The organism is Microbispora sp. CA-102843, from assembly GCF_050936215.1.
Taxonomy (GTDB): Bacteria; Actinomycetota; Actinomycetes; order Streptosporangiales; family Streptosporangiaceae; genus Microbispora.
Genome location: NZ_JBNJNF010000001.1, coordinates 3,777,639 through 4,691,071 on the forward strand (window position 1 = coordinate 3,777,639; position 913,433 = coordinate 4,691,071).

At 71.5% G+C, this 913,433-nt stretch carries 794 protein-coding genes, 16 pseudogenes and 4 riboswitches (2 of these 814 cut by a window edge); of the genes and pseudogenes, 442 read left to right on the forward strand and 368 right to left on the reverse strand.

Annotation, left to right across the window (positions count from 1 at the left end; translation table 11 throughout):
- Positions 1–224, forward strand: the end of a protein-coding gene (locus ACQEVJ_RS17655; protein WP_433102240.1) for an amidohydrolase. The gene continues 1,411 nt to the left of window position 1, outside the view; the window shows 224 of its 1,635 coding nt (coding positions 1,412–1,635); its start codon lies off the left edge, out of view; its stop codon occupies positions 222–224.
- Positions 225–228: 4 nt separating this feature from the next.
- On the opposite strand, the gene ACQEVJ_RS17660 is transcribed toward ACQEVJ_RS17655, so the two are convergent.
- The gene (locus tag ACQEVJ_RS17660) at positions 229–981 is read right to left on the reverse strand and encodes an SDR family NAD(P)-dependent oxidoreductase (protein WP_433102242.1); all 753 of its coding nucleotides are present in this window, start codon (positions 979–981) and stop codon (positions 229–231) included.
- Positions 982–1,075: 94 nt separating this feature from the next.
- Here ACQEVJ_RS17660 and ACQEVJ_RS17665 point away from each other — a divergent pair, with 94 nt between their 5' ends.
- Positions 1,076–1,702, forward strand: a complete 627-nt coding sequence (locus tag ACQEVJ_RS17665; RefSeq protein ID WP_433102244.1) for a TetR/AcrR family transcriptional regulator — start codon at positions 1,076–1,078, stop codon at positions 1,700–1,702.
- Here the strand turns inward: ACQEVJ_RS17665 and arfB are convergent.
- Positions 1,674–2,096 carry an alternative ribosome rescue aminoacyl-tRNA hydrolase ArfB gene (arfB, locus tag ACQEVJ_RS17670; RefSeq protein WP_433102246.1) on the reverse strand — a complete coding sequence of 141 codons (423 nt, stop codon included), beginning with the start codon at positions 2,094–2,096 and terminating at the stop codon, positions 1,674–1,676. The genes ACQEVJ_RS17665 and arfB overlap by 29 nt on opposite strands.
- 211 nt (positions 2,097–2,307) lie before the next feature.
- On the opposite strand from arfB, the gene ACQEVJ_RS17675 reads away from it, so the two are divergent.
- Together ACQEVJ_RS17675 and ACQEVJ_RS17680 are read left to right on the forward strand one after the other, a co-directional pair.
- Positions 2,308–3,141, forward strand: coding sequence for a hypothetical protein (locus tag ACQEVJ_RS17675; RefSeq protein ID WP_433102248.1), 834 nt, complete (start codon positions 2,308–2,310; stop codon positions 3,139–3,141).
- Positions 3,142–3,170: 29 nt separating this feature from the next.
- Positions 3,171–3,749: an HAD-IA family hydrolase gene (locus ACQEVJ_RS17680; RefSeq protein ID WP_433102250.1), complete on the forward strand. Its 579-nt coding sequence runs from the start codon at positions 3,171–3,173 to the stop codon at positions 3,747–3,749.
- Positions 3,750–3,874: 125 nt separating this feature from the next.
- Here ACQEVJ_RS17680 and ACQEVJ_RS17685 read toward each other — a convergent pair whose 3' ends face one another.
- The 4 genes from ACQEVJ_RS17685 to ACQEVJ_RS17700 all read right to left on the reverse strand — a co-directional run bounded on the left by ACQEVJ_RS17685 (position 3,875) and on the right by ACQEVJ_RS17700 (position 7,666).
- Entirely contained in the window at positions 3,875–4,327 is a 453-nt protein-coding gene (locus ACQEVJ_RS17685) for a GntR family transcriptional regulator (RefSeq protein ID WP_433102252.1), read from the reverse strand.
- A complete protein-coding gene (locus ACQEVJ_RS17690; RefSeq protein WP_433102254.1) occupies positions 4,324–5,208 on the reverse strand; it encodes a hypothetical protein in 885 nt (294 codons plus the stop codon). Before ACQEVJ_RS17690 ends, ACQEVJ_RS17685 begins: the two co-directional genes overlap by 4 nt.
- Before the next feature lie 198 nt (positions 5,209–5,406).
- A complete protein-coding gene (locus tag ACQEVJ_RS17695; RefSeq protein ID WP_433102257.1) occupies positions 5,407–6,072 on the reverse strand; it encodes an AIM24 family protein in 666 nt (221 codons plus the stop codon).
- A 139-nt stretch (positions 6,073–6,211) separates the two neighbouring features.
- The gene (locus ACQEVJ_RS17700; protein ID WP_433102259.1) at positions 6,212–7,666 is read right to left on the reverse strand and encodes an MFS transporter; all 1,455 of its coding nucleotides are present in this window, start codon (positions 7,664–7,666) and stop codon (positions 6,212–6,214) included.
- 153 nt (positions 7,667–7,819) lie between these two features.
- On the opposite strand from ACQEVJ_RS17700, the gene lon reads away from it, so the two are divergent.
- The 7 genes from lon (at position 7,820) to ACQEVJ_RS17735 (ending at position 17,205) form a co-directional block, all read left to right on the forward strand.
- Positions 7,820–10,183, forward strand: a complete 2,364-nt coding sequence (lon, locus tag ACQEVJ_RS17705) for an endopeptidase La (protein WP_433102261.1) — start codon at positions 7,820–7,822, stop codon at positions 10,181–10,183.
- Positions 10,184–10,515: 332 nt separating this feature from the next.
- Positions 10,516–11,460: a methionine ABC transporter ATP-binding protein gene (locus tag ACQEVJ_RS17710; protein WP_433102263.1), complete on the forward strand. Its 945-nt coding sequence runs from the start codon at positions 10,516–10,518 to the stop codon at positions 11,458–11,460.
- On the forward strand, positions 11,457–12,113 hold the full coding sequence (locus ACQEVJ_RS17715; RefSeq protein WP_433102265.1) for a methionine ABC transporter permease: 657 nt from the start codon (positions 11,457–11,459) through the stop codon (positions 12,111–12,113). The genes ACQEVJ_RS17710 and ACQEVJ_RS17715 overlap by 4 nt, the downstream gene beginning before the upstream one ends.
- Positions 12,114–12,134: 21 nt before the next feature.
- Positions 12,135–12,968 carry a MetQ/NlpA family ABC transporter substrate-binding protein gene (locus ACQEVJ_RS17720; RefSeq protein ID WP_433102267.1) on the forward strand — a complete coding sequence of 278 codons (834 nt, stop codon included), beginning with the start codon at positions 12,135–12,137 and terminating at the stop codon, positions 12,966–12,968.
- Positions 12,969–13,035: 67 nt separating this feature from the next.
- Positions 13,036–14,175: a Fic family protein gene (locus ACQEVJ_RS17725; RefSeq protein WP_433102269.1), complete on the forward strand. Its 1,140-nt coding sequence runs from the start codon at positions 13,036–13,038 to the stop codon at positions 14,173–14,175.
- A 59-nt stretch (positions 14,176–14,234) separates the two neighbouring features.
- Positions 14,235–15,770 (forward strand): acyl-CoA synthetase, encoded by a 1,536-nt coding sequence (locus ACQEVJ_RS17730; protein WP_433102271.1) that lies wholly within the window; start codon positions 14,235–14,237, stop codon positions 15,768–15,770.
- A gap of 133 nt (positions 15,771–15,903) precedes the next feature.
- Positions 15,904–17,205, forward strand: coding sequence for a S1C family serine protease (locus ACQEVJ_RS17735; protein WP_433102273.1), 1,302 nt, complete (start codon positions 15,904–15,906; stop codon positions 17,203–17,205).
- A 72-nt stretch (positions 17,206–17,277) separates the two neighbouring features.
- Here the strand turns inward: ACQEVJ_RS17735 and ACQEVJ_RS17740 are convergent, their stop codons facing one another.
- From ACQEVJ_RS17740 to ACQEVJ_RS17775, 8 genes are all read right to left on the reverse strand, one after another.
- Complete coding sequence (locus ACQEVJ_RS17740) at positions 17,278–18,183, reverse strand: MurR/RpiR family transcriptional regulator (RefSeq protein WP_433102275.1); 906 nt, start codon at positions 18,181–18,183, stop codon at positions 17,278–17,280.
- Between the two features lie 11 nt (positions 18,184–18,194).
- Complete coding sequence (locus tag ACQEVJ_RS17745) at positions 18,195–19,025, reverse strand: carbohydrate ABC transporter permease (RefSeq protein WP_433102277.1); 831 nt, start codon at positions 19,023–19,025, stop codon at positions 18,195–18,197.
- Complete coding sequence (locus ACQEVJ_RS17750) at positions 19,022–19,921, reverse strand: carbohydrate ABC transporter permease (protein WP_433102279.1); 900 nt, start codon at positions 19,919–19,921, stop codon at positions 19,022–19,024. The genes ACQEVJ_RS17745 and ACQEVJ_RS17750 overlap by 4 nt, the downstream gene beginning before the upstream one ends.
- Positions 19,922–20,004: 83 nt before the next feature.
- Positions 20,005–21,297 carry an extracellular solute-binding protein gene (locus ACQEVJ_RS17755; RefSeq protein WP_433102281.1) on the reverse strand — a complete coding sequence of 431 codons (1,293 nt, stop codon included), beginning with the start codon at positions 21,295–21,297 and terminating at the stop codon, positions 20,005–20,007.
- Between the two features lie 243 nt (positions 21,298–21,540).
- A complete protein-coding gene (cydC, locus tag ACQEVJ_RS17760; RefSeq protein WP_433102284.1) occupies positions 21,541–23,271 on the reverse strand; it encodes a thiol reductant ABC exporter subunit CydC in 1,731 nt (576 codons plus the stop codon).
- Complete coding sequence (gene cydD, locus ACQEVJ_RS17765; RefSeq protein WP_433102286.1) at positions 23,268–24,962, reverse strand: thiol reductant ABC exporter subunit CydD; 1,695 nt, start codon at positions 24,960–24,962, stop codon at positions 23,268–23,270. Before cydD ends, cydC begins: the two co-directional genes overlap by 4 nt.
- Before the next feature lie 10 nt (positions 24,963–24,972).
- Positions 24,973–25,719 (reverse strand): cytochrome d ubiquinol oxidase subunit II, encoded by a 747-nt coding sequence (locus ACQEVJ_RS17770; RefSeq protein WP_433102288.1) that lies wholly within the window; start codon positions 25,717–25,719, stop codon positions 24,973–24,975.
- A 13-nt stretch (positions 25,720–25,732) separates the two neighbouring features.
- Complete coding sequence (locus ACQEVJ_RS17775; RefSeq protein WP_433102290.1) at positions 25,733–26,920, reverse strand: cytochrome ubiquinol oxidase subunit I; 1,188 nt, start codon at positions 26,918–26,920, stop codon at positions 25,733–25,735.
- A 94-nt stretch (positions 26,921–27,014) separates the two neighbouring features.
- Here ACQEVJ_RS17775 and ACQEVJ_RS17780 point away from each other — a divergent pair, with 94 nt between their 5' ends.
- Positions 27,015–27,338, forward strand: a complete 324-nt coding sequence (locus ACQEVJ_RS17780; RefSeq protein WP_433102292.1) for a PadR family transcriptional regulator — start codon at positions 27,015–27,017, stop codon at positions 27,336–27,338.
- On the opposite strand, the gene ACQEVJ_RS17785 is transcribed toward ACQEVJ_RS17780, so the two are convergent.
- Positions 27,298–28,014, reverse strand: coding sequence for a permease prefix domain 1-containing protein (locus ACQEVJ_RS17785; RefSeq protein ID WP_433102294.1), 717 nt, complete (start codon positions 28,012–28,014; stop codon positions 27,298–27,300). The genes ACQEVJ_RS17780 and ACQEVJ_RS17785 overlap by 41 nt on opposite strands.
- A 438-nt stretch (positions 28,015–28,452) precedes the next feature.
- On the opposite strand from ACQEVJ_RS17785, the gene ACQEVJ_RS17790 reads away from it, so the two are divergent.
- From ACQEVJ_RS17790 to ACQEVJ_RS17800, 3 genes are all read left to right on the forward strand, one after another.
- Entirely contained in the window at positions 28,453–28,923 is a 471-nt protein-coding gene (locus ACQEVJ_RS17790) for a universal stress protein (protein ID WP_433102296.1), read from the forward strand.
- A gap of 81 nt (positions 28,924–29,004) precedes the next feature.
- Positions 29,005–29,874 (forward strand): universal stress protein, encoded by an 870-nt coding sequence (locus ACQEVJ_RS17795; RefSeq protein ID WP_433102298.1) that lies wholly within the window; start codon positions 29,005–29,007, stop codon positions 29,872–29,874.
- 178 nt (positions 29,875–30,052) lie between these two features.
- On the forward strand, positions 30,053–32,518 hold the full coding sequence (locus ACQEVJ_RS17800) for an ExeM/NucH family extracellular endonuclease (RefSeq protein WP_433102300.1): 2,466 nt from the start codon (positions 30,053–30,055) through the stop codon (positions 32,516–32,518).
- 55 nt (positions 32,519–32,573) lie between these two features.
- Here ACQEVJ_RS17800 and ctaD read toward each other — a convergent pair whose 3' ends face one another.
- Positions 32,574–34,262: an aa3-type cytochrome oxidase subunit I gene (ctaD, locus tag ACQEVJ_RS17805; RefSeq protein ID WP_433102302.1), complete on the reverse strand. Its 1,689-nt coding sequence runs from the start codon at positions 34,260–34,262 to the stop codon at positions 32,574–32,576.
- A 122-nt stretch (positions 34,263–34,384) separates the two neighbouring features.
- On the opposite strand from ctaD, the gene ACQEVJ_RS17810 reads away from it, so the two are divergent.
- Positions 34,385–34,750, forward strand: a complete 366-nt coding sequence (locus ACQEVJ_RS17810; RefSeq protein WP_433102304.1) for a thioredoxin family protein — start codon at positions 34,385–34,387, stop codon at positions 34,748–34,750.
- A 112-nt stretch (positions 34,751–34,862) separates the two neighbouring features.
- Here the strand turns inward: ACQEVJ_RS17810 and ACQEVJ_RS17815 are convergent, their stop codons facing one another.
- Entirely contained in the window at positions 34,863–36,215 is a 1,353-nt protein-coding gene (locus ACQEVJ_RS17815; protein WP_433102306.1) for a class II 3-deoxy-7-phosphoheptulonate synthase, read from the reverse strand.
- Positions 36,216–36,226: 11 nt separating this feature from the next.
- Complete coding sequence (locus ACQEVJ_RS17820) at positions 36,227–37,474, reverse strand: FAD-dependent oxidoreductase (RefSeq protein ID WP_433102307.1); 1,248 nt, start codon at positions 37,472–37,474, stop codon at positions 36,227–36,229.
- Positions 37,475–37,593: 119 nt separating this feature from the next.
- Here ACQEVJ_RS17820 and ACQEVJ_RS17825 point away from each other — a divergent pair, with 119 nt between their 5' ends.
- Positions 37,594–37,761, forward strand: a complete 168-nt coding sequence (locus tag ACQEVJ_RS17825) for a hypothetical protein (protein ID WP_161627906.1) — start codon at positions 37,594–37,596, stop codon at positions 37,759–37,761.
- 23 nt (positions 37,762–37,784) lie between these two features.
- On the opposite strand, the gene ACQEVJ_RS17830 is transcribed toward ACQEVJ_RS17825, so the two are convergent.
- The 6 genes from ACQEVJ_RS17830 to ACQEVJ_RS17855 all read right to left on the reverse strand — a co-directional run bounded on the left by ACQEVJ_RS17830 (position 37,785) and on the right by ACQEVJ_RS17855 (position 44,769).
- On the reverse strand, positions 37,785–38,813 hold the full coding sequence (locus tag ACQEVJ_RS17830; RefSeq protein WP_433102309.1) for a phosphotransferase family protein: 1,029 nt from the start codon (positions 38,811–38,813) through the stop codon (positions 37,785–37,787).
- Entirely contained in the window at positions 38,814–39,710 is an 897-nt protein-coding gene (locus ACQEVJ_RS17835; protein ID WP_433102311.1) for an aldose 1-epimerase family protein, read from the reverse strand. It abuts the gene before it with no gap.
- A 605-nt stretch (positions 39,711–40,315) separates the two neighbouring features.
- Positions 40,316–41,638 (reverse strand): GH1 family beta-glucosidase, encoded by a 1,323-nt coding sequence (locus ACQEVJ_RS17840; RefSeq protein ID WP_433102313.1) that lies wholly within the window; start codon positions 41,636–41,638, stop codon positions 40,316–40,318.
- Between the two features lie 4 nt (positions 41,639–41,642).
- Positions 41,643–42,875 carry a 2-oxo acid dehydrogenase subunit E2 gene (locus ACQEVJ_RS17845; protein ID WP_433102315.1) on the reverse strand — a complete coding sequence of 411 codons (1,233 nt, stop codon included), beginning with the start codon at positions 42,873–42,875 and terminating at the stop codon, positions 41,643–41,645.
- Positions 42,872–43,849, reverse strand: a complete 978-nt coding sequence (locus tag ACQEVJ_RS17850) for an alpha-ketoacid dehydrogenase subunit beta (protein ID WP_433102317.1) — start codon at positions 43,847–43,849, stop codon at positions 42,872–42,874. Before ACQEVJ_RS17850 ends, ACQEVJ_RS17845 begins: the two co-directional genes overlap by 4 nt.
- Positions 43,846–44,769, reverse strand: coding sequence for a thiamine pyrophosphate-dependent dehydrogenase E1 component subunit alpha (locus tag ACQEVJ_RS17855; RefSeq protein WP_433102319.1), 924 nt, complete (start codon positions 44,767–44,769; stop codon positions 43,846–43,848). Before ACQEVJ_RS17855 ends, ACQEVJ_RS17850 begins: the two co-directional genes overlap by 4 nt.
- A 501-nt stretch (positions 44,770–45,270) precedes the next feature.
- Here ACQEVJ_RS17855 and ACQEVJ_RS17860 point away from each other — a divergent pair.
- The 9 genes from ACQEVJ_RS17860 to ACQEVJ_RS17900 are packed head-to-tail and all read left to right on the forward strand — an operon-like array spanning position 45,271 to position 62,839.
- Positions 45,271–50,931 (forward strand): amino acid adenylation domain-containing protein, encoded by a 5,661-nt coding sequence (locus ACQEVJ_RS17860; RefSeq protein WP_433102321.1) that lies wholly within the window; start codon positions 45,271–45,273, stop codon positions 50,929–50,931.
- Positions 50,928–52,553: a class I adenylate-forming enzyme family protein gene (locus ACQEVJ_RS17865; RefSeq protein WP_433102323.1), complete on the forward strand. Its 1,626-nt coding sequence runs from the start codon at positions 50,928–50,930 to the stop codon at positions 52,551–52,553. Before ACQEVJ_RS17860 ends, ACQEVJ_RS17865 begins: the two co-directional genes overlap by 4 nt.
- A 1-nt stretch (position 52,554) precedes the next feature.
- Positions 52,555–54,126, forward strand: a complete 1,572-nt coding sequence (locus tag ACQEVJ_RS17870) for a condensation domain-containing protein (RefSeq protein ID WP_433102325.1) — start codon at positions 52,555–52,557, stop codon at positions 54,124–54,126.
- Positions 54,120–54,353 (forward strand): phosphopantetheine-binding protein, encoded by a 234-nt coding sequence (locus ACQEVJ_RS17875; protein ID WP_433102327.1) that lies wholly within the window; start codon positions 54,120–54,122, stop codon positions 54,351–54,353. Before ACQEVJ_RS17870 ends, ACQEVJ_RS17875 begins: the two co-directional genes overlap by 7 nt.
- Entirely contained in the window at positions 54,350–56,119 is a 1,770-nt protein-coding gene (locus tag ACQEVJ_RS17880) for a condensation domain-containing protein (protein ID WP_433102329.1), read from the forward strand. The genes ACQEVJ_RS17875 and ACQEVJ_RS17880 overlap by 4 nt, the downstream gene beginning before the upstream one ends.
- A gap of 16 nt (positions 56,120–56,135) precedes the next feature.
- Complete coding sequence (locus tag ACQEVJ_RS17885; protein WP_433112810.1) at positions 56,136–56,375, forward strand: MbtH family protein; 240 nt, start codon at positions 56,136–56,138, stop codon at positions 56,373–56,375.
- Positions 56,372–57,799 (forward strand): condensation domain-containing protein, encoded by a 1,428-nt coding sequence (locus ACQEVJ_RS17890; RefSeq protein WP_433102331.1) that lies wholly within the window; start codon positions 56,372–56,374, stop codon positions 57,797–57,799. Before ACQEVJ_RS17885 ends, ACQEVJ_RS17890 begins: the two co-directional genes overlap by 4 nt.
- A 13-nt stretch (positions 57,800–57,812) precedes the next feature.
- Positions 57,813–59,723 (forward strand): non-ribosomal peptide synthetase, encoded by a 1,911-nt coding sequence (locus ACQEVJ_RS17895; protein ID WP_433102332.1) that lies wholly within the window; start codon positions 57,813–57,815, stop codon positions 59,721–59,723.
- On the forward strand, positions 59,720–62,839 hold the full coding sequence (locus ACQEVJ_RS17900; protein ID WP_433102334.1) for an amino acid adenylation domain-containing protein: 3,120 nt from the start codon (positions 59,720–59,722) through the stop codon (positions 62,837–62,839). Before ACQEVJ_RS17895 ends, ACQEVJ_RS17900 begins: the two co-directional genes overlap by 4 nt.
- A gap of 81 nt (positions 62,840–62,920) precedes the next feature.
- Here the strand turns inward: ACQEVJ_RS17900 and ACQEVJ_RS17905 are convergent, their stop codons facing one another.
- Positions 62,921–63,832, reverse strand: a complete 912-nt coding sequence (locus ACQEVJ_RS17905) for an SDR family oxidoreductase (RefSeq protein WP_433102336.1) — start codon at positions 63,830–63,832, stop codon at positions 62,921–62,923.
- Positions 63,833–63,954: 122 nt separating this feature from the next.
- Here ACQEVJ_RS17905 and ACQEVJ_RS17910 point away from each other — a divergent pair, with 122 nt between their 5' ends.
- Complete coding sequence (locus ACQEVJ_RS17910; protein WP_433102338.1) at positions 63,955–64,545, forward strand: TetR family transcriptional regulator; 591 nt, start codon at positions 63,955–63,957, stop codon at positions 64,543–64,545.
- A gap of 92 nt (positions 64,546–64,637) precedes the next feature.
- Here ACQEVJ_RS17910 and ACQEVJ_RS17915 read toward each other — a convergent pair whose 3' ends face one another.
- The 7 genes from ACQEVJ_RS17915 to ACQEVJ_RS17945 all read right to left on the reverse strand — a co-directional run bounded on the left by ACQEVJ_RS17915 (position 64,638) and on the right by ACQEVJ_RS17945 (position 73,253).
- Positions 64,638–65,657, reverse strand: a complete 1,020-nt coding sequence (locus tag ACQEVJ_RS17915) for a LacI family DNA-binding transcriptional regulator (protein ID WP_433102340.1) — start codon at positions 65,655–65,657, stop codon at positions 64,638–64,640.
- A gap of 28 nt (positions 65,658–65,685) precedes the next feature.
- The gene (locus tag ACQEVJ_RS17920; protein ID WP_433112813.1) at positions 65,686–67,077 is read right to left on the reverse strand and encodes a GH1 family beta-glucosidase; all 1,392 of its coding nucleotides are present in this window, start codon (positions 67,075–67,077) and stop codon (positions 65,686–65,688) included.
- 41 nt (positions 67,078–67,118) lie between these two features.
- On the reverse strand, positions 67,119–68,012 hold the full coding sequence (locus ACQEVJ_RS17925) for a carbohydrate ABC transporter permease (protein ID WP_239108612.1): 894 nt from the start codon (positions 68,010–68,012) through the stop codon (positions 67,119–67,121).
- A complete protein-coding gene (locus tag ACQEVJ_RS17930) occupies positions 68,009–68,983 on the reverse strand; it encodes a carbohydrate ABC transporter permease (RefSeq protein ID WP_433102342.1) in 975 nt (324 codons plus the stop codon). The genes ACQEVJ_RS17925 and ACQEVJ_RS17930 overlap by 4 nt, the downstream gene beginning before the upstream one ends.
- 84 nt (positions 68,984–69,067) lie before the next feature.
- Entirely contained in the window at positions 69,068–70,414 is a 1,347-nt protein-coding gene (locus ACQEVJ_RS17935) for an ABC transporter substrate-binding protein (protein WP_433102344.1), read from the reverse strand.
- Between the two features lie 363 nt (positions 70,415–70,777).
- Positions 70,778–72,283, reverse strand: a complete 1,506-nt coding sequence (locus ACQEVJ_RS17940; RefSeq protein WP_433102346.1) for a sulfatase family protein — start codon at positions 72,281–72,283, stop codon at positions 70,778–70,780.
- A 151-nt stretch (positions 72,284–72,434) separates the two neighbouring features.
- Positions 72,435–73,253: an aldo/keto reductase gene (locus tag ACQEVJ_RS17945; protein ID WP_433102348.1), complete on the reverse strand. Its 819-nt coding sequence runs from the start codon at positions 73,251–73,253 to the stop codon at positions 72,435–72,437.
- A 184-nt stretch (positions 73,254–73,437) separates the two neighbouring features.
- Between ACQEVJ_RS17945 and ACQEVJ_RS17950 the strand changes: the two genes are divergently transcribed.
- Together ACQEVJ_RS17950 and ACQEVJ_RS17955 are read left to right on the forward strand one after the other, a co-directional pair.
- On the forward strand, positions 73,438–74,499 hold the full coding sequence (locus ACQEVJ_RS17950; protein ID WP_433102350.1) for a hypothetical protein: 1,062 nt from the start codon (positions 73,438–73,440) through the stop codon (positions 74,497–74,499).
- The gene (locus ACQEVJ_RS17955; RefSeq protein WP_433102352.1) at positions 74,496–75,722 is read left to right on the forward strand and encodes a DUF6716 putative glycosyltransferase; all 1,227 of its coding nucleotides are present in this window, start codon (positions 74,496–74,498) and stop codon (positions 75,720–75,722) included. The genes ACQEVJ_RS17950 and ACQEVJ_RS17955 overlap by 4 nt, the downstream gene beginning before the upstream one ends.
- A gap of 20 nt (positions 75,723–75,742) precedes the next feature.
- On the opposite strand, the gene ACQEVJ_RS17960 is transcribed toward ACQEVJ_RS17955, so the two are convergent.
- From ACQEVJ_RS17960 to pulA, 5 genes are all read right to left on the reverse strand, one after another.
- The gene (locus tag ACQEVJ_RS17960; protein WP_433102354.1) at positions 75,743–77,005 is read right to left on the reverse strand and encodes a polysialyltransferase family glycosyltransferase; all 1,263 of its coding nucleotides are present in this window, start codon (positions 77,003–77,005) and stop codon (positions 75,743–75,745) included.
- Positions 76,998–77,963, reverse strand: a complete 966-nt coding sequence (locus tag ACQEVJ_RS17965; RefSeq protein ID WP_433102356.1) for a glycosyltransferase family 2 protein — start codon at positions 77,961–77,963, stop codon at positions 76,998–77,000. The genes ACQEVJ_RS17960 and ACQEVJ_RS17965 overlap by 8 nt, the downstream gene beginning before the upstream one ends.
- Complete coding sequence (locus ACQEVJ_RS17970) at positions 77,960–80,059, reverse strand: N-acetylneuraminate synthase family protein (protein WP_433102358.1); 2,100 nt, start codon at positions 80,057–80,059, stop codon at positions 77,960–77,962. Before ACQEVJ_RS17970 ends, ACQEVJ_RS17965 begins: the two co-directional genes overlap by 4 nt.
- A 124-nt stretch (positions 80,060–80,183) precedes the next feature.
- Positions 80,184–81,590 (reverse strand): sensor histidine kinase, encoded by a 1,407-nt coding sequence (locus ACQEVJ_RS17975; RefSeq protein ID WP_433102360.1) that lies wholly within the window; start codon positions 81,588–81,590, stop codon positions 80,184–80,186.
- Between the two features lie 136 nt (positions 81,591–81,726).
- Entirely contained in the window at positions 81,727–87,501 is a 5,775-nt protein-coding gene (gene pulA / locus ACQEVJ_RS17980) for a pullulanase-type alpha-1,6-glucosidase (protein WP_433102362.1), read from the reverse strand.
- Between the two features lie 165 nt (positions 87,502–87,666).
- Here pulA and ACQEVJ_RS17985 point away from each other — a divergent pair, with 165 nt between their 5' ends.
- The gene (locus ACQEVJ_RS17985) at positions 87,667–88,284 is read left to right on the forward strand and encodes an amino acid-binding protein (RefSeq protein ID WP_433112816.1); all 618 of its coding nucleotides are present in this window, start codon (positions 87,667–87,669) and stop codon (positions 88,282–88,284) included.
- A gap of 6 nt (positions 88,285–88,290) precedes the next feature.
- Here ACQEVJ_RS17985 and ACQEVJ_RS17990 read toward each other — a convergent pair whose 3' ends face one another.
- Entirely contained in the window at positions 88,291–89,559 is a 1,269-nt protein-coding gene (locus tag ACQEVJ_RS17990) for an ABC transporter ATP-binding protein (RefSeq protein WP_433102364.1), read from the reverse strand.
- Positions 89,560–89,873: 314 nt separating this feature from the next.
- Here ACQEVJ_RS17990 and ACQEVJ_RS17995 point away from each other — a divergent pair, with 314 nt between their 5' ends.
- From ACQEVJ_RS17995 to ACQEVJ_RS18020, 6 genes are all read left to right on the forward strand, one after another.
- Complete coding sequence (locus tag ACQEVJ_RS17995; protein ID WP_433102366.1) at positions 89,874–91,169, forward strand: extracellular solute-binding protein; 1,296 nt, start codon at positions 89,874–89,876, stop codon at positions 91,167–91,169.
- 3 nt (positions 91,170–91,172) lie between these two features.
- Complete coding sequence (locus ACQEVJ_RS18000) at positions 91,173–92,135, forward strand: carbohydrate ABC transporter permease (protein WP_433102368.1); 963 nt, start codon at positions 91,173–91,175, stop codon at positions 92,133–92,135.
- The gene (locus ACQEVJ_RS18005; protein WP_433102370.1) at positions 92,129–93,001 is read left to right on the forward strand and encodes a sugar ABC transporter permease; all 873 of its coding nucleotides are present in this window, start codon (positions 92,129–92,131) and stop codon (positions 92,999–93,001) included. The genes ACQEVJ_RS18000 and ACQEVJ_RS18005 overlap by 7 nt, the downstream gene beginning before the upstream one ends.
- Positions 93,002–93,027: 26 nt before the next feature.
- Positions 93,028–94,656: a glycoside hydrolase family 13 protein gene (locus ACQEVJ_RS18010; RefSeq protein WP_433102372.1), complete on the forward strand. Its 1,629-nt coding sequence runs from the start codon at positions 93,028–93,030 to the stop codon at positions 94,654–94,656.
- A 10-nt stretch (positions 94,657–94,666) separates the two neighbouring features.
- The gene (locus ACQEVJ_RS18015) at positions 94,667–95,689 is read left to right on the forward strand and encodes a LacI family DNA-binding transcriptional regulator (RefSeq protein WP_433102374.1); all 1,023 of its coding nucleotides are present in this window, start codon (positions 94,667–94,669) and stop codon (positions 95,687–95,689) included.
- A gap of 219 nt (positions 95,690–95,908) precedes the next feature.
- Positions 95,909–96,817, forward strand: a complete 909-nt coding sequence (locus tag ACQEVJ_RS18020) for a carbohydrate kinase family protein (protein ID WP_433102376.1) — start codon at positions 95,909–95,911, stop codon at positions 96,815–96,817.
- Positions 96,818–97,014: 197 nt separating this feature from the next.
- Here ACQEVJ_RS18020 and eda read toward each other — a convergent pair whose 3' ends face one another.
- The 3 genes from eda to edd are packed head-to-tail and all read right to left on the reverse strand — an operon-like array spanning position 97,015 to position 100,414.
- Positions 97,015–97,632, reverse strand: coding sequence for a bifunctional 4-hydroxy-2-oxoglutarate aldolase/2-dehydro-3-deoxy-phosphogluconate aldolase (gene eda, locus ACQEVJ_RS18025; protein ID WP_433102378.1), 618 nt, complete (start codon positions 97,630–97,632; stop codon positions 97,015–97,017).
- Positions 97,629–98,588 (reverse strand): glucokinase, encoded by a 960-nt coding sequence (locus ACQEVJ_RS18030; protein WP_433102381.1) that lies wholly within the window; start codon positions 98,586–98,588, stop codon positions 97,629–97,631. The genes eda and ACQEVJ_RS18030 overlap by 4 nt, the downstream gene beginning before the upstream one ends.
- Positions 98,585–100,414, reverse strand: a complete 1,830-nt coding sequence (gene edd / locus ACQEVJ_RS18035; RefSeq protein WP_433102383.1) for a phosphogluconate dehydratase — start codon at positions 100,412–100,414, stop codon at positions 98,585–98,587. The genes ACQEVJ_RS18030 and edd overlap by 4 nt, the downstream gene beginning before the upstream one ends.
- Before the next feature lie 241 nt (positions 100,415–100,655).
- Here edd and ACQEVJ_RS18040 point away from each other — a divergent pair, with 241 nt between their 5' ends.
- Entirely contained in the window at positions 100,656–101,807 is a 1,152-nt protein-coding gene (locus ACQEVJ_RS18040) for an ROK family protein (protein ID WP_433102387.1), read from the forward strand.
- A gap of 38 nt (positions 101,808–101,845) precedes the next feature.
- On the opposite strand, the gene ACQEVJ_RS18045 is transcribed toward ACQEVJ_RS18040, so the two are convergent.
- Positions 101,846–103,687, reverse strand: coding sequence for a protein kinase domain-containing protein (locus tag ACQEVJ_RS18045; protein WP_433102389.1), 1,842 nt, complete (start codon positions 103,685–103,687; stop codon positions 101,846–101,848).
- 190 nt (positions 103,688–103,877) lie between these two features.
- Between ACQEVJ_RS18045 and ACQEVJ_RS18050 the strand changes: the two genes are divergently transcribed.
- The gene (locus ACQEVJ_RS18050; protein ID WP_433102391.1) at positions 103,878–104,642 is read left to right on the forward strand and encodes an ion transporter; all 765 of its coding nucleotides are present in this window, start codon (positions 103,878–103,880) and stop codon (positions 104,640–104,642) included.
- A gap of 53 nt (positions 104,643–104,695) precedes the next feature.
- Complete coding sequence (locus tag ACQEVJ_RS18055) at positions 104,696–105,292, forward strand: HD domain-containing protein (RefSeq protein ID WP_433102392.1); 597 nt, start codon at positions 104,696–104,698, stop codon at positions 105,290–105,292.
- A 26-nt stretch (positions 105,293–105,318) separates the two neighbouring features.
- Here the strand turns inward: ACQEVJ_RS18055 and ACQEVJ_RS18060 are convergent, their stop codons facing one another.
- Positions 105,319–106,458: a zinc-dependent alcohol dehydrogenase family protein gene (locus ACQEVJ_RS18060; RefSeq protein ID WP_433102394.1), complete on the reverse strand. Its 1,140-nt coding sequence runs from the start codon at positions 106,456–106,458 to the stop codon at positions 105,319–105,321.
- On the opposite strand from ACQEVJ_RS18060, the gene ACQEVJ_RS18065 reads away from it, so the two are divergent.
- Positions 106,436–107,029, forward strand: coding sequence for a TetR/AcrR family transcriptional regulator (locus ACQEVJ_RS18065; RefSeq protein WP_433102396.1), 594 nt, complete (start codon positions 106,436–106,438; stop codon positions 107,027–107,029). The genes ACQEVJ_RS18060 and ACQEVJ_RS18065 overlap by 23 nt on opposite strands.
- Before the next feature lie 111 nt (positions 107,030–107,140).
- Here the strand turns inward: ACQEVJ_RS18065 and ACQEVJ_RS18070 are convergent, their stop codons facing one another.
- The 5 genes from ACQEVJ_RS18070 to ACQEVJ_RS18090 all read right to left on the reverse strand — a co-directional run bounded on the left by ACQEVJ_RS18070 (position 107,141) and on the right by ACQEVJ_RS18090 (position 112,571).
- Positions 107,141–107,707 carry an AAA family ATPase gene (locus ACQEVJ_RS18070; RefSeq protein ID WP_433102398.1) on the reverse strand — a complete coding sequence of 189 codons (567 nt, stop codon included), beginning with the start codon at positions 107,705–107,707 and terminating at the stop codon, positions 107,141–107,143.
- The gene (locus tag ACQEVJ_RS18075) at positions 107,704–107,955 is read right to left on the reverse strand and encodes a hypothetical protein (protein ID WP_433102400.1); all 252 of its coding nucleotides are present in this window, start codon (positions 107,953–107,955) and stop codon (positions 107,704–107,706) included. Before ACQEVJ_RS18075 ends, ACQEVJ_RS18070 begins: the two co-directional genes overlap by 4 nt.
- A gap of 169 nt (positions 107,956–108,124) precedes the next feature.
- Positions 108,125–109,486, reverse strand: a complete 1,362-nt coding sequence (locus ACQEVJ_RS18080; protein ID WP_433102402.1) for a S8 family peptidase — start codon at positions 109,484–109,486, stop codon at positions 108,125–108,127.
- Between the two features lie 149 nt (positions 109,487–109,635).
- Positions 109,636–111,078, reverse strand: a complete 1,443-nt coding sequence (locus ACQEVJ_RS18085; protein ID WP_433102404.1) for an LCP family protein — start codon at positions 111,076–111,078, stop codon at positions 109,636–109,638.
- Positions 111,079–111,503: 425 nt separating this feature from the next.
- Positions 111,504–112,571 carry a neutral zinc metallopeptidase gene (locus tag ACQEVJ_RS18090; protein WP_433102406.1) on the reverse strand — a complete coding sequence of 356 codons (1,068 nt, stop codon included), beginning with the start codon at positions 112,569–112,571 and terminating at the stop codon, positions 111,504–111,506.
- A gap of 1,234 nt (positions 112,572–113,805) precedes the next feature.
- Here ACQEVJ_RS18090 and ACQEVJ_RS18095 point away from each other — a divergent pair.
- The 3 genes from ACQEVJ_RS18095 to ACQEVJ_RS18105 all read left to right on the forward strand — a co-directional run bounded on the left by ACQEVJ_RS18095 (position 113,806) and on the right by ACQEVJ_RS18105 (position 117,408).
- Positions 113,806–114,675 (forward strand): LysR family transcriptional regulator, encoded by an 870-nt coding sequence (locus ACQEVJ_RS18095; protein ID WP_433102408.1) that lies wholly within the window; start codon positions 113,806–113,808, stop codon positions 114,673–114,675.
- 86 nt (positions 114,676–114,761) lie between these two features.
- Positions 114,762–115,637, forward strand: coding sequence for a dihydropteroate synthase (folP, locus tag ACQEVJ_RS18100; RefSeq protein WP_433102410.1), 876 nt, complete (start codon positions 114,762–114,764; stop codon positions 115,635–115,637).
- 577 nt (positions 115,638–116,214) lie between these two features.
- Positions 116,215–117,408: a Cmx/CmrA family chloramphenicol efflux MFS transporter gene (locus tag ACQEVJ_RS18105; RefSeq protein ID WP_433102412.1), complete on the forward strand. Its 1,194-nt coding sequence runs from the start codon at positions 116,215–116,217 to the stop codon at positions 117,406–117,408.
- Between the two features lie 161 nt (positions 117,409–117,569).
- Here the strand turns inward: ACQEVJ_RS18105 and ACQEVJ_RS18110 are convergent, their stop codons facing one another.
- Genes ACQEVJ_RS18110 through ACQEVJ_RS18120 form a run of 3 tightly spaced genes read right to left on the reverse strand, consistent with a single transcriptional unit; the run spans position 117,570 to position 121,072 of the window.
- The gene (locus tag ACQEVJ_RS18110) at positions 117,570–118,988 is read right to left on the reverse strand and encodes a pyridoxal phosphate-dependent decarboxylase family protein (protein WP_433102414.1); all 1,419 of its coding nucleotides are present in this window, start codon (positions 118,986–118,988) and stop codon (positions 117,570–117,572) included.
- Positions 118,989–118,996: 8 nt separating this feature from the next.
- Positions 118,997–120,349 (reverse strand): HAMP domain-containing sensor histidine kinase, encoded by a 1,353-nt coding sequence (locus ACQEVJ_RS18115; RefSeq protein WP_433102416.1) that lies wholly within the window; start codon positions 120,347–120,349, stop codon positions 118,997–118,999.
- A gap of 48 nt (positions 120,350–120,397) precedes the next feature.
- Positions 120,398–121,072, reverse strand: a complete 675-nt coding sequence (locus tag ACQEVJ_RS18120) for a response regulator transcription factor (protein WP_433102419.1) — start codon at positions 121,070–121,072, stop codon at positions 120,398–120,400.
- 174 nt (positions 121,073–121,246) lie between these two features.
- On the opposite strand from ACQEVJ_RS18120, the gene ACQEVJ_RS18125 reads away from it, so the two are divergent.
- The 4 genes from ACQEVJ_RS18125 to ACQEVJ_RS18140 all read left to right on the forward strand — a co-directional run bounded on the left by ACQEVJ_RS18125 (position 121,247) and on the right by ACQEVJ_RS18140 (position 124,937).
- Entirely contained in the window at positions 121,247–122,365 is a 1,119-nt protein-coding gene (locus ACQEVJ_RS18125) for a LolA family protein (RefSeq protein WP_433102421.1), read from the forward strand.
- Positions 122,362–123,426: an ATP-binding cassette domain-containing protein gene (locus tag ACQEVJ_RS18130; protein WP_433102423.1), complete on the forward strand. Its 1,065-nt coding sequence runs from the start codon at positions 122,362–122,364 to the stop codon at positions 123,424–123,426. Before ACQEVJ_RS18125 ends, ACQEVJ_RS18130 begins: the two co-directional genes overlap by 4 nt.
- The gene (locus tag ACQEVJ_RS18135; protein WP_433102425.1) at positions 123,413–124,399 is read left to right on the forward strand and encodes an ABC transporter permease; all 987 of its coding nucleotides are present in this window, start codon (positions 123,413–123,415) and stop codon (positions 124,397–124,399) included. The genes ACQEVJ_RS18130 and ACQEVJ_RS18135 overlap by 14 nt, the downstream gene beginning before the upstream one ends.
- A 64-nt stretch (positions 124,400–124,463) precedes the next feature.
- Positions 124,464–124,937 carry a hypothetical protein gene (locus tag ACQEVJ_RS18140; protein ID WP_433102427.1) on the forward strand — a complete coding sequence of 158 codons (474 nt, stop codon included), beginning with the start codon at positions 124,464–124,466 and terminating at the stop codon, positions 124,935–124,937.
- Here ACQEVJ_RS18140 and ACQEVJ_RS18145 read toward each other — a convergent pair.
- The 3 genes from ACQEVJ_RS18145 to ACQEVJ_RS18155 form a co-directional block, all read right to left on the reverse strand.
- Positions 124,864–125,667 (reverse strand): ABC transporter ATP-binding protein, encoded by an 804-nt coding sequence (locus tag ACQEVJ_RS18145; RefSeq protein WP_433102429.1) that lies wholly within the window; start codon positions 125,665–125,667, stop codon positions 124,864–124,866. The genes ACQEVJ_RS18140 and ACQEVJ_RS18145 overlap by 74 nt on opposite strands.
- 2 nt (positions 125,668–125,669) lie before the next feature.
- Positions 125,670–126,383 carry an ABC transporter permease gene (locus ACQEVJ_RS18150; protein ID WP_433102431.1) on the reverse strand — a complete coding sequence of 238 codons (714 nt, stop codon included), beginning with the start codon at positions 126,381–126,383 and terminating at the stop codon, positions 125,670–125,672.
- An 81-nt stretch (positions 126,384–126,464) separates the two neighbouring features.
- Positions 126,465–126,974, reverse strand: a complete 510-nt coding sequence (locus tag ACQEVJ_RS18155; protein ID WP_433102432.1) for an ABC-2 family transporter protein — start codon at positions 126,972–126,974, stop codon at positions 126,465–126,467.
- Positions 126,975–127,073: 99 nt separating this feature from the next.
- Between ACQEVJ_RS18155 and ACQEVJ_RS18160 the strand changes: the two genes are divergently transcribed.
- Complete coding sequence (locus tag ACQEVJ_RS18160; protein ID WP_433102434.1) at positions 127,074–127,202, forward strand: hypothetical protein; 129 nt, start codon at positions 127,074–127,076, stop codon at positions 127,200–127,202.
- A gap of 70 nt (positions 127,203–127,272) precedes the next feature.
- Here ACQEVJ_RS18160 and ACQEVJ_RS18165 read toward each other — a convergent pair whose 3' ends face one another.
- Positions 127,273–127,659, reverse strand: coding sequence for a hypothetical protein (locus ACQEVJ_RS18165; protein WP_433102436.1), 387 nt, complete (start codon positions 127,657–127,659; stop codon positions 127,273–127,275).
- Positions 127,660–127,775: 116 nt separating this feature from the next.
- Between ACQEVJ_RS18165 and ACQEVJ_RS18170 the strand changes: the two genes are divergently transcribed.
- From ACQEVJ_RS18170 to ACQEVJ_RS18185, 4 genes are all read left to right on the forward strand, one after another.
- Positions 127,776–128,756, forward strand: a complete 981-nt coding sequence (locus ACQEVJ_RS18170; RefSeq protein WP_433102438.1) for an alpha/beta hydrolase — start codon at positions 127,776–127,778, stop codon at positions 128,754–128,756.
- Positions 128,757–128,800: 44 nt separating this feature from the next.
- Positions 128,801–129,349, forward strand: coding sequence for a hypothetical protein (locus ACQEVJ_RS18175; RefSeq protein WP_433102440.1), 549 nt, complete (start codon positions 128,801–128,803; stop codon positions 129,347–129,349).
- A 206-nt stretch (positions 129,350–129,555) separates the two neighbouring features.
- Positions 129,556–131,220, forward strand: coding sequence for a protein kinase domain-containing protein (locus ACQEVJ_RS18180; protein WP_433102442.1), 1,665 nt, complete (start codon positions 129,556–129,558; stop codon positions 131,218–131,220).
- A gap of 45 nt (positions 131,221–131,265) precedes the next feature.
- A complete protein-coding gene (locus tag ACQEVJ_RS18185; protein WP_433102444.1) occupies positions 131,266–132,069 on the forward strand; it encodes an ABC transporter ATP-binding protein in 804 nt (267 codons plus the stop codon).
- Positions 132,070–132,180: 111 nt separating this feature from the next.
- Here ACQEVJ_RS18185 and aceA read toward each other — a convergent pair whose 3' ends face one another.
- Entirely contained in the window at positions 132,181–133,473 is a 1,293-nt protein-coding gene (aceA, locus tag ACQEVJ_RS18190; RefSeq protein WP_433102446.1) for an isocitrate lyase, read from the reverse strand.
- A 244-nt stretch (positions 133,474–133,717) separates the two neighbouring features.
- Between aceA and ACQEVJ_RS18195 the strand changes: the two genes are divergently transcribed.
- Positions 133,718–135,190 carry a helix-turn-helix domain-containing protein gene (locus ACQEVJ_RS18195; RefSeq protein WP_433102448.1) on the forward strand — a complete coding sequence of 491 codons (1,473 nt, stop codon included), beginning with the start codon at positions 133,718–133,720 and terminating at the stop codon, positions 135,188–135,190.
- 7 nt (positions 135,191–135,197) lie between these two features.
- On the opposite strand, the gene ACQEVJ_RS18200 is transcribed toward ACQEVJ_RS18195, so the two are convergent.
- Entirely contained in the window at positions 135,198–137,075 is a 1,878-nt protein-coding gene (locus ACQEVJ_RS18200; RefSeq protein ID WP_433102450.1) for a propionyl-CoA synthetase, read from the reverse strand.
- Between the two features lie 467 nt (positions 137,076–137,542).
- Positions 137,543–138,517: a helix-turn-helix transcriptional regulator gene (locus ACQEVJ_RS18205; RefSeq protein WP_433102452.1), complete on the reverse strand. Its 975-nt coding sequence runs from the start codon at positions 138,515–138,517 to the stop codon at positions 137,543–137,545.
- A 135-nt stretch (positions 138,518–138,652) separates the two neighbouring features.
- On the opposite strand from ACQEVJ_RS18205, the gene ACQEVJ_RS18210 reads away from it, so the two are divergent.
- Positions 138,653–139,048, forward strand: coding sequence for a RidA family protein (locus ACQEVJ_RS18210; RefSeq protein WP_433112818.1), 396 nt, complete (start codon positions 138,653–138,655; stop codon positions 139,046–139,048).
- A gap of 72 nt (positions 139,049–139,120) precedes the next feature.
- On the opposite strand, the gene ACQEVJ_RS18215 is transcribed toward ACQEVJ_RS18210, so the two are convergent.
- Together ACQEVJ_RS18215 and ACQEVJ_RS18220 are read right to left on the reverse strand one after the other, a co-directional pair.
- Positions 139,121–139,633 (reverse strand): DUF4158 domain-containing protein, encoded by a 513-nt coding sequence (locus tag ACQEVJ_RS18215; RefSeq protein WP_433112821.1) that lies wholly within the window; start codon positions 139,631–139,633, stop codon positions 139,121–139,123.
- Positions 139,633–139,812, reverse strand: coding sequence for a hypothetical protein (locus tag ACQEVJ_RS18220; RefSeq protein ID WP_433102454.1), 180 nt, complete (start codon positions 139,810–139,812; stop codon positions 139,633–139,635). Before ACQEVJ_RS18220 ends, ACQEVJ_RS18215 begins: the two co-directional genes overlap by 1 nt.
- A 129-nt stretch (positions 139,813–139,941) precedes the next feature.
- Between ACQEVJ_RS18220 and ACQEVJ_RS18225 the strand changes: the two genes are divergently transcribed.
- Positions 139,942–141,759, forward strand: a complete 1,818-nt coding sequence (locus ACQEVJ_RS18225) for a CocE/NonD family hydrolase (protein WP_433102456.1) — start codon at positions 139,942–139,944, stop codon at positions 141,757–141,759.
- Between the two features lie 230 nt (positions 141,760–141,989).
- On the opposite strand, the gene ACQEVJ_RS18230 is transcribed toward ACQEVJ_RS18225, so the two are convergent.
- A complete protein-coding gene (locus tag ACQEVJ_RS18230; RefSeq protein WP_433102458.1) occupies positions 141,990–143,582 on the reverse strand; it encodes an FAD-dependent oxidoreductase in 1,593 nt (530 codons plus the stop codon).
- 146 nt (positions 143,583–143,728) lie between these two features.
- On the opposite strand from ACQEVJ_RS18230, the gene ACQEVJ_RS18235 reads away from it, so the two are divergent.
- The 10 genes from ACQEVJ_RS18235 to ACQEVJ_RS18280 all read left to right on the forward strand — a co-directional run bounded on the left by ACQEVJ_RS18235 (position 143,729) and on the right by ACQEVJ_RS18280 (position 154,738).
- Positions 143,729–145,723, forward strand: a complete 1,995-nt coding sequence (locus tag ACQEVJ_RS18235; protein WP_433102460.1) for a hypothetical protein — start codon at positions 143,729–143,731, stop codon at positions 145,721–145,723.
- 65 nt (positions 145,724–145,788) lie between these two features.
- Positions 145,789–147,096: an ABC transporter substrate-binding protein gene (locus tag ACQEVJ_RS18240; RefSeq protein ID WP_433102462.1), complete on the forward strand. Its 1,308-nt coding sequence runs from the start codon at positions 145,789–145,791 to the stop codon at positions 147,094–147,096.
- Between the two features lie 3 nt (positions 147,097–147,099).
- Positions 147,100–148,047, forward strand: a complete 948-nt coding sequence (locus ACQEVJ_RS18245; RefSeq protein WP_433102464.1) for a carbohydrate ABC transporter permease — start codon at positions 147,100–147,102, stop codon at positions 148,045–148,047.
- Complete coding sequence (locus tag ACQEVJ_RS18250; protein WP_433102466.1) at positions 148,044–148,856, forward strand: carbohydrate ABC transporter permease; 813 nt, start codon at positions 148,044–148,046, stop codon at positions 148,854–148,856. The genes ACQEVJ_RS18245 and ACQEVJ_RS18250 overlap by 4 nt, the downstream gene beginning before the upstream one ends.
- Positions 148,853–149,830 (forward strand): N-acetylglucosamine kinase, encoded by a 978-nt coding sequence (locus ACQEVJ_RS18255; RefSeq protein ID WP_433102468.1) that lies wholly within the window; start codon positions 148,853–148,855, stop codon positions 149,828–149,830. The genes ACQEVJ_RS18250 and ACQEVJ_RS18255 overlap by 4 nt, the downstream gene beginning before the upstream one ends.
- Positions 149,830–150,510, forward strand: coding sequence for an N-acetylmannosamine-6-phosphate 2-epimerase (locus ACQEVJ_RS18260; RefSeq protein ID WP_433102470.1), 681 nt, complete (start codon positions 149,830–149,832; stop codon positions 150,508–150,510). The genes ACQEVJ_RS18255 and ACQEVJ_RS18260 overlap by 1 nt, the downstream gene beginning before the upstream one ends.
- A complete protein-coding gene (locus tag ACQEVJ_RS18265) occupies positions 150,507–151,160 on the forward strand; it encodes a sugar isomerase domain-containing protein (RefSeq protein ID WP_433102472.1) in 654 nt (217 codons plus the stop codon). The genes ACQEVJ_RS18260 and ACQEVJ_RS18265 overlap by 4 nt, the downstream gene beginning before the upstream one ends.
- A complete protein-coding gene (locus ACQEVJ_RS18270) occupies positions 151,160–151,870 on the forward strand; it encodes a sugar isomerase domain-containing protein (protein ID WP_433102474.1) in 711 nt (236 codons plus the stop codon). The genes ACQEVJ_RS18265 and ACQEVJ_RS18270 overlap by 1 nt, the downstream gene beginning before the upstream one ends.
- A gap of 53 nt (positions 151,871–151,923) precedes the next feature.
- A complete protein-coding gene (locus tag ACQEVJ_RS18275) occupies positions 151,924–152,793 on the forward strand; it encodes a MurR/RpiR family transcriptional regulator (RefSeq protein ID WP_433102476.1) in 870 nt (289 codons plus the stop codon).
- A 223-nt stretch (positions 152,794–153,016) separates the two neighbouring features.
- Positions 153,017–154,738, forward strand: a complete 1,722-nt coding sequence (locus tag ACQEVJ_RS18280) for an Ig-like domain-containing protein (protein ID WP_433102478.1) — start codon at positions 153,017–153,019, stop codon at positions 154,736–154,738.
- Between the two features lie 160 nt (positions 154,739–154,898).
- Here ACQEVJ_RS18280 and ACQEVJ_RS18285 read toward each other — a convergent pair whose 3' ends face one another.
- Entirely contained in the window at positions 154,899–155,498 is a 600-nt protein-coding gene (locus tag ACQEVJ_RS18285; protein ID WP_433102480.1) for a TetR/AcrR family transcriptional regulator, read from the reverse strand.
- 117 nt (positions 155,499–155,615) lie between these two features.
- On the opposite strand from ACQEVJ_RS18285, the gene ACQEVJ_RS18290 reads away from it, so the two are divergent.
- The 3 genes from ACQEVJ_RS18290 to ACQEVJ_RS18300 are packed head-to-tail and all read left to right on the forward strand — an operon-like array spanning position 155,616 to position 159,100.
- On the forward strand, positions 155,616–156,830 hold the full coding sequence (locus ACQEVJ_RS18290; RefSeq protein WP_433102482.1) for an MFS transporter: 1,215 nt from the start codon (positions 155,616–155,618) through the stop codon (positions 156,828–156,830).
- Between the two features lie 35 nt (positions 156,831–156,865).
- Entirely contained in the window at positions 156,866–157,831 is a 966-nt protein-coding gene (locus tag ACQEVJ_RS18295; protein ID WP_433112824.1) for a glucosyl-3-phosphoglycerate synthase, read from the forward strand.
- Between the two features lie 57 nt (positions 157,832–157,888).
- A complete protein-coding gene (locus ACQEVJ_RS18300; RefSeq protein WP_433102484.1) occupies positions 157,889–159,100 on the forward strand; it encodes an acyl-CoA dehydrogenase family protein in 1,212 nt (403 codons plus the stop codon).
- A 53-nt stretch (positions 159,101–159,153) separates the two neighbouring features.
- Here the strand turns inward: ACQEVJ_RS18300 and ACQEVJ_RS18305 are convergent, their stop codons facing one another.
- The 5 genes from ACQEVJ_RS18305 to ACQEVJ_RS18325 form a co-directional block, all read right to left on the reverse strand.
- Positions 159,154–159,582, reverse strand: a complete 429-nt coding sequence (locus tag ACQEVJ_RS18305) for a hypothetical protein (RefSeq protein WP_433102486.1) — start codon at positions 159,580–159,582, stop codon at positions 159,154–159,156.
- Positions 159,583–159,899: 317 nt separating this feature from the next.
- Positions 159,900–161,903: a hypothetical protein gene (locus ACQEVJ_RS18310; protein ID WP_433102488.1), complete on the reverse strand. Its 2,004-nt coding sequence runs from the start codon at positions 161,901–161,903 to the stop codon at positions 159,900–159,902.
- Positions 161,900–163,060 (reverse strand): 5'-methylthioadenosine/S-adenosylhomocysteine nucleosidase, encoded by a 1,161-nt coding sequence (locus tag ACQEVJ_RS18315; RefSeq protein WP_433102490.1) that lies wholly within the window; start codon positions 163,058–163,060, stop codon positions 161,900–161,902. The genes ACQEVJ_RS18310 and ACQEVJ_RS18315 overlap by 4 nt, the downstream gene beginning before the upstream one ends.
- Positions 163,057–163,788 (reverse strand): NUDIX hydrolase, encoded by a 732-nt coding sequence (locus tag ACQEVJ_RS18320; RefSeq protein ID WP_433102492.1) that lies wholly within the window; start codon positions 163,786–163,788, stop codon positions 163,057–163,059. The genes ACQEVJ_RS18315 and ACQEVJ_RS18320 overlap by 4 nt, the downstream gene beginning before the upstream one ends.
- Before the next feature lie 257 nt (positions 163,789–164,045).
- Entirely contained in the window at positions 164,046–165,491 is a 1,446-nt protein-coding gene (locus ACQEVJ_RS18325; RefSeq protein WP_433102494.1) for a hypothetical protein, read from the reverse strand.
- 272 nt (positions 165,492–165,763) lie between these two features.
- On the opposite strand from ACQEVJ_RS18325, the gene ACQEVJ_RS18330 reads away from it, so the two are divergent.
- Positions 165,764–166,795 carry a patatin-like phospholipase family protein gene (locus ACQEVJ_RS18330; protein ID WP_433102496.1) on the forward strand — a complete coding sequence of 344 codons (1,032 nt, stop codon included), beginning with the start codon at positions 165,764–165,766 and terminating at the stop codon, positions 166,793–166,795.
- 80 nt (positions 166,796–166,875) lie between these two features.
- The gene (locus ACQEVJ_RS18335; protein WP_433102498.1) at positions 166,876–167,412 is read left to right on the forward strand and encodes an NUDIX hydrolase family protein; all 537 of its coding nucleotides are present in this window, start codon (positions 166,876–166,878) and stop codon (positions 167,410–167,412) included.
- A 5-nt stretch (positions 167,413–167,417) separates the two neighbouring features.
- Here the strand turns inward: ACQEVJ_RS18335 and ACQEVJ_RS18340 are convergent, their stop codons facing one another.
- From ACQEVJ_RS18340 to ACQEVJ_RS18350, 3 genes are all read right to left on the reverse strand, one after another.
- Complete coding sequence (locus ACQEVJ_RS18340; protein WP_433102500.1) at positions 167,418–168,398, reverse strand: nucleotidyl transferase AbiEii/AbiGii toxin family protein; 981 nt, start codon at positions 168,396–168,398, stop codon at positions 167,418–167,420.
- Positions 168,395–169,015, reverse strand: a complete 621-nt coding sequence (locus ACQEVJ_RS18345; RefSeq protein WP_433102502.1) for a hypothetical protein — start codon at positions 169,013–169,015, stop codon at positions 168,395–168,397. Before ACQEVJ_RS18345 ends, ACQEVJ_RS18340 begins: the two co-directional genes overlap by 4 nt.
- Before the next feature lie 129 nt (positions 169,016–169,144).
- On the reverse strand, positions 169,145–170,500 hold the full coding sequence (locus ACQEVJ_RS18350; protein WP_433102504.1) for an ADP-ribosylglycohydrolase family protein: 1,356 nt from the start codon (positions 170,498–170,500) through the stop codon (positions 169,145–169,147).
- Between the two features lie 93 nt (positions 170,501–170,593).
- On the opposite strand from ACQEVJ_RS18350, the gene ACQEVJ_RS18355 reads away from it, so the two are divergent.
- Positions 170,594–170,791 carry a hypothetical protein gene (locus ACQEVJ_RS18355; RefSeq protein WP_433102506.1) on the forward strand — a complete coding sequence of 66 codons (198 nt, stop codon included), beginning with the start codon at positions 170,594–170,596 and terminating at the stop codon, positions 170,789–170,791.
- 6 nt (positions 170,792–170,797) lie between these two features.
- On the opposite strand, the gene ACQEVJ_RS18360 is transcribed toward ACQEVJ_RS18355, so the two are convergent.
- From ACQEVJ_RS18360 to ACQEVJ_RS18400, 9 genes are all read right to left on the reverse strand, one after another.
- A complete protein-coding gene (locus tag ACQEVJ_RS18360) occupies positions 170,798–171,973 on the reverse strand; it encodes a glycosyltransferase family 4 protein (protein ID WP_433102508.1) in 1,176 nt (391 codons plus the stop codon).
- Positions 171,970–172,851 carry a sulfotransferase family protein gene (locus ACQEVJ_RS18365; protein WP_433102510.1) on the reverse strand — a complete coding sequence of 294 codons (882 nt, stop codon included), beginning with the start codon at positions 172,849–172,851 and terminating at the stop codon, positions 171,970–171,972. The genes ACQEVJ_RS18360 and ACQEVJ_RS18365 overlap by 4 nt, the downstream gene beginning before the upstream one ends.
- Before the next feature lie 76 nt (positions 172,852–172,927).
- Positions 172,928–173,437 carry an HAD domain-containing protein gene (locus tag ACQEVJ_RS18370; protein ID WP_433102512.1) on the reverse strand — a complete coding sequence of 170 codons (510 nt, stop codon included), beginning with the start codon at positions 173,435–173,437 and terminating at the stop codon, positions 172,928–172,930.
- Between the two features lie 125 nt (positions 173,438–173,562).
- Positions 173,563–174,996 carry an endo-1,4-beta-xylanase gene (locus ACQEVJ_RS18375; RefSeq protein WP_433102514.1) on the reverse strand — a complete coding sequence of 478 codons (1,434 nt, stop codon included), beginning with the start codon at positions 174,994–174,996 and terminating at the stop codon, positions 173,563–173,565.
- A 249-nt stretch (positions 174,997–175,245) separates the two neighbouring features.
- The gene (locus tag ACQEVJ_RS18380) at positions 175,246–175,536 is read right to left on the reverse strand and encodes a hypothetical protein (protein WP_433102516.1); all 291 of its coding nucleotides are present in this window, start codon (positions 175,534–175,536) and stop codon (positions 175,246–175,248) included.
- Between the two features lie 43 nt (positions 175,537–175,579).
- Complete coding sequence (locus tag ACQEVJ_RS18385; RefSeq protein ID WP_433102518.1) at positions 175,580–175,762, reverse strand: hypothetical protein; 183 nt, start codon at positions 175,760–175,762, stop codon at positions 175,580–175,582.
- Positions 175,763–175,837: 75 nt separating this feature from the next.
- On the reverse strand, positions 175,838–177,031 hold the full coding sequence (locus ACQEVJ_RS18390; RefSeq protein WP_433102520.1) for a PP2C family protein-serine/threonine phosphatase: 1,194 nt from the start codon (positions 177,029–177,031) through the stop codon (positions 175,838–175,840).
- Between the two features lie 138 nt (positions 177,032–177,169).
- Positions 177,170–177,841 carry a class I SAM-dependent methyltransferase gene (locus tag ACQEVJ_RS18395; RefSeq protein ID WP_433102522.1) on the reverse strand — a complete coding sequence of 224 codons (672 nt, stop codon included), beginning with the start codon at positions 177,839–177,841 and terminating at the stop codon, positions 177,170–177,172.
- A gap of 57 nt (positions 177,842–177,898) precedes the next feature.
- Positions 177,899–178,597: a methyltransferase domain-containing protein gene (locus ACQEVJ_RS18400; RefSeq protein WP_433102524.1), complete on the reverse strand. Its 699-nt coding sequence runs from the start codon at positions 178,595–178,597 to the stop codon at positions 177,899–177,901.
- A gap of 185 nt (positions 178,598–178,782) precedes the next feature.
- Here ACQEVJ_RS18400 and ACQEVJ_RS18405 point away from each other — a divergent pair, with 185 nt between their 5' ends.
- Positions 178,783–178,983: a hypothetical protein gene (locus ACQEVJ_RS18405; protein WP_433102525.1), complete on the forward strand. Its 201-nt coding sequence runs from the start codon at positions 178,783–178,785 to the stop codon at positions 178,981–178,983.
- Here the strand turns inward: ACQEVJ_RS18405 and glpK (ACQEVJ_RS18410) are convergent, their stop codons facing one another.
- Together glpK (ACQEVJ_RS18410) and ACQEVJ_RS18415 are read right to left on the reverse strand one after the other, a co-directional pair.
- Positions 178,984–180,495, reverse strand: a complete 1,512-nt coding sequence (gene glpK / locus ACQEVJ_RS18410; protein WP_433102526.1) for a glycerol kinase GlpK — start codon at positions 180,493–180,495, stop codon at positions 178,984–178,986.
- A gap of 47 nt (positions 180,496–180,542) precedes the next feature.
- Complete coding sequence (locus tag ACQEVJ_RS18415) at positions 180,543–181,322, reverse strand: IclR family transcriptional regulator (protein ID WP_433102527.1); 780 nt, start codon at positions 181,320–181,322, stop codon at positions 180,543–180,545.
- Between the two features lie 500 nt (positions 181,323–181,822).
- Between ACQEVJ_RS18415 and ACQEVJ_RS18420 the strand changes: the two genes are divergently transcribed.
- The 3 genes from ACQEVJ_RS18420 to ACQEVJ_RS18430 are packed head-to-tail and all read left to right on the forward strand — an operon-like array spanning position 181,823 to position 186,000.
- Complete coding sequence (locus tag ACQEVJ_RS18420; RefSeq protein ID WP_433102528.1) at positions 181,823–182,671, forward strand: MIP/aquaporin family protein; 849 nt, start codon at positions 181,823–181,825, stop codon at positions 182,669–182,671.
- A gap of 56 nt (positions 182,672–182,727) precedes the next feature.
- Positions 182,728–184,245 carry a glycerol kinase GlpK gene (gene glpK / locus ACQEVJ_RS18425; RefSeq protein ID WP_433102529.1) on the forward strand — a complete coding sequence of 506 codons (1,518 nt, stop codon included), beginning with the start codon at positions 182,728–182,730 and terminating at the stop codon, positions 184,243–184,245.
- Between the two features lie 45 nt (positions 184,246–184,290).
- Entirely contained in the window at positions 184,291–186,000 is a 1,710-nt protein-coding gene (locus ACQEVJ_RS18430) for a glycerol-3-phosphate dehydrogenase/oxidase (RefSeq protein WP_433102530.1), read from the forward strand.
- A 67-nt stretch (positions 186,001–186,067) separates the two neighbouring features.
- Here the strand turns inward: ACQEVJ_RS18430 and ACQEVJ_RS18435 are convergent, their stop codons facing one another.
- The 5 genes from ACQEVJ_RS18435 to ACQEVJ_RS18455 form a co-directional block, all read right to left on the reverse strand.
- Positions 186,068–188,815 (reverse strand): bifunctional YncE family protein/alkaline phosphatase family protein, encoded by a 2,748-nt coding sequence (locus ACQEVJ_RS18435; RefSeq protein ID WP_433102531.1) that lies wholly within the window; start codon positions 188,813–188,815, stop codon positions 186,068–186,070.
- A 3-nt stretch (positions 188,816–188,818) separates the two neighbouring features.
- Positions 188,819–190,174, reverse strand: a complete 1,356-nt coding sequence (locus tag ACQEVJ_RS18440) for an ABC transporter permease (protein WP_433102532.1) — start codon at positions 190,172–190,174, stop codon at positions 188,819–188,821.
- Positions 190,171–191,214 (reverse strand): ABC transporter ATP-binding protein, encoded by a 1,044-nt coding sequence (locus ACQEVJ_RS18445; protein ID WP_433102533.1) that lies wholly within the window; start codon positions 191,212–191,214, stop codon positions 190,171–190,173. Before ACQEVJ_RS18445 ends, ACQEVJ_RS18440 begins: the two co-directional genes overlap by 4 nt.
- A 393-nt stretch (positions 191,215–191,607) precedes the next feature.
- Positions 191,608–192,306, reverse strand: a complete 699-nt coding sequence (locus ACQEVJ_RS18450; RefSeq protein WP_433102534.1) for an HAD hydrolase-like protein — start codon at positions 192,304–192,306, stop codon at positions 191,608–191,610.
- 14 nt (positions 192,307–192,320) lie between these two features.
- Positions 192,321–193,463, reverse strand: coding sequence for an ROK family protein (locus ACQEVJ_RS18455; protein WP_433102535.1), 1,143 nt, complete (start codon positions 193,461–193,463; stop codon positions 192,321–192,323).
- A 104-nt stretch (positions 193,464–193,567) separates the two neighbouring features.
- On the opposite strand from ACQEVJ_RS18455, the gene ACQEVJ_RS18460 reads away from it, so the two are divergent.
- The 8 genes from ACQEVJ_RS18460 to ACQEVJ_RS18495 all read left to right on the forward strand — a co-directional run bounded on the left by ACQEVJ_RS18460 (position 193,568) and on the right by ACQEVJ_RS18495 (position 199,391).
- The gene (locus tag ACQEVJ_RS18460; protein WP_433102536.1) at positions 193,568–194,296 is read left to right on the forward strand and encodes an amino acid ABC transporter ATP-binding protein; all 729 of its coding nucleotides are present in this window, start codon (positions 193,568–193,570) and stop codon (positions 194,294–194,296) included.
- A gap of 22 nt (positions 194,297–194,318) precedes the next feature.
- On the forward strand, positions 194,319–195,248 hold the full coding sequence (locus ACQEVJ_RS18465) for a glutamate ABC transporter substrate-binding protein (protein ID WP_433102538.1): 930 nt from the start codon (positions 194,319–194,321) through the stop codon (positions 195,246–195,248).
- Positions 195,248–195,892: an amino acid ABC transporter permease gene (locus ACQEVJ_RS18470; protein ID WP_433102540.1), complete on the forward strand. Its 645-nt coding sequence runs from the start codon at positions 195,248–195,250 to the stop codon at positions 195,890–195,892. Before ACQEVJ_RS18465 ends, ACQEVJ_RS18470 begins: the two co-directional genes overlap by 1 nt.
- Positions 195,889–196,719, forward strand: coding sequence for an amino acid ABC transporter permease (locus ACQEVJ_RS18475; protein WP_433102542.1), 831 nt, complete (start codon positions 195,889–195,891; stop codon positions 196,717–196,719). Before ACQEVJ_RS18470 ends, ACQEVJ_RS18475 begins: the two co-directional genes overlap by 4 nt.
- A complete protein-coding gene (locus tag ACQEVJ_RS18480; RefSeq protein ID WP_433102544.1) occupies positions 196,706–197,656 on the forward strand; it encodes an asparaginase in 951 nt (316 codons plus the stop codon). The genes ACQEVJ_RS18475 and ACQEVJ_RS18480 overlap by 14 nt, the downstream gene beginning before the upstream one ends.
- A gap of 10 nt (positions 197,657–197,666) precedes the next feature.
- The gene (locus tag ACQEVJ_RS18485) at positions 197,667–198,413 is read left to right on the forward strand and encodes a copper homeostasis protein CutC (protein WP_433102546.1); all 747 of its coding nucleotides are present in this window, start codon (positions 197,667–197,669) and stop codon (positions 198,411–198,413) included.
- A 96-nt stretch (positions 198,414–198,509) separates the two neighbouring features.
- A complete protein-coding gene (locus ACQEVJ_RS18490) occupies positions 198,510–199,223 on the forward strand; it encodes an alpha/beta hydrolase (RefSeq protein ID WP_433102548.1) in 714 nt (237 codons plus the stop codon).
- 18 nt (positions 199,224–199,241) lie between these two features.
- On the forward strand, positions 199,242–199,391 hold the full coding sequence (locus ACQEVJ_RS18495; protein ID WP_433102550.1) for a hypothetical protein: 150 nt from the start codon (positions 199,242–199,244) through the stop codon (positions 199,389–199,391).
- 166 nt (positions 199,392–199,557) lie between these two features.
- Here the strand turns inward: ACQEVJ_RS18495 and ACQEVJ_RS18500 are convergent, their stop codons facing one another.
- Positions 199,558–201,699, reverse strand: a complete 2,142-nt coding sequence (locus ACQEVJ_RS18500; protein ID WP_433102552.1) for an MMPL family transporter — start codon at positions 201,697–201,699, stop codon at positions 199,558–199,560.
- Positions 201,700–201,769: 70 nt separating this feature from the next.
- Positions 201,770–202,174: a hypothetical protein gene (locus ACQEVJ_RS18505; RefSeq protein WP_433102554.1), complete on the reverse strand. Its 405-nt coding sequence runs from the start codon at positions 202,172–202,174 to the stop codon at positions 201,770–201,772.
- Between the two features lie 311 nt (positions 202,175–202,485).
- Between ACQEVJ_RS18505 and ACQEVJ_RS18510 the strand changes: the two genes are divergently transcribed.
- Together ACQEVJ_RS18510 and ACQEVJ_RS18515 are read left to right on the forward strand one after the other, a co-directional pair.
- Positions 202,486–206,436 carry a ThuA domain-containing protein gene (locus tag ACQEVJ_RS18510; protein WP_433102556.1) on the forward strand — a complete coding sequence of 1,317 codons (3,951 nt, stop codon included), beginning with the start codon at positions 202,486–202,488 and terminating at the stop codon, positions 206,434–206,436.
- 108 nt (positions 206,437–206,544) lie between these two features.
- Positions 206,545–207,186, forward strand: coding sequence for a hypothetical protein (locus ACQEVJ_RS18515; protein ID WP_433102558.1), 642 nt, complete (start codon positions 206,545–206,547; stop codon positions 207,184–207,186).
- Positions 207,187–207,384: 198 nt separating this feature from the next.
- On the opposite strand, the gene ACQEVJ_RS18520 is transcribed toward ACQEVJ_RS18515, so the two are convergent.
- Positions 207,385–208,548 carry an ROK family transcriptional regulator gene (locus ACQEVJ_RS18520; RefSeq protein ID WP_433112827.1) on the reverse strand — a complete coding sequence of 388 codons (1,164 nt, stop codon included), beginning with the start codon at positions 208,546–208,548 and terminating at the stop codon, positions 207,385–207,387.
- A gap of 320 nt (positions 208,549–208,868) precedes the next feature.
- Between ACQEVJ_RS18520 and ACQEVJ_RS18525 the strand changes: the two genes are divergently transcribed.
- The 7 genes from ACQEVJ_RS18525 to ACQEVJ_RS18555 all read left to right on the forward strand — a co-directional run bounded on the left by ACQEVJ_RS18525 (position 208,869) and on the right by ACQEVJ_RS18555 (position 215,076).
- Positions 208,869–210,314 carry a sugar ABC transporter ATP-binding protein gene (locus tag ACQEVJ_RS18525; protein ID WP_433102560.1) on the forward strand — a complete coding sequence of 482 codons (1,446 nt, stop codon included), beginning with the start codon at positions 208,869–208,871 and terminating at the stop codon, positions 210,312–210,314.
- Positions 210,311–211,309: an ABC transporter permease gene (locus ACQEVJ_RS18530; RefSeq protein WP_433102562.1), complete on the forward strand. Its 999-nt coding sequence runs from the start codon at positions 210,311–210,313 to the stop codon at positions 211,307–211,309. Before ACQEVJ_RS18525 ends, ACQEVJ_RS18530 begins: the two co-directional genes overlap by 4 nt.
- Positions 211,306–212,247 (forward strand): ABC transporter permease, encoded by a 942-nt coding sequence (locus tag ACQEVJ_RS18535; RefSeq protein ID WP_433102564.1) that lies wholly within the window; start codon positions 211,306–211,308, stop codon positions 212,245–212,247. Before ACQEVJ_RS18530 ends, ACQEVJ_RS18535 begins: the two co-directional genes overlap by 4 nt.
- The gene (locus ACQEVJ_RS18540; RefSeq protein ID WP_433102566.1) at positions 212,234–213,466 is read left to right on the forward strand and encodes an ABC transporter substrate-binding protein; all 1,233 of its coding nucleotides are present in this window, start codon (positions 212,234–212,236) and stop codon (positions 213,464–213,466) included. Before ACQEVJ_RS18535 ends, ACQEVJ_RS18540 begins: the two co-directional genes overlap by 14 nt.
- On the forward strand, positions 213,463–214,302 hold the full coding sequence (locus ACQEVJ_RS18545) for a sugar phosphate isomerase/epimerase family protein (RefSeq protein WP_433102568.1): 840 nt from the start codon (positions 213,463–213,465) through the stop codon (positions 214,300–214,302). The genes ACQEVJ_RS18540 and ACQEVJ_RS18545 overlap by 4 nt, the downstream gene beginning before the upstream one ends.
- Positions 214,303–214,437: 135 nt before the next feature.
- Positions 214,438–214,572: a hypothetical protein gene (locus tag ACQEVJ_RS18550; RefSeq protein WP_433102570.1), complete on the forward strand. Its 135-nt coding sequence runs from the start codon at positions 214,438–214,440 to the stop codon at positions 214,570–214,572.
- Positions 214,573–215,076, forward strand: a complete 504-nt coding sequence (locus ACQEVJ_RS18555) for an alpha-hydroxy-acid oxidizing protein (RefSeq protein WP_433102572.1) — start codon at positions 214,573–214,575, stop codon at positions 215,074–215,076. It begins immediately after the preceding gene.
- An 8-nt stretch (positions 215,077–215,084) separates the two neighbouring features.
- Here the strand turns inward: ACQEVJ_RS18555 and ACQEVJ_RS18560 are convergent.
- Positions 215,085–215,291: pseudogene (locus ACQEVJ_RS18560) on the reverse strand (acyltransferase domain-containing protein); the annotation flags it as partial.
- A gap of 199 nt (positions 215,292–215,490) precedes the next feature.
- Here ACQEVJ_RS18560 and ACQEVJ_RS18565 point away from each other — a divergent pair.
- The 9 genes from ACQEVJ_RS18565 (at position 215,491) to ACQEVJ_RS18605 (ending at position 223,968) form a co-directional block, all read left to right on the forward strand.
- Positions 215,491–215,931, forward strand: a complete 441-nt coding sequence (locus ACQEVJ_RS18565) for an alpha/beta hydrolase (protein WP_433102574.1) — start codon at positions 215,491–215,493, stop codon at positions 215,929–215,931.
- A gap of 40 nt (positions 215,932–215,971) precedes the next feature.
- The gene (locus ACQEVJ_RS18570; RefSeq protein WP_433102576.1) at positions 215,972–216,874 is read left to right on the forward strand and encodes a LysR family transcriptional regulator; all 903 of its coding nucleotides are present in this window, start codon (positions 215,972–215,974) and stop codon (positions 216,872–216,874) included.
- A 279-nt stretch (positions 216,875–217,153) separates the two neighbouring features.
- Positions 217,154–218,869: an ABC transporter substrate-binding protein gene (locus ACQEVJ_RS18575; RefSeq protein WP_433102578.1), complete on the forward strand. Its 1,716-nt coding sequence runs from the start codon at positions 217,154–217,156 to the stop codon at positions 218,867–218,869.
- Between the two features lie 5 nt (positions 218,870–218,874).
- Entirely contained in the window at positions 218,875–219,813 is a 939-nt protein-coding gene (locus tag ACQEVJ_RS18580) for an ABC transporter permease (protein ID WP_433102581.1), read from the forward strand.
- The gene (locus ACQEVJ_RS18585; RefSeq protein WP_433102583.1) at positions 219,810–220,664 is read left to right on the forward strand and encodes an ABC transporter permease; all 855 of its coding nucleotides are present in this window, start codon (positions 219,810–219,812) and stop codon (positions 220,662–220,664) included. The genes ACQEVJ_RS18580 and ACQEVJ_RS18585 overlap by 4 nt, the downstream gene beginning before the upstream one ends.
- Positions 220,661–222,484, forward strand: a complete 1,824-nt coding sequence (locus ACQEVJ_RS18590) for a dipeptide ABC transporter ATP-binding protein (RefSeq protein ID WP_433102585.1) — start codon at positions 220,661–220,663, stop codon at positions 222,482–222,484. The genes ACQEVJ_RS18585 and ACQEVJ_RS18590 overlap by 4 nt, the downstream gene beginning before the upstream one ends.
- Positions 222,481–223,260 carry an SDR family NAD(P)-dependent oxidoreductase gene (locus ACQEVJ_RS18595; RefSeq protein WP_433102587.1) on the forward strand — a complete coding sequence of 260 codons (780 nt, stop codon included), beginning with the start codon at positions 222,481–222,483 and terminating at the stop codon, positions 223,258–223,260. Before ACQEVJ_RS18590 ends, ACQEVJ_RS18595 begins: the two co-directional genes overlap by 4 nt.
- Positions 223,261–223,291: 31 nt before the next feature.
- The gene (locus ACQEVJ_RS18600) at positions 223,292–223,702 is read left to right on the forward strand and encodes an ester cyclase (protein ID WP_433102589.1); all 411 of its coding nucleotides are present in this window, start codon (positions 223,292–223,294) and stop codon (positions 223,700–223,702) included.
- Positions 223,703–223,842: 140 nt separating this feature from the next.
- Positions 223,843–223,968 carry a hypothetical protein gene (locus ACQEVJ_RS18605; protein ID WP_433102591.1) on the forward strand — a complete coding sequence of 42 codons (126 nt, stop codon included), beginning with the start codon at positions 223,843–223,845 and terminating at the stop codon, positions 223,966–223,968.
- Between the two features lie 265 nt (positions 223,969–224,233).
- Here the strand turns inward: ACQEVJ_RS18605 and ACQEVJ_RS18610 are convergent, their stop codons facing one another.
- The 3 genes from ACQEVJ_RS18610 to ACQEVJ_RS18620 all read right to left on the reverse strand — a co-directional run bounded on the left by ACQEVJ_RS18610 (position 224,234) and on the right by ACQEVJ_RS18620 (position 247,184).
- Complete coding sequence (locus ACQEVJ_RS18610) at positions 224,234–230,515, reverse strand: type I polyketide synthase (protein ID WP_433102593.1); 6,282 nt, start codon at positions 230,513–230,515, stop codon at positions 224,234–224,236.
- A gap of 6 nt (positions 230,516–230,521) precedes the next feature.
- Positions 230,522–239,098 (reverse strand): type I polyketide synthase, encoded by an 8,577-nt coding sequence (locus ACQEVJ_RS18615; protein WP_433102595.1) that lies wholly within the window; start codon positions 239,096–239,098, stop codon positions 230,522–230,524.
- Positions 239,099–239,177: 79 nt separating this feature from the next.
- Complete coding sequence (locus tag ACQEVJ_RS18620; RefSeq protein WP_433112830.1) at positions 239,178–247,184, reverse strand: type I polyketide synthase; 8,007 nt, start codon at positions 247,182–247,184, stop codon at positions 239,178–239,180.
- A gap of 472 nt (positions 247,185–247,656) precedes the next feature.
- On the opposite strand from ACQEVJ_RS18620, the gene ACQEVJ_RS18625 reads away from it, so the two are divergent.
- From ACQEVJ_RS18625 to ACQEVJ_RS18635, 3 genes are all read left to right on the forward strand, one after another.
- A complete protein-coding gene (locus tag ACQEVJ_RS18625; protein ID WP_433102597.1) occupies positions 247,657–249,087 on the forward strand; it encodes an acyl-CoA carboxylase subunit beta in 1,431 nt (476 codons plus the stop codon).
- Between the two features lie 126 nt (positions 249,088–249,213).
- Positions 249,214–251,880, forward strand: a complete 2,667-nt coding sequence (locus ACQEVJ_RS18630; protein WP_433102599.1) for a glycoside hydrolase family 3 N-terminal domain-containing protein — start codon at positions 249,214–249,216, stop codon at positions 251,878–251,880.
- Between the two features lie 85 nt (positions 251,881–251,965).
- Positions 251,966–253,378 (forward strand): acyltransferase family protein, encoded by a 1,413-nt coding sequence (locus ACQEVJ_RS18635; RefSeq protein ID WP_433102601.1) that lies wholly within the window; start codon positions 251,966–251,968, stop codon positions 253,376–253,378.
- On the opposite strand, the gene ACQEVJ_RS18640 is transcribed toward ACQEVJ_RS18635, so the two are convergent.
- Positions 253,281–254,603: an MFS transporter gene (locus ACQEVJ_RS18640; protein WP_433102603.1), complete on the reverse strand. Its 1,323-nt coding sequence runs from the start codon at positions 254,601–254,603 to the stop codon at positions 253,281–253,283. The two genes, ACQEVJ_RS18635 and ACQEVJ_RS18640, sit on opposite strands and share 98 nt — an antisense overlap.
- A gap of 134 nt (positions 254,604–254,737) precedes the next feature.
- Between ACQEVJ_RS18640 and ACQEVJ_RS18645 the strand changes: the two genes are divergently transcribed.
- Positions 254,738–255,544 (forward strand): SAM-dependent methyltransferase, encoded by an 807-nt coding sequence (locus ACQEVJ_RS18645; protein WP_433102605.1) that lies wholly within the window; start codon positions 254,738–254,740, stop codon positions 255,542–255,544.
- Here the strand turns inward: ACQEVJ_RS18645 and ACQEVJ_RS18650 are convergent.
- Both ACQEVJ_RS18650 and ACQEVJ_RS18655 read right to left on the reverse strand, forming a co-directional pair.
- Entirely contained in the window at positions 255,511–256,695 is a 1,185-nt protein-coding gene (locus ACQEVJ_RS18650) for an MFS transporter (protein ID WP_433102607.1), read from the reverse strand. The genes ACQEVJ_RS18645 and ACQEVJ_RS18650 overlap by 34 nt on opposite strands.
- 9 nt (positions 256,696–256,704) lie before the next feature.
- On the reverse strand, positions 256,705–257,904 hold the full coding sequence (locus ACQEVJ_RS18655; RefSeq protein WP_433102609.1) for a monooxygenase: 1,200 nt from the start codon (positions 257,902–257,904) through the stop codon (positions 256,705–256,707).
- Between the two features lie 189 nt (positions 257,905–258,093).
- On the opposite strand from ACQEVJ_RS18655, the gene ACQEVJ_RS18660 reads away from it, so the two are divergent.
- Entirely contained in the window at positions 258,094–259,866 is a 1,773-nt protein-coding gene (locus ACQEVJ_RS18660) for a DEAD/DEAH box helicase (protein WP_433102611.1), read from the forward strand.
- Positions 259,867–259,931: 65 nt separating this feature from the next.
- Here the strand turns inward: ACQEVJ_RS18660 and ACQEVJ_RS18665 are convergent, their stop codons facing one another.
- The gene (locus ACQEVJ_RS18665; RefSeq protein WP_433102613.1) at positions 259,932–261,791 is read right to left on the reverse strand and encodes a cytochrome c oxidase assembly protein; all 1,860 of its coding nucleotides are present in this window, start codon (positions 261,789–261,791) and stop codon (positions 259,932–259,934) included.
- Positions 261,792–262,023: 232 nt separating this feature from the next.
- Here ACQEVJ_RS18665 and ACQEVJ_RS18670 point away from each other — a divergent pair, with 232 nt between their 5' ends.
- Together ACQEVJ_RS18670 and ACQEVJ_RS18675 are read left to right on the forward strand one after the other, a co-directional pair.
- Positions 262,024–262,614: an MFS transporter gene (locus tag ACQEVJ_RS18670; protein ID WP_433102615.1), complete on the forward strand. Its 591-nt coding sequence runs from the start codon at positions 262,024–262,026 to the stop codon at positions 262,612–262,614.
- A 124-nt stretch (positions 262,615–262,738) separates the two neighbouring features.
- A complete protein-coding gene (locus tag ACQEVJ_RS18675; RefSeq protein ID WP_433102617.1) occupies positions 262,739–263,485 on the forward strand; it encodes a YcnI family copper-binding membrane protein in 747 nt (248 codons plus the stop codon).
- A gap of 83 nt (positions 263,486–263,568) precedes the next feature.
- Here the strand turns inward: ACQEVJ_RS18675 and ACQEVJ_RS18680 are convergent, their stop codons facing one another.
- The 7 genes from ACQEVJ_RS18680 to ACQEVJ_RS18710 all read right to left on the reverse strand — a co-directional run bounded on the left by ACQEVJ_RS18680 (position 263,569) and on the right by ACQEVJ_RS18710 (position 268,372).
- Complete coding sequence (locus ACQEVJ_RS18680; protein WP_433102619.1) at positions 263,569–264,777, reverse strand: Dyp-type peroxidase; 1,209 nt, start codon at positions 264,775–264,777, stop codon at positions 263,569–263,571.
- Positions 264,770–265,306: a copper chaperone PCu(A)C gene (locus ACQEVJ_RS18685; RefSeq protein ID WP_433102621.1), complete on the reverse strand. Its 537-nt coding sequence runs from the start codon at positions 265,304–265,306 to the stop codon at positions 264,770–264,772. The genes ACQEVJ_RS18680 and ACQEVJ_RS18685 overlap by 8 nt, the downstream gene beginning before the upstream one ends.
- Positions 265,307–265,562: 256 nt before the next feature.
- The gene (locus tag ACQEVJ_RS18690; protein WP_433102623.1) at positions 265,563–266,132 is read right to left on the reverse strand and encodes an MFS transporter; all 570 of its coding nucleotides are present in this window, start codon (positions 266,130–266,132) and stop codon (positions 265,563–265,565) included.
- A 115-nt stretch (positions 266,133–266,247) separates the two neighbouring features.
- Positions 266,248–266,781 carry a transposase gene (locus ACQEVJ_RS18695; RefSeq protein WP_433102625.1) on the reverse strand — a complete coding sequence of 178 codons (534 nt, stop codon included), beginning with the start codon at positions 266,779–266,781 and terminating at the stop codon, positions 266,248–266,250.
- Positions 266,778–267,664, reverse strand: a protein-coding gene (locus ACQEVJ_RS18700) for an IS5 family transposase (protein ID WP_433112833.1) whose coding sequence is annotated in 2 segments (ribosomal slippage) — positions 266,778–266,938 and positions 266,938–267,664 — 888 coding nt in all. Because the reading frame shifts where the segments join, the coding sequence is not laid out codon by codon here. Before ACQEVJ_RS18700 ends, ACQEVJ_RS18695 begins: the two co-directional genes overlap by 4 nt.
- 97 nt (positions 267,665–267,761) lie before the next feature.
- A complete protein-coding gene (locus tag ACQEVJ_RS18705; protein WP_433112836.1) occupies positions 267,762–267,875 on the reverse strand; it encodes a hypothetical protein in 114 nt (37 codons plus the stop codon).
- Positions 267,875–268,372: a transposase gene (locus tag ACQEVJ_RS18710; protein WP_433102627.1), complete on the reverse strand. Its 498-nt coding sequence runs from the start codon at positions 268,370–268,372 to the stop codon at positions 267,875–267,877. The genes ACQEVJ_RS18705 and ACQEVJ_RS18710 overlap by 1 nt, the downstream gene beginning before the upstream one ends.
- Between ACQEVJ_RS18710 and ACQEVJ_RS18715 the strand changes: the two genes are divergently transcribed.
- The 3 genes from ACQEVJ_RS18715 (at position 268,315) to ACQEVJ_RS18725 (ending at position 270,275) form a co-directional block, all read left to right on the forward strand.
- Positions 268,315–268,500, forward strand: a complete 186-nt coding sequence (locus tag ACQEVJ_RS18715; RefSeq protein ID WP_433102629.1) for a DUF1905 domain-containing protein — start codon at positions 268,315–268,317, stop codon at positions 268,498–268,500. The two genes, ACQEVJ_RS18710 and ACQEVJ_RS18715, sit on opposite strands and share 58 nt — an antisense overlap.
- A gap of 614 nt (positions 268,501–269,114) precedes the next feature.
- Positions 269,115–269,966 carry a fumarylacetoacetate hydrolase family protein gene (locus ACQEVJ_RS18720; protein ID WP_433102631.1) on the forward strand — a complete coding sequence of 284 codons (852 nt, stop codon included), beginning with the start codon at positions 269,115–269,117 and terminating at the stop codon, positions 269,964–269,966.
- 186 nt (positions 269,967–270,152) lie between these two features.
- Positions 270,153–270,275, forward strand: coding sequence for a hypothetical protein (locus ACQEVJ_RS18725; RefSeq protein ID WP_433102633.1), 123 nt, complete (start codon positions 270,153–270,155; stop codon positions 270,273–270,275).
- A gap of 472 nt (positions 270,276–270,747) precedes the next feature.
- Here ACQEVJ_RS18725 and ACQEVJ_RS18730 read toward each other — a convergent pair whose 3' ends face one another.
- The 3 genes from ACQEVJ_RS18730 to ACQEVJ_RS18740 form a co-directional block, all read right to left on the reverse strand.
- A complete protein-coding gene (locus ACQEVJ_RS18730) occupies positions 270,748–272,229 on the reverse strand; it encodes a class I adenylate-forming enzyme family protein (RefSeq protein WP_433102635.1) in 1,482 nt (493 codons plus the stop codon).
- On the reverse strand, positions 272,226–272,900 hold the full coding sequence (locus ACQEVJ_RS18735) for a class I SAM-dependent methyltransferase (protein ID WP_433102637.1): 675 nt from the start codon (positions 272,898–272,900) through the stop codon (positions 272,226–272,228). Before ACQEVJ_RS18735 ends, ACQEVJ_RS18730 begins: the two co-directional genes overlap by 4 nt.
- A gap of 506 nt (positions 272,901–273,406) precedes the next feature.
- On the reverse strand, positions 273,407–274,510 hold the full coding sequence (locus ACQEVJ_RS18740) for a radical SAM protein (protein WP_433102639.1): 1,104 nt from the start codon (positions 274,508–274,510) through the stop codon (positions 273,407–273,409).
- A gap of 489 nt (positions 274,511–274,999) precedes the next feature.
- Here ACQEVJ_RS18740 and ACQEVJ_RS18745 point away from each other — a divergent pair, with 489 nt between their 5' ends.
- Together ACQEVJ_RS18745 and ACQEVJ_RS18750 are read left to right on the forward strand one after the other, a co-directional pair.
- On the forward strand, positions 275,000–275,602 hold the full coding sequence (locus tag ACQEVJ_RS18745; RefSeq protein WP_433102641.1) for an ArsR/SmtB family transcription factor: 603 nt from the start codon (positions 275,000–275,002) through the stop codon (positions 275,600–275,602).
- A gap of 37 nt (positions 275,603–275,639) precedes the next feature.
- On the forward strand, positions 275,640–276,956 hold the full coding sequence (locus ACQEVJ_RS18750) for an MFS transporter (protein WP_433102643.1): 1,317 nt from the start codon (positions 275,640–275,642) through the stop codon (positions 276,954–276,956).
- Between the two features lie 1,116 nt (positions 276,957–278,072).
- Here the strand turns inward: ACQEVJ_RS18750 and ACQEVJ_RS18755 are convergent.
- Entirely contained in the window at positions 278,073–278,630 is a 558-nt protein-coding gene (locus ACQEVJ_RS18755) for a hypothetical protein (protein ID WP_433102645.1), read from the reverse strand.
- A gap of 180 nt (positions 278,631–278,810) precedes the next feature.
- Here ACQEVJ_RS18755 and ACQEVJ_RS18760 point away from each other — a divergent pair, with 180 nt between their 5' ends.
- Complete coding sequence (locus ACQEVJ_RS18760) at positions 278,811–278,951, forward strand: hypothetical protein (protein ID WP_433102647.1); 141 nt, start codon at positions 278,811–278,813, stop codon at positions 278,949–278,951.
- An 87-nt stretch (positions 278,952–279,038) separates the two neighbouring features.
- On the opposite strand, the gene ACQEVJ_RS18765 is transcribed toward ACQEVJ_RS18760, so the two are convergent.
- Entirely contained in the window at positions 279,039–279,143 is a 105-nt protein-coding gene (locus tag ACQEVJ_RS18765) for a hypothetical protein (RefSeq protein WP_433102649.1), read from the reverse strand.
- Between the two features lie 46 nt (positions 279,144–279,189).
- Between ACQEVJ_RS18765 and ACQEVJ_RS18770 the strand changes: the two genes are divergently transcribed.
- The 3 genes from ACQEVJ_RS18770 to ACQEVJ_RS18780 all read left to right on the forward strand — a co-directional run bounded on the left by ACQEVJ_RS18770 (position 279,190) and on the right by ACQEVJ_RS18780 (position 281,050).
- Positions 279,190–279,747 (forward strand): phosphotransferase family protein, encoded by a 558-nt coding sequence (locus ACQEVJ_RS18770; RefSeq protein WP_433102651.1) that lies wholly within the window; start codon positions 279,190–279,192, stop codon positions 279,745–279,747.
- Positions 279,748–280,205: 458 nt separating this feature from the next.
- Positions 280,206–280,364 (forward strand): hypothetical protein, encoded by a 159-nt coding sequence (locus ACQEVJ_RS18775; protein WP_433102653.1) that lies wholly within the window; start codon positions 280,206–280,208, stop codon positions 280,362–280,364.
- Between the two features lie 239 nt (positions 280,365–280,603).
- On the forward strand, positions 280,604–281,050 hold the full coding sequence (locus ACQEVJ_RS18780) for a hypothetical protein (protein ID WP_433102655.1): 447 nt from the start codon (positions 280,604–280,606) through the stop codon (positions 281,048–281,050).
- Between the two features lie 256 nt (positions 281,051–281,306).
- Here ACQEVJ_RS18780 and ACQEVJ_RS18785 read toward each other — a convergent pair whose 3' ends face one another.
- From ACQEVJ_RS18785 to ACQEVJ_RS18800, 4 genes are all read right to left on the reverse strand, one after another.
- Positions 281,307–281,723, reverse strand: coding sequence for an NUDIX domain-containing protein (locus ACQEVJ_RS18785; protein ID WP_433102657.1), 417 nt, complete (start codon positions 281,721–281,723; stop codon positions 281,307–281,309).
- 565 nt (positions 281,724–282,288) lie between these two features.
- A complete protein-coding gene (locus ACQEVJ_RS18790) occupies positions 282,289–282,864 on the reverse strand; it encodes a hypothetical protein (RefSeq protein WP_433102659.1) in 576 nt (191 codons plus the stop codon).
- Positions 282,861–283,181, reverse strand: coding sequence for a hypothetical protein (locus ACQEVJ_RS18795; protein WP_433102661.1), 321 nt, complete (start codon positions 283,179–283,181; stop codon positions 282,861–282,863). Before ACQEVJ_RS18795 ends, ACQEVJ_RS18790 begins: the two co-directional genes overlap by 4 nt.
- Before the next feature lie 96 nt (positions 283,182–283,277).
- Entirely contained in the window at positions 283,278–283,481 is a 204-nt protein-coding gene (locus ACQEVJ_RS18800) for a hypothetical protein (protein ID WP_433102663.1), read from the reverse strand.
- Between the two features lie 162 nt (positions 283,482–283,643).
- Between ACQEVJ_RS18800 and ACQEVJ_RS18805 the strand changes: the two genes are divergently transcribed.
- The 21 genes from ACQEVJ_RS18805 to ACQEVJ_RS18905 all read left to right on the forward strand — a co-directional run bounded on the left by ACQEVJ_RS18805 (position 283,644) and on the right by ACQEVJ_RS18905 (position 314,464).
- Complete coding sequence (locus ACQEVJ_RS18805; protein ID WP_433102665.1) at positions 283,644–283,925, forward strand: hypothetical protein; 282 nt, start codon at positions 283,644–283,646, stop codon at positions 283,923–283,925.
- 206 nt (positions 283,926–284,131) lie between these two features.
- The gene (locus ACQEVJ_RS18810) at positions 284,132–284,866 is read left to right on the forward strand and encodes a GntR family transcriptional regulator (protein ID WP_433102667.1); all 735 of its coding nucleotides are present in this window, start codon (positions 284,132–284,134) and stop codon (positions 284,864–284,866) included.
- 48 nt (positions 284,867–284,914) lie between these two features.
- Positions 284,915–285,922, forward strand: a complete 1,008-nt coding sequence (locus ACQEVJ_RS18815) for an ABC transporter substrate-binding protein (RefSeq protein ID WP_433102669.1) — start codon at positions 284,915–284,917, stop codon at positions 285,920–285,922.
- 35 nt (positions 285,923–285,957) lie between these two features.
- Entirely contained in the window at positions 285,958–286,755 is a 798-nt protein-coding gene (locus tag ACQEVJ_RS18820) for an ABC transporter ATP-binding protein (protein ID WP_433102671.1), read from the forward strand.
- A 5-nt stretch (positions 286,756–286,760) separates the two neighbouring features.
- Positions 286,761–287,486 (forward strand): ABC transporter permease, encoded by a 726-nt coding sequence (locus ACQEVJ_RS18825; protein ID WP_433102673.1) that lies wholly within the window; start codon positions 286,761–286,763, stop codon positions 287,484–287,486.
- A 63-nt stretch (positions 287,487–287,549) separates the two neighbouring features.
- Positions 287,550–288,944: a sulfatase-like hydrolase/transferase gene (locus ACQEVJ_RS18830; RefSeq protein ID WP_433102675.1), complete on the forward strand. Its 1,395-nt coding sequence runs from the start codon at positions 287,550–287,552 to the stop codon at positions 288,942–288,944.
- Between the two features lie 216 nt (positions 288,945–289,160).
- On the forward strand, positions 289,161–290,030 hold the full coding sequence (locus ACQEVJ_RS18835; RefSeq protein WP_433102677.1) for a formylglycine-generating enzyme family protein: 870 nt from the start codon (positions 289,161–289,163) through the stop codon (positions 290,028–290,030).
- Between the two features lie 1,036 nt (positions 290,031–291,066).
- Positions 291,067–292,686 carry a relaxase/mobilization nuclease domain-containing protein gene (locus tag ACQEVJ_RS18840; protein ID WP_433102679.1) on the forward strand — a complete coding sequence of 540 codons (1,620 nt, stop codon included), beginning with the start codon at positions 291,067–291,069 and terminating at the stop codon, positions 292,684–292,686.
- Complete coding sequence (locus ACQEVJ_RS18845) at positions 292,676–293,557, forward strand: hypothetical protein (protein ID WP_433102681.1); 882 nt, start codon at positions 292,676–292,678, stop codon at positions 293,555–293,557. Before ACQEVJ_RS18840 ends, ACQEVJ_RS18845 begins: the two co-directional genes overlap by 11 nt.
- Before the next feature lie 81 nt (positions 293,558–293,638).
- A complete protein-coding gene (locus ACQEVJ_RS18850) occupies positions 293,639–293,950 on the forward strand; it encodes a hypothetical protein (protein ID WP_433102683.1) in 312 nt (103 codons plus the stop codon).
- A gap of 21 nt (positions 293,951–293,971) precedes the next feature.
- Positions 293,972–294,616 (forward strand): SAF domain-containing protein, encoded by a 645-nt coding sequence (locus ACQEVJ_RS18855; RefSeq protein WP_433102685.1) that lies wholly within the window; start codon positions 293,972–293,974, stop codon positions 294,614–294,616.
- Positions 294,617–294,731: 115 nt separating this feature from the next.
- On the forward strand, positions 294,732–296,879 hold the full coding sequence (locus ACQEVJ_RS18860) for an ATPase, T2SS/T4P/T4SS family (protein WP_433102687.1): 2,148 nt from the start codon (positions 294,732–294,734) through the stop codon (positions 296,877–296,879).
- Positions 296,876–297,730 (forward strand): type II secretion system F family protein, encoded by an 855-nt coding sequence (locus ACQEVJ_RS18865; protein WP_433102689.1) that lies wholly within the window; start codon positions 296,876–296,878, stop codon positions 297,728–297,730. The genes ACQEVJ_RS18860 and ACQEVJ_RS18865 overlap by 4 nt, the downstream gene beginning before the upstream one ends.
- Positions 297,727–298,593: a type II secretion system F family protein gene (locus tag ACQEVJ_RS18870; protein WP_433102691.1), complete on the forward strand. Its 867-nt coding sequence runs from the start codon at positions 297,727–297,729 to the stop codon at positions 298,591–298,593. The genes ACQEVJ_RS18865 and ACQEVJ_RS18870 overlap by 4 nt, the downstream gene beginning before the upstream one ends.
- Before the next feature lie 17 nt (positions 298,594–298,610).
- A complete protein-coding gene (locus ACQEVJ_RS18875; protein WP_433102693.1) occupies positions 298,611–298,811 on the forward strand; it encodes a hypothetical protein in 201 nt (66 codons plus the stop codon).
- Between the two features lie 54 nt (positions 298,812–298,865).
- A complete protein-coding gene (locus ACQEVJ_RS18880) occupies positions 298,866–299,246 on the forward strand; it encodes a TadE/TadG family type IV pilus assembly protein (RefSeq protein WP_433102695.1) in 381 nt (126 codons plus the stop codon).
- A 56-nt stretch (positions 299,247–299,302) separates the two neighbouring features.
- Complete coding sequence (locus ACQEVJ_RS18885; protein ID WP_433102697.1) at positions 299,303–299,686, forward strand: TadE/TadG family type IV pilus assembly protein; 384 nt, start codon at positions 299,303–299,305, stop codon at positions 299,684–299,686.
- A gap of 2 nt (positions 299,687–299,688) precedes the next feature.
- Entirely contained in the window at positions 299,689–300,105 is a 417-nt protein-coding gene (locus tag ACQEVJ_RS18890) for a pilus assembly protein TadG-related protein (RefSeq protein WP_433102699.1), read from the forward strand.
- Positions 300,102–303,059 carry a BTAD domain-containing putative transcriptional regulator gene (locus ACQEVJ_RS18895; RefSeq protein ID WP_433102701.1) on the forward strand — a complete coding sequence of 986 codons (2,958 nt, stop codon included), beginning with the start codon at positions 300,102–300,104 and terminating at the stop codon, positions 303,057–303,059. The genes ACQEVJ_RS18890 and ACQEVJ_RS18895 overlap by 4 nt, the downstream gene beginning before the upstream one ends.
- 448 nt (positions 303,060–303,507) lie before the next feature.
- Positions 303,508–313,953: a DNRLRE domain-containing protein gene (locus ACQEVJ_RS18900; RefSeq protein WP_433102703.1), complete on the forward strand. Its 10,446-nt coding sequence runs from the start codon at positions 303,508–303,510 to the stop codon at positions 313,951–313,953.
- A gap of 43 nt (positions 313,954–313,996) precedes the next feature.
- Complete coding sequence (locus ACQEVJ_RS18905; protein WP_433102705.1) at positions 313,997–314,464, forward strand: barstar family protein; 468 nt, start codon at positions 313,997–313,999, stop codon at positions 314,462–314,464.
- 152 nt (positions 314,465–314,616) lie between these two features.
- On the opposite strand, the pseudogene ACQEVJ_RS18910 reads toward ACQEVJ_RS18905, so the two are convergent.
- Together ACQEVJ_RS18910 and ACQEVJ_RS18915 are read right to left on the reverse strand one after the other, a co-directional pair.
- A pseudogene (locus ACQEVJ_RS18910) lies at positions 314,617–314,706 on the reverse strand (transposase); the annotation flags it as partial.
- A 255-nt stretch (positions 314,707–314,961) separates the two neighbouring features.
- Positions 314,962–315,819 (reverse strand): tyrosine-type recombinase/integrase, encoded by an 858-nt coding sequence (locus ACQEVJ_RS18915; protein WP_433102707.1) that lies wholly within the window; start codon positions 315,817–315,819, stop codon positions 314,962–314,964.
- A gap of 429 nt (positions 315,820–316,248) precedes the next feature.
- On the opposite strand from ACQEVJ_RS18915, the gene ACQEVJ_RS18920 reads away from it, so the two are divergent.
- On the forward strand, positions 316,249–317,091 hold the full coding sequence (locus ACQEVJ_RS18920; protein ID WP_433102709.1) for an IS5 family transposase: 843 nt from the start codon (positions 316,249–316,251) through the stop codon (positions 317,089–317,091).
- A 24-nt stretch (positions 317,092–317,115) separates the two neighbouring features.
- Here the strand turns inward: ACQEVJ_RS18920 and ACQEVJ_RS18925 are convergent, their stop codons facing one another.
- Positions 317,116–317,631 (reverse strand): GNAT family N-acetyltransferase, encoded by a 516-nt coding sequence (locus ACQEVJ_RS18925; RefSeq protein WP_076438704.1) that lies wholly within the window; start codon positions 317,629–317,631, stop codon positions 317,116–317,118.
- Positions 317,632–318,080: 449 nt separating this feature from the next.
- On the opposite strand from ACQEVJ_RS18925, the gene ssb reads away from it, so the two are divergent.
- The 4 genes and pseudogenes from ssb to ACQEVJ_RS18945 all read left to right on the forward strand — a co-directional run.
- A complete protein-coding gene (ssb, locus tag ACQEVJ_RS18930) occupies positions 318,081–318,500 on the forward strand; it encodes a single-stranded DNA-binding protein (RefSeq protein ID WP_433102711.1) in 420 nt (139 codons plus the stop codon).
- Between the two features lie 218 nt (positions 318,501–318,718).
- Positions 318,719–319,387, forward strand: a complete 669-nt coding sequence (locus tag ACQEVJ_RS18935) for a hypothetical protein (RefSeq protein WP_433102713.1) — start codon at positions 318,719–318,721, stop codon at positions 319,385–319,387.
- Positions 319,384–319,653, forward strand: a complete 270-nt coding sequence (locus ACQEVJ_RS18940) for a hypothetical protein (RefSeq protein WP_433102715.1) — start codon at positions 319,384–319,386, stop codon at positions 319,651–319,653. The genes ACQEVJ_RS18935 and ACQEVJ_RS18940 overlap by 4 nt, the downstream gene beginning before the upstream one ends.
- A gap of 60 nt (positions 319,654–319,713) precedes the next feature.
- Positions 319,714–320,543: pseudogene (locus ACQEVJ_RS18945) on the forward strand (Tn3 family transposase); the annotation flags it as partial.
- On the opposite strand, the gene ACQEVJ_RS18950 reads toward ACQEVJ_RS18945, so the two are convergent.
- Together ACQEVJ_RS18950 and fabG are read right to left on the reverse strand one after the other, a co-directional pair.
- Positions 320,461–321,789, reverse strand: coding sequence for an MFS transporter (locus tag ACQEVJ_RS18950; RefSeq protein ID WP_433102717.1), 1,329 nt, complete (start codon positions 321,787–321,789; stop codon positions 320,461–320,463). The pseudogene ACQEVJ_RS18945 and the gene ACQEVJ_RS18950 sit on opposite strands and share 83 nt — an antisense overlap.
- Before the next feature lie 15 nt (positions 321,790–321,804).
- A complete protein-coding gene (gene fabG, locus ACQEVJ_RS18955) occupies positions 321,805–322,572 on the reverse strand; it encodes a 3-oxoacyl-ACP reductase FabG (protein WP_433112839.1) in 768 nt (255 codons plus the stop codon).
- A 56-nt stretch (positions 322,573–322,628) separates the two neighbouring features.
- Here fabG and ACQEVJ_RS18960 point away from each other — a divergent pair, with 56 nt between their 5' ends.
- Positions 322,629–323,636 (forward strand): ArsR/SmtB family transcription factor, encoded by a 1,008-nt coding sequence (locus ACQEVJ_RS18960; RefSeq protein WP_433102719.1) that lies wholly within the window; start codon positions 322,629–322,631, stop codon positions 323,634–323,636.
- A gap of 271 nt (positions 323,637–323,907) precedes the next feature.
- On the opposite strand, the gene ACQEVJ_RS18965 is transcribed toward ACQEVJ_RS18960, so the two are convergent.
- Both ACQEVJ_RS18965 and ACQEVJ_RS18970 read right to left on the reverse strand, forming a co-directional pair.
- Complete coding sequence (locus ACQEVJ_RS18965; protein ID WP_433102721.1) at positions 323,908–324,687, reverse strand: recombinase family protein; 780 nt, start codon at positions 324,685–324,687, stop codon at positions 323,908–323,910.
- A 6-nt stretch (positions 324,688–324,693) separates the two neighbouring features.
- Positions 324,694–325,890 carry an MFS transporter gene (locus tag ACQEVJ_RS18970; RefSeq protein ID WP_433112842.1) on the reverse strand — a complete coding sequence of 399 codons (1,197 nt, stop codon included), beginning with the start codon at positions 325,888–325,890 and terminating at the stop codon, positions 324,694–324,696.
- Positions 325,891–325,949: 59 nt separating this feature from the next.
- On the opposite strand from ACQEVJ_RS18970, the gene ACQEVJ_RS18975 reads away from it, so the two are divergent.
- On the forward strand, positions 325,950–326,267 hold the full coding sequence (locus ACQEVJ_RS18975; protein WP_433102723.1) for an ArsR/SmtB family transcription factor: 318 nt from the start codon (positions 325,950–325,952) through the stop codon (positions 326,265–326,267).
- Between the two features lie 60 nt (positions 326,268–326,327).
- Here the strand turns inward: ACQEVJ_RS18975 and ACQEVJ_RS18980 are convergent.
- Positions 326,328–328,966: pseudogene (locus ACQEVJ_RS18980) on the reverse strand (Tn3 family transposase).
- Here ACQEVJ_RS18980 and ACQEVJ_RS18985 point away from each other — a divergent pair.
- From ACQEVJ_RS18985 to ACQEVJ_RS19000, 4 genes are all read left to right on the forward strand, one after another.
- Positions 328,872–330,662, forward strand: a complete 1,791-nt coding sequence (locus ACQEVJ_RS18985; RefSeq protein ID WP_433102725.1) for an AMP-dependent synthetase/ligase — start codon at positions 328,872–328,874, stop codon at positions 330,660–330,662. The pseudogene ACQEVJ_RS18980 and the gene ACQEVJ_RS18985 overlap by 95 nt on opposite strands.
- Before the next feature lie 65 nt (positions 330,663–330,727).
- A complete protein-coding gene (locus ACQEVJ_RS18990) occupies positions 330,728–331,840 on the forward strand; it encodes an acyltransferase family protein (RefSeq protein WP_433102727.1) in 1,113 nt (370 codons plus the stop codon).
- A 542-nt stretch (positions 331,841–332,382) separates the two neighbouring features.
- Complete coding sequence (locus tag ACQEVJ_RS18995; RefSeq protein WP_433102729.1) at positions 332,383–332,667, forward strand: hypothetical protein; 285 nt, start codon at positions 332,383–332,385, stop codon at positions 332,665–332,667.
- Between the two features lie 391 nt (positions 332,668–333,058).
- Positions 333,059–333,571: a DUF6461 domain-containing protein gene (locus tag ACQEVJ_RS19000; RefSeq protein WP_433102731.1), complete on the forward strand. Its 513-nt coding sequence runs from the start codon at positions 333,059–333,061 to the stop codon at positions 333,569–333,571.
- A 1,128-nt stretch (positions 333,572–334,699) separates the two neighbouring features.
- Here ACQEVJ_RS19000 and ACQEVJ_RS19005 read toward each other — a convergent pair.
- On the reverse strand, positions 334,700–335,683 hold the full coding sequence (locus tag ACQEVJ_RS19005; protein ID WP_433102733.1) for a serine hydrolase domain-containing protein: 984 nt from the start codon (positions 335,681–335,683) through the stop codon (positions 334,700–334,702).
- 270 nt (positions 335,684–335,953) lie between these two features.
- Between ACQEVJ_RS19005 and ACQEVJ_RS19010 the strand changes: the two genes are divergently transcribed.
- Entirely contained in the window at positions 335,954–336,100 is a 147-nt protein-coding gene (locus ACQEVJ_RS19010; protein WP_433102735.1) for a hypothetical protein, read from the forward strand.
- A gap of 482 nt (positions 336,101–336,582) precedes the next feature.
- Here the strand turns inward: ACQEVJ_RS19010 and ACQEVJ_RS19015 are convergent, their stop codons facing one another.
- Positions 336,583–336,777 carry a hypothetical protein gene (locus tag ACQEVJ_RS19015; RefSeq protein WP_433102737.1) on the reverse strand — a complete coding sequence of 65 codons (195 nt, stop codon included), beginning with the start codon at positions 336,775–336,777 and terminating at the stop codon, positions 336,583–336,585.
- Positions 336,778–337,022: 245 nt separating this feature from the next.
- Positions 337,023–337,859: a PxKF domain-containing protein gene (locus tag ACQEVJ_RS19020; RefSeq protein WP_433102739.1), complete on the reverse strand. Its 837-nt coding sequence runs from the start codon at positions 337,857–337,859 to the stop codon at positions 337,023–337,025.
- A gap of 328 nt (positions 337,860–338,187) precedes the next feature.
- On the opposite strand from ACQEVJ_RS19020, the gene ACQEVJ_RS19025 reads away from it, so the two are divergent.
- The 12 genes from ACQEVJ_RS19025 (at position 338,188) to ACQEVJ_RS19080 (ending at position 350,572) form a co-directional block, all read left to right on the forward strand.
- The gene (locus ACQEVJ_RS19025) at positions 338,188–338,751 is read left to right on the forward strand and encodes a hypothetical protein (protein ID WP_433102741.1); all 564 of its coding nucleotides are present in this window, start codon (positions 338,188–338,190) and stop codon (positions 338,749–338,751) included.
- A gap of 243 nt (positions 338,752–338,994) precedes the next feature.
- The gene (locus ACQEVJ_RS19030) at positions 338,995–339,780 is read left to right on the forward strand and encodes an IclR family transcriptional regulator (RefSeq protein WP_433102743.1); all 786 of its coding nucleotides are present in this window, start codon (positions 338,995–338,997) and stop codon (positions 339,778–339,780) included.
- On the forward strand, positions 339,777–340,673 hold the full coding sequence (locus tag ACQEVJ_RS19035) for an SMP-30/gluconolactonase/LRE family protein (protein WP_433102745.1): 897 nt from the start codon (positions 339,777–339,779) through the stop codon (positions 340,671–340,673). The genes ACQEVJ_RS19030 and ACQEVJ_RS19035 overlap by 4 nt, the downstream gene beginning before the upstream one ends.
- Before the next feature lie 75 nt (positions 340,674–340,748).
- Positions 340,749–340,973: a hypothetical protein gene (locus ACQEVJ_RS19040; RefSeq protein ID WP_030509920.1), complete on the forward strand. Its 225-nt coding sequence runs from the start codon at positions 340,749–340,751 to the stop codon at positions 340,971–340,973.
- Between the two features lie 86 nt (positions 340,974–341,059).
- Positions 341,060–342,064 (forward strand): N-acetylglucosamine kinase, encoded by a 1,005-nt coding sequence (locus ACQEVJ_RS19045; protein WP_433102747.1) that lies wholly within the window; start codon positions 341,060–341,062, stop codon positions 342,062–342,064.
- A 183-nt stretch (positions 342,065–342,247) separates the two neighbouring features.
- On the forward strand, positions 342,248–343,717 hold the full coding sequence (locus tag ACQEVJ_RS19050) for a glycoside hydrolase family 3 protein (protein ID WP_433102749.1): 1,470 nt from the start codon (positions 342,248–342,250) through the stop codon (positions 343,715–343,717).
- Positions 343,718–343,866: 149 nt separating this feature from the next.
- Positions 343,867–345,684 (forward strand): ABC transporter substrate-binding protein, encoded by a 1,818-nt coding sequence (locus ACQEVJ_RS19055; protein ID WP_433102751.1) that lies wholly within the window; start codon positions 343,867–343,869, stop codon positions 345,682–345,684.
- On the forward strand, positions 345,681–346,715 hold the full coding sequence (locus ACQEVJ_RS19060) for an ABC transporter permease (RefSeq protein ID WP_433102753.1): 1,035 nt from the start codon (positions 345,681–345,683) through the stop codon (positions 346,713–346,715). The genes ACQEVJ_RS19055 and ACQEVJ_RS19060 overlap by 4 nt, the downstream gene beginning before the upstream one ends.
- On the forward strand, positions 346,712–347,644 hold the full coding sequence (locus ACQEVJ_RS19065; RefSeq protein WP_433102755.1) for an ABC transporter permease: 933 nt from the start codon (positions 346,712–346,714) through the stop codon (positions 347,642–347,644). Before ACQEVJ_RS19060 ends, ACQEVJ_RS19065 begins: the two co-directional genes overlap by 4 nt.
- Before the next feature lie 5 nt (positions 347,645–347,649).
- Positions 347,650–348,678: an ABC transporter ATP-binding protein gene (locus ACQEVJ_RS19070; RefSeq protein WP_433102757.1), complete on the forward strand. Its 1,029-nt coding sequence runs from the start codon at positions 347,650–347,652 to the stop codon at positions 348,676–348,678.
- A complete protein-coding gene (locus ACQEVJ_RS19075; RefSeq protein WP_433102759.1) occupies positions 348,675–349,694 on the forward strand; it encodes an ABC transporter ATP-binding protein in 1,020 nt (339 codons plus the stop codon). The genes ACQEVJ_RS19070 and ACQEVJ_RS19075 overlap by 4 nt, the downstream gene beginning before the upstream one ends.
- Entirely contained in the window at positions 349,691–350,572 is an 882-nt protein-coding gene (locus tag ACQEVJ_RS19080) for a GNAT family N-acetyltransferase (RefSeq protein WP_433102761.1), read from the forward strand. Before ACQEVJ_RS19075 ends, ACQEVJ_RS19080 begins: the two co-directional genes overlap by 4 nt.
- A 2-nt stretch (positions 350,573–350,574) precedes the next feature.
- Here the strand turns inward: ACQEVJ_RS19080 and ACQEVJ_RS19085 are convergent, their stop codons facing one another.
- The gene (locus tag ACQEVJ_RS19085) at positions 350,575–351,681 is read right to left on the reverse strand and encodes an exo-beta-N-acetylmuramidase NamZ family protein (RefSeq protein WP_433102763.1); all 1,107 of its coding nucleotides are present in this window, start codon (positions 351,679–351,681) and stop codon (positions 350,575–350,577) included.
- 24 nt (positions 351,682–351,705) lie between these two features.
- On the opposite strand from ACQEVJ_RS19085, the gene murQ reads away from it, so the two are divergent.
- From murQ to ACQEVJ_RS19100, 3 genes are all read left to right on the forward strand, one after another.
- Positions 351,706–352,608, forward strand: coding sequence for an N-acetylmuramic acid 6-phosphate etherase (murQ, locus tag ACQEVJ_RS19090; RefSeq protein WP_433102765.1), 903 nt, complete (start codon positions 351,706–351,708; stop codon positions 352,606–352,608).
- A 7-nt stretch (positions 352,609–352,615) separates the two neighbouring features.
- A complete protein-coding gene (locus ACQEVJ_RS19095; protein WP_433102767.1) occupies positions 352,616–353,647 on the forward strand; it encodes a serine hydrolase domain-containing protein in 1,032 nt (343 codons plus the stop codon).
- Positions 353,648–353,815: 168 nt separating this feature from the next.
- A complete protein-coding gene (locus ACQEVJ_RS19100; protein WP_433102769.1) occupies positions 353,816–355,327 on the forward strand; it encodes an aldehyde dehydrogenase family protein in 1,512 nt (503 codons plus the stop codon).
- An 88-nt stretch (positions 355,328–355,415) separates the two neighbouring features.
- On the opposite strand, the gene ACQEVJ_RS19105 is transcribed toward ACQEVJ_RS19100, so the two are convergent.
- Genes ACQEVJ_RS19105 through gabT form a run of 3 tightly spaced genes read right to left on the reverse strand, consistent with a single transcriptional unit; the run spans position 355,416 to position 359,145 of the window.
- Positions 355,416–356,612 carry an acyl-CoA dehydrogenase family protein gene (locus ACQEVJ_RS19105; RefSeq protein ID WP_433102771.1) on the reverse strand — a complete coding sequence of 399 codons (1,197 nt, stop codon included), beginning with the start codon at positions 356,610–356,612 and terminating at the stop codon, positions 355,416–355,418.
- The gene (locus ACQEVJ_RS19110; RefSeq protein WP_433102773.1) at positions 356,609–357,805 is read right to left on the reverse strand and encodes a CaiB/BaiF CoA transferase family protein; all 1,197 of its coding nucleotides are present in this window, start codon (positions 357,803–357,805) and stop codon (positions 356,609–356,611) included. The genes ACQEVJ_RS19105 and ACQEVJ_RS19110 overlap by 4 nt, the downstream gene beginning before the upstream one ends.
- On the reverse strand, positions 357,802–359,145 hold the full coding sequence (gene gabT, locus ACQEVJ_RS19115; RefSeq protein ID WP_433112845.1) for a 4-aminobutyrate--2-oxoglutarate transaminase: 1,344 nt from the start codon (positions 359,143–359,145) through the stop codon (positions 357,802–357,804). Before gabT ends, ACQEVJ_RS19110 begins: the two co-directional genes overlap by 4 nt.
- A gap of 303 nt (positions 359,146–359,448) precedes the next feature.
- On the opposite strand from gabT, the gene ACQEVJ_RS19120 reads away from it, so the two are divergent.
- From ACQEVJ_RS19120 to ACQEVJ_RS19160, 9 genes are all read left to right on the forward strand, one after another.
- Complete coding sequence (locus tag ACQEVJ_RS19120; RefSeq protein WP_433102775.1) at positions 359,449–360,024, forward strand: helix-turn-helix domain-containing protein; 576 nt, start codon at positions 359,449–359,451, stop codon at positions 360,022–360,024.
- Between the two features lie 7 nt (positions 360,025–360,031).
- On the forward strand, positions 360,032–361,117 hold the full coding sequence (locus ACQEVJ_RS19125; RefSeq protein WP_433102777.1) for an extracellular solute-binding protein: 1,086 nt from the start codon (positions 360,032–360,034) through the stop codon (positions 361,115–361,117).
- 26 nt (positions 361,118–361,143) lie between these two features.
- Complete coding sequence (locus tag ACQEVJ_RS19130) at positions 361,144–362,064, forward strand: ABC transporter permease (RefSeq protein ID WP_433102779.1); 921 nt, start codon at positions 361,144–361,146, stop codon at positions 362,062–362,064.
- The gene (locus tag ACQEVJ_RS19135) at positions 362,061–362,867 is read left to right on the forward strand and encodes an ABC transporter permease (RefSeq protein ID WP_433102781.1); all 807 of its coding nucleotides are present in this window, start codon (positions 362,061–362,063) and stop codon (positions 362,865–362,867) included. Before ACQEVJ_RS19130 ends, ACQEVJ_RS19135 begins: the two co-directional genes overlap by 4 nt.
- 32 nt (positions 362,868–362,899) lie before the next feature.
- Positions 362,900–363,976, forward strand: coding sequence for an ABC transporter ATP-binding protein (locus ACQEVJ_RS19140; protein ID WP_433102783.1), 1,077 nt, complete (start codon positions 362,900–362,902; stop codon positions 363,974–363,976).
- A gap of 49 nt (positions 363,977–364,025) precedes the next feature.
- The gene (locus ACQEVJ_RS19145) at positions 364,026–365,168 is read left to right on the forward strand and encodes an FAD-dependent monooxygenase (protein ID WP_433102785.1); all 1,143 of its coding nucleotides are present in this window, start codon (positions 364,026–364,028) and stop codon (positions 365,166–365,168) included.
- Positions 365,165–366,781, forward strand: a complete 1,617-nt coding sequence (locus tag ACQEVJ_RS19150) for an amidohydrolase (RefSeq protein WP_433102787.1) — start codon at positions 365,165–365,167, stop codon at positions 366,779–366,781. Before ACQEVJ_RS19145 ends, ACQEVJ_RS19150 begins: the two co-directional genes overlap by 4 nt.
- A 96-nt stretch (positions 366,782–366,877) precedes the next feature.
- A complete protein-coding gene (locus ACQEVJ_RS19155; protein ID WP_433102789.1) occupies positions 366,878–368,440 on the forward strand; it encodes an acetolactate synthase large subunit in 1,563 nt (520 codons plus the stop codon).
- An 83-nt stretch (positions 368,441–368,523) separates the two neighbouring features.
- Positions 368,524–369,915, forward strand: coding sequence for a PucR family transcriptional regulator (locus ACQEVJ_RS19160; protein WP_433102791.1), 1,392 nt, complete (start codon positions 368,524–368,526; stop codon positions 369,913–369,915).
- Positions 369,916–369,945: 30 nt separating this feature from the next.
- Here the strand turns inward: ACQEVJ_RS19160 and ACQEVJ_RS19165 are convergent, their stop codons facing one another.
- Positions 369,946–370,542: a TetR/AcrR family transcriptional regulator gene (locus tag ACQEVJ_RS19165; RefSeq protein WP_433102793.1), complete on the reverse strand. Its 597-nt coding sequence runs from the start codon at positions 370,540–370,542 to the stop codon at positions 369,946–369,948.
- A 140-nt stretch (positions 370,543–370,682) separates the two neighbouring features.
- On the opposite strand from ACQEVJ_RS19165, the gene ACQEVJ_RS19170 reads away from it, so the two are divergent.
- From ACQEVJ_RS19170 to ACQEVJ_RS19190, 5 genes are all read left to right on the forward strand, one after another.
- Entirely contained in the window at positions 370,683–371,627 is a 945-nt protein-coding gene (locus ACQEVJ_RS19170; protein WP_433102795.1) for an SDR family NAD(P)-dependent oxidoreductase, read from the forward strand.
- Positions 371,628–372,076: 449 nt separating this feature from the next.
- On the forward strand, positions 372,077–372,577 hold the full coding sequence (locus ACQEVJ_RS19175) for a hypothetical protein (protein ID WP_433102797.1): 501 nt from the start codon (positions 372,077–372,079) through the stop codon (positions 372,575–372,577).
- A gap of 97 nt (positions 372,578–372,674) precedes the next feature.
- Positions 372,675–373,223, forward strand: coding sequence for a TetR/AcrR family transcriptional regulator (locus ACQEVJ_RS19180; RefSeq protein WP_433102799.1), 549 nt, complete (start codon positions 372,675–372,677; stop codon positions 373,221–373,223).
- A gap of 24 nt (positions 373,224–373,247) precedes the next feature.
- A complete protein-coding gene (locus ACQEVJ_RS19185; RefSeq protein WP_433102801.1) occupies positions 373,248–375,407 on the forward strand; it encodes an MMPL family transporter in 2,160 nt (719 codons plus the stop codon).
- Between the two features lie 106 nt (positions 375,408–375,513).
- Positions 375,514–376,368 carry a universal stress protein gene (locus ACQEVJ_RS19190; protein ID WP_433102803.1) on the forward strand — a complete coding sequence of 285 codons (855 nt, stop codon included), beginning with the start codon at positions 375,514–375,516 and terminating at the stop codon, positions 376,366–376,368.
- Between the two features lie 62 nt (positions 376,369–376,430).
- Here the strand turns inward: ACQEVJ_RS19190 and ACQEVJ_RS19195 are convergent, their stop codons facing one another.
- From ACQEVJ_RS19195 to ACQEVJ_RS19220, 6 genes are all read right to left on the reverse strand, one after another.
- Positions 376,431–376,775, reverse strand: a complete 345-nt coding sequence (locus tag ACQEVJ_RS19195) for an RNA polymerase-binding protein RbpA (RefSeq protein ID WP_139579392.1) — start codon at positions 376,773–376,775, stop codon at positions 376,431–376,433.
- Positions 376,776–376,900: 125 nt separating this feature from the next.
- Positions 376,901–378,250 carry an MFS transporter gene (locus tag ACQEVJ_RS19200; RefSeq protein WP_433102806.1) on the reverse strand — a complete coding sequence of 450 codons (1,350 nt, stop codon included), beginning with the start codon at positions 378,248–378,250 and terminating at the stop codon, positions 376,901–376,903.
- Positions 378,251–378,408: 158 nt separating this feature from the next.
- On the reverse strand, positions 378,409–379,206 hold the full coding sequence (locus ACQEVJ_RS19205) for a glycerophosphodiester phosphodiesterase (RefSeq protein ID WP_433102808.1): 798 nt from the start codon (positions 379,204–379,206) through the stop codon (positions 378,409–378,411).
- 112 nt (positions 379,207–379,318) lie between these two features.
- Positions 379,319–379,615 carry an acyl carrier protein gene (locus ACQEVJ_RS19210; protein WP_433102810.1) on the reverse strand — a complete coding sequence of 99 codons (297 nt, stop codon included), beginning with the start codon at positions 379,613–379,615 and terminating at the stop codon, positions 379,319–379,321.
- On the reverse strand, positions 379,612–381,285 hold the full coding sequence (locus ACQEVJ_RS19215) for a fatty acyl-AMP ligase (RefSeq protein WP_433102812.1): 1,674 nt from the start codon (positions 381,283–381,285) through the stop codon (positions 379,612–379,614). The genes ACQEVJ_RS19210 and ACQEVJ_RS19215 overlap by 4 nt, the downstream gene beginning before the upstream one ends.
- On the reverse strand, positions 381,282–382,343 hold the full coding sequence (locus ACQEVJ_RS19220) for an SDR family oxidoreductase (protein WP_433102814.1): 1,062 nt from the start codon (positions 382,341–382,343) through the stop codon (positions 381,282–381,284). The genes ACQEVJ_RS19215 and ACQEVJ_RS19220 overlap by 4 nt, the downstream gene beginning before the upstream one ends.
- A 74-nt stretch (positions 382,344–382,417) precedes the next feature.
- On the opposite strand from ACQEVJ_RS19220, the gene ACQEVJ_RS19225 reads away from it, so the two are divergent.
- Complete coding sequence (locus ACQEVJ_RS19225; protein ID WP_433102816.1) at positions 382,418–382,981, forward strand: EF-hand domain-containing protein; 564 nt, start codon at positions 382,418–382,420, stop codon at positions 382,979–382,981.
- Between the two features lie 99 nt (positions 382,982–383,080).
- Here the strand turns inward: ACQEVJ_RS19225 and ACQEVJ_RS19230 are convergent, their stop codons facing one another.
- Both ACQEVJ_RS19230 and ACQEVJ_RS19235 read right to left on the reverse strand, forming a co-directional pair.
- Positions 383,081–383,632, reverse strand: a complete 552-nt coding sequence (locus tag ACQEVJ_RS19230; RefSeq protein WP_433102818.1) for a TrmH family RNA methyltransferase — start codon at positions 383,630–383,632, stop codon at positions 383,081–383,083.
- A complete protein-coding gene (locus ACQEVJ_RS19235; protein ID WP_433102820.1) occupies positions 383,629–384,273 on the reverse strand; it encodes a class I SAM-dependent methyltransferase in 645 nt (214 codons plus the stop codon). Before ACQEVJ_RS19235 ends, ACQEVJ_RS19230 begins: the two co-directional genes overlap by 4 nt.
- 127 nt (positions 384,274–384,400) lie before the next feature.
- Here ACQEVJ_RS19235 and ACQEVJ_RS19240 point away from each other — a divergent pair, with 127 nt between their 5' ends.
- From ACQEVJ_RS19240 to ACQEVJ_RS19250, 3 genes are all read left to right on the forward strand, one after another.
- Positions 384,401–384,961 (forward strand): RNA polymerase sigma factor, encoded by a 561-nt coding sequence (locus tag ACQEVJ_RS19240; protein WP_433102822.1) that lies wholly within the window; start codon positions 384,401–384,403, stop codon positions 384,959–384,961.
- Entirely contained in the window at positions 384,961–385,836 is an 876-nt protein-coding gene (locus ACQEVJ_RS19245; protein WP_433102824.1) for a hypothetical protein, read from the forward strand. Before ACQEVJ_RS19240 ends, ACQEVJ_RS19245 begins: the two co-directional genes overlap by 1 nt.
- Before the next feature lie 273 nt (positions 385,837–386,109).
- On the forward strand, positions 386,110–387,531 hold the full coding sequence (locus ACQEVJ_RS19250; protein ID WP_433102826.1) for a hypothetical protein: 1,422 nt from the start codon (positions 386,110–386,112) through the stop codon (positions 387,529–387,531).
- 5 nt (positions 387,532–387,536) lie between these two features.
- Here the strand turns inward: ACQEVJ_RS19250 and ACQEVJ_RS19255 are convergent, their stop codons facing one another.
- The 3 genes from ACQEVJ_RS19255 to ACQEVJ_RS19265 are packed head-to-tail and all read right to left on the reverse strand — an operon-like array spanning position 387,537 to position 390,441.
- Complete coding sequence (locus tag ACQEVJ_RS19255) at positions 387,537–388,484, reverse strand: VWA domain-containing protein (protein ID WP_433102828.1); 948 nt, start codon at positions 388,482–388,484, stop codon at positions 387,537–387,539.
- Complete coding sequence (locus ACQEVJ_RS19260) at positions 388,481–389,401, reverse strand: DUF58 domain-containing protein (protein WP_433102830.1); 921 nt, start codon at positions 389,399–389,401, stop codon at positions 388,481–388,483. Before ACQEVJ_RS19260 ends, ACQEVJ_RS19255 begins: the two co-directional genes overlap by 4 nt.
- Positions 389,398–390,441: an AAA family ATPase gene (locus ACQEVJ_RS19265; RefSeq protein WP_433102832.1), complete on the reverse strand. Its 1,044-nt coding sequence runs from the start codon at positions 390,439–390,441 to the stop codon at positions 389,398–389,400. The genes ACQEVJ_RS19260 and ACQEVJ_RS19265 overlap by 4 nt, the downstream gene beginning before the upstream one ends.
- Before the next feature lie 125 nt (positions 390,442–390,566).
- Here ACQEVJ_RS19265 and ACQEVJ_RS19270 point away from each other — a divergent pair, with 125 nt between their 5' ends.
- Positions 390,567–391,319 carry a hypothetical protein gene (locus ACQEVJ_RS19270; protein WP_433102834.1) on the forward strand — a complete coding sequence of 251 codons (753 nt, stop codon included), beginning with the start codon at positions 390,567–390,569 and terminating at the stop codon, positions 391,317–391,319.
- A gap of 22 nt (positions 391,320–391,341) precedes the next feature.
- Here ACQEVJ_RS19270 and ACQEVJ_RS19275 read toward each other — a convergent pair whose 3' ends face one another.
- Positions 391,342–392,565 carry a beta-ketoacyl-[acyl-carrier-protein] synthase family protein gene (locus ACQEVJ_RS19275; protein WP_433102836.1) on the reverse strand — a complete coding sequence of 408 codons (1,224 nt, stop codon included), beginning with the start codon at positions 392,563–392,565 and terminating at the stop codon, positions 391,342–391,344.
- Between the two features lie 413 nt (positions 392,566–392,978).
- Between ACQEVJ_RS19275 and ACQEVJ_RS19280 the strand changes: the two genes are divergently transcribed.
- Entirely contained in the window at positions 392,979–394,094 is a 1,116-nt protein-coding gene (locus ACQEVJ_RS19280; RefSeq protein WP_433102838.1) for a methyltransferase, read from the forward strand.
- 22 nt (positions 394,095–394,116) lie between these two features.
- Here ACQEVJ_RS19280 and ACQEVJ_RS19285 read toward each other — a convergent pair whose 3' ends face one another.
- From ACQEVJ_RS19285 to ACQEVJ_RS19300, 4 genes are read right to left on the reverse strand one after another with little or no spacing between them, the layout of a single operon-like run.
- Complete coding sequence (locus ACQEVJ_RS19285) at positions 394,117–394,764, reverse strand: response regulator (protein WP_433102840.1); 648 nt, start codon at positions 394,762–394,764, stop codon at positions 394,117–394,119.
- Positions 394,761–396,113 (reverse strand): sensor histidine kinase, encoded by a 1,353-nt coding sequence (locus tag ACQEVJ_RS19290; protein ID WP_433102842.1) that lies wholly within the window; start codon positions 396,111–396,113, stop codon positions 394,761–394,763. Before ACQEVJ_RS19290 ends, ACQEVJ_RS19285 begins: the two co-directional genes overlap by 4 nt.
- Positions 396,114–396,156: 43 nt before the next feature.
- On the reverse strand, positions 396,157–397,470 hold the full coding sequence (locus ACQEVJ_RS19295; protein ID WP_433102844.1) for an alpha-amylase family protein: 1,314 nt from the start codon (positions 397,468–397,470) through the stop codon (positions 396,157–396,159).
- A 42-nt stretch (positions 397,471–397,512) separates the two neighbouring features.
- On the reverse strand, positions 397,513–398,469 hold the full coding sequence (locus ACQEVJ_RS19300; protein ID WP_433102846.1) for a hypothetical protein: 957 nt from the start codon (positions 398,467–398,469) through the stop codon (positions 397,513–397,515).
- Between the two features lie 91 nt (positions 398,470–398,560).
- On the opposite strand from ACQEVJ_RS19300, the gene ACQEVJ_RS19305 reads away from it, so the two are divergent.
- Complete coding sequence (locus ACQEVJ_RS19305) at positions 398,561–398,725, forward strand: hypothetical protein (protein WP_433102848.1); 165 nt, start codon at positions 398,561–398,563, stop codon at positions 398,723–398,725.
- 51 nt (positions 398,726–398,776) lie between these two features.
- Positions 398,777–399,544 carry a sulfite exporter TauE/SafE family protein gene (locus ACQEVJ_RS19310; RefSeq protein ID WP_433102850.1) on the forward strand — a complete coding sequence of 256 codons (768 nt, stop codon included), beginning with the start codon at positions 398,777–398,779 and terminating at the stop codon, positions 399,542–399,544.
- Here the strand turns inward: ACQEVJ_RS19310 and ACQEVJ_RS19315 are convergent.
- The 4 genes from ACQEVJ_RS19315 to ACQEVJ_RS19330 all read right to left on the reverse strand — a co-directional run bounded on the left by ACQEVJ_RS19315 (position 399,534) and on the right by ACQEVJ_RS19330 (position 404,826).
- Positions 399,534–401,165 (reverse strand): hypothetical protein, encoded by a 1,632-nt coding sequence (locus tag ACQEVJ_RS19315; protein WP_433102852.1) that lies wholly within the window; start codon positions 401,163–401,165, stop codon positions 399,534–399,536. The genes ACQEVJ_RS19310 and ACQEVJ_RS19315 overlap by 11 nt on opposite strands.
- A 324-nt stretch (positions 401,166–401,489) precedes the next feature.
- Positions 401,490–402,653 carry a zinc-binding dehydrogenase gene (locus tag ACQEVJ_RS19320; protein WP_433102854.1) on the reverse strand — a complete coding sequence of 388 codons (1,164 nt, stop codon included), beginning with the start codon at positions 402,651–402,653 and terminating at the stop codon, positions 401,490–401,492.
- Between the two features lie 8 nt (positions 402,654–402,661).
- Positions 402,662–403,750: a phage holin family protein gene (locus tag ACQEVJ_RS19325; RefSeq protein ID WP_433102856.1), complete on the reverse strand. Its 1,089-nt coding sequence runs from the start codon at positions 403,748–403,750 to the stop codon at positions 402,662–402,664.
- Positions 403,747–404,826 carry a hypothetical protein gene (locus tag ACQEVJ_RS19330; protein WP_433102858.1) on the reverse strand — a complete coding sequence of 360 codons (1,080 nt, stop codon included), beginning with the start codon at positions 404,824–404,826 and terminating at the stop codon, positions 403,747–403,749. The genes ACQEVJ_RS19325 and ACQEVJ_RS19330 overlap by 4 nt, the downstream gene beginning before the upstream one ends.
- Positions 404,827–405,100: 274 nt before the next feature.
- Here ACQEVJ_RS19330 and ACQEVJ_RS19335 point away from each other — a divergent pair, with 274 nt between their 5' ends.
- The 4 genes from ACQEVJ_RS19335 (at position 405,101) to ACQEVJ_RS19350 (ending at position 409,924) form a co-directional block, all read left to right on the forward strand.
- Positions 405,101–406,420 (forward strand): extracellular solute-binding protein, encoded by a 1,320-nt coding sequence (locus tag ACQEVJ_RS19335; protein ID WP_433102860.1) that lies wholly within the window; start codon positions 405,101–405,103, stop codon positions 406,418–406,420.
- A gap of 231 nt (positions 406,421–406,651) precedes the next feature.
- Positions 406,652–407,659, forward strand: coding sequence for a carbohydrate ABC transporter permease (locus ACQEVJ_RS19340; RefSeq protein WP_433102862.1), 1,008 nt, complete (start codon positions 406,652–406,654; stop codon positions 407,657–407,659).
- Positions 407,652–408,491, forward strand: a complete 840-nt coding sequence (locus tag ACQEVJ_RS19345; protein WP_030509866.1) for a carbohydrate ABC transporter permease — start codon at positions 407,652–407,654, stop codon at positions 408,489–408,491. Before ACQEVJ_RS19340 ends, ACQEVJ_RS19345 begins: the two co-directional genes overlap by 8 nt.
- 62 nt (positions 408,492–408,553) lie before the next feature.
- Entirely contained in the window at positions 408,554–409,924 is a 1,371-nt protein-coding gene (locus ACQEVJ_RS19350; protein ID WP_433102864.1) for a GH1 family beta-glucosidase, read from the forward strand.
- 28 nt (positions 409,925–409,952) lie between these two features.
- On the opposite strand, the gene ACQEVJ_RS19355 is transcribed toward ACQEVJ_RS19350, so the two are convergent.
- The gene (locus ACQEVJ_RS19355; RefSeq protein ID WP_433102866.1) at positions 409,953–411,002 is read right to left on the reverse strand and encodes a LacI family DNA-binding transcriptional regulator; all 1,050 of its coding nucleotides are present in this window, start codon (positions 411,000–411,002) and stop codon (positions 409,953–409,955) included.
- A 226-nt stretch (positions 411,003–411,228) separates the two neighbouring features.
- Here ACQEVJ_RS19355 and ACQEVJ_RS19360 point away from each other — a divergent pair, with 226 nt between their 5' ends.
- On the forward strand, positions 411,229–411,762 hold the full coding sequence (locus ACQEVJ_RS19360; protein WP_433102868.1) for a GNAT family N-acetyltransferase: 534 nt from the start codon (positions 411,229–411,231) through the stop codon (positions 411,760–411,762).
- Between the two features lie 546 nt (positions 411,763–412,308).
- Here the strand turns inward: ACQEVJ_RS19360 and ACQEVJ_RS19365 are convergent.
- The gene (locus tag ACQEVJ_RS19365) at positions 412,309–412,881 is read right to left on the reverse strand and encodes a TetR/AcrR family transcriptional regulator (protein WP_433102870.1); all 573 of its coding nucleotides are present in this window, start codon (positions 412,879–412,881) and stop codon (positions 412,309–412,311) included.
- Positions 412,882–412,962: 81 nt separating this feature from the next.
- Here ACQEVJ_RS19365 and ACQEVJ_RS19370 point away from each other — a divergent pair, with 81 nt between their 5' ends.
- The 7 genes from ACQEVJ_RS19370 (at position 412,963) to ACQEVJ_RS19400 (ending at position 417,349) form a co-directional block, all read left to right on the forward strand.
- Positions 412,963–413,736 carry an SDR family oxidoreductase gene (locus tag ACQEVJ_RS19370; RefSeq protein WP_433102872.1) on the forward strand — a complete coding sequence of 258 codons (774 nt, stop codon included), beginning with the start codon at positions 412,963–412,965 and terminating at the stop codon, positions 413,734–413,736.
- 35 nt (positions 413,737–413,771) lie between these two features.
- Entirely contained in the window at positions 413,772–414,140 is a 369-nt protein-coding gene (locus tag ACQEVJ_RS19375) for a VOC family protein (RefSeq protein WP_433102874.1), read from the forward strand.
- 207 nt (positions 414,141–414,347) lie between these two features.
- On the forward strand, positions 414,348–414,500 hold the full coding sequence (locus tag ACQEVJ_RS19380; RefSeq protein ID WP_433102876.1) for a hypothetical protein: 153 nt from the start codon (positions 414,348–414,350) through the stop codon (positions 414,498–414,500).
- A gap of 122 nt (positions 414,501–414,622) precedes the next feature.
- Positions 414,623–415,189 (forward strand): hypothetical protein, encoded by a 567-nt coding sequence (locus ACQEVJ_RS19385; protein ID WP_433102878.1) that lies wholly within the window; start codon positions 414,623–414,625, stop codon positions 415,187–415,189.
- 477 nt (positions 415,190–415,666) lie between these two features.
- Positions 415,667–415,993 carry an NUDIX domain-containing protein gene (locus tag ACQEVJ_RS19390; protein WP_433112848.1) on the forward strand — a complete coding sequence of 109 codons (327 nt, stop codon included), beginning with the start codon at positions 415,667–415,669 and terminating at the stop codon, positions 415,991–415,993.
- A 48-nt stretch (positions 415,994–416,041) separates the two neighbouring features.
- Positions 416,042–416,485: a protein-tyrosine phosphatase family protein gene (locus ACQEVJ_RS19395; protein WP_433102880.1), complete on the forward strand. Its 444-nt coding sequence runs from the start codon at positions 416,042–416,044 to the stop codon at positions 416,483–416,485.
- A 117-nt stretch (positions 416,486–416,602) separates the two neighbouring features.
- On the forward strand, positions 416,603–417,349 hold the full coding sequence (locus tag ACQEVJ_RS19400; RefSeq protein ID WP_433102882.1) for a sulfite exporter TauE/SafE family protein: 747 nt from the start codon (positions 416,603–416,605) through the stop codon (positions 417,347–417,349).
- A gap of 40 nt (positions 417,350–417,389) precedes the next feature.
- On the opposite strand, the gene ACQEVJ_RS19405 is transcribed toward ACQEVJ_RS19400, so the two are convergent.
- Positions 417,390–417,575: a hypothetical protein gene (locus ACQEVJ_RS19405; protein ID WP_433102884.1), complete on the reverse strand. Its 186-nt coding sequence runs from the start codon at positions 417,573–417,575 to the stop codon at positions 417,390–417,392.
- Between the two features lie 32 nt (positions 417,576–417,607).
- On the opposite strand from ACQEVJ_RS19405, the gene ACQEVJ_RS19410 reads away from it, so the two are divergent.
- Together ACQEVJ_RS19410 and ACQEVJ_RS19415 are read left to right on the forward strand one after the other, a co-directional pair.
- The gene (locus ACQEVJ_RS19410; RefSeq protein WP_433112851.1) at positions 417,608–418,288 is read left to right on the forward strand and encodes a hypothetical protein; all 681 of its coding nucleotides are present in this window, start codon (positions 417,608–417,610) and stop codon (positions 418,286–418,288) included.
- A 152-nt stretch (positions 418,289–418,440) separates the two neighbouring features.
- Positions 418,441–418,650, forward strand: a complete 210-nt coding sequence (locus tag ACQEVJ_RS19415; RefSeq protein WP_433102886.1) for a hypothetical protein — start codon at positions 418,441–418,443, stop codon at positions 418,648–418,650.
- A 16-nt stretch (positions 418,651–418,666) separates the two neighbouring features.
- Here the strand turns inward: ACQEVJ_RS19415 and ACQEVJ_RS19420 are convergent, their stop codons facing one another.
- Genes ACQEVJ_RS19420 through ACQEVJ_RS19430 form a run of 3 tightly spaced genes read right to left on the reverse strand, consistent with a single transcriptional unit; the run spans position 418,667 to position 423,609 of the window.
- On the reverse strand, positions 418,667–420,688 hold the full coding sequence (locus ACQEVJ_RS19420) for a S9 family peptidase (protein ID WP_433102888.1): 2,022 nt from the start codon (positions 420,686–420,688) through the stop codon (positions 418,667–418,669).
- On the reverse strand, positions 420,688–422,469 hold the full coding sequence (locus tag ACQEVJ_RS19425) for an N-acetylglutaminylglutamine amidotransferase (RefSeq protein ID WP_433102890.1): 1,782 nt from the start codon (positions 422,467–422,469) through the stop codon (positions 420,688–420,690). The genes ACQEVJ_RS19420 and ACQEVJ_RS19425 overlap by 1 nt, the downstream gene beginning before the upstream one ends.
- Before the next feature lie 3 nt (positions 422,470–422,472).
- Positions 422,473–423,609 carry a carboxylate-amine ligase gene (locus tag ACQEVJ_RS19430; protein WP_433102892.1) on the reverse strand — a complete coding sequence of 379 codons (1,137 nt, stop codon included), beginning with the start codon at positions 423,607–423,609 and terminating at the stop codon, positions 422,473–422,475.
- A gap of 380 nt (positions 423,610–423,989) precedes the next feature.
- Here ACQEVJ_RS19430 and ACQEVJ_RS19435 point away from each other — a divergent pair, with 380 nt between their 5' ends.
- The 4 genes from ACQEVJ_RS19435 (at position 423,990) to ACQEVJ_RS19450 (ending at position 427,459) form a co-directional block, all read left to right on the forward strand.
- Positions 423,990–425,372 (forward strand): cellulose binding domain-containing protein, encoded by a 1,383-nt coding sequence (locus ACQEVJ_RS19435; RefSeq protein ID WP_433102894.1) that lies wholly within the window; start codon positions 423,990–423,992, stop codon positions 425,370–425,372.
- Between the two features lie 226 nt (positions 425,373–425,598).
- Positions 425,599–426,456, forward strand: coding sequence for a universal stress protein (locus ACQEVJ_RS19440; RefSeq protein ID WP_433102896.1), 858 nt, complete (start codon positions 425,599–425,601; stop codon positions 426,454–426,456).
- A 131-nt stretch (positions 426,457–426,587) separates the two neighbouring features.
- Entirely contained in the window at positions 426,588–427,073 is a 486-nt protein-coding gene (locus ACQEVJ_RS19445; protein ID WP_433102898.1) for a DUF6194 family protein, read from the forward strand.
- Between the two features lie 77 nt (positions 427,074–427,150).
- Positions 427,151–427,459 carry a thiamine-binding protein gene (locus ACQEVJ_RS19450; RefSeq protein ID WP_079319572.1) on the forward strand — a complete coding sequence of 103 codons (309 nt, stop codon included), beginning with the start codon at positions 427,151–427,153 and terminating at the stop codon, positions 427,457–427,459.
- An 85-nt stretch (positions 427,460–427,544) separates the two neighbouring features.
- On the opposite strand, the gene ACQEVJ_RS19455 is transcribed toward ACQEVJ_RS19450, so the two are convergent.
- The 5 genes from ACQEVJ_RS19455 to ACQEVJ_RS19475 form a co-directional block, all read right to left on the reverse strand.
- Positions 427,545–428,150, reverse strand: coding sequence for a mycothiol-dependent nitroreductase Rv2466c family protein (locus ACQEVJ_RS19455; protein WP_433102901.1), 606 nt, complete (start codon positions 428,148–428,150; stop codon positions 427,545–427,547).
- A 55-nt stretch (positions 428,151–428,205) separates the two neighbouring features.
- Positions 428,206–428,889, reverse strand: a complete 684-nt coding sequence (locus tag ACQEVJ_RS19460; protein ID WP_433102903.1) for an endonuclease V — start codon at positions 428,887–428,889, stop codon at positions 428,206–428,208.
- A gap of 284 nt (positions 428,890–429,173) precedes the next feature.
- Positions 429,174–430,079, reverse strand: coding sequence for a D-isomer specific 2-hydroxyacid dehydrogenase family protein (locus ACQEVJ_RS19465; RefSeq protein WP_433102905.1), 906 nt, complete (start codon positions 430,077–430,079; stop codon positions 429,174–429,176).
- Positions 430,080–430,207: 128 nt separating this feature from the next.
- Positions 430,208–431,359, reverse strand: coding sequence for a glutathione-independent formaldehyde dehydrogenase (locus ACQEVJ_RS19470; RefSeq protein ID WP_433102907.1), 1,152 nt, complete (start codon positions 431,357–431,359; stop codon positions 430,208–430,210).
- Between the two features lie 173 nt (positions 431,360–431,532).
- Positions 431,533–432,639, reverse strand: a complete 1,107-nt coding sequence (locus tag ACQEVJ_RS19475; RefSeq protein ID WP_433102909.1) for a sensor histidine kinase — start codon at positions 432,637–432,639, stop codon at positions 431,533–431,535.
- A gap of 140 nt (positions 432,640–432,779) precedes the next feature.
- Here ACQEVJ_RS19475 and ACQEVJ_RS19480 point away from each other — a divergent pair, with 140 nt between their 5' ends.
- Genes ACQEVJ_RS19480 through ACQEVJ_RS19490 form a run of 3 tightly spaced genes read left to right on the forward strand, consistent with a single transcriptional unit; the run spans position 432,780 to position 434,876 of the window.
- Positions 432,780–433,409 carry a TetR family transcriptional regulator gene (locus tag ACQEVJ_RS19480; RefSeq protein WP_433102912.1) on the forward strand — a complete coding sequence of 210 codons (630 nt, stop codon included), beginning with the start codon at positions 432,780–432,782 and terminating at the stop codon, positions 433,407–433,409.
- On the forward strand, positions 433,406–433,606 hold the full coding sequence (locus ACQEVJ_RS19485; RefSeq protein ID WP_433102914.1) for a ferredoxin: 201 nt from the start codon (positions 433,406–433,408) through the stop codon (positions 433,604–433,606). The genes ACQEVJ_RS19480 and ACQEVJ_RS19485 overlap by 4 nt, the downstream gene beginning before the upstream one ends.
- A 1-nt stretch (position 433,607) precedes the next feature.
- Positions 433,608–434,876 carry a cytochrome P450 gene (locus ACQEVJ_RS19490; RefSeq protein WP_433102916.1) on the forward strand — a complete coding sequence of 423 codons (1,269 nt, stop codon included), beginning with the start codon at positions 433,608–433,610 and terminating at the stop codon, positions 434,874–434,876.
- A 49-nt stretch (positions 434,877–434,925) separates the two neighbouring features.
- On the opposite strand, the gene ACQEVJ_RS19495 is transcribed toward ACQEVJ_RS19490, so the two are convergent.
- Positions 434,926–436,260, reverse strand: coding sequence for a glycosyltransferase family 4 protein (locus ACQEVJ_RS19495; protein WP_433102918.1), 1,335 nt, complete (start codon positions 436,258–436,260; stop codon positions 434,926–434,928).
- Between the two features lie 130 nt (positions 436,261–436,390).
- On the opposite strand from ACQEVJ_RS19495, the gene ACQEVJ_RS19500 reads away from it, so the two are divergent.
- Both ACQEVJ_RS19500 and ACQEVJ_RS19505 read left to right on the forward strand, forming a co-directional pair.
- A complete protein-coding gene (locus ACQEVJ_RS19500) occupies positions 436,391–436,837 on the forward strand; it encodes a hypothetical protein (protein WP_433102920.1) in 447 nt (148 codons plus the stop codon).
- Between the two features lie 267 nt (positions 436,838–437,104).
- Positions 437,105–437,989, forward strand: coding sequence for an AraC family transcriptional regulator (locus ACQEVJ_RS19505; RefSeq protein ID WP_433102922.1), 885 nt, complete (start codon positions 437,105–437,107; stop codon positions 437,987–437,989).
- A gap of 15 nt (positions 437,990–438,004) precedes the next feature.
- Here the strand turns inward: ACQEVJ_RS19505 and ACQEVJ_RS19510 are convergent, their stop codons facing one another.
- The 3 genes from ACQEVJ_RS19510 to ACQEVJ_RS19520 form a co-directional block, all read right to left on the reverse strand.
- Positions 438,005–438,880 carry an NAD(P)-dependent oxidoreductase gene (locus ACQEVJ_RS19510; RefSeq protein WP_433102924.1) on the reverse strand — a complete coding sequence of 292 codons (876 nt, stop codon included), beginning with the start codon at positions 438,878–438,880 and terminating at the stop codon, positions 438,005–438,007.
- A 127-nt stretch (positions 438,881–439,007) separates the two neighbouring features.
- Positions 439,008–440,774: a thiamine pyrophosphate-dependent enzyme gene (locus tag ACQEVJ_RS19515; RefSeq protein ID WP_433102926.1), complete on the reverse strand. Its 1,767-nt coding sequence runs from the start codon at positions 440,772–440,774 to the stop codon at positions 439,008–439,010.
- A gap of 51 nt (positions 440,775–440,825) precedes the next feature.
- On the reverse strand, positions 440,826–441,035 hold the full coding sequence (locus ACQEVJ_RS19520; protein ID WP_433102928.1) for a hypothetical protein: 210 nt from the start codon (positions 441,033–441,035) through the stop codon (positions 440,826–440,828).
- 296 nt (positions 441,036–441,331) lie between these two features.
- Between ACQEVJ_RS19520 and ACQEVJ_RS19525 the strand changes: the two genes are divergently transcribed.
- Positions 441,332–444,484 carry an FAD-binding and (Fe-S)-binding domain-containing protein gene (locus tag ACQEVJ_RS19525; RefSeq protein WP_433102930.1) on the forward strand — a complete coding sequence of 1,051 codons (3,153 nt, stop codon included), beginning with the start codon at positions 441,332–441,334 and terminating at the stop codon, positions 444,482–444,484.
- Positions 444,474–446,336 carry a thiamine pyrophosphate-dependent enzyme gene (locus ACQEVJ_RS19530; RefSeq protein WP_433102932.1) on the forward strand — a complete coding sequence of 621 codons (1,863 nt, stop codon included), beginning with the start codon at positions 444,474–444,476 and terminating at the stop codon, positions 446,334–446,336. The genes ACQEVJ_RS19525 and ACQEVJ_RS19530 overlap by 11 nt, the downstream gene beginning before the upstream one ends.
- Before the next feature lie 61 nt (positions 446,337–446,397).
- On the opposite strand, the gene ACQEVJ_RS19535 is transcribed toward ACQEVJ_RS19530, so the two are convergent.
- The 6 genes from ACQEVJ_RS19535 to ACQEVJ_RS19560 form a co-directional block, all read right to left on the reverse strand.
- Complete coding sequence (locus tag ACQEVJ_RS19535) at positions 446,398–447,438, reverse strand: PP2C family protein-serine/threonine phosphatase (protein WP_433102934.1); 1,041 nt, start codon at positions 447,436–447,438, stop codon at positions 446,398–446,400.
- A 230-nt stretch (positions 447,439–447,668) separates the two neighbouring features.
- Positions 447,669–448,322, reverse strand: coding sequence for a potassium channel family protein (locus ACQEVJ_RS19540; protein ID WP_433102936.1), 654 nt, complete (start codon positions 448,320–448,322; stop codon positions 447,669–447,671).
- Position 448,323: 1 nt separating this feature from the next.
- Positions 448,324–449,673: a TrkH family potassium uptake protein gene (locus ACQEVJ_RS19545; RefSeq protein WP_433102938.1), complete on the reverse strand. Its 1,350-nt coding sequence runs from the start codon at positions 449,671–449,673 to the stop codon at positions 448,324–448,326.
- A complete protein-coding gene (locus ACQEVJ_RS19550; protein ID WP_433102940.1) occupies positions 449,670–449,804 on the reverse strand; it encodes a hypothetical protein in 135 nt (44 codons plus the stop codon). Before ACQEVJ_RS19550 ends, ACQEVJ_RS19545 begins: the two co-directional genes overlap by 4 nt.
- Before the next feature lie 152 nt (positions 449,805–449,956).
- On the reverse strand, positions 449,957–451,132 hold the full coding sequence (locus ACQEVJ_RS19555; protein WP_433102942.1) for a GDSL-type esterase/lipase family protein: 1,176 nt from the start codon (positions 451,130–451,132) through the stop codon (positions 449,957–449,959).
- A gap of 62 nt (positions 451,133–451,194) precedes the next feature.
- The gene (locus ACQEVJ_RS19560) at positions 451,195–451,764 is read right to left on the reverse strand and encodes a TetR/AcrR family transcriptional regulator (protein WP_433102944.1); all 570 of its coding nucleotides are present in this window, start codon (positions 451,762–451,764) and stop codon (positions 451,195–451,197) included.
- 126 nt (positions 451,765–451,890) lie between these two features.
- Here ACQEVJ_RS19560 and ACQEVJ_RS19565 point away from each other — a divergent pair, with 126 nt between their 5' ends.
- Entirely contained in the window at positions 451,891–452,229 is a 339-nt protein-coding gene (locus tag ACQEVJ_RS19565) for a PadR family transcriptional regulator (protein ID WP_433102946.1), read from the forward strand.
- 67 nt (positions 452,230–452,296) lie between these two features.
- Entirely contained in the window at positions 452,297–453,403 is a 1,107-nt protein-coding gene (locus ACQEVJ_RS19570) for a hypothetical protein (RefSeq protein ID WP_433102949.1), read from the forward strand.
- Between the two features lie 215 nt (positions 453,404–453,618).
- On the opposite strand, the gene ACQEVJ_RS19575 is transcribed toward ACQEVJ_RS19570, so the two are convergent.
- From ACQEVJ_RS19575 to ACQEVJ_RS19600, 6 genes are all read right to left on the reverse strand, one after another.
- Positions 453,619–454,505 (reverse strand): IS5 family transposase gene (locus ACQEVJ_RS19575; protein ID WP_433112854.1). Its coding sequence is split into 2 segments (ribosomal slippage): positions 453,619–453,837 and positions 453,840–454,505, totalling 885 coding nucleotides; the frame shifts between segments, so codons are not numbered across the junction.
- A gap of 123 nt (positions 454,506–454,628) precedes the next feature.
- Complete coding sequence (locus ACQEVJ_RS19580) at positions 454,629–455,939, reverse strand: trypsin-like serine protease (RefSeq protein WP_433102951.1); 1,311 nt, start codon at positions 455,937–455,939, stop codon at positions 454,629–454,631.
- Between the two features lie 123 nt (positions 455,940–456,062).
- Positions 456,063–461,441 carry an amino acid adenylation domain-containing protein gene (locus tag ACQEVJ_RS19585; RefSeq protein WP_433102953.1) on the reverse strand — a complete coding sequence of 1,793 codons (5,379 nt, stop codon included), beginning with the start codon at positions 461,439–461,441 and terminating at the stop codon, positions 456,063–456,065.
- Positions 461,438–466,384, reverse strand: coding sequence for an amino acid adenylation domain-containing protein (locus ACQEVJ_RS19590; RefSeq protein ID WP_433102955.1), 4,947 nt, complete (start codon positions 466,382–466,384; stop codon positions 461,438–461,440). Before ACQEVJ_RS19590 ends, ACQEVJ_RS19585 begins: the two co-directional genes overlap by 4 nt.
- A 229-nt stretch (positions 466,385–466,613) precedes the next feature.
- A complete protein-coding gene (locus ACQEVJ_RS19595) occupies positions 466,614–468,173 on the reverse strand; it encodes an alpha-L-arabinofuranosidase B (RefSeq protein WP_433102957.1) in 1,560 nt (519 codons plus the stop codon).
- A gap of 597 nt (positions 468,174–468,770) precedes the next feature.
- Positions 468,771–469,307, reverse strand: a complete 537-nt coding sequence (locus tag ACQEVJ_RS19600) for a hypothetical protein (RefSeq protein WP_433102959.1) — start codon at positions 469,305–469,307, stop codon at positions 468,771–468,773.
- A gap of 217 nt (positions 469,308–469,524) precedes the next feature.
- Here ACQEVJ_RS19600 and ACQEVJ_RS19605 point away from each other — a divergent pair, with 217 nt between their 5' ends.
- The 3 genes from ACQEVJ_RS19605 (at position 469,525) to ACQEVJ_RS19615 (ending at position 472,515) form a co-directional block, all read left to right on the forward strand.
- Positions 469,525–469,923, forward strand: coding sequence for an ACT domain-containing protein (locus tag ACQEVJ_RS19605; protein WP_433102961.1), 399 nt, complete (start codon positions 469,525–469,527; stop codon positions 469,921–469,923).
- 333 nt (positions 469,924–470,256) lie between these two features.
- A complete protein-coding gene (locus tag ACQEVJ_RS19610) occupies positions 470,257–471,261 on the forward strand; it encodes a glycoside hydrolase family 11 protein (RefSeq protein ID WP_433102963.1) in 1,005 nt (334 codons plus the stop codon).
- Positions 471,262–471,402: 141 nt separating this feature from the next.
- Positions 471,403–472,515, forward strand: a complete 1,113-nt coding sequence (locus tag ACQEVJ_RS19615; RefSeq protein ID WP_433102965.1) for a hypothetical protein — start codon at positions 471,403–471,405, stop codon at positions 472,513–472,515.
- On the opposite strand, the gene ACQEVJ_RS19620 is transcribed toward ACQEVJ_RS19615, so the two are convergent.
- Positions 472,462–473,451 carry a pyruvate kinase gene (locus ACQEVJ_RS19620; RefSeq protein ID WP_433102967.1) on the reverse strand — a complete coding sequence of 330 codons (990 nt, stop codon included), beginning with the start codon at positions 473,449–473,451 and terminating at the stop codon, positions 472,462–472,464. The genes ACQEVJ_RS19615 and ACQEVJ_RS19620 overlap by 54 nt on opposite strands.
- Positions 473,452–473,603: 152 nt before the next feature.
- On the opposite strand from ACQEVJ_RS19620, the gene ACQEVJ_RS19625 reads away from it, so the two are divergent.
- Positions 473,604–474,419 carry a hypothetical protein gene (locus ACQEVJ_RS19625; RefSeq protein ID WP_433102969.1) on the forward strand — a complete coding sequence of 272 codons (816 nt, stop codon included), beginning with the start codon at positions 473,604–473,606 and terminating at the stop codon, positions 474,417–474,419.
- 22 nt (positions 474,420–474,441) lie between these two features.
- Complete coding sequence (locus ACQEVJ_RS19630) at positions 474,442–474,996, forward strand: NUDIX hydrolase (protein WP_433102971.1); 555 nt, start codon at positions 474,442–474,444, stop codon at positions 474,994–474,996.
- Between the two features lie 374 nt (positions 474,997–475,370).
- Here the strand turns inward: ACQEVJ_RS19630 and ACQEVJ_RS19635 are convergent, their stop codons facing one another.
- On the reverse strand, positions 475,371–475,877 hold the full coding sequence (locus tag ACQEVJ_RS19635; RefSeq protein WP_433102973.1) for a hypothetical protein: 507 nt from the start codon (positions 475,875–475,877) through the stop codon (positions 475,371–475,373).
- A gap of 548 nt (positions 475,878–476,425) precedes the next feature.
- On the opposite strand from ACQEVJ_RS19635, the gene ACQEVJ_RS19640 reads away from it, so the two are divergent.
- The gene (locus ACQEVJ_RS19640) at positions 476,426–477,184 is read left to right on the forward strand and encodes a neutral zinc metallopeptidase (protein ID WP_433102975.1); all 759 of its coding nucleotides are present in this window, start codon (positions 476,426–476,428) and stop codon (positions 477,182–477,184) included.
- Positions 477,185–478,177: 993 nt separating this feature from the next.
- A complete protein-coding gene (locus ACQEVJ_RS19645) occupies positions 478,178–478,510 on the forward strand; it encodes a hypothetical protein (protein WP_433102977.1) in 333 nt (110 codons plus the stop codon).
- Between the two features lie 347 nt (positions 478,511–478,857).
- On the opposite strand, the gene ACQEVJ_RS19650 is transcribed toward ACQEVJ_RS19645, so the two are convergent.
- The 3 genes from ACQEVJ_RS19650 to ACQEVJ_RS19660 all read right to left on the reverse strand — a co-directional run bounded on the left by ACQEVJ_RS19650 (position 478,858) and on the right by ACQEVJ_RS19660 (position 481,856).
- Positions 478,858–479,175: a helix-turn-helix domain-containing protein gene (locus ACQEVJ_RS19650; RefSeq protein ID WP_433102979.1), complete on the reverse strand. Its 318-nt coding sequence runs from the start codon at positions 479,173–479,175 to the stop codon at positions 478,858–478,860.
- Positions 479,172–479,534 (reverse strand): type II toxin-antitoxin system RelE/ParE family toxin, encoded by a 363-nt coding sequence (locus ACQEVJ_RS19655; protein ID WP_433102981.1) that lies wholly within the window; start codon positions 479,532–479,534, stop codon positions 479,172–479,174. The genes ACQEVJ_RS19650 and ACQEVJ_RS19655 overlap by 4 nt, the downstream gene beginning before the upstream one ends.
- A gap of 771 nt (positions 479,535–480,305) precedes the next feature.
- Positions 480,306–481,856: an ABC transporter substrate-binding protein gene (locus ACQEVJ_RS19660; protein ID WP_433102983.1), complete on the reverse strand. Its 1,551-nt coding sequence runs from the start codon at positions 481,854–481,856 to the stop codon at positions 480,306–480,308.
- Positions 481,857–482,208: 352 nt separating this feature from the next.
- Between ACQEVJ_RS19660 and ACQEVJ_RS19665 the strand changes: the two genes are divergently transcribed.
- From ACQEVJ_RS19665 to ACQEVJ_RS19685, 5 genes are read left to right on the forward strand one after another with little or no spacing between them, the layout of a single operon-like run.
- The gene (locus ACQEVJ_RS19665) at positions 482,209–483,165 is read left to right on the forward strand and encodes a DUF6282 family protein (protein WP_433102985.1); all 957 of its coding nucleotides are present in this window, start codon (positions 482,209–482,211) and stop codon (positions 483,163–483,165) included.
- A 4-nt stretch (positions 483,166–483,169) separates the two neighbouring features.
- Entirely contained in the window at positions 483,170–485,464 is a 2,295-nt protein-coding gene (locus tag ACQEVJ_RS19670) for a CaiB/BaiF CoA transferase family protein (RefSeq protein ID WP_433102987.1), read from the forward strand.
- A 10-nt stretch (positions 485,465–485,474) separates the two neighbouring features.
- Positions 485,475–486,695 carry an amidohydrolase family protein gene (locus tag ACQEVJ_RS19675; protein WP_433102989.1) on the forward strand — a complete coding sequence of 407 codons (1,221 nt, stop codon included), beginning with the start codon at positions 485,475–485,477 and terminating at the stop codon, positions 486,693–486,695.
- Positions 486,692–487,759: a peptidyl-alpha-hydroxyglycine alpha-amidating lyase family protein gene (locus ACQEVJ_RS19680; protein WP_433102991.1), complete on the forward strand. Its 1,068-nt coding sequence runs from the start codon at positions 486,692–486,694 to the stop codon at positions 487,757–487,759. The genes ACQEVJ_RS19675 and ACQEVJ_RS19680 overlap by 4 nt, the downstream gene beginning before the upstream one ends.
- Before the next feature lie 11 nt (positions 487,760–487,770).
- Positions 487,771–488,970 (forward strand): cobalamin-independent methionine synthase II family protein, encoded by a 1,200-nt coding sequence (locus ACQEVJ_RS19685; RefSeq protein ID WP_433102993.1) that lies wholly within the window; start codon positions 487,771–487,773, stop codon positions 488,968–488,970.
- Positions 488,971–489,036: 66 nt separating this feature from the next.
- Here ACQEVJ_RS19685 and ACQEVJ_RS19690 read toward each other — a convergent pair whose 3' ends face one another.
- The 5 genes from ACQEVJ_RS19690 to ACQEVJ_RS19710 are packed head-to-tail and all read right to left on the reverse strand — an operon-like array spanning position 489,037 to position 493,465.
- Entirely contained in the window at positions 489,037–490,125 is a 1,089-nt protein-coding gene (locus ACQEVJ_RS19690; protein WP_433102995.1) for a hypothetical protein, read from the reverse strand.
- Between the two features lie 25 nt (positions 490,126–490,150).
- Positions 490,151–491,230, reverse strand: a complete 1,080-nt coding sequence (locus tag ACQEVJ_RS19695; RefSeq protein WP_433102997.1) for a Rieske 2Fe-2S domain-containing protein — start codon at positions 491,228–491,230, stop codon at positions 490,151–490,153.
- Between the two features lie 33 nt (positions 491,231–491,263).
- Entirely contained in the window at positions 491,264–492,262 is a 999-nt protein-coding gene (locus tag ACQEVJ_RS19700; protein WP_433102999.1) for an amidohydrolase family protein, read from the reverse strand.
- Between the two features lie 5 nt (positions 492,263–492,267).
- The gene (locus ACQEVJ_RS19705; protein WP_433103001.1) at positions 492,268–492,669 is read right to left on the reverse strand and encodes a RidA family protein; all 402 of its coding nucleotides are present in this window, start codon (positions 492,667–492,669) and stop codon (positions 492,268–492,270) included.
- Positions 492,670–492,700: 31 nt separating this feature from the next.
- The gene (locus ACQEVJ_RS19710; RefSeq protein ID WP_433103003.1) at positions 492,701–493,465 is read right to left on the reverse strand and encodes an IclR family transcriptional regulator; all 765 of its coding nucleotides are present in this window, start codon (positions 493,463–493,465) and stop codon (positions 492,701–492,703) included.
- 219 nt (positions 493,466–493,684) lie between these two features.
- Here ACQEVJ_RS19710 and ACQEVJ_RS19715 point away from each other — a divergent pair, with 219 nt between their 5' ends.
- The 13 genes from ACQEVJ_RS19715 to ACQEVJ_RS19775 are packed head-to-tail and all read left to right on the forward strand — an operon-like array spanning position 493,685 to position 504,208.
- Positions 493,685–494,551, forward strand: a complete 867-nt coding sequence (locus tag ACQEVJ_RS19715; protein WP_433103005.1) for a hypothetical protein — start codon at positions 493,685–493,687, stop codon at positions 494,549–494,551.
- A 4-nt stretch (positions 494,552–494,555) separates the two neighbouring features.
- A complete protein-coding gene (locus ACQEVJ_RS19720) occupies positions 494,556–495,365 on the forward strand; it encodes an HpcH/HpaI aldolase family protein (protein WP_433103007.1) in 810 nt (269 codons plus the stop codon).
- Positions 495,362–496,102, forward strand: a complete 741-nt coding sequence (locus ACQEVJ_RS19725) for a CoA transferase subunit A (protein ID WP_433103009.1) — start codon at positions 495,362–495,364, stop codon at positions 496,100–496,102. Before ACQEVJ_RS19720 ends, ACQEVJ_RS19725 begins: the two co-directional genes overlap by 4 nt.
- Positions 496,099–496,776, forward strand: a complete 678-nt coding sequence (locus ACQEVJ_RS19730; RefSeq protein ID WP_433103011.1) for a 3-oxoacid CoA-transferase subunit B — start codon at positions 496,099–496,101, stop codon at positions 496,774–496,776. The genes ACQEVJ_RS19725 and ACQEVJ_RS19730 overlap by 4 nt, the downstream gene beginning before the upstream one ends.
- Positions 496,776–497,756, forward strand: a complete 981-nt coding sequence (locus tag ACQEVJ_RS19735; RefSeq protein WP_433103013.1) for a DUF6282 family protein — start codon at positions 496,776–496,778, stop codon at positions 497,754–497,756. The genes ACQEVJ_RS19730 and ACQEVJ_RS19735 overlap by 1 nt, the downstream gene beginning before the upstream one ends.
- Positions 497,753–498,910 carry a thiolase domain-containing protein gene (locus tag ACQEVJ_RS19740; RefSeq protein ID WP_433103015.1) on the forward strand — a complete coding sequence of 386 codons (1,158 nt, stop codon included), beginning with the start codon at positions 497,753–497,755 and terminating at the stop codon, positions 498,908–498,910. Before ACQEVJ_RS19735 ends, ACQEVJ_RS19740 begins: the two co-directional genes overlap by 4 nt.
- Positions 498,907–499,353: a Zn-ribbon domain-containing OB-fold protein gene (locus ACQEVJ_RS19745; RefSeq protein ID WP_433103017.1), complete on the forward strand. Its 447-nt coding sequence runs from the start codon at positions 498,907–498,909 to the stop codon at positions 499,351–499,353. Before ACQEVJ_RS19740 ends, ACQEVJ_RS19745 begins: the two co-directional genes overlap by 4 nt.
- Positions 499,350–500,027, forward strand: coding sequence for an RraA family protein (locus ACQEVJ_RS19750; protein WP_433103019.1), 678 nt, complete (start codon positions 499,350–499,352; stop codon positions 500,025–500,027). The genes ACQEVJ_RS19745 and ACQEVJ_RS19750 overlap by 4 nt, the downstream gene beginning before the upstream one ends.
- A complete protein-coding gene (locus tag ACQEVJ_RS19755; protein ID WP_433103021.1) occupies positions 500,024–500,704 on the forward strand; it encodes an RraA family protein in 681 nt (226 codons plus the stop codon). The genes ACQEVJ_RS19750 and ACQEVJ_RS19755 overlap by 4 nt, the downstream gene beginning before the upstream one ends.
- On the forward strand, positions 500,701–502,317 hold the full coding sequence (locus tag ACQEVJ_RS19760) for a UGSC family (seleno)protein (protein WP_433103023.1): 1,617 nt from the start codon (positions 500,701–500,703) through the stop codon (positions 502,315–502,317). Before ACQEVJ_RS19755 ends, ACQEVJ_RS19760 begins: the two co-directional genes overlap by 4 nt.
- Before the next feature lie 5 nt (positions 502,318–502,322).
- Positions 502,323–502,601, forward strand: coding sequence for a hypothetical protein (locus tag ACQEVJ_RS19765; RefSeq protein WP_433103025.1), 279 nt, complete (start codon positions 502,323–502,325; stop codon positions 502,599–502,601).
- Positions 502,602–502,632: 31 nt separating this feature from the next.
- Complete coding sequence (locus ACQEVJ_RS19770; RefSeq protein WP_433103027.1) at positions 502,633–503,574, forward strand: PDR/VanB family oxidoreductase; 942 nt, start codon at positions 502,633–502,635, stop codon at positions 503,572–503,574.
- Complete coding sequence (locus ACQEVJ_RS19775; RefSeq protein ID WP_433103029.1) at positions 503,567–504,208, forward strand: RraA family protein; 642 nt, start codon at positions 503,567–503,569, stop codon at positions 504,206–504,208. Before ACQEVJ_RS19770 ends, ACQEVJ_RS19775 begins: the two co-directional genes overlap by 8 nt.
- Positions 504,209–504,335: 127 nt before the next feature.
- On the opposite strand, the gene ACQEVJ_RS19780 is transcribed toward ACQEVJ_RS19775, so the two are convergent.
- Together ACQEVJ_RS19780 and ACQEVJ_RS19785 are read right to left on the reverse strand one after the other, a co-directional pair.
- Positions 504,336–506,153, reverse strand: coding sequence for a bifunctional homocysteine S-methyltransferase/methylenetetrahydrofolate reductase (locus ACQEVJ_RS19780; RefSeq protein ID WP_433103031.1), 1,818 nt, complete (start codon positions 506,151–506,153; stop codon positions 504,336–504,338).
- The gene (locus ACQEVJ_RS19785; protein ID WP_433103033.1) at positions 506,153–507,478 is read right to left on the reverse strand and encodes a PucR family transcriptional regulator; all 1,326 of its coding nucleotides are present in this window, start codon (positions 507,476–507,478) and stop codon (positions 506,153–506,155) included. Before ACQEVJ_RS19785 ends, ACQEVJ_RS19780 begins: the two co-directional genes overlap by 1 nt.
- A gap of 303 nt (positions 507,479–507,781) precedes the next feature.
- On the opposite strand from ACQEVJ_RS19785, the gene ACQEVJ_RS19790 reads away from it, so the two are divergent.
- From ACQEVJ_RS19790 to ACQEVJ_RS19820, 7 genes are all read left to right on the forward strand, one after another.
- On the forward strand, positions 507,782–508,318 hold the full coding sequence (locus ACQEVJ_RS19790; protein ID WP_433103035.1) for a methylenetetrahydrofolate reductase C-terminal domain-containing protein: 537 nt from the start codon (positions 507,782–507,784) through the stop codon (positions 508,316–508,318).
- Positions 508,315–509,280 (forward strand): methylenetetrahydrofolate reductase, encoded by a 966-nt coding sequence (locus tag ACQEVJ_RS19795; protein ID WP_433103037.1) that lies wholly within the window; start codon positions 508,315–508,317, stop codon positions 509,278–509,280. The genes ACQEVJ_RS19790 and ACQEVJ_RS19795 overlap by 4 nt, the downstream gene beginning before the upstream one ends.
- Positions 509,277–510,728, forward strand: coding sequence for a class I SAM-dependent methyltransferase (locus ACQEVJ_RS19800; RefSeq protein ID WP_433103039.1), 1,452 nt, complete (start codon positions 509,277–509,279; stop codon positions 510,726–510,728). Before ACQEVJ_RS19795 ends, ACQEVJ_RS19800 begins: the two co-directional genes overlap by 4 nt.
- A 1-nt stretch (position 510,729) precedes the next feature.
- Entirely contained in the window at positions 510,730–511,788 is a 1,059-nt protein-coding gene (locus tag ACQEVJ_RS19805; protein ID WP_433103040.1) for a hypothetical protein, read from the forward strand.
- Between the two features lie 12 nt (positions 511,789–511,800).
- Positions 511,801–513,039 (forward strand): methionine adenosyltransferase, encoded by a 1,239-nt coding sequence (metK, locus tag ACQEVJ_RS19810; RefSeq protein WP_433103041.1) that lies wholly within the window; start codon positions 511,801–511,803, stop codon positions 513,037–513,039.
- Between the two features lie 22 nt (positions 513,040–513,061).
- Complete coding sequence (gene purU, locus ACQEVJ_RS19815) at positions 513,062–513,937, forward strand: formyltetrahydrofolate deformylase (protein ID WP_433103043.1); 876 nt, start codon at positions 513,062–513,064, stop codon at positions 513,935–513,937.
- Positions 513,938–514,048: 111 nt separating this feature from the next.
- Positions 514,049–515,068 (forward strand): carbohydrate kinase family protein, encoded by a 1,020-nt coding sequence (locus tag ACQEVJ_RS19820; protein ID WP_433103045.1) that lies wholly within the window; start codon positions 514,049–514,051, stop codon positions 515,066–515,068.
- Between the two features lie 153 nt (positions 515,069–515,221).
- Here ACQEVJ_RS19820 and ACQEVJ_RS19825 read toward each other — a convergent pair whose 3' ends face one another.
- The 6 genes from ACQEVJ_RS19825 to ACQEVJ_RS19850 form a co-directional block, all read right to left on the reverse strand.
- Positions 515,222–516,253, reverse strand: coding sequence for an ABC transporter ATP-binding protein (locus tag ACQEVJ_RS19825; RefSeq protein WP_433103047.1), 1,032 nt, complete (start codon positions 516,251–516,253; stop codon positions 515,222–515,224).
- Entirely contained in the window at positions 516,250–517,257 is a 1,008-nt protein-coding gene (locus tag ACQEVJ_RS19830; RefSeq protein ID WP_433103049.1) for an ABC transporter ATP-binding protein, read from the reverse strand. Before ACQEVJ_RS19830 ends, ACQEVJ_RS19825 begins: the two co-directional genes overlap by 4 nt.
- Positions 517,254–518,189, reverse strand: coding sequence for an ABC transporter permease (locus tag ACQEVJ_RS19835; RefSeq protein ID WP_433103051.1), 936 nt, complete (start codon positions 518,187–518,189; stop codon positions 517,254–517,256). Before ACQEVJ_RS19835 ends, ACQEVJ_RS19830 begins: the two co-directional genes overlap by 4 nt.
- Positions 518,159–519,106, reverse strand: a complete 948-nt coding sequence (locus tag ACQEVJ_RS19840) for an ABC transporter permease (RefSeq protein WP_433103053.1) — start codon at positions 519,104–519,106, stop codon at positions 518,159–518,161. The genes ACQEVJ_RS19835 and ACQEVJ_RS19840 overlap by 31 nt, the downstream gene beginning before the upstream one ends.
- 337 nt (positions 519,107–519,443) lie before the next feature.
- Entirely contained in the window at positions 519,444–520,226 is a 783-nt protein-coding gene (locus tag ACQEVJ_RS19845) for an IclR family transcriptional regulator domain-containing protein (protein WP_433103055.1), read from the reverse strand.
- A 233-nt stretch (positions 520,227–520,459) separates the two neighbouring features.
- Entirely contained in the window at positions 520,460–521,377 is a 918-nt protein-coding gene (locus ACQEVJ_RS19850; protein WP_433103057.1) for an SDR family oxidoreductase, read from the reverse strand.
- Between the two features lie 224 nt (positions 521,378–521,601).
- On the opposite strand from ACQEVJ_RS19850, the gene ACQEVJ_RS19855 reads away from it, so the two are divergent.
- The 6 genes from ACQEVJ_RS19855 to ACQEVJ_RS19880 all read left to right on the forward strand — a co-directional run bounded on the left by ACQEVJ_RS19855 (position 521,602) and on the right by ACQEVJ_RS19880 (position 527,802).
- A complete protein-coding gene (locus ACQEVJ_RS19855; protein WP_433103059.1) occupies positions 521,602–522,492 on the forward strand; it encodes an amidohydrolase family protein in 891 nt (296 codons plus the stop codon).
- Positions 522,489–524,216: an AMP-binding protein gene (locus ACQEVJ_RS19860; RefSeq protein WP_433103061.1), complete on the forward strand. Its 1,728-nt coding sequence runs from the start codon at positions 522,489–522,491 to the stop codon at positions 524,214–524,216. The genes ACQEVJ_RS19855 and ACQEVJ_RS19860 overlap by 4 nt, the downstream gene beginning before the upstream one ends.
- Positions 524,217–524,299: 83 nt before the next feature.
- Positions 524,300–525,145 (forward strand): MaoC/PaaZ C-terminal domain-containing protein, encoded by an 846-nt coding sequence (locus tag ACQEVJ_RS19865; RefSeq protein ID WP_433103063.1) that lies wholly within the window; start codon positions 524,300–524,302, stop codon positions 525,143–525,145.
- Positions 525,142–526,314: an acyl-CoA dehydrogenase family protein gene (locus tag ACQEVJ_RS19870; RefSeq protein WP_433103065.1), complete on the forward strand. Its 1,173-nt coding sequence runs from the start codon at positions 525,142–525,144 to the stop codon at positions 526,312–526,314. The genes ACQEVJ_RS19865 and ACQEVJ_RS19870 overlap by 4 nt, the downstream gene beginning before the upstream one ends.
- A 218-nt stretch (positions 526,315–526,532) precedes the next feature.
- Positions 526,533–526,931 carry a 4-carboxymuconolactone decarboxylase gene (gene pcaC, locus ACQEVJ_RS19875; RefSeq protein ID WP_433103067.1) on the forward strand — a complete coding sequence of 133 codons (399 nt, stop codon included), beginning with the start codon at positions 526,533–526,535 and terminating at the stop codon, positions 526,929–526,931.
- Entirely contained in the window at positions 526,921–527,802 is an 882-nt protein-coding gene (locus ACQEVJ_RS19880; protein WP_433103069.1) for an NAD(P)-dependent oxidoreductase, read from the forward strand. Before pcaC (ACQEVJ_RS19875) ends, ACQEVJ_RS19880 begins: the two co-directional genes overlap by 11 nt.
- A gap of 106 nt (positions 527,803–527,908) precedes the next feature.
- Here ACQEVJ_RS19880 and ACQEVJ_RS19885 read toward each other — a convergent pair.
- Positions 527,909–528,049: pseudogene (locus ACQEVJ_RS19885) on the reverse strand (transposase); the annotation flags it as partial.
- A gap of 496 nt (positions 528,050–528,545) precedes the next feature.
- On the opposite strand from ACQEVJ_RS19885, the gene ACQEVJ_RS19890 reads away from it, so the two are divergent.
- Complete coding sequence (locus ACQEVJ_RS19890; RefSeq protein ID WP_433103071.1) at positions 528,546–528,968, forward strand: tyrosine-type recombinase/integrase; 423 nt, start codon at positions 528,546–528,548, stop codon at positions 528,966–528,968.
- Between the two features lie 848 nt (positions 528,969–529,816).
- Here the strand turns inward: ACQEVJ_RS19890 and ACQEVJ_RS19895 are convergent.
- From ACQEVJ_RS19895 to ACQEVJ_RS19905, 3 genes are all read right to left on the reverse strand, one after another.
- Positions 529,817–530,449: a YecA family protein gene (locus ACQEVJ_RS19895; protein WP_433103072.1), complete on the reverse strand. Its 633-nt coding sequence runs from the start codon at positions 530,447–530,449 to the stop codon at positions 529,817–529,819.
- Positions 530,415–531,209, reverse strand: a complete 795-nt coding sequence (locus ACQEVJ_RS19900; protein WP_433103074.1) for a hypothetical protein — start codon at positions 531,207–531,209, stop codon at positions 530,415–530,417. The genes ACQEVJ_RS19895 and ACQEVJ_RS19900 overlap by 35 nt, the downstream gene beginning before the upstream one ends.
- A gap of 119 nt (positions 531,210–531,328) precedes the next feature.
- Positions 531,329–532,048: a DUF2306 domain-containing protein gene (locus ACQEVJ_RS19905; RefSeq protein WP_433103076.1), complete on the reverse strand. Its 720-nt coding sequence runs from the start codon at positions 532,046–532,048 to the stop codon at positions 531,329–531,331.
- 103 nt (positions 532,049–532,151) lie between these two features.
- On the opposite strand from ACQEVJ_RS19905, the gene ACQEVJ_RS19910 reads away from it, so the two are divergent.
- Both ACQEVJ_RS19910 and ACQEVJ_RS19915 read left to right on the forward strand, forming a co-directional pair.
- Positions 532,152–532,892: a TetR/AcrR family transcriptional regulator gene (locus tag ACQEVJ_RS19910; RefSeq protein ID WP_433103078.1), complete on the forward strand. Its 741-nt coding sequence runs from the start codon at positions 532,152–532,154 to the stop codon at positions 532,890–532,892.
- Between the two features lie 389 nt (positions 532,893–533,281).
- The gene (locus ACQEVJ_RS19915; protein ID WP_433103080.1) at positions 533,282–534,550 is read left to right on the forward strand and encodes a hypothetical protein; all 1,269 of its coding nucleotides are present in this window, start codon (positions 533,282–533,284) and stop codon (positions 534,548–534,550) included.
- 121 nt (positions 534,551–534,671) lie between these two features.
- Here the strand turns inward: ACQEVJ_RS19915 and ACQEVJ_RS19920 are convergent.
- The 3 genes and pseudogenes from ACQEVJ_RS19920 to ACQEVJ_RS19930 all read right to left on the reverse strand — a co-directional run.
- Positions 534,672–534,773 (reverse strand): annotated as a pseudogene (locus tag ACQEVJ_RS19920) (endonuclease NucS); the annotation flags it as partial.
- 32 nt (positions 534,774–534,805) lie between these two features.
- On the reverse strand, positions 534,806–535,345 hold the full coding sequence (locus ACQEVJ_RS19925) for a DoxX family protein (RefSeq protein WP_433103082.1): 540 nt from the start codon (positions 535,343–535,345) through the stop codon (positions 534,806–534,808).
- A gap of 124 nt (positions 535,346–535,469) precedes the next feature.
- The gene (locus ACQEVJ_RS19930) at positions 535,470–536,072 is read right to left on the reverse strand and encodes a VOC family protein (protein WP_433103084.1); all 603 of its coding nucleotides are present in this window, start codon (positions 536,070–536,072) and stop codon (positions 535,470–535,472) included.
- A gap of 86 nt (positions 536,073–536,158) precedes the next feature.
- Here ACQEVJ_RS19930 and ACQEVJ_RS19935 point away from each other — a divergent pair, with 86 nt between their 5' ends.
- Positions 536,159–537,109 carry an AsnC family transcriptional regulator gene (locus ACQEVJ_RS19935; RefSeq protein WP_433103086.1) on the forward strand — a complete coding sequence of 317 codons (951 nt, stop codon included), beginning with the start codon at positions 536,159–536,161 and terminating at the stop codon, positions 537,107–537,109.
- Between the two features lie 296 nt (positions 537,110–537,405).
- Positions 537,406–537,636 (forward strand): annotated as a pseudogene (locus ACQEVJ_RS19940) (single-stranded DNA-binding protein); the annotation flags it as partial.
- Between the two features lie 282 nt (positions 537,637–537,918).
- Here ACQEVJ_RS19940 and ACQEVJ_RS19945 read toward each other — a convergent pair.
- A complete protein-coding gene (locus ACQEVJ_RS19945; RefSeq protein ID WP_433103088.1) occupies positions 537,919–538,584 on the reverse strand; it encodes a DUF6882 domain-containing protein in 666 nt (221 codons plus the stop codon).
- Between the two features lie 482 nt (positions 538,585–539,066).
- On the opposite strand from ACQEVJ_RS19945, the pseudogene ACQEVJ_RS19950 reads away from it, so the two are divergent.
- A pseudogene (locus tag ACQEVJ_RS19950) lies at positions 539,067–539,213 on the forward strand (IS256 family transposase); the annotation flags it as partial.
- Positions 539,210–539,443, forward strand: a pseudogene (locus tag ACQEVJ_RS19955) (hypothetical protein); the annotation flags it as partial. The pseudogenes ACQEVJ_RS19950 and ACQEVJ_RS19955, both read left to right, overlap by 4 nt.
- Position 539,444: 1 nt before the next feature.
- Here the strand turns inward: ACQEVJ_RS19955 and ACQEVJ_RS19960 are convergent.
- Entirely contained in the window at positions 539,445–539,912 is a 468-nt protein-coding gene (locus ACQEVJ_RS19960) for an SRPBCC family protein (protein ID WP_433103090.1), read from the reverse strand.
- 95 nt (positions 539,913–540,007) lie between these two features.
- Here ACQEVJ_RS19960 and ACQEVJ_RS19965 point away from each other — a divergent pair, with 95 nt between their 5' ends.
- Both ACQEVJ_RS19965 and ACQEVJ_RS19970 read left to right on the forward strand, forming a co-directional pair.
- Positions 540,008–540,259, forward strand: a complete 252-nt coding sequence (locus tag ACQEVJ_RS19965; RefSeq protein WP_433103092.1) for an RICIN domain-containing protein — start codon at positions 540,008–540,010, stop codon at positions 540,257–540,259.
- A 255-nt stretch (positions 540,260–540,514) separates the two neighbouring features.
- A complete protein-coding gene (locus ACQEVJ_RS19970; RefSeq protein ID WP_433103094.1) occupies positions 540,515–540,973 on the forward strand; it encodes a DUF5990 family protein in 459 nt (152 codons plus the stop codon).
- Here the strand turns inward: ACQEVJ_RS19970 and ACQEVJ_RS19975 are convergent.
- On the reverse strand, positions 540,913–541,395 hold the full coding sequence (locus tag ACQEVJ_RS19975) for a heavy metal-responsive transcriptional regulator (RefSeq protein WP_433103096.1): 483 nt from the start codon (positions 541,393–541,395) through the stop codon (positions 540,913–540,915). The two genes, ACQEVJ_RS19970 and ACQEVJ_RS19975, sit on opposite strands and share 61 nt — an antisense overlap.
- A gap of 86 nt (positions 541,396–541,481) precedes the next feature.
- Between ACQEVJ_RS19975 and ACQEVJ_RS19980 the strand changes: the two genes are divergently transcribed.
- From ACQEVJ_RS19980 to ACQEVJ_RS19990, 3 genes are read left to right on the forward strand one after another with little or no spacing between them, the layout of a single operon-like run.
- Entirely contained in the window at positions 541,482–542,516 is a 1,035-nt protein-coding gene (locus ACQEVJ_RS19980; protein WP_433103098.1) for an alkylmercury lyase family protein, read from the forward strand.
- Between the two features lie 57 nt (positions 542,517–542,573).
- A complete protein-coding gene (locus tag ACQEVJ_RS19985; RefSeq protein WP_433103100.1) occupies positions 542,574–543,212 on the forward strand; it encodes a Clp protease N-terminal domain-containing protein in 639 nt (212 codons plus the stop codon).
- 37 nt (positions 543,213–543,249) lie between these two features.
- On the forward strand, positions 543,250–543,450 hold the full coding sequence (locus tag ACQEVJ_RS19990; RefSeq protein ID WP_433103102.1) for a ClpX C4-type zinc finger protein: 201 nt from the start codon (positions 543,250–543,252) through the stop codon (positions 543,448–543,450).
- Positions 543,451–543,615: 165 nt separating this feature from the next.
- On the opposite strand, the gene ACQEVJ_RS19995 is transcribed toward ACQEVJ_RS19990, so the two are convergent.
- Positions 543,616–543,786 carry a hypothetical protein gene (locus ACQEVJ_RS19995; protein WP_433103104.1) on the reverse strand — a complete coding sequence of 57 codons (171 nt, stop codon included), beginning with the start codon at positions 543,784–543,786 and terminating at the stop codon, positions 543,616–543,618.
- An 82-nt stretch (positions 543,787–543,868) separates the two neighbouring features.
- On the opposite strand from ACQEVJ_RS19995, the gene ACQEVJ_RS20000 reads away from it, so the two are divergent.
- From ACQEVJ_RS20000 to ACQEVJ_RS20010, 3 genes are all read left to right on the forward strand, one after another.
- Complete coding sequence (locus tag ACQEVJ_RS20000; RefSeq protein ID WP_433103106.1) at positions 543,869–544,867, forward strand: RNA polymerase subunit sigma-70; 999 nt, start codon at positions 543,869–543,871, stop codon at positions 544,865–544,867.
- A gap of 5 nt (positions 544,868–544,872) precedes the next feature.
- Positions 544,873–545,619 carry a DUF6069 family protein gene (locus ACQEVJ_RS20005; protein ID WP_433103108.1) on the forward strand — a complete coding sequence of 249 codons (747 nt, stop codon included), beginning with the start codon at positions 544,873–544,875 and terminating at the stop codon, positions 545,617–545,619.
- Between the two features lie 259 nt (positions 545,620–545,878).
- Complete coding sequence (locus ACQEVJ_RS20010; RefSeq protein WP_433103110.1) at positions 545,879–546,565, forward strand: HAD family hydrolase; 687 nt, start codon at positions 545,879–545,881, stop codon at positions 546,563–546,565.
- Between the two features lie 120 nt (positions 546,566–546,685).
- Here the strand turns inward: ACQEVJ_RS20010 and ACQEVJ_RS20015 are convergent, their stop codons facing one another.
- The 5 genes and pseudogenes from ACQEVJ_RS20015 to ACQEVJ_RS20035 all read right to left on the reverse strand — a co-directional run bounded on the left by ACQEVJ_RS20015 (position 546,686) and on the right by ACQEVJ_RS20035 (position 551,678).
- The gene (locus ACQEVJ_RS20015; protein ID WP_433103112.1) at positions 546,686–547,999 is read right to left on the reverse strand and encodes a phosphatase PAP2 family protein; all 1,314 of its coding nucleotides are present in this window, start codon (positions 547,997–547,999) and stop codon (positions 546,686–546,688) included.
- Positions 548,000–548,234: 235 nt separating this feature from the next.
- On the reverse strand, positions 548,235–549,356 hold the full coding sequence (locus tag ACQEVJ_RS20020) for an IS701 family transposase (RefSeq protein ID WP_433103114.1): 1,122 nt from the start codon (positions 549,354–549,356) through the stop codon (positions 548,235–548,237).
- 100 nt (positions 549,357–549,456) lie between these two features.
- A pseudogene (locus ACQEVJ_RS20025) lies at positions 549,457–549,708 on the reverse strand (IS701 family transposase); the annotation flags it as partial.
- Positions 549,709–550,006: 298 nt separating this feature from the next.
- Positions 550,007–550,783: an alpha/beta fold hydrolase gene (locus ACQEVJ_RS20030; RefSeq protein WP_433103116.1), complete on the reverse strand. Its 777-nt coding sequence runs from the start codon at positions 550,781–550,783 to the stop codon at positions 550,007–550,009.
- Positions 550,784–551,018: 235 nt separating this feature from the next.
- Positions 551,019–551,678 (reverse strand): DNA alkylation repair protein, encoded by a 660-nt coding sequence (locus ACQEVJ_RS20035; protein WP_433112857.1) that lies wholly within the window; start codon positions 551,676–551,678, stop codon positions 551,019–551,021.
- A gap of 572 nt (positions 551,679–552,250) precedes the next feature.
- Here ACQEVJ_RS20035 and ACQEVJ_RS20040 point away from each other — a divergent pair.
- Together ACQEVJ_RS20040 and ACQEVJ_RS20045 are read left to right on the forward strand one after the other, a co-directional pair.
- Positions 552,251–553,033, forward strand: coding sequence for a transposase family protein (locus tag ACQEVJ_RS20040; RefSeq protein ID WP_433103118.1), 783 nt, complete (start codon positions 552,251–552,253; stop codon positions 553,031–553,033).
- A gap of 18 nt (positions 553,034–553,051) precedes the next feature.
- Positions 553,052–553,501: a hypothetical protein gene (locus tag ACQEVJ_RS20045; protein ID WP_433103120.1), complete on the forward strand. Its 450-nt coding sequence runs from the start codon at positions 553,052–553,054 to the stop codon at positions 553,499–553,501.
- A 183-nt stretch (positions 553,502–553,684) separates the two neighbouring features.
- Here ACQEVJ_RS20045 and ACQEVJ_RS20050 read toward each other — a convergent pair whose 3' ends face one another.
- Positions 553,685–554,302 (reverse strand): DUF6461 domain-containing protein, encoded by a 618-nt coding sequence (locus ACQEVJ_RS20050; RefSeq protein WP_433103122.1) that lies wholly within the window; start codon positions 554,300–554,302, stop codon positions 553,685–553,687.
- A 402-nt stretch (positions 554,303–554,704) separates the two neighbouring features.
- On the opposite strand from ACQEVJ_RS20050, the gene ACQEVJ_RS20055 reads away from it, so the two are divergent.
- Entirely contained in the window at positions 554,705–555,220 is a 516-nt protein-coding gene (locus tag ACQEVJ_RS20055) for a GNAT family N-acetyltransferase (RefSeq protein ID WP_076438704.1), read from the forward strand.
- Positions 555,221–555,244: 24 nt separating this feature from the next.
- Here the strand turns inward: ACQEVJ_RS20055 and ACQEVJ_RS20060 are convergent, their stop codons facing one another.
- Positions 555,245–556,087 carry an IS5 family transposase gene (locus ACQEVJ_RS20060; protein ID WP_433102709.1) on the reverse strand — a complete coding sequence of 281 codons (843 nt, stop codon included), beginning with the start codon at positions 556,085–556,087 and terminating at the stop codon, positions 555,245–555,247.
- Positions 556,088–556,381: 294 nt separating this feature from the next.
- On the opposite strand from ACQEVJ_RS20060, the pseudogene ACQEVJ_RS20065 reads away from it, so the two are divergent.
- From ACQEVJ_RS20065 to ACQEVJ_RS20075, 3 genes and pseudogenes are all read left to right on the forward strand, one after another.
- Positions 556,382–556,513: pseudogene (locus tag ACQEVJ_RS20065) on the forward strand (IS256 family transposase); the annotation flags it as partial.
- Positions 556,514–556,532: 19 nt separating this feature from the next.
- Entirely contained in the window at positions 556,533–557,075 is a 543-nt protein-coding gene (locus ACQEVJ_RS20070; RefSeq protein ID WP_433103124.1) for an HAD domain-containing protein, read from the forward strand.
- A 354-nt stretch (positions 557,076–557,429) separates the two neighbouring features.
- Positions 557,430–559,010, forward strand: a complete 1,581-nt coding sequence (locus tag ACQEVJ_RS20075) for a serine/threonine protein kinase (RefSeq protein WP_433103126.1) — start codon at positions 557,430–557,432, stop codon at positions 559,008–559,010.
- A gap of 367 nt (positions 559,011–559,377) precedes the next feature.
- On the opposite strand, the gene ACQEVJ_RS20080 is transcribed toward ACQEVJ_RS20075, so the two are convergent.
- Together ACQEVJ_RS20080 and ACQEVJ_RS20085 are read right to left on the reverse strand one after the other, a co-directional pair.
- Positions 559,378–561,831 (reverse strand): N-acetylmuramoyl-L-alanine amidase, encoded by a 2,454-nt coding sequence (locus tag ACQEVJ_RS20080; protein WP_433103128.1) that lies wholly within the window; start codon positions 561,829–561,831, stop codon positions 559,378–559,380.
- Positions 561,832–562,275: 444 nt separating this feature from the next.
- Positions 562,276–563,292, reverse strand: a complete 1,017-nt coding sequence (locus tag ACQEVJ_RS20085) for a LacI family DNA-binding transcriptional regulator (protein WP_433103130.1) — start codon at positions 563,290–563,292, stop codon at positions 562,276–562,278.
- Between the two features lie 209 nt (positions 563,293–563,501).
- Here ACQEVJ_RS20085 and ACQEVJ_RS20090 point away from each other — a divergent pair, with 209 nt between their 5' ends.
- From ACQEVJ_RS20090 to ACQEVJ_RS20120, 7 genes are all read left to right on the forward strand, one after another.
- Complete coding sequence (locus ACQEVJ_RS20090) at positions 563,502–565,487, forward strand: glycoside hydrolase family 127 protein (RefSeq protein ID WP_433103132.1); 1,986 nt, start codon at positions 563,502–563,504, stop codon at positions 565,485–565,487.
- A 156-nt stretch (positions 565,488–565,643) separates the two neighbouring features.
- Positions 565,644–567,353, forward strand: a complete 1,710-nt coding sequence (locus ACQEVJ_RS20095) for a CBM35 domain-containing protein (RefSeq protein ID WP_433103134.1) — start codon at positions 565,644–565,646, stop codon at positions 567,351–567,353.
- Positions 567,354–567,446: 93 nt separating this feature from the next.
- Positions 567,447–568,727: a sugar ABC transporter substrate-binding protein gene (locus tag ACQEVJ_RS20100; RefSeq protein ID WP_433103136.1), complete on the forward strand. Its 1,281-nt coding sequence runs from the start codon at positions 567,447–567,449 to the stop codon at positions 568,725–568,727.
- Positions 568,728–568,796: 69 nt separating this feature from the next.
- On the forward strand, positions 568,797–569,777 hold the full coding sequence (locus ACQEVJ_RS20105; protein WP_433103138.1) for a carbohydrate ABC transporter permease: 981 nt from the start codon (positions 568,797–568,799) through the stop codon (positions 569,775–569,777).
- Positions 569,774–570,595 (forward strand): carbohydrate ABC transporter permease, encoded by an 822-nt coding sequence (locus ACQEVJ_RS20110; RefSeq protein ID WP_433103140.1) that lies wholly within the window; start codon positions 569,774–569,776, stop codon positions 570,593–570,595. Before ACQEVJ_RS20105 ends, ACQEVJ_RS20110 begins: the two co-directional genes overlap by 4 nt.
- 446 nt (positions 570,596–571,041) lie before the next feature.
- Positions 571,042–574,083, forward strand: coding sequence for a LamG-like jellyroll fold domain-containing protein (locus ACQEVJ_RS20115; RefSeq protein ID WP_433103142.1), 3,042 nt, complete (start codon positions 571,042–571,044; stop codon positions 574,081–574,083).
- Between the two features lie 516 nt (positions 574,084–574,599).
- Positions 574,600–576,300 (forward strand): ricin-type beta-trefoil lectin domain protein, encoded by a 1,701-nt coding sequence (locus ACQEVJ_RS20120; RefSeq protein WP_433103144.1) that lies wholly within the window; start codon positions 574,600–574,602, stop codon positions 576,298–576,300.
- A 42-nt stretch (positions 576,301–576,342) separates the two neighbouring features.
- Here ACQEVJ_RS20120 and ACQEVJ_RS20125 read toward each other — a convergent pair whose 3' ends face one another.
- From ACQEVJ_RS20125 to ACQEVJ_RS20170, 10 genes are all read right to left on the reverse strand, one after another.
- Positions 576,343–578,421 carry an alpha-galactosidase gene (locus ACQEVJ_RS20125; RefSeq protein ID WP_433103146.1) on the reverse strand — a complete coding sequence of 693 codons (2,079 nt, stop codon included), beginning with the start codon at positions 578,419–578,421 and terminating at the stop codon, positions 576,343–576,345.
- 91 nt (positions 578,422–578,512) lie between these two features.
- Entirely contained in the window at positions 578,513–579,559 is a 1,047-nt protein-coding gene (locus tag ACQEVJ_RS20130) for a LacI family DNA-binding transcriptional regulator (protein WP_433103148.1), read from the reverse strand.
- Between the two features lie 10 nt (positions 579,560–579,569).
- On the reverse strand, positions 579,570–580,913 hold the full coding sequence (locus ACQEVJ_RS20135) for an ABC transporter substrate-binding protein (protein ID WP_433103150.1): 1,344 nt from the start codon (positions 580,911–580,913) through the stop codon (positions 579,570–579,572).
- A 31-nt stretch (positions 580,914–580,944) separates the two neighbouring features.
- Entirely contained in the window at positions 580,945–581,754 is an 810-nt protein-coding gene (locus ACQEVJ_RS20140) for a carbohydrate ABC transporter permease (RefSeq protein ID WP_433103152.1), read from the reverse strand.
- Between the two features lie 40 nt (positions 581,755–581,794).
- Positions 581,795–582,736 (reverse strand): carbohydrate ABC transporter permease, encoded by a 942-nt coding sequence (locus tag ACQEVJ_RS20145; protein ID WP_433103154.1) that lies wholly within the window; start codon positions 582,734–582,736, stop codon positions 581,795–581,797.
- 145 nt (positions 582,737–582,881) lie between these two features.
- Positions 582,882–584,312, reverse strand: coding sequence for a family 43 glycosylhydrolase (locus tag ACQEVJ_RS20150; protein ID WP_433103156.1), 1,431 nt, complete (start codon positions 584,310–584,312; stop codon positions 582,882–582,884).
- A gap of 458 nt (positions 584,313–584,770) precedes the next feature.
- A complete protein-coding gene (locus ACQEVJ_RS20155) occupies positions 584,771–585,430 on the reverse strand; it encodes a response regulator (protein WP_433103158.1) in 660 nt (219 codons plus the stop codon).
- Complete coding sequence (locus tag ACQEVJ_RS20160) at positions 585,423–586,730, reverse strand: sensor histidine kinase (RefSeq protein ID WP_433103160.1); 1,308 nt, start codon at positions 586,728–586,730, stop codon at positions 585,423–585,425. Before ACQEVJ_RS20160 ends, ACQEVJ_RS20155 begins: the two co-directional genes overlap by 8 nt.
- A gap of 31 nt (positions 586,731–586,761) precedes the next feature.
- Positions 586,762–587,502 (reverse strand): ABC transporter permease, encoded by a 741-nt coding sequence (locus ACQEVJ_RS20165; protein ID WP_433103162.1) that lies wholly within the window; start codon positions 587,500–587,502, stop codon positions 586,762–586,764.
- A gap of 1 nt (position 587,503) precedes the next feature.
- The gene (locus ACQEVJ_RS20170) at positions 587,504–588,409 is read right to left on the reverse strand and encodes an ABC transporter ATP-binding protein (protein WP_433103164.1); all 906 of its coding nucleotides are present in this window, start codon (positions 588,407–588,409) and stop codon (positions 587,504–587,506) included.
- 211 nt (positions 588,410–588,620) lie between these two features.
- Here ACQEVJ_RS20170 and ACQEVJ_RS20175 point away from each other — a divergent pair, with 211 nt between their 5' ends.
- The 8 genes from ACQEVJ_RS20175 to ACQEVJ_RS20210 all read left to right on the forward strand — a co-directional run bounded on the left by ACQEVJ_RS20175 (position 588,621) and on the right by ACQEVJ_RS20210 (position 601,447).
- Complete coding sequence (locus ACQEVJ_RS20175) at positions 588,621–589,436, forward strand: SDR family oxidoreductase (RefSeq protein WP_433103166.1); 816 nt, start codon at positions 588,621–588,623, stop codon at positions 589,434–589,436.
- Between the two features lie 174 nt (positions 589,437–589,610).
- Entirely contained in the window at positions 589,611–590,471 is an 861-nt protein-coding gene (locus ACQEVJ_RS20180; protein ID WP_433103168.1) for a haloalkane dehalogenase, read from the forward strand.
- A gap of 252 nt (positions 590,472–590,723) precedes the next feature.
- Entirely contained in the window at positions 590,724–590,867 is a 144-nt protein-coding gene (locus ACQEVJ_RS20185; RefSeq protein WP_433103170.1) for a GH12 family glycosyl hydrolase domain-containing protein, read from the forward strand.
- Between the two features lie 249 nt (positions 590,868–591,116).
- On the forward strand, positions 591,117–592,661 hold the full coding sequence (locus ACQEVJ_RS20190; RefSeq protein WP_433103172.1) for a TIGR02677 family protein: 1,545 nt from the start codon (positions 591,117–591,119) through the stop codon (positions 592,659–592,661).
- Entirely contained in the window at positions 592,658–594,082 is a 1,425-nt protein-coding gene (locus ACQEVJ_RS20195; protein WP_433103174.1) for a DUF2398 family protein, read from the forward strand. Before ACQEVJ_RS20190 ends, ACQEVJ_RS20195 begins: the two co-directional genes overlap by 4 nt.
- The gene (locus tag ACQEVJ_RS20200; RefSeq protein ID WP_433103176.1) at positions 594,079–598,425 is read left to right on the forward strand and encodes an SbcC/MukB-like Walker B domain-containing protein; all 4,347 of its coding nucleotides are present in this window, start codon (positions 594,079–594,081) and stop codon (positions 598,423–598,425) included. The genes ACQEVJ_RS20195 and ACQEVJ_RS20200 overlap by 4 nt, the downstream gene beginning before the upstream one ends.
- The gene (locus tag ACQEVJ_RS20205; protein WP_433103178.1) at positions 598,422–599,693 is read left to right on the forward strand and encodes a TIGR02679 family protein; all 1,272 of its coding nucleotides are present in this window, start codon (positions 598,422–598,424) and stop codon (positions 599,691–599,693) included. Before ACQEVJ_RS20200 ends, ACQEVJ_RS20205 begins: the two co-directional genes overlap by 4 nt.
- Before the next feature lie 59 nt (positions 599,694–599,752).
- The gene (locus tag ACQEVJ_RS20210; protein ID WP_433103180.1) at positions 599,753–601,447 is read left to right on the forward strand and encodes an AMP-binding protein; all 1,695 of its coding nucleotides are present in this window, start codon (positions 599,753–599,755) and stop codon (positions 601,445–601,447) included.
- Positions 601,448–601,470: 23 nt separating this feature from the next.
- Here ACQEVJ_RS20210 and ACQEVJ_RS20215 read toward each other — a convergent pair whose 3' ends face one another.
- Positions 601,471–602,358 carry an oxidoreductase gene (locus ACQEVJ_RS20215; protein ID WP_433103182.1) on the reverse strand — a complete coding sequence of 296 codons (888 nt, stop codon included), beginning with the start codon at positions 602,356–602,358 and terminating at the stop codon, positions 601,471–601,473.
- Positions 602,359–602,410: 52 nt separating this feature from the next.
- The gene (locus ACQEVJ_RS20220; protein ID WP_433103184.1) at positions 602,411–603,844 is read right to left on the reverse strand and encodes an MFS transporter; all 1,434 of its coding nucleotides are present in this window, start codon (positions 603,842–603,844) and stop codon (positions 602,411–602,413) included.
- A gap of 213 nt (positions 603,845–604,057) precedes the next feature.
- Between ACQEVJ_RS20220 and ACQEVJ_RS20225 the strand changes: the two genes are divergently transcribed.
- Both ACQEVJ_RS20225 and ACQEVJ_RS20230 read left to right on the forward strand, forming a co-directional pair.
- On the forward strand, positions 604,058–604,648 hold the full coding sequence (locus ACQEVJ_RS20225; RefSeq protein WP_433103186.1) for a TetR/AcrR family transcriptional regulator: 591 nt from the start codon (positions 604,058–604,060) through the stop codon (positions 604,646–604,648).
- A 95-nt stretch (positions 604,649–604,743) separates the two neighbouring features.
- Positions 604,744–606,252 carry a protein kinase domain-containing protein gene (locus ACQEVJ_RS20230; protein WP_433103188.1) on the forward strand — a complete coding sequence of 503 codons (1,509 nt, stop codon included), beginning with the start codon at positions 604,744–604,746 and terminating at the stop codon, positions 606,250–606,252.
- On the opposite strand, the gene ACQEVJ_RS20235 is transcribed toward ACQEVJ_RS20230, so the two are convergent.
- Positions 606,227–606,706 carry an Lrp/AsnC family transcriptional regulator gene (locus ACQEVJ_RS20235; protein WP_433103190.1) on the reverse strand — a complete coding sequence of 160 codons (480 nt, stop codon included), beginning with the start codon at positions 606,704–606,706 and terminating at the stop codon, positions 606,227–606,229. The genes ACQEVJ_RS20230 and ACQEVJ_RS20235 overlap by 26 nt on opposite strands.
- A 163-nt stretch (positions 606,707–606,869) precedes the next feature.
- On the opposite strand from ACQEVJ_RS20235, the gene ACQEVJ_RS20240 reads away from it, so the two are divergent.
- Both ACQEVJ_RS20240 and ACQEVJ_RS20245 read left to right on the forward strand, forming a co-directional pair.
- Positions 606,870–610,313 (forward strand): indolepyruvate ferredoxin oxidoreductase family protein, encoded by a 3,444-nt coding sequence (locus tag ACQEVJ_RS20240; protein WP_433103192.1) that lies wholly within the window; start codon positions 606,870–606,872, stop codon positions 610,311–610,313.
- Entirely contained in the window at positions 610,310–611,449 is a 1,140-nt protein-coding gene (locus ACQEVJ_RS20245; protein ID WP_433103194.1) for an acyl-CoA dehydrogenase family protein, read from the forward strand. The genes ACQEVJ_RS20240 and ACQEVJ_RS20245 overlap by 4 nt, the downstream gene beginning before the upstream one ends.
- Positions 611,450–611,453: 4 nt before the next feature.
- Here ACQEVJ_RS20245 and ACQEVJ_RS20250 read toward each other — a convergent pair whose 3' ends face one another.
- Together ACQEVJ_RS20250 and ACQEVJ_RS20255 are read right to left on the reverse strand one after the other, a co-directional pair.
- The gene (locus ACQEVJ_RS20250) at positions 611,454–612,938 is read right to left on the reverse strand and encodes a hypothetical protein (RefSeq protein ID WP_433103196.1); all 1,485 of its coding nucleotides are present in this window, start codon (positions 612,936–612,938) and stop codon (positions 611,454–611,456) included.
- Positions 612,935–613,852, reverse strand: coding sequence for a hypothetical protein (locus ACQEVJ_RS20255; protein WP_433103198.1), 918 nt, complete (start codon positions 613,850–613,852; stop codon positions 612,935–612,937). The genes ACQEVJ_RS20250 and ACQEVJ_RS20255 overlap by 4 nt, the downstream gene beginning before the upstream one ends.
- Positions 613,853–614,066: 214 nt before the next feature.
- On the opposite strand from ACQEVJ_RS20255, the gene ACQEVJ_RS20260 reads away from it, so the two are divergent.
- On the forward strand, positions 614,067–614,642 hold the full coding sequence (locus tag ACQEVJ_RS20260) for an NADPH-dependent FMN reductase (RefSeq protein ID WP_433103200.1): 576 nt from the start codon (positions 614,067–614,069) through the stop codon (positions 614,640–614,642).
- Positions 614,643–614,645: 3 nt separating this feature from the next.
- Here ACQEVJ_RS20260 and ACQEVJ_RS20265 read toward each other — a convergent pair whose 3' ends face one another.
- On the reverse strand, positions 614,646–615,371 hold the full coding sequence (locus ACQEVJ_RS20265; protein WP_433103202.1) for a VOC family protein: 726 nt from the start codon (positions 615,369–615,371) through the stop codon (positions 614,646–614,648).
- Positions 615,371–615,997, reverse strand: a complete 627-nt coding sequence (locus ACQEVJ_RS20270; protein WP_433103204.1) for an HAD-IA family hydrolase — start codon at positions 615,995–615,997, stop codon at positions 615,371–615,373. The genes ACQEVJ_RS20265 and ACQEVJ_RS20270 overlap by 1 nt, the downstream gene beginning before the upstream one ends.
- Before the next feature lie 181 nt (positions 615,998–616,178).
- Between ACQEVJ_RS20270 and ACQEVJ_RS20275 the strand changes: the two genes are divergently transcribed.
- Both ACQEVJ_RS20275 and ACQEVJ_RS20280 read left to right on the forward strand, forming a co-directional pair.
- Positions 616,179–617,060, forward strand: a complete 882-nt coding sequence (locus ACQEVJ_RS20275; RefSeq protein WP_433103206.1) for a DMT family transporter — start codon at positions 616,179–616,181, stop codon at positions 617,058–617,060.
- A gap of 181 nt (positions 617,061–617,241) precedes the next feature.
- Entirely contained in the window at positions 617,242–617,913 is a 672-nt protein-coding gene (locus ACQEVJ_RS20280) for a lytic polysaccharide monooxygenase auxiliary activity family 9 protein (protein WP_433103208.1), read from the forward strand.
- A gap of 67 nt (positions 617,914–617,980) precedes the next feature.
- On the opposite strand, the gene ACQEVJ_RS20285 is transcribed toward ACQEVJ_RS20280, so the two are convergent.
- Together ACQEVJ_RS20285 and ACQEVJ_RS20290 are read right to left on the reverse strand one after the other, a co-directional pair.
- Complete coding sequence (locus ACQEVJ_RS20285; protein WP_433103210.1) at positions 617,981–619,546, reverse strand: M28 family metallopeptidase; 1,566 nt, start codon at positions 619,544–619,546, stop codon at positions 617,981–617,983.
- A gap of 309 nt (positions 619,547–619,855) precedes the next feature.
- On the reverse strand, positions 619,856–620,698 hold the full coding sequence (locus ACQEVJ_RS20290; RefSeq protein WP_433103212.1) for a D-alanyl-D-alanine carboxypeptidase family protein: 843 nt from the start codon (positions 620,696–620,698) through the stop codon (positions 619,856–619,858).
- A 267-nt stretch (positions 620,699–620,965) separates the two neighbouring features.
- On the opposite strand from ACQEVJ_RS20290, the gene ACQEVJ_RS20295 reads away from it, so the two are divergent.
- Entirely contained in the window at positions 620,966–622,108 is a 1,143-nt protein-coding gene (locus tag ACQEVJ_RS20295) for a steroid 3-ketoacyl-CoA thiolase (protein ID WP_433103214.1), read from the forward strand.
- Positions 622,109–622,156: 48 nt separating this feature from the next.
- On the opposite strand, the gene ACQEVJ_RS20300 is transcribed toward ACQEVJ_RS20295, so the two are convergent.
- The gene (locus ACQEVJ_RS20300) at positions 622,157–623,245 is read right to left on the reverse strand and encodes an acyl-CoA dehydrogenase family protein (protein ID WP_433103216.1); all 1,089 of its coding nucleotides are present in this window, start codon (positions 623,243–623,245) and stop codon (positions 622,157–622,159) included.
- 38 nt (positions 623,246–623,283) lie between these two features.
- On the opposite strand from ACQEVJ_RS20300, the gene ACQEVJ_RS20305 reads away from it, so the two are divergent.
- The 3 genes from ACQEVJ_RS20305 to ACQEVJ_RS20315 all read left to right on the forward strand — a co-directional run bounded on the left by ACQEVJ_RS20305 (position 623,284) and on the right by ACQEVJ_RS20315 (position 626,437).
- Positions 623,284–624,447, forward strand: coding sequence for an acyl-CoA dehydrogenase family protein (locus ACQEVJ_RS20305; RefSeq protein ID WP_433103218.1), 1,164 nt, complete (start codon positions 623,284–623,286; stop codon positions 624,445–624,447).
- Positions 624,448–624,527: 80 nt separating this feature from the next.
- A complete protein-coding gene (locus ACQEVJ_RS20310) occupies positions 624,528–625,787 on the forward strand; it encodes a C39 family peptidase (protein WP_433103220.1) in 1,260 nt (419 codons plus the stop codon).
- Between the two features lie 59 nt (positions 625,788–625,846).
- Positions 625,847–626,437, forward strand: a complete 591-nt coding sequence (locus ACQEVJ_RS20315; RefSeq protein WP_433103222.1) for a TetR/AcrR family transcriptional regulator — start codon at positions 625,847–625,849, stop codon at positions 626,435–626,437.
- Here ACQEVJ_RS20315 and ACQEVJ_RS20320 read toward each other — a convergent pair.
- A complete protein-coding gene (locus tag ACQEVJ_RS20320) occupies positions 626,423–628,108 on the reverse strand; it encodes an alpha/beta hydrolase (protein WP_433103224.1) in 1,686 nt (561 codons plus the stop codon). The two genes, ACQEVJ_RS20315 and ACQEVJ_RS20320, sit on opposite strands and share 15 nt — an antisense overlap.
- Before the next feature lie 177 nt (positions 628,109–628,285).
- Between ACQEVJ_RS20320 and ACQEVJ_RS20325 the strand changes: the two genes are divergently transcribed.
- The 3 genes from ACQEVJ_RS20325 to ACQEVJ_RS20335 are packed head-to-tail and all read left to right on the forward strand — an operon-like array spanning position 628,286 to position 630,500.
- Complete coding sequence (locus ACQEVJ_RS20325) at positions 628,286–629,182, forward strand: LLM class F420-dependent oxidoreductase (protein WP_433103226.1); 897 nt, start codon at positions 628,286–628,288, stop codon at positions 629,180–629,182.
- Complete coding sequence (locus ACQEVJ_RS20330; RefSeq protein ID WP_433103228.1) at positions 629,179–629,697, forward strand: nuclear transport factor 2 family protein; 519 nt, start codon at positions 629,179–629,181, stop codon at positions 629,695–629,697. Before ACQEVJ_RS20325 ends, ACQEVJ_RS20330 begins: the two co-directional genes overlap by 4 nt.
- Entirely contained in the window at positions 629,694–630,500 is an 807-nt protein-coding gene (locus tag ACQEVJ_RS20335; RefSeq protein WP_433103230.1) for an SDR family NAD(P)-dependent oxidoreductase, read from the forward strand. Before ACQEVJ_RS20330 ends, ACQEVJ_RS20335 begins: the two co-directional genes overlap by 4 nt.
- 20 nt (positions 630,501–630,520) lie before the next feature.
- Here ACQEVJ_RS20335 and ACQEVJ_RS20340 read toward each other — a convergent pair whose 3' ends face one another.
- The 4 genes from ACQEVJ_RS20340 to ACQEVJ_RS20355 form a co-directional block, all read right to left on the reverse strand.
- Entirely contained in the window at positions 630,521–631,453 is a 933-nt protein-coding gene (locus tag ACQEVJ_RS20340; protein ID WP_433103232.1) for an aminoglycoside phosphotransferase family protein, read from the reverse strand.
- Positions 631,454–631,565: 112 nt separating this feature from the next.
- Complete coding sequence (locus ACQEVJ_RS20345) at positions 631,566–631,979, reverse strand: nuclear transport factor 2 family protein (protein WP_433103234.1); 414 nt, start codon at positions 631,977–631,979, stop codon at positions 631,566–631,568.
- Positions 631,976–632,503, reverse strand: coding sequence for a nuclear transport factor 2 family protein (locus ACQEVJ_RS20350; RefSeq protein ID WP_433103236.1), 528 nt, complete (start codon positions 632,501–632,503; stop codon positions 631,976–631,978). The genes ACQEVJ_RS20345 and ACQEVJ_RS20350 overlap by 4 nt, the downstream gene beginning before the upstream one ends.
- Positions 632,496–633,377, reverse strand: a complete 882-nt coding sequence (locus ACQEVJ_RS20355; protein WP_433103238.1) for an LLM class F420-dependent oxidoreductase — start codon at positions 633,375–633,377, stop codon at positions 632,496–632,498. Before ACQEVJ_RS20355 ends, ACQEVJ_RS20350 begins: the two co-directional genes overlap by 8 nt.
- A 208-nt stretch (positions 633,378–633,585) precedes the next feature.
- Here ACQEVJ_RS20355 and ACQEVJ_RS20360 point away from each other — a divergent pair, with 208 nt between their 5' ends.
- Positions 633,586–634,476, forward strand: coding sequence for an IclR family transcriptional regulator (locus ACQEVJ_RS20360; protein ID WP_433103240.1), 891 nt, complete (start codon positions 633,586–633,588; stop codon positions 634,474–634,476).
- Between the two features lie 54 nt (positions 634,477–634,530).
- Here ACQEVJ_RS20360 and ACQEVJ_RS20365 read toward each other — a convergent pair whose 3' ends face one another.
- From ACQEVJ_RS20365 to ACQEVJ_RS20375, 3 genes are all read right to left on the reverse strand, one after another.
- The gene (locus tag ACQEVJ_RS20365; protein ID WP_433103242.1) at positions 634,531–636,372 is read right to left on the reverse strand and encodes a DUF222 domain-containing protein; all 1,842 of its coding nucleotides are present in this window, start codon (positions 636,370–636,372) and stop codon (positions 634,531–634,533) included.
- A gap of 269 nt (positions 636,373–636,641) precedes the next feature.
- Positions 636,642–636,830 (reverse strand): hypothetical protein, encoded by a 189-nt coding sequence (locus ACQEVJ_RS20370; RefSeq protein ID WP_433103244.1) that lies wholly within the window; start codon positions 636,828–636,830, stop codon positions 636,642–636,644.
- A gap of 28 nt (positions 636,831–636,858) precedes the next feature.
- Complete coding sequence (locus ACQEVJ_RS20375) at positions 636,859–637,431, reverse strand: flavin reductase family protein (RefSeq protein ID WP_433103246.1); 573 nt, start codon at positions 637,429–637,431, stop codon at positions 636,859–636,861.
- Between the two features lie 232 nt (positions 637,432–637,663).
- Between ACQEVJ_RS20375 and ACQEVJ_RS20380 the strand changes: the two genes are divergently transcribed.
- From ACQEVJ_RS20380 to ACQEVJ_RS20410, 7 genes are all read left to right on the forward strand, one after another.
- Positions 637,664–638,530: an alpha/beta fold hydrolase gene (locus tag ACQEVJ_RS20380; protein WP_433103248.1), complete on the forward strand. Its 867-nt coding sequence runs from the start codon at positions 637,664–637,666 to the stop codon at positions 638,528–638,530.
- Entirely contained in the window at positions 638,527–640,200 is a 1,674-nt protein-coding gene (locus ACQEVJ_RS20385; RefSeq protein WP_433103250.1) for an FAD-binding protein, read from the forward strand. The genes ACQEVJ_RS20380 and ACQEVJ_RS20385 overlap by 4 nt, the downstream gene beginning before the upstream one ends.
- Before the next feature lie 29 nt (positions 640,201–640,229).
- Positions 640,230–641,264, forward strand: coding sequence for a 2Fe-2S iron-sulfur cluster-binding protein (locus tag ACQEVJ_RS20390; protein WP_433103252.1), 1,035 nt, complete (start codon positions 640,230–640,232; stop codon positions 641,262–641,264).
- 108 nt (positions 641,265–641,372) lie between these two features.
- Entirely contained in the window at positions 641,373–642,176 is an 804-nt protein-coding gene (locus ACQEVJ_RS20395) for a 2-keto-4-pentenoate hydratase (RefSeq protein ID WP_433103254.1), read from the forward strand.
- A 43-nt stretch (positions 642,177–642,219) separates the two neighbouring features.
- Positions 642,220–643,113 (forward strand): acetaldehyde dehydrogenase (acetylating), encoded by an 894-nt coding sequence (locus ACQEVJ_RS20400; RefSeq protein WP_433103256.1) that lies wholly within the window; start codon positions 642,220–642,222, stop codon positions 643,111–643,113.
- 12 nt (positions 643,114–643,125) lie between these two features.
- On the forward strand, positions 643,126–644,148 hold the full coding sequence (gene dmpG, locus ACQEVJ_RS20405; RefSeq protein ID WP_433103258.1) for a 4-hydroxy-2-oxovalerate aldolase: 1,023 nt from the start codon (positions 643,126–643,128) through the stop codon (positions 644,146–644,148).
- An 8-nt stretch (positions 644,149–644,156) separates the two neighbouring features.
- The gene (locus ACQEVJ_RS20410) at positions 644,157–645,341 is read left to right on the forward strand and encodes an acyl-CoA dehydrogenase family protein (protein ID WP_433103261.1); all 1,185 of its coding nucleotides are present in this window, start codon (positions 644,157–644,159) and stop codon (positions 645,339–645,341) included.
- 43 nt (positions 645,342–645,384) lie between these two features.
- On the opposite strand, the gene ACQEVJ_RS20415 is transcribed toward ACQEVJ_RS20410, so the two are convergent.
- Together ACQEVJ_RS20415 and uppS are read right to left on the reverse strand one after the other, a co-directional pair.
- Positions 645,385–646,881: an oxygenase MpaB family protein gene (locus tag ACQEVJ_RS20415; protein WP_433103263.1), complete on the reverse strand. Its 1,497-nt coding sequence runs from the start codon at positions 646,879–646,881 to the stop codon at positions 645,385–645,387.
- A complete protein-coding gene (uppS, locus tag ACQEVJ_RS20420; RefSeq protein ID WP_433103265.1) occupies positions 646,878–647,603 on the reverse strand; it encodes a polyprenyl diphosphate synthase in 726 nt (241 codons plus the stop codon). The genes ACQEVJ_RS20415 and uppS overlap by 4 nt, the downstream gene beginning before the upstream one ends.
- 406 nt (positions 647,604–648,009) lie before the next feature.
- Positions 648,010–648,156, forward strand: a riboswitch (cyclic di-AMP (ydaO/yuaA leader).
- A gap of 12 nt (positions 648,157–648,168) precedes the next feature.
- Between uppS and ACQEVJ_RS20425 the strand changes: the two genes are divergently transcribed.
- Positions 648,169–648,891 carry a glycoside hydrolase family 25 protein gene (locus tag ACQEVJ_RS20425; protein ID WP_433103267.1) on the forward strand — a complete coding sequence of 241 codons (723 nt, stop codon included), beginning with the start codon at positions 648,169–648,171 and terminating at the stop codon, positions 648,889–648,891.
- 63 nt (positions 648,892–648,954) lie between these two features.
- Here the strand turns inward: ACQEVJ_RS20425 and secD are convergent, their stop codons facing one another.
- Together secD and ACQEVJ_RS20435 are read right to left on the reverse strand one after the other, a co-directional pair.
- The gene (gene secD, locus ACQEVJ_RS20430; RefSeq protein ID WP_433103269.1) at positions 648,955–651,201 is read right to left on the reverse strand and encodes a protein translocase subunit SecD; all 2,247 of its coding nucleotides are present in this window, start codon (positions 651,199–651,201) and stop codon (positions 648,955–648,957) included.
- Between the two features lie 35 nt (positions 651,202–651,236).
- Positions 651,237–651,695 (reverse strand): hypothetical protein, encoded by a 459-nt coding sequence (locus tag ACQEVJ_RS20435; protein ID WP_433103271.1) that lies wholly within the window; start codon positions 651,693–651,695, stop codon positions 651,237–651,239.
- A gap of 258 nt (positions 651,696–651,953) precedes the next feature.
- Between ACQEVJ_RS20435 and ACQEVJ_RS20440 the strand changes: the two genes are divergently transcribed.
- From ACQEVJ_RS20440 to ACQEVJ_RS20455, 4 genes are all read left to right on the forward strand, one after another.
- Positions 651,954–652,325, forward strand: coding sequence for a hypothetical protein (locus tag ACQEVJ_RS20440; RefSeq protein WP_433103273.1), 372 nt, complete (start codon positions 651,954–651,956; stop codon positions 652,323–652,325).
- Between the two features lie 369 nt (positions 652,326–652,694).
- Positions 652,695–653,054 (forward strand): TraR/DksA family transcriptional regulator, encoded by a 360-nt coding sequence (locus ACQEVJ_RS20445; RefSeq protein WP_433103275.1) that lies wholly within the window; start codon positions 652,695–652,697, stop codon positions 653,052–653,054.
- Positions 653,051–653,884: a rod shape-determining protein gene (locus ACQEVJ_RS20450; RefSeq protein WP_433103278.1), complete on the forward strand. Its 834-nt coding sequence runs from the start codon at positions 653,051–653,053 to the stop codon at positions 653,882–653,884. Before ACQEVJ_RS20445 ends, ACQEVJ_RS20450 begins: the two co-directional genes overlap by 4 nt.
- The gene (locus ACQEVJ_RS20455) at positions 653,871–654,209 is read left to right on the forward strand and encodes a TraR/DksA family transcriptional regulator (protein WP_433103280.1); all 339 of its coding nucleotides are present in this window, start codon (positions 653,871–653,873) and stop codon (positions 654,207–654,209) included. Before ACQEVJ_RS20450 ends, ACQEVJ_RS20455 begins: the two co-directional genes overlap by 14 nt.
- 113 nt (positions 654,210–654,322) lie before the next feature.
- Here the strand turns inward: ACQEVJ_RS20455 and ACQEVJ_RS20460 are convergent, their stop codons facing one another.
- Together ACQEVJ_RS20460 and ACQEVJ_RS20465 are read right to left on the reverse strand one after the other, a co-directional pair.
- Positions 654,323–655,126, reverse strand: a complete 804-nt coding sequence (locus ACQEVJ_RS20460; RefSeq protein WP_433103282.1) for an SDR family NAD(P)-dependent oxidoreductase — start codon at positions 655,124–655,126, stop codon at positions 654,323–654,325.
- Between the two features lie 90 nt (positions 655,127–655,216).
- Positions 655,217–656,068, reverse strand: a complete 852-nt coding sequence (locus ACQEVJ_RS20465; RefSeq protein WP_433103284.1) for an SDR family oxidoreductase — start codon at positions 656,066–656,068, stop codon at positions 655,217–655,219.
- A 159-nt stretch (positions 656,069–656,227) separates the two neighbouring features.
- Between ACQEVJ_RS20465 and ACQEVJ_RS20470 the strand changes: the two genes are divergently transcribed.
- From ACQEVJ_RS20470 to ACQEVJ_RS20480, 3 genes are read left to right on the forward strand one after another with little or no spacing between them, the layout of a single operon-like run.
- The gene (locus ACQEVJ_RS20470) at positions 656,228–657,142 is read left to right on the forward strand and encodes a VOC family protein (RefSeq protein ID WP_433103287.1); all 915 of its coding nucleotides are present in this window, start codon (positions 656,228–656,230) and stop codon (positions 657,140–657,142) included.
- 24 nt (positions 657,143–657,166) lie between these two features.
- Positions 657,167–658,648 (forward strand): FAD-dependent oxidoreductase, encoded by a 1,482-nt coding sequence (locus tag ACQEVJ_RS20475; protein ID WP_433103289.1) that lies wholly within the window; start codon positions 657,167–657,169, stop codon positions 658,646–658,648.
- The gene (locus ACQEVJ_RS20480; protein ID WP_433103291.1) at positions 658,648–659,397 is read left to right on the forward strand and encodes an SDR family NAD(P)-dependent oxidoreductase; all 750 of its coding nucleotides are present in this window, start codon (positions 658,648–658,650) and stop codon (positions 659,395–659,397) included. Before ACQEVJ_RS20475 ends, ACQEVJ_RS20480 begins: the two co-directional genes overlap by 1 nt.
- Before the next feature lie 90 nt (positions 659,398–659,487).
- Here the strand turns inward: ACQEVJ_RS20480 and ACQEVJ_RS20485 are convergent, their stop codons facing one another.
- The 3 genes from ACQEVJ_RS20485 to ACQEVJ_RS20495 are packed head-to-tail and all read right to left on the reverse strand — an operon-like array spanning position 659,488 to position 663,645.
- Entirely contained in the window at positions 659,488–661,314 is a 1,827-nt protein-coding gene (locus tag ACQEVJ_RS20485) for an ABC transporter ATP-binding protein (RefSeq protein ID WP_433103293.1), read from the reverse strand.
- Entirely contained in the window at positions 661,311–663,053 is a 1,743-nt protein-coding gene (locus ACQEVJ_RS20490; protein WP_433103295.1) for an ABC transporter ATP-binding protein, read from the reverse strand. Before ACQEVJ_RS20490 ends, ACQEVJ_RS20485 begins: the two co-directional genes overlap by 4 nt.
- A gap of 1 nt (position 663,054) precedes the next feature.
- Positions 663,055–663,645 (reverse strand): NADPH-dependent FMN reductase, encoded by a 591-nt coding sequence (locus ACQEVJ_RS20495; RefSeq protein WP_433103297.1) that lies wholly within the window; start codon positions 663,643–663,645, stop codon positions 663,055–663,057.
- Positions 663,646–663,757: 112 nt separating this feature from the next.
- Here ACQEVJ_RS20495 and ACQEVJ_RS20500 point away from each other — a divergent pair, with 112 nt between their 5' ends.
- Positions 663,758–664,498, forward strand: a complete 741-nt coding sequence (locus ACQEVJ_RS20500; RefSeq protein WP_433103299.1) for a TetR/AcrR family transcriptional regulator — start codon at positions 663,758–663,760, stop codon at positions 664,496–664,498.
- A gap of 82 nt (positions 664,499–664,580) precedes the next feature.
- Here the strand turns inward: ACQEVJ_RS20500 and ACQEVJ_RS20505 are convergent, their stop codons facing one another.
- The 3 genes from ACQEVJ_RS20505 to ACQEVJ_RS20515 are packed head-to-tail and all read right to left on the reverse strand — an operon-like array spanning position 664,581 to position 666,780.
- Entirely contained in the window at positions 664,581–665,378 is a 798-nt protein-coding gene (locus ACQEVJ_RS20505) for an SDR family NAD(P)-dependent oxidoreductase (RefSeq protein WP_433103301.1), read from the reverse strand.
- The gene (locus ACQEVJ_RS20510) at positions 665,375–665,629 is read right to left on the reverse strand and encodes a ferredoxin (protein WP_433103303.1); all 255 of its coding nucleotides are present in this window, start codon (positions 665,627–665,629) and stop codon (positions 665,375–665,377) included. The genes ACQEVJ_RS20505 and ACQEVJ_RS20510 overlap by 4 nt, the downstream gene beginning before the upstream one ends.
- A complete protein-coding gene (locus ACQEVJ_RS20515) occupies positions 665,626–666,780 on the reverse strand; it encodes a Rieske 2Fe-2S domain-containing protein (RefSeq protein WP_433103305.1) in 1,155 nt (384 codons plus the stop codon). Before ACQEVJ_RS20515 ends, ACQEVJ_RS20510 begins: the two co-directional genes overlap by 4 nt.
- Before the next feature lie 172 nt (positions 666,781–666,952).
- Between ACQEVJ_RS20515 and hsaA the strand changes: the two genes are divergently transcribed.
- The 3 genes from hsaA to ACQEVJ_RS20530 all read left to right on the forward strand — a co-directional run bounded on the left by hsaA (position 666,953) and on the right by ACQEVJ_RS20530 (position 669,578).
- The gene (gene hsaA / locus ACQEVJ_RS20520; RefSeq protein WP_433103307.1) at positions 666,953–668,119 is read left to right on the forward strand and encodes a 3-hydroxy-9,10-secoandrosta-1,3,5(10)-triene-9,17-dione monooxygenase oxygenase subunit; all 1,167 of its coding nucleotides are present in this window, start codon (positions 666,953–666,955) and stop codon (positions 668,117–668,119) included.
- Positions 668,120–668,226: 107 nt separating this feature from the next.
- A complete protein-coding gene (locus ACQEVJ_RS20525; protein WP_433103309.1) occupies positions 668,227–668,829 on the forward strand; it encodes a TetR/AcrR family transcriptional regulator in 603 nt (200 codons plus the stop codon).
- Positions 668,829–669,578, forward strand: coding sequence for a maleylpyruvate isomerase family mycothiol-dependent enzyme (locus tag ACQEVJ_RS20530; protein ID WP_433103311.1), 750 nt, complete (start codon positions 668,829–668,831; stop codon positions 669,576–669,578). The genes ACQEVJ_RS20525 and ACQEVJ_RS20530 overlap by 1 nt, the downstream gene beginning before the upstream one ends.
- Positions 669,579–669,656: 78 nt before the next feature.
- Here ACQEVJ_RS20530 and ACQEVJ_RS20535 read toward each other — a convergent pair whose 3' ends face one another.
- Both ACQEVJ_RS20535 and ACQEVJ_RS20540 read right to left on the reverse strand, forming a co-directional pair.
- Positions 669,657–670,856 carry an alpha/beta hydrolase family protein gene (locus ACQEVJ_RS20535; RefSeq protein ID WP_433103313.1) on the reverse strand — a complete coding sequence of 400 codons (1,200 nt, stop codon included), beginning with the start codon at positions 670,854–670,856 and terminating at the stop codon, positions 669,657–669,659.
- Between the two features lie 24 nt (positions 670,857–670,880).
- Entirely contained in the window at positions 670,881–672,431 is a 1,551-nt protein-coding gene (locus ACQEVJ_RS20540) for an FAD-binding protein (protein ID WP_433103315.1), read from the reverse strand.
- A gap of 259 nt (positions 672,432–672,690) precedes the next feature.
- Between ACQEVJ_RS20540 and ACQEVJ_RS20545 the strand changes: the two genes are divergently transcribed.
- Genes ACQEVJ_RS20545 through ACQEVJ_RS20555 form a run of 3 tightly spaced genes read left to right on the forward strand, consistent with a single transcriptional unit; the run spans position 672,691 to position 674,903 of the window.
- Positions 672,691–673,308, forward strand: a complete 618-nt coding sequence (locus ACQEVJ_RS20545; protein ID WP_433103317.1) for a TetR family transcriptional regulator — start codon at positions 672,691–672,693, stop codon at positions 673,306–673,308.
- Between the two features lie 51 nt (positions 673,309–673,359).
- On the forward strand, positions 673,360–674,100 hold the full coding sequence (locus ACQEVJ_RS20550; protein ID WP_433103319.1) for an SDR family NAD(P)-dependent oxidoreductase: 741 nt from the start codon (positions 673,360–673,362) through the stop codon (positions 674,098–674,100).
- Between the two features lie 26 nt (positions 674,101–674,126).
- Positions 674,127–674,903 (forward strand): SDR family oxidoreductase, encoded by a 777-nt coding sequence (locus ACQEVJ_RS20555; RefSeq protein WP_433103321.1) that lies wholly within the window; start codon positions 674,127–674,129, stop codon positions 674,901–674,903.
- Between the two features lie 62 nt (positions 674,904–674,965).
- On the opposite strand, the gene ACQEVJ_RS20560 is transcribed toward ACQEVJ_RS20555, so the two are convergent.
- Complete coding sequence (locus ACQEVJ_RS20560) at positions 674,966–675,898, reverse strand: 3-oxoacyl-ACP reductase (protein WP_433103323.1); 933 nt, start codon at positions 675,896–675,898, stop codon at positions 674,966–674,968.
- Between the two features lie 197 nt (positions 675,899–676,095).
- Between ACQEVJ_RS20560 and ACQEVJ_RS20565 the strand changes: the two genes are divergently transcribed.
- The 7 genes from ACQEVJ_RS20565 (at position 676,096) to ACQEVJ_RS20595 (ending at position 684,961) form a co-directional block, all read left to right on the forward strand.
- The gene (locus tag ACQEVJ_RS20565; protein WP_433103325.1) at positions 676,096–677,742 is read left to right on the forward strand and encodes an acyl-CoA synthetase; all 1,647 of its coding nucleotides are present in this window, start codon (positions 676,096–676,098) and stop codon (positions 677,740–677,742) included.
- Positions 677,735–678,895, forward strand: a complete 1,161-nt coding sequence (locus ACQEVJ_RS20570; protein WP_433103327.1) for a steroid 3-ketoacyl-CoA thiolase — start codon at positions 677,735–677,737, stop codon at positions 678,893–678,895. The genes ACQEVJ_RS20565 and ACQEVJ_RS20570 overlap by 8 nt, the downstream gene beginning before the upstream one ends.
- Before the next feature lie 6 nt (positions 678,896–678,901).
- Positions 678,902–681,121: an acyl-CoA dehydrogenase gene (locus ACQEVJ_RS20575; RefSeq protein WP_433103329.1), complete on the forward strand. Its 2,220-nt coding sequence runs from the start codon at positions 678,902–678,904 to the stop codon at positions 681,119–681,121.
- Entirely contained in the window at positions 681,118–681,267 is a 150-nt protein-coding gene (locus ACQEVJ_RS20580) for a hypothetical protein (protein WP_433103331.1), read from the forward strand. Before ACQEVJ_RS20575 ends, ACQEVJ_RS20580 begins: the two co-directional genes overlap by 4 nt.
- A 3-nt stretch (positions 681,268–681,270) precedes the next feature.
- On the forward strand, positions 681,271–682,143 hold the full coding sequence (locus ACQEVJ_RS20585; protein ID WP_433103333.1) for a MaoC/PaaZ C-terminal domain-containing protein: 873 nt from the start codon (positions 681,271–681,273) through the stop codon (positions 682,141–682,143).
- The gene (locus tag ACQEVJ_RS20590; protein WP_433103335.1) at positions 682,140–682,769 is read left to right on the forward strand and encodes a PaaI family thioesterase; all 630 of its coding nucleotides are present in this window, start codon (positions 682,140–682,142) and stop codon (positions 682,767–682,769) included. The genes ACQEVJ_RS20585 and ACQEVJ_RS20590 overlap by 4 nt, the downstream gene beginning before the upstream one ends.
- A gap of 158 nt (positions 682,770–682,927) precedes the next feature.
- On the forward strand, positions 682,928–684,961 hold the full coding sequence (locus ACQEVJ_RS20595; protein ID WP_433103337.1) for a beta-1,3-glucanase family protein: 2,034 nt from the start codon (positions 682,928–682,930) through the stop codon (positions 684,959–684,961).
- A 50-nt stretch (positions 684,962–685,011) separates the two neighbouring features.
- On the opposite strand, the gene ACQEVJ_RS20600 is transcribed toward ACQEVJ_RS20595, so the two are convergent.
- The 3 genes from ACQEVJ_RS20600 to ACQEVJ_RS20610 all read right to left on the reverse strand — a co-directional run bounded on the left by ACQEVJ_RS20600 (position 685,012) and on the right by ACQEVJ_RS20610 (position 689,634).
- Positions 685,012–685,929 carry a DMT family transporter gene (locus tag ACQEVJ_RS20600; protein ID WP_433103339.1) on the reverse strand — a complete coding sequence of 306 codons (918 nt, stop codon included), beginning with the start codon at positions 685,927–685,929 and terminating at the stop codon, positions 685,012–685,014.
- 102 nt (positions 685,930–686,031) lie between these two features.
- A complete protein-coding gene (locus ACQEVJ_RS20605; protein ID WP_433103341.1) occupies positions 686,032–687,699 on the reverse strand; it encodes a class I adenylate-forming enzyme family protein in 1,668 nt (555 codons plus the stop codon).
- 465 nt (positions 687,700–688,164) lie between these two features.
- Complete coding sequence (locus ACQEVJ_RS20610; protein ID WP_433103343.1) at positions 688,165–689,634, reverse strand: FAD-binding oxidoreductase; 1,470 nt, start codon at positions 689,632–689,634, stop codon at positions 688,165–688,167.
- 106 nt (positions 689,635–689,740) lie between these two features.
- Between ACQEVJ_RS20610 and ACQEVJ_RS20615 the strand changes: the two genes are divergently transcribed.
- From ACQEVJ_RS20615 to ACQEVJ_RS20640, 6 genes are all read left to right on the forward strand, one after another.
- Positions 689,741–690,199 carry a MarR family winged helix-turn-helix transcriptional regulator gene (locus ACQEVJ_RS20615; RefSeq protein WP_433103345.1) on the forward strand — a complete coding sequence of 153 codons (459 nt, stop codon included), beginning with the start codon at positions 689,741–689,743 and terminating at the stop codon, positions 690,197–690,199.
- A 128-nt stretch (positions 690,200–690,327) separates the two neighbouring features.
- Complete coding sequence (locus ACQEVJ_RS20620) at positions 690,328–690,837, forward strand: extracellular solute-binding protein (protein ID WP_433103347.1); 510 nt, start codon at positions 690,328–690,330, stop codon at positions 690,835–690,837.
- Positions 690,834–691,784, forward strand: a complete 951-nt coding sequence (locus tag ACQEVJ_RS20625; RefSeq protein ID WP_433103349.1) for a carbohydrate ABC transporter permease — start codon at positions 690,834–690,836, stop codon at positions 691,782–691,784. Before ACQEVJ_RS20620 ends, ACQEVJ_RS20625 begins: the two co-directional genes overlap by 4 nt.
- Positions 691,781–692,605 (forward strand): carbohydrate ABC transporter permease, encoded by an 825-nt coding sequence (locus ACQEVJ_RS20630; protein ID WP_433103352.1) that lies wholly within the window; start codon positions 691,781–691,783, stop codon positions 692,603–692,605. Before ACQEVJ_RS20625 ends, ACQEVJ_RS20630 begins: the two co-directional genes overlap by 4 nt.
- Positions 692,602–693,432, forward strand: coding sequence for an ROK family protein (locus ACQEVJ_RS20635; RefSeq protein ID WP_433103355.1), 831 nt, complete (start codon positions 692,602–692,604; stop codon positions 693,430–693,432). The genes ACQEVJ_RS20630 and ACQEVJ_RS20635 overlap by 4 nt, the downstream gene beginning before the upstream one ends.
- The gene (locus tag ACQEVJ_RS20640) at positions 693,426–694,097 is read left to right on the forward strand and encodes a GntR family transcriptional regulator (RefSeq protein ID WP_433103357.1); all 672 of its coding nucleotides are present in this window, start codon (positions 693,426–693,428) and stop codon (positions 694,095–694,097) included. Before ACQEVJ_RS20635 ends, ACQEVJ_RS20640 begins: the two co-directional genes overlap by 7 nt.
- 148 nt (positions 694,098–694,245) lie before the next feature.
- On the opposite strand, the gene ACQEVJ_RS20645 is transcribed toward ACQEVJ_RS20640, so the two are convergent.
- On the reverse strand, positions 694,246–695,652 hold the full coding sequence (locus tag ACQEVJ_RS20645; RefSeq protein ID WP_433103359.1) for a PLP-dependent aminotransferase family protein: 1,407 nt from the start codon (positions 695,650–695,652) through the stop codon (positions 694,246–694,248).
- Positions 695,653–695,745: 93 nt separating this feature from the next.
- On the opposite strand from ACQEVJ_RS20645, the gene ACQEVJ_RS20650 reads away from it, so the two are divergent.
- The 18 genes from ACQEVJ_RS20650 (at position 695,746) to ACQEVJ_RS20735 (ending at position 714,066) form a co-directional block, all read left to right on the forward strand.
- Positions 695,746–696,993 (forward strand): Tm-1-like ATP-binding domain-containing protein, encoded by a 1,248-nt coding sequence (locus ACQEVJ_RS20650; protein WP_433103361.1) that lies wholly within the window; start codon positions 695,746–695,748, stop codon positions 696,991–696,993.
- A 1-nt stretch (position 696,994) separates the two neighbouring features.
- Complete coding sequence (locus ACQEVJ_RS20655; protein WP_433103363.1) at positions 696,995–697,819, forward strand: phosphoenolpyruvate hydrolase family protein; 825 nt, start codon at positions 696,995–696,997, stop codon at positions 697,817–697,819.
- Positions 697,820–697,897: 78 nt separating this feature from the next.
- Complete coding sequence (locus tag ACQEVJ_RS20660) at positions 697,898–698,083, forward strand: helix-turn-helix domain-containing protein (RefSeq protein ID WP_433103365.1); 186 nt, start codon at positions 697,898–697,900, stop codon at positions 698,081–698,083.
- 9 nt (positions 698,084–698,092) lie between these two features.
- Positions 698,093–698,386, forward strand: coding sequence for a hypothetical protein (locus ACQEVJ_RS20665; protein ID WP_433103367.1), 294 nt, complete (start codon positions 698,093–698,095; stop codon positions 698,384–698,386).
- A gap of 443 nt (positions 698,387–698,829) precedes the next feature.
- The gene (locus tag ACQEVJ_RS20670; protein WP_433103369.1) at positions 698,830–699,591 is read left to right on the forward strand and encodes an SDR family NAD(P)-dependent oxidoreductase; all 762 of its coding nucleotides are present in this window, start codon (positions 698,830–698,832) and stop codon (positions 699,589–699,591) included.
- 61 nt (positions 699,592–699,652) lie between these two features.
- Positions 699,653–701,071 (forward strand): ABC transporter substrate-binding protein, encoded by a 1,419-nt coding sequence (locus ACQEVJ_RS20675; protein ID WP_433103371.1) that lies wholly within the window; start codon positions 699,653–699,655, stop codon positions 701,069–701,071.
- Positions 701,072–701,308: 237 nt separating this feature from the next.
- Positions 701,309–703,546 (forward strand): ABC transporter permease subunit, encoded by a 2,238-nt coding sequence (locus ACQEVJ_RS20680; protein ID WP_433103373.1) that lies wholly within the window; start codon positions 701,309–701,311, stop codon positions 703,544–703,546.
- On the forward strand, positions 703,533–704,309 hold the full coding sequence (locus ACQEVJ_RS20685; protein WP_433103375.1) for an ABC transporter ATP-binding protein: 777 nt from the start codon (positions 703,533–703,535) through the stop codon (positions 704,307–704,309). Before ACQEVJ_RS20680 ends, ACQEVJ_RS20685 begins: the two co-directional genes overlap by 14 nt.
- Positions 704,306–705,013 (forward strand): ABC transporter ATP-binding protein, encoded by a 708-nt coding sequence (locus ACQEVJ_RS20690; protein WP_433103377.1) that lies wholly within the window; start codon positions 704,306–704,308, stop codon positions 705,011–705,013. The genes ACQEVJ_RS20685 and ACQEVJ_RS20690 overlap by 4 nt, the downstream gene beginning before the upstream one ends.
- Before the next feature lie 3 nt (positions 705,014–705,016).
- A complete protein-coding gene (locus ACQEVJ_RS20695) occupies positions 705,017–705,373 on the forward strand; it encodes a hypothetical protein (protein WP_433103379.1) in 357 nt (118 codons plus the stop codon).
- Positions 705,374–705,471: 98 nt separating this feature from the next.
- Positions 705,472–706,698 (forward strand): NADH:flavin oxidoreductase, encoded by a 1,227-nt coding sequence (locus tag ACQEVJ_RS20700; RefSeq protein WP_433103381.1) that lies wholly within the window; start codon positions 705,472–705,474, stop codon positions 706,696–706,698.
- 2 nt (positions 706,699–706,700) lie between these two features.
- Positions 706,701–708,377 carry an AMP-binding protein gene (locus ACQEVJ_RS20705; protein WP_433103383.1) on the forward strand — a complete coding sequence of 559 codons (1,677 nt, stop codon included), beginning with the start codon at positions 706,701–706,703 and terminating at the stop codon, positions 708,375–708,377.
- Between the two features lie 12 nt (positions 708,378–708,389).
- Complete coding sequence (locus ACQEVJ_RS20710; RefSeq protein WP_433103385.1) at positions 708,390–709,550, forward strand: acyl-CoA dehydrogenase family protein; 1,161 nt, start codon at positions 708,390–708,392, stop codon at positions 709,548–709,550.
- A complete protein-coding gene (locus ACQEVJ_RS20715; protein WP_433103387.1) occupies positions 709,550–710,503 on the forward strand; it encodes an FAS1-like dehydratase domain-containing protein in 954 nt (317 codons plus the stop codon). Before ACQEVJ_RS20710 ends, ACQEVJ_RS20715 begins: the two co-directional genes overlap by 1 nt.
- Positions 710,503–711,618, forward strand: coding sequence for an acyl-CoA dehydrogenase family protein (locus tag ACQEVJ_RS20720; RefSeq protein ID WP_433103389.1), 1,116 nt, complete (start codon positions 710,503–710,505; stop codon positions 711,616–711,618). Before ACQEVJ_RS20715 ends, ACQEVJ_RS20720 begins: the two co-directional genes overlap by 1 nt.
- Positions 711,615–712,040: a MaoC family dehydratase gene (locus ACQEVJ_RS20725; protein WP_433103391.1), complete on the forward strand. Its 426-nt coding sequence runs from the start codon at positions 711,615–711,617 to the stop codon at positions 712,038–712,040. The genes ACQEVJ_RS20720 and ACQEVJ_RS20725 overlap by 4 nt, the downstream gene beginning before the upstream one ends.
- Positions 712,037–713,236: a lipid-transfer protein gene (locus ACQEVJ_RS20730; protein ID WP_433103393.1), complete on the forward strand. Its 1,200-nt coding sequence runs from the start codon at positions 712,037–712,039 to the stop codon at positions 713,234–713,236. Before ACQEVJ_RS20725 ends, ACQEVJ_RS20730 begins: the two co-directional genes overlap by 4 nt.
- Complete coding sequence (locus ACQEVJ_RS20735) at positions 713,233–714,066, forward strand: MaoC/PaaZ C-terminal domain-containing protein (RefSeq protein ID WP_433103395.1); 834 nt, start codon at positions 713,233–713,235, stop codon at positions 714,064–714,066. Before ACQEVJ_RS20730 ends, ACQEVJ_RS20735 begins: the two co-directional genes overlap by 4 nt.
- Here the strand turns inward: ACQEVJ_RS20735 and ACQEVJ_RS20740 are convergent.
- The gene (locus ACQEVJ_RS20740) at positions 714,045–714,812 is read right to left on the reverse strand and encodes an SDR family oxidoreductase (protein ID WP_433103397.1); all 768 of its coding nucleotides are present in this window, start codon (positions 714,810–714,812) and stop codon (positions 714,045–714,047) included. The two genes, ACQEVJ_RS20735 and ACQEVJ_RS20740, sit on opposite strands and share 22 nt — an antisense overlap.
- Before the next feature lie 141 nt (positions 714,813–714,953).
- Between ACQEVJ_RS20740 and ACQEVJ_RS20745 the strand changes: the two genes are divergently transcribed.
- Together ACQEVJ_RS20745 and ACQEVJ_RS20750 are read left to right on the forward strand one after the other, a co-directional pair.
- A complete protein-coding gene (locus ACQEVJ_RS20745) occupies positions 714,954–716,534 on the forward strand; it encodes a FadD3 family acyl-CoA ligase (RefSeq protein ID WP_433103399.1) in 1,581 nt (526 codons plus the stop codon).
- 427 nt (positions 716,535–716,961) lie between these two features.
- Complete coding sequence (locus ACQEVJ_RS20750) at positions 716,962–718,263, forward strand: condensation domain-containing protein (protein ID WP_433103401.1); 1,302 nt, start codon at positions 716,962–716,964, stop codon at positions 718,261–718,263.
- On the opposite strand, the gene ACQEVJ_RS20755 is transcribed toward ACQEVJ_RS20750, so the two are convergent.
- Positions 718,248–719,402, reverse strand: a complete 1,155-nt coding sequence (locus ACQEVJ_RS20755) for a sensor histidine kinase (protein WP_433103403.1) — start codon at positions 719,400–719,402, stop codon at positions 718,248–718,250. The two genes, ACQEVJ_RS20750 and ACQEVJ_RS20755, sit on opposite strands and share 16 nt — an antisense overlap.
- Positions 719,399–720,055: a response regulator transcription factor gene (locus tag ACQEVJ_RS20760; RefSeq protein ID WP_433103405.1), complete on the reverse strand. Its 657-nt coding sequence runs from the start codon at positions 720,053–720,055 to the stop codon at positions 719,399–719,401. Before ACQEVJ_RS20760 ends, ACQEVJ_RS20755 begins: the two co-directional genes overlap by 4 nt.
- Positions 720,056–720,209: 154 nt before the next feature.
- Here ACQEVJ_RS20760 and ACQEVJ_RS20765 point away from each other — a divergent pair, with 154 nt between their 5' ends.
- A complete protein-coding gene (locus ACQEVJ_RS20765; RefSeq protein ID WP_433103407.1) occupies positions 720,210–721,634 on the forward strand; it encodes a phospholipid carrier-dependent glycosyltransferase in 1,425 nt (474 codons plus the stop codon).
- 66 nt (positions 721,635–721,700) lie between these two features.
- On the opposite strand, the gene ACQEVJ_RS20770 is transcribed toward ACQEVJ_RS20765, so the two are convergent.
- Together ACQEVJ_RS20770 and ACQEVJ_RS20775 are read right to left on the reverse strand one after the other, a co-directional pair.
- A complete protein-coding gene (locus tag ACQEVJ_RS20770; protein WP_433103409.1) occupies positions 721,701–723,530 on the reverse strand; it encodes a DUF222 domain-containing protein in 1,830 nt (609 codons plus the stop codon).
- A 471-nt stretch (positions 723,531–724,001) separates the two neighbouring features.
- Complete coding sequence (locus ACQEVJ_RS20775; protein WP_433103411.1) at positions 724,002–724,982, reverse strand: aldo/keto reductase; 981 nt, start codon at positions 724,980–724,982, stop codon at positions 724,002–724,004.
- Between the two features lie 63 nt (positions 724,983–725,045).
- On the opposite strand from ACQEVJ_RS20775, the gene ACQEVJ_RS20780 reads away from it, so the two are divergent.
- Entirely contained in the window at positions 725,046–726,023 is a 978-nt protein-coding gene (locus ACQEVJ_RS20780) for an ArsR/SmtB family transcription factor (RefSeq protein ID WP_433103413.1), read from the forward strand.
- Here ACQEVJ_RS20780 and ACQEVJ_RS20785 read toward each other — a convergent pair.
- Positions 726,011–726,913 (reverse strand): SDR family oxidoreductase, encoded by a 903-nt coding sequence (locus ACQEVJ_RS20785; protein ID WP_433103415.1) that lies wholly within the window; start codon positions 726,911–726,913, stop codon positions 726,011–726,013. The genes ACQEVJ_RS20780 and ACQEVJ_RS20785 overlap by 13 nt on opposite strands.
- A gap of 119 nt (positions 726,914–727,032) precedes the next feature.
- On the opposite strand from ACQEVJ_RS20785, the gene ACQEVJ_RS20790 reads away from it, so the two are divergent.
- The 6 genes from ACQEVJ_RS20790 (at position 727,033) to ACQEVJ_RS20815 (ending at position 731,900) form a co-directional block, all read left to right on the forward strand.
- Positions 727,033–727,782, forward strand: coding sequence for an enoyl-CoA hydratase family protein (locus ACQEVJ_RS20790; protein ID WP_433103417.1), 750 nt, complete (start codon positions 727,033–727,035; stop codon positions 727,780–727,782).
- Positions 727,782–728,630 (forward strand): CoA transferase subunit A, encoded by an 849-nt coding sequence (locus ACQEVJ_RS20795; protein ID WP_433103419.1) that lies wholly within the window; start codon positions 727,782–727,784, stop codon positions 728,628–728,630. Before ACQEVJ_RS20790 ends, ACQEVJ_RS20795 begins: the two co-directional genes overlap by 1 nt.
- Complete coding sequence (locus tag ACQEVJ_RS20800; protein ID WP_433103421.1) at positions 728,627–729,379, forward strand: CoA-transferase subunit beta; 753 nt, start codon at positions 728,627–728,629, stop codon at positions 729,377–729,379. Before ACQEVJ_RS20795 ends, ACQEVJ_RS20800 begins: the two co-directional genes overlap by 4 nt.
- Positions 729,380–729,447: 68 nt before the next feature.
- A complete protein-coding gene (locus ACQEVJ_RS20805) occupies positions 729,448–730,443 on the forward strand; it encodes an NAD(P)H-dependent flavin oxidoreductase (RefSeq protein WP_433112860.1) in 996 nt (331 codons plus the stop codon).
- Positions 730,444–730,494: 51 nt separating this feature from the next.
- The gene (locus ACQEVJ_RS20810) at positions 730,495–731,082 is read left to right on the forward strand and encodes a TetR/AcrR family transcriptional regulator (RefSeq protein ID WP_433103423.1); all 588 of its coding nucleotides are present in this window, start codon (positions 730,495–730,497) and stop codon (positions 731,080–731,082) included.
- On the forward strand, positions 731,079–731,900 hold the full coding sequence (locus ACQEVJ_RS20815; protein WP_433103425.1) for an MBL fold metallo-hydrolase: 822 nt from the start codon (positions 731,079–731,081) through the stop codon (positions 731,898–731,900). The genes ACQEVJ_RS20810 and ACQEVJ_RS20815 overlap by 4 nt, the downstream gene beginning before the upstream one ends.
- Here the strand turns inward: ACQEVJ_RS20815 and ACQEVJ_RS20820 are convergent.
- The 3 genes from ACQEVJ_RS20820 to ACQEVJ_RS20830 are packed head-to-tail and all read right to left on the reverse strand — an operon-like array spanning position 731,886 to position 734,828.
- A complete protein-coding gene (locus ACQEVJ_RS20820) occupies positions 731,886–732,872 on the reverse strand; it encodes an acyl-CoA dehydrogenase family protein (RefSeq protein WP_433103427.1) in 987 nt (328 codons plus the stop codon). The two genes, ACQEVJ_RS20815 and ACQEVJ_RS20820, sit on opposite strands and share 15 nt — an antisense overlap.
- Positions 732,869–733,999 carry an acyl-CoA dehydrogenase family protein gene (locus ACQEVJ_RS20825; RefSeq protein WP_433103429.1) on the reverse strand — a complete coding sequence of 377 codons (1,131 nt, stop codon included), beginning with the start codon at positions 733,997–733,999 and terminating at the stop codon, positions 732,869–732,871. The genes ACQEVJ_RS20820 and ACQEVJ_RS20825 overlap by 4 nt, the downstream gene beginning before the upstream one ends.
- Positions 733,989–734,828, reverse strand: coding sequence for an enoyl-CoA hydratase (locus ACQEVJ_RS20830; RefSeq protein WP_433103431.1), 840 nt, complete (start codon positions 734,826–734,828; stop codon positions 733,989–733,991). The genes ACQEVJ_RS20825 and ACQEVJ_RS20830 overlap by 11 nt, the downstream gene beginning before the upstream one ends.
- A gap of 73 nt (positions 734,829–734,901) precedes the next feature.
- Here ACQEVJ_RS20830 and ACQEVJ_RS20835 point away from each other — a divergent pair, with 73 nt between their 5' ends.
- From ACQEVJ_RS20835 to ACQEVJ_RS20850, 4 genes are all read left to right on the forward strand, one after another.
- On the forward strand, positions 734,902–735,675 hold the full coding sequence (locus ACQEVJ_RS20835) for an SDR family oxidoreductase (protein WP_433103433.1): 774 nt from the start codon (positions 734,902–734,904) through the stop codon (positions 735,673–735,675).
- Between the two features lie 15 nt (positions 735,676–735,690).
- Positions 735,691–736,311 (forward strand): TetR/AcrR family transcriptional regulator, encoded by a 621-nt coding sequence (locus ACQEVJ_RS20840; RefSeq protein WP_433103435.1) that lies wholly within the window; start codon positions 735,691–735,693, stop codon positions 736,309–736,311.
- Between the two features lie 11 nt (positions 736,312–736,322).
- Positions 736,323–737,480 (forward strand): acetyl-CoA C-acetyltransferase, encoded by a 1,158-nt coding sequence (locus tag ACQEVJ_RS20845; protein ID WP_433103437.1) that lies wholly within the window; start codon positions 736,323–736,325, stop codon positions 737,478–737,480.
- Between the two features lie 164 nt (positions 737,481–737,644).
- Complete coding sequence (locus tag ACQEVJ_RS20850; RefSeq protein ID WP_433103439.1) at positions 737,645–739,243, forward strand: peptide chain release factor 3; 1,599 nt, start codon at positions 737,645–737,647, stop codon at positions 739,241–739,243.
- A gap of 21 nt (positions 739,244–739,264) precedes the next feature.
- Here ACQEVJ_RS20850 and ACQEVJ_RS20855 read toward each other — a convergent pair whose 3' ends face one another.
- Positions 739,265–740,020, reverse strand: a complete 756-nt coding sequence (locus ACQEVJ_RS20855; RefSeq protein ID WP_433103441.1) for a nucleotidyltransferase family protein — start codon at positions 740,018–740,020, stop codon at positions 739,265–739,267.
- 168 nt (positions 740,021–740,188) lie between these two features.
- Here ACQEVJ_RS20855 and ACQEVJ_RS20860 point away from each other — a divergent pair, with 168 nt between their 5' ends.
- Positions 740,189–741,151 carry an ankyrin repeat domain-containing protein gene (locus ACQEVJ_RS20860; protein WP_433103443.1) on the forward strand — a complete coding sequence of 321 codons (963 nt, stop codon included), beginning with the start codon at positions 740,189–740,191 and terminating at the stop codon, positions 741,149–741,151.
- A 15-nt stretch (positions 741,152–741,166) separates the two neighbouring features.
- Here the strand turns inward: ACQEVJ_RS20860 and ACQEVJ_RS20865 are convergent, their stop codons facing one another.
- From ACQEVJ_RS20865 to ACQEVJ_RS20875, 3 genes and pseudogenes are all read right to left on the reverse strand, one after another.
- On the reverse strand, positions 741,167–742,429 hold the full coding sequence (locus tag ACQEVJ_RS20865; RefSeq protein ID WP_433103445.1) for a cytochrome P450 family protein: 1,263 nt from the start codon (positions 742,427–742,429) through the stop codon (positions 741,167–741,169).
- Positions 742,430–742,444: 15 nt separating this feature from the next.
- On the reverse strand, positions 742,445–743,230 hold the full coding sequence (locus ACQEVJ_RS20870) for a TetR/AcrR family transcriptional regulator (protein WP_433103447.1): 786 nt from the start codon (positions 743,228–743,230) through the stop codon (positions 742,445–742,447).
- Positions 743,231–743,274: 44 nt separating this feature from the next.
- Positions 743,275–743,640, reverse strand: a pseudogene (locus ACQEVJ_RS20875) (cupin domain-containing protein); the annotation flags it as partial.
- Here ACQEVJ_RS20875 and ACQEVJ_RS20880 point away from each other — a divergent pair.
- Entirely contained in the window at positions 743,588–743,812 is a 225-nt protein-coding gene (locus ACQEVJ_RS20880; protein WP_433113352.1) for a hypothetical protein, read from the forward strand. The pseudogene ACQEVJ_RS20875 and the gene ACQEVJ_RS20880 overlap by 53 nt on opposite strands.
- On the opposite strand, the gene ACQEVJ_RS20885 is transcribed toward ACQEVJ_RS20880, so the two are convergent.
- Entirely contained in the window at positions 743,786–744,238 is a 453-nt protein-coding gene (locus ACQEVJ_RS20885; protein ID WP_433103449.1) for a MarR family winged helix-turn-helix transcriptional regulator, read from the reverse strand. The two genes, ACQEVJ_RS20880 and ACQEVJ_RS20885, sit on opposite strands and share 27 nt — an antisense overlap.
- On the opposite strand from ACQEVJ_RS20885, the gene ACQEVJ_RS20890 reads away from it, so the two are divergent.
- The 3 genes from ACQEVJ_RS20890 to ACQEVJ_RS20900 all read left to right on the forward strand — a co-directional run bounded on the left by ACQEVJ_RS20890 (position 744,239) and on the right by ACQEVJ_RS20900 (position 747,843).
- Complete coding sequence (locus ACQEVJ_RS20890) at positions 744,239–745,333, forward strand: substrate-binding domain-containing protein (protein WP_433103451.1); 1,095 nt, start codon at positions 744,239–744,241, stop codon at positions 745,331–745,333.
- 105 nt (positions 745,334–745,438) lie between these two features.
- Positions 745,439–746,839 carry an APC family permease gene (locus ACQEVJ_RS20895; protein WP_433103453.1) on the forward strand — a complete coding sequence of 467 codons (1,401 nt, stop codon included), beginning with the start codon at positions 745,439–745,441 and terminating at the stop codon, positions 746,837–746,839.
- Positions 746,836–747,843 carry an acetamidase/formamidase family protein gene (locus tag ACQEVJ_RS20900; RefSeq protein WP_433103455.1) on the forward strand — a complete coding sequence of 336 codons (1,008 nt, stop codon included), beginning with the start codon at positions 746,836–746,838 and terminating at the stop codon, positions 747,841–747,843. The genes ACQEVJ_RS20895 and ACQEVJ_RS20900 overlap by 4 nt, the downstream gene beginning before the upstream one ends.
- Before the next feature lie 13 nt (positions 747,844–747,856).
- Here the strand turns inward: ACQEVJ_RS20900 and ACQEVJ_RS20905 are convergent, their stop codons facing one another.
- The 3 genes from ACQEVJ_RS20905 to ACQEVJ_RS20915 all read right to left on the reverse strand — a co-directional run bounded on the left by ACQEVJ_RS20905 (position 747,857) and on the right by ACQEVJ_RS20915 (position 750,371).
- The gene (locus tag ACQEVJ_RS20905; protein WP_433103457.1) at positions 747,857–748,483 is read right to left on the reverse strand and encodes a hypothetical protein; all 627 of its coding nucleotides are present in this window, start codon (positions 748,481–748,483) and stop codon (positions 747,857–747,859) included.
- A gap of 83 nt (positions 748,484–748,566) precedes the next feature.
- On the reverse strand, positions 748,567–749,172 hold the full coding sequence (locus ACQEVJ_RS20910; protein ID WP_433103459.1) for a response regulator: 606 nt from the start codon (positions 749,170–749,172) through the stop codon (positions 748,567–748,569).
- On the reverse strand, positions 749,169–750,371 hold the full coding sequence (locus ACQEVJ_RS20915; RefSeq protein WP_433103461.1) for a sensor histidine kinase: 1,203 nt from the start codon (positions 750,369–750,371) through the stop codon (positions 749,169–749,171). The genes ACQEVJ_RS20910 and ACQEVJ_RS20915 overlap by 4 nt, the downstream gene beginning before the upstream one ends.
- 161 nt (positions 750,372–750,532) lie before the next feature.
- On the opposite strand from ACQEVJ_RS20915, the gene polX reads away from it, so the two are divergent.
- Both polX and ACQEVJ_RS20925 read left to right on the forward strand, forming a co-directional pair.
- Positions 750,533–752,251 carry a DNA polymerase/3'-5' exonuclease PolX gene (gene polX, locus ACQEVJ_RS20920; protein WP_433103463.1) on the forward strand — a complete coding sequence of 573 codons (1,719 nt, stop codon included), beginning with the start codon at positions 750,533–750,535 and terminating at the stop codon, positions 752,249–752,251.
- A 9-nt stretch (positions 752,252–752,260) separates the two neighbouring features.
- Entirely contained in the window at positions 752,261–753,355 is a 1,095-nt protein-coding gene (locus tag ACQEVJ_RS20925; protein ID WP_433103465.1) for a cysteine--tRNA ligase, read from the forward strand.
- Positions 753,356–753,366: 11 nt separating this feature from the next.
- Here ACQEVJ_RS20925 and ACQEVJ_RS20930 read toward each other — a convergent pair whose 3' ends face one another.
- The 10 genes from ACQEVJ_RS20930 to pobA all read right to left on the reverse strand — a co-directional run bounded on the left by ACQEVJ_RS20930 (position 753,367) and on the right by pobA (position 763,451).
- Positions 753,367–754,725: a rhodanese-like domain-containing protein gene (locus ACQEVJ_RS20930; RefSeq protein ID WP_433103467.1), complete on the reverse strand. Its 1,359-nt coding sequence runs from the start codon at positions 754,723–754,725 to the stop codon at positions 753,367–753,369.
- 74 nt (positions 754,726–754,799) lie between these two features.
- A complete protein-coding gene (locus tag ACQEVJ_RS20935) occupies positions 754,800–756,572 on the reverse strand; it encodes a sulfatase (protein WP_433103469.1) in 1,773 nt (590 codons plus the stop codon).
- The gene (locus ACQEVJ_RS20940; RefSeq protein WP_433103471.1) at positions 756,569–757,798 is read right to left on the reverse strand and encodes an MFS transporter; all 1,230 of its coding nucleotides are present in this window, start codon (positions 757,796–757,798) and stop codon (positions 756,569–756,571) included. Before ACQEVJ_RS20940 ends, ACQEVJ_RS20935 begins: the two co-directional genes overlap by 4 nt.
- A 68-nt stretch (positions 757,799–757,866) precedes the next feature.
- Positions 757,867–758,769: a carbohydrate kinase family protein gene (locus ACQEVJ_RS20945; protein WP_433103473.1), complete on the reverse strand. Its 903-nt coding sequence runs from the start codon at positions 758,767–758,769 to the stop codon at positions 757,867–757,869.
- On the reverse strand, positions 758,766–759,158 hold the full coding sequence (gene pcaC, locus ACQEVJ_RS20950; protein WP_433103475.1) for a 4-carboxymuconolactone decarboxylase: 393 nt from the start codon (positions 759,156–759,158) through the stop codon (positions 758,766–758,768). Before pcaC (ACQEVJ_RS20950) ends, ACQEVJ_RS20945 begins: the two co-directional genes overlap by 4 nt.
- Positions 759,155–759,910 carry a 3-oxoadipate enol-lactonase gene (gene pcaD / locus ACQEVJ_RS20955; protein WP_433103477.1) on the reverse strand — a complete coding sequence of 252 codons (756 nt, stop codon included), beginning with the start codon at positions 759,908–759,910 and terminating at the stop codon, positions 759,155–759,157. Before pcaD ends, pcaC (ACQEVJ_RS20950) begins: the two co-directional genes overlap by 4 nt.
- On the reverse strand, positions 759,907–761,118 hold the full coding sequence (gene pcaB / locus ACQEVJ_RS20960) for a 3-carboxy-cis,cis-muconate cycloisomerase (RefSeq protein ID WP_433103479.1): 1,212 nt from the start codon (positions 761,116–761,118) through the stop codon (positions 759,907–759,909). Before pcaB ends, pcaD begins: the two co-directional genes overlap by 4 nt.
- Complete coding sequence (locus ACQEVJ_RS20965) at positions 761,108–761,599, reverse strand: protocatechuate 3,4-dioxygenase subunit alpha (protein WP_433103481.1); 492 nt, start codon at positions 761,597–761,599, stop codon at positions 761,108–761,110. The genes pcaB and ACQEVJ_RS20965 overlap by 11 nt, the downstream gene beginning before the upstream one ends.
- Positions 761,596–762,264, reverse strand: a complete 669-nt coding sequence (pcaH, locus tag ACQEVJ_RS20970; RefSeq protein ID WP_433103483.1) for a protocatechuate 3,4-dioxygenase subunit beta — start codon at positions 762,262–762,264, stop codon at positions 761,596–761,598. The genes ACQEVJ_RS20965 and pcaH overlap by 4 nt, the downstream gene beginning before the upstream one ends.
- The gene (gene pobA / locus ACQEVJ_RS20975) at positions 762,261–763,451 is read right to left on the reverse strand and encodes a 4-hydroxybenzoate 3-monooxygenase (RefSeq protein ID WP_433103485.1); all 1,191 of its coding nucleotides are present in this window, start codon (positions 763,449–763,451) and stop codon (positions 762,261–762,263) included. The genes pcaH and pobA overlap by 4 nt, the downstream gene beginning before the upstream one ends.
- 69 nt (positions 763,452–763,520) lie before the next feature.
- Here pobA and ACQEVJ_RS20980 point away from each other — a divergent pair, with 69 nt between their 5' ends.
- Both ACQEVJ_RS20980 and ACQEVJ_RS20985 read left to right on the forward strand, forming a co-directional pair.
- Complete coding sequence (locus ACQEVJ_RS20980) at positions 763,521–764,306, forward strand: IclR family transcriptional regulator (RefSeq protein ID WP_433103487.1); 786 nt, start codon at positions 763,521–763,523, stop codon at positions 764,304–764,306.
- Positions 764,307–764,340: 34 nt separating this feature from the next.
- Positions 764,341–765,156 (forward strand): SAM-dependent methyltransferase, encoded by an 816-nt coding sequence (locus tag ACQEVJ_RS20985; protein ID WP_433103489.1) that lies wholly within the window; start codon positions 764,341–764,343, stop codon positions 765,154–765,156.
- On the opposite strand, the gene ACQEVJ_RS20990 is transcribed toward ACQEVJ_RS20985, so the two are convergent.
- Positions 765,147–765,644, reverse strand: a complete 498-nt coding sequence (locus ACQEVJ_RS20990) for an OsmC family protein (RefSeq protein WP_433103491.1) — start codon at positions 765,642–765,644, stop codon at positions 765,147–765,149. The two genes, ACQEVJ_RS20985 and ACQEVJ_RS20990, sit on opposite strands and share 10 nt — an antisense overlap.
- A 178-nt stretch (positions 765,645–765,822) precedes the next feature.
- Here ACQEVJ_RS20990 and ACQEVJ_RS20995 point away from each other — a divergent pair, with 178 nt between their 5' ends.
- Positions 765,823–767,490 carry a GAF domain-containing protein gene (locus ACQEVJ_RS20995; protein WP_433103493.1) on the forward strand — a complete coding sequence of 556 codons (1,668 nt, stop codon included), beginning with the start codon at positions 765,823–765,825 and terminating at the stop codon, positions 767,488–767,490.
- Positions 767,491–767,514: 24 nt separating this feature from the next.
- Positions 767,515–768,408 carry a universal stress protein gene (locus ACQEVJ_RS21000; protein ID WP_433103495.1) on the forward strand — a complete coding sequence of 298 codons (894 nt, stop codon included), beginning with the start codon at positions 767,515–767,517 and terminating at the stop codon, positions 768,406–768,408.
- 55 nt (positions 768,409–768,463) lie between these two features.
- On the opposite strand, the gene ACQEVJ_RS21005 is transcribed toward ACQEVJ_RS21000, so the two are convergent.
- Positions 768,464–769,024 (reverse strand): CBS domain-containing protein, encoded by a 561-nt coding sequence (locus ACQEVJ_RS21005; protein WP_433103497.1) that lies wholly within the window; start codon positions 769,022–769,024, stop codon positions 768,464–768,466.
- A gap of 187 nt (positions 769,025–769,211) precedes the next feature.
- Here ACQEVJ_RS21005 and ACQEVJ_RS21010 point away from each other — a divergent pair, with 187 nt between their 5' ends.
- Together ACQEVJ_RS21010 and ACQEVJ_RS21015 are read left to right on the forward strand one after the other, a co-directional pair.
- A complete protein-coding gene (locus ACQEVJ_RS21010; protein WP_433103499.1) occupies positions 769,212–769,718 on the forward strand; it encodes a CBS domain-containing protein in 507 nt (168 codons plus the stop codon).
- A 69-nt stretch (positions 769,719–769,787) separates the two neighbouring features.
- Entirely contained in the window at positions 769,788–770,417 is a 630-nt protein-coding gene (locus tag ACQEVJ_RS21015) for an MBL fold metallo-hydrolase (protein ID WP_433103501.1), read from the forward strand.
- 39 nt (positions 770,418–770,456) lie between these two features.
- On the opposite strand, the gene ACQEVJ_RS21020 is transcribed toward ACQEVJ_RS21015, so the two are convergent.
- The 5 genes from ACQEVJ_RS21020 to ACQEVJ_RS21040 form a co-directional block, all read right to left on the reverse strand.
- Complete coding sequence (locus ACQEVJ_RS21020; protein WP_433103503.1) at positions 770,457–771,203, reverse strand: hypothetical protein; 747 nt, start codon at positions 771,201–771,203, stop codon at positions 770,457–770,459.
- A 150-nt stretch (positions 771,204–771,353) separates the two neighbouring features.
- On the reverse strand, positions 771,354–772,154 hold the full coding sequence (locus tag ACQEVJ_RS21025) for a glycerophosphodiester phosphodiesterase (protein ID WP_433103505.1): 801 nt from the start codon (positions 772,152–772,154) through the stop codon (positions 771,354–771,356).
- Between the two features lie 87 nt (positions 772,155–772,241).
- On the reverse strand, positions 772,242–773,078 hold the full coding sequence (locus ACQEVJ_RS21030) for a carbohydrate ABC transporter permease (RefSeq protein ID WP_433103507.1): 837 nt from the start codon (positions 773,076–773,078) through the stop codon (positions 772,242–772,244).
- Entirely contained in the window at positions 773,075–773,929 is an 855-nt protein-coding gene (locus ACQEVJ_RS21035) for a carbohydrate ABC transporter permease (protein WP_433103509.1), read from the reverse strand. The genes ACQEVJ_RS21030 and ACQEVJ_RS21035 overlap by 4 nt, the downstream gene beginning before the upstream one ends.
- Positions 773,926–775,284 (reverse strand): ABC transporter substrate-binding protein, encoded by a 1,359-nt coding sequence (locus tag ACQEVJ_RS21040; protein WP_433103511.1) that lies wholly within the window; start codon positions 775,282–775,284, stop codon positions 773,926–773,928. The genes ACQEVJ_RS21035 and ACQEVJ_RS21040 overlap by 4 nt, the downstream gene beginning before the upstream one ends.
- Positions 775,285–775,506: 222 nt before the next feature.
- Here ACQEVJ_RS21040 and ACQEVJ_RS21045 point away from each other — a divergent pair, with 222 nt between their 5' ends.
- Positions 775,507–777,015, forward strand: coding sequence for an alpha-N-arabinofuranosidase (locus ACQEVJ_RS21045; protein ID WP_433103513.1), 1,509 nt, complete (start codon positions 775,507–775,509; stop codon positions 777,013–777,015).
- A gap of 24 nt (positions 777,016–777,039) precedes the next feature.
- Here the strand turns inward: ACQEVJ_RS21045 and ACQEVJ_RS21050 are convergent, their stop codons facing one another.
- Positions 777,040–777,738, reverse strand: coding sequence for a CBS domain-containing protein (locus ACQEVJ_RS21050; RefSeq protein ID WP_433103515.1), 699 nt, complete (start codon positions 777,736–777,738; stop codon positions 777,040–777,042).
- Positions 777,739–778,013: 275 nt separating this feature from the next.
- Here ACQEVJ_RS21050 and ACQEVJ_RS21055 point away from each other — a divergent pair, with 275 nt between their 5' ends.
- Both ACQEVJ_RS21055 and ACQEVJ_RS21060 read left to right on the forward strand, forming a co-directional pair.
- Positions 778,014–778,883, forward strand: a complete 870-nt coding sequence (locus ACQEVJ_RS21055) for a universal stress protein (protein WP_433103517.1) — start codon at positions 778,014–778,016, stop codon at positions 778,881–778,883.
- Positions 778,884–779,118: 235 nt separating this feature from the next.
- Complete coding sequence (locus tag ACQEVJ_RS21060) at positions 779,119–781,482, forward strand: DUF222 domain-containing protein (protein ID WP_433103519.1); 2,364 nt, start codon at positions 779,119–779,121, stop codon at positions 781,480–781,482.
- A gap of 18 nt (positions 781,483–781,500) precedes the next feature.
- On the opposite strand, the gene tsaA is transcribed toward ACQEVJ_RS21060, so the two are convergent.
- Positions 781,501–781,920 (reverse strand): tRNA (N6-threonylcarbamoyladenosine(37)-N6)-methyltransferase TrmO, encoded by a 420-nt coding sequence (tsaA, locus tag ACQEVJ_RS21065; RefSeq protein WP_433103521.1) that lies wholly within the window; start codon positions 781,918–781,920, stop codon positions 781,501–781,503.
- A gap of 85 nt (positions 781,921–782,005) precedes the next feature.
- On the opposite strand from tsaA, the gene ACQEVJ_RS21070 reads away from it, so the two are divergent.
- Positions 782,006–782,563, forward strand: a complete 558-nt coding sequence (locus tag ACQEVJ_RS21070) for a YceI family protein (RefSeq protein WP_433103523.1) — start codon at positions 782,006–782,008, stop codon at positions 782,561–782,563.
- A 72-nt stretch (positions 782,564–782,635) separates the two neighbouring features.
- Positions 782,636–783,442, forward strand: a complete 807-nt coding sequence (locus ACQEVJ_RS21075) for an NAD-dependent protein deacetylase (RefSeq protein ID WP_433112863.1) — start codon at positions 782,636–782,638, stop codon at positions 783,440–783,442.
- A 34-nt stretch (positions 783,443–783,476) separates the two neighbouring features.
- Here ACQEVJ_RS21075 and ACQEVJ_RS21080 read toward each other — a convergent pair whose 3' ends face one another.
- Together ACQEVJ_RS21080 and ACQEVJ_RS21085 are read right to left on the reverse strand one after the other, a co-directional pair.
- Entirely contained in the window at positions 783,477–784,232 is a 756-nt protein-coding gene (locus ACQEVJ_RS21080; protein WP_433103525.1) for a CbtA family protein, read from the reverse strand.
- A gap of 10 nt (positions 784,233–784,242) precedes the next feature.
- Positions 784,243–784,455, reverse strand: a complete 213-nt coding sequence (locus ACQEVJ_RS21085) for a CbtB domain-containing protein (RefSeq protein ID WP_139572278.1) — start codon at positions 784,453–784,455, stop codon at positions 784,243–784,245.
- A gap of 31 nt (positions 784,456–784,486) precedes the next feature.
- Positions 784,487–784,667, reverse strand: a riboswitch (cobalamin riboswitch).
- 47 nt (positions 784,668–784,714) lie between these two features.
- Between ACQEVJ_RS21085 and cobF the strand changes: the two genes are divergently transcribed.
- The 4 genes from cobF to ACQEVJ_RS21105 are packed head-to-tail and all read left to right on the forward strand — an operon-like array spanning position 784,715 to position 788,167.
- Positions 784,715–785,473, forward strand: a complete 759-nt coding sequence (gene cobF / locus ACQEVJ_RS21090) for a precorrin-6A synthase (deacetylating) (protein WP_433103527.1) — start codon at positions 784,715–784,717, stop codon at positions 785,471–785,473.
- Positions 785,470–786,687 carry a precorrin-6y C5,15-methyltransferase (decarboxylating) subunit CbiE gene (gene cbiE / locus ACQEVJ_RS21095; RefSeq protein ID WP_433103529.1) on the forward strand — a complete coding sequence of 406 codons (1,218 nt, stop codon included), beginning with the start codon at positions 785,470–785,472 and terminating at the stop codon, positions 786,685–786,687. Before cobF ends, cbiE begins: the two co-directional genes overlap by 4 nt.
- Positions 786,687–787,439 (forward strand): precorrin-4 C(11)-methyltransferase, encoded by a 753-nt coding sequence (gene cobM / locus ACQEVJ_RS21100; RefSeq protein ID WP_433103531.1) that lies wholly within the window; start codon positions 786,687–786,689, stop codon positions 787,437–787,439. Before cbiE ends, cobM begins: the two co-directional genes overlap by 1 nt.
- Positions 787,427–788,167 carry a cobalt-precorrin-6A reductase gene (locus tag ACQEVJ_RS21105; RefSeq protein WP_433103533.1) on the forward strand — a complete coding sequence of 247 codons (741 nt, stop codon included), beginning with the start codon at positions 787,427–787,429 and terminating at the stop codon, positions 788,165–788,167. Before cobM ends, ACQEVJ_RS21105 begins: the two co-directional genes overlap by 13 nt.
- On the opposite strand, the gene ACQEVJ_RS21110 is transcribed toward ACQEVJ_RS21105, so the two are convergent.
- From ACQEVJ_RS21110 to cobG, 3 genes are read right to left on the reverse strand one after another with little or no spacing between them, the layout of a single operon-like run.
- A complete protein-coding gene (locus ACQEVJ_RS21110) occupies positions 788,155–789,651 on the reverse strand; it encodes a precorrin-2 C(20)-methyltransferase (protein ID WP_433103535.1) in 1,497 nt (498 codons plus the stop codon). The two genes, ACQEVJ_RS21105 and ACQEVJ_RS21110, sit on opposite strands and share 13 nt — an antisense overlap.
- Positions 789,652–789,657: 6 nt before the next feature.
- A complete protein-coding gene (locus ACQEVJ_RS21115; RefSeq protein ID WP_433103537.1) occupies positions 789,658–790,290 on the reverse strand; it encodes a precorrin-8X methylmutase in 633 nt (210 codons plus the stop codon).
- 10 nt (positions 790,291–790,300) lie between these two features.
- Entirely contained in the window at positions 790,301–791,503 is a 1,203-nt protein-coding gene (gene cobG / locus ACQEVJ_RS21120; RefSeq protein WP_433103539.1) for a precorrin-3B synthase, read from the reverse strand.
- A 72-nt stretch (positions 791,504–791,575) separates the two neighbouring features.
- Positions 791,576–791,698, forward strand: a riboswitch (cobalamin riboswitch).
- A 53-nt stretch (positions 791,699–791,751) separates the two neighbouring features.
- Between cobG and cobN the strand changes: the two genes are divergently transcribed.
- On the forward strand, positions 791,752–795,339 hold the full coding sequence (gene cobN, locus ACQEVJ_RS21125; RefSeq protein ID WP_433103541.1) for a cobaltochelatase subunit CobN: 3,588 nt from the start codon (positions 791,752–791,754) through the stop codon (positions 795,337–795,339).
- Here the strand turns inward: cobN and ACQEVJ_RS21130 are convergent.
- The 6 genes from ACQEVJ_RS21130 to ACQEVJ_RS21155 all read right to left on the reverse strand — a co-directional run bounded on the left by ACQEVJ_RS21130 (position 795,297) and on the right by ACQEVJ_RS21155 (position 803,063).
- Positions 795,297–796,643, reverse strand: coding sequence for a cobyrinate a,c-diamide synthase (locus ACQEVJ_RS21130; RefSeq protein WP_433103543.1), 1,347 nt, complete (start codon positions 796,641–796,643; stop codon positions 795,297–795,299). The two genes, cobN and ACQEVJ_RS21130, sit on opposite strands and share 43 nt — an antisense overlap.
- A complete protein-coding gene (gene cobO / locus ACQEVJ_RS21135; protein ID WP_139572288.1) occupies positions 796,640–797,242 on the reverse strand; it encodes a cob(I)yrinic acid a,c-diamide adenosyltransferase in 603 nt (200 codons plus the stop codon). Before cobO ends, ACQEVJ_RS21130 begins: the two co-directional genes overlap by 4 nt.
- Position 797,243: 1 nt before the next feature.
- A complete protein-coding gene (locus ACQEVJ_RS21140) occupies positions 797,244–799,268 on the reverse strand; it encodes a VWA domain-containing protein (RefSeq protein WP_433103545.1) in 2,025 nt (674 codons plus the stop codon).
- Entirely contained in the window at positions 799,265–799,825 is a 561-nt protein-coding gene (locus ACQEVJ_RS21145; protein ID WP_433103547.1) for a histidine phosphatase family protein, read from the reverse strand. Before ACQEVJ_RS21145 ends, ACQEVJ_RS21140 begins: the two co-directional genes overlap by 4 nt.
- Complete coding sequence (locus ACQEVJ_RS21150) at positions 799,825–801,312, reverse strand: cobyric acid synthase (RefSeq protein WP_433103549.1); 1,488 nt, start codon at positions 801,310–801,312, stop codon at positions 799,825–799,827. The genes ACQEVJ_RS21145 and ACQEVJ_RS21150 overlap by 1 nt, the downstream gene beginning before the upstream one ends.
- A 113-nt stretch (positions 801,313–801,425) precedes the next feature.
- A riboswitch (cobalamin riboswitch) is annotated at positions 801,426–801,549 on the reverse strand.
- Between the two features lie 62 nt (positions 801,550–801,611).
- Entirely contained in the window at positions 801,612–803,063 is a 1,452-nt protein-coding gene (locus ACQEVJ_RS21155) for a serine/threonine-protein kinase (RefSeq protein ID WP_433103551.1), read from the reverse strand.
- 82 nt (positions 803,064–803,145) lie between these two features.
- Here ACQEVJ_RS21155 and ACQEVJ_RS21160 point away from each other — a divergent pair, with 82 nt between their 5' ends.
- Genes ACQEVJ_RS21160 through ACQEVJ_RS21175 form a run of 4 tightly spaced genes read left to right on the forward strand, consistent with a single transcriptional unit; the run spans position 803,146 to position 809,911 of the window.
- Complete coding sequence (locus tag ACQEVJ_RS21160) at positions 803,146–805,839, forward strand: FtsX-like permease family protein (protein ID WP_433103553.1); 2,694 nt, start codon at positions 803,146–803,148, stop codon at positions 805,837–805,839.
- Positions 805,836–808,325: an FtsX-like permease family protein gene (locus ACQEVJ_RS21165; RefSeq protein ID WP_433103555.1), complete on the forward strand. Its 2,490-nt coding sequence runs from the start codon at positions 805,836–805,838 to the stop codon at positions 808,323–808,325. Before ACQEVJ_RS21160 ends, ACQEVJ_RS21165 begins: the two co-directional genes overlap by 4 nt.
- Positions 808,309–809,250, forward strand: coding sequence for an ABC transporter ATP-binding protein (locus ACQEVJ_RS21170; RefSeq protein WP_433103557.1), 942 nt, complete (start codon positions 808,309–808,311; stop codon positions 809,248–809,250). The genes ACQEVJ_RS21165 and ACQEVJ_RS21170 overlap by 17 nt, the downstream gene beginning before the upstream one ends.
- Positions 809,243–809,911 carry an ABC transporter ATP-binding protein gene (locus tag ACQEVJ_RS21175; RefSeq protein ID WP_433103559.1) on the forward strand — a complete coding sequence of 223 codons (669 nt, stop codon included), beginning with the start codon at positions 809,243–809,245 and terminating at the stop codon, positions 809,909–809,911. Before ACQEVJ_RS21170 ends, ACQEVJ_RS21175 begins: the two co-directional genes overlap by 8 nt.
- Positions 809,912–809,913: 2 nt before the next feature.
- Here ACQEVJ_RS21175 and ACQEVJ_RS21180 read toward each other — a convergent pair whose 3' ends face one another.
- Positions 809,914–810,849 carry an aldo/keto reductase gene (locus ACQEVJ_RS21180; RefSeq protein WP_433103561.1) on the reverse strand — a complete coding sequence of 312 codons (936 nt, stop codon included), beginning with the start codon at positions 810,847–810,849 and terminating at the stop codon, positions 809,914–809,916.
- Positions 810,850–810,895: 46 nt separating this feature from the next.
- Between ACQEVJ_RS21180 and ACQEVJ_RS21185 the strand changes: the two genes are divergently transcribed.
- Positions 810,896–811,972, forward strand: a complete 1,077-nt coding sequence (locus ACQEVJ_RS21185) for a family 2 encapsulin nanocompartment cargo protein polyprenyl transferase (protein WP_433103563.1) — start codon at positions 810,896–810,898, stop codon at positions 811,970–811,972.
- Positions 811,973–812,116: 144 nt separating this feature from the next.
- Positions 812,117–812,461, forward strand: a complete 345-nt coding sequence (locus ACQEVJ_RS21190; protein WP_433103565.1) for a hypothetical protein — start codon at positions 812,117–812,119, stop codon at positions 812,459–812,461.
- 31 nt (positions 812,462–812,492) lie between these two features.
- Here the strand turns inward: ACQEVJ_RS21190 and ACQEVJ_RS21195 are convergent, their stop codons facing one another.
- Positions 812,493–813,182: a siderophore-interacting protein gene (locus ACQEVJ_RS21195; protein ID WP_433103567.1), complete on the reverse strand. Its 690-nt coding sequence runs from the start codon at positions 813,180–813,182 to the stop codon at positions 812,493–812,495.
- A 56-nt stretch (positions 813,183–813,238) separates the two neighbouring features.
- Between ACQEVJ_RS21195 and ACQEVJ_RS21200 the strand changes: the two genes are divergently transcribed.
- On the forward strand, positions 813,239–813,697 hold the full coding sequence (locus tag ACQEVJ_RS21200) for a MerR family transcriptional regulator (RefSeq protein ID WP_433103569.1): 459 nt from the start codon (positions 813,239–813,241) through the stop codon (positions 813,695–813,697).
- A gap of 30 nt (positions 813,698–813,727) precedes the next feature.
- Here ACQEVJ_RS21200 and ACQEVJ_RS21205 read toward each other — a convergent pair whose 3' ends face one another.
- From ACQEVJ_RS21205 to ACQEVJ_RS21215, 3 genes are read right to left on the reverse strand one after another with little or no spacing between them, the layout of a single operon-like run.
- Complete coding sequence (locus ACQEVJ_RS21205; protein ID WP_433103571.1) at positions 813,728–814,231, reverse strand: MarR family winged helix-turn-helix transcriptional regulator; 504 nt, start codon at positions 814,229–814,231, stop codon at positions 813,728–813,730.
- Positions 814,228–817,230, reverse strand: a complete 3,003-nt coding sequence (locus tag ACQEVJ_RS21210) for an FAD-binding and (Fe-S)-binding domain-containing protein (RefSeq protein WP_433103573.1) — start codon at positions 817,228–817,230, stop codon at positions 814,228–814,230. The genes ACQEVJ_RS21205 and ACQEVJ_RS21210 overlap by 4 nt, the downstream gene beginning before the upstream one ends.
- Positions 817,231–817,234: 4 nt before the next feature.
- The gene (locus ACQEVJ_RS21215; RefSeq protein WP_433103575.1) at positions 817,235–819,001 is read right to left on the reverse strand and encodes a thiamine pyrophosphate-dependent enzyme; all 1,767 of its coding nucleotides are present in this window, start codon (positions 818,999–819,001) and stop codon (positions 817,235–817,237) included.
- Between the two features lie 101 nt (positions 819,002–819,102).
- On the opposite strand from ACQEVJ_RS21215, the gene ACQEVJ_RS21220 reads away from it, so the two are divergent.
- Positions 819,103–820,191: an enolase C-terminal domain-like protein gene (locus tag ACQEVJ_RS21220; RefSeq protein ID WP_433103577.1), complete on the forward strand. Its 1,089-nt coding sequence runs from the start codon at positions 819,103–819,105 to the stop codon at positions 820,189–820,191.
- Between the two features lie 60 nt (positions 820,192–820,251).
- Here ACQEVJ_RS21220 and ACQEVJ_RS21225 read toward each other — a convergent pair whose 3' ends face one another.
- The 3 genes from ACQEVJ_RS21225 to ACQEVJ_RS21235 form a co-directional block, all read right to left on the reverse strand.
- Positions 820,252–820,968 carry a TNT domain-containing protein gene (locus ACQEVJ_RS21225; protein ID WP_433103579.1) on the reverse strand — a complete coding sequence of 239 codons (717 nt, stop codon included), beginning with the start codon at positions 820,966–820,968 and terminating at the stop codon, positions 820,252–820,254.
- Positions 820,969–821,255: 287 nt separating this feature from the next.
- The gene (locus ACQEVJ_RS21230; RefSeq protein ID WP_433112866.1) at positions 821,256–821,942 is read right to left on the reverse strand and encodes a response regulator; all 687 of its coding nucleotides are present in this window, start codon (positions 821,940–821,942) and stop codon (positions 821,256–821,258) included.
- Between the two features lie 2 nt (positions 821,943–821,944).
- Positions 821,945–823,153 (reverse strand): histidine kinase, encoded by a 1,209-nt coding sequence (locus ACQEVJ_RS21235; RefSeq protein ID WP_433103581.1) that lies wholly within the window; start codon positions 823,151–823,153, stop codon positions 821,945–821,947.
- Positions 823,154–823,333: 180 nt separating this feature from the next.
- Here ACQEVJ_RS21235 and ACQEVJ_RS21240 point away from each other — a divergent pair, with 180 nt between their 5' ends.
- Positions 823,334–823,567 (forward strand): hypothetical protein, encoded by a 234-nt coding sequence (locus ACQEVJ_RS21240; protein WP_433103583.1) that lies wholly within the window; start codon positions 823,334–823,336, stop codon positions 823,565–823,567.
- A complete protein-coding gene (locus ACQEVJ_RS21245) occupies positions 823,554–824,576 on the forward strand; it encodes a hypothetical protein (protein WP_433103585.1) in 1,023 nt (340 codons plus the stop codon). Before ACQEVJ_RS21240 ends, ACQEVJ_RS21245 begins: the two co-directional genes overlap by 14 nt.
- A gap of 11 nt (positions 824,577–824,587) precedes the next feature.
- On the opposite strand, the gene ligD is transcribed toward ACQEVJ_RS21245, so the two are convergent.
- From ligD to ACQEVJ_RS21260, 3 genes are read right to left on the reverse strand one after another with little or no spacing between them, the layout of a single operon-like run.
- The gene (gene ligD / locus ACQEVJ_RS21250) at positions 824,588–825,556 is read right to left on the reverse strand and encodes a non-homologous end-joining DNA ligase (RefSeq protein ID WP_433103587.1); all 969 of its coding nucleotides are present in this window, start codon (positions 825,554–825,556) and stop codon (positions 824,588–824,590) included.
- A 54-nt stretch (positions 825,557–825,610) separates the two neighbouring features.
- On the reverse strand, positions 825,611–826,060 hold the full coding sequence (locus tag ACQEVJ_RS21255) for a hypothetical protein (RefSeq protein WP_433103589.1): 450 nt from the start codon (positions 826,058–826,060) through the stop codon (positions 825,611–825,613).
- A complete protein-coding gene (locus ACQEVJ_RS21260) occupies positions 826,057–826,290 on the reverse strand; it encodes a ribbon-helix-helix domain-containing protein (RefSeq protein WP_142648514.1) in 234 nt (77 codons plus the stop codon). The genes ACQEVJ_RS21255 and ACQEVJ_RS21260 overlap by 4 nt, the downstream gene beginning before the upstream one ends.
- A 101-nt stretch (positions 826,291–826,391) precedes the next feature.
- Here ACQEVJ_RS21260 and ACQEVJ_RS21265 point away from each other — a divergent pair, with 101 nt between their 5' ends.
- The gene (locus tag ACQEVJ_RS21265) at positions 826,392–827,126 is read left to right on the forward strand and encodes an SDR family NAD(P)-dependent oxidoreductase (RefSeq protein ID WP_433103591.1); all 735 of its coding nucleotides are present in this window, start codon (positions 826,392–826,394) and stop codon (positions 827,124–827,126) included.
- 19 nt (positions 827,127–827,145) lie between these two features.
- On the opposite strand, the gene hpnH is transcribed toward ACQEVJ_RS21265, so the two are convergent.
- The 7 genes from hpnH to ACQEVJ_RS21300 all read right to left on the reverse strand — a co-directional run bounded on the left by hpnH (position 827,146) and on the right by ACQEVJ_RS21300 (position 835,720).
- Positions 827,146–828,150, reverse strand: a complete 1,005-nt coding sequence (hpnH, locus tag ACQEVJ_RS21270; RefSeq protein ID WP_433103593.1) for an adenosyl-hopene transferase HpnH — start codon at positions 828,148–828,150, stop codon at positions 827,146–827,148.
- Positions 828,150–829,676 carry a 4-hydroxy-3-methylbut-2-enyl diphosphate reductase gene (gene ispH / locus ACQEVJ_RS21275; protein WP_433103595.1) on the reverse strand — a complete coding sequence of 509 codons (1,527 nt, stop codon included), beginning with the start codon at positions 829,674–829,676 and terminating at the stop codon, positions 828,150–828,152. The genes hpnH and ispH overlap by 1 nt, the downstream gene beginning before the upstream one ends.
- Positions 829,673–831,571 carry a squalene--hopene cyclase gene (gene shc, locus ACQEVJ_RS21280; RefSeq protein WP_433103597.1) on the reverse strand — a complete coding sequence of 633 codons (1,899 nt, stop codon included), beginning with the start codon at positions 831,569–831,571 and terminating at the stop codon, positions 829,673–829,675. The genes ispH and shc overlap by 4 nt, the downstream gene beginning before the upstream one ends.
- A complete protein-coding gene (hpnE, locus tag ACQEVJ_RS21285; RefSeq protein WP_433103599.1) occupies positions 831,568–832,968 on the reverse strand; it encodes a hydroxysqualene dehydroxylase HpnE in 1,401 nt (466 codons plus the stop codon). Before hpnE ends, shc begins: the two co-directional genes overlap by 4 nt.
- 8 nt (positions 832,969–832,976) lie before the next feature.
- Entirely contained in the window at positions 832,977–833,951 is a 975-nt protein-coding gene (locus ACQEVJ_RS21290; RefSeq protein ID WP_433103602.1) for a phytoene/squalene synthase family protein, read from the reverse strand.
- Positions 833,926–834,777: a squalene synthase HpnC gene (gene hpnC, locus ACQEVJ_RS21295; RefSeq protein WP_433103604.1), complete on the reverse strand. Its 852-nt coding sequence runs from the start codon at positions 834,775–834,777 to the stop codon at positions 833,926–833,928. The genes ACQEVJ_RS21290 and hpnC overlap by 26 nt, the downstream gene beginning before the upstream one ends.
- A 172-nt stretch (positions 834,778–834,949) precedes the next feature.
- The gene (locus ACQEVJ_RS21300) at positions 834,950–835,720 is read right to left on the reverse strand and encodes a polysaccharide deacetylase family protein (protein ID WP_433103606.1); all 771 of its coding nucleotides are present in this window, start codon (positions 835,718–835,720) and stop codon (positions 834,950–834,952) included.
- A gap of 62 nt (positions 835,721–835,782) precedes the next feature.
- On the opposite strand from ACQEVJ_RS21300, the gene ACQEVJ_RS21305 reads away from it, so the two are divergent.
- On the forward strand, positions 835,783–836,940 hold the full coding sequence (locus ACQEVJ_RS21305) for an MGDG synthase family glycosyltransferase (protein WP_433103608.1): 1,158 nt from the start codon (positions 835,783–835,785) through the stop codon (positions 836,938–836,940).
- Here ACQEVJ_RS21305 and ACQEVJ_RS21310 read toward each other — a convergent pair.
- Positions 836,849–837,769: a DMT family transporter gene (locus ACQEVJ_RS21310; RefSeq protein WP_433103610.1), complete on the reverse strand. Its 921-nt coding sequence runs from the start codon at positions 837,767–837,769 to the stop codon at positions 836,849–836,851. The genes ACQEVJ_RS21305 and ACQEVJ_RS21310 overlap by 92 nt on opposite strands.
- 227 nt (positions 837,770–837,996) lie before the next feature.
- On the opposite strand from ACQEVJ_RS21310, the gene ACQEVJ_RS21315 reads away from it, so the two are divergent.
- On the forward strand, positions 837,997–838,464 hold the full coding sequence (locus ACQEVJ_RS21315; RefSeq protein WP_193206233.1) for an SPW repeat protein: 468 nt from the start codon (positions 837,997–837,999) through the stop codon (positions 838,462–838,464).
- 45 nt (positions 838,465–838,509) lie between these two features.
- Here the strand turns inward: ACQEVJ_RS21315 and ACQEVJ_RS21320 are convergent, their stop codons facing one another.
- Entirely contained in the window at positions 838,510–839,712 is a 1,203-nt protein-coding gene (locus ACQEVJ_RS21320; RefSeq protein WP_433103612.1) for an NAD(P)/FAD-dependent oxidoreductase, read from the reverse strand.
- Positions 839,713–839,785: 73 nt separating this feature from the next.
- Positions 839,786–840,697 (reverse strand): LysR family transcriptional regulator, encoded by a 912-nt coding sequence (locus ACQEVJ_RS21325; RefSeq protein WP_433103614.1) that lies wholly within the window; start codon positions 840,695–840,697, stop codon positions 839,786–839,788.
- Positions 840,698–840,916: 219 nt separating this feature from the next.
- On the opposite strand from ACQEVJ_RS21325, the gene ACQEVJ_RS21330 reads away from it, so the two are divergent.
- Positions 840,917–842,464 carry an amino acid permease gene (locus ACQEVJ_RS21330; RefSeq protein ID WP_433103616.1) on the forward strand — a complete coding sequence of 516 codons (1,548 nt, stop codon included), beginning with the start codon at positions 840,917–840,919 and terminating at the stop codon, positions 842,462–842,464.
- Here the strand turns inward: ACQEVJ_RS21330 and ACQEVJ_RS21335 are convergent.
- Complete coding sequence (locus ACQEVJ_RS21335) at positions 842,396–843,073, reverse strand: TetR/AcrR family transcriptional regulator (RefSeq protein WP_433103618.1); 678 nt, start codon at positions 843,071–843,073, stop codon at positions 842,396–842,398. The genes ACQEVJ_RS21330 and ACQEVJ_RS21335 overlap by 69 nt on opposite strands.
- 193 nt (positions 843,074–843,266) lie before the next feature.
- Here ACQEVJ_RS21335 and ACQEVJ_RS21340 point away from each other — a divergent pair, with 193 nt between their 5' ends.
- From ACQEVJ_RS21340 to atzF, 4 genes are read left to right on the forward strand one after another with little or no spacing between them, the layout of a single operon-like run.
- Positions 843,267–844,082 carry an urea amidolyase associated protein UAAP1 gene (locus ACQEVJ_RS21340; RefSeq protein ID WP_433103620.1) on the forward strand — a complete coding sequence of 272 codons (816 nt, stop codon included), beginning with the start codon at positions 843,267–843,269 and terminating at the stop codon, positions 844,080–844,082.
- Positions 844,079–844,675 (forward strand): urea amidolyase associated protein UAAP2, encoded by a 597-nt coding sequence (locus tag ACQEVJ_RS21345; RefSeq protein WP_433103622.1) that lies wholly within the window; start codon positions 844,079–844,081, stop codon positions 844,673–844,675. The genes ACQEVJ_RS21340 and ACQEVJ_RS21345 overlap by 4 nt, the downstream gene beginning before the upstream one ends.
- Positions 844,672–848,190, forward strand: a complete 3,519-nt coding sequence (locus tag ACQEVJ_RS21350; protein ID WP_433103624.1) for a 5-oxoprolinase/urea amidolyase family protein — start codon at positions 844,672–844,674, stop codon at positions 848,188–848,190. Before ACQEVJ_RS21345 ends, ACQEVJ_RS21350 begins: the two co-directional genes overlap by 4 nt.
- Positions 848,183–849,850: an allophanate hydrolase gene (gene atzF / locus ACQEVJ_RS21355; RefSeq protein WP_433103626.1), complete on the forward strand. Its 1,668-nt coding sequence runs from the start codon at positions 848,183–848,185 to the stop codon at positions 849,848–849,850. Before ACQEVJ_RS21350 ends, atzF begins: the two co-directional genes overlap by 8 nt.
- A 24-nt stretch (positions 849,851–849,874) precedes the next feature.
- Here atzF and ACQEVJ_RS21360 read toward each other — a convergent pair whose 3' ends face one another.
- Genes ACQEVJ_RS21360 through ACQEVJ_RS21380 form a run of 5 tightly spaced genes read right to left on the reverse strand, consistent with a single transcriptional unit; the run spans position 849,875 to position 854,951 of the window.
- Positions 849,875–850,693 carry a serine hydrolase gene (locus tag ACQEVJ_RS21360; RefSeq protein WP_433103628.1) on the reverse strand — a complete coding sequence of 273 codons (819 nt, stop codon included), beginning with the start codon at positions 850,691–850,693 and terminating at the stop codon, positions 849,875–849,877.
- A gap of 37 nt (positions 850,694–850,730) precedes the next feature.
- Positions 850,731–852,338 (reverse strand): N-acyl-D-amino-acid deacylase family protein, encoded by a 1,608-nt coding sequence (locus ACQEVJ_RS21365; protein WP_433103630.1) that lies wholly within the window; start codon positions 852,336–852,338, stop codon positions 850,731–850,733.
- The gene (locus ACQEVJ_RS21370) at positions 852,335–853,087 is read right to left on the reverse strand and encodes an amino acid ABC transporter ATP-binding protein (protein WP_433112869.1); all 753 of its coding nucleotides are present in this window, start codon (positions 853,085–853,087) and stop codon (positions 852,335–852,337) included. Before ACQEVJ_RS21370 ends, ACQEVJ_RS21365 begins: the two co-directional genes overlap by 4 nt.
- Before the next feature lie 17 nt (positions 853,088–853,104).
- A complete protein-coding gene (locus ACQEVJ_RS21375; RefSeq protein ID WP_433103632.1) occupies positions 853,105–854,076 on the reverse strand; it encodes an amino acid ABC transporter permease in 972 nt (323 codons plus the stop codon).
- Entirely contained in the window at positions 854,067–854,951 is an 885-nt protein-coding gene (locus tag ACQEVJ_RS21380) for an ABC transporter substrate-binding protein (protein WP_433103634.1), read from the reverse strand. The genes ACQEVJ_RS21375 and ACQEVJ_RS21380 overlap by 10 nt, the downstream gene beginning before the upstream one ends.
- A gap of 170 nt (positions 854,952–855,121) precedes the next feature.
- Here ACQEVJ_RS21380 and ACQEVJ_RS21385 point away from each other — a divergent pair, with 170 nt between their 5' ends.
- Positions 855,122–855,709 (forward strand): hypothetical protein, encoded by a 588-nt coding sequence (locus ACQEVJ_RS21385; protein ID WP_433103636.1) that lies wholly within the window; start codon positions 855,122–855,124, stop codon positions 855,707–855,709.
- A 35-nt stretch (positions 855,710–855,744) separates the two neighbouring features.
- Here the strand turns inward: ACQEVJ_RS21385 and ACQEVJ_RS21390 are convergent, their stop codons facing one another.
- On the reverse strand, positions 855,745–857,277 hold the full coding sequence (locus ACQEVJ_RS21390; RefSeq protein ID WP_433103638.1) for a pentapeptide repeat-containing protein: 1,533 nt from the start codon (positions 857,275–857,277) through the stop codon (positions 855,745–855,747).
- Positions 857,278–857,413: 136 nt separating this feature from the next.
- Between ACQEVJ_RS21390 and ACQEVJ_RS21395 the strand changes: the two genes are divergently transcribed.
- On the forward strand, positions 857,414–858,277 hold the full coding sequence (locus tag ACQEVJ_RS21395) for an SDR family oxidoreductase (protein ID WP_433103640.1): 864 nt from the start codon (positions 857,414–857,416) through the stop codon (positions 858,275–858,277).
- 115 nt (positions 858,278–858,392) lie between these two features.
- Here the strand turns inward: ACQEVJ_RS21395 and ACQEVJ_RS21400 are convergent, their stop codons facing one another.
- Complete coding sequence (locus ACQEVJ_RS21400; RefSeq protein WP_433103642.1) at positions 858,393–858,593, reverse strand: DUF3072 domain-containing protein; 201 nt, start codon at positions 858,591–858,593, stop codon at positions 858,393–858,395.
- Between the two features lie 61 nt (positions 858,594–858,654).
- Positions 858,655–859,197: a hypothetical protein gene (locus tag ACQEVJ_RS21405; protein ID WP_433103644.1), complete on the reverse strand. Its 543-nt coding sequence runs from the start codon at positions 859,195–859,197 to the stop codon at positions 858,655–858,657.
- 410 nt (positions 859,198–859,607) lie between these two features.
- On the opposite strand from ACQEVJ_RS21405, the gene ACQEVJ_RS21410 reads away from it, so the two are divergent.
- From ACQEVJ_RS21410 to ACQEVJ_RS21420, 3 genes are read left to right on the forward strand one after another with little or no spacing between them, the layout of a single operon-like run.
- Positions 859,608–860,249, forward strand: a complete 642-nt coding sequence (locus ACQEVJ_RS21410) for a GOLPH3/VPS74 family protein (protein ID WP_433103646.1) — start codon at positions 859,608–859,610, stop codon at positions 860,247–860,249.
- A 29-nt stretch (positions 860,250–860,278) separates the two neighbouring features.
- Positions 860,279–861,751 (forward strand): APC family permease, encoded by a 1,473-nt coding sequence (locus ACQEVJ_RS21415; protein ID WP_433103648.1) that lies wholly within the window; start codon positions 860,279–860,281, stop codon positions 861,749–861,751.
- On the forward strand, positions 861,748–862,347 hold the full coding sequence (locus ACQEVJ_RS21420) for a GNAT family N-acetyltransferase (RefSeq protein WP_433103650.1): 600 nt from the start codon (positions 861,748–861,750) through the stop codon (positions 862,345–862,347). Before ACQEVJ_RS21415 ends, ACQEVJ_RS21420 begins: the two co-directional genes overlap by 4 nt.
- Before the next feature lie 39 nt (positions 862,348–862,386).
- Here ACQEVJ_RS21420 and ACQEVJ_RS21425 read toward each other — a convergent pair whose 3' ends face one another.
- From ACQEVJ_RS21425 to ACQEVJ_RS21435, 3 genes are all read right to left on the reverse strand, one after another.
- Positions 862,387–862,695 (reverse strand): winged helix-turn-helix domain-containing protein, encoded by a 309-nt coding sequence (locus ACQEVJ_RS21425; RefSeq protein WP_433103652.1) that lies wholly within the window; start codon positions 862,693–862,695, stop codon positions 862,387–862,389.
- Positions 862,696–862,712: 17 nt separating this feature from the next.
- Positions 862,713–863,933, reverse strand: coding sequence for an MFS transporter (locus tag ACQEVJ_RS21430; protein WP_433103654.1), 1,221 nt, complete (start codon positions 863,931–863,933; stop codon positions 862,713–862,715).
- 362 nt (positions 863,934–864,295) lie between these two features.
- Positions 864,296–865,087, reverse strand: coding sequence for a DeoR/GlpR family DNA-binding transcription regulator (locus tag ACQEVJ_RS21435; protein WP_433103656.1), 792 nt, complete (start codon positions 865,085–865,087; stop codon positions 864,296–864,298).
- A gap of 70 nt (positions 865,088–865,157) precedes the next feature.
- Here ACQEVJ_RS21435 and ACQEVJ_RS21440 point away from each other — a divergent pair, with 70 nt between their 5' ends.
- A complete protein-coding gene (locus ACQEVJ_RS21440; RefSeq protein ID WP_433103658.1) occupies positions 865,158–866,162 on the forward strand; it encodes a helix-turn-helix transcriptional regulator in 1,005 nt (334 codons plus the stop codon).
- 87 nt (positions 866,163–866,249) lie between these two features.
- On the opposite strand, the gene ACQEVJ_RS21445 is transcribed toward ACQEVJ_RS21440, so the two are convergent.
- The gene (locus ACQEVJ_RS21445) at positions 866,250–867,227 is read right to left on the reverse strand and encodes an aldo/keto reductase (protein ID WP_433103660.1); all 978 of its coding nucleotides are present in this window, start codon (positions 867,225–867,227) and stop codon (positions 866,250–866,252) included.
- A gap of 252 nt (positions 867,228–867,479) precedes the next feature.
- Between ACQEVJ_RS21445 and ACQEVJ_RS21450 the strand changes: the two are divergent.
- Positions 867,480–867,728 (forward strand): annotated as a pseudogene (locus ACQEVJ_RS21450) (ISL3 family transposase); the annotation flags it as partial.
- 188 nt (positions 867,729–867,916) lie between these two features.
- Here the strand turns inward: ACQEVJ_RS21450 and ACQEVJ_RS21455 are convergent.
- Positions 867,917–868,582 (reverse strand): TetR/AcrR family transcriptional regulator, encoded by a 666-nt coding sequence (locus ACQEVJ_RS21455; RefSeq protein WP_433112872.1) that lies wholly within the window; start codon positions 868,580–868,582, stop codon positions 867,917–867,919.
- A gap of 81 nt (positions 868,583–868,663) precedes the next feature.
- Here ACQEVJ_RS21455 and ACQEVJ_RS21460 point away from each other — a divergent pair, with 81 nt between their 5' ends.
- A complete protein-coding gene (locus tag ACQEVJ_RS21460; protein WP_433112875.1) occupies positions 868,664–869,812 on the forward strand; it encodes an FAD-dependent oxidoreductase in 1,149 nt (382 codons plus the stop codon).
- A 39-nt stretch (positions 869,813–869,851) separates the two neighbouring features.
- Here the strand turns inward: ACQEVJ_RS21460 and ACQEVJ_RS21465 are convergent.
- A pseudogene (locus ACQEVJ_RS21465) lies at positions 869,852–870,198 on the reverse strand (transposase); the annotation flags it as partial.
- A 61-nt stretch (positions 870,199–870,259) separates the two neighbouring features.
- Positions 870,260–870,718 (reverse strand): winged helix-turn-helix transcriptional regulator, encoded by a 459-nt coding sequence (locus ACQEVJ_RS21470; protein ID WP_433103662.1) that lies wholly within the window; start codon positions 870,716–870,718, stop codon positions 870,260–870,262.
- 84 nt (positions 870,719–870,802) lie between these two features.
- Here ACQEVJ_RS21470 and ACQEVJ_RS21475 point away from each other — a divergent pair, with 84 nt between their 5' ends.
- On the forward strand, positions 870,803–872,062 hold the full coding sequence (locus tag ACQEVJ_RS21475; RefSeq protein WP_433103664.1) for an MFS transporter: 1,260 nt from the start codon (positions 870,803–870,805) through the stop codon (positions 872,060–872,062).
- On the opposite strand, the gene ACQEVJ_RS21480 is transcribed toward ACQEVJ_RS21475, so the two are convergent.
- The gene (locus ACQEVJ_RS21480; RefSeq protein ID WP_433103666.1) at positions 872,048–873,535 is read right to left on the reverse strand and encodes a nitrilase-related carbon-nitrogen hydrolase; all 1,488 of its coding nucleotides are present in this window, start codon (positions 873,533–873,535) and stop codon (positions 872,048–872,050) included. The two genes, ACQEVJ_RS21475 and ACQEVJ_RS21480, sit on opposite strands and share 15 nt — an antisense overlap.
- 229 nt (positions 873,536–873,764) lie before the next feature.
- On the opposite strand from ACQEVJ_RS21480, the gene ACQEVJ_RS21485 reads away from it, so the two are divergent.
- From ACQEVJ_RS21485 to ACQEVJ_RS21495, 3 genes are all read left to right on the forward strand, one after another.
- A complete protein-coding gene (locus tag ACQEVJ_RS21485; protein ID WP_433103668.1) occupies positions 873,765–874,898 on the forward strand; it encodes a sensor histidine kinase in 1,134 nt (377 codons plus the stop codon).
- A gap of 5 nt (positions 874,899–874,903) precedes the next feature.
- Positions 874,904–875,584, forward strand: a complete 681-nt coding sequence (locus tag ACQEVJ_RS21490; protein ID WP_433103670.1) for a response regulator — start codon at positions 874,904–874,906, stop codon at positions 875,582–875,584.
- 113 nt (positions 875,585–875,697) lie between these two features.
- A complete protein-coding gene (locus ACQEVJ_RS21495) occupies positions 875,698–877,920 on the forward strand; it encodes an NACHT domain-containing protein (RefSeq protein ID WP_433103672.1) in 2,223 nt (740 codons plus the stop codon).
- Here ACQEVJ_RS21495 and ACQEVJ_RS21500 read toward each other — a convergent pair.
- Both ACQEVJ_RS21500 and ACQEVJ_RS21505 read right to left on the reverse strand, forming a co-directional pair.
- Positions 877,893–878,390 (reverse strand): NUDIX domain-containing protein, encoded by a 498-nt coding sequence (locus ACQEVJ_RS21500; RefSeq protein ID WP_433103674.1) that lies wholly within the window; start codon positions 878,388–878,390, stop codon positions 877,893–877,895. The genes ACQEVJ_RS21495 and ACQEVJ_RS21500 overlap by 28 nt on opposite strands.
- Positions 878,391–878,582: 192 nt before the next feature.
- Positions 878,583–879,032 (reverse strand): TetR/AcrR family transcriptional regulator C-terminal domain-containing protein, encoded by a 450-nt coding sequence (locus tag ACQEVJ_RS21505; protein ID WP_433112878.1) that lies wholly within the window; start codon positions 879,030–879,032, stop codon positions 878,583–878,585.
- Here ACQEVJ_RS21505 and ACQEVJ_RS21510 point away from each other — a divergent pair.
- Entirely contained in the window at positions 878,988–879,932 is a 945-nt protein-coding gene (locus ACQEVJ_RS21510; RefSeq protein WP_433113355.1) for a hypothetical protein, read from the forward strand. The genes ACQEVJ_RS21505 and ACQEVJ_RS21510 overlap by 45 nt on opposite strands.
- Positions 879,901–880,493 (forward strand): annotated as a pseudogene (locus ACQEVJ_RS21515) (cytochrome P450); the annotation flags it as partial. The gene ACQEVJ_RS21510 and the pseudogene ACQEVJ_RS21515, both read left to right, overlap by 32 nt.
- A 59-nt stretch (positions 880,494–880,552) precedes the next feature.
- Here the strand turns inward: ACQEVJ_RS21515 and ACQEVJ_RS21520 are convergent.
- Together ACQEVJ_RS21520 and ACQEVJ_RS21525 are read right to left on the reverse strand one after the other, a co-directional pair.
- Entirely contained in the window at positions 880,553–881,434 is an 882-nt protein-coding gene (locus tag ACQEVJ_RS21520) for a helix-turn-helix transcriptional regulator (protein ID WP_433112881.1), read from the reverse strand.
- A 503-nt stretch (positions 881,435–881,937) separates the two neighbouring features.
- A complete protein-coding gene (locus ACQEVJ_RS21525; RefSeq protein ID WP_433103676.1) occupies positions 881,938–882,867 on the reverse strand; it encodes an RNA polymerase sigma-70 factor in 930 nt (309 codons plus the stop codon).
- Between the two features lie 196 nt (positions 882,868–883,063).
- Here ACQEVJ_RS21525 and ACQEVJ_RS21530 point away from each other — a divergent pair, with 196 nt between their 5' ends.
- Positions 883,064–883,807 carry an SDR family NAD(P)-dependent oxidoreductase gene (locus ACQEVJ_RS21530; protein WP_433103678.1) on the forward strand — a complete coding sequence of 248 codons (744 nt, stop codon included), beginning with the start codon at positions 883,064–883,066 and terminating at the stop codon, positions 883,805–883,807.
- Between the two features lie 125 nt (positions 883,808–883,932).
- Here ACQEVJ_RS21530 and helR read toward each other — a convergent pair whose 3' ends face one another.
- From helR to ACQEVJ_RS21555, 5 genes are all read right to left on the reverse strand, one after another.
- A complete protein-coding gene (gene helR, locus ACQEVJ_RS21535; RefSeq protein ID WP_433103680.1) occupies positions 883,933–886,080 on the reverse strand; it encodes an RNA polymerase recycling motor ATPase HelR in 2,148 nt (715 codons plus the stop codon).
- 474 nt (positions 886,081–886,554) lie between these two features.
- Positions 886,555–887,358: an ABC transporter permease gene (locus tag ACQEVJ_RS21540; RefSeq protein ID WP_433103682.1), complete on the reverse strand. Its 804-nt coding sequence runs from the start codon at positions 887,356–887,358 to the stop codon at positions 886,555–886,557.
- Positions 887,355–888,329: an ATP-binding cassette domain-containing protein gene (locus tag ACQEVJ_RS21545; RefSeq protein WP_433103684.1), complete on the reverse strand. Its 975-nt coding sequence runs from the start codon at positions 888,327–888,329 to the stop codon at positions 887,355–887,357. Before ACQEVJ_RS21545 ends, ACQEVJ_RS21540 begins: the two co-directional genes overlap by 4 nt.
- A gap of 28 nt (positions 888,330–888,357) precedes the next feature.
- Complete coding sequence (locus ACQEVJ_RS21550; protein WP_433103686.1) at positions 888,358–889,203, reverse strand: DUF4097 family beta strand repeat-containing protein; 846 nt, start codon at positions 889,201–889,203, stop codon at positions 888,358–888,360.
- Between the two features lie 87 nt (positions 889,204–889,290).
- Entirely contained in the window at positions 889,291–889,824 is a 534-nt protein-coding gene (locus tag ACQEVJ_RS21555) for a toxin-antitoxin system HicB family antitoxin (RefSeq protein ID WP_433103688.1), read from the reverse strand.
- A 175-nt stretch (positions 889,825–889,999) separates the two neighbouring features.
- Here ACQEVJ_RS21555 and ACQEVJ_RS21560 point away from each other — a divergent pair, with 175 nt between their 5' ends.
- Both ACQEVJ_RS21560 and ACQEVJ_RS21565 read left to right on the forward strand, forming a co-directional pair.
- Entirely contained in the window at positions 890,000–890,596 is a 597-nt protein-coding gene (locus tag ACQEVJ_RS21560) for a LysE family translocator (RefSeq protein ID WP_433103690.1), read from the forward strand.
- Entirely contained in the window at positions 890,593–891,345 is a 753-nt protein-coding gene (locus ACQEVJ_RS21565; RefSeq protein ID WP_433103692.1) for an alpha/beta fold hydrolase, read from the forward strand. The genes ACQEVJ_RS21560 and ACQEVJ_RS21565 overlap by 4 nt, the downstream gene beginning before the upstream one ends.
- 128 nt (positions 891,346–891,473) lie before the next feature.
- Here the strand turns inward: ACQEVJ_RS21565 and ACQEVJ_RS21570 are convergent, their stop codons facing one another.
- From ACQEVJ_RS21570 to ACQEVJ_RS21580, 3 genes are all read right to left on the reverse strand, one after another.
- Positions 891,474–892,238: an NAD(P)-binding domain-containing protein gene (locus ACQEVJ_RS21570; protein ID WP_433103694.1), complete on the reverse strand. Its 765-nt coding sequence runs from the start codon at positions 892,236–892,238 to the stop codon at positions 891,474–891,476.
- A gap of 151 nt (positions 892,239–892,389) precedes the next feature.
- The gene (locus ACQEVJ_RS21575; RefSeq protein WP_433103696.1) at positions 892,390–893,055 is read right to left on the reverse strand and encodes an aldo/keto reductase; all 666 of its coding nucleotides are present in this window, start codon (positions 893,053–893,055) and stop codon (positions 892,390–892,392) included.
- 10 nt (positions 893,056–893,065) lie between these two features.
- Positions 893,066–894,028 carry an alpha/beta hydrolase gene (locus ACQEVJ_RS21580; RefSeq protein WP_433103698.1) on the reverse strand — a complete coding sequence of 321 codons (963 nt, stop codon included), beginning with the start codon at positions 894,026–894,028 and terminating at the stop codon, positions 893,066–893,068.
- A 179-nt stretch (positions 894,029–894,207) separates the two neighbouring features.
- Here ACQEVJ_RS21580 and ACQEVJ_RS21585 point away from each other — a divergent pair, with 179 nt between their 5' ends.
- The 5 genes and pseudogenes from ACQEVJ_RS21585 to ACQEVJ_RS21605 all read left to right on the forward strand — a co-directional run.
- Positions 894,208–894,861: a TetR/AcrR family transcriptional regulator gene (locus ACQEVJ_RS21585; protein WP_433103701.1), complete on the forward strand. Its 654-nt coding sequence runs from the start codon at positions 894,208–894,210 to the stop codon at positions 894,859–894,861.
- Between the two features lie 259 nt (positions 894,862–895,120).
- Complete coding sequence (locus ACQEVJ_RS21590; RefSeq protein ID WP_433103703.1) at positions 895,121–895,354, forward strand: hypothetical protein; 234 nt, start codon at positions 895,121–895,123, stop codon at positions 895,352–895,354.
- A gap of 54 nt (positions 895,355–895,408) precedes the next feature.
- Complete coding sequence (locus ACQEVJ_RS21595; RefSeq protein WP_433103705.1) at positions 895,409–896,599, forward strand: NAD(P)/FAD-dependent oxidoreductase; 1,191 nt, start codon at positions 895,409–895,411, stop codon at positions 896,597–896,599.
- On the forward strand, positions 896,596–897,486 hold the full coding sequence (gene sigJ, locus ACQEVJ_RS21600; RefSeq protein WP_433103707.1) for an RNA polymerase sigma factor SigJ: 891 nt from the start codon (positions 896,596–896,598) through the stop codon (positions 897,484–897,486). The genes ACQEVJ_RS21595 and sigJ overlap by 4 nt, the downstream gene beginning before the upstream one ends.
- Before the next feature lie 169 nt (positions 897,487–897,655).
- Positions 897,656–897,859: pseudogene (locus ACQEVJ_RS21605) on the forward strand (IS630 family transposase); the annotation flags it as partial.
- A 100-nt stretch (positions 897,860–897,959) separates the two neighbouring features.
- On the opposite strand, the gene ACQEVJ_RS21610 reads toward ACQEVJ_RS21605, so the two are convergent.
- On the reverse strand, positions 897,960–898,526 hold the full coding sequence (locus ACQEVJ_RS21610; RefSeq protein ID WP_433103709.1) for a TetR/AcrR family transcriptional regulator: 567 nt from the start codon (positions 898,524–898,526) through the stop codon (positions 897,960–897,962).
- A gap of 110 nt (positions 898,527–898,636) precedes the next feature.
- Between ACQEVJ_RS21610 and ACQEVJ_RS21615 the strand changes: the two genes are divergently transcribed.
- A complete protein-coding gene (locus ACQEVJ_RS21615; protein ID WP_433103711.1) occupies positions 898,637–899,593 on the forward strand; it encodes an NADP-dependent oxidoreductase in 957 nt (318 codons plus the stop codon).
- Here the strand turns inward: ACQEVJ_RS21615 and ACQEVJ_RS21620 are convergent.
- The gene (locus ACQEVJ_RS21620) at positions 899,590–899,952 is read right to left on the reverse strand and encodes a helix-turn-helix domain-containing protein (protein WP_433103713.1); all 363 of its coding nucleotides are present in this window, start codon (positions 899,950–899,952) and stop codon (positions 899,590–899,592) included. The genes ACQEVJ_RS21615 and ACQEVJ_RS21620 overlap by 4 nt on opposite strands.
- A 242-nt stretch (positions 899,953–900,194) precedes the next feature.
- Here ACQEVJ_RS21620 and ACQEVJ_RS21625 point away from each other — a divergent pair, with 242 nt between their 5' ends.
- The 4 genes from ACQEVJ_RS21625 (at position 900,195) to ACQEVJ_RS21640 (ending at position 904,131) form a co-directional block, all read left to right on the forward strand.
- On the forward strand, positions 900,195–901,094 hold the full coding sequence (locus ACQEVJ_RS21625; protein WP_433103715.1) for an SDR family NAD(P)-dependent oxidoreductase: 900 nt from the start codon (positions 900,195–900,197) through the stop codon (positions 901,092–901,094).
- Between the two features lie 10 nt (positions 901,095–901,104).
- Entirely contained in the window at positions 901,105–901,509 is a 405-nt protein-coding gene (locus ACQEVJ_RS21630; protein WP_433103717.1) for an alpha/beta fold hydrolase, read from the forward strand.
- Positions 901,510–901,932: 423 nt separating this feature from the next.
- Positions 901,933–903,150, forward strand: a complete 1,218-nt coding sequence (locus tag ACQEVJ_RS21635) for an NAD(P)/FAD-dependent oxidoreductase (protein ID WP_433103719.1) — start codon at positions 901,933–901,935, stop codon at positions 903,148–903,150.
- Positions 903,151–903,171: 21 nt separating this feature from the next.
- On the forward strand, positions 903,172–904,131 hold the full coding sequence (locus ACQEVJ_RS21640; RefSeq protein WP_433103721.1) for a sigma-70 family RNA polymerase sigma factor: 960 nt from the start codon (positions 903,172–903,174) through the stop codon (positions 904,129–904,131).
- On the opposite strand, the gene ACQEVJ_RS21645 is transcribed toward ACQEVJ_RS21640, so the two are convergent.
- Positions 904,118–904,435, reverse strand: coding sequence for a hypothetical protein (locus ACQEVJ_RS21645; RefSeq protein ID WP_433103723.1), 318 nt, complete (start codon positions 904,433–904,435; stop codon positions 904,118–904,120). The two genes, ACQEVJ_RS21640 and ACQEVJ_RS21645, sit on opposite strands and share 14 nt — an antisense overlap.
- Before the next feature lie 346 nt (positions 904,436–904,781).
- Between ACQEVJ_RS21645 and ACQEVJ_RS21650 the strand changes: the two genes are divergently transcribed.
- Positions 904,782–905,363 carry a TetR/AcrR family transcriptional regulator gene (locus tag ACQEVJ_RS21650; RefSeq protein ID WP_433103725.1) on the forward strand — a complete coding sequence of 194 codons (582 nt, stop codon included), beginning with the start codon at positions 904,782–904,784 and terminating at the stop codon, positions 905,361–905,363.
- A 665-nt stretch (positions 905,364–906,028) separates the two neighbouring features.
- Here ACQEVJ_RS21650 and ACQEVJ_RS21655 read toward each other — a convergent pair.
- Genes ACQEVJ_RS21655 through ACQEVJ_RS21670 form a run of 4 tightly spaced genes read right to left on the reverse strand, consistent with a single transcriptional unit; the run spans position 906,029 to position 909,377 of the window.
- Entirely contained in the window at positions 906,029–907,009 is a 981-nt protein-coding gene (locus ACQEVJ_RS21655; protein ID WP_433103727.1) for an aldo/keto reductase, read from the reverse strand.
- Complete coding sequence (locus ACQEVJ_RS21660) at positions 907,006–907,137, reverse strand: hypothetical protein (RefSeq protein WP_433113358.1); 132 nt, start codon at positions 907,135–907,137, stop codon at positions 907,006–907,008. The genes ACQEVJ_RS21655 and ACQEVJ_RS21660 overlap by 4 nt, the downstream gene beginning before the upstream one ends.
- Positions 907,095–907,256: a MerR family DNA-binding transcriptional regulator gene (locus ACQEVJ_RS21665; protein ID WP_433103729.1), complete on the reverse strand. Its 162-nt coding sequence runs from the start codon at positions 907,254–907,256 to the stop codon at positions 907,095–907,097. The genes ACQEVJ_RS21660 and ACQEVJ_RS21665 overlap by 43 nt, the downstream gene beginning before the upstream one ends.
- Before the next feature lie 60 nt (positions 907,257–907,316).
- Positions 907,317–909,377 (reverse strand): cellulose binding domain-containing protein, encoded by a 2,061-nt coding sequence (locus ACQEVJ_RS21670; RefSeq protein WP_433103731.1) that lies wholly within the window; start codon positions 909,375–909,377, stop codon positions 907,317–907,319.
- A gap of 213 nt (positions 909,378–909,590) precedes the next feature.
- Between ACQEVJ_RS21670 and ACQEVJ_RS21675 the strand changes: the two genes are divergently transcribed.
- Positions 909,591–910,070 (forward strand): pyridoxamine 5'-phosphate oxidase family protein, encoded by a 480-nt coding sequence (locus ACQEVJ_RS21675; RefSeq protein ID WP_433103733.1) that lies wholly within the window; start codon positions 909,591–909,593, stop codon positions 910,068–910,070.
- Positions 910,071–910,144: 74 nt separating this feature from the next.
- Here the strand turns inward: ACQEVJ_RS21675 and ACQEVJ_RS21680 are convergent, their stop codons facing one another.
- A complete protein-coding gene (locus ACQEVJ_RS21680; protein WP_433103735.1) occupies positions 910,145–910,645 on the reverse strand; it encodes a hypothetical protein in 501 nt (166 codons plus the stop codon).
- Positions 910,646–910,758: 113 nt separating this feature from the next.
- On the opposite strand from ACQEVJ_RS21680, the gene ACQEVJ_RS21685 reads away from it, so the two are divergent.
- Positions 910,759–911,754 carry a phosphotransferase family protein gene (locus ACQEVJ_RS21685; protein WP_433103737.1) on the forward strand — a complete coding sequence of 332 codons (996 nt, stop codon included), beginning with the start codon at positions 910,759–910,761 and terminating at the stop codon, positions 911,752–911,754.
- Positions 911,755–911,902: 148 nt separating this feature from the next.
- Here the strand turns inward: ACQEVJ_RS21685 and ACQEVJ_RS21690 are convergent, their stop codons facing one another.
- On the reverse strand, positions 911,903–912,676 hold the full coding sequence (locus ACQEVJ_RS21690) for an SDR family NAD(P)-dependent oxidoreductase (RefSeq protein ID WP_433103739.1): 774 nt from the start codon (positions 912,674–912,676) through the stop codon (positions 911,903–911,905).
- A gap of 45 nt (positions 912,677–912,721) precedes the next feature.
- A complete protein-coding gene (locus tag ACQEVJ_RS21695) occupies positions 912,722–913,270 on the reverse strand; it encodes a MarR family winged helix-turn-helix transcriptional regulator (protein WP_433103741.1) in 549 nt (182 codons plus the stop codon).
- Between the two features lie 110 nt (positions 913,271–913,380).
- Here ACQEVJ_RS21695 and ACQEVJ_RS21700 point away from each other — a divergent pair, with 110 nt between their 5' ends.
- On the forward strand, positions 913,381–913,433 hold the beginning of the coding sequence (locus tag ACQEVJ_RS21700) for an efflux RND transporter permease subunit (RefSeq protein ID WP_433103743.1). It continues 3,211 nt past the right edge of the window; 53 of the gene's 3,264 nt are visible here — the first part of the coding sequence; the start codon lies at positions 913,381–913,383; the stop codon falls past the right edge of the window.

Genomic DNA, 913,433 nt, shown 5'->3' on the forward strand with positions numbered 1-913,433 from the left:
CCCTCACCGTGGAGCAGGCGCTGCGCGCCTACACGGTCGGCTCGGCGTACGCGGCCGGGGAGGAGCGGGACAAGGGCACGCTGTCGCGTGGCAAGCTGGCCGACTTCGTCGTCCTGGGCGACGACCTGTTCGCGGTCGCCCCCGAACGCATCAAGGACGTCGCGGTGCTCGCCACGGTCGTCGGCGGCGCCTTCGTCTTCGACGGGGCCGGCCTCTCCGCTTAACCGCTCAGATCGCGGCGCGTCCGCCGTCGACGCTCAGGATCGCGCCGTGGATGTTCGAGGCGTCGTCGCCGGCGAGGAACACGACCGCCCGGGCGACCTCGTCCGGCGTGCTCGCCCGCCGGGACGGCAGCCGGGAGATCAGCGGTGCCAGGTGCTCCTCCATCGCGGCGACCTTCTCGGTGAATGTGGGGCCCGGCGCGACGGTGTTGACCCGCACGCCGCTGGGTCCGTACTCGTCGGCCCACGACTTGGTCAGCGAGTGGATCGCGGCCTTCGTCATGCTGTAGAGGGCCGACCCGCCCGTCCCGGACAGGCCGCTGATCGAGCCCATGTTGACGATCGCGCCGCGGCCGCGGGCGGCCATGGCCGGGGCGACGATGCCGGTGAGCAGGAATGCGGCCCTGACGTTGACCGCCAGCGCCCCATCGATGAGGTCCTCGGCCACCTCGGCGGTCGGGGCCGGCGTGATCAGCATGGCGGCGTTGTTGACCAGGATGTCGAGCGGCCCGCCGGCCAGGTCGTGGGCGGCGGCGGCCAGGTCGCGTACGCCCTGAGCGTGCGCGAGGTCGGCGCGGACGAAGGCGGCCCGGCCTCCGGCCTCGGCGATGGCGGCGACCACCTTCTCTCCCCGGGCCGAGTCGCGGCCGTTGACCACGACCAGGGCCCCCTCCGCGGCGAGCGCGCGGGCGACGGCGGCGCCGATGCCGTCGGTGGCGCCGGTGACGAGGGCGGTGCGGTTCCGCAGGCGTTCCGTCATGGTGATTCTCCTTGTGAGACGCGGTGCGGCGTTCATGCTGCCTGCGGCAAAATGGACCGGCAAGTCCAGAAAAGTCAGTCCCAAGGAGGACACGGTGCGGGCGCTGACCACGAAGGGGGCCGCCACGCGGCAGCGGATCGTCGAGGGCGCGGCCGAGACGATCCGCGAGCGCGGGGTGATGGACACCACCCTCGACGACGTGCGCGCCCGTACGCGCACCAGCAAGAGCCAGCTGTTCCACTACTTCCCGGGCGGCAAGGAGGAGTTGCTGCTGGCCGTGGCCCGCTTCGAGGCCGGCCGGGTGCTCGCGGACCAGCAGCCCTACCTCGGCGAGCTCACCTCGTGGGCGGCCTGGCGGGCCTGGCGCGACCGCGTGGTGGAGCGCTACCGCGAGCAGGGGCGGCAGTGCCCGCTCAACGTGGTGATGTCGCAGGTGGGCCACAGCACACCGGGCGCCCAGGCGGTGGTGACCGAGCTGATGCTCCGGTGGGAGGCGGAGATCGCCGCCGGTGTGCGGCACATGCAGGCCGCGGGCGAGATCGACCCGGGCCTCGATCCCGGGCAGGCGGCGGCCGCGCTGCTCGCGGGGATCCAGGGCGGCGTGCTGCTCCACCTGTCCACCGGCCGGCTCACCCACCTGGAGGCGGCGCTGGACATGGGCATCCGGCACCTGCGCGACAGCGTGCCGCGGCTCAGTCCTCCGTACGGCGCAGGCGCTTGAGGTCGGAGCGCTGTTTCTTGGTCGCCAGGCGGCGCTCGACCGCGCCCTTTGACGGCTTGGTGGGACGGCGCCGCTTGGGCGGCGGCGCGATCGCGTCGCGGAGGAGGGCGGCGAGCCGTTCCCGCGCCGCTTCCCGGTTGCGCAGCTGCGAACGGTACTCCGAGGCCGCCAACGTGATCACGCCGTCGACCAGGCGGGCGGCGAGCCGTTCGAGCGCGCGGGCCTTGAGCGCCGGGCCGAGGGCGGTCGTACGCGCGAGGTCGAAGCTCAGCTCGACCCGGCTGTCGGTGGTGTTGACGCCCTGGCCGCCCGGGCCGGACGAGCGGGAGAAGCGCCAGGCGAGCTCCGCCTCGGGCACGACGATCGAGCCGCGCACGTGCAACGGGCCTGACATCGGTTCTCTCCCTTGGTTTACGGACCGGACGACCAACTTATCCGGGTGAATATCACCGCCGCTCTCCATTTATCACCGTAAACGCGGCTTGCGGTTGTCGCGGTCCATGGCGTCGTGCACAGTGACCCCCGAAACCCGGAGACCCCCGAAACCCCGGAACCCCCGGAATCCGGAGACCCCCGGCATTGGAACGACAGGGATGGGCGGGAGCATGACCTCGATCGTGGGCGTCCACGGCATCGGCAAGTACCACTACTACGAGGAGGCCGGCGGGTCGGCGGGCGGCGCCGCCGAGGCCATGCGGGCCAAGTGGAACGCCTATCTGCGCCAGGGTCTCACCGGCCGGGCGAACGGCGCCGGCGAGTACTTCGCCGAGATCGCCTACTACGCCCACCACCTGCACAGCGGGCCGCCGAATCCGACGCGGCAGATGGAGGCGCCGGCCAAGCTGGTCCTCGCCGACTGGGCGGTCCAGCTCGGCGGTCCGTTCCGCGACCTGGCGGGGGAGTCGCTCACCGGTCTCGCGCACCGGCTGGCCGAGTGGCTGCTGACGAGGATGGGCCCGCAGGCGGTGCGTTTCGCCCAGGACTTCTGCCCGGAGGTGGCCGCCTACCTGGGCGGCGGCGACCCGCGCGTGCGCGCCCGCGACGCGGTGGCCGACGTCGTCCGCAGGCGCCGTCCCCGGGTGGTCGTCGCCCACTCCCTCGGCAGCGTCGTGACGTACGAGGCGCTGTGGGCGCATCCCGACCTGTCGGTCGAGTTGCTGGTGACGCTGGGCAGCCCACTCGGCATGCGCGACGTCGTCTTCGAGCGGCTCGCGCCGGTCCCGGTCCGGGGCCGCGGGGCGCGTCCGCCGGGGGTGCGCCGCTGGATCAACATCGCCGACAAGGACGACATCGCCGCGATCCCGGCCATGCTGGCGTCGTGCTTCGACGGCGTCGAGCGGGACGTCTCCTGCGACATCGACTGGCTCGACTTCCACACCGTGCGCAACTACCTGCGCTGCGGGAGCGCCAACGAGTACCTCAAGCCCTACGTGGCCTGAGTCCGAACAGCGGTTATGATCGTACGACCATGAAGACTGTGCTTTTCGACTACGGCAACGTCGTGTCGCTTCCCCAGGCCCCCGAGGACGTCGCGCGCATGGCGGGAGGTGATCCGGGGTTCGAGGACCGCTACTGGGAGGTGCGGCTCGACTTCGACCGGGGCTCGCTCGACCCGGCCGCGTACTGGTCCCACGTGTACGGCAGGCCGATGGGCGGCGCCGAGCTGGACGCGGTCGTCGCCCTCGACGTGGCGAGCTGGTCGCGGCCCAACGAGGAGACCGTGGCGATCATCGATGAGCTGGCCGGTGTCGGGGTGCCCATGGCGCTGCTGTCCAACATGCCGGTCTGCGTCGCCGAGGGCATCGACACGCTGCCGTTCATGCGGCCGATCGGCCCGCGGTTCTACAGCGGCCGGATGGGTCTGGTGAAGCCGGAGCCGGAGATCTTCCACGAGACCGTGGCCTGGCTCGGAGCGGCCCCCGGCGACCTCGTCTTCGTGGACGACCGGCTGGAGAACGTCGCGGCGGCCGAGCGGGCGGGGCTCGCCGCCGTCCACTTCCGCGACGGCGCCGCCCTGCGCGAGGACCTGAAGACGCTGCTGGGCTGAGCTGTTCGTCGGCGGTTCACGGCGGAGCCCACCGCGGACCGGATCGTGCTGTGGACCCGGCTGCGAGCGGCGGGGGAGGCCACCCCCGGGAGCACGCGGTGGCCGGTGGAGTGGTCACCGCATGGTCATCGATGGGGTGCTGTACCGGGCCCGGACCGGTCCGCCATGGCGGGATCCAGGTCGAGCCGCTCACGGTCCGCGTCCTCGCCCGGGTGGATGGCCGCGGCCACATCGGACAGGGCGGCGATCGCTTCCTCGGCGGATCCGCCAAGGCGGGTCACCTCGGCGAGGTAGGCGCGGGCGTGGCTCCTGATGAGCTCCGCTCGCGCCGTCCGAGGTTCGGATTGCGGCAGAACTCGGGTGCCGCCCCCGCGTTTTCCGGTCACATATCCGGCTTGCTCCAGCTCCTTGTACGCCCGCGCCACGGTGCCCGCCGCCAGGCCGAGGTCGGCGGCGAGCTGGCGAACCGGAGGGAGCCGGGTGCCGACGGCCAGCACCCCGCACCTGATCAGCTCTGCGAACTGTGCCCGGATCTGCTCGTACGGCGGAGAGGGGCTGGTGACATCGACCTCGATCATGATGCTCTGATTATTGGCCGGGAGAGCAACTCGGCCAGGTACCAGATGGCCGAGCCCGCGGCGAAGACCGCGATCCCCAGGAGGCCGAACGCCGCGGGCGTGGTCCAGCCGGCGAAATCGCTCTGTCTGAAGAGGACTCCCGCGGCGACGACCGCGACACCGGCAAGCGGCAGGGCCACGCAGAGGCCGTAGGCCGCGGTGACCACGCGGGCGCTATGGGCGCGCTGCACGTCGTCCACGGCTCTCGCCGCCGCGTCGAGACCCGGGCGTCCACGCTGCACGACGCGATGCACCACCAACGCGGAGAGCAGGAACGCGGTCGCGAGCACGGCCAGCATGGGCCACGCGTAGAACCAGCCGGGCCACGGACCGGTCACGCTCCGCACCGTGCCGTCGGGGCTGGTCATGGCCAGCTCCCGTCCCGCACGCCCCAGGTCGTCGGCGCTCGCCGTGACGGACGTGACGGACAGCAGCAGGACGGTCACCAGCGTGAGGGCGCCGGCCAGCCGCGCGGAGAATCCGGGCAGGTAGTCACGCGCCCTTCTGATCTCCAGTGACGCACCCCGGATCGGCCCGTGAGGGCGTGGCGCGGCGAGCTCTCCCGCCAACGTGCCGAGCAGTAGGCCGATGCCCAGGACGGGGGCGGCCAGCATCGGCCCCCGGCCGAGGCCGTTCCAGCTCGACACGAACCAGGAGGCCGCGAGGCCGGCCGCCAGCCCGGCAAGCCGCGCCCAGAGGAGTCGTGTCGTGGTTACGCGCAGCACAGACAGATCGCCGCCGGCCGGCACTGAGACCACGCGGCTCAGCGATATCAGCACGGCGAGGAGTGCGGCGACCAGCATCAGCAGCACCGCGAGGGTAAGGGGGATCACCGGGCCCACGCCAACTCCTTTGTATCAACCGGATGATACAAATCATCCCCGGCCCGGCCGCTTGTCGCAACTCCTTGATACAAATCCCGCATGGAGCCCTTACACCGAGGCGTCGCACCTCGCCGCGCTACGCATCCCGACAACGTGAATCACCCTGGCCTCACCCCAGAATGAACGAGGCCAGAACGCGAGATCTTCAGTGAGCTTCTACTGGGCCTGCGCCACCGGCGGGCCCTCGCTCGCCTGGACGAGGACGAACCCCTGGCCTCGGAAGGCGAGCTGCATGGCCTCGCCGCTGCCACGGCCGATCAGCGCACCGGCCTTCATCGTCCGGTTGACGCCCACCTGCAGGTGGGCGCTCCAGCAGACCGCCGACTGGCCGTCGGCGAACGTCGGCATCTGGGAGGTGTCCAGGAGCACCGGTGCGCCGTGCGCGGTCACCGCGACCCAGCCGGTGCCATTGACCGTCATGTTGAACAGGCCGCCCGCGGCGATCCCCGCGCCCTGCACACGCTGGATGTCCCAGGTGAGCTGGGGATCGAAGGCCAGCAGGTTGCGGCCGTTGACGGTGAGGGCCTCGTTCTCCAGGTAGAACAGGTGGATGTCGTGGGCGTCGTCGGCCAGGAACAGCAGGCCCTGCCCTCTGACGCGCATCAGTGGCGCGCCCTCACCGGTCACCATCTTCTTGAGCAGCCTGCCGACTCCGCCGGAACCCTCGTAGTCGAAGTCCATCTGGCCCTGGAAGGCGACCATCGAGCCCTGCCTGGCGATCACCTCGTGCGGTAGGTGGACGCGGAGCATCTTGGAGTTCTGCAGGACGAAGTTGCCGGGGACCTGCTGGCCGTTCAGGTTCCCGAAGAGCGCGCTGCGCATGGAGGGTCCTTCGATGAGTGTGATCGTGCATGGGTAGTGACGATCGGGGAGGGGGCTCCGGTTCCGCGCCCGGCGACCGGACCAGGCATGCGACCTCCCCCGGACCCCGGCCTTCCGCCGTGCCTCAACTCGCCGTGCCTCAACTCGTCGGGGGGCGGGGGTCGAGGGGTGGTGCGTCGACCGGGCAGCCGGGGGCGGGCGGTTCGGGCGCGGCCGCGAGGACGTTCGTCCTGATCGTGACGAACGTGATGACCGCCGCGACGGCCATCATGGCCGCGCCGACCAGCATCGACGTGTGGAACCCCCGGGTGAACGCGGCCGGCGAGTCGTAGGCGTCCCCCGCCAGCCCCACCAGTGGCGGGACGGCGGCGACGGCCAGGAGGCCGCCCGTCCTGGCCAGGGCGTTGTTGACCCCGCTGGCGACGCCCGCGTACCGCTCCTCCGCCGTGGCGAGCACGGTCGCGGTGAGCGGGGCGACGGCGGCGGACAGGCCGAGCCCGAACACGACCGCCGCGGGCAGCACGTCGGCGAGGTAGGACGAGCCCGGGGCGATGCGGCTCATGAGCAGCAACCCGGCCGCGCACAGGAGGATCCCTCCCGTCATGGGCAGGCGCGGGCCCACTTTCGCCGCCAGTTCGCCGGCCCGGGGCGACAGCAGCAGCATGAGGATCGTGACCGGGAGCATCGCCGACCCGGCGGCGACCGGAGAGAGTCCGGCCGACACCTGGAGCTGGACGACCAGCAGGAAGAACACCAGGCCCATCGCCGCGTACATGACCAGCGTGACGACGTTGACCGCGGTGAACTCCCGCGAGGCGAACACTCCCACGGGGACGAGGGACCGGGGCGAGCGCCGGATCTCCACCACCACGAAGCAGGCGGCCAGGACGAGCCCGGCGGCCAGCGGCACCAGCCCGTCGCCCGCCAGGATCAGGCCGTACGTCAGCCCGGCCAGCGCGGGTGCGGCGAGGACGGTTCCGAGCACGTCGAAGCGGCCGTGCGGCCCGGCGTCCCGGGTCTCGGGCACGTGCCGGGCGGCGACGCCGACCACGACGGCCGCGAGCGGCAGGTTGAGCAGGAACACCCACCGCCAGCCGGCCGCCTCCACGAGCCATCCGCCGAGCAGCGGCCCGAGGGCGGCGGCCACGCCGCCTAACCCCGACCAGGCGCCGACGGCGCGCGGCCGGTCGTCCGGTGCGTAGCTCGCCTGGATGATCGCCAGGGACCCGGGGATCAGCAGGGCCCCGCCGATGCCCTGGAGCGCACGGGCGAGCACGAGCACGGGCGTGTTCGGCGCGGCCCCGCAGAGGGCGGAGGCCAGGGCGAACCAGACGACCCCGGCGACGAAGACCTTCCGCCTGCCGAGCCGGTCGCCCAGCGACCCGCCCAGCAGGATCAGCGCGGCCATGGTGAGCGTGTAGGCGTTCACGGTCCACTGGAGGCCGGACATCCCGGCGTGGAGGTCGCGCCCGAGGGCGGGGAGGGCCACGTTGACCACGGTGCCGTCGAGGGTCGCCATGCCCGACCCCAGGACCGTGGTCAGCAGCACCCACCGGCCTGGCGCCGAACGAAGCCGGATATGTCCGGATGTCATGGACGCCATCATGCGTTACCCGGGGGAGTGGGCGCGCATCGCGGCAAGGACGATTACACGATTACGATCGCTCACAGCGAACTGACGCAGAACAGGGAACAGGATCGGACTCCTGTTAGTTGAGCCGACATAACTCAACCTATTGGAGTGCTGATGTCCCAGATCCTTCCCGTCCTCCCGCTGGACGACGAGGTCGTCCTGCCCGGCATGGTCGTGCCGCTCGATCTGTCGGCCTCCGAGGTCCGCGCCGCCATCGACGCCGCCCGCGCCAATGGCGAGAGCACGGTCCTGCTGGTGCCCCGGATAGACGGCCGCTACGGCCCGGTGGGGGTGAGCGCGGTCGTGGAACAGGTCGGCCGGCTGCCGGGCGGAGAGCCCGCGGCCGTGGTGCGTGGCGTCGACCGCATGCGCGTCGGCACCGGCACCACCGGCCCCGGCGCGGCGCTGTGGGTCGAGGCGACCGTGCTGGAGCCGGTCGCCGCTGGGCCGAGGGCCGAGGAGCTCGCCAAGGAGTACAAGGCGCTCACCACCACGATCCTGCAGAAGCGGGGGGCGTGGCAGGTGGTCGACGCGGTCAACCAGATCAAGGAACCCGCCGTCCTCGCCGACAGCGCGGGGTACGCCCCCTGGCTGCAGGCGCCGCAGAAGCTGCTGCTCCTGGAGACCCCGGACCCGGCCGAGCGGCTGGACAAGCTGGTCGGCTGGGCCCGCGACCACCTGGCCGAGCTGGACGTCGCGGAGACCATCCGCAAGGACGTCCAGGAGGGCATGGAGAAGCAGCAGCGCGAGTTCCTGCTCCGCCAGCAGCTCGCGGCCGTGCGCAAGGAGCTCGCCGACCTCAACGGCGACCCCTCCGACGAGGAGGAGGACTACCGCGCCCGCATCGAGGCCGCCGACCTGCCGGAGAAGGTCAGGGAGGCCGCGCTCAAGGAGGTCGGCAAGCTGGAGCGGGCCTCCGACCAGTCGCCCGAGAGCGGCTGGATCCGCACCTGGCTCGACACCGTGCTCGACATCCCGTGGAACGTCCACACGACCGACGAGTACGACATCGCCGGGGCCCGTGCGGTGCTCGACGCCGACCACACCGGCCTGGACGACGTGAAGGACCGCATCGTGGAATACCTCGCGGTGCGCAAGCGCAGGGCCGACAAGGGCCTCGGCGTGGTCGGCGGCCGCCGCAGCGGCGCCGTTCTCGCGCTGGCCGGGCCTCCCGGAGTCGGCAAGACCTCGCTCGGCGAGTCGGTCGCCCGCGCCATGGGCCGCAAGTTCGTCCGCGTCGCCCTCGGCGGCGTCCGCGACGAGGCGGAGATCCGCGGTCACCGGCGCACGTACGTGGGGGCGATGCCCGGCCGCATCGTCCGGGCGATCCGCGAGGCGGGCTCGATGAACCCGGTCGTGCTGCTCGACGAGATCGACAAGGTCGGCGCCGACTACCGGGGCGACCCGACGGCGGCGCTGCTCGAGGTGCTCGACCCGGCGCAGAACCACACGTTCCGCGACCACTACCTGGAGGTCGAGCTCGACCTGAGCGACGTGCTGTTCCTCGCCACGGCCAACGTGCTGGAGCAGGTGCCCGGGCCGCTGCTCGACCGCATGGAGATCGTCACGCTCGACGGCTACACCGAGGACGAGAAGGTCGCCATCGCCCGCGACCACCTGCTCCCGCGCAACCTGGAGAAGGCCGGCCTCACCGCCGACGACGTGACGGTGAAGGAGGCGGCGCTGCGCCGCCTGGCCGGCGAGTACACCCGCGAGGCCGGCGTCCGCTCTCTCGAGCGCTCGATCGCCCGGATCCTGCGCAAGGCGACGGCGAAGGTCGCTCTCGGCGAGGCCGAGCTCCCGGTGACGGTCGCGGCCGACGACCTGGTCTCCTACCTGGGCCGGCCGCGCCACGTGCCCGAGTCGTCCCTGCCGGAGGCCCGGCAGCGTACGGCGGTGCCGGGCGTGGCGACCGGCCTCGCGGTGACCGGCGCGGGCGGCGACGTCCTCTACGTCGAGGCGTCGCTGGCCGACCCGGAGACCGGGGCGACCGGTGTGACCCTGACCGGCCAGCTCGGCGACGTGATGAAGGAGTCGGCGCAGATCGCGCTGTCCTTCCTGCGGTCGCGGGGCGCCGAGCTGGAGCTGCCGGTGGGGTCGCTCAAGGACAGGTCGGTGCACATCCACGTGCCCGCGGGCGCGGTGCCGAAGGACGGCCCGTCGGCCGGAGTCACGATGACCACCGCCCTGGCCTCGCTGCTGTCGGGCCGGCCGGTCCGCGCCGACGTGGCGATGACCGGCGAGGTGTCCCTCACCGGGCGGGTGCTGCCCATCGGCGGCGTCAAGCAGAAGCTGCTGGCCGCCCACCGGGCCGGGATCGCCACCGTGCTCATCCCGGCGCGCAACGAGCCCGACCTGGACGACGTCCCGGCCGAGGTGCTGGCCGACCTCACCGTCCACGCGGTGGGCGACGTCCGCGAGGTCCTCGACCTGGCCCTCACCCCGGCGACGGTGGCCCAGCAGCAGGCGGCCGCCTGACCCTTCCGCGCGCACGGCCCGCGTCTCCGCACAGGAGGCGCGGGCCTCTGTGATTAAGGACACATTCCCGGTATGGAATAAGGAGTACCTCACTCCTGTTTCAGCCGGTCGTGAGCGTATCGAACCTGGTGAACCCGCCCGAGCGAGGGTGTCCCGCGGTCTGAGCCATCTGTCCGCACCCTCACGAAGGCACTTCCTGATGACGCTCTCCCCACTGCCCGATCTGATCCTGCGCCGGATCACGCATCTGCCCTTCCCGCCCGGCACGCGCTAGCCGTGTTTCCCGCGAGGCGAAACACGGAGTCGGCCCAGACGTCTTCGAAGGACAGCAAGTGATCACGGTTTCCGGCCTGCGCAAGGCCTACGGCGACGTCGTCGCGCTCGACGGCGTCGACCTCCACGTCGGCAAGGGCGAGGTCTTCGGCGTGCTCGGGCGCAGCGGCGCCGGCAAGAGCACCCTGCTGCGCTGTGTCAACCTGCTCGAACGTCCCGACGAGGGCGTGGTGACCGTCGACGGGCGCGAGCTGACCGCCCTCGGCGCGGCCGACCTGCGCCGTGCCCGCCAGCGCATCGGCATGATCCACCAGCACTTCGCGCTGCTGTCGTCGCGCACGGTGGCGGGCAACGTCGCCTTCCCGCTGGAGGTCATGGGCGTCGGCCGGGCCGCGCGGGCCCGGCGCGTCGCGGAGATGCTCGATCTCGTGGGCCTGGCCGACCGCGCCGGGGCCTACCCCGCGCAGCTGTCCGGCGGCCAGAAGCAGCGGGTCGGCATCGCGCGGGCGCTCGCCGCCGAGCCGTCGGTGCTGCTGTCGGACGAGGCCACCTCCGCGCTCGACCCCGCCACGACCCAGTCGATCCTGGCGCTGCTGCGGCGGCTCAACCGGGAGCTGGGGCTGACCATCCTGCTCATCACCCACGAGATGGACGTCATCAAGGCCGTCTGCGACTCGGCGGCGATCATGAGTGACGGGCGGATCGCCGAGGCGGGCCCGATCCCCGACCTGCTCGCCACGCCCGGGTCGCGCCTGGCGGCCGAGCTGTTCCCGCTGCCGCCCGCCGAGCCCGGCACCGTGACGGTCGCCCTGGCCGCGGACGAGACCCTGCTGTCGCGTCTCGCGCGTACGCACGACGTGGACGTCGCCATCGCCGGAGGCGCGGTGGAACAGGTCGCGGGGGTCCCGGCGGGCCGGCTGCGGCTGCGGATCACCGGGGCCGGTACGGCCGCCGCCCTCGCCGACCTGCGCGAGCGCGGCCTGCTGGTGGAGGAGGACGCATGACCTGGTCGGAGATGAGCCCCCTGTTGTGGGAGGCCACCGGGCAGACCGCCGTGATGGTGGGCTGGTCCACGTTGTTCACCGTGCTGTTCGGGCTGCCGCTCGGCGTCTGTCTGGCCGGGACGGACCGGGGCGGGCTGTTCCCCGCACCCGCGGTGCGGCGCGTGCTCGGCCTGGTCGTCAACGTGGGGCGGTCGCTGCCCTTCATCGTCCTCATGATCGCGGTCATCCCGGTGACCCGTGTGCTCACCGGCACCACGATCGGGACCGCCGCCGCGGTGGTCCCGCTGACGATCGGCGCGGTGCCCTTCTTCGCCCGGCTGGTCGAGACGGCGCTGCGCGAGGTCGGCCGCGACGTCGTGCAGGCGGCCGAGGCGATGGGGGCGGGCCGCGTGACGATCGTGACGCGCGTCCTGCTGCCCGAAGCGCTGCCCGGCCTGGTCGCCGGGCTGACCGTCACCGTGGTCACGCTCATCTCCTACTCGGCGATGGCCGGGGTGATCGGCGGCGGCGGGCTCGGCGACCTCGCCGTCCGCTACGGATACCAGCGGTTCGAGACCACGCTCATGGTCGTCACCGTGGTCGTCCTGGTCGTCGTGGTGCAGCTCGCGCAGACCCTGGGCGACGCCGTCGCGCGTCGTCTTTCTCACCGTTAACCCATAAAGGAGTTTTGTCCCATGCGTAGAACGCTCGGCCTCGTCATCGCCGCCGTGGTCGCGCTCGTGTTGTCCGCCTGCGGGTCCTCGTCTTCGGACACGTCGACCGCCTCCGGAACGGCGGCGGCGGACGCCCCGCTCAAGGTCGGCGTGAGCCCGGTGCCGCACGCGCAGATCATGAAGTACGTGGCCGACAACCTGGCCGCCGCGAAGGGCCTGAAGCTGGAGATCGTCGAGTTCAGTGACTATGTGCAGCCCAACCTGCAGCTCCAGGACGGCCAGCTCGACGCCAACTACTTCCAGCACAAGCCCTACCTGGACGACTTCAACGCCTCCAAGGGCACGAAGCTGAGCTTCGTCGCCCCGGTGCACCTGGAGCCGCTCGGCCTGTACTCCAAGAAGGTCAAGGACCTCGCCTCCCTGCCGCAGGGCGGCACGGTCGCGGTGCCCAACGACGCGACCAACCTCGGCCGGGCGCTCAAGCTGCTCGCCGACAACGGCGTGGTCACGCTCAAGGACGGGGTGGGCACCGCCGCGACCGAGCGCGACGTGACCGGCAACCCGAAGGACCTGACCTTCCGTCCGCTGGAGGCCGCGCAGCTCCCGCGCTCGCTCGACGACGTGGACGCCGCCGTGATCAACGGCAACTACGCCCTGGAGGCGAACCTCAACCCGTCCTCCGACTCGCTGGTGCTGGAGAAGGCCGAGGGCAACCCGTACGCCAACGGCCTGGTGGTCGCCCAGGGGCACGAGAGCGACCCGCGGGTGAAGACCCTGATCGGGCTGCTCACCGGCCCCGAGGTGAAGAAGTACATCGAGGACACGTTCAAGGGCTCGGTCATCCCCGCCTCCTGACGCGCACATAAGTGGACGAATCATCCGGTCGCTTGACCGGATGATTCGTCCATGCTGTCATGGCCCCATGTTGTACGGCACGCCGGCACTGGAGGCCGCGGACGAGAAGGTGCTCGCCGAGATCGAGGAGATGCGGCGGGACCTGAAATACCGGCTGGCGGAGGCCCACCGCTGGGACGGTCTGCTGCGGCGGCAGTTGCAGGCGCGGGCGATCCAGGGGTCGAACTCCATCGAGGGCTACCGCGCCAGCGTCGAGGACATCGAGTCGATCATGTCCGGTGAGGACCCCTTGGAGACGCCGGCGGCCGTGGCCCGGGAGATCGCCGGCTACCGGCAGGCGCTCACCTACATCGGCGCCCTGTCGCGGGCAGAGTCCTTCCGCTACGACGTGGGCCTGCTGCACGCGCTCAACTTCATGATGATCGGCCACCACGCGGACAAGACGCCGGGCGCGGTGCGGCCCGGTGGGATCTACGTCCGCAACTCCGCCACCGGTGAGGTGGTCTACGAGGGCCCGGATCACGAGCAGGTCCCCGGCCTGCTGGCGGAGCTGGCCGAGTGGCTCAACGAGGGCGACCTCGACGCGCCCAGCTACGTGCGCGCCGCCATGGCGCACTTCAACCTGGTGGCGATCCACCCATGGCGAGACGGGAACGGGCGCATGTCGCGGGCCCTGCAGACGCTCGTGCTCGGTCGCGACCAGATCACCACGCCGGAGTTCTCCTCCATCGAGGAGTGGCTCGGCATCGGGGAGACCACTCTCGAGTACTACCGAGCGCTCCGGATGGTGCAGAACGGCCAGTGGACCCCGCATGAGGACACCCTCTCGTGGGTGCGGTTCGTACTGCGCTGCCATCACATGCAGGCGCAGCGGGTGGGACGCCGGCTCGCGGAGGCGGGCGAGGTGTGGATGCTGCTGGAGGAGCGGACCGGGGCGCAGGGCCTGCACCCGCGCACGGTCTCGGCGCTCTACCAGGTGTTCGTCTCCCGGCGGCTGCGCCGGGGGATGTACCAGGCCGACGAGGGGCTGAGCCAGGGCCAGGCCGCCCGCGACCTGCGCGAGCTGGCGGCCACGGGGTGGCTCCAGCCGTACGGCGAGACGAAGGGCCGCTTCTACGCGCCGGGGCCGAAGATGACGGAGATCAAGGCGGCGTTCGCCGAGCGGGCCAGGCCGCTGCGCGATCCCTACCGCACGCTGGAGGGCTGAGCGGGGGCATCGGGAATTCGCGCCTACCGCGCGGAAAGCAAACCGAGTAACGTTCGGTTATGCACCCTGGGGCGATCGCGGCGGTGACGCCGGACAAACCGGCGGTGATCATGGCGGGCTCCGGCCGCGTGATCACCTTTCGTGAGCTCGACGAGGAATCCAACCGCCTGGCCCACCTGCTGCGGGCCGCGGGCCTGCGGCCGGGCGACCACATCGCCTTCATGATGGAGAACCATCCGCTCTTCCTCGTGATCGCGTGGGCCGCGCACCGCTCGGGCCTGTACTACACCCCGATCAGCTCCCGCCTCCAGGCCGGCGAGCTGTCGTACATCGTGGACAACTGCGGCGCGCGGGTCTTCATCTCCTCGGCGAAGCTCGCCGGCGTCGCGAGCGCCGTCGCCGAGGCCACGCCCGGAGTCGAGCTGCGGCTCATGGTCGACGGCGTCGCGCCGGGCTTCGCCTCGTACGAGGAGGCCGTGGCGGGGCAGCCGGCGACGCCGGTCGACGACGAGTGCCAGGGCGCCGACATGCTCTACTCGTCGGGCACCACGGGACGCCCCAAGGGGGTCAAGCCGCCGCTCAGCCGGGCGCCGCTGGAGGTTCCCGGGGTCCTGGTGCAGCTCATCCAGTTCCTGTTCGCGCCCTCGGCCGACAGCGTGTACCTGTCGCCGGCGCCGCTCTACCACGCCGCGCCGCTGCGGTACAGCATGTCCTTCCAGCGCCTCGGCGCGACCGTCGTGGTGATGGACAGGTTCGACCCCGAGGAGGCGCTGGCGCTCGTCGAGCGGCACCGGGTCACCCACGCGCAGTGGGTCCCGACGATGTTCGTCAAGATGCTCAAGCTGCCCGAGGAGGTGCGCGAGCGCTACGACCTGTCGTCGCTGCGCTGCGCCATCCACGCCGCCGCGCCCTGCCCCGTCGAGGTCAAGGAGCGGATGTTGGAGTGGTGGGGGCCGATCATCCACGAGTACTACGCGGGCACGGAGGGCAACTGCTTCCTGTACGCCGGGCCGGAGGACTGGCTGGCCCACAAGGGCACGGTGGGCCGGCCGCTGCTCGGGATCACCCACGTCTGCGACGAGGACGGCAACGAGCTGCCGCCCGGTGAGCACGGCACGGTCTACTTCTCCGACGGGCCGAAGTTCGAGTATCACGGCGACCCCGAGAAGACCGCGTCGGTCCAGGACCCCAAGGGCCGCGGCTGGACCACGCTGGGGGACATCGGCTATCTGGACGAGGACGGCTTCCTCTACCTCACCGACCGGCGCTCGTACATGATCATTTCGGGCGGGGTGAACATCTACCCGCAGGAGGCCGAGAACGTGCTGGCGATGCATCCCAAGGTGGCCGACGTGGCCGTCTTCGGGGTGCCGGACCCCGAGATGGGCGAGCAGGTCAAGGCCGTCGTGCAGCCGGCGGACCCGGCCGGCGCCGGTCCCGCCCTGGAGGCCGAGCTGATCGCCTACTGCCGGGAACGCCTGGCCCACTACAAGTGCCCGAAATCGGTCGACTTCCGGGACGAGCTGCCCCGCCACCCCACCGGCAAGCTGTACAAGCGCCTGCTCAGGGACGAGTACTGGCCCCGGACGAGCTGACATAAAGTACGCGTAGGGCGCTCGGGGATCCCCACCGCTGATCGCTTAGCGTGACCTTATCGCCGATGCGTCATCGTATTACGTGTACCGGCGGAGAGCCGGATCACCGGCGAATCCATTGAGGGGGATGGCGATGAGCTCACCTGAGCACGTTCCCGGCGACGAGAACACCCAGATACTCCCCGGTCACGGCTGGAGCCAGTTTGGAAGCACTCCGCCGCAGCACGGGCAGTACACCGGGGCGTACCAGTCGTACGGCGCCTACGGGAGCGGGTCTTATGACACGGCGCAGTTTCCGCCGCCTTCGGCGCGGAAGGGCACGCTGACCGCCCGCCAGAAGGCGGGCGCGGGCCTCGCCCTCGTGGCCGTGGCGCTGGGCGGCGGGGTCACCGGGGCCCTCGTCGCGAACAGCGTGAACGGCGGGCAGACGGTGATCGCGAGCCCGGTGGTCAAGGGGGTCTCCAACTCCTCGACCACCACGATCGCCGCGGTGGCCAAGGCGATCATGCCGTCGGTCGTGTCCATCGAGGTGAAGACCGCCACGGCCGGCGGCGAGGGGTCCGGTGTCATCCTGTCGGCCGACGGACTGATCCTGACGAACAACCACGTGGTGAGCATCGGCGGCGGGGGCGGCGGCACGGTCACCGTGAAGTTCAGCGACGGCAAGACCGCCAACGCCGTCGTCAAGGGCACCGACCCCACCACGGACCTCGCGGTCATCCAGGCGCAGGGCGTGTCCGGCCTGACCCCCGCCTCCCTCGGCGACAGCGACAAGCTTCAGGTCGGCGACGCGGTCCTCGCGATCGGCAGCCCGCTCGGCCTGGAGGGATCGGTCACCTCCGGCATCGTGAGCGCCCTCGACCGCACGCTGACCGAGGCCCCCGAAGAGCAGCAGCAGCAGTTCCCCTGGGGCATGGGACAGCAGCAGCAGCCGCAGAGCCAGGGCACCACGATCGGCGGCATGATCCAGACTGACGCCGCGATCAACCCCGGCAACTCCGGCGGCGCGCTGGTCAACTCCTCCGGGCAGGTCGTCGGTGTCAACACGGCGATCGCCACCTCGGGCTCCAGCTCCGGCAACATCGGCGTCGGCTTCGCGATCCCCATCAACACCGCGAAGCTCGTCTCCGAGCAGCTCATCAAGACGGGCAAGGCGACCCACGCCTTCTTCGGCGTGAGTGTGGCCGACGCGGTCGGCGGCGCGTCCGGCGCGGTGGTCAGCTCGATCACGGCCGGCAGTCCGGCGGAGAAGGTCGGCCTCAAGGAGGGCGACCTGATCACCAAGATCAACGACAAGCTGGTGGACAGCGCGGAGGCGCTGGTCGGCACCATCCGCAGCTCCCGCCCCGGCGACAAGGTGACCGTCACCTACACCCGTGACGGCAAGGAGAACACCATCACCGCCGCGCTCGCGGAGCAGTCGTCCACGAGCTGACGGGCCACGATCGTCGCCGGCGGGCCTCTGGGGGGACGGCCCGCCGGCGATCGTTTTTCTCCGGGCAGGCGCCTACTTGCGCCGGCGGCTGCTGATCGCGCGGTAGGTGTCCTCCAGGGCGGTGAGGGTCTCGTCGTACGTGCGCCGGGCGGCCACCCCGACGGAGAGGCAGTCGATGACGGTGAGCTGGGCGATCCTGCTGCCCATCGCGCCGAAGCGGAACGGGGTCTCGCGGGCCGCGGTCTTCAGCACGATGTCGCCCAGCTCCGTGATCGGAGAGGGGGCGAAGTTCGTGATCGCGATCGTGGTCGCCCCCCGGTCGGCGGCGAGCCGCAGCGCGTCCAGGACGTCGACGGTGGTGCCGGTGTGCGAGATGCCGATCGCGACGTCGCCCCTGCGAAGCAGCGCGGCCGACGTGAGGGCGCTGTGCAGGTCCTGCCAGGCGAACGCCATCAGGCCGATCCGGTGCAGCTTCTGGTGCAGATCGGCCGCGACGAAGCCGCTCGCCCCGGCGCCGTAGAGATCCACGCGGCGGGCCTCGACGATCGCGTCGACCGCGCGCTCCAGGGCGGCGACGTCGAGGTGCTCGGCGGTCTCCGCGACCGCGCGGGAGTCGCTGTAGCCGATCTTGGCGACGATCTCCTCCAGCGGGTCGTCGGCGCTGATGTCGCCGTCGAGCGGGCGGGCGTCCCCGGCACGCGAGGCCTCCAGCGTCGCCTCGCGGGCGAGCGCGATCCGCAGCTCGGGGTAGCCGCGCAGCCCGATGGCCCGGCAGAAGCGCAGCACCGTGGCCTCCGAGGTGCCGCACTCGCGGGCGAGCGCCCCGATCGGCCGGTCCGCGACCGCCTGGGGGTCGGCCAGCACCGCGCGCGCGACCCGTTGCTCCGCGGGCCGCAGAGACCGGATCGCCCCACGCAGCCGCACGAGAATCCCGTTCGAGGCCAGGGTGCCGCTCGAGTGGTCGTCGCCGGTGCTCACGCGCCCTGCCTCTACTTGCTCATGCCGGCGGTCAACCCGGCGATGATCTGCTTGGTCGCCAGGACGAACAGCACGAAGAGCGGTGCCGTGGCGAGGACGAGCCCGGCGAACAGCGCCGACCAGTCGGTCGTGTACTCGCCGAAGAACTGCGACAGCCCGCGCGGGATCGTGAACTTCTCGTCGGAGCGCAGCAGCACCAGCGGGTAGAGGAACTCATGCCACAGCGGCACGAACTGGAACAGCATCACCGACGCCAGCGCGGGCCGCACCAACGGCAGCATGATCTGCCCGAAGATCCGGAATTCGCCGGCCCCGTCGAGCCGGGCCGCCTCGTCCAGCTCGCCGGGCAGGGAACGGTAGAACGCCGACAGCACGAACATGCAGAACGGCACCCCGGACGCGGCGTACAGCAGCGTGAGCCCGAGCAGCGAGTCGATCAGGCCCATGGAGTCCATGAGGTAGAAGATCGGCACCAGGCCCAGCCGGATCGGCAGCATCAGCCCCGCCAGGAAGTACGCCCCGAGCAGCCGGCTGCCGAAGAAGTCGTAGCGGGCCAGCGGATAGGCCGCCAGCGCGGAGACCGCCGTGCCGAGCAGCACCGCGCCGCAGGTGACGATCAGTGAGTTCAGGAAGTACGTGCTGAACGACGCCTCCGTCCACACCCGGCCGTAACTGCGCAGCGTGGGGGACGTGGGCAGCCCCAGCGGCGCGGTGAAGATCTCGCTCGTCGGCCGTAGCGAGTTGAGCAGCATGACGACCAGCGGGAGCAGCGCGACGACCGCGTACCCCCACAGCAGCAGGTGGACGGCGACCCGCCCCGGAGTGCGGCGCCTGGCCGTCACACCAGCATCCTCTCGCGGCGGCGGAAGTACGAGGTGGCCAGCAGCGACACCCCGAAGATGAACACGAACATCAGCACGGCCAGCGCCGACGACCGCCCGATCGCCTCCACGCCGCCCTCCACGAACGCGACCCGGTAGAACAGCAGACCGAGCACGTCGGTCGAGTGCGCGGGGGACCCGGTCGACCCGGCCATCGCGTAGACCAGCCCGAAGGCGTTGAAGTTGCCGATGAACGTCAGCACGCTCACCACGCCGATCGCCGGGGTGAGCAGCGGCAGCGTCACCCTCCGGAACGCCTGCCAGGCCGAGGCCCCGTCGACCCGGGCCGCCTCGTGATACTCGGCCGGGATTCCGGCGAGCGCGGCGGAGAACAGCAGCATGGGGAAGCCCACCCACTGCCACGCGTTGACCAGAATGACGACCGGCAGCGCCGTACGCGTGTCGCCCAGCCAGGGCAACGCCCACGAGTCCAGCCCGGCCGCCTCGAGCAGCGAATTGACCGGGCCGAACGTCGGGTTGAGCAGCAGGCTCCACAGGTAGCCGACGACCAGCGGGTCCACCAGGTATGGAGTGGTGAACGCGGCCTGCAGGAACCGCTTGCCGCGGCGGTATCGGAACAGCAGGAGGGCGAACAGCAGCCCGACCGTGTTCTGGATCAGCATGGTCCCGGCGAAGAACAGCGCGTTGTGCGCGAACGCCTGCCACAGCTGCTGGTCGTACGGGTAGACGCTGAACAGGTCCCGGTAGTTGCCGAGCCCGGCGAACCCCGTCTGCCGGATCCCGCGCCACTCGAAGAAGCTGTACTCGAGCGCGGTGACCAGCGGATAGACGATGAAGACCGAATAGAGCAGGAGCGCGGGCAGCAGGAAGACGGCCAGCACCCGCCACCGCGGCACGTACCGGCGACCGGCGCCGGTGCGTGCCGCGCGACGTCCGGGAGAGCGCCCGGGAGGTCGCTCGGGAGAGCGTCGGGGCGCGCTCAGTTCCCCGGCTTGAACCACTGCCCGACGCCCTTCTGCACGCTCTCGGCGACCGCCTTGGGATCGGTCTGGCCCACCAGCATCTTCTGCACCTCGTCCCGGAAGACCGCGTCGCCGTTCGGCTGGCCGTACCGGAAGTCGACGAGCAGCGTGTAGGGGGCGCCGTTGGCGGCGTAGTTCTTCGCCATCTCGGCCAGCAGCGGGTCCGACGGCGTGACCCCGGGGACCGCGGACAGCTGCTTCAGCTCGCTCGCGTAGAGCTGCCCGAACTCCGGCGTCGCCATCCACTTGACCAGTTCGAGCGCCTCGGCCTGGTGGGCCGACTTGGCGTTGACGCCGAACGAGCCGTCGGCCCAGCCCGGCGTGACGGGCGTGGTCACCGGGGAGCCGGGCGGTGGCGGCACCTGGAAGGCGCCGACCTCCAGGCTCGGGTTGACCGCGAGCACGGGCGCCAGGTCGAAGCTGCCCGTCGGGTACATCGCGGCCTTCCCGGTGGCGAACAGCGCCTGGACGTCGGGGATCTTGACGGCCACCACGTCCTTGGGGAAGTACGGCTCCAGATCCTTGATCAGCTTGATCGAGGCCGTGAAGTCGGGGTCGGTGAACTTCTTCTCGCCGCTCAGCAGCGCGTCCCGGAACTTCGTGCTGCCGTAACGGGCGTTACCGAAGATCTCGTGGACGATCGGCAGTGTCCAGGTGGCGTCGGGCCCGGCCGCGACGGCGAAGGGCGTGATCCCGGCAGCCTTCAGCTTCCCGGCCGCCGCGATCATGTCGTCCCAGGTGGCGGGGGGCTGGATACCGTTGTCGCCGAACAGCTTCTTGTTGTAGAGCACCTGGAGCGTCTGGTACGCGAACGGCACGCCGTAGATCTTGCCGTCCCTGTGGCCCTTGGCGCCTTCGAGCAGCTTGGTGTCGAAGCCGGACAGCGCATCCACCTTGCCGTCGAGCGGCACCAGCTGGCCCGCCTCGACCAGCGGCTGGAGCCCGCCGTACGCCCGCAGCTGGGCGACGTCGGGCCCGGCGGTGCCGGACAGGCCCGTGGCCAGGATGTTGTTGTACTCGGTGGCCTGGAACGGCTTGAACTCGACATGGATCTTCGGGTGCGACTCCTCGAACTTGGCGAGGATCTTCTCGTAGGCCTTGACGTCCTCCACCCGCCACGACCACAGACTCAGCGTGACCTTGTCCGTGCCCGCCTTGTCGCCCTGCTCGGATGCGCCGCCCCCGGGCGCGCACGCCGCCAGCGCCACCGCGAGCACCCCGAGCGCCCCCGCGATCCACCTTCTCCTCATCAGACTTCCTTTCGGCTCGTAGCCAGTTCGGCAAGCGCCGCGCGGACCTCTCGCATGTAGGTAAATGCCATGCAAGGTCATCGGGTTGTCTGAAAATTACTTACATTTGACTAGATCCGCAATGCCTTGTTCACGGAAGATTTCACGCGCGACGGTATCGGGGGCGGAGATCGTTTCGAGACGCGCGCCGAACAGGTGGTGGGGCGACCAGGTGGTGGGGAGAACAGGTGGCAGGGTGACGGATCAGCCGCGGTGGCGCGTGAGCGCCTCCGACTCCCACAGATCGCGGTAGTAGCCCGGCACGGTGACGAGGTCGGCGTGCGCGCCGCGCTGGGTGACCCTGCCGCCCTCCAGCACGACGATCTCGTCGACCTGCTCCAGGCCGCGCAGCCGGTGGGTGACCAGCAGCGTCGTGCGGCCCCGGGTGGCGTCCAGCAGGTCGGCCATCAGCAGGTCGGCCGTCTCCTCGTCCAGGGCCTCGGCCGGCTCGTCCAGCAGCAGCACCGGCGGGTCGTACAGCAGGGCCCGGGCCAGCGCGAGCCGCTGGAGCTGGCCGCCGGAGACCGTGCGGCCGTCCTCGCCGAGCATCGTGTCCCAGCCGGTGCGCTCGGTCCAGGCGTCGAGGCGGGCCCGCCGCACGGCCGCCTCTATGTCCTCGGCGGACGCCTGCGGCCCGGCCAGGCGCAGGTTGTCCCTGACCGTGGTCTGGAAGACGTACGGGTCCTGGGTGAGGCCCGTGATGAGCGCCCGCACGTCGTCCGAGGACAGGCGCCGCACGTCCATCCCGTTGAGCCGGATCGCACCGGACTCGATCTCCACGATCCGCATCAGCGCCGACAGCAGGGTGCTCTTCCCCGCGCCGCTCGGGCCGACCACCGCGACCCGGCGGCCCGGCGTCAGCGTCAGGCTCACGCCGTTCAGCGCGGGCTCGCGCTCGCCGTGGCGCACCACGAGGTCGTCGACCTCGACCGTCAGCGGCGGCTCGGGCTCGGGCGCCGGGTCCGCGGGCTCGTGCACCGCCGGGGGAGTGGCGGCGATCTCCCTGAGCCTGCGCAGCGCCGCGACCACCCCCGCGAACCGCTCGCCCGCCGCCGCCAGCGGCAGCGCGGGCTCGAAGGCGACCAGCGAGGTCAGGGCGGCCACGGCGGTCGCGACCCGGCCGAGACCGGCGGCCTGGGCCGCCAGGACCACGGCGACGACGGTCAGCCCCTGCGTCAGCATGCCGACGCCGAGCGCGACGGCGTTGATCCGGGCCTGCCCCCGCTCCAGCCGGGACAGCCGCCCGTCGGCGTCCATCGCCGCCGACAGCGCCCGGTCACGCGCGCCGTACGCCGCGAGGTCGGCCGCGCCGTGGACCAGGTCGGCCACCCGGGCGGCCAGGTCGGCGCGGGCCGGGGCGATCCGCGCCGACCAGCGCCGCGCGGCGGCGGCCGTGCCCGCGGGCAGCAGCACCCCGGCGACGAGCAGGCCGGCGGCGAGCACGAACGCGGCGGCGGGCAGCAGGAAGCCCGCGATGACGACGGCGGCGCCGCCGGTGATCAGCGCGGCGGCGGCCGGCAGCAGGCAGCGGACGAGCAGGTCCTGCGCGGCGTCGGTGTCGTCCACCATGCGGCTGAGCAGGTCGGCCCCGCGCTGCGGCAGCGGCCCGGCCGGGATCAGCGCCCGGTAGAGACGCTCGCGGGTGCCCGCCTGGGCGCGCAGCGCGACGTCGTGCCCGGCCAGGCGCTCGCCGTACCGGAACACGCCGCGGGTGGTGGCGAACGCCCGCACGGCGACGATCGCGACCGACAGCGCCGCCAGGGGCGGCTGCTCGGCGGCCCGCGTGATCAGCCACGCGGCCGACGCGATGAGCGCGACCCCCGCGAGGTCGGCCGCCGCCCCGGCGAGCGCGGCGAGCACGAGCCGCCGGCCCATGCCGGTGCCGGTGACCACCGACAGCGGTGAGGCCACCGTGGTCGTCTCCGCGCGGTTCATCGGGCCTCCCCGCCCTGAACCGGCACCGGGGGGACGAGGGCGCCGCCGTCGAGGCGGACGACCCGGTCGGCCAGGTCGATCATCGCCGGGCGGTGCGCGACGATGATCGCGGTGCGCCCCTCGGCGAGCCTGCGCGTGGCCGCCACGATCGCCGCCTCGCTCCTGCCGTCGAGCCGCGCCGTGGGCTCGTCGAGCAGCAGCACCTGGGCGGCGGGGCGGCAGAAGGCCCTGGCCAGGGCGACCCGCTGACGCTGGCCCGCCGACAGGTTCGCGCCGCGCTCGCCGAGCTGGGTGTCGTACCCCTGCGGCAGGGCCCCGGCGAACTCGGCCACCTGCGCCGCCTCGGCGGCGGCCCTGATCTCGTCGGGTCCGGCGGCGCAGCCGAGCGCGATGTTGTCGGCCACCGACGTCGCGAACAGGTGCGGGCGCTGCGGCACAAAGGCGAGCCGCCGCCGCCACTCGTCGAGGTCGAGGTCGAGGTCGGCCAGATCCGTGCCGTCCGCCAGCACCCGCCCCTCGGACGGGGTCACGAACCCGAGCAGCAGGTGCAGCAGCGTGCTCTTCCCCGCGCCGCTCGGGCCCACGATCGCCACCCGCTCGCCCGGCTCGATGACCAGAGAGACGCGGTCGAGCGCGGTCTCCTCGCGGCCCGGGTAGCGCACGGTGACGTCCTCCAGCCGGATCTCCGGCGGCGCCGGCCCGCCGATCGGCGCGGCACGCCCCTCGCTCCTCGCCTTCCCCGTCTCCCGCGTGCTCTCCTGCCCGGCCTTCTGCGGCGGATTGACGACCGCGAACGCCTCGTCGGCGGCGGCGACGCCTTCCATCGCGGCGTGGAAGCGCGTGCCCATCGCGCGCAGCGGCAGGTACGCCTCCGGGGCCAGCAGCAGCACGAGCAGCGCCGTACGCAGGTCGAGCGAGCCCGACAGCAGCCGCAGCCCCACGGGCACCGCCACCAGCGCCAGCGACAGCGATGCCACGAGTTCGAGCACCAGCGACGACAGGAACGCCACCCGCAGCGTGCGCATCGTCGCGGCGCGGTGGGCCTCGGCCACCTCGCGGATCACCGACGCCTGGTAGCGGGCCCGGCCGAAGGCCCGCAGCGTGGGCAGGCCGCGCACGACGTCGAGGAAGTGGCCGCCGAGGCGGGCCAGCGCGCGCCACTGCCGTTCGGTCACGGTCTTGGTGGTCCACCCGACCAGTGCCCCGAAGATCGGGATCAGCGGCAGCGTGAGCACCACGATCACGGCGGTGGCCAGGTCGGCCACGAAGAGCCGGACCACGACCGCGAGCGGCACGATCCCGGCCACGGCGACCGCCGGCAGGTAACCCGTCAGGTAGGGGTCGAGCGCGTCCAGACCCCGGCCGGCGAGCGTCACCACCTCACCCGACCGGTACGCCGGCCCGAGATTCTCCACCCGGCCGAGGAGCAGCCGCCGCAGGGCCGACTTCAGCGCGGTGGCCGCGCGGCCCGCGAGCACGCCCTGCGCCCATCCGAGCAGCCCGCGCGAGGCGACGACGAGCGCCAGGGGGAACAACATGGCGACCGCGAACCGGCCGGAGAGCACCCCGGCCAGCAGCTCCGCCTGCACGAGCACGAGCAGCCCGGCCACCGTCGCCGCCGCGAGGCAGCAGGCGAGATGGATGCGGACGCCCCGCTCCGCACGGGCCAGCCGGAGGAGATCCTTGTGCAACGGTCCCCAATCAGAAGAACGTCGGCAGCGCGCCCCTCGAGAAGGTGCGCCACACCCATACTTGCGCGCCCACGAGGATCGGGGCGACCGGGACCACCATGACACTGAGCACAGTCAGTGTCTGATCCGGGGCGGCGTTGCCGAGCATGTGGGCGGCCGCGGCCGCCATGACGAGGACCGCGGGCGCGGCGGCGGCGCAGGCCGACAGCAGCAGCGCCCGCCCGCCGGCGCGCGGGCCGTCCTGCAGACGCCAGGCCGCGAAGGTGCGGCCGTGCCAGCCGAGCAGCGCGAGCAGTGCCACACCTCCCGCGATGCCCGGCGCGTCGAGGGGCGAGGCGGGCAGGCCGCGCACGACGGCCACCAGGATCGCGCCCCAGGCGAGCGCCAGCCCCGCAGAACCGGCCCACAGGGCGCCGTCCCACACCAGCCGCCAGGCGGCGCCGTCGGCCCTGCGGCGGAACCACAGCCCCGCGTCGCGCACGATCCACGCCAGCAGCAGGACGACGACGAGGGGATACAGGCGGCTCAGCGTCTCGCCCTCCAGCACGGGGAACGCGCCGAACAGCACGCCGGCGAGCGCGACCAGCCACACCTCGTTGGCGAGCACGAACGGCGCCATCGCGCCGACGAGGCGGTCCCGGGCGGCGGGGGAGCGGCCCAGCACGGGCAGCAGCACGCCGAGCCCGATGTCGAAGCCCTCCAGGGCGAAGTAGCCGGCCAGCAGGACGGTGAACGTCAGGAGCCAGAAGATGTCCATTGGGGCGCGTCCTCTACAGAGAGTGGGCGGGGACGGGCTCGGCGGTGGCGGGAAGGTCCGCGGCGCCGAGCGCGACCTGTCCCGGGCCGCGCCGTACGGCACGGGCGATGAGGACGTAGTCGACGAGGGCGAGCAGCCCGAGCACGCCCGCGAAACCCGCGAAGGAGGCGGTGATGTCCGCCCGGGTCAGCCCGGGGGTGAGGGCGTCGGCCACGGAGAGCTTGCCGTACACCAGCCATGGCTGGCGGCCCATCTCGCGGACGATCCAGCCGGCGATCGCCGCGACGAACGGCAACGGGGTCATGAGCATGAGGAGCGGGTGCAGCCAGCGCCAGCGGGCCAGCAGGTCGCGGATGAGCAGGGGCGCCAGCACGAACATCACCGCGAACTGGACGAGCTGCCCGATAAAGATCATCAGTCCGAGTGCGATGCCGGGGGCCGTCCCGTGGAACTTGTCCGGCTGGACGTCGCTGACCGGCCCGAACTGGGCGTAGCCGAACCCGACCGTGAGCAGCGACCCGATGAGGGCGGCCAACACGCCGATGCGCAGGGAGCGGGTGAAGAACTCCCGCTCCGGGGTGCGCCGGAACAGGTGGTAGGCGCTGGCGCCCATCACGACGAACCCGCCGGTCCACAGCCCGGCGCTCAGCACGTGGGGGAGCGCGAAGACGAGGGTCGGGTTGGTGAACAGCGCGCCGAAGTCGCGCAACACGAGCCGCCCGCCCTCCTCGGCGGAGCCCGCCGGGTTCTGCAGGAAGGAGTTGGCGACCATGATGAACAGCGCCGAGGCGTACGCCGTCAGCGTCACCAGCCAGATGCAGGCCACGTGGAGCCCGCGCGGCAGCCGGTGCCAGCCGAAGATCCACAGGCCCAGGAACGTGGACTCCAGGAAGAAGGCCAGCAGCGTCTCCATGGCCAGCGGCGCGCCGAACACGTCGCCCGCGTAGTGCGAAAGTCCGCTCCAGCTCAGCCCGAACTGGAACTCCATCACGAGCCCGGTGACGATGCCGAGCGCATAGTTGATCACGTAGATCTGTCCCCAGAAGCGGGTCATCCGCTCGTACAGGGGATTCCCGCCGATGGCGTACCGGGTGTGCATGATCGCCACCAGCGGGGCCAGTCCGAGCGTGAGCACGACGAACAGGAAGTGGAGGCTCCCGGTCACGGCGAACTGCAGCCGGGCGAGGCCGACGACGTCCATGAGGTCTCTCCTTGGCGTCTGATGCGTAGACTGCCTACATGTAGACAGCCTACATATAGACTGGACGCGTGAAGAACCGGGATAGGCTGCGGGCGTGAACGCCGACGCGCTCCGGGGCCATATGGACGCCCTGCTGCTCTCCGTGCTGGAGCGCGAGCCGCTGCACGGCTACGCGATCATCGAGGCGCTGCGCGAGCGCAGCGGCGGCGAGCTCGACGTGCCGACGGGCACGGTCTACCCCGCACTGCGCAGGCTGGAGCGGGCCGGGCTGCTCGCCGGCGAGTGGGCCTCCGACGGGGGGCGCAGACGGCGGACCTACCGCCTCACCGACACCGGGCGCAAGGCGCTGGCGGGGGAGCGATCGGCCTGGCGGTCGTTCACGACCGCGATAGGGAGCGTTCTCGATCCACTGCGCTGAGCGCGGGGGCCCCGAGGGTGTAGAGCAGGCAGTGGGCCGCGCTGTGGAGCCACCACGCGGCCAGGGCATAGGTGATCGACGAGACCACCAGCCCGGGGATGTAGCCGGAGAAGCCGGCCGGGCCCTGCGCGCCCACCGTGAGGCCCACGCACATCACCGCCATGATCGGCATCTGCAGCCACACCAGCAGGCCGAGCCACCGGGTGACCAGCGCGGGCCGGCGCATCCGCCGCAGCCCGCGGCCGAGCGCGAGCAGCGCGAGGCCGCCCGCCACCCCCGTCGCGAGCTGGATCCCGTCGACGGTCCTGGAGAGCAGGCCGTACCACTCCGGCTTGGCCACCGCCATGGACGGCGTCCCGGGGAAGACCCGCCAGATCACGCTCCACGAAAGGGCGGTGAGCGGCACGCTGAGGAACAGCAGCGCGGCCGTGCGGCGGCCCTGGCTCACCGCCAGTTCCTCCTGGAAGCCCGGCGCGACCTCGGGCACGGTCCCGAAGTCGGCGACCGCCAGCCGCTCGGCCTCGGCCCGGGGGAGACCCTCGCACTCGTACGCCTCGGCGGCGTCCAGCAGGCTGTCGCGCGCCTCGGCCAGCAGGTCGCGCCTGGCGCCGCCCGGGCCCCGCAGCGCATGGCGCATTGACACGACGTACTCGTCGATCGGACCCGCGTTCCCCATCGTCCCTCCCCGGTCTGCCGCAAGCGTAGGGCCGGGACGCCCGGGGCGCATCAGGGTGATCCCTGACCTGGGGCCGAGGGATCGGACTGAAGGGCCCGCGGGGATGCGGTGCCGAAGGTCCCGGTGGCCCGAGCCGTACGGCACTGTCGCCGCGGGCCGTCGTGCGGTGTTCTTGAGGCTGTGAAGCGGGCAACGAGACAGTCAGCGGGCGCCTCCGGATCGGCAAAGCGGGGGAGCGGGACCGCTCCGGTTCGCAGATACCCTGTCCTCAGGGAGGCCCGGCCCCCAAAACATGGCCCTGTCCCTTTTGCGACGGGAGGGACGGCCGGTCTTTCTGGGTACAGGGATGCTCATGGGCGGTGTCTTCTGACCGTTTCGCCGCGGCAACACCCTGTTAACCCTGGTCGGCGAGACTGAGAGCGGAGAGCGAGGCGGAACGTGAACCAGCCGAAGATCGTGGTGGGCATCAACGGGTCGATGGCGTCGCAGGCCGCACTGCGGTGGGCCGCCGCCGAGGGTTCGCTGCGCGGCGCGCGGGTCGAGGCGGTGTACGCCTGGGAGTGGACGGGCGGGCTGCACGCCCACTACGCGCCGATCGCGAGCCGCACCTCACGGGAGGACGAGCACAAGACCGCTCTCGACGTCGCCGCCCAGGCCGTCGCCGAACTCGGCGAGCGTCACGTCGAGCCGGTCGTCGTCGAGGGTCCGCCGGCCCAGGTCCTGCTGCGCGCGACCGAGGGCGCGGACCTGCTGGTGCTGGGCGCTCACGAGGCCGAGTCCGAGCCCTACCCCGTGCTCAACCCGGTGGTCTCCGCCTGTCTGCTGCGGGCCAGGTGCCCGGTCGTCGTCGTGCTGCCGGGCATGGAGCACGACCGCCGTCCCGGGGTGCTCGCCGGCAGCCGGTTCTGAATCCGCCAGGGGCCGGATGTCCTCCCGGTCTCGGGACTTTCCGCCCTGCCGAACCGTACGGCCCCGGCGGAGCATGAGGGCATGGACCCGAACAGCCCGGCCGGCGGCCCTGGCATCGTCGTCGGGTACGACGGCTCCGATTTCGCCATGCAGGCGCTCGACTGGGCGATGGACGAGGCCGAGTTCCGGGACTCGCCCATCACCGTCTGCCACGCCTGGCAGTCGCCCTACGGCGCCGGCGACGAGGAGTCGCGCAAGTCGCTGCACCACGCGGCCGAGCACGTGCTGTGGCACGGCGCCGAGTGCGCCCGGCAGTGCACGAGCGGTGTCCGCGTGCGGGAGGACCTGTTCGAGGGGCCGGCCTCCGACCGGCTCGTCGCGCTGTCGGAGGCGGCCGACCTCGTCGTCGTGGGATCGCGCGGCCTGAGCGGCGCGGCCCGCCGCGTGATGGGCTCGGTCGCGGGGCACGTCGCGACGCACGCCCTCTGCCCGGTGATCGTGGTCCGCGGCACGGGATCGCTGCCGCATCGCAGGCACCCCGGCCCCGTCGTCGTGGGCGTCGGCGGCGGCGACGACCACGTCCTCGCCTTCGCCTACCGCGAGGCCGCCCTGCGCGGGTTGCCGCTGATCGCGGTGCACGCCTGGCGCTACCCGGCCGCCGCCTGGAGCGCGGGCATGGCGCCCATGGTGATGTCGGACGTCCCCGGCAGGGAGGCCGTCGAGGCGCTGGAATCCACCGTGAAGCCCTGGCGCGCGCGGTACCCGGACGTGCACACCCTGCTCCAGCCCGTCGATGGGCCCGTGCTCGACGTGCTGGCCGACGCCTCACCCGGCGCGACCATGCTGGTCGTCGGCGCGACCCGCGCCCGGGGGGTGCTCGGCAGGCTCGGGTCGGTCACCCGGCCGCTGATCGACGCGGTCACCTGTCCGGTGGTCGTCGTCCACTGCTGACCGGGGGACCCATCCGGATAAGACCGATCCGGATAAGACCGATCCATCCCGAACCGCGACGCGCAAGGGCAGCAGGCGTACGTTTGCGGCGTCAGGCAATCGGCAAATTCATACAAGTTTGTGTTAAAGACACTTATTGGTCCTGGTGTCGCGGTGGTCTACCCCTAAAGTCCGGGACATGCGTGCTCTATCCCGGGCCTTTCCCGATGACCACCCCGGTGGCCGCGACATGAGACGGGGCGCGAGACGCGGCGCTCGCGCGGTCGCCGCGCTCGCGGCCGCCGGTCTCCTGACCGCCGGCGTCACGGTCGCGTCGCCGGCGCCCGCCTCGGCCGAGCCGGGCGCCGTGGTGATCAGCCAGGTGTACGGAGGCGGCGGCAACTCCGGCGCCCCCTACACCAACGACTACGTCGAACTGTTCAACCGCGGCACCGCCACGATCTCGCTGGACGGCTGGTCCCTCCAGTACACGAGTGCCACCGGGACCGGCCAGTTCGGCTCCCAGAAGCAGGACCTGTCGGGCTCGCTCACCCCCGGTCAGTATCACCTCGTCCAGCTTTCCGCCGGATCGACGCCGAGCGGTACGCTGCCGTCCGCCGACACCGTCGGCAATCTCAGCCTGAGCGCCACGGCCGGCAAGGTCGCCCTGGTCCGCTCGACCACGGGCCTGGCCTGCAACGGCGGCTCCTCGCCCTGCACTCCCGAGCAGACCGCGCAGATCGCCGACCTCGTCGGGTACGGCACGGCCAACTACTTCGAGGGCTCGGCGGCGGCCCCGGGCCTGAGCAACACCACCGCCGCGGTGCGCGCCGGCGGCGGCTGCGCGGACACCGACGACAACGCCGCCGACTTCGCCGCGGGCACGCCGTCGCCGCGCAACACGGCGACGCCCCCGGCTCCCTGCGGCGCCGCCTCCCCGTCGCCGTCCGCCTCGCCGAGCGCCTCGCCGTCCGCCTCCCCCTCGGTGTCGCCCTCCGCCTCGCCGACGCCGTCGCCCACGCCCAGCACGGACCCGTGCGACGTGCCGGCGAACCGGCAGATCGCCGAGGTCCAGGGCAGCGGCGCCGCCTCCCCGCTCGTGGGGCAGACCGTCCGGGTCGAGGGAATCGTGACCGGCGACTTCCAGGAGACCAGCCAGCAGAGCGGGTTCTACTTCCAGGACCCGACGCCGGACGCCGACCCGGCCACCTCCGACGGCCTGTTCGCGTTCGCCCGGGCGTCGTTCAAGGACGTCAAGGTGGGTGACCGGGTGCTCGTCACCGGCCGGGTCACCGAGTTCAACGGGCTCACCGAGCTGTCCCCGGTCACGGCGGTGGACGTGTGCGGCACCGGGACGATCACGCCGAAGGTCTACGACCTGCCGCGGGCCGACGGTGCGACCTTCGAGCCGTACGAGAACATGCTCGTGACCTTCCCCGAGCCGCTGACCGTGACCGACCACTACAACCTCGGCCGGTTCGGCGAGGTGACGGTCGCCGCCGGCGGCAGGCTCTTCCAGCCGACCGACCGGGACGGCGTGAACGCCGCGCTGGACGCCCGCAGGTCGCTGCTGATCGACGACGGCTCGAACACCGAGAACCCGGCCACCATCCCGTACACGACGCCGGAGGTCGTCCGGCTGGGCGACACCGCGGTCGGGATCACCGGAGTGCTGACCTACGGCTTCGGGGCCTACCGGCTGGAGCCGACCAAGCAGATCACCTTCCTGCGGACCAACCCCAGGCTGCCGGCGCCTCTGCCGGTCGGCGGGAACGTCCGGGTGGCGAGCCTCAACACGCTCAACTGGTTCACGACGCTCGACTCGCGCGGCGCCGACACCGCGGAGGAGCAGCAGCGGCAGCTCAAGAAGATCGTCGCTACGCTCAAGGGCCTCAACGCCGACGTCGTCGGGCTCATGGAGGTCGAGAACAACGGTCAGACCGCTCTGAACGCGCTGGTCGACGCCCTGAACGCCGAGGTGGGCGCGGGAACGTACGCCGCCCTGACCCACCCCTACCCGGGCACCGACCTCATCCACGTCGCCGCGATCTACAAGCCGGCGAAGCTGACGCCCGTCGGGGAGACGCGGTCGTCCACCGACCCCGTCTTCCGGCGGCCGCCGCTGATCCAGACCTTCCGCCGGGTGGGCGGCGGGCAGCCGTTCACGCTGCTCGTCAACCACTTCAAGTCCAAGGGCTGTGACGAGGAGGCCACCGGCGGCGACACCGACCAGGGCGACGGGCAGAGCTGCTACAACGCCGAGCGCGTGCGGCAGGCCAAGGCCGTGCTCGGCCTCATCGACTCGATGGACCTGCCGAACCCGCTGGTGATCGGCGACCTCAACGCGTACGGCGAGGAGGACCCGATCGACACCCTGGAGAAGGGCGGGCTGACCAGCCTGTCCAAGCGGTTCGTCCCCGCGGCCCAGCGCTACAGCTACCTGTTCAACGGGCTGTCGGGCGAGCTCGACCACGCGATGGCCGGCAAGCAGCTCGTCAAGCGGGTGACCGGGGCGACCATCTGGCACGTCAACGCCGACGAGTCGCGCATCCTCGACTACAACCTGGAGTACAACCCGCCGAGCCTGTACCGGCCCGACGCGTTCCGCTCCTCCGACCACGACCCGCTGCTGATCGGGCTGAACCTGCCCGGCGGCAAGGGCTGACGACCCGCACGCGAAGGGGCCCCCGGCGACGGGGGCCCCTTTCCGTCTCGCGTCCCTATTTCGCGTCGGGATCGAAGATGTCCCGCTTGGTCTCCGGCGGCTCGCCCGGCTTGCCGCCGAGCCGCGGATAGCGCAGGTCGAAGGCGGGCCGCTCGGAGCGGATCGGCGGGATCGACACGAAGTTGTGGCGCGGCGGCGGGCAGGACGTCGTCCACTCCAGCGAGTTGGAGTGCCCCCACGGGTCGTTCACCGTCACCTTCTCCCCGTGCCGCGCGGCCCACCAGACGTTGTAGAGGAACGGCAGGGTGGACAGCCCGAGCAGGAACGCGCCGATGCTCGACACCTGGTGCATCCACGTGAAGCCGTCACTGGCCGAGTAGTCGCCGTAGCGCCGTGGCATGCCCTGCGCGCCGAGCCAGTGCTGGATGAGGAACGTCATGTGGAACCCGATGAACAGCATCCAGAAGTGGATCTTCCCGAGCGGCTCGTTCAGCATCCGCCCGGTCAGCTTCGGCCACCAGAAGTAGAAGCCGGAGAACATCGCGAAGACCACCGTGCCGAACACCACGTAGTGGAAGTGGGCGACCACGAAGTAGGTGTCGGTCACGTGGAAGTCCAGCGGCGGCGACGCCAGGATCACCCCGGTCAGACCACCGAGCAGGAACGTCACGAGGAAGCCCACGGCCCACAGCATCGGCGTCTCGAAGGTGAGATGGCCCCGCCACATCGTGCCGGTCCAGTTGAAGAACTTCACCCCCGTGGGCACGGCGATCAGGAACGTCATCAGCGAGAAGAACGGCAGCAGCACGTTCCCGGTGGCGAACATGTGGTGCGCCCACACGGTGACCGACAGCGCGGTGATCGCGATCGTCGCGCCGACCATCCCGACGTACCCGAACAGCGGCTTGCGGCTGAAGACCGGGATCACCTCGGTGACGATGCCGAAGAACGGCAGCGCGATGATGTAGACCTCCGGATGGCCGAAGAACCAGAACAGGTGCTGCCACAGAAGCGGGCCGCCGGTCTGCGGGTCGTAGATGTGCGTGCCGACCTTCCGGTCGAGTTCCAGCGCCAGCAGCGCGGCGGCGAGCACCGGGAAGGCCAGCAGCACGAGGATCGAGGTGAAGAACACGTTCCACGTGAAGATCGGCATCCGGAACATCGTCATGCCCGGGGCGCGCATGCACATGATCGTCGTGATGAAGTTGACCGAGCCGAGGATCGTCCCGACGCCGGACAGCGCCAGGCCCATCACCCACAGGTCCCCGCCGAGCTGCGGGGTGAAATCCGCGCGCGCCAGCGGAGTGTAGGCCGTCCAGCCGAACGTCGGCGCCCCGCCCGCGAAGTACGACCCGAGGACCATCAGGCCGCCGAAGAGGAACAGCCAGTAGCTCGCCATGTTCATCCTCGGGAACGCCACGTCCGGAGCGCCGATCTGCAGCGGCATGATCGCGTTGGCGAACCCGGCGAACAACGGCGTCGCGAAGAACAGCAGCATGATGGTGCCGTGCATCGTGAACAGCTGGTTGTACTGCTGCAACGTGACGAACTGCATGCCGGGCTCGAAGAGCTCCGCCCGGATGACCATCGCCTGCAGGCCGCCGACCAGGAAGAAGAAGAACGTGGCGACGAAGTAGAGGTTGCCGATCACCTTGTGGTCCGTGCTCGACAGCCATGAGGCGATCAGGGCGCCCGGGCCCTTCGGGGCCTTCAGGTCGGTTGGCCGTACGGCATGAGTCGTCATCCCGCCGCTCCTTCTACGTCAAGACGGTCTCCTGCCCAATCACACGAGGCTCATCACGAAATGGAATGCTGGGATTGTCCGGCTGGTTATGCCCGCTGAAGACCGAGCGAAAGGAGTCGCCCATGGCGACCATCGAGGTAACCGAGAAGAACTTCAACGACATCGCCGACAACGGCATCGTACTGCTCGATTTCTGGGCCTCCTGGTGCGGCCCCTGCCGCTCCTTCGCCCCGATCTTCGAGAAGGCGTCCGAGGAGCACGCGGACATCACCTTCGGCAAGGTCGACACCGAGGCGCAGCCCGCCCTGTCGGAGGGCTTCGAGATCACCGCGATTCCGACGATCATGGCGATCCGCGACGGCATTGTGGTGTTCGCCCAGCCGGGCGCCCTTCCCGCGCCGGCGCTGGAGGACCTGATCAGGCAGTTGCGCGGGCTCGACATGGACGCCATCCGCGCCCAGATCGAGGCGGAGGCCAAGAACAGCTGAGGTCGCCGGGGCCGCGCCCGGAAACGGAAACCGCCGTCACCCCGTCCGAGTGATCGGAGGGCGACGGCGGATTCAGATGGCCCAATCAGGCGACACAGTCAGGCGGTGACGGTCAGCTCGACCGGTACAGCTCCGCGACGCGGAAGGCGAGGTCGAGCGACTGGCCGCGGTTGAGTCGCGGGTCGCAGGCGGTCTCGTACCGCAGCGCCAGGTCCTCCTCCACGATCGCGTGCCCGCCGCCCACGCACTCGGTCACGTCGTCGCCGGTGAACTCGATGTGGATGCCGCCAGGGTGGGTGCCGAGCGCGTGGTGCACCTCGAAGAAGCCGGCGACCTCGTCCAGCACGTCGTCGAGGCGGCGGGTCTTGTGCCCGCTCGGCGCCTCGAAGGTGTTGCCGTGCATCGGGTCGCACACCCAGGCCACGGTGGCGCCGCTCGCGTTGACCTTCTCCACCAGCGTCGGCAGCGCGTCGCGGACCTTGCCGGCGCCCATCCGGGCGATGAAGGTGAGCCGCCCGGGCTCGTTGTCCGGGTTGAGCTTGTCGATCAGCGCGATGGCCTCTTCCGGCGTGGTCGTCGGGCCGAGCTTCACGCCGATCGGGTTGCGGATGCGGCTGAAGAACTCGACGTGCGCCCCGTCGAGCTGCCGCGTGCGCTCGCCGATCCACACCATGTGCCCCGACACGTCGTACGGCTGGCCGGTGCGCGAGTCGATCCGGGTGAGCGCGCGGTCGTAGTCGAGGATCAGGGCCTCGTGGGAGGAGTAGAACTCCACGGTGTGGAACTCCTCGGGGTCGGCCCCGCAGGCCCGCATGAACGCCAGCGCCTGGTCGATCTCCCGCGCGAGCTGCTCGTAGCGCCGCCCCGCCGGGGACTCCGCGACGAAGTCCTGGTTCCACGCGTGGACCTGGCGCAGGTCGGCGTAGCCGCCCTTGGTGAAGGCCCGCGCGAGGTTCAGCGTGACGGCGGAGGAGTGGTAGGCGCGCAGCAGCCGGTTCGGGTCGGGGCGGCGGGCCTCGGCCGTGAAGTCGAAGCCGTTGACCATGTCGCCCCGGTAGGCCGGAAGCTCGACGCCCTCGCGGATCTCCGTGGGCTTGGACCGCGGCTTGGCGAACTGCCCGGCGAGCCTGCCGATCTTCACGACCGGCACGCGGCCGGCGTAGGTCAGCACGATCGCCATCTGCAGCAGCGTCTTGAGCTTGTTGCGCACGTTCTCGGCCGTCGCGCCCGCGAAGGTCTCGGCGCAGTCGCCGCCCTGCAGGACGAACGCCTCCCCGCGGGCCACGGCGGCCATGCGGTCCTTGAGCTGGTCGCACTCGCCGGCGAACACCAGCGGGGGCAGGGACGCCAGCTCCGCGACGACCTTGTCCAGCTCGCCGCGGTCGGGCCAGTCCGGCTGCTGGGCCGCAGACAGGTCGCGCCAGGTGTCCAGGGCACGCCAGGTGTCGGGGTTCGTTGCGCTCACGGGAACCAAGGTTATTGCACCACGTCCTGTGTGGGCCCCTTCCTGTCCATTTGCTGAGATCTTTTTTCTCGCAGCGGAAGACGTACGTGCTCGGGCAGCACGCCGAGCCCGATGAACCGGGGCAGCAGCGAGCGCACCACCGGCACGCGGGTGAGATCGGGGATCGACGCCACGGGACCGGCGAGTGCCGGCCGGATAAGGCGTTCCTGCACCAGCCGCTGCGCGGTCTGCACGACGACCGTGGGCAGCTTCCTGCGGCGCTCCACCCTGGCGAGCAGCGCGGCGGGGGCCCGGCCGCGCAGCAGGGCCGGCCCGACGATGTTGGCGGCCGCGACCGCGTCCTGCACCGCGAGGTTGATCCCGACGCCGAAGACCGGCGACATCGCGTGGGCCGCGTCGCCGATCAGCAGCAGCCCGGGCAGGTGCCAGCGCGTGAGCCGGTTCAACTCGACGCTGAGCACGCCGGTCTCGTCGAACCCGCGCAGCTCCGACGTCCTGTCGCCGACGAAGGGCAGCAGCCGCTCCACCTCGCGGCGCAACTCGTCGACGCCCTTCGCCTCCAGCGCGGCGAAGCCGCCCTTCGGGATGGCGTAGGCGAGCTGCCAGTACGTCTCCCTGTTGATGGCGACCATGAGCCGTCCGGCCGACGCCCGGAGGAACGGCTGCTCGGGGTCGCCCTCCGCCCGCGGCAGCCGGAACCAGACGACGTCCATCGGCGCGCCGAACCGTCTCGGCGCCAGGCCGGCGGCCCGCCGCACGTCCGAGTGCCGGCCGTCGGCGGCGACCGTGAGCACGGCCCGTATCTCGTGCTCCTCGCCCCGCTCGTCGCGGTAGCGCACCCCGCGGACCGCGCCGTCGCGCCGTACGAGATCGACGACCTTGGCGTTCATCAGGAGGTGGAAGTTGGGATACGCGCTCGCCTCGCGGGTGAGGAGGTCGAGGAAGTCCCACTGCGGGACGAAGGCGATGTAACGGTACTTCCCCGGCAGGCGCCGCAGGTCGGCGACGGGCACCTGGCCGTCGTCGGTCCGTATGGACATCTCGTACGCCTTGCGATGTGGCAGCCGGTGGAACGCCTCGGCCAGGCCGAGCTCGTCCAGGACCTGGAGGGTCGAGGGATGGATGGTGTCACCGCGGAAGTCGCGCAGGAAGTCCCCGTGCTTCTCCAGCAACGTGACGTCGACGCCCGCGCGGGCCAGGAGCAGCGCGAGCATGGCCCCCGCGGGCCCGCCGCCCGCGATCACACATGTCGTCTCCATAATTCATCACCCGCTGAAATCATCTCACGCGGGTGGCCGGGCCGCCAGATGTGGGTCTACCGGAGCGGGTGCGGGACCGCTATTTTGTGATCAATGGAGTCGGCCTTCGGGAGTGCGCTGTGAGTGCTCGTGTCAGTCACCTGCCCCGCGTCGCGGCCGGGGCGATGGTCCTGTCCCTCGTGGCGTCGCTGACCGTCGGAGCGCCGGCGGCCCTCGCCGCGACCGGCGACTCCGAGCCGCACACCGGAAACGGGTGCGGCTCGCAGTCCCTCACGCTGGAGGCTTAGGCCCCTTCGCCGGTCCAGGACGCTCAGACGGTGGCGTGGGGGCCGGGCTGACGCCGCCCGCCCTCCAGATACCCCGCGCGCAGCATGTCCAGGCAGGCGACCAGTGACCGCGTGGTGATGTCCCGGGTGGGGGCGTAGGACTCCTCCGGATACTGCCGCGGGCCGTCCTCCACCAGCATGATCAGGTAGAGGTAGGCCCGGTAGAGGGTGATCCGGACGCGGGCGGCGTGGTCCAGCGTCAGCGGGCCGCCCTCCTGCCGGTAGCCCGCGACCATCGGATCGTCCTCGCGCAGCTCACCGAAGATGGTGGGGGTGACGAAGTCGGCGAGCGGGTCGCCCCAGAACGCCCTCTCGTGGTCGATGAGCGCCTGGACGCGCTTGTCCCCGTTCAGGAACACGTTGCCCGGCCACATGTCGAAATGCACCAGCGACGGGGTGGTGACCTGGTCGAGGACGTGCGCGTTCATGTGGACGAGCCCGACGATCTCCAGGATCGTCGCGGGGAGCGGGGTGTTGTAGTAGACCGCGTCGTCGAGCAGCGCGCCGATCATGACGAGGAACGCCTCCCGCCACGTCCGGCCGGTCAGCCCGGCGTAGGGGTAGCCGAAGACGCCCGTGCCCGGGATGGCGTGCAGGCGGGCGAGGTGGCGGCCCAGCTCGAACCGCAGCGCGCCCTCCTCCGCGGGGCCGAGCGTCGTCCGGTTCCACGGCACCCCGTCGAGCGCGGACAGGATGAGGTAGTCGCCGCCCAGCGCCGGGTCGTCGAACGACGCCCGGAGCAGGGCGGGCATCGGCAGCCCCACGGGCTGGGCGAGGTGGTAGACCATCGCCTCGGTGCGCAGCAGGTGCCGCTCGTAGGTCAGCAACCGCAGGTCGGGCGGCGGCCCGAGCTTGAGCACCACCTGACGCCCGTCGTCGAGGCCGAGCCGCCACACGGCGTTCGCGAAGCCGTCGGTGAGCTCCTCGGACGAGGTCACCCCGCAGCCCAGCGCGTCGCGGATGATCTCGTCGAGCTGGGCGGGGGACAACCGCCTTTTCGTCCTGCTGTCCATTCAGCCTTCCAATGACGGAGTGGTGACCGCGATGGTCCACGTGGCCTCGTGCTTGTCCCCCGGCTGCAAAACGATCAGATCCGTGCCCGAGTTGAAGGCGTCGGGCGGGCAGGTCATCGGCTCCACGGCCAGCCCCCGGTGGCCGAGCCCCGTGCCGGTGCAGATCTGGACCCACGGCATCACCGCCGGGTCCCAGGTGAGCTCCACCCCGCCCTCGGGCCCGAGCACGCGCACGCGCCCCTCCGTCACGCCCGTGAAGGCGTGGTCGACGGCGGTGTCCCCGATCACGCGCGGCGTCCTGAAGTCGTACGGCGTTCCCGCGACCTCCGCCAGGTCGGTGGGGGCGAGCAGGTCGTCGGTGAGCAGCACCCGCCCGGCCGGCAGGCCGAGCTCGTAGGCGGTGACGTCCGGCCCGGCCAGCAGCCACGGGTGCGGCCCGCAGCCGTACGGCGCCGCCGTCTCGCCCACGTTCTGCGCGGTCAGCGTGGTCGACAGGCCCTCCTCGGACACCGAGTGCCGCACCTCCAGGGCGATCCTGTACGGGTAGCCCTCGGTGGGCTCCACGACGTGCGTCAGCCGTACGTGGCCGTGGTGGTCCTCGACCGACAGCAGCTCGGCGCACTTCCAGTCGAGGCCGGCGACGAGGCCGTGCAGGGCGTGGCCGCGGTCGGGCTCGTTCACCGGCAGGTGGTGGCGCTGCCCCTCGAAGACGTACGTGCCGCCGACCACGCGGTTGGGCCACGGCGCCAGGATGGTGCCGCTGTAGTAGGGGACCGGCCCGCCTTCCGGCCAGCTCGTCACCAGGTCGCGGCCCTCGTGGAGCAACGCCCGGAGCGCGCCGCCCCGCTCGCTGATCGTGGCCTGGTATCCGCCGCCGGCAATCGTGTAATCGGGCACGGGGGAGTCCTCTCGCTGACGCGACGTCAAGAAGCGGGTCATCTGACGGTATGCAGGGACTTTATCCCAGCTCATCGCCCTTGATCCAAGCGGGGTGGGAGGATTGTGGGAGCGCTCCCACCGCGAGTAAAGCTAAGTCTTTTTGGCGGACGCGTCAACTTATTCTCAGGATTATCGCGTAGATCGATATAAAGTCACCGATTTGCCGCGGAGTGGTCCTCGCATGCACGTGCATGGGCGACCGCCCACCAATTCGCGCTGAAAGTTTCAGCAGCTCCGGGCGGCCGTCATCGCGCCGCCGCGCAAAATGAGTCCGGACGCGCGAATGCGCCCAGCCCGACACAGAGCGTGCCGGGGGAGTGGCCGGCGGAGGGTGAGGGTGAGGGTGCGGGTGCGGGGCACGGCGGCAGACCGGCCGCCACACCGTGACGGCCGGCTTTCCCGCACGCCCGGTCGCCGGCCCGGCCGTGATGCGGGCTGCGGTGCGCGCCGCCGGGAGAAGCCCCCGGACGGCGGCACGAAGTGCACCGGGTCTGCTCAGCGGGTCTGCTCAGCGGACCTGTCTACCGGACCCGCTCACCCGGCGGTGCGGGCCCGGGCGGGTGTCAGCGCAGTTCGCCGCTCTTCACGACGTCGCGGTACCAGAGCGCGCTGTCCTTGGGGGTGCGCTCCTGCGTCGTGTAGTCCACGTACACGATGCCGAACCGCTGGCTGTACCCCTCGGCCCACTCGAAGTTGTCGAGCAGCGACCACACGTGGTAGCTCTCGACCTGCGCGCCGGCCTCCATGGCGCGGTGCATCGCGCTCAGGTGGTCGCGCAGGTACGCCGTCCGGCGCTCGTCGCGGACGCGGCCCTCGGCGTCGGGCTCGTCCACGGTGGCCAGGCCGTTCTCGGTGATGGCGATCGGCACGCCGGGGTAGTCCCGCTGCACCCGGACGAGGATGTCGTGGAGGCCCTCGGGGTAGATCTCCAGCCATTCGGCCTGGGCCCGCTCGTGCAGGAAGACCCGCTCGCCCTTGCCGTCCACGAAGATCGGGGTGTAGTACTGCACGCCGAGGACGTCGACGGGCTCGCTGATGACGTCGAGGTCCCCGTCGAGGATGTGGTCGGCCATCGGGCCGCGCTCGGAGATCCAGCGCAGCGTGTCCTCGGGGTAGCGGCCCTTGAAGACGGGGTCGAGGTAGAGCCGGTTCTCCAGCCCGTCCTGGTGGTGGGCCGCCTCGCGCGCCTCCGGCGTGTCGTCGGCCGGGTAGGTGGGGTGCAGGTTGAGCGCGGGCCCGATACGGCGCCCGGGGTGCCGCTCGTGCAGCACCCGGGAGGCGAGGCCGTGGGCGAGCAGCAGGTGGTGGCAGGCCACGAACGCGCGCCCGTCGTCCTTGAAGCCCGGCGCGTGGCTGCCGAAACGGTATCCGCAGTCGACCACGGTCTTGGGCTCGTTGATCGTCAGCCAGTCCCTGATCTCCAGGGCGTCGAAGCAGATCTCGGCGTACTCGGCGAAGCGCGCGGCCGTGTCCCGGTTCTCCCAGCCCCCTCGGTCCTGCAGTTCCTGCGGCAGGTCCCAGTGGAAGAGCGTGGCCATCGGCCGGACGCCGCGTTCCGCCAGGCCGTCCACGAGCCGGCGGTAGAAGTCGAGGCCCTTCTGATTGGGCTTGCCCGAGCCGGTCGGCTGGATCCGCGGCCAGGCGATGGAGAAGCGGTAGCTGCCCAGGCCGAGATCGGCGATGAGGTCGAGGTCCTCGTTGTAGCGGTGGTAGTGGTCGGCGGCCTGCTCCCCGCTGTCGCCGTCGCGTACGTTTCCGGGAACCGCGCAGAACGTGTCCCACACCGAGGGCCCGCGGCCGTCCTCCGTGGTCGCGCCCTCGATCTGGTACGCCGCGGTGGACGCGCCCCAGACGAAGTCGGCCGGAAACCGTGCGGGTGAGTTCATGGCTTCATCCATTCTCGGTGAGGAAACGCGCGGGTGATTCCAGCGCCGTGCGGAGTTCGCCGAGGAACTCCGCGGCATCGCGGCCGTTGATGAAACGGTGGTCGTATGCGAGGCCTATTGTGGCGGTCTTGCGTACGGCGAAGCCCGAGCCGTCTTGGACGACCTCCGAGCGCGGCGCGGTCAGCGACAGCGCGCAGGTCTGGCCGGGGAAGACGATCGGGACGGCGAACACGATGCCGTCGTGGGTGTGCAGGGTCAGCGTGATGGCGCCACCCCGGAGGTCGCGTTCCCGGAACGACCCGGTGAGCGCCGTCTTGCGGAAGACGGCCAGGTCGCCGGCGATCTCGGCGAGCGGCCGGTTGCCCGCGTCGCGGACGACCGGGATGAACAGCCCCCGGCCCACGTCGACGGTCACGCCCACGTCGGCGGTGGCGGCCCGTCTGGCCCGCGGGCCGGGGCCGGGCTCCGCGAAGAACATCGGGAAGCGGTCGAGCAGCCCGCCTGCCGCCTTCACCACCATCTCGGGCACGCCGACCAGGGCGCGCAGCCGGCGGGTGAGGTCGCGGGCGAGCGACAGGACCTCGGTCACGTCGACCGTCATCGCCGTGAAGGCCGCCGGGATCTCGCGCCGGGACCGCTCGACGACCTCGGCCGTCCGCTGCTGCGCCCGCGACAGAGTGATCCACTGCGCGTCGTCGTCCCCGCCCGCGCCGGCCGGGGCGTCGTCCACCCCCGGGCTCGGCGTGCCGACCCGGTCGTTCCCGTCCGCACCCGCGGTGTCCCCGCCGAGCAGTTCCTCGACGTCGGTGCGCCTGATCACCTTGCGGCCCAGGGCGTACACCCGCTCCATGGCGATGCCGTGCGCCTCGATCAGCTCGCGCGCGGGCCCCGTGACGACGACGCCGGAGCCGTCGCCGGTCGGCGCCGGGGCGTCCGGCCTCTGTGGGTTCTCGTCGGCGGCCTCCCCGGCTGGCTCGTCCACGGCCTCCTGGGCCGCCTCGTCCGCGGACCCGAGCAGGCGGGCGATCACCTGCCCCGGCTCGCATTCGGCCCCCTCGGCGAGCAGCCGCCGCAGGACGCCGGGCTCCGGAGCCTCGACCTCCTCGGTCGCCTTGGACGTCTCCAGCAGCACGATCGGATCGCCGTCCCGCACCGCCTGCCCGTCCTCGGCCAGCCACTCGACCAGGACGTACGCCGTGTCGTTGTTGTTGAGCTTGGGCACCCGGAAGTCGGTCACGACAGCGCCTCCCTAACCGCGGCCCGGATGCTGTCGGCCTGCACGAGCACCTCGCGTTCCAGATGGGGGGCGGCCGGGATCACCCCGTCCGCCGAGTTGACCAGTGTGATCGGGCGGCGCAGGCGGCCCCACAGGCGCGGGTAGAGCACCGTGGCCACCTCGGCCGCCCAGGTGCCGCCCGCTGTCCCGTCGTCGACGACGCAGACGTGGGGCGCGTCCTCCAGCCCCGGCAGATGGGGCACGGGGTAGAGCTGGGCGGGCACCAGCAGCTCGCAGACCAGGTCGTCCTCCAGCAGCAGCGTCTTCATGGCGTCGAGCGTCCGGTGGACGAGCCCGCCATGGGTGACCAGCGTGCAGTCGGGCCGGCCCGCGCCGTCGAGGTACACCCGCGCCACGTCGTCCACCAGCTCGAACCGGAACAGGTCGTCCGTGACGTGCATCTGCCGCGTGTACAGGACCTTGTCCTCGAAGAACAGGCAGGGCCGCGCCAGATCGAACATCCGGGCGAACAGCTCGCCCGCGTCGTGGAACGGCGTCATCTCGAACAGGGACAGCCCCGGCACACCGATGAAGTGCTTCTGCGGGTTCTGGCTGTGGGTCGGGCCGTAGCCGCGGTTGCCGCCCGTGGGGCAGCGCACCACGAGCGGCACCGGCACGGGCCTGCCGTACATGGAGGTGGACTTGGCGGCGAAGTTCGTGATCTGGTCGAACGCCAGCGCCACGAAGTCGGAGAACATGATCTCGACGATGGCCTTGTCGCCGGCCAGGGCCAGCCCGGCCCCGACCCCGGCGATCGCGCCCTCGCTGAGCGGCGTGGACCTCACCCGGGAGCCGAACCGGCCGGACAGTCCCCGGGTGACCTTGAACGCGCCGCCGTACGGGTCGCTGACGTCCTCGCCGAGCAGGTGGACCGAGGGGTCGGACTCCATGAGATCGTGCAGCGCCTGGTTGAGGTGTTCGGAGACCCTGGTCACGCCGGCACCCCCGGCCGGGTGTGGGGGCGGGCGGAGACCTCGGCGACCACCCGCTCGACGAGCTCCCGCTGCTCCCGGTCGATCCGGGCGAACCGCTCGGGATCGGCCTCGGCGTACCGGTCGTACCAGTCGGACTCCCGGACCCGGCGGATCTCCTCCGGCGGGCGGGTGTCGTCGCCCTTGCTGTGCGGTCCGAGGCGGTGCGTCGCGAACTCGACGACCAGCGGGGACGGCTCGGCCCGTACGGCGTCGACCAGCGGGGCGAGGGCCGCCCTGATCTCGCCGAGGTCGGCGGACGCGATGTGGTGGTGGCGGACGCCGAAGGCCGCCGCCCGGGCGGCGATCGTGCCGGCCATCTGCGCGGACGTGGGGGTCGACTGGGCGATGCCGTTGTGCTCGACCACGACCAGGAGCGGCACCCGCCAGAGGGACGCCATGTTCAGCGCTTCGTAGACGGCGCCCTCGCCCCAGGTGCCGTCGCCGATGTACGCACAGGCCAGCGCTCCCGTGCCGGCCAGTTTCAGGGCCACCCCGGTCGCCACGGGCAGGCTCTCGCCCTGCACCCCGGTGGACAGGAAACGGCGGTGGTAGATGTGCTGGCTGCCGCCGACGCCCCCGCACAGCGCGCCCTCCCGCCCCATGATCTCGGCGAGCAGTCCGTGCGGGTCGGGATGGCGGGCGAGGAAGTGGCCGTGCCCCCGGTGGTTGCTGAACACGAAGTCGTCGTCCCTGAGCAGGGCCGACAGCGCGACCGGGATGTACTCCTGCCCGAGGCAGGTGTGGGTGGTGCCGCTCAGCACGCCCTGCTCGAACAGGCGGAGCAGGGTGTGTTCGAAGTGCCGGATGAGGAGGAGTGAGCGGAGATCCCCGTCGTTGAGGGTATGCCGCGGGCTCCGGGACGGTGCAGCGGTGACGATCACAGGTGGTCCGCTCCTGGTGCGTCTCTGGTCGAGGGCGCGCTCGACGCCGGGCCCCGCTGCCAGGGACAGGAGCACCCATTCTGGGAGCGCTCCCACGGAGCGTAGGTGCGGTAAGGACCGCTGTCAACATCCTTGGCAATACGAGGAATTTGGGAGATTGTGACCGCATTGTCCGTGATCTGCGGCAATATCTTCACATTCCCCGCCTTGGGGCTAATAACGGACAGAAACTTCCATGACACTTGACGAACGAAAGGCGCGATCCCTAGCCTCCACTGCCGTGGGAGCGTTCCCACCAACGCGTCCGAAATGGGGGGTTACCGGCGCGAGCGGCAGTGGATCGCGCCGCGCCAGGCACCAGGCAGGAAGCTCACCGGCGGTGATTCCAGCGCCGCCGGATCGTTGGTCGCCCGCGTCTTCGCATCGCCGGCGTACCGGGGCGCAGAGCGCACAGAGGAATGCCATGTTCTTAATGCAAATTTCAACCGAGGTGCCGGCGTCGTGACCCGGACCGGCCTCTCACCGGCCAAGCAGGCGCTGCTGGCGCAGCGGCTCAAGGCCGGGAAAGCCGCGAGGGTAACCGTGCCGCCGCGGCCGGTCGGCACCCACCCGCCGCTTTCGCACGCGCAGGAGCGCCTGTGGTTCCTGGAGCAGTACGCCCCGGGCACCACCGCCTACACCGTCGCCTTCGCCGTCCGGATGGACGGCGGTGAGATCGACGACGCGGCCCTGGAGCGCGCCCTCACCGAGGTGGCCCGGCGCCACGAGAGCCTGCGCACCCGGTTCGTCACCACCGACGACGGGACGCCGGAGATCGTGCTGGACGACGAGCCCGTGGTCGAGCTGCGGCTGTCCGACGACCCCGCCACTGTGCAGGAGGACGTCCAGGAGGAGCTGGGCCGGCCGTTCGACCTGGCGACCGGCCCGCTGCTGCGGCTGCTCCTGGTCCGGCTCGGCGCCCGCGAGCACGTGCTGCTCCTGACCATGCACCACGCCGTCACCGACGGCTGGTCCTGCGACATCGTGATGGAGGAGCTGCTCGCCCTGCACGAGGCGTACCGGACCGGGACCGACGCCGGTCTCGCCGCCCCGCCCGTGCAGTACGGCGACTACGCCCTGTGGGAGCGCGGACGGACCCACGAGGACGACATCCGTTACTGGCGGGAGCGGCTGGCCGGGCTGGCGCCGCTGGAGCTGCCGACCGACCTGCCGCGCCCGCCGGAGCAGGGCTCGGCGGGCGCCGCCCACGGGCTCGCGCTGGACCGCGAGCTGGTGGACGCGCTCACGGAGCTGGGCGGGGCGAACGGCGCGACGCTGTACATGACGCTGCTCGCCGCCTTCCAGGTGCTCCTCGCGCGTTACTCCGGTCAGGACGACTTCGCGGTGGGATCGCCCGTGTCGGGACGCGACCTGCCGGAGCTGGAGCGGGTGGTCGGGCTCTTCATCAACTCGCTGCCGATGCGGGCCGACCTGTCCGGCGACCCGGCCTTCACCGAGCTGCTCGGCCGGGTGCGCGAGACGGCGCTGGACGCCTACACGCACCAGGAACTGCCCTTCGACCGGCTGGTCGGCGAGCTCGGCGTCGAGCGCGACGTGAGCAGGTCGCCGGTGTTCCAGGTGATGTTCGCGCTGCAGAACTACCGGTCGGCCCCGCTGCGCACCCAGGGCCTGACCATGTCGGCGTACCCGTTCGAGGTGACCGCCAGCCGGTTCGACCTCGCGCTCTACCTGATGGACCAGGGCGACGGCCTGCGCGGCAACTTCACCTACCGCACCGAGCTGTTCCGGCCGGCCACGATCGCGCGCCTGGCGGAGTGCTTCGAGAACCTGCTCAGGTCGATCGTCGCCGACCCCCACGCGCGGGTGTCGGACCTGGAGCTGATCCCGGCGGCGGAGCGCGATCGCGTGCTCGGATTCGCCGGAGCGGCTCCCGAGGCCGAGGCACCCCCGGCGGACGCGTTCGGCGGGGCGACGGCGCCGCATGAGGTGATCGCCGCGCAGGCGGCCCGCACCCCGTCCGCGACCGCCGTCGTCTGCGGCGACGACGCTCTCACGTACGCCGAGCTGGACGCCGCGGCCGACCGGCTCGCCCGGCGGCTGCGCGGGCTCGGCGTGCGGCGCGACGACCGGGTGGCGATCTGCCTGGAGCAGTCCACCGGGCTCGCGGTCGCGGTGCTCGGCGTGCTCAAGGCGGGCGCGGCCTACCTGCCGCTCGACCCGGAGCACCCGCGCGGCCGGCTCGAGTACGTCCTGGCCGACGCCGGGGCGACGATCGTCGTGACCAGCCCGGACCTGCGCGACCGGCTGCCGGACGAGATCACCGCCGTGCACCTCGACGGCGGAGAGCGCGGTGGGGAGCACGGCGGAGAGCACGGTGGGGAGCCCGACGGAGAACCCACGGCGCCGGGCGACCTCGCGTACGTGATCTACACCTCCGGCACCACCGGGCGGCCCAAGGGCGTCGCGGTGCAGCATCACGAGGTCATGGTCTACCTCGCCGGGGTGCGCGAGCGGCTGGGCGTGGAGCCCGGCTCGTCGTTCGCCCTGCTCCAGTCCCTCGCCTTCGACTTCGGCGTCACCGTCTTCTACCTGTGCCTGATGACCGGCGGCACCCTGCACCTGGTGCCCTCGCGCACCGCCGGTCCCGAGCTGGCGGAGATCTTCCGGCGGACCGGGATCGATTACCTCAAGATCACTCCGTCGCATCTGGCCGCGCTGCTCGCCGACGCAGGACCGGACGACCTGCTGCCCAGGAAGCTGCTGCTGCTGGGCGGCGAGGCGGCCCCGCGCGGCTGGGCGGCCGAGCTCGCCGCGATGGGCCGCTGCCGGGTCGTCAACCACTACGGGCCGACCGAGGCCACCGTGGGCGTGACCACCTACGACGTCGCCCGGCTGCCCGCTCCCGACGGCCCGGCCGAGGCGAGCGTGAGCCTGCCGATCGGCTCGCCGCTGCCCGGGGCACGGGCGTACGTGCTGGACGAGCGGCTGCGGCCGGTTCCCGCCGGAGTGCCGGGGGAGATCTACCTCGGCGGCGACCGGCTGGCCCGCGGCTACCTGAACCGTCCCGGCCTGACCGCCGACCGGTTCCTCCCCGACCCGTACGGCCCGCCCGGGTCGCGCATGTACCGCACGGGGGACCTCGGCCGGTGGTCCGGCTCGGGCGACCTGGAATTCCTCGGCCGCCGCGACCTGCAGGTGAAGATCCGCGGCTACCGGGTCGAGCTCGGCGAGGTCGAGTCGGTGCTGGCCGACCATCCGGAGGTCGCCCAGGCGGTGGTCGAGCCACGCGGCGAGCAGCTCGTCGCCTACCTCGTCCCCGCCCCCGCCGCCGGGAACGCCGAAAACGCCGTGGACGGCGCACGACCGGACACCGCGGCCGTGCGCGCGTGGCTGGCCGACCGGCTGCCCGCGTACATGATCCCCTCGCGGTACGCCTGGCTGGACGAGCTGCCGCTCAAGTCGCACGGCAAGGTCGACCGCTCGCGGCTGCCCGAGCCGGAGGCCGATGTGGCGGCGGCCGAATACGTCGCCCCGGCGCCCGGCGCCGAGGAAGACGTGGCACGCGTCTGGGCGGAGGTGCTGGAAGTCGAGCGCGTGGGGGCGCTCGACGACTTCTTCGCGCTGGGCGGCCACTCGCTGCTGGCGATGCGGGTCATCGCCCGGCTGCGCAAGGCGCATCCGGACCGGCAGATCACGGTGCTCGATGTGTTCAAGCACCGCACCGTCCGCGAGCTGGCCCGGCTGCTCACGGCCGAGGGGGACGTGCCGCGATCCCTGCTGCACCGGCTCACCCCCGCCCGGGCCGCCGCCACCACCATGGTCTGCGTGCCGTACGGCGGGGGCAGCGCGGTCGTCTACCAGCCGCTCGCGGACGCGCTGCCGGACGACTGGGCGCTCTACTCGGTCGCCGTGCCCGGTCACGAGCTGGGCGAGGAGGCGCGGCCGTTCGACGAGGTCGTGCTCGACTGCGTGGCCGAGATCTCCGAGATCATGGACAGCAACGGCGGCTCGCTCGTGCTGTACGGCCACTGCGGCCTCGGCGTCATGCTGTCCGCCGAGATGGCCCGGAGGCTGGAGGCGGACGGCCGCACCGTGGAGGCGCTGTACCTCGGCGGCGTGTTCCCCTTCGCCCGGCCGGGCCGCGGCATGAACTGGCTCGGCACCTTCTTCGAGAAGCTGACCAGCGACCAGCAGCGGGTCAACGCCCTGACCGCGGCCGGGCTCGACGTGGAGGACCTCGGCCGGGACCAGGTCAAACTGATCGTGCACAACCGCCGCGAAGGCACCCGCGCCGCCGAGCGGTACTTCACGCGGATCTTCGAGGAGGGCGGCGGCCCGGCGCTGCACGCTCCGGTGATCGCCGTGGTCGGCGAACGCGACCCGGCGGCCGAGTTCTACCAGGAACGTTACAAGGAGTGGCACTGCCTGTCGGACGAGACGGCGTGCGTCGTCCTCGACGAGGCCGGGCACTTCTTCCTGAGGTACCGCAGCGATGAGCTGGCCGAGATCGTCACCGGCACCCATGCCGCCCTCGCCTCCGGGCGCACCGAGGGGATGGAACGGGACGACGGCAGCACCTGGTGGCTGCAGGGCGTCTCGCGCCGGTCCGCCGAGGCCGAAACCGAGGCCGGAACCGAGGCCGAGACCGGAAAAGCCGAGGCCGGGGCGGGCGCGGAGCAGGACGAGCCGGACGGCGCGGCGGGCACGCGGGTGCGCGTCGGCCCGTCGCCCAGCATGCGGCGCTTCCTCGTCGTCGCGGCGGGCCAGCTCGTCTCGATCACCGGCTCCGCGCTGACCGAGTTCGCCATCCCGCTGTGGATCTACCTCACGACGGGGTCGCTCGCCCGGTTCGCGCTGTTCTCCGTGCTCGGCCTGCTGCCCGGCATGCTCGTCGCCCCGCTGGCCGGCACCATCGTCGACCGGTTCGACCGGCGCAAGGTCATGATCGCCGGGGACGCGGCCGCCGGCGGCACCCAGCTCGTGCTGGGGCTGCTGCTCTGGACCGGCAACCTGCAGGTCTGGCACATCTATCCGCTGCTGGTCTGCCTGTCCGTCTCGCTCACCTTCCAACGGCTCGCGTACGGCTCGGCCATCCCGCAGCTCGTGCCGAAACGGTTCCTCGGGCACGCCAACGGCGTGGTCCAGATGGCCACCGGCACCGCACAGCTCATCGTGCCGCTGATCGCGGTCGGGCTGATCGCGGCGATCGGGCTGGAGGGCATCCTCGTCATCGACGTGGTCAGCTACGTCGTCGCCACGCTCACCGTCGCGCTGATCCGCTTCCCGGCGACGATGGCCTGGAAGCGGCGGGAGGGCGTGCTCGCCGAGATGATGGGCGGCATCCGCCATTCCTGGGGCCACCGGGGCTTCCGCGCGATGCTGTTCTACTTCGCGGTGCTGAACGTCTTCCTGTCCCCGCTGTTCCTGATGATCTCGCCGCTGGTGCTGTCGTTCGCGTCGCTGGCCGAGGTCGGACGGGTGTCGTTCGCGGGCGGACTCGGCGCCTTCCTCGGCGGCCTGGCCATGGCCGCCTGGGGCGGCCCGCGCCGCAGGCGGTTGTACGGCGTGCTGCTGTCCACGCTCGCCCTGTCGGTGTTCTGCCTGCTGACCGGGCTGAGCCCGGACCTGTTCCTGATCGCCGTCGGCGCGTTCGGCATGTCGCTGTGCCTCACCCTGCTGAACGGCGTCTACGCCACGATCATCCAGGTCAAGGTGCCGCAGCGGTTCCACGGCCGGGTCATCGCGCTGAACACGCTGATCGCCTGGTCCACCCTGCCGATCGGGTTCGGCCTGGTCGCGCCGTACGGCGCGCAGGTCTTCGAGCCGCTGCTCGCCCCGGACGGGCCGCTCGCCGGGACGGTGGGCGCGGTGCTCGGCACCGGTCCCGGCCGCGGCATCGGCTTCATGTACGCCTGCTTCGGGGTGGCGATCGCCGTCATCGCGCTGGTCGCGCTGCGGATCCGGGTGCTGCGCAGGTTCGACGCCGACGTGCCCGACGCCCTGCCGGACGACGTCGTCGGCTATCAGGCCCTGACCGAACGCATCGCGGCCGCCCGTACGGCGGACGCCGCGGGCGACCGTACGGACGCACCCGCGGACACACCCGCGGACACACCCGCGGACACACGGACGGCACGCGAACCCGAGAAGGAGCACGCATGACGGGGACGAGGACGCGGGGGACGCCCGCGCTCACCGTGCCGGAGCTGCTGCGGCTGCGCGCAGGGCAGGAACCCGACGGCGTCGCGATGATGGTGGAGGGGCAGGGGACGCTCACCTTCGCCGAGTGGGACCGCAGGTCGGCGGCGCTCGCCGCCGGGCTGGCGGACCGGGGCGTCGCCCCGGGCGACCGGGTGGCCCTGCACTTCGGCAGCCGCGACTGGATCGACTTCGCCGTGGCGTTCTTCGGGGTGCTCAAGGCGGGCGCGGTGGCCGTGCCGATGTCGGACCGGCTGGCGCCGGCCGAGCTGCGCTACATGATCGAGCACTGCGCGGCGTCGGCGGTGCTGCTCGGCCGGGACCTCGCGGCGCCGGCGGGGCCGGGGTCGGTGTCGGGGCCCGGGGAGGGGGCCGTGGAGCCGTGGACCGCGACCCCGGCGGAGCTGGAAGCCGGCTTCGGGGCGGCGCCGGAAGGACCACGGGTGCGGCCCGGAGACCTGGCGCAGATCCTCTACACCTCCGGCACGACCGGGCGGCCCAAGGGGGTCGGCGCGAGCCACGCCAACCTGGCCTACGGGTGCGTCACGCAGCCCAAGCACCGCAGGTTCGCCCACTCGCGGCACCTGCTGCACGCCTTCCCGATCGGCACCAACGCCGGCCAGACCATGCTGATCAACGCGCTGGACGCCCGGCCGACCGTGCTGACCCCGGCGAGGTTCACGCCCGGCCGGTTCGCCCGGCTGATCGAGACCTACCGCCCCGGCACCGTGTTCCTGGTGCCCTCCATGGCGATCGAGCTGCTGAACGCCGGGCTGCACGAGCGGCACGACATGTCCAGCGTGGTGCTGCTGGGGTCGGCGGCGGCGGCGCTTCCGCCCGCCCTGTCGGAACGCCTGGCGACGGCCTTCCCGAACGCGACCGTGACGAACTACTACACGTCCACCGAGGCCGCCCCCGCTCAAACGATCATGATTTACGACCGGACGCGGCCGGCCGCGCTGGGGCGGCCCGCGTTCGGCGGCTCGCTGCGCATCACCGACGGGGAGGGTGACCCGCTTCCGCCCGGGGAGACCGGCGAGGTGTGGATGCGGTCGCCCACCGCCACCCGGTCCTACTACGGCGACGCCGAGGCCAGCGCCCGGTCGTTCCGCGACGGCTGGGTGCGCATGGGCGACGTCGGATACGTGGACGCCGACGGCTACCTCTACCTCGTCGACCGGGAGAGCGACGTGGTCAAGACCGGCGCGTTCAAGGTGTCCACGCTCCAGGTGGAGGCCGCGCTTCACGAGCACCCGGGGGTCGCGGAGGCGGCCGTGTTCGGGCTCCCGCACCCGGTGCTGGGTTCCGTGCTGGGCGCCGCGATCGTGCCCAGGTCGCCCGGGGCGTCGGAGGGCCCCGGGTTGTCGGAAAGCCCCGCGTCGTCGGAAAGCCCCGGGTTGTCGGAAAGCCCCGGGTTGTCGGAAAGCGAGGTGCGCGCCTTCCTGATGGACCGGCTGGCCTGGCACGAGCTGCCCGAACGGGTCCTCGTGGTCGACAGCCTGCCCAGGAACCAGTCAGGCAAGGTCATCAAGAAGGAGCTGCCCGCGCTGCTGGGCGACTCCGTGATCAGCACGGAAGGCAAGTGAGATGTCACCGACGCTCATCGACGAGGGGGAGCAGGCGTCCCTCGCACAGCACGGCATGTGGATAACGGAGCGGATGGGCTGCGGGGGCCGGGTGTACCACATGCCGCTGGCCATCCGGTTCGACGGCCCCCTCGACGTGGACCGGCTGCTGGCCGCCTGCCACGACGTGGTCCGCGCGCATCCCCAGCTGGCCGCGGCCCTGCAGGAGCGGGACGGCGTGCTGCGCCTGGTGCCGGCCGCCGTGCCGCCGCCGATCGGGTCCGAGGACGCCTCCGGGCGTGAGCCCGGCGAGCTGGTCGACCGCGAGACGTCGCTCGCCCTTGACCTGGGGACCGGGCCGGCCGCCCGGTTCACGGTGTTCCGGCTCGCGCCGGAGCGGCACCTGCTCGTCTTCGTCGCCCACCACGCCGTCTTCGACGGCATGTCGAAGGACATCCTGGTGCGCGGCCTGGCCGACGCCTACGCCGGGCTGCCGTCGCCGGTCCTTCCCCTGGCGTACGGCGAGGCCGTCGAGCGGGAGAACGCCCGGGTGGCCGAGCTGCTCGGCGACGCCGCCGAGTTCTGGCGCGACCGCTGGCGGGACCGGCAGGACCTGCGGCTGCCCGGACTGTCCGGGGTCTCGACCCGCGCCGCGGCCGGCGACGCCGTCGACTTCGCGCTTCCCGCCGATCTCGGCGTCGCCGCGGACAAGATGGGCGTCACCCGGTTCGAGCTGGTGCTCGCCGCCGTGCACACCCTGCTCGCGGCGTACGGCAACGAGGACGCGGCGGTGGCCGTCGACCTGTCGACCAGGACCGAGGAGACGCGGGGCCACATCGGCCTGTTCGTGAACGAGCTGCCGGTGGCGGTCCCCGCCCCGGGCGGGAGGTTCGCCGAGTTCGCCCACTCCGTACGCGAGGAGTTGCGGGCCGCCTACCGGTTCCGGCAGGTGCCGCTCGCCCGCGCGGTCGGCGGCGTGAGCCCGCGCACCGCGCTGACGCCCGTCTCGGTCAGCTACCGCAGGCGTGATGGGAGCGCGCCGGAGTTCGCCGGTGTGACCGCGTCGGTGGACTGGATGTCGTTCAACCAGGCGGTGCGCGGCACGCTGCACCTCCAGGTGGTGGACGCGCCGGACGGCGTCGCGGCCCGGCTGCAGTTCAACCCGCTCGCCCTGAGCCGCTCCGGCTGCGAGACCGTCGCCGAGCACCTGCTCGCCCTGCTGCGCGCGGTGGCCGCGGCCCCCGACGCCGACGTGGCCGATCTGCCGCTGCCGTCCCCGGTGGTCGACGGCGTGGTCGAGCCGTCCTTCGCACGGGCCGACGAGCCGGCCGCCGCTCAGCGGGGCGGCGAGGCGGACGCCGCGCCTTACCTCGTGGAGGTGGGCGAGATCTGGCGCGAGGTGCTCGGCATGCCGGAGATCGGTCCGGACGAGGACCTGTTCGACCTCGGCGGGCACTCGCTGTCGATCACCCAGATCATCGCGAAGGTGCGCGAGCGGATGGACGTGGAGCTGTCCTTCGACGTGTTCTTCGACGAGCCGACGATCACCGGGATCGCGGCGGAGGTCGCCCGCCTGCGGGAGGAGGCATGCTGAGGGAGCACGTGGCCGAGCTGGTGTCGAAGGCGAGCGGCGGCGAGCTGGCCGCCGCCGACGTCCTGGCGGCGGACTGCAGCCTGCCCGCGCTCGGCCTCACCTCGATCGCCTACCTCCGGCTGATCGACCTGCTGGAGACCGAGTTCGACTGTGACGTCGACCTGGACGGCGGCTACCTCGACACGCTCGACGGCCTGGTCGAGCACATCGCGGGGCAGCGGAAGTGACCGCGAGCCCGCCGGCGGCGCAGGTCGCCGCTCTCACGGCGCTGCCGCCGCGCATCGTGGAGTTCCGCGGCACGCGGGGCGGGCAGGCCGCGCTGACCTGGGGCCAGCAGGGGATCTGGCGCTCCACCCAGTGGCTGGACGACGGCGACCCCTACTTCAACCTGTCCTGGACCCTGCCGGTGACCGGCGCGTCCGGCCTGGACGCCGTGCTGCGGGCCGTGGGCCGTCTCGTCGAGCGGCACGAGACGCTGCGCACGGCGTACGTCAGGGACGGGGCGGTCACCGGCCAGCGGGTGAGCCGGGAGGGCCGGCTCACGGTCGGCGTGTACGAGGCGGCGGCCAAGCCGATGAGCGCGGCCAAGGCGCTGGCCGCCGAGCTGGCCGCGACCGGGTTCGACTACGCGGCCGAGCTGCCGATCCGGTGCGCGGTGGTCTGCCAGAGGGGCCGGCCGCGCGCGCTGGCGCTCGCGCTGTCGCATCTCGCGCTCGACGGCTGGTCGCTGAACATGGTGGCCGCGGAGTGGCCGCGGCTGGTCGCGGGGGAGGACCTGCCCGACCCGGACTGGCAGCCGCTCGACCAGGCGGCCTTCGAGCAATCGGACCCGCCGCCCGGCGGACAGGCGTTGCGGCACTGGCGGACGGGTCTGGCGTCCGCCCCGCGTTCGATGTTCGACTTCCCCGTCCGGGAGCCGGAGGAGCCGCGCTTCGTCCGTCACGGGATGGACTCCCCGGCTGCGGCCGTCGCCGCCGAGGCGCTCGCCGCCCGGCACGGCGTCACGACCTCCAGCGTGCTCACGGTCGCGAGCGCCGCGCTGCTGGCCGCCGTGACGGGGCACGGCACGGCCGCGCTCCAGCTCATCGTGTCGAACCGGCACCACCCCGGGACGGAGGCGATGGCCGGGCCCGCCGCGCAGGACGGGCTGTGCGTCATCGACCTGGGGGCCGGCACGTTCGCCGACGCGCTGCGGCACGGACACCGAAGGACCATGGCGACCTACCGGAACGGGCACTACGACCCCGCGCTCGTGCTGGCCGCGTGGGAAGCGGAGGCGTGGGACCGCGGCGCCGACATCGACCTGGACGCGTTCTTCAACGACGTCAGGCAGGCGGGCCGCTGGCAGGGCCTGCCGCCGGTCGATCCCGGGGACGCCGCGGCACTCGCCGCACTCCGGGGCCGGACCAGGACGTTCTTCGTCGGCGCCTACTCGAAGGTCAAGGCGAAGATCTTCTTCGCCACCGGCCCGGCCCCGTCCACCTGCGAGTTCTACGTGCTGGTGGACACGGCCTTCCTGCCCGGAGACGTCGCACGGCGGATGCTCACCGGCCTGGAGGAGTTGCTGGTCCGGGCGGTCTCGGAGGAGGTGCCGCTGGACCGGGTCGCGAAGGTCGCGGGGCTGGACCAGGTGCGGCGCCCCGCCGGGTGGACGGCGATCGGCCACGACTGGGTGGACCTGCCGGAGACCGAGGCGCTGCTGCGCCGGGTGTGCGGGACCGGCCTGGCCGCGGTCGTGGTGGAGGACGCCGGAGACGACGCGGCGGCCCGGCTCACCGGGTATCTCGTCCCGCGTCCTGGGCTGGACACGCCCGAGGCCGTCCACACCGCCGTGCTGCGCGCCGCGGCCGGCCGGACCGACGTGCTCGCCCCCCATCACTACGTCCTGTGCGCGGCGCCGCCGGACGGCCCCGCAGGCTGGCCCGCCTGTCCCCGCCTGATCGAGGGCTGCGGCCGGGCCCCGTCTTCCGCAATGACCCTCTTGGGAAGGTGACATGACCGACTCCCCGATGCTCGTGGTCGTCAACGACGAGGAGCAGTACTCCGTATGGTGGAGCGACCGCGAGCCGCCCGCCGGGTGGCGGCCCACCGGCTTCGCGGGCACGCGGCAGGAATGCCTGGACCACATCGAGACGGTGTGGACCGACATGCGCCCGCTGAGCTCCCGCGACCCGGAAACTCTGAGCTCCCGCGACCCGGAAACTCTGAGCTCCCGCGACCCGGCAGCGCTGAGCGCCCGCGACAGATGACCGCCGCCGAGCGCCGCGCCGCGCTGATCGAGAAGCTGGCCGGGCTGCCGCCCGAGCGCCGGGCGGCGCTGCTGCGCTCCCTCGGGGGCACGCCGCGGGACCCCGGCGGGCAGGAGTGGCCGCTGTCGCCGGGACAGGAGCGCCTGTGGTTCCTCAGCCGCTTCGACCCCGGAGACACCAGTTACAACACGCCCTGGTGCATGCGGCTGCGCGGGCCGCTCGACGTGGACGCGCTGACCGCGGCGTTCACCCGGATCGTGGAGCGGCACGAGGTGCTGCGGACCCGCTTCCGGCTGCGTGGGGACGCCCCGGTTCAGGTCGTGCTGCCGCCCGGACCGGTGCCGCTGGAGAAGATCGCGCTCTCCGAGGAGGCGGACCTCGACCGGACGCTGAAGGAGTTCGTCGACCGCCCGTTCGACCTGGAGAACGGGCCTCCCCTGCGGGCCGGCCTGGCCGAGCAGGGAAAGGACGAGGCGGTCGTGTGCATCGTCCTGCACCACATCGTGATGGACGGCTGGTCGCTCGACGTGCTCATGCGTGAACTCATGGAGTGCTACGCCGCCGGGCGCGAGGGACGTGAGCCCGAGCTGCCGGAGCTGCCCACGCAGTACCCCCGCTTCGCCGTACAGGAGAGGCAGCGGGACCACGCCGAGGGCCTGGAGTACTGGGCGCGCCGCCTGGCCGGCGCCCCCGCGCTGGACCTTCCGGCCGACCACCCCCGGCCGTCCCGGTGGTCCGGGCGCGGCGGACGCGAGCAGCTGCTGCTGCCGCCGGAGGAGATCACGCCGCTGGAGAAGGTGGCCAGGAAGCGGCGCTGCACGTCCTTCATGGCCCTGATCGCCGCCTACCAGGCGACCCTCGCCCTGGCGTCGGGCCAGGCCGACTTCTGCATAGGCGTGCCGGTGGCCGGCCGGAGCCGCAGCGAGCTGGCGCCGCTGATCGGTTACTTCGGCAACACGATGGTGCTGCGCGCCGACGTGTCCGGCGACCCGGCGTTCCACGAGCTGCTTGACCGTGTGCGGGAGGCGACCCTGGCCGGGATGCGGCACGCGGAGGTGCCGTTCGAGCACGTCCTGGCCGCGCTGCGCGTCCCCCGCCACCTCGGCAGGCCGCCGCTGTGCCAGGCCATGTTCAACCTGCACAACCTGCCCAAGGACGATCTGCTGGGGACCCGGATGGCCGACCTCGACCGGGAGATCTACACGGTCCCGCCCAGTCACACCAAGTCGGAGGTCTCGATGGACCTGTGGCGGGGCCCGGAGGGGCTGGGCGGTGTCCTCGACTACAGCAGCGATCTGTTCGCGCCCGCGACCGCGCGCCGCCTCGTCGGCGGCTTCGCCGAGGTCGTACGGCGGGCCGGGGCGGACCCGGACATCCCGCTGTCCGCGCTGAGCGGCGTGTTCTCGAGCGCGTTCTCGAAGTGAAAGGTGCGTGAAAGTGAGTGACGCGGTGAGCGGCGTGACCATACCCGATACGGCGCTCGCGCTGATCCGCCGGTGGCGTGACGCGAGCCCCGACGCGATCGCGGTGAGCGGCGCCGACGGCGTGCTGACATACCGGGAGCTGCACGACAGGGTCGACCGGCTGGCGGCGCTGCTGCGCGCCCGCGGAGTCGGCCCGGAGATCCCGGTGGGCCTGTGCCTGGAGCGCTGCCCCGGCATGGTCGTCGCGCTGCTCGCCGTGTGGCGGGCCGGCGGCGCCTACGTGCCGCTCGACCCGGGATTCCCCGAGGACCGGCTCCGGTTCATGCGGGAGGACGCGGGCATCCGGCTGGTGCTGGCCGGACAGGGCGTCGAGTCCCGGCTGCTCGACGGCGTCCCCGACGTCGTCGAGCTGGCGTGGGACGGCGGTCCCGTCGCGGACCCGGCGTCCGGCGACGGTGGCGCGCCGGCCGACGGCCCGGTGGGGGACCTGGCCTACCTCATGTACACCTCCGGTTCCACCGGCAGGCCCAAGGGGGTCGCCGTGCCGCACGGCGCGGTGGTCAACCTGCTGGAGTCCTTCGCCTCCCTGCTGGAGCTCACCCCGCGCGACGCCTGGCTGGCGGTCACCACGCTGTCGTTCGACATCTCGGTGCTCGAGCTCCTCCTGCCGCTGGCCTGCGGCGCGCGAGTGGTGATCGCGTCGGGGCACGAGACGGCGGACGGCCGGGCCCTGCGGTCGCGCGCCGTGGCCGAGGCCGTCACGATCATGCAGGCGACCCCGGCGAGCTGGCGCATCCTGCTCGAATCCGGCGGGGTCCCCGAGAACGTCGCGACCCGGCTGTGCGGGGGCGAGGCACTGCCCCGCGACCTCGCCGACGCCCTCCTCGACGGCGGCGCCTGCCTCTGGAACGTGTACGGCCCGACCGAGACGACGGTCTGGTCGACGGCCGGACGGGTCGCCCGGGTCGACGAGAACGGGGCGCCGGCCCCCGTCGACCTGGGCGAGCCCATCGGCAGAACGACGGTGCACATCCTCGGTGAAGACGGCCGTCCCGTGCCGCCCGGCGAGGCCGGTGAGCTGCACATCGGCGGCGCCGGCCTGGCCAGGGGATACCGCGGCATGCCGGGCCAGACGGCGGCCAGGTTCCTGCCCGACCCGTTCTCCGGAGCGCCGGGGGCCCGCCTGTACGCCACGGGCGACCTCGCCAGGATCGACAACGGCAGGCTCCACTACCTGGGCCGGGCCGACCAGCAGGTGAAGGTGCGCGGCTTCCGGATCGAGCTCGGCGAGATCGAGAGCGTGCTGCGGGCCGCGCCCGAGGTGGCCCACGCCGCCGTCGGCGTCTGCGACGGTCCCGACGGGCTGCCGCGTCTGGTCGCCTACGTCGTACGCGCGGCCGGGGAGCCCGAGGAGGCCGACCTGTGGCCGTCCCTGCGTGACCGGCTGCGCCGCGACGTGCCCGAGTACATGGTGCCCGCGCGCCTCGTGGTGCTGGACGCCCTGCCGCTCACCCCCAACGGCAAGCTCGACCGCAAGGCCCTGCCCGTGCCCGAGTGGACCCGGGCGCGCAGCCGGCCGTACCGGCCTCCGGCCACCTCGCTGGAGGAGGGCCTCGCGGCGATGTGGGGGGAGGTGCTCGGCATCGCGGAGCCGGTCGGCGTCGACGACGACTTCTTCGAGCTGGGCGGGCACTCGCTGACCGCCACCCAGATCATCGCCAGGATCCAGGCCCGCTTCGCGATCAACGTGCCGATCGTGGTGCTGTTCGAGAATCCCACGGTGGCCGACCTGGCGGCGGCGATGGACCGGCTCGACGACGACGACCTGGACCTCGCCGAGATCGCCGCGCTCCGCGACGAGCTCGACGGCCTCAGCGCCGAGGACCTGGCGGCCGTGCTCGACGAGATGGCGTCGGACGCATGAGGGCGCCCCTGTCGCCGGGCCAGGAACGGCTCTGGCTCCTGCAGAGGCTGGATCCCCTCGACGCCTCGTACACCATGTACACCGTCCGCCGGCTGCGCGGGCCCCTCGACCCGGACACCCTCGAAGAGGCCCTCGCCGACGTCGTGGCCCGGCACGAGAGCCTGCGGACCCGGTTCGACGAGGAGGACGGCGTCCCCTGGGCGGTCGCCGAGCCGCCGGGGGCGGCGGGGTCCCTCCCGCCGGTCGAGCGGATCCAGGCAGGCGACGAGGAGCACGCCCGGCGGCTCGTCGCCGCGCGGGTGAACGCGCCGTTCGACCTCGCCGAGGGCGTGCCGCTACGCGTCGCGGTCATCGCGATCGGCGCGCTGGACCACGTCCTGTGCGTCACGATGCACCACATCATCGGCGACGGCTGGTCGCTGGGGATCCTCTTCGACGACCTGGCGGAGTGCTACACCGCGCGCCTGCGCGGGCGCACGCCGAGCCTGGCGCCGCTGCCGGTCCAGCCGTCCGACTACGCCCGCTGGCAGCGCCGCCGCGCCGAGCGCGCGGTGCCGTACTGGCAGGAGCGGCTGGCCGATCCGCCGCCGCCCGACCTGCCCTGTGCTGTCGGGGGAGGGGCCATGGGGAGCGGGGGCGGCGAGGGGCCAGGGGACTTCCAGGTCGTCCGGATGGGCCGGGAGGTCGCCGACGAGCTGGACCGGCTCGCCCGCGAGCACAGGACCACGCTGTTCACCGTGCTCATGACGGCCTACCAGGTGCTCCTGCACCGCCACACCGGCCACACCGACGTCCTCGTCGGCACGGCCGTCGCCGGCCGCGACCGGGTCGAGCTGGAGCCGATGATCGGCTACCTCTCGCAGACCGTCGTGCTGCGCGGCGACCTCGACGGCGATCCGTCGTTCACCGAGTTGCTGGGGCGCATCCGGCATGAGGCGCTGACGGCGCTGAGCCGGCCTTCGGTCCCGTTCGAGCGAATCGGGCACCCCGCCGAGGCGCTGATGCCGACCATGTTCATCCTGCACACCCAGGACCTGGGACTCACCCGGCCGTTCGGCGACCTGTCCGTCGGCTTCTTCCCCGACGGCTACCGGCAGGTCAAGCTCGGCCTGTACGCCGAGGCGTGGTTCGAGGGCGGCGAGATCGTCGTGTCGTTCGGCCACGACGGGTCCAGCGGATCTCCGCACGAGGCGGAGGCCGTCCGGCGGCTCGCCGACCGCTTCCTGCTCCTGCTCGAGTCGGCCGTGGCCGAGCCGCATCGCCGGATCTCCGAGCTGCGCGTCTGGACCGGCAACGACGAGGCCGACATCCGCTCCATGGCCGGCGACGGCGCCGACACCCCCGGACCGGCGGTCCCCGAGATGATCGCGGAGACCGTCCGGCGCACGCCCGGCGCCGTCGCGGTGGTCTGCGGGGAGACCGAGGTCACCTACGGCGAGCTGGACCTGCGGGCGGCACGGCTCGCCGCGGCGCTGCGGGCCCGGGGCGTGCGCCCCGGCGACGTCGTCGGCGTCTGCCTGCCCCGTTCGGTCGAGGCGATCAGCGCGCTGCTCGCCGTCTGGCGGGCCGGCGCGGCCTACATGCCGTTCGAGCCGGAGGAGCCGGAGGAACGGCTGGCCTTCTCGCTCGCGGACGCCGGGGCGACGCACGTGATCACGAACCGGGCGCTGCCCGCCGGGCTCACCGCCGTCGACCCGCTGGCCGGCGAGGACGAGGCGGCCTCCTACGACCCGGGCGAACCGCGGGAGACGCGCCCGGGTGACGTGGCCTACGTGATCTCCACCTCCGGCTCCACCGGCCGGCCCAAGGGCGTCGCCGTCGAGCACCGCGCCATCGCGGCCCGCATCCGGTGGATGCGCGGCGAGTACGGCCTGGCGCCCGGCGACCGCGTCGTCCAGTTCGCGTCGCTGAGCTTCGACACCCACCTGGAAGAGATCTTCCCCACCCTCGCCGCGGGAGCGGCCCTGGTGCTGCTGCCCGGCGGGGCGGCCACGCTGCCCGATCTGCTGGCCGCACCGGGCGGGGAGCGGATCACGGTGCTCGACCTGCCCACCGCCTACTGGCACCACCTGGTCGAGGAGATCGACCAGATCGCCTGGCCGCCCGCGCTCCGTCTGGTCGTCATCGGCGGCGAGCAGGCGTCCGGCGGCGCGGTGACGCGCTGGCGCGGCCGGTTCGGCGACGGCGTCCGCCTGGTGAACACCTACGGCCCGACCGAGGCCGCGGTCATCGCGACCGCGACCGACCTCGGCGCGACGCCGTACGGCAGGCCGCCGATCGGCCGGCCCGTCGGGGCGACGACGATCCACCTGCTCGACGCCGCCGGGGCGCCGGTCCCGAAGGGCGGGATCGGCGAGCTGGTCATCGGTGGTGCCGGGGTGGCACGCGGCTACCTGCGCCGCCCGGCGCTCACGGCCGCCGCCTTCGTCCCCGACCCGCTGGGACCGCCGGGATCGCGGCGGTACCGCACCGGGGACCGGGCGCGCTGGAACCAGGACGGCACGCTGGAGTTCCTCGGACGGCTCGACGGGCAGCTCAAGGTCCGCGGCTTCCGGATCGAGCCGGGCGAGGTCGAGGCGCGGCTGCTCGACCATCCGGGCGTCGGCCAGGCGTTCGTGACGGTCCACGCCGAGGAACTGGTGGCGTACGTGACCGGGACCGCGACGGGGGAGGAGCTCGCCGCGCACCTCGCGCGTACCCTGCCCCGCCATCTCGTCCCGACCGCCTGGGTCGTGCTCGACGCGCTGCCGCTCACCAGCCGCGGCAAGGTGGACCGCGCGGCGCTGCCCGCGCCGGTGCGGGCGCCGTCGGCCGGGCACGTCCCGCTGAGCACGGACGCGGAGCTGCTGGTGGCCGAGATCTGGGCGGAACTGCTCGGCGTCGGCTCCATCGGCGCGAACGACGACTTCTTCACCCTCGGCGGGCACTCGCTGCTCGCGACGAGGATCGCGGCCAGGCTCCGCCGGGCGACCGGAATGGAGGTCCCGGTCCGGACGATCTTCGAGCGGCGCACGGTGGCCGAGCTGGCGGTCGCGTTGGAGGACCTGCTGGTGGCCGAACTGGAGAACATGTCGGAGGAGGAGGCCGAGCGCCTGCTTTCGTCCGCCGGCGGCTGACCGCGAGGCGGGCGCCTTGTGTCGTCCGGGCGTCCGCCTCGTGCTGTCCCGGGTGCCGTCGACCAAGGCGGCACCAGCCGGTCAGGAGGCCGGCGTGACCAGATAATCGCCGCGCTCCAGGTCTTCGAGCAGTGTCGGGCAGGTGGGCGACCAGCCGAGCAGCTCCTGGGTGTAGGAGCTGGAGACGGGCCCGTCGAAGCCGTAGGCGGTGGCCATGAACGGGCTGACGAAGTGCGTGGCGGCCTCGTCGGGGGTCAGCGAGACCGTGGGCAGATCCAAACCGCGGGCGATCGTCTCTGCGATGCTCTTCAGAGTGACGCCGCTTTCGGCCACTCCGTGCAGCACGCTGCCCGCGGGCGCCTTCTCCACTGCCAGACGGAACAGGACCGCCGCGTCGAGCCGGTGCACCGCAGGCCACCGGTTGGTGCCGTTTCCGACGTAGGCCGAGACGCCGGTCTTTCGCGCGGTGGCGATGAGCATGGGGATGAAACCGTGGTCTTCGGGACCGTGGACGGTAGGAGCGAGGCGGACCACGCTCGCGCGCACCCCCCGGGCGGCGAAGCCCAGACACGCTCGCTCACCCGCGATGCGGAAGGCGGCGATCCCGGCCGTGTCGGGCTCGTCCTTCTCGGTGGCCTCCCGGCCTGCGGGCATGACCAGGGTGCCCGAGGTGACGACGAGCGGCTTGCCCGAGTGTTCCAACGGCCGGCCGAGTGTCTCGATCGCGGTCCGGTCGCGTCTCATCATGTCGTCGAGGTCGGAGAAGTCGCCGCCGTAGGCCATGTGCAGGACTCCGTCGGCGGCTTCGGCGCCCCTGCGCAGACTGTCGAGGTCGTCCAGGGAGCCGCGGTGTGGTGTGGCCCCCAGTGACTCCAGCCGGGCGGCGGCGGCATCCGAGCGCGCAAGACCGGTGACGGTGTGACCGGCCGCGATGAGTTCGGCGACGACCGCGGGGCCGGTCTGGCCGGAACCACCAGTGACAAAGACAAGCATGTGACACTCTCCCGCATTACGCCAGTGACTGGCACTAAGTAGTGCCAGTCGCTGACTCTATGTAGCGCCAGTCACTGGCGTCAAGTAGCGCCAGTAACTGACATATGCGGTATTCTCAGAGGGTGCCACGAAGCGGAGCGGAAGCGCGCCGCCGCCTTCAGCAGGCGGCCCTGGAGCTGTATCAGGAACGCGGGTTCGACCAGACCACCACGGCCGAGATCGCCGCCCGGGCCGGCGTCAACGAACGCACGTTCTTCCGGCACTTCCCGGACAAGCGCGAGGTGCTCTTCGACGGCGAATCCGACCTGCGCGCCGCGCTGATGCAGGCGGTGGCCGAAGCGCCCGAGGGTCTCCAGCCGCTCGAAATACTGCTCTGCGCCTTCCGGAAGGTCGAACGGATCCTCGAGGACAACCGCCCGTTCGCCGAACCGCGACTACAAGTCATCGCGGCGACACCGGCACTCCGTGAACGCGACCTGGCCAAGGCCGCGTCGATCGCCGAAGCCGTGGCGGAGGCCCTGCGGCAGCGCGGTGTCACCGACCGGCTGGCCGGCCTGGCTGCTCGGACCGGGTGGGCCGCCTTTCACCAAGCGGTCCAAATGTGGATCGACGACCCCTCACAGAGCTTGGACGCACATCTCCTCCAAGCCTTCGACGACCTGCGCGCCCTCTCCGTGACTGCCCTACCAGCACAGGCGCGGCCCGAAGGCTGATACCGGTCCATCCAAGGCCATCGATCACCGCGAGCAAAGCGACCGCCGCGCACCCGCAGGTGCGCGGCGGTCTCGTTTTCGCTGTGGCCGTGTCAGGCGGAGGCGCGGATCACCAGGTGGGTGTCGAGGATGACGACCGGCTGCTCCAGCGGCTCGCCGTTGATCCGGGCGATCAGGAGCTGGACCATCTGCCGGCCCATCGCCTCGGTCGGCTGGTGCACGCTCGTCAGCTGCGGATCGGTGTGCAGCGCGACCTTGGAGTCCTCGAAACCGATCAGCGCGACGTCGTCGGGCACGACCAGGCCCTGCTCCTTCAGCACCCGCAGGGCGCCGACCGCCATCGGGTCGGAGGCCGTGAACACGGCGTCGAGGTCGGGGTGACGGGCGAGCAGGTCGCGCATGCCCGCCTCCCCGCTCTCCTCGGAGAAGTCGCCGTACGCGACGCGCTCGTTCATACCGGTGGCCAGCAGCGCGTCGCGGTATCCGGCGAGACGGTCGACGCCCACGCCCATGTCCTGCGGACCGGCGATGGTGGCGATCTTGGTCCGGCCCTTGGAGAGCAGGTACTTGACCGCCTGCCGGGCGCCGGCCCGGTTGTCCATGTCGACGAAGCTGTACGGGTTGAGCCCGACCGGGCGGCCACCGAGCACGGTGGGCACGCCCATCTCCTCCAGCCGTCCCGGCAGCGGGTCGGCGCCGTGCACCGAGGTGAGCAGCACGCCGTCGACGTGCTGTCCGGTCAGGTAGTGCTCAAGCCGGTCGTGCTCGGCACGGTTCTGCGCCATCGTGAGGATGAGCTGGAGGCCGGTCTCCCCCAGCGCGGAGCCGATGCCGCGGATCAGCCCGGCGAAGTACGGCTCGTCGAAGACACGCTGCTCCGACTCCGACACCACCAGCGCGATGGTGTCGGTCCGATTGGTCACGAGGGTGCGCGCCGCCCGGTTGGGTACGTAGCCGAGCTCCTGGATCGCCAGTAACACCGCGTCGCGGGCCCGGTCGCTCACCTTGGGCGAGCCGTTGATGACCCGCGACACGGTGCCGCGGCCGACCCCGGCGCGTGCGGCGACCGCTTCCAGAGTCGGCCGGCCTCCGGAACGGCGGTCCCCGTTCATCTATACTGCCCCCTTATCGTGTCTGCGCTTATTGTGCCCGACCCAGCAAGCCGCCGTGTCTGATGGTGTCGGCATACCACAAAGCGCTCGACTTCAAGGTCCTCGCCTGGGTCTCGTAGTCGACGTAGACGAGACCGAATCGCTTGCCGTATCCCCAGGCCCACTCGAAGTTGTCCATCAGGGACCAGGCGAAATAGCCCTGGAGCGGGATGCCCGACTCGATGGCCGCGTGGCAGATCCGCAGGTGGGCGTCGATGTAGGCCACTCGATCGGGGTCGTGCACGGTGCCGTCCTCGGCGATCACGTCGTCGTAGGCCGCGCCGTTCTCCGAGATGTAGAGCGGGATCCGCGGGTACTCGTCGGCGATCCGCCGCAGCATCTCGTACAGGCCGCTGTCGTCGACCTCCCAGCCCATCGAGGTGACCGGGCGGCCGCCGTTGACGAAGCCCACGTGCTCGCTGCCGATCCACGGAGACCCCGAGTCCGTCGGCGCGGCGGCCGCGGACGCGGCGCCGCCCGGCGCGCCGGAGACGGTGAAGCGGCTGTAGTAGTTGATCAGCAGCATGTCGATCGGGGCGCTGATCGTGGCCAGGTCGCCGTCCTGGATGAACGCCATGTCGGACAGGTGGCTCAGGTCGGCCAGCACGTCCTCGGGGTAGGAGCCCTTGAGCAGCGCGTCCAGGAAGAAACGGTTCTGCAGCCCGTCGATGCGGCGGGCGGCGTCCTGGTCGGCCTCGCTGCCCGTGGCGGGCGTGACCGGATACACGTTGACGCATCCGCCGATCAGCGAGTCGGCGTTCTGCGCCCGCATCGCCTGAACGGCAAGACCGTGCGCGAGGTTGAGGTGGTGCGCGGCGCGCAGCGCGGCGGCCGGCTCGCGCCGCCCGGGGGCGTGCTCGCCGGAGGCGTAGCCGAGGAACGCGGAGCACCAGGGCTCGTTGACCGTGCTCCAGTTCCTGACCCGGTCGCCGAGCTCGGCGTGCACGGTCGCGGCGAAGTCGGCGAAGCGCTTCGACGTGTCGCGTGACGGCCACCCGCCGGCGTCTTCGAGCGCCTGGGGGAGGTCCCAGTGGTAGAGCGTCAGCCACGGGTCGATGCCGTAGCTGAGCAGCTCGTCGACGAGCCTCTTGTAGAAGTCGAGGCCCTTGGCGCTGTACGCGCCGGAGCCGTCGGGCTGGATCCGCGGCCAGGAGACGGAGAACCGGTAGGCGGTGAGGCCGAGGTCCGCCATGAGCTTGACGTCCTCGCGATACCGGTTGTAGTGGTCGATCGCGATTTCGGCGGTGTCTCCGCCCACGATCCGCCCGTCCTGACTGCAGAAGGTGTCCCAGATGGAGCGGCCTCGCCCGTCGGTGGTGAGCGCGCCCTCGATCTGGTAGGCGGAGGTGGCGGCGCCCCAGACGAACCCGGTGGGGAACATCGTGCTGGGGGCCTCTGCCTCGGGACGTGTGCCTTGCGTTGTCACGCCTTGACCGCACCTTCCATGAGTCCGCCGATGATCTGTCGGCCGAACGCGATGAAAACGACGATGAGCGGGAGAATCGACATGAGCGTGCCGCTGAAGATCAGCACGTAGTCCGTCCCGTACTTCGCGTTGAGCGAGTTGATGGCGACCTGGACCGTCGGGTTGTCCGGCGTCAGCACGATCAACGGCCACATGAAGTCGTTCCAGATCAGCATGAACGTGTTGATGCCCAGCACCGCCATGCCCGGCCGTACGGCGGGCAGGACGACGTTCCACCAGATCCGCAGGGTGGAGGCGCCGTCGACGCGGGCGGCCTCGACCAGCTCGTTGGGCACGGCCTGCTGGGTGTACTGCGTCATGAGGAAGACGCCGAAGCCGTTGAGCAGGTACGGCAGGATCACCGCCTTGATCGAGCCGACCCACTCGAGGCTGACCATGAGGCGGTAGAGGGGGACGATGCCCATCTGCTGCAGCGGGACCATCATGGTCAGCAGCACCAGCAGCAGCAGGACCTTGCCGCCCCTGAAGTTCAGCCGGGCGAACGCGAAGCCGGCGAACGTCGAGATCAGCACCACCGATACCGTCACCGTGGCGGCGATGATCAGCGAGTTGGTGAGCCCGGTCAGGTAGTGCGCGTCGGGGTTGGACAGCACCCGCTGGATGTTCTCCCCGAGCTTGCCGCCCGGCAGGAACGGCGGCGGCATGTCGGTCGCCTCGGTGTTGGTGCGCGAGGCGATGACGATCATGTAGTACAGCGGGAACGCCGAGATGATGATCGTGACCGCGAGGACGAGCCTCGTCATCGGCGTGGCGGTCCAGAGACCGGCGGCACCTCCCGGCGCCTTGGCGCGGCGCCGCCGCGTGGTGGCGGGCGCGGAGAGCGTGGTCACTTGTTGCCCCCGATCCGGCGGATGAGCAGGAAGTTGATGGCCGATCCGATGAGGATGAGCAGGAACAGCAGCCAGGCGGCCGCGGAGGCGTAGCCGTAGTCGAACTCGCGGAAGCCCTGCTCGAAGATGAACATCGAGACGGTCTGGAACTGGCTGTTGGTGCCGCCGTGGACGTTGCCGTTGTAGAACGTGGTCGGCTCGGAGAACAGCGTGAGACCGCCGATGGTGGAGTTCAGCACCACGAAGATCATCGTGGGCCGGAGCATCGGGATCGTGATCTGCCAGAACTGGCGCCGCCGGGACGCGCCGTCGATCGAGGCCGCCTCGTAGAGATCCTTGGGGATCGTCTGCATGCCGGCCAGGAAGATGATCGCGTTGTAGCCGGTCCAACGCCAGTCGATCATCGTCGCGATGGCCAGCCAGGAGGGAAGACGCTCGGCCTTCCAGTCGATGGGGTCGGCCCCGAACCAGCCGAGAACCCAGTTGACGACGCCCCAGTCGCGGCCGTACAGCTGGGTAAAGACGACCGCCACCGCGACGACTGAGGTGACGAGGGGGAGCAGGACGCCCAGGCGGACGAACAGCTGGGCCTTCATCCGCTTGTTCAGCGCGTTGGCCAGCAGCAGGGCCAGCAGCATCTGCGGGACCGTCGCGATGACGAACATCGCGAGGGTGTTGACGACCGCCTTCCAGAAGGCGGCGTCGCCGAGCATGGCGGTGTAGTTGCCGAGGCCCGTCCACTCGACCGTGCCGGTGAGGTCGTAGTCGAAGAACGAGTAGTAGAGGGTGAAGCCGAGCGGGAAGAGCCCGAAGATCAGGAAGAGCAGGTAGTAGGGAGAGACCAGGAGGTACGGCGCGGCCTTGAGGTCCAGCCAGGTCAGGAAGGACCGGCCCGGTCTCGGCCGGACGTGCCTCCGGCTGGGCGGTATCGGTGCCCGGGTGGGGTGCCCGGCGTCGACGTGCAGGCTCATGAGTTACCTTTCGGGTGAAAGCAGGCGACCGGCCCGCCGGCGGGGTGCCGCTGCGGCGGGCCGGTGTTCACCTGGCGGGCGTGATCAGCCCGCGGCCTTCACGGCGTCGTCGACGAGCTTCTTCCAGCCGTTCGCGTACGGCACGGAGCCGTCGTCGATGGCGGAGACGACCGACTCGATGGCGTTCTTGACCTGGGCGTGCTTGACGCCGAGGAAGATCGGCTGGAGCGAGGCGGCCGACTTGGCGAAGATCTCACCGACGGGGGCGTCGTTGAAGTACTCGTTCTTCGCGCCCTGGACGGCCGGGTCCTGCTGCGCCTGGGTGTTGCTCGGCATGTTGCCGGCGAAGTTGAAGACGCTGACCTCGGCGTCCTTACCGGTCAGGTAGTCGAGGACCTGCGCCGCCTCCTTGGGGTGCTTCGACTGCTTCGGCACGGCGAGCCAGGAGCCGCCCCAGTTGCCGCCGCCGCCGGGCACCGCCGCGACGTCCCACTTGCCCTTGAAGTCCGGTCCGGCGCCGCCGTCGCCGCTGACCGCGCCGAGCATCCACGACGGGCAGCCGAGGGTGGCGAACTGCGACTTCTTCATGCCGGTGTTCCACTCGGGCGTGAAGTTGCGCAGCTTGGCCGTGAGCCCCTCCTGGCTGATCTTCTGGGCGAAGTCGTACGCCGACTTGACCGCCGGGTTCTTGTCGACGATCAGGTTGTTGTCCTTGTCGAAGTAGGTGACGTTGCCGTTCTTGGCACCCTCCTGCACCAGGACCACGTTGTAGAGCGTGTTGGTGCCGTCGACGAACTTCGTGTCCTTGATCTTGTCCTGGAACTTGTGGGCGACCTTGACGAAGTCGTCCCAGGTCGGCCAGAGCTTGCTGACCTCGTCGCGGTCGGCGGGCAGGCCGGCCTTCTCGAACAGGTCACGGCGGTAGCACAGGCTCATGCCGCCGACGTCGGTGCCGAGACCGAACAGCTTGCCGTCGGCGGTGACGCCGTTCTCCCACTTCCAGGCGGCGAAGTCGCTCTTGCGGTTCTGCAGGCCGAGCTCGCCGAGGTCGGCCCACCACTCGGGGTGCGCCTTGGCGAGGCCCATGCCGCCCTCGTCGATGCCGACGACGTCGCCGGCGCCCGCGCCGGACTGCAGCCACTGGATCATCTGCGGCCAGTAGACCTGCTCGAACTGGTCGGTCAGGTTGTCATACTTGATCTGGATGTCCTTGTGCTCGGCGTTCCACTTGTCGACGGCTTCCTTGTAGCCGAAGTTCTTGCCGCCGCCGAACGTCTGGAGCGTGACGGTCACGGGGCCGGCCGCCGCCGAGGACCCGCCGGACGCGGTGTCCGTCCCCTTGTCGTCGGACTGGCAGGCGGTGACGCCGAGGGCCATCGCCGCCACCGCGGCGACCGCGAGCAGCCTGCCGCGGCGCGAGTTTGCAATCATTCCGGACCCCTCTCAGGTGGTATCCCGAATCGTTCGTGGGAGGTGCATCCCAGGCCGGTCCCCGATCTCACGGCCCGCGATCGAAGGTTGTGCTCGGTGCTCCCGCATCGTGTACTCGACACTGTTTGGGAGCGCTCCCACGAAGGGTCCTCTATGAGCAACGTGGGCGTCAATATGCCGAAACCTAACTGTTACTCCCTGGCTGGTTAGAGCTGTTCAATGGGACATATTAGGACATACAACGCTTGGGAGCGCTCCCATTGCCATATGGGCAGAAATGAATAGCGGACGCCCCGAACCTGCGGGGGCGCCCGCCCCTATCCGCTCCGTCGCCTCACCCGTCGGCCGCCGCGGCCGCCGGGCTCACCGGCCCGTCCCGAGGGACACTCCGCCGCCCAGCGAGGCCCCCGTGCCCGAGATCACTGTGCCCGCGGCGTCCGCCAGCCGGCAGGCCGGTCCTGAGCAGGCGCGCAGCAGCGCCAGCCGGGCCGAGAGCGCCGCGGTCAGTCCCGGATCGGCCGTCGCCGCGATGTTGTGCAGCTCCGCCGGGTCGTCCTGCAGGTCGTAGAGCTGCCGCTCCCCGGTCTCGTACTCCACGTACGCGTACCGCCCGGTCCGCAGCATCGCGTACGTGGGCGGCGAGTGCGGCGAGTAGGAGGGGTGGTAGAACTCCGCGAGTACGGTGTCGCGCCAGGGGACGTCGTGCCCGCGCAGGAGCGGGACGAGCGAGCGGCCCTCGGCCGTGGACGGCACCTCGGCCCCGCCCAGCTCGGCGAACGTGGGCGCGAGGTCGACCGTCGACGTGAGCGCGTCGACCACGCCCCCGGCGGGCACGCCCGGCCCGCGCACCACCATCGGCACCCGGATGTCCTCGTCGAAGGGCGTCGTCTTGCCCGGCCGCAGCCGATGCTGGCCGAGGTGGAAGCCGTTGTCGGAGGTGAAGAAGATGTAGGTGTCGTCCAGCCGGCCCGCCCGGGTCAGCGCGGCGACCAGGGCGCCCACCATGTCGTCCACCCCGAGCATGGCGCGCAGCCGGTCGCGGTGGACGCGGTCGATCCGGCGCGTCTCGGCGGCCGACAGCGGCGTGCGCTCGCTGAGCCAGCGGGGCTCGGCGGACAGGTCGGCCTGATCGAACGACGCGGTCCGCGGCGCCTGCTCGCCGGCGAAGGCGGCCGCGTGGCGCGGCGCGTAATGCGCGGGCAGGTGCGGCGCGACCGGGGCGAGGTAGAGAAAGAACGGAGCGTTCCCCCCGGCGGCGGAATCGGTCGCGAACGCCGCGGCCTTGGCGCTCAGCACGTCCTCCAGGTAGTCCTCGGGGGCGTCGCCGTACCGCCGGATCACGCCGTTCTCGTTGAGCGCGTAGCCGTACTCCTGGTAGAGGCGGGTGACGGGGACCTGCCACTCGTCCCAGCCGGGCGGCACGTACGTGCGCGGCGCGCCCTCGGGATAGTTGTTGAGATACTTCCCCATGAGCGCGGTGCGGTAGCCCGCGTCGTGCATCCACGTCCCGAGGGTGGACGCCTCCAGCGGCCGGAACTTCGGGAACCCGCCGGTCGGCGACCGGTTGCTCTCCACCTGGTGGCTGTGCATGTACTGCGAGCGGAGGATCGACGAGCGGGAGGGGCAGCACCAGGGATTGGTGACGAAGAAGCGGGACAGCGTGGTGCCCTGACGCACCAGGAGGTTGGTGATGTTGGGGAACCGGCTCAGATCCGCCGCGTCCAGGTCGTCGGTGAGGATCAGCACGATGTTGGGCCGATGGGCCGCGGGGGCGGGCTCGGCACGGGAGGCGCCGGTGAGCCCGAGGCACAGCAGGAGCGCCGCGGCGAGCCCGGCCCACAGCATTCTCGATCGTCGTGGTTGGGGCACGGCAGCAATCATTGCCACGCGTTCGCCAGGGGAAACGTACGCAGTGTGACCGCGTGACCGCGCCCTGTCCGCTATGTGGGAGACTCTGCCGAATCCCGCGTCGCCGGCCGCCTCGACCGCGAAACGCGGCCGAGGCCCGGCGCCGGCCCGGTCAGCCGAAGGTGGCGGGGTCGGGGCCGAGACGGCGGCCCTCGTCGAGACCGTTGACCGTCGCCATCTCCTCCGGGCTCAGCTCGAAGTCGAAGACCTCGATGTTCTCCTTGATGCGCGACGGCGTCACCGACTTCGGGATCACCACGTTGCCGAGCTGGATGTGCCAGCGCAGCACCACCTGCGCGGCCGTCTTGCCGTGCTTCGCGCCGATCTCGGCCAGGACGGGCAGGTCGAGCAGGCCCCTGCCCTGCCCGAGCGGGCTCCACGCCTCGGTGACGATGCCGCGCTCCGCGTGGAAGCCGCGCAGCTCCCGCTGGGCGAACTGCGGGTGCAGCTCGATCTGGTTCAGCGCGGGGATCACACCGGTCTCCGCGAGCAGGCGCTCCAGCGCGCCCACCGTGAAGTTGGACACGCCGATCGCCCGCACCCGCCCGTCGGCGTACAGCCTCTCCAGGGCCTTCCACGTCTCGACGTACCTGTCCTGCTTGAGAGCCGGCCAGTGGATCAGGTACAGGTCGAGGGTCTCCAGGCCGAGCCGCCGCGTGCTGGCGTCGAAGGCGCGCAGCGCCTCGTCGTAGCCGTGCTGGTCGTTCCAGAGCTTGGTGGTGACGAACAGCTCCTCGCGGGGGATGCCCGAGGCGCGCAGGGCGCGGCCGACGCCCTCCTCGTTGTGGTAGAGCTTCGCGGTGTCGATGCTGCGGTAGCCGTACTCCAGGGCCGTCGCCACGGCCTTCTCGGCCTCGTCGTCGGCCACCTGCCACACGCCGAATCCGAGCTGGGGCATCCGGACGTTGTTGTTCAGGGTGATGACGTTCATGCCCCCTATGCTGCCGCAATGCCCCGTGAAGATCCCTTTGGGGTGTGGAGTCGCTTGCGGAGCCGGCGGCTGACGGCACGGGACTTCAATCACATTTCCGGCCAGGGTCCGTTCACCCTCAGTTCCCGCCGTCGTCGTGTCGGGCGGCTAGGGTGAGCGCGTCGTGAACGTTTCTTTACGGGGCGTGGATAACGAGGGACGGCGCCACGCCGCCGAGCAGGGGCAGGCCGTCGCGTGGGTGGAGTCCCCCCTGCAGCTGCTGTGCGTCGTCGAGGCGCACCACGCGGGGCTGCTCGGGTCCGTCACCACAGTGGTGCCTCGGGCCGGGCTGCCCGCGCTGCGGCTGACCCGCCGCGAGCTCGAGCGCCTCGGGCTCCCCGGGGGGCTGGAGTTCGCCGAGCCGGCCGAGCGGGCTCCCCGGCCGGGCCGCACGTGGGTGGTGGGCGACGCCTTCTCCGGGCGCGTCCAGCTCGCCCTCGTCACGGCCGTCCCCGGCCGCACGGTGCTCGTGGACGACGGGCTTGCCACGATCCGCCTGCTTGAACTGCTGGTCGCGCGGCGCCCGCTGCTGCGCGCCCGCGGGACCCCGGGCCTCGGCCGCAAGGTGCTCGCCGCGGCCGCCGGGTTCCGCCTGCGCACCCGCAGGCCCACGGTGTTCACCGCGCTCCCGGTGCCCGCCGGCCTCGCCGAGGCGGTGGAGGGCACGGGCGCGCGGCTCGTCCGGCACGACTTCGCCTGGCTGCGCGCCCAGCCCGCCGACCGGCCGCCGCCGGAGCGCACGGTCGTGCTCGGCACCTCGCTCGTACGCAACGGGCTCATCCACCGCGACCGCTACCTGCGCTGGCTGGAGCGGATCGACGAGCCCGTCGCGTACTTCCCCCACCGCCGAGAGGATCCCGGGGACCTCGACCGGGTCCGCCGGATCGCCGGGCTGACCGTGTACGACGCCGGGGCGCCCGCCGAGATGACGCTGCGCGACCTGCGGCCGGACCAGCGGGTGCTGAGCCTGCCGTCCACCGCGGTGACCTCGCTGCGCGTCCTGCTGTCGGCGCGGGGCGTGGCGGTGGAGACCGTGGACGTGCCAGAGGACTGGTGGACGGCATCGGCCGCCCCGTCGCTGCGCTCCCACCTCCAGCGCTTCGCGCACGAGCCCCATCAGCATCCGTCCCATCAGCTTTGTCAAGCACCAGAGGCCCCCGAGGTCTCGCGCAACTCCCAGCACGATCCCGGAAAGGTCGCTCCTTGACCCGTCTGCTCGCCGTGGCCGACTCCGACTCGTATCTCAAGTGGGCCGCGGGCCTGCTCGACGCGACTCCGGAGGACTGGGTCACGGATCTGGCCGTCGTCCGCACACCCATCGCCCCCTCGGAGGCGCAGATCGCCGCCGCGGTGAGCGGCACCCGCGCGCAGGGTGAGGGGCTTCCCCCGGTGCTGCCGGCGCGGCAGCTGCGGCGGGCCGCCGAACGGTTCCGGCCCGACGCCGTGCTGCTGGCCTGCACCGGGCCGGTGGTGGACGCGCTGGCGGCGGAGACGCTGGCCGGGCTGCGGCCCCGGCCGGTGCTGGTGTCGGGGCTGCCCGGCATCTCGGTGCCCGCGACGGAGAAGGCCTGGCTGTTCCGCAGCGGCTGCGACCTGTTCGTCGTGCACAGCGGCCGGGAGGTCGCCGAGTTCTCCGAGATCGGCGCGCGGCTCGGCGGGGGAGGGACGGTGGCGCTGGCCCGCCTGCCCTACCTTGACCTCCTGCCCCGCGAACCGGGCGCGCACGACGCCGGGGGCGTACGCGACCGCGTCGTGTTCGCCACCCAGGCCAAGGTGCCGCGCCGCAGGGAGGAGCGGGAGCGGATCCTGCTCGCCCTGGCCGAGCTCGGGCGGGTCCGGCCCGACCTGGACGTGGTGGTCAAGCTGCGGGCCCGCGACGACGAGCGGCAGACGCACAACGAACGTCACCACTATGAGCGGCTGTGGACAGAGATGGAGGCCGAGGGCCGGGTGCCCGCGGGCGCCGTGCGCTTCGCCGCCGGCCCGATGCACGAGCACCTGAGCCGCGCCGCCGGGTTCGTCACGGTCAGCTCGACGGCCGCGCTCGAGGCGATCGCCGGGAACGTGCCGCTGCTCGTGCTGTCCGACTTCGGGGTGAGCGCGGAGATGATCAACCTGGTGTTCGAGGGCAGCGGCTGCCTCGGCACGCTCGACGAGCTGGCCAAGGCGGACTTCCGGGTCCCGGCCGAGGAGTGGTGCCGGGCCAACTACTTCCACGACTCCTCGGCCAGCGACTGGACCGGCCGCGTCGCCGCGCTGGTCGCCGCGGCCCGCGCGGGGACGCTGGAGCCGGCCCGCTCGCTCCTCGACGGTCCCGAGCACGCGGCGGCCCGCCGCCGCGCCCGGATGCGCCTGGAGGTGCCGCCCAAGGTCCTGCGGTACGGCTACCGCGCCAAGCGCCGGATGCGCCGCTACCTCAAGGCGTTCTGAAGCGGCCCCCGCCGGCCCGATCAGCGGGACAGCAGGCGGCGCAGGCGCGACTCGGGGCGGGCCTGCGCGGCAGCCGGGCGCTCGATCAGGCCGAGCGACTCCAGCCTGCGCTTCTTGAAGTAGCGCGCCGGTCCGTGGTCGCTGACGTAGGCCGCCGCGGTCTCCCGCAGCCCCGGGTGGGCCGCGCTCTGCATGCAGTAGCCCACGGCCCCCACCAGGGCGGTGAGGTCGGCGGCGGGCGGCTCGGTGAGCGTGCCGTCGGCCGCCAGCCGGGGCAGCGTGGCGTCCACGATCGTCGCCGGGATGCGGTTGCTGTTCTCGTACGGCGTGAGCCGTTCGAGCACCAGATCGGTGCCGATGGCCGCGACCGGCAGGCCGAACAGCCGGCGCGCGGTCACCAGCGCGGTGGAGAAGCACCCGGCGACCAGTTCGGGACGGTGGGCGGCGAAACACGCCTCGGCGGGCGTCGTCTCGGGGGCCACGAGGAGATCGACGCCCAGCTCCGCGGCGACCGGCCGCAGCTCGCGGGCGTGCCGCCGCCCGGCGGCGGGGTGCGGCTTGAACAGCACGGTCCGGTGGCCGCGCGCCGCCAGGGCGCGCAGCATGCGCTCGTGCAGCGCGGCCTCCTCGGCCGCCGTGACCAGGCCGAGCGCGGACAGGTACTGGCCGAGGACGACCGCCTCGGCGCGGGGAACCTCCTCGGCCGCCTCCGCCACCCCGCCCACCACGCGTGCGAACGACGCGTCCGTCAGGGCCTCGGCCGGCACCCCGTGCTCGGCCAGGAGCAGGGGCGCCAGGCCCGGGGCGAGGTCGAGGTGGAGCAGCCGGGTGATCCGGCCGGCGACCTCCTGGGGGAGCGGATCGCGGGTCGGCCCGTAGCTCATGAGGCCGTCGGAGTAGACCGTGATCGGGCAGTCCTTGACCAGGCCCGCGAGCGTGCGCGACGGGGACACCGCGATCGACTCCAGGACCAGCTCGCCCGGCTCGCCGATCAGCTCGCGCAGCAGGCGGCCGAGCATGGGCGTCTCGATCGAGCGGGGCTTCCAGTCCGACGGGTGCAGCGGCGCGATGATCTCGTTCCAGGACAGGACGCGGTCGAACCTGTCGCGCAGCGCGGCGAACCCCGGCGCCTCGTCCAGCGCCGGGGTGACCTCCGGGATCGCCGCGTTGTTCGACACGAGGAGGACCCGGCCGCCGTCGCGGAACCGCCCCTCGTCGATCGCCGCCGCGAGCGTCATCGCGCCGAACAGCGTGGAGGCGTAGAACAGCGTGGAGTCAGGCACGCGGCTCTCCTGATCGGTAGGGGCCGGGGAGGTAGGGACCCAGCAGGGCGGCCCGCTCGGGCTCCAGCCCGCCGACGGCCTCGGTGAGCGTCTCACGCGGCAGCCGGGCGAGCGCCGTACGAGCCCGCTCGTCGAACCGGGCGCGTACGGCCGGGGTGAACCGGTCGGTCAGCTCCACGTGGTGGGCGAGCAGCGCGCACAGGTTGCGGGCCGCCTTGGGCATATAGCGCGGCTCGGCCTCGCCGAGCACGAGGTCGTAGGCGTCGAAGAAGTGGAGCTGCCGCTCGTCGCCGATTTGCGTGAGCGAGGCCGCGAGCCCCCGCCGGTAGAACACCCCGGCGAGGGAGACCACGGCGTACGACCGGGCCAGGCGGTGCAGCCGCCAGATCCACGGGCGGTCCTCGGCGGTGTGCAGCCCGGCGGGGAAGGTCAGCAGGTCGTCCAGCTCGCGCCGGTAGATCCCGGCCCAGGCGTAGGGGTAGTCGACCATCGTCTTGACGCCGGCCGGCAGGATGCCGTCGCGCGGGTCGAGCACGACGCCGCGGCGCGGCTGCGGCGCCCGGTGCGTCTCCCGTCTGCGGCCCTCGACCTGGACGTGGTCCACCCGGACGAAGTCACACCCGAGCCCGTCGATGGCGGCGACGAGACGGGGCAGGTAGCCGGGCGCGAGCCAGTCGTCGGCGTCGAGGAAGGTGACGTAGCGGCCGGCGGCCAGCTTCAGCCCGGCGTTGCGGGCGCCGGCCAGCCCCAGCGGCACCGGGTTGCGGACGACCGTGAGCCCCGGCAGATCGCGCCGGAAGTCCTCGACGACCTCCGGCGTCGCGTCCGCCGAGCCGTCGTCCACGACGACGACCTCGGTCTCGAACTCGCGCGTCCGGTTGCGCACCAGCGACGTGAGCGCGTCCCCGAGGTACGCCTCGCCGTCGCGGACGGGCACGACCACGGAGAGAGTGATCATGCGGTGGCGCGGCGCAGGCGGGCCCGGGGAGCCTCCTCGCCCGGGTAGACGCGCTTCACGCCGTCGCCGAGGGCGGTCTCGATGATGCGGATGTCGCGGACCAGGTGCTCCAGGCCGGTGGGCTCCAGCGAGGCGGCGTGGTCGGAGCCCCACATCGCGCGGTCGAGGGTGATGTGCCGCTCGACGGTCACCGCGCCCAGCGTCACGGCGGCGAGTGAGATCTGCAGCCCGCGCTCGTGTCCCGAGTAGCCGACCGGCACGCCGTACCGCTGCTGGAGCGTGGTGATCATGCGGAGGTTGGCCTCCTCCGGCGGGAGCGGGTAGGTGGAGGTGGCGTGCATCATCACCAGGCGCTCGGTGCCGAGGATCTCCACCGCCGCGTCGATCTCCTCGATCGTGGACATGCCGGTGGACAGGATGATCGGCTTGCGGGTGGCGGCCAGCGCGCGCAGCAGTTCGTGGTCGGTCACCGAGGCCGAGGCCACCTTGTGCGCGACGACGTCCATGTCCTCGAGGAACTCCACAGACGGCACGTCCCAGGGCGAGGCGAACCAGTCGACGCCGCGCTCCTCGCAGTACTTGGCGATGTGGGCGTACTCGTCCGCGCCGAACTCGGTCCGGATCTTGTACTCCATGTAGGTCATCTCGCCCCACGGCGTCTGCCGGATCTGGTCGCGCTGCTCGAGCGGCACGCAGATCTCCGGGGTCCGCTTCTGGAACTTGACGGCCTGGCAGCCGGCGTCGGCGGCCACGTCGATCAGCTTGCGGGCGATGTCGACGTCGCCGTTGTGGTTGATGCCGATCTCGCCGATCACGTACACGGGCCGGCCGGGGCCGACCAGCGACCTGCCGATCCGCACCGGCCGCGGCTGCCCGAGGTGGCGGGGCACGGTGACGGGCACGGTGACGGGCGCGGCGGGGACGGTCTCCAGCGCGGCGGCCGGGCGGGCCGCGAGCACCCGGTCGGACAGCTCGCGCACGGCTCCGGCGCCCCCGGGGGCCGACAGCACGACGCGGGCGGCGGCGCGCACCCGGGGGTGGGCGTCGGGCACCGCGACCGGCCAGCCGACGATCGCCATGCAGGACAGGTCGTTGACGTCGTTGCCCACGTACGCCACCCGCTCGGGAGCCAGGCCCTCGGCGGCCAGCCACTCGCGCAGCGCGACGTCCTTGGCGCCGAGGCCCTGCACCACCGGCACGCCGAGCTTGGCGGCGCGGGCGGCGACGACCGGGTTGCGCTCGGTGGACAGCACCAGCAGCTTCACACCGGCCCGGCGCAGCAGCGCGATCCCCATCCCGTCGGAACGGCTGACGGCGACCATCTCACGGCCGTCGGAGTCGACGAACGCGCGGTCGTCGGTGTGCACGCCGTCGAAGTCGGTGACGACCGCGTCCACGTCGATCGGCAGCGGCTCGTCCACGAACGGGGCGAGCGCCCGGGCGATCTCCAGGTCCTCGGGGGTGTCGATCTCGACCGCGTGCCGGGCGGGCACCGGCTGGACCGCGACCCTGCCGAAGAAACGGTGGCCGCGCTCGCGCAGGCCCTCGGTACGCATGACGTAGAAAGCGCCGGTCTCGCGGAAGTGGGGCTCGCGGTCCTGGCGGCGCGGGCGCACGGCCGGGTCGTGGTTCACCCCGTGGCCGGCGCCGGTCCAGACGAACTCGTAGGTCTCGGTGCCGGAGAAGACCGAGTCGGCCTCCCCGTCCAGCACCTTCGCGACGGCGGCGTCGAGGTCGCGGGGATCGAGGAACGCGCTGGTGCACTGGACGAGCACGACGATCTCCGGCTGCTCGCCGGAGATCTCAGGGTGGATCTCAGGGTGGATCTCGGACAGGGCGTGCAGCACGGCGGACTCGCTGGAGGCGGTCGAGCCGCTGAGCTCGGCGGGCCGGCGCACGACCCGGGCGCCCGCGGCCTCGGCCACCTCGGCGATCCGGTCGTGGTCGGTGCTGACGACCACCTCGTCCACCAGCTCGGCGCGCAGACAGACGTCCACCGCCCGGGCGACGAGCGGGACGCCGCCCACCTTCTCCAGGTTCTTCAGCGGGACGCCCACCGAGCCTCCACGGGCGGGGACGACGGCCAGCACTCGCACGAGTGACTCCTCTACCTGCGACATCGGGAACCCGTGTGCCCCCAAGGGGGTCGGGTGTCCCGAAAACTAGCCAGCAGGTTCTCCAGTTGGGGGTTACTGGGCTGAACGACCAGGGGCGCGGTCCTTAACTTTGGGTGTCGCCGCACGGGTCGGCGCCGTCGGCGGCGAAATCGTCCGCGGTGCCCGGGGCCAGCGGCAACGTGATCACGAACCGCACGCCGGGCTCGCCGTCCGTGACGTCCTCGACCCGGATGGAGCCGCCGTGGGCCTCCACGACCTCACGGGCGATGGCCAGGCCGAGGCCCGTGCCGCCCCGGTTGCGGCTGCGCGCCGCGTCGGTGCGGTAGAACCGCTCGAAGATCCGCTCGCGGTCCGCCTCGGGGATCGGCCGGCCGTCGTTGCGCACGCACAGGACGGCCTCGTCCTCGGTGCGCGCGACCCGCACGCAGACCACCGTCAGCGCGTGCCGCTCGGCGTTGTCGAGCAGGTTCGCCACCACCCGGGCGAGGTGGCGGCGCAGGCCCCTGACCGTCACCCCCGGGGTGTGATGGAGGTGGGTCGGCAGCCGTTCCGACCGCCGCTCGACCTCGGTGACGACCAGGTGGGACAGATCGACCTCCTCCCGGGCGGTGTCGGGAACCGTGGGAATCCGCGCGAGCAGGAGCAGGTCGGCGACGATCGCCTCCAGGCGCTCGGTGTCGCGCAGCGCGGCGCCGACCGCCTCGGCGGTGTCCTCGGGATGCAGCCCCGCGCTCTCCAGCTGAGCCCGGATCCCGGCGATGGGGGTGAGCAGTTCGTGCGAGGCGTCGGCGGCGAACTGCCGCTGGCGCTGGATCGACGTGTCCAGCCGCGACAGCGCGTCGTTGGCCGCCTGGGCCAGCCGGGAGAACTCGTCGTCGCCGGGCGGCTCGGGCACCCGGCCGCCGGGGTTCTTCTCGGTGATCTCGGCGAGCTCCGACCGGATCGCCTCCACCGGCCGCAGCGCGCGGCCCGTCACCTTGTAGGCCGTCCAGCCCGCCAGCGCGGTGAGCAGCAGGGCCGCCAGGAGCAGCGCCGGCAGCGTGAAGGAGGTGTTGAGGATCGCCGGGGCCGCCCGGCCCGCGTAGACGAGGTTCGAGCCGGGCCCAGGGGAGATTCGCAGCACGGTCACGTAGAGGCAGTCGTGTCCGGCGGGCGAGCAGGCCGTCGTCTGGGTGACCTCGCGGTCGGAGGCCGGGTGTAACGGGCTCAGGCGGGGCAGGTTCCTGGCCGCCGCGCTCTCGGCGAGGACCCGGCCGTCCGGTCCGACGACCTCGATCAGGTCGATGCCGTTCCCGCCGGTCGGTATGGGGTTGCGCAGGCGCCCGTCGCGGATCTGCGCGGCGACGTGGGTGGCGGTGTCCAGGCTCCGGTCCCAGATGCGGTCCGCGACCAGGTCGCGTACGAGCACGTGCACCACGATCGCGAGCGGGATCAGCAGGATCGCCGCCGTCCCGGTGGCGAGGAGTGCCAGCCGGGCTCGCAGCGATGGGGAGCGCCTGGGGAGGAGCATTACCCGAGGCTACTGATGGTCATCTTTAGGGAAACTCGCGACAGCGAAAAGCTCGCCCCAAAGTTGCCCAAAGTCTCTCAATGAGTGACGCCGGGCGCGGGTGCCCGCGCCCGGCGTCACTCCTAGGGCATCACTCCTACGGCGCCTCGGTGAACACCGCGACCGTGCGGGCGGGCACGGTCAGCGTGCCGTTCGCCGGATCCGCCGACGACTGCCGGACCACCGGGTCGTCCGATGCCGCCTGCACGGGGTGCAGCGCGACCCGGGCGCCCTTCAGCGCGGGCACGGCGGGTGCGGCGGTCTTCCCGGTGGCGTTGAACACCACGTAGATCGCCTTGTTCGCGGGATCGACGCCGGTGGCGTCGACGCGCATGACGATCACGCCGGGGGTGCCGGACGGCGGGAAGGAGACCCGCCTGCCGATCTCCGCGGCCGAGCCCAGCGAGAACGCGGGGGAGGAGGAGCGGATCCGCAGGAACTCGCCGAACCTCGCCCGGGCCGCCCCGATCGCCGCGCAGTCCGGCTTCAGCGCGGGGTCGGCCAGCAGGGGCCGCGCGTACGGCCAGCGTGCCTCGTTGTCCTTCGCGGGCGGCAGGCCGCCGCCGAAGCCGTTCCCCTGGCGGCAGTCCCACAGCAGGCGGTTGAACCAGTCGCCCGAGTCGTAGGAGTTGCCGTCGAGCGACTTCGACCGCAGCCGCTCGCTGCCGGCGTGGACGAACGCGGTGCCCTGGCCGAGCAGGACCGTCGCCAGCGACAGCGACTGCATCCTGACCCGGTCGGCCATCGGGATGTCCTTGGGCAGCTTGTAGGCGAGCGCGTCGAACAGCGTCTCGTTGTCGTGGGCGTCCACGTAGGTCACCGTGTCGCCGGGCTCGGCGGCGTAGCCGGCCGGTGTGCCGTTGTAGTCGACCTCCGAGCCCTTGACGGGCGTGCCGGCCGATCCGGTGAACGTGAAGTCGCGCAGGTTGCCCGCGAGCCCGAGCTTGACCAGGTCCTCGTAGTTGGCCAGCCTCTTCGCCTGGTCCGCCGCGCCGCCGTTGGCCGGGGAGCCGTTCGGGTCGCCCGCGAGCCCGGAGCCGAAGCCCTGGGTCGGGGGAAGGGCGTTGTAGGCGCCGCCGCGGACGGCGTCGCGCAGCCGGTCGTTGAAGGTGCCGATCCCGGTGCCGGCCATGTTGGCCTGCGTGGCCTGCTCGAACCGGGCGTCGTCGGTCACCTCGCCGAAGTTCCAGCCCTCGCCGTACAGGAGGATCGACTTGCCGTCCACGCCGTCCTTCCCCGGCGTGAGCGCGTCGAGGGCCTTGCGCACGGCCAGGATGTTCGCCTTCGGGTGGTGGCCCATCAGGTCGAACCTGAAGCCGTCGACCTTGTACTCCTTCGCCCAGGTGACGATCGAGTCGACGACGAGCCGGCCCATCATCGCGTGCTCAGGGGCGGTGTTCGCGCAGCAGGTGGAGGTGGCCACCGTGCCGTCGTCCATGAGCCGGTGGTAGTAGCCGGGGACGACGCGGTCGAGCACGCTGGTGGGGTCCTGCCCGGCGGCGTGGGTGTGGTTGTAGACGACGTCCATGACCACCCGCAGGCCCGCGCCGTTGAGCCCCGCTACCATCTCGCGGAACTCCTTGATCCTCCGGTCCGGGTCGGTCGCGTACGAGCCCTCCGGCACCGTGTAGTGCAGCGGGTCGTAGCCCCAGTTGAAGGAGTCCTTCGCGGCCGTCTCCGCGACGCACGCCTGCTGCCGGTCGGAGTCCGGCGGCAGTGCGGCGAGGTCGCAGCCGGGCTCGGTGCGGTCGGCCTTGCGGTCGGGCACGGTGGCGAAGTCGAAGGCCGGCAGCAGGTGGACGTGGGTCAGCCCGTCCTTCGCCAGGCTCCGCAGCTCGGTCATTCCGGCGCTGCCGGTCTCGGTGAACGCCTTGTAAGTGCCGCGTTCGGCGGCCGGCACGGTGGCGTCGGAGGCCGAGAAGTCGCGCACGTGCAGCTCGTAGATCGACGCCCGGTCCTGGCGCACCGCCGGGGGCTTCCTCAGCGCCGTCCACCCGTCGGGCCGCAGCGACCGGTCGTCCAGGTCGACGATCTGGCTGCGCCCCGAGCCCGCCGAGACCGACAGGCTGTAGGGGTCGGTCACCTCGTTGGTCACGACCTTCCCGGCGGCGGGGGCGTAGACGGTGACGAGGTAGGTGTAGTACCTGCCGCGCCACGACGCCGGGCCGTCGATCGACCACACGCCCGTCGCGTCGTCCCTGCGCATCCGGTGGACCGTCCTGCGATCGGCGGACGGGCCGTCGTAGAGAGCCAGCTCGACCTTCTGGGCGGTGGGCGCCCACACCGACAGCCTGCCGCCGCCGGCCGGCCCCAGAGAGGCCTTGGCGGCCCCGGCGTACAGGTCGTCGAGGACGCCGGGGATCTGCACGCCGGTGGCGGTCAGCAGCGCGCCGGAGGGCCCGCGCTCGATCGCCACGACCTGCCCGCGCAGCGCGTCGCGCACGAGGTCCGCGTCGCGCGGGTCCACCTTCAGCGCGCCGTACGCCGCCAGGTGCGGCCAGGCGGCCTTCTGGGCGTCGGTGAGTGCACCCGGCTCATCGGAAGCACCGGGCGTCAGGCGGATGAGGTGGACGTCCCCGGTCAGGTCGCCCTTCTCGTACGCCAGATCGCCCTTGGGGGAGTAGGCCAGCGCGTAGTGGTTCGCCGCGGCGACCTTGCCCTTCCAGGCGACCGTGTCGCGGTCGATCCACTGCGCCGTGGCCTTCGACAGGTCGGCGTCCGCCCCGGTGGCCGCGGGCTGCGGCAGCAGGTATCCGTCCACACCTGACAGTTTCCACGCCTCGTGGCCGGTCACGCCGAGGTCCAGCGCCTGGTCGGTCTGCTGGTCCTTGACGTCGCCCTTGTGCAGGATCCAGCCGAGCGTCTTCGCGTCCTCCTTGAGCGGCACCTCGAAGTACGCGCCGAAGGCGTCGGTCCCGGCCGGCTTGAGGGGGTCGCCCCACTCGACCGAGCCGGACGCGTCGCCCCAGAAGTGCAGGCCCCAGCCGTCGTAGTCGCCGTCCGCCCGGTGGTAGTGCAGCACCGCGATGTTCCGGGCCGCCGCCGCGCTGTCGTGGATCGCGTTCTCCCCCGCGTTCACGTACGCCTCGGGCAGCCTGGCCGGCACGAACGACTGGTCGGGCCCGGGGTCCTTCGTGTCGCCCTTGTGGATGATGTAGTTCAGCGGCGCGTCGGCGTTCTTCAGCGGCACCCGCCAGAAGGCCCCGAACGCGTCGGTCCCGTCCGGCGGCCGAGGCGAACCCCACTCGGTGCCCGCGCCGTCAGCGAGCGCGTCGCCCCACAGGTGCAGGCCCCAGCCGTCGTACGCGCCGTCGGGGCGGCGGTAGTGGATCGTGGTGTACCCGTCGGCGGCGGCCCGCGAGGCGTACACGTCCGGCCTGTCCTCCACGAGCCACACCTCCCCCGTACGCGCCGGGTTCACCATGCGGTCGCCCTGGTCCTTCGTGTCGCCCTTGTGGGTGATCAGGCCGACCTCGGTGGCGCCCGGCTTCAGCTTGAGCCAGGCGAAGCGGCCGAACGCGTCCTCGCCCTCGAAGGCGACGGGCGAGCCCCACTCGATCGTCTGGTCGATGTCGCCCCAGGCGTGCAGGCCCCAGCCGTCGTAGTCGCCGCTCTCGCGCTTGTAGTGGACCACCAGGTAGTCGCGCTTGACCGCGCCCGGCTGCTCCTCGGCGGGCTCAGGCCCGGCCGTGGCGGTCGCCGTGGCGCCCCTGTAGCGGCCCGCCGCGTCCTTGACGACGGCCTTGTACGTGAGCGGGGTGCCCTCGGGCACGCCGGTCAGGTCGTGGAACACCCGGTAGGTGTGCCCGTTGGGGGCGTCGTCGGTGCCGAGCACCCGCCACGGCGCGTCCCCGGCCTTGACGGCGAACGTGACCTGCGCGAACCCGTCCCCGGGCACCTCGGCGGAGATCGCCACCCGTCCGTCGGCGGCCGTGCCGCGCAGCGTCGCGCCGGGCAGTGTGAGGGAGATCTGCGGCGCTCCGGCCGGGGCGGCCAGGGCCTTGTCCGCCCGGTAGACGACGGCCGACAGCGGCGGCACGGTCACGGCCAGCTTTCCGTCGGCCGCGCTGGTGAGCCGCTCCGTCCCGCCGTACACCTGGGTGAAGGAGGCCCCGGGCGAGTACGTCGGGATCTGCACGGCCTTGGCCGCCGCGCCGTTGTTGAGCGCCACGACGAACTCGACCCGTTCCTTGGCCCCGATCCGGGAGAACGCGAACACGTTCCCGCTCGCCAGCCGCACCACCTGGGCGCCGTCCGCCAGCGCGGGGTAGCGGTCGCGCAGCCGGGCCAGGTCGGCGATCGACGTGTAGAGGGGGTGGGTGGTGACGAAGTTGGCGGTCGCGTGGGTGGCGGAGGTGCCGATGAGGTCGTCGTCGAGGTAGTCGGCCGTCTTCGAGGCGAACATCGGCTGCCGGGCGTCCTTGTCGCCTCCGCCGCCGGTGAAGCCCTGCTCGTCGCCGTAGTACACGACCGGCTGGCCGCGGGTCAGGTACATGAGCTGGTGGGCCAGGCGGTCGCGGGAGAGCAGCGTGGCGTCGTCCGCGGAGGGGTCGTCCTGCTTGAGGAAATACCCGATCCGGCCCATGTCGTGGTTGCCGAGGAACGTCGGCAGCGACGAGGCGTTGGAGTCGGCGTCGGTGAAGTAGTCGTCCGCGGCGTACAGCCTGCCGAGGCTCGCGGCGTCGCCGCCGCTCGCGTACGAGCGCGCCGCCTCCTGGAAACCGAAGTCCAGCGTGGCGTCGAGCGTGCCGGTGGTGGTGTAGCGGCTCTCGAACGCGGGGTCGGAGCTGTAGACCTCGCCGAACATGAAGAACGTCGAGTTGCCGAGCTTGGCGGCGTAGCCGTGCAGGGCGGGCGCGAAGCGCTGCCAGAACTCCATGTTGACGTGCTTGGCGGTGTCGATCCGGAAGCCGTCGACGCCGGTCTCCTTGACCCACGTCTTGTAGATGTCGGTCATGCCCCTGACGACCTCGGGCCGCTCGGTCCACAGATCGTCGAGACCGGAGAAGTCGCCGTACTCGGAGCTCTCGCCGGAGAAGGTCGAGTCTCCACGGTTGTGGTACATCGTCGGGTCGTTCAGCCAGGACGGCACCTTCGACTTGGCCGTCACCACCGGCGTGTACGGGAACGACTCGGCGGTGACCTTCGGGAAGTCGTCGCGCAGGGCGTAGTCGTGGTCGTCGAAGGCCCGGCCGGAGGCGTCCACGTAGGGGTAGGCCGCCTTGCCGCGATAGCCGTACGTCTTCTCGGCGTAGTCGACGAGGTCGGCGGTGTGGTTGGTGATGATGTCGAAGAACACCTTCATGCCGCGCTTGTGCGCCTCCTTGACGAGGCTCTTCATCTGCGCGTTGGTGCCGAGGTGCGGATCGATCCTGGTGAAGTCGGTGATCCAGTAGCCGTGGTAGCCGGCGCTGGCGTTCGCCCCTGTGCCCTGCACGGGCCGGTTCTTGAACGACGGAGTGAGCCAGATGGCCGTGCTGCCCAGGCCCTTGATGTAGTCGAGCTTCCCGATCAGGCCCGCGAGGTCGCCGCCCTGGTAGAAGCCCTTGTCTGTGGGGTCGAAGCCGGTCGTCAGCCGGTCGCCGGACAGCCCGCCCCGGTCGTTGGAGGGGTCGCCGTTGGCGAACCGGTCGGTCATCGCGAAGTACAGCCGCTCACGGGTCAGGTCCGTGCGGAGGGCGTCGCGGGCGAGTTCGGCGTCGGACGGCGCGGCCGCGGCGGTCGCGCCCGCCGCAGCCGTGTCCGCCGCGGCCGTGCCCGCCGTAATCAGGGCCGACGCCGCCGGCGGAGGCATCAGTGGGAAGGCGATGAGCGCGGCGGCGAGTGCCGCGACGACGGGCACGCGCGTACGCCGGTGCTGGGGGGTCACCATGGCCCGGAAGCTACTGTTGGCCCCTGGTTCATGCAAGGCATTGCTGCAAGTTCCAGAAAAATTGCAGCCATTCCGTGACCCACCGCCGTAACAGCCGCGAAACGTGTGTCCGACACTGTTGGTGTCGTTTAAAAGTGGGGGCCGCACGAGAAGGAGGTGGTGGGGATGTTGCTGCGGCTGCGGGTCTCGCTCCCCGACCGGCCAGGGGTGCTCGGCCAGGTGGCGCGCGCGTTCGGGGTGATGGGCGCGGACATCCTGCAGGTCACCGTGCTGGAGCGGCAGGCGGGCCGCGCGGTGGACGACTTCACCGTCTCCTGGTCGGGCGTCTTCGAGCCCGGCGAGCTGCGCGAGCGGATCGGCGTGGTCCCCGGCACGCGGGTGGAGGCCGTGTGGCCGACCCGGGAGGTGCCCGGATCGACCCCCGACTACGACCTGCTCGGCCACGTCGCCGCGGAGCCCGACCGGGCGTACGTCACCCTCGTCGACGCGGTGTCCGACCTGATGAGCGCCGAGTGGGCGGTGGCGGTCGACTCGGCCGACGGCACGATCGTCCACGGGAGCTGGCAGGCGCCGGAGAAGGTGCCCGCGGCCGACCTCACCCCGCTGCGCGCGTCGGCGTTCGAGGAGGGCGGGCTGCACCTGGCGAGCGTGCCGATGGACGGCGTCCACCTGGTGGTGGCGCGCTCCCAGGGGCCCGCGTTCCACCGGGCGGAGCTGGACAAGATCGTCCGCTTGGTGAGGATCGTCTCCGTGCTGGCCGGCGGTGTCAGCCGTCCGGTGTGAGGGGCGTCAGCGGCGTGGGGGGTCGATGCGGTTGCCGTCCATCGTGAACAGCATGAGCCGGGAGACGTCGACGGCGACCCGGCCGTGGTCGCCCGCGCGCCACACCGGGCGGTTGCCGAGCCTGACGATCAGGTCCGCGCGGCGGTGCGTGCCCGACTGCGAGATCGGCACCGGTTCCTCCTCCACCGGTGTGGAGCCGTTCAGCAGGCGGCGCATCATCGACCGCGCCTTGCCGGCGCCCGCCGCGCCGTTCAGCTGGCGGCGGTCCGGCGGCTCCGGCACGTTGACGGCCGGAATCCCGGCCTCCAGATAGGCGAGCCACTCGTGGCCGTGATACTCCAGCGTCCTGACCCGGCCGAAGAAGGTCGGCCCCTCCGTCTTCTCCGGCACCGGGACCAGCCCGTCCGGCCGGATCCCCACGATGATCTGCATGCCGGTGTGCTGCGACACCGCGTACGCACGTGGATCGGTCCAGGGCATCGTGATCTGGTGAGGGCCGAAGTCGAGCATGATGAACTGGTTCTGCGGGGTGCGCACGGTCGCCGCGAGCAGGTTGAGCTGCTGGGAGTTGAGGAACGCGGCGGTGAACGCGGTCGCGGGGTCGTTGTAGACCTGCGCCGGGGTGCCGATGTCCTGCAGCACGCCCCGGTTCATGATGGCGATGCGGTCGGCCAGGGTGAGGGCCTCGACCTGGTCGTGCGTCACGTAGATGGTGGTGACCCCGAGGGCGCGCACCAGCGACGAGATCTCCATGCGCAGCTCGGTGCGCATGCCTGCGTCCAGGTTGGACAGCGGCTCGTCCATGAGGAACAGCGAGGGCTGGCGCACGATCGCGCGGCCCATCGCCACGCGCTGGCGCTGGCCGCCGGACAGCGTGCCCGGCCGCCGGTCCAGCGTCTCGTCGATGTGCAGCGCGCGCGACAGCTCGACGACCCGCTGCTTGACCATCGTGGGGTCCGCCTTGGCGATCTCCAGAGGGAACGACAGGTTGCCGCGCACCGTCCGGTGGGGATACAGGGCGCCGTTCTGGAAGACCATCGCGACGTCCCGGTCCCGGGGCGCGAGGTGGTTGGCGAGCTGCCCGCCCAGCCACAGGTCGCCGGAGGTGATCTCCTCCAGGCCCGCGATCATGCGCAGCAGCGTGGACTTCCCGCAGCCCGACGGCCCGAGCAGGACGAGGAGTTCACCCTCGTCCGCGCGCAGGTTCATGCGGTCGACCGCGAGGTACCCCCCCGGGTAAATCTTCGTCACATTGTCGAGGACGACGGTGCTCATGCGCGCTCGTTCCTCCCGGGCAGGCACGCCCGGATCCCCAGCCTTCGGTGTGAATGATGAGGTAGTACATCGCGTCGCGGGCACTCGTGTCCATACGTGTCGTGAAAGATCCGGCATCTACGTGCAACTTCTCGTTACTCCCGACTTTCCCCTGTGCTAAAGACGACTGTCAGGGCCGCGCCGTGACCTCCCGGCCGCCCTCGGGGAGGCGTCAAATGTAACGAAATTACTGAAAGTTTCTGTAAGGCCTTTCATCCCGTTCGCACCCCTGTTACGTTCCGCTCAAATCCCCCTGAGCAAGGAGTGCGACGCAGATGAGGCGAGTCCTCACGTCCGCGGCGGTGGCCGCGGCGCTCGCTTTGGCGGTCACCGCCTGTGGCGACGGTTCCGGCGACGCCGGATCGGCCCCGGCCGAGAGCGCCGCCCCCGCCGAGGTGGCCGGCACGGTCACCTGGTGGGACACCTCGGACGCCACGACCGAGGGCCCGGTCTTCCAGGAGATCATCAAGGACTTCGAGGCCAAGTACCCGAAGATCAAGGTCAACTACGTCAACGTGCCGTTCGCGGACGCGCGGGACAAGTTCAAGACCGCCGCGCAGTCCGGGTCGGGCGCGCCCGACGTGCTGCGCACCGACGTGGGGTGGGTCGCGGAGTTCGGCTCTCTCGGCTACCTCGCACCGCTGGACGGCACCCCCGCGGTCGACAAGCCCGAGGAGTTCCTGCCCGTCCCGGCCGCCAGCGGCAAGTTCAACGGCAAGACGTACGGCGTGCCGCAGGTGACGGACACCCTCGGCCTCCTGTACAACAAGGAACTACTGAAGAAGGCGGGCTACGACGAGCCTCCGGCCACGATGGCCGACCTCAAGAAGGTGGCGCTCGACGTCAAGTCGAAGACCGGAGCCGGCGGCATCGCCCTGAACGTGGACGCCTACTTCCTGCTTCCGTTCATTTACGGCGAGGGCGGCGACTTCGTCGACGTCCAGAACAAGAAGATCACGATCTCGTCCCCGCAGAGCGCGGCTGGGGTGAAGATCGTCGAGGATCTGATCACGTCCGGCGCCGCCGTCAAGCCCGCGCTGCAGGACAGCTACACGAACGCGGAGACCGCGTTCAAGGACGGCAAGGTCGCGATGATCTTCAACGGGCCGTGGTCGAACGCCGACAACCTCGGTGGCAAGGTGTTCAAGGACAACCCGGACAACTTCGGCGTCGCCCCGGTCCCGGCCGGCTCGGCGAAGGCGGGCTCGCCCCTGGGCGGCCACGACTACACCGTGTACGCCGGTTCCAAGAACCTCGACGCGTCGTACCTGTTCGTCCAGTTCATGGACAGCGCGGAGAGCCAAGCGAAGATCGCCGGCAAGCTCGGCCTGCTGCCGACCCGCCAGCCCGCCTACAGCGCCTCCGAGGCCACGGCCAACCCGAAGATCGCCCAGTGGCAGAAGCCGATGGAGACGGCCGTCGAGCGTCCGTGGATCCCCGAGGCCGCCTCGCTGTTCCAGCCGCTGGTCGAGGGCTACCAGAAGCTCGCCGGCGGGCAGACGACGACCGAGCCCATGCTCAAGGACGTCGCCACCGCCTACCAGGGCATCCTCAAGGGCTGGAGCCTGTAGGCCATGACGGCTGACGTCGTCGCGACGAGAAGGGCCGCGCCCCGTTCAGGGGCGCGGCGCCTCCTGTCGCGTCACTGGTACGCCTGGGCGATGATCGCGCCGGTCGTCATCGTGATGCTGGTGCTGGTCGGCTACCCCCTCGTGCGAGGCGTCTACCTGTCGCTCACCGACGCGACCGAGGGCAACATGGGCCGCACGATCGGGATGAACGTCATCCCGTCCACCTACGAGTTCGTGGGCCTGAAGAACTACACCGACATCCTCACGTCCTCGGAGTTCCTCGGCCGGCTGACCTGGACGGTCGTGTGGACCGTCGTGTGCGTCGCCCTGCACGTGGGCATCGGCCTCGGCCTGGCGATGCTGCTGAACCGGCCCATGCGGCTGCGCTCGCTCTACCGCATCCTGCTCGTGCTGCCCTGGGCCGTGCCGGCCTTCGTGTCCGCCTTCATCTGGCGTTACCTGCTGAACGGCGAGTTCGGCGTGGTCAACGCCATGCTGCGGGCCGCCGGGTTCGCCGGGATCGCCTGGCTGGACGACCCGTTCTGGGCCAAGGTCTCGGTGATCGCCTGCAACGTGTGGCTGGGCGTGCCGTTCATGATGCTCGCGCTGCTCGGCGGCCTGCAGGCCATCCCGCGCGAGCTGCACGAGGCCGCCGAGGTGGACGGCGCCACGCCGTGGCAGCGCTTCCGCCACATCACGCTGCCGGGCCTGCGCCCGGTGTCGAGCACGGTCGTCCTGCTCGGCACGATCTGGACGTTCAACCAGTTCCCGGTCATCTTCCTGCTGACCAAGGGAGGACCGGGCGGAGCCACGGAGATCCTCGTGACGTACGCCTACCGCCAGGCGTTCGAGGGCATCAGGAACTACTCGGGCTCCGCCGCCTGGGGCATGGTGATCCTCGCGCTGCTCGTCGTGCTGGCCACGGTCTACCGGCGCGCGCTCAGGCGGCAAGGGGAGGCATGGTGAGCCAGGCCGCCCCCGCCCGCGCCGGCGCCTGGAGCCGCGCCAGGCGCAGCCCCGGCAAGTCGATCGCCCTGCACCTCACGCTGATCGCGGCGAGCATCGTGTCGGTGTTCCCGGTCGCGTGGCTGGTGCTGACCTCGCTCAAGCCGCGGACGGTCATCGAGACCGCCTCGGTCGCGCCCGTCGACCACCCCACGCTCGCCAACTACACGCAGGTCCTGGGGGAGACCCGGTTCCTGACGTGGGCCGCCAACTCCGTCATCGTCTCGCTCATCACGGCCGTGCTCGGCGTGCTGCTGTCGGCCACCACCGGCTACGCGGTCAGCCGCTTCCGCTTCCCCGGCTTCCGCTCGGTCATGTGGATGCTGCTGATCACGCAGATGTTCCCCGTGGCGATCCTGATCGTGCCGATCTACAACCTGATGGCCGGGCTCGGGCTGATCAACCAGTTCCCGTCCCTGGTCATCGCCTACCTCACCTCCACCGTGCCGTTCTGCGCGTGGATGATGAAGGGCTACTTCGACACCGTCCCCGTGACGATCGACGAGGCGGGCCGGGTGGACGGCCTGACCCCCTTCGGCACGTTCTGGCGGCTCATCCTGCCGCTGGCCAAGCCCGGCCTGGCCGTGGCCGCGTTCTACTCGTTCATCACCGCCTGGGCGGAGGTCGCGTACGCGACCGCGTTCATGACGGGCGACGACAAGTACACGCTCGCGGTCGGCCTGAGCCAGTTCGTCGGCCAGCACAAGGCGGAGTGGGGCCTGCTCACGGCCTCGTCGGTGCTGATCGCCATCCCGGCGACCGTCGTCTTCCTGCTCGTCCAGCGCCACCTCGTCACCGGCCTGACGGCCGGCGCGACGAAGGCGTGACCCTATATGAGAATCGGGGGATCCCAATGACCGAACTCGCCGTCCAGCCGTCCGCGGTCGCCACTCGGTGGTGGCGCGACGCGGTGATCTACCAGGTGTACGTCCGCAGCTTCGCGGACGGCAACGGCGACGGGATCGGCGACCTGCTCGGCGTGCGCAGCCGCCTGCGGTACCTGGCCGACCTGGGCGTGGACGCTATCTGGCTGACGCCGTTCTATCCCTCGCCGATGGCCGACTTCGGGTACGACGTGGCCGACTATCGCGACGTCGATCCGATCTTCGGGTCGCTGGCGGACGCCCAGGCGTTGATCGCGGACGCCCACCGGGTGGGCCTGCGGGTGATCGTGGACGTGGTGCCCAACCACACCTCCGACCGGCACCCCTGGTTCGAGGCGGCGCTGCGGGCCGGGCCGGGCAGCCCCGAGCGGGAGCGCTACATCTTCCGCGAGGGCAAGGGCGCGGCGGGTGAGCTGCCGCCCAACGACTGGGAGTCGATCTTCGGCGGGCCGGCCTGGACCCGGGTCGAGGACGGCCAGTGGTACCTGCACCTGTTCGCGCCCGAGCAGCCGGACCTCAACTGGGAGCACCCGGAGGTGCACGAGGAGTTCGCCGACGTGCTGCGGTTCTGGCTGGACCTCGGCGTGGACGGCTTCCGGATCGACGTGGCGCACGGCATGGTCAAGGCCCCCGGCCTGCCCGACGTTGGCGCCCGGGGCCAGGCCGAGATGATCGGCGCGCAGGTCGTGCCGTTCTTCGACCAGGACGGCGTCCACGAGATCCACCGGGCCTGGCGCCGCATCCTCGACTCCTACCAGGGCGAGCGGATCGGCGTGGCCGAGGCGTGGGCGCCCTCGCCCGAGCGGCTGGCCAACTACGTCCGCCCCGACGAACTGCACCAGGCGTTCAACTTCCACTTCCTCAAGACGCCCTGGGACGCGGCGTGCTTCCGGGAGGTCATCGACGAGTCGGTGCGCACGTCGGCGCTGGTGGGCGCGCCCCCGACCTGGGTGCTGTCCAACCACGACGTGAAACGGCACGTCACCCGCTACGGCGGCGGCGAGCGCGGCCTGCGCAGGGCGCGGGCGGCGGCGCTGCTCATGCTGGCGCTGCCCGGCTCGGCGTACGTCTACCAGGGCGAGGAGCTGGGGCTGCCGGAGGTGCTGGACCTGCCCGAGCAGTACCTGCAGGACCCGCAGCGGCTGCGCGACCCCGACAGCGGGCGGGACGGCTGCCGGGTGCCGCTCCCGTGGACCGCCGCGGGCGAGCCGCCGTACGGCTTCACCCCGCCGGGCATCTACGAGAGCTGGCTGCCGATGCCGGCCGGGTGGCGCGACCTGTCGGTGGAGGCGCAGCTCAGGGATGGCGCGTCGATGCTCAGCCTCTACCGGACCGCCCTCGCCCTCAGGCGGGAGCACCCGGAGCTGGGCGACGGCACGCTGACCTGGATCGACAGCCCGGCCGGCACGCTGGCGTTCCGGCGCGGCGAGTCGTTCGTCTGCGTGCTCAACATGACGCCGGAGTGGGTGGAGATCGGCCCTGAGTACGGCGGGGGGTACGGCGACCTGCTGCTGGCCAGCGGAGGACCGGAGACCGCCGGCGAAGTCGTCCGGCTCGCTCCCGACTCCGCCACCTGGTGGACCGCGAGAGATGTCTAAAGTAATGCTCATGAACAACACACGGCTCGCCGACATCGCCGCTCAGGCCGGGGTCAGCGAGGCGACGGTGAGCCGTGTGCTCAACGGCAAGGCGGGGGTCTCCCCGACCACCCGCCAGGCCGTGCTCACCGCCCTCGACCTGATGGGCTACGAGCGGCCCCAGCGGCTGCGCCAGCGCAGCAACGGCCTGATAGGCCTGGTGATCCCGGAGCTCGGCAACCCGATCTTCCCGGCCTTCGCGCAGGCGATGGAGAAGTCGCTGATCCAGCACGGCTACACGCCGATCCTGTGCACGCAGGAGCCCGGCGGCGCCCCCGAGGACGAGTTCACCGAGATGCTCCTCGACCGGGGCGTGTCCGGCATCGTCTTCGTCTCCGGCCTGCACGCCGACACCACCGCGCGGATGGACCGCTACACCCGGCTCACCGACCGGGGCCTGCCGATCGTGCTCGTGGACGGCTACAACGAGACCATTCCCGCGCCGTTCATCTCGCCCGACGACCGGCTCGCCGCGCGCCTGGCCGTACAGCACCTGGTGGACCTCGGGCACGAGCGCGTCGGCCTCGCGCTGGGGCAGCGGCGCTTCGTCCCGGTCATCCGCAAGATCGAGGGCTTCCGCCAGGCGATGGCGCAGCTGCTCGGCCCGGCCGACGTCGACGACCTCATCCAGCACTCGCTGTTCTCGGTGGAGGGTGGGCAGGCCGCCGCCGCGGCGCTGCTCGACCGCGGCTGCACCGGGATCTTCTGCGCGAGCGACCTCATGGCGCTCGGCGCGATCCGCGCCGCCCGCGAGCGCGGGCTGTCCGTGCCGGGAGACGTGTCGGTCGTCGGGTTCGACGACTCGCCGCTGATGGCGTTCACCGACCCGCCGCTCACGACCGTGCGCAAGCCGATCGGCGCGATGGCGGCCGCCGCCGTCGAGACCCTGCTCGAGGAGATCGGCGGCACCCCGGCCAAGCACGTCGAGCTGGTCTACCAGCCCGAGCTCGTGGTGCGCGGCTCCACCAGCTCGGGCCCGCTGGTCAACCGCTGAGGCCTGCCGCTGAGCCCTTGCCGTTGAGCCCTTTGGCTCCTGCCGAGGTCGCCGCCGGCCCTGGCCGCCCGTCGCCGCGTGGAGCGCGCGGCGCGGTTCCGCGTAGCCGGAGGCCGGCCCCGGCATGCCCGCACCGGCCTCATCGCCTTTCATCCCTGTTCCGGCGCATGTGCGAGGTCGCCGCGCCGGCATCCCATCATGTCCTCAGGAGCGTTGCGAATGACCGATCACACTTTTGACGTCCTGGTCGTCGGCGGCGCCGGCGTCGACACGACCGTCTACGTGCCCGAACTGCCCCTGCCCTACGCCGACACCTATGCCGTGCCGCCCGTCGTGGACCGGATCGGCAACACCGGCGCGGGAGTCGCGCTCGGCTGCCACGCGCTCGGCCTGCGCGTGAAGTTCGTCGACCTGATCGGCGACGACCCGCAGGGCGCGCTGATCAGCGACCACCTCGCCGCCCGCGGCGTGGACTTCGCCCACGCCCTGTCGGAGGCGGGCACCCGTCGCAGCGTCCTGCTCGTGGATCCGGACGGCAGGCGCCTCTCGCTGTTCGACCCCCGGGTCGTCCCCGGCCAGCGGATGCCCGGCGACCTCTACCTGCCGGCCCTCCGGTCGGCCCGGCACGTCCATGTCTCGATCGTGGATTTCGCCCGGCACGTGTACGCCGACATCCCGGACGGCACGACGGTCTCGACCGACCTGCACGACTGGGACGGCGAGAACCCGCACCACGAGGACTTCGCCCACTCCTCCGACGTGGTCTTCCTGTCCGCGACCAAGCTCGGCGGGCGGCGCGAGGAGGTCATGCGGGCGATCGCGGAGCGGGGCCGCGCGTCGGTGGTCGTGTGCACGGCCGGGGCCGAGGGCTGCCACGTGCTCGCCGTGCCGGAACAGGGGCGCGGCGAGATCCGGCACTTCCCGGCCGAGCCGCTGCCGGGCCCGGTGGCCGACAGCAACGGCGCCGGCGACGCGTTCGTGTCCGGCTTCCTGTACGGCCGCCTGGGCGGAAGGCCCTTGGAGGAGTGCGTACGGCTGGGCGCCGTGGCCGGGGCGCACGCGTGCACCTCGGAGGGCACCCACGAGGACCCGATCGGCCTGGACGCCCTGCTGGGCGCGGCGTCGTGAGACGACGCCGGGCCCGCCACCGCGGGTGAGCGGTCGCGGGCCCGGCACCCATGGACGTGCCCGGGTCGCGGACGCGAGCATGGCCACCGGCTCCGCCGAGGGAGGAAGGACGGACCGGCGAGCTGGGGAAACTCAGGAAGCGCTCAGGGGCACAGCGCGAGGGAAGCGCTCAGGGACCCAGCGCGACGGGGAAGCGCTCAGGGACGCAGCGCGGCGGCCTCGGACGCGAGCTTCTCGATCCTGGCGAAGTCGCCCGCCGTCACCAGGCTGCGCGGCGTGAGCCAGCTTCCGCCGACGCAGCCGACGTTCGGCAGGGCGAGGTAGGCCGGCGCGTTCGACGGGGTGATCCCGCCCGTGGGGCAGAACCGCACGTCGGGCAGCGGGCCGCTCAGCGACTTGAGGTACGCGACGCCGCCGGCCGGCTCGGCCGGGAAGAACTTCAGCTCGCGCACGCCGCGCTCGGCCAGCGTCATCGCCTCGGTGGCCGTGGCGACGCCCGGCAGGAACGGCACGCCCGCGGCGAGCATGGCCGCGAGCAGGCCGGGCGTGGTGCCGGGGGAGACGAGGAAGCGGGCGCCGGCCCCTGTCGCGGCCTCCACGTCCTCGGGCGAGCGCACGGTGCCCGCGCCGATCACGGCCTCCGGCACCTCGGCGGCGATCCGCCGGATCGCGTCGAGGGCGACCGGAGTGCGCAGCGTGACCTCGATGACCGGCAGCCCGCCCGCCACCAGGGCCCGGGCGAGGGGGACGGCGCTCTCGGCATCGTCGAGGACGACCACCGGGACGACCGGCGCGAGGTCGAGAAGGTTGCTCATACCAGCTCCACATCGGGGTTTCGTTGGGCGAGCCAGGCGGCCGCACCCGTCAGCGCGGGCTGCTCGGCGATGATCAGTGAGGTGGCGATCGCGGCGGTGTACTCCGACAGCGCCGGCGCGGTCGTCTCGAACCGGGCCCGGAACGCGCTGCCGGGGATCCGCGAGACCAGGCGGGGCAGCACGCCGCCGCCCAGGTAGACCCCGCCCCGCGCGCCGAGGGTGAGCGCCACGCCGCAGGCGAAGCCGCCGAGCAGGGCGAGGAAGACCTCCACGGTCTCGGCGCACAGCGGGTCGTCCGAGGAGGTGATCTGCGCGGCCGTACGGGGCTCGGGCGCGACGCCGCGCACGAGGGCGAGCCCGCGGTGCAGGCGCGGCAGCCCGGTGCCCGACAGCAGGTGCTCGGCGTCCACGTACGGCAGGCCGTCCGCGCGCAGCGCCCGGACGATCTCCATCTCCAGGTCCGTGACGGCGGGAACCGCGATGTGCCCGCCCTCGCCTGGCACCGGCTGCCAGCCCTCCCGCACGGGCACGAGCCCGGCCACCCCGAGCCCGGTGCCAGGTCCGAGCACGGCCTTCGTCAGGCCGGCGGTCGGCGGCGGGCCGCCGAGCGGCACGAGGTCGTCCCCGGCCAAATGCGGCAGCGAGATCGCCAGCGCCTCGAAGTCGTTGAGCAGCACCGTACGCGGGATGCCGAGTTCCTCCACGGACCCGGACCATCCCGCGTTCGTCAGCCGGTACCGGTCCTTGTCGACCGGACCGGCGATCGCCAGGCACGCGGCCCCCGGCCGAACTCCGCCCGCATGGTCTGCGAGATAGGCGGCTACGGCATCGGCAAGGCCGAGATGCTGGGAAACGTCGAGTACGGCTACCGCCTCCGGCTGCCCTCCGGGCCGGGTCACCAAACCGAACCTGGCGTTGGTTCCGCCGATGTCCGCGACCAGCCAGGGAAGGCTCACGCGGCACCTCCGAAGACGCTCGCCCCGCGCTCGGCCGGGCCGACCGTGCGGCGGAAGGAGGCGAACAGCTCGCGGCCGGTGCCGGCCCACTGCTCGTCGGTCAGCGGCGCGCCCTCCGGCGTACGCCCGGTGAGGTCGGCGAGCACGGTGAGGGTCCCGGCGGCCGAGTCGAGGCGGATCACGTCGCCGTCGCGCACCAGCGCGATCGGTCCGCCGTCGGCGGCCTCGGGAGACAGGTGGATCGCCGCGGGGACCTTCCCCGAGGCGCCGGACATGCGGCCGTCGGTGACGATGGCCACCTTCTGGCCGCGGTCGAGCAGGACGGCCAGCGGCGGCGTGAGCTTGTGCAGCTCCGGCATGCCGTTGGCCCGGGGGCCCTGGTAGCGGACTACGGCGACGAAGTCCTGCCCGTCGAGCTCGCCCCGCTCGAACGCGGCGAGCAGGTCGAGCTGGTCGTCGAACACCTTGGCGGGGGCCTCGACGACCAGGTGCTCGGGCTTGACGGCGGAGACCTTGCTCACCGCCCGGCCCAGGTCGCCCGACAGCATGTGGATGCCCCCGTCGGGGGAGAACGGCTCGGCGACCGGCCGCAGGACGTCGGCGTCGGCGCTGGGCTCGGTCCGCTCCTCCCACACCAGCCCGCCCTCCTTGAGGGCCGGCGCTGAGCGGTAGAGGCCGAGGCCGCGCCCGGCGACCGTGAGCACGTCCTCGTGGAGCAGCCCGGCGTCCAGCAGGTCGCCGATGAACACCGCCATGCCGCCCGCGGCCTGGAAGTGGTTCACGTCCGCCTGGCCGTTGGGGTACATGCGGGTGATCAGCGGCACGACCTTGGACAGGGCCGCCATGTCGTCCCAGGTCAGCTCGATGCCGGCGGCCGCCGCCATGGCGACCAGGTGCATCGTGTGGTTGGTGGAGCCACCGGAGGCGAGCAGCGCGACGACCGCGTTGACGATCGCCTTCTCGTTCACGACCTCGGCGACGGGCGTGTACTCCTCGCCGTGCGGGGTGATCTCGACCGCCCGCCGCGCCGCCGCCCCGGTCAGTGCGTGGCGCAGCTCGGTGTGCGGGTTGACGAACGTCGCCCCCGGCAGGTGGAGGCCCATGACCTCCATGAGGAGCTGGTTGGAGTTGGCGGTGCCGTAGAACGTGCAGGTGCCGGGGGAGTGGTAGGACGCCGCCTCGGCGTCGAGCATCTCCAGGCGGCCGATCTTGCCCTCCGCGAAGGCCTGCCGCGCCCTGGCCTTGACCTTGTTGGGCAGGCCCGAGGTCATCGGCCCGGCGGGCACGAATATCGCCGGTAGGTGGCCGAAGCGTAAGGCGCCGATGAGCAGCCCTGGGACGATCTTGTCGCAGACCCCGAGCAGCAGGGTCGCGTCGAACATGTCGTGCGACAGCGCGATCGCGGTCGCCATCGCGATCACGTCGCGGCTGTAGAGCGACAGCTCCATGCCGGCCCGGCCCTGGGTGATGCCGTCGCACATCGCGGGCACGCCGCCCGCCACCTGCGCCACGCCGCCCGCATCCCGGACCGCCCGCTTCAGCTCCGGCGGGTAGGTCTCGTACGGCTGGTGCGCCGACAGCATGTCGTTGTACGACGTCACGATGGCCACGCCGGGCTTCGCCGTACCGCGCAGGTCGAGCTTGTCCCCGGCGGGTGCGGCGGCGAAGCCGTGGGCCAGGTTTGCGCAGCCGAGCCGCCCCCGGGCCGGCCCCCGCTCACGCAGCTCGGCCCCGGCGCGGCGCACCCGCTCCAGGTAGGCCCCGCGGCTTTCGCGGCTCCGCGCGACCACGCGTTCGGTGACCTCGGTGATAACGGGGTTCGTCACGGAAGGTCCTCCTCCTGCCGGGGCCGCCGCGAGGCGGGGTCCAACTCGCCCCGGGGCCGTCGTCCCGGGACGTGCGCCCGGCGGCACGTCCGGCCCCCGATCCATTGATCGGGCACCAGGTGTCGATCAGGCACGGATGGGACAGTATCGGGAAGTTATGCGACTTTTCAAGCCCACTTTTGTAACTTGAAATGAATAAGTCGTTGAACTTAGGTGAGCTTCTGTGCTTCACTTACGCTCGATGTCACGTTTAGCCACCACCGGCGAGGTCCTCCAGCTCATCCGGAGCGGGGAGGCGGTGACGCGTGCCGACATCGGCCGCGTGACGGGCCTGTCCCGCCCGGCCGTCGCGCACCGCGTCGCCGACCTGCTCCAGCGCGGGCTGATCGTGGAGGACGCCGAGGGGCCGTCCACCGGAGGCCGCCCGCCCGTACGGCTGCGCTTCGCCGCCTCCGGGGGAGTCGTCCCGGTGGCCTCGCTCGGCGCCCGCCGCACCCAGATCGCGCTGTGCGACCTCGCGGGCGAGGTGCTGCACCGCACCGACCTGGACATCGACGTCGAGGAGGGGCCGGGCGTCGTGCTGCCCCTGCTCATGGACACCTGGGAGAAGCTGCTCGACGGGCGGGACGACGTCGTCGGCATCGGGCTGGGTGTGCCGGCGACGGTGGAGTTCGCCGCCGGACGGGTCGAGAGCGCCCGCGTGATGGCGAGCTGGACCGGCGTGGTGATCCCGCCGATCATCGCCGAGCGGTTCCGCGTGCCGGTGCTCGTGGACAACGACGTGAACGTCATCGCGATGGGCGAGCACCGGGTCGTCTACGCCTCAGAACTCGACGACCTGCTGTTCGTGAAGGTCTCCACCCGCATCGGCGCGGGAGTGATCTCCGGCGGCGGCATCCTGCGCGGCGCGCTCGGCGCGGCCGGGGAGATCGGGCACATCCCCGTGCGGGACGGCGGGGGCGTGCTGTGCCGCTGCGGCAACCTCGACTGCGTCGACTCGGTCGCCAGCGGCACCGCGATCCTGCGCGACCTGCGTGCCAAGGGCCGCGAAGTGGTGTCGCTCGCCGACGTGACCGCGCTGGTCCGGGCCGGCGACCCGGAGACCATGGCCGTGGTGCGGCAGGCCGGCCGCTGGCTCGGCGAGGTCATCTCCGGCGCGGTCAACCTGCTCAACCCCGCCGTCGTGGTCCTCGGCGGCGACGTCGCCGAGATGTTCCAGCCGCTGGTGTCGGGTGTGCGCGAGGTCGTCTACCGGCGCTCCACCCAGCTCGCCACCCGCAGCCTGCGCATCGAGCGCAGCCGCCTCGGGCCCGGCGCGGGCATCACCGGCTGCGCCCTCATGGTCCTCGACCACGTCCTGTCGGCCCAGGCCGTCGACGCCGCCGCCCGCTGACTCCCTTCCCCAGGGAGGGACCCGGCCGGAAGCCGAGCTCAGGAAGCCGGGGCGGCGATCGGCCGGGCCGGGCCCCACTCACGGTAGGTCGTCGTGAAGGACGACGAGAGCAGTCCCCGCTGCGGCGCGGACGCCTTCCAGCTGAACACGAACTTGACCGGCAGGTCCTCCTGGTTGAGCGTCACCGTGTACGAGATGCGGGACCTGTCCAGACCCCGCGCCGCGGGCAGCCAGCTTGCGAGGAAATCACGCAACACGTAACCGGCGTCCGCGACCTGGACACCGCCCGAGTACGTCCTGCCGTCCTTCCCGGAGCGGTAGACCCTCGGGGTGGCGCCGACAAGGGTCAGGATCGTGGGGATCGAGCCGACGAGGATGAAGAGCGCGGCGCCCGCCGCCGCGCCGTCGCGCTCATGGGCGGCCTGCCCCTGCGGGTCGAGATCCAGCGGCAGCTTCTGACCATTCGGAAGGTGGACGTCGCGAGCGATGACGACGACGCGTTTCCGCTCGCTCTCGGAATAGGTGACGCGCATGTCGTAGGAGTCGTCGTCGTACTGGCCTCCGGGATCATGGGCGAATCGGCCGTCGGCCAGCAGGAAGGTGTCGCTCTGGGTGAACGCACCCTCGCAGGCGAACCTCGCGGAGGGAGTGGCCGTGACGGCGGCGTCGATCGCCGCGCCCAGCTCCGCCGGAGTCCCGGGAGCCGCGACCGGGGACGGCACGGCCGCGCGGGCCGGGCTCGCCGACGGCGAAGCGGTCTCTCCGGCCGTGGAGTCCGGCGAGGCGGGGACGCTCGCGGCGGGCCCGCCCGAGGCCGCGGCGAGGGAGGAGGAGCCGGACGCGGCCGTCGGCGCCGGCGATGCCCCAGGCCCCGACGCCACCGACGTGGCTCCGCCGGTCCCGGCGGACAGGCGGGAGACCGCGATCCAGGTCCCCGCGAGGGCCGCGACCACCGCTCCCGTGCCGGCCAGCAGAGCCCGGCGGGGAAGCCGGTGCTCCCCGCCGCCCGTCGTCTCCGGCGCGATCTGCCCGAGCGCCGCCTGCCGGCCCATCCGGAGCGCCGCGACGTCCCCGCCGGAGGACGGCACGTCGTCCAGGAGGCTCAGGAGGACCTCGCGGGCGGTCGGCCGTCGCGCCGGGTCTTTGTCCAGACAGCGTGCCACCAGGTCGCGCAGCCCGCCCGCCAGGTCACCGAGGACGGGTTCGCCCTGCAGGATGCGGTAGGCGATGGCCGCGGGCGTGTCCCGGCCGAACGGCGGCGCCCCTGTGGCCGCGTACGTGATGGTGGAGCCCCAGGCGAACACGTCCGCCGGGGGCCCGATCCGGTCGCCGTGGAAGTGCTCGGGCGCCATGTACGGCGGCGTACCGGCGGTGGCGCCGGTGGTGGTCGAGGCGTCGACCAGCCGGGCGATGCCGAAGTCGATGACGCGTGGCCCGTCGGGGCCGGCCAGCACGTTGCTCGGCTTGAAGTCGCGGTGCACCACCCCTGCTCCATGGACGGCCGCCAAGGCGGTGATGGTGCCGATGGCCAGCCGGTGCAGCACCGCGCCCCTGAGTGGCCCGCCGCTCTCGATCACCTGCTGGAGCGACGGGCCGTCGACGAACTCGCTCACGATGTAGGGCGGGTCGGCGTCCAGCCTGGCGTCGAGGATGCGCACCGTGCAGAACTCGGCCACCTGGCGTGCCGCGGCCAGTTCCCTGGCGAAGGCCGCGGGAACGCCGATGGACGGCCGCGTCCGTACGACCTTGACCGCCACCTTCTCCCCGGCCGGGGTCTCGCCGAGATACACGACGCCCTGGCCGCCTTCCCCCAGGCGGCCCACGAGGCGGTAGTCACCCAGCCGTTCGGGGTCTCCGGCACGTAACGGACCTTCGGCCATGTAGCCCCTCATCCATCGCGATCACGGCTCTGAGGGCCAGCGTAGCGAAAGCACCTGCCCCGTCCAGGTGTCGCGCCGGACGCTCAAGATCGGGTCGACTACGGCCGGTGGATCCGGCCGACCGGAGCGGAATTGTCGGGTGGTGGCACTAGGCTCTTGCCGATCTTCCATGGCCCCCCAGGAGTCCTTCGTGCGTGAACGTGTCCGCCGCCTGATCGAGTCGCGGCGGTTCCAGCAGGCGATCACCGTGGTGATCCTCTTCAACGCGGCCACGCTGGGCGTCGAGACCTCCCCCGAGGCGGTCGCCCGGTTCGGCACGGAACTGCACGTCGCCGACCACGTCGCCCTGTACGTCTTCGTGGCGGAGATTCTGGCCAAGATCTACGTCTACCGGTGGCGGTTCCTCCGCGACGCCTGGAACGTCTTCGACCTGCTGATCATCGGCTTCTCGTTCCTGCCCACGGCCGGCGGCCTCTCGGTGCTGCGGGCTCTGCGCGTCCTGCGGGCGCTGCGGCTGATCTCGGTGGTGCCGTCGCTGCGGCGGGTGGTCTCCGCGCTGCTCACCGCCATCCCCGGAATGACCTCGATCGTCGTCCTGCTCGGCCTCGTCCTGTACGTCGCCGGCGTCATGGGCACCAAGCTCTACGGCGTCGCCGCGCCCGAGTATTTCGGCGACCTGCCCACGTCGCTGTACACGCTGTTCCAGGTCATGACGGGCGACGGCTGGTCGGACATCAACCGCGAGTTGATGGAGAGCCATCCCTCGTCGTGGATCTACTTCGTCGTGTTCGTGCTGATCTGCACCTTCGTCGTGCTGAACCTCTTCATCGCGGTCGTGGTGAGCGCGATGGAGGAGGAGGCCAGGGAGGAACGCTCGACGCTCGCCGAGCTGTCGGCTCTGCGCGAGGAGATCAGGGGCCTGCGCGAGAGCCTGGGCGAACGGGTGCCCTCCTGACGTCCGAGGCGGGGGTCTCGTGGCCCATGATCGTCGCTTGCTAGACTCCGCGCATGCGGCTTCCGACGGACGCTGAGATCCGCGCACTGCACGCGAGACACGCGCCCACGGAGGAAGCGTTCGACCTCGTGCACACCCACTGCGAGATCGTCTGCGCCATCGCCCTGCGACTGGCCGACCGCGCCGGACTCGACGTCGACGCCGAGTTGGTGCGGGCCGGAAGCCTCCTGCACGACATCGGGGTCTACCTGCTGTACGACGAGGACGGACGGCTCGACCACGCCGGTTACGTGCGCCACGGGATCCTCGGCCATGAACTGCTCCGCGGGGAGGGCTTACCCGAGATCCTGTGCCGGTTCTGCTCCCATCACACGGGTGTGGGGATCAGCCGGGAGGACGTGCAGCGGCAGGGCCTGCCGCTGCCTCCCTGCGACTATCTCGCGGAGTCGGCCGAGGAAGAGCTCGTGATGTTCGCGGACAAGTTCCACAGCAAGACCGACCCGCCGAGATTCGTCACCGCCGACGCCTACGCGGCCCACGTCCGCCGGTACGGCGACGACAAGGCCGAGGTGTTCGCGTCGATGTGCGCGGCCTTCGGCGTCCCCGACGTGCGGCCACTCGCCGCGGCGTACGGCCACGAGATCGTGTGACCGGCGACCGGCGTGAGCCGCGAGGGCTACGGCGTCAGCACGATTCTGCCGAACACCTCGCCGGCGTCCATCTTCCGGTGCGCCGACACGGCTTGCTCCAACGGCAGCACCTCGTGCACCACCGTGTGCAGCTCGCCGCGACTCGCGGCGGCGAACTGCTCGATCCTCACGGCACGCCGAGCGGGTCCGGCGACCGTGTCGGCGCTGAAGGTGGCGAACGACATCGACTTCCGGAACGCCGCCATCATCTTCGTACCGAAGTCCGCCGGCGGCTGGCCTCCGACCGCGCCGACGACCACCATGCGGCCGTTCGGGTTGAGCTTGTCGAAGAAAGAAGGCATGTCCGCGCCGGCGACGATGTCGATGACGACGTCGTAGCCCTGGGGAGCGTCCTCGCCTCCCTCGCCTGAGCGGTCCAGCACGTGGGTCGCGCCGAGTTTGCGTAGGCGCTCGCCGCGCTCGGCCGACGACGTCGTGACCGCCACGACGCCGGCACCACCATGCGCCGCGAGCTGGACCGTCATGATCCCGATGCTGCCGGCCGCGCCGCGCACCAGCACCGACTCGCCAGGAGCGAAGTGGGCATGGGAAAGGCCGAAGTGGGCCACCACTCCGGAGCTGCCGAGCGTCACCGCGTCGACCGCGGACAGGTTCGCGGGGAGGGGAAGGATCTCCTCGACCGGAGCGATCGCCTCTTCGACGTAACCGCCGCCCACACCGGTGAACGCCCACACCCGCTGACCGATCCATGACGTGCCGACGTCGTCGCCCACGGCGATCACGGTGCCGACTACCTCGCCGCCGGGGATATGGCCTTCCTTGAAGCCGTAGGCAGCCAGAGCACCGCTTCGGATCACGGCATCGACGCCGCCGACGCCGATCGCCTCAGTGGCGATCAGCACCTGTCCGGCGGCGGGAGCCGGGGCGGGGAGGTCGATGACCGCCAAACCTTCGGGACTTCCGAATGCCTGGATCGCGACTGCCTTCAATGTCGTCTCCATGTTCTGGGGATCGATCGGGACTGGTCCGGGCGCCCCCGCCGGGCGCGTCGGAGGCTGGTGAGGGTGCACGCTGAGAAGCGCGCAGCTTCCACGCCTTCGGACCGTAACGGACGCCACCGTCCGTTTAGCTAAAGTGAGAGCGGTGACCGACCGTTTGCCTCGCATCCTGCGTTCCGACGCCCAGGACAACCGTGAGCGCATCCTCGACGCGGCCCGCGCGCTGTTCGCCGCCGAAGGTCTGGACGTCCCGATGCGGGAGATCGCCCGGCGCGCTGGAGTCGGCCCCGCCACCCTGTATCGCCGTTTCCCGACCAAGCAGACGCTGATCACCGAAGCCTTCACGGACGAGATGCGCGCGTGCCACGCCATCGTCGACGAGGGGCGTGCCGATCCGGATCCGTGGCGCGGCTTCTGTCGGGTGATCGAGAAGATCTGTGAACTGCACGCACGCAACCGAGGCTTCACGGAAGCCTTCATGTCGGCCTTCCCCGAAGCGGTAGATCTCGCGGCAGGCCGTGAACACACGCTGAACGCGATCGCCGAACTCGTTCACCGCGCCAAGAAGACGGGCCACCTACGCACTGACGTCGCCCTGGACGACCTGATCCTCATGCTCATGGCCAACAGGGGGATCCACGCCACATCGATGGCCGCCCGGGTCACGGCTTCCCGGCGCTTCGCCGCGCTCGCGATCCGGGCGTTCCAAGCCTCAAGAACTTCTGGAGAGACCGCGTAGTGCGCTGTCCGCAAACGTTCACCGGGATCGAGGGAGCGGAGCGGGCTTCGCGAGGACCGGAGGTTCCTTCCGGCGCAGTGGCCGATCCAGGCAAGGCTGGTGGACATGGCGCTAGGTCCTCGCCGGCAGCCGGTCGATCTGGGCCTGCAGCGGGGGCGCGCCGAGGCGGTTGTCGATCTCGTCGTACGGCACGGCGGGCGGCTCGTCGACGCGGATGGCGCGCAGGTATTCGGCGAACCTCTCCAGCTTCTGTCCGTCTCTGGCGAGGCCCCGGCGGATCAGCCGCTCACGCAGCGTCGGACCGTCGGAGCGGATCCAGATCAGGCGCACCTCGGGCCCGCCCAGCGCCTCCACCCACGCGTGCCAGAGCGCCGCGTCGTGCACCTGGGAGGTGAAGGGCCCGCCGAGCATCACCGGGCAGCCGTGGGAGCGGATCTCCCTGGCCGTCGCCGTCATGCCGCTGTACTCGTGCCGCTTGACGTGCTCGTCGTACCACGGTCCCTCACGCTCGCCCGGCGGCCTGCCGTACGCGGCGAGCGTGGCCTCGACGAACCCGCCGTACATCGTGTCCTTGTCGAGCAGCGCGGGCACGGGGTCGAGGCGGGCCAGCAGCAGGTCGCAGACGGTCGACTTGCCCGCGCCCGGCGGACCGGACACCACCCAGACGGGAGCGGTCATCGCGGCGGGCCGTAGGGCTCGATGGGCGGATCGGAGTACGGCCCGCCCTCCGCCGTCCCGGCGCCCGAGTCGCCGACGCGCCGTCCGGCGTCCTCCGTCACCCGCAGGACGTACAGGTTCCTGCCGGGATCGACCGGCACCAGGCCGTAGGCGGTGTCGACCTCGTCCTCGGTGAGGCCGAGCCGCCGCATGGCGGCCTCCAGCGTCGCGGGCGCGGCGAGCCGCACGGTGATGAGCACCTCGGCCACCGGCCCCGCCTCCCCTGTCGTTCGGCTGGCGCTGCCAGACGTGTCGCGGGCCTGACGGGGTCAGGCCGCTTTCGTGGCGCTGTGCTTTCAGGCCGCTTTCGCGGCGCTGCGGTTTTCAGGCCGCCTTCGCGGCGCTGTGCTTTCAGGCCGCCTTCGCGGCGCTGTGCTTTCAGGCCGCCTTCGCGGCCCGGCGGCGCAGCGCGGCGATGATGCCGGCGGCGTCCACCACGCCGTACCCGTAATCGTGGTCATACCCTACGGCACTGCGATCATCGGCCGTCCGGCGGAGCAGGGTCCGGAGCTGGGCGGGCGGCAGCACCGTGGAGGGCCATTGAGAGCGGACGGCGGCGACCAGCCCGGCCGCGACGGGGCAGGCCGCCGAGGTGCCCGAGTCGGGCTCGTCGTCGCCGAGCGCACCCGAGCCGGCGAAGTGCGTGTAGGCGCAGACGTCCGGCTTGCGCGCGGCCAGCCGCCCGGGGCCCTGGGAGGAGTAGCCCACCCGCGTCCCCGTCGTGTCGATCCCGCCGATCGACAGCGCGCGGGGATGGGAGTTGGCCCCGACGATGGGCCGGTCGGGGTAGGCGCACCTGCTGTCGCGGCACTGCGTCCCGCAGTTGCCCGCGGCGAACAGGATGTCCGCACCCGCCTCGGCGAGGCTGCCGACGATCAGGTTGAACGGATGGGCCGGGTTGTCGGAGTAGTTGCCGGGGTGGCCGGGCGGGAAGTCCCAGCGCGGGGAGAACGACCCCCAGCTGTTGGTCACCACGAGCGCCCGCGACTCGGCGGGCTGGGCGTCGAGGACCTCGCGCAGGTGGGCGTACGCCGCGATCGCGTCGGACAGCAGGCCGTCGAGCGTCGAGCCGCCCTGTCGCCGCGACAGCAGCACGGGCACGTCCACGAGCGACGCCTTGGGCGCGGCGATGAGCGCGTCGAAGGCGCACATCGTGCCGTGGTCGACCGGGAAGTCCCCCGGGGTTCCGGAGACGCCCTGGGGGCTCCAGCTCCGCTCGTGATCCACTGTCACGTCGTGGCCGCGGGCGGCCTTGACGAACGCCGCGTTGATGCCGGTGTCGATGACCGCGAGGGGGACGCCGGAGCCGTCCAGCCCCTCGGCCGTCAGGTCGGGCACGCGCAGCAGCCGTTCGACGTCGTGCCAGTCGCCGACGGCGGGGTCGCCTCCGCAGGTGAGCGTGGTCTCGATCGCCGGGTCGGCGTACACCGCGACCACGTCGCGGCGGGCCGCGGGCAGGAGGGCGACCCTGCTGGTGACCTCGTCGTCGGCGATCTCCCCGCGGACCACGACCGAGGCGTCCTGCGGCGCCATGGAGAAGACCAGCGGCTGGTTGAGCGACAGCGGGTCCCCGCCGGGGGACGCGGGCATCGGGCGGGGCACGGCCACGGGGGCGTACGAGTGGTCGATGACGACCCCGGGCAGGGCGTCGGCCACGTCCGACGCCATCGACGGGACCGACGGGTCGGCGACGGCGGCGACCAGGTCGGGGGACGGACGCAACTGGATGAGTACGCGCACGACGAGTCCACTCCGTTACTAGGCGGATTGTGACTGGGTGGATACGTTACGTGACAACCTTGCTGCATCCGCAGGGCGGCGTCCACGCCTTCGCGGAAAAACGCTCCGGTGTCGCCCGGTCAGAAACCCCCGCTCAGAGGCCGCACAGCTCAGAAGCCGCACAGCTCCGAGAGGCTCTTGGCCGCCTTGTCGTTCGTCGTGGGCGTCTTCTGGGGGCTCGCCCCCGCGAGGACCGGGGTACGGGAGGGGGACGGACTCGGCGACGCGGACGGGGAGGGCGAGCCGGAGGGGGTGGCGGACGTTGCCGATCCGGCGGACGTCATCGGCGAGGCGGTGGCCGCGATGGCGCCTCGGTCGGACATCGACTCGCGGATCGCGTCCTTGGTCAGCTGCCTGATCTTGGCCCAGTCCGGGTTGCCGGTGTAGATGAGCGGCGGCACGAACTGGAGGCTGGTGATCTTGGCGCTGCGCACCTTCATGCCGAGCGGGACGAGGTGCTCCAGCAGGTCGCGAGGAATGTCGGTGCGGAACATGTGCCGGGCCGCCGTGGCGATCTTGGTGAAGTTCGCGAGCACCGTGGCCGGGGTGACCTGCTGGGCGAGCGCGCCGATGACGCAGCGCTGGCGGGCCATGCGGGAGAAGTCGTCGCTGTCCACCCGCGAGCGGCCGTACCAGAGCACCTCCTCGCCGTTGAGCGTCCGGTAACCGGCCTTGATGGTCCCGGCGGTGCCGAACTTGCCGCCCCACCTGATGTCCTGCTCGACCCGGATCTTGAGCCCGCCGACCGCGTCGATCAGGGCCGCGAAGCCGTACATGTCGACCATCGCGTAGTAGTCGATGTGCAGGCCCAGGGTGTAGCCGATGGCGTCCTTCAGCGCATCCGCGCCCTTGTTCTTGCCACCCATGACCTGCGGGTTGTTGTCGGCGTAGTACCAGACGGAGTTGAGCAGGCCCTGCCCCTCGTCGTTGAAGCCGTTGGGGAACACCTTGTGCAGGGGACTGGTCGTGGGGAAGCGGACGTACTGGAGGTTGCGCGGCAGGCTGAACAGGACGGTGTTGCCGGTGGCGATGTTCACGCTGGCCACGGTCATCGAGTCGGTGCGCACCCCGACCCGGTTGCCCGCCGCGTCGCCGCCGACCAGCAGGAAGTTCACCCGAGTGCGGCCGTTCCACGGGTCCTCGGCGCGTACGGGGACGGGGGTCGAGCCCACCACCGGAGCCGTGACGTCGTCGAGTAACTGGCTGGCCGTCCTGATCGTGTTCGCGGTGAAGGCGAACGGGGCCATCACGGCCACGCACAGCACGCCCGCGACGATGCCGGACACCACCTGCCCGATCTGCGGCAGGCGCTGCGGGCGCAGGGCGACGAACGACAGGAGCACGAGCGTGAACCAGGCGAGCGCGCACACGGCGGCGCCGGCCATGATGGCCGTCATCGTGCTGCCGCGCAGCGCGATCCCCGCGTTGTCCTTGAGGCGCAGGACCAGGACCACCAGGGCGACCAGCACGACGCCGAACGTCGCCAGCAGCGCGATCCCGGTGCGGCGGTTGCCCGCCCGCAGGTGGGCCGCTCCGGGCAGGACGGCCGACAACGCCGTCCAGCCGATCAGGGAGGCGGTGGTCAGCGGAGGGCCGAAACGCGGCCCCCCGCCGCGCGCGGCCGCCGCGGGCGGCGGGGGTGGCGGGTCCGCGGGTTCCTTGTCGTTCCCACTCCCACCACGCCGACCTGCGTTTCCACTGGGCTGACCTGGGTTTCCGCTGCGCTGACCTGGGTCGCCACCACGCTGACCTGCGCTTCCGCTGGGCTGACCTGGGTTTCCAATGCGCGGACCTGGGTCTCCGCTGGGCTGACCTGGGTCTCCACTGCGCTGACCTGGCGGCTGACCTTCCCGGGGACCCCCGGCGTCGTCAGCGGGACCCCCGCCTCGCATGGTTCACCGCTCTCTCTCCGAAGCTGTGGCTAGGGATTCTAACCCCCATATCCGGACAAGGTAGACGTAAACCCGAGGACCGATGATCACGACACGGACGCGGAGCCGACGACCCAGGTGTTGCACTGGTAGGCCAGCGGGCGGGTGTATCCCTGGCGGAACCACGCGGCGTTGCTGCGTGTGTTCCCGTGGTCGCGCGGCCCTCCCGGCTGGTCGCCCAGGTGGCCGTACGCCCACAGGAGCGTGTTGCGCCGGGTGGTGTCGATCGGATAGGAGGCGGCGACCGCGCGCATGAACATGCCGCCGAAACACGTCGCCTGCAGTTCGTGACGGCGGCTCAGGGACATCCTGCCGCTGCTCGAGCTGGAGTCGAGCGTCTGCCGCCACCAGGAGTCGGAGATGCCCGACAGGCTCTGGATGTGGTGGCCGTACTCGTGGGCCATCATGCTGATGATGATCCCGTTCCACGATCCGAGCGGGCCGTACTCCCTCGCCATGGCCGAGGTGGAGGCGTAGATCGTGCTGTTGCTCGGGCAGTAGTACGGCACGTTGCTGCCGGGGGAGGGATAGTCTCCGCACGCGCCCCTGCCCTTGCGGGACGCGATCATGTACTTGGGCGGGCTCCACTGGATCCCGACCTTCTCCAGCGCCGGCGCCCACGCCTTGCCCATGCAGGCGCCGGTCTTGAGGATCAGCGCTTTGAACTGGGCGTGGTTGTAGATGCTGGCGTTCCCGGCCTGGCAGTTCGTCTTCGCCAGCGACCCGGCCCGATAGACGCTGTTGTTCTTCGTCGTGCGGTTCAGCACCGGAGTCGGCCGCGTCGTGGGCTGCGACGTCGGCTTCGAGGTGGGCTTCCGGGTCGGTCCCGCGGTGGCATCGTCGGAGGGGAACGGGGAGAAGGTGAAGGTCGGGATCGCGACAGGCGAGACCGGTTCGTCGTGGTGCGACAGGCCGGCCAGCGCGCTCACGATCACGACGAGCACGAAGACCACCGCCAGCACGCCCATGAGCGCGCCGACGACCGCCCCCGCGCCGGACTTGCGGCGGGGCGGCCGCCAGGCGGGCGGCGGATAGGGGGCGGCGGGCCCGCGCGGGGGAGGTGGAGGCTGCGGCGCCCACCCCGGTCCCTGCGGCGGCGCTGCCTGCGGCGGCACCTGGAACGGTGTTCCCTGCGGCGGAGGCACCTGGAACGGCGTTCCCTGAGGTGGCGCCGCCTGTGGTGCTACTTGCTGCGGTGGTGTCTGTGGTGGTGCCGCTTGGAACGACATGCCCTGCGATGGGGCGGGGGCCGCCGTGTTCCCTCCCGATGCCGGGAAATCCTGCGGATACGCGAGCCCGCCCGGCGTGTACGCCGGGCCTCCCGGGTAGCCCGCCGTTCCGTTCGGCGGGGCGTACGGAGCGCCCGGTGGCGTGCCCGCCGGGGCGGCGGGGGACGGCGGTGGTGCGTAGGACTGCGCGTAGGGCTCCGCTCGAGACTGTGCGGGGGGCTGCGCGTGCGGTCCGGCGCCCGCCGGGTCCGGCCACGCGGGGGCCTGCGGATAGGGCTGAGCGCCGCCCTGGAACTGCGCCTCCGGCTGGTAGGGCGCCGCGCCCGGGTATGGGCCGTTCGGCGCATAGGCGCCACCGCCCTGCGCCTCGGCCCCCGGGTACGTGCCCGGGCTATAGGGCGGCGCGGCCTGCGGATAGTGGGCACCTCCCTGCGACCCGGGGTGCGGGACCCCGCCCTGCGGCTGAGATCCGGGGTACGCCCCGCCGCCCTGCGGCGGCCCGCTCGGCGGGTAGGGGGCGCCGCCCTGCGGCATGCCGGAGACGGCGCCGTGAGGCGGCGCGCCGTAAGGAGGGAGGCCGCCCTGCGGCGAGGCGTTCGCGGGGTACGCGGCTGGGCCGGGAGGTGCGCCGTAGGGGCTGCCCTGTGGCGAGGCGTTCGCGGGGTAGGCGGCCGGGCCCTGGGGATGCGCCCCGGGCGGATAAGGGCTGCCGTAAGGCTGACCTCCCGGCGCCTGGGAGCCGTTCTGCGGCTGTGCCGGCGGTGGGTAAGGCGCGGCACCGGGCCCCGGCTGCCACGCGCCACCGTCCTGGCCGCCCCACCCCGGCGGACCGTACGGCCCCGGCGCCGCGCCGGGGGAGCGCGGTCCGTCCGGCGAGCCGGGCACAGCCTCCGGTTGCGGCGAATACGGCGGGCCTGAATAGGGAGAACTCTCCCCGGGTGGCTCCTGGGGAGGGTACTGCTGCGCCACGACATTGCCCCCTTTGTGGATTTAGGGCAAAAGAATACTGTTTTCTCATCCATCACGGATGTAGCAGATGTCGGGCACGATGTGTAATCGAGCGGCGTGATCTCTGCGATGTTCCGGAATCGCCGGGCTCGTCTGCCCTAGCGTTTTTCGCATGAATCTGCAGCAGCTCCGTTACGTGGTCGCCACTGCGGAGCACCGCACCATGACCGATGCCGCCAGATCGCTCTATATCGCGCAGCCCGCTCTGTCCCGCGCGATACGCGACCTGGAACGTGAACTCGGAATGACGCTTTTCGCGCGCTCGGGGCGCGGGGTCGTTGTGACGGCCCAGGGACGCCGGGTCGTGAAGCTCGCCCGCGAGGCCCTCGACGCGGTGGCCGAGATCGAGGCCCTCGCGACGCAGGGCAACTCCTCCGGCGCCGAACTGCGGATCGCGTCCACTCCGAGCCTGGAGCCCGGTCTCGCCGGGCGCCTGCTGCCCGCCTACGCCGCGGAGCATCCGGGGATCCGGGTGCACATCGTGCGGTGCGAGGGCCGAGAGGGGGTGGTGAGCGCGGTCCGCGAGCAGCGTGCCGATCTCGGGCTGACCGACCTCCCGGTGCCCACCGACCTGGTGAGCCACCCGCTCGAACGCCAGGAGATCGTGCTGATCTCCCCGCCCGGCCTCGACCTGCCCGACCCCCTCCCCGTGGCCCGGCTCGACCGCATGCGACTGGTGCTGCCCGCTCCAGGCAGCCCTCGCCGCAGGGAGTTCGACCAGATCTTCGCCACGTACGGCATCCGCCCGATTCCGGCCGTCGAGTCCGACGAGCGCCGGGGCTGGCTGCGGACCGTACGGGAGGGCCGGGCCTCGCTGCTGTGGTATCGGGGCATGGCCGAGCAGGCGGCCAGGGCCGGTCTGGTGGTCCGCTCGCTCGATCCCTCGCTTCGGAAGATCATCGCGGTCGTGCACGCCCGGCGGCGGCTGCCCGCGATGGCGCAGGACTTCGTGGCCCTGGCCGAGGGCGGCTCCGCGGCGTGACCGAATGCCCTGTGTTTGGACCGTTCCACGATCCTGCTTCCGGCGGGCACGCGATAGGACGGCGCCCACCTAGTACGCTGGCGGCGATGTCCACTACGCCGATGCCCGCCGAGGCGCCCGGTCGGCCGGCCGTCCTGCGCCTGCGCGGCCGTGCCTTCGGTCCCGGCGACTTCGCGGTCATGGCCGTGGTCAACCGGACCCCCGACTCCTTCTACGACAGGGGATCGACCTACGCCTTCTCCGCCGCGGTCGACGCCGCCTCCCGCCTCATCGAGGAGGGGGCGGACATCGTGGACATCGGCGGCGTGAAGGCCGGTCCCGGCACGGATGTCGATCCGGCCGAGGAGATACGCCGCGTGGCGGAGGTCGTCGCCGCGGTGCGCGACCGGCACCCCGACGTGATCATCAGCGTCGACACCTGGCGGTCGGAGGTCGCCGAGGTCGTCGCCGAGGCCGGGGCCGACCTGCTCAACGACACCTGGGGCGGCGTGGACCCCAAGCTCGCCGAGGTCGCCGCGGCGTACGGCATCGGCCTGGTGTGCGCGCACGCCGGAAGGGTGGAGCCGCGCACCCGCCCGCACCGCATCGCGTACGCCGACGTGGTGGCCGACGTGGTCGCGTACACGACGGACCTCGCGGAGCGCGCCGTCGCCGCAGGCGTCCGCCGCGACGCGATCCTGATCGACCCGGCGCACGACTTCGGCAAGAACACGTGGCACTCGCTGGAGGTCAGCAGGCGCCTCGGCGAGCTGACCGCCACCGGGTGGCCGGTGCTGGTGGCCGTCTCCAACAAGGACTTCGTCGGGGAGACGCTGGGCGGCCTGCCCGTGGAGGAGCGCCACGCAGGCACGCTGGCCACGCTCGCGGTGTCGGCGTTGCAGGGCGCCCGGGTGTTCCGCGTCCACGACGCGGCGAGCGCCCGTACGGCTCTCGCAGTCGTCGCCCACCTCGGCGGCGCGTAGTCCCGACAGGACCTCGCTACAGTCCTGCTACGGCCCGGAGACGCCTCGGCCTTTCCCCAGGGACGCCAGGCAGACCGTGATCAAAGCGGTGGACAGGGCGCCTGCGCCGTGACTAACGTGGCGGCCATGTCGAGCCCCGAGGCGTCGAGACGCTAGCCACCGGTCATTCGGTGGCTGATTCGTCGCACGGCTGACCTGCCGCGCTGAGCCGCAGTCGCCGGCTTGTCGCGCTGCGCTGTCCCACTGACGTGCCGCGGGCGTCGCCGCGCTGTGTTCGCGGCGCTGTGTTCGCGGCGCTGTGTTGTCGCGGGGTCGCCGTCGCGCCCGTTGCAGCGCCGCTGCGCTGTGCCTGTCACCGAATCACCGTCGTACGGGCCGTTTCTCCCGGGCTCCGCGCATGGTCGCCGTCGTCGCGGCCTGCTCCCGTCGCCGGACCCCGGGTTCTGTCGCGCGGTGATCCCGTGTGCCCGGCTGGACGCTCCCCTCGTCGTCCGGCTGTGGTCCTCCGTGGCTCGCCGCGTCCCCATCGACCTTTCGCGACCCTTCGCGACCTCTTACGACGCGGTGTGGAGTTGTCATGCCAATCGCCATCTACATGCTCGGACTGGCGGTCTTCGCCCAGGGGACGTCCGAGTTCATGCTGTCGGGCCTGGTGCCCGACATCGCCCGTGACCTGCAGGTGTCCGTCCCGGCCGCCGGGGCGCTGACGTCGGCCTTCGCCGTCGGGATGATCGTGGGCGCGCCGCTGACGGCCGTCCTCAGCCTGCGGTGGCCCAGACGGCGGGCGCTGCTGGTCTTCCTGACCGTCTTCATGATCGCGCACGTGGCCGGCGCGGTCACCACCGGCTTCGGCCTCCTGCTGACCGCCCGCGTCGCCGGAGCGCTGGCCAACGCCGGATTCCTGGCCGTGGGTCTCGCGACGGCGACCGCCATGGCCGGGCCCGGCGCCAAGGGCCGGGCCGCCTCCGTGCTGCTCGGCGGGATCACGCTCGCGTGCGTCGCCGGGGTGCCGGCCGGTGCCGTGCTCGGCCAGGTGTGGGGCTGGCGCTCGGCGTTCTGGGCGGTGGCGGTCGTCTCTGTGCCTGCCGTCGTCGCGGTCGCGCGCTCCGTTCCGGCCACGCCACCGGACGCGGCCGTGCCCGACGCGCGGCGGGAGCTGCGGGCGCTGCGCCGGCCCAGGCTGCTCGTGACCCTGCTGCTGGGCGCGCTGGTGAACGGCGCCACTTTCTGTGCCTTCACCTACCTGGCTCCGGTGGTCACCGATGTCGGCGGGTACGGCCGGCAGTGGGTGCCGGTGCTGCTGGCGATCTTCGGCCTGGGGTCGTTCGCCGGGGTGTCGATCGGCGGCCGGATGGCGGACAGGCGGCCGATGTGGCTGCTGGTGCCCGGCGGTCTCGCCCTGCTGGCCGGCTGGATCGTGTTCGGCGCGGCCGCGGGCGACGCGGCGGCGGTGTTCGTGCTCGTCTTCGTGCAGGGCACGCTGTCCTTCGCCGTCGGCTCCACGCTGATCACGCGGGCGCTCTACGCGGCGGCCGACGCGCCGTCCCTGGGCGGCTCGTTCGCGACCGCCGCCTTCAATGTGGGCGCGACCGCCGGGCCCCTGCTGGGTGGGGCCGCCATCGGCGCGGGGCTGGGCTATCGATCTCCGCTGTGGGTCAGCGCGCTGCTGGTGGCGCTGGCGTTCGCCGTTGCGGGGCCGTCCTTGGCGGCGCAAAGGGCCAGGAGGACCGGCGCGAGGACGTCGTCGCCGGATGACAGCGCCGCCCTGTGAGAGCCCGCCGGTAGAGCGGACCGTGCGCCGCGACAGGCGGCGGCGATGTACGGCGCGCCCGGCGCCGGAAGCTGTTGTGGTGCACGGCGATACCTGCGAGACGACGCCCGGCGGGCGGGTGCCCGCCGGGCAGGTGAAGATCGGGAAGGCAGACGCCCGCGTCAGGAGTACAGGACCGACAGGAAGCGGACGAGGATCGCCTCGCGGGTCGCGGCGGGCAGCGCGTCGAGCACGGCGTTCACGACCGCCATTCCGGGCTGTCCCGACGCGGTGAGGTCGATCCCGACCGACGCGGCGAGCTCGGCGAACGTGGCGTCGTCCAGCGCGTCGAGGTCGAGGGACGCGATGAGCTCGGGCAGGCCGTCGGGAACCTCGGCGCGCCCCCGCCGCCTGGCGGCCGCGGTCGCCTCCGCGATCACCTCCAGCATCGCGTCCACCCCCGCCAGCGTCACACCGGTGACCGTGACGTGGATGTTGGCCGGGATCCCGGCGTACGACAGCTGCGGCTGGAGGAACCAGCCGAGCCGGCGCGCCTCGTCGGCGAGCACGAAGACGTCCACGTCGTCAGATCCGGCGATGGCGACCAGCGCGGCCTCCGGCTCCCCGAGCACCCGCAGCCCGGGGATCTTCCCCACGCCCTCCGCCAGCCGCCGGGTCGCCTCCAGCGTCCTGCGGCCGAGCTCCAGGTAGCCCTCCCGGCCGAGAGCCTGCAGGGTGGCCCAGGCGCCGCCGAGCGGCCCGGCCGACCGCGAGCTCTGCACGGTCGCGTTGATGATCGTGTAGCCGGGCCAGGCGGCCGAGGCGAAGTAGGCCCGGCGGCGCAGCTCCGCGTCGCGGAACAGCAGCACCGAGGCCCCCTTCGGCGCGTACCCGAACTTGTGCAGGTCGCACGAGATCGAGGTGACGCCGGGCACGCCCAGGTCGAAGGGCGGGATCGCCGCGCCCGCCTCGCGCAGCCACGGCAGCAGCCATCCGCCGACGCAGGCGTCCACGTGGCAGGGCACGCCGCGTGCGGCGGCGAGCGCGGCGACCTCCTCGACCGGGTCGACGACGCCCTGCGGGTAGGACGGCGCCGAGACCACCGCCAGCGCCGTCCCCTCGTCCACAGCGGCCTCGAACGCCGGGACAGAGGCCCGATAGGTGACCGGGTCGACCGGGACCGGCACGATCTCCATGCCGAGGTAGTGCGCGGCCTTGTGGAACGCCGGGTGCGCGGTGACCGGCAGCACGACCCGGGTGGCGCCGGGACGGGCGTCGCGGGCGGCCTTCACCGCCAGCATGATCGACTCGGTGCCGCCGCTGGTGAAGATGCCCGGCGCGCCGGGCCGTCCGAGCAGTTCGGCGACCGCCCCGACCACCTGCCGCTCCAGCGCGACCATGCTGGGGAAGGCCGTCGGGTCGAGCATGTTGACTTCGAGCATCTCGGCGTACGCCCGGTGCGCGGCCTCGTGCACCTCCGGCAGGCCGGTGTCGTACACGTAGGCCGTCACCTTGCCGCCGCGCACCGGCAGGTCGGCCTCCTTCAGGGCGGTCAGCTCGGCGAGCAGTTCGGTGACGGGCCTGCCGTACTCGGGAAGCATGAAACTCCTCAACGTGCAAGGGGGAGCCGGACGACGGCACGCAGTCCGGGGGAGGCGTCCTCCAGGTGGACCGTACCGCCATGGGCCTCGACCGTGGTGCGCACGATCGCGAGACCGAGACCCGCTCCGCCGTCGTCGCGGCTGCGCGCGTCGTCGAGGCGGGTGAACCGGTCGAAGACCCGCTCCCGGTCCTCGGGCGGGATGCCCGGCCCGTCGTCGGTGACGGTGAGCTCCGCGGCCGCCCCCTCGGCGCGTACGCCGATCCGGACCGCCGACGCCGCGTGCCGCAGGGCGTTGTCGACCAGGTTGGCGAGCACCCGCCGCAGGTCCAGCGTGTCGCCCAGCACGACGGGAGACGCGCCGGGCGCGAGGTCGAGGCCGAGGCCGTACCGCTCGGCCGTACGGCGGGCCATCTCGGCCAGGTCGACCGGCTCCCGCCGGCCCAGGCGGCCCTCGTCGAGCCGGGCGAGCGCGAGCAGGTCCTCGGCGAGGCGGGACAGCCGGAGGGTGTCCTCGAGCACCCCTTCGGCCGTCTCCTTCCAGTCCTGCCCCTCCGGGTGGCTGAGCGCGACCTCCAGCTGGAGCCGGATGCTCGCGAGCGGGCTGCGCAACTCGTGCGCCGCGTCGGAGACGAGCGCCCGCTGGCGCGCGTCGGCCTCCTCCAGTCGCCCGAGCATGTCGTTGAGGGTCGTGGCGAGCGCGTGGACCTCGTCGCGCGCCTCGGGCACCGGCAGCCGCCGCGACCGCGCCGTGGCGCCCACCTCGGCCGCGCCCCGCCGCAGCAGCGCGATCGGCCGCAGCGTGCGCCCGACGACCAGCCACGAGACCGCCGCCAGCAGCGCGAGCAGGAGCGGCATGCCGGCGACCAGCACGTGCCCGGTGGTCGCCAGGCTGCTCTCCACCTCGGCGAACGACCGCGCCACGATCACCGTCACGCCGTCGTCCGCGCTGAGCGCTCGCACCCGCAGCGGCCCCGGCAGCGCGTAGGGCCGGCCGTCCAGGAAGCGGGGCGCGCCGGTGCGCACGGCGGCCTCCCGCGCCCCCGCGGGCAGCAGGGGGACCAGGCGGTCGGTGTTCGGGGTGGCGTCGACGATCCGCCCGTCCCCGTCGAGCACCTGCACGATCGTGTTGTCCACCGAGACGACGGGGTCGGACAGCCGGTTCGCGTCGGACAGCGCGACGATCTCACGGCCCCGCTGGTAGACCTGGTCGTCGATGCTGCGGACGAGCGCCTCGCCGAGCACCGCGACGAACACGTACGCCGACACGGCGAGGGCGAGCGCCAGCACGGCCGTCGCCGCGGCGGTCACCCGGAACCGCAGGCTCTGCCGCCGCCACCACGTCACCGGGCGCGCGAGCACGGCCACACCGGATGCGGGTGATTTCGGCCCGGGTGATGCGGACACCGCTCAGCCGCCGTCGCTCGCGAGCCGGTATCCGGCCCCGCGCACGGTCTGCAGGGCGGCGCGGCCGAAGGGCGTGTCGATCTTCCTGCGGAGATACCCGACGTACACCTCGACCACGTTCGGATCGGTGTCGTAGGTGTCCCACACGTGCTCCAGGATCTCCGGCTTCGACACCACCTCGCCCGGACGGCGCATCAGGTATTCGAGCAGGGCGAACTCCCTGGGTGTCAGCTCGACCGGCGCCTCGCCCCGCGCGACCAGCCGCGCCGCGGGGTCGAGCGACAGGTCGCCCGCGCGCAGGACGGCGGGCCTGCGGCCGCCGCCCCGGCGCAGCAGCGCCCGGAGCCGGGCCACCAGCACGACGTACGAGAACGGCTTGGTGAGGTAGTCGTCGGCGCCGAGGTCGAGCCCGTCGGCCAAGTCGTACTCGCCGTCCTTGGCCGACAGCATGAGGATCGGCACCCAGTTCTCCTCCGCGCGCAACTGCTTGCACACGTTGTAGCCGGACATGCCGGGCAGCATGATGTCGAGCACGACCACGTCGTAGTCGCCGACGCGGGCCAGGTGGAGGCCCTCGTTCCCGTCGTGCGCCAGGTCGACGGCGAAGCCCTCCGCCTGCAGCCCGCGGCGCAGCGCCGCCGCCATCCGCCGCTCGTCCTCCACCACCAGAACCCGCATTGCCCCAGTGTGGACCCTTTCCCGAGTGCGGGGCGCGGCGAGCCTGAGAGCCCTCTCAGCCCGTCTCAGCGTCGGCACAGGAACGTCCCGGCAGTCTCGGGTCGTCAGGTTTCCGCCCATAGTGGGAGATGTGAAATGGCGAAGAGAGCCCGCGCCGTGAGGTGGGGAGTACCGGTGGCGGCGGTGGCCGTCGTGGCGGCGGCCGTGGGGACCGGCCCGGTGATCGCGGCGGTGCGCAGCGACCCGTCCCTGCCGGACCGTACGGCGGAGCAGCTGCTGGCCGACGTCGCGCGCACCTGGCAGAGCGGCCGGGTGCCGCAGATGTCCGGCACGATCGTCGAGACGGCGTCGCTCGGCCTGCCCGCGCTGCCCGGCCTGTCGGGGGCGTCGGGAGCGTCCGGGGCCACGGCGGCGTCGCTGCTGTCAGGGTCGCACCAGCTGAAGATCTGGTACGCGGGGGAGGACCGGTTCCGCCTCATGCTGCCGGGGGAGATGAGCGAGACCGACGTCGTCGCCGACGGCGGCACGGTGTGGCTGTGGGACAGCGCCGCGAACAAGGCGACCCGTCTCACCGCCCCGGCGGCCTCCGGCGGCCGGCCGGACGGCGCCTTCCCGCTGCCGTCCGGATCCGCGTCGCCGTACGCGACCCCGGACCAGGCCGCGCGGCAGGCGCTGCAGGCGGCCGGGACCGACACCGCGATCACCGTCGGCGACGACGTCACGGTCGCGGGCCGCGCGGCCTACCAGATCGTGCTGACGCCCAAGTCGGCCGACTCGCTGATCAAGGACGTCCGGGTGGCGCTCGACGGCGAGAAGCTGATGCCGCTGCGCGTCCAGGTGTACGCGAAGGGGGCGGCCGAGCCGGCCTTCGAGGTCGGCTTCGAGTCGCTGTCGTTCACCGCTCCCGCGCCGGAGAACTTCTCCTTCACGCCGCCGCCCGGCGCGAAGGTCGAGCAGGGGACGGCCGCGCCTCCGGCCCGCCACCGGCCGGAGGCGGCCGCCGAGGCGCGCGACCGGGGCCGCGTCGTCGGCTCCGGCTGGGACAGCGTGCTCGTCACCTCCCTGCCCGCCGTCCCCGCCCAGCAGCAGGACGGGAAGGGGCGTGGCGGCATGGACCTCGCCGCGCTGCTCGACGGCGTGAAGTCGTCGGCCACCCCCGTCAGCGGAGAGTGGGGGAGCGGCCGGCTGCTGCGCACGAAGGTCGTGTCGATCCTCATCACCGACGACGGCCGCCTGCTCGCCGGCGCCGTGACCCCGGAGGCCCTCTACCGGGTGGCGGGTGTCAAGGAATGACCGAGCCCACGCACCGCGGACGAGCGGGGGTCGCGGTGGACGCGGTGGACGCGGTGACGGTGGGCACGCGCGCGGGGGCGCCACGGGAAGACACCGGGGCGCCCCCGCCCTCCCCCGAGGGAGCGGGCGCGCACGCCATCGTCACGTCCGGTCTCACCAAGCGCTTCCGCGGCGGCCAGGTGGCGGTCGACGGCGTCGACCTGGCCGTGCCGCGCGGATCGGTCTTCGGCTTCCTCGGCCCCAACGGCTCGGGCAAGACCACGACGATCCGCATGCTGCTCGGCCTGGTCGCCCCGACCTCCGGCACGTGGTCGCTGCTCGGGACGTCCATGCCCGCCGGGCTGGCCCGGGCGCTGCCGCGCGTCGGCGCGGTGGTCGAGGGGCCGGCCTTCTATCCGTACCTGTCGGGCGAGGCCAACCTGCGCCGCTTCGACGCGGCCGACCCGGCGGCCGACGCGCGTACGGCGCGGGCCAGGATCGGCGCGGCGCTGGAGCGGGTGGGGCTGACGGCGGCGGCGGGCAAGCGCTACCGCACCTACTCGCTCGGCATGCGCCAGCGCCTGGCCATCGCGGCCGCGCTGCTGGTCCGGAGGGAGCTGCTCGTGCTGGACGAGCCGACCAACGGCCTCGACCCGCAAGGCACCCGGGAGGTCCGCACGCTGATCAGGAGGATCGCCGAGGACGGCACGACCGTCTTCGTCTCCTCCCACCTGCTGACCGAGGTCGAGCAGATGTGCACCCACGTGGGCGTCATGCGTACCGGCAGGCTCGTCGCCCAGGGCCCGATCGCCGCGCTGCGCGCCTCGGGCGAGGAGCCGCGACTGCGGGTGGAGACGCCGGACGTCGGCGCGGCGGGCGCCGTGCTGGCCCGGGCCGGGCTCGGCGACGTGCGCGCCGGGGACGGCGAGGTCACGGCGGTCGTCGGCGCCCGGGCGCCGGAAGAGATCTGCGCGCTGCTCGTCGGGGAGGGCGTGGCCGTGCGCGGGTTCGGCGTGGTCCGTCCCACGCTTGAGGATGTCTTCGTCGGCCTGACGGGGGAGGGGTTCGATGTCGGTGCATGAGAACGGGACAGCGGTGAACGGGACAGCGGTGTCGGAGGCCCGGTCGCCGGTGCGGGAGGAGGTCCCGCCGTCGCGGCACGCGGAAGCGCGGACCGCGCCGCAGGAGGAGCGGCCGTCCGACCACGCCACCGCCCACGCCACCGGGCCCGCGCCGAGCCACCTGCGGCACCTGACGCGGCTGCTGGCCTCCGAGATCGGGCTGACGTTCCGCCGCCCGCGCAATCTCGCGATGCTCGGGGTGCTCGCGGCCGTGCCGGTGCTGGTCGGCGTCGCGGTGCGGATCGCTTCGGACGGCGACGCGGGCGGCTCGATCATCGGCCAGATCGCCGGCAACGGCCTGATGCTGACCTTCGCCGCGTTCGTCGTCATGATGCCGATCGTGCTGCCGCTGACCGTGGCGGTCGTGGCGGGCGACGCGATCGCCGGCGAGGCGGCGCAGGGCACGCTGCGCTACCTGCTCGTCGCCCCGGCCGGCCGGACCAGGCTGCTCGCGCTCAAATACGCCAACGTCGTGGTCTTCTGCCTCGCCGCGTGCGCGCTGGTGGCGCTGTCGGCGCTGGCGGCCGGGCTGGTGCTGTTCCCCGTCGGGCCGGTGACGCTGCTGTCCGGCGCGACGATCCCGGCGGCCGACGCCCTGCTGCGCGTCGGGGTGGTCGTCCTGTACACCACCGCGGGGATGGCCGCGCTCGGCGCGGTCGCGCTCGCGGTCTCCACCCTGACCGAGGCGCCGATCGGGGCGGTGGCCGCGAGCGTCGTGCTGGTGGTGGTCAGCCAGGTCCTGTCCGCGATTCCGCAGGTGGCGGCCGTGCGGCCGTTCCTGCTGACCTCGTGGTGGGGCGCGTTCGACGGGGCGTTGCGGGCGCCGATGGCGTTCGACCAGATGGGACAGGGGCTGCTCGCCTTCGCCGCGTACGTCCTGGTTTTCGGCTCCGTCGCCTGGTCGCGCTTCACGAGCAAGGACATCACGGCGTAAGTGCTGCCCTTTACCGTTCTTTGTCGCTAGTGTTGCCGCGGACCTCTCACCCAAGGCGGTGTTCATGCGGCACTTCTTCGGGCTGCTCCTGGGCGTTGTCGTCGCGGCGGCTCTTCTCCTCGGTGGTGGATGGGCGTCCCAGGAGGCGGTCCGGGGAGCGGCACAGAGCGTCGACCCGGCCAAGGACACGCGGATGCTGATCGCCCTGGGCGTGATGGCCGTCGTGGGCCTGCTGCTCGGGCTGGTGTTGGTCGGCCGGGTGTCCCCGCTGGCGACGTTCGTCCCGTCGATGGCGCTGCTGGCCTGGACCGTGGTCTACGTCCTGGACGTGTCGCGCGCCGCGAGCCTCGTGCCCGCCGGGCCGTCGGTGCAGGCCGAGCTGCTGCAGGCCGGCCGGGGCATGCTCACACTCCTGTCCACCGGCGTGTACGGCCTGCTCGGCGTCGCGCTGTTCCTCCCGGTGCTCATGCCGTCCCGCTGGGCGCGTCCGGAGCAGGACGAGGAGCAGGAGGAGTACGAGGAGTCCTTCGGCTACTGAGATAGAGGTCGGCCACGACGTCCTCGATCGACGCGCGCCCCGGCGCGGTCGCCCGCAGGTCGTCCACCGTGCCGTCGAAGGCCAGCCGGCCGTGGTCGATCAGCAGCACCCGGCGGCACAGTCGCTCCACGTCGCCCAGGTCGTGGGTGGTCAGCAGCACCGTCGTCCCGCGTTCGGCGTTCAGCCGCCGCAGGAAGTCGCGCACCTCCGCCTTGCTGACGACGTCGAGCCCGATCGTCGGCTCGTCCAGCACCAGCACGGCGGGGTCGTGCAGCAGGGCGGCGGTGATGTCGCCCCGCATCCGCTGGCCCAGGCTGAGCTGGCGTACCGGCGTGCCGAGGAAGCCGCCCAGGTCGAGCAGGTCGCACATCTCGTCCAGCCGCTCGCGGAACACCTTCCGATCTACTTTGTAAAGGAGTCGGACCAGGTTCAGGCTGTCCCCGAGCGGCAGGTCCCACCACAGTGTCGTCCGCTGGCCGAAGACGACGCCGATCCTGCGGGCGAGAGCCGTACGGCGCCGGGAGGGATCGAGGCCGGCCACCCTGATCCGGCCCGACGTGGGCGTGAGGATCCCGGTCAGCATCTTGATCGTGGTGGACTTGCCCGCGCCGTTCGGGCCGAGGCAGGCGACGAACTCCCCGGCCGCGACGCGGAAGGACAGGTCCCGTACGGCGTGCACGACCCGGCGGCGGACCGTGAAGGTCCTGCCGACCCCGTCTGCCTGGATCATGGTCAGCTCCCCGTCGATCGGTAGCGGCGGATTCCCGTGCGCCAGGCGAGCGCGGCGACGGCGGCAAGCGCGAGCGCGGCGGCAGGGGACAGCAGGCCCGTCCAGGACGGCAGCCCGAGCGGGTCGGGCCGGCCGAGCACGTACAGGCCCGGCTGCCAGTTGACGAACGCCAGCGGCAGCACGAAGGTCAGCCCCCGGACGATGCGGACGTCGTAGACGCTCAGCGGGTACTGGCTGAGCATCGCCCCGCCGTAGGTGAACGCGCTCGCCACCTCGGTGGCGTCGGTGAGCAGGAACTGCAGCGCGCCGCCGAACGTGAAGAGCGCCGCGAAGATCACGATGCCCGAGACGACCATGACGGGCACCATCCAGGCCCGGGTGAGCGGAACGTCCAGCCGCGCCAGCCCGATGCCCAGCACGGTTCCGGCCTGGACCGCGCGGCCGATCCGGTGCGGCGTGAACCGGTCGGTCGCCATCTGCACCCAGGGGGAGGCCGCCCGGATCAGCATCACGTCGAGCGTCCCGGCCCTGATCTGCTGACTGATCCGGTCGACGTTGCCGAACAGCAGGTCGGCGAGCGCGAAGGCCAGTTCCGACGCGCCGTACAGGAACATGACCTCGGTCAGGCCGAAGCCGGCCAGCGAGTCGGTGTTGGCGAAGGTGATCCAGATCACGGCGATGTCGAGGCCGCCGATCACGAACGCGCCCGCCGTCATGAGCGCGAACGAGACCCGGTACTGGGCCGCCGCCCGCGTCCATGTTCACGCGAGCAGCGCGTACGTCCTGATCACGGCCGCTCAACCACCCTGGATCACGACCTTTCGGCGGGCGGCGCCGGTCATGAGCGCGCCCAGGGCCAGCAGGACGGCGGCCCACACGGCCTGGAAGGCGAGGGCGCGGCCGGGATCGGCCGTGCCGAGGTAGACGTCGGCGGGCACCTGCGCCATCGCCGACCACGGCAGCGCCCGGGCCAGCGAGCCGAACCATCCGGGGAAGATCGTCAGAGGCAGCATCAGCCCGCTGAAGAACGTGGTGACGACGAGGGAGAACACCGCGAGCCCGCGGTCGTCCATCACCCAGCAGGTGGCCAGGGCGACCAGGTAGCGCCAGCCGAAGCTCACGACCACCCCCAGGGCCACGCTCGCCAGGAAAGCGGCCGGCGCGCGCGGGACGACGATGCCGAACAGCGCCGCGCCCAGGAGGGTGGGCGGGAGGCCGCGGGCCAGGAAGAGGTAGGCCGCCCGGCCCAGGTCCTCCGACAGGCACCACAGTTGCAGCGGCGCCGGACGGACCAGGTCGAGCGCCACGTCTCCGCTGCGGATCCGCTGCGGATCCGCTGCGGCAGGTCCAGGCCGACGCCGAACAACTGCATCGGGCCGATGCACGCCTGGGTGAGGAAGGTGTAGGTGACCGCGTCCGCCACGTCGTACCCGCCGAGGCCGGGGCGGGCCTGCCACAGCGCGATCAGCACGTACGCGCGGAGCACCCCGAAGACGGTGTTGGTGAACGCCCCGGCCAGCGCGGCGGCCCAGTAGGTCGCGTGCCTGCGGAAGCCGTACCAGGTCAGCCGCGGATAGAGGGAGATGGCGGCGCCGTGGCCGAGGATCACCGATCGGCGAGGCGGTAGACGAAGCGCAGCCCCGACCACACCTCGTCCACGGCGCAGACCTTGTTGTCCACCAGGCCCTCGGCGAGCCCGAAGGCGCGGACGATGTCGCCGGACAGGTCGGTGGCGACGCCGCTCGACTTCTTGGGCCAGCCCAGCCACAGGCCGCCGTCCCGCGCCAGGCGCTCGCGCGCCCGGGGGAACCCGGCCCGCAGGGCGGCCTCGTCGGGGCAGAACATCACGATCACGTCGTACGGCTCGGGACTTCCGTCGTCCTCCTCGTGGCCGTCTATTGGCAGATTTTGCGGAGCGTTTACCAGCAACACGCGGTGGCCGGGCTTGACACCGAGCTTCCGGGGCAGCGGAGCCCCCGAATATCCATTCATGGGTGCCTCATGTCCTGCGGCCGTTACCTTCTCGTAACACCGCTGTAAGGGGAGTGAAACATACCTACCGGTAGAACGGATGACCTAATGGGGAATGTCCCTTTTGGGAGGCTTGCATGGGGCATGAGCTGAATGTAGACATCCGTCCGGAATATCCGGTCAGTTGGCAGGCCGCAGCGATCAACGGGGTCCTGCGGGGCACCATGAAACCGATCTCCACCGTCCTCGTGCGCAACACCGCGGGGATGGCCGTGGCCAGCCGCATCATCTGCCTCGGTGAGCGGGTCCCCGGCATCCTCCCCAAGCACGTGTCCATCGTTCCAGACGGATTCGGCTCGTGCACGGGGGAATGGGTGCACGGCGGGACCGCCCTGGACGAGGACAAGGTGGTGCTCTACTTCCACGGCGGGGCGTACTTCGTCTGCTCCCCGGCCACCCACCGGCCGATCACCTGGCGGCTGTCGGCCGTCACCGGCCGCCCGGTGTTCTCCCTGGACTACCGCCAGGGGCCGGTCCACTCCCTCGCCGAGTCGCTGTCGGACGCGCTCCAGGCGTACGAGTGCCTGCTCGACCTCGGGTACGCCGCCGAGGACATCGTGCTGGCCGGGGACTCCGCGGGAGGCCATCTCACCCTCGCCACGCTGCTGGCCCTCCGCGACCGGGGCATGCCGCTCCCCGCCGCCGGGATCTGCCTGTCCCCCTGGGCCGACCTCAGCTCCAGCCGCCGCCGCGCCAACGTCTGGTCCGACCCCATGCTCCCCGCCGGCCGCGTCGACTGGCTCGCCCGCCGCTGGACCGACGGCCTCGACTGCTTCGACCCCCTCGTGTCCCCCGTGTACGGCGACTACACCGGCATCCCCCCGCTGATGATCGTCACCGGTTCCACCGAGGTCCTGCGCGACGAGGCCCGCCGGGTCGCCGTCAGCGCCCGCGAGAACGGCGTGCAGGTGACCTACGAGGAGTGGAACCGCATGCCGCACATCTTCCCCCTCCTCGCCGACGTCCTCCCCGAAGGCCGCCTGTTCTTCGACCACGTCTCCCGCTTCCTCGACGCCGTCCAGGCCCACCACCCCACCTCCGGCATCGAGGCCGCCTGACCCGCTGCCCGCCGGACATGTCCGGGCCAGCTATGGTGAGGGCGATGACCAGCCCCGACACCCGCAGTCTTCGCGATCGGATCGTCCACTTCCGCGCCAACCGGACGCTGACGGGTGAGCGGGCCGCGGCCAGGATTTCCGCTTTCGTCTACGGCAACGTCATCGTCTTCGCCGCGATGGTGCCGCTGACGGAGGAGGACGCGACGCGCTGGCACGCCCTGCAGGTGGTGCTCGGTGTGGCGGTGTCGACGTTCCTGGCGCACGTGTTCGCCGAGCTCGTCGGCCACTCCTCTCGCGCCGACGAGCGGCTGACCCGCGCCGAGATATGGAACGAGCTGCGCGACTCGCGGCCGATCGCGACGACGGCCCTCGTCCCGTCCCTTCTGATGGCCGTGGCCTCGGCCGGCTGGCTGCCCGGTACGACGGCCCTCATCGCTTCCGAGATCTACCTGTTGGCGCGCATCGCCATCATCGGGCTCGTCATGGAGCGGCTGCGCTCCCGCCGTTCCTCGATGCGCGCGCTGCTCGCCGGGCTGGTGCTCGCCTCGACGGCCGCGGTGATCACCTTCCTGAAGGTGGCCTTGGGGCACTAGGAGTGCTTCGCCGGGTGATGTTCGGCCTCCTCCTGTTGGCGCCTTTTGTGTCTTATGGGACCTATGTGACCTGCGGTTTCACCGTTGGACCTAACCGAATGGTGCCATTGGGCTTACCTCTCATGCCGCTTGCCGCTACTTGAGCGCGTGGCGCGTTCCAAACGGCCACAGTGGCTGTGCGGCACTTCGAGAGAGGTAGCTTCCGTATGGCACGTGGCGGAACGGCTCCCCAGAACGGCATGCCTCCCGGTGTGCGCCCGCTGACCGTGGGCGACCCGGTCGTCATCGGGCGCCATCTGCTGCTCGGCCGGCTGGGCAGCGGCGGAATGGGCGTCGTCTACCTGGCCGAGCACCCCGGCGGAGGGTACGTCGCGCTGAAGACGCCGCATCCGGTGCACCTGGGGGATCCCACGCTGCGGGCCCGCTTCGCCGAGGAGGTCGCGCTCTCCCGGCGCGTGGTGCCGTTCTGCACGGCCGCCGTCATCGAGGACGGTCTCGACGGCGGGCGGCCCTACCTCGTCACCGAGTACGTCCCCGGCCCCGCGCTCTCCCAGGTCGTCACCGCCAGGGGCCCGCTCACCCCCGACCTCGCGTACGGCGTGGCCCTCGGCACGGCCGCCGCGCTCGTGGCCACGCACGAGGCCGGGCTGGTCCACCGGGACCTCAAGCCCGGCAACGTGCTGCTGTCGCCGCGCGGGCCGTTCGTCATCGACTTCGGGATCGCCCGCGACCTCGACGTCGCGATGGCGCACACGCAGGCGGGGCAGATCATGGGCAGCCCGGGCTGGGTCGCGCCCGAGCGGCTTCGGGGCCACCACGCCATCCCCGCCTCGGACGTCTTCTCCTGGGGCTGCCTGGTCGCGTTCGCGGCGACCGGGCTGCATCCGTTCGGCGCCGGCGACCTCGACGTGCTCACCCGGCGCATCCTGGTCGAGGAGCCACGGATCGACGCCGTGCCGAGGCTGCTGTGGGACGGCGTGGCGGCGGCGCTGCGGCGCGAGCCGGCCGACCGTCCGGACGCGGCCCGGCTGCTGGCCTTCCTGCTCGCTGCGGGCGGGGTCCACGCGTCCGCCGACCCCCGGCGGGCGGTGGCCGCCGTGCTCGACGAGATCTGGCAGCCCGTGCCCTACCCGGCGGGGACCGTCCCCGGCCGGGCCACACGCGGTCAGCGCACACGGGGCAGGGCCCCCCAGGAATCGGGACAGGGAGCGGCACAGGGGGCGACACAGGGCAGGGCGGCGCGGCGCCGGGCGGCGCGCTCGCGGGCGCAGGTGTCCCACGCGGGCTTCGCGGCGCTCGCCACCGTGACGATCGCCGCGATGACCGTGGTCGCGGCGGGCACCGGGTCGGCCCACATGGAGAGCACGGCGGACCCGCCGCCCGCGCTGCCCGTGGTCATCCCCGGCGAGGACAGCGCCCTGCCGCCGGAGGACGTGCTCGGCACCGCCCGGCCGCCGGTGGTGCCCATCGCGGACGGTGCCCGGCCCAAGGTGACGGTGACGGCCACGCGGACCATGCCGCCGCCCGGGTCGGTGCCCGGGCCGGCGACCGCGGACGGCACGTGGACCACCACCTCGATACCCTCGCCGCCGCCGGCCGGGGTGACCCTGCGTCCTTCGGACGGGCGCTGCGTCACCGGGCGGACGAGGGACTGCCATTCCACCCGGCCCTCTTCACCGGGACAGCCGGGACAGCCCGGACATTCAGGGCAGCCCGGACAGTCCGGGCAGACCCGCTCCCCGATCCCGCCCTCCGGGGTCGGTCAGGAGCCGCAGTGGGGCGACGGGGAGTCGCCCCCGCCGAGCCCGAGCCCGCCGCCGGAGAGCCAGCCGCCCAGCGTGGTGGCCACCCCCGCGCCGTCCATACCTTGAAACGCCGTCCCGATCGGGTGCCTCCATGCAGCATGCTGTGTGTTCATGGACGCAGCTCTCGAACTCGACGACGTGACCGTCCGCGTGGTCGGCCGGACCCTGGTGACCGGGGCCGACTGGCGGGTGGAGCACGGCCAGCACTGGGTGATCCTCGGCCCCAACGGCGCGGGGAAGACGACGATGCTCTCGGTCGCCGCGGCCGTACGCCACCCGAGTTCGGGGACGGCCACGGTGCTCGGGCGGCGGCTCGGCACGGTCGACCTGCGGGAACTGCGCCGGAGCATCGGCCTGGTCGCGGCCAGCCAGCGACTCGTGGACGAGTCGCTGCTGGAGGAGGAGGGCGCGACCGCGCTGACCGTCGTGCTCACCGGGCACACCGGGACGAGCGTGCCGTTGTGGGACCGGTACGGCGACGAGGAGCGGGAGCGGGCGCACCGGCTGCTGGCCGACCTCGGCTGCAAGGACCTGGCCGACCGCAGGTTCCAGGTGTGCTCGCAGGGGGAGCGGGCCCGGATCCGGGTGGCCAGGGCGCTGATGGCCGACCCGGCGATCCTGCTGCTCGACGAGCCGTTCGCGGGCCTCGACCTGCCGGCGCGCGAGGACCTGATCGAGGCGCTGGAGGACCTGGCCCGCACCCGGCAGGGGCTCACGACCGTGATGGTCACGCACCACCTGGAGGAGGTGCCGGCCACCACCACGCACGCCCTGCTGATGCGGGACACCCGCATCGTGACCGCCGGTCCCGTGGGGGAGGTGCTCACCGGGTCGAACCTGTCCGGCTGCTTCGGCCGGCGGCTGCGCATCGACTCGCTGGACGGCCGCTGGTACGCCCGCGCGCTGCGCGTCTGACCGCCGCGGCATACGGCGAGGCCCCGCCGCCGATCCGTCAGATCCCCGAGGGTGACCTGCGGACGGACGGCGGGGCCCGCCACCGACCTGTGTCCGATATGTCCGCTGTGGTTAGTGAGCCCCGGCGAACTGCGCCTCCTCCGTCGAGCCCTTCAGGGCCGTCGTGGAGGAGTCCGGCGCGACGGCCGTGCTGACCAGGTCGAAGTATCCGGTGCCGACCTCCCGCTGGTGGCGGGTGGCGGTGTAGCCGCGCTGCTCGGCGGCGAACTCGGCCTCCTGGAGCCCGACGTACGCCGTCATGCCCTCCTCGGCGTAGCCGCGGGCCAGGTCGAACATCGAGTAGTTCAGCGAGTGGAAGCCGGCCAGGGTGATGAACTGGAACTTGTATCCCATGTGGCCCAGCTCGCGCTGGAACTTGGCGATCGTCGCGTCGTCCAGGTGCTTCTTCCAGTTGAACGACGGCGAGCAGTTGTAGGCCAGCATCTGGTCGGGGTACTCCCGCTTGATCGCCTCCGCGAACTCGCGGGCCACGTCGAGGTCGGGCGTGGAGGTCTCCATCCACAGCAGGTCGGCGTACGGCGCGTAGGCGAGGCCCCTGGCGACACAGGCGTCGACGCCGTTGCGGACTCGGTAGAAGCCCTCGGCGGTGCGGTCGCCGGTGCAGAACGGACGGTCGTGGGGGTCCACGTCGCTGGTCAGCAGCGTCGCGGCCTGGGCGTCGGTCCGCGCGATGACCAGGGAGGGGACGCCCGCCACGTCGGCCGCCAGGCGGGCCGCGTTGAGGGTCTTGATGTGCTGGCCGGTGGGGATCAGCACCTTGCCGCCGAGGTGGCCGCACTTCTTCTCCGAGGCGAGCTGGTCCTCCCAGTGCACGCCCGCGGCACCGGCCGCGATCATGGCCTTCATCAGCTCGAACGCGTTGAGCACGCCGCCGAAGCCGGCCTCGGCGTCGGCCACGATGGGCGCCAGCCAGTGCGGGGCGTCCTCGTCTCCCTCCGCCCAGCTGATCTGGTCGGCCCGTAGCAGCGCGTTGTTGATCCGGCGGACCACGGCGGGGACCGAGTTGGCCGGGTAGAGGCTCTGGTCGGGGTAGGTGTGACCGCTGAGGTTGGCGTCGGCGGCCACCTGCCAGCCGGACAGGTAGATGGCCTTGAGGCCCGCCTTCACCTGCTGGACCGCCTGGTTGCCGGTCAGCGCGCCCAGGGCGTGGACGTAGTCCTCGTGGTGCAGCAGGCCCCACAGGCGCTCCGCGCCGAGCCGGGCCAGCGTGTGCTCCTCCTGCACAGAGCCGCGCAGGCGGATCACGTCCTCGGCCGTGTAGGTCCGCTCGACATTCGTCCACCGCGGATTGGTTTCCCAGTCCTGCTGCAGCCGCTGGGCGGCTGCGGTGAGGCGATCCGACATCTCCGGTCACTCCCTTGTTGCGTGCGTTGTCGTCACCTGGGGCTTGCTTCCGAGTTTGTGTCGATATCAAGACACTCACAAGGAGGAGTCAGCCGAAAGAACGTCAAAATTTCCGTCTCAAGCAAGACTGACGGGTATTTGACGGTGAAGAAACGCAGAGTTTTCGCTATGGACTAGACCAATCCGCGTGAGGTGGGCCGCGCACTGTTGGAAGAAACGCCGATTTTCCGCATAAGATCGGGTTATGACCTCCGTCCTGGGCGAAGAACCGCTGTCTTTGACGCACGAGCTCGATCTCCTGGCCTTCGGCCAGCGGCTCAAGCACCTGCGCAAGCAGCGCGGTCTCACGCTCTCCGAGCTCGGCGATCGGGTCGGGCGCGCGCCCAGCCAGCTGTCGCTCCTGGAGAACGGCAAGCGCGAGCCCAAGCTCTCGCTGCTGAAGTCGCTGGCCGCCGCGCTGAACGTGCCGGTGGAGGAGCTGCTGCGCAGGCAGGCGCCGAACCGGCGGGCCCAGCTCGAGATCGCCCTGGAGGAGGCCCAGCGCGACCCTCTCTACGCGGGGCTTGGACTGAGCCGGCTGAAGGTCTCCTCACGGGTGCCCAACGACGTGCTCGAACACATCCTCGGCCTGTTCGAGGAGCTCAAGGCCAGGGAGGCGAAGGGCACGGCCACGCCGGAGGAGGCGCGGGCGGCCAACGCCGAGCTGCGGCGCAAGCAGCGCGAGCTGGGCAACTACTTCGAGGAGATCGAGAAGGCCGCCGCCGAGGCCCTGACCGTCGTCGGCTACCGGACCGGCGCGCTGTCGGAGAGCACCGTCCAGGCGCTGGTGTCGCACTTCGGGTTCACCGTGCACACCGCGCCCGACCTGCCGCGGTCGGCGCGGTCGGTGACCGACCTGCGCAACCGGCGCATCTACGTCAAACGCCAGCAACTGGGCATGCACACGCCGCGTACCGTGCTGCTGCAGACGCTCGGGCACATCGCGCTCCAGCACCACAAGCCGCGCGACTTCGCCGACTTCCTGCGCCAGCGGGTGGAGGCCAACTACTTCGCCGCGGCCGTCCTCGTGCCCGAGGCGGCGGCCGTGCCGTACCTCCGGGAGGCCAAGCAGGACAAGGCGCTGTCGGTGGAGGACCTGCGCGACGTGTTCGCGGTGTCCTACGAGATGGCGGCGCACCGGTTCACCAACCTCGCCACGCGCCACCTCGACCTCGTCTGCCACTTCGTGCGCAACGACGCCGGAGGGATCATCTACAAGGCGTACGAGAACGACGGGATCGTCTTCCCCGCCGACGAGCAGGGGGCGATCGAGGGGCAGCGGCTGTGCCAGCAGTGGTCGGGCCGCCAGGTGTTCCACTCGCCCGACCGGTTCTCGCTGTTCTACCAGTACTCCGACTCGCCCACCGGCACGTACTTCTGCGTCGCCCACGTGGACCCGTCACAGGAGAAGGACTTCGCGATCACGCTGGGCGTGCCCTACCGGGAGTCGCGGTGGTTCCGCGGGCGGGAGACCACCCACCGCACCAAGTCGAACTGCCCGAACGGCGAGTGCTGCCGCCGCCCGCCGACCGAGCTCGCGCAGCGCTGGGAGGGCTACGCCTGGCCGTCGGCGCGCGCCAACTCCCACGTGCTCGCCGCGCTGCCGCCCGGGTCGTTCCCCGGTGTCGACGAGGCCGACGTGTACGCGTTCCTGGAGCGCCACGCCGCCCACGGCTGAAGCCGTGTCACTCCCGGCGCAGGTGCGGGCGTAGCGAGGCCAGCACTCCCGGGTCCTCGATCGTCGAGGGCACCGGCTCGTCGCGGCCGTCGGCGATCGCGCGCATCGACTTGCGCAGGATCTTCCCCGACCGGGTCTTCGGCAGGCCGTCCACGATCGTCACCTCCTTGAACGCGGCGACCGGGCCGATGTCGCGGCGCACCGCCGCCACGAGCTCCGCCTGGAGGGTCTCCGGCGCGATGTCCACGCCGGCCTTCAGCACCACGAAGCCGCGCGGCACCTGCCCCTTCACCGAGTCGCGCACACCGATCACCGCGCACTCGGCCACCGCCGGATGCGCGGCCAGCACGGCCTCCATGGAACCGGTGGACAGACGGTGCCCGGCCACGTTGATCACGTCGTCGGTGCGGCCCATGACGAACAGGTAGCCGTCGAAGTCGACGTAGCCGCCGTCGCCGGTCAGGTAGTGGCCGGGGTAGGCGGACAGGTACGACGCGACGTACCGTTCGTCGTCGCCCCACAGCGTCGGCAGGGTGCCGGGCGGCAGGGGCAGCCTGACGCAGATCGCGCCCTCGCCGCCCGGCGGCACCTCCTGCCCCGACGGGTCGAGGATCCGCACGTCGTATCCGGGCACCGGCACGGTCGGCGAGCCGGGCTTGATCGGCATCGGCTCCAGCCCGCGGAGGTTCGCGGCGATGGCCCATCCCGTCTCGGTCTGCCACCAGTGGTCCACGACCGGCACGCCCAGCTTCGCCGAAGCCCACCGGTAGGTCTCCGGGTCGAGCCGCTCACCGGCCAGGAAGAGCGTGCGGAACGCCGACAGGTCGTACTTCGCCGTCTCCGCGCCCTCCGGGTCGACCCTCTTGATCGCCCGCACCGCGGTCGGGGCGGTGAACAGCGCCTTGACGCCGTACTGGGAGATCACCCGCCAGAACGCGCCGGCGTCCGGCGTGCCCACCGGCTTGCCCTCGTAGAGCACCGTGGTCGCGCCGGCCAGCAGCGGCCCGTACACGATGTAGGAGTGGCCGACGACCCAGCCGACGTCCGAGGCGGTCCACCACACGTCGCCCGGCCCGACGTCGTACACGTTGGCCATCGACCACGCCAGCGCGACCGCGTGACCGCCGTTGTCGCGCACCACGCCCTTCGGCCTGCCCGTGGTGCCGGAGGTGTACAGGATGTACAGCGGGTCGGTCGCCGCCACGTCGACGCAGCCGACCGGCTCGGCGGCCGCCATCAGCTCGTCCCAGTCGACGTCCCGCTCGCCCATCTGTGCCCGCGCGGCGTCGCGCTGGAGCACGACCACCTTCTCCGGAGCGTTCGGCGTGGTCGCGATCGCCTCGTCCACGATCGGCTTGTACTCGACGACCCGGCTCGGCTCGATCCCGCAGGAGGCGCACACCAGCACCTTCGGCGCGGCGTCGTCGATCCTGGCGGCCAGTTCCTTCGGGGCGAACCCGCCGAACACGACCGAGTGCACCGCGCCCAGCCGCGCGCAGGCGAGCATCGCGATCACCGCCTGCGGCACCATCGGCATGTAGATCACCACGCGGTCGCCGCGGCCGACGCCGAGCCCGCGCAGCGCCCCGGCGAACCGCGCCACCTGGTCGCGCAGCTCGGCGTAGGTGTACCGCGCGGTCGAGCCGGTCACCGGCGAGTCGTAGAGCAGGGCGGGACGGTCGCCGTGCCCCGCGTCCACGTGCCGGTCGAGTGCGTTGTAGCAGGTGTTCAGCTCCCCGTCGGGGAACCAGCGGTAGAACGGCGCGCGGTCGGCGTCCAGCCCGCGCCGGGGGCGGCGCGACCAGGTCACGGCGTCGGCCGCGGCGAGCCAGAAGGCGTCCGGATCTTTCAGGCTCGCCGAGTAGGCGTCCCGGTAGTCACCCATCATCGATCCCGTCAGTCGTTCGCCGGAGCCGGACGGCATGGCAGGGGGCGCCGGCGTAGCCCTCGGTAAAGCTCGCGCCCGTCACCCGTGCGCCTTCGCAAAATGTGCACCATCCCTCGACGGGATGTCCTCCCCGCCGATGAAGTGGTCGTAACGTGGGCGAAAAGGAACGACGCTGCCCGGTTCGCCTGGCGCCGCATATGTCGCCATGTGTTTGCACTCCTGCCCCTGGGCCGACGAGACGCAGCACACGGTAGGAATCCAGACGTTGCAGCGGCGTTGCACAGGGACGGGCGGGGGATTTGCCGCCCTTGTCGGTCAAAGGAACGGCAAGGCATGCTGCTGCAGCAAGACCATGTGGTGGTCTGCTGGCTCGGCGGGGTCATCACGCCTGCGTTGTTGATCAGGATGTGGATGGGCCGGCGGCCTTCTCCAGCACGCGCGGCGGCCCGCAGAAGGCGACGATCTCAGGATGACGCTCCGTAGCGGGTGGCGATCGCGGCGGCGCGGTTGCGCAGGGAGTTGCGCAACCACTGTGGGGCCAGGGCTTCCGCGTTCGTGGTGAGCTGCCACAGCGCCCATTCGGCGTGTCTCGGATCTTGGAAGGTCACCTCCAGCCGCAGCCAGCCGTCTGAGTCGGATTCCTCGGCGCGGACGGCCAGCGCGGTGCTCACCAGGTCCTCCCGCCGCGCCGGGTCCACCCGTACCAGCACGGTGACTTGGTCGCCGCCGGTCCGAAACCGCTTGCTGCGTTCTTGCCAGGCCCGGTCCAGATCCACCCGGTCTGGTCGCTGTGCGGGTTCGGCGAGTTCCTTGGCGGCCAAGATCCGGGACAGCCGGTAGGTGCGGTCCGCGCCAGACCTCGTGGCCAACAAGTAGCCCCGGTCGCGTACGGTGACCAGGCCGATCGGGTCCACCGTGCGCCACTTCGGGGTCTGGTCCACAGCCGCGTAGCGGATCTGCAGCTTGTGTCCAGCGAACACCGCGCGCAGGACCTCGGCCACTATGGCGTCAGGCACCTCCTCAGCGACCAGCCGACGCGAGAGGAGGTCGGTCTCCGGGTCGACGAGCAATCGCTCGGCCGCGCCGGCCGCGGTGTCCCGATAGCTATCGGGTAGCGCGTCAACCACCTTGAGCATCGCCGAAGCGAGCGCCGAGCCGAGGCCGAATGCCTGCGCGCCGCGCCGCGATCCGGCGACCAGCAGGGCAAGGGCCTCGTCGTGGTTCAGTCCGGTGAGCTCGCTCCGGAAACCGGGCAACAACGCGAAACCCCCGTGCCGCCCCCGTTCGGCGTAGACCGGGACGCCGGCTGCGGACAGCGCCTCGATGTCGCGCAGCACGGTGCGGGTGGATACCTCCAACTCACGGGCTAACGCGGCCGCGGACAGCCGACCGTGCTGCCGCAGCAGCAGCACCAGCGAGACCAACCGGTCGGCGCGCATGCGAGAACTTTAACGAAATATACGACACAGGATGTCGTGATTTGTTGGGAGGCTCATCAACGCGACCGAAAAGAGACGGCTACCGAGCCGATCGACGTACGTGACGTCGACGAATCGAATGGAGCTGATGTGGCAATGGAGCGAACGGCGGTCAACCCGTGGGCGTGGTCGGTGGAGCTGGGGTACAGCCAGGGTGAGGTCGTCTCCGGAAACACCCGCACCCTGTACTGCGCCGGGCAGACCGCGATGGGCGGCGACGGCAAGCCCCGGCATGCCGGTGACATGGCGGCGCAGTTGGCGCTGAGCCTCGACAACGTGGAGGCCGTGCTCGGCGAGGCCGGCATGTCCCTCGCGAACCTCGTCCGGCTCAACGTCTACACCACCGACGTCGATCGGCTCTTCGAGCACTACGGCGTGCTGGCGTCGCGGTTGGGCGCCGCCGGGGTTGCACCGTCCACCACCATGCTCGGGGTGACACGGCTGGCGATCCCCGACCTGATGGTCGAGCTTGAGGGGACCGCCGTCGCGTGATGCGACCTCGCCGCCTCCGGCAGGGCTGCCGGAGGCGGCACAAGTAGTAGGCAGGTGGGTGATTTCCGGTGCTCAGGATGGCGATAATGAGCGTCCATGGCTTCGGCGGCGAGTCCTTACCGAGATCCTCGACAGCGTCGCCGGGTCAACCCGCAGCAGCCGCTCCAGCCGTGCCCGCTGCATCCGGTCTGGCCGGGCCGCCACCGCAGACGACATGCCGCCGTTGGCCTCGGTGCGGATGGAGGCGGTCATCGCGTCCAGCGTGGTGTAGCCGGGTAACCCGCGGCTCCGCCGCACCAGGTCGTCCAACGCCACGTTGATCAGGTCCGCCGGGTTGTCCTTGGACTGCACCGCCTCGCGGATCGCCGCCTCGGCCACCCCTCGAACCTTGGCCGGCGCGTACTTCACGCCCAGCCGCGTGCGTACGAAGTCCCGGTGCCGCCACAGCGTCCGGTTCGACTCGTGCACCGCCTCCACGGCTTCGGCCGGCTCCAACCTGCCGCGCACGTGCCTGACCACCACCGCCGGCACCTCGGCCGGCTTCGGGAAGTACCCCAAACGCTGGTAGCACTTCAGCAGCACCATCAGCGCCAAGAAGTGCTGCTCGTCGTGGTCCTCGGACGAGCCCACTCGGCCTCGTCCGAGGTGGGCGTGAACGCCTCTGCCAGCACCTCATCGTCCGTGCCCACGTACACGGTGAGCACCCCGTCGTCGTCTTGCTCGGCGAGCAGGACGACATCAACTCGTAGGCACTGGGTGGTCATCGGATACGGCATCCATCGAAGTGCGAAGAGCCAAATTTCCGACATCTGCAGGATGCGAGCCCGCGGGTCCACCCATAGCGTCGACGTGACGTCAGAGCCGATGTCGATGCCCCCACGATAGGAACTCGCGTGCGTCACAAACGTACTGTCCCCGTGCTCGCCTCGGCGGTGCTCCTGTGCAGTGGCCTGGCACCCCTTGCCATGTCCACCCCGGCACAGGCCGCCACGATCCCGTCGCCGGGTCACGCCGTCTCCCACGAGGAGAACGTGCGGGTCCCCGCCGGAGCGCTGTGGACCGAGCACTACTTCCCGTCCTCGGACGGCAGCGATGTCGAGCTGCACGCCGACGTCCTGAGACCCGCCCACCTGCCCCCGGATGCGAAGACGCCGGTCATCCTGTCCGTCGGCCCGTACTTCGGCCACATCGGGCAGACCGGCAACGACGGCTTCACGGGTACCGGCCCGTCCGAGCGCTTCAACGACCTCATCGAGGGCGCCGACCTCATGGCGCGCGGGTACACCGTCGTCATGGTCGACCTGCGCGGCTTCGGCGGCTCGACCGGCTGCCTCGACTGGGTCGGCCCCGGCGAGCAGGCCGACATCCAGGCCGCGGTCGACTGGGCGGCGAGCCAGCCGTGGTCGACCGGCAAGGTCGGGATGTACGGCAAGTCGTACGACGCGGTGACCGGCCTCGTCGGCGCGAACCAGGGCCGCCCCGGGCTCGCTGCCGTCGTCGCCTCGGAGCCGCTGTGGGACATGTACAACTACCTCTTCAGCAACGGTGTCCGGCGCCCGAACTACCTCGGCACCCCGCAGGCCTACAACGGCATCGCGAGCCTGCCCGGGATGAAGGACGACTCGGACCACTACAAGCAGAACGCCGACTACGAGAAGACCCACCGGGAGTGCCTCGCGAACAACCTCAAGGACACCCAGGACCCGGACCGCACCTCCGGCTACTGGAAGGCCCGTGATCTCGCCGCGATGGCGAAGGGATCGCAGGTGCCGCTCTTCGTCACGCAGGGCTTCATCGAGAACAACACCAAGCCCGAGGACATCCAGCGGTACCTGACGAACCACGCCGGCCCGACGCGAGGCTGGCTCGGGCAGTGGGAGCACGTCCGCGGCAACGAGACCAACAGCCAGGGCAGGCTCCTCATGGGCCGGGCCGGCTGGTTCGACGAGGTCATGCGCTTCTACGACCTGCACCTTAAGGGCATCAACCCGTCCGTTGCGGATCCGAACTTCCTCGTCGAGGGCAGCGACGGCGTGTGGCGCGCCCAGGACTCGTGGCCGGTGACGAAGCGTGAGACGACGGTCCGCCTCCAGCCCGGCAGCTACGTCGACAACGGCCGCGCGCGGACCGCCGCGCCCCAGACGGCCGACGATGCCGGCGTGTGGGACATGGAGCACGCACCTGACCTGCCCACGGGACCGCAGGACCAGGGTTACGGCCCGAAGCCGCGCACGACCGACGACGGCAAGGGCTTCTACTCGTGGTCCAAGCCGGTGAACAGCGATGTCCGGGTCGCCGGCACGCCGCGCGTGTCCTTCACCGCGCAGGGCGAGGGCAACGTCCTAGTCCGGATGTGGGACGTGGCCCCCGACGGGACGGCCGTGATGTTCGACGAGCAGATGTCGCTCGTCAGGACCGGCACGGTCGAGTTCGACCTCAAGTCGACGGAGTGGACCCTGGCGAAGGGCCACCAGCTCGTCGTCGGCATCGGCACGAACACGACCCGGTCGTGGTCGGACACCCCGTCGAACCAGACGATCACGGTCAGCTCGGCCTCGCTCTCGTTGGAGCTCGCCAACGTCCGGTTCGACACCCCGGCGCAGGGCGACGTCTCGCCGTTCCTCGCCAGCTACCTCCGGTCGTACACCTCATCGTGGACCGACACGGCCCCCGGCAGCTTCCCGCTGAACGTCCCGCAGGGGCAGGGCTGACCCGGACCTGACATGAGGCGCGCCCCGACTGGCGTCGTCAGTCGGGGCGGCCCCCTGCCATCTCGGCAGGACACTCGTGCAGCAGCTCCCAGATCTCCTCGGCCGCGTTACCAGCGCCGTTCGAGCGAGAGCAGCGGCTCAGCAAACACAGGCGCTGGCGCGCCGGGATCTGCGGCAACAACCTGCTCAGGCGGTGGCGAAGCTGCGCTACTCGGCGTCGCGGTTCGCCGTTATCCGGCCGTCCGCCCGGGCCATCGGATGGGCACTCCCAGCTTCGAGAGCAGCTGCTGGAAGTCCTCGAGGCGGGACGGGTCGTCGCGTACCCCATGCGGCGTGAGCCCGGCGTCCAGGCAGTGCGCGGCGAGGGTGCCCGCGGCCTCGCCGACGGCCCACTCGACGGGATGGACCCGGTAACAGCCGTTCGTCAGGTGGGTGGTGCCGATGTTCTTCGCTGCGGGCAGCAGGTTGCGCATCCGCACTGGCAGCAGCGTGCCGAGCGGGATCTCGAACGGATGGGGCACGCCGCCGAGCCCGCCGTCGCCGCCCGTGGAGGGGTGCAGGTCCATCCAGTAGTAGTGCCCGATGCCGACGGAGTCCGGGAAGCCCCGGGCGCCGTGGTCGCCTCGCAGCGAGACGAGCACGTCGTGGGCGACGACGGTGGTGACGGCGCGGATGCGGCGTGACTCGCGGATGTAGGGCGCCATCGCCAGGCCGTCCGGTGTGCCGGTGACGTCGCCCCGCGGGCGCAGCCCGGGGTATCCGGCCTCGGTCTGCAGCCAGTACAGCAGGCTGAGCGTGAGGTCGCGAGCGCCCGCGAGGTGCCGTTCCGCGTCCTCGGCCGGCACCTCGAACACGGGGCCGACCGGGTAGTCGTTCATCGGCCAGTTCAGGATAGTGACGTCGTTGTCGCAGGTCCCCGGCCGGAAGGTGCGCCGGGCCACCACCCGCCGGTACGTCCACAGATCGGGGCGGGGCGGGATGCGCCGGTGGTCGATGTAGGCCGCCTGCGGATCGTCGTCGGGATCGGGGTCCATCCGGTATCCGGCCGGCCGCTCTCCGGGACCGTACCAGCTCAGGAGCGGCCGGCCGGCCCACGCCGGATGCCGGTACGCGCGCCAGAAGTCGTACCCGGCCGGCCGGTCGATCGTGTGGTCCTCGCCCGGCCGGTGCTCGACAGCCATGCACCAGGTGATCGCCTGCATGTTCAGCGGCTGGGCGTCGGCGGGGGCGTCCGGCTCGCCGGTCTCCGCCGCCGACTCGAATCCCGTGACGTACTCCGTACCGGTCAGCGGCAGCAGGTCGCCGGTCTCGGTCGCGTCGAGGACGTAGGCCGCCTCGACGATCCTCTCCGAACCGTCCGCGCGGGAGCGGAAACGGACCGCGCGGACCGTGTCGCCGTCCACGTCGGCGGCGACGGGCTCGTGCTCGGCGTGCACGGTCAGCAGGCCGGCCGCACGGTACGGTGCGAGCATCGCGTCGAGCACGGCGACGGCGACGCGCGGCTCGTGGCACACCGGACTGACCCAGCCCCCGCCGGGGTTGAGGTGGCGCGCGGCGCGAGCGCCGTCGGACAGCGGGAACCGTTGCCGGTAGTACTCCCGCACCCCGTCGCGGAACGCGCGGTAGGCGGCGGTGCAGCCGGCGGTCTCGATGGAGATGTGCTCGTCCGGCGGCACGGCCTGGGAGGTGAGCTGCCCACCGAGCCACTTGGTCGGTTCCGTCAGCGTCACGCGAGCCCCGAGCCGGGCCGCGGCCAGCGCGGCGGCGACGCCGCCCGTGCCGCCCCCGGCGACGAGGACGTCCACCGCTTCGGTTGCTGTCACGCCGCCGACGCTAACCCGCGCCCGGATCTCGGTCAACCCTGCTGGAAATCACTTCCACCCTCTAGCAGCCACTATTTGCGACAGGTCTTGCCGATAGAGGATTTCTGGATATAGCTTCCAAGCGTTCCCCATCTTGAGGAGATGTCATGGCGCTCCCCTCCGCCCTGGCCGGCCTCACCGCCGCGGTCGCGTTCACCGCCGTCCTACCGGCCGTACCCGCGGCGGCTTCCGTCCCGATCGCCACTCACCGCGTACCAGCTCCGACCGCACCGGCCACCGCTCAGGTCGCCGCGCCGCCGGAGGGCGTCCGCACCGCCCCCGCCGACGGCGCGACCGGCGTACCCGCTGGCCGCGTGCTGATCGCCTACTTGCCTTCCTCCGTCGATCCCTCGACCGCGACGGCGACCCTCACGGAAGGGCTCGCACCGACCCCCGCGTCCGCGCCCGGATCCGGCGTGAACGCCCGGCCCCCGGGTGCCCGCGAGCCGGTAGGAGTCATGGTGCGCCCGCTGGCCGGGCAGCACGCCCTGGCCATCGTGCCGACCCACGGCCTCTCTCCCGGACGCACCTACACCTCCGAGGTGCGGGTCGCTGGGTCGGCTCCGATCACCTGGTCGTTCCGTACGGGATCAGCCCCGGGCGCGCCCGAGCGGGTGTTCACCGACGACTTCGCGTCCGGCGCCGGCGCCTGGACCGCCGAGCCGGACACGGGCGCCGCCCCGTCCGCCGAGGACGGCGCGCTCCTGCTCACCGCGGCACGGTCCGACGCCGCGTTCACCGTCGCCGGCGGGCGCCCCGCCGCCTGGATCGACGAGGCCGGTGCGATCGCGTTCCGGGCACGGGTGTCGGGCACCGCCGTGCCCGCCGCGCTCGTGGTGCGGGTCACCACCGCCGCCGGCCGGACCTACAGCGCCGACCTGCCGGTGACCCCGGACGCCTGGACGTCGGCGCGGGTCACAGTGGCCGGCATCAGTCCCGACTTGGTTGGCGAGACGCTGACCCGGGTCGCGGTCGGCGCGCGCACGTCCGGGCCGGGTGAGCTGCGGCTGGCCGTGGACGACGTGATCGCCGAGAACGATCTGTCCGCCTACGCCGCGCCCCCGCCCACGACTCCGTCGTCGGCCGCCCGCCCGCTGCCCCCCGAGACGCTCGCGCTGGTCCGCGCGTACGCCGACCAGATCGTGGCGAGCAGCCATCCGGACGGGGCGATCACGGTGGCTCCGGTCGGCGGGAACGCCGCCAGGATCGAGCCGTACTTCGCCAACTACGCGGCGCTCGGCCTGCTGCGCGCCTACCAGGTCACCGGGGAGCGGCGGTACCGCGACACCGCGAGCCGCTGGCTCGACTGGTACGCGGCGCACATGAACGCCGACGGCACCGTCGACAAGTACACCGGCTCCTACCCCGACTGGACGGCCGCCGGCGACTACGACTCGGCCGACTCCTACGCCGCCACGTACATCCTGGCCAACTGGAAGCTGGCCGAGCTCGCCCGCAACGACGGACAGCGGAAGAAGGCGGCCAGGCGGGTCGCCGACCGGGTGGCCCGGGCCTGGGGCGCGCTCGACTCGGTCTTCCTCGTCGACGGCGTCACGATCGCCAAGGACAGCTACCGGATCAGGTACACGATGGACAACGCCGAGACCTGGCTGGGCGAGGTGGCCTACGCGAAGCTGGCCGGCCTGGCCGGCGACGCGGCGGAGACCAGGCTGGCCCTCCACCATGCCCGCAGGGTGATGTACGCGCTGCGCAACCGGTTCCCCATCGCCGACCCGGCCGGCGACTACCTGGCCTGGTACGTCAGCCCCGGTGCGCGGCACGGCGGCCTGGACGGCTGGTACCCGCACGCGCTGGCCAACGTCATCCCGCTGGCCATCTACGGGGGAGCCGGCGACGCCGCCCACTACGCCCGGATGTTCGCGCACTTCGAGACCGGCGGGGTGGCGAACCGCCCGGCCGGGGTCGCGGCGGCGCCGCACTGGGGCTGGTGGGCGCAGGCGGCGGCGGCCACCGGCCGGTCAGACCTCGCCGACTACTGGGTCGCCCAGGCGGGCCCCGTCCAGGCCGACTCCCTGGCGCACGCCTGCGGCTACCTCACCCGGGTCGTCACCCGCGACTACGACGGCACCCTCTGGTTCTGACCGGGCCGGGGCACCGCCGGTCCGCCCACCTTCTCTATCCGTTCCGCCCCCCAAGGAGCTTCGGCATGTCACCGCATCCCCGCTGGCGGCGCCTGGTCGCGTCCGCCGCCCTCATCCCGATCCTGGCCGGCGCGGCCTCCTGTGGCACCGGAATCGAGCAGGCGCCGCAGGGCGCCCAGGCCAAGCGGCAGATCACGTTCTGGCACTACTTCACGGACCGCAAGGACCTCTTCGAGCAGTGGGCGAAGGAGTACGAGAAGCAGACCGGCGTCGCGGTCAAGGTGGTGATGAGCGACGGCGGCAGCTACGCGCAGAAGTTCCAGGCCGCCACACAGGCGGGCACGCTGCCCGACGTGATGATCGGCTGGAGCCAGCCGGGTGAGAAGCTCGCGCCCTACGCCAAGCAGGGCACGATACTCAACCTCTCCGACGAGATGAACCGGGACGGCTGGAAGGACCGCTTCTACCCCACCGCCCTCACCAACGCCTCGTTCGGCCCCGACAACGAGTGGGGCGTGCAGCCCGGCCCGTACGGCGTGCCGCTGGACGTCAACAACATCCAGTTCCTCTACAACAAGGACCTGTTCGCCAAAGCCGGGATCACCGCGCCGCCGCGCACCTTCGACGAGCTGCTCGACACGGGCACGCGGCTGAAGGACGCCGGCATCGTGCCGTTCACCTCGGGGTTCGGCGCGTGGGCGATCGGGTCGCTGGCGCAGATCTACTACTGGAACCTCATCGGCCAGGAGGACCTGGAGAAGTCGTTCAGCGGCGAGCTGCCGTACAGCGGCCCGCAGTGGCTCGGCGTGCTCAAGCTGCTGAAGCGGCTCGGCGGCTCCGGCATCCTCGCCGACGGCGTCGTCTCGTTCGACATGCCGGCCGCGGAGAGCATGTTCGTGTCCGGAAAGGCAGCGATGCTGCTCGACGGCTCGTGGGCGGTGAACGTCTTCGCCCAGCAGAACCCGGGCTTCACGAACTACGGGGTCTTCCCGCCGCCCACCGCGGGCACCCACCCGGTGAAGCTGCCCGGCGGCGTCACCACCCTGATGGTGATCGGCACCTCGCCGAACAAGGACGAGGCGCTGAAGTTCGCCCGCTGGGTCACCGACACCCCGCAGCAGGCCAAGTACTCGGAGACGAGCTTCAACCTGCCCGCCCACCGCGAGGTCGGCGACGGCCAGATACGCAACGCCCAGCTCGCCGAGTTCGCCAAGGGCAACGAGTCGCTCGCGCCGCAGCTTCGCGTCAGCATGCCGCCCGCGGTCGCCACCACGCTCACCAAGGGCCTGCAGCAGCTCCTCGTGGGCAAGGAGACGCCGGAGCATCTGGCCTCACTGATGGACAAGGCGCAGAAGTCGGGTCAGGCGCAGTAGCCGATGACCACGACCACGCACACCGCGCCGCCGGTCCGGCAGGGCTCCACGCCCACCAGGGCCGGCCGGCCCGGCCGCTGGGGGAGGCCGGAGGAATGGGGCGTCGGGCTGTGCCTGATCGCTCCGGCCGTGATCCTCTTCTGCCTGTTCAGCGCCTACCCGTTCGGCCGTACGGTGCTGCTGAGCTTCACTGACTGGAGCGGCCTCACCCCGACGTTCAACTGGATCGGCCTGCGCAACTACCTCACCGCCTTCTCCGATGGGGTCTGGTGGGAGTCGGTGGGGCACAGCCTGATCCTCGCCGTCCTCGCGCTGACCGTGATGAACGGCATCTCGCTGGGCCTCGCGCTGGCGCTCGACCGCAAGATCGGCGCGCAGCTCTTCTACCGCACGGTCTTCTACCTCCCGCCGGTGCTTTCCGGCATCGTCGTCGCCATCATCTGGAAGTGGATCTTCCAGCCGTACGGCGGGCCGCTCAATCAGCTCGTTGGCGCGTTCGGGCTCGGCGGACACGCGTGGCTGGGCGACGAGTCCACCGCCCTGCTGGCCGTGTCGGTCGCCTCTATGTGGCAGGGCGTGGGCATGCCGTTCCTGCTGTTCCTCGCCGCGCTGCAGGCCATCCCCACCGAGCTGTACGAGGCGGCCCGGGTGGACGGCGCGGGCGGATGGCGGATATTCCGCCGCATCACGCTCCCGCTGATGAAGCCGACGCTCGGTGTGGTCGGCATCATGACGCTCCTCGGCGCGATGGAGATGTTCAACCTGGTCATGGCCATGACGGGCGGTGGTCCCGGATACAGCACGGAGGTGCCGGTGCTGCACATCTACCGCGCCGCCTTCGAGCACTCCCAGTTCGGGTACGCCAGCGCGCTGTCGCTCGTGTTCTGCGTGCTCATGCTCGTCGTGGCGTCCCTCGGGTTGCGCTTCACCCGCAGGAAGGCGGGCGAATGAGACGCTTCGCGCTACACGTGATCCTGATCGGCTGGACCCTCGTCTCGGTCGTACCGGTGCTGTGGATGCTCTCCGCGTCCGTGCAGACCACCGAGCAGATCTACTCCGGCGTCAGTTTCGTGCCGGAGACCTGGCAGTTCGACAACTACCGGCGGGCGTGGGAGGACGCCGACTTCGACCGCTACATGGGAAACAGCGTCCTCTACACGGTGACCGTCAGCACGGCCGTCGTCCTGTTCGCCAGCATGGCCGCGTACGCGTTCGCCCGGCTGCGCTTCCCCGCCAAGAACGTCGTCTACTCGGTGCTGCTGGCCTTCATCTTCGTGCCGATGCCGGCCGCCTTCATCCCGCTGTACGTGATCCTGGTACGGCTCGGCCTGGTGGACACCAGGCTCGGATACATCCTGCCGCTGATCAACGCCCACCTGCCGGTGGCGATCTTCCTGCTCCGCCGGTTCTTCGAGGCGCTACCCCGCGAGATGGAGGAGGCCGCGATGATCGACGGAGCGGGGCGAATCCGGATCTACACCCGGATCGCGCTGCCGCTGGCGAAGCCGGCCCTGGCCACCATCACGATCCTGACCGTGCTCGGCGTCTGGAACGAGTTCACCCTCGCGCTGATCGTCTTCACCGACGACACGCTGATGCCGCTCCAGGTCGGTCTCCAGGTCTTCCAGGGGTCGTACTTCTCGCAGTACGGGCTGATGATGGCGGCCATCGCGATCACCACGGTCCCGGTCATCGTCGTCTACCTGTGCTTCCAGCGGTTCATCATCCGGGGCGTCATGGCGGGGGCGGTGAAGCAGTGACGATCCTCGCGCTCGACGGCGGCCAGACCGGCACCGTGGCCGTCGTCGGAGAGCCAGACGGCACGGTGCGCGGCGTCGGGCGGGGCGGTCCCATCCGGCATCCCGGCGAGCCCGGCGCCGCCGAGGGCAACGCGCGATCGCTGGCCGAGGCGGTGCGCGGCGCGGCCGCGGGGTCCGCCGGGCCGTTCACGGCCTACCTGTCGCTCACGTCCGCTCTCGAACCCGCGGCGGCGACGGTCCGCTCGCTCGTCCCCGTGACGGACGTGCGCGCCGAGTCCGACGCGGTCGCCGCGCTGGCCAGCGGCAGCCTGGGCGGCCCGGGGATCGGCCTGATCGCCGGAACGGGGACCGTCGCGCTCGCCGCCGGTCCCGCGGGCGAGCGCGTCAGCCGCGGCGGCTGGGGCTGGTACCTGGGCGACGAGGGATCCGGCCACTGGATCGGGCAGGCCGCGCTGCGGGCCGCGTGCGCCGCCGAGGACGGGCGCGCCGCCGAGTCGCCGCTGAGCCGGGCGGTGCGGCGGCGGCTCGCGGTCGCGAGCATGCGGGCGGTCTACGAGCGGGTACATCACGGGCGGTTGGACCGTGCGGAGGTGGCCGCGCTCGCCGTCGACGTCGCCGAATGCGCCGGCGCCGGGGACGCCGTCGCGATCGGGATCATCCGCGCGGCCGCCGACGAGCTCGCGGCACTCGTCGCGGCCACGGCGGCCGCCGCGCCGTTCCTCACCGGCGACCACCGGATCGTGGTCCCAGCTGGCGGCGTGCTCGCCGCCGGAGGACCGGTGTGCGAGGCGTTCGGCGCCGCGCTGGGCACCCGGCTGCCCGGCTACCGGCTCGCGCTCCCCGCCCTGCCGCCCGTGGGCGGCGCCTACCTGCTGGCCGTACGGCAGGCCGGCGGGACCGTCGACCAGGCGGTGCACGATCGGCTCGCGGCCGGCCTGGCCGCGAGCCCACACGAGATCCTGAAGGGAAAGTGATGAATCCGATCGCACGCATCGCGGGCGGGGTGGTGGTCTCGGTCCAGGCGGGTCTGGACAGTCCCCTGCACCCGTCCGAGGTGATCGCCGCCATGGCCGGTTCCGCCGCCGCCGGCGGCGCCGCCGGGTTCCGGCTGGACGGCCCGGCGAACATCGCGGCCGTCCGGGCCGGATTCGACCTCCCGATCATCGGTATCCGCAAGCGCCGGCATCCCGGGTACGACGTGTACATCACGGCGACGGTGGACGACGCTCGGGAGATCGTCGAGGCGGGTGCCGACTTGGTGGCGGTGGACGCGACGCTGCGGCCGCGGCCGGTGCCGCTGGCCGGCCTGATCGCGGCGATCCACGACGAGCTGGGGGCCGCGGTGCTCGCCGACGTCGCGACGGCCGACGAGGGGCTGGCCGCGATGGAGGCCGGGGCCGACCTGGTGGCCACGACCATGGCCGGCTACACGCCGTACTCCACGGACAAGAGCGGGCCGGCGTTCGCCGTGTGCGAGGCACTCGCCGGGCGGTCGGTGCCCGTCGTCGTAGAGGGCCGGATCTGGTCGGCCGACGACGTCCGCAGGTCCTTCGACGCGGGCGCGCACGCGGTCGTCGTCGGCACCGCGGTGACCTCGCCGCACCACATCACCGCCCGCCTGGTGGCGGCGAGTTCGGCGGGGGTGCCGGCGTGAGCGCGATCGACGCCTACTTCACCGGGCTGCTGGACCGGCTCGGCGGCGTCGCGCGTACGCAGGCGGAGGCGGTCGGCCGGGCCGCCGACCTGTCGGCCGCCGCGATCGCCGGGCGCGGCACCCTCTATCTGCACGACACCGGGCACATGGTGTCGCACGAGCTGTTCTACCGGACCGGCGGCTTGCCCGCGTTCAAGCCGCTCGACACGGCGAAGGCGCCCGAGGCGCCGACCCCGGCGGACGTGCTGTTCGCTGTCTCGGTGTCCGGCGTCTCGGCCGCCGTGGTGGACCTGGCGCTGAACGCCCGCGAGGCGGGGGTGCCGGTCGTCGCCCTCACCGCCGTCGCCTTCTCCCGGGCGCTGGACGCCCGGCATCCGTCCGGGCGGTGCCTGGCCGACGTCGCCGACGTGGTGCTGGACAACGGCGCGGGCTACGGCGACGCATTCCTCGACGTGCCCGGCGTCGAGCGCCCGGTCTGCCCGCTTTCCGGCGTGGCCAACGCGGCGCTGATGTGGGCTGTGACCGCGGGAACCGTCGAGCGGCTGGTTGCCGCCGGCCTGTCGCCGAGCGTCTATCCGAGCATCAACGTACCCGACGGCCCGGCCCTCGTGGCCGCCGTCGAGACGGGATACGCCGAGCGGGGGCACTGATGACCTTCCGCCGCTACCTCGACCAGGTCACCCGGCTGCTCGCGGAGGTCGACGAGTCCGCGATCGACGCCGCGGCCGGGCGGATCGCCGCCGCGATCGCCGACGGCCGGGTGCTCTACGTCTTCGGCGCGAGCCACGCCGGGTTGCTCGCCCAGGACCTGTTCTACCGGGCCGGCGGCCTGGCCGCCATCGAGCCCGTGCTGCCCGCCGGGCTGATGCTCAACGAGCGGCCGGTGACCCGGACGAGCCGGCTGGAGCGCCTGCCGGGGTACGGCACGGCGCTGGTGGAGGACACCCGGATCGGCTCCGGCGACGTGGTGCTCGTCATCTCGGTGTCCGGGCGCAATCCGGCGGCCGTCGAGTTCGCCGTCGCGGCCAAGGCCAGGGGCGCCGAGGTCCTCGCGCTGACCTCGCTCGCGTACACGCGGTCGGTCGCGCCGCGGGCGGCGGCCCGGCTGTCGGAGGTGGCCGACCTGGTGATCGACCTGCCCGGCGCGCCGGGCGACGCGGCGGTGACCATCGCGCCCGGCGTGCCGCCGGCCGGCCCGACCTCCACCGCGATCGGGTCCGCCCTCCTGCAGGGTCTGATGGTGGAGGTCGCCACCCGGCTGCCGGATCCACCGGTGTTCGCCAGCGCCAACATCGATGGCGGCGATCAGCACAACTCCCGCCTGCTGGCCGCCTACCGTAATCGGGTGAGCTACGCGTGATCGGGTGAGCGACGCGTGACACCCCCTGCCCACAGTGAGGAAACGGAGACGACATGCCCGCCGGAACGCCCGATGCCGCACCGCCGGCCGGATACCTCGCGGCGATCCGCTCACGGGAGGCCGACCTGACCGCGAGCGAAGCCAAGGTCGCCCAGACCGTGCTGGACCACCCCGGCGAGGTCATCCGCATGTCCATCACCGAGCTGGCCGAGCGCGCCGAGGTCGGCGTGGCCACGGTCAGCAGGTTCTGCCAGCGGCTCGGCCTGCGCGGCTTCCACGAGCTCAAGATCGAGATCGCGCACGAGCTGGTGCCCGGCACGGTCACCACGACGCCCCTGGTGGCGGCGGGAGGCGACTACCCGACCTGGGCGGGCAGCGCCGCGGGCCGGACGATCGCCATGATCGAGACCACCATGCGCCAGTTCGACGCGGACGCGTTCAGGCAGGCCGTGGACCTGCTGGTGAAGGCCCGGCGCATCGACTTCTACGGGCTGGCCTCCTCCGGCCTGACCGCGATGGACGCCCAGCTCCGGTTCCTCACGCTGGGCAAGACGTGCAACGCGTACGTCGACTCCCATGTCCAGGCCATGGCCGCGGCCGTACTGGGCCCCGAGGACGTCGCCGTGGCGATCAGCTACAGCGGCAGCACCAAGGACATGGTCGCCAACCTCTCGACGGCCCGGAAACGGCGGGCGCGGACGATCGCGATCACCGGCGCGCCGCGCTCTCCGCTGGCCGAGATCGCCGACGTCGTCCTCGTCGCCGGAAGCGACGAGACCATGCTCGTCAGCAACCTGTTCAACAAGATCGGCCAGCTTTTCGTGGTGGAACTGCTGGTCGAGGGATGCGCCAGGGAGATGGGCCAGCAGGCCCACCGCACCAGCAAGCTCATCTCCGAGGCGGTCGCCGACAAGATCTACTGACCCCGTCCTCTCTCCCGGGCCGGCCCCTCACCCCGGCCCACTCCGCCTTCCCCGGCTTCGGGCGGGCCTGCCCCGCCCTCTCCCACTCGTCTGAACCTTCCCTCGCGCCCCGCCCGTTCCCCTCCTCGAGCCGACGGCTCCGCCGCCCGGCGGAGTCGTGCTGCCCGCCGCCCTCCGGCAGGCGCCCCTCTCCCCTGTCAGGCCCCTCAGAAAGGGACACGTCATGGATGGACCCGCTATCAGCCGCCGCGCCGCGATCACCGGTCTCGTCGGCACAGCCGCGGTGCCGTTGCTGGTCACCGGCTCACCCGCCCTCGCCTCCGCGGACGCCTCCCCGATCGCCTTCGCCAGCCCGGCCGACGGCTCGACGGGAGTGCCCAGGGACCGGGTGCTCACCGCCTACCTGACCGCGCCCGCGACGTCCGGTCCGCCCCCCGCCCGCCTCGACGGGCCCGACGGCATGGTCGAGACCGACGTGGCCTACCAGGTGGGCGAGCGCGCGGTCAGCGTCATCCCGCGCGGAAGGCTGAAGCCGGGACGCCGGTACACCCTGTCCGTCGAGGGAACTCCGGCGACCACCTTCACGACCGCCGCCAACCCGCACGAGCCGGAGGTCCTCGCACGCACCGGTGACGCCACGCTCTCCGGCCACTGGCTCGACGAGGCGCTCCTGGTGCGGATCGACGCCACCGCCGACGGGCCCGTCACGCTGTCTGTACGCACCGCCGCCGGACGCACCGCCGCCCTGGCGCTGCCCGCGCGAGTCGCCCGCGCCGTGCCGCTGGCCGAGGTGGACGGCGAACTCGTCGGCGCGGTCGTCACCGAGATCTCTCTCAGCGGTCCCTCGCTCCGCGTGACCGCGCTGAGCCTCGAATCCGGGCTCGACGCCTACGCGGCGCTGCCGGACGACACCCCGCGCACCGGCCGGTCGCTCCCGCACGACCGGGTCGCCGACATCCGGCGGCTCGCTGACGTCGTGCTCGGTCGGCAGAAGGCCGACGGAGGGCTGAACCTCGGCGGAGCGGCTCCGAACGACCTGCGCCTGGAGACCTACTTCAACAACTACACCGCCTACTCGCTCTACCTGGCCGCCGACGTCACCGGCGATCCGCACTACGCGGAGGCGGCCGACCGGTGGCTGCGCTGGTACGCCGCCTGGATGCACCCCGACGGCACGATCGAGCACTTCACCGGCACGTACCCGGACTGGGTGCGCGGGGATCTGGACGCCCAGGACTCCTGCCCGGCGACGTACTTCCTCGCAGTGTGGAAGGGGGCGACCCGGCTGCGGCCCCCGGAGCGGAGGGTGTACCTCGCCGAGTTCATGCCGGCCGTCCACCAGACGTACCGGGCCATCGACGAGGTGTACCTCACCGAAGGCGTGACCCTGGCCAAGCGGACATACCCGATCCGCTACCTGATGGACAACGCCGAGACGTGGTTCGGCATGGTCGCCTACGCCAAGCTGTGCCGCCTCACCGGCAGCACGCACCTGGCCCGCGTGGCGGAGCGCCGGGCGGCCCGCACCCGGTACGCGCTGCGCGAGCGGTTCAGGTCGCGGGCCACTGGCTGGACCGCGTGGGTGGTGCCGCCGGTCGGCAACAACGCCCGCATGGACCTGTGGTATCCCGACGCGCACGCGGCCGTCATGATGCTCGCGATAGCGGGCGGCCCGGACCCGGCCGACCGGGACCTCTGGCGTCGCCTGGTCGACAAGTTCGACGTTGGCGAGGCCCCCGGCCGTCCGGAAGGGCTGTCGGCGGCGACGATCTACGCGTGGTGGGCGCTGGCGGGCATCCAGGTCGGCGACACCGCCGGCGCGGAGCACTTCCGCCGGCTCGCGTACGACGCCATGCCGCCGGGTGATCCCACGATGCTCAACCAGGCCTGCGGCTACCTGATCCGCGTCCTGGCCTATACGGCGACGCGAACTCTGTGGTTCTGACGGCCGTTCGCGCGGGCACTTCGCCTCGCGGCGACGCCGCCTGAAGTCGCACACCGCGTGAAGACGTCCTCCCGGTGCGGTTGACGGGCTCGGTGTCCCGGAGACGCGTCGAGGAGGACGTCCCCGCCTGAGGGTGCCGGTCAGTTCCCGGCGGCGCCGGTCATTTCTCGACGGCGGCGCGGACGAACGCCACGAGGTGCTCGCGCAGCGCCTCGCGTCCCTCGGGGGTCGCCGCCTCCTCGCCGACCGTGATCCGGGCGAGCTGCGGCATGACGCTCGGCCACATCGCCATGCCCACCAGCGAGAACACCATCCGGGCGACCGAGGCGTCCGGCTCCCGGCCGAGGCCCTCGGCGAGCGATTCGGTCTTCGTCCGGCACTTGTCCACCCGGAGCTCCTGGCCGGGCAGCAGGTCGTCCTCGCCCCGGTAGTGCAGCGCCTCCCACATCAGCAGGCGTACCAGGTCGGGGTGGGCGGAGTAGAAGTCGAAGAGGTTGCCGACGTACTCCGCCGGGTCCTTGCCCGGCATCGCCACCGCCGCGGCGACCTCGTCGAGCGCCGTCTTGATGACGGTGTCGAACAGCTTCTCCTTGCTGCCGAAGTGCCCGTAGATCCGCTCCTTGTTGACCCCGGCCCGCTCGGCGATGCGGTCCACCCGGGCGCCCGCCACGCCGTACGCCGCGAACTCCGTCCGCGCGGCCTCCAGCAGGGCGGCCTTCGTGGCGGCGGTCGGGTCCTTGGCGTCTTTGCGGGGCGACATCGGCTTCCTCCGTGTTCATGAGCGGACGGGTGCTCAGGAGTGGTCGCCTCAGCATACCCGCACGGCCACCAACTAGTTGGTTGACACCCAACTAGTTGGTTGGCTACCTTCCTCGCCATGAGCACATCGACTCCCGTCGTTCCCGCACCCGCCGCACCGGCCGCTCCGCGCGAGACGTACGCGCCGTCAGGGCGCACCGTGGCCGCGTTCGTACCGGCCGGGCTCCTCGCCACCGGGCATCTCTACGTCGTGATCCCCCTGCTGGCCCGGATGTCGGCCGACTGGGGCGCCCCCGCCGCCGTCCTGACCTGGCTCGTCAGCGCGTTCGGCCTCGGTTACGCGGGTGGCTTCCTGCTGTTCGGCCCGCTGTCCGACCTGTACGGCAGGCGCCGCGTGATGACCTGGGGCATGGCGGCCACGGCGGTGACGACCGCGCTGGTCGCGCTGAGCCCCGGGCCCGGGGCCGCACTCGCCCTGCGGGTGGTCGAGGGCGTCACCACCGCCGTCTTCGCCCCCACCGCGTTCGCGTACATCGCCGAGCGCGTCGAACCCCGCCGCCGTGCCGTCACGATGACCTCCGTGGTGAGCGCGCTGTTCGCCTCGGCCGTGGTCGCCCAGCTCGTCGCCAAGGCCCTCGCCGACCTGCTCGGGTGGCGGCCGGTCTTCCTGCTCGGCGGCGCCGCGTTCGCCGTCATGACCGTGGTGCTGCGCCGGGTGATGCTGCCCGACACCGCCCGCCGGGCCGGAGTGAACCCCTACGCCGCCGTCCCGGTGCTGCTGCGAAACCCGCGCCTGGTCCTGGTGTACGCCGCCACGCTGACGGTCCTCGGCGCGTTCGTCGCCCTCTACACCGCACTGCAGCTCGAAGGCCCCGCGGGTATCGCCGGAGACCCCTCCGCGCTGCTGACGCTGCGGGCCACCGCGCTGCCGGCGATCGTGGCCATCCCGTTCGCCACGCCGTACCTCGCCCGGATCTCCCCGGCCCGCAGGGCGGCGCTGGCCCTCGGACTCGCCGCGGTGCTCGCGCTGGTGGTCGGGCTGGCCGCCCCCGGTGTCGCCGCGCTGGCGGTGCTGCTGGCCGTCTTCGCCTTCGCGATCGGCGTCGCCGCCCCCGCCGTGATCGAGACCGTGGGCCTGCTGGCCGGTCCCGCGCGGGCCACGGCCGTCTCCCTGTTCACCTTCTTCCTGTTCACGGGGGCCAGCGTGGGTCCGATCGCGGCCTCGGCCGCCGCGCCGTACGGCTTCGCCGCCCTCATGTACGGCGTGGCGGGCGTGCTCGCGCTGGGAGGGGGGCTCGTGCTGATCGCCTCCTCCGGCCGCCGCATAAGGTGATGCCTGTGAACGTGGCGGACAGGGGGAGGACGGGCGTGCTGCCTGAGGTGGAGGCCTGGCTGAGTCGGCGTACCTCGTCGGCGGCCGACTGGCCGGCCCGCGCCCTGCTGTCCGCCAAGGGAGGCACCACGATCTCGGTGGTGCTGCCCGCCAGGAACGAGGAGGAGACGGTCGGGGAGATCGTCTCCGCCGTGCGCCGCGACCTCGTCGAGGCCGTGCCGCTCGTGGACGAGCTGGTCGTGATCGACTCCCGGTCGTCGGACGACACGGCGGCCCGGGCCTTACGCGCCGGGGCGAAGGTCTTCGCGCAGGACGAGATCCTGCCCGAGCTGCACGATCCGCGCTACGACGGCAAGGGCGAGGCGCTCTGGAAGTCTCTCGCGGTGACGACCGGCGACCTGGTCGTGTTCGTCGACGCCGACCTGCGTGAGTTCCGGACCTCGTTCGTGACCGGCCTGCTGGGGCCCCTGCTGGCCGACCCCGCGGTCGGATACGTGAAGGCGTGCTACGACCGGCCGCTGCTCGGCGCGACGGAACCGAACGCCGGGGGCAGGGTCACCGAGTTGGTCGCCCGGCCGCTGCTCAACCTGCACTGGCCGCTGCTCGCCGGGTTCGTGCAGCCGCTCGCGGGCGAGTACGCCGGCCGCCGCGCGGTCCTGGAACGGGTGCCGTTCGTCACCGGGTACGGCGTGGAGCTGGGGCTCCTCATCGACCTCCTGGACACGGTGGGGCTCGACGCGCTCGCCCAGGTCGACCTGGGCCGCCGGGTCCACTCCCACCAGTCGACGGAGGCGCTCGGCGGGATGGCCGGGCAGATCATGCACACCGCCTGGGCGCGGCTGGAGCGCCAGGACAAGATCGTTCCGCTGCACGAGCCGTCCGCGCGGCTCGTCCAGTTCGAACGCGGCCCCGCCGGGCACCGCCCGCTGACGCGGGACGTCGGGGTGGCCGAGCGCCCGCCGATGGCGACGGTCCCCCAGTACGCGTCCCGGTTGCGCTGACCGGCTCCTCCCGCCGAGGTGTTACCGTTGGTAACACTAAGGAGAGGAGACCCCCCGATGACCTTCTGCCCTGAGTTGAGCGACGACCTTCGCGAACTGCGCGACTGGGTCCACGAGTTCGCCCGGGACGTCATCCGCCCGGCAGGGGCGGAGTGGGACGAGCGCGAGGAGACGCCCTGGCCGGTCATCCAGGAGGCCGCCAAGATCGGGCTGTACTCGCTGGACTTCTTCGCCCAGCAGTGGTTCGAGGAGTCGGGGCTCGGCCTGCCCGTGGCGTTCGAGGAGTTGTTCTGGGGGGACGCCGGCATCGGCCTGTCGATCGTGGGCACCGGCCTCGCCGCCGCCTCCATCGCCGCGAACGGCACCCCCGAGCAGATGGGGGAGTGGCTGCCCCAGATGTTCGGCACTCCCGACGACGTCAAGCTCGGCGCGTTCTGCTCCTCGGAACCGGACGCCGGCAGCGACGTCGGCGCGATCAGGACGCGGGCCGTCTACGACGAGGCGAAGGACGAGTGGGTCCTCAACGGCGTGAAGACCTGGGCCACCAACGGCGGCATCGCCAACGTCCACGTCATCGTGGCCACGGTCGACCCCTCACTGGGCACCCGGGGCCAGGCGTCCTTCGTGGTCCCGCCCGGCACGCGCGGCCTGTCCCAGGGGCAGAAGTTCAAGAAGCACGGCATCCGCGCCTCCCACACCGCCGAGGTCGTCCTGGACGACGTACGGGTGCCCGGCCGGTGCCTGGTGGGCGGCAAGGAGAAGCTGGACGAGCGGCTCGCCCGGGTGCGCGCCGGCGCGCGGTCCGGCGAACAGGCCGCGATGCGGACCTTCGAGACCACCCGCCCCCTCGTCGCCGCGATGGCCGTCGGCGTCGCCCGTGCGGCCTACGAGTACGCCCGCGACTACGCCCGGGAGCGTGAGCAGTTCGGCCGCAAGATCGGGGAGAACCAGGCGGTCGCGTTCCTGCTGGCCGACATGGCCACCCGGGTGGACATAGCCCGACTGATGACCTGGCGGGCGGCGTGGATGGCCCGGCACGGCCGGCGGCTCGAGCAGGCCGAAGGGTCGATGAGCAAGCTGGTCGCGAGCGAGACGGCCGTCTGGGCGACCGAGCAGGCCATCCAGATCCTCGGCGGGGCCGGCTACACCCGCGAGCACCCGGTCGAGCGCTTCCACCGCGACGCCAAGATTTTCACGATCTTCGAGGGCACCAGCGAGATCCAGCGCCTCATCATCGGCCGCGCCGTCACCGGCCTCCCCGTGCGCTAGCCGCTTGACCTGCCCTGCCGTTTCGTGAGGGGCGCGACAGCGGCGTCCCGGGATCAGCCCTTCAGCAGCAGGCCCGTTCCGAAAACGACAATGACGACGGCTATTCGTATCACCCAGTGGAAGTTGCGCCGGTGTGTGTCCTCGATTATCCCTGCCCGCTGATAGCTTTGCGCGACGGCGAGGGCTTGCATCGCGATGGTCAAACCGATCCCGATGGAGACAACCGTTAGAGCCGCATCGGAACGGATGATGGATTCGGCCAGCTCGTGCGACCCCGGTTTGTTGCCGGCGACTATCAGGGCCGCCATCTCGAGCACGGTGAGAACTGAAAGGAATATGGTTTGCACCGCCAGGATGAACAGGAATTGGTTCGCTAATCTCCGTCCCTGATCCGGGGACATCTTGTTCCGCGACTCCGTGCCGACGATACGCCCTGCCTCGTAGGCGCCGCGGTATTCCACTATTACGGCGAGCAGAACCACCGGTATCACCTGCGCCAGCAGCCCTGCGTAACTGGATGTGTCCGTCTATGGATCCTTGTCCCGAAGCCCTACGCGTGAGGGAACGGGGGCCCATCTTGCCATGGGATGAGTAAGCTCGATCTTGGCCGGGAAGGCTAATTCGACGAAATCGACGAAGGCCCGGTCGAACGCATAACCATCGCCCTTTGCTACGGCGGTGCGGATACCGAACAGCCCGATGCCGGTAATAGGTCATCCATGCTCGAATCGTGTCGAGCGCCCGGAAGCCATCGGCTCCTCGGGCGCTCGGTCGGCCGGTCCGCCGGGCTCGTGCCGCTTCAAGAATTGGGCTCCTTGTCGGGCGGGCGCGGCCAGAGTTTCTCGGAGCGGGCCTCGCCACGACGGCGTTCCGAGGTTATCCACGCCTTGCCCTCTGCCGCGATCCCCTCAAGGACGTGCAGAGTGTGACGCAGGCCTGCCGCATCCAACGTCACCTCGGAGACGGCTGCGGGATTCTCTCCCTGCTGGAGGTCCTCCATTTCTGACTCGACCACCTTGACGTTGATTTCCTGGCCGTTGACGAGGGAGAGTTGGAATGTCCGCTCCTGGTTGTCCGCTTGCCGCACGCGGACGGCCGCGACCGCCTCGAACCGGTAGTTCATTCGATGACGATCGTGGAAGGTGCCGGGCTGAAGATCGAGCGTCGCGGTGAGCTGCCGCACTCCGTCGGCGGTGAGCAGGAAGACGATGAGCTGATACTTCCTGTATCGCCAGGGTCCGCCCGGCACTCGCGCCCGGGTCGCGGAACCGCTGCGTGCCTCAATGAAGGCGTACGCGATGATGCCGCTCATTTTGAGCTGGTAGTGCCGCAGTGCCTCGCTCAGTAGCACTTTCCGGTCACAGTCCAGCCAGGCGGCCATCTCTCTGTCGTCGGGCCTGTCAGCCAGCCGTTCCTTCCATCGGGAGAAGGCCGCCTCGCTGTCCTCCTGCAGTTTCGCGGCTTCGAGTTTGTCGGCGGCGAACCGGCGGCGTTCGAGGGTGATCAGCAGCCAGGCGCGCCCGGCGATCCAGCCTGCCACCACGAACAGGGCGACCGACCGGATCCCGATCAGCCCGCCAGCCTGCATCGCCCCGCTCGCCGCCCAGATCCCGCCGATAGCGCAGGCCAGGGCTCCGAGCACGGCAGTCGCCTTGCTGGAGATGGGGGTGGCCAGTTCCTGGCGGTGGTTCCACAGCGTGCCTTTCTCCCAGCGGGTTTTGACGCCGATGGCGCGATGGCGGATGAGCCAGTTGATCGTCTCCGCCTTGGTCGGCTCCTCGCGGTATGCCTCCACGAGTTCGTTCCGCATGCTCCTGCGGAGGCCGGCAGTCCACGTCAGCCACAGATCCGGCTCCATGCCACTCGGCCGGTACTTGGCGAGGTAATACTCGAGCCGCCGGCCCACCTGCCGGGCGAAAGCGTCGAGGGGCACGTCGGGCCCGCGGCGCAGGGTCGGCGAGTGCTCCTCGTCCTTCATCCGAAGTCGCCTCGATCGGAAGCACCATTCCATGCCGCCGCGGGCGGCGAAACATCCCCCGGCGATGCTCAGTAGATACGCGAACAGAGCGGAGACCCGGCCGCCCTGCACGAGCAGGTGGCCGAGGTGTGCGGTGGCCGCGACCGCCACGACCGCCCCCGCCCCCGCCTGCAGCCAGATGAAAGTGGAGATCGCGACCGGCGCAGGTTGCCGCACCAGAGGAGTAGCGGGCGTCGGCTCGAAGAACTTCCAAACCCGGCCCTCCCGATTGCGGTCCATCTGCTCGTCGCAGGCGCGCTGGAGAGCTCGGTGCCACACGTCGTCCTTGATTGGCCCCTCAAGGAACAGCTCCAGGTGACGAAGGATCAGGTCCCGCTGAAGCGACGGGAGTTCGTCGAATTCCTTCATCAGGACGCGAAGGTCTGCATAGGGTTTATCGACGGATTCCACTAGCCGGAGCATGGTGCGCGCACCCTCCGCCCAGGGATCATCACCGCTGAGCGGAAGGAAATGGTCCGAGTTCTGGAGGCGGGCCGCCTCCTCGTCCGACAGCTCACGCCGCGTCCTGCCGCTCAACAGGGCGAGCAGCCAGTAGAAACAGGCCCGGTTGGTTCTGTAGCCCGACAGGACGGCATCATCGATCCGCGGCCAGGCCCGCCCTGTCACCCCGCTTTCCAGATATCGCAGCCCTGCTTCGAACTTCTCCCGAGGCGACGGATCCGGGGGAGTCGTGTAGTAGTTGACGCCGCCGTGCACGATTCCCTGCACGTCGACATGAGCATTGCCGGCGGCGACGTTCACTGCGGTGTCGTCGGATGGCGTCATGACAGAGCCTGCGCTAGGGCGATGACGGCCGCCAGAGCCGCCGCCAGCTCGCCGACGTCGCTGATCAGCCCGCGCAGCTTCTTGAGCGCCAGGGTCAGCCTGCTCTTGCTCCGAGGCTTCTCCTGCAGGGCCTCCTCGGCCACAGCGAGCTCCGCCTGAGCCGCAGCGTACGTGTCCTCATCGAGGTGACCGTCGTCCCGTGCGCGCTTGAGCTGGGAGCGAAACCCGGCGAGCGCCTCCGCCAGGTCCGTCGGCCGATCAGGTTCGAAGCCGAGCCGGATGCCGCCGTGCACGGTCCCGGCCTGCACTCCCACCCGGGCATTGTCACGTGCGATGTTGTACGTCGTCCCCTGCTCCGGCATCCTGCTTCCTCTCGCCGCCGCCTTCGCCAACCAGCCGCCGTCCCGCTCCTCGGCGGCGATCTCTTCGGCCAGCGCCGCCGCGAACGCCGCGGCGTTGGCTACGGCACGCTGCTGCCACTGATCGCGGTCCGTCACCTCCTTGGTCCCGTCGGCCCGGTCGCTGATGCCCCTGATGACGACCACGGGCAGCGCGCCGTTCAGATGGCCGGCCTGGGCCACTCCAGCACCTTCCATCTCGATCGCGCAGGCGTCGTGGTAGTTCTGCCGGATCCACTGCGCGTGCCCGGACACCTTGGAGTTCAGGACCACCTCACCGGCCGCGATCGGGCCGAAGTGCACGTGCGGGACGTGGCCGGGATCGGGGAGACCACGCGTCCACGAACCGGTGCGGCCGATGTGCCGTGCGATCTGATCGGCGGCGTGCGATGTCTCCCAACTGCGAGGGCGGCTCCTGAGTCCGTCGTCCTCGCTCGTCCCTCCGTGGTAGGCGTAGACACGGGTCGCCACAACGACGTCCCCGAGGGAGATGTGGGAGTGCAGGGCGCCCGCCACGCCCACGAAGAGCAGAGCGGCCGGGGCGAACTCGGCGATGGCTCGTTCGGCCAGCACGGCCGCCGACTGGTTGCCCGTGCCGACATGGGCCAGGGCCAGTCGGCAGCGGCTGCCGGCGAAGCGGCCGATCTCGAAACGGGTGCCGTGCTGATGACGGTGTAACTCCGGGTCGAGCATCTTCTTTCGGATCGCTTGATATTCCAGGTCTAGCGCGGTGAGGATCACGATCGGGCGGTCGCTCACTCTTCTACTCCTTTGCGCTCGGCGACGGCGGGCCGGACCATCGGCGGATAGAGGACTGTGCACGGACCGGCGCGGAACAGTCGGGCCGGCCGACCAGGGGTGGCTTTGCGGGCTGTCCCTGCCGGGACGATGAACCCTTCGGTCTTCTGGACCTTGCGATAGAAGTTCCTGGGATCGAGTGGGATCCCCCAGACCGCCTCGTACACGTCTTGCAGATCGGTGATGGTGAATGTCGGTCCGCAGAAGGCCGTCGCGAGGGAGGAGTGCTCAAGCTTGGCGCGAGCGCGTTCTACACCATCCGTGATGATGCGCCGGTGGTCGAAGGCGAGCTTGAGGTCGCCGGAGAGCACCCGCTCGACAGGTTGCCATCCGGCGTCGGCCGCATCCGTTCCCGCGATCGGCTCCGGCAGGCGGGGTGCGATGGCCAGGTACGCCACCGATACCACTCGGCCACGCGGGTCGCGACCCGGGTCTCCGTACACGCCCAGTTGCTCGAGGCGGAGGGTCTCGACGTCGAGGTCGGCCTCCTCCGACAGCTCCCGGTGGGCTGCGGCGGTGATGTCCTCCTCGGCGTGCTGCAGAAATCCGCCGGGTAGCGCGAGGGCGCCCTTGTACGGGTCGACACCACGCTCGACGAGCAGCACGTGCAGGCGCGACTGGCGCAACGTCAGGATCACCAGATCAACCGCGAGGAGAACGACGGGCGGCACCCATTGGTCCTCGGTCATGCGGCAGACGCTAGCTTCTTGTCAATCTGACAGAAATAGCCGTGAGGTAAGACGTGTGAACCCCGGAACGGGGCCGAGGCGGGCTCAGGGAAGGCTCGAGATGCTTCGCTGACGACGAGGGGAAGGCACAGTCCAGGGCCGCCGAAGAGGCGAGGCGTCGCAGGCCGCCTCTTGTCGGCCGCGCTTCACTGCTCTCCCCTCAACTGGGGCTGTCCGAGTCGGGGGTCGGCCTTCGCCCGCCCTGCGCTGTGCAACGGTCAGTGCAGGGGTTCGCCTGTCAGGAACTCGTTCAGGGCCGCGATGATGATCTCCCGGTATTCCGGACGCGCGAGGGCGGCCGGCTGGAATGAGGGATACTTGGCGTAGCCCGCGGATTCGAGTTGGTCGCGGAGACGGGCCGCCCCCGGAAGGGCGCCGAGCCGTTCGGCAAGTCGTGTCATACGTTCTCGTGAAGCGCCGTGATTGCGTATGGACCCGAAGTTGACGGCCAGGACGGACTTCGCCGGTCCGGTGTAGACGCTCCACACGGAGGCCTTGTCGGAGCCGAGGTTGAACCAGGCGGTGACCGAGGGATACTCGCCTTCGCCGAAGTAGTACTCGTGGAAGGACGGGTGGCTCTCGGCGTGACGGTAGACGGCCAGCAGCGTGTCGCGCACGTCGTCGGGGCAGTACTGCTCGACGGCCTGGAGGAAGCTTGGCTCGTCCCACGTGCGCTTTCCCCGAGGACCGGTGGCCGGTTCTGCCTCAACCGTCAGAGGGGCGGCTCGCAGTTCACCCGCGGTGTCGGGGGTCATGGCCGGGAAGGGGTCGCCGAGGGCCAGTTGGATGGCGATGGCCATCGTTTCGAGCCACTCGATGGTCGCCTCCGCCTCGGCGGCAGTGATCGGAGTCTTCTGCCCGGGGCGCTCCGGATCGTGATCGGCGGTATGGGCGATGTTGTTCCTGCGCCAGGCGATCTCCCGCAGCCGGGTACGGACGCCGTCCGCGCTGATCGGGCTCCTGGCGTCCTGACCGGTCAGGACCTCGGCGACCTTCACCCAGAGGTTCACCGTGCTGACGTGTGCTAACCCTTCCTTGATCTTCTCCGGATTCTGGAAGGTCATGAAGGAGAAATGCCGCTCCAGATGCGCGCGAAAGGATTCCCCGAGGGGTTCGTCGTGATGGTGAACCCTCTCGAACAGCTCGACGGGAATGCTCAAATTGTTGAACTTGGGAGGGCGAGGAACTCCGGGGGTCAGAGCGAGGGCCACGGCCCGGTCGACGATCTCGCGCGTCACCCAGTGGTCGAGGGCCGCTACGGCCTGGGTCCAGGCCGCGCGGTAGAGGTCGGTGACGTCGAAGGAGCCGACCGCGAGCCGCTCCAGACTGCGGCCGCCGTCGACGAGCTGGCGGGCGTACTCGAGGTTCTGCTGGAACTGCTCGAACGCGGCCGGAGTCGGGTCGGGCGGAGGCGTGGGCCCGGGACGGCCTGGTTGCGGCTTTGGCGGCAGTCTCCTCGCCCGGTATTGACGCGCCAGTTCGCGATAGAGCTCCGTGCCTTGGAAGTCGTCGAGCGCGCGGACGCCCGCTTCTGTGATCGCCCAGCCGTTCCGTTTGGTCATCCAGCCGAGTGAGGCGGCCTCCCCCGTACGAAAGCCCAGCTGCGCCCACCAACGCGCCTGGCCGTGCGCGTTGGGCCCCCGGAGCTCCTCGGGGATCGTCACTCTGCTTTCGACTTCCTTGCGAACTTCTTCGGGTCGCAGCGGCCGTCCAGCCTCACGCAGGAGCTCGAACGTCGCGCGGAGGAGGGGAGAAATCTGATCGGCAGGCCATGGGGGGATTCCTGCCTTTCGACTGTCGCCCCCGGCAGAATAAACAAGGGCTCGGTGAAAGTGCGTCGTCTCACGTCACTTCGACCTCTGCTGACGGCGGATGACGTGGGGGTCGTACGGGTAGGAAGGGGGACCGGAACCGGGGGAGCGTGGGGAAGCGGCCGATGACGACGGCGTTCATCCTGTGGGGCGGCGGCAGCCTGGGAGCCGCGCAGGTCGGCATGCTCCGCGCGCTCACCGCTCACGGGATCCGCGCCGACATGGTGGTGGGCGCCTCGATCGGGGCGCTCAACGGCGCCTACTACGCCTCCCGCCCGGACGCCGCGGGCGTGGAGGAGCTGGCCCGGCTGTGGCTGTCGGTGAGCAGCCACGACGTGTACCCGGTGAGCGGGCCCGATGTGCTCCGCACGCTGGCGGGAAACCTGCCCTTCCATCCCCTGCGGGGAGCCCTGCAGGCGCTGGGCGTGCTCAACTACGCCTTCCCGCTCAATCCGGCCACGCTGGCGGCGGCCGCGCTCGGCCGCCGCAACTACCTCTTCGACAACTCCTCGATGCGGCGCTTCCTCGAACGCATCCTGCCGATCCGCGTCCTGGAGGAGACGCTGACGCCACTGTCGGTGCTCACCGCGGATGTGCGGACGGGGCGGCCGGTGGTCCTGTCGCGGGGGACCGCGCTGCCGGCCCTGCTGGCCAGCACCGCGATCCCGGCCCTGTATCCCACCGTGACGATCGGGGACCGCGTGCTCATGGACGGCGGCGTCGCGGACCTGACCACTCTGGACTACGCGGTGGAGGCGGGCGCCGACGAGGTGTACCTGTTGGCGCCCGGATTCTCCTGCCACCTGCCGGCCGCGCCGTCGACGGCGATCGCCATGGCCCTGCACGGTTACAACCTGCTCAGCGAGCAGCGCATCAGCGCCTCGATCAGGCAGAACAGGCGGCGGACCCACCTGCACGTGCTGCCGCCGCTCTGCCCGGTCGAGGTGCTGCCCGTCGACTTCCGCGGCACGGCCGACATGATCGAGCGAGCGACCCTGTCGACCATCCACTGGCTGGAGCGGCACGAACCCCACCCCGGTCTCGCCCGCCCGCTCGGCCCCCCGCACGACGAGGACCACCGGCGGCACCGGCCCGGACCGCCTGCCGGGAGGTCCTCACCGGCCTCCCCGCCGCCGCTGCACACCCCGCCGACCTGAGGCGCCTCGTCTGGCGGCACGCCGGCACGGGTTGTGCCGACCTGCGAACCGCCCTTCGCCTGGGCAAGTACGATCGACCCGTGACCGAAATGACCGAAACGACGCCAGGCTGGCTCGCTCCCGACGACATCGAGTCGGTGCGGGGCCGGATGCCGATCCTGTACGTGGACGCCGTGCCGGTGCGCGTGGACGACACGGGCACCGTGACCCGCGTCGGCCTGCTGCTGCGGATCGGCGCCGACGGCACCGTGAGCCGGGCGCTGGTGTCCGGGCGGGTGTACTACCACGAGCGCATCCGCGACGCGCTCCTGCGCCACCTGGAGAAGGATCTCGGGCCGGTGGCGCTGCCGAGCGTGCCGGTTTCGCCGACGCCGTTCACCGTGGCGGAGTACTTTCCGACCCCGGGGGTCACGCCGTTCCACGACCCCCGCCAGCACGCGGTCTCCCTGGCGTACATCGTCCCGGTACGCGGGGACTGCCGGCCCCGGCAGGACGCGCTGGACCTGGAGTGGTTCACGCCCGAGGAGGCGGCCTCCCCGATCGTGCAGCAGGAGATGAACGGCGGCCAGGGCGTGCTGCTCAAGCAGGCGCTCGCCTACGTCGGCCGCCTGACCTGATCGGGTCAGTCCTTCGCGAAGGTGGGGTCGAGCGCCCGCGCCAGCCGTTCCATCCAGTCGCAGGGGTTCCCGGTGACGTGCGGATACTCGGCGCGGAACTCGTCCCAGTCCACCTCGAGAGAACGGATCGTCTCCGGGCCGAACCGACCGGCGTCGTGCTCCCCGAGCGCGTCGCACAGAACCCCGTGAAGAAGGTCGCGAGGGAGGGGGACGCGCTCGGCGAGCAGGACGGCGTCGTAGAGGTCCTTGCCCTGCGGCCAGATGTCGGAGGCCAGCCAGAGCAGCTTCCACGCCAGCGACAGCTCCGGGGAGGCCGCGAGGATCGGCGTGGCCTCACCCCCGCCGGTGCGGGGGATCAGCGCGATCTCCGGCGGGACGGGCAGGCGCTCGTTGAAGGTGAAGTCGAGCTGGACGGTGCCAGGAGGAAGGTCGCCGGCCCGCCAGGTGAACACGAGACGCCGCCCGGGGACGCGGTCGTACGTCCAGATCTCGTCCGTGGCGATGTCGCCCGGATCGAAGGCCACCGCGCCGTCGGCCGGTCCGGCCACGGTGGCGGCGATGACGCCCTTGAACATCGCGACGGTGAGCGGGCTGTCCATGTTCACGGTGGGCGGGACGACGACCCAGTCGAGGTCGCCCGGTTCACGCGCCTCCTCGCCGACCCACGCCTCGAGCAGCAGGCTCCCACGCAGCACGAGGTTCTCGTTCCACGGGGACTCGGCGACGACCCGAACCAGGTGGTCGATCGCCCGGCGCCGGGCCCGCCGCCACCGGCGCCCCGTCTCCGGGTCGTCGAAGACCGGTTCGCCGGCCCGGAACGCACGGTCGAACTGCTTGAGCGCCGGGTCGAAGATCGGCGGCTGGCGGATGCCCGGCCTGTCCGTGACGGGCAGGTAGGTCGTGGGAAACCATGGCGTCCCGCGAGGCGGGATCGTGGTCCCCTTGGGGAGGGAGACTCCCTTGAACCGGTCCCAGCTTGACGTCATCGCTCCTCGATCCAGCCGTGGTCGACATCAGGGTTGTCGTCGTGCACGACGAACTCTCGTTCGGCTTCGAGTACGGCGTGGCCGTGCCGTTCGAGATCGGACAGCAGCGCCTCGAAGCGCCGGCCGGCCGTGGCCAGTGCGACACCCCGGCATCGCTGCGTGACGAAACGCTCGTGTGAGTCGTCGTCGCGCTGCCGGCGGGCGTTCCGCGACACGTGCGCGCCGTGGGCCACGGCGAGATCGGCGAGTGGCGTCAGGCCACCGCGGACGGCGACCTTGACATGGTGCTCGAAATAGTGATCCGGCATCGCCGCCGCGGCCTCGGCGGTCCGGGGGACGTCCTCGTTCCAGGGAGCCGCCTCGATCTTGACCCGGACGACGGGAAACCCCTCGTCCCGCAACCGCGCGGTGTGGGCGGCGGCGGCCGTCCTCTGCGCGGTCAGCGTGCCCTCGCCCCGGACCGTGAGCATCGGCTGGGAAGGGGCCGTCCCGCGTTCGAGCACGATGTGCGTGAACTTGACGCCGTTCTCCCGCGCCCAGCCGCCGAGCGACTCTACGTCGTCCGCGGCCACCGTCAGGTGGATGTCGAAGACGCCCCTGAACTCCGGGCCGCTCATCGGCGGGTGCCGTTTCCCGGCGCATCCCCGGCGTGGGACGTCAGGGCGGGGGACTCTCGCATGGCGCCGACCATAACCGAGCGCGCAGGCGTACGGCATCGCAATATGTCCGCCGTACGCCGCCCCGCCTCACCGCAGGGACGCCAGTTCGTCCCAGCGACGCGGATCGTGCCGCCCGAGCAGGATCGTGTCGACGAGCAGTTCCAGCAGCAGGCGGTCGTACGCGTCGCCGACCCGCCGGTGCCGCCCGCGGTCGGTCTCGACCCGGCCGGCGATCACGAACCGGCCGTCCGGCACCCGGCCGAAGCGGGCCTCGTAGATCTGGTGGCCCGTCCAGCTCCGGTGCAGGTGCAGCGTTTCGCCCTCCACGAAGGCGGACCACCGGTCGTCCATGCCCACGGGCCGGTGGCCGTGCCGGATGACCGCCCAGTCCTCGTCGCTCCACACCCGCTCCGGCGGCGGCATGACGACGGGAGCGGCGAACGGGATCACCTTGCGCAGGCTCGACCGGGTGACGACGTCGCCGGGCGCGGACGGCGTCGCCACTCCGGTGGTGGAGTGCAACCAGGCGTCGTCGGCGGCCTCCGGGCGCAGGCTCGCCGGCACCTCGGCCCAGCCGGGCAGCGGTTCCACCCGCCGCAGCCAGTCGCGCGGCAGCCCGCCGAGCCCGGCCCGGCCGCCCAGGATGCCGCCGACGATCGCGCAGGTGGTGTCGACGTCACCGCCCGCCGTCGCCGTCGTCCAGATCGCCTGCTCGATGTCGTCGAGGTGCCGGGCCGCGGCCCACAGCGTGAACGGCACGGTGTCGTGCGCCGCCACCTTCCGGCCGTTGCCCAGGGCGTCGGAGGCGAGCAGGGGATCGGCGATCGTGAGCAGCCGCCGGGCCGCGCCGATCCCGTCCCGCACGCGGCCGGGCGGCGTGTGCTCCAGGACGGCGTCGAGGAACCGGCCGGGGGACAGGTCGGTTTCGCGGGCCGCCGTGGCGGCGGCGACAGCCACGGCGACCGCACCCGCGGCGGCCTCGGGATGCGTGTGCGTGACCCGGGCGGACAGTTCGGCCTGCCGTACGGCGCGGACCGGGTCTCCGGCGAACCAGGCGCCAAGCGGGGCGACGCGCATCGCCGCGCCGTTTCCCCACGAGCCGTTCCCGTCGAAGAGCCCGGACGCGAGCGCCCGCCAGTCGCCTCCCTGCCGGACGAGCCGCAGCATGCGGCCGGTGGCCGGGCCGTAGCCGCGGTCGAAGTCGTGGTGGGCTGCGAATGAGGCCGCCAGCGCGTCCTGGTCGACCGTGCCCCGGTCGGCCAGGACCCGGTAGATCGAGCAGGCCATCTCCGTGTCGTCGGTCCACTGCCACGGCCCGGGCGGCAGGGTTCGGGTGGTGAGTGCCTCGCGGTTGGCGGGCACGAAGAACTGGGAACCGAGCGCGTCGCCCAACGCCAGGCCGTACAGGGAGGCGGTCGCGCGGATGAGGGGATCGGACGCCATTGCCGCCCAGTCTGGCACACCATGTCCGCTACGCGGACGACCGTTGGGCGCTCGTGATCGGGCGTCGGCCGTGCGCCGACAGGAGGTGCGGGCGTGGGGACGCAGGGCGTGGACCCGGGCCCGGTTGGCAACCGTCCGCACTGCATCGCGACGACGAGCAGCAGCGTGCCGATGGTCAGCGCGGCCAGGCCGACGCCGCGGGCCTGGTCACCCGGGCCGGCGACGGGCGGCTGGTGCTGTACCGGCGCAGTTTTCCTCGGCGACCGGCTGACCGGCGCCGGAGCCGCGTGAGCCGGGTCATCGCCGTGCGCGCGCGTCGCTGCCCGTCTTGGTCTCGAGGAGCTCGGCGAACAGGTTCTCCCACAGGGGCATGACGTTCTCCGGCGCGTACTCCCTGGCGGTGGCCGCCGCGGCGGCGCCCATGCGCAGCCGCAGATCGCGGTCGGCGATGAGCCGGTTGAGCGCCGCGGCGAGGGCGTCCACGTCCTCACAGGGCACCAGGACGCCGTCGGTCCCGTCGGTGAGCACGTCGCGGGGGCCGGTCGGGCAGTCGAAGGCCGCGATCGGCAGCGCGTGGGTCATCGCCTCGATCATGACCATCGGCAGGCCCTCGAAGCGGCTGCTCAGCGCGTAGATCGAGGCCCGCGCGAGCTCGTCGTCGAGGCGGTTGGTGCGGCCCATCAGCGTCACGTGCGCGGCCAGGCCGTACTCGCCGATCAGCCCGCGCAGGGCGGCCTTCCTCGGGCCGGTGCCGAAGACGCGCAGGCGCCACTCCGGATGCTCCTTCACCACCTGGGCGAACGCCGGGAGCAGCAGGTCGAAGCCCTTCTGCCTGACCAGGCGGCCCGCGGCGACCACGACGGGGTGCTCCTGCCGGGACGGCACCTGGTTCACCGAGTGCACGGCGTTCGGGATCCGCACGATCCTCGTGCCGGGCAGCGCGTGCTCGTACTCGCGCCGGTCGCTGGGCGTCAGCACGGCGATCGCGTCGAACGCTCCGTAGTGCCGGACGATCTCCTCCCGCAGCGGGCCGGGATAGGTGCCGAGGTTCATGTGCTCCTGCGCCACCCGCACGACGTTCTTGGAGGCGCGGCGCGCGGAGATGAGGTTCAGCGCCGGGCGGGTGGTGACGAGGATCCCGTCGTCCACCGAGGCGACGTAGTCGATGACCGCCTTCTCGACCCGCTCGGTGAAGTAGCCCGCGGCGAACTCGCCGTGCGGCACGATCTTGCCGCGCACCCGCCGCCACACGCGCCGGCCGAGGGAGTCGGCCCGTACGCCGGTCCGCTGGTCCACGAGCGTGTTGAGCGCGACGTCGGGATGCAGGCGGAACTGCGGCTCCTCACGGCGGCGCACCACGCTGGCGATCTCCACCTCGTGGCCGAGCGCCGCCATCGCGTTCGCCTGGTTGACCACGGTGCGGATCGTGCCGCCCATGCCGTAGGCGTGCAGGAGCATGTAGCGGATCCTCATCGGCCCTCCTCCTTCGGGAGGTAGCCCCAGCTGCGGCAGATGGGTTTGAGCAGGTCGGGTATCTCGTCCGGCCCGGGCAGGCCGCGTCCCGGCTGCACCGTGCCCGACCGGATCTTGTCGCTCCAGTCGCCCAGGCCCTTCTGCACCACCTTCTGCTCGCCGTACGCCAGCATTCCGGGCTCCCACTCCACCTCAAGAAAGTCGCAGATGGCGCGGGTCGTCTTCTCCGGCGCGGCGGTCAGATCCTCGTACCGCACGGTCAGGCCGGTGAGTGCCTTCCTGGCCCGCTGCACCGCCTTCATGTAGCGCAGCGCGTCGGCGGCGGCCTCCTCCCGGGTGCGCTTGACGGGGTCGGACTCATACCAGGAGGCCGCGATGGAGGCGGGGTGGCGCAGCAGGAAGACGTATCGGGCGTCGGGCCAGCAGGCGGAAATCCGGGTGTACGCGAAGGCGTTGGCGGGGGTCTTGTCCACGATGGTCCGCTTGCCGCTCCGCACCAGTTCCCGGTGGAGCACCCGGTCCCACAGCATGTGCTCCAGGTCGGCCTGGTTGTGACCGAGCGCCTCCATGGCCTTGCGGGCCAGCGGCGTGCCGAACCCGACGGTCAGCCGCCTGACGTGCAGCTCATGCGGGGCGTGCAGTTCGGGGTGGGCGTTCAGGATCGACCGCAGCAGGGTGGAGCCCGATCGCACCGGGGACATGACGAACACCGGCGCGACCAGAAGGCGGTCGGCGCGAGGGTCGGCGGGAGGACGCACCTGTTCCTCCGGAGCCGGGGCAGGGCCGGCGGGCGAGGACGGGGCGGCGGGCGGGACACGGGTGAGCTGGACGCCTGTGAATTTGACGAGTGCGCCGTTGATCCTCCGCTGCCATGTCATGGCCCGCGAGATTACCGGGGCTTCCGGGGAAATCCCTGAGAATCCACCCCCTGCTCACCTGTGATCCCACCACGTGTCACCAGGCGGCTTGCGGCCTCCGCGCGTTCAGCCACCGGCGGGCCGCCTCCAGGTGGGCGTCGCCCAGCCCGTCCCTGGGGTCGACGGCCACGATCAGGAACTCGCCGACCCCCGGATGGCCGCGCAGGAACTCCAGATCGGCCGGCCCGAGATCGTCGTCGAACCACACGAACGGCCGGCCCCGGACGTACTCGGCGACGTGCCAGGTCTTGAGGTTCACGCCGGGCGGGCGGGGAGGGTCGCGGTCGATCGGGACCACCGGCAGCGGGGGCAGCCCGATCCTGGGGCCGATCTCCTCGTTGGCGCGCTCGCCCCAGGTCGTCGCCCAGGTCAGCGTCGCGCCGGTCTCCCGGCGCAGCGCGGTCAGCTTGGCGCCGTGCCGGGGATCGAGCAGCAGGCGGAACCACTCGCCCTCCGCCACACACTCGAACCGGCGGAAGCGCGGCGAGGAGCGCCGCACGGGGTTGAGCACCCCGTCGACGTCCAGCAGCAGAAGGGTCCCGTCCATCAGACGACCATCATCCCGCCGCCGGCGTCCGCCCTCCACCCCGCGATGCCCTGACGCGAAACGGAACGGATCCGGTTCGGACGTCGTCCGAACCGGATCCGTTCGTCGTGATCAGGAATCAGCGATCAGGGGCTGGTGCAGGTGACGGCCGGGGTGGCCGCGGTGCCGTTGGCGGTGAAGCCGAAGGTGGTGGACGAGCCGGCCGCGATGGAGCCGTTGTAGTCGGCGTTGCGGACCGTCACGGAGGAGCCGGACACGCTCTGCGTGCCGTTCCACAGGCTGCTGATGGTCTGCCCGCTCGGCCAGGTCCACTTCACGGTCCAGCCGTTGACCGCCGAGCTGCCGGCGCGGACCGTGACCTCGGACTGGAAGCCGCCGGGCCAGGAGTTGATCGTCGTGAGGGTCGCCGAGCACGCGCCGTTCACCGGGGGAGTGGGGCTGGGGCTGACCGGCGGGGTCGGGCTCGGGCTGACCGGCGGGGTGGGGCTGGGGCTGGTCGGCGGGGTGGGGCTGGGTGAGGTGTTGGGAGCGCCGTTGAGGGCGTTGAGGACGGAGGTGTAGGCGGCCTTCTTGTTGCCGTTGCCGTCGAACAGCAGCGGGGTCTGGCTCGAGCGCCAGGAGTCGCTGTCGCGGACGCCCCACACGGTGATGCCGACGCAGCGCGAGACCGCCAGGCAGTCGTTGACGATGTTGGCGTAGGTGGTGGCCGAGGCACCCTCGACGTCCAGCTCGGTGATCGCCACGTCGACGCCCAGAGCCGCGAAGCTCTGCAGCGTGGTGCGGTAGTTGGCGTTGTAGGCGCTGCCGCTGTTGAAGTGGCCCTGGAACCCGACGCAGTCGATCGGCACGCCGCGGGACTTGAAGTCCTTGACCATGTTGTAGACGCCCTGCGTCTTGGCCCAGGTCCAGTTGTCGATGTTGTAGTCGTTGTAGCACAGCTTGGCGGCGGGGTCGGCGGCGCGCGCGGTCTTGAACGCGACCTCGATCCAGTCGTTGCCGGTGGCCTGCAGATTGGACTGGCGGCGGCCGCCGTTGCTGTCGTCGAAGGCCTCGTTGACCACGTCCCAGTAGGGGATCTTGCCCTTGTAGTGGGCCATCACCCCGTTGATGTGGTTGATCATCGCCTGGCGCAGCGCGGTGCCGCTGAGGGACTGCATCCAGCCGGGCTGCTGGGAGTGCCAGGCCAGCGTGTGCCCGCGCACCTTCTTACCGTGCGAGGTCGCCCAGTCGAAGACGCGGTCGGCGTTGGTGAAGTTGAACTGGTTCTGGTTCGGCTCGGTCGCGTCGATCTTCATCTCGTTCTCGGCCGTCACCATGTTGAACTCGCGGTCCGCGATCGTGGTGTACGCCGAGTCGTTGAGCTTGCCCGCGCTGATCGCGGTACCGAAGTAACGGCCGCTCTGCGCGGCCGCCGCACCGAGCGTGCTCGCAGCCGCGTCGGCGGGAACCGACACCGCCACGGCGGTGATCGCGCCGAGAACGCCGAGGGCGCCGGCGAGCAGCACCCGGCCGCGGCGTGGCAGCCGGAGCCGATCTGAGGGGGTGGCGTTCGTATCCATGCCTGAGCCTCCACAACTGAATCACGGAAAGCGGGACATCCGCGGGATCGGCACCGCGTCCCATCACGGGGACGCACGCCACGAGGGCGTCGCGGACGGCGCCCCCCTGCCGCTTCACCACCGACCTGGCAGGGGGAGACCGCCTCGGGGACTCAGTCTGGAAATCTCTCCGAAATGTGTCAATACTATTGTGAAACTTTCGGTCGCCGAACTGCTCGGTTGGGCCCCGCATACGCGCTAATGAGCGGTTCAGCCACCGAAAACATGGAAACAACCCCGTCCCGCGAGAACAGTCGTCGATGAAAGTTTCAGCACAGCGCCCCGCCGGATCGGGGGGCAGGCGGGCGTGGCCCCGACGCCGAGTGCGGTCAGCAGCACCAGGACGACGGTGGCGACGGCGAACAGGCCGTGCGCGACCACGACCGGCACGGGCAGCCGGCTCGTGCCGCTGCGCGGCCCACCTCGGGAGATCCAGACGCCCAGCAGGGCGAAGCCGCCCAGCGCCATGATGATCCAGGTGACCAGTGCGGCGATGTCCATGATGTGACTCCTCGGGTGAAGGAACGGAACGGGATCGACGGGCTCAGGAGAGCCCTCCGGAGCGGATACGGCCACGCACGGGGATGAATCCATCGCTCTGAGTCACCTCGTCCGCGACGCGAACTCCGTAGTGGTAGGCGAGCTTCCCGCCCAGGTATCCGGAGACGGCGAGGACCGCCAGGCTCGCGGCGTTCAGCGCGAGCATCCCGGCGCCCACCGCTCCCATGGAGATCGCCGGCGTCCGGGCCGTCCTCGCTCCCGAGCCCGGGCGGTGCTGCGTCCAGTTGGAGCCGCGGGGCGTTTAGGGACTGAGCTGCTCGTGGGCCGTGCCGTGCCACTCGACGAGCAGCACGGTGGCGTCGTCGTGCAGCCGGTTCTCGTGATACTTCATCACGGTCCGGATCAGGCGGCGCAGCGTCTCGGGCACCGGCAGCCCGGCGGCGTTCTGCCGGATCATGAACTCGACGAACCGGCCCAGCCCGAACTCGCCGCTGTCGGGGCTGCGCATCTCGGTGATGCCGTCGGTGTAGAGCAGGAGCCGGTCGCCGGGCTCCAGCTGCTCGCGGCACAGCGTGACGGGCAGGCCGAGGTCGAGTCCCATCGGGTGGGCGGGCGGACACTTCAGGGTGGAGATCCAGCGGCCCTGGCGGATCAGCACCGGCGTGTGGTGGCCGCGGTTGACCCAGCTGAACAGGCCGGTGCGGAGGTCGAGGTCGCCGATGACCGCCGTGACGAAGCGGTCGCTCCGGCCGAACTCGTCGATCAGGACCCGCTCGATCGCCTCGCTGTTGCGTACCAGGCCCATGCCCTGCCGCCGGTGGTTGCGGCAGGAGGCCACCGCGAGGTTCGCGGTCAGCCCGGCCGACACGTCGTGGCCCATCGCGTCGAAGATCCCGACGTGCGCCTGGGAGCCGGCGGTGGAGTAGTCGAAGGCGTCGCCGCCGATCTCGTACGCCGGCTCCAGCACGGCGCCGATCGTCACCGCCGGCGTGGCGAAGGTCAGCGGCGGCATCAGGTTCCACTGCATCTCCGCCGCCACGTTCATCGGCCTGCTGCGCACCAGCCGCGCGTGGCAGTCGCTGAACGAGCGCTTGCAGACGACCAGCATGGCGACCAGGGAGGCGAGATGCCGCATGCGGTCCCGGATGCCGTCGTCCTCGGCCAAGGGGGCGAGGCACAGCACGCCGAGGCGCTCGGTGCCGTCCAGCAGGGGGACCCACCATCGTCTCGGGTCCCCGCCGTCGGAGCCGCCCTGCAGCATCCGCACCTCCTGAAGGGCCCGCCCCGCCAGGGTGGTGTCGATCTTCAGCTCCGTCGGCTGGGCTTCCTCCTCGCCCGGCCCGCAGAGCCGGCGCAGCACGCTCTGCTGCAGGTCGGCCAGGTAGATGTCCACCTCGGAGAAGCCGCACGCCCGCACGTAACGGGTGACCAGCGCCGGGAGGTCTTCGAAGGCCGCCAGGTGGCTGTCCTCCAGCATGCCGGTCAACGCGTGCAACAGCCCACGATCATGAGATGAGGGGACGCCCTGCTCCATCTGCCCACCCCCGGTGGTGGTCCTTCACCACCTACCCACGATGCGCCACGACTCGAAGCGCGGGCCGGACCGCAGGGAGATTTTGGGCAACGGATTACCTCAGGTGCGGGCGAACTCGGCGACCCAGCGGCGTACCGGCGGGGTCTCGTCGTCGTACACGTCCCGCACGCGCACCGGGCGCAGCCCGCCGGTCGCGAACGCGTCGATCTCGGCCCGCGTGAGGGGCCAGGGCATCCGGCCCTCCGGGTCGCTCTCCTCCCGCGCGCGGGCGACCACCAGCAGCGTGCCGCCGGGGGCGACCACCGAGCCGGCCGCGCCGATGGCCCGCTCGCGCAGGTCGCCGCGCAGCACCTGAACCGTGTAGATCTCCACCACCAGGTCGAACGCCTGCCGCCACTCCTCCGGAGGCGCGAGCAGGTCGGCGGCGACGTACCGGACGGAGGAACCGGGGAAGCGGCCGCGGGCGGCCCTGACGGCGGAGGGCGAGACGTCGAAGGCGGTCACCGACCATCCCAGCCCGGCCAGGTACTGCGCGTCGTCGCCCATGCCGCACCCCACGACCAGCGCCGTGCGTCCCTCGCCTGCACGGCCTTCGGCCCACTCGACCAGACGCGGGTTGGGCGCGCGGTCAGCCCAGGGGACCAGGGCCTCGCCCCGCTCGGCCGCCGAGTACAGCGGCTCGAACCAGCCGAGCGGATCGCCCTTCTCGACGTGCGCCGCGGCCAGCCGCCGGACGTACTCGCGCTGCTCTTCCACCGTTTTGCCGGTCATCGCTCTCCTTGCCCGAATCGAGTTCCAGCGGCAGCCTCTCACGAACCGGCCGCCCGCTCAGTCGAAGAAGCGGGCCAGCCGCCGCTCGCAGGCGGGCTCCCGGCCGTCCTTCGCTGGAACCAGGTCCGCGAAGACCGTGGACTCGTCGCGCGTGACCAGCAGCGGATACCAGCACCGGCCCGCGTCGTCGGGCCGGCACAGGTGCTTGAACGTCTGCACGTCGATCAGCCGGACGTGCGTGGGGTCGGCCACCGCGTTGACGTGCCGCCACCAGGGCGCGATGACGTGCAGCACACCGCCCGGCCGCAGCACGCGGTGGCACTCGCGCAGCAGGGGCAGGTAGTCGGCCAGGTGTTCCAGCACGTGCACCACGAAGATCTGGTCCACCGACTCGTCCGCCAGCGGCACCCCGTACGCCAGGTCGGCCAGCACGTCGACCACCGTGCCGGGGCGCAGATCGATGCCGACGTTGTCGCGGTGCTGCTTGGTGCCGCCGCAGCCGAGGTCGACGACCCGGGGCGAGGCACCGGCCACCCGCACCCGGTCCCACACCGCCAGCACCCCCGCCAGCCGGCCGAGACGCTCGCGCAGCACGGCGAGGTCGGCGGCGGCCGGCACGTCGCCCTCGACGTGCGCGACCCCGCCGTCGAAGCGGACCCGCACGTCCAGGCCGCGCAGCCGGGGATCATGCGCCAGGAGGTCCGCCGCCGCCTCCTCGAGGTCCCGGTCGACCAGGTCACGCCGACGCCTGTCCATCCCGTCCACTCCTCGCCGCTCCGATCACCTGTCGTCTACCCCCGGGAGGCCGGGGCGTACGCATGAGGGGTCTTTGCGAGGATGAATGAAGGCCGTACGACGGGGGCAGGTGAGCGGTCATGGGTGATCCGCGGACCGGGGGGACCGGCGGACAACAGAGAGGACATGTGGGAGGAGACGCGGACGTGGTGGCGGAGAGATCCGGAGCGCGCGACGCGAGGGGCACCTCGCCCGAGCCGCTGACGCCGGAACCGGACGACGAGGGACTGGAAGCGATGATCGGCGGCGAGTCCGACATCGAGACGCCGGCCGCCGAGACGCCGCCGGCGACCGGCGAGGAGTCGGCGATGCCCGAGCCCGAGCCCGACATCGGTCCGACTTCGTGATCAGCCGGCGGCGGGCTTGATCCAGTCGAGGGCGCGCTCGACCGCCCGCCGCCAGTTGTCGTACTCGTCCTCGCGCCGTTTCGGGTCCATCGCCGGCGTCCACTGGGCGGCGCGGTGCCAGTTGCGCCGCAGGCCCTCCAGGTCGGGCCAGTAGCCGACGGCGAGCCCGGCGGCGTACGCCGCGCCGAGGGAGACGGTCTCCGCGACCATGGGCCGGACCACCGGCACGTCCAGCACGTCGGCGATGAACTGCATGAGCAGGTTGTCGGAGGTCATGCCGCCGTCGACCTTGAGAGTGGTGAGCGCGATGCCCGCGTCGGCGTTCATGGCGTCCACCACCTCGCGGGTCTGCCAGCCCGTGGCCTCCAGCACGGCGCGGGCGAGGTGGCCCTTGGTGATGTACGAGGTGAGCCCGACGATGACCCCGCGGGCCTCGCTGCGCCAGTGGGGCGCGAACAGCCCGGAGAACGCCGGGACGATGTAGCAGCCGCCGTTGTCGTCGACCGTGCGGGCCAGGGTCTCGATCTCCGGAGCGGTGCTGATGATCCCGAGCCGGTCCCTGAACCACTGCACGAGCGCGCCGGTGATCGCGATGGAGCCCTCCAGGGCGTACACCGCGGGCTGGTCGCCGATCTGGTAGCCGACCGTGGTGAGCAGGCCGTGGGTGGAGACGACCGGCTCGGTGCCGGTGTTGAGCAGCAGGAAGGCGCCCGTGCCGTAGGTGCACTTGGCCTCGCCGCGGTGGAAGCAGGTCTGCCCGAACAGCGCGGCCTGCTGGTCGCCGAGCGCGGCGGAGATCCGCACGCCGGGCAGCACCCGCCGGGCCATGCCGTACGTCTCGCTGGACGGGCGGATCTCCGGCAGCATCGCGCGGGGGATGCCGAAGAAGCCGAGCAGCACCGGGTCCCAGTCGAGGTCGCGCAGGTTCATCAGCAGCGTGCGGCTGGCGTTGGTCACGTCGGTGACGTGGACGCCGCCGTCCGGGCCTCCGGTGAGGTTCCAGATGAGCCAGCTCTCCATCGTGCCGAACAGGACCTCGCCGCGCTCGGCGCGCTCGCGCAGCCCCTCGGTGTCGTCCAGCAGCCAGCGGACGGTGGGGGCGGAGAAGTACGTGGCCAGGGGCAGGCCGCAGCGCTCGCGCACCACGTGCGCGTCGGGGCGGCGGGACATCTCGTCCACCAGGGTGTCGGTCCGGGTGTCCTGCCAGACGACGGCGGGGGTGACCGGGACACCCGTGCGCCGGTCCCACAGCACCGTCGTCTCCCGCTGGTTGGCGATGCCGACGGCGGTGACCTCGCCGGGCTCGATGCCCGCGTGGGCGAGCGTCTCCGGGCCGATCCGCTCCACGTTGCGCCAGATCTCGACGGCGTCGTGCTCCACCCAGCCGGGGCGCGGGAAGTGCTGCTTGTGCTCCCGCTGGGTCACCGAGACCAGCCGGCCGCGCTGGTCGAACAGGATGCATCGGGTCGAGGTGGTGCCTTGGTCGATGGACATCACATAACGCTGGGTCACGGCGGCCTACCTTCTGGAGGCGGATGCGGTGTGGGGGGTGGGGAGGGTCACCAGCGGGAGGCGCCGAGGTCGCGGGAGACGGCCCGCGCCGCGTCGCGCACATAACCCACCAGGTCGGGGCGGGGACGCCCGCCGGAGTCGCAGATCCGCTCGGTGGCGCCGGAGATGCCCATCGCGCCCACCACGAGTCCCCCGTACCCCCTGATGGGAGCGGCCACCCCCGCCTCGCCCATGCCGGCCTCGTCGACGTCCGACGCCCAGCCGTGCTCGCGCACGGTCGCGAGCATGCGCGACATCTCCCTGTGCGTCCGCACGGTGCGGCGGGTGAACTGCTCCAGCTCCCCGTCCTGTACGGCGTCCTGTACGGCGGCGGCCGCGTTGGCGTCGTAGGCGAGCAGCACCTTGCCGACCGCCGTGGCGTGCATGGGCAGGAGCATGCCGACGTCGAGCGTCTGCAGGCTGTCGTCGGGCCGGAAGACGTGGTGGACGACCAGGACCTTGCCCTGGAGGTGGGTGCCGATCCGCACCGCCTCGCCGCTGCGCGCGGCCAGGGCGTCGGCCCAGTTGATCGCCCGCGAGCGGAGCTCGTTCACGTCGAGGTAGCTGGTGCCCAGGTGCAGCAGCGCCGCGCCGAGCTGGTACTTGCCGGTCGCCTCGTCCTGCTCGACGAAGCCGACGAGCTGGAGGGTGCGCAGGATGCCGTGCGCCGTGCCGCGGGCCAGCCCCAGGGAGTTCGCGATCTCGGTGAGGCCGAGCCGCCCCGATCCCTGGGCGAGCAGCCGCAGGATCGCGGCGGCGCGCTCGATGGACTGGACCGGACCTGGCACGCCCCGGATCCTAGTGCCCCTCCCGCCAATCTTCGCCCCTTCGCGTCGCCCAGAGCGGCACCTCGCGGCGTTGTCGCCCCACCCACGAAAACTCCTCGCAAGCTCGGACTTTCCGCGGGGCCCGGGAAGATCGCTCGTAGCTCCGCTACGAGCTCCTCCTCCGCCTTGCGATGCACCACTCTGGCCACCGCTCCTTCCGGGCAGATCTTGTCGGTCGCGGCACTAGCCACGTCGGAAGGTGTTCGACAATGCCGACACCTGGCCGGCGCAGTGCGGTGCACTGCAGGAAGATCTTTGGTCGTCGGATGGGTTCGCGCGAAATGTGATTGTTCGCGTCATACCCGGGGAGCGTAGTACGACGTCCGGAGTGTGACCAGTGTTCGACAATGCCGACGATCATTCGTTGACGCTCCCTTGGGCGCCGTTTAGCGTCCGGAAAACCGGCAGTGTTCACAACGAGCACTTCGGAGACGTGACGGGCGTGGTCAAGGAGGAGACAGATGGCGGAAGGGCGAAGCGACCGGCGGCTACTCAGTGAGCTCGCGGCCGAGTTCGCGGGCACGGCGATCCTCATCCTGTTCGGCGTCGGCGTCGTGGCCCAGGTGGCGGCCGGCGGCATCGGCGACCACGACAGCATCGCGTGGGCGTGGGGCCTGGGGGTGACCCTCGGCGTCTACACGGCCGCCCGCATCAGCGGCGCCCACCTCAACCCGGCCGTCACGGTCGCCCTCGCCGCCTTCAAGGACTTCTCCTGGCGGAAGGTCCTGCCGTACGCGCTGGCGCAGACCGCGGGCGCCTTCGTGGCGGCGCTGCTCGTCCGCTGGAACTACAGCGAGGTCCTGGCCAAGGTGGACCCCGGGCACACGGTGAAGACGCAGGGGGTCTTCTCCACCCTCCCCGGCAACGGCACGCTGCCGGTCACCCAGTGGGGAGCGCTGCGCGACCAAATCATCGGCACCGCGATCCTGCTGTTCCTGATCTTCGCGATCTCCGACGAGCGCAACTCGGCGCCGCTCGCCAACCTCGCGCCGTTCATCATCGGCCTGCTCGTGGTCGCGATCGGCATGGCGTGGGGGACCGACGCCGGCTACGCCATCAACCCCGCCCGCGACTTCGGCCCGCGCCTCGCCTCGTTCTTCACGGGGTACGGCTCGGCGTTCCGCGACCAGTACGGTGGGCTCTACTTCTGGGTGCCGATCGTCGGCCCGCTGGTCGGCGGCGTCGTCGGCGCCGGGCTCTACCAGCTCCTGGTCGCCCGCTTCCTGCCGCGCACGGACGCGCCCGAGCCCGGCCGCACGGACGCGCCCGAGCCCGGCCGCACGCCGGAGCCCGCCGCGCAGGCCGGCTGATCACCCCCGGCCGAGACCAGCAACGCCCAGCCCACACAACGAGAGGCGCAACGAGAATGGCAGACTACGTCGGCGCGGTCGACCAGGGGACGACCAGTACCCGCTTCATGATCTTCGATCACGGGGGCAACGAGGTCGCCCGCCACCAGCTGGAACACCAGCAGATCCTGCCGCAGGCGGGCTGGGTCGAGCACAACCCGACCGAGATCTGGGAGCGCACCCGGGCGGTCGTCGAGACCGCGATGCGGACCGCGGGCCTGCAGGCCTCCGACCTCGCGGCGCTCGGCATCACCAACCAGCGCGAGACCGCCGTCGTCTGGGACCGGCGCACCGGCCGGCCCTACTACAACGCCATCGTCTGGCAGGACACCCGCACCGACCGCATCGCCTCCGCCCTCGAACGAGAGGGCAAGGGCGAGGTGATCCGGCGCAAGGCCGGCCTGCCGCCCGCCACCTACTTCTCCGGCGGCAAGATCCAGTGGATCCTGGAGAACGTCCCCGGCGTCCGCGAGGCCGCCGAGCGCGGCGACGCGCTCTTCGGCAACACCGACACCTGGCTGCTGTGGAACCTGACCGGCGGCGTCGACGGCGGCGTCCACGTGACCGATCCCACCAACGCCAGCCGCACGATGCTGATGAACCTGGAGACGCTCGACTGGGACGACGAGCTGCTGTCGTTCTTCGGCGTGCCCCGCCAGATGCTCCCCGAGATCCGGCCGTCCTCCAACCCCGACCTGTACGGCGTGACCCGCGCAGGGGGCCCGCTCGGCGGCGAGGTCCCCCTCGCGGGCGACCTCGGCGACCAGCAGGCCGCGACCGTCGGCCAGGTGTGCTTCGAGCCCGGCACGGCCAAGAACACCTACGGCACCGGCAACTTCCTGCTGCTCAACACCGGCACCGAGCTCGTGCGCTCCCAGCATGGCCTGCTCACCACGGTCTGCTACCAGTTCGGCTCGGCCAAGCCCGTGTACGCCCTGGAGGGGTCGATCGCGGTCACCGGCTCGGCCGTGCAGTGGCTGCGCGACCAGCTCGGCATCATCTCCGGGGCGTCGCAGAGCGAGGCGCTCGCCCGGCAGGTCGAGGACAACGGAGGCGTCTACTTCGTGCCCGCGTTCTCCGGCCTGTTCGCGCCCTATTGGCGCTCCGACGCCCGCGGCGCCATCGTCGGCCTGTCCCGCTACAACACCAACGCCCACCTGGCCCGCGCCACGCTCGAGTCGATCTGCTACCAGACCAAGGACGTGGTCGGCGCGATGGAGCAGGACTCCGGCGTCGTCCTCGACGTGCTGCGGGTGGACGGCGGCGTGACGGCCAACGAGCTGTGCATGCAGATGCAGGCCGACATCCTCGGCGTCCCGGTGTCGCGTCCGGTGGTCGCCGAGACCACCGCGCTCGGCGCCGCGTACGCCGCCGGGCTGGCCGTCGGCTTCTGGAAGTCCACCGACGACCTCAAGCGGAACTGGCACGAGGACCGCCGCTGGGAGCCCACCTGGAGCGACGAGCAGCGCGAGCGCGGCTACGCCGGATGGCGCAAGGCCGTCCAGCGGACGCTCGACTGGGTCGACGTCGACTGAGCCGGCTGACAAAACGAGGGAGTTAACACCGATATGTCTGTACCCATGGGTCCCCGCGCTCGGGAGGCGGCGCTGCGGAGGCTGGCCGAGGATGAGTTCGACGTCCTGGTCGTCGGCGGCGGGGTGGTCGGCGCCGGCGTCGCGCTCGACGCCGTCTCGCGCGGCCTGTCCGTCGCGCTGGTGGAGGCCCGTGACCTCGCGGCCGGCACCTCGAGCCGGTCGAGCAAGCTGATCCACGGCGGGCTGCGCTACCTGGAGCAGCTCGACTTCCGGCTGGTGCGGGAGGCGCTCAGGGAACGGGGCCTGCTGGTGACCCGGCTGGCCCCGCACCTGGTGCGTCCGGTGCCGTTCCTGCTCCCGCTGCGCCACCGCGTGTGGGAGCGCGGTTACGTCGGCGCGGGCGTGCTGCTGTACGACACGCTCGGCGGCGCCCGCGCGCTGCCGCGGCACCGCCAGCTCAGCCACAGCCGGGCCCTGCGCGAGGCCCCCGGCCTGCGCAGCGACGCGCTCGTCGGGGCGATCCAGTACTACGACGCCCAGGTCGACGACGCCCGATTCACGATGATGGTGGCCCGCACGGCCATGCAGTACGGCGCGTGCGTCACCACCCGCACGAAGGTCACCGGGTTCCTGCGCGACGGCGAACGGGTCACCGGCGCGGTGGTGGGCGACCTGGAGAGCGGTGCCGAGCTGCCGGCCAGAGCCCGCCAGGTGATCAACGCCACGGGCGTGTGGACCGACGAGATCCAGCGGCTCGCGGGGGCGTCGCCGGGTTCGCGGGCGGTCACGGTTCAGGCGTCCAAGGGCGTGCACCTCGTCGTGCCCAGGGAGAAGATCCGGCTCGACACCGGGCTGATCCTGCGCACCGAGAAGAGCGTGCTGTTCGTCATCCCCTGGGGTCCGCACTGGATCGTCGGCACCACCGACACCCCCTGGGACCTGGACAAGGTTGAGCCCGCCCCCACCCGGGCCGACATCGACTACATCCTGGAGCACGTCAACGCCGTCCTGCGGACACCGCTCACCCACGACGACATCGAGGGCGTCTACGCGGGCCTGCGCCCGCTCCTGGGCGGCACCGGCAAGCAGGGCGGAGGCTCGGAGACCGTCAAGCTCTCCCGGGAGCACGCGGTCATCCGGCCCGAGCCCGGCCTGGTGATCGTCGCGGGCGGCAAGTACACCACCTACCGGGTGATGGCCAAGGACGCCGTCGACGTCGCGGTGGCTGGTCTCGGCCAGGCCGTTCCGACGTCGGTCACCGAGCGCGTGCCCGTCATCGGGGCCGCCGGTTTCGAGGCGCTGCGCAACAACAGGCGCCGCCTCGCCGGGCGCGCGGGGCTGCCCGTCGCGCGCGTCGAGCACCTGCTCGGCCGGTACGGCTCCTGCGTCGAGGAGGTGCTCGCCCTCGTCGAGGCCGACGCCGGCCTGGGCGAGCCGATCCCCGGCGCGGAGGGCTACCTCAAGGCCGAGGCCGTGTACGCGGTCACGCACGAGGGGGCGCTGCACCTGGAGGACGTCCTGGTCCGCCGCACCCGGGTCTTCATCGAGGAGCGGGACCACGGGCTCGCCGCGGCCCCCGAGGTCGCCGCGCTGATCGCGCCCGTCCTCGGCTGGGACGACGACCGGGTGCGCGCGGAGATCGACGCCTACCGCGCCGGAGTCGAGGCCGACCTCGCCGCGCAGCGTGAGATCGACGACGCCGCGGCCAACGCCGTACGGCTCGCGGCGACCGCCCCGGCGCAGCACGTGGCCTAGGTGATCATGAGACGCCCCTGGCCGGCGGTGACGCCGGCCAGGGGCCCCTCTACGCGATCAGCCCGCGTCAGCCGTCGTTCTCCGACGACGGGATGTAGGCGCCCGGCACCTGGTCCGGCGTGTAGATCTTGGACTCACCCGGGTAGGGCTTGTTCCAGTCGTGCGCTTCGTACCACGAGAAGTGGTTCATCTGCGCGGGATTGGCGTTGTCGGCCTTGGCGTCGGGCCCGGTGAGCCGCTGCTGCGACTTCCAGGCCCCCCACCTCCCCGCGACCTCCTTCTTGTCCGCCGGCACCTTCCCCGACGGCGCGGACGCGACGGCCGGGTTCTGCGGCGCCGGGGTGTCCGCGCCGCAGGCCGGCAGGGTCGACAGACCCAAGGTCAGCGAGGTGCGGTTCGGCACGGCGTCGAACGGCGTGTAGTCGGGCTTGTTGGTGAAGGCCGCGGCCATCGGGGTGGCGGCGCTGTCCTTCTGGTTCATCGGCTGGATCCCGAGGATCTGCTCGATGGTGCGGATCATGGTGATCTGCGTGTAGTAGTGGCTGTCCACGGTGCCGTGCTTGGCCCAGGGGCTGATGATCTGGATCGGGGCACGGTGGCCGTCGACGTGGTCGAGGCCGGCCTGGGAGTCGTCCTCGACGACGAAGATCGCGGAGTCCTTCCAGTACGCGCTGTGGGAGATGCTGTCGACGATCTTGCCGACGGCCAGGTCGTTGTCGGCGACCTGAGCGGCCCCGTTCGGCGGACCACCGGTGTGGTCGCTGGAAAGCCAGAACATGTTCAGGTTCGCCGGGCCGTTGGCCTCGAAGTCACGCTTCCAGATCTCGTACCGGTAGATGTCCGGGACGCTGGTGTCGAACTTCGGGAAGCCGTGCACCGACACGTCGTTGAGCGACGGGATCGGCGAGGAGGAGTTCAGGGTGTAGGCGGTGTTCTGCCCGGTCGCCTCCATGTTCTTGGTGTCGCAGTACAGGTTCTGCCAGGTCGCGCCGGCCGGCTTGGTCAGGAACTGGTGGAACTCACCGAAGTTCCGCACGGTCTTGCCCGCCGCCTGCGCACCGGTCCAGATGAAGCCGGTCCGCTGGTGGCCCAGCGCGTCGTCCTCGGTGTCGTAGCTGCGCAGGTACTCACCGGCCGACGACTCGGTGTACTCCGGGTTGTCGGCCTGCATCAGCCAGTTGTGACCCTCGGCGGAGTTCGTGCCGATGTCGTAGGTGTTGTCGTACAGCCCGAACTGGCGCGCCAGCGCGTGCTGGTTCGGCGTCACGTTCTCGCCGTACTGGGCCAGCGAGGGGTCGCCGTTGCCCTGCGGGATGTCACCGAAGACCTGGTCGTAGGTCCGGTTCTCCTTGACGATCAGGAAGACGTGCTTGATCGTCGAGGGGTCGCCGAGACGCTTCGGGACCGGCTCGGCCTTCTGCTTGTTGCCCTCGGCCCGCTTGACGTCGTTCTTGCCCCAGCCGTTCTGCGCGAAGACTTTGGCCGTGTACTTGGCGATCTCCTTGTCGTTCGGCAGCCTGAACCGCTGCAGGCTCGACGTCGTGTCGTGGGTGCCGTGCCCGGCGCTGCCGGTGGGGCGGCGGGCGTCGATACCACGGGTGTTGGAGACCAGCACCTCGTCGCCGACGGTGGTGATCTCCGCGGGGAAGTAGTCCGTCGGGAGCAGGCCGACGTAGCTGACCGGCTCCTGCGGGGTCGTGTAGCGGTAGACGGCGATCGCGTTGGCGCGTCCGAGCGTCACCAGCAGGTGCCCGTCGTCGGTGAGCGTCACCGCGTCGGGCTCGTAGCCCACCGAGGCCTCCGGCCACGGCTGGGTGGCGATGGTCTGGACGACCTTGTCGCTGGACGTGTCGATGACCGACACGTCGTTGGTGGCGGTGTTGGTGACGAACAGCGCCCCGTTCTTGGCGTACAGGGCGGTCGGGTGCAGACCGACGTCGATGCTCGCGGCGGCGGCGGCCGGGTTCGCCAGGTCGATGACGCTGACCGTGCCGGTGGTGGTGGCGCCGGTGTTCGGGTCGGCCGGCACCTGGGTGCCGTAGGAGTTGATCGTGGTGTCGCCGGGCTTCGCCGGACGGCCGCCCTCGTTGCTGACGTAGAGCCTAGTCCCGACCACGACCATGTCACGAGGGGCGTTGCCCACGGCCCAGCTCTGCTGGATGGCCCCGGTCGCCGTGTCGATGGCGACCACACGGTTCTGGCCGTTGACGGCGGCGTACACGGTCTTGCCGTTAGCGGAGAACACCGGCTCACCCACCAGCGCGCGCTTCGAGCCCTGTGCGGCGATGGTGACGTTCGTCGGGTTGGCGAGGCTGCCGTCGGGGTTCACGGTGAACTTGGTGTAGCCGTCGGCCCGGCCCAGCCACAGCTGCGAACCGTCCGGCGAGTACGTGGGGCCTTCCTGGCCCACGTCGTTGCCGCTGATGCGCAGGTCCGCCGCCGCGTTGTTGCCGACGAGCTGCTGCACCTTCCAGTTCTTCAGGTCGACGATGGCGAGCGCCATCCCACCGTCGGTGATCGAGGCCGCGAGGTGGGTGCCGTCCGGGCTGACCGAGGACGACATGATCTTGCCGTTGTCGATGACGAGGCGCTCGCCGATGGGGTTGATGTACTGGTCGCCGGACACGACCAGGCCCTTGTCGGTGGTCTGGCCGACCTGGTCGGTGCCGAACATCTCGGTGGAGGCGTAGGCGACGCCTCCACCGGCGACGACGAGAGCAGCGGTGGCGGCCGCGAGGAGGCGGGTCCGCCGGCCGGTGCGTCCGTTGAGGAGCCTGAGAGGGACCTTCGCGACGCGCTGGCGCGTGACGTGCATGAATCATTCCTTAGAGGAGCTTGCGAGCAGGTCGACGTTCCCGTCGAACTGCCACAGGGGGTTGGGCGCGTCCCCGGCCGGGGTGCGCACCTGGAAGTAGCCGTTGACCTCCTTCGGTCCGTCTCCGTCGGCGACGTACCGCCCGTCCGCGGTGACGTCGAGCTGGTAGATGGCGGAGCCCACGGCGGTCGTGCCGGGAAGGTGCCAGGACACGACACACCGCCAGTCGTTGCCCGGTCCCTGGTCGAGGACCCGGGAGCCGCCCTTGTCGCAGGACGCCGCGGCCTGCAGCTGCGCCTCGGTGACGTCGGGGCGATGGAGCTCCCGGGTCTGCAGCCGGTAGAGATGGGCGTACGCCGTGGCGAGCGAGTCCTGCAGCTTCCCCTTCTCGATCCCCGAGCCCGTGGCCGGGGTCGCGCCGGCGATCACGCCGACGGTGAGGGCGACCAGGCCGGCCAGCGGTAGCACCCCGGCGATGAGGACGCGCCGGCCCGACCCGTCGTATGCCAGGTCGGTGAAGTCGCGGCGTAGGAACAGGCGATAGGCGAGCGCGGTGGCGGCGACGGCCCACACCACGCTGACCACGATGCCGATGAGGAGGGGGCCCGCCTGCGCCGGGCTGGTGAAGAGCCCGCGCCACGCGAGGAAGGCGCTGTTCGGCAGGGCCATCCGCACCGCCACCGGCAGCGGCAGCAACTGCGCGAGTTGCAGCACCAAGGCGAGGAACGCGGGCATCAGCAGACCCATCGGCGAGCGGCCCAGGGCCACCGAACCGAGGAGGCCGACCGCGGCGAACGCCAGCGTCGGCGCCAGCGCGCAGGCCCACGCGAGCAGGACCGTGCCGGCCGCGTCCGCCGGGGCGAGGAGATGGCCGTCCAGGCCGGCGAGCGGTCGGTTGCCGACCGCTGCCAGCCCGCCGATGATGCCCGACGCGGCCAGTCCGGCCACGAGCAGCAGCAGGACCGTGAGGCTGGCGAGGCTCTTCGCCACGAAGATCCGCCGCGGTGAGCGCACCGCCACCACGAGATGGCGCCAGGTGCCCAGCCGGTCCTCGGCGGCGAAGACGTCGCCGGCGACCAGCGCCGTCAGCAGCGGGAGCGCCCAGTTGCACGAGAAGTCCAGCACCACGAGCGACCCCGCCCAGCCGGTCGCGTTCATCCAGCGGCCGAAGACCGTGTCGGCGGGTAGCGAGCTCTGCAGGCTCACGGCGGCCACGAAGGCCGCCGGGGCGATCAGGCAGGCGAGCAGCAGCAGGCGGATGCGCCACTGGGAGAGCAGCTTGACCAGCTCGAACCGGTAGCCCGACAGCACGGGCGCCGGCCGGGTGGCGGCCCGGGTTCGGGTGACGGTCGCGGTCATCGCAGGTCCTCCAGGTCGGTTGGCGCGGGCTGGTCGATCGGCGCGGGCTGGCCGGTTGGCGTGGGCTGGCCGGTTGGCGTGGGAGTGGCGCCGGTCCCGGTCAGGGCCAGGAACGCGGCTTCGAGCGGCGTCACCACGGGCGCCAGCTCCCGGAGCGCCACACCGGCTCGCACGAGCCGCACGACCAGCTCGTCGAGGGCCTGCACAGGCCCGCGGACCACGAGTACGCCGGCGTCCGGGGACAGACCCGAGTCACGACCGGGCACGACACGGAGCCCGGGTGTCTCCGACGCCAGCCGGTGGGCGGCCACCGGGTCGGAGGTGAGCAGCCGGTAGTCGAGCTCGCCGCTCTCGGCGGCGAGCTTGCTCACCGGACCGGAGAAGACGACCCGTCCGGTGGCGAGAATGGTGACCTCGGAGCACAGCGCGGCGAGGTCGTCCATCCGATGGCTGGAGAGGACCACCGCGGTCCCGTCAGCGGCGAGTCCGGTGATGACGCGGTGCACGTGGTGCTTGCCTGCGGGGTCCAGGCCGTTGGCCGGCTCGTCGAGGACGAGCAGCCGCGGCTTGGTGAGCAGAGCGGCGGCCAGCCCGAGCCGCTGACGCATCCCCAGTGAGAAGCCCCGGACTCGGTCGTCGGCGACGTCGGTGAGCCCAACCTGCTCCAGCGCGTCGTCGACGCCGCCGGTGCGACCGGCGTCGTGCGGGCGCAGTGAGGCCAGGGCCGAGAGGTTCTGCCGAGCGGTGAGCGAGGGATAGAGCCCGGGCCCGTCCACGAAGCCCGCGACGCCGTCGGGGACGGCGAGCGTCCGCCCGACCGGCGTGCCCAGGATCTCGAGACCGCCGCTGTCGGCGACCGCCAGGCCCAGCAGCAGACCGAGGAGCGTCGTCTTGCCCGCGCCGTTCGGTCCGATCAGGCCGTGGACCTGCCCGCGCGCCACGTCGAGGTCGACACCGTCGAGCGCGGCCACATCACCGAAGGACTTCGTGATCCCGCGAGCCCGGATCGCCGGGCTCCTGTCCATGTCGCTCTCTCGCATCCGCGTCCTTCCTCGACGCCCGCGTCGGCCGCAGATTTGCGGCCGGTTCGGCAGCGAGAAAGTTAGCCGTGCTAAATGCGCGAGAAGGTGTGTATTGCGGCAATAAAGGATTTATGGTGCGTGAACAGACATGCCGGGTTCGACTGGAACGCCGACGGGAGCGGGCGCGGGGTCCCGTCGGGCGACGGCGACGCCGCCCCGCGGCTGGGTTCCTGAACGTCAGCGAATCGGCATAAAACTCGCAAAGACCGCGAACTGGGAAAAAGTATCACTAAAATGCCTGAAGCGGGAAAAAACACCCCAAAACGGTAAGTAACGATGAGGAGGCCGGAACTCGCGTCGGCGCTCGGTGCCGGCCTGCGCGGCGGCCGTGTCCTGCCCGCGGCCCGGCGTTCAGATCGCCGGAGGGTCGCCCGCCGCCGTCCGCGTCAGCACCTCGAGAAGGCGCTCGGGCGTGTCCGCCACGGCGATGAGGCCGGGATCGGCGAACTCGGCCTCATCGCCGAACCCCCACGTCACCGCGATGCTCCGCACACGGCAGGCGGCCGCGCCGGCGACGTCCTCCCTGCGGTCGCCGATCATGACGGCCGCCTCGGGCGGGGCGCCGAGGACGTCGAGCGCGTGCCGGATGACGTCCGCCTTGTGCCGCCGTGATCCGTCGAGGGTCGCCCCGGCCACGTACGCGAAGAAGCCGTCGAGCCCGAAGTGCACCAGGATCTTCTCCGCGTAAACCGCCGGTTTCGACGTCGCCACCGCCAGGGTCCAGCCGCCGGCGACGAGAGCCTCCAGCACGGCGGGGATTCCCGCGATGACCTCGTTCTCGTACATCCCACCGGCGGTGTAGCGCTCCCGGTAGGCGTGCACGGCGTCATCGAGACGCTCCGGCGGCACGCCGAGCAGGAGGAAGCCGTCCTGAAGGGGAGGGCCGATCATGGCGCGGAGCCGCTCGTGCTCCATCTCCGGAACCCCGACCGCGGAAAGGGCGTGCCGCATCGAGGCGACGATGCCGGTCTCGGGGTCGGTCAGCGTGCCGTCGAGGTCGAAGAGGCAGTATCGGGTCACGTACGGCTGTCCAATCGCGGTCGTGTCCATTCGGCGGTGGGTGTTCAGGCGAGCACGGCGTCCAGCAGCAGGGAACCGGCGCCGAGCAGGGCGGCGTCGGGCCCCGAGCGGGTGGTGGAGATCTCCAGGTCGCGGGTGGCCAGCGGCAGGCACCGCTCGTACACCGCCGCGCGGATCGACGCGATCAGCGGCTCGGCCGGCGACAGGCTGCCCCCGACCACGATCGCGTCGGGGTTGATGAAGTTGACCAGCACGGTCAGCACCTCGCCGATGAGCCGGCCGGCGTTGCGTACGAGGGCGGTGGCCTCGGGCACCCCGTCCTCGACCAGCGCGACGACGTCGGCCGGCCGCCGCGCCTCGATGCCCTGCTCGTTGAGCACGCTCATGAGGGCCGCGCCGCTGGCGTAGGCCTCCAGGCAGTCGTCGTGCCCGCAGGAGCAGGTGACCGACGAGTCGCTCCTGACCCGCACGTGGCTGATGTCCCCGGCCGCGCCCCGCCCCCGGTGGAGCGCGCCGTTCACCATCACACCGCAGCCGATGCCGCTGCCGGCCTTGAGCACCATCAGCGTCTCGCACTTCGGCCACGACCTGGCCTCGCCGGCCGCCATGAGGTTGGCGTCGTTCTCCACCAGGACCGGCAGGTCGAAGTGCGCGCCGAGGCGTTCCGCGACGGGGAAGTTGTTCCAGCCGGGCATGCGCGAGGGCGCGACGACCCGGCCTGTCGCCGGGTCCACCGGCCCGGGGATGCCCGTGCCGACCCCGCGCAGCGGGACCCCGGGCGGGCCGTGCGCGGCCAGCAGGTCCTCGAACGCGGCCGCCATCCAGTCGATGGTCGCCTCGGGGCCGTCCGCGATCTCGCAGGGGCGCTCCTCGACCACCAGCGGGGTTCCGCTGAGGTCGAGGAGGCCGAGGCGCGCGTGGTGGGCGCCCAGGTCGGCGACCGCGAGCAGTCCCGCGCTGGGGCTGAGCCGCAGCCGCCGGGGTCGCCGGCCGCCGCGGGAGGTGCCCGCGCCCTCCTCCACCAGCAGCCCGCTGCCGATCAGCTCTTCGACGCGCAGCGAGACGCTGGAGGCCGCCAGGCCGGACAGGCGGGCGAGTTCCGCCCGCGACTCGGCGTGGCCGGCGGCGACGAGGCGCAGAAGGTCGCCCTGCGCCCCCCGCACCGGCAACCTCTCTTTGCCTGGCATGGAGGAAGGAATACCACGACTTGACTTTGTGCGCCAACGCGTTGACTTCGCCCAGAATCATCCATTACGGTCCGCCATATCTTCGATTTCGAAGGAAGATGGCGATGATTCGGGTACGAGGCCTCAACAAGTGGTTCGGTGAGCACCACGTGCTGCACGACGTCGACCTCGACGTGGCGCGCGGCGAGGTCGTGGTGGTGATCGGCCCCTCCGGGTCCGGCAAGTCGACGCTGTGCCGGTGCCTCAACCGGCTGGAGGCGGCGGACGCGGGCGAGGTCCTCGTCGACGGGGTGCCCGTGCCTGCGGAGGGCCGCGCGCTGGCCCGGCTGCGGGCCGACGTGGGGATGGTCTTCCAGAACTTCAACCTCTTCCAGCACAAGACCGTGCTGGAGAACGTGATGCTCGCGCCGATGAAGGTGCGCGGCGTGAGCCGTGCCGAGGCCGAGCGGACCGCCCACGAACTGCTGGCCCGGGTCGGCATCGCCGAGCAGGCCGGCAAGCAGCCCGCGCGGCTGTCGGGCGGCCAGCAGCAGCGCGCCGCCATCGCCCGCGCGCTCGCCATGCGGCCCAAGGTCATGCTCTTCGACGAGCCCACCTCGGCGCTCGACCCGGAGATGGTCGGCGAGGTCCTCGACGTCATGACGGGCCTGGCCGCGGACGGCATGACCATGGTCGTCGTCACCCACGAGATGGGGTTCGCGCGCCGCGCGGCCGACCGCGTGGTGTTCATGGACGGCGGCCGGATCGTCGAGACGGGAGAGCCGAACGCCTTCTTCGACTCCCCCCGGACCGATCGGGCCAGGGACTTCCTGGCCAAGGTACTCACGCACTGATCGCAAAGGATGGTGGACCCCGATGGTGTCCATTAAGCGGGTGGCCGCTGTCGCCGCCGTGGCGATGGCCGGCTTGACGGCCTGTGCCGGGACGGACTCGGCCGGCTCGGCCGTGCCGGGCGCGGGTGCGAGCGAGGGCGGCGGCGGTGGCGTGCTCGCCAAGGCGCCGGTGGCCGCCGCTGCGGACATCCTGCCCGGCTCGACGATGGAGAAGATCAAGCAGCGCGGCGAGCTGATCGTCGGCGGCTCGCTCGACGCGCCGCTGCTGTCCCAGCAGAACCCGGTCACCGGCGAGGTGGAGGGCTTCGACGCCGACCTCGGCAAGGCGCTGGCCAAGTACATCATCGGGCAGCCGAAGGTGAAGATCGTCAACTCGGCGTCGGAGACCCGGGAGGCGTTGCTGAGCAACGGCACCGTGGACGTGGTCTTCCAGACCTACACGATCACCCCGGAGCGGGCCGAGCAGGTCGCCTTCGCCGGGCCGTACTACTCCTCGGGCCTGTCGATCGCCGTCAAGAAGGGCACGACGGGGATCTCCTCGCCGCAGGACCTGAACGGCAAGACCGTCATCGCCGGGGCCAACACCCCCGCGATCCCCGCGATCAAGAAGCTCGCGCCGCAGGCGAAGATCGTCACCTTCGGCGGCGACCCCGAGTGTGTCCAGGCGCTCAAGCAGGACCGCGGCGTCGCCTACGTGCAGGACGAGACGCTGCTGGTCGCCGACGCCAAGAAGGATCCCGAGCTGCAGGTCGTGGCCAAGCCGTTCACCGAGGACCCGTACGGCATCGGCCTCAAGCACGGCGACGACCAGTTCAAGTCGTTCGTCAACGACTGGCTGAAGAAGATCCAGGCGAACGGCGTCTGGCAGGACATCTGGAAGAACTCCCTCGGCACGGTCGTGCAGGGCGAGGCTCCCACGCCGCCCGAGATCGGTTCGGTGCCGGGTTCCTGATGTCGGCGCTGCTTGATCACCTGCCCGAGTTCTGGCAGGGGCTGGTCGTGACCCTCCAGATGACCGCGGCGTCGTTCGTCGGCGCCGCGGTCGTGGGGCTCGTGATCGTGGCGATGCGGGTCGGGCCGGTCCCGGTGCTGCGCACGGTCGCGACCGTCTATGTCGAGACCCTGCAGAACCTCCCGCTGCTCGTGCTGCTCGTGCTCGCGGTCTTCGGCCTGCCCGAGATCGGGCTCAAGGCCGGCCTGACCACCACGGCCATCGTGGTGATCGCGCTGTACGAGGGCGCCTACATCGCCGAGGCCCTCCGCTCGGGCGTCAACGCGATCTCCGCCGGTCAGGGCGAGGCGGCCCGCGCCCTGGGGCTGACGTTCGGCCAGTCGCTGCGCCACGTCGTGCTGCCCCAGGCGCTGCGGACCGTCGTCCAGCCGATCGGCAACATCTTCATCGCGCTCACGATGAACACCTCGCTCGCGGCGGCCGTGGGCGTGGTCGAACTGACCGCCGCGGCCAACCGGGTGAACCTGCTGGAGGCGCAGCCCATCCCGATCTTCGTGGGGGCGGGCCTGGCGTACGCGGCGGTCGCCGCCTGCGCCGGGTTCGTGACCGGGCGGCTCGAACGACGGCTGGCGGTGGCGCGGTGAGCAACCTGCTGTTCGACGAGCCGGGCCCGCGCGCCCGCCGCCGCATCCGCCTCGCCACTGTCGCGGGCGTGCTGGTGCTGCTCGCCCTGCTGGCCCTGGCCGTGCGCCAGTTCGCCGCCAACGGGCAGCTCGCCGCCGAGCGCTGGCAGCCGTACGCGACCTGGCCGATGTGGCGCTACCTGCTCGGCGGGCTGTGGTCCACCGCGCTGGCCGCCGTCGTGTCCGCCGCGCTCGCGATGGCGGCCGGGATCACCCTCGCGCTCGGACGGCTGTCGCGGCGCCGCGCGGTCCGCCTTCCGTCCGCCGCGTACGTCGAGGCCGTGCGGACGATCCCGGCGCTGCTGCTGGTCTACCTCGTGCTGTTCGCGCTGCCGAGGTATGGCCTGGACCTGCCGCTGTTCTGGAAGCTCGTGGTGCCGCTGGCCGTGTCCAACGCGGCGGCGTTCGCCGAGATCTTCCGGGCCGGGATCATGTCCGTCGAGAGGGGGCAGGGGGAGGCCGCCCTGGCCCTCGGGCTCACCCAGGGGCAGTCGATGCGGCTGGTCGTGCTGCCGCAGGCGGCCCGCCGGGTGCTGCCCTCGATCGTCAGCCAGTCGGTCGGCCTGCTGAAGGACACCTCACTCGGCTTCGTCGTCAGCTACGCCGAACTGCTCTACAGCGGCAAGGTCCTGGCCAACTACAACGGCCTGCTCATCCAGACGTACATCGTCGTCGCGCTGGTCTACCTCGTGGTCAACGCGTCGCTGTCCGCGCTCGCCCGTTCCCTCGACCGCTCCGTGGCGGGCAGGGGCGGCCCGCGCAGGAGGATCACCCGTGTCCATCGCTGAATACACCCCGCTCGCGGAGGTCGTGCGGTCCGGCTTCGTGGAGAGCGTCCACTTCGGCAGCGTGGTCGCGCTCTCGCCGGGCGGCGAGGTCGCCGTCGCGCGCGGCCCGGTGCACGCGCCGGTGCTGCCGCGCTCGTCGGCCAAGCCGTTCCAGGCCCTCGCCTGCCTGCTCGCCGGGGCCCACCTGCAGGGGCCCGCGCTCGCGATCGCCGCGGGCAGCCACACGGGGGAGGACTTCCACGTGCGGCTCGTGGCCGAGATGCTCGGCGAGGCCGGGCTCGGCTTCGGCGACCTGCGCTGCCCGCCCGACTGGCCGGAGGACGAGGGCGCCCGGCAGGCCCTGGTCAAGGCGGGGCTCGGGCCGTCGCGGGAGCGGATGAACTGCTCGGGCAAGCACGCCGCGATGCTCGCCGCCGCCGTGGCCTCGGGCGCGCCTGCCGCCACCTACCTCGACCCCGGCCACTTCGTGCAGGAGCGGGTCAGGTCGGTGGTGGAGGAGCTGTCGGGGGAGAAGGCCGCCCACGTCGCCGTCGACGGCTGCGGCGCCCCGCTGTTCGGGATCTCGCTGACGGGCCTGGCCCGTGCCGTACGCGCCATGGTCGTGTCCGCGCCGGGGACGCCGCCGCGCGCGGTCGCCGACGCCATGCGGGCGCACCCGGAGTACGTCGGCGGGACCGGCCACGTGAACACCCGCCTGATGGAGGCGCTGCCCGGCGCCGTGGTGAAGGGCGGAGCCGAGGGGGTGCTGGTCGTGGCGCTCGCCTCCGGGCACGCGGCGGCCGTCAAGGCGATCGACGGCGGCCCCCGTGCGACGACCGCCGTCGCGCTCGCCGCGCTGCGGGCCGCGGGCGCGGATATCTCGGCGGCGGCCGAGTTCACGACCGTTCCTGTGCTGGGCGGGGGAGTCCCGGTCGGTGAGATCCATGCAGCTTTCTGATGGGGGAGACATGAGCCTGACGTACGAGATCTGCATCGACAGCACGGCCGGGGCGCTGGCCGCCGAGCGGGCGGGCGCGCACCGCGTGGAGTTGTGCGCCGCGCTGTTCGAGGGCGGCCTGACGCCCACCCTGGGCACGGTCGAGGCCACGCTGGCGGCGGTCTCGTCGATCCGGGTCCACGTGATCATCCGGCCGCGCGGCGGCGACTTCGTCTACGACGAGCACGAGGTCGCGGCGATGGTCCGCGACGTGGCGGCGGTGCGCGACGCCGGGGCGCAGGGCGTCGTGATCGGCGCGCTCACCCCGGCAGGGGAGGTGGACACCGAGGTGGCCAGGCGTCTCATCGACGCGGCCGCCGGGCTCTCGGTCACCTTCCACCGGGCCTTCGACATGACGGCCGACCCGTTCGCCGCGCTGGAGACGCTGGCCGGCCTGGGGATCGACCGGGTGCTCACCTCCGGCCAGGACAGCTCGGCCCTGGAGGGCGCGCCGCTGATCGCCGAACTGGTGGAGCGGGCCGGCGACCGGCTGGTCGTCATGCCCGGGGGCGGGATCACCCCGCGCAACGTGAGCCGGGTGGTCGAGGCGACCGGGGCCAGGGAGATCCACTTCGCCGCCCTGGTGGACGAGCCCAGCCCGGCCGTCCACCGCAACCCGTACCCCTTCATGGGCGGTGAGCTGCGCCAGCCGGAGTACGTCCGCCGGGTCACCTCGCCCGCCATGGTCACGGAGGTGATCGCCGCGGCCCGCGGCTGAAGCCCGCCCGTCCCCGGGCCGCCCGGTCCCTCGGACCGCCGGGAATGAGGTGACCGGCGGTCAGGAGGGGTAGACCGTGGGCGGGAGGTGAGGCCGATGGCCATGCCGGAGCGGAGCCGGCCCCATCCGGGGCCCGAGGAGGGCGTGCGACACGGCCGCCTGTCCGCCCGTCCCGTCGGGGTGCCGCCCCAGCACGCCGAGCCTCTCGTGCCGGGGCTGCACCGCCTGGGCGGGCGTGCCCTGTTCTACGTGCCGCCCGCCCCGGGGCCCGGGCCGTCCCCGCTCGCCGTCGTGCTGCACGGCGCGGGCGGCGCGGCGGAGCAGGCGCTGGAGTGGCTGCTGCCCCAGGCCGAGGAGCTCGGCGTGCTGCTGCTCGCGCCGCAGGCCGTCTCGACCACCTGGGATGTGATCGTCGGTGGATACGGCGCGGACGTTTCCAGGATCGACGCCGCGCTGGAGGAGGCGTTCTCCCGCACTGCCGTGGAACTCGACGGGGTGGCCGTGGCCGGTTTCTCCGACGGCGCTTCCTACGCCCTGTCGCTGGGTCTGGCCAACGGCGACCTGTTCCACGCCGTGCTCGCGTTCTCCCCGGGGTTCATGGCGCCGATGATCCGGCACGGCCGTCCCCGGATCTTCGTCTCCCACGGCGCCTCCGACCGTGTGCTGCCGATCGACCGGTGCAGCAGGCGGCTCGTCCCCGAGTTGCGGGAGAGCGGTTACGAGGTGGCGTACGAGGAGTTCCGCGGTGGGCACCAGGTGCCGCCGCAGACGGCCGCCGCGGCCGTCCGCTGGTGGATCTCGCAGCCCTAGTTCCATGTGATCCTCGGTGTGGCGCGGCTCGGCCTCGCCCTGCTGCCCACCGCGTACGGCGTGCCCGACGGCCTGGAGGAGATCGCGCCGCTTGCCCGGCAGGAGTCCGTCGGATTCCGCCTGGTGAGCCGGCAGGGGGTTGATCCGCCCAGCGGGCGGCTTCGGTGATGTCTGGGCGTCCCATAAACCTCGCATGACAAGACGGCGCGACGCTACCTTGGGCCGGCAAGGCCCGTCTAAGGTTGCCCGCCAGCACGCGAAGGTTGCTGACGCGCGCGAGTTCCACCACGCTGGGGCACAGCATGCATGAGCAAGAGGTACAGCACCGGCGACGTCAGTCTGGGGTAGCGGTCTGCCTGAACGGCCACCAGTTTCGCTCGCCGAGCATCACCGCGAGAGCGGGGACGAGCAGGGCCCGGACGAGGAAGGTGTCGGCGAGCAGGCCCAGGGTGACCACAAAGCCGATCTGAAACAGCGCCTCCATCGGAAGCACCATCAAAGTCGCGAAGGTGGCGGCGAGCACGAGGCCGGCGGAGGTGATCACGCCGCCGGTTCGCTCAAGGGCCTCCGTCACCGCGCGGCGGGTCTCGTGCTGTCGACGCCGCTCGCTGATCCGGCTGAGGAGAAACACGTTGTAGTCGACGCCCAGGGCGACGAGGAAGATGAACGCGTATATCGGCAGATTTGGGTCTGAGGCCGGCTGGCCTAGGAGGTGGGTGAAGATGAGGGAACCGACGCCGAGGGCGAAGCCGAAGGAGAGGATCACGGTCGCGATCACGTAGAGCGGCATCACCACCGCGCGCAGGAGCACAGCGAGGACGACGAGGATCAGGGCAAGGCTGACCGGGACGATCAGCCTGGTGTCACGGCCGAGTGCCTGGCGGGCATCGTAGTTCTCGGCCACGGTCCCGCCGATCAGGATGGTTTGGCCGTCGGCCGCGCGCTCAGCGACCTCGCGCAGCACTGGGACGGTGTCGGTGGACTGCTCCGAGAACGGATCCATCCGCAGGTCTGCATCGAAGATGAGCAAGTCCTTCGCGGACCTTCGCTGGCCTTGCGCCTCCGCACCCAGGGAGTCGCCGTCCGCCCCGACCGACCTCGCCACCGCGTGCATGTCGGCGACGGGTGTGTGCGTGCCTTCGGTGAGAGCGCTCTGGACCTTCCCGCTTACCTCGTCGGCTACGACGATGCGAAGCGGCGCCGCCCGGCCGGGGATGAAGTGGTCGCGGATCACCTGCTGGCCGCGGACCGAGTCCGGCGCCTCGCGGAAGGACTCGGAGAAGTCGAGCACCGGACGCCCGCCGATGCCGGCCAGCGCTCCCGCAGCGAGGAGAGCGGTGACCGCCGCGGCGATCACTCTCGGACGTGCGTGTACGAGGCCCGCGACGCGCCCCCAAAACGTGACCGCAGGTGCGGACTCGGGCTCGAGGCGGGGAATCGCGGGCCAGAACGCCCGTCGCCCGAGGGCGGTGAGCACCGCGGGCAGGAGCGTCAGGCCGGCACAGACCATGATCGCGACACCGAGGGCGAGGATCGGGCCCATCTCGCGCGTGGCGTTGAAGTCGGCAAGGGCGAGGACCATCATCGCGCCGACGACGATTGCTCCGGCGGAGAAAATCGCTGGGGCGGTGCGCTGGGCGGCGGCGACCATCGCCTCCTCGACGTCCCGCGCCCGGCGCAGCTCGTCGCGAAACCGTGCCACGATCAGCAGACAGTAGTCGGTGCCCGCACCGAACATCAGCACGATCAGGATCGAGGTTGTCTGGCCGCTGACCTCGGTGAGGCCAACGGCGACGAGGCCGTAGGCGAGGCCGGCGGTGACGAGATAGGCGAGGGCGACGACGGCCAGCGGTACCAGAGCAACCAGCGGCGAGCGGTAGGTCACGAGCAGCAGGAACAGCAGCACGGCGATCGTGACTGCTAAGAGGGTCCCGTTGATCCCTTTAAGCGCAGCTTTTCGATCGGCCTCGAAGCCGGCACGGCCGGTCACGAAGGCCCTCAATCCGCTCTCGTCGCCGGCGGCCGACGGGACTACCTCACGGATTGCCGCGACCGCCTGCTCGATGTCGGGCGTCGAGTCGTCGGTCATCAGGACCGTGCTCAAGATGACGGTGTCGTCGGGCGAGGTGAGCAGCGAACCGCCCGGGCTCATGTCGAGCGGATCGGTCTCGCCGCACGCGCGTTGGTACGGGGTGGCGACCATCGTCAAGTTCGGGATCGCGCCGGACCGGCACAGCGCGAGGGCGTCGGCGTCCGCGCGCCGTCCGTCGTCCGCGGTGATCCCACTCTCGCGGAAGTAGGCGATCACCGCCGCTGTCTCGCTGCCGCGCCGGAACCGCTCGTCGATGATCCGCTTGACCGCCGCCGACTCCGATCCCCGGACGAGGAAGGTCTCGCTCTCGTCGGCGGCCCGCTCGCCGAGTTTGGCTTGTAGCGGCACCGCGAGCATCGCGAGCGCAAGCCACACCGCGATCACGACCCACCGTGACCGCCGACCGGCGGCGATTACGGAAGCCCTGGTGAGAGGTCGCATCGGGTCGCCGACCTTAGAGCCCACCACCGACCCCTTCTATGTAGCTGACGACGCCATGCGCGATGTAGACGTAGATCCTCGTCGGGTCGATCTCTATCGGCACGGGCCGGCTCTTGTCGTCCTCGCGCGAAACGATGATTTCGCAGTTGTGACGGGCCGCCTTCTCACGCGCCTCAGCGAGCTCCAACCCGAGCAGCTCCGCCGTATCGAAGGCGTTCTTCGCGGGCCTGTACTGGTTGACGCCCCCGTGCTGCCCCGTCTCCACCATCGGGCATTGAAGCGCGGTCAGGTCGCGCCCCCGCGTCTTCGCCTCCCCGGAACCGTCGCTACATCCCGTCAGAGCCAGTGCTCCGACGGCGATCGAAACTGTGGCCGCAGCGACGCTGAGAAGCCGCCGGTGAACCCTCTGCCCGCTCATAGCGGGGACGCTAACCGACGAAACCGTCTCGTTCAAGACAACTAACGTCTTTGACAAACGAAACAACGATGCGACCTGGGCTGGTTTTGTCATTCACATGACGAAAGTCCTTGACACCTGGACAAAAGGCGCAGACGCTACGTCTTAACCTCAGGCGGTCGAACCACACCGCTCCGGCCGCGGGGCTGGTCGCCGCCGCATAGGGAGAGGAAGTGAGTGGTATGCGGAACGCCGCGCTGCCCGCGCGGAGTGTGAGGCGTTCTTTAATCGCGCTGACTGCGGTCGCTCTTGGGGCTCAGATGCTCGCCCCAGTGACGGCTGCCCAAGCGAAGAGCACCCACCTGGCGACTGCTGCCCAGGCGACGAGCACCGGGCAGGCCAACAGTGCCCTCCTCGCGGCTCCTGCCAAGGCGGAGGACAGCAAGAGAGTCCTCATCTACACCGGCACGACCGGGTACCGGCACGCCGAGGCGATCGACAACGGTCGCCCGGCGGTGCAGGCCGCTCTCAAGGCCGCAGGCTACGAGGTCGACTGGGAGGACTGCGACAACAACGGTGGCGGCCCGAACAACTGCGACAACCCGAACAAGAACCCCCGCATCTTCACTGACGAGAACCTAGCCCGATACAACGCGATCCTGTTCCTGAACGCATCGTGGTCGTACGCCGGCGGCGGTCGGCCCGGACCGCTCTTCAACCAGGCACAGCGCGACGCGGTGATCCGCTTCACCCAGAACCGGGGCGGGATCGCGGCTGTGCACAACATGACCGACGCCGGCGCCGGCGTGTCCGTGTGGGACTGGTGGGACGGCGGGCCGGACAGCGTCATCGGCACGACGATGACCGCCCACTCGAGTGGGTCGGCGACCGGCAACGCCGCAACCGTCCAGGTTGCCGACCACAACCACCTCTCCACCAAAGACCTGCCCGACACCTACCAGCTCGCCGACGAGCACTACAACTTCGTCCGCAGCGTCCGGGGCACCCACCACGTGCTCGAGACCTTCGACGAGCGCACCTACAACACCGGCAGCCAGAAAATGGGCCAGGACCACCCCACGACGTGGTGCAAGCTCTACGACGGCGACAGGGTCAAGGACGGCACCGCCACCCCGCGGTCCTACAACGATGGGCGGACCTGGGTGACCTCGCAGGGTCACTTCGGCGTGCGTTACAGCGAGAACGGCGGCGACAACCCGCTGATCAAGCAGATCGTCGGAGGGGTGCGCTGGGTCGCCGGCGAGGGAAACAAGACCGACTGCTCGGGCACCGTGTGGTCGAACTTCACCCGCACGACCCTGGTCGACAATGCGAACGGCCCGATGGCTCTCGACGTGGCGCCGGACGGCAAGCTCTACTGGACCGAGATCGGCCCCACAACGGGCTACGAGTCCCAGGGCTACGTGAAGATGCACGATCCGAACGGCCCGGCGAACAACTCGACCACGGTCGCGACGATCCCGACCCGCGCCGACCACGGCAACTCCGAGGACGGCGTGCTGGGGATGAGCCTGGAGCCGGGCTTCGACCTGTCGAACCCGAGCAAGCGCGACATCTACGTCTACTATTCCCCGCGCAACCCCGACTGGCCGACCACGGGCAACCAGATAACGGTCGGCTACAACCTGATCAGCCGCTTCACGCTGAACGAGACCGGCACCGCGTTCGAGCCCGCACAAGCAGGCGGTGACCCGGCACATCCATACGATGAGCGGGAGATCCTGCGCGTGCCCAAGGCGAAGATCTCGGGCAACCCCTCAGGCTTCCCCGGTGGCCCCACCGACAACGGCCCCGGCCATGTCGGCGGCGCGAGCCTGGTGTTCGACTCCGAAGGCAACCTCTACATCGGCGTCGGCGACGACGTCTCCCCGAACGCGCCCGGCCACAACCGCTACGTGCCGATGGACCATCGCGCCTCCGAGCGCTGGGATTCACGCAAGACGGCGGCCAACACCGCCGACCTGCGCGGCAAGGTCCTGCGCATCAAACCGATCAAGGACATTCCGCCTTCGGGCCCGGGGAGCGCCACCGACCCCGGCCTGGACAAGACCTACACGGTTCCGAAGGGCAACATGTTCCCGCCGGGGACCCCGAAGACCCGGCCGGAGATCTATGCCATGGGCTTCCGGCAGCCGTTCACGGTGCACACCGACCCCGCCAACCCGGGTACGGTCGTCGTCGGCGAGTACTGCCACGACAACTCGGTGGACCAGGCCGACCGCAGCCCGGCCGGCACCTGCGAGTGGGATCTGGTCGACGGGCCCGGCTTCCAGGGCTGGCCGTTCTGCGTCGGCGACAACTCGAAGACCAACACCACGTGGCGCTGGAACTACGAGACCAACTCCTCGACCGGTCAGCAGTACGACTGCTCGCTCGACAAGATCCCGGCCGACCTCGCCTGGGCCCCGCCGGGCGGCAAGAATTCGCAGCCCACGTTCCAGGGCCTCGATGAAATCCCAGGCCCCGCGAAGAAGGCGACCATCTGGCGCAAGTACCCCGGCAACCCCGGCGGTGAGAATCCGATGGACTTCGGCGACCTGGGCGCCGGGGGCATGCAGCCGGTCACCGGCCCGGTCTACCGATACAAGGACAGCTACGGTCCCGGCGCCTTCCCGCCCTACTACGACGGCTCGTGGCTGATCACCAACCGTGGCGCCGACAACGGGTTCTGGAAGGAGGTCCGCCTGCGGCAGGACAACAACCAGATGCTCCGGGTCAACGACTGGCTGCCGGTGAACCACTTCGGCACGCCGAACAGCAGCTTCGTGATCCCGACCAGGTTCGGGCCCGACGGCGCCCTCTACATGGGGCGCTGGACCTTCGGCTGCTGCCGCGCTCAGCTCAACTCCACAGCGAAGATGGAGTTGGTCAAGATCGAGTTCAAGCCCTCCACCACGTGCGCGGAGGACACCCAGGCACCGACGGTCTCGCACCAGATCGAGGGCCGAGCCCACCCCAGCCAGCAGAACACCTACATCGACTCGGCCACGCTCAAACTCACCGCCAACGATGTCGGCTGTGCCGGCGTGGAAAAGGTCGAGTACCGCGTCAACGGCGGAGCGTGGACCGCCTACGACGCGCCGGTACCGTTCAAGAACCCGGGGAAGTACACGGTCGACTACCGAGCCACCGACTACTCCGGGAACGCCTCCAACCCGCAGAGCGCCATCTTCACGGTGCTCGACGGCGGCAGGACGCTCCCCACGAAGTGCGACATCTACGCCACGGGCACGGGGTGGAGTCCCGATAACTGCGAGATCGCCCGCGGTGGCACCGTCACCTGGCACTTCAACGCGCCGGACGCGGGGATGCCGCACGATGTCTGGCTCGTGCCGCCCGGCGGCAATCCGGATCCGAACGGCGGCGACATCTTCGAGGTCACCAAGGGCGCTGTCTCGCCGGGAGGTGCGCCGGTCTCATACACCTTCGATCGGGAAGGGACCTGGACGGTCATCTGCAGGCTCCACTCCGGCTACGACGGCAAGAAGTGGGCAGGCATGGTCGCGACAGTCACGGTCGGAGGAGGGGCCAAGGGTGTCTACACCATCTCCCCCAAGCACAGCGGCAAGTACGTCACGCCGCAGAACGCCTCGACCGCCGATGACGCCAAGATCGTTCAGATGAGTGCGACGGAGGGCAGCGAGCAGCAGTGGGAGGCCATTCCCTTCACCGCGGGGGCCTACCAACTCAAGAACGTCAAGAGCGGCAAGTGCCTTGACGTGCCGACCGGCTCGACCGCGACGGGCACCCAGCTCGTCCAGTACTCCTGCCATCCCGACGGACATAAGGACCAGGTCAACCAGCGGTTCTATCTCATCCCGTCCGGAGATGCCTACCAGGTCAATTCGGCGGTAAGTGGCCTGTGCCTCGACATCAACGGCAACTCCAAGGCCGACGGCGCCGCGGTGATCCAGTGGACCTGCAGCAACGCCGACAACCAGCGGTTCAGCTTCGCCCCGGTTTCCTCTCCCGGTGTTCCGCTGACCGTGACCGCCTCGTCCCGCTGCGTGGGCACGTCGGCGTACGTGGCGGTGACGGCCGTCAACGACGCCGATGTGCCGGCGACCGTGACGTTGACGACCCCGTACGGTTCCAAGACCGCGGCCGACGTGGCCTCGGGCAAGCAGGCGTACCAGTCCTTCAACGCGCGGGCCAAGCAGATCGGCGCGGGCAAGGTGACCGTGACCGGGACGTCGACGATCGGCGGCAAGCAGGTCACCACGTCCTACGAGGCCGCCTACAACGCGATCAGCTGCGCCTGACCGCGGTACTGAACAGTACTGAACAGTACTGAACTGGGGCCGGCCGGCCGACTGGACGATTGGTCGGCCGGCCCCGCCCCCCATGCCTCCCAAAAAAGGAGTCATCACGTGAAGACCAAGAGAACTGCCCAGCTACTGGCCGTGTCGGTGCTCGGCCTGGCGCTTTCGGGTGTGGTCGGTCCCGCGATGGCGGCTGACGGACCCGGCGACGGCTCTGGCGACGGCATCGACGTGTCGGTGAACATCGAGCCCACCACCACTCCCGGTCAGCTGTCGATGACCGTGGCCGACAACAACGGAGTGGCCCTCACGGAGAACGGCTCGGATGCCGCCGCCCGCCAGTTCACCGGCACCCTGCCGACGGTCACGGTGACCGACACCCGCCTGCCCGAGGAGATCCCGGCCGGTGAGTTCTGGGCGGTGGTCGGCCAGTCCAGCCAGTTCACCGCGACCGGAGACTCCGCCAAGACCATCGGCCCGGAGTACCTGGGATGGAAGCCGCGCCTGCTGAGCGACTCCTCCACCGGGGCGGTGTCGGCCGGTGAGCCGGTCTCCAGTGTCATCTCCGACGGCACCGGAGCCCCCACCGAAGGTCTGAAGGGCCAGGAGCTGCTCGTGTCGATCGCGAACTCCGCGGACGAGATCGGCACTTCGGAGGTCAACGCCGATCTGGCCCTGCGCACTCCGGTCGACGTCGCCGCCGGGGAGTACCACTCCACCCTGACGCTGTCGCTGTTCAACCAGTCCTGAACCGGCGGCGGGACCAGAAAGGAAACGGGCCCCCCTTCGCCGAAGGGGTGGCCCACCCACTGGGAGCTTTTGGAAGCCCGAGTGCAATTTTCGAGGCACGCGTCTGGCTTGTAAGGGGCCGGAATAGACGAACCTGCTGGAGACTAGGAGCAGGTTTTGCGACTATCAGCGGATAGATATGCCGTGATTCGACAGAAGTTACGCGGTAACTGACCGATCGACAGTCTCGGGAGCCAGGATGCGCTCGATGACCATGACAGCGGCGCCGGTAACGCCCGCCCGGTCACCGAGCTTGCTGGCACGGATGCTGAGACTCTGGGTGGCCAGTGGCAACGAGCGGCCGTAGATCATTTCGCGGACGCCTGCCAGAAGGTGGTCGCCTGCTTCGACGAGGTCGCCGCCGACCACGATCACCGTGGGGTTGAAGAAGTTGACGATCGAGGCGAGCGCGCTGCCGACCTCTCTGCCGCCCTGCCGGACTAGGCGGATGGCCTGGGGATTGCCTTCCTTGGTCAGGCGCACGACGTCCCGGCCATCGGCGACATCAAGCCCCATGTCGCGGAGGCGGGCGACCAGAGCCGCGCCGCCGGCCACGGCCTCCAGACAGCCGACATAGCCGCAGCGGCACTGCACCTGGTCGAGGGTGAATGTGCGGACGTGGCCGATATCCCCTGCCGCTCCCCGGGCGCCGCGATGCAGGCGGCCTCCGGCGATGATGCCGCAGCCGATGCCGGTGCCCACCTTCACGAAGAGCAGGTGCTCGACACTGGAGTAGGCGGCCCAATGCTCGCCCAGCGTCATGATGTTCACGTCGTTGTCAACGAGCACCGGAACGCCGAGCCGCTCGCCGAGCCAGTTAGGTACGGGGAAGCCGTCCCAGCCCGGCATGATCGGGGGGTTGACTGCCGTGCCGCTTTCGTGGTCCACGGGGCCAGGGAGGCCGACGCCGACTCCGCATACGTCTGACGCAGTGTGACCGCACTCGGCGAGCAACTCGCGGAAGGTGTCGAGAACCCAGCTCAGCGTCGGCTCGGGTCCCCGGTCGATGGGCAGGTCGGCGGCACGTTCTGCCAGGACCGCGCCACCGAGGTCGCTGACGGCGATCCTGGCGTGGGTGACGCCGAGGTCGGCGGCGAGCACCATGCGGGCCTCACGATTGAAGGAGAAGGCGGTGGCGGGCCTGCCGCCCGATGGAGTCGTCTCGTCGGCGGGCAGGATCAAGCGCTGGTGCAGCAGAGCGTCAATCCGTTGGGACACCGCGCTCCTTGACAAACCAGTGAGCTGGACCAGCTCAGCGCGGGTACGCGCCCGCCCGTCGCGCAGGATCGAGAGCAGTATTCCCGCTCCGGTCCCGCTGGGCATGCCCTGAGTCACTGGCACTCCTTCGTAATCGACGTTTCCTTATGTCTTACTCTACGCCGCCTTTTGCTTGACCGAAGTCATAAGTCGTGTATACGCTCACGGCGATACGTAGCGGCACACCTAAAGTTCTGACAAGCAGACTGGGTGCCGGTCGGGAGCGAGTTTATGACGTGCGTTAATGGCGTGCCCGAGCCGAGAATCCAGAGAGCCCAGCAGTACGGCATTGGGCGGGCCCTTACTTACTTCGCCCCTGCGGGTGACCGCGCCACGCGAATCCGCGCGGCCTTTCTCCCCTCCGTTCCTGTAGCGGAGTAGACCCGATGCTGACCATGACGGGCATCGGCAAGAGCTTCTTCGGCGTGCGGGTGTTATCCGGTGTCGACCTTGCGGTCGTGGCGGGCGAGGTCCACGCGATCGTGGGGGAGAACGGAGCGGGCAAGTCCACGCTCATGAAGATCCTCGCCGGAGTGCACGCACACGACGAGGGAACGATCGAGATCGACGGCCGGCGCGTATCGTTCGGCCATCCGCTGGACGCCCAGCGCGCCGGCGTGGCGATCATCTACCAGGAGTTCAATCTGCTGCCCGAGCGGACCGTGTCCGAGAATGTCTTCCTCGGAAGGGAACCGATACGGCGCGGCTTGGTCGACCGGACCGCGATGGACACCGCGACCGCCCGGCTGCTCGCCGAACTGGGTGAGGACTCCTTCGGCCCCCGATGGCCGGTCAAGCGCCTGTCGGTCGCTCAGCAGCAGGTCGTAGAGATCGTCAAGGCGCTGTCGCTCGATGCCCGGATCGTCGTGATGGACGAGCCCACTGCTGCGCTCGCCGAGCACGAGGTCGAACTGCTCTACCGGCTGGTGCGGCGATTGCAGGAGCGAGGCATCGCCGTGCTCTACATCTCTCACCGGCTGCGCGAGGTGTTCGACCTCAGCGATCACGTGACGGTCATCAAGGACGGCAGACTGGTCACCACGGTCGCCACCGAGGACGTCACCTCCGAGGATCTGGTCCGCCTCATGGTCGGGCGCGATCTGAACGGTTACTTCCCGCCACGCTCCACCGCGGTTGGGGAGACACGGCTCCAGGTCACCGGCGGCGGCAACGACCGGCTGCACGACATCGACCTGAAGCTGAACGCGGGGGAGATCGTCGGCATCGCCGGGCTTCAGGGATCCGGCCGATCGGAGCTGGCCAAGGCCCTGTTCGGTGCCGAGCCGTTCACCCGGGGCGAGATGACGCCGGTGCGCCCGCACTCGGTCCGCGAGGCAATCCGCGCCGGAGTCGGCCTGGTGACCGAGGACCGCAAGAGCGAGGGTCTGGCCCTGCGCCAGTCGGTGCGCGACAACGCCCTTCTCGTGACCCGCGCGATGGGCCGTGGTGGTCGCCGCAGCGGGGTGCGAGAACTGCTGGAACGTGTACGGCTCAGGCCGCCCCGCGAGGAGCAGGAGGTTCGCTACCTGTCCGGCGGCAACCAGCAGAAGGTCGTGCTCGCCAAGTGGATGACCGTCGCCCCGAAGGTGCTCCTGTTCGACGAGCCCACCCGTGGGGTCGACGTGGGCGCCAAGGCGGCCATCCACGACCTGATGCGCGAGCTGGCCGAAGACGGCGTCGCGATCATGATGATCTCCTCCGAGCTGCCCGAGCTGATCGGCATGAGCGACCGCATCGTCGTGCTCCGGGAGGGCCGCATTGTGGGCACCCTTCCCGCAGGCTCCTCAGAGGAGGCCATCATGAGCCTGGCCGCGGGCGAGGTGTCCGCATGACCCAAAACGTGCTTGCTGATCGCAGGGCCAGGTTCGCGGCGCTGGTAAACCCCACGAGTGTCGTCTTCCTGGCACTGGCCGGCGTGATCCTCGTGGGCTGGGCGCTGGTCGCCGTGGACGGTGGTCAGTTCCTCACCATGGAGACCGTCGTCGGGGTGCAGCAGCGCTCGGCGGCGCTCGGGATCGTCGCGGTAGGCCAGACGCTGGCCATCCTGGCGGGATCCCTCGACCTGTCGGTCGCCTATCTGATCAGCCTCACCTCGCTGGTCGCGGCGGTGACCATGGCGGGCCAGGACTCCAACATCGTGCTCGCGGTCGGCGCCGTCGTGGGAGTGAGCGCGCTGGTCGGGCTGGTCAACGGCCTGATGATCAGCAAGTTGCGCGTGCACGCGTTCATCGCCACGCTCGGCGTCGCACTGATCATCAAGGGAATCATGGGCGACCTCTACGACGGCCCGACCGGCCGGGTGCCGGAGTCCTTCCAGCACCTTGGCTACGACCGGTTGGGCCCCGTGCCCGTCTCGGCGTTGCTCTGGGCCGCGGTCGCACTCGTCGCCTGGTTCCTGCTCAGACGGACCAAATACGGCTACCGGGTGTACGCCGTCGGCGGTGACGTCGAGGTCGCCAGATTGTCCGGCATCCGCACCGATCGGGTGATCATCGTCACGCACGTGCTGTGCTCACTCTGTGCCGGGATCGCGGGACTGCTGCTGGCCAGCAGGCTCGGCGCCGGAGCCCCGACCGTGGGCACCGACGGTGGATACGACCTCGAGTCCATCGCCGCCGTCGTCCTCGGCGGCACCGCGCTGGCCGGGGGCAGAGGCGGAGTCGCGGGCACCGTGGGCGGCGTGCTGTTGCTCGCCGTCCTGGACAGCGTGTTCAACCAGCTGGAAGTGAACTCCTTCTTCAAGGACGTCGTGCGGGGGGTGGTGATCGTCGTCGCCGTTGCCGTCTACGCCCGGCGTACGGGCCTGGTCGGAAGGAGGCGGACGTGAAGCGTGCGCTGCCGATTCTCGCGGTGCTGGCGGTGCTGCTGGCCGCCATCGCGATCGTCAACCCGTTCTTCCTCGAGCCCGCTGGGTTCCTCTCCTTCGTCAGGCGCGCCGCGCCCCTGGTCATCCTCGCCGCCGGGCAGTACCTGGTGATCGTCTCCGGCGAGTTCGACCTGTCGGTCGGGTCGCTGGTCACCGTCGAGGTGGTCGTCGCCGCCCGCTTGATCGACGGGGACGAGGCGGCGACCTGGCCGGTGCTGGCCCTGCTGATCGTTCTCGGCCTGTTCGTCGGTCTGGTCAACGGTGCGGTGACGACCCTCCTCCGCGTGCCGTCGTTCATCACCACGCTCGGCATGATGCTCGTGCTGTCCGGCGCGGTCTTCCTGTGGACGGGCGGCGCACCGCGCGGCGCGCTCTCCCAAGCCTTCCGCATGTTCGGCAGGGAGACCGGATGGGCCGTGCTCATCCTCGTGGTCGTCGCCGTCGCGGCCGTGCTGCTGATGCGGGCGAACTTCGGTAGGACACTCATCGCCATCGGCGACAACGAGCGCGCGGCCGCCCTGTCCGGCGTACGGGTCACCAGGGTGAGGATCATCGCCTTCGCCCTCTCCGGCGTGTCCGCCGCAGTGGCCGGAATCCTGCTCGGTGGGTTCGCCGGAGTGTCCGCTCAGGTCGGCCAGGGACTGGAGTTCCAGGCAATCACCGCCGTCGTCCTGGGCGGCGTCGTCCTCGGCGGCGGTCGCGGCACGGTTATCGCCGCGATGGCCGGGGCGTTCACCCTGGAGGCCTTGTTCACTCTGCTCAACCTGTACGGCGTCTCTGGGGCGCTGAAGTTCACCGTGCAGGGCGTCGTCCTCATCGCCGCCGTAGCGGCCGGAGCCATCCGTCTTCCCTTCCTCACTGCCCCGAGAATAAAAGGAGACGCCCATGCCGCGTCATAGACCGCTCATCCTCGCCGCTGCGGCTCTGACGGTGCTCGCCGCCGGCGGCTGCACCAGCGACAAGCCCAGCACCACCACAGCCGCCGACACGGCCGCCGACACGGCGCCGACCGCGGCCGCTTCGACGGCGCCGGCCTCGGGGACCGGTGAGCAGTCCAAGTTCTTCGTCCAGGCCGACTACGACGCTCAGCTCGCGATGCGCTCGCAGACGGCGGAGGGACCGGCGGACAAGCCCTGGGAGCAGGCCATCGCGCCGCAGATGGTGTCCACCGCCGAGTACAAGAAGAAGGATGGGCCGTACCACCTGTGCTTCTCCAACGCGGCGGTCGACAACCCCTGGCGGCAGGTCGGCTGGAAGACCATGCAGGCCGAGGTGGCGTTGCACAAGGAGATCTCCAAGCTCACCGCCCTCGACGCCGAGGGCAAGGACGACAAGCAGATCTCTGACATCGCCGAGCTGCAGGCCAAGGGGTGCGACGCGTTGATCGTCTCGCCCAACACGACGGCGACGCTCACTCCGGCCGTCAAGGGCGCCTGCGGCAAGGTCCCGGTCATCGTCTTCGACCGGGGCGTGGAGACCGACTGCCCGGTGACGTTCATCAAGCCGATCGGCGGCTACGCGTTCGGTGCCGACGCGGCCGAGTTCCTCGTGGAGAAGGTGCCGGCCGGCGGGAAGATTCTGGCGCTGCGCATCAGCCCTGGGGTGGATGTACTGGAGACCCGCTGGTCGGCGGCGAAGGCCGCCTTCGACTCCAGCGGCCTCCAGGTCGTCGGTGTGGAGTTCACCGATGGCGACGCGGCCAAGGCCAAGGGCATCGTCAATGACTACATCCAGCGGTACGGCAAGCTTGACGGCGTCTGGATGGACTCGGGAGCCACCTCCGTGGCCGTCGCTGAGGCGTTCGAGGATGCCGGCATGCCCGTCCCGCCGATGACCGGTGAAGACCAGCAGGACTTCCTGCGTAAGTGGAAGGACGACGGTCTGACCGCCGTCGCTCCCACGTACCCCACCTACCAGTGGCGCACACCGATCATCGCCGCCTTGAAGATCCTCAAGGGTGAGGAGGTGCCGAAGGTGTGGAACCTTCCGCAGCCCAAGATCACATCGGAGAACCTCGACCGGTACCTGCAGCCGAACATGCCGCCGCTGCACTACGCGCTGTGCGGCTGCGAGGAGATGCCGGGATTCCCCGAGAAGTGGGGCGGTAAGAAGGGGTGAGCGCGTTCCCTCTCGGAGTGAACAGTTGGGTGTGGGTGTCGCCGCTGACGGACGGCGACCTCGCGTCCCTGGTGCCCCGGGTCGCGGCCTGGGGGTTCGACGTCATCGAGCTGCCGGTAGAGCGGCCCGGCGACTGGGATCCTCACAAGGCCGCGGCACTGCTTGCCGAACACGGGCTGAAGGCATCGGTGGTGCTGGTCATGCCGCCGGGGCGGGAGCTCGTGGCGGCCACGGCCGGGGTCGTCGAGGAGACACAGGACTACCTGCGGCACTGCGTGGATGTGGCGGTGGCCGTGGGCTCCCCGGTGATCGGCGGGCCCGCGTACGCCTCGGTCGGCAGGACCTGGCGGATGTCGTACGGCGAGCGCCGGACGATCTACACCGAGCTCCGGAACAACCTGGAACCCGTGGTCGACTACGCCGGCGAGCGCGGCGTGGCGATCGCGGTCGAGCCGCTCAACCGCTACGAGACCAGTCTGCTCAACACCGTTGAGCAGGCTCTTGAGGCATTGCCCGACGGATGCGGCCTGGCGCTCGACGTCTATCACATGAACATCGAGGAGAAGGATCCGGCGCAAGCCGTACGTGCCGCGGCGGGCCGGATCGCGCATGTGCAGGTCTGCGGAACGGATCGGGGCACACCAGGCGCCGACCGCTTCGACTGGCCCGCCTTCACCCAGGCCCTGCGTGAAGCGGGCTATGCGGGCCCCCTCGTTATCGAATCCTTCACCGCCCACAACCAGACGATCGCCACCGCGGCCTCCATCTGGCGGCCGCTCGCACCGAGCCAGGACTCCCTCGCCGTGGACGGTCTGGCCTTCCTCAGGTCGCTGTAGCCGGCGGCCCGCGGTTCCCCGCCATGGCGGGGAACCGCGGGAGCGCTTGGCGAGATCAAGATCTACAGGTGCGTCGTCAGCCGACGCGGGCAAGCAAAGACCGATCGCCACATGGGGTTCAGGGAATGAATCGCCATGGGTTCGCTGGGTGACTTTCAGAACGAGATCTACTTGAACGGGCTCGGTAACGTGCTGCCGGAGCTGCCCACCGACCTCACAAGGCTGGAGCGGCTCGCGGGGGAGCGGATCGCCCCCGCCGCGTACGGCTAGGTGGCTGGGGCCGCGGGCACCGAGTCGACGGCTCGCGCCAACCGAGAGGCGTTCAAACGCAGGCGGATCGTGCCGCGCATGCTGCGCGACGTCGCCCTACGGGACCTCGGCGTAGCCAACTACTTCACCGACCCCGCGTTCCAGCGGGCCGTGGACGCCGGCATGGACGGCGTGGTCGTGTCCAGTCACGGCGGCAGGCAGGTCGACGGCGCGGTCGGTTCGCTCGACGCGCTGCCCGGGGTGGCCGCCGCGGTCGGAGACCGGATCACCGTGCTGTTCGACAGCGGCATCCGCACGGGCGCCGACGTGATCAAGGCGCTGGCGCTGGGCGCGAAGGCCGTCATGCTGGGTCGCCCGTACGCCTATGGCCTCGGCCTGGCGGGAGAATCCGGGGTACGGCACGTGATCCGCTGCCTGCTGGCCGAGTTGGAGATCTCGATGGCGCTGGCCGGGGTCACCTGTCCGGCGTACCCACCCCGGCCCGATATCGCGGCGAGCGCCTGACTGCGCAGGACCACGATCGAGGCGGCGTCGTCCAGTGACAGGGCGCCCGCGACGTGCGCGGCGGCGATCTCGCCCTGGGAGTGGCCGATGACTGCGCCGGGGCGGACGCCGAAGTGCTCCCACAGCCGGGCCGGCGCCACCATGACGGCGACCAACGCGGGCTGCGCGACGTTCACCCGCTCGAACGACGCCGCGCCCGGCAGGTTCCGCAGCACTTCGTGGGGCGACGGTCCACGTGGGGGCGCAGGGCGTCGGCGGCCTTGGCCAGGTGCCGGGCGAAGACGGGGGAGGCGTCTACAGCTAGCCCGGGCTCGCCCGCCAGGCGGCTGGCTCTCCGGAGGAGGGCCGACCGCGTCGCGTCCGTCCCGTCGGGGTGAGGCCTCAGCATGCCGAGCTTCGCGTGCCCTGTTCTACGTGCCGCCCGCCCGGGGGCCCGGGCCGTCCCCGCTCGCCGTCGTGCTGCACGGCGCGGGCGGCGCGGCGGAGCAGGCGCTGGAGGAGGCGTTCTCCCGCACTGCCGTCGAACTCGACGGGGTGGCCGTGGCCGGTTTCTCCGACGGAGCCTCCTACGCCCTGTCGCTCGGCCTGGCCAACGGCGACCTGTTCCACGCCGTGCTCGCGTTCTTCCCGGGGTTCATGGCGCCGATGATCCGGCACGGCCGTCCCCGGATCTTCGTCTCCCACGGCGCCTCCGACCGTGTGCTGCCGGTCGACCGGTGCAGCAGGCGGCTCGTCCCCGAGCTGCGGGAGAGCGGTTACGAGGTGGCGTACGAGGAGTTCCGCGGTGGGCACCAGGTGCCGCCGCAGACGGCCGCCGCGGCCGTTCGCTGGTGGATCGGAAGCTCACAGCCCTAATTCTATGTAGGTAATGTGGGTTTTCGGCTATCATGGGGCCATGGGAGCATTGCTCGATCTCGTGCAACTGCGAACTTTCGTGGCCATCGCCGAGTGCGGCGGCTTCGGTCGGGCCGCGTCCGCCCTGCGGACCAGTCAGCCGACGGTGAGCCAGCACGTCCGATCGCTGGAACGGGTCATCGGGCAGCCTCTGGTCGAGCGGATCGGCCGGTCGACCCGCTTCACGGTCGCGGGCGAGGCGCTGCTTGTGGAGGCGCGGCGGCTGCTCGCCGTGCACGACGAGGCCATGGGCCGCCTCGGCGCGGAGCGTCCCGCCGCACTGACCGTGGGCGCCGTCGAGCACGCCGGATACGCGGCGCTGCCCGACCTACTGGGCGCCCTGATGTCGGCGCTGCCCGCGCAGGACGTCGTGTTCCGGCTGGACCGCAGCACCACCCTGGCCGAGGCCACCCTGCGCGGCACGCTCGACATGGCGCTGATCCTCGGTGTGGTGCCCAACGTCGGAGGCAGGCAGGTCGCCACGCTGCCGCTGCGCTGGCTCGGCGCCCCGGACTGGTTCCTCCCGCCGCCGGACCGGCCGGTGCCGCTGGTCGCCTTCCAGGAGCCGTGCTCCCTGCGGGGGCAGGCCGTACGCGTGCTGGAACGTCTCGGCTGGTCCGTGCGCATCACGACGGAGGCCACCAACCTCGAAGGCGTGCTGGCGGCGGCCCGCGCGCGCCTCGGCCTCGCCCTGCTGCCCACCGCGTACGGCGTCCCGGACGGCCTGGAGGAGATCGCGCCGCTTCCCCGGCAGGAGGCCGTCGGGCTGCGCCTGGTGAGCCGGCGGGGGCTGGACCCGGCGATCGAGGCGCGGGCGGGCGAGGCGCTCAACGCGTTCTTCTCATCCGCCGCGCGTTTCTCCGGATCGCGTTCCGAACAGGTTTCCATTGTAAATTCGAATTGATTTCGATCGGCGAGGCCGATCGGCCGCGATAATTGCGCCTTCATATTGACCGGCCCGCTCGGATATGGTGTGATCTAGCCGCCGCTCGGAAATTCGAATTTCGCTGAACGGCATTTTCCGAATATTCGGAGGCTGGGCTTGGCCAGTGCGGCGAGCCCGTGCGGCGGGATGGTGCGGTCCCGCCGCACGGGCCTGTCCCCGGCGCTTCCGCACGCCTGTTTCCCGCTCTTTCCCCCTGTTTCCCCTGTGCCCCCTCGCGTGACAGAGAAGGTCCCACCGATGCCACTGAGCGACGACACCGCCACCCGCGTCGACGACGAACCGGTCAGGAAGAGGCGCAGCCTGCGCTCCAGACGCCCGGCCGTCCTGGGGGCGGTCCTGGCGGTGATCGTCGTCACCGCCGTGGTCCTGGTCGTCTCGGCAGGCGGCGGGGACGAGCGGCCGACCGGCCGGGCGGCGGGCGGAGGCCCGGTGGCCGGCGGCACCCTCACCTACGCCCTGGCCGGCACGCAGGTGTCGCTCGACCCGGCCGTCGCGGCCACCGCGGTGACCGGCCTGATCGACCGCAACATCTTCGACTCGCTGGTCGTGCAGACCGGCCCGGACACCTTCGGGCCCTGGCTCGCCACCAAGTGGACCGTGTCCGGCGACGGGAAGACCTACACGTTCACGCTCAGGGAGGGCGTCACCTTCCACGACGGCACGCCCTTCACCGCAGAGGCCGTGAAGGCGAGCCTCGACCACGTCGTGGACCCGGCCACCAAGTCCGCCTACGCCGCCTCGTTGATCGCGCCGTACGAGAAGTCGCGGGTGGTGAGCGACCACGTCGTCGAGGTGACGCTGAAGCGGCCGTTCACCCCGTTCCTGCAGGCGCTGTCGGTGCCGTACCTCGGCATCCAGAGCCCGGCGGCGCTCGCGAAGCCCGTCGCGGACTACCTGCCGGTCGGCACCGGTCCGTTCTCCTACGTCTCCTGGGAGAAGGACAAGCGCGTCACACTGCGCAAGAACGCCGGATACGCCTCGCCGCCCGCCGGCGCGTCCCACCAGGGGGCGGCCTACCTCGACACCCTGGTGTTCGAGTTCGTCCCCGAGGACGCCACCCGGTGGGGCGCCCTCACCAGTGGGCAGGTGCAGGCGATCGCCGGCGTCCCCCCGGTGAACGCCGGAAAGCTTCGGTCCCTCCCCGGTTTCACGCTGAATTCCCAGGAGACGCCGGGCTTGAATTACAACCTCTATCTGAACCAGACCCGCGGGCCGCTGCGGGACGTGCGGGTGCGGCGCGCCCTGTCGGCCGCCGTGAACGTCGAAGAACTCGTGCGCAACATCTATTTCGGCCATTTCCCGGTCGCGCGCAATCCGCTCAGCCGCACCACGGCAGCCTACGACCCGACGGCCGAGAGCGAACTGGCGTCGTACGACCCGGACGAGGCGAGGCGGCTGCTCGACGAGGCGGGCTGGACGAAGACGGACGCCGACGGCTACCGCGTCAAGGACGGCAAGACCCTTACCCTCGTCTGGCCCTACTGGGCGGAGGGCAACAAGGAGCAGCGCGACGTGCTCGCCGAGGGCATCCAGGCGCAGGCCAAGCTCGTCGGCATCAAGATCGAACGGCCGGCAGTGGACACCGGGGCCTTCGTCGGCAAGTACCTCATCGGGGGCGGCTACGACCTGGTGGACGTGTCCTTCGCCAGGCCCACGCCCGACGTGCTGCGCTTCGCGTTCGCCTCGGGCAACACGTACGCCAAGGCCGGCGGCAACGTCGCGCTGGTGGACTCGCCGCAGATCGACACCTGGGTGGAGGAGGCGGCGGAGACCTCCGACGCGGCCACGGCGGACAAGGATTACGCCGCCGTGCAGCACGAAGTGCTCCGGCAGGCGTACGTGCTGCCGCTCTACACTCCCGTGCAGCTCACCGCCTTCTCGGCGAAGGTGCGCGGCGTCGCCTTCGACGCCCAGACCTACCCGGTCTTCCACGGCGCCTGGCTGGGGGCCTGATCCCGGTGGCTCCGCTGGCCCTTCGGCTGACCCGCAGGCTGGCGCTGACCCTGTTCGTGCTGTGGGGCGCCGCGACGCTGGCCTTCGCCGGCATGCGGCTGGTGCCGGGCGACCCCGCCCGGATCATCGCGGGTGGGGTCCAGGCCAACGCCACCCCCGAGGTGCTCGACGCCATCCGCGACCAGTACGGCCTGCGCGAGCCGGTCGGCGTGCAGTACGTCCTGTTCCTCGGTCGCCTCCTGCGCGCCGACCTCGGCGGCTCCTACCAGCTCGGCCGGCCGGTGAGCAGCGTGATCGGCGAGCAACTCGGCCCCACCCTGGCGCTCGCGGCGGGGGCGGCCGTCCTCGGCTTCTGCCTGGCGGTCACGCTGGCCCTGGTCACGGCGGGCAGGCCGCGCGCACGGGCGATCTCCCGGCTCCTGGAGTTCTGCTCGATCTCGACGCCGAACTTCTGGATCGGCATCCTGCTGCTGGCCGCCTTCTCCTTCCGCCTGCGCTGGTTCCCCGTGCTCGGCGACGAGGGAGCGGCCGCGCTGGTGCTTCCGTGCGCAGCGCTCGCGCTGCCCATCGCCGGCGTGCTGGCCCAGGTCACCAGGGAGGGGCTCGAACGCGCCCTCGACCAGCCGTTCGCCCTGACCGCCAGGTCGAGGGGCGCCACCGAGCACCGCATCCGGGCGCGCCACGCGCTGCGGCACGCCGCGCTGCCGGTGCTCACGCTCTCCGGCTGGGTGCTCGGCGAGCTTCTCGCCGGGACCGTCGTCGTGGAGACCGTCTTCGCCCGCCAGGGCCTCGGCCACGTCGTGGTGGCGGCGGTGCGCGGGCGGGACTTCCCGGTCGTGACGGGCGTGGTCGTGCTCTCCGCGCTCACGTTCTCGCTGATCAACATCGGGCTCGACCTGCTCTACGGGATGGTCGACCCTCGCATCCGGGAGGCCGCCGAATGACCGCCCCGGGCTCGTACGGCGTACCGCTCCCACGCGTGCGGGCGGGGGCCGCGCAGGTGGGCGTGGCGCTGGCCGCCGCGTTCTTCGCGCTCGTCTGCCTCGCCGCCCTCGCCCCCGGCATGTTCGCCCACGGCCCGGACCAGGTGAACCCGGCCCTCGCGCTGCGCGGCCCGACGGCGGGCCACCCGCTCGGCACCGACCAGCTCGGCCGCGACGTGTTCGCCCGGCTGGTCTTCGGCGCCCGGCCGTCGCTGCTGGTCGGCGTCGGCTCCACCCTGCTGGCCGGCCTCGCGGGCTCGGCCTGGGGCCTGCTGGCGGCGCTGGGCGGTCGCCTCGCCGGCGAGGCGGCCATGCGGCTGGCCGACGTGCTGCTGTCGTTCCCGGCCATCCTGATGGCCCTGCTCGTCGTGGCCGTCCTCGGGCCGGGCACACGCAACGCCGTCCTGGCCATCACTGTGGCTCTCGCGCCGGGCTTCGCCCGCGTCGTCCGCGCGCAGGCGCTGGTGGTCCGCGGCTCGGCGTACGTGCGGGCGGCGGTCAACCTGGGGCTGACGCCGGCGAGGATCCTGCTGCGGCACATCGCGCCCAACGTCGTCGCGCCGCTGCTGATCCTGGCCACCGTCAACGTGGGCACCGCGCTCATCGCCGGGGCTTCGCTGAGCTTCCTCGGGCTCGGCCCGCAGCCGCCCGCCCCCGAGTGGGGGGCGATGCTCGCCCAGGCACGCGACTACCTCGACGCGAGCTGGACCCTGGCCCTCTTCCCGGGGGCGGCCATCACGCTGACCGTCATGTCCGCCACGGTCGTCGGGCGGGCCCTGCAGGCCCACTACGAAGGGCGGGAGGCCGGATGACCGAGCCACCCCTGCTGGAGGTCGCCGGGCTGTCGGTGGACTTCGCCACCCGGCGCGGCGTGGTGCGGGCCGTACGCGACGTCGACCTGTCGCTGCGCGCGGGGGAGTGCCTCGCGGTGGTGGGAGAGTCGGGCTCGGGCAAGAGCGTCACCGCCCGAACGCTGCTGGGTCTGGCCGGCGCGGGCGCGCGGGTGCGGGCGCGGACGCTGTCCTTCGAGGGGCGCGACCTCCGCCGGCTGAGCGGCCGCGAGTGGCGGCGGCTGCGCGGGCGGCGCATCGGCTACGTCCTGCAGGACGCGCTGACCTCGCTCGACCCGCTCCGCCGGGTCGGGCACGAGGTGGCGGAGGCGCTGGAGGTGCACGGCCTGGCGGGCCGCGACGATCTCGACGACCAGGTGATCGGGCTGCTCGCGGAGGCGGGCGTGCCCGACCCCGACGTGCGGTTCCTGCAGTATCCGCACGAGCTGTCCGGCGGCCTGCGGCAGCGGGCTCTGATCGCCTCCGCGATCGCCGCCCGGCCGTCGCTGCTGGTCGCGGACGAGCCCACCACGGCACTCGACGTCACCGTACAGGCGCAGGTGCTCGACCTGCTCAGGGAACGCGCGCGGGCGGGCACGGCGGTGCTGCTCATCAGCCACGACCTGGCGGTCGTGGCCCGGCTCGCCGATCACGTCGCCGTCCTCTACGCGGGGCTCGTCGTGGAGCGGGGACCGGCGGACGCGCTGCTGCAGGCCCCCGCCCACCCCTACACCGCCGACCTGCTGGCCGCCGTGCTCGCCGTGGACGGCCCGGCGCGGGAGCTGCCCCTCGTCCGCACCGGCCCTCCGGCCGCCGACGGCTGCCCGTACGCGCCGCGCTGTGCGCTGGCCGACGACCGCTGCCGCGCCGAGCCGCCGCCGCCCGTGCCGTACGGGCCGGGCCGGGAGGTCCGCTGCTTCCATGCGGGCCGGGAACGGCCCGCCCCCGCTTTCGACAGGCCGGCGGCGCCGCCCCGGGTGAAGGACCATGCGGTCGTCTCGGTGCGGGGGATCACCAAGCGGTACCGCTCCCCGGGCGGCTCGTGGCGTACGGCCGTGGACGACGTGTCGTTCGACCTGCGTGCGGGCGAGGCGCTGGGGCTGGTCGGCGAGTCGGGGTCGGGCAAGAGCACCACGGCCCGGATCGTGCTGGCCGAGATCGTCCCCGACGCCGGGACCGTGCTGCTCGACGGAGAGGCGTGGAGCGGGCCGCGGGAGCGCGCCCGGCGTGCCCGTCGCTCCCGTATCCAGCTCGTCGACCAGGACCCGCTCAGCTCGTTCGACCCGCGGTTCACGGTCGAGCGGGTCGTCGGGGAGGCGGTGCCGGGAAGGACACCGCGCCGCCTGCGGCGTGAGAGGGTCGCCGGGTTGCTCGCCGAGGTCGGGCTGGACGACGCCCTGCTGGACCGGCGCCCCGCCCAGTTGAGCGGCGGCCAGCGTCAGCGGGTGGCGATCGCACGGGCGCTCGCCCCGGGGCCCGAGGTGATCGTGTGCGACGAACCGGTCTCCGCGCTCGACGTCACCGTCCAGGCGCAGATCCTGGCCCTGCTCGCCCGGCTGCGGCGCGAGGCCGGGGTGGCGCTGCTGTTCATCTCGCACGACCTGGGCGTCGTCCGACAGGTCTGCGACCGGGTGGCGGTGATGAAGGACGGGGCCCTGGTCGAGACCGGCGACGTCGCGGACGTCTTCCGCGCCCCGCGTGCCGCCTACACCGCCGAACTGCTCGCCGCCGTCCCGAGGATCGACGCGGGGCGGACGGCGGGACGCGCCTCACCCGCTATGAACCTGGAGGGCCTGCCATGACCTCACCCACCCCCGGCCCGCGCGCCGTCCTCGTGACGGGCGCGGGCTCGGGCATCGGCCGGGCGACCGCCGAGCTGTACGCCGAGCGCGGCGTCGCCGTGCTCGCCGTGGACCACGACGAGCACGCGCTCAAGGAGCTCGCCACGCTCGACCGTGTGGTGACGCTGGCCGGCGACGTGTCCCTGGAGGAGACCAACCTGGCCGCGGTCGCGCTGGCGGAGCGGGAGTTCGGCCGGCTCGACGCGGTCGTGCTCAATGCCGGCATCGGCGGCACCCGGCCCTGGGAGTCGCCCGGCGCGGTGGAGGCCGCCGACCGCATCCTCGCCGTCAACCTCCGCGGGCCGATCCTGGGCATCAGGGCCGCCGCGCCCGCGCTGCGCGCGGCGGGAGGCGGCGCGATCGTCGTCACCGCCTCCGTCGCCGGACTGCGCGCCGACCCCGGCAACTGGGCCTACAACGCCTCGAAGGGCGCGGTGATCAACCTCGTCCGCGCCGCGGCCATCGACCACGCGCCCGACGGCATCCGGGTCAACGCCCTCGCCCCCGGGCTCACCTGGACGCGGATCAACGCCGGCGTCCGCCAGGACCCGGTGCTCACCGCCGAGATCGAGCGCCGTGTGCCGCTCCAGCGGTTCGCCGAGCCCCGCGAGCAGGCCGAGGCCGTCTGGTTCCTCACCTCGCCCGCCGCCTCGTACGTCACCGGAACCGCGCTGGTCGTCGACGGCGGCCTCGACGCGAGCCTCGGAATCCTCCCCCTGCCGGCCGTACGCCGGTGACCCTCGAACCGACCAGAGAAGGAGACCGTCCGTGAGCACCACGGAGATCAACCGCGCGGTGGCCAGACGCTTCTACGAGGAGGTCGTCTCGCAGGGCCGGCTCGACGTCCTCGAGGAGATCATCGCCGACGACGCGACGGACGCCGCCGGGCCCGCCGGGGGCAACCTGGGGCGTGACGGGTTCGTCCAGCACATCACCTGGTTGCGCTCGGCGGTCGAGGGCGTGACCGCTACCGTGACGGACACCGTCGCCGAGGGTGATCGAGTCGTCGTCTACTGGACCATCGAGGGGGTCCAGCGCGGCGAGGTGTTCGGTGCCCCGCCGAGCGGCCGCCGCTTCACCGGTCAGAGCATCAGCACGATCCGGTTCCGCGACGGGCGGATCGTCGAATACGAGGTCCTCCCTGACCGTCTGGGCATCGTGCAGCAGCTCACCGCCTGACGCGCGACGCCTGACGCGGCGAGAAGGGGGGCGCGGGCGCTCCCCTTCTCCCCGCGGGCCGCGCGGAACGCGCCCCGATCAACTGGCTGCGCCTCGGCTTCACCGAGGACGATTTCGCCGGCGGCGCCAGCGAACGACTGGTGGACGCTCTGGTCGCCTACGGCGACGCCGACGCCATCACACGCCGCGTGCGGGAGCACTTCGACGCGGGCGCCGATCACGTCTGCATCCAGGCCCTCCACGCCGATTCTCGCGCCCTTCCCTGAGCCAGTGGCGAACCCTGGCCTCTGCTCTCACCTGAATCCGGCATCAGGCGCCCGCACCCGGCGGCCCATCGGGATGCGCCTGGTCAGCTCCGCCACCGGCCCCGACACCGACGCGGTCAGCACGTTCGTGCCGCCGCCCCGGGAGCGCAGCTCCGGCGCGGCGGCACGGCTCCGGCGACCACTGCCGTAGCCGCGCTCGGCGAACAGCTCCGCGACCGCCCGCCTGATGCCCGCCGCCGCGCCGGTGCGACGGCCGACGGCCGTGTCACGCTGCGGGCTCCTCGGGCTCTTCGGGCTCTTCGGGCTCTTCCCGGCGAAGCGTGCCGATCCAGGCGCGGATCGCCTCCGCCGTCGTGCCCGCGTGCTCCTCCAGCGTGGTGAAGTGGTCGCCGGGGATGTCCACGGCATCGTGCGGCACCGGCCAGTACGCCTGCCAGCGGGTCGGGTCGTCCGGCTCGACCGTGGTGCCGCGCAGCGGCTCGACGGCACGCAGCAGCAGGATCGGGGTGTCCACCGGCTTCGGCTGCCAGCCGATGAACAACCGGTTGTAGACGCCCATCGTCGTCAGCCTGGTGTCGTGGAGCGTCATGTCGAACCGGTCGATGCGTTCGAGCATGCCGCCGATCATCGCGCCCTGCCACCAGTCCATGCCGTCCTGGGCGGAGGCTTCGATCGGGTAGCTGTCGATCAGCGCCAGCCCGGCCGGCCGCAGGCCCTGCTCCTCCAGGGCCACCGTGACGGCGTGCGCCACGCAGCCGCCCATGGACCGGCCCACGACGAGGAACGGCTCGTCGCCCACGCACTCGCGCAGGCCCTCGACGTTCATTTGGATCAGCGTCTCCAGCGAGTCGGGCAGCGCGTCGTCCTCCCCGTCGGTGAACCCCGGTGACGGCACCACGTACACGTTCCGGTCGTCGCGGAACGCCTGGCCGAACCGGGAGTACTCGTGCGGCCCGGAGATCGCGCTGAGCGCGGGGAAGCAGACCACGGAGACCCGGCCCGGTCCCGTCGCCAGCCTCACCGGCGGCAGCGCGTACCCGTCCCGGTCCGGCGCGCCGAAGTTGCTCCGCGCGTGCGACGCCGCCACGAGCAGCTGTGCCGCCTCGTCGTGCTTGCCCGTCTCGTGCATCCGCCGGTGCAGGGCGGCCAGACCCCCGCCGGCCCCCGCGTCCGTACGGCGGGCCGGTCCGGCCGGGCCGCTCGCCGAGCCTGGCAGCTCCCGGTCGAGGTACGCCGCGATGGCGTGGGGGGTGGGGTGGTCGAAGGTGAGGGTGGCGGGGAGGCGGAGGGTGGTTGTGGTGGTGAGGCGGTTGCGGAGTTCGACGGCGGTGAGGGAGTCGAGGCCGAGTTCGATGAGGGGGCGGTCGGTGGGGATGGCGGTGGGGTTGGGGTGGTTGAGGACGGTGGCGGCTTCGGTGCGGACCAGGTCGAGCAGAGCCTCGGTCCGCTGGTCCGGCGCGAGCCCGTTCAGCCGGGCGGCGAGGGATGGTCCCCCGGCCGCCGCGCCGCGTACGGCGGGGCGGGCGTGCCGTACGAGCCCGCGCAGCAGCGGTGGCGGGGCATCGGCCGTGGCCGTGAGGGCGGTCGGGACGACCAGGGGCAGGCCTTGGTCGCGGAAAGCGACGGCGTCGAACAGGGCGAGAGCGTGCGCGACGCTGAGCGGGCTGAGCCCGGTCCGCTTGATCCGCGCGTGGTCCACCGAGGTCAGGTTCGTGGTGAGGGTGCTGGTGTGGGCCCATAGTCCCCAGGCGAGGCTGGTGGCGGGCAGGCCGGTGGTGTGGCGGTGGTGGGCGAGGGCGTCGTGGAAGGTGTTGGCGGCGGCGTAGTTGGCTTGGGCGGCGCCGCCGAGTAGGCCGCTGATGGAGGAGAACAGGATGAAGGCGGCGAGGTTGTGGTGGCGGGTGTGGTGGTGGAGGTGCTGGGCGCCGTCGATTTTGGGGGCGAGGACGGGGTGGAGGTGGTTGGGGGTGAGTGTGGTGAGGGGGGTGTCGTGGGTGATGCCGGCGGCGTGGATGACGGCGGTGAGGGGGTGGTCGTCGGGTATCGAGCCGATGAGATTTTCGACGGCGTGGGGGTCGGTGATGTCGGCGGCGGTGATGGTGACGTGGGCTCCGGCGGTCGTGAGGTCGTGGATGAGGGTGTCGGCGCCGGGGGTGTGGTGGCCGCGTCGTCCGACGAGGTGGAGGTGGCGGATGTGGTGTGTGGTGGCGAGGTGGTGGGCGAGGAGGGCGCCGATGCCGGTGAGGCCGCCGGTGATCAGGACGGTGCCGTCGGGGTTCCAGGTGTGGGGGGCGCCGTTGTCGTGAGTGTGTGTGGTCAGGCGTGGGGTGTGCGGGGTGCCGGTGCGCAGTGCGGTGTGGGGTTCGTCGTGGTGGTGGGCGGTGGTGGCGGCTTGGGGTAGGGCGGTGAGGGAGTGGGGGTGGTTGTCGTGGTCGGTGAGGTGGATGCGGCCGGGGTGTTCGGTCTGGGCGGAGCGGATCAGGCCCCAGACGGGGGCGGTGGGCAGGTCGATGGGCTCGTCGCCGGTGACCGCGACGGCCTGATGGGTGAGCACCAGCAGGCGGGTGTCGGCGAGGTGGTCGTCGGCCAGGTAGGTCTGCAGGGTGTGCAGGGTGTGTTCGAGCACCGCGTGCGCGGCCTGCACCGGATCCTTCCCGGTCGGCGCGGTGACGGGCAGCACGACCACGTCCGGAACGGGTTCGGCGGCGCTGATGGCGTCGGTGAGGGCGGTCAGGTCCTGGTAGTACGTGGCGGTGACGGTCCGGCGCAGTTGGTCGTGGAGCGTGCGGTCGCCGAGCACCGCCCACGCCTCGCGCGCCGCCGGCACGAGATCGAGCGGTGACCACTCCACCCGGAACAGGCTGTTCTCGGGAGCCGATCCGGAGACGTCGAGCTGCTCGGCGGAGACCAGCCTGGCAGTCAGGGTGTCGATCGAGGCGACCGGTGTGCCGGTGGGGTCGGCGGCCTGGAGCGACAGCGATCCGGCGTCGCCCAGCCTGACGCGTACCCGTAGGTCGGTGGCGGCGATGGCGTGCAGCCGCACGCCGCTCCAGGCGAACGGCAACCGGTTCTGTCCTTCCGGCACCTCGGCCAGCCCCGCCCAGGCGGGCAGGTGGACGGCCGCGTCGAGCAGCGCGGGGTGCACGCCGAAGTCCACAGCGCCGGCCCGTTGCTTCTCGGGGAGGGCGACCTCGGCGAACAGTTCGTCGCCGCGCCGCCAGGCGGCGCGTAGTCCCCGGAACGCAGGGCCGTACCGCAGCCCCGCCTCGGTCAGGGCCTCGTAGACGCTTTCCACGTCTACGGGGGTCGTGTCCGCCGGAGGCCATGCGGTGAGGTCGAATTCGGGCTGGGGGGCGTCCTTGACCAGCACAGCGGTGGCGTGGCGGGTCCACGCGCCGTGCTCTCCCTCGGGGCGGGAGTACACGTCGAGCGTCGCCTCCCCGTCGGCGTCCGCGCCGTTCACGATCATTTGGACTCGGACCGTACGGCCGGGCTGCAGGACGAGTGGGGCGTGGAGGAGGAGTTCGTCGATGGTGGTGTGGCCGGTGTGGTCGGCGGCGTGGAGGGCGAGGTCGAGGTAGGCGGTGCCGGGGAGGACGGGGGTGTCGAAGACGGTGTGGTCGGCGAGCCAGGGGTGGGTGGCCAGGGACAGGGTGCCGGTGTAGACGGTGGTGTGGTCGTGGGCGAGGGTGAGGGCGGCGCCGAGCAGGGGGTGTGGCGTGGTGGTCAGGCCCAGGCCTGCGGGGTCGGTCTGTGTGGCCGGTGGGCTGAGCCAGAGGTGTTCGTGCTGGAAGGCGTAGGTGGGCAGGTCCACGGTGGTGGCCTGGTCGTGGAGGGCGGTCCAGTCGACGGGGGTGGCGTGGGTGTGGGCGTGGGCGGCGGCGGTGACGGCGGTGTGGGGTTCGGGCCGGCCGCGGCGCAGCACGGGGACGGCGACCAGGTCCTCCTGCCCGTCCAGGGTCTCGCGGATCAGCCCGCTGAGGATGCCGTCGGGGCCGATCTCGATGAAGGTGGTGATGCCCTTCTCGTGCAGGGTGGTGGTGGCGTCGGCGAAGCGGACGGGGTTGCGCAGGTGGCGGGCCCAGTAGGCGGCGTCGATCCCCGAGCTCACGGGTTGCCCGGTCAGGTCGGAGACGTAGTCGATGGCGGGGGATGCGTAGGTCAGGCCACTGATCGCCCGTTCGAACTCTTCCAGGATGGGGTCGATGTGGGGGGAGTGGAATGCGTGGCTGACGGTCAGGGGCCGGGCCTTGTAGCCCTGTTGGCGGAAGTGTTCGGTGAGTTGGTTGACGGTGTGGTGGTCGCCGGAGATGACGGTGGAGGTGGGGGTGTTGACGGCGGCGAGGGTGACTCTGCCCTGGTAGCGGGCCAGTTCGGGTGTGACCGCGGCTTCTGCTGCGTTGATGGCGGTCATGGCGCCGCCGGGGGGGAGGGTGTGCATGAGGCGGGCGCGGGTGGCGACGAGGGCGGCGGCGTCTTCGAGGGTGAGGATGCCGGCGGTGCAGGCGGCGGCGATGGCGCCGATGGAGTGGCCGGCCACGGCGGTGGGGGTGATGCCCCAGCTGGCCAGCAGGTGGGTGAGGGCGGTTTGCAGGGCGAACAGGGCGGGCTGGGTGTAGAGCGTTTGATCGAGTAGGGCTGGGTCGGCTTCGCCGAGCAGTACCTCGCGCAGCGGGACCGGCGTGTGCCCGGTCAGGTGCTGGTCCAGCAGGTCGATGGCTTGGTCGAAGGCGGTGGCGAAGGCGGGGTAGGCCGTGTACAGGTCGCGTCCCATGCCGGCGCGCTGGCTGCCTTGTCCGGTGAAGAGGAACGCGACTCCACCGGGGCGGGTGACCCCGGTCACGATCCCGCTGCCGGGTGTGCCGTCGGCGAGTGCGCGGGTGCGGTCCAGTAACTCCTGTCGGTTGGTGCCGGTGACGACGGCGCGGTGATCGAAGTGGGTGCGGGTGGTGGTCAGGGAGTAGCCGACGTCGATGGGGTCGAGTTCGGGGTGCCGGTCCAGGTGGTCGGCCAGCCGGGAGGCTTGGGCGTGCAGCGCCTCCCGGGAGCGGGCCGAGATCACCCACGGCACCACCGGCACCGCACGCTCCGCGCCCGGGGTCACGGCGAGCGATGCCTGTGGGGTACGGGATGTGTGGGGTTCTGGTGTGGTGTCGTCTTGGTCGGGTGCTTGTTCGATGATGACGTGGGCGTTGGTGCCGCTGACGCCGAAGGCGGAGACGGCGGCGCGGCGGGGGTGGCCGTGGTCGGGCCAGGGGCGTTGGTGGGTGAGGAGTTGGATGGTGCCGGTGGTCCAGTCGACGTGGGGGGTGGGCTGGTCGATGTGGAGGGTTTGCGGGAGCACGTTGTTGCGGATGGCTTGGACGGTTTTGATGACGCCGGCGACGCCGGCGGCGGCTTGGGCGTGGCCGATGTTGGACTTCAGCGAGCCGAGCCATAGCGGGTGGTCGGTGGGGCGGTTTTGTCCGTAGGTGGCCAGGAGGGCTTGGGCTTCGATGGGGTCGCCGAGGGTGGTGCCGGTGCCGTGGGCTTCGACGGCGTCCACGTCTGCAGGGGTGAGTCCGGCGTTGTCGAGGGCGTGGGTGATGACGCGTTGTTGTGAGGGGCCGTTGGGTGCGGTCAGGCCGTTGGAGGCGCCGTCTTGGTTGACGGCGGTGCCGCGGATGACGGCCAGCACCCGGTGGCCGTTCCTGCGTGCGTCGGACAGGCGTTCGACCAGCAGCAGGCCCACACCTTCGGCCCAGCCGGTGCCGTCCGCCGACGACGAGAAGGCCTTGCACCGCCCGTCCGGCGCGAGCCCCCGCTGCCGCGAAAACTCGGTGAACCCGATGGGGCTCGCCATCACCGTGACGCCGCCCGCGAGCGCGAGGTCGCATTCGCCCGTACGCAGCGCCTGGACGGCGAGATGCAGCGCGACCAGCGACGACGAGCAGGCGGTGTCCACGGTCACCGCCGGGCCCTCGAACCCGAAGGTGTAGGCGATCCGACCCGACAGCACGCTGCCCAGGTTGCCGATGGCCAGATATCCCTCCAGATCGTCGGGCACCTGCGGCAGCCGGGAGCCGTACGTGCGGTCGGCCACCCCCGCGTACACCGCCGTACGGCTGCCTTTGAGGGTGGCGGGGTCGATGCCGGCGCGTTCGAAGGTTTCCCAGGCGACTTCGAGCAGGAGGCGTTGCTGGGGGTCGCTGGCGAGGGCTTCGCGGCGGGAGATGCCGAAGAAGTCGGCGTCGAATCCGGCGACATCGTCGAGGAAGCCGCCGCGGCGGGTGTAGGAGGTGCCGGGGTGGTCGGGGTCGGGGTCGTACAGGGCGTCCAGGTCCCAGCCGCGGTCGGCGGGGAACTCGGTGACGGCGTCGCGGCCCTCGGCGACCAGGTCCCACAGGTCCTCGGGGGAGCTCACCCCGCCGGGCAGACGGCAGCCCATCCCCACGATCGCGATCGGCTCGCGCGACTTCCCCTCGATCTGCCGTAGCCGCCGCTCCGCCTGCTTGGTCTCCGCGATCGAACGCTTGAGGTATTCGCGCAGCTTTTCGTCGTTCGCCATCAGGAATCAGCCCCTGTCCAGGAGGTCGAAGAGTTCGTCGTCGGTGGCGGCGTCGAGATCGAGCTCGGCGTCCGGGTCGTCGTCCGCGCCGACGGGAGTGTCGAAGCGCGCGAGCAGCACGCGGAGCCGGGAGACGACCTCGCCGCGCCCGTCCGGCTCGGCGAGCAGGCTCGCCTCCAGCCGCCGCAGCGCGGTCAGCGGATCGGCCGTGGGTTCGCCGTCGCCGTCCGCGTCGTTCGCGTCCGCGTCACTCAGAGCCGAAAGGATGTGCTCGGTCACGGCGGTGGGCGACGGGTAGTCGAAGATCAATGTGGTCGGCAGGGGCAGCCCGGTCGCCGCCCGGAGCCGGTTGCGCAGGTCCACGGCGGTCAGCGAGTCGAGACCCAGCTCCTTGAACGCCCTGGCCGGCGCGACCGCCTCGCCGTCGGAGTGCCGCAGCACAGCGGCGACCTCCGTACGGACCAGGTCGAGCACGGCCTCGCGGCGCTGTGCCGGGTCGAGTCCGGCGAACCGCCGCGCGGGCGTCGGTGCGGGCGCACCGGGGGCGGCGTCCTCCACAGAGCCGCCCACCCCGGACGTACGGGAGGCGTCGAGCCAGTAGCGGGTGCGCTGGAAGGCGTAGGTGGGCAGGTCGGCGCGGCGCGGTTCCGACCCGGCGAGGGCGACGCTCCAGTCGACCGGCACACCGCGCACGAACGCCTCGGCGAGGGAGACGAGGAACCGTTCCGGCCCGCCCTGCTCGCGCCTGAGCGTACCGGTGACCAGCGCCGGTGCGACGTCCGCGGCGTCGAGGGTGTCCTCGATGCTCGACGTGAGCACCGGGTGCGGGCTGACCTCGATGAACGTGCTGTGACCGCTGGCCGCCAGAGCCCGGGTGGCGGTCTCGAACCGCACCGGCCGGCGCAGGTTGGCGTACCAGTACTCCGCGTCGAGCTCCTCCGGGCCGACCCAGCCGCCGGTGACGGTCGACAGCATCGGCACGGTCAGGTTCCGGGGAGCGATGGGGGACAGCGCCTTGACGAGCTCGTCCTTGATCAGCTCCACCTGTGCCGAGTGCGATGCGTAGTCGACCGGGATCCGCCGGTTGCGCACCCCTTCGGTGTCGAGTGCGGCCAGCAGCTCGGCCAGGGCGCCCACCTCGCCGGACACGACCACGCTGCCCGGCCCGTTGACGACCCCGACCGACAGCCGGCCGTCCCAGGCCGCGATCCGGGTCTCGGCCTCCTCCAGGGGCAGGGCCACCGACGCCATCCCGCCGTCACCCGACAGGGTACGGATGGCCTGACTGCGCAGGGCCACCACGCGGGCGGCGTCGCGGAGCGACAGCCCCCCCGCCACCACCGCCGCGGCGATCTCCCCCTGGGAGTGGCCGGCGACGGCGTCGGGACGCACGCCGTACGACTGCCACAGCTCGGCGAGCGAGACCATGACGGCCCACAGCACCGGTTGGACCACGTCGACCCGGTCGAGCCCCGGCGCGCCGGGGACGCCGCGCACCACGTCGAGCAGCGACCAGTCCACGAACTCGGCCAGCGCCCGCCCGCACTCGGCGAGCCGCTCCGCGAACACCGGCGCCGACTCCAGCAGCCCGGCGGCCATCTCGGGCCACTGCCCACCCTGCCCGGGGAAGACGAACACGACCTTGCCGGTCACGTCGGCCGTGCCGCGTACGACGTGGTCGGGCAGCGCACCGTCGCGGGTGAGCGCGGCCAGCCCGGAGGACAGCCCGGCGGACAGATCGGCGCGGCCCGGCGCGATCACCACGGCGCGCTCGGCAAACAGAGCCCTGGCCGAGACGAGAGAGTGCGCCACGTCGACGGGGTCGAGGTTCGCGCGGCCCTCCAGGTATGTCGCGAGGCCGACGGCCTGGCCCCGCAGCGCCTCGGGCAGGTGCCCGGACAGCACCCACGGCACGGCGGGCGGCGGTGCGGACGACGTCCTGCCCAGTTCCTCGGCGGCCGGGGGCTGCTCCAGGATCACGTGCGCGTTCGTGCCGCTGACCCCGAACGACGACACTCCCGCCCGCCGCGGACGGCCGGTCTCCGGCCAGGGCCGTGCCTCGTCGAGCAGGCGTACGGCGCCGCTCGACCAGTCCACGTGCGGGCTCGGCTCCTCGACGTGCAGCGTTTTCGGCAGCACGCCGCCGCGCATCGCTGTGATCATCTTGATCACTCCGGCGCCGCCCGCGGCGGCCTGGGTGTGCGCGATGTTCGATTTCAGCGAGCCGAGCCACAGCGGCCGGTCGGCGGGCCGGTCCTGGCCGTAGGTCGCCAGCAGCGCCTGCGCCTCGATGGGGTCGCCGAGCGTCGTGCCCGTGCCGTGCGCCTCGACCGCGTCCACCTCGGACGCGGCCAGCCCGGCGTTGGCGAGCGCCTGCCGGATGACCCGCTGCTGGGATGGCCCGCTCGGAGCGGTGAGACCGTTGGACGCCCCGTCCTGGTTGACGGCCGAGCCGCGGACGACCGCGAGCACCGGGTGGCCGTTCCTGCGCGCGTCCGACAGCCGTTCGAGGAGCAGCAGGCTTACGCCCTCCCCCCAGCCGGTGCCGTCCGCGGAGGAGGAGAACGCCTTGCACCGCCCGTCCGCCGACAGGGCCCGCTGCCGCGAGTACTCGACGAACGTGGCGGGAGACGACATCACCGCGACGCCGCCCGCGAGCGCGAGGTCCGACTCGCCCGTACGCAGCGACTGGGCGGCCAGGTGCAGGGCGACGAGCGACGACGAACAGGCCGTGTCCACCGTCACCGCGGGGCCCTCGAAGCCGAAGGTGTACGCGACGCGTCCCGAGGCGATGCTGCCCGCGCTGCCGTTGATGAGGTATCCCTCCAGGTCGCCGGGGATCTCCTGCAGCCGGGGCGCGTAGTCGTGGTACATCACCCCGGCGAAGACCCCGGTGCGGCTGCCCTTGAGCCGCTGCGGGTCGATCCCGGCGCGTTCGAACGCCTCCCAGGCCACTTCGAGCAGCAGCCGCTGCTGCGGGTCCATCGCGAGCGCCTCACGGGGTGAGATGCCGAAGAAGGCGGCGTCGAAGTCGGCGACGTCCCGCAGGAACCCGCCGTGCCGCGTGTAGGAGGTGCCGGGATGGTCGGGATCGGGGTCGTAGAGCCCTTCGAGGTCCCAGCCGCGGTCGGCGGGGAACTCCGACACCGCGTCGCCGCCGCTCTCCACGAGTCGCCAGAGCGCCTCGGGCGACTCGATGCCGCCGGGAAGCCGGCAGGCCATGCCGACGATGACGACGGGGTCGTCCGCCAGGGGTCCGGCCGCCGCCGTTTCCGCCCGTACGGGTGCCGTCTCCGTACGGGCGCCTCCGAGCAGGCCGTCCAGCAGGTCGGCGATGGCGTGGGGGGTGGGGTGGTCGAAGGTGAGGGTGGCGGGGAGGCGGAGGGTGGTTGTGGTGGTGAGGCGGTTGCGGAGTTCGACGGCGGTGAGGGAGTCGAGGCCGAGTTCGATGAGGGGGCGGTCGGTGGGGATCGCGGTGGGGTTGGGGTGGTTGAGGACGGTGGCGGCTTCGGTGCGGACCAGGTCGAGCAGGGCCGCACCGCGCTGCTCGGGAGTGAGCCCGGCGAGCCGGGCGGCCAGTGCGTCGTCCTGACCGGCTGCCTGGGCGGCTCGGACGGCGGGTCGGCGGCGGGAGATCAGGCGGCGCAGCAGAGGCGGGGGCGTCTCGGTCGCCGTGTTCAGCCGCGCCGGCACGAGCACGGGCGGCCGGCCGGACGGGCCGAAGACGACCGCGTCGAACAGGGCCAGGGCGTGCGCGGTGGCGAGCGGATGCAGGCCGAGCCTGGCCAGGCGCTTCCGGTCGATCTGGCTGAGGTTCGTGGTGAGGGTGCTGGTGTGGGCCCATAGTCCCCAGGCGAGGCTGGTGGCGGGCAGGCCGGTGGTGTGGCGGTGGTGGGCGAGGGCGTCGTGGAAGGTGTTGGCGGCGGCGTAGTTGGCTTGGGCGGCGCCGCCGAGTAGGCCGCTGATGGAGGAGAACAGGATGAAGGCGGCGAGGTTGTGGTGGCGGGTGTGGTGGTGGAGGTGGTGGGCGCCGTCGATTTTGGGGGCGAGGACGGGGTGGAGGTGGTTGGGGGTGAGTGTGGTGAGGGGGGTGTCGTGGGTGATGCCGGCGGCGTGGATGACGGCGGTGAGGGGGTGGTCGTCGGGTATCGAGCCGATGAGATTTTCGACGGCGTGGGGGTCGGTGATGTCGGCGGCGGTGATGGTGACGTGGGCTCCGGCGGTCGTGAGGTCGTGGATGAGGGTGTCGGCGCCGGGGGTGTGGTGGCCGCGTCGTCCGACGAGGTGGAGGTGGCGGATGTGGTGTGTGGTGGCGAGGTGGTGGGCGAGGAGGGCGCCGATGCCGGTGAGGCCGCCGGTGATCAGGACGGTGCCGTCGGGGTTCCAGGTGTGGGGGGCGCCGTTGTCGTGAGTGTGTGTGGTCAGGCGTGGGGTGTGCGGGGTGCCGGTGCGCAGTGCGGTGTGGGGTTCGTCGTGGTGGTGGGCGGTGGTGGCGGCTTGGGGTAGGGCGGTGAGGGAGTGGGGGTGGTTGTCGTGGTCGGTGAGGTGGATGCGGCCGGGGTGTTCGGTCTGGGCGGAGCGGATCAGGCCCCAGACGGGGGCGGTGGGCAGGTCGATGGGCTCGTCGCCGGTGACCGCGACGGCCTGATGGGTGAGCACCAGCAGGCGGGTGTCGGCGAGGTGGTCGTCGGCCAGGTAGGTCTGCAGGGTGTGCAGGGTGTGTTCGAGCACCGCGTGCGCGGCCTGCACCGGATCCTTCCCGGTCGGCGCGGTGACGGGCAGCACGACCACGTCCGGAACGGGTTCGGCGGCGCTGATGGCGTCGGTGAGGGCGGTCAGGTCCTGGTAGTACGTGGCGGTGACGGTCCGGCGCAGTTGGTCGTGGAGCGTGCGGTCGCCGAGCACCGCCCACGCCTCGCGCGCCGCCGGCACGAGATCGAGCGGTGACCACTCCACCCGGTAGAGCCCGTCATGTTTCGCCGCTCCGGCGTTCAGCTGGTCGGCCGCCACGGGACGCACCCGCAGCTGGTCGATCGAGACGACCGGCGCACCGGTGGGGTCGGCGGCCTGGAGCGACAGCGATCCGGCGTCGCCCAGCCGGACGCGTACCCGTAGCTCGGTGGCGGCGATGGCGTGCAGCCGCACGCCGCTCCAGGCGAACGGCAGGTTGCTGTGGCCGTTCGGCGTGCCATCCAGCCAGTGCAGCGCGGCTCCGTGCAGTGCCGCGTCGAGCAGCGCGGGGTGCACGCCGAAGTCCACAGCGCCGGCCCGTTCGTCCTCGGGGAGGGCGACCTCGGCGAACAGTTCGTCGCCGCGCCGCCAGGCGGCGCGTAGTCCCCGGAACGCAGGGCCGTAGCGCAGCCCCGCCTCGTGCAGGCGGTCGTACGCGGCGTCGAGAGCCAGCCGTGTTGCATTCGCAGGAGGCCAGGCCGTGAGGTCGAATCCGGATCCGGTGTCGTGCTTGACCAGTACGGCGGTGGCGTGCCGGGTCCAGTCTCCGGTGTCGCCGTCCGGCCGGGAGTAGATCTCCACGGTGGGCCGGTCGGAGCCGGTGACGATGATCTGCACCTGCACGCCGCCGTTCTCCGGCAGGACGAGTGGGGCGTGGAGGAGGAGTTCGTCGATGGTGGTGTGGCCGGTGTGGTCGGCGGCGTGGAGGGCGAGGTCGAGGTAGGCGGTGCCGGGGAGGACGGGGGTGTCGAAGACGGTGTGGTCGGCGAGCCAGGGGTGGGTGGCCAGGGACAGAGTGCCGGTGTAGACGGTGGTGTGGCCGTGGGCGAGGGTGAGGGCGGCGCCGAGCAGGGGGTGTGGCGTGGTGGTCAGGCCCAGGCCTGCGGGGTCGGTCTGTGTGGCCGGTGGGCTGAGCCAGAGGTGTTCGTGCTGGAAGGCGTAGGTGGGCAGATCCACGGTGGTGGCCTGGTCGTGGAGGGCGGTCCAGTCGACGGGGGTGGCGTGGGTGTGGGCGTGGGCGGCGGCGGTGACGGCGGTGTGGGGTTCGGGCCGGCCGCGGCGCAGCACGGGGACGGCGACCAGGTCCTCCTGCCCGTCCAGGGTCTCGCGGATCAGCCCGCTGAGGATGCCGTCGGGCCCGATCTCCAGGAACGTCCGCACTTCCTCGCCCGGCTCCCGGCCCTCGTGCAGTCGCCGTACGACGTCGGCGAAGCGGACGGGGTTGCGCAGGTGGCGGGCCCAGTAGGAGGGGTCGGTGAGGTCGGTGGGGGTGGCGGTATGGCCGGTGATGTCGGAGACGAAGGGGATGGTCGGCCCGGTGGGCGGGGTGAGGGACAGCCCGGCGACGGCGTGTTCGAACTCTTCCAGGATGGGGTCCATGTGGGCCGAGTGGAAGGCGTGGCTGACGGTCAGGGGCCGGGCCTTGTAGCCCTGTTGGCGGAAGTGTTCGGTGAGTTGGTTGACGGCGTGGTGGTCGCCGGAGATGACGGTGGAGGTGGGGGTGTTGACGGCGGCGAGGGTGACCCTGCCCTGGTAGCGGGCCAGTTCGGGTGTGACCGCGGCTTCTGCTGCGTTGATGGCGGTCATGGCGCCGCCGGGGGGGAGGGTGTGCATGAGGCGGGCGCGGGTGGCGACGAGGGCGGCGGCGTCTTCGAGGGTGAGGATGCCGGCGGTGCAGGCGGCGGCGATGGCGCCGATGGAGTGGCCGGCCACGGCGGTGGGGGTGATGCCCCAGCTGGCCAGCAGGTGGGTGAGGGCGGTTTGCAGGGCGAACAGGGCGGGCTGGGTGTAGAGCGTTTGATCGAGTAGGGCCGGGTCGGCTTCGCCGAGCAGTACCTCGCGCAGCGGGACCGGCGTGTGCCCGGTCAGGTGCTGGTCCAGCAGGTCGATGGCTTGGTCGAAGGCGGTGGCGAAGGCGGGGTAGGCCGTGTACAGGTCGCGTCCCATGCCGGCGCGCTGGCTGCCTTGTCCGGTGAAGAGGAACGCGACTCCACCGGGGCGGGTGACCCCGGTCACGATCCCGCTGCCGGGTGTGCCGTCGGCGAGTGCGCGGGTGCGGTCCAGTAACTCCTGTCGGTTGGTGCCGGTGACGACGGCGCGGTGATCGAAGTGGGTGCGGGTGGTGGTCAGGGAGTAGCCGACGTCGATGGGGTCGAGTTCGGGGTGCCGGTCCAGGTGGTCGGCCAGCCGGGAGGCTTGGGCGTGCAGCGCCTCCCGGGAGCGGGCCGAGATCACCCACGGCACCACCGGCAGCGGCCGGCGCTTGTGCGATTCGTGCTCAGTGGACTCTGGTGCTTGTTCGATGATGACGTGGGCGTTGGTGCCGCTGACGCCGAAGGCGGAGACGGCGGCGCGGCGGGGGTGGCCGTGGTCGGGCCAGGGGCGTTGGTGGGTGAGGAGTTGGATGGTGCCGGTGGTCCAGTCGACGTGGGGGGTGGGCTGGTCGATGTGGAGGGTTTGCGGGAGCACGTTGTTGCGGATGGCTTGGACGGTTTTGATGACGCCGGCGACGCCGGCGGCGGCTTGGGCGTGGCCGATGTTGGACTTCAGCGAGCCGAGCCATAGCGGGTGGTCGGTGGGGCGGTTTTGTCCGTAGGTGGCCAGGAGGGCTTGGGCTTCGATGGGGTCGCCGAGGGTGGTGCCGGTGCCGTGGGCTTCGACGGCGTCCACGTCTGCAGGGGTGAGTCCGGCGTTGTCGAGGGCGTGGGTGATGACGCGTTGTTGTGAGGGGCCGTTGGGTGCGGTCAGGCCGTTGGAGGCGCCGTCTTGGTTGACGGCGGTGCCGCGGATGACGGCCAGCACCCGGTGGCCGTTCCTGCGTGCGTCGGACAGGCGTTCGACCAGCAGCAGGCCCACACCTTCGGCCCAGCCGGTGCCGTCCGCCGACGACGAGAAGGCCTTGCACCGCCCGTCCGGCGCGAGCCCCCGCTGCCGCGAGAACTCGACGAACGTGCTCGGCGACGTCATGAGCGTGACTCCACCGGCGATGGCCAGGTCCGACTCACCCGACCGTAGCGACCGTACGGCCAGGTGCAGCGCGACCAGCGACGACGAGCAGGCGGTGTCCACGGTCACCGCCGGGCCCTCGAACCCGAAGGTGTAGGCGATCCGACCCGACAGCACGCTGGCCGCGGTGCCCGTGATCAGGTAACCCTCGACCTCCTCCGGCGCGGGGCCCGATGACTTCGCGTAGTCCTGACCGTTGGTCCCGGTGAAGACCCCCGTACGGCTGCCTTTGAGGGTGGCGGGGTCGATGCCGGCGCGTTCGAAGGTTTCCCAGGCGACTTCGAGCAGGAGGCGTTGCTGGGGGTCGCTGGCGAGGGCTTCGCGGCGGGAGATGCCGAAGAAGTCGGCGTCGAATCCGGCGACATCGTCGAGGAAGCCGCCGCGGCGGGTGTAGGAGGTGCCGGGGTGGTCGGGGTCGGGGTCGTACAGGGCGTCCAGGTCCCAGCCGCGGTCGGCGGGGAACTCGGTGACGGCGTCGCGGCCCTCGGCGACCAGGTCCCACAGGTCCTCGGGGGAGCTCACCCCGCCGGGCAGACGGCAGCCCATCCCCACGATCGCGATCGGCTCCCGTTGCTCGTCCCGGACGTCTCGCAGTTCTTCGCGCGTCTTGTGCAGTTCCTCCGTCACGCGTCGGAGGAGACGCCGGATCTGGTCGTCGCTCACAGGCTCGCCTTCCATGGGCACGGAGTGGGGCAGAGGGAACAGGTCAGGAGATGCCGAGCTCGTTGCTGATGAACTCGATGAGCTCGTCGTCGGAGGCCGAGGACAGGTCGGCGGTCGCCGTGGGACGCTCGTCGGGCGAGTCGTCGCCGAGAATCTCCGTCAGGCGCCGCAGCCGGTTCACCGCGGCCTCCCGGTCGGACGGGGAGACCGTCTCGCCGAGCAGCGCCTCCAGCTCACCGAGCTTTGCGAGCACGGCGGCGACGGGCGGCTCGGGATCGGGCAGCAGCATGTGGAGCAGGTGGTCCACGAGCCCCGAGGGCGTTGGATAGTCGAACACGAGCGTGCTCGGCAGCGGCGTCCCGGTCAGCCGGGTGAGGCGGTTGCGTAGTTCGACGGCCGACAGCGAGGTGAACCCCTGGTCGCGGAAGCCCCGGTCGTCGTCCACTTCGGCCGCCGAGCCGTACCCGAGCACGTCGGCGACCTCGGCGCGGACCAGCGCGCGCAGTGTCTGCCGTCGCTCCGGCTCCGGCAGCCCCGCCAGCCGCGCGGGGAGGTCCGGCTCGCCGCCGGAGGTCTGCGCAGCGCCGGGCGCCGCCGCGCGGGCCTCGGGCAGTTCGGCGAGCAGCGGGTGAGGGCGTACGGCGAGGACCGTCGCCCAGTCCGCGCGGGCGACGACCAGCCGGGTCTCTCCGCCGGCCACCGCCTCTTCCAACGCCGACACTGCGAGATCGGGGGCCATGGACGGGAAGCCGCTTCGCCGCAGTACCTCCCGGGCCTCCTCGCCGGCGATGCCCTCGCCGTCCCAGTGCCCCCAGGCGACGGAGGTGGCGGGCAGGCCGAGCGACCGGCGGTGCTCGGCGAGGGCGTCCAGGAAGGCGTTGCCCGGCGCGTAGTTGCCCTGGCCCGGGTTGCCGATCAGCCCGGTGACCGACGAGAACAGCACGAACGCCGTCAGCGGAAGCTCCAGGGTCAGCTCGTGCAGGGCGATCGCGCCGCCCGCTTTCACCCGGTGCACCGCGGCCAGCCGCTCCGGTGTGAGCGAGCCGAGCAGGCCATCGTCCAGTATGGCGGCGGTGTGGACCACGGCGGTCAGCGGGTGCTCCGGCGGCACGGCGGCGAGCACGGCGGCGAGGGCCTCCCGGTCGGAGACGTCGCACGCGGTGATTGTCACCCGGGCGCCCAACCCGGTGAGCTCGGCGCGCAGATCCTCCGCCCCGGGAGCGTCGAGCCCCCGTCGGCTGACCAGCAGCAGGTGCGGGACTCCGCGCCGGGCCAGCCGCCGGGCCACATGAGCACCGAGCGCGCCCGTGCCGCCCGTGATGAGCACGGTCCCCGCCGGCGCCCACTCCGCGGGCGCCGCCTCCCGGCTCGGCGCGGGCACCAGCCTGCGCGCGAGAAGTCCCGAGGCGCGCACCGCGAGTTCCGACTCGCCGTGCCGTCCGGCCAGCGCGGATACGGCGTACGCGACGCTCCGCCCATCAGGCGGCGACCCGTGCGGCGACTCGTGCAGTGGCGGAAGGTCCACGATCCCGGCCCACCGCTCGGGCCTCTCGGCGGCGGTCACCCCGCCCAGGCCCCACGCGAGCCCCCCGGCCGGATTCGGAACCCGGTCGGACGGCGCCGCCGCGACCGCGCCGCTCGTCGTGAGCCAGAGCGGGCCGTCGATCCCCGCCGCGTCCAGCGCCTGCAGCAGCGCGACGTCCTGGCCCTCGTACGGGGTGCCGTCCAGGCCGAGCAGGGACACGACACCGGTGAACCGTTCGCCGGTCTGTACGGGGGCGAGCGACACCACCAGGGCATCCCGGTCCGCCGTCCCGCCGACGACGGCCTCCGTCACCTCGGCGCCGCGCTCCTCCAGCACGCGTTGCAGAGCCTTCGCCCAGGCAGCGGCCGTCTCCCATGTCGTACGGACCAGCAGCCAGCGGCCCCCGGACCGGAACGCGGGCTCCTCCACCGGCCGCCAGGCGACGCGGTAGCGCCACGAGTCGAGCGTGGTCCGCGCATCCCGGGCGGCATGCCACGAGGCCAGGACCGGCAGGGCCTCCCCGAGCGACCGCCGTACGCGCTCGGCTTCCGCACCCAGGGTGCCGACCAGAGCGTCGAGGTCGCCGCGGCTGACGATGTCCCAGAAACGCGCCTTTCCGTCGTCGTACGGCCCGGCCTGGCCGGACTTCGGTGGGCTGACCCAGTGCCTGCGCCGCTGGAAGGCGTAGGTGGGCAGGTCCACGGTGGTGGCCTGGTCGTGGAGGGCGGTCCAGTCGACGGGGGTGCCGTGGGTGTGGGCGTGGGCGGCGGCGGTGACGGCGGTGTGGGGTTCGGGCCGGCCGCGGCGCAGCACGGGGACGGCGACCAGGTCCTCCTGCCCGTCCAGGGTCTCGCGGATCAGCCCGCTGAGGATGCCGTCGGGGCCGATCTCGATGAAGGTGGTGATGCCCTTCTCGTGCAGGGTGGTGGCGGCGTCGGCGAAGCGGACGGGGTTGCGCAGGTGGCGGGCCCAGTAGGCGGCGTCGATCCCCGAGCTCACGGGTTGCCCGGTCAGGTCGGAGACGTAGTCGATGGCGGGGGATGCGTAGGTCAGGCCACTGATCGCCCGTTCGAACTCTTCCAGGATGGGGTCCATGTGGGCCGAGTGGAAGGCGTGGCTGACGGTCAGGGGCCGGGCCTTGTAGCCCTGTTGGCGGAAGTGTTCGGTGAGTTGGCTGACGGCGTGGTGGTCGCCGGAGATGACGGTGGAGGTGGGGGTGTTGACGGCGGCGAGGGTGACCCTGCCCTGGTAGCGGGCCAGCTCGGGTGTGACCGCGGCTTCTGCTGCGTTGATGGCGGTCATGGCGCCGCCGGGGGGGAGGGTGTGCATGAGGCGGGCGCGGGTGGCGACGAGGGCGGCGGCGTCTTCGAGGGTGAGGATGCCGGCGGTGCAGGCGGCGGCGATGGCGCCGATGGAGTGGCCGGCCACGGCGGTGGGGGTGATGCCCCAGCTGGCCAGCAGGTGGGTGAGGGCGGTTTGCAGGGCGAACAGGGCGGGCTGGGTGTAGAGCGTTTGATCGAGTAGGGCCGGGTCGGCTTCGCCGAGCAGTACCTCGCGCAGCGGGACCGGCGTGTGCCCGGTCAGGTGCTGGTCCAGCAGGTCGATGGCTTGGTCGAAGGCGGTGGCGAAGGCGGGGTAGGCCGTGTACAGGTCGCGTCCCATGCCGGCGCGCTGGCTGCCTTGTCCGGTGAAGAGGAACGCGACTCCACCCGGGCGGGTGACCCCGGTCACGATCCCGCTGCCGGGTGTGCCGTCGGCGAGTGCGCGGGTGCGGTCCAGTAACTCCTGTCGGTTGGTGCCGGTGACGACGGCGCGGTGATCGAAGTGGGTGCGGGTGGTGGTCAGGGAGTAGCCGACGTCGATGGGGTCGAGTTCGGGGTGCCGGTCCAGGTGGTCGGCCAGCCGGGAGGCTTGGGCGTGCAGCGCCTCCCGGGAGCGGGCCGAGATCACCCATGGCACCACTGGAGCCGAGGCCCGTGTGCCCGGCACCTCCCGACGACCGTCTGACACGGCGGTGGCGGAGTTTCCGCTGTCCTGGGCAGCGGACGCTTTCGACGGACCGCCCCGCGAGATGGCCTGAGATGCCTGCGGGGTGTCGTCCTGGTCGGGTGCCTGTTCGATGATGACGTGGGCGTTGGTGCCGCTGATCCCGAACGACGACACGCCCGCACGTCTCGGGCGGCCGCTCTCCGGCCAGGGCACGGGCTCGGTCAGCAGCGACAGGCCCGCCGACCAGTCGACGTACGGCGACGCCTCGTCGGCGTGCAGCGTCTTCGGCAACACGCCGTGCCGCATGGCCAGCACCATCTTCATGAGGCCGGCGACGCCCGCCGCGGCCTGTGCGTGACCGATGTTCGATTTCAGCGAGCCGAGCCACAGCGGCCGGTCGGCGGGCCGGTCCTGGCCGTAGGTCGCCAGCAGCGCCTGCGCCTCGACGGGGTCGCCGAGCCTCGTGCCCGTGCCGTGCGCCTCGAGCGCGTCCACATCCGAAGGACTGAGTCCGGCGTCCTCCAGGGCCTGACGGATCACCCGCTGCTGCGACAACCCGTTGGGCGCGGTGAGGCCGTTGGAGGCGCCGTCTTGGTTGACGGCGGTGCCGCGGATGACGGCCAGCACCCGGTGGCCGTTCCTGCGTGCGTCGGACAGGCGTTCGACCAGCAGCAGGCCCACGCCCTCGGCCCAGCCGGTGCCGTCCGCGGCGGCGGAGAACGCCTTGCACCGCCCGTCCGGCGCGAGCCCGCCCTGCCGGGAGAACTCGGTGAACATGCCGGGTGACGACATCACCGTCACCCCGCCCGCCAGGGCCAGGTCGGACTCGCCCGACCGCAGCGACCGTACGGCGAGATGCAGCGCGACCAGCGACGACGAGCAGGCCGTGTCCACCGTCAGGGCAGGCCCTTCGAGCCCGAAGGTGTAGGCGATTCGCCCGGAGGCGACGCTGGCCGCCGTGCCCGTGAGAGCGTAGCCCTCGGATCCCTCGGCCGTCTCGTGCAACCGGGGGCCGTAGTCCTGGGGCATCGTGCCGACGAACACGCCGGTGCGGGTCCCGGCAAGCGACCGAGGCACGACGCCGGCCCGTTCGAAGGCCTCCCACGCCACCTCCAGCAGGAGACGCTGCTGGGGGTCCATGGCCACCGCCTCGCGGGGACTGATGCCGAAGAACTCCGCGTCGAAGCGGTCGGCGTCGTGCAGGAAGCCGCCCTCACCGGTCACGGACGAGCCCGGCCGCGTCGCGGCGGGGTCGTGCAGCGCCTCCACGTCCCAGCCCCGGTTGGCGGGGAAGGCGGTGACGGCGTCGGCGCCGTCGAGGACGAGTTCCCAGAGTCTCTCCGGGCTGTCGGCTCCGGGGTACCGCCCGGCCATGGCGACCACCGCGATCGGCTCATCGGCCGTCCGCTCCCCGGACGCCGGTGTGGGAGGCGTCGAGGGAGCGGTCGCGCCGCCCTCGGACAGGGCGAGCAGGTGGCGGGCCAGCGCGAGGGGCGAGGGGTGCTCGAAGGTGACGGTCGCGGAAACCGTCAGGGCGGTGGCCGTGGCCAGGGCGTCCCGTAACTCCACCACGCCCAGTGAGTCGAGCCCCAGGTCCTTGAAGGAAAGGTCCGGTGCGACGCTCCGTGCGTCCGCGTGCCCCAGGACGGCCGCCGTGGCGGACAGGACGAGATCGAGCGACGCCTGCTCGCTCCTCGCGACCTTCGGCTCGCGGGGTGTCTCACGCTCGCTCTGTGTCTCTTGCCTGCGCTGTGTCTCTTGCCTGCGCTGTGCCGGCGCAGGCTCGTTCTGTCGCTCGCTCGGCTCCGCTGGGGCGGCGACGGTGTCGATCCAGTGCCGGCGGCGCTGGAAGGGATAGGTGGGCAGCGGGACGCGCCGCGCGCCGGGCCGTACGGCACGGCTCCAGTCGACGTGCGCGCCGTTGACGTGGAGCGTGCCGAGCGCCCGGAGGAACTCGCCCAGGTCCCCCCTGTCGCGGCGCAGCGTGCCGGTGATTACACCTGCGAGGTCCGGCACGGCGGCGGTGGCGTCCAAGATCTCCCGGACCCCCGGAACCAGGATCGGGTGCGGGCTGGCCTCCACGAACACGGTGTGGCCGTCACGCAGCGCGGCCTCGACCGCCTCGTCGAACCGCACGGTGTGGCGCAGGTTGCGATACCAGTAGTCCGCGTCCAGCTCCGCGGTGTCGAGCCGCCCGCCGGTCAGCCCGGAGTAGAAGGCCACGCCGCTCGGCCGGGCCCGGTGCCCCGGCAGGCAGGCCAGCAGGCGGTCCCGTACGGCTTCCGCGTGCGCCGAGTGCGAGGCGTAGTCGATCCGCACCCGCCGCACCGCGACGCCCTCGGCCTCGTACCGGGCGATCAGCTCGTCCAGCGCGTCCGCGTCTCCGGAGACGACGGTGACCGAGGGGCCGTTGACGGCGCCGATCTCCAGCCGCCCCGCCCATTCGGCCACCCGCGCCTCGACCACGGGACGCGGCAGCGGGACCGAGGCCATCCCGCCACGACCCGATATCGCGGCGAGCGCCTGGCTGCGGAGGACCACGATCGCGGCGGCGTCCTCCAGCGACAGGGCGCCCGCGACGTGCGCGGCGGCGATCTCACCCTGGGAGTGGCCGATGACCGCGTCGGGACGGACGCCGAAGTGCTCCCACAGCCGGGCCAGCGCCACCATGACGGCGAACAACGCGGGCTGCACGACGTCCACCCGCTCGAACGACTCCGCGCCCGGCAGATTCCACAGCACGTCCCGGGGCGACCAGTCCACGTGGGGACGCAGGGCCTCGGCGGCCTCGGCCAGGTGCCGGGCGAAGACGGGAGAGGCGTCGGCCAGATCCCGGCCCATGCCCGCCCACTGGCTGCCCTGGCCCGGAAAGACGAGCACGGTGCCACCGAGGTCGCGCGCCCTGCCCTGCACCGCCCCGGACGCCAGGTCGCCCGCGCCGAACGCGCGCAGCCGTTTCCGCAGGTCCTGGTGCTCCGTGCCCACCACGACCGCCCGGTGTTCGAACGCGGTGCGGCCGGTGGCCAGCGACAGCGCGACGTCGGACGGGTTCTCGTCGAGGGCGGCCGAGCCGCTCAGCCGGGCGGCCTGCTCGCGCAGCGCGGCCGGGTCGCGAGCCGACAGAACGAGAGGGACGACCCCCGGGCCGCTCCCGCCGGAGCCGGCGTCATCGCCGTCCCGGGCCGGCCCCGCACCGATAGCGACCTCCTCCCGAGCCGTACGGCGCGGCGCCCCTCGCTCGTGGGCCGCGGGTTGCGGCGGCGGCTCGGCGAGGACGACGTGGCAGTTCGCTCCGCCCACGCCGAACGAGCTGACCCCGGCGACCAGCGGCGCGTCCGGGCGTGGCCAGTGGGAGAGTTCGGTGGCGACCCGCAGGTTGAGGGCGTCGAGGTCGATGCCGGGGTTCGGCGTCTCGTAGTTCAGGCTGGCCGGAACCTCCCGGTGGTGGATGCTGAGCACGGCCTTGAGCAGCCCGACGATGCCGGCCGCTCCCTCCAGGTGGCCGACGTTCGTCTTCGCCGACCCGACCAGGAGTGGCCGCGTCGCGGGCCGGGCCGCGCCGAGCGCGGCGCCGAGGGCCGCCGCCTCGATCGGGTCGCCGACCCTGGTGCCGGTGCCGTGCAGCTCGACGACCTGCACGGCCGCGGGGTCGACGCCGGCCCTTTCCACGGCCAGCCGTACGACCCGCTCCTGGGCTGCCGCGTCGGGGACGGTGAGACCGGCGGTGGCGCCGTCGTTGTTGACCGCGCTGCCCAGGATGACCGCGTAGACGTGGTCCTTGTCGGACAGCGCCTGCCGCAGCGGCTTCAGCACGACAATCCCGCCGCCCTCCCCACGGGCGTAGCCGTTGGCCCGGGCGTCGAACGTGAAGCACCGCCCGTCGGGGGACAGGCCGCCGAACCGCTCGGCGGTCGCCGTGCTCTCCGGGACCAGGTTGAGGTTCACCCCGCCCGCGAGCGCGACGGACGCCTCGCCCGAGCGCAGGCTCTCGCAGGCCAGATGCACCGCCACCAGCGCGGACGACTGCGCGGTGTCGACAGTGAGGCTCGGCCCGCGCAGGTCCAGCGCGTACGAGACGCGGTTGGCCAGGATGCCGCGGGTGAGCCCGGCAAGCGTGTGGCGGGTAATGGCTGCCTCTCCCCGCTGGTAGACGAGCGTGGCGTAGTCGGCGGCCATCGCCCCGATGACCACGCTCGCGGTCGTGCCCGCGAGGCAGGCGGGCCGGATGCCGGCGTCCTCCAGCGCCTCCCAGGCGAGCTCCAGCGTCAGCCGCTGCTGGGGGTCCATCGCCGCCGCCTCCTTCGGTGAGACGCCGAAGAACCCCGCGTCGAACTCGTCGACCCGGTCCAGGAAACCGCCCCGAAGGCCGGCGAGCCGGGGCTCGTCCGCCAGGCGGCTCTCCGGAGGCGGGCCGACCGCGTCGCGCCCGGCGCGCAGCAGTTCCCACAGGTCCCGCGGGTGCGGCGCTCCCGGCAGCCGGCAGGCGAGCCCGACCACCGCGACCGCGTCCTCGCCGTAGCCGACCGCCTCGTCCATGGTGAACATCCGTCCCCTCGCGTCGTGCCCGTGCTTCTCGTCGTGCTTGTCGTGCGTTTTCTTTGCTTCTCGCCCCGCGAACGCGCGGGCGGCCCGGCCGTATTCGCCGCTTCCCTCCCGGCGGAAGGCGGTGCGGCCCGGGCTGCCCCATTCCACGGCCGAAACGGAAAAAGGAAACAGCCCGGCCCGCCCGGCGGCCTTTTCGGAAAAACGCGTTTGAGCAGAGGCGGCGCGGTTTCGCCGTGCCCGCGCTTCTCGTCCCGGAGCACGAGGCTCCGACCAGGCCGACCCAATCGACATTTGCACGAATTTCATGAAATAGTCAACTGTGATGCCGATCACGGGGTATCGGGCTATTCATAATGATTTCTTTGTATATTTCCATTGGAAATCATAATTGGACCCGGTGGGTGCGGCCCGCCTACCGTTTCCGGAGAAACGCGAGCGCACGCAGACCAATGGGGGTAGATCCATGACCGTTGCCGAGGCGGTGGCGGCGCAGGAGAGCCGCGACGTCCGCAAGCCCGTCGCCCGGCTCGGCCGCCTGCTCGACGCGGACTCGATGACGCCGCTGCACGCGGAGGACGCGAGCGGCGTGCTCGCGGTCACCGGGCGCGTCCACGGCTCCCCGGTGGTCGCCTTCTGCACCGACGCGACGGTCATGGGCGGGGCGTTGGGGCTGGCCGGGGCCCGGCACATCGTCGCCGCCGTGGACGAGGCGCTGCGGCGCCGGGTGCCGGTGATCGGGGTGTGGCACTGCGGCGGGGCCCGTCTCGCCGACGGCGTGGAGTCGATGCACGGCGCCGGCCTGGTCTTCGAGGCGAACATCCGCGCCTCAGGACGGGTGCCGCAGATCTCCGTCATCGTGGGCCCGGCGGCGGGCGCGGCGGCGTACGGGCCGGCCCTCACCGACCTGATCGTCATGTCCGACCTGGGCCGGGTGTTCGTGACCGGCCCCGACGTGGTCCGCAGCGTGACGGGCGAGGAGATCGACATGGAGGGGCTCGGCGGCGCCGACGCGCACGGCCGCCGCTCCGGTGTGGTGCACGTGGTCGCCGGGGACGAGGACGACGCCTACCGGCGCACCCGCACGCTCACCGGCCTGCTGGCCGACACCGGCGGGTACGCCCTGGACGGCCTGGCCGACGACCGCGACCCGGCCGCCCTGCTGCCCGAGTCGGCCCGCCGCGCGTACGACATCCGCCCGGTGATCCGCGCGCTGCTCGACGACGGCGAGGACGGCGCGGCGTTCGCGGAGATCCAGGCCCGCTGGGCGCCGAACATCGTCGTCGGGCTCGGCCGCCTCGCCGGGCACACGGTCGGCGTCGTGGCGAACAACCCGCTCCGCAAGGGCGGCTGCCTCGACGCCCTGTCGGCGGAGAAGGCCGCCCGGTTCGTCCGGATGTGCGATGCCCACGGCGTTCCACTGGTCGTGCTGGCGGACGTCCCCGGCTACCTCCCGGGGGTCGGCCAGGAGTGGGGCGGCGTGGTCCGCCGGGGGGCGAAGCTACTGCACGCCTTCGCGGAGGCGACCGTGCCCCGGGTGACGGTGGTCGTCCGCAAGTCCTACGGCGGCGCGTACATCGCCATGAACTCCCGCTCGCTCGGAGCGACCGCCGTCTTCGCCTGGCCCGGCGCGGAGGTCGCGGTCATGGGGGCCGAGGCGGCGGTGGGGATCCTGCACCGCAGGCGCCTCGCCGCTGCCGCCTCCGAGGAGGACAGGGAGCGGCTGCGCGCCGAGCTGGTGCGGGACCACGAGGAACTGTCCGGCGGCGTCCGCCGGGCGCTCGATCTCCGGGTCGTGGACGAGGTGATCGACCCGCGGACGACCCGGCGGCGGCTCGCCGAGGCCCTCGCCGCGGAGCCGGCCACGAGGGGAGCGCACAACAACATCCCGCTCTGACCCGGCCCGGCCCCCGGGGAGGTGGGAGAGCGCTCTCTTGACCGGAGGGTCATCCGGGGTGACGATCTGCGCAACACGCCCGTAACACCCGATCCGGCCCAAGCGGCTCCTGGAGAACGGACGTTCATGCGCAGACTCATCACCCCCCGCCCGCCGGGCCGCAGGCGCGTCCTCGCGGCCCTCACCGGCCTCGCCCTGCTGCCGGGCGCCGTCGCGGCGGCCTCCCCCGAAACGCCGGGACACGAAGGCAAACCCACCGGCCGGCCGGTGGTCGGCAGACCGGACATGGACCACGGCTGCGCGCGTATCGAGAAGCGCCTGCCCGCGCTGCCCGACTGGCCCACGGTCAGAAGCGACGTCGGGCGGAACCCTGCCGACGAGAAGCGCATCGCGAAGATCGTCGCTGGGATGACCCTGGCAGAGAAGGTCGGCCAGATGACCCAGCCGGAGATCTCGGCCATCACTCCCGAGGAGGTCGGCCGCTACGGCATCGGCTCGGTGCTCAACGGCGGCGGGTCATGGCCGGGCCGCGACAAGCACGCTTCCCCGCAGGACTGGCTGGCCCTCGCCGACGCGTACTGGCAGGCGTCGGTGAACACGCGGACCAAGATTCCGGTCATCTGGGGCATCGACGCCGTGCACGGGAACAACAACGTGTTCGGCGCGACGCTCTTCCCGCACAACATCGGCCTCGGCGCCGCGCACGACCCCTGCCTGCTGCGGGACATCGGCGCCGCCACCGCCGCGCAGATCCGCGCGACCGGCCAGGACTGGGCCTTCGCGCCCACTCTCGCCGTCGTCAGGGACGACCGCTGGGGCCGCACGTACGAGGGCTTCTCGGAGGACCCGCGAATCACCCGCGCGTACGGCTACGAGGTCGTACGCGGCCTGCAGGGCGGCGGCTCCCACAGGCTGGGCGACCGGGGCGTGATCGCCACGGCCAAGCACTTCATCGGCGACGGTGGCACGCTCAAGGGGCAGGACCAGGGGGTCAACCCCTCCTCCGAGGCCGAGATGATCAATATCCACGGCCAGGGCTACTACGGCGCGCTCGCCGCCGGAGCGCAGACCGTCATGGCGTCCTTCAACAGCTGGACCAACGAGGACCTCGGCATCACCGAGGGCAAGGTGCACGGCAGCGGGAAGCTGCTCACCGAGGTGCTCAAGCAGAAGATGGACTTCGACGGCGTCGTCGTCTCCGACTGGAACGGCATCGGCCAGGTCGCCGGGTGCACCAACTCGAACTGCGCCCGCGCCATCAACGCCGGCATCGATGTGGTGATGGTGCCCAACGACTGGAAGGCGTTCATCTCCACCACGATGGCCCAGGTCGAGGCGAGGGAGATCCCGATGTCCCGCATCGACGACGCCGTGACGCGCATCCTGCGGGTGAAGCTGCGGGCGGGCCTGTTCGAGGCGCGCAAGCCCTCCGCGCGCCCCGGCGCGGGCTCGGCGAAGGCCCTGCAGGCGCGGGCGCTGGCCAGGAAGGCGGTGCGGGAGTCGCAGGTCCTGCTGAAGAACAACAGGAAGGTCCTCCCGCTCTCCCCCCGATCCAAGGTGCTGGTGGTCGGCAAGAGCGCCGACAGCATGCAGAACCAGACCGGCGGCTGGACCCTCACCTGGCAGGGCACCGGCAACACCAACGCCGACTTCCCGAAGGGCACGACGATCCTGGGCGGCCTGCGCGAGGTCCTCGGCGCGGGCAACGTGACCTTCAGCGAGACGGCCGACGGCGTGGACCCCAGCGCGTACGACGCGGTCGTCGCGGTCATCGGCGAGACGCCGTACGCCGAGGGCGTGGGCGACCTCGGGCGGCGCTCGCTGGAGGCCGCAAAGCTCTACCCGGGCGACCTCGCGGTGCTCGACAAGGTCGCCGGCAAGGGCACGCCGGTCGTCACCGTCTACGTCACCGGCCGCGCCCTGTACGTGAACAAGGAGCTCAACCGGTCGGACGCGTTCGTGGTCGCCTGGCTTCCCGGCACCGAGGGCGGCGGCGTGGCCGACCTGCTGGTCAGGAGCCGGAACAGCGGCCCCGGCTATACGGGCACGCTGTCGTACTCGTGGCCGAGGAGCGCCTGCCAGACACCTCTCAATCCGGGCGAGGAGGGCTACGACCCGCTCTTCCCCCTCGGCTACGGCCTGCGCTACGGGCAGACCGGATCGGTCGGCACGCTCGACGAGACCTCGCCCGAGTTCGGCTGCTCAGGCACGGGCGGCGGCGGCACGGCCACCGAGGACCTGGAGATCTACAACCGCCAGGACGTGGCGCCGTACAAGAGCTTCATCGGCTCGGCCGAGAACTGGGGCGGCACGGAGATCGGCGTGGACGGCGAGGCGGCGCACTCGGAGATCGCCGTCGTCCCGTCGGACGTCAACGTGCAGGGTGACGGGCTGAAGGCGACCTGGACCGGCGCCGGGGCGGCGCAGATCTACATGCAGGACCCGGCGGGCGGCAGCGACCTGCGCGGCTACCTGAACGCCGACGCTGCGCTGGTCTTCGACACGATCGTCCACCAGCCCCCGGCGGCCCGTACGGTGATCAGCGCGCACTGCGTCTACCCGTGCTTCGCCGAGGTCGTGGCGACGTCGCTGTTCCAGAAGCTGCCCGTGGGCACGAAGGCGACCGTCAAGATCCCGGTGTCCTGCTTCGCGCCGAACCTGGACTTCGAGAACGTCAACACGCCGTTCCTCGTGTACACGGACGGCGCGTTCTCCGCGTCGTTCGCGAACGTCCGGTGGGTGCCGGGAGCGGCCAAGGACGCCGACGCGCGCAGCTGTGCGGACCTGACCTAGTGATACGTCCGTGAGCGCCCCCGGGACGCGGCCGCGTCCCGGGGGCGCTCATGATTCTCCCAGACTGACCGAATAACCTGACCGGATGTTCGTTGATGCTGTGGAAACGAGCCGGAGCGGTGTCAGGGAGGAGGCATTACCGGCGCGGCCGCAGTCGTCGCCGCCCCCGGCGTCGCGGCAGGGATGGCTGGACGCGTTGCGCGGCATGGCCGCGCTCGTCGTGGTGTTCGAGCACTCCCTGGACGCGCTGTTCCCGGAGGTGCGGTCGGGCGCCAGTCCGTGGTTCAACTTCGGCCAGTACGGCGTGCTCGTGTTCTTCCTCGTCAGCGGCTACGTGGTGCCGGTCTCGCTGGAACGGCGCGGCAGTGTCGGCGGGTTCTGGATCAACCGGGTCTTCCGCCTGTATCCCCTGTGGCTCGTCGCCGCGGTGGCCGGGACGGTGTTCGGCGCCGAGGGCGTGTACGCCACGTTGCCGGGCCAGTTGGCCGACAATCCGGGCATCTCGACCCTGGCGCACCTGACGATGCTGCAGGACCTCCTTCAGGTGGTCAGCGTCGTCAACGTGTTCTGGACGCTGTCGTACGAAATGGTCTTCTACCTCCTCGTGACGGCGATGTTCGTGGGGGGTGTGCACCGTGCCAGCGCCACCGGCATGCTCGCCTTCGCCGTGGCGGCTCTCACCGTGGGCGGGCTGCTTCCGGCGGGTGCGCTGTCGCGTGGCGCCGGCACTACCCAGGTCGTGGTGATCACGGCGGTCGTGTTGCTCGCGGCGGCCGCGTCGCTGGCCCGCGGCGGGCGGCTCCGCGTGTGGGGCACCACGGCCGCGGCCATGCTGGCTCTTGTGCTGCTCGGCATGAACAGCCGGATCGGAGCGTGGCAGAGCCTCGCCATCCTCGCGACGATGTTCGCCGGCACCGTGCTCTACCGGCTCGACCAGGGCCAGCTGCGCTGGAAGAAGAGCGGGTGGGCACTGGCGTGCGTGCCGGTCGCGTCCATCGGCGCCGCGTGGGCCTTCGGCCCCGGCTGGGGCATGCCCGACGACCAGGCGCTGGCGTTCACCCGGGGGTGGTCCACGGCCGTCGCCGCGGCATGGGCCACCTTCCTGGCCGCCCGTCTTCTGCGGCACCGCCCGATGCCCCGCGCCCTCGTGTGGCTCGGCCTGATCAGCTACTCCGTCTACCTGCTGCATCCCCTCGCCGTGCAGGTGCTCCGGCGGCTGACGATGGACCCCGGCCGTTTCGCCCTCACCGAACGCCTGGCCATGGCCGTCCTGCTGCTCGCGGTGGTGCTCGTCTGCTCCGCGCTGACCTACCGGGCCGTCGAGCGCCCGGCCCAGTCCCTGGGCCGTCACCTGTCCCGCAGAGCCCGCTCCACGACCTCCGCGACGGACCCGGCCGCTGTCAGGCCGCCGGGACGGCCTCCCCGGCGACGTCGGCCTCGGCCCTGGCCGTCACCCGCCGTCGTACGGCCAGGCCGAAGCATGCGACCGCCAGGCTGAAGACGCCGGCCACCACGAACGGCCCGGCGGGGCGCCACGCGTCGAACAACGCCCCGCCTATCGCCGAGATGATCATCACCCCGGCCGCGCCGCAGAGCGTGTGGACGCCGAACGCCGAGCCCCGCACGGCCGCGGGCGCCTGCTGCGCGAGCAGCGGGCCCGCCGTGGTGATGGCGGCGATCTCGCCCACGCCGATCAGCACGGCGACCAGCATCATCCCCGGGCCGAGGGGATCGGAGACGAGCAGCGTCGACAGGTAGGCGAGGGCGGCGACGACCTGCGCCAGGACGACCAGGTCCTGGCGCCGCATCCGGTCGCCCAGCCAGCCGAACACCGGCGCGCACAGCAGCGCGACCATCTGCGAGATGCCCACCACGGCGCCCGCTTTGGCCAGCGCCTCCGCACCCGACAGTCCGCCGTGCTCGGTCCCGTAGTTCTTGATCCACAAAGACATGAAGGCGACCACGATGGCGAGGTCGGCCCGTGCCACGAACGACGCCGCGTAGGAGAGGGCCACTCCCGGGTCGCGGACGAGGGCCACGCCCTCGCGCACCAGCCGGACCAGCGGCACGTGCTCGGCGGCGACCGGCCGCGTCGGCGACAGCGTCAGCCACAGCAGGCCCGCCGTGACCAGGATGCCCGCGGCGATCAGCAGGAACGCCGTGCGTGCCGCCTGGACCGGCTCCATCCCGCCCGCCTCCAGCGTCTGCGGCAGCCGCACCAGGACCAGCACGGCGACCAGCGCGCCGAGGCCGCCGAAGAAGCCGATGAGCCCGTACGACGCCCCGCGCGACCTGCTGCGCACGTAGTCGATCGCGATCGTCGACAGCATCGCGTTGATCGCCGCGACGCCCAGGCCGAACACGACCCGCAGCGCCGCCAGCACCGCCGTGTTGGCCGCGAACGGGAACAACGCGGTTCCGGCGGCGCACAGCAGCAGGCCGGAGACCACGATCACGCGACGTCCGAACCGGTCGGCCAGCGCGCCATACCACGCGAGGCTCACGACCATGGCGAGTTCGGCCGCCGTGTTGAGCAGGCCGACGACCGTGCCCTGCCGTGACTCGGGCAGCCCCAGGATCGTGGTGAGGATGTGCGGCTGGGCCGACGGCAGGAAGGAGATCACCGCCGTGCCGGCCGTCGCCAGCGCCAGGAGGGCCCACATGTTGGCACGGGTGACGCCGTCGGCGAGGTACGCGCCCAGCACACGACGCAGGGGTGTCATGGAACGATCATGACATTGTGCACAGTCGATCTTCGGGAAATGTCGCGTTCCTCTATTGATGCGGTGCTTCGCGTGCCACCAGCTAAGATCGTCCGCGTCGACGATGACCACGGGGATGACCACGGGGAGGCGTCATGGATCCGGCGGCGATGGGGCCCGGCTTCGACCCGAACGTGCCCAACGCGGCGCGGATGTACGACTACTTCCTCGGGGGCAAGGACAACTTTCCCGCCGACCGGGCGGCGGCCGAGCAGGTGCTGCGGTACGTGCCGGAGATTCCCCTGGGGATCAGGGAGAACCGGGAGTTCCTCGTCCGCGCCGTGCGGTTTCTCGCCGGCCGGGGCATCCGGCAGTTCCTCGACATCGGCGCGGGCCTGCCCACGCAGCGCAACGTCCACCAGGTGGCGGCCGAGCACGCGCCCGGGGCGAAGACGGTGTACGTCGACAACGACCCGCAGGTGCTCGCGCACGCCCGGGCGCTGCTCCAGGACAGCCCGCAGGTGCGGGTCGTGGAGGGCGACCTGCGGCGGCCGGGGGAGATCCTGTCCCATCCCGAGGTGCGCGGCCACCTGGACCTCGACCGGCCGGTCGCCGTGCTGCTGCTCGCGATCGTCCACTTCCTGCCCGACTCCGAGGAGCCCCGCCGCCTGATCAAGGAGGTCCGCGAGGGGCTCGCGCCCGGCAGCTACCTGGCCGTCTCGCACGTCGCGGTGGACGAGCGCCCGGAGCGGGCGCCCGCCGTCGAGCAGGTCTACCAGGGCGCGTCCGCGCAGTTCGTGGCCCGGCAGTCGGACGAGATCGCGCCGTTCTTCGAGGGGCTCGACCTGGTCGAGCCCGGTGTGGTCAACCTGCACCAGTGGCGGTCCGAGCACGAGGCGTTCGACCCGCGCCTGCTGACGGTCAAGAACTACTTCCTGTGCGGGGTCGGCCGCGTCTCCTGACGCGCCGCGGCGGCCGAGGGCGCGAGCCTGCCCGCGCCCAGCAGGACCGCCAGCAGCAGCACGGTGACCAGCGCGAACGAGGCGGGCAGCCCGGCCAGCGTGGCGATCCCGCCGATGGCGCTCGGCGCCACGAACCCCGACGCGTAGCTCACCGTTGCCACGCCCGCGACGCCCTCGCTCGGTGAGGGCCCGGCGTTGCCCGCCGCCGCGAACACCAGCGGGATGACCACCGCGATCCCCACCCCGATCAGCATGAACCCGGCGGTGGCCGGCACCGGGGTCCGGGAGACCACGATGAGCAGTCCGCCGACCGCCGCCAGCGCCGCGCCGCCGCGCACGGTCGCGACCGGTCCCAGCCGCCGCACCACCGCGTCGCCGCACAACCGGCCCGCGGCCATCATGCAGGCGAAGGCGGTGTACGCCGCGGCGCCCACGGCCTGGGACGCGCCCGCGACCTGCCGGAGGTAGACCGCGCACCAGTCCTGGGCGGCGGCCTCGCCGAACACCGAGCAGAAGCCCACCAGCCCGATGAGCAGCACTCCGCGCGGCGGGAGCACGAAATGGGGCGGGGCAGGCTCGTCCTCACCCGCTCGCACGTCGAGCAGCAGCGGACCCACGGCCAGGGCCACGAGGAAGAGCACGACCGCCGTCCCGCCCAGGTGGAGCCGGGCGTCGACGCCCGCGCTCGCGGCCAGCGTGCCCACCGCGCCGCCCGCGAGCGTCCCCACGCTCCACATGCCGTGCAGTCCGGACATGATCGAACGGCCGAGCCGCTGCTCGACCACCACCCCCTGGGCGTTCATCGCGACGTCGCCGATGCCGGCCACCGCGCCGTACAGCATGAGCGCCGCGCACAGCAGGGGGAGGTTCGGCGCCAGCGGGGGCAGGACGAGGATCAGGCACCACAGGCCGATCGAGACCCGGGTGACGGCCCGCCCGCCGAACCGGTGCGTGAGGCGCCCCGCGGTCGGCATCGCGAGGATGGAGCCGACCGCGGGCGCGAGCAGGGCGAGCCCGAGCTGGCCGGGCCCGGCCCCGACGTGGTCCTGGATCCAGGGGATGCGGGAGGCGAAGCCGCCGGTCACCGCTCCGTGCAGGGCGAAGGTGACCGACACCGCGAACCTGGCCCGTCTCAGCTCCCGAAGATCCACGATCACACGTTATGCCCCGGGTCGGGCCTGAGGCGACCACACGAGCAGACCCAGGCACATCTCGTCGCTGGTCCCCTCGCCCCAGACCACGTACCGGGGCGGCAGCCCGCGCAGCGCGGGCAGCATCGCACGCAGTCCCGCGTCGTGCGTGCAGGTCACCCGGAGCGTGTCGCCGGCCTTGATCTCCAGAGGCTGGGCCAGCGGGCGGATCGCCTGGTCGTCGAAGTTGTACGCGGGGATGTCGAGCAGGGTCTTCGCATCCGGCTTGCCCGGGTTGAGGTCGATCCGGATGGAACGGCCGAGCAGGTGCATGTGCCCGGCGACGGCGTACAGCGTGGCGCCCCTGCCGACCGGGACGTCGCAGTGCTGCGTGGGGCCGGGTTCCGGAGGCGCGCCCTGCCCGCACCTCAGGGTCAGCCCGTCGACCGTCCGGCGCGCCTGCTCGCCGAACCGGTGGGCCACGTCCTCGACGGCGGCCCCGCGCTCGCACAGCGGCCCCGACTCCCGCGCGGTGCAGGGCAGTTCGATCGGCGCAGTGATCAGCCCCGTGTCCAGAGGGGTCAGGCCGCTCGCGCCGTCGGCGAGCCGCAGCCGGATGCCGGACCTGTCCGTGCCGCCCGCGCCGGCCAGCAGGTTGTAGTGGATCTGCAGCACGATCTGGCTGCCTGCAGGCAGGGGATATCCCACCTTCTGCCGCAGGAGGGTCTCGTCGGCCCCGGGTGCCCAGTGCCCGACCCACGAGCCGTTCTCGATCCCGGCGTCGCCGAAGCAGGTCCATCCCTCGCCCGGGGTCGCGGCGTCGGTCCTGCGCGCCGCCTCCGCCTCCTTGGGGCCGACCCGGAAGACGATCGCGTGGTGCACGATGTCGGCGTTCTGCGGCAGGAACTGGCTGCCGGTCAGGAACGCCGGCCCGGTGAGCCCGGGATCGACCAGGAAGCAGCGGTACTCGTCGGTGCCGCCGGAGGGCGCCGAGGGCCGGTAGGGCTCCGGGATCGTCAGCGTCACGAACCGTTCGCCCGCTCGCAGCGGCGCCGTCGGTGGCGTCTGGGCCACGCCGTGACCGGCATGACCGGCCTGGGCGGCGGGCGCGGCAGGCGTTCCGGGGGTGCGCCCGGGCGTCGCATCGCCGCACGACGCGACGAGTAAGGCGGCGGCGAGCGCGACCGCGGCGCCGCCCGCCCAGCGGGTCAACCGTGCCTTTCCTTCCATGGATCCTCCTGCTCCTCAGGGACCTTTACAGGCTCCCCTCCGGGCGCGGGCGTGTCGTCCGCCCGTGGATGTAAACCCCTCCTCCGTCTCCGGCAGGACATGCGTACGCCGTGCGGGTCAGGAGGAGGAGCGCGTCGCGTGCCGGGGGCTGCGTTCGGGGTAAGGGCGGAAAGACCATAGGGTCGTCCCGTGCACATTCGCCCCGCCACAGGCCGGGACCAGGAGCAGGACCAGGAGCAGGAAATGGTCGTGAACGAGACCGACTACGGACCCGGATTCGCCGATTTGGCGTTGGGCCCCGAGCTCCTCAAGGCCCTGACCGGTCTCGGTTACGAGGAGCCCACACCGATCCAGCGGGAGGCCATCCCGCCGTTGCTGGAGGGTCGTGACCTCCTCGGGCAGGCCGCGACCGGCACGGGCAAGACGGCCGCGTTCGCCCTGCCCATGCTCCAGCGGCTGCACGCCGGCCGCCACCCGGCGGCCGTGGAGGCCGGCGGCGGGGAGCCCGCGGGGCTGGTGCTCGTGCCCACCCGCGAGCTGGCCGTGCAGGTGTCGGAAGCCATGCACCGCTACGGCCGCGAGCTCGGCACGCGGGTGCTGCCCATCTACGGCGGCCAGCCGATCGGGCGGCAGCTGCGGGCGTTGGAGCGCGGCGTGGACGTCGTCGTCGCCACCCCTGGACGGGCCCTCGACCACATCGGCAGGGGCACCCTGCCGCTCAAGGGCCTGCGCATGATCGTCCTCGACGAGGCCGACGAGATGCTCGACATGGGCTTCGCCGACGACATCGAGGCGATCCTTCAGGACACCCCGGAGGACCGGCAGACCGTGCTGTTCTCCGCGACCATGCCGCCGCGTATCGACGGGATCGCCCGCCGCCACCTGCGCGAGCCGGTGCGGATCAGGATCGAGCGGGAGGCGCCCGCCGCCGGCGAGGCCCCGCTCATCCGGCAGAGCGCCTACATCGTGAGCCGGGCGTACAAGCCGGCCGCGCTGGGCCGGGTGCTCGACGTGGAGTCCCCCACCGCGGCGATCGTCTTCTGCCGCACCCGTGAGGAGGTCGACAGCCTCACCGAGACCATGAACGGCCGTGGCTACCGCGCCGAGGCCCTGCACGGCGGCATGGGCCAGGAGCAGCGCGACCGGGTCATGGGCAGGCTGCGCAGCGGGACCGCCGACCTGCTCGTTGCGACCGACGTGGCCGCGCGCGGCCTCGACATCGAGCAGCTCACCCACGTCATCAACTACGACGTGCCGTCCGCGCCCGAGTCGTACGTGCACCGCATCGGCCGGGTGGGCCGGGCCGGGCGCGAGGGCGTCGCGATCACGCTCGCCGAGCCGCGCGAGCACCGCATGCTCAAGACCATCGAGCGCGTCACCCGCAGCAAGATCGCGGTCGAGAAGGTGCCTACGGTCGCCGACCTGCGCGCCCGGCGGCTGGAGCTGACCAGGGCCGCCCTGCAGGAGAGCCTGATGGAGGACGGCGATCTCGACCGCTTCCGCGTGGTGGTCGAGACGCTCGCCGACGAGTTCGACCTGGTCGCCATCGCGCTCGCGGCGGTCAAGCTCGCCCACGAGTCCACCGGCGCCGCCGCCGACGAGGAGGAGATCCCCGAGGTCTCGCCGCGCCCGCAGCGGCCCGAGCGCGGGGCGCGCGACGACAGGTACGGCCGCGACGACCGGCGCGGGCGGCGCGGGGGCGACGCGATGAGCCGCGTGTTCGTCGGCGCGGGCCGCAGCGCGGGCGTGCGCCCCCAGGACATCGTCGGCGCGATCACCGGCGAGACCCGGGTCAGCGGGCGCGAGATCGGGGCGATCGAGATCGCCGACCGGTTCACCCTGGTCGAGATCCCGGACGGCGCCGTGGACGAGGTGGTCTCGGCGCTGCGCCGCACCACGATCAAGGGCAAGAAGCCGATCGTGCGCAGGGACCGCGACGGCGCCCCCCGCGGTCGCCGCTGAGCCCCTGCTGCCGCTGCGCCCCTGCCGTCGCTGACGCCTGCCGCGCCGGGCGCCCCTTGATTCTTCTAGCGGGCGCCCACGGACCTCTCGGGGCGGGCGGCGGCGGTCCTGCGCCGCGCCGCGCGCCAGCGGGCGAGCAGCAGCGCGAGCAGGCCCGCGAGGACGGCGATGGTCACGCCGGTGCCGAGCAGCGCCCCCAGCCGCTGGTCGGCAGCCCGGTCCGGCGCCCACGGCAGCCCGAGCGCCGCGTACCACTCCGGCGCCTGCGGCGGCCCCGCAAGCACCACCAGGCCCGTCCACGCGCGTACGGCGATCGCCCCGGCGAGCATCCAGGCGCGGACCTGCGGCCGGATCGCGCGCGGGAGCGGGTCCACACCGGCGGCCACCGCGAGGAACAGCACCGCGGTGACCGTCACCACCGTCTGCGCGGCCAGCCGCAGGGCGAGGCTCGGCTGGGCTGACCCGAACAGGCCGGTCAGATACAGCGCCGGATACGGCAGCGCGTACAGGGCCAGCGCCGTCACCGGATGGGACAGCGCGCGGCCGGCCGAGCCGCCGCCGGGGTCCGCCCCAGGACTGGCCCGCCGCCACAGCGTCAGCGGCGCGCCGTAGACGAGCAGGACGGGGCCCACGGCGCCGAGCAGCGCGTACTGCGCCGCGTGCGCGGAGAACAGCGCGGGCGCGTACGCCGCCACTCCTCCCGACGTGGCGTAGCCGAGCACGGCCAGGCCGGCCAGCCAGGAGGCGGTCCGCCCGGCCGGCCACCTCCCACCGTTCCCCGGAGCGCGCGACAGCCGCCATACGCCGGACAGGTACGCGGCCGCGGCGGCGGCCAGCAGGAGCAGCGCGAGGGGGTCGGGCCGCACCTCGGCGGCGAACGCGCCCGGGGTGAGGGGAGGCAGGGCGTATCCCAGGGCGTCGTGCTGGTGCACGGCCGTCTCCGTGGCCGGCGGGGGTGTGCGTCCCAGCGCCACGGCAAGGCCAAGCGTGCCGGCCATCACCGCGATCTCGCCGCAGGCGAGGCGGAGGAACGGCGCGCGGGCTCCGCCGGACTCCATCGCCGCGATGGTCCTGCGCCGGTGCCGCCACCCGAACCAGCCGAGCACGGCCAGCGCGGCGATCTTGGCCAGCACGAGCTGGCCATACCTCGACTGCCAGAGCAGGGGCAGCGAGCCGAGCCTCACCCAGGCGTTGAGGGCGCCGGACGCCCCGACCGCGGCGAAGCAGCCCAGCGCGAGCGTGCTGAACCGGCGCACGGCGACGGTGAGCCCGGGCGCGCCGCGCAGGTGCGCCACGAGGGCGTACAGGCCGCCGGTCCACAGCACGACGGCCGCGACGTGCGCCATCAGGCTGAGGACGGCGAGGTTGTGGTCGGCGGCCGAGGCGGAGTGACCCACGTACGCCGGGGGCAGCACCGCGAGGAGCGCCACCGCGAGCAGCGCGAACCGGAGCAGGGGGCCGTGCGGCAGGAGCGATCCGGCGGCGATCGCCAGGGCCGCGAGCGTCACCGTCAGGAACGCCTGCCCCTGCGGGATGTGGAAGAGGAAGGTGGACAGCGCGCCGGAGCTCAGCGCGTCTCCCGGGGACAGCCCGATGAAGTCCGACAGCGTCAGGACAGCGGTGACCGCCGCGCTCGCCGCCCAGCCGAGCGCCCAGTTCCCGGCCGCCCGTACGACGACCCGGCCGCTCGCGGGGGCCAGTACGACGGACGCCAGCAGGGCCCCGACCGTGGCGGCGGCGCAGACGTCGTGGACGAGGCGTACGACCGGAAGACCCCAGGTGGTCAGGACGCCGGGGGAGGGCAGCCCCTGGATCGGCGGCTGCGGTCTGCCGCCGCCGAACCACAGGGCGAGCGCCAGTACGGCGAACGCCGTCGCGGCGATGGCGGGGACGACCACGCCGCGGTGGCGCTGGGGAGGTGTCATCGTCGGCTCTCGGCTCGGGACCGCTGATCACTAGCGAGTATGACCGAAGGGTCGTCCTCAGGGGAGCCCCCGCGGGATCCCCTATGTCCGGTTGAAACGTTCAGCGGGCCTTTCCCGCGGTGCCGGGTACGCGGCGTGGACGGCACGGAAGCGGGACCGGCGCCGCCGGCCTCGTGGAAGATCGGCCACGGGACCGGCCGAGATCGCCGAGATGTGAGACAATCCCGGCGTCATGCGCGCCACGCTCTCCTTCAGGCTCGCGCGGTCGGCCGCCTTCTCGGCCGTCTGCGTGCTCCTCGCCGTCGGCGCGCACCGGTTCGCCGGCGGAGGCGGGCCGACGCCCGCCGCGCTCCTCACAGGCGTGCTCACGGTGACGGCCGGCGCGGCCGTCGCGGCGGGCCGGGAACGGTCGCCTCAGGCGATCATCGGCCTGCTGGTCGGCGCTCAGGCGTTCCTGCACTGCCTCCTCGACGCCACGGGGTCCGGCGCGGCGTCGCATCCCACCTGGCACGGCGGCCTGAGCGCGCAGACCGGCATGCTCACCGCCCACCTCACCGCGGCGCTGCTCACCGGATGGTGGCTGTCACGCGGCGAGGAGGCCTTGTGGACCGTGCTGCGCGGGATCGGCGCCGGGACGGTCCGCTGCCTGCGGGCGCTGGCCGTACTGGTGCGTGCGCTGCTGGAGCTGTCGGGAGCGGATCTCGCGGGCAGCGGACGTCCTCGCCGGTGCGCGCTGCCGGGCTCCGAGCGCCTCCCGCGCACCGCGGGCGTGCTGCGGCACGCGGTCGTCCGCCGCGGGCCACCGGTTCTTCCCGTCTTCTGAGCTTCACGCGCGAGCGGCGCGTATCTCCCCATGGGATCACGCTCGCCCCCGTCGGATCGGCTTCTCCCGCCGTGGGGCCACGCTCGCGCGCCTTCGTAATCTCGCAGACGACTGGAGAACCCCCATGACCTCGTACGTCCGTCGTGCGGCCACCGTCACCGCCGGTGCCCTCGCGCTCACCATCGGTCTTGCCGTGCCCGCCCTCGCCCACGTCACCGTCAACCCCGGCACCGCCGTCCAGGGCTCCTGGACGAAGATCGCCTTCCGCGTCCCCAACGAGCGCGACAACGCCTCGACCACCAAGGTGGAGGTCGAGTTCCCCACCGACCACCCGCTGCCGTTCGTCTCGGTGCGCCCGGTCCCCGGCTGGGACGTCAAGCTCACCCGCGGCAAGCTGCCCAAGCCCGTCGTGTCGGACGCCGGCGACACGATCACCGAGTCGGTGCTGAAGATCACCTGGTCCGGCGGGAAGATCGAGTCCGGCCAGTTCCAGGAGTTCGAGGCGTCGGTCGGCCCGCTGCCGAAGAACGTGGACTCGCTCGAGTTCCCCACGGCGCAGACCTACTCCAGCGGTGAGGTCGTCAAGTGGGCGGACGCGCCGAAGGCCGACGGGTCCGAGCCCGAACACCCCGCGCCGGCGCTCAAGCTCGTCGCCGCGGAGGAGGGGGACGACCAGCACGGCGCCGCCCCCGCCTCGCCTGCCGCCCCCGCCTCGCCTGCCGCCGCCGCCCCCACGGTGGCGACGGCGGCGAGCGACGACGACGAGAGCGGGAACAGCACTCCGGCCCTGGTGCTCGGCGGTCTCGGCCTCGTCGCCGGCCTGGTCGGGGCCGGCGCGGGCCTCACCGCCCTGCGCCGTTCGCGCGGCTGAGCCGCCCTGCCACCGTCGGGAGCCCCTTCCGGGTCACGCGGCCCGGAAGGGGCTCCCTCTTCTGTGGTGACGAGGTACGGCGGTCAGGACAGGAGCGTCTCCCCGATCCAGCCATCCGGGGAACACCCGGGCGGCACGGCGAAGACGGCCGACCCGATGGGGGTGATCCACTGGTTCAGCAGGTCCACCTCCGCGAGCCGCTGCTGGATCGGGACGAACTGCCGTGCCACGTCGGCCTGATAGGACGCGAACAACAGGCCGGCGTCCGGCCGTCCCTCCGGGCTGAGGCCGTCCTCGTAGTTGTAGGCCCGGCGCAGGATCCGCATGCCCGGGTCGGCCACACGGGCGCGGCGGATGTGCGCGTACTCGGAGATGACCGGCAGGCCCGACGCGCCGAGCGCGGCGAAGTCGGGCTCGTCGGTCTCGGCCCTGCCGGTCAGGGGCGCACCGGTGTCCAGCCGCCGCCCGACGCTGAACTCCTTGGCCGCCCGGTCCGCGGCGTCCCACTTCTCCAGGTCCATCCGGATGCGGCGGAGCACCAGCGTGGTGCCGCCGCGCAGCCACCCGTCGCGCACCCACACGGCCCGCTCGAAGTCCGCCGACCCCGGCCTGGGGTTGACGGTGCCGTCGAGCTGGCCCATCAGGTTGCGCTGGGTCGTCCCCGGCGCGCGCACCTGCGGGCTCTGCCGGAATCCGTGCTGGGTCCAGCGCACGGTCGCGAAGGACCGGGCGTCCCTGACGAGCACGCGCAGCGCGTGGGCCAGCGTGACGCGGTCGTCCGCGCACACCTGGATCAGCAGGTCGCCGCCGCTCCAGCGGGGCTGGAGGTCGTCGACCTTGAACGCCGGCAGCGGCCGCGGCGCCAGCTGCCCGGCCCCCGCCGCCTCGAACAGCCCGGAGCCGAACCCGAAGGTGACGGTGAGCCGTGCGGGCAGCAGCGCCAGCTCGGTGTCGGCGAGGGCGGGCTCGCCCCGGGTCAGCCGCCGCGCGTCGTCGGTGAGCAGCCGCATCAGGCGTGCGAGCGCCGCGCGGCCGGTCCCCGGCCGCAGGTCGAACCCGGCGAACACCCCGAACGTCTGCGGAGACGTCGCGACGCCCGCCTGATGGACGCCGTGGAAGGGCTCGACGGCGTCACCGCCGGGGAGGGGCGCGGGCCCGGCCGATGCGCGCCCTGCCGTGTCCGGTACGGCGGAGGCCGGAGCGCAGGCCGCCGCGGCGGCCGCGACGGCCCCTCCCGCGAGCAGGCCGCGCCGGGTCAGCCGCCGTCCCGCTGCGGGTCCGCGCTCACTCATGAGGGGCGTAGGACTCGTTGGCGCCGGCGAAGTCCTTGGCCACCGCGGTGAAGGACACCGTCCTGCCGTCCTTCAGGGTGAGCGTGAAGGGCACCTCCGCACCGGGTTCGACGGCCGTGCGCACGTCCATGAGCATGATGTGGTCGCCGCCGGGCTGTAGCACGTGCCGGCCGCCGGCGGGGATCACGAACCCGCCCTGCTTGCGGCGCATGGTCGTGGTGCCGCCGTCTCCGACGACCTCGTGCAGCTCCACGGACGGGGAGACGGGAGTGCTCGCCGCGACGACGGTCACCGCCTCGCCAGTCGTGTTGACGAGCGTGGCGAAGGCGGCGCTCATGCCGGAGCGGGCCGTCTTCACCCACGGATCGCTGATCGACAGCGGGGCGGCGGCCGTGGCGGTCGCGGAGGCGGGAGCCTGCGCGGCGGCCGGCGAAGCGGCGGTGGTGCCGGCAGGCGCGGCACAGGCCGCAGCGGCCAGGAGGGCGGCCAGCGCCGCCGGGAGCACGCGGTTAACGGTCGTGATGGTCATGCGGAAGCCTTCTCTCGGTCGTCCGGCGGGCATGCGGGCGGCGTTCCCGGGCATGCGAGGCAGACCACGCGGGCCGTCCGCGGAGACGCGGGGCAGCGCGGCGGGACCAGCCGGCAAGGCCCCCGCAGAGAGGCAACAGGCGACGGTCCACCACGGCCGAAGATCGGGGCATGCGCGCAGGCACGCTCCGCCGGAAAAGATCATTGACAACGCCCCCGGGCCGTATGCGGCCGGGAGCGAGGTGAGGAGAGCCGTCTCAGGCGGACGGCTGGAGAAGGCGGGGCGGGCCGCGCCGGGTGACGCAGTGACGCGGCGCCACGGAGCGCGGCAGCCGCGGCTCGTCCGGATGCGGCGACGCCGGCGGCGTGAACACCGGCGGCGCCGGATCGGCCGCGATCCGCGTGAGCCGTACGGCGAGCCGCCGCAGCAGCGCCCACAGGGCGGCCTCGCCCCTGGCGAGCCAGAGCGCCGTCAGCACCACCGCCCAGCCGTGGGCGAGCAGCATTCCGAAGCCCGGCCCGGCATGCGCGTGCCCGGCCAGGACATGCCCGGCCATGACATGCCAGGCGGACGACGACGAGGACGACAGGGCGAACAGCACGTGCAGCGCGACCTGCAGGGCCGCGAGCAGGGGCAGGATCGCGCCCAGCGTCCGTTCCCGGCCGGACAGGGGCAGCGCGGCGGCGAACACCACCGGCAGGCCCAGCGCCAGCGCGCCGGGGGCGACCATGCCGCCGCTGAACAGGTGCGCCACCACGGCCAGGCCGAGGCACACCGCGGTGAAGGCGGCGGCTCGGGCGAGGCGGAGGGGCGATGTCACCGGCATGGCACAGCCAATATCGCACGCCGGGTGCCCGGTCCCCGTTCCGGGACGCCGTGTCGCGGATCCCCCGCATGCGGCGCGCTGGGCCGATTCCCTCTAAGAGCCTGCTGACAGAGGCTTAAGTGTTGGCGGGCATGGGCCCGTAGAGAGCCGGTCCGATCTTGTTGATGTAGCCCTGGTGGGACCATTGGGACAGTTGGACGCGGAAGCTGTTGACGTTCTCGATGCCGAGGATGGCGGCCAGTTCGCTTCCTCTCCAAGCTCGCCAGGGCTGGGCGGCCAGGAGTTGCAGGACCTTGCCGCGCCGGTCGGGACTGGACGACACCGGCAACGGCGGCGGGTCGCTCCAGCGGTGTGAGGGTGGCAGACCGGCGAGTTCGCGCGTCAGGCGGCGGGTCATCTGGTGCACGGTGGCCCACCAGATCAGGGCTTCATGATGGTCGGGCTTGCGCTCATAGACGCGCGCCAGGCGGCGGTAGCGGACCAGCCAGGCGAACGTGCGCTCCACCACCCACCTGCGGGGCAGCACCACGAAGCCGCGCAGGTCATCGCTGCGCTTGACGATCGTGACGGCCAGGCCGAGGACCTGCCGGGCCCAGACCTGCAGCCGTCCGGCATAGCCGCCGTCGGCCCAGACTAGGGCCTGTCTCAAAGCCTGGTGAGCCAGTCGTCTATCGCGGTTATGAGAATGGCGGCTTGGTAGCGGACGGCGAGTTTGTCGTACCTGGTCGCGATGGCGCGGTGGCGTTTGAGCCGGTTGATGCCACATTCCACAGCATGACGGGCGCGGTAGTCGCGGGCGTCGAAGGTGAAGGACGACCGCCGCGGCTGCCGCGCCGCAGGCGAGCGGCGATGCGATCGGCTGGTTCGGGGATGGTGCATCTGATCCCGCGCTGGCGCAGGTAGGCGCGGATCGCCCGGGAGGAGTAGGCCTTGTCGGCGCGGACGACCTCAGGCCGGGTACGGGGCCGGCCGGGCCCGAGCCGGGGGACGCGGATGCCGGCCATGACCGCCTGGAACTGTGGTGCATCGCCCCGCTGGCCGGCGGTCAGCACCAGCGACAGCAGCCGTTGGCCCTGCTCACAGGCCAGGTGCAGCTTGGTCGACAAGCCGCCGCGTGAGCGTCCCAGCGCGTGGTCGACCGGCTCGGTGCTCACCCCACCCGGCGGTTCGGCCTGCAGACGCGGATCGCGCCGCGCGCCTGCCGCGTGCTGATGGGCCCGCACGATGGTGGAGTCCACCCCGACCTGCCAGCCGATCAGTTCGGCGGCATCAGCCAGGGCCTGCAGCCGGGTGAGGATCTTCTGCCAGACACCGGCCCGCTGCCAGCGTCGAAACAGGGCGTACACCGCCTGCCAGGAGCCGTAGCACTCCGGCACGTCCCGCCAGGGAGCCCCGACCCGTACCCGCCACCGGATCCCGTCGATGAGCTGCCGCTTGGTCCACTTCGACGGCCGCCCTGGTCTGCTCGGCGCAGGCAGCAGCGGCTCCAGCCGGGCCCACTGCGCATCGGTCAGGTCGAACCGCCTCGTCACCGCTAAGGTGGCCAACGAGGTCTCCGGTGTTCAGGTTCTTCTTGGTCGATGAACCCTCTACCGGAGACCTCACTGCTTGTCCGGGCACGACACGCCGTCAGTCAGCGGACTTCGAAACAGGTCCTAGGCCGATGGTGGAGAACTTCTGGCGCAGCAGCGCCAGGACCGGGTGCGCGCCGTCGCGGTCTTGCACCGACGCGGCGGTGACCATCACGCACAACAGCAGCCCGAGCGTGTCCACCACCACATGCCGCTCTGCCCCTTCAGCTTCTTGCCCGCGTCATACCCGCAAGCCGCCGCGCCGACTATCTCGGCCGCCCGGACCGTCTGGGAGTCGATGTATCCAGCCGTCGGCAGTTCGCCCCGTCCGGCCAGAACCCGCAGCCGACCGCGCAACCGCCCGGCCAGCCGTTCGGGCAGGCCACGCCGTGACCAGCGCACGAAGAACGCATACACCGCCTCATGCGGCGGGAAGTCGACCGGCAGGGCCCGCCACTCGATCCCATATCGGGTCACATACCCGATCGCGTCCAGCACCGCCCGCAGGTCATGGACCATCGGTCTGCCCGTGGCCGTGACCAGCTCGGCCATCACCGCCCGCGCCTCGCCTTCCAGCGCCGCCCACTCGGCATCGGTCAGATCCGACGGATATGACGGCTTGTGGCCATGACATCGGCACCCCGGTGAAGTGCAACCACGGGCGCCCACGGAACACCAGCTCGTTCATGGCTCTCGGCGACGGCACCCACAAACTCCCCATCGCCGCCCCGTTGCGCCGCGCCCTCGGCGAGGCCGCTGGGGACACCGTGACCGTACGACTCATCGAGCGTCTCTAGTCCCTAGACGATCTATTCCAAGGGGTAGCTGACCCGAAGCGAGGGTGCCGGTGGATGGCACTAAGAACCTTCCTCTGGCTGGGTCGCTGCCGCAGGATTGTGCGGATCTACGAGCGCAAGCTCGAGCATCACGAAGCCCTGATCTGGTGGGCAAGTGTCCATCAGATAACCCGCCGTCTGGCCCATGAAGGGGCCGGTCAACCACCCCATGGCCGCTGGGGCGACCTTCCACCCCTGCCGGAACTGCGCAGTCCGGGCCGACGCGGGAAGGTCCTGGAATTCTTGACCGCCCGGCCCTGGGGCCTGGGAAGGAGACCGAGCCACGGCCATCCTCGGCATCGAGAACTGTCCCAATGGTCCCACCAGGGCTACATCAACAAGCTCGGACTGTGCCCTCTACGGCCTCATCCCCCACGAACGCTTAAGCCTTTGTCAGCAGGCTCTAAGCCGAGTGCGAACCAGGCCGGACAGGATCTATTTCGTTTGCCGGAATAATGGTCTAATATTCGGAATGTGATCGGCAGCGAGGGTCGCGCGCCGCGCGCCGGTGTCCCCGTGCCCCGCCGGGTGCCCTCCACCCCGTCCCGACCCCGAAAGAAGAAGCGTTGTACCTCATGCGCATCGGCGCCCCCGGCGCCGAGAAGCCGGTCGTCCGCGTCGACGACACCCGCTACATCGACGTCTCCGACCTGATCGCCGACTTCGACGAGAAGTTCTTCGCCGCCGGCGGCACCGCCCTGCTCGCCGGGCCGGTCGCCGAGCGGATCGCCGCCGGGCAGACCGGCGAGTTCGCCGGTGAGCGGATCGGCGCTCCGATCGCCCGCCCGCACCAGATCCTGTGCATCGGCCTGAACTACAGCGACCACGCCGCCGAGACCGGCCAGGCCGTGCCCGGCGAGCCGATCCTGTTCACGAAGTCTCCCAACACCCTCGTCGGCCCGGACGACGACGTGCGCATCCCGCGCGGGTCCACCAAGCCTGACTGGGAGGTCGAGCTGGGCATCGTCATCGGCAAGCGCACCTCCTACCTCGACTCGGTCGAGGACGCCGCCGACGTGATAGCCGGCTACTGCGTGGTCAACGACGTCAGCGAGCGCGCCTTCCAGATGGAGCGCGGCGGCCAGTGGGCCAAGGGCAAGTCCGCCGAGACCTTCAACCCGGCCGGGCCGTGGCTGGTCACCCCCGACGAGATCGCCGACGTCAACGACCTGGACATGTGGCTGGACGTCAACGGCGTGCGGCGGCAGACCGGCAACACCAAGACGATGATCTTCGACCCGTACTTCGTCGTCCACCACCTGAGCCAGTTCATGGTGCTGGAACCCGGCGACCTGATCAACACCGGCACCCCGCCCGGCGTCGGCATGGGCCACGACCCGCAGATCTGGCTGCAGCCGGGCGACGTGATGGAGCTCGGCATCGCCGGCCTCGGCACCCAGCGGCAGCACGTCGTGGGCCCGCGGTAGGAGGCGTCTCCACGGGCCCCGGCCGCCACGGCCCGGGGCCCGAAGCCGCGCGACGCCCGCCGACGAGCACCCGCCACTGCCGGCGGCGGACGCCCCGGGAGAACGGTGAAGAATCATGAGCCTCAGCCACGTGGATCCTCCACGCCGTGTCGCCGCGCCGGACCCCGCCGTGCTGGCGGCGGTGGGATGCGTCCGGAGGACGGGGCCAGCCCGCACGACGGGCTGCCCTCGATGACCGAAGACCCCACCAGCCGCCGCGACGCGCCGGCCTCCGACCACGCCATGGTCGTCACCCGGCTCAGCCCCTGACATTCACCGGCACCGGAAAACGCCGCCGCTGGGGACGACGCGCAAACCGAGCGCCCAATGGACCGGTTCGGCGATGCTTCGTGGCCACCGTAGGCGCTCGGCTCGCCGCTGTGACAGTTCACACCCTTCCGCTCTCGTGGTACCCGCTGTTACGGCCGCACCGGTTGGCGCCATCACGCTGTCGTCCGCCGCCTCCTCCACCGCTGCGAGTTGCTCCAAGCAGGTGGGCAACCACTGAGACTGCATCACCCCCCGGTGCGTTCTGCCCCAAGGCGGCGCACAACCGGTACGGCTACGCCAAGGTCATTAGCAAGCGGTACAAGTGCACCTACAAAAGCGCCGACCCATAGTGGCGATGAAGGCGCGCCTACAAACGCCAAGCGAGCAAAAGCCCGCCCCTCCCACGGGAGGAGCGGGCGTCGCCCTGTCCACCCCGAGCGGGAAGACGGGCCCACCTTCGCCTAGTTCTGTGTCATTTGTCCTTGAGCCCGAACTCGATTCGAAGACGTGGCTTGTCGGCCTTGCCAACCGGCGTGTGGGGTATCGACTCGACCGGCTGGACATCTCCATCCAGGCCGTACCGGGACAGGATCGTCTCGACCGTCTCACGGGTGGCGGTCGCCGACGCGCCCGGCGCCGGCCGGACGACGACCAGGACACGGGGTGAGTAAACCCCCGGTTCGACGGCCAGGCTCACCGATTCGGCTCCGGGGCAGGCGCTCGCGATCTCCGCATCCAGCACAGGTGCGAGCAGCGGCCCGGCATTAGACGACAGCGCCTCGGAAACCCTGCCAAGGATCTGATAGGAACCGTCGTCCAGACGCCGGGCGATGTCGCCGGTCCAGAACTCGCCGCCCCGGAAGGTCCGTGCGTTCGCCTCCTCTGCGTAGAGGTACCCCCCGCTTGTGCAGGGCGATCGCAGGATCAGCTCGCCGATGTGGGGCGTGCCGGGTGCCAGCGGCGCGATGCGGACCCCGACACCCCGCACCGGGACCATCCCGAGATGCGTCTGCCGTTCGTCGGCCATGTTGCCCATGGCCAGGCCGAACTCCGTGGATCCGTAGATCTGGCGGATGTGAATTCCGAGGACGTCCGCCGCGTCTCGCACCGTGCCGACGCTCAGGTGGGCGCCGCCGCAGAGTGGGCGCCACAGATGCGACAACCGCACTTCTCGGCGTCCGCGGGCGGCGTGCACCAGCTGGTCGTAGTGCCGGGGGAGCGCGCTCATCACCGTGGCCCGCTCCTCCTGAAGCCGATCGAGCATCTCATCGGGCGAGGAGGCGGGATGGGCGAGCACCAGGCAGGCGCCGCTCAGCAGCGCGGCGAAGACGTGCAGGTCGGTCGCGTGCGCGACATCGAGCGTGTGCCTGCAGAAGTAGACGTCGCTGTCACGCATGCCGGTGTCGGCAAGCCACCGGTGCCGCTCCTCGACGAACTTGTCCTGTCGCCAGGCCATCATCTTCGGGAATCCGGTCGAGCCGGACGTCCAGAGGAATCGGAAAAGGCCCCCGTACCCGTCCGCGGCCGGGGTGTCGGGTTCGGCGGGGGACTTCACGGGTGACTCTAGGAGGTCGGCCGGGGACACGGTCGGAAGCGCCGGCTCTGCCGGCGCGTCCGGGGGTGACTGCCGGTCCCTGACGAGGAGTATCGGCTCCGCGTAACGGATCGCACGGGCTGTCTGCTCTGCGTCGAAATTGTCCATCAGGGGTACGTAGCGCGCGCCGAGTTGGGCGACAGCCAGGATCAGCGCCACGTATCTCACGCTGTTGTGAAGTGCGAAGGCCACCGTGTCGGCGGGTTTGACGCTCCGGGCGCGCAGCCCTGCGGCGAAGCGGTCGACGAGATCGATGAGTTCCCCGTAGGTGATCGGGGTGCCGTCGAGGTCCCGGACGGCGCAGTGCCGCGGTCGGCGTTGCGCGACGGCGCGCACGGCCCCGTAGAGCGGGGAGCTCATGCCGCTACCCATCCCGCGTAGGTGCCGAAGCGCCAGTCCTTGGCGAGGCAGTCGACCTTGTCGAAGCCGGCCTGGCGAAGCCAGGCAAGCTGTGTCTCCAGGTCCGCGCAGATGTCCAGTTTCATGCGCTCGCGACCTGCCGCCCATTCCTCGGCAGGGCACTGTGAACGCAGGACGTGTGACTCATGCCGACGGTCGTAGACGACCTCGATCTGTTCGGTCGGAGCAGCGATCTGCTCCACGTTCACGAAGACGCCCCCCGGGGTGAGCACCTGTGCGATCCGGCGGAACAGGTCCTGCTTCTCCTCGTGGGGAAGGTGGTGGATGGCGAGGCTGGAGATCACCGCGTCGAAAGGCGTGTCCGGCAGCGGGTCCCTGAGGTCACCCAGCGCTATGTCGACCCGCGGCATGCGGGTGAACCGCTGTCTCGCCTTCTCCAGCATCGATTCCGAGTGGTCCATGAGTAACAGCCTCGACTCCGGCGCTCGCCGCAGGACGGCTTCGCTGAGCAGCCCGGTCCCGGCTCCCAGATCCAGGATGCGGGCGCTTTCCGGGACGGTCGCGGCGACCGCGTCTGCCGCGCTTCCGTACAGCAGGTCCAACGACGGGATCAACTTGCGGCGCATCGAGTCGTAGGTCTCGGGGTTCCAGATGTCGAGCGTTGTGCTCATTCCGCTCCTTCACGTGATGGGGGAGATCTCCACGCGTGGTCAGATGAACGGGGGTGGACCGAGGTCGGGCGCCTAGCGCGCTTGACGTGGCCAGCCCGCCGGCATCGGCCGCCAGATCTTGGCGTTCGATCCCCGGCGAGCGGGACATTCGCGGGCGGGGGCTGGCAGAGGACGGAACGTCTCCCTGGTGGTGCAGGCCGACGACGTGCAGGACGCCATTGCTTGGTCACAGTGCTGCTGGCGGCCGCCGTGTCGTTCACGGCCCAGCGCGTGGGGATGCCGGACACCCTGTCCTTGGTGAGAGGCCTCAGAACGTTCGGTCTTGTGGAGGTGCCTGTCTCATTCGCAGCCGTTGATCGGGCGGCAGGGGAGGTGCGCGTCGTCGGCGCGGTCCCAGTTCATGAGTCACACGGGATGCCGGCGAACCGGCGGCGCCCCTGCGGGACCACACTCGTCGTCCCCGGCGAGTGCCTGACTGGAGGGGGTTGTCACTGGCCGTTGGCGCATCAGCGCATCGTCAGCACCTGGTTGTGACAGGCGTACATCTCGTCCAACGCGACAGCGTCGATCTGATCGAAGAACCGCTGTGCCTGCTCCTTGGTGCCGTGCGACTTGATGTCGTAGTCGCATGCCACCCAGCGCGGCCGCACGTGTTCTTCCGTTAGATAGCCGTTCTCGACGTCGCCGATGATCCAGTCTTCCCGGCCGACCGTCTCCCAGCAGCTGTACAGCTTCCCGTCGGCGTTGATCACTGCGCCGCGGTCTCCTCCGAACACCCCGCAGTAGGGACAGCTCGAGATCGGCTTGGAGATGGGAACGAACATGCCGTGGCGAACGGCCCGAGTCACCAGTTGGGTGAACAGTTCCACGTGATCGGAGCTGTAGTCCACGGTGTTGTCGTACCCGAGCCCGGTGTCGTCGATCAGCGCGAGATGGAGGCTGGATCGCCCCTGCGGAACCGCGTCTCCGAGGTCGTCGATCAAACGTTCCAGGTCCCCCACGTTGCGATGGGAGATGTTCACGCGGAAATGCCAGTGCAGGTCGGTCTGAGCGGAGCCCTCGATGACGTTGCGGAGGATCGTGTCGTAGGTGCCACGCCCATTACGCGTCACCCGGATGCTGTCGTGGTCGTCCTTGCCGCCATCGAAGGTGATCTGCACTCTGCGCAGCCCGGCTTCGGCAAGGCGCGTGGCCAGTTTCGGAGTGAGCAAAACGGCGTTGGTAATCATCTCGGCGTCGGCCAGGCCGAGCGGCCGCATCGCCTGCAGCAGCTGCAGCGCCCCCGAAGGATTCAGCAGCGGCTCGCCGCCGAAGAGAAGCAGGCTGCTCCGCTTCAGATTGAAGCGAGCCATTTGCCTTTCGATGAATGCGGCTACTTCGCCTACCCGGCTGCTGGTGAGAACCGCCTTATCGATTCGTGGAGGAGCGAAGCTCCCCTCCTGCGGCAAAGACGTGTTCTGATAGCAGTAGGCACAGCCTAAATTACATGCTGTGGCGGTCAGCACGGTGACCGCGTAGATGTCGGCCGGCCGAACTGTGAAAAAGCCCTGCTGCCGTAAGGCGTCATAGGCCTCGGGTAGTATCACCGACTGGGCGGAGGCGCTGGTCACGGCTTCACGGGGTAAGCGAGCTATTGTGGTGTCCCGGATCACCCACCAGCAGTCACGCCCGGGCAGAAGCCGGACATTCGGCGGCAGCGGATGCCCGATATTAGAGGTTATGGCCTCCGCCGTAGACGCCGATGCAGCGGTTGTCATCGCGGTCCTTTCTCGTGATCCGCGCATGGATTCGGTAGATGCTTCGCATGGTTAGTGGACCCGCTCGCTTGCCCACCGCAAGAAACGGCGGGCAAGCGAGCGGGTACCGCTAGGGGCAAGGTCAGCCCTTGATGCCGCACACGTCGCGCTCAGCGACCTCGAAAACCTCGATGGCCATGGAAAATTCACCTCCCCCGGATAACGCAGCGTGGTGACTCGAAGCCGGGTCAATTTGTTTGACCGGCGCATTCAGAAAGGTAGATGCACGCCGAGATTTGCGCAAGAGGATGCGCGCGAACTTTTTTGCACAAATTTTCTTGTGGATCTGCTACACTGCTGGTCATGAGCAAGAAGACGGGCCGGATCACCGACCCTATGGTCCTCAAGATCATCGCCCACCCCGCACGGCTACGGCTGTACGAGGTCTTGGTCGCCGGTGGGCCGGCGACCGCCGCCCAGCTGGCCAAGCACGTCCCCGGAGCGCCCGGCTCCCTGAGCTACCACCTGCGCCAACTCGCCGCCCACGGCTTCATCGAGGAAGCACCTGACCTATGCAAGGACGGGCGGGAACGGTGGTGGCGGGCGATACCCGGCGGCGTGCGCTGGTCCCCGGAGGATTTCGAGGACAGCCCTGGAGCACAAGAGGTGGCGGCGAGCGCGCAACGGGTGCTCATCGGACGCCACGTCGACCGGCTGCAGGAATGGCTCGCCGACGGCCCGCAACGCTGGGGACCCACCTGGGCATCGGCCGCGCAGAGCACCGACAGCGTGCTACGCCTCACCCCTGAAGAGCTGCGCGAACTCGGCGAGGAACTCGACGCCGTGATCGCACGATGGGCCAAACGCCCCGACAGCCCAGGTCGTGAGCAGGTGTTCCTGTTCCTGCATGCCTTTCCCATCGCAGGGCCTGCGCCTGCCGGCGACACTGCCGCCCAGCCCCAGTAGGCCCAATCCCCATCCCTCCCCTCCCCAGGGACGCGCCATGCCGAACGACAGTAGGTCACAACGACGATTACCCCGGCCCTTCCCTCTTCTCGCGAGACGTTCCGAACAGCAGCCGGCTGAGCGGTCGACGGGAGTGCTGCGCTCACCGGGCTTCAGCCGTTATCTCACCGGGTTCGGCATGTCCCTGGTGGGCGACCAGATCTGGTTCATCGCCTTAGGCTGGGCGGCGGCCCGCATGGGGGACCCCCGACAGACAGCACTGATCATGACAGCCGCATCAGTTCCCCGCGCGGTGCTGATCCTGCTCGGAGGGACGGTCGCCGACCGCTACGGGCCCTTGCGCGTGACCCTGGTGAGCCAGACGCTACGCGCCGCCCTCATGCTCACCTTCGCCATCGCGGTGGTGACGACATCCGCACCTCACCTCTGGCTGCTGATCGGAGTGGCACTGCTGTTCGGTGCCCTGGACGCCGCTCACATGCCCGCCGCTGCAGCGCTGCCACCCTCGTTGCTGCAGCCGCAGCAGCTGCCCGCCGGTCAGGGACTCGTCCAGACCCTCGAACGAACGGCCACGGTACTCGGAGCTCCACTCGGAGGGATTCTCGTCGCCGCCGGCGGCCCTGGTCTGGCCGCCGCTGCCAACGCCGCGCTGTTCACCGCGGCGCTGCTGCTGTTGCGTTCCCTGCGGCTCCCTGCACGACCGCAGGCAGGCGGGCCGGAAAGCCCTCGCGGACGGGAAAACCTGTTCACCTCTCTGTGGACTGGACTGCGCTACGTCGCCACCACACCCGTCCTCGGCCCGATCCTGCTGGTCGTCACCACTCTGAATCTCGCTCTCGCCGCGCCGCTCAACGTCGGCGTGGCGCTGCTGGCCGAAGACCGCGGGTGGAACGCGACCGGCTTCAGCCTTGTCATCAGCGGATTCGGCATTGGAGCCGTCACCGGTGCTCTGCTTCTGGTGGCTCTCCCGTCCTCCCGCAAGCCCGCCGTCACGGGATTGTGGTGGGTCGCCGCAGGCGCCGCCTCTGTAGCGTTGCTGCCGTTCCTGCCCAGCCTCCCGCTCACGGCCGTCACAGCCGCAGTACTCGGGTTTACCTCAGGACCCGCGAGCGCATTGCTCCTCGGAGTCGTCCAGGCCAACACCGACCACGCCTATCTGGGGCGCGTCATGGCACTGGTCAGCTTCTCAGCCCTGGGGCTGGTGCCCGTCTCCTACACCGTCTTCGCCGTCATGGTTGAGCACTTCAGCCTCCAAGCGGCATTCGGTGCCTGCGCAATCGCCGAAGCCCTCGTCACCGCCGGCGCCCTCAGCGCCCGATCGATTCGCGCGGCCACGACACCTCGGACAGCCTGAGAGGACACAACCCCACGGAGATCTCCAAGAGGTTTTCGGCAGACCTAACCAAGGCGCAGGCGGCGGAAACAACCGAGCCATGGGCCCGGCCGACCACCACGGCTGGGCTGACAGGCGGACCTCGCGCCGTTACGGGCGGCTCAACGGTGACGAGCTTGTCGCCGCCGCTTTCAGCGCGCAGCACGCTGAGCGCTGACGCCAGGGCGGCTGACGTATCAGCCGCGGCATGCCTCGATGTACGGCGGTTCGACCTCGTTCCCCAGCGGCTCCTCACTGATCAAGATGGACCTCTCTCCCGTACATGGGCACCCGTGTGGATCAGAGGGACAGTCGCCCGTCAGCACCGCGGCCGGACGAACGAATTACCGCATCCGCCCCACTCGCCCTGAGCAATGGAGCAGGATGAGGGGCTGTGTCCTACTCCCTTGAGTTCTAGTTCGATGAGCCGCTGACGGTCGGGAAGGTCGCCCGGTACCTCGACCTCCTGTGCCCCGTCGGCGCAACCGATTACACGGTCCTGGAAGAGGTGCACTCCTACCAAGACGACGCGCTGTTGATCGGGTGGACGTACAAGACCGAGAGTCTGCCCGCTCCCTCGAACCGGGCAGAGCTGGCGTTGCCGACGCCCGTGGTCCGCGACGCCATCGACATGCTCGACACGGTCGCTGACTCCGATGGCGATGTCCGCTCTCTGCTGGGCGCCGTGGACAACGTCCGGTCGGCGCTGCGCAAGGCAATCGCGGCACCATTTTCCGGAGCGAGTAGACCCCGCGGCCCCGGCGCCCGACGGCGCCGGGGCCGTCCTGTCTTCGTCCGTGTTGAGAATAGACCGCAAGGCGAGCAGCTCATGGGAGCCGCCCGCGGTCGGCATTCGCGCGGACGACTGGCCGGTCCTGGCCAAGGTCGAGGCAACGGCCCCGGTGCCTCCGAAGCTGACGGTGGTGTTCGGTGGGCGCGAGGCCGATGGGCCGACGATCGGAGAGGCAGACGATTCCGGTCCGGCCGTGCTCCGTGTGGTAGATCACCAGCCGACCACCTCATAGCCGCGATTATGAGGCGGTAACAGCGATCTTGATGCTCCGGTCCGTTTGGGGGGCGTTGTCATGGCCAGGGGTCTCAGCCGACCTTCGGCGAGCCAAACTCGTAGTTGGTGAGACCGTTCTCATCGTCCTGATGGGTCCGGCCGGTCATCACAAGCGGACCGGACGACGTTACGCCGCCACCGCTCTCCTTCACGGACCCGCTCCAATGACGATTGGCGATCCGCATCTGACTTCCGCGCCAGTACAGCGTGCCGGTGAGGTACTGGGTTTTGCCGTTCTCGTCGTCGTAGTGCGCTCTGCCGATGATGACCTGATCTCCGGAAGTGACGAAGTACGAGCTGCTTTCCTTCTGAGGGAAGCTCCAGCCCTCGCTTTGCACCAAAGCCGCTTCGCCGTCGATGAAGACCCGGCCGCACCAGTACGTGGTCTTGCCCTTCTCGTCCCCCTTATGGCTTCGCCCGGTCATCACCTCGCCTCCCGGGCAGGTGAAGAGACTGTCCGGTTCATCAATGGTTATGGGGAGCCCGCTTAAGACTTCGACGATCGGCGTCGTGGACGCGGACGCGGGCGCCGCGGCCAGGGTGGCGAGGGTGGCTGCCGCCATCGCCATGGTCAGGACCTTCTTGTACATGCTCATGTCCCCAGTTCGTGTTCTGCTTCGTCGGATGTGCGCCGAAGGCACGGGTGCCGACCGCTCGCCATCGTGTCTGGGGACAAGGTCGCAGACGGCACTGAAGATCGACTTGGGGTTGACTTGCAGCTTTGCCGTTTCTGCCTGCGGCCGATCACCGCGCCGGGTGAGCATGGCCGCATGACCTCATCCTCACCCGAACCAGAGATCGACCCGATCCCCGATCGCGTCCTTGGCGAGGTCCTGGCCACCCTGGAACCGCATCGCGAGCAGCTCGAGCCGCTGCCACGCGCGGCGGCCGAGGCCGAGGACGCCGCGTAGCCGAACACGGGAAGAAGCCCGCCACTCCGAAGAGCGGCGGGCTTTCTGCTGCCCCTCACTTCGGGGCCCGTTTCTATAAGAGCAAGATCAGCGGGTGATGGTGAACCCGGCGGTCTCCGGGTCGCCGGTCGTCCCCGCCACGACCGACATCAGCAGGCTGACCACCGCCGCCATCCCAGCAACCGACGCCACCGTGCCCCACGGGGCATCGAGCAGCCCGATTTGGCCAGCGCCGAGGGTGGAGCTGACGCCGTCGCCGATCGTCGGCCTGCCGACGCTGGCCGCGCGGATGGCCGGACGGTGTGAGACCTGGCGGGCGCTGGAGCGTGACGGCGCCTGGGCCGCAGTCACCGTTGACAGCATCGGTGCGTGGGAGCGCCGGCACCTCTCCCGGCTCGCCTCCGTGGAGACAACCTGGACCGACCTTGCGGTCGGCGAGACACTCCTGCACTTCGACCCACGCTTCGACAACAACATCATCAGCTCCCATGGCAGGGCGAGCCTGGTCGACTGGGGACGTGCCTGCATCGGCCCGGCCTGGGCCGACCTGGTCTGCCTGCTGTTGCAGTCCGATCTGGACGACCGCGACCCCGAGCAGCTCTTCGTCAATCACCCGGTCGGTCACGATGCCGAAGCGGAGCAGGTCGATGCGTTCCTCGTCGCCTTGGCCAGCTACTGGACTCACACGGCCTCACTTCCGGGACTGGCACATGCCCCGCACCTGCGTGACCGGCGCGAGTACTCACGACAAGCGACAGTCGGCTGGCTCCGGCGACGCTGGCGCAACCCCGTCTGATGCGGAGGACCAGGTCCTCGCAGCAGGCGACTGCCCGTCGAGATTGAGATCGCGTAGTGCCTCCTCGCGACATAACGGACCCTCCCGCAAGAAGCCAGGAGGCTCACCCAAGCACCCCTGTGGTTGATCCCGCCGACGGTCCCCTTACGACTCGCTAAGAGGTGCAGTTGCAGGCAACTGGAGGCAATTTCGGTCCCGAGAAGCGGAAGCCCCGTGAGTTCCCCCGTGGAGACCTTCAGCGTCGCTGAACACGAGGCGTTCGGCGAAGCAAGATATGCATAAACCATGCTTACACTTCCGGGGCGGCGGGGAGTCCTACGACCGGGCGCGGTCGTGCAACGAGTCTGTGGAGCAACGGCGTGTGCGAGACGGAACCCGTGGCACATCAGAGGCTCTACGGAACTCGGCGCGGTGCGAAGACCCCGGACATACATAGTCGGCGGAGACGAGGACCAGTGGTGCCAAGCGCGAGCCGCAAGCGCATTCGGCCGCTGGCCGCATGCCAGCCTTACCGGGACGAGATCTTCCTGATCGTCAATGAGACCGGCGAGAACGTCGTGGTCACCTGGAGCGAGCGGCGGCGTGTACGCCAGCCTTCCTCCCGGCCGATCCACTGAAACCATGCCGCCACCAGACCGCTGCCGGGTCACTCCCCTGCCCGACGACCGGTTCACGGCGACTACGAAGACCGGAGAGCGCTACACCTACGGGCGGCCCATGTGCCCTGGAGAGACGTGGCACATCCGCAAGCCTTTTCCATCCTGAAAGCGCAGCTCATAGCCGGTGAGCCCATCGATCATCAAGGCCTGGCCGCGCCGACCGCAAGCAGTTCAGCACCTCTTGCGATGCTGGAGTCATGAGTGATCTCGAGCCTGTGGATCTGAAGTTGCTCGCTGGGTTCGCCGCGAAGATTGATCCGCTCATGCAGGACGTCTTCGTCAGCGGGGATGTGGAGCAGATACGCGGCTTCGTCCTCGAAGCAGCGTGGAACTGTACGGAGCGGCCGTACTTCGAGCACCTGTGGGGGGTAGGCGGGCTCTACCGCGCCTGGATGGAAATCGACGACATCCTCGACGGCTGGCCCGTCGACTACGGGGCCGACACCGATGCCCTGGTCATGCGCGAGTTCAGACTCGCGGCCCGGGAGTGGCTGGACATGCCGCGGACGGAGACCGGGTTCCGGGACTACGTGCATCGGTGGGAGAGGCGGGTAGCGGAAGACACCTGGCCCGCACCCGGAGGAGCCCATTGGCGGCAGCGGCTGGCCTCACCTGGCGATCGCGACGACTCCCGCCAACCTTGAGTTCTTCACAACCTGACGACGCTTGGCTTCGTTCGCGAGATTGGGCGCCAGATGTTCGCGACTTTCGGCGCCACGTTGCTGGCGCCGCGTGCCGAGATGTTCGTGAGAACCGGCACCACTTGTGGATCTTGCCCGCCGGTGACGCCGGCGGTAGCTCCGGAGCCCCGTTCACCCTCCTTGCAATCAATCATGGACCGAGCCGGGTGCGAGTGCGCGGATCTGCCGATGAGCGCGCACCCCTGGCTTCCGGAGGACGTCACGTGACGAGCACGGCGGTGAGCATCGAGAGATACGACTCATGGGCGAGACGCAGGCTGTCAAGGTCGGACGTCTCGAACCACGCCACAGCGTCGTGCTCGTCCGGCGCGGCGTTGACGGGTGTTCCGGTCCACCTGTCGACCAACCAGATCTGCATGTCGAACGTCGCGGTCCGGATCTCATGCATCGGTGGGCTGGACGGCTCCGATGCCGTGATTCCCAACTCCTCCCGAAGCTCGCGGACAAGGCTCTCTTTCGGATCCTCCCCCTCCTCAACATGACCGCCCGGTAGGTCCCACATGCCGGGATACCAACGGCGCCCGGCGCTTCGATGACACAGCAACACCCGATCGCCGTCGCGAAGAACTGCCGTCACAATCCGGACCGGACCGGAGTCGTCAGCGGAGATCGTCATCGGCACATTCTGACCCATGGGGATCTGCCGCAGACAAGGCGCGCCCCGCCGCCGACACCCCGTCACCGTGCGTGAGCGGTGCGCTGGCCGACGACAGACATATCCCGCCCCCACCGAGGGGTGGCGCCCAAACTTACGAAACTTACGAACATCGAGATCGGTGAGATTCCGCTGGTGCCGAAATTCAGCGACATCTGGTGCCGGAACTCACGAACAAAGCCAGACGCTGGTCAGCACAGATAACAGAAGGCCGGGTTGACGCTCCCACGCCCGCATCCAGGCAAGGGAGCGTCCGGTAGGCGGCGAGCTCCGAGGCGCGATGTTCAAGATGCGTGCAGTGTCGGTGACCGCCATCAACCGTAGTGTTCGCGGAAAGATCGAAGTCATCCAGGGCGCGCTTGATCTGTAGCGGCTGAGGGTCCGGCTGAGTTGCTGCGCTTCCGGTGAGATAGTCACCCGAGGTAGTCTGTCGGTGACGCCGGGAACCGCGGGTTCCTGGAAGCCGTGAGGCCAGGTGACCTGGGGCATGACCGGGAGCCTGGCCTGGCGCGTTTCAGGGTTCGGATCAGAGCACCCTCACGGGGAAGTCGATCACCCTGTCGCCGAGAATCTCCCGGTAGCGAGGGTCGCCCAGCTTCTCGGCGCGGACGGCGCCGGCCACGATGTCGGCGACCCACAGCAGGGCCTCGCCCGCGCCGGGCAGATGATCGACGTGGAAGCGGGTGCCCTTGGGTAGTGTGTATCGGGCGTGCTGCACGGTGGTGACGTCCCTGGTGTTGAGCGTTGGCTGGCGGGCCTCCATGAACAGTTGCTCGACTCCGAACCCGTGCAGTTCGAGCACCAGCTGGTGAAGGCAGTAGGCGCGGGCGCGCTCTTGTCTGCGCTGGTGGACCGGGGACCCGACCGCAACGACATGCAACCCGTCGATTCCGGCCACCGTGTAGGCCAGCTCCAACCGCTCTTTGTCATCGCGGGCGACCCAGTGCAGCTTGGCCGGGGCGTGCCGGGCCTGCGCCTGCAGCATCTGCGCACGGGCCGACTCCTGTGCGGACGCGGGGATGATCACGGCAGCGATGATGTAGAAGCCGGTCGTGTCGTGCTCCTGGAACGACTCATCCGCCCAAGCGGTGCTCGCCCTCACTCGGCATCGTCCCCCGGGGGCCTCCTCGGGATCGGGCCCGTAGCCACCTCGTGGTCGGCGATGGCCAGGAACGCCGCGTGGTAGACCCCGATTGCCGCCCGCGGCATCTTCACGATCGGCTCCCAGCCGCGGTTGCCGTGCAACAGGTCCGTGCCGTGCAACTTCGCTGGTGGGACGACCCCGTATGCCTGCGCGGCGCTGGCCACGACCTCGTCAAGGGCGCGCGTTAGGGAGATCGCCTGGACGTCCGGGACCAGCAGCGCAAACAAGGAGTAGCGGTCGCGGGTGTAGCTCTCGTCCACGAACGCCAGCAGCACGTCACACAGCGTGACAGACTGCTGACGGCCTCGGGAGGAATCCGGCGGTCACTCGGCGAACACACCTCGGCGTGACCTGGGATGAAACGGCTACGATCACTGCGAATCGGACTGGCGGATGGATGATGTCGACGGCCATGCCGCCGGGAAGCCGTGCTCAGTCAGTTGGCGGTTCACGTGCCGCGTCATCCGGTCCACCCGGGCGGGGTCGGCCTGTCGGGCACGTTCGCGCGGCAGAGCCGGCACGCGCTGGTCGGTGATGTGCTTTTCGGTGACGGCGTCGTTGAAGACCGCGGTCACGCTGGCGGCCTTCCCTGCTGCGGCGAGTGCTCGGCGTATTCGAGGATGTCGGCGTCCACGGTGATGGTGATTCGGGCCTTCCTGCCTCCGCGCATGCTCGCAATCCTGCCTGGGAGATGACGTCACGGTGCGGGCAATGCCGTACGGCCAGGGTCGGTGGCGATGGAGGGGAACGGGCAGGGCCGCCGGCGCAGGCGGCGGGGGCCGAAGCGGCGCCGCGTCGTGCAGTTCTCGCTCGACGACGGCGAGTACGCCGAACTGGAGGAGGCCGCCGCCCGCGACGGGCTGTCGCGCGGCGCGTACGCGGCCGACGCCGCCTTGGCCGCCGCGCGGGGCCAGGGCGGGCCGCAGGTCCCCGTGCTGCGCCCGCACGGCCGGGGAGCCTCGGCACTGGTGACCACTACGGCGCGGCGCTTCAGCTCCGTGAGGACCCGCTGGGGCTGAGCGGCCTCGCGCCCGCCCGCGGTTCGGCCAGAAACCGCAGGTTACGACGGCTAGAGGGCTTCCGGCGTACGCGCCCCACCGCACACCGATCCCCATTGATCAACGCCCGTTTTGTAACTGAAGATGCCTTTACAACTCCCGATGTCCAACGATATACATGCGCCACGAGAGGTTGGACCTCTGGACGTCCAGCGAAGGGAAGGATCGTGGTCATCCGCGAAAATCTCGCGGCCAAGGTGGCGACCGAGCTCCGCGCCTATATCGCGGACCAGCTGGGCCCGGGTTCGCAGCTCCCTTCGGAGAAGGAGCTGGCGGAACGCTGGGGAGTGAGCCGCAACACTCTTCGCGAGGCGCTCTGGCTGCTCTGGAGCGAGGGCCTGCTGGTGCGGCGGTGGGGGGTGGGCACCTTCGTGGCCGACAGTTCGGAGCCGGTCGTGGTCAGCTCCACCTCGATCATCCCGATCCGGGACGCGGTCCGGATGGCCGGACATGAGCCGACGGTCTCGCACGCCGACGCGGAGACCATCCCGGCCCCCGCCGAGATCGCTCGGGCTCTGGGGCTCGAGGAAGCGTCACCCGTGTGGCGGGTGGACCGCGTCTTCGATGTGGACGAGACGCCCGCTGTATTCCTCCGCGACTACGTGCCCACGCGGCTCAACGGGCGTGACCTCGACCTCACCCCGCTCACTGACGTGAACATCGACCTGCTGACCGTGTTGTCGACCAGCGGACATACCCGGATCGCCCGAATGGAGGTCCAGATGGAGGCGGCGGGCGCGAGCGGCGAGATCGCCGTACGTCTGAAGGCCCCCACCGGGCATCCCCTACTGCGGGCGGTGCAGTCCAGCTACAGCGCGGCAGGGAACATCGTGATATTCAGCGACATCCACTACCGGACGGACACGATCCGGCTGCGCTTCGTCCGTACAGCGCGCACCTGACCGGCCAGCTCCCCACCCCTTTCAGGCACTACTTTCACGGAGACCGTTATGTTCACGAGGCGTTTCCGCCTGCTGATCGCCGTGGCCGGCGCCGGCGCGGCGTTCCTGTTGACAGCATGTGGCGGCACCTCACCCGCGCGGGAGGCGGGCGCGGGCGATGCGGCGACGACCGTCCGGATCGCCACGAACAACTTCCTGCTCGGTACCCAGATGTGGGTGGCCATGGACAAGGGCTACTTCGCCGAGCAAAAGATCAAGGTCGAGCCGCAGATGTACCAGGAGGGCATCGACGGCGTGAAAGCGGTCGTCGCCGGCCAGGCCGACCTAGCGCCCGCGCTGGACTTCGCCGCGCTGAGCGCAGCCTCTGACAGGCTGCGGATCCTCGGCGCGATCGCCTCGCCCGCCCCCGGCTTCCATAAGCTTGCCGTGACTAAAAAGATCACCAGCCCGAAGGACCTCGTCGGCAAGCGAATCGGGTACGTCGATGGCACCCTTGAGTCCTACGTGACCATGAAGTACCTAGAACAGCAGGGGGTCGCGCAGGATCAGGTCACGCTCACGTCCATGCCCGGCCTGTTCGAGATGGTGGGCGCGCTCAAGACCGGCCAGATCGACGCGGCCTGGATCTGGGCGAACGGCGTCGACCAAGCCAAGGCCGACCCCAACCTCGCGATCCTGACCGACGACAAGTCCGTACGCCAGGTGCAATCGATCTTCCTCGTCGGCGGGACCGACTTCGTGCGGAAGAACCCGGCCGCGGTCGAGGGCGTCCTCCGGGCTTACCAGAAGGCGACCGACGACCTCGATACGGACACCGCCGGCGCGGCGAAGATCGTGGCATCGGGAACCAAGGGCGACCTCAAGGCGCTGGAAAGCGGGATCCCATCGCAGGGCTACGAACTCGGCCTGACCACCGCGCAGATGGAGCAGCTCATCGACCTGCAGAAGTACCTCGTGGGAATTGGGAAGCTGAAGGACGTCACCGATGTCTCCACGATCATGGACCTGACCGCCATGCGAGCGGTGGCAGGGCCAAAGGTGGAGGTCGGCAGTTGACCGGGCAGCTAGCCGGCACTGGAGGGAACGAGACCGTGACAGGCGTCGCGTTCCGCGACATCGGCATCAACTTCACCGGAGGCCGGGGTGACTGGGTGCTCCGCCACCTGAACCTCACCGTGAACGCCGGCGAGTTCTTCGTGATCGTAGGCCCCAGCGGCTGCGGCAAATCGACGCTGCTGCGCTTGATCGCAGGCATCGCCGACGCATCCGAGGGCGAGGTCCGGACGTCCCGCGGTCCGGTCACTCGTCCCGGCGCCGACCGGGCGATGGTCTTCCAGAACGTTGACGTGCCGCTCATGGAGTGGCTAACTGCTCAGCAGAACGTCGAGTTCGGCCTGCGAATGCAGGGAAACCCGCGTGCGAAGCGGGCGGCGATCGCCGCGGACTTCCTGCGCAAGGTCGGTCTGCAGAGCGCTGCGGGGAAGTACCCCCACGAACTGTCCGGTGGCATGAAGCAGCGGGTGCAGATCGCCCGGGTGCTCGCGGTGTCACCGGAGATCGTGCTGATGGACGAGCCCTTCGCGGCCCTGGACGCCCAGACGCGCAAGCTCCTCCAGCAGGAGGTCTCACGCCTCTGGCAGGAGGAGGTGCGGACTGTTATCTACGTGACGCACGACATCCGCGAGGCCGTCCTCCTCGGCCAGCGGATCGCCGTCATGTCCGCGCCACCCGAGTCTGGCATCAAGAGCATGTACGAGGTGGATCTCCCCTACCCGCGGGACGAGTTCTCGCCGGGGTTCGTCGATCTGGCCCGCCAGATCGAGATCGACATCGAGGAGGAGGTGAACGCGCTGTGGTCCGCCGCCACCGCCTCGCCCTCTATTCGATAGCCGCCGTGGTGGTGTTCGTCGGCCTCTGGCAGCTGGCGACGCTCAGGAGCGACCCGACGCTGTTCCCGCCGCCCATGACCGTGGTGGGCGCGGCGGCCGACCTCGTCTCGGACGGCACGCTGGGCAGCGCGATCCTGGTCAGCTTGCAGCGGGTTTTCCTCGGCTGGATCGCCGGGTCGGTGGTGGCGATACCGCTCGGCATCCTCGCCGGGACCTCGCGGGTCGCCCGGGCCATCGTCGACCCATTCATCCACTTCTTCCGGTTCGTCCCAGCGCTTGCACTGGTGTCCGTCTTCATCCTCTGGTTCGGCATCGGCGAGGCGTCGAAGGTGAACCTCGTCGCGTACTCGGCGGCGTTCATCGTGATGGTGAACACCGCGAGCGGCGCGGCGTCGGTGCATGCGGACAAGCTCAACGCAGCGCGCAGCATGGGCGCGGGCCGGCTGGACCTGCTACGGTCCGTCGTGGTCCCCGCCGCCGTCCCCCATATCTTCACCGGCATGCGGCTTGCGCTCGCCAACGCGTTCCTGGTCATCGTTGCGGCGGAGGCACTGGCCACCCAGAACGGCATCGGCTTCCTGATCTGGAATGCGCGCACCTACTTCCGGACGGATCAGATCTTTGTCGGCATCCTCTGCTTCGGGATCCTCGGCTTCATCGCCGACCGGCTGTGGAAGCTCATCGGCTCGGCGTTCCTCCGCCGGTTCCTCTTCTCAGCGGGCGGCTACTGACACCGCCCGCCGCGCGGCCGCGTCCTGACTCGCTTCACATCACCACTGCAACTAGGAGAACCAGTGCGCCCCAATGTCCTCGTCGTCTTCCTCGACGACCACGCCCAGTGGGCGCTGGGTTGTTACGGCAACACGGAGGTGCAGACCCCGACGCTGGACTACCTGGCCCGCACCGGCGTGCGGATGCGGAACGCCTTCACACCCACCCCCGTCTGCTCTCCCGGGCGCGCGGCCTTCCTCACCGGAAGGCTCTCCTCGCAGCACGGTGTCCACGACTACCTGAACGTCTGGGACCCGGGGGTCAACGAGAGGAACTGGATCGCCGACGAGCTGACCCTGCCCGAGGTCCTCCATGACCATGGGTACACGACTGGGCTGGCCGGCAAGTGGCACCTCGGCCGGTCGTTTGAGCGCGCTCCCGGCTTCGACTTCTGGTATGAGTTGGCCGACGAGCGAGCGAACCAGGAGCACCTGGACAGCCCCTGGCAGCACTTCCCCGGCTTCCGCGGCGGCTACAACCGCCACGCCGTGACCGATCGGGCGATCGACTTTCTGCGCGCCCGCGACGAGGAGAAGCCCTTCTACCTCCACGTCGGCTACGTGGGGACCCACAGCCCGTGGGAGAACCGGCCGGAGCGTCACGTCAGCCGCTACCGGCAGTGCACTTTCCGGGACGTCCCCGACGACGCCACGTACCCCTTCGGACGCATGGCGTCCGAGTCACTCATGCCGACTCGCCGGGACCGCCGGGAGACCCTTGCCCAGTACTACGCCTCAGCCACGGAGGTCGACGAACAGGTCGGCCGCCTGATCGACGAACTAGAGGCACAGGGCCTGCGGGAGAACACTCTGGTCGTCTACACGTCCGATCACGGCCTGAACATGGGACATCACGGTATCTGGGGCAAGGGCAACGGCACCAAGCCGTACAACATGGTCGAGGAGTCCATCCGCGTGCCCCTCATCCTCAACCAACCGGGTGCCCTTCTCGGTGACCAGTCCAGATCCGAGATGGTGACCCACTGCGATCTGTTCCAGACCATCCTCGACCACACCGGGATCGCCCTCCCTGAGAAGACACTGCGAGAGCGCAACTACCCCGGCCGCAGTTTCGCCCCCCTGCTCGCCGGCGGCCACGTGCGCGGGTGGCCGCAGGAGGTGTACGGCGAGTACGGCAACCTCCGGATGATCCGGACACGGACCCACAAACTCACCCTCCGCTATCCGGACGGCCCCGCCGAGCTCATCGACCTGGCTGAAGACCCGCGCGAGACCGTGAACCTCTACGACGACCCCCGGCACCAGAACCTCGTCGTCGACCTGACTGGGCGCATCGAGCGCTACTTCGGACAGTACGAGGACCCAGGGAACTCCGGACTGCGGGTGGCCTCGCTTCCCCAGCACAACATGGAGGAGGTCTGGCGATTCCCCGACACCGACAGCATCTGGTGGGAGTGACATCTTTTCCGTCAGCCTCACCCGTTCCGCCCGATGCTTGCGCGCCCTCCGCCGTTCCTCCCATATGTCAGGTAATGTCCGGTTGATGTACGCGACAATGGCTCTCGCAGCCGACCGCCGCGCCGTACCTGCGACGCAAACGAAAGGACCCCGATGACCGGCCACTGCTGCGCTCCCGGCCGAATGGGAGAGCAGACGGAATCCGGACCGCGCACGGTGGCACCCGTACAGCGGCGGGTGAGCGGGCTCGCCTCGCTGGACGGCGGCGCCTTCCGTATGGGGACCGACGACAGCGAGGGCTTTCCCTCCGACGGCGAGGGCCCGGTCAGAACGGTGACCCTGCGGCCCTTCCGGCTGGCCCGCACGGCGGTCACCAACGCGCAGTTCGCGGCCTTCGTGAAGGCAACCGGGTATATCACGGACGCCGAGCGGTTCGGCTGGTCCTACGTCTTCCATCTCCTCGCGACAGCGAACGCGCGACGCCGGGCGCCATCCCCGGCGGGCACCCCCTGGTGGCTGGCCATCGACGGCGCGGCGTGGCACGCCCCGGAGGGACCGGACAGCACGATCACCGGCCGCCAGGACCACCCGGTCGTCCACGTATCGTGGGACGACGCGCACGCCTACTGCGCCTGGGCGGGCGGCCGGCTGCCCACCGAGGCCGAATGGGAATACGCCGCGCGCGGCGGCCTGGACCAGGCGCGTTACCCATGGGGCGACGAGCTCACCCCGCGCGGTCAGCACCGCTGCAACATCTGGCAGGGCCGCTTCCCCACCCACAACACCCGGGAGGACGGCCATCTGGGCACCGCGCCGGTGAAGACCTACCGGCCCAACGGATACGGCCTGTTCAACATGGTCGGCAACGTGTGGGAATGGTGCGCGGACTGGTTCGCCACCGACCACCTCGCGCGGCCGCTGGAGGATCCCCAAGGACCCGAGACCGGGACCGCCCGGGTGATGCGCGGCGGCTCTTACCTGTGCCACGACTCCTACTGCAACCGATACCGGGTTGCCGCGCGGAGCGCGAACACCCCAGATAGCAGCTCAGGCAACATCGGCTTCCGGCTCGCCGCCGACATCTGAGCCGTGGCGCCGCCCGCGCCCGCGACGCGTCGACGGAACTGGGCGCTGAACACGCTGAAACGGAGCCGACATCGTCGTCACCGGCCTCGCAGAGCTGATCGAGGAACGGTGATCACGAATTTGGTGGCCCAGGTGTTGCCCGCCATTGCGACGAGGCCCTGCCCGCCCAAACCGCCAACAACGTCGGAACAAGCGCTGCCGCAGACCACGGAGCAGGTTCCTCCAGCCTTCCCGGCGGGGCTCCAGGCGAACCGCTGAGCTGGAGGCTGTGGGACCTCGGACGCACCGGCTACTACGCGCCGGACATCGTCATCCACCACCCCGCCACCGACCCCGCGAGGCACGCGCCCTTCTACCGCCTCGTCGCCCGCAACCGCGTGTGGCTCGCCTACCGCAGGCTCCCCGCCCCGCTCATCCCCGTTTATCTGGCCGTCTGGACTGTGGTCAGCGTCGCCCGGATCCGCTCCCGTGCGAACCTCGCCGTCCCATGTCCTGGACCACCCTGGCACGGCTCACCCGCGGGCCGCCCCCCGATCGTCTGACCAGCGGGCCACCCCCGGGCTGTCGCAGACCATCCAATCCTCGGAACCTCCGACGAATCCGCGTCACGGTGCGGGCAACGCTATACGGCCAGGGTCGGTGGCGATGGATGGGGACGGGCAGGGGAGGCGCCGTCGGCGGCGGGGGCCGAAGCGGCGCCGCGTTGTGCAGTTCTCGCTCGACGACGGCGAGTACGCCGAGCTGGAGGATGCCGCCGCCCGGGACGGGTTGTCGCGCGGCGCGTACGCCGCCGACGCCGCCCTAGCCGCCGCGCGAGGCCAGCTCGGACCGCAGGTCGCGGCGCTGCGGGAGACGCTCCGCGAGCTGATGCGGGCGAGTGAGCAGGTCCGCAAAATCGGCGTGAACATCAACCAGACGGTGGCGGCACTGCATTCGACAGGGGAGGAGCCGCAGACCCTGCGCCTGTACGCCGCGGCCTGCATGCGGTTCGTCGCCCGCCTGGATGAGGCGGCGCACGCTGTACTGAAAAGCTCCCATGATCGGCAAGGTACGACGCGGCGGCCGCGTGGCTGGGCTGCTGCGCTACCTGTACGGCCCGGGCAAGGCCAACGAGCACGTCAACCCGCACCTGGTCGCCGGCTGGCGGGACCCGGACGAGCTCGAGCCGCCACTGCGCGCGGACGGCAAGCGCGACTTCACCCGGCTCACCACCCTGCTCCGGCAGCCGTGCGCAGCCATCGGCGAGGCCGAGCGCGTCTGGCATTGCATCGTCCGCGCCGCACCACAGGATCGCGACCTGACCGACGCCGAATGGGCGCACCTCGCACGCGAGGTCATGCACCGCACCGGGCTCGCGCCGTACGGCCAGGAAGCACAGGCGGTGCGCTGGGTCGCCGTCCACCACGGCGACAACCACATCCACATCGTCGCCACCCTCGCCCGGCAGGACGGCGGCAAGGCCCGCACCTCCAACGACTTCTACAGGCTGCGGGAGGCCTGCCGGGCCGTGGAGGCCGAGCTCGGCCTGCGCCGTACCGCACCGGGGGACCGCACCGCGGCCAAGCGGCCCACCCGGGCCGAGCGCGAACAGGCCGGGCGGCGCGGCTGGTCGCAGATCCCGCGCGAGGCCCTGCGGAGCCAGGTGGCCGCGGCGGCCGCCGCCGCGCTGTCGCCCGAGGACTTCCTCGCCAGGCTGGCACAGGCGGGGGTTCGCGTCAGGCTGCGGCGGCGTGACGACGGTGAGGTCGCCGGGTACGCGGTGGCGCTCGACCACCACCGCACCGCCGCCGGCGCCCATGTGTGGTGCGGGGGAGGGGCGCTGGCCGCCGACCTGACCTGGCCAAAACTGTGCGCCCGCTGGCGACGTACGCCCCTTGACGAACTCCGGGAAAAGGTCGCGGCCGCCGCTCGTGACGCGCGAGATGAGGGAGAGTTTTTCCGCTGCCTGGCCGAGCAGGGCGTGCTCGTACGGCTGCGTCACAGCCAAGCGAATCCCGGGCAGGTCACCGGGTACGCCGTCAGCCTGCCGGGCATGACCCGCACGGCCGGCCGCGCCGGCCGGGGGAGCGGGGAGCAGGTCTGGTACGCCGGAGGGCGCCTGGCCGACTGGCTCACCCTGCCCCGGCTCCGCCGCCGGTGGCGTACCGGCGGGGAAGACTGGACGCGGGCCGAGCGGGAGGCGTTGTACGGCGAGGCCGCCCGAGCGGCGTCGGCCGCGGCGGCCCGGATCAGGCAGGCCCCGGCCTCAGCCGCCGACGCCGCGCTCGGCAACCCGGTCCTTGCGAAGGCGGCCGAGGAGTACGAGCGTGCCGCCCGCACCGCCTACGGCCGGATCCCGGCACCGTCGCCGGAGGGCGTACGGCTGCGTTCCGCGGTCCGGCTGCTGGCACTGTCCGGCGTCATGGACCGGGACACGACGCTCGCCGGCATGGTTGTCATCGGCGCGCTGGCCTCCCTCGTCGCCGCAGTCGCCGACATGCGCCGAGCCCAGCAGCACGCGGCCCAGGCAGCCGCCGCCCATCAGGCGGCGAACCGGCTGCTCACCCAGGTCACGGTGTCGGCAATGCCTCCCACTCACCCTCAGCCCGTACGGCTGCGCCAGGATTCTCCGGGGCAGCCCGGCAGCACGGTCAGGGAGCCTCGGCATGGATGGTGAGCACTACGACGACCCGATGCGCGAAGCGCTGGGACGGGCGGCCGGACGCACCGCCCAGCTGACCTCGCTTGTCGCGGTCTCCATACAGGTCGGCGTCGATATCGCGCGGCGCCGGAGCGGAATCGCCCAGGCCCGTGACCTCGAGGTGCGGCGGGAGCTGGAACGGCAGGCGCATGCCGTACGGCAAGCCGCCCGGACTCGCTGGGCTCCCGCCCACGACGCGCGCTGGCTCGGCGAAGCCGACCTGCTCGACGTCGGCAGGATCTGGAGCACGGCCGTGCCGCACGCGGTCGACGACCCCACCGCCGAGGCGGCCGTACGCAAGTGCGAGGAGCGGCTGCGCACGCTGCACCCGCAGGCGATGGCGGACTACGACCGGCTGCGCGCGGACGGGATGAGCCGACTGGAGGCGATGCATCAAGCCGCCCCGTCGTTCTCCCGCGACGCCCGCGGCCCCGCCCCGCGTCGCGCGGCGGTGACCGTCGGCGTGGGCCACGAGGCGGTGTTTGACCGCTTCGTGCACGGACCCTTCCGTGAGGACTGGGAACGCGCGCGATGGGAACGCGCCGCTGAGCAACGCGCGCACGGACTCTTGGACGAGTTGGGCGCCTGCCCCGGCGCCGCTGCACCTACGGACGAGGAACTGCGGTCGGTCCTGGAGAGCCGTACGAACCTGCCACTGCAAGCCGTCGACGTTGCGCTAGCCACCCGGGCCAGTACGGCGGCGGCTCTGGCCGCCCTCGACCACCCACACACGATCGACCAGGTGGTGAAGTCCGCCTTCGACGACCCCGCACCCAGCTCAACTTCCCCGGTCCGTCCGCTGCGCCACGAAGCTTCTTTGCCCACAGCCAGTCCGCCTGCTCCATGAAGGCAAGACGGCGCACCTCACGTGCGTGGGGAGGACCCGGTAAAACCCTGACGAAGTCCTCACGGGACGGCTCACCCCCACGTGCGTGGGAAAGACAAGAAGGCGCACTCGCCGTCTTCGCCGGGCGCGGGCCTGCCCGACGTCGTGTGCGAGGGCCCCGGCACGCCGTACGACCCGCATCGCTCGCCGCAGGAGCAGGAGAGCAGCTGCACCCATCTGTATGAGCGGTCGTCGGCCGGCCAGCCGCGCAACGCCTACCGGGTGTCGGTGACGGTCGTGTGGGGCGCGACGTGGCGGGGGTCTGGGGGAGCGGGAGGCCCGCTGGCCCCGATCAGCCGGTCCACCTCCTATGCCCTGCCTGTGGCCGAGGCGCAGGCCCTGGTCACCGACTAACTTTTGAGGAGTTTCCTTCCGATGGTGCGCACGCGTACGCGCGAGACGGTCACGCCACTTCCCCTGCCGCGACGGCGCCGGTCGCCGATGTTCCTGCTCGTCGTGGTCTTCATCGGGGCGGGCGTGCTGGCCGGGCAGTACGTCTACACCGAGCTCGACCAGCGCAGCCCGGTGCTGATGGTCGCCCGGGACGTCCCCATCGGCCAGGTGATCACCGCTGATGATCTGGCCTCGGTGCAGATCTCGGCGGATCCCAGGATCGCCACCGTGTCGGCGGGGCGGCTGGCGTCGACGGTCGGCCGGGTCGCGGCCGCCGACCTGACGGCCGGCGCGCTCCTGGCGGAGGCCCAGACGACGGACGCGATGACGCCGGGGCCCGGCCATCAACTGGTGCCGCTCGCGCTCAAGCCGGGTCAGCTTCCAGCCCGGGGCCTGCGTGCCGGTGACCGCGTCCTGGTCGCCGCCGAGCTGACCGACCCCGGCCAGGAGACCAGGGCCGTGACGAAGGACTTGCCCGCCGTCGTCGATCGGGTGGGGGAGGCCGACCCCGACGGCGTGCGGGTCGTCGATCTGCTGGTTGGCCCCGGGGCGGGCGGCTTCATCGCGCGTGAGGCCATGGGCGGGCACATCGCGTTGATCCTCACCTCCCGGAGGGACACCCCGTGATCGGACGAGGTTCCGCCGTGTGGTGGTCGCGGTCCTGCCGGTACGGCTCGCGGGTATCGGCCGCCGGGGCTCCGTTGTCCGCCGTGGCGCTGTCGTCCCGGCGGGAGGTGGGCGGATGGCGCTGATCGCGGTCGTGTCTCCCGGCGGGGCGCCCGGGGTCACCACGGTGTGCCTGGCCGCCGCGTTCACCTGGCCCGACCCGGTGCTGCTCGCCGAGTGCGACCCCTCGGGTGGCGGCGTGTTGCCGGGCTACTTTGCCGGGCGGCAGCCGTACCGGACCGGGGTCGCCGAGGTGGCCATGACGGCGGCGCGTGACCTGCAGGCGGCGCGGGCGCAGCTGGCCGAGGAGGCCGTCGCGCTGGACGGGGACGCCCGGCGGAGGCTGCTGCTGCCCAGGGTGGCCGACCCGCGGCAGGCCCTGCAGATCAAGGGCTCCTGGCCGCAGATCGCCCAGGTCCTGACGACCGCCGGGCGGGACGTTATCGCCGATGTGGGCGCGCTCGGCGTGGAGAGCGTGCCGTACGCGATCCTCACCGCGGCCGACGCCGTGGTGCTTGTGCTGCGGCCGACGGTGCGGTTCGTGGCGATGGCCGGGCCGCGGATCGAGGCGCTCAGCCGCGGCGCCCTCGCCAGCACGCCCCGCTTCCTGCTCCTGATCGGTGAAGGACCGTATCCGCCGGCGGAGGTCAGCCGGACGCTCGGCGGGACGCCCGTCCCGGGGGACGGTCCCGATGCTGCCGAAGGCCGCGCACATCCTGTCGGACGGCGCCGCTGGCCGCACGCGATGGGCCGGCCGGCTGCAGATGTCCTCCCTCCTGCGGACGGTGGGCAGCCTCGGGGCCGAACTGCGCGAGCGCCTCGACGCCGCACCCGGGGAGGCGGCCGCCCCGATTGGGGTGGTGCCGCCTGCGTCCTTCGGCGCCGGCCCCGACCTTCACACCGGCCCCGCGGCCGGTGCCGGGCCGGCGGGAGGGCGGCGATGAGCGAGCACCCGCTGTGGCTGGTCGAGGACCTTCCCGCTGCCCCCGCCGCCCGGCCGGCCGGGCCGGGGAGCCTGCCGCCGATCCCCGGCATCCCCGCCCCCGTCGAGGCCGTCCAGCTCATCGACGCCGAGGCCGCCGCTTGGGCCCGCGAGCGGCTCACCGACGGCGTGGTCATCTCACCCGGGACGCACGCCCGGCTGGTGCGCGCGGTCGAGGACGAGCGCTATGGCCTGGGCGCGTTGCAACCGCTGATCGCCGATGCGGCGGTGCAGAACATCGACATCAACGGCTGCAGGGAGGTCTGGGTCACCTACGCCGACGGGCGCAAGGTGCGCGGGCCGGCGGTCGCCGGCAGCGACGAGGAGCTCATCCAGCGGATCCGGATGTGGGGCGTCCACGGCGGTCAGACCTCGCGGGAGTTCTCCACCGTCACCCCCATGCTGAACGCGGCGCTGAAGGAGCGGGTGCGGCTGTCGGCGGTCATGGCGATCACGCCGCGGCCGCATGTGTCGATCCGCTGCCACCGGCACGTCGACGTCGCCCTGGCCGACCTCGTGGAGCTCGGCACCCTGGAGGCCGGGTTGGCGTCGTTTCTCGCCTCGGCCGTGCGGGCGCGTAAGGACATCCTGGTCACCGGCGGGGTGAACGCCGGGAAGACGACGATGCTGCGGGCCCTGGCCGCCGCGATAGACCCCGATGAGCGGATCGCCACGCTGGAAAGCGAGTACGAGCTCTTTCTGGACCAGTTGCCGCACCGGCACCGCGACGTGGTCGCGTTCGAGTCGCGACAAGCCAACAGCGAGGGCCATGGCCAGATCACCCTCGATGCGGCGATCAAGCACTCGCTGCGGATGAACCCGGTGCGGATCATCGTCGGCGAGGTCCGCGCCGACGAGGCGTGGTCGATGTTGCAGGCCATGAACTCGGGCCAGGAAGGCTCGCTGTGCACCATCCACGCCAACTCCGCCGAGGAGGTCTTCCCCCGCCTGCTCATGCTGTGCCGCTCCGGCGGCCTCACCCTCGACTCCGAAGACATCCACGGCCTGGTCGGCATGGCCGTCGACTTCGTCGTCCACCTGCGGCGCGACGTGCGCACCAACCGCCGCTACGTCACCGAGGTGCTGGAGGTGCTGCCGCCCGCCGACACCCCGACGCCCGCCCGCAACCACATCTACCGCCCCGGCCCCGACGGGCGGGCCGCACCGGCGACCTCACCCCAGTGCCTGGACGACCTGGTCGCCGCCGGGTTCGACCCCGCCGTGCTGTGGAGGGCGTCATGACCGGGTCGCTGCTGGCGCCGCTGGCCGGCGGGCTGCTCGCGGCCGGGATCGTCTGCCTCGTGGTCGCCGTACGCGGGCGGGCCCCGGCGCCGCCACGGCCGGACGGCCGCCTGGCCACCCTTGTTCGCGCGGCCGGGGATCCGGCGGTGCGCCGGCAGGCCGGGGCGGCGGTCCTGCTCGGCCCCGCGGTGTTCCTGCTGACCGGCTGGCCCGTCGCCGGCCTCGCCGCCATCGGCGCATGCTTCGCCGTGCCGCGCCTGGCCGGAGGCCGCGGCGCCCGATCGCGTATCGCCCGCCTGGAAGGGCTGGAGCAGTGGACCCGCCGCCTTTCCGACCTGCTCAGCGCCGCCTCCGGGCTCGAGGACGCCTTGGCCCGCAGCGTCGAGCACCCACCCGAGGCGATCGCCGCCGAAGTGCGCGACCTCGGGCGCAAACTCGCCGCCCGCGCCGACACCGAGCAGGCGCTGCGCGCCTTCGCCGAAGCCCTCGACGACCCGGTGGCCGACCTGATCGCCGCCGCGCTCATCCGCGCCGCGTCCCGGCGCGGCGCCGGCGTACGGCACGTCCTCACCAATCTGGCAGCCATGGTCGCGGCCAACGTCGCCGCCCGGCGCGAGGTCGAAGCCGAACGCGCCCGCCACCGCGCCACCGTCCGCTGGATCATGGCCTTCCTCCTCGGCTACAGCGGCTTCGCCGCCCTCAACAGGGACTACGTGGCCCCGTTCGGCACCACCGCCGGGCAGGTCGCCCTCGCGGTCGTCGTCGCCTGCTACGCCGTCGGCCTGTGGTGGCTGCACCGCCTGGGCACCGCCCGCCCACCCGGCCGCTTCCTCACCGGGGGAGTGCGATGAACCTGTTCCTCCTGGCCGGGGCCCTGATCGGGTTCGGGCTGTTCCTCCTGGTGCGCGAGCTGCGGCCGGCGCCTCCCCGGCTGGAGGAGGCGGTCGCACGCCTGCGCGCCGACTACGTCCCACCCGACACCAGCGGTGACCTTGCCCAGCGGCTCGGCCGCCTCATGGCTACCCACCTGGGGTCGCTGCCGTGCCCGCACCGTGACCTGGCGCTGCTCGGCCGCCCAGTAGAACGTTTCCTGGCCACCAAGCTCGGCTTGGCCGTGCTCGGCCTGCTGCTGCCCGCCGCGATCTCCGCGCTGATGGCGGTCGGCGGCGGCGCTCCTGGGGTTGCGCTGCCCGCCGGAGCATCCCTGCTCGGCGGGGTGGTGCTGTTCTTCGTCCCCGACCTGACCGTGCGGTCCGAGGCCGCCCGCCGACGCGCCGACTTCCGGCACGCCATCACCGGCTACCTCGACCTGGTGGCCCTGGAACGCAGCGCCGGCGCCGGCCCCGTCGACGCCCTGGAAAAGGCCGCCTCGGTCAGCGACGGCTGGGCCTTCGCCCGCATCACCGCCGTGCTGGAGCAGGCCCGCCGCAACCAGCGCCCCGCCTGGGAAGGACTCGCCCGGCTCGGCGAGCAGGTCGGCGTCAGCGAACTCACAGACCTGGCCGACACCGCCCTCGCCGGGCAGGAAGGCGCCCGCGTCCTGGACACCCTCATCAGCAAGGCCGCCTCCATGCGCGGCCAAGCCCTGGCCGCCGCCAAAGCCGAGGCCAACGGCCGCACCACCGCCATGGTCATCCCCATCGCCCTGCTCGGCGCGGCCTTCCTGCTGCTGTTGACCTTCCCCCAGATCTACCGGCTGGCCATCGCCGGCTGACCCCCTCAAGGAGACCGATGCGCCTTCCCACCGTCATGTCCTCGCAGCTCACCCTCCTGCTCCTGCGCGCGCAGGGCACCCTGCAGCGCCTGCGCGAGGACCGCGGCGCCAGCACCCTGGAATGGGTCGTCATCACCACCCTGATCATCGGCATCGCCATCGCCGCCGCGGCCGTGATGAAGGACAAGGTCACCGAATGGCTCGCCAAAATCCCGTGACCGCTCCTCACGCCGCCGACCCGCGCCGTTCCCGCAGTGGCGCGCGGCGCCGGGGTGCCCCGCGATCGCGGGGCGGCCACCTTGGAGATGGTCATCCTGTTCCCGCTGCTGCTCCTGGTCGTGGCCGCGGCCGTCCAGGCAGTCTTCGTCTACCAGGCCCACGCCACCGCCCAAGCCGCGGCGCAGGAAGGCGTCCGGGCGGCCCGCGCCCACGGCGCCTCCCGCTCCGCCGGACCAGCGGCCGCGCTGCGCTTCGCCAGCCGCGTCGGCGGCGCCTTCCTCACTCACCCCGCCGCCCGGGCGGGCGGCGACGCCGGCACCGTCGAAGTCGTGGTCACCGGCCGGGTGCCGTCGTTCCTGCCTATCGCCAAGTGGACGGTTTCGGAGGTCTCTCGCGCCCCGGTCGAACGCTTCGTCCCCGCGAGCCGACCATGAAGCACCGTAGACCCGCGTGCAGTAGGCGGGGGAGGGGTGAGCGGGGAAGCGCGACGTTGGAGTTGGTGGTCCTCGCGCCCGCGCTGCTGGCGCTCATCGCCCTGGTCGTCCTCACCGGGCGCATCGCCACCGCCTACAGCACGGTCGAATCCGCTGCCCGCGACGCCGCCCGGCAGGCCTCCATCGCCCGCGACCTCGCCCAAGCCCGGCGCGCGGCCACGACCAGCGCCGCCGCCACGCTGCGCCGCGAGGGCCTGCGCTGCGGCCCGTCGGTCGCGATGGACACCTCCGGGTTCTCCCGCCAAGTCGGCACCTTTGCTCAGGTCACCGCCCGCGTGACCTGCACCGTCCGGCTCGGCGACCTGCTGCCCGGGCTGCCCGGCCAGAAAGTGGTCCGCGCGTCCTTCGCCTCGCCCATCGACCCCTACCGGGGAGCCTGACCATGAGACGCGACCGAGGATCGGTCACCCTGTTCACCGCCGTAGCGGTCTTCCCGCTGATGCTGGTGCTCGCCGGGTTCCTGTGGGACGGCACCGCCAAATTGCGTGCCGGGCGCGAGGCCTACAACATCGCGGAAGAGGCTGCCCGGGCCGGCGCCGGACAGGTTGACCGGCGCGCCGCCTACACCGACGGCCGCTACGTGGTCGACCAGGCCGCCGCCCTGGGCGCCGCGCGCTCCTACCTCGCCACCACCGGCCACACCGGGACCGCCGCACCGGCCGGCACCCACGCCATCCAAGTCCGGGTACGGGTGAGGGAACCCACCCTGTTCCTGGCCCTGATCGGCATCAACGACATCGCGGTGACCGGGACGGCCACCGCCCGCCTCGTCCCCGGCGTGGAGGGAGAACTTCGATGACCAGGTTCCGCCTGCTGGACGGGCTGCGGGCGCTGCTGGCCGCCGCCGTCTTGACCGCGCTCATCGCCGGCGTACCCCTCGTGTTGTATGCGCTGGCCGGATCCCCCGTACCCGCTCACCTCCCGGGGCTGGGCGAGATCGGCCACGCGCTTACCCACCGCGACGACGGCAGCCTCTTCCTCGCCGTCGTCAAGGTTGTGAGTTGGGCGGCGTGGGCGAGCTTCGTGGTCAGCACCCTGGTCGAGCTCGCCTCCCGCATCCGCGGCCGGACCACCCCGCACCTGCCCGGACTCGGCGCCACCCAATGGCTGTCGGCCCAGCTCATCTCATCCGTTGCGCTCGCGGCCGGTTCCCCGGCCGCGTTCGTCATGGCCGCAGTCCCGCCCGCCGCCGTGGTCGCCGCCGCCCCCGCCGCGCTGGCCGACACCACCACCACTTCACCGGACGCTGGGCACGACCCCCTACGCTTCGCCGGCGCTGACGTGTCATCGGGGTTTGGACAGCTCACCACGACCGAGACGCACGTTGCGTCCGGCCAGGCGCACGCTCGCGTGTTGCGGCTCACGCACGCGGCCTACCAGGTGCGGCGCGGGGACTGCCTGTGGACCATCGCCGAACGCCACCTCGGCGACGGCGACCGCTACACCGAAATCGCCCAGCTCAACATGGGCCGCGCCATGACCGACGGGGTGCGCTTCACCCAGCCCGATGTGATCCGTCCCGGCTGGGTGCTGCGCATGCCGGCCGCCGCGACCGACCTCGACCGGCCACAACCACCCATCGAGGATCGCCACCCCGGCCACTCGAGCGACGCCCCGGCATTCTCCCGCCCGCACGACGGCGCACCCTCCTCGCCCCCACAAGTGGAGCGCGAGTCCCCGAAGGTGGGGGAGCGGCCGGCAGCCCTACGAGACACGGCCCAGCCCGCGCACACGCCGCAGACCCGGGAGGCGCGTGCGTCGGCGCCGGAACCGACCGCGATCCTGCTGACCGACGGCGGCGAGGCGGAAGACAGCGGTCCCAGCGCACCCGTGGCGGCGTTCGCCGGGGGAGTGGCCGTCGGCTCCCTGCTCACCCTCGCCCGCCTCCGCCACGCCCAACGCCAAGTACGCCGCCGCGGCCGTCGCATCGCCCTGCCTGACGACCCCGACACCCTGCGTACCGAGCAGGAGCTGCGCCGCGTGGCCGCACCCGACGCCCTCACACGCGGCCGCCAGGCCCTGGCCCAGCTCGGCGACGTCATCACCGCTGCCGGCCGCGACCTGCCGCACGTGCTCGGCGCACGCGTCAGCGCCGACACCGTCGAACTGCTGCTGGCCCAGCCCGCCGGCACGCCACCGGCCCCGTTCACTCAGGGCCGGACCAAGGCGACCTGGCGCCTCGACCTCAGCAGCGCACCCCACGCGGGCAGCCCCCGCGACGTCCTTCCCGCACTGCTCACCACCGGATACCTCGACGACGGACACGCACTCCTGGTGAACCTCGAACGCCTGCAGACCGCCACCGCAACCGGCCCCGATGAGCTGGTCGACCGCTTCCTCACCACCGCGGCCGCCGAACTCATCACCGGCGACGGGCCATGGTTCGACGTGCTCGCCGTCGGCTTCCCCGAACTGCACACCGCCGGAGCACGTATACGATCCTGCACGGACCTGACCGAGGCGCTCGGCCTGCTCGCCGACCGAGCCCGCGACCTCCGCGGACGGCTGGCCACCAGCGACGGCCCGGCCGATGTGGCCGACCGGCGCCTGCACGACCCCGACGGCGACTGGACCCTCACCGTCCTGATCAGCAGGAACACTCCGTCGCCGGATCAGCTGGCCCGGCTGGTCGACACCGTCACCGCTCTGCCTGGCGGCCTGGCCGCTCTCGTACCCGGAGACACCACCGGCGCGCCCGCGCGGTTCGCCCTGTCGCAGGACGACCAGGGCCCGCGCCTGGACGTCACCCCGCCCGGCCTCACCGTGCGGCCGCATCTCATGCCGATCGAGTCCTACCAACGGCTCGGGGAGCTGTTCACCACCGCCGCCGACACCAGGCACGTGGCCGCAGACGCCCCGCCGTATGACGCGTATGGGAGCGAGAGCCTGCTGCCGCTGGCGAGCGACGCGAGCAGGTCATACGCCCCTGAAGCGGCCGATGACCAGCAGGAAGACGGGGAGCCGGGGGGAGAGCCCGCGCGGCCAGAAGCCGCCGAGCCCGGGACGCAGCGCGATGAGGCGCTGGACGCTGTGCAGGTGTCCATCCTCGGACCGCTGGAGATCACCGGCACCGTCGCCGACCTCCAGCCGAAGATGGCCGAGCTCGTGCTCGCCCTGACCCTGGCCGGGCCGACCGAGCTACGCAACATCCAGCTCGCCACCATGATGGGCCCCGACCCCGACACCCCCAAGCCCTCCGACCAGCTCCGCCAGCTCATCACCCGCACCCGCGGCAAACTCGGCAAAGCACCCGACAGCCAAGCGCGCATCCTGTGCGACTCCGCCTACAGCTACCGCACCCACGCCATCACCCTCGACTGGACCCGCTTCCAAGAACTCGCCGACCGCGGCGCCAAACGCAACTCCACCACCGACCTCTGGGAAGCCCTCGCCCTGGTCCGAGGACCAGTGCTCGACGGCTGCTACCACTGGTGGCTGGAAACCCCGCTCATTGAGAACATCCGCGCCGAAATCGTCGACGCCGCCGACCTACTCGCCGAACTCGAACTCGACGCCGGCCGACCCGACCGCTCCGCACGCGCCGCCCGCCAAGGACTCGCCTCCGACCCCTACGCCGAACAGCTGTGGCGGGCCCTGATGCGCGCCGAGTACGAAGCCGGAAACGTAAGCCGGGTCCACGAGGCATGGAAAGCCTGCCTGAAAGCGGTCGCCGAAGTCAGCGCCGACGGCGACCCCCACCCCGAAACCGCCGCCCTCTACCGACGGCTCACCACCGCTCGCCGCCCTGCCTGACATCTGTCATCCGCCTGGGAGGAGGTGGCTTCGGCGGTGATCGGAACAGCTACTCGACCGCGATTGAGCGATCCAGCCCTCCCCGCTCCGGCAGCCACAACCACATCTCAGCCTCGGCCGCAATCACCATTTCAGAGACTTTTACCTGCCGACGCCACGGATGCAGTGCTTGCGCTCGTCAGGTCAAGAGTGATTTGAGTGCTGTGATGTAAAGCGCAGGACCTTGTTCCGTTATCCCCTCCCCGCGTTGGAACGTGCCTGGTCGGGCCGTGGAGATCGGAATGAGAGTCGTCGCCTGGATGACGGCATGTGATCATCCGGATGCGAAGTAGATCTTGACCTGGGGTTGTCGGGCACGCATGATCCATTTTGGTCTTTTTATTTCGGCTTTATAGGGGCGAGCGGCCATGCCTGCCGCGCGCTTCGCTTTGCCTGCGGAGGGGTCGGCGTGCCGATTTCGCGTGCCCGGAAACTGCTGCCCAGCACAATCCATGGCCGTTTTTCACGGGCGTGGGTGGGGGCGGTGGTCGTCCTCGGTGTGTTCGTCGCCGGGGTCGGCGTGCCCGACGGTCTGGTCACACCGGCCAGCGCCGCTGTGGAGGCCCCGCAGCAGGAACGCAGCGTGGAGAGCCGACCGGTCGCGGTGCCGACTTCCCGTGTGAAGGATGAGGCAGCGTCGCACCTGGCGAACAAGCCGCCGGCGCCCGTGTGGCCGAAGAGCGGGTCGGCGCGCGTGAATGTGGTGGCGGGCAAGGCCGCGGCCGTACCGGGGTTGCCGGTGACGGTGGCCGCGCCGGACGCGGGAGCCGGCGCCACGCCGAGTCCGTCGCCGAGCGCATCGCCCTCGGGCAAGAGGTCGGCGTCAGCGTCGCGGGGCGAGAGTTCGCCCAAGGCCGAGCCGTCGCAGGAACCGGTGAAGCAGACCCCGGCCTCGGTGACGGTGAAGACGTTCGACAACACCGTGGCCAGTAAGGTCGGCGGTGTCGGCATGGTGCTGCAGCTGACCCGGGCGGACGGCGGCACCCGCCCGGCGGCGGCGAAGGTCACGGTGGACTACTCGTCGTTCCGCGGTGCGGGCGGGGGTGGGTTCGCCTCCCGGTTGACGCTGGTGCGGTTGCCGGCTTGTGTGCTGAACCAGCCGCTGACGGCCGAGTGCGCCAAGCAGCGGGCGGCGCAGCTGCGGATGCTGCCGGTGGTCAACGACGTCAAGGCCGGCCATCTGACGGCCGAGGTCGAAGTGGCACCCGCGGCAGGCGGCGGCGGTGCGCCAACCCCGGCGACTAGCGCCGGAGCTAGCACCGGAGCGGGCGAGACGACGTCATCCTCGCCGTCGGCGAAGGCCTCGGCCGGAGCCGCCGCTGCCGGCGACACCGCTGCCGCCGCTGCTGATGGGTTTGTGTATGCGGTGGCGGCTTCGGCTGCGGCGACGGCATCGGGGTCGCTGGTGGGCGATTTTACGGCGTCGCCGTTGAAGCCGTCGGGGAGCTGGCAGGCGGGCCAGGCGGGTGGGGCGTTCACCTACAGCTACCCGATCACCGCCCCGCCCGCCCCCTCCGGGGACGCGCCGAAGCTGGCGTTGCAGTACTCCTCGGCGTCGGTGGATTCGCTGACCTCGCAGACCAACAACCAGTCCGGCCTGGTCGGGATGGGCTGGGAGCTGGAGACCGGGTTCATCGAGCGGTCGTTCGTGTCGTGTGCCGGGTATGCGCAGTCGGGCCGGCTGGGCTACAACCCCACGCAGAAGGGCTGGCAGGACAAGTGCTGGCAGTCGCCGTACTCCTCCGACCCGGGCGGCTCGAAGCTGACGTTGTCGGTGGACGGCCGTTCCACCGACATCGTCAAGGACTCCTCCGGTAAGTGGCGCACGGTCGAGGACTACGGCTGGAAGATCGAGCCGATGGCGACGCAGTCGTGGTGGCGGATCACCACCCAGGACGGCACGGTCTACCGGTTCGGCTTCAACGAAGATTCCTCGCTGACGATGTCGTTCATCGGCGACGACGCGGGCGAGCCGTGTCATGAGTACTACCCCGCCCCCGGCAGCGGCGAGTCGACGGTGGAACAGATCTGTGAGGACACCTGGCGCTGGATGCTGGACCGGGAGGTCGACCCGAACGGCAACGTGATCGACTACTCCTACAACAAGGAAGACGACGCCTACTGCACGACGGCGCTGGACAACCTCAGCGCGTGCGGCCCGGAGTATGACAAGGCCGCCCACGTGCGCGAGGTGCGCTACGGCCACAACACCACCATCAGCACCTCCACCCCGACGGCGCGGATCCTGTTCACCACCGCCGGCCGGGCCTCCGGCGGCACCACCGACGTGCCGACCTGCAAATTGACCCCGTCGCAGTGCCTGTTCCAGCCGCCGACCTTCTACACCACCCAGAAGCTGACCGCGATCACCACCCAGACCCTGATCCCCGGCACCACCGACAACTGGGAGGACGTCACCCGGTGGGATCTGTCGTATCAGTGGCTGAGCGGTGACGGTGACCCGCTGGGTGAGCACCCGATCTTGTGGCTGAATTCGATCCGGCAGGTCGGCCTGGCCGGCGGCAAGGGAACCTCCATCGCGCTGCCGCCGACCACCTTCGCTGCGACGTTCCTGGACAACTCCGTCAGCGACCGGATGGATGAGGCGCAGTTCCCCCGTATCGGCGCGGTGAACAACGGCTTGGGCGGCCGCAGCGAGGTGGACTACGGGCAGATCCATCCCTGTTCGTACCCGTGGCCGTCGTATCCATCGACCGACATCTGGGACGACCCCGGCTACGACTGCTACTTCGTCACCACCAGCTCCGAAATCGCCAACGGCACGCGGTACTACTACGGCGAGGTCTACGCCAAGTGGCTGGTGCTGTCGGTCACCGACATCGACCTGGTCGGCGGGTCACCCGAACAGGTGACCAGCTACTCCTACGGTGGCGCCCCGGCCTGGGCGATCCCGGACAATCCCCTGGCCGTGCGTGACCCGTTCGCGCGCAAGGACTACACCGAATGGCGCGGGTACGGCCAGGTGACCACCACCGTCGGAAACCCCTTCGACTCCTCCGGGGTCAGCACGACCTCGGCCAAGTTCTTCCGCGGCAAGTCGGGCCAGAACCTGACCGACTTCGACGGGAACAGCGTCCCCGACCGCATCGAGCTGAACGGGCGCACCCTGCAGGAACAGACCCGCGACAGCAACGGGGAGAACTCCTCAACCCGGTATGAGTACCAGGTGACCGTCACCGGCACCGCCCCGGGCACGCGCAAACCCTCCCGGGTGGACCAGACGCGCCAGGTGGCACGGGAGAAGACCACCGCAGGATGGCGATACACCGAGACCAAGACCACCTACAACAGCGACGGGCTGCCGGACACGGTCAACGATTACGGTGAACGTGGCAACGCCGCCGACAACACCTGCACCGCGATCACCTACGCCCGCAACACCACGACGGCGTGGATGCTCAACTATCACGCGTCGGAGGAGAAACACGCGGGTGACGATTGCGCCACCGGGGACCTGCTCAGTCGTACCGTCTACCTTTACGACGGCGCGGACGGCCCGGCGGCCAACACTCCCAAGCGCGGGAACGTGACCGAAACCCGCGCCTACCGCACCAACACCGACTACGCCACGTCTAAGTCGACCTTCGACAACTACGGCCGGCCCCTGAAGACGACCGACCCGCTCGGTAAGACGACCACCACCACTTACGCCCCTGCCGTCGGCTGGCCGAGGGACGGGGTGACGGTCAGCAACCCGCTCGAGCACACGGTGACCACCTGGTCCTCCCAGTACAACGGTCAACCGGTCGGCATGCGCGATGCCAACAACAACGACGTCAACATCGACTACGACGTCCTGGGCCGCACGCTGCAGCTGTGGACCCCCAACGCCCCCAAGCCTCCCCCCAGCGACACCGACCACAGCGACAATCCCCCCGCGGCGAAGGTCTCCTACACCGTCACCGCTGGCCAGCCATCGCGGACCATGGTGTCTCGCCTGCAGTCCGGTGCCGGCAGTAGCACCGCCACTTACACCTCCACCTACACCTACAGCGACGGCTTCGGCCGGAACCGTGAGGTGCAGGCCGCCTCCCCGGCGGGCGGCCGGATCGTCCAGGTCACCACCTACGACGGGCGCGGCCTGACCGCGGCGACAACCGCTCCGGTGCACAACGCGGGTGCGCCGGGTTCGGGCCTGGTGAACCCCGCGTGGAGCTCGGTTCCGCAGTGGTCCAAGCAGGTGTATGACGGGCTGGGCCGGGTGACCGCCCAGGTGGACATGACCGGCACCAGCGAGTTCCGCCGTACGACCACCAACTACCTGGGTGCGGACAAGTACGAGGTGATCCCGCCGGTGGGCGGCAAGACGGTGTACTACACCGACGCCGCCGACCAGGTCACCAAGGTCGAGGAATGGCTCACCGGTAGCGGCACCGCCCAGCAGAGTTCGGCGATTGCCGGTCCGACTCCGCCGGCCTCATCGAAGGCCTCCTCCGCTGCCGCTGCCGCCGAGGCCGAGCAGGCAGGGGCTGCCGAGTCCCCGGCGACAGGTGCCCCCGCTGCGGATGCGCCCACAGGGGAGCTGCAGGATGCGCGCGCTCGCGCGGCGGCCGAGGCGAAGAAGTCGGGCAAGCCCGTCGAGGTGGCTGAAGCGACCGACGAATCGAGCGTCACCTACGCCCAGTCGGACGGGAAGACGTTCACCACGCAGCTCAGCGCGGGCCCGGTCCGGACTCGGCGCGGGGACGCCTGGGTGCCGATCGACACGACGCTGGTCGAACAGAACGGGACGTTGACGCCGAAGGCGATCGCCGACGGTGCCACCATGGAGGTCTCCACCGGCGGTGCTGGCGCGTTCGTGACGATGACCGCCCAGGGCCAGAAGTACGCGTTGCGCTGGCCCACCACGTTGCCGAAGCCGACGGTGAGCGGCAACGTGGCCACCTTCCCTGACGCGGCCGGCAAGGGCGCCGACCTCGTGGTGACGGTGCTGGCGACCGGCTTCCGGCACGACGTGGTGCTGCGCGAGCGGCCCGCCAAATCGCTGGAAATCCGTATCGGCGTGCAGAGCAAGGACCTGACCCTGTCAGAGGGTACGGATGGGCGTCTGCTGCTCAAGGACCGTAAGGACACCAAGCTGGTGGCCTCGGCCCCGCAACCGGTGATGTGGGATTCCCTGTCCGGCACCGACGGCGGGCAGGGCGCGACCGGCAAGCCGGGGAAGATTGCCACGGATGTGGTCGCCGACGACGGCGAGCAGACTCTGGTGCTCCGCCCGGACCCCGCGTTCCTGGCCGATCCCGCCACCCGGTATCCGGTGACGATCGACCCCACCATCACGTTGCCTCTCACCACGGACACCACCGTGACCTCGGGCGACCCAGCCACGACCAACCACTCCGGGGACACCACCATCAGCGCCGGGAACTACGGCGGGACGTTGTCGCGTGCCTTCATCAAGTTCGACACCTCCGCCCTGACCGGTGCGACCGTCTCCAGCGCGACCTTGCAGGCCTACAAGAGCTCGGTCAAAACGTCCGCGTGCCCCCGTGCAGGGGCCTGGGTTTCGCGGGTCACCGCCGCCTGGGATCCGGCGACGATCACCTACGCCAACCAGCCGGGCATCTCGACAACGGACGAGGCCTCCCTCGTTGACACCAGCGGTTGCGCGGCCAAGCAGTACCTGAGCTGGACGGTCACCAATATGGCCAAGGCATGGGCATCCGGCGCCCCCAACTACGGGATTCGGATACGAGGAACCAACGAGACCAACTCAGCGGACTACCAGGTCTTCTTCGACAGCAGCGAGGCCGGCACCGGCCGCGCCCCCTCTCTCAGCGTTACCTACACCATCAACTCCGCCCCCACCGCTGGGAACCTGTCGATCACCCCGGTCACCGGGACCGCGGTGTCGTCGCTGACGCCGACCCTGCACGCCACTGTGTCCGACCCGGCCGGGGGGAATCTGCGGGCCGACTACGAGGTCGAACACGACCCCGCCTACACCGCCGAAGGCACCGGCCAGATCTGGGCCGGCAGCTCCACCGCCGTCACCTCCGGCAACGACGCCACCGCCACCGTCCCGGCCGGGAAGCTGACCGACGGCTGGCACATCCGCTGGCGGGCCCGCGCCACCAACACCGGCACCTCCGTCTCCTCGGCCTGGTCGGCCTGGCAGACCACCACGATCACGGTGCCGGACCCGGTGGTCGACCAGCTGCAGGTCACCCCCTCACAAGACCTGTCTGGGGAGGAGGTCACCTCCACGCTCACTCCCGCGCTGGCAGCCCGGGTCACCACCTCCGACTCCGCGGCGTCGCGTGTGGAGTTCGAACTCGAGCACGACCCGGCCGACACCCAGCATGGCACCGGCCAGATCTGGACCACCGGGGCCGACAACATCGCCTCCGGCGCCCAGGCCACGGTCACGGTCCCGTCCGGCAAACTGGCCGACGGCTGGAAGGTCCGCTGGCGCGCCCGCGCTGTCGCCGCCGGATCCAACACCTCCGCATGGAGCCAGTGGCAGTCGCTGACGGTGAAGGTCCCGGCCGCCACCGTCTCCCAGCTGCAGATCACCCCCGCCCAGACCTCCGGGCAGACCACCACGGTCACCTCGCTCACTCCGCAACTGCTGGCCACCGTCACCGACGCCTACGGGCAGCCGCTTCGGGCGGAGTTCGAAGTCGAGCACGACCCCGCCGACACCCAACATGGCACCGGCCAGATCTGGACCACCGCGGTCGACAACCTCGCCTCCGGCACCCAAGCGTCGGTCACCGTCCCCGGCGGGAAACTGAACAACGCGTGGGGAATCCGCTGGCGGGTCCGCGCGCTCAACACCGCCACCCAGGTGACCTCCGCCTGGTCGGACTGGCAGTCGGCCACCGTCGATATCGGCAATGTCCCGTCTGAGCCGGCGGTGACGGCGCTACAGGTCGCTCCCTCCCAGGTCATCGACGGCACCACAGTGACCTCGTCGCTGACCCCGCAACTGCTCGCCCAGGTCACCAACCCCGCCGGCGGCACAATGCGGGCCGAGTTCGAGCTTGAACACGACCCCGCCGACACCGAGCACGGCACCGGCCAGATCTGGACCGCCGCTGTCGACGACGTCCCCGGCGGCACCCAGGCAACCGTCACCGTCCCCGCCGACACGCTGAGTGAGGGGTTGCTGGTGCGCTGGCGCGCCCGCGCCGTCGCCGGCGAGACCGCCTCGGCCTGGTCGGACTGGCAGACCGTCCGCGTCGACCAGCCCGACCCCGTGCTGGGCACCCTGCAAGTCACCCCATCCGAGATCGTGGACGGCAAGACGATCAGTTCATCGCTGACCCCGCAACTGCTCGCCCACGTCACCGACCCAGCAGGCGGCAAGGTGCGGGCCGAGTTCGAGCTGGAGCACGACCCCGCCGCCCCCGAAGGCCAGGGCAACGGGCAGATCTGGACCACCGCGGTCGACGACGTAACCTCCGGCACGCAGGCGACCGTGACCGTCCCCGACGGCAAGCTCAGCGACGGGTGGCTGGTGCGCTGGCGCGCCCGCGCCGCCACCAGCGGCGGAACCTCCGCCTGGTCGGACTGGCAGCAGCTGACCGTGACCGACGGCTCGCTCATACCGACCATCGACAACCCCCGCACCCGCCCCGCCAACAACGGCACGACGACCACGTTGACTCCCGCCCTGCTGTCCACCGTCAGCTCGGCCCAAGGCGGGCAACTCGGCGCCGAGTTCCAAGTCGAACACGACCCCGCCGACACCCAGCACGGCACCGGCCAGATCTGGACGACCACGGCCAACGGCGTGACCTCCGGCAACGACGCCACCGTCACCATCCCCGCCGGCACTCTCAGCAACGGCTGGAAGGTCCGCTGGCGCGCCCGCGCCGTCAAGGACAGCATCGCCTCGGACTGGACGGCCTGGCAGTCGGTCACCGTCAGCGTCCCCAATCACTACGACACCACCTTCGAGTACGACCGCGACGGGCAGATGGTCAAGCAGACCGACGCCAACGGCAACGTCCGCACCTTCACCTACGACCTGCTCGGCCGCCGCATCGCCTCCCACGACCCCGACGCGGGCGACTCGCAGCAGGAATACGACGACGCCGGCCGCCCGCTGTGGTCGACCAACGGCAAGGGCCAGAAGGTCTCCTACTCCTACGACGACATCGGCAGGAAGACTGCCCTCTGGTTCGGGGAGCGCAACAGCGGCACCAAGCTGGCCGAATGGGTCTACGACGCCGCCGACAAGGGCAAGGGGCAGCTGACGTCCGCGACCCGGTACGCCGGCGGCAACGCCTACGTCGACACGATCACCGGCTACGACGCGATGAGCCGGCCCACCGGCTCCACGCTGACCATCCCCTCCTCCGAAGGGCTGCTGGCCGGCACCTACGCCTTCGCCACCACCTACACCACCAGCGGTCAGGTGGCCACCTACACCATGCCCGCCGCCGGCGGCCTCCCCGCCGAAACCCTCACCTCCACCTACACCGACCTGGACCTCCCCTCCCGGATGACCAGTGGTTTGGGCGGTGGGTTCACCTACGTCGACTCCACCACATACTCCAACATCGGGCAGTTGGCCGATCGCGCTTACGGGGCAGGCGGGAAGATCAAGCGGCATCTGGAGTGGGACCCGAAGACCGGGTGGGTCACGAGCGTCACCACGACAACCAAGGCCGACACCAGCGGTCCTGTGACGACGCAGGACGACCGGTACGAATACGACATCTCCGGTGAGATCACCAAGATCCTCGACGCCGCCGCAGCCAGCGGCGGCAGCACCGGCCAGTACGAATGCTTCACCTACGACGGCCTGCACCGCCTGTCTCAGGCATGGACCACGACCGCGTCCGCCTGCGGCGGCACGGCCTCCGCTGACAACCAGGGCATCGACCCCTACGCCCAGTCCTACGCCTACGACGGCGTGGGCAACCTCACCAGCCTGACCTCCAACGGCCAGGCCGCCATCTACGACTATCACCAGCCCGGGGCCGATGCGGTGAGGCCGAACGCGGTCACCTCCATCACCAGGCCCGGCGGCACCGACACCTACGCCTATGACAACGCGGGCCAGCTCACCTCCCGCATCGTCGGCGGCAAGGCCGGCACCTTCACCTGGAACGACCTCGGCCAGCTGGACAAGGCCACCATCGACGGCCAGGACACCACCATGGTGTACGACGCCGACGGTGAGCGTCTCATCCGCCGCGACCCCGGCGGCAAGGCCACCTTGTACCTCGGCTCCATGGAAATCGAGGTCAACGGCGACACCATCACCGGGAAGCGGTACTACACCACCCCCGACGGCGCCACTGTCGCCATGCGCGCCGGCGGCGACGGCGCCACCTGGCTCATGTCCGGCCTGCACGGCTCCACCCAGCTCGCCGTCGACGACACCACCGGAAAGGTCTCCCGCGAACGCTACCTGCCCTTCGGCCAGCGCCGCGGCGCCGACGACCTGCCCTTCACCGACCACGGATTCCTCGGCAAGATCGAAGACGACTCCACCGGCCTGGACTACCTGTCCGCCCGCTACTACGACCCTGCCACTGCCAAATTCATAACCACCGACCCCCTCCTCGACCTCCGCAAACCGCAATGGGCCAACCCCTACGGGTACGCAGGGAATAACCCAATCGGCCTTTCCGACCCCAGCGGCTTGGCGCCGCAGGAGAGTGACTGCGATCGAAGGGAACTCCCGGAAACTGGATGCAAAGCCAATGAAGAATGCCTGAAGCTTGGCAAGGTCAAGTGCGCTGAGTTGCAGAGGAATAAAGCAGCGAAAGCGCAAGACGATGCTTGGGATGCCATAGTCGGCATCATCAAGGAACTGGGTAAGATTGCCGCCGATGAACTCGGTATTACCGATGGACTCAACTGTGTTCTAAAGGGCGATATCTCCGCATGCTCCAACACCGCCCTCAATCTCTTGTCGAGCCTGGTCGGCGGCATAGCAGGCAAGGTGATCACACGTTACGGTCTTCCCTGGAAGTGGAAGAAAGCCGCCGAGTTGGCTACAAAGGTTGGGAACCTTGCAAAACGCGGACTCGAAGCAATCAAAGGCTGGCTGAACGCAAAATCCGCATTGAAGAAGGCCGAAGACGCCTACCAGTTTGCGGTCAAAACCTGTAACAGCTTCGTCGCAGGCACCCTCGTCCTGATGGCCGACGGCAGCTACAAGCAAATTGAGCAGGTAGAGGCTGGCGACCAAGTTCTTGCCGCCGATCCAGTCAACGGCAGAACCGAGGCGAAGGCAGTCGTCGCGCTGATCAACGGGAAGGGCGACAAAGATCTCGTTGAGATCACCGTTGACATCGACGGCACTGGTGGGGACGAGACTGGCGTCGTCATCGCCACGGACAAGCACCCCATCTGGTCGGACGACCAAGGACATTGGTTCAACGCCGAAGATTTGGAAGTCGGCATGCGCCTGCGCAGCTTTGCCGGCGACCGATTGGATGTGCTGGACGTCCGCAGCTATCACCGCACTGACCAGCGTGTATACAACCTCACTGTCGAGGGAACTCACACCTATTACGTGGCTGTCGGTGCTAACACCGCACTTGTTCATAATGCAGCGACTTCGACTCCTTGTATTGCTTTCGGGCCAGGGCCGAGGCATGCAGTAGAGACGGCCAACTACGTCAAATCTCATAACGGTGCGCGTGTCCCCGGCTACCGGGGTGGACGGACCTTTAGCAACGATGGACGAGGAGGCGGTCAGGTGCTTCCGCGAACTGATGGAAATGGTAACGCCATCACCTACCGGGAGTACGACGTCCACCCGTATGTTCGTGGCCGAAACAGGGGGGCGGAACGGATTGTAATTGGATCGGACGGGAAAGTATACTATACTAGTGATCACTATGACACGTTCACCCAAATCCAATAACTTGCTGCAAGTCGCGGCCACCCCATCTGCGCCATGGTTGTTCGTGGCTGGATTCAAGCTCGCGGAGATACTTAGGGGGCAAGTCGAAAAAATCGACCTGCGACTCATAGAAATTGACTGTGGTCCAATATCAAGACTGGACGATCTATTCTCTGCATTCTCGGAAGCTCTTGAATTTCCCGACTATTTCGGGCGCAATTGGCCTGCATTTGATGAGGTCATTACCGACCTAGAGTGGCTGCCAGCGAAAGGGTATGTTCTCGTATTGCGGAACGCTGACAGCCTTCTTGCGTCGGAGCCCGAAGAGAGAGGCACGTTTTTTAGGGTATTAACGTCTGCCGCTGAGGAGTGGTCGCATCCAGTGGTGGAGGGCGCGGAGTGGGATCGGCCTGCGATTCCATTTCATATCCTGCTGGAGGTCGACGGGGATGGTCTCGATGTGGTTATTCGAATGCTTGAGGAGTGCAACATCGAGAACTATCAATTAATTCCTGCGGAGGACTACTGCTAGAGAGGCTTACTGGATGAGGTTAGGGGGCGAAAGTCCAGGCCGGTCTTGGCGAAGAAGCAGGCGACAAGGGCGGGGCGGTACTATATCCGTCCAGCCGGTCTTTTGCCCAAGGCGATCAGCTGATCGACGGTACACATGACGAGGTTTGTCGGGCTCTTCTTTATGTGGGCCCACACAGCCTCGACCGGGTTCAGTTCTGGAGCGTAGGCGGTCAGGTAGAACACCGTCAGCCAGGGGCGGGCGGCGATCAGGCGAGACGAACGCGGACAGATCAGCGATGCCTCGTGTCAACTGTCACTCGACGGCCGGGTTACCTCATTCATAGGCCCACGCGCAGCATCGGGTTGTTCTTCCACTTGTCGCGATGGCGGATGTACTGCATCACCACCGGGGACTTTTCCGACCAGCGGCCGTGCTGGCAGATTCCCGACATGGTCGCGCCTGCGTCGGCTGCGTCTGTGGCCCCGCCGGCGCGCAGGCCGTGAGCGGAGTAGCGGTCAGCGTGCGGCAGGTCGGCTGCTCGTGCGGCTTCCTTCACGACCAGGTTGATCGCCTCGGGGGTCATGCGGATGCCGTCGCCGCGGCCGGCTCGGCGTACGGGCATGCCGTCGTCGCCGATCGCGCCTGCGATGCGGCCGTTCTTGTCGATCGCGCGGAATACCGGCCCGCTGGTGATGCCGTGCTCGGCGAGGATTTCCAGCCACGCCGACCCGCACCGGGCAGGTGCCCGGATGGGAGCCGTACGGCAGCGGCACGCTGACGCCGCGCGCGTCGCGATCGGTCTTCGACATCGCGATGAAGACCTCCAGCCCTTCCCGCAGGAAGGCCAGGTCCTCGATGTTCAGGTTGTGCAGCTCGATCCGGCGGGTCATCGCCGCGTACCCGACGGTCAGGATGGCCCGGTTGCGCTGTCCCGTGGGTGTGTCGTCCGGCTGGGCCTCGATCATGGCCCGCAGGATCTCGATGGTGATGGGCAGGGAGCGCCGCGGCCGGAAGCCGGACTTGGCCCGCAGCTTGCGGTAGGTGCGCAGGGCCTCCCGGATCGGCCGGGTGTTCGGCCGTTCGGCGCCCGTGTCGGTGTGGATCGACAGGATCGCCGAGACGGCGCGTTCGACCGTGGCCGGGGCTCGGCCCAGGGTGGTCAGGTAGGCGATGTAGTTGAGGACCGTCGTCGTGGTGGCCGGCAGCGGGGACGCGCCGTTGGCGGAGCACCAGTCGGAGAACCTGGCCCAGTCTCCGGCGTAGGCCCGGTGAGTGTTGTCCGAGCGGGCTTGCTGGAGCAGTTCGGCGGCCTCGTCGCTGAGGATCTCCTCCGCGGCGACGACGTCCAGGCGTCGCGGGACGATATGTCCCACGATGGCAGATTCTGGTTTCCACTTCGCCGCGTATGTCCGATGTACCTCAAGATCCTCGAAGCTGATTTCCGATAAGAAACATTATCGGAATTCAAGGATCATCGAATCAAGGATCAGGGGAGTGCAAGCCTGGCGTGGCCCTGGCTCACCGAGTGCGATTCAGCTGAGCAGGGAGGGGTGACGTCCTCTCAATTCAAGCGTCAGAGCATCGACGAGCAGTTGGGTAGCTTCGATTGTTGATCCCCAAACATGGGCGAGCCAACGTGTGACGCTTAGCGAGGCAAAGGTTCGCTGAAGACATCACGCGATGGCTCTGGGTAGCCTGCCCGGCTCGAGTTGCTGGTGTCTCTGAGAGCGTGTTTGAGAAGGGTTGACAATGGCGTGCGCATCTCGCCGCCGTGACCGCCGTTGTGTCGCGATCATGGTTGGGTGCCCCGCGAACGCCGCTACCCCTCCGATCTGGCCGACGCCCAATGGGCGCTGATCGAGCCGCTTCTCCCTGCCCCGAACGCTGGCGGGCGGCCGGAGAAGCACTCGCGCCGCGACATCGTGGACGCCATCTTGTACGTGGTCCGCACCGGATGCGCCTGGCGGCAGTTGCCCTTCGACTTCCCGCCCTGGCAGACGGTCTACTGGTACTTCGTCCGCTGGGAGAAAGCCAAGGTCACCGAGGAGATCCTCGCGATCCTGCGGCGACGCGTCCGCATGGCCCAGGGGCGGGAGGAGGAGCCGTCGGCGGGGATTATTGACTCCCAGAGCGTCCAGGGCGCCGACACGGTCGGCCGCGAGTCGCGGGGATACGACGCGGGTAAGAAGATCAACGGGCGCAAGCGGTTCATCGTCACCGACACCCTCGGCCTGCTGCTGGTCGTGTGCGTGATGGCCGCCTCGGTCCAAGACCGCGACGGAGCCAAGACCACCCTGCTGAGCGCGTACCTGGTCACCCCGATCCGGTTGGTGTTCGCCGACGCCGGCTTCGCTGGAGCCCTGGTCGAGTGGAGTCAGCGGATCCTGCGCACCACGCTGCACATCGTGCGCAAGGCCCCTGGTCAGGTCGGGTTCGCCGTAATCGCCCGCCGCTGGGTCGTGGAACGCTCGCTGGCCTGGCTGACCAGCCACCGCCGTCTGGCCCGCGACTACGAACGCCACCCCGCTACCTCGGAGGCCATGATCCGATGGGCGGCGATCTCTGGAATGGCCCGGCGTCTCACTCGTGGGCACGCCGCCACACGTCAGCAGGCACGGGCGCTCATCGGTCGACCTGAGCAGTGAGTCCGGGCAGGGCCATGCGCGGCGTCAAACGCCGCGATCGTGCCCTGCGCGTGAACTCGGCTCCAGGTGCCGTTCGTACCGAAGCCCTGGGCGGCCGTCCAACACCGTCTCGCCGACGGGGACGAACCCCGTGCGGGCGAGTACGGCTCGCGAACCGGCGTTGTCCAATGTCGTCGCCGCCCGCAGGGTGGTCAGGCCGTACTCGGTCGCGGACAGGGCGCAGACCTGATGAACCGCGCGTGTGGCCAGGCCACGTCCGGCGGCAGACTCCGCGATCCGGTACCCCAGCTCGGCCGAGCCGTCCGCCACATCGATCAGGTTTACGCGCCCCACCACCCTGCCGCGATCGTCCACGAGCACATGGAAGTAGCACACCCCGGCCGCCTGTTCTGCGAGCAGGGCGGCGAGCCGATCATCGAATCGGGCGAAATAGTCGTCGCCACGGTCGGGAACCGACGCAGCGAAATAGGCCCGGTTCTCCTTCTCGAACACGAGCAGAGCAGGAACGTGGTCGAGGCGGAGACACTGGAGCTCGGGCATCCGACAAGGATATATCCCGCTCGGCGGCCCGGGTGGGGAGCGCAGGACGCCACAAACCCTTCATCACGACGTAAGACCCGCCGCGCGCTCGGTGGCGGAAACGCATCGGATCGGAGGGGTAGCGGCGTTCGCAGGGCACCCAACCATGATCGCGACACCACGGCGGCCACGGCGGCGAGATGCACACGCCGTTGTCAGCCCTTCTCAAACACGCTCTGAAAGCCGCGCCGACGATGTCTCCGCCAGGCGCTGCAAGCGGGCCGTTGCGCTGCGTGGTGCGCTGCTGAATGCGCTGGTCCGGTGGCGGCACCCGATAACCGTGAACCGCGCCGGGTTTCGTGGAAGCCCTGATTTTATAGCGTCCGCCAGGCGGTCGGGTCGCGCCGCCGATCCGGAGGCGCCGGCCCCCGCGCCCATGCATCCAAATCCCCGAGAACGGAGGACATCCGATGGCCAACGAGACGACCATCACCGTCGTCGGCAACCTCGTCGACGACCCCGAATTCCGCTTCACCGCAGCCGGCCACGCCGTCGTACGCTTCCGCGTCGCCTCCACCCCCCCGCTACCAGGACCGCCAGACGGGGGAGTGGAAAGACGGCACCAGCCTGTTCCTCACCTGCACCGCCTGGCGAGAACTCGCGAGCACACCACCGAATCCCTCCAGCGCGGCACGCGCGTCATCGTCCAGGGCCGTCTGCGCCAGCGCATCTACGAAACCGAACCCGGCGACAAGCGCACCGTCTACGAACTCGAAGTTGACGAGATCGGCCCCTCCCTCCGCTTCGCCACAGCGACGGTCACCAAGATCAAGTCCGCGCAGACAGCCGACGTACCGCCGCAGCAGCCCTGGCCGGCAGCCGCTGCCTGAGGTCGCCGCCCACTGCGGCGCGTCTCGCAACTATCAGCAGGCCGAGGCGACGTTCTGCCGGCGCGTGCTGCTGGCCTGGCTCGGCGACGCACAGCAGGCCCGGGCCGAGCTCATCGACCTGGCCGACCCGGGCGCCCTGGTCGAGGATCTCGCCGGGTGGGCGCGGCGGCGACGCCACCAGTCTGCCCATCGAGAGTGCGGTCGATCGGGTCGCCCTGGTGATGAATCCGGCCGAGCTGCTCGACCAGCTCGTCGCCAACCCGACCATGGTTGCTGCCCGGCGGCGCGCCCTCCAGGTCACCCTCGCCCGCCGCGAGGTCGAGGTGTTCGGCGAGCTCACCAAAATCAACCCCGCTGACCGTACGGCGGCCACGAACCTTGGCTGGCCTATGCCCGGGAACGCCTGGCCGCCTTACCGCTGGCACCGACACAGGGACGAGGACTTCATGACCGAGCAGCACACGCGGGACACTGTCCGCGTGATCCGTGGCGAGGGCGATTTCGGCAGTTGGCTGGCTTCCGTGCTCGCCACCGCCACCGCCGATAAAGACGGGGGTGACCCGATCGGGCCGCGCCTACGCGGGTGGGAGGCGCAGCACGTCGAGTGCCTGACCGAGGGCGGGCAGGTCATCGCCGATGCGATGCCAGCCGTGGACGTCGTACACGGGGCCGTCAGCGCAGACATCGCTGTTGGTCTGAGCTCGCTGGACGCGATGGCAGATGAGTACGCCGCAAGCTGCCCTCGGATACCTGGTGGGTCACCTATGAGAAGACCCAGCGACGCGGCCGCCAGGTTCGCTCAGGCCGCTACCGAACTACTCACCGCCGCCCCAGCCGCCGCGCAGGGGCATCGCGAGTTCACGGCAAAATGGGGGGCCAACCGGTGAACAGCGTGTTCCCCGACCTCGCCGCCGCCCTGGCAGAGCTGATCGAGACCTACCCGACCGCCTCGGCCTACCCACTCACGCTGACCGACCCGCAGAGCGGCCGCGCCCGGACGATCCTGTTGCAGCCCGGACATGCCGCGTGGCTGACCACGCTTGTACAAGCCGAGCTGACCACGTGCCGCGAAGCCCAAGGCGGAACGGGCGAGTGCGGGCACTGCGGCGCCCTGCCTGCCGAGGATGACGACGTCGCCGACCGGCGTGGGTGACCCACGATGACCGCGCAGCCGCCGCCCGATGCGCTGCCGTTCCTCGGCAATGAACCCTGGGTCGGCGGGGTGGTCGTGCCAGGCACGCTGCGCGACTCGCTGTTCATCCTGGACGCTATCCACGCCCGCGACGGCGGCCCGAAGCCGGAGACAGTCATCACCGACACCGCGTCGTACTCCGACATCGTCTTCGGCCTGTTCGCCATCTGCGGCTACCAGTTCTCCCCCAGGATCGCCGACATCTCCGACGCCAGGCTGTGGCGGACGAACACCGCAGCCGACTACGGCCCGCTCCAGCCCGCCTCGAACCACACCATCCGTCTGGACCGCATCCGCGCCCACTGGGGCGACATGCTCCGCGTGGCCGGCTCCCTGACCCTGGGCGAGGTCCGTGGCCATGACCTGATCCGCATGCTCTCCCGCGACGGCAAGCCGACCGGGCTGGGCGACGCGTTCGCCCATTACGGGCGGATCTTCAAAACCCTGCACCTGCTCCAGTTCGTCTCCGACGAGGGATACCGGCGGATGATCGGCGCCCAGCTCAACGTCACCGAGGCCCGCACCGCCTCGCCCGGAAAATCTTCTTCGGCCAGCGCGGCGAACTGCGCCAGCACTACCGCGAGAGCATGGAGGACCAGCTCGGCGCCCTCGGCCTGGCCCTCAACGCTGTAGTGCTGTTCAACAGCCTCTACATCGACGCCGCCGTCAAGCAGCTCGCCGCCGACGGCTTCCCCGTCACCGACGAGCTGCTCGCCCGGCTCTCCCCGCTTCAGTACGACCACATAAACTTCCTCGGCCGCTATGCCTTCACCCGGCCCGCGGCGCCTGGCCTGCGCCCGTTGCGTGACCCCCACGCCCACGACGAGTCAGACGACGGCGAGGCCGAGTAACGGAGGCGTCGCACGGTGCCTGATCACTTCCACCAGCACCAGGGTGGTGGCCGAGGCCATCCGCACTCGCCGCACGGTTCCTGGCCGGGCTTTCCTCGAACTTGTACAGCGCCAGTAGGTGGCGGGCCAGGGCGAGTGCGGCAAGCAGCGCGACGAGCACGCACACGCCCCACCAGCCAGCCTGGCTCCAGACGCGTATCCCGAGCCAGGAACCTGCGCTGCCGCCCAGGTAGGCGCAGGTCATGTAGGCGGTGTTGAGCCTGCTGCGGGCGTCGACGCGCAGGGCGTAGACACGGACTTGATTGGCGACCATGCCGGACTGCATCGCGGTGTCGAGGAGCAGCGTGCCGAGTGTCAGGGAGGTCAGACCCAGCGTGCCGCCCTGGGCACCAAGGGTGAGGATCGCGGCCGAGACGAGGACGCCAAGCATGCAGACCAGGTTCACTGGATCGGGGCCGTAGCGGTCCACCAGGCGGCCGGCGAGCGGGGTGCAGACCATGGTCGCCGCGCCGACCAGGGCGATCATTCCTACTGCCTGGGCACCCAGCCCGTAGGCCGGACCGGCGAGCAGGAGCGCCAGGCAGGTCCAGACTGCGGAGAACCCGGCGAAGACGGTTGCCTGGTAGAAGCACGAGCGGCGCAGGTCTGGCTCGGTGCGCAGCAGGCGCAGCGGCTCGGCCAGGAGCGCTGTGTACGGCTGGCGGGAGGACGGGGTTGTGGTCGGCACCGCGAACGCCAAGACGGTGGCAAGGATCAGGGCCAGGACCGCGGCGACCAGGTAGGGGGCCCGCCAGCCCAGCCACTCACCGAGCGTGCCGCTGAAGGTCCGGGCCAGCAGCATGCCGCCGGTCGAACCGCTCAGCAGGGTGCCGATCACCGCTCCTTGGCGGTCGGCGGCCACGAGACCAGCCGCCAGGGGGCCGACGATCTGCGCGCCCACGGTGGTCAGGCCGACAAGCGTGCTGGCGGCAATGAGGGCCGGCAGAGCCGGTGCGCAACCCGCTGCGAGTAGTGCCAGACCGGTCAGGGCGAGGAGGACGACGAGGAACGAGCGGTGCGGGAGCCGGTCGCCAAGCGGCACCAGCAAGACCATCCCGGCCGTGTAGCCGGTCTGTGTGGCGGTCACCACCGCAGCGGCCGAATTGGGCGACACGTGCAGCCCGGCGGCGACCAGTGGACCGATGGTCTGCGGAAAGTAGATGTTGCCCACCGCCACGGCGCATGTGACAGCCAGGATCAAGACCATCCGGCGGCTCATCCTTCAGTCCACCGGCCCGCCCGCGACGTAGATGACCTGGCCGGAGACGAACCCCGCCCCGGGGCTTACGAGGAAGGAGGCGGTATGTGCGATGTCGTCAGGAAGGCCCACCCGGCCGACCGGGATGGACTGCTCCGCCCTGTGCCGGAACTCCTCGAAGCTCAGGCCGAGCCGCCGAGCCGAGGCCCTGGTCATGTCGCTCACGACGAATCCCGGCGCGATGGCGTTCGCGGTCACGCCATGCTGTCCGAGCTGGAGAGCGAGGGATTTGGTGAATCCGATCAAACCCGCCTTCGCGCTGGCGTAGTCGACGCGGCCGGCGTCACCGACCGCGGAGATGCTCGACATGTTGACGATGCGTCCCCATCCGGCCGTCACCATGTACGGGCAGACGGCCCGGGCGGCGAAGAAAGGGCCGCTGAGGTTGATCCCCAAGACCGTGTCCCACTGCTGCGTGGTCATGTCCACAAGGTCAGCACGGGGTCCGATGCCGGCGTTGTTGACCAGCACCGTCGGCGGCCCGAACGCGGCGGCGATCCGGGCGACGGCCGCAGTGACCGCGGCCTCGTCGGCGACATCAGCGGCGACGGCCAGCGCTGCCCCGCCGACACTTGTGATGGCCTCCACGGTATCGGCGCAGTCCGCCTCGTCCAGATCGATCACGCCGACCGCAAAGCCGTCGCCCGCCAGGCGCCTGGCAACAGCAGCGCCGATACCGCGGGCAGCACCGGTGACAACCGCCGTCCGCTGCACATGAGTTGTGGGTGTCATGGGAGGAAGTCCACGGCATCGACGTTGCGTCGCCAATCGATGTAGCGTATGACTTAATGATCAGCTTTGTGCTCGGCGTCGAGGACCTCGCAGACACCCGCTTCGCCCTCTCACCCCTGCACGAAACCCTGTTCAGCCTGCGGGTGCTCCAGGACCCCGGCCTTTCGGCGCTGCATCTGCCCTGGCGCAGGTCCGTACTCGGCAGGCTCGGCACGCTCGACACCGGTCTACTGATGTCCCTGGTCGCCCAGCGGCGTACCCTCCCCGACTTCCTGACCCCGAATCCCGCGAGCTTCGCACCGGCCTTCGAAGAAGAACTCTCCGTTGTCCGCCAGGCGTCCTGCGCTCGGGTCCGCCACGACCTGCTGCTCGCGCACGCGCCCGACCCTGTTCCCGAAGCGCTCTGCGACGCCACCGCCGCCGAAGACGCACCTGTCGCCAGACTCCGTGACGCCATCTGCGATCTCCTGCGGGAGTACTGGGCGGTGGCCATCGAGCCGGTGTGGCCGCAGATGCGGCTGGTGCTGGAAGCCGACATGACCTACCGCGCCCGCCAGCTCGCCCTGGGGGGCGCCCGACTGCTGTTCGCTGACATGCACCCGAACCTGCGCTGGCAAGGCGGAGAGCTGTACATACACAAGATGATCAGCAGGCACCGGGTGGCGGCATCTGGCCGGGGTCTGCTGCTCCTGCCGTCCGTGTTCGCACACAAGCCCGCGCCCCCGGTCAGTCCGGACGAGCCGCCGAGCCTCGTCTATCCCAGCCGGGGAGTAGCCACGCTGTGGGGCTCGGAGATGCCGACCGTCGACTCAACCGCCCTGGTATCTCTGCTCGGCGCATCCCGAGCCAGACTGCTCAGGCTCCTGGAAGCGCCGCTGCCCACCGTAGAGCTCGCCCGCCGTCTCCGGGTCACCCCAAGCGCTGTCTCCCAACACCTGCGTGTCCTGCACTCCACAGGACTGGTCACACGGACACGTGACGGACGGCATGTGTTGTACCGGAGAAGCGCACTCGGCGACCGACTCACGACCACCGCTAGCAGACCGCGAACTCACGACAGCTGAGGTTCAGCAGTCCGCCTCCGCCCAACCCCGCCTGGCCGGGCGACTGCCCACTCCACCAAGCCGCTGACTGGTTCCCCACCCGTCCGCCGAGTCGCCCTGTCGGCAAACGATCGAATGACGACAGGAGTGACAGGCGTCCAATGAGGGGTCCCGGTAGCAATCGCCGAAAATCCAACGGATAGCGGTCTGAGCTGCGGCGATGTTTATCCCTTGGGTGAGATGCGGGCAGCGCAGACCGTCTTTCCGCCCTGGCCGGGCTGAACGGGCCCGGTCAGTCGTTCGGCGGGATCGCGGCGGTTTTCTCGTCGTGTTCGCGGAGCATGCGCAGGACGGTGGCGGGTGAGGGGTGCTGGCCTTTCTTCTTGCCTTTGGTGATGACGAGCCGGGTGGCGATGTCGCGCAGGCTCAGCTGTTGGTCGCGCAGGTGGAGGGCCATGCTGAGCATGGCGTCGTCGGTGACGGTGGCGCCGCCGATGGTCTTGCCGCGGGTGCGGGCGGATTCGTGGCCTTCCAGGGTGCGGTCGCGGATGTACTCGCGTTCCATCCCCGAGAGCGCCGCGAGCACGGTGAATACGATCCCGGACGGGTCGTGGGAGCCCTGGAGTTCGCCGGTGAGAAACTCCAGGCCGATGTCACCGGCCTTCAGCTGTTCGGCCAGCGCCGCCAGTTCGATGCCGCGGCCGAGCCGTTTGTGTTCGTGGACGACGAGGGTGACCGCGACGCCGGAGGCGCGCAGCTCGCGGGCCAGGCCGACGGCCCGATCGAGTTCGGGGCGGCTGGTAGCGCGGGTGGAGATCTTCTCGGAGAAGACCCGGGTGACGCCCGCAGCCTTGAGCGAGTCGAGCTGAGCGTCCAGGGACTGGCGGACGGTCGAGGCGCGGGCGTACCCGATCCGTACGTGCCCGGCCGGCTCAGTCCCCGCCGCCGCGGGCCGGGGCGACTCGGCCCATGCCGAGCCCGGCTTGCGCAGCGCCGGTGTCGGGACGTTGAGGGTCTTGGCCAAGTGGGGCACGAGCCGGAACCGGGCGGTGTGGTACTGGGGCAACGCCACCGCTGGTCAGGGCGACGTCATTGCGGCAGCCGCGCTGGTTGCCGCGCGGCGCTCGGTCGCTGTCAGCCAGGTAATGCCGAGCACGATGGCGGCGACGATGGCGGCGGCCGGGGCGAGCCAGAGAGCTCCTGCGGTCGAGAGCACCACGCCGCCAAGGACCGCTCCAACGGCCGTACCTACGTAGTTCATCGATCCGTTCAAGCTGAGCGCGACGGCAGCGAGGTCGCCGCCTGCGACGAATACCCGGTTCTGCTGTGGGATGAACAGGAAGGACCCGACGAGGCCGAGGGTGAACAGTGCGACGAGGGTCGGTAGGAACCAATGCTGAACAGCGCTCAAGGCGGAGGTTGCGCAGATCGTGATCGCTAGCGCGGCTGTGAGGGTCGCGAGGGAGCCGAACCGGTCGGCGAACCGTCCGACAAGGCGATTGCCGGTGAAGAAACCGGCGCCGAAGACGAGTAGCGCGACCAGAATGGCACTGTCGGCCGACGTGCTCACACCGACGACAGCCGCGGCGTAGGCCGTCACCAGGTAGAGCGGCGCGAGCACCAGTGCACTGACGACGAGCAGGATGAGAATGCGTGGGTTGACGAGCACCGAAACCCTGCTCCGTAGCGAAGTCGCAGGCAGCGTAACGGAGGGCAGGGCGGCACCGGCGAGCACCGCGGCGACGGCTGCGAGCGCGGCGATCGTCCACATCGCCCCCCGCCAGCCCAACCACTGACCGACCAGCAGCCCGAAGGGCACGCCGAGGACCGAGGCGAGACTGGAACCCGCGCCGATCACCGCGAACGACCGGGCTCTGCGCTCGGGACGGGACAGCACACCGGCCACGGCAAAGGCATTGGCCTGGAACGCCGCCGCGCCGAGCGCCGCGACGACGCGTCCGATCAGCACCATCGCGTAGGAAGGGCCTGCGGCCTGCAGAACCATGCCCGCCAGGAATGCGACCATGCCCGCGCCGATGACGATGCGCCGATCAAGCTGACCGGTCACCGTCGCGATGATCGGCGAGCCGACCGCGTAAGCAACGGCGAACGCGGTGGTCAGCTGACCTGCGGTGGCGACGCTCACCGACAGGTCTGTGGCGATGTGGGGCAGCAGCCCCGGCAGCACGAAACCGTCGACACCGAGCACGAACGTGCCGACGGCCAGGACGACAAGGCGCCAGATACCCAATCCATTCGATGCTTGTCGAATCATCACATGATGACCCTAGGGTACGATTCGATGAGCGTCAAAGAATTGAGAGGAGACGGCGGATGCCGCGCACGCTGCCCGAGCCCTCGGTCGACTCCTTCGACCTCACCGTCATCCTCAGCGCGCTCGCCGACCCCGGCAGGCGGGCGCTGATGACCGCGCTGTATCGCAGCCCGGAGCCCATCGACTGTGCCGTCGTCGTCGAAAAGGCGGACCTCGGTCTGAGTAACCCGACCATCTCCCACCACTACCGCGTCCTCCGTGAGGCTGGCCTGGTCAGGTCGGTCGCCGAGGGGCGCAAGCGGATCATCAGCGTGCGCCACGAAGACATGGAGACGCGTTTCCCCGGCCTGCTGCAGGCAGTACTCGGGGACCAGTGATCGCAACCAGCGTCAAGGGCCCTCAGGGATGGGGAGCGAACAAGCTCTCTTCGTGACGCTTCAGGGGCCGAGCGTGAAAGTGGTGCCGGACTCGTTGACGGTGGTGGGGCGCAGGGGCCGCCACCCTTCGATGAGCTTGGCGAGTTCGGCTTCGACATCGGCGGTGATGAAGCCGAAGAAGTTGATGTTCTCGCGGTGGCCGGGGGCGATGAACGACAGCAGCTCGTCGGGGACCTCGCGGCCCTGAGCGCGCAGCTCACCGATCGCGATGCCGTAGTACTCGGTGGTCCAGGTGATGACGGCGTTGGTGAGCAGGGTCAGGCACCACGCCTGCTCGGTCTGGTCGCTCAGGTGGGGACGGACGATAGTGCCTTGCTGGGCGTAGTGCAGGTCGCGGCGCAGCGCGTGCAGGGACTCGCCCTTGTTGAGCTGCCGGGAGATCTTCCGGCGGTAGATCGGGTCGGACAGGTAGCGGGCGGCGTGGATGGTGCGGCGCATCCGCCCCACTCTTTGAGCGCCGCGGCCATGGTGTTCTGCCTCGATGCGGCTGACCACTTCCCGACGATCAGCGAGGCGGTCGCTTCCCCGAACTTCAACGACCCGGCCATGCGCAGCAGGTCCGGCCAGCAGGCGGCGACCAGGTCCTCATTCCACCGGTCGGCCAGCAGCGGCCCGGCGTGTGGGTAGCGGGCGGTGGTCGCCGCCGGGGAGCCGTCTCGCACCAGGGTGATCTTGCCCAGGTCGCGGATCCGCGGGGTGAGGGCCTTGCCGACCAGGTCGAACAGCCCGAAGTTCACCAAGGTGGCGCCGTGGGTGTCGGTGGAGTGCTCGCGGATCGGCAGGTCGGTGGCGTTACCCAGCAGCTCGTCCAGCGTGTAGTGGCACTCGCGGTGGGTCGGGACCATCTGCTTCGTCCCGTACGTCGACCACTGGTCGGACACGTGGGTATAGGTGGACAGGACCCGCCCGCCGTGCACGATCATGTCACGGCCGGTCAGGGACTTGCCGCGGACCGGGAACCGCTGCCCGTCCGAGGAGGACATGGTGCCGCCGCCGAACTTGCGGGCCAGCTCCAGGTCGTAGTGGTGGTTGACCAGGACGGTGTTGGCCTCCCGCAGCGTCTCCTCCCGCACGTACCACTCCTGCGTCCAGGCCAGGGTGTCGTACGGCACGCACGCCTCGGACATGCGCGCCAAGCCCAGGTTGGTGGCCCCAGCGATCAACACCGCGAGGATGTTGCGCTTAAGCTCGGTCGACTGGGTCGACTTACGGCCGCCGGCATGGGTGAAACACGCCAGGAAGTTCGTGCGAGCGTCCAGCTCGATCAACAACGAGGCGATCGGCACGAACGGCAGCATGTGCTCCGAGAGCACCTCCATCACCCGGCCGTCCCGCGATATCGCGACATCTTCCTCGGTCACGCGCTCCGCGAACGCCCGGTCGGACACCTCGAACACCGCCCCGAGCCGGTTGCTGTTGGTCTCGTCGGGGCAAAAGAGCCGGAACCGGTCTGGGTTGCGTTTGTAGGTGTCGCGCATGAGCTCGCCGAGCTTACGGGTCGACTCGAGCCGGTCCCGGCCCGGCGCCTTCACCGGCACCGCGTAGTCGCGGAAGCTGGGCAGGTCCAGGTCGACGGTGAGCAGGCCCCCGTTGGCGTGCGGGTTGCCACTCATCCGCAGCTCTCCCTCGGGGTTGATCGACAACGCCAGCGCCTCGGGCGCGCCGTGGTCGTCGAAGAGATCCTCGGGCCGGTAGGAGCGCATCCAGTCCTCAAGGATCCGCAGGTGCTCCTTGTTGCCCTTTATTCCGGCCAGCGGCACCTGGTGAGAGCGCCATGTGCCCGACACCTGCACCCCGTCCGGTCCGGTCCAGCCCTTCGGCGTCCGCAGCACGATCATCGGCCACCGGGGCCGGGTGCCGTTCCAGTCGCCGTTGCGGGTCACCACCTGGATCGCCTTGATCGACGCCCACGCCCGCGTCAGCGCGTCGGCGAACCGGTGGTGCATGCCGGGCAGGTCGTCACCCTCGACCTCGATCACGTCATACCCGTGCCCGGTCAGCAGGGACCGGACCTCGTCCCGGTCCTTGCGGGCCAGCAGGGTCGGCCCGGCGATCTTCGCGCCGTTCAAGTGGAGAACCGGCAGCACCGCGCCGTCGCGCACCGGGTTCAGGAAGGAGATCCCGTTCCACGACCCCTCCAGCGGACCGGTCTCCGCCTCCCCGTCGCCGACCATCGCCAGTGCGATGAGATCCGGGTTGTCCATCACCGCGCCGAACGCGTGCAGCAGCACGTAGCCGAGCTCGCCGCCCTCATGGATCGAGCCCGGAGTCGGCACCGACGCGTGGCTGGGAATCCCACCGGGTGTGGAGAACTGACGGAACAGCCGCAGCAGCCCCTCCTCGTCCTTCGCGATGTGCGGGTAGATCTCGGTGTAGGTGCCCTCCAGGTAGCTGGCCCCGACCAGCGTCGGGCCGCGTACGGCCTCCCACGTTTGTGCCTGCTTACCTGGGAAAACAACACAATTGGCTGCCTCTCGCCGCAGTACACGCGGCGCCCGGTGCCGCAGTCCGCCTGGCTGGCCTTTCCTCACAGGGAGATGGACGATGCGTGTCCATGCGGCCCCGTCCCCGGTGACCGTTGCCCCAGACGCCCAGCTCGCCGACGTCGTGTTCGCCGACGACCGGGTGAACGGCGACATGGTCCTGTTCCAGCGCCTGTCGGCCGGCAGTTGGCGTCCGGTGTCGGCCAGGCAGTTCGCGGCCGACGTTCGCAGCCTGGCGGCCGGCTTCCTCGCCGCCGGGATCCAGTCGGGCGATCGGGTCGCCCTGCTGGCCGCCACCAGCTACGAGTGGACGGTGGTGGACTATGCCCTGTGGACGGTGGGAGCGCTGCCGGTCCCGATCTATGAGACCTCCTCGGCAGAGCAGGTCCGCTGGGTGCTGGAGGACGCCGGCCCGGTCGCCGCGGTGGTCGAGCGCGAGACGCATCGCCGCTTGGTCGAGGACGTGGCCGCGGGCCTGTCCGGGCCGCTGCGGGTGTGGCAGATCGACGGCGGCGGGCTGGACCGTCTCCGCGAGGACGGGCGAGACGTGGACGACGCTCAGCTGCGTGAGCGCCGCCGGGCGGTGTCAGCCGACGACCTGGCGACGATCATCTACACCTCGGGCACCACCGGCCGCCCGAAGGGCTGCATGCTGAGCCACGGCAACCTGCTGTACGAGGCTCGCATCGCGATCGACAGCCTGGAGCGGATCTTCGGCCAGGACGCCTCGACCCTGCTGTTCCTCCCGCTGACGCACGTATTCGCGCGGGTGATCCAGGTGGCCTGCGTGGAGCGGGGCATCCCCCTGGCGCACAGCGCCGACCCGGCCAGGCTGACCGAGGACCTGACCGCCCTGCGACCGTCGTTCCTGCTGGCGGTGCCCAGGGTATTCGAGCGGCTCTACAACGGTGCTCAGCAGCGGGCCCAGGCCGAGGGCAAGGGGAGGATCTTCGCCTGGGCCGATCGGACCGCCGTAGCCTACAGCCAGGCGCTGGACGATGGGCGGCCCGGCCGGCGGTTGCGCCTGGCACATCGCCTGTCCGACCGGCTGGTGTACCGGCGGCTGCGGGCCGCGCTCGGCGGCCGGGTCGGCTACGCGATCTCCGGCGGAGCGCCGCTGGGCGTACGGCTGGGCCACTTCTTCCGGGGAATCGGCATCACCGTGCTGGAAGGCTACGGGCTGACCGAGACCAGTGCCGCCGCGACCGTGAACCTGCCCCACGCGATGAAGATCGGCACGGTGGGGCCGCCCCTGCCCGGGGTCGAGATCCGGATCGCCGGCGACGGCGAAATCCTGATCAAGGGCCCGATCCTGTTCCAGGGCTACTGGCGCAACGAGCAGGCGACCAGGGAGAGCCGGACCGCCGACGGCTGGCTGCGCACCGGCGACGTCGGCGCCCTGGACGAGGACGGGTTCCTGACGATCTCGGGCCGCAAGAAGGAGATCATCGTCACCGCCGGCGGTAAGAACCTCGCCCCCGAGCCGCTCGAGGACCGCCTGCGCACCCACCCGCTCATCAGCCAGGCGGTTGTCGTCGGCGACCGGCGGCCGTACACCGCCGCGCTGATCACCCTGGACGCCGAGGCGCTGGCGTCATGGAAGCGGGCCGTCGGCAGGCCCGAGCAGGCCGGCCCGGCCGAGCTTCGCGACGATCCGGATCTGCTGGCCAGGCTGCAGACGGCCGTGGACGAGGCCAACACGGCGGTGAGCCGGGCTGAGTCGATCCGCAGGTTCCGCATCCTTCCGGTCGACCTGACCGAACAGAACGGCTATCTGACCCCGACCCTGAAGGTCAAGCGTGCCTTGGTCCACAAGGACTTCGCGGCCGACATCGAGGAGCTGTACCGCTGAGCCCGAGGCGCCAAGACCGGCAGACCCGCCGCGTCGCGGGCGAGCGGTCGACGCTGGACCGGCTGGTGGCGGCCACGCCGACGTCCCGCGACCGGGTGGTCGACGCCGCCCGCGCGCTGTGCATCGTGGTGGTCACCCTGTGGCACTGGACATTGTCGGTCACCCACCGCACTGCCGACGGCAGCCTCACCATGCCCAACCCCATCCATGCCGTGCCCGGTGGCTGGCTGGCCACCTGGGTGCTGCAGATCATGCCGGTGTTCTTCCTGGTCGGCGGGTACGCCAACCTGGTCGGCTGGCAACGGGCCCAGACGCGCGGGACGACCGCCGGCCAGTTCGTCCAAGACCGGCTGCGCCGGCTGCTTTGGCCGACTGCCGTCTGGGCCCTGGTCTGGCTCGCCGGCGAGCTGATCGCGGCCGCCCTGCCCGGCCCGCACCGATGGATGTGGGAGTGGTTCCCCGGCTACCTGACGCCGCTGTGGTTCCTGGGCGTGTACGGCCTGCTGATCGCCGCAGTGCCGATCACCGCGAGCCTGCACGCCCGCTACGGAGCCAGGGTCCTGGTAGCGCTCGTGCTGCTGATCACCCTCGGCAGCGTGGCGCACCGCGGCGCCGGCCTGGCCTGGGCGGGCTGGGTGACCGCCGCCCTGGTGTGGCTGTTCTGCCATCAACTCGGCTACGCCTGGCGCAGCTGGGAGCTGGGGCGGCGGCCGCTGGCGCAGCGGCTGGCGATTGCCGGGGCCGGACTGGCCGGGCTGGTCGGGCTGACAGTGGGAGCGGGCTACCCCCTCTCGATGGTGGGCACCGTCGGCGCCGAATCCAACATCTTCCCGACCAACGCCGCCATCGCCGCCCTGGCCGTCTTTCAACTCGGGCTGCTGGTCCTGGTCACGCCGGCCGCCGAGCGCCTGCTACGCCGGCCGGCTGCCTGGAAGCCGGTGGTGGCACTCAACGTGGGCGCGTTGACCATCTTTCTCTGGCACATGACCGCGTACCTGGTGGTGCTCTGGGCCTATGAAGGGCTAGGTGGCACCCTGCTGGCGCAGCCAACCGCCAGCTGGTGGGCGCAGCGCTGGCTGTGGCTCGTGGCCCCGTCGGTCGTGCTGGCCGTGCTGGCCGTCCTGTTCGTCCGAGTCGAGCTGGCCGCCCGCCGACCCCAGGTAGGGGCAGGTCGCTGAGAGCGTGTTTGGCTTTCCCGGGCTTTGACCTGCGGAGTCAGGCCCCCGAGGCTAGATGAGGAAGAAGATCATCCCGTACATATCCCGCAGACCTATCGATCGGCTTCCTGGTGTCTGGTCCGCTCTCGTAGCCGACGTAGCCGGCGTTCGTACTGGCCCGCATACGACCTCTGGGCCTTGTCGACAGCGCGGATCAAGGGATCCGAAGAGTGTTCATAGAGCTCCACCTCGAACGCGTCACTGTCGTAGTCGATGAGCTGACCCAGCGTTTCACGGTCCTGTTCGACAGAGCCACGCCTGCGAACGCCTTCTCGCCAACTTTCGGCGCTCGCCTGGGCCTCGTCCACGTCCTTACCGTAGCTGTGAGCAGGCACGATCTGAAGATGGAGTGAGTATTGGGCTATCAGCGTGGGAATCGTAGGGATCACGGCCTGTACTGGCGCTGACCTGGGCGTGGAGTCGGTCATGAGTGACCGTGGTTGCCCCCTCGTTACCCTCCTTAATGGCACGCTAATGGCACGACGGAGGGCGGCTCTGCGGGGATGAACGAGCAGGTGGCAGCTGAGATTGCAGAGGAGTACCTGTCACGGTGGCGTCGTGTCGCTGTCTATGACGAACTCGTGGTCATGGAGGAGAACGGCGATAAGGACTGGGCGAATGTCGCCGGAGAGGACGGGAGTGTCTACAAGGTCCTGGCTTACGTGCTTCCTGAGGCCGATCGGGCACTCCGGTTGGTTATCGCGGTGAACGATCGCGTGCTCCGTGCAACCGGCGCTCCTGTGAAGCGGACTGCGGTCATGCGCCCGGATGGAACGTACAAGGAGTAGACGGAGAGCGGCGCGTCTGCCCACCTGATGGGGATGGTGCGCAGCCCTGCGGATTAAAAGAAGACGCCTCGATCAAGCTCTGAGGCTCTGACCGTGCGGTCCAGTGTCCGTTGCGGTTCGCCAGAGTCCGCCGTTGCCCGCGCTCTTGGCTGTAGCTGTGGCTGTACAGCCAACCGATCACCGCTAGATCTGGCACGTGTGTGGCACGCTGGAGATCGCGAGTACTGCTGGCTAGGCCAACGAGCCGACCAGGTCAGGCTGCCCATGGGGGCCGTGCTCAGGACGTCGGCACGCGAGCATGAGCCCGCTGTCGCTTCTCAAGGTCGTACCGACTTTTCGTCGGACTCTCATGCCAGGATCTCCTGATCCGTCCCGAGAGAACGGGATTCCCATGAGCGGCTACGACTGGCTCGATGACGAGGCGTTCTGCGCGACCTTCGTCCGCGGCCTTACCCCGCACGAGGCGCTGGCCCGCCTTGGCATTGACGTGTTCGACGGCGATGACGAGGAAGGCGATATCGAGGAGGGCCTCATCTCTGCCCGGTCAGCCGAGGGCGGCACCATTCTGAGCGAAGAGAACGGCTACGCCGGCAGGCTGGACGAGGTGCTGCGATCCTTGTCGGCCGGGACGGTCACGGCGAGCGTCTTCGTCAACGTGAACAGGCTCGCGTCCTTCGACCATTACGCCGACGGCCGTAGGATCCTGTCCTTCGATCCGCTGTTTCCCGGCGACGAGGACGGCATCCCGGAGGACTTCCTGGCCCACCGGGAGGAGCTGGGGCTGGTTGGCGACGAGTCGGAGGGCGGGCTTGCCGCTGCGCTGCTGCTGGCCGAGCGCATCACCGAGGTGCGGCCGAACGCGTCAAGTGACGTCGTGGTCGCCCATGGTGTTCTCGAGTACTGAGTGCTTCGCCCGTTTCCACAGTTCGACAGTGCGGCCTTGAAGGTTGTTCGCGTCCGGAGCCGCCTCCATGAGGTTTCGACGATTGCCAACCGCACTGCACGGTGAGCCGGGGTGAGGAACGAACCCCGGATCTGCGATCGCCCCCGACCACGGCGGAACATCGGCCACCCCGTGGCGATCGTCGTGCTGCATTGGGGCGGCGGCGCGACCAGAGGCCGGTAGGTGGCGTGGGTGCGTGGCGGGTGTGCGGTGACGGCCCGGAGTCCTGCGCGCCGCCGGGATCGGCCCCCAGGCCGCACGCCCGGCGTGCGCTGGCAGGCGCAGGGCCGGGCGACGGCGCGCAGCGCCGCCGCCCCTTGATCCCCTAGGAGCGCAATTCGGCAGGGGAGGACGCTCAGAAATCTAACCAGACAGAATGATTCTGTCTGGTATGGTTCTCGGCCGCTCCGGCACTGGACAAGGCGGTCGGTGTGTTTCTCGCCCAGATCCGCCGCCGCGGGAACGGCCCATTCATGGCCCCAAACGCGAGCCTGCTCGGTTATCGGGATTTCGTCTCGATCGAGGTGCTGACACATATCCAGGGGTGCGTCTTACCGTGCAGCGGCGACTCCGGCCAGAGCGGCTGGGCCGCGCTGTGTTTGGCGCCGTCGCCAGTGTTCCACTCCCAGCACACGACACTCAGAATCACGACGCAGCCCCCGGCCCTGCTCGGTTACGGCCTCCCCGTTATGGGGCTGCACGAGCGTGTGCGTCACTCTCGCCGGTCGGCTTTGGTCATGACGTCAGGTACTTCGGTGGCCGGACGGGGCGGTGGGTGCGCTCGACCAGCTCACCGCCGGCGAACGTCTCGGTCACGTGGTCGCCGCCGGCGCCCAGCGGGGCGAGTAACCGTCACCGCCGGTCACCTGGAATACGGCGCTCCGGGGCACTAGAGAGTTTCAAAGCCCGAGTTATGTGACTGTCCCCGCTCTGGTGGGGTGACGGTGGGCGCGCCTGGGGCTATGCCATGAGATATCCCGATCACGGCAGTTTGACCGCCAGGAGCGGCAGCGGTGGGAGCAGCCCACCACCTTCACCGCCAAGACGGGCTTGGACTTCCAACCGCCCTAACCTCAGCCTTAAAGCTCTCTAAGGGCACAGCGCAGAGGTCAGCAGGGTCATGGCCGCCTGATGAGGGTCGCCGGAGAACGGGGTGATCGACAATGTGACCTGTCGCGAACCGTCGGCTGAGTTGAACGCCACCGTGAGGTAGCCCGGGGCACCGCCGCCGTGGCCAAATGCAGTGCCGCAGGGAAGAGGCGCCAGCTCCAGCCCCAGCCCATACCCCTCGGTCGTGCCGGGATCCTTCATCTCCTTCAGCAGACCAGGGCGGAGCAGCTTGCCCTGGAACAGGGCGCGGTAGAACCGGTTGATGTCCCCGGTGGTGGAGATGATCTCGCCCGCCGCACCGGCCATCGTGGGATTGAACCGTGTGACGTCAACGGGGACGACCTTGCCACCCCTGGTGACCGGCACGTATGCGTGGGCGTGCGGGCCGTACACCTCCGGCGAGGCTCCCGGCACGCGGGTGTGCCGCAGGCCGAGCGGTCGCAGGATCCGCTCCCTGATCTCTGTCGCGTACGGCCTGCCGGTGACCCTCTCGATCAGCATGCCGAGCACGATGTAGTTGGTGTTGGAGTACCTGTACTCAGACCCGGGTGGGAAGCCGCGCGGGAGCTTTTCCGCTCTTTCCACCAGTTCGCGTGCCGACCAGGTGCGGTAGCGCTCCTTGGGGATGCCCGCCTCGTCCATCATGCCCGTCGAGTACTCGGGAAGGCCGCTGGTGTTCTGGAGGAGGTGCCTGATCGTGATGTCGGCGCCCCTGTCCACGAGCTCCGGCAGCCACTGCTCCACACTGTCGGACAGGTGCAGCTTTCCCTCTCCCACCAGTTGAAGCACCGCGGTCGCCGTGAACGACTTGGTCACGCTCCCGGCCCGGAAGCGCCCGTCCACCGGGGCCGGCTGGGCATTGTTCATCTTCGCCTTGCCGCTGGCGGCTCGCCAGGTCTTGTCCCCGTCGCGAACCTCGGCGATCGCGGCGACCGCACCGCCTGCGACAACCTTGTCCAGCATCGCCTGCAAACTCGGCCGACCGCTCGGGCTCGCGTCTGCCGCCGCGGTGGCGGTCACGACAGGCGTTGCCAGCAACGACACGGTCAAGCACGCCACGACGGCCGCGCTGGTGCGTCTTCCCTTCACGTTGCTCCTCCGATTCACGGAGTCCGGCTCTCGGCCTCCGCCGTATCAAGATCCGATACGAGAGGGCGGTACGGCATCGGAGTTATCCCCTACGGAAACCCTGATTCCACACCGACGATCTCCGACTTGGGAGGGACGCCTGTGTTGGCCTTTAGGCCAACCTCGGCCTTTGAAGCTCTCTACGCAATCGGCGCGCTACGCCTGCTCGGCTTCACCAGCATCGCCGACGGCACCCGATGGGCACGCGACGACTTCCACAACCCGCTGATCGCCCTGGGTCTCACGATGTGAGAACTCCTTCAGCCCTGGGTGATCTCGGGTCGTCGCCGCAGACCTCGCAGGTGCGGATGTGGCCGGCCATCGCGGCGACCTCGGGGTCGAGGAACAACGGGACGGTCGTTAGCGGTACGGACTGTTCAAACAGGTCAGGGCGGTGCACGACCAACAGTGTCGAGTCAGCTTTTCGGCCCGGACATGGCGGGACAGTCCGGCGCGATAACACGATCTTCAGTGTTTCCACAGGTCGTGGTGACCATCCGCACCACGATCCATCTCACCGCCAATGGCTGTCCCCGCGTTCCTCGCCCCCGTATGCGCACGCGCGACATCATCTCCGGTCGGAGCCAAAGGGCAAAAAGTGCATCAGGGAACGAAGCGGTATCTGATGATCGCCGCGCCGGGCCGCTCGCCGCCCCAGCGACTCCGACGAGTCCTCAGTAGGCCGCTGACCAGCACGGAAGACGCTTAACGATCATGTATTGCGGCTTTGGGGCTCACCTTGGCTGGACCTCTTCTACAGCAACCACGGCCCCGCCTACCACGGGCACGGCATCACCGCCCTCGGTGAGGCCGTCCTTGGCGCCGTACCCGGTGGTGGCATCAAAGCCCAAAAGGGCACCTGCGTGTCCGTCGCCCTGGCCACCGGCGCCGCCTCGCTGCTGATCAGCCTGCAACGCCACCTCGGCCACGGATGCGCCTCTGCCCTGCGCTTATGCAGAGGTCTCAGGCTGATAGGCCAGACCTGAGCCCTGCCTGTCCATGCAGGCCAGAGGCATATACGTTGGATTTCCCGCCGAAGCTACGGAAACCCCAGGGAGTCCGATTCCTCCCCCGCCTGAAGGCGGGGGTTTCCTCGGAGGTTTCCGATGAACGGCGCCGGGCGCGGCCCCCTGCCATCGGTCAGGGGTCGCGCCCGGCGGATCAGAGGGGATGGTTACTTGAATTGGAATTTGGCGGTGTGGTCGGTGCCGTCGGACAGCCTCAGGTGGAGGGTGCGGCAGGTGCCCGCCCATGCCTTGTCGGTCTTCCACACATAGGTGTACTGTCCGCTGCCCGCGTCGTAGGTGAGGCCGGAGGTGCTGGCGGTGGTGGTCTCGATCGGGTCCGTCGTGCTGCCGTCGCAGGCGGTCCGCTCGGAGGACGGGGAGCCGGTGGCGAGGATGTCCAGGCCCTGGCCGCCGCCGAGGGAGAACTTGACCGGGATGGCGCGCCCGGCGTTCACCGTGTTGACGATCGGCAGGTTGTTCACGGGCTGGAAGAACCCGGTGAAGGGGAAGGCCGGGGTCGGGTTGCCGACCTGGGTGGTGGTGGTGTCGGTGCCGATCTGGTCACCGGTCCAGACGCTTAGGGCGGAGGCTTGGGCGGTGACGGTCCCGGCCGCGGTGGGAAGCACGGTGAGAGTGATTGACGTCGGCATGTCACCGGAGCTGAGCTCCCAGCAGTGGGCCGTGGTTCCCTGGAGTCGGCACTCCCATGCTGGGCTCGAGGTCTGCCAGGCGGTGAAGGTCGCGGCGGCGCCGGACAGGGTGATGTAGGCCTCCATGGCGTGGTCCACGGGGTTGGGGGCGGTGTTGGGGAGGTCGACGGTGTAGGTGTAACCGGTGTCCACCGGGACGGGTCCGGCCGGGCCGGTCATCTGGACGACGGAGTCGGCGTGCGCGGGGCCCGCGACGGCCAGCAGTCCGAACACGGCGCTCACCGCGGCGAGCACGGCCAGGCGGCCACGCCTACCGCGGCGGCTCGGCGACGCGGTGACGGTGGGACGAGACATGTACTGCCCTCCATAAGGGGGTTGCTGCCGTGCTGCGACAGACTCTCCTGGCCTGTCACAACGCAGCATCGGCATAGGACGCACCCGTCACCAAACGCAGACGGTGACGGAAACCCACCACACGCAGACCTCGTTCCCCCGCGACATGCGGTCGGCCTCCGAGCCGAACCACGATCCCCGAGCGGTCACGAAGGCGAACAGTCCGCAAACCGTGAGCTATCAAACTGATCATCTCATAGACTCCCAAACCGCACCCCCGCCTTTACCCAAGTGCCTGCTGACGGGGTTCTCGGTCGGGTTCGAGGTGGGCAATTGCGCCAGCGAGCACATGCTGGAGGCCCACCTTCGGCTCGGCAGGTTGCTGTCGGTGTACCTGCACACGAAGCGTTGCGGCACGTGGGTGCAGCGGCGGCTTAACCCGACCGGCTACGACTCGCGTGAGGTGCGCCTGGCCGTGGAGGACTGGCGGGTGCGGTGGTCGCTGTGGTCGCGCCGCGACGGATGGTCGTCCACCGACGCGGTCGCCTACACCGCCGAGCACCTGCTGTCCCGGCTGCCCGCCGGGCGGCGGCTGCCGTCACTCGCGCTGCACCCCACCTGCTCGTCGGTCCGGCTCGGCCTGGACGCCGCGATCGCCCGGGTGGCCGACGCGGTCGCCGAACGGGTCGTGGTGCCCGACGGCTGGGGCTGTTGCGCGTTCGCCGGTGACCGCGGCCTGCTGCACCCGGAACTGACTGCCTCCGCCACCCGCGCCGAGGCGGCCGCGGTGGCGGCCGGCGATTTCGCCGCGCACGCCTCGGTGAACCGCACCTGCGAGATCGGCATGACCCGCGCCACCGGCAGGCCCTACCACCACCTGCTGGAGCTGCTGGACCGGGTCACGGCCCCCTGAGACAGCGCCGGACGACACGGAAAACCCCGGGCTCGCATCGCGGACCCGGGGTGTGCCGCCGTGCGGGGGAGACGAACGGCCGGGCACGGCACCGCGGTCGGCCGCAGTCGCTTCTCTCCCGGCGACGCTACCGGCGGTTCCAGGGGGATGCCGCCGATGCGCGCTGCGGAGCCGCGCCGCCGAGCCGTCTTCCATTAATCGGCACGCTAGTCTAATTTCTGGAATGTTATGAAGGATAGGCAGATGACCGGTGAAGTGACATCCACAGCCGACGACGGCCGGCTGGTGGGCTCCGACCGCGTCCTCGCCGTCCTGAAGGAGCTGTCCCGCTACCCCGACGGCGTCGGGCTGGACGAGCTGACCCGGGCAATCGGCAGCCCCAAGCCGACCGTGCACCGCGCGCTGGGCGCGCTGCGCCGGGCCGGGCTGGCCGACCAGGACGCCCGCGGCCACTACATGCTCGGCGACGAGTTCCTGCGGATGGCCTTCGCCCACCACGAGGCCCGCCCCGAGCACGTGCGCATCCGGCCGCTGCTGGAGACGCTGGCCGCCCGGTTCGGCGAGACCGCGCACTACGCGGTGCTCGACGGCCCCGAGGTCGTTTACCGGGCCAAGGTGGACCCGCCCACCGGCGCCGTCCGGCTGACCTCCACGATCGGCGGCCGCAACCCCGCGCACGCCACCGCCGTCGGCAAGCTGCTGCTGGCCTACCAGCTGGACACCCCCGAAGCCGTCGCCGAGTGGGTCGGCGACGCGCCGCTGGTGCGCCGCACCCCGCAAACCCGGTGCACGGCAGATGAACTGCATGAGGAACTGCGGGCGATCCGCGCGCAGGGCTACGCCGTCGACGACCAGGAGAACGAGGTGGGCATCAACTGCGTCGCCCTCCCCGTCTACGCGACCTCGCCGGCCCTTCCCTCGGGCGCGCTGAGCGTCAGCGGCCTGACCTACCGAACCCCTCTGCAGGCGCTGGTCGACGCCGTCGAGGACATCCGCGCCCTGCTCGGGCACCTGGGAGAACCACGATGACCAACCCCCCGGTCCCCGCGACCGCCGAGACGTTCCGACTGGCCGAAGGGCCGGTGTGGGACGCCGCCCGGGACCGCCTGCTGTGGGTCGACATCCTCGCCGGAGCGGTGCTCGAAGGCCGCCTCGACGCCGGCCGCATCGAGGTGACCGGCCGGCACGGGTTCGACTCCATGGCCGGCGCGGTCGCGGTCGCGGCCGACGGCACCTTCCTGGTGGCCGCGCAGGAACACCTCGTCGTGCTCCACCCCGACGGCACCCGGCGGGACGGGCCCCGCATCGTCCCCGCCGGACAGCTCCGGCGGCTCAACGACGCCGGCGTCGACCCGGCCGGCCGCTTCCTGGTGGGCACCCTGTCCCTGGGCGGTCCCTCGCAGCGCGAGACGCTCGTCCGGGTCGAGGCCGACGGCCGGCTCACCGAACTCGACGGCGACCTGCGGCTGTCCAACGGCCTGGCCTGGTCGGCCGACGGCCGCGCGATGTACAGCGTCGACACCCTCCGCCACACCGTCTTCGTACGCGACTACGACCCGGCGACCGGCGCGGCGGGGAAGCGGCGGGTGCACCTGCGGGTGGACGACGGCCTGCCCGACGGCATCGCCCTGGACGCCGAAGGCCACCTGTGGGTGGCCGTGTGGGAGATCGGCGAGGTCCGCCGGTACGCCCCCGACGCCACTCTGACCGAGCGCGTCTCGGTGCCCGCCCCGCACACCTCCAGCGTCGCCTTCGCCGGTGAGGACCTGCGCACCCTGGTCATCACCACCGCCTCGGCGGAGCTGACCGACGACCAGCGCCGCGCCCACCCGGACTCGGGCCGGCTGTTCACCACCCGTGTCGAGGTGCCCGGCCTGCCCGTCCCGGTTTGGTCGGGGCGGCCGCAGGCCTCAGCCGCCTGATCCGGTGAGCGGCATAGGAAATGGGCCGTTTGGGCACTTCAAGAGGTATCGGGGGCGTGTTCGATGGGGGGAACCATGGCTGTATCGGCCGACCTGGCGAAGCTGCTCGACCGCGAGTACGAGGACAAGACCCTGGACGAGATCATCAAGGCGCCGGTGGACGCGCTGGCCGGGGTGAGCGCGGAGGACGCGGAGCTGCTGAAGAAGGCCTTCCACATCAAGACCGTCGGGGACCTCGGACGCAACAAGTTCTTCCGGGCGGCCACCGCGCTCGTCGATCTCACCGACAGCAAGAAATAATCGGGCATCCCGTCCGACCGGCGGCCGTTGTAGAAGATTTCCATCGCCTTATAGGTTGATGGAAGGTATCTACATAAGGAGCGGCCGTGGGGGCTCTGTTCGTCGGCGTGGACGGGGGAGGCACCAGCACGCGCTGTGTCGTGGTCACCGAGTCGGGCGAGATCGCCGGGCGGGGACGGGCCGGCGGCGCCAACGCGATCTCGGTCCCCGACCCGGCCGCCAACCTGCGTGCCGCACTGCTCGGCGCGCTGGAGGGCCTGGACCCCGCGCGGGTCGCCGGCGGCGTGTTCGGCCTGGCGGGGACGGCCCGCGCCGCGGAACCCGCGGAGCGGGCCTGGCGGGAGGCCGGGCTCGCCGGGCGCCCGGCGGTGGTCGCGGACGTGCTCGTCGCCTTCGCCGGCGCCACCGACCAGCCGGACGGCGCGGTCCTGGTGGCCGGCACCGGCGCGATCGGCGCCCGCATCCGCGACCGCCGGGTCGTACGGCGGGCCGACGGCCTGGGCTGGCTCCTGGGCGACGAGGGCTCGGGCGTGTGGCTGGGCCGCCGGGCCGCCGCCGCGGCGCTGAACGCGATCGACGGCCGGGGCGCGCCCACGGTGCTGGTCGCCCGGGTGGCCGGGGCCGTCCTGGGAGCGGGGGCGGCCGGTGAGGGCGACGGGCCCGCGCTCGCCCAGGCCCTGATCGCGGCCGTGTACGCGCGGGTCGCCGAGTCGGGGCCCGCCTGGCTCGGCACGCTCGCGCCCGTGGTGGACGCCGCCGCCCGCGAGGGCGACGAGGTGGCGCGCGGCGTCGTCGCGGAGGCGGCCAGGAGGCTGTGCCGTACGGCACGGGTCGTCGCCGGGGAAGGCGCCCGTGCGAGGGGAGCACAGGCGGAGGGAGGCGGAGGGCCGCTGGTGCTCGCGGGGTCGCTGCTGACCGAGCCGACCGAGCTCGCCCATCTGGTCCGGGCCGAGCTGGGCAGGCGAACCGTGCTGGTGTGCGCCCGGGACAACGCGGTGGGCGCCGCCGCGCTCGCGGTGCGGGCGGCCCTGCCCGGCGACCCGCGTGCCGCCGACGCGCACCGCGTGCTGATCGGGCAGGGGGTGGCATGAGCGAGCGAAGGGAGCGAATCAGTAAGCACAGTGAGATTCGCGAGGTGCTGTCTTGTGCACCTCCGGCACGACCTGACTCCGAGCCGTCAGGCGAGGAGGTGGCATGAGCGAGCGAAGCGAGCGAATCGGTAAGCACAGTGCGATTCGCTCATGCGACTCCGAGCCGTCAGGCGAGGAGGTGGCATGAGCGGCGAGCTGGACCGGATGGCGATGGCCGTGCTCCAGCCCGGTTTCGAGGGCACCGAGCCGCCCGCGTGGCTGCGGCGGGCGCTCGCGGAGGGCCTGGGCGGCGTGGTCCTGTTCGCCCGCAACGTCGCCGGCCTCGACGGGACGGCCGCCCTGGTCGCCGAGCTGCGCAGGGAACGGCCGGACGTGGTCGTCGCCGTGGACGAGGAGGGCGGCGCCGTCACCCGGCTGGAGGCGGCCAAGGGAAGCTCCTGGCCGGGCAACCTGGCGCTTGGCGTCGCCGGCGACGAGTCGCTGACCCGCCGGGTGGCGCGGCAGATCGGCCGGATGGTCGCCGCCGCCGGCGTCACCCTCGACTACGCCCCCGTGGTGGACGTCAACGCCGATCCCCGCAACCCCGTCATCGGCGTGCGTTCCTTCGGCTCCGACCCCGAGGAGGTCGGCCGCCACGGCGCCGCGTGGATCGAGGGACTGCAGAGCGCGGGGGTGGCCGCCTGCGCCAAGCACTTCCCCGGCCACGGGGACACCGTGACCGACTCCCACCTGGCGTTGCCCGCCGTACGGGCCTCCCGCGAGGTCATCGAACGTCGCGACCTGCCGCCGTTCCGGGCCGCCATCGCGGCCGGGGTGCGCGCCGTGATGTGCGGTCACCTGTTCGTCCCCGCCGTCGACGCGCTCCCCGCGACGCTGAGCCGGGCCGTGCTGACCGGCCTGCTGCGGGAGGAACTGGGGTTCGAGGGACTCGTGGTGACCGACGCGATCGAGATGCGCGCGGTCGCCGCCCTGCACGAGCCGGGTGAGATCGCGGTCCGCGCGCTGGCCGCCGGGGCCGACGCGATCTGCGTCGGGGTGTCCTCGGCCAGGGGGGAGAGCGTCTACGCGCTGCGCGACGCGATCACCGGCGCGGTCCGCGAGGGACGGCTGGCCGAGGAGCGCCTGGCCGAGGCGGCGGGCCGGGTGCGGGACCTCGCCGCCTGGTACGACGCGCAGGCCGAGGCCAGGGCCGCGGTGGCCCGCGACGCCGACGAGGGCCTCGGCCTGGCGGCGGCGACGGCCGCCCTGCGCGCGACCCCGGTGGAACAGGTGAGGGCGCCGCTGACGAAGGCGCCGTTGGTGGTGCACCTGGCGGCGCGGCCCAGCCAGGCCGTCGGCCGCGCGACCCCCCTGAAACTCGGTCAGGCGATCGAGGAGATCCTGCCCGGGACGGTGACGGCCGAGGTGGACGACGACGGGCACCTGCCGGATCTGAGCGAGGCGGGGCGTCCCCTGGTGATCGCCGTCCACGACGCCGCGCGGCACGGCTGGATGCGGCGGCTCCTCGACGAGGCGCTGCGGGCCCGCCCGGACGCGGTCGTGGTCGAGACAGGGGTGCCGGGGCCGCCCGCCGGGCGGCTGTACCTCGCCACTCACGGCAACTCCACGGCCTCCGCGCGGGCGGCGGCCCGCTGGCTCACCGGTGCCGTTTGACGGGCCCGCAAACCCCTCGCACGGGAAGTCTTCGCAGGTAGCGGGCTTGGGTAAAAATTAACTCCATCGCTGCGTCTGCCCGTGGAAAAAATTGACGGCATCGCGAGAGCGCCCGTATTGTCCAGGCAATCGGGAACCAGGAGCAGCCCATGAAGCGACTCGCGGCGATCGTGGCTCTGGCGTCGATCGTCACAGCCACCGCCTGCGGCACTACCGGGACGACGGACACCGCCCAACAGGGCGACGGCGTGTACACCACGATCGACGGCAGCAAGCAGATCAACGCGAGCGCGCCGATCAACCCGTTCAACCCCGTCGGATCGGTCTTCTCGGGATACAACGGCATGGCGCTGGCGTGGCCCAAGAACGACCCCACCGATCCCAACCAGTTCTACCCGGCCATCGCCAGTAGCTGGAGCATGTCCCCGGATCGGTCGGAGGTCGTCATCCACCTGCAGCCCAACGCCAGGTGGTCCGACGGCACGCCGGTGACCAGCGAGGACGTGCGTGTCTCCGTCGGTCTCGCCTATACCCAAGGCGGCACGGCGTACGCGCTGGACCCGAAGGCGGCGGGCGCAGCCGCCGACATCCAGGTCGTCGACCCCAAGACGATCAGGGTGACGCAGGGCGCCAACCGCAGTTCGACCTTCCTCGCCAACCTGCTGTCGACCGTGGTCGTGCCCGCGCACGTCTTCGGGAAGCTGCTGCCCGCGGACTTCTGGCAGACGCTCAAGACCGCCCAGCACGGCCAGGGCGCGGCGGCCGAGAAGGCCAAGAACCAGATCACCGGGCTGGCGGAGAAGGTCATCGCCTTCAACCCCGGTCACGACGTGTCCGCCGGGCCGTTCGTGCTCGAGCGGGTGAACCCGGGCGCGGCGCTCCTGAAGCGCAACCCCTACTTCTACGCCCGGCAGAACATCGCGCCGGACAAGGTGAAGATCCTGAACTACACCGGCAACGAGCAGATCTGGAACTACCTGATCGCCGGCCGGCTGGACAACGCCCCCTTCACCTCCGTGCCCACCGCCGTCATGGACCGGATCCGCGGCGCGAAGGGCAGCAAGGTCGTCAAGGGCTACTCGCCGGTGGCGGTCTCCCTCGCGTTCAACCAGGCGCACAAGCCGTACGACAACGTGCACGTGCGGCGGGCGATGGCCTACCTGATCGACCGCGCCCAGGTCACGAAGATCGCCTCCCCGGAGGGCGGCACGCCCGCCGCCACCACCTCGGGCATCCACGCCAAGGCGGCGCGGGCCTGGCTGGGCGACGCGTTCGACACCCTTGAGCAGTACCGCGTGAATCCCGCCAAGGCCGACGCCGAGCTGAAGGCGGCCGGGATGACCAAGCGGGGCGGCCACTGGACCCTGCCGGACGGCAGCCCGTGGAAGGTCCGCATCCACGTGCCCGCGTCGTTCTCCGACTGGGTCGCCGCGGCCAAGTCGATCAGCAGCCAGCTCAGCGACCACGGCATCGACGCGAGCGTGGTCACCGCCGCCGACTACACGCTCTATCTGGGAGAGCTGGCCGACGGCAAGTACGACCTCGGGTTCTGGCTGATCGGCCTCGGCCCCTCGCCGTACAACATCTTCCAGCGGCTGTTCGGGCAGGCGAACGGCTGGCAGATGTTCGGCGGCCGGCTGCGGCACGTCACACCGGGCACCGAGGGCAACTGGATGGGCGGTCCCGAGAAGGTCGACGCCGGCGCCGCCGGCACGGTCGACCCGGGCGAGCTGACCAGCAGGCTGAACTACGCGTCCCACGACGAGCAGCAGCGCATCGTCGGCGTCCTGGCCAAGGTCGCCAATGAGCAGCTTCCGGTCGTCCAGCTCTGGGACTACGTGAACACCCAGTTCGTGAACACCTCCCGGTACACCGCCTTCCCGCCCGACGACGACGAGTCCCTGCGGCTGTCGTCCGGCGTGTGGATGCAGCTCGGGATGATCAGGAAAGCGGAGGGGCAGGCATGACGCACGCCGTTCCGGGGCGTCCCCGGCTGGGCGCCATCGCCAGGAAGATCGGCGGCCACCTGGGCCGCGGCCTGGCGATGATCTGGGTCGTCGCCACGATCAGCTTCGTCATCATCCGGGAGATCCCCGGCAACCCCGTGCTCGGGCAGTACGAGAGCCTGATCCAGAAGGGCATGTCGCCCGAGCAGGCCGAGCGGGCCACCGCCGTCCTCTACGGCTTCCTGCCCACCGGAAACCTGTGGCAGCAGTACGTCGGCTACATGGGCTCGCTGCTCCACCTCGACCTCGGGCGTTCGCTCAGCACGCCCGGCGTGGAGGTGACCACGCTCATCGGGCACGCGGCCCGGTGGACCGTGCTGCCGGTCCTCGCCGGCACACTGCTGAGCTTCCTGCTCGGCGTCACCATGGGCGTCTACGCCGCGATCAAGCGGTCGGGCAAGCTGGGCGACGCGCTCGCGCTGTCCGGCTCGCTGCTGCACGGCGTGCCGGTGTACGTCATCGGCCTGCTGCTCACCGCGATCTTCGCCACGCTGTGGCCGATCATGCCGTCGGGCGGGCCGGTGGACGTCGAGTTCGTCCCCGGCTTCAACGCCGGCTACATCGGCTCGCTGGTGCACCACGCCGTGCTTCCGGTCGTCACGTACACGCTGGCCAGCTACGGCGGGTGGATCCTCGCGATGAAGTCGAACGTGGTCGCCGTCCTCGGCGACGACTTCATCCTCGCGGCAGAGCTGCGCGGCCTGCGCCGCGGCTTCGTGTTCCGGTATCTCGCGCGCAACGCGATCCTGCCGCTGTTCACGATCCTCGCCCTGTCGATCGGCATGCTGTTCGGCGGCTCGATCTTCATCGAGGAGATCTTCAACTATCCGGGCCTCGGCCTGCTGCTCGTCAACAGCATCAGCAGTCGCGACTACGCGCTGATGGGCGGCACGTTCCTGGTGATCACCGTGGGCATCGTCGTCGCCAACATCGTCGCCGACCTGCTGTACACGGTGATCGACCCGCGGGTCAGGAGCGGAGGCGCCGCATGACCGTCATCGTCAACCCGGAGGGGGCGATCAGCCCCGAGGCCGCGCCGGCCGGGACCACGCGGGCCACGCTGCGGCGCAACTTCTGGCGCGGGGTGTGGCGGGTGCTGCGGCGCAAGCCCAGCCGCATGGCCGGAGTGGTCATCGTCGCCCTGTTCGCGGTCATGGGCGTGGCCGGGCCGCTGCTCTACCCCGCGCAGCTGCCGCGCGACGACAACGCGCTGTACGCGCCGCCCAGCCTGGCCCACCCCTTCGGCACCGACTTCGAGGGCACGGACGTGCTCGCGCTGGTCGTCACCGGCGCGCGCTACGTGCTGCTCACCGGCCTGGCCACGGCCGTCATCACGGTCGCGCTCGGCACGCTCATCGGGCTGGTCGCGGGCTTCCACCGCGGCAGGTGGGACACGGTGCTGATGCGGTTGACCGACATGAACCTCGCGATCCCCGGCCTGCCGCTGCTGCTCGTGCTGTCCACGGTGTGGAAGTTCGAGAGCCCGCTGGAGATGGGCCTGGTGCTCGGGGTGCTCGGCTGGGGCGGCATCGCCCGCGCCGTGCGGTCGCAGACACTGTCACTGCGCGAGCGCGGCTTCATCGAGGCCGCCCGCGGCCTCGGCCTGCCGACCCGGCACATCATCGGCCGAGAACTGCTGCCGAGCATGGCGCCGTACATCGCGATGAACATGCTCATCGCCGTCACCGGCGCGGTGTACGCCCAGGTGGGCCTGTTCTTCCTCGGCGTGCTGCCGTTCGAGTCGAACAACTGGGGCGTGATGCTGAACCTCGCCGTGTTCAACGGCGGGGCGCTCACCACTCCCGCCGCGCTGCCATACCTGCTGGCCCCGCTGATCGCGATCCTCTTGCTCACGCTGGGCATCGTGCTGATCGTGGACGCGATGGACGAGATCTTCAATCCCCGCCTGCGGGAGGAGTAGCCCCTATGACCGCTCACACGGCCGCACCTCACATGGCAGCACCGGGGGTCCGGATCCGGGACCTCACGGTCGTCTACAAGACGCCCGCGGGTGAGCTGCCCGCCGTACGCGGCGTCGACCTCACCCTCGCCCCCGGCACGATCACCGGCGTCGTCGGCGAGTCGGGCTCGGGCAAGTCGACGCTCGCGTTCTCCCTGCTCAACGCGGTGCAGCCGCCTGGCAGGATCGCGGAGGGCAGCGTCGAGATCGACGGCCTCGGCGACGTGCTGACGCTGCGGGGCGAGGACCTGCGCCGCACCCGGGGCCGCCAGGTCGGGTACGTCTTCCAGGCCGCGCAGAACTCGCTGAACCCGCTGAAGACCATCGGCAAGCAGCTGCTCGACCTCGGCCGCTCCCACGACGTGGAGGACCTGCGGGGGCTGGTGCGCGACGCCAAGGACCTGCTGGCCCGCATGGGCATGGACGGCGCCCGGGTGCTCGACTCCTACCAGCACGAGCTGTCCGGCGGCATGCGCCAGCGGGTCGGCATCATGCTCGCGCTCGTCCTGAACGCCAAGGTCGTCGTTCTGGACGAGCCGACCACCGCCCTCGACATGATCACGCAGGCCACGATCCTGCGGATCATCCGCGAGGTCCACGAGGAGCGGGCGCTCACCACGCTCGTCATCACCCACGACGTCGGCGCGGTCGCCGAGGTCGCCGACAGCCTCGCCGTCATGTACGGCGGCCGGGTGGTCGAGCACGGCCCGGTGGCCGAGGTGCTCGGGGACGCCCGGCACCCGTACACCCAGGGCCTGATCAGGGCGATCCCGCGCCTGTCGGGTGACCTGTCGCTGGCCCGGGCGCTGCCCGGCCGCCCGCCGACGCTCGGGACGCTGCCCAAGCAGGGCTGCGTGTTCCGCGAGCGCTGCGAGCGGCGCATGCAGGTGTGCGAGACCGACGAGCCCATGTCCGTCCACCGGGACGGCCGTACGGTCGCCTGCCATGCCACCGACCGCCACCTCACGCTGGTCAAGCGGAAGGAGTTCGTGTGATCACGGGGACCGGGATCACCAAGGTCTTCAAGCAGCGCGGCAGCGTGCTCGGCGCCCGCGACGTGCCCGCGCTGCGGGGCGTGGACTTCGCCATCGCCAAGGGCGGCGCCGTCTCGTTCATCGGCGAGTCGGGCAGCGGCAAGACCACCCTCGGCCGGATCGTCGCCGGGCTGGAGACCCATGACGCCGGCGAGATCGTCATCGACGGTGTGCCGATGTCCACGCTCAGCCACCGGAGGCGGCAGCCGTACTTCCGCCGGATCCAGCTCATCCACCAGGACCCCTACTCGGCGCTCAACCCCACGCGGACGATCCACCAGACGCTGGAGGCGCCGCTGCGGCTGCGCGCCCGGCAGACGGGCCGCCCGAGGTCGTGGGTCGACGGGCGGGCCGCGGAGTTGCTGGCGATGGTCGGCATCGACCCCGGCTACGTGCTGCCGCGCTATCCCCACCAGCTGTCGGGCGGCATGCGCCAGCGTGTGGTGATCGCCCGCGCGCTCACCATGGACCCCGAGGTGCTCGTCGCCGACGAGGCCGTCTCCATGATCGACGTGTCGCTGCGCCTGGGCATCCTCGCCCTGCTGAAGGACCTGCGCGAGCGCCTCGGCGTGGGCGTGCTGTTCATCACCCACGACATCGCCACCGCCCGCTACATCGGCGACGACGGCGAGCTGTACGTGCTCTACCGCGGCCAGGTCGTCGAGCGGGGCGCCACCGAGAAGATCATCGCGGACCCGGTCCACCCGTACACGCAGTCGCTGCTGTCGGCGATCCCGGTGCTGCACGGCCTGGAACGGCCGGGCGCCGAGCGGGTCGTGCCGAGGGAGATGCAGCGGGAGGGGGAGCCCGACGGCGGCTGCCTGTTCGCGCGGCGCTGCCCGTTCAGCACCGAGCGTTGCGAGAGCGAGATGCCCGTGCTGACTCACGACGGCGGGCCCGAACAGGAGACCGAGCAGGAGCACGCCTGCTTCCACCCGAAGCGGCGCAGCGTGATCCCGGTGGGGGTGGGCGAGTGACGGACATCCTTGCGGCCGAGGTGGACGAGCGGCTGGAGCGCCTGGCCGCCGCCGCGCTGTGGGCCGACGCCGAGGACGCCCCGCTGGTCGTACGGCGGCTGGCCGACCCGCCGCGCGAGCGCGTGTGGACGGTCCTGGCCACGCCGGACCGGGACGGCGCGGTGTTCACCTCGATCGGCGCCGACGGCGCGGGCCACATCGATCTGATCGCCGTGGACCCCGCCGCGCGGGGCCGGGGGATCGGGCGGGCGCTGGTCGGCGCGGCCGAGGAGTGGATGCGGGCGCACGGCGCGGCCGAGGCGAGGTTCGCCGGCAACCCGCCCTGCTACGCCTGGCCGGGCATCGACGTGCGCTACACCCCGGCCGCCTGCCTGGCCGAGAACCTGGGGTACGAGCGCTACCGCGTGGCCTGGAACATGACGGCCGGCCTGCCGGCCCGCTACGACGAGGCCGAGCACGAGGCCGACCTGGCGAAGCTCGCCGCGGCCGGCGTGACGGTCGCGGCGGCGCCGCCCGGGGAGCGGGAAGCGGTCGCGGCCTTCGTCCGCGAGCAGTGGAACGACAAGTGGGCCTGGGAGGCCGAGCAGGCGACCGGCCTGCACTATGCCTCCCGCGACGGGGCGGCGCGCGACGGGGAGATCCTCGGCTTCGCCGCCTGGGGCGCCCGGCCGCTGTGGTTCGGGCCGATGGGCACGGCCGAGGCCGCCCGCGGCCTCGGTGTGGGCCGGGTGCTGCTGCGCCGCTGCCTGGCCGACCAGGCCGCCGCGGGGCAGACGTCCGCGCAGATCGGCTGGGTGGGCCCGCTCCGCTTCTACTCCCGGGCGGTGGGCGCCCGCGCCGAGCGGGTGTTCTGGCTCTACCGCCGTCCGCTGGGCTGATGTCAGCCGTACAGCAGTTCGCCCTGGGGCGGGCCCGGCGGGCAGCACAGCCCGCGGGGGTCGCGGCCCGCCTCCAGGTGCTCGCGCAGCGACGCCGAGCCCCACAGCAGGTCGAGGAACGGCTCGCAGGCGAAGTCGCCCGGATAGAGGGTGCGCAGCACGTGCAGGACCGACACCCCCGTCAGCACCGGCCGGAAGACCGTGGGGTCGGTCACGTGCAACTGCGCGCCGCGCACCACGACGCCCGCGTGCCGGCCGAACGTCGGGGTGAACCACGTGTCGCGGAAGCGCACGCCGGGCAGGCCGAGGTCGTTCAGCGCGGCGGCGAACCGGCCGTCCGCGTACGGCGCGCCGACCAGCTCGAACGGCCGGGTCGTGCCGCGGCCCTCGGCGGCGTTCACGCCCTCCAGCAGCCCGGTGCCGGGGTAGACCAGGGCGGTATCGAGGGTCGGCATGTTGGCCGACGGCATCACCCAGGGCAGCCCGGTGCGGTCGAACCGCCACTCCCTGCGCCAGCCCTCCATCGGCACGACCTCCAGCTCGGCGCCGATCGCGCGGTTGGCGAACACGGCGATCTCGCCCGGTGTGAGGCCGTGCCGTACGGGCAGGGCGGCGCGGCCGACGAAGCTCGCGAAGGCCGGGTCGAGCACCGGGCCCTCGGCCACCGCGCCGCCGATCGGGTTGGGCCGGTCGAGCACGGTGAACCGCAGCCCGAGCCGGGCCGCCGAGCCCATCAGGTCGTACATCGTCCAGACGTAGGTGTAGAAGCGCGCGCCCACGTCGCACACGTCGAAGACGAGCGCGTCCACCCCGGACGACGCGACCAGCGCGTCCAGGTCGCCGCCGGTCCGCCGGTAGGTGTCGAGCACGGGCAGGCCGGTGACCGGATCGACGTTGTCGCCCTCGCCGCCGCCCGCCTGGGCCGTGCCGCGCAGGCCGTGCTCGGGGCTGAACAACGTGGTCACGGGCACCCCGGCGGCCAGCAGGGCCGGTGCGGCGGCGGTCAGATCGGGCAGGACTCCGGTGGGGTTGGTGACGAGGCCCACCCGCTCCCACCCGGCTTTCGGCGAGCTCACCAGCAGCTCGAGCCCCGTACGCACGCGATCCATAATGCACTCCGAAGCTGAGGAATCATGACGCAATCACTCGCCGCTCTCGCCACAGAACAGAGCGATCCCCGCTACAGCGGGATCGACACGCTTCCGACGGAGGAGATCGCGCGGCTCATGAACGCGGCCGACGCCGCCGTCCCGGCCGCGGTGGGCCGGGCCGTCCCGGCGATCTCCGCGGCCGTCGACGCGATCGCTGCGCGGATGGCCGACGGGGGCAGGCTCCTCTATGTGGGCGCGGGCACCTCCGGGCGGCTCGCGGTGCTCGACGCCTCCGAGTGCCCGCCGACCTTCGGCACGCACCCCGACCTGGTCCAGGGCATCATCGCGGGCGGCGAGGCCGCGCTGGTGCGGTCCGTCGAGGGCGCCGAGGACGACGCCGAGGCGGGCGCCGCCGTGATCCGCGGCAAGCACGTCGGCCCACTCGACTCCGTCGTGGGCATCTCCGCCAGCGGGCGCGCGCCGTACGTCGTCGCGGCGGTCGAGCAGGCCCGGCGGCTCGGCGCGCTGACCGTGGGCCTGGCCTGTAACACCGGCACCCCGCTCGCGCGGGCCGCCGACCACGCCGTCGAGGTCATCGTGGGGCCGGAGGTGGTCACCGGCTCGACCCGCCTGAAGGCCGGCACGGCCCAGAAGCTGGTCCTCAACATGATCTCCACGATCACGATGATCAGGTCGGGCCGGACGTACGGGAACTTCATGGTCGACGTCGTGGCCAGCAACTCCAAGCTGGTCGACCGGGCGGCCCGCATCGTCTCCGACATCACCGGCACGCAGGTGCCGCGGGCCAGGGAGGTCCTGGAGAGCGCGGGACGGGACGTGAAGACGGCCGTCGTGATGATCGAGCGCGGTGTGGGCGCCGACGACGCGCGGGCGCTGCTCGCGGCGCACGGCAACCGGCTCGGCCCGGCGCTGCACAGTGTCTGACTACACGGTGCCTGATCACACGCTGGAGGACGTCCTGCGGGCGGCCGTGCCCGAGGTCGCCTCGGCGGCGGTCGCCGTGATCGCCGTGGACGGGCACACGGTCGCCGCGGCCGCCGTGGGGGAGGCCGCGCGGTACGCCGACCCGTCCGGTGGGCTGCTGGCGGAACGGCCGCCCGTGGCGATGGACGCGCTCTTCGACATCGCCTCCCTGACCAAGATGTTCACGGGTGCGGTGCTCGTCTCGCTGGCCCAGGAGGGCGCGCTCGACCTCGACGATCCGGTCGCCGTCCGGCTGCCCCGGTTCTACGGGCACCGGCCCGAGATCACCGTACGGCACCTGCTGACGCACTCCTCGGGCCTGCCCGCGAGCCGCCGGGTGGAGAACGAGCCGGAGGAGGCCCGCTGGGACCTGGTGCTGTCCACTCCCGTGCAGGGGCCGCCGGGGACGCATCTGTACTCGGACGTCGGCATGATCACGGCCGGGCGGGTGGCGGAGGCCGCCGGCGGGGCGCCGCTGGACGTGCTCGTGCGCGAGCGGGTCACCGGGCCGTTCGGGCTCGGCGCCACGACGTACGGGCCGGTCGAGCCGGGCCGGGCCGTCGCCACGGAGTTCAAGCGCGGCACCTGCGTGCGGGGTGAGGTGCACGACGAGACGGCCCACGCGCTGGGCGGCGTGACCGGCCACGCCGGGCTGTTCTCCACCGCCGCCGACCTCGTGCGTTTCGGCGAGGCGCTGCGCACCGGCGGCGGTCCGGCCCTGTCTCCCGCCTGGACCGCCGAGATGCTGCGCGACCAGGGCGTGCCGGGCGCCGCCTTCCGGCAGGGGCTCGGCGTGCGCATCGACGACCCGGCCATCGTGGGGCCGCTCGCGGGCGCGTTCGGCCACTCGGGCTTCACCGGCACGTCTCTGGTCGTCGATCCCGCTCACCGGCTGACCGTCGTGCTGCTCACCAACAACGTCCACCCGTTGCGGGGCCGGCCCGGCATCCGCGACCTCCGGCACGCCGTCGCGGCCGAGGCCCTCCGCCTGGCCGGCTGACCGCCTGGGCGTTCTCCGCTTCCCCCGGTTCTCCGGCCGGTGACCGAGGCTTCGGCGACCTGGCAGGTCGGACCGCCGAACGACAGGTGCAAATCCTCCAAACTATGGAGAAATCCGGTAGTTCGGCCAATGGGTGCCGGCCGGTGCGGTGAATAGCGTCGCCTCATCATGAGCCTTTCTGATGCGAACGCGACATCGCCCACCGGCGGTGAACCCAGTTACCTTCCGCGTACCGCCGCGGTCGTGGCCGGTCCGGCCCGAACTCCCGCGGCGGCCGTGACGGCGGCCGTGGCGGCCGCCGCGTCTGTCTTCCCCGTCGTCAGCACCACCTCTCCCGCCGAGCGGCGGCGGTGGCTCGACGCCGTCGCGGACGCTCTCGACGTCGCGGGCGGCGAACTCGTCGCCCTCGCCGACGAGGAGACCGCGCTCGGCGAGGCCCGGCTGCGCGGAGAGTTGTCCCGGGCGGCCCAGAACATGCGGTACTACGCCGCCGCCGGCGAGAGCGGCGCGTGGCTGCGGGCCAGGATCGACACGGTCGAGGGCCCGCCGCGTCTGGACCTGCGCCGGGCCGAGCTGCCGATCGGGCCGGTCGCCGTGTTCGGGGCCAGCAACTTCCCCTTCCAGTTCGGCGTCCTCGGCCACGACACGTGCTCGGCCGTCGCCGCCGGGTGCCCCGTGGTGGTCAAGGCCCATCCGGCGCACCCCCGCCTCAGCGTCCGGCTGTACGAGACGGCCGCTCGCGCCCTCGCCTCCGCGGGGGCTCCTGCCGGGGTCCTCTCGCTGGTCGTCGGTTTCGAGGCCGGGCTGGCCCTCGTCGACGCGCCGCCGATCGCGGCGGTGGCCTTCACCGGCTCACAACGGGGTGGGATGGCCCTGGTCGAGCGCGCCCGGCGCCGGCCGACTCCCATCCCCGTCTACGCGGAGATGGGCACGGTCAATCCCGTGCTCCTGACCCCGGCCGCGAGCCACCGTGCCGAGCGGATCGCCGAGGAGTTCGTCGATTCCTTCACCCTGGGCGCGGGGCAGTTCTGCACCAAGCCGGGGCTCATGCTCGCCCCGCGCGGGTCCGGCGTGGTGGAGGCGGTGGCCGGGAAGGTGAGGGCGGCCCAGGGCGGCTGGCTCCTGACCCAGGGGATAGCGGCCGCCTACCGTGACGGCCTGCGCACCCTGGAGGCCGCGGGTGGACGCATGCTCGCCGCCGGCCCGGAGCCAGAGGAAGGGTATGCGGCCCGCGCGGCGGCCCTGCTCGTCGAGATCGACGACCTCGGGGAGGACTCTCCGCTGCTGGAGGAGTGCTTCGGTCCAGTGGCTCTCGTCGCGGAGTACGGCGACTTCGACGAGGCGCTGAAGGCGGTGGCGCGGCTTCGGCCGTCCCTGGCCGCCTGCGTTCACGGGGGAGGGGAGGGCGACCCCGACCTCGTCAGGGCCGTCGCGGAGCTCGCCGGCCGGGTCGGCCGCGTCGTGGTCGACGGATTCCCCACCGGCGTCGCCACCGCGGACGCCATGCACCACGGGGGCCCGTGGCCCGCGACGAGCGACCCTCGCGCGACGAGCGTGGGAGCCGAGGCGCTGCGGCGGTTCACCCGGCCCGTGGCCTTCCAGAACGTCCCCGACGCCGCACTGCCCCCGGCGCTGCGCGACGGCAATCCCTGGCGGCTGCCCGATCGGACCGAGCGCTGAACCCAACAGTGCGCCGCCGCCCGGCCGGCCGGGCGGCGGCGCACTGTGCCGCACTGCGCCGCACTGTGCGGCCTTCACACTGCGGTTCTCAGCGGAAGGCGGCGTGGCCGGTGAGCGCCTGGCCGACGACGAGGGTGTGCATCTCCGGGGTGCCCTCGTAGGTGAGCACCGACTCGAGGTTGGTCATGTGCCGGATGACGGGGAACTCCAGGGAGATGCCGTTGGCGCCGAGGATCGTGCGCGAGGTGCGGCAGATCTCGATGGCCTTGCCGACGTTGTTGAGCTTGCCCATGCTGACCTCGTGGGGGCGCAGCGTGCCGGCGTCCTTGCGGCGGCCGAGGTGCAGGGCCAGCAGCTCCCCGTTGGCGAGTTCGACGGCCATGTCGGCGAGCTTGGCCTGGGTGAGCTGGAAGGCGCCGATGGGCTTGCCGAACTGGGTGCGCTGGCCGGCGTACTCCAGGGCGGCGGCGAACGCGGAGCGGGCCGCCCCCATGGCACCCCAGACGATGCCGTAACGGGCCTCGTTCAGGCAGGACAGCGGCCCCTTGAGGCCGCGGACCTCCGGGAAGACCGCGTCGGCGGGCAGCCGGACGTCGTCGAGGACGAGCTCGCTGGTGATCGAGGCGCGCAGGGACAGCTTGTGCTTGATCACAGGTGCGGAGAAGCCGGGGGTGCCGGTGGGGACGACGAAGCCGCGGATTCCCTCGTCGGTGTCGGCCCAGACCACCGCGACGTCGGCCACCGAGCCGTTGGTGATCCACATCTTGCGCCCGTCCAGGATCCAGTCGTCGCCGTCGCGGCGGGCGCGAGTGCGCATCGCCCCGGGGTCCGATCCGTGGTCGGGCTCGGTCAGGCCGAAGCAGCCGATGGCCTCACCGGCGGCCATGCGCGGCAGCCACTCCTGTTTCTGCTCCTCGGTGCCGTGCTTCCAGATCGCGAACATCGCCAGCGACCCTTGCACCGACACCAGGGAGCGGATGCCCGAGTCGGAGGCCTCCAGCTCCATGCAGGCCAGGCCGTAGTCCACCGCGCTCATGCCGGCGCAGCCGTACCCCTGCAGGTGCATGCCCAGCAGGCCCAGCGAGCCGAACTCCTTGGCGAGCTCGCGTATCGAGGGCAGGTCGCCCTCCTCGAACCAGGTGGCGACGTACGGATCGACCACCCTGGCGCACATCTGGCGGACCGAGTCGCGTACGGCTCTCTCGTCCGAGCCGAGCAGGTCGTCGATGCCGAGGGGGTCGAGAGGGTCGACGGGCGCGCGGCGGGTGGTGCCGGTGGGGGTCATGACGGTACCTGTTCCGTTCCGGTGGGATCGATCGGGTCGAGATCTGCGGGGGACCAGTGCTCGGCGGCGAGCCAGGCGCGTACGGCGGCGTCGTGCTCGCCGAGCGCGGGGGGCGGCTCCGGCGGCCGGACCAGGTCGCCGGAGTAGCTCACGGGATGGCGCACCTGGGGTGCGCGGTCGTTGCGGGTGCGCACGACGGGCGTCAGGCCCAGCCGTTCGGCCAGGTCGAACGCGTCGGCGAGGTCCCCGACGCGGCCTGCGGGCACGTGCGCGGTGGTCAGCCGTTCCTCCCATTCGGCCGCGTCCGCCGCGGTCAGCAGCCGTTCCAGCGTCTGGACGAGTTCCTCGCGGTTGGCCACCCTGGCGGCGTTCGTCGCGAAGCGCTCGTCCGCGGCCAGGCCGGGGTCGCCGAGAACCCGGGCGAGGCGGGCGAACTGGCCGTCGTTTCCGCAGGCCACGGCGAGCAGGCCGTCGCGGCAGCGCAGGGTCTCGTACGGCGCGATGGAGGGGTGCCGGTTGCCCATCCTCTTCGGCGGCACGCCGGTCTCCAGGTAGCCCTGCGCCTGGTTGACCAGCGAGGCCAGCAGGCTGGACAGCAGGTTCACCTCGACGTGGCATCCCCTGCCGGTGCCCGCCCGGGCGGCCAGCGCGGCCAGGATCCCGATGACGGCGTCCTTGCCGGTCAGCACGTCGACCAGGGCCACGCCGGCCTTCGTCGGCTCTCCGCCGGGCGCACCTGTGATCGACATGAGCCCGCCCACCGCCTGGACGACGAAGTCGTAGCCGAGCAGATCGGCGCCGGCGCCCGCGCCGAAGCCGCTGATGGAGCAGTAGACGACCCCCGGGTTCGGGGCCGCCACCTGCGCGTAGCCCAGTCCACGCCGGTCGAGCGCACCCGGTTTGAAGTTCTCCACGAACACATCCGCCCGCCGCGCCAGTTCGCGGGCGAGCGCCAGGTCCGCCGGGTCGTCCAGGTCCAGCGTCACGCTTCGCTTGGAGCGGTTCACGCTCTCGAAGTAGGTCGACGACGTGGCCGACCACGGCGGCCCCCACGAGCGCGTGTCGTCTCCCGAGCCGGGCCGCTCGACCTTGATCACGGTCGCGCCCAGGTCGGCCAGCGTCGTCGTGCAGGACGGTCCGGCCAGCACGCGGCTGAAGTCGGCCACGAGCACGCCCTGCAGCGGCCGGCTCACCGCGCCCCCGGTTCCGGCCGCACGTCGATGCCGGTGACGGCCTCGGCGAGCACGTCGAGGGCGTCGGACAGCAGCTCGGACGAGATGACCAGTGGGGGGAGCAGGCGGATCACGTTGCCGTACGTGCCGCACACCAGCGTGAGGACTCCCTGCGCATGGCACCGGGCGGCGACGGCCTTGGCCACCTCGGGCGCCGGCTCCAGGCTCCCCGGCCGGACGAATTCGATCGCCATCATCGCGCCGCGGCCGCGAACCTCGGCGATCCAGGGGGACTGTACGGCGCTGAGCCGCTCCCGTATCTCGGCCTCGATGTCCCGCGCCCGCTCGAGCAGCGCGCCGTCCTCGAACATCTCCAGCACACCGAGGGCCGCCGCGCAGGCCAGCGGGTTGCCCGCGAACGTCCCGCCGAGCCCGCCGGGATGAACCGCCTCCATCAGCTCGGCGCGCCCGGTGACGGCCCCGAGCGGGAGACCGCCCCCCAGCGCCTTGGCCGTGCACAGCAGGTCCGGGACGATGCCCTCGTGCTCGCTGGCGAACATCGCGCCCGTGCGCCCGACGCCGGACTGCACCTCGTCGACGACGAACACGATGCCGTGCCGCCGGGCGACCTCCTGCACGCCGGTCAGGAATCCGGGAGCCGGGACGACGAATCCGCCCTCTCCCTGCAGAGGCTCGACGACGATGGCCGCCACCGTGTCCGCGCCCACCTCGGCCAGCAGTTCCTCCAGGGCGGCGAGTGCCTCGGCCGCGCACTTCTCGGCCCCACCCGGCCAGCGCAGCGGGTAGGCGTACGGCGCGCGGTGGACCTGGCCGGGGAAGGGCCCGAAGCCGGTCTTGTACGGATCGTCCTTCGCGGTCATCGCGAGCGTCATCAGACTGCGGCCGTGGTAGGCGTGGTCGAAGACGACGACGCCCGGACGGCCGGTCGCGGCGCGGGCGATCTTCACGGCGTTCTCGACGGCCTCGGCGCCGGTGCTGAACAGCGCGGTCCGCTTCGGATGATCGCCCGGAGCCAGCGCGTTCAGGCGGGCCGCCACCTCGACGTACCCGTCGTACTCCGTCACCAGGAAGCAGGTGTGGGTGAACTTCGCCGCCTGGTCCCGCACCCTCGACACCACCGCGGGCGCGCTGGCGCCGACACTGGTCACGGCGATGCCCGAGGCCAGATCGATCAGGTGGTTGCCGTCGACGTCCACGATGATCGCCCCACCGGCCCGCTCCACGAAGACGGGAAGCGTGGTGCCGAGCCCGCGGGGGAGCACCTCGCCTCTGCGTTCATGGCGTTCGCGGGAACGCGGGCCGGGCAGCTCGGTGCGGAGGATGCGGCGCTGCTCGGGCATGGCTTCGGGGTCGATCACGAACTCTCCTTGATCAGGGCGTGGAGAACCTGAGGCACTCCGAAAGCTAGAGCGAGCGGAGCCCTCGTACTTCGGATGTTTCGCCGGACCTTCGGCGATGACTGTGCGGAACGGACGAAGTCCGGCCACGGCGCGGGGTATGCCGGGGCGGCCCGCCGTCCCGCGTCGGCAACACGCCCGAGACCTGGGATTTACAGTGAAAATGTTCCTTGACTGAAGTCCTCTTCAGTGCTACGGTCCTTCTTCATCACAACTAATACTAAATAAAGTAAGGATGAAGACCAGGTGTCGAGCGAAGACCATGAGTCTTTAGGTGCCCGCGTACGCATTCTGCGACAGCAGCGCCGGCTGACCCTGCGGGAACTGTCCGCGCAAACAGGTCTTTCGGAGAGTTTCCTTAGTCAGTTCGAACGCGGCTCGACACAGGCCAGCATCTCCTCATTGCGGCGCATCAGCTCCGCTTTGGGTGTGGCCATGAGCGATCTATTCGACCCTCAGAACAATCGCGGCAACGGAGTGCTGCGAGCGGAGGAGCGGCCCACCATCCCCTTCGGGGAGAAGGCGCTCAAACTGCTCCTGACCCCCAAGCCCCTCGAGTACATCGAAGCCTTCCGTCTGGTCATGGACGTCGACGGCTCGACGGGCAACCAGCAGTACCAGCACGACGACTCCGACGAACTGATCGTCGTCCTGTCCGGGACCTTCCGGGTGGAGCTCGCCTCAGAGATTTTCATTCTCGAGAAAGACGACTCCATCAGTTTCCGGAGCGGGATTCCGCATCGTGTCGTCAATGTCGGATCCGGTCCGGCGGAAGCGTTGTGGATTATCGGTCCCCCCGGGCGAGTGAAAGCAAAGGATTGACCCCCGCATGTTCTCTGTGAAAAAGAAGGGCGCCGCATTCGCCGCCGTCGCTCTCTCCGTCATTCCTCTCGCGACAGCCTGCGGCGGCGGTGGTGATTCAAACGCGTCCGCCGAGGACACCACGCTTGTGGTGGCCAGCTGGGGCGCGTATTTCACCGAGGCCACCCGGCAGTTCCTGGCCGACCCCTTCACCAAGGAAACGGGGATCAAGGTCCAGATCGTCGACGCTCCGGGCAAGTACGCGGCCAACCTGCAGGCCCAGAAGCAGGCCAACAACGTCCAGTGGGACCTGCTCGACTCCACGTCCGCCCCCGACGCCTACCAGATGGCCCACGACGGGCTCATCCAGCAGCTCCCGGCCAACCTCAAGACCGAGTTCCAGAGCGTCCTGGGTCAGGACGCGGTGACGGACTTCGGGTTCACCTTCTCCAACCTGGGCTACATCATCGCCTGCAACAAGGACAAGGTCACCACCTGCCCCGACACCCAGCAGGCCTTCTTCGACCCCGCCAACCCCGCTCGCCGGCAGATGATCGCCACGCTGCCGCTGCTCAACCTCAGCCTCGCCGAGATGGCCTCCGGCGTCCCGGCCGAGGAGATCCCCACCCACGAGATCGACATGGACCGGGCGTTCGCCAAGCTGAAGGAGCTCAAGCCGCTGGTCAAGGTCTGGTGGGAGTCGGGCGACCAGATGGAGCAGGCCTTCCGCAACGGCGAGGTCGACATGGGCATCGCCTACAGCGGCCGCGCCTTCGGCCTCGCCGACAACGGCACCCCTCTCCAGGTCCAGTGGAAGGGCGGGGTGTACAACCCCGGCTTCTGGAACGTCGCGACCGGCGCGCCCCACTCGAAGGCCGCCTTCCAGTTCATGGAGTGGATCGCCAACCATCCCGAGGCCCAGGCCAAGTGGGCGGAGAAGACCAAGTATTCGGTGCCCAGCCCCAAGGCGTTCGACTACATGGACGACACCTTCAAGAAGCAGCTGGCCGACTGGCCGGACAACCGGAAGCAGCTCACCACGCTGAATTACGACTGGTACGTCAAGAACGCCCAGGACGTCAACCGTCGCTGGCAGGAATTCCTCCGCGGCTGACCACGGGCAGCTGAAAGGCCACAAAGATGAGCCTTGTGACTGAGCGCCCGGACAACGTCGCGGGCGATGAGAACAAGCGCGGGGACAGGAAGAGGACCAGACCCTGGAGCAGCACGCTCCCGCTGCGTACGGCCCTCCCGATGATGGTCCCGCTGGGGATCGCGCTCATCCTCTTCGTCGTCTATCCCCTGATCAGACTGCTGTGGGATTCGGTGACGACGGGCAACGGTCCCGGGAACTACGCCGACGCGCTCTCGTCGGGGGCCGTGCGCCGCGCGATCGGCGTGACGCTCCTGGACTCGGCGGTGGTCATGCTGCTCGCGGTGGTGGGCGGTACGGCCCTCGCCTGGGCCGTCCGCACGTCCCGGCACAAGTGGCTCAAGGGCCTCATCTGGGGCGCCGTGCTGCTGCCGTTCTGGATGGGAGTCGTGGTCAAGAACTACGCCTTCGCGCTGCTGCTGGCCAGAGAAGGACCGATCAACTCGGTCCTGCTCGACCTCGGCCTGATCCGGCAACCGCTGGAACTCATGTACACCCCGATCGCCGTGGTGCTGGGCATGACCTACACGATGCTCCCCTACGCCTTCCTGGCGGTGTTCCCGTCGGTCGGCACGGTGAACCTGGATCTGATCAACGCCAGCCGCGTCATGGGCGCCTCCCAGCGGGGCACCTTCGCCAGGGTCGTGCTCCCGCTGATCCGGCCCGGCGTCATCGCCGGAGGCGCCATCGTCTTCGCGATGGCCATCGGGTTCTACGTCACTCCCGTGCTGCTGGGCGGAGCGCAGACACCGTTCATCGCCTCAGTGATCAGCGACGACATCTTCCGCTTCTTCGACTACCCCAGGGCCGCCGCGACCTCGGTGATCCTGCTCGTCATCGCACTGACCACGCTGGCGGTCACCATCAAGGCCGTCGGCCTGCGCGCGGTCCGAGGAGGGCTGGGATGACGAACACCCGCGTCAGCAGGCTGCTCGACGGGCTCTTCCGGTTCGCGGGCCGGGCGGTCCTGGCCGTCTTCCTGTGCTTCCTGATTCTGCCCGCCCTGTTCATCGCGGTCCTGTCCTTCGCCTCCGACCCCCACATCGCGTTCCCGCCGCGGCAGTGGGGCCTGGACCGGTACGTCGAGGTGTTCACCTCGGACACGTGGCTGCGGCCGATCGGCCTGTCCCTGACGATCGCGGCCGCGACGGCGGCGGTCACACTCCTCGTCGCCGTCCCGGCGATGTTCGCGCTGAAGCGGGGTAAGGTGCCCGGCGGCGGGGTGGTGGAGTCGGCCGCGATCGCTCCCATGCTCTTTCCCGTCGCCGCCTACGCCGTGGGTATGTATGGGGTGTTCGCCCAGTTCAGGCTCATCGGCACGTTCGGCGGGATCGTCATCGCCCATGCGATCACCGCCATCCCGCTCGTGGTCATCCTGCTCAGCACGGCGATGGACCAGATCCGCCCGGAACTGGAGCTGGCCGCGATGACGATGGGCGCCGCCCGCGTCCGCGCGTGGGCGGGGATCACCGCCCGGCTGCTGCTGCCCGCGATCCTGGCCGCCGCGATCTTCGCGTTCATCCTCAGTTTCGACGAGGCGGTCTTCATCACCTTCCTCGGCGGTCCCGGGCTGGTGACCCTGCCGAAGTACATCTTCGACTCGGTGCAGTTCGGGGTCGACCCGGCCATCACCGCCGTGGCCACGCTCCTGATGGTGGTGACGGCCGCCCTCATGTCCGGCGCCACCGTCCTGCGCGGGAGGGGCCGATGACCAGCACAATCAACGTTCGGCAGAGGACAGACATGGACCACACCGCCTCAGAGCCCGACATCGTTCTGCGCATCCGCTCCCTTCGCAAGGCGTTCGGAGACCATGAGGTGCTGCGCAGCGTGGATCTGGACCTGAGCGCGGGCGAGTTCCTCACCCTGCTGGGTCCCAGCGGCTCGGGGAAGACCACGCTGCTGCGCATCATCGCGGGCTTCGACACCCACGACAGCGGGCAGATCCTGCTGAACGGCCGCGACATCGCCGGGCTGAGCCCGGCCGAGCGCGACCTCGGCATGGTCTTCCAGAACTACGCGCTGTTCCCCCATATGACGGTGGCGGAGAACGTCGCGTACGGCCTCAAGATGCGCCGGTGGGACGCCGCCAAGCGCGCCCGGCGCGTCACCGAGATGCTGGAACTGGTCGGGCTGCCCGACAAGGCCGGCAGCAAGCCGCAGCAGCTGTCGGGCGGGCAGCAGCAGCGGGTTGCCCTGGCCCGCGCACTGGCCTACGAGCCGCAGCTGCTGCTGATGGACGAGCCGCTCGGCGCCCTCGACCGCAGCCTGCGCCTGCAGTTGCAGCAGGAGATCCGCCGCGTCCACCGAGAGGTGGGGACGACGATCGTCTTCGTCACGCACGACCAGGAGGAGGCCCTGGCGCTCTCCGACCGGGTCGCGATCATGCAGGACGGACGGCTGGCGGGGCTGGCCGCGCCCAGCGAGCTCTACCAGAACCCGCCGTCCCGTTTCGTCGCACGGTTCTTCTCCAACGCCAACATCATTCCCGCCGTCGTCTCCGACGGCGGCAGCCCCGGCCTCGCCAAGGTCATCGCCGCGGGTTCGGCCTTCACGCTGCCGAACGCGCACCGCGGCGAGGCCGCCCTGGCCGTCCGCCCCCGTTGCCTGCGTCCGGCCGTACCCGGCGACGCCCTCCAGTTGACCGGGACCGTCGTCGAGTCGCTGCTCCTGGGGGAGGAGCGCCTGGTGCGCCTCGACGTCGAGGGGGTCGGCCCGGTAACCGCCTCCATCGACTGGCGTGGCACGGAGGACATCACCCCCGGCCAGCCCTGCCGGCTGTCCGCCCCCGCCGGCGACATCGTCGTCCTCGCCGAATAATCCCCACCTCGCGCCATCAATTGCTCGCTCTGAGAAGGATCTGACCACCATGCCTACTGTTGCCATCGCCGGTGCCGGCATCGCAGGATTCGCGGCCGCCGCCGCACTGGCCCGTAAGGGCTTCGCCGTCCGCGTCTATGAGCGGTCCGAGGAGCCACGCGAGTTCGGCGCGGGCATCTACCTCAAGGAGAACAGCCTTCCCGTCTTCGACGACTTCGGTGTCGGTGAGCGCATCGCCGAGCGGGGCGTGCGCATCCGTGCCGCGCGCATCGTGGACGAGACCGGGACTGTCATCGTCAACCGGTCGGTGGAGCAGGAGCGGCTCATCGTCGCCCTGCGCGCGGACGTGCACAACCTGCTGCGCGAGGCCGCCGTTCAGGCGGGCGCCGAACTGGTCACCGGCCGCACGGTCACCGGCGCGGACCCGGCCGGCCGCCTCCTGTTCGCGGACGGCGACGCCGTCGAGGCCGACCTCGTCATCGGGGCCGACGGCCTGCACTCGTCGGTCCGTGAGTCGCTGAGCCTGACCAGGGTCAAGGGGACGCTCGGCGACGGCGCGACCCGGGTGGTCATCCCCCGCACCGAGGCGGACGAGGCGTACAGCACCGAGTACTGGTCCGGCCGGCACCGCGTCGGGGTCGCTCCCTGCAGCGAGGATCTGACCTATGTCTTCATCATCGGTCCCGAGGACGAGGAGCGGGTGCGCCGCCTGCCCCTGGACCGTGAGTACTGGACGGAGCAGTTTCCGCACCTCAAGCACGTCTTCGACCGGGTCAGCGACGACATGGGCGTCCACCACGCGCACCCCTACGTCGAATGCACGAGCTGGACGTCCGGGCGCGTGGCCATCATCGGCGACGCCGCGCACGCACAGCCGCCGAACTTCGGCCAGGGTGCCGGTGTGGCCGTCGCCGCCGCGTGGCGGATGGCCGAGACCCTCGCGGACCACTCGGACATCTCCGTGGGCCTGCTGGAATGGGAACGTCGTACGCGCCCGGGCATCGACATGGTCCAGCGGCTCACCACCGTCTACGACGTGGCCGGCTATGCCTGGCCCGAGGAGCTGGCCCCCGTACGCGCTGGCATCTTCCACGACTTGTCGCTGCACCCCATGATCTCCTCGCAGTGGGAGTACTGGTGGCGCGGCGGGGTCGAGGCGCCCCGGCCGGAGTCGGCGGGACTGTCCAAGTGACGGCCTCGGAGGCCGCCCACGTCACCGAGCGAGGCGCCGCGGTCCAGTTCGTCAACGGCGTCGTCCTGACGATGGACGACCGGCGCGCCGTCGCCTCCGCGCTGGCCGTGGACGGGGACCGTATCGTCCTGGTGGGCTCCGACGACGAGGTGCTCGCGACCCGGCGCACCGGTTCGCAGGTGATCGATCTCGGCGGACGCACCGTGGTCCCCGGAATGATCGACGCCCACACCCACGTCGAGCTCACCACCTACTCGCGGCACTTCTGGACGGACGTACGCGGACTGTCCAGGGCCGAGATCCTCGCCCGCGTCGCCGAGCTCGCAGCGAAGCGCGAGCCAGGCGAGTGGATCGTGATGCAGGGCACCTTCGGCCAGGACCTGCCCGACCGGCGGGAACTGGACCGGGTCGCCCCCGACCACCCGGTGGGGGTCCGCTGGTCCATGCACAAGTTCCAGCTCAACTCCGCCGCGCTGGGCGTGAGCGGCCTCGGCCGGCACACCGTCGTGGAGCCGGGGATGCGCGTCCACCGCGACTCCTCCGGTGAGCTCACCGGCCTGGTGGAGGAGGGCTGGGATCTGCTCGCCTGGTCAGCGCCGCTACGGGACGCGCTGCGCCCGGCGATCGCGGAAACCCTCACCGAGCTGTTCCTGCGCAACGGCGTGACGAGCATCGGCGAGGTCGCCGCGAGCGCGACGGGGGTGCGGGTCTACCAGGACCTGGCCAGGACGCGGAACTTCCCCCGGATCAGGCTCGCCCTGACCGCGGCCCCCGGTCACCAGCCGCTGGTGGACGCCCGCGTGTTCTCCGGCCTCGGATTCGAGACCGGTTTCGGCGACCCCCACTGTCAGATCCAAGCGATCAAGATCTTCATGGACGGCGGCAGGGACGGCGCGTTCCGGTCGAACGGCATCGGCGGGCCCGCGGAGTCGTGGGGCCTGCTGAGCCGCACCCTGCCCGAGCTGACCGGTGAACTCGCCGCCGCGATGGACGGGGGCGTCCAGGTGTGGGTGCACGCCATCGGCGACCTCGCCCAGGAGGTCGCGGTGAGCGCGATCGAGGAGGCGGCCCGCAGCCGCGCGACCACCGAGCACCGGTTCCGCGTCGAGCACTTCGGCAACGAGATGTACGCCGACGAGCGGATGCGGCGCCTGGTGGACGCCGGCGGCATCCCCGTTCCGAACCCCGGCTTCCTCTACGCCGAACCCGACGACCCCGGCCGGCGCCTGCCGCCCGGCACCACGAAGTACGGGCTGCGGACGCTGCGCTCCCTCACCGGCATGCTGCCGGGTAACTCCGACACGGCAGGGGCGCAGCCGTTCACCTGCAACCCCTGGTTCGTCATGCAGTCCATGATCCTGCGACAGAACAAGAACGGCGTGGTCATCGACCCCGAGGAGGCCGTCGGCATCGACGAGGCACTGGCCTCGTTCACCCGGGACGCCGCCTTCGCCACCTGCCAGGAGAAGGACAAGGGCACGCTGGAGACCGGCAAGCTCGCGGACTTCGCGGTGCTCGAAGCCGATCCGCGGTCGATGCCGGTGGAGCGGCTGGATTCGATGACCACCGCGGCCACCGTCATCGGCGGGCGGGTGGTATACGGCGCGCTGTGACTGAGGCGCCCCTGATCGGCGCGCGGCTGGCCGGCCCTCGGCGAAGCCTTCGACCTGCATGTTCTCCGGCTCGGCCGGGGGCACGAGCGGAGTGACATGAACGGTGCACAAGCATTGATCCGAACCCTGGCGGACAGCGGAGTCGACGTGTGTTTCGCCAATCCGGGCACATCGGAGATGCATTTCGTGGCGGCCCTGGACCATGTGCCAGAGATGCGCGGCGTGCTGTGCCTGTTCGAAGGGGTCGCCACGGGGGCCGCCGACGGGTACGGACGCATGCTGGACCGGCCGGCGGCCGCGCTCCTCCACCTGGGGCCGGGGCTGGGCAACGGGCTGGCCAACCTGCACAACGCCAGACGGGCGCACACCCCACTTCTCGCCGTCGTCGGCGACCACGCGACCTACCACAAACGGTTCGACGCGCCGTTGGAGTCCGACATCGAGGCGGTGGCGAGGTCGGTCTCGGGGTGGGTGCGTCGCACGGCGCGCAGTGCCGACCTGGCCGCCGACGCCGCCGAGGCGGTCGCCGCCGCGACGGCTCCGCCCGGGCAGACGGCCACGCTCATCCTTCCCGCGGACGTGTCGTGGTCCGAGGGCGCGCGTCCCGCCGCGCCGATCAGCGTCCGCCCGCCCGCGCTCGTGACCGACGGCGCGGTGGCCGACGCGGCTGCGGCGCTGGCCGCCGGGCCGCGCTGTGTCCTGCTCCTGGGCGGGCGCGCCCTGCGCGGTCCGGCCTTGCGGGCTGCCGCCCGCATCGTCCATGCCACCGGTGCCCGCGTGTACGCGGAGACGTTCCCGGCGCGCCAGCAGCGCGGCGCCGGCATCCCGGCGGTCGCCCGCCTGGCCTACCGGTCGGACGCGGCCCGCGCCCAGCTCGACGGTGCCGAGCATCTGGTGCTGGTGGGGGCGCGACCCCCGGTCGGGTTCTTCGCCTACCCCGGTGAGCAGGGCGACCTGCGGCCCCAGGGGTGTACGACGCACGTGTTGGCCGGGGGCGGCGAGGACGTCACCGAGGTGCTGGAGCGGCTGGCGGAGCGGATCGGGGCGCGGCAGGCGCCCCCCGTGCGCCCCGCCCGCGGCCTCGCCGTGCCCGAAGGCGCGCTCACCGCGGACACGCTCGCGGCCACGGTTGCCGCGCTGCTGCCGGAGGACCCGATCGTGTCGGACGAGTCCATCACCGCCAGCGCCGCACTGGTCGCGGCCACCGCCGACGCCAGGCCGCATGACTGGCTCAGCCTCTCCGGCGGCGCGATCGGTCAGGGGATGCCGCTGGCAACGGGCGCGGCGCTGGCCGCCCCCGGACGCGCGGTCGTCAACCTGGAGGCGGACGGCAGCGCGATGTACACCCTCCCGGCGCTGTGGACGCAGGCCAGGGAAGGCCTGGACGTGACCACCGTGATCCTCGGCAACGGGTCGTACGAGATCCTCTCCATGGAGTTGGAGAAGGTGGGAGCGGTGGCCGAGGGGGAGGCGGCCCGGCGGTTGCTTGATCTGTCGAGCCCGAGCCTGGACTTCGTCGCGCTGGCCACGGGCATGGGCGTTCCCGCGACCAGGGCGCACACCGCGGGCGAGTTCGCCGCGCAGTTCCGGACCGCCCTGGCCGAGCCCGGTCCCCACCTGATAGAGGCCCGGATAAGGCCCCGGGCATCCCGGGTGTGAGCGTGCCTCGACTCGCCGAGCTCAGCCGGGCCCTCGGTCGCGACCTGCGGCCCGTTTCCGCGGGGCCGCTTCCCGATCGCGTCGTGACAGGCGTTCATGTCAGCGAGCTGACCGATCCCACCCCCTACCTGGAGGGCGGTGAGCTGCTCCTGACGACAGGAATGGAGCTCACCGGACAGGCCGCGCAGGCCCGGTCGTACACGGCCCGGCTCGCCGAAAAGGGCATCAGCGCCCTCGGCCTGGGGCTGGGCCCGGTGCATCGGGAGGTGCCGGCCGTCCTGATCGACGCGTGCGAGGCAGCCGGGCTCCCGCTGCTGGTCGTGCCCGATCCCACGCCGTTCCTCGTCGTCGCGCGCAAGTACTGGTCGCTGCTCGCCGAGGCCGGGCAGGAGGAGCTCAACGCGACCCTCGGCGCGCACCGCGACCTCGTTCGCGCGGCCGCGGGCCCGAACCCTGTGTCCGCCGTCGTACGGACCCTTGCGGGCGCCGTCGAGGGGTGGGCGGCCCAGCTCACCCCCGAAGGGGACATCGTGGAGGTCTGGCCCCGCAGACGCCGGCGCAGCGCCCGGCAGATCGCGGAGGTGCTGGCCCGCCTGCGCGCGGCGGGTCCGCATTCCTCGGCCACCCTGCGTATCGACGGGGACGACGTCGTCGTGCAGCCGCTCGGCAGTCAGGGCCGGCTGACCGGCTTCGTCGCGACCGGCTGCGCCCCTTCGATGAAGACGCGGGACCGGCAACTCGTCCTGGCGGCATGCTCGCTGCTGGCTCTGCAGAACGAGCAGCGGCGGAGGGGCACGGAGGCCGCCCTGTCGGCGCGCGGCGCGGTCGCGAGGCTTTCTCTGCTGGGCTATCTCGACGCGGCCCGCGCCCTCGCCGCCGACCTCGGGGTTCCGTCCCCGCCCTCGCGCCTGTGTGTCCTCGGCGTCGCCGGAGCGGGCGCGGGTGCCCCCGACCTGCTCGACACACTGGAGCAGGCCCTCGCCCGCGACCGATGCCAGGTCCTGGCCGCAGTCGAACCGGACGAGGTGTGGATGCTGCTCACCGAGCAGAACCTGACGACGGTCCGCGCCACCGTCGCCGACTTCATCGCCGTCCGGGCCCCCGCGGCCCGCGCGGTCGTGTCCCGCGAGCTGGCCACCCGCGACCTGGCACTGCACCTGCCGGCGCTGCGGTCCGCGCTCGCCCGGGCGGACGAGGGATCGGTGCGCGACCTGGCGGCGGACGGGGGGACGTTCACCGGATCTCCCGCGCTGGAGCCGCTGCTGTCGTACAGGCGCGCCGATCTCGTCGGCGCCGTCGTCGCCTACCTGCGTCACCGTGGACACTGGGAAGACGCGGCCAAGGAACTGACGATCCACCGCAACACCCTCCGGCACCGCATCGGCACGGCGACGAAGGTGCTCGGCGCCGACCTCGACGATCCCGACGTGGCCAGCGCGATCTGGCTGGATCTGCGTGAGCGCGGCCTGGCCTGAGGCGGTCGCCGTCTGGGCCGGACCCGCGGGTCAGGCGGTCCCGGCGGCTCTGTGGCGCAGGCCGTCCATCAGCAGGTCGAGCAGGCGCCCGGCCTGATCGCGCTGCGCGGGCTCGCCGGCGGCGAGGCAGATGCCGTTCATGCCGGCGAGCACGTCCTCGGCAGCCACGTCCCGCCGCAGCGACCCGGCCGAGCCGCCCGCGTCGAGCAGCGCGCCGATCGCGCCGATCAGCCGGTCGCGGCTGTGCGCGTACGGGTTCGCGCCGGAGGCGATCACGGCGCGCAGCGCGCCGGCCATGCCCCGCTTGGTCGCCAGGTAGTCGACGAAACGGTCCATCCAGGTCCGCATCGCCGCGTCCGGCGCCATCTCGTCCAGAAGCTCGGCCCCCGCGTCGCACAGCTTGGCCAGCTCGTTGCGGTAGGCCTCCTCGATCAGCGCCTCCCTCGTGGGGAAGTGGCGGTAGAGCGTGCCGATGCCGACGCCCGCCTCCTTCGCGATCGCGTCGAGCGTGACGTCCGGCCCGTCCTGGGAGAAGGCTCTCACGGCGACGTCGAGCAGCCGCTCGCGGTTGCGCCGGGCGTCGGCGCGCAACGGCTTGGCTCCGGGTGGTCGAGCGGGGGTGGACACGGCTCCTCCACACAGGCGCGGGTTGCTAACCGGAGGATTCTCCGGTTAGAGTCGTAGACGTTCCGGAGGTTCCTCCGGTTTTCCTGATTGTAGCGGCGGGCTCTCATGGGCCCCAGCCGCCGTACGGGACGGGGACGAACATGGCTCAGACCACCCGCATGACCACGCCGTTCACCGGGCAGTCCACCGCGGCCGAGGTCCTGGAGGGCGTCGACCTGCGCGGGCGGCGGGCGATCGTGACCGGCGGGGCGTCGGGAATCGGCGTCGAGACCGCCCGGGCGCTGGCCGCGGCGGGCGCGGAGGTGACGATCGCGGTCCGCGACCTCGACGCCGGCAAGCGGACCGCGGAGGACATCGCCGCCACCACGGGAGGCGCGCCCGTCCTCGTCGCGCCGCTGGACCTCGCCGACCGGGCCTCCGTCGCCGCGTTCGTCGCCGCATGGGAGGGGCCGCTGCACATCCTGGTCGACAACGCCGGGGTGATGGCGTGCCCGCAGACGCGGACACCGGAGGGCTGGGAGCTCCAGTTCGCCACCAACCACCTCGGTCACTTCGCGCTGGCCATGGGCCTGCACCCGGCGCTCGCGGCGGCCGGCGGCGCCCGCGTCGTGTCGGTCAGCTCCAGCGCCCACCTGCGGTCGCCGGTCGTCTTCGACGACATCCACTTCCGGGAGCGCCCGTACGACCCGTGGCTGGCGTACGGGCAGTCCAAGACGGCCAACGTGCTGTTCGCGGTCGAGGCCGCAAGGCGGTGGGCCGGCGACGGCATCGCGGTCAACGCGCTCATGCCGGGCGGCATCCGCACGAACCTCCAGCGGCACGTCACCGACGAGGAGCTCGAGCGCCTACGCGCGCAGACGGGCGGCGGCGGCCCCACGTGGAAGACGGTCGAGCAGGGCGCGGCCACGTCCGTGCTGGTCGCGGCCTCGCCGCTGCTGGAGGGCGTCACCGGGCGGTACTTCGAGGACTGTCAGGAGGCGGAGCCGAATCGGGAGGGCACCCGCCGGGGGGTCGCGGCGTACGCGCTCGACCCGGAGGCGGCCACCCTGCTCTGGCAGGTGTCGGCGGACCTGCTCGACCTGTGATCCGCGGTCTGTGATCCGCGGTCTGTGATCTGCGGTCTGTGATCTGCGGTCTGGGCACGGCCCGCCCGAGGCGAGGCCGGCCTTCCCCGGCCGGGCCTTCGCGTTTCTCTCGGGCGGCCGAGACCTGATCGCCCGCGCCGTCGCCGTCCCGGGTCACCATGTGCCGGCCGCGCCGAGGAGGATCTCCAGCGCCGGGCGGCTCCTCGACCGCGACCGCCAGGACCGGGCAGCCCGCGGTGAAGTCGCTGTCGACGACCGTCTGCCGCCACAGGGCCAGAAACGCGCGCAGCCCGGCCGTGGGACCGGCCTCGAGTCCACGCTCCAGGACCCGGGTGACCAGGTCGCCGGCGAACCGGACCGCTTCGGCGGCCAGTTGCTGCTTGCCCCGGGGGAAGTAGTGGTAGGTGGAGCCGAGTGGTGCGCCGGAGTGCGCGACCAGGTCCCGGACCGTGCTCCCCGCCAGCCCGCGTCACCGGATCGCGCTCCAAGCCGGGATGGCGCTCGGCCTCGTCGACCCGATCGTCGGGTCCATCTGCGGGAAGGTCCCGTTCCGGGGTCCGTTCCCGATCGGCCACGAATGCGTCACCGAAGTCGCCGCCCGAGGCGCCCTCGCCGCCTACGGCTTCGGCCCCGCCGGCGGCCCCTGGGGCGGCATGGTCGCCGACAGGATCCGCGTCCCCCACGCCGACCACATGCTCGTCCCCGTCCCGGACGGCGTTCCGCCGATCCGCGTCGCCGCCGGGAGGGTCCACTACCTCGACGACGACCCGCACCGGAGACAGATCGCCGAATACCTCGGAGCCGAAGCCGGGCCGCTGACCGGCACCACCCCGCGGCGCCTACGACATCGTCGTCGAAGCCACCTCACGCGCCCCGGGCCTGCGGCGCGCGCTCACCGCGACGGCTCCCGGCGGGATCCGCACGGCGGCCGAGATCGGCTCGCCGGCTAGATTCCGGCTTCGCCCTCTCCATGTGAACCCCGTCACTCAAACCCCGTCACTGGCCGATCGGTCAAACGCTGTCCGATCGGTCAGCTAGTGTGTCTCCATGGCACGTTCCGCAACAACCATGCGTGCGGACATCCTCGACTCGGCCGTGCGGCTGTTCGCCGCGCACGGGTTCCGCGGCACCTCCCTGCAGGACATCGCCACGGACGCGGGCTGTTCCAAGGCGTCCTTGCTCTATCACTTCACGAACAAGGACGCGATCTTGACCGAGCTGCTGGCGCCCGTCGGGCCGGAGTTCGCCGCGCTGGAAGGGCGGCTCGCCGGGCTGGACGGCGAGGAGGCCGCCCGGGCCGCCGTCGCCGGGCTCGTCGACCTGTCCCTGCGCTTCCGGCTGCAGGTGAAGATCCTCCTGCAGGACGTCGACGCGCTGATCAACCGGCCGGAACTGCCGGACGTGGACGGCCTCACCGAACGGCTGACGGACGCGCTGTCCGGCCGCTCGGCCGTCCCCCAGGCCCGGGTCTGGGCCTGGATGGCGATGCTGGGGATCATCCTGACCAGCGCCGGCGAGCTCGCGCTCCCCGAGGAGACGCTGCGCGCGGAGCTGACCCGCGGCGCGTTGCGGACGCTCGGTCTGCACACCGACTGACCTCCCGAAGAAAGAGATTCTGCTTTGGCAACCCTGCTGTACCGGCTGGGCCGGTTCTCCTTCCGCAGACGCGGGCGCGTGGCCGCCGTGTGGCTGCTGCTGCTCGTGGTCCTGGGCCTGGCCGCCGCAGCCTTCCACGGCCCGACCGGCGACAAGTTCGCCATGCCCGGCACCGAGTCGCAGCGGGCGCTGGACGCCCTGGCCAAGGAGTTCCCGCAGGCCAGCGGTGCCACCGGCACCATCGTCGTCGCCGCTCCGCAGGGCCGGAAGCTGGACGCCGCCGCGGTCGCGCCCGTGGTCGAGGAGGCCGGCGCCGTCCCCGGCGTCGTCGCCGCCATGGATCCGTTCCGGTCCGGCGCCGTCTCGGCCGACGGCCGCTACGCCCTGGTCCAGGTGCAGTTCGACCGCGGGCTCAAGGACGTGACCGACGCCCAGCGCGCGGCGTACCTGAAGGCCGGCTCCTCGGTGACGGGGCTGCGGGTCGAGCACGGCGGCGAGATCCTGAACGCCGCGCCGGAAGTGGGCGGGTCGGAAGGGATCGGCGTCGTGATCGCCGCGGTGGTGCTGATCGTCACCTTCGGCTCACTGGTGGCCGCCGGCATGACCCTGCTGAACGCGCTGATCGGCGTGGGGGCCGGCATGGGCGGCCTGTTCGCGCTCAGCGGCGTCGTCGAGCTGACCTCCGTCACACCGGTGCTGGCGCTGATGCTGGGCCTGGCCGTGGGCATCGACTACTCGTTGTTCATCACCTCCCGCTACCGCCAGTTCCTGGCCGAGGGCGTGGCGCCGGAGGAGGCCGCGGGCCGGGCGGTCGGCACGGCCGGATCGGCGGTCGTGTTCGCCGGGGCCACCGTGGTCATCGCGCTCGCCGGTCTGTCGGTGGTCGGCATCCCGTTCCTGAGCGTGATGGGCCTGGCCGCCGCCGGCACCGTGGCCGTCGCCGTGCTGGTCGCCCTCACGCTGCTGCCCGCCTTCCTGGCGTACGCCGGAGCCAGGGTGCTGCCCCGCAAGCAGCGCACCGGCGAGAGCGCGAACGCGGGCGGCCGGGGCTTCGGCTACACCTGGGGGCGGGTGGTCACCCGGCTGCGCGTGCCGATCCTGCTGGCCGGGGTCCTCGCCCTCGGCGCGCTCACGCTGCCGGCGCAGAACCTGCGGCTGGCCCTGCCCGACGCCGGCACCGCCGCCCCCGGCACCCCGGCCCGCGAGGCCTACGACCTGACCAGCGAGGGATTCGGCGAGGGCTTCAACGCCCGCCTGATCGCCGTGGTCTCCGCCGCCGACCGCGCGGCCACGACCGCCGCCGCCGGTGAGGCCGCCCAGCTGATCCAGCAGACCCCCGGCGTGCTGGCCGTGGCCCCGCCGCAGGCCAACGCCGCGGGCACCACCGCGCTGCTGACCATCATCCCCAAGGCGGGGCCCACCGCCGCGGCCACCGAGGACGCCGTCCACGCCATCCGCGCCAAGGTCGCCGCGATCGGCGGCGCCGAGATCGCCGTCACCGGCGCCACGGCCGTGGGCATCGACGTCTCCGACAAGCTCGCCGACGCCATGCCGGTGTACCTGCTGCTGGTCGTCGGCCTGTCGGTGCTGCTGCTCATGCTCGTCTTCCGCTCGATCCTGGTGCCGGTCAAGGCGGCGCTGGGCTTCCTGCTCACCGTCGGCTCGACCTTCGGCATCACCGTGGCGATCTTCCAGGAGGGCCACCTGGCCGGTCTGCTGGGCGTGGACGCGCCGGGCCCGCTGGTCAGCTTCCTGCCGATCCTGCTCATCGGCATCCTGTTCGGCCTGGCCATGGACTACGAGGTGTTCCTGGTCTCGCGGATGCGCGAGGACTACGTGCACGGCGACGCCCCCCGCCAGGCGACGATCAACGGCATGGGGCACAACGCGCGGGTCGTCACCGCCGCGGCGCTGATCATGACGGCCGTGTTCGGCGGGTTCGTGTTCATGAACGACCCGATCATCAAGTCGATGGGCTTCGCGCTGGCCGTCGGCGTGCTCGTCGACGCCTTCGTGGTCCGCATGACCCTCGTCCCCGCCGTGATGTCCATGCTCGGCCGCGCCGCCTGGTGGCTGCCGCGCGCCCTGGACCGGGCGCTGCCCGACCTCGACGTCGAGGGCGAGCGCCTGCGCCACCACCTCACCGCCCGCGCCGCCAGCCCCGAGCACGCCGGGGTGTCGTAGAGGGTGTGGGGGGCCGGAGGTCCCGTCCCGGCGGGACCTTCGGCGGCGCTCGCACGCCCCGCCAGGGGAACGGTGTGATGGAAGGACCGGCCGAGGGGAGGGCGTCATGATCGTGGTGGGTGTCGACGGCTCGCACGCCGGCATGGCGGCCGCGGCTTGGGCGGCCAGGGAGGCCGACCTGCGCGGCGTCCCCCTGCGGATCGCCAACGCCATCCCCGCCTGGGCGTGCTCGAGCGCCCGGCAGGGTCCGTACACGAGCGTCGCGGCGTGGATGCGCGACGGCGCCGCCGCCGTGCTCGGCGCCGCCACCGAGCGGGTTTACGCGGAGGCGCCCCGGGTGCCGGTCGACACCGCGATCCTGGCCGGCGACCCGCGCCCGGCGCTCGTCGAGGCGGCCGTGGACGCCGATCTCCTGGTGCTCGGCAACCACGGGCTCGGCGGCTTCCGCGGCTTGCTGCTCGGCTCGGTCGCGTACGGCGTGGCGGGCCACGCCCCGTGCGACGTGGTCGTCGTGCGGGATGTGCCCTCGGCGCCGCGCCCGGAGATCGTGGTGGGCATCGACGGATCCCCCGCCTGCGCCAAGGTGCTCGACTTCGCCTTCGCCGAGGCGGCGCTGCGCGGGACGGGCCTGCGGGCGGTGCACGCCTACAGCTCGCTGGAGGCGGGCGGCGGCTTCGCCCCGCTCCCGGACGACTTCGACGACGAGAAGGTCGAGGTGCGCATGGTCAGGGAGGCCCTCGCCGGGCGCCGCGAGCTCTACCCCGACGTCAAGGTCGTCGAGGAGGTCGTACGGGGCCATCCGGTGGACGTGCTGCGGCAGGCGTCGGCGGGCGCCGACCTGCTCGTCATCGGCTCCCAGGGCCACGGCGAGTTCAGGGGCCTGATCCTCGGATCGGTCTGCCAGGCCATGCTCCACTACGCGACGTGCCCCATGGTCGTCGTCCGCGCGCCGGCCGGCTGAGCATGCGAACGCCCCCGGCGGCCCGGGTGAATCTCCGGGCCGCCGGGGGCGTCGTCGGCGTCCTACGCGCTCTTGCGCCGCTGCTCGCGCAGAATGGCGAGCCGCTCGTTCAGCACCTCTTCGAGGTCCTCGATCGAGCGGCGCTCCAGCAGCATGTCCCAGTGGGTCCGCGGGGGCTTCGCCTTCTTCTGCTGGGGCTGCTCCGCGTCCACCCGCAGCGCCGGGCTGCCGCAGTAACGGCACTCCCAGTTCGTGGGGATCTCGGCCTCGACGGCGAGCGGGACGGTGGTGAGATGGCCCTTGGGGCACGTGTAGGACACCTCCTGGCGCGGGGCCAGATCGGTGTTGCGGTCGTTCTCGTAGCTGGTCGCGCCGAGCCGGGTACCGCGAAGTGCACGCTCGCCCATGTCTTTAAGCCTCCTGAGGTCCCCGCCTTCGAGGGGTTCGTTCGCCACCGCGTACAACGCCTGATACCGTGTGTGGATTCCCAGCCGAGACCTGATCCAATCGCGCTTTTTCCGTCCCTCTGGTCTCAGATGTGGGCCGGCACCTCGTTTCCCGCCTCGCGGATGGCCCGGGGCAGGTTGACAAGGGTGAGCAGCACGAACCCGATGATGAAGAACACGACCAGCGAGACGATCGCGGCTCGGTAACTGTCGGTGAGCTGGAGCGCCAGCGTGAGCACCAGCGAGCCGAGGAACGCCGATCCCTTGTCGCTGATCTCGTAGAGGCTGAAGTACTCCGCCTCCCTGCCGGACGGGATGACCAGGGAGTACAGCGAGCGGGACAGCGCCTGCGTGCCGCCCATGACGATCGCGATGGCGAACGCGATCGCGTAGAACTGGACGGCCGAGCCCTTCTGCAGGAAGTAGGCCACTCCCACCACGACCGTCCACACGACAAGGCTGGCCAGGACCGTGCGCTTGGTCCCGATCCTCATCGCGAGCCGCCCGAGCCCGAGCGCGCCTCCGACCGCGATGAACTGCACCATCAGGATCGCGCCGATCTGATGGGTCTGCCCCAGTCCCAGCTCCTGGTCGGCGTACGTCGCGGAGAAGCCGATGACCGTCTGCACGCCGTCGTTGTAGATCAGGTAGGCCACCAGGAACAGCAGCGTGCGGGGATAGCGCCGCAGCTCGCCGAGCGTACGGCCGAGCTGGCGGACGCTCCCGGCGATCGCCCGGGCCGCCGTGTGCTCCACGTGCGCCACCGCCCGGTTGTGCAGGCGCAGCATGGGGATGATCGCGAATGCGCCCCACCACAGGCCCGCCGAGGCCAGGCTGATCCGCACCGCCAGGCTCTCCTCGACCGCGCCGGACAGGTAGACCACCAGGTTGAGCGCGAGCAGCAGGCCGCCGCCGAGGTAGCCGAAGCCCCAGCCCCTGCTGGAGATCGCGTCGCGTTCCTCCGCGCCGCAGATCTGCGGCAGGAAGGACTCGTAGACCACCCGCGCCGAGCCGAAGGTCACGTTGGCGATCAGGAACAGCACACCGCCGAGCAGGTAGCGGTCGCCGGAGACGAGGAAGAAGCCGAGCGTGGCCGCCGCGCCCACGTAGACGAAGGCCCCCATGATCTGCTTCTTGCGGCCGGTGTGGTCGGCCAGGGCGCCGACGATCGGCATGACCACGATCTGCAGCAGCACCGAGATCGTCACCATGGCCGTGAAGTACGCCTTCGGCCGCAGGTCCAGGCCGAGGAACGACACGAAGCCGTTCTCGCCGCCCGCCGCCGTCGTGGCGATCGAGGTCAGGTACGGCCCGAGGAAGACGGTCAGGACCGTCGTCTGGAACGCCGAGTCCGCCCAGTCGTACCAGTACCAGCCGCGTTGCTCGCGCCGCCGCGCGCCGGGGATCTCCTCATCGACGACCTTGGGGGCGGTCATGGTCTCTCCTCACGGTGGTGAAGCGTCGCCGGGTGCTTCAACGGGGCCGGGTTCCGGCGGGCAGGTTTCGGCGGGCAGGGCTCAGGAGGCAGGGTTCAGGGGGGGCAGGGCTCAGGGGGTTCGGCGGGGCGGTCCGGGCCGGACGGGGTGGTCCGGGGTCACGGCTCGGCCGGGCGGGGGTGCCACTGCCCGCGTGACTTGAGCACGTCGCGCAGACCGCTGATGTTGTCCGTCATGATCCCGTCGACGCCGAGGTCGAGCAGGTGGGCCATCGTCACCGGGTCGTTCACCGTCCACACGTGCACCTGCATGCCGATCGCGTGCGCGGTGCGCACCAGGGCGCGGGTGGTCACCCGCAGGCCGCGGAACCCGATGGGCGCCTGCGCGCACGGCACCCCCGCCTGGGCCAGCCCGGACAGGAGCCTGCCGTACCCGCCTCCCATCGCGGCCGTACGCAGGGCGGCCAGGCCGCGCGGGCCGAGCGAGAAGCAGACCTCCCGGTCGATCGCGCGCCGGGCCCGGGCGAGTCGCACGTCGGAGAACGAGGTCAGGCACACCCGGTCGTAGGCGCGGGTGCGGCGGATCGCCCGGGCCAGCGGCGCGATGGCGGCGCTCTCCTTGACGTCGATGTTGAACCGCACGTCGGGCCAGGTGCCGAGCAGGTCCTCCATCAGGGGGATCTCGTGCCTGCCGCCGATTTTGGCCCTGCGCACCTCGCGGTAGGACAGGCGCGAGATGCGGCCGGTGCGGTCGGTGACCCGGTCGAGGCTGTGGTCGTGGAACGCGAGCAGGACGCCGTCCGCGGTCGCGTGCGCGTCGGTCTCCAGGTAGGTGTAGCCGAGCTCGACCGCCCGGGAGAAGGCCACCATCGTGTTCTCGCGGGCCTCCGCCGCCCCGCCTCGATGAGCGAAGGCGAGCGGTCCGGGGTGGTCGAGGAACGCGAAACGGCGATGCACGAGAGGAGTATGCCGGGTTCCGGCCATACAGTCAGCGCACCAAGATGAACATTTGCGTCACAAGAGTCCATTGTCATCTTTGGGCGGTTGCTCCGCTTCGGCGTGTCGCGGTTCACCCCGTGTCCGCCGGCCCCTGTCCGGTCCGGTCTCCCGCCAGGAGGCCGGCCAGGTGGGCGGCGATGTCGTCGATCGTGGGGTAGTCCCAGGCCAGGGTCGGCTCCACCAGCAGGCCGACGGTCTCTTCCACGTCGACGCACAGGCTGAGCGCATGGATCGAGTCCAGGCCGTAGGTGCGGAGCTTGACCGTCGGGTCGATCTCCGCGGGCGGCAGCCGGAGATAGGCGGCCACCCGCTCGATGAGCCATCGGCGCAGGTCACTGAGGGATCCCAGATCGGGGGCGGCGTTCATGCGACGGTCTCCAGCAGGTCGTTCAGCGCGGGTTCCAGTTCGGCGTACAGCGGTGTGAGGCTTCCGCTGAGGAACAGCTCCCGCATATGCCGGCGGCGAAGCTTGCCGCTGGTGGTCTGCCGCACCGCGCCACGGGCCACCAGCATCAGGCTCAGCGGGACGCCGAACTCCCGCGTCACCTGATCCAAGACCCGGTCGGCCGTCTCGCCGAGGGCCACCGACTGTTCCCGGCGCACCTCCTGGACCAGAACGACGTGTTCCCCGCCGTCCCTGCCCCGGACGCCGAAGACGGCGCCGCGCCCTGCGGCCGGGTTGGCCCGCGCGGCCGCCTCCTCCAGGTCCTGCGGGTAGAGGTTGCGGCCGTTGACGATGATCACGTCCTTGATCCGCCCCGTCACGTAGAGCTGGCCGTCGAGCAGGAATCCCAGGTCCCCGGTGCGCAGCCAGCGGCCGTGCCGCGCCGGATCGCCGGCCAGGAAGGTGGCGCGGGTCTCCGCCGGACGGCCCCGGTAGCCGAGGGCGACGCTGGGGCCCGCCACCCAGATCTCCCCGATCGCGCCGTCGGCGACGGGGCCGGAGCCGCCCGGATCGACGATCCGCAGGTCGAGCCCGGAGACCGGCCCGCACGCGACCAGGGGTGTCCCCTCGGGTGCCGGGACCGCCCGATGCCGTTCCAGCGCGGAGGGGTCGAACCGCCGCACGGTCACGCCCTGCCCCTGCGGTGTGCACGTGACCATCAGGGTGCACTCGGCCAGGCCGTAGCCGGGATTCCAGGTGGTCGGGCGGAAGCCCGCAGGGGCGAACCGCCGCTCGAAGCCGGCGAGCGTGCCGGCCCGGATCGGCTCGGCCCCGCTGAGGGCCATCGTCAGCGTGGACAGGTCGAGACCGGCGAGTTGCTCATCGGTGATCCTGCGCGTGCACCAGGCGTACCCGAAGTCCGGGGACACGGTCCAGTCCGCGCCGTACCGGCTGATCAGCTCCAGCCAGCGCACCGGCCGCGCGACGAACGCGGCCGGTGACATGAACACCAGGTCGGCGCCCGCGTGGAGCGCCTGTAACTGGAGGCCGACCAGGCCCATGTCGTGGTAGTGGGGCAGCCATCCGGCCAGCCGCCGTACCGGCTTTTCCCGGGCCAGCAAGCGGAACAGCTCCAGGTTGTGCAGCAGATTGCCGTGTGAGACCTCGACTCCGCGCGGGTCGCTCGTCGATCCGGAGGTGTACTGCAGGTAGGCGATGGTGCCGGCGGTCAGGGCAGGCGGTGTCCAGGCGTCCGGATCGGCGGTGGCGGGATCGGCCACGTGGGCCCCGAAATCGGACAGTTCGGACGCGTGTGCGGGATCGGTCAGGACCAGCCGCGCGCCCGCGTCCCGCATCAACGTCCGTACGCGGTTCGCGTGCGGTGCGCCCGCGTCCGGCAAGGGGGCGGGGATCGCCGGCACCCGGGCGTAGAGACAGCCGAGGAACGCGACGGTGAAGTCGAGCCCCGCCGGATAGAGAAGCAGCACCGGCTGATCGGTCAGGCCGCGATCGGCGAGCCACACGGCGGTGGCACGCGCCCGCCTGTCCAGTTCGGTGAAGGTGAGCCGGGCCGGGCTGCCGTCGTCCCGCACGAAGAGGAACTCCCGATCGTCGCTGAGGCGGTTCCGTACGTGTGTGACGAAGTCGGTCATGCGGGCAACCCCTCCCGGACGTACCAGGAGACCAGCCGGTCGAGGACCGCGGGAGTGACGGCGGGCGGGGCCGCAGGGTCCCGCCACTCGAAGTCGTAACGGTGCCGGAAGTAGGTCGCGGTGTACTTGGCCCGCATGTTGACCACAGCCTCGAACCGGCTGAACGGCCTGTCCCGGATCTCTTCGGGTGTGGCGGGAACCAGTTCGATCGGCAGCCTGGCGTTGATCACGCCGAACAGGTCGGCGACCGGCACGGTGGCCCCGTTCACCACGTGGGAGACCGGACGCTCCTGGTCCGCGGCGGCGAGCGTGAGCAATCGGGAGACCGTGGTGTCGATGGGGGTCAGATGGAGGTTGGCGTCCGGATGGCAGGGGAGGCGGACCCGTTCCCCGGGCGTGCGCCGGGCGAAGAAGGCGATCACCCGGAGGAAGTCGTACAGGCCGTAGTCGGTCAGCGCCCGTCCGGTGCGGGAGTGCCCGACCATCACGCCCAGCCGGGCCACCAGGGCGGCGCCCTCGCGGACGGACCGCGACCGTGCCAGCGCGATCTCCGCTTCGCGTTTCGAGTATTCGTAGAAGTTCCGGAACCGGTCCGGCGGAGCGTGCGACGGCCAGTCTTCGGGAACGGGGCCATCGGTGTCGAGCCCGCACTGGTAGGCCGTCCCGACGAGGATGTAGCGCGAGCCCGGCCGGGCGTGCCGCTCGTAGGTGGACAGCGCGTTCGCCGATCCCGTCACGTTCACGTTCAGGAGCTCCTCCTCACGGCGTGGGAAGAAGGTGACGAGCGCGGCGACGTGCCAGTAGGTGCAGGGCTCGGCGAAGATCTCGGTGACCGGAAGGCCGAGGTCCGGCTCGTCCAACGCCAGCGCGCGCACCCGGAGGCGGCCCGCCGGGGACTCGTCGAAGCCGAGGCAGCGCAGCGCGTCCGCGACCCGGCGTCGCACCACCTCCCCGGACGCGCGGGCGAGGGCGATCACTTCGTCGCCCCGGGCCAGCAGGGCGCCGATGAGATGGGAGGCCACGAAGCCGTTGGCCCCGTCGATCACATGCACGTGCACCACGACACCTTCCCACAGGCGATAGCGGAAGGTAAAGTCGCGATCGCTCACGGTGACAGAACTCGGGAGGGTTCATGCTCAACGACCTGCAGCAGCGCAAGCTGGCCCATCTGTTCACGCTCCTGGACGTGGACGACGACGGGACCATCGACAGGATGGACTACACCGCCTCGGCCGACCGGCTGGTGAACGCGTTCGGGTTCGCGCCGGGCTCCGGCCCGTCGCAGCGGGTCCGGGATCGGTACGCGAGGCTGTGGGACGAGGTGACCCTGCCCATGGACACCGACGGGGACGAGCGCGTCGAGCTGCACGAGTTCATGGCCGGGTTCTACCGGTTCGTCACTCAGCCCGAGGCGGGCTACCACGTCCACATCGCGCCGGTCGCCGACGCCTTCTACGACCTGATGGACACCGACGGAGACGGGAGGATCACCCGGACCGAGTACCTGCGGATGGCCGGAAGCGCTTTCCGCATGTCGGAGGCGAACGCCGTCGCCGCGTTCGACCACCTCGACCTGGACGGCGACGGCTCGCTGAGCCGGCAGGAGCTGCACGTGGCCAACGAGCAGTTCTTCCGCAGCCCTGACGCGGAGTCCCACGGCAACTGGCTGTTCGGTCCGCTCCCGGCACAGGGCTGAGCCGCCGTACGGCACGGGGGAGGGCTCGCGGCCCGGCCGGGCCGCGAGCCCGCCAACCGTACGCGGTCCCGGTCGGGCGCTTGTCGTTTCAGGGGGCGGCTACCCGGCGGGCGACGCCCATTCCTGCCGCCTGGCCTCCGCCATGGCGATGGCCGCGGCGACCGCCACGTTGACCGACCCGACCCTGCCGACCTGCGGGATGTAGGCCACCGAGTCGGCCGACTCCAGGCAGGCGGGGGAGCAGCCGTGGTCCTCGCTGCCGAGCACCAGGCAGACGTCGCCGTCGAGCTTGGCCTCGTGCAGCGGCACGGCGTCGCCGGTCAGCTCGACGGCGACCACCCGGAAGCCCTCCTCCCTGGCGGAGCGTACGGCCTCGGTCACCGGGACCGGCTCGTGCCACTCGACCAGCCGGTCGGTGCCGAGCGCGGTCTTCTGGGCCTTGGGGTTGGTCGGCGGGGTGGCGTTGCCGGCCAGCCAGATCGTGTCCGCGCCGAAGGCGGCGGCCGTACGGAAGATCGATCCGATGTTGAAGGGGCCGGTCACCGATTCGAGGATCAGCGCGAGACGCCCCTCGGTGTTGCGGCGCCAGGTGCGGTTGAGGCGCTTGACGTCGGTCGGCTTGAGCTGCCTGCGGGGGTTCGGAGTGCTCATCGCTCCTTGCTCTCTTGCTCCTGGATCTCTCGCTCCTGGATCTCGGCGGGACGGGCGTCGACCCGCAGTACGCGGTAGGCCGACCGGGAGGCCAGCCGTGAGGTGGGCCAGCCCTGCTCGCTCAGCCAGCGCTGCAGGGAGTCGGAGCCCAGGTGCTTCTGCACGACCAGGTACGCGCTGCCGTCGGCGGCGAGCCGGTCGAGCCACCGGGTGAGCATCTCGTGGAGCGCGGCCTTGCCGATCCGGATGGCCGGGTTCGACCAGATGGCCCGGAACCTGACGTCCTCGGGCATCTCGTCGGCATGTACCGACCTTACTTTGTCAAGGCCCGCGCTTTTGGCGTTGCGCTCACACAGCTCCACCGAGCGCCGGTTGACGTCGACGGCCCACACCGTGGCCCTCGGCGCCCGCGACGCCATCGTCAGTGCGATGGGGCCGTAGCCGCAGCCCAGGTCGAGGAGGTCGCCCTCGGCCGGGGGCGGCGGGACGCTCTCCAGCAGCACCCGGGTGCCGGCGTCGATCCGTTCGGGGGAGAACACCCCGCGATCGGTCTCCAGCCGCAGGTGCAGGTCCGGGAGGACCAGGGTGACCGAGCCGGGCCGGCTGGCCGCCTGGGGGCTCTCCTCGAAGTAATGGGCCACGTGCCCAAACGTATCAACGCCCCGGACCGCTGATCTCCACGCCTGCGTGAATCGGGAAAGGCTGAAACACTTCCGGCCTTCCGGACACGTACGAGATGACGGAGAAAGCGGTGAAGGGGGAGTATCGGTGGCCCGCTCGGACCTGAGGCGTCGTTTCGAGGAGATCTATCTGGCGCATTACGCGGATCTCCTCGGATACGTGCGGCGCCGCACCGAATCCCCCGAGGACGCCGCCGACGCTCTCGCCGAGACCTTCGCCACGGCATGGCGGCGCATCGGCGACGTTCCCGCCGGCCCGTCGGCCCGATTATGGCTGTACGGCGTGGCCCGGCGGGTGCTGGCCAACGGCCACAGGGCCGAGACCCGTAGGAGCGCGCTCGTGGAGCGGCTCGGCGCGGAGCTCGGCCAATGGGACGAGCACGATCGGACGCCGGACCACGAGGATCTCGACGCGGTTCGTGCGGCGTTCCGGCATCTCGGCTCCGACGACCGCGAGGTGCTGGCGCTGGTGAGCTGGGAGGGGCTGGGATCGGCCGAGATCGCCACGGTGCTGGGCTGCTCGCGCGGAGCCGCCCGCCTTCGGCTGCACCGGGCCCGCAAGCGCCTCGCCAAGGAGTTGAACTCCGCGGGGGTGGACGTGGCCAGGTACGGCGCGCGGATGCCGGCGCTGGCAGGAGGAGAGGCGTGATGAGCTACGACCGCGATGATCTGCACCGGCTCGTCGCCGGGATCGCCCCGGACCCGGGCCCGGGGATGACGCCGGCCGCCCTGGACCTGCTGGAGGAGATCGTCTCCGGCCCGGCCCCGGCGACCCGCCGCCGGCATGTTAGGGACGCGGTCACCCGTGCCGCCCGCCGCATCCTGCGCCGCCCCCGCCTGGCGCCGCTGATCGTCTCGCTCACCGCCGTCCTGCTCGCCGTGGGCTGGCTCGTGCCCGGTGCGGCCGGCCTCGGTCCCGCGCCCGCTGTAGCGGCGCTCGACATCAGGCGTGAGGGCGACCACTACGTCGTCATGGTGCGCGACCTGTTCGCCGCTCCCGCGTCGTACCAGCGGGAACTGCGTCAGCGTGGCCTGGACGTGGACGTGCGGCTCGTGCCGATGACGGCGGCCTCGGTGGGGCGGGCGTTCTACTTGGACGGCACCCGGGACCTCAGTGCGATCACGCCGATCGAGGCGCCGGGCGAGTGTGTGCGATTCGCCGGCTGCTCGATCGGCTTCCGCATCCCGGTCGGTTTCCGCGGGCACGCCACCGTGCTGATCGGCCGCGCCGCACGGGCGGGGGAGCGCTACGGCGTCCTGGAGGCCATCGACATGGAGGGCCAGCCCTTCCACTGCGTGGACTACGTCAACAAGACCGTCGCCCAGGTCCTGCCCCTGCTACGGGAGCGCGGCGTGCGAGCGAAGTTCTCCTCACCCGGCGCCTACGCCCAGCCGTCCGCCTCTGCCGACTGGTACGTCCGCACCGGAGTCATGATCGCCGACGGGCAGGCGCTCATGGTGGTCGCCCCCACCCCGGCCCCCCAGCCGCGCCCCAGGGACGCCTTCTGCACCGACCATCCCTGAAACCCCGGCGTCCCTGAGACCCCCAGCGTCACTGATAACGGCCACGCGGTCCGCGCCCCGCTCACGGCGCGGACCGCGTCGGGCCCCCCTCCACGCCCCCCGCCTGCTGCGGCGGCGTCGCGGCCGCATCCGGCGCGGCACCCCGGTCTTCATCCCCGCACTCACCGGCCGGCCTCCCCACGCTGACACCGGCATGCCCGCAGCCATGCGAACCGGCTGCCGCGCGCGTGCGCCGCCCGGCCGGATTTCCCCCTCGCAACGAACGGATTCGTCATGCCCGCATACGCTCGTGCCCTGCTCCCGGTGCTCGCCGGGATGAGGCGCCACCGAGCCTTCACGGTCGCGCTCGTCGCCGCGGTCGCGCTCAGGGTGGTCACCATGCTCGGTTATCCGCCCGCCCGGATGTACTGGTACGACTCGTTCGCCTACCTGGACAACGCCGTCCACCTACGGCCAGAGCAGGGGTTCCACCCGATCGGATACCCCCTGCTGCTGCGCGCCCTGCTGCCCTTCCACAGCGTCGAGGTGGTCGTCGCCGTGCAGCACACGATGGGACTGGCGTCCGGGGCCGTCGTCTACGCGGCGCTGCGCGGCAGGGGACTGCCCGGCTGGGCCGCCGTGGCCGCCTCGGCTCCGGTGCTGTTCGACGCGTCGTTCCTCCGCCTGGAGCACGCCGTGGTGTCCGACACGCTGTTCATCCTGCTGGTCGTCGCCGCCACGGCCCTGCTGGTCCGCCGGCCGGTGCCGTCCGCACGTGCCGCCGTGACCGCCGGCCTGCTGCTCGCGGGCGCCGCCCTCACCCGGACGATCGCGCTGCCGCTGATCCTGCTCGTCCTGCTGGTGCTCGCCGTCCGCCGCGTACCCTGGCGCCGGCTGGCCGCGCTCGCCCTGGCCGGGCTGCTGCCGGTCGCCGCGTACGCGGCGTGGTACGGCGGGGTCCACGGCCGGCTCGGCGTCAGCGGCACCGACGGCGTGGCGTTGTGGGCCCGTTCGATGACCTTCGCGGACTGCGCGGTCATCCAGCCTTCGCCGGACCTCGCGCCGCTGTGCCCGAACGGGACCGTCCTCGACGCGGCGGGGGAGTACGTGTGGGCGAAGGACTCCTCCCTCAACCGGCTCCCCGGCGGACACGTCGCGCTCAACGACCGGGCACGTGCCTTCGCACTGCGCGCCATCGCCGCCCAGCCGGTGGACTACCTGCGCGACGTGCTGAAGGACACCGCGCTCGCGTTCGCCTGGAGACCCGTCGCCCACCCGGCGCGCACCGTCCCCGCGTTCGGCTTCGCCCTCGGCACCTGGCCGCTGCCCGCCGATCAGCCGCTCGCCGATCAGGCCACGCGGGAGTACGACCCGGATCTCGCCGGTATGCGCTCGGTCCGGCCGTACGCCGACCTGCTCATCGCCTACCAGTACCCGGCCTACCTGCGCGGGCCGGTGCTGGCCGCCATTCTGGTGCTGGGTTTGGTGGGCGCGCTGCGGCGACCGTGGCGGACGGCGCTGCCGTGGGCGGTCGCCGTGACGCTGCTGGTCGCGCCGGTGGCCGTGCTCGACTTCGACCACCGCTACGTGCTTCCCGTCGTGCCCGTTGCGTGCCTGGCGGCCGGGCTGGCCTTCGCCCGGCCTCCTCGCCGCGCGGTGGTGCGGAAGGTTCGCGAGTTGCCCCGCGAGGTGCCGTCGGCTGAACGCGGCGGGTGATGGGGTCAGGGGATGCGGGCGCCCAGCAGCATCGCCGCTGCGGCGGCCAGCAGGCCCGCGACGATCGCCGCGACGAGGAACCGCTGAGTGATCTCCTGGTGCACGACCTTGTAGCCGAGCGAGGTGCCGATCTGCGCGTACACGTCGCGCAGTTCGCTGCCCGACTCCGCGGTGTACGCCCGGCCTCCGGTGCCGTCCGACAGCGACTTCAGCGTGGTCTTGTTGACCGGCACCTGCACCGCCCGGTTGTCGATCGTCACCGTGCCCTCGGGCGTGCCGTACGCGATCGTGGACACCGGCACCTTGGCGGCGACCGACGCCTCGATGGCCTCGTTGACCGACCGCCCGGAGGTGTTGTCGCCGTCCGACAGCAGCACGATGGCGGACGGGGGCGGATCGGTGACCGCCCGCTGGTCGAACGACCTGATCGAGTCGAGGGAGTTGAACACCGCCTCGCCGATCGCCGTGCCGGGCCGGGTGGTCAGGCTGGAGATCGCGGTGTTCACGGCGGCGTGGTCGGTGGTGGGGGAGATCACCACGGCGGCCGATCTGGCGAAGGCCACCACTCCGACGTTGAACCGCTCGGGCAGCTCTCTCACGAACTGCTGGGCGGCCTGCTTGGCCGCGACGAGCCGGGTGGGGGGGACGTCGGCCGACTCCATCGACAACGACACGTCCACGGCGACCATGATCGTGGCGCGGTCGCGGGGCACCCTCACCTCGCCCGCAGGCCGGGCCGCGCCGAGGACCAGCAGGCTCATCATGACGAGGAACAGCACGGCCGGCACGTGCCGCCGCCAGGTGGGCCTTTCCGGGGCCACCAGCGACAGCAGCGCGAGGTTCGTGAAGCGCACCGTGTAGCGGCGGCGCGCGAACTGCGCCGCGACGTACGCCGCGACCAGCGCGGCGACCAGGATGAACAGCCAGAGCCAGCCGGGGGCGAGGAAGGTCATGCGCCCGCCTTCCTGTTCGCGGCCCGGCGCAGCAGGTGGGAGGCCCGCCGCTGGCGCAGCACGAACTCGGCGATGTCGAACACCCAGTCGCGGTCGGTGCGCAGCACCAGGTGGGCCGCCCCGGCACGGCGCAGCGCCGCCCGGGTCGCCCACCGCTGCTCGGCCGCCGCCTCGGCGTACCGCTCCCTGAGCTCGCGCGACAGGTGGACGCCGCGCGAGCGCCCGGTCTCGGGGTCGGCGAGGGTGACGAACCCGACGTCGGGCAACTCCAGTTCGCGGGGATCGATGATCTCCACGGCGAGCACCTGGTGCCGCGCGGCCAGGCGGCGCAGCGGCGGCTCCCAGGAGTCCGGCGAGTCGAGGAAGTCGGAGACGATCACCCGCAGCCCGCGCTTGCGGTGCGCCGTCGCCATCATCTCCAGAGCCTCCCCGAGGTCCACCGCGCCCTCCGCGGGCGGCGCGCTGAGCAGCGAGTGCAGCAGAGCGTACAGCCGGGGCCGGCCGGGCTTGGCCGGAAAGCGGTGCACGTCGTCGCCGTACAGGATGTAGGCGCCGAACCGGTCGCCGACCCGGCTCGCGAGGATCCCCATCGCCCCGACGGCGCTGATGGCGAGGTCGCGCTTGGACATGTCGGCCGTGCCGAACTCCATGCTGGCCGACAGGTCGGCCAGCGCCCAGGTCTCCAGCTCCCGGTCGGCGATCAGGTCCCGCACGTGCGGGACCGTCGTGCGCGCGGTCACCGCCCAGTCCATGCGGCGCACGTCGTCCTCGCCGGGCACGTACACGCGGGTGTCGCCGTGCTCGCTGCCGGGCCCGGGGATCAGCCCCTGGTGGCGGCCCTGCAGCAGCCCGTCCAGCCGCCGCACCACCGTCAGCTCCAGCCGCCGCAGCGCCTGGTCGGGGTTCGTCCCGCTCACCGCATGCCCTGGTTCCACACGACGAGCGGCGGCGGCACCGCCTGCAGGACCCGGCGTACGACGTCGTCGGGGTCCACCTCGTCGGCCAGCGCGTCGAAGGTGAGCATCAGCCGGTGCGACATGACGTCGACCGCCACGTCGCGGACGTCGTCGGGCAGCAGGTAGTCGCGCCCGCGCAGCAGGGCCAGGGCCCGCCCGGCGGAGATCAGGCCCAGCGTCGCCCGGGGGCTTACCCCGATCTCGATCGTGTCCTGCAGGTCGGCCAGGCCGTAGTCCGCCGGGGTGCGCGTGGCCATGACCAGCCGTACGACGTAGTCGGCCACGAGCTGGTGGACCGAGACCTCCTCGGCCATGTCCTGCAGCCCCACCAGCGTGACCGGATCGAGCACCGGCCTGGGCACGGGCGGGCGCACGCTCATCCGCTGAAGGATCTCCAGCTCCTCGTGCGCGCTCGGGTGGGACACGCGCACCTTGAACAGGAACCGGTCGCGCTGCACCTCGGGCAGCGGGTAGACGCCCTCGGACTCGATCGGGTTCTGCGTGGCCAGCACGACGAACGGCCGGGGCAGCGGATGGGTGCGCCCCGCGAGCGTCACCTGCCGCTCGGCCATCACCTCCAGCAGGGCCGACTGCACCTTCGCCGGAGCGCGGTTGATCTCGTCGGCGAGCAGGAAGTTGACGAACACCGGCCCGAGCTCGATGTCGAACCGCTCGGAGCCGGGGTGGTAGACGCGGGTGCCGACGATGTCGCTGGGCACCAGGTCGGGGGTGAACTGGATGCGGGCGAACGTGCCGCCCACCACGGTGGCCAGCGTCGAGGCGGCCAGCGTCTTGGCGACCCCCGGGACGCCTTCGAGCAGGCAGTGTCCCCGGGCGAGCAGCGCCACCAGCAGCCGCTCGACCATGTGCTCCTGTCCGACGATCACACGCCGGACCTCGGCCAGCGCCTCCCGCAGGGCGTCCAGCCGTGCCTCGCCCTCCTCCTGCTCCTTCGCGCCCTCGCCGGGCTCCGGGTCACTGCGTTCATCGGCAACGGTCATGCTCGTTATTCAATCGTGACTCGGCTGGAGAATCCATTTCTCTCCCATTTGCCCGTCCCGGCGCGTGCCACACCCCCTGCCGCGCCCGTGTGTTCCGGATGTGGGGGTGTGTTTTGATGTGGGGGATGGTCACACCGTTGCAGTACGGCGACCCGCCCCACGTGGGGCCGTTCGCGCTGCAGGCGCGTCTGCAGACGGCCCCGGCGGGGCTCGTCTATCTCGGTCAGGCGCCCGACGGCCGGGTGGTGTCGGTGGCCGTCCTGTCGAGCGGCGCCGCCCTCGACGCCGCCGCGAGGGACCGGTTCGTCACCGCGATCAAGGACGCGCAAGGCAGGACGGGCGTACGCGGGTGGGGCGCTTCGCTGGTGGAACGGGTGCGCGGCAGGGTGTTCCCCGACACGCCTCCCGTCCTGGCGATGCACGACGGGCCCGCGCCCTGGGTGGCCGTGCCGTTCGTGCCGAACGGCCCGGGGGCCGAGCGGTTCCTCGACCCGGTCACCGTGTCCGGCACCCTGATCGGGCAGCGGCACGGGCCCGACTTCGCGCACTACTGGCTGGGCGACCGCACCCCCGCGCTGCCCGCCCCGCCGGCGCCGCCCCCTCCGCCGGTGGCCACCCGGCGCTCGGTCGTGCTCGCCTCGACGCTGCTGGCCACGCTCGTGCTCGCGCTGCTGCTGGTCACCTGGATGCTGCTCTTCCGCGGCGAGGACGAGCCGGAGCCGCCCCGGCCGCTGCCGAACACGCAGTTCGTGCCCACCCCGCCGCCCGAGCCCGCCTCGCCCGAGCCGCAGCAGCCCACCCCCGGCCCGTCCGGCAGCGGCGACGGCAGCCAGAGCCCCTGGCCGGACGACCTCTTCGACGGCCGCGGCCCCATCTGACGCACAGGTCAGGATGCACAGGTCAGGCGGTGGTGAAGACCAGTGAGGCGTTGTGGCCGCCGAAGCCGAAGGAGTTCACCAGCCCGGCCGTCCAGCGGCCGCCGCGCGGCGCTCCGGCCACCAGGTCGAGCTTCACCTCCGGGTCCGGGTCGTCCAGGTTGCGGATCGCGGGGATCACCCCGTCGCGCAGGCCGAGAACGGTGGCGATCGCGCCGAGCGACCCGGCCGCGCCGCAAAGGTGACCGGTCATCGACTTGATCGCGGTGACCGCGGGATGCGTCCCGATCGCCTCGGCGATCGACTCGTTCTCGGTCAGGTCGCCCGTGGGCGTCGAGGTGGCGTGGGCGTTCACGTATCCCACCTCGAGAGCGTCCAGACCGGCGTCGGCCAGGGCGAGCCGCATCGCCCGCGCCTGTCCGGCCGCGTCGGCGGCGGTGATGTGGTGGGCGTCGGAGGTGACCCCGGAGCCGGCGAGGGTGGCGTGCACCCGGGCGCCGCGGGCGGCGGCGAACTCCTCGCGTTCCAGCACCACCAGCGCGGCCCCTTCGCCCAGCACGAAGCCGTCGCGCCCCACGTCGAAGGGCCGCGACGCCTCATGCGGCGCGTCGTTGCGCGTGGAGACGGCCCTGGCCTGGGCGAACCCGGCCAGGGTCAGCGCGTGCACGCACGCCTCCGCCCCGCCGGCGATGACGACGTCGGCGCGCCCGAGCCTGATGAGGTCCAGGCCCATCGCGATCGCCTCGGCGCCGGTGGCGCACGCGCTCACCGGCGTGTGGGCGCCTCCGCGCGCGCCGAGCTCGATGCTGACCACCGCCGCCGGCCCGTTGGGCATCAGCATGGGCACCGTGTAGGGCGAGACCCTGCGCGGCCCGGACCTCTCGAGGATCTCGTTCTGGGTCAGCGTGGTCAGGACGCCGCCGACCCCCGTGCCGATCACCACGGCGAGGCGCTCGGGCTCGACGCCGGGCGCTCCCGCGTCCGCCCACGCCTCCCGCGCGGCGACCAGAGCCGCCTGCTGGCAGCGGTCGAGCCGCCGCGCCGCCACCCGGCCCAGCACCTCGGCGGGGTCCACCGGCAGCCGGCCGGCGATCCGTACGGGCAGGCTCCCTGCCCAGTCCTCCTCGACCAGGCGGATGCCGGACCGTCCTTCCAGCAGGCCCGTCCAGGTGGTGGCCACGTCTGCGCCCAGCGGTGTGATGGCGCCCAGCCCGGTGACCGACACACGCGCCCTGATCCCGTCTCCCATCGACGACCCCCTTTTCTGTGATGGCCGCACCGATTCGTCCTGTACGGCGGTGCGCGAATCGCGCCGGATACTTCCGGTCCTCACGCTGCCAAAGCGCCCTCACCCCGGGCAGGCGTGACGATCAACTAAAAAGCCGCGGAAGATTTGTCGGCGCCGCGCAGCCCGTCGCCGCTCCTCACAGGCGTGTTTGCCTGTCCCGGAGGGGTGTGCGAACCTCGTGTGCGTCTTTCGGAAAGGGCTGATCGTGACGCTCGGAATGGTTCTCGGCGACGCCTCCTCTCGCGCTTCGACGCGGGAGCGGTAACCCTTCCTGCTCTGTCACTCACGCCCGTGCGCAGCACGGGCGAGTCCGCCGTGCTCCTCGTCGAAGTGCTCTTCGTGCCCACGCACACGTCGATCACGAGGAGTACGTCGTGTCCACGATCCACTGGACCGAAGCCCACATCGCCCGATCCGCCCACTGGCACTCCGAGAGCGCCGCCCCGCCGCCCCGGCGGATCGTCGTCGCGGACGACCGCATGAGGGCCGGCACCGCCTACCGCCTCGCCTGCGAGGGCACGGCGCTGTTGTGGAGAGGCGACTACCACAACGCACGCCGGCTCCTGCGGGCGATGAGCCGCCGCATCGACGGGAGACCTCTCCCTTCGGGAGACGACGCCCGTGACGCCTTCCACATTCAGCGCCGGGCCCGCGGCGACCGGGCCCGCGTCCTGGGCAGGCTCGTCGTGTCGCTGGACGACACCTACGCCCTGGACCTGCGCAGGGCTCCGGACGTACGGCGCGCGTGCATCGCGGCGTACGGCACGCCCCGCGAGCCGATGGCGGTCTCCCTCACAGAGCTGCTGGGCGTGATCGGGGCGCACCAGTGGCGTCTCAAGGGGGTGGAGATACCTTTCCTCGGCGCTCGCATCCATCCCCACTACGGCGTCTTCTCCCCGACCAGAGGCGAGTACGTCGACCTGGTCGCCCAGACGCCGCTCGCTCGCGCCCGCCACACCGCGTTCGACCTCGGCACGGGGACCGGAGTGCTGGCCGCCGTTCTGGCTCACCGGGGGTTCGATCACATCGTCGCGACCGACGTCAACCCGCGTGCGCTGGACTGCGCCCGTGACAACGTCCGCCGGCTGGGCCTCACCGCCCGCATCGACGTGACCGGTCCCTGCCTCTTCCCCCAGGGGCGCGCCGATCTCGTCGTCTGCAACCCTCCCTGGATTCCCGCCCGTCCGACCTCGGCCCTGGAGCAGGGCGTCTACGATCCGGACGGCCGCATGCTCCACGGCTTCCTGGACGGGCTCGCCGCCCACCTGCGACCGGGCGGCGAAGGATGGCTCATCCTGTCGGACCTGGCCGAGCATCTCGGACTCAGGCCACGCCACCGCTTGCCGGCCCTGATCGAGGCGGCCGGCCTGCGTGTGGTGGACAAGATCGACACCAGGCCGCGGCACCCACGGGCGACGGACGGCGCCGATCCCCTCCACGCCGCGCGAGCCGCGGAGATCACGTCGCTGTGGCGTCTGACCGGCGGGTGACCGAGGTCCGGCCCGGGCGGGTTCAGCGGGGGGAGACGAAGCCCGACTCGTAGGCGGCGACCACCGCCTGCGTGCGGTCGCGGGCGCCCAGTTTGGCCAGGACGTTCCCCACGTGGGTCTTGACGGTCTCCGTGCCGACGACGAGCTCGGCGGCGATCTCCGCGTTCGACAGGCCGCGTGCCATCAGCCGCAGCACGTCCCCCTCACGCGCGGTCAGCCGGCCGATGCCGGGGACGGCGCGGGCGGCGCCGCGGGCCGCGACCAGCGACCGGATGGCGGCGGGGAACAGCAGCGACTCGCCCGCCGCCACCACCCGGATCGCCTGGACGAGCTCGTCCGCCCTCGCCCGTTTGAGCAGGAACCCGCTCGCGCCGGCCCGCAGCGCCTCGTAGACGTAGTCGTCGTTCTCGAACGTCGTCACCACCAGCACCTTGGGCGGGCCCTCGGCGGCCGCGAGGGCCCGCGTCGCCTGGATGCCGTCCACCGCCGGCATGCGTACGTCCATCAGGACGACGTCGGGCCGGAGCGAGCGGGCCAGCGACACCGCCGCCGCGCCGTCGGCCGCCTCGCCCACGACGCTCAGGCCGGGCTCGGACTCGATGATGATCCGCAGACCGGTGCGGATGAGGTCCTCGTCGTCGGCCAGCAGCACCCCGATGCTCGTGCTCATGTCCCCGTCCGCCCCTCACCGGAGTCCTCGCCCATGCCTTCGTCTCCGCTCTCGGCGCGGGTGTCCGGGAGCCGGGCGGCATCCGCGCCCGGAAGCGGGACGCGGACCTCGACCCGCCACGTCTCGCCGTCGCCCCCGGCCTTCATCCGGCCGCCGAGCAGCGTCACCCGCTCCCGGATGCCGTCCAGCCCGTGTCCCGCCCTGCCGGTCATGCCGCCGCTCCTGCCGCGCCGGCGTGGCCGGGCCGGGCCTCGCCGCTGATCGGCACGGACCTCGTTGCGCACGCACACCTCCAGCACGCGATCGCGCACGCCGGCGTCCACCTCGATCAGGCCCGTGCCGTACCGGATCGCGTTGGTCACCGCCTCCTGCACGACGCGGTAGGCCTCCCGGGAGATCACGGGAGGTACGGCGGACAGGTCGCCCAGCCGCCGGGAGACCGGCCTGTCTCCGGTGGCGGCGGCGTCGAGCAAGGCGGGAAGGTCGCCGAGGGACGGCTCAGGAGAGGCCCGCCCCGCGCCCTCCCGCAGCACGCCGATGACATGGTCGAGCTCGTCCAGCGCGCTCCGGGCGGAGGTCTCGATCGCCTCCAGCGCGGCCCGGGCGGCGGCGGGATCCCGGTCGAGCACCCGGCCCGCGGCGGCGGCCTGCACGGTCACCACGCTGAGGGCGTGGCCCACCGAGTCGTGCAACTCCCTGGCGAGCCGGTTGCGCACCGCCAGCCGGCGTGCGGCCTGCCGCGCCAGCGCGAGCCGGTCGGCCGCGGACGGCCCCAGGAAAGCGGGGGCCAGGCGGGCCAGCAGGGCCCCGGCGCCGACCGCGAGGAAGAGCAGGCAGACGAGGACGGCCAGCCCCGCGGGCGGACCCCACGCAGTCGCCCAGCCGCCGCGGATCCCGGGGTCCACCAGCCCGAAGTGATCCCCAGCCAGCGGGAGGACCGCCAGCCAGACCGCGAACGGCACCATGGCCAGGGTCACCCCGCTCACCAGGCCGCCGATCCCCAGGTGCAGGGTGAACCACGCCGCGGTCCGGCGGCGTTCTGACCAGGTCCGCCGTACGGAGGACGGCGGGGTCTCGACGGCCGCGCCCAGCAACGTGCGGGCGGCGGCGACCTCGAAGGCCCGGACCGGCAGGAACAGCCCCGACACGGCCACCACCGGGAGCATCCCGATGAAGATCAACGGCTGCACCGACAGCAGCGGATCGCCGACGTCCGGCGTCGGACGCCACAGCGCCGTCGCGACCTCTCCGGCCATCATGTAGGGCATGAGCAGCGCCCCGCCGACGATCAGGCAGGCCCACCTGAGGTAGGTGACCCTGTCGACGAGCGGGGCGAGGACGCGGTTCACGGTCCGATGGTCCCGCACTCCCGGCGAATGCCGCGCCGTCCGGTCATGGCCTGTGGACGAGCACCCGCCACCCGTGCGCCGGCACGAGGGCGGGATCTTCGTCCGGGCCGCCCGCCCCGGCACAGCTCTCCGCGTCGATCAGCCGGGAGACGTCCAGGGGGAAGCGGTAGGCGTCGTCGCCGATGTTGAGCAGCGTGACGACTTCCCCCCGCGCCCCCTCGCTGCGCAGCGCGATCGCCCGGTTGGTGACGTGCTCGGCCTTCGTACGAGCCCGGGCCAGCCAGGGGTGCCGGCGGCGCAGCCCGATCAGCCGCTGGTGGAGCCGGTAGACGGGCATGCCGGACGGCGCCAGGTCGCCCGGGCCGTCGGGAAAGGCGGGCCGGATCGCGTCGTCGCCCCCGGCGCGTTCCTCCTTGACCCCGAGGAACGCCTGCTCGTCGCCGTAGTAGAGGCTCGGCACCCCGCCCACGGTCATCAGGACGGCCAGCGCGTGCCCCAGGTGCCGTGGATCGGCGAGCCTGCTGGCCAGGCGCGTCACGTCGTGGTTGCCGATGAACGTCATCGGCGCGAACACCTCCAGGAGCCGGTCGTGCCGGTCGAGCGTCCAGGCGAGTTCGAAGAAGTTGCCGTCGTTGAGCGAGCTCCAGACGGCCTTCCACAGCTCGTACTGCGTCACCGAGTCGAGCCCGCCCTCGGTCACGTACGCCGCGTAGTCGCCGTGGATCACCTCGCCGGCGAACCAGGCGTCGGGATGCTCCCGCCGCACCCGGGTGACGGCCTCCCGCCAGAAGGCGAGCGGCACCGCGTACGCCGCGTCGAGCCGCCAGCCGGACGCGCCGCGGCCGAGCCAGTGGCTCATCACCCGTACGACGTGGTCGAGGACGGCGGGCTCCGCGTGGTTCAGCGCGACCAGCTGGTCGTGGCCCTCGAACACGGCGAAGCCGCCCGCGCCGTCACCGGGGCGGAACCAGCGGGCGGCGGGGGAGTCCGGCCCTTCGGCGAGGGCCCGGGCGAAGACCGGAAACCCCCTGCCCACGTGGTTGAACACCCCGTCGAGCAGCACCCGTAGGCCGCGCCGCCGCGCCTCCGTCACCAGATGGTCGAAGTCGTCGTCGTCCCCGAGCCGGGGATCGACGCGGAAGTGGTCCACCGTGTCGTACCCGTGCGTCTCGGACGCGAAGATCGGGCCGAGTTGGAGACCCGAGCAGCCGAGGTCCACGGCGTAGTCGAGCCAGCTCTCCAGATGCCGCAGCCGGTGCCGGACCGGAGCTCCCTCGGGTGCCGCCGTCAGCGGGGCGCCGGTGAAGCCCAGCGGGTAGACATGCCACCAGATCGCGTGGTCGCTCCAGGACGTCACATCGGCTCCCCGTCGTCGTTCATATGGTCGTCGCCCGTCTGGTCACAGTGTCGTCGTCTCTGCCCCCTCCCGTGCGGGCGACCCCTCGGCGCCGGCGTGCCGTACGAAGGCGGGACGCCCCCGGCCGCAGGCGCGGCAGACGCCACGCGTGCGGTAGTGGTAGCCGACGGCCGCCGTCCCCATCGCCAGCCCCCAGGCGAGGAACCAGGGATAGATGACGTCGAACACCCAGGGAGACAGCCCCTCGAGGGGCGCCTTCGCGAGGCCGAGGGCGACCGCGACGCGCAGTCCCGTGCCGAGGACGCCGACCGGGATCAGCATCACGCTCCCCACGAAGGCGGCGGCCAGCGGCATCCACCGCGGCATGCGCAGCGGCGGCCGCCAGGTGCGGGCGAAACCGAGCCCGAGCGCCATGCCGATCAGCGCCAGCACCCCGGTGTCACCCAGCCCCGGGGTCCACAGGTGCACATCCCCGAACGCCCGGGGATCGGCGAGGCCGACGGTGCCCCCGAGGCCCCACTGCACCTTCAGCGCGCCGTACCCCGCCGCGAGCAGCACAGTGAGGTATCCGGCGCGGACGCTCAGCCTCTGCCGCGATCCCCGGGCCTGCCACGTCCCCCGGCCCCCGCCGGCGGGAGACGTGTGGCCCGCGTCGTCGCGGCCTTCTGGCCGAGCTTCGTCGGGTCCTTCGGAACGGCCGCAGCGTGCGCAGGCGCCGCGCGCGCGGCGGTGACGCCGTACGGCGGTCACGAGGAGCGTCGTGCCGGCGGCGAGCGCGGCGACGCGGGCGACGGCCATCGGCCAGTCGAAGCCCAGGTCGACGACGCCGCTCTCCCCGGTGACCGCCGCGATCGCCGCCATGATCCCGCCCACGATGTCGAAGGCGATCCCGCTCGCCCCGACGCCGGTCAGCGCGAGACCGGCCACTGCTGAGGCGGCGGTGGCGAGCGCGCCGGTGCGCGGGGGCGGGGACTTCCGGGCGAGGTGTGCCGTATCCATGACTTAAGGCTCGCTGCCGCGTCCTCGCGGGGCCTCCCCACCGGGCGGGACCCGCATCCCCCGCGCGGGGGAAAAGCCCCTTGAGCCTCACGTGGCGCGAGCTCCTGGCGCCGGCGGCATGGAGATCGTCGTTCACGACACGGCCGCCGCGATGGCCGATCTGCTCGCCGTCCCCCTTGTGGAACAGCCCGCGGCGCTCACCGGCATGCTCCGCCCAATGTGGGAGGCAGTGCCCTGGATGCCCGCCGCCCGCTAGGCTCGCTCGTCGAGCCAGGGTCAAACGGGTGCAAAGGGGGAACGGAGCCACATGGGTGCCGGACAGGTGGTGCTCCTGCTCCTCGCCGCCGTGGCCGCCGGATGGGTGGACGCCGTCGTCGGCGGGGGAGGGCTGCTGCAGCTTCCGGTGCTGCTCCTGGCCGGTCTCACGCCGGTCCAGGCGTTGGCGACGAACAAGTCCGCCGCGATCTTCGGGACGGGCTCGGCCGCCGTCACCTACGCGAGGAAGACGAAGCTCGACCGGGCGGTGGCCGTACCGGCCGCGGCGCTGGCGGTCGCCTTCGCCGGCCTCGGCGCCGCCTCTGCGGCCCTGCTCGACGCGGGCGTGCTGAAGCCGCTGGTGATGGTCGTGCTGCTGGGCGTGGGGGCGTTCGTGACCCTGCGGCCGGGGTTCGGCCGCCTGCCCCACCCGCACCTGCGTACGCCTGCGCGGGTGGTGGCGGGAGTCGCGGTGGCGGGCGTCGGCATCGCCTACTACGACGGCATCGTCGGGCCGGGCACCGGGACGTTCCTGCTCATCGCGTTCACCTCGATCCTCGGGATGGACTTCGTCCACGCCTCCGCCACGGCGAAGGTCGTCAACACCGGCACCAACCTCGGCGCGCTCGTCGTCTTCGCCGCGCAGGGCCACGTGGTGTGGGCACTCGGCCTGGCCATGGCCGTCTGCAACATCGCCGGAGCGCAGATCGGCGCGCGGATGGCGCTCAACCGGGGCGCGGGGTTCGTCCGCGTCGTCCTGCTGTGCGTGGTGGCCGCACTGGTCGCCAAGCTCGGGTACGACGAGTTCCTCAGTCGATGAGATCGCACAGGCCGGGCCCGAGGTCGTCGTCCACCATGTGCAGCGCGGTCTCCGCCCTCGACGCGAGCGCGAGCGGGGGCACCCCGGCCACCAGATGGGAGTGCGCGATCCGGTCGAGGGCGGCGCCGACCAGCGGCGCCGTGACCCGGAGGGCGGCGGGAAGGGCGACGCCGCCGGTGGAACCGCCGTGGAGCACGATGTTGCGGCATCGGTACAGCCGCCGCAGCGACACCTCCAGGTAGTCGCGCACCCGCTCCAGCACGTGCCGGCGGTCGGCGAGCAGCGCCTTCATCCGGAAGACCGACGCCACGTCACTGCCGGTCCGCCAGGACCGCACGAGCGGCAGCCCGTCTCGGCTCTCCAGCTCCGCGGCGATGAGCGTGGAACGTTCCCGATTCGAGGTGCAGGCCGCCAGTTTGTCCGGAAGGGCGTCGCCGGGCACTTCACGTACGCGGTAGGAGAGCGCGGTGAGCTCGGCACGCGGCCAGGAACAGGCGACGAGCGCGGCGGCGCGGGCGGCGGCCACCACCTTCTCCCGCTCGTCGGGGTCTCTGGCCTCGGTCAGCAGGGACTCGAGAGCCGCCCAGCCTCCCGCGATGGCGGGCGCCAGCGGCCCCTGGTTGAGCGCGGAGGCGATCTCCAGGGCCTCGTCCACCGTGCTTCTGGCCTGCTCACCGAACCGCTGCACGTCCTGGCCGACCACGTACAACTGCCGCTCGGCGGCCAGCGAGAGCACCTGCGCGCCGCGCGGGGGGAGCAGGAGGGGGAACGACCGGTCCTCGGTCGCGATGTACGCCTCGCCCAGCGGGACGACCGACCCCGCGGCCGTGAAGCGCGCCCGCGCCTGGAGCCGCTCGACCAGGTCGGAGACGATTTCCACCGCGCGCTCGGCGTCCCTGGCCTCGACCGAGTAGCTCAGCCCGCCGACCACCTCCCGGTGCCGCTCGGCGCTCGCGCCCGCCATCAGGGGCCGCGTCTGCTCGGCCGTCAGCCAGTTGGGCAGCCAGCCGGCCAGCTCCTCGTGACCGCTGAGAGCGCGGAAGGGGACGACGACGCGCCACTGGCGCGGCGGCCGGGCCAGCAGGGCGGACGCCTCGGTGATCAGGTCCGTCGCCGACAGATTCAGGTGGCCGTCACGGAGCCAGCGCTGCACACCGGCCAGGCTGTGCCCGCTGTCGAGCAGGTGCGCGGCGACGGCCCGGGCCACGCGTTCCGCGCGGGGCGGCTCCTGCGCCGCCGCGCAGGACGACCAGCGGCCGAGGTAGCCGGGCCGCCCGATGTCGATGAGGTGGCGCAGCTTGCGGCGGCCGTCGCTGGCCAGGGTGAGGGTGGTCCGCAGAACCTCGCGCAGCTCGCGGCGGTAGACCGAGCTGCCCAGGGCGGGATCGTCGCCGAGCAGGCGCTCCAGCGCATGGCGCTGCCAGTCCACCGCCGCCTGCGACAGCACCCGCCGATCGACCCACACCCCGGCCTCGTACAACTCCTCCAGGGCGAGGAAGGAACTGACCGTCCACAGCCGGCGAGCCCAGGGGGTGGCGGCGCTGGTGAAGTCGAGCAGCCGGGTGGTGACATGCCGGGAGTAGGAGGACCGGGGGTCACGACCGGCGGGGATCGCATGCATGCTGACGCAACCTCGGGGGGTGTGCAGGGCATCGGGGGAAATAAAGAGGGCGCGGCCCAGAAAGACCGCGCCCTCGGGGGCGAGTGCCCCGGATTAGCCTGTGTTCGCTTGCGCGATGCTCAGAAGATACCCGGTTCCGCGTCCGCCGCACCGGGATTTCGCGAGGAACTTGACGCGTGTCGTTGTTGCTCTGTCGGATCGGATGTCAATTCGACCGTGTCTGCCCGGTTTGCGGGATGCGGACCCCGGCACCTCAGCCGCAGGGTTTCAGTTGCGGGGTGCCAGCGGCGGGGTGGCCAGCGGCGGGGTTTCAGCGACAGGGTTTCAGCGACAGGGTTCCACCACGACCTTGAGCCCGCGCCGGGAGACGGCGGCGGCGAAGGCGTCCGCCGTGGCCGCGAGCGGGAAGCGCTCGGTGACCAGTGACGACACGTCCACCGACCCGTTCTCGACGAGGCGGATCGCGCGGGGATAGGTGAGGTTCATCCGCCGGACCAGCGCGAGCGTGAGGCCCTTGCGCCGGGCCAGCGACGCGGGGAACGACGTGCGGTCCTCGTCGGGGATGCCGGCCAGCACGACCCGGCCGCCGGGCCGGGCCGCGGTCATGGCGAGGCGCACCGCGTCGTCGTCACCCGCCACTTCGAAGGCGACCCGTACGCCGAGGCCGTCAAGCCCGTCGATCCCGGTCCACGCGGCCGGTCCCGCCTCCTCGGGGGACAGGGCGTGGTCGGCGCCGAGCCGCAGGGCGGCGGCGCGGCGGTGCGGCAGGGGATCGACGGCGACCACCGCCGATGCGCCGGCGAGCCGGGCGAGCTGGACCACCAGCAGCCCGATCGGCCCGCAGCCGACGACGGCGACGGGCGCTCCGAGCCCCAGATGCCCCAGGTCCACGGCGTGGATCGCCACACCGAGCGGTTCGAGCATGGCCCCGTCGCTGTCGGAGAGCGCGTCGGGCAGCGGGTGCAGCAGGTGGTCGGGCCAGGCGAGGCACTCGCGCAGGCCGCCGTCGAGCATGCCGTGCCCGGCGAAGCGGACGTCCGGGCACAGGTTGCCGTACCCCGTCGCGCACACCCCGCATCGGCCGCAGGGGATGGCGGGGTCGACCGCGACCCGCGTGCCGTGCCGTGGGCCGCCCTCGATCACTCCGGCGATCTCGTGTCCCACGACGAGAGGATCGTCAAGCACCGCGTCGCCGATGCCGCCTTCTGAGTACCAGTGGAGGTCGGAGCCGCACAGGCCGACGGCGGTGACGCGCACCAGGCTCTCGCCGGGCCCGGGAACGGGCGGCGGCTCGTCGGACAAGCGGATGTCGCCGACCTTGTGCAGCCGGGCGGCCCTCACGTCCCGGTCCCCCGCGCCATCACCGCTCCCCTCGATCCAGTCCTCCACCTTGATCGTAACCCGGCCTCGCGCCCGCACCCGGCCGTGGGCCGGCGTACGCCGAGGGCCGGGCCCCTCTGCCGGGCCCGGCCCTCGGAACGTTCGCATGGAGGGTGCTATGACCGGGCCTGCCCGGTCATCTGCCGCGCCTGGTCGCGGGTCTGCTCGGTGACCTGCCGTGCCTGGTCGCGAGCCTCCTCACCCGTGGTTCTGGTGGCATCCGCGGCCGTTTCGCGCACCTGCTGGCCCGCCTCCCTGGCGTCCTCGCCCACGCGCTGCGCGGTCTCCTGGACGGCATGCTTCACCGGCTCGACCATCTCGCCGGCCCGGTCCTTGACCTGCACGGCCGCGCGTTCCTCGGCGGAGGTCTTCGGCAGCAGGCTCGCGGCCAGCAGCCCCGCGCCGAAGGCGATCAACCCCGCGGCGAGCGGGTTGCCCTGCGTGCCGCGCATCGCCTGCCGCGGCGCGTCGCGCACGGTCTCGGCGGCCTGCTGGGCGCCGTGTCGTACCATCTCGCCCGCCTCGGCGGCGGTGCCGCGGACCGTGTCGCCCGCCTGCGCCGCCGCGTCGCGGACCGTCTCACCGGCGTGTGCCGCGGCGTCCCGCATCGTCCCTGCGGCCTCACCGGTCTGGTCGCGAACCGTGTGGGTGGCGTGTGCCGGCATTCCCATCACCTTCTCCCTCACCGACTGCGCCGCATGGCGCACCCTGTCCGTACGGCGCCGCACGATGCGCGCCGGGCTCGTCCGGTCGGTGAGCCGGTCCACGTCGGCGGCGAGTTCCGCCCGCGTGACCTCGATCTCGGCCCTTATCTCCTCTGGGCTCGCGCCCATCGCACGTCCTCCTTCAGCGTCTCGATGGTCTGCTCGGGCGTGGGGTTCACCTCGCGCATGCGCTCCTTGCCCCGCGAACAGCACCCCGCCGATCACCGCCCACACGGCCGCGACGATGAGCGCGGCCCAGGCCAGGTCCATGACGTTGCCGAGCCCGAACACGACGGCCAGCGTGACGAGGAGCGCCACCATGTATCCGGCGAAACCGGCCCCGCCGAGCATTCCGGCGGCCTTGCCTGCCTTGGCCGCCTCCTGCCGGATCTCGGCCTTGGCGAGCGCCACCTCCTGGCGGAACAGCGTGGACAGGTCCTCGCCGATCTCCCCGACCAGCTTGCCCAGTGAGGGCTCGGCGGGCGGGCTGGGGTAGCTCATCGCGGCCCACCCCCGTTGCCCGGCGACGCGTTGCCCGGCGTGCCCCGGTATCCGTCCGCGTGGCCGTCCCGGATCTCGTCCGAGGGGTGGCGCGCGCCGGCCGGGTAACCGGTCCCGGTGCCGTTGCGCGTTTCGTCACCGGCTCGATATCCGTCGCCGGTGCCGGTGCCGGTGCCGTACGACGGTGAGGCGGTCACGCCGGTCCCCGGACCGCCGGCGCCTGTGCCGTACGTCGTCGGCGGGCGGCTGCCGTACGGGGCGGGCGAGGGCGACCCGGAACCGTATGCGGCGCCGGAGTCGAACCGCCTCGCCGCATCGTTCGCCGCGCCGTTCGTGTGGGGGTCCTCGGCCGAGGCGACGGCCTTGACGGCCCGTCCCACGAGGAAGCCCACTACCGCGGCGTCGGCCAGGAACAGCCCGGGGCGGCGGCGCGCGAAGTCCTGCACGTCGCGCACCGCGCCGTGCAGGCCCTGGGTCTCCAGGTAGTCGGCGGCGCGGTGGCCCTGCTCCGCGACCTGCTGGACCACGTCCCGCATGGGGGAGTCGGGTTTGGCGTTGTCGCCGACGGCCTCCAGCTCGCCGGTCCACTGCCGGATCGTGTCGGCCGCGCGCCTGCTCTGGTGCCGCGCCTGTTCGTCGGTGTGCCTGCGCAGCTGGTGGAGAACGTGCCGCGTCTGCTCCCTGGCCTCGTGGGCCACCGTACGCGCCTGGTCCTTGGCGGTGACCGCCACCTCGCCGGCGGCCGTCCTGGCCTCGTGGGCCGTCTCCTGCGCCGCCTGCCGGACCTGCCGCGCGGTCTCCTGCTGTCCGGCGCCCTGCGGCAGCTCGCTTCCCCCGGCCTGAACGGCCGGAGCGAAGGCGGAGCGGAACCGGCCGGCGGGGAGGCCGGGGAGGTGCCCGGCGTGTGGTCGGGAAACGGCGGCCTCTCTTCGACGAAGATGTGGAAAGTGGATGGGAGAGCGCTTTCCCAGAGCCTGGACCCCGGTGCCCGCCCTGTCAAGGCCGGGCTTCGATACGACGGAAATACGCAGCTCGTCAGGGGGAAGCCGAGTCCGGGCGGTCGGAGGCGCCGGCACCGGGGGCGGGCCGCCCCTTGACACTTTTTCCCTTCCGCGACACTCTCTCGTTGGAGAGCGCTCTCCCACCGATGGCAGTGAGGAGAGCCCGTGCTCGCGTGGTCGGCACCCGTCACGTGGGGCGATCCCCGCGCAGGCGGGGGCCGTCCGCGCCGCGCTGCCGCAGGACTGCGCTGTCACAGGACTGCGCCGTCACAGGCATGAGGACCGTTCACCCCCCAGGCCGCCGCCCTCACGGGCGGGCGGTCCACCCGCAAGAGTGAGGACAACACCCGTGCGCAGAAGCAAGCCATATCTCTTCGCCGTCGCCGGAGCCCTCGTGCTCGCCGCGACGGCCTGCGGCGCCGACGACTCGTCGTCCAGTGCCGGATCGGGCGGTGGGAGCGCGGCCCAGACGATCACCTACTGGGCGTCCAACCAGGGCACCAGCCTGGAGAACGACAAGGAGGTGCTCAAGCCCGAGCTGGACAGGTTCACCAAGGAGACCGGGATCAAGGTGAACGTCGAGGTCGTCCCCTGGGCCGACCTGCTCAACCGGATCCTCGCCGCGACCACGTCGGGCAAGGGCCCGGACGTCGTCAACATCGGCAACACCTGGTCGGCCTCGCTGCAGGCGACCGGAGCGTTCGTACCGTGGGACGACGCGCTGCTCAAGACGCTCGGCGGCAAGGAGCGCTTCCTCGGCCCCAGCCTCGCCGCGACCGGCGCCCCCGGCCAGCCGCCCACCGCCGTGCCGATCTACGGCATGACGTACGGCCTCTTCTACAACAAGAAGATGTTCAAGGAGGCCGGCATCGACAAGCCGCCGGCGACCTGGGACGAGCTGATCGCGGACGGCAAGAAGCTGACCAAGGACGGCAAGTGGGGGCTCGCCGTGGAGGGTGCGAGCGTCAGCGAGAACGCCCACCACGCCTTCATCTTCGGCCAGCAGCACGGCGCCGACCTGTTCGACGCGTCCGGTAAGCCGCGCTTCGACTCCGACCAGGAGGTCGCGGCCATCAAGCAGTACCTCGACCTGATGGCGGCCCACAAGATCGTCAACCCGAGCAACGCCGAGTACGCCAACGGCACCGAGGCGGTGCAGGACTTCGTCTCCGGCAAGGCCGGCATGCTCATGTGGCAGTCGATCGCCACGCAGCTCAAGCAGGCCGGCTGGACCGAGGACGACTACGGCCTGGCTCCGATCCCGCTGCCCGACCCGTCGCAGGGCGGCAAGCAGGTCAACGCAATGGTCGCCGGCATCAACCTCGCCGTGTTCAAGACGGCCGCCAACAAGGACGGGGCGCTGAAGTTCGCCCAGTTCATGACGTCCAAGCAGACCCAGCAGAACCTCAACAAGGCGTACGGCTCGCTGCCGACCGTCACGGACGCCTACGACGACCCGGCGTTCGAGAGCGAGACGATCAAGACGTTCCAGCAGATCCTGTCCACCACGGCCGCGCCGCTGCCGCAGGTGGCGCAGGAGAGCCAGTTCGAGACGCTGGTGGGCAACGCGATGAACCAGCTGTTCGCGGACGCCGCGAGCGGCAAGCCGGTCACCGAGGAGGCCGTCAAGGCCAAGCTGACCGACGCCAACCAGCAGATGGGCGGCTGAGCGGCCCGGTAACCCGGCGCCGGGCGGAGGACCCGCCCGGCGCCCCCGACGCAGACCCTCGACATCGAGAGGAAGTCCGTGAGTCCTCCGTCCCCTGAAGAGGACGGCTTCTCGCTGTCCCCGGCTGAGGCAGCCGGGGTAGGCGACGGCCAAGCCCTGACCGATACGGCATCAGGGAAGCGAGTCCCCCGCCGGATGAATCCGGCAGTCCCCTCACCGGATGCGACGGTCGTGTCCACCACGTCCCGGCCCGGCGCGGGACGGAGACCCGCGCCTCCAGGCGGCCCTCCGCCTCCGGGCGGCCGCCGGCGCGGGATCGCGGAGCGCGTCCCGGCGCGGCTGCGCCGCGTCGCCCTGCCGTACCTGCTGATCCTTCCGGCCGTGCTGCTCGAACTGCTCGTCCACCTGGTGCCGATGTTGATCGGCATCGGGATGAGCTTCCTGAAGCTCACCCAGTTCTTCCTGCGCAACTGGTCGGCCGCGCCCTTCGCGGGGCTGGACAACTACAGCGTCGCCGTCGACTTCGACGGCGCGGTCGGCCGCTCGCTGCTGCACTCGTTCCTCGTCACCGTCGCGTTCACCGCGGTCACCGTCGGGCTGTCGTGGCTGCTCGGCATCTGCGGCGCGGTGCTCATGCAGGGCTCGTTCCGGGGCCGGGCCGTGCTGCGCGCGCTGTTCCTCGTGCCGTACGCCCTGCCGGTCTACGCCGGGGTGATCACCTGGAGCTTCCTGCTCCAGCGCGACTCCGGGCTCGTCAACCACGTGCTCGTCGACCAGTTGCACCTGTTCGGCGAGCGGCCGTTCTGGCTGATCGGGTCCAACAGCTTCGTGTCGATCATCGTGGTCTGCGTGTGGCGGTCGTGGCCGTTCGCCTTCCTCGTGCTGATGGCCGGGCTGCAGAACATCCCCGCCGACCTGTACGAGGCGGCCGCGATCGACGGTGCGGGCTGGGGCCGGCGGCTGCGCGCGGTCACGCTGCCCATGCTGCGCCCGATCAATCAGGTGCTGGTGCTGGTGCTGTTCCTGTGGACGTTCAACGACTTCAACACGCCGTACGTGCTGTTCGGCAAGTCGGCCCCGCACGAGGCGGACCTGATCTCGATCCACATCTATCAGAGCTCGTTCGTCACCTGGAACTTCGGCTCGGGCTCGGCCATGTCGGTGCTGCTCCTGCTGTTCCTGCTGCTGGTGACCGCCGTGTATCTGGTGGCGACGTCCCGGAGGAGGAGCGATGCGTGACCCCCGCTGGCTGCCCTGGGCGCGGTGGGCCGGCCTCGGCCTGCTCGGCCTGTTCACCCTGACCCCGCTCTACGTGATGCTGACCTCGGCGATCAAGCCGTTGCAGGACGTGCAGGGGGACTTCCACTGGATCCCCACGACGATCACGCTGCGGCCGTTCGCCGACATGTGGCGGACGGTCCCGCTGGCGCGTTACTTCGCCAACAGCCTCATCGTGGCGTCGGTGGCCGCGCTGGTGTCGGTCCTCATCGCGATCTTCGCGGCGTACGCGATCAGCCGCTTCCGCTTCCCCGGCCGCCGGATCTTCTCGGTCACCGTGCTGTCCACGCAGATGTTCCCCGGCATCCTCTTCCTGCTCCCGCTGTTCATGATCTACGTGAACCTCGGGACCGCGCTCGGGGTCGAGCTGTACGCCAGCCGCACCGGGCTGATCATCACATACCTGACCTTCTCGCTGCCGTTCTCGATCTGGATGCTGGCGGGGTACTTCGACTCGATCCCCACGGCTCTGGACGAGGCCGCCCAGGTGGACGGCAGCGGCCCGATCGGGGCCCTGCTTCGGGTCGTCCTGCCCGCCGCCACCCCCGGTATCGTGGCCGTCGCGATCTACGCGTTCATGACCGCGTGGGGGGAGGTGCTGTTCGCCTCGGTCATGACCGACGAGTCGAGCCGCACTCTCGCCGTCGGTCTCCAGGGGTACGCCACAGAGAACGACGTCTACTGGAACCAGATCATGGCGGCCTCCCTGGTCGTCAGCGTCCCCGTGGTGGCCGGGTTCCTGCTGCTGCAGCGCTACCTCGTGCAGGGCCTCACCGCGGGCGCCGTGAAGTGAACTCCCACCGTCACCATCGCCATCACGATCACCATCACCATCGAATCAAGGAGAACCAGCGAATGGAGCCGCAGCGCGGCCACGCCCCCGATGTAACCGCTTTCGGCAATTTCGTCTGGGGCGTCGCCACCTCGGCCTACCAGATCGAGGGCGCGGCCCTCGAGGACGGCAGGCTGCCCTCGATCTGGGACACCTTCTGCGAGGTGCCCGGGGCGATCGACGGCGGCGACACCGGGGAAGTGGCCTGCGACCACTACCACCGGTGGCGCGAGGACGTCGGCCTGCTCGAACGCCTCGGCGTCGACGCCTACCGCTTCTCGGTGGCCTGGCCGCGCGTGGTGCCCGACGGCACAGGACCGGTCAACCCGCGCGGGCTGGCCTTCTACGACCGCCTCGTTGACGCCCTGCTCGACGCCGGCATCCGGCCGTTCGCGACCCTCTACCACTGGGACCTGCCGCAGGCGCTGCAGGACCGCGGCGGGTGGCCCGAGCGCGACACCGCCCAGCGCTTCGCCGACTACGCCGCCGTCGTGGCCGAACGGCTCGGCGACCGCGTCGCCGACTGGACGACGCTCAACGAGCCGCTGTGCTGCTCCTGGCACGGGCACCTGGAGGGCTCCATGGCGCCCGGGGTGAAGGATCTGGAGGCCGCCGTCCGCACCTCCTACCACCTCCACCTCGCGCACGGCCTCGCCACGCGGGCCGTACGGGCCGCGGCGCGGCTGACGCCGTCGATCGGGATCGTCAACAACCTCAGCCCGTGCGACCCGGCGACCGACAGCGAGGAGGATCACGCCGCCGCGCGGCGCCTCGACGGGCACGTCAACCGGTGGTGGCTCGACCCGGTCACCGGCCGCGGCTACCCCGAGGACATGCTCGCGGTGTACGGGGTCGACCTGCCTATCCGGCCGGGCGACCTGGAGACGATCGCGACGCCGCTCGACTACCTGGGCGTCAACTACTACTTCCGGCAGTTGGTGGCGGCCGACCCCGAGGGGCCCGTGCCGTACGCGCGGCAGGTCGAGGTGCCGGGGGCGACCACCACGGCCATGGGCTGGGAGGTCGACGCGGGCGGCCTGGAGCGCCTGCTGGTGCGCCTCGCCCGGGAGTACGACGCGCCCCGTCTGTACGTCACCGAGAGCGGGTCGGCCTGGCCCGACACGGTCGGTGAGGACGGCACGATCGACGACCCGGAGCGCCTGGCCTACCTGGAGGGTCACATCGCGGCCTGCGGTCGGGCGATCGAGCAGGGGGCGCCGGTGGCGGGCTACTTCGCGTGGTCGCTGCTGGACAACTTCGAGTGGGCCTACGGGTACGACAAGCGGTTCGGCCTGGTGCACGTCGACTACGAGACCCAGGCGCGGACCGTCAAGTCGAGCGGGCACCGCTACGCCGAGATCATCGGAGCGAGCAAGCGGCTGCGGGTGGCCTGAGAGAGGTGAGCGGGGCGCCGGTGGTCCGTCAGGCCGACTCGCGGACCACCAGCGTCGGCTGCACGATGACCGAGGTGACCTGGAAGTCCGGGTCCGCGACCTGATCGAGCAGCAGGCGGGCCATCTCGGCGGCCATGTCCTCCATCGGCTGGCGCACGGTCGTCAGCGGCGGGCGGCAGGCGGACGCGGCGCTGTCGTCAAACCCGATCACCGCGACGTCCTCGGGCACCCGGCGCCCGAGGTCGCGCAGCGCGAGCAGCGCGCCCTGCGCCATGAGGTCGTTGGCGACGAAGACGCCGTCGATGTCCGGGTGCTCCTTCATGAGCCGGTGCATGCCGGCCTCTCCGCTCGCCGGCATGAAGTCGCCCTCCACGGCCGGCACGTACGGGTGGCCGTGCCCGGCCATGGCCTCCTGGAATCCCGACAACCGGTCCTGGGCGGCGGGCACGTCGAAGGGGCCGCTGATCGTGGCCACCCGACGGCAGCCGCGCGCCACCAGGTGGTCGGCCGCCAGCGCCGCGCCGGCCCGGTGGGCGAGGTCGACGTAGCTGATCGGGATCGGCCGGGCGGGCCGCGCCCACAGCACGGCGGGCAGCCCGGCGTCCACCAGCAGCTTCGGCAGCGGGTCCTCGCCGTGCGTCGAGACGACCAGGGCGCCGTCGGCGCTGCCCTGCCGGAGGAAGGACACGACGTCGTCGCGCGTCTGCGCCGAGTCCGCCAGCATCAGCACCGGGTGGATGCCCCGCGGCCGCAGGTATCCCACCACGCCGCTCGCCACCCGGCCGAAGAACGGGTCGGCGAAGACGCGGGACTCGAACGGCTCGCCGCCCTTCGCGTCGCCCGCGCCCGACACGACCAGCGCGACCGCTCCCGTACGGCGGGTGACGAGGGACCGGGCGGCCCGGTTCGGCACATAGCCGGTCGTCGCGATGGCCCGGTGCACCGCCTCCTGGATGTCCGGCGCGACGTTGCGGATACCGTTGATCACGCGCGAGACGGTCGCCCGGGACACTCCCGCCACGCGGGCCACGTCCTCCAGCGTGGGGGCTCCCGACGTGTGCGGGAGATCGGTGCTCATGCAGCCATTTATAGCATGAGGTGGAGAGCGCTCTCCGGTGTCGCGGGTGGGTACGTGCCGGTCGGTCGTGCTGCCGGGTGACGTCGATCCGAAGACCGGTATGGGGCATACGATGATCGGCTCCGCGCCCACCGCTCCGGGCGGACAATGTGAACGTCCGCCCGCCCGGCGGGCGAGGCCGCCCGGCCGCCCGCATTCGACCGACATGTGAGGAAGAGCGACAGGAATGCCCGATCACCTGGCACTTCGACCCGTCACCGAAGCCGACCTGGACGCCTTCGACTCGGCCTTCCAGAGCGAGAGCGGCGCGACCTCACACCAGTGGTTCGGATTCACCCCGACCATCGCGCTGCGGGAGGCACTGCGCACCCGCGGGCTCCTGGCCGGTGCCGACAACATGCTCGCCGTCAGCGTGGACGACGAGCTCGCCGGACGGGTCGAGTGGCTGGAGCGGCGATGGGGCCGCCGTGACACGTCGCTGTGCTGGGAGATCGCCGTCGGCCTGCTGCCGGACTGGCGGGGCAGGGGAATCGGGACCAGGGCCCAGCGGGAACTCGTCCGCTACCTGTTCACGCACACGCGGGTGGAACGCGTCCAGGCGACCACGGACCCGGAGAACAAGGCCGAGATACGGTGCCTGGAGAAGATCGGGTTCCGGCTCGAAGGCGTGGTCCGGCGTGCTCAGTGGCGAGGCGGGCGCTGGCACGACCAGCTCCTCTTCTCCATCCTGCGGGACGAGTTCGACCTCGCGTCCGGATGAGACCAGAAATCCGCTGCCAGTGCGGTGCGGCGGGGAGCAAGATGAGTAATGCCCATCGATGATCTTCCCCGTCGGGCGTCCTGCCCGGCCACGGCCTCTACCTGGGCAGCCGGCGGATCAGGCAACAAACATGACCACGGCCTCACATGGCCGCACGAGTGGATTGACTGACCGGGTGTGAGGAGTCGCGGTACAGGAAGTGCCGCTGAGATTGCTCTTGCTGGTCCTGGGCGACTTGGCGGGGGTTTCGAGCTGTCGGGGTACGGCGTCGGCGCGTAGTTCCCGCAGGTCCGGGATGTAGTTGTAGAGGATGTCCTGGGGAGACGGCCAGCAGTTCGGCGATCGAGGTGATCAAGCGGCCGGGGTTCGGGCAGGAGGTCGCGGGCGGCGCGGATGACTTCCTCGGTGGCGACGCTGGGACGCCCGCCGATCCGGCAGCGGGCGGCGGCCAGGCCCTCGTTGGTGCCGATGGCGATGAGTTCGCGGATGAACTCCGCCAGGCCCTCTCGCGATCTGATGACTTCGCTCGACTGCGTTGTGGTCGATCTAGCCGTGGTTCGCTGCGCCGTAGCGCAACCCGTCATAGAGGATCGTGGCGATGCGCAGCGCATCGTCCTTCCAGCCTTTGGCGCGCATCCCGCAGATGCCGCCGAGGGCGCGCAGCACGACGCGCCCGCTGATGCCACTGCGGACGAGGCCGGCTGCGACACCTGCGGCGAGAAGTTCGTCGAGGGCGCGGGCCATCTCGTCGCGCGCGTCGTCGAAGACCGGCGAATCGGTTGCCATGATGCTCTCCAGCGCCTCACCCATCCCTCTGCCTACTGCCGCGTGCTCCACGAGCAGCAGCAGGAAGGTGCGCAGTGCTTCGTCCGGGGCGTGTCGCGCGAGCAGCCGGGCGGGGGTTGCGCAGAGCTCGGCGACCTCCTGGCGGTATACCTCGGCGATGAGCGCCTCGCGCGTTTCGAAGTGGCGGTACAGCGTGCCGACGGCCACATCGGCTCGGCGGGCGATCTCCTCCACATGGGCGGCGTCGTCGGCGAGGAACGCCTCACGCGCCGCGGCCAGGAGCGCTTCGCGGTTGCGGCGGGCATCGGCGCGCAGTGGACGAGATGACGGCAACGGTCCTCCATAAGGTGAGTCCGACTCCGTTTGTGTGTACAGTTTCCGGAGCCGGGTTCACCTTACTGAAGGAGTACGCCCATGACGATCGAGCACGAACAGTTCGCCGGCCTGCGAGTGCTGGTGACCGGCGGTAGCCGAGGGCTCGGGGAGGCGACGGCTCGTCGCTTCGCCGCAGCCGGCGCCACCGTGCTGACGGCCTCGCGAACCGCTCCCCCGGAAGACCTGCCCGCCACCTTCATTCCCGCCGACCTGCGGTCGGAGGAGGGGGCGACGGAACTCGCCCGACGCGTGGTGGACAGCGTGGGAGGCATCGACGTTCTGGTCAACAACGCCGGAGCCGCAACCGGACCGATGCCGACCCTGGAGCGGTCGGACGCGTCCTGGCTCGCCGACCTGGAGATGAACCTGCTCAGCGCGGTCCGGCTCGACCGGGCCCTGGTTCCCGGGATGGTCGAGCGTGGCTCCGGCGTCGTGGTGCACGTCTCCTCCATCGCCAGCCACCTTCCCCAGCCTGCCGAGGCGTCGTACGCGGCATCGAAGGCGGCGCTCAACGCCTACAGCCGGGAGTTGGCGACGGCGGTGGGCGAGCACGGCGTACGCGTGGTGTGCGTTCTGCCGGGCTTCGTCGTCACCGAGGGAGCGGTCGACCATCTTCAGCAGATGGCCGACAGCCAGAACGTGGGCATCGACGAGGTCAAGCAGCAGATCGTGGACCACCTGAAGGTGCCGATGGGGCGTCCCGGCGAACCCGAGGACGTCGCAGAGATGATCGCGTTCCTCGCTTCCGGCCGCGCTAAATGGCTCACCGGTGCTCAGTTCCGGGTCGACGGCGGCATCATCCCCGTGGTCTGAGCCGCACCCCCGTACGCGATTCGAGGAGAAACACCATGACCTTCAGCCTGACGTCATTGATCGTAGACGCCGCGGACCTGGACAGCGAGAGCTCGTTCTGGCACCGGCTACTCGGCGGCTCGATCACGAGGACGGCGACGCACCGCTTTCTGCAGATCGACGGCTTTCCCGTGATCGTGATCCAGCGCGCTCCGGGGCATGTGCCGCCGCAGTGGCCCGACGGCGGCTCCCAGCAGATGCACTTCGACCTCAGCACGGACGACGCGGCGACCGCGGACAAGCGGGTGCTCGACGCCGGCGGTCGACGGCTGCGACCGACTGACGATGTCGTCGCCTCCACTCAGCCGGGCTCCCGGGTGTACGCCAGCCCCGCGGGACACCCCTTCTGCGTTCGCGCGGCCTGACCCCGAAACCGAGCACGAACAACCGCGCCAGCGCTGTTTCCGAGACCCGCTTGCCATCCGGCACCACCAGCAGTTCAGTCCCGCCTACGCACCCTCGCCACCGACCGGCGCAACGACGTCCCCGACACCGAAGTCCGCGTCCTCGCCGTCGGCCACAGCTTCCCCGTCATTTACGCCGCCCACGGCAACCACCCCAAGGGCCCCCTCGTGTCGGCCGACTCCCTCCGCTGGTGGCTCAACCCCGGCTACCCGCAGGACCACCCCAGCAAGCACAACCCCTTGCACGCCGCTCGCGAACGGTACGTCTACCGCTACGCCCACCTCGCCGACGTGTACGCCGGGACCGCCGTCGTCGCCTGACGCAACCCCACCCGCCCCAGACCGCACCCGCCACCAGCGCGGCCCCGAAGCCAAGCCCGGCCGCCGCCACGGAGGCCCCCGCCGTCCTCGCCGACACTCCGAAGCCGACACCGTCGACTGCGGTGATCTCCGCCGTGCCGCCGCCCAGCCGGATCGACCTGCCCGGCGTGGGCAGGGTCGTCATCGGGACGGCCCTCCTGATGTCGATCACCACCCCGGCCACCGCCGCCTCTGCCGAGGCCGCCCCCTATGTTCAGATCATCGTCAACAGGATCATCTCCTGGCAGACAAGCGAGGGCACGGACGAGATCTACATAACGATGAGCGGCCCTAGTTTTCTGCCGGCCCAGACCCGGACCGTCCGGGTCTGGCCCGGAGCCACCGTGGCATATGGGACCAAGCCGAACAACTGCTTCAGCCCCGAGGGGTATCCGTGCCCACCGGGCACTACCCTCGTTTGCTCGCCCCCAGGGTGCCACGTCCCGGGCAAGCCGTCGTTCCGAGCCAATGGGGGCTGGGCCCACATCGACATCTGGGATCAAGATATGTTCGGCGACGACCTTCTCTTCAGCCAGTACGTCAAGCTCGACCCCTTGACCAGCGTCGTCGACCAGAGGTTCCGGATGGGCGTGGGCGGCGCTGACTACGAGCTCACCATCGCGCTGGTGCCCAGTTGGAACCCACTGTAGGAGTCGCAACGCAGCCCCCCCTCTACGAACGCCTACGACTGGCACCGGGCCGGCTTCCTCCCCACTGAGGCGTCCGGATCTTGCGGATCTCGAACTCCATCGCACTTCCCAAGCTGGGGGTTGCGACGACCGCTAGAAGGGAGGGAACCAGCCGGGGGCCGCAGGGATCCGTTGCCAGCTCGCGAAACCGAAGAGGCTGTGAGCATCCCTCGCACGTCGGCCAGACGCGACTCGGGCAGGTCGCCCACCTTCTCCTTCAGCCGGCCGCTGTGCACTGTCGTGATCCGGTTGACCATCGCCGCCCGGCCGCCGCTGACGTCGACGGAAAACGCCGTCAACGCGGACGCCATGTCGGCGCCCCTGGGGCGTCTTCCTCTGTTAGCGGCCGGCGGTGAGGGCGTCTAGGGCGACGGTTCTGTCTGCTTCGGTGGGCAGGGTGTAGCGACGTCAAACGGTTCGTCACGCCCCAGGCCGGCGATCTTCTGCGGAGCGGCCTACGCGCCCGGCCTCCCCTGGCCGAGGACCTGCCAGGAGTGCGGCAACACCAGCTATCTCAACCCCCTTCCGGTCGCGGTCATGGTGCTTCCGGTGGACGACGGCCTTCTCGTGGTCCGCCGGGACGTCGAGCCGCACCGCGGTCTGCTCGCCCTCCCCGGCGGCTTCATCGACATCGGCGAGTCCTGGCAGCAGGCCGCCGTACGGGAGTTCCACGAGGAAACGGGCGTCGTCCTGCCCATGCCGGCCTCGCCACGACCAGATCCTTTTTCCATCCTGCGGGACGAGTTCGACCTCGCGTCCGGATGAGTCCGAAAATCCGCTGCCAGTGCGGCGCCGTGGAGGACAAGATGGGGGATGCCCATCGATGATCTTCCTGGTGCCATCCGGCTTCCCGACGGCGCTCCGGTGCGGGGCCGCGGCCTGAGACGTCCCACGCCGCCGGGCGTCCTGCCCGACCACGGCCTCTACCTGGGTAGCCGGCGGCTCAGGCACAAGCATGACCACGGCCTCACATGGCCGCACGAGTGGATCGACTGGCCGGATTTCCTCCTGCCCCGCGACCGGGAGCACGCGATCGGCCGCATCCGGGCGCTGCACGCGCACGCGCGCGCGGGCCGCCGGGTCGAGGTCGCCTGCGGCGGGGGAGTCGGGCGCACCGGCACCGTGATCGCGTGCCTGGCCATCCTGTCGGGCCTGCCCGCCGACCGGGCCGTCGCCTGGACCAGAACCGAATACCATCCGCGGGCCGTGGAGACGCCCTGGCAGCGCCGCTGGGTGCTGCGCTTTCCCGCGTCCTGACGGTCCGGATACGCGCCCCCGCCACCTCGGCGACGCGGCGCTCCGGCTCGAGAAGGGCGAGCGGAGCAGGCCGGTCGCGGCCGTCCGGATGCCGTATGGTTGGGTGCCATTGTGCTTGTGGACGTGCTGGGGCTGGCAGGGGTCGGCCTGGTCGCCGGAGTGGTCAGCACGGTTGTGAGCCTCGCCTCGATCGTGTCGTACCCCGCGCTGCTGGCCTTCGGCCTGCCGCCTCTGGCCGCGAACGTCACCAACACCGTCGCGCTGCTGTTCACCGGTGTGGGGGCGGCGGCGGGGTCGCGGCCCGAACTGGCGGGCCAGGGGCGTCTCGTCGGCCGCCTCGGATTCGCCGCCGCGCTGGGCGGCGCGACCGGCGCGGGGCTGCTGCTGGTCACGCCGTCGCGGACGTTCGAGATGGTCGCCCCGTGGCTGGTCGCGGGCGCCTCGCTGCTGCTGTTGCTGCGCCCGCCGCGCCCCGGGCAGGTGGGCCTCGGCGGGGAGAGCGGCCTGGCGCTGCGCGTGGGCGTCTTCTGCGTCGCCGTCTACACGGGCTATTTCGGCGCCGCCGGCGGGATCATCATGTTCGCCGTGCTCGCGGCGGCGCTCGACCGGCCGGCGGCGGGCGTCAACGCGGTCAAGAACGTCGTGGCGGCGCTCGCCAACGCCGTCGCGGCCGTCGGGTTCGCCGTCTTCGGCCCGGTCGATTGGGCGGCGGTGGGCCCGCTGGCCGTGGGGTTCCTCGTAGGCGGCTGGCTCGGCCCGGCGGTCGCGCGCCGCCTGCCCGGTGAGACCCTGCGCCTCGCCGCGGCCCTCTGCGGCCTCGCGGTCGCGGTCAAGCTCGGCGTCGACGCCTACCGCGGCGGCTGAGCGGTTCTCGCCGCAGGCCTGTCGCGTGGGTGGCGGGGAGCTATCGGGCGGCCGTGCCGCGGGGAGCCTCGCCCGTGGCGAGGGCCTCGGCGTGCCGGGCCCGCAGGCGCTCCCGGATCTCCTCGGGTGTGTACGCTCGCCGCCGGCGCTCGGCCCGGGCGATCACCACACCGGTCGCCGCGACACCCGCGAAGGCCGCCAGACCGAGTATCTTCCACCAGCGCATGTGCCTAGGCTACTGCCGTGGCTCATACGCGGATAAGTCTCGACAAAGCGCTCGAACTAGCCCGTACAGGCGACCTCTGGGTGTTCCGCGGACGCAGTGTGCCGGACCGCGCCATCCAAGTCACCACCAACAGCCCGGTGAACCACGTCGGCATGGCCGTCGTCATCGAGGACCTGCCGCCGCTCATGTGGCACGCCGAACTCGGCCGGTCGCTGCCCGACATGTGGTCGGGCACGCACCAGCGCGGCGTCCAGTTGCACGACATGCGTGAGGCGGTCTGCGTCTGGGCGGCCAGGTATGGCCAGCGCGCCTGGCTGCGGCAGTTGGAGCCGTCCGCCACCAGGGAGATGGAGGACGCCGTCCTGCGGACGATCGCGCGGCTGGACGGAACGCCGTTCCCGTCCACGGCCCGCCTGGCCGGGCGCTGGGCGCGGGGGCGGCTGCCCTCGCTCCGGCGCGGAGCACGGGACGGCGCCCGGGACGGCGCCCGGGACGGCGTTCGGGACAGCGCGCTGGACCGTGCGCTGGAGACGGCCTACTGCGCGGAGGTCGTCGCCGTGACGTACGAGGCGATGGGCCTGCTGCCCGCCGGCCGCCGCCCGAACTGGTACGACCCCGGAAGGTTCTGGAGCGGTGACAACCTGGTCCTCAGCGAAGGGCACCGGCTGGGCGGCGAGATCGCGGTCGACGTCCCCGGCGGCGAGGCGCCCTGACGGGGTGCGGGCGGACAGGTGACCTTTACTGACGGGTACGCGTTCGTTCCGAAGTTTTTCTCGCGGCCGTCAACCTAGCGCCGCCGAGGCGCGTCAGGTGTAGGCACCGTTCGTCCAGACCCGGAGGGCAGAGCCCCATGCCTACTCCTGAGATGAGACGCGATGATCTCGCCGGACCCCCCGACCGAGAGCGGCAGGCGCGTCTCGCGCTCGACGCCATACGCCGCCAGGGTCCAGAGGCGGTGCAGGAGGAGACGCTCCGCATGAAGTCCGAGTTGTTCCGTCTGTACGGCTGGGAGGGGTACCAGCGGGTCATCGCCAAGATGGAGAGCGACCTGGCGCGGCTGCACGAGTCGCGCTGAGAGCCGCCGCCGGGAGTCACCCGGAGGACACGCCGGTCAGGCGCCGTCCGAGCCAATCGGTCACTCGTCTCACGAACCTGACCCGGTTGGCCCGCCGCCGGATCTCGTGCCCCTCGTCCTCGAACAGCAGCAGCTCGCAGGGCACGCCCCGGGCCCGGGCCGCGCGGACCACCTGCTCGGCCTCGTACACCGGGACGTTGGTGTCCCGCGCGCCGTGCACCACGAGCAGGGGGGCCGTCAGGCGGTCGAAGGCGTGCAGGGGCGACAGGGCGTGCAGCAGGTCGCGGTCGGCCTCCGGATGGCCGTACTCGCTCACGGCGGCCGCCGCGATCCACGGCTCCGTGCGCTCGTAGAAGGTGGCGAAGTCCGCCATCCCGCACACGTCCACTCCTGCGCGGAAGAGCCGTGGATACGTGACGAGCGCGGCCAGCGTGAGGTAGCCGCCGTACGACCAGCCCAGGCACGCGAGGCGGCCGGGGTCGGCGAGCCCGGCCCGCACCAGGTGGGCGGCGCAGTCGGCCACGTCGTCGATGGCGCGGAAGCGCAGCGCGTGGTTGTCGGCGTCGCGGAAGGCCCGGCCGAACCCGGCCGAGCCGCGTACGTTCGGCGCGAACACGCCGATGCCGGCGGCCACCAGGCACTGGTACAGCGGGGTGAACGCCGGCCGCTCCTGGTCCTCGGGCCCGCCGTGCAGGAAGACGGCGTACGGCGCCGGGCCCAGGACGCCGGGCGGCCGGTAGAGCCACCCGCTGAGCTCCAGCCCGTCGCGGGCCGGGACGCGCACGAGTTCGGCGTCCACGGCCCCGGCGAGCCGGCCGGTTCCGGCGACCGGCAGATATCGGCCCGCGTCCAGGTCGCACAGCACGACGTGCGACGGCTGGGCCGGCCCCTCGACGGCGAGCACGGCCACCCGGCCATCCGATGAGAGCCTGATCGAGGAGACCACCTCACCGGGCGGAGCGGGGAGCGCCCGTCGCACCCACCCGGGGCCGCCGCCGAACCCCGCACCGAACCCCGCACCGAATCCCGCCGCCGCGCCACCGGAACCCGTGGCGGCCCTTCCGGTGTCCGCGCCCCCGGCGTCGTCGGAACCGCCGCCGGTGCCGTCGCCCGCCTCCAGCACCTCCAGTTCCGAGCGTCCGGCCGCGTTCCACACCAGCACCAGGCGGCGGCCGTCCACGCTGAGCGCGAAGCGGTCCAGTTCGGCGTCCGGGCGCTCGGCCACCACGGCCGGCAGGACCTTCCGGCCCCCGTGGATCGGGACGTGGACCGGCACGGCGACCAGCGCGGCGCGGTCCCGGCCCGCGTCGGTCAGCAGATAGGCGGTTGCGCCGTCGGGGGAGAGCACGCCGTGCTCGGTCGAGCCGGGCAGGTCCGCGAGCAGCGGCAGCTCGGCGACGCCCCCGGACAGGCCCGAGTCACCCCCTGAAAGGTCCGTGCCGCCCGGGGAGAGGTCCTTGACATACATCCGCCGGACTCCGCGGGGGCCGCGCCGTAGCAGCACCCTCGCGTGCTCGCGGCTGACCGACTCCGGGTGCAGCAGCGGCCCTGCGGCGACCGTCTCCCGGCTGCCGGTGGCCGCGTCGATCAGCAGGGCCCGAGCCGGCCCGGCCGCCGATGCCTCGGCCACCAGGAGCAGGTCGCCCCGGCCGGTCCACTCGACGAACCACGCCGATCCGCCCTCGGGCGCGGCCAGCGGGCGCAGGTCGCCGCCGTCTGGGCGGACCGTCCAGACCTGCGTGTGCTCGCCGCCGCCCGGTGCCACGAGCACGGCCAGCCGGTCCCCGGCCGGCGACCAGCTCACGTCGGCGACCGGCTCTGGCCCGGTGTCGACGACCCGTGCCCGCCCGCCCGGCCCCACCGGCTGGACCCAGACCCGCGGGGTGCCGTCCCTGTCGCCGACGTACGCGACGGCGCGCCGGTCCGGCGCCGGAGTCGGCGTCCAGCAGCCCCAGGCGTCGAGGAACCCGGCGTGGAGGCACACGGCATCGAGGAACCCGGCGTCGGGGGACGCAGCGCCGAGGACGTGCTCCGCCATCAGATTCCCTGGGCCTGCAGCCACATCTCCAGCAGTCCGAGCTGCCACAGCATGTTGACCCCCGTCGTGGTGCGGTGGGCCTCCCGGTTCTCCAGCAACTCCTCGACGTACGCCTTGTCGAACAGGCCGCGGGAGCGCGCGGCGGGCGCGGTGAGCGCGTCGCGCACCAGGTCGAGGAACGGCCCGTCGATGTGCCGGATCGCGGGCACCGGGAAGTAGCCCTTCGGCCGGTCGACGACCTCGCGCGGCAGCAGCGCCCGGGAGGCCTCCTTCAGGATGCCCTTGCCGCCCCCGGCGAGCTTCAGCTCCGGCGGGCACGCCGCCGCCAGCTCGACCAGCTCATGGTCGAGGAACGGCGTGCGGGCCTCCAGGCCGTGGGCCATCGTCATGTTGTCCACCCGTTTGACCGGGTCGTCGGCGAGCATCAGCCGGGTCTCCAGGCGCACCCCGGCGTCGAGCGCGGTCTCGGCGCCCGGCCGGTCGAGGTGGCGGCGGACGACCTCGGCGCTCACGTCATCCTCGGCCAGGTGGTCCGGTGCGACGATGCCGGTCAGATCCTCGTGCGGCCGGTCGAAGAATTCCCGGGCGTACGTCGCGAACGCGTCCTCGCGTGGCACGGCGGCCATCGGGGGGAACCAGCGGTATCCGGCGAACACCTCGTCGGCGCCCTGCCCGGACTGCACGACTCTGACGTGCCTGGCCACCTCCCCCGACAGCAGGTGGAAGGCGACGCAGTCGTGGCTGACCATCGGCTCGCTCATGGCCCGCACCGCCTCGGGCAGGCCGGAAAGCAGGCGGGAGTCCTCGACGAGAATGCGGTGGTGGTCGGTGCCGAAGCGCTCGGCGACCAGGTCGGAGTAGTGGAACTCGTCTCCCGCGTCGCCGCCGGCCGGGGGGAATCCGATGCTGAACGTCGACAGGTCCCGCTGGCCCTCCTCGGCCAGCAGGGCCACGATGACGCTGGAGTCGAGCCCGCCCGACAGCAGCACGCCCACGGGCACGTCCGCGACCATGCGCCTGCGGACGGCGGTGCGCAGCCGGTCGAGCACGGCCTCGCGCCAGTCGTGCGCGTCCATCCCGGCGTATCGCGGCAGGCGGGTGAAGGGCGGGTCCCAGTAGACCGTGTCGCGGGAGGTCCCGTCGGCCTCGACCGTGCGTACGGTCGCCGGAGGCAGCTTGCGGACGCCGGTGAGGATGGTGCGCTCGCCCGGCACCAGCGAGTGGAAGGTCATGTAGTTGTGCAGCGCGACCGGGTCGATGTCGGTGCGCACCTCGCCCCCGGCCAGCAGCGCGGGCAGGGTGGAGGCGAAGCGCAGCCGCCGCCCGTCCCCGGACACGTACATCGGCTTGATGCCGAGCCGGTCGCGGGCGAGCGTCAGCCGTCCCGTCGCCCGTTCGAAGACGGCGAAGGCGAACATCCCCGCGAAGTGGCGCACGCAGTCCGTTCCCCAGAGATGGAACGCCTTGACCAGGACCTCGGTGTCGGAGTCGGAGAAGAAGCGGTATCCCTCGGCCCGCAGCTCCTCGCGCAGCTCACGGTAGTTGTAGAGGCAGCCGTTGAAGACCGCGGCCAGGCCGAGGGAGGGGTCCGCCATCGGCTGGGCCGCCTTGTCCGACAGATCGATGATCTTCAAACGCCGGTGGCCGAGAGCGACCGGGCCCTGCGACCACAGGCCCGACCCGTCCGGGCCGCGATCGTGCATCGCGTCGGTCATCCTGCCCACCGCGCCGATGTCGGCGCGCCGCCCGTCGAACCGGATCTCGCCGGTCAGTCCGCACATGTCCTACCTCCCGGCCGCCGCGAGTCGCCGGTCCCCGGATCTCGTCTCGGCCAGCAGGAGGTCCACCACATCGGTGAGGCGGCCGCCGCGCCGGAACGCCTCACGCTGACGCGCGGCCGATCCGCCGTCCGCCAGCGCCCGGTCCGCCAGCGAGGAGACGAGCGCCCAGTCGCCGGACTCCTCCAGCTGCGGCCGGAGCCCCTCCAGCATCCGGCGGACGACCGTACGGGCCGGCCTCGGCACGCCTTCGATGGGATCGACCAGCTCGTCCTCCAGTCCCGAGCGCGCCGCCCGCCAGGAGGCGGCCCGCACCAACTCCGTACGTACGGACTTCGCGGCCGCCGAAGGCGGCGCGTCGGCGAGGGCGTCCAGCTCCCGCCTGACGAGGGCGCGGAACAGCCCGGCGATCAGCACGATGTCGTCCACGCGCGGGCAGGCGTCGCAGATCCGCAGCTCGACGGTGGGCACGTGCGCCGACGGCCGGACGTCGAAGTAGAGCATGCCGGGGTCGCTGATGACCCCCGACCGCACCAGCTCGTCCACCATCGCGTCGTACTCCCGGGCCGACTCGAACCGCGCCGCCGGCCCGGCCGTCGGCCAGCGCTGCCACACCATCGACCGGAAGCTCGCGTAGCCGGTGTCGGTCCCCATCCAGTACGGCGAGCTGCAGCTCAGGGCCAGCAGCGGCGGCAGCCAGGGACCCAGCCGGTGGGTGACGGCCACCGCGAGGTCGCGGTCGCGCACCTCGGCGTGCACCTGGGTGCCGCAGATGAGCTGCTCACGGGCGAGCGCCTGGTAGTCGGCCAGCATCTGCTCGTAGCGCGGATCGGGGGAGATCTTCATCGTGTCGGCGTCGACCAGCGGGACCATCCCCGCGGCGACGATGCCCAGGCCGAGGCCGTCCGCCGCCGCGACCGCGTCGGCCCGCAGCCCGGCCAGCTCCCGGGAGAGGTCCTCCAGACGCGTGCACGGGCGGGTGTTGGCCTCCACGACCGAGCGTTGCAACTCCTGCGTGAACCCGTCGGGCGGCAATTGCTGGAGGAGCAGACCGGCGCGTGGGACGAGCTGCCGGGTTCCCAGGTCCACGACGTGGAACTCCTCTTCGACACCGACCGGCATGTCCCGTGCGAGGTCTGTCATATGGCCGCTCCCCAGGGCTGTTGCGTGCTTTCGTGCCCCCTGCCCCGAAAGTCGGCTTATGCACGTCTCTGGTTTGCCATGGTGATGAAAGTTACAGGCCCTCACCGGAGAATCGCCCAGCTCACCGTGATCGTCCGCGAGGGCGCCTTGACCGGGCCGCCGCCCCGCCGTCACGATCTCGGCGTTCCTCTAGTGCCCCTCCCGCCAATCTTTGCCCCGTCGCGTCGCCCAGAGCGGCACCTCGCTTCGTTGTCGTCGTCGCTCGTAGCTCCGCTACGAGCTCCTCCTCCGCCTTGCGATGCACCACTCTGGACACCGCTCCGTCCGGGCAAACCTTGGCGGTCGCGGCACTAGCACGACCGTGACCGCAGGGGAGCCCGATGACCGGCCGCGCAACCTCCGTCCGACGCCGCATCTGGGCGGCCGCCGCTGCCGCGGTGCTGCTCACCGCCTGGCCCGCCGCGACGCCGGCCGGCGCGGTCGCCGACCCGCCCGCGCCGGTGACCGGCAGCGCGACCTACTTCGACGGCCTCGGCTCGCCGTACGGCGGCTGCGGCATGCCGCAGTCGGAGCTGGACTCGCAGGACTTCGTCGCGCTCAACGTGTACGACACGCCCGGCGACTACTCCTTCTACCCCCGGCCGCTGACCGGCGCGAACGCGTCCAAGGCCGGGCTGTGGAACAACGGCCTCAACTGCGGCCGGTATGTGAAGGTGACCGTCTCCGACTACTGCACCGGCGTCAACGACGGTGCGCCCGGCCAGGCGTTCTGCCGCAACGGCTCGTGGGTCTCCGACGCCTACAACGGCGCGACGCTTACCATGCTCGTCGCCGACAGCTGCGGCGACGCCAACGGCTGGTGCCGCGACGACCGGTATCACCTGGACCTGTCGAAGCCGTCGCTCAACAGGTTCGCCAAGAACGGGACGCCGGTCGGGGACATGTACCCGAACCACTGGAACAACCGCCACATGACGTGGTCGTTCGTCCCGGCGCCCGGCTACAGCGGTGACATCAGGATCGGGTTCCTGAAGGGCGCGCAGGCGTGGTGGCCCGCCATCGCGGTCTCCCACCTGCCCAACGGCATCCACGGGGTGGAGTACTACGCCGACGGCGCCTGGAAGCAGGCCCAGATGAACTCCGACATGGGCCAGTCGTACATCATCGGCGGGCTCACGCAGGGCGCGACGCGGTTCCAGATCCGGGTGCGCGACGTGTCCGACGCACTGGTGAACGGCGGCCGGGTCTACAGCTTCGCCCTGCCCGCGTCCTGCGGATCGCAGTGCGGCGCGGACTACACGGAGGCGAGCTACACCACGACGACGCCCAGCGGGTCGCCGTCGCCGTCACCGTCCGCCTCCCCGTCCGTCTCGCCCTCCGCCTCGCCGTCGGCGTCTCCTTCCGTGTCCCCGTCCGTATCTCCCTCCGCGTCGCCCAGCCCCAGCCCGTCCCCGTCGGCGAACCCCGGGACCTGTCAGGTGACCTACCAGGTGGACAGCTCGTGGCAGGGCGGATTCACGGCGAACGTCACGGTCAAGAACACCGGCACCGCGGCCTGGCCGGACTGGACGGTCACCTGGGGCATGCCGTCCGGCGTGAGCCTCGTCAACGCCTGGAGCGCGACCGTGACCTCCAGCGGCACCCGCTGGACGGCCAAGGCGCCCTCGTGGGCAAGGAACCTCGCGCCCGGCGCGTCGGCGAGCTTCGGCTTCCAGGCGTCCGGCCCCTCCTCGCCGGGGGCGAGCGGGTTCACCTGCTCCTGATCCTCCGGTCTGTTCCCGACCTCCGGCCGGCTCGCGGCCTCAGCGGTACGCGAGCCGGCCGCTCCGTGTCCGCCCTGGGATCCGTGTCTGCCCTGGGATCCGTGTCCGCTCTGGGGATCCGGGCCCGCCCTGGGGAGGAGAAAGGTCCCGCGGGGCCGGGACCAGCGGCCCTGCCCCGGACGAGGCACAGGCGGTCGGATGGGGGGCAGGAGCAGAAGGAGGAGCCATGACCGAACCCGTCATCGTGGGCACCGACGGCTCGCGCGCCGCGGCCGCCGCGGTGGAGTGGGCCGCGGGCGACGCGGCGCGCAAGGGCCTGCCGCTGCGGATCGTCCACGCGGTGGACCGCCTGCCGTACGAGATCGCGCGCTATCCCATCCCGATCGAGGACCAGCTCGACCGGGCCGGCCGGCGGATCCTGGAGGAGGCCGAGCAGGCCGTGCGGGAGACCCACCCGGCCGTCCGCGTCGCCACCGTCATGATCGAGGGCGACCCGTCCCGGGCGCTGCGTCAGGAGGCCGGGAACGCCGCGGAGATCGTGATCGGCAGCAGGGGACACGGCGGGTTCGCCGGCATGCTGCTCGGATCGGTCAGCATGCACGTCGCCGGTCAGGTCGACGTCCCCGTCGTCGTGGTGCGTCCCGGGGTGTCGGCGGCCCACGGGCTGGTCGTCGTCGGCGTCGACGGCTCCGCCGAGGCCGGCGCCGCCCTGACCTACGCGTTCGAGGAGGCACGGCTGCGCGACTGCCGCCTGCTCGCCCTGTACGCCTGGCAGCTTCCGGCGCACCCCTTCGCACCCGAGATCACCTATGACGTCGGCGAGGTGCGCAAGGCCCAGGAGGACTACGTGGCGGGCGCGCTGCGTACCCACCGGGACCGGTATCCCGACGTCGCCGCCGAGATGCGGGCCGTCTGCGCGCACCCGGTCGCCGCGCTGGTCGAGGCCGGGGAGAAGGCCGACTTGCTCGTCGTGGGGTCGCGGGGGCGCGGCGCCGTCGGCGCGGCGGTGCTCGGCTCGGTGAGCCGGTCGGTCCTGCACCACGCGCACTGCCCCGTCGCGGTGGTGCGGCCTCCCCGCACCTGAGACCGAGCGCGCGGGTCTCACCCGCGAGTTGAGAGTAGGCGAAGGTTCAACAGCGGAACTCCCGGAAAAGTCTCATATAAGACTTGAATGACAAACTTGAAGGAGGAAATCCAGCGAGAAAAGGACCTCGTGTGACCGAGAACGACGTCATCGAATTCCTGACCGCCCTCCCGGGCGTCGTCGCCTTCACCGCCGCGGAGGATAACGGCGCCCCGCAGGCGGCGTGGGGAGACACCTTCTTCTACTACGACCCCGACGACGAGCCGGCCAACCGGAAGATGCCCTTCGCCACGATCGTGGTGAAGGATTACGAGGGGTTCGACACCGCCTCCGACCTGAACCGCTCCGGCGTCTTCCGGGTCAACATCGGGGTCGGCCGCGCCGTGTTCGAGGAACTGCTCGGATATCCGCCGGCCGCGCACGCCGACCACCAGGAGGCGCTGGACTACCGCGTGCCGGACCGGATCCTGCCGCACCCCGTCTACGCCGCCCAGTCCTGGATCTGCGTGCTCAACCCCGGCGACGCCACCGCCGCGCGGGTGCGTGCTCTCCTCACGGACGCGCACGCCCGTGCGGCCGCCCGCCACAGGACGGGTGAGCGGGCCACCCGCGCGTGACCCGCCGCCGCCTGCCAACGTGACCCCTGGCGGCGGGTGTTAGCGTGGCCGGGGGATGCGATCTTCGAGGAGGTCTCATGTCGGTTCTCGTCGCGTTCAGCGTCACGCCGATCGGCGCCGGTGAGGATGTCGGCGAGGCGGTGGCGGAGGCGGTGCGCGTGGTCCGCGCGTCCGGGCTGCCCAACCGCACCGACGCCATGTTCACCACCGTCGAGGGGGAGACATGGGACGAGGTGCTCGGCGTCGTCAAGGACGCGGTCGCCGCCGTGGAGGCCCGCTGCTCCCGCGTCAGCCTGGTGCTCAAGGCCGACGCCCGCGCCGGGCAGGGCAGGCTCGACGCCAAGGTCGCCTCCGTGGAACGCCACCTCGCCGAAGGCGCCTCCTGATCACGCCCGAGGCGCCTCCCGGTCACGCTGAGCACGAGCGCCGCGCCGCCACGGCTCCGCCGTCTGCCGGACGGTGCCCTCGCGGTCAGTCGAATCGCGGCTCCTCGTGGGGTGGACCCTTGAGCTCGTGGAATCCGGGCGTGCCGGCCACGAGGACGGCGCCGTCCCACAGCTGCCCGGCCTGCTCGCCGCGCGGCACGCGGGAGATCACCGGGCCGAAGAACGCGACCCGGCGGCCGTCCGCGTCCTCGGCGGCGATCACGGGAGTGCCGACGTGCCGCCCGACCAGCCCGATGCCCTCCTCGTGTGAGGCGCGCACCACCTCGTCGTACGCGCCGGACTCGGCGGCCTCCGCGAGGTCGGCGGGCAGGCCGGCGTCGGCGAGCGCGGCCGGGATCGCGTCCCACTCGGCCCGTTCGTGGAATCGCCGGCCCATGGCCGTGTAGAACGCGCCGAGCGCCCGCCTGCCGTACCGCTGCTCGACCGCGGCGCAGACGCGTACGGGCCGCCACAGGTATCCGCCCGGGTCGCCCTCCGGATCGTCCTCGCGGCCCTCGTTCAGCACCGACAGGCTCATCACGCGCCAGCGCACCTCGACCGGCCGCACCTTCTCCACCTCGGCCATCCATCGCGAGGTGACCCACGTGTACGGACACGACGGGTCGAACCAGAAATCCGCCACCTTTCGCATGGCCTCATCCTGGCCCGCGTCCGCGGTTCCCGGCGACGCATACGGCGGGCCGTCGTCAGAGGGCGGCGGCTCGGGCGGCCCTCAGCGCCGCGCGGGACAGGTGGTCGGCGGCCCGCGTCGTCTCGGGGAGCCGGTGACGCGGGGTCAGGGCGAGCACGTCGTGGCAGGCGGTCTCCAGGTCGACGCGGTGGCCGACGGAGACGAAGACCGGCTTGACCCCGTCCTGCGTGCGCAGCACCCGGCCGACCACCTGGCCGTCCAGGAGCAGGTCGCTCCACGAGCCGCGCTCACGGCCGGGCGGCTCGAAGGAGCCGACGAAGGCCGTCTTGCCGACGCCGATCGTGGGCAGGCCGGTGAGCACCCCGAGGTGGCAGGCGAGGCCGAACCGCCGTGGGTGCGCCAGGCCGTACCCGTCGCAGACGATCAGGTCGGGTGTGACGGTGAGCCGCTCCAGCGCCTCGACGAGGCTGGGCAGTTCGCGGAAGGCGAGCAGGCCGGGCACGTAGTCGAAGGCGGGCCGCCCCGGCACCGTCACCTGCTCGACCACGTCCAGGCTCGTCCCGTCGAGCACCACGACCGCGGCGGCCAGCAGGTCGTCGGCATAGGCCACGTCCACCCCCGCGACCAGGGCGGGGTCACGGGGACCGGGGCCGGTCAGGTCCAGCCGGGGCCGCAGGGCGTCCTGGATCGCCTCCGCCTCCTCGGCCGTGGCCGGAGCGGCGATGGAACAGACCTTCATGCGGAGACGATAGACGCCGCCGACGAGCGCGGCGGAGCGACCCCCGTCCAGCCCGCGGCGCGCCCGCCCGAGCCGCAAGGACCGCGTCACCCGGGTCGCTGTGGGCGGCGGGCTCGACCACGCGGTCGCCCTGGCCGGGAAAGCCATGATCAGCAGCTTTCAAGGGCGTGCCGGGAGCGGTGGCACACCTTCTGGTTGGCGGCCTCCCGTGCCCGATATTCGGCCTCCTCGGCGTCGATCTCCGCGGTGATCAACTCCGGCCTGTCCCGCCCGGTCGAAATACCTCAGTAGCCCCGCGCCGGATCGATGCGGCCCAGGAGCGGTTCCCCCCGCATATAGCGGGCGACGTTCTCGCGCACTCGTTCGGCGAGGCTCTCGGTGAGGCGGGCCTGCGGGTTGGCGCTGTGCGACGTGATCAGCACGTTCGGCTCGGCCCACAGGCCGTGCCCGTCCGGCAGCGGCTCGGGGTCGGTGACGTCGAGGGCGGCGCCGCCGATCTCGCCGGCGCGCAGCGCGGCGAGCAGGGCGTCGGTGTCGACGAGCTCACCCCGGGCCACGTTGACCAGCCACGCGTGCGGGCCCAGGGCGCGTAGTTCGTCCCGCCCGACCATCCGGTACGTCTCCGGGGTCGCCGGCGCGGCCAGGATGACGTGATCGGCCCGCGGCCAGACGGCGGGCAGGCTCTCGAACGGCACGGTCTCGGCCGCGCCCTCGACGGGCTCGCCCGAGCGGTTGACCGCGAGGACGTCCGCGCCGAGGGCGCGCAGCCCGGGGACGACCGCCCTGCCGATCCCGCCCGCGCCGACGACGGCCACCGTGCTTCCGCGCAGCGTGCCGGGCTGGTCCCGCCGCCACGTACGGCGCCGGGCGGCGGCGGGCAGCCGGTGCACCCCGGCCAGCAGCAGGGCGAGGGCGTGCTCGGCGACCTGCGGGGCGTAGGCCCCCGCAGCCGAGCACCACACGCGGGTGGAGTCGACGAGCCCCTCCCGCGTCCAGCGTTCGACGCCCGCGGCGGGCAGCTGGACCCAGCGCACGCTCGGCGTCAGGTACTCCCGCACGCCCTCCGGCCGCGAGTCCGTCCAGACCAGCGCCTCCGCCCGGCGGGGATCGCCGACGACCTCACCGCCGGCGGCGCGGATCGATTCGACGATCAGCGGCGGGTCCGCCGGGGCCACACAGACGGTGAGCACGCGCCTGTCCCTTCCTGGTCGCGCCGGGCGCCTCCGAGGCGCGGCTTTCCTCCCCAAGAGTATGGTCCGCCCGCCTCGGCCGATCATCGGCCCGGCTCGTCGCGATCAGGGTGGGGACGGCCGCGCGGTCAGCCGGCCTTGTTCGGGTGCAGGACCACCTTGGTCCAGCCCTCCTCCCGCGCGTCGAAGTGCGCGTACGCCTCGGGCGCGTCGTCGAGGTCCAGCTCGTGCGAGACGATCCAGGACGGCCGTGCGCCGCCCTCGTGGATGAGGGCGCACAGCTGGCGGTTGTAGTTCTTGACGTTGCACTGGCCGGTGCTCATCGTCTGGCCCTTGTACCAGAAGGTCCCGTAGTCGATGGCCACCTCTCCCCGCTTGTAGAGGGCGTTCCCGCCGCCGGGGTCGCGAGGGAGGAAGAGGCCGACGACGGCGATGTTCCCGGTGAACTTCACCGACTTGACCAGGTTGTTCAGCGTCATGTTGGGACGCTCCGTGCCCTCCGGGTCGTGCGCCTGGAAGCCCACGCATTCGCAGCCCCGGTCGGCGCCGATCCCCTGAGTGAGCTCCAGGACCTGCTCGACCGGGGAGGACCGGGAGTCGTCGATCGGGATCGCGCCGATCTCCTCGGCCTTGGCCAGCCGGTCCGGATGGTGGTCGATGACCATCACGCCGCTCGCGTTCCTGAGCAGGGCGGAGTAGGCGGCCATCAGCCCGACCGGGCCCGCGCCGTAGATCACGACGGTGTCGCCCGGCTGCACGCAGGCGAGCATGGTCGCGTGCCAGCCGGTGGGCCACACGTCGGCGAGCATGACGTAGTCGGACTGCCTCTCCCGCGCGTCCTCCGGCAGGACGAGGCAGTTGAAGTCCCCGTACGGCACGCGTAGCAACTCGGCCTGGCCGCCGTTGTAGGGGCCCATGTCGGCGTAGCCGTATGCTGCTCCGGCCAGACCCGGTACGGGGTTGGTGGTGAGGCAGAAGGCGGTCAGGCCCTTCTCGCAGTTGGCGCAGAAGCCGCACGAGATGTTGAACGGCAGGCACACCATGTCGCCGACCTTGACCTGGTCGACGGCGTCCCCGACCTCGACGACCTCGCCGAGGTTCTCGTGACCGAGGACCCGGCCCCGCGCGAAGCTGGTCCGGCCCTCGTACATGTGAAGGTCGGACCCGCAGATGTTGGACGTGGTGACGCGGACGAGCACGTCGGTGTGCCGTTCGATCCGGGCGTCCGGAACGGTGGTGACTTTGAGCTGTCGAGGGCCTTCGTAGACCACGGCTTTCATGGCTACTCTCAAACGCGATCGTTACGGCAGACGCGTGCGAAGGGGCGCGCCGCGCCCCGCTTTCCGCGACGGCGGCCCGGCGCCGATGCGTTCCGGGCCCGCGTGCCCGCGCTGTATCGGTGTGAGAGGGCGTACCCCTGCCGGATGGGGAGAAAACCGCCTCATTCGTGCGGCTACCGGAGGGGGAGCCGGGCGGAGAGCACGAAGCCGCCCTCGGGGGTCGGCCCGGAGAAGAACCGGCCCTGCGCGAGGCAGACGCGCTCCCGGATGCCGGCCAGGCCGTACCCGCCGCCGAGGGAGGGCGCGGCCCTGACCGTCTTCCCGCCGGGGCCGGCGCGGTCCGGCGTGTCGACCACGGAGACGGCCACCTGGTCGCCGCTGACCTCGCAGGTGACCTGCACGCGGGAGTCAGGCGCGTGCTTGCGCACGTTGCTGAGCCCCTCCTGCACCAGGCGGTAGCACGCGTGCGAGACCTGTCTCGGCAGCGCCCCCGGGGGCGCGTCGAGGTGAAGATCGACCTTGAGCCCGCTCGCCTGCGCCTCGCCGACCAGCCGGGTGATCGCCTCGGTGCCCTCGGCGAGGTCCCCGTCCTCGCGGCGGAGCACGGTGAGCAACTGCCGCAGTTCGCCGAGCGCCTGGACGCCCTTGTCCTCGATGGTCGCCGTCAGCTCCCGGATCTCGCCCGGTTCGGTGGTGTCACGGGCCATGCCCGCGTTGAGCACCATGGCGGTGACCGCGTGGGTGACGGTGTCGTGCATCTCTCTCGCGATCTTGCGGCGTTCCTCCGAGGCGGCGATCTCCTCGCGTTCGCGTACGCCGAGACGCAGATCCCGGATGAGCCGCCGGTAGGCGTACACCCAGGTGCCGACCACCGCGGGCAGATAGATGAGGGTCAGCGCGCGCACGATGTTGAGGTAGACCGAGTAGTCGAGGTGGGGGTTCGCGAAGTCGGCGGCGAAGTAGACGCCCGTCAGGGCCAGGGCGACGTACTGCCACCGGCGCACCCGGTGCTCGGCCGTCATGGAGAAGACGGCGAGGATCATGGGCACGACCTGCCCGGTGACGCAGGCGCAGGCCGCCGAGGAGACGATCGCGGGCCAGGGGGTGCGGCGCCGCACCAGCATGCACGCGGCAGTGATCGCTCCTATGGCGATCTCGAGCCACTCCGGTGCGTTGCCCCAGAGAGAGAAGCTGTAGCCGATGAGCGTGGTGGGGATGGTGAACGCGATGACGGCCGCGGCGAGCGCCGCGTCCACGAACCAGTCGCGATGCCGAACCATGCCCAATTTGTTCCACATGCTGCCAGTTTGCGGCTTTTACCCGGTGCTCGTCACATCGACCTACGTTCGGCGCCGCCATTGGGCGTGGCGGGGTGGGCGCGGTCTTGACGTAATCAAATGAACGACCATTTAATTCCGTCGTGGGCCGGATCGCGGGTGTCACCGCCGCCGAGACGCGAGAGCGGCTGCTGCGCGCGGCCGTCGACGTGTTCGCCCGGCGTGGGTACGACGGCACACGCGTGGCCGACATCGCCGCGGCGGCCGGGGTGAGCAACGGCGCCCTGTACGCGCACTTCGGCTCGAAGGCCGAGCTGATCGTGGCCGCGCTGCGCGCCCATGGGCCGCGGCTGCTGGCCGACCTGCTGGCCGCCGACCCCGACAGGCCGGTCGCGGACCTGCTCGTCGCCGTGGGCCGCCGGCTCCCGCGCCGTCCCGACGCCCGCGGCTCCCTGATCGTCGAAGCGCTGGTCGCGGCCCGCCGCGACGAGGACGTGGCCCGCCCGATGCACGACTACGTCGGCGAGCGGGCCGACTGGCTCGCCGGGCTCGTCCGCGCCGCCCAGCACCACGGCGAGATCGATCCGGCGCTCTCGCCCGGCGCCGTCGCCCATTTCTGCCTCCTGCTCGCGATGGGCAGCGCGCTCCTCACGCCGGACCTGCACGCGGTCGGCGACGAGGAGTGGAGCGCCCTGCTCACCCGCCTCGTCACCGCCATCGCCCCGACCGACCCCACTCCGCGGACGCCACCGAAAAAAGGGGAGCACCAGTGAAAGTGCAGATCGATCCCGAGCGCTGCCAGGGACACGGCCGCTGTTACGACCTGTCGCCCGGCCTGTTCACCGAGGACGACGAGGGCTACGGTCAGGTCGCCGGCGACGGCGTCGTGCCGCCGGGCGGCGAGCGCGCGGCGCGGGTCGCGGCCTCCAACTGCCCGGAGAAGGCCGTCGTCCTCGTAGAGGAGGCCTGACATGGCCTTAGACGACCGCTTCGTCCGCGACTTCCGCGAGCCGCAGGGAGAGCCCCTCGGCACGCGCAACGAGATCATCACCGGCCCGGTCTCCGACTGGACGACCGACTTCTCCCACCTGGAGCCCGAGTGGGCCGCCGATCCGTACCCCATCCAGGACGACCTGCGGGAGCGCTGCCCGGTCGCGCACACCGGGAGGTTTGGCGGCGGGTGGCTGCCGACGCGGTACGAGGACGTCGCGGCGGTCGCCTACGACACCGAGCGCTTCTCCTCCCGGGCGATCATCATGAGCAACTACCGGCCTCCCCGGGATCTCGCGCCGGTGGGAGCCGTGCCGCCGATCTCCTCCGACCCGCCGTTCCATCACGACGCGCGCAAGCTGCTGCTCCCGGCGTTCACCAAGAAGGAGGTGGCCAGGCGGGAGGAGGCGGCGCGGGCGTTCTGCCACTCGCTGATCGACGGGTTCGAGGGCGCGGAGGTCGTCGACGCCGCCCGTGACTACGCGCAGCACATCCCGATGCGGGTCATCGCCGACATGCTGGGCTTCCCGCCGGAGGACGGGCCCAGGTTCCGGGAGTTCGTCGAGCACGCGCTCGAAGGCGTCAACCTGCCGCCGGAGCAGCGGGTCGCGAACATGGGGGAGCTGTTCGACTACCTCCTGGAGCAGATCCGCGACCACGTCGCCAATCCGCGCGACGACCTCACCACCTACCTGATCGACGCGGAGCTGTACGGCCGCAAGCTCGACCCCTCGCACGTGGCCGGCACGATGGCCCTGCTGCTCATCGCCGGGATCGACACGACGTGGAGCGCGATCGGCGCCTCGCTGTGGCACCTGGCGAAGACCCCGGCCGACCGCGAGCGCCTGGTCGCCGAGCCGGAGCTGCTGCCGACCGCGATGGAGGAGTTCCTCCGGGCGTACGCGCCGGTCACGATGGCGCGGCTGGTCAAGGAGGACATGCACTGGCGCGGCGTCGACATGAAGGCCGACGACTGGGTCCTGCTGTCGTTCCCGGCCGCCAACCGCGACCCCGCGCAGTTCGACCGGGCCGACGAGGTGATCATCGACCGCGAGATCAACCGGCACGCGGCGTTCGGGCTCGGCATCCACCGCTGCGTCGGTTCCCACCTGGCCCGCATGGAGCTCCGGGTCGCCCTTGAGGTCTGGCTGGAGCGGGTCCCCGTGTTCGGCATCGCCGATCCCTCGGGGGTTACCTGGGCCCCCGGCCAGGTGCGGGGACCGCGCACGCTTCCGCTCCGCATCGGCTGACCACCGTAAGGCGTCGAAGGTCAAGTGGCGGGGTCCTGACCGCCGTCGATCACTTGACCGGCGCGGACCCGCGGCGGCGCACCCACGACGCCTTCTGATCGGTCCACGCCGCGCCGGCGTACGCCGCCAGGGTGCGCCGGGCGGTGCGCGCCCAGCTGTAGCGCTCCCGCACGTACGCGGCCCCCCGCTGGGCGAGACGGTCCGCCTCCTCGGGGTCGCCGAGGAGGCGCAGCAGGGCCCCGGCCAGCTCGCCGGGGTCGTCGCGTACGCAGCGGACGGCGCCGTCGCCGACGACCTCCGGCGAGTAGCCGGGCCCGACGACCACCGGGCGGGCGAGCGCCATCGCCTCGACGGCGACCAGGCCGAACGGCTCGTACACCGAAGGGAAGACGCAGACGTCGGCGGCCAGGAAGTGCGCGAACACCTCGGCGGGGGCGAGGAAGCGGTTTCCGGCGACCACGTGCCCGGAGGTCCGCGTCCGCTCGATCAGGCGGGCCACCACAGCGGCGTCGTCGGTCTGCGGCGCCTGGGCGCCGACGAGCACGAACCGCGTGTCACCGTGCTCGGCGACGACCGGCGGCACCGCCCGGATCAGCGTGTGGACCCCCTTGTGCGGCGACGGCCGCCCGGCGAACACGACGAGCCTGCCCTGTCCGTCGGGCAGGTAGCGCCGCCGCACCTCCGCGCGGACCCGGTCGCGCTCGTCGCCGGGCATTCCGGCCAGCCGCAGCAGGCCGGGCTCCTCGAAGCCGTGCGGCACGACGGCCATCCGGTCCGCCGGCCAGCCGCGGGCGGCGAGGTCGTCGCGCATGCGGACGCTCGGCACGAGGATCAGGCGCGCCCTCCTCGCCTGGGCGGTCTCCAGAAGGTCGAGGAGGACGGCGAACGCCGACCGGCGCGGCGCACCCGGATCACCCGTGCGGGCGTTCAGCTCGCGGGTGTGCACGTGGAACACCACCGGCAGTCGTCCCAGCACGCGGCACAGGATCCCGGCCACGCAGCCCATCCAGTCGTGCACGGCGACGACCGCCCCGGTCCGTCCCGCCTCGGCTCGCAGGACCCGTACGGCCGCCCGCACGTTGAACGCGAGCAGCCCGGCGACCCTGAGGAGCCGCCATACGCCCGGCGGGAGGATCGAGCCTTCGCGCGGGCCGTAACCGGGGGTGGGCAGGCGGTGCAGCGTGACGTCACCCCGGCGTTCCGTCCGGGGAGCCCGGCCCCGGCGGGCCGTGGCGCCGAAGACCACGACCGGCGTGCCGCCGTCGCGGAGGGCGTCCATGATCCGCTCGGCGTACCGGCCCAGCCCGCCGACGACGTCGGGCGGGACCTCCGAGCAGACGGCGTAGACGCGGACGCCGGGGGAGAGGTGATCGGCGGTGGGCACGGCGCGAACCTAGTCCCTCGCGCCGCGCGCGGCCAAGACCGTCGCGGGCAGCCCGGCCTGCGGCGGCAGTGGGATGCAAGACGGATCCAAGCGGCCTGCCGTAGTCACGAGGGGAAGGAGAGGAGAACCGATGTGTGCGATGGCCTGGGGAGCGGTGCTGGCCGGTGCGCTGGTGGCGGGCCTGCCCGCGACGGCGGCCGGCGCGGTCGCCGGCGCGGTCAAAGGGGCGGACGTCAGCCGGGGGACGATCACCTCGTCGCCCGCGCACACGGGGCGAGCCGAGGCCCGGGTGTGGACGACCGGTTTCGGGGAGCGGTACTTCCAGATCTACGGCAGGCTGTACGACAGCGACCCGCACCGGGGCCACTGCGCCTCCGTTCAGGCCGTGTTCCACTACCGCAAGGGCGACATGGAGCGGTCGCCGTCCCGGGGGTTGTGCTCGTCCTCGGGCGGCCGGTACGTGGGCTTCCTCTTCGAGTCGCGCGGCAGGATCACCCGGGTCGACCTTCGGGTCTGCGTCACCAAGGGACGTGAGGGCCCGGCGGCGCACTGCGCGACGAAGACGATCAGAGCGTGAGTCGCCGGGCCGGCGTCACGCGGCCACCCATGGCCGCCCCCGTAACGCGACGATCACCGCGACCAAGCCCAGCGTGGGCAGGCCGATGACGAACGCGGCTCAGCCACGCGCTCGCTCGTTGGAACGACCTCATGCAGGTGTGACAATCAAGCCCGTGGGTTTAGTCGCCCGGCGGTGACCACCTCGCCGTGCCGGGGTGCCCGCTCGGCCGTGGTCAGGGCGGCCGGTGGTCCTGACGGCGGCCGCGAACGCCGGTAGTCTCGGCGCGTGCGGCACGAGTCACCGGACGGCGGTGCGGGTCTGCGCCGGCATCTGCCGGACGGCGGGACCATGCCCGGCCACCGGCTGCGGTTCGGCTCCGGCGCGGCGGGCATCGAGCGGCTGGAGGCGTCGCTCGTCGGCGAGGGGTTCGCCACGCACCGCCATGACACGTACGCGATCGGGATGACGCTGCGGGGCGTGCAGACGTTCCGCTACCGCGGTGAGTCGCGGCACTGCCTGCCGGGGGAGTGGCACGTCCTGCACCCCGACGAGCCGCACGACGGCGTGGCGGGCACCGACGAGGGGTTCGGCTACCGGATCATCTACCTCGACCCCTACCTCGTCCAGGAGGCGCTGGGCGGGGCGCCCCTGCCGTTCGTCGCCGACCCGGTGATCGGGCGGCGCGAGGCCGACCCCGCGCTCGCCGCGTGGCTGCGGGACATCGACGAGCCGCTGGACGAGGTCGAACGGCTGACGCTCACGCTGCGGGTGGTCCGGACGCTCGTGCGGCACTCCGCCACGCGGAACCCCTCCGCAGGGAGCTCTCTGCGGCCGGGCGGGCGGGCTCCGCTGGCGCTGGAGGCGCTGGCCCGCGTGCGCGACCTGATCGCCGGCGACCCGACGGTGCGGCACACGCTCGCGGAGTTCGAGCAGGTCTCGGGCCTGGACCGGTGGACGGTCGCGCGCCAGTTCCGCGTCGCGTTCGGCACCAGCCCGACCCGCTTCCGCACGATGCGGCAACTCGACCTGGCCCGCCGGCTGCTGCGCGGCGGCGTGCCGCCGGCCGAGGCGGCCCAGCTCGCCGGCTTCGCCGACCAGGCGCACATGTCGCGCATGTTCAAACGGGCCTACGGCCTCACGCCCGCCCGGTGGACCGCGGCGCTCGCGTGACCCGCCGCGGCTCGGCTACAGCCCATGCGTCCTGGCCTCGATCGCGTGGACGACGGCGGCCATGTCCAGGTCGGCGTGGCCCAGCGCGAGGGTCTCGCCGAACAGGGCGTGGCAGACGTCCAGCAGCGGCGAGGCGATGCCGGCCCGCCGCGCCGCCTCGGCGATGAGCCGGTTGTTCTTCAGCACGTCGGCGATGGCGGCCTGGGCGGCGAAGTCGCGCCCGGCCAGCTTGACCGTCTTCACCCGCGACACGTCGCTCGCCATCTGGCCCGAGTTGAGCACGTCCACGAGCAGCCCGACATCGAGGCCCTGGCGCTCGCCGAAGTGCAGCGACTCCGCGAGACCGGTGACCGTGGTGATCAGGAAGATGTTGACCGCGAGCTTCATCAGCAGCCCCCTGGGCGCGGGCCCGCACACCACCGTCTTGGCGCACATCGGCTCGAGCAGCGGGCGGACCTCCTCCACGGCATCCGGACGGCCGGCCAGCATCGCCACCAGCCGCCCCTGCTCGGCGGGCACGCGGGAGCCGGAGATCGGCGCCTCGACGTAGCGGCCCCCGGCGGCGAGCACGTCGGCCTCCAGCCCGGCTGAGTAGACGGGGGAGGTCGTGCCCATGTGGACCACGACGCGGTCCGCGACGTCGCGGGCGAAGGCGGGGGTGCCGCGCTCCAGCACCGCGTCGATCGCGGCCTCGTCGGCCAGCATGAGGATTACCACCCGCGCCCACCGGAACACCTCGGCCGCGCCGCCTGCCACCCGCGCGCCCGCGGCGCGCAGCGGCTCGCTCCTGGAGGCCGTACGGTTCCACACCACGAGGGGGGTCCCCGCGCGGACCAGGTTGAGCGCCATGGGCTGCCCCATGATCCCGAGACCGACGAAGCCCACGTCCATCCGTTCGCCTCCCCGCGCACGTCCCCGCGCCGCTGTGGCGGCACGCCGGGGACCGTTGTAACCCATGGCGCGGTGGCGGTCTTGAACGATTGTGCCCGCCCGGGTTACAGGCCTGGCCCCGGGCGGCCTACGAGAGCAGTTCGTTGATCTTGTCGCGGGCGACCGTGGCGAGGACGCCCGCCTTGTGCGGCTGGCCGCGCAGGAACGCCTCGGTGAAGTGCTTGGCCTGCTCGTACTTGACCTTGCCCGGCATCGGCGGCTCGTTGGGATTGACGTCGCAGTCCACCAGGGCCGGCCCGTCGTGCGCCAGGGCGTCGTGGATCGCGCCCTGCAGGTCCTTCGGATCCTTGATCTTCGCGCCGTACGCCCCGCAGGCGCGGGCCCAGGCGGAGAAGTCGGCCTCGGGCTGCCGGTGCCGCACGGCGTACTCGGGGTAGCCGAGGATGATCTGCTCCCACAGGATCTGCCCGTAGCTGTTGTTGTTGTTGACCACGACCTTGATGGGCAGGTCGTGCCGTACGGCGGTGAGGAAGTCGGCCATGAGCATGGCGAATCCCCCGTCGCCCACGAAGGCGATCACCTGGCGGCCGGGGAAGGCGTGCTGCATCCCGACGGCGTACGGCAGGCCGGGGGCCATCGTGGCGAGGTTGCCGGACAGGTAGAACTCCCGCCCTGCGCGGATCGTCCAGTGCCGCGCCGCCCACGTCGCGATGGTCCCGGAGTCGCAGGTCAGGATGGCGTCGTCGGAGGCCGCCTCGTCGACGCAGCTCATGAGGTACTGCGGCGCGATGGGGTCGCGTGAGGCGTCCTGCAGCGCCTTCATGTCCTCCCGCCAGGTGTCCATCCTGCGCTGGTACTTCTCCAGGAACGACCGGTCCTTCGCCGGTTCGAGCATGGGCAGCAGCGCCTGGAGGGCGAGCCTGGCGTCGGCGGCGATCGGGGCCTCGGTGGGCCGGCGGATGCCGAGCAGGGTGGGGTCGGCGTCGATCTGCACCACCCTGGCCTGCCCGTCGGGCGGCAGGTACTTCCCATAGGGGAAGGACGTGCCGACCATGAACAGCGTGTCGCACTCCTCCATGAGATCCTCGCTCGGCGCGGTGCCGAGCAGGCCGAGCCCGCCGGTGGTGAGCGGGTGGTCGTCGGGCACCACGAACTTCCCAGGGAGGGTCTTCACGATCGGGCTGGCCAGCCTGTCGGCGACCGCCAGCACCTCCTCGCGGGCGTGCCGGGCGCCGACGCCGACGAGCATGGCGATCCGCTCGCCCTGCCGCAGCACCTCGGCCGCCTTGGCCAGGTCCTCCTCCACCGGCCGCAGGGGCAGGCGGGAGCAGGTCGGCAGGCTGGCGGGCGGGGTGCCCGGCCCCACGTGCCGGTACGGGTCCTCGCTCGCGGGCGCCACCTGGATGTCGTTGGGGAAGGTCAGGTGCGACACCGTCCGCTTGATCAACGCGTTGCGCACGGCGAGGTCCACCACGCCGGGCATCTGCTGCGGGTTGGTGACCATCAGGTTGTAGGCGGCCAGGTCCGCGTACAGGCGGTCGAGGTGGACCTCCTGCTGGTAGTGGGTCCCCAGCACCGACGTCTCCTGCATGCCGGTCAGGGCCAGCACGGGCACGTGGTCGAGCTTGGCGTCGTACAGGCCGTTCAGCAGGTGGATGGCGCCAGGCCCGGAGGTCGCGGCGCACACGCCGAGACGGCCGGTCGCCTTCGCGTAGCCGGTCGCCATGAACGCGGCCGCCTCCTCGTGGTGCACCAGGATGAACCGCAGCTTGTCCTGGTGCCGGCGGAAGCCCTCCATCAGGCCGTTGATCCCGTCACCCGGGAGCCCGAAGATCGTGTCGACCCCCCACTCCACCAGCCGCCGGGCCAGGCTCTCACCCACGATCTCGGTCATGTCCGCCTCCGATTGAGATCAGCCGTACGGGTGCCCCGGCGCCCGCGACCCTCACCGTGTCGCGCTTCGGCGGCCGCAGCGCCAGCCGAGGGCGTACGCGGCGGCGAGGCCGGCGGCGACGGCGAGCCGCTTCGGGGACGACATCGCGGACTTCAGCTGTTTCACGCCGCCCTTCGGGTCGGCCACGGCACCCGCCACGCTGCCGATCGCCGACGCCAGTTTGTCGCCCGCGCTCTTCACCGCGTTGCTCTGAACGTTCATGATCGACTCCGGCATCGAACGACTCACGGCATCCGAACGACTCACGGCATCCGAACGGCTCGCGCGACGAGCCCTTCCCGCCCCCTGTATGCGTAAACGACGCCGCAGGTCACGGCGGCTTTGTGCGCAGCAGACCCGCATATCGCGCGGCCCGCATGGGCGAATCCCCGCCGCGCTTTTACCCGCCCCCGCGGTCCTGTCCGCGCCCGGCGGGAAGGGTCGCGCGAGAGGCCGCCGCAAAAGCCGCCGCCAGGCATCACACGTCGGCCGCGCCGACGATCCGCGAGGAGGCGGACATGACCCGTGTCTTCCCGAGACCGGAGCCGTCGGCGCCGCCCCGCGCGCGGCCGGGGACGGGAGAGGCCAGGAACCCGCCGCTGCCTCCGTACGCCGGGGAACTGCGCGACCGGCTCGGCGAGGCCGTCGCGGGCGAGGTCAGGTTCGGCGGCGGAGACCGGGCCATGTACGCCTACGACGCGTCCGTCTACCGGCAGGTGCCGGTCGGCGTGGTGGCGCCCAGGGACGCCGCCGACGTCGAGGCCGCGCTGGAGGTGTGCCGCCGCTTCGGCGCGCCCGTGCTCGCCCGCGGCTGCGGCACCTCGCTGACCGGGCAGGCCGTCAACGGGGCCGTGGTGTTCGACTTCACCCGCCACATGGACCGCATCGCCGAGCTCACCCCCATGCGCGGCACCGCGCGGGTGCAGCCCGGCGTCATCTGCGACCAGCTCAGGGACGCCGCGGCGCCGTACGGCCTGACCTTCGGCCCGGATCCCGCCACCCACGACCACGCGACGATCGGCGGCATGGTCGGCAACAACTCCTGCGGCACCCACTCGGTGACGGCGGGCAAGACCGTCGACAACATCGACGAACTCGAGATCGTCACCTACGACGGCACCCGCATGCGGGTCGGCGCGACCGGCGAGGACGAGCTGGAGTGCGTCATCGCGGCCGGCGGGCGGCGCGGCGCGATCTACGCCGGGCTGCGCCACATCCGCGACACCTACGCCGACGCGATCCGCCGGGGCCTGCCCGACATCCCCCGCCGGGTGTCCGGCTACAACCTCGACGCGCTGCTCCCCGAGAACGGCTTCCACGTCGCGCGGTCGCTCGTGGGCTCGGAGGGCACGCTGGCGCTGACCCTCGACGCGACCTGCCGGCTGGTGCGGCTGCCGCCCCGCCGCGCGCTCGTCGTGCTCGGCTACCCCGACATCCCCTCCTCCGGCGACGACGTGCCCTGGCTGCTGCGGTTCGGGGCCATCGGGCTGGAGTTCACCAGCCGCCACGTCGTGACCAACCTCCGCGCCAAGGGCTTCCGCCTCGGCGGTGAGGACCTGCTGCCGCCCGGCCGGGCGTGGCTACTCATGGAGTTCGGCGGCGAGACCCAGCGCGAGGCCGACGCGCGGGCCGCGCGGCTGGTCCGGGCCGTACGGTCGCGCCCGCACGGCCCGAGCTGCAAGTTCTACGACGACCCGGCGGACGAGAGCGCCGTGTGGGAGATCCGGCGCCACTCCGCGGGCACCGCCCGCATGCCCGTCGGGCTGGGCGGCCACGGCGGCTGGCCCAACTGGGAGGACGCCGCCGTCCACCCGGACGTCCTCGGGCCCTACCTGCGCGACTTCCTGCGCCTGCTCGACCGGCACGGCTACGACGCCGTCTTCTACGGCCACTGGGGCCAGGGATGCGTCCACAGCCGCATCGACTTCGACCTGCGCACCCTCGACGGCGTCCGGGCCTTCCGGCGGTTCATGGAGGAGGCCGCCGACCTCGTCGTCGCGTACGGCGGGTCGCTGTCGGGGGAGCACGGGGACGGGCACGGGCGGGCCGAGCTGTGGCCGCGCATGTTCCCGCCCGAGCTGATGCGGGCCTTCGAGGAGTTCAAGCGCGTCTGGGACCCCGACGGCCGGATGAACCCGCACAAGCTGATCGACCCCTACCCGCTGGACGCGCACCTGCGTGAGGGGCCGGCGTACCGGCCCCGGGACCTGGAGCACGTCTTCGGCTACCCGCTCGACGGCGGCAGCTTCACCGAGGCGGCCGGCCGCTGCTTCGGCGTGGGCAAGTGCCGCCACCTGTCCGGCGGGGTGATGTGCCCGAGCTTCATGGTGACCCGCGAGGAGAAGCACTCCACCCGGGGCCGGGCCCGGCTGCTGCAGGAGATGGCCGAGAGCGCGGGGCCCGTCGAGGGCCGCTGGCGCAGCGAGGCCGTGCGCGAGGCCCTCGACCTCTGCCTGGCCTGCAAGGGATGCAAGAGCGACTGCCCGGTGAAGGTGGACATGGCCACCTACAAGGCCGAGTTCCTCCACCACTACTACGCCGGTCGGCCGCGGCCCCGGCAGGCGTACGCGCTGGGGCTCATCGACGTGTGGGCCCGGCTGGCCTCGCGCGTCCCGCGCCTGGCCAACGCCGTCACCCACGCGCCGATGCTCGGCCGGCTGGTCAAGCTGGCCGCCGGGATCGCGCCCGAGCGCGACGCGCCGCGCTTCGCGTCCCGCACGTTCCGCCGCATCATGGCCGGTCACGTGCCGCGCAACCCGGGCGGGCCGCCCGTCCTGCTGTGGCCGGACACCTTCACCGAGCACTTCCAGCCGGAGGTGGGGGTCGCGGCCGTGGACGTCCTGGAGGCCGCCGGGTTCCACGTCATCGTGCCCGAGGGCCCGCTGTGCTGCGGCCGCCCGCTGTACGACTACGGGATGCTCACGCTCGCGCGGCGCTACCTGCGCCGGGTTCTCGACACGGTCGGCCCGCTCGTCGAGGCGGGGATCCCGGTGGTCGGACTGGAACCGAGCTGCCTGGCCGTCTTCCGCGACGAGCTGACCAACCTGCTGCCCGACGACCTCGACGCGGGGCGGCTGCACGCGAACAGCTACCTGCTCTCGGAGTTCCTCACGCGGCACGCGCCGGGATGGCCGCTGCCCCGGCTGCGGCGCGGGGCACTCGTCCAGGTGCACTGTCACCACCACGCGGTGATGGGCTTCGATGCCGAGCGCGCGCTGCTGCGCGACATGGGGCTGGACGTGGAGATCCCGGACTCCGGATGCTGCGGCATGGCCGGCAGCTTCGGCTACGAGGCCGGCGAGCACTACGCGGTGTCGATGGCGGCGGGGGAGCGGGTGCTGCTCCCTAAGGTGCGCGCCGCCGACCCCGGCACGCTGATCGTCGCCGACGGGTTCAGCTGCCGCGGCCAGATCACCGCCGGCACCGGCCGCAGGCCCCTGCACCTGGCCCAGGTGCTCGCGCTCGCGATCCGCGAGGGCGAACTCGGGCCCGTCGGCCATTCCGTCGACCACGCCGTCGACCACGCCGCCGACCGCGCCGCCGGAGACGGAGCTGGCGGACGTGCGGGCCTGCGCGCGGTCGTCGTCGGAGCCGCCGTCGCCGTCGCGGCGGCACTCGCCGTCAGGCGGCGCGTACGCGTTTCATCGAGGGAGACCGATCATGGGCGATGAGCTCACCGCTGCGGACGTCCTCGTCGACCGGCTGATCCAGTGGGGGGTGGACGTCGTCTTCGGGCTGCCGGGCGACGGCATCAACGGCTTCATGGACGCCCTGCACAACCGCAGGGGGGACCTGCGCTACATCCACTGCCGCCACGAGGAGGTGGCCGCGATGGCGGCGGTCGGCTACGCCAAGTTCACCGGGCGGCTCGGCGTGTGCTTCGCGACCTCGGGTCCCGGCGCGGCCCACCTGCTCAACGGGCTGCTCGACGCGCGGACCGACCAGGCGCCTCTCCTGGCGATCAGCGGCATGACCTACCACGACCTCGTCGGCACGAGCTACCTGCAGGACGTCAACACCGACTACATGTTCAACGACGTGGCGCTGTACAACCAGCGCATCATGGGACCGGCGCACGTCGTCAACGTCACCGACTACGCCGTGCGCACGGCGCTGACCCAGCGCGGCCCGGCCCATCTCACGTTCCCGATCGACTACCAGGCGGCCCCGGCCGCCTCGGGCAGCCGCTTCCGGCGCAACGTCGAGGGCCACACCTCCACCGCGTACCGGCCGCCGATCCGGGTGCCGCGCCGGCAGGACCTCGACGCGGCCGCGCGGGTGCTGTCGGGGCGGAGCAGACCGGTCATCCTCGCCGGGGCGGGCGCCCGCGGCGCGGTGGACGAGATCGAGGCGGTCGCGGAGAAGCTCGGCGCGCCGATCGTCAAGGCCCAGCTCGGCAAGGACTGCGTGCCCGACGACAGCCCCTACACCACCGGGCCCATCGGCCTGGTCGGCAGCCGCCCGAGCGAGGACGCGATGGAGGAGTGCGACGCGCTGCTGATCGTCGGGTCCACCATGCCGTACATCGAGTACTACCCCGCGCCGGGGCAGGCCGTGTGCGTGCAGATCGACGACATGCCGGAACGGCTCGGCCTGCGCTACCCGGTGGACGTGCCGCTGGCCGGCGACGCGCGGGCCACCCTGGCCGAGCTCCTGCCGCTGCTGACCCGCAACGAGGACAGGTCGTTCCTGACCAGAGCCCAGCAGGGGATGCGCGAGTGGTGGCGGCTCATGGAGGAGCGCGGCACGCGCACCGACATGCCGATGAAGCCGCAGGTGCCCGCCTGGGCGCTGAACGGCGCGCTCAGGCCGGACGCCATCGTGTGCGGCGACTCGGGCACGGTCACGAGCTGGGCGGCCCGGCAGATCAAGATCCGCCGGGGGCAGATGTTCAGCTTCTCCGGCACGAACTGCTCGATGGCGGCCGGCCTGCCATACGCCATCGGCGCGCAGGTCGCCTATCCGGGACGGCAGGTCGTCGCCTTCACCGGGGACGGGTCGCTGACGATGCAGCTCGGCGACTTCCTCACCGCCGTGCAGCACGACCTGCCCATCAAGATCGTGGTGGCGAAGAACAACTCTCTCGGCCTGATCAAGTGGGAGCAGATGGTGTTCCTCGGCAACCCCGAGTACGGCGTCAACCTCGCCCCGATCGACTTCGTCAGGTTCGCCGAGGCGTGCGGCGCCCGGGGGATGTGCATCACGGACCCGAGAAGCTGCGCCGACCAGATGTACGAGGCGCTCTCCTGGGACGGTCCTGTCATCGTCGAGTGCCTGGTCGACCAGCACGAGCCGCCGCTGCCTGCCAAGGTGAAGAGCCACCAGGTGCAGAAGCTGACCGAGGCGCTGGTCCAGGGCACGCCGAACCGCAACCGCATCGCCCTGCAGATGGTCAAGGACATGCTGGACGAGTCGAGCTTCGCGGCCAGCCCGGCGCACGCCGTGCCCCGGAGGGTCGGTCAGGCCGCGGCCACACTGGTGGGCAGGCTCCGCGACCGCGCCAGGGGCGAGCACCCGCAATGACGCGGGGCCGGCCGGGGCGCCAGGCTCGTCCAGGCGGTCCGGCTCATCCAGGGTGCCGGGCTCATCCGGGATGACGGCGCAGCAGGAGCATGGCGGCGTCGTCGGGGAACGGGCCGCCGACGTGGCGCAGCAGGTCGGCGCGCAGTTCGTCGAGCGCCACCTGGGGATCGGCGCCCCGCAGCAGGTGCGCCCGCTCCGGGAGCGGGTAGAAGCGGCCCGCCCGGTCCCGGGCCTCGATCACGCCGTCGGTGTAGAAGAGGATCTGGTCGCCGTCCGCGAACGGCACCCGGTGGGGCTTCGGGCGCGGCGAGCCCAGCGCGCCGAGCCCGAGCGGGAGCGCCTCCTCCTGCGGCTCGGCGAAGTGGACGCCGCCGTCGCGCCGGAGCACGAGAGGGGCGGGATGGCCGCAGTTGAGCAGGGAGATCTCCGCGTCGTGGACCTCTGCGACGATGGCGGTGACGAACTTCTCGCCGCTCAGGTGCCGGGCCAGGCTGGTCTCCACGCGCTCGACCACTCCGGCGAGTTCGGACTGGTCGTAGGCCGCCTCACGGAAGGCGCCGAGCACCCACGCCGCGGTCTCGACCGCCTCCAGGCCCTTGCCCTGCACGTCGCCGATCAGGATCCGTACGGCCTCGGGGGTGGTGACCAACTCGTAGAGATCTCCGCCGATCTGGGCCTCCGCGGCGGCGGAGGTGTAGGAGAGCGCGGCCCGCAGGTCGCCCGCGCGGCGGGGAACCGGGCGCAGGAGCACCCGCTGGGCCGCCTCGGCGACGAGGCGGACGTTGGCGAGTTCGCGCTCCCGCCGGTTCCGCAACCTGCTGGCCATCATGCTCGCGGCGGTGACGCCGATGATCGCCGCGATCGTGAGGTTGTTCTGCGGCCTGCCGAGAAGATCGTCGTAGACGGCGAGGGGAATGCAGATGGCCAGGGCCAGCGCCCCCACCAGGGCCGTGCGGCGCACGCCGCCCGCGACCGAGGCGAAGGCCGGGCCCAGGGTGAGGAGCGGCAGGAAGCCCACACCGGGTTCGGTGCCCAGGTCGATGACGACGACCAGGAGAATCGCGATGAACGGCAACGTACGCAGGACGCTCTGGGAACTCATCGCGACTCCATAGCCGGCCCCCACGTCAGCACGACATTCCTTTCCCGATGGCTTTACTTCTTCCCGCGTAGTGAACGGGGCACTCCCCATTGCCCGCGACGGATGGCACCATTTCGGGCCGGTCGGTCAAGTCGCGGCGCGCCCCACCTCATCACTACGAGTAGTGACGTTACTTGAATACGTGACGCGGCGGCCGGTAAAGCCGGACATTCGGCCTTCTCTCCACGCCGTCACGGCAGTTCCGCGAAGCGTTCGACCTGGTCCGTACGGCCGGACACGATGATGACGTCGCCGTAGCCGAGCTCGGTCTCGGCGGTGGCGTAGGTGAACTCCTCATCCGGCCGCTTGACCGCCACCACCGTCACCCCGTACTTGCGGCGCAGGCTGGACTCGCCGAGGGCGACTCCGACGTACTCCTTGGGAGGGAGGGTCTTGACCAGGGCGAAGTTCTCGTCGACCTCCATGTAGTCGAGCATCCGCCCGCTCACCAGGTGGGCCACGCGCTCGCCCATGTCGTGCTCGGGGAAGACCACGTGCTGGACGCCGATCCGGCTGAGGATGCGGCCGTGCTGCCGGCTGACCGCCTTGGCCCAGATGTCGTCGATCTCCAGCTCCACCAGCAGCGAGGAGGCGAGGATGCTCGCCTCCAGGTCGCTGCCAATGGCGCACACCGCGCGGTAGAAGTCCGGCAGGCCGAGCTGGCGTAACGCCTCGGGGTCGGTGGCGTCGGCGGTGGCGATGTGGGTGATCTGACCCGCGAGGCTCTGCACCACCTTGGGGCGGTGGTCGATGGCGAGCACCTCGGTGCCGCGCCGCACGAGCTCCAGGGCGAGCGCGGTGCCGAAGCGGCCGAGACCGATCACCGCCACGGGGTCGTTTCTCATGTCAGCCAACGATGACGTCCTCCTCCGGTAATTCATAGCGGCGAGTGCGCTCCTTGAGCGCAAGGGCGGAGCCCAGCGTGAGCGGGCCGATCCGGCCGATGAACATCAGCAGCGTGAGCAGCACCTGCCCGGCGGGGGAGACGGCGGAGGCGACGCCGACGGACAGGCCGGTCGTGCCGAACGCGGAGACGACCTCGAAGAGCACCCGGTCCAGGGAGTGCGGCGTCACCACCAGCAGGACGTAGGTGAAGAGCGCGACCAGGCCCACGCTCAGCACGGTGAGCGAGACCGCCTGCCGCTGCGCCGCCTCGGTGAGGCGGCGGTGGCCGATGTTCACCCGGCTCTCGCCGCGCAGCTCCGCCCAGACGATGAACGTGAGCAGGCCCAGTGTGGTGACCTTGATACCGCCGGCGGTGCCCGCGCTGCCGCCGCCGACGAACATCAGCAGCTCGGTGACGAGCCAGCCGGAGGGGTGCATCTGTGTGATGTCGACGCTGTTGAACCCCGCGCTGCGCGGCATGACGGCGGTGAAGAACGCGGCGAGCAGCTTGCCCTGCCCGTCCATGGGCCCGAGCGTGCGGGGGTTGGTCCACTCCGTGACGAGGAAGACCAGAGTGCCACCGGCCAGCAGGACGGCGGTGACCGCGAGCGTGATGCGGGTCAGCAGCGACCAGCGTCCTGGGCGGCGCCAGGAACGGCGCAGCTCGAACACCACGGGGTAGCCGAGCCCGCCCACGATCACCGCCGTCGCGACGGTCAGGCAGACCCAGGGATCGGCGGCGAATCTGACCAGGCTGTCGGGCCACAGCGCGAAACCGGCGTTGTTGAACGACGAGACCGCGTGGAACAGGCCCAGGTAAAGGCCGCGCCCGAGGGGCTCGCCATATCCGAGCACGAACCTGAACGTGAGAACGGTTCCCACGACGGCCTCGCAGAGCAGGTTGAACACCACGACCTTGCCCACCACGCGCCGCAGGTCGCTGCCGTTGAGCACCTTGGTCTCGGCCTGGGCCGACAGCCGGGCGCGCAGGCCCAGCCTGCGGGAGACGAGCAGGGTGAAGACCGTCGCCAGGGTCATGATGCCGAGGCCGCCCACCTGGATCAGGGCGGCGATGACCACCTCGCCGAACGCCGACCAGTGCGTGGCCGTGTCGACGACGGTCAGCCCGTTCACGCACACCGCCGACGTCGCGGTGAACAGGGCGGTGATCCAGTCCGCGGGCTTTCCCGAGGTGGTGGCGAGCGGGCTGGACAGCAGGGCGGTCCCCAGGAGGACCGTCGCGCCGAACACGGTCGTGATGACCTGCGCCGGCTGGTGGAAACGCGCCACCATGGCCCAGAACAGTCTCATGCCGGTCGCTCCGCACGGTGCGGCGGGGTCGAGGCGACGACCTGCCGGGCGGCGGCGATGCCGGAGCCGGGCACGACGAGCCCGTGGACGACCGAGGCGAAGCCCTTGGGCCCGAAACTCTGGCGGGCCATGTGCGATACCACCGAGAACCTCCGTGCGGGCAACGGGACATTGTCGCCGACCCGACTTCCCGGCACACCGCGGCCTACCGTAACAGCACATTTCCGACCAGGCACATCGGCCCAGGTGAGTCCTCAGAACTGAGACCCTCTAATGCCTCCGGTCAGCCGGTCGCAACGGCGAATGGGCCGCCGGCGCCGAACACGAGGCGCGCGAAGTTCTCGCCGATGCGGCGGTGGCCCGCGGGGCCGGGGTGCACCTCGTCGGGCAGCGGCAGTTCGGCGTAGTCCGTCTCGCCGTAGAGGTCGCGGCCGTCGAGGTAGTGCAGGTTCGGGTCGTCGACCGCCCGCTGCCGGACGATCCGGGCGAGTTCGTCGCGGATGACGTTGAGCGTCAGACGCCCGGCGGCGCGTTCTGCCGGGTCGCCCGTGGCCTTGAAACGCACGGTCCCGCCGTCGAAGTCGGGCGCGAGCGGGCCGGGGGTGTCCTCCTGGACCGGGCACAGGATGGAGGACACGACCAGCAGCGGCGTGGCCGGATGCCCCTCGCGGATGGTGTCGAGGAAGCCGTGGACCGCGGGGGTGAAGGCGCGCAGGCGCATCACGTCGCCGTTGACGATGTTGATGCCGATCTTGACGCTGATCAGGTCGGCTGGGGTGTCCCGCATCGCGCGGGCGGTGAACGGGTCGAGCAGCGCGCTGCCGCCGAACCCCAGATTGATCAGCTCCACTCCGCCCAGGGCGGCGGCGAGGGCCGGCCAGATGGCGGTCGGGTGGGCGGCGTTCGAGCCGTGGCTGATGGAACTGCCGTGGTGCAGCCACACCCTGCGCCCGCTGTCCGGCGCCGGCTCGATCGGGGCGTCGGTGCGCAGGGCGATCAGCTCGGTGATCTCCGTATGAGGAAGCCAGATCTCGACGTTCTTGTCCCGCGCGGGCAGATCGGCGAACCGGGCGGTGCCGGGCGGTCCTTCACGCAGCTCGACGGACTGGGTGGCCATGTCGATCGTGCGGACGTTGCCGCCGGTCACGGTGGCCTGGGTCGCGAGACGGCCGTCGACGAGCAGGTCGTACACTCCGTCCGCCGGGGCCGGGAGACCCCGGTAGGCCCTCTTGGTGGGCAGCGTGTCCAGTTCGACGGTGGTGGCCCGGGTCCGGAACGCCAGCCGTACGCCGGACGGCTGCGCCTCGGCGAGGGCCAACTGTTCGTCGGGGATCTGCCGGCGAGCCCAGGCGGGCAGCCGGTGCGGCAGCAGACCGCGCGGCGTGCGTTCCACGTCGAGGACGCCGCGCAGCATGTCCGGGGTGACGGGTGTGGTGATCCGCTCGTGCTCGATGCTCATCGCCTCAGCCTGTTGATCGGGGTTGCCGAAGTGTTCCGATGCGCCGGTGCGGCGCCGGGTGGTCAGGGTGTGGCCCGGTTCCGCAGCAGGGTGTCGAGGGAGTCCACGATCCAGGACCAGGATTCCTCCGGGTCGACGGCCGTGTGGCTGAAGCCTCCGCTCATCTCCAGGCTGACGTAGCCGTGGAAGACGCTGCCCAGCATCCGGACCGCGTGTGTCTGGTCCGGCTCCGCGAGGTCGTAGCCACGCAGGATGGCCCGCGTCATCTGTGCGTGCCTGACGCCGGCGCTGGCGGCCGCCGTCTCGGGGTCGAGCCTGAGACGGGCGGCGGCGTAGCGACCGGGATGCTCTCGTGCGTAGTCGCGGTAGGCGTCGGCGAAGGCGGCCAGGGCGTCCCTGCCGGCGCGTCCGGCCAGCGCGTCAGAGACCCGGTCGGCGAGTTCCTCCAGAGCGAACAGGGCGATCCCGGTCTTGAGGTCCTGGGAGCTCTTCAGGTGTGAGTACAGACTCGCGACCTTGACGCCGAACCGCCGGGCCAGTGCCGAGATCGTCACCTGGTCGAAGCCGACCTCGTCGGCCAGCTCCGCCCCCGCCCTGATCAGGCGTTCCGTGGTGAGCCCCGCCCGCGCCATAACCCTCTCCCTACTTGGCCTGAACTCATTATGGATTTACCTAACAGATTTAGGCAAATCGCGGATGGCTTTCACGGGAATGTGCGGCGCTCTTGAATATCATGCCTTCCGATATATCCTGGGGGCGTGACAGCACGGGCGATGACGGAACCGGCGTTCCTCGTTCTCACCGCACTCGTCGACGAGCCGCGGCACGGCTACGGCATCGCGCAGGAGGTCGAGCGGCTCTCCGGAGGGCGTGTTCAACTCAAGATCGGCACCCTGTACGGCGTGCTGGACCGGCTCGCGGCCGACGGGTTCGTGGAGGCGGATCGCGAGGAGGTGCGGCAGGGACGGCTGCGCCGCTACTACCGGCTGACCGACGAGGGGGCGCGGGCGCTGGAGGAGGAGGCCGTACGGCTTGCCGACAACGCGCGCCGCGCCGTCGAGCGGCTGCGGCTCAGGCAGGCAAGAGGGCTGGCATGAGCGAGCGAATCAATAGACACAGCGCGTTTCGCTCATGCGACTCCGAGCCGCAAGGCGAGGGGGTGGCATGAGCGAGCGAAGCGAGCGGGTCGATAGAGACAGCGTGCTCGAGGAGCGCTACCGGCGGTGGCTGCGGCTGCTGCCGGCGTCCTACCGGGCCGAGCGCGAGGAGGAGATGGTCGCGGCCTTCATGGAAGGCGCCCAGTCCGGGCGGGCCGGACACGACGACCAGCGCCCGCGCTTCCTGGAGATCGCCAGCGTGGCCGCGCTCGCGCTGCGGCTGCGGCTGGGCGGTCCGGGGTCACCGCCCAGGTCCTACCTGTGGGGTGAGGCGGTCCGAAGGGCTGCCCTGCTCGGCCTCGTCTTCTGGACGGTGATCGGCTGTCAGTTCGCCGGGCAGGCGGTGCTCACGTACGGCATTCCCGCGGAGGCGCTCCCCGCGGGTGTCATGGGCATCGGCGATCCCGCGCCGCCCGAGCGCCTGCGGCTCGTGCTGGCCGACCTGACGCCTCTGCTGTGGGCGGTCGGCCTCGGCGCGCTCGTCCACGGCCGTCCCCGCGCGGCCAAGGCGGCGGCCGCGGCGGCCCTGGTCGTGCCGCACGTGCTGGTTCCGCCGTTCATCGTCGGGTGGGAGAGCGCGGTGCGCTGGGCCTGCTGGGTCCTCCCGGCCGCGGTCACGGTGCTGGCGCTGGCGATCGGGTTCCACCGCGACGCGCCGCCGCCCCGCCTGCCGCAGCGGCGGGCCCTGCGCGTGGTCGCCCTCCCGGTCGCCGTTGGCCTCCTGCTCTCCGTGGTCGTCGGTGTGCTCGGGGCGGCGGTGCGGGCGGGGACCGTCCCGGCGCGTCTCCTCATTCCGGTCTGGATGTGCGTCGACACGACGGGCCTCGCGTGCTTGTCGCTGCTGGCGGTCACGGTGTGGTGCGTGGCCTGGCGCCGGGCTCCGGGGCGGCCCGTCGCGCCTGTGGCACTGGCGGCGGCGATCCTGACCGTGCCCGCCGTGCTCGCCCGGGCGAGCACGTTGCCCCTGGGTACGACCGACGCGACCGGGCTCATCGCGGCCCTGCAACTGGCCGTGCTCGTGGCGAGCGGGATCACGCTCGTCCTCATCGGCGTACGGGCGCTGCGGGCGGTGGACGCGAGGTGCCTGGGCGGCTCGGATAGCGCTCCCGCCTAACGGCCGGACCACACCTGCAGGTGGTGGGAGCGCCATCGTGGCTCGCCGTGCCGTGCGGGCTTCGCGGACCGGACGGGCGAGCCGGCCGCCGACGTGGCGACACCCGGCTCGCAGTCGAGGCCGGACGGGCAGTCGGCGCCCGGGTCGGCCGCCGCCTTGGCCTGCGGGCATACCGCATGTGGTAGGGCTCGAGCCTCAGCCGCCTAGGGCCTGTCTCAAAGCCTGGTGAGCCAGTCGTCTATCGCGGTTATGAGAATGGCGGCTTGGTAGCGGACGGCGAGTTTGTCGTACCTGGTCGCGATGGCGCGGTGGCGTTTGAGCCGGTTGATGCCACATTCCACAGCATGACGGGCGCGGTAGTCGCGGGCGTCGAACTTGTAGGACGACCGCCGCGGCTGCCGCGCCGCAGGCGAGCGGCGATGCGATCGGCTGGTTCGGGGATGGTGCATCTGATCCCGCGGTTGCGCAGGTAGGCGCGGATCGCCCGGGAGGAGTAGGCCTTGTCGGCGCGGACGACCTCAGGCCGGGTACGGGGCCGGCCGGGTCCGAGCCGGGGGACGCGGATGCCGGCCATGACCACCTGGAACTGTGGTGCATCGCCCCGCTGGCCGGCGGTCAGCACCAGCGACAGCAGCCGTTGGCCCTGCTCACAGGCCAGGTGCAGCTTGGTCGACAAGCCACCGCGTGAGCGTCCCAGCGCGTGGTCGACCGGCTCAGTGCTCACCCCACCCGGCGGTTCGGCCTGCAGACGCGGATCGCGCCGCGCGCCTGCCGCGTGCTGATGGGCCCGCACGATGGTGGAGTCCACCCCGACCTGCCAGCCGATCAGTTCGGCGGCATCGGCCAGGGCCTGCAGCCGGGTGAGGATCTTCTGCCAGACACCGGCCCGCTGCCAGCGTCGAAACAGGGCGTACACCGCCTGCCAGGAGCCGTAGCACTCCGGCACGTCCCGCCAGGGAGCCCCGACCCGTACCCGCCACCGGATCCCGTCGATGAGCTGCCGCTTGGTCCACTTCGACGGCCGCCCTGGTCTGCTCGGCGCAGGTAGCAGCGGCTCCAGCCGGGCCCACTGCGCATCGGTCAGGTCGAACCGCCTCGTCACCGCTAAGGTGGCCAACGAGGTCTCCGGTGTTCAGGTTCTTCTTGGTCGATGAACCCTCTACCGGAGACCTCACTGCTTGTCCGGGCACGACACGCCGTCAGTCAGCGGACTTCGAAACAGGTCCTAAACGGGGTCTTTGTCGAAACCGAGGTAGGGCTCGAGCCCGGGGAAGTCCCGGGTGGCCGTGCCGAAGTCCTGGAAGATGGTCCACTCGCTCTTGCTGCCGAAGATCGAGGTCGACGTGATGTGGCCCGTGATCGAACCCATCGCCCGCACCATGCTGGAGCCGCCGGTCAACTCGAAGACGGGCCCACCGCTGTCGCCGCCGGCCGTGCTGCCGAGCGCCGGCGATTTGGCGGAGATCAGGTCGTCGTAGCACTCATAGGTCCCGTATATGTCCTTGCCGCAGATCTCGGTGTACTTGCCGTCCACCACGTGCCCGCACGTCGCTCCGCTGGTCGCGCCGGAGACGCACAGTGACTGCCCCTTGTAGGTCCACCCCCATCCGGCCACCGGCTTGACGAAGTCGTTCACGCCGGGCTTGCCGTCCCAGATCCAGCCCGTGGCGTTGTTCACCGAGACGACGCCCGTCACCCTGATGAGCAGCAGGTCGTGCCCCACGTGCTCGGCCTCGGCGGTGCCGATGGTCTGGCCCGCGCCGTCGGTGAACCGGTCGCCCGGCGCGCCGCAGTGGCCGGCGGTCAGCAGGTAGCGGACCAGGTTGATATGCACGGCGAAGGCGGCGGTGCAGTGGTAGCCGAGGCTGGCGTTCCCCCCACAGCCGCCGCCGGCGGCGAAGGTGGCGTTGCGGATCGCCGCCCCGCCGTACCAGGGGGCGTCGTCGTCACAGCGAGTCTTGGTGAGCTTCATGGGCTCCTGCGCGACCGTCTCGACCGGAACCCCCACCTTCGGCAGTTCCTGCCGGGCGAGGGCGGCGTCCTGCTCCCTGACCGCCGCGGTGAGCCCACTGCCGTCGAGGGCCAGCTTGACGGCGTGCACGCGGCCACCGTGGTCGGCGCCGGAGGCGGCCCAGAGCCGGTCCGCGGCCTCCGACAGCTCGCTCTGCGAGTACGCGGCGGGGCGCACCTCCACCGTGACGGCCTTCCCGGCCCGGCGGATCGCGGCCCGGACTCGCCCGGGCACCTTGTCCTTCCACCAGACGACCACCCGGTCGCCGGCCAGCTCGATCCCCGCGTACCCGGCGGACGGGCCGCTCTCCACCGCCTTCCTGATCTCGTCGGCCGTCGCGACCAGGGGCGCCTGCCGCTTGAAGACGTCCTGTTGCTCGGGCGTCGGGTATGCCGGCGCCCGGTCTCCCGGCGTCGGCGCCGTCTGCCCCGCCGCTACGGCGGGTGCGGCGACGGCGGGCACGGCGACGGCGGTCACGGCCGCCGCCGCCAGGATGGCGCCCGTGACCTTCGACGTCAACGACATGCTGTTGGTCCCCCTCGGATGCTGGAGCCCTCGGTTTCCACCGACTTCCAGCCGCCGAAGGTAGGCAGGCGGACTTGTGATCGACTTGTCGCTGAATGGGACCGGTTGCCGCGGTCACGCCGGCTACGCGCGGGCGGCGTCCTCCAGCAGCTTGGCGTCCGCCTCGACCTGGACCGCGTCGAGGTCGTCGGCGATCTCGGCGCCCGCGACCGCGTCGGGCAGCGTGTCCTCCATGCGCCGCAGCGGGCGGAACCAGAGGCCCAGCGCGCCCCAGAGCATCAGCAGCGCCCCGCAGACGGTCAGCAACAGCGCGACGCCGCGCCCCGGCCCCACTCCGACGACGTCGCCGACGACCGTGTCCGCGAGCGCGCCGCCCGGGACGAGCAGCGGGCCGAACACGTCGTCGGCCAGCACCGGCGCGGTGAGGAACGCCAGCGGCGTCATGGACACGGCGAGCATCTGGTTGGTGGCCAGCACCCGGCCCTGGAGCTCCAGCCCGACCTTGAGCTGGATGATGGAGAGCCAGTGCGCGTTCAGCACGCTGAGGAACGCCCACGACATCAGCCCGCCGAAGGCGGCCAACGCGAGCGAGGGCCGCAGGCCGACGAGCAGCACCCCGGCCCCGAACCCGATCACGAAGCCGACCATGCCGATCGCGCGCCGCTCGGTGCCGCCCCAGAACACCATGGTCAGTGAGCCGAGCACCGCGCCCAGGCCCTGCATGGCGGTGACCGTGCCCACGCCCGCGACGTCGCCGAACGACATCACCGCCGGCACGGTCACGGCCTGGGCGAGCATGCCGAGGTAGTTCTCCACGACGAAGAACCCGATCATGATCATCAGTGGCCGCCGCCGTACGAGGAAGCGCCAGCCGCCCGCGATGGCCTGGCCGAAGGACTCCTCAAGACGGCGGAACAGCCTGTCAGGGAAGCGGACCAGCAGCAGCGTGCCGAGCCCGGCGAGGAACGTGACGACGTCCACCGCCACCACGCCGTGCAGCCCGACGACCGTGATGAGCGCGGCGCCGCCCAGCGGGCCGATGAGCATGCCGAGGCCGGTGCCCAGGTTGGCCAGCGCGTTGGCCTGCATGAGATACGGCTTGGGCACCAGTTGCGCGACGGCCGCCAGGTAGGCGGGCCGGTGGAAGGCCGTCACCAGCGACAGCAGCCCCGCGATGATCCCGACCTGCCACACTTCCAGCCGTCCCAGCCAGAGCAGGATCACCAGCGCCGCGGTCGCCACGGCGGACACGCCGTCGCAGGTCAGCATGACCAGCCGCCGGTCCACCCGGTCGGCGACCGCACCGCCCAGCGGCGCCGCCAGCAGCGACGGCAGCAGGGCGAGCATGCTGACGATCGCGTAGTCCAGCACGCGGCCGTTCTCCTGGTAGGCCCACACGCCCAGCGCGAAGGAGGTCAGCGCGGCGCCGAGCAGCGACAAGGTCTGTCCGGCCGCGACGGTGTAGAAGCGGCGCAGGTCCTGCCGGGCGCTTCGCCCGGCGACCTCGACCCGCCCCACCGGGTCGGGCAGGTCGCCGCCGTCCCAGCGGTCCAGACGCTCGTCGATCAGCCGCGCCAGCGTCTCGGCCTGGTGTTTCAGGAAGTAGTGACCGGCTCGGGGGATCGTGGCGAGCTCGACCCGTTCGGCGAACGCCCCCCACTCGCGGTAGCGCTCCCGGTAGAGCTCGGTCGCCCGGTCCCGCTCGCCGATCACGCACAGCAGCGGCGCCCTGAGCCTGCGCTCCTCGTACGCGGGGGAGTCGAGGTGACGGCTGAACCACGCGTGCGCCTCCTCGACGTCGTGCCGCAGGGCGCGCAGCATGAGGCCGGTGTCCCCGAAGTCGTCGTCCACCGCGCCCAGCGTGCGCAGGAAGTCGCGCTGGGCGCGGTCGGAGGACCAGCGGTGGGATGGGAACCTCCGGTTCCACCAGGCCGACAGCCGTCCGGGCAGCCGGGCGTCGGGGAAGCTGCCGCCGATGAAGACACCGGCGACCGGCGTCCCCGCGGCCTCGAGCCGCAGCGCCAGCTCGGTCGTGGCGGCGGAGCCGACGCAGTGCCCGTACAAAGCGATGGGCCCGGACAGGGCGATCGGGCCGGAGATCCCGGCCAGCTCGGCCGTGAGGCGGTCGGTCAGCTCCGGGACCGGCAGCATGGTCTCGCCGGGCCGCGCCGAGTCGTGCCCGGGAAGCTCGACGGCGACCACCGCGGTGCCGGGTGAGAGGCGGGCGAGCTCCTCGGCGAGCGGCCGGAAGGCGGCGGCCGAACCGCCACCGTACGGCAGGCAGACGAGGGTGCGGCTCGCCGTACGCGGACCGGCCAGGCGGTGCAGCAGCCCGGCGGGGGCCTGCGCGCCGCCGTCGAGGTGGGCGGCGAGCTCACGCACCGTGGGCCGGGTGAACAGGTCGATCACCCGGAGGGCCGGGTCGATCTCCCGGACCGCCCGCACCGCTCGGAAGGAGTCGCCGCCCAGCGAGAAGAAGTCGTCGTCGACGCCGAAGTCCGCCACGCCCAGGACGTCCGCCCACACGGCGGCGATCCGCAGCTCGGTCGGCGTGCTCGGCGCCACCCGCTGCGCGGCGGGCGCCGCCTCGGGGACCGGCAGGCGGGCCCGATCGATCTTGCCGAGCGGAGTGAGCGGCAGCTCGTCGAGGACGACGATCGCGGACGGGACCATGTAGTCGGGCAACCGCTCACGCAGCCCGGCCCGCACCGCGGCGAGGTCCACGGTGGCGGGCGCGACCCAGGCGGCCAGCCGCCGGGAATGTCCCTCGCCGACCGGCAGGACCGCGGCCTCCCGGACGCCGGGCTGCTCCTGCAGGGCGGCCTTCACCTCGCCCAGCTCCACCCGGAAGCCCCTGATCTTGACCTGGTCGTCGACCCGGCCGAGGAACTCCACGAGCCCCGCGGAGTTGAGCCGGACCCGGTCGCCGGTGCGGTAGCAGCGTTGCGTTCCGGTCACCGGATCGGGGACGAACCGCTGCGCAGTGAGATCGGGGCGGTTCAGGTAGCCGCGGGCCACGCTGGGGCTCGCCACCCACAGCTCGCCCGGCACCCCGGCGGGCAGCGGGCGGCCGGCGCGGTCCACGATGTGGCAGTCCACCCCGGGCAGCGGGCGGCCGAGCGGCACCGACCCCGCCCCCGTGGGCGTGGCCGGCGCCCGGCCGCCGAGCACCGAGACCGTCGTCTCCGTAGGCCCGCAGTGGATCTGCAACTCCAGGTCGGGGCGGACCGCGCGGATGCGCTCGGCCAGCTCCCACGACGTGGCCTCCCCGGCGAGGATCAGCAGCCGGCGCGGCAGCATCCGGGCCAGGTCGCCGTGGGCGGCCAGCAGCTCCAGATGGCTGGGCACCATCTTGATCACATCGATGGGACGCGCGGCGAGATACGCGGCGTACGCCTCCGGGTCGGTGGAGGTCTCCTGGTCCACGAGATGCACGGCGGCGCCCCGGAAGAGCGCGCCGTACAGGCAGGTCAGTCCCAGGTCTGCGGCGACGGTGGAGACCACGCCGTACGACTCGTGGACGTCGGGCACCAGCTCGGCCAGGCCGTGCAGGTAGTGCAGGGCCGACCGGTGCTCTATCCCGGCGCCCTTGGGCCGCCCGGTGGAGCCGGACGTGAAGATCACGTGGACGAGATGGTCCGGGGTGACGCCGACGTCCGGAGGATCCTCGGGCCCGGCGGCCAGGAGGTCGGGCAGGACCAGCGCGCCGGGGAGCCGGTTCGCGTGCTCGGGGTCGGCCAGCACGACCCGCGCGCCCGCCGTCTCCAGCATGTAACCGAGGCGGTCGTCGGGGTAGAGGGGGTCCATCGGCATGTAGGCCCCGCCCGCGCGCAGCACGCCGAGGAGCGCGGGAACCAGCCAGCGGTGCCGGTCGACCAGGACGCCGACCGGCTCGTCCGGCCGCAATCCTCCCTCCAGACCGGGCGCCGCGATCAGGTGGTTGGCCAGGCGGTTGGCGAGCCGGTCCACCTCGCCGTAGGTGAGCGAGCCCGAGGCGTCGACCACCGCCGTCCTGCCGGGCGCGCGGCGTGCGTGGTCGCCGACGAACGCGTGCAGCGGCCGGGTCAGGTCCATCGGCATCCGCGCGCCCGAGACGACGGGCCCGGTCACCGGCTCCAGCGGCACGGCCGCCGCGGGCGCGTCGAGGTCGGCGAGCATGCCCTCCAGCAGGTGCGGGAACCAACCGGCGACGCGCCGGGCTGTCGCCTCGTCGAAGAGGTCGACGCGGTAGGCGAGCTCGCCCTCGTACGTCTCGCCCATGTTGTCCAGGGCGAGGTTGAGGTCGTACTTGGTGGTGCGCAGGGGAAACTGCACCTGCTCGGCGGTCAGGCCGGGGAAGTCCGGCGACCGCGGGCCGTCCTCCAGCACGTTGAGCAGCACCTGGAAGATCGGCGTGGTGGCGAGGTTGCGCTCGGGGTGCAGGTGCTCCACGATCCGGTCGAAGGGCACGTCACGGTGGGTGAGCGCGTCGAGCATGGCGGCCCTGGTGCGGGCGAGCAGTTCGCGTCCTGTCGGTTCGCCGGACCTGTCTCCCCGCAGGACGAGCGTGTTGACGAAGCAGCCGAGCATGCGCGCGGTGCCGGGATGGAGCCGTCCCGCCTCCGGCACGCCGACGGGCACGTCGTCGGTGCCGCAGACCCGGCCGAGCAGCTCCTGCCAGGCGGACAGCAGCACCATGAACGGCGTGCAGCCGGTCTCGGCGGCGGCTTCCCGCACCCGGGCGGTCAGCGCGGGCGAGAGCCGCACCGGGACGGTGGCGCCCGTCCAGTCCGCGACCGAGGGCCGCGGCCGGTCCACCGGCAGGTCGAGGACAGGTTCGAGCCCGGCCAGCCGTCCGGCCCACCAGGCGAGGTCGCCCTCCGGCTGCCCGGCGAGCCAGGCCGCGTAGTCGCCGTACTGGACCTGCGGCGGCGCGGGCGGATCGGCGAGCCCGAGCCGTGCCGCGTACAGGGCGGCGAGCTCGTCCAGCGCCAGGTTCCGCGACCAGGCGTCGAAGGCGATGTGGTGCACGGTCAGCGACAGCACGTGCTCCCCGGTGGCTGCCAGCCTGAGCAGCAGGGCGCGCGTGGGCGGCTGCGCGTCCAGCGCGAACGGGCGGGCGAGCTCCTCCTGCAGCCGCGCGTCGAGCAGGCCCCCGTGGTCCAGATCCTCGTCGTCGAGGTCCTCGACCGTGATCGGGACCCGTTCGGCGTCGACGGGGACCACGCCGTCGGCGGTGAACAGGCTGCGCAGCACCTCGTGCCGGTCGGCGAGGTCGCGTACGGCGCCCAGCAGCGCAGGGACGTCCAGCGGGCCGCGCAGTCGTACGACGGTCGGCACGTTGTAGGCGGCCACGTCGTCGAGTTGCGAGAGGAACCACAGCCGGGCCTGTGCTGGCGACAGGGGAGCGGGGCCGCCGTCCCTGTTCCTGACGGGAATCGCCGGGACGGCCTGGGCGGCGGCGCGGCGGGCCGCCGCGAGCCGGCCGGCGAGGGCGCTTCTGCGCTCGTCGCTGATGGTCACGACGTCTCCTCAAGGTCGGCCAGCAGCAGGGCCTCGATGCCGGCGGCGTAGCCGGCCAGCGTCCGCCGTTCGAACAGCAGGCGCACCGGCACGCTCAGGCCCAGGGCGTCGCTCAGCCGGGCCGCCACGAGGGCGGCGGTGGCGGAATGACCGCCGAGGGCGAAGAAGTCGTCGTCTATGCCGAGCTCCGCGCGGTCCAGCACGGCGCTCCACACCTCGGACACCAGCAGCTCGGCCTCGGTGCCCGGCGGCACCCGCGGCGCCTCGTCGCCGGGTTCCGGCAGGGCGGTGCGGTCCACCTTGCCGGAGGCCGTGACGGGCAGGGCGTCCAGGAGCACCCAGCGGCGGGGGACCATGTAGTCGGGCAGCCGGGCGCTCAGCCGCCGCTCCAGCTCGCGGACGTCGGTACCCGCCGGCGCGGCGAGGTAGCCGACCAGGTGGTCGCCGCCGTGCACGGTCACGGCCGCGTCGGTGACACTCTCGGGGAGCCCGGTCTTGCCGAGCACGGTCTCGCGGATCACGGTCTCGCGGAGTACGGCCTCGATCTCGCCCAGCTCGATCCGGTGGCCGCGGACCTTCACCTGCCCGTCGCGCCGCCCGAGGAAGTCGAGCGTGCCGTCGGGCCGCCAGCGGGCGAGATCACCGGTGCGGTAACGGCGCCCGAGCGCCGGGCTTTCCGAGGAGTCCTCGGTGGGCGTGTCGAGCGGGTCGTCGGTGAAGGCGGCGGCGGTCAGGTCCGGCCGGCCGCGATAGCCCCTGGCCACCCCCACGCCGCCGATCCACAGCTCGCCGGTCACCCCTGCGGGCAGCATGCGGCCCGCCCGGTCGAGCACGTACGCCCGTTCCCCGGCCAGCGGCCCGCCGATCGGCACCCGGTCGCCGACCGGCGCCGTCACCCGGATCATGGTGGAGTAGATCGTGGTCTCGGTGGGGCCGTAGGCGTTCCACAGCTCGACCCCGCGGTCCAGCAGCTCGCCGGCGAGGGCCGGGTCGAGCACCTCGCCGATGCTGATCACCCGCACGTTCCCGCCGCTCCAGCCGGAGGTGACCAGCATGCGCAGCGTCGTCGGCGTCGCGGTCATCAGCGTGACCCCGGCCTCCTCGATCCGCCGCGCGACGGCCCGCCCGTCGAGCGCCTCGTCGCGGCCGAGCAGTTCCAGCCGCAGCCCCCGGCACAGGCTCACCCACACGTCGAAGCCGAACACGTCGAACGAGAACGGCGTCAGGCCGAGCATCACGTCGTCCGGCGCGACTCCCGGAGTGATCGTCATCGAGGCGACGAACGCCGCGAGATTGGCGTGGGTGATCTCCACGCCCTTGGGCCTGCCGGTGGAGCCGGAGGTGTAGAGGACGTAGGCGAGGTCGCCGGGGTCCACCTCCGCGTCCGGTACGGGCTCCGGCACCGTGGGCAGTGCGGCCAGGTCGACGACGATCCCGCGCAGCTTCCGGGCCACCGCGAGCCCCTCACCCGACGCGACGATCACCTTGGCGCCGGAGTCGTCCACCTGGTGGCGCAGCCGCTGGAGCGGGTGGCCGGGGTCGAGCGGGACGTAGGCGGCGCCCGCGATCAGCACGCCCAGCAGCACGGCGGGCAGGTGACGGTCGCGGGGCAGGCACACCCCCACGCAGGAGCCGGCCGCCTCCGGTCCCAGGGCCGCGGCCACCCGCCGCGCCCGGCTCGCCAGCTCGCCGTAGGTGAGGACGCCGTCGCCGTCGACGACCGCGGGGGCGTGCGGACGCCGTACGGCCTGGTCCAGCACCGCCCGCACGACGGTCCGTGGCGCGTCCGCGGGCAGCGGCGCGCCGGTCCCCGCGGCCAGCAGCGCCGACCGTTCCTCCTCGCCGATCACCTCGAACGCCGACAGCGGCCGGTCGGGGTGCGCCAGCGCGTCCTCGAGCAGGCGGACCAGACGACTGGTCAGGGTCTCGGCCGCGGCCCGGTCCAGGTGCTCCAGGTCGTACTCGACCTGCAGCTCGGGCCCGGCCGCCGTCGCGTTGACGTAGACGATCAGCGGCACCTGGACGCTGCCCGCGTCCAGCTCGCCGATCAGGTCCACACCCACGCCCCCGTGATCCAGGGAGAGGGGCACCTCGGGCGGCTGCATCGACAGCGTGACGGGGGTCGCCACCCAGCCGGGCGGGCGCTCGACGCCCGTCGCCTCGGTCAGCTCCTGCTCGGTCAGCCCCCGATGATCCATCGCGCGGGCGGTCGCGGCCCCCGCGTGCCGTACGGCCGCGCGCAGCGACAGCCCGTCGTCCAGGCGCAGCCGCACCGGGAGCACGTCGACGAGCACGCCGACCACGCCCTCCAGGCCCGGGGCGGCGCGGTCGGCTACGGCGGCGCCGAGGACGACGTCCCGCCGGCCGGTCAGCCCGGCCACCAGCATGCCGAGCACGGTCAGGTGGACGGCGAACGGCGTGGCGCCGCAACCGGCCGCGAGCTCCCCGATCCGCGCGACCGTGTCCGGGTCCAGCCGCCGCACGAGGCGCTCACCGCGCAGACGGCTCGGGCGGTCGTCCCTGCGGGGCAGCAGCTCATACGGCGGCACCGCCCCGGCGAGCTCCTCGGCCCAGAAGGCCCGCAACGCCTCGGCGTCGCGCACGGTCTCCTGCTCGCGCAGCGCGACGTCGCCGATCTGCAGCGGCGGCTCCGGCAGGAGGACGTCGCCGCCGTGGGCGAGCCCGTCGAGGAGCTCCCGCATCACGACCCCCAGCGACGCGCCGTCGAACGCGGTGTGGTCGGTGAGCAGCACCAATTCCGCGCTGTCCGGCCCGGACCACAGCAGGGTGGCCCGCAGCAGCGGCGTGTCCCGGGAGAGGTCGAAGTCGTGGGCGACCGCGGCCCGCCGCAACTCGTCGGCCTCCGCGGGGGAGGCCGGGCGGTGCTCGTCCAGCGGCACCGGCGCCGGGGGCCCGACCTCGATGGCGACGCCGTCCACGACGACGGAGCGGAGAGCCTCGTGGCGTCGCACGATCGCGTCCAGGGCGGCCCGCAGCGGCTCCGCCGAGGTGATGCCGCGCAGCCCGAGCCGGAAGGCGATCGCGGTGGCGTGCGGGTTCTGGCTGACCTCGCGCAGCAGGAGCTTGCCGCGCTGGGAGGCGGGCAGCGAATAGCGGGTCCGGCCGGCGTGGCGGACCAGCGGCGTCACCGTGCCCGGCGTGGCGGACCGCGCGGCCTCGGCGACGTATGCCGCCAGTTCGGCGACCGTGGGACGGGCCAGGAACGTCGTCAGCGCGACGCGGACGCCCAGCGCGTGCTCGATCCCGGCGCAGATCCTGGCGGCGGCCAGAGAGTGCCCGCCCAGGTCGAGGAAGTGGTCGTGCACGCCGACCCGTTCGACGCCGAGCGTCTCGGCGGTGATGGCGGCGATCCGCCGCTCGACGTCGTCCCGTGGCGCGACGTGGCCCTGCCGCTCGATGCCGTCCCGCTGCCGCTCGATGCCGTTCCGCTGCCGCTCGATGTCGTCCCGCGACGAGGAGAAGGCGACCTCGGGCAGGCGGGAGCGGTCGGCCTTGCCCGTCGGGCCGATCGGGATGGCGTCGAGGAACACGATCCTGGCGGGGACCATGTAGTCGGGCAGCCACTCGCGCAGCCAGGACCGCAACCGCCCGTCGTCGAGGCCGGAGCCGGCCGGTTCGACGTACGCGACGAGCCTGCGGGTGCCCTCCTCGTCGGCGGGGGCGAGCACGACGGCCTGGTTCACCAGCGGGTGGCGTTCCAGCCTGCCCCGCACCTCGCCGAGCTCGACGCGGAAGCCCGCGACCTTCACCTGGTCGTCGATCCGCCCCTCGTAGAAGTAGACGCCGCCCTCCCTGCGGACCAGGTCGCCGGTGCGGTAGTGGCGCACGCCCCCGGCGTCGGTCACGAACCGTTCGGCGGTCAGCTCGGGCCGGTTCAGGTAGCCCCGGCCGACCAGCGGCCCCGCCACCCACAGCTCGCCGAGTTCGCCGTCGCCGAGCGCCTCGCCGCTCGTGCCCCGCACCGACAGCTCCGACCAGGCGTACGGCGTGCCGATCGGCGGCTCGCCCGTCTCGTCCCTGGCGATCTCGTGGGCGCAGCAGTGCACGGTGCACTCGGTCGGGCCGTACAGGTTCACCATCCGCCGCACGCCCGGGTTGGCGAAGACCCGGTCGGCCAGCGCCCGGCTCACCGGCTCGCCGCTGGACAGCACCGTGCGCACGTTCGGCGGCAGCGGTTCACGCAGCAGCGCGGTCAGCGCCGAGGCCGCGGCGCTGATCATGGTGACCTCGTCCCTGGCGGGCAGGGTGTGCAGCGCGAGAGGGTTGTCCGCCATGATCACCGTGCCGCCCAGCAGCAGCGGAAGGTAGAGCTGGGGGACCGACGGATCGAAGCAGACCGACGTGGAGGCCAGAAATCCGGACAGTTCCTCGGCGGTGAAGTAGCCGGCGTCCCAGCGGAGCAATGTCATCACGTTGCGGTGCTCGATCGCTACGCCTTTGGGGCGGCCGGTCGAGCCGGAGGTGTAGATGACGTAGGCCAGGTCGGCCGGGTCGCTCGGAAGGTCCGGATCCCAGTCCGGGCGGTCGCCGAGTTCGTCCAGCAGGACGAGTTCGCGGCACGGCAGCCGCCCGGCCGGCTCGGCGGAGGTCACCGTGTGCGTCACCCCGGCGTCCTCGATCATGAATTCCAGCCGGTCGGCGGGATAGGCCGGGTCAAGCGGCACGTAGGCGGCGCCGGTCTTCCACACCCCCAGCAGCGCCGCGATCAGCCTCTCGTCGCGGTGCAGGCACACGCCGACGGCTGAGCCTTGCCCCACTCCGCGGGAGACGAGCTCGTGGGCTATCCGGTTGGCCTGGGCGTTGAGGTCGGCGTAGGTCGTCCGGGTGGTCCCGGAGACGATCGCCGTGCCTTGCGGGGTCCGTCGCGCCTGCCGTTCGAAGGCCTTGTGGGCCGGTTCGACCGATGCAAGGTTGCCAGCCACCTGCGATCTCCTCTTGTTGGAAGGGAAGGTGGTGCATGGATCGCACGCGGGCATCGTCACAAAAGGCGCCACGGAAGAGTTAGACCGAAGATCGTTCTGTTATCTCAGTGATATCAAGCCGAATTGGACGTGTGATGGTCCGAAAATCTGACCCTTTCCCGTAATCGCGTCGATCAAGACGGAAGCCGCCCCCGGGGGGCCGGGGGCGGCTTCGCTCATGGTGGAGGGCTTATGCCCAGGGCTGGGAGACGACCCAGCTCACGTCGTCGTTCCATGCGGTGGCGCTGTCGAAGGCGTTCGAGCCGCCGTTGCTCGCGATGTAGACGGTGTTGTTGTAGTGACGCAGGAACCGCGTCGGGAAGTTGTAGGAGGCGAACGACGTGCCCTGGCCGTTCTTCCCCGTCTGCGGGCAGAAGGTGGCGTCCGCGGCGAACAGCGAGCTGCCGTCGTCACGCTGCCGGTGGAGCTGGTAGTTCTGGTGGCGCAGGTAGTCGCCGGGGTAGTTGCTCGACTCGAACGACACGCACGAGCTGCTGGCCAGGCCGCTGCGCACGACCCAGGTGGCGTCGTTCTTATCCAGTGTGGAGCTGGACGAGGTGATCACCGACGTGACGGCGTTGTCGTTCTGGTGCCGGATGTAGCGGTCGGTGTAGCCGGACGTCGTCGCGCGCAGCGAGATCGCCGAGCCGGGGGTGAGCGTGCCGTTCTGGACGCCGCCCGACGTCGTGGCGTATCCGGCGGCGACGATGTTGGCCTGTACGGCGTTCTCGGTGGCGTCGGACGGGTAGCCGGAGGTCATCACGCCCTCGTAGAAGGTGCCCCTGGCGCCGACGCTGTTGTCGCCGCCGATGCCGAGGATGATGGCCCCTTCCTTCTTCATCGGGTTGTAGCCCGAGACGTTGGGACGCGCGCCGTTGTAGAAGGTCGACAGGCTGCCGGACTGGGCGTTGCCGCCCCGGATGGCCCAGTGGTTGGGCTCACCCTTGATGATGGCGGTCAGGAACCGGTGGCTGATGCTCGGGTCGCCGGCGTTGTAGTGCTGGTTCACGCCGGAGAACAGGCCGTTCTCCAGGTCGGCCATGATCCAGGGGCCGTTGCCCGCGCCGTAGCCCCAGACCTTGATGTTGCCGAAGTAGATGGCCTCCATCGTCCCGTTGCCGTTGTCGCGGCTGTTGGTCTCGGCGTTGCCGTAGTCGAAGCAGCAGCCGCCGTTGTAGTGCGTCCCGTCGAAGATGGCGTACATGCCTTCCGGCTGGTCGCCCTTGGCCACGCCGTTGGTGGCGTTGTTGCGGTAGCCGGTGCCGGGAGCCACGTAGACGCCGTAGGCCTTGTGGCCGCCGACCGTGACCGGCGCCGCGGTCGCGACCGCGAGGTTGTCGTAGCCGCCCGCGGCCGGGCCGGAGAACCCGCCGGGAGGCGCCTGGGTGAGCCGGTTGTTCCGGCCGGACTGGTCGTAGATGATCGTGATCACGCAGGTCGTGCCGTTGCAGAACGAGTCCTGGGTGGCGGCGTTGGCGGCCCCGCCCGCGCTCAGCACGCCGATGTCGCGGGTGGTGTTGTCCGACGAGCGGCGCACCTGGTAGAGCGCGCCGTTGTAGTTCCCGTAAAGAGCGCGGGTCGTGCTGTGCGCCGCGACGCACGGCGTGCCGCCCGCGGCGTAGATGTCACACGGCCCCTGCGTGGCGGCCTCCGACGGTGCGGAGAGGCCGGCCAGCAGCCCCGCGGCGAGCGCGATCGCCGCGCCCGCCGACAGCGCCGCCCTCTTCAGATGCCCTAATCGGGGAATCATGATGGCTTTCATGCCTTCCTGGTGGGGGGTGTCTCTGATCGGTGTTTTGTTAGCGCTAACAATTGCAGCTGCGAGCCGCCGCCGTCTCACAGTCATGCACGGGGATCGGTGCGCTCAGTTTTGGCGTCTGACCCATCTCCGTCAAGGCCCGAATTCACGGAGGGGACGCCCGCGTACGTCCTCAGGGTCTGGTCCGGGGTTGACTTGCCGGACGAGCGACTGCGGCCCGTCCAGGTGATCAGCGCTGCGTTACTGCTGGTCATGAGATGTTTCCCGATGCTCGCCCCGCCGCCGCGACATCCGGTTCCGGCCGCTCGCATGAGCGTGGAACGGGAAGTCGTGAAAGTTTCACAACCGACGCCCGCGCGCTGCGGCGCGACCTTTTTCCGGCCTTGACGGGGCGTGCCGGAAGGCCCACAGTGACGGCAGACGCCCGCCGTACCCGCCGCCCGCGGGCGTCTCTTTCATCGTCTCCGACCCGAATCGCGGATCGGAATTGTTACGGATAACATTCGCCGCCGGGTGCGGCGTATGGAACAGGGAGAACGGCACCCGTCGTTATTCGCGGCGCTCGTTCTCGTCCCGTCCGCCGCCGGATCACGGTTGCCCGGTCTCGCCGGGGCCGCCCACCGTGGCGAGCCAGCGGCGGGCCTCGCCTGCCGTGCGCAGCCGTACGACGGTGACGTGCGGATGCCGGGCGATGCGCTCCAGTGTGGTCGTCCGCTTCCGCTCGTGCTGTGACCATGCCCAGCGGATGGGGTGCCCGGGGTCGATCCAGTCCCGCACGCTCTCCCTGTTGCCGTTCCACAACTCCTTCCTCGACGCGGCGCGGGCGAGTGAGCGGCGTACGACCCGGTGCATCACGGTGCGGCGCGGGAGGTCGAGCCAGACGACGGTGTCGGCCCGTTCCCACAGCAGGTCGTGCAGGACGGAGTGGTACTGGTCCTCCGTCACCCAGCGAGGCTCGGACGAGAAGCCGTCGACGTCGGACTCGAACTCCGGCCGTTTCGTCCAGCCCGGCCCGTGGTGCAACGCGTCGAGTTCGTGACGGGGGAGCCCGAGCAGCCGCTCCAGGGCCATGGCCATCGTCGTCTTCCCGGCCCCGGAGATCCCCGCGATCAGCACTCTGTCCACGGGGACATTCCACCAGCGATTTTCCAGGCGTCAGCGAAGGGACGTCTATCCGACGAGGTGAGCTCGCGGTGATCGCCGGCGAGCGATCCCGCCACGGGTCCTGACCGCCGCCCGCCGTCGAGCCCGGCCGGCTCGCCTTCGTGATCGACGTCGATGGTGACGAAGAACGCCGCGGTCCTCCGCGGCCGGTCCTGCGGGTCGCTTGTACGGTGCTGTCGTGACCGGCGAGACCGACCTGCGCGTATTGCTGAGCGCCATGCGCCCGCGGCTCAATCCGGGCCGCTACGTGTTCACCACCGTCGACGGCGAGATCCCGCCCGGCGTCGGTCCCGTCGTCACGGTCGCCGAGGAGGAGGGCCTGACGCTGGTGCTGCCACAGCAGGAGGCCGACGCCGCGGGGCTGGCGTACGAGTACGTCGCGGGCTGGATCACGCTGCGCGTCCACTCGGCGCTTGAGGCGGTCGGCCTGACCGCCGCCGTCGCGCGGAAGCTCGCCGCCGCCGGCCTGAGCTGCAACGTCGTCGCGGGTTTCCACCACGACCATCTCTTCGTGCCGTATGCACGTGCCGCCGAGGCGGTGGCCCTGCTGGAGGACCTCGCCCGACGCTCCGCCTGACACCGGACGCTGTGGTGTGGCACGGGCCAAGGGATATCTGAAACTTTCAAGGACTTCGACCTGCGTTCTGAGCATGTCACCGAAACCCACACTGGCCGTATAGAGGCCGCTGGCCAGGGATATCGCAAATCTCCCCCATCATAAGATTTCCGCGGCATTACGGGAATCGTTGACAACTGTATGAATACGGTCCGATACTTTCGCCAATGCTCCGATAGTTTTCGGAGGCGTACGGGACTGACGCGCGGTGGCCGCGACCCGCCCACTGACGGGCCCCGCCGAGTCGTCGTACGCCGCCTGGCCCCCGTCAGCCTTCACGAGGAGGAAGCGCGCATGATCGACGCCCCCGCTCACTGGAAAGGCCGCAGACGCGGCCGCGTCAGACTGCTCGTCGTCCGGGCCTGCGCCGTGGCGCTGGCCGCGGCCGTGGCGATGCTGCCCGGCGTCGCCAACGCGGCCGTCACGACGAATCAGACGGGCACCAACAACGGCTACTTCTTCTCGTTCTGGACCGACAGCCAGGGCACGGTCTCCATGGACCTGGGGTCCGGCGGCAACTACAGCACCTCATGGCGCAACACCGGCAATTTCGTCGCCGGTAAGGGCTGGAGCACCGGCGCACGGAGGGCGGTGACCTACTCGGGCAGCTTCAATCCGTCCGGCAACGCCTACCTGTCCCTGTACGGATGGACGAGAAACCCGCTCGTGGAGTACTACATCGTCGACAACTGGGGCACCTACCGGCCCACGGGCACGTACAAGGGCACCGTCACCACCGACGGCGGCACCTACGACATCTACGAGACGACCCGATACAACGCCCCCTCGATCGACGGCAACAAGACGTTCAACCAGTACTGGAGCGTCCGGCAGCAGAAGAGGACGGGCGGAACCATCACCACCGGCAACCACTTCGACGCGTGGGCCCGTTATGGCATGAACCTGGGCAGCCACGACTACCAGATCCTGGCGACCGAGGGATATCAGAGCAGCGGAAGCTCCAACATCACGGTGGGCGGCTCCACCTCCGGTGGCGGCGGCTCCACGCCGCCGCCGACCGGCGGCGGTGGCGGTAGCTGCACCGCGACGCTGTCCGCCGGCCAGCAGTGGAGCGACCGGTACAACCTCAACGTCTCGGTCAGCGGCTCGAACAACTGGACCGTGACGATGAACGTGCCGTCCCCTGCGAAGATCATCGCCACCTGGAACATCAGCGCCAGTTACCCGAGTTCTCAGGTGCTGAGCGCCAAGCCCAACGGCAACGGCAACAACTGGGGTGTAACGATCCAGCACAACGGCAACTGGACCTGGCCCACAGTCTCCTGTAGCGCCAGCTGACCCCCTGGTGGCGCGGCGGCTCCACGGCCCGCCGCGCCACTCCGCTGCCGGCGGTGAACCATCTCCGTCGCTCGAACCACGCCCTTGACCGACGGTGAATTCTATGGTCGGCTGATCTCCGGATCCCAAGGGACGGTCACGATGAAACCCGCTGTCCGAGTGCCCCTTGGCGCCGGTCGTCGTTCGGAACTGGCACCGTACGCGCTGACGGCGATGCTTCCCCTGGGGGAGAAGAACCTCGAGGTGAGGATCTGGATCGAGGATCCCGCGCTCGCCGACTGCATGCGTGCTCGAATGCTGGCACATGCCGCCGTCGCGAGCCTGTCCGTTGCCGCCACGGTCTCGGTCGTGCTGCTGAGCGGCTCTCCGGAGAGATACGGCCTGGCCGGCGAAGACGGGGCCCGCCGTGCTCTCAACACCCGTGCCCACGAGGTCATCGCCTTCAGCTGCACGGCCATGATCGAAGCTGATCTCGCCATGCGGTCGGCGATGGCGATCTCCCTGCCGGGCCGGTTCGAGGGCATGCACGGAGCCCTGCTCCGGCTACGGCGCAGAGACGTGGCCGAGGCCCCGAGCCGCACCCGGACCGTGGCGCTCCTCGGTGCGTCGGGCACCGGGAAATCCCACATCATCGCGCGCTTCCTCGCGGACCCGGAGTACGAGGTGACCGTCCTCGCGGAGGACTGGTTCGTGGCCTGTGCCGACACCGGCAGGGCGTACTTCTTTCCGGAGCGACGCGTACTGCTCAAGCACGAGACCGCGGCCCTGTACTGCGGACCCGGGCCGGCGCCGGGACCTTCGTATCCCGACCCGGCCGACGGTGCCCGGGCTCTCTACGACGCCGATCGTCTGTTCGCCTCCGCCTCCGATGACGGCGGAGAAGTTGTGATCGACACGCTCGTGGTCCTGCGAGGGGAGAGCCCGGCGGCCCCCCATGTCCGGCGGTTGACGCCGGAGGACGCCCAGTGGATTCGCGCCGGTGAATACTCGCCGTATTACCAGTCGAACGAACAACTGCTCGACGGCAGCAGCGAGGTCTTCACCCCGGCGCAAGCAGACCGGCGGCTGGCGAATCTCCTGCGCCTGGCCGGACGGACATCGGCCTTCGTGTTCGCCGGAAGCCGCGCCCTTGACGGTCATGCGGCCCTTCGCGCGCTTCTTGCTTCCGGGTCGGAGCCCGAACCTCACCGCTCATGCGGGTCACCCGCACAGGTCTCGCAGGACGCGGACGGCGCGCAGGGGGTCGAGTACTGAGATCGAGCCGGCCACCAAGAGCCCGTCCACTTTCAGACCCAGAAGTCGTCGTACGTCGGCGATGTCCGCCGCGGACGGCGTGGACCGGCCGGGCAGGCTCTCCAGGATCCCCGACCCGACGACGACGGGCCGCCGGACACGCCGGCAAACCTCCACGGTGTTCCGTACCACGTCCCATACAGCGGAGGCGTCGAGCTCCACACCGAGGTCGTGTCTGCCGATGAGCACGCCGTCCGCGGCTTCGGCTATGCGCTCCGCCTCGGCGTAGCCGCGCGCGGACTCGATCTTGGCGAACGCCGTGACGCCGATCGCGCTCTCGCGTATGCGGGTTATCTGGGACACCTGCTCGCAGAAGGACACGACGACAGCGTCAGCGAGCTCTGGGGCGAGGCGAGCGGCGAGCTTGAGTTCCGGCGCGGTCGGGCAGGAGACGCTCGGTGCCGCGCCCCGCCGTCCGACGCTTCTGGCCGATAGCGTCACAGGCGAGGACGCCACGCATCGCATCGTCACCTCCGTTTCGCCCACAGCGCTGACGATGAACGCGTAGGCCCCGTCGGCGACGACGATCTCGTCCCCGACGGCCACGTCGTCGAGCAGCCGGCGGCCCCGGTCGATCTCCATGACCGTCGATCCCGGCTTCCTTCGCGGCGCCTCCTCGGCGCCGTCGGCCAGGACGACCTCATCACCGGCGACAAGGTGGCGGGCGCCCGTGAGCCGCCTGACCAGAGGCTTGTCGCCCGGAAGGTCGAGCAGCACTCTGAGGCCCCCGTCTCTCGCGGCACGAAACCAGGGGGTGAGTTCGCCGCGATCGAGGAGCGGGAGGATTACCCCCTTTGCGATGACCCGGACGCCTGTGCATCCCGCTTCCATCAGATCGGCGGGAGCCGGCCAGGTCTCCGTTCGATTCGACAGGGTCACAAATATGTCGGTTTCCATGCTGACCCCTTCGGCGAGAGTACCGTTGACGCCGAGTAGAAATTGGATGGCAATTACGGGCCGTCCGGAACGCATATATCGACATGCTTGCCGCGTCAGGGTGCGGCACCTATGGTAAGCCCGGGGCCGCGCGCTACATACTGGAGATCGCCATGAGAACGATCCACTGGCGCGATTGGCTTGAGGCGGTTGCCGCGCTTCTCACCGTCGCCGGCCTGATTCTGCCGGTCGCGATATTAGCCGGCGTATCCGCGGGCCTGTGGGACTCGAAGGACCCTCTGCAGGACATCCGGCATGTCCTGGAGTTGGTCAGCGGGGCGGTCTCCGGGTTCATGCTCGCGGCGGGAATAGCGCTGTTCACCCTGCGGCGGCAAAGTGTGGCGAATGGGAAAAGAACGGCAGAGGTCGAAAAATCAATACAGACGCTTCAATCGATGATCTTTCCGGAGGTCGACGGCGTGCTGAAACGCCGCGAGGTGATGCCGGGATGGCCGCTGACCTTACGCGGCGGCCGGCGGTTGTCGCTCAGCGGCATGTCGCTGCGTGCCTTCTCCCTGGAGAACCTGGGGGACCTCGAACGCATCCTCGAAGCGGGCGGTAGCTGCAGAGTCTTGTTGATCGAACCGGGCTCGAAGTCCAGTGCGGTCGCGGCGCTGAACTTTCTGAACCACTCCGATCCGTCCGAGTATGATCGCGATGTTCGTCAGAGCCTCGACAGGTTCACCTCCCTTCGCAATCGTTACCCGACTCAGATGCAAATTCGGTTGCTCGATCATGTTCCGGCCATGAGCCTTGCCGTGGTCGATCAGGGCCTTCCCGAAGCGCGCACTTTCGTGGAGTTCTACACATACGAAAGCTCTTCGAATGCTCGACCTCACCTGGAGCTCAGGCCGGCTACCTCCCCGGTATGGTATGGGTACTTCACCAACCAGTTCGAAAAGATGTGGCAACGGGCCACGAACTACTGACGCGACGTAATGGATGGTGGCCATGCGAGTGGACCGGATGCCTGCAGCGCAACGCGAATCTCTCCAGGTCGCTTACCACGGAAAGGTCTTCGACATAGCGACCCAGGCCACGCGGGACCCCGGCGGACAGCCTGTGCTCGCAGAATTCGCGGCCTGCGACGACGTGGTCAGGGTCTATCCGATCGACGATGAGAACGTGTGGCTCATCAGGGAGAAACGCCTCGGCTTGGGCAGTGAGCTTGTTCTGCGAACCGTGGCCGGCGGTATCGAGGAGGGTGAGGATCCTCTTGTCGCCGCTCAGCGCGAGCTGCTTGAGGAACTGGGCATTGTGGCCGACTCTTTCGAGGTCTTCCACGAGTCGACACCGATGCTGAAGGCGTTGCACACCGTCTATCACGTCGTGGCTCGGGGCCCGAGGACGTCGGCCGACGCCTCGCGCTACAGCGATCCCGCCGAATACATCGAGCCTGCGATCTTCCCCCTCGACCACGTCGAGCATCTCGTGTGGGACGGCTCGATCCGGGAAGACATCATCGCGTTCGGGCTGCTCAGGCTGCTTCGCTCCCTCCACCGATAAGAAGCCCGCAAGGCCGGCGAATCGGCTCGGCGCCGTTTCGGATGCCGAGGAGCGGCCTGCCATGTACGACCACCTGCTGCTACAGGGGGCGATGGTCGCCGCATCGCCGGCATCGACACGCTTCGATCCGGGGACCTCGGCGGCCGTATCGTCCGTTCGACGGCATGATCGCGATAGGCCCCCGAGGAGGTCTACCGTGTCGCGCTGCGGACCCGGCCGATGGAGACCTTCGCCGCCGTCGCGCCGGACCGTGCCTGCTCCGTAGAGGTGCCACACCTGAACGACGAAGCCGAACGGTAAAGCACTGCCGTACCTCTGAGAAGGTGGACGGGCTCAAGCCAGCGGGCGCCGCCACTCGCGCTTAGCCGCGTCGCTCAGGGCCGCCAGCCGTCCTGGTAGTCCGTGTGCCAGTTGTACGCGGAAGCCTCCAGCTTCAGCAGGTGCTCCGCCTGGGCATGTTCTTCGAGCGCCAGGTAGAGCTCGTCCACGAGCACGGATTCCAGGAAATCCACGCGGTCCCGCTTCGCGGCCAGGTCCCGCTCCGCCTTGTGCCGGTCGGGCCCCCCGGCGTCCGCGGCCTTGTGCGCCTGGTCCAGATCCTCGGCGATGCGGGCACGCAGGAACGCGATCAACCCCTCGGACATGACTCCCGTTTGGTGCGCGCGGGTCCTGCGTGCGTCGGCCATGATCTCGCGGTAGCGAGCGGCGAGGGCGGGCTCGTCCGTGCTCGTGTGTTCCAGCCGAGGGAATCGCCGCTGAGGCGGTCCTTCATCGTTTGACCCTTCCTCGCCGGCGGCCAGGGCGTCCCCGAGGAGTTCTGCTGCGACCAGGGGTCGGTTGCGGACCAACTCCAGGAGCGTTCCGCGATCGATCGTCGTCATGGCCAGGAGGTTACATGGAGTAATCGCATGGACGCCAAAGGTGGCCGACGTGGCCTGAGGTGGTTTCCTTCCCTCCGGTGGAAGCTCTCTTCAACCAAGTGGTTCTTGACGTGCCCGCCCGGTTCCGGGACAGCGTGAGGGTGAACACCGCTCCTCCGCCCGGCGCGTTGGCGGCGCTGAGGGTGCCGCCGTGGAGCAGTGCGTTGCCGATGAGGTGGCGAGGACGACGTCGACGCGTCGCGGGTCGAGGCGGGCGCGTAGCCTCGGTGCCGGCGATGGAGTCGCCCATCCAGTAACCACCGCATAGCGCCCATAGTCCGCGCAGTCATCGATCGGTCGCACAACCACCGGGGAACGGTCACGTACGCCGGCACCGAAGGCGCGGTGGTCGGTGCCCAGCCCTGACCGGCGTCGCCGAACTCGGAGGGAATTGCGAATTGTGTGAGGGTGAACGGTCTTCGCAATCTCCGCCGCTCGTATCTCGACTCGGACAAATTGCTGCGGACTGTACTGCTCCTGGCTTCACGGTGCCTATAGTCTCGTCGCCCATGAAACCGATCATGATCACGCTTGCGACCGCGACGGCGGTGGCGCTCGTCCCGGCCGCCTCCGCCGCCGCCCGCCCAGTGAAGGACAAGGCTCTCACAGAGAACGCCCTGTACGAGGCCGGAGCGCTGCCCACCACCGCGTGCCCGGAAAAGCCCATCAAGAAGCTCGACCCGAAATCGGCGAGAAGCTACCTCAACGGCGTCCTCGCCTGCCTCAACCGGACCTGGGCCAGGGAATTGAAGGCGGCGGGACTGAAGTGGTCGAAGCCCAAGGTCGTGTACGCCACCAAGGCGCCGGTGAGATTCTGCGGTGCGAAGTGGAAGGACTGGGGCAGCTTCTACTGTGAAGCCTCCCGCACCATGGAGATCGTCCTGGACAAGGACCTCCTGGAGGAGCCCGACGACCTGTTCCTGTTCAACCTGATGGCGGAGCTTTACGGCGAGCACGTGCAGAGCCTCGTGGGCATCACCCGCGCCTGGGAGAAACAGCCCTACCAGAACAAGGGGGAGCTCGCCGAGCAGAACCGGCGATACAACCTGCAGAACTCCTGCTTCAGCGGCGCCTTCATCGCGAGCGTCTGGAAGTCCCTGCACCGTGGCCGCGAGGACTGGGACGACCTGCTTTTCTACATACGCGACTGGGCGGGCAAGAACACCGGGAGCAGGAAGTCGATCACCTACTGGGCCGGTCAGGGCTTCGCGACCGGCGACCCCGGCGCCTGCAACACCTGGACCGCGCCGTCCGCCAAGGTGGCCTGACACCCTGGATATGGCCCGGTTGACGGCCCGTATGTGATCAACGGTATCCCCCCGACCGACAAAGGACCCAAGCGGGGAACATGGGGCGTGTCCACGAGGCATGGAAGGCCTGCCTCAAGGCGGCCACCGAAGTCAGCGCCGATGGCGACCCCCGACCCGAGGCCGCCGCCCCCTACCACCGGCTTACCACCGTTCGCCGCCCCGCCTGAAGCATCCGTGTCGTGGACCGAGCGGGCTACGCCGGGCCGGTCGCTGGATCGAGAGTTCCATCGACGGCAGAGGCGGGTTCCTCTGGGCGGAGCCGGCCTCTGCGGTCTTCATGCGGTCGGCCTTGGGTTCACGACCAGGTGACTCCGCTCTCGGTGCAGTCGTCCGGCCAGATAGGGATGTCCTCGCACAGGTGCCAGATGTTCCAGGGGTTGGAGGAACTGGCGGCGCCGAGCGTGCCTCCCCCGCAGCCTCCGCCGTAGCTGCCGGAGTCGTATTGACAATTCTTGTCGGGCTTCGCCGTTAAGATTCGCGACGTGGGGCGTGCCTGCTGAAAGGCGCTTCGTAGGCCGCGAGGAGGTGCAGTACGTCGCGCCGTCCTGCAGTTGAAGATCTGGTTAACGAAGAGCGGGTGGTCTCTCCGGCGGTTCTTTTCGTCCATCCAGGTTGGGATGGACGAAGTGCCACTGGTGCTCAAAGTCGATCAGTGGTCGGCGAGGCGATGGGCGCCGCCGACGCGGTAGGCCAGGCTTAGCCACACCGCGGACCTGGACTCACCGCACGCGGTGTCGTCGGGACTCCTGAGACCCTCCAGGGTTTAAACGCCTTCAAGGGGCGCTGTCGGCGCTCTGGCGAGCGGCCGCTATCGAGGGCTGCTACGGCCATCGCGATCGTGAGCCCGAGGAGCAGGACGAGGTCGCCTGCACCGTTTCGTCACTGGCCGAATTTGGATTCCTGCGAGGTACGGTCATCCTTCCGACCGGTCACCGGGTTGTGTGCGGATGCGTGGCTGTCCGTGAGGATGGAGGCTCGGACTGGCTCGACTTCTACCTACCGGTGGGCGCGCTTGAGCGCATTGACGAGCGGTTCGGAAGCTACCTTTTCGATCAGGCCGGCGGAGAGGCAGTCTTCGGTTGGCGGCGCACTTACGACGACTGGCTGGCCGACATCGGAACCAGCGTCTATCAGGAGGTCCCGTTCCGACTCGGCTTGATCGGCTTCGAGACGTCAGGCAGCGTCGACGCGCGTGAACTGAACGGTACCCCGCCCGAAGAGCGCTGGATGGGATACCTGTTGCCGGCTGATGGGGTCCTTCGCTACCTGGCCGCCAATAGGTGACCGACGTTGCCGTCAACCGTAGCCGTCAACAGCCCCATATGATCATGGTCTCGGGACTGTTTTCGCAGGTGGGGCGCCAGGGACTCGAACCCTGAACCGACGGATTAAAAGCGCCCTTGATCAGTGTCGCCCGGTGTCGTACCGTGCCGTTTCGCGCCGTTTCATCCCCCATCCTCCCTGTCGCTCTGCCGGGTGATGACACCGCGTTCCGTGCTGTATCGGGGACAGGCGAGCAACCAGCGAGCAAACAGGGATCGCTTGACCATCGCCGGGTTGCTCACGCACCCCACGCGGGGTGGCCGCCGAAGTCGGCTACCGCGCCCAGCATGACGTTCTGCTCGAGTTGGTCAGGCGATCGCGGCGATATCACCGTCATCGAAGTAGATCGACTGGTGGAGTCGGCCTCCGAGAGCGACCGCGTAGCGGGCCAGGATGTCCTGGCCGGAGATCTTGCCCTGCTCGATCTGAGAGATGCGCCCCTTGGTGACCCCCATGCGCTCGGCCACCTGCTGCTGGGTCAGGCCACGGCTGCGGCGGATCTCCGCCAGCCGATGCCCCTGGACCTCGGCCAGAAGCTCCCGCTTACCGGCTTCGACCGCTTCCTCCCCGCCGGCCCGCTCGACATGCTCCGCCCGGATGTCCTTCCAGCGAACGTACCCGCTCATTTTCCCTCCTCCTGCTGAGCGCGCTCCTTCAGGTAGACCTCATACCGGTGTTCGGCCAGCGGAATGGCCTCCTCGTACCAGCTTTTCCATCGTCCGGCCTTGTCACCGGCGACCAGCAGGATGCTGGAGCGCCACGGGTCGAAGGCGAACAGGATGCGTACCGTGCCGGGCCGGAGTTCCTTGAGGTTCTGAATCGACGATCCTGTGATCATGTCGACCAGCGGCCGCCCCAGCCCAGGACCACCTTCGGCGAGCGCCTCGATGGCCTGCACCACCCTTGCGTGGGTGGGATCGTCGAGCTGCTCGATCCATTCGCGGACCTCGGTTACGACGTAGACGTCCCATTCCCCTCCGGCCACCTCTGGAGTATAGCAATAGGTATACCTCGGGGCCGATGGGGCCGTGTCCTGTCTTTGCGTACCGTGAGCAGGCCCGGTGGCTCCGGCTTTCGACAGGCGGTGCAACTGCAGCTCTCAACCCCCGTGGAACTTGCCCAGCACGATTTCCGAATGCCGATGGCTGCTGTCGTGGGTGCGAAGCCAGCCGCAGCTCCAGTCGTGGCGCCAGCAAGGCCAACGCATCGAGCTGCACCAAAACCTAAAGCGTGACCATTCGACTACGGAAGGATCGACGCCGTGGAAGCGCTGGCCAGCAGCTACCTCGTAGAGCTTGGTCCCGTCGTCGTCCGGCTCACTGGGACGCATGGTGAAGGTACGCAAGGTCACGGCCTTGGACGGTGGACATGGAACCCCAGGAGAACATGGGGTGACCTCACCCCGGTCCACGGCGTAGCGCTGCATGGACATCCGCATCAGGGCGTTGTCGAGCCGGCAGGCCAGCCACGGGTCCATCCATTCGGTGGGCGGCCCTCATCTTGATCGTGTCTCTGGTCATCCCCGGTCTCGCTAACCTCATCGTGACCTTGGTTGGCGGGGTTTCTTCTCACCTTGTGAGATGGCCAACGGCGGGTTGCGGTCTTCAGGGGCTGCGTCGGCCTGTCCTCGGGGGCGAGCGATCACCGGTCGGAAACGAGAACGAGTTCGGGCGAGAGCGCGACGCGGGCCCTCAGGTGCGCCATAGGGTGCGGCCGGGCCGCACCCTATGCGGACCGGCCTCACCGGGGTCGTTGCCTAGTTTTTCACGGAGATGCCGCGCCAGTCGTACTCTTGCAGGAGTGTCGTGCCGAACCCCTCGACGTTCGTGCTCACGCCGTAGGTCTGCTTCAGGCTGCAGATCGGGATCAGGCTCGGGCCGGTCTTGGTGATTATGTTGATCAGCTCGTGGGTGGGCCCGGAACGCTCTTTGGTGTCGGTGCTTGCGAGCGACTTCTTCAGCAGATCCTCCGCGCCCGGGTACTCCACCTTGCCGTAGTTGTACAACCCGTCGGGCAGGTACATGGTTTGGAGGAAGGCGCTGGGGTCCGGCCGTCCTGTGGCGTATTGGCCGAGCCCGGCCTCGAGGTTGCCCGAGCCGCGCGCGACGCCGTACGCGCTGGTGTCCATCACGTTGATCTTGATCTTGATGCCGATCTGGCCGAGCTGCGCCTGGATGATCTGAGCCAGCGAGGAGAAGGCCGGGAACGCGATCGTGCTCAGGGTGAAGGAGAACCCGTCCGCCTTGCCGGCCTTGGCCAGCAGGCTCTTGGCGGCGGCGACGTCATAGGTGAGGTCGGGATCCTGCTCCAAGCCGTCCGCGTGCGCCCAGTACCCTTCGGGGAAGGGCTGCACGGAAGGCGTGCACGCCCCGGTGAACCCGCTGTTGTCCGCGATCGCCTTGCGGTCGATCACGCGCATGATCGCCTGGCGGATGAGCGGGTCGGCGAACTCGGGCACGGCCTTCGGGTTGAGCAGGATGCCGATCAGGTTGGTGCTCGCCCCCTGCACGACCTTGAGGCCGGCGCTCTGGGCCTCGGCCATCTGCGAGCCGTCCATGCCGATCGCGTCGAGCTGGCCGGAGGCCAGGGCGCGGAACCGGGCCGAGGAGTCTTGCTGCTGGAGGTAGCGGACCCCGGAGTTCTTCACTGCGGCCTTGTTCCAGTAGCCGTCCCACGCCTTGTAGACGACCTCGCTGTCGGTCTTGCTGACCAGTGTGTATGCCCCGGTGCCCACCGGCTTGGTGCCGAGGTCGGGGCTGTCGATCGCCTTTGGGCTGATGATCATGCCCGCCTCGCTGGCGAGGATGTTGGCGATCGCCCCGGGAGGCCCGCTGAGGTGGAAGCGCACGTGCGTGTCGTCGACCACCTCGATGCTCTTCACCATGTCCAGCTGTGCCTTGACCAGGCTCTTGGGCAGGGTCTTCCCGCGCTCGATCGAGCGCTTGACGGCGTCGGCGGTGAGCGGCGTGCCGTCCTGGAATTTCACCCCGTCGCGCAGGGTCACGTCGAACGTCGTGCCGTCCTTGGACAGCTCCCATTCGGTGGCCAGGCCGGGGATCACCTCACCGGAGGCGTCCCGGGTGAGCAGGCTCTCGTACACGGGGGTGAGGAAGCTCTGGTTATAGGTCGCGGACATGGCGGGATCGAATGTCGACACCACCGTTCCGCCGAACCGGAGCTCGCCCTTGTCGGTGGACGTACCGTCGTTCGTCCCGCCTCCGCCGCCGCAAGAGGACAGGACGAGGAGGGTGGCGATGGCCGTGGCGACGGCGATGGCGCGACGGGGAGTGGGGAGTCGGCTTGTCATGGCTGGCATCTCCTCCGATCGAATCGTCGAGATGATCGTGAGTGGGGATGTGTTCTGGAGGCGGAAGTCACGCCGCACCGAGAGTTCGCAATGTGAACGTTGTGTGCATCATCTGGCTGCCGTGAGCGTAGGGGAGCGGTTGGGCGCGCACAAGCCTTGTTCTCCTGATTGTTAGGTGCGTCGTTCCACTCCTTGACACTGCTTTTGAATATCGAACATGATGAGCGGAATGTGAACGCGACTGCTGAACGGTGTCATTTGGTCTGAACGCCGTGGACGGGCGGGTCTCGCGTGGTGCTCACGCAGCGGTCCCGGACCCGTCCTACTCAACCTGCGAATGGAGTCAACGACGATGGGGATCGGCCTGCGCCAGGAGTACACGATCAGCGACCTGGACCGGGTGGGAGGCCGGCCCGACCCCGAGGTGGACCGGCTTCTCCAGGGCGCGGTGGACCTCCACACCCACCCCAAGCCCGCGGCCATTCCCCGCCGCATGGACATCGTCGAGATCGCTGCCGCGGCCGCGGCAGCGGGCTACCGAGCGATCGTCGCCAAATCGCACCACCACAGCATGGTCCCCGAGATCCTCGCGCTGAAAGAGCACGGCCTCTCGAACATCCCGATCCAGGTCTTCGGCGGGATCGCGCTCAACCACTCGGTCGGCGGACTCAACCCCTACGCCGTGGAGCACGCCCTCCAGATGGGAGGACGCGTCGTGTGGTTCCCTACTCTCGACTCGCACGCCCACCGCTGCTTTCACGAGCACGCGCACTTCCCCGCGGTCGGGTTCGCCCTGCGCTCCGGCCCGCCGATCTCGGTGCTCGACGGCGGCGTACTCAGGCGCGAGGTGCACGAGATCCTGGAGCTCATCGCCACGAAGAACGCGATACTCAACACCGGCCACCTCGGAGCCGACGAAATCGACTTGCTGCTGCCCGCCGCGCTGGCCGCCGGGGTGGGGCGAATCATGATCAGCCACCCTGACTTCATCATCGGCAGCGACCCCGAGCACGTCACCGGCTGGGCCGAGCAGGGAGCGCACATCGAGTTCTGCGCCGGGCTCTACGACCGGGCGGACGGCTTGCGCGACACCGACCTCGTCGTGGAGGACCTCGCCCGCTTCCTGGACGCGCTGCCGGCCGATCGCGTGATCATCAGCTCCGACACCGGCCCGCTGCGCAGCCCGCAGCCGGTCCACACCGTGCGCAGGGTGCTGCGCGGACTGCTGGACCTCGGCCTGCCCGCCGCCGACCTGGCCGCAGCGGTCTCCGCCAATCCGGCCGGGCTGCTGTTCGACGTGGAGGTCTGACGACATGGCGACCGGTGTCCTGACAGGCATACGCGTGGTCGACTTCGGCCAGTACGTGGCGGGCCCGCTGACCGCGCTCATGCTGGCCGACCAGGGAGCCGACGTGGTGCACGTCGACCCGCCGGGTGGGCCGCGTGTGGACGGCGCCGCCGACGCCGCGCTCAACCGCGGCAAGCGCCGGATCGAGCTCGACCTCACCGATCCCGCCGGCCTCGCGTTCGCGCACCGGCTGATCGAGGCGTCGGACGTGCTGGTGGAGAACTTCCGGCCCGGCGTGATGGACCGGCTCGGCGTCGGCTGGGAGGCGATGTCCGCGCGGAACACCGGGCTTGTCTACTGTGCCCTGCCGGGCTTCGCCGCCGACGACCCCCGCGCCCATCTGGCCGGCTGGGAGGGCGTCATCGCCGCCGCCACCGGGAACTGCCGGGTGCGCAACGGTGAGGGACCTCCGGGGTGGGACGATACCCGGCCGACCTACAGCCAGGTGCCGGCGGCGTCCACCACCGCCGCCTCCCTCGCCGCGTACGCGGTCGTGGCGGCGCTCGTCGCCCGCCACCGGACGGGGGAGGGGCAGCGGGTCGAGGTGCCGCTGTTCGACGCGATGTTCGAGCTGATCGGCGGGCACGCCCTGCACCATCCCGGGCAGGCCCCCGCCAAGGAAATGCCGTTGACCGCGCTCGGCACCGGGACCTACCGCTGTGCGGACGGGCGATACGTGCAGTTCGCTCCGATCGGTACGCACGCGCGGTTCTTGACGTGGTTCCTCACGGCGGCCGGGCGGCCGGACTGGGCGGCCGAAGGGCTCACCGACGAGGTGCGGCTGCGTACTGAGCCCGCGCTCCTCGCCGAGCTGCGCGGCCGGCTCGCCGACCTGTTCCTCGGCCGCACCGCGCTGGAGTGGGAGCGGATCGGCGCCGACGCGGGCGTGCCGCTGGCCATGGTGCGAACCTCCGCGGAGTGGGCCGGGACCGCCCACGCTCGCGAGTCCGGCCAGGTGGTCCACGTCGACGACCCGATGCTCGGCCCGACCTGGCTCGCCGGCCCCGCCGTGGTCCCCGCCGGCTCGCCGGGGGCGCCCGCCAAGCCGCGGCGGCTTGGCGACGCCGACCACGCCGAGCTGGAGGCGGAACTGGCCAGGGGGAAGGGGACCGCGGCGCAGCGACCTGCGGCACACCGGCCGGACGGGGCTGCGCTCAAGGGCATCAAGGTCGTGGACCTGACCCAGATCCTCGCCGGACCCACCTCCGGGCGGCTCCTCGCCGATCTGGGGGCCGACGTATGCAAGATCAACGCGCCGCAGCGGCGGGTGGCGGCGCACGGTTACGTCAACCGGGGCAAGCGGTCCATGCTGCTCGACATCGAGTCCGCGGCCGGCCAACGGGTCCTGTGGGACCTGCTGGCCGAGGCGGACGTACTCATCCAGAACTTCCCGCCAGGCACCGCCGAGCGCTACGGCATCGGCTACGAGCATGTCAGGGCGCGCTGCCCGCACGTGGTGTATGTGTCGGTCAGCTGCTACGACGCGACCGGGCCGTGGGCGCCCCGGCGCGGGTACGAGGTGCAGGGCCAAGCCGTCACCGGCCTGATGCACCGTACCGGCGGCGACCGGCCCGCCGTCTACGGCCCCTACAACCTTCTCGACTACGGCACCGGCGTGATGGCCGCGTTCGCCGCTGCGCTCGGCGTGTACGGCCGGCTCGGCACCAGCACGGGCTCGCACTTCAGCGCCTCCCTATCCCGGACCGGCGCCGTCCACCAGGCGGCGGTCCCCTGGACGGACACGGAGAACGGCGGGCCGGAGTCGCTCGGTCCTCATCCGCTGCACCGCTTCTATGAGGCCGCCGACGGATGGTTGTTCCTCGGCGCGGCCCCAGCCGACCTGCCGCGGCTGGCCGAGGTCCCCGGCCTGCGGAGCGTACGCGACGCGGACGAGGCCGGCCTGGGCGGCGTCCTCGCCCGGGCCTTCGCCACCCGTCCGCGCGCCGAATGGATCGAGGCGCTCGGCCGTGTCGCGATCGCCGCTCACCGGGTCGTCGGCCTCAAGGAGCTGATGGCGGACGACACCGTGCGTGCCCGGGGCCTGAGCGTCGACCAGGAACTGGACGGCGTCGGCACCATGCGGATGCCCGGCGTCGCGATCAGGCTGTCCGCCACGCCCGCCCGCCTGGGCGCGCCTGCCGCGCCGCCCGGGGTCGACGGCCCCGCCGTCCTCGCCGGCCTCGGCAGGGAGAAGGACGTGGAGGACCTGGAACGGGCGTGGGTGCTGCAGATCGGCCCCTCCGCGTCGCTGTGGCCGTAACACGGGAGAGATGACTCAGATGTATGACCTGCTGATCAAGGGCCACCTCGTCGACCCGGCCTCGGGCACCGACGGCCCGAGGGACATCGCGATCAAGGACGGCCTGATCGTCGAGGTCGCGCCGGACATCCCGGCGGACCGCGCCGCTACGGTTCTCGACGCCGGCGGGAAGGGCCGCTATGTGGTCCCCGGACTGATCGACATGCACACGCACGTTGCGCGCGGCGCCAACACCAAGGGCCTTGCGCTGCAGAGCTGTGATCCCGACGACGTCGGCGTACGCTCCGGGGTCACCACCGTGGTCGACTGCGGGTCCACCGGCATCTCCCAGATCGGGGTCTTTCCCGCCCACATCCAGCCCGCGGCGCGCACGCGGATCGTGTGCTTCGTCAACGCGGGCAGCCACGCGCACTCCATGACGAGCGCCGCCGACCTGGCCGGGCTCGACGACATCGACATCGGGGCGGTCACGCGGGGCGCTGCCGCGAACCCCGGGCTGATCAGCGGGGTCAAACTGCGCCTCGTCGGCGCGATCGCCGACGAGCGCGGCGCGGACATGGTGCGCGGGGCCAAGGAGATCGCCCGGGAGCTCGGGGTGCCGCTGATGGTGCACATCGGCGATCCCATGGGCGCGCGCCGGGCGGGCTCGGCCGCGCTGCCGGAGGTCACCCGCTACCTGCTGGGGGCGCTCGAACCCGGCGACATTCTCACCCACCTGTGCACGGCCAACGTGGGCGGCGTCAGCGGCATGGAGAAGGCCGCCGCAGCAGCCGGGTCCAACGGCGTGGTGCTGGACTCCGCGCTCGGGCGGGCCAACTTCGGCTACCGGGTGGCCGAGCGCCAGGCGCAGATCGGCCTGCACCCGGACACGATCAGCAGCGACCTCACCGCGATGGGGCAGAACTTTCACAGCCTCGTCGAGTGCATGGCCAAGTTCCTCGCGATCGGCTACTCCTTCCAGGACGTCGTGCGGATGACCACGTCCGCGGCGGCGGCCGCGCTCGGTATGGCTGACCGGCTGGGCGCCGTGGCCGCCGGACGCGAGGCCGACCTCACCATCCTCGACCTCGTCCCGGGCGAGTTCTCCTTTACCGACTCCCTGGGCGACACGTTCACCGGACGGCACGGCATCGTCCCGGTGCACACGCTGCGGGCCGGCGAGCCGATCGCGCCGCGCTGGGGCACCCACCCGTGGGGCTGGCTGCCCGCGACGGCCGGGGCGGGCGCGTGACGGCCGCCCCGGAGCGCCTCTCGCCGGCAGGGTTCGAGGTGACGGCGACCTGGGAGCGGCTGCCCGAGGCTCTCGCCCACCGCGATGTCTCGGCCGTCGGGACGGACTCCGGCGACCGTGTCTACCTGCTCACCCGGTACGACGGGCGGGTGCTCGTCTACGAGCGCGACGGCACGTTCGTTGGGGAGTGGGGGAGCGGGGTGTTCACCCAGCCGCATGGGCTCACCGTCAGCCCGGACGACCACATCTGGTGCGTGGACAACGGCGACCACACCGTACGCAAGTTCACCCGCGATGGGCGGCTGCTGCTCACACTGGGCACGCCGGGCGTACCGTCCGACACCGGCCACGCGTTCGGCCGACCGGTCGCCGTGCACAATGTCGAGACCGTCCGACGACCGGCGGGCCCGTTCAACGGCTGTACCAACGTGGCCGTGGCCGAAGACGGCGACGTCTTCGTGGCCGACGGCTACGGCAACTGCCGTGTTCACCACTTCACCGCCGAGGGTGAGTTCGTCCGCTCCTGGGGAACCGTCGGCACTGGGCCCGGGCAGTTCCATCTCCCGCACTGCATCCGGCTGACAGGCGACGGCATGCTGCTCGTCGGCGACCGGGAGAACGACCGGATCCAGATCTTCGACCGCGACGGCACCTGGGCCGGTCAGTGGACCGACGTGCGCCGCCCCTCCGACATCGCGATAGACCGGGACGGCACCGTGTACGTGGCCGAAATGTGGCGCCCGCCCGGCAAGGCGTCCTTCGTCCGGGCGGCCACCGACCGGGACCAGCCCGGCAGGGTGACGGTCCTGGACCGCCGCGGCAGGGTGCTCGACCGGTGGGGGACCGGCGGCCCCTCGGACCGGCCGCCGGCCCGGGGGACGGTCGGCACCTTCGTGGCGCCGCATGGCATCGCGGTCGATTCGCACGGCGACGTCTATGTCGCCGAGGTGACCTACAGCTTCGCCATCCGCGCTGGCCTGGTCGGCGCCGACCTTGCCGCACACCAACTCCAGAAGTTCGTCAAGACGGATGCGGTCCGCGCGGCCGCCCGTCCGTCACCGTGAGGAAAGGTGTCATGACCACTTCGAAGAAGATCCAGGTTACCCACGGAGGAAACCTTCCGCTGCCATCACGGCTCACCGAGCTGATCGCGGGCGACCCACCGGACCGGGACGCGATCGACGCGTACATGCCCGAGGCCGTGCGAGAGGTCGTCCAGCGCCAAGTCGACTACGGCGTCGACATCCTCAACGACGGCGAGTATGTCAAGGCCGGCGAGCCGGGAAACTACCACGGCTACATCCACCAGCGGGTCCAGGGCTGGGAGGTGCTCCCGATCGACCCGTCCATCGAGCCGAAGCGGGCCGGGGTCGCGGAGCGGGACCGCAGGGACTTCCCCGGCGTATACGCCTCCGGGCTGTGGCTGTCCGGCTCGGGCGGGCCGATCCGCCCTGGCTTCGCCACTCCCGGCCCGCCCAAGCCGCGTACGACCGAGCGGGTGTGTACCGGGCCGATCTCCTACACCGGCCACAGCGCCATCGCCGCCGACGTCGACGCGCTCATCACGGCCACCAAGGACGGCGGCCACCAGGGCTTCATCGCCGCCCTGGGCCCGCTCAGTCTCGCGGCCGGCTCCCGTAACGCGTACTACAAGACCGAGGAGGAGTACCTCTTCGCAGCCGCGGAGGCGCTCGCGACCGAGTACCGCGCGATCACCGACGCCGGGCTGGTGCTGCAGATCGACGAGCCGGAGTTCGCCTCGGCATGGATGTTCCACCCTGACTGGGACGTCCAGGAGTACCGCCGCTACCTGGAGCAGTGCGTGGAGGTCATCAACCACGCACTGCGCGGGTTGCCGCAGGACCAGGTTCGCTTCCACATGTGCTGGGGCAGCGGCCACCGCCCGCACGTCAACGACATTGAGCTGAGGCACATCGCCGACCTGCTGGTCCGGATCGACGCCGGGACGTACGCGGTGGAAGCGGGCAACGTGCGGCACGCTCACGAGTGGCAGGTCTGGGATGACGTCGCGCTGCCGGAGGGCAAGCGGCTCGCGCCCGGCGTGGTCAGCCACGCGACCGACCTCGTCGAGCACCCCGAGCTGGTCGCCGAGCGGCTGATGAAGTTCGCGAGCGTGGTCGGTGCGGAGAACCTGCAGGCGGGCACGGACTGCGGCATCGGCTCGCGGGTCGGGCACGAGGAGATCGTATGGGCCAAGCTCCGCTCGTTGTCGGAGGGAGCGGCCATCGCGTCGAGCCGGCTCTGGAAGCGGTGAACGCGGCCGCCTGCCCCGGGGCGCGACCCCGGGGCAGGCGGGCGTACCGCACGGAAACCCATGCGTTCAGGACCAGCGCGCGAAGCCGAGGCCCGCCCCCGTGCCCGCCTCGGTGCGGTAGACGGGTTCGTAGGCGAGTTCTTCCATGGTGAGGTCCGTCTTGGCCATCATCGCGCCGAGGGTGACCCAGTTCAGGCACTCCGAGGTGGCCGAGTGCAGCCGCTCGCGAGGCAGTGAGGTGAGTGTCGCCGTGTCGCGCTCCCGCAGTGCCCTCAGCAGTACGCGGTCGAGTTCCTCGTCCACCACGAAGTGGCTGAGCCCACCCGAGGCGATCACGACGACCCGCACGTCGTCGTCCCACTCCGCGATGGCGTCCGCGAGCGCCTCGCCGAGCGCGTGGCAGCGCCGCGGCGTCACCGCATTCGGCGGATAGCAGGTGTTCTGCGAGAGCGGCAGGATCGGCGGATGCCCGTCCCCGAGGAGCCGCCGCACGACGAAGGCGTAGCCGTGCGGAAGCCCCTGGGGCCGGAACGCCGTTTCGCGGACGACGTCGAGCTCGCCGTCGCCTGCCGGATAGCGGCGCGCGACCCTGCCGCCGTAGCTTTCCTCGACGTAGGTCATCTGGCTCACGTCGAAATCGTGCTCGACCAGGTACTCGATGAGATGCCGGCCGAGCCTGGAGTCGACCGGAACGTCACGGCGCACGTCTCCGTAACCGTCGGCGACCATCTGGTCCATCATCCGCTGCCGCTCGGTGCCCCGCACCGAGATCGGCCGGGGGATCAGCGGCACGGTGTCGCCCCAGAAGAGGGAGAACGCCGGCATGTTGGACTCGTAGAACCACTCATCCTGGTCATCGCTGATGATCAGGATGACATCGGGGCGCGCGGCGGCGATGCTGTGCGCGAGCTCGTCGAGCGCGGTCTGGCACCGCTCCGACTGCTTCTCGAAGGTGGCGAGGTCGCGCGGCCGCGTACGGATCCATTCCGGGACCACCGTGGCCACGGCTTCCTGGTAGCTCATCGCCCGGCCCACCGTGGGGAAGACGAGCTCGGGATTGTTCTCGTCGCGCTCGGCGTACTCTAGCCACATCTCGGGGGGGAGGATGAGTAGCGGGGTGTGCGACGTGGCGGCGCCCAGGACGATCGATGCCATGGCCTGTCCTCCAGGTGAACGGTGATCAGCGGGTGCTCGACTCGGCACGCAACCGCCGGGCGAGCATCCGGCGGGCAATGAGCGCGGCCGTGTCCAGGCGGGTGCTCACCTCGGGTGTCGTGCCTTCTTCGTCGGCCAGTCGCTGCAGGACCGCCACGGCGTGCGCGTCCTCGTCGATCAGGCAGAGCTGACCCTCGTGAACGGCTGCGTCCATCTCGGGGTCGTCGTGGGCGTAATCCCGGCCGATGGCGAAGAAGTAGTGCGTCCGCTTCGCCGACAGCGGTGTCAGCCCGTAGACGACCTTGCCGAGGTACGGGCGGCGGGGTCCGGCCGCGACGTCGTGTACCGACTCGGCGGCCACGACCATCGTGTCCAGCACGTAAAGGGACGGGACGAAAAAGTTGATGTGCTGCTCGCGGTCGATGGGCGACCGCAGGCCGGTGCGCTCGCGGTAGGTGGGCGGGCACTCGACCTCGCGCATCACGCGGGAGGCCCGGACCAGCCACCGCTTCTCGTCCGACTCGCTGACGATGCCGGTCTCCGCGACCTCCCGTGTCCCGATCTTGGTGGCGTGGATGAACGACTCGTGGGACAGATCGAGCACGTTGTCCGCGATCAACTGGTGGTTGCCGTCGATCAGCGCGTGGCCGGCCACGAACTGGAAGTTCGGATCCCCGAAGCCGGTCTCCTCCGGGATGCCGGCCGGATCGGCGAGTGCGGGGTCGCCCATCCAGATCCACACGAACGGCCCGTTCTCCGCGGTCGGGAATGACCGCACGTCGGACCCGCCGGGGATGCCGCTCTGACCGGGCACGCTCAGGCAGGTGCCCTCCGGATCGAAACGAAAGCCGTGGTACCCGCAGGTGATGACGTCGTCGGAGCCGAGCGTGCCCTCAGACAGCGGGTAGCCCCGGTGCGAGCAGCGGTTGCGTAGCGCGACCGTGCGCCCGCTCCTGGTGCGGAACAGCATCACGGAGACGCCGAGGATGCTGCGGGCGAGCATCTGCTCGCCGCACTCCGAGCGCAGGGCGGCGATGTACCAGGCGTTGCGGACGAACGATGGGCGGGAGTCGGTGGGGGCCTGTGTCGCGGTGGGCTGAACCATATTTCTTCCTCCGTTGCGGGGAGGCCCGGCGGATCAGCCCGATAGGCGGCTGAACACCTTCCGGGCGTTGCCCTCGAGCACGAGTTCCTTATCGCCTTCGCTGAGTCCCGGCATCGCGTCGATGATGGGCTTGATGTCGTCGAGGTGCCGGCCGGTGTCGGGGTCGGCGACCGAGCCACTGCCGGGCCGTTCGGTGCCGAACAGGCAGCGGTCCGGGCCGACGGTCTCCAGTAGCAGGCGCAGCGACGCCGGGTTGTGCAGGACCGTGTCGAACCACAGTCGACGCAGCGACACCTCGAAGCGCTCGGTGTCGGGTGAGCCGCCGAGGCTCGGCATCAGGCGCTCGGCCTGCCAGCGCCCGATCTGATAGGGCACCGAGCCGCCGCCGTGCGCGATGATCAGCTTCAGCTTCGGGAAGTCGATCAAGGTGTTCGACCGCAGCACGGTCAGGATCGCGATCGACTCCTCGGTGATGAAGTGCTCGCTGTAGGTCTCCCGCTCGTTGAAACAGCCGGCGGAGTGGACCAGTGCGGGCAGGTCGTACGCGACCAGCTTCTCGAACAGGGGGTACCAGTACTCGCTGCCGAGGGGAGGTGTGGTGCCCGCGCCCTCGCTGGGGTCGGGGTTGACGCAGACGCCCACGAACTGCGGCATCGCGGCGATGCGGTCCAGTTCCGCGAGCGCTTCCTCGATCGGGCGGTCCGCGCAGACCGGCAGGGCGGCGACGCCGGCGAACCGGTCCGGGTGCAGGTCCACCGTCCGCCGAATGAGGTCGTTGTTGGCCTCGACCCACCAGTGCACGATGCGTCCCGGCTGGGCCGAGCTCATCAACTGGTAGGGACGCGGGGAGATGAGCTGCATCGTCGTGCCGACCTCGTCGAGCGCGGCCACGTTGCGGGCCGCGGCGGCCGCGAGGGCCTCGTCGCCGATCTTCGGGTCGCCGCGGTGGTGGCCGCCGGAGGACTGCAGGCGCGCCTTGTATGCGTAGAAGACCTCGGGGGCGTTCAGGTGGGCGTGTGCGTCGATGACCATGACGTTCAGTCCTCGGAGGGCTTGGCGATGTGGGCGATGACCTCGCACTGCAGGAGCAGGCCGGCCGGGAGGTCGCGGTACACGGCGACGTGCCGGGCGGGTCGGGAGTCAGGGTCGGGGAACGTCTCACACCAGACGGGGTCGATCTCCGCGCGGGCGGACCGGTCGGGCACGAAGAAGGTCAGCTTGACGATGTCGTCGATGGAGCCGCCCGCCGTCTCGACGACGGCGCGCACATTCCCGAACAGGTTGCGCACCTGTGCGGCGAGCTCTGGCGGAACGTTCCCGGTGCTCCGGTCGACGCCCGACACGCTGCCGGACACCAACAACTGGCCGACGACGCTGGCGGTGGGGATGGGGGAAGAGCCGTGTCCCAGTCCGGACACGACAATCGAGCGGCGGGTCACGCTGATCCTCTCGAAGGGGTGGGCCCGGCTCTCAGGGGTTCCAGCCGGGGACCGACCCGCCGAGCCGGGCGGTCAGGTCCTGCGCGGCCTCCTGAAGGCGCGCCAAACGGTGGGAGAACGTGGTGTTGGAGATGGAGCCGATAGTGTCGACGATGGCCAGAGCGGCGCAGACGCCGGTGCTGTCGAAGATCGGCGCCGCGAGACCGCAGGTGCCGTTGGCCTCGCTGACCGCGGTGGCCAGCCCCGTCCGCCGCACTTCGCCGACCTTGGCCCTGGTGATGCTCTGGGCCGGCTCGGGCAGGGAACGGATGGACTCCTCCACCTCGTCGGTGTCCTGCCTGAAGGCGAGGAGCACCACCGCCTGGGCGGTGTCGAAGGGCATGACGGTGCCCACCCGGTAGGTCAGCACGATCCCGCGGCCCTGCGGTTCCTGCACGCGGGAGACGACCGGGCCGCCGGGGGTCCACAGGCTCAACGAGATGGTGGTGCCGACCTCGTCGGCGAGGCGGGTCATCCGCTCAGCCGAGATCGCCAGCACACGGCGCCTGCCGACGGCGAGCCCGCCGAGCCGCAGGATCAAGCTGCCCAGCCCGTACCCGGGCGGGTCCGTCGTGACCTGCAGCAGATCCTCGGCGGCCATCGACGTCAGATAGCGGTGCGCGGTCGTGCGGTTGAGGCCGAGCGCCATCGCGACACCATTGGTCGTCAGATGTGTCGTGTCGTCGGTGAACAGGCCGAGGATCTGACCTACCCGGTCGACGGCCTGAATGTCGGCGCGTTCAGGCGGGCCTGCCATGGTTTCCGGTGAGATCACAGCACTCCACTTCTGCCTGTACGTAATGTGAACATAATGTTCACTGCTGACTGTATCGACCTCGATAGGCGTAGGCAAGCGCAGGGCTTGGAGAGTGGGGATGTCCTTTTGGGTGTGCACCCAGATCCCTTGACACTCGATGTCGCGAAGTGAACATAATGTTCGTACTATGAACATGATCCATAAAAACGGCGGGTCGTAATGAGCGGCTCCCTCGGCGGCTATGCGAAGTTCTACGAGACCGAGCCGACGCAGATCGATGACGATGGGACGCGGACGTGGTTTACGGGCGGCCGTAACTTCGTGATCGCGTACTCGTCAGTAACGGCGGACGGCCGGCTGGACCGAGCCGATCATCCTGACGAGTACTTCGTGTTCCTGCCCGGCATCGAGGCCACCATCGTCACCGCCGAGGGCGAGCGCCGCGTCGGGGCGGCCGACCGTGACACGGTCGTTGTCGTCCCGCCTGGCGACAGCTCTGTGCGCGCGCACGCGAGCGGCGACATATGGCGGTTCTTCACCGCGGAGGCCGCCGACCTGCGCCCCTACCGGCAGGAGCTCGACAACGACGCCGTGGTCGCCGCGCCCGTGTACTTCCCCCGGCCCACCGGCGGATACCGCGTGCGGGTCTACGACCTCGCCGGCCTAGGGGCTTCGACCCGGGCGCAGGTGCTGCAGACTCGCTCGCTCATGATCAACGTGCTGAAGCCGGTGGTCGAGCGGCGCAGCGTCACCGAGCTCTCCCCGCACAGCCACGACGACTTCCAACAGGGCTCGGTCGCGGTGCGGGGAGTGTTCGTCCACCACCAGCGCCGCCCGTGGGGTCGTAACAAACTCGCCTGGGCCGCGGATGACCACGAGGTCTGCGCGTCCCCGTCGGTCGCGGTGATCCAGCCGGGCGACGTGCACACCACGGAGGAGATCGGCACCGGTGTCAGCCAGTTGGTCGACCTCTTCTGCCCGCCGCGGTTGGACTTCGCCCTCACCGAGGGCATGGTGCTGAACGCCGGGGAGTACCCCCTCCCGCCAGCGGGCGCTGTGCGGGCCGGCGGCGTGGTCGAGGGCTGATCGCATGCGAGCCTTCGCCGAGGCGCTGAGCAGGGCGGGCGACTGCCCGGCGATCGGCACCTTCATCAAGATTGCGAACCCGGACGTGGCCGACCTGCTGCGCGCCGCGGATCTCGACTTCGTCATCGTGGACCACGAGCACAGCCCGTTCTCCGTCGGCGATGTCGCCGTCATGGTCGCGGCGTTCGCCGGGACCGGCGTCCCCGCGTTGGTCCGGGTCGGCGACCACTCCTACGCCGACTCCCAGCGGCTGCTCGACGCCGGCGCGGCCGGGATCGTCGTGCCGCACGTCACGGACGCCGCGACGGCGCGCGAGGTGATGAGCCACCTGCTGTTCCCGCCGCGCGGCACTCGCGGGTTGGGCTACACCTCTCGCGCCGGGGGATGGGGGATGCTCGACGGCGGGATGGCCGAGTACATCCGGCACGGCAACGAGGTCGTGGCCCGGATCCCGATGATCGAGGATCCCTCCGCGGTGGAGGAGATCGACGACATCCTCGCCGTCGACGGGGTCAGCGCCGTGTTCGTCGGGCGTGGCGACCTGTCGGTCGCGATGGGCGTCACCTCGGCCCACCCGGCGGTGGACGCGGCGCTCGACCGGGTCGCCGCCGCGGCCCGCCGGCGCGGCGTGCCCTGCGGCACCGCCGTGGCGGACGCCGCGGGCGCGCACGCACTGCGGGGGCGCGGAATGGATTTTCTTCTGGTGAGCAATGACGCCTCGATGCTGGCGGCTGGGGCCGCGGTCCTGGCCGGTGGCGCCCGGGCGGGATACGGCTCACCGACCGATCCCCTCGCAACCGGAGGAAAGAAGTGATCGACAAATTGCGCGAGTCGGTGGCTGACGCCCTCGCCGGCGTGCCGCGGTGTGGCGCGGTGATCGCCGTCGGCGGATTCGGCGACTGCGGCGCGCCGCTTGGGCTCGTGGAGGCGCTGTGCGACCTGGACGTGCGCGACGTGCACGTGGTCTCCAACAATTGCGGCATCGGTGAGCGCGGGCTCGCACGGCTGCTGATCGAGGAACGGGTCGCCAGGTTCACGGGATCGTTCCCCGCTCACCCGCTCTTCCTGGAGCAGTACCGCTCCGGCCGTATCACCCTCGAACTGGTGCCCCAGGGTTCGCTCGCCGAGCGGCTGCGCGCGGCCGGAGCCGGCATACCGGCCTTCTACACCCAGGCCGGCGTCGGCACCGACCTCGGCGAGGGCTCCTTCCCCGCCGCGTACGGTCCGGACGGCGAGGTCACCGAGTACTGCGCACGGAAGGAGACCCGCGAGTTCGACGGGCGGACCTACGTGCTGGAGCGTGCCCTGCGCCCCGACGTCGCCCTGGTCCGCGCCCACCGGGCGGATCGGATGGGCAACCTCGTCTTCCGGCTCACCGCGCGCAACTTCAACCCGCTGTGCGCCATGGCGGCGAAGATCACCATCGCGGAGGTAGAGAACGTGGTGCCCGTCGGATCGTTGCCGCCGGACGAGGTTCACCTGCCCGGCATCTTCGTCGACCGCATGGTCGAGGCCCTGTCGGAGATCGGGGTACCGGAGGTGGCCGAATGAGCGTCCCCGGCCGCGTCGGGCGTAGCCGTACCGAGATCGCCGCGCGGGTCGCGGCCGACCTGGCCGACGGTGACTACGTCAACGTCGGCATCGGCATCCCGCTGCTGGTACCCGAGCACGTGGAAAGCGGCAGGCAGGTGGTCTTTCACTCGGAGAACGGGCTTCTCGGCATGGGCGCGGCCCCGCCGCCGGAGGAGCGCGACCCCGATCTGACCGAGGCGGGCAAGGGCTACACGACCCTGCTGCCCGGCGCGGCGATCTTCGACTCCGCGCTGTCGTTCGCGCTCATCAGGAGCGGCCGGCTGAGCGTGGCGATCCTCGGCGCGTTGCAGGTCTCGGCCACCGGCGACCTGGCCAACTGGCATGTGCCGGGCGGCCGGCCGGGCGTGGGCGGCGCGATGGACCTGGTGCACGGGGCGCGCAGGGTCTGGATCGCGATGGAGCACACCGACCGCCGATCCGGCGCCCCGAAGATCGTCGAAAAGTGCGAGTACCCGCTGACCGGCCGCGGCGTCGTGGATCGCGTCTACACCGATCTCGCCGTCTTCGACGTCGGACCTGACGGCTTGGTGCTGAGCGAACTCGCGCCCGGCGTCGGCGTCGACTACGTACGCGAGCGCACCGGCGCCCCGTTCCGCACCGCAGACGCTCGTACCGGGCAGGAGGAACACTGATGGCGATCGGACTACGGCCCGGCGTCACCCGCGACCGGCTGGACGAGGCGGGACGGTTCGACGACCCCCTGGTCGACGAGGTCCTGCGCGGTGCGATCGACCTGCACGTGCACCCGGGCCCCTCGCCGCTGCCCCGGCGCATGGGCGTGCTGGAGGCGGCGTCCGACGCCGCGCGGTACGGCTACCGCGCCATCGTCGCCAAGTCGCACCACCACAGCATGCTCAGCGAGATTCAGGCGTTGCGCGACGAGGCGGGCCTGGCCGACGTCCCCGTCGACGTCTTCGGCGGCGTGGCGCTCAACCACCAGGTCGGCGGGCTCAACCCGTACGCGGTCGAGTACGCCCTCGCCCTCGGCGGCCGGGTGGTGTGGTTTCCCACGATCGCCTCGGACGCCCACCTGTGCCACCACGAGGAGGCCGGCTTTCCCACCGCGGGCCTGTCGCTGCGGCACGGCCCGCCGATCCCCATCGCCGACAACCGGGGCCGGCGGCTGCCGGAGGTGACCGACATCCTCCAGCAGATCGCCGCTGCGGGCGCGGTGCTGAACACCGGGCACCTCGGCGTCGCCGAGATCGACATGCTGCTCGCGGAGGCGCGGGCGGCCGGCGTCGAGCGCGTCGTGGTCAGCCACCCCGACTTCATCGTCGGCGCCGATCCCGAGCGGGTACGGCGGTGGGCTGAGGCCGGTGCGTACGTGGAGTTCTGCTGCGGCCTGTACGACGAGGCGGGCGGGCTGCGCGCCACCGACCTCAAGCTCGGTGATCTCGTCCGCTACCTGAGCGCCGTACCGGAGGGACGCGTCGTGCTCGCCTCAGACGTCGGACAGCGCACCAGCCCGCGCCCGGTCGACACGATGCGCCGCACCCTGCGCGACCTGCTGGCCGAGGGGTTCACCGCGGAGACGCTGCGCCGCTACGTCGTGGACAATCCGGCGGCGGTGCTGTACGGCGAAGGGCTCGCCCGAGGAGACGCGCGATGAGCGGTATCAGGGGCGGCGCCTACATCGTCGGCGCCTACGAGCACCCCGAGCGCCGAATCACCGGATCGTCGGTGCCCCAGGTGCTCGCCGAGGTGGTGCACGGCGCGCTCGCCGACGCCGGCCTGGGACCGTCGGACGTCGACGGCTGGTTCGGCTCCTCCGAGCAGCCCGGCCTGGGCGGCCTGTCCATGCTGGAATACCTCGGCCTGCGCGAGGTGCGGTACGTCGAGGACACCGAGAGCGGCGGCGCGTCGTACCCGAGCCTCGTCGGGCACGCCACCGCCGCCATCATGACGAATCGTTGCGAGGTCGCGGTCATCGCGATGGGCGGCCTGCCGCGTTCGCTGCCGCCGCACCGCGCGGTGAGCGGACCGGAGGACCCGTTCGAGATCCCCTACGGGACCTCGCCGGTCGCCCTGTACGCCCTTGCGGCCGCGCGCCACATGCACGATTACGGGACGACGCCGGCGCAGCTCGCCGAGGTGAAGGTCGCCGCGTCCGAGCACGCCAAGCACAACCCCCACGCGCTTCTGCGCGACCCGGTGACCGTCGCGGAGGTCCTGGACTCCCCGCTTGTCGCGGACCCGCTGCACCGGCTGGACTGCTGCGTCACCACCGACGGAGGCGGCGCGGTGGTCGTGGTCAGCCCCGAGGTGGCGGCCCGGCTCGACCGGCATCGGGTGAAGGTGCTCGGCCAGGCGGAGGCGTTCAAGCACGCCGGCCCGGCTGTGGACGTGACCTTCACCGGCGCGGTCTGGTCCGGCCCGCGGGCCTTCGCCGAGGCGGGGCTGAAGCCGGCCGACGTCGACTACGCCTCGATCTACGACTCGTTCACCATCACCGTCCTCATGTTGCTGGAGGACCTCGGATTCTGCGGGAAGGGGGAGGGCGGCCGATTCGTGGCCGACGGGGGTCTGCGAGCGCACGTCGGGAAGCTGGCGGTGAACACCGACGGCGGCGGCCTGTGCAACAACCACCCTGACTCGCGCGGCGGAATGGTGAAGATCATCGAAGCCGTCCGGCAGTTGCGCGGGGAGGCTAACGCCCCGGTGCAGCTCCCCGACGTCCAGGTGGCGCTCGTGCAGGGGATCGGCAAGGCGATCGGCAGCCGTCATTTCAGCAGCACGTTGTTGCTCGGTCAGGAGGACACGTGAGCCAGCTCGGAGAAGCCATGCTGCCGGTGCCGGCGGCGACGATCACGCCGGGACTCGAGCCGTTCTGGGAGGCGCTCGCCGATGGCGAACTGCGGCTGCCATACAGCCGCACGACCGGCGAGGTGCTGTGGTATCCGCGCGTCGCCGACGCCGGTGGCCACCTGGAGGTCGAATGGCGGGCCGTGTCCGGCCACGGGGTGGTGTACAGCGCCACCGTCGTGCGGCGGCCCACCGGCCCGTACCGTGAAAGCGGACCCTACGTGCTCGCCTACGTGACCCTGGAGGAGGGGCCGCGCGTGCTGACGCACATCGTCGGCGTCCCGCCCGAGGAGGTCCACATCGGCATGCGGGTCCGCGCGGTGATCGAGAGCGGCGCGGACGGTGCCGTCATCCTGCGCTTCCGCCGCGACGACGGTGACGATGCCGTCCGGAGCGGGTCGTGACGGCCGCACCGCACGTCAGCGACGACGATGTACGCGCGGCGGCCGGGTTCGGCACCTGCGCGCTGTCCGACGCGCTGGACGCCATGGGCCTGCCCGGCGTCCTGCCCGGCGTGCGCGGGCTGAGCGGTGTCCGGGCGGTCGCGGGGCGTGCGGTCACCGTCCGGCTAGGTCCCGCGGGCGGTGACACCCCCGCCCGGCACCTGTGCACCTCGGCGGTCGACTCCGCCGGGCCCGGCCAGGTCGTCGTGGTGGCACACCCCGGGCCGTACCAGGGCGCGGCGCCGGCGGGCTGGGGCGGCATCCTCTCACTCGCCGCGCATCGCCGCGGCGTCGAGGGCGTCGTCGTCGGCGGCCCCGTGCGCGACGTCGACGAGGCCCGCGAACTCGGCTTCGGCGTCTTCGGGCTCAGCCCGACGCCGGTCACGGCCCGGGGACGCTTGGTCGAGACCGGATGGGGCGAGCCGATCGTCATCGGCGAGGTGACCGTCCGGCCTGGTGATGTGGTGGTGGCCGACGAGAACGGTGTCGTCGTGATGCCCGCGAATCGGCTACCCGACCTGCTGGCCCGCGCCCGGGCCATCGTCGCACGGGAGGCCGCGATCGCGGCCGCCGTACGCGAGGGCGTGCCCGTGGCCGAGGCGATGGGCCGCGACTACGAGGAGATGTTGTCATGACCACGCTGGCGAACCCGCTCGCCGCGGCGCTTCTCGCGCTCGGTACCAGCACGGTGAGCGACGCCCTCGACCGGATCGGCATCCCCGGTCAGTGTGCCGGCATCGCCGGTCTGGTCCCGGGCCGCACGATCGCCGGACCCGCCTTCACCGTCCGCTACGGGCCCAACGGCCTGTCCGGCGGTACGGTCGGCGACTACATCGACGACGTGCCGCCAGGTCATGTCGTCGTGCTGGACAACCGCGGCAGGACCGACGCCACGGTCTGGGGGGACATCCTCACCACGGTGGCGTCGAGCCGCGGCGTCGGCGGCACCGTCATCGACGGCGTCTGCCGCGATCTCGACCGCAGCCTCGAAATCGGCTATCCGATCTTCGCCAGGGGCAACTGGATGCGCACCGGCAAGGACAGGGTCAGAGCCGAGGAGATCGGCGGCCCCGTCGGCATCGGCGGAATCCGCGTGCACCCCGGCGACATCCTGATCGGCGACCGGGACGGCGTGCTCTCCCTCCCGGCCGACCGGCTCGCGGAGATCCACGACGTCGCGGCCGGGATCGCCGCCGCGGAGGACGTCATCAGGGCGCACGTCGCGGAGGGCCTGACCTTGCGCGAGGCACGGGCTCGCACGGGCTATCACCATCTTCAGACGCCGGACGCGGCACAAGAGAGGGACTTGTGAGGACACATAGGCTGTTCGATCCGACTCACGCACCCGCAACGGCGGACGCGATCGAGCCGACGGGCCCGGGGGCGCTGCCCGACCTGGCGGGCAAACGCATAGCGCTGATCAAGAACGCCTGGCCGAGCTGGCACGCGATGGTGGATCATCTCGCCACACTGCTCGCGGATCGTTACGAGGGCATCACGTTCGAGCAGTACATCGTCCCGAACGGCTCGGCCGCCGACCCCGACATGCTGCGCCGCATCGCCGGCGAAACCGACGCCGCCGTGGTGGGCCTGGCCAACTGCGGGTCATGCACGGCGTGGAGCTTCCACGACGCCTTCGAGCTCACCCGCATGTCGCTGCCGACCGTGCTGGTCGTGACGAGCGAGTTCGCCGAGCTCGCCGCCGCCGTGGGCCGGGCCAAGAAGTCGTCCATCCCGCAGGTGCTGCTGCCGCTCAACCCGGAGACCGTGGACCGGCAGGCGGCGCTCGATTTGGTCGACGACGCCGTGGACGAGATCGTCGAGCGGCTGACCGTTCCCGCGGATGCCGATGGGGCGGCCCTACCCAAGGTGACCGCCTCGCGGTTCGCCGCGGTCGAGGCGGTCGACGACCCCGACGATGACACCGCGCACGAGTTCTTCTACCGGCGCGGCTGGACCGACGGCCTGCCCGTGCGGCTGCCCACTCTGCCCAGAGTCGAGCGGCTGCTCTCCGCACTCGGCGACGTGGACCCGGGCGAGGTCATCGCCATGATGCCGCCCACCGGTTTCGGAGTCACTTATGAGGCGCTGGCCGTCAACGCCGTCATGGCGGGCGCCGTGCCGGAGCTGATGCCGATCCTCGTCGCGATGGTGCGCGCCGCCTGCGAGCCGGAGTTCAACCTCAACGGCATCGCCACGACCACCGGGCCGTCCACCCCCATGGTGATCGTCAACGGGCCGGTCCGGAGCGCGGCCGAGATCAACGCGGGCCGCGGCGCCCTGGGCCACGGGTGGCGGGCCAACGCCGCCATCGGCCGCACGCTGCGCCTGCTGATCACCAACATCGGCGGCGGCGTGCCCGGCAGCGTCTCAAAGTCCATCATGGGCCAGCCCGGCCGGTTCTCCTTCTGCTTCGCGGAGAACGAGCAGGGCTCGCCGTGGGCGCCGCTGCACGTCGACCGCGGCGTGGACCCGGCCGGGAGCGCGGTCACCCTGCTCGGGGCGACCGGCAGCATGAATCTGCTCACGCCGCGCCAGGACGCCGACGCCATGATCAGCCTGCTCGCCGACGGGCTCGCCTTCATGGGCAACCCGAACGTCGTCATGGGCCGTGGCACCGTCGCCGTCCTGATCACCCCCGGGCACGCGCGCGTGCTCGCCGGCGCGGGCATGTCCAAGGCCGATGTCGCGACCGAGATCTGGAAGCGGTCGACGCTGCCGATCGAGCGCTTCCCGCGCTCGGCCCTGCCCGACCCGCCGTACGAGTTCGTGCAGCATGACGGGCTGGTCTACACGGTCAAGGACCCCTCGCATCTGTTCGTGGTCGTCGTCGGCGGCCCGGAGCCCACCCACGCCACGCTCATCCCCAGCCATCCCAGCAGTATCCCCGTCACCCGCGCGATCGCGCCGAACCTGGAGAAGTGACCCAGATGACCACCAGTGCGCACGCGAACTCCCTGTCCGAGGCGATGAGCCGTTTGCAGCGCATGATCGGTCAGGACTACGTCATGCACGCCACGGTCGTGGACGCCGCCTCCGTGGACGTCGAGGTGATCCCCCGCGACGAGGCGTGCGAGGAGTGCCTCGCGCCCAAGGACGTCATGCGCGGCGTCGCGGACGACTGCCTGTCGGCCACCGGCTACCGGGTGCGCGACCTGGTCTATCCCGGTGAGCGCAAGCGCGAGGCCGAGCCGTGTCAGCGGGCCTGAGCCAGCCCTTCTGGCCAGGAGGGAGCTGAGGATGCGGCTGCGCGTGCGCTCCATGGCCTACGAGGCTGAGGGCGTGCTCTCGCTGGTGCTGTGTGACCCGGACGGCGGGGAGCTGCCGCCGTGGTCGCCGGGCGCCCACATCGACCTGACCGTTCCGGGGTCGCTCCCGCGGCAGTTCTCGCTGTGCGGCGACCCGGGCGTCCGCGCGGTGTACCGGCTGGGCGTCCTGCTGGAGGACCCGAGCAGAGGATGCACCCGGTACGTTCACCACAGCCTGCGCCCCGGCGACATGGTCCAGGTGTCGGAGCCGCGGAACAACTTTCCGCTCGTGTCCTCGCCGCGATACTTGTTCGTCGCGGGCGGGATCGGGATCACTCCGATGTTGCCGATGCTGGCGGCGGCGACGGCCGCCGGCGCGGAATGGGAGCTGCTGTACGGCGGCCGCCGCCGCGCGTCGATGGCGTTTCTCGACCGGCTGCGCCCCTACGGCGGGCGGGTGCGGGTCAGTCCGCAGGACGAGGCAGGCCAGCTCGACCTCGACCAGGCGCTCGCCCGGCACGATCCGGAACGGACCGCGGTGTACTGCTGTGGGCCGGAGCCGCTGATGGCGGCGGTCGGTGAGCGCGCCCGCGCATACGGGTTCGGCCCCCTGCACATCGAGCGGTTCCGACCGGTCCCGGCCGCCAGGACCGCGGAGACGGGTGAGCGGACCATCGAGGTCGTGTGCGGCCGGTCGGGCACCACGGTCCGGGTCGACCCCGGCAGCACGATCCTGGAGTCGTTGGAGGCGGCAGGCGTGAACGTGCCCAGCTCGTGCCGGGAGGGCATCTGCGGCACCTGCGAGACGGCCGTCCTGGAGGGGATTCCGGACCATCGAGACTCCCTGCTCACCGAGGGGGAGAGGGAAACGGGGAACACGATGATGATCTGCTGCTCCCGGGCGCTGAGCAAGAAGCTGGTGCTCGATGTCTGAGCCAGAGCGGGACTGGCGGTTCGTGCCCACGGCGACCGCGCACGAGGCTGGCGGCAAGATCGGCGCGCTGCCGGCCGCCATCCGGCTGGTGGGGGCAGCGGGGACGACCTTGTGCGGCCCGGCGTACACCGTACTGTGCGGGCAGCGGGACAACCTCTCGCTGCACCACGCCTTCGCCCTGGCCCCGCCCGGCGCCGTCGTGGTGTGCCAGACCGGCGGCTACTTCGAGGCCGGCTACGTCGGCGAGGTCATGGTGCGCGCCGCGATGGCCCGCGGCCTCGCCGGGCTGGTCATCGACGGCTGCGTGCGCGATGCCGAGGCCATCGGCGCGGCCGGATGGCCGGTGTTCGCGCGCGGCCTGAGCGTGGGCGGCACGACGAAGGACCCTTCGCTGGCGCAGGCGCAGGGGTGCCGGCTGCGATTCGGCACCGCTGGCGGGCCCGTCGACGTCGACCCGGGCGACCTCGTGCTCGGCGACTCGGACGGGGTCGTGGTGGTGCCGCGAGACCGCGCCGCCGAGGTGCTGGCCGCGTCCGACGTTCGGGAGGCGGCGGAGCGGGAGATCTTCGCGCGCCTCGGGAACGGCGAGACCACCCTGGACATCTACGGCCTGCCGCCCCTGGCGAGGGGCTGAAACACAAGGGCCGGGTTCCCCTCGCAGTCACCGCTCATCGGCGCGGCTCTCGGCGGCACCGCCTGAATCTCCTCCGGCTGGCCTTCGACGCGCCATGTCGGCGAACCCGCCGGCACACCCGCGGTGATCAGGTGGCGGCGAGGATGCCGTGGACAGTGGCCACCGGGTTGGCAGTGGGCAACAGGACGATGCCGTAGACCATGTCCTTGACCTGGGATACCAGCTCGCGGGCGAGTTCCAGGCCCACTTCGTGTACGTCGCCGGCGTCGCGCAGCGCGTTGAGCGTGCGGGCCGGGATCCGCACGTCGGGAACCTCGTGGGCGAGCAGCTCGGCCTCGGGGAACCCGGTTAGGGGTCGCACGGTCGCCAGCACCGGTACGTCCTGGCCGCTGACACGAGCGGCGATGAGGTCCAGGAGACGCCGCAGGTCGGCCGGGTCATATACCGGGCAGGTTGCCAGGAACCGCGCGCCGGCCTCGATCTTCCTGGCGGCCTTGGACGCCTCGGCCTCGGGGTCGCGGCTGCCGGGGTTGACCCGGGCGCCGATCTCGAACTCGGTCTGAGCCGGCAGCGGCAGGCCGTAGTAGTCCTCGCCATCGTTGAGCCCGGCGAGCAGTTCGATGAGGCCGAGCGAATCGACTTGCCAGACGCCGTCGACGTGCGGGTAGTCGCCGAGCAGCGGAGGGCTGCCGGTCTCGCAGACGACCCGGCGAAGGCCGAGCGTGTGCGCCCCCAGCAGGTCGGCCTGCAGCGCCATGATGGTCCGGTCCCAGGTGGTGACGCCGGCCAGAGTGTCGATGCCGAGCTTCAGGTGCAGGTGCAGGGCCAGATCGACCGGGTTCACCTGGGCCGTGACGCCAGGAGAGGAGACCACCGAGATCTGCCGGATCCCGCCGTCGACGAGCTGGCGGGCGACGTCGAGGCACTCCTCGACTCCGCCGCTCGGCGGGGACGCGAGCTCGACGATGAACTGGCCGGGCTCGGCGAACGAGCCCGGGTCTGCCGGCGCGGGCGGTCGTGGCGCCGGCGGCCGCGGTGCCACGACCAGGGCCGTGCGCGTCTCCGTGCGCTGCCGGTGCCCCTTGGCGGCCTGCGCGGCCGAGGCGAGTTGGGCCGGAGTGGTGCCACAGCAGCCGCCGACGATCCGCGCGCCGGCGTCGAGCAGACGGCGGATGTAGCCGGTGAAGTACTCGGCGTCGACGTCGTACTCGAAGCGGGCCGAGGAGACACGGCGGGGCAGCCCCGCGTTCGGTTGCACGGTGAGTGGCAGGCCGGTGTGCTCGCGCAGTTCGCGCAGGACGGCGAGCGAGCGTTGCGGCCCCAGCGTGCAGTTGAGGCCGAGCGCGGCGATCGGTGCTCCCGCCAGCGCGCGTACGAGGTCGCGCGGCGTGTGGCCGCTGAGGGTGTGCCCGACGCCGGCGAACGTGGCCTGGGCGATGACCGGGAGGTCGCACAGTTCGACCGCGACCTGCACCGCCTCGACCAGTTCGTCGACGTAGCCGAACGTCTCCAGCAGCATCAGGTCCACGCCCGCCGTGGCCAGCGCGCCGATCTGCTCGCGCAGCGCGTGCGCGCGCTCGGCGCCGCTCACCCTGCGCCGCTGTTGCACGCCGACGGCCGGCGACACCGACCCGGCGACCAGCACGTGCGGCGCGGCCCGTACGGCGTCCCTGGCCAGGCGGACGCCGGCCTGGTTGATCTCCGCGACCTGCTCGCCGAAGCCGTACGCCGACAGCCGCAGCCGGCTCGCCCCGAAGGTGTTGGTCTGGATGACGTCCACCCCGGCGTCGACGTAGCTGTCGTGCACGGTACGCACCAGTGCGGGGTCGGTCAGGTTGAGAGCGGGCAGGGCCTGGTCGAGCGAGTTACCGGCCGAGTGCAGCATCGTGCCCATGGCGCCGTCGCAGACCAGGACATCGTGCTCAAGGGCGTGCCGGAGGTCCATCACACCCTCCCGAGCCCGACGAGAATCTCGACCGCGACCTCGGCCATGAGGCGGTCGCGGTGCACATCGAAGGAGAGGCAGGTGATCTCCTCGATGCGCCGGATGCGGTAGCTCACCGTGTTGGGGTGCACGTGCAGCCGCTGGGCGGCGCGGCGCGGGCTGGCGTTCTCGTGGAAGTAGACGGACAGCGTGGCCAGGTAGTCCATGCCGGTGGACTCCTCCTCCTCGATCAGTACACCGAGCACCTCTTCGGCGAACTCCCGCAGGTCGCCGACGTCGGGCACGCGCAGCAGCAGCCGATGGATGCCGAGGTCGGCGAAGGCGGTGACGCCACCGGACTCGCCGTTCCGCAGGGTGGCCGCGAGCGCACGGCTGGCCTCGGCGTAGGACCTGGCGATGCCGCTCGCGGTGTGGCAAGGGTTGCCCACGCCGACCGCGGCCACGCCGATGCGCCGCTCGGCGATCCTGCTCGCGCAGGTGGCGGCGAGTGCACGGGCCTCGGCCGTGCCCGCCGCGCCGGCGGCCTTCACCGGCACGATGCCGACCACCTCGCCGGGACGGCCGGCCACGATGGCGCCGTGCGCGAGCCGGGCGAGCAGGGTCTCCACGGCGGCGAGCGCGGACACCGGCTGGTCGCGGACGAGCGCGACGGCCAGCACGTGGTAGGGACGGTTGGGGTCGAAGCCGAGGTGCCGTGCCCACCGGTCGACCTCGCCGTCCTCCCGGTCACGCGGCTGGAGCAGGCCCTCGAACAACTCCTGGCGGGCCCGCCCGGCGGCGGCGGCCACCACCAGGTCGCGGCCGAGCACAACGCCGCACACCACGGCGGCGTGCTCGGTCACCAGCAACCGCGTGTCCTCCGTCAGATCGTGATCGCGGCCACCCACCACGAGCAGGTGGCCGGCGACGTCCGTGCCGACCGAGATCGGAGCGACGATTATCGACTCCTCCGCGCCGGTCAGCACCGGGACGGTGAGCGCGCGCCGGTTGCGGGCCGCGGCGGCGAGCACGGTGTACGGCCCGGAGGGGCCGGCGTTGTCACGCAGCTTGCCCAGCACGCCGGCCGGATCGCTTCCCCCGGCCCAGGCGAGCACCTCCAAGGTGCGGTCGAGCAGGGCCACCTCCGCGCCCACCCCCTCGGAGAGCACGCCGACCACGCCGGCGAGGTCGACGTCCTGTGACGTCAGGGCGGCGAGCCGGCCGCACATGGCCACGACCTTGCGGAGGAGCCGCGCCTCCTCGCGGGCGTCGCCTTTGTACCGGGGGACGGCGCTGTTTTCGCGCAGGGCGGCGGGCACGTTCTCCGTCGACCCCGCCGCCATCATGGCGGCACTTTACTGGCCTGGATGCGGATAGGCAATGCGTCGCGGCACCATTTGTGACACAACACAATTCCATGCGGCACCGTTTTGTCGTCCAGCTCAGATGACTGTCCTCCGCCACGCATATCACCCGTTCAGGGCCAGAGAAGGTGAGTTGTGCGTGGATACAACGTACTGGCCCTCGTATTGGTTCACGTCCCGAAGACATCGCTGCCCTTTGGTGCGAGGCTGCGAGAGGTGACGAACAACGGCGTCATGCGAAATCGAGAAGACAATCATCGATATGCCGCGACCAGGGGCCTGATTATGTCCAACGATATTTCCGCCTCCGCCTCCGCCTCCGCCTCCGGCGCCTGGCCCAGGCCGTTCCGTCCCCGCCTGACCGCCCGCATGGCGTACGCGATGCACAACGTGCTCGGGGCGAACGCGTTCTACCGCGCGTTCGCCGGCCGGCTCGAACGTCATCCTCGCCTCTACGGCTGGTTCACCACGGGGGAGCGGGTAAGCAAGAGTGCACTGTTCGGCTGCCGGATGTGCGGCCAGTGCGCGCTGCCGGCCACCGGCTACACCTGTCCGATGACCTGCCCGAAGCAACTGCGCAACGGGCCGTGCGGCGGTGTGTCGGCCGACGGGCGGTGCGAGGTGCACCCCGGCATGCGCTGCGTGTGGGTGACCGCGGTCGAGCGGGCCGAGGAGGCCTCCCACGGCGCCGACCTGGACATGCTGCACCGCCCGGTGGACCACCGGCGGTGGGGCAGCAGCTCCTGGGCGAACTACTGGCAGGGCCGCGACGAGGGTCTGTGGGCGGATCCGCGCCCAGATGACGAGCCGGTGGCGCGATGAACGGGACCGCTCCTGGCGGGCTTCGCGAGGCGCTGGCCTCCGGCCGGTTCGTGGTCACCGCCGAGATCGAGCCGCCCAAGGACGCCGACCCGGAGGCGATCGAGCGCAAGGCCGCCCTGCTGCGCGGCTGGGTGGACGCGGCCAACATCACCGACAACCAGGGCGCCACGGTCCACATGTCCAGCCTGGCCGCGAGCGTCCTGGCCCTGCGAGCCGGCGTCGAGCCGGTGATGCAGCTCACCTGCCGGGACCGCAACCGCCTCGCGCTGCAGGCCGACCTGCTGGCGGCCGGCGCCCTGGGCATCCCCAACGTCCTGGCGCTGACCGGCGACCATCCGAAGTTCGGCGATCACCCCGGCGCCATGCCGGTGTTCGACCTCGACGGAGTACAGCTGACCGCGACGGCCCGTGCCATGCGCGACGAGGGCGTGATGATGTCCGGCCGGAAGATCGGGACCCGCCCCGGCTGGCTGATCGGCAGCGTGGAGAACCCGTTCGCTCCGCCTCTCGGCTTCCGGGCCCGCAGGCTGGCCAAGAAGGTTGCCGCCGGCGCCGAGTTCGTGCAGACCCAGTTCGTCTTCGACATCGCGGTGTTCGAGCGCTGGATGGCGGAGCTGCGCGCGCTCGGGGTGACCGACCGCTGCGCGGTGATCGCGGGCGTCGGGCCGATCCGGTCGCTACGCGCCCTGGAGTTCATGCGCGGCGGGGTGCCCGGGATCGTCGTGCCGGACGACGTGGAGCGGCGGCTGCGCGCTGCCCCGGCCGGCCGGGTGGCCGAGGTCGGCATCGACCTGTGTGTGGAGACGATCCAGCGGCTCACCCGCATCCCGGGCGTCGCCGGTGTACACGTGATGGCCTTCGGCTTCGAAGGCGGGGTGCCCGACATCGTACGGCGCGCCGAAGTCGGCCCCGCGATGCGCGCCGCGACCGCCACCACAACCAGGAAGGGGCAGTCATCTTGATCGTTGACTTCCGGCCGCACGCCAGGCTGCGGGACCGCGTACCACGAGACATCACCGGCTCGGTGTCACCCGTGCTGGAGGCGCTCGGCGAGGAGCGCGCGGACCTGGCCCGGGTACGCCTGGTCTACGACTGGGTGCAGTACCGGGAGAACTTCCGCGACGTCGTGGACGTCCGGCCGATCCTGTCCCGTGCCGCGCCCGGCGACGACGCCTTCGAGGTCGCCGTGGACGTACGACGCGGCGCGGGTCTGCCGCTCCGTGAGCTGACCGCGGAACGGCTCCGCGAGAAGGCGGGCGACGTGGTCTTCCTGGAGGACTGGGGGCCGACCCGGGAGAGCCGCATCTGGGACTTCAACACGATGTACTGGTCGGCACTGCGGAGCTGGGAGGAGGCATCCGGCCAGGAGTACGAGCAGGCGCTGCCCGGCGGGCGGAGCGACGCCCGCAACCGGGACGCCGCCGCCGATGTGATCCGCGATCTGTTCGCGGTCTGGGATCGGCTGGCCGACACCGGCGCGTTGCCCGAGGAGCTGTACGTGGTCGAGCTCGGCGTCGGCAACGGCAACCAGGCCCGGGTGTTCCTGGACGTGTTCCGCGACCTCGACCACGTGCACGGCCGGGGGTACTACGACCGGCTGCGCTACCTGATGTGCGACTACTCCCAGCACGTCCTGGACCTGGCCCGGGAGAACGTGGCCGGCCACGCCGCGCGAGTCGCCTCGTACGTGGCGGAGGCCAGCCGCCCGTGCGACGTCCTCGGCTTCCTGCGCGGAAGGGTGTTCCTGGTCTACGTCTCCAACGTCTACGACAACCTGCCGACGGACGAGGTCGCGCACCTTGCCGGGCGGACGTACCGGGTCGAGACGCGGGCCTGCCTGCCCGCGACGGGGGCGGCGGAGCTGGCCGCGGCGTTGTCGGCGAGTCCCGTCGAGATTCCCGCCCTGGTGGGTGAACTGCTGCGGCTTGGCCCGGACGGGCTCGCCGCCGCCACGCCGGAGCTTTTCCCCGGCGTCGCGGCGGCGGTGGACTTCTGGCGGCGCACCTGGTCGATGCTGCGGCTGAAGGAGCGATACGTGCCGCTCGGCGCGCTCGACCTGTACGCGCTCGCGCCGTCGGTCAGCGGGGAGATGCTGCGCCCGCTGCTGGAGTCCGGCGGTGACATCCGGATGCATGTGAGCAACGGCGCGCTGGCCGGGTTCGTGGACAGTCTGACCCTGCTGCACCCGTTCGGCATGCTGGTCTGCCACGACCTGTTCGTGACCGACGTGCAGGGCTACCGGACCGGCTTCCGCGGCCCCGGAAAGTACGACGGCTCAGTGGTGAATTGGGTCAACGGGCCGCTGCTCGCGCACGTCGGCCGCCGTATGGGCTTCGACGTGCGGTTCACCCCCTTCCGGCACACGGGCGGCGGGAACATCGTGACGCTGACGGCTCAGGTGGGGGACTGACATGGCTCGCGGAGCGGTGATGGCCCGCGTCCCGGTTCTGCCGACCACCGTGGTCGGCTCCTATCCGGTTCCGGAGTGGATGGAGCGGCTCAAGACCGACTACTACCGGGGCCGGATGAGCTTGGCGCACCTGACCGACATGCACGAGATGGCGATCAAGGCGGCACTGCGGGACCAGGAGCTGGCCGGCATCGACATCGTGTCCGACGGGGAACTGCGCAGGGACAACGACATCGACTACTTCCTGGCCAGAATGCCGGGCATCGAGATCGCCGAGACGCCCAAGGACTTCTACTTCGACTACTACGACCCCAAGCTGACCGCCCCGCTGCCGGAGTCGTCGCCGCTCGGGCTCGCGCGGGACTTCGCCTTCACGGCCACGCAGACCTCCGCGCCCATCAAGTTCTCCTTCACCGGGCCGTTCTCGCTGGCCCACCGCGTGCAGGATGAGGTGTACGCGGACCGCCGCGACCTGGTGCTGGCGATCGCCCGCACCCTGAACGCCGACGCCCGCGCGCTGGCCGCGTGCGGGGCCGAACTGCTGCAGATCGACGAGCCGTTCCTGGCCGGCCATCCCGAGCTGGTGCGGACCGCGGTCGAGGCGATCAACATCGTGACCGAGGGCGTGGACGTCACCTGGGCACTGCACGTCTGCTACGGCAACCGGTACGCCCGTCCGCTGTGGGAGGGCCACTACGACTTCCTGTTCCCCGCCGTGCTGGACACCACGGTGGACCAGCTGGTGCTGGAGTTCGCCCGCAAGGGGCAGGAGGACCTGCCGGTCGTGGCCACGTCCTGGGACCGCGACCTCGGCATCGGCGTGCTGGACGTGAAGAGCGCGGAGGTGGAGTCCCCCGAACTGGTCGCCTCCCGCATTCGCGACGCCCTGCGGCTGGTGCCCGCCGAGCGACTCATCGTCAGCCCCGACTGCGGGCTGCGCAACCTGTCCGGGGCCGTCGCGCGGGCCAAGCTCGCCGCGATGGTCCAGGGCGCGGCGACCGTACGGCGCGAACTCGACGCGCTTTCCCCCGTGCCCATCCCGACCGAATCCATGGCGTAAGGAGCCCGATCGATGTCACCGTTGGTATCCACCGACTACCTGTTCACCTCCGAGTCGGTGACCGAGGGACACCCGGATAAGGTGGCCGACGCCATCTCCGACGCGGTCCTGGATGCCGCGCTGAGCGGCGACCCGCACTCCCGGGTGGCCTGCGAGACCTTGGTCACCACCGGCATGGTCGTGCTGGCCGGCGAGATCACCACCTCCGCACGGCTGGACTACCTGCGCATCGTCCGGGACACCGTCACAGGCATCGGCTACGACGACGGGCGCCTGGGCTTCGACGGCAAGACCTGCGCGGTGCTGGTCGCCCTGGACGGGCAGTCCCCCGACATAGCGCGCGGCGTCGACCAGGCGCGCGAGCACCGCGACCGGCTCTCCCAGGACGAGCTGGACCGCACCGGAGCCGGTGACCAGGGCATGATGTTCGGCTACGCCACCGATGAGACGCCCGAGTTGATGCCGATGCCGATCGCGCTCGCGCACCGGCTTTCCCGGCGGCTCGCCACGGTCCGCAAGGACGGCACCATGGACTACCTGCGGCCGGACGGAAAGACCCAGGTGACCGTCCGCTACCAGAACGGCGTGCCGGTCGGAGTCGAACGGGTGCTGGTCTCCACCCAGCACGCCGAAGAGGCGACAGCGGAGCAGATCCGCGAGGGCGTGTGGCGGCACGTGGTCAGCGAGGTGCTGCCGGCTGACTTCTACGACTCGGACGATCTGCGCGCGAGTCTGCTCGTCAACCCGACCGGGCGCTTCGTGGTCGGTGGGCCGGTGGGCGACGCGGGCCTCACCGGCCGCAAGATCATCGTTGACACGTACGGCGGGTACGCCCGGCATGGCGGGGGCGCGTTCTCCGGCAAGGACCCGTCCAAGGTGGACCGCTCGGCGGCATACGCCGTCCGGCACGTGGCCAAGAACGTGGTGGCCGCCGGCCTCGCCCGGCGCGCCGAGATCCAGGTCGCGTACGCAATCGGCGTGGCGCGGCCGATTTCGTTGCTGATCGACACCTTCGGCACCGAGCGGGTCGCCCCGGAACTGATCCGCAAGCTGGTCGAGGAGTACTTCGACCTGCGCCCGGCGGCGTTCCGGGACTACCTGGGCCTGCACCGGCCCATCTACGTGCCCACCGCGGCGTATGGCCACTTCGGGCGCAACGACCTGGATCTGCCCTGGGAGCGGACCGACCGGGCCGGCGAGCTACGCTCGGCCGCGGGCCTGTCCGCCGACGCGATGCCGGAACATGTCTGAGGGCGGCCTCCCCACGTCCGGCATGGCGAGCTATGACGGTTCCCTCCGCGACGTCGGCCGCCTCACCGTGTCGTGCGCGGATGGACCGGGCATCGTCGCCATGATCACCACATTCCTGCACGAGCGCGGGGCCAACATCGTGCAGTCCGACCAGTACTCCACTGGGGCCGCTGGCGGGCGGTTCTTCCTGCGTATCGAGTTCCACCTGGCCGAACTGCGCGACCGGCTGGTCGGCCTGGAGGCCGCCTTCGCCGAGCAGGTGGCGCCCATGCTGGGCGCGCGGTTCAGGTTGCGGGACGCGTCGGTGCCCACCCGGGCCGCGCTGTTCGTCTCCAAGTATGACCACTGCCTGCTTGACCTGCTGTGGCGGGCACGCCGCGGCGAGCTGCCGATGGAGATCGCGATGGTGGTCTCCAACCATCCCGACCTGGAGAAGGACGTGACCTCCTTCGGCGTACGGTTCGAGCACGTCCCGATCACCAAAGCGACCAAGCCGGAGGCCGAAGAGCGGCAGCTGAGCCTGCTGCGCGGCCGGGTCGATCTGGTGGTGCTGGCGCGTTACATGCAGATCCTCTCGGGCGATTTCCTGGGGCGCGCCGGGGTTCCAGTGATCAACATCCATCACTCGTTCCTGCCCGCCTTCGCCGGCGCGGGACCGTACGAGCAGGCCAAGAGGCGCGGGGTGAAGCTGATCGGCGCCACCGCGCACTACGCCACCGAGGACCTCGACGAGGGCCCGATCATCGAGCAGGACGTGGTGCGGGTCTCGCACCAGGAGACCACCGCGGAGTTGGCCCGGCGAGGTGCGGACATCGAGCGGACCGTGCTGGCCCGCGCCGTGGCCTGGCACTGCGCGGACCGGGTGCTCGTCAACGGCCGCACCACCGTCGTCTTCTAGCTTCTTCCCACCCCCGCCACGGGGGCGGCCCGAACGCCCCATCGCCCGCCCTCGGGCGCTCCGGACGACTTATCGGCCGCCCCCGGTGGCCCGGCATGCCCAGGAGAGACCATGCTCCCCGCAACGATCGCCGTGACCGGGTCGATCGCCACCGACCACCTCATGCGCTTTCCCGGGCGTTTCAGCGAGCAGCTGGTCCCCGGGCAGCTCGACCGCCTCTCGCTCAGCTTCCTGGTTGATGACCTCGTCGTGCATCGTGGCGGCGTGGGGGCGAACATCGCCTTCGGCCTGGGGGTGCTGGGCCGGCGGCCGGTGCTCGTCGGCGCTGTCGGCCGCGACTTCGATGGCTACCGCGAATGGCTGGAAAGGCACGGCGTGGACTGCGCCGGCGTCCTGACCGTGGCCTCCGCGCACACCCCTCGTTTCACCTGCACGACCGACGACGACCAGTGCCAGATCGCCTCGTTCTACACCGGTGCCATGGCCCAGGCGCGGACGATCTCACTCGCCCCGCTCGTACGCTCGCACCGGATCGGCCTGGTGATCGTCGGCGCCAACGATCCGGACGCGATGATCGCGCACACCGAGGAGTCGCGACGGCTCGACATCCCGTTCGCCGCCGACCCCTCCCAGCAGATCGCCCGGGTGGACGGCGAGCGGTGCCGCGCGCTGGTCGACGGCGCGAAGTACCTGTTCACCAACGAGTACGAATGGGAACTCCTACTGCGGAAAACCAGGTGGACCGCGGCGGACGTGGCTAAGCGGGTCGAGCTGTGCGTCACCACACTGGCGGGCGACGGCGTGCGCGTCACTGACCGGGACGGAACCCAGGTCCGGGTCGCCGCCGTGCCCGCACGCGAGATCAAGGACCCGACGGGCGGCGGCGACGCCTTCCGGTGCGGCTTCCTCACCGGGGTTGACCTCGGCCTGCCGGTGGAGCGCGCCGCCCAGCTCGGCTCGCTCATCGCCACTCTGGCCCTGGAGAGTGACGGCGCCCAGGAATGGACGATCACCGCGGACGCCGGCGTCACCCGTTTGCGCGAAGCGTACGGTCCCCGAGTGGCCGCCGACCTGGAGCCGATCCTCCGCACCGCCCTCAGTGGTCGCGGCCGGAAGTTTCGCGAGGGTTGACGGATCGCGGGTCGGCGCCCTGCGCGTGATCGGGAGTCGGACAGGCGGGAGAAACGGCTGGCGTTTCTCCCGCTCGTCATTGGTCGGCTCAGACCGGTGGATCACGCCCCAGCATGATCGCGAAGTGAGATCACATCGATGGCGCGACCTAGGCTAGGCGCCGCCGCGGTGGATGCAGGCGACGCGGTGGTCCTTACCGACGGCGATCAGCGGCGGGTCGAGCACCGCGCACTCCTCGGTCGCGATCGGGCAGCGCGTGCGGAACCGGCAGCCGGACGGCAGATCGATCGGGCTCGGCGAATCTCCCGTCAGCACGATCCTGGTACGGCGGCGCTGGGTCATCGGGTCCGGCTCCGGCACCGCGGACAGCAGGGCCTGGGTGTAGGGATGCCGCGGCGAGCCGATCAGCTCGCTGACCGCCCCCTCCTCCACGACGCGGCCGAGGTACATGACAGCCACGCGGTGCGACAGGTGCTTGATCGTCGTGACATCGTGCGAGATGAGGATCATCGCCTGGCCGGTGTCTTCCTGTAGCCGCAGCAGCAGGTTGAGGATCTCCGAGCGGGTCGACAGGTCAAGCGCCGAGGTCGGCTCGTCCGCGACCAGGAGCCTGGGTGACAGCGCCAGCGCCCTGGCGATGCAGACCCGCTGCCGTTGGCCGCCGGAGAGCTGGCCCGGATAACGATCGACGAGGGCCGGGTCCAGAGCCGCCCGTTCGAGCAACTCCGCCGCCCGCTGGTACATGTCCCGGCGGCGGCACCGCCCGTGTACGAGGAGGGGCTCGGCGACGGCGTGCCCGATCGTCTTAGTGGGGTCGAGCGCCGCGAACGGATTCTGGAAGATCATCTGTACGTTGGCGCGGGCCCGCCACAGTTGTCGGCCGCGAGCCTTGGTCAAGTCGTGCCCGCCGATCTCGACCGTACCGGAGTCGGGGGTGAGCAATCGGGCGATGACCCTGCCGACGGTGCTCTTGCCGGACCCGGACTCGCCGACGATGCCCAGCGTCTGGCCGGCGTAAACGGTGAGGTCCACACGCTCTACGGCGTGCAGCCGCTGGACCGTACGCCCCAGCGGGTTCCGCTTGATCGGAAACGTCTTGACCAGAGCCCTGGCCCGCACGACGGGGTCGCTCTCCGGAGTGGCCCCGCCCGGCGTGGGCGTCGCATCGGTCTTCGGCATGCTCATGTGCGGCTCCCTAGCACCAGTTCGCCGGCCGCGACCCGGTCGCAGAACGTGAAGTGGGCGTCATCGTTCACGGCGCCGTGCTGCTGCTCAGCGCAGCACGGCTCGGCGTAGGAGCACCGTGGCCGGAACCGGCAGCCGGACGGAAGTGCACCGCTGGCAGGGACGCGGCCCGGGATGACGTTCAGCATCGTCCGCGCGCGGCCGGCCTGTGGCACCGCCCCGAGGAGGGCCTCGGTGTACGGGTGCCGGGGCGCGTGGAACAGCTCCTTGGCCGAGGCGCGTTCGACGACGTGCCCGGCGTACATGACGACGACGTCCGCGCAGAAGTCGGCGACGACTCCGAGGTCGTGGGTGACGAACAAGATCCCGAGCCCGAGGTCGCGTTGCAGGTCCTCCAGCAGTTTCAGGATGTCGGCCTGCACGGTGGCGTCGAGCGCAGTGGTCGGCTCGTCGGCCAGCACCATCGCCGGTTCACACGCGATCGCGGCGGCGATCATCACTCGCTGCTGCATGCCACCGCTCATCTCGTGCGGGTACGCACGGGCGCGCACTGCCGCGTTCGGGATCCCCACCCGGTCCAGCAGTTCCGTGGCCATCGCGCGCGCGGCGCGGCGCGACTCGCCGAGGTGCAATCTGCGGGACTCGCCGATCTGGTCGCCCACGGTCATCGTCGGGTTCAGGCTGCTCATCGGCTCTTGGAAGATGGCGCCGATCGTACGGCCCCTGAGGTTGCGCAGCGCGTGTTCGCCGGCGCTCAGCACGTCCACTCCGCCGAGCGTGATCGAACCGGCGGCCACTCGCATGCGCGGGGGCAGCAGGCCGAGGACAGCCAGCGAGGTGAGCGTCTTGCCGCAGCCGGACTCTCCAATCAGCGCGACCGACTGGCCTCTGCTTACGTCGAAGTCGACGTCCTGTACGAGGGCGCGCTGGCCAGGGCGGCCGGTGAAGTCGATGACGAGCCCGCGCACCGACAGGACCGGCTCGGCGCCGTTCCCGTTCGTCACGAGTGCCTCCCGGTGGTGATGACATCGCGCAGGGTGTCGCCCAGCACGTTGAAGGCGAGCACGGTCAGGGCCAGTGCGGTGCCAGGGGCGACCGCGCCGAACGGGTCGCGGAACTGGTTCTGATAGGCCGCGGAGAGCATTGATCCCCAACTGGTGTCGGGGGGCTGGACTCCCAGTCCGATGAAGCTCAGGCTCGCCTCGGCGAGCAGAGCGACGCCCATCAGGGTCGTGACCTGGACGAGCAGCGGCGCCGCGACATTGGGCAGGAGGTGCACCCACAGCATGCGATTGGTTGAGCAGCCGATCGATTCCGCCGACTCCATGAAGGTTTCGCGCGAGGTGGCGAGAGCGGCGCCGCGCACGACGCGGAACAGACTCGGCGCGAAGGCGATTCCGACCGCGATCATTGAGTTGACCAGCCCCGGGCCGAGGATGGCGATGATAGCCATGGACAGGGCCAGCGCGGGCAGGCTCATCACCGCGTCGGCGAGGCGGCCGGCCGTCGCGTCGACCAGGCCGCGGCGCAAGGCGGCGAGGAGCGCGATCGGCAGGCCCAGGACGGCGGCCGTCACGATCGCGATCAACGGGGCGAGCAGGGCGATCCGCGAGGCGGTCATCATGCGGCTGAGGACGTCGCGACCGAACTCGTCGGTGCCGAGCAGGTGGGTCAGGCTCGGCCCGGCGAAGCGGTCGCCGAGATTCTGCGCGACGGGGTCGAACGGGACCACGAACTGCGCCCCGACCGCGAGGAACAGGAGTAGGAGCAGGAAGAGGATGGCGGTCAAGCTGGCCGGGCTGCGCAGGAACGCGCGCGAGATCTCCCGCAGGGGGGACCGGGCGGGCGTCTGCGGGGTGCCGGCGACGATCGGGGCTTGCTGGACCGCCGCGTCCGGCGAGGTAGTCACGATGTACGCACCTTCGGGTTGACCCATTGATAGGCCACGTCGACGATCAGGTTGATGGAGACCATCACGACCGCGGCCAGCAGGACGTACCCCTGGATCATCGTGTAGTCGCGGTCCTGGACGGCGCGGAGCGCCAGCGTGCCGATCCCGCTGACACCGGAGACGGCCTCGACGATGATCACGCCGCCCAGCAGGTGGCCGGCTTGCAGGCCGATTACGGTGATGACGGGGATCGCGGCGTTGCGTAACACGTGTCGGCGTACCAGCAGTGCTCCCCAGGCGCCGCGCGCGCGTGCGGTGCGCACGTAGGGCTCGGCCATGACGTCGGCGACGGCGCCGCGCGCCTGCCTGGCGATCTGCGCCGCGGTGGCCAGCGCCAGGGCGAAGCCGGGCAGGAGGATGTGCTGGAGCCACGGACCGAAGCCGTCGCTGAGCGCGGTGTAGCCGGTTGCGGGGAGGAGGCGGAGCTTCATCGCGAAGATCGAGATGAGCAGCATCGCCACCCAGAAGCCGGGGACGGCGATCCCGATGGTCGTCATCGTGCTCACCGCCCGGTCCAGCCAGGTTCCCCGGTTCAGACCCGCGATCACGCCCGTGCCGACACCGATCACGACCGCCAGCAGCAGAGCGGTGAGCGCGATCGACAGGGTGGGGGGCAGCGCGTCGAGGATCGACTGGGCCACGGGCCGCGGCGAGGTCAGCGAGGTGCCGAGGTCTCCCCGCACCACCTGGGAGAGCCAGCGCACGTACTGGGTGAGCAGGGGCTGGTCGAGCCCGAGCTGCGTGCGGATGACCTCGACCTGGGCGGCGGTCGCGTTCTCGCCGGCTGCGGTCCTGGCAGGATCGCCGGGGATCAGGCGCACCATCAGGAACGCCATCACGGAGACGAGCCAGAGGACGAGGAGGCCGGCGGCGAGCCGGCGGGCGATGGCGGTGAGGCTCATGAGCGCACCGGGTCGGCGTGGCGCGGACGGGGGGTGGCATGCCGTCCGGCGGCCATCGATCGTGAGCCGGCGATAGCGGGCGAACGTCGAATCATGGCGCTCTCCTCTACAATATCGTCCATATTGTGAACAGCATGTTCAAATTAGGATGGGGGCAGCGTATGCGGCACCGGCGCACGGCACAAGGTCTTCACCCGAGGATCCGTCGCGCCCTTTTATGAGGGGGCACGACCGCGCGGACCGACGCCATGCGCGGCGCGAAACGGGGCGTACGTGGCGGGGGCGCGTGTGCGGCGATGCCGAGGAGGACGCGCGGAGATCACATGACGGAATCGGGTCAGGAGATGCCGAGGCGGAATTCGCGGACCTCGCCGCCGAGGTCCGCGGTTAGCTGGTCGGCGGTCTCGCGGACGCGGCGGGAGCGCTCAGGTACCGCGGCGTCGGTCGTGGTGCCCCCGAGTCCGACGACCGCGAGCGAGGCGCAGAGGCCGGTGGCGTCGAAGACGGGCGCCGCGACGGCGACGACGCCGACGTCACGGTGGCGCACCACCGACAGGCCGGTACGCCGCGCCTCCTCTACGTGCTCGTCGAACGCCGCCCGCGCCGCGGGGCGGAGCCGTTCGCGTTGGGCGTCGATGCGCGTGGCCTCACGCGGGAGGAACGCGGCGAAAAGGACACCCTGTGCGGCGTCCACGGACAGCACCGTACCCAACCGCACCGTGAGGACCGCCTCGGCGATCCGCGGCTCCGCCACGTGGACCACCATCGGCCCCGTCGAGGCCCACAGGCTGAGCGTAACCGTGGCGCGCAGCTCGTCGCTGAGCGCGGCCATGGGTCGCGGCGCGATGGCGAGCACGCCCGCCGACCCGGTGGCCATCGCACCCAGCTTCGTTGCCAGCGGGCCGACGACGAAGCTGGAGTTCCTGCTGCCGGGCTCCAGTAGCCCGACCGTGGTCATCGAGGTCAGATAGCGGTGGGTCGTGGTGCGGTTGAGACCGAGCGCGGAGGCGACGTCGACCGTGACCAGCTCGGTGCGGTCGACATTGAACAGCCCGAGGATCCGGCTGAGTCTGGTGACCGCCTGAATGTCGGCATGGCCCAGCTCGTCAGAGGCCTGCATCGAAACCGCCGCTCTCGAGACCCACGGAACGTCCCCCGCATTACCTTGTTGTACGGCGCGAAGCATACCGGTCACCGGTCGCCCGGAAGCGGCACATGGCCGGTATATGACCACTGCAGTTGGATAGTGCCCATCACGACGTGATGGCCTGCTATCAGGGTATGACCGCTGTGCGGCCATTCGCCAGCAGGCGTGACCAGATGCGGGCCGCCGGCGGTAGGCCGCCCGTTTGGTCAGGAGGTGGCCGGCAGACGGCCGTTCGGGTTGGGGAGGGGGCCGGCGGCAGTGAGGAGTTCGGACACGGCCGCGCCGAGCTCGTCCGGATCCCAGCGCTCCTCCCTGTCCAGCGCCGGCCCGGCCTGCCAGCCCTGTGCGACGCTCAGCCGCCCGCCCACGATGGCGAACACCCGTCCGTTAACGTGCGCGGACCCGGCGCTCGCCAGCCACACCACCAGCGGGGAGACGTTGCCGGGATGCATCCGGTCGAACTCGCCCTCGACCGGCGTGACCTGCCCGGGCAGCCCCTCGGTCATGCGGGTCCGCGCGACCGGGGAGATCGCGTTTACCGTCACCCCGTACCGCACCAACTCGCGGGCCGCGGCCAGGGTGAAGGTGGCGATCCCGCCCTTGGCAGCACCGTAGTTCGTCTGCCCGCCGTTGCCGAACAACCCCGACGGCGATGTGGTGTTAATGATGCGCGCGTCGTTGGTCCCGCCGCCCTTGGCGACTTGGCGCCAGTGCCGGGCCGCCGCGCGGCTGACCCCGAAGGTGCCCCGCAGGTGAACCCGCACGACCGAGTCCCACTCGTCGTAGCTCATGTTCACGAGCACCCGGTCGCGGGTGATCCCCGCGTTGTTGACCACGATGTCCAGCCGGCCGAACTCGGCTAGCGCCTGCGCGATCACACCTTCGGCGCCCGCCTCCTCCGCGATGTCGTCGCCGTTGACGACGGCGCGCCCGCCCAGGTGGTCACGGATGTGGGCGGCGACCTCCTCGGCAGGCGCGAGGCTCGCGCCGCTGCCGTCCCCCGCCACGCCGAGGTCGTTGACGATCACGCTCGCGCCGCGAGCGGCGAGTGCCAGAGCGTGCTCGCGGCCGAGGCCGCGGCCGGCTCCGGTGACGATGGCCACGCGGCCGTCCAGGGATGTCATTCCCCACCTCCGACTGTTCACATAGCAGACACACTGTTCGCATTACGCAAGCTACGGGAGTATCCCCGGGCCCGGCAAGTGCATGCGAAACCCTTGACTTTTCTGGCAACCCGAAGAGGATGTGCAGTACATGAACAGACTGACCGCATATTGAAGAGAGGATCGGTGCAGGTGATCGACGGAGACCGCGAACGGCCGTTCCCGCGCGTTTCAGGGGTGGGAGCGTGACCGCAAAGGCACTCGACTCTGTCGTGGCGATCGACGTGCACACTCACGCGCTCGCCTCTGTCTCTGAGCCCATGCCCGTCGCGAACGAGGGCAACAAGGTCCTTGCCGACTACTTCGGCGCGCCGTCGATCGTGCCGACCGTGCCCGACCTCGCCCGGCACTACGCCGAGCAGCGCATGATGTGCGTGGCCTTCCCCGTCAACACGGCCTGGGCCAGCGGAAAGGAGCAGCGGGTCTCCAATGACGAGATCTGCCAACAGGCCGCACTGTTCCCCGATGTGATCATCCCGTTCTGCTCGGTTGACCCGCACGGCGGACGCGCCGCGGCGAAAGAGGTGCACAGGCTGGCCGCCGAATACCCGGTCAAGGGGCTCAAGTTCCATCCCAATACCCAGGAGTTCTTCCCGGACGACCGTGGCGTCTACCCGATCTACGAGGCCGCCCAGGAGGCGGGGCTCGTGGCGCTGTTCCACAGCGGGCAGACCGGCGTCGGCGCGGGGCAGCGCGGCGGCGGGGGCGTTCGGCTCAAGTACTCCAACCCGTTGCATGTGGACGACGTGGCGGTGGACTTCCCCGACCTGAAGATCATCCTGGCGCACCCGTCATTCCCCTGGCAGGACGAGGCACTGTCGATCGCCGGGCACAAGCCGAACGTCTTCATCGACCTGTCCGGCTGGTTGCCGAAGTACTTCCCGGCCAACCTGATCCAGTACGCGCGTACGCTGCTCAAGCGCAAGGTCCTGTTCGGCTCCGACTACCCCGCCATCACGGCGGCCAGGTGGCTCCTGGAGTTCGACAAGCTCGGTTTCGACGACGAGACCCGCAGCCTGATATTGAAGGACAACGCCGCCGAGCTGCTCGGCCTGACCGCGCAGGCGGCTCGATGAGCGGCCACGGGCTCGCCGACCTCTGGAACGGCCTCGCCGACGAACTCGGCGACCTGCCGTCCGTCTCGTGTGGCGACCGGGTGCGGACCTGGCGGGAGATCGACGAGCGGGCGTCCAGGTTCGCCGGTCACCTGCTCTCCACGGGCCTCGTGCCCGGCGACAGGGTGGCCGTCGGGCTGCGTAACTCGGTGGAGCACATCGAGGTGCTGTTCGCGCTTTTCAAGGCCGGCCTCGCGCCGGTCAACCTCAACGTGCGCTACCGCGCGGCCGAACTGCACCACCTGCTGGTGGACTCCGCCGCGCGCGGAATCGTCGTAGGCTCCTCCGTCATCCCGGCGGCCGTCGAGGCGGCCGAGGGGACACCGGCCACGATGGCTCGCGTCGCCGTCCCGGACGGAGACCGGGAGAAGGCGGCCGTCGCCGGTTTCACCGGATACGAGTCCGCGCTCGCCGCCGCGACGCCCCTGCCCCGCGAGCGCCGCAGCGCCGACGACCAGATGATCCTGTACACGGGCGGAACCACCGGCAAGCCCAAGGGTGCGCTGTGGCGGCAGGGCGAGATCATGGGAATCGCCGCCGGCGAGTACCGCAGGCGCGGCTACGAGCCGCCGGAGACCCTCGCCGACGCCTTGCGCATCGCGGTGGAGGTCGGCCGCTCCGGCACGCGTCCGACCGTCATCCCGGCGTCGCCGCTGATGCACGGCACCGGCTTGTTCGCCGCGCTCGGCGGCCTGGCGATCGGTGGCGCGGTGGCGTTGCTGCCGGGCGCCTCATTCTCCGCCAGGGAGTTGTGGGAGACGGTCGTGCGGTACAGGGTGACGGACATCGTGATCAGCGGTGACGTGCTCAGCGCCCTGATGCTGAAGGAACTGGACCGCGCGGCCGAACACGGCACACCGTACGACCTGTCCAGCCTGCGGGTGATTCGCAGCGCCGGGATGCGGTGGAGTGCCGGTAACAAGCGTGCCCTGCTCGCCCACGCCGACGTCCAACTCGTCGACGTCATCGCCTCCACCGAGGGTGGGCCGTACGGGGTCGTGACGACGATCCGCGGCGACGACCCGCGGACCTCCCGGTTCCTGTTGGCGCCCGGCGCCCGCGTGATCAACGAGGACGGCCGCGACGTCGTGCCCGGCTCCGGTGAGGTGGGGCTGCTCGCCGCGCCCGGCCGGATGCCCATCGGCTACCTCGGGGACCCCGTCACCTCCGCCCACACGTTCCGCGTCCTCGACGGGGTGCGGTACGCGGTTCCAGGTGACCGTGCCCTCCTCGACCTCGACGGCACGCTCACCCTGCTGGGGCGGGCGAGCAGCGTGATCAACAGCGGCGGCGAGAAGATCCACGCTGAGGAGGTCGAGGAGGTTCTGATCCTGCATCCGGCGGTGGCGGACGCGGTGGTGGTCGGCGTGCCGCATCCACGGTGGGGCCAGACGCCGAACGCGATCGTGGTGCTGAAGGAGGGCGCGGCGGTCTCGGAGGAAGATCTCATCGAGCACGTGCGCGCGCATTTGGCGGGCTACAAGAAGCCGAGCCGGGTCCTGTTCGCCGCCGAGATCGTCCGGACGCCGGCCGGCAAGGCGGACCGCCGGTGGGCGGGACAGTACGCGTCCGGGGCCGGGCAAGACGATCCGGCCACCGGGGGAGACGCCACGGCCGGTCAACCCGCCCAGCGGCTGCCGGTTCCGGACACGTTGCCCGCCGGCCGACAAGCGCCGCGTGATTGAGGAGCCGCGGATGCGAGGTGCCGCCGGGCCGCTTCGCACCTGCCGCCGCTCCCTCATCGACATTCCTGAGGAGGATGCCTTACATGCCGATTGATCCCACCGCCGCCGGACGCGAGGGTGAGCCGCGCACGCGTTCCTGGACCTCGAAGGACGCTCTGCTCTACGCCGTGGGTGTGGGCGCGGGGCTCGGCGAGCCCACCCAGGAGTTGGCGTTCACCACGGAGAACAGCGAGGATCTGCCCCAGCGGGTGCTCCCAACGTTCGCCGTGCTGCTCGCGCAGGCCCCGGCTCCGTCCTTCGGTGACTTCGACCCGGCCAAGCTCGTACACGCCGAGCAGGCGTTCACGCTGCATCGCCCGGTGCCGATCGAGGGCACGGTGACGGCCACAGCGCGGGTGACGGGCGTCTACGACAAGGGCAAGGGCGCGCTGGTCGTCGTCGAGTCCACGGCGGTTCTGGAGGACGGCGCGCCGCTGGCCACCAGCCGCAGCGCGGTGTTCATCCGCGGCGAGGGCGGCTTCGGCGGCGAGCGTGGGCCGTCGGACGACTGGGCGGCGCCGGAGCGTGACCCGGACCGCACGGTCACCTACGAGACCCGACCGGAGCAGGCGCTGCTGTACCGGCTGTCGGGCGATCGCAACCCGCTGCACTCCGATCCGGCGTTCGCGGCGCGGGGCGGGTTCGGCAAGCCGATCCTGCACGGGCTGTGCACGTACGGTGTGACAGGCCGGGCGCTGCTGCACGAGGCCGCGGGTGGCGACCCGGCCCGCCTCACCGGCATGTACGGGCGATTCACCGCCACCGTGGTGCCGGGCCAGGCGTTGACCGTCGCCATCTGGGACACCGGAACCGGCGAAGTGCTGTTCCGTACCCGGACCGACGACGGCACCGTGGTGATCGACCGCGGCCGAGCCAGCGTGACGGCGTGATCGACTTCTCACTGTCGGAGGAGCAGCGGCAGGTCCGCGACACGGTTCGGGCCTTCATCACCCGCGAGGTGCTGCCTCTGGAGGAGACCGTGCTGCGCAACGAGCGCGCCGCGCGGCCGGGGCTGGAGCCTGGCGCGCTGCGAGAGCTGCAGCAGAAGGCGCGCCGCGCCGGCTTCTGGGGCCTCACCACGCCAGAGGAGTATGGCGGGATCGCGCTCGGCCCGGTGATGAACGTCGTGCTGGAGATGGAGCTGGGCCGCACGTTCGTCCCGTTCCGGTTCGGCGGGAGCGCCGACAATATCCTCTTCGCCGCGACCCCGGAGCAGCAGCGTACCTACCTGCTGCCCACGATCGCGGGTGAGCGCCGCTCCTGCTTCGCGATCACGGAGCCGGGCGCGGGTTCGGACGCGCGCAACATCCGTACGCGTGCCCGCCGCGACGGCGGCGACTGGGTGATCAGCGGCGAGAAGACGTTCATCAGCGGAGGGCATGAGGCCGACTTCTGCATCGTCTTCGCCGTCACCGACCCACAGCGGGGAGCGGATGGGGGCGTCACGGCATTCCTCGTCGACCGGGAGGCGGGCTGGACGTCCTCGCCCATCCCGACGATGGGGGAGTGGGGCCCGGCGTCGCTGTACTTCGACGACGTGCGGGTGGCCGACACACAGGTCCTTGGCGAGGTCGGCGACGGGTTCGCACTGGCCATGCAGTGGATCGGGCAAGGTCGCTACGTCATCCCGGCCCGCGCGGTCGGAGCGGCCGAGCGGCTGCTCGGGATGGCGCTCGACTACGCGACGGTGCGTGAGTCTATGGGGTACCCGATCGCGGAGTATCAGGCGATCCAGTGGCAGATCGCCGACAGCCAGATTGAGATCGAGTCGACGAAGTGGTTGACGCTGCATGCCGCGTGGCGAGCCGAACGCGGGCTCGACGCCCGGCACGCCACGTCGATCGCGAAGCTCACCGGCGCGGTGATGGCCAATCAGGTCGTCGACCGCGTCCTGCAGATTCACGGCGGCATCGGGTACACGAAGGAACTGCCCATCGAACGCTGGTACCGCGAGCTGCGGGTGCTCCGCATCTACGAGGGCACCGACGAGATCCAGCGCCGGACCATCGCACGCAACCTGCTCAAGGGCCATGTGGCCCTGGGCGCCATCGGCGAATGACAGGAGCACCGATGCTGTGACTCTAGCCTCCTGGTTTTCGCCGACGAGCTGACGGTGGCCACCAAGCGTCACATAACGCAAGGTGCGGCTCTGAACTGGGTTGATCCGAATTATGTAGATCATCGATTATCCCAGCGAGTGGCGCCTCGAAAGTCGAGCGTAGAGCATCCGCCAGTTGCGAAAGAGATCAAGCATCCACAAGACAAGGGAGGAATGCGATGTTGGACGGGACGCGTAAGGAAACCTATGAGGCCGGGCTCAGGGTGCGGCGGGAGGTGCTCGGGGCCGCCCATGTCGAACGTTCCCTGGAACAGACCTCGGATTTCGCCCGCCCTATCCAAGAGCTGGTGACCGAGTACTGCTGGGGTTCCATCTGGACCGATGACACGCTTCCTCGACGCACGCGGAGTCTGATCAACCTCGCCATGCTGACAGCGCTCAACCGCTCCCATGAACTGGGCGTTCACGTGCGTGGCGCGCTCAGTAACGGCGTCACCAGAGAGGAGATTCAGGCGGTGCTGCTGCAGGCGGCCGTTTACGTCGGCGTGCCCGCGGCGCTGGAGTCCTTCAGAGTCGCCGAACGCGTCATCGCCGAGAGCCGCGCCGATGAGCGGTGACCGCGATGACCTCGCCCTGATCGGTCTCGGCAACATGGGCATGCCCATGGCTGAGCGCTGGTTGAAGGCGGGGCACGTCGTACATGGGTTCGACGTCGACGCGGAGGCGCGCGATCGGCTGGCCGCAGGCGGCGGGATCGCGCACCAGAGCGCCGCGGAAGCAGCCGCGACCGCGGCGGTCACGGTCCTGATGCTGCCCAGCACCCCGATCGTCGACAGGGTGCTCGGCGAATTGTGCGCGGCGGGTGCGCTGCGCGCGGGGACGACGGTCATCGACATGAGTTCGTCGGAGCCCCTGGCCTCCCAGCGGAATGCCGGGGACCTGGCTGGGATCGGCGTGCACTTTCTCGACGCTCCGGTGTCGGGTGGTGTACGCGGTGCGGAGTCCGGGTCACTGACGATCATGGTCGGTGGCGAGCCGGTGTGGGTCGAATCCTGCCGCCCGCTGCTTGCCTCCCTGGGGAAGGTCATCCCTGTGGGACCCGTCGGTGCCGGGCACGCCGTCAAGGCGCTGAACAACCTCCTATCCGCGACACATCTGTGGATCACCAGCGAGGCGGTCCTCATCGGGGAACGCCTGGGGATCGCCCCGGCGACCATTCTGGAGGTCTTCAACGGCTCCAGCGGGAGGAGCGGGTCCAGTGAGGTGAAGTGGCCCCAATTCATCGCGTCGGAAAGGTACGACTCGGGGTTCGAGGCCCGGCTGATGCTGAAAGACGCCAAGATAGCGACGCAGTTGGCTCGTGGCCTCGGGCTGCCCACCAGCCTTGGCGAAGGCGTGGTGGACCTCTGGGCGCAGGCCACGGATGATCTACCGCCTCGCGCCGACCACACCGAGATCGCCCGCTGGCTGAAGGAACGCGCGACGTGAAGAGCGTTTGATTTTGCGAGTTCCGTCTGGTGCGGTGCAGAGGGCTGCTTCACGTCGGCGTCGACACCTGCGACGGCGCGGGGTGTGCGGCGGTGTTCCAGCAGAAGGGGAAGAACGATCCGGACCGGGGTTTGGGGATCTCCAGCTCCAGGTCGCCGGCGGCAGCGGTCGGCAGATCGCGGTAGCCGTTGCGGTGAGTGATGCGGGCCTCGGGGGAGTCTTCAACGCGGAGAGTTCCCACCCTCATCAGAGCTATTGCACCGAGCCGAACCTACCGCGGAGTTGTCCCATGAGCGAGCGAAGGCGGAGTTGCGGCAGGCGCTGACGTGGGCTGTCGAGCAGGCGCCGCCGAGCTCGCCCGGCTGCTCACACGCGAGCTGGGGATCCTCACGAGATCGTGCCGCAATATCCCGAAACTACCCGCTCGCCGACTACCAGCGGCGGCTCGACGAGGCAGTCAAATTCGAGGCCCAGGCCGTCACGAGGATGCAGGAGGCCGAGGCGCGGCTGAAGACGGCAGAACGTCGACCTCGCCAAGGCCCTGGCCGGGCAGCGGTACCAGACCGAGGTCGCCGGCAGGGAGCTCGCGGCGGTCCAGCAGAGCCGCCCGACCGCGCCCGCCCTGCGCGCCGGAGGTCTCCGCGCCTCTCGTCGAGTCGTTCGTCGTGCCGAAGGCACCTTGGTCGAGGCGATCCACCAGGGCCGGCACACGGCTCGCTCTCGACACCGAAACACTCACCATCTTGAAGGAGCATCGCAGGCGGCAGGCGAAAGAACGTCTCAAAGCAGGTGAGGACTGGACCGACAGCGGATTCGTCTTCACCGACGAGTACGGCAGGCCGCTCCACCCGCAGCACGTCACCGACCAGTTCTACTGGATGTGCTACGAGGCGGACCTGCCGCCGCTCCGGTTGCACGACCTCCGCCACGGCGCCGCCTCCCTGATGCGCGCCGCCGGCGTGGAGCTGAAAGTCGTCCAGGAAACCCTCGGCCACGTCTCCTCCACCTTCACCCGCGACACCTACGCCACCGTCCTCCCCGAAGTGGCCAAGGCCGCCGCCGAATCCACTGCCGCGCTCATCACCGTCCCGCCGAGCGCCAAGGAGTCGGGAACTGCCCGGAGAAGGCGGCTGGTCAGCGTGCCCAGCGGAACCAGTGATACCTGACCTGAGTCACCGTTGGGGTTCTGGTACCCCATTTTGATGGCGGCCGCGGATCTGCGCCATGTCTCGCAGGTCCGCGCCGCTTTCAAGCTTCAGCGGTCAGCCGCCGGGGGATGTTTATAAGTCAGGCCTCTGCACGCTGTTTGAGAAGCTGGTAATCAGCGTGCGCCGCCGCACGGTGGTCGTGATTCGCGAACCATTGGAGGCTCGCGACTCGAGGGCTGCAGTCGTTGGCGAACTGCAGGTGCCAGCTCCGGTCCTCGGTGAGCAGGACAGGATTTGAGACGTCGTCGAACTGGTCTGCCGTGATGTCAAGTAACAACCCATTGCGTTCGAGCCAGGCGTGCGTGAAAAAGGACGGTTTTGAACGGACCCCGGATCGGTAGGACCAGTTACCGAGTCCGGAGTCAATTAGGAACTGGCCGAGCATTTCGCAGGTGTCGCCGCATGAGCCGCGTGGGAAACCGGTGAGGCTGCGTAGTTGGAGGCCGCCCTGTTCCAGGGCTGACCGAAATCGGGCGGCCCTTTCATATACCGCCTACCGGTATCCCGTCTCGTCGAGTGCGTGCATGTATAGATCTTAGCCATGTGGCCCGCCATCGCCATCCGCACCGGTTACAAGCTGTATGCAGTCCGTCAGCTCGTGCGCTCGGTTCTCGCGACAGCTACAGTACTGGTACGGCTGAGCAACCGTAGGCAATAAGCCGGACGGTCCCCTGATCGACACCACCAGATGGCCTAGAGGGAGTTCGAGGTCACACGCAAAGCCGTCTCGGTAATGGAGGACTTTCAGGCGCCGCGCTCCGACCGGCAGCCCAAGCCGGGCGCCGAGACACCAACGCCAGGTCGTATCAGGCTTCCCGCCGACCAGGGGCGCCATGGCAGCGTTTGAACTTGGATCTGCTGCCGCACGGGCAGGGGTCATTACGTCCGGGCGTCATGGGCCGGTTAGACCCATGGGCGAGATTGGCCACCCCATACTTCCATTCGATGTGAGCGCGTATGTCGGCTGGGACGGCGACTGGTCCCGACGTGTAGAGGTATGTGTACTCGACCCCGTTGTCGACTTCTCGGACACCAATCCCAAGGGCCATTGCTGAGCTGCCTCGCGACTCGCGCCAGTGGAGTAGTCGCACCATCATGAGAGCGCCGAGCTCGGCAACCCATGCGTCGTAATTGCTCCATGCATCAGCGGAGCTGCACATGTAAACGAAGAGACGGTCTTGGAAGACAGAGCAGCCACTTGCCGTCCGGACACTTCCCCGGATCTCATCCCGCTTGCGGAGGGTCCACCTACCGATCAGGGCTTGATGAGAGATAGGAGCGTCATCAAGGAAAGCCATGATGAGGCGTACCTCTTGAGGAGTAAGCGCAGGGCGCGAACCACGGAGTTGGCCGTTCCAGACCTTGGTGATCATGTCTCGGTAAAGTTCTACGCCGAGAGGATCTTCAATGGCCGCGAGGGAGAACCACGGTTGAGACATAGGTGATCCGTGCGCTGAGTCGATCTGCCTCGCAGACCTTGGCGAAGCGGAGATGCTCCGCGCCGAACACCGTTGTGAGGGTCGAGCCCATGACCCGCTCCACATAGAGCAGAACGCCCGTCACGGAGCGAACACACTTAAGTAGTTCTCTCCAGTCATTCAGCGAGATGCAGAAGACACCGGGCGGAGGGGTGATGGCGAACTGCGGATCCTGGGGGTGGTCCACGACCACGATGGTCGGCCACTTGTCGCAGTCTGCGGACAGCTCGAGGGCGAACGTCTCCCGAATTTCCTCGGGGAATTCGAACGCTCTGACAGGGATGGCCTGAAGCGGGCGGCCTAATCCTTGATGCTTCTGTATCGTTCGTTTGCTACCGCTTCCCTGCCGGGCAGCTGCGTTGATGAACTTCCGTACCGAGCTCTCGGCTTTTTCCTGCGAGTCTTGCAAACCGACACCCGGCTCACGACTCTTGACCTCAAGGACAGCTCCACGCTCTCCGACGATGAGAAGGCCGTCGCCCACTTCGTCATTAGACGATCTCTCGTGGACGACCGGTTGCGTGTACACGAAGTCGGCAACGCCGAGCTGAGCGGCGATTACTGTAGCTGTCAATTCATCTCCGTCGGAGGGCTGGGGTGAGGGGGCGGAGCCCACGCGATCTTCAACTCGACGTTGCACCCCGGCCGATCGGCAGCCCTTCTTGAGGAAACCGGTCTCGTCGACGATCAGGGCTCCATCGCCGCCGAGGTGTTCGCTCACTCGTACAACAAGGCTGTCGTCACAATCTGTGCGCAGTTCAGGCCCTCCGCGAACGCGAACACCCCGGAACCGGCGGCGGCGGTTCCGGGGCGGGCGGTCGTTCCGGGATCGTTCCGGCATCAGGCCGCGAGCGCGGTGCGGCGGCCGCGGCGGGCCACCTCGCGCTCCAGGTACCACTCCACGGCCAGCAGCGGGATCGTCCAGCCGAGCCAGCCGGACAGCCCGGAGATCGTCCACGCCATCAGGTCGGGGTCGCCGTGGAAGACGGTGTCCTGCAGCGGGGGCAAGGCGATGATCAGGACCCCGGTCCACACCCGGTTGGTGATGATGGAGTAGGTCAGCACGGCGCTGCGCAGCATCCAGCGCCGGTGGTCGGCGTACCGGCGGGCGCGGGCGGCGCGCCAGCCCGCCACGGTGAAGGCGAGCCACAGCAAGGCGAGGAGAACGTCGCTGACCGCGAGGAACGGCCCGAACGGGGTGCGCGCCCCGATGACCAGGCCGGTCAGGCCGGCCGGCAGCACCCCGGCGAACACGTAGACCCGCCCGGCGCGCCGGTGCCACACCGGGTGCCTCCGGCGGAACCAGGGCCACACCTGGAAGAACGCGGTGACCATGGCGACCGAGGCGAACAGCACGTGCGCCACGAGCAGCGGGTAGTGCAGGCCGAACCCCTCTGGCTGCGGCACCCGGGACAGCGACGGGTCCCCGGTCAGGTACGGCGGCAGCGAGAACGCGAGGAACCCGGCCGTGACCAGGCCGAGCGGCACCGTCCAGCGGCGCCGCCACCACGGACGCCGGCGGGCCGGCACCGGCGGAGGACTGTCGATCGTCGTGTGCATGACGGCTCCAAGGGAGACGGTCGAGTAGATGCGTATGTCATACGCTTAGTGCGTACTATATACGCAACGCGTAGGACATACGCAAACTGGTAAGCTCCCTGGAATGCCGGACGACATCGGAGACGAGCTGCCGCAGGCGCTGAACGTGCTGTGGGGGCGGGCCAAGCCGAAGGGGCGGGGACGCACGCCCGCGCTCAGCCTGGAGCGGATCGTGGCGGCGGCCGTCGCCCTCGCCGACGAGGAGGGCCTGGCGGCGCTGTCCATGGCCCGGCTCGCCGAACGGCTCGGCTGCGCGCCCATGTCGCTGTACCGGCACGTGGCCGGCAAGGACGACCTGCAGCTGTTCATGCTGGCCGCCGCGCCAGGCCCGCCGCCGGAGTTCGGCACGGCGCCGGCCGACTGGCGCGGCTCACTCACCCGGTGGGCCGTCGAGCTGTTCGGCGTCTACCTGCGGCATCCGTGGATCGTCCAGCTGGTGAACTCCCCGCCCGTGGACCCCGGCCAGCTCGCCTGGCTGGACGCCGCGCTGCGGGCCCTCGGCGGCACGCCGCTGGACCCGCGGGCCCGGTTCTCGGTGGTCATGCTGGTGCTGCACTACGTGCGCGGCGCGGCCCAGCTCCTGACATCCATGACCGCCGAACCAGAGGAAGGGGCCGACGGGGCATACGCCGCCCTGCTCACCGAGCTCGCCGACCCCGGCCGGTTCCCGGCGCTGGCCCACGCGGTCGAGGCCGGGGTGTTCGCCCCCCACCCGGAGGCTGGTCCGGACGACGACTTCCGCGCTGGCCTGGACCACCTGCTCGACGGGGTGGGAGTGGCGATCGAACGCGCCGCCCGGCCCTGAGCCGGGTCAGCCGGCCGGCGCGGTGCCGCAGGAGGCGCTGACCTTCAGCTCGGGTCGCAGTTCGACATGGTGGACCGGCAGCGCGGACCCGCTGCGCAGGCGGCGCAGCAGGAGTTCCACGGCCGTCGCGCCGACGGCCCGCTTGGGCGGCGCGACGGCGGATGGCGTACTCGCCCTGACGTCTTCGGAGTCACCTTCGAAGGTCGCTTGCCGTGGCAGCGCTACGGCACATGAGCGGGCCACAGGCCGCGCTGCTGCGCTGGGAGGTACGCGGACGCCGCCTGTCCGTGCTGCTCGCGCGAGATAACACGCCGACCAGGGTTCGGATGCGCCCGGACACGAGCGTGGTGGCTGGGCGGGCATCTTCCCCACCGTCCGGGACGAAGGTGATGACCCGAGGGGCGAACCCCGTGTTCCCGATCGGCGACAATCCCATCGTGATGCCTCCCGATGTGACCATGTGGCTGGCCGGTCCATGCGACACGCGCGTGGAGCTGCGACGGCAGAGGTCCCGGGTCAGCGAACGTCACGGAAGCCGGGCCGAGGTGCTGATCGACCACGTGGACGAGGACGTCGCCGCCGTGCACTTCGAGCTGGCCGTGGACCGATACGTCGCCGGCGGATACTCCCCCCGCACGCAGGAGGCCGCGCGCAGCGTCCTGGGCACCCCGGCGGACGACGCCGGATACGCGTTCGCGTTCGCCGCGAAGGTCGGCGGCGCCCGAGGCGAGCTCATCAAGGCACAGGCGCTGCGGCTGTGGGAGGACGATCAGGCGGCACGGGACGCCGAGCGAGCGGCGATCGAGGCGATCGACTCCCAGGTGTCCTTCTACGGCCTGCTGGACGACCACCTCCTCCTGATCCCGGACGGACCCGCGATACACGCGTACATCGATGGGCACGATGTGGTCTCACTCGTCGACGGATTGGCCACCGCCAAGGGCATGACACCGGGCCAGCTGGGCTTCGACCCTAGGCACGAGCCCTGGCGGATCGATCTCATGGGCCGGCACCGGCTCCGGAGCCTGCTCGCCGGCGAACACATGAGCCGGCTGCGCTCGCTTCGGATCCGCACCTGGGGCGGCACCGCCCATCTCGACCCGGTCCTGAGCTCCTACTCGGCCGGTGACCGGCTCAGCCACCTGTGCCTCTTGAGCCAGCGCGACGACCTCGTCGAAGCGCCGGTCGCGGGGCGATACCCCGGCCTGCGAGCGCTGGAGTGTCCCGCGTGGCAGGTGGCGCAGTTGCTTCGGGACGGGGCGCCCCGGCTGCACACGCTCGTGGCGTACGGCACCGACGAGCACACGCCCTCCCTGCTGGACATGCTGGTCAACCTCTCCCTGCCCGCCCTCCGCCACCTCGCTCTGTGGGAAACACACGTGGATCCCACGACACTGGGCACCTCTCCGGTCGTCGCGAGGCTGGCCACCCTCGACCTGTGGAAGGTCAACGACGCCCACCGGTTCGACTTCTCCGCCCTGCTACGGCATCGGCGGGACCTGGCGCACCTGGAAAGGATCGTCGTCCCCGGGCACTGCGTCCCCTCGACCACCGTCAGCCGGTTCGCCGACTGGCCGCAGGTGACCTTCGCCGGCCACGACCGCCGGGAACTGCTCGCGCTCGACCTCGACACCCGGGGATACACGCTCGCGATGTGAGCCAGGATCACTCGCCGTCGCCCTATGCCGCAGGTTGTGTTCGGCGAGGGGTTCTTTCCGACATCACAGGTTCGCCGGAGCGGCCCGCCACCGATCCCGGCGTGTCGATTGACCGCGACTGGAAGAGCGTCGGGTTCTCCGGCTCAATGCCGCGCAGCGAGTCGTAGTCGAGGGTGCCGCGGTCGATGCCCCCGTCGACGGACAGCACCCGGGCTTGGGGCTTGCTTGCGCGTACTCGGTATGCGAACTGAGTATTCATGTCGATCTGGCACGGCCTACCGTCGCCCCGCCGGGCTCGTACGGCACGGGGCGCTCCGTCGTGGCGGTGCGGATGGGCCTGGTCGCCCAGAGGGCGATCGTGATGTAGAGGATCTGCTCGGGGATCCTGAACCACAGGGGGGTGGCGGGGTCGCCGTTGAGCGGGACGCTTTCGACCGCAGCGTACGCGTTCGCCGGGAGCAGCAGCACGAACAGCGTCGCAAGGCAGATTCCGGCGGCGGAGCGAGTCGCGGCGAGGACTAGTCCCAGGGCGCCGAGCAGCTCGAACACGCCGGTCGCGTAGACCATCAGGTCCGGGAACGGCACGAACGGCGGGACCATGGCTGTCAGGTCGCCGTGGCTGGGCATCACTGTGACGCTGTCGGGGACGAAGTGCGCGCTGCCGGTGAGCACGAGCATGACGGCCAGCGCGTGTGCCGCGCTGATCCGCCAGGTGGCGAACCGGGCAAGGCCGAGTCCACCCAGGAGGCGGAACCCCAGCCAGGGGATCAGGAGGAACATGAGGGTCTCGAACATGATTGTCCTTTCGGAAAGGGGTGCTCCGTCGGGTGGGCGAGACGGCCTGGGCGTCGCTTCCCGCCGTACGTGAAAGGGGACGCCCCGGAGTCGCGAGCGGCGTCGAGCCGCGGGGCGCGGCGGGTCAGCGGGCGGTGAAGAACAGGGTGGCGCCGTAGGCGTGCGCGCGGACATGAGGAACCCGTCGTCGGTCGGCCGGGTCGAAGGTCTCGACGATCTCGCGGGCGGCGGTGACGTCCTCAACCCGTACGGTATGGCGGCCAGGTAGGACGCTGCCGGAGCGGGCTCGCCGGGCAGCACCTCGGAGGCGTCTGGACGGCGCGGGAGCGCATGGTGCGGGGCCGTCCTCGGTGTCTACCTCGCGCTGCAGGTCGAGTACGCCCGAGGTCCGCAGCCCGGCGCCGGTCAGCCGCACGGCCGCCTCGGCGTCGTAGGTGTCGAAGTTGGGGAGCCGGAACCCTTCGCACTGATCGGCGATGGCCCTGGTGTTCCAGGAGCGGGGCGCGGTCTCCTCGACGATGCCCAGCAGCTGGATGTAGGCGCCGCCGAACAGGGCGCACCGGTTGGTCGGGCACCCGGCGACCGGCTCCTCTCCGGGCCGCTCGGTGAGCAGGTGGCGGGAACGTGGGCTCAGCGTGAACCCGGAAGACCTGTAGGCCCGTTCCAGCCCGTCCAGGTCGCGGGTCAGGAGGGCGGTGTGGTGAAAAGCGTGAATCGCACCTTTCATGCGGCCGATCCTGCGCCAGTCGCTGCCGCCTCGTCCCCCAGGAGCGGTCCCCACGCCGGGATCCGACACCGGACTACCATGATCGGGTGGATTCCGTCACGCTCGACCCGCTCGACCTACGGCTGCTCCACGCGCTACAGGTGGACGGGCGCGCCCCCTTCAGCAGGATCGCGGAGGTCCTCGACGTGTCGGACCGTACGGTGGCCCGGCGGTTCGCGCGGCTGCGCTTCGCCGGTGCCGCCCGCGTCACCGGGGTCGCCGGCAGCGGCGGCACGGGTCACGGTGAGTGGCTGGTACGGCTGAGAGTCGAGCCTGCGGGGGCCGCCGACCTCGCCCGCGCGTTGGCGCGACGTCCCGACACCGCCTGGGTGACCGTTCTGTCGAGCGACACCGAGATCGCCTGCATCGTCCGCACACCGGAGGCGGGCCCAGCGCCGTTGCGGGAGCTGACCCGTCATCGGCGGATCCGCGATGTGACGGCCCACCGCGTGCTGCGCCATCTGATGGGCCGTTGCTGGCGCGGCCGAACGTCGGCCCTGACCGCCGAACAGATCGCCGCACTCCGGCCGCTCGCCCCCGACGGCGCCGCCGCAGTCCGCCTGAACGACCTCGACCGCCGCCTGCTGCCCGTCCTGGCCGCCGACGGCCGGGCCACCTATCCGCGCCTCGCCCGCCACGTCGGCTGGTCGGAGTCTGCCGTACGCCGCCGGGTGGACGAACTGTGCCGGTCCGGGGCGGTCCGGTTCGACGTCGAGGTCGACTCGGTGTTGTTCGGCTACACCGTCCAGTGCCTGCTGTGGCTGACGGTCGCCCCGGCCCGGCTCGCCTCAGTCGCCGGGACCCTGGCTGCGGACGCCGAGGCGGCGTTCGTGGGGGCCATCACCGGCCCGCACAACCTGCTCGCCATCGTCGTGTGCCGTGACGAGGGCGCCCTCTACACCTACATCAGTGACCGGATCGGCTCTCTGGACGGGGTCCACCACGTGGAGGCCACGCCCGTCACGTCCTATACCAAGCGTGTCGCCCCGGCCTCCTGACGTACGCTCCGCTCAGCCCGCAAGGTCTGCTCGGCATGCCCGGTGTTCTGGCCGGTCAGTGTCGCAGGCGAGGTCGTCCACGCAACCGGGCTTTCGCTCCGCTCACTCCGCGCCGGCCGCTCGGTTGCCTCTCCTCCCTTTCCGCCTGCGGGTCCTCCCTCGTCAGAACACGGCATGGACCCCGGGCGCGGGTTCCGGCGAAACGGGCAGGACATGAGCCTCACCCTCGACACACCTCGGCCCGACCGACCTGAGCACCTGCGGCCGCTGCGGACAGACGACCCAGATCGAACACCCTGTTCCGCCTCACCGCGGGCGGTCACGCCGTCGTATGCTCCCGCGTCGCCTCCACGCCCCGCTACCAGGACCGGCAGACGGGAGAGTGGGACGGCACCAGCCTGTTCCTGGCGTGCAATGCCTGGCGTGAGCTCGGCGAGCACGTCGCCGAATCCCTCCAGCGTGGCACGCGCGTGATCGTGCAGGGCCGCCTGCGCCAGCGCACCTACGAGATCGAACCCGGCGATAAAGCCTGAGCACTGCGCTTGTGGCGACGTCTACGTGCAGCCCCCAGGGTGGGGAGGCGCGCGACCGCTGCTCGACACCATGCCCTGGCACAGCCCGACGTGGAGGTCGCGCTGCGCCGACCCCCTCGGGTCGTCCGTCCACAGCGCCTCGTCTAGCGCATCAGCGCTGATGTGGCCTCGACGGTCATGTGACGAGGCCACCTCGCATCTGTCGTAGTTCCTGTGGTCCGCGCGGCTTGATTATCGAGCATCCAATGAGCCGGCGGAAGGGGCGCCGGATCGGGCTCAATCGTGCTGAAACGTGAGGCGTATTCCGCCTGCCCGCCCATGCTCGTCGAACTCCAGATGCAGGTTCGATCCGCCGGGATGCCGGCCCACGAGCGTGGCCTGCGTCGTCTGGACATGCCAGCCCTGCTGGATCAGGAAGTTCTCGACCAGCGTACGGTGGTCGAGGTCGTACATCTCCATGATTTGGGACAGGACCGGGACGACGTCTTCGGGCCCCGTGGGCGCCAGCACCGAGTGCGGCACGTTCTGCAGGAGGAAGTAGGCGGCTCCGCCCTGGTATGGGCCGCGGTAGTAGCAGAGCCCGGTCAGGCCCGCCGACAGCAGAGCGAGCGTGTGCCCGTCGGCGTGATCAAGAGGCAGCGTCGCCTCCGTCAGCTCCGGGATGTGGTGTCGATGTCCGTACTCCCGCAGCCAAGCGACGGCGTGCACGAGCTCGTGCGGGATGTTGCTCCGCGTGTTCGCCCACGCCCAGAGCCATGTCCGGTCGTCGTCGCTTTCCGTTCCCAGGAGCTGGATGGGAAAGCTGAGGCTCTCACCGAACGTGATCGTTCCGGTGGTGATGTCCACGGCCCAGTTGTGCTCGCCGATCAGATCGCCGAGATTGCTCTGTCGCACCAGAGAGGACGCGACGCAAAGTGACAGGTGGTGACGCAGGTTACTCAATGAAGGAGCTTTCTAGGACTGGCTGCTCGGCTTTGCGACGGATGGTGTCGACCTTCTTCCGCAGCTTGACCATGGAGGCGGCGCGGCCCGCTCTCCTGGCGGTGAGCGGCCGGGTCCCCGAGGGCCTGCCGGCTGAAGGCGATGGTGATCGTCTCTGGATCTTCTTGTGGAGTGGTTGGAAGTGGCTTGGGCCCGAATGCTCGGAACGCTATGGATCGCCTGGCGGAGAATCTGGCGCACATCCCTACGTGGAATCCGTGCATCCATCGCGCTATCGGGCCATATCGGACAGAAATCATTCTGATGGGTATGCCAGGAGATTCTGGGCGCTCGCCCGCTCCTGCTTTCGGTGGCGGAGCTTCTCCTCGCTGCACGAGAACCTCGCCCGGTATCCCCGCCACCGACTCCCTGGGCGAGGGAACGCGGGCCGTCGGCACCCTCAGATGGGGAGCGGCAAGCCAGGGCGTGGCGCCGTCGGCGTCGCGAGGCGGATGCTGGCCGCCGCCCTGGAGGCCGAAGTCAACGCGTACATAGGCGAGCTGGCCGAGGAACGGGACGCGGCCGGGCGCCGTCTGGTGGTCCGCAATGGATACCACCAGCCGAGGAAGGTCACCACGGCCGGGCCGGCTCGCGCGCCGGGGCGCTGGCGATGGTGTGCAAGCTCGTCGAGTCCGCCCAGGCCCGTTGGCGCGCAGTGAACGCGCCCCACCTCGTCGCCCTGGTCCATGCCGGAGCCCGCTTCGAACACGGACACCTCGTCGAACGACCCGAGGCTCACGCCGCTTGGAACAACCTCACCAGACGGGTGCTCGACCGCATCCCGACGACGTGGCTGGCCCCCCGGTCGCAGCCGACCTGAGTCAACCTGCCCCTTCGACGTACGACGCCAGGTTGGCCAGCGAGGAGGCGATCCCGGCCTCGTGTACCGCTTGGTCGATACCGGGTGGCACGTCCGTGGCGGTGACGGTCACCTCGGTCCCGTCACCGGCGGCAGCAAGGTGCCAGGTCATCGTCATGGTGCCCGCGTACGACGGGTCATCGGCCTCGAATACCGCCCGCTGCACCACGCGCTCCGATGGCATCAGGTCGGCGAACCCGACATCTACGACATCCGTCGCATCTGAAGTCTTGCCGGGGCTGTCGGTGGGGTCGAGGTAAGTGAGGACCATCCGGAACCCGCCACCAGGCCGGGGATCCCACCGCTCGATCTGCCCGCGCATTCCGTCCGGCGGCAACCAGGCCTCGAGGGACTCCCGGTCGAGGAGGGCGCCGTAGACAGTCGTCGGTGGTGCCGCGATCATCCGGCTGGCGCGGTCGGTCCTGTCCATGGCTCGAGTCTAGGGTCGAGGAGGCTCTCCAGGCCCATCCTCATCGAACGACAAAGAAACCAGCGCCAGGAATCAGGACGGGACCAACAAGCTGCATGACACGCCGATCCACAGGTCTTCACTATTCCTCGGACGTCGGGCAATCCAGCCTCAATGAATATGCGCCGGTCATCCAGTACACCCGCTTCAACACCCCCAACCAGCAATGGCAGGTCCGCGGCGTCAGCCGCAACCTCGAACTCAGCGCACGCCACAGCGGCATGTGCCTGGACGGCAGGGACACCAACATGGCGAGCCAGTGGAAGTGCGACAACATCGACGAACAGAAATGGGCGATCATCACCTGAGTCACCTCGCCCTAGCGATCACCTTGGTGTCGGCGGGGCACGCCAGATAACCGGCGGCTGACTACAAGCAGGCAGGGCAACGGCACCGGGCCTCGCCGCCCGGTGCCCGTCGGGATCGCCGAACTGGGCCTCGCCCCTATGGCGAGGTACGGCGAACCCGAACGAGCGCCGGAGCCTCGGCCGGTTGCCCGCCCAGCCATGACCAGAACGGGCCGGCTCCGGCCGCTGCTGTCTTGGCCTGGACATGATGGGCAGGTGCTGATTCGTATCGAGGCATCCGAGCTGCCGGGACGCGAGTGCGGGCGGGATCCGGACTTCCCCGGCTACGCCAACATCCGTGTCGGCGTGCAACGGCGCGAGCGCCGCGAAGAGCTGCTCGGCCTGACGCCGGGCGATGCACCGTCGGCGGCCTGGGAACTGGAAGCGACGCCCACCCGGACGGAGTCCGGTTGGGATCTGCGTGGCCCGTTCGTGCAGGGCAGGCCGGGAGGCCGGTTCGTCTACCTGTCGTGGGGGACGGTGGATGAGGCCGGGGCGTTCGCGATGTTCCGGCGGGCCAAGCTGTGGCTGGACGCGATCCCCGCCCAAGTGCTGGAGGACGCCGTGGCGGGAGGTGTCTTGGTGGCGCGGTTGGGGTTGACCGACGCCAAGGGTCAGCCGTTGTGCGCGGCGGTCCGCCCGCCGCTGGTGGAGTGGTCGGCCCCCTCGGGCTGAGGGTCGCCGGCCGCCGTGCGGGTGGATGGGCCAGCGAGGATGCTGCACACGTCTTCGCTGACGCAGTCGGCAGGGTCGGTGGCCTGCGCGCGGCGACGCAGCCCGTGCAGCGCCCGGCGGGCTTGCTCGAGTTCAGCCAGGCGCTGTTCGATCCGGGCCAGGTGCTCATCGATCAGGCCGGTGACGTGCCGGCAGGGGGCTTGGCCGCTGTCGCGGATGGCCAGGACGCCGCGAATCTCGGCCAAGGTCAGGCCTGCGCTCTGGGCGTCACGGATGAAGCTCAACCGCGATGCGGCCTCCTCGGGGTAGTCGCGGTAGCGCGCGCTGGTGCGCGGCGGCTGGGGCAGCAGCCCGGCCTCCTCGTAGAAGCGGATGGTCTTGGCGCTCACCCCGGCTCGGTCAGCCAGCACTCCGATGCGCATGCCGCCAGCCTACGCTTGACCTTCCAGTGCACTGGAAGGCCTACCGTCCCTGGTAAGCGCGAACCGCCCAGGTTCAGGAGGCCATCATGCTGGAGCTGACCGTGTTGACCGTGCCGGACTGCCCGAACGAGGCCGTCTTGCGTGAGCGCCTGGCCGAGGTCTTGGCCGAGCACCCTGGCGCGTCGATCAGCCACCTCGTGATCGACAATGAGGCGGAAGCGGCCAGGCTGGGGATGCACGGCTCTCCAACCCTGCTGATCAACGGGGTTGACGCGTTCGCCACACCGGGCACCCCGGCCAGCATGTCGTGCCGTCTCTACCACGACGAAACCGGCCCCATCGGTGGCGCGCCGTCGATGGTGGCCCTGCGTGAGGCGCTCCGTTACGCCGCCGACTCCCGGATTCCCGCCGCGCTCGCGCAAGCGGCCGGCCGTTCCGGGCTCGGCCGGGTCGCGCCGGTCGAGGGCGGGTTGCGAGCCGTTCACCAGCGCGTGCTGCGGGCCTTCGCACAGACAGGAGCGTCGCCCGCGATGGCCGAGCTGGATCAGGTCGCCGCCTCCTACGGTGTCACCGGTGCCCAGGTGCTGGCCCGGTTGCACGCTGCCGACTTCCTGCGCCTGGACGGTTCGGGGGCGATCAGTGCCGCCTATCCGTTCTCCCCGGCGCCGACCCTGCACCGGGTCCGGATAAGCGGCGGGCCGCGGGTCTATGCGATGTGTGCGATCGACGCCCTCGGCATCGCGGCGATGCTCGGCAAGGACGTGACGATCGAGGCCACCGAGTCCGGCGCCGGAAAGGCGATCACCGTCTTCGTTCCCGCCGACGGGAGCACGCCCGTGTGGGAACCCGCCTCGGCCGTGGTCTTCTACGGCCGGCAACCGGCCGACTGCGGAACCTGCCCACCCGACTCGTGTGCCGACGCTGAAGAGCGTGAGGAGGCGCCCTCGGTCGCCGCCGACCTGTGCTGCGGGTACATCAACTTCTTCACCAGCACCGAGGCGGCTCAGGCGTGGGCTGACGGGCATCCGGCGATCGCCGGGCAGATCCTCGGCCAGAGCGACGCCTGGCAGATCGGGGTGCACATCTTTGGCCCGCTGCTCAACCCGCTTCCGACCTCCTGAATCGACAACCAGGGATTGTCCTCAAATTCGACAATTTACGGTTGTCGTATTGGTGAGGTGGACGTCCAAGATCTGATCGCCGCCGTGCAGGACCGTGCGACTAGCGATGACCCGCTGGCCTTGCTGGAGACCGCCCTCGTGGTCGCCGCCGAGGCCAGTTCCGCAGCCGACGACCTGACCGAGCACTTCGTCGGCGCCGCCCGGGCCGCGAACGTGTCCTGGACGCTGATCGGCGAACGGCTCGGCGTATCCAAGCAGGCTGCTCGGCAGAAGTTCGCGCACCGCCTGGAGGTCAGTGACCTGATCGGCGATGCCGCCCAACATGTGATCATGGCGCCCCGCCTGTCGGCCTGCCTGCAGGCCGCCCAGGCGGCGGCCGATGCGGACGACAGTGTTCCCGGCACCCAGCACCTGCTCCTCGGCCTGCTGCATGTCGGCGTCGCGGCCAACATCCTCGACCGGCTCGGCGTCAGCCGGGAGAAGGTCCGTGAGGCCAACGCGCGTCTGTTCGAGCCCGCGATGATCGTTGGTGTCGATGGCGAAGAGCGCCGCGTGGTGGGAGACGGTGACGCCGAGCGCGCCGTCATCCAGGCCCGCCGCCTGGCCGCCCGGCGCGGCCAGTCCCAGTGCCGATCCGAGCACGTGCTGTTCTGCCTGGCCACCGATCCCGGCTCCTCCGCCCTGCCGAGTCCTTAACGATCTCGGTGTTGACGCCGCCAGGGTGAAGAAGGAGATGGAGGAATGGATTCCACCCGTCCAGCGCAGGCACCGGAGAATCGGCCGCTCCAAGACCCCTGACCGCGCGTGCTCGTTCTGCGGCTGCAAGGACCTTGGCCCGCTCGTTGCCGGGCCAGGGGTGTGGATCTGCGGTCCTTGCGTCCAGATCGCGACCGACGTCCTTCGCGCCGAACCGCGGGGCCTTCGCGCCGGCTGACGTCGTCGGTGGTCTTCAAGAAACGATCATTTGTTGGAGAGTCGCCGAGGAGGGCGCCGAACGGGCCGCCAGCCCTTCAAAAACCCCTTCAACAACCTTCAGACACCGTTATTAGACAGTCCATGGCGTGACTCACGCCCTGGATCCCGCTGCAGTCCTCGGAGCTCACGGCCGTGGCCTCCCGGCTGACGCGACGCCGATGTCTGTCGCCCTGGCCTGGATCCCGCGCTGCGGGTCGCCGCGACGTTCACCGAGCTCGCCGTCCGGCGGACCCGCGCCCTCCTCGCCGTACCGCGCGTCGTGCTCCGCCACCGGATCCGTCACTGGATCAGCCATGCCGACCGACCCTGGTGATGAGTTGTCGCGCCCGCACCCGTCACACCTACGACGGGACACGACGAGGCGGAAGGATGACGTGATGAGTGCGGACACGCGGCTGGAGGAGCTGGGCGTGAGCGGTCTGGGCGAGGTCGACGAGCCGGCGTTCTCGGGGCTGGCGGAGCGGCACCGGCGGGAGCTGCACGTGCACTGTTACCGGATGCTCGGGTCGTTCGAGGACGCCGAGGACACCGTGCAGGAGACGTTCCTCCGTGCCTGGCGGCGGCGGGAGACCTTCGAGGGGCGGTCGACGTTCCGGGCCTGGCTGTACCGGATCGCCACCAACGCCTGCCTGGACCTGCTCGCCAAGTGCCGCCCGGAGCCTGCGACCGCCGGCGAGGTGCTGTGGCTGCAGCCCTACCCGGACCGGCTGCTCGACGAGCTGCCCGCGGGCGACGCGGACGAGCCGGAGAACGTCGCCGTCGCGCGGGAGACGATCGAGCTGGCGTACCTGGTCGCAGTCCAGCACCTCGCGCCGCGCCCGCGGGCCGTGCTGATCCTGCGAGACGTGCTCGGCTGGCCGGCGAAGGACGTCGCGGAGCTCCTCGGGGACTCCGTCAACTCCGTGAACAGCGCGCTGCAGCGGGCCCGCGCCGGCATGCGGGAGCACCTGCCCGCCGAGCGGCAGGACTGGACCGGCGGCGAGGAGGACGCCGGGACGCGCGAGCTGGTGCGCCGCTTCACCGACGCCAGCGTGGCCACGGACATCGGCGGGCTCGCCGCGCTGCTGCGGGACGACGTCCGCTGCTCGATGCCGCCCACGCCGGGCCTGTGCGTCGGCCGCGACGCGGTGGTGAACGACTGGGTCGAGAGCGGCTTCGAGGGCATGAAGCACCTGCGCGCCGTCCAAACCTCCGTGAACCGGCAGCCCGCCGTCGCCTTCTACCAGCGGCGGAAGCGGGAGGGCGCGTACCTGCCGCTGACGATCGACGTCCTGCGCGTCACCGGCGGGGCGATCACCGAGATCGTCATCTTCCACGACGACCAGTTCCCGCGGCTCGGGCTGCCGGAGCGCCTGCCGGCGGACGGCACGGAGTAGTCCCGGTGCGGACGCTCGCGCTGCGAGGTGGCGCGCGTGTCGTGGTGGTCGCGGCCGAGTGGTGCGACTCGTTCGGCTGCGTCACCCGCGGGCGGGTGCAGTTGGAGCTGCGCGACGGCGAGCCCGGGCCGGTCCTCGGACGCGGCGCCGGGTTCTGGCTCCGCGGCACCGGCGTCCGCGCGCTGCGGAACCCCGGCCGTCGCACGGCGCGGGTGCGCATCGTCACCCCCAGGGCCAGGACCGTCACATGCCAGTCAACACACCCCTACGCCAGTCACCGAATGATGGAGGATGACATGAACAGCATGAATGACACCGGGGTCGCCGCAGGCCCGGCATCGGGCCAGACGAGCCACACCCACCGACTCCGCGGGCTCGCCGGCACCGGCTTCGTTGCCACGCTCGCAGCGATGGTGGCCACCACCCTCGCCGCTGCGCTTGCCCAGGCCGTCGGCGTCCACTTCGAGATCCCCGATGGTGGCGAGACGATCCCATTGCCCGGGTTCGCCGTGGTGACCGGCTTCTTCTCGGTCGTGGGCATCGTCCTTGCCGTCGCTCTTCTTCGTTGGAGCGCTCGCCCCGCCGAGCGATTCGTGTGGACGGCAGTGTCGCTGACCGCGATCTCGCTGGTCCCGCCTCTCCTCTCCGGGGCAAACACCGCCACCACCACCGCCCTCCTCGGGCTACACCTCGTCCCTGCGACGGTGATGATCCCCGCCCTGGCGCGGAGCCTCCGCACCCGGACCGATTGACGATCCCGGTCACGCGCCTCCCACGTGGATTCCGCTCCTGCTGCGGCGGCTTGAGCCGGGATCTGACCCTCTCTCGGGGTCGACGTCAGGCTCAAGCCATGCCAGGACGCGCTCGCAGCTGAGCCCTGACACCTACGCGTGCCGGAGGCTGCCACGCCGTAGCCGGCGGGGCAGGGAGCGCTGTTTGTGACGTGGGAGGTTGGAAAAGGCTCATTTGATCAATTAGCGATAAGTGAGCTTATCGGAATTCAATAGTGACATGGCTACGCACGTTTTCTTCGACTTCTTCGGGACCCTGGTGGACTACGACCCGGGGAACCACCCGCCCTCGCACAACGCCCCGCACGCCTTCAGCCGCCGCGCCGGCGTCGCGATGGCTCCGCAGGAGTCCAGCCTTCTGTGGCAGCGTGCCTGGGACGAACTCGAAGTCCACGCGCAGGCCACCGGCATCGAGCACTCGATGAGCGACATCGCCGCCCGCTACGCCGAACTGATCGGGGCCCCGGCCGCGGCCGCCGAGCACATCGACTTGCTCATCACCGAGTACCTGCGGGCCTGGACCGCCGACATTCGCCCTGCCTTCTCCGCCCTTCAGTGCCTGGCCGACCTCGCCGCCGACCACCGCCTGAGCGTGGTCAGCAACACCCACGATGCCCAACTCGTGCCCGGCCTGATGCGCCGCTTCGGCCTGGACGCCCACATCACCGACGTGATCACCTCCGTCGATGTCGGCCGGCGCAAGCCCGACCCGGAGATCTTCCGCGCGGCCCTGGACCGCCACGGCGTCACCGCCGCCGACACCGTCTTCGTCGGCGACAACTGGACGGCCGACGTCGAAGGGCCCGAGAAGGTCGGCATGGCCGCCTTCTATGTCGGCCCGCCCGCCGTCGACCGCCCGTCCGTCGCCCTCGGACAGCTGCCCGCGCTCATCCGGGCCCTGCCCTGACCCGCCCCCGCGGCCCGCGCCGCAAGCCGCCCGGCAGCGTACATAGAAAGAACCACCAGCCAGCGGGGAGGCTGATTGAATCCTGTAGGGGATCGGCGCGGTGGCGGGGCCGCGAGGCTCTCACCGGCTCCTCGGCCTCGGCTTGAAGTGGTGCGCGACCATGTAGGCGGTGACCTGCGCGCCGATCTTCGCGCCCTGCACGTCTGCCGTGCGGGTGTGGATGCCGCCCCAGATGCGGGCCTCGACGACCTCGGCGAGCGCCTGGGAGAAACCGCGGAAATATCTGGTGGTACCCGAGTCGGCGCTGTAGCCGCTGAAGGGGATGTCGTCCCGGCCGAAGAAGTACCTCAACGCCGACATGCTCGCCGCGGTGAAACAGGTGTGCCCGGACGTGTAGTCGGGGTGTGGCGGCGTGACGAGCAACGGCGTCCAGCCGGGGTCGGCGGCCGTCTCCGGGTTGCCGTCCGTGTCGGCCAGCCGGATCGCGGTGACCGGCCGCCAGAAGTTCCATGCCGCCTTCTCGTTGTAGCAGGCGATCGTGGCATCGGCTTCGGCCAGGTCGACCATCGCGAACATCCGCGCGGTCTGAAGGGTGTTCAGTCGCTGCCGCGTCGCGAGCTGACGCTTGATCTCCCATTCGGCCAGATGCCGGTCGTGCCACCAGATCGCGGCCTGCGTCTGGTCGGCCGTCCTGACCGTGCTGGTCGCCGAGCCGACCGTCTTGACCTCGTTGAAGTCCCGGGCGTACCGGCGGCTGGTGAGCGCAGGCGGGCCGGACGTACGGAACATGGACGCGCTGGGAATGAGGAACGGCTTGAGGTGACCGACCCACGCCCCGTCCGAGGCGAACGTGGGCGGCGTCGGCCGCCACTGACCGGGCCGGGTGCCCACGGGCCAGGTCTGGTCGCCGAACGCCCCGTCGTCCCGCCGCGCGGCGATCATCGCATCGGCCGCCTGAGTGCCCACGGTGATACCACGCTGTTTCGCGGTGCCGTCGGGTATCGCGCCCAGCGACTCGTCGTACTGGGTCTTCAACCTCGCCTGCTGGTCGGGGAACAGCGCTTGCAGCACCAGGTAACCCGCGGTCGCGACGGCCGCGTCCGTCGATTCGGTGCCATTGGCGGCCGGTGCGCCCAGGTATGGCTGGTAGGGAGCGCCGGCGATCGCATTCACCGCGTCGTAGACCGCTCCGTGCACCATCGCGAAGCTGCGCGCCTGAACCTGCGGCTGCTGACCGGCGATGTCCCAAATCGCAGTCTGAGCGTTACGGTCCCAGACGATGACGGCGTTGGCGGAGGGGCCCGAATCCGCCGCGTACGCGGGGGACGAGCCGAGTGCCATCGGCGATCCGGTGGCGATGACCCCGGCGACGGCCGCCCAGACGACCGTGGGTCGTAGAGCGGCTGCCCGGCATGCGGCAAATGGGCTGAACATGAACGCAAACTACTATGCCGATAAAAAACCTTACAGTGGCCAAAGCGCCGAAAAATCGATATAGACCCGACCGGAACAAGTTTGGCTATTTCTATCCTGATCGTGCTGGCTCCGTTGCTGTCCTCACCGCGCTACCGCGACCGTGCAGGCCATCCTCGTCCTGCACGCCATCGAAGCCGACGCCCCCTACTCAGGACGGCGTGCTCTCCAGCCGTAGTACGGCAGCCGCCAATTCCTAGCTGACCAGGACATTTGCTCGGTCGAGGCGGGTACGGCGATGGAACCAGCGGGAACGTGCCTGGTGGCGGCGTCGCCAGTACAGCCAGTGTGTGGCATGACCGGGCGGATGTACGGGTTGCAGGACAGCGGCGAGCAGGCGCCTGATCTCCGGGACGGTCAGCGGGATCAGCCCGGGGTCGCCGGGTGGAGCCTGATCCGGGCTGACCGGCGGCGGGGCCTGGGTGTCGGTGCGGTCGCGCAGGTGGGCGGCGGTGACGGCGCAGATGGCCAGGGCAGCCATGACCAGCACAATGTGACGCAGGATCGCGGTGTAGAGCCGTGCCTGGCACTGGTCCAGCCCGAAGCAGTCCTTGCCGACCGCGAAGTCCTCTTCGATCGGCCATCTCAGCCCTGCGGTCCGGATCAGCACGGCTTTGGTCACCGGTCGGCCTTCGGGCACGTAGCAGTAGTGGAAGGCCAGCTTGCCGGTCTTGAGGTGGCGGCGGACCAGCAGGTGGTGACGCGGTGAGGCGGTGGCGATCCATGCCCAGGCGTACCAGCGCTCGCCCTTGGAGCCCTTACCTGCGGAGCGCACCTCCCAGCGCCGATTATCCCTGGCCAACTGCTTGACCGCCTGCACGCAGGTCAGCGTTGTTCCGCCGCTCGTTCCGCCGCTCGTTCCGGCGCTGGTTCCGGTGCTGGTTCCGGTGCTGGTTCCGGCCAGGGTGAGGGTGAAGTTGGAGGCGACCCGCAGCACGTACGCCTGGCCGCGGCCTTCCAGGAACGCGCGCAGACCAGTGCAGCCGCCGTACACCTCATCGCCGCAGACGAAGTCGAAGGTCAGGCCATCGGCGTAGGCGTCGGTACACAGGTCGATGGCCAGCTGGCCCTTGGTGCGAAACTCCAGGTCCAGCGGCAGGCCCATGACCAGCGACGTCACGGGATCGGCGATGTGCTCGTGCGGGATCCACTGCCGCGTGCCGGCCAGCGCGTGCCCGATCCTGTCCCGGATATAGGACAGGTGCACCGTGTTGATGCCGTTGGCGACCCGGCCCGCGCACCCCATGTACTGGCGCTTCACCCCGGCCGTGAGCCCGCCCTGTTTCTCCTGCCCGGTCTCGTCGATCGCCGCGACCACCAGGCCACCGCGTCGTCCACCTGGACTTGACCCCGCCGCCACGCGGCCGCATCCAGGCCGCCGGCCGCGAACCGCCGTATCCCGCTCATCGCAGCGGACTCATCCCAGGCCGCCCGGTTCAGCAGCCGCTGCGTCCGGTCCGGCGACCGGTCTCCGGCATGCTCGGCGATCGTCCACCCGTTCGCTTTGGCAGCTCACTGACCAGGGCCGACACGTACTTTCCCGCCTGCTGCCAGGTCCCGGTCCGGGCGAAACACGACTTCAGCCGCTCCAGCAGCTCGGTTCGTTTCCGGCGGGCCAGCCCTGCCCCTATCCTGGCAGCGGCAGCCGCCTTCGATTCTGTTGTCTTCACAAACACATGATCGTCAGGCGGCTGCTCCCATGAGCGCAGACCTCCCGCCATCTCGCCAGCTCACACCGACAATGGCAGATGCCGTACTAGGCGTTTCTCAACGCCGAACGGCGTGTCAGCTTGGACCGTCCAGCGGTAAAGTCGCTCATCTCGATCCAGAACGATCAGCTGAACTCTGTCTACGACCACTTCGACGCGTTCGGCCGTCACTCGCTCCAAGGCCTCGGCGTATGGCGCGAGGAGACCGTCCGCGTTGCTGTACGCGATGCTCGCGTGGTTGGAGTAGTGAACAGCACGATCACCTACCGTCGAGAAAGGCGGTGGTCGCCCGCGTGGCGCGCGGGTCGAAGAGCGTTGTCATGTGGCCTCGGCCACGGAGCAGGAGGAGCCGAGCGTTCGGGATGCCGCGTGCGGTCGCTTCGACGAGTGCGGGTGGGACGAGGGGATCCCGGGTGCCACCCACGACGAGCGTGGGTGCGATGATCTCGCCCAGCCGTGCCGTCACATCCCACTCTTGAATGGCTTCGATGAGGGCGACCTCACCGGGGGCTCGCTGTTGGTTGGCGCCGAGCGCGTACATGGCCGCGACGACCACGCGCAGGAGTCCGTGTGCGACCAGGCCGCTGCTGATCCAGGCGGCGGATTTCCCCCGGCGTTCCATCTCGACGCTCCGTAGCAGGTCATGTCGTCCGCGGTCGCTGACGCGGCTCGCGGCGACGGAGATGACCAGGCGGTGTACAACTTCGGGGTGGTCCATCGCGAGTTGGAGCGCGGTGACGCCTCCACCGGAGCTACCCATGACGTCGACCGGTTTGCCGAACCGCTCGTGCAGTGCGATGGCGTGCCATCCGGCCAATCGGGCAATGGTCGTGCCGGAAGGCATGTCGATGGGACGGTTGATCAAGTGGACCGTGCGGCCAGATCCGAGCGCGACGGCGCGGGCCGACCGGGCCATGGTTCGCGGGACCCCGTGGGACAGGTCGGCACCCGGACCGAGGCCAGCCAGGAAGACCAGGGGTGCGCCGTTCCCGGTAGCCGCCACGGACAGTCCGTCGTTCAGGCGTTCGCCCTGCATCCGGCCTCCGCCCGTGCTCAGTCGCGTTGTTGCAGACCGAAATCCTAGCTAGTAACGCCGCCACCAGGCACGTTCCCGCTGGTTCCACCGCCGTACCTGCCTCGACCGAGCAAATGTCCTGGTCAGCTAGGAATTGGCGGCTGCCGTAGTAGGCGACGTGAGGCTTCTCACGGGCGGTTCGTATCGGGTGTCGCCTTCGGAGGGAGTCGCGGCACGGGCGTGAGCGCGAACCTTCCTACTTATCGTGCTGTCGGCGCACCATCTCGGTGATCCAGATGGGTGCGAACGGAGACGTGCAGCCCGGGGAAGTCGGGTAGTCCTTGAGCACCTCCAGGCGCTCACCGATGTCGATCGCACGGGCGCGGTGCTCGGCGTGCTCGATCCCGATCTGAGCCAGGCAGTTGTTCATCGCCCACTGCAGGCGATCCGGGGCGCCTTTCATCTCCGCCTCGATGACGTCGAGCAGCCCTGCGAGGTCGAGGCCCTCAGGCTTCTTGGTCACGCGTTCGGTGGTCAGCGCCCAGCCGGCACTCGCGACCACCGGATCCGAATCGGCGGACCAGGTTACGCGCAGCTCTTCGGAGTGCGGGTTCTTCTTCACCACGTAGTTCACGAGCCAGTCGTGCACCTTGGGTGTGCGTGCCTCGCGCAGCATGACGTCCAACTCGTCACGCTCGAACGCCTTCGGGCGGCAGATCAGGATCGCCAGCAGTCTCGCCGCGGTGTCATTCGTCTCCCAGAGCTGGCACGCGAGTTCCTGCTGCGTCTTCAGCCGCTTCGCGAGCGCGCGCAGCTTGCTGAGGTTCACACCGTGATCGTCACCGTGTTTCTCGTTCACCTCGCGTGCCCTCGGGTCCTCGAGCTCGGCCAGCTTGGCTGTCACCTCGGCCATCATCGTCTCGGTCGGCGTCGTCTCGGCCACCACAGCCTCCCTCCTGTCCATCACGTCCGAGATCAGCCTACGAGCACTCACATGTTCAGCTCAGTCTTCTCAAAATCGGCCATGCCGCTACCCTGGCAGCATTTCCATGAACGGGCTCGTGTGGCACGGTTGCTGTACTTCGCTGCTGTTCAGCAGTTGCGTCGTCAAGCCTCGGCGCGTTGAGCAGCCGTCAACGCTTCATAGAGGTGCCATCCATCGACTTCCCTGGTGCCGGGTTCCGCGGGGAACTCTCCGCACGCTGCTGCAAGCTGAAGGAACCGGCGGACCGTCTTAGGTTCGTTGTCGTCGTTTGCGAGCGCTTTCCGGAGCCATGTGCCCGAAAGCGCCCCCGGGACGACGTTGGCCCTGTCCCAGTTCCCCGGCCTCGTCTGCCGGCGTCCGCGGGCATAATGAGTCATTTTCATCCTGATCACGCTGGTCAGGATGGCCGCAGGAGGCGGGCTGGCCGGACAAGTTGGGAGTGAGGTGAGGCTCCCGGTAAGACAGCAGTCGACCAAGATCCGATGCCCCAACCGGAAGCCTCGATGCTGTCTTACCCTGCCGCGATTCCCCTGTCGAACCGCACCCTTACCCGTCTGGCCGAACTCATCCGCGCCCGCCGCGCCGAACGCCGCAGCCGGTGGCGGCGCCTCACGCCAAGACAGCAGGCACTGCTGGTACTGGCTCACCTGCGGAACGGGGACACCTACGCCCGCCTGGCCGCCGGCTTCGCCATCGGCACCACCACCGCCTGGCGGTACGTGCGCGAGTCGGTCGACCTGCTCGCCGCCCTGGCCGACGACGTCCAGGCTGCCGCGCTCCGGGCCGCCCGTCTGGCCTACGCCATCCTCGACGGCACGCTCATCCCGATCGACCGGGTCGCCGACCAGAAGCCCTACTACTCGGGCAAGCACAAGCGCCACGGGGTGAACGTCCAGGTCCTCGCCGACCCCGCCGGTCGCCTGGTGTGGGCCTCTCCGGCTCTCCCCGGGGCCGTGCACGACCTGACCGCATCCCGCATCGTGGGTCTGATCGACGCCCTGACCGCCAACGGCGTCGTCACCTTCGCCGACAAGGGCTACCAGGGCGCGGGAGGCACGGTCCGCACCCCGTTCAAGCGCCACCGACACCGTCCCCAGCTGTCGCGCGGGCAAAAGGACGTCAACCGCGCCCACGCACGCATCCGAGCCCTCGGCGAACGCGCCATTGCGACCCTGAAAGCGTGGAAGCTGCTGTCAAAGCTCCGCTGCTGCCCTCACCGCGCCACCCCGATCGTGCAGGCCGTCCTCGTCCTGCAAGCCGTCGAAGACGACCGCTACTCAGGATGAAAAAGGCTCAATGTGCTGATGCTCCAGATCGATCGTGACTACACGTTCCAGGATTCGACGTGCGACTGCTGCGGCGAGCAGCGCCGACAGTCCCGCGGTTTCGTACACAAGCAGGGAGTCGGCAAGTACGCGATTTTCTTCGCCACCTGCTACCACCATCAAGGCATCCATGAAGCGTGGATCGACGTAATCTTCGATGATCAGTGGGGAGCCGAGCACCTGGAAGTGCCTTGTGATCAGCGAGTCACCTTCGGTTGCAGAGTCGGACCGGTCGAAAACAGCCCGCTCCCGGCCTGCACTCTCGTCAACGCAGCCGCTGTGGCTCCCGACCAACCCCTCTATGGGCACAAACTGTCGCGCGCTGAAGCTCTTTCACACCCGATGCTGAAGGAGTACTGGGAGGTGGTCGACCATCTCCTTGAAACAGAACAAATGCTCCGTAGTCATATTTACGGTCCGCAACTCTAATGCAGTGATCGCAGAGGTGGACCAGCAGACTGCTTCCTTATCGAAGAACGGCAACAGGTGATCAAGCTGGTCCTACAAGCTCTCCACCTGCCGTCGTAGTCCACTGTTGGCCACCAGTGTCCAGCGTCGTTCGCCGGTGTTGTCACGCAGTTGGTCACGCCGAGGCTGAATCGGTGTCTGGGCTTACTGCGGGTCATCGGGCACGGGAGCGGTGATGATCCCGCCGAGCAGAGCGTCACTCTCGACCATGTCCCGGTGGAACAGGACCCCGGAGAGGCGGCTGGCCGGCGCGAGCGTGGGCGCCACGGTCTCATGCCGGTATCGGGACTCCTCCTGCGGCCCTGAAGGCGTGAGTCCGACCTCGCGCATGTCGACGTTCAGAGCGTCAGGCTGGGCTCCCCAGCGTTCCTGAGGCCATTCCAGCCGAAAGGCGGTGCGCAGTTCAGCGTCCACCGCATACGTGAAGTGGTGGGATGCGGCGTAGTCGTGCCGCATGACAGAAACCGCCTCACCTCCCCGGGACAGCTCGCGCAACGTCTCCGGCCGGTTGCCTTCCCAGCCGCAGGCCTCGAAGGCGATCGTCCACCCGTTCACATGAGTCACGACGACCAGGTCAGACTCTCCGTCGGTCTCCTCGACGCGCTCCCAGACGTCCTTCCAGTCGTACGGCCGCATGTCCGCCTCGGCGATCCCGAACCTGCGCAGTGTCTCCCGCTCATTGTGGCCGCGGACGAACGTGACCGTGTAAACCTCCTCCCAATCGTTCTGCCAGGCGTAATCGTCAGAGGTGGTGGGTGGCATTCGTTTATACCTTTGACTCTTCCCTGGCCTCTCGATCAGGCTTCCCGAGTAACGAGTGGTAGTCATGTCCGAGCTCGTCAAGACGGCCGCGGACCCATTGAGCATGCGAGCCGTCTGCTCCTTGGAGAAGGAGCCTCAGGCTCTCACTGGCCCTTCGCTCTCGTTGCCGCTTGTTGCGCACTCTAAGAGCGTGTTTGAGAAGGGCTGACAACGGCGTGTGCATCTCGCCGCCGTGGCCGCCGTTGTGTCGCGATCATGGTTGGGTGCCCTGCGAACGCCGCTACCCCTCCGATCCGATGCGTTTCCGCCACCGAGCGCGCGGCGGGTCTTACGTCGTGATGAAGGGTTTGTGGCGTCCTGCGCTCCCCACCCGGGCCGCCGAGCGGGATATATCCTTGTCGGATGCCCGAGCTCCAGTGTCTCCGCCTCGACCACGTTCCTGCTCTGCTCGTGTTTGAGAAGGAGAACCGGGCCTATTTCGCTGCGTCGGTTCCCGACCGCGGCGACGACTATTTCGCCCGATTCGATGATCGGCTCGCCGCCCTGCTCGCAGAACAGGCGGCCGGGGTGTGCTACTTCCATGTGCTCGTGGACGATCGCGGCAGGGTGGTGGGGCGCGTAAACCTGATCGATGTGGCGGACGGCTCGGCCGAGCTGGGGTACCGGATCGCGGAGTCTGCCGCCGGACGTGGCCTGGCCACACGCGCGGTTCATCAGGTCTGTGCCCTGTCCGCGACCGAGTACGGCCTGACCACCCTGCGGGCGGCGACGACATTGGACAACGCCGGTTCGCGAGCCGTACTCGCCCGCACGGGGTTCGTCCCCGTCGGCGAGACGGTGTTGGACGGCCGCCCAGGGCTTCGGTACGAACGGCACCTGGAGCCGAGTTCACGCGCAGGGCACGATCGCGGCGTTTGACGCCGCGCATGGCCCTGCCCGGACTCACTGCTCAGGTCGACCGATGAGCGCCCGTGCCTGCTGACGTGTGGCGGCGTGCCCACGAGTGAGACGCCGGGCCATTCCAGAGATCGCCGCCCATCGGATCATGGCCTCCGAGGTAGCGGGGTGGCGTTCGTAGTCGCGGGCCAGACGGCGGTGGCTGGTCAGCCAGGCCAGCGAGCGTTCCACGACCCAGCGGCGGGCGATTACGGCGAACCCGACCTGACCAGGGGCCTTGCGCACGATGTGCAGCGTGGTGCGCAGGATCCGCTGACTCCACTCGACCAGGGCTCCAGCGAAGCCGGCGTCGGCGAACACCAACCGGATCGGGGTGACCAGGTACGCGCTCAGCAGGGTGGTCTTGGCTCCGTCGCGGTCTTGGACCGAGGCGGCCATCACGCACACGACCAGCAGCAGGCCGAGGGTGTCGGTGACGATGAACCGCTTGCGCCCGTTGATCTTCTTACCCGCGTCGTATCCCCGCGACTCGCGGCCGACCGTGTCGGCGCCCTGGACGCTCTGGGAGTCAATAATCCCCGCCGACGGCTCCTCCTCCCGCCCCTGGGCCATGCGGACGCGTCGCCGCAGGATCGCGAGGATCTCCTCGGTGACCTTGGCTTTCTCCCAGCGGACGAAGTACCAGTAGACCGTCTGCCAGGGCGGGAAGTCGAAGGGCAACTGCCGCCAGGCGCATCCGGTGCGGACCACGTACAAGATGGCGTCCACGATGTCGCGGCGCGAGTGCTTCTCCGGCCGCCCGCCAGCGTTCGGGGCAGGGAGAAGCGGCTCGATCAGCGCCCATTGGGCGTCGGCCAGATCGGAGGGGTAGCGGCGTTCGCGGGGCACCCAACCATGATCGCGACACAACGGCGGTCACGGCGGCGAGATGCGCACGCCATTGTCAACCCTTCTCAAACACGCTCTAAGATCTGAAGGCAAATTGTGGCACATGTCGGCGATCACTCGTATCTGCTCGTGACAATCCTCCGGGCCGTCAACCCACCCCCTGAGCGTCGGACCGCGGCGATAACCCATGGTGCGGATCTCCATGAATGCCAAGCTCATCAGGCCTATGACGGCCTCCTGTGCCGAAATTCGCATTCAAACCAGTGGGTTCTGCCACGCTCGTGCGGACACTAACCGTCCGAATACTGGGTCCATCTGCGTACGACCAATCCAATCGAGTCGACCTTCGCCACGGTCCGGCACCGCACCAAGGTCACCAAAGACCCCGGATCACGAGCCGCGGGGCTGGCCATGGCCTTCAAGCTGAGCGCCATCGAGAGGAACCGTGTCCGCGACCGACCACCGCTATCCTGCGGCAATGCCTGGCTCTGCGGACCGTCCGCTGCTGTTCCTTGACGTTGATGGACCCCTCATTCCGTTCGGGGCGCCACAGCCGCACCTCGGCGGGCATTCAGGAAACCGCGCAGCGACACAGCCACCGCCGGCGGGCTCGAACCCGCTGTTGTCCAGGATCGATCCCCAGCACGGGGTGCGGTTGACGGCACTGCCCTGTGACCTCGTGTGGGCGACCACATGGATGGCCGATGCGAACGAAGTGATCAGTCCATTGCTTGGCCTGCCCGAGTTGCCGGTGGTGGACTGGCCAGACTCGGACGAGCAGGGCCCGCTGCACTGGAAGACCCGCGGATTGATCGACTGGGCAGCTGGGCGCTCGTTCGTCTGGGTCGATGACGAAATCACCGACGCCGATCGAGGCTGGGTGTCCGAGCACCATCAGGGACGGGCTCTCCTCCATCGCGTTGACCCTCGCCGTGGCCTCACGGACATCGACTTCGCCGCCATCGCGGACTGGTTGGCACAGCTATAACCGATCAGCCACCGGCATCGTCGCCGCTCTTTCAACGACCTGGAATGAAGCTCGCGAGTACTTCTCAATGGAGGAAGTCGCTGTAGCGGGCCGTGGCGCTTGCGGGAGGAGGCCAGTACCGGGGGTCTCGCCTGGAGGATGCGCGGAGCGCGGCCGCACGCTGCCTGCAGTAGGGCGATCGCCGACTTCAGCGATGCGCCAGGTGCGGTCACTTCTCGCGAACATTGATCCGTGGTTTCGAACCGGGGTCAGAACTCACGAACATTCGCGGCCGCTTGTCGCGAACAAACCATCGGCGTTCGGCTGCTGTGAGGCGTACCGCACCGCGTCCTCACGTCGCTAGGGTTCGGTGCCATGGTCACCCCCCTGGAGCCCGACGACCCGCGCGTACTGGGTGAGTTCACACTGAGCGGGCGGCTCGGCGAGGGCGGGCAGGGGGTGGTGTTCCTCGGCCGGTCGCCCCGCGGTGAACCGGTCGCGGTGAAGGTGCTCAAGTCGGGGCTCGATTCGTCGGTGAAGGAGCGGCTGGTCCGCGAGCTCGACGCGATGCGCGGAGTCGCGCCCTTCTGCACCGCCCGGGTGCTGACCGCGGTGGTCGATGGGCGGATGCCCTACGTGGTGAGCGAGTTCATCGACGGGCCGTCTCTGCAGCAGCGGGTCGAATCCGGCGGTCCGCTGCGGGGCGGCGAGTTGGAACGCCTCGCGGTCGGCACCGCCACGGCGCTGGCGGCCATTCACGCGGCCGGGATCGTGCACCGGGACTTCAAGCCGGCCAACGTGCTGCTGGGGCCGGACGGTCCCCGGGTGGTGGATTTCGGCATCGCCAGGCACGGCGCGAGTGACACGATCACGGCGGGCCCGGTCGGCACCCCGGCCTACCTGGCTCCCGAGCAGATCGCCGGGGACCCGGCCGCGCCCGCCTCCGACGTGTTCGCCTGGGGAGCCACGATCGTCTTCGCCGCTACGGGCCGCCCGGCCTTCGGCGCCGCCAGTGTCCCCGCCGTCATGCACCGGATCCTGACCGCCGAGCCCGACGCCTCGGCACTGCCCCGGTCGCTGCGCGGGGTGGTCGAACGATGCCTCGCCAAGGATCCCGCGCGCCGGCCGGCCTCCCGCGACCTGCTGCTGGAACTCGTCGGGTCCGCCCCCGACCCGCTTCAGGCGGGCGCGGCCGCGGCGACCACCAGGCCGGAAGGCGTACGGCAGGGTGGGACGACCGCGATTCTCCCGGCCTTCCCTGCTCCGGGCCCGGCCGGGACGATCCCGTCGGGACCGGAGACCACGGGGGCGGGCGGCCGTCGGCAGGCTTCCCGCACCGGGATCGTCGCCGGGGCGGTGGCCGCCGTGGCCGCGGTGTCGGTCACCGCCGCTCTGCTGGGGCCACGGCTGCTGTCCGACGGCACGGCCTCCACCCCGTCGCACGCCGCCACGACGACCGTCTCGCACACCGCCGGCTCACCGACACCGCCCGCCGAGGCCACGCCGGGGGAAACCGTCACGGACGACGGCACGACCCAGGACGACGCCGCCGCGGGCCAGGACGACACCGTGACGACGGACGACGCCGCGGGGGACGCCACAGCGACTCCGAAGGCCACTCCCGTGCCGTCGACCACGCCGGGCGGGACGGTTTCGGCCGCGTTCGCCGGCACGTGGGGAGGCCATCTCGAGCCCGACCAGCTCGTGGGAACCAGCGAGACCGACGTCCAGATCGTGCTGGAGTCGGGCAGGCGCACCGGAAGCTGGAAGGACACCAACAGCTCATGCGGGGGAAGCCTCACGCTGACGCGCAGCTCCGGCACGGCACTCGTCTTCCGGCTGGACAAGTGCGCCGCGGGCAGGATCACCCTGATCCAGACCGGAGAAGGGCTCGCCTACCGATGGGAGGGCGACGAAGGCGACGTCATCTTCCAGGGCCTCCTGATCAGGGACTGACCACTCCGCATGGAATCCTCGCCCCGGACGTGCTCGGCCGGGCCGTCGACGCGTAACGAGGGACACGACGACGTCCCTGCCCGCCCGGCCGCGGCCGCGCGTCCCACATCGGCCGCCGGCCTGCCGGTTCCTGGCGAGGTCGCCCTCGCAGGTGAGGACGCCCAGGTCGCCGTCGTAGCGTAGGCGAGCGTGTCGCCCTGGTGAGCACGGCCGTGCCCGGGACGTATCTGGCCACGTCCTCCAGCCGGAAGGTGAACGCGGAGGAGGTGGCGCCGGTCGGCCGCGGGCAAGGGGCTCGTCTCGGCCTACCCGCGGCACGCCTGACGACCGGCCGGGGAGGGAAGGGCCTCCCCGGCCGGCCGTCATATCAGGGGGTCACCGGCCGGGTCGCCGCCGAGGTGGCGGTGGCCTTCGCGTAGGCCTTCGCCGACACGGTCACCTGTACGGCGACGCGGGCGCCGCGGTCGTGGCCCGTGAGGTGGTAGGTCTGCCCCGTGGCGCCCCTGACCGGGATGCCGTCGCGCAGCCACTGGTAGGTGACCTTCTCCGGCGACGGCGTCCACGTGCCGGGCGACGCCTTCACCCAGCGGCCGATCTTGGGCGTTCCGGTCACGGCCGGCGGCTCGGCCGAGGTGAACGTCCCCGGCGCGACCGGGGCGGTGGCCGCCGACCTGGCCGACGTGGCCGTGAAGTACGGGTCGTCGACGGTCACCTCGACGAGCACGCTCTTGCCGAGGTCCGCGACACCCGGCCGGTACGTGGACTCGGTGGCCCCGGAGACCGCCGTGCCGTCCACGTACCACTGGTAGGTGAAGCCGGCCACCTGCCGCGACCAGGTGCCGGGTGCGGCGGTGAGCTCGCCGCCGACCTTGGCGGCCCCGCTGATCACCGGCGGCGCGGTGTTGGACACCGGCGACCGCTGCGCGTCGTGCAGGTCCACGTCGGCGGCGCGGACGAACACCTGCCGGTGGGCGTACCAGAGTTGGTAGTAGCGGTCCTGGCCCTTGAGGTCGGTGCGGTCGCCGGGTGCCGTCCCGTCGAACGTGGTCGCGCGGTAGTAGTCGGTGACGACGTCGTCGTCGCTCACGGCGTAGGTCTGGCTAACCGGGATCTTGTACTCCAGCGGCGACAGGGCCTGTACGGGGATGCCGGTGCCGGTGTAGGCGGATGCCTCGGGGTAGGCGCGGCCGTAGACGGCGGCGGGGGTGGTCGCCCCTGCCTTCACGGTAACGGTCTTGGCCTGCGTGCGGAGCACGACGGGCCGGTCGGCGGGGTTGTGCAGCCAGGCGAGGGAGCCGGCCCACCACACGCCGAGCCAGTCGCCCTGCACCTGGGAGACGACGAGCTTGTGGCCGGAGACGACGCGGGCGCTGATGTCGCTCGCGTATGTCGTGCCGGCGGTGGCGCCGGGCTTCCAGCCGGGGTCGGCGGCGAGCGGCGCCGTCTCGGACGGCGACTGGTAGAGGGGGAGGAAGTTGGTGCCGGCCCCGGCGACGCAGTCGGGGGAGGGTGGGGAGGCGGCGGCGCAGCCGGTCAGCGGCTGGGGGTTGTCCTGGTAACCGGTGCGCACCTCCACGACGTCGCCGGGTGCGACGTCGGCCGTTGCCGCCCGGCTGCCGCCGATCGGGGCGCCGAGGAGGTCGAAGTAGTGGTCCCAGTCCCAGTAGGGGCCCGGGTCCCAGTGCATGCTCTTGGTGGCGCCGAGTACGGTTCCGGGCACTTGGTCGTGGCCGATGACGTGCGCGCGGTCGAGGGGGATGCCGTACTTCTGTGAGAGGTGTTTCACCAGTGCGGCGGAGGTTTGGTACATCGACTCGGTGAACCAGTTGGCGGTTCCGGCGAAGCCTTCGTGTTCGATGCCGATCGCGTGCATGTTGACGTACCAGTTGCCGGCGTGCCAGCCGACGTCCTTGGCGTCGAGGTGCTGGGCGATGTGGCCGTCGGAGGAGCGGATGGTGTAGTTCCAGGCCAGATACGTGGGGTCCTGGGCCAGCCGCACGGAGGGGCCGTAGTAGCCCTCGGTGTCGTGGATGACGATGTAGTCGAGCTTGGGCCCGCCCGGTCCGGTCCGGTCGGCGATGTCGTGGTTGCCGTAGTCGGTCGTGTTGTCCGGCTCGGTGGCAGAGCCCTTGGCGTACGGCGCCTCCAGCCACTCGCAGTCGAGGCCGGACGGGCAGTCGATGCCGGCGTCGGCGGCGAGCCGGGCGGCCGGCAGCGCGACCGAGTCGTCGGAGGCGAGCGTCACCCGCTGGCCGTCGGCGGTGACGCGGCTCTCGCCGGTGCGCAGGGTCTGGTAGACCTGCCGGACGAAGTCGTGCTTGGCCCCGAACCGCGCCACCGCGTCCCGCCAGGAGCCCAGGCCGTCGCCGCCGCCGTGATAGGACGCCAGCAGCGCCGCGCCGCCGCAGATGTTCGCGTTCGCTTCCCGGCGCAGCGCGTCGGCCGTCAGACCGGTCAACTCGGACGCCGCCGCTATCGGGCTCGCGGCCGCGGTCGCGCGTCCCTTGTCCGCGCCATCCCATGCCTCGGGCGCCCGGTCGCCGAGGTCGAACACACCGTAGCCGCCGTCGGAGCTCGGCTTGCCCTGGTGGTCGTCCCAGCGGGACAGCATGTACGCGACGGCCTTCAGCAGCGGTTCCGGCACGCCCGCCGCCTTGGCCGCCTCGCCGAAGGCCGCCTCGCGCGTCGGCGCAGACAGCGTCGTCGTGCAGGAGACCCGCGGCCCGGCCGTGGAGGTGGAGGCCAGGACGGACGGCGCGGCGGGGAACAGCGCCGCCGCCGCGACGACCGCGACCGCGATGCCGCGATGTGGAGTTCTCAACGTTGTGCGACCCCTTCTCGATTGCCTGTGGGGGATCAAGCCGGGGCAATCACACCTCCGTGCGCGGCCCTGCGCCAGAGCGCTACGCAAATCTCGTCGAGATCGTAACTTTTCGCCACACAGGCCGAGTCAGATGAAAATCCTCGCCCGGAACCTCGCCCCGCCAGATCTTGACGTCTGCGATGGGAGCGCTAACATTCCGGCAAGACGCCTTTCGACGCCACGATCTCCCTTCTCCGTTGCGCCTCTCCTCACCCAGGTCGCCGCGGCCGCCAGGGGCGCGGGTGGAGAAGGCCGCTGAGCCGGCCCGGCGGCCGGAAGGTGGTGGACGCCGCCAAGAGGGCGCACCACGAGAAGTGACGCCCCGGCCGCCCCGCCGCGTGCGGCGGGGCGGCTCCCGCGTCTCCCGAAAGGGTCTCCCGGAAGGGTCTTACGGGAGCTGTCTCACGGGAGCGGGACCGCGCTCGACTCGCGGACGACGAGATGGCAGGGCAGGGCGTGCCGGCCGGGGGAGGGGGAGCCGTTGATTGCGGCCAGGAGCATCTCGGCCGCGGCGCGGCCCAGCCCTTCGAGGTTCATGTCGACGCTCGTCAGGGGCGGCTGGCAGCCCTCGGTCATGACGTCCCAGTTGTCGAAGCCGACGAGGGCGACGTCCTGGGGGACCCGGCGGCCCGCGGCGCGCAGCGCGTCGCACACGCCTCGGGCGATCTGGTCGCTGCCGCAGAAGACCGCGTCGAACTCCGCCCGTCCGGCCAGCAGGATGCCGACGGCCTGGCGGCCCCACGCCTCGCTCCAGCCGCCGAACAGCGGTGGCGCGGCCGGTTCGAGCCCCTCCTCCGCCAGTCGCTCCAGCGCCGCCGCCGCGCGGACCTGGGCGGAGTTGTGATGCTCAGGCCCGGTGACGTGCGCGATCCGGGTGCGGCCGACGGCCAGCAGGTGCTCCACCGCCTTGCGGGCGCCCCCCGCCTCGTCCGGGACCACCGAGCAGTCGCCGGGGTCGGCCGAGCTGATGAAGGCGTAGACCACCGGTACGGGCAGGTCCGCGGCGATGGGTGCGCGCGTCTCGGTCCGCCGGCCGGTCACGATGATCCCGTCGACCCGGCGGCTGAGGAGCGTCCTGACGTAGTACTGCTCGCGGATCGGGTCGTCGCGCCCGTCGCAGAGGAAGACCGACATCTCCCCGGCGCCCAGCGCGTCCTCCGCGCCGATGAGGACGGGGATGCTGAACCGGCCGATCGTGTCCGTCGTGATCATCCCGACGGTGTAGGTGCGGCCCGAGTGCAGGCTGCGGGCACCGGCGTTCGCCTCGAAGCTGAGCTGCCGCGCGGCCTCCCGGACGCGCATGCGGGTCTCCTCCCGCAGCGATCCGCGTCCGTTGAGCGCCTTGGAGGCCGTGCCCACCGACACCCCGGCCAGCGCCGCGACGTCGGCGATCGTGGCGTGACGCTCCAGTTTTCCCACGTTTCCTCCACTTTCCGATGGCGTTGCCTGCATCCACTGTATCGCCGACCGTTCCGGCGCCGTCGCCCCTCGGTAACACAGCGGAAACCCGCTATTGACGACCCCCTGGGGCGTTGATAGCTTTTCGGCAACCGTTTTCCTAATTTTCCTTCGAGGGACGTCCCGACGGAATCTCGCACGGTCCCGCGTCACGACACGAGAGATCAGGAATGACCCAGCAGAAGCTGTCAGACACCGTCCCGGCCGCGCCCGGCCTCCAGGAGGCGGCTGGGCCCGTAGCCCCGACCCCGGCGGCAGTGTCCGCGCTGCGGCCGCTCGGCCTCGGTCAGGCCCGGTTACGGGCGGAGGGCCTGCTCGGGCAGTGGCGGCGGCGCAACGCCGAGGACACCCTCCCGCACTGCGTGGACAACCTCCAGGCCGGCGGCAACATCGGCAACCTCCGCGCCGCCGCAGGGGAGGACGGCCACTCGTTCACCGGCATGTGGTTCGCCGACTCCGACGTCCACAAGACGCTGGAGGCGGCGGCGTGGCAGCTCGCGACCTCGCCGGAGGACGCCGGCCTGCGGTCGTTCGTCGACGACACGACCGCGCTGCTCGCCCGCGCGCAGCAGGCGGACGGCTACCTCAACTCCTACTTCACCGTCGTCGCGCCGCAGGACCGGTGGGCCAAGCCCGACTGGAGCCACGAGCTGTACTGCGCGGGTCACCTCTTCCAGGCGGCGGTCGCCGCGGCTCGCACCGGGGTGAGCCCCAATCTGCCGTCCGTCGCCCGGCGGTTCGCCGACCTGCTGGTCGAACGGTTCGGCCCGGACGGAGTGGAGGAGGTCTGCGGGCATCCCGAGGTCGAGACCGCACTCGCCGAGCTGTACCGGCTGACCGGCCACCGTCCCTACCTGGACCTGGCACGGCGCTTCCTCGACCTGCGCGGGCGCGGCCTGCTCGGCCACGGCCGGTTCGGCCCCCGCTACTACCAGGACCACGAGCCCGTACGCGAGGTGCGGGAGGTCACCGGGCACGCCGTGCGCCAGTTGTACCTGCTGGCCGGGATGGTGGACGTGGCCGTCGAGACCGGCGACCTGGCGCTGCTGGACACGGCGGAGCGGCTGTGGGCCGACGCGTTCCGCTCGCGGACGTACGTCACCGGCGCCCACGGCTCGCGCCACCGCGAGGAGGCGTACGGCGACCCGTACGAGCTGCCGCCCGACCGGGCCTACGGCGAGACCTGCGCGGCGATCGCGAGCTTCCAGTGGAACTGGCGGCTGTTGCTGGCGACCGGCCGGGCCCGCTACGCCGACGAGATGGAGCGGGTGCTGTACAACGCGGTCGCCGCCGCGGTGTCGTCCGACGGCAGGCACTTCTTCTACTCCAACCCCCTGCAGCTGCGCACGGGGCACGCGAGCTCGGGTGAGGAGGCGGCGGCGCGTCGCCTGCCCTGGTATTCGTGCGCCTGTTGCCCGCCGAACATCGCCCGGCTCATGGCCTCGCTGCCCGGCTACCTGGCGACGGCCGACGACGGCGGCCTGCAGATCCACCTGTACGGCGACGCCTCCCTCGAAGCACCACAGGGGCGCCGCGTGGAGATGCGCACGGCCTACCCCTGGCAGGGCCGCATCGAGCTTGAGGTCGTCGATGCCGCCCGGGACGGCCAGGCGTGGACGCTCGCGCTGCGCGTGCCGGCCTGGTGCGACGCGTACACGGTCAGCGTCGACGGCGAACCGGTGCGGGCGCCCGCGCGGGACGGCTACGTCCGGCTCACCCGCGTCTGGACGCCGGGCACGACCGTCGTCCTCGACCTGGACATGCCCGTCAGGCAGATGACCGCGCACCCGCGGGTCGACGCGGTGCGCGGGTGCGTCGCGCTGGCGCGCGGCCCGCTCGTGTACTGCCTGGAGCAGGCCGACCTGCCGCCGGGCACGGTCCTGGAGGATGTGCGCCTGGACCCTGCCGTCCCTGCCGTCCCTGACGTCACTGTCGCTCCGGTCACACCGGGTCACCGGGAGGACCTGCCGGACATCCCGGTCGTGATCACTGCTGGCGGGCTGGTCGCCCACGCCGGCGACTCGCTGTACACCGCCGGAGCCAGGCGGGAGCGGACGGTCACGCCGCTCACGCTCACGGCGGTGCCGTACTTCCTGTGGGGCAACCGGAGCGAGGGCCCGATGCGGGTCTGGATCCCGGTCGCCGCCGCCGGATGACCGCGGCGGGCCGGACCCCGCAAGGGGTGCGGCCCGCCCGCATGGGGACCGTCCACGGCGTCCGCCGACTCGGGGAGGGACGGTCCCGCTCCACCTCCTGCTCTCCTTCCCCCCATCTGAGCCCCCCACCTGAGCACAGAAAGAGCGAGGTAGTTCATGCGCAGACCCCGAAGTACGGCCCTGCTATCCGCGCTGGCCGTGTCGCTGACCACGGCACTCGTCCCGCTGAGCCCCGCCGAGGCGGCGGGCGCCACCCTCACGGTGAACGTCGCCCAGCCCTTCCGGCCCGTCACCCACGTCGCCGCCGGCGGCCTGTACGGCCTGGCGGAAAACAGCCGCCCGGCCGACTCCATGCTGCTGCCGCTGAAGGTCAACTCGCTGACGCAGCCCGCTCCCGGCGTGGGGCAGAAGCCCAACGGCCAGCCCCCCGGAGGCGACTCCCTGCTCGTGGCCCCGCAGGCCACCCGCGTCGGCGCCGGGGAGTTCATCCGGATGCCGGACATCTACCCGGACTTCCCGTACAAGTGGGTGAGCTGGAACGACTGGCTGGCCAAGGTGAACACGATGGTCGGCGCCCGCCTCAACGCGACCACGGTGACCAACGTCATCGGCTGGGAGCTGTGGAACGAGCCCGACGGGACCTGGAACACCTCCGCCGCCGGGCCCTTCAACGACGGCTGGACGCGCACCTACCGGGCCGTGCGGGCACTGGACACCACGACGCCGATCGTCGGCCCGAGCATCTCCTACTACAACCGCTCCTGGTTGTCGTCCTTCCTGAGCAGCGCCAAGGCCGCGGGCACGCTGCCGGACGTCATCTGCTGGCATGAGTTGGGCGGCGACCCCAGCGCCATCGCCGCGCACATCGCCGACTACCGCTCGCTGGAGTCCTCGCTCGGCATCAGCGCGCGCCGCATCGCGATCAACGAGTACGCCGCGACGAGCGAGGTGGACGTCCCCGGCCGGATCGCCAGTTATGTGGCCAAGTTCGAGCGCGGCGGCGTCGAGATGGCGCACCGGGCGTTCTGGTACGAATACGGCACCATGAACGGGCTTGTCGTCAACAACAGCCAGCCCACCGGCACGTGGTGGCTGTACAAGTGGTACGGCGACATGGCCGGTCGCATGGTGACCACCACACCGGCCACCCAGACCGGGCTGGACGGCTTCGCCTCCTACGACTCCACGCGCAAGATCGTCAACGTGGTGTTCGGCAACGAGTCGGGCACCAACACGGTCCGCGTCACCGGCATCGGCGCGCTGGGCTCCTCGGTCCGGGTGACCCTGCAGTCGACCCCCGCGAACGGCCGGTTCACCGCCGTGACCGCGCCCACGACCATCTCGACGAGCACGTACGCCGTGAGCAACGGGGAGATCAGCGTCTCGGTGCCGAACATGTCGGCGACGAGCGCCTACAACCTGGTGATCCAGCCCACGAGCGGGGTGCCGTCCTACCAGCAGCGTTACGAGGCGGAGAACGCGTCCGTCTTCCGCGCCCAGCGGCTGACGAGCTCCAGCGCGTCCGAAGGCGGCTACGTCGGGCGCATCGACAACAACACGAGCACGCACAGCACGGACAGCTACGTCGACTTCGTGGTGAACGTGCCCACGGCCCGGACGTACACGATGACCATCGGCTACGCCAACGCCACCGGGGCGACCGCCACGCAGGGGCTGGCGTACAACGGCGGCGCCTGGACGACGGTCAGCTACCCGCCCACCGCCGCCTGGGGCCAGTTCGGCGCCACGGTCAGCACGAGCGTCAACCTGCAGGCGGGCTACAACGTGATCCGCCTGGCCAAGGGGTCCCCCTACTTCGCCGGCGGCACCGGCTACGCCGAGCTGGACTACATCCAGCTCACCTGAGCCGCCGCGCGGGTTCGCACCCTGACCGTGCAGACCCGCGCCGGTGAACGAGATGACAGCGGCCGGACGCCGGCCGTCGAAAGGAAGAACGATATGGAAAGCCTCGACAGGGGCCGGCGCGCCGCCGGCCTGGGCTTGGTGGTCCTCGCCGTCGCCGGTGGTCTCACCGCGTGCTCCGGGTCGTCCGGCGGTGACGGCGGTGGTGGCGCCTCGGCGGCCGCAGGCCAGGCCGGGGGAGGGACCTACACGATCTGGGACCCCTACCCCCAGTTCGACGACTCCTCCGACTGGGTCAAGCTGCTCACCCAGTGCGGCACGCAGGCCGGGGTGACCGTCAAGCGGACCGGCTACGACACCACCGACCTGACGAACAAGGCCCTGCTGGCGGCGCAGCAGGGCAACTCGCCCGACGTGCTGATCGTGGACAACCCGGTGGTCTCGACGCTGGCCGAGGCCGGCGTGCTGACCTCGACCGACGAGACGAAGATCGACACCTCGGCCGTATCGCCGAACCTGCTCGCCGCCGGCCAACTCGGTGGCAAGACGTACGGCATCCCGATCGGGGCCAACACGCTCGCCCTCTACTACAACAAGGAGGTGCTGAAGAAGGCCGGGGTGGACGCGGCCGCGGTGAAGGACTGGGCCTCGCTGACCGCGGCGCTGGAGAAGGTGAAGGCGGCGGGCAAGAAGGGCATCACGTTCTCCGCGATCGGCACGGAGGAGGGCAGCTTCCAGTTCCTGCCCTGGTTCTGGGGCGCGGGCGCGCAGCTCACGAAGCTCGACTCCCCGCAGGGCGTGGCGGCGCTGTCGTTGTGGACCGACTGGGTGAAGAAGGGCTACGCCCCCACCTCGGTCATCAACAACACCCAGACCACGAGCTGGCAGGAGTTCGCGACCGGCGACTTCGCCTTCGGCGAGAACGGCACCTGGCAGCTCGCCAACGCCAAGAAGACCGGCTTCGACTACGGCATCATCCCGATTCCCAGTAAGGACGGCGGCACCGCCCCCGCGCCGACCGGCGGCGAGTTCGTCACCCTTCCCGTGCAGAAGGACGCCGCCCGCTACGTCGCCTCACAGAAGCTGGTGACGTGCCTGGCGAGCACCGGCAACTCCTACACCACCGACACCACGCTGTCGTACATCGCGCCGACCGAGGAGGTGCAGGCCAAGCAGGTCGAGCAGAACGCCGAGCTGAAGGTGTGGGTGGAGGCGGTCAAGGCGGCCAAGGGCCGCACCAGCGACGACCTCGGCACGAAGTACCCGAAGATCTCCGAGCCGATGTGGAAGGCGATGCAGGCCGCGCTGAGCGGGTCGCAGCCGCCGCAGGAGGCGCTGACGGCCGCTCAGGCGACGGCGGCGAGCGCCGTCCAGTAGCGTCGCGCGGGCCCCGGGGACGTCCGTCTCCGGGTCCGCTTCCGGTTGTCCGACAGGTCGAAGGAAAGCATGAGACACGCAACACAGACGCCGGCCCCGCCGACGGGGGAGAACCGGCGGGACCGGGCCCCGGCGCCACGGGCCGCGGGCGCCCGCCGCGCACCCGCACGGCGATCGGGACAGTGGGCGGCATGGGCGTTCCTCGCGCCGGTGGTGGTCTACCTGCTCGCGTTCTACGTCTATCCGCTGTATCGCAACGTGGACCTGAGCTTGCGCAATTACACGGTGCGCTCGTTCGTGCAGGGGGACGCGCCGTTCACGGGGCTCGCCAACTACGCGAAGGTCGTCCGCGACGCCACGTTCGGGCCCGCGTTGTGGCACACGGTGGTGTTCACCGTGGTGTCGCTGGCCTTCCAGTTCTCCATCGGGCTCGCGCTGGCCGTGTTCTTCAGCCGGAACTTCCGGCTGTCGGCGACGCTGCGCGCGCTGTTCCTGGTGCCGTGGCTGCTGCCGCTGATCGTGTCGTCCTCGACGTGGTCGTGGATGCTCAACAGCGAGTCGGGCGTGGTCAACGCGGTGCTCGCGGCGCTGGGGATCGACCCGGTGAACTGGCTGACGTCCCCGGACTGGTCGCTGTGGTCGGTGACCATCGCCAACATTTGGATCGGGATCCCGTTCAACCTCGTCGTGCTGTACAGCGGCCTGCAGGCGATCCCGGCCCACATCCACGAGGCGGCGGCCCTGGACGGGGCGGGCGGCTGGCAGCGGTTCTGGAGGGTGACGTTCCCGCTGCTGCGGCCGGTCTCGGCGATCACGCTGCTGCTCGGGCTGGTCTACACGCTGAAAGTGTTCGACATCATCTGGATCATGACGAAGGGCGGTCCGAGCGACGCGTCCACGACGCTGGCGACGTGGTCGTACCGGCTGGGCTTCGGCAACCTGCTGCCCTCCTTCGGACCCGGCGCGGCGGTCGGCAACCTGCTGATCGTGATCGCGCTGGTCTTCGGGCTCGTCTACATCCGCGCGCAGCGAAGGCAGGGGGCGGCATGAGGGCGACCCGGCGCACCTGGTGGCGGACCGGTCTGGGCGTGGTGTTCACCGCGCTCATGCTGTTCCCCGTCTACTGGATGATCAACGTGTCGTTCACCCGCGACCAGGACATGCGCAAGTCGCCGCCGTACTGGTTTCCCGTGCACGGGACGCTGGAGGGCTACCGTGCGGTGCTGGAGCAGCAGGGGCCCTACCTCGCCACGAGCCTCGTGGTGGGGCTGGGCACCGTGGCCCTGACGCTGGTGATCGCGGCGCCCGCGGCGTACTCGCTGGCCAAGCTGCGCCCGCGCGGCGGCGGCGTGCTGAGCTTCGTGCTGCTGATCGCGCAGATGATCCCCGGCGTGATCATGGCGATGGGGTTCTACGCGATCTACCTGAGCACCGGGGTGCTCAACACCGTGCCGGGGCTGATCGTGGCCGACTCCACGCTGGCGGTGCCGTTCGCGGTGCTGATCTTCACCGCGTTCATGTCCGGCATCCCCGAGGAGTTGATGCAGGCGGCCCGGGTGGACGGCGCGGGCGCGGTGCGCACGTTCTGGTCGGTCGTGCTGCCGGTCAGCCGCAACTCGGTCATCACGGTGTCGCTGTTCGCGTTCCTGTGGGCGTGGTCGGACTTCGTCTTCGCCAGCACCCTCGACCAGGGCGGCGGCCACCAGCCGATCACGCTCGGCATCTACCACTACATCGGCAACAACAACCAGCAGTGGAACGCCATCATGGCCACGGCGGTCGTCGCCTCGATCCCGGCCACCGTGCTCCTCGTCATCGCCCAGCGCTACGTCGCCGCCGGGGTCACCGCCGGCGCCGTCAAGGACTAGGAATCCCGCCATGCCCCACCCGTTTCGTCAGGCCTCGCCGTGCCCACACCCCAGGCGATCCTCGCGCTCCTCTCGCGGTAACGCGCCGCATCGCGGGCGACGTCGCGAGCCATCCTTGACGACCCCCTACTTCCTGTGGGCCGGCCGATACGCCGGAGCCGCGCGGATCCCGATCCCGCTCGCACCACAGGAGCGGTGACAGGGGCGACGGATCGTCCGTCGCCTCTGTCCGCACCACGCGTCAGGGGACTCGAGGACGGCCCGCCGCCGTCCTCGCCCTTTCGGAGGAAGCGCCCCGCATCGACGAAGGACGCCACCATCTCGGACGTGCCTGAATGTTAACGCTAACACAAGCGCGTCGGACAGCGCGGCCCGGGACCCCTTCGAGACGACGCACAACGAAATGTGAACGTCCCCTCGTTCACGAACGCAAAGGAGCACCACGCATGTCTCGAACGGCACCGCCTCCGGGGAGGGCATCGGCCCCGCGCTTGGGCCTGAGCCGGTACCAGGGCGCATCCCACCACGCAGCGGTCCTGGTGGCCGCGCTCACGATCACGGCCACGGGAGCGGCTCTCTCCGCCTCGCCCGCGTCCGCCGCCCCCGCCCCCGCGTCCACGCTCGTGGTGAAAGCCGACCAGCCCTTCCGCCCGGTCACGCATGTCGCGACGGGGTCCCTCTACGGCCTCGCCGACGACGCGACGCCCTCCGACGCCTTGGTCAAGGCCATCAAGCCCAACACGTTCGTCCAGATGGCCGTGGGCGGCAAGCAGCAGGCGAAGGGCGACGTGCTGGTGGTCGCCGACAAGGCGGCCAGAGCGGGAGCGAAGGTCGTGAACCGCCTGTCGGACTACTACGCGGGCTGGCCGTACAAGTTCAGCTGGGACACGTGGCCGGGCGTGGTGGAGCAGCAGGTCAAGGCCGTCCAGGCGTCCGGCGCGACGAACATGGCGGCGTGGGAGCTGTGGAACGAGTCGGACAACACCTGGCTCTCGTCCAACGGCACCTACGAGGACTTCTGGACGAAGACCTTCCGTCAGGTGCGATCGCTCGACCCGACCACGCCGATCCAGGGCCCGAGCTTCTCCGACAACATCACCGACATGGAGAAGTTCCTGAAGAACGCGGACGAGACCGACACGGTCCCCGACATCCTCGCCTGGCACGAACTGATCAACTCGGGCAAGATCGTGAGTGACCTCGCCAAGGTCAACGCCATCATGAAGGACCTCGGCATCAGCCCGCGCCCGATCTCGATCGAGGAGTACGCGGCGCCCTCCGAGGTCGGCATCCCGGGCTCCCTGGTGGGGTACATCGCGAAGTTCGAGCGATACGGCATCCACGACGCCGAGCTCGCGTTCTGGAACGGCTATGGCGCGCTCGGCGACCTGCTGACCGGCACCGGCGGAAGCCCGAATGGCGCCTACTGGCTCTACAAGTGGTACGCCGACATGAGCGGGGACATGGTCACCACCACCCCGCCCAACGCCACGACCGGCCTCGACGGCGCCGCCGCCGTCCCCACCGACAAAAAGCAGGTCAGCGTGGTCTTCGGCGGCGGCAGCGGCGCCACCGCCGTCAAGGTCGACGGACTGGACAAGCTCGACCTGGGCGGCACCGTCCACGCCAAGCTCGAGTACACCCCGTCGTACGGGCGCACCAACCCCGTCGCCGGTCCGATCACCATCTCTGACACCGTCTACCAGGTGACCGACGGCTCCATCACCGTGCCGGTGGCGATGAGCTCCGCCGACGCCTACCACCTGGTGATCAGCGGCGCCGGTACGGCGACCGACCTCGAGAACACCTATCGGATCACCAATCTCAACAGCGGGCTCGCGCTCGACACCCACGATGCGGGGACGTCGGCCGGGACCCTCGTGAACCAGGCCACCGTCGCGGGCGGCGCCACGCAGAGATGGAAGCTGGTCTCCACCGGCTCCGGCCTGTACAAGGTGGTCAACGCGGCCGGCGGCCTGGTGCTCGGGGTGAAGGACGCCTCGTCCGGCAACGGCGCGTCCGCTGTCGTGGAGACCGACACCGGCGGCAACGCCCAGCTCTGGCAGGTCGTCCCCGACGGGAAGGGCCACAACCAGCTCGTGAACTACGACACGGGTCTGGTGCTCGCCGTCGACGGCATGAGCAAGGACTCGGGCGCCCAGGTCGTGCAGTGGAGTGACACCACCGTCACGTCCTCCGGTATCGGCGGCACCCGGGTGACCGGCAAGCTCGGGAAGGCCGTCGCGCTGTCCGGAGCCAACCAGTACGTCAACGTGCCGCGAGGCGCGGTGAGCGGCGTCACGGGCGACTTCACGGTCTCGACGTGGGTCAACCCGGCCAAGAACACGACGTGGACGCGCGTGTTCGACTTCGGCACCGGCGCGTCGAACTACATGTTCCTGACGCTCAACAAGAACACCGGGCTCCGCTTCGCCATCACGACCAGCGGCGCCGGCGGGGAGCAGCAGATCAGCTCCACCACGACGCTTCCGCTCAACACCTGGTCGCTGGTGACGGTGACCGTGTCCGGCACCACCGGCACCCTTTACGTCAACGACCAGGTCGCGGGCACCAACACCAACTTGACTCTGCACCCCTCCAACCTCGGCAACACCACCCAGAACTGGATCGGCCGCTCGCAGTACTCGGGGGACCCGTACCTGGCCGCCGCGGTCGACGACTTCAACGTTTACAGCCGCGCGCTGACCGCGTCCGAGGTGTCCGCCCTCGCGACCGGGCAGGCCGGCCAGGGCGACGTCCTGCGCTACACGTTCGACGAGACCGGAGGTACAGCCGTCGCGGACTCGTCGGGCAACGCACGCAACGCGACCCTCATCGCCAGTCCGGCACCCGCGACAGGCGAGGCCGCCGTCCCCGACCATTTCTGGACCCTCACGCCCTACCTGACGATCAAGGGCGTCTCGGTGGCCGACGGCGCCACCGTCTCCGGCACCCCGACCTTCACCGTCGACCTCGGCGGCACGGCATCCGACGTGTCCTACACCTACATCGAACTCAACCGCGGCGGCGTCTGGCTGACCGACAACACCAAGGCGCCCGGCAGCCACAACGACGGGCTCCACCCCAACCTCGTCGTCGACACCACCGCCTATCCGTACGGCACCTACCAGCTCAAGATCGACGCGGTCGGCGCGAACGGGCTGACCACCGAGCAGACCGTCTCCATCGTCATCGACAACCCTCCGGCCTGGGCCGCCACCAAGGTCTACAACACCGGTGACCAGGTCTCTTACCACGGATCCGTCTGGCGCGCCTCGTGGTGGACGAAGAACCAGACCCCCGGCGACCCCTATGGGCCCTGGCAGCAAATCGTGTCCACGGCAGACGGCACCCCCGTGTGGACCCCGTCACGGATCTTCGACGCCGACGACCGGGCGGAATACCAGGGCGTCGTCTACCAGGCGAAGTGGTGGACCCGCAACCAGAATCCAGGTGACCCGAACGGTCCCTGGAAGCGAATCGGATAAGGCCGACAGGCTGATGTCGCGGGCCGGGCGTCCTCCAGGCGCCCGGCCCGGTTGTGGTTTGGTGGCCGGGCGGGTCAGGTGTCGTCGGCTGTTCAGCTGCCGAGCAGGTGGAGGGCTTTCTGCGCGGGTGAGCCGGGCTGTGCGGTGTGGGCCACGATCGTCAGGCCCGGGTCCGCGGGCAGTTAGAGGGCGTCGAAGTCGAGCACGTCCGGATAGGGGCAAGTGTTACCGCTATCACGCCTATCCGTCAAGGAAGAGGTCGTGCGGGCGTGAATCTTTCACGTCCGCACGGCCTTTCTCATGCTCTGCGAAAGGCGGTGACCAGCGAATGACCCCATTTACGAGGTTCCGGGCGGCTTGTCGGTCCGCAATCGATGCTTGACACCGTCGTCGCGAGGTTCTAGACCCTGATGTTACCGATAACTCACATCATCGCCGATACCGCGACCCCCTACCGGGCGGGAGTGCCGCTTCCGTCCACCCCGGCCTTACCACCCCCCAACGAGGAGAAGAACGATGCACGACTTACCCGTTCGCCCTGCGGCCGGGCGGCGACGTTCGCCGGGCGCCGTCGCCATGGGCCTGCTCACGGCGCTCGCCACCCTGGCGGCCACCGCGCTCACCTGGACGGCACCGGCCTCCGCGGCCCCCGCGCCGCTGGTGAGCACCGCCTCCGGCCGCTGCCTGGACGTGAAGGGCAACGTCGACACGCTCGGCACCACCCTGGACATCTGGGACTGCAACGGCCAGGCCAACCAGGGCTTCGAGTTCACCTCGGCCGGCGAACTGCGTACCCTGAACGGCACCCGCTGCGTCGACGCGTACAACAACCAGACCTCGCCCGGCACCCAGGTGGTCATCTGGTCCTGCAACGGGCAGGCCAACCAGAAGTGGCGGCAGAACTCCGACGGGTCGATCACGGGGACGCAGTCGGGCCTGTGCCTCGATGCGGACCATGCGGGCACCGCCAACGGCACCGCCGTCCTCCTGTGGACGTGCAACGGGCAGAGCAACCAGAAGTGGAGCACCACGACCGGCGGCGGCAGCGCCCTCGTGGTCGACGCGGGCAGCGTCGTGCGGCCGGTCACCCGCGTCGGGTCGGGAACGCTGTACGGCCTGTCCGACGCGAACACCCCGCCGGTGTCGATCATGCAGCCGCTGAAGCTGCACCAGCTCCGGCAGCCGCCGCCGCTGCACGAGCACCGGCCGAACGGCTCCCCGGTCCCGATCGGCGACACGCTGAACATCTGGCGGAACGCCGCCGCCATCGGCGCCGTGATCACCGTCGACATGGCGGACAGCTTCGACGGCTTCCCCTACAACTGGACCAACTGGAACGACTGGTACAGCCGGATCGACAAGATGATCGCGGCGGCCAAGTCGGCGGGTGTCAGCAACATCGACGCCTGGGAGCCGTGGAACGAACCGGACTGGACCTGGCCGTCGGCGTCGGGCGTCTCCTTCAACGACGGGTGGGTGCGCACCTACCAGCGGATCCGGCAGAGCGAGCCGAACACGGCCATCATGGGGCCGAGCTACTCGTACTGGAACGTGAACGCGATGCGGTCCTTCCTGAACAACGCCAAGGCGACGAACACGCTGCCGCAGGTCGTGTCGTGGCACGAGCTGAGCGGATGGCAGCAGGTCACCGCCAACGTCCGGGCCTACCGGGCGCTGGAGCGCGAGCTGGGCATCTCGCCGCGGCCCATCTCCATCAACGAGTACGCCACGACCGGCGAGATCGACGTGCCGAGCAGCGTCAACCACTACGTCGCGCAGTTCGAGCGTGAGGGCGTGCGCGACGCCGAGCGGGCGTTCTGGTACGAGGCCGGCACGCTCAACGGCCTGCTGTACAACGGCCAGCCGACGGCGTCGTACTGGATGTACAAGTGGTACGCCGACCAGACCGGCAACGTCGTCAAGGTCACCCCGACCACGTACAACGACGGCGTGGCCGCCTACGACGGCAGGACGTTCAGCCTGGTCTTCGGCGGCCAGGCCGGCAACAACACCATCCGTGTCGACGGAATCGGCGGGCTGGGCTCCTCGGTCACGGCGACCCTCGAGTACGTTCCGGGTTCGGGACGCAAGACGAACGTGTCGGCGGCGACCAGGGTGTGGTCGAACGCCTACACCGTCACCAACGGCAGCGTCACGATCCCGATCGCCAACCAGGACGCCAACGGCGCCTACCGCTTGGTCCTGACGCCGAGATGACATGAATGAAGGAGGCCCGCCGGGCGCCCGGCGGGCCTCCTTTCACGCCTGTTCCCGCACCAGGTGGACCAGGGCGCCGGCGTAGTCGCCGGGAGCCAGATCGGGGAACAGGCCGTGGGCGAGCAGGACGGCCCCGTGGTGGACCTCACCCGTGGACACGTCGCGGTAGCGCGCGTCCGGGTCGAGGGCGCGCAGCGGGATCCCAGGATCGGCGTGCCCGAAGCGGCGGGCGCGGCGGTAGACGAGTACGGCGGCCTCCGTACCGTCGGAGGCGAGGTACTGCACGGCCGACAGCTCGCCGTCCGGCGGCCGCAGGCGGTACTGCCGGCCGTGCTGGACCAGCGGCCGGATCCGCTTGTAGTCGGCGATCAGCTCGGCCGCCCGATCCAGATCGGCCCGGCTCCACTCGGTCAGGGCCCCGCCGATCGCGAGCACCCCGGCCATGGCCACGTGGAAGCGGAAGTCGAGCGGGATCTCCCGGCCGGTGTAGGGGTTGGGGCTGTCGGTGACCCACGCGCCCATCACCCGGGCCGGGTAGAGCTGGGAGAATCCGTGCTGGATGTCCAACCGGTCGAGGGCGTCGGTGTTGTCGGAGGTCCACACCTGGTCGGTACGCCGCAGGATCCCGAGGTCCACCCGGCCGCCGCCGCTGCTGCACGATTCGATCCGCACGTGGGGGTGGGCGGCGCGCAGGCGGTCGAGCACGTCGTACAGGGTGTGGACGTGGCCCAGCCACAGCCGCTCGTCCGGGCCGGCCTCGGTGAAGGGGCGGTTCATGTCCCACTTCAGGAAGTCGATGGCGTTCTTGGCCAGCAACTCGTCCAGCGTCCGGTAGAGCCAGTCCCCGACCTCAGGCCGGGACAGGTCGAGCACGAGCTGGTTGCGGTGCTCGGTGCGAGTCCGGTGCGGCCGGTGGATCACCCAGTCCGGATGGGCGCGGTACAGGTCGCTGTCGGGGTTGACCATCTCCGGCTCCACCCACAGGCCGAACCGCATGCCCAGCTCGTGCACCCGGTCGATCAGCGGCCCGAGCCCCTCGGGGAACCGGTGCGGGTTGGGATACCAGTCGCCCAGCCCGGCGGCGTCGTGCGTGCGGGCGCCGAACCATCCGTCGTCCACCACGAACAGCTCCACGCCCATCCGGGCGGCCGACTCCGCCAGCCGGATCTGCCCGTCCAGTGAGACGTCGAAGCCCGTGGCCTCCCAGGAGTTGTAGAGCACCGGCCGGATCTCGCCGGGGTGCGGCAGCACGTGCCGTAGCTGGTGGTCGTGCCAGGCGCGGCTGGCGGCGCCGAAGCCGCCTTCGGTGTACAGGCCCGCGCACACCGGCGTGACCAGTTCTTCGCCGGTGTCCAGCTCCTGGGTCACGGGGTCGTGCCCGGCCCCGGCCGACAGCGTCACGCGCTCGGTGGGCAGCCGCTGCGCGGTGAGGCGCCAGCTCCCGCTCCAGGCCAGCGCGCAGGAGTAGACCGCGCCGTACTCCTCGCCCGCCGTTCCGTCGTCGACCATCGCCCAGGGGTTGGCCTGGTGGCTGGTCACACCCCTGCGGCTGGTCAGGACGGTCTCGCCGTACGGCAGCTCGGTGCGGTGCAGCCGGGTCTCGGCGCCCCACTGGCCGCGTACCGAACTGAGCCGGTAGCCGTTCAGCCGGGGGAGGACCCAGGTGGCGGAGTCCGCCCGTACGACGGTGACGGGCTCGCCCTCGTTGCGCAGGACCAGGTGGCGCTCGATCACGTCGCCGTACAGGCGGTAGTGGCACTCCACGGCCAGCGGGTAGTGACGGTCGGCGTACGCCAGCACCAGCTCCCGATCGGTGCGGCGTTGCCCGGTGAATACGAGCTCCAAGTCGCGGGTGCCGTCGGCGAAGCGCACCTGCAGGCCAACCTGTCCGTAGCACAGGCCCCCGGTCGAGATCAGGTCGAAGGAGCCCTCCAGCGGGTCCTCGACCGGCCGGAAGCCGGGGCGCGGCAGCCGCAGCGGCAGCGAGGCCGCCTGCTCGGGGGAGAGCCGAGGTCCCCAGTGCAGGACGCGCGGCCGGTCGGCCTCGTCGAGGTGCAGTACGTAGGAGGAGGACGGCCCGGACAGCACCCACAGGCGGTGTTCGGAGTCGTGGTGGATCATCTCAGCCTTTCGACGGCGAAGGAGAAGGCGGCATGGCATGCCGGACCCCTCCGCCGCATGGCGCGGCGGAGGGCCGTGGAGACGCGGGAGGTCAGGCGGGAGCGGGGCCGCTGCTCTCCCGCACGATGAGTTCGGGCTCGCTCCAGGCCGGTGCGGCTGGGGCGTTCTGCGGGTCCAGCCTGCGGTGCAACAGGCCGAAGCAGGCCCGGCCGAGGCCCTCGAAGTCGAGCCGGACCGTGGTGAGCGAGGGGTTGAGGTAGGCGGAGGGCGGGGAGTCGTCGAAGCCGACCACGCTGATGTCGCCAGGGATGTCCCGCCCGGCCTCGCGGGCGGCCCGCATGACACCCAGCGCCAGGTCGTCGTTGCCGCACAGGACCGCGGTGACCGAGCGGTCCGCGAGCAGGGAGCGTACGGCGAGGTAGCCGGATCGAGGGCTCCAGCCGCCGGGCAGCGGCTCGGGCACCGGGCGGCCGGCGGCCCGCAGCGCGTCCTGCCAGCCCTGGGTGCGCTGCGGCAGCGCGCTGGTGGAGGAGGGGATGGCCACGTAGTGGACGGTGTGATGCCCCAGGCCCAGCAGGTAGCGGGTCGCGTGCGCGGCCGCCGCCCGGTCGTCCAGCCAGACCTGCCAGGGTTCGTCCGGCCCGTCGTCGGGCTGTCGCTCGACGGCGGCCGCGACCGGGACGTCCGCGGGCAGCGCCCGCAGCGCGCGCACGCCCGCGTCGTCGAAGGCGATCACCATGACCGCCTCCCCGGGCCGGTTCAACCGCAGGGCGATGTCCGCCTGGCCGGAGGTCCGCTCCAGCACGCTGATGCCCACGGAGAACCCGGCCGTCCTGGCCGCCTCCTCCATGCCCCGCAGCGTGGCGGCGGCGCCGTACAGGGCGGTGTCGGAGGTGAGGACGGTGACCGAGCGGACCGGCCCTCCGGCCAGGGCCTGGGCCAGCCGGTTGGGCCGGTAGCCGAGCTCGGCGATGACCTGGAGGACCTTGGCCCGGGTCGCCTCGCTGACCCGGGCCTTGCCGTTGATGACGCGGCTGACGGTCTGCTGGGAGACACCGGCCACCCGGGCGACGTCCCAGATGCTCGCCGACCGCGTGCGGGGAGCGTCCTGGGCAGGCATGTGACCGGTAACTTCCATGAGTCAGACCTTACTTGATGGCGGCGTTGGCCTCGGTGGTGATCTTCTGGGCGGCGTCCTGCGGCGACAGCTGACCCAGCCAGACCTGGTTGAAGATGTCGAGCGCCTTCACGTTGTAGACGTCGGCCGCCTCGGTCAGCGGGTAGCCCATCGTGGTGCCCTCGGCGGCCTTCTTGAAGCCGGTGACGTCGACGCCCTTGGCCTTCCACGCGTCGGCGAAGACGTCGTTGAGCGAGGGGATGCCCGGCCAGACGGCGCCCGCCTGGGCGACGGCCTTCTGATGGCGTTCGGAAACCAGCCACTTGAGCAGCTCCCACGCTTCCTTCGGATGCTTGGTGCCGGCGTAGACGGCCTCGGTCAGGCCGTTGTAGACGCTGCCCTTGCCGACCGGGCCCGCGGGGAGGTCGGCGACGCCGAAGCCCCCGTTCGGCAGCGCGGTGTCGAAGGCGCGCAGCATCCAGCTTCCGTCCATCGCCGTGGCCGCCTCGCCGCGGCCGACGACCTGGTCAAGCGACGGGCCGTTGGGCGGGTTGGTGACCGTGGCGGGCACCGCGACGTGATACTTCAGCCGCAGGTCCTGGACGAACTGGATGGCCTGCACGCAGGCCGGCTGGTCGATGGTCCACCGGCCCCACGGCTTGTCCTGGAGCTTGCAGCCGTTCTGCAGGGCGAAGTTCCACCAGTCCTGCTGACCGGTGGGCGCCTGCATGGCCAGGCCGTACTGCTTGACCTTCTTGGGGTCGAAGCCCGGCTCGTCGGGGTGCTTGCCGTTCTCGTCGACCGTCAGCTTCTGCAGGGTTTTGACGAAGGTGCCGCCGTCGGTGGGGTTCCAGGTGAGGCCGTCGAGGTCGGCGGGGGTGAGCCCGGCGTCCTTCAGAGCCTTGGCGCTGTAGAACAGCCCGATCGTGTCCCAGTCCTTGGGCAGGCCGTAGACCTTGCCGTCCACTTTCCAGCCCTCGGCGAGCTTGGGGTCGTAGATCGAGGTGTCCACCTTGTCCTGGGCGATGAGCGGCGCCAGGTCGGTGAGCACGCCCTCCTTGCTGAACTTCGGGAAGTAGGAGACGTGGTCCCAGAAGACGTCGGGGGCCGAGCGGCCGGCGAGCTGGGTCTGCAGCTTGCTCCAGTAGTCGTTCCAGTTGTTCAGTTCGATCTGCACCTTGATGTTCGGGTGGGCCTTCTCGAACTCCCGGATCGACTGCTCGATCGGCGGCTTCTGCACCTCGTCCCACATGGCGTACCGGAGGGTGACGGCGCCGCCGGTCGAGCCCGAGTCGTCGGCTCCTCCACCGCCGCACGCGGCGAGGGACAGCAGGGCCGCCGCCGCGAAAGCGGATAAGGCGATTTTTCTGGACATAGGTGCATGCCCTTCTCTCTGCGGGGGGTGGCTACTTCAGCCCGGTGAGGGCGATCGAACGGACGATGTGCCGCTGGAACAGCAGGAAGATCACGATGAGCGGCAGCAGCGCGAGGGCGGCGGCCGCCAGGATCAGGTGATATTGGGAGGAGTATTGGCCCTTCAGCGCCGAGATGCCGAGCGTGACCACCCGGGTCGCGTCGCCGTTGGTGACGATCAGCGGCCACAGCAGCGTGTTCCAGGTCGTGATGAATGTGATGGTCGCGAGGGTGGCCAGGATCGGCCGGCTCAGCGGGAGCAGCACCCGGACGAGCACGGTCAGCGTGCCCGCGCCGTCGATGCGCGCGGCCGACTCCAGGTCCTTCGGGATCGTGCGGAAGTACTGCCGCACCAGGAAGATCCCGTACGGCGTGCCGAACGCGGTGGGGAGGATCAGCCCGAGATAGGTGTCGATCAGCCCGAACTCCCTCATGATCAGGAAGAGCGGGACCAGGGTGACGATCTGCGGCACCATCATCGTCGCGAGGTAGCCCCAGAACAGCACGTCGCGGCCGGGGAACGACATCCTGCCGAAGGCGTAGGCGGCCATCGTGCTGAAGACGACCTGCCCGGCCGTGACGACCCCGGCGTAGACCAGCGAGTGCAGCAGGAAGCCGGCCATGTCGTACTCCGACCAGACCTGGGCGAAGTTCTCGAGCGTGACGGGGAAGGCGGGCTCCCAGGCGCGGGTGGTGAGCACCTGCGCGGGTTCCTTGAACGCCGAGTTCAACGTCATCAGGTACGGCGCGACCGAGACCACGGCGCCCGCGAAGAGCGCGAGATACAGAGCGATCCTCTTCATCCGTGTCCTCTTCTCATCCGGGTCCTCTTCATCGGGGTCATCACGAGAAGTCGTAGACGGTGCGCTTGCGGAAATAGAGGAACTGCGCCGCGGTGACCAGCAGGATCAGCGCGAACAGCACCATCGCCAGCGCCGAGGCGTAGCCGGACCGGAAGAGCTGGAACCCCTGCTGGTAGATGTGGAAGTTCAGCACGTCGGTGGCGCCGCCCGGACCGCCCTGGGTCATCACGAAGACCGTGTCGAAGATCTGGAACGACCCGATCGTGTTCGTCACCAGCACGAAGAACAGCGACGGCCGCAGCAGCGGCAGTGTGATCATGAAGAACCGCTGCACCGGCGTAGTGCCGTCGATCGCCGCGGCCTCGTACAGCGTGTGCGGAATCGCCTGCAGCCCGGCCAGCAGGATCAGCATCGTGTAGCCCGTGTACTGCCAGACGTTCACCGAGGCGATCACCGGCATGGCCCACGCGGGGTCGGTGAGCCAGTTCGGGCCGTCGATCCCCACCATGCCCAGCACCTGGTTGACCACGCCGTATCTCGGGTCGAACACCCAGGACCAGATGGTGCCGAGTGCCACCGGCATGGCCATCCAGGGCAGCACGAAGACCACCCGGAGCACCTTGCCGCCGCGCATCCGCCGGTTCAGCGCCAGCGCCAGCAGCAGCGCCAGCACGGTCTGCGCCGGGATGTTGAGCACCACGTAGTAGATCGTGTTGAGCACGGCCCGCCAGACCTCTGGGTCGGCGGCGAGCTCGCGGTAGTTGTCCAGTCCGACGAACGAGGGCGCGCCCATCAGGTTCCAGTCGAACAGGCTCAGTGCCGCCACGCCGAAGATGGGCGCCACGAGGAAGAGCAGGAAGCCGGCGAGGCTCGGCGCGAGCAGGGCGTACGCCTCGGCGACGGCGCGGGCCCGGGCCGCGAGCCGGCGCTCCGCCCGGCGGTGGCCCCGTACGGGTTGGGCATAGGTGATGTTATCGGTCACATTCGTTCTCCACATGCCACCGGGGTATCCGGAGGGCTCAGGTGATGGAGAGAAGAGTTACCGATAACATTCGAGACGTCAAGTGTTCGTGCCGCAGGAATCGCCCCGGGGGCGGCAAGGGCACGCCCCGAGGCGAGGGGTGGGTTCAGTAGACGTAGGGCCAGCCGGTGCTGTCCCAGCCGAGCTTGTTGATGCCGAGACGCGAGGAGCCGTCGTCGGCGTACCAGTGGTAGAAGAGGATGTCGCCGTCGTTGTCGGCGAGGACGGCCTGATGGCCGGGGCCGTGGACGCTCCCGTGCCCCGCAAGGATCTGCGTGCCGCCTCCCGAGGTCATCGCCGTCCCGTTGCGGTCGACGTACGGCCCTGTGACCGAGGTCGAGCGGCCCACCATGATGCGGTAGGTGCTCGACGCGCCCTTGCAGCACAGGTCGAAGGAGACGAACTGGTAGTAGTAGCCGCCGTGCCGGTAGATGAACGGCGCCTCGATCGCGCCGCCGTTCCGGCCTGAGATGCTGCGGATCGTGCCGTCCAGCCGCTTGCCGGTCGCCGGGTCGAGCTGGACCATCTTGATCCCCGACCAGAACGAGCCGAAGTCGAGCCACCAGCGGCCCTGGTCGTCGACGACGAGATTGGGGTCGATGGCGTTCCAGTTGTCGGAGGTGTTCGACTCGATGACCATGCCCTGGTTGGTCCACGACCCGGATGCCCCGGTCGTGCTGGTGGCCAGGAAGATGCCCGAGTGGTTGGAGCCGAAGGTCGAGGCCGCGTAGTACATGTAGTACCTGCCGTTGACGTAGGTGATGTCCGGCGCCCACAGGGTGTTGCTGCCGTTGGTGTAGGCATGCGTCCAGGAGGCCCCGCCGGGGAACGCCACGCCCGCGTTGCGCCAGGTGGTCCGGTCGGTCGAGGTCTTGAGCACGATGTTGTCGCCCGTGTGCGCGAGCAGGTAGGTGCCGTCGGGCTTCTTGGCCACCTCGGGGTCGTGCACGGTGACGTCGCCGGTGACGTAGCCCGGGTCGGGATAGGAGGTGACCTTGACGAGCTGCCACTGCTGGTTGGCGCCGTTGAGGTCGGCGTACTGGGAGACGCGGCCGCCGTCGGCGGTGGACCACTCCCAGACCTCGAGGGCCTTGCCGCTGTTGCGGTTGATCAGCTTGACGTAGCCGCTGTCGGTGTCGGCGACCCGGAACTGCTGGTTGGTGGCGTTCTTGTCGGTGTACTGGATGACGTCGGCGCCGTCGGCCGTGGAGCGGCCGGAGATGTCGACGACCTTGCCGCTGTGGCGCGACCTGAGGCGGTAGTAGCCGCCGCCGGAGTCGAGGAACTGCCACTGCTGCCAGGCGCCGTCGTTGCGTGCCCACTGCACCAGCGGCGCGCCGTCGTTCGTCGCCATGTTGTAGACGTCCAGCGCCCTGCCGCTGTTGCGGTTGACCAGCACGTACGACGCGGTCGTGTCGATGGTCGCCGCGCCGGCCGGACCGGCGGCCACGACGGACGGGCAGATCGCGAGCAGCGCCAGGATCACCAGGGCGAGGATGCGGCGCGGCCGTGCCGGAAGACGTGCGGAGGTGTCCATCGGGTGCCTCTCGTCGGGAAGGCGGCGCGGTGAACGATGTGAGCGCTAACAAAAATGGGCCGGGAGCGCCCCCGGTCACACTGTCGTTCACCGAAGGTTGCCGCTCAGTGTCAGCGGCGGTTTCCGGGCCGTCAAGGGCCCCGCCAACCCGACGCGGAGCGCCCCGTGCTCGCCCGGCCGCCTGCACGCGCGGTGAAACGCTTGGGAAAACACCGGTCACCGAGCCGGAATCGCCCATCTGTCCTGCTCCCGGCGCCCCGGTGCGGTCGTCGCCGTCTCCCGGTGAGACGAGGCGTCCTTCCCTGCCGAGAATGCGGCTGTGGCGGTGTAAGTTTCAGCCGGAATGATGTTCGCGCTAACAGTGAACGTCCGGATTCGGCCCGGCATTGATTCGGGTCTCACGCCTGCGCGGTTTCCGAACCTGCGTGCCGCACATGGCTCTCATACCGTCGGAGCGGTCAGCCGAGGATGCCCCGGTCGTAGGCGATGGCGACGGCCTCGGCGCGGTCCTTGGCGCCGAGCTTGCCGTAGATATGGGTCAGATGGCTCTTGACGGTGGCCTCGCTGACGAACAGAGCCGCGGCGATCTCCCGGTTGGAGGAGCCCTTGGCGACCAAGCGAAGCACCTCGCGCTCGCGGCTGCTCAGGCTGTGGTTCCCAGGCGCCCGCACCCGGGAGACGAGCCGGGCGGCGATGCCCGGTGACAGCACGGTCCGGCCCTCGGCGGCGGCCCGCACCGCGCCGAACAGGTCATCGCGCGGAGCGTCCTTGAGCAGGTAACCGGTCGCGCCGGCCTCGATCGCCGGAAGGGTGTCGGAGTCGGTGTCGTACGTGGTGAGCACCAGCACCCTGGCCCGCGCTCCGCGGCGGGACAGCTCCGCGATCGCCTCCACCCCACCGCCGCCGGGCATGCGCAGGTCCATCAGGACCACGTCGGGGTCGAGGCGGGTGACCAGCTCGATCGCCTCGGCCCCGTCGGCTGCCTCGCCCAGTACGGCGAAGCCGGACGACACCTCGAAGATGCTGCGCAGGCCGTGCCGTACGACGGGATGGTCGTCGGCGATGACCAGGGTGATGGGCGGCGGGGATGAACCGGGGGGCGCGGCGGGGTCACTCATGGCGCACCAACGGTACTCGCGCGGACAGGGCGGTGCCGAGCCCCGGCTCCGACTCGATGGCGATGGTCCCGGCGACCCGCTCGGCGCGGGCCCGCATGCCGCCGAGGCCGAAGCCTCCGCCGTCGCCGCGCGGCGGAAGGCCGCGCGGATCGAAGCCGTTCCCGTCGTCGCGGACGTCCAGGCTCACCTCGTCGTCCATGTAGGAGAGGGTGACTCCGGTCCGTTGCGCGCCGGCGTGCCGGCCGACGTTGGCGAGGGCCTCCTGGGCGATGCGGAGCAACGTGGCCTCGACCTCGTGATGCAGTGGTTCGATGGTTCCGGTGACGGTGATCTCGGCCCGGACACCGGTCTGCGCCGACCAGGCTGCGACGATCTTCTCCAGGGCTGTGGACAGGGGGTCGTGTTCCAGTTGTCCGGGGCTGAGATTCTGAACCGAACGGCGCGCCTCCCGGAGGCTGTGCCGGGCCAGGACGGAGGCGCGTTCGATGTGATCGCGGGTGCCCGCGGGATCGGTGCTGTCGGTCGCGGCCTGGAGCTGTGTGACGATCCCGGTCAGCCCTTGGGCGAGGGTGTCGTGGATCTCGGCGGCCAGCCGTCTGCGTTCGTCGGCGACGCCGGCCTCCCTGGCTTGGAGAAGGAGCTGGGCGTGCAGGCCCGCGTTCTCCTGGAGTGCTCGGGCCAGGCGGTTGTTCGCACTCCGCAGCTCGGCGGCGTGCTCGCTCTCCTTGACCGCGATGTGGTCGAACCCGATGGCGAGGCCGGAGTGCAGGGCCAGCAGCGCGATGAACGCCAGCCAGTGCATGCCCTCAGCCGGAGGCAGGCCGCCGATGTTGGAGCCGGCCATGGTGATCGCGGTGGCGAACAGCGCAGGGCGCACCAGGTGGCGGGGCAGCAGCATGCCGGCGTCGTAATAGCCGAGCACCGCGTAGACGGCGAAGATCGGGTTGCACCAGGAGAGCGCGAAGCCGAGCGCCCACCGCAGGAGGTAGTAGAGACGGTGAGCCGGACCACGTGCGACCCGCCGCCGGCCGTTGAGGCTCCACCACAGCTGGAGTGCCAGCGCGGCCACTGCCAGGACGGCGGCGACGTATCGTTCGCCGATGTCCATCACCGCCTCCGCGCTGGCGGCGGCGAGCACCGCGCCGAGCCCCAGCAGGATGTACGGTCCGGCGCTCGCGAACCGGTGCCGCCACGAGTGGACGCCCTCCGCCCGATCGGGCGACGAGGTCGGCTCGCCGCTGGGTAAGCCCACCTCGTCCGGCAGGTGGCGCGGGGCGGCGCCGACAGAGCCAGCCGACACGCCGTCCGTCATCCGGCCGCCCCCATCCCGGTCATTCCCAGCGAAACCAGCGGATGGACGCGCCCGCGAGTACGAAGATCCACACCAGTATGATCGCAAGGTGCGGCAGGGCAGGCCAGATTCCGGCGGAGGCCTGGTCCAGAGCCTGGGAGGCGGCGCCGAAAGGCGTGAACTCCACCACACGTTGCAGAGCCTTCGGCATGGACTGCGCCGGAACGTACACACCTGCGGTGAACGCCGCCGGGAAGAAGACGATCGTGGCCGTGGTGGTGGAGGCCTTGGCGGTGCGTGACAGCGCGGCGATGAGCGCTCCACTGACCAGCGCGATAAGCGTGACCAGGACCAGCGTCAGCGCATAGGCGGGCGGATTGGCGGGCAGCGCGACGCCGTACAGCAGACGGCCCGTGGCGATGATGACGATCCCCCCGGCCAGCGCGGCGGCACCGTGCACGATCACCTGGGCGGCCAGGAGCGCGGCCGGCCGTACCGGCGTGGTGGACATGCGGCGCAAGATGCCCTTCTCGCGATAAGCGGTAAGGGTCGGTGGCAGGGAGGTCAGCCCAGCCAAGATCACGCCGAGCAGCACGGCCACCGGGAGGTACAGATCGATCGGCCGCACACCGCCGGGGGCCGGTCCCGCCTCTCGGAACGACGGGACCAGGCCAAGGATCACCAGGAGCAGGAGGGGGAAGACGAGGATCCAGAACACGCTGCCCGGTTCGCGGCGAAACAGCCGGCCTTCGGCCTTCAGCACAGCGATGGATGCGGACATGTCACAACTCCTTGCCGGTGATGTCGAGGTAGGCGTCGTCGAGGGAGGCGCTCTCCACGCGCAGGTTGCCTGCGGCGATGCGGTTGAGTGCGAGCATGGACATCAGTGCCTCGACGGTCTCGTCGGTCCCGGTGACGACCAGCCGACCGCCGTCCAAGCGCCGCACGGAGCGGATCTCGGGCAGCGCGGCCAAATCGCCGTCGTCCAGCCGCCGAGAGGGAGTGAAAGAGATGACCGTGGCGCTCCCCGTGCTCTCGATGAGCCCTGCGGGCGTGTCCAGAGCCGCCAGCGCGCCCGAGCGGAGGAGGGCCACGCGGTCGCACAGGTGCTGCGCTTCCTCCATGAAGTGAGTGACGAGGACGACGGTCACGCCCTCGTCGCGGATGCTGCCGATGAGCTCCCAGGTGTCGCGCCGCGCCTGCGGGTCCAGCCCGGTGGTCAGCTCGTCCAGCACCACCACCTTCGGACGGCCGATGAGCGCGAGCGCGATGAAGAGGCGCTGTTTCTGCCCGCCGGACAACTTCTCGAAGCGCACGCCCAGCCGGTCGGTCAGGTCGAGCCGCTCGATGAGGCCTCGCCAGTCCGCGGGGTGCGCGTAGAAGGCGCTGTAGAGTTCCAGCACCTCACGGACGGTGAGCTTGCCCTGCAGGTCGCTGTGCTGGAGTTGGACGCCGAGTATCGGGGTGACCCGCTCCCGGTCGGCTACCGGGTCCAGGCCGGCCAGCCGAACGCGCCCGGCGTCGGGTTTGCGCAGCCCCTCGACGCACTCGACGGTCGTGGTCTTGCCCGCCCCGTTGGGGCCGAGCAAACCGAAGATCTCGCCTTCCTCGACGCTGAAGGACACGCCGTCCACCACGATCCGGCCGTCGTAGGACTTCCGCAGCCGGTCGACTTCGATGATCGCCATGCCCCTGAGGATCGCCCGCCGCGCCTTCGCCGGGCATCGCCCGCCGCGCTGGAGTCGGCATCCACCGATCGGTTGATACCGGCGTACGACCCCTGGACCCCATCAATCTCCACGCCTGTCAGTCGGTCGACTGACTAGGAGTCGACAAGTGGCTCGTGAGCCGCTACCTTCTTCTTGGTCAGTCAACTAACTCAGATCTCAGGGAGTAATCATGATCGTGGTGACGGGTGCCACCGGGAACGTCGGAAGGCAGCTGGTCGCACTGCTCGCCGCCGCGGGTGAGCGGGTGACCGCCGTCTCCCGGCGGACCGCCGAACTGCCCGAGGGCGTACGGCACGTGCGAGCCGACCTGGACGACCCCACCGGGCTGAAGGACGCCTTCGACGGTGCGGAGGCGCTGTTCCTGCTCGTGGCCGGTCAGGACCCGCAGGCGATCCTCGGCGCCGCGCGGGCCGGCGGGATGGGGCGGGTCGTCCTGCTGTCCTCGCAGGGGGCGGGAACCAGGCCGGAGTTCTACCGCCACCCCGCCGCTTTCGAGGACGCGGTGCGCCGATCCGGTCTGGAGTGGACGATCCTGCGTCCCGGTGGCTTCCACTCCAACGCCTACGCCTGGGCGGAGTCCATCCGGGGCGGCCGCACCGCCGCCGCCCCGTTCGGCGACACCGGCCTGCCGACCATCGACCCGGCCGACATCGCCGAGGTCGCCGCGACCGTCCTGCGCGAGGACGGGCACGCCGGCCGCGTCTACGAGCTGACCGGCCCCGCGCAGACCACGCCGCGGGAACGGGCGGCGGCGATCGGCGCCGCGCTGGGTGCGCCGGTGCGGTTCGCCGAGCAGACCAGGGAGGAGGCTCGGGCGCAGATGCTGCGGTTCATGCCCGAGCAGGTGGTGGAGGGGACGCTCGCCATCCTGGGGGAGCCGCTGGACGCCGAGCGGCAGGTCAGCCCCGACGTCGAGCGCGTCCTCGGCCGTGCTCCCCGGTCCTTCGCCGACTGGGCCGGCCGCAACGTCGCCGCCTTCCGGTGAGTCCGATCGAGACGTTCCCGGCCGAGCCGCTCACGGCGACCCGGGCCGCGTCGGCGTGGCGGTCCGTCGCCACGCCGGACGCTACGGCGCCGTTCCCCCCAACCCGCCCGGCCGCGTCGTCATCGAGATCGCGGTCGATCGAATCGCGAAGCTCGACATCTGAAAGGACCTGTCGTGCCCGTTCAGCACGTTCTCGGCTCCACCATCCACTACCGCGACACCGGCTCAGGGGCGCCGATGGTCTTCCTACACGGCAACCCCACCTCGTCCCACCTGTGGCGGCACGTCATCCCCGCGATCGGCGAGGGACGCCGCCTGGCCCCCGACCTGATCGGCATGGGTGATTCCGGCAAGCCCGACATCGCGTACACCTTCGCGGATCACGCCCGCTATCTGGACGCCTGGTTCGACGCCCTCGACCTTCACGACGCGGTCCTCGTCGGCCACGACTGGGGCGGCGCGCTGGCCTTCGACTGGGCGTCCCGTCACCCGGACCGGGTGCGCGGGATCGCCTTCACCGAGACCATCGTCAAGCCGATGACCTGGGAGGAGTTCCCCGAAGGCGGCCGGGAGCTGTTCGCGGCGATCAAGACCGAGGGCGTCGGGGAGAAGATGATCCTGGACGACGACGCCTTCATCGAACAGGGACTGCCGGGCACGGTCGCCGCCCCCATGGACGAGAGCGACCTGGCCGTCTACCGCAAGCCGTACCCGACCCGGGAGAGCCGCCTGCCGCTGCTGCGGTGGGCGCGCTCGATGCCGCTGGGCGGTGAGCCCGCCGACGTGGTGGCACGCATGGAGGCGTACGACGAGTGGCTGGCCGGCAGCGCGGAGGTGCCGAAGCTGCTGCTCGCCTTCGCGCCCGGACCCGGCACGATGGTGCACCAGGCCATGATCGACTGGTGTGCGGCCAACATGACCGGCCTCGAGATCCGGCAGTACGACGAGGTCGCGGGACACCACACCCCGGAAGACCATCCGGAGCTGATCGCCGCGGCCGTCGCGGCCTGGGCGGAGGCACACGGGCTCCGGTGACGCCCGGGCCTCCAGGTGCCAGGGCGTGGAAGTTTCACGGGCGCCTCGGGCCGGGGCGGGCTTGACCAGGAGAGTCGGAGAAGTTTTCACGCCGGGGTTTCCTCGATGTGCTCGCGGCCCTACGGTGACCCCACTCCCGGCGTTGAAGGTCTCGGCTCGTCGAAGCGGCGTCGAAGCGCTTCGACGCCGCGGATTCGACGGCGCCCGACGGGCGGCGCCGGAAGGGACCTACGGCGGAGAGGAAGACCGAGCGTGTCGGTCGGCGGCCACAGCTGGGACGTGTACCGCGGCTCCAACGGCTCCAACCAGGTGTTCTCGTTCGTCCGGCGGAGCAACGCCACCTCCGGCACCGTGGACGTCAAGGCGGTGCTGAACTGGCTCAGGACGAACAAGTAGTTCGGCGACGTGACGCTGGGCGACGTCCAGTTCGGCTATGAGATCACCTCGTCGAGCGGCGGGATGGACTTCCGCACCAACAGCTACTCCCTGTCGGTGAGCTGACAAACCCACGCAAGAGCTGCGGCGGGTCACGGGTGCCGGTCGCAACTGTCGGTGCCCTCCAATACGGTCTTCTCGGCACGCGGAGCCCCGCCCGCCTCTCGTGGGCGGGACTCCGCGATCGGGTGACATGTATCGGGGGACCGGATGGCGGACCGCAGGGCGCTGGACCTCGACTCGCTGGCGATCAGCGATCGGTTCAGGCTGTTCAACTTCACCAGGCGTGACGACCATGTGGCCTATCTCTGGGTCCTGCGGGCGATGGACCGGCTGCGGGAGGTGCACCAGGTCCAGGTGGACGCCGGTGAGGTGCAGGCGGCCCTGAACGAGCTGGCCCGGCTCCACGACGAGGTCCCCACGTTCGACGGCAACCTGCGCGACCGGCTGGACGCGCTGTACGAGGACGGGGTGGTGCACCGGTTCGACGACGCGTCCCGGGCCGGCAACCTCGTCCGCTACCGCAACAGGCAGTCGGTCTACCAGTTCAGCGAGCTCGGCTACTGGGCGTACACCTCGGTCGAGGGGCTGCTCGCGGCCCGCATCCAGGACGCCAACCTGTCGCGGCTGGTCTTCTCCGACATCCTGGAGGACCTCAAGGCGCTCGCGGCGGCCAACCGCGCGGGGGAGGGCGAGCAGGTCTACCGCCGGCTGTCCCGGCTGGACTCGGTGATGGAGGACATGGGGCGCCGCTCCGCGCACTTCCACGTGACGCTCGGCGAGATCATCCGGTCCACCGACGCCTCTCCCGAGACGTTCCTGCGCTACAAGAACGCCCTGCTGACGCACATGTCCGAGTTCATGGCGGAGCTCGACCGCTACCTGCCCCGCCTGGCTACGGCCGTACGCGACGTCGAGGAGAGCGGCCTGGCCTCCCTGCTCGACCGCGCGGCGGCGGCGGACGAGCGGCCCTTCATGGACCGGCACGAGCGGCTGGAGGACTGGCGCCGCCGCTGGTCCGCCCTGCGGGCGTGGTTCGCCCCCCAGGGATCGCAGGAGTCCCGCGCCGGTGAGCTGCGCAACGCCACGCGCATCGCGGTGTCGGGGGTGATCGCGCTGCTGCGGCAGATCTCGGAGGCGCAGCGCGGCGGCGTCAACCGGGCCACCCAGCTGCGGCATCTGGCCGAGTGGGTCTGGAACGCACCGGACGAGGGCGCCGCCCACGCGCTGATGGGCGCGGCGTTCAACCTGCGCAGCGCGCGGCACCTGGGCGCCGCCCACGAGGACACCGAGCAGATCTCGCCCAGGGCGACGTGGTGGGACGCGCCGGGGGTGGAGGTGTCGGTCACGCTCTTCCGCAGCGGTAAGGCGCCCACCCCGGGCGTGCCCGTGCCGGTGCGCGGCAACCCCGGCGCCCGGGCGGCGCTGCGCCGCGAGCAGGCCGCGGAACGCGCGGCCGAGCGCGATGCCGCCGGCCACCTGACGGAGTTGGGCGCGCACGGGCGGGTGCTCGACGAGTCGGAGACCCGCATCCTGCTGAAACTGATGACGCGGGCGCTGGAGGGACGAACGGTCGTCGCCGGCCGTCTGAAGAGAGGCTCCGGCGCCAACGACGCCGTGATGGTCCGGCTCGTGCCGTGCGACACCGGAAGCGCCGTGCGCACCGCGCAGGGACTGCTCCACCTGCCCGGGTTCCGGGTCGAGCTCGCCGGCCGGACGCCGGTGACAGGCTCGGGGGCAGGGGGTTCCAGGTGACGACTCCTCGTGCCCGGGCCGCCGCCGGCGTCTCGGTCGCCGATCTCGGCTCCTACCAGCAGGCGGTCCGCCGCGTGCTGACCTGCGATCTGATCACCAAGGAGCGGCCGCGGCCCGGCGTGCTCGACCAGGTGCTGCGCTGGGCCGACGAGATGACGCGCGACTTCCGCGAACTGCTCGGTTACACGCTGATCGCCACGACCCACCATGTACGGCTGGTCCGCCGACTCGACGTCCTGGACGACACCCAGCGATCGATCTTCTCCCGCAAGGGCAAGCCGTTCGACCGGCGCAGGCTTGCCTACCTGTGCCTGGTCCTCGGGTCGTTCCAGCGCTCCCGCATCGAGATCAGCCTGGCGGACCTGGTGCGGATCTTCACGCCGCTGGCCAACTCCATCGACGGTCTCGGCTTCGACCCCGCGATCGGGTCGCACAAGGCCGCCATCGTCGACGTGCTGGGCTGGCTGGTGGACCGCGGCGCGCTCCGGCTGTCCGACGGCAGCCTGGAGTGGTGGGCGCGTGACATCGAACGCGGCGACGCGCTGTACGACATCGACCACGACATCTGCGCGGTGCTGTTCAAGCCGGCCCGGCCCGTCCAGCACCTCACCAGCGCGGCCGGCCTGGTGCACGAGCCGCCGCACTCGAACCCCGCCCGCACGGCGCGGCGGCTGCTCGTCGAGTTCCCCGTGGTGTACTACGCGGACGTCGAGCCCGAGGTGGCCGACGCGCTGCGCGCCCCGGGTCTCGCCGAGGACCTCGTGCGGTTCACCGGCCTGGTCCTGGAACGGCGCGCGGAGGGCGTCATGCTCGCCGATCCGGGAGGCGTCTTCACCGACCGGCCGTTCCCGGGCCGGGGCAACGCGGTGAGCCGGGCGGCCGGGCTCCTGCTGGCGAAGGTCGCCGACCTGCTGGAGGATCCCGAGCACGTGCCGGAGCCGCTGCCCGTGCCCGCGCTCGCCGACGACCAGGCCGACCTCGTGGCACGGATGGACGCGGGACTGCCCCGCGACGGAATCGTCGCCGAGCTCGCCTGGTCCCCCTCCGAGGCCGAGCCGCCGTCCCCCGACGACCGGCCCGCGCCCGCCGATGCGCCGTTCGTGGAGCGCAGCCGCCTCGAGGCGATGACGACCGAGTTGTACGACGAGTTCGGGGCGGCCTCGTTCACCACCACCTGGCAGCAGGACCCCCTGGGGCTGCTCGACGCCGTCGTCGGCTTCCTCGCGGACCTGATGCTGCTCAGGCCGGTGCCCGGCGGCGTGCTCGTCCTGCCCGCCGCGCTGCGATATCGCAACATCCGGGCCGCCCTGCCCACCAGGACCTCGGGCGGCCAGTTGTCGCTGGTGGCGCTGCCGGAGCCGTCGGCACAGAAGGGTTCGCCCATGCAGGAGGTTTCGTCCACGCAGGAGGAGGAGCGATGACGCCGCCGCCCGACCGGTTCCAGCCCACCAGAGCCGGTGTGATCAACGTCTGGGACTACGTGGACGAGGAGTTCGTCTTCGCCGACGGGCGCCTGGTCCTGCGCGGGCACAACGGCTCGGGCAAGACCAAGGCGCTGGAGGTGCTCTTCCCGTTCATCCTCGACGGCGTGGCCGACGCGCGGCGGCTCGACCCGTTCAGCGGCGAGAACCGCACGATGAAGTCCAACCTGCTCTACCGGGGGCAGGAGGCCGAGTACGGCTACGTGTGGATGGAGTTCGCCCGGCGGGAGATAGGAGGGGAGCCCGACGAGACCGACGAGACCGTCACCCTCATCATCGGCATCCGCGCGCACCGGCACAGGGACGGGGTGCGGACCTCGTTCTTCGTCACCGACAAGCGCCTCGGCGTCGACTTCGGGCTGCTGGCGCCCGACTCCCGGCCGCTCACCGAGCGGCAGCTCAAGGCCGTCCTCGGCGCGGACGCCCACAGCGAGACCGCCACGCACTACCGGGACGCGGTGGACGCCCGGCTGTTCGGGCTGGGCAGGGAGCGTTACACCCAGCTCCTCGACCTGCTGCTGGCGCTGCGCCGCCCGCTGCTGGCCAAGGACCTCGACCCCGACAAGGTCTCGGCCACCCTCACCTCGGGTCTGAGCCCCATCGACGAGGAGCTCGTCGACCAGGCGGCCCGCGACTTCGAGAACCTGGCGGCGGTCCAGAAGCAGTTCGACGACTTCGCCGTCGCCGACGCGGCCGTACGCGCGTTCCTGACCGACTACGTCGCGTACCTGCGCACTCATGCGAAGGCCCGGCTCGCCCGCGTCAACACCGAGATGGACGGCGCGGTGGAGCACGCCCGCACGCTCGTTCGGGCCGAGGAGGCGAGGAAGAGGGCCGCGGCCGCACGCGAGGCCGCCTCGGCGGCAGCCACCGCGGCCGAGGCCGAGCGGGAAGGGCTGGAGCGCCGTCTCACCGCGTTGCGCGCGGACGACGCCTACCGCGCGCGGGGCGAGCTGGAACTGCGCCGCCGTCAGATCGCCAAGACGGGCGAGGAGATCGAACGGGAGCGTGCCCGGCTGGCGGACGGCGCCGAGCACCTGGCCGCCCTGGAAGGCGAGGCGGGCGAACTCGCGGAGCGGCTGGAGGGCGCACGGGCGGCGATCGTCCGTCACGCCACCGACCTCGCCGACGCGGCGGAGCGGGCCGGCGTCTCCCACGACGGAGACGGCCCGGCCGACACGGGGGACGACCTGCTCACGACGGCGGGGGCACGCGCCACCGCCCGCCGGGACGACGTCGCGAAGGTCCGCGACGAGATCGCCCGGGTGTCAGGGGCGGAGCGGGACCGCCTGCGGGCGGAGACCGACCGGGACAAGGCGGACAAGGACGTCGGGGAACGGGAATCGCGGTGCGAGGCCGCCGACGCCGCGCTGGCGACGGCGCGCCGCCTCGCGGGGGAGGCGCTCGACGCCTGGGCAGGCCGCTGGGCCCGCTCGCCGGAGCCCCCTGGAGACGAGCGTTCGCAGGGCGCGCTCCCGGAGGACGACGTGACGGTGGCCGGGCCCGCCGACGTGGAGGCGCTGGCGGAGGCCCTCGCCCACGCCGGCGACGCCGGGGCGCCGTCCCTGGCCGAGGTCTACAGCGTGCGAACCGAGGAACGGCGGACGGAGGCGGCCAGGTCCGCCGAACGCCTGTCCGCCCGGGTGCGCGACCTCGCCGCCGACCTCGTCCGCCTGCGCCGCGAGCGGGAGGAGATCGCGGCGGAACGCGACGAGGCGCCGCCGCACGACGACCGCCGGACGGCGGACCGCGACGGACGCCCAGGGGCGCCCCTGTGGCGGCTCGTCCGGTTCGCCGACGGCCTCGAGGAGAAGGAGGCCGCCGGCCTCGAAGGCGCTCTCTACGGCGCGGGACTGCTGACCGCCTGGGTGCACCCGGAGGCACGGCACACCCTCGACGCCGTCGCCGTCCTGGAATCCGACGGCTACCTGCTCCCGCTCCCCGAGAAGAGCCGCCCGTCCGGCCGTACGCTCGCCGACGTCCTCGTGCCGGAGGAGCAGGACCTGGTGCCGGCGGCGGTCGTCGCGGACGTGCTGCGGTCGGTCGCGGTCGCCGACACGGTCACGCCCAACCGGGACCAACAGGCCGGACCGGTGCCGATCGTGACCGGCCGGGCCCAGTTCGGTCTCGGCCTCCTCCTCGGCGCCAGGCCCAAGCCGTCGCCCGAGTACATCGGCGCCACGAACCGGGCCAACCGCCGCGCGGCCAGGCTCGCCGAGTATGACGAGATGATCGGCGAGACGAGCCGGGCGCACGAGGACGCCGAGCGCGACCTGGCGCGCGCGAACCGCCGCCTGGACGACTTCGCCCGGGCCCGGCGGGAGCTCCCGCCCGCCACGGCGGTCGTCGAAGCCGTCACCCGCGTGTCGCAGGAGTCCGCGCTGCTGGCCCAGGCGCGGTCGGCGCTCGCGGACCGCCGCCGCGACCTCGACGCCGCGGTGGCCCAGGTCGACGCGGCGCGCCGGCGGCTGCGGCAGGTCGCGGCGGAACGGAGCATGCCCGTCGCGGAACTGGAGGTCGACGCGGTCGCGCGGGCCGTCGACGACTTCCTCACGACGGCGCAGCGGCTGCACGACGGCCGCGAGCGGGCCGCGTCCGAGGAGCGGGACCTGGCGTCCCGCCAGGCCGCGATCGCCCGGCAGCGCGAGCGGCACGACGCGGACTCCCGCGCTCTGGAGGACAAGGAGCGGGAGCATCGGGCCGACGCCGAGGAGCTCAGGGCGGGCGAGGAGGCCCTGGACGCGCCGCTGCGCGAGGTGCTCGCCCAGATCGGCGAGGCCGAGCGCCGCCTCGCCGAGGTCCGCGGGCGGTGCGAGGAGCATGCCGCCACGGCGGCGCGGGAGAACGAGACGCTGATCGTCGCCCAGAACGACCTCAAACACGGCCAGGCATCCCTCGGCCAGGCGCTCGGGCACCTCTTCGAGCATGTCGCGGCCTTCGGGCCGTACGCGCACCTGGAGCTGCGCCCGCTGCTCGGCGTCACCGCCACGGCGCCGTGGCCCGCCCACGTCGGCTGGCCCGAACCGGCGGAGGCGGCCGCGTCGGTGGCGGCGGAGCTGTCCGCCCACTCCAGTGGACCGCCGCCGGATCCCGCAGCCCTGGTCGGCCGGGTGCTGCCGGGAGACGTGGCCGCGCTGCTGGACGCCTTCGCCGCGGAGATGGCGGACATCCGCGTGCCCGGGGAGAGCGCGCTCAAGAACGCCGCGAGCCGGTTGTCGGCCTCGCTGCGGACCTTCCAGGACGCGCTCGACGGCTGCGCGGAGGACTACCGCCTGGAGCACGACCCCACCGGCGTCGTCATGGTCTACGTCAGCGACGAGGGCGGCCGCAATCCGGTCGCCGCGTTCGCCCGGCGGGTCGCCGACCGCGTGCAGGAGCAGGGGATGCTGCTCGAGGAGCGGGAGCGGACGGTGCTGGAGGACGAGTTGCTGACCGCGCTCGCCCAGCAGGTGCACGACCGGGTCCGCACCGCACGCGACCTGGTGCGCGGAATGAACGACGACACTCGGTCACGGCCCATGTCGTCCGGCACCAGGATCGGCATCCGATGGGGCCGTTCCGACCGGCTGAACGACCGGCAGATCGGTGTCTCGCGGCTCCTCGACCGGGACGCGCAGGGGCTCGGCGCGGCCGGGCTGGCCGAGCTGCGCGGCCTGCTGCGGGAGATGATCCGCGACTACCGGGCCGCCCATCCGCGTGCCACCTACAAGCAGGCCCTGGCCGACGTGCTCGACTACCGCACCTGGTACGGCTTCGAGCTGGTGCTCGCCGTGCCGGGGGAGAAGGAGGTGAAGCTCACCCGGGCCAAGCACGAGGAGATGTCCGGCGGGGAGAAGTCGGCGGCCATCCACCTCCCGCTCTTCGCCGCGGCCAACGCCCTCTACTCGTCCGCCAAGCCCACGTGCCCGCGCGCGATCGCGCTGGACGAGGCGTTCGCCGGCATCGACGACCGATACAAGCCCGAGCTGCTGGGCCTGACCGTGAAGTTCGGCCTCGACCTGCTCATGACCGGCCACGACCTGTGGATCCACTTCGACACCGTGCCGATGGCCGCGCACTACGACATGCACCACGACAAGAGCGCGCACGCGGTGTCGGCGATGCTGATGCTCTGGGACGGCGCCCAGACCATCGACGCCGACGCCGGTTTCTCCGGCAACGAGGAACTGGCCGAGACGTTGCTCGGCTTCCGCCCGAGCCGCCGCGCCCCCGCTCTCACCGAAGGCACCCTCCTCGCCGCCGACGGCGACGAGGAGCCCGACGACGTGGAGGCCGCGATATGACCTCGGCCTCGGAGGCGGTGAAGCGCTACCGGGGAGCGGAATACCAGCGCCTGCTCCGCGCCGCGCGGCGCCGCCTGGAAAGCAACGGCGGCAGCCTGGACGGATCGGTCGGAGTCGGCAAGCCCGACGAGGCGGAACGCAATGCGATCATCGGCATCACCGGCCGCCATCGCGATCTCGGTGTCGGGCGTGCCTCCGTGACGCTGCGCGAACTCGACGCAGTCGTATACGCCGGCACCGGGCTCACCCTCGCCGAACTGCTGGAGGCCCTCGACGGCCGCCCACTGGCGAACCGTCCCGCCGAGGCCGCCCGCAGCCTCGCCACCAGGCGTGCGGCCCTGCGGCCTGCCGAGGAGAGCCCGCTGTACGAGAGCGCCGAGTGGTTCCGCACCTGGCTGGGTGCGGTGAGTCGTAACGGCACGGTGGGTAGGCTCATCGCGCGGCCGGAGACCGTCGGCGTGCTCGCGCAGGCCGTCCGAGTTCTGGAGTTCCTGGAGGCCCGTCCCGAGGGCAGCGCTCCCGTCACCCTCGCCGGGCTGGCCGCCGAGGTCGCCGACGATCCCAAGGCCCTCAACCATCGGACCACCCTGTCCACCCTGGTTCTGCGGGCGCTCGCGATCCGCCAGGGCGTTCCGCTTCCGAGCACGGCTGAGGAGCGCCGCGATCTGTGGGACCGCTACGAGGTGGTCGTCGACGACCTCGCCAGCCGGATCCTCGTCCTGAACCTGCCGGCGGAGGGCGAGGGGCTGGGGGAGTGGCTGACCGGCGCCGCCCGCTTCGGCACGCCGTTCCAGGTCACGCTCCACCAGCTGAACACCTTCTCCATCGCCCTGCGCGCCCCGGTGGTCCACGTCTCCGAGAATCCGGCCGTCCTGCGGCGCGCGGCCGCCGAGCTGGGACCGGAATGCCCGCCCCTGGTTTGCACCGAGGGACGCCCCTCGGCGGCCTTCCACCGGCTGGCGGCGATCGCCGTACGCGGCGGGGCCCGCCTGCGTTACCACGGCGACTTCGACTGGCCGGGAGTGGACATGGCCAATGCCGTCGCACGGCGCCATGGCGCGGAGCCCTGGCGGATGACCGCCGCCGACTATCTCGCCGGTCTTGCGAACCTCGGCGACCTCCCCGAGGGCGACGAGCACCTCCGGCTTACCGAACGGCCGGTGCCCACGCCCTGGGATCCCGCCCTCGCGGACGCGATGCGTGAGCATGGGATCGCGGTCTACGAGGAGGGCGTCGCCGACTCCCTGTTGGTGGATCTTCGGGGGTGACACGGCGCGAGGGACGGTCGTACGTTGACCTCCGTGGCCTGCGCGACGAAGGAGTCACCGTGAGCGAGACGACCAGCACCCATGTCTTCCGGGAAGCCCGCGACCTGCTGCTCTCCTTAAGGGAGGAGCCCGAGCGGGCGGCACGCGAGTTCGCCTGGCCGGCCTTCGGCGAGAGGTTCAACTGGGCCACGGACTGGTTCGACGCGATCGCCCGGGGAAACGCCCGTACGGCGCTGTGGATCGTGGAGGAGGACGGCTCCGAGCGGCGCTACTCCTTCGACGAGATGGCCCGCCGCTCCGATCAGGTGGCGGCCTGGCTGGCCGCCCAGGGGGTCGGCAAGGGCGACCACGTGCTGCTGATGCTCGGCAACCAGGTCGAGCTGTGGGAGTCGATGCTGGCCGTGATGAAACTCGGCGCGGTGATCATGCCGGCGACCACCGCCCTGGGCGCGGCGGACCTCGCCGACCGCGTAGCGCGGGGACGTGTCCGGCACGTCATCGCCAACGCGGCCGACACGCACAAGTTCGACGGCGTGCCGGGAGATTACGGCCGCGTCTGCGTGGGCGAGGCGAGCGGGTGGCTCCGGTACGGCGACGCCTACGCGACACCGGAGCCGGAGCCGTTCGAGGCCCGGACCTCCCCCGGCGACCCGCTTCTGCTGTACTTCACCTCGGGGACGACGAGCAGGCCGAAGCTCGTGCGGCACACCCAGGTTTCCTATCCGGTGGGGCACCTGACGACGATGTACTTCATCGGCGTGCGGCCGGGCGACGTGCACCTCAACATCAGCTCGCCCGGCTGGGCCAAGCACGCCTGGAGCTGTTTCTTCGCGCCCTGGAACGCCGAGGCGACGGTGTTCGTGCACAACTACTCCCGCTTCGACGCCGCCGCCCTGCTCGGGCAGATCCGGCGCGCCGGGGTCACCACGTTCTGCGCGCCGCCCACGGTCTGGCGGATGCTCATCCAGGCCGACCTCGGGGGCGGGCCGGGTAGCCTGCGCGAGGCACTCGCCGCCGGGGAGCCGCTGAACCCCGAGGTCATCGCCCAGGTGGAGCGGGCGTGGGGGCTCACCGTCCGCGACGGGTACGGCCAGACCGAGACGACCGCGCTGATCGCCAACACGCCCGGCGCGCCCGTGAAGGCCGGCTCGATGGGCCGCCCCCTTCCCGGCGTCCCGGTCGTCGTCGTCGATCCCGTGACCGGCCGACCGGCGGACGAGGGCGAGATCTGCCTCGACCTCGCCGCCCGCCCGGTCAACCTGATGACCGGATATCTGGACGGCGACGAGGGGGCCATGTCCGGGGGCCTCTACCACACAGGCGACGTCGCGGTCCGGGACGCCGACGGCTCGATCACCTTCGTGGGACGCACCGACGACGTGTTCAAGGCGTCCGACTACAAGATCTCGCCGTTCGAGCTGGAGAGCGTGCTCATCGAGCACCCCGCCGTGGCCGAGGCGGCGGTCGTGCCCGCCCCCGACCCGATCCGCCTCGCCGTGCCCAAGGCGTACGTGGTGCCGGCCGCGGGCTGGGAGCCGAACCGGGAGACCGCCGCGGCCATCCTGCGGCACGCCCGCGAGAGGCTCGCGCCCTACCAGCGGGTGCGCCGGATCGAGTTCGCCGAGCTGCCCAAGACCATCTCGGGGAAGATCCGGCGGGTCGAGCTGCGGGCCAGGGAGACCGACGCCGCGGCGGCCGGTACCCGGCTGTCCGAGGAGTGGCGCGACGACCAGTTCCCCGAGCTGCGCGCCTGACCCGGCCGGCCCTCCGCGGGCCGTCACCGCGCGCCGTGCGCGAGGAGGCGGGCGACCGGCTCCTCGGTCAGTCCCACGACGCCGTCGAAGTCCGTCGAACGGCTGACGGCGGCCCACCGCTCCGCCTCGGCCGGGCGGGAGCGGGACGCCTGCTCGGCCATGCGCAGCGCGTCGGAGCCGAGCAGCAGCCGCAGCGGCGGCTCGTCCAGCTCGACCAGCCCGGCGATCACCCTGGCCGCGCGCCGGGGGTCGCCCGGCTGGGCGCCGTCCACCGTTCGCCGGTAGGCGTTGATCCGGCCGACGGTCTGCTCGTAGTCCGCCCCCACCGGCGGGATGCGCATCGACGAGCCGCCCCAGTCCGTACGGAACCCGCCGGGCTCGACGATGACCACGGTGATCCCCAGCGGCCGGACCTCGCTGTTCAGCACCTCCGAGAACCCCTCCACGGCGAACTTGGCCGCCTGGTAGGCGCCGAGCCCCGGCGTGCCCCCGACCCGGCCGCCCACGGAGCCGATCTGCAGGATGTGACCGGACCGCCGCGCGCGCATCACCGGCAGCGCGGCCCTGGTCATGGTGACGACGCCGAACAGGTTGGTCTCGAACTGCGCCCGGAAGTCCTCGTCGGAGGTCTCCTCGATGGGCGCGGAATCGGCGTAGCCCGCGTTGTTCACGAGAACGTCCAGCGAGCCGAACTCCTCGACGGCCAGCCGTACGGCCCGCTGCGCCGCGGCGGCGTCGGTGACGTCCAGTGCGACGGCGCGCGCCCGGTCGCCGTGGGCCCGGACGAGGTCGTCCAGCCGTTCCGGCCGGCGGGCGGTGGCCACGAGGCGGTCGCCGCGTTCGAGCACCTCCCGGGCCAGCGCACGTCCCAGGCCCCGGGACGCGCCGGTGATGAGCCATGTCCTCCGCATGATGTGTGTCTCCTTTCGGTGGTCCCAATTCGGTGGTCCCAATTCGGTGGTCTCAGCGCGCCGCGCCCGCCGGGACCCGCTCGGCCGCCTCGGCGGCGGGCGCCGTACGGCGGCGCGCCCCCGGGACCAGCAGCGCCACGGCGACGGTGGCCGCCAGGGTCACGGCCAGTACCAGGAAGGCGGTGGTGAAGCCCGACTCGTACGGCAGGCCGTCGGCGCGCAGGCGGCCGGTGACGATGGCGCTGACGGCGGCGGTGCCGACGGACCCGCCGATGGTGCGGATGTTGGTGTTCATGCCTCCGGCGACGGCGGTCTGCCGGGGCGGCACGCTCTGCACGATGAGGTTGGTCATCGAGGCGTAGGCCAGGCCGAGACCGAGCCCGAACACCGCCGTGGCGGCGGCGAGCTGCCACGGCCGGTCGTGGTAGGCGGCGAAGCAGGCGCACGACAGCGCGGCGAGCGCGCAGCCCCAGACGAGCTGGGCCTTGACACCGGCGACGCGGGCGAGCGGTCCGCTGACGGTGCCCGCGACGGCCATCGTGACGAGCATCGGCAGCATCAGCAGCCCGGCCCCGGTCACGCTCGATCCGAAGCCGTAGCCCGTCACGGCCGCCGGCATCTGCACGAACAGCGGCAGGAACGCGTACGAGGCGAACATGCCCGCGCCGAAGAGCAGCGCGACCAGGTTGGTCGTCCACACGGCCGGAAGCCGCATCATGCGCATGTCGATCAGCGGGTCGCGCGAGCGCAGCTCGACCGTGATCCATGCGGCGAACAGCACCACGGCGGCGGCGAGCGGCGCGATCACGGCGGCCGAGTCCCACCCCCGGGAGGGCGCCATGCTGAGCGGGACCAGCAGCGCCACCAGCCATCCGGACAGCAGTGCGGCGGCGACCCAGTTGACCCGGCCGGGCGTGCGCACCGGGGATTCGGGGACGTACCGGTACGCCAGGAACGCGGTGGCGACGACGATGATCGCTGGGATCCAGAAGAGCCACCGCCAGCCCAGGGCCTCGACGATCGGGCCCGCGAGCACGATGCCGACGCCGCCGCCGGCGGCGATGACGGCGGACAGGACGCCGACGATCGAGGGGACCCGGGTGGCGGGGAACTCGTCGCGGACGATCCCGAACGAGACGGGGAACACGGCTCCGCCGAGCCCCTGCACGACCCGCCCGGCGATCAGCACCCCGACGTTGGGGGCGAGCGCCGCCACCAGGCACCCGAGGGCGATGGCGGCCAGCGCGACGAGCAGCGTGCGCTCCTTGCCGATCATGTCGGCGATGCGGCCCATGAGGGGCGTGGCGACGGACGCGGACAGCAGCCAGGCGGTGAGCACCCAGGTCACCGTGCTCTGACCGGTGTGCAGGTCGTGCTGGATGGTGGACAGCACCGGGCTGACCAGGGACTGCAGCATGGAGAACGAGGCCGTGGCGGCTGCCAGCGCGAGGAAGATCAGCCGTTGCGGCGAGGTGGTGCGTGACATCGACATCCTTCGACAGGAGGAACCCGCGCGACGAGGCGCGCCGGTGACGCCGCTCCCCGGCCACGGGGACGGCGCGTAACAAGACGAAACAAAGACGATGAACTGGGCGGCGTTGACAGGGAAGACGCGAACGCGAATGCCCGCCTGCTAAAGTCGAGGCGTGCCTCCACATTAGCGGAGGTATGCCTCCGGTACAACCTCGGGAGGATCCCGGTGAACGAGAAGGCGGCCGAAGGCCCCCGGACGAGGGTGCGGCGCCCCCAGCGCGCCGACGCGCGGCGTAACTTCGACGCGCTGCTCGCCGCGGCGCGCGAGGCGTTCGCCGAAGACGGCACGCAGGCCTCGCTGGAGGACATCGCCCGGCGCGCCGGGGTCGGCATCGGCACGCTGTACCGCAACTTCCCCACGCGGCAGGACCTGTTCGACAGCGTGTACCTGGACGAGATCGACGAGCTGTGCAGTGCCGCGGGGCAGGTCGCGGACCTGCCGCCGTGGGAGGCGCTGGCCGCCTGGCTGCGCCGGTTCGTGGACTACGCGGCCACCAAGCGGGCCATCTACGAGGCGCTCAACCGCGACTCGGAGATGATGCGCTCCAGCCGGGCCGCGATGTACGAGGCGGGGGAGCCGCTGTTCGACCGGGCGAGGGAGGTCGGGGAGGTCCGCGGCGACGTGACCTTCGACGACGTCCTGCGGATGATCTCCGGCATCACCGGGGGCGGGTTCGTCGACGACGACCAGCGCGAGCGGGTGCTGGGCATGGCTCTCGACGGCCTCCGGGCCCGCCCCGCCCCGCCCGCCCGGTAGGCGTTCCCGATCCTGCCGATCCGGCCGTTCTCGCTCGGCCTGTCCGAGAGGATAGGTTGGCTCCCGATCAACGGGACGCGAGTGGCCATGAGGAGGTGCGGGACGTGGTGCCGTCCACGCTCGGCGGTCGTTACGAGCTGGAGGAGCTGATCGGCCAGGGCGGGATGGGCGAGGTCTGGCGGGGTCGGGACCTGCGGGCGCACCGCCCCGTGGCGGTGAAGATCCTCACGCCGCAGGTCGCCGGGGTCGCCTCGCGGGAGCGCTTCGCCCGCGAGGCCCGCGCCTCCGCCCGCGTCGTCCATCCCAACGTGGTCACGGTGCTCGACGTGGGCGAGCAGGACGCGCGGCCCTACCTGGTGATGGAGCTGCTCACCGGCCGCAGCCTGGCCGCGGAGCTGCTGGACCGGGGCCGGTACGGCGTGGCGGAGACGTGCGATCTCATGAGCCAGGCCGCCGCGGGCCTGGACGCCGCGCACCGCGCGGGAGTCGTGCACCGGGACGTCAAACCCGCCAACCTGCACCTCACCGCGAGCGGCGTGCTCAAGGTGGTCGACTTCGGCGTCGCCCAGGTGGCGACCGAGGCGGCGCGGCTCACCATGGTGGGCACCGTCGTCGGCACCGCCGCCTACCTGGCTCCTGAGCAGATCGACGGCAGGGGCGGCGGGTCCGCCTGCGATCTCTACGCGCTGGGGTGCGTCTGCTACGAGCTGCTGTGCGGGCACCCGCCGTTCACCGGGTCGGCGCCGGAGCTGGTGTATCAGCACATCCACCAGGCCCCGGTGCCGCCCACCCGGCACCGCCCCGACATCCCCGCCGAGCTGGAGCGCCTGATCATGGCGTTGCTGGCCAAGGACCCCGCCGCCCGGCCAGCCGACGCGGAGGTCGTGCGCCGGATCCTGGCGGCCGTCACCCCCTCGGCGGCGACGCCGGCGCGGGAGGGCGGAATGCATGCGCAGCCCCCGCCGCAGGCGCCGTACGCGGGCGGCGCGCGTGCGGGCGACACCGCGCTGCTCGACGCCCCGCCGCCCGTCGTCCCGGCGCGCCGTACCGCGGGGTCGTCGCCCGAGCGGCGCACGCTCATCCGTCTCGGCGCGGCGGTGGCGGGCCTCGCCGCGGTCACGATCGGCGTGGCGGCGCTGTCCGACGGCGGCGGGCAGGCCGATCCCGCGGTCGCGGCCCAGTCGCCGACGGCCACCCGCGCCGCGACGTCACCCACCCCGGCGAGGAAGGTCTCGCCCAGCGCCACGCCCCGGCTGTCCAGGACACCGTCCCCCAGGCCGTCTCCGAAGCCGTCTCCCACGCCGTCCGCGCGCCGCGTCTACCGGAGCTACCAGGAGTGGCTGGCCGCCTTCGACCACGCCGTCCAGGAGCAGGAGAGCCGGGGCGGCATCGAGCCGAAGCTGGCCCGCGAAGCCCACGAGGCGGTCAGGAAGACGGCCAGGGACATGTCCAGGGGCCATGGCAGGGGCGACAAGGCCGGGCGGCGCGTCCGCGACCTGCTCGTCAAGCTGCGACAGGCGTACCAGGCCGGCAGGCTCGCCGACGGCCCGCTGGTCGACTTCCTGAACGCCACCGGCCTCAGCGCGCGGGAGGGCGACGACTGAGGTCGTCGACCGGCCCGATGTCGCGGGTCCACGAGCCGAGCACGAGCAGGGTCTTGGTGCCGGTCACGTCGCCGGCGCGGCGCAGCCGGTCGATGACCTGCTGGAGGTGGCCGAGGTCGCGGACGCGGACGTGGATGAGCGCGTCCGGGTCGCCGGCGATGGTGAACACCTCCTGCACCTCCGGCACGTCCGTGGCGGTACGGACGATCTTGCCGACCGGGGTCGTGCCGGGATAGCGCAGTTCGGTGAACGCCTCGATGCCCCAGCCGAGCTTGGCGTAGTCGATGCGCACGGTGAAGCCCGTGATGACGCCGATCTCGCGCAGGCGGTCGACCCGCCGCTTGACGGCCGCCACCGACAGGCCGATCTCGGCGGCCATCTCGGAGAAGGTCCTGCGCCCGTCCTCGCGCAACAGGCGCAGCAGCCGATGGTCGATGTCGTCGATCTCCGCCATGGGCATGCTCCCTCTTCAACAGGTATCGGACGCAAAGAACATTAGTGTCCAAGCCGGACTCCTCCATCTTTTTGCGTCTTGTCGGCCTCTTCTCGCGCGATGCTTGCGCGTACGCGGTGGCGTTGGTGTGCTGTGGGTCACCCCCGACCCTCAGGAGGTTCGCGTGTCCTCGCCTCCCGTCTCGCTCGACGACAAGTACGCGGCCGAGCACGGCACCGTGCTGATCTCGGGCGTCCAGGCCCTCGTCCGGCTGACCCTGGAGCAGCGCCGCCTCGACGCCGCGCGTGGCCTGGACACACGGGTCTTCGTCTCCGGATATCCCGGCTCGCCGCTGGGCGGCGTCGACCTGGAGATGGCGAGGGCCGCGCGGTTCCTCAAGGAGGCGGGCGTGGTGGCCCGGCCCGGCCTCAACGAGGAGCTCGCGGCCACGGCGGTCGCGGGCACCCAGCTTCTCTCCCAGGTCCCGGGCCGCCGGCACGAGGGGGTGACCGGGTTCTGGTACGGCAAGAACCCGGGCCTCGACCGGGCCGCCGACGCGATCCGGCACGGCAACGTCGCCGGCACCGCGCCGCTCGGCGGGGCGGTGGCCTGGATCGGCGACGACCCGGGCAGCAAGTCGTCGACCGTGCCCAGCTCCTGCGAGCCCATGTGCCAGAGCCTGTCGATGCCGCTGCTCGCCCCCGGCTCCGTGGCGGAGGTCGTCGAGCTCGGGCTGCACGCGGTGGCGCTGTCGCGGGCCACCGGGCTGTGGGCCGGCCTGAAGATCGTCGCCGACGTCGCCGACGCCTCCGCCACCGTCGACCTCGGTCCGCTGGGCGAGGGCATCCCGATGCCGGACCGCGCCGGCCGGGGGGCGCCGCCCACCCTGGTCGGCCCCGCCTCGCTCGACGCCGAGCACGACATGCTCACCCGCAGGCTCGGCCTGGCCCGCGAGTACGCCCGCGCGCACGGCCTCAACCGGATCACCCACGACGCGCCGCGGGCCACGACGGGCGTGCTCGCGTCCGGCACCTCCTACGCCGTGGTCCTGCGCGCCCTGGCCGACCTCGGCCTGGACGAGGAGGCGATGGACCATCTCGGCCTGCGGCTCATCCGGCTCGCCATGCCGTTCCCGCTCGTGTACGACGACCTCGCCGCGATGACCGCCGGGCTCGACCGGGTGCTCGTGGTGGAGGACAAGGTGCCGTTCCTGGAGGGGCACCTCAAGCAGGCGCTGTACGGCACCGGGCAGCGCCCCGACGTCATCGGCCGCGAACTGCTGACGGCGCGCGGCACGCTCGGCGCCGAGGACGTGGCCGGGGCGCTCGCCACCTGCCTCGGCCCGGACCGCCTTCCCCGGCAGGCGGCCATCCTGTCGCCCGCCCCGTCTTCCGGCCGGGGGAAGCGCCGCATGCTCCCACTGGTCGCCGCCCGCACGCCGTACTTCTGCTCGGGCTGCCCGCACAACGCCTCCACTCGCGCCTCCGACGACACATTGGTGGGTGCGGGCATCGGCTGCCATGCCATGATCGCCTTGGACGGGAACGGACGTGGCAGGCAGGTCGGCATGACGCAGATGGGGGGCGAGGGCGCCCAGTGGTTCGGCCTGGCCCCCTTCACCTCCGACGGCCACTTCACCCAGAACCTCGGTGACGGCACCTTCCACCACTCCGGCTCGCTGGCCGTACGCGCCGCCGTCGCGGCCGGCGTCTCGATGACGTACAAGCTGCTCTACAACGACGCCGTGGCGATGACCGGCGGGCAGCGCGCCGAGGGCCGCCTCGACGTCCCGGCGCTGACGCGGTGGCTGGCGGCCGAGGGGGTGCGCCGGGTCGTGGTCACCACGCCGGAGCCGGAGACCTATCGGGGCGTCCGGCTCGCGCCGATCGCGTCCGTACGGCACCGCGACGACCTCCCGGCCGTGGAGAAGGAGCTCGCCGCGATCGACGGGGTGACCGTGCTGATCCACGACGACCGCTGCGCGGCCGAGGAGCGACGGCTGCGCAAGCGCGGCAAGCTGCCCGCGGCGCCGGCGAGGGTGGTGGTCAACGAGCGCGTGTGCGAGGGCTGCGGCGACTGCGGCGACGCGTCCACCTGCCTGTCCGTGCAGCCGGTGGAGACCGAGTTCGGCCGCAAGACCCGCATCCACCAGGCGTCGTGCAACTCCGACCTGAGCTGCCTCAAGGGCGACTGCCCGTCGTTCCTGCTCGTCGAGCCTCGCCCTGCGACCCCGCGTACGGTCCCCGAGCCGCCGGTGGCGCTGACCGAGCCCGTGGCGCGGTTCCCGGAGCGTTCGGCGTTGCTGCGGATGCCCGGTATCGGCGGCACCGGGGTGGTGACCGTCTCGCAGATCCTGCAGATGGCCGCCCATCTCGACGGCCTGCACGCCGCCGGCCTGGACCAGACCGGGCTGGCGCAGAAGGGCGGTCCCGTCGTCAGCGACGTGCGGATCTCCCCGCAGCCGATCATCGGTGCGGTCCGCGCCGCCCGCGGCACGGCCGACGTCCTGGTCTGCTTCGACGTGCTGGGCGCCGCCACGGACGACAACCTCGCCGTCGCGTCGCCCGGGCGTACGGTCGCCGTCGTGAACACCGCGATCGTGCCGACGGCCGCCATGGTCACCGGCCGCGCCGCGCTCTCCGGACCTGAGGACGCGGTCGCCCGCGTCGCGTCGGCCACCGTGCCCGAGACCGGCCTCCACCTGGACGCAGGCGCGCTGTCCGAGGCGCTGTTCGGCGACCACATGCCCGCCAACCTCGTGCTCGTCGGCGCGGCCTACCAGCACGGCTGCATCCCGATCTCGGCGGACGCGATCGAGCGGGCCATCCGGCTCAACAAGGCGGCCGTGGAGCAGAACCTGGCGGCCTTCCGCTGGGGGCGGGCCGCCGTGATCGACCGCGAGGCCGTGTTCGGCGCCGCCATCCCCCCGGCGCCGCCCGCCGTGCCGGTCGCCGTGCCGGTCGCCGCCGACGCGAGCGGCGACCTGGAGGAGACGCTGGCCGTGCGCGTCGCCGATCTCACCGGCTACCAGAACGCGGAGTACGCCCGCTCGTACGCTCGGGACGTGCGCCGGGTGGCCGCGCTGGCCGCCGAACGGGCGGGGGAGGAGGCCGGCGTGCGCGTCGGGCTCGCGTACGCCCGGGGGCTGCACAAGCTCATGGCGTACAAGGACGAGTACGAGGTCGCCCGGCTGCATCTCGACCCGGTCGAGCGGGCCCGGCGCGAGCGGGAGTTCGGCCCCGGCGCCGCCGTGTCGGTGCTGCTGCACCCGCCGCTGCTGCGGGCGATGGGCCTGGAGCGCAAGATCAGGCTGCGCCGGTCGGCCGGCGTCGTGTTCCGCGGGCTGCGGGCCGCCCGCGTGCTGCGCGGCACCGCGTTCGACGTGTTCGGGCACGCCGCCGTCCGCCGGGTGGAGCGTACGCTGGTCGTGGAGTACCGCGAGCTGGTGACGCGCGCGCTCGGCCGGCTCACCCCGGCGACAGCCGCGGCCGTCGCCGAGATCGCCGCCCTGCCGGACCTGGTCAGGGGATACGAGGACATCAAGCTCGCCCGTGTCGCGGAGTTCCGCGACCGCGCCGCCGCCCTTCTCGCCGAGCTGAACGAGCCCGTCCTCCAGGAGTCATCGTGACCGTCGACCGTCTGCTGCCCGGCCCGGACGCCCGGGACCTCATCGAGCTGACCCGTGAGATCGCCGACAAGGAACTCGCCCGCCGCGTCGACGAGCACGAGCGCGCCGAGACCTACCCCGAGGGGCTGTTCGCCACGCTCGGCGCCGCCGGGCTCCTCGGTCTGGCGTACCCGGAGGAGTACGGCGGGGGCGGCCAGCCGTACGAGGTGTATCTCCAGGTGCTCGAGGAGCTGGCCGCGCGGTGGGCCGCCGTCGCGGTCGCGGTCAGCGTGCACACGCTGTCCTGTCTGCCCCTGGCGGTGTACGGCACGCCGGAGCAGCGGGAGCGCTGGCTGCCGGACATGCTGGCCGGGCGGCTGATCGGCGGCTACAGCCTCTCCGAGCCCCAGGCCGGGTCGGACGCCGCGGCGCTGACCTGCAAGGCCGAGAAGGCCGAGGGCGGCTACCGGATCACCGGCACCAAGGCGTGGATCACCCATGGCGGCCGGGCGGACTTCTACGCGCTGTTCGCCCGCACGGACTCCGGCTCGCGCGGCATCTCCTGCTTCCTCGCCCCGGGCGCCGCCGAGGGCCTGACCTTCGGCCGCCCCGAGGAGAAGATGGGCCTGCACGCCATCCCCACCACGACGGCCCACTGGGACGGCGTGCTGATCGACGCCGACCGCCTCATCGGCGCGGAGGGCCAGGGCCTGCCCATCGCCTTCGGCGCGCTCGACTCCGGCAGGCTGGGCATCGCCGCCTGCGCCGTCGGTCTCGCCCAGGCCGCGCTCGACGAGGCCGTCGCGTACGCCAAGGAGCGCGAGGCATTCGGCAAGAAGATCATCGACCATCAGGGGCTCGGCTTCCTGCTCGCCGACATGGCCGCGGGCGTGGACTGCGCCCGGGCGACGTACCTCGACGCGGCCCGCCGCCGCGACGCTGGCCTGCCGTACAGCAGGCAGGCCAGCGTCGCCAAGCTGGTCGCGACCGACACCGCGATGCGGGTCACCACCGACGCGGTCCAGGTCTTCGGCGGGTACGGCTACACGCGCGAGTTCCGCGTCGAGCGCTACATGCGCGAGGCCAAGATCATGCAGATCTTCGAGGGCACCAACCAGATCCAGCGCCTGGTGATCAGCCGCCACCTCGCCCGCTGACGACTCACCAGTTGGGGTTCAGCGAGAGCACCCGGCTCTCGTCGGCCATCCACTGGTCGAACTCTTCGACCGTGCCGCAGACCGGCGTGCCCCCGAAGTCGCGGGTCAGCTCGGCCAGTTCGGCGAGCGCCGGGCCGGGGCGTCCCTCCGCGAGCGCCGTCTGGACGCGCTCGAACCGGGGCAGGACGACCCCGGTGGCGTACGCGTTGCGTTCCGCGCCCAGCCGCTCCGTCGCCTGACGCAGCTCGCGCAGGACGAGGACGGACGTGATGATCTCGCGTTCGAGCAGGTCCAGCCGTTCGGCGTCGGTGTGGGATGCCCGGGCGGCCACGAGGGCGAGCTGCATCCCCTGGACGATGACGAACCCGGCGGCCTGGCCGGCCAGGCCGCCCACGAGAGCACCCACGACGGGGACGGGGATCACGCTCTGGCCCACGACGCCGCAGCCCCACACGAGAGCGGAGGTGAGGGTCGTCTCGCAGGCCCTGGCGGCGAACTCACCCGCGCCGATCCTGCCGCGCGCGAGGTCGAGCCCGGCCTCCGCGGTCGCGTACACGGCTCCCGAGACGGCGAACGGCAGCGTGCCGCCCCCCAGCGCGTGCGGCAGGACGCCCGCGTCGGCCGCGACGCGGATCGTCTCACCCAGTCCGGCGACCACTCCCGACCGGGCCGCCCCGCGTACGGCCGAGGCCAGGGCCGTGGCGGCGGCGACGGAGGCGGACGTCTCTCCCGCCCGTACGCGTGCGGCCTCGGCCGCGGCCGTCCCGATGCCGGAGACGAGCCCGCCGACCGTCGCCGCGGTCACGGCCGACACGGCCACCTGGCGGGCTCCCGCTTTGACGACCTGCTCGTCCGCCCAGCGCTTCGGGGCGCGGGCGGCCCGCTGGGCCTCCTCGTAGGCGACGCCCCGGCTGCGTACTCCGCCCGCGCTCAGCCGGTCGCCCACGTGGGCGCGGGCGTCACGGTAGTCCTCGTAGCGCAGGCCCTCAGGGGACATGGACAGCCGCCGGTCGAGCAGGTCCTCCACCGCTTGACGCCGGTCGCTCGCCACCAGGCGCTGCATACCCTCGTACTTCGACTGAGCCAGCGCGTGGGCGGCGGAGGGGGCGCGCCCGGTGAGCTTGGCCTGTGCCTGGGCCACGACCCGGCCGCCTTTGACGATGTGCAGGTCGGCGGGCGCGGTCTGGGAGCCGCCCGGCGCCCATTCCGTGACGACGGCCCGCAGCGACGAGCCCTGGGCGATCGCGTCCTGGTTGAACGACAGCGCGTGCATCACCTCGAACAGGTGTCCCGCACGCTGGGCGGTGCCCGTGTTCGCGTATCGTGCGGCCAGCTCGGCGACCACCTCCCGTGTGCGCAGGGTCTCCACCGTCGCCTCGGCGAGCCGCCGGCCGGCCGCGTCCGCCAGTGCCCAGGCCGCCGCGTCCGCGCCGCCGGGCAGGCCCGCTCCGCGTCTCTCTGTCCGGGGGCGCTCGGTGTCCGGGCTCACCCCGCCTCGACCAGTGTGCTCAGCCGGGTGCGGGCGTCGGCGACGACCCGCTGGGACAGGTCGGTGACCCTGCCGTCCTCATCCGCGATCCGCGTGCTCATGACCGCGACGGCGGCGGTGGCGAGCGCGACCGTGACCGCCACCTGGGTGCGCTGGGCCGGGCCGTACAGGCTGTAGTCGGCCTGCTCGTCCACCAGCGCGCGCAGGCCGGGGAGCCGTTCGAGCAGCGCCGCGCGCAGGTCGTCCAGCAGGGCGCGGACGTCCCGGCTGCGCTCGCACACCGCCTCCGCCGACGCCTCCAGCAGGTCGAGCTCGGCGGCGGCCTCCTCCAGCCGGGCCTTCACCTCACGCTGCTCGCCGAGCGCGCCCCGGCCCTTCCATTCCACGAACCCGGCCACCGACAGCACGACCGGGACGGCGATGATGCCGGTCAGCACCAGCGTCCCGGCGGCTACACCGCCGCCGCCCGCAGCCAGCGAGCCGCCGCCCAGCCATGCCAGCGTGGCGCTGGTCGCCGCCGCCCCCGTCAGCGTCGAGATCGCCGTGCCGGTGGAGGCCGCCGCGAACGCCCCCACCGCCGTCCAGGTGAGAGCGCCGAGCCCGGCGCCGGCCACCGCACCGCCGACCAGCGCCGTCACCGCGCCCACCGCGTCGAGCTGGACGTCGCGCAGCTCCACGTCCGGCAGGTCCGCCTCGACCAGGTCGCCGATCAGCGCCAGCTCGGCGAGGTCCACATTCTTCAGCCGGGAGAACGTCTCGGCGAACGGGGTCAGCGCGTCGTCGTAGACCCGCCGCCTGGCGGCCTCCTGCTCCTCGCGTTCACGGGTGGAGCGTTCCTCCACCTCGGCGAACCGCTCGGCGAGCGCCTGCCGGGCACTCTCGTTCCGATTTGCCAGCTTGACCGCTTCGATCATGGAAACGACCATCGTCGGGCCTCTCGACGTGCTGGGGGGCGGGGTTTGGCGGGCCGGTGGGGAACCGGCGATCACGCTCGTGCAGGGCGATGCTAATGATTCCGCTGTTGCATGGATAGATCGATTACGAAAGGGCATGCCGCGTCGGTCGCCTTCTCGATCACGGCGTACTGTTAAGCGGGTTATTTCCGCTTACGACTGTTTTGGGGGAATTGTGGCGAAGCCTGTTCTGCAGATCGTCATCGCGAGCACCCGCCCGGGCCGGACGGGGCTGCCGGTCGCGGAGTGGTTCCACGAGCGCGCGGTGGCCCAGGACGCCTTCGAGGTCGAGATCGTCGATCTGGCCGAGGTGGACCTGCCGTTCATGGACGAGCCGAACCACCCCCGGCTCCGGCAGTACCTCCACCCGCACACCAAGGAGTGGAGCGCGACCATCGAGCGCGGCGACGCGTTCGTGTTCGTCACGCCGGAGTACAACTACGGCTTCAACGCCGTGCTCAAGAACGCCATCGACTACCTGCACCACGAGTGGCAGTACAAGCCGGTCGGGTTCGTCAGCTACGGCGGCGTCTCGGCGGGAACGCGGGCGGTGCAGATGCTCAAGCAGGTCGTCACCACGCTGAAGATGGTGCCGGTGTTCGAGGCGGTCTCCATCCCCTTCGTCGCCCAGCTCCTCGACGAGGAGGGCCGGCTGCAGCCCAACGACGTGATGAACACGGCGGCGGACACGATGGTGGCCGAACTGGCCCGGCTCGCCACCGCGCTGCGGCACCTGCGCCCCGCCGCCTGATACTCAAGGGAGCAGCGCGCCGGTCTCCGGATCCCGCTCGGTGAGGCAGTAGACCCCGCCGGCCGGATCGCGCATGACGATCCAGTGCCGCCCCCGTGCCACGAACGCCGCGCCGTGCCGCTCGTGCCACACCCGGGCGGCCTCGGCGTCGGCGCAGGCCAGGTCGACGTGGGCCGAGCGGCCGGGACCCTCGCCGAGCCGCTGCAGGAGAATCCGCACCGGCATCCCCGGCATCGTCAGCACCGTGAACTCGGGCAGCGACCCCCGGCGTGGGGGCCACCCGGTCAGCGCCGCCCAGAAGGCCACCTCCTCCTCGTACGCGCCGGGGGCGATGTCGAGGCAGACCTGGTCGAGGCGGGTGCCGGCGAGCACGGGCGGCCGCCGCGCCGCGCCCTCCCACGCGACGAGGCAGAAGGCTCTGCCCTCCGGGGAGCGCAGCACGGCCCAGTCGCCGTGGTCGGCGGCGACGGCGGCGCCGAGTGCGACGGCCCCGGCCACGGCGGCCCGGACGTCGTCCACCTCCAGATCGAGATGGGCGCCGCCCTCGCCGCCCACCGCCTGGATCTTCACGCAGGCGTCGCCGGACTCGGGCAGCAGCGTGGCGAACTCCCCGTCGTCGCCCCGGCGGGGGGACAGGCGCGTGCCGGTGACGGCGGTCCAGAACGCCACGGCCTCCTCGAACCTCTCCCTCGGCCGGTCGACGAAGGCCAGCACCCGCCGCACCGCCATCAGGGAGCCTCCTCGAACAGCGGGACCAGCGCCGCCTCCAGGTCCGCCGGGGCGCGGTAGACGACCCCGGTCATGCCGAGCACCCTTGCCGCGTCGACGTTCTCGGCCCGGTCGTCGACGAACAGGCAACGCTCCGGCGGCACGCCCGCGTGCCGGGCGGCGATCTCGAAGATCTTCAGGTCGGGCTTGGCCACACCCACGTCGTAACTGCTCACGACGTGGTCGAAGGCGTCGCGAAGCTCCAGCTCGCGCAGGTGGGCGGCCAGTTCCGAGGTGGCGTTGCTGACGAGCAGGACGGGGACGCGGGCGCGCGCCCGCGTGAGCAGCGCGAGCACCTCCTCGTCCGCCCAGGTGCGGGCGGCCAGCCAGTCGGCGGTCAGCGCGCTCGCCCGCGCGGCCGAGCCCACCAGCCCGGCGAGGACGGGAACGGCCGAGGCCAGCCACTCCTCGCGGGTCACCAGCCCGGTCAGGGCCGGGACCACCAGCGCCGACTCGCCGGTCACCCGGGCCACGGTCCCCGGTTCCACCCCGTACGCCCGCTCGATCTCCGCCTGCTCCTCAAGATCCTGAAATTTCAGGACACCGTCGAAGTCGCACAACACCGCGTCGAATGGTCTGATCGCCACGGTCCGAGCCTACGACCGCCTTGGTCGTCTGCCTTGGTCGCCCGCCTTGGTCGATTGCCCAAAAATGTGCCGTCGGACATGAGGCCGCCGTCGCGGGGGATGGGCGGATACATGGGAGACCCGGTCGCCGAGGGGAGTGGCCGATCATGATGCCGAGGGCTCCGGCGGGCGGGGTGGCGCCGTGATCGTCACGGTGCTTCTCGGCCTCGCGGCCGCGGCCCTCCTCGGCCTGGGCTGGGTCGCGCAGCAGCACGTCGCGTACACCGAACCGCTGGGCGAGATGCTGCACGTGCGCCTGCTGCTCGACCTGGCACGCAAGCCGGTGTGGCTGGCCGGGATCGCCACGATGATCGGCGGGCAGGTCCTCGGGGCGCTGGCCCTGCGGCGTGCCGACGTGGCCTCCGTGGAGCCGCTCCTGGCGACCAACCTCATCTTCGCCCTCGCCGCGGCGGCCCTGTTCTACCAGGAGCGCCTGGGCGCGACGGAATGGCTGGGCGCGGTGCTGGTCAGCGGCGGCGTCGCCGCCTTCCTCGTGGCCGGCCGTCCCCACGGCGGCGGGATGCCGGCGTCGGGCTCCGTGGTGTGGATCGCCGTGCTGGCCGTGGCGGGGGTGGCCGCGGGCATGGTCGCCGTGGCGCTGCGGATGCCTCTGCAGGCCAAGGCGATGCTGCTCGCCGCCGCGGCGGGGGCGTTGTACGGCCTCCAGGACGCGCTGACCCGCGGGTCCCTGCTGATCCTCGCGGGGGGAGCGGTGGCGCTGTTCACCTCCTGGGAGCCCTACCTGTTGCCCGTGATCGCGGCGACCGGCATCCTGCTCAACCAGAGCGCGTTCGACGCCGCGCCGCTGCGGATCTCGCTGCCCGCCACCACCGCGACCGAGCCGATCGTCGGGATCGTCCTGGGAGTCGTGATCTTCGGTGAGCGCCTGCGTGTCGATCCGCCGGCTCTCGCGGGGGAGGTCGGCGGCCTGGTGGCGCTCGTGGTGGGAATCGTCATCCTCGGCCGCTCGCCGTTCCTTGCCAAGTCGGAGCAGGTGCAGCACGCCCCTCGCGACCGGGAGTGAATGAAACGTGCACGGTGCTCTAGTCCTCCAGCGGAGAAACCCGCAGGTGAGAAAGGTGAGCGTCATGACCATTGTTGGTCGGGTAGTCGAACTAATGCGGGTCAACTAGCATCGCTGACGACGTCTGGGAGCGCTCCCCATCTGGCCCGGAATCCCCCCACCGGAAGATGGAGACCCAACAGTGCACGCGCATTCACATCCCCGGATCCGCCGCTGGGCCCTGCGCATCACGGCCCTGCTGACCGCGTCGGTCGCCTGCCTGGTCACCTGGGCGGGCGCCGCCTCCGCCCACGGCTCGGTCGTGGACCCGGCCTCCCGCAACTACGGCTGCTGGCTGCGCTGGGGCAGCGACTTCCAGAACCCGGCCATGGCCCAGCAGGACCCGATGTGCTGGCAGGCGTGGCAGGCCGACACCACCGCCATGTGGAACTGGAACGGCCTCTACCGCATGTCTCTAGGCGGCAACTTCCAGGCCGCGATCCCGAACGGCCAGCTGTGCAGCGGTGGCCACGCGGAGAACGGCCGATACAACGCCATGGACGTCCCCGGCGCGTGGAAGGCGACCGACGTCCGCAACAACTTCACGATCAAGCTGTGGGACCAGGCCGGCCACGGCGCCGACTACCTGCTCGTCTACGTGACCAAGCAGGGCTTCGACCCGACCCGGCAGGCGGTCGGCTGGAACGACCTGCAGTTGCTCATCAAGACCGGCAAGTACGCCCCCGGGCAGTACTACTCGGTCAACCTCAGCACGTCGGGCCGCAGCGGCCGGGCCGTGGTTTACACGATCTGGCAGGCCTCGCACATGGACCAGACGTTCTTCTTCTGCAGTGACGTGAACTTCACGGGCTGACGGCCACGTGAAGCGGGCCCCGCCGGACGTCGTCCGGCGGGGCCCGCGTACGGCTATCGCATACGGATCACCGGGCGGGCGCGCCGTGCGCCTCGCCCACGTGGGCCGCGGTGGTAGCCGCAGTGGTGCGCGCGGCGGCCGCGGTGGTGCGGGTGTCCGGACCGGGCAGGTCCCGGCTGAAGGCGTAGACGGCGGCGGCGGTGGCGATCGCGCCGGTGTTCAGCGCGAGCGCCTTGTCGTTGATGTTGGCGATGGTGTCGCAGGCCTGGTGGTAGCAGGAGTCGTACGCCTCGCCGGCGGTGCCGCCGAACATCGCCTGCTCCTCGGGCGTCTTGACGCCCTCGGCGCCGGTGAACGTCCCGCCGGACGGGATCCCGGCGTCGATGAACGGCCCGTAGTCCGACCGTCCGTCGAAATCGGTGCCGTTGTGGCCCTGATGGAGCGCGTCGAAGTACTTCTCGAAGAGCTTCTCGATCTCGTCGGAGCCCGCCGGGCCGGGACCGGCGCCGGTGGCGTCGGAGTCGTCACCGTCGTAGATCTTCAAGGCGTAGTTCGGCGAGGCGACCATGTCGAAGTTCAGATACAGCTTGATCTTCGCCAGGTCGGCGGGGGACAGGCTCGCGACGTAGTGCTCGGAGCCGAGCAGACCCAGCTCCTCCGCACTCCAGAAGGAGAAGCGCAGCTTGTTCCTGGTCGGGATCTTGCCGAACGCGGTGGCGACCTCCAGGATCGCGGCGCTGCCGGAGCCGTCGTCGTTGATGCCGGGCCCCGCCAGCACGCTGTCCAGGTGCGCCCCGAGCTGCACCACCTTGTTGGGGTCGCCCCACCGGGAGTCGGCGATGACGTTGTGGGTCGTGCGGATCTCGCTGGTGGTGTCGGTCTTCACCCGTACGGACGTCCCTGCGGCGGACAGCTCCTGGCCGACCGCGAAGCTCACGCCCACGGCGGGGATGTGCACGGTGGGCTCGCTCAGCGTGCCCTGCAGGGTCTCGGTGCGCCCGGGCTGGCCCTCGTTCATGATGATCACCGCGGACGCGCCCGCGGCCTGCGCGTTCTCGGCCTTCACCTGGAAGGTGCAGGTGCCGCGCTGGACCAGCGCGACCGCGCCCGCCGGGAAGCCGGCGAAGTCGGCGGCCTCGCAGCCGGAGGTCGACGTGCTGGGCGTGGGGCCGGGAGGCAGCATGAGGTCGACGTTCCGGACGGCTCCGGTGACGTCTCCCGACCCGGAGTAGGTCATCGTGGCGAAGTCGCCGACGCTGCTGCCGTCCGGCGGGGTGGCGGCGTACGTCTTGGGGGAGGGCGCGGTCCGCTGCAGGACCGCGGTGGAGTTCTCCTTGAAGAACGGGAAGTCGAACTCCTGCAGGGTCACCTTGTAGCCGGCCTTCTTCAGCACCCCGGCGACGTAGTCGCGGGAGGCCGCGAAGCCGGGAGTGCCGGCGGCGCGGGTGCCGCCGTTGGCGTTCGCGATGTCCTGCAGCTTGCGCAGGTGCTTCTTCACCGCCGACGCGACCACCGTCTGCGCGATGGCGGCGGGGTCGGGGTCGGCGTTCGCCGGCGCGGCCGGCAGCAGGGGAAGCACGAGGGCGGACGCCGCGGTGGCGACGGCGGCCCGCATGCCGAGCGAGGCGCGCATTGGGCTCTCCTTCGGGTCCAATGACGGTCCGAACGGTTCAGTGGTCCTCAGGTCGTGTGCGACCGAACCAAGCCCTGCTGCGCGTGGCCCAGGCGGCGCCTCGCTGCGTTCTCGTCGTCGCCCATAGCTCTCGGCTATGGGCTCCTCCTCGGCCTTGCGATCACACACTCCCTGCCCCCCGATGGGCACTGATCGGGAACTTAACTGGGTTTGACCGATGCGGGAAGGCCCTGTTTTCTGGCCCGCCGGGGTATTGCGCGGGCCCGCCTCGCCTTGTTGCCCAGCCTTACGCCGAGCCGTACCGCCGGCTCAGCGGTCGGTCGCCCAGTCGAGCAGCGTTTCGGCGGTGTCCCAGCGGCGGCTGGCGACGTCCTCGCCGAGGATGATCCCGATCAGCCGGTGGCCGTCCCGGTCGGCCGCGAACGCCAGGCAGAACCCGGCGGCGTTCGTGGACCCGGTCTTCACGCCGATCGCGCCCGGCAGGCCGAGCATGTGGTTGGTGTTGTACCAGTCGTACTGGCCGTCCTCGGTCGAGTGGTGGCGCGTCGAGGTGACCTTGGTGAAGACCGGGTTCCGCAGCGCGATCTCCGCGAGCCTGGCCTGGTCGCGGGCGGTGGAGTAGCCGTCGCCGCGGGACGTCGGGAGCCCGTCGGCGTTGACGTAATGGGTGTCGTTCAACCCGAGTTCGCGTGCGGTGGCGTTCATCTTGTCCACGAAACCGGGCACGCCAGGGCCGTACACGCGGGCCAGGGCGTGGGCCGCGTCCGCGCCCGAGGGGAGCAGCAGGGCGTACAGCAGTTCGCGGACCGGCAGGGTGTCGCCGGGCTCCAGGTCGGCCGTCGAGCCGTCGTTGTCCCAGGCGTACTCGACGTCCTCGCGCTTGATCGTGACCCGGTCGTCGAGGTTCGCCTCCCGCAGGATGATGTACGCGGTCATCATCTTGGTCAGGCTGGCGACCGGCATGCGCTTGGCGGCGTTCTTGTCCAGCAGGTCCTGACCGGTCGTGGCGTCCCAAAGGTAGACGGCCCGCCCGTACACGTGCGGTGCGGCGTACGTGTGCGTGGAAAGGTGCTGCGTGACGCCGGTGGTGGCCAGGGCGGGAGGGGCGAGAACTGGCGACGCCACCCCCGTGACCAGGGCAAAGGCGGCCATGGAGACACCAAGAGAAACTTTCCGAGCGAACATGCGAATCAGCGTGCCATGACTATTCGGGCTTTTCGGGCGAAAGTTCGCAAAATATCAGCAAAGCGCCCGAACTTATGTGACTAAAGAGGTTTCGTGTGGCTTCCCGGGTAATCGGCCGGGATCGTCCCCCTTGTTCCGCTGACCGGGATCACGCTCCGCCGAGCGCGGAACGGGAGCCACCATGACGCCGACACCCAGACAAAACGACACGCCGAAACGGGAACGGGAGAGCGCATGGGAACTCCGGTCATCGTCGATGCCGCGCGGACGCCGTTCGGGCGCCGGGGCGGATGGCTTTCGGGGCTGCACGCGGCCGAGTTGCTCGGCGTGGCGCAGCGCGGGGCGCTGGAGCGCCTCGGCCTCGACCCGCACCGGGTCGAGCAGGTCATCGGCGGCTGCGTCACCCAGGCGGGGGAGCAGTCCGGCAGCGTCACCCGTACGGCCTGGCTGCACGCGGGCCTGCCGGAGGAGACCGGGGTCACCACCATCGACAGCCAGTGCGGGTCGGCCCAGCAGGCGGTGCACCTGATCGCCGCGCAGATCGCCGCGGGCGTGATCGACGTCGGCATGGCCTGTGGCATCGAGGCGATGTCCCGGGTGCCGCTGATGGCCAACATCGGCGAGGGCGTCGGCAGGCCCAGGCCCGACTCATGGGACCGGGACATGCCCGCCCAGTATGTGGCCGCCGACCGGATCGCCCGCCGCCGGGGCCTCACCCGCGAGGGGCTCGACGCGTTCGGTCTCCGCTCCCAGGAGCGGGCCGGGCGGGCGTGGGCGGAGGGCAGGTTCGACGGGCAGATCATTCCGGTGACCGTGCCCGGCGACGACGGGCCCGCGACCGTCACCAGGGACCAGGGGCTGCGCGAGACCAACATGGAGGCGCTGGCCGGTCTCAAGCCGATCCTGGACGGCGGCCTGCACACCGCGGGCACCGCCTCGCAGATCTCCGACGGCGCGAGCGCGGCCGTGCTGATGGACGAGGAGCGGGCCCGTGAGCTCGGGATGCGCCCGCGCGCCCGCATCGTGGCCCAGTGCCTGGTCGGCGCGGAGCCCGAGTTCCTGCTCGACGGCCCGGTCAAGGCAGCGGAGAAGCTGCTCGCCCGCACCGGCATGAAGATCGCCGACATCGACCTGTTCGAGGTCAACGAGGCGTTCGCCTCGGTCCCCATGTCGTTCGCGCAGGTCCACGGCGTCGATCCCGACCGGCTTAACGTCAACGGCGGTGCGATCGCGATCGGTCACCCCGTCGGGGCGACCGGCGTCCGCCTGATCGCCGCCGCGATCGGCGAACTGGAGCGGCGCGACCAGGAGACGGCGATGGTCGCCATCTGCGCCGGGGGTGCGCTCGCCACCGGCGCGATCATCCAGCGAGTGTGAGGGCGCGACGACACGCTTGAGCACAGCGCCGTCTGACGGCCGGGCCGGTCAGCCGCCGAGTACGGCGGGGGCGAGGCGGGCCCGGTGCCAGGCGGCGTCGCCGAACAGCTTCGCCGCCGAGTGGGCCCGCTTGAAGTACAGATGCGCCTCGTGCTCCCAGGTGAAGCCGATGCCGCCGTGCAGCTGGATGGCCTCGGCCGCCACCGTGGAGAACGCCTCGGCGCAGTACGCCTGCGCCGCCGCGGCCCGCACCGGCAGGTCGGCCGCGTCCTCGGTGAGCGCGCGGGCCGCGTCGTAGCTGACCGACCTGGCCGACTCGACCAGCACGTACAGGTCGGCCAGGCGGTGCTTGACCGCCTGGAACGAGCCGATCGGGCGGCCGAACTGCTCCCTGGTCTTCACGTACTCCAGCGTCGTCTCCAGGCAGCGCGACGCCCCGCCGAGCTGTTCGGCGCTCAGCGCGGTGGCGGCCACGGCGAGCAGGCGCTCCAGCACGCGGTGCCCGTCGGCGGTCAGCAGCCGCGCGGGGGCGCCGTCGAAGACCACGCGCGCCTGCGGCCGGGTCCGGTCCAGCGTGACCAGCGGTTCGATCCGGACGCCCCCGTCCGCCCTGTCCCGAGCCGCGGAATCGACGGCGTACACGCCGAGACCGCCCTCGGGGGTGGCGGCGGGCACGACGAACAGGTCGGCGCGCGCGCCGTCGAGCACGTGCTCCTTGACGCCCGTCAGCCGGCCGTCCGCCACGCGGGCGCGGATCGCCGCAGGGTCCCACGTCCCGCCCTCGGCCCAGGCCAGCGCGCCGACGCGGGTGCCCTCGGCGATGCCGGGCAGGTCGGCGGTCGCGCCGCACGCCAGCAGCGCGTCGGCGGCGAGGACGGCCGAGCCCAGATAGGGCACCGCGGCGAGCGTGCGGCCCAGCTCCTCGCACACCACGTGGGTCTCGGCGTACGAGAAGCCCGCCCCGCCGTGCTCCTCGGGGACGGCCAGGCCGAAGGCCCCCACCTGGTCGGCGAGCAGCCGCCAGACGGTCTCGTCGTACTCCGGCGTCGCGTCGGGCGCCGGGCGGGCCGGGGGGTTGCGCTCGAGCAGGGCGCGGACGGTGCGCCGCAGCTCCTCCTGCTCCTCGGTGGTGAACATAGCCGTCATTCTAACAACTGTTTGGTAGAGTTCCAGCTGTGAACAGGAGCGAGACGTTCAGGGCAGAGGTGCGGGCCTGGCTGGAGGACAACCTGTCGGGCGAGTTCGCCGGCGCCCGGGGGCTGGGCGGGCCCGGCCGCGAGCACGAGGCGTTCGACATCCGGCTGGCCTGGGAGCGGCACATGGCCAAGGCCGGCTGGACCTGCCTGGGCTGGCCCGAGCGGTACGGCGGGCGGGGCGCGAGCGTCGAGGAGCAGGTCGTCTTCCACGAAGAGTACGCGCTGGCCGGCGCGCCCGCCCGGGTCGGCCACATCGGCGAGAACCTGCTCGGTCCGACGATCATCGCGTTCGGCACCGACGAGCAGCGCGCCCGCTTCCTGCCTCCGATCGTGGCCGCGCGGGAGCTGTGGTGCCAGGGGTACTCCGAGCCGAACGCCGGCTCCGACCTGGCCAACGTGCAGACCCGCGCCGAGCTGGACGGCGACCGCTGGCGGGTCACCGGCCAGAAGGTGTGGACCTCCCTGGCCATGGAGGCCGACTGGTGCTTCGTGGTCTGCCGCACCGAGCCGGGCTCCGCGCGCCACCACGGCCTGTCCTACCTGCTCGTGCCCATGCGGCAGGACGGGGTGGAGATCCGGCCGATCGTCCAGATGACCGGGACCAGCGAGTTCAACGAGGTCTTCTTCGACGGCGCGGTGACGGACGCCGCGAACATCGTGGGCGCGCCCGGCGACGGCTGGAAGATCGCCATGGCGACGCTCGGCTTCGAGCGCGGCGTGGCCACGCTCGGCCAGCAGGTGGGCTTCCGCCGCGAGCTGGAGGCGATCATCGCGCTGGCCCGCGGGACGGGCGCGGTCGACGACCCCCTGCTGCGCGACCGGCTCGTCCGCTCCTGGATCGGCCTGGAGGTCATGCGGCTCAACGCCGTCCGCACGATGGCCGGCATCGCGGCGGGCGCGCCCGGCCCCGAGTCGTCCATCTCCAAGCTGGTGTGGGGCGTGTGGCACCGCGAGCTCGGCGAGCTGGCCATGGACGTGCTCGGCGCGGCCGGCATGGTCGCCGACGGCCCGCCGTACGACCTGAGCGACGAGCAGCGGCTCTACCTGTTCTCCCGGTCCGACACCATCTACGCGGGCTCCAACGAGATCCAGCGCAACATCATCAGCGAGCGCGTGCTGGGCCTGCCCCGCGAACGCCGGTAGCGGATACGTATTCCTGCCGATGTGCCGGACGGGCCGCGGTCTCTACCGTCGAGGGCGCCGACGAGACCCCGAGGTGAGCCATGCGCGTGCTGACCGCGTTCCTGTCCGCCCTTCTGATGACCTCATCCCTCACCGTCACCTCCACGGCCGCCGAGGCCGTGACCAAACCCCCGCCGTCCGCCGTCGACGTCGTCTACCAGCGGGCCCACTTCGGTCCCGGCTTGCGGGAGGGCGTGAAGGCGGGCAACACCCTGTCCTTCGCCGCCCCCGTGGGCACGATCTCCTACACCGACGCGCTCGGCACGAAGACCTGGGAGTACGCCCGATGGACCGGTCGCGAGCAGCCGATCGGGTTCGCCGCCACCGAGCTGGTGGCCTCCTGGAACGCCGACGTGCCCGCCGGTAGCTGGCTCCAGGTCGAGATGCGCGGCCGCCACGCCGCCGGGCAGACGAAGTGGTATGTGCTCGGCCGCTGGGCGTACGGCGACGAGGACATCCGCCGCACGTCGCTGTCCGGGCAGCGGGACGCCGACGGCACCGTCTCGGTCGACACGTTCGTCGCCGCGGCGGGCAAGGCGATCACCTCCTACCAGCTGCGCGTCACGCTGTACCGCGCGCCGGGCTCCGCCGTGACGCCGGTCGTGCGCGCGCTCGGAGCGATGGCCTCCGCGGTGCCCGACCGGGCGACCGTCCCGGTCAGCCCCGGCGGCACCGCCTGGGGCGTCGAACTGCCCGTGCCCCGCCGCTCGCAGAACGTCCACGAGGGCCACTACCCCGAGTGGGACGGCGGGGGAGAGGCGTGGTGCAGCCCGACCTCGACGACCATGGTCCTCGGCTACTGGGGCAAGTGGCCCAGCAAGCAGGACACCTCCTGGGTGGACCCCTCCGACCCCAACCCCGAGGTCGACTACGCCGCCCGCTACACCTACGACTACGCGTACGAGGGGGCCGGCAACTGGCCGTTCAACGCGGCCTACGCCGGACGGTACGGGCTTGAGGGGTTCGTCACCCGGCTCCGCTCGCTGACCGAGATGGAGCGGCTGATCCGGGCCGGCATCCCGGTCGTCACCTCGCAGTCGTTCAAGGCCGCGGAACTGCCCGGCGCCGGATACAGCACCAACGGTCACCTCATGGTCATCGTCGGCTTCACCGCCACCGGCGACGTGATCGCAAACGACCCCGCCTCGCCGGACAACGACGCGGTCCGCCACGTCTACCCGCGGGCCAACTTCGAGAACGTCTGGCTGCGCAGCACCGGCAGCGGCGGGATCGTGTACGTCATCCACCCGAAGAACCGCCCCCTGCCGCCCACCACCCCGGGGCTGCCGGCCAACTGGTAAAGGTCGCGCCGGGCCCAGCGGTGTACGGCCGCGGGGCCCGGCCCCCTATAGTCAGTCAGGTGACTGACTCGACGAGCGCCCGGGTGAAGGCCGCGAGCGCCAAGCGGCAGCGGCTCATGGCCGCCGCCGCGCAGGTGGTGCACCGGCAGGGCGCCGAGCGCACCACCATCGCCGACATCGCCCGCGCCGCCGACGTCCCCGTGGGCAACGTGTACTACTACTTCAAGACCAAGGACGAACTCGTCGCCGCCGCGCTGGCCGAGCACGCCCGCCACCTGGGGGACCTCACCGAACGGCTGGAGCTGCTGCCGGACCCCCGGGAGCGGCTCAAGGGCCTCGTGGAGACGTGGGTCGGCCAGCGCGACCTCGCGGCCCGGTACGGTTGCCCGACCGGCACGCTCGCCGCCGAGCTGGACAAGCGTGACGAGGGCGGCCTGGACGCGGAGGCGGGCAGGGTCATCCGGCTGCTGCTCGACTGGGTCGAGCGGCAGTTCCGCGAGCTCGGCCTGCCCGAGCCCGACGGTCTCGCCCTGACCCTGGTGGGCGCCTACCAGGGCATGTCGCTGCTGGCCAACGCCCTGCGCGACCCCCAGATCATGACGCGCGAGGGAGCCCGGCTGATCGGCTGGCTCGACTCACTGGGCGCCTGAGCCGGCTACGCCGTGCGCGAGCAGTGTGGTCAGCGCCGCGGTCCGCGCGTCGTCCCACCCGTCCGGCGGCGCGATCCGCGCCCACGCGGCGACCACCTCGCCGTCGTAGTCGTGGCCGTGCCCCGGCGGCGCGTCGAGGGAGAACACCAGGTCGGCGGTGATCTGCCAGAACGTCACGAACGGATACCACCGGATCGAGGGCAGCACGTCGTCGCCGCGCCGCTCCTCCAGCCAGTCGGGCCGGGTGAGGACGAGCCGGGGCGTCCACCACACGATCGGGTCGGAGGGATGCTGGAGGTAGACCACGCGCGGCGTGTTCCACGCTGACGCGGAGAGGTCCAGGTCCGAGGGGCGGTTGGCGAAGCGCACGGTCTCGCCGTCCCGGTAGACGGGCAGCGCCTCCCTGCTGCCCGGGTCGCGGCCGTCGACGAGCCGCCGCCACAGCGCGCTGCTGTCCGGCGGCCCCACGAACAGCGCGCCGTCGGTGCGCTCACGCAGGTCCCGGTCGCCGCCGAACGCCGACTCCGCGCCGAACGCGCCCAGGCTCTCCCCGAAGACCAGCAGCTTGGGCCGGTGACCGGCGGGCAACGCCGACCAGCGGGCGTACACCTGGTCGAACAGCTCGCGCCCGGCCGCCCTGGCCCGCTCGCGGTCCACCAGGAACGACAGCCAGCTCGGCAGGTAGGAGTACTGCATGGAGACCAGCGCGGTGTCGCCGCCGTGCATGAACTCCAGGGCGGCGGCCGCCTGCGGGTCCACCCAGCCGGTGCCGGTCGTCGTGATCACGCAGAGCACCTCGCGGCCGAACGCGCCGGTCCGCTCCAGCTCCCGTAGGGCCAGGGCGGCCCTTTCGCGCGCTGTCGCGGCGGAGTCGAGCCCCGCGTAGACGCGGATCGGGGCGACGGCGGGCCGGCCGCTGAAGCTGCTCAGCTCGCCCACGGCCGGGGCGTCCGCGACGAAGGCGCGGCCCTCCAGGCCGAGGGACGCCCAGGGGACCAGGGAGGAGGGGCTGCCCGACAGCGTGGCGGCCACCGGAGGGGTGATGCCGGGGGTGGTCTCGGTGTTGATCGCGGCGAAGCTGCGGTCGGCGCCCTTGAGCAGGGCCTCGGTGAGGATCCCGTCGGTCAGGAAGACGGCCAGCACGCCCACCCCGACCCCCGCGGCGAACTGCGCGGCCATCGCGGGGAACCACCGCCCGAGGAGGCGGCCCAGCGCCCGCGCCGCGATCCGCAGCGTCCGGGCGGCGGCCAGCAGGGCCAGGAACAGGGCCGCCGCGATCAGCGGGACCCCGAGGTAGCCGAGCCGCTCCGGCGGGTCCAGCCCCATCAGCACGTAGATGTCCCGCTGTGCGCGCACACCCAGGACCAGCGAGGCGGCGCCGAGACCGCAGCCGAACGTCGCGACCAGGCGCCGGACCCGCCGCCGTCCCTTACGACGCCACCCCGCGCGCCACCTCGCCGGGATCCGGGCCGCGGCCGGGCGTACGAGTGCGGTGATGATCACTCCCACCAGATATCCGGTGGCGGTGAGCACGCCCGCGATGATCCCCTGCAGCGTCCAGGGGCGGGGCAGCAGCGACGGCGTGAGGGACAGGGAGAAGAAGGTCGCGGCGAGGACGATCCCGGCCGTGTCCAGCGGCGCGTTGAGACGCAGCCGCGGCCTTTCCCCCATCAGGTTCCCCGATTCACCCGCCGTCCGATGGCCTGCTGCTCCGACGGCCTGCTCCGACGGCCTACGGAGCAGGCAGGCTATCAAGGTCACGAAAAGGTCACGGAGCGGGTGGGGTGCGCGTCCCGGTCATCGGGAGCGGTCCGGTCCGGCCCCGGGCCGCGCCGATAGCGTCCCAGCGTGAGCGGAGCGATGAAATACGCCGTGCTGGCTCCCGTGGCGGCGAACACGACCGCCGACCCCGAGTGGATCGCCGGCTTCGCCCGGCATGCCGAGGCGTGCGGGTTCGAGTCCGCCGTGGTGGTCGAGCACACGGTCGTGATGAGCCGCTACTCCAGCGTCTATCCCTACGACAGCTCGGGCCGGATGGAACTGCCGGACGACTGCGACATCCCGGACCCGCTCGACCTGCTCGCCTTCCTGGCCGGCCGTACGAGCGAGATCGGGCTGGCCACCGGCGTCCTGGTGCTGCCCAACCACCATCCGGTCGTGCTGGCCAAGCGCCTGGCGACCGTGGACGCGCTGTCCGGGGGCCGCCTGCGGGTGTGCGTGGGCATGGGCTGGATGAAGGAGGAGATCGAGGCCTGCGGCGCCGACTTCGCCACTCGCGGCCGCCGGGCCGACGAGCAGATCCGCGTGATGCGCGCGCTGTGGGCGGGCGGCGGCCCTGACGGGGCCGGCCACCACGGCGAGTTCTTCCACTTCGACGGTGCGATGACCTATCCCAAGCCGGTCCGCGGAGCGGTGCCCCTCCACATCGGAGGGCACAGCGTCGCGGCGGCCCGGCGGGCCGGACGGCTCGGCGACGGCTTCCAGCCGCTGGGCGTCGTGGGAGACGACCTGCGCCGGCTGCTCGGCGTGATGCGCGCCGAGGCGGAGGCGTGCGGGCGCGACCCCGAAGCTCTGGAGCTCACCCTCGGCCACATCGTCTCCCGCATCACCCCGGAGAAGGCCGCCTCGCTGGCCGCGCTGGGAGCGAACCGGATCCTGCTGTCGCCCACGCCGACGGCCGACCTCGGGGCGGCCACCGAGGAACTGTCGGTTTGCGCCGCCCGCCTCGGGCTGAAACCGCGATGAACCCTGACGCCCCGGTGAGCGGCGTGACGGCGGCCGACGCAGCCGCGCTGGCCGACCTCGTGGCGCGGTACGCGCTGTACGCCGACGAACGTGACATCCCGCGCCTGACGGGCCTGTTCACCCCGGACGGGGTGCTCGTGCTGCCGGACCCGCCGCGCGCGCTCGGCCCGGTTCTCACGCGTACCGGCCACGAGGAGATCGCCGCCGCGATGACCGCGCTGGAGAGCCTCACCATGACCTTCCACGCGCTCGCCGGGCAGGTCTTCGACCCCGGGCCTGAGCCCGGCACCGCCACGGGCGCGGTGGCCTGCGTGGCCCACCACCTGTCCGTACGCGACTCTGTAAGCGACTCCGTACACGACGGTGGGCCGACCGACCTGGTCTGGCACCTGCGGTACGCCGACGGCTACCGGCGGCACGACGGCGCCTGGCGCATCGCCCGCCGCGAGGTGCGGATCGACTGGATCGAGACCAGGCCGGTGCGGCGCGTACGCGGCCGGGAGGGGGAGCGATGACCATCTCGGTGGTGACCGGCGGCGCGCTGGGCATCGGCGGCGCGGTCAGCCGCAGGCTTGCCCGCCGGGGCGACCTGGTGGTGCTCAACGACATCGACGCGGAGGCGGCCGAGGGGACCCGCGCGGCCATCGAGGCCGCCGGTGGACGCTGCGTCACGGTGATCGGAGACGCGAGCGACGAGGAGACGGCCGACCGCGTACGGGACGCAGCGCTCGACGCGGGCGGCGGCCGGGTGGACGTGCTGGTCAACAACGTGGGCGACTTCCGTCCGGCGTCCAGGACGTTCCTGCGTAGCACCCCGGCGCAGTGGCAGCGGCTGTACGAGCTGAACCTGCGCCATGTGTTCACACTGAGCCACGCCATCCTGCCGGTGATGATCGAGCAGGGCTCCGGCTGCGTGGTGAACAACTCCACCGTGGAGGCGTTCCGCGGCATCCCCGGCCACGCCGTCTACTCGGCGTACAACGCGGGGGTGTCCGCCTTCACCAAGAGCCTCGCCGTGGAGGTCGGCCGCTATGGCGTGCGGGTCAACGCGATCGCGCCCGATCTGGCCGACACGGAGCAGACCCCGGCGGGCGCGATGCTGCGGGGGCGCGACCCCGGGCTGATCCCGCTGTGGGTGCCGCTCGGCCGGTTCGGCGAGCCCGACGACTACGCCGCGGTCGTGGAGTTCCTCGCGTCCGACGAGGCGCGGTTCGTCACCGGCCACACCATTCCGGTGGACGGCGGCACGCTCGCCGCCTCCGGCTGGTATGGCCGCGCCGACGGCAAGGGCTGGACCAACATGCCCGACCACCCCTGAGACACGCGTCCGGCTCATCCCTACCGGTATCCCCATCGAGGGAGCAGGGCCGTGGCGATGGCGACCTGCACGGGTTCCAGTGCCGTCTTGCCGTCCTCGACGTCCCACAGCGCGTTCTGCAACACGCGGCCGAGGGTCCATCCGGCCGCCCGCGTCCGGTCCAGGCCGACGACCTCGGTCAGCAGGTCGAAGCGGCGGAGCACCGCGCGCGCGACATCACCGGTGGCCGCCACCTCGTCCCACCGGTTGTCCAGGGCGGGCAGCAGCTCGAATCCGGGGTCGCCGGCCAGCGGTTCCGGGTCGATGGCGAGCCAGGGTTCCCGCTCCCCGGCGAGGATGTTGTCGTAGTGCAGATCCCAGTGCAGCAGGCGGTCGCCCGGTTCGCCGATCAGCTCGGCCACGGCTGAGGCGCAGACGCGCACCAGCCGCCGCTCACCCGGGTCGCGCAGAGCGCGTACGGCCCGAGGCACCTGGTCGAGCATGGCGGCGGCGATCCCGGCCAGCCCCCGCACACCCTCAGGGGCGGGCATCGAGGTCAGGCGGGCCAGCAGTTCGGCCAGGATCCGCAGGGCCGCGACGTCGTCGGCCACCGAGGACAGGGGCCGGGCGGCGTCCAGCCGTTCCAGCAACTGCGTGCCGCTCAGCTCGTCGTGGTCGAGCAGGCGCACGACACCGTCGCCGTTCCAGGCCCGCAGGCCGGCGGCCGCGCCGGCGGTCTCCTCCCTGAGCCGCTGGAGCTTGAGCACGGCGGGTGTCCCGTCGGCCCGGAGCACGGGCACGACCAGCGACGCCATGCCGTGGGCCGCCGGGCCGTCGGGCCGCAGTCCCCAGCGTTCCAGGAACTCGCCGCCCAGACGCGGCAGCTCGGCGATCCAGGCGCGCTCCTCGGCGCCGTGCGCGCCGTAGGAGGCGGCGAACGCGTCGGGAACGTCGACGCGGGGTGACGTGGTCACGGAATCTCCTTCGTCTTGTTCGAAGCCGGATGAACGAAGGAGAACCGAGGAGGGGCCCGAGCAGCGGGAAGGCGTCAAAGCATGCCCCCACCCTACCGAGCGATACGGGGGCTCAACCGGGCTGGAGAACCCCGAAGTCGCCGACCGCCATCGTCATGTCGAACACCCGGGACGCGAGCAGCCAGCCCTCGGGCGCGCGCTCCCAGCGGTCGTCGTACTCGCCGAAGCACTCGTAGAAGCGGCCCTCGTACGCCCCGGCGCCCTGGTGGTACACCCGGGCGTACGTCAGCGACCTGGCACGGTCGCCGTCGATCTCGACGCGGTGGTTGCCCAGCAGGTGCTGGGAGGGGCCGCAGCCGCCGAGGTGCCCCCGGATCGTGGCGACGATTTCCGCCCGGCCCCTGCGGCGGTAGCCCGTGGCGTCCGGGGTGAAGGCGGCCTCGACCGCGTCCCAGTCGCGCCGGTCGAGCGCTGCGGCGAACGCGGCGAGCCGTTCGACGATCTGCCGCCGGTCGTCGTCCGTCACGCCCGCTCCCCGGCGGGAACGGCGGTGGAGATGCCGCTCGCCAGCAGCGCGGGGGACTCGGGGCGGCCGTCGAGCACCCGGGCGGTGCGGCTGACGATCCGCCAGCCGGTGTCCGCGCGGCGCAGCGTCCAGTGGTTGGCCGTCGCCCGGCGGAGCGCGAACCCGCCATCCCCGTGCGTGACCATCAGCGAGTAGGAGACCGCCGTCGCGTCGTCGCCGGTGACGGTCACGTGCGGCGGGCCGACGAAATGCGCGCAGCCGCCCGCGATCCACCCCTGGTGGGCGTCGGAGCGCACCATGGCCGCGATCTGGGACCGCCCGCGCATCAGCAGTTCGTCCACGTCGTACACGCCGTCCGCGTCCCACAGTCCGGCGACGGCGTCCGCGCTGCCGCTGTCCACCAGCGGGCCGTACGAAAGGATGAGCCGGGTCACCTCCCGCTCGTCCTCCAGCGCGCGGGTGCGCTCCTCCAGGCGGGCCAGCCGCCGTTCGACGTCGGTCCCGGTCGTCGTCGTGTCAGCCATCGGTCCTCCCGAAGTCGGCGCCCATCGCGGAGGCGAGGTCGCGCAGCGCCTCCAACTGCTCCCGGTAGTGGTCCGCCGAGGTCGCGGCGACGGTGACGCCTGCGACGGTCGCGCCGGCGTCGCGCACCCGCTCCAGCGCGCGCCGCGCGGCGTCCGGGGCTCCCTGGGGATCCACCGGCCGGCCCGCCGCCAGCACGACGTCGAAGGCGTCCGGCAGGTCCGCCTCCTGGACCATCGACGCGAGCGTCTCCAGGGGCAGGCCGAACGGCACCCACCCGTCGCCGTACGTCGCCGCGCGGCGCAGCGAGCGCGGGGTGCGCCCGCCGATCCACAGCGGCACCCGGGGCTGCACGGCGTGCGGCTCCACCACGAATTCGGAGAAGTCGTAGAACTCGCCGTGGAACTCCGGTTCCCGCTGCGACAGCGCGGCGCGCAGCGCCGCGATCGCCTCGTCGGCCCGCGCCCCCCGGCCCTCGAACGGCACGCCGAGCAGGTCGAACTCCTCCTTGAGGCTGCCCACGCCGAGGCCCAGCGTGAGCCGCCCGCCGCTGACGCGGTCGAGCGTGCCGTACCGCTTGGCGATCGCGAGGGGGTGGTGGTAGCCCAGCACCAGCACCTGCGTGACCAGCCGGATCCGCCGGGTACGCGCCGCGAGGTAGCCGAAGGTCGCCAGCGGATCCCAGTAGACGGCGCCGCGCTCGGCGGCGATGCCGGCCGGGACGGCCACGTGCTCGCTGCAGGTGAGGTGGTGGTAGCCCAGTCGGTCGGCGGTCTCCGCGATCCGGGCCAGGTCGTCCACACCGGCCTCGCGCTCCCACTCGGAGTGGACCCCGGGCAGCCGGACCACCACAGGACTGACGATGCCGATCCGCACCGGCGCACCTCCAGATCAGAACAGAGCCACATCGGCAACATGCTTCCCAGAAATCTTTCTAGTGGAGGCCGATGCCCGAGCCGCCGTTCGTCCCGCTGACCGGAACCGGACACAGGACAGCAGACCGGGATGTCTCTTCCCCTCTTCCCAGGGGCGTGATGCGTTGCTACATTCCAGGCGAGAATTCATTTCAGTTTTGGGAGGTGTGATGACCGCTCTCCGTGCCGAGCACGAGGCGACGGCGCCCGCTCGACGAGAGCTGCCGCCGTCGATGGTCGAACGGATGACGCTGATCATGGACGCGTTCACCGGTCGCTCCACCCGTCTCACGCTCGAGGACGTGGCCCGCTGCACCCACCTCCCGCGCTCGACGGCTCATCGCATCCTCGACCAGCTCGTACGGCTGAACTGGCTTGACCACACGTCGTTCGGCTACAGCCTGGGCAAGCGGGCACTCGGGCTCGGCGGCCGGGACGGCAGCCACGGCGAGATCCGTGAGGCTGCCGCGCCGCTGCTGCACAATCTGCAGATCAGGACCGGGATGGTCGTCCACCTTGCCGTGCTCGACGGCGCCGAGGTGTTCTACCTCGACAAGGTCGGCGGGCGGTTCGCCCTGTCAGTGCCCTCCCGCGTCGGCGGCCGGGCCCCGGCCCACTGCACCGCGCTCGGCAAGGCGATCCTCGCCTGGCTGGAGCCCGAGCAGGTCGAGGCGCTCATCGACGGGCACATCAGCCGCCTGACCAACCGGACGATCGGCGACATCGGCACGCTGCACCAGGAGCTCAACCGGATCCGGCAGCGCCGGGGGCTCGCCTTCGAGCGGGGGGAGTGCTTCCCCGACATCTCCTGCGTCGCCGCGGCCGTGCGCGGTCACGAGGGGCCGGTGGCCAGCATCTCCCTGGTGGGCGACGCCCGCACGCCGCTGGAGAAGGTGGCCCCGCTTGTGGTCGACGCCGCGCGGCAGGTCTCGCTCGCCCTCTTCCCCGACCTGGACTCCCAGCGCCGCTCCAGGGCCGTCCACCGCGTGCCCCACCCCACCTGGTCCCCGGAGACCATGAACCGCCTGCTCGCCGTCGGCCAGAACGGCGACTGGCTCTGAACCAGCTCAAGCGCCATCTGCCGGAGTGATCGGCCGTATTCGGCCTGACCGCATCTAAGTGCGCAGTCGCCTGTTGTGGGCCGGATGGTAAGTGAAGGCCCAGCGGTCGGTGCCGGTTTTGTGGCGGGTGTAGCGGTCGGGGTGGCGGTAGCGGTCGCGGTTGTGGAACTGGCAGGCCGGTCCGAGCAGTTTGAGGTCGGTCAGGCCGCCGGTGCTCCAGTTGTCGGCGTGGTCGATCTGGCACATGGTGGCGGGCAGGGGGCAGTCGTCGATCCAGCAGGTGGCGTAGCGGGCGAAGACGGCCCGTCGTTGGGCGGGGGTGGCCAGGCGGACCTTGCGGCCCATGTCCAGCACCTGCCCCTCGGCGTCCATCACCAGACGCATCAGGGTGGAGGTGCGGGCCAGTCGGTGGATGCTGGTGAGGGGCAGCATCTGCCCGGTCGCCAGCAACAGCCCCGGCGCCGCCCCCAGCAGCACCCCCAGTAGCACCCCCGGCGCTGTCCCGGGCGGCGCTCCTGGCGTCGTCCCTGGCGGTGTTCCCGGTGGTCTCCCCGGCTCTGCTCCCCGCTCGCCCGGCGCTGTTCCCGGTGTCCCCGGTGCCCCCGGCGCTCCGCACCAGCACCGCGCCTCGCCGCCACACCCGCACACGCCCTGGCCATCCGCCGCGCCCTGCTGAACCCGGCCCTGCTCATCGCCGCCCTGCTCATCGCGGTTCTGCTCATCGCGGTCTGGCTCATGGCGGCACCGCCCACCGTGCACCTCGCCGTGGTCCTCCCGCGTGTCCTGCCCATGCCGGCAGTCCCCCGCAGGCCGGTGCCCGGCGTGGGCGTGATGTCCAGGTGGGCCCTCGGGAGGAGGATCCGGCTGCGACGCTGTGTGCGGCTGCGCTGCGTGCGGTTGTGCTGTGTGCGGATGCCCGCTGCCGCCGCGCGTAGGCGATGCTGGTCCGCGCCCGGCGTGCGTTGCTCCAGCGTGGACCGTGGCACGGTCGCAGTCCTCGCCCTCTGCGGGCACGGTGTCGTCGCCGTCGGCCGAGGCGGTGCTCGCGGCTGCCTCGGCAGCGCCGGGGTCGGTGCTGCCCACGTCACCGGGGTCGCCCATTTCGCCGGGGGCGCCGGTGTCGTTGGTGTCGCTCGCGTCGTCGGGGTGGTCGGTGACGAGGTCGGCAGGGAGGGATTCGGCGTTGACCAGGACCAGGAGTTCGGTGGCGATCTTCTGCTCCAGGAACGCGATGAATGCATCGGCGTTGCGCACTCGCAGCGGCCGGTCATCCCCCTCAGCCTTCGGCTTGGCGTAGGCGTCCAGCAGGGTGCGCAGCCGGGCGGCGGCCTCGCGGGGCAGGTAGAACTCGCCTTCCAGCCCGCCGCTACCGGTGGGGCGGACCCGCAGGAAACGCCGCCCGTAGTCGGCCTGCTCATCACGCTCTTCACCATCGGGGTTCAGCACCGCGCGTAGGTAGCGGCCGGCCTTGGCCACCTCTGCCGGGCCTGCCTTGCCCGCCAGCTCCAGCAAAATCGGCTCGGCCACGTCGGCCTGTTCGTCGGTCAACTGGGCGGTGGCGGTGCAGATCGCCTCCACCACCCCGGCCGCCAACTGCCCGGCGGCGAATTTCTCCCGCACCCGCGGCAGGCGGCCCAGCTCCACGGCCAAGGTGAGCAGGCGACCCGCACCGGGCACGCTCATCCCCCCGGCGGTACGCAACCAGGTGCGGGTGGAGGCATGCCCGTGCTGCCTGGCCTGCCCCGCACGATGCACCCGCCCGACGCGATCCGCCAACGCGGAGGTGATCCGATCCCGGGCGAACATCAGGTCCTCAGCCTCGGCAAGGCAGATATCCACATCATCAGGAAGCGGCGCCAGCGCCAGCGCCTGCGCCGACTCGCGAAGAGAACCCACCAGCACCCACGACGAGCGACGCCGATCACCATCCGCCGGTCGATCGCCGGTGGCTCCAGCTCCGCCAGAGGCGTCGTCCGTATCCGAGTCGGAAGGGTGTTCGGTATGGATCGCAGACGGCTCCATCGCACCCCTCCAATCAATTCGAAATCCTGTACGAATTCTTTCATCGTCGCAGGCAGTCGAGCAACCGAAGGGAACGATTAGCTGGAGTTACAGGTGAGCGGTGAGAGAGGACCGGCGAGGCTTGAGAAGCGTCAAGGATCAGATCAGCGGGCCGCTTGGGACACGCAGTGCACTCCTGCCAACGCCAGGCACGTGATACCGAGAGCGATCAGCCGTGTGGCCTCGCTTTCGGGGGAGCCGATCGAGATGGCGCAGACGCGGCTCGGGTGCAGTCCGCACACCAGGCCGGCCAGGTGGAGCAGGCGCGGGGCGTCGTGGTCGGCCCCGAACACGCCCTGGAAGGAGAGGGAAGGCCGGTCCTCAGCCCCAGTGGTCGCCCCAGCCCCACAGGTTGGGGCCTAGGGCGGCGGCCTGGTCGTCGTGGTCCACGCCGAACCGGCCGCGGAAGAACAGCATCGGGCGCTGCTCGGTGGCGACGGGTTCGAGCTCGCGGACGTGGCCGATGATCACGTCGTGGTCGCCGGCGACGTGCACGTCGCGCACCTCGCCGTGGACGCGCAGCAGCACCTGCCGCAACGCCGGAGTGCCCCATCGCGACAGGTCCCAGTCGAGCCCCGCGAACTTGGCGCCCTTGCTGGAGCCGAACCGGCCGCAGATGTCGACCTGCTCCTCGCCGAGGACGTTCACGCAGAAGCGGCCCGACCTCCTGATCCGCGGCCAGGCGCGGCCCTTGTGGTCGGCGCAGAACAGGATCAGCGGCGGTTCGAGGGACACCGACGTGAACGACTGGCAGGCGAAGCCGACGGGTTCGCCGTCGTCGAGGCCCGTGACCACGGTCACGCCGGTCGCGAACATGCCCAGCGCGCGCCGGAACTCGGCCGGCGTCGGCGGCGCCACCTCGGTGAACTCGGGGTCGGCGGGTGCTGCGGTCATGGACTCACCTCGCGTGCGTGTCGGTGCCTCAGGTAACGAACTTACAAACCCCCTCGCGGGCGGATCGCACGGGGATCCCGGTCAATGGAAGCCGCGTACGGGCGGGGTCACGGTCCGAGCAGGTCACCCGGCCCTTCCGCCCCGGTCTCGCTCATCGGGATGATCGCCCTGTTCACGGCGTCTGTCCAGTTAGCGTCACGGAATCCGACACTCCTGCGATTCGGGACGGACGATGACGGAGCTGACCTACGAGACGACCCTGCGGGAACTCGCGACCGACCAGGGCGTGCTGCGCTACCACGAGGCCGGACAGGGCCCGCCGCTGCTGCTTCTGCACGGTTCGGGGCCCGGGGTCACCGGCTGGCGCAACTACCGCGGCAACCTGGCGACGTTCGCCGAGCACTTCCGCTGTCTGGTGCTGGAGTTCCCCGGATTCGGGGTCAGTGACCCGACCGACCAGCATCCGATGGCGGCCGCGAACGGCGCGGTGATCCGCTTCCTCGACGGGCTCGGGCTCCGGCAGGTCGACGTGATCGGCAACTCGATGGGCGGAATCGTGGGCACGCAGGTGGCGCTCGCCCACCCCGACCGGATCGGCCGCCTCGTGACCATCGGCGGCATGGGCCGCAACATCTTCAGCCCCTCTCCGGGCGAGGGCATCAAGCTCCTGATGGAGTTCACCGAGGCGCCCACCCGCGAGCGGCTCATCCAGTGGCTGCACTCCATGGTGTACGACCCGGCCCTCGTCACCGACGAGCTGATCGAGGAGCGCTGGGCGCTGGCCACCGAGCCGGAGACGCTGGCCGCCGCGCGGCGCATGTACGGCAAGGCCGCCTTCGCCGCCGGTCAGAAGGCCGCCGCGAAGTCGGACGCCCCGCCCTACTGGGCGATGCTGCACAAGCTGAAGGCCAGGACGCTCATCACCTGGGGCCGTGACGACCGGGTCAGCCCCGTCGACATGGCGCTCCTGCCGATGCGGACGATCCCCGAGGTCGAGGTCCACGTATTCCCCAACTGCGGTCACTGGGTGATGATCGAGCAGAAAGCCGCCTGGGAGAGCGTCGTGCTGGCCTTCCTCACCAGGAAGGACGAGCGGTGACCACCTGGGATGAGGAGTTCGACCTCGTCATCGTCGGCAGCGGCGGCGGAGGCATGGCCGCCGCGCTGACCGCGCACGACAGCGGGCTGTCGTGCGTGGTGGTGGAGAAGGGTTCCAAGTTCGGCGGCAGCACCGGCATCTCCGGCGGCGGGGTCTGGATCCCCAACAACCCGACTCTGCGGACCAGGGGGCACGACGACAGCCGCGAGTCGATCCGCCGCTACCTCGACCTGCTGACCGAGGGCCGCGTCCCGGCCGCCCGGCTCGACGCGTACGTGGACAACGGCCCGGCCGCGATGGAGCTGCTCGAAAAGAGCAGGTGGATGCGGTTCTTCTGGGTGAAGGGCTACGCCGACTACCACCCGGAGTACGAGGGCGGACGGCCGCTCGGCCGGTCGATCGAGGCCCTGCCGTTCGACACCCGCAAGCTCGGCGAGGACGAGAAGTACCAGCGGCCGAACAACATGAAGGGCCCGCTGGGCCTGTGGATCACCGCGAAGGACTATCACGACCTGGCCATGGTGAAGCGCACCTGGCGCGGCCGCTGGGCCTCGGTCGTCGCGGCCTGGCGGGTGTCGTCGAACGTGATCCGCCGCCGTCACATGGCCACCGGCGGGCGCGCCCTGGTCGCGCGGCTGCGGATGGCGCTCAAGGACGCGGGCATCCCGCTCTGGCTGAAGACGCCGATGACCGACCTCGTCACGGACGACAACGGTGTGGTCAGCGGCATCGTGGCCCAGCGCGAGGGCCGGACGATCCGGGTCCGCGGCCGGTACGGCGTGCTGCTGGCGACCGGCGGCTTCGACCACAACCCGCAGATGCGTGAGAGGTATCTGCCTGAGGGCGCCAAGCCCGACTTCGGCATGGGCGCCAGGGAGAACACCGGCGACGGCATCCTGGCCGGCGAGCGCGCCGGCGCCGCCCTCGACCTGATGGACGACGCCTGGTGGATGCCGGCCGTACGGCATCCGGCGGGGGCGACGATCCCGCTGGTGTCCGAGCGGTGCATCCCGCCGTCGGTCATCGTGTCGCGGGACGGGCGGCGGTTCACCAACGAGTCCGCGCCGTACGTGAACTTCGTGCACGACCAGCTCGCCGGCGGCCACGTCCCGGCCTGGTTCGTGATGGACGCCAAGGCGCGGGCACGCTACCCGTTCGCGCAGATCCTGCCGGGCATGCCGATTCCCCAGGAGTTCTACGAGCAGGGCATCGCGTTCCGGGCCGGCACGATCGCCGAGCTGGCGGAGAAGATCGGCGTCCCGGCGGACGCGCTGAGCGAGACCGTCGAGCGCTTCAACGGCTTCGCCCGCACGGGCAAGGACCTGGACTTCGGCCGCGGCGACAGCGCCTACGACCGCTACTACGGCGACCCCACGTTGAAGAACCCCAACATCGACGTGATCGACAAGGCGCCGTACCACGCGTTCCGGCTCGAGGTCGGCGACCTCGGCACCAAGGGCGGGCTGGTGTGCGACGAGCACAGCCAGGTGCTGCGGGCCGACGGCTCGCCCGTCGAGGGCCTGTACGCCACGGGCAACACCTCGGCGTCCGTGATGGGCAACGAGTACGCCGGCCCGGGGGCCACGATCGGCCCGTCCATCGTCTTCGGCTACATCGCCGCGCGGCACGCGGCACTGCGGGCGCGTACGACGAGCACGGCCAGGACGTGACCCTGGTGGGAGAGACGACTGTGGGAGAGATGACGCAGCCGGGACCGCTCAGGGTGCGGGTGGTGGAGGTGATCCGCGAGACCGCCGACGCCCACTCGCTCGTGCTGGAACCGGCCGGGGGAGACGCGGCCAGGCTCACCTACAAACCCGGCCAGTTCCTGACGATCCGGGTGCCCACCACTCGGCCCGAGGGCGCGGCGCGTTGCTACTCGCTCAGCAGCTCGCCCCTCTGCGACGACAAGCTCAAGGTGACGGTGAAGCGCACCCTGGGCGGCTACGGGTCGAACTGGATCTGCGACAACGTCGCGGAGGGCGACGTGCTGGAGGTGCTGCGGCCCTCGGGGCTGTTCACCCCCGCCTCGCTCGACGAGGACCTGCTGCTGCTCGCGGCGGGCAGCGGCGTAACGCCGGTGATGTCGATACTCAAGTCGTGCCTGCGCGGCGGGACCGGCTCGGTCGTGCTCGTCTACGCCAACCGCGACGAGAGCTCGGTGATCTTCCGGGACGAGCTGATCGCGCTGGCCGCCGAGCACGGCGACCGGCTGACGGTGATCCACTGGCTGGAGTCGGTGCAGGGCCTGCCGACCGCGGCGGGCCTGGCCGCCCTGACCCGGCCGTACGCCGGGCGGGAGGCGTTCGTGTGCGGCCCCGGGCCGTTCATGGACCTAGCCGTGGACGTGGTCGCCGGGCTGGGCACGCCGCGGGAGCGTGTCCACGTCGAGAAGTTCGAGTCGCTGACCACCGATCCGTTCGCGGGCACCGAGGTGGTGCTCGACTCGGCGGGTCCCGCCAGCACGGTCGAGGTGGAACTCGACGGCGAGACGCGGACCCTGACCTGGCCGCGTGGCAACAAGCTGCTCGACGTGCTGCTGCAGGCCGGCCTGGACGCGCCGTACTCCTGCCGCGAGGGCTCGTGCAGCGCGTGCGCCTGCGTGCTGCTGGAGGGCGAGGTCGAGCTGGAGCACAACACGGTGCTCGACCGGCAGGACCTCGCCGACGGCCTGATCCTGTCCTGCCAGGCGATCCCGCTGAGCGACCGCCTCAAGGTCACCTACGACGGCTGACCTCGCGCAGAGCCGCCCCGCTCCCACTCAGCGGGAGACGGGCGGGCGGGCCGGCGGTCGTGACGCGACCCTTTGACCATCCGCAATCGGAGAACTCAGGAGGACGGGATGCTGGACGAGGCGCTGCGGGCGGACGCGGCCGGGCGGCTGCGAGCGGCCGAGCGGGACCGGGCGCCGATCGAGCCGCTGACCGACTCCTACCCGGACATCGACGTGGTGGACGCCTACGAGATCCAGCTCGCGAACATCCGCAGGCGTCTGTCGGCCGGGGCCCGGGTGTACGGGCACAAGGTGGGGCTGTCCTCCCCGGTGATGCAGCGGATGATGGGCGTGGACGAGCCCGACTACGGCCACCTGCTCGACGAGATGGTGCTGTCGCAGGACGAGCCGATCGAGGCGGGGCGCTACTGCTACCCCCGGATCGAGGTCGAGATCGGCTACGTGCTCGGGGCGAGCCTGCCCGGCGAGGACTGCACCGAGGAGGACGTGCTCGCCGCGACCGAGTACGTCGTGCCGAGCATCGAGCTGATCGACAGCCGCATCACGGACTGGCGGATTCGCCTGGCCGACACCATCGCCGACAACGCGTCCTCGGCCGGGGTGATCCTCGGCGACGCCCGGGTCAGCCCGAATGGCCTGAATCTCGCCGACATCGAGGCGGTGCTCTACTCCGGTGACGGCCCCTTCGACGACAGCACCGAGATCACCCGGGGCAACACGAGCGCGGTGCTCGGGAACCCCACCACCGCCGTGGCGTGGCTGGCCAGGAAGGTCGCCTCGTTCGGGGTCAAGCTCGAGGCCGGGCACGTCGTCCTCCCCGGATCCTGCACCAGGGCCGTGGACGTGCGCCCCGGCGAGGTCTTCCGCGCCGAGTTCGCCGGGCTCGGCTCCGTGTCCGCTCGCTTCGAATAAGACCGCTCGAACAAGACCGCTCGCTCCGAATTAAGAGGACCTCATGAGTAAGGCGACCGCCGCGATCGTCGGCTCGGGCAACATCGGGACCGACCTGATGTACAAGCTGCTGCGCTCGGCGCACATCGAGCCGCGCTGGATGATCGGCGTCGACCCCGACAGCCCCGGGCTGAAGCGGGCCGCCGACCGGGGGCTGATCACCTCGGCCGAGGGCGTGGACTGGCTCCTGGCGCAGGACGAGCGGCCCGACATCGTCTTCGAGGCGACCTCGGCGTACGTGCACAGGGAGAACGCGCCGAAGTATCGCGAGCTGGACATCCAGGCGGTGGACCTGACCCCGGCCGCGCTCGGGCCCGCCGTGGTGCCCGCCGTCAACCTCGGCGCCCACCTCGACGCCCCCAACGTCAGCCTGATCACCTGCGGCGGCCAGGCGACGATCCCGATCGTCCACGCCGTCTCCCGGGTCACCGAGGTCGCGTACGCCGAGATCGTGGCCAGCGTGGCCTCGCCGTCGGCCGGTCCCGGCACCCGCGCCAACATCGACGAGTTCACCAAGACGACCGCGCGCGGCATCGAGACGATCGGCGGCGCCGCGAGGGGTAAGGCCATCATCATCCTCAACCCCGCCGAGCCACCGATGCTCATGCAGGACACGATCTTCTGCTCGATCCCCGTCGACGCCGACCGGGACGCCGTCGCGGCCTCGATCAAGGAGGTCGCCGCCGATGTCGCGTCGTACGTGCCCGGATACCGGCTGCGGACCGAGCCCCAGTTCGACGACCCGACGGCGGTCAGCGGCGGGCTCGCCCGCGTCGCCGTGTTCGTCGAGGTCGAGGGCGCGGGCGACTTCCTCCCGCCGTACTCCGGCAACCTCGACATCATGACGGCCGCCGCCACCAAGGTCGGCGAGGGCTTCGCGCAGCGCATCCACTCGTAAGGAGACCGACCCATGCCCTACAGCGCCGACCTCGACATCAGGGTCACCGACTCGTGTCTGCGGGACGGCTCGCACGCCAAGCAGCACCAGTTCACCGTCGAGCACGTACGGTCGATCGTGGCCGCGCTGGACGACGCGGGCGTGCCGGTCATCGAGGTGACGCACGGCGACGGCCTCGGCGGCTCGTCGTTCAACTACGGCTTCAGCCACACCCCCGAGCAGGAGCTGATCAAGGCGGCGGTGGCCACGGCCAGGCGCGCGAAGATCGCGTTCCTGATGCTGCCCGGTGTCGGCGTCAAGGACGACATCCGCGAGGCCGCCGACAACGGCGCGAGCATCTGCAGGATCGCCACCCACTGCACCGAGGCCGACGTCTCGATCCAGCACTTCGGGCTGGCCAGGGAGCTGGGTCTGGAGACGGTCGGGTTCCTGATGATGTCGCACAGCCAGCCGCCGGAGGTCCTGGCCAAGCAGGCCCGGATCATGGCCGACGCCGGCTGCCAGTGCGTGTACGTCGTCGACTCGGCCGGGGCGCTGATCATGGAGCAGACGAGCGACCGGATCGCCGCGCTCGTGGCCGAGCTGGGGGACGACGCCCAGGTCGGCTTCCACGGCCACGAGAACCTCGGGCTCGGGGTGGCCAACTCGGTCCTCGCCGTGCGGGCCGGGGCGAAGCAGATCGACGGCTCGGTGCGGCGGTTCGGCGCGGGCGCCGGCAACACGCCGCTGGAGGCCTTCGCCGCCGTCGCCGACAAGCTCGGCATCCGCACCGGCATCGAGACCCTCAAGATCATCGACGCCGCGGAGGACGTGGTCCGCCCGATCATGGACGGCGAGTGCCTGCTCGACCGGCTGACCCTGACCATGGGCTACGCGGGTGTCTACTCCAGCTTCCTCAAGCACGCCGATCGTCAGGCGAGGAAGTACGGCGTCTCCGGCGCCGAGATCCTCATGGAGGCCGGGCGCCGCAAGCTCATCGGCGGACAGGAAGACCAGCTCATCGAAATCGCAGTCGCCCTCGCGGCGAAGAAGTGAGAAAAGCCATGGCGAACCCGGTACTCGAAGCGATCACACAGCGGGCCGACGAGATCAGCGCGCTCGGCCCCTCCAACGAGGCGCTGTGCCGGCTGGACGACCAGGCGGCCAAGGTGCTGCGGGAGGCGGGCGTCATCCGGATGCTCCAGCCGAAGATCCACGGCGGCTTCGAGTTCCACCCGCGCGACTACGCCGAGGCGATCATGAAGCTGGCCGGCCTCGACGGATCGACCGGCTGGGTGGCCGGCGTCGTGGGCGTCCACCCCTGGGAGATGGCGTTCGCCGACCCCCGCGTCCAGCAGGAGATCTGGGGCGAGAACCAGGACACCTGGATCGCCTCGCCGTACGCGCCGATGGGCATCGCCCGGCCGGTCGACGGGGGCTACGTCTTCAACGGCCGCTGGCAGTTCTCCTCGGGCACCGACCACTGCGACTGGATCTTCCTCGGCGGCATGCTCGGCGACGCCGAGGGCAAGATGGCCCAGCCGCCGACCTCGCTGCACCTCATCCTGCCCCGGTCCGACTACGAGATCGTCGAGGACTCCTGGAACGTCGTCGGGCTGCGCGGCACCGGCAGCAAGGACATCATCGTCAAGGACGCGTTCGTCCCCGACTACCGGGTCCTCCCCTACAACAAGGTCGTGGACGGCAGCGCGGCCAAGGAGGCGGGGCTGACCAACCCGCTCTACCACCTGCCGTTCTCGGCGGCGTTCCCGCTCGGGATCACCGCCTCGGTCGTCGGGATCGCCGAGGGCGCGCTCGCGCACCACATGGCGTACCAGAAGGGCCGCGTCCAGATCACCGGCACGAAGATCAAGGACGACCCGTACGTCCTGTACGCGATCAGCGAGGCGGCGGCCGAGATCGCGGCGGCGCGGGCGGCGCTGCTCGACAACGCCTCGCGGATGTACGACATCGCGGCCTCCGGCCGCGAGGTGACCTTCGACGAGCGGGCCGTGGGCCGCCGCACCCAGGTCCAGGCGGCCTGGCGCGCGGTGCGCGCCATGGACGAGATCGTGGCGCGGTCGGGCGGCAACGCGATGCGCGTGGACAATCCGATCCAGCGGTTCTGGCGGGACGCCCACGTGGGACTGACCCACGCGATCCACGTGCCCGGCTCGGTCTTCCACGTCTCCGCGCTGACGCAGCTCGGCATCGAGCCGCCGCACGGCCCGATGCGCTCGATGATCTAGCGGAGGTCGGCTTCCGCCGGCGGGCGTGCCGGAGGCGACGCCGTCAGGACTGGGCGAACATCTGGTCGTAGGCGCCGGAGTGCCGGCGGCCCGCCATGAAGCTCAGGAACCGGCGGACGAACTCGCCGCGGGTCAGTCGCTCGCCGGCGTCGCCGCCGCCCGGGTCGTGGTCGAACGCCGTACGGAAGAGGGCCTGATACTCCCGCGCGTCGATGGTCTGGTCGTCGTCCGTGTCGGTGATGTCGAAGAGGACCTCGGCGATCCTGATGAGGGCGGAGCCGGCCATGGCGGCGGTGGCCGCGGCGTACTCGTGGCCGGTGATGCGCCCGTCGCCGTCGGTGTCCAGCTCCTTCTGCAGCTCGCGCCACCAGTCGGCGAAGGCGGCGAACAGCCGGTCCTCGTCCTGGGCGTCCAGGTCGAGACGGGTGGCGATCTCCCGGGCCATCGCGGCGAGGTCGGGCCAGTCGAGGTGGCCGTCGCCGGTCTGGTCCAGGACCTCGGAGAAGAACCGCGAGGCGGAGCGCACCGCCGAGTCGCCGGAGGCCGCCGTTCCCGGAACGGGAGTGAGGAGGCGCAGGAGCGCTCCCGCTTTCGCCGCGCCCCGGCGTAGCCCCGGTAGCACGTGTAGCCCTGACAGCACGTCCAGCCCCGGTAGCGCGCGCAGCCCTGCCTGCGCGTCGCCGCCCCGCCGTGGGGCGTACGCCGGGTCGAGCATGGTCATCACCGTGTCGAGCCGCGTCCACGCCTCCGGCAGCAGCCGCGTCGCGAGCCTGGTGGACAGGTAGGCGGCGTGCATCAGCGTGCGCGTGCCCGGCAACTCGGCGAGCCCCAGGCGCGCGCGGAGCGACTCGGGCAGCGACGCCACGACGATCGCGGTGGCCGCGGGGCCGGCGAGCGCCCTGCCCGCCGCCCACACGGCCGGCTGGTCGCGGAGCATCGGGGGAGCGGGCACCTGCGCGAACAGGCGGTCGAGGATGACGTGGACCGCTTCGGTGTTCTCCAGCCGCTCCTCGACCACGGACGCGTAGTAGCGCCAGAACTCTCTCAGAGTGGGCGGAAGCTTGCCCCCGTAGGGGTCCATCAGGGCGAGGAACGCCTGGAACTCGGCGTACAGCCGGTCCAGGACGGGGCCGTCGAGGGACTCGCCGCTCAGCCGGCACATCGTGACCGTGGACTCGAACAGCGTCGCCACCACCCAGGCGCGCGCCTCCGAATCCGCGGCGTTGAAGGGGCGGCCCTCGCCGTCGGTGCCGGTGATGCGCGCGTGCAGGCGGTTGAGCCGGGCCGCCTCCCGCTGCCGCACCTGCTTGTCGGGATCGACCATCCGCTGCGCGCTGAGCACGGTGTTGCGCAGCCGCCGCCACGGGTGCGCCACGAAGGTCGAGTTGGTCATCAGCGCGGCGCCGATCTGCGGGTGCGCGGCCTCCAGGACGATGGCCCGGGTCGCCACCAGCCCCCAGCGCGTCTGGCGGGTCAACTCGTGGAGCATCGATCCCGGGCCGAGCGGGTCGGTGAAGTCCTCGGACACGGCGTCGCTCATCGACTTCCCTTTCCTGTCGGGGCAGGTGCCTGTACGCCGCCGAACCGGCGGTCGCGCCGTCGGTAGACCTCCAGGCATTCCCAGAAGTGCTCGGCCCGGAAGTCCGGCCACAGCACCCGGGGAAAGACCCATTCGGCGTAGGCGACCTGCCAGAGCATGAAGTTGGAGATCCGCTGTTCTCCGGAGGTGCGGATGACCAGGTCCACCTCCGGCATGTCGGGGTGGGGCAGACGGCGGGCGAAACTCTCCTCGGTGACCTGCTCGGGCGGCACCCCGTCGCGGATCAGCGACCGGGCGGCCTCGACGATGTCGCGGCGACCGCCGTGGTCGAACGCCACCGTCAACGTCATCCGCCGGTTGTCGCGGGTCAGCGCCATCAGGTCGGCGATGTCCCGGGCCAGCGCGGGCGGGATCCGCGGGTCGGTGACCCCGAGGAAACGGCAGCGGATCCCGCGTGTGTGCAGTGCCAGGGCGTGTTTCCGGATGGCGCGCCGCACCAGGCGCAGCAGGACGTCGACCTCGGCGGCCGGGCGCCGCCAGTTCTCGGTGGAGAAGGCGTACAGGCTCAACCACTCGACGCCGGCCGTGTGGGCCGCCTCGATGACGTCGATCACCGCGGCCTCGGCCGCCCGATGCCCCGCGGTGCGGGGCATCGATCGCTGCGCGGCCCACCTGCCGTTCCCGTCCATGACGCACGCCACGTGACGAGGGATGCCTCTCACGCCGCTCGCCTTTACGGTCACCGAACGCGCCGCAGGTCACAGGAACCGCAGCGGGAACGAGACGACGACATCGCGACCACGACGCAGACCCCCAAGTGAATCCCTCCGAGGACGGACTCTTTCACAGAATGTGATCTGGCGAACACTTACCGTTGGTAATCACGGGTCTTACCCCCTGGTGGGGTTCGCGCGTCAGGGGCGGCCGGGCCACGACGGGGGCCGGGTGGGGCTGATGGGGTCATGGTGGTGGGGGTGTGGTCCGGGCGGTATCGGGCCAGGTAAAGACATGTTTTGTCCTGTTTACACCATTCTGGTGCTGTGTGTACCTTTAGGGCACACAGCTTGGGTACCGACCGACTTCCGGCGTCGTATCCCCTTGCCGTGTCGTTGCCCGGACCGCGCGATGATCGCGCGGCCGCCGAATCCGCGTCATGCGGAGCCGGGGACCCACTCTCTTCGGGGTGAATCGGCGCGCAGGCCCCCCAGATGCGCCCGTAGGGCACTTCCTGCCCGAACCCGTCAGCTAACCCGGTAGGCGGCATGGAAGCAAGGAGTCAACCCCGTCATGTCCACCCATCGGCTCTCCCTCGGGAGCCGGCCCTCCGGCCGGCGCCTGCGCTCCGCCCTCGCGGCGGCGACCCTCGCGGTCTCGGCCGCCACGGCCACCGTCACGGCGGCCGTCGTCCTGCCTGCCCCGGCCTACGCGAACCCGCACACGTACGGTCAGGACGTCTCCGGCTACGAGGCCGACCACGACTGGATGAACAGCCGCGCGCAGTTCGGCTTCATCAAGGCCACCGAGGGGACCTCCTGGGTCGACTCGTCCTTCCCCCGGCACTGGCAGGAGCTGGCCAAGAAGGGCATCGTCCGCGGCGTCTACCACTACGGCCATCCCGGCAACGACCCCATCGCCGAGGCCGAGCACTTCCTCGACGTGGTGAACGCGCAGCCGCGCAGGCCCGGCGACATCCTGGTCCTCGACCTGGAGACCACCGACGGCCAGTCGGTCCAGCACGTCAACCAGTGGGCCAAGACCTGGCTGGAGTACGTGACGGCCAAGACCGGGACCAAGCCGATGTTCTACAGCGGCTGGAACTTCGCCGACGAGTACGGCCACGGCCTCGGCGCGTACCCGCTGTGGGTGGCCCACTACAGCAAGGCCCCGGGCGACATCACGCCGCCCGCCGACTGGAAGTCCTGGGCGATCCACCAGTACACCGACTCGCCCATCGACCAGAACGTCTCCCCGCTGACGCCCATCCAGTTGCGCGCGCTCGGCCGTCCGTAGCCGCACGGGCCCCGGGGCGGGCGTCCAGCCCCGGGACCCACGCCCGCCGGTCAGGCCGGCGCGTCAGACCACCGCGCCGGAGCCGTCGCGCCGCGCGGGCCTGGCACGCGGGGCGGCGGGAACCGGCGGCGGCTGGGTGTTGCGCCTCTCCAGCGCGATCGCCACCGGCCCGGCCACGAACGACGACGTCAGCGTGCCCACGACGATGCCGAGCAGCAGGGCGATGGCGAAGTCGCGCAGCGAGTCGCCGCCGAACACCGCCAGCGCCGCCAGGATGAACAGCGCGCCGAGCCCGGTGTTGACCGTGCGCGGCACGGTCTGCAGGATCGCGGTGTTCACCACGCCGCCGAACGGCTCCCCGCGCCGCACCGGCCACAGCTCGCGCACCCGGTCGAAGAGCACGACCTTGTCGTTGACCGAGTAACCGATGATCGTGAGCATCGCCGCCAGGAACACCCCGTCGATCGGCTTGTCCATCCAGGCGAACGCTCCGACGACGACGGCCGCGTCCAGGAACAGCGCCGCCACGGCCGCCGTGCCGAACGTCCACCGGAACCGGAACGCCAGGTAGACGAGCTGCGCGGCGAGCGCGACGGCGAGCGCGATGAGCGCGTTGCGGCGCAGCTCCTCACCGAGGCTCGGCCCGATGAGCTCGTCACGCTGCTTGGTGACCTCGCCCACGCGCCGGTCCAGCGCATCTTCCATGCGGACCACGTCGTCGGCGCTGATCTGCCCGGTACGCACCGAGATCGCGTCGTCCGACCGCTGAACGACGGCCGAGGGGAACCCGGCGTCCGCCACCGCCTGCCTCGCCGCGGCGACGTCGACGGGCCTGCTCGTGCCGAACTCCACGATTCGGCCGCCGGTGAACTCGACGCCGTAGTTCAGCCCACGGGTGACCAGTCCCGCGCCCGCCAGCACGAGCAGCCCGGCCGCGACGGCGAGCCACAGCCGCCTGCCGCGCATCAGGTCCGGGTTCCGCCGGGTCAGCCAGGTCCTGACGCGGCCGATCGAGCCGATGCCGGACGCCCGGGGGCCCATCCTGGCGATCAGGGCGGCGGCGAGCACCCGGGTGATCAGCATCGCCGAGACCAGCGAGGCGAGCACGCCGATGGCCAGCGTCACGCCGAAGCCCTTCACCGGCCCGGAGGCCAGCCAGAACAGCAGCCCCGCGGCGAGCAGGGTGGTGATGTTGGAGTCGGCGATCGCGCTCCAGGCGTTCTTGAAGCCCCGGTCGAGGGCCGCCTTGAGGCCCCGGCGGGGCGCCTCGCCGTACTCCTCCCTGGCCCGTTCGAAGACCAGCACGTTGGCGTCCACCGCCATGCCGATCGCCAGGACGAACCCGGCCAGGCCGGGCAGCGTGAGCGTGGCTCCCATGGCCACGAGCCCGGCGTACGAGATCAGGCCGTAGCAGGCGAGCGCGACCGCGGCCAGCACGCCCACCAGCCGGTAGACGACGCCGATGAACACCGCGGTCAGGATCACCCCGACGACGCCGGCCTTGGCGCTCGCCGCGATGGCGTCGGCGCCGAGGGTCGGGCCGACGGTCCGCTGCTCGACCACTTCCAGCGGCACCGGGAGCGAGCCGCCCTTGACCAGGACCGCGAGGTTCTGCGCCTCCTGCGGGGTGAACGACCCGGTGATCTGCGTGGTGCCGCCGGAGATCCCCGCGTCGCAGGCCACCGACTCGGCCACCTGCGGCGAGGAGATGATCTCGTTGTCGAGGACGATGGCGACGCGGCGCTTGTGGTCGCCGACCGGCGCGCAGGCCGCCTTCCCGGTCAGCTCCCGCCAGGGGCCGGGCTCCTTGAAGTCGATCGTGACGAACCAGCCGGGCCCCATCTGGGGGTCGCTGCGCGCGGCGGCGTCGGTGACGCCGGCCCCGCTGAGGGCGACCGGGCCGAGCTTCAGCTTCTGGCCGCTCTCGTCGGCGATCGCGTCCTTGTCGCCGTCCTCGGCGGGGCCGAGCACCGTATGGAAGTTGAGCTGAGCGGTCTTGCCGATGACCGAGGCGGCCTCGCGCGGGTCGAGCACGCCGGGCAGTTCGACGATGATCCGCCTTTCGCCGGAGCGGACCAGGGTGGGATCGACGACTCCGAGGGCGTCGGCCCTGCGCCGGAGCACGTCGAGGGCGCGGTCGGTGGCGTCGGCGTCCGCCTTGACCGTGGGGGAGTCCTTCGTCTCGAAGACGAGCTGGGTTCCGCCGCGCAGGTCGAGGCCGAGGCGCGGGGCCATGGTGAGGGCGAGCAGCAGTGAGGTCGCGATGACGGCGAGCGCCGCCACCGCACGCCACAAGGGCGCACGGGACATGAAGCCTCCACAGGCGGTACGAGCGGGGAAAGGTCTCAGTACGCCGTGGAGGGAGGAGCGCGCGCCGAGGCCGCCCGGCGCGGGCACTGGGCGGGCAGGCCGTAGTGGTGCGGCCCTGCCCGCGTGACCCGGGTGCCGCCGCGCGGCGCCGCCGGGTTGGGCAGCACGACCGGTCCGCCGGACACGCCGGGGCCGCCCGCGCCCGCCTGGACCCGGGGCGGGTCGCCGGGGGCGGGCCGCGTGGCGTGCGCCGGAGGGCACATCCGCGCGTCCGCGAGCCGGGCGCCGTCACGCGCCGGAGACCAGACGCGGGCCGCCTGGCGTACGCCGCCTTCCCCCGCCGCCGGACGGCCCGTGGCGAGGTGGGGGCCCGTGATGTGGAGGCCGGCGGCGCCATACGGCGTCTCCAGCGTGGACGCGGGTACGCCGCCGGAGGTCAGGAAGATCGCGTGCAGCAGGAGCAGCAGCGCGGCGGTCAGCCTGCGTCGCACCATCCTTCCCTCCCTCCCTTCCGCGAGGCCCGGTCTTCCGGCCACCGTAGCGAGTTCCGCCGGCCGGTCGAAACGGGAGCAGGGGACGGGAGCAGGGAAACGGGAGCCGGGGGAACGGAAAACGCACCCGGGCGGACGGGAACGGTTCCTGGAAACGGGTATCCACAACGGATGGCAGGAATCGGGCGCGGACCAATCAGGAGAAACGGGCGCCGGGAAACGCAGATGACCGTTTCGCGAAGGTGGGTTATGGTCGGTCTCATGGCGACCTCACGACGTGACATGTGCGGGTCCACCGCCTTCACGTTGGTGGTGGGCCTGCTGATGCTTGCCCTCGCGCTGGTCGCATCCACCCCCGCCTGGTATGGCGGCGACCCCGCCCAGCGCATGCCGCAGGCCGCCGCCGAAGTGTGGACGCCGGGGGCGTGGACGCCGCAGTCGGCGACCCTGCCCGCGAGCGCCGCCGGTCCCGAGCATCTGCCGTTCCCGTCCCGGTCGCGCAACGCGGCGGCCGCACCGGCGGCTCCCAACTCCGCACCGGCGCACGCCCGGCACCACGAGGACATCGTCCTCAGCCCACAACAGACCGGGCATCGCACCGCCGGCTCACGCAGCCCACCACAGGCTCGGTGACACGAGCTCGCTCGGAGCGCGCCGGAACCGCGGCACCGCCCCGGTCCTCGTCGTCGCGCGTCTGACCCGTCCCCGGCCACACCGGCCCGGCGCGTCAGGCGACCGGCGACGTGGCCGATGACGCGGTGCCCGCTTTCGCGCATCCGCACAATCGCCGCCCGCCGTAGCCGCCTGGCCCGGGGACGGCGCCGGTCGCGTGCCCGGCGTCACCCCGTCGCCGTCGCGGCTGCCTCCCGGAACCACCCTCCGAGTCTCTGACCACCGTCACGCGGGGCCCACCCGCGTACTCGTCTCGTGCACCGGCACCGGTGCGTCGAAGGCGCGCGCGCCCGCGCGCCGACATCGTCCTTACCTGGAGTGATGCCGCTTATGGCAGAGATCAGGTCGCCGCGCCTCCTCATGGAGGAGTGCCGGCGGTACACCGCGCAGCTGTCCGAGCTGCGCATGCTGCTCGAGGAGCGGCTGCACGCCGCCCGGGCCGAGCTGGCCCGGATGCGCGATCCGTACGACGTGGCGCCGTCCGCCGCACGGGCCCACCCGTCCGCCGCGCGCGTACGGCAGGCGCGTCTCGACGTCGCCGCGATCGAGGCGGCGCTGGAGCGGATGGATCGGGGCCTCTACGGCACCTGCACCCGATGCGAGGCGTTCCTGCCGCTCGACCGGCTCCGGCTCGCGCCCCACGTGCAACGGTGTGCCGCCTGCGCCGGCGAAACCCGGATGACGGCATGACGGTGATGACCGGTATGACCGGTGTCAACGGGAGGAGGGGCGGGGTAGCGGCCCTGGCCCTCGACCTCGGCACCGCGCGGACCCGGCTGCTGCTGTCCGGCAGCACGGCGATCAAGGACCGGCCGTCGGCATGCGGCGGTCCGGGGACGGACCGCCGGTGGCCGGTGCGGCACGGCATGGTCGCCGACATGCCCGGATGCGCCCGGCTGGTCCGCGCGGCGCTGAGCGACGCCGTGACCGACCGGCACCCGCCCCTCGAACTCGTCCTGCTCGGCGTGCCCGTCGCGGCCTCGCGACTGGACCGGCGAGCCGCGTACGCGGCGGTCAACAGCGCCGCCCGCTGCCGGGTGAGGATCGTCGAGGAGCCGCTGGCCGCAGCGGTCGGCTGCGGCGTGGACATCGCCGACCCGAGGCCCCGGCTCCTGCTCGACGCGGGGGCGGGGATCGCCGAGGCCGTCGTCATCCGCGCCGGCGAGATCGCCGACGCGGGCGCCGTACAGGTCGCCGCGGGCGACCCGGCGGAGGGCACCGGCTGCCCGCCGTACGCGCGGGAACGCGTCGTGGCGATGGTGGCCGACCTGATCGCGCGCATCCCCGCCGCCCTGCGGGCCACCGCCCGGCAGCAGGGCCTGCTGATCACGGGCGGCGGCGCCCGCGACCCGGAGCTGGCCCGCAAGCTCTGCGCGGAGCTGCGGATCACCGTCAGCCCCGCGGCCGATCCCGACAACGCGACCGTCAGAGGACTGGCCTGTCTGCTGTCCACGGTCGAGCACCGCACTCCCGGCACCTCTGCCATTGGACGAAAGGACGTCGACGATGACCACCAGTGATGAGTTCACCGCCATCAGCGAGCCGCAGACGCAGGCGATGCGCACCGGCCTGGAGGAGCAGCTCCAGTGGCGTGAGGTGCAGCTGCGCGACCTGCGGGCCGCCGTCGACGGCGGCAACGACGACACCGCCAGGCTCGCCCTGCTCGCCGACGTCGCCGCCACCGAGCGGGCCGTCGCCGAGCTGCGCAAGGCGCTGGAGCGGATCGAGGAGGGAAGCTACGGCCGGTGCGCCGACTGCACCGCGGTCATCCCGTTCGGCCGGCTGAAGATCCGGCCCATGGCCCGCTACTGCATCGCCTGTCAGCGGCGCCACGAGACCCGCTGACGCCGGCGCGCCCGCTCCGCTCCCCGCCCGGAGGGAGCGGAGCGGGCGCAGGGAGCGGAGCGGGCGCAGGGGCGGAGCGGGGGCAGGGGCGGAGAGGGCGTGCCCGCGGGTTTTCAGGAGGCGTCGAGGTCGGGCGCCCACACCACGCCGTTGATGTGCGCGCCGCCGTCCACGAACAGCGTGTTGCCGGTCAGATAGCGGGCGTCCTCGCTGGACAGGAACAGCACGACCGGAGCGATGTCCAACTCGGGGTCGCCCATCCGGCCCATCGGGTTGGAGCGGCCGGCCGCCGCCTCCAACTCGGGGTTCTCGGCCATCTTGCGGGCGAAGGCCGCGCTCTTCGCGCCCGGGCAGACCGCGTTCACCACCACGCCCGTCGGCGCCCACTCCCGGGCCGCCGTACGGGTGAGGGTGCGCAGCGCCTCCTTGGCCGAGTTGTACTCCAGCGTGCCCATGTGGGCGTTGACGCCGTTCAGCGAGCACATGTTGACGACCCGGCCCCAGCCCTGCCGCTTCATGTGCGGGAACGCGGCACGCATCGCCCAGAACGGTCCGTAGTAGCCCATGGCGAAACCGCGGTCGAGCTGCTCGTCGGTCTTGTTCTCCACCCGGCCCATCGGCCCTGCGCTGCCCCAGGCATTGTTGACCAGGATGTCGACGCGGCCCCACGCCTCGGCTGCGGCCTCGACCATCGCCTCGACCTGGGCCCGGTCGGTGACGTCGGTGCGCACGAACCTGGCGTCCGCGCCGAACTCGGCGGCCAGCTCCCTCGCGGTCCGCGTGCCGGTCTCCTCGTCGATCTCCGCCACCAGCACCTTCGCGCCCTCGGCCGCGAAGCGCCGGGCCACGCCCCTGCCGATCCCGTCGCCCGCGCCCGTGATGATCGCCGTACGCCCGGCCAGCCGCCCGTCGCCCATGTGTCCGCCTTCCACTCGCCCGAAGTGGGCAGAGGCTAGTCCTCAGAGACACCGGGGGCGGGGCCTCTTCCGATCAGCGGGACCGGCCGGTCAGCTCGTCAGGTCGAGGTCGCGTACGAGCTTGGGGGTCCAGATGACGCGGCCGAGAAAGCGGTCGGCCTCCGGGGAGGAGGCGAGCCAGACGACGGCCCGTCCGGGCGCGTCCTCGGAGGCGGGGTCGAAGCCCTGCCGGGCGACGGCGTCGGTGCCGCCGCGGGCGGCGCCCGCCTCGGTGACGACGAACCCCGGGTCGAGGTTGAACGCGCGCACGCCGCGGGAGCGGTACTCCGCGTTCACCGCGCCGGCCAGGCGGCCGAACGCGGCCTTGGACGCCGAGTAGGCGACGCCCCAGCCACCCTCGCCCGGCGGCGCGGGCGGATCGGTGGTGGCCGAGCCCGAGCACATGTTGACGATCGTGCCGCCCCCGCGCTCGACCATCGACGGCAGCAGCGCCTGCAGCAGCACGACCTGGTTCAGGTAGTTGCCCTCCATGGTCCGCGCCGCCACGTCCACGTCGAGGTCGAGCAGCCTGTCGTGGTTGCCGGCGACGTGCGCCACCGCGTTGTTCACCAGCAGATCCACGCCGCCCCACTCCCGCAGCAACATGGCCGCCGCCCCCCGCACGCCGCCGCGGTCGAGCAGGTCCATGCGGAGCGGCAGCGCCCGCGCGCCGAGCGCCTCGACGCGCTCCCGCGTGGTCCGCAGGCTGCCGGGGACGGTTAGGTCCGCGCCGCCCCCGGTGCTGTGTCTGTCGCTGTATCTGGGGGGCACGACGCCCTGCCCCTCCTCGGCGGTGCGGGCGGTGAACGCGACGTCGTACCCGGCCCGCGCGAGCGCCAGCACCGTCGCGCGGCCGATGCCCCGGCTCGCTCCCGTCACCAGGGCGACCTGTCGGCGTTCCACGTACGGCACCTCCCTTCCCGCCCCCATGCTCGGCCCGTACGGGCGCGCGCCGGCCGGGGACTCTCACTCAGCGGGAGGGCGAGGGCGGCCGGGCGCGGGGTTCTGTCACGGTTGGGATCGACGCTCGGCCCTCCGACCGGCAGATTGGATTGAGCACAAGTGACGCAGATCCGAGGACTCGGCTACCTCAAGGTCCAGACGCGTGACATCGGGCGCTGGCGCGAACTCCTCATCGACGGGCTCGGCTTCGCCGAGGGGTCCGGGCCGGACCCGGACGGTCTGTACCTGCGCATGGACGAGCGCCGTGCGCGCCTCATCATGTTGCCCGGCGACACCGACCGGGTGCTCGCGGTCGGCTGGGAGGTGCGCGACCAGTTCGCGCTCGCCGCCGTCGGCCGGGCCGTCGAGGCGTCCGGCACGCCGGTTAAGGTGCTGTCGGAGGAGGAGTCCGCCGAGCGCGACGCCGAGGCGGTCATCGCCTTCACCGACCCCGCGGGGGTTCCCGTCGAGGTCTTCTTCGGTCCCGTGCTCGACCACAGCCCGGTCGTGACCGGCCTGGGCCAGCGCTTCGTGACCGGCGCGCAGGGGATGGGCCACGTCGTGGTGCCCACCACGGCGATGGACGAGACCGTCTCCTTCTACACCGAGGTGCTCGGCTTCCTGCCCCGGGGCGCAATCAAGATGGGCGGCGGGAAGCCGCCGTACCGCCGGGTGCGCTTCATGGGCGTCAACCAGCGCCACCACAGCCTCGCGATCTGCCCCGCCGGGTACGCCGGCGATCCCGGCCTGGTGCATCTGATGGTCGAGGTGGACAGCCTCGACGCGGTGGGCATGGCGCTCGACCGGGTGCGTAAGTCGGGCTTCTCGATCTCCTCCACCCTCGGCCGGCACACCAACGACAAGATGGTGTCCTTCTACGTCCGCGCCCCGGGCGGCTGGGACATCGAGTACGGCACCGAGGGCACGCTCGTCGACGAGACGTACTACACGGCCGAGGAGATCACCGCGGACAGCTACTGGGGCCACGACTGGTCGGGCTCCGAGCCGCTGGCCACCTTCGTGCCCAAGAAGTGAGCGGCAGAAGTGAGTGAGCCGCCGATGACTGCCCGGCCGTCGGTCGAACCCGTCTGCGCGGCCTCCGTCGCCGCGTTCGACCACGAGTGCGACGTGCTCGTCGTCGGCTTCGGCTGCGCCGGCGCGGCCGCCGCGTTCGAGGCCGCCGCGACGGGCGCGGACGTGCTGGTGCTGGAGCGCGCGGGCGGGCCGGGCGGCTCGTCCGCGATGTCCGGTGGCGAGCTCTACCTCGGCGGCGGCACCGCGGTCCAGCGGGCCTGCGGCTTCGAGGACGACCCGGACAACATGGTCGCCTACCTCACGGCGGCGCTCGGCCCGCACGCCGACGAGGAGAAGCTGCGGCTCTACTGCGAGGGCAGCGTCGAGCACTTCGAGTGGTTCCGGGCCAGGGGTGTGCCGTTCAACGAGTCGTTCTTCGACGCGCCGAGCTGGATGCCGCCGACGACCGACGGCCTGATGTGGCTGGGGGAGAACGCCTGGCCGTACAACACCCTCGCGCGGCCGGTGCCGCGCGGACACCGCCCGGCCGTCGAGAACTGGGGCGGCCGGCTGCTGATGGAGAAGCTGGTGGAGGCGGCGCGGGCGGCCGGAGCCGCCTGCCACACCGACACCCGCGCCACCAACCTCGTGGTCGACGGCGACGGCCGGGTCGCCGGGGTCGTGGCCCGCAGGTACGGCGAGGAGGTGACCTACCGCGCCCGCAGGGGAGTGGTGCTCACCACCGGCGGGTTCGTCGACAACGAGGAGATGCTCGCCGACCACGCCCCCGTGCTGCTCGGGCACGGCAAGGTCAGCGACGGCCTGGACGACGGCGGCGGCATCCGCATGGCCACCGCGCTGGGGGCGGCCACCCGCCGCATGGGCGAGGTCGAGATCGCGATGACCGCGCTGCCCGCGATGCTGGTGCGCGGCATGCTCGTCAACGGCCTCGGCCGGCGCTTCGTCAACGAGGACGTCTATCCCGGCCTGTTCAGCGTCGCCGCCGTACGGCACCAGCCCGGGCCCTACTGGGCGATCATCGACGAGGAGGGCTACGAGGACATCCCCGCGCGGGACCTGTGGGGCGTGCGCCCGGTGTTCGTGGCCGAGACCCTCGCCGAGCTGGAGGAGTCGCTCGGCATGCCGCCGGGCGCGCTGGAGGACACCGTCGCGGTGTACAACCGGCACGCCGAGCGCGGCGAGGACCCCTACTTCCACAAGGACCCGAAGTGGCTGCGCCCGCTGAAGGGGCCGTTCGCCGCCGCCGATCCGCGCCTGGGATTCGGTATGGGCGACCGCGACAGCGCGGGCAGGGGGACCGGAGCCGCCGGCTTCACGCTCGGCGGCCTGCGCACGACCGTGGACGGTGAGGTGCTGAACCAGTCCGGGCGGCCGATCCCCGGCCTGTACGCCGCGGGACGCGCCTCCTCCGGCATCCACGGCGAGGGATACGTCAGCGGCACCTCTCTCGGCGACGGCACCTTCTTCGGCCGCCGCGCGGGCCGCGCAGTCGCCAAGGAGGCGTGATGAACCGGTTCGACGGCAAGAACGTACTGCTCACCGGGGCGGCGTCGGGCATCGGGCGGGCGACCGCCGTGCGGCTGCTGGCCGAGGGCGCGACGGTGTTCGCGGTGGACCGGGACGAGGACGGGCTCGCGGAGACCGGGAAGCTCGCGGGCGGAACCGACCGGTTCATCCCTCACTCCGCCGATCTGGCGGAGGAGACGGCGGTGGTGTCGGCCGCCGCCGAGGCCGTCGCCCGCCTCGGCCGGGTGGACGTGCTGGCCAACGTCGCCGGAGTGCTGCGGGTCACCCCGATGGAGTCGGTGTGGCTCGACGACTACCGGGACATCTTCGCGGTCAACGTGTTCGCCCCGGTCATGCTCTGCAGGGAGGTGCTGCCGCACGTCCCGGACGGCACCGGGGTCGTCGTGAACGTCACCTCGACGGCGGCGACGAAGGCGCACCCGTGGATGACCGGCTACGCCGCGTCCAAGGGGGCGCTGCTGTCGTTCTCGATCAGCCTCGCCGCCGAGCTGGCGCCGCGCAGGATCCGCGTCGTCCCGGTCTCGCCCGGCGGGGTCGCCACGCCGCTGACCGCCAACCGGGAGACGTTCGCCGGTGTCGACACGTCCTGGTACGCGCGCACCTATCCCCTCTGGGGCAGGCCGGGCCGCCCGGAGGACATCGCCGGGACCATCGCGTACGTGGCCTCGGCGGACGGCTCCTACCTCAACGGCGTCGAGGTCCGGGTGGACGGCGGCTCGCACAGCTGACCGCCGCCGGGCGAGGTCCCGGCGGCGGGCTGACGACCCGCGTTGACTGGCCCGCGTTGACTGGCCCGCGTCGACGGATCGCGTGCCGCGTCAGCTCGCGGGCACCGGGTCGTCCTGAGCACGGTGGTCCTGGGCACGGTGGTCCTGGGCACGGGGGTCCTGGGCACGGGGGTCCTGAGCACGGTGCAGCCGGGCGTAGGCGCCTTCCGCCGCCAGCAGCTCGTCGTGCGTGCCCTGCTCGACGATCCGCCCCTCGTCCATCACCAGGATCAGGTCGGCGTTCCTGACGGTCGACAGCCGGTGCGCGATGACGAAACCGGTGCGCCCGGCCCGCAGCGAGGTCATGGCCCGCTGCACCAGCACCTCGGTGCGGGTGTCGAGCGCGCTGGTGGCCTCGTCGAGCACCAGGATCGGGGGGTCGGCCAGGAACGCGCGGGCGATGGTGACGAGCTGGCGCTCGCCCGCGCTCAGCCCCTCGCCGTCGTCGTCGACCACCGTGTCGTACCCGTCGGGCAGCGTGCGCACGAGGTGGTCGACGCCGGTTGCCCTGGCCACCTCGACGATCCGCTCGCGCGGCACGTCGCCGGCGCCGTACGCGATGTTCTCGGCGATCGTGCCGTGCCGCAGCCAGGTGTCCTGCAGCACCATGCCGATCCTGGCGCGCAGCTCCTGCCCGGGCACCCGGGCGATGTCCACCCCGTCCACTGTGATCCGCCCGCCCGTGACGTCGTAGAAGCGCATGAGCAGGTTGATCAGCGTGGTCTTGCCCGCGCCCGTCGGGCCGACGATCGCGACGGTCTGCCCCGGCTCCGCGACCAGGGACAGGTCCTCGATCAGCGGACGGTCCTGCGCGTACCGGAACGAGACGTTCTCGAACGTCACCCGTCCGGTGGCGGCGGCCGGAAGGTGGACGGGGTCGGCGACGGGCCGCTCCTCGTCCTCGTCGAGCAGCTCGAAGATCCGCCCGGCCGAGGCGAGCACCGACTGCAGGAGGGTGGACATCGACGTGACCTGGTTCACCGGCTGCCCGAACTGCAGGCAGTACTGGATGAACGCCTGCACGTCGCCGACCGACAGCGCGCCGGCCGCCACCCGCAGGCCGCCGATCACCGCGACGAGCACGAAGTTGAGGTTCATGACGAGCGACATCGAGGGGCCGATCAGGCTGGACAGCAGCTGGGCCCGGAAGCCCGCGCGGAACACCGCGTCGTTGCGCTCGCCGAAGTCCCGCACGGCCTGGCGCCGCCGGCCGAAGACTTTGACCAGGGCGTGCCCGGTGTAGGTCTCCTCGATGTGGGCGTTGAGCCCGCCCGTGGCCGCGAACTGCTCGGCGAACCTCGGCTGCGCCCGCCTGCCGACCGCCCTGGCCGCCACGACGGACAGTGGCACCATGACCACAGAGACCAGGGCGAGCAGCGGCGAGGTCCAGACCATCATCGCCAGCACGCCGACGAGCGTGAGCAGCGCGGTGACCGCCACGCTGAGCACCTGCTGCAGCGTCTGGCCGACGTTGTCGACGTCGTTGGTGGCGCGTGAGAGCACGTCGCCCCGCTGCCGCCCGTCGAAGTAGGCCAGCGGCAGCCGCGCGACCTTGGCCTGGGTCAGCTCCCGCAGCCGGAAGACCAGCCGCTGCGCGATGGTCGCGGTCGTCCGCTGCTGGACGAAGGCGAGGCAGAACGCGGCCAGGTAGCAGGAGAGCGCGCCCAGCAGGACCCGGCCGGTCGCGGCGAAGTCCACCCGGCGGTGCCCGGACACGGCCGAAAGCACCAGGTCGGTGGCCGCGCCGAGCAGCCGGGGGACCACCACGGTCAGGGCCACGGCCCCGGCCGCGCAGGCCAGGGCGGCCACGGCGAGCGGGAGCTCGGGGCGGGCCGTCTCCAGCAGACGCCGGACGGCGCCTCGCTTCGGGGCTGTCATGCGGCCACCTCCCGGCCTGTCTGGGAGAACACGATCTCGCGGTAGGCGGCGCACGAGGCCATCAGCTCCTCATGGGTTCCTGACCCGGCGACGCGGCCCTCGTCGAGCACCACCACCCGGCCGGCGTGCCGGGTCGAGGAGATCCGCTGGGCGACCAGGACGACGGCGACGTCGCGGGTCTCCCGCGCCAGCGCGTCGGCGAGAGCCCGCTCGGTGACCGGGTCGAGCGCGGAGAACGGGTCGTCAAGCAGCAGCACCCGGGGACGGGCGACCAGGGCCCGCGCGACCGTCAGGCGCTGCCGCTGGCCGCCGGACAGCGACGCGCCCCCCTGCCCGAGCGGCGTCTCCAGGCCCTCAGGCAGCGCCTCGACGAAGTCGCGCGCCTGCGCGACCTCCAGCGCGTGCCACAGCTCGGCGTCCGTCGCCTCGGGCCTGCCGTACCGGAGGTTGCCGGCGATGGTCCCGGAGAACAGGTGCGGCCGTTGCGGCACCAGCCCGACGACGCCGGCCGGCTCCTCCGGAGGCAGCGACGCGAGGTCCGTCCCGTCCAGGAGCACCCGTCCGCCGGTCGGGTCGAGCAGCCGGGCCACGAGGTTCAGCAGGGTCGTCTTGCCCGAGCCGGTGGAGCCGACGACCGCGACGGTCTCGCCGGGGCGGACGATGACGTTCACGCCCCGCAGCACCGGCTCTTCGGCCCCCGGGTAGCGCACGTGCGCGTCGTGGACCTCCACCTCGCCCTTCCAAATCCGGCCCCGCCAGGTCCGATCGGTTCCGGTCGGCGACGCGAGCGGTTCCGTCCCGGCCTCCAGCACCTCGCGCACCCGCAGGGCGGAGACCCGGGCGCGCGGCGCGGCCAGGACGGTGAAGGTCGCGAGCAGGGCGGACCCCAGGATCACGGCCAGGTAGTTCAGGAACGCCACCAGCGAGCCCACCTGGGTGACGCCGTCGTCGACGAGGTGCCCGCCATACCAGACCACCGCCACGCCGCAGAGGTTGCCGATCAGCATTCCGGCGGGGAACATCACGGCCGTCAGCCGCGCCGCGCGTACGGCCGCCCCCAGCAGCGCGTCGTTGGCCTCGGCGAACCTGGCGCGTTCGCGGTCCTCGGCGGCGAACGCCCGGACGACCCTGACCCCGGCGATCTGCTCGCGCACCAGCCGGTTGACCTGGTCGACGCCGCGCTGCGTCGCCTGCGACAACGGGGTGAGCCGGTGCAGGATCGCCCACAGGACGGCCGACAGCGCCGGCAGCGCGACCAGCAGCAGCGTGGACAGGCGCAGGTCCTGCCGCAGCGCCATGACCACCCCGCCCAGGAAGATCACGGGTGTGGCGGCGAGGCCGGTCAGCCCCATGAAGACCAGCGTCTGCACCTGCTGCACGTCGCCGACCGTACGGGTGATCAGGGACGGCACCCCGAAGCGGCCCACCTCCCGCGAGGAGAACGACTGGACCTTCGCGTAGACGGCCGCGCGCAGCTCGTGACCGACGGCGGAGGCGGTCCTGGCGGCGAGGGCCCCCACCACGGCCGAGCACAGGACCTGTGCCACCGTCCCGGCCACCATGACGCCGCCCAGACGCAGGATCAGCCCGGTGTCGCCGCGCAGCACGCCGTCGTCGATGAGCGTGGCGTTGAACGTCGGCAGCAGGAGGGCGGCGAGCGCCTGCGCGATCTGGAGCACGGCGATCAGGGCCACGGCGCCGCGGCGGGGACGCAGGCAGGAGCGGAGCAGGGAGCCCATCTCAGCCCCCGTACGGCCGGGCCGCCCGCGCGTCGCGCAGCGCCCTGCCGAACCAGACGAGCTCGTCGAGCATGACCTTGGCGGCGCCCTCCGGGCCCGCGGGGTCCTTCGGCCAGTTCCCCTCCGCGTCGAACAGCGTCCAGGGGCTCTGGAAGGCGACGGAGTCGCGGATCGTCACCGCGTGCAGCTCGGCGAAGACCAGCCGGAGCTGCTCGACGGCCCGCAGGCCGCTGGACATGCCGCCGTAGCAGACGAATCCGACGGGCTTGGCCGCCCACTCCCGGTGGTAGCTGTCGATCATCAGTTTGAGCGCGGCGGGGAAGCTGCGGTTGTACTCCGGGGTCACGACGACGAAGGCGTCCGCGGCCTCCACCCGGGGCCGCAGCCCGACGACCTCCTCCGGCTTCTCGCCGCCGAAGTGCCCGCGCAGCCCGTCGGGGAGCCGGGTCTCGGCCAGGTCGATCACGTCGAGCGCGACGTCGTCGCGCCGCTCCACCTGGCCGGCGAGCCAGTTCGCGACGAGGGGCGCCACCCTCCCGTCCCGGACGCTGCCAATGATCATCGCCACATTGAGCGGGTCTTCTCCGGACATGGTTCCTCCACGAGGTGAGTACGCCGTACGCAACGAGTACACCGTACGCGCAGGTGCGTACGGTGTACAAGTCCGAGTACGATGTACACACAGAACCGGGAGGAGCACGACGATGGCCGGGAAGAAGGCGGACGACGTGGAGGACGGCGCCCACGAGTCCATCTGGCAGCGGATGGAGCGCCCCGTCCGGCCTCCCCGCGCGGCGCTGACCCACGCGCAGATCGCCGCGGCGGCCGTGGAGATCGCGGACGCAGAGGGGCTCGACGCGGTCTCGATGCGCCGGCTGGCCGAGCGGCTCGGCGTCGCCACCATGGGCCTCTACCGCTACGTGCGCGGCAAGGACGACGTGATCGAGCTGATGGTGGACGCGGTCTACGCCGAGGAGGCGGGGGCCGGAGAGGGCAGCGACTGGCGGGAGGTCCTGCACGTGTCCGCCCTGCGGCTGCGCGCCCTCATCCTGCGACACCCATGGCTGGTGGAGACCACGGCCCAGACCGGGCCGCTGACCCCCAACTTCGTCGCGCGCACCGATCGGCTGCTCGCGTCGCTGGACGGCCTCGGCATCGACGCCGACACGGCGATGACCGTCCTGGGCACGGTCACCGCGTTCGTCACCGGGGCGACCACCGCCCGGATCAGGATGGCCAGGCTGATGCGCAAGGAGGGCGCGGAGAAGATGGACGACCTGCGCACCCTCTACTCCTCACGGATGATGTGGCTGCTGGAGTCGGGCCGCTATCCCGCGTTCGAGCGCTACATCCGCCAGGGCGTCAGGAAGGACGACGACGACTGGCAGTTCGAGCTGGGGCTGGACAGCGTCCTCGACGGCATCGCCGCCCGGCTGCGCATCTGAGAAAAGGATCTGAGACGAGACAGGCGGCCACCCGGAAGGGTGACCGCCTGTCGCCGAAGAGTGCTCTGTTGCCGAAGAGTGCTCAGGAGCTGGGCGGGGGGATCATCCGCTTCGTCGCCTCGTGGGCCCTGCGGACCATGTCGGCGCGGGGGAAGCCGCTCCGCTTGCGGGCCGTCTCCTCGTTGCCGCCCGCGATCCAGACCGGGCCGTCGGCGAGGTGCTCCAGGCCCTCGCGCGCCACGTCGTCGGGCTCGGCCACGTTGAGCCCGGGCAGGTCCATCCGCAGCCCCGCCCGCTCCATCGCCGGAGTGCGGGTGACGCCGAGGACGAGTTCGAGCACGTGCACGCCGTGCTCGCCCAGCTCCAGCCACAGCCCCTCGGCGAAGACGCGGCTGAACGCCTTGACCGCCGAATAGACGCCGATCTGCGCCTGGCCCATGTATCCGGCGAGCGAGCCGACCAGGATGACGCCGCCGCGGCGGCGCTCCCGCATCAGCGCGCCGAAGTGGTGGGTGAGCGCGAGCTGGGCGGTGATGTTGAGGTCGACGACCCCACGCACCCGGTCGAGGTCGCCGGTCACGAACTCGTGGCCGTAGCTGTTGGCGCCCGCGTTGAAGATCAGCAGGCCGACCTCGACGTCGTCGGTCACCGCGCGGACGGCCTTGACCGCGCCCGGGTCGGTCAGGTCGAGCTCCAGCGTGCGCACCTCGACGCCCTTGGCCATGACCTGCTCGGCCGTCTCGGCCAGCGGCCCGGGTTTGCGGGCGATGAGCACGAGGTTGAGCCCGGCGTCGGCGAGGTGATGGGCGAACGACGCGCCGACCCCCTCGGATCCGCCCGCGACGACGGCCCAGGGGCCGTACACGTTCTTGTCGATCACGATTCCTCCGGTACGGCGATCTCGCCGTCGAGCGCGGCCTGGACGATGGAGTCCCGCAGCGCCGCGCAGCCGGGGAAGACTCCGGGTCCGGCGGCGCGGCGCTCCTGGCAGGCGTCGGCCGCGTCGGCGTTCCACTGGACGCTGGTCTGGTGCCAGCTCGCCTTGCGCACCTCGACCCCGGCGCCGCACCGCCGGCAGGTCAGCGGCTGCATGGGCGCGTCGAGCAGCCGGTTGTCCGGGCGGACCGTCATGCCGGCGACCCCGCGGCGGCACGGCGGGCGAGGTTCGCCTCGACCTCCTGCTTCCACGCCTCGACCGGGCGGGTGGTGTCGAGCTCGAACTCGAACCGCTCCACCATCTCCGGCTTGACGTCGGCGACGTCCACGTAGAACTGCTCGTACCAGCGGCGCAGCTGGTAGACCGGCCCGTCCTCCTCGCACAGCAGCGGGTTGTCGATGCGGGTCTTGTTCTTCCAGATCTCCACGTCCTGGTCGAAGCCCTTGAGGATGAAGCCGCCCAGCTTCCTGGCCATCTCATCGGCCGCGGGCCCGGGAAGCTTGTCGGTGCGCTGCACGATGATCCCCGAGTGCAGCACGAACGAGTTGGCGTCGATCGGGTAGTGCGCGTTGATCAGGACCGAGTTGATGTCCATGGTGTCGTAGTGGTACGTCAGCTCGTCGATCATGAAGGACGGGCCGTGGTACGAGGCGACGGAGTCGTTGCCGAGCAGCTTCGGCTCGCCGTCCTTCGCGGGCGGGCGGGTGTCCTGCCGGCCGGTGCCCTTCATGATCTGCGTGGCGACGTGGCCCTCGAAGATGTTCTTGAAGTACGTCGGGAACGAGTAGTGGACGTAGAAGAAGTGCGCCATGTCGACGACGTTGTCCACGACCTCGCGGCAGTTGGTGTTCACGACGATCTCCGACCACACCCAGTCGGTCCAGTCGTCGCGCGTCGCGCCCTCGATGCGGGGGATCGTGACCTCCGGCGGCGGCGCGTTGCCCTCCGGGTCGTTCCACACGAACAGCAGGCCGTCCTGGTCCATGGTCGTCCAGGCGGAGGTGCGGGCGCGCAGCGGGACGCGGCGCGAGTAGGGGATCTTCTTGCAGCGGCCGTCGCCGCCCCAGCGCCAGTCGTGGAACGGGCAGGCGATCTCGTCACCCTTGATCGTGCCCTTGGAGAGGTCGGCGCCCATGTGCCGGCAGTAGGCGTCCAGCACGTTGAGCCCGCCGTCGCCGCTCTGGAAGACCACGAGCTTCTGACCGAAGGCGTTGACGGTGTGCGGCTTGCCGTCCTTGAACTTCTCCGACAACCCCAGGCAGTGCCAGCCCCGCGCGAACCGCGTGGGCACCGCCTCCGCCTCGATCCTGCGGATGCCGTCGTTCCCGGCTTCTACTGCAGTCACCTTGATCCGACCCTTCAGGACGCACGTTCTCTCAGTCCGCCAACGTAGGAGTTGTGGCGGCCCACCGGACGGCGAGTCCCATTGGCCGGGAGTGTCCTGACATGCGGTCATCGGCTCCACGCACCATCATGGACGGCATCTGACCGATGAGCGCGACACGGAGGACTCCCAGATGAGCAACGAGGTCCTGGACGCGGTTCGGGCGCTGCTGCCGAAGATCGCCGAACGGGCCCGGTCCACGGACGAGGACCGGCGGGTCCCGGCGGAGTCGATCAGGGAGCTGGTCCAGGCCGGAGTCTTCCGGATGCTGCAGCCCAAGAGGTACGGCGGCCTGGAGAGCGATCCCGTGAGCTTCTACGAGGTGGTCCGGGAGATCTCGGCGGCGTGCGGGTCCACCGGCTGGACCGTCTCCGTGCTCGGCGTGCATCCCTGGCAGCTCGCCCTGTTCGACGAGGCCGCCCAGGACGAGGTGTGGGGGAGCGGCCCGGACGCCTTGATCTCCTCGTCGTACGCGCCGGTCGGGCGGCTCGTCCCCGCCGAGGGCGGCTACCGGCTGTCCGGCCGGTGGCGGTTCTCCTCCGGCTGCGAGCACGCGTCGTGGGCGATGGTGGGCGGCCTCGTCCTCGGCGACCAGGGCAGGCCGGTGGACTTCATGACCGTGCTCGTGCCCCGCTCCGACTACCTCATCGCGGACGTGTGGGACGTCATCGGGCTGCGCGGCACGGGCAGCAACGACATCCTCATCGAGGACGCCTTCGTGCCCGCGCACCGCGTGATGCGCAACTACGAGATGGCGCAGTTGCGCGGGCCCGGCCAGAAGGTGAACACCGGCCCGCTCTACCGCATCCCGTTCGGCACCGTGTTCACCACCACGATCACCGCCCCGGTCATCGGGATGGCCGCCGGCTGTTACCGGTCGTACGTGACGGCGATGCGCGAGCGCGTACGGCTCAGTCTGGGCGGCGGCCGGTTCGCCGAGGATCAGTTCGCGCAGGTCGCCGTCGCCCGGGCGGCGTCGGAGATCGACGCGGCCGTCCTGCAGACCGACCGCAACGTGCGGGAGGTGTACGAGCACGCGGTGCGGGGCGAGACGATCCCGGCAGAGCTGCGGCTGCGGGTGCGCAGGGACCAGGTGCGCGCCACCGAGCGGGCGCTGGAGGCGATCGACATCCTGTTCAAGACCGCCGGGGGCAACTCCCTCAGCAGGGGCAACCCGATCGAGCGGGCCTGGCGCGACGCCCACGCGGGCAGCGTCCACGTGGCCAACGACGTCGAGCGGGCCCTCGCGATGTACGGCAAGGGCGAGTTCGGCCTGGCCGTCGAGGACAACCTGATCTGACGCCGCGACGCGGGAGCCCGGGCGCGCGCCGCGCCCGGGCTTCTTCATGCGCGGCCTCGGCAGGCGAGGGATTGACGATCTCCTAACGCCGTGTGATAGTCCTAATCGTGTTAGGAGAACCGACTCGGGATAGAAGAACCGAACGGCATGAGCGAACGAAGGCCGAGATCCTTGACGCGGCGTGGGAGATCGCCCGTGCCAACGGCCTGGCCGGGCTGACGCTGCGGGACGTGGCTCGCGAGGTCGGGATGCGCCCGCCGTCGGTGTACTCCTATTTCGCGTCCAAGCACGCCGTCTACGACGCCATGTACGCCCAGGGCTGCCGGGAGTTCCTCGGGCGGGTGTCGCGGCTCGATCTCACCGGCGACCCCTTGCGCGATCTGACCGCCGGCGCGTGGATCTTCATCGAGTTCTGCGTCGAGGACCCGGCTCGCTACCAGCTGATGTTCCAGCGGACGGTTCCGGGGTTCGAGCCGTCCGCCGAGTCCTACGCCCTGGCGGTTCAGGCACTGGAGTCGTTGCGGGCGGGGCTGGTGAAGATCGGCATAACCACCCCCGAAGCGCTCGACCTGCTCACCGCGCTCACCACGGGCCTGGTCGACCAGCAGATCTCCAACGACCCGGGTGGAGACCGCTGGCTCAAGCTGGTCGACCAGGCCATGGAGATGTTTCTCGCCCACATGCGCAACACGCACAGGAAGGTCCGCTGATGCCCGACACCGTGACGGCGATCGAGTCCGTACGATTACTCGGCCGCTCACAGGCCGCCATGCTGGCCGAGGCCGAGAACGAGCGTTTCGCCGACCTGGTCCGGTCGCTGGACGGCGATGACTGGACCGAACAGACCGACTGCCCGGCCTGGGACGTGCGGGCGGTGGTCGCGCACGTGCTGGGTGCGATGGAGTCCCCCGTCTCCCTGCGCGAGTTCGTCCACCAGGTCCGAGCGGGCGGCAGGGCGGCGGGCGACCGTCCCCTCGTCGACGGCATCACCGAGGTGCAGGTCGCCGAGCGCGCCCATCTGAGCACGTCCCAGCTCGTCGAACGGCTCACCGCCATGGCGCCTCGCGCCGCTCGCGCCCGGCGCAGGCTGCCGGCGCCGCTGCGCCGGATGCCGCTCAAGCAAGACGTCGGGGGCGTGACGGAGACCTGGACGCTGGGCTACCTGTACGACGTCATCTACACCCGCGACACGTGGATGCACCGCGTCGACATCGCCAGGGCGACGGGCCGCCCTCTCGTGCTCACGGCGGATCACGACGGCCGCATCGTGGCGGATGTGGTCGCCGAGTGGGCGCGGCGCCACGGCCGGCCGTTCCGGCTCCACCTGACAGGGCCGGCCGGAGGCACCTTCACCGGCGGCGACGGCGAGCGGATCAGTCTGGACGCCGTCGAGTTCTGCCGGATCCTCTCCGGCAGGGGCGGCGGAACCGGACTGCTCACCCAGCCCGTGCCCTTCTGACGCCGCGTCGGTCCCGAGAGACCGCCGTACGGCGGTGCACGGCCTCCGGGCCCTGTGTATCTGCGTCGTGTATCCGCGTCAGCAGGTGGACGCGGGTGTTCCCCCGGCGAGAATCGTCCGCGCGAACGCCAGCGCGTCGTCGAACGAGGCCGGAACCGAAGCGCGGTGGTCGGCGCCGGCGTAGGTCCGGTACGTGACCTTCGCCGCGCCCCTGCACAGGTCGGCGACCATGAGGTCGGTCGTCTGCTTCGGCACCAGGACGTCGGCCGTGCCCTGGGCGACCAGGGTGGGCACCCGGACCTTCAGCCCGACCGGCTCCTGCTTCCGCAGGTAGCCGGTCAGCGTCCCGGTGTCGGCGCCCGGCCGGAAGACGCTGCTCACGGTCGTCTCCGCGGCGACCGCCCGCACCTGGTCCATGCACCCCGTGCGCGCGGCGTCGAGCAGCGGCCTCACCTCGCCGGTCACCAGCTCCTCCGGCTTGATCGCCGGCTCGGCCGCCGCCGCGCCGAACAGGATCGTGGGCAGGAAGGCCAGCGCGTCCTTCGCCCCCGGCATCGCCTGGAGGTAGGCCACGGTCTGGGAGTAGCCCCAGCCGCCGGGCGCGATCGCGATCGCGCCGCGCAGCCGCACGTCACCGCGCTCGCCGGTGTCGGCGGCGGTGAACAGCGTGGCGTGCCCGCCCTGGCTGTGGCCCGCGGCGAACCAGTCGCGGCCGATGTGCGGGTCCACTCGGCGCGCCGCGCGCACCATGTCGATCACGCTGTCCGCCGCGCTCCGGCCGTTCATGTACGGATGGCCGCCCGGTGTGCCGAGGCCCTCGTAGTCGGTGCGCACGACGGCGAAGCCGTGCGCCACCCAGGCGTCCAGCGTGGGCTTCACCGAGGCCAGGTAGCCGTGCGCGGGCCCGTCTGCCGTGTCGGCCGAGGGGGCGCAGACGTCGGCCGTACCGGTCGTGCCGTGCGCCCAGCTGATCACCGGCCAGCCGCCGGGCGGCGGGGGCGACGCGGGCACCGAGATCACGCCCGACACGGTGACGGGCTTGCCCGAGGCGCCCTCGGAGAGGTAGGTGACGTACCAGTTGCGGGCCGCGCTCGGCAGCGCCGCCGCTCCGGTCAGCGGACGGGCGGACAGCAGCGTGCCCCGAAGCCCGGGAGGGACGGCCTGGGAGACGGCGCGGGCGTCGGCGGAGGCGGGGACGGCCGCGGCGGGCGCCGTGATCGCCGCGGCGGTCAGGACGGCCAGCGACAGCGCCTTGAGGCGTGGTCGGGGGAGTGGCATCGGTGTTCCTTTCAACGGGCCACGTCAACGGGCCATTTCCCTGACGGCCCGGTAGGCGAAGACCATCGCCGAGCCGATAGGGACGCCGGGGCCGGGATAGCGGCGCCCGGAGAACGAGGCGCTGGTGTTGCCCGCGGCGTACAGGCCGGCGATCGGTCGTCCGACCCCGTCGAGCACCCGTCCGTCGGGGTCGGTGCGCAGGCCGCCCTTGGTGCCGAGGTCGCTGAGCACCACCCGCGCGGCGTAGTAGGGCGGCGTGTCCACCGGCGTCAGGCACGGGTTCGGCCGGTCACCCGGCCGGCCGAAGAACAGGTCGTAGGGATCCTCGCCGCGGTGGAAGTCCTCGTCCACGCCGGTCGCGGCGAAGCCGTTGAACCGCTCGACGGTGTCCGTGAGCGTCTCGCCCGGCACGCCGATCAGTTCCGCCAGCTCGGTCAGGCTCTCGGCGCGCACCCAGGTGCCGGCCGCGAGGTGCTCCTCGGCGGGGCGCCCCGGCAGCGAGATCGCCGGGAGCCGCCCGCCGGAGCGGGAGTCGAAGATCAGGTGGGCCGGCACGCGGCCGGGCGCCGCCGTCATCTCGCGGCCCATCCGGTCGTACGGCAGCGACTCGTTGGCGAACCTGCGGCCCGACGCGTCGACCATGAGCCCGCCGTGGAAGCCCAGCGTGAAGGCGGCCCGGCCGTCCGGCAGCGCCACGCCCGGGCACCACCACGCCTCGTCCATGAGACCGGTGGCCGCGCCGATCGCGGCGGCGGCCCTGATCGGGTCGCCGGTGTTCGCGCCCGCCGGGGCCATCGACCAGTCGGCCGTCCCCGGGACGCCGTGCTCGGCGCGCATCGCGGCGTCGCCCTCGAATCCGCCGGCGGCCAGCAGGACGCCCCTCGCGGCGCGCAGCCGTACGACGCCGTCGGCGGTCGCGGCCTCCACTCCGGTCACCCGGCCGTCCTCGACGACGAGCCGGGTGAGCGCGGTGCCGGTGCGCACGGTGCCGTTGCCGGTGTTCGTGAGGGCGAGCAGCAGGCGGCCGATCAACGCCCGACCGGCTGACAGCGGTCCCTCGGCGTGGCCCAGGCCCGCGCGATCGCGGTCCACGGGAGGCCGGACCAAGGCGGCGAGGTCGCCGAGCCGCTCGGCCGGCAGGTCAAGCGGCACGAACGAGCGCCCTGCGTCGAGCCGTCCCGGCGCCGGGAAGTAGTCGGGGAAGGCCCGCCACTCGAACTCGACGGCCGGGTCGCGCTCCAGGAACTCGGCCACCTCGGGCGCGGTCGCGAGGAAGGCCTCGCGCCGGTCGGCCTCCGCCTCGCCCAGCAGCGCGACGAGGTAGGCGCGGGCCGACTCCGCGGAGTCGCCGATCCCGGCGCGGTGCTGCACCTGGGTGCCGGGCAGCCAGACGGCCGCGCCGGCGTAGGCGGACGTGCCGCCGAGCAGCGCCGTCTTCTCCAGCACGGCCGTGCGCAGCCCGCTCGCCGCCGCCGTCAGCGCGCCGGTCATGGCTCCCGCGCCGGAACCGGCCACCACCACGTCGTACTCGTCGTCCCAGGGCTGTGTTTCCCGCTTCGCCGTCGAGGCGCTCATATCCGCCCTCTTCCCTCGTCGCGCTCTGGTCGCTCCGCTCCCGCGCGCTCCTCAGTCCAGAGGTCGGCGCGCCCCTCCGGCTCGCTCGGCGCACCCGCCATGCCGTCCCTCCTGCCATCGCTGCCTGTGGGTGCGTACAGGCAAGCGCAGCAGGACGCGGGCCAGGTCCGCTCATCCCACTGAGTGGTATGGACCAGTGGCAGGTGGGCCCATGCGGCTGTGTATCGTCGTTGCGACACACGAACGGTCAGGGGGAGACGTGCCGAGGATCGCCGAGGTCAGGGCGCCGGCGGAGCCCAACTCGCCGGAGCAGCGCGCCCGGCACCTGCGGATCCTGCGGGCCGCCGCACGCATGGGCGCCGAGAAGGGGCTCGAGCGCGTCCAGATGCACGAGGTGGCCAAGGAGGCCGGGGTGGCGATCGCCACGCTGTACCGGTACTTCCCCTCGAAGACCCACCTGTTCACCGCCGTGATGGCCGAGCAGATCGACCGGTTCGACGAGAGCGTCCCGCAGCCGAAGCCGGGCACCGAGCCGGAGGACGCCGTCGCCGACGTGCTCGTGCTGGCCAGCAGGCAGCTGCTGCGCCGCCCCGCGCTCGCCACCGCGATGCTGCAGTCCGCGAACTCCGCCAACGCCGCCGCGGTGGCCGACGCCGGCCGGATCGACATGACGTTCCGGCAGATCGTCCTGCGGACGCTCGGCATCGAGGAGCCGACCGTCATGGACGTCACGCTGATCCGGCTGCTCATGCAGTGCTGGTATGGCGTGCTGCAGTCGAGCCTGAACGGCCGGGCGTCGGTCCCCGACACGGAAAGCGACATCCGGATCGCCTGCCGGCTGCTGCTCGCGCCCCGCTCCAACGCCGCCTCCCGCTGACCGGGACGGCCTCCGGCCGCCGGGGGCCACCCGTCGGTAGCGTGCGGCGCCATGAACCGTTTCGAGGGCGTGAGAGTCCTGCTCACGGGTGCCGCTTCGGGGATCGGGCGGGCCACCGCGGTCCGGCTCGCCGCCGAGGGCGCGCACGTCTTCGGCGTGGACCGGGACGAGCAGGGCCTCGCGGAGACGGGCCGGCTGGTGCGGAGCCCGTACGTCCCGCACGTGGCCGACGTGACGGACGAGCGGGCCGTGATCGCGGCCGTGGACGCGGCGGCCACCGCGCTCGGCGGCATCGACGTGCTCGTCAACGTCGCGGGAATCCAGCGGACGACGCCGATCGAGTCGCTCAGCGTGGCCGACCTGAACCTGCTGTTCTCGGTCAACCTGGTCGGCACCGCGCTGTTCTGCCGGGAGGCGCTGCGTCACCTGCCTGACCGGACGGGGGTCGTCGTGAACGTCGCGTCCATCGCGGCCACCCAGGGCAACCCGTACATGACGGCCTACGCCGCCTCGAAGGGGGCGGTGCTGGCCTTCTCGCTGAGCCTGGCCGCCGAGGTGGTGGGGCGCGGCATCCGGGTGGTGCCGATCTCCCCGGGCACGGTGGCGACCCCGCTGATACACGACATCGAGTTTCCCGAGGGGGCGGACCTGCGGTACTTCGGGCGGATCCGCTCGCTGCTCGGCAGCGCCGCCCCCGAGCAGATCGCGGCAGCGATCGCGTTCGCGGCCTCCTCGGACGGCGGATACCTCACGGGTGCGAACCTCCGGGTCGACGGCGGCTCCGGAACCTGACGCCCTCTTCGACAAGGAGCGACGACGTGACACGGAAGATCGCGGTGACCGGCTCGGCCTCGGGCATCGGCAGGGCCCTGGCAGTCTCGCTGCGCGCGGGCGGCGACGAGGTGATCGGCGTCGATCTCAAGGACGCCGACGTGTGCGCCGACCTCTCCACGCCGGACGGGCGGGCGCTCGCGGTGGAATCGGTGCTCGACAGGGCGGACGGCGTGCTGGACGGCGTCGTGGCCTGCGCCGGCGTCTCAGGGGTGACCGTGCCTACGGTCACCGTCAACTTCTTCGGGGTGACCGGGATCCTGGAGGGGCTGCGTCCGGCGCTCGCCCGGGCGGAGCGGCCCCGCGCCGCCGCGGTGGCCTCGATCTCCGCCACCCAGCCCGCCGACCCCGAGGTGATCCGCGCCTGCCTCGACGGCGACGAGCCGCGGGCGGTCGCCCTGGCCGGGGAGGCGGTCGAGCGCGGCGAGGGCCGGCTGCTCTACCCCTCCTCGAAGACCGCCCTGGCCCGCTGGCTGCGCGCACGGGCCGTGTCGCCGGACTGGGCCGGATGCGGCATCCCGCTCAACGCGGTGGCGCCGGGCGTCGTGCTGACCCCGATGTCGGCGCCCCTGTTCGAGGACGAGACGATGCGGAAGGTCATGGACCGGGCGGTGCCGATGCCGCTGAACGGCTACGCCGAGCCCGAGGTCGTGGCCGACGCGCTGCGCTGGCTGGTGAGCCCGGAGAACTCCCACATGGCCGGACAGATCGTCTTCGTGGACGGCGGCGCCGAGGCCACCCTGCGCGGGCCCGACGCGTACTGATCGCTTCGACGTGGGCCGCCGCGGACGTCCGCGGCGGCCCCCACGCCTTCCTGCCGCGTCTTTCAGTTCCCGTGGCCGACGTTCTGCACGCCCGTGGTGTCGAGCTGCGCCACCGAGTAGGCCGCGTAGGTCCGATACGGGTCCCGCCCGTGGAAGTGCGGGGTGACCTGCGCGTCCAGCTCCTCCACGGAGAACACGCCGTCGGCGGCGGTGAACTTGCGCTCCACGGTCGGGGCCGCCATGAGGGCCACCATGTCGCCGTACACCACGAACACCTGGCCGTTGATCTCCTCCGAGGCGGGGGAGGCGAGGTAGGCGACGAACGTGGCCACCCGCTCGGGGGCGAGGCTGTCCAGCCCGCCCACCTCGGCGCCGTCGCCGAACACGTGCGCCGTCATGCCCGTACGGGCCCGGGGGCAGATCGCGTTGGCCCGCACGCCATAGCGCGACAGGCCCTGGGCGGTCGACAGGGTCAGCGCGACGATGCCGGCCTTGGCGGCGGAGTAGTTCGGCTGACCGGCCGACCCGAACAGGAACGCCTCGGAGGAGGTGTTGATCACGCGGCCGTAGACCGGGCCGCCCGCGGCCTTGCTCGCCGCCCGCCAGTGGACCGCGGCGGCGCGCGACAGCCCGGCGTGTCCCTTGAGGTGGACGCGGATGACGTCGTCCCAGTCGGACTCGGTCAGGTTGAACAGCATCTTGTCGCGCAGCACGCCGGCGTTGTTCACCACGATGTCGAGACCGCCGAAAGCGTCCACGGCCGTCTGGACGAGGCGGTCGCCCATGGACCAGTCGCCGATGTCGCCCGTCACCGCGACGGCCTTACGGCCGAGCGCCCTGATCTCGGCCGCGACGTCCTCGGCCGCCGGGCCGACGTCGTTGACGACGACGTTCGCGCCGCGTTCGGCGAGGGCGAGGGCCTCGCTGCGGCCCAGGCCCGATCCCGCGCCGGTGACGACGGCGGTCCTGTTCTCCAGGCTCGTGTTCGAGCTCATCTGCGCACTCCTGCCAACTCGGTGATCCTGCCGAAAACTAGTATGTATTCTAGTTTTACTCGTCGGGATGTCCTCGATCGTGGGTATCCCACCCAGCGGCACAAGGATGAGTCCATGCTGTGCGTCAAGCGATCGGCGGCACCACTGAGCGGGACCGGGCCGTTGCCCGGAACAGAAATGATTTCTAGCCTCTGCCCATGACGCTGAACGTGGCATCCCTGTTCGAGGCCGTCGCCGCGGCGGTCCCCGAACGCCTTGCGCTGGTCTGCGACGCCCGGCGGTTGAGCTTCGCGGAGCTCGACGCCCGGGCGAACGCTCTGGCGAACCACCTGCGTGCGGCCGGTGTCGGGCCGCACGAGCACGTGGGCGTGCACATGCTCAACGGGGTGGAGTTCGCCGAGGCACTGCTCGCCTGCCTGAAGATCAGGGCCGTCCCGATCAACGTCAACTACCGGTACACCGACCGCGAGCTGCACCACGTATACGAGGACGCCGGCCTGGTCGCCCTCGTCATCGGCGGCGAGTTCGCCGCGTCAGCCGCCGCCCTCGCCGACCGGTGCCCGAAGCTGCGCCACGTCATGGTGGTGGACGACGGCACGCAGGCGCCTCACGTCCATCCCCACCACTGGCCGGACCGGATCAGCGTCGCGGACTACGAGAAGGCGGTAGCCGCCCAGCCGGCCACGGCTCCGATGGCGGGGGAGCGCACCGCTGACGACCACTATGTGCTGTACACCGGTGGGACGACCGGGATGCCCAAGGGCGTGGTGTGGCGGCACGAGGACTTCTACTTCGCCGCGCTCAAGGGCGGCAACCACTACGGCCCGCCGTACCAGACGGCGGAGGAACTGGCCGCGGGCGCGGCGGCGGCCACGCCCATCTCCTACCTGCTCACCGCCCCGCTCATGCACGGCGCGGCCGCCTACACCCTGTTCAGCGCCTTGCTCGCCGGTTCGACCACGCTCCTGATGCGGCGGTTCGACCCGGTCGAGACGCTGCGGCTGATCGAACGCGAGCACGCCATGATCGTGACCGTGGTCGGCGACGCGATCGCCCGCCCGCTGATCGACGCCGTCCGCGAGCACGGCGCGGAGTACGACCTGAGCTCGATGAAGGTGCTCGGCTCGGGAGGGGCGCTGCTGTCGCGCAGCGTGCGCGAGGAGGCCGCGGCGCTGATCCCGGGCCTCTACGTCAACGACGGCTTCGGCTCCTCGGAGTCCGGCGTCGACGGCACGCTCGGGATCGGCCCCGACGGGCTCATGCGGCTGGCCGCCGGCCCCCGGATCCGGGTGGTCGACGAGAGCTTCCAGCCGGTCGAGCCCGGCTCCGGCCGGCTGGGGCACGTCGCGCGGACCGGACACGTCCCGCTGCGCTACCACAACGACCCGGGCAAGAGCGCGAAGACGTTCCCGGTCGTCGACGGCGTCCGCTGGGCGGTGCTCGGCGACATGGCCCGGGTCGAGGAGGACGGCACGATCGTGCTGCTCGGCCGCGGCTCGGGCTGCATCAACACCGGCGGGGAGAAGGTCTTCCCCGAAGAGGTCGAGCAGGCCCTGAAGTCCCACCCCGCCGTGATGGACGCGCTGGTCGCCGGTGTGCCCGACGAGCGGTTCGGTGAGCGGGTAGCCGCCGTGGTGGAGCTGCGGCGGGGCGCGACGGCGGACGTCGAGGAACTGCGGGCGCATTGCCGCACGCAGATCGCCGGATACAAGGTGCCCGCGTCGATCGTCGTCGTCGACGTCGTCGAGCGCTCACCCAGCGGCAAGGCCGACTACCGGTGGGCCAAGTCCGTGCTCTCAACGGACACGAGTCTGTCAACGCATACCAGGAGGAACGATGGCTGAGGCCGTAATCGTCGACGCGGTGCGCACACCGGTCGGGAAGCGCTACGGCGCCCTGTCCGGGCTGCACCCGGCCGAGCTGCTCGGCATGGTGCACCGGGGCCTGATCGAGCGCAACGGCCTCGCGCCCGAGGCGGTCGAGCAGGTGTTCGGCGGCTGCGTCACCCAGGCGGGGGAGCAGGCCAACAACGTCACCCGCCAGGCGTGGCTGCACGCCGGCCTGCCGTACGGCACGGCCTGCACGTCGATCGACTGCGCGTGCGGGTCCGGCCAGCAGGCGGTCCACCTGGTGGCCGGGCTGATCGCGGCCGGCGCGATCGACGTCGGCATCGGCTGCGGCGTCGAGGCGATGAGCCGGGTCTTCCTCGGCGCGGCGGTCACCCCGGAGGCGGGCAGCCCGTTCCCGCCGTCGTGGTCGCTGGACATGCCCGACCAGTTCACCGCGGCCGAGCGGATCGCGCGGCGGCGCGGCATCACCCGCGAGGACGCCGACGCGTTCGGCCTGCGCTCTCAGCAGCGCGCGGCGCGGGCGTGGGCGGAGGGCAGGTTCGAGGGACAGGTCCTCGCGGTCGAGGCGCCTGTGATGGGGCCCGAGGGTCCGACGGGTGAGACCGCCGTCGTCACCAGGGATCAGGGGCTGCGCGACACCAGCATGGAGGCCCTGGGGAGGTTGCAGCCGGTGATGCCGGACGGCGTCCACACCGCGGGCAACTCCTCGCAGATCAGCGACGGCGCGGCCGGCGTGCTGCTGATGAGCGCCGACCGGGCGCGCGATCTCGGCCTGCGCCCGCGGGCGCGCATCGTCGCCTCCGGCATGGTCGGCTCCGACCCCTACTACCACCTCGACGGGCCGATCGATGCGACCCGGCACGTGCTGAAGAAGGCGGGCATGAAGCTGTCCGACCTCGACCTCGTCGAGATCAACGAGGCGTTCGCCTCGGTCGCGCTCTCCTGGGCGCGGGAGCTCGACGCCGACATGGACAAGGTCAACGTGAACGGTGGCGCGATCGCGCTCGGCCACGCCGTGGGCTCCACCGGCTCCCGCCTGATCACCCAGGCGGTGTACGAGCTGGAGCGCACCGGCGGCTCGACCGCCCTCGTCACCATGTGCGCGGGCGGCGCCCACGCCACGGCCACCATCATCGAACGGATCTGAGGAAGCATGTCGATCGGACTGACCGACGAGCAGCGCGATCTGCGCGACGCCGTACGCGCCTTCGCGGCCCGGCACGTGACGCCGGCCGTGGTGCGGCAGGCGGTTGACGCCGAGCACGAGGAGCTGCCGAAGTTCTGGCCGCTGCTGGCCGAGCAGGGCCTGCTCGGGCTGCACCTGCCCGAGGAGGCCGGCGGAGCGGGCTCCGGCCTGCTCGAACTCGCCGTCGTGGTGGAGGAGCTGGGCCGGGCGATGGTCCCCGGGCCGTTCCTGCCCACGGTGCTCGCCGGGGCCGTGCTGCACCGCGCCGGGCACACCGCCCACCTGCCGGGTCTGGCGGACGGGACGACGATCGGCGCGGTCGGCCTGCGGTCGGGCGGGCTCACGCTCACCCGCGGCGCGGACGGGAGCGCCACGGTCTCCGGTGTCTCGGAGCCGGTCGTCGGCGGCCACGTCGCCGACCTGTTCGTGCTGCCCGCGGCCGGTGAGACCGGCACGACCTGGGTCGTGCTGCCGCGCGAGGCGGTGGATACCGAGGACCTGCCCGGTCACGACCTGACCCGGCGGCCGTCGCGGGTACGGGCGGACGCGGTCGCCGTTCCCGCGGCCGACGTGCTGGACGGCCTCGCCGACAACACCGTGCTTGCCGACAACACCGTGCTCGACCTGGCCGCCACGCTGTTCGCGGCCGAGGCGTCCGGCCTGGCCGACTGGGCCACCGCCACCGCCGCGGAGTACGCGAAGGTGCGCCGCCAGTTCGGCCGCCCGATCGGCCAGTTCCAGGGCGTCAAGCACCGCTGCGCGCGGATGCTGACCCGGGCCGAGCAGGCCAGGGTGTGCGCATGGGACGCGGCGCGGGCCCTCGACGAGGCCGGCGCTCCTTCCGGCGAGGCGGCGCTGGCCGCGGCGGTCGCCGGGGCGACCAGCGTGGAGGCGGCCTTCTCCGTCACCAAGGACTGCATCCAGACGCTGGGCGGCATCGGCTTCACCTGGGAGCACGACGCCGGCCTGTACCTGCGCCGGGCGCAGACGCTGCGCATCACGCTCGGCTCGGTCTCGTGGTGGCGCCGCCGGGTGGCCCGGCTCACGCTGGACGGCGTACGCCGCGAGCTCGGCGTCGAGCTGCCGCCGGAAGCCGAGCGGATCCGTGCGGAGGTGCGCGCCGAGCTGCGGCCCGCCCTCGACCTCGACGGCCGCGACCGGCTGACGCACCTGGCCGAGCACGGCTACACCGCCCCACACCTGCCCGAGCCCTGGGGGAAGGGCGCCGACGCGGTCACCCAGCTCGTGATCGCCGAGGAGATGCGGGCCGCCGGGCTGCGCCCGGCCGACATGGTCATCGGCGCCTGGGTGGTGCCGACCCTGATCGCGCACGGCAGCCCCGAGCAGCAGGGGCGGTTCCTGCCGCAGACGCTGCGCGGCGACCTGGTGTGGTGCCAGCTGTTCAGCGAGCCGGGAGCGGGCTCCGACCTCGCGGCCCTGAGCACCCGGGCCGAGAAGGTCGAGGGCGGCTGGAAGCTCAACGGTCAGAAGGTCTGGACGTCGATGGCCCGCCAGGCGCAGTGGGGCATCCTGCTCGCCCGCACCGACCCGGAGGCGCCCAAGCACAAGGGCCTGTCGTACTTCCTGCTCGACATGTCCAGCCCCGGCATCGACATCCGGCCGCTGCGCGAGCTGACCGGCGAGGCGCTGTTCAACGAGGTGTTCCTCGACGACGTGTTCATCCCCGACGAGATGCTCGTCGCGCGGCCCGGGGACGGCTGGAAGCTGGCCCGCACGACGCTGGCCAACGAGCGGGTCTCGCTGTCGCACGACTCCTCGCTCGGCAGCGGCGGCGAGGCGCTGCTGCACATCGCCGCAGAACGGCCGGACGAGACGGACGACGAGCGGCTGACCCGGCTCGGCGGCATCCTCTGCGACGCCCAGTCCGGCGCGCTGTTCGCCCTGCGGACCACGCTGCGGTCGCTGACCGGGCAGCAGCCCGGCGCTGAGTCCAGCGTGGCCAAGCTGATCGGCGTCGAGCACGTCCAGGAGGTCTGGGAGACCGCCATGGACTGGATCGGCCCGGACTCCCTGACCGGCGAGGGGATGGACCAGCGGTCCGACCCCACGCTCCGCTTCCTCAGCTCCCGCTGCATGTCGATCGCCGGGGGCACCACCGACGTGCAGCTCAACATCATCGGCGAGCGCCTGCTCGGGCTGCCTCGCGACCCGGAGGTCAAGGCATGAGTCGCAGGGCGTTCGTCACGGGCGTCGGCATGACGGTGGAGGGCGCGCGGGTCGGGCTGCAGCACAACCTGGGCCCCGGCGGCGCCTGCGTCGTGACCCTCTACCGCGGCCCTGCCGAAGGCCGTCGAGACGACGAGGAGGACTGAGACATGCCGATCGACCTCGACAAGGCGCTCGGAGCGCCGGCGGCCACCCGGGAGATCGCCTGGACCAGCCGCGACGTGCTGCTCTATCACCTCAGCCTGGGCGCGGGGAGGGACGCGGGCGCCGATCCCGAGCTGTCCTACACCTACGAGCGCGGCCTGCGCGTGCTGCCCACCTTCGCCATGGTCGCCGGGCAGGGCGTCTCGGCGGGTGAGCGCCCGCCGACCGCGATGAGCATGCCCGGCATCGACATCGACCTGCGCAGGATCCTGCACGCCGGGCAGGCGCTCACCGTACACCGGCCGCTGCCCGTGGCCGGTGAGGCCGTCGTCTCCTCCCGGGTCGCGAACATCTGGGACAAGGGCAAGGCCGCGGTGATCGAGATGGAGCAGGCGGCGGCCGATCCCGCGGGCGACCCGCTGTGGACCACGACCATGCGGATCTGGGCGCGCGGCGAGGGCGGCTTCGGCGGCGAGCCGGGCCCGGAGACCCCGTGGACGGAGCCGGACCGGGAGCCCGACCACGTGCTCGACTCGCCGACCGCTCCCGGGCAGGCCCTGCTCTACCGGCTCAACGGCGACCTCAACCCGCTGCACGCCGACCCGGCCTTCGCGCGGGCGGCCGGGTTCGACCACCCGATCCTGCACGGCCTCGCGTCGTACGGCATAGTGGCGAAGGCGCTGGCGGACGGCGTCCTCGGCGGTGACGTGACCAGGCTGACCGGGCTGTCGGTGCGCTTCGCCGGGGTGCTGTTCCCCGGCGAGACGATCCGGACCACCGTGTGGCGCGAGGGCGACCGGCTGGTGTTCCGGTCGACCTGCCCCGAGCGCGGCGACGCCGCCGTGCTCACCCACGCGACAGCGGAGATCTCATCATGACGGAGACACGGATCGACCGTACGGAGCTGACGGCGACCCCGAACAACGAGGGCGTGGACGCGGCGGTCGCCGCGGCCCGCCGGGTGATCGACGCGCTGCTGCACTCGGGCGACATGTCGGCGGTCGAGATGACCCAGGTCGCCGAGCAGCTGAACGCCGTGGCCGACCATCTCGAGGCGCACGCCCCCACGGTGCGCGAGCGCATGGTCGACATGTGGCGGGGGGAGGGCGTGACGCGGCACGACCCGGTGACCGGGCCGGAGAACGCGATCGCCCCGCCGCTGCACCTGTACGGCAGGGACGACGGGTCCATCGAGGGCGAGGTCGTGCTGGGCATGCCCTACCAGGGGCCTCCCGGGTGCGTGCACGGCGGTGTGTCTGCGCTGCTGCTCGACCACACGCTGGGCGTCGCGAACGCCTGGGCCGGCGTGTCCGGGATGACGGGCACGCTGACCCTCCGCTACCACCGGCCCACCCCGCTGTTCGAGCGGCTGACCGTGAGCGGCCGGCAGACCTCCGTGGACGGGCGCAAGATCTACACCACCGGGACGATCACGGCGGGCGGGCAGGTGTGCGTCACCGCCGAGGGCCTGTTCATCGACAAGCAGCTCGACCGGCCCCGCTGATCCGCAGTCGAGTAAACGCTCTCACGGGACAGCCGGCTTCGGCTCTTCGCGGGAAAGGCGGTGTCGGAGGGTATTGACGGGCGGTCAGTTAACAGTAAAGTTACTTTACTGAGAGCGCTCTCAGGGCTTGTCTCCGCACCCCCCAGAGGAGCCGAGAGATGCACGTGTCGTTCCGGCGATGGCGGCGGGCTCTGCTCGCCGTCGTGTTGCTGGCCCAGGCGGTCGTCCTCGCCGCCGGGCAGCAGGCGGCGAACGCCGCCGTCACGCAGTTGCCCTTCAAGATCACCAACAACTCCGGCCGGGGCGACGCGACGTACGTCTACGTCGTCGCCCGCAACAAGGCCACCGGTCAGCAGGGATACGTGGACGCCTCGGGGACGTGGCGCGCGTACAGCTTCCCCTCGTCGATCCCCAACGGGCCCGTCCCGGCGCCGGACATCTCGATCCCGGGGCCGGCCAACGGCGCGAGCACGACCGTCACGCTGCCGCCGAGCCTGGTCGGCGGCCGCGTCTATCTGTCGATGGGCGCGAAGCTGCGGTTCTTCCTGACCACGAACGGGCTGGTCGAGCCGGCGCCCTGGGTCGACAGCGACCCGAACGCCGGCATCCTCTACGACTGGGCGGAGTTCGCGCGGGACAGCAACGGCGGCACGGGCATCTTCATCAACTCGACCACGGTCGACATGTTCAGCGTCCCGATGGCCGTCAGCGTCACCGACGCCTCCGGCAACACCCAGACGCAGGGCATCCCCGGCAACCGCACCGGCATACTCAACGCGTTCGCGAGCCTGGGGTCGCCGTGGCCGGGACTGACGACGACGCGGGCCTCCGACGGCCTCCCGCTGCGTGTGCTCGCGCCCCCGCACGCCATCGCCAAGGGCCTGTTCCCCTCGACGTACCTCGACTCCTACGTGGGCGGGGTGTGGTCCTACTACGCCACGCACCCGTTGACCGTGCAGACGTCGCTGGGCACCTTCACCGGCACCACCAGCGGCGCGAACTGGACGTTCAGGAACGCGTCCGGCTCCGTCATCGGCACGCTCACCAAACCGGCCACGAGCGACGTCTTCGCGTGTTCCGGCGGCATGCAACCGCAGAACCAGCCCGACCTGGCCGCCATCCTCGCGGTCGGCGCGCGGGTGTGCGCCGCGCTCAACCGCGCGACGCTGTCGACGGCCGGCCGGGTCATGTACGACACCCAGCCGACGACGGACGCGACGAAGTTCTACGGGCAGTCGGCGTCGAACCTGTTCAGCAAGACGATCCACGCCAACTCGCTGAACGGCCTGGCCTACGGCTTCTCCTACGACGACGTCGGCGGGTTCGCCCCGACGATCGACCAGCCCAACCCGTCGTCGGCGGGGATGACGATCGGGAGCTTCGGCACCGGCGGCGGCACGGGCGGCCCCGGTGGCACGGTCACCGGGCAGCCGATCACCGGGCCGGGAGGCAAGTGCGTCGACGTCGCGGGCGACGACACGGGCGGCAACGGCGCGCCGGTGCAGCTGTGGGACTGCCAGTCGTACGCCGTCGACCAGCACTACACGATGGTCGGGAACACGTTGCGCACGTTCAACGGCGGCAAGTGCCTCGACGTCGTCGACAACGGCACCGCCAACGGGTCGAAGGTGCAGCTCTGGGACTGCTCCGGCGGCGGCAACCAGCAGTGGGTGCTGCAGTCGGACGGCTCCATCAAGAACGCCGGGTCCGGCCGGTGCCTCGACTCGCCCAGCGGCGCGACCGCCAACGGCACCCGCCTGCAGATCTACGACTGCAACGGCAGTGCCGCGCAGCGCTGGTCGTTCGCCGGCGGGGCGAACATCGCCGGTCCCGGCGGCAAGTGCGTCGACGTCGCCGGTGACGACACCGGAGGCAACAACACCGCGGTGCAGCTGTGGGACTGCCAGTCCTACGCGAAGGACCAGTTCTGGACCTGGAGCGGGCAGACGCTGCGCACCCTCGGCCGCTGCCTCGACGTGCAGTCGGGCGGCACCGCCAACGGCACCCCGTTGCAGCTGTACGACTGCAACAACACGGGCGCGCAGAACTGGGTGCAGCTGTCCAACGGGTCGATCCAGAACCCCCAGTCGGGCCGGTGTGTCGACTCTCCCAGCGGAGCCACCGGGAACGGCACCCGCCTGCAGATCTACGACTGCAACGGCAGCGCCGCCCAGCGGTTCGTCGTCCAGTGATGTTCCGGCCCGGCGGTGCGCCTTCGCGCCGCCGGGCCGGATCGCCCGCCTCACGAATCGCGGCGGGAACGGGTGGTGGCGAAGGTGCCGCTCGCGAGGATCACGGCGCAGCCCGCCAGCTGGAGCGGGGAGGGGTGCTCGCCGAGGACGGCCCAGCCGAGGACGAGGGCCCCGACGGGCGTGAGCAGCAGCAGGATCGCCCCGACGTGGCTGGCGAGACGGGGCGCGGCCACGGCGACGAGGAGCCAGCCGAGCACCTGTCCGAAGATCGCGACCAGCGCCAGCCAGCCGACGGCCGTCCATCCGGGAGTCAGGTCGACGCCCTGCCAGAGGACGCCCGCGGCCAGCGAGGTGACGGCGGCGGCGACGGTCACCCACAGGTAGGACTGCACCGCCTGCCCGTGCCGCCCTTCCCGCCGAAGCAGGAACAGGAAGCCCGAGTAGCACACGGCCGCCAGCACGGCGTGGACGGTCCCGAGGAGCGGCCGGCTCCCGCCTGCGCCGCCCTCGGCCACACCGCTCGCCAGGACCACGCCGAGCAGGAGGAAGGGCAGGGACACGACGAACCGGCGGGGCGGCGGCTCGCGGTCCACCAGCAGGGCGAGCAGCGGCACCATGACCACCTGGACGTTCACGAGCACGGTGGACAACCCGGCGCCGACCTCGTCGATCGCCGCCGTCCACAGCAGCATGTCGCCGGCGAACAGGGCGCCCGCGGCGAGGGTGACGAGCCGCCGGCGCGCCGGCACCGCACCCTCACGCCCGCGCTCCAGCAGCGCGAGCGGAACCAGCGCGGGAAGGGCCAGCAGGCAGCGGTAGAACGAAGCGGTCCCCGGTGAGGTGCCCGACAGGTGGATGAGCACGGCCGAGGCCGACACGAACAGCGCCCCCAGCGCCATCGACACGGACGGATGGCCTGCGGCGGGGCCGGTCACGCTCGCGGTCCGGCTCTCGCTCACTCGCGTCATGGGCGCCCCCGGCTTCCGGCGGTCCGGTGTGATCCGGTCCGGCTACCCGAGCTACCCCGCGACGCCGGGTCCAGGCCTCGTATCGGCCGGCGCGAAGGCGTATCAGGAGTCGGCGATGCCGAGCTCGCGCTTGACCTCCTGGCGGATCACCTTGCCGGTGGCGTTGCGCGGCAGCGCCTCGGTCGTGATCCGCCACCGCGACGGCACCTTGAAGTAGGCGAGCCGGTCCCGCAGGTGCGCCCGCAGGTCGTCCTCGCCCACGTCCTGCCCAGCCGCCGTCCCGGCCGCAGTGACGACAACGGCGACGACCTCCTGGCCGAGGTCGGGGTGCGGGGCGCCGAGCACGACGCACTCCACCACCGCCGGGTGCTCGGCCAGCGCGTTCTCGATCTCGGCGGGGTAGACGTTCTCGCCGCCCCGGATGATCAGGTCGGAGCGGCGGGTGCTCAGGCGCAGCCGCCCGTCCTCGATCACCCCGATGTCGCCGGTGTGCAGCCACCGGCCCTCCCGTACGGCCTGCTCGGTCGCCTGCGGGTCGCGCCAGTAGCCGAGCATGTTGAACGGGCTGCGGACGCAGACCTCGCCCTCCTCGCCCTCCGGCAGCGGCTTGCCCTCGGGGTCGCGGATCTCCAGCCGTACGGTGGTGATCGGGCGGCCCAGCGTCCCCGGGGCATCCTCCAGGTCCGCCGGGGTGGCGACGGCGATCGCGGTGGACGACTCGGTCAGGCCGTAGCTGTCCACCAGGGACTGCCGGGCGACCGGGAACGCCTCGCGCAGCCGCTGCTTGAACGCGGGGGAGGACGGCGCCGAGGCCAGCGCGAAGGCGGTCAGCGACGACAGGTCGTAGCCCGACAGGTCGCCGTGCTCGATCAGGCGGTTGGCCATCGTCGGCACCGCGCCCCAGTTGGTGACCCGCTCCCGCTCGATGAGTCGCAGCACGCGGTCCACGTCGAATGCGCCCAGGTGCATCACGACGGCGCTGCCGGTCGCGAGGCGGGGCACCGCGAGGTTGTGCAGGCTCGCGATGTGGAACAGCGGCAGCGCCAGCAGGTAGCGCCGGTCCGCCGGGCCGGTCGGGTCGCCGAACGCCTGGGCCAGCGCGTCGTTCATCCGGTGGTATTCGACCACGGAGGTGAGGTTGCGGTGCGTGTGGACCGCGCCCTTGGGGCGTCCAGAGGTGCCGCTCGTGTAGATGATCATCGCCGGGTCGTCCTCGGCGGCGGCGTGCGGGGCCAGCGGAGCGCCGACGTGCCGCTCGACCAGCCGGGGGAGGTCCTCCTCAAGGGTCAGGACCGTCGTCCCCGCGGGGGCGAGCGCGGCCCGTTTGGCATCCGCGACCAGCACCTTCGGCTCCGTGTGACCGAGGGCGTACTCGACCTCCCCGCGTGACCACCACGCGTTGTACGCGACCGCGATGGCGCCGGCGGCCACCGCCGCCCAGAACGAGACGATCCATCCCGGGTGGTTGGCCGCGTTGATCGCGACGCGGTCGCCGGGGCGCACACCGTGCTCCTCGCGCAGCGCGGCGGCGAGCGCGGCCACCTGACGCGCGTGCTCGGCGAAGCTCAGCCGCTCGTCCGCCGTCACGATGTAGTCGCGGTCGCCGTACGCGGCCGAGGCGGCGAGCACCTCGCCGAGGTTGCGAGGCCGGTTCCTGAAGACCGTCATGCGCGCGCCGAGAACCTCCTCCTCGGCGAGCTCGAACGCCCCGCCGGGACCGGTGAGCCCGGCCATCACCGCCGCCGCCGCGAGCCTGGGATCTGTCGACATGCCTATCAGTTCCCTTTCATGCCGGGATGCACCGCGAGCCGAAGTCCGTCCGTGGCCGAAATTGTCGGTAAAGGCCAGGCGCGGGATGCCGGGACTCCCGGTCACCGGGACGGCGAGGCGAATCCCTCGAAGAACAGCGTGGCGAGCGGACGGGCGAACTCGGCGGTCGAGTGGTCGCGGCGGATTGGCCAGTGCGTCGTCGCCTACAAGGAGTCACGCACCGACTCCGGGCGCGCTTCACGACCCCGCCGAGCTGCCGGTGGATGTCGTTCATGTACCGGTCGAGGAGCCAGGCGACTGCCCAAGGTGACCTCCGTGGTTGGGGGCGTTGCCTCATCTGCGTTCAGGCGAGCGTAGGGGCACGTGGAGACCCGGCGTCACGTCGCCGGGTCTCCACCCGTCGCCTCTCGGTTTCCGTTCGTGCTGCCGGAGCAGCTTCGCGGACGCGAACGGCGTGGCGGCGTCTCAGTCGGCTTCGGTGGTGACACGGCCGCCACCAGCGTCCGGGGAGGATGGCGGGATGTTGTGGTTGATGCGGAAAAGGTGGCTCGGGTCGTACTGCGCCTTCAGCGCGGCCAGCCGCCGGTAGTCCGCCTCGGTGTAGGCCCGCCTGACCCGCTCGGGAGCCGAGTCGTGGTCGAACAGGAACCCCGGAAGCGCGGCGCCGGTGTCCCATCGCCGGAGCCGCTCCAGCACCTCGTCGGCGACCTCGCGCGCCGCGTCGGCCTGCCCGGCCGGAGCCGGCATCCGCAGCCACAGGTGGAAGGCCGCGCCCCGGGTGCTGACCGCGTGCGGGCGGCCGGGCTGCCGGTTCAGCGCCCCGCCGAGGTGACGTAGCTCGATGCCGGGGAACGACCCTCCGGGCGTCGAAGCATCGATGAGCGAGGCCAGCTCCTCCACGGCCTCGTCATCCAGCTCGCGCAGCAACGCGCTGCGCAGGTGCGCCCTGACCGGGTTCTTGGGGTCCTGGTAGATCTCAGTGATCTGCGCGTACGGCATGGCGCGGCACGTGTCCTTCTCCGCGCCGAGGGCACGCAACGGCTCCACCAGCCGCGCGCCCTGCTCCCCGTCCCCCATGTAGACCACCCGGATCTGCACGAGCGAACGCCCGCGGAACTCCTCGGGCAGCTGCGGCGCGTCGGGGAAGCGCAGCAGCGTCACGGAGGACGACATCTCCTCCGGCTGTTCCTCGGCCCAGGCCAGGTAGGAACCGAGCACGTGGGCGGCGTGGCCGGGGTCCTCGCCCGGGTAGTAGAGCTCGCCACCGTAGACGGTGCGCAGCGGCAGCAGCTCGATCTCCGCCGCGACCACGACACCGAAGTTGCTCTTGCCGCCCCGCACCGCCCAGAACAGGTCGGGCTCCCGGGCCGGCGAGACGGTGCGGAGCAGGCCGTCGGCGGTGACGATGTCGAGCGAGCGGACGTGGTCGGCGGCGAAGCCGTACGTACGGCAGGCGAGCGGGAGCCCGCCGCCGGTCAGGTAGCCCATCACCCCGACCTGGCCGGAGAAGCCGCACGGCGGCGCGAGGCCATGCTCGGCCGCCGCGGTGAGCACCTCACCCCACCGCAGCCCGGCTCCGATCCTCGCGGTGCCGGCACGTGGGTCCACCGACAGCTCGCGCAGCTCCCCGGTGGCGATGAACACGGCTCCGTCCGCGGGCACCGACTTGCCGTGCCCGGTCGACTGCACCGCGACCGGGCGACCTGCCTCCGCCGCGAACCGGACGGCGGCGGCCACGTCATCGGCGTCGGCGGCGACCACGACCGCCGCGGGCCGGTGCTCGACCGTCAGCAACCAGCCGGAGCAGGCCTCCTCGAAGCCCTCGTCGCCGGGGTAGAGCGTGCGCCCCCGGATCGGCGCGGTGAACCTCGCCGAGGTGGTGGTGTGCCGCGGTGGCGGCGCGCTGTCCGGCGCGTTGACGGGGACTGTGCTCATGGGAGATCACACCTCTGCACGACGAGAATGTTGGACGCGCCAACGTTGGTTTGGCCAACAATACAGCCAATCGTGGGCGTGGCCAACAACTTGCTAGATTGCCCACGTGGACACCCCAGAGGGACCGCCGCCGCAGCGGCTGCGCGCGCTGCCGAGCAGGTTGACCAACCAGGCGGCGCTGACCGCCAACCGGATCGTGGACAAGGCGCTCGCCCAGGCCGGCGTTCGGCGCTACCACTACGCCCTGCTCGCCGCGCTGGAGGAGTACGGCCCGGCCAGCCAGGCCGCCCTCGGGCGCCGCATCGGCATCGACCGCAGCGACATGGTCGCGACCGTCAACGACCTCGCCGAACGGCGACTCCTCGAGCGCGCACCCGACCCGGAAGACCGCCGGCGCAACATCGTCACCATCACCGCGGCGGGCCGGAGGCAGCTCACCCATCTCGACCGGCTGCTCGCCGCCGCCCAAGACGAGTTCCTCGCCCCGCTGCCCGCGGCCGACCGGCGGAACCTGATCGACCTGCTCACCCGCCTCATCGAACATCACGGCGACAAGCGCGACTGACGCGTCATTCGCCGATCGGGAGTGCGGGCCGGCGATTCGACGCCGGCGCCTCCTCACCTTCTGATCACAAAACCCGAGTTAAGTCACCGCCCTATCTTCCGCTCTCGGTCAAAATTCGTTAGACCGGCATGATCATCATGGCGAACTGGTGGCAGAGCGCGCTCAAGCAGGCGATGGGCGATCGGTACGCCGACGTCGGCGTGGCGCCGGTCCCGGTCGGCCCGGGCGGCTCGGCGTCAGCGGGCGTGTCCTACTCCTGGCTGACGATGGTGAACGGCAAGGCCTCGTCGCCCAAGCAGGACGCGGCGTGGAAGTTCCTCCAGTTCCTCAACGGACCCGAGAGCGGCAAGGGCGGATCGTCCGCGATGGGCGACATCCTGATGTCGATGGGCATCCTGCCCAGCAGGACCAGCGACCTCACGGCGCACAAGACCGACCTGTCCGACCCGTTCATCGCGGCGTACGTCGCCGAGTTGCCGAACGCGAAGCCTTTCCCGACGGTGCTCGGCGGCGAGGCCATGAGCCAGGCCGTGCAGAAGCACATCGAGAACGTCGTGTTCGGCAAGGAAACCGCGCAGCAGGCGATGACCGCGGCGCAGAAGGAGGTCACCGACATCCTCGAAAAGGCCGGCGCATGACGGTCCAGGCGTCCCGCACCGCCGTCCGGGGGACCACCGGATGGCGGGCCCGGGCTCGGGGGTCCGCCAGGCGGGGGGCGGCGATCGCCTTCCTCTCGCCGGCGATGGCGGTCATCGTCCTGTTCGTCGCCGTGCCGATCGCCCTGACGTTCTGGATCAGCCTGCACGACTGGTCGATGTACACGCCGCTGTCGCAGATGACGTGGCGAGGCCTGGGCAACTACACGGACCTGCTGCACAGTGACGACTTCCTGAACGCACTCGGGAACACCCTGGTGTACGTCGTGCTGGTCCTGGTGACGACGGTTCCGCTGGCCCTGGCGCTCGGGATGCTGCTCTACTTCCCGAAGGTCGCGGGCAAGGCGGCGGCGCGGGCCGCCCTGTTCTCGACCTACGTCATCCCCACGGTGGCCATCGCGATCGTCTGGGGCGCGCTGTACGCGCCCGGCTACGGCCCGATCTCGCAGGCGCTCGACGCCGTCGGGATCGATTCGCCCGCCTGGCTGAGCGACCCCCAGACGGCGCTGTTCTCCCTGGTCGTCTTCCATGTATGGCAGATGACCGGTTACTACACGATCCTGGTCATCGCGGGGCTCACCCAGATTCCCGACGACGTGTACGAGGCGGCCCGCATCGACGGCGCCGGCTTCTGGCGGCAGACGTTCAGCGTCACGCTGCCCCTGCTCCGCCGTACGACGACCTTCATCGTGCTGATCGCCGCGATCAACGCGATCCAGGTCTTCGACCCCGTCTACATCCTCACCCAGGGCGGGCCGGCCGAGAGCACCACGGTCCTGTCGTACGCGATCCAGCGGGCGGCGTTCCAGAACGGGATGGCGGGCCAGGCGAGCGCGATGGCCTCCAGCCTGCTGCTCGTGCTGGTCGCCGTCGCGGGGGTCGTCCTCGCCGCCATGCGCCGGCGGTCGGCGCCGGAGGGACGGTCATGAGGCGGACGGCACGCGCGGGCACGGCTCTCGCACTCGGGCTGGTCATCCTGGTGCCGCTGTTCCCCCTCTACTGGATGGTGATCTCGGCCCTGAAGGGCCCGGAGGAGCTGCAGAAGGCGCCGCCGACCTGGTTCCCGTCCCACGCGTCGCTCTCCGCGTTCGGCGAGGTCTTCCAGGCCGTCCCCTTCGGCAGCGCCTTCGTCAACAGCGTCCTGATCGCCGGGGTCTCGACGCTGTCGGTCCTGGTGACCAGCGTCATGGCCGGCTTCGTGTTCGCGAAGTATCGCTTCCGGGGCCGCGACCTGCTCTTCTGGTCGGTCGTCGCCACGATGTTCCTGCCGCCGATCGTGACCCTGGTGCCGTTGTACTGGCTGGTCTCCACCATGGGCCTGGCCGACTCCTACCTGGGCGTGATGCTGCCCTGGCTGGCGAACGCCTTCGGCATCTTCCTGATGCGGCAGTTCATCGCGGACGTCCCCGAGGAGCTGATCGAGGCCGCCCGGTTGGACGGCGCCTCGGAGGCGCGCATCGTCTGGCAGATCGTCACGCCGCTGCTGCGTCCCGCGCTGGTCAGCCTCGCGATCTTCGCCTTCGTCTTCTACTGGAACAACTTCCTGTGGCCGCTGTCGATCCTGCAGTCGGACGACAAGTTCCCCGTCGTCCTCGCGCTGAGCCGCCTGCTGTCCTACAGCACGAGCGTGCAGTACCAGAACGTGGTCATGGCCGGAGCGCTGATCGCCAGCGTGCCCACGATCGTGGTGTTCCTGCTCGCCCAGCGCGTGTTCGTGCAGAGCATCTCCCGGACGGGGGTGAAGGGATGACGACGTTCGTCGGCATCGACGTCGGCGGCACCTCCGTACGGGTCCTGGCCGCGACGCCGGACGGGCGCGGCGAGCTCGTCACGGCTCCGGTGGCCGGCTCCTACGACGCCTTCCTCACCCAGGTGGCCGGGCTCTGCGCGGGAGTCGTACGACCGGCGGGAGTCGGGATCGGCCTGCCGGGGACCTCCGGCGAGGACCGGCCGCTGTTCGTCCCCGCGCTGCCGTGGCTGGAGGGCCGGCCGCTGCGGGAGGATCTGGAGACCCGCCTCGGCGCGCCGGTGCGGCTCGGCCTGGACGGCCACCTCACCTTGCTCGCCGAGGCCGCGGAGGGCGCGGCCAAGGGGGTCAGGTCCGCTGTGCTGCTGGCCGTCGGGACCGGTATCGGCGGCGCCCTTCTGATCGACGGCCGGATCTGGCGCGGAGTCCACGGCAGCGCCGGATCGTGGGGCTGGCTGCCGGCCGACGTGCCGGACGACCCGGTCCACGGCCCGTTCGAGCAGGCCGCCTCCGGCACGTCGCTGCGCGACGGTCCCACTCTGGTGGCCGCGGCCCGCGAGGGGGACGAACGGGCGTGCGCCGCACTCGACGCGTACGCCGCCCGCCTCGCCAGGGGAGTCGCGGCGGTCGCCAGCACGATCGATCCCGAGATCATTCTCATCGGCGGCGGGCTGGCCGACGCGATGGACGTCCTCGGCCCTCCGCTGCAGCGGCACGTCACGAGGTTCGCCTCACCCGACGGCCGCCGGGTGCCGGTGCGGCCCGCCGCCCTGGGATCCCGGGCGGGCGTCGTGGGAGCACTCCTCATCGCCAGAACGGAGGAATGGTGATCGTCAAGGGGCTGGACCCCACCTCGGGAGTCCCTCTCTACCTGCAGGTCGAGCGGAGCCTGCAGCAACGCGTCGACGCCGGCGAGTGGGTGCCGGGCCAGCGGCTGCCGACCGAGGAGGAGCTGGGCAGGGCGTACGGCGTCAGCCGCGTCACGGTGCGGCAGGCGGTGGCCCGGCTGGTCGACCGCGGGGTGCTGGTCAGGGAACAGGGCCGGGGCACCTTCGTCCGCGACACGAGCCTGACCGCCGGCGCGCGGTGGGTCACGTCCTTCACCGCCGAACTCGCCCAGCTCGGCCACAGCGCGGGCTCGCGGGTCCTCGGCCAGACGGTCGTCACCGCGGGCGAGGAGGACCTGCCCCCCGAGATGCAGCTGCCGGCCGACGCCCGGATGCTGCGGCTGCGCAGGCTCAGGACCGACGGCTCCCGGCCCGTGAGAGTGCAGACCGCGCTCCTCCCGCTCGACCGGTTCCCCGGCATCGACGACCTCGACTTCAGCGACCGGTCGCTCTACCAGACCCTCAACGAGCGCTACGGCCTGGTCCCGCGCGAGGCCGTCGAGACCTTCACGGTCGGCGGCGTGCTCGACGAGGACGCCACGACCCTCGGAGTGGCCGCGGGCGCCCACGCGTTCTACGTCAAACGCCTCACCTTCGACGCCCAGTGATCAGGCCCTTCGCCTATCGCAGCGGGACCCGGATGCCCGAGTCGGCGCGGCTGCATCGCGCTGAACCTCGGCGTGGGCTACAGCGGAGACCCCGACTGGTCCCACGGCCAGTGGCGCGGCCGGAAGTGGAGTCTGCTGTCGGAGTACCTCACTCGAGGAGCTCGACCGCGTGCGCGAACTGCTCCACGGGCCTCCAGAACGGCAGCCGCAGATGGGAACGCTGCGCGTTCGAGGGGGAGAAGGCCGGTCCCGCGGTGACCAGCACGCCCCTCCTCCGTGCGCGTTCGGCCATGGCGACGGCGTCGGTTCCGGTGTCGATCCACAGCGCCGTGCCGCCGTGCGGCGGCGTCCACCGCCACGCCGGGCGCCGTTCTGCCAGGACCGCCGCCGCCTCGGCGAGATGGGCCCGCAGGCGCCGGGTGCGCTCCTGCCGGGCCCGATCGGCCTGCGCCAGGAGCTCGGCGGTCACCATCTGGTCGATCACCGGAGCCGCCAGGTCCAGCGCCGCCTTGGCCTGCGTCAGCCGCACGATCATCGGACGCTCCGCGCGGATCCACCCGACCCGCAGTCCGCCCCAGAGCAGTTTGGACGCGGTGCCGATCCGGATCACCGAGCCGGTATTCGCGGAGCCGGGATTCGCCGGGTCGGGCAGCGGGGGCCGGACCCCGCGGTCGTCGAGGACGAGGTCGGCGCACGATCGGTCCTCGATCGTCAGCACGCCGTGCCTGCCGACGATCTCGCTGAGCCGCTTCCTGGCCGCCGCCGGCAGGCTGATCCCGGTGGGGTTGTGCGCCGCGGGCTGGCAGTAGAGCAGGGCGGCCCGATGGACGACCCGTTCGAGGTGGTCGAGGTCGAGGCCGTCCTCTCGTACGGGCACCCCCGTCAGCCGCGCCCCAGCCGTACGGAACGCCTCGATCGCACCTCGGTAGCTCGGCTCCTCGACCAGGACCTCGTCTCCCGGCGCGACCAGGGACGACGCGCACAACCAGACGGCCTGCTGGGACCCGGACGTGACGAGGATCTGATCCGGCTCGGTCGGCAGACCCTGCGTGGTGTACTGCTCGGCCACGATCGTGCGAAGACGAGGCAGCCCCGCGGCGTAGTAGCCGTCATCCGCGAGGTAGACGTCGAGCTCGCCCAGGTCGACCGCCGCGACGACGTCCCGCACCAGCGACAGGGCGGGCAGGGCGCCGCTGGAGAGGTCCAGCTCGACGGGGCGGCGGGTGCGCCCGAAGGACGCCAACCGTCCCTCGACGGGGTGATCTCCTCCCGCACTCCGGTCGCGCCGGATGCGCGACCCGGACCCCTGCCGGGACGTCAGCCGTCCCCGCGCGGCCAGCTCCGCGTACGCCTCGGCGACGGTCCCGCGGGACACCCCCAGCGCGGCGGCCAGCGCGCGTTGCGGCGGCAGCGCGGCCCCGTCGACCAGCACGTTGCCGGCGATCAGCTCGGCGAGCGCGTCGGCGAGCGCGTGCGGCAGCGGCACGTCCTCCGCCCGCCATCCCCCGATCAAGCGGGCCAACGCGGCACTGTCGACGTGTTCCGCACGGGCCATGGACCAATTCTGCGTGATTGGCCTGGCCGATGCGGCGACGGCCGGACATCCTCGTCCGTACGCGCAGGTCGATGACGACGACAGGAGGTCGCGGTGGCGACAGTAGTGCTGCTGGGAACGCTGGACACCAAGACCGAGGAGTATCGCTGGGTCCGCGACCAACTGCGTGACGCGGGCTGCGACGTGCTCCTGATCAATGTCGGCACCTTCGCCCAGGGGGCGGAACTCGCCGACATCGGCGCGGAGGAGGTGGCGCGGGCGGCCGGCACCGAGCTCGACCGGCTCCGCGACGCCCGCGACCGCGGCGCCGCCATGGACGCGATGGCGACCGGCGCCGCCGTGATCGTGCGGCGGCTGTTCGAGGAGGGGCGTCTCGACGGCCTTCTCGCGATCGGCGGCTCCAGCGGCTCGTCCGTCGCCGCCCGTGCGCTTCAGGCCCTGCCCGTCGGAGTGCCCAAGCTGCTGGTCTCGACCATGGCCTCGGGCGACGTCGGCCCCTACGTCGGAGACGCCGACGTCACCCTCATGTACTCCGTCGTGGACATCTCCGGCATCAACCGCCTCTCGCGAGCGGTTCTCGGCAACGCCGCCGCCGCGGCGGCCGGGATGGCCCAGCGGTACGCCCGGGTTCGCACAGAGACCGGCACAGAGACGGGCGACGAGCGGAAGCTCGTCGGCGCCACGATGTTCGGGCTCACCACGCCCGCCGTGGACGAAGCCCGTGACTACCTGACCGGTGCCGGATACGAAGTGCTCGTCTTCCACGCCACCGGGTCCGGCGGGCGGGCGATGGAGGCACTAGCCGCCTCCGGCATGCTCGACGGCGTCCTCGACCTGACCACCACCGAGCTGGCCGACGACCTCGTCGGCGGGGTCCTCACCGCCGGCCCCGACCGGCTGGAGGCGGCGGGGCGAGCCGGCATCCCGCAGGTGGTCAGCGTCGGCGCGCTCGACATGGTCAACTTCGGGCCCCGGGACACCGTCCCGGAGAAGTTCGCGGACCGGAAGTTCCTAGTGCACAACCCCACGGTCACCCTCATGCGGACGACCCGCGACGAGATGGCCGAGCTGGGCGCCCGGATCGGCGACAAGCTCAGCCGCGCCACCGGGCCGGTGGAGGTCTACCTGCCGCTCAAGGGCGTCTCCGGGATCGACGTCGAAGGAGGGCCCTTCGCCGACCCCGACGCCGACGCCGCCTGCTTCACCGCGCTCCGGGACGGCCTGAAGGACACCGGCGTCCCCGTCCACGACGTGGACGCCGCCATCAACGATCCGGGCTTCGGCCGTGCCGCGGCCGAAGCCCTGCACCGCCTCATCTGCGCACGTCGAACCGGAGAATGAGATGAACCGCGAGACAGCTCTCGAACGCCTGCGCGCCACCGCCGAGGCCGGCCGGCCCATCATCGGAGCGGGCGCCGGCACCGGCCTGTCGGCCAAGGCCGCCGAGGCCGGCGGCGTCGACCTCTTGATCATCTACAACTCGGGCCGCTACCGCATGGCCGGCCGAGGGTCGCTCGCCGGGTTGCTTCCGTACGGCGACGCCAACGCGATCGTCGTCGACATGGCCAGGGAAGTCCTCCCGGTCGTGCGCGACACCCCCGTGCTGGCCGGGGTCTGCGGCACGGACCCCTTCCGCCTCATGGGCCCCTTCCTCGACCAGCTCAAGGCGATGGGCTTCGCCGGCGTGCAGAACTTCCCCACCGTGGGCCTGTACGACGGCAAGTTCCGGCAGAACCTCGAGGAGACCGGGATGGGCTACCGGCTCGAGGTGGACATGATCAGGGAAGCGCGCCGGCGTGACCTGCTCACCGCCCCCTACGTCTTCGACGCCGACCAGGCCGCGGCGATGGCCGAGGCCGGAGCCGACGTCCTCGTGCCCCACGTCGGATTGACGACGAGCGGCAGCATCGGCGCGGAAACCGCCCTCACCCTCGAAGAGGCGGCCGCCGCGGTGCAGGAGATGCGCGATGCCGCCGTCGCGGTGAACCCCGACGTCATCGTGCTCTGCCACGGCGGTCCCATCGCCGAACCGGAGGACGCCCAGTTCGTCCTCGATCACACGAACGGGATCGCGGGTTTCTTCGGGGCGTCGTCGATGGAACGCCTCCCCACGGAGAAGGCCATCGCCGCCCAGGCGACCCATTTCAAGCGCCTCCGGCTCGGCTGACCGTCCGTCCCGTTCGCCTTCACCGGGATCCTTCACAAGGTGCGGGTCACGTCGCAGTAGACGGAAGGAGACGCCCGGATGGGCGCGCGAGAGCGCAACAAACGCGAGACGCATGCGCGGATCCTGCAGGCCGCCAAGGTCCTGTACGCCGAACGCGGTGTCACCGGCACCACGGCCGATGATCTCGCGGAAGCCGCCGGCGTCTCCCGGGCGACCTTCTTCAACTACTTCCGTTCCAAGGACGAGGTGCTGACCGCGTTGTAGGCGGACCAGATGGCCAACCTGACGGCGCTCATCGACCAGCAGCTCGCCCTTCCGCTCTCTACCCGGGACCGAATCCGCAAGGTGTTCGAGGACGTCATACGTTCCACCGAACGCCATCCCGGATACCTCAAGGTCGTGACGGCCGAACTGGAGACGGTCCTCGCCCGGCCCGAGGTGAGCGCGCCGCGGAGCGCGCTGTCCCACGCGCAACTGCGGAGGCTCGTCGAAGCCGGGATCGGCCAGGGCGACGTGCGGACCGATCACGAGTCGGGAGTGTCGCCCGTGCGCGCCGCCACCCGGTAGCGGTTGCGGTAGGAGCGGTGGCACAGGTATGAACCGCCGCGGAGCACGTGGGCGTCGCCCGTCGGCGGACCCTGCGGATCGATCCGGGTCCGCGCCTACTCCGTGACATGCCGGCCGATGCTCCACCGGTCCGCGCACCATCCGCTTCACGAGATCGCTCCTGAGGACGGGCGTGGGCGGTGTGGACGCGGCCCTGTCGCCCGCCTGCCCTCTCTCGGAGAGCGGCAGCTGGTCATGCAGGTCCTTCCCGTGTCGGCTGATCCGGCGGTGTCCCACTCAACCCCACGCCCGCCAAGGCGGCGGCGGGCCTCCCCGTGACCGGGACCGCACCCCGGCGTCGTCACAGCGGCAGGCAGCCTGTTCCCGGTGAGCGGGACTGGTCACTTTTGGTGTGCCGCGTCACACCACTATTTCGGCCCAACGCACGGCGGAACGGAAGACGCATGGGAAGTCTGGACGGAAAAGTCGCGATTGTTACGGGAGCGGGTCAGGGCGTCGGCCAGGGCATCGCGCTCGCCCTCGCCTCGGAAGGCGCGTCCGTGGCGGTGCTCGGCCGCACGCCGGCGAAGCTGGAGGCGACCTGCGAGCTGATCCGCGAGCGCGGCGCGCGGGCTGAGCCGTTCGTGTGCGACGTGAGCGACACCGACGCCATCCCCTCGGTCGTCGAGGAGGTGGCCGAGCGGCTGGGCGGCATCGACATCCTCGTCAACAACGCCTACTCCGGCGCGTACGGCCCGCTGCTGTCGCTGAGCGACGCGGACTTCCAGAAGGGCTTCCGCAGCGGCCCGTTCGCCGCGTTCGCGTTCATGAAGGCCTGCCATCCCCACATGAAGGCGCGCGGCGGCGGCAGCATCGTCAACCTCGTCACCTCGGCCATGGTCCGCTGGGACCCCACCACCTACGGCGCGTACGCCGCGGCGAAGCAGGCGCTGCGCTCGCTGACGCGTACGGCGGCCACCGAGTGGGGACCGGACGGAATCCGCGCCAACTGCATCGCCCCGCACGCCCTGTCCCCGGGGCTGAAGCGGTGGACGGAGGCCTTCCCCGAGGAGGCGGAGGCGTTCCGCCGGACCATCCCCCTCGGCTACATCGGCGACTGCGAGCAGGACATTGGCCGCGCCGTGGTCGCGCTCGTGGGCCCGGACCTGCGCTACCTGACCGGCGCGACCGTGCCCCTCGACGGCGGCCAGGCCTTCTTCGGCTGAGCCTCCGCACCCCCCGCACCACCTGCCGCCGTTTGGCGGTCAGTGAGAGGAGAACCACCGGATGAACGGCAAGGCGATCGGCCGCGTGGCGGCCGGTGCCCTGGCCCTCGCGATGCTGGCGGGCTGCGCCGGCGAGCGCGGCGGCTCGGCGGCGGTCCCGGCGAGCGGCGGCGACGCGCAACCGTCCGTCGCCGCGGGCGGTCAGGGTCAGGAGATGTTCGGCACCCTGCCGTCGCCCTGTGGGAAGGGCGACGCCAAGGGCGTCACCGACCAGGGCGTCACCGACACCTCGATCGCGATCGGTTTCGGCGACGACCGCGGTTTCCCCAAGGCCCCCGGCCTGTCCAAGGAGATGGGCGACGCGGTCAGCACCATGATCAAGTGGTGTAACGCACAGGGCGGCATCAACGGCCGGCAGATCGTCGGACACCAGTACGACGCCGCGTACATGCAGTCGGTCACCGTCATGCAGAAGGCCTGCAAGCAGGACTTCATGCTGGTCGGCGAGGGCTTCGCGATGGACGACGCGGCCGAGCAGTACCGCGTGGCGTGCAACCTGCCGGTGGTCGCGGGCTACACCGTCGGCCCGAACGCCGCGATGGGCCCGATGAAGTTCGAGCCGGTGCCCTACCCGGTCGACTACTACAACGCCGCCCCGCTGAACCTGGCCGCCAAGACGTTCCCCGAGTTCAAGGACGACGTGGACCTGGTCATGTCCGACTCGCCGGCCGTGATCACGGGCAGCAACAAGATCAAGGCCGCCATGAAGGAGCTCGGCATCTCGCCGAAGGACTGCGGCGTCCAGCTCGCCACCCAGGGCGACCCCAGCTACGTGCCGTTCGCCGAGAAGTTCAAGTCGTGCGGCGTCAAGGCGCTGTGGACGTCCAAGACGCCCGACCCCGCCATGTTCAGCCTGCTCGAGGCGCTCGACCGGGTCGGCGTCAAACCGACCATGGTGTTCGAGGCGACCTGGTACAGCCAGGCCGTCGCCAAGTGGAACACCAACGGCCAGGGCGACACCATCCACGCGGGGCTGATCTTCGAGCCGTTCGAGAACGCCGACAAGGTGCCTGCGGTCAAGGAGTACCTCGACCTGGTCAACGCGGAGGGCGGCAAGACCGCGCTGCTCGGCATGCAGGCGACCTCGGCGTTCCTGCTGTGGGCGACGGCGGCCAAGGACTGCGGCTCCGACCTCACCCGCCAGTGCATGGTGAACACGCTGTCGCAGGTGCACGACTGGACCGGCGGCGGCCTGCACGCCCCGACCGACCCAGGCGCCAACATGCCGTCCGACTGCACGCTGATGGTGAAGCTCACCGGATCGACCTACAAGCAGGTCGCCCCGGCCACCATCGGCGAGTTCGACTGCGACAAGGGCAACGTGCTCAAGACGGACCCGTCGACGTGGGGCACCAAGCTCAACGAGGACCGGATCGCCACCACCTTCCTCACCCCCAACGTGATCAAGCCGCAGGTCTAAGGTCGTGCCCCGTGATCTTTCTCGCCTACTGCGGTCGGCCAGATGGCGCCTCGCTGCGTTCTCGTCGTCGCCCATAGCTCCGCTATGGGCTCCTCCTCCGCCTTGCGATGCATCCATCTGGCCGATCCTCGCTACGGCGAAAGATCACGGGGCACTCCCTGATCCCGCGGCGGGCCGGTCCGGTGCGAGTCCGGGCCGGTCCGCCGCCGCCATCGGTGTCCAGAGCAAGGGCAACGCATGACCACGTTCCTGACCTTCACGATCCTCGGGCTCGTCCTGGGGGCCGTCTACGCCGTCGCCGCCTCCGGGCTGGTCCTCACCTACAACACCTCGGGCATCTTCAACTTCGCGCACGGCGCGCAGGCGATGCTCGGCACCTTCCTCTACTGGCAGCTCACCTCCGCCTGGGGCTTGCCCGTGTGGCTGTCCCTGATCGTGGTGCTGGGCGTCGTGGGGCCCGCCATGGGCGCCCTCCTCTACCTTCTGATCATGAAAGGCCTGCGGGGCACCGCGGACGTCACCAAGATCGTAGTGACCGTCGCGGTCCTGCTCGGGATGGTCTACCTCTCCCAGTGGATCTGGCACCCCGAAGAGGCCCGGATCGTGGAGATGTTCTTCGGCTCCGGCGCGAAGGTCGAGTTCGCCGGCGTCGTCGTCCGGGTCCACGAGATCCTCTGCCTGGTGGCCGCCGTGGCGATCGCCCTCGGGTTGCGGCTGCTGTTCACCCGCACCCGCGTCGGGGTGGTGATGCGGGGCGCGGTCGACGACCCCGACCTGCTCAGGCTCAACGGCTACGACCCCGACCGGATCGCCATGATCTCCTGGGTGATGGGTTCGACCCTCGCCGTGCTGGCCGGCATCCTCGTCACCCCGATCGGGGGCGGCGCGCTGGAGGCCAACCAGCTCACCCTGCTCGTCATCGACGCGTTCGCCGCCGCGGTCTTCGGCCGGCTGCGCAGCATCCCGCGCACGTTCGCCGGAGCGATGGTGCTCGGCATGGCCGCCACGTACGTCGTGGGGTACCTGCCGACCGACTGGACCTGGGCCGGCAACCTCCGCGTCTCGCTCCCCATGATCATCCTGTTCGTCGTGCTCATCGTGCTGCCGCAGGACCGGCTGCGGGTGGCGGCCGTACGGACCCGGGAGCGCTACCGTGCGCCGACCGTGCGCGCCGCGGCCGGCTGGGGGACCGCGCTGGTGGCGGGCGTCTTCCTGCTAGCGCTGCTCATGGACGAGTCCTCGATCACGACGTTCGCCCTCGGCATGACGTTCGCGATCATCGCGCTGTCGCTCACCGTGCTGACCGGCTACGCCGGGGAGATCAACCTGGCTCCGCTCTCGTTCGGCGCGGTCGCCACGATCATAGCCTTCCATTTCGGCGTGACCGGGAGCGGCCTGGCCGCCCGCCTGACGCTGTGGGGGATCCTGCTCGCCGTGCTCGTCGCCGCCGTGGTCGGCGGCCTGGTCGCGCTGCCCGCGCTGCGGCTGCGCGGCCTCTATCTGGCGCTCGCCACCATGGCCTTCGGCGTGTTCCTGTCGAACATGGTGCTGCGCGACACCACCCGGCACACGCTCTTCGGCGTCGATTTCTCGATCTTCCCGGACGGCACGCTGGTCGTGCCGCCGCTCCGGGTCGGCCCGCTCGACCTGCGCGATCCCCGCACGTTCCTGCTCACCGCGACCGCGCTGTTCGCGCTGATCGCGGTGGGCCTGGCGGCGCTGCGCAACAGCGGGTACGGCAGGCGCCTGGCGGCGATGAAGGACAGCCCGGCGGCGGCCGCGATGCTCGGCCAGAACCTGGTGAAGCTGAAATCCAGCGTGTTCATGCTGTCGGCGGCGATCGCCGGCCTGGGCGGGGTGCTGATGGCGAGCGCGGCCGGCTCGGTGTCGGGCGACAGCTTCACCATCATGGGCAGCCTCGCGCTGGTGATGCTCACCGTCGTCGGCGGCATCGGCTACCTCAGCGGGGCGCTGTTCGGTGGCCTGATGTCCGGCATCGGCTTCACCATCATGGTCGGCACGTTCAACGACCTCGCCCTGGCCCACCCCTCGATGGGGTCGCTCTACTCGTCCATCGGCCAGATCCTGGTCGTCGCGACCGCCCTGGTCGGCATGGGGGTCGGCAAGAACCCCAGCGGCACCGTCCACGACATCGTCGAGGGCTACCGGGCGCTGCGGAACGCCCGGCCCGTGCTGATCGGCGGCGCCGCCGTCGAGGCCGTGCTGTACGTCCTGGCGCTGACCGGCGTCATCGGCAACTGGTGGTTCGCCATCCTGACCGCGTGCGTGGTCATGGGCCTGCCGGTGATCGGTAGAAGGCTCACCTCCCCGGCCGCGCGGGCGACCCCGCTGGAGCTGGCCGGCGTGGACGAGCCGTACACCGACGAGCTGCGCGAGCGGCTCGACCGCGAGCTGGGACTTCCCGTCCGGGAGCGTACGGCGCGGAAGGAGGCGAGCGTCCATGCCGCTGCTTGAGACAAGGAACATCAGCGTACGGTTCGGTGGCAACACCGCGGTCGACGACGTGAGCATCGGCGTCGAGGCCGGCCGGATCACCGGCCTGATCGGCCCGAACGGCGCCGGCAAGACCACGCTGTTCAACACGGTCACCGGGCTGCAGCGGCCGGCCGCCGGGCAGGTGCTGCTCGACGGCGCCGACATCACCCGCCTCGCCCCGGCCGGGCGGGCCCGCCTGGGCCTGGCCCGCACGTTCCAGCGGCTGGAGCTGTTCCTGTCGCTGTCGGTGCGCGACAACGTGAGGGTCGCAGGGGACATCCTGCGGGCCACCGGACGCAGGGTGGACGTGGAGAAGGAGACCGACCGTGTCCTGGAGCGCACCGGCCTGGCCGACATCGCCCACCTCGAGGTCTCCGCGATCCCGACCGGCCGCGCCAGGGTCGTGGAGGTCGCGCGGGCGCTGATGACCGCCCCGCGCGTGCTCCTGCTGGACGAGCCCGCCTCGGGCCAGACCGAGGCGGAGACCGAGGCGTTCGCCGGGCTGCTGACCGGCCTCGCCTCCGAGGGGCTGGCGGTCTGCCTGGTCGAGCACGATCTGCCGCTGGTCATGCGGCTGTGCGCGGCGATCCACGTGCTCGACTACGGCAGGGTCATCGCCTCCGGCGCACCGAAGGAGATCCGGGAGTCGCCCGAGGTGGTCGCGGCCTACATCGGCACCGAAGAAGCCGGCACCGAAGCAGCCGGCCCCGAAGAAGTAGGCACGGGGGAGGTCATCGGATGAACGAGCAGGCGCCGCTGCTGGAACTGGCGGGCGTCCGCGCGGCGTACGGGCCGATCCAGGTGCTGCACGGGGTGGACCTGAAGGTCCACGCTGGCTCGGTGGTCGCCCTGCTCGGCCCGAACGGCGGCGGCAAGTCCACCATGATGAAGGTCTGCGCCGGGCTGCTGCCTGTCACGGGAGGAGAGCTGCGGCTGGCCGGGCGGCGGGTCAACGGCATCACCGCCCAGGACGCCGCGCGGCTCGGGGTCTGCTCAATCCCCGAGGGCAGGGGCGTGTTCCCCAACCTGACCGTGCGGGAGAACCTGTGGGCGGCAACCGGCACCGGGGCGCGCCTGGCGGACCTGGAGGAGGCCGCCTACGGCCGCTTCCCGATCCTCGGCGAGCGCCGCCACCAGCTCGCGGGCTCGCTGTCGGGCGGCCAGCAGCAGATGCTCGCGCTGTCGCGCGCGCTCGGCACCGCCCCGGCGATCCTGCTGCTCGACGAGCTGTCCATGGGACTCGCCCCGATGATCGTCACCCAGATGTACGACACCGTGGCGCAGCTCGTGGCGGAGGGACTGTCGGTGCTGGTGGCCGAGCAGTTCGCCCGCGTCGTGCTGCCCATCGCCGACACCGCGGCCCTGATGCTGCACGGGCGCGTCGTCGCGGTCGGCCGGCCGGACGAGATCGAGGACCAACTGTCGAGCAGCTACCTAGGAGGCTGACGGATGCTGACCGAGGAACGACGTGAGCGGTTCACGTCGGACGTGGCGCGGATGAAGCTGAAGACCGACGGGTCCAGGCACGACGGCAAGGTGCGGATCCTTGGCGCGCTGCTGATGGTGGCCGGCGTCGTGGGCGGGCTCGTCGCGTACAACAACTCGCTCACCCAGGACGACCTGAGGGACATCGGCTCCTTCCAGATCCTCGCGATGGCGTGCGCCGCGGTGACCGTGCTCGGCGCCGCGCTGTACCTCGCCGCCGCGGTGGCGGGCGTGCTGCGGCTGTGGCTGCTGCGCCAGCTCCTGGAGAGCGAGGCGCAGGCGGACCGGATCGCCGCCGTCCTGGAGGGCCGAGGGGCCTGACGGCCGGATTTCTCCCGGTCAGCGGGATTCGCCGGATCGCCGGCGGGTCCCGCTGACTAACGTCTGGACCGCTTGAAGACCGGAGTGGAGGATCTCTCTTGACACAGACATCGCCCCCGTCCGAGGAGGCCGCGCAGAACGCTCCGGACGTGCTCGCCCCGGCGAGGCTCGGGCCCGTGACCCTGCGCAACCGCGTCATCAAGGCGGCCACCTACGAGGGGCTGAGCCGCAAGAGCCTGGTCACCGACGAGCTGATCGAGTTCCACGTACGGCACGCCCAGGGCGGCGTCGGCATGACCACCGTGGCCTACTGCGCGGTCGCCCCTGAGGGGCGCACGGACGCGCGCCAGATCCAGTGGACCCCCGAGGCGCTGCCGGGCCTGCGCAGGCTCACCGAGGCCGTGCACGCCGAGGGCGCCGCCGTCGCCGCGCAGATCGGCCACGCCGGGCCGGTCGCCAACCCCAAGTCGAACAAGCTGCCCTCGCTCGGCCCCACCCGGCACTTCCACGCCACCACGACGAGCTTCACCAAGGCCGCGACCCAGGACGACCTGCGGCGGATCGTCGCCGCCCACGCCCACGCGGGGAAGATGGCGATCGAGGCGGGCTTCGACGCCGTCGAGATCCACCTCGGGCACAACTACCTGGCCAGCTCGTTCCTCAGCCCGCGGGTCAACCACCGCAAGGACGAGTACGGCGGCAGCCTGGAGAACCGCGCCCGCCTGTCCAGGGACATCGCCCGCGCGGTGCGCGACGCCGTCGGCGACCGGATCGCGATCACCGCCAAGCTCAACATGGACGACGGCGTGCCAGGCGGCTTCTGGCTGGACGAGTCCATCCAGGTCGCCCGGTGGCTGGAGGAGGACGGCTCGCTCGACGCGCTGGAGCTCACCGCCGGCAGCTCGCTGCTCAACCCCATGTACCTGTTCAAGGGCGACGCCCCGCTGCGCGAGTTCGCCGCGGTCATGAAGCAGCCGGTGAAGCTGGGCGTCCAGCTCGTCGGCAAGCACTTCCTGCGCGCCTACCCCTACAAGGACGCCTACCTGCTCGACGACGCCCGGCAGTTCCGCGCCGCGCTGAAGATGCCGCTCATCCTGCTCGGCGGGATCACCAGCAAGCAGGTCATGGACCAGGCGATGGCCGAGGGCTTCCAGTTCGTCGCGATGGCCAGGGCGCTGCTGCGCGAGCCCGACCTCATCAACCGCATCCAGGCCGACAACAGCGTCAGGTCGCTGTGCATCCACTGCAACAAGTGCATGACCGCGATCTACGGCGGCACCCACTGCGTGCTGACCGGCCCGATCGCCGTACGGCAGAAGGGGTAGCGGTGCGCCGGGAGACCATCGCCGACCTGCTGCTCGACCGCCTGGGCGACGACCACCCCGGCCTGCGGACCCGCGAGCGCACCTGGACCTGGGACGAGGTGGTGCGGGAGAGCGCCGCCCGGGCGGCGCTGGCCCGGGCGCTCCGCGCGTCCGATTCTTACCCCGACGGGCCCTTCCACATCGGGGTGCTGCTCGACAACACCCCCGAGTACATCTTCTGGCTCGGCGCCGCCGCGCTGAGCGGCGCGACGATCGTCGGGATCAACAGCACCCGGCGGGGCGCCTACCTGGAGCAGGAGGTCAGGCACACCGACCTGCAGCTCGTCGTCACCGACGAGGCGGGCCTGAAGCTGCTGGACGGCCTCGACATCGGCGTGCCGCGCGACCGCTTCCTGCTCGTGGACGGCGACGACTACGCGGACACGGTCGCCGCGCACGCCGGCGAGCCGGTACGCGATCCGGAGATCACGCCGAAGACGCGGATGCTGTTGCTGTTCACCTCGGGCACCACCGGCGCGTCCAAGGCCGCCGTCTGCTCCCAGGGCCGGCTGACCGGGCTGGGCTACGCCAACTGCGAGAAGTACGACGTGCGGCGGCACGACGTCAGCTATTGCTGCATGCCGCTCTTCCACGGCAACGCGCTGATGGCGCTGTGGGCGCCGTCGCTGACCGCCGGGGCGACGGTCGTCCTCGTGCCGAAGTTCTCCGCCTCCGGGTTCCTGCCCGACGTCCGCTTCTACGGCGTCACGTTCTTCACCTACGTCGGCAAGGCCATCGCGTACGTCCTGGCTCAGCCCGAGCGGCCCGACGACGCCGACAACACGCTCGACCACGCCTTCGGCACCGAGGCCTCGCCGGAGGACCAGGCGGAGTTCCTGCGCAGGTTCGGCTGCCGGCTCGTCGAGAGCTACGGGTCGAGCGAGGGCGCCGGCATGATCAAGCTCGCGCCCGAGGGCCCGGCGTCCGCGCTCGGCCGCCCGGCCCGCCCCGGCGTACGGGTGGTCAACCCCGAGACCCGGCAGACCTGCCCGCGCGCCGTGCTCGACGCGCACGGCCGGGTGACCAACGCCGAGGAGGCCATCGGCGAGATCGTGGACGTCGAGGGCGCGGCCAGGTTCGAGGGCTACTACAAGAACGAGGCGGCCAACGCCGAGCGGGTCAGGCACGGCTGGTACTGGACCGGCGACCTCGGCTACATCGACGAGGAGGGCTACATCTACTTCGCGGGCCGGTCGGGCGACTGGATCCGGGTGGACGGCGAGAACATCTCCGCGCTGCTCACCGAGCGCGTGCTGCGCCGGCACCCGCTGATCGTCGCGGCGGCCGTGTTCGGCGTGCCCGACCCACGCTCCGGCGACCAGGTCATGGCCGCGCTCGAGATCCCCGAGGGCACGTCGTTCGAGGACCTCGGCCTGCCGGAGTTCCTGGCCGCGCAGGAGGACCTCGGCACCAAGGGGGCGCCGCGCTACGTGCGGGTCTCCCACGCGCTGCCGGCCACCGGGTCGAACAAGCTGCGCAAGAAGGAGATGCAGATGGAGGGCTGGCGGACCGGCGATTCCGTCCACCGATGGACCGGCCGGGGCGCGCCGGACTACGCCCTCATGACCGGACAGGACAAGGCCGCGCTGCGCGAGGAGTTCGCCGCCAACGGGCGCCTGCGCTTCCTCGGCCAGGCGTGAAGGAGAGCGGACATGGATCTGCGTGAAAGCCCGGAGCAGCGGCGGCTTCGCCGGGAGCTGAGGGAGTACTTCGCGGGCCTGCTGCCCGAGGACGAGCGGCGCCGCGTCGGCGAGGAGGGCGTCGGCGGCCCCCGGTTCCGCGAGGTCGTGCGGCGCCTCGGCGCGGATGGCTGGCTCGGCATCGGCTGGCCGGTCGAGTACGGCGGGCAGGGCCGGTCGGTCGAGGAGCAGTACGTGTTCTTCGACGAGGTCCAGCGGGCCGGGCTGCCGTTCCCGTTCGTCACCGTCAACACGGTCGGCCCGACGCTGATGAGCCACGGGTCGCCCGAGCAGAAGAAGCGGTTCCTGCCCGGCATCCTGTCCGGCGACGTGGTCTTCGCGATCGGCTACACCGAGCCCGGCGCGGGCACCGACCTCGCCTCCCTCACCACCCGGGCGGTCAGGGACGGCGACGAGTGGGTGATCGACGGCAGCAAGATCTTCACCAGCGGCGCCAACACGGCCGACTACGTGTGGCTGGCCTGCCGTACGGACCCCGACGCGCCCAAGCACAAGGGCATCTCGATCCTCATCGTGCCGACGGACGCGCCCGGCTTCTCCTGGAGCCCCATCCAGGCCGTGGGCGGGATGGTCGTGACGGCCACGTACTACAGCGGCGTACGGGTGCCGGCCGACGCGGTCGTCGGCGAGGTGGACGGCGGCTGGCGGCTCATCACCCACCAGCTCAACCACGAGCGGATCGGCCTGGCCGCGCTCGGCGGCCGGATGATCCAGCTCTGGGAGCAGGTCGCCGCCTGGGCGCGGGACAACGGCGCGATGGAGCTGCCGTGGGTGCGGCGGGACCTCGCCCGCGCGTACGCCCGGCTGGAGGCGATGCGGCTGATGAACTGGAAGATGACCGACGCGGTCGCGCGTGACGCGCTGTCGGGCGCCGACGCCGGGGCGGCCAAGGTGTACGGCACCGAGACCCACATCGACGTGCAGCGCACGCTGTCGGGGATCATCGGCGCGGGCGGGCGCGTCCGCCCCGAGTCGCCGGGCGCCGTGCTCGCCGGGCAGATCGAGCAGCTGTCGCGGCAGGGCATCGTCAACACCTTCGGCGGCGGCGTGAACGAGGTCCTGCGGGACATGGTCGCCACCCAGGGCCTCGGCCTGCCCAGGGCTGGTCGCTGATGACCACCTACGAGGACTTCGCCGGACGGGAGATCGTCCCGCCGCGGGAGGGGCCCGACCCGGTGAACGTGCCCATGATCCGGCACTGGGCCGAGGCGATGGGCGACCGCAACCCCGTGTACCTGGACGACGACGCCGCCCGCGCGACCGGCCGTGCCGGGATCGTCGCGCCCGCGTCGATGACGCAGGCGTGGACGATGCGCGGGTACGCCGCCACCGTCGCGGGCACAGGGGCCGGCTCGGGTGCAGGGCCGGGGGCCGAGGAGCTGAACGCGCTGCTCGAGAAGGACGGCTACACCTCGGTGGTGGCGACCGACTCGGAGTTCGAGTTCCACCGGGAGCTGGCGGTCGGCGACCGCGTGAGCGTCCGGGAGGTCGTGGAGTCGATCTCCCCGGAGAAGAGCACCGCGCTGGGCGTGGGACGGTTCGTCACCACGGTCCGCACCTACACCGACAAGGACGGCGAGGTCGTCGCCGTGCAGCGCTGGCGCCTGCTGCGCTTCAGGCCGAAGGACCAGGCGACCGAGAAGCGGGAGCCGAAGCCGCTGCGGCCCAGGCCCGCGGTCAACCGGGACAACGCGTTCTGGTTCGAGGCGGCGCGTGAGCACCGGCTGGTGATCCAGCGCTGCGCCGGGTGCGCGACGCTGCGCCACCCGCCCGGCCCGTGCTGCCCGCACTGCGGCTCGTTCGAGTGGGACGCCGCCGAGGCGTCGGGCCGCGGGCAGGTCTACAGCTTCGTGGTCGCCCACCACCCCCGCCACCCGGCGTTCGAGTACCCGCTGATCGTCGCGGTCGTGGAGCTCGACGAGGGCACGCGGCTCATCACCAACCTGGTCGGCGTCGCACCGGAGGAGGTCGAGATCGACATGCCGGTGGTTCTGGAGTGGCTGGACGCGGACCCCGATCTGTCGCTCCCCGTGTTCCGGCCGGTCGCGCAGGAGGACCGAGACTGATGGACTTCACGCTGGACGAAGAGCTCGAAGCGGTCCGCGCGCTGGCCGACGAGATATTCGCCGACCGCGCCACGACCGAGCGCGTACGCGAGGTGGAGGGCTCGCCGAGCCGCCTGGACGAGGAGCTGTGGGCGGAGCTGGGCAAGGCCGGCCTGCTCGGCATCGCGCTGCCGGAGGAGGCTGGCGGCGCCGGGCTCGGCCTGGGCGCACTATGCGTGCTGCTGGAGGAGCAGGGCCGCCACGTCGCCCCGGTGCCGTTGTGGCCGGCGGCCGTCGGCGCGCTCGCGGTCGCCGCGCACGGCACCCGCGAGCAGCGCGAGAGCCTGCTCCCCGGAGCGGCGGACGGCTCGTCCCGGCTCACCGTGGCGCTGGAGGAGTTCGGCCCGGCCGACCCGGCCGAGCCACGCTGCGCGGCCCACGGTGACTCCGGCACGGACGGGTGGCGGCTGACCGGCGTCAAGGCGGTGGTCCCCTCGCCGTTCGGCGCGGCCCACGTGCTGGTCTCGGCAACCGCCGGACAGGGGCCAGGACTGTTCCTGGTCGCCCGCGACGCCGAGGGCGTGGCCTGGGAAACCGCGGAGACCACGACGCACGACCTCGCCGGCACGCTCACCCTGGACGGCGCCCCGGCGCAGCCGGTCGGCACGCCGGGGGACGGCGCGGTCGCGTGGACGATCGAGCGCGCGGCGGTCGCGCTGGCGGCCGTGCAACTCGGCGTCGCCCAGGGCGCGATCCGGCACGCCGTGACCTACCTCTCCGAGCGCAAGCAGTTCGGCCGTCCGCTCGGCACCTTCCAGGCCGTGCAGCACCAGCTCGCCGACTGCTACATCGACGTCGACGCGATGCGCGTGTGCCTGTGGCAGGCGGTCACCTCGCTGCAGGAAGGCGAGGACGCCGCGGCGGCCGTGCTCGTCGCCAAATGGTGGGCCGGGGACGCCGGGCTGACCGTGGCGCACCGGGCGCAGCACGTCCACGGCGGCATCGGGGTCGACGTCGACTACCCGGTCCACCGGCACTTTCTGTGGGCCAGGCAGATCTCCGGCACGCTCGGCGGGCCGAGCGCCGACCTCGCCCGGCTCGGCGCGGTCATCGCGGCGGGGAGGATTCCCGGATGAACGGGCGTACCTACGAGGAGGTGGCGGTGGGGGAGGAGCTGCCCGCGCTGCCGATCCCGCTGACCCGCACGCTCATCGTGGCGACGGCGCTCGCCAGCCGCGACTACCAGGACGTCCACCACGACCCCGGCCTCGCGGTCGAGCGCGGGTCGAAGGACATCTTCATGAACATCCTCACCACCAACGGCCTGGTCGACCGGTACGTCACCGAATGGGCGGGCCCGGCCGCCGTCGTCAAGGCGATCAAGATCAGGCTCGGCGTGCCCAACTACCCCGGCGACACGATGACGCTGACCGGCACGGTCACCGCCAAGCACGACGAGGACCACCGGGTCGAGATCGCCGTACGCGGCGAGAACGGCCTGGGCGCCCACGTCACCGGCACCGTCGCCGTCCGGCTTCCCGCGAAGGAGGCGAGATGAGCGGCCTTTCCGGCTCTCTTTCGGGCTCTCTTTCGGGCGCCGCCGCCATCGCCGGCATCGGCGCCACCGAGTTCTCCAAGAACTCCGGCCGCAGCGAGCTTCAGCTCGCCTGCGAGGCCGTGCTCGCGGCCGTCGCCGACGCCGGTCTGAAGCCGTCCGACGTGGACGGGATGGTGACGTTCACCGCCGACACCAACGCCGAGATCCACGTCGCGCGCAACACGGGCATGGGCGAGCTCACCTTCTTCTCCCGCATCCCGCACGGCGGCGGCGCGGCCTGCGGCACCGTCCAGCAGGCGGCGCTGGCCGTCGCGACCGGCGTGGCCGACGTGGTGGTCTGCTACCGGGCGTTCAACGAGCGGTCCGGTGTGCGCTACGGCCTCGGCCAGGCGGACCGGCCGGTCGAGACGGGAGCCGACAGCGCGGCGTACGCGTGGCTGAACCCGTTCGGCCTGTCGACGCCCGCCCAGTGGGTGGCCATGTTCGCCAGACGCTACATGCACGAGTACGGCGCGACCAGCGAGGACTTCGGCCGCGTGGCCGTGGTGGACCGCAGGCACGCCGCGAACAACCCGGCCGCCTGGTTCTACCAGCGGCCCATCACCCTGGAAGACCACCAGGCGTCGCGGTGGATCGCCGAGCCGCTGCACCTGCTGGACTGTTGCCAGGAGACCGACGGCGGCCAGGCGCTGGTCGTGGTCTCGGCCGAGCGGGCGCGCGACCTGCCGCACCCGCCCGCGGTCATCCTGGGCGCGGCCCAGGGCTCGGGCGACGACCAGCACATGATGACGAGCTACTACCGCCCCCGCATCAGCGGCATCCCCGAGATGGGGCTGGTCGGGCGGCAGCTGTACGCGCAGAGCGGCCTCGGCCCCGCAGATGTGGACGCGGCGATCCTGTACGACCACTTCACGCCGCTGGTGCTGCCGCAACTGGAGGAGCTGGGCTTCTGCGCCCCCGGAGAGGCCAAGGACTTCGTCGCCGAGGGCAACCTGGAGCTCGGCGGGCGGCTGCCGTTCAACACCCACGGCGGCCAGCTCGGCGAGGCGTACCTGCACGGCATGAACGGCATCGCCGAGGGCGTCCGCCTGGTGCGGGGCACCAGCGTCAACCAGCCGGAAGGAGTGCGCAACGTGATCGTGACGGCGGGCACCGGGGTGCCCACCAGCGGCCTGATGCTCGGAGCGGACCGGTGAACGCCAGCGAGATGAACACTGCCGAGTGGGCCGGCCGCGACCTCGGCGAGCGCACGGTCGCCTACGACGAGCGGGAGGCGATCCTCTACGCGCTCGCCGTCGGCGCCCCGGCCACCGACCTCGACCTCGTCTTCGAGGAGCGGCTGCGGGTGCTGCCGACGTTCGCGCTGACCAAGGCCCAGTGGGCGCCGGACGCGCTCGGTTCGCTGGGCGCGTTCGACATCCGGACGGCCGTCCACGGCTCCCAGCGGCTGGTGGTCCGCAAGCCGCTGCCGCCCGCGGGTGAGCTGACCATGAAGGCCCGCGTCGCCCGGGTCTGGGACAAGGGCGGCGCCGCGGTCTTCGAGGTCGAGGTGGACAGCGCGTTCTTCCTCGCCACCTGGTCGCTGTTCGCGCCGGGCCGCGGCGGGTTCGGCGGCGAGCGCGGGCCGTCGGCGCCGAAGCGGCCCGAGACGCCGCCCGCGCGTCAGCTGCGGCTGGACACCTCGCCCAACCAGGCCGCGCTCTACCGCCTGCTCGGCGACCGGCACCACATGCACATCGACCCGGAGGCGGCGAAGGCCGCCGGCATGCCGAGGCCGTTCATGCACGGCCTGGGCACGCTGGCGGCGGTGACGCTGCCGGTGGCCGATGCCGTGGGCGCGCACCCGGCCGATCTGGCCGAGCTGGCGGGCAGGTTCGCCGCCCCGGTCTTCCCCGGCGACCGCCTCGACCTGCGTACGTGGGAGACGGACGACGCGGTCGTGTTCGAAGCCGCGGTGAACGGCACGCCCGTGCTCACGGGCGGGCGTGCCGTCTTCCGGGGCTGTCAGTCCCCGGTCACCAGGTAGCGCGCCGGGACCTCGCCTCCGCCGTGCACCGGGACGTCCGCCCCGGTGAGGTAGGAGGCGAGGTCGCTCGCCAGGAAGAGACAGGCGTTCGCCACGTCCTGCGGCACCGCCATCCTGCGCATCGGGATGATCTCCGACAGCGCCGCGCCGCCGTCCTCGCCGTACAGGGAGGCGGCGGCCTCGGTCCTGATGAGGCCGGTGGTGATGTGGTTGACCCGCACCTTCGGCGACCATTCCAGCGCCAGCGCCTTGGTGAGCATGAGCAGCCCGGCCTTGGCAGCGGAGTACGCCGCGGTGCCCGGCTGCGGGTCCACGCCGGAGACGCTGCCGATGTTGACGATCGACCCGCCGCCGTCCTGCTCGCGCATGACGAGGTTGGCCGGCTGGGCCACGTAGAACGGCGCGAGCAGGTTGAGGTCCACGATCCGCTCGACGAACCGCGGGGAGACCGTCGCCGCGTCGGCGTTCGGCGATCCTCCGGCATTGTTGACCAGTACGTCCAGCCGGCCCAGGTGATCCACGGTCTGCTCCACCAACCGGGCCGCCTCAGCGGGGTCGCGGATGTCGGCGGCCACGAACCGTGCGGTCCGGCCGTCCGCCGAGGGCAGCTTGTCCGGCTCGTTCCGCCCGCACACCACCACGTCGGCGCCCGCGGCGAGGAACGTCTCGGCGATCACGAAGCCGATGCCCTTGGTCCCCCCGGTGACCAGCACCGCCCGGCCGCCGAAATCCATCGTCACGTTCACCGTGTCCTCCGCGTCTCACAATGACCCAGTTTCCATATGACGCAGGGGAGGGTACGGCCGGTCGCCCGCCGGTGGGGGAGAGGTACCGGCCAGCGGGACCACGCCTGACGGGCCGGGCAGGGACGGCCCACCATGACGGTCATGACCGAGAACGAGGCGCTGACGATTCCGGGAGTGCTGGAGCAGGCGGCCCGGGAGTTCCCGGGCACGGAGGCGGTGGTGGACGGCGCGTCCCGCCTGACCTACGCGGAGCTGCACGCCCGTGTGCGCGAGGCGGGCCGCGGCTTCCTCGCGCTCGGCGTGGAGCCGGGGGAGCGGGTGGCGATCTGGGCTCCCAACAGCACGCGGTGGATCGTGACCGCCCTCGGCGCGCTGAGCGCCGGCGCCGTCGTGGTGCCGATCAACACCCGCTACAAGGGCGAGGAGGCCCGCTGGCTGCTGGCCCGCAGCCGCGCCCGCGTGCTGTTCACGGAGGACGGCTTCCTCGGCAACGGCTACCTCGCCATGCTCGGGGTGACCGCCTCCGGCGTCGCGGGCCTGCCCGCGCTCACCACCGTCGTCACCCACGACGAGGACGCCAGGCCGGACGCCACGACCTGGGCGGACTTCCTCGCCGCCGGTGCGGCGGTGCCGGACGAGGCGGCCCGGGAACGTGCGTCGGCGGTGCGCCCCGACGACGTGGCCGACATCCTGTTCACCTCCGGCACCACCGGCAAGTCCAAGGGCGCGATGTGCACCCACCGGCAGAACGTCCGCACCTACCTCGCGTGGAGCGCGCGGACCGGCCTGCGCCACGGCGACCGCTACCTCATCGTCAACCCGATGTTCCACACCTTCGGCTACAAGGCCGGGGTGTTCGCCTGCCTGCTCAGGGCCGCCACGATGGTGCTCCAGCCGGTGTTCGAGGCGGACGAGACGATGCGGCTGATCGAGGACGAGAAGATCACCGTGCTGCCCGGCCCGCCGACCATCTACGTCTCCATGCTCGACGCGCCCGGCCGCTCCCGCTACGACCTGTCGTCGCTGCGGCTCGCGGTCACCGGCGCCTCGGTCGTCCCGGTGGCGCTCGTACGCCGTCTGCGGGCCGAGCTGTTCCCCCAGGTCGTCACGGCGTACGGGCTGACCGAATCGTGCGGCACGGTCACGGCGTGCTCGCTGGAGGACGACGACGTGACCGTCGCCACCACCTCCGGCCGTCCGATCGAGGGCGTGGAGGTGAAGGTGACCGGCCCGGACGGCGCGCCGGTGCCGGTGGGACAGGACGGCGAGATCCTGGTGCGCGGGCACAACGTGATGGTCGGCTACCTGGACGACGACGCGGCGACCGCGGCGGCGATCGCGGGCGGCTGGCTGGTGACCGGCGACCGCGGCCGGCTCGACGAGCGGGGCTACCTCGCCATCACCGGCCGGTCGAAGGACATGTTCGTGGTCGGCGGCTTCAACGTCTACCCGGCCGAGATCGAGCAGGTGCTGGCCGCCCATGAGGGCGTCGCCGAGACCGTGGTGATCGGCGTGCCGGACGCCCGCATGGGCGAGGTCGGCCGGGCCTACGTCGTGCCCCGCCCCGGCGCGGCGGTCACCCCGGAGGCACTGACGGCCTACTGCCGGGAACGGCTGGCCAACTTCAAGGTGCCCCGCGAGGTCGTCCTCCTGGACGGCCTGCCGCGCAACGCCACCGGCAAGATCGACAAGGCCGCTCTCGCCGCACAGCCGCCCTCGTAAGGCGGCCCGTGAGAACGCCGTGGGAGCGCTTCCATATACCGGCCCGGCCGCAAACTCCCGATAAGGCCGGACCGGACGCGGCCGGCATCGGACGAAGAGGTCTTCAGGTTGTCAGACGCCAGGATGGAGCGCTCGTGACGGCGTCCGTCACGTGCGGGAATGCCTGCCATCCCCGTCGGGTCCCATCGGGCCGGGGCGAATGGCGCAGGAAGTTATTGACCGGTCCAGAGGCGAAACCTACCCTTTCGTGGGAGCGTTCCCACGGCTGCCCGCACCATGTTTCACAGACCCCGCTGTGCGCGGTGGCGGATGCGTTCGCGCGTGTCAGGGCGCCGGGGGGAGGCGACCCAGGTCTGCGGCTGTCCGAGACGGGAGCCGCGGACCGGAGGTTCCGGAGCTAGACGAGCCTGACAGTCGAAGGAGAGTCATGGGGCTTTCGGTGGACTTCGCCGCCAACCGTTCCGGTAGGGCGGAGCTCGCGTGGGGTCAGCGGGCCATCTGGGGGGCCATCCATGACGTGGGGCCGGACAGCGCGCACTACTTCAACGTTCCCCGGCTGCTCGCCGTCCCGCGCGCGGGCGGCCCGCGCCATCCCCGGGTCGTGGCGGCCGCCCTGGCGGAGGTGATGGGCCGGCACGACGCCCTGCGATCCGTGATACGGCTCGGCGAGGCCGGACCGTACCAGGAGGTGGCGGCGGCCGGGACCGTGCCGATCGAGCTGGTCGAGGCGGCCCGCGGCGCCGCGGACGACGCCGCGGCGGAACTCGTCGCCCGCCTGGCCGGGCGATCTTTCGGCGACGGCGAGCAACAGGTGCGCGCCGGATTCGTGGTCTGCGACGGCGCCACCACCCACGTGGCGCTCGTGTTCCACCATGTCGTCGCGGACTGGCGCGCGGCCGACGTCGTGGCGCGCGACCTGCGGATGCTGCTGCTCCGCGGAGCGATCGCGCGACCGCCGTCGTCGCAGTTGCTCGACCTGGTGCGGGAGGAGCAGGCGGCGTCGGCCCGTTCGGATCGGGCGATAGCGCAGTGGGAGGCGCTGCTCCGGACCGTGCCGTCCGCCATGTTCCCGAGAGCGGTCGGGGCGGGCGCGACACCGAGGTACGCGCGAGCCGTGCTGTCGTCGCCCCGGCTCGACCACGCCGCACAGGTGCTCGCCCGCCGTGCCGGGGTCAGCACCGCCACGGTCCTGCTGGTGGCGGTCGCCATGCAACTGCGTGAGCTGACCGGGCACGAAGTGTGCGCGATCACCCCGATCGTGCACAACCGCTTCGACGACCGAACCCGGGACCTGGTCACCAGCCTGAACCAGCTGGGATTGCTCACCCTGGGCCCGTGCGGAGGCCTCGCCGAGACCCTCGTGAGCGCCTATCCGGCGGTTCTCGCGTCCTACCGGCGCGCCCGCTTCGACACGCTGGCCTTCGACGCGATGATCGACCGGGTGAGCGCCGACCGGGGCGTCTCCGTGTTTCCGTCGTGCTGCTTCAACGACCTGCGCCCCGGCGAAGACCCGGGCGGCGCCGACCACGCGGACGGGGAGCCCGAGCTGGAGTGGCTCCCCGGCACGGACCAGCGCAGCTGCGACTTCTGCGTGGCCCTGATGCGCTGGAAGGGCACCCTCGGCGTGGAGTTGAACGCCGACACCACCCGCCTGCCCCAGGGCGAGATGGCCGCCCTGCTGCACCGGCTGGAGTCCTTCGTGGTCGGCGCGGCTCAGCGGCTTTCGTAAGGCAGCTCGACGGCGAGGGTCAGGCCGCCCTCCTCACGCGGGGTGGCGGTGACCACGCCGTCGTGGGCCTCGGCGACGGCGCGCACGATCGACAGCCCGAGGCCGCTGCCGCGCTCGGAGCGCAGCCGGTCGCCGTGCAGCCGCCGGAACGGCTCGAAGATCGTCTCAATTTCGTACGGCGGCACGGGCAGGCCGGTGTTGGCCACGACGAGTTCCACTCGGTCGGCTCTGCGGCGAGTGGACACCCATACCTGGCCGCCGGGGTGGTTGTGCCGGATCGCGTTCTCCACGAGGTTCTGCACCAGCCGCTCCACCAGCACCGGCTCGCCCGCCGTCGGCGCGGGGTCGAGCAGCCGGTGCACGGTCACCTCAGCCGCCTTCGCCTCCTCGGCCGCGGTGTCGAGCACGTGCTCGGCCACATCGGTCAGGTCGAAGGGCCGCCGGTCGAGGACCTTCTGCTCGCCCTCGGCCAGGGCGAGCAGGCCGTCGATCAGGCGTTCGTGCCGGGCGTTGACCAGCAGCAGCGACTCGCCGAGCCGTTTGACGTCCTCACTCGCGTCCGGGCGGCGGACCGCGACGTCCACAAGCGTGCGGTTGATGGTGAGCGGCGTGCGCAGCTCATGCGAGGCGTTGGCGACGAAGCGCCGCTGGCCGTCGAAGGACCTGGCGAGGCGGCCGAGTACGGTGTCCACGATGTCGGACAGCTCCTTGACCTCGTCGTCCGGGCCTTCGTGCGCGATGCGCTCGGTCAGATCGTGGCTCTGCGCGATCCGCCGCGCGCTCGCCGTGACCGACCGCATCGGCCGCAGCGTCCAGCCGGCCGCCCGCCAGCCGAGCAGTGCCGCGAGCCCGCCCCCGGGGACGAGGGCGATCCCGCCCACGACGAGCACGTTCTTGATCACGTCGGCCTGGTAAACGCGCCTGACCTGCGCGACCCGCTGCTGGGCCACGTAGTACTCGTGGTCCCAGGGCGAGTAGACGCCGCCGACGACGCGGATCCACTGGGGCTGCCGCAGCCCGTCGCGCGGCTCCAGGCTCTGCCGTACGACGAAGGCGACGACCCCGACCAGGACGGCACCGGCGAGGACGAACACCCCGCCGCAGGCGAGCGCGAACCGCAGCCGCAGGCTCTTCGTCATGGAATGCGATACCCCGCTCCCGTGACCGTCTCGATGACCGGCGGATCGCCGATCTTGCGGCGCAGCTTCATCATCGTCGTGCGGACCGTGTTGGTGAACGGGTCGATGTGCTCGTCCCACACCTTCTCCAGCAGCGTCTCGCTGGAGACCACCGCGCCGCCCGCGCGCAGCAGCTCGGCGAGCACGCCGAACTCCTTGCGGGCGAGCGGTACGTATCGCCCGTCGCGGAAGGCCTGCCGGTGCGCCCAGTCGAGCCGGATGCCCGCTCGCTCCAGGATCGGCGGGTCGGCGGGCCGCACCCGGCGGCCCAGCGCGTGCACCCGCGCCACCAGTTCCTCGAACGCGAACGGCTTGGGCAGGTAGTCGTCAGCGCCCAGCGACAGCCCCTCCACGCGTGAGCGCACGTCGCCCGCGGCCGTCAGCATGAGCACGCGGACCTGCGCGGCCTCGGCCACCAGCGCCCGGCACACGTCGTCGCCGTGCGTCCCCGGCAGGTCCCGGTCGAGGATCAGCACGTCGTAGTCGTGGACGCGCACCCGCTCCAGCGCCCCGTCGCCGTCGTAGGCGACGTCCACCGCGAGCGCCTCCCCCCGCAGGCCCTCGGCGATCGAGTCGGCGAGCATCCGCTCGTCCTCGGCGACCAGCACCCGCATCGATTCCCCCTTCACCCGTCGAAGCGCCTCAGATTGCCATGAGCGGCATAACCAGGACGTAACCGAATCAGGTGACGGTGAGTTTATCGATCTTTCGCTGGAGTGTCCGGGCGTCGCCGGGGAGCCGCCCCGGCCTCGGACCGGGGGATCGTCCATGCTCACCTCGACACCCGCCCTGCAGACGGCGCCGCGCGGGACCGCCCGAGCGAAACGGGTGCTGACCAGGGGACACGGCCTGTTCGCCGCCGTGCTCGCCGCGGCGGCGGCCCTGCGCGTGCTCGTCATGCTCGCGTACGACACCGCGCAGCTCTACTGGTATGACTCGTTCACCTATCTCGACACGGCCGTCCACCTGAAGCCGGGCGGGGCGTTCCACCCCGCCGGATACTCCTTCTTCCTGCGGCTGCTGTGGCCGTTCCACAGCGTGGAGCTGGTGGCCGGCGTGCAGCACGCCATGGGCCTGGGCATCGCCGTGATGATCTACGCGCTGCTGCGCCGCCACCGGCTGCCCGCGTGGGGCGCCACCCTGGCGACGCTGCCCGTGCTGTTCGACCCGGCCTTCGTCCGGCTCGAGCACGCCGTGCTCTCCGACACCCAGCTGATCTTCCTCGTCGTCGCCGCCCTGACCGTCGTCATGTGGCGGGCGAAACCGTCCGTACGGGCGGCCGCCGCCGCGGGGGCGCTGCTCGCGCTGGCCGGGCTCACCCGGACCGCCGCCGTGCCGCTGCTCGGCCTGGTCCTGCTGTATCTGGTCGTGCGGCGGGCGGGGGTGCGTGAGATGGTGCGCCAGGTGGCCGCGCTCGCCCTCGCCGGGGTGCTGCCGCTGACGGCCTACGCGGGCTGGTATCAGGCCCACCACGGGCGTTTCGCGCTCAGCGGCTCCGACGGGGTGGCGTTGTGGGCGCGGACGATGACGTTCGCCGACTGCTCGGTCATCCGGCCGCCCGCCGACGAGGCGAAGCTGTGCCCGAACGGCACCGTCGTGGACGCCGCGTCCGAGTACGTGTGGGCGCCCGGCGCCTCGCTCAACCTGCTGCCCGGCGACCGCTTCTCCCACAACGACCTGGCCCGTTCGTTCGCGCTGCGCGCCATCGCGGCGCAGCCGCTCGACTACCTGCGCGAGGTGGCGCACGACGCCTCGCTCGCCTTCGCGGTCACCCCTGTGCGGCACCCGGCGCGCGTGTCTCCGGCGCTGTCGTTCCCCGTCGGCTCCTGGCCGCTTCCCTCCTTCCCGCTCATCGAGACCGTACGCGGCGAGTACGACCCCGCCATCCGCGGGATGTCGTCGGTCGAGCCGTACGCGTCGTTCCTCGGCGCGTATCGCTACCCGGGCCTGCTGCACGGCCCGCTGTTCGGCGTGGCCCTGCTGCTCGGCGGGATCGGGGCGATCGGCCGGCGGCGTGCCGCGCTGCTGCCGTGGGCGGCGGCCGCCTTCCTGTTCCTCGGCCCGATCGCCGCGCTCGACTTCGACCACCGCTACGTGCTGCCCGCCGTACCGGTCGCCTGCGTGGCGGCGGCGCTGGGCACACGGGATCTGGCCGCGACCGGCCTGCGCCGCCTCCGCCGAGCGGCCGTCTGACCGTCGCCCGGCCGCCTCAGTGTCCCGCCATCCCAGCCAGGGCGAGCGCATACCATCCGTGGCCCGCTAATCCCGCACTCGCCGGGCTCCTGCGAGGCGCTGGTAGGTGAAGGCCCAGCGGTCGGTGCCGGTTTTGTGGCGGGTGTAGCGGTCGGGGTGGCGGTAGCGGTCGCGGTTGTGGAACTGGCAGGCGGGTCCGAGCAGTTTGAGGTCGGTCAGGCCGCCGGTGCTCCAGTTGTCGGCGTGGTCGATCTGGCACATGGTGGCGGGCAGGGGGCAGCCGTCGATCCAGCAGGTGGCGTAGCGGGCGAAGATGGCCCGTCGTTGGGCGGGGGTGGCCAGGCGGACCTTGCGGCCCATGTCGAGCACCTGCCCGTCGGCGTCCATCACCAGGCGCACCAGGGTGGAGGTGCGGGCCAGCCGGTGCACGCTGGTGAGGGGCAGCATCTGCCCGGTCGCCAGCAACAACCCCGGCGCCGTCCCGGGCAGCGCTCCTGGCATCGTCCCTGTCGCTGTTCCCGGTGTCCCCGGCGCTCCGCACGAGCACCGCGCTCTACCGCCGCACCCGCATCCGCCTTCGTCGTGCCCCCGGTGCTCATGGCTGTGGCACTCACACCCGCCCTGCCCATGCCGGCAGTCCCCCGCAGGCTGATGCCCGGCGTGGGCGTGATGTCCAGGTGGGCCCTCGGGAGGAGGATCCGGTTGCTCTGTGCGCGACTGCTCTGTGCGCGGCTGCTCTGTGCGCGGATGCGCTGCGTGCGAATGCCCGCTGCCGCCGCGCGTAGGCCATGCTGACGCGCGCCCGGCGGGCGTTGCTCCCGTTTGGCCTGCGGCACGGTCGCAGTCCTCGTCCTCTGCGGGCGCGGTGTGGTCGCCCGTGGCAGAGGCGGTGCTTGCGGTGCCGCGCGGTCCGTGCCCACCGGCCTGCTGCTCACGAGTCCCGCGCTTGCAGGATGCGCGCTCACAGGCCCTGCGCTCACCGGATTCGGGGTCGCGAGGCTCCTCGGCGCGGGGGCCGGTGCTGGCACGGTCGGCGCTCTCGGCAGCGTCCGCGGCTGCATCTGAACCGGCATCTACCTCGGTGTCGGCCGAGGCGTCGCCAGTGGCGCCCATCTCGCCGGGGGCGCTGGTGTTGTCGGCGTCGCTGGGGCCGGTGTCGTTGGTGCCGTTCGCGTCGTCGGGGTGGTCGGTGACGGGGTCGGTGGGGAGGGATTCGGCGTTGACCAGGACCAGGAGTTCGGTGGCGATCTTCTGCTCCAGGAACGCGATGAACGCATCGGCGTTGCGCACTCGCAGCGGCCGGTCATCCCCCTCAGCCTTCGGTTTGGCGTAGGCGTCCAACAGGGTCCGCAGCCGGGCGGCGGCCTCACGGGGCAGGTAGAACTCCCCTTCCAGCCCGCCGCCCCCGGTGGGGCGGACCCGCAGGAAACGCCGCCCGTAGTCGGCCTGCTCATCACGCTCTTCACCATCGGGGTTCAGCACCCCGCGGAGGTAGCGGCCGGCCTTGGCCACCTCCGCCGGGTCTGCCTTGTCCGCCAGTTCCAGCAAAATCGGCTCAGCCAGCCCGGCCTGCTCGTCGGTCAACTGCGCGGTGGCGGTACAGATCGCCTCCACCACCCCCGCAGCCAACTGCCCGGCGGCGAACTTCTCCCGCACCCGGGGCAGGCGGCCCAGTTCCACCGCCAAGGTCAGCAGGCGACCCGCACCGGGCACGCTCATCCCCCCGGCGGTACGCAACCAGCTGCGGGTGGAGGCATGCCCGTGCTGCCTGGCCTGCCCCGCCCGATGCACCCGCCCGACGCGATCCGCCAACGCGGAGGTGATCCGATCCCGGGCGAACATCAGGTCCTCGGCCTCGGCAAGGCAGACGTCCGCATCGTCAGGAAGCGGCGCCACAGCCAACGCCTGCGCCGACTCCCGCAACGACGCCACCAGCACCCACGACGAGCGACCCCGACCGGCACCCCCAGACCCGGCACTCGCGGCACAGCCATCAGTGGCCTCGCCGTTCTGCGCATTTGGTGCACCGCCATTGCCTGAACCATTGCTCGGGCCCTCGGAACCCCGCATCTCGGGCTCAACGATCGGAAAGTGACCAACGGAGTATTCGTCGCGGGCTAGCGAGGCTTCGGGTGACCGCAATGGTGAACCGGCGGTGAACCGGTCCCACCAGTCACTGTCAGCGTTATTCGAACGACGATGGTGTTCAGAATGTAGGTCAAACAGATTCGTCGCACCCCTATCGATCAATTCGAAACTCTGTATGAATTGTCTCTTGACCGTCTCGCCTGAAGCAACCGCACAGCGCGATTTGTTGGAGCTACAGGCGTAGCGAAAAGCCCTACGGCAGAAACGCCGGACCCGGAATCACCACGCCCAGGCCTCGGGGCCGGGGCCGCCGTTGCCGATGGGCGGGAACAGCTCGTCCAGCCGGGCCAGGGTCTCGGCGGACAGCTCGGTGCGCAGCGCGGTCAGCGGCAGGTCGAGCTGCCCGGGGGAGCGCGGCCCGATGACCGGGGCGGTCACCCCGGGCCGCGACAGCAGCCAGGCGAGCGCGACCGTGGTGGGCTCCTCGCCGATCTCGGCGCACAGCTTCTCGTAGCCCTCGATCGCCGCCCGGTGCGGCTCGACCCGCTCGGGGGCGTGCAGGACGCTGCGGCCTGCCGCGCCCTCGCGCCGCTTGCGCAGCGCCCCGGACAGCGCGCCGAAGTGCAGCGGCGAGTAGGGCAGGATCCCGATCCCCAGCTCGATCGCGGCGGGCAGCACCTCCAGCTCGACGTGCCGGGTGAGCAGGTTGTACTTGCACTGCTCGGAGACCAGGCCGAGGAAGTTCCTCCGGTCGGCCGCCGCCTGTGCGCGGGCGAGGTGCCAGCCGGCGAAGTTGGACGACCCGGCGTACCGCACCTTGCCCTGGACGACCAGCGTCTCCATGGCCTGCCAGATCTCCTCCCAGGGCGTGTCCCGCTGCACGTGGTGCATCTGGTAGAGGTCGATCCAGTCGGTCCGCAGGCGGCGCAGCGACGCCTCGCAGGCCGCGATGATGTTGCGGGCCGACAGCCCGCCGTCGTTCGGCCAGTCGGTCATCGGGGCGTACACCTTCGTGGCCAGCACGATCCTGTCCCGGTGACCGGCCTTGTCGAACCAGCGGCCGATGAACCGCTCGCTCAGCCCGTCGCCGGTCTCCCGGCCGTACATGTTCGCGGTGTCGACGAAGTTGACGCCCTCCTCGTGCGCCCGGTCGAGGATCGCGTGGCTCTCGGCCTCGCCGATCTGCCAGCCGAAGTTCATCGTGCCGAGGCAGATCCGGCTGACGAGGAGACCGGTCCGCCCCAAACGGGTGTATTCCATGCGCCGACCGTAGGAACCGGGGGACGGTCTCCGTTAACCGTTCGAGCGTGCTCGAATGGACGGGTGATCCGGATCGAGTTCGCCCCCGCCGACCTGCTGCGGCTCAGGTTCGCGCACAGCCCGATGGCGGAGGTCGTGGCCAGTTGCCTCGCGCTGCGCTCCCGCTCGGCGCGCCTGGTCCCCGTGTCCTGGCGGGCCCGGGCCGAGCCGCTGCTGCGGATCCTGACCACACTCCGCCCGCTGGTCCCGGGCCCCACCGGTTATGTGCCGGACTTCCTCACCCCGGCGCCGTCCACCACCCGCCCGACCCTGGAGCAGGAGCTGCGGGTGGTGGCCGCCACCCCGCTCGACCAGGTCGCGTCCGAGGTGGACCGGGCCTGGGCCGGGTACGGTGCGCCGCCGGAGGTCGAGCGCTTCTCGACCGACCCGGCGGGCGCGCTGGCCGTGACGGTGCGGGAGATCCGGCGCTACTTCTCGTCGCTGATCGCGCCGAGCTGGCCGCGGCTGCGCGCGCTCGCGGAGGGCGAGCTGACCCGCCGGGGGCTGCTCGCCGCCGAGCGAGGGCCGCGGGCGCTGCTGACGGACCTGCACCCGCGCCTCGACTGGGACGGCGAGGCGCTGCGGCTGGCGTACGCCAAGGACGGCGAGTTCGGCCTGGACGGGCACCCGCTCACGCTGCTGCCGACCGGGTTCACCGGCACGCACGTGTACACGCTGGCCGACACCCCGTCGGGGCGTGCGCTGTGGTACGCGCCGCGCGGCCACGGCCGGTTGTGGGACCGGCCCGTGCCGGCCGAGCCGCCGGCGGCGCTGGCCGCCCTGCTCGGCCCGACCCGCGCGGGCGTGCTCGCTCTGCTGGCCGAGCCGTCCAGCACGGGGGAGGTCGCCGCCGCCCTCCGGCTGGCCCCGGCGACCGCCTCCCACCACCTGACCACGCTGCGGGACGCCGGGCTGGTGACCGGCGAGCGGGAGGGCCGCCGGTTGCGCTACCGGCGCACCGGCCTCGGCGAACAGCTCGCCGGGGAGAGTCAGGCGCCGTAGACCGGCTCGGGCGCGGCGGCGCGGGCGAGCAGCTTCGCCACCTCCGGCCCGATCTCGGCGGGGTCCCAGCGGGCACCCCTGTCGGCGACCGGGCCGTGCCGGAAGCCCTCCATGACGCAGATCCGGCCGCCCTCGACCTCGAAGACCCGGCCGGTGACATCCTTCGACTCGGCCGAGCCGAGCCAGACCACCAGCGGGGAGACGTTCTCCGGGGCCATCGCGTCGAACCCGCCCTCCCCGGGGGCGGCCATCGTCTCCGCGAAGACCTGCTCGGTCATCCGCGTACGGGCGGCCGGGGCGATGGCGTTGACGGTCACGCCGTAGCGGCCGAGCTCGGCCGCCGCGACCAGGGTCAGGCCCACGATGCCGGCCTTGGCCGCCGAGTAGTTGCCCTGTCCCACGCTGCCGAGCAGGCCGGCGCCCGACGAGGTGTTCACCACCCGCGCGTCCACCGGGCGGCCGGCCTTCGACTCGGCGCGCCAGTGCAGCCCGGCATGCTTGAGCGGCAGGAAGTGGCCCTTCAGGTGCACGCGGATCACCGCGTCCCACTCCTCCTCCGACAGGTTGACCAGCATGCGGTCGCGGAGGAACCCGGCGTTGTTGACCAGCACGTCGAGGCGGCCGAAGCGCTCGATCGCGGTCGCCACCAGCCGCCGCGCGCCCTCGTCGGTGGCGATGTCGGACCGGTCGGCCACCGCCTCGCCGCCCAGCGCGCGGATCTCCTCGGCCACCTCCTGGGCGGGACCTTCCGATCCGCCCTCGCCGGACAGGCTTACCCCGAGGTCGTTCACCACGACCTTCGCGCCCTGGCGGGCGAACTCCAGCGCGTGCGCCCGGCCGAGGCCGCGCCCCGCGCCGGTCACGATCACGACTCGGTCCCTGCAGATCATCTCGGTCCCCTTCAATCGGACAGCTCAATCGGACAGCTTCACTCGGACAGCGGGCGTCGCCCGGAGCGACCCACTCTGCTAGCTTAATTTCTAACAAATGTTAGATGGAAAGGTGACGTATGGGAATCTCGACCAGCCGTCACGGCGAGGGCGTCGCCGAAGTCGTGATGGACGCCCCACCGGTCAACGCGCTGACCGTACGCGGATGGTTCGAGCTCGCCGACGCCGTACGGGAGGCCGGGCGCGACCCGGCGACCCGCGTCGTGGTGCTGCGGGCCGAGGGTCGCGGGTTCAACGCCGGCGTGGACATCAAGGAGATGCAGGCGACCAGCGGGTTCGACGCGCTGGTGGGCGCCAACCGCGGCTGCTACGCGGCGTTCGCGGCGGTCTACGAGTGCGAGGTCCCCGTGGTCGCGGCCGTGCACGGCTTCTGCCTGGGCGGCGGGGTGGGGCTGGCCGGCAACGCCGACGTCGTGGTGGCCTCCGACGACGCCTACTTCGGCCTGCCGGAGGTGGAGCGGGGCGCGCTCGGCGCGGCCACCCACCTCGCCCGGCTGGTGCCCCAGCACCTGATGCGCGCAATGGTCTACACGTGCCGCAACGTCACCGCCGCCGAGTTGCACGCCTTCGGCTCGGTGCTGGAGGTCGTGCCGCGTGAGCAGTTGCGTGACACGGCGCTGGAGGTGGCGGCGCAGATCGCCGCCAAGGACCCGTACGTCATCCGGCGGGCCAAGGAGTCGCTCAACGGCATCGACCCGGTCGACGTCAAGCGCAGCTACCGGTTCGAGCAGGGCTTCACGTTCGAGCTCAACCTCATGGGCGCAGGCGACCGGCACCGGGACGCCTTCGTCGCGGAAGGAGGCCGGTGATGGGCGTCGTCACCTCGATCGAGGAGATCGTCGGCTCCCTGGAGAGCGGCATGACGATCGGCATCGGCGGCTGGGGTTCCCGGCGCAAGCCGATGGCGCTGGTGCGGGCCATCTACCGGTCCGCGCTGACGGACCTGACGATCGTGTCGTACGGCGGGCCGGACGTGGGCCTGCTCTGCGCGGCGGGCAAGGTGCGCCGGGTCGTCGCGCCGTTCGTGACGCTCGACTCGATCGCCCTCGAACCGCACTTCCGGGCGGCCCGGCAGCGCGGGGCGGTCGAGTTCACCGAGTATGACGAGGGCATGTTCATGTTCGGCCTGCTCGCGGCGGCGCACCGGCTGCCGTTCCTGCCGACGCGGGCCGGGCTCGGCTCGGACGTCATGCGGATGAACCCCGGCCTGCGCACGGTCCGCTCGCCGTACGACGACGGGGAGGAACTCGTCGCGGTGCCCGCGCTCACGATGGACGTGGCGCTCGTGCACATGGACGTGGCCGACACCCGGGGCAACGGCCGCTACCTCGGCCCCGATCCGTACATGGACGACCTGTTCGCCAAGGCGGCCGGGCGGTGCTTCGTGTCCTGCGACCGGATGGTCGAGCCGGGCGAGCTGGGCGGACCGCCGCAGACGCTGCTGGTCAGCCGCATGCACGTCGCCGGAGTCGTGGAGACCCCGGCCGGCGGCCACTTCACGGATTCGGGGCAGGGCCGGGACGAGATGTTCCAGCGGCACTACGCCGCCTCGGCGGCCGACCCGGAGGCGTGGGCGGCGTTCGCGGACCGGTTCCTGTCCGGCGACGAGGCGGCCTACCAGGAAGTCGTGCAGCAGTGGCGTGAGGAGGGGCGATGAGCGCGACCCGGGCGGAGATCTGCGTCGTGGCCTGCGCGGAGGCATGGCGCGGCGACGGCGAGATCCTGGCGGCGGCGATGGGCACCTGCTCGATCCTGGGCGCCCGGCTGGCCCGGCTCACGTTCGAGCCCGGCCTGCTGACCACGGACGGCGGCGCGTTGCTGACCGCCGAGGCGGTGCCGTTCGGCGCGCCCGCCGGGGCGGTCGAGGGGTGGCTGCCGTTCCGTGAGCACCTGTGGCTGGTGCAGAACGGGCGCAGGCACGTGATGATGGGCGCCTCGCAGATCGACAGATGGGGCAACTCGAACATCTCCGCCATCGGCGACTGGGCGCGGCCGAAGTCGCAGCTCCTCGGCGTGCGCGGGGCCCCCGGCAACACGATCTGCAACCCGACCAGCTACTGGATCCCCAAGCAGTCCACCCGGGTCTTCGTGCCGGAGGTGGACGTGGTCAGCGGTGTCGGCCACGACCGCGCCGCCGCGCTGGGCCCGCGGGCCGCCCGCTTCCACGACCTGCGCCGGGTGGTGACCGACCTCGCCGTGTTCGACTTCGGCGGTCCCGACGGCTCGATGCGGCTGGTCTCGACGCACCCGGGCGTGGACGTCGAGCAGGTGCGGGCCGCCACCGGGTTCGACCTGACGATCGACGGCGAGGTGCCGGAGACCCGTCAGCCCACCGACGAGGAGTTGCGCCTCATCCGCGAGGTGCTGGACCCGAAGTTTTCGCGTGACCGGGAGGTGAAGGCGTGATCGGGCCGACGCTGGACACCCCGCTCACGCGGCTGACCGGCGTCCGCCACCCGGTGGTGCAGACCGGCATGGGCTGGGTGGCCGGTCCCCGGCTGGTGTCGGCGGTGGCGAACGCGGGCGGCCTCGGCATCCTCGCCTCGGCCACGATGACCGCCGGCCAGCTCGCCGCCGCCATCGAGGAGGTCCGCTCGCGCACGGACGCGCCGTTCGGGGTGAACCTGCGCGCCGACGCCGGCGACGCGGGGGAGCGGGTCGACCTTCTGATCAAGAACCGGGTGAAGGTGGCCTCGTTCGCGCTGGCCCCGCGCCGGGAGCTGATCGAGAAGCTGAAGGACGCCGGGATCGTGGTGATCCCGTCCGTCGGCGCCCGGCGGCACGCGGAGAAGGTCGCCGCCTGGGGCGCCGACGCCGTGCTCGTACAGGGCGGCGAGGGCGGCGGCCACACCGGCGCGGTCGCCACGACGCTGCTGCTGCCCCAGGTCGTGGACGCCGTCGACATCCCGGTGATCGCCGCCGGCGGCTTCTTCGACGGGCGCGGCCTGGCTGCCGCGCTGGCGTACGGCGCGGCGGGCGTGGCGATGGGCACGCGGTTCCTGCTGACCGGCGACAGCTCGGTCCCCGAGGCGGTGAAGCGGACCTATCTCGGCATGTCGGAGACCGTCGTCACCCGCCAGGTGGACGGCATGCCGCACCGGGTGCTGCGCACCGAACTGGTGGACGGGCTGGAGCGGTCGGGGAAGGCGTCCGGCCTGGTCAGGGCGGTGCGCAACGCCGCGCGCTTCAAGAAGATCTCCGGCATGTCGTGGCCCGCCATGATCCGCGACGGCCTGGCCATGAAGCACGGCAAGGAGCTGAGCTGGTCGCAGGTGCTGATGGCGGCCAACACCCCGATGCTGCTCAAGGCGGCCATGGTGGACGGCCGCCCGGACCTCGGCGTGATGGCGTCCGGCCAGGTCGTCGCGCTCATCGACGACCTGCCCTCATGCGAGGAGCTGATCGACTCGATCGTCACCCAGGCCGCCGCCGTCCTGCGCGGCCTCGGTTCGAACCTCGCCGAAAAGTAGGTAGACCGGTCTAGTTGCATCCTCTAGACCGGTCGGTCTAGTGTGATCGGCATGACGCGAAGGAACGACACGCGCGAGCGGGTCCTGCGCACGGCCGCCGGGCTCTTCCAGCGGCAGGGCTACAACGCCACCGGTCTCAACCAGGTGCTGGCGGAGAGCCGCGCGCCCAAAGGCTCGCTGTACTTCCACTTCCCCGAGGGCAAGGAGCAGCTGGCCGCCGAGGCGGTGGCGGTCGCGGGCGGCGAGCTCGGCGAGCGGATCGCCGCCGCCGTGGCCGCCGCCTGCGGTCCCGCCGAGGCCGTCGCCCGGATCGGCGAGCTGCTCGCCCAGTCTCTGGAGGAGTCGGGGTTCCAGGAGGGCTGCCCGGTGGCCACGGTCGCGCTTGAGGCCGCGGGCGACAGCGAGCCCATCCGGGCGGCCTGCGACGCGGCGTACGCCTCCTGGCTGCGCGGCCTGGCCGACTATCTGCACGGGCATGGTGTGGACGAGGCCGAGGCACTTGCCGACCTGGTGCTGTCCTCGCTGCAGGGAGCACTCCTGCTCGCCCGGGTCCGCCGCGACACGGGCGTCATCCACTCGGTCACGCGACGGATCGGCGGCCTGGTCGCCGGCGCCGCCCGGCAGGAGGGCTCGGCATGAAGGTCCACCACCTCAACTGCGGCTCGATGCGGAAGATCGAGCCCACCTATGAGGGTCCACGGCCGGCGCACACGGTGGCCCACTGCCTGCTCGTCGAGACCGACCGCGACGGCCTGGTGCTCGTGGAGACCGGGCTCGGGCTCGGCGACGTAGGGGACCCGGCGGGTTCGCTCGCCGCGGACTGGACGGAGATGGTCGAGCCGGTGCTCGACCCGGCCGAGACCGCCGTGCGCCAGGTCGAGCGGCTCGGCCACGCGCCCGCCGACGTGCGGCACATCCTGCTGACCCACCTCGACGTCGACCACTCCGGCGGCCTGCCGGACTTCCCGGACGCCCGGGTGCACGTCCTGGAGGAGGAACTGGCCGCCGCCGTGGCCGAGGCCCCCAGCAGGCGCTACCGGCCTGCGCACTGGGCCCACCGGCCGCGCTGGACGACGTACGAGCCCGGTGCGGGCGAGGAGTGGTTGGGCTTCGGCGGGGTGCGGCAGCCGCACGGGCTGCCGCCGGAGTTCCTGCTGGTGCCGCTCGGCGGGCACAGCGCCGGGCACGCGGCGGTGGCCGTGCGCGACGGCGGCCGGTGGCTGCTGCACGCGGGCGACGCGTACTTCTACCACGGCGAGCTGCGGGCGAGGGAGCCGGAACCGCACCCGCTGCTCGACATCGTGCAGACCGGCGCGCAGGTCGACGCCGAGCTGCGGCTGCGCAACCGCGACCGGCTGCGCGCGCTCGTCCGCGACCACGCGGGCGAGGTGGAGGTCTTCTCCGCCCACGACCCGTGGGAGCTGGAACGGTACGGGGCCGCGTCAGCCGGCGAGTGAGGCGATCACCCGCGCCCGGTGGTCCGAGGGCGAGCCCCATGCCGCGTGCAGGGCGCGGGCCCTGCGGATCAGCAGGCTGGGGTCGTACTCGTCGGTGTAGCCGATCGCGCCGTGCACCTGCAGCGCGATCTTCGCCGCGGCGTACGCCGCCTCCGACGCCGCGGCCTTGGCCGCCGACACGTCACGGGCGAAATCCGGAGTGCCGTACGACAGGGCGGCGCCGTGGACCAGCGGGCGGGCGTACTCCAGCCCGACCAGGGCGTCGGCCAGGTGGTGCTTGACCGCCTGGAACTCGCCGATCGGCCGGCCGAACTGCCGCCGCGTGCGGGAGTAGTCCACCGACACCTCCAGCAGGCGGCGTCCGGTGCCCACGAGCTGCGCCGCGCACGCGAGCACGCCCATGTCGTACGCCTCGGCGGCGGCCGCCGCCACGTGCGGTCCCTCGGCCAGGACCTCGCCCGGCGCGACGGGGAACAGCCGCCGGGCGGGGTCGAGGGACGCCCGGGCCTCGCCGGGGACGGCGGCGCACAGCCGCTCACCGTCCACCAGCAGCGCCACATCGGCGGCATCCGCGTCCAGCGCGTACGGCACGGCCGGAGGCAGCGCGAGCGTGACCACGGCCGTGCCCTCGGCGATCGGCGGCAGCCACCGGCTCGCCAGGGCCTCGTCGCCCAGCCGGTCGAGCAGCACGGCGGCGGCCACCGTCTCGGCGTACGGCCCGGGCACGCCGTGCCTGCCGAGCTCGTGGAACGCGGTCACCAGCTCGACCGGCAGCGGCCCGGCCCCTCCGGCGGACTCGGGCACGGCGATCGCGAGCACCCCGGCCTCGGCCAGCGTGCGCCACAGCGCGAGGCCGCGCTCGCGCCGTCCGGCCGCCCAGTCGCGGACCACGCCGGGCACGGCCGCCTCGGTGAGCAGCTTGTCGAGGGTCTCGCCGAACAGCCGTTGCTCGGCGTCGAGGACGAATCTCATCGGCTTCCCGCCTTCGGCAGGCCGAGCACGCGCTCGGCGATCACATTGCGCTGGATCTCGTTGGTCCCGGCGTAGATCGGGCCGGCCAGGGAGAAGACGTAGCCCTCCAGCCACTCGCCCGCCAGCTCGCCGTCCGGGCCGAGCAGGTCGAGGGCCGTCTCGTGCAGTGCCACGTCCAGCTCCGACCAGAAGATCTTGTTGACGCTGGACTCGGCGCCCGCGTCCTCCGTACGGGAGATCGTCTCGAAGCCCTTGAGCCGGTAGGCGCGCGCCTTGATCCACGCGTCGGCCACCCGGTCGCGCATCGCGGTGTCGGTGGGGTCGCCGTGCTCGCGCCACAGCTCCACGAGGCGGTCGGCGGCGGCCAGGAACCGGCCGGGGCTGCGCAGCGTGAGCCCGCGCTCGTTGCCCGTGGTGCTCATCGCGACCTTCCACCCGGCGCCCGGCTCGCCGATCACGTCGCGGTCGGGGACGAACACGTCGTCGAAGAACAGCTCGGCGAAGGCGGGCTTGCCGTCGATGCGGCCGATGGGCCTGCGGGTGATCCCCTGGGCGTCGAGGGGGAACATGAGGTAGGTCAGCCCCCGGTGCCGCTCGGCCTCCGGGTCGGAGCGGAACGGCCCGAAGCCCCAGTCGGCGAAGGCGGCCCGCGAGCTCCACGTCTTCTGGCCGTTGAGCAGCCAGCCGCCGTCGGTCCTGGTCGCGGTCGCGCGCAGGGACGCCAGGTCGCTGCCCGCGCCCGGCTCCGACCACGCCTGGGCCCAGATCACCTCACCGGAGGCCATCGACGGCAGGACGCGGGCGAGCTGCTCGGGCGTGCCGTGCTGGAACAGGGTGGGCGCGAGCAGGTTGATGCCGTTCTGGCTGACCCGCCCCGGCGCCCCGGCCGCGTAGTACTCCTCCTCGAAGACCAGCCACTCCAGTGGGGAGGCGTTCCGTCCGCCGTACTCCTCGGGCCACGACACCACGGACAGGCGGGCCCCGTGCAGCTCGCGCTCCCAGGCGCGGTGGGCGGCGAAGCCCTCCTCGATCTCCAGGGACGGCAGGGGAGCGGCGGGGACGTGCTCGCGGAGCCAGGCCCGAACCTCGGCGCGGAACGGCTCCACCGGCGAGAGGTCAAGATCCATCGGCTGCCGCCTTCATGCTCTTGGGGTCCATCCCGGCCAGGGAGTCGGCCGAGGTCTCGGCGTTGTGGGCGTGGGCGAGGTGGTGCAGGCCGAAGACCGAGTCCATCCCGGCGTGCATGCCCTGCAGGTCCTCGGCCTGGTTGACCGCCTTCTTGGTCAGCGCGAGACCCATCCGCGGCATCGCGGCGATCTTCTCGGCCAGCGCGAACGTCTCCGTCTCCAGGTCGTCGCGCGGCACGACCCGGTTGACCATCCCCACCTCGTACGCGCGCCGGGCCGGCATGCGGTCGCCGGTGAACAGGAACTCCTTGGCGATCCTGGGCGGCATGGCCCAGGGGTGGGCGAAGTACTCCACGCCGGGGATGCCCATGCGTACGACGGGGTCGGCGAAGAACGCGTCGTCGGAGGCGACGATCAGGTCGCAGACCCAGGCGAGCATGAGCCCGCCCGCGATGCACGCGCCCTGCACCATGGCGATCGTCGGCTTGGGGATCTCCCGCCACCGCCGGCACATGCCCAGGTAGACCTCCGACTCCCGGGCGAAGCGGCTCTCGGCGCCCTCCTTGCCGACGTGGTCCCACCACAGGCCCGCCTTGCGCTCGAACGAGACGTGGGCGTCCCTGCCGGGCGTGCCGATGTCGTGCCCGGCCGAGAAGTGCTTGCCTTCGCCGGCCAGCACGATCACCTTGACCTCGTCGTCGGCCACCGCCCGGTAGAAGGCCTCGTCCAGGGCGTACGTCATCGCCGAGTTCTGCGCGTTGCGGTACTCCGGGCGGTTCATGGTGACCACCGCCACGGGCCCGCGGCGCTCGTAACGCACCACTGTCATGCGACCCTCGCATTCTTTCTAACAACTATTTGATAGAGTAAATCACGAGTCGTACGGTGAGGAGAGGGTGGGCATGCCGACCTACGTGACCGGTCACGGTCTGCTGCGCGACCGGGTGGCGGTGGTGACCGCCGCGGCCGGCACCGGTATCGGGGGCGCCTGCGCCCGGCGCATGCTGGAGGAGGGCGCGCGGGTCGTCGTCAGCGACGCCCACGCCCGCAGGCTCGGCGAGAGCCTGGCCGTCCTTGAGGAGGAGTTCGGCGCGGACGCGGTGACCGCCGTGCCCTGCGACGTCACCTCCGAGGAGCAGGTCCAGCGTCTGTTCACGGCCGCGGAGGAGCGGTTCGGGCCTGTCGACGTGGTCGTCAACAATGCCGGCCTGGGCGGCACGGCGAGGCTCGTCGAGATGACCGACGAGCAGTGGGCCCGGGTGCTCGACGTCACGCTGAACGGCACCATGCGCTGCACCCGCGCCGCGCTGACGCGCATGCAGCCGCGGGGCCGGGGCGTGATCGTGAACAACGCCTCGGTGATCGGCTGGCGGGCCCAGGAGGGCCAGGCGCACTACGCGGCGGCCAAGGCCGGCGTCATGGCGCTGACCAGGTGCGCGGCGATCGAGGCTGCGCCGCATGGCGTGCGGGTCAACGCCGTCGCCCCCTCGCTGGCCATGCACCCGCACCTGGCCAAGGTCACGACCGAGGACCTGCTCGCCGAGCTGACCAGGAAGGAGGCCTTCGGCCGCCACGCGGAACCATGGGAAGTCGCCAACGTTATCGTCTTCCTCGCGAGCGACTACTCCTCCTACATGACCGGAGAGGTCGTCTCGGTCTCCAGCCAGCACCCCTGAGAGGTCGACTTTTCCATGAGCCCACGACGCAGAGACGCAGAGAGCACCGCGGCCGCCCGCGCCGAGCGGCGGGCCGAGCTGCTGGCCACCGCGGCCGAGGTGTTCGCGTCACGGGGCTACGCGTCCACGACGGTCCGCGAGGTGGCGGAGGCCGCCGACATGCTCGGCGGCAGCCTCTACTACCACTTCGACTCCAAGGAGTCGATGGTCGACGAGATCCTGTCGGCCTTCCTCACCGAGATGTGGGCGGCGTACGACAAGGTGACCGGCTCCGGCCTCGGCGCGCGGGAGACCTTCGAGGCGCTGATCGTGGAGTCGTTCCGCACCATCCACCGGCACCGCCCGGCCGTCGTGATCTACCAGAACGAGTCCAAGCACCTCGCGACGAACCCGCGCTTCTCATACCTGACCGAATCGCAGCGGCGCTTCCGCGAGATGTGGCTGTCGGTGCTGGACCGGGGGGTCACCGACGGTGTCTTCAGGGCCGACCTCGACACCGGCCTCATCTACCGCTTCATCCGCGACACCGTGTGGCTGGCCGCGAGCTGGTACCGCGGTGACGGCCCGCTGCCGGCCGAAGAGATCGCCCGGCAGTACATAGCGATGGTCCTGGAAGGGATCCTGACCACAACCTGAGGAGTTTTGCGATGGCGGAGGCATACATCGTCGAGGCGGTGCGCACCCCCGTGGGCAGGCGCGGCGGAGGCCTTTCCGGCGTCCACCCCGCTGACCTGGGCGCGCACGTGCTGACCGAGCTCATGAAACGCTCCGGGGTGGACCCGGCCGCGGTGGAGGACGTGGTCTTCGGCTGCCTGGACACGGTGGGCCCGCAGGCCGGCGACATCGCCCGCACCTGCTGGCTGGCCGCCGGGCTGCCCGAGGAGGTGCCGGGCGTGACCGTCGACCGGCAGTGCGGCTCCTCCCAGCAGGCCGTCCACTTCGCCGCGCAGGCGGTGATGTCCGGCACAAGCGACCTCGTCGTGGCGGGCGGCGTGCAGAACATGTCGCAGATCCCGATCGCCTTCGCCTCGCGCGGCGCCGCCGACTCCCTCGGCTTCACCGAGGGTCCGTACGTCGGCTCGCGCGGCTGGCAGGCCAGGTACGGCAAGCAGGACGTGTCGCAGTTCCGGGGCGCCGAGATGATCGCCAGGGACTGGGACATCTCCCGCGAGGACATGGAGGCGTTCGCCTTCGAGTCGCACCAGCGGGCGATCCGGGCGACCGACGAGGGCCGGTTCGCCAGGGAGATCGCCCCCCTTGAGGGCGTCACCGCCGACGAGGGCCCCCGCCGGGACACCTCGCTGGAGAAGATGGCGGGCCTGAAGACGCTGGAGGAGGGCGGGCGGCTGACCGCCGCCGTCGCCTCGCAGATCTCCGACGGCGCGGCCGCCCTGCTGATCGCCTCGGAGGCCGCGGTGAAGGCGCACGGCCTGCGGCCCCGGGCCCGGATCCACCACCTGTCGGCCCGCGGCGAGGACCCCATCCGCATGCTGTCCGCGCCGATCCCCGCCACGGCGTACGCGCTGAAGAAGACCGGCATGTCGATCGACGACATGGACGTCGTCGAGATCAACGAGGCGTTCGCGTCGGTCGTGCTGGCCTGGCTGAAGGAGACCGGCGCGGACCACGCCCGGGTCAACCCCAACGGCGGCGCGATCGCGCTCGGCCACCCGCTCGGCGCCACCGGCGCCCGGCTGATGATCACCATGCTGCACGAGCTCGAGCGCACCGGCGGCCGGTATGGCCTGCAGACGATGTGCGAGGGCGGCGGCCAGGCCAACGTGACCGTCATCGAGCGCCTGTAGTTCCCGGCGGGTGCGGCGGAGCCAGTGCCGGGCGGCGCCGATGCCTGATCGCGGCGCCCGGCGCGGTAATCTCAACCGTCCTACCGCTGTTTGGGAGCACGGATGGCCTGCACGCACGACCTCACCACGACGACCCGCGCCCGCGCCGACAGGGGGATCGGGCGATGAGCGCCGCCACGAGTGAGGCGGCCCGCCGCCGCACGTTCGCGGTGATCAGTCACCCGGACGCCGGAAAGTCCACGATGACCGAGGCGCTCGCCCTGCACGCCTCGGCGATCACCCAGGCGGGAGCCGTGCACGGCAAGGCCGGCCGCCGGGGCGTGACGTCCGACTGGATGGAGATGGAGCGGGCCCGCGGCATCTCCATCACCTCGGCGGCGCTGCGCTTCGACTACCGCGACCACGTGTTCAACCTGGTGGACACCCCCGGCCACGCGGACTTCTCCGAGGACACCTACCGCGTGCTGGCCGCGGTCGACTGCGCGGTCATGCTCATCGACGCGGCCAAGGGCATGGAGCCGCAGACCATGAAGCTGTTCCAGGTCTGCCATCACCGCCGCATCCCCGTCATCACGTTCGTCAACAAGTGGGACCGGCCGGGCCGGGAGCCGCTGGAGCTGCTCGACGAGATCGAGGAGCGCACCGGCCTGCGTCCCACGCCGGTCACCTGGCCGATCGGCGCCGCCGGGAACTTCCACGGCGTGGTCGACCGGCTGGAGGGCCGCGCGGTCCGCTACACCCGCACCCCCGGTGGCGCCACCAAGGCGCTGGAGACCGAGCTGACCCCCGAGCAGGCCGCCGCCGAGCTCGGGGCCGACTGGGCCCGCGCGGAGGAGGAGGCCGATCTGCTCGCCGCCATCGGCGCCGAGCACGACCAGAAGGCGTTCGAGGCGCACGAGTCCACGCCGGTGCTGTTCGGCGCGGCGCTGTCCAACTTCGGCGTGGCCCGGCTGCTGGACGTGCTCGTCGACCTCGCCCCCGCCCCCGCGCCCCGGCCCGACGTCGAGGGAGCCGCCCGGCCGCTGGACGCGCCGTTCTCCGGCCTGGTCTTCAAGGTGCAGGCCAACATGGACCCCGCCCACCGCGACCGCATCGCGTTCGTCCGGGTCTCCTCCGGCCGGTTCGAGCGCGGCATGGTGCTCACCCACGCCGCCACCGGCCGCCCGTTCGCCACGAAGTACGCCCAGTCGGTGTTCGGCCAGGAGCGCGCCACCATCGACGAGGCGTACCCGGGAGACGTGGTCGGGCTGGTGAACGCCACCGCGCTGCGGCCGGGAGACACGCTCTATGAGGGGAAGCCGGTGGAGTTCCCGCCCATCCCCAGCTTCGCCCCCGAGCACTTCGCCGTGGCCAGGTCCCGGAGCACCGCCAAGGCCAAGCAGTTCCGCCGCGGCATCGACCAGCTCGACGGCGAGGGCGTGATCCAGGTGCTCCGCTCCGACCTGCGCGGCGACCAGGCCCCCGTGCTCGCGGCGGTCGGGCCCATGCAGTTCGAGGTCGTGCAGCAACGCCTGGCCACCGAGTTCGGTGCGGAGATCATCCTCGACCGGCTGGAGTACACCCTCGCCCTCCGCACCGACGCCGAGTCCGCGGAGGTGCTGCGGCGCCAGCGCGGCGCTGAGGTGCTGACCCGCAGCCGCGACCAGGCCCTGCTCGCCGTGTTCACCGACCAGTGGCGCATGCGCTCCATCCAGCGCGAGCACGAGGGCCTGACCCTCGAACCGTTGATCGCCGGCCAGGGCCTCCCCGGCGCGACCGGCTGACCGGTACGCGCCGGGGCCGGATCACCCGGCCGCCGCGAACAGGGCCTCCGCCTCGGCGACGGCGCATGTGAGGGCCTGCGGGTCCGGGCGCAGCGCCGTCACGATCGCGTCGACGCCGCGCAGCCCGGCCCGCAGCAGCAGCCGCTTCTCGTTGGTGACCCATTCGCCGCGGGCGGCGAGGACCGCGTGGGCCGTCTGCATGGCGGCGGTGGCGAGCGCGCCGGCGACTTCGGTAGCCAGGCCGCGCGCGGCGTAGGCGGATCTGGCGTACTCGAGGGTCATGGCCGCCCGGTCGCGCCACATCTGCGGCGCCGACCTGCGCAGCGGCTCCGGATAGCCGGGCCGGGGCAGAGTGCCGCGCAGGACCCGGTTGACGGCCAGCTCGGCCACCACCAGATAGCTGGGGATGCCCGCGAGATGGAACATCAGCGGCTCCCAGTGGAAGCGGCCCTGCTCGGCCTCGGCGAGCTCGTGCTCGACGACGTCGAGATCCCGGTAGTGCACGTCGGCACGGCGGCCGTCGACGGTCAGCCACGCGCCGCCGTTGAAGACGCCGCCACCCCAGCCGCCGATCTCGGAGACCTCGCCCTCCCAGCCGACGGCACGCAGGTCGGCCGGGTCGAAGGGACCGCGGTAGTAGAGGGCGAAGTCCCAGTCGCTGCCGGGCGTGTGAGTGCCCTGCGCGCGGGAGCCGCCGAGGGTGACGGCCCGGACGCCCGGCAGGGCGGCGAGCCGGTCGGCGACGTGGTCGAGGAACACCTGATCGGTCATGTACATGCCGTTTCTCGTGAGACGTGGAAGGACAGGCGGCACCGAGGCCGGAGCAGCGCTCGAACGGCCTTAAGCGGGCGGGAAATCCACGTCGTCACTTCACGGCCTTGATCTTACCGGACGGTCTCCAGGCATAATTGGATCTTCATCCGACTGTGCATGAGTGGGGACGCTGTGAGCGGAAGGACCGAGTATCTGGCTGCGCGGGGGCTCGACCCCGAAAGCATCCGGCGCCGGCTTGAGGGCGCCGGCGACCAGGGGTATCCGCGCACGCTGGACGATGACCTGCACGAGGCCGCCTACGAGGGCGTCGCGGAGGCGATCGAGGTGCTTGTCGCGCACGGCGCCGACGTGGAGTCGTCCGGCGTGTGGGAGACACCGCTGTGGACCGCGGTCTGCCGGGGGCACCGGGATGCGGTCGCCGCGCTGCTGCGGGCCCGCGCGGACCCCTGGCGGCCGGTCGTCGCCGGTCGTTCCGCCGGGGACGTCGCGCTTACCGGGCCGCTGGCCGACCTGTTCGCCGCCCTGCCCGGCGCTCCCGCTACGGACGTCGGCCTGCTGCGCCGGCAGGCGGAAGCAGACGCCCTCGTCGCCGGGTACGACTCCTGGGAGACCTACTGCGGCGAGGGCGACGGCTTCGCGTTCGTCGCGGGCATCGACGAGGATTCCGCCATCCGGCGGCTCGGCCTGGACCCGGCCGGCTGCCCGCTTGCGGACGAGGACGAGTACATGGACGTCGGCCCGTCCCTCGGCGCTGCCGCACTCTGGCTGGGCCGGCCGCCGGGAGCCCCCGGCGTCGTGGTTTACAGCGCCATCAGCTTCGGCCCGGGAGCCGAGGAGCTGTGGGGTCCGCTCAGCTCGCCGGGCCCGGCCGTCAGCATCGTCACCAACATGATCGTGGACACCACGATCGAGGTCTGGCGGGACGGCGCCGAGATCCGCTACGTCCAGTCGTTGCAGCAGCCCGAGGACGACATGCTCCCCGAGGAGTGGCTGTGCCGCTTCTACGACCACTCACCCGGCTCACCGGGCGGACTCGCCCGCGAACTGGCCCTCGCCACCCTGCTGACCGGCGTCGAGGTGACCGAGGACTGGCTGTTCCACGCACCCAAACGACTCGTCATCCTGCCTGACTGACCTGCCTGACGTCCTTCATGTCCCCAGGCGTACGGGAAGGCGGGCGAGGCGCCAGGAGAACGGGAGGAACTGCCGGTCGAGGTGCTCCGGCGCGACGGCGAGTTCGAGCCCGGGGTAGCGGTGCAGCAGCGCGCCGAAGGCCACCTCGCCCTCCTGCCGGGCCAGCGCCGCGCCCAGGCAGTAGTGCAGGCCGTGGCCGAAGCCGACGTGGACCTCCTTGTGGCCGTCGGGCTCGCGGGCGATGTCGAGCCGGTGGGAGTCGTCGAAGCGCCGGGGGTCGTAGTTGGCGGAGACCAGCACCGCCATCACCGGCTCGCCCTGGCGCACGGTCATGCCGCCGATCTCGACGTCCTCGGCCGCGTACCGGATCCGGGTGCCCTGGACGGGCCCGCACCAGCGCATCAGCTCGTGCACGGCGCGCGGCAGCAGTTCCGGGCCGGCCCGCAGCGCGGCGAGCTGGTCCGGGTGGGTCAGCAGCGCGGCGGTGCCGTTGCCGATCAGGTGGGCGGTGGTCTCGTGCCCGGCGAGGACGAGCGTGAGGACCATGGTGACCATCTCGGTGTCGGTCAGCCGGTCGCCGTCCTCGTCATGGGCGCGGATCAGACCGGTCAGCAGGTCGCCGGCCGGCTCGGCTCTGCGGCGGGAGATGAGCTCCTGGATGTAGGTCACCATGTGCCGCAGCGGCTCGGCCATCGCTCCCGGTTCGAGCGATACCAGGCCTCTGCCCCACTCCCGCCACAGCGGGCGGTCCTCCTCGGGGATGCCGACCAGCTCGCAGATGACGGTGATAGGCAGGGGGTAGGCGAAGTGCTCGATCAGGTCGGCGACGCCGTCCTCGGCGTGGCCGGGCAGCCGGTCGAGGAGGTCCTCGGCGATCTCCTCTACCCGGGGCCGCAGCTCCGCCACCCGGCGGGCGGTGAAGGCGCGCGAGACCAGCCTGCGCAGCCGGAGGTGGTCGTCGCCGTCGGAGTCGAGGACGCTGTCCAGGATGTACGCGGCGTACTCGCGGGGGATCCCGCGGGCCTCGATGAGCTGCTCGCGGATGTTGTGCACGTTCGCTCCCGGCACGTTGGCCGGGTTGTTGACGAACCGGCGGTCGCTCAGCACGGTCTTGACGTCGTCATACCGCGTGACGAGCCAGACGGGGAAGTCCGAGCCGGGGAAGGAGCCGCGCACCATCGGGGCCTGCTCCCGCAGGCGCGAGTAGCCGCCGAACGGATCGCGCACCAGGTCCGCGTCGAACAGGTCGACGGGTCCTGCCGTGCTGGAAGTGCTCATGCCTACCTCCACGTGTCAGGTGCGTCTGTGCCGGTGGATCTCCTCATTCAGCCGGTCCAGCAGGCGCTGGTAGATCTCGTTCACGCGCGGCGCCGCCGCCCGGACGCTCTCGGGCCGCCCCGGGAGCTCGAAGGCCGAGCGGACGACATGGGCGATCATGTCGGCGTTGTCCGCCAGGGCGGGCACGGTGGACGGCGACAGGGGCTCGATCGTGACGAAGCCGGTCAGGATCGACTCGTACGCGTGGACCTGGAGGGCCGGGGACTGCTCGGTGCGGACCAGGCCGTGCTCGCGCAGCACCTCGACGTGCGCCCGGATCGCGTGGTCGCGCACGTCGAGCAGGTCCGGCAGGTTCTCGGCGGCGCTCCTGCTCAGCGTGCCGAGGGTGTCGCCGTCGCCGAGGAGCATCGCCCGGAAGATCGGCTCCTCGTGCATCCACAGGTACGTCGACCGGGCCACGCTGCTGAGCAGGACCGCGGATGGGTCGGCGCGGACGCCGGCGGCGAACCGCTCGATGATCCGGGCCTCTGCCCGTATCAGCACCGCGAGGAAGAGCAGGTCCTTCGTGCTGAAGTGCAGGTAGACGGTGCCCTTGCCGACGCCCGCCCGCCGGGCCACGTCCTCGACCGTGATGCGCGGGTATCCCCACGCCACCAGGAGTTCGCCCGCGGCGTCCAGGATGCGCTCGGCCCGCCGCTCACGCTCCCGCCGGGTGGAGGCAGGGCCCGCCGGCCGGGAGTCGAGGTCCGTCACCGCGCCCCCCTCCGCCGTGGTCGTGACCGAGACGACGATTCCGGTCACACAGTCGAAGGTACGCCGCGGGAAGCGGCCGGGCAAGAGGGAGTTCAGGCGGGCCGGTAGCCGGCCTTGACGTGGACGCGTTCGCCCTGGGGACCGAGGATGCTCAGGAACTCCACCGGCCGTGCGTCGGCGTTGCCGAACCAGTGTGGGAGGTGGGTGTCGAATTCGGCCACCTCACCGGTGGTGAGGACGAAGTCCTGGTCACCGAGCACGAGCCGCAGCCGTCCGTTGAGGACGTACAGCCAGTGGTATCCCTCGTGCGAGCGGGGATCGGGTTCGCCGTCGGCCAGGCCGGCGGGGAGGACCTGCTTGAACGCCTGCAGCCCGCCGGGTTTGCGGGTCAGCGGGATGGCGGTCATGCCGTTGTGGGTGAACGGCCGAGGACGGACCCGGGGGTCGCCGCCGGCCGGCACCCTGCTCTTCGCCACCCACGGCCTCGCCGGCCTGTCCCCGCGCCACGACTTCGACCCCGGCGACTACTACCAGCCCGGCGACATCGCCGGGCTCCTCGACCACGACTGGACCGTCCTGGTCAACGAAACCCGCCCGCGACGGTCAGTCCTCCAGGGAGGCCAGCAGTGACTCCAGATCGCGCATCAGCCGCTCGGTGCGGGCCGGGCCGTACGCCGTGAGGATCGACCGCTGGTGCTCGGCGATGCCCGCCTCCAGGCGGGCGAGCAGGTCGCGGCCCCGGTCGGCGAGGAAGACCGCGACCTTGCGGCGGTCGGCCGGGTCGTGCCCCCGGTAGACCACCGCGCGTTCCACCAGCCGGTCCACCGCCTTGGTCAGCGTGGGGTGGGGCATCAGCGCGGCCTCGGCCAGGTCGCCCATCGAGTGCCCGCGCCCGTCCGCGAGCGCCTGCAGGATGCGCCACTGCTCGACGGTCACGTCCTCCGCGGCGATCGCGGCGGCCAGCCCTCGGTTGACGCCGCGCTCGGCCCGGCTCAGCAGGTAGGCGAGGGACGACCCGAGGCCGGTCACCTGTTCGGTCAGGGGATACTCGTGCACGTGGCCGATCCTGTCACAGTCGTCATCGACCCTCTCGAGGCTCATCTGCTGCGCGCGGACACGCTCCGCGTCGCGCTGGTGGTGCCGGTCTCCGGCGTGCTCGGCCTGCTCGGGCCGGGAGCGATCAACTGCGCCGTGCTCGCCGCCCATGAGGTCAACGCCGCCGGGGGAGTGCTGGGCACGCCGGTCGAACTCGTGCTCGTGGACGGGGGCCGCGGCCCGGCCGCCGTCGCCGGTGAGGTGCGGGAGCTGGTGCGCTCCGGGGCGGTGCAGGCGGTGGTCGGCACCCACGCCAGCGACGTGCGCGTCGCGATCGAACACGCGCTGGGCGGCGCGGCCCCCTTCGTCTACACCCCGCCCTACGAGGGCGGCGCCCGCCGTCCTGGCGTCTACTACCTCGGAGAGCCGGCCTCGCTGCAGGTCGGCCCGGGGATCGACTGGCTGGTCGAGCACCGGCGGGCCCGGCGCTGGTTCCTGCTCGGCAACGACTACGTCTGGCCGCGCCTGGTGCACGCCTCGGCCCGCAGCCGCCTGCGCGCCCGGTCCGCGACGGTCGTGGGGGAGCGGCTCGTCCCGCCCGGGACCACCGCGATGGACCTGCTGCTGGAGCAGCTGGCCGCCGTGCGGCCCGACGCCGTCCTGCTCACTCTCATCGGCAGCGACCTGATCGCGTTCAACCGGGCCTTCGCCGCGAGCGGCCTCGGCTGCGCGCGGCTGTGCGGCGCGCTGGAGGAGCACGGCCTGCTCGCCGCCGGGGGCGACTCGACCGGCGGTCTGTACGCCGCGATGGGGTATTTCGGCGGTATCGCCACCGACGCCAACCTCGGCCTGGGCGAGCGCTACACCGCGATGTTCGGCCCCGACGCGCCGCTGCTGAACGGGCACGGGCACGGCTGCTACGAGGGCGTGCTCATGCTGGCCTCCCTGGCGCGGCGCGCGGGCACGCTGGCGGTTCCCGCCGTCGAGGCGGTCGCCGACGGCACGACGGTCGTCTCCGGGCGCGGCCCGCTCACGCTGGTCGCGGGCCGGGTGTGCCAGCGGGTGTACGTCGCGCGCGCCGACGGGCTGGACTTCGAGGTCGTCACGTCGGTGTAACGAGCGTAAAACTTCCAATAGAAACCTTTTCGTTTTCAAGGATTGCCCCTATCGTACGGCTCTGCCCCCCGTGCTTCACGGACCCGTGCTTCAAGGAGCCGATCCATGTCCTCCCCTCAACCAGAGGCGCCCGGCGTCGAGCGCTTCGGCTACAAGCAGGAGCTGCGGCGCTCGCTCGGCTTCGCCGACCTGCTCATCTACGGCCTGATCTTCATGGTGCCGATCGCGCCGTTCGGCATCTTCGGCAGCGTCTTCCAGTCGTCCGGCGGGATGGTGGCGCTCGCCTACGTGATCGGCATGGTCGCGATGGCGTTCACCGCCCTGTCGTACGCCCAGATGGCCCGTGCGTTCCCGATGGCGGGCTCGGTCTACACGTACGCGGGACGGGGCATCGCCGCCCCGGTCGGCTTCCTCGCGGGCTGGGTGATCCTGCTCGACTACGTGCTGGTGCCGGCGCTGCTTTACCTCGTGGCGAGCGCCGCCATGACGTCGTTCGTGCCCGGGGTGCCCATCTGGGTGTGGCTGATCGCCTTCATCGTGCTCAACACGGTGGTCAACTACCTCGGCATCGAGATGACCGCCCGGATGAACAAGATCATGCTGGTCGCCGAGCTGATCGTGCTGGCGATCTTCCTGGTCGTCGGGATCGTGGCGCTGGCCCAGGGCAAGGGCCACGGCAACGCCCTCAGCCCGCTGTTCGACTCCTCGACGTTCTCCTGGCCGCTGGCGTTCGGAGCCGTGTCCGTGGCGGTGCTGTCGTTCCTCGGGTTCGACGGCATCTCGATGCTCGCCGAGGAGAGCCGCGAGAACACCCGCCGCCTCGGCCGCTCGATGGTCTTCGCCCTCGCCCTGGTCGGCGCGCTGTTCGTCGTGCAGACCTGGGTGGCGGCGCTGCTCGCCCCCAACCGCGCCGACCTGCTCAGCAAGGGCGACCCCGCCGGCACCGCGTTCTACGACACCGCCGAGTACGCCGGTGGTCACTGGCTGAGCGTGCTGACGGCGGTTGCCACCGCCGTGGCCTGGGGCTTCGCCAACTCCCTCGTCGCCCAGGCGGCCACCTCCCGCCTGCTGTTCGCGATGGCCCGCGACGGCCAGCTCCCGGCGTTCCTCCGCAAGGTGCACCCCAAGCACAAGGTGCCGGTCAACGCCACGTTCCTGGTGGCCGGGGTGTCGCTGGTCCTCGGCCTGTACATGAGCGTGCGCGACGACGGCATCACGCTGCTCGGCACGCTGGTCAACTTCGGCGCGATGACCGCGTTCCTCGCCCTGCACGTGTCGGTCGTCGTCCACTACGTCGTCCGCAACCGCAGCCGTGACTGGTGGCGGCACCTCGTGGCCCCCGCGATCGGCTTCCTGATCCTGCTCTACGTCGTGATCAACGCCAGCATCGCCGCGCAGGTGCTCGGTTTCGTCTGGCTGGCCATCGGCGTCGTGATCCTCGCCGGCTCCTACCTGATGGGCCGGCGCCCCACCCTGTCCGCCGTCACCCCGGAGGCCAACGAGTGAACGTCGTGTCCTACCGTCCCCGTCCCGACGACCTGTCGTACACCTTCGGCGGCCGCCCGGCCGTCGAGTCCGTCGCCCCGGGCGTGGTGCTGGAGCTGTACACCGAGGACTGCTTCGGCGGCCGGGTGCGCGGAACCGGCGACCTGCCGTCGCAGGTCTGCGAGTTCCCGTATCTGAATCCGGTCACCGGCCCGTTCCACGTCGAGGGGGCCGAGCCCGGCGACACCCTGGCCCTCCACTTCGTCTCCATCGAGCCCGCCCGCGACTGGGCGGTCTCCACGACGTTTCCGCACTTCGGCGCGCTGACCTCGACGCACACCACCGCGACGCTCCAGCCTCCGCTGGAGGAGGCCGTGTGGATGTACGAGGTGGACGCCGAGCGGCGGACCGTGCGCTACCGCGCCCGCCGGGGCGATTTCGCCGTCGAGATGCCGCTCGACCCGATGCACGGGACCGTGGGCGTCGCCCCGGCCGCCGCCGAGGCGCGGATGACCATCACCCCGGACGCCCACGGCGGCAACATGGACACCCCCGAGCTGCGCGCCGGGGTCACCGTCTATCTGGGCGTCAACGTGCCCGGCGCGCTGTTCGCGATCGGCGACGGCCACTGCCGCCAGGGCCACGGCGAGGTCTGCGGCACCGCCGTCGAGGCGGCGATGAACACCGTCGTCGCCGTCGAGCTGATCAAGGGCGTCGCCACGCCGTGGCCCCGGCTCGAGGACGACCGCCACATCATGTCGACCGGTTCCGCCCGGCCGCTGGAGGACGCCTACCGCATCAGCCAGCACGACCTGGTCACCTGGACGTCCTCCCTCACCGGGCTCGACGAGCTGGACGCCTACCAGCTCGTCAGCCAGGGCGGGGAGGCCCCGGTCGGCAACGTCTGCGACACCAACTACACGATGGTGGCCAAGCTGCCCAAGGCCTACCTGGGCGACCCGGACGTGTACGGCTCCGCGCACGCCCGCCTGCGCGCTCTCGGAGAGGAGTACCTCAGCCGTTGAGGAACCGTGGTCGCTACACCTGAGGGAGCCAGGGGCTGATGACGGGCCTGAGGTCCCGGAGTTTCCAGTCGTCGATCGCCGTCACGAAGTCCTGGAGCACCATCCGGCGGCCGTCGCCGGAAAGACCCGAGATGATGCCCTTGGCCATCACACTCTGGATGCTCGTGCCGGTCTCCCAGTACGGCCGGAAGACGGGCCCGCCGCTGTCGCCGACCTGGATGCCGCTGATGCCGTCGACCTGCCGGGCGACGTACAGGTCGTCGTAGCACTCCCAGTTGCCGAAGACGTCGTAGTCGCAGTAGGAGAGGGCGCCGTCGTTCTCCACCTCCCAGTTGCACACCGCGCCGCTGCGCTGGCCGGAGTGGCACAGCCATTCACCCTGCCAGGTGGGCTCCCACCCGCGGATGTGCTTCTGGAACTGGGGACCGGTGTTGACGGGGTTCGGGCCCGCGCCGCCGCCGTCGTCGGGTTTGGGCCCGGCCGCCGGTGACGGGCCGTCCGCGGCGGCATGCGCCGCGGGGACGGACAACGCCACCGTCAGGACCGCCGCGAGTGCGGTCCCGTCAGACGAGGTGATCTCCAGCGCAAGACGATGTCTCCCCTCGTAGGTGCTCAGGCGTTCAGCCGAGACGATCGTCAAGCGCCGGTCTTGGAACGTGGTGGCACCGGTCTTGCGGGGCGGTTGCGGACGCCGTTTTCGGGCCGGCCGCAAGGTGATCCGGGTCAGAGCCAGCCGTTGTGGCGGGCGACCCGGACGGCCTCCATGCGGTTGCGGGTGCCGGTCTTGGTGATGCACGCCGACAGGTGGTTGCGCACGGTGCTCTCGGACAGATAGAGGCGCTGTGAGATGTCGGCGGCGGTGGAGCCGTCGGCGGCGGCGGCGAGCACCTCGCGCTCGCGCGTCGTCAGCGGGTTCGGCCCGGCGCTCAGGGCGGCCGTGGCCAGGGCGGGGTCGACCACGACCTCGCCCGCGAGCACGCGCCTGATCGCCTGGGCCAGTTCGCCGACGGGCCGGTCCTTGACCACGAAGCCGCGGGCGCCCGCGTCCAGCGCCCGGCGCAGGTAACCGGGCCGTCCGAACGTCGTGACGATCACCACCACGCACTCCGGGAGGGCGGCCCGCAGGTCCGCGGTCGCGTCGAGCCCGCTGCCGCCGGGCATCTCGATGTCGAGCAGGGCCACGTCGGGCTTGGCCCGCAGCGCGGCGGGCACGATCTCGCCCACCGTGGCGACCTGCGCGACGACCTCGAAGTCGTCCTCCAGGTCGAGCAGCACGGTGAGCGCATCGCGCATCATCGTCTGGTCCTCGGCGATCAGCACGCGGGTCACAGGCCGTCCTCCCGGTCGTCGTCCACACCCGCGTGCGGGATCTCGGCGGTGAGGACGAACCCCCGCGGTTGGCGGGCGGCGGTCAGCCGCCCGCCCGCGGCGGCCAGGCGCTCGCGCAGCCCGCGCAGGCCGCTGCCGTCCTCCTCACTGACAGCACCGCCTGTGCCGTCGTCGCTCACCTCGACCAGCACGGGGTCGCGGTCGCGGCGCAGCGTGATGACGCAGCGCAGGGCGCCGGAGTGCCGCACGACGTTCGTGACCCCCTCCCGGACGACCCAGCTCAGCAGCATGTCGGTCTCCCGCGTCAGCGCGGGCCCCGACTCCTTCACCACGCAGTCGATGCCGGCCGTGGCCAGGGCCGCCCTGGCGCTGTCCAGCTCGAAGGCGAGGCTCGCGTCCCGGTAACCCGTGACCGCCTCGCGCACCTCGGTCAGCGCCTGCCGCCCGATGGCCTCGATGTCCGCGGCGTGCCGCACGGCCGCGTCCGTGTCGCGCGGGGCCAGCCGCCGTACGGCCTCGGCCTTGACGACCACCATCGAGAGCGTGTGGCCGAGCAGGTCGTGCAGGTCGCGGGAGAAGCGCAGGCGCTCGGCCGAGACTGCGGCGACGGCCAGCTTCTCCCTGGTCCGGCCGAGCTCCTCGATCACCTCGGCCATCCGGCGGAAGCCGTAGGTCGTGATCCCGGCGAGCAGGGTGGTCAGCGCGGTGCCCCACAGCGCCTCGCCGAACGAGCCGCCATGGACCGGGACGATCGCGGCCAGCACGGCCGTGGCGGCGACGAGCGGGGGCGCCGCGCGGACCGGGAGGACGAGCGCCACGGCCACGGCCAGCAGGGAGAACAGGGTCTGCCACCCGTCCGTTCTGTAGGCCAGGGCCGCTGTGACCGTGACCACCGCGAGCAGCGCGACGAACGCCATCGGCAGGGACCCTACGGCCGGGCGGGCACGGCGGGCGGTCAGCACGGCTCCCGCGAACGAGATCCCGGCGGCGGCCACCAAAGTCCAGGCGGGCCAGGCCGGAACGGCCGAGGCCGCGGCGGCGGCCGGGGCCATCAGCAGGAGGACGGTCAGCCCGAACGCGGGGGCGAGCAACCGGCCCGGCAGCCGCACGGGCAGCCACACGGGCAGCCACGGCCGGAAACGGCGTGGCCGGGCAGCCCCCGGCTCGCACTCGTCCGCCCGCGCCGCCGCCCCTGTCATGGCCGCCATTATCGTCGGCTTCCCGCCGTGGCGGGCAGGGTGGGATGTCGCCTTCCCGGCAGTACGAATCACCCGGGTCTTCGGTCCCACACAGCCGGGACCTCCGCACCTGGAGAGGTCTCCGGGGCGCGCAGCAGCCTGACGTGGGGGGGGTGCCTGCGATGAGACGCTGGAACGAGGAGGTCGCCGGGCTGCTGCAGGAGTACGCCGACCTGATCGCGATCACCGGGGGCGACGCGTTCAAGGTGCGGGTGTACGAGAAGGCGGCCCGGTCGGTCGGCGGGTACGGCCGGGAGATCGGCGGCATGGACGCGGCGGCCCTGCGGGTGATCCCGAACGTCGGCGCGTCGATCGCCGCGAAGATCGACGAATACCTGCGGACCGGATCGATCCACCAGCTGGAGGAGCTGCGGACGAAGATCCCCGCCGGGGTCCGCCTGCTGACCACGATCCCCACGCTCGGGCCGAAGAAGGCCATGGTCCTTTATCACGAGCGGGGCGTCGACTCGATCGAGAAGCTGGAGGACGCCATCCATGCCGGGGTCCTGGAGGGGCTGCACGGATTCGGGGCGAAGACCGAGGAGAACCTGCTCCACGGCATCGAGGTGATGCGCAAGACCGGCAGCCGGGTGCACATCGGGATCGCGATGGCGGTCGCCGAGGAGATCGTGCCCGCGCTGTCGGCCGTGCCGGGCTGCGAGCGGTGCGCGTACGCCGGGTCGCTGCGGCGGATGAAGGACACGATCGGCGACGTCGACGTCCTGGCCACGGCCGACGACTCGGCCGCCCTGATGGCGGCCTTCACCACGCTGCCGTACGTCGCCGAGGTGATCGCGCACGGCGAGACCAAGAGCTCGGTCCGCACGGCGGAGGGGCTCCAGGTCGACCTGCGGGTGGTGCCGAGGGACTCGTGGGGGGCCGCGCTGCAGTACTTCACCGGGTCGAAGGCGCACAACATCCGCACCCGGGAGATCGCCGTGCACCGGAAGCTGAAGCTGTCGGAGTACGGCGTGTTCGACGTCACGACCGGCGAGAAGATCACATCGGCGGACGAGGCGGAGGTGTACGGCATGCTCGGCCTGCCGTGGATCGAGCCGACGCTGCGCGAGGACACCGGGGAGATCGAGGCCGCGCTGGGCGAGGGGCTGCCCAGGGTGGTGACCTTGGCCGACATCCGCGGCGACCTGCACACCCACACCGACCTGACCGACGGGCTCGCCTCGCTGGAGGAGATGGTCGAGGCGGCCGCGGCGCGCGGCTACGACTACTACGCGGTGACCGACCACGCGCCCAACCTGTACATGCAGCGGATGACCGACGAGAAGGCGCTGGACCAGCGCGAGCGGCTGCGCCGCCTCGGCGCCGCCCGCCCCGGCATGACGCTGCTGCACGGATGCGAGCTCAACATCGGCCCGGAGGGCGAGGTCGACTGGCCGCCGGAGTTCCTGGCCGGGTTCGACCTGTGCGTGGCCTCGGTGCACTCGCACTTCACCCAGTCGCCCGAGGAGACGACCCGGCGGCTGATCCGGGCCTGCGAGAACCCGTACGTGAAGATCATCGGCCATCCGACGGCGCGGGTCGTCGGCAGGCGGGAGCCGGTGGACGCCGACTGGCCGAGCGTGTTCGACGCCTGCGTCCGCACCGGCACGGCGCTGGAGATCGACTCCTTCCCCGACCGGCTCGACCTGCCCTCGGGCCTCGTCCGGCGGGCCGCCGACCGGGGCGTGCTGTTCTCGATCGACAGCGACGCGCACGCCGTGCCGCACCTCGACGTCATGCGATACGGCGTCGGCACCGCGCAGCGCGGCTGGCTCACCCCCGACCGGGTAATCAACACCTGGCCACTCGACCGGCTGCGGAAGTTCCTCCGCCCGGGATAAGGAGGTTTCATGCTGACGATCGGCCGGCGGCCGCTGCCCGTGGTGGGCCGCGCCCGGATGTACGTGTGCGGGATCACGCCCTACGACACGACCCATCTCGGTCATGCGAGGACGTTCGTGTGGGCCGACGTGGCGGCGCGGGTGCTGCGCCACGCCGGTGTGCCCGTTGAGGTGTGCCGCAACGTCACCGACGTGGACGACGTGCTGACCTCGGCGGCGCGCCGGGCCGGCAGCCCGTACGACAGCTTCGCCGCCGTGCAGCAGTTCTACTTCGACCGGGACATGGCCGCGTTGCACGTGCATCCGGTGACGTACGAGCCGCGGGCGCACACCTACGTGCCGCAGGTCGTCGCGCTCGCCCGCGCCCTGCTGGAGCTGGGCCACGCGTACGAGCGGGACGGCGCGGTGTACTTCCGGGGCGCGGGCGTGCGCGAGCGGGCCGGGATCGGTGCCGAGGAGGCGGCCCGCCTGCTGGCGGAGTTCGGCGACGATCCGGACGATCCGCGCAGGGACGACCCGGCGGACGTCGCGATCTGGCGGCCGTCGGCACAGGGAGAGCCGGGCTGGCCGAGCGCGTGGGGCGACGGGCGGCCGGGCTGGCACGCCGAGTGCGCCGCCATGGCGCTGACGACGTACGGGCCGGCCCTCGACCTGCACGCGGGCGGCGCCGACCTGCGCTTCCCGCACCACGCGTACGAGGCCGCGATGGCCGAGGCGGTGACCGGGGTGCGGCCGTTCGCCCGCGCCTGGCTGCACGTGGGGGTGGTCCGCGTGGACGGCGCCAGGATGGCCAAGTCGGCGGGCAACCTCGTCTTCACCGCCGACCTGCTGCGCCACCACCCGGTCGGTGCCGTGCGCCTGCTGCTGCTCGATCACCCGTGGGCGGCCGACTGGGACTACCGCCCCGGCGGCCTGGAGCAGGCCGCCGCCCGGCTGGAGCGGCTCCACGCGGCCGCCGGGCGGCCCGCGTCCTCGGCGGCGGGGGAGCGGGCGGCGGTGCGCGCGCTGCTGGACGACCTGGACGCCGCGACCGCCCTGGCGATCGCCGAGGAGGAGGGCGGGCAGGCCGCCCGCACCGTGATCGCGGTGCTCGCCCTCGGGTGAACGGCGGCTGATCAGGCGGCGGCCGCCCGGGCGTCGTACTCGTCGTGCACGGCCACCACGTCCCGCCCGGCGGCGGCCAGGATCGAGGCGGCGATGGACGCCCGGTAGCCGCTCGCGCAGTGCGTCCACACCTCGCCGTCGGGCACCTCGTCCAGCCGCGCGGGCAGTTCGTGCAGCGGGATGTGCACCGCGCCGGGGACGTGCGACTCGCGCCACTCCACCTCGCGGCGCACGTCCAGGATCACGATCGGGCGGTGGCGGCGCACGGCGGCGAGGTCGGCGAACGTCGCCGTCGGCATGGACGCGGGCTTGTCGTCGCCGGCCCACTCGCCAGGCCCTCCGGTGGCGGCCGCGGCCGGGCGGTCGATGCCGATCCGGGCCAGTTCGCGCTGGGCCCGCGCGATGTCCCCGGGCGTCTCCCCGAGCAGGGTCACCGGTGTGCGTGGTGTTCCCAACGAGCTCCAGGGAATCAGCCAGCCCAGGTAGACGGCGAGGTTCCCGTCCAGCCCGAAGTTGAGCGTCCCCGCCAGGTGGCCCGCCGCGAACGCCGTACGGGACCGCAGGTCCACCACCCACTCACCGGCCCGGAGGCGGCGGCGCAGCTCGGCGGCGTCCGCGCGGCGCGGCGTGGACAGGTCGGGCGCGTCCGGCCCTGCCTGGTTGAGCGGGGCCATGTGCGCGTAGTACGCCGGGTAGACGTCCAGCCCGGCCAGCAGCGACTCCACGTACTCGTCCTCGCTCCGCGTCAGGACCGGGTTGACCCGCCGCTCCCGGCCGATCGTCGACTCGGTGACGTCAGACTGGGTGGCCGAGCAGAAGCTGCCGAACCCGTGGGTGGGGAAGACCTCCGTCTCTGCGGGCAGTTCGCGGGCCAGCCGGTGCGCCGAGGCGTACTGGGCGCGCACCAGCGTGGCGGTGTGCTCGGGGCCGAGCAGGTCGGGCCGCCCGGTGGTGCCGTGCAGCAGCGAGCCTCCGGTGAAGACGGCGGGCGGCCGGTCCGGGGACTCCAGCACGTACGACAGGTGGGTGAAGGTGTGGCCGGGGGTGGCGACGGCGCGCAGGCGTGTCCGCGGGCCGACCTCCACCGCGTCCCCGTCCTCGACGGGGCTCCGGTCGAAGGCCACGGGGTCGGCCGCGTTGACGTGGTAGTCCGCGCCGGTGGCCGAGGCCAGGGCGGGCCCGCCGGTCACGTAGTCGTTGTGCACGTGGGTCTCGAAGACGTGGCGGATCTCGACGCCGCGCCGCTCAGCCAGGCGGAGCATCCGGTCGATGTCCCGCTGCGGGTCCACCACGAAGGCCACCTCACCGTCGGTGACGAGGTAGCTGCGGTCGCCCAGCGAGGGGGTCTCGACAGGGATGATTTCGATCATTCAGGTCCCTCCTCGGCTCGTGAGGCACCCGTACCCTGGGAGAAGAACTTCACGTACCCATCCCCGGCCGCCTGCTACAGGCGGGCCAGGTCGGCCGCTATGGCGCGCAGCGTGTCGCGGGCGATCAGCCCGTAGGCCAGGTTCGCGATCTCCAGCAGCGACAGCGGCAGCGCCTCGGGCAGCAGCGGGCTGTCCATCAGCGCCCCGAGGTGCGCCCGCAGCACCGCCTCCGCGGCCGGCTCGGCGATCAGCTCGCCCACCGGCGTGTCCACCGACAGCCGGGCGTCGGGGAAGTCCTCCCGGCGCGGCGACGGCAGGGCCGCCGCCTCGACCTGCGCCCACTGCTCCCGCACCAGCAGCCGGGGCGGCCCGTCGCCGGCGAGGCCGAGCCGCTCGTACTGCTCGGGGGGCGCGTCCGACGCGCGCAGCAGGTCGAGCAGCAGCTCCGCCATCCGGAGCTCCAGCTCGTCGTCGATCAGCGGGTTCCGCTGGTCGGGGTCGCCGTCCAGGTCGTACAGCAGGCTGCCGAAGGCGTACGGGTCGGTGTAGGCGTGGCCGGGGACGCGCACGGTGGGCACCCCCTTGGTGAACGAGAACGGCGCGGCCATCGTCGCCTCGCGCAGCGTCTCGACCGGGAAGCGGCCCCGCATCAGCGTGGGCATCAGCGTGTACTCCGCCAGCGGCCGGTTCCCCGGCTCGGCGCAGGCCCGCATGTAGACGTGGCGGCCGTCGGTCACGCTCACGTGCCCGCCGAACAGGCCGAACAGGCCGAACAGGCCGGCGCGGCGCACCGGCGCGTCGGCCGCGATCGCCTCCCGGAGCGGCACCCCCTGCATGTCGGGGGTACGGTCCACGCCGAAGAACTCCAGCAGGGTCGGCGCGATGTCGATCGTCTGCACCAGGCTGCGCCGCCGCTCCCCGGCGACCCCGCTGCGCGGATCCCAGACGAACAGCGGGATGTGGATGGTCTCGTCGTAGAACGGAGGCGCGTTCTTGCCCAGCCAGTCGTGCTCGCCCAGCAGCAGGCCGTGGTCGGTGCAGACGATCAGCATGGTGTCGTCCCACATCGCCAGCTCGTCCATCAGGTCGAGCACCCGCCCCAGCGACCGGTCGCACATCGACAGCAGGGCCGCGTACTGGTTGCGCAGGTGCTCGATCTGGGCGGGGGTCTCCGTCACCTTCTTGTAGTCGGGCCAGTCGAAGTGCGGCCCGTCGTAGTCGTCCGGATAGAGCTTGCGGTAGTCCTCGTACGAGAAGAACGGCTCGTGCGGGTCGAACGTCTCGATCTGCAGGAACCAGCGGTCCTCGGCGTGGTTGGTGCGCAGGAAGTGCAGCCCCGCGTCGAAGGTCAGCGTCTGCGGATGGTCGGCCTCCTCCGCCATGTAGCGCCGGTTGATCCAGTCCTGCCGCCGCAGCTCGGCGTTCGAGGAGTACGGCACGGTCTCGGGGACGACCGGGTCGGCGACGTGCCCCTTCCACTCGTCGCCCTCCTGCCCCCGGAAGAACTCGAACGTGTTGAACCGCGGGTGATAGGTCGCGCCGCCGTCGCCCCAGTAGTGCTGGTGGTCGGTCACCAGATGCGTGTAGACCCCGGCGAGCTTGAGCATCTCGGGCGCGGAGTCGTCGAACGGCTCCAGCGGCCCCCAGGAGCGGTGGAGGAAGTTGTAGCGGCCGGTGTGCAGCTCGCGCCTGGCCGGCATGCACGGCATGCTGCCGCCGTAGCAGGTGTCGAACATCGCGGTGCGCTCGGCCAGCCGCCGGAAGTTCGGCGCGTGGATCCGGTCCGCGCCGTACGGCGGCAGGAACCGCCGGTTGAGGCTGTCGAACATCACCATGATCGCTCTCATCGGACCCCCTTGATGCGGTAGACGGCGGCCGAGCCGACCAGCATGATCAACGCCGCGACGGCGTACAGCGCGCGGTAGCTCCCGACCGTGGTCAGGACGAGCCAGCCCACCATCGGCGCGAGCGGGACGTTCTGCGCCGCGTTGACGATGCCCATGTCGCGGGCCCGGGAGCGCCGGTCCGGCAGGACGTCGGTGACCAGCGCCTGGTCCACCGACAGGAACGCGCCGTAGCCCATGCCTAGCAGCGCCCCGGCGACGAGGGCGGCGGGCCAGCTCGGCGCGAGCGCGAGCAGCAGCGCCGAGGCCGCCTGCAGGCCGCCGGAGATCGCCACCAGCACCCGGCGCCTGGCCAGCCGGTCCGACAGCACGCCGCCGAGGAACCCGAACGCCGAGCAGAACACCAGGTAGACCAGCGTCAGCACGAGCAGCGACTCGTCCGGCGCCGGGCGGTGCAGCACGTCGGACAGGAAGTAGAGCAGGTAGGCCGTGCCCGCCGCGTTCCCCGCGTTGATCGCGACCCGGCAGAGCAGCGCCCAGTAGTAGTCGGGGTGGCCGCGCGGCCGGGGGAGCGGCAGCCGCGTCCCGCGAACCGGGACGTCCGCGGCCGGCGGCTCCGCCCGGCCGAGCAGGAACGGCAGGCCGCAGGCCACCCCGATCGCCCCGGTTACCGCCCACCGGGCCGGGACCGGCTCGATCAGCATCGTGACCACGACCATGCCGGCGGCGAGCGCCACCACCTGCGGCACCCCCATCGCGGCGGACGCCGCGCCGCGCTGCCGCGGCGGCACCTGATCGGCGATCATCGCGCTCAGCGACACCAGCCCCATCGCGTTGCCCGCCGCGACCAGGGCCGTCAGCGCCGCGACCGCCCGCCAGTCCGTCTGCAGGCCGATGAGGGACAGCGCCGACCCGGTGAGCAGGAGCCCGCCCAGCGCCCACGGCCTGCGGCGGCCGAACCGCGTACGGGTGCGGTCGCACGCCATCCCGGCGAACGGGACGCAGAGGAGCGACACGACCGCGACCTCGACGAGCAGGAACGACAGCACGTCCACCTTGCGGTCCGGCGCCACCATCCCGATGAGCTGCGGCGTGAGGAACTGGGGCGGCAGCATCGCCATCATCCAGTAGCCGAACCAGGCCAGGGCGTACGTCCACATCCACCCCTTGCCGACCGGCGCTTCGGGCTCCGTCGAGGTCGCGGACGTCCCGGGAAGGATCTCGCTCAACGGGCCGCCTTCCCCAATCCCGCAAAAGATGATTGGGGCTCATGTTATGGCGCGATGTGGATCAGCCGTCAAGGCTTCGCCGAGAAGGACCGCACCTCCTCCCGGGTCGGCGGGACCGCGCCGGCGCGGGTGCAGACGATCGCGGCGGCGGCGCAGCCGCGCCGCAGCGCCTCCGCCACCCGCCCGGGGGCGGGGTCCGCGCTCAGGTCGGTGCCGTCGAGCGCGTCGAGGTAGGCGGCGGTGAAGGTGTCGCCCGCGCCGACCGTGTCCACGACCTCGACCGCCGGGGCCGGGCAGGTGATCACCTCGTCGTCCAGGACGGCCGTCGCGCCGTCGCCGCCCCGGGTGACCACCACGAGCTCCGGGCCCAGCCCGGCCCATCGTCGCGCCGCGTCGAGCCAGGGCTCGCCCGGGTAGAGCCAGTCGAGGTCCTCGGCGCTCACCTTGACCAGGCGCGCGAGCCGTACGCACTCCTCGACGTGGGCCAGGGCGCGGGCCCGGTCGCCGATGAGGGACGGCCGGATGTTCGGGTCGTAGGACACCGTGATCCCCGCCTCTGCGGCGGCCCGCATCACCTCCCGCACGTGGGCGGCGCCCGGCCCGGCGAGCACGGCCAGGGAGCCGGTGTGCAGGCAGGTCACCCCGTCGAGCGCGACCGGAGCCGAGAAGGTCCAGTCGAAGCGGAAGTCGTAGGAGGCCGAGCCGTCCGCGCCGACCCGGGCGAAGGCCAGGCCGGTCGCCGCCGCCGGGGCGAGGTCGCCGGTCCCGATCCCGTGGCGGGTCAGGTGGTCGCCGAGCAGGCCGCCGAAGAAGTCGTCCCCGGTCTCCCCGGCGAACCGCACCGTGCGGCCCAGCGCGGCCAGCGCCACCGCGACGTTGAGCGGGCTGCCGCCGGGCACGGCGGTGAAGGTCCACGATCCCGGCGTGCCGATCAGGTCGACCAGGCTCTCGCCGACCACCAGGAACGTCATGCGGCATCCTCCCCCGGGTCCTCCCCCGGGTCCTCCGCCAGCACCCGCTGGGCGACGGCGAACGCGGCGTTGGCGGCGGGCACCCCGCAGTAGATCGCCGTCTGCAGCAGCACCTCCTTGATCTCGTCGGTCGTGAGCCCGTTGCGCCGGGCGGCCCGCACGTGCATGGCCAGCTCCTCCAGCTGCCCGCGCGCCACCAGGGCGGTGAGCGTGATGCAGCTGCGGGTGCGGCGGTCCAGCCCCGGCCGGGTCCAGATCTCACCCCAGGCGTACCGGGTGATCAGGTCCTGGAAGTCGGCGGTGAACTCGGTGGTCCGCGCCTGCGCCCGGTCCACGTGCGCGTCGCCCAGCACCTCGCGGCGCACCCGCATGCCGTCCTCGTAGCTCATGCGGTCCTCCAGCGGGTGGTCAGATGGCGTGTGATCGCCTCGTTCACGACGTCCGGGCGCTCTGCGGTGGCCAGGTGGGCGGCCCCCGGCACGACCAGCAGCTCGGCGTCCGGGATGCCCCGGGCCAGGACCTCGGCGTGCGCGGGCGGGGTCGCCGGGTCCTCGGCTCCGGCGATCACCAGCGCGGGCGCGCGGACGTCGCCGAGCCGGTCGCGGACGTCGAAGACCGCCAGGGCCTCGCAGCACGCGGCGTATCCCTCGGGGTCGGCGCCACGCAGCATGTCCAGGTAGCGCCCGGCGTCGGGGAAGCCCGCCGTGAACCACCGTCTGCTCGTCGCCTCGGTCAGGGGTTCCGTGCCCTCGGCGCGGACCAGCGCGGCGCGTTCGCGCCAGCTCTCCGCCGTGCCGAAGCGGGCGGAGGTGCAGCACAGGACCAGGCTCGCGACCCGGTCAGGCGCGCGCAGCGCCAGCGTGGTCCCGACGGCCCCGCCCAGCGACACCCCGCCGTACGCCACGGTTTCCACGGCGTGCCGGTCGAGCAGCCCCAGCACTTCCGCGGCGAGGTCGTCCACCGTGAAATCGGAGGCCGCCGCCGACCCGCCGTGGCCGGGCAGGTCGTAGCGGAGCACCCGCCAGGTGCGCGTGAGGGCGGGAAGCTGCGGCTCCCACAGGTCGAGAGTCGTGCCCAGCGAGGGCCCGAGCACGACGACCGGCGCGTCCGGCGGCCCGTCGAGACGATGGTGCAGGATCATGATGCCTTTCCCTGGTGGTGCTGCAGTGCCCGGTCCACGAGGGCGGGCGCGGACCCGACGCCGGGGTCCTCCCCATGCTCGGCCAACCCGTGCTCGGCCAGCACGGCGAGCAGGTGATCGAGATTGTGCCGCATGCGCCCGGGGAACACCTCCAGTCCCTCGGCCAGCTCGGCGGCCGTCTCGGCGGCGCCGCCGGCCAGGCGCAGGCACTCGCGCAGCGGCTGCCACTCGGCGTGCCAGCTGCCGGCGGGCCGCTCGTGCTCGGCGACCCGCGAGGCGAGCAGGATCTGCGCGAGCGCGGGCGCCTGCAGCGCCGCCGACCTGATCATCGTGGCGAGCACCGGGTTGCGCTTGTGCGCCATCGCCGACGAGCCGCCCCGGCCCGGCGCGGCGGGCTCGGCGACCTCGCCCACCTCGCTCTGCGCCAGCAGGATCACGTCGGTGGCCAGCTTGCCGAGCGCGCCCGTCACGGCGGCGAGCGCGCAGGCCAGGTCGGTCACGGGCGTGCGCAGCGTGTGCCAGGGCAGCACGGGCTCGGCCAGCCCGGTCTCGGCCGCGAACAGCGGCAGCAGCTCCAGCGCGCGCTCGCCGTACCCGGCCATGGTGCCGGCCGCGCCGCCCAGCTGGACCGGCAGCCCCACCGTCGCCAGGCGGTCGCGCGCGTCCCGGCAGCCGGTCAGCCACCCGGCGGCCTTCAGCCCGAACGTGGTGGGCACGGCCTGCTGCCCGAGGGTACGGCCCGCCATCGGGGTGTCCCGGTGCTCGGCGGCAAGCCGGGCCAGCGCGGCGAGCACCCGGTCGAGGTCGCGCAGGATCGTCTCGCGGGCCCGCGCGGCCACCAGCATCGCCGCAGTGTCGAGGACGTCCTGGCTGGTGGCGCCGTGATGCACCCAGGACCCCGCCTCGCCCGCCGCGGCCCGCAGATCCTTGACCAGCGGCACGACGGGGTTGCCCGCGTCCCTGGCTCGGCGGGCGAGATCGGCGGCGTCGTAGCGGTCCTCCCCGCTCATCAAGGCCCCGGCCGCCTCGGCGATCGCGGCGACGGCCCGCTCAGGGACGACGCCGAGGCGGGCCTGGGCCCGCGCGAGGCAGACCTCCGCCTCCAGCATCGCCCGCAGCCAGGCGTCGTCGGCCGTGACCGCCTCCACCTCCGTGCCCGCCCACACGGGGCACAACAGCCCGCGATCAGCACCTCCGTCAGAACTCAAGGAAGACCGTCTCCTGCTCGCCCTGCAGCCGTACGTCGAACCGGTAGACGTCCTGCCCCTGCGGGCGGACGAGCAACGTCGCGCGGCGGGCCGGGTCGAGGGAGTCGAGCAGGGGGTCGGGCGCGTCGGCGAGGTAGACGCGGGTCCGCACCGGCTTGAGCAGGCCACGCGCGAAGATCAGCAGCGCGACGTACGGCCGGGCGGGCGGTGCGAGGCGGAACCGGTAGGAGCCGTCGGGCGCGGTGCCGCACCGCCCGAAGCCGCTGTCGCCCGCTTCCGTGCGGCGCAGCGCTTCGCGGGTCCCGGAATCACCGGTCCAGATCTCCAGCAGGGCGTCGGGCACCGGCTCGCCCGCCCCGTCCAGCACCCGGCCGGCGATCGTCAGGGCCCCCGGATGGCCCTCAGGGACGAGCTCCCAGTCTCCGGGGTACGGCAGGGCGAACCCGAAGAACGGGCCGACGGTCTGCGAAGGGGTGGTCACGCGTCCTCCATCGGGGTACGGCCGAGCACCACGTCCCACCGGTAGCCGAGCGCCCACTCCGGCTCGGTGATCTCCAGGTCGAACGTGGAGACGAGCCGCTCGCGGGCGGCCGGGTCGGGAATGGACTGGAAGATCGGGTCGAAGGCGAACAACGGGTCGCCGGGAAAGTACATCTGCGTCACCAGGCGCTGGGTGAACGCCGTGCCGAACACCGAGAAGTGGATGTGCGCGGGCCGCCAGGCGTTGGGGTGGTTGCGCCAGGGATAGGCCCCCGGCTTGATCGTGACGAACCGGTAGCGGCCCTCGTCGTCGGTCAGGCACCGGCCCGCGCCGGTGAAGTTGGGGTCGAGCGGCGCAGGATGCTGGTCGCGCTGGTGGGCGTACCGGCCGGCGGAGTTGGCCTGCCAGATCTCCACCAGCGTGTCCGGCACCGGCCGGCCCGACGCGTCGAGGATGCGCCCGGTGACGATGATGCGCTCGCCGAGCGGCTCGCCCGGGTGGCCCGCGGTCAGGTCGGCGTCGAGCGGGTCGACCTCGTCTCGACGGAAGACCGGGCCGGTCAGCTCGGCCGCCTCCGGGTCCTCCTTCATCTCCAGCGGCGGCCGGGACGGCGCCCGCAGGACGGTGCTGGCGTAGTCCGGATACAGGTAGGGCGGGTGTGTCACGGTGTCTCCTCTTCGTAGGGCAGGCCCACGTAGTTCTCCGCCAGCGTCGTCCCGGCCGCCTCGGAGGACGTCACGTAGTCGAGGTAGGAGGTCTGCAGCCGCCGGGCGTAGGCGTCGTCGGACTCGAAGGTGTGCAGAAGCGTCGTCATCCACCACGAGAAGTGCTGGGCCCGCCACACCCGGGGCAGGCAGGCCCGTGAGTAGCCGTCCAGCGCCTCCGTCGAGCCGTCGGCGAAGAAACGGGCCAGCGCCTCGGTCAGCACCCGCACGTCGGCCACCGCCAGGTTGAGCCCCTTCGCGCCGGTCGGCGGCACGATGTGGGCCGCGTCCCCGGCCAGGAACAGTCTGCCGTGCTGCATGGGCTCGGCCACGAAGCCGCGCATCGGAGTGATCCCTCTTTCGACGATATCGCCGGTCGCGAGGGTGAAGCCGGGCACGGTCTCCAGCCGGGCCCGCAGCTCGGCCCAGATCCGCTCGTCGGGCCACGCGGCGAGGTCCTCGTCGGGCGCCACCTGGAGGTAGAAGCGGCTGATCTCGGGGGAGCGCATGCTGTGCAGGGCGAAGCCGCGCTCGGTCCGCGCGTAGATCAGCTCTTCGGAGGAGGGCTTGACCCGGGCCAGGACGCCGAGCCAGGCGAAGGGGTAGTCGCGGCGATACTCGGTCAGCACGCCCTCGGGGATCGACGCCCGGGACACGCCGTGGAAGCCGTCGCACCCCGCGATCACGTCGCAGTCCAGCCGCAGGTCCGTGCCCGCCGAGTCGGTGAAGGTCAGGTGGGGCCGGTCGGTCGCCGCGTTGTGCACCCGCACGTCGTCCACCTCGAACCGGACGTCGCCCCCGGCCGTCAGCCGGGCGGCGATCAGGTCCTTGACGACCTCCTGCTGGCCGTACACGGTTATGGACCGGCCGGGCACCAGCCGCTCGAAGGCGATCCGGTGGCCCCCACCGCCGTACCGCAGCTCGATGCCGTGGTGGGGCAGGCCCTCCCGCTTCAGCCGCTCGCCCACGCCCGCCTCGACGAGCGTGTCCACCGTGCCCTGTTCGAGCACCCCCGCCCGCACCCGCCGCTCGACGTACTCCCTGCTGCGGCGTTCGAGCACGACGGACTCGATCCCGCGCAGATGGAGCAGATGGGAGAGCAGCAGGCCGGCCGGTCCGGCTCCGATGATCCCGACCTGAGTTCGCATGGCTCAAGCATCGGGAGCATCCGCCGTCCCGCGTAGGCTTTGCTTCTACTGAGTGGAAGAAGGAGTCACATGGCCGGCGGCGCACGCGACCTGGGGCGTTCCGTGACGTCCCGGGTGCTGGCCATCCTCGGCGCCTTCGACGCCCACCACCCGCGGCTCACGCTGACGGAGATCGCCGGGCGGACCGGCATGGCGCTGAGCACCGTCCACCGGCTCGCCGGAGAGCTGGAGGAGTGGCGCGCCCTGCGCCGCGGCGCCGACGGGCGCTACCAGATCGGCCGCCGCCTGTGGGAGCTGGGACAGCTCGCGCCGGACCCGCTGCAGGAGGTGGCGCACCCCTGGCTGCAGGAGTTGTTCGGCGGCACCGGCGAGAACGTCCACCTGGCGGTGCGCGACGGGGTCGAGGTGCTCTACGTGGACAAGGTGTACGGCAAGCGGGCCGTGCCGATCGTGTCGCGGACCGGCTCGCGCCTGCCCATGCACCCGACCGGCGTCGGCAAGGCGCTGCTCGCCTTCGAACCGGGCTGGTTCGTCACGTCCTACCTGTCCCGGCCGCTCGAGCGGCCGACCCCGCACACCATCACCGAGCCGGGCAGGCTGGCCCGCGAGCTGGCCCAGGTGCGCGCCCAGGGGTACGCCACGACCCACGAGGAGATGACGCTCGGCTCCTGCTCGGCCGCCGCGCCGGTGCTGGTCGGCGACCGGCCCGTGGCGGCCGTCGGCATCGTGGTCGCCTCCCGGCGGGTGCGCGAGCTGCCCCGGCTGGTCGATCCGCTGCTGGCCGTCGCGGCCCGCATCGCCGGCGACTACCGGGCGGCCGTGATCGGTCCCCCCAAATCGATCAACGTTCGTTAAGATCGGCGGCGAACGTGAGAAAAGGGGTTCGCGGGTGAGCCGGGACGAAGAAGCGCTGAAGGCCATCGACTTCTCCACGCCGAGTGTGGCGCGGATCTACGACTGGTGGCTGGGCGGCAAGGACAACTTCGCGGTGGACAGGGCCGCCGCCGAGAAACTGCTCGAACTGGTCGGATCCGACGGCCGCTTGGTGATCAGGCAGAACCGGGAGTTTCTCGGCCGCGCCGTCCGCTTCCTCACCGAGTCGGGCATCCGGCAGTTCCTCGACCTCGGCACCGGCATCCCCACGCAAGGCAACGTCCACGAGGTCGCCCACGAGGTCGATCCCGAGGCGACCGTCGTCTACGTCGACAACGACCCCATCGTCGCCGCGCACGGCCGGGCGCTGCTCACCGGCAGCGGCCGTACAGGCGTGGTGCACGCCGACATGCGCGACCCGGACAAGATCGTCGAAAGTCCGATCACGAAGGAGCTGATCGACTTCAGCAAGCCGGTGGCCGTGCTGTTCGTCGCCGTGCTGCACTTCGTGGACGACGACGACGCCGAGCGGGTGGTGTCCTACTTCCGCGAGCGCATGGCCCCCGGCAGCTACCTCGTCATCTCCCACGGCACCCAGGGCCGCCTGACCGAGGACACGATCACCGAGACCCGGGCGGTGTACGAGAAGTCCACGGCCGCCCTCCGCGACCGCACGCCCGAGCACATCGCCCGGTTCTTCACCGGCCTCGAGCTGGTCGAGCCGGGGCTGGTCGACGTGGCCGACTGGCGCAACGACAGCGACTTCATCGAGCACAGCAAGGGCGGCTACGTCCTCGGCGGCGTCGGCCACCTGCGCGTGGATCACGGCTGAGTTCGCGGCGACGACCCCGCCGCTCCCGGCCGGGGTCCGCCGTACGGCGGATGAGCCGCCGGAACGGCTGTCTCGGGAACGGCCTGGCGGACCTCGAACGTGACCCGCGGCGGCACCCGCAGTGTGGTGCAGACGGCACAGTGCTCCAGGACCGCCAGGAGCGAGGCGCGCAGCCCCGCGGGCAGGCCGGGAGCGTCCACCGACACCTCGATGGAGTCGATCCGCCCGGGGCAGACGCCCAGGCCGTACCGCGCGGTCACGTCCACCCCGGCGGGCAGCTGGCGCTGGCGCAGGTAGTGCTCGGCGCAGCAGGCGACGCCGGCGGCCACGCTGCCCACGAACAGCTCGGCGGGAGTGGGGCCGGTGTCGCTCCCGCCGACGTCCGCGGGCTGGTCGGCGCGGACCACGTGGCGCCGGATCCGGACGTCGAACCGGTCGGCTCCGTGCCAGGCGACCCGGATGACGCCGTCACGCGGCCCATCACTCATGGCGCACCCCCGCGTCCGATTCGGCTCTATCCGAGTATGTCCGTGGCCGGTGGCGGGCGGGCGCACACGGAGGGTAAGAAGCCGGTCGGGACCTGGCAAAGACTAGGAGCCCGGAGTGTCCCGGTTTGCGACACTCCAACTGTGGGGGACATGCGGGGCGCCGACGGGGGAGCGGACCATGATCCCGCAGACGCACCTGGACGGGCTGCTGGCCGAGCTGCACACGAGGCTGCAGGCGGTCCTGTCGACGCGTGACCGGGTGCACGCGTTGCTGGAGGCGGTCGTCTCGGTGGGCGGGGACCTTGATCTGGAGACCGTGCTGCGCCGGATCGTCGAGACCGCCGCCACGCTGGCCGGCGCCAGATACGGCGCGCTCGGCGTGATCGGGCAGGACAGCACCCTCGCCCGCTTCATCCCGGTGGGGCTGAGCGAGGAGGAGATCGCCGCGATCGAGCACTGGCCGCACGGCCTGGGCCTGCTCGGTCTGCTGATCAAGGAACCCCGGCCCCTGCGGCTGGCCCGCATCTGCGACCACCCCGAGTCGTACGGCTTCCCGCCCGGCCATCCCCCGATGGCGGGCTTCCTCGGCGTGCCCGTGCGAGTCCGGGGCGAGCTGTTCGGCAACCTCTACCTGACGGAGAAGCGCGGGGGAGGGGAGTTCGACGAGGACGACGAGGCGATCGTCGTGGCCCTCGCGAGCGCCGCCGGGGTGGCGATCGAGAACGCCCGCCTGTACGAGGACACCCGCCGCAGGGAGACCTGGCTGCAGGCGTCGGCGGAGATCACGACGAGCCTGCTGTCCGGCGCCGAGACGCCGCGGGTGCTGACGCTGATCGCCCGCCGCGCCCGGCAGATGACCGGCGCCGACGCGGTGGCGATCCTGCTGCCGGAGGACGGCGGCCGGACGCTGTGGGTCGCGATCGCGGACGGCGTGCCCGGCCCGGCCCGGGAGCGCCGGCTGCCCGTCGAGGGCTCGCTGGCCGGGCAGGCCTTCGTGCACGCGGAGCCCCGCGCGGTCGCCGACCTGGGCGACACCGACCTCCTCACCGCGGTCGGAGAGACGGGAGCGGTGTGCGCCGTGCCGCTGGGGACCCCGGGAGCGGTGCGCGGCGTGCTGTCGCTGGGCAGGCGGCCCGGTCGCGTCCCCTTCAGCGGGCCCGAGGTGCGCATGGTCCACGCCTTCGCCGGGCACGCGGCCGTCGCGCTCGAACTGGACGAGGCGCGCAGGGACGCCGAGCGGCTCGGCCTGCTGGAGGACCGCGACCGGATCGCCAAGGACCTGCACGACGTGGTCATCCAGCGGCTGTTCGCGGTCGCGATGACGCTGACGGGCGCCGCGCGGCTGGTGGAGCACCCGGAGGCGGCCGCGCGCCTGCGGACCGCGATCGACGAACTCGACGGCACGATCCGGCAGATCCGCTCCACAATCTTCGCCCTGCAGGCCCCGGCAGGCGCCCCCGGGCTGCGCGCCCGGCTCGTCGAGCTGGTCGAGGGCGCGCGGGGGCCCCTCGGCTTCATGCCGGCCCTGTGCATGGAGGGGCAGCTCGACACCCGCGTGCCCGCACCGATCCGGGAGCACCTGCTGGCCGTGGCGCGGGAGGCGATCTCCAACGTGGTGCGGCATGCCCACGCCACCCGCACCACCGTCACCGTGGGCTTGGAGAAGGACCGGCTGACCCTGCTCGTCGAGGACGACGGGGTCGGCATCCCGGCGCGTGTACGCCGCAGCGGCCTGCGCAACCTGCGCGACCGCGCGGAGAGCCTGGGCGGGTCGTGCGCCGCCGAGGCCCGCGCCGCCGGGGGAACCCGCCTGTGCTGGAGCGTCCCGCTGCCGCCGACATCGTGAGACGCCGTGAGGAGGCATCACGCCATGACCGAGCCGTTCAGTGATCCGGTCGTCGACCCGGTCGTCGATCCGGTTGTCGTCGGCACCGACGGGTCCACCAGGGCGACCGAGGCGGTGGAGTGGGCGGCCGACCACGCCGGCCTGCGCGGCCTGCCCCTGCGGGTGGTCCACGCCGTCGAACACCTGCCGTACGACGCACCGCGCTATCCGATCCCCGACAGCTATGACAATGTGGCGCCCTCCGGGCGGCAGATCCTCGACCACGCCGAGCGGGTCGCCCGGGACCGGCGGCCCGGCCTCGACGTGACGACGGAGCTGGCCGAGGGACGTCCCGGCCGCGTCCTGCGCGACCAGGCCGCCCGCGCCGCCGAGGTGGTGCTCGGCAGCCACGGCGCGGGCGGCTTCCCCGGCATGCTGCTCGGGTCGGTGGGCAACCACGTCGCCGGGCACGTGTCCGTGCCGGTCGTCGTCGTACGGCCGGCGCCCCCGGAGGCGAGGGCGGAGATCGTGGTGGGGTTCGACTGCTCGGAGGAGTCCGGGCCCGCCTTGGCGTACGCGTTCGAGGAGGCGCGGCTGCGCGGTCTGCGGATGCGGATCGTCTGCGCCTGGGAGCCGCCGGTGCCGTACGGGCCCGCGATCGCCATGGACCTGGACCACATGCGGAAGGCCGCGGAGGACTACGCGCGCGGGGAGCTGCAGCCATGGCAGGGCGGGTACGCCGACGTCAAGACCGAGCTGGACATGGTCCGCGCCCATCCGGTCTCCGCGCTCCTGGAGGCGTCGTCCCGGGCCGTCCTGCTCGTCGTCGGCTCCCACGGCCGCAACGCCTTCACCGCGGCCGTGCTCGGCTCGGTGAGCCGCGCCGTGCTCGCCCACGCGCACTGCCCGGTCGCCGTGGTGAAGGGGGCCCGGTCGTGAGCGGGAGCGGCAGGGCGGTAAGTCAGCGGTGAGTCAGCGGTGAGTCAGCGGTGAGTCACCGGAGAAGGCGGGCCGGCCGCACTCCCGGGACCGTCCGCGCCAGCAGGTCGGCCACGTGCCCGGGGCCCTGACCCTCGGGACCCTGCAGGTCGATCTCGCCGTCGCGCACGAGCACCTCCCAGGACTCCTCGGAGGGGTAGCGTTCGCGCAGGGCGGCCAGGACGGCCTCGCGCAGTTCGTCGTCCGACCTGGCCAGCAGCGCCATGAGGTCGCGGCGGCTGACCATCCCGACGACCCGCTCGTCGCGCAGCACGGGCACGCTCTTGACCCTCTTCGCGATCATGAGGTCCGTCAGCACCCGTGCGTCCGTGGTGTCCTCGACCGTGCTCACCTGGCGCGACATGACGTCTCCCACGGCCCGGGGCGCCGAGGCGCCCGGCGCGAACGCGCCGCACAGCAGGTCGATCTCGCTGACCATCCCGACCAGTTCCCCGTGCTCCCCGAGCACGGGGGCGGCCGTGATGTCGTGGTCGTACAGCACCTGGATCGCCCGCCGCACGGAGTCGTCGCGGCGCAACGTGATCGCCGGGCTGCTCATGACCTCACCGGCCAGCATGGCCCACCTCCCGCGCGTCTGTCGCCGTTGTGGTCATTGCACCGCCGCCCGGGCCGTACGGGCAGGTGCCGGAGGTCCCCGGCTGTCGGGTCTTTGGGCCCGTGCGGCGCCCGCGCCCGGGGTGGTCGGATGGAGGTGGCGCAGCGCGTGTGCCCACTGCAGGGCGTGCCGCCCGCGGGGAGGAACGATGACCGTAGAAGCCATGACCGCCGCCGACGTGATGAGCAGGGTGCTCGTGACCGTGAAGCCGGACGAGTCGCCGCTCATGGCCTGGGAACTCATGCGCCGCGGGTCGATGCATCACCTGCCCGTGGTGGACTCGAGCTCCCGCATCATCGGCGTGCTCACGCGAGAGGACATCGCGGCCCACTGGTCCGGCGGGCCGGCGGAGCAGTCGAGCAGCCAGGTGCGGCAGTTGCTGTCCGGGCGCAGGTGCCCGCACGTGCCGCCCGACGCGTCGCTCCCCGCCGTGGCGACCGTGATGCTGGAGTCGGGGGTGGACGTCGTCCCGGTCATCGGGTCCTCCGGCGCCCTGCAGGGTCTCGTCACCGTGACCGACGTGCTCGTGGCGGTCTCGGGCAGACGGGGGGCCACGCCCCGGCACGAGGAGGTGTCGGCCGGGATGTTCCGCCTGGAGCCGGTGCTGCCGCCCAAGCCCTCCAGGACAGCCGAGGACCAGCGGCAGGGGCCGTGACCCCCGGTCGTGACTTTGGGGAGACCGCGTGCAGAATAAGGGCATGTTCCGCACGGTGGTGATCTTCAAGTGAGTGCCCGTATCGACCATGCCGTCACGTCGGGCACCTTCAGCCTGGACGGCCAGACCTTCGACGTCGACAACAACGTGTGGGTGCTCGGCGACGACGCCGAGTGCGTGGTGCTCGACGCCCCGCACGACGTCAAGGCGATCACGGACGTGATCGCGGGCCGGCGCGTCGTGGCCATCCTCGCCACCCACGCCCACGACGACCATGTAAGGGTGGCGCCTGAACTGTCGGAGGCCACCGGGGCGCCCGTCCTGCTGCACCCGGCCGACCTGCCGGTCTGGCGGCTCACCCACCCCGGCCGCGAGCCCGGCGGCACGCTGTCCGACGGGCAGGTCATCGAGGTCGCCGGAACCCGCCTCGAAGTGCTCCACACTCCCGGGCACGCTCCCGGTGCCTGCTGCTTCCACGCGCCCGACCTGGGCGTCGTCTTCACCGGCGACACCCTGTTCCAGGGCGGTCCCGGTGCGACCGGGCGCTCGTTCTCCGACTTCGGCGTGATCGTCGACTCGATCCGCGACCGCCTGCTCACCCTGCCGCCCGAGACCGTCGTCCACACCGGGCACGGCGACAGCACGACGATCGGTGCCGAGCTGCCGCACCTCGACGAGTGGATCCGCCGGGGCCACTGACCTCGAGACGGGCTGCAGCTACGTCCGCGCGAAGTAGACCTACCGCGCGACCCGGACGCCGGTGACGGTGAAGCGCTCGACCTCCGCCACGTGGCCGCCGGTGCTCGCGACGAGGGTGAGCGTCCGGCCCGGGGCCGCGCGGAAGGACACGGTGGTGGACCAGGGGGCGTCGTCCCCTCCGGCCGAGACGCAGCAGCGCTCGCCGAGGGGACCGGCGCTCCCGGTCGCGCGCACGCGCACCCGGATGCTCTCGTCCACTCCCGTGATCCTGCCGCCCACCTTGACGGGCGAGGACACGAGGGCGCCATAGCGGGGAGTGGTGAGGGAGAAGGTGGTGTCGTCGGTGCCCACCACCTCCCACGGCGCGTCCGTCCCGCTGCCGAACCTGACCAGGTGGATGACGGCGGCGATGCCGGGCCGTCCACCGCCCTCGCCCCGGATGCCGACGGAGACGCGGGCGTCCGCGCCGGTCACCGTACGCTTGACCACCTGGTCGACGTTGGTGAAGCCCAGGAATCCCCGGGTGAAGGAGAGCGCGGTCTGTTCCGCGTCCAGGTGCCAGGGCTGGTGGCCACCCGAGCGGTAGCTCTCCTGCCAGTCCCGCACCTGTTTCTCGTCGGCGAAGGGCCACAGCGGCTGGTAGTGGCCCGCCACCAGGGAGCCCGCGGAGGGGGTGGGGGTGGTGGCCGCCGTCCCGCTCTGCTGGACGGTCCCTGGGCCGCTCTGCTGGACGGCCCCCGGGCCGGTTCCGCACGCGCCCGCCAGCAGGCCGAGCGCGGCCAGCACAGCGGGCGCCCACCGGCGCCTCGCGGAGCGCGACCGCCGGCCACCGACGACCGTCCCTCCGCCACACGGCAATGCGCCAGACACGATGCTCGCTCCCGCCCGGAGAGGTTCCTTGACTGAGAGCATGCCCGGCTGGATGTCAGACATTCCCTAGCGGCACTTGCCCCGCAGCCAGGCGCGGTATTCCTTGGGGTAGTTGGTCATGACGCTGCTCGGGGACTGGTTGAGCACGGCCTGCCACTGGGACACGTTGCCCTTCCACGAGGGAACCGGCTCGGTCCAGTGGACGCTGTCGGTCCACCGGCCGGCGGATCCCTTCAGCAGGGCGGGGTGACGCTTGGCCAGCTCGCTCTGGATCCAGGGGTCGTTGGAGTAGACCATGATCCGCTGCTTTCCCTGGCGTTCCCTGATCGGGTCGGAGATCTCCTTCCATCCCTGCGCCGCGAACTTGGGATTCGCGAGGACGGGCTTGGTCTCGGGCTTGATCTCCAGGAGCGCGACCAGTCCCAGGGAGCGCGCGTGGTCCAGCCACTGCCGCAGCGAGTAGACGCGCTCGCCCTGGTACGGGCCCCGGATGATGCGACGGCCGGCCAGGTTCCCCTCGCCGTACGTCCACCAGATGTCGGTGAGCTTCTGCTGCTTGCCGGTCAGGCCGTGGGTGGTGCTGTTGTGCCACAGCACGGCCTTGGTCCCCTCCTTGGTGACCTGTACGTCGGCCTCGACGCCGTCGGCTCCCCAGGACTTCTGGGCGTCGAGCCCCCGCACGTTGTTGGGCTGGCGCATCTGGTCCTTCGCCCAGCCGTTCGCGCCCTCGGGGTAACCCCCGTGCCCGAACATCAGCGGGCAGCGCGGCAGCGCGCTCACTCCGGACGCCGCCACGGGTGCGGCGCCCACCGTGGCACCGGCGGCGAGGACGGCCGCCGCCGCAAACAGAGCAGTCGTGATCCTCATCGTCCAACCCCCCGAGATCGTCTGCATCGTCAGCGGGGCATGGTATTGCCAAGGTCACCGGGAGATCAAGAAACGGCCGGGCGGCCGTCATCGGAGCGATCCGAGCGTGAGACCTCCCCTCCAGTAGCGCTGCAGCATCAGGAAGGTGACGATCAACGGCAGGATCGACACCAGCGAGCCGATGATGATGAGGTTGAAGAGCACCTGGTTGCCGCTCTGGATGGTGGCCGCCTGGAGCCACGACTGGAGCCCCACCGTCAGCGGGTAGAGCTTGTCGTCGCTCAGCATGACCAGCGGCAGGAAGAAGTTGTTCCAGGTCGCGACCGTGGAGAACAGCAGCACGGTGACCAGCGCCGGCCTGATGACGGGCAGTGCGATCCTGGTGAACGTCCTGATCTCGCCCGCGCCGTCGATCCTGGCTGCCTCGAGCAGCTCGGCCGGCAGGGACTGCTGTACGTACACCCGCACGAGGTAGACGCCGAAGGGGTTGAGCAGCGAGGGCAGGATGACTGCCCAGATCGTGTCGGTGAGCTGGGCCTTGCTGAGCAGCAGGTACGTCGGGATGACCAGGGCCGTCGACGGGACCATGATCATGCCGAGCAGGGCCGAGAAGAGCAGGCGGCGGCCGGGGAAGGAGAAGACGGCGAACGCGTACCCGGCCAGCGTGGCGATGGCGGTGGCGCCGACGCCGCCCGCGGCCGAGTACAGCACCGAGTTGCCCATCCAGTGCAGGTACGCGTGGTCCTGCCGGCCGAACAGCCCGCCCAGGTTGTCGACCACCGAGCCGGGTGAGGAGAACCAGAACGCCGCCGAGCCGAACAGCGCCTCGGTGCTCTTGGTGGAGGACACCAGGAGCCACCAGAACGGGATGAAGAAGTAGACGATCAGGGCGACCATGAACAGGCGGATCCCGGCCCTGCTCACATCGGACCTCCCTTCCTGCGGGTGAGGAAGAGGAACACGTAGGAGCCGACGAAGACCACGGCGCCCAGCGCGAAGGAGATCGCGGCGGAGTACTCGAACTCCGAGTACTGGAACGCCATGTTGTAGGCGTACAGGTTGGGCGTGAACCCCGAGGAGATCGCCTTGGACGCGATGGGCCGCAGCGTCTGGACCTCGGTGAAGAACTGGAGCGTGCCGATGATGGCGAAGACGGTGGTGAGCACCAGCGCCGAGCCGATCATCGGCACCTTGACCCGCCAGGCGACCCGCCACTGGCCCGCCCCGTCGACGGCCGCGGCCTCGTACACCTCTCTCGGCAGCCCCTGCAGCGCGGCGTACAGGACGATCATGTTGTAGCCGGTCCACTGCCAGGTGACGATGTTGCCCAGGGCGAGCATGATCCAGTTGTCGGTGAACAGGTCGACCCCCCGGACCACCCCGAAGCCGGGACTGTAGAGGAACCCCCACATCAGCGTCCCGATCACCGCGGGCACGGCGTACGGCATGAACAGCGTGAGCCGGAAGGCGCGGGCGAGGCGGCTGGCCACCACGTCCAGGACCAGCGCGCCGGCCAGCGCCAGGCCGAGCATGACGGGGATCTGCACCAGGCCGAACAACGCGACGCGGCGCACGCCGGTGAGGAACTCGGGATCGGTGAACGCCCTGACGTAGTTCTCCAGGCCGCTGAAGTACTCGCCCTGCACGAGCGTGGTGCGGTGCAGGCTGAGCCACAGGGAGTACGCGAGCGGCACCACCAGGAAGGTGACCATGACGACGGCGAAGGGGGCGACGAACAGCAGGCCCACGAGACGCCGCCGGGGTGGGGCGATCACTGCTGCGCCGAGGGGGCGACCGTGAACCCCTGCTGCTGCGCGTACGTGGTCACCTTGGCGTGGAGCTGGTCGAGCGCCCCGCTCCAGGAGACCGTCCCCTTGACCGCCGCGCCGACCTGCTCGGTGAGCGTGTTGTACGCGTAGTCCTGGAACGGGCTCCAGTCGAACCGGCCGAGCGCGTCGGAGGTCGGCACGAAGATCTCGTTGACCTTCTGGCCACCGAAGAACTCGTACTCCTTGTTGAGGAAGTAGTCCCAGTGGAGGATCGGGTTCACGGTCGGGAACAGGAAGGCCTTGTCGATGCCGATCTTCCAGGCCTCCTTGTCGGTGCCGAAGAGCTCCATGGCGACCTTGGCGGCCTCCTTGGGATGCTTGGTCTGGTCGGTGACCGCGAAGGTGGATCCGCCCCAGTCGCCGTGGTCGTTCGCCCCGGCGGTCCACTGCGGCAGGGGAGCGGCGCGCCACTTGCCCGCGGTCTGCTTCGCGATGCCGGACAGGTAGCCGGGACCCCATCCGGCGGCCAGGTAGGTGGCGTACTTGCCGGATCCGAGCCCGTTGTAGAAGTCGGTGCCGCCGGTGGAGGTGGGGTCGGCCAGCTTGTCGCGGACCATGCCGCCCCAGTACTCCATCACCTTCTTCGCGTTCGGGTCATTGAGGGTGACGCCGACGTTGGGGAGTTTGGAGTAGGAGTACGTGTACGGGCGCGAGCCGGCCTGCCAGAACAGGCCCTGCAGCCAGCCCGCGGCGTCGGGGCTGATGCCGAAGGCGCTGATGAACCTGTCCGGCGCCGCCTGCTTGAGCTTCTCCGCGACCTGCCGGTACTCGTCCCAGGTCTTGGGGATCGGCAGCTTGTACTTGTCGAAGACGTCCTTGCGGTAGAGCATGGCCATCGGGCCGCCGTCCACCGGGATCGCGTAGACCTTGTCCCCGTCGCTGACCTGCTTCCACGCCCACTCGGCGTAGTCGCCCTTCACGGAGCCGGCGCCGTACGGGCCGATGTCGAGCAGATGCTTGGTCAGCATGATGGTCGGGAGTTCCTGGAACTCCAGCATTACGACGTCGGGGGCCCCGGAGCCCGCCTTGAGCGCCGTCTTGAGCTTGGTGTACTCGTCCTGGCCGATGCCGGCCTGGACCCAGTCGACCTGCACGTCCTTGTGGGTGGCGTTGAAGTGGGCCACCACGTCCTTGAACTCCGGATACCAGGCCCACACCTTGACGTGCACCGGCCCGGCCGCCGGGTTCTGCGTGTTCTTTCCGTCTTCTCCGCCACCGCCACCGCCCCCGCCACCGCCACCGCCGCCGCACGCCGCCGCCAGCAGGCCGGCCAGCAGCAGGGCGCCTCCGCGTAATCTCATGCGTGCTTTCCTCCGGCTGTCATCCCCCGAGGTCAGGACACTGGTTGTTGCGGACAGTTGTCAGAACTGTTAGCGATCACAGCGTGGCTGTCAATAGTTGTGAGTCCAGAGTTTCTCGCCCCTGGATGCGACCTGGGCAAATGGATGGAGACCTTGACCTGGGGCGATGCGAACGCTAACAATCGGCCCGCGAGCCCCCTGCCCGGTGAAGGAGATGCCCTCGTGCTCCAGGCACAGCTGACCATAGATCCCGCCAACCGGGTGGCTCCCGTACGGCGCCGCACGTTCGGCACGTTCGTCGAGCACCTCGGCCGCTGCGTCTACACCGGCGTCTACGAGCCGGGCCACCCCACGGCCGGCGAGGAGGGGTTCCGCGGCGATGTGCTCGCGCTCACCCGCGAGCTCGGCGTGACCACCGTGCGCTACCCCGGCGGCAACTTCGTCTCCGGCTACCGCTGGGAGGACGGCGTCGGCCCGCGCAAGCGGCGGCCCCGGCGGCTCGACCTCGCCTGGCATAGCACCGAGACCAACGAGATCGGGATCGACGAGTTCGTCCGGTGGACCCGCCTGGCCGGCCTGGAGCCGATGATGGCGGTCAACCTCGGCACGCGCGGCGTCCAGGAGGCCGTCGACCTGCTCGAATACTGCAACATCCCGTCCGGCACCGCGCTGTCGGACCTGCGGGTCGCCAACGGGGCCAAGGAGCCGCACGACATCCGTATGTGGTGCCTGGGCAACGAGATGGACGGCCCCTGGCAGATCGGGCACAAGACCGCCCGCGAGTACGGCAGGCTCGCCGCCGAGACCGCCCGGGCCATGCGCATGGTCGACCCCGGTCTCGAACTGGTGGCCTGCGGCAGCTCCGGCTCCTCCATGCCGACCTTCGGCGCGTGGGAGGCGACCGTGCTCGAGGAGACCTACGACCTCGTCGACCACATCTCCTGCCACGCCTACTACGAGGAGAAGGACGGCGACCTCGGCGGTTTCCTGGCCTGCGCCACCGACATGGAGCACTTCATCTCCACGGTCGTCTCCACGGCCGACCAGGTGGGGGCCAGGCTCGGCTCCCGCAAGAAGATCTCCGTCTCCTTCGACGAGTGGAACGTCTGGTACATGAGCCGCGTCCAGGCGGCGGCGCCTCGGCAGGACTGGCCGGTCGCGCCGCCGCTTTTGGAGGACCACTACCACCTCGCCGACGCCGTGGCGTTCGGCAGCCTGCTCATCACGCTGCTGCGGCACAGCGACCGGGTTGCGGCGGCCTGCCTGGCCCAGCTCGTGAACGTGATCGCGCCCATCATGACCGAGCCGGGCGGCCGGGCCTGGCGGCAGACGACCTTCCACCCGTTCGCGCAGGCGGCGCGGTACGCCAGGGGCGACGTCGTACGGGTCGAGCCCGTCTGCCCGTCGTACGAGACAGCTGAGTTCGCCGAGGTGCCGGTGCTCCACGCGGTCGCCACCCACGACGAGACGGACACGACGCTGTTCGTGGTGAACAGGTCGGCGCGCGAACCCGTGGAGCTGGAGCTTGACATGCGGGCGCTCGGTGCGGTTGGAGGCGCCGTGGGGATCGCCGAGGCGACCACGCTCACGCACGAGGACGTCTACGCCCGCAACACCGCCGACGACCCCGCGCGGGTGGCGCCCCGCCCCAACACGAGCCACCGGAGCGATCCACTCCGGATCGTGCTGCCGCCGGTCTCCTGGAACGTGATCACGCTGTCGAGGCACTGACCGCCGCGCCGCCACGCCGCGCGTTCACCTGCCGCTCCACGTGGGGGCGTCGTCCTCCTTCCACCGCAGTTCGTCCACGACGTCGACGACTCCGCTGACCCGGCGCGTCATCCGTACGGCGATCCGCGCGGCGCTGTGCCGGTCCAGCTGGCCGGTGAGTGTCACCACGCCCTGATGGACGTGGACGCACACCTTGGAGGTGTCGGCCCACAGGCTCCGGCCGAGGATCTCCACGCGCACCTCGCGCTCGATCTCGCCGTCGGCGCGTACGAACGTCTTGAGCAGGTCGTGGCGGCTGACGACCCCCCGCAGCCGGCCCTCGACGTCCACGACGGGCAGCCGCTTGACCCCGTGCTCGTCCATCAGGCGGGCCGCGGCGACCGTGGTCGTGCCGGCGGTGACGGTGACGGCGGGGGAGGTCATCAGGTCGGCGGCCGTCTCACCGGCCGCCTTGGTGCGCGCCCCGCCCTCCAGGCCGAGGCGGGCGCGCAGCCGCGCGCGCAGCGGCGGCCGGTAGCCCTCGCGGTAGTACTGCTCCCTGAACTCCTCCTTGTGCAGCAGGTCGGCCTCGGACACGACGCCGAGCACGCGGCCGTCGCCGTCCACGACGGGAACGGCGCCCACGGCGCGGGCGATCAGCATTTCGGCGATGTCCCTGAACGGCGTGCCGGCGTGGACGGACGCGACGTCCGTGGTCATGATGTCCTGCACCTTCATGTGCATGGCGGCCTCCCTTCCGGTCGCGGGGGCCCGCTTCTCTGTCGGGGGAGCGGCCCGAGACTTCCATCCCATCCCCGGGCCGGGCCCGTCGGCAGGGCCGAAGGTCCCGCCGCCGATCCGTCCTCCCACGCCGGGCCCGGGCGCGCCGGGCGGCCGGAAGTCCCGGTGCTAAAGGACTTTGGTCTGCTGCGCCGTGGGCAGCGGACACGGTGCGATGGTGGCCCGGGAGCACCAACCCCCGCGCGTCCGCGAACCGCTTGGCACAGGAGGAGAAGTACATGGCCGGACAGATCGTCGTCGCCGTCGACGGATCGAAGCCAGCGACGGCGGCGCTGGAGTGGGCGGCGGACGACGCGCGGCGCCGGGGAGCCGCCCTGAGGATCGTCCACGTGCGTGAGCCGTGGGCGCACGAGTACCCGTTCCACGCCGTCGAGGGCTTCGCCCAGTCCTACAGCGAGTTCTGCGAGGGCGTGCTCGCGGCGGCAGCCGCCCGCGCCCGCGAGATCGCCCCCGGCCTGGAGGTGACCACGGAGCTCGCCGAGGGGACGGTCGTCGAGACCCTGCGCGCCGGGTCGGCCGGCGCCGACGCCCTCGTGGTCGGCAGCCGGGGGATGGGCGGTTTCTCCGGCCTGGTCCTCGGGTCCGTCGGCCTCGGCCTGGCCGGTCACGCGGAGGTCCCGGTCGTGGTGGTGCGCAAACCGCACCGGGACGAGTACCACGAGGTCGTCGTCGGCTTCGACGGGTCACCCCATTCGGAGGCGGCCCTGGAGTTCGCCTTCGAGGAGGCCCGGGCGCGGCGCGGGCGGGTGCACGTGGTGTACGCCTGGGAGATGCCGATGTTCTCGTCCTTCGCGGTCGGCTACGGAACGGCGCTCGAGGAGATATTCGACAACGAGTGCCGGGCGGCGCGGCTGCGGCTCGCGCAGTGGCGCGACAAGCATCCGGACGTCCCGCTCGTCGAGTCGGCGGTCTGCGGCCACCCGGTCCCGGCGCTGGCCGACGCCTCGCTCGTCGCCGACCTCGTGGTCGTCGGGTCCCGGGGACTGGGCGGCGTGCGCGGCGCGCTGATCGGCTCGGTCAGCCATGCCGTGCTACACCGCGCTCACTGCCCCGTCGCGGTCGTACGGCCAGGCGGGGGCGAGCGCTGAGGGTCCGCATGTGACCGCGAAGTCAAGGGCGCCCCCGGTTCAGCGTGGCGACCGTCTCGATTGCATAACCCATTCCTGCATTTATCGGGCAAAACAGTGTCGAATCTACAACGTAAAGGCGTCTGGAGTTGCGGGCTTTGCCTGTAACTCCAGCTAATCGTCTCCGGTAGTTGCTCCAGCTAGTCAGGCGATGGAAGGATTGGTACAGGCATTCGAATTGATTGATGGAGGTGTGATGGATCTGTTCAACTTGGATCCTGGCCACCATCAGCATTCGAATGTTGCTGATGACTGCTGGTGGGATCGGTTGATCGCCGATTCGCCGTTGTGGTCGTCGGAGGGCTCGCTCGCTCGTGACGATTGCCCTGATGGATTCGCAAACGGCATGGTGGCAAGCGACGCGGCCCGGGACGACGCAGCCGACGGCACCACCGGCGGCAAGGCCGCCGGCGACCAGGCCAGAAGTGGTGGTGTCGGCAGTGCCGGTTCCGATCGCGTCCGCGCCGCCGGTGCCGGGAATGCCGGTGGTGGTGCCGGTCGGGACAGAGGCCGCTCGTCGTGGGTGTTGGTGGGTTCTGTTCGTGAGTCGGCGCAGGCGTTGGCGCTGACGCCGCTTCCTGATGATGTGGACGTCTGCCTGGCCGAGGCTGAGGACCTGATGTTCGCGCGGGATCGGATCACGTGCGCGTTGGCGGACCGGGTGGGGCGGGTGCATCGTGCGGGGCAGGCCAGGCAGCATGGGCATGCCTCGACCCGCAGTTGGTTGCGTACCGCCGGGGGGATGAGCGTGCCCGGTGCGGGCCGTCTGCTGACCTTGGCTGTGGAGTTGGCGCGCCTGCCGCGGGTGCGGGAGAGGTTCGCCGCCGGTGGCTTGGCGGCGGGGGTGGTGGAGGCGATCTGTACCGCCACCGCGCAGTTGAGCGACGAGCAGGCCGGGCTGGCTGAGCCGATTTTGCTGGAGCTGGCGGGTAAGGCGGGGGCGGCGGAGGTGGCCAAGGCCGGCCGCTACCTCCGCGCGGTGCTGAACCCTGATGGGGAGGACCGTGATGAGCAGGCCGATTACGCGCGGCGTTTCCTGCGGGTCCGCCCGACCGGGGGCGGTGGGCTGGAAGGGGAGTTCTATCTGCCGCGTGAGGCCGCCGCCCGGTTGCGCACGTTGTTGGACGCCTATGCCAAGCCGAAGGCTGAGGGGGATGACCGGCCGCTGCGGGTGCGTAACGCGGATGCGTTCATTGCGTTCCTGGAGGAGAAGATCGCCACTGAGCTCCTGGTGTTGGTCAACGCCGAGTCCCTCCCTGCCGACCCCGTCACCGACCAGCCTGCCGACGCGAACGGCACCAAGGACACCGGCGCCCCCAGCGACGCCAGAAGCGCCGACGACCCCGGCGCGATGGGCGACACCGGAAGCGCCGAAGACACCGACCCCGGCGACGCCGACAACACCAGCGCCCCCGGCGAGATGGGCGCCACTGGCGACGCCTCGGCCGACACCGAGGTAGATGCCGGTTCAGATGCAGCCGCGGACGCTGCCGAGAGCGCCGACCGTGCCAGCACCGGCCCCCGCGCCGAGGAGCCTCGCGACCCCGAAGCCGGTGAGCACGGGGCTCGCGAGCAGCGGGCCAGCGAGCATGGGACCCGTCAGCGCGGGGCCTGTGAGCGTGAGCGGCGCGACACCGCGAGCAGCGTCTCTGCCGAGGGCGGCGACACCGTGCCCGCAGAGGGCGAGGACTGCGACCGCGCCTCGGCCAGCACTGGAGCAACGCCCGCCGGGCACGCTTCAGCATGGCTGGCGCGCGGCGGCAGCGGGCATCCGCACACAGCACAAGCACACACAGCGCATACGCACGCAGCGCAGCCGGATCCTCCTCCCGAGGGCCCACCTGGACATCACGCCCACGCCGGGCATCAGCCTGCGGGGGACTGCCGGCATGGGCAGGGCACGTGCGAGGACCACGGCGAGGTGAGCTGTGGGCAGCGCCGCCATGAGCCGGACCGCCATGAGCCGGACCGCGATGAGCAGGGCGGTGATGAGCAGGGCGGCGATGAGCAGGGCCGGGCTCAGCAGGACGCGGCGGATGGCCAGGGCGCGTGCGGGTGCGGCGGTAGAGCGCGGTGCTCGTGCGGAGCGCCGGGGACACCGGGAACAGCGCCAGGGACGATGCCAGGAGCGCTGCCCGGGGCGGCGCCGGGGTTGTTGCTGGCGACCGGGCAGATGCTGCCGGTCTCCGGCGTGCACCGACTGGCCCGCACCTCCACCCTGGTGCGCCTGGTGATGGACGCCGACGGGCAGGTGCTCGACATGGGCCGCAAGGTCCGCCTGGCCACCCCCGCCCAACGACGGGCCGTCTTCGCCCGCTACGCCACCTGCTGGATCGACGGCTGCCCACTCACCGCCACCAAGTGCCAGATCGACCACGCCGACAACTGGAGCACCGGCGGCCTGACCGACCTGAAGCTACTCGGACCCGCCTGCCAGTTCCACAACCGCGACCGCTACCGCCACCCCGACCGCTACACCCGCCACAAGACCGGCACCGACCGCTGGGCCTTCACCTACCACAACCCCATCAGAGCCCGGGGGTTGAAATCTACGATGTAAAGGAGCTCGCAGGGTTTGTCATCGCTCGACCGCATCCAGCACGGGCTTGATGTCGAGCACAGGAGTGCCATCGATGGCCTCAATTGGATGTACGCGCAGGCCCCGCACCGGGTCGGCCTCCAGGACCGTGACCCGGTGCAGGCCGATCGGGTTGGGACGGTCCGGGGAGCGGGTGGCGAATACGCCGGTCAACGGGTTGCTCATCTCCCCCCGCGGGTGCACCCGCAGGGTTTCGCGGTCGGCCTCGTGGAACCAGGTGAGGACCAGCACCTCGTCGCCCGCGGTCATCCCGTCGAGCGCCTCCGCGACGGCCGTCTCGATCTCCAGCCACGCGTCCGGCGCCCCCTCGCGCCCCTGCCGCGGAGCCTCGGTGCGATCGGTCAGGATGGACCGCACGACGCCGACGGGCCGCACAGTGAACGTCGCCTGCTCACTCATGATCCTTCTCCTTCCGGGCGATTGGATCACCACGATGTCATCCGGCGCCGACATCTATGGCCCGTTCTGCGGGAATGCCCACGAAATGGACGTCGAGGCGGGCACGTACGAGTTGGGGCCGAGGTCGGGCCGGCTCCTGGTCCTCACCGGCCGCACCGGGCTGGGCGCCAAGGCCGGGCACGATCTGACGATCGAGGTCACCCGGTGGCGGGGCGAGGCGGTGGTGACGCCGGACGACCCCGCGGGCTGCCGGGTGACGGTGGAGGCCGAGGTGGCCTCGATGCGGGTCCGGGAGGGCACGGGCGGGGTCAAGCCGCTCACCGACTCCGACCGCGTCGAGATCGAGAAGAACATGCGCGACAAGGTCCTCAAGGCGGATCAGCACCCGCTGGTCACGTTCCGGTCGACCCGGGTCGAGGGCGACCCCGAGGCGTTCCGCGTCGAGGGCGACCTGACGATCGCGGACGTCACCCGGCCGGTCACGGTGGACGGCGCGCTCGCGGACGGGCGGGCGCGCGGACGGGCGACCGTCGTGCAGTCCGAGTGGGGCATCCGTCCCTACTCCGCGTTCTTCGGTGCGCTCAAGCTGCGTGACGAGGTCGAGGTCATCTTCGACGTACGGGTGGGGGAGGGGCGGGGCTGACATGTGCGTCGCGTCGGGCACCATGGATGCGTGACTGTGGTGCGCGACGCGGGGACCGCCGAGCGGTGGGGCATGCTGGCCGATCTCGTGGCCGACGGCGAGGTGGTGATCCTCAGCGGGGCCGGCCTGTCGACCGAGTCCGGGATCCCGGACTACCGCGGGGAGACCGGCCGCAGGCGCAAAGCAGAGCCGATGACCTACCACACCTTCGTGAGCAGCGTCGCCGCCCGCAGGCGCTACTGGGCGCGCAGCCACCTGGGGTGGCGTCACATCGTGGACGCCGCGCCCAACGCCGGGCACCGCGCGGTCGCCGAACTGCAGCGTCGCGGCCTGGTGGCCGGGATCATCACCCAGAACGTGGACGGCCTGCACCAGGGGGCGGGCGCGCACGGGGTCGTCGAACTGCACGGCAGCCTGCACCGGGTGCGCTGCCTGGCCTGTGGCCTCCGCACCTCGCGGCACGCGCTCGACCGGCGGCTGCGCACGGCCAACCCCGGCTGGCAGGCCCGCTCGGTGATGATCAACCCGGACGGCGACGCCGTCCTGGCCGCCGACGAGATCGAGACGTTCCGCACGGTGGACTGCGAGGGCTGCGGCGGCGTGCTCAAGCCCGACGTGGTGTTCTTCGGCGAGAACGTGCCGCCGTCACGGGTCGAGGAGTGCTACGCGCTGACCGAGCGGGCCGGGCTGTTGCTCGTCCTGGGATCCTCGTTGACCGTCATGTCTGGATACCGGTTCGTCCGGCGCGCCGCCGCCCACGCGATCCCCGTCGCGATCATCAACCAGGGGCCGACCCGGGGCGACGGTGAGGCGCTGATGACCTTCGACGCCCCGCTCGGCCCGGCCCTCACCACTCTCCTGGAGGCCCTCCGCTGTTAGCCGAGGAACCTCGGGCACATGAGATCGAGGGGAGTCAGGCTGTTCCGGCCGGATGCAGTCGCGCCTCGGTGCGAACACCCTGGCGCAGGGAACGCTCGGTGAGGCCGCCGAACAGCAGTCCGATTGCGGCCCACAGGACGAACTGGACGCCGAACGACGACACCCTGAACCACCAGAGGGTGTCGGCGGGGAAGTCGCCGGGGATCTCGTTGATCTGGGGCAGCAAGGCGTACGAGACGCCTACGAGGACGGCGTAGACGACGATGCCCGCGAGGGTCGCGTTCCAGCCGCCCAACCGGGGCGACAGGGCGCGGGCCGCGTACGTCGCGACCGCGGCGGCCAGCAGCGCGATCAGGATCATCGTGAAGTACAGCGTGGTCCGGCGACCGATGGTGTCGGGGTTGCCGACGGCCGGGGGATTGGGCGGGTACTTCAGGATGGGGGTCACGTACACGATGACGAACCCGGCGGCCGCGACGACGAGGGCCGTGGCGCGGGCGCCGAGGGCGCCGAGGCGGCCGTGGGCGAAGGCGTACGCGATGGAGAAGAAGCCGCCGAGTGCGGCGCCGTAGATGAGCAGGGCGGTCAAGAGGCCGATGGTCTCCTGGACGGTCCGGCTGACGAGTTCGGGCTCGGCTGCCTCCCCGGCCGCGGCGGCCTTGGCCTCCTCGAGGGAGATGGCAGCGGCGACCTGGGGTTCGCCGGCGAACCAGGCCACGACGTACGCGAGCAGCGCGGCCACGAGGCCGACGAGCATGCCGCGCACCAGCAGGGAGCGCATGGTGGGCATCGGGCGGGCCTCAGTGGCAGGGGAAGCCGAGGAGGTGGCGGCCGTCGTGCACGAACTCGTGCACGGTGTGCCCGCTGATGAGGTGGGTGGCGCCCTGCTCAGCGCCGACGAAGTAGACCAGGATGAGCCCGACCACGGCGGCGAAGATCGCCCAAGGAAGGATCTCGCGTACGGGGATGGTGACCGGCAGGGGCCGGGAAACGGGAATGGCCGGCTGAGCCATGTGACTTTCTCCTCACGGGGTCGCTCGCCCCGGTGATGGAGGACAACGGGTCAGTGTCCTGACTCCCGGGTCATCGTGTCACCCGACCTTCCAGCCGTCTCGGCCGTGGTCACAAGCGGGGACACTCCCCGGTCACAGTGGCGGGACCGTCCTGGAATCGCACCAGGTTCCTGCACACCGTCGCCTCTGTCTGCTTTTGTCCTCTAGAGCGTGCACCGTCTGCATAAGTACGTCAAGCCGTGGTCCATACTCGTGACCTATGAAGCGAGTCCTCATCATCGGCATCGGCGCCGGGGACCCAGCCCACCTCACCTTCCAGGCCGCCGCGGCGATCGCGTCGGCGGACGTGTTCTTCCTGCTCGACAAGGGCGCAGAGAAGGACGGTCTGGTGCGGCTGCGGCGCGAGCTGGTCGCGGCCCACGCGCGGGAGCCGTACCGGATGGTGGAGGCACGCGACCCGGAACGTGACCGGACGAGCGGCGCCTACGTGGAGGCGGTGGCCGACTGGCGGGCCCGCCGGGCCGACGTCTACGCGCGGCTCATCGCCGACGAGGTGCCCGAGGACGGCATCGGCGCGTTCCTCGTCTGGGGCGACCCCGCCCTGTACGACAGCACGATCGCCATCGTCGAGGACGTCCTGGCCAGGGGCGGGGAGCCGTTCGACTATGAGGTGATCCCGGGGATCAGCAGCGTGTCGGCGCTGGCCGCGCGGCACCGTGTCAGCCTGACCAGGGTCGCCAAGCCGCTGCACATCACGACCGGCCGCCGCCTGCCCGCGGACGTCGAGGCCGCCGACGACATCGTGGTGATGCTCGACGCGGGATGCGCGTTCGCCGACCTGCCGGAGGCCGCCGACGCGGACGTCTACTGGGGCGCGTACGTCGGGACCGAGGACGAGATCCTCCTCGCCGGGCCGGTGCGCGAGGTCGCCGGCGAGATCCGGCGGCTCAGGGCGGAGGCGCGCGAGGCGCACGGCTGGGTCATGGACACCTACCTGCTCAGGAAGCCCGCTCGATGAAGCCTGTGTCGGTCGTCGGGATCGGCGCGGACGGCTGGGCCGGTCTCACCGACGCGGCGCGCGCCGAGCTGATCGCGGCGGACGTCGTGGTCGGGTCGGCCAGGCAGCTCGCGCTGCTGCCCGCGTCGGTGGCCCCCGAGCGGGTGCCGTACCCGTCGCCGCTGGTCGCGGGGTTGCCGGGGCTGCTCGACGCGCACGCGCGACGCGCGGTCGTGGTGCTGGCGAGCGGCGATCCCATGTTCTTCGGGGTCGGCGCGACGCTGGCCCGGCTGCTCGGACCCGAGCGGCTGCGCGTGCTGCCGCACGTGTCGTCGGTGACGCTGGCCTGTGCGCGGCTCGGCTGGCCCGCCGAGGGCGTCGAGACCGTCAGCCTGGTCGGGCGTCCGCTCGCCGCGCTGACCGCCGCGCTCGCGCCTGGCCGCCGCGTCCTCGTCCTCAGCGCGGACGCGGGCACGCCCGCGCAGGTCGCCGCCTTGCTGACCGAGCGGGGGTACGGGGCGAGCCACCTCACCGTCCTCGGCGATCTCGGCGCGGCGACCGAGTCGCGCCATGACGGCACGGCCGCCGGTTGGCCGGGCGCCGAGCCGATGCCGGCGCTGAACATCGTGGCAGTGAGCTGTGCCGACGTCCCGGACACCGAGCCACTGGGGTGGGGTTCCGGGCTTCCGGACAACGCGTACGAGTCGGACGGGCAGCTGACCAAGCAGGAGGTGCGCGCGGTCACCCTGGCCAAGCTGGCGCCCCTGCCGGGCGAGCTGCTGTGGGACGTGGGGGCGGGTTCGGGGAGCGTGGCCATCGAGTGGCTGCGCGTCCATTCCTCGTGCCGGGCCATCGCCGTCGAGCGCGACCCCGTACGCGCGGACCGCGTCAGGCGCAACGCGGACGCGCTGGGCGTGCCGCGCCTGCGGGTCGTCACCGGCCCCGCGCCGGGCGCCCTCCACGGGCTGCCGGCCCCGGCGGCCGTCTTCGTGGGCGGCGGCGTGACGGGGGCCGGCGTGGTCGAGACCTGCTGGGACGCCCTCGCCCCGGGCGGAAGGCTGGTCGCGAACGCGGTCACTGTGGAGTCGGAGGCGGTTCTCGCCACGTGGCACGCGCGGCTCGGTGGGGACCTCGTGCGGTTGTCGGTGCAGCGCGCCTCGCCGGTGGGCGGCTTCACCGGGTGGCGTCCCCTGATGCCGGTGACCATTTGGACGGCGCGGAAGGAGCGCGAGTAGTGACGGTTCGATTCATCGGTGCGGGGCCCGGCGCGGCCGACCTCATCACGGTGCGTGGGCTGCGCGCCCTGCAGGCGGCCCCGGTCTGCCTGTACGCGGGGTCGCTCGTGCCACGCGACCTGCTCGCCGACTGCCCGCCCGGCGCGCGGCTCGTCGACACCGCCAACCTCACCCTGAACGAGATCATCGCCGAGATGACGGCGGCGCACGCCGCCGGGCTCGACGTGGCGCGGCTGCACTCGGGCGATCCCTCGCTGTTCAGCGCGGTCGCCGAGCAGATGCGCAGGCTCGACGCGCACGGGGTGCCCTACGAGGTGATCCCCGGAGTTCCGGCCTTCGCGGCCGCCGCCGCGGCGCTGGGGCGGGAGCTGACGGTGCCCGAGGTGAGCCAGACCATCATCCTGACCCGGACGTCGGCGCGCGCCACCCCGATGCCGCCCGGCGAGGACCTCGCGACGCTGTCGGCCAGCCGCGCCACGATGGTGCTGCACCTGGCCGTGCAGCGGATCGGCGCCGTCGTGGCCGAGCTGCTGCCCGCGTACGGGGCGGACTGCCCGGTGGCGGTCGTCGCGCGGGCCAGCCGGGACGACGAGGAGATCATCAGGGGCACCCTGGACGACATCGCCGACCGGGTGGTCGCGGCAGGGATCAAGCGGACCGCCGTCATCGTGGTGGGCCGGGCGCTGTCGGCGCACGAGTTCCCCGACAGCCACCTCTACTCGGCCGAGCGGGACCGGGTGTGCTCGTCCTGATCCTCGGCGGCACCGCGGAGGCGCGGGCACTGGCGGCCGGACTGGTCGCCCTGCCCGGTCTCCGGGTGGTGTCGTCGCTGGCCGGGCGGGTCGCCGACCCCCGGCTGCCGGTGGGCGAGGTCAGATCGGGCGGCTTCGGCGGCTCGGAGGGGCTCACCCGGTGGATCGCCGAGCACGGCCCCCGCGCCGTGGTGGACGCCACGCATCCGTTCGCGCGGACGATGAGCGAGTCGGCGGCGCGCGCGTGTGCGGCGACCGGTGTGCCGCTGCTCGGGCTGCGGCGTCCCGGCTGGTCGGAGGGGCCGGGGGACGCGTGGCTGCGGGTGCCGTCACTGAAGGCCGCGGCGGACGCGCTGCCCGGCCTCGGCAGCCGGGTGTTCCTCACGACGGGCCGCCGCAGCCTGCCGGTCTTCGCGCCGCTGACCGGGCTGTGGTTCCTGGCCAGGTCGGTGGACCCACCGGAGCCGCCGGTGCCCGCGAACGTCCAGGTGATCCTCGATCGGGGGCCGTACACGGTGGCGGGGGAGCGTGCCCTGATCGGCGGGCACCGGCTCGACGTGCTGGTCACCAAGGACAGCGGCGGGGAGCTGACCCGCGCCAAGCTGGTCGCGGCGCGCGAGCTCGGGCTGCCGGTCGTCATGGTGGACCGGCCCTCGGCACCCGGCGGCGTCACCCAGGTGACGGACGTCGCCGACGCCGTCACCTGGGTTCGCGTTCACGCGGGATAGCGGCGCGGGGTGTAGACGGTCGCCCGGTCGGCGTGTTCGACGACGCGGGTGGTGGACGAGCCGATGATCAGCAGGCAGCGCATGTCGACCGCAGCCGGGTCGAGGTCGCCGAGCGTGGTGACCGTGACCGACTCCTGCGCGCCGCCGACGTCGCGGCCGACGACCACGGGCGTGGCCGGGTCGCGGTGTTCGAGCAGCAGGTCACGGGCCGCGGCGACCTGCCAGGTGCGGGTCTTCGACGCCGGGTTGTAGATCGCGAGCACCAGGTCGGCGCGGGCCGCGGCGGAGATCCGGCCCGCGACCACCTCCCACGGCTTGAGCTGGTCCGACAGCGACAGCACGCAGTAGTCGTGGCCGAGCGGCGCGCCGGCCCGGCTCGCCACGGCCTGCGCGGCGGTCAGGCCCGGCACCACCCGCACCGGGACGTCCGCGTAACGCGGGTCGGCGGCGGCCTCCAGCACTGCGCTGGCCATCGCGAACACGCCCGGGTCGCCCGACGACACGACCGCCACCCGCGCCCCTGCGAGGGCGAGGTCGAGCGCGTGACGCGCGCGTTCGGCCTCGACGCGGTTGTCCGTACGGTGCCGGGTCTGGCGCGGGTTGGGCGCGACGCGGTCCACGTAGGGGCCGTAGCCGACGAGGTCGGTGGCCTCGGCGAGCACCTCCTGCGCCTCCGGCGTCAGCCAGGGCCGTCCGGCGGGGCCGAGACCGACGACCGCGACCTCGCCGGGACCGGTGCGTTCCGTGGCCTCCGGTACGAACGTGAGCTGGGCCGGGCTCGGGATCAGCGCGAGCGAGAAGTACGGCACCTGGCCGGGGTCCACGTCCTTGAGCGGGGCGACGCGCTGGGCGTCGGTGGTGGCGCGTTCGACGTACCAGGCCTCGTCGAGACGGCCCGCCTCGGCGAGGGCGTCGCGCACCTTCTCGAACGTGCGGCCCAGCTTGAGCACCGCCGCGGAGTCCGTGCCGCGCAGCTTCTCGGCCAGCACGTCGGCGGGCAGGGTCCCGGGCAGGACCGTCAGCGTCTCGTCGCGTTCGACCAGCGGGCGGCCGAGCACGGCCGACGCGCCCGCGATCGACGTGACGCCGGGGACGACCTCGGCCGGGTAGCGGTGCGCCAGCCGCTTGTGCATGTGCATGTAGGAGCCGTAAAAGAGCGGGTCGCCCTCGCACAGGACGACGACGTCGCGCCCGGCGTCCAGGTGGGCGGCCAGCCGGGCCGCGCAGTCGGCGTAGAAGTCGTCGAGCGCGCCCTGGTAGCCGCCGGGGTGGTCGGTCGTCTCGGTCGTCAGCGGGTACTGGAGCAGCTCCTCCACCTGGCCGTCGCGCATGTGGTGGGCGGCGATCGAGCGCGCGATGCTGCGGCCGTGCCGGGCGGCGTGGTAGGCGATCACGTCGGCCGCGCCGATCAGGCGGGCGGCCTTCACCGTCATCAGTTCGGGGTCGCCGGGGCCGAGGCCGACGCCGTAGAGGGTACCTGTCACGTCACGTCACTCCTGCTCGCTGGCGATGGCGTTGATCGCCGCCGCCGTCATGGCACTGCCGCCCCGGCGGCCGTGGACAACCAGAAACTCCAGGTCGGACGCCGCGAGGGCGCGCTTGGACTCGGCCGCGCCGATGAAGCCGACCGGGACGCCCAGCACGGCGGCGGGCCGTCCCGCGCCCTCCGCGACCAGTTCCAGCAGCCGGAACAGCGCGGTCGGGGCGTTGCCGACGGCCACGAGCGCGCCGTCGAGGCGGTCGAGCCACAGGTCGAGGGCGGCGGCGCTGCGCGTGGTGCCGAGCCGCTCGGCGAGGGCGGGCACACGGGGGTCGCCGAGCGTGCAGATGATCTCGTTGGCGGCCGGCAGACGTTTCCTGGTGACGCCGGAGGCGACCATCTGCGCGTCGCACAGCACGGGCGCGCCCGCCAGCAGCGCGGCGCGCGCCTTCGCGACCACGCCGGGGGAGTAGGCGAGGTCGGCGACCAGGTCGGTCATGCCGCAGGCGTGGATCATGCGGACCGCGACCCTGGCCACGTCGTCGGGCAGGCCCGTCAGGTCGGCCTCGGCCCTGATGGTCGCGAACGACCGCCGGTAGATCTCCGCTCCGTCGCGGACGTAGTCGTGCTCGGGCACGGACACCCCTGTTCGTTCAATGGCTGACGCGGTAGCCGCCGGGCGTGGCGACCACGTCGGTGACCCGCCCGCGCGGCCGCCCGCAGCGGCGCTCGCACCCGGCCCAGTGCACCGGCCCGCCGGGCTGCTCGCGCAGCTCGGGTAGACCGGGCAGGCCGGGCGTGCCGGACTCCGCCCAGCGCAGCGCGTCGGCCTGGACGTCGGCCAGGGCCTTCGCGCAGCCGGGCCGCCCGGTGCAGGCCGACAGTCTGGCGTACGGCGATGCGGTATCGGTCACCAGCCCCGCTCCGGCGAGCGCGGCGGTCACCGGCCCGGCCGCCTCGGGGACCAGATCGGGCAGCATGACGGTACGCCACGGCGTCAGCCGCACCTCGGCGGGGGTCAGGTCGGCGAGCAGGCCCGCCTGCGCGGTGGTGAGCCTGCCGAGCGGCACGATCACGTCGACCGCGACCCGCCCGTCCACCTGCGGAAACACCCCGCCCTTACGCGGATCGGCAGCCGCCGGCGCCACGGGCGCGGAACGGGGAAGGCGCTCGGCGATTCTCGCGGGGCCGTCGGGGAGTTCGGCCACGCGCCAGGCGTCCCCGCGGATCGACTGGAACGTCTCAGCGGCGGCGAGAGCGACGGCGACGGCGGCGTCGGCGGTCACCGAGCTGACCGGTTCGCCCGCGAGCAGGAGCGTCAGGTCGCCGCCGGGGTGGCCGCCGGGGTGGCCGACGGGGTGGCCGACGGAGTGCGCGGCGAGTGTCACGTCCGCGCCGAGCCCGAGGACGTCGCCGGTGCCGTCGTCGAGCGCGAACAGGAACCGGCCGGGCAGGTCGGCCAGCGCCGGACGCTCGCACAGGCCCGCGTCCAGCGCCGCCACCAGCGGCCGGACGTCGAGGACGCCCGTGGCCGACCGGCCGCTGAGGGGCGAGGCGACGATGTTGCGCACGCGTTCGTGGGTCGCCGACGGCAGCAGCCCGGCGGCGGCCATCCGCGCGGCGAACGCGGCCGGGTCCGCCAGCCCGCGCACCTGGACGTTGGCGCGTGACGTCAGCTCGATGACCCCGTTGCCCAGTTCCCCGGCGCAGGCGGCCAGCTCGCGCAGCGCGTCGGTGGTCAGGGCGCCGCCGGGCACGCGGACGCGGGCCAGCGCCCCGTCCGCGGCGGCGTGCACCTGGAGCGCGCCGGGGCAGGCGTCCCGAGCCGCGCGTCCGGAAACGCTACTTATGACCACAAGCAGGATGCTAACGCCAGTTTTTCGATAGGGCCTCCGTCCCGTAAGGTCTGCGGTGAACGATGGCAAGCGGAGGAAGCCGGTGCGAATCCGGCGCGGTCCCGCCACTGTGACCGGGGAGCGAACCCCACCACAAGGCCACTGTCGGAAGACGGGAAGGCCGGGGTGAGCGTCGATCCGGGAGCCAGGAGACTCCTGCCGTCGTGCCGCCACGACCCGGGGCGAGGACCCCGAGGGAGGACACTGCCTTGCGCACGGACGAGCCGCTCATTGTGCTGTTGTCCACGTCGGACACCGATCTGCTGAGCGCGCGCGCCAGCGGCGCGGCGTTCCGGCCGGGCAACCCGGCCCGGCTCGCCGTGGACGACCTGCCGGCGCTGGTCGAGGGGGCCGACCTCGTGGTCGTCCGGCTGCTCGGCGGGCGGCGCGCCTGGGAGGACGGGCTGGACGCCCTGCTCGCGGGCCCGCGCCCGGTAGTCGTCCTCGGCGGCGAGCAGGCCCCGGACGCCGAGCTGATGGAGCTGTCCACGGTGAGTGGCGGCGTGTGCGCCGAGGCGCACGCCTATCTCGCGCACGGCGGCCCCGCCAACCTCGCCGAGCTGCACGCGTTCCTGTCGGACACGGTCCTGCTGACCGGTCGCGGCTTCGCGGCCCCGGCCGCCACCCCCAACTGGGGCGTCCTCGAACGCGACGCCCGGCCCGGCGACGGCCCGGTGATCGGCGTGCTCTATTACCGGGCGCACCACATGGCGGGCAACACCGGCTTCGTCACCGCGCTGTGCGACGCGGTCGAGGACGCGGGCGGCCGGGCGCTGCCCGTCTTCTGCTCCTCGCTGCGCACCGCCGAGCCCGAGCTGCTCGACGTGCTGCGCCGCGCGGACGCCCTCGTCGTGACCGTGCTCGCGGCGGGCGGCTCACGGCCCGCGACCGCGTCGGCGGGTGGGGACGACGCGGCCTGGGACGTCGGCGCGCTCGCCGACCTCGACGTGCCCATCCTGCAGGGCCTGTGCCTGACGACCAGCCGCGCCGACTGGGAGGCCAACGACGACGGCCTGTCCCCGCTGGACGCCGCCTCGCAGGTCGCGATCCCCGAGTTCGACGGGCGGATCATCACAGTGCCGTTCTCGTTCAAGGAGATCGACGACGACGGCCTGACCGTCTACGTCGCCGACCCCGAACGTGCGGCCCGGGTCGCGGGCATCGCCGTCCGGCACGGCCTGCTGCGTCACGTGCCCCCGCCGGACAAGAAGCTCGTCGTGATGCTGTCGGCGTACCCGACGAAGAACTCGCGGGTCGGCAACGCCGTCGGCCTGGACACCCCGGCCAGCACGGTCAAGCTGCTGGCCCGCCTGGCCGAGGAGGGCTACGACCTCGGCGACGGCTTCCCCGGCCAGGCCGCGCAGGACGGCGACGCCCTGATCCACGCGCTCATCGCCGCGGGCGGCCAGGACCAGGACTGGCTCACCGAGGAGCAGCTCGCCGCCAATCCCGTGCGCATCCCCGCCGAGACCTACCGCGCCTGGTACGACACCCTGCCCGACGACCTGCGCGCCGGCGTGGAACGCCACTGGGGCGCCCCGCCCGGCGAGCTGTTCGTCCACGACGGCGACATCGTGCTCGCGGCGCTGCGCAGCGGGAACGTCGTGGTGATGGTCCAGCCCCCGCGCGGCTTCGGGGAGAACCCGATCGCGATCTACCACGACCCCGACCTGCCGCCGAGCCATCACTACCTGGCGGCGTACCGGTGGCTGTCGGCTGGGGAAGGCACAGGGTTCGGCGCGCACGCCATGATCCACGTCGGCAAGCACGGCAACCTGGAGTGGCTGCCCGGCAAGTCGGCGGGCCTGTCGGCGTCCTGCGGCACCGACGCGGCGATCGGCGACCTCCCGCTCGTCTACCCCTTCCTGGTGAACGACCCCGGCGAGGGCACCCAGGCCAAGCGCCGGGCGCACGCCGTGCTCGTGGACCACCTGGTGCCGCCGATGGCCAGGGCCGAGACCTACGGCGACATCGCCCGCCTGGAGCAGCTCCTCGACGAGCACGCGACGATCGCGGCGATGGACCCGGCGAAGCTGCCCGCGATCCGCGCCCAGATCTGGACCCTCATCCAGGCCGCCCGCCTCGACCACGACCTCGGCCTGAGCGAGCGCCCGCACGACGCCGAGTTCGACGAGTTCATCCTGCATGTGGACGGCTGGCTCTGCGAGGTCAAGGACGCCCAGATCCGCGACGGCCTGCACGTCCTCGGCGCGGCCCCGACCGGCGAGGCCCGCGTGAACCTCGTGCTGGCCATGTTGCGCGCCCGCCAGATGTGGGCCGGCCGCGAGACCCTGCCCGGCCTGCGCGAGGCGCTCGGCCTGTCCGAGGACGGCAGCGCCGCGACCGGCGCCGTGGACCGCGTCGAGGCCGAGGCCCGCGCGCTCGTCACCGCCATGGAGGAACGCGGCTGGGACCCGGCCGCCGTCGCCGGCGTCACGGACGACCCGGAGGTCGCGCGGGTGCTGACGTTCGCGGCGACCGAGGTGGTGCCGCGGCTCGCGCGTACCACCGACGAACTCGACCACGTGCTGCACGCGCTCGCCGGTGGATATGTGCCCGCCGGGCCGTCCGGGTCGCCGCTGCGCGGCCTGATCAACGTGCTGCCGACAGGCCGCAACTTCTACTCCGTCGACCCGCGCGCCGTGCCGAGCCGCCTCGCCTGGGAGACCGGGCAGGCCATGGCCGACTCCCTGCTGGCCCGCTACCGCGCGGAGACCGGCGAGTGGCCGCGCTCGGTCGGGCTGTCGGTGTGGGGGACCAGCGCCATGCGCACCGCCGGTGACGACATCGCCGAGGTGCTCGCGCTGCTCGGCGTACGGCCCGTCTGGGACGAGGCGTCGCGGCGCGTCACCGCGCTCGAACCGGTGCCGCTGGACGAGCTGGGCCGCCCGCGCGTAGATGTGACGGTGCGCATCAGCGGGTTCTTCAGGGACGCGTTCCCGCACGTGGTGGCGATGCTCGACGACGCCGTCCGGCTCGTCGCGGGGCTCGGCGAGAGCCCCGAGGACAACTACGTGCGCGCCCACGTGGACGCCGACCGGGCCGCGCACGGCGACGCCAGGCGTGCGACGCTGCGCGTGTTCGGGTCGCGTCCCGGCGCGTACGGCGCGGGCCTGCTGCCGCTCATCGACAGCGGCAACTGGCGCGACGACGCCGACCTCGCCGAGGTGTACGCCGTCTGGGGCGGCTACGCCTACGGCCGCGACCTCGACGGCGCGCCCGCCCGCGAGGACATGGAGAACGCCTACCGCCGCATCGCCGTCGCCGCCAAGAACGTGGACACCCGCGAACACGACATCGCCGACTCCGACGACTACTTCCAGTACCACGGCGGCATGATCGCGACCGTCCGCGCGCTGACGGGCCGCGCGCCCGCCGCGTACGTGGGGGACAGCACCCGCCCCGACGCCGTCCGCACCCGGACCCTGTCGGAGGAGACCGCGCGGATCTTCCGCGCCCGGGTCGTCAACCCCAACTGGCTCGCCGCGATGCGCCGCCACGGCTACAAGGGCGCGTTCGAGCTGGCCGCGACGGTGGACTACCTGTTCGGCTACGACGCCACCACCGGCGTCGTGGCCGACTGGATGTACGACACGCTCGCCTCGACGTACGTGCTCGACCCGGTCAACCGCGACTTCATGGCCAAGTCCAACCCGTGGGCGCTGCACGGCATCGCGCAGCGCCTGCTCGAGGCCGCCGAGCGGCGCATGTGGGAGCACCCCGACCCCGACGTGCTCGCCGGGCTGCGCGACGCCTACCTCGCGATCGAGGGCGACCTGGAGGAGGGCTCGGCGTAGGCCAGCAGCCGCCGCGGGAGTCGGGGCACGCCCGCCCAGTGCAGGTGCAGGTACGACGCGGTGAGCCGGGCGTCGCCGGCCCCGTCGGCCCCGTCCCGCCACCGGAAGACGGGTTCCCCGCCGCCGGTGACCGTGGTCCGGTGGAACTCGTGGCCGCGGAACCGCTCGCCCTGCCGGGTCAGCAGCGTGTCGCGTACGGCCACGGCGTCGCGGTAGCCCAGCGTCAGCCGGTCGGTCATCCGCCCCACGCCCGGCACCCGGCCGCACATCGGACGGCCGTCCAGCTCCTCGCACAGATAGAGCAGTCCCGCGCACTCGGCCGCCACGGGGCCGGGGAAGGCCGCCACTTCGGCGCGGAGCCGCTCGTTGGCCGACAGTTCCGCCGCGTACACCTCGGGGAAACCGCCGCCCACGACCAGCGCGGACGCGCCCTCGGGCAGAGACTCGTCGCGGACCGGATCGAACACGGCGACCTCGGCCCCGGCGGCGGCCAGCATCTCGACGTGCTCGGCGTAGCCGAACGTGAACGCCGCACCGCCCGCGACCGCCACCACCCGCCGTCCGCCGGGCTCGTGTCCGTCCGACGGGTCCCACGGTTCTCCGGTGAGCGGGGACGCCGTCGCGGCGAGGCGTACGAGACCGTCCAGATCGCACGAGCCAGCCACGAGCGCGCCGAGCCGGTCCACCGCCGACACGGCGGCGGGCAGCCGCTCGGCCGCCGGGACCAGCCCGAGGTGCCGCGACGGCGTCATCACGTCGTCGTCGCGGTAGACCGCTCCCAGCACCGGGACCCCGGTCTCCTCCAGCGCGGCCCGGCACAGCTCCTCGTGGCGCGCCGACCCGAGACGGTTCAGCACCACGCCCGCCACCCGCACCCGCGCGTCGAACGTCGCGAACCCGTGCACCAGCGCGGCCACCGACCTGCTCTGCTTCCCGGCGTCCACGACGAGCACCACGGGCGCGCCGAGCAGCCGCGCCACGTGCGCGGTCGAGGCGAAGTCGCCCTCGCCGCGCCCGTCGAACAGCCCCATCACGCCCTCGACGACCGCGATGTCACAGCCGGCCGAACCGTGCAGGAACAGCGGCGTCACCCGGTCCTCGCCGGTCAGCCAGGGGTCGAGGTTGCGGCCGGGACGCCCGGCGGCCAGCGTGTGATAGCCGGGGTCGATGTAGTCGGGCCCCACCTTGAACGGCGCGACGCGCAGCCCGCGCGCCGTCAGCGCCGCCATCAGCCCGGTGGCCACGGTCGTCTTGCCGCTTCCCGAGGCCGGGGCCGCGACCACGAGACGTGGGACGCCGGTCACCACTCGATGCCCTTCTGACCCTTCTGCCCGGCGTCCATGGGGTGGCGGACCTTGCCCATCTCGGTGACGAGGTCCGCGGCCTCGACGAGCCCGGCCGGGGCGTCGCGGCCGGTGATGACGACATGTTGCGAACCCGGTCGACCGGCGAGCGCCGAGATCACGTCGTCGAGGTCGATCCATCCCCACTTGAGCGGATAGGTGAACTCGTCCAGCACGTAGAACCGGTAGGTCTCCGCCGCGAGGTCGCGCTTGATCTGCTCCCAGCCCTCGCGCGCGTCGGCCGCGTGGTCGGCCTCGGTGCCCGGCCGCTGGATCCACGACCAGCCCTCGCCCATCTTGTGCCAGGCCACCGTGCCGCCCTCGCCGCTCGCGCCCAGCACGGTCAGCGCGCGCTCCTCGCCGACCCGCCATTTGGCCGACTTCACGAACTGGAACACCCCGATCGGCCAGCCCTGGTTCCAGGCGCGCAGCGCCATCCCGAACGCGGCCGTCGACTTGCCCTTCCCCGGACCCGTGTGGACCATGAGCAGCGGCCTCGTCCGGCGCTGCCGGGTCGTCAGGCCGTCGTCCGGTACGTTCTCCGGTTTGCCCTGTGGCATGTCAGCTCGCCTTCCTTCGATCGCGTACGAGATCACCGAGCGACTCCAGCGGAAGCACTCGCGCGCCCAGTCGCAGGGCGAGCGCGTGCGCCATGCCCAGACGGACCGGGCCGCTCTCGCAGTCCACGACCACCGAGGTCACACCGGCGAGCGCGGCGGCCGCGCGGGTCACGTCGCCGCCGGAGGTCGCGCGGCCGTCGGTCACGACGACCAGCAGGGGGCGGCGGTCGGGGTCGCGGAGCCGTTCCACGCGGAGCACGTCGGCGGCGGTGGCCAGGCCCTCGGCGAGGGGGGTGCGGCCACCCGTCGGGAGCGTCCGGAGGCGGGCCGCGCCCGCTTCGACCGACGAGGTCGGGGGGAGCGCGACCGTCGCGTCCGCTCCCCGGAAGACGACGAGGCCGACCTTGTCCCTGCGCTGATACGCGTCCAGCAGCAGGCTCAGCACCGCCGTCTTGACGGCCGTCATCCGCCTGCGCGCGCCCATCGAGCCGCTGGCGTCCACCACGAACAGGACGAGGTTGCCTTCGCGGCCTTCGCGGATGGGCTCGCGGAGGTCCTCCCGCTTGAGGATCAGGCCGGGGCCGCGCCTGCCGCGGGGGAGCTGGTACGGCGCGGCGGCGAGGAGGGTCGCGGGGAGGTCGATGGCGGCGGGGCCGGCGCCGGTCGGGACGCGGGCCCCGATCGTCCGGCCCTGCCGTCCCCGGCCACTCGACCGCCGCCCCGCGACGCCCGCCCCGACTCCGGCCACCTTGAGTACGGGAACGCGGAAGGGAGCACCGACCGCGGCCACGTCTTGGGTGCGGTCGTCGGGGCCGGTGGCGGAGCCGGACCCTTCGGGGGCGCTCGGAGTGCCTTCGGGGGCGCCTTCGGGAGCGCCGTCGCCGGCCCCGGTGCCGGCCCCCGAGCCGCCGGAGTCACCCGGCCCCTCGGGACGGCCGGGGCTGGAGCCGGGCCCACCGGAGTCATCGGGATCCTCAGGACCCTCGGGATGCTCGGGATCCTCCGGGGCGGCGGGCTCGGTCTGGTCCAGGAGCTCGTCGAGAAGACGCTCGTCCAAGCCGGGCGCGTCGAACGGGTCCCGGCGGCGACGGTGGGGCAGTGCCAGCCGGGCCGCCACCCGGACGTCCTCCCGGGTCACCACATCCCGGCCCTGCCAGGCCGCGTGCGCGACCGCCGCGTGCGCCGTGACGAGATCGGCCCGCAGCCCGTCCACCTCGAACCCCGCGCAGACGGCCGTGATCTGCCGCAGCCGCGAATCGGGCAGCCGTACCGACCCGAGGGCGGCACGGGCACGCGCGATCCGTCCGGCCAGGGCCGCCTCCTCCGCGGCCCAGTGCGCGGCGAACCCCTCCGGATCGGCGTCGAACGCGAACCGCCGCCGCACCACCTCGGCCCGCTCGTCCGGCTCCCGCGTCGCGCGCACCTCAACGGTCAGCCCGAACCGGTCGAGCAACTGCGGCCGCAGCTCGCCCTCCTCCGGATTCATGGTCCCCACGAGCAGAAACCGCGCGGCATGCCGAATCGAAACGGTCTCCCGCTCGACGTAGCAGACCCCGAGCGCGGCCGCGTCGAGCAGCAGGTCCACGAGGTGGTCGTGCAGCAGGTTGACCTCGTCCACGTAGAGCACGCCGCGATGGGCCGCCGCGAGCAGCCCCGGCTCGAACGCCTTCACGCCCTCGGTCAGCGCCCGTTCCAGATCGAGCGAACCGACCAGTCGGTCCTCGGAGGCCCCCACCGGAAGCTCGACGAGGGACGCCGCCCGCATCGCTCCGGCCGCGTCGGGCTCGTGCGGCCCGTCGGGGCAGCCGGGGTCGGGTGCCCCGGGGTCGCAGTGGAACCGGCACCCCGCCACCACTGCGACCTGCGGCAACTGCGCCGCCAGCGCGCGCACGATCGTGGACTTCGCGGTTCCCTTCTCCCCGCGGACGAGAACGCCGCCGACCCGGGACGAGACCGCGTTCAGCACGAGGGCCAGCTTCAGATCGGCGAGTCCGACGACGGCGCTGAACGGATAGGTGGGGTTCACAGGGCGGCCTTCCGGTTGACGTACGCGATCCGCCAGCCGCCGTGCCGGGCGGCCAGCTCGGTGCAGGACAGCGGGGCGATGTCGAAGGACGCGGCCCGCGTCGCGGTCAGGCCGAGCGCGTGCGCGAGCGCGGCCCGGATGGGCCCGGCGTCGCAGACGGCGACCACGCGGGCGGCATCCGCCTGTACCGACTCCAGCCACGCGGCCACCCGCGCGCCCAGCTCGGCGAGACTCTCCCCGCCGTGCGGGGCGGCGTCGGGGTCGGTCAGCCAGGCGCCGAGCCCCTCGGGTTCGGCCTCCGCGATCTCCGCGAACGGCCTCCCCGCCCACGTGCCGTAATCGGCCTCGGCGAGCGCGCCGGCCACGACCGGCTCCCGCCCGGACGCGGCCCGCGCGGTCGCCACGGCCGCGGGCCAGGGCGCGGAGAAGACCAGCGCGTCGTCGGGGAGGGCCAGTGCGGCGGCGGCCTGGGCCAGCCCCGACGGATCGCCCTCCTCCGGCGCGGGGAAACAGGCGCGCCGCGTGCCCGGCGTCCCCGCCTGGCGGATGATCAGCATCAGACCGCACCGGGCGGCAGGGTCGGCAGGCCCGGCGTGGGCCCACTCTCGATGAGCGAGACCAGTGCGTCGGTATCGACGTTCCGCTCAACGAGGTCCCCGAGCGCGTCCAGCCGCGCCTCCCGCAGCCGCGCGAACGACAGCGACGGGTCGCCCTGGAACTCCCGCCCCGCCGCCCGCGCCACCTCCCCGAGGAAGGCTCGCCGGAACCCGTCGTTCTCCAGCGCGCCGTGCCAGGTCGTGCCCCACACGTTTCCGGCGCGGCACCCGTCGAGGAACGGCTCACCGCCGTCGCGGGTGACGATCCCGTGGTGGATCTCGTACGCGCGTATTGGATGCCCGTAGCCCTCGCCGACCGGCCGCCCGAGCGTCTTCTCCGTCCCGAACACGACGTCGGCGGGGAGCAGCCCCAGGCCGGGCACCGTGCCCGCGCCGGACTCCACATGGTCGGTGATGGTGCGGGCGAGCATCTGGTACCCACCGCAGATCCCCAGCACCGGACCCGTCCTGCGGGCGACGAGGTCGGCGATGCCGGTGTCGCGCAGCCAGGCCAGATCGTGCACCGTGGCTCGCGAGCCCGGCAGAACCAGCAGGTCGGCGTCGGCGCAGGCGGCGGGTGACGTGGCGAAGCCGACCGTGACCCCCGGCTCGGCGGCCAGTGCGTCCACGTCGGTGAAGTTGGAGATGCGCGGATAGCGCACGACGGTCACCCGCAACGCGCCGTCAACCGCCGCGCTCCCCGTGTCGACGGGCCGGTTGTCGAGCGACAGCGAGTCCTCGACATCCATCCAAAGCCCGTCGAGCCACGGCACAACCCCGTAGACCCGGCGTCCGGTCAGCCCTTCGATCATGTCCAGCCCAGGCGCGAGCAGCTCTCGCGCGCCCCGGAACTTGTTCACAATAAAACCGGAAATATGCGCCTGGTCGGCGGCGTCGAGCAGGGCGACCGTGCCGTACAGGTGCGCGAAGACGCCGCCGCGGTCGATGTCGCCCACGACGAGCACAGGCAGCCCGACGGCTCTGGCCAGCCCCATGTTCGCGATGTCCCCGGCCCGGAGGTTGATCTCGGCAGGTGACCCCGCCCCCTCGCAGACCACCACGTCGAACTCGTCGGCCAGCCGCCGGTACGACTCCACGGCGATCGCGCGCAGCTCGTCGCGGCGCGCGCGGTATTCCAGGGCGTCCACGTCCGCGATCGGCCTTCCGCGCACGACGACCTGGCTGCGGCGGTCGCTGCCCGGCTTGAGCAGGATCGGGTTCATGTCGGCCGTCGGCTCCAGCCCGCAGGCGGCCGCCTGCACGGCCTGCGCCCGTCCGATCTCCGCGCCGTCGGCGGTGACGTAGGAGTTCAGTGACATGTTCTGCGCCTTGAACGGCGCGACCCGTACGCCGCGGCGGGCCAGCCACCGGCACAGGCCGGCCACCAGCACGCTCTTCCCCGCGTCGGAGGTGGTGCCCGCGACGAGCAGGCCGCCGCCGGCCGCCACGTCAGGCGGTGGAGCGCGAAACCGGCAGTGAGGCGCGTCTGCGCAGGCCTGTCCGGGCCATGGCATGTCCCCCCTGGGGGTGTCCGCGCCCCCGGTAGAAGGTCCGACGGCCGGAGTATCCTGGCTCCCGGATCGGCGCTTCCCCCAGCCTTCCCGCCCGTGCTGGGCAGTGGCGTGGGTGAGGGTCGCTCCCCGGTGACAGTGGCGGGACCGCGCCGGATTCACACCGGCTTCCTCCGCGTCCGTCGCTTACGGTGGTCAACATACACCTCGGTGTCAGATATGCCGCAAGTGGGGCGCTACGTGCGCTTGAGTGTGGCGATCATGTAGAACGGCTCGTTCTTCGTCCACTTGTTCTCGCCGTGCCCGTTGTAGTCGAACGTCATCGTCCCGTTGTCGTGGACCGTCAGGTAGATCGTGCCGTTGCGGACGCAGTTGCCCCGCATCGACACCCGCTTCAGCCGCACCGTCGTCCCGCTGACCACCTGAAGCCTGGACGTGCCCACGCACCGGTAGTCGACGAATTGCTCGGTGACGGTGCTGCCGCTCTTCGGCACAGTCAGCACGAGCGTGTCGTACGCGCCGGGCTGGTAGTCCACCCTGCCGCGCCACACGCCCGCGAAGCGTGCGGTGAAGCGCAGGGGCTCGCGCGCGGCGGGCGTCCGGCTGGGAGAGGGACTGGTTGACGGGCTGGGTGAGGGATGGGGACCCGCCGCCGGAGTGAGCGTGACGGCGGCGACCGCCGTGTGCCGCGCGTCACCGCCGGCGGCGCCTTCGGACGGCAGCACGGACAGCAGCACGCCCCCCGTCGTCGCGGCCGCGAGCGTGACCGCCGCCCCCGCGAGCAGCCCCCGGCGGCGGCCGGCGCCGTGCCGTGCGGGGACGGTGTCCGGCCCCTGATACGCGGGAGGCCGTGTGGCGGCGAGCACGCCCGGGACGTCCCCGGAGGTCCCCTCCGGAACCGCGCCGAGCAGCCGCATCGTGAGGTCGAGGATGCCCGGGCGCTCCGCGGGGTTCTTGCGCAGGGCCAGCGCGACGATGGAGCGCAACGGCTCTTCCAGGTCGCCGAGGTCGGGCTCCTTTGTGAGCACGCGGTTCAGCACGGCGGGCAGCGCGTCGTCGCCGAACGGCGGCCTGCCGGTGGCGGCGAACACCATCACGCAGCCCCACGCGAACACGTCCCAGGCGGGCGCGGGCGGCTCGCCGGCGATCTGCTCGGGCGCCATGTAGGCGGGCGTGCCGACCATGCTGCCGCTCGCCGTGGTCGCGCCGAGATGGCGGGCGACCCCGAAGTCGACGACCCTCGGGCCGTCGGACCCCAGCAGCACGTTGGCGGGCTTGAAGTCGCGATGGACGATCCCGGCCTGGTGCACGGCGGCGAGTGCGGTCGCGGTCGCCACGGCCAGCCGGTGCAGCGCGGGCCCCGACCGCCGTCCCGCCTGCTGCAGCGAGGGGCCCTCCACGTACTCGCTCACGACGTAGGGCCGCGGGCCGTCGAGGTCGAAGTCGAGGACCCGGGCCACGCAGAACTGCGCGACCCGCCGCGCGGCGGCGATCTCCCGCGCGAAGCGGCGGCGGGCGTCCTCATCCCCCGACCAGCCCTCATGCAGCAGCTTGACCGCCACGGGCGTGCCCTCGGCCGTGCGGCCGAGGTAGACCACCCCCTGGCCGCCCGCGCCGAGGCGGCCCTCCAGCCGATAGCCGCCGATCTCGGCCGGATCTCCCGTGAGCAACGGCCCCACCGCAGGCATGCAGCCCTCCTCGGCCCGTTTTCCCTCACTTTAGATGAATAGAACGCTGGTGCTGTTCGATCATGCTTGCCATGATGCCGAGATGAACGCGGTGAGGATGGTGCGAGCGCGGCTGCCGCTGGTGGTCAGGCGCGCGCTGGCCGAGCCGCTGCTGCTGGCCGCCGCGTTCGGCTCCATCCTGCTCGCCACCACGGCGATCTCGGCCCTCCTGCTGCACGCGGGGTCGGCGACCCAGGCGGGTGTGCGGCGGGCCCTGGAGACGGCGCCGCCCGCCGCCACCGCCACCGTCGTCACCTCCTCGGTCACGGCCGGGGACTTCGCCGGCGTCGACCGGGCCGTCCGGGCGGGGATCGCCCACGCCCACGGGGAGGTGCCCGTACGGGTCGCCGTGCGCGTCGAGTCCGCCTCCTACGCGCTGAAGGGACAGGATCGCGGCGATCAGCCCGTCCTGACCCGGTTCGCCATGTACGAGGGGCTGGACGGCCAGGCGGATCTGGTGAGCGGCGGCTGGCCAGAGGAGAGAACGGCAGCGGAGGGCGGGCCGCGAGTGGGGGTGGCGCTCTCGGAGCCGGCCGCGCGGGCGATGGGCGTGTCCACCGGTGACGAGTTCACCGTCGTGGGACGCCTGGACGGTAAACCGGCCCCCGTGCGCGTCACCGGCGTCTTCCGGCTGCGCGACCCCGACGACCCGCGCTGGAAGGGGGAGGAACTGCTGCGCTACGGCACGCAAACCGGCGACTTCACCTCCCGGGGGCCTCTGGTCGTGCCGGCCGGCACCTTCCTCGGCCGGTTCGCGACCGGCGTCTCGGCCCGCTGGCTCGCCGAACCCGACCTGCGCCGGCTTCCCCCTGACCGGCTGCGGCCGTTCTCGGCGTCGGTCGCCGGGGTCTCCGCCGACGTGCGGGCCGGCTGCCCCCGGTGCACGGTCGCCGAGACGCTGTCCGGCACGCTGCTGCGGCTCGACCGCGGCGCCCTGGTCGCCCGCTCGACCATGCTGGTGCCGGTGCTCCAACTGCTGGTGCTGGGCGCGTACGCGCTGGCGCTGACCGCGCGGCTGCTCGCCGAGCACCGCCGGATGGAGACGGCCCTGCTGCGATCGAGGGGCGGCGGGTCGCCGCGGCTCGCCGCCATGGCGGCGGGGGAGGCGCTGCTGATCGCGCTGCCCTGCGCGCCTGCGGCGCCGTTCCTCGCGCCCGTCCTCCTGCGGCTGGTGAACGCGTTCCCCTGGATCGAGGCCACCGGCGTGGAGCCGCCCCGCGCGCCCGACGGGGCCACGTTCGCGGTCGCGGCGGCGGTCGCGCTCGCCTGCGCCGTCATGCTGGCCGCTCCGCCCCTGCTCGCCGCCCGCCGCACGTATGTCGAGGAGCAGGCGGTGCGCGGACGCGCCGACCGGCCGGGCCTGATCCAGCGGGCCGGGGCCGACGTGGCGCTGCTCGTCCTCGCGGCGCTCGCCGTCTGGCGCCTGCGCGGCCAGGACGCGTCGGAGACCGCGCGGCTCGGCGGCGAGCTCGGGCTCGACCCGCTCGTCGGGGCGGGGCCGGCGCTCGCCCTGCTCTGCGGCGGGATGGCCGCCCTGCGGCTGGTGCCCGCCGTCGCCAGGGTCGCCGAGCGGGCGACGCGGCGGCGCCCCGGGTTCGGGCCGGCCCTGGCCGCCCGGCAGGTGAGCCGGCGTCCGGCCCGCTACTCGGGGCCGGCGCTGCTGTTGACGATGGCGATGGCGATCGGCGTGCTGTCCCTGACCACCGCCGCGACCTGGCGCGGCGCCCAGGAGGACCGGGCCAGGCATCTCGCCGGCGCCGACCTGCGTGTCCCGGCCCTCCCGGGGGACGACGCGCAGACCTTCACCACGCTGCCGGGGGTCGCGGCGGCCGTGCCCGCGCACCGCGCCACGGTCGTCGCGGACGGCGCGGACGCCACCCTGATCGCCGCGGACGCGGCGGAGCTGGGCCGTGTCCTGCTGCTGCGCCCCGACCTGTCGGAGCTGTCGCCTGCCACGCTGGCGTCCCGGATCGCCGGTTCCGCCGAACAGCCGCTTCCGGTCGTGGCGACCCGAGGACTGGCGGACGCCACCAGGATCACGGCAGGAACTGCGGCGATCCCGGTCCGGGTCGTGGGCGTCGTCGCGGCGATGCCCGGCACGCCGGAGGGCACCCCGGCCCTGCTCGCCGACCTTACGGCGCTGCGGGGGAAAGGCCCCGAGGGGCAGGTGACGGAGTGGTGGCTGGCCGCCGACGGGCACGACACCGCGCGGGCCGCCGCCGCGCTGGCCGCTTCTGGGCGAGCCCGTGGTGACCTCGTCGACGTGGCCTCGCTCACCGCCGGCCTCAGGGACGACCCCACGGCGGCCGGCCTCCAGGGCGCGCTGCTGCTCGGCTTCGCGGCGGCGCTGGCGTTCGCCGTGCTGGGGTTCCTGGTCAACGCGGCGGTGTCGGCGCGCGAGCGCAGGGGCGAGTTCGCCGTTCTCGGCGCGCTCGGCGTGAGCTTCCGGCAGACGCTCGGCCTGCTCGCCGCCGAGCAGTCGTTCGTCATCGGGCTTTCGCTGGCCGGCGGAGTGGCGCTCGCCGTGGCCGTCTCCGCGGCGGTGGTGCCGCCGATGGTGACCGCCGGGTACGCGACCGGGGGCGGGCTGCCCGTGCTGCTGCACGTTCCGTGGCCTCAGGCGGCGGCGCTGGCCGTCGCGGTCCTCGCGGTGCTCCTCGTGATCGTGGCCGGGCTCGCGCGGTCGCTGCACCGCCGCGAGCCGGCCGCCGCGCTGCATGCGGGGGAGGCGTCGTGATCCGTCTGCTGGGGGTGCACAGGGGTGTGGCGGCGCTGCTGGCCGCGCTGGTGTTCGGCGCCGCCCTGGTCGTCTCGGCCCTGCCCCGGATGGTCGAGTCGTCCCTCGACGCGGCCGCCAGGTCGGTCATCGGCTCCGCGCCGCCCGTCACGGCCTCGCTGGCGGTCCAGTTCACCCGGCGTTTCGACCTGACGCCGATGCGGACGACGGCCGAGGTGGCCGAGGCGGACACCGCCTGGCGCGCGCTGCTCCCCCCGGCGCTGCGGGAGGTCGCCGACCCCGCGCCGCACTTCGACGTCGTAGCCCCGCCGCTGCTCATCAACGAGCAGACGCACCGGTATCTGACGTTGAAGTGGGTGTCCGGGGCGGACCGGCGGGTGCGGTACGTCGAGGGCGGCCCCCCGGGCCCCGGCTCCGGCACGCGTCTCGAGGTGGCCGTCCCCGCCGTCGCCGCGACGGAGATGTCCATCAAGACGGGTGACACGCTCCGCCTCGGCGGGTTGACCGCGAAGGTCGCCGGCCTGTTCGAGCCGGCGCGTCCCGCCGACCGGTTCTGGGCCGTCGAGCCGGAACTCACCTACGTCATCCACCAGCGCGTGCCGCTCGCCACGGAGGACGACCTGATCGTCACCGCGCTCACCGACGGCGACAGCCTCGCGGGCGCCGAACTGCCGATGGTCTTCCGATGGCTCCTGACCCCGGCGCCGGACCGGATCACCGCGGGCAACGCGGCGGACGTGCTCGCCGCCACGGAGGAGTTCGGCCGCCGCCTGGGCAAGCAGGATCTCGAACTCGCCCTGTCGACCGGCTTCGACCGCATCCTGCGGGAGTACCTGGACCGGCTGGCCGTCACCCGCGCGATGATCACGGTGTTCCTGAGCGGGCTGGCCGTCGTGTGCCTGAGCACCACGGCCCTGGCCGTGCTGCTGCTCGTCCGGCGGGTGCACGGCGACCTGCTGCTGATGCGCGCCCGCGGTGCGTCCCTGGCCCAGGTCGTGCTCAACTGCGGCGGAGCGGTCGCGCTCGCGGCGGGGCCGGCCGCTGCGGCGGGCCAGCTGGCCGCGGGCTTCGTGCCGGGCGCCCCGACGGCGGTCGCGCGGCTGGGACCGGCCGCGCTGGCGGCGGGGACCGTCGCGATCGCCTGCGCCGCCGTCGTGCTGCGTCAGTCCCCAGGATGGCAGTCCACGAGACGGCGGGCCCAGGGATGGCGGAGCGGGAGCACGGCCCGCCGGATCGTGATGGAGATCCTGGTGCTCGTGCTCGCCGTGGCGAGCGTCCAGCTCCTGCGCACCCGCGGCCTCGGCACCGGCGACACCTTCCTCGCGCTGGCGCCCGTGCTGCTGGCGCTGGCCGCCGCGCTGCTGGTGCTGCGCGCCGGCCCCGCAGTGATCCACCTGGCCTTCCGGGCCGCCGCCCGGCGCACCGCCGCCGTGCCGTTCCTCGGGCTCGCCGCCGCCCGGGCCGTGCCGGGCGCCGCGCTGCCGGTGCTCACGCTGCTGCCGGCCGTCGCGCTGGCGGCGTACGGCATGGTCACCGCCGGAGGGCTGGAGGCGGCCCAGCGGCAGGCGGCGTGGGAGCGGACCGGCGCCGAGATCAGGGTGGAGCGCGCGCAGGGCATCGCCCCGGAGACGGTGGAACAGATCGTCAACGCGCCGGGCGTCAGGGGGGTCGTCCCGGCCGCGGTCGGGACGACGGTCGCCGAGGTGGGCTTCGGCGGGCGGCCCGCCACGGTCGTCGCGGTCGATCTCGACGCCTACCGCCGGCTGGTCGCGGGCAGCCTGGTGGGTCTGCCGGACCGGCCGGCCGGGGCGAAGGGCGCGCTGGTGTCGCACGACCTGTCCGCCATGCGGAGCTTCGAGATCGGCTGGCCCGCGCAGATGACGGTCACCCCGGCGGGGACCGTCGACGCGATGCCCGGGGTGCGGACGGGCGACGGCGCCCTCATCGTCCTCCCCACGGCTCCCGAGCATGTCAACACGCTGCTGATCGCGGGAGACGCCGGCGCGGTCAGGCCGCTGCTGCCGTCCGGTGCGCGCATGACCACCGTGGCGGGCGCACTCGCCGAGATCACCGGGACGCCGCTGACCGCGGCGCTGACCGCCGCGCTGCGCGTCGCCGCCGCGGCGCTGGCCGCGTACGCGCTGGCGGCCGTCGCGATCGCCCTGACCGGAGGGGCGGCCCGGCGCACGGAGGACCTCGGGCTGCTGCGCGCACTCGGTCTCACCCGCAGGCAGGCCGGACTGATCACCGTCCTGGAGGCGGCTCCGCTGCTCGTCCTGACCGCCGTCGCCGGGCTGGCGGCCGGTCTCGCCATGCCGGCGCTGCTCGGGGCCGGCATCGACCTGTCGGCGTACGCGGGCGGGCGTCCCGGCGCCCTGGCGGCCGGCACGGTCCTGCCCGTCCTGCCCGGCGTTCTGGCCGCCGGGGTCGCCGCCGTCGCCCTCGCGGGCGCCTACCTGGGAGGAAGCCGTGGACACGCTGGCTGACCTGGAGGCCCGGGCCACGCGGGGCGGTCCCGCGTTCGGCGCGGATGCCCACATCCTGTGCGACAACCTCGTGCGGATCTACAAGACCGAGGGCTCCGCCGCGGTCGAGGTGGTCGCCCTGCAGGGCCTCGACCTGCTCATCGGCCGGGGTGAGCTGGTGGCGATCGTCGGGGCCTCGGGATCGGGCAAGTCGACGCTGCTCAACATCCTGTCGGGGCTCGACGTGCCGACGGCCGGGCTGGCCCGGGTCGCCGGGATCGACCTGCTGTCCATGACCCCGCGCGACCGCCTCCGCTACCGGCGGTCGGTCGTGGGCTTCGTCTGGCAGCAGACCGCCCGCAACCTGCTGCCGTACCTCACGGCGCGGGAGAACGTCATGCTCCCCATGCGGCTGGCGGGCGGCACGTCCCGGCGGGCCAGGTCGTCCCGTACGGACGAGCTGCTGGAGCTGACGGGGATGGCGGACCGCGCGGACCGGCGGCCCGGGGAGATGTCCGGCGGCGAACAGCAGCGGGTGGCGGTCGCCGTCGCCCTGGCCAACGCGCCCGAGGTGGTGCTCGCCGACGAGCCCACCGGGGAGCTGGACAGCGAGAACGCCGAGACGGTCTTCGGCGTGCTGCGCCACGCCAACCGGGAGCTCGGCGTCACGACCGTCGTCGTGACGCACGACCCGATGGTGTCGGAGCAGGTCGACAGGACCATCGGCATCAGGGACGGCCGCACCTCCAGTGAGACGTTCCGCCGCACCTCCTCCGACGGGAGGGTGGTCGCCGAGGAGTACGCGGTGCTGGACCGGGCGGGGCGCCTGCAACTGCCGAGGGAGTTCATCAACGCCCTGTCCATGGAGCACCGGGTGCGCCTGGAGCTCGAACGCGACCACATCGGGGTCTGGCCCTCGGGGGTGGAGGAAGAGACGAATGAGTGAGCCGCTGGTCGTCGTCGAGGGCCTGCGCAAGACCTACCCCAAGGGCGTGCGCGCCCTGAGAGGAGTCTCCTTCGAGGCTCACCCCGGCGAGCTGGTCGCAATCCGCGGGCGTTCAGGCGCGGGCAAGACGACGCTGCTCAACCTGGTCGGCGGCCTGGACCGGCCCGACGAGGGGCGGGTGCGGGTGGCCGGGCAGTCCGTGCCTGAACTGCCCGAGGAGGGTCTGCTGCGGCTGCGCCGCGACGTCGTCGGGTTCGTCTTCCAGTCGTTCCGGCTGATCCCGGTGCTGTCGGCCGCGGAGAACGTGGGCGTGCCGCTGCGCCTGGCACGCGTTTCCGCCAAGGACAGGGAGGAGCGGGTCAAGGTGCTGCTGTCCCTGGTCGGGCTGTCCGATCAGGCCGAGCAGCGGCCCTACGAGCTGTCGGGCGGCCAGCAGCAGCGCGTGGCCATCGCCAGGGCCCTGGCCAACCGGCCCCGCCTGCTGCTCGCCGACGAGCCGACCGGTCAGCTCGACTCCCAGACCGCCCGCCAGATCATGGAACTGCTCCGGGTGCTCGTCCGGGGCGAGGGCGTCACCGCCCTGGTGGCCACGCACGACGTGGGCCTCGTCGGCCTGGCCGACCGCGTGCTGGAGCTCAAGGACGGCGAGTTCCTCTCCTAGAGTCAGGTCCAGGGGAGGGCGGCGCGGCGGGCCCAGTAGGTCTCGGCGTCCTCCGCGAGCCCGGCGAGCGCCTTCTCGGCCTCGTCGTCCCAGGCGACGGCGAGCGCCGCCAGGTTCTCGGCGAGCTGGGTGGTCGTGGCCGCGCCGCTCAGCACGACCCCCGCCCACGGGCGGGCGAGCACGGCGGCGAGCGCCAGGGCGTCGGGGGTGACGCCGCGTTCGCGTGCGGCGAGCGCGAGGGCCGGCGGGGCGCCGCGGGCGGTCAGCCTGCCGTTGGCCACGCCCTCCTTGACGATCACGTCCAGGCCGGCGGCGTGCGCCCGGGCCAGGGCCTCACCCGCCGAGCGCTCCAGCAGGTTCCACGTGGACTGCACGGTGTCGAAGAGCCCGGTCGCGACCGCCCTGTCGATCGTCGCGGCCTGGCCGGGGCCGGTGGTGGACAGGCCCACGGCGACGCCCTCGGCGCGCAGGGCGCGCAACTCGCCGAGGACCTCCTCGTCGTCGAGCACCCCGCTCTCGACCGTGGCGGAATGGATCTGGTAGAGCGACAGGTGGTCGCCGAGCAGCTCCCGGGTCTCGCCGAGCTGGCGACGCAGCCGCGCGGCCGACAGGTCCTTCTCCTCGTGACGGTCGGCGTCCATCCGCCAGCCGCCGACGTACTCGTACCCCCACTTCGACCCGACCGCGACCTCGCCGGGCCGGATGCCCCGGTCGGCCAGCCAGCCCGCGAGGAACGCCTCCGCCAGGCCGTAGGAGCGGGCCGCGTCGTAGTAGCGCACGCCCGCCGCCCGGGCGGCGTCCAGCACCTCCCAGGTGCGCGCCCGCATCGCCGCCACGTCGCGGTCGCCGCCGAGGTCCTCGTCCCGGCCCAGCGTGATGTACGCGGGGCGGCCGAGCGCGGCGAGCCCGAGACCCATCTCCTGCACCCATTTCCGCATGGGGCACCACGTTAGGAGACACGTGTGGTCAGGTGGCGGCCGGGGTATGCCGACAAGTCCAGCCGGCCTGTGGGTTCGAGCCCGAGGTGGTGGGAGCGTGACGGAACCGGTTGCAGAGGGAGTGCGGACCACGGCGGACCTGCTCGCCCGGACGCGCGACCTGGTGGAGCCCGCCCTGCGCCGCGCGGTCGACACCCTGCCTCCGCCGATGCGCCGGATGGCGGGATACCACTTCGGATGGTGGGACGCGCGGGAGCGGCCGGTGCGGGCGGGCGGGGGCAAGGTCCTGCGGCCCGCGTTCACGCTGCTTGCGGCGGAGGGCACCGGGGGAGACGTGGACGCGGCGCTGCCCGCCGCCGTCGCGGTCGAGCTGGTGCACAACTTCTCCCTCGTCCACGACGACGTGATGGACGGCGACGCGGTCCGCCGCCACCGCCCCACGGTCTGGAACGTCTTCGGGCGCTCCGAGGCGATCCTGGCCGGCGACTCCCTGCTGGCGCTGGCCTTCGCCGCGCTCGCCGGGGGCGGCAGGCTCGCCGACAGCCCGCGCACGCTGGCCCGGTGCGTCCAGTCGCTGCTGGACGGCCAGAGCGCCGACCTCGGCTTCGAGAAGCGCGCGGACGTGAGCTTGGGGGAGTGCGTGCGCATGGCGGAGGGCAAGACGGGCGCGTTGTTCGGATGCGCCTGCGCCCTCGGCGCGCTGCACGGCGGTGCCGCCACCGAGCAGGTGGCCTTCCTGCGGGTGTTCGGCGAGCGTGTGGGGCTGGCGTTCCAGATAGTCGACGATCTGCTGGGCATCTGGGGCGATCCGGCCGTCACCGGCAAGCCCGTCCACTCCGACCTGCGCAACCGGAAGAAGTCCCTGCCGGTCGTCGCCGCGCTGACGTCGGGCACGCCGGCGGGCTGCGCGCTCGCCGCGCTCTACCGCCGCCCGCTCGCGCAGGCCGATCTTCCGAGGGCGGCGCGGCTGGTGGACGAGGCGGGCGGGCGGGCGTGGAGCCTCGCCAGGGTGGACGATCTGCTGTCCGAGGCGCTGGAGGCGTTGCGGTCGGCGGAGCCGGCGCCCGGGCCGGCGGCGGGTCTCGAGGCCCTGGCCCGCCTCGCGGCCGACCGCGACCGCTGATGACAAAGAGCGCGTCATTGTCCGCACCGCGGATCGATTGATGGTGTTGGGCACAACGGGTCGCGGGTACGGACGGGTGCATCACCCGCGTCGGAGACGGATGTGCGCACCGGCTTGGCCCAGGAAGAGGCGGTAGGAACCAGGATGAAGGGCCTGCATGCGGCGACGGCGCTGACCGTGCTCGTGATCGTGACGGCCGGGCTCGCCATGCAGGGGAGCGCCTACGCGGCGGTGACTCACCTCGGTCCCCGGCTCCCTGCCTCAAGGGGCGATCACGGCCCCGTCGTCACGAAGATCATCGGCGGAACGGACAATCAGAACGAGCCGCGACTACTCAGTCCCACCACGAACCGCGGCGTCCAGATCATGTCCATCAACGCCCAGAACAACGCATCCCTGGGCGCTTTCTGCAAGCGGCCCTCCCGCACCTGCAAGATCAACCAGAACCTCCGGTTCTACGGGACGGGCTCCCGCCGCAGGGGCCGATGAGCAGCCGAACCGGGCGCCGGAGCGTCGGGTGTCAGTCCATGCCGCGCCGTCCCGGCGCCCAGAACGGTTTCACCACGACATCCCGGCGCGACCAGCCGCGCTCCCTCACCAGGTGGCCTCGTACGGCCTGGCAGGTGCGTGCCTCACCGGCGACGTAGGCGACACCCGGCTCGTCGGGCAGGTCCAGCGAGCGAACTCCGCCGAGCAGCTCATCCGGCCGGGAGATCCAGGTCAACCGATCACTTTGAGCAAGAGGGAGCCGATCGCCGGGCCCGCCGGCCAAGATCACGCCGTGCACGACGGCCGATGCCGGCAGCGCGCGCAGCATCGCGCCGAACGCGACGGCCGCGGTCTCATCTCCAGCGAACAGGTGGTATGGCGCGTCTTCGCGCAGCACGAGCCTGCCCTCCGGACCCATGAAGGCGGCGGTGTCGCCGATACGCGCCCGGCGTGACCACAACGCCCCCGGCCCGGCGGCAGGGTGGTCGAGCACGCACAGGTGGAGATGGCCCTGTGGTGAGTAATCCCAGATCGAGTAGGTGCGCAGGAATCCCTGCAGCCACGAACGAGGCTGGCGAGGGTCGCCGACCCGCAGACGGATGTGCGTGCCGGGAACCCAGTCCAGCTCACGCAGTTGAGGGCCGGAGATGCGGATACGACGCATGCGCTCGGCGATCGGCTCGATCTGCGTGACAGTCCCGTGTCGGAACAGATTCAGCACGGCGGGACCGCCATCGATGACTTGATCATGCCGTTAGAGTGCCGGTTAATGTACACATGAAGTCAAGCGAGGAGCTGACCATCGGCGAGCTGGCACAACGGTTCGGATTGGCCACGCACGTACTCCGGCACTGGGAGAGCATGCACCTGCTGGAGCCCGCGCGACGCCCCGGCGGCCAGCGCTCATACGGGCGGGCGGACCTGGAGCGCGTTGCACTGATCCTGGTGGGCAAGGAAGCCGGTTTCACGCTGGGCGAGCTGCGTGCGCTACTGTCCACCGCCAGCCCGATGGACCACCGGGACCTGTTGCACCGCCACGTCCAGGAGCTTGACCAGCGCATCTCACAGGCACAAGCGGCCAAGGAACTGATCGAACACGCGCTCGCCTGCCCCCACAGCTTCGCCGAGTGCCGGCACGCTCGCGACCGGATCGCGGCCCGGATTCCACCCGCGCCCGATCAGGGCTCCGACAGCAAGGTCATGGTGGAGCCGCTGGGCGGCGGGACAGCAGCCTGAGGTCGTGCCGCTACGCCCGCCACGTCCGGCTCACCGCCGGCCCACGCGACGGCCGCCCTCGCCGAGGCCGTTCCCCGCCGCCGCCGTGAGCTCGCGCAGCGTCCGCGCGAGCGTCCGGCGGCTGTCCGCCGGCATGTGGCGCAGCGCTGCGGCGATGTGCCCGCGGCGGGCCGCGCGGATCCGTTCGAGCGACCTCCTGCCGGTCTCGCTGACATCGATGCTGACCTCACGGCGGCTGTGCGGGGACAGCAGGCGCGTCAGCAGCCCGGCGGTGTGCAGGCGGGCCACCAGGCGGCCCGTGGCCGAGACCGACATGCCCAGCAGGGCGGCGAGCCCGCTCAGGTTCAGCGGACCGTGCCGGTCGACCGCGAGCAGCACCCGTAACTGGGTGACCGACAGGTCGGAGCCGCGCGTCGCCGCGTTGAGGGTCATCTCCACCAGGGCGAGCGAGGCGTCCTCGACCGACCACGCGTCCTCCTCCAGCGCGGGGTCCGTCTCCTTCAGAGCTCCGTAATCCAGGGCCCCGGCGCTCATCGCGTCCCCAGGACCCGTGCCGGGCCGGGCCTGCGCGAGGCGCGCCACTCGGGGTGGTCGTCCAACGGCGTGCCCCGCACCCCGGCCGCCAGCAACTCCGCGAGGTGGATCGCCTGGCGTCCCACCCCCGACTGCTCGATCTGCGTACGGCAGCTGAATCCGTCGGCGAGGACGACCGTGCGCGCGTCGGCGGCGCGGATCGCCGGCAGGATCTCGTGCTCCGCGCAGGTCACCGACACCTCCAGATGGCCGGCGGTGAAGCCGAAGTTCCCGGCGAGGCCGCAGCAGCCGCCCACCGCCTCCACCCGCACACCGGCCCGGGACAGCAGGGCCTGGTCGGTCTCGAAGCCGAGCACCGAGTGGTGGTGGCAGTGCGGCTGGACGACGGCGTCCCGGTCGATCCGGGGCGGATCCCACCCGTCGGTCGCGCTCAGCAGCTCGGCGAGGGTCCTGGTCTGCTCGCGCAGCCGGGCGAAGTCCCGGTCGTGCGCGAACATCTCGGGTGCGTCGGCGCGGAACACCGCCGTGCAACTCGGCTCCAGCCCGACGATCGGGATGCCGTGGCGCAGCGCCGGGGCGAGGGTCCGCGCGGTGCGGCGCAGCACGCGCCGCGCCACGCCGAGCTGGCCGGTCGATATCCACGTCAGGCCGCAGCACAGCGTGCGCGGCGGGATCAGCACGCGGTAGCCCGCCGACTCCAGCACCTCGACGGCGGCGCGGCCGATGTGCGGGTGGAAGTTGTCGGTGAAGGTGTCCGGCCACAGCACCACGGGTCCCCGCTCGCCCCCGCCGCGCGGCCCGCGCCGCCGGAACCAGTCGCTGAAGCGGATCCCCGCGAAGTCCGGCACCGGCCGGGCCGGTTCGAGCCCCGCCAGGCGCTTGGCGAGCGGGGACAGCACGGGCGCGTGCGCGAGCGCGTTGACCACGCCCGGGGCGAGTGCCGCCAGGCGGGCCCACACCGGCAGCCACCCCATCGCGTAGTGGTCCATCGGCCGGATCCGGCGGGCGTAGTGGTGGGCGAGGAACTCGGCCTTGTACGTCGCCATGTCGACCTGCATCGGGCAGTCGTGCTTGCAGCCCTTGCAGGCCAGGCACAGGTCGAGGGCGTCGCGCACGGCGGTGGAGCGCCAGCCGTCCTTCACCGCGGAGTCGGCGTGGCCGTTCAGCATCTCGAACAGCAGCCGGGAGCGCCCGCGGGTGGAGTGCTCCTCCTCGCCGGTGGCCCGGTAGGACGGGCACATCACCCCGCCGACGTGCTCGCGGCACTTGCCGACCCCCACGCACCGCATGACGGCCCGCTGGAAGCTGCCCTCGTCGTCGGGGTAGCCGAAGTTCACGGGCGGGTCGGCGGGCGTCCACTCGGGGCCGAGCCGTAGGTTCTCGTCCAGCCTGTACGGCGCGACGACCTTGCCCGGGTTCATCCGGTCGCCGGGATCGAAGACGGCCTTGACCTGCTCGAAGGCGGTCATGACCGCGGGCCCGAACATCTTCGGCAGCAGCTCGCCCCTGGCCTGCCCGTCGCCGTGCTCGCCCGACAGCGAGCCGCCGTAGGAGATGACGAGGTCGGCGGCCCGTTCGAGGAAGGCGCGGAAGGCCGCCACCCCGTCGGCCGTCACCAGGTCGAACGGGATGCGGGTGTGCACGCAGCCCTGCCCGAAGTGCCCGTACAGGGAGGCGTCGCCGTAGCCGAACTCCTCGAACAGGTGGCGCAGGTCGCGCAGGTAGCCGCCGAGCTTGTCCGGCGGGACGGCCGAGTCCTCGAAGCCCTCCCACGTCTCGTGCAGGCCGGGCACGCGGGCGGTGGCGCCGAGCCCGGACTCGCGTACCTCCCACAGCTCCTTCTCGATCTTCGCGTCGTCGATGAAGGCGATGTGCGGCGCGTGCTCGGTGTCCCTCAGCTCCTTCAGCAGGTCGCGTGCCTTGGCGTCCGCCTTCTTCTGGGAGTCGGCGCCGAAGGAGACCATGAGCCAGCCGCCGCCCTCCGGCAGCCGCTTGAGGGCGTCGGGATGCATGTGCTTGCGCCGCTCGAAGTCCACGAGCCTGTCGTCCACCCCCTCCAGCTGGAGCGGGCCGTACCGGGCGATACGTGGCACGGCGTCGGCGGCCACGTTGATGTCGTGGTAGCCGAGCAGGACGAGGCACTCGGCCTTGGGCGCGGGCACCAGGCGCAGCTCGGCCCGCAGCACGGTGACCAGCGTGCCCTCCGACCCGACCAGCGCCCGGGCCAGGTCGAACCCGGTTTCCGGCAGGAGCTGGTCGAGGTTGTAGCCCGACACCCGGCGGGGGATGTCGGGGAAGCGGCGGCGGATCTCGTCGGCGTGCTCGTCGACGATCGCGCGCAGCTCGCGGTAGATCCGCGCCCTCGGCCCGCCCTCGGCGACGATCCGGTCGAACTCCTCCTGGCTCGTCGGCCCCACCCACATCCGATGGCCGTCGTAGGTGAGGATCTCCAGCCGCGCGATGTTGTCGGCGGTCTTGCCGTACGCCTGGGCGGTCGAGCCGCAGGAGTTGTTGCCGATCATGCCGCCGAGCGTGCACTGGGAGTGGGTGGACGGGCGCGGCCCGAACATGAGGCCGTCGTCGGCCAGCAGCCGGTTCAGCACGTCGAGCACGATGCCGGGCTCGACAACGCAGGTGCGCGCCGCGGCGTCCACCGACACCAGCCGGTGGCAGTACTTGGACCAGTCGATGACGACGGCGGCGTTGCAGGTCTGACCGCCCAGGCTCGTCCCACCGCCCCGTGAGGTGACGGGCGCGCCGTGCTCCCGGCAGACCGCGATCGCCTCGGCCGCCGCGTCCACCGTGCGCGGCACCACCACCCCGAGCGGCACCTGCCGGTAGTTCGACCCGTCCGTGGAGTAGGCGCCCCGGCTGCCCGGGTCGAACCTGACCTCGCCGTCCACCCGGGCGGCGAGGTCCCGCTCCAGGTCGCGCAGCCGCACGTACGGCCGGCGCGGCCGGGCCGTCACGGGCAGCGGAACGAGCACCTGGTCCGTCATGGCGTCACCGCCCCAGTTGAGAGATCTTGTCCTTGAACAGCGTCGTCGCGATGGCCGCCTTGTGCGGCTGCCCCTTCAGGAACGCCTCGGCGAACTTGACCGCCTGGTCGCGGGCGACCTTGCCCGGCATGGGCGGCTCGTTCGGGTCGACGTCCACGTCCACCAGCGCCGGCCCCGGATGGGCGAGGGCCTGCCGTACGGCCTCGTCCAGGTCGGCGGGGTCGGTGACCTTGCGGCCGTACCCGCCGCAGGAGCGGGCCCAGGCGGAGAAGTCGGAGGTGGGCGCGCCGAACCTGACCCCGTGCTCGGGGAACCCCAGCACCATCTGCTCCCACAGGATCTGGCCCAGCGAGCCGTTGTTGTTCACCACCACCGTGATCGGCAGGCCGAGACGGGCCGCGGTGAGGAACTCGGCCATCAGCATCGCGAAGCCGCCGTCGCCGACGAACGCGATCACCTGACGGTCGGGGTGGGCGAGCTGCGCCGCGATCGCGTACGGCAGGCCGGGCGCCATCGTGGCGAGGTTGCCCGACAGGTAGAACTCCCGATCGCCGCGGATCGTCCAGTGCCGCGCCGCCCAGGTCGCGATCGTCCCGGAGTCGCAGGTCAGGATGGCGTCGTCGGAGGCGGCCCGGTCCACGCAGCCGATCAGGTACTGCGGGGCGATCGGGGCGCGCTCCGGGTTCTCCAGGGCGGCCATGTTGTCCCGCCACCCGGCCATGGCCTTCTGGTACTTCTCCAGGTGCGCCCGGTCGTCGTTGCGATGCAGCAGCGGCAGCAGCGCGGCCAGCCCCTCCTTGGCGTCCCCGACCATCGGCACCTCGGTCGGCATGCGCACGCCCGCGCGGGCGGGGTCGGCGTCGATCTGCACGACGCGGACCTTGCCGGGCTCGGGCAGGTGCTTGGTGTAGGGGAAGTTGGTGCCGACCATCAGCAGGGTGTCGCAGTCCTCGACCAGTTCCTCGCCCGGCTTCGTGCCGAGCAGGCCGATCCCGCCCACCGCGTACGGCGAGTCGTCGGGGATGACCGCCTTGCCGGGCAGCGTCTTGATCACGGGGGCGCCCAGCGTCTCGGCGACGGCCAGCACCTCCTCGCGGGCGTGCAGGGCGCCGGCCCCGGCCAGGATCGCGGGACGCCGGGCCGCGTTGAGCACCTCGGCGGCGGCCCTCAGGTCCTCGGCGCGCGGCACGCCGGGCGGGGACAGGTAGACGGGGGCGGTCGCGGGGGGCCGCGCGGGGGCGACGTGCTGGTAGGGGTCGGCGTCGGCGGGGGCCACCTGGACGTCGTTGGGCAGGCACAGGTGGGCCACCCCGCGCCGCGCGTACGCCGTGCGGATCGCGATGTCCACCACGCCGGGCAGCTGGGTGGGGTTGTCCACCACGAGGTTGTACTCGGCCACGTCCTCGTAGAGCCGGTCGAGGTGGACCTCCTGCTGGTAGCCGGTGCCCAGCACGCTGGTCTCCTGCATGCCCGTGATGGCCAGAACCGGCTGGTGGTCGAGCTTGGCGTCGTACAGGCCGTTGAGCAGGTGGATCCCGCCGGGGCCCGAGGTGGCCAGGCACACCCCGATGCGGCCGGTGGCCTTCGCGTGCGCGGCCGCCATGAACGCGGCCGCCTCCTCGTGGTGCACCAGCACGAACCGGACACGGTCGGATTGGCGGCGCAGCCCTTCCATGATGCCGTTGATGCCGTCACCGGGGAGCCCGAAGACGGTGTCGACACCCCAGTCGGCGAGCCGCCTGATGAGTACTTCGGAGGCGATTTCCGTCATACGTGCCGCGCTGCCCCTGGAATGGGCAGCCGAACACTCACCACATGGAAAATTTTGCCTTTGTGAGAATCGCCGTGTCACGGCCGGGTATGGGGGCGATCGTGATCAGAGACCTCCACGTGTCGGCCTATCGCGTGCCGACCGACCGCCCGGAGGCCGACGGCACGCTGAGCTGGGACGCGACCACGATGGTGGTGGTCCACGTGGACGCCGGTGAGGCGGCCGGGCTCGGCTGGACCTACGCCCCGGCCGCCGCCGCGCGGGTCGTCACGGACCTGCTCGCGCCGGTCGTGCGCGGCGGCGACCCGATGGACGTGCCGGGCCTGTGGACCGCGATGGTCCGCCGGGTGCGCAACGCGACCCGCACGGGCGTCGCCGGGTATGCGATCTCCGCGGTCGACGTCGCGCTCTGGGACCTCAAGGCCCGGCTGCTGGGCGTGCCGCTCGCCCGCCTGTTCGGCCTCGCCAGGCAGTCGGTGCCCGTGTACGGCTCGGGCGGGTTCACCACGTACGACGACGACGTCACGAGTTCGCAGCTCGCGCACTGGGCGCACGAGCAGGGCATTCCCCGCGTCAAGATCAAGATCGGGGAGTCGGCGGGCACCGCCCCCGACCGCGACCTGCACCGCGTCGCGCTCGCCCGCCGCGTCATCGGGGACGCCGCCGAGCTGTACGTGGACGCCAACGGCGGCTACAGCGCCAAGCAGGCCGTGCGGATGGAACAGCGGATGCGCGACCACGACGTGCGGTGGTTCGAGGAGCCGGTGTCCTCCGACGACCTGGCCGGGCTGCGCCTGGTGCGTGAGCGGGCCGACGCCGACGTCGCGGCCGGCGAGTACGGCGGCGACCTCACCTACTTCACCCGCATGTGCGCGGCGGGCGCGGTCGACTGCCTGCAGATCGACGCGACCCGCTGCGGCGGCTACACGGGCTGGTCCGGCGGGGCCGCGATCGCCGCCGGGCACGGGCTGGAGGTGTCGGCGCACTGCGCGCCCAACCTGCACGCGCCGGTCGCCGCGGCGACCCCGAACCTGCGCCACATGGAGTGGTTCCACGACCACGTGCGGATCGAGGGCGACCTGTTCGACGGCGCGGCCGACCCCACGGGTGGTGTCGTACGCCCGCGGGACGCCCCCGGACACGGCCTGACGCTGCGTGGCGCCGCCGCCGAGCCGTACCGGGTCGCGTAGGGCCCGCTCGGCCCGTCACCGGGCGGGCGTGGCGTGCCCGCCCGGTTCCGGCAGGAGGGCTCAGTTGATGCGTTCGAGGTAGCCGTTGTCGGCCAGCCAGCCGATCGACACCTCGCCGTCCGGGTTCGCCGGCGCGCCGGGGATGTACTTGGCGAGTGTGTGGAACTGCTCGCCGAGGCCCGGCATCTCGAACGCCGAGGCCGCCGGCCCCGCGTCCACGAGGAACGACCGGATCACGCGGTAGGCGTGGTAATTGCACAGGTGTTGGTCGCCCGGGACGTTGTTGAGGTTGTTCGGCCGCAGCGACCGCTTGGAGAACGGCGTGGCGAACGGTGCGAGGAACGCCCCGCCCTCCCCGCCGAAGCGGTCCACCTTGTAGCCGAGCGGCAGCTTCGCCGTCCTGATGAGCGGGCGGCCGTTGGTGTATGCGCCGGAGTGCGCGAACCCGGAGTCCTGGGGGAACCGGTAGGACTTGGTGGTTGGGATGTAGTAGCGCTCCAGGAACCGCTCCGGGGAGAGGCCGCCGTACCGCACGTAGCCGTCCAGGATCTTGGCGATGAAGCCGGTGCGCGGCAGGAGCACCGGGCCGAGGTTCGGGTCGCCGTTGACGAACGGCGGCCCGCAGACCTGGCCCGTCGTCGCGCCCAGGGGCTGGGGGTCGGAGGTCGCCGGGCCCTGCCCGGCGGGCGCGGTCGCGGCCTGGGCCGGGACACCGGTCAGGGCCGCCGTGGCGAGGGTGCAGGCGGCCACGAACAGCTTGCGAGAATGAACGCGCACGAATTCTCCTGAGATTGCGCACACAGCATGCGATCGGACATATCCGCATCAGATTGATTTCGATGGGAATCGCCCGGTGAATGGCGCCGAGAAATGGCCATGATCGCTCTGACGCGACGAATTCGTGCGTACCCGGCTGTTGTTCAGGCGCATCACAAGGAGATCGCCGCAGCGTTCAAAAACCCCGCGCGGTCAGGGGAAACAAGGCCGACATGAGGCGATATAGGCGCACCAAAATGGTGACGGCAGAAGCTTCCGGAATTCCGCGAAAGAGGCGAGGATCCTTTTCAGCCGTCCGTGCCGAGCGGATCGTCGAGCAGCCCGGCGTCGTGGACGAGCAGGGCGATCTGGACGCGATTGTTGAGGCCGAGCTTGGCGAGGACGCTCGACACGTGCGTCTTGACGGTGGGGACGCTGAGATGCAGCAACGCGGCGATCTCGGCGTTCGGCCTGCCCTGGCCGACCGCCACCGCGACCTCACGTTCCCGGTCGTTCAGCAGCGCGAGGCGCTCACCGGCGCGGGCCCGGCGCCGGTCCTGGCCGTCCTCGGCCACCCGGGCGATGAGCCGCCGGGTCACCGCGGGGGACAGGACCGGATGGCCGGCGGCCACCCGGCGGACGGCGTCCACGATCTCGCCCGGCGGGGTGTCCTTCAGCAGGAACCCGGCGGCTCCCGCGCGCAGTGCGCGCAGCACGTACTCGTCGGCGTCGAAGGTGGTCAGCACGATCACCTCGGGCGCGCCGTCGCGGGCGCGCAGCGCCTCGGTGGCGGCCAGGCCGTCCATCACCGGCATCCGGATGTCCATCAGCACCACGTCGGGGCGGTGCCGGCCGGCCAGCGGAAGCACCTCGGCGCCGTCCCCGGCCTGGGCGAGGACGCGGATGTCCGGGGCGCCGCCGAGCATCATCACCAGGCCGGCCCGGACCAGGGGGTCGTCGTCGGCGATGAGTACGCCGATGGTGGAGTCTGGCATGATCACGCCGGCCACGGTAGCCAGGCCCGCACGCGCCAGCCACCACGGCCCCCGCCGCCGCCCCCGTCCACGGGTCCGTCCACGGGGCCGTGCTCCAGCCGTCCCCCGGCCAGCGTGACGCGTTCGGCCAGGCCGGCGAGGCCGTGGCCGCCTCCGCTTCCGGCGTCCTGGCCGATGGCCGCTGGCGCGTCGTTGACCACCTCGACCGTCAGGCCCTCGCCGGGCGCCCCCTTCACCCGTACGCGGACCCCGGCTCCCGGCGCGTGCTTGCGCGCGTTGGTGAGGGCCTCCTGCGCGACGCGGTAGGCGGTGCGGCCCGCCCGGTCCGGGACCGTCTCCCGTGACCCGAGGTCGTCGCACAGCTCCACCCGCATGCCGGCCCGGCCCGACTCCGCGACGAGCTCCTCCAGGTCGGCCAGAGTGGGCAGGCCGGGCCGCGTGGGCGCGGACGGCTCGCCGGTCGGGGCGCGCAGCACGCCGATCACCTCGCGCAGGTCCTGCAGGGCCTGGTGGGCGCTCTCCCTGATCACCCGCGCCGCCCGGGCGACGTCGGCGGGGTCGGCGCCCGGGTTGAACTCCAGCGCTCCCGCGTGCACGCTCAGCAACGACAGCCGGTGGCCGAGCACGTCGTGGATCTCCCTGGCGATTGCGTCACGGACCTGGTGTTGCGCCTGCTCGGCGCGCAGCCTCGCCTCGGTCTCCATCCGGGCCGCGCGGTCGCGCTGCGCCAGCACCAGCCGCCGCCGGTGGTGGACGAACAGCCCCCACCCGGCCGCCGCGCCCTGCAGGGCCAGGCCCAGCGTGAACAACGCGAGCGGCGGCATGCCCGGTTCCGGTCGCAGCCACGTGAAGACGATCGCGGCCAGAACGCTGAAGCCGAACACGGTGCCGGAGGTCCGCGGGCGGCGGTGGACCGCGACCGAGAAGAGCGCGGCCAGCATCGGGCCGGCGACCATCTCGAAGACGGCCGACAGCGCGACGAGCGTCACAGCGAGCCCGACCGGCCATCGGCGGCGCAGCCACAACGCGGCGCAGCCGAGCGCGCCTGCGAACTGGTCGAGGGGGAACAGCCACGCGGGCGGCAGCGGCGCGGTGTCGACGCGGTCCACCGACATGTAGAAGGCGAAGGTCGCGGCGAGCACGAACATCGCCGAGTCCACGAGCCAGTCACGCCGGGTTCGCCGGTGCCGGGGGGCGGCGGGGGAATCCATATCCCCCGCAGCGTACGACCTCGCAGGAGGCCCGCCAGGGCTGAGGGGCGAAGACCATACCGAAGTCGGGCGCCGCCCGACTTCGGTCGGATGGCATGCCGCACGCCGGCGACCTTGGCCGTACGGAAGCATGCCGATGCCCGATCCCCGCCGGGCGCGCCGATCCCTAGCGTCGGTGCCATGCGCAAGGTCATCCAACTCGCCGGGGCGTTCCTGGTGGTCGCGGGCATCAGCGGGACCATCGACCACCTGGCCGTGCAGCCGTTCTGGGGGGCGTTACTCAACGTCTTCAACCGCCAGGTCATCCCGCGCCTGGACTTCCTGACCGGCTACGAGGTCTACGCCAACCTCCTCGTCGCGGTCGTCGGCGCCGCGGTCTTCGCCGCCGCATGGAGGCGAAATGAAAACGCGTGATTCGCGGCGTTTCGCCATGGCGGCCGGGCTCCTGGTGCTGGCGCCGATGTGCGCCGAGTACGTCACGGGTTACGACGACAGCACAGGCGACCCGCTCGTGCTCGCCGCCAGCCTGCTGATCTTCAGTCCGCTGTACGGCGCGCCCGCCCTGCTCATCCGTGAGGCGGCCCGCCGCCTGGGCATGCCCTGGCCGGGCATCCTCACCCTCGCGGCGGCCTTCGGCGTGCTCCAGGCCGGCGTCATCGACCAGTCCATGTTCAGCGAGGGCTATCGGGACATCCCGTACTGGGAGGAGATGATCCGTCCGACGTACGTCGAGCCACTGGGACTGGCGGCCTACACCACGCTGTCCTTCGTCGCAGGCCACGCGATCTGGAGCTTCGGCGTGCCGATCGCGCTGACCGAGGCGCTGAGCCCCCGGCTGTCGCGTACGCCCTGGCTGCGTACGCCCGGTTTGGTCACGGCCGCGGTGCTGTACCTCGCGGCGGCGGCGTTCGTCCTGCGCGAGCACCTGCGGACCGAGCCCGACCACGCCACGGCCGCGCAGATCGCGGGATCACTGGCGGTCGTCGCGCTGCTCGTGCTCGTCGCGCTGATCTCCGCCGCGACAAGGCGGCGCCGAGCCGAACTCCCGGCACCGCCGGGAGGCACCGCGCCGCGGCCGATCGTCGTGGCGGCCGCCGGGCTGGTCGCGGGCCTGACCTTCAACTTCCTGCCCTCGACCTGGGGCGGGGTCGCGGCCGGGCTCGCGGTGATCACGCTGTGCGCCGCGGCCGCCGTCCGCCTCGCCCGCTCGCCGGAATGGAGCGTCCGCCATGCCGCCGCGCTCGCCGCCGGAGCCCTGACCGCGCGCGCGGCGGTCGGGTTCTTCGCGGTCCCGCTTGGTGAGGTCGCACCGGTCGCCAAGTACGCCCACAACGTCGCCTTCCTCGCGGGCGCGGTGCTGCTCGGGGTCCTGGCGACGCGGTCTCGAGACACCGCGGGCTCGCTCGACAAGGCGACGGGGTGACTCGGGCGCGTTCATCCGTCCTCGCGGACGACCTCGCCGGGGTCCTTGTCGTCGCGCAGGCCCCGCCAGGAGGGGTGGCGCAGCCGCCCCTCGCCCGTCCACTCGGCGAACTGCACCTCGCCGACCAGGACGGGGTCCACCCACCGGCCGCCCCTGGCCTCCTCACGGGTGATGCCGTCGAAGGGGGGCGTGTCCCGCCGCAGCGGCGCCAGGCGCTCGCCCAGCCGCCGTAGCGCCTCGTCGGTGAAGCCGGTGCCGACGCTGCCGGCGTACCGCAGGCGCCCGCTGTCGTCGTTGACGCCCACGAGGAGCGCGCCGACGGTGTTCGCCCGGCGGCCCTCCCCGGCCCGCCAGCCGCCGACGACGACCTCCTGTGTGCGGACGTTCTTGACCTTCACCCAGTCGGGGGAGCGGCGGCCGGGGCGGTAGGGGGAGGCGAGCCGCTTGGCCACGACGCCCTCCAGCCCCAGCCGCCGCGAGTCGGCCAGCGCGTGCTCGCCCCCGTCGGCGTAGTAGGGCGGGATGGCCCAGTGGCGTCCGGCGTGGACGAGGTCCTCCAGGCGGCGCCGCCGCTCGGTGTAGGGCATGGCGATGGCGGTGGCGGCGTCGACGTGCAGCACGTCGAACAGCAGGTACGTCACGGGCGTGGTGACCAGGAGTTGCCTGATCTTGAGCGGGTTGCGCTGGTGCATGCGCGGCTGCAGCGCCTCGAACGACGGCCTGCCCTGCTGGTCGAAGGCGACGATCTCCCCGTCGAGCACCACCGCGTGCCCGCCCGTGGCCTCGGCCAGGCCGGCGAGTTCGGGGTAGGCGGCCGTGATGTCCTTGCCGTTCCGGGAGACCAGCCGCAGCGTGCCGTCCTCGACGTACCCGAGGGCGCGGACCCCGTCCCACTTCATCTCGTGCGCGTAGTCGCCCTCGGGCTCGGGCAGCCGCCCGAGCCGGGCCATCATCGGCGTGTACGCCGGAAGGGCGGCCATGCCCTGCTGGTACCCCAGCCGGCCCGGCGCGTACCTTCTGACCTGCGTGGACGCCTAGGGGAGGATCTCCAGGCGGACGTCGAGGCCCTCGTACAGGTAGGGGGTCGCGGTGATGATCCGCCAGTTGCGGCGGGTGGCGTGGACGGCCGCGTGGGCGGCCACCAGGACGTCGGGCAGGAGCGCGTCGGCGGCGGACGGCCGGTGGCGCCGCAGGCTCGTCATGATCCGCTGCGCGTACGGCCCGCCTTCGACGGCGTCGTCGGGGGAGAGCGCGCCGGTGACCACCATGGACATACGCAGGAAGCGTTCGAGCCGGGGCTGGATGGGGCCGAGCGACAGCACCTGGACGGCAAGCGCGGGGACGAGGAGGGTGACGCCGTGGGCCGAGGACTGCCGCACGACGGCCCTGCCGTACATGCTCTTGCCCTCGATCAGGTGGACGACGGCGTCGAGGTCCAGCACGTGGCCGGACAGGACACCGGCCGGTGGGACGGGGTCGGTCACGCGGCGTCCGCCTTGGCGTCGCCGGTCACCAGGCGCGCCGCGCGGGCGCTGTCGTCATCGGTGATCCCGTCCTGCCAGCCCGGCCCCCATAAATCGGCCATGATGGCCAGGTCGCCCTGGATGCGCCGCCGCTCCCGCAGCGCCGCGGCGATGTAGGCCGAGGCGTTGCCGGACGCCTGCGCCTCGTCGGCGAGTTCGTCCGGCAAAGAGATCGTAATCTTCTTGGTCATACTCGGGAGGTTACCCAGTCATACTGCCGGCGGTCCATCGGTTGGCGGAAATCACCTCAGCCGTACTCCGCGGGTACACCCAGTGACGAGGGGGTGGGCGCATGAGGCTGGCGGGGGCACGGGTGCTCGTCACGGGCGCGTCGTCGGGCATCGGCGCCGCCACGGCGCTGGAGCTGTCGGCGCGCGGCGCAAGGCTGGTGCTGTCCGGGCGCGACGAGGAGGCGCTCGCCGGCGTCGCCGCCCGGACCGGCGGAGAGGTCTTGCCCGCCGACCTGTCCGATCCCTCGGCCGACCTCGCCGTACGCGCCGGGCAGGTGGACATGCTGGTGGCGTGCGCGGGCGAGGGCTGGAGCGGGCCGCTCGCGCGGATGTCCGGCGGCACGGCCGAACGCATGATCGCGGTCAACCTCACGGCCCACGTGCAGCTCACCCGGCTGCTGCTGCCCGGGATGCTGGAGCGCGGCCGGGGCCACCTCGTCTATGTCGCCTCGATCGCCGGCGTGGTGGGCGTGCGGGAGGAGGCGGTGTACGCCGCGACCAAGGCGGGCCTGCTGGCCTTCGCCGAGAGCCTGCGGTACGAGCTGCCCGGGATCGGCGTGACGGCCGTGGTGCCCGGGGTGGTCGACACGCCGTTCTTCGCCCGGCGCGGCAGGCCGTACACGCGCCGCAGGCCGGCGCCCGTCCCGCCGGAGCGGGTTGCCCGGGCCATCGCGGTGGCCGTGGAGCGCGACCGCGCCGAGGTGTACGTCCCGGCCTGGCTGCGGCTGCCCGCCCGCCTGCACGGGGCCGCGCCCGGCGCGTTCCGCGTCCTCGCCCGCCGCTTCGGCCGCCCCTGACTCTCAGCTGCCGCGACTCTCAGCTGCCACGCAAGGCGCGCAGGGACTCGCGCAGCGAGCCGAGGGTGGCGAAGACCGCCGTCGGCTCGTAGCCGCAGTGCGCCATGCAGTTGGCGCAGCGCGGGTCCCGCCCCCGGCCGTAGGAGCTCCAGTCGGTCTCCTCGACCAGCTCCCGGTAGGTCTGCGCGTACCCGTCGGCCATCAGGTAGCAGGGCCGCTGCCAGCCGAACACCGAGTAGGACGGGATCGCCCAGGCCGTGCAGGGGAAGTCGGTCTTCCCCTCCAGGAAGTCGAGGAACAGCGGCGAGTGGTTGAACCGCCAGCGCCTGCGGTTGCCGCCCGCGAACGCGGCGCGGAACAGCTCCCTCGTCTGCCGCACTCCCAGGAAGCAGTCCTGGTCGGGCGCCTTCTCGTACGCGTACCCGGGCGAGATCATCATCTGGTCGACGCACAGGTCGTCGTTGAGGAAGTCGAGCACCTCGATCACGGTGCGCGGGCTGTCCCCGGCGAAGAACGTGGTGTTGGTGGTGACGCGGAAGCCGCGCCGCCGGCACTCGCGCACCGCCGCGACCGCCTCGTCGAACACGCCCTCCTTGCACACCGACGCGTCGTGCCGCTCGCGCAGGCCGTCGATGTGGACCGCCCAGGCGAAGTACGGCGAGGGCGTGAACCGGTCGATCTTGCGCGGGATCAGCAGCGCGTTGGTGCACAGGAAGACGTACTTCCTGCGTGCCACCAGTTCCTCGACCATCTCCCCGATCTGGGGATGCATGAGCGGTTCCCCGCCCGCGATCGACACCATCGGGGCGCCGCACTCCTCGACGGCGGCCACCGCCTGCTCGACGGGCATGCGCTGCTTCAGCACGCCGGCCGGGTGCTGGATCTTCCCGCAGCCCGCGCACTTCAGGTTGCACGCGAACAACGGCTCAAGCTCGAGCAGCAGCGGGAACCTCTCCCGCCGGCGCAGCCGCTGGGCCAGGATGTACGCGCCGACGCGCAGGCTCTGGCGTACGGGCATCGGCATCAGGGCCGCACCTCCTTCGGCAATGTGAACTCGACGTTCTCCTCGGTCACCCGCCGCTCCTCCACCTCCAGCGGGCCGAGCCCGCCGAGCGCGGCCACGATGGCGTCGACCATGGCGCCGGGGGTGGACGCCCCGGCGGTCAGCCCGACCGTCCGCGCGCCGCGCAGCCAGTCGAGCGCGATGTCGCCGGGGCCGTCCACCAGGCGGGCGAGCGGCGCCCCATCGTGATCGGAGCGGGCGGCGACCTCGGTGAGGCGCAGGGCGTTGGAGGAGTTCGCCGAGCCGACGACCAGGACCAGGTCGGCCTCCGCGGCGACGGCGCGCACCGCGTGCTGCCGGTTGGTCGTCGCGTAACAGATGTCGTCGCCGCGCGGGCCCTCGGCGTCGGGGAAGCGCCGCCGTATCGCCGCCGCGACCCGCCCGGCCTCGTCGGCCGCCAGCGTGGTCTGGGTCAGGTAGGCGACCCCGCGCCCCGGCGGCACGGACGCCACCCCCGCCTCGTTCTCGACCAGCACGCCGGCGCCGGGCACCTCCCCGAGCACGCCCTCGACCTCCTCGTGCCCGGCGTGGCCGATCAGCACGACGAGGTCGCCCCGCGCCGCGAACCTGCGGGCCTCCGCGTGGACCTTCGCGACCAGCGGGCACGTGGCGTCGACGACGCGCAGCCCGCGCCGCCCCGCCTCCTCCCGCACGGCGGGCGCGACCCCGTGCGCGGAGAACACGGCGACCGCGCCCTCCGGCACCTCGGCCAGGTCGTCGACGAACACCGCGCCGCGCCGCTCCAGGTCGCGTACGACGTGGATGTTGTGCACGATCTGCTTGCGCACGTACACGGGCGCGCCGAACCGGTCCAGCGCGCGCTCCACGATCTCGATGGCCCGTTCGACCCCGGCGCAGAACGAGCGGGGCGAGGCCAGCAGGACCCGCCGCGGGCCCGCGGCCGCCGCCCACCGCGCCAGGACCGGGCCGATCCGGGCGAGCGTGCGCCGCGCGGCGACCGCGCCGCCCATCGTGGCGAGGCTCAGCAGGGGAGCGTCGGGGGTGTCCACGATGACCCGCACGGCCGCGAACGGCCGAGCCCCCGCGGCGGCGGCCAGCGGCGCGCTCTCCATGTCCACGGCGTACGCGCCCTCGCGGGCCAGCACGCGGCGGTCGCGGCCCGTCACGATCCGAGGGGAGGTGACGAGCGGGCCGGTGCGGGCGGGCAGCCCGGCGCGGACGAGTTCGCCGGCGAGCAGCGGGGCCGACGGGCACGGCCAGACCCGGTCGCCGGAGCGGACCTCGGTGGCGACGAGCACGTCCCCGGGGCGCAGGCCGTCGTGGAGGGCCCCGCCGAAGCCGGTGACGGCGAGGGCGGCGGCGGGCGGGAGCAGGGCCGCCGCGCGCGCCGCCCGGTCGGGCCCCATCCCGATCCTGACGACCCGGACGCGCGGATGGCCGCTCCCGGAGTCCGGCCGGGGCCGCAGGCCGCGGGCGACGGCCCGGGCCTCCATTCCCAGCGCGGTGCACACGATCAGATCGGTCATGGCGTCGCCTCCGATCCGGCCGTCTCGTGCAGGCGCAGGTAGCGGCCGAGCGCGCTGACCGGGAAGACGAGGCGGTAGAGGTGGTAGTTGATGTAGAAGTCGCCGGGGAAGCCGGTGCCGGTGTAGTAGGGCTCGTCCCAGGTGCCGTCGGGGCGCTGGCTGTCGGCCAGCCAGGCCACGGCCCTGTCCACGGCCGGGCCACGCTCTCCGGCGGCGAGCAGGCCGATGAGGGCCCACGCCGTCTGCGAGGCGGTCGGCTCGCCCCGCCCGATCCAGGCGGGGTCGCGGTAGGAACGCATGTCCTCGCCCCAGCCGCCGCAGGGGTGCTGGTGCGCCTCCAGCCACGCCACCGCCCGCCGTACGCAGGGGGCGCCGGGCCGCACGCCGGCCGCCGCGAGGGCGGGCAGCACCGCCCCGGTGCCGTACACGTGGTTGGCCCCCCACCTGCCGAACCACGAGCCGTCGGGCTCCTGCGCCCGCAGCAGCCACACCACCGCCCGCCGTACGACGGGGGAGCGGGCCATGCCCTCGGCCGCGAGCGCCTCGACCACGTGCGCGGTCACGTCGGCCGACGGCGGGTCGATGACCGCGCCGAAGTCGCAGAACGGCAGCCGCAGGCACAGCTCCCGGGTGTTGTCGGCGTCGAAGGCGGCGAATCCCCCGTCGCGTGAGGCCATCCCGGCCATCCAGCGCAGCCCCCGCTCGAGGACGGGCCGGGCGGCGGGCCGGCGCCACCGGCGCAGCGCGAGGATGACCTCGGCCGTGTCGTCGACGTCGGGATAGCCGTCGTTGTCGAACTCGAACGCCCAGCCGCCCGGCGTGAGACGGGGGCGCCGCACCATCCAGTCGCCCGGCCCCCGGATCTCCTCGCGCAGCAGCCACTCGCCGGCCCGGGCCAGCGCGGCGTGCTCCCGGGGCAGACCGGCGTCCAGGAGGGCGGTCATCGCGAGCGCGGTGTCCCACACCGGCGACTGGCACGCCTCCAGCCTGCGCGTGCCGTCCTCCCTGATGGTGAACCTGTCGAGCCCGGCCAGGCCGGCGCGCATGACGGGGTGGCCGACGTCGTACCCGCTCAGGTTCAACGCGATCAGCGAGTAGACCCAGGGGGGCTGGATGCCGCCCCACGAGCCGTCGGCCTCCTGCCGGGCCACGACCCACTCGGCGGCCCGCCTCAGCGCGGCGCGGCGGAGCGCGGCGACCGGGCGCCGTTCGTACCGGTGCAGGACGCGGTCGAGGGCCGCGAACGCCGCGTCCCAACCGGTGCGGGGGGCCCGCCGCGGCACGTGTCCGGTACGCAGTTCCGGCAGGCCGAACGGCAGCGGGCGGACCGGCCGGTGCGCGGTCACGATCGTGAGCGGGACGATGGTCTGCCGCGCCCAGCAGGCCCAGTCGTACACGTTCAGCGGGCACCACGGCGGCAGGAACATGATCTCCGGTGGGATGACCGGCAGGTCCTCCCACCGCCACTGGCCGAACAGGGCGAGCCAGATGCGGGTGAATACCCGGGCCGACTCGATGCCGCCGGCCCCGCGCACGTACGCCGCCGCGGCGCGCATGTGCGGAGCCGAGGGCGGGTCGCCCGCGAGCCGCAGCGCGGCGTACGCCTCGATCGTGGTGGACAGGTCGGCGGGGCCGTCGTGGAAGTTGGCCCACGTGCCGGCAACCGCGCCGTCCGTGCGTTGCTGGGACCTGATCCACCGCGCGGCCTCGGCGGTCTCCCCGGCGGTCCGCACGCCCAGGAACTCGCGCAGCAGGAGGTCCTCGGCGTCCATGGTCACATTGGTCTGCAGCTCGCCCTTCCACCACCCCTCGGGCGACTGCAGGCCGAGCAGGTGGTCGCGGGCCGCCTTCAGGGCGGTCGCGGCGCGGGCGGCGCTGGTGGCGACCGCGGTCACGACGCCCGCTCCCGTTCGAGATGCCGCCTGGCGAGGCGGGCCGCCTGGAGTCCGCTGCGCACGGCGCCCTCCATCGTGTCGGGCCAGCCCGTGTCGGTCCACGCGCCGGCGAGGAACAGCCCGGGCCACCGGGTGGCCGAGCCGGGGCGCAGGCCCCCGCTTCCGGGAACCTGCCGGAAGGTCGCCCGCCGCTCCCTGGTGATGAACAGGTCCACGACCCGCGCCGTCCGCGCGGCGGGGAGCAGCCGCTCCAGCTCGGGCAGGAACACCTCCCGCATCACGGCCGTGGGCACGTCGATCCAGTGCCGCGCCGCCGACACCGAGACGGTCAGGTACTGGCCCCGGGGGAGCCCGCCAGAGGCGGTCCTGTCGAAGATCCACTGCACCGGCGAGCCGACGACGGCGGCGAACGGCAGCCGCGTGACGGGCCGGTCGTAGACGACGTGCACGTTGACGATCGGGCTCGCTCCGAGGCCCGCCCAGGCGTCCCGGTCCGGCGCGGCCTCCGCCGGCACGAGTCGCGCGGCCTGGCCGTGCGGGGTGGCGACGACGACGGCCGACGCCTCGACGCGCGCCCCGCCCACGAGGATCGAAGGTCCGCTCAGGCCCGGCAGACACGGCAGCACTCTGTCGACCTTCGCCGCCAGCCGCACCTCGCCGCCCAGCCGGGCGATGGCGGAAAGCGCGGCGCCGCCGTGCAGGTCGCCGAGCGGGACGGACGGCACGCCGATGTCGGCGGCGTCGGCGCGGCCGAGCAGGGCCGTCCTGAAGACCATCGCGGCCGGTCCCAGCGCCGCCTCGTCGGACGGGATGTTGAGCGCGGCCACCGCGAACAGGTCCCACAGCGCCCGCCGTACGGTCTCCCGCTGGCCGTTTTCGGCCAGCCACCCGCCGAGCACGGCCCGGTCCAGGGCGGGCTCCGCCGGGTCGAGCCCGCGCAGCGCGAGCGCGCCGCGCACCGCGCGCAGCCGGTCGGCGGGGGACAGCAGGCGGTAGCCCGCGAGCGCGGGCAGCAGATGGAACGGCCCGGGCAGCGCGGCCCGGCGCAGCCGTCCCCGCCCGCCGTGCGGAGTCAGCACGCACACGTCGAAGCGCTCCTGCAGGCGCACCCGCCCGGTGCCGCCGAGCCGGTCCAGCAGCCCCCGGTACGCCGTGCAGCAGCGCAGGAAGACGTGCTGCCCGTTGTCGGCCGTGAGGCCGCCCCGGGCGAAGGAGTGGGTGGCCCCGCCGAGCCGGGGCCTCGCCTCGTAGAGGGTCACCGGCCACCCGGCCTCCGCGAGCGCGAGGGCCGCGGTGATGCCGGCGAGGCCGCCGCCCACCACCGCCACGGGCGGGACCGTCGCGCCCTCCACGCCGCTCCGCGCGCCGTTCGCCGGGCCGTTCGCCGGGTCATTCATCCGGCCGTTCATCGGGCCGCTCCCGCGATCGCCCGCGCGGCCACCATCGCCTTCGCCCACGGCGTGAGCGACACACGGCCGGCCAGCGCCCCGCCCGGGTCGGCGGCGATGCGGGCGAGCAGTCGCCGGTAGATGCCCGCCATCGCCGCGGTGCAGGCCGCGCTGCGCCGGTCGAGCAGCGGGATCAGGAGCATCCCCTCGACGTACCAGCCGAGCGCCCGCCCGGCCTCGTACCGGATGAGCCGCGCCAGCCGCTCGGGCGGGTCGGTGAACGCCCCCGACGCGTCCAGGTCGAGCGTGCAGCCGAACCTGCGCAGGTCGTCGGCGGGCAGGTACACCCGGCCCGCGCAACGGTCCTCGCGCAGGTCCCTGAGCACGTTGGTGAGCTGGAGCGCCACCCCCAGGGAGTCCGCGAGCCGCGCCGCGCGCCGCAGGGTCCCGTCACCGGCCGGCACCCCGTCGGCGAGGCCGAACACGCCGAGGGACAGCCGCCCGATCGACCCGGCGACCTCCCGGCAGTAGCCGACCAGGTCCTCGTAGGACTGGTAGCGCGCGCCCGCGACGTCGGCGGCGCAGCCGTCGATCAGCTCCTCGAACGCGTCCAGCGGGACGGGGAAGCGCGCGGCGGTGTCGCGCAGGGCCACCAGCACGGGGTCGGCGGGGTCCGGCCGGGGGGCCCGCAGGCCCGTCCGCGCCTCCTCCAGCGCCGCCAGCCGAGCGTCCACCGGCCCGGCCGCGTCGCCGATGTCGTCGATCCGCCGGGCGAAGGCGTAGAGCGCGCTCAGCGCGCGGCGCTTGGGCGGGGAGAGCAGGCGGATGCCGTACGCGAAGTTGCGCGCCCGGGTGCGGACGACGCGCTCGCAGCACCGGTAGGCCAACGGCACGGACACGGGCACCGGCACGGATATGGGCGTGACGGGGCGCAGCGCGGGGCCGGGAGGGCGATCGGGAACGGGATCAGGAATCGCGCCGGGAACCGTCACCGTTCACCTCCTTCAGCACGCGCACCCACTCGGTCAGCACCGCGCGGCGGCGCGCGCGGACCGCCCCGCCGAGGACGTCGTGCCGGCCGCGCTCCAGTGCCGCGAGCGCCGCCCGGCCGCCCGCGACATACCCGGCGACCGCGGTCCGCGCGAACCCGCTCAGCGTCTCCAGCAGCGGCATGCCCTCGTCCAGCAGGGTGGCGGCGCGGCGGGCCTGCAGCGCGACGGCCCTGCGCAGCCGCGGGGAGGTGCGCGGGGCGTCCAGATCGGCCTCGCGGCAGCCGAACCTGCGCAGGTCCTCGGCCGGGAGGTAGACGCGGCCGCGCGCGTGGTCCTCGGCGACGTCCTGGCAGTGCTCGATCACCTGCAGCGCCGAGCAGATGCGGTCCGAGAGCCGCGCCCGCTCCGGGGTGGCCACGCCGAACACGTGCAGGACGATCCGGCCGACCGGGTTGGCGGACAGCTCGCAGTAGGCCAGCAGCTGCGCGAACGTGTCGTAGCGGCGCACCACCTGGTCGCGCCGGTTGGCCTCCACGAGGCGGAGGAAGGGCGTACGCGGCACCCCCCGCCCGGCGACCAACGGCGTCAGCGCGCGTACGGCGGGCAGCCGCGGGCTCCCCCCGGCGTACAGGCGGCCGAGGTCGGCCTCCACCGCATCGAGCAGCGCGGGCCGCTCGGCGGGGTCCGCCTCGTCGCCGACGTCGTCCACGTAGCGGGCGAAGCCGTACACCGCCATCAGGTCGCGACGGTACGCGCGCGGAAGCAGGCGGGAGGCCACCGGGAAGTTCTCCCGGCGCGCGGCGTCGCGTACGTCCGCTGCGGACATGCCTGAAGAATCTCCACCGCAATTCACCACAAAACCCGACGGAGTGGGCGGGCGCTTTTACATGGGCAACTCTGGAGGAAAAGCAGCGTCGGCGACCGGGCGATGCCCGGAAAAAACGGTAAAAACGTGGTCGAGAAGCACGCTGAGAGCGAGCCGCCCTTTTCCCTGCTTTTTATGCTTCCGGTGTCAGGTAAAAGCTTGCCGGGACCGGGAGCCGGTGGGGCCGCGCGCCGCCGGGTACACCCACGCCGTGGGCGCCGAGCGGTCCGACACGGAGCCCCGCGGCGCGGCAGCGCCCGACCACGCCGGCGAGCGCGCCCAGCGCCGAGCGCCAGGAACCCGGGGCGGAGGTGTGGTCGCAGTCGTGCAGCAGCAGCGTCGCCCCGCCGCGCAGGCCGGGCTCCAGGGTGCTCAGCACCGAGCCGGGCGTGGCCCGTTCCGTCCAGTCCTCGCCCCAGGCCGTCCACAGCACCGGCCGCAGGCCGTGCCACCGGGCCGCGAGCAGCGCCTCGGCGCTCAGCACGCCGTAGGGCGGGCGATACCACGAGGGGTGTGCGCCGGTGACGGCGGCGACGAGGCGCGCGGCCCTGCCCATCTCCGCCGCGACCCTGCCCGGCCGGGTGACCAGGGCGTTGTCGTGCCGCCAGCCGTGCACGGCCACCTCGTGACCGGCCCGGGCGATGCTCCGCCCGACCTCGGGGTGGCGGTCGAGCATCTCGCCGAGGAGGAAGAAGGTCGCCCGGACCCCGAGCCGGTCCAGCTCGTCGAGGAACAGCGGGGTCGAGCGCGGGTCGGGCCCGTCGTCGAAGGTCAGCGCCACGTGCCCGGGATCGCCCTCGCCCGCGAGGGACGGCAGCAGGCGGCGGACCGGGGGCAGCCAGGTCGCCCCCGGCCCGGCGTGGAGCAGGGCCAGCCCGGCGACGACGAGCGCGTGAGGTCTCATCGCATTCCAGTGTCCGCCACGCCGTGCCGTGGCCGCCAGGGGCCCGCCGGTGAAGGAGGGCCATGAGAGACAAGGCATTGATCGTCAGCGCGTCGATGGGAGCGGGCCACGACGCCGTGGCCGCCGAACTGGCCCGCCGTCTGACCGCCGCCGGTGCCCGCGCGGAGGTCGTGGACGTGCTCGCCCTGCTGCCGCTGCGGCTGGGCGCGCTCCTGCGGTGGTGGTACCGCGGGGTGATGCTGCGGGCGCCGTGGCTGTACGCGCTGGTCTACCGCGTCTTCTTCGTCTCCCGGCGGGCCCCCTCCACCTCGCCGCTGACGGTCGTGGCCGCGGCCGGGCTGGCCCGGGCGGTGCGCCGCGCCCGGCCCTCCCTGGTGGTGCCGGTCTTCCACGTGGCCGCGCAGGCCGCCGGGCACCTGCGGGCGCGGGGGCGGCTGGCCGTGCCGAGCGTGGTCGTGCTGACCGACTTCGCCGTGCACCGCCTCTGGCTGCACCCCGGCAACGACCGCTACCTGTGCCCGGACACGGCCACGGCCCTCGCCGTGACGGCCGCCGTCGGCCGCCCGGCCTTCCGCTGCGCCCCGATCGTCCGCCCCGGGTTCGCGGCGCGGGGTGCCGGTGCGAAGAGGGGTGCCGGCGCGGCGGCGGACGTCCGGGCCCGGATCGGCCTGCGGGACGGCGACCGGATCGTGCTCGTGTGCGCGGGGTCCTGGGGGGTCGGCGGGGTCGCGGCGACCGCCCGGCTCCTGGCCCGCTCGGGCCGGTACGCGCCCGTCGTGCTGTGCGGGCGCAACGAGCGGCTGCGCCGCCGCCTCGGGCGCATGCTCGCCGGAGCCGGAGCGGGGGCCGCCCTCGGCTGGCGGGACGACCTGGCGGACCTGCTCGCCTCCGCCTACGCGCTGGTCGACAACGCGGGCGGGGTGACCTGCAGGGAGGCGTTCGCGGCGGGAGTGCCGGTCGTCACCTACCGCCCCATCCCCGGCCACGGCAGGGACGGCGTGCTCGCGATGGCGCGCGCCGGGGTGAGCGTCCACGCGCGGCGCCGCGCGGACCTGCTGAGGGCGCTCGACCGGCTCGAACCCGGCCTGCCCGGGCGGGCCGCGCTCACCGCGCGGGCGGGCGCCCTGTTCACCTCGGCGCCGGCCGAGTCCCTCCTCCTCCCCGACCTCCTCCTGCTCCCGGGTGACGCCGTGCCCCGGCCATGCGAGCCTGCTCCCTGAGCGGCGCGTATTTCGACAGCAGCATGCTGCCGTACAGGATGAGGGCCATGCCCGACAGCTCGGGCACCACCCAGGGGCCGGTGCGGATCTCCTCGCCGAACATCGCCACGCCGTACGCCGTGCTCGCCACGGGGTCGGTCACGGTCAGAGCGGGTTGCACGGCGACGAGCGGACCGCTGTGCAGGGCGTTCTGCAGGAGGAACAGGCTGCACAGACCGGCGGCCACCATGGCCCAGAGCGACCAGGAGCCGGCGAGCGTCCGCGCGCCTCCCGGCAGCTCCTCCACCGTGCGCTTCATGAGGACGGCGGTGTAGGCGAAGCCGAGGCCGGCGGCGACCCCGAGCAGCACCGCGCGGGCGGGTCCGCCGCTGGCGATCGCGACGGCCACACAGCAGGCGAGGAGCCCGGCGGTCACGCCCGCCGAGATCACCCAGGTCAGCAGGCCGGGCAGCCGGTGACCGGGGGCCGGTGACGCCGCCGCGAGGAATCCGGCCAGGCCGGCCGTCACCGCGCCGACGGCCAGCCACGTTTTGGGGGCTACGCGAATCCGGAACATCCGGCCCGCCAGGAGCATCGTGATCGGCAGTTCCGCGACGAGCAGGGGCTGGACGAGCGCGAGCCCTCCGTTCGTGAGGGCGGCCGCCTGCAGCAGGAAGCCCGCCATGAGAGCGCCGATGCCGCCCAGCCAGGCGGGCCGGCGTACGAGGTCAAAGATCAGGCCGAGCCGGAACGCCTCGTCGGCTGGGGCGCTGCGGGCGGCCCGGCGCTGCAGTACGGACGCGACGGCGTTGGCCGCCGCGGCGAGCACCGCCAGGACAACAGCGATCATGACCCCAGCGCCCCGTCTCCGGCCTCTCGTTGCGGGCCATCCCTTCGAGGCCCTATGGGTACCCTCCCCGGCCATTCCCGCCGCATGTCGCCTTGGACGCTCTGAAACGTATTTATCCGGTAATTGACGAATAAATACGGGAATATTAATCGAAATCGAGAATGCCGAGATTTAAGAGGGTATGGCCGTCAGCACAAACGCACGCAGCAGGAAAGGCGGAACCAGACATGGTTGGACCCACCGGCCTCGAGCGTCATCCCGACGTCAGCGAACTGCGCCAGACCTACGATCGGGCGGGCTCGACGGCCCCCGCCCAGGTGTTGGAGGGGCTAGCCTTCCTGGCCGGCCTGTATCTGGCCCTCTCGCCGTGGATCATCGGGTTCTTCGGATTCCGGGGCATGACCGTCAACAACCTGATCACCGGCCTTGTGATCAGCGCCCTTGCTCTCGGGCTCGCGTCCGCCTTCGGGCGCACCTACGGCATGGGGTGGCTTCTCCCGCTGCTCGGCGTGTGGGCCGTCATCTCGCCGCTTGTGCTGCGCGCGGGAGCTGAGGCCACGGCGACGACTCTCTGGAACAACGTCGCGATCGGCATCGTGATCTTCGCGCTCGGCGCCGCCGCGCTGGCGATGGCACAGGCGTTCCGCCGGCACGAGCGGGGCGAGCGGAGCGCGCGCAGGCTCGGCAACTGGTGATGGAACAGGCGCCCGGCCCACCTTCCGGTGGGCCGGGCGCGGCTTCTAGGCGTCCGGGACGGACGTCCGCCCGAGGGCGGTCGGCGCCCGGCCGGGATCGTCCGGAACCGCGGCCAGGCGCGCGAGCGAGAGGGCCGAGATGTCGTCGTCCGGCGGCCGGCCCTCCGCCAGGTCGGCGAGCACGTCGCCGACGAGCGCGGCGTACTTGAAGCCCTCGCCGCTGTCGCCGCAGGCCAGCACCGTGGCGCGGCCGACCCTGTCGATGACGAACCGGCCGTCGGGCGAGTCGGTCCAGCTGCACACCTGCTCGTCCACGACCCTCGGCGTCACGCCCGGGAACATGGCCGCGACGCGGCGGGTCAGTTCGGCGGTCCGCCCCGGGTCCGGAGTGCGGTCGTCGTCGCCCGGCTCCAGCGGCCGCAGCGGCGCGTCCAGCCCGGCCTTGTAGCCGATGCCCGGGGTGGGCATGGCGTACACGGCCGGGCCGTCCTGGACGGGCCCGTCGATCAGGCCGGGCACCCGCGCGGACGGCTCGATTCCGGCGTAGTGGACCACCTGTTCGAGGTACGGCCTGAGCGGCACCGTCACGCCCAGAGAGGAGAGCAGCGGGGGAGTGCCGGGGCCCGCGGCGACCACGACCGCGTCACCGGTCAGCGTGGTGCCGTCGGCCAGGCGGACCTCCGGCCGCTGCGCCGCGGCGTCCACGGCGACCGCCTCCCCCGTGAGCAGGCGTCCGCCGCCGGCCCGGAACCGCTCCGCCTGAGCCGTCAGGTACGCCTCGGCGAGCACCACGCCGGCGTCCGCCTGGAACACCGCGTCGCGGCCGTCGCCCGCCAGGCCGGGGAAGAACCGGCCGACGTCCGCCGCCTCCACCTCGGTGAAGGGCAGGCGCGCGGCGCGCAGCGCCGCCGTCAGATGGACCAGCGACTCCGTGTCCCGCCACAGCAGCCCCCGGCGCAGGTGCACCGTCGTCGCCGTCAGGCGCTCCAGACGCCGCATGGCGTCCCCGGCGCGCAGGGACAGCCGGATCTTCAGCGGGTCCGGGTCGGCCAGCCGCCACAACCGCGTCGGTCCACGGGAGGAGGACAGCGCGTTGCCTATCCCGTGGCGTTCCACCAGCGTGACCCGGTGGCCCCGCGCGGACAGCTCGGCCGCGGCGGACAGACCCCAGGCCCCGGCCCCGACTACCGTGCACCGCACGTCCCTCGACCCCCGTTCGTCCGGCTGTTCCGCGCCGCTGACGAGCATGTCCGTGACGCGCGGCGAACCGCCAGCCCCACCCATGGCCACAAAAAGCGGACAATCGTGACACTGTGTCAACCTAGCGAAGGGTGACGCTGAGGCGGGCCGAGGCGTCCCTGAGGTAGTCGACGAACGCGCGCAGCGCGGGATTGGGATTGGTCGGGCGCAGGGCGGCGCCCACCCGCCGGTAGAGCTTGTGCCCCTCCACCTGGCACACCTGGATGCCCGCCGCGCCCTGCACGCCGAGGCTCGGCACGAGGGCGACGCCGAGCCCGGCCCGGACCAGGCCGAGCGTCACCTCGTAGTGGTCGCTGCGGCAGCGGATGGTGGGCGTGATCCCTTCCAGGGCGCCGGCCCGCTCCAGCACCGACACCGGGGTCTCGGTGCCGAACGTGGTGATCCACGGCTCGTCGGCCAGGTCGGTCAGCCGTACGCGGGGGCGGTGCCCCGCCGGGTGGCCGAGCGGCATGACGAGGAGCTGCGGCTCGTCGAACAGGTGGACGACCTCGACGCCCTTCGGCGCCTTCCAGGGATCCAGCGCGTGCTCGAACACGACCAGCACGTCCAGCTCGCCGCGTTCGACGTCGGGCAGCAGCTCGTGCGGCTGGCCGAGCACCAGGTCGAGCTCGACGCCCGGGTGGCGCGCGGTGAAGGACGACAGCGCCATCGGCAGCAGCCGGTAGCCGGCCGAGGCGAAGAACCCGATGCGCAGCTGCCCGGCGTCCGCCCGAGCCTGGGCGAGCAGGTCCTTCTCGGCGGATTCGATGAGGTCGAGCACCTCCTGGGCCCGTCCCGCCAGGCGGTGGCCCGCCGCGGTCAGCCGCAGGCTGTGCGCGGCCCGCTCCACCAGCCCGACCCCCGCCTCCTCCTCCAGCCGGGCGAGCTGGTGGGAGACGGCGGAGGGCGACAGCCGCAGGGACTTGGCGGCTCCGGCGATGCTCCCGGTTCTGAAGACCTCCAGGAGCACCTTGAGGCGGTGGCTGCTGAGCATCCCCCCAGTATCGGTGACTCAGCATCGGCAACCCGGCGTCGGACCTGGTCGTATGCGGGCGTGGAGACGGTCGTGCGACTGCTTCCGGCCAATGCCCCCTCTGCTGCAAGCGGTGAGGGATGCGTTACGGCGGATGAACGCGCCCGTGACGACGCGGAAACGACCGCCCCGTACATAACTGTCAACCGACAGAAATTCCCCCCAGCGCCCGGAGCTCCGATGGCCGTCACCGTCCCTCCCTCGCCCCCCACCGACGAGAGCGCCCTGCAGACGTTCGGCTACCGCCAGGAGCTGCACCGCAGCATGGGCAGGTATGCCTCCTTCGCCGCCGGCTTCTCGTTCATCTCCGTGCTGACCACGGTCTTCCAGTTCTTCGCCTTCGGGTATGCCTTCGGCGGCCCGGCATTCTTCTGGACCTGGCCCGTCGTGCTGGCCGGACAGATCCTGGTCGCCCTCTGCTTCGCCGAACTGGCCGCCCGCTACCCGATCTCCGGCGCCATCTATCAGTGGTCCACCCGGCTCAGCACGGCGACGTTCGGCTGGTTCGCCGGGTGGATCATGATTCTCGGGCAGATCGTCGTGATCGCCGCCGCGGCGCTCGCCCTGCAGGTGGTGCTGCCCGCGATCTGGCCGGGCTTCCAGCTCGTCGGCGGCGACCCCGCGCCCACCACCGCCACGGGAGCGGCCAACGCCGCGGTCCTCGGCCTTGTCCTGCTCGCGTTCACCACGACCGTGAACATCGTCGACAACCGCGTCCTGGCACGGATCAACAGCATCGGCGTCTCCGCCGAGATCGTCGGCGCGGTGCTCATCGTCGTGCTGCTGCTCACCCACGCCGAGCACGGTCCTGGTGTCACCTTCAGCACCGGCGGGCAGGGCGGAGCCATCGGCGCGCTGCTGGTCGGCTCGTTCACCGCCGCCTACGTCCTCATCGGGTTCGACAGCGCGGGCGAGCTGAGCGAGGAGACCCGCAGCCCTCGGCGAGTCGCCCCGCGCACCATCCTGACCGCGCTCACGACGGCCGGGGTGCTCGGGGGGCTCATCCTGTTCGCCGGTCTGCTCGCCGCTCCCAGCCTGACCGACGGGAGGCTGGCCGCCGAGGGCCTGTCCTACGTGCTCACCAGCAGCCTGGGCGACTGGGTGGGCAAGCTGCTGCTGGCCGACGTGGTGCTGGCGATCACCGTGGCGACCATGGCGATCCAGACCGCCGCCACCAGGATGGTGTTCTCCATGGCGCGCGACGGGATGATGCCCTTGTCGGGCGCGCTGTCCAGGGTCTCGCCGCGTACCGGGATGCCGACCGGGCCCGCGCTGGTCACCGGGGTGGCCGCGGCGGGCATCCTGCTGCTCGATTTCGCCTCTCCCGAGGCGTTCCTGGCTATCGGCACCACCTGCATCGTGCTGCTCTACCTGGCGTACGCGATGGTGACGGGCCCTCTGCTGCTCCAGCGCCTGCGCGGCGGCTGGCGGGGCGGAGCGCCGGCCGGGTTCGCCGAGGACGGCAGCCGGCTGTTCAGCATGGGCCGCTGGGGCCTACCGGTCAACGCGCTGGCCTTCTGCTACGGCCTGGCGATGATGATCAACCTGGCCTGGCCGAGGGCCGAGGTGTACGCCCCGATCACCGGCCACTGGTTCTTCCAGTGGTTCACCCTGATCTTCCTGGCGGCGGTCGTGGCTCTGGGCGCGCTCTACCGGCGGCTACGCCGGCCCTCGGCCCGTCTTGCGCAGGCCGGGCAGATCCCGGTCGGGAACCCCGGCCAGGCGTAGCGCCGCGTCGGCGGTGGCGGCCGCCAGCGTCTCGAGGACGTCGGCGGCAATCTCGCCCGGGGTGTCCCTGCGGATCAGGATGACGCCCTCGATCAGCGCGAACAGCAGATCGGTGCGCAGCGCCCGGTCGGCGGGCGTCAGCACCCCACCGGCGGAGGTGGCCGCCAGCAGCCGCGCGTAGGCGTCCTTGAGCTCGCCGCGCATGCGGCGGAAGGCGGCGAACCGCTCGGTGCGCACCTCGGGCAGGAGGTAGAGCGCGCCCAGGTTGTGCGGGCCCGAGCACAACAGCCTGGCGTCGCAGTGGCACAGCTTCCACAGCCGCTGTTCCGGCGTGCCGCCGGTAAGGGCACGGGCGGTCTCCAGCGAGGGCCGCACCGTGCTTTCCAGCAGTTCGGCGAGGATGTCCTCCTTGCCGTCGAAATAGTGGTAGATCGACGCCTGCCTGATCCCGGCCCGTTCGGCCATCGCCCTCGTCGAGGTCGCGGCGTAGCCGTGCGTCGTGAACAACTCCGCCGCCGCCGTCAGGATCTCCTCCCGCGGGCTCAGCTCACTTCTCGGCCGCGCAACGGCTCGCGGCCTGCCGACTCTTCGCACGCTGGAACTGGGCACGGTTGAACTCGGCACGGTTGAACTCGGCACGGTTGAACGGGCACTCACCGCACGATCCTCGCACACCTCCGACCGGCCGCCGCGGCTGTGCGTTTCCGGTTACAGGCGGGAAACCCAGGGGCGCGTGAGCGGAAACACACGCCGCCTAATTTCTGTCGAGCGACAGAAATTCATCCCCCGAGGAGAACGCGTCATGGCGACCAGCACGACGTACGGCGCGCGCGAGCACGCCCGAGCCCAGGAGGGCATCACAAGCGACACCATGCCGGTGCTCCCGGCCTCGGACTGGCCCACCCCGCCCGGCGGCGTCGACCCCGCCCACCTCGTGTGGGCCGAGACCGTCGCCGGGGGCGGCTACACCCACAAGGTGCTGGCCCGGGGCACCGAGCTGCGCCTCACCGACCTGGCCGGCGACGCCTGCGCGCACCTGCTGCTCTACGTCGAGGGCCGCCCCTGGGAACGGCTCAACGTCGCCGACACCGTCAAGGTGCTGTGGAACGCCTATCTCGGCGAAGGCCACCTGCTGCTGTCGGACCAGGGCCGCGTGCTGGCCTCCGTGGTCGCCGACACCTCCGGCCGTCACGACACCATGTGCGGGGCCTCCACCCTGCGGCGCAACATCGAACGCTACGGCGACGGCTCCCCGCACGGCTCCGCTCCCGCCGGACGCGAGCTGTTCAAGCTGGCCGCCGCCAAGCACGGGCTTCAGCCCCGGGACCTGCCCCCGTCGATCTCCTTCTTCCAGGGGGTCAGGGTCGGTCCCGACGGCGACCTGACCTTCACCGGCTCCGCCGGGCCCGGGGCGTCCGTCATCCTGCGCGCCGAAATGCCGCTGACCGTGCTCATCGCCAACACCGCACACCCCATCGACCCGCGCCCCGCCTACACCTGCACCCCGCTGGAGGTCCTGGCCTGGCGCGCCCGGCCCACCGCCCCCGGCGACCCCCTGTGGCAGGCCGGCCCCGAAGGCCGCCGCGCCTTCCTCAACACCGCCGAGGTGACCCGATGACCGTGCTGGACATGACCGTGCCCGCCCGCGCCCCCTGGTCGGCGATCATCCGCACAGGGCAGGAGCTGACCATCACCGACCTCGGCGGCAACCAGGCCGTCGACTGCCTGCTGTACGACGCGCACGACACCGCCGTCCGCTACAGCGCCCCCGACACCATCCAGGCCCAGGGCACCATCTTCCTCACCACCGGCAGCGTGCTGCTGTCCAACGAGCACACCCCGCTGATGACCGTCGTCGCGGACACCTGCGGCCGCCACGACACCGTCGGCGGCGCCTGTTCCAAGGAGTCCAACACGCTGCGCTACGGACACCACACCTACTCCCAGCACGCCTGCGTCGAGAACTTCCTCATCGAGGGCAGCCGCCACGGGCTCGGCAAACGCGACCTGGTCAGCAACATCAACTGGTTCATGAACGTCCCGGTCGAACCCGACGGCACGCTCGGCATCGTGGACGGCATCTCCGCTCCCGGCCTCGCCGTCACCCTGCGTGCCGAGACCGACGTGCTGGTCCTGGTCTCCAACTGCCCGCAGATCAACAACCCGTGCAACGGCTTCGACCCCACGCCCGTGCGGATGACGGTCCGATGAACACCCTCCTCATCGCCAACCGGGGCGAGATCGCCGTCCGCGTCATCGCCACCGCCCGCCGCCTGGGCCTGCGCACGGTCGCCGTCTACTCCGACGCCGACCGGGGCGCCGCCCACGTCCGCCTGGCCGACCACGCCGTACGGCTCGGCCCCGCTCCCGCCCGGGAGAGCTACCTGGACGCCGACCGGGTGCTCCACGCCGCCCTGGACAGCGGCGCGGACGCCGTCCACCCCGGCTACGGTTTCCTGTCCGAGGACGCCGCCTTCGCGCGCCGGGTCGAAGCCGCCGGCCTGGCCTTCGTCGGGCCCACCCCCGAGCAGCTCGACCTGTTCGGCGCCAAGCACACCGCCCGCGCCGCCGCCGAGCGGGCCGGCGTGCCCCTGCTCCCCGGCACCGGCCTGCTTCCGGACCTGGACGCGGCCCTGAGCGCCGCGCAGGACATCGGTTACCCGATCATGCTCAAGGCCACCGGCGGAGGCGGCGGCATCGGCATGCGCGCCTGCCGGGACGCCGGCGAGCTGGCCCAGGCGTGGCAAAGCGTCGAGCGCACGGCCGCCGCCAGCTTCGCCTCGGCCGGGCTGTTCCTGGAACGCCTGGTCGAGGGCGGCCGGCATGTCGAGGTCCAGGTCTTCGGCGACGGCATGGGCGACGTCGTCACGTTCGGCGACCGCGACTGCTCGCTGCAGCGGCGTCACCAGAAGGTGCTGGAGGAGGCCCCCGCCCCCGGCCTGCCGCCGCTGGTGCGGGCCAGGCTCGCCGACAGCGCCGCCGGCCTGTGCGCCTCGGTGCGCTACCGGTCGGCGGGCACCGTCGAGTTCATCTACGACCCCGCGCGCGCCGAGCCGTACTTCCTGGAGGTCAACACCCGCCTGCAGGTGGAGCACCCCGTCACCGAGGCGATCTACGGCGTCGACCTGGTCGAATGGATGCTGCGCCTGGCCCAGGGCGACGTGAGCCACGTGCACGCCGCCCTGCGCAACCCGCCCGCGGCCGCCGGCCACGCCGTCGAGGCCCGGGTGTACGCCGAGGACCCGAGCCGCGACCACCGGCCCAGCGCGGGCCTGCTCACCCGCGTCGCGTTCCCCGCGGGCGTGCGGGTGGACGGCTGGGTGGAGACGGGCACCCAGGTGAGCAGCGCCTACGACCCGCTGCTCGCCAAGGTCGTCGCGCGCGGCGCCGACCGGGACCAGGCCCTGGACCGGCTGGCCGCTGCGCTGGCCGAGACCAGGATCGACGGCGTCGAGACCAACCTCGGGCTCCTGCGCGCCGCCGTGGGCGATCCTTCCGTACGGGCGGCCACGCACGGCACCGCCACCCTGGCCGGGCTCACCGACGGCTCCCGCCGCATCGAGGTGGTGCGGCCCGGCACCCTCACCACCGTCCAGGACTGGCCGGGACGTACCGGCTACTGGCAGGTGGGCGTGCCGCCGTCGGGACCGATGGACGACCGCTCCTTCAGGTACGGCAACACCGCCCTGGGCAACGTCCCCGGCGCACCCGGCCTGGAGTGCACGTTGCGCGGCCCGGCGCTGCGCTTCAGCCACGCCACCACCGTCTGCGTCACCGGTGCGCCCGCGCCCGTCACCGTGGACGGCACGCCCGTCCCCCAGTGGGAGCCGGTCACCGTGCCCGCCGGCGGCGTGCTGGACATCGGCGCAGCCGAAGGGCCGGGACTGCGCGTCTACCTGCTGACGGCGGGCGGGTTCGACGTTCCCGCCTACCTGGGCAGCGCCGCGACGTTCACGCTCGGCGGGTTCGGCGGACACGGCGGCCGGGCTCTGCGCGCCGGGGACGTCCTACATGGCGGGCGCCTCGCGGAGGGCAGCGCCGATCCCGGTGGGCGGCCCGAGTTCGGGCACGCCTGGCGGATCGGCGTGGTCGAGGGCCCGCACGCGAACCCCGAGTTCTTCACCGACGACGACATCCACGACTTCTACGCCGCTCAGTGGAAGGTCCACCACAACTCCGCCCGCACCGGAGTCCGCCTGATCGGCCCCAAACCGCGCTGGGCACGCCGCGACGGAGGCGAGGCGGGACTGCACCCCTCCAACGTCCACGACACCCCCTACTCGGTGGGCGCCGTGGACTACACCGGTGACATGCCGGTCGTGCTCGGCCCCGACGGCCCCTCACTCGGCGGGTTCGTCTGCCCGGCCACCGTCGTCACCTCCGAACGGTGGAAACTCGGCCAGCTGCGGCCCGGAGACACCGTCACCTTCGTCCCCGTGCCCCCCGCGATCGGCGCCCCCGGCGACGGCGGCGTGCTCCACCGCCTCTCCGAGAGCGGCGAGCGGCCCCGCGTCACCTACCGGCGAAGCGGGGACGACAACATCCTCGTCGAGTACGGGCCGATGGAGCTCGACCTGGGCCTGCGCATGCGCGTGCACGCCCTGTCGGAGGCGCTCACCGCCCGCGACCTGCCCGGCGTGATCGACCTCACCCCCGGCATCCGCTCGCTCCAGATCCATCTCGACCCCGCCGCGCTATCCCAGCGCGACCTGCTGGCCGAACTGCTCCGCATCGAGGCCGGTCTGCCGCCCACCGGAGAGCTGGAGGTGCCCAGCCGCGTCGTCCACCTTCCCCTGTCCTGGGACGACCCCGCCACCCGGGAGGCCATCGCCCGCTACATGGCGGGAGTGCGCGACGACGCACCCTGGTGCCCGTCGAACATCGAGTTCATCCGCCGCGTGAACGGCCTGGAGGACGTGGCCGAGGTCCACCGCGTCGTCTTCGACGCCGAGTACCTCGTCCTCGGGCTCGGCGACGTCTATCTCGGTGCTCCCGTGGCCACTCCGCTCGACCCCCGGCACCGTCTGGTCACCACCAAGTACAACCCCGCCCGCACCTGGACCGCGGAGAACTCCGTCGGCATCGGCGGCGCCTACCTGTGCGTCTACGGGATGGAAGGACCGGGCGGCTACCAGTTCGTGGGCCGTACCACGCAGGTGTGGTCGAGCTGGCAGCAACGCGGCGCGTTCCAGCCCGGATCCCCCTGGCTGCTGCGTTTCTTCGACCGCATCCGCTGGTATCCGGTGACGGGGGAAGAGCTGCTGGAACTACGCGCCGACCTGGCGGCGGGGCGCCTCGAACCCAAGATCGAAGAAGGAGTGTTCCGGCTCGCCGACTACCGGCGCTTCCTGGCCGAGCACGCCGGCTCCATCGCGGCCTTCCGCGAACGGCAGGCCGCCGCCTTCGCCGCCGAACGCGCGGCCTGGCAGGCGTCGGGCGAGTTCGATCGGGCGGAGCAGCCCCAGAGCACGGCCGAGACCGAGCTGGAGCTGCCACCGGGCTGTGAAGTGGTGGAAGCGGAGTTCACCGCGAGCGTCTGGCAGATCAGCGTCACGCCCGGCCGCCGGATCGCCGCAGGGCAGCCGCTGATCGTGCTAGAGGCGATGAAGATGGAGTCCGCCGTCCTGGCCCCGGCCGACGGCGTGGTCGCACGGGTCCTGGTCGGCCCCGGTGACCAGGTGGAGGCGGGCGTCCCGCTGGTGGTGCTGAGGAGTGATCGTGGCTGAGACGGCACTGGAACGGGTCCGCAGGGCCTACACCCGGATCGCCGAGACGGACCGTCCGGAGATCTGGATCGACCTGCGGCCGCAGGTCGAGGTGGAGGCCGACGCCGCCGCCGTGGACGCCCGGGTGACGGCCGGCGAACACCTTCCCCTCGCGGGCCGCCTGCTGGCCGTCAAAGGCAACATCGACGTGGCCGGACTGCCGACCACCGCCGGCTGCCCCTCCTACGCCTACCACCCGGACGCCGACGCCCCCGCCGTGGCCCGGCTCCGCGCGGCCGGCGCGATCGTGCTCGGCACCACCAACATGGACCAGTTCGCCACCGGGCTGGTCGGCACCCGCAGCCCCTACGGCGCGGTGCGCGCCGCCACCCACCCGGGCCGGATCTCCGGAGGATCCAGCTCCGGCTCGGCAGTCGCCGTCGCGCTCGGCCTGGCCGACCTCGCGCTCGGCACCGACACCGCGGGCTCGGGCCGGGTCCCCGCCGCCTTCAACGGGATCGTCGGACTCAAGCCCACCCGCGGCCTGATCCCGACCGAAGGCGTGGTCCCGGCCTGCCGCAGCCTGGACTGCGTCAGCGTCTTCGCCCGCACGCTCACCGAGGCCCAGCGGGCCCTGGCCCTCATGACCGGGCCTTCCATACGGCCCGCATCCCGTCCGGCTCGCCGCCCCGGGCCGTGGCGGGTGGCCGTGCCCGCCACCGCCGGCCTCGGCACGCTGGCCCCGGGCTGGGCCGAGGCGTTCGAGACCACGGCCGGCAGGCTGGCCTCGGCGAGCGCTGAGATCGGCCCGATCGACCCCGCCCCCTTCCTGGAGGCCGCCGCGCTGCTCTACCAGGGGGCGTTCGTCGCCGAGCGTTACACCGCCGTCGGCGCGTTCGTCGACGCGTTCGTCGACAGGGGCGGCCCGGATCTGGATCCCATCGTCGCCTCCGTCATCACCGCGGCCCGCGACCAGCCCGCCCACCGCCTGTTCGCCGACCGGGAACGGCTCGCGGCACTGCGCGAGCGGGCCTTGTCCCTGCTCGGCGACCGCGACGCCCTGCTCCTGCCGGTCACTCCCCGCCATCCCACCCTGGCGCAGGTCGCGGCCGACCCCGTCGGCGTCAACAGCGACCTCGGCCGCTTCACCAACTTCGTCAACCTCTTCGACATGTGCGCTCTCGCCGTACCCGCCGGGCAGGTGGACGGGCTGCCGTACGCGGTCATGCTGGTCGGCCGGGCTCACGCCGACGACGACCTGGCCGCCATCGCCCGGCTGCTCCAGCCGGCCGTCCGCCTGGCGGTGATCGGCGCGCACCTGTCAGGACAGCCGCTCAACCACGAGCTCACCACGCGCGGCGCCCGCCTGCTGGACACCACCAGGACCGCCGCGCGCTACCGGCTGCACGCCCTGACCACCGACCCGCCCAAACCCGGGCTCGTCCGGGTCCCCGAGAACGGTGCGGCCATCGAGTGCGAGGTGTGGGAACTTCCCGCCGAAGGGCTGGGCAGCCTGCTCGCGGCCCTTCCCCGCCCGATGACGCTGGGCCAGGTCGAACTGGCCGACGGCACGAACGCGCCCGGCTTCCTCTGCGCTCCGGAAGGGCTGCGGGACGCGGCCGACATCACCGCGCACGGGGGGTGGCGCGCCTACCTCCGATCCCCGGCGGTCCACGCCTGACACCTACTCCCTGACACGCCCCTGTCACCCAGCCGGGAGGACGGCGGCGGCGACGGCGAGACCCGCCTGCCGGATCGCCCGGACCAGGGCGTGCTCGTGGCCCGCCGGCCCGTGCGCGAGCACGGCGTAGCCCTCCCACCGCGCCCCGGCCAGGACGCCCACGTCGGCCCGGGTCCCCGCGTCCGTGCCGGTCTTGTTCGCCACCCAGACCCCGGCGGCGTACGGCAGGGCCGCCGGCGGCTCGCGGTCCTCGGGCTCGTGCGGGAGCAGCGCGGGCACCAGCGCACGGTCGGTGTTGTGCGCCATCCAGCCGATCAGCAGCCGCTGCCACGGCTCGCGCGCGTACGCCACTGACTGCATGAGGCCCGCCAGCTCACGCGCCGTCCCGGTGGCGAAGGACGGCGGATGCTCAGGGAGCCGGGGCTCGCGGATCTTGTCGTGGATCCGGGTCACGGCCAGCCCGAGCGCGGCGGCGGCCGCGTCCACCCGGCCGAGTCCGAGCCGCCGCAGCAGCGCGTTGGTCGCGGTGTTGTCGCTGACGGCGGCGGTGAGCAGCGCGAGGTCGCCGGCCGTCCAATCGCGGGCCGACAGACCGGTCAGCAGGCCCGACCCGCCCGCGTAGTCCTCGTCGAGCAGCGTCACCCGCTCGTCCGGGTCCACGACGCCCGCCGCCACGTCCTGCGCCAGCGCGGCGAGCAGCAGCACCTTGCCGGTGCTGGCCAGCGGCAGCACCGCGTCCTCGTTCAGGCCGAGCACTCCGGGCACGCAGACGGCCAGCGTGCCCGGGCAGGCGGCGGCCACCTCCTCCAGCCGCACCGCTACCGGCTCGCCGGAATTCTTCACGTCCATTCCCTTCCGCTCTCGCCGGGCCTGCACGGGGTCACAGCGCCAGCACCGTGCCCGGCCTGGCGCCGGTCTCCTCGCCGCCGCGCACCACGACCTCACCGCCGGCGACGACCGCGTCGATCCCGGCGGGCGGCAGCAGCGGGTCGGTGAACGTCGCCCGGTCGGCCACCGTCGCGGGGTCGAAGACCACCAGGTCGGCGTGCGCCCCGTCGCGGATCATGCCGCGCCCGGTCAGCCCGAAGCGCGCCGCGGCCATCCCGGTCATCTTGTGCACCGCCTCCTCCAGCCGCAGCAGCCCCAGCTCCCGGACGTAGTGGCCGAGCACGCGGGGGAACGTCCCGGCCCAGCGCGGGTGCGGGCGCCCGCCCGGCTTCGGCACGCCGTCAGAACCGATCATCGCGTACGGCGCGGCCAGCACCCGCCGCACGTCCTCCTCGATCATCGAGTGACTGATGATCGTCACCTCGCCGGCCTCGGCCACCAGGAGGTCGGCGGCCACGTCGAGGGGGTCGGCGCCCGCCGAGGCCGCGAGGTCGGCGATGGTCCTGCCCTCGGTCTGGGGATGGCGGGGCGCGCACGCCACCGAGATCCGGTCCCAGCCGCCGTTGCCGACCGTGTTCTCCCAGCCGGGCACGCCCTCCGCGATGGCGCGGCGCATCCGGTCGCGCTGGGCGGGATCGCCGAGCCGCGCCGTGAGCGCCCCCAGGCCGCCGTCGTTCGCCCAGGGCGGCAGCATGGCGGCCAGCGCCGTGCTGCCCGCGGTGTAGGGGTAGACGTCGCAGGTGACGTCCATGCCCTCGGCGCGCAGCGCGGCGATGCGCGGCAGCGTGCGCTCGGTGCGGCCCCAGGCGTACCGGCCCGCGGTCTTGTGGTGCGAGACGTGCAGCGCCGCGCCGCTGCGCCGAGAGATCTCGATCGCCTCCTCCAGCGCCTCCTCGACGCGCGACATCTCGTCACGCAGGTGGGTGACGTACGGCTTGCCGTGCCGGGCGGCCACCGCCGCCAGCGCCACCACCTCGTCGGTGCCCGCGTAGGAGCCCGGGGTGTAGATCAGCCCGGTGGACAGCCCGGCCGCGCCCTGCGCCAGGGAGGAGTCGAGCAGCGCGCACATCGTGTGCAGCTCGTCGGGCCGGGCGGGGCGGTCCACGGGGCCGAGCACGCCCGCGCGGAGCGTGCCGTGGCCGACGAGCGAGGCCAGGTGGTTGGCCCGGGGCACCTCGGCGTGCGCGGCGGCGAAGCCCGCGAAGTCGGCGTACACACCGACGTCGCCCCCGAAGGTGATCCGGGTCTCGGCCCGCATGGAGGGCAGCCGCTCCGGCAGGGCCGGGAAGAGGCTGGACCCGCAGTTGCCGCAGATCTCGGTGGTGACACCCTGCAGCACCGACGCCCGCACCAGTGTGGAGCCGCCGCCGGACGGGCCGAGCAGCGTGACGCCGTCGGAGTGCGTGTGCACGTCGACGAAGCCGGGGGAGACCACGCGTCCGCGCGCGTCGATCACCTCGGCCGCGCCCGTACGGGGGGCCTCGCCGGGGGCCAGCACGGTCAGCCGCCCGGCGGCGACCCCGACGTCGGCGGGCCTGCCGGGACGGCCGGTGCCGTCCACCAGCAGGCCGTTCCGGATGAGCAGGTCGAAGCCGCTCACTGGACCTGCCCGAGGAAGGCGCGCAGCCGCTCGTGGCGGGGCGCCGCGAGCACCTCGCGCGGGTCGCCGCGCTCGACGATCACGCCGTCGTCCATGAACACGAGCTGGTCGCCGACCTCACGGGCGAAGTTCATCTCGTGGGTGACGACCATCATGGTCATGCCGGTCGCCGCGAGGTCCCGCATGACGGCCAGCACCTCCTGCACCAGCTCGGGGTCGAGGGCGCTGGTCGGCTCGTCGAACAGCATCAGGCTGGGCCGCATGGCGAGGCTGCGGGCGATGGCCACCCGCTGCTGCTGGCCGCCGGACAGCTGGGCCGGGTAGTGGTGGGCCCGGTCGGCCAGGCCGACCCGATCGAGCAGCTCCTGCGCCTGCCGCCTGGCCTGGGAGGCGGACGTGCCCAGCACGGTGACCGGCCCCTCCATCACGTTCTCGACCGCGGTGCGGTGCGGGAACAGGTGGAAGCGCTGGAACACCATGCCGATGCCGCGCCGCTGCCGGGACAGCTCCTGGGGGCGCAGCGCGTGCAACCGGTCGCCGCGCTCGGCGTAGCCCATCAGCTCGCCGTTCACCCAGATCCGGCCCGAGTCGATGGTCTCCAGGCGGTTGACGCAGCGCAGCAGGGTCGACTTGCCCGACCCCGACGGGCCCACGACGCACACCACCTCGCCGGCGGGGACGTCGAGGTCGATGCCCTTGAGCACCTCGAGCGACCCGAAGCGCTTGCGGACGGAGCGGATGCGCACCATCGGCTGGTCCTGCGCGTTCACGAGGTCTCCTTCGACGACAGGGACTCCTTGGACGGCGGGGACTCCTTGGACGGCAGGGGCTCCTTGGACGGCAGAGGCGACAGGTTGCGGCGGACCCGGGAGGACAGCCGCACGTGGCCGCGCTCGAACCGCTTCTCGATGAAGTGCTGCCCGATGCTCGCGATCGTGGTGAGCACGACGTACCAGATCGAGGCGACCACGAGCATCGCGATGACCTCGAAGTTGCCGAGGTAGATGCGCTGCGCCACGGTCAGCAGCTCGGCCCCGGCGATCACGGAGACCATCGAGGTGGTCTTCAGCATCGAGATGAACTGGTTGCCGGTCGGCGGGATGATCACCCGCATGGCCTGCGGCAGCACCACGCGGCGCAGCACCTGCCGGTGCGACATGCCGAGCGACTCCGCCGCCTCCCGCTGGCCCGGGTCGACCGAGCGGATGCCCGCGCGGACGATCTCCGCCATGTACGCGCCCTCGTTGATGGCCAGGCCGAGCAGCGCCGCGGTGAACGGCGTGATGACCGAGTTCGCCTGCCACTCGATCAGCTTGGGCCCACCGAACGGCACGCCGATCGCGAAGGTCGGGAAGACCAGCCCGATGTTGAACCAGAAGATCAGCTGCACCAGCAGCGGCGTGCCGCGGAAGAACCACGTGTAGAGCGCGGAGGTGCCGCGCAGCACCGGGTTGTCCGACAGCTGCATGACGGCGGCGAGCACGCCCAGCGCCAGGCCGATGGCCATGGACAGCACGGTGAGCTGGATCGTGACCCACAGACCGCCGAGGATCCTGCCGTCGGCCAGGTAGTCGACGATGACGTCCCAGTGCAGGTTCTCGTTGACGATGATCGTGTAGGCCAGCCAGGCCAGGAAGAGGAGGGCGACGGCCGCCCCCAGCCACCGGCCGGGCCGTACGGGGCGCACGGCCTCGATCGGCAGCTCGACGCCGGCCGCCTTCTCCCCGGTCACTTCCACGGCTGGGTGTTGACCAGGACGCCGTCGACGGCGTTGGCCGTCACGCCGTACTTGTCCAGCACGGACGTGTAGCCGCCGTCGGCCTGGAGCTCCTCCATCGCCTTGGCGATCGCGTCGCGCAGCGCCGTCTTGCGCTTGTCGATGGCGATGCCCCACGGGCCGGCCTCGTACTGCTCGGGCAGCACGTCGTACTTGCCGGTGTCCTTGGCGTACATGACGGCGACGGGGTAGTCCACGATCGTGGCGACCGCGCGCCCGGAGTCGATCGAGAGCAGGCCGGTGGGCGCGTCCTCGCTCTGCATGATCTTCATCTTCGTGGCGCACTTCTCGTTCTGCTTCTCGCCGATGGCGAGGTTGGAGCTGCCCTTGGCCAGCACCACCGTGCGGCCGCACAGGTCATCGAGGGTCTTGATGCCGTCCGGGTTGCCCTTCTTCACCATGATGGCGCCACCGGCGTTGAAGTAGTCGATGAAGTCGACCGCCGCGCGCCGCTCCTCGGTGTCGCTCATCGAGGACATCACGATGTCCCAGCGCCCGCCCTGAAGGCCGGGGATGAGCCCGTCGAAGGCCGCGTTGGTGATCGAGAACTTCAGCCCGAGCTTGGCCGCGATGGCGGCGCCGAGGTCGGGGTCGACACCGGTGAGCTCCTGGGTGCCCTCCTTGTACATCTCCATCGGGGGGTAGCCCTCCGACGTGGCGACCCGCAGCGTGCCCGTCTTGCGCACGTCCTCGGGGACCAGGTCCTTCGCGGTCTTGCCCGTCGTCGCCGCCGCGTTCTCGCCCGCGGCGGTCCCCGACGACGAACGCCCGCAGCCGCCGGCGAGCGCCGACACGACCAGCGCGCCGACTATGGCCACATATAGGCGCTTTGTCATGGAACCTCCTGTTTTGCGAACGATTGAGCTTATGCTGGCGACGGGAGGTAACGGGCGTAACAGTCGTGAACGCTTGTGGTCCTCAGCGTCGAAGATTTCGATGCTCGTGGGTGGAGTGCGGCGCAGCCGGATCCAAGCGACCCGCAAGTTGTGATCGTTAGGTTCGGAGCATGAGGACGAGATCTTTCGCTCTGGCCGCTTGCTCCGCCGTCGCCATGCTGGCCGTTCCCGTCTCCGCCTCGGCCGCGGCGCAGACGTCGCAGGCCTCGGCCCTGCCGGCACGAGGGACCACCACACTCTCCTTCCGCGGCCTGAACCTGCGGATCCCGTCCGCGTGGAAGGTGCGCCGCTACGCGGACACGGTCAGGGTGATCACGGGCCGGTGCACCGACCCCGAGTACTTCTACGGCGACTGCAGGGGCTTCTGGCTGGTGGGCCCGAAGACGCTGGGCTACTGGGGCTACACGGGGAAGACCCAGTACATTCCCACGCTCTCCCAGCCGTCGTGCCCCCTCGGAGGAGTCACTCCCGTGGTGTTCGGAGACCGGGCCGGTTCGAGAGGGCTGCGGCAGGTCGGGCGGGGGCACACGGCCAGGTACGTGACCTGGCCCGACTACTGTGAACCGCAGGGCAGTTCGGGGCGGAACGTGAGGTTCACGCAGCGGGAGTGGTTCCTGCCGACCTCGAAGATCCTGGTGGCGGACGTGTGGGACCACAAGGAACTGTCCGGCGTGCTCAAGAACGCCACCTGGAGCTGATCGGGGGGCCCGCCTCGTCCCGGTGTCCCTGTTCCTCAGCCCCCGAACTCGTGCGCCGGGCGGGAGAAGGACGCCACGGGCCGTACGACCGCGACCCGGGCACGCTCAACGGAGGGCTTGCCCACCGGGCGCGCCCCGGCGGCCCAGCACACCGCACCCGCGGCGACCGCCGCCACCAGCGCGAGCCATCCGAGGGCCCGCCCCGCGCGCAGGCCGTACCCGCAGGCGAGCCAGTACAGCGACAGCAGCAGCCTGATCCGGCCGCGCGGGCTGCCCAGCCGCCGCATCTCCATCGCGCCGAACGCGAAGTCGGCCGCCACACGTGCGTCGTCGACGCCCGGCCGCAGCCGCTCGTACAGAACCGCGAGGCGCGCCGGTTCTGGCGCCCGCTCTCCGTCCGGACCTGCGGGGTGCTCGTCCGCACCGTGCGCCGGCCATCCCCGCCACAGGTGCTCGTCGGCGATGACCCGGCGGCGGCTCCACCACCGTACGGGCGGCCATCCCAGGCGCAGCCCGAAACCGCCGGGGGGCGCGGCGAACACGCACTCCCGCAGTCGCAGGCCCTCGGGGCGGCGCAGCCCGCCGAGGCCGCATCCCCGCAGGTCCGCCCCGGTCAGCGTGAGCGCGCTCGCGTCGAGGCCGTCGAGCGAGGTCACGCGCAGCCGGCCGGAGCGCCGGGTGACGGCGGACAGCCCGGCGAGCGTCGCGTCACGCAGGTCGACCTCGGCGTCGGACAGCCGCGCGGCGAGCCGCCCGAGGACGGCCGCCGAGCGCAGCACCACCCGGCACCCGCCGGTGTCGATGTGCAACGGCGCGCAGGCCCGTACGCCCGCGAGCGACAGGCGCCGCACGATTCTCATCGGTCCGAGGTAGGCCGCACCCTCGAAGCGGGCGCCCTGGAACTCGGCGCTCGCCCCGCAGTCCGAGCCGCGGAAGGAGACGGCCCGGTGGAACCGGGCGCCGCGGAAGCCGGCGTCCCCGTGGAAGACGGCCCCGTCGAACGCGGCGAACCCGTGAAACTGTGCTCTCTGGAACGACACGTTCCCTGAGCCCTCGGAGGGTAGGGCGCCGAACCGTGCCGCGCCGAACAGGGCGTCGCCGCGCACCGTGATGTGGTCGAACGCGGCGTGGCCGCACACCCGCGCGTCGTGCAGGGAGAACTCGCGCAGGAACCGGGCCTCGCGGAAGGAGACGTTGCGGAGGAACCGGGCGCCGTAGAACGAGGCGAGACGGTCGAACCTGGCGTGCTCGAAGGTCGCGTCACCGGCGAAGACGACCTCGCCGAAACGGGCCGGGCCGGTGAAGACCGCGCGGTCGAACCTCGCCCTGCCCAGGTGGCGCTCGACGCCGTCGAGGACCCGCGCGAGCAGGTCCTCCGACAGGACGGTGCCGCGCAGGTCGAGGGCCCGGCCGGGCGTCAGGCCCCGCAGGAACCCGGCCGCCTCGGCCGGCGTGAGATGCGCCAGGCACCTGCCGTACGGCTCGTGGGCGACGCCGATGCACTCGGGCACGGCGTCACACGTTCTCCAGACCACGTCGAGCGGAGTGATCCGCGACCGGGGTGTCATGGCAACGTCATACCCGATGTCCCGTCTCGGAACGTTAAAGCGTGATGGATAGGTAACAGTGTGTATCCGTCGGGCGATCGCCGCAGGGCGTCGCCGGCGACCGTTTGCCCTGGACAGGCAGGGGTACCCGACGTGCATGTCTGAGCAGCCGAACTCCACACCGCCGCCGCAGACGCAGCCGTACCCCGGCCGGACGGGCGAGATGACGCCCCAGCCCAGGGACGAGATGCGCGACTACACCGGCCGCGACCTGCTGGCGGGCACGCGTGCCCTCGTCACCGGCGGCGACTCCGGCATCGGGCGGGCCGTCGCCGTGGCGTTCGCCAAGGAGGGGGCGGACGTCGCGATCGCGTACCTGACCGAGCACGAGGACGCCGAGCACACCAGGAAGCTGGTGGAGCAGGAGGGCCGCCGCTGTCTGATCATCCCGGGCGACCTCGCCGATCCCCGCCACTGCGAGGAGGTCGTGGAACGCACGGTCCGCGAACTCGGCGGGATCGACGTGCTCGTGAACAACGTGGCCACGCAGGCCCCGGTGCAGTCGTTGGAAGAGCTGTCGAACGAGCAGTGGGAGCGCACCTTCGCGGTCAACATCCACAGCTACTTCTGGGTGACCAAGGCCGCGCTGCGGCACATGCCCGAGGGCGGCTCGATCGTCAACACCTCGTCGATCAACGGGCTGCGCGGCAACAAGACCCTGATCGACTACTCCGCGACCAAGGGCGCGATCAACGCGTTCACCTACTCGATGGCCCAGGTGCTGGTCGAACGGGGGATCAGGATCAACGCCGTGGCCCCCGGGCCGGTCTGGACACCGCTTATCCCGTCCACGTTCCCGGAGGAGAAAGTGGACAAGTTCGGCCAGCAGGCGCCGATGGGCCGGCCGGCCGACCCGGACGAGATCGCTCCCTCGTACGTGTTCTTCGCCGCCAACCGGCTGTCGTCGTACTACACGGGCGAGGTCCTCGCCCCCATCGGCGGCGAGACGCTGCCCGGGTGACGGCGCCGGTCGACGTCACGGGTCGGCGTCACGGGTTCTATGTCGCCGGTTCTATGTCGCCGGTTCTATGTCACAGGGCCGCCCGAGGTCGTCCCGGGCGGCCCTTGGGCTCCGTTCACCCGTTCTCGTTCAGGCGGCGGCTCTTGTCCTGCAGCTCGTCGATCAGCTTGGAGGCCTCGGCCTTGCTGAGCCCTTCCGGCACGTCCCGCCCGGCTTCCCTGGCGAGCGTGCGCAGGTAGGACTCCTGCGGCGCGGTCATCGGTTCGTCCCCGGTCGCCCACTCCTCGGGGTCCTTCTCCACAGGTCCTCGGTCCATGACTCCTCCATCGTCGAACTGCCGTTCGCTCTACCCGTCGTCGTGGTCCGTAACCTGGGTCTCACCGTGCCGCGGGGTGGCGTATGTACCGGGCCCGGGTGAGCTCGGAGTCGCTCAGCTCCTCCCGTCGCCGCCGCAGCATCCGCGCGGCCAGCACGCCGCCCGTGGCGCATCCGGCGGCCAGCGCCGCCGCCGCGGCGAACACCGAGCCGGCGCGCGTCGACGGAGGCTCCGGCCGTACGGCGCGGGCCCGCCAGGCGCGCAGCCACATCGCCTCGGCCGCCGCGTCGAGAAGATAGGTGGGCCGGATGCGGCCCGTGGGCACGTAGACCAGGTCGACGGCGAGCAGCGTCGCCGCCGTGGCCATGCCGAGACGGCGCGCGTGGTCGGCGCCGCCGGGAGTGGACGCGGCGCGGATCTGCGTCCATCCGATCCCCACGAGCAGCCCGGCGACGGTGCGCTCCAGCCACCGGTCGGTCTTCGGGCCGAACACCTTCTCGAAGCTCGGCAGGTGCAGGAGCGGCCACAGTCCGCCCGCGATGTTGAAGAGCCCGTGGGCGCGGGCCAGGGCCGCCGCGCCCCTGTCGTCGTCCTGGGTGGTCATAGGCCGACGATGCCCGGCCGCAAAACGGACAAACCGCGCTCGGTTCAGCGGGAAGGTCGCGGGTAGGCGCACATGGAGCAGCGATGGGGGAGGTCGCCATGCCCGGAAATTTTAAGATTCGGCCACTGGGGGGAGCGGCGGGCTGCCTCCTGATGATCGTCATCTCGGTCGTCGCGTCGATCCTGCTCACGATCCTGGCCAACATGCTCCGATGACACGCCCGGCGAGCTCCTCCACCGTGCCGGCGTCGGCGCCATTCGCCCATGGTGACCATCCGTGAGACGGACTGTAATTGCATTAGCCGAAAAGTATGTTCCGGTTGGCACAATTCTCGTATTCCCCATGGAGAACGTCTGGCCGCGATTTTGCGCGATGACAGATGGATCATTCCGCCTATATCATCGCCGACCGTGGCTGAAAGCGATCTTTCGAGCCCGTCCCTTGTCGATGATCTGTACTTTGTCCTGCACGACAATGTGACGGGTCATCCGTTGCTTCATTCCCGGCTCACGGGGCTGGCGCTGGCCGGCGGGGTCCTCGCCGAACTGATGCTCGCCGAACGGGTGGCGCTCGACTTCGCGTCGAACCCGGAACGCCTCTACGCGACGGTCCGGGAGGCCGCCGGCGACCCGCTCACCCGCGCGGTGCTCGGGCACGTCATCGCCGAGCCGAACCACCCGGTCGGCACGTGGCTCCTCTTCTTCGGCCGCACGATCTACGCCGACGTCACCGCCAGGATGATCGCCGCGGAGCTGCTCAAGCCGCCGGTCAGGCACCTGCTGAAGCAGCAGCCCGCCGCCCCTGCGGACATGAACAGGGCCGCGTGGCCGCTCGCCCGCCTGAACCTCGCCGTGCAGCGGCGCAAGCCGCCCGTAATCGGGGACTGCGTCCTGCTGGGGCTCCTGGTCGCGGCCGGCTGCGCCCAGCGGATCCTGTCCGAGCACGATCCCCGGTTCGTGGCCGCCACGACAGCCATGCTCCCCGTACCCCTGCGGAGCCTCATCGCCCAGACCAAGGTCGCCGTCGGCCAGGCGGTCATCAGCCGCCGGTGACCTCCAACCCCCCTCACACGGAGTTCCAGGTGTCCCTCACACAGCAACGGCCCAGCGCCGTCACCGCCGCACTGGCCGAGGACCGGCTCGGCGTGCCGTCCATCGTGTTCTTCGTCATCTCCGCGGCGGCGCCGCTGATGGTCGTCGCGGGTTCGGTCCCGACGGCGTACACGGTGACGGGCGTCATCGGCGTACCGTTCGCATTCCTGATGCTGGGCGCTATTTTCGCGCTATTCGCCGTCGGATACGTGACGATGGCCAGGCATGTGGTGAACGCGGGTGCTTTTTATGCCTATGCCGCCCAGGGCCTCGGCCGGACACAGGGAGTCGCGACCGCATGGGTGGCGCTGCTGGCGTACAACGCGTTACAGCTCGGCCTCTACGGAATCATCGGATCGGCGGCCGAGCCGCTGCTCGTCGACTGGTTCGGCGGCTCGCCCCCGTGGTGGGTGATCGCGCTCGTGGCCTGGGTGCTGACCGGCGTGCTCGGCCTGCTGCGGGTGGACGTCAACGGAAAGATCCTGTCCGTCCTGCTGGTCAGTGAGATCGCCATCGTGCTGCTGTTCGACCTCGGCGACGTGACCCACGCCGCCCCGGGCGGTCTCACCTTCGAGGGCTTCACCCCCGGCGCGCTGTTCGTGCCCGGTGTGGGCGCCGCGCTCGCCACCGTCGTCGCGGGGTTCGCCGGCATCGAGTCGTCGGTGGTCTTCGCCGAGGAGTCCAAGGACCGCCACAGGACCGTGCCCATCGCCACCTACGTGGGCATCGCGATCATCGCCTTGCTGTACTCGTTCTCCGCCTGGGCGCAGACGGTGCCGACCGGGCCGGACGGGATCGTCAAGGCCGCCTCGGAGCAGGGGACCGAGCTCATCTTCAACCAGGCCGCCGCCAACCTGGGCTCCGCGATCTCGACGATCGGCTCGGTGCTGTTCGTGACCAGCAGCATCGCCTGCATGATCGCCTTCCACAACACCACGGCCCGCTACATCTTCGCCCTGGGCCGGGAGAACGTCCTGCCCTCGATCTTCGGCCGCACCTCGGCCCGCACCGCCGCTCCGATCGCCGGGTCGCTGCTGCAGACGGTGCTCGGGCTGATCGTGATCATCGTCTACGCGATCTCCGGCCTCGACCCGGTCACCAAGATGTTCTTCATCTTCGGCACCTTCGGCGGTCTCGGGCTCCTGACCCTGCTCACCGTCACCTCGATCGCGGTGATCGTGTTCTTCGCCCGTGATTCGCGGGGGGAGACGACCTGGCGCACCCGCATAGCCCCGGCCCTGGCGATCCTGGCGCTCTGCGCGATCATCGGCCTCACGCTGATCAACTTCGACACGGTCCTCGGGGTCGAGCCCGACTCGGTCCTCCGCTGGATCCTGCCCGGCATCTTCGTCGTCGCGATCGTCTTCGGCCTCATCTGGGGCCGGGTGCTGAAGTCGATCCGGCCCGATGTGTACGCCAACATCGGCATGGGCGCCCAGGCCCTCAACGGAGGCGTCAAGTGACGGCCGAGATCACCCGGATGACGGACGCGGACGCGGCCGGCGGACTCATCGCCGACACCTTCCACACCGACGAGATCACCAGCTGGCTCATCCCGCGGGTGGAAGACCGGCTGCCGATGCAGCGGCGGTTCTTCACGATGTGGGCCGGGCACGCGCTGGAGCACGGAGACGTCTACGGCATCCACGAGTCGGGCGAGCTGGCCGGTGTGGCGGTCTGGTTCGCCGCGCCGTTCCCCGAGATCCCCGGAGAGCAGGAGGCGATCACGTCCTTCGCGGGGGACAACGCCGAACGCTACGGCGTCCTGGGGCAACTGATGGAGAAGCTCCACCCCCAGGAGCCGCACCACTATCTGGCGTTCATCGCGCTGGAACGGGGGAGGACCGGCCGCGGCCTGGGCAGCCTGCTGCTGGAGGAGCATCACCGCAGGCTCGACGCCGAGGGGATCGCGGCCTATCTGGAGGCGAGCAGCGAGGCGAGCCGGCGGCTCTATCTCCGCCACGGCTACGTCGACATGCCCGAGCTGCTCCGGCTGCCCGGCGGCCCGGTCATGTATCCCATGTGGCGTGAGCCCCGCTCGTCCGCGCAGGCCGGATAGCCGTACCGGTGGGGGATGACGGGACGGCGGGCTGACCGCTCAGCCGCCGCCCGTCTCCTCGGCCCGGGTGGACACGTACGCCCCCTGCCCCTCGATCGTGTACACGAGGCCCTCGCCGCTGAGCACCTCGACGGCGCGGTGTACGTCATTGGGGGTGAACCCGTGCTCATGCACGAGGAGATCCTCGGACGGCAGGGGGCGGTCGGGCTCGATCCGGCCGCGCACTATCTCCTCGCGAAGCATCGCCGCGAGCCGTCGGTACGCGGGGACCGGTTCCTCGGGATCGTTGGTGACGGCCACGCCCCACCAGTGCCCGGCCCCGCCCGATCCAACCCTTGGCTCACGCACCGTACAAGGCGCACGCCTCAGTCGCGGGCGGGCTCGGCGTGGCGGTCGGTCGCGGGTTCCGGACGGGGCGAGCGCATCGCCCGGGCGGTGAACGCCACGAACAACGCGAGCACGGCGGGCACCAGCAGCGCGTGCGGAAGGGTGACGGCCTCGGCCAGGCCGCCGATGACGACGGGACCGGCGAGGAAACCGGTGTAGCCGAGACTCCCCACGGCGGCGAGCGCGCGGCCCGCCTGGGCCGGGTCGCGGTGCCCGGCGGCCGAGAACACCTGCGGGATGATGCACGACAGGCCCGCGCCGAACAGACCGAATCCGACGACCCCGGCAACCGGTTCGCCCACGACGATCCCGGCCGCGAGACCGGCCCCGGCGAGACCTCCGCAGCAACGCACCAGCGTGACCGGCCCCAGCCAGGCGGCGAGGCGGTCCCCGGCGAACCGGCCGGCCGTCATCATGATCGAGAACGCGGCGTACGCGGCCGCGGCGAAGCCGGGGGATGAGCCCAGGTTGTCGCGCAGGTAGACCGAGCCCCAGTCGGCCGCGGCGCCTTCGCCGATCATGCAGCAGAACGCGAGGACGCCGAGGAGCAGCACACCACTGCCGAAGCGCCGGCGCGCGGGTCCGGCCTCGGGGGAGCCCGTCTGCGCCGCCTCTCGCGCCGGGTCGTCGCGGATCGCCCAGCGGGCGCTCAGCAGGGCGATGACCAGGATCGCCGCGCCCATCGCCGCGAAGGTGACGCCAGGGCTTATCCCGGCGTGGGCGAACATGCCGCCGGCGGACGCCCCCGCGAACCCTCCGACGCTGAACACCGCGTGGAAGGACGACATCATCGATTTCCCGGACGCCCGCTCCACCACCACGGCGTTGGCGTTCATCGCGACGTCGAGCGTGCCGTTGACCGCGCCGAACGCGAACAGGGAGAGCGCGAGCGCCGGCAGGCTCGGCATGTAGGCGGGAATCACGAGGACGAGGCCCTGGGCGATGGCCACCGGCAGCATGGTCCGGTAGCTGCCGTAGCGGTCCACCAACCTGCCGACGACCTGCATGCCGGTGATGGCGCCTGCCGCGATGCCGAGCAGTCCCAGGCTGAGCGCGCCGTCGCTCAGCTGAAGGCCCGCCTTGATGGCAGGGATCCGGCTCGTCCACGTGCCGATGGCCATGCCGGCCAGGAGGAACAGTCCGTAGACGGCCACGCGACCGCGGAGAAGCGCCGGGCGGGCGGGGGCGGACAGAGCCATGTGGTGCTCCTCAAGGGGCTGGGAGATTCCTACCGGAAGGTTCGTCTGTGTCGTCGCGGATGCAGTCGTGATCGCGGGTGTGGTAACGGGAGGCGGCCATCGGCGTGCGTCTGCGGAGGTCCGCTTGTGCGGGGATCGGGCCGTCGGTTGGAGCCGTGCGAACGGTCAAGGAGGTGTTCGTGCTTCCCGGGCGGGGAAGCGGCGACCGCCGAGGGGAGCCCGAGGGCGGGGGCTCGGGAGGACTCGGGGGCGTATTCCCACCTCGCGTATTCGCCCGATCCAGGTCCGACGCGGGTGCGATCCCTGGGGGTCGGCATCCCACGACCCGGGACGACGCCGGTTCCACGGGGGAGAGGCGGTGCTCAGGTGACGGGGGCGGAGGCGGAGGCGGAGGCGGAGACCGTGCGAACGGTGACGCCGGCGGCGGCGAGTGCGTCGTGCTGGTCCCGGGGGATGTTCTCGTCGGTGACGACCACGTCGAGCCGGTCGAGCCCGCAGACCGCGCCGAACGCGGTGCGGGTGAACTTACCCGAGTCGCACGCGACGACGACGCGGCGGGCCGAGGCGATCGCGGCCTGCTTGATGGCCACCTCGGGCAGGTCGTGCGCGGTCAGACCGTGTTCGGCCGACAGGCCGCAGCAGCCGATCACCGCGGTGTCGAACCGGAGAGCCTTGATCGACGTCTCGGTGAGAGGCCCCACGAAGTTCATCTCCCCGTGCCGCACCTCCCCGCCCGGCAGGACGAGGCGGATGCGGGGTGCGCTCGCCAGTTCCTGCGTCGCCTGCAGCGCCAGCGGCAGGATGGTCAGGCGGCGCTCGCGCACGGCCCGGGCGACTTCGAGCGCGGTCGTGCCGCCGTCGAGCAGCACGGCCTCGCCGTCGGCCAGCAGGCCGGCGACCTCGGCGCCGATGTGGCGCTTGGCGTCGACCGCCTCCCGCTCGCGCACACCGAAGGGCGGCTCCTCGCCGCGCAGCAGCAGGCTCAGGGCGCCGCCGCGGACGCGCCGGACCACCCCCTGCTGGGCGAGTTCGTCCAGGTCACGCCGGATGGTCATCTCCGAGACGCCGTACGCCAGCGCCAGTTCGGCCACGGAGACGCTGTCGGACGTACGCAGCGCGTTCATGATGCCGCGGATCCGGTCGGCACTTTCCATGTGTGCATTTGAACACAGTGATTGTGCGAAAGCAAATAAATCTACTTTGTAAAGGTGGCAGACTGGTCGCATGCGCGCGAGCCGGTTGCTGTCCCTGCTGCTCCTGCTGCAGACGCGCGGCAGGATGACCGCCACGGAGATCGCCGAAGAGCTGGAGGTGTCGATACGCACCGTCTACAGGGACGTCGAGGCCCTGTCGGCCGCCGGCGTGCCCGTCTACGCCGACCGCGGGCCGCTGGGCGGATACCGGCTGCTCGACGGCTACCGTACCCGCCTGAACGGGCTCACCGTGGAGGAGGCGTCATCCCTGTTCCTGGCCGGCCTGCCGGGCCCGGCCGCCGAACTCGGGCTCGCCGACTTCGCCGCGGCGGCGGAGCTGAAGCTGCTGGCCGCGCTGCCGCCCGAGCCGCGTTCCCACGCGGCCAGAATGCGGGAGAGGTTCCACCTCGACGTGCCGGGCTGGTATCGCGGCGCCGACGAGGCGCCGTTCCTCATGGAGGTCTCCGAGGCGGTGTGGGAGGAGCGGATGCTCCGGCTGCGCTATCGCCGGTGGGGACCGGCCGAGGTGGAGCGGCTGGTCCATCCCTACGGGCTGGTTCTCAAGGGTGGTTCCTGGTATCTGGCCGCAGCCTGCTCGGGCACGGTGCGGACCTACCGTGTGAGCCGGATCATCGAGGCCGAGGTGCTGTCCGAGCGCTTCGAACGGCCCCCGGACTTCGATCTCGCCGATTTCTGGCGCGGCTTCGCCGCGGAGTTCGCCTCACGCATGTACACGGCCGAGGCGGTGGTACGGCTCGCGCCGGGCGCGGAGGACCTGCTCCGATACACCCTCGGGGGAGACGTCGTCGACAAGGCGCTGGCCGACGGACAGCCGGAGCCCGGCGGCTGGACCCGGCTGACGCTGCCGATCGAGTCCCTCACGCACGCCCGGTGGCTGTTCCTGCGCATGGGCGTACTCGTCGAGGTGCTGGAGCCGGCGGAGCTCCGCGCGCTGATGGCCGAAGCCGCCGCAGACCTGTCCCAGATGTACGGCACGGCCCAGAAGGGCGAGCCCGATACCGCCCACGGAAGCTGAAGCGGGCGGCCCGGCCCCCGGCGCGTCCGATGAATCGGATCCGCGTCCGCTGGCGCGACATCCTGCGCGTGGCGGGATCTTCCGATGTCAGCGCTCGATCACCCGCATCTGCTCCTCGTTGTGGTCCGCACCGGCGGCCGGGGGCAGGTTGTCGAGCGTGGCGAGCTGCTCGGCGGTCAGCCGAACGTCGTCGGCGGCGATGTTCTCCTCCACGCGGGCGACCCGCTTGGTGCCGGGGATCGGGGCGATGTGCTCGCCCTTGGCCAGCACCCAGGCCAGCGCCACCTGCGCCGGTGTGACGCCGGCCTCGGCGGCGACGGCCCGCACCTCGTCGGCCAGCGCCAGGTTGCGCTGGAAGTTCTCGCCCATGAAGCGCGGGCTGGTCGTGCGCCAGTCGCCGTCGTCGAACTCCTCCGGGGAGCGGATCGCGCCGGTCAGGAAGCCGTGCCCGAGCGGCGAATAGGGGACGAAGCCGATGCCCAGCTCGCGCAGCACCGGCAGCACCCGCTCCTCCACGTCACGGGTCCACAGCGAGTACTCCGACTGCACAGCGGTGACCGGGTGCACGGCGTGGGCGCGGCGGATCGTCTCCGGCCCGGCCTCCGACAGGCCGATGTGGCGGACCTTGCCTTCGGCAACCAGCTCGGCCAGGGTGCCGACGGTCTCCTCGATGGGCGTGTCCGGGTCGACCCGGTGCTGGTAGTACAGGTCGATGTAGTCGGTGCCGAGCCGCTTGAGCGAGCCCTCGACGGCGGTGCGGATGCCGACCGGGCTGCTGTCGAGGCGGCCCGGGCCACGGCCGGTGTGGGAGATCATGCCGAACTTGGTCGCGATCACGACCTCGTCCCGGCGGCCCTTCAGCGCCGTGCCGACGAGTTCCTCGTTGACGTACGGGCCGTAGACCTCGGCCGTGTCGAGGAACGTGACGCCCAGCTCCAGCGCCCGGTGGATGGTGCGGATGGACTCGGCGTCGTCGCTGCCGGCGCCGGTGTAGCCGAAGGACATCCCCATCGTGCCCAGGCCGATGCGGGAGACGTCCAGATCTGCCAGCGTGGTGTGCTTCATGGTCACCTCTTCGGGACGAGTTCGATGGTCGCGGCTCGGGAGCCGGGCTTGACGGCCACCGATGTTTCGCCTGTTCACGCACCATCTAATGCGCCTGTGCGGTCACGCGGCAGGACCTGCTGTTACAGGTAATGACAGAACCCCCCAGCTGCGTTTACCGCTCCACCATGTCGGTGGCGGCGGCGATCAGGTCTGGTCCGTCGCGGATTCGGTGATCCGGTCGAGGGTGGCTTGTCCGCGGGCGACTTCCGTGAGCCCGAGGCCCTGCGCCGCGCGCCACGCTACCGGCCGACCCTCGTCGATCCTTACCGCGAACACCTGCGGGAGCGGCGCGCCGCCGACCCGGCCGTCCCGGTCCTCCAGCTGTTCCGTCAGATCAAGGAACTCGGGTACACGCGCAGCCTCAACCTGCTCTACCGCTACACCACTCAAGGCCGGGCCGAGAGCGATCGGCCCGTCATCACACCACGCCGTCTTGCTCGGCCTCTGCTCACCGCCCCGGCAGACTGCGTGAGGCCGGGCGGGGTTCGACCTCCTGCGCCACCGCATCCTCCTGCACTGAAGATCACTGAGCGCCGCCACCGATTACGGGACAGACCCGATCACACGGGACAGACCCGTTCACTGGACAGGCCCCTTGAAGGCCCGATGGTCGCCGGGCGGGGGTGCGGGTGGTCCTCCGACGCTGCTCAGAGGACGGTTGCGATGCCGGCCAGGATGAGGTCGATGCCGACCAGGAACTGCGTGCGGTCGTCGTGCTCGGGCAGTTGTGTCGCCACCTGGCGCATGATCGGGTACTTGTCGGGGTCGAGTTGCGCCCACCGTGCGGCGATATCTTCGAGTGCGGCCGACCGGTCGTGCGGGTTGAGGCGGGCGTGGGCGGCGTTCTGTCCGGCGACGCCGAGAATGTAGTTCCCGAGCGCGGATCCGCAGTCGAACTGTGCGCGCTGGGGGACACCAAGCGCCTGGAGGTGCCTGCCGAGGCTTTCGGCGATCTGCAGGAACGCGGGTTGCCAAGGCTCGCGCGAGAGCTGGGAGCCCGCCCAGGGGTGGGAGTCGGTCGCGTCGAACACTGCGAGGGCGGTGGCCCGGATCGCCTCCCTCGGGTCGGCGACGCTGACCACGTCGGTCATGGCACTGGCGATGACGTCGTCGGTGGCCGCCGCGAGCAGTTCGTTCATGTTGGCGACGTGGTGATAGATCGCCCCGGTCCCTGTCGCCAGGCGGGCCGTGAGCGCGCGGATGGTCAGGGCGCTCTCACCGCCGGCGTCGAGGATCTCGATCGCCACCTCGACGATCCGCTCCCTCGACAGCGCGTCCGCGCGCCGTTCTCCTCGTTTCGTCCTGGTCGCCATGAGCTCCATCATGCCAGCGTTTGGAGCGCTGCTCCAAGGTGGATATGTTGGAGCAGCGCTCCAAGTGAGTCTGAGAGGAACATGATGACGACACCAGTCACGATCATCGGTGCGGGCCTTGGTGGCCTCACCCTCGCCCGCGTTCTGCATGTCAACGGCATCCCCGCGACGGTCTATGAGGCCGATTCCTCTGCGGAGGCCCGCACGCAGGGCGGCCAGCTCGACATCCACGACTACAACGGGCAGCTCGCGCTCGAGGCGGCCGGCCTGATGGAGGAGTTCCGCGCGATCATCCATGAGGGCGGCGCGGCTTCTCGCGTGCTCGACTCCCGCGGAACGGTACTGGCCGAAATGCCTGACGACGGCATGCACGGGCGTCCGGAGGTGCTCCGCGGCGACCTGCGCCGGATTCTGCTCGACTCCTTGCCTGCTGAGACTGTCCAGTGGGGACGCAAGGTCACCGGTGCCCGGCCTCTGGGCGACGGCCTGCATGAGGTGACCTTCGCCGAGGGACCGGCCGTGACCACCGGCCTCCTGGTCGGCGCCGACGGCGCCTGGTCGAGGATCAGGCCGCTGCTGTCCGACGCCAAGCCCCGCTACACCGGCACCTCCTCCATCGAGACCTTCCTGTACGACGCCGACGAGCGGCACCCAGCGGCGGCCAAGGCGGTCGGCGGCGGCGCGATGTACGCCCTGTCTCCCGGAAAGGGGATCATCGCGCACCGTGAGGCGGGCAACATCCTGCACACGTACTTCGAGCTGCACTGCCCTGAGGAGTGGCTGGCCGGCATCGACTTCAGCGACGCCGCCGCCGCGGTAGTCCAGATCGCGACCGAGCTCCGTGGATGGGCGCCAGAGCTCACCGCTCTGATCACCGACAGCGACACCGCACCGGTCCCGCGCCCGATCTACACCCTCCCCGACGGGCACCGATGGGACCGCACCCCCGGCGTGACACTCCTCGGCGACGCCGCACACCTGATGCCGCCGTCCGGCGAGGGCGCGAACCTGGCGATGCTCGACGGCGCCGAACTCGCCAAGGCGATCGCCGCCAACCCCGGCGACATCGAAGTGGCACTCACCACCTACGAACAGGGTCTCTTCCCGCGCAGCGACGCCGCATACGCCGATGCGAACGAGACCGTCGACCTCTTCCTCGGCGACCAGACACCGTTCAAAATCGCCAACCTCTTCACCGTCGCCCCCAACGCGCCACACGAGGAAGGATGAACACCAGCGGGACTGTACAAACATGGAGGACCGGGACGGCCGGGTCGGCGGCGCGCGGCGCAGGGCCTCGGGCTCACAGGTGCGGGCGTAGCGCTTGACGGTGTTCAGGGACAGATTGAGACGGTGGGCGCACTCCAGCAGGCCAACGCCCTTGTCCAGCAGGTCGTGGATCTGCTGCCAGCGCTCGCGGGTGATCTGCTCCCGGGCACCGGCGGGCCGGGTTGACCATGGCCCAGCAGGAGCTGTGGGAGCGGACCCCGGCGACGTTTTGTCGCAGAGGTAGTTCGAAGGTGCCACCTGTCGCTGACCTGCGTCGCGTCGGGCAACGCCCTGCGGATCGCCTCGCCGTAGGCACCCGACCCGTCCCGGCAACAGATCTCCACTCCGGAGACAGACCCAGAACAACTGGTTCTTACAGTCCTGCGGCCTCGGGATCGGGCCGGGACATCAGCGACCCTTTCGCACGGAGGTTGTGTCGATGTCGGCGGGGTTGCCGCTTGAGCCTCTCGGCTGAAGCTCCGGAAGCGGGAGACCAAGTTCGTCGACGAGGACGGAGTGGGTCTCGTCGGGGGCGAAAGCATGACGTTCGCCCCACTGGCGCAGGGCCACGATGACGGCAAATAGGTCACGCCCGGCAGGGGTGAGTGCGTAGAGCTGCCGCTTGCCCGATGGTGCGGTTTGCCGGTCGAGGATGCCTCGCTCGACCAGCCGGCGGAGCCGGTCGGTGAGGATGTTGCGCGCGATGCCGGTGCGCTGCTGGAAGTCGGTGAACGATCGCGCGCCGTCCATGGCGTCGCGGACGATGAGCAGGCTCCAACGGTCACCGATCATGTCGAGGGTCCGCGCTACTGGGCAGGTCGGGTCGGTCCAGGTCACATCCTCGGCACTGATCGCGGTCTGAGTCATCACACCTCCCGAAGGGTTGCTGATTGAAACCATTCTGCCGTAGCTTGAATAAGTTGCAATTTGCTACTTATTGAGGGGGAATGGATGGGCCTGACCATTGGCCGAAGGACGTTGTTCGCTGCGGTCTGCGCGGTCGCCGTCGCGAGCATCTACGCCGCGCAGCCGGTTCTCGCCCAGATCAGAAGCGATCTGGGCGTACCGGATGCTCGCCTGGGATGGATCGTCGCTGCCGGGCAGCTCGGCTATCTGGCAGGACTGGCCGTTCTCGTCCCGCTGGGCGACGTGATCGATCGGCGCAAGCTCATGGTGGGGCACCTTCTGCTGACCGCGGTGGGTGCGGTGCTGGCCGCGACAGCCACTCGGACCTGGGTGCTGCTTGTCGGGCTGGTGGTCGCGGGCCTGTTCGCGGTAGTCGTACAAACGACGGTCGCCTACGCCGCTGCCCTGTCCACGCCCGAGGAACGCGGCCGCAACCTCGGCGTGGTGACCTCCGGTGTCGTCATCGGCATTCTCGGAGCACGTGTTGCGGCCGGCGCGCTGGCCGCGGTGTGGGGCTGGCGCAGCGTGTACGTCGCGCTCGCCATGCTCCTGGTGACGCTGGCGTGCCTCGTCCTGAGAACGCTGCCAACGGACACGCGCGCCGACCACGCCACGTATCGACAGGTGCTGACGTCGCTTGGCGGACTGTTCCGCGAGCGCCTGTTCATCTCGCGCGGCCTGATCGCGTTCTTCCTGTTCGCCTCGTTCGGCACGCTGTGGAGCGGCCTGACGCTACCGCTCGCGGCCGCGCCCTGGCATCTGAGCACGGCGCAGATCGGCCTGTTCGGCCTTGCCGGCTTGGCCGGCGCTCTCGGCGCCGGCCGGGCGGGACGCTGGGCCGACGCCGGATTCGCGAGCGCCGTCACCGGCGGGGCGCTCGTCCTCCTCACCGCCTCATGGCTGGCCATCGGGCAAGCGTTGTGGTCGCTGTGGCTCGTCGTCATCGGCGTGGTCGTGCTCGATTTCGCCGTCCAAGCCGTGCATGTGAGCAACCAGCACTTGCTCACCATGACCCACTCGCACCACACCAGCAGCGTCGTCGGCGGCTACATGATCTTCTACTCCCTCGGCTCCGCCTTCGGCGCCACCACCACGACCACCGTGTTCGCCCGCGCCGATTGGACCGGCTCCAGCATCCTCGGCGCAGCCTTCGCAGCCTGCGCACTCGTGATCTGGGCATTCAGCCGCCGCGCGGCGACCGACCCGCACCTGCCTCTGAACGACCAGCAGAAAACGAGCCGCCATGACCTCCCGGATTCGATACCGGCGGACACCGCCCCGCCCGGCCGCCTACCGCGGCATTGAGTGATCCGGCTCGGCGGCGTGTGCGGTCGGCGCACGCCGGGCGCCTGCCGCACCCCAGGTGCGGGCCAGGGATGAGAGTGCGAGCAACAGCAGGAGCGCGCAGGCCCAGGCGAACCAGTCGCCGAACCTTGTGTAGGGCGTGTTGGCCGAGCGGGTGGGCAGCATGGTGAGGGCGGACACGAACGGCGCGTCCGCGCTGTGCGCCTCGGTCCGGATCCGGCCGTTGGCGTCGCTCACGACCAGGTCGCCGTCCCGCGCCGCGCGCGCCACGGTGAGCCCGGTCTCGACGCCCCGGGTGACCGCCATCCTGCCGTGCAGCCAGCGGTCCCGGTCGAAGTCCCAGGCGGGCACGAAGATCGTCGTGGCGCCGCTCCTGCGGTAGTCGCGCACCAGGCCGGGCAGGTCCAGGTCGAAACAGATCGCGATCCCCCAGCGGGAGCCCGAACCGGGCACGAAGGCCTTACGGTTCCCGGGTTGGAAGTCGCTTTCCAGTCCGGGAATGAGGTGGTGCTTGAAGTACTCGACCGGCCGGCTCCCGTCGGCGGGGAAGTCGATAGCCGCGTTGCGGAGGCTACCGGACCGCTTGAGGACCAGCCCGACGATGATGTCGACGTGGTGGTCGGCGGCGAGCCGCGCCAGCGGCGCCGCCAGGACGGGCAGCGTCGCGTCGTCGGCGCTGAAGACCTTCTCCGGCATGACCACGACCCGCGCGCCGCGTGCGGCGAGGCCCGGGATCCGCGCCGTGTACCGCTCGAGGAGGGCACGTCCCTCCGCCGAGGCGACCGGGACCCAGCCGTCCCGGTCGGTGGCGAGCAGCGCCACCTTCTCCGAGCCCTGACCGTACGGCGCGTGCAGCCGCCAGGCGCCGTACCCCACCGCCAGGGCCAGGATGATCGCGGCAGTGACCGCCACCCGCAGCCGCCCGGCCGCCCCCGGTGCGAAGAACGCGGCGGCGGCCGCGGGAACCCCGAGGACCAGGAAGGTGATTCCCCACGGTCCGGTGACCGAGACGGTCTGAAGGACCGGAAGGACGTCGGCCTGGGTGTAGGCCAGGCTCCACCATGCCCCGTTCGGTGACAGCACCGAGAACGCGTACTCGACGGCGACCCAGGCCGCCGGCACGACGGCGGCGGCCGTCAGCGGACGTCCCCTCAGCATCAGCGCCCGTGACAACAGGACGACCAGCCCGAACAGCAGGGCCGACCCGACGATCACCGACACGACCATCGGCGGCGGGATCCGCACCGTGTCAAGGAAATAGCCCCACATCGTCGTCTCACCGCCGAGCCACGCGGCCGACGCCGCGAGGAACGCGGCGCGAGCGCCGACATGGTGAGCGAGGACGAGCACCGGCAGCGGTGCGAGCCAGGTGAGCCAGGGCACCGGCGTGAGCCCGGTGCCGAAATGGAACAGCGTCGCCGACAGCGCCGTGGCGGCGAGCACCACGGCCAGACGCCGAATCGGTGAATTCATCGGGCAGCCTCCTTCTCCAGCCGCCCCGACCCTCCAGGCTCCGGCCTGGACGCACATCACCGGTGGGAGCGATCCGGGTACCAGTCGCAGGGACCGGGACCGCTCGGAGAGTCGTGGCACCGGGTTTCGCTCGAAGGAGTGAGACGGTCATCAGCCGAGCGGTGGAGGCGACGGCGGGGGCCGCGCGCATAGTCTTGCCGGGTTCCCTCTGACAACCCCGGAGCCGGTCATGCGGGCGAGCATCCTCAGTTCATCAAGGGCCGACGTCGCGATCACCGCGGTCGTCACCGTGATGACGGTGACGCCCGTCCTCGTCCCGCACCGGCAGCCGTGGTGGGCCGTGGCGCTCGCCGTCCTGATGTCGGTGCCTGTGCTGTGGCGGCGCCGCGCCATTCTCCCCGTCGGGGTGGTCGTGGGCTGCGCCACGACGATCCTGGCGATCGCGGCGAAGTCGCTGCCATACTCCGCGACTCTGGTGCTGCTGCTGCCATACGGCGTGCTCGTGTGCACCTACACGTTCGCGGCGGCGGATCTCTCCCGGGCGCGGCGGGCCGGGGGCATCGCGGGTCTCGCCGCAGGCGTGGCCGTGTCGCTCATCGTCCCGCACGAGGATCTGGAGACCTACCGTTACCTCCTCACCGCGATCGTCGCCGCGTACGCCGTAGGCGCCGGTGCACGGGCCCAGCGGGCCGGCCGGGACGCCGAACGGGAGCGCGAAGCTCGCATCCGCGAGGAACGCGCCGCCGCGGTCGCACGCGAACGCACCCGGATCGCCCGCGACATGCACGACATCGTGACCCACTCGGTCGGCCTCATGGTGATCCAGGCGGAGACCGGCCCGCTGGTGGTGCGCGATCACCCGGAGAAGGCCGAGGCGGTCTTCGAGGCGATCGCAGCGGCCGGGCGGGACGCGATCGGCCAGCTCCGCCTGATCCTCGGCGCGCTGCGGGGAAGCGAGGCACCCGGTGGTCCGGCTCCGGCCCGGGGGCCGCAGCCCGGGCTCGACGCCCTGCCCGGCCTGCTGGACAACGCCCGCCGGGCAGGCCTGGACGTCTCCGCCGACGTGCGTGGCGAGCCACGGCGGCTTCCCTCCGACGTGGACATAGCCGCGTACCGGATCATCCAGGAGGCGCTGACCAACACGATCCGGCATGCTGGGGCGAGCACCGTCCGCGTAGGGCTCCGCTGGTCTGGTGACGCCCTGGACGTCGAGGTCGCCGACGATGGCCGGGGCGGGCGGGAGCTACGGGAAGGACACGGCATGATCGGGATGCGGGAGCGGGTCACGGCCTGCGGCGGCCGGCTTGCCGTCCGGCCGGGGAACCCGGGTCTCACCGTCGCCGCGACCCTGCCGATCGGCTGACGGCAATGCTGCGCGTACTCGTCGCCGACGACCAGGACCTGTTCCGCGGTGGCTTCGCGATGATCCTCAACGCCCATGACGACATCACCGTGGTCGGCGAGGCGGCCGACGGCGCCGAGGCCGTCACGAAGTCGGTCGAACTGGAGCCGGACGTGGTGCTCATGGACATCCGGATGCCCGGCGTGGACGGCGTCGAGGCCACCGCACAGGTGTGCCGCAGGACCGACGCGAAGGTGCTGGTCCTGACCATGTACGACGTCGACGAGTACGTCTACGACGCCCTACGCGCCGGGGCCAGCGGCTTCCTGCTCAAGGACGTACGGCGGGACGACCTCGTACGCGCCGTCCGCCTGGTCGCCAAGGGGGAGTCACTGCTGGCCCCTGCGATCACCCGGCGCCTGATCGCCGAATTCGTCGGGCGTGGACGTGCCCGGCCCCGGCTGCGGCAGCGAGTAGGTGAGCTGACCGACCGGGAGATGGATACGCTGCGGCTGCTCGCACGCGGCCGGTCCAACGCCGAGATCGCCGCGGATCTGGTGGTCACCGAGCACACGGTCAAAAGTCACGTGAGCAACCTGCTGACGAAACTGGACCTGCGCGACCGCGCCCAGGCCGTCGTCTTCGCATATGAATCCGGCCTGGTTGTCGCCGGCGACCAGGAAATGTTCTGCACCGATCGGCGATGATGACTCGGTGCCGTGGTCGTCGGCGCTGCGATCGGTCGTCGATGAACGGCCCCAGGAAAGATCGGGCATATCGCGTTCTCGCCAGATAGATCGGGCGCTGTCACCATGTGGGAATGAGAGGCTGGGCCGGCTGGCGCCGCGTCGTGCTACCCGTCGCAGGCGTGGCCGCGGTCGCCGGGATCGGCTATGGGCTGACCAGGCTCTCCGAGTCGGACGCGGCGGTCAACTGGGCACAGCTCGCGAGCGTGGCCCTCGGCGTCTTCGCGCTCGTTCCTCCCCTGGTCGGCACCTGGCGGCGGCGGCAGTCGGGCGGCACGAGCACGGTCGAGCAGATCGACCGAGCCGAGCGGGTGCTGCGGGTGCTCGTGCACGAGCAGTGGCGGGAGGAGATCGTGGTTCGCGAGCTCGACGAGCCGGTCCGGCTGCCGGTTCGCTGGAAGATCTCCGGTCTCGACGTGATGGACCAGGTTGAGCGCGTCGACGGTCTGCGGCTGCTGCGCTCGTGGTTCGGCTTCGGGCGGGTGCGGTTCGACGGGCGCACCGACCGGATGCCGGAGATGGCCGACCGGTTCCGTAAGCTCGGCCGGCGTCGGCTGGTGATCCTGGGCGAGGCCGGCATGGGCAAGACGACGCTGGCCGTGCTCCTGCTCAGGGAACTGCTGAAGGAGCCCCAGCCCGGCGACCCCGTCCCCGTGCTGCTGCCGATGTCCGGGTGGGATCCCGCGGCCGAGCCCGTCCACCGGTGGCTGGGCAGGCGGTTACGGGAGAACTACCCGGCGCTGCGCGCCCCCGAGTTCGGTCCGGACGCGGCTCGCGGCCTGGTCGCCTACCGGCGAATTCTCCCGGTCCTGGACGGACTGGACGAGCTGCCCGACGCGATACGGCCGAAGGTGATCAACGCGCTGAACGCCGCCTCGGCCGTCGAGTCGCTCATCCTCACCTGCCGCACTGCCGAGTACCTGACGGCCGTCAACCTCCACGGCGGCGCCGTGCTCGCCGGCGGGGCCGCCATCGAGCCCAGGCCGGTCAAGAGCCCGGACGTGATCTCCTATCTTCGCGACCGGCTCGCTCCCGAGCAATGGGCCGACTGGGCCGGCCTGCTGTCCGCGTTGAAGGCCGACCCGGACGGTCCGCTGTCCGAGGCGCTTTCCACGCCGCTCGTCGTGTGGCTGCTGTACAAGGTGTACGTCGAGACCCGCGCGAACCCCGCCCCGCTGTGCGACGCCGAGCGCTTCCCGACGGCGGCCGCCGTCACCGACCATCTCCTCGACAACCTCGTGCAGGCGAGCTTCGCGGCCGCCCCGCCCGACGACGACCCCACCGAACGGCACGAGCACGACCACCCGTTCCGTCCGCAGCGGTCGTGGGATCCGGCCGAGGCGCGCCGGTGGCTGTCGTTCGTCGCCCATCAGATGTCGGCGATCGGCACCAGGGACTTCTGTTGGTGGTACCTCCACCGGGCGATCTCACGGCGCTGGAGCACCCTCGTCGGCGGCGTGACCATCGGACTGACCGTCGGCGTCACGGTGGGGCTGACCAGCGACGCCGTGGTGGCGCTGCGCAGCCCGCACGGAGGCAGCCTCCGGGACGCGCTCCTGTTCGGTCTCGCCGGGGGACCGGTGGGCGGGCTCGTCGGTGGCCTCACGGGCGGGCTCATCCTGGAGCGACTGAAGGGCTACACGCTGGAGCCGGCGTACGCCAATCTGCGCTGGCGCGGCGACGTCCGCCGGCTCGCCGTGCAGCTCGCGCTCGGGCTGGTCACGGTGCTCCCGGTCGGCATGATCGCGGCTTTCGCGCTGTGGCGGGTCGCGGGGATCTCCTCGCAGGTCGACGGCCTGATCCTCTACGCGCTCGTCATCGGCGCCATCGGCGGTGTCACCCTCGGGCTCAACAAGTGGGTGACGACCCCCCTCACGAACGACCGGCCGCAGGGCCCGCTGATCACGCTGCGGCGGGACCTCCAGCTCGTGTACGGGCGTTCCCTCACCTTCGGGCTGGCGCTGGGTCTCGCGTTCGGCTTCGCCGGGACGCTGGTGAACGGGTTCTCCGGGCTGCTCCGCGGCGCCGAGGCCGGGATCGCCTTCGGGCTCGCGGGCGGTGTCGTGTTCACGCTCACGTTCGGGTTCACGGGAGCCAGCTCGATCTACCTCGTCGCCGTCGCCATGCTCCGCGCCCGCGGACGACGGATCCCGCTACGGCTGATGAGCCTTCTGGAGGACGCCCATCGCGTCGGGCTGCTCCGCCAGGTGGGGCCCGTGTACCGGTTCCGGCACGAGAAGCTGCAGGACCGTCTCGCCCACCTCCACGCTCACGACCAGCGGCCGGAGCCGAAGTAGCGGGCCACGACCTGCGTGTGCAGCGGGAACGCCAGCTCCCGCGGGCCGTCGATCACCAGCCACTCGCTGGTCTCCGCGGTGCGCGCGACCGGCGGGAGGGCGTCCGCGGTCGTACGCGGCCCGAGGCCGAAGATCAGCACGGTGCCGTCGGGCGCGCTGACCGCGTCGAACAGCCGCACGCCGGCCGCGTCGACGACGACGCCCGTCTCCTCGTGGAGCTCCCGTGCGGCGGCCTGCTGCCAGGACTCGCCGATGTCGATGAAGCCGCCGGGGAGGGCGAGCAGACCGCGGTGCGGCTCGACGTCCCGGCGGACCACGAGAAGGCCGTCGTCCACCGGAAGCACCATGACCGCGACCGGAAGGGGGTTGAGATAGCTGGTGTTGCCGCACTCCTGGCAGGTCCTCGGCCAGGGCAGGCCGGGCGCGTAGGCCGCTCCGCAGAAGGAGCAGTGGGAGTTCCTGATCGCCACGATCGCGAGGGTAGCAACGCCCGATCGCGGACGGTGCGCGATCACGGCGGGCCGATCGCCGGCCTGGGGCGCGACGAACCGTTTGACGACGTCGGGGGGCGAGTTCGACCTGCGCTTGTACCAGAACCAGGGCGGGTTCGCGCTGTGGAACGTCGCGAAACGGCGGTTGGGGTTCTGCCGGACGCGTCGGTGCTACGTGGCGTCCTTCGGTTGCGACTCCATGGTGACCGCGATTCCGTGGAGGAGCCGGTCGAGCCCGAGGAGGAAGTAGCGCTCGCGATCCTGGGGACTGGTGGGTTGCGGAGGGCCGATGCCGGCCAGGTTCGGGAATTCGCCGGTGGCGATGAGGGCCGCCTGGTAGTGGCCGAGCGCCTCCTGCCACTGTGCGGCGGAGCGGCCCGGGATGCGTGACGATCCTGCTTCGTCCATGGCGTACGTCGCCTGACCTACGACGTATGTCTCCACGGCGGTGATGACGGCGAGCTTCGTGGTCAGGTCGAGGCGTGCGCCGGAGAGGGCGGCCAGGGTCTGCTCCCGGTGGCGGGTGCCGTTGGGGCCGAGCAGCACGTTGTGGCCGATCAGCTCGACCCACCAGGAGTGGCGGAGCAGGACCTCCCGGAGCCGGACGGCGATCGCGCGCAACGCCTCCTGCCAGTCCGCCGGCAGCTCGGCGACGATCTCCAGGGAGCGAGCACGCTCGGCGCGGGCCTGCGATTGCTGCCGCTGGTCGGCGGGCTGACCGCGGGTGCCCTGTCCGCCGGCGTCGTCGTCAGAGCGCTCGGGGCCAAGGCCACCGTCGTCGTCGGGTTCGTCCTGCTCGGCGCCGGCAGTCTCATCGGCATGGCCACCTCGGCCGATTCGACGACCACCTTCGTGTCGGTCTGGATGGCCGTCCTGTGCGCCGGCTCCGGCCTGGCGTTCACCGCCGCCACAACCGCGTCCGTCTCGCGGCTCACCGAGGAGCGCAGCGGAATCGGCGCCGCCGTGGTCCAGGCGTTCCAGAAGACCGCGGGTCCGCTCGGCACCGCCGTCATGGGCAGCGTTCTCGCCGCCGCCTACACCTCCCGCCTCGACCTGTCCGGCCTCACACCGGCGTCCGCGGCGGCCGCCGGCCGGAGCGTCTCCGGCGGTATCGACGTCGCTGACCAGATCAGGTCGGCCTCGTTCGCCCATGCCGTACGGGGCGCGTTCGTGCACGGCATGAACGCCTCCCTGCTGGTCTCGGCCGCCATCGCGGCCGCCGGTCTCGTTCTGGCCTTGGCGTTCCTTCCAGGCGCCCCGGCGCTCACACGAACTCAAACCGGACGATCTCGGGATGCGGAATCCACCCATCGATCCGGTACGGACCGAATGAGACCAACCACGAGCAACCCGCCGAACCCCTACCAACACCACAGGAGACGCGATGAGCGACCAGAACGTCGACCCCCGGCCGGCCCTGCCCACCCGGCGCGATCCGGGCTGCCCGTTCGCCCCGCCTCCCGCGTTGGAGCGCTGCCGCGACTCCGCGCTGCGCGACCTGGTCACGCGCAAACGCGCTAACCCGGAGGAAGACCTGCTCAGCGTCTTGATCACCGACAGCCGCCTGACCGACGAAGAACTGGCCAACATCGGCCTGGTGCTGCTGGTGGCCGGACACGAGACCACCGCGAACATGCTCGCCCTCGGCACCTTCGCCCTCCTGAGCCATCCCAGGCAGCTCGACGCGTTCCGGGCCGACGCCTCGCTGACCGACACCGCGGTCGAGGAATTGATGCGCTACCTGACCTCATCCATTTGGCCGCGCCCGGCCGTGCCGCCCTGGAGGACGTCGAGCTGGGCGGCCAGCTCATCCGCAAGGGCGAGACCGTGGTCCTGGGGCTTCCCGCGATCAACCGTGACCCCGCGCGGTTCGCCGATCCCGGCACTCTGCGGCTCGACCGCGCCGATGCCCGGCACCACTTGGGCTTCGGCCACGGCGTGCATCAGTGCCTGGGCCAGCAACTCGCGCGAATCGAGATGCGCATCGCCTTCCGCGCGCTGTTCGACCGCTTCCCCACCCTGCGCCTGGCGGTCCCCCCGCAGGAGATCCCGCTGCGGGACAGCGCGATGGTCTACGGCGTATGGCGGGCAGAACCCACCAGCGGCGTTTTACCGTTCCACCATGTCGGTGGCGGGGGCGATCAGGTCTGGTCCGGGGCTGTCTGCTGCTCCTCGGCGAGGTCCTGGGTGGCCGCCCAACTGGCGAGCATCTTCAGCCCGTCGGCGGTGGGAGTGCCGGGGGCGGCGGTGTAGACGTTGAGGATCAGGCCGGGCTCAGACGGCAGCTCCATCGACTCGAAGTCCAGATCGAGCCGGCCGACGACCGGATGGCGCAGCCGCTTCCGGCCGTTGCGGTGGAACTGCACGTCGTGGGAGGCCCAGCGCTGCCGGAACACCTCGCTCTGCGTCGAGAGTTCACCGACCAGTTCGATCAGCCACCGGTCGTGCGGGTCGCGGCCCGCCTCCAGTCTGAGCATGGCGGCGGCGTCGTTGGCGATCCGGTCCCAGTCGACGAAGAATTCCCGCGCGGCCGGGTCGAGGTAGACGAAACGGGTGGTGTTCGCCGGGCGACGAGGATCGGCCAGGACCGGGGCGTACAGGGCGCGCGCCAGGCGGTTCATCGCGACGATGTCGTGGCGGCCGTTGCGCACCCAGGCCGGCGCGTCCGTGATCGCGTCGAGCACCTGCTGAACCGCGGGACGCACACTGGTCGGCGTCGTACGGCCACGACGAGCGCCGGGCCCGGCCGTCCGGGCCAGGGAGAACAGATGCTCACGCTCGGCCTCATCCAGCTGCAGCGCGCGCGCCAGAGCATCCAGCACGCTGTCCGAGGCGCCGGACAGGTTTCCCCGCTCCATCCGGACGTAGTAGTCGACGGAGACGCCGGCGAGCATCGCGACCTCCTCCCGCCGCAGCCCCTGAACGCGCCGGTTGCCACCGTAGACGGGCAGGCCCGCCTGCTCGGGCGTGATGCGCGCCCGCCGCGAGCTGAGAAACTCACGGACCTCGGCACGGTGGTCGATCTGGCCCATGAAGCCAGGGTATGCAAGGCGGCGTAAGCGAAGGAGGTAACACCAGTACCCCGGACAGGGGTTCCCCGCCCGGACGTCGCCCCGACCGCAGCCAAAGATCCGCCAGCCAGGGCCGTTCAGCAGCTCAAGCGGGAGCCGGGCAAGGGACTGTTCGTAGGAGGCGTGAAGCTCCCACTGGCGTTGACGGAGCTGGGATTGATCGATGAGTACGAGTTCGTGGTGCATCCCAGGCTCGCGCGGCCACGGGCCGACGTTGTTCGCGGGGCTGTCGAAGCATGTCGACTTGAAGCTCGTGAGCCGGCTGGAGTTCGGCTCGGGGGCAGTGGCGATGCGGTACGAGCCGAGAAGGTAGCCATCGGGCTTGCCAGCCCGAGCCGGCCGCACCATGAAGCCCCGGTTCACGGCTCTTGCGCGCCCCACCGCAGCGGTTCCCTCCGCGGCGGCCCGCAACAACACCTTGGCTTGGCGCACCTCCCGAGCCGGGACGCGCACTACTAGCGGCTCAGTGCGGTCTCTCGTTCTACACGCGACAGCTTGTCGGGATTGCGTACGAAGTAGACCCCGGAGACGAGGCCGTCCTCGATTCGCATGGCCACGACGCCGTCGATCTCCCCGTCGAGCCGCAAGATGAGACCCGGGTGGCCGTTGACCTGTACCGGCTCGACCGACGCCTCGGCGCCGAACCTGTTCAGGCCGACGGCCAGCAGGCGAGCCACCTTGCCGGCCCCCACGACGGGCTGTGCCAGGGCCTTCTTGACTCCGCCGCCGTCGCTCAGGAGGACGACGTCGGGTGCGAGGATGTCGAGCAGGCTCTGCAGGTCGCCGGTTTCGACTGCCCGTTGAAAGGCCCCGAGTGCGGCTCGGGTCTCGGCCGGGGAGACGGCGTCGCGCGGCCGGCGGGCGGCGACGTGTGAGCGTGCGCGATGGGCGATCTGGCGGACCGCGGACTGGCTCTTGCCGACGGCCTCGGCGATCTCGTCGTAGTCGAGGTCGAACACCTCGCGCAGCACGAACACGGCCCGCTCGGTCGGCGCAAGCGTCTCCAGCACCAGCAGCATCGCCATCGAGACGCTGTCGGCCAGCTCGACGTCCTCGGCCACGTCCGGCGCGGTCAGCAACGGCTCGGGCAGCCACGATCCGACGTAGGACTCTTTGCGGCGGCCGAGCGTACGCAGCCGTTGCAGCGCCTGCCGGGTGACGATCCGCACCAGGTAGGCACGCTGCTCCCGCACGGTATCCAGGTCGACGCCTGTCCACCGCAGCCAGGTCTCCTGCAGGACGTCCTCGGCGTCGGCGGCCGAGCCGAGCATCTCGTAGGCGACGGTGAACAGCAGGTCGCGATGGGCGACGAACAGCTCCGTGGCGCGGTCCAGCCGGCCGCCGCCGGCGAGCGCCTCGGCTGCGTCCATCTGTCTCTTGCTCATCGCCGGCTCCTGCCTGATCGCTCTCGACTGTGCCACACGCACAAGATGCCGGTCCCCACCGCTTTGTGACTCCCGGGATCGGTGGCGTACGTCACACAGCCGCGCTGTCACAGGGCTCGGGTCGCCGGCATCTTGTGTTCGTCAGGACGCCGCGCGGATCGTCCGCGTGGCACGCGACTCCACGGAGTGAGGACGAATGACGAACTCGGAGCAGACCTCGGTGCTGATCACAGGAGGCAACAAGGGACTTGGTTTCGAGGCGGCCCGACGGCTCGGGGAAGAGGGCTGGACGATCTTTCTCGGCTCGCGTGACGAAGGCCGAGGACGGGCGGCCGCCGACAAGCTGGCCGCTGGTGGCGTCCACGTGGTCATGGTTCCGCTGGACGTGACCTCGGACGAGTCGGTGGCCGGCGCCGTACGGCTCGTCCGGGAGCACACCGACCGCCTGGATGTGCTGATCAACAACGCCGGCGCGCCGGGAAAGGTCGTCGCGCCCGCGGACGCGACGGTGGACGAGATCCATTCCGTCTACGACACCAACGTGTACGGACCGATCAGGGTCACGCACGCGTTTCTTCCCCTGCTGCAGGCGGCGGACCACCCGCGAGTGGTGATGGTGTCCAGCGCCGGCGGCTCCTTCGCGGTCGTGACCGATCCGGAGCAGGCGGTCTCGAGGATGCACGAGCTCGCCTACAGCTCGTCGAAGGCGGCGCTGAACATGATCACCGTCCGGTACGCCCAGGCGCTCCCGAAGATCAAGTTCAACGCCGTCACTCCCGGAGAGGTCGCCAATCACAAGTTCACCGCCACCGACATGAACAACCACACCGGCCAGCTGACGGTCACCGAGGGCACCGACCCGATCGTCGGACTCGCGATGATCGACGCCGACGGGCCGACGGGAATCTTCATCGACCGCCTCGGTTCCGTCGACTGGTGACCGCCGGCCACCTGGGTGACCTCGCGATCCCCTCCGGTGGGGGAAAGCAGGGGGGCCGGCTCGCGCGCTCCGAGCCGGCGCCCCCGTCCCGAGCCGGACGAGGCCGTCGCCCCCCCCGGCCGGCGTCAGGAGCTCGTGAGGATGACGAGCCGCTGGGTCGCCCGGGTCATGGCGACATAGCGGTCGACCGCTCCTTCGATGCCCTCGCCGAACCTCTCCGGGTCGATGAGGACGACCAGGTCGAACTCGAGTCCCTTCGACAGCTCCGGGGTCAGCGACCGTACGCGGGAGGTCTCCTCGAACGAGGCATCGCCGATGACGCAGGCGGTCCCTTCGGCGTGCTCGGCGAGCCAGGTGTCGAGAACCGCGCTCAGATCCGAAACGGATCCGTGTACGACGGGGACGCCGCCGCTGCGGATGGAGGTCGGCACGTTGGCGTCCGGGAGCACGGCCCGGATGACCGGCTCGGCCTCCGCCATGACCTCTTCCGGCGTCCGGTAGTTGATGCTGAGGGAGGCCAGGGTGATCCGGTCGAGCCCGATCCGCTCGAGCCGTTCCCGCCACGACTCGGTGAACCCGTGCCTGGCCTGGGCACGGTCCCCGACGATGGTGAAGCTCCGGGACGGGCATCGGACCAGCAGCATCTGCCACTCCGCGTCGGTGAGCTCCTGAGCCTCGTCCACGACGATATGCGCGAAAGGACCGGCGAGCAGGTCCGGGTCGAGGGTGGGCAGCTCGGACTCGTCGACCAGGTTTCGCTGGAGGTCCTCTCGGCGCAGCTGCGTCACCAGGCCTTCGCCGTCGTCATCGGCCTCGATCAGGTTCTCGACGACCTGGGCCATCTGCTCGCGCTGGGCGGCGAGAGCGGCCTGCCGACGGCGCTTGAGTCGCGACGCCTCGGGGTCGCCGAGTCGCTGCCGTGCCGCGTCCAGGAGCGGCAGGTCGGACACCGTCCAGGCTTGGGCGTCCGCGCGCTGCAGCTTCCGAATCTCCTCCGGGCCGAGCCAGGGCGCGCACATCCGCAAATAGGCGGGCACCGACCACAGGTCTCCGACGAGGTCGGTCGGTTCGATCAGCGGCCACGCGCGGTTGAACGTCGTGAGCAGCTCCCTGTCGCGCAGCAGCGACTTGCGGAGCAGCTCAGCCGGCGCGTCGCCGTCGTGCTTGTCCACCAGGATGGTGAGCAGCTCCTCCCAGATCTGGTCGCGCGCCTCGTTGTGCGGAGTGCCCGGGTCCGGTGCTTCGAACGCCTCGGCCCAGTCGTCGGGGCTCAGCCAGAGGTCCGACCAGGGGGTCGTGACCGTCATCCCCTTGGTGGGCGGGTTCTCGTAGAACCTGACGGCCGGCTCGATCGCCTTCACCAGGTCCGCGGACGACTTCAGGCGGGCCACGTCCGGGTCGGTCTCGACCGCCGCCGCGGCTCCCTCGGCGACGAGGTCCCGCAGGGTGCAGGTCTGCACGCCCTCCTCTCCGAGGCTGGGCAGGACGTCGGCGACGTAGGCCAGGTAGGGCTGGTGCGGACCGACGAACAGCACGCCGCCCCGACGGTGACCGAGGCGAGGGTCGGCGTAGAGAAGGTAGGCGGAGCGGTGCAGGGCGACGACGGTCTTTCCCGTGCCCGGACCGCCGTCGACGACGAGAGCGCCCTGGGATCCCGCGCGGATGACGGCGTCCTGGTCGGCCTGGATGGTGCCGAGCACGTCGCGCATACGCGGCGACCGACTGCTGCCCAGGCTGGCGATGAAGGCGGACTGGTCGTCGAGCGCGGCGTGCCCTTCGAACCCGTCCGGGGTGAACACCTCGTCCCAGTAGTCGCTGATCCGGCCCCGGGTCCAGCGATACCTGCGGCGGCTGGTCAGCCCCATCGGGTTGGCGTGGGTGGCTCCGAAGAACGGCTCAGCCGCGGGGGAGCGCCAGTCGAGCAGCAGCCGGCGACCCGCGCTGTCGGTGAGGCCGAGCCGTCCGATGTACACGGGCTCGGGGTTGTCCTCGCCGACCATGTGTCCGAGGCACAGGTCCAGACCGAAGCGACGCAGCGTGCGCAGGCGAGCGGTCAGCCGGTGGACCTCCAGGTCCCGGTCCATCGCCTGCCGGCCTTTGCCGCCGGGCGCCCTGAGTTCGGCGTCGAGGCGGTCGGACAGGTCGGCGATCGACTGCTCGAGGCTGTCGGCGATGGCCGCGAAGTGCTTTTCGTCGCCGGCGACCAGCCTCGGATCGGCCTTGTGGGCGAGGCGGTCGGGAAGTTCGAACGCGCTGGTAGGCAGCGGGTTCACGTTATCAGCTCCGATCTGGGTCGCTTGCGACCGTTACGCGCACCAAGGCGCCCGAACCACCGTGACGGACCTGGTGGCCATGACGGCAACGCCGTCGGACGTGGACACCTGTGGCCGCTGTCGGTTCGGGTCGCCGGGGTTCGCAGGTTCTCGTGTTCTCGGGTCCTGGCGCGGCGATCCCGCGTGGTTCAGGCGGGCACCGGCGGCCTTTCCCCGCCGACCACGTCGAGCAGCGGCCCCGCCACCGGTTCGACGTCCTCGCGCGACCCATACGTCGACGACAACACACGCACGTCGCGTCCCCCGTTTTCCGCAGATGCTGCTTCCGGCCGACGATTGTGCGGCACGACCCGGGTCTTGCCGCAAGCCCCCCTGTCCGCTATACGTTGAAAGTGGAAAGGAGCGGATACTCCCCTTTCCCTTCGTCGTCCGCCGGGACGGACAACCCCTCTCGCGTTTGCGTTGCGTCGATGATCAGGCGCTTACCGCCTTCTTGTAGAGGCGGGTCGCCAGCGGGATGAACACGATCAGGATGACGATGATCCAGAGCAGTGATGCCGGGATGGCGTGCTGGATGGGCCAGGCGTCCGAGGTCCTCATCGCGGTGCTGGTGTTGCCGAAGAGTTCGCGTGCGGCCTGGGTGAAGGTGGAGATGGGGTTCCACTCGGCGACGACGCGGAGCGGCGTGGGCAGTTTGGAGCTGTCGAGGAAGGCGTTGGAGACGAACATCAGCGGGAGCGAGACCATGTTGGCGATGTTGTTGAAGCTTTCCGGGGTGCGCAGGGCCAGCGCGACGGTCGCGGTGACCCAGGAGAACGCGTAGGCGAACAGCAGCAGCAGCCCGAAGCCGAGGACGGCCTCGTAGGGCGAGGTGTGCACCCGCCAGCCGACGATCAGTCCCATCACCGCCATGACGACCAGGCTGGCGAGGTTCATCAGCAGGTCGCTGACGGTCTGGCCGGTGAGCACCGCCGACGGGGCCATGGGCAGCGAGCGGAACCGGTCGAAGATGCCCTTCTGCAGGTCCAGGGTCAGCGTGTAGCCGGTGATCTGCGCGCTCACGATCACGGCCTGGACGAAGATGCCGGGGAGCAGGAACTCCCGGTACGACATCCCCGGAACGTCGATGACGCTGCCGAAGACGTAGGCGAACAGCAGCACCAGCACGATCGGGAGCATGATGGCGCTGCCGAGCAGGTCCGGCGACCGCCTGATCTTCAGGGCGTTGCGCTTGGCGATGGTCCAGCCGTCGGCGACGGGCATGATGAGCGCGTTCATCGGGTGGCCTCCCGGGCCTGCGGGTCGGTGCCGGACGCGTGGTGCCCGGTCAGGGTGAGGTAGACGTCGTCGAGCGTGGGCCGCCGCAGGCCGGCGTCTCGCACCCGGACTCCGGTGTCGGCGAGCCGGCCGAGGATCTGACGGAGCGACTCGGGGCCGTCGGTGACCGGGACGGTGACCTGGAGCGATTCCGGCACGGTCCGCATGGCGCCGACGGCGAACCGGGCGAGGGCCTGCCGGGCGGTCTCCAGCTCGGCGGCGTCGGTCACGGTCAATTCGACGCGGTTGCCGCCGATCCGGTCTTTGAGCTCGTCGGCGGTGCCGCGGGCGATGGCGCGGCCGTGGTCGACCACCATGATCTGGTCGGCGAGGTGGTCGGCCTCCTCCATGTACTGGGTGGTGAGCAGCAGCGTGCTGCCGGCCGCGACGCGTTCTGAGATGGTGTCCCACAGCGCGGCGCGGGCGCGGGGGTCCAGGCCTGTGGTGGGTTCGTCCAGGAACAGCACCGGCGGGTCGGCGACCAGGGCGCCCGCGAGGTCGATGCGGCGGCGCATGCCGCCGGAGTAGCTCTTCACCGGACGGTCCGCGGCGTCGGTGAGGTCGAAGCGTTCGAGCAGTTCGCGGGCGCGGGCCTTGCTGCGCCTGGCGCCCAGGTGGTACAGCCGCCCGACCATCTCCAGGTTCTCGGCGCCGGTGAGGTGCTCGTCGACGGCGGCGTACTGGCCGGACAGTCCGATGGACGAGCGCAGCCGCCGGGCGTCAGCGACGACGTCGCATCCGGCGACGGTGGCGCGGCCGCCGTCGGGGCGCAGCAGCGTGGTCAGGATCCGCACCGTCGTGGTCTTGCCGGCGCCGTTCGGGCCGAGCAGGGCGAGCACCGTCCCTTGCTGGACGGAGAAGCTCAGGCCGTCGAGAGCGGTCACCTCGCCGTATCTCTTGACCAGTCCTTCGGCTGTGATCGCGTCGCCCATGAGGGGTCTCCTTGCTGGTGTTCGGGGGTCAGGACCGGTGGATGTCGATGTCGCCGTAGTTGGTGTGCACGTGCACCTCGACGACCGCGTCGGAGTTCTCGGGGCCTTCGGCGGCGTCCAGAACGTTGCGCACCACGCCGTTCTTGGAGTGCAGGTCCAGCCAGGCGGCCGTGCCCTCGGCGATGCCGACGCCGACCTTGCCGTAGCCGTTCTCCAGGTGGACGGTGCCGCTCACCGCCGCGTCGATCCGGATCCGGCCGTGTGCGTTCTTGGCGGTGAGGTCGCCCAGCACGCGGTCGATGGTGATGTCGCCGTTGGCGGTCTTCAGTTGCAGTTCGCCGGTCGCTTCGCCGATGGTGATGGCGCCGGTGGAGGTTTTCAGCGTGCCAGGTCCGTCGATGGCTCCGATCCGGATCGCCCCGGTGGAGGTGGTCGCCTCGGCGGGCCCGGTCACCCGGTCGACGGAGATGTCGCCGTTGGACGCCTTGGCCTCCAGGGGACCGGTCTCCTCCAAGCGCACGTCGCCGTACGAGCTGTGCAGGACGGTCTGGCCGAGCGGGCCGGTGGCGATGAAGTCCGCGGCGCCTTCGGCCTCGACACGGGATCCGGCCGGCAGTTCGACGGTCACCTCGATGGAGCCGCGCCAGGGCAGCACGTACGCCAGGGCCTTGGGCTTGGGGCCCTTGACCCGCAGCCGTCCGCCGGAGAACTCGACGGTCGTCCGCTCGGCGGCCTGCACGCTCGCCTCGGTGGACGGATGGGTGGGGCGCACCTCCACGACGGTGTCGGCGCGGTCGCTCGCGTGGATCCGGACCTGGCCGATGTGAATCCGGATGTCGGCGATGATCGGTTCGGGGGTGTCGAAAGCGGGCATGGCGGAGCCCTCCTCACGGGTCCGGTGGAACATCCCGGCCTCGGGGCCGGGCGATGAGTGGTGACGGGCGATGGAGGCCGGGCGGCGCTAGCGCACCCAGCCGGTGTAGCTGCGCCCGCTCTGGGGCTGCTGCGGCCGGTCGGCGGGACGGCTCCCGGCGCCGGGCTCGAACGCGGCGGAGACGGCGCGGACCAGCCAGGCGTTGACCGAGATCCCCTGCCGGCCGGCCGCCTCCTCCACGCGCAGCTTGAGGTGCTCAGGCAGCCGCAGGGTCATCCGCGCGGTGGCGCCCTCCTCGCCGAACGGCGGCCCGGCAGGCGGCGTGGTCGGTGGTGCGGCCTCCGTCCCGCCGACCGCGCCCTCCGAAGACGGCACCGGCTGCGGCGGCGTCACCACGAACGCCGGGTCGCCGCCGCGCAGCCGCACGTCGACCGAACCCGGTGCGAGATCGCGGGTGATCTCGTCCGCCGCCGCCGACAGCGCCTCCAGCAGGGTGAGCCTGGCGGCCGATTCGAGGGCGCGGGTGAGGCGCTCGGCCAGCGCGCGGGCATCCGGGCCGCCCGCCTCGGCGGCGACGGCGAGTTCACGGCGGAGGTTCTCGACGTACGGCATCAGGTCCATGGCTCAACTGTGACGTCATTGCGGCGTCACGTCAAGCAAAAATGACGTCACTGCGCATCGAGTTGACGTCAACGGTCCTACGGGGGCGGGAAAGCGGTTGCGGCGTTCGGGCACGGGTCGGGACGATGAGCGCGTGATATGGCTTGCTTTCGTCGGTTCGTGTCTCGTGCTCGCGATGATCCCGGGTGTCAGCACCGCGGTGATCCTCCGGCAGACGCTCAGGGCCGGGCGCTCGTCCGGAGTGGCCGCTCTCCTCGGCAACGAAACCGGCATCTTCCTGTGGGCGATGGCCGCCGTGTTCGGTCTGTCCGCGCTGGTCCTGGCCTCGGAGGTCGCCTACGGCGCGATGAAGGCGGTGGGCGCGGCGCTCCTGATCGTGATGGGCGTCCAGTCGCTGTGGAAGGCCAGGCGCGCGCCGGCTGCCCTCGACGCGTCCACGCCGGACGGCGGGGGAGAGGCGCGGACCGCGGGCGGGTGGCGCCGTTCGTACGGCCTGGGGCTCGCCACGTGCGGCGCCAACCCCAAGGCCGCCGTGTTCGCGATGTCGTTCCTGCCGCAGTTCGTGCCGCAGGGCGCCAACGTGCCGCTGACGCTGACGTCGCTCGCGGTGATCTGGGTGGTCATGGACGTCGTCTGGTACGTCGGGGTGATCTGGCTGGTCGGCCGGGCCGGTGCCGTGCTCGGCAGGCCCGTGGTCCGCCGCCGTCTGGAACAGGTGTCGGGAACGGTCCTGGTCGCCCTCGGCGTCCGTGTCGCACTGGAGGCCCGATGATCGTCTGGCACGAGGAACGGGGCTCCGGTGAGCCCGTCGTCCTGCTGCACTCCAGCGTCGCCGACTCGGGCATGTGGGATGCCCAGTGGGAGCCGCTGGGGGAGCGGTTCCGCGTCATCCGGCTCGACTTCCGGGGGCACGGGCGCACGCCGTGCGCCGCGGAGGGGCCGTACTCGGACGCCGGCGACGTCGCGGACCTGCTCGCGGCGCTCGGGCTGCGCCGGGTCGGGCTCGTCGGATCGTCGTACGGCGGCCGGGTCGCGCTGGAGCTCGCGACCGGGCACCCCGAGCTCGTCTCGTGGCTCGTGCTGCTGAACGCGGGCTGCGGCCTGCCGCCGACCCCTGACCTCGAGGCGTTCGGGGCGGAGGAGGACCGGCTGATCGAGGCGGGCGACGTCGGGGGAGCGGTGGACCTCAACGTCCGCACGTGGCTGGGTCCCGAGGCGGACGAGCCGGCCAGGGGGCGGCTGGCGGCGATGCAGCGGCACGCGTTCGAGGTGCAGTTGGCCGCCGATCCGCAGCCCGAGCGGCGCAGGGAACCGATCGATCTGGCGGCGGTCACCGCGCCCACGCTGGTGGTCACCGGTGGCCACGACCTGCCGTACTTCCGGGAGAGCGGACGGCACATGGCGGAGGCGCTGCCGGACGCGACACTGCTCGACCTCGACTGGGCGGGCCACCTGCCGAGCCTGGAGCGCCCCGCCGAGATCACCCGTCTGCTGACCGGGTTCGGCCTTCGGGAAGCCTGAGTGCGGGAATCGGCGCCAATGGTGTCCTGGACGGCCTGCGCAGCGCCGATCCCGGTGCCCCTTCCGGCGCACCACCCGCCCTTGCCCCCTTGACCGGAACGCAGCCGCTGAGAGCCTCTTCTCCGGGGTTACTTCAGATCGGCGAGGAGGCCATTCAGGGCCTTCTTGAGGGCTTCGGAGCTGGCCGGATCGAACCAGGTGGTGCGGATACGTTCGTTGCTGCCGCCCGGGGTCTCGTGGTCGGCGGCGAGCTGCCGCAGGGAGCGCGTCTCGTCGCCCAGGGTGCGGCCGACACCCTGGAAGAGGCTGCGGACGTAGCGGTCGGCGTCCTCGGGGGCGATGCCGTGGCCGACGGCCCACGAGATGAGCGTGGCGAGATACGCGTAGTGGGTGGTCAGCGTCCCCGTCAGCGCGGAGTACACATCGAAGACCGCCTCGTCCGCGACGGCGAGCACTCCGCCCGTCCGCTCGAACAGGGAGTTCACCTCCGGGTGCGAGGGGCACACCACCGTGACGGAGCGGCGTTCGCGTATAGCGGGAAGGGGGATGGCCCGGACCAGCGGGGCGCCGCCGGCGAGAGTTCGGCGCAGCTCGTCGTTGCCGACTCCGGCCATCACGTTGACCACGATCTTGTCGTCGCCCACCGTCAGCCCGGCGAGGGCTTCACGCCGGTCTTGGCGGCGTACGGCGATGATCACCAGCTCGGAGCGGTCCACCACCTCCTGGTTGTCGGCGCACACCTGGACGTTCTCGTAGCGTTCGGACAGCTCGGCGGCGGTGCGGGCCCCCCGCGGTGAGAGGAAGACCTCTGGTGACGTATCGCCCTCGTGGCGCAGGCCCTCCACGATGGCACGGCCGATCTCGCCCACTCCGATGATGCCGATGCGCTTCACGGTGTCTGCCTCTCTGGTCGTGACCTGGTTCGGTCCGGATTGATGGCGTTGTGTCTGTCTCAAGTGGAGTCTGGGCCGCGGGCACCGGGGTGCCCGCCCCGAACCCTGAGTCATGCCGCGAGGGCGCCTCGGACGCTCGACGCCCTGAGGCTCACTGGTCGATCATGCGGATGCCGTGGTCGCCGTATCGGGCTCCTTGGGCGCCGGCGGCGGGGACGGCGGCGTCGATGTGGCCGAGGTCGGTCGCGGTCAGGTGCACGTCGAGTGCGGCCAGGTTGTCGCGCAAGTGGGGACGGCGGGAGCTGCCGGGGATGGGGATGACGTCGCTGCCGCGGGTGAGGAGCCAGGCGAGGGCGATCTGGGCGGGAGTGGCGTTCTTGGCGGCGGCGAGCGCGGTGATGGCGTCGACGATGGTGAGGTTGGCCGTGAGGTTGTCGCCGTTGTAGCGGGGGGCGGTGGCGCGAAAGTCGCCGCTTTCGTAGCGCGTGGTGGCGCGGACGGCTCCGGTGAGCAGGCCGCGGCCGAGGGGGCTGTAGGCGACCAGGGCCGCGCCGAGGCTGCGGACCGTGGGCAGGATGTCACCTTCGACATGGCGTTCCCACAGCGAGTACTCGCTCTGGACGGCGGTGATTTCGTTGGCACCGTCGTCATAGAAGTCGCCGGTGTCGAACATGGTGACGCCGGCGTCGAGGGCTTCCAGAAGGGTGGCCGCGGCCTCGTGCGGGTCGGCGGGGCCATAGCTGCCGGTCATGCTCATGCAGCCGAGGCCGAGCCGGGAGACCGCTGGGCCGTCGGCTCCAAGGGTCGTGGGATGCATCGTTCCTCCGTCACTCTGCCAGGGCCGCGCGGAGGAATTCGAGGATCTCCGCCCGGGCGGCCTCGGCCTGCGGCTCCACGCCCGGCATGGAGAGGAACGCGTGCCTCGCTCCGGGATATTCGGTCAGCCGCGCGGATGTCCCGGCCGCGCGCAGTCGCTCGGCGTAACGGCGGCCGTGATCGGCCGCCGCATCCAGGGTCGGCACCACCACGAGCGCCGGAGCCAGTCCGCCCAGGTTCTCGGCGTACAGCGGCGAGAGCGCGCGGGCGTCGGTTCCCGGCGGAACCGCGAGCCGCTGGAACAGCCGCAGCAGCGGCACCGCCCGGGTCGGGCCGTACCCGTACTCGGCGATCGAGGCGTAATCGAACATCGTCTCGGTCACATCGACGGCGGGGTTGACCAGCACCTGCGCCTTGAGCGGCAGGCCGGCCTCCCTGGCCCGTATGGCAGCCAGCGCGCTGATCAGCCCACCGCAGCTCTCACCGAACACGGCAGTGCGCGCGGGGTCGATGCCCCACCGCGCGGCGTGCCGCACCACGTGCCGGAGCACGTCCCAGCCGTCGTCGGCGGCCGCCGACAGCGGGGTCGCCGCATCGAGGAGGCGGTGCTCGACCGAGACGACGACGGCGGGCAGCCGGGCGGCGAGGTGGCTGTTGGTCCAGTCGCACTGCACCGCCGTGCCCACGAAGCTGCCTCCGTGCACGTGGAGCACGAGCGGTAGCTCGGCCGGGACGGCCTCCCCGGCGCGGTTCCCGGCGGCCGGCCGGTACACCCGGACCGGGAGGTCGCGGTCGGGCAGCGCCACCTCCTGCCAGTCGATCGCGGCGCCCGGATCCGGGTCCCCGGTGATCGCCCGCGCCGCGCCGGAGGCCCGGAAGCGGTTCTCCGCGTCGCGGTAGGCGATCAGTTCCTCGGCCGTTATCGCCGACCAGTCGGGCTCCGCAGGCCGCATCGTGGCGGTGGGCTCGCTCATGTCTCCTTCTCCTCTCCCAGGCAGGCTGCCGGGAGCGTCGTGGTGGTTGTGCGTGTCGGGCATCGCACAGGTCGTGCGGTCTCCCGAAAGCATGCGTCCTCATTATGCACGCACTGCGTGCAACAGCAAGTGCATAGGTTAGGCTGGACCACGACGAGGAGCGGCGCGAGAGGGGCGAGATGGCAGGCCGAAGGCGTTGGTCGACCGAGGAGATCCTGGACACGGCGGCGGAGTTGCTGCGCGCGGGCGACGCCGAGTCGTTCAGTGTCCGCAAGCTCGCCGCAGCGCTCGGGACCGACTCCTCCAGCCTCTACCGGCACTTCCGCAACAAGGTCGAACTGCTGCGCGCAGTCGCCGACCGTGTCCTCATGGCCGCCATGGACGGCTACCGCCCCGAGGGCGACTGGAAGCAGCGCATCACCACCCTGGCCCTGCGCCTGGGGGAGGCCTTCGGCGAGCAACCCCAACTCGCCGCCATCTGGGGACGCTACGCGTCAGGCGGCACCGGCTCCCGCCTGGTGATGGAGGAACTGCTCCAGGCGCTGCGCGCATCGGGCCTGCCCGACGAGGAGATCCCGGCGCGCTACCACCGGATCGTGATCCTCATCGCGGCGCTGATCTCCTCCGAGGCCGGGATCGGCGCCCTCACCCCCAAGGAGCACGAACAGGGGATGGAGCAGTTCCGCGTCGCGGTCCTGGGCGCCGACCCCGAACTCTTCCCCGCCCTGGCCCACTTCGCCCGCGACATCCGCCCCCTCGGGGCCGACCGCCGCGCCGCGTTCGAGGAGATCCTCGCCGCCCAACTCGCCCACATCGAGGCCCGGATCCCCTGACGTACTCTCACGGCCGGCCGACTGCGTGACGGCCCTGCTCTCCCGAAGCTCCGGCGAAGTGACCCAGATCGTGAAGTACACCACCGTGCTTCTGCCTTCGCGAGGTCGCCGGCCATCAGTGGCACCAGGAGGATGTGGAGGTTCAGCGGGGACGGCGGCACTGGACGGGGTCGGGCGCGCCGGTCGGCCAGGAACACCGGCCCGGAGGTGCGGCCAGCCAGCAGGCGGGGCAGGACCCGGGCGGTGGGGGAGTGGCCCAGTGAACGTACTCGATGGCGCCGCCCTTGGAGACGACGCGGGCGCGGCGGAACTCCAGGTTGAGGCCCTCGATGTTGAGGGTGAGGATTTCTTCGGCGCGGGCGGCGGTGTCGTACAGAAGCCTCCAGTGGACTCTTTCGCGCAGGGCATGCGCGGGGTCGGTGAAGAGCGTCTCCAGCCGGGTGCGCGGGATGGCGCGGTCGCCGCGGCGGGCGGGCTTGCGGCGCTGCAGTGACGCCTGTCACGCCGCGTGATGTCACGTCTCAGCGATCAGCGGTGTCCTGAGTGCATGACTGAGCACAACAAGCTCCACAAGGTCGTGGTCATCGGTGGCGGTTACGCCGGAACGCTCGCGGCCAATCGTCTGCGGATGTGCGACGACGTTGACATCACTGTGGTCAATCCGCGCCCGGAGTTCGTCGAACGCATCCGGCTGCATCAGTTCGTGGCCCGTACCGGCGACGCCACGATCGACTACGGCACGCTGCTCGGCGAGGGCATCCACCTGGTCGTCGACAGCGCCACACGCATCGACACCGCCGCCCGCGCCGTGCGGCTGGCGTCGGGCCGTACCTTGGACTACGACTACGTCATCTACGCGGTCGGCAGCACGGCAGCGACACCGTCATCAGTGCCCGGCGCGGCCGAATTCGCGTTCGATATCGCTGAATTGGAGTCCGCGCAGCGGCTGCGCGCCAGGCTGGAGGAGTTGCCCCTCGATGCTCCTATCACCGTGGTCGGCGGCGGGTTGACCGGCATCGAGACGGCCGCCGAGCTGGCCGAGCAAGGGCGCAGGGTCACGCTGGTGTGCGGCCGCACCCTGGCGCCGACGTTCAGCGCACCTGGTCGCCGATACATCGCCAAATGGCTGTCCCGGCACGGTGTCGCCGTACTCGAGGCCGTCGCGGTGAGCGAGGTGCGGCCGGACGCGGTCGTCCTGGCCGATGGTGGGGTGCGTACGAGCGCGCTGACCATCTGGACGGCCGGCTTCGGTGTGCCGGAGCTGGCGGCGGCGAGCGGGCTGCGCACCGACGCTCTCGGCCGGCTGCTCACCGGCGAGACGCTGACCAGCGTCGAGGACGACCGCATCGTCGCGGCCGGCGACGCCGCCGCGCCGTCGGGTCAGCCGCTGCGGATGAGCGGCTACGCCGCCGGGCCGCTCGGGGCGCAGGCCGCCGACACCGTGCTGAGCCGCATTTCAGGGACCGAACCGGCGGTGATCGACCTGGCCTTCACGGGGGCGTGCGTCAGCCTCGGCCGGCGCGCCGGCATCCGCCAGCTTGCCCGTAAGGACGACACCGCGGTGAACGTCTACATCGGCGGCCGCATGGGCGCGGCGATCAAGGAGGTAACCTGCAAGTTCGTGGTGGCGAAGCGGATTCGCCTCGAGGCTCGCAAGCCGGGTTCCATGGGCTGGCCCAAGGGCGGCCCGCGTCCCGGGCAGCCGGCCTCCACCGCGCGGGTGGTCACCTCTCCGTGAGCACCGACGAGCATGCCGAGCGGTTCACCCTGTTGCGGCCGCTGCTGTTCACGATCGTCTACGAGATACTCGGCTCGGTGACCGAAGCCGACGACGTGCTGCAGAACAGCTATCTGCGGTGGGCCGAAGTGGACCTCGCGACGGTGCGGGACACCAAGTCCTATCTGGCACAGCTGGTGACCCGACAGGCGCTCAACGCCGTGCGGACGAGCGCTCGCCGTCGCGAGGACTACATCGGCTCGTGGCTGCCCGAGCCGCTGCTGCTCGACGAGAACGACGCGTCGGCCGATGTGCTGCTCGCCGAGTCGGTATCGATGGCGATGCTCGTGCTGCTCGAAACGCTCACCCCCGATGAGCGTGCGGTGTTCGTGCTGCGCGAGGTGTTCGGCTTCGAGTACCACGACATCGCCACAGCGGTAGGCAAATCCGTGGCGACGGTGCGCCAGGTGGCGCACCGCGCCCGCGAGCACGTACGGGCGCGGCGTAAGCGCTTCGAGCCCGCCGACGCCGCCACGACCGCGCGGATCACCGAGCGGTTCATGACCGCGGCGGCCACCGGTGATCTGGAAGGGCTGCTCTCGCTGCTCGCGCCGGACGTCACCTGGACCGCCGACAGCGGCGGCAAGACCACCGCAGCGCGCCGGCCGGTGGTGGGCGCGGAGAAGGTGGCCGCGGTCCTCATGAACCTGTTCCGCCTGGAGCGGCTGGCGGACCTGCGGATCGAGAGGGTCAACTGCAACAACACGCCCGCGATGGTCTTCAGCGGCGAGCGCCTGGAAGGCGTCTTCCTGATCGAGATCGCCGATGGGAAGATCACCAACTTCTACGCCATCCGCAACCCGGACAAACTTCTCGCGGTGGCGGCTCCGCGTCAGATCAGCCGATAGGAGCAGGAGGCAAGCAGGTCGCAATGCGCATGTCCGTCACAAGCGGGCGGCGACCCACGTCGATTGCCGCTGCAGGGCTCAACCCGGTTTGACCAGTTCGACTGAACGACGACCAAGGAGTTGACCTTGACCGACACGCACGTAGTGATCGCTGGCGCGGGACCGACCGGGCCCGCTGCGGCAGTTCACCATCGCCAACTCCGACCATGCCAACCACACGGTGCAGACCCGGGCCCTGCACGCCTACCTGCGCTGGCGCAACGCCAATGCCCGCCACCCCGACGTCCTGGCCGCGCAACGCCGAGAACGCGCCCGCATACGTAGTGAGAAAGGCATCCGCTGGGGCGGCCGACCACTCTCAGCCGTGGCCTGAGCGACCACCCAACCCGGTGATCGTTTCCGGTCACAGCACAGCGCAGATCCCAACCATGATCTCAGTGTGTCACTGGAGTACTAGCCGCCTCGATCCGGGCTCAGGCCGGCCGGGCGGCGGGCCGGAGGCCGTCCATCAGGAGGTCCAGCAGGCGACCGGCCTTGGCTTCATGCTCGGGGTGGGGGGCCACGGTGAAGATGCCGATGAGGGAGGCGGCGATGTCTTCGGCGGTGACGTCGGAGCGGAGGTCGCCCGCCGCGCGACCGGCGTCGAGAATCGTGGTGATGGCCGCCAGTAGCTCGCTCCGGGTCTGTGCATGGGCGATCTCGCCCGACTCGATCATCGCAAGCAGCGTGTCGAGCATGCCGTTCTTGGTCGCGATCCAGTCCCCGAACAAGTCCATCCAGCGCCGCATCGCCGCAGCCGGGGGCAGCTGGCCGAGCAGCTCGCGGGCGCCGGTCGTCAGCCGCACGACCTGGTCCCGGTAGACCGCGTCGACCAGCGACTCGCGGGTCGGGAAGTGCCGGTAGAGCGTGGCGATGCCGACTCCGGCCTCGCGGGCGATCGCACGCATCGACGGCTCGGTGTCAGCCGACACGAACACGCGGGTCGCCACCGCGAGCAACTGGTCGCGGTTACGGGTTGCGTCCGCCCGTGGCGCGCGCATCTCCGCCTCAGTCAAAACGGATCGTGCTCCGGTTGTGTTAGGGTCACCCATGGAAACGGAGCATAGTCCGTTTCAAGGCGTTTCCTCGGTCCGCAAGGAGACAGGCGTACATGCAGGAACAGAGCGATCAACCGCCGACGGGCAGGAGCAGGGCGGTCCGGCTCCATACATTCGGCGGCCCCGAAGTCCTGGACATCCGTGAGGTTCCCGCTCCGCAGGTCGGCCCGGGGCAGATCCGCGTGCGGGTCACCGCGGCCGGTCTGAACCCGATGGACTGGATCATGACCGCCGACGCGGACACCGCCGCCCGGTTCGGCTTGAGCCTCCCGGCCGGGTTCGGGACCGACTACGCGGGACTGGTCGACCAGGTCGGTGACGGGGTGACCGGCTTCGCGCCCGGCGACCGGGTGTTCGGTGGCGCCCTGTCCCGCGCGGTCGCCGACTTCGTGGTGATCGAACCGGCCGGGGGGATCGCGGCGAACGAGGCCCATCACACTCCCGACGGCGTCGACGACCGCACCGCCGCCACCCTCACGATCGCCAGCCGCACGGCATCCGCCGCCCTCGCCGTGGTCGACCCCGGCCCGGACGACACAGTGCTGATCGGCGGCGCGGCGGGCGGGGTCGGGGTGTTCGCTGTCCAGCTGGCCCGGATCGCAGGAGCGCGCGTGATCGGGACGGGATCGGCGACATCATCCGATTTCCTGCGCGATCTCGGAGCCAAGCCGGTCGCCTACGGCGACGGCCTGGCCGACCGGGTCCGAGCCCTCGCTCCCGGCGGTGTCACCGCCGCCATCGACCTGCACGGGACGGAGACAGTGCACGCCGCAAGGGAACTCGGCGTCCCGGACGGCCGCATCTGCACCATCGCCGCGCAAGTCGACGGCGTGTCGACGGCCAACGGCGCGAACGCCGCCCCCGGCGCCCTGGAAGAGGTCGCCCGCCTGGTCGCGGCGGGCCGACTCCGGGTGCCTATCGCGGCGAGCTTCCCGGTCGAGCAGATCCGCCGCGCGGCCGAGCTCCAGGCCGGCCGGCACGTGCACGGCAAGGTCGTCATCGACCTCTAGATCAAGGCCGTCGCGACGATGAACGCGATGTCGTCGTCACTGATCAGGCGGGGACGGCCTCCCTCCCACTGAGGGCCCAGGGCGGCCAGGCCCTTCTCGTTGAAGGCGTGGACCACATCGCGTACGGTGTCCTCGTCCGCGGCAAGCAGCCGGGCGATCGCCGACACCGGCGTCCCTGACGAGGAAGCCAGGAAGATCGTCGCCCTGCAGGACCGGACCCGGTTGGCGCGACAGCGTCTGACCAGCTGCGTTAGCCGTAGGCCTTCATAGTCGGTCAACCGGCGCGCTTTGACGGGCTCGGCCACCCGATCCCCACCTCCTCGATCCCGGCGTCCTGACAGGATCGAGGGTCGAAGCACGCCCAGGTCAGCCGCAGGAGCCCGAGCGGCGTATCACCAGTGGACAACGCACTAGCCACGCCTCATGCCGGTGGGCGGACCGCCGCTTCGTGCCGACCGCCCGGACGCGACAGTCCCGCCAGCGGAGGCACTTCACGGCCGACTGTCGTCACCGGTCGAAGCATTAACCGGATAGTTCATCCGATTGTGCTACTGTCCCACTTAATCGGATGAACTATCCGGTTGTCCGTTTGGAGGGGCTCATGATGAAGACAGCTGTGGTCACGGCCGGCACGGGGGGCATCGGCTTGGAGACTGCGCTGGGGCTGGCCGCCGCAGGGTTCGCGGTCACTGTGGTCGGGCGCGACGCCGACCGGGGAGCCAGGGCGGTTGAGCGGATCAACGCGACGCAACCGGCGCCCCCCGGCCGGTTCCTGTCCGCCGACCTCGCCTCGCTCGACCAGGTCCGCGCGCTGGCCGGCAGGATCGCTGCCGACCACGCCGCGTCCGGGGAACCGTTGACGGTGCTGGTCAACAACGTTGGGGCAATGTTCGCCGAGCGCGCGGACCTGGGCGGCGTCGAGGCGTCGTTCGTCGTCAACCACCTCTCGCCGTACCTGCTGACCGAACTACTGCTGCCCACGCTCACCGCCGGGGCGCCGAGCAGGATCGTGAACGTGACCTCGGGCGCGGTCGTCGCCGCCAAGCGAGTGTTCGACGCCGTCGAGCCGCCAGGCGGCTACTACGGCTTCCACTGGTACGGCCGCGCCAAGCTCGCCAACCTCGCCTACACGCTCGACCTGGCGAGGCGGCTGGACGGCACGGGCGTGTCAGTCTTCGCCGCCGATCCCGGAGGCGCCGCGACCGACATGACCAACGGCACCCTGACCGACCCGAAGATCGTCTCTCCTGCCCTGCGGCTGCTGTGGCCGCTGGTACGCCGCAAGTTCGAACGCTCCACCTCCGGTCCGGCATCCGCGGCGGCCAGGCCCTCGATCGCCGCCGCCACCGACCACGCGCTGACCGGCCGGACCGGCCTCGTCATCGGGCCCCAGGCACACCCCGTCGCCCCGTTCCGTGCGGCGACCGACCGCCGCATCGCCGAGGCCGTACACCTGCTCAGCGAAACTCATGCACCTGTGGCGGCCAGAGCGGATGCATGACCATACGCAGGTGCGTCCCCAGTCGCCCGCCGGTCAAAGGATCAGCGCCGGCTCGCTCTCGTCGGCGAAGCTGACCGTCGGCGCGCCGGTGCTCAACTCCCTCACGCCCGCCCAGGTGCGCACGGCCGCCGAGCAGACCGCCTCCGCCCTCCCACCCGGCACCGGGGCCCAGGTCGACCTGGTCCGCCGCGCCGACGTCCGCGACGACCTCGCCGCGATCACCGCTCCGACCCTGGTCATCGTCACCACCGCCGACTCCCTGATACCAGTGGCCCTCCAGCACGACCTGGCTGCGGCCATCCCCGGCGCGCAGACCGCTGAGCTATCGACCGGGCGCCTGCCCTTCCTGGAACAGCCGAACCAGTGGCTGGAGATCATCACCGGCTTCCTCGGCCAGGAGCACGACGCGCGCTGACAGGCCTTCGGGCAGGATCGGACCGGATTTTGGCGCTACAAAGGCGATCTTGACGACGATTCGGTGACGAGGGCTGTTTGCCCTGGTTGAGCGCCCTAGCGTGCCTGCTCATGCCTGTGGATTTCCTCCTGCGGGTCAGGCCGGCCGGGCTGCTGCAGGTGCCTGCCGACCGGCGGGTCTCGGAGCTGGAGCGGCTGCGTACCTCGCCGACGCGGGCCTCGGGCCGGGGGATGCTGTCGACGGTGATCGGCATCAGATCACCTCGTTCAGTTCGGCCTGCATCTGCGCCGCCTCGGCGTCGCGAGCATCGTTGGGCGGCGCTCCTGCCGCTCTGTGACCCATGCCACATGCAATTCCTGTCAGCAATCGGGGCGCTGTTCCGCTCAACTCACGCAAGAGCAAGCGAACCGACAGGAGCGAGACATGAAGCACCGCATCGTCGTCCTCGGCGCCGGCTATGCCGGGGTCTACGTGGCCGGGAACCTGGCCCGCCGGCTGTCCCCGGCGGACACTGAGATCACCGTGGTCAACGCCGAGCCGGACTTCGTCCAGCGAATGCGGCTGCACCAGTTGGCGGCCGGCCGGGAGATCGAGGCTCAAAAGCTTGCCGACGTCTTCGCGGGGACGGGGATACGGCTGCGCGTGGCCCGGGTCACCGCCGTCGACCCCGAGCGTCAGGTCGTCGCCGACGCCGACGCCGACGGCGGCGGCGAGCTCGGCTACGACACGCTTTTGTACGCGCTCGGCAGCCACGTCGCCGACCGCGCCGTCCCCGGCGTGGCCGAGCACGCCTTCGACGTCGCCGCCAGGCCCTCGGCGCTACGCCTGCGCGAGCGCCTGGACAGCCTGCGCACGCGCGGCGAAGGCGGGAGTGTGCTGGTCGTCGGCGACGGGTTGACCGGCATCGAGACCGCCACCGAGATCGCCGAATCCCGGCCCGGCCTGTCGGTGGCGCTGGTCGCCGCCGGCGAGCTGGGCGCCCGGCTGTCCGCCGGAGCCCGCAGCCACCTGCGGCAGGCCTGCGACCGGCTGGGCATCACCGTCCTGGAGCACACCAGCGTCGAAGCCGTCGAAGCGGCGTGGGTGCTGTGCGCCGACGGCACCGCCCTGGCGTCCGACGCAACCGTGTGGACGGCCGGGTTCGCGGTCAGCCCCATCGCCGCCGCCGGCGGGATGGAGGTCACCGAGAGCGGTCGGATCGTCGTCGATCGCACCATGCGGTCGGTCTCGCACCCGAACGTCTACGCCGTCGGCGACAGCGCCTACGCCATCGGCGACAACGGCCGGCCGCTGCCGATGTCCTGCGCTTCGGCCGGCTACACCGGCATTCAGGCCACGGCCGCGATCGTGGGACGCCTGACCGGCCGCAAGATCGCGAACACCAAGCTGGTCTACGCGTACAACCACATCAGCCTCGGGCGGCGGGACGGGATCCTGCAGCTGGTCGACGACGAAGGGCAAGCAAAGCCGAAGTATGTGGGCGGCCGGAAGGCCGCGCGGGTCAAGGCGGGCATCCTCAAGATGTCGCTGTGGGCCAACTCGCACCCGACCTTCGGCCTGCCCAAGCGCAAGCGCCGCCTGGCCGCCGCGGCCCCCATGCCCGCCGCGCGGGATGCGTCCGCCGAGAAGGCGGTCGCGTAGCCGCCTCATATGGTGGCCCGCGTGGACAGCGCCGCTACTGATCGCTTCGACACCAGCCGGTTCGAGGCCAGCCGGAACCGGCTGGCCTCGCTGGCGTACCGGCTGCTGGGCTCCGCCGCCGACGCCGAAGACGCCGTGCAGGACGCGTTCCTGCACTGGCAGGCCGCCGACCGGCAGCGGATCAAGGTGCCAGAAGCATGGCTGACCAAGGTCGTCACCAACCTGTGCCTCGACCGGCTCCGCTCGGCACAAGCCCGCCGCGAACGCACCGTCGGCGCCTGGCTGCCTGAACCGCTCCTCGACGGTGACCCGATGCTTGGCCCGGCCGACTCGTTCGAGCAGCGCGAATCGGTCTCCCTGGCCGTGCTGACTCTCATGGAGCGCCTGTCACCCCTCGAGCGGGCCGTCTACGTCCTGCGCGAGGCGTTCTCCTACAGCCACTCCGAGATCGCAGAGATCCTCGACATCACCGAGTCCGCAAGCCAGCAGCACCTCCACCGGGCCCGGCGCCGCATCATCGCCGCGCGCCGCCGCGGCGGCGAAGTCGACCCGGCATCCGCCCGCAGGATCGTCGAGGAATTCCTCGCCGCTGCCTCCTCGGGCCGCACCGAACGGCTGGTGGCGCTGCTCACCGACGACGCAACCGCGATCTCCGACTCCAACGGCGCCGGCCTGGCCGAGAAGCTGCTGCGGTACGACACTCCGCAGCGCATCGCCGCCGTCGCACGGGCCGGCTTCAAACCAACACCCGCGAAACGGCGACATGCCGGCGGCACGCCCGCCATCCACTACGCGCTCGTCAACGGCGCCCCCGCCATCCTCTTCGTGATCGGCGACCAGGTCATCGGCGCCGTGACGTTCGACATCACAGGCGGCAAGATCGCAACCGTGCGCGGCATCGCCGCCCCCACCCGCCTCGCCCGCCTCACCGAAGCCTGGCGGCAGCACGGACCGGACACGCCGCTCATCACCCAGTGGTGACCCGACGCCGACCGCGGCCGGGCGCAGCACCCGCAATGGCCGGTGAGCCGACCGACCGGGCGTCGCGGAGCACAACGACTTCACCGTACTCGCGGCGCTGTCGGGGATGGAACGCGAATACATCCGCGACCGCACCCTGGAAGGCCACGAATCCGCCCGCAGCCGCGGCAAGACCATCGGCGGCGCCACCGTCACCGACGTCGCCATGCTGTCCATGGCCCTGCACCTGCGCCAGCAGAACCTCAGCCTGCGCGACATCGCCGCCCGGCTCGTCATCGCCAAGGGCAAGAAGAAGGGCCAGCACCCCTCCCCGGCCACCGTCCGCGCATGCTCCGCGAACACGACGAGGCGAACGCCACGGCGCCATCGGCGGCTACGTCCACGGGCTCCGACCAATCACCGACTGCCGAGTCCCGGCAAACGAGGACCGCACCGTCCACTGCCAACGGCGGTCCGCTCTCGTTCTCCATCCCGCCCTCAGCATCCAGAGCGAACGGCGAGCCGGTCGGTGCTAGCGCCAAAATCCGGTCCGATCCTCCCCCGAAGGCCGACAGCCCGTCCACCGCCCGACAGCCAGGTCCCCGGGAACGCCCGCATATGATCAGACGACGAGCCCGTGAACCAAGACGAGCAACCTGGATTCTTCCCACATGACGACCACACAGCTGCGCAAAGACGCCGCCCGCAACTGGGAGCGGATCGTCGCCACCGCCCGCGATCTGGTCGACCAGGGCATCGCATTGCAGCTCAACGACGTCGCACGCCGGGCAGGCCTCGGGGTCGCCACGGTCTACCGGCACTTCGCCACCCCCGAGGCACTGCTGGAGACCGTCGCCGCTCCCTGCCTGGAAGCCCTGGCCGCGCATGGCGAGCAGGCTTTGGCCGACACCGACCCCTGGCGGGCGCTGGAAAGCTTCCTGTCCCGCATCGTCGAAGCACAGGTGACCGACGCCGCCCTGCCCCCGGTCGCCGCCGCGACCACGGACACCCTGCCGCGCACCACGGAACTCAAAAAGTCACTCGCGTCCGCTGGCACCACGCTTCTCGAGCGGGCCCACGACGCCAGAGTCGTCCGCCCCGACCTCGCCGCCGCCGACCTCGTCCCGCTCATGTGCGGCATCGCCCACGCCGTGACGGTCCACGGCGGCACTCCCACCGACCGGATCGACACCGCCCACCGTTACCTCGCCACCCTGCTCGAAGGCATGCGCCCCACACCGCCGAACACGTGAGCTCCAGGATCGCGTTTTCTCACAAACGGCCGCTTCGGGAAAGTCCCCCGGCTCGCCAAGCGGCGGCGGGTGCCGACCCCCGCCGCCCGCAAAGGCAAGCAGGGCCAGAACCCGGGCCTGGCCGGCATCTACCGGGCACTCGCCGGGCACGAGAAGCGCCAGGCGTACCTCGAAGCGTCGCCCAAGCCCACGCCGACTTCGCCGCCCTCCGGACGGGAGAGACCTCCCGGTCGCTCTGAGCTACATGTCGCTTCACCGGGGCTTCGGGGGAGCAGGGCCGGAACGGCGGCGGCGTCGATGTAGAGGCTGTAAACAGCACCACGGCCTTCAGGGTCAGGCCGAGCGTGCCGAACTGGTCTCCATGCCTTCGCGGTAGTGCTGGCGCAGCCTCGTCCGCGGCGAACTGGGGGAGGTGCAGGGGCTTGAAGATCCGCCCGTAGGAGGCGAACGCCTCGCCGGGCCCGGTGGGTTCGCCTTCCCGGGAAAGCACGCCGATCGGGTACGTGGCCGGAGACCGCGCCCAGGGGTCGGAGAACCTAGCCTTCTGATCTACTTTGTAAAGGCGCCCGCTCGGTGGAAAAATCAAGATCAACTACGTCAAAGCCTCCGCCGAAGCCCAGGGTCCGGCATGGAAATCGGTCTCCGTGCCGGACTCCCATGGTCGGTCAGTGGTTGACGGTACTCATTCCGGCCGGGTTGTACCGGTCGCCGGCGACCTGACCCGCGATGGAGTCGAGCGCGTCGAGGTGGTCCGCCTCGAACTTGATCTCCAGGGCGGCGACGTTCTCCTCCAGCCGGGCGACTCGCTTGGTGCCGGGGATCGGCACGACGTCATCTCCACCCCGGGTCAGCACCCAGGCGAGGGCCACCTGGGCCGGGGTCGCGCCGAGCGTGGCGGCGATCTCGCCGACCTTGGCTACCAGGGCCTGGTTGGCGGCGAAGTTGTCGCCCTGCCAGCGGGGGTTGTGGTGACGGAAGTCGTCGTCGGACAGCGCTCCGGTGTTCGTGATCGCACCGGTCAGGAGGCCGCGGCCGAGGGGGCTGTAGGCGACCAGGCCGATGCCGAGCTCCCGGAGCGTGGGCAGCAGCTCGTCCTCGATGTCGCGGGTGAACAGGGAGTACTCGTACTGGCCCGCGGTGATGGGGTGGACGGCGTGTGCGCGGCGCACCGTGGCGGGCGCGGCCTCGGAGATGCCGAGGTGGCGGACCTTACCGGCCTCGACCAGCTCCTTCATGGCGCCCCAGGTCTCCTCGACGGGGACGCCGGGGTCGACGCGGTGCTGGTAGTAGAGGTCGATGTGGTCGACCCCAAGCCGTTCGAGCGAGGCGTCACAGCAGCGGTGCACGTAGTCGGGGCGGCCGTTGACGCCAACGCGGCTGCCGTCGGGCCGGCGCTCGAGGCCGAACTTGGTCGCCAGCACCACTTGGTCGCGCCGGTCGGCGACGGCCTTGCCGACGAGCCTCTCGTTGGTGAACGGCCCGTACGCGTCGGAGGTGTCGAGGAGGGTGATCCCCAGGTCGAGCGCGCGGTGGAGGGTCCGGATCGACTCCGACTCGTCGCCCGGACCGTAGAAGTCGCTCATTCCCATGCAGCCCAGGCCGAGCGCCGAGGTGCGAAGGCCCTGGCCGAGCGTGTGCTGCTTCATTCTTCTCCCATGATTCTGCGGCTGTAGAGATCGATCTTGTAGTCGACGATCTCGAGATCGCTTCGGAGCTGCTCGATTTTGGCGATCACGGCGGCCCGGTGGGCCTCGAGCAGCTCCTTGCGGGCCACGTAGGTGTCCTGGCCCCGGCGGACGAGTTCGGCGTACCGGCGCGTTCGTAGTAGCGCAGCGTGTGGGCGGAGAGGCCGGTACGCTGCGCTACCTGCGCGATGGTCATCCCCTCGTCCATGGGGACCAGTCTGGGAGTTAGAGCGCGCTCTAAGTCAAGCCCATGATCGCTGGGTGCGGCTCATTGGGCGGTGCAGAGGGCGCCGTTCAGGGTGAAGGCGGTCGGCAGCACGTTGGGGCCGCTGTAGGCGCCGACGAAGCCGATGGAGGTGCTCGCGCCGGGGGCGAGCTTACCGTTGTCCGGGGTGCTGGTGACGGTCACCGCGGCCCCGTTCTGCGTCCAGTTGGCGCTCCATCCGCTGCTGACGCTCTGCCACCCGGTGGGCCAGGTGAAGTGGAGTGTCCATCCGTCGACGGCGGCCGTGCCGGTGTTGGTGATGTCCACCGTCGCGACGAACCCGCTGCCCCAGTCGCTGGTGTCCCTCAGGCGTACCGAGCAGGAGCTCTTGTCGGGTGTGCCGGTGGTGAAGGTGAGCGGAGCGGAGGCCCAGGAGACACGGCCGGCGGTGTCGCGGGCGATGACGTTGACCGTGTATCGAGTGCCGGGGACGAGGTTGCGGACCGTGAAGGAGGTGCCGGAGGTCTCGCCGAGCTGCTCGGTGACGGCGCCGTTCTGGCGGTGGATCTCATACTTGGCGACGGGGCTCGCGCCGGGCGCGGCTGCGGGCCAGGAGATGGTGGCGGTCTTGTCGGTGACGCCGCTCACGGTGGGCTGCCCGGGGGCCGCGGGAGCGCCCGTGGTGGCGGTGGCCGGGTGCAGCACCAGCGTGGTCAGCGAGTACGGCGGGAGGGTCTGGGTGGTGGCGGTGCCGCCGTGGCCGGTGCTGACCGAGGTGGCGCCGTTGGTGAGGGTCTGCACCGTGGGCGCTTCGCCGGCGGGGGTGAACCCTTCGTAGCCGATCTTCACCTGGTGTTCGCCGGCGGGGTCGCGGTTGATCAGCAGGACGGCGAGGTCGCCGTTGGGGCGCCGGGCGGCGTGCGCGGTGACCAGCGGCTCGTCGGTGGCCGCGCGGACGAACCGGTCGCCGGGGCGGGCGAACGCACTGATCATGGAGAGCGCGTGGTAGGGGGCGAAGGGCGTGTTCAGCGGGGGTTCGCAGGTGTCGCCCGAGCAGCCGGCGCTGGACAGCATGCCGAAGTCGCCGTAGTCGGTGTAGCCGGCGACGGTGCTGATGGTGCCGGCGCCGTTGTGGACGTTCCACCAGTCGACGGTGAACACGCCCTGTTCCATGAGGCCGGCGTAGGCGTCGGCGGCGAACAGCGCGCCGGGCTGGGTGTTCGGCGCGATCCCGCTGTTGATCTCGGTCATCGCGATGCCGATGTCGCCGGCGCGGGCGCCTGCGTGCTTGGCGATCTGCTTGCGGACCAGGTAGATCATGTCGGGGATGTGGGCGGTCTTGGTGAGGACGTCGGCCACGTCGTTGTGCGCGGGATACCAGTGCAGGATGACGAAGTCGATCTTCGAGGCGGCGACCGACAGGACGGTGTCGTTCCAGGTGGCCTGGTCGCCGTCGGCGACGATGCCGTCGGGCCAGTTGGCGGGGGTGGTCAGCACCGCGCCGATCTTGATGGTCGGGTCGACGGCCTTCATCGCGTCCGCGTACTGCACGAGGTTCCTGGCGTACTCGGCGGGACTCTTGTCGGCGTGGTCGTCGGCCTCCCAGTCGGCGCCGTAGTGGCCGTTGCCGTAGTTCTCGTTGCCGATCTCCCAGTACTTCACGCCGTACTTCTTGGTGACGTTGGCGTACTCGACCCAGTCGGCGGCCTCCTGGGCGCTGCCGGTGCCGTAGTTGGCGATGATCAGCGGCTGCGCGCCGGTGCGCTGCGCCCCGCGCATGAAGGTGTCGAAGTCTGTGCCGGGGGCGACGTAGCCGCCCGGGGCGGTGTGGGTCTTCCAGTGGTAGATGTCGGCGTACGACCCGCCCGGGTAGCGCAGCATCTTCACGCCGGCGGCCTTGAGGAGGTCGGCGGTCTCGTTCGTGCCGAGATTGCTGTCCCAGATCGCGTGGTTGGTGCCCACGGCGGTGTCGGACGCGGTGGCCAGGCCCGCTCGGGTGTTGACGGTCACGTTGACGGGCGCGGTGTCGGCGGTCGCGGCGGGTAAGCCGGTGAGGAACTGGGCGGCCACCACTGCGCCCGTGAGGAGTGCGATGGCCGGCCTGGCGATGCGCAGGGTGCTCATTACGTCCCTTTTCTGGAGGATCTTGCCCGTGTGATCGTGATCAGGGACGTGTGGAACGGTCAAGCAGGCGGGCCCCAGGCTTGGCCGTGAGCTGCGGCAGAGTTAGGCCGGTCGTGCAACTTTCACGCGGGGTGCCGCGCCGGTCGGGTACGGAGAGGGCCGCCGCGTCATGCGGACCTCCGAAATGTCGGTCGCGGTCGGCAGGATCGCGGCATGACTTCCTGGCAGGAGATCGAGAAGGAGACGCCCGAGCTGGCCGCCCGCGTGCGGGCGAGCATGGGGAAGGGCAAGCACAAGACGATGGCGACGCTGCGACGCGACGGCTCGCCGCGCATCAGCGGGACGGAGGTGGATTTCAAGGACGGCGAGGTGTGGCTCGGGTCGATGCCGGGGGCGATGAAGGCCCTCGACCTGTGCCGCGACCCGCGGGTGGCGATCCACAGCCCCTCGGACGACCCGGACGAGGGGAATCCGGGGGCCTGGAGCGGCGACGCCAAGCTGGCCGGGCGGGCCGTCGAGATCACCGATCCGGCGGTGCGCGAGGCGTTCGGGGGTCCGCCCGGGGAGGATTTCCATCTGTTCCGCGTCGATGTGACCGAGGTGGTCTTCACGCGCGTGGACGAGTCGGGGGAGCACCTGCTGATCGAGATGTGGCACGAGGGCTCCGGCCACCGGGTGGTCCGCCGCCGTTGACCGCCGCCGTTGACCGCCGCCGCCACCCCGCGGTCGTCGCCCGCTGCCGGGCCGCGCGGCCCGGCAGCGGTCCGTCACGACCCGTGACGGACCGGCATGTTCTGCCCGAGCAGGCAGCTGTTCGGCTGGGATCCGCAGAAGGCTGACTGCACCTCGAACGCACCTTGGTCGGTGATGGCCTGCTGCGCCTGTCCCTTCACGAAGGTGGGGCTGATGACGCCGGTCAGGTTCTGGTTGAACCGGCCCGCGCCGGACCGCCCCTGGCCGCCTGCCGCGCGCCCTCCTTTGATCACCTGGCCGCTGCCTCCCCCCGGTCCGGGGTTGCGGAGCGCTGTGAGCCCCCCGCGCGAGTGATGCGGGGTGACGCGGGCGATCGCGGGCTGCGCGGCCGCGATCCCCGCCGCCGTGATCACGAGCGCGGCCATGGCCAGCCGCCGGGTCGCGAGGCCCATCGCGAGGGCCTTGGTGTCGCGCGGGTCGCGCGTGCGGGAGCGGGACATCTCGGTGCGTGCCTTCCTGTTCCTGCCCCGGCGTTCGCTGTCGCTCGTCCGGTTCCGCCGGGGCATGATCCTCATACCCGGACTGGAACTCCGTAGCTATGGCGATGGGCCAAGTAGCGACCAGCTGTCATCCATGGCCCCTGAAAACGGAACCGGGTCCCTCACCGGCCGCCTGAGCCTCTAATTTGGTGGGCGTGCTCCCCGACCTGCGCGAAGTCCAATCGGCTGAGTCCTACGCCGCCCGGCGCAACGACCTCGCGTTCTGGGCCCCCTGGGCGAGGCAGGGCCTGAAGTCGCTCGGCTTCCCCCAACCGGCCACCTTCCGGATCCCGGGCGAAAGCACGAACCCGGTGCTGGTCGGCGACAACGGCATTGTGGTGAAGCTGTACGGCGAGTATTGGTGCGGCCCGGCCAGCCTGCGTTGTGAATCCGAGGCCTACGAGGTGCTCGCCGGGCGCGGGCTGCCCGTTCCCCAGTTGCTCGGGCGTGGCGAGCTGCTGCGAGACTCCCCAGGCTGGCGGTGGCCGTTCCTCGTGTTGTCCGAGGTCACCGGACAGTCATGGCGGCAGGCGGTCGCAGAGGCGGACCGGGCGACCGAGTTGGAGCTGGCCGCGCAGGTCGGGACGCTGCTGGGCCGGCTACGGGAGGTCCCGCTGACCGGCACCGAGATCCTGTGCCCGGACTCGGCGGCTTTCCGTGACGTGCTGCGCGAACGCAGGGAGAAGACGGTCGCCGACCATCGCGCCTGGGGATACCTGTCTCCCCGGCTGCTCGACGCGGTCGACGATTTCCTGCCCGACGTCGATGACATGCTCGGCGGCGTGACGCCGGAGTTCGTCCACGGCGACCTGCACGGCGAGAACCTGTTCGTCGATGCGGAGCGCACAGCGCTCACCGGGCTGGTCGACTTCAACGACGTGTACGCGGGCGACTTCCGTTACGGCCTGGTGCAACTGCATCTGGACACGTTCCGCGCCGACCGCGAACTGCTGGCCACGGCGCTGCGCCACGCGAACTGGCCGGTCTCGGCCGGCTTCGTCGAGGAGATGCTCGTCTACACCTTCCTGCACGACTTCGAGGTGTTCGAGGCGACCCCTCTGGACTTGCGTGAGATCACCGACCTGACCGAGCTCGCCCAGGTGTTGTGGGAGGTCGGGCGGCCCAGTTCCTCGATCGCCTGGTAGGTGGGGTGCTTGGGGCCGCCGCGGGTGAAGCGGCGCTGCATCTGGTGCGACTCGGCGGGTACGCAACCGTAGCGCGGCCGCGGCGGCCCTGCGATCCGGCCAGACGTCCTCCGCCTGCCCCAGGCGGCGCCGGACTTGGTCTGTCCCTCTAGTGGACGCTGAAGCCGCCGTCGACGCAGATGGCCTGGCCGGTGATGTACGACGAGGCGTCGGAGGCGAGGAAGACGGCCACGCTGCGGAAGTCGTCGGGGACGCCGTTGCGCCCGGTCATGGACCGGGCGGCCAGTTGCTCCACCCGGCCGGGGACGGCCTGTGCGGGCGCGGTCAGCGGGGTCAGGACGAAGCCGGGGATGATCGTGTTGCTGGTGACCCCGTGCGCCGACCACGCCTCGGCCTGGGATCGGGTCAGCCCGCAGACGGCGGCCTTGGCCGCGCCGTAGGCGCCGCTGTCGCCGAAGGCGCTGATCGACTGCTGGGAGCCGATGTTGATGATGCGTCCCCGGCCCCGGGCGGCCATGCGGGGGCCGAAGTGCTGCCCGAGCAGGAACGGCGCGGTGAGGTTGACGGCGATGGTCTGGTCGTAGTCGTCGGCGGTCAGTTCGGCCATGGGCCTGCGGATGTTGTTGGCGGCGTCGTTGACGAGGATGTCAATCTCGCCGAAGTACCCGTCCGCTTCCTCGCACACGCGGGCGACGTCGGCGCGGTCGCCGAGGTCGGCGCTGATCGCGGCCGCGCGCACGCCGTGGCCTTCGAGCCTGCCGACGGCTTCGGCGAGTTCCTTGCGTCGCCGGGCGACCAGGACTACGGCCGCCCCGGCGCGTCCGAGTGCCTCCGCGATGGCGTATCCGATGCCGGAGCTGCCCCCGGTGACCAGGGCGGCCCGGCCGGTGAGCGAGAAGAGTTCCTCGATGTAGATCGGCATATCGCCGGAAGGTAGCAGCGGCCGGAGGACAGGTCGGGGGCGGGGTCAGGCTGAGCCGGCGTCTTCGGCGTGCGTCTCGCGCATCACGTCCTCGATTTTGCGCATCACGGTCTCCATGGTGCGCAGGGTCTCGGTGTCGAGGCGCCGAAGGAGGCGGATGTAGCCGCCGGTCCCGGCTTCGATGATCTCGCTGGTGAGCCGCTGCCCGGCCTCGGTGAGCTCGACGCGGCGTACGCGGCGGTCGTGGGGGTCCTCGTGACGGCCGGCCAGGCCCTGGGCGACCACGCGGTCGACGATGCCGGTGACGGTGGCCAGGCCGACGCCGAGGTGGCGGGCGAGTTCCTGCCCGGAGGCGGACCCGGTGAACGACAGGAACATGACGACCTTGAGTTGCTGCATCGTGAGGGTGGAGGCGAGCAGCGGCATCGAGCGGTCGCGGGCGAAGAACCTGCCCATGTTGCGCTGCAGTTCCGCGAGGCGGGCGATGATGCACCCGCGCTCAGCGTCCTCCCCAAGGGTGGCGGGGTCGTCCTGCGGGCGGGGGGCGGCCGCCGCGCCGGTTCCGGTGCGCCGATCGGCTGGGCTGTCGTTCACTGTCACCTCTCGGGTCAAGAGGTTACCAGCCGTTAATGCGACAGCTGAATGTTCGGATGAGGCGAAGTGTTAGGCTGGGGCAAATACTTCCCCCGATGTCAGGAGCTCGGATGACCTCCTTGGCCAGGCTGAGCCTTGCCAACCGCACTCTCGTGATCATGAT

Bases quoted from the DNA above. Each gene is read 5' to 3' on its own strand.
- ACQEVJ_RS17660 (WP_433102242.1), bottom strand. From the start codon at position 981: ATGACGGAACGCCTGCGGAACCGCACCGCCCTCGTCACCGGCGCCACC.
- arfB (WP_433102246.1), bottom strand. From the start codon at position 2,096: ATGTCAGGCCCGTTGCACGTGCGCGGCTCGATCGTCGTGCCCGAGGCG.
- ACQEVJ_RS17675 (WP_433102248.1), top strand. From the start codon at position 2,308: ATGACCTCGATCGTGGGCGTCCACGGCATCGGCAAGTACCACTACTAC.
- ACQEVJ_RS17680 (WP_433102250.1), top strand. From the start codon at position 3,171: ATGAAGACTGTGCTTTTCGACTACGGCAACGTCGTGTCGCTTCCCCAG.
- ACQEVJ_RS17685 (WP_433102252.1), bottom strand. From the start codon at position 4,327: ATGATCGAGGTCGATGTCACCAGCCCCTCTCCGCCGTACGAGCAGATC.
- ACQEVJ_RS17695 (WP_433102257.1), bottom strand. From the start codon at position 6,072: ATGCGCAGCGCGCTCTTCGGGAACCTGAACGGCCAGCAGGTCCCCGGC.
- ACQEVJ_RS17700 (WP_433102259.1), bottom strand. From the start codon at position 7,666: ATGACATCCGGACATATCCGGCTTCGTTCGGCGCCAGGCCGGTGGGTG.
- lon (WP_433102261.1), top strand. From the start codon at position 7,820: ATGTCCCAGATCCTTCCCGTCCTCCCGCTGGACGACGAGGTCGTCCTG.
- ACQEVJ_RS17715 (WP_433102265.1), top strand. From the start codon at position 11,457: ATGACCTGGTCGGAGATGAGCCCCCTGTTGTGGGAGGCCACCGGGCAG.
- ACQEVJ_RS17720 (WP_433102267.1), top strand. From the start codon at position 12,135: ATGCGTAGAACGCTCGGCCTCGTCATCGCCGCCGTGGTCGCGCTCGTG.
- ACQEVJ_RS17725 (WP_433102269.1), top strand. From the start codon at position 13,036: ATGTTGTACGGCACGCCGGCACTGGAGGCCGCGGACGAGAAGGTGCTC.
- ACQEVJ_RS17730 (WP_433102271.1), top strand. From the start codon at position 14,235: ATGCACCCTGGGGCGATCGCGGCGGTGACGCCGGACAAACCGGCGGTG.
- ACQEVJ_RS17735 (WP_433102273.1), top strand. From the start codon at position 15,904: ATGAGCTCACCTGAGCACGTTCCCGGCGACGAGAACACCCAGATACTC.
- ACQEVJ_RS17755 (WP_433102281.1), bottom strand. From the start codon at position 21,297: ATGAGGAGAAGGTGGATCGCGGGGGCGCTCGGGGTGCTCGCGGTGGCG.
- cydC (WP_433102284.1), bottom strand. From the start codon at position 23,271: ATGAACCGCGCGGAGACGACCACGGTGGCCTCACCGCTGTCGGTGGTC.
- ACQEVJ_RS17770 (WP_433102288.1), bottom strand. From the start codon at position 25,719: ATGGACATCTTCTGGCTCCTGACGTTCACCGTCCTGCTGGCCGGCTAC.
- ACQEVJ_RS17775 (WP_433102290.1), bottom strand. From the start codon at position 26,920: ATGGACGTCGTCGGCCTCGCCCGGCTGCAGTTCGCCGTGACCGGGAGC.
- ACQEVJ_RS17785 (WP_433102294.1), bottom strand. From the start codon at position 28,014: ATGGGGAACGCGGGTCCGATCGACGAGTACGTCGTGTCAATGCGCCAT.
- ACQEVJ_RS17795 (WP_433102298.1), top strand. From the start codon at position 29,005: ATGGACCCGAACAGCCCGGCCGGCGGCCCTGGCATCGTCGTCGGGTAC.
- ACQEVJ_RS17800 (WP_433102300.1), top strand. From the start codon at position 30,053: ATGCGTGCTCTATCCCGGGCCTTTCCCGATGACCACCCCGGTGGCCGC.
- ctaD (WP_433102302.1), bottom strand. From the start codon at position 34,262: ATGACGACTCATGCCGTACGGCCAACCGACCTGAAGGCCCCGAAGGGC.
- ACQEVJ_RS17810 (WP_433102304.1), top strand. From the start codon at position 34,385: ATGGCGACCATCGAGGTAACCGAGAAGAACTTCAACGACATCGCCGAC.
- ACQEVJ_RS17820 (WP_433102307.1), bottom strand. From the start codon at position 37,474: ATGGAGACGACATGTGTGATCGCGGGCGGCGGGCCCGCGGGGGCCATG.
- ACQEVJ_RS17830 (WP_433102309.1), bottom strand. From the start codon at position 38,813: ATGGACAGCAGGACGAAAAGGCGGTTGTCCCCCGCCCAGCTCGACGAG.
- ACQEVJ_RS17840 (WP_433102313.1), bottom strand. From the start codon at position 41,638: ATGAACTCACCCGCACGGTTTCCGGCCGACTTCGTCTGGGGCGCGTCC.
- ACQEVJ_RS17865 (WP_433102323.1), top strand. From the start codon at position 50,928: ATGACGGGGACGAGGACGCGGGGGACGCCCGCGCTCACCGTGCCGGAG.
- ACQEVJ_RS17870 (WP_433102325.1), top strand. From the start codon at position 52,555: ATGTCACCGACGCTCATCGACGAGGGGGAGCAGGCGTCCCTCGCACAG.
- ACQEVJ_RS17875 (WP_433102327.1), top strand. From the start codon at position 54,120: ATGCTGAGGGAGCACGTGGCCGAGCTGGTGTCGAAGGCGAGCGGCGGC.
- ACQEVJ_RS17885 (WP_433112810.1), top strand. From the start codon at position 56,136: ATGCTCGTGGTCGTCAACGACGAGGAGCAGTACTCCGTATGGTGGAGC.
- ACQEVJ_RS17890 (WP_433102331.1), top strand. From the start codon at position 56,372: ATGACCGCCGCCGAGCGCCGCGCCGCGCTGATCGAGAAGCTGGCCGGG.
- ACQEVJ_RS17900 (WP_433102334.1), top strand. From the start codon at position 59,720: ATGAGGGCGCCCCTGTCGCCGGGCCAGGAACGGCTCTGGCTCCTGCAG.
- ACQEVJ_RS17905 (WP_433102336.1), bottom strand. From the start codon at position 63,832: ATGCTTGTCTTTGTCACTGGTGGTTCCGGCCAGACCGGCCCCGCGGTC.
- ACQEVJ_RS17915 (WP_433102340.1), bottom strand. From the start codon at position 65,657: ATGAACGGGGACCGCCGTTCCGGAGGCCGGCCGACTCTGGAAGCGGTC.
- ACQEVJ_RS17920 (WP_433112813.1), bottom strand. From the start codon at position 67,077: ATGTTCCCCACCGGGTTCGTCTGGGGCGCCGCCACCTCCGCCTACCAG.
- ACQEVJ_RS17930 (WP_433102342.1), bottom strand. From the start codon at position 68,983: ATGAGCCTGCACGTCGACGCCGGGCACCCCACCCGGGCACCGATACCG.
- ACQEVJ_RS17935 (WP_433102344.1), bottom strand. From the start codon at position 70,414: ATGATTGCAAACTCGCGCCGCGGCAGGCTGCTCGCGGTCGCCGCGGTG.
- ACQEVJ_RS17945 (WP_433102348.1), bottom strand. From the start codon at position 73,253: ATGAACGTCATCACCCTGAACAACAACGTCCGGATGCCCCAGCTCGGA.
- ACQEVJ_RS17965 (WP_433102356.1), bottom strand. From the start codon at position 77,963: ATGATCACTCTCTCCGTGGTCGTGCCCGTCCGCGACGGCGAGGCGTAC.
- ACQEVJ_RS17975 (WP_433102360.1), bottom strand. From the start codon at position 81,590: ATGCTCCTCCCCAGGCGCTCCCCATCGCTGCGAGCCCGGCTGGCACTC.
- pulA (WP_433102362.1), bottom strand. From the start codon at position 87,501: ATGGTGACCCCCCAGCACCGGCGTACGCGCGTGCCCGTCGTCGCGGCA.
- ACQEVJ_RS17985 (WP_433112816.1), top strand. From the start codon at position 87,667: ATGTTGCTGCGGCTGCGGGTCTCGCTCCCCGACCGGCCAGGGGTGCTC.
- ACQEVJ_RS17990 (WP_433102364.1), bottom strand. From the start codon at position 89,559: ATGAGCACCGTCGTCCTCGACAATGTGACGAAGATTTACCCGGGGGGG.
- ACQEVJ_RS17995 (WP_433102366.1), top strand. From the start codon at position 89,874: ATGAGGCGAGTCCTCACGTCCGCGGCGGTGGCCGCGGCGCTCGCTTTG.
- ACQEVJ_RS18000 (WP_433102368.1), top strand. From the start codon at position 91,173: ATGACGGCTGACGTCGTCGCGACGAGAAGGGCCGCGCCCCGTTCAGGG.
- ACQEVJ_RS18005 (WP_433102370.1), top strand. From the start codon at position 92,129: ATGGTGAGCCAGGCCGCCCCCGCCCGCGCCGGCGCCTGGAGCCGCGCC.
- ACQEVJ_RS18010 (WP_433102372.1), top strand. From the start codon at position 93,028: ATGACCGAACTCGCCGTCCAGCCGTCCGCGGTCGCCACTCGGTGGTGG.
- ACQEVJ_RS18015 (WP_433102374.1), top strand. From the start codon at position 94,667: ATGAACAACACACGGCTCGCCGACATCGCCGCTCAGGCCGGGGTCAGC.
- ACQEVJ_RS18020 (WP_433102376.1), top strand. From the start codon at position 95,909: ATGACCGATCACACTTTTGACGTCCTGGTCGTCGGCGGCGCCGGCGTC.
- eda (WP_433102378.1), bottom strand. From the start codon at position 97,632: ATGAGCAACCTTCTCGACCTCGCGCCGGTCGTCCCGGTGGTCGTCCTC.
- ACQEVJ_RS18040 (WP_433102387.1), top strand. From the start codon at position 100,656: ATGTCACGTTTAGCCACCACCGGCGAGGTCCTCCAGCTCATCCGGAGC.
- ACQEVJ_RS18045 (WP_433102389.1), bottom strand. From the start codon at position 103,687: ATGGCCGAAGGTCCGTTACGTGCCGGAGACCCCGAACGGCTGGGTGAC.
- ACQEVJ_RS18055 (WP_433102392.1), top strand. From the start codon at position 104,696: ATGCGGCTTCCGACGGACGCTGAGATCCGCGCACTGCACGCGAGACAC.
- ACQEVJ_RS18060 (WP_433102394.1), bottom strand. From the start codon at position 106,458: ATGCGAGGCAAACGGTCGGTCACCGCTCTCACTTTAGCTAAACGGACG.
- ACQEVJ_RS18070 (WP_433102398.1), bottom strand. From the start codon at position 107,707: ATGACCGCTCCCGTCTGGGTGGTGTCCGGTCCGCCGGGCGCGGGCAAG.
- ACQEVJ_RS18095 (WP_433102408.1), top strand. From the start codon at position 113,806: ATGAATCTGCAGCAGCTCCGTTACGTGGTCGCCACTGCGGAGCACCGC.
- folP (WP_433102410.1), top strand. From the start codon at position 114,762: ATGTCCACTACGCCGATGCCCGCCGAGGCGCCCGGTCGGCCGGCCGTC.
- ACQEVJ_RS18105 (WP_433102412.1), top strand. From the start codon at position 116,215: ATGCCAATCGCCATCTACATGCTCGGACTGGCGGTCTTCGCCCAGGGG.
- ACQEVJ_RS18110 (WP_433102414.1), bottom strand. From the start codon at position 118,988: ATGCTTCCCGAGTACGGCAGGCCCGTCACCGAACTGCTCGCCGAGCTG.
- ACQEVJ_RS18120 (WP_433102419.1), bottom strand. From the start codon at position 121,072: ATGCGGGTTCTGGTGGTGGAGGACGAGCGGCGGATGGCGGCGGCGCTG.
- ACQEVJ_RS18130 (WP_433102423.1), top strand. From the start codon at position 122,362: ATGACCGAGCCCACGCACCGCGGACGAGCGGGGGTCGCGGTGGACGCG.
- ACQEVJ_RS18135 (WP_433102425.1), top strand. From the start codon at position 123,413: ATGTCGGTGCATGAGAACGGGACAGCGGTGAACGGGACAGCGGTGTCG.
- ACQEVJ_RS18140 (WP_433102427.1), top strand. From the start codon at position 124,464: ATGCGGCACTTCTTCGGGCTGCTCCTGGGCGTTGTCGTCGCGGCGGCT.
- ACQEVJ_RS18145 (WP_433102429.1), bottom strand. From the start codon at position 125,667: ATGATCCAGGCAGACGGGGTCGGCAGGACCTTCACGGTCCGCCGCCGG.
- ACQEVJ_RS18150 (WP_433102431.1), bottom strand. From the start codon at position 126,383: ATGACGGCGGGCGCGTTCGTGATCGGCGGCCTCGACATCGCCGTGATC.
- ACQEVJ_RS18165 (WP_433102436.1), bottom strand. From the start codon at position 127,659: ATGAATGGATATTCGGGGGCTCCGCTGCCCCGGAAGCTCGGTGTCAAG.
- ACQEVJ_RS18170 (WP_433102438.1), top strand. From the start codon at position 127,776: ATGGGGCATGAGCTGAATGTAGACATCCGTCCGGAATATCCGGTCAGT.
- ACQEVJ_RS18175 (WP_433102440.1), top strand. From the start codon at position 128,801: ATGACCAGCCCCGACACCCGCAGTCTTCGCGATCGGATCGTCCACTTC.
- ACQEVJ_RS18180 (WP_433102442.1), top strand. From the start codon at position 129,556: ATGGCACGTGGCGGAACGGCTCCCCAGAACGGCATGCCTCCCGGTGTG.
- ACQEVJ_RS18185 (WP_433102444.1), top strand. From the start codon at position 131,266: ATGGACGCAGCTCTCGAACTCGACGACGTGACCGTCCGCGTGGTCGGC.
- aceA (WP_433102446.1), bottom strand. From the start codon at position 133,473: ATGTCGGATCGCCTCACCGCAGCCGCCCAGCGGCTGCAGCAGGACTGG.
- ACQEVJ_RS18195 (WP_433102448.1), top strand. From the start codon at position 133,718: ATGACCTCCGTCCTGGGCGAAGAACCGCTGTCTTTGACGCACGAGCTC.
- ACQEVJ_RS18200 (WP_433102450.1), bottom strand. From the start codon at position 137,075: ATGGGTGACTACCGGGACGCCTACTCGGCGAGCCTGAAAGATCCGGAC.
- ACQEVJ_RS18205 (WP_433102452.1), bottom strand. From the start codon at position 138,517: ATGCGCGCCGACCGGTTGGTCTCGCTGGTGCTGCTGCTGCGGCAGCAC.
- ACQEVJ_RS18210 (WP_433112818.1), top strand. From the start codon at position 138,653: ATGGAGCGAACGGCGGTCAACCCGTGGGCGTGGTCGGTGGAGCTGGGG.
- ACQEVJ_RS18215 (WP_433112821.1), bottom strand. From the start codon at position 139,633: ATGGTGCTGCTGAAGTGCTACCAGCGTTTGGGGTACTTCCCGAAGCCG.
- ACQEVJ_RS18220 (WP_433102454.1), bottom strand. From the start codon at position 139,812: ATGACCACCCAGTGCCTACGAGTTGATGTCGTCCTGCTCGCCGAGCAA.
- ACQEVJ_RS18235 (WP_433102460.1), top strand. From the start codon at position 143,729: ATGGCGCTCCCCTCCGCCCTGGCCGGCCTCACCGCCGCGGTCGCGTTC.
- ACQEVJ_RS18240 (WP_433102462.1), top strand. From the start codon at position 145,789: ATGTCACCGCATCCCCGCTGGCGGCGCCTGGTCGCGTCCGCCGCCCTC.
- ACQEVJ_RS18245 (WP_433102464.1), top strand. From the start codon at position 147,100: ATGACCACGACCACGCACACCGCGCCGCCGGTCCGGCAGGGCTCCACG.
- ACQEVJ_RS18250 (WP_433102466.1), top strand. From the start codon at position 148,044: ATGAGACGCTTCGCGCTACACGTGATCCTGATCGGCTGGACCCTCGTC.
- ACQEVJ_RS18260 (WP_433102470.1), top strand. From the start codon at position 149,830: ATGAATCCGATCGCACGCATCGCGGGCGGGGTGGTGGTCTCGGTCCAG.
- ACQEVJ_RS18270 (WP_433102474.1), top strand. From the start codon at position 151,160: ATGACCTTCCGCCGCTACCTCGACCAGGTCACCCGGCTGCTCGCGGAG.
- ACQEVJ_RS18275 (WP_433102476.1), top strand. From the start codon at position 151,924: ATGCCCGCCGGAACGCCCGATGCCGCACCGCCGGCCGGATACCTCGCG.
- ACQEVJ_RS18280 (WP_433102478.1), top strand. From the start codon at position 153,017: ATGGATGGACCCGCTATCAGCCGCCGCGCCGCGATCACCGGTCTCGTC.
- ACQEVJ_RS18285 (WP_433102480.1), bottom strand. From the start codon at position 155,498: ATGTCGCCCCGCAAAGACGCCAAGGACCCGACCGCCGCCACGAAGGCC.
- ACQEVJ_RS18290 (WP_433102482.1), top strand. From the start codon at position 155,616: ATGAGCACATCGACTCCCGTCGTTCCCGCACCCGCCGCACCGGCCGCT.
- ACQEVJ_RS18300 (WP_433102484.1), top strand. From the start codon at position 157,889: ATGACCTTCTGCCCTGAGTTGAGCGACGACCTTCGCGAACTGCGCGAC.
- ACQEVJ_RS18310 (WP_433102488.1), bottom strand. From the start codon at position 161,903: ATGACGCCATCCGACGACACCGCAGTGAACGTCGCCGCCGGCAATGCT.
- ACQEVJ_RS18320 (WP_433102492.1), bottom strand. From the start codon at position 163,788: ATGACCGAGGACCAATGGGTGCCGCCCGTCGTTCTCCTCGCGGTTGAT.
- ACQEVJ_RS18330 (WP_433102496.1), top strand. From the start codon at position 165,764: ATGACGACGGCGTTCATCCTGTGGGGCGGCGGCAGCCTGGGAGCCGCG.
- ACQEVJ_RS18340 (WP_433102500.1), bottom strand. From the start codon at position 168,398: ATGACGTCAAGCTGGGACCGGTTCAAGGGAGTCTCCCTCCCCAAGGGG.
- ACQEVJ_RS18345 (WP_433102502.1), bottom strand. From the start codon at position 169,015: ATGAGCGGCCCGGAGTTCAGGGGCGTCTTCGACATCCACCTGACGGTG.
- ACQEVJ_RS18350 (WP_433102504.1), bottom strand. From the start codon at position 170,500: ATGGCGTCCGATCCCCTCATCCGCGCGACCGCCTCCCTGTACGGCCTG.
- ACQEVJ_RS18360 (WP_433102508.1), bottom strand. From the start codon at position 171,973: ATGAGGATCCGCTACATGCTCCTGCACGCCTACGGCATGGGCGGCACG.
- ACQEVJ_RS18365 (WP_433102510.1), bottom strand. From the start codon at position 172,851: ATGACATGGCAGCGGAGGATCAACGGCGCACTCGTCAAATTCACAGGC.
- ACQEVJ_RS18370 (WP_433102512.1), bottom strand. From the start codon at position 173,437: ATGGACGGGACCCTTCTGCTGCTGGACGTCGACGGGGTGCTCAACCCC.
- ACQEVJ_RS18375 (WP_433102514.1), bottom strand. From the start codon at position 174,996: ATGGATACGAACGCCACCCCCTCAGATCGGCTCCGGCTGCCACGCCGC.
- ACQEVJ_RS18380 (WP_433102516.1), bottom strand. From the start codon at position 175,536: ATGGACATCGCCGCACTGGTCACCTGGATCATCATGGCGCTGGGCGGC.
- ACQEVJ_RS18385 (WP_433102518.1), bottom strand. From the start codon at position 175,762: ATGGGAGCGGTGGGCGCCGGGATGCTCGCGCTGAACGCCGCGAGCCTG.
- ACQEVJ_RS18395 (WP_433102522.1), bottom strand. From the start codon at position 177,841: ATGACCGGCAAAACGGTGGAAGAGCAGCGCGAGTACGTCCGGCGGCTG.
- ACQEVJ_RS18400 (WP_433102524.1), bottom strand. From the start codon at position 178,597: ATGGACAGGCGTCGGCGTGACCTGGTCGACCGGGACCTCGAGGAGGCG.
- ACQEVJ_RS18420 (WP_433102528.1), top strand. From the start codon at position 181,823: ATGGCGGAAGGGCGAAGCGACCGGCGGCTACTCAGTGAGCTCGCGGCC.
- glpK (WP_433102529.1), top strand. From the start codon at position 182,728: ATGGCAGACTACGTCGGCGCGGTCGACCAGGGGACGACCAGTACCCGC.
- ACQEVJ_RS18430 (WP_433102530.1), top strand. From the start codon at position 184,291: ATGGGTCCCCGCGCTCGGGAGGCGGCGCTGCGGAGGCTGGCCGAGGAT.
- ACQEVJ_RS18435 (WP_433102531.1), bottom strand. From the start codon at position 188,815: ATGCACGTCACGCGCCAGCGCGTCGCGAAGGTCCCTCTCAGGCTCCTC.
- ACQEVJ_RS18440 (WP_433102532.1), bottom strand. From the start codon at position 190,174: ATGACCGCGACCGTCACCCGAACCCGGGCCGCCACCCGGCCGGCGCCC.
- ACQEVJ_RS18445 (WP_433102533.1), bottom strand. From the start codon at position 191,214: ATGCGAGAGAGCGACATGGACAGGAGCCCGGCGATCCGGGCTCGCGGG.
- ACQEVJ_RS18450 (WP_433102534.1), bottom strand. From the start codon at position 192,306: ATGGACACGACCGCGATTGGACAGCCGTACGTGACCCGATACTGCCTC.
- ACQEVJ_RS18455 (WP_433102535.1), bottom strand. From the start codon at position 193,463: ATGCCAGGCAAAGAGAGGTTGCCGGTGCGGGGGGCGCAGGGCGACCTT.
- ACQEVJ_RS18460 (WP_433102536.1), top strand. From the start codon at position 193,568: ATGATTCGGGTACGAGGCCTCAACAAGTGGTTCGGTGAGCACCACGTG.
- ACQEVJ_RS18465 (WP_433102538.1), top strand. From the start codon at position 194,319: ATGGTGTCCATTAAGCGGGTGGCCGCTGTCGCCGCCGTGGCGATGGCC.
- ACQEVJ_RS18470 (WP_433102540.1), top strand. From the start codon at position 195,248: ATGTCGGCGCTGCTTGATCACCTGCCCGAGTTCTGGCAGGGGCTGGTC.
- ACQEVJ_RS18485 (WP_433102546.1), top strand. From the start codon at position 197,667: ATGAGCCTGACGTACGAGATCTGCATCGACAGCACGGCCGGGGCGCTG.
- ACQEVJ_RS18490 (WP_433102548.1), top strand. From the start codon at position 198,510: ATGGCCATGCCGGAGCGGAGCCGGCCCCATCCGGGGCCCGAGGAGGGC.
- ACQEVJ_RS18505 (WP_433102554.1), bottom strand. From the start codon at position 202,174: ATGAGCGGGCAGAGGGTTCACCGGCGGCTTCTCAGCGTCGCTGCGGCC.
- ACQEVJ_RS18520 (WP_433112827.1), bottom strand. From the start codon at position 208,548: ATGCCCAGCGGGACCGGAGCGGGAATACTGCTCTCGATCCTGCGCGAC.
- ACQEVJ_RS18525 (WP_433102560.1), top strand. From the start codon at position 208,869: ATGCTGACCATGACGGGCATCGGCAAGAGCTTCTTCGGCGTGCGGGTG.
- ACQEVJ_RS18530 (WP_433102562.1), top strand. From the start codon at position 210,311: ATGACCCAAAACGTGCTTGCTGATCGCAGGGCCAGGTTCGCGGCGCTG.
- ACQEVJ_RS18540 (WP_433102566.1), top strand. From the start codon at position 212,234: ATGCCGCGTCATAGACCGCTCATCCTCGCCGCTGCGGCTCTGACGGTG.
- ACQEVJ_RS18550 (WP_433102570.1), top strand. From the start codon at position 214,438: ATGGGTTCGCTGGGTGACTTTCAGAACGAGATCTACTTGAACGGGCTC.
- ACQEVJ_RS18570 (WP_433102576.1), top strand. From the start codon at position 215,972: ATGGGAGCATTGCTCGATCTCGTGCAACTGCGAACTTTCGTGGCCATC.
- ACQEVJ_RS18575 (WP_433102578.1), top strand. From the start codon at position 217,154: ATGCCACTGAGCGACGACACCGCCACCCGCGTCGACGACGAACCGGTC.
- ACQEVJ_RS18585 (WP_433102583.1), top strand. From the start codon at position 219,810: ATGACCGCCCCGGGCTCGTACGGCGTACCGCTCCCACGCGTGCGGGCG.
- ACQEVJ_RS18590 (WP_433102585.1), top strand. From the start codon at position 220,661: ATGACCGAGCCACCCCTGCTGGAGGTCGCCGGGCTGTCGGTGGACTTC.
- ACQEVJ_RS18595 (WP_433102587.1), top strand. From the start codon at position 222,481: ATGACCTCACCCACCCCCGGCCCGCGCGCCGTCCTCGTGACGGGCGCG.
- ACQEVJ_RS18610 (WP_433102593.1), bottom strand. From the start codon at position 230,515: ATGGCGAACGACGAAAAGCTGCGCGAATACCTCAAGCGTTCGATCGCG.
- ACQEVJ_RS18620 (WP_433112830.1), bottom strand. From the start codon at position 247,184: ATGGACGAGGCGGTCGGCTACGGCGAGGACGCGGTCGCGGTGGTCGGG.
- ACQEVJ_RS18625 (WP_433102597.1), top strand. From the start codon at position 247,657: ATGACCGTTGCCGAGGCGGTGGCGGCGCAGGAGAGCCGCGACGTCCGC.
- ACQEVJ_RS18630 (WP_433102599.1), top strand. From the start codon at position 249,214: ATGCGCAGACTCATCACCCCCCGCCCGCCGGGCCGCAGGCGCGTCCTC.
- ACQEVJ_RS18635 (WP_433102601.1), top strand. From the start codon at position 251,966: ATGTTCGTTGATGCTGTGGAAACGAGCCGGAGCGGTGTCAGGGAGGAG.
- ACQEVJ_RS18640 (WP_433102603.1), bottom strand. From the start codon at position 254,603: ATGACACCCCTGCGTCGTGTGCTGGGCGCGTACCTCGCCGACGGCGTC.
- ACQEVJ_RS18645 (WP_433102605.1), top strand. From the start codon at position 254,738: ATGGATCCGGCGGCGATGGGGCCCGGCTTCGACCCGAACGTGCCCAAC.
- ACQEVJ_RS18655 (WP_433102609.1), bottom strand. From the start codon at position 257,904: ATGGAAGGAAAGGCACGGTTGACCCGCTGGGCGGGCGGCGCCGCGGTC.
- ACQEVJ_RS18665 (WP_433102613.1), bottom strand. From the start codon at position 261,791: ATGACACCTCCCCAGCGCCACCGCGGCGTGGTCGTCCCCGCCATCGCC.
- ACQEVJ_RS18670 (WP_433102615.1), top strand. From the start codon at position 262,024: ATGCGCGCCACGCTCTCCTTCAGGCTCGCGCGGTCGGCCGCCTTCTCG.
- ACQEVJ_RS18675 (WP_433102617.1), top strand. From the start codon at position 262,739: ATGACCTCGTACGTCCGTCGTGCGGCCACCGTCACCGCCGGTGCCCTC.
- ACQEVJ_RS18680 (WP_433102619.1), bottom strand. From the start codon at position 264,777: ATGAGTGAGCGCGGACCCGCAGCGGGACGGCGGCTGACCCGGCGCGGC.
- ACQEVJ_RS18685 (WP_433102621.1), bottom strand. From the start codon at position 265,306: ATGACCATCACGACCGTTAACCGCGTGCTCCCGGCGGCGCTGGCCGCC.
- ACQEVJ_RS18690 (WP_433102623.1), bottom strand. From the start codon at position 266,132: ATGCCGGTGACATCGCCCCTCCGCCTCGCCCGAGCCGCCGCCTTCACC.
- ACQEVJ_RS18705 (WP_433112836.1), bottom strand. From the start codon at position 267,875: ATGGTCACCGCCGCGTCGGTGCAAGACCGCGACGGCGCGCACCCGGTC.
- ACQEVJ_RS18715 (WP_433102629.1), top strand. From the start codon at position 268,315: ATGACGGCTTGTGGCCATGACATCGGCACCCCGGTGAAGTGCAACCAC.
- ACQEVJ_RS18720 (WP_433102631.1), top strand. From the start codon at position 269,115: ATGCGCATCGGCGCCCCCGGCGCCGAGAAGCCGGTCGTCCGCGTCGAC.
- ACQEVJ_RS18725 (WP_433102633.1), top strand. From the start codon at position 270,153: ATGCGTCCGGAGGACGGGGCCAGCCCGCACGACGGGCTGCCCTCGATG.
- ACQEVJ_RS18730 (WP_433102635.1), bottom strand. From the start codon at position 272,229: ATGAGCTCCCCGCTCTACGGGGCCGTGCGCGCCGTCGCGCAACGCCGA.
- ACQEVJ_RS18735 (WP_433102637.1), bottom strand. From the start codon at position 272,900: ATGAGCACAACGCTCGACATCTGGAACCCCGAGACCTACGACTCGATG.
- ACQEVJ_RS18745 (WP_433102641.1), top strand. From the start codon at position 275,000: ATGAGCAAGAAGACGGGCCGGATCACCGACCCTATGGTCCTCAAGATC.
- ACQEVJ_RS18750 (WP_433102643.1), top strand. From the start codon at position 275,640: ATGCCGAACGACAGTAGGTCACAACGACGATTACCCCGGCCCTTCCCT.
- ACQEVJ_RS18755 (WP_433102645.1), bottom strand. From the start codon at position 278,630: ATGTACAAGAAGGTCCTGACCATGGCGATGGCGGCAGCCACCCTCGCC.
- ACQEVJ_RS18760 (WP_433102647.1), top strand. From the start codon at position 278,811: ATGACCTCATCCTCACCCGAACCAGAGATCGACCCGATCCCCGATCGC.
- ACQEVJ_RS18780 (WP_433102655.1), top strand. From the start codon at position 280,604: ATGAGTGATCTCGAGCCTGTGGATCTGAAGTTGCTCGCTGGGTTCGCC.
- ACQEVJ_RS18785 (WP_433102657.1), bottom strand. From the start codon at position 281,723: ATGACGATCTCCGCTGACGACTCCGGTCCGGTCCGGATTGTGACGGCA.
- ACQEVJ_RS18805 (WP_433102665.1), top strand. From the start codon at position 283,644: ATGGAGGGGAACGGGCAGGGCCGCCGGCGCAGGCGGCGGGGGCCGAAG.
- ACQEVJ_RS18815 (WP_433102669.1), top strand. From the start codon at position 284,915: ATGTTCACGAGGCGTTTCCGCCTGCTGATCGCCGTGGCCGGCGCCGGC.
- ACQEVJ_RS18840 (WP_433102679.1), top strand. From the start codon at position 291,067: ATGATCGGCAAGGTACGACGCGGCGGCCGCGTGGCTGGGCTGCTGCGC.
- ACQEVJ_RS18845 (WP_433102681.1), top strand. From the start codon at position 292,676: ATGGATGGTGAGCACTACGACGACCCGATGCGCGAAGCGCTGGGACGG.
- ACQEVJ_RS18855 (WP_433102685.1), top strand. From the start codon at position 293,972: ATGGTGCGCACGCGTACGCGCGAGACGGTCACGCCACTTCCCCTGCCG.
- ACQEVJ_RS18860 (WP_433102687.1), top strand. From the start codon at position 294,732: ATGGCGCTGATCGCGGTCGTGTCTCCCGGCGGGGCGCCCGGGGTCACC.
- ACQEVJ_RS18865 (WP_433102689.1), top strand. From the start codon at position 296,876: ATGACCGGGTCGCTGCTGGCGCCGCTGGCCGGCGGGCTGCTCGCGGCC.
- ACQEVJ_RS18870 (WP_433102691.1), top strand. From the start codon at position 297,727: ATGAACCTGTTCCTCCTGGCCGGGGCCCTGATCGGGTTCGGGCTGTTC.
- ACQEVJ_RS18875 (WP_433102693.1), top strand. From the start codon at position 298,611: ATGCGCCTTCCCACCGTCATGTCCTCGCAGCTCACCCTCCTGCTCCTG.
- ACQEVJ_RS18890 (WP_433102699.1), top strand. From the start codon at position 299,689: ATGAGACGCGACCGAGGATCGGTCACCCTGTTCACCGCCGTAGCGGTC.
- ACQEVJ_RS18895 (WP_433102701.1), top strand. From the start codon at position 300,102: ATGACCAGGTTCCGCCTGCTGGACGGGCTGCGGGCGCTGCTGGCCGCC.
- ACQEVJ_RS18925 (WP_076438704.1), bottom strand. From the start codon at position 317,631: ATGCCCGAGCTCCAGTGTCTCCGCCTCGACCACGTTCCTGCTCTGCTC.
- ssb (WP_433102711.1), top strand. From the start codon at position 318,081: ATGGCCAACGAGACGACCATCACCGTCGTCGGCAACCTCGTCGACGAC.
- ACQEVJ_RS18950 (WP_433102717.1), bottom strand. From the start codon at position 321,789: ATGGTCTTGATCCTGGCTGTCACATGCGCCGTGGCGGTGGGCAACATC.
- fabG (WP_433112839.1), bottom strand. From the start codon at position 322,572: ATGACACCCACAACTCATGTGCAGCGGACGGCGGTTGTCACCGGTGCT.
- ACQEVJ_RS18960 (WP_433102719.1), top strand. From the start codon at position 322,629: ATGATCAGCTTTGTGCTCGGCGTCGAGGACCTCGCAGACACCCGCTTC.
- ACQEVJ_RS18970 (WP_433112842.1), bottom strand. From the start codon at position 325,890: ATGATTCGACAAGCATCGAATGGATTGGGTATCTGGCGCCTTGTCGTC.
- ACQEVJ_RS18975 (WP_433102723.1), top strand. From the start codon at position 325,950: ATGCCGCGCACGCTGCCCGAGCCCTCGGTCGACTCCTTCGACCTCACC.
- ACQEVJ_RS18985 (WP_433102725.1), top strand. From the start codon at position 328,872: ATGCGTGTCCATGCGGCCCCGTCCCCGGTGACCGTTGCCCCAGACGCC.
- ACQEVJ_RS18995 (WP_433102729.1), top strand. From the start codon at position 332,383: ATGAACGAGCAGGTGGCAGCTGAGATTGCAGAGGAGTACCTGTCACGG.
- ACQEVJ_RS19000 (WP_433102731.1), top strand. From the start codon at position 333,059: ATGAGCGGCTACGACTGGCTCGATGACGAGGCGTTCTGCGCGACCTTC.
- ACQEVJ_RS19005 (WP_433102733.1), bottom strand. From the start codon at position 335,683: ATGCTGGACAAGGTTGTCGCAGGCGGTGCGGTCGCCGCGATCGCCGAG.
- ACQEVJ_RS19020 (WP_433102739.1), bottom strand. From the start codon at position 337,859: ATGTCTCGTCCCACCGTCACCGCGTCGCCGAGCCGCCGCGGTAGGCGT.
- ACQEVJ_RS19025 (WP_433102741.1), top strand. From the start codon at position 338,188: ATGCTGGAGGCCCACCTTCGGCTCGGCAGGTTGCTGTCGGTGTACCTG.
- ACQEVJ_RS19030 (WP_433102743.1), top strand. From the start codon at position 338,995: ATGACCGGTGAAGTGACATCCACAGCCGACGACGGCCGGCTGGTGGGC.
- ACQEVJ_RS19035 (WP_433102745.1), top strand. From the start codon at position 339,777: ATGACCAACCCCCCGGTCCCCGCGACCGCCGAGACGTTCCGACTGGCC.
- ACQEVJ_RS19040 (WP_030509920.1), top strand. From the start codon at position 340,749: ATGGCTGTATCGGCCGACCTGGCGAAGCTGCTCGACCGCGAGTACGAG.
- ACQEVJ_RS19050 (WP_433102749.1), top strand. From the start codon at position 342,248: ATGAGCGGCGAGCTGGACCGGATGGCGATGGCCGTGCTCCAGCCCGGT.
- ACQEVJ_RS19055 (WP_433102751.1), top strand. From the start codon at position 343,867: ATGAAGCGACTCGCGGCGATCGTGGCTCTGGCGTCGATCGTCACAGCC.
- ACQEVJ_RS19060 (WP_433102753.1), top strand. From the start codon at position 345,681: ATGACGCACGCCGTTCCGGGGCGTCCCCGGCTGGGCGCCATCGCCAGG.
- ACQEVJ_RS19065 (WP_433102755.1), top strand. From the start codon at position 346,712: ATGACCGTCATCGTCAACCCGGAGGGGGCGATCAGCCCCGAGGCCGCG.
- ACQEVJ_RS19070 (WP_433102757.1), top strand. From the start codon at position 347,650: ATGACCGCTCACACGGCCGCACCTCACATGGCAGCACCGGGGGTCCGG.
- ACQEVJ_RS19085 (WP_433102763.1), bottom strand. From the start codon at position 351,681: ATGGATCGCGTGCGTACGGGGCTCGAGCTGCTGGTGAGCTCGCCGAAA.
- murQ (WP_433102765.1), top strand. From the start codon at position 351,706: ATGACGCAATCACTCGCCGCTCTCGCCACAGAACAGAGCGATCCCCGC.
- ACQEVJ_RS19100 (WP_433102769.1), top strand. From the start codon at position 353,816: ATGAGCCTTTCTGATGCGAACGCGACATCGCCCACCGGCGGTGAACCC.
- ACQEVJ_RS19105 (WP_433102771.1), bottom strand. From the start codon at position 356,612: ATGACCCCCACCGGCACCACCCGCCGCGCGCCCGTCGACCCTCTCGAC.
- gabT (WP_433112845.1), bottom strand. From the start codon at position 359,145: ATGCCCGAGCAGCGCCGCATCCTCCGCACCGAGCTGCCCGGCCCGCGT.
- ACQEVJ_RS19125 (WP_433102777.1), top strand. From the start codon at position 360,032: ATGTTCTCTGTGAAAAAGAAGGGCGCCGCATTCGCCGCCGTCGCTCTC.
- ACQEVJ_RS19130 (WP_433102779.1), top strand. From the start codon at position 361,144: ATGAGCCTTGTGACTGAGCGCCCGGACAACGTCGCGGGCGATGAGAAC.
- ACQEVJ_RS19135 (WP_433102781.1), top strand. From the start codon at position 362,061: ATGACGAACACCCGCGTCAGCAGGCTGCTCGACGGGCTCTTCCGGTTC.
- ACQEVJ_RS19140 (WP_433102783.1), top strand. From the start codon at position 362,900: ATGGACCACACCGCCTCAGAGCCCGACATCGTTCTGCGCATCCGCTCC.
- ACQEVJ_RS19145 (WP_433102785.1), top strand. From the start codon at position 364,026: ATGCCTACTGTTGCCATCGCCGGTGCCGGCATCGCAGGATTCGCGGCC.
- ACQEVJ_RS19155 (WP_433102789.1), top strand. From the start codon at position 366,878: ATGAACGGTGCACAAGCATTGATCCGAACCCTGGCGGACAGCGGAGTC.
- ACQEVJ_RS19170 (WP_433102795.1), top strand. From the start codon at position 370,683: ATGGCTCAGACCACCCGCATGACCACGCCGTTCACCGGGCAGTCCACC.
- ACQEVJ_RS19180 (WP_433102799.1), top strand. From the start codon at position 372,675: ATGGCACGTTCCGCAACAACCATGCGTGCGGACATCCTCGACTCGGCC.
- ACQEVJ_RS19190 (WP_433102803.1), top strand. From the start codon at position 375,514: ATGATCGTGGTGGGTGTCGACGGCTCGCACGCCGGCATGGCGGCCGCG.
- ACQEVJ_RS19195 (WP_139579392.1), bottom strand. From the start codon at position 376,775: ATGGGCGAGCGTGCACTTCGCGGTACCCGGCTCGGCGCGACCAGCTAC.
- ACQEVJ_RS19200 (WP_433102806.1), bottom strand. From the start codon at position 378,250: ATGACCGCCCCCAAGGTCGTCGATGAGGAGATCCCCGGCGCGCGGCGG.
- ACQEVJ_RS19210 (WP_433102810.1), bottom strand. From the start codon at position 379,615: ATGAACGCCGCCCCCGATCTGGGATCCCTCAGTGACCTGCGCCGATGG.
- ACQEVJ_RS19215 (WP_433102812.1), bottom strand. From the start codon at position 381,285: ATGACCGACTTCGTCACACACGTACGGAACCGCCTCAGCGACGATCGG.
- ACQEVJ_RS19225 (WP_433102816.1), top strand. From the start codon at position 382,418: ATGCTCAACGACCTGCAGCAGCGCAAGCTGGCCCATCTGTTCACGCTC.
- ACQEVJ_RS19230 (WP_433102818.1), bottom strand. From the start codon at position 383,632: ATGAGCACTCCGAACCCCCGCAGGCAGCTCAAGCCGACCGACGTCAAG.
- ACQEVJ_RS19245 (WP_433102824.1), top strand. From the start codon at position 384,961: ATGAGCTACGACCGCGATGATCTGCACCGGCTCGTCGCCGGGATCGCC.
- ACQEVJ_RS19250 (WP_433102826.1), top strand. From the start codon at position 386,110: ATGCCCGCATACGCTCGTGCCCTGCTCCCGGTGCTCGCCGGGATGAGG.
- ACQEVJ_RS19255 (WP_433102828.1), bottom strand. From the start codon at position 388,484: ATGACCTTCCTCGCCCCCGGCTGGCTCTGGCTGTTCATCCTGGTCGCC.
- ACQEVJ_RS19265 (WP_433102832.1), bottom strand. From the start codon at position 390,441: ATGACCGTTGCCGATGAACGCAGTGACCCGGAGCCCGGCGAGGGCGCG.
- ACQEVJ_RS19270 (WP_433102834.1), top strand. From the start codon at position 390,567: ATGGTCACACCGTTGCAGTACGGCGACCCGCCCCACGTGGGGCCGTTC.
- ACQEVJ_RS19275 (WP_433102836.1), bottom strand. From the start codon at position 392,565: ATGGGAGACGGGATCAGGGCGCGTGTGTCGGTCACCGGGCTGGGCGCC.
- ACQEVJ_RS19285 (WP_433102840.1), bottom strand. From the start codon at position 394,764: ATGAGCACGAGCATCGGGGTGCTGCTGGCCGACGACGAGGACCTCATC.
- ACQEVJ_RS19300 (WP_433102846.1), bottom strand. From the start codon at position 398,469: ATGGATACGGCACACCTCGCCCGGAAGTCCCCGCCCCCGCGCACCGGC.
- ACQEVJ_RS19310 (WP_433102850.1), top strand. From the start codon at position 398,777: ATGGGTGCCGGACAGGTGGTGCTCCTGCTCCTCGCCGCCGTGGCCGCC.
- ACQEVJ_RS19315 (WP_433102852.1), bottom strand. From the start codon at position 401,165: ATGCATGCGATCCCCGCCGGTCGTGACCCCCGGTCCTCCTACTCCCGG.
- ACQEVJ_RS19320 (WP_433102854.1), bottom strand. From the start codon at position 402,653: ATGCGAACGTTCCGAGGGCCGGGCCCGGCAGAGGGGCCCGGCCCTCGG.
- ACQEVJ_RS19325 (WP_433102856.1), bottom strand. From the start codon at position 403,750: ATGAGCTACCCCAGCCCGCCCGCCGAGCCCTCACTGGGCAAGCTGGTC.
- ACQEVJ_RS19345 (WP_030509866.1), top strand. From the start codon at position 407,652: ATGCGTGACCCCCGCTGGCTGCCCTGGGCGCGGTGGGCCGGCCTCGGC.
- ACQEVJ_RS19350 (WP_433102864.1), top strand. From the start codon at position 408,554: ATGGAGCCGCAGCGCGGCCACGCCCCCGATGTAACCGCTTTCGGCAAT.
- ACQEVJ_RS19355 (WP_433102866.1), bottom strand. From the start codon at position 411,002: ATGAGCACCGATCTCCCGCACACGTCGGGAGCCCCCACGCTGGAGGAC.
- ACQEVJ_RS19360 (WP_433102868.1), top strand. From the start codon at position 411,229: ATGCCCGATCACCTGGCACTTCGACCCGTCACCGAAGCCGACCTGGAC.
- ACQEVJ_RS19370 (WP_433102872.1), top strand. From the start codon at position 412,963: ATGACGATCGAGCACGAACAGTTCGCCGGCCTGCGAGTGCTGGTGACC.
- ACQEVJ_RS19375 (WP_433102874.1), top strand. From the start codon at position 413,772: ATGACCTTCAGCCTGACGTCATTGATCGTAGACGCCGCGGACCTGGAC.
- ACQEVJ_RS19395 (WP_433102880.1), top strand. From the start codon at position 416,042: ATGCCCATCGATGATCTTCCTGGTGCCATCCGGCTTCCCGACGGCGCT.
- ACQEVJ_RS19405 (WP_433102884.1), bottom strand. From the start codon at position 417,575: ATGCGCTGGTGGAAGATACTCGGTCTGGCGGCCTTCGCGGGTGTCGCG.
- ACQEVJ_RS19415 (WP_433102886.1), top strand. From the start codon at position 418,441: ATGAGACGCGATGATCTCGCCGGACCCCCCGACCGAGAGCGGCAGGCG.
- ACQEVJ_RS19420 (WP_433102888.1), bottom strand. From the start codon at position 420,688: ATGGCGGAGCACGTCCTCGGCGCTGCGTCCCCCGACGCCGGGTTCCTC.
- ACQEVJ_RS19425 (WP_433102890.1), bottom strand. From the start codon at position 422,469: ATGTGCGGACTGACCGGCGAGATCCGGTTCGACGGGCGGCGCGCCGAC.
- ACQEVJ_RS19430 (WP_433102892.1), bottom strand. From the start codon at position 423,609: ATGACAGACCTCGCACGGGACATGCCGGTCGGTGTCGAAGAGGAGTTC.
- ACQEVJ_RS19435 (WP_433102894.1), top strand. From the start codon at position 423,990: ATGACCGGCCGCGCAACCTCCGTCCGACGCCGCATCTGGGCGGCCGCC.
- ACQEVJ_RS19440 (WP_433102896.1), top strand. From the start codon at position 425,599: ATGACCGAACCCGTCATCGTGGGCACCGACGGCTCGCGCGCCGCGGCC.
- ACQEVJ_RS19450 (WP_079319572.1), top strand. From the start codon at position 427,151: ATGTCGGTTCTCGTCGCGTTCAGCGTCACGCCGATCGGCGCCGGTGAG.
- ACQEVJ_RS19455 (WP_433102901.1), bottom strand. From the start codon at position 428,150: ATGCGAAAGGTGGCGGATTTCTGGTTCGACCCGTCGTGTCCGTACACG.
- ACQEVJ_RS19460 (WP_433102903.1), bottom strand. From the start codon at position 428,889: ATGAAGGTCTGTTCCATCGCCGCTCCGGCCACGGCCGAGGAGGCGGAG.
- ACQEVJ_RS19470 (WP_433102907.1), bottom strand. From the start codon at position 431,359: ATGAAAGCCGTGGTCTACGAAGGCCCTCGACAGCTCAAAGTCACCACC.
- ACQEVJ_RS19475 (WP_433102909.1), bottom strand. From the start codon at position 432,639: ATGGTTCGGCATCGCGACTGGTTCGTGGACGCGGCGCTCGCCGCGGCC.
- ACQEVJ_RS19490 (WP_433102916.1), top strand. From the start codon at position 433,608: ATGGCCTTAGACGACCGCTTCGTCCGCGACTTCCGCGAGCCGCAGGGA.
- ACQEVJ_RS19500 (WP_433102920.1), top strand. From the start codon at position 436,391: ATGTGTGCGATGGCCTGGGGAGCGGTGCTGGCCGGTGCGCTGGTGGCG.
- ACQEVJ_RS19510 (WP_433102924.1), bottom strand. From the start codon at position 438,880: ATGGACGTGGGCTTCGTCGGTCTCGGGATCATGGGGCAGCCCATGGCG.
- ACQEVJ_RS19515 (WP_433102926.1), bottom strand. From the start codon at position 440,774: ATGACCGAGATCGTGGGTGAGAGCCTGGCCCGGCGGCTGGTGGAGTGG.
- ACQEVJ_RS19520 (WP_433102928.1), bottom strand. From the start codon at position 441,035: ATGAACGTTCAGAGCAACGCGGTGAAGAGCGCGGGCGACAAACTGGCG.
- ACQEVJ_RS19525 (WP_433102930.1), top strand. From the start codon at position 441,332: ATGACCCGTGTCTTCCCGAGACCGGAGCCGTCGGCGCCGCCCCGCGCG.
- ACQEVJ_RS19530 (WP_433102932.1), top strand. From the start codon at position 444,474: ATGGGCGATGAGCTCACCGCTGCGGACGTCCTCGTCGACCGGCTGATC.
- ACQEVJ_RS19535 (WP_433102934.1), bottom strand. From the start codon at position 447,438: ATGAGTTCCCAGAGCGTCCTGCGTACGTTGCCGTTCATCGCGATTCTC.
- ACQEVJ_RS19540 (WP_433102936.1), bottom strand. From the start codon at position 448,322: ATGAGAAACGACCCCGTGGCGGTGATCGGTCTCGGCCGCTTCGGCACC.
- ACQEVJ_RS19545 (WP_433102938.1), bottom strand. From the start codon at position 449,673: ATGAGACTGTTCTGGGCCATGGTGGCGCGTTTCCACCAGCCGGCGCAG.
- ACQEVJ_RS19550 (WP_433102940.1), bottom strand. From the start codon at position 449,804: ATGGCCCGCCAGAGTTTCGGGCCCAAGGGCTTCGCCTCGGTCGTCCAC.
- ACQEVJ_RS19555 (WP_433102942.1), bottom strand. From the start codon at position 451,132: ATGAGCATCGAGCACGAGCGGATCACCACACCCGTCACCCCGGACATG.
- ACQEVJ_RS19560 (WP_433102944.1), bottom strand. From the start codon at position 451,764: ATGGCGCGGGCGGGGCTCACCACGGAACGCCTGATCAGGGCGGGGGCG.
- ACQEVJ_RS19570 (WP_433102949.1), top strand. From the start codon at position 452,297: ATGAGCGAGCGAAGCGAGCGGGTCGATAGAGACAGCGTGCTCGAGGAG.
- ACQEVJ_RS19580 (WP_433102951.1), bottom strand. From the start codon at position 455,939: ATGTCGTTGACGTCGAAGGTCACGGGCGCCATCCTGGCGGCGGCGGCC.
- ACQEVJ_RS19595 (WP_433102957.1), bottom strand. From the start codon at position 468,173: ATGATTCCCCGATTAGGGCATCTGAAGAGGGCGGCGCTGTCGGCGGGC.
- ACQEVJ_RS19610 (WP_433102963.1), top strand. From the start codon at position 470,257: ATGATCGACGCCCCCGCTCACTGGAAAGGCCGCAGACGCGGCCGCGTC.
- ACQEVJ_RS19615 (WP_433102965.1), top strand. From the start codon at position 471,403: ATGAAACCCGCTGTCCGAGTGCCCCTTGGCGCCGGTCGTCGTTCGGAA.
- ACQEVJ_RS19620 (WP_433102967.1), bottom strand. From the start codon at position 473,451: ATGGAAACCGACATATTTGTGACCCTGTCGAATCGAACGGAGACCTGG.
- ACQEVJ_RS19625 (WP_433102969.1), top strand. From the start codon at position 473,604: ATGAGAACGATCCACTGGCGCGATTGGCTTGAGGCGGTTGCCGCGCTT.
- ACQEVJ_RS19630 (WP_433102971.1), top strand. From the start codon at position 474,442: ATGCGAGTGGACCGGATGCCTGCAGCGCAACGCGAATCTCTCCAGGTC.
- ACQEVJ_RS19635 (WP_433102973.1), bottom strand. From the start codon at position 475,877: ATGACGACGATCGATCGCGGAACGCTCCTGGAGTTGGTCCGCAACCGA.
- ACQEVJ_RS19640 (WP_433102975.1), top strand. From the start codon at position 476,426: ATGAAACCGATCATGATCACGCTTGCGACCGCGACGGCGGTGGCGCTC.
- ACQEVJ_RS19650 (WP_433102979.1), bottom strand. From the start codon at position 479,175: ATGAGCGGGTACGTTCGCTGGAAGGACATCCGGGCGGAGCATGTCGAG.
- ACQEVJ_RS19660 (WP_433102983.1), bottom strand. From the start codon at position 481,856: ATGACAAGCCGACTCCCCACTCCCCGTCGCGCCATCGCCGTCGCCACG.
- ACQEVJ_RS19665 (WP_433102985.1), top strand. From the start codon at position 482,209: ATGGGGATCGGCCTGCGCCAGGAGTACACGATCAGCGACCTGGACCGG.
- ACQEVJ_RS19670 (WP_433102987.1), top strand. From the start codon at position 483,170: ATGGCGACCGGTGTCCTGACAGGCATACGCGTGGTCGACTTCGGCCAG.
- ACQEVJ_RS19675 (WP_433102989.1), top strand. From the start codon at position 485,475: ATGACTCAGATGTATGACCTGCTGATCAAGGGCCACCTCGTCGACCCG.
- ACQEVJ_RS19685 (WP_433102993.1), top strand. From the start codon at position 487,771: ATGACCACTTCGAAGAAGATCCAGGTTACCCACGGAGGAAACCTTCCG.
- ACQEVJ_RS19690 (WP_433102995.1), bottom strand. From the start codon at position 490,125: ATGGCATCGATCGTCCTGGGCGCCGCCACGTCGCACACCCCGCTACTC.
- ACQEVJ_RS19695 (WP_433102997.1), bottom strand. From the start codon at position 491,230: ATGGTTCAGCCCACCGCGACACAGGCCCCCACCGACTCCCGCCCATCG.
- ACQEVJ_RS19700 (WP_433102999.1), bottom strand. From the start codon at position 492,262: ATGGTCATCGACGCACACGCCCACCTGAACGCCCCCGAGGTCTTCTAC.
- ACQEVJ_RS19710 (WP_433103003.1), bottom strand. From the start codon at position 493,465: ATGGCAGGCCCGCCTGAACGCGCCGACATTCAGGCCGTCGACCGGGTA.
- ACQEVJ_RS19715 (WP_433103005.1), top strand. From the start codon at position 493,685: ATGAGCGGCTCCCTCGGCGGCTATGCGAAGTTCTACGAGACCGAGCCG.
- ACQEVJ_RS19720 (WP_433103007.1), top strand. From the start codon at position 494,556: ATGCGAGCCTTCGCCGAGGCGCTGAGCAGGGCGGGCGACTGCCCGGCG.
- ACQEVJ_RS19730 (WP_433103011.1), top strand. From the start codon at position 496,099: ATGAGCGTCCCCGGCCGCGTCGGGCGTAGCCGTACCGAGATCGCCGCG.
- ACQEVJ_RS19735 (WP_433103013.1), top strand. From the start codon at position 496,776: ATGGCGATCGGACTACGGCCCGGCGTCACCCGCGACCGGCTGGACGAG.
- ACQEVJ_RS19740 (WP_433103015.1), top strand. From the start codon at position 497,753: ATGAGCGGTATCAGGGGCGGCGCCTACATCGTCGGCGCCTACGAGCAC.
- ACQEVJ_RS19755 (WP_433103021.1), top strand. From the start codon at position 500,024: ATGACCACGCTGGCGAACCCGCTCGCCGCGGCGCTTCTCGCGCTCGGT.
- ACQEVJ_RS19765 (WP_433103025.1), top strand. From the start codon at position 502,323: ATGACCACCAGTGCGCACGCGAACTCCCTGTCCGAGGCGATGAGCCGT.
- ACQEVJ_RS19770 (WP_433103027.1), top strand. From the start codon at position 502,633: ATGCGGCTGCGCGTGCGCTCCATGGCCTACGAGGCTGAGGGCGTGCTC.
- ACQEVJ_RS19775 (WP_433103029.1), top strand. From the start codon at position 503,567: ATGTCTGAGCCAGAGCGGGACTGGCGGTTCGTGCCCACGGCGACCGCG.
- ACQEVJ_RS19780 (WP_433103031.1), bottom strand. From the start codon at position 506,153: ATGGACCTCCGGCACGCCCTTGAGCACGATGTCCTGGTCTGCGACGGC.
- ACQEVJ_RS19785 (WP_433103033.1), bottom strand. From the start codon at position 507,478: ATGATGGCGGCGGGGTCGACGGAGAACGTGCCCGCCGCCCTGCGCGAA.
- ACQEVJ_RS19790 (WP_433103035.1), top strand. From the start codon at position 507,782: ATGTCCAACGATATTTCCGCCTCCGCCTCCGCCTCCGCCTCCGGCGCC.
- ACQEVJ_RS19795 (WP_433103037.1), top strand. From the start codon at position 508,315: ATGAACGGGACCGCTCCTGGCGGGCTTCGCGAGGCGCTGGCCTCCGGC.
- ACQEVJ_RS19805 (WP_433103040.1), top strand. From the start codon at position 510,730: ATGGCTCGCGGAGCGGTGATGGCCCGCGTCCCGGTTCTGCCGACCACC.
- metK (WP_433103041.1), top strand. From the start codon at position 511,801: ATGTCACCGTTGGTATCCACCGACTACCTGTTCACCTCCGAGTCGGTG.
- purU (WP_433103043.1), top strand. From the start codon at position 513,062: ATGGCGAGCTATGACGGTTCCCTCCGCGACGTCGGCCGCCTCACCGTG.
- ACQEVJ_RS19820 (WP_433103045.1), top strand. From the start codon at position 514,049: ATGCTCCCCGCAACGATCGCCGTGACCGGGTCGATCGCCACCGACCAC.
- ACQEVJ_RS19825 (WP_433103047.1), bottom strand. From the start codon at position 516,253: ATGAGCATGCCGAAGACCGATGCGACGCCCACGCCGGGCGGGGCCACT.
- ACQEVJ_RS19835 (WP_433103051.1), bottom strand. From the start codon at position 518,189: ATGGGTCAACCCGAAGGTGCGTACATCGTGACTACCTCGCCGGACGCG.
- ACQEVJ_RS19840 (WP_433103053.1), bottom strand. From the start codon at position 519,106: ATGAGCCTCACCGCCATCGCCCGCCGGCTCGCCGCCGGCCTCCTCGTC.
- ACQEVJ_RS19845 (WP_433103055.1), bottom strand. From the start codon at position 520,226: ATGCAGGCCTCTGACGAGCTGGGCCATGCCGACATTCAGGCGGTCACC.
- ACQEVJ_RS19850 (WP_433103057.1), bottom strand. From the start codon at position 521,377: ATGACATCCCTGGACGGCCGCGTGGCCATCGTCACCGGAGCCGGCCGC.
- ACQEVJ_RS19860 (WP_433103061.1), top strand. From the start codon at position 522,489: ATGAGCGGCCACGGGCTCGCCGACCTCTGGAACGGCCTCGCCGACGAA.
- ACQEVJ_RS19865 (WP_433103063.1), top strand. From the start codon at position 524,300: ATGCCGATTGATCCCACCGCCGCCGGACGCGAGGGTGAGCCGCGCACG.
- pcaC (WP_433103067.1), top strand. From the start codon at position 526,533: ATGTTGGACGGGACGCGTAAGGAAACCTATGAGGCCGGGCTCAGGGTG.
- ACQEVJ_RS19880 (WP_433103069.1), top strand. From the start codon at position 526,921: ATGAGCGGTGACCGCGATGACCTCGCCCTGATCGGTCTCGGCAACATG.
- ACQEVJ_RS19895 (WP_433103072.1), bottom strand. From the start codon at position 530,449: ATGTCTCAACCGTGGTTCTCCCTCGCGGCCATTGAAGATCCTCTCGGC.
- ACQEVJ_RS19905 (WP_433103076.1), bottom strand. From the start codon at position 532,048: ATGCACACGACGATCGACAGTCCTCCGCCGGTGCCGGCCCGCCGGCGT.
- ACQEVJ_RS19910 (WP_433103078.1), top strand. From the start codon at position 532,152: ATGCCGGACGACATCGGAGACGAGCTGCCGCAGGCGCTGAACGTGCTG.
- ACQEVJ_RS19915 (WP_433103080.1), top strand. From the start codon at position 533,282: ATGACCCGAGGGGCGAACCCCGTGTTCCCGATCGGCGACAATCCCATC.
- ACQEVJ_RS19925 (WP_433103082.1), bottom strand. From the start codon at position 535,345: ATGTTCGAGACCCTCATGTTCCTCCTGATCCCCTGGCTGGGGTTCCGC.
- ACQEVJ_RS19930 (WP_433103084.1), bottom strand. From the start codon at position 536,072: ATGAAAGGTGCGATTCACGCTTTTCACCACACCGCCCTCCTGACCCGC.
- ACQEVJ_RS19960 (WP_433103090.1), bottom strand. From the start codon at position 539,912: ATGGACAGGACCGACCGCGCCAGCCGGATGATCGCGGCACCACCGACG.
- ACQEVJ_RS19965 (WP_433103092.1), top strand. From the start codon at position 540,008: ATGACACGCCGATCCACAGGTCTTCACTATTCCTCGGACGTCGGGCAA.
- ACQEVJ_RS19975 (WP_433103096.1), bottom strand. From the start codon at position 541,395: ATGCGCATCGGAGTGCTGGCTGACCGAGCCGGGGTGAGCGCCAAGACC.
- ACQEVJ_RS19980 (WP_433103098.1), top strand. From the start codon at position 541,482: ATGCTGGAGCTGACCGTGTTGACCGTGCCGGACTGCCCGAACGAGGCC.
- ACQEVJ_RS19990 (WP_433103102.1), top strand. From the start codon at position 543,250: ATGGAGGAATGGATTCCACCCGTCCAGCGCAGGCACCGGAGAATCGGC.
- ACQEVJ_RS19995 (WP_433103104.1), bottom strand. From the start codon at position 543,786: ATGGCTGATCCAGTGACGGATCCGGTGGCGGAGCACGACGCGCGGTAC.
- ACQEVJ_RS20000 (WP_433103106.1), top strand. From the start codon at position 543,869: ATGAGTGCGGACACGCGGCTGGAGGAGCTGGGCGTGAGCGGTCTGGGC.
- ACQEVJ_RS20010 (WP_433103110.1), top strand. From the start codon at position 545,879: ATGGCTACGCACGTTTTCTTCGACTTCTTCGGGACCCTGGTGGACTAC.
- ACQEVJ_RS20015 (WP_433103112.1), bottom strand. From the start codon at position 547,999: ATGTTCAGCCCATTTGCCGCATGCCGGGCAGCCGCTCTACGACCCACG.
- ACQEVJ_RS20030 (WP_433103116.1), bottom strand. From the start codon at position 550,783: ATGCAGGGCGAACGCCTGAACGACGGACTGTCCGTGGCGGCTACCGGG.
- ACQEVJ_RS20035 (WP_433112857.1), bottom strand. From the start codon at position 551,678: ATGATGGCCGAGGTGACAGCCAAGCTGGCCGAGCTCGAGGACCCGAGG.
- ACQEVJ_RS20040 (WP_433103118.1), top strand. From the start codon at position 552,251: ATGCTGTCTTACCCTGCCGCGATTCCCCTGTCGAACCGCACCCTTACC.
- ACQEVJ_RS20045 (WP_433103120.1), top strand. From the start codon at position 553,052: ATGCTCCAGATCGATCGTGACTACACGTTCCAGGATTCGACGTGCGAC.
- ACQEVJ_RS20050 (WP_433103122.1), bottom strand. From the start codon at position 554,302: ATGCCACCCACCACCTCTGACGATTACGCCTGGCAGAACGATTGGGAG.
- ACQEVJ_RS20055 (WP_076438704.1), top strand. From the start codon at position 554,705: ATGCCCGAGCTCCAGTGTCTCCGCCTCGACCACGTTCCTGCTCTGCTC.
- ACQEVJ_RS20075 (WP_433103126.1), top strand. From the start codon at position 557,430: ATGGTCACCCCCCTGGAGCCCGACGACCCGCGCGTACTGGGTGAGTTC.
- ACQEVJ_RS20090 (WP_433103132.1), top strand. From the start codon at position 563,502: ATGACCCAGCAGAAGCTGTCAGACACCGTCCCGGCCGCGCCCGGCCTC.
- ACQEVJ_RS20095 (WP_433103134.1), top strand. From the start codon at position 565,644: ATGCGCAGACCCCGAAGTACGGCCCTGCTATCCGCGCTGGCCGTGTCG.
- ACQEVJ_RS20100 (WP_433103136.1), top strand. From the start codon at position 567,447: ATGGAAAGCCTCGACAGGGGCCGGCGCGCCGCCGGCCTGGGCTTGGTG.
- ACQEVJ_RS20105 (WP_433103138.1), top strand. From the start codon at position 568,797: ATGAGACACGCAACACAGACGCCGGCCCCGCCGACGGGGGAGAACCGG.
- ACQEVJ_RS20110 (WP_433103140.1), top strand. From the start codon at position 569,774: ATGAGGGCGACCCGGCGCACCTGGTGGCGGACCGGTCTGGGCGTGGTG.
- ACQEVJ_RS20115 (WP_433103142.1), top strand. From the start codon at position 571,042: ATGTCTCGAACGGCACCGCCTCCGGGGAGGGCATCGGCCCCGCGCTTG.
- ACQEVJ_RS20120 (WP_433103144.1), top strand. From the start codon at position 574,600: ATGCACGACTTACCCGTTCGCCCTGCGGCCGGGCGGCGACGTTCGCCG.
- ACQEVJ_RS20125 (WP_433103146.1), bottom strand. From the start codon at position 578,421: ATGATCCACCACGACTCCGAACACCGCCTGTGGGTGCTGTCCGGGCCG.
- ACQEVJ_RS20130 (WP_433103148.1), bottom strand. From the start codon at position 579,559: ATGGAAGTTACCGGTCACATGCCTGCCCAGGACGCTCCCCGCACGCGG.
- ACQEVJ_RS20135 (WP_433103150.1), bottom strand. From the start codon at position 580,913: ATGTCCAGAAAAATCGCCTTATCCGCTTTCGCGGCGGCGGCCCTGCTG.
- ACQEVJ_RS20140 (WP_433103152.1), bottom strand. From the start codon at position 581,754: ATGAAGAGGATCGCTCTGTATCTCGCGCTCTTCGCGGGCGCCGTGGTC.
- ACQEVJ_RS20150 (WP_433103156.1), bottom strand. From the start codon at position 584,312: ATGGACACCTCCGCACGTCTTCCGGCACGGCCGCGCCGCATCCTCGCC.
- ACQEVJ_RS20155 (WP_433103158.1), bottom strand. From the start codon at position 585,430: ATGAGTGACCCCGCCGCGCCCCCCGGTTCATCCCCGCCGCCCATCACC.
- ACQEVJ_RS20165 (WP_433103162.1), bottom strand. From the start codon at position 587,502: ATGTCCGCATCCATCGCTGTGCTGAAGGCCGAAGGCCGGCTGTTTCGC.
- ACQEVJ_RS20170 (WP_433103164.1), bottom strand. From the start codon at position 588,409: ATGGCGATCATCGAAGTCGACCGGCTGCGGAAGTCCTACGACGGCCGG.
- ACQEVJ_RS20175 (WP_433103166.1), top strand. From the start codon at position 588,621: ATGATCGTGGTGACGGGTGCCACCGGGAACGTCGGAAGGCAGCTGGTC.
- ACQEVJ_RS20190 (WP_433103172.1), top strand. From the start codon at position 591,117: ATGGCGGACCGCAGGGCGCTGGACCTCGACTCGCTGGCGATCAGCGAT.
- ACQEVJ_RS20200 (WP_433103176.1), top strand. From the start codon at position 594,079: ATGACGCCGCCGCCCGACCGGTTCCAGCCCACCAGAGCCGGTGTGATC.
- ACQEVJ_RS20205 (WP_433103178.1), top strand. From the start codon at position 598,422: ATGACCTCGGCCTCGGAGGCGGTGAAGCGCTACCGGGGAGCGGAATAC.
- ACQEVJ_RS20215 (WP_433103182.1), bottom strand. From the start codon at position 602,358: ATGCGGAGGACATGGCTCATCACCGGCGCGTCCCGGGGCCTGGGACGT.
- ACQEVJ_RS20220 (WP_433103184.1), bottom strand. From the start codon at position 603,844: ATGTCACGCACCACCTCGCCGCAACGGCTGATCTTCCTCGCGCTGGCA.
- ACQEVJ_RS20235 (WP_433103190.1), bottom strand. From the start codon at position 606,706: ATGGCGGAGATCGACGACATCGACCATCGGCTGCTGCGCCTGTTGCGC.
- ACQEVJ_RS20255 (WP_433103198.1), bottom strand. From the start codon at position 613,852: ATGATCGAAGCGGTCAAGCTGGCAAATCGGAACGAGAGTGCCCGGCAG.
- ACQEVJ_RS20265 (WP_433103202.1), bottom strand. From the start codon at position 615,371: ATGGCGGTGCGGCGGGTGCTGGCCTTCGTCGACCGGCCGAGGGAGAGG.
- ACQEVJ_RS20285 (WP_433103210.1), bottom strand. From the start codon at position 619,546: ATGCGCGCCTCGCTCGGCATGCGGGCCGCCGTCGCCACCGCGGCGTCC.
- ACQEVJ_RS20290 (WP_433103212.1), bottom strand. From the start codon at position 620,698: ATGGCCGCCTTTGCCCTGGTCACGGGGGTGGCGTCGCCAGTTCTCGCC.
- ACQEVJ_RS20295 (WP_433103214.1), top strand. From the start codon at position 620,966: ATGGGAACTCCGGTCATCGTCGATGCCGCGCGGACGCCGTTCGGGCGC.
- ACQEVJ_RS20300 (WP_433103216.1), bottom strand. From the start codon at position 623,245: ATGTTCACCACCGAGGAGCAGGAGGAGCTGCGGCGCACCGTCCGCGCC.
- ACQEVJ_RS20310 (WP_433103220.1), top strand. From the start codon at position 624,528: ATGCGCGTGCTGACCGCGTTCCTGTCCGCCCTTCTGATGACCTCATCC.
- ACQEVJ_RS20320 (WP_433103224.1), bottom strand. From the start codon at position 628,108: ATGGGGGAAAGGCCGCGGCTGCGTCTCAACGCGCCGCTGGACACGGCC.
- ACQEVJ_RS20330 (WP_433103228.1), top strand. From the start codon at position 629,179: ATGAACCCTGACGCCCCGGTGAGCGGCGTGACGGCGGCCGACGCAGCC.
- ACQEVJ_RS20335 (WP_433103230.1), top strand. From the start codon at position 629,694: ATGACCATCTCGGTGGTGACCGGCGGCGCGCTGGGCATCGGCGGCGCG.
- ACQEVJ_RS20350 (WP_433103236.1), bottom strand. From the start codon at position 632,503: ATGGCTGACACGACGACGACCGGGACCGACGTCGAACGGCGGCTGGCC.
- ACQEVJ_RS20360 (WP_433103240.1), top strand. From the start codon at position 633,586: ATGACCGCTCTCCGTGCCGAGCACGAGGCGACGGCGCCCGCTCGACGA.
- ACQEVJ_RS20375 (WP_433103246.1), bottom strand. From the start codon at position 637,431: ATGACCGCAGCACCCGCCGACCCCGAGTTCACCGAGGTGGCGCCGCCG.
- ACQEVJ_RS20380 (WP_433103248.1), top strand. From the start codon at position 637,664: ATGACGGAGCTGACCTACGAGACGACCCTGCGGGAACTCGCGACCGAC.
- ACQEVJ_RS20390 (WP_433103252.1), top strand. From the start codon at position 640,230: ATGACGCAGCCGGGACCGCTCAGGGTGCGGGTGGTGGAGGTGATCCGC.
- ACQEVJ_RS20395 (WP_433103254.1), top strand. From the start codon at position 641,373: ATGCTGGACGAGGCGCTGCGGGCGGACGCGGCCGGGCGGCTGCGAGCG.
- ACQEVJ_RS20400 (WP_433103256.1), top strand. From the start codon at position 642,220: ATGAGTAAGGCGACCGCCGCGATCGTCGGCTCGGGCAACATCGGGACC.
- dmpG (WP_433103258.1), top strand. From the start codon at position 643,126: ATGCCCTACAGCGCCGACCTCGACATCAGGGTCACCGACTCGTGTCTG.
- ACQEVJ_RS20410 (WP_433103261.1), top strand. From the start codon at position 644,157: ATGGCGAACCCGGTACTCGAAGCGATCACACAGCGGGCCGACGAGATC.
- ACQEVJ_RS20415 (WP_433103263.1), bottom strand. From the start codon at position 646,881: ATGAGCGACGCCGTGTCCGAGGACTTCACCGACCCGCTCGGCCCGGGA.
- ACQEVJ_RS20425 (WP_433103267.1), top strand. From the start codon at position 648,169: ATGTCCACCCATCGGCTCTCCCTCGGGAGCCGGCCCTCCGGCCGGCGC.
- secD (WP_433103269.1), bottom strand. From the start codon at position 651,201: ATGTCCCGTGCGCCCTTGTGGCGTGCGGTGGCGGCGCTCGCCGTCATC.
- ACQEVJ_RS20435 (WP_433103271.1), bottom strand. From the start codon at position 651,695: ATGGTGCGACGCAGGCTGACCGCCGCGCTGCTGCTCCTGCTGCACGCG.
- ACQEVJ_RS20440 (WP_433103273.1), top strand. From the start codon at position 651,954: ATGGCGACCTCACGACGTGACATGTGCGGGTCCACCGCCTTCACGTTG.
- ACQEVJ_RS20445 (WP_433103275.1), top strand. From the start codon at position 652,695: ATGGCAGAGATCAGGTCGCCGCGCCTCCTCATGGAGGAGTGCCGGCGG.
- ACQEVJ_RS20450 (WP_433103278.1), top strand. From the start codon at position 653,051: ATGACGGTGATGACCGGTATGACCGGTGTCAACGGGAGGAGGGGCGGG.
- ACQEVJ_RS20455 (WP_433103280.1), top strand. From the start codon at position 653,871: ATGACCACCAGTGATGAGTTCACCGCCATCAGCGAGCCGCAGACGCAG.
- ACQEVJ_RS20460 (WP_433103282.1), bottom strand. From the start codon at position 655,126: ATGGGCGACGGGCGGCTGGCCGGGCGTACGGCGATCATCACGGGCGCG.
- ACQEVJ_RS20475 (WP_433103289.1), top strand. From the start codon at position 657,167: ATGACTGCCCGGCCGTCGGTCGAACCCGTCTGCGCGGCCTCCGTCGCC.
- ACQEVJ_RS20480 (WP_433103291.1), top strand. From the start codon at position 658,648: ATGAACCGGTTCGACGGCAAGAACGTACTGCTCACCGGGGCGGCGTCG.
- ACQEVJ_RS20485 (WP_433103293.1), bottom strand. From the start codon at position 661,314: ATGACAGCCCCGAAGCGAGGCGCCGTCCGGCGTCTGCTGGAGACGGCC.
- ACQEVJ_RS20490 (WP_433103295.1), bottom strand. From the start codon at position 663,053: ATGGGCTCCCTGCTCCGCTCCTGCCTGCGTCCCCGCCGCGGCGCCGTG.
- ACQEVJ_RS20495 (WP_433103297.1), bottom strand. From the start codon at position 663,645: ATGTCCGGAGAAGACCCGCTCAATGTGGCGATGATCATTGGCAGCGTC.
- ACQEVJ_RS20500 (WP_433103299.1), top strand. From the start codon at position 663,758: ATGGCCGGGAAGAAGGCGGACGACGTGGAGGACGGCGCCCACGAGTCC.
- ACQEVJ_RS20510 (WP_433103303.1), bottom strand. From the start codon at position 665,629: ATGACGGTCCGCCCGGACAACCGGCTGCTCGACGCGCCCATGCAGCCG.
- hsaA (WP_433103307.1), top strand. From the start codon at position 666,953: ATGAGCAACGAGGTCCTGGACGCGGTTCGGGCGCTGCTGCCGAAGATC.
- ACQEVJ_RS20530 (WP_433103311.1), top strand. From the start codon at position 668,829: ATGCCCGACACCGTGACGGCGATCGAGTCCGTACGATTACTCGGCCGC.
- ACQEVJ_RS20535 (WP_433103313.1), bottom strand. From the start codon at position 670,856: ATGCCACTCCCCCGACCACGCCTCAAGGCGCTGTCGCTGGCCGTCCTG.
- ACQEVJ_RS20540 (WP_433103315.1), bottom strand. From the start codon at position 672,431: ATGAGCGCCTCGACGGCGAAGCGGGAAACACAGCCCTGGGACGACGAG.
- ACQEVJ_RS20550 (WP_433103319.1), top strand. From the start codon at position 673,360: ATGAACCGTTTCGAGGGCGTGAGAGTCCTGCTCACGGGTGCCGCTTCG.
- ACQEVJ_RS20560 (WP_433103323.1), bottom strand. From the start codon at position 675,898: ATGAGCTCGAACACGAGCCTGGAGAACAGGACCGCCGTCGTCACCGGC.
- ACQEVJ_RS20565 (WP_433103325.1), top strand. From the start codon at position 676,096: ATGACGCTGAACGTGGCATCCCTGTTCGAGGCCGTCGCCGCGGCGGTC.
- ACQEVJ_RS20570 (WP_433103327.1), top strand. From the start codon at position 677,735: ATGGCTGAGGCCGTAATCGTCGACGCGGTGCGCACACCGGTCGGGAAG.
- ACQEVJ_RS20575 (WP_433103329.1), top strand. From the start codon at position 678,902: ATGTCGATCGGACTGACCGACGAGCAGCGCGATCTGCGCGACGCCGTA.
- ACQEVJ_RS20580 (WP_433103331.1), top strand. From the start codon at position 681,118: ATGAGTCGCAGGGCGTTCGTCACGGGCGTCGGCATGACGGTGGAGGGC.
- ACQEVJ_RS20585 (WP_433103333.1), top strand. From the start codon at position 681,271: ATGCCGATCGACCTCGACAAGGCGCTCGGAGCGCCGGCGGCCACCCGG.
- ACQEVJ_RS20590 (WP_433103335.1), top strand. From the start codon at position 682,140: ATGACGGAGACACGGATCGACCGTACGGAGCTGACGGCGACCCCGAAC.
- ACQEVJ_RS20595 (WP_433103337.1), top strand. From the start codon at position 682,928: ATGCACGTGTCGTTCCGGCGATGGCGGCGGGCTCTGCTCGCCGTCGTG.
- ACQEVJ_RS20600 (WP_433103339.1), bottom strand. From the start codon at position 685,929: ATGACGCGAGTGAGCGAGAGCCGGACCGCGAGCGTGACCGGCCCCGCC.
- ACQEVJ_RS20605 (WP_433103341.1), bottom strand. From the start codon at position 687,699: ATGTCGACAGATCCCAGGCTCGCGGCGGCGGCGGTGATGGCCGGGCTC.
- ACQEVJ_RS20610 (WP_433103343.1), bottom strand. From the start codon at position 689,634: ATGAGCACAGTCCCCGTCAACGCGCCGGACAGCGCGCCGCCACCGCGG.
- ACQEVJ_RS20620 (WP_433103347.1), top strand. From the start codon at position 690,328: ATGATCATCATGGCGAACTGGTGGCAGAGCGCGCTCAAGCAGGCGATG.
- ACQEVJ_RS20625 (WP_433103349.1), top strand. From the start codon at position 690,834: ATGACGGTCCAGGCGTCCCGCACCGCCGTCCGGGGGACCACCGGATGG.
- ACQEVJ_RS20630 (WP_433103352.1), top strand. From the start codon at position 691,781: ATGAGGCGGACGGCACGCGCGGGCACGGCTCTCGCACTCGGGCTGGTC.
- ACQEVJ_RS20635 (WP_433103355.1), top strand. From the start codon at position 692,602: ATGACGACGTTCGTCGGCATCGACGTCGGCGGCACCTCCGTACGGGTC.
- ACQEVJ_RS20640 (WP_433103357.1), top strand. From the start codon at position 693,426: ATGGTGATCGTCAAGGGGCTGGACCCCACCTCGGGAGTCCCTCTCTAC.
- ACQEVJ_RS20645 (WP_433103359.1), bottom strand. From the start codon at position 695,652: ATGGCCCGTGCGGAACACGTCGACAGTGCCGCGTTGGCCCGCTTGATC.
- ACQEVJ_RS20655 (WP_433103363.1), top strand. From the start codon at position 696,995: ATGAACCGCGAGACAGCTCTCGAACGCCTGCGCGCCACCGCCGAGGCC.
- ACQEVJ_RS20660 (WP_433103365.1), top strand. From the start codon at position 697,898: ATGGGCGCGCGAGAGCGCAACAAACGCGAGACGCATGCGCGGATCCTG.
- ACQEVJ_RS20665 (WP_433103367.1), top strand. From the start codon at position 698,093: ATGGCCAACCTGACGGCGCTCATCGACCAGCAGCTCGCCCTTCCGCTC.
- ACQEVJ_RS20670 (WP_433103369.1), top strand. From the start codon at position 698,830: ATGGGAAGTCTGGACGGAAAAGTCGCGATTGTTACGGGAGCGGGTCAG.
- ACQEVJ_RS20675 (WP_433103371.1), top strand. From the start codon at position 699,653: ATGAACGGCAAGGCGATCGGCCGCGTGGCGGCCGGTGCCCTGGCCCTC.
- ACQEVJ_RS20680 (WP_433103373.1), top strand. From the start codon at position 701,309: ATGACCACGTTCCTGACCTTCACGATCCTCGGGCTCGTCCTGGGGGCC.
- ACQEVJ_RS20685 (WP_433103375.1), top strand. From the start codon at position 703,533: ATGCCGCTGCTTGAGACAAGGAACATCAGCGTACGGTTCGGTGGCAAC.
- ACQEVJ_RS20690 (WP_433103377.1), top strand. From the start codon at position 704,306: ATGAACGAGCAGGCGCCGCTGCTGGAACTGGCGGGCGTCCGCGCGGCG.
- ACQEVJ_RS20695 (WP_433103379.1), top strand. From the start codon at position 705,017: ATGCTGACCGAGGAACGACGTGAGCGGTTCACGTCGGACGTGGCGCGG.
- ACQEVJ_RS20710 (WP_433103385.1), top strand. From the start codon at position 708,390: ATGGATCTGCGTGAAAGCCCGGAGCAGCGGCGGCTTCGCCGGGAGCTG.
- ACQEVJ_RS20715 (WP_433103387.1), top strand. From the start codon at position 709,550: ATGACCACCTACGAGGACTTCGCCGGACGGGAGATCGTCCCGCCGCGG.
- ACQEVJ_RS20720 (WP_433103389.1), top strand. From the start codon at position 710,503: ATGGACTTCACGCTGGACGAAGAGCTCGAAGCGGTCCGCGCGCTGGCC.
- ACQEVJ_RS20725 (WP_433103391.1), top strand. From the start codon at position 711,615: ATGAACGGGCGTACCTACGAGGAGGTGGCGGTGGGGGAGGAGCTGCCC.
- ACQEVJ_RS20730 (WP_433103393.1), top strand. From the start codon at position 712,037: ATGAGCGGCCTTTCCGGCTCTCTTTCGGGCTCTCTTTCGGGCGCCGCC.
- ACQEVJ_RS20745 (WP_433103399.1), top strand. From the start codon at position 714,954: ATGACCGAGAACGAGGCGCTGACGATTCCGGGAGTGCTGGAGCAGGCG.
- ACQEVJ_RS20750 (WP_433103401.1), top strand. From the start codon at position 716,962: ATGGGGCTTTCGGTGGACTTCGCCGCCAACCGTTCCGGTAGGGCGGAG.
- ACQEVJ_RS20755 (WP_433103403.1), bottom strand. From the start codon at position 719,402: ATGACGAAGAGCCTGCGGCTGCGGTTCGCGCTCGCCTGCGGCGGGGTG.
- ACQEVJ_RS20760 (WP_433103405.1), bottom strand. From the start codon at position 720,055: ATGCGGGTGCTGGTCGCCGAGGACGAGCGGATGCTCGCCGACTCGATC.
- ACQEVJ_RS20765 (WP_433103407.1), top strand. From the start codon at position 720,210: ATGCTCACCTCGACACCCGCCCTGCAGACGGCGCCGCGCGGGACCGCC.
- ACQEVJ_RS20775 (WP_433103411.1), bottom strand. From the start codon at position 724,982: ATGGAATACACCCGTTTGGGGCGGACCGGTCTCCTCGTCAGCCGGATC.
- ACQEVJ_RS20785 (WP_433103415.1), bottom strand. From the start codon at position 726,913: ATGATCTGCAGGGACCGAGTCGTGATCGTGACCGGCGCGGGGCGCGGC.
- ACQEVJ_RS20790 (WP_433103417.1), top strand. From the start codon at position 727,033: ATGGGAATCTCGACCAGCCGTCACGGCGAGGGCGTCGCCGAAGTCGTG.
- ACQEVJ_RS20795 (WP_433103419.1), top strand. From the start codon at position 727,782: ATGGGCGTCGTCACCTCGATCGAGGAGATCGTCGGCTCCCTGGAGAGC.
- ACQEVJ_RS20800 (WP_433103421.1), top strand. From the start codon at position 728,627: ATGAGCGCGACCCGGGCGGAGATCTGCGTCGTGGCCTGCGCGGAGGCA.
- ACQEVJ_RS20805 (WP_433112860.1), top strand. From the start codon at position 729,448: ATGGGCTGGGTGGCCGGTCCCCGGCTGGTGTCGGCGGTGGCGAACGCG.
- ACQEVJ_RS20810 (WP_433103423.1), top strand. From the start codon at position 730,495: ATGACGCGAAGGAACGACACGCGCGAGCGGGTCCTGCGCACGGCCGCC.
- ACQEVJ_RS20815 (WP_433103425.1), top strand. From the start codon at position 731,079: ATGAAGGTCCACCACCTCAACTGCGGCTCGATGCGGAAGATCGAGCCC.
- ACQEVJ_RS20820 (WP_433103427.1), bottom strand. From the start codon at position 732,872: ATGAGATTCGTCCTCGACGCCGAGCAACGGCTGTTCGGCGAGACCCTC.
- ACQEVJ_RS20825 (WP_433103429.1), bottom strand. From the start codon at position 733,999: ATGGATCTTGACCTCTCGCCGGTGGAGCCGTTCCGCGCCGAGGTTCGG.
- ACQEVJ_RS20830 (WP_433103431.1), bottom strand. From the start codon at position 734,828: ATGACAGTGGTGCGTTACGAGCGCCGCGGGCCCGTGGCGGTGGTCACC.
- ACQEVJ_RS20835 (WP_433103433.1), top strand. From the start codon at position 734,902: ATGCCGACCTACGTGACCGGTCACGGTCTGCTGCGCGACCGGGTGGCG.
- ACQEVJ_RS20840 (WP_433103435.1), top strand. From the start codon at position 735,691: ATGAGCCCACGACGCAGAGACGCAGAGAGCACCGCGGCCGCCCGCGCC.
- ACQEVJ_RS20845 (WP_433103437.1), top strand. From the start codon at position 736,323: ATGGCGGAGGCATACATCGTCGAGGCGGTGCGCACCCCCGTGGGCAGG.
- ACQEVJ_RS20850 (WP_433103439.1), top strand. From the start codon at position 737,645: ATGAGCGCCGCCACGAGTGAGGCGGCCCGCCGCCGCACGTTCGCGGTG.
- ACQEVJ_RS20855 (WP_433103441.1), bottom strand. From the start codon at position 740,020: ATGTACATGACCGATCAGGTGTTCCTCGACCACGTCGCCGACCGGCTC.
- ACQEVJ_RS20865 (WP_433103445.1), bottom strand. From the start codon at position 742,429: ATGAGCACTTCCAGCACGGCAGGACCCGTCGACCTGTTCGACGCGGAC.
- ACQEVJ_RS20880 (WP_433113352.1), top strand. From the start codon at position 743,588: ATGCCGTTGTGGGTGAACGGCCGAGGACGGACCCGGGGGTCGCCGCCG.
- ACQEVJ_RS20895 (WP_433103453.1), top strand. From the start codon at position 745,439: ATGTCCTCCCCTCAACCAGAGGCGCCCGGCGTCGAGCGCTTCGGCTAC.
- ACQEVJ_RS20915 (WP_433103461.1), bottom strand. From the start codon at position 750,371: ATGACAGGGGCGGCGGCGCGGGCGGACGAGTGCGAGCCGGGGGCTGCC.
- polX (WP_433103463.1), top strand. From the start codon at position 750,533: ATGAGACGCTGGAACGAGGAGGTCGCCGGGCTGCTGCAGGAGTACGCC.
- ACQEVJ_RS20925 (WP_433103465.1), top strand. From the start codon at position 752,261: ATGCTGACGATCGGCCGGCGGCCGCTGCCCGTGGTGGGCCGCGCCCGG.
- ACQEVJ_RS20930 (WP_433103467.1), bottom strand. From the start codon at position 754,725: ATGATCGAAATCATCCCTGTCGAGACCCCCTCGCTGGGCGACCGCAGC.
- ACQEVJ_RS20935 (WP_433103469.1), bottom strand. From the start codon at position 756,572: ATGAGAGCGATCATGGTGATGTTCGACAGCCTCAACCGGCGGTTCCTG.
- ACQEVJ_RS20945 (WP_433103473.1), bottom strand. From the start codon at position 758,769: ATGACGTTCCTGGTGGTCGGCGAGAGCCTGGTCGACCTGATCGGCACG.
- pcaC (WP_433103475.1), bottom strand. From the start codon at position 759,158: ATGAGCTACGAGGACGGCATGCGGGTGCGCCGCGAGGTGCTGGGCGAC.
- pcaD (WP_433103477.1), bottom strand. From the start codon at position 759,910: ATGATCCTGCACCATCGTCTCGACGGGCCGCCGGACGCGCCGGTCGTC.
- pobA (WP_433103485.1), bottom strand. From the start codon at position 763,451: ATGCGAACTCAGGTCGGGATCATCGGAGCCGGACCGGCCGGCCTGCTG.
- ACQEVJ_RS20980 (WP_433103487.1), top strand. From the start codon at position 763,521: ATGGCCGGCGGCGCACGCGACCTGGGGCGTTCCGTGACGTCCCGGGTG.
- ACQEVJ_RS20990 (WP_433103491.1), bottom strand. From the start codon at position 765,644: ATGAGTGATGGGCCGCGTGACGGCGTCATCCGGGTCGCCTGGCACGGA.
- ACQEVJ_RS20995 (WP_433103493.1), top strand. From the start codon at position 765,823: ATGATCCCGCAGACGCACCTGGACGGGCTGCTGGCCGAGCTGCACACG.
- ACQEVJ_RS21000 (WP_433103495.1), top strand. From the start codon at position 767,515: ATGACCGAGCCGTTCAGTGATCCGGTCGTCGACCCGGTCGTCGATCCG.
- ACQEVJ_RS21005 (WP_433103497.1), bottom strand. From the start codon at position 769,024: ATGCTGGCCGGTGAGGTCATGAGCAGCCCGGCGATCACGTTGCGCCGC.
- ACQEVJ_RS21010 (WP_433103499.1), top strand. From the start codon at position 769,212: ATGACCGTAGAAGCCATGACCGCCGCCGACGTGATGAGCAGGGTGCTC.
- ACQEVJ_RS21025 (WP_433103505.1), bottom strand. From the start codon at position 772,154: ATGAGGATCACGACTGCTCTGTTTGCGGCGGCGGCCGTCCTCGCCGCC.
- ACQEVJ_RS21040 (WP_433103511.1), bottom strand. From the start codon at position 775,284: ATGAGATTACGCGGAGGCGCCCTGCTGCTGGCCGGCCTGCTGGCGGCG.
- ACQEVJ_RS21050 (WP_433103515.1), bottom strand. From the start codon at position 777,738: ATGCACATGAAGGTGCAGGACATCATGACCACGGACGTCGCGTCCGTC.
- ACQEVJ_RS21055 (WP_433103517.1), top strand. From the start codon at position 778,014: ATGGCCGGACAGATCGTCGTCGCCGTCGACGGATCGAAGCCAGCGACG.
- ACQEVJ_RS21060 (WP_433103519.1), top strand. From the start codon at position 779,119: ATGGATCTGTTCAACTTGGATCCTGGCCACCATCAGCATTCGAATGTT.
- tsaA (WP_433103521.1), bottom strand. From the start codon at position 781,920: ATGAGTGAGCAGGCGACGTTCACTGTGCGGCCCGTCGGCGTCGTGCGG.
- ACQEVJ_RS21070 (WP_433103523.1), top strand. From the start codon at position 782,006: ATGGACGTCGAGGCGGGCACGTACGAGTTGGGGCCGAGGTCGGGCCGG.
- ACQEVJ_RS21075 (WP_433112863.1), top strand. From the start codon at position 782,636: ATGCTGGCCGATCTCGTGGCCGACGGCGAGGTGGTGATCCTCAGCGGG.
- ACQEVJ_RS21080 (WP_433103525.1), bottom strand. From the start codon at position 784,232: ATGCCCACCATGCGCTCCCTGCTGGTGCGCGGCATGCTCGTCGGCCTC.
- ACQEVJ_RS21085 (WP_139572278.1), bottom strand. From the start codon at position 784,455: ATGGCTCAGCCGGCCATTCCCGTTTCCCGGCCCCTGCCGGTCACCATC.
- cobF (WP_433103527.1), top strand. From the start codon at position 784,715: ATGAAGCGAGTCCTCATCATCGGCATCGGCGCCGGGGACCCAGCCCAC.
- cbiE (WP_433103529.1), top strand. From the start codon at position 785,470: ATGAAGCCTGTGTCGGTCGTCGGGATCGGCGCGGACGGCTGGGCCGGT.
- cobO (WP_139572288.1), bottom strand. From the start codon at position 797,242: ATGCCACAGGGCAAACCGGAGAACGTACCGGACGACGGCCTGACGACC.
- ACQEVJ_RS21145 (WP_433103547.1), bottom strand. From the start codon at position 799,825: ATGCTGATCATCCGCCAGGCGGGGACGCCGGGCACGCGGCGCGCCTGT.
- ACQEVJ_RS21155 (WP_433103551.1), bottom strand. From the start codon at position 803,063: ATGCCTGCGGTGGGGCCGTTGCTCACGGGAGATCCGGCCGAGATCGGC.
- ACQEVJ_RS21160 (WP_433103553.1), top strand. From the start codon at position 803,146: ATGAACGCGGTGAGGATGGTGCGAGCGCGGCTGCCGCTGGTGGTCAGG.
- ACQEVJ_RS21175 (WP_433103559.1), top strand. From the start codon at position 809,243: ATGAGTGAGCCGCTGGTCGTCGTCGAGGGCCTGCGCAAGACCTACCCC.
- ACQEVJ_RS21180 (WP_433103561.1), bottom strand. From the start codon at position 810,849: ATGCGGAAATGGGTGCAGGAGATGGGTCTCGGGCTCGCCGCGCTCGGC.
- ACQEVJ_RS21185 (WP_433103563.1), top strand. From the start codon at position 810,896: ATGCCGACAAGTCCAGCCGGCCTGTGGGTTCGAGCCCGAGGTGGTGGG.
- ACQEVJ_RS21190 (WP_433103565.1), top strand. From the start codon at position 812,117: ATGAAGGGCCTGCATGCGGCGACGGCGCTGACCGTGCTCGTGATCGTG.
- ACQEVJ_RS21200 (WP_433103569.1), top strand. From the start codon at position 813,239: ATGAAGTCAAGCGAGGAGCTGACCATCGGCGAGCTGGCACAACGGTTC.
- ACQEVJ_RS21205 (WP_433103571.1), bottom strand. From the start codon at position 814,231: ATGAGCGCCGGGGCCCTGGATTACGGAGCTCTGAAGGAGACGGACCCC.
- ACQEVJ_RS21210 (WP_433103573.1), bottom strand. From the start codon at position 817,230: ATGACGGACCAGGTGCTCGTTCCGCTGCCCGTGACGGCCCGGCCGCGC.
- ACQEVJ_RS21215 (WP_433103575.1), bottom strand. From the start codon at position 819,001: ATGACGGAAATCGCCTCCGAAGTACTCATCAGGCGGCTCGCCGACTGG.
- ACQEVJ_RS21230 (WP_433112866.1), bottom strand. From the start codon at position 821,942: ATGCCAGACTCCACCATCGGCGTACTCATCGCCGACGACGACCCCCTG.
- ACQEVJ_RS21235 (WP_433103581.1), bottom strand. From the start codon at position 823,153: ATGGATTCCCCCGCCGCCCCCCGGCACCGGCGAACCCGGCGTGACTGG.
- ACQEVJ_RS21240 (WP_433103583.1), top strand. From the start codon at position 823,334: ATGCGCAAGGTCATCCAACTCGCCGGGGCGTTCCTGGTGGTCGCGGGC.
- ACQEVJ_RS21245 (WP_433103585.1), top strand. From the start codon at position 823,554: ATGAAAACGCGTGATTCGCGGCGTTTCGCCATGGCGGCCGGGCTCCTG.
- ligD (WP_433103587.1), bottom strand. From the start codon at position 825,556: ATGGCCGCCCTTCCGGCGTACACGCCGATGATGGCCCGGCTCGGGCGG.
- ACQEVJ_RS21260 (WP_142648514.1), bottom strand. From the start codon at position 826,290: ATGACCAAGAAGATTACGATCTCTTTGCCGGACGAACTCGCCGACGAG.
- ACQEVJ_RS21265 (WP_433103591.1), top strand. From the start codon at position 826,392: ATGAGGCTGGCGGGGGCACGGGTGCTCGTCACGGGCGCGTCGTCGGGC.
- hpnH (WP_433103593.1), bottom strand. From the start codon at position 828,150: ATGCCGATGCCCGTACGCCAGAGCCTGCGCGTCGGCGCGTACATCCTG.
- ispH (WP_433103595.1), bottom strand. From the start codon at position 829,676: ATGACCGATCTGATCGTGTGCACCGCGCTGGGAATGGAGGCCCGGGCC.
- hpnE (WP_433103599.1), bottom strand. From the start codon at position 832,968: ATGAATGACCCGGCGAACGGCCCGGCGAACGGCGCGCGGAGCGGCGTG.
- hpnC (WP_433103604.1), bottom strand. From the start codon at position 834,777: ATGTCCGCAGCGGACGTACGCGACGCCGCGCGCCGGGAGAACTTCCCG.
- ACQEVJ_RS21300 (WP_433103606.1), bottom strand. From the start codon at position 835,720: ATGAGACCTCACGCGCTCGTCGTCGCCGGGCTGGCCCTGCTCCACGCC.
- ACQEVJ_RS21305 (WP_433103608.1), top strand. From the start codon at position 835,783: ATGAGAGACAAGGCATTGATCGTCAGCGCGTCGATGGGAGCGGGCCAC.
- ACQEVJ_RS21310 (WP_433103610.1), bottom strand. From the start codon at position 837,769: ATGATCGCTGTTGTCCTGGCGGTGCTCGCCGCGGCGGCCAACGCCGTC.
- ACQEVJ_RS21315 (WP_193206233.1), top strand. From the start codon at position 837,997: ATGGTTGGACCCACCGGCCTCGAGCGTCATCCCGACGTCAGCGAACTG.
- ACQEVJ_RS21320 (WP_433103612.1), bottom strand. From the start codon at position 839,712: ATGCTCGTCAGCGGCGCGGAACAGCCGGACGAACGGGGGTCGAGGGAC.
- ACQEVJ_RS21325 (WP_433103614.1), bottom strand. From the start codon at position 840,697: ATGCTCAGCAGCCACCGCCTCAAGGTGCTCCTGGAGGTCTTCAGAACC.
- ACQEVJ_RS21330 (WP_433103616.1), top strand. From the start codon at position 840,917: ATGGCCGTCACCGTCCCTCCCTCGCCCCCCACCGACGAGAGCGCCCTG.
- ACQEVJ_RS21340 (WP_433103620.1), top strand. From the start codon at position 843,267: ATGGCGACCAGCACGACGTACGGCGCGCGCGAGCACGCCCGAGCCCAG.
- ACQEVJ_RS21345 (WP_433103622.1), top strand. From the start codon at position 844,079: ATGACCGTGCTGGACATGACCGTGCCCGCCCGCGCCCCCTGGTCGGCG.
- ACQEVJ_RS21350 (WP_433103624.1), top strand. From the start codon at position 844,672: ATGAACACCCTCCTCATCGCCAACCGGGGCGAGATCGCCGTCCGCGTC.
- ACQEVJ_RS21370 (WP_433112869.1), bottom strand. From the start codon at position 853,087: ATGGTGCGCATCCGCTCCGTCCGCAAGCGCTTCGGGTCGCTCGAGGTG.
- ACQEVJ_RS21380 (WP_433103634.1), bottom strand. From the start codon at position 854,951: ATGACAAAGCGCCTATATGTGGCCATAGTCGGCGCGCTGGTCGTGTCG.
- ACQEVJ_RS21385 (WP_433103636.1), top strand. From the start codon at position 855,122: ATGAGGACGAGATCTTTCGCTCTGGCCGCTTGCTCCGCCGTCGCCATG.
- ACQEVJ_RS21390 (WP_433103638.1), bottom strand. From the start codon at position 857,277: ATGACACCCCGGTCGCGGATCACTCCGCTCGACGTGGTCTGGAGAACG.
- ACQEVJ_RS21395 (WP_433103640.1), top strand. From the start codon at position 857,414: ATGTCTGAGCAGCCGAACTCCACACCGCCGCCGCAGACGCAGCCGTAC.
- ACQEVJ_RS21400 (WP_433103642.1), bottom strand. From the start codon at position 858,593: ATGGACCGAGGACCTGTGGAGAAGGACCCCGAGGAGTGGGCGACCGGG.
- ACQEVJ_RS21405 (WP_433103644.1), bottom strand. From the start codon at position 859,197: ATGACCACCCAGGACGACGACAGGGGCGCGGCGGCCCTGGCCCGCGCC.
- ACQEVJ_RS21430 (WP_433103654.1), bottom strand. From the start codon at position 863,933: ATGGCTCTGTCCGCCCCCGCCCGCCCGGCGCTTCTCCGCGGTCGCGTG.
- ACQEVJ_RS21435 (WP_433103656.1), bottom strand. From the start codon at position 865,087: ATGGAAAGTGCCGACCGGATCCGCGGCATCATGAACGCGCTGCGTACG.
- ACQEVJ_RS21440 (WP_433103658.1), top strand. From the start codon at position 865,158: ATGCGCGCGAGCCGGTTGCTGTCCCTGCTGCTCCTGCTGCAGACGCGC.
- ACQEVJ_RS21445 (WP_433103660.1), bottom strand. From the start codon at position 867,227: ATGAAGCACACCACGCTGGCAGATCTGGACGTCTCCCGCATCGGCCTG.
- ACQEVJ_RS21455 (WP_433112872.1), bottom strand. From the start codon at position 868,582: ATGGCGACCAGGACGAAACGAGGAGAACGGCGCGCGGACGCGCTGTCG.
- ACQEVJ_RS21460 (WP_433112875.1), top strand. From the start codon at position 868,664: ATGATGACGACACCAGTCACGATCATCGGTGCGGGCCTTGGTGGCCTC.
- ACQEVJ_RS21470 (WP_433103662.1), bottom strand. From the start codon at position 870,718: ATGACTCAGACCGCGATCAGTGCCGAGGATGTGACCTGGACCGACCCG.
- ACQEVJ_RS21475 (WP_433103664.1), top strand. From the start codon at position 870,803: ATGGGCCTGACCATTGGCCGAAGGACGTTGTTCGCTGCGGTCTGCGCG.
- ACQEVJ_RS21480 (WP_433103666.1), bottom strand. From the start codon at position 873,535: ATGAATTCACCGATTCGGCGTCTGGCCGTGGTGCTCGCCGCCACGGCG.
- ACQEVJ_RS21485 (WP_433103668.1), top strand. From the start codon at position 873,765: ATGCGGGCGAGCATCCTCAGTTCATCAAGGGCCGACGTCGCGATCACC.
- ACQEVJ_RS21490 (WP_433103670.1), top strand. From the start codon at position 874,904: ATGCTGCGCGTACTCGTCGCCGACGACCAGGACCTGTTCCGCGGTGGC.
- ACQEVJ_RS21495 (WP_433103672.1), top strand. From the start codon at position 875,698: ATGAGAGGCTGGGCCGGCTGGCGCCGCGTCGTGCTACCCGTCGCAGGC.
- ACQEVJ_RS21525 (WP_433103676.1), bottom strand. From the start codon at position 882,867: ATGAGCAAGAGACAGATGGACGCAGCCGAGGCGCTCGCCGGCGGCGGC.
- ACQEVJ_RS21530 (WP_433103678.1), top strand. From the start codon at position 883,064: ATGACGAACTCGGAGCAGACCTCGGTGCTGATCACAGGAGGCAACAAG.
- ACQEVJ_RS21540 (WP_433103682.1), bottom strand. From the start codon at position 887,358: ATGAACGCGCTCATCATGCCCGTCGCCGACGGCTGGACCATCGCCAAG.
- ACQEVJ_RS21545 (WP_433103684.1), bottom strand. From the start codon at position 888,329: ATGGGCGACGCGATCACAGCCGAAGGACTGGTCAAGAGATACGGCGAG.
- ACQEVJ_RS21550 (WP_433103686.1), bottom strand. From the start codon at position 889,203: ATGCCCGCTTTCGACACCCCCGAACCGATCATCGCCGACATCCGGATT.
- ACQEVJ_RS21555 (WP_433103688.1), bottom strand. From the start codon at position 889,824: ATGGACCTGATGCCGTACGTCGAGAACCTCCGCCGTGAACTCGCCGTC.
- ACQEVJ_RS21560 (WP_433103690.1), top strand. From the start codon at position 890,000: ATGATCCCGGGTGTCAGCACCGCGGTGATCCTCCGGCAGACGCTCAGG.
- ACQEVJ_RS21565 (WP_433103692.1), top strand. From the start codon at position 890,593: ATGATCGTCTGGCACGAGGAACGGGGCTCCGGTGAGCCCGTCGTCCTG.
- ACQEVJ_RS21575 (WP_433103696.1), bottom strand. From the start codon at position 893,055: ATGCATCCCACGACCCTTGGAGCCGACGGCCCAGCGGTCTCCCGGCTC.
- ACQEVJ_RS21580 (WP_433103698.1), bottom strand. From the start codon at position 894,028: ATGAGCGAGCCCACCGCCACGATGCGGCCTGCGGAGCCCGACTGGTCG.
- ACQEVJ_RS21585 (WP_433103701.1), top strand. From the start codon at position 894,208: ATGGCAGGCCGAAGGCGTTGGTCGACCGAGGAGATCCTGGACACGGCG.
- ACQEVJ_RS21595 (WP_433103705.1), top strand. From the start codon at position 895,409: ATGACTGAGCACAACAAGCTCCACAAGGTCGTGGTCATCGGTGGCGGT.
- ACQEVJ_RS21610 (WP_433103709.1), bottom strand. From the start codon at position 898,526: ATGCGCGCGCCACGGGCGGACGCAACCCGTAACCGCGACCAGTTGCTC.
- ACQEVJ_RS21615 (WP_433103711.1), top strand. From the start codon at position 898,637: ATGCAGGAACAGAGCGATCAACCGCCGACGGGCAGGAGCAGGGCGGTC.
- ACQEVJ_RS21625 (WP_433103715.1), top strand. From the start codon at position 900,195: ATGATGAAGACAGCTGTGGTCACGGCCGGCACGGGGGGCATCGGCTTG.
- ACQEVJ_RS21635 (WP_433103719.1), top strand. From the start codon at position 901,933: ATGAAGCACCGCATCGTCGTCCTCGGCGCCGGCTATGCCGGGGTCTAC.
- ACQEVJ_RS21650 (WP_433103725.1), top strand. From the start codon at position 904,782: ATGACGACCACACAGCTGCGCAAAGACGCCGCCCGCAACTGGGAGCGG.
- ACQEVJ_RS21655 (WP_433103727.1), bottom strand. From the start codon at position 907,009: ATGAAGCAGCACACGCTCGGCCAGGGCCTTCGCACCTCGGCGCTCGGC.
- ACQEVJ_RS21665 (WP_433103729.1), bottom strand. From the start codon at position 907,256: ATGGACGAGGGGATGACCATCGCGCAGGTAGCGCAGCGTACCGGCCTC.
- ACQEVJ_RS21670 (WP_433103731.1), bottom strand. From the start codon at position 909,377: ATGAGCACCCTGCGCATCGCCAGGCCGGCCATCGCACTCCTCACGGGC.
- ACQEVJ_RS21675 (WP_433103733.1), top strand. From the start codon at position 909,591: ATGACTTCCTGGCAGGAGATCGAGAAGGAGACGCCCGAGCTGGCCGCC.
- ACQEVJ_RS21680 (WP_433103735.1), bottom strand. From the start codon at position 910,645: ATGAGGATCATGCCCCGGCGGAACCGGACGAGCGACAGCGAACGCCGG.
- ACQEVJ_RS21690 (WP_433103739.1), bottom strand. From the start codon at position 912,676: ATGCCGATCTACATCGAGGAACTCTTCTCGCTCACCGGCCGGGCCGCC.